Source organism: Bradyrhizobium sp. SRS-191, assembly GCF_024586915.1.
Taxonomy (GTDB): domain Bacteria; phylum Pseudomonadota; class Alphaproteobacteria; order Rhizobiales; family Xanthobacteraceae; genus Bradyrhizobium.
In genome coordinates, this window is the sequence record NZ_JANBVS010000001.1 from 164,012 (window position 1) to 851,941 (window position 687,930).

Sequence of the window (687,930 nt, forward strand, 5' to 3'; positions counted from 1 at the left end):
CCGGGCGCGACGCGCGCGCGGCCTTTCTCGCCGATGGTTTCATTTCGCCATTGCGGCTCCAACTCGATCGCGACCTGTTCCTGCAGCGGGCGCAGATGATCGCCGACCGGCTCGGCCTCGCGCAGACCGATAGCGAGGCTGACGGGGACGTGGCGCTGCTCGAGGTGGCCGCTCCCAACGGCAAGGGTGGACTGCGCATCGCCGGTGCGATGGCGATTCGCAGCCGCGGGCTATGGTTCGTGCGTACCGAGCGCGGCATTCTTGCGGGACCGTCGCCTTTTCTTCGCGCATGGTCCGTCCAGCAATCGGCGGCCTGCAATGGCTGAGACGATCGGCTTCCTCATCCTCAATGCGATCGGTGTCACCGAGATTGCCGGGTTCGCAGTCACGGCCGCCACGGCCTCGATCGTTGGCACGGCGGCGATTCTCGCCACCACTGTGGGCCTGCAGTACCTGCTGGGACAGCCGAGCGCGCGCGACCTGCCGAAGGCCTCGAACGGTCATCAGCCACTGCGCCAGCCGATCCCGCCACACATCTATGCCTATGGCCGTGTCCGGCTCGCCGGCTACTACGCGCTATTCGAGGTGCGGGACGGCGCGGCTTACACGATCCAGCTTTTACATAAAGGGCAGATCTGCCGCTTCATCCAATTCTACTATCACGACGATCTCGTCAACCTGCTGCCGGATTCCTCGGTGACGGGGGCGCCCGGCGCCGGCGACCTCAGATATTCCGCCGGCGGCAATCCGGCCAGCGGCGGTTCTCCGCCGACCGTGCTGGAATATCGCCTGGGGCTGCCAACCGAGCGGGCCTATGACCGACCGGTCCAGGCTATGCCAGATCTGTGGACCTATGCGCATCGCGGCGACGGCATCGCCAGCCTGTTCATGAGCGCGGGTCCCGTCAAGGCCGATCACTTTTCGACGGTGTATCCGCAGGGCCTGCCGCAAACGTCGGCGGTGGCCGATTGGCTGCCGGTGTGGGACCCGCGGGCCCCGGGGCAGGATCCGGACAACATCGCGACGCTCGGGCCTTGCTACAATCCAGTGCTGCAGGCGATCGACTTCGTCACCAATGCCGCTCATGGCCTCGGCTTTGATCGTGCCGTCTGTATCACGCCGGTGCTCGACCGGCTGATGATCGAAGCCTCGATCTGCGATGAGCAGGTGGCCCGGCGTGACGGCACGACCGAGCCGCGCTACCAGGCCTCGGGATCGTGGAATTCGCAGACCGAGCCGGCGGCCGTGCTCGACGGCATCATGGCGGCCTGCGACGGCTGGTACTCGTTCAACGGCGACGGCACCTTGTCGATCAAGGTCGGCAAGTACCGCGAGCCGGCGGTGACGCTGCCGCAGCGGCATATCCTGGCGTTCTCGATCGACAATGGGATCGAGGACGAAAGCAGCGTCAACACGCTGGAATGGTCGTTCACCGATCCGGACAACAAGTATAAATCATCTCCGGGGCTGGCCTGGCGCGACGAGACGGCGATCTTCGAGAGCGGCCGCACGCGCTCGCAAACCATCGACCTGACATGGGTGCAGAGCCATTCCCAGGGCCGGCGGCTGATGAAGCGCAAGATCGCGCAGATCAATCCGCGTCGGAAGGGCACGGTGACGACGACCTTGTACGGCATCCTTGCGCTCGGCGAGCGCTGGGTCCGCATTCAGGACGATCGCCATCCGGATCTCGCCGATATCGTCGTCCAACTCGGCAAGGCCGTGATCGACATCTCCTCGGCGCGGCTGACGTTCGAATGGACGACCGTCAACACCAACGAGATCGATGCATGGGATCCGGCCACCGAGGAAGGCATGCAGCCGACCACCGGTGACGACAATCCGGGCGACACGTTGCCAGTGCCGCAGCATCTGGCCGGCACGGCTGCGGGCGGCACAATCACCCTGACTTTTGATGATCCGGCGCGCGCCGACCTGACCTATGTGACGCGCTATCGCATCGGCGTTGCGGCATGGGTTCAGACCTCGTCCGGCTCGGTGTCGTCGAACGGTACCACGGTCACCCTGGTGATAGCGGGCTTCTCGACCGGCCAGACCTATGAGCTGGAGGTCGCGAGCCAGCGCTCGCTCGGCGTGACCTCGGACTGGTCGGCCAGCGCGTTCGTGACGACGTAACTCTTGACGCAACTTTCGGAGCCGCGATGTCCACCTTCACCAAGCTCGGCGCCGAGATCTGGCGCCTGTTCGTCACCGATGGCGTGCCGGCATCCGGGCCCTGGAAGGTGCCGAAGGCCGACATGCAATTGTGGATGGCCGAGGTCGAAAGCCAGGTCGGCAACTTCTTCGACCGCGTCATCGGCATGACCGGTGGCGGCCTGGTCGACGATACCAACCACAAATCCCTGATCGTGCTGCCGGCTGACGGCTCGTCGATCACCGCCACCCTGGATTCGCTCGCTAATCTCCGTTCGGGCTTCGCGGTCAGCTTTCACAATCCAAAGGCCTCGACACGCTTCCACAAGATCGTCACTGACAGCGATACGATCCAGATCCCGCCCTACCACACCCTGACCGTATTTCGGCAGGGGACATCCGGCCTCATGGTCTCCGACCAAGTGCGGCGTCACCGCGCGCAGGGTCTGACGATGTACATGCATTCGGCCGCTTTCAGTGACGGCAGCGACGGGCTGCTATTGTCCGACCCGAAGAAGACGGTTGCTGCGGCTGTTGACGATATCTACCGCAAGTTCGATCTGCAGAACGCGCCCATGACGCTGCAGCCGGCCGGAACCTCGAATGAGTCCGTTGGCCTGCAAGGGCAGTTGACGGGCTTCAACTATCTCAACATTCAGGCGGCCGTTCTCGGTAACTTCACCTGGGGCGCCGGCGCGAACGGTTATTGCTTGTTGGTGCAGGACAATGCCGAGGTCATCTGCAAATATCTAAAATTCACGCGCGGAGCCCAGACGAATGCCATTCTGACTGCGACACATCAGACGGCGGTTGCTGACTTCGACACGTGCGATTTTGGCGATGCCGGCAGCGGCGGCACGCACTGCTCGATGGACCATGGCGGCGGCTCGATGAATTTCGGCGCCTATTCGATATCCGGGCCGGCGGCGACCCATTTGCAGGTCGGAGGTAATTGTTCGGTGACGCAGGCAGGTAGTGTCACCATCACCATCACGGGAACGCCGTCGATCGGGACTTGGTATTCGATCATCGGGTCAGGCGCCAATGTCGCAATGGGATCGGGCGTCTCCTTCAGTGGATCGGTCGCGTCCGGCTGCACCAAATATTTGGTGGCGCTGAATGGCTCGCTGTCCCTCGGCGGCAATACGTTGCCTGGAAGCGTCGCCGGCAGCGCGACCGCTGGCGGCCAGGTTGCTCCGTAGGTCCCTTCGGACAGCGTCCATCAAGGAGAATGATGACATGCGCTATGTCAAGATCAAGCCGCGCGCCGACGCACCGCGGTCGCCGTGCGGCCGCCTGATCTTCATCGAGTGCGGCGAGCCCTGCGCCGACGGTCACAAGCCGCACTTCATCCTGCATGAGGGTGAGGATCTCTGTATTCCCGCCTGGGCGGCGGCCGAGCTCGAGGATCGCGGCCACGAAATCCTCGAGGTCAACGAGATCCGCGATGGCGCCCATGTCGCGCTCGATGGCGTGACCGTCGAGCAGGTCGATATCGTCGCTGAGATCGGCGCGATGCCGGACCATGAGGTCGACCGCTTCCTGCGTCATCACGGCTTTCACGATCACCTGGCGGTCCGAGCGTCGCCGCCTGTGCGCTCCAACCTGAAGGGCCTCACGGCCTCGCTGGGGCAGGCGTTCGGGCGCGTTGCAGCTGCGCCGGGTGACATCAGTGCGGGTGATCTCAGCGCCCGGGCACTCCGCGCAAAAGCGCTGGAGCTGCATCATGCGCGCCAGGCGCGCAGGCGATCGACCGGAAAGACCGAGCAGAAGGGACGACTAAAATGAAGCTGCGATATCTCGCCGGCGCCGCAGCGCTGGCTGTGTTTGGCGCCAGCGCCGCATGGGCCGACTATACGATCAAGGATTCGGCGGCCTCTACCCGCACGATCTTCGCGTTTGTCTGCCAGACAACCAAGATCTGCCCGGCTCATGTGCTGGTCAAGAGTGACGGCACCGAGATCAGCCCGGCCACCGCAGGGCAGCTGCCGGCCGCGTTGACCGGAAGCGGAAACCTAGCGGTCGCCTTGCAGGAGACCAACATCGCCGGCTCCGCTCCGGTGTTGCTCAATGCGCTCGGCACCACGGTGACCACCGTGAAAGCCTCGGCGGGAAGGCTGGTCTATCTGCACTGCTGGAATCCGAACGCCACGGTGGGTTATGTCCAGGTATTCGATATCTCGGGCAGCGTGACGCTCGGCACGTCGACGCCGAAGCTGTCGATGGCGGTTCCTCCTACCAACAGCAACGGCTTCGTGCTGCCTCTCCAGGGGGTGGCTTTCGCGAATGCAATCAAGGTCGCGGCGACATCGACCGCTACCGGTTCGACGACGCCCGGCACGGCTCTCGACTGCAACGCGGCGACGCTCTGATGCGCCGCGTGCTCTTCGTCCTGCTTCTGTTGGGCCTCGCCGTTTCGCCGGCGCTGCCGCAGATCACCACTCTCGGTGCTGGTTCCGTCGGCAAGCAGACGACCAGCTTCAACACGCGGGTCACCAACACCGGCGACATCCGCATCACCAACACGTCTAATACGAGGGTTACGCAATGAGGCAGCTTCTTGCTCTGCTTTTGACGTCGATTGTTCTGTTGCCGCCCTCGGTGCAGGCGGCCAACGTCAATATCTCTGATCTGGCCGCGGCGACGGCAGCCGGCGCAGATCTGATCGAATGCCAGAAGGGCGGCATCAACAAACAGTGCACTGCGGCTGATGTCGCCAACACGGCGAATGCGCTGAACGCAAGCGCAATCACGGGGGGCACGCTGTCGGCAAGCCGCGGCGGCATCGGCACGACGAATGGCATCGTCAAAGGCGATGGCGCCGGCAATGCCTCGGCGGCTGTAGCTGCTACCGACTACGTCAAGCCGGGTGCGTCACTTCAGGCTACGCCGACCAATCCGACCGGTACCGGAGGGACGGTCATGATGGGTCTCGGTGCGACCTGCAAGATCACGCCGTCTGCATCGGGCCGGGTGATGGTCAGCTTCAATTTCGTGAATGCCAACACCGGCGTGTTCACGAATACGGCGCAGATCAAATACGGGACGGGAACGGCGCCATCCAACAACGTCGCGAGCACCGGTACCAGTCTCGGCACACAGAAGGCGGTCTATGAGCCGGTGGCCACCGCAAGCTTGCCCGTGTCGATGTCGGGCTACGTTCTGACCGGGCTCACGGTGGGCACGCAATATTGGTTCGATGTCCTGTTCGGTACCGGTGGGGGCACGGCGACCATGACCTCGGTCGATTGCTCGCTCATGGAGTTCTGAGCATAGCGAGGGTCAACGCTCCAAAGCCGATGCGGTCGGCAAGCCAGATAGCGCTGGCCTGGGCGTCGGCGACGGTTCTGGCACCGGCGGGATGGTGGCTGGCACGCTGGTGGGAATGATGTCCTCGAACGTCAGGGTACGCGTCGCTGGCTCGCAAGCTGTCGTCAGTCCGGCCACAGAGCCGCGTGTACAAGTAGCCCGGTCGCGGTCCGGGTTGATGAACCCATAGACAGCCAGAAGAGCCAGCGATACCGCTAGAACCATTGTCAAAGCGAGGCGCAAAGCAAAAAACTCCAATATAATACCGCTATATATCAACAGGCGGTTCAGCGAAACAACCTAAAATAATAGAACCAAGCGCCGTCTACTGGAAAAATATCCGGCGTCAGCGGGTGAGGCGACGAAAGTCGGGTAGGGCGTCCAGCTCGTTCATGGCGCGCCGCATGCCCGTCTTGGACAGGTGTACGGAATCAATAAAGTTTTCGGCGCTGGCACCGATATCCGAGCGTGCCAAGTCAAAGAAATGGATGCCGATCTGCGATAACCATTTGCGCGTCTCGTTCGCTTCGAAATCGCGCCAGACGCCTGCGTTTGAGTAATAGCGTTCGTCGTGGTCAAGGAAGTCGACGGCATCCTTCAGGATCGGGAGTTGTACTGCGACAAGCGTGATGTGTCGGGCCTTGCACCAGTCGGCGATCCTCTCCAGTTCATGCTTCTGACGCGGCGACATCTCCGGGCCGCCGAAAAACGACCGTTCCAAGTGTCTAGCATTGAGGTCGGTTTTGGCCGCGGCCGCGATGTGATCGGGAGCGAAGTGATAGGCGCCATCGGCGGCAAAGCCCTCCTTGGAGATCATGGCCTGGATGCCAAGATAGGACGTGGCGAGATTCAAGATTTCGGGTCTTTCCCATAGCGTGCGAGCGAAATGGGATGCGCTGGCAATGAAGTAGCGCAATGGTTGGTCGTGGATTTGCTTACGATCCGATGTCTGTCTTTCCCACTCGTCGACGAGGATGAAGTAGTCGAGAGAAAGGATGACCACGTTGGGCTTGGCCACTTGCGTCACCCGGCCTAGCTCGTCGGCGACCTGCCTGGCACTCCAGGCGGTGAATCCGAAATTGTAAAAGCGGCGCGGAGCGAAGTCCTCGGCGGTGAACCCGCCGGCGCGAGATGATCCTATCGCGACGATCTCTGGCCGCACAGCTGCGATCCGTCGCAGCTTGAAGGCCGAGTAGTAGCGGAGGTCAAACGGCAGCGCGATGTGGTCAGGCCATTGAGCCTGAAGGGTGGCCAAAGCTGTTGGCCCAAATCCGACGCCAAACCATGTCGCCAGCGTCAGCAGCGGGACGGCAATCAGCGTTGAGCACAAAGCCACAAGGGCCAGGTACGTCCGCATCCGCAATTCAGAAGCCGGGCGCAACCCTTCCTCGTTCGTCAGGTCCATGACAATCCCCCGTTGACGGGGGCGCACGGTATCAGCGCCCTCCATGCATTGCAATTTAAGCCTTGGAGCCAAGACATGATCGAGCTGACGCGCGAGAGCCTGCGCGCGGTGTTCCCGCGCGCGCCTGAGGCCGTGATCGAGGCGTTCGTCGCCAAGCAGGAGGTGTTGACCAAGGTCGGCGTCAACGCCACGCGGACGCGGCTGTCGTATTTCCTGGCCAATCTCGAGCACGAATGCGCGGGCTTCGCGCTGCCTGGCCTCGAGGAGAGCCTGGCCTATACGCCGCGGCGAATGGCCGAGGTCTGGCCGCATCGCTTCCCCGGCGGCGCCGACCAGGTGCGGGCGCGGTTCGGCACGGCGCCGGGCTGGCAGAACGGGGCGTTCGACGAGATCTACGGCAACCGGATGGGCAACCGGCCGGGCACCCATGACGGCTCGACCTATATCGGCCGCGGCGGCCCGCAATGGACCGGCCGTGACGGCTACCGCGCCTGCCAGGCGCGCACCGGCGTGCCGGCGGTCGATAATCCCAAGGCGGTGTCGCAGCTCGATTTGCAGCCGGAGATCTGCGCGGCGTTCTGGGACTGGAAGGGGCTGAACCGCTTCGCCGACGCCGGCGACTTCAAGGGCGCGGTGAAGATCTGGAACGGCGGCACCAACGGCCTGGCCGACCGGCAGCATCTGATGGCCGGCAACGATCCGGTCATCGCCCGAATGAAGAGCGTCGACCGGATCATGCCGGTCGCCAAGGCGATGCCCGGCAGCCCGCCGAGCGTGAAGCCGCCGAAGGAGGTCGTCGACGCCGCCACGACGAAAGAGCGCCGCCTGCGCAACGCCGCCGCCACGGCCACGGCCGCCGGCGCCGGCAACGAGACCGCCAAGCAAAGCGGATCGACGGTGCATGTGCCGATGCCGCATCCGGTCTCGATCGCGGTGATCGGCCTCGCCCTGGGCGTCGCGCTGGTCGCGACGATCCTGCTGGTCCGCAAGCGCGCCGCGGTGGCCGCCAACTGGTTCTGAGCAAACGGTGCCGATGACTGCGCCCTCGCCCCTTGCGGGAGAGGGCAACGACGGCCGTTCAACGAGCTCGGTTGGGTGAGGGGTATCTCTCGGCGCGGGAGATCGCGGAGGCATACCCCTCACCCAAACGCACCCGCAGCGTCCAGCGTACATGCCCTCTCCCGCAAGGGGAGAGGGCGCAATCATGGCCGCCTGCGCTCTCGGCGGCATCATCCTCGAAAGGATCTGACCATGCTGAAAGACATGTTGCGATGGGTGGCGTTCTGGCTGCTCAACGGCGCCGTGATCGCGGTCGTCTACGTCGTGTGGGTGGGGCCGCTGCTGAAGCGTACGCCGGCGCTGTCGTGGCTGTTGACGGAAGCAAGCGTGCTGGCGGCCATCCGCGAGAAGCTCGCCGGGCTGAAGCAGCGGCTGACTGCGGCGTTCGTCACGATGGCGATCGGCATCGTCTACATGCACGATTCGCTGGCACCCCTGCTGGTCGGCGTCGACACGGCTCCGATCACCGGCCTGATCGCTCAATTTATCCCGCGCGAATATTGGGGGCTCGGCGTCGTGCTGCTGGTGTGGCTGCTGAACTACTTCCGCTCACTGGCGGAGAAGCGGGGAGACGTCTGATGGCCTTGATCGGGGGCTTTCTGACAGGCGGCCTCAGCCTCATCCTGTCGTTCCTCGGCCCGCTGCTGCCCGGGCTCGCCACGACGATCGGCGACACCATCATCAAGTCCAAGCAGACCCAGGCCGCGCGTGAGGGCAAGCAGGACGAGGCGGCGGTGTCGTGGTCGCATTCGTGGCTTTCCTCGGTGACCGAGGCGAACCGATCCCGAGTTCAAGCGCGACGCGACGAGGGGGCCTGGGGGCCGCTCGGATTAATCACCGTCGGCATCGGCTCCGCGTTCGTCTTTCACGTCTGGTTCGTAGTGCTGGATTCCACGCCGTGGTCCCTCTTCGGGCTGCTGGAGCCGCACAAGATCGGGTCGTGGAAAGTGCCGATGCCGGGCGATCTGGCGCAGGTCGAGCTCGAGGTCATTCGCGCGCTCTTCTACGTCGGGCCGCCATCGGCTGCCGCGATCGTCATCGCCAAGGCATTCCGCCGATGACGATGGGCTATCGCAACCGGCCGCGCCGGTCCCATGCCTCCTATGGCGGTTCGCCGATCGCCGGCCGCGTCGTCGTCGTCGCGGTCTTCGCTGTGACCGTGACGCTGGCCGTCAACGGCGTGCCGCTGATGGCTTGGCTCGCGATCCCCGCCGCGGTCGGCGCCGGCATCGCGGTGCTGCGCCCTGAGATGTTCGAGTGACCTGTCGCGTGACGTGCGTCATCGGAGGCAAAAGCGCGCCCGATGGGTGCGCCAACAGGTGGGAATGACAGGTGAGCCAATCGGACAAAGGCACTGACAAGACCGTCAGCGAGAAGCTGGTTGACAGCGTGCTGCTCAAGGCGTGGTCGCGCGCCAGCATGATCGTGGCGACCACGGTGCTGTTGCCGATCGGGTTCTCGATCGGCAATCGCGCGATCTCGTCGATGGACCAGATCGCCGACAAGCTCGACCAGATGCGGATCGCGCAGATCGAGCAGTCCGCCAAGATCGAGGCTCTGCGCATGCAGCTGACGGTGCAGCAGCAGGGCCTCGCCGACCACGAAGCGCGTGTGCGTCAGCTCGAGCGCGGTCCCGTTCTGCGCCAGTAAGTAGCCTTCCTTCGTCATCGCCGGGCTTGACCCGGCGATCCATCCTTTCCGCAAGGGCGATGGATGCCCGGGTCAAGCCCGGGCATGACGACCTTCAATCTTCATCAAAGGACATCTCCCATGACGTGGCTCTCGAATGCCGCGCGGCTGGCGCTGCGCGGCGGCGCCTTTGCGCGGCCGAACTGGCTGTTCTGGCTGGACTTCATCCTCTATCCGCTGCTCGCGATCGGCCTGGTCGTGAGGGATTGCGACGCGCTCGGCTGGCGCTGGGCGGGCCTTGCGGCCGCCGGCTTCCTCGGCTTCACGCTGCTCGAATATTGGATGCACCGGCTGCCGCTCCACGGGCTGCTCTATCACGGCTCGCACGAGCGGCATCACACCCATCCGGCCGAATATGTCGTGTTTCCGATCTGGTACACGCCGCCGATCTTCGCGGGCGCGTGGATGGTGCTGTCGGTCGCGCCCTTCGTCGGCTTCATCATCGGCTATTGCTGGTTCCTGGTCTGGCACCACGTCCTGCACCACGCCGACCTGAATCGCTTCCCCTCCGCGGTCCGCCGCTACGCGCTGTGGCACCTCGCGCACCACCACGATCCCGGCTGCAATTTCGGCATCACCTTGCCGCTCTGGGACTATCTGTTCGGCACCTGGCGCGCCGCGCCGCAGTCCGGCGGGAGGGCGTGATGCTGTCCGCGATCGCCGTTCTCATCGCCACCGTGGCGCTGTGCGTCATCATGGTCGGCCTGTTCGGCTGGGGACCGCCGCGCGACGGCCGTGGCGTGATGCGCCAGCGGATCATCCGCGTGCTGCTGGTGGTGGGTGGCCTGTTCGCGCTGATGGTCGCCGCGGTGCTGTTCGGCGCCGCCAGGCCTGCCTTCGCCCGCGACCTCGGCCAATGGGGCGGCCAGGATCCGGACCTGCGCGCCTGGTACGAGAGCCTGATGCAGCCGGACGTGCCGACGGCGAGCTGCTGCGGCGTGGCCGACGCCTATTTCTGCGACGACTACCGGCTGCACGGCGGCAAGGCCGTCTGCACCATCAGCGACGACCGCCCGGACGGCCCGCGCGGCCGCCCGCATATCGACATCGGCACCGTGATCGAGATTCCGCCGTACAAGCTGAAATGGGACGCCGGCAATCCCACCGGCCACGGCATCATCTTCCTTAGCCGCAATCGCTATGTCTTCTGCTACGTGCAGCCGGGAGGGGTGTGATGCGCAAGCCCCCGAAACCGTCGCGCGAAGAGATCGAGCGCCGTCAGCGCGAGGAGCGTGAGGCTGCGCTTGGCCGGATGCGCGATCACGACGTCGCGCGCGGACGCCTGGAAGGCTGGAACGGCGGACGCGTCAAGCCGCTGATCCGCGACGACGAGTGAACCCGCGCCGGCCGGCTGCCCGGCATTCCCATCGAACTGGAGATCATCGTGAGCTATTCATTCAACGTGTCTGCCTCGACCAAATCTGACGCAAAGACGGCGGTGGCGGCAAAGGTCGACGAGATGATCGTGAGCCAGCCGATTCACGCGCGCGACAAGCAGGCCATCCTCGCCAACGCATCGGCCGTGATCGACCTGCTGTCCGATACCGTCCCGGAAGACCATTACGTCGCCGTCAGCTGCAGCGGTTATGTCAGCTGGACCGACGTCGCGCTGAAGTCGGACGGCAGCAATGCCGCTGAAATCCCGCTGAAGACGGCTTCGATCTCGGCGGTCGCCAGTTACTTCAAGCCGGTCGTGTGACGCCAATCTCGTCATGGCCGGGCTCGACCCGGCCATCCATCGCCTGCGCAAATTTGCGCAGGCCTCAAGGGTAGAGGCCCCCAGCCTCTCACAAAGACCCAAGTTGCTCAGGACCTGGCCCGGCCGCGCGGATGCCTCCGCGCGCCGGGCTTTTTGTTAAAGCCCGTAAGCTTCGCGCGTTTGCCGGGGATGGGCATTCAGGCCGCGGCAGATGCGCTCGGCCATCTCGGCGCAATCCGTCATCCCGGCCGGCTTGTGCGTGACGCAATTGGTCGAGAACACGATCACTTCGTAGCACTCGCCCTGGTGCAAAACATAGGCGCACGGGCCTTCCCAGAGGATCTTGGTGTCCTTGAAGCGGGGAACGGGAGGGAATGCGCAATCGATCGGCCTGGTCATGGGGTTTTGCTCGTCATGGAAACGGAGTGAGTGAAGCCCACCGGACCGGTGGAGGCAGCGAAGGGAAACTCCCTTGCCGGAAACCCTCTGACGTTCCCCCGCGTCGGCCCCTTTGTTTCGAAGGGCAATTCCGACGCGGCCTAGGTGGGTCGCCGGTGGACTTCACTCTATGCAGACATAGTAAACCGACGCTTTACGTTAGTAAAGCAATACTTTACGAAAAGAGCAGGGATTTTTTCATTTCAGACGTAAATCGTCACTTGACGTTTAGTATAGTGAGACTATACTAATTGCATGATCAAGACATATCGACACACCGGGCTGAAAGAGCTATTCGAGGGCGGCAGGACTGCCCGGATCGACGCCAAGTTTCACGGCCGCTGCATCGAGGCCCTGGACATTCTCAACCGCGCTCCCGACCTGCGGGCGCTGAACCTGCCGAGCCTGCGGCTGCATCAGCTGAAGCAGTTCAAGCCGCTGCGCTACTCGATCTGGATCAGCGGCGCTTGGCGGATCACCTTCGAGTGGGATAAAGGAGACGCCTACCGTGTTGACTTCGAGCAATATCATTGAGGGGGGCCAGCGCGCCCCTTGCGGAGAACCGATGACCGAGCACAAGGCAGGGCCGCGTCGGCGGCCGCCGACGCATCCGGGCGCGATCGTCAAGCGCGAGCTCGAGGCGCTCGGCCTGTCGGTCTATGCGGCAGCGCCTCTGATCGGGGTGACGCGGATGGCGCTCGGCAATATCGTCGCCGAAAAGTCGGCCGTCTCTCCCGATATGGCGCTGCGGCTCGGCAAGTTCTTCGACAATGGTCCCGAGATCTGGATGGGGCTGCAGGCCGATGTCGATCTCTGGAACGCGCGCGCCAGGCTGAAGGACGATCTTGCGAAGATCAAGCCGGCGTCGCGTGGCGCGGCCAACGGCCAGTCGGATTGAGCCGCTACTCCAGGTCTTCGGCCATGGCGTCCATCAGCTTGCGGACGTCGACCATCGTCAGGCGTCCGTCGGAGGGACGCAGATATTCGCGCAGGGCCCGACACTGGCGCGCTGCGATCTCGTCTTTCGGCAATCCCGGGCCGGCCGCCTTGTAAGCCTCGAGATCAGCCATGAAAGCCTGCGCGATGGCGGTCGGCAGTTCGAGCGGCTTGCGCGCCATCAGTGCCTCCGCCGATGGCGCGCGGCAAGCTCGGCCAGCGCGTCCTCGACGTCCTCAAGCTCGGCCGGATCGATCGCCGGCGTCTCGGCCTCGATCAGTGCGCGGTTGCAGATCGGGCAGGGATCGCCGGCCGCTCCGCAGCGGCACCCGCGCGGGCCGCTCCAGGGCAGGCTGGTGTGGGCTTCGCAGACGAAGCCGGTGTCGTCGCAACGCAGACAGGTCGTCATAAAGGATCGATTCCGCTGACGCGCTTGGGTTCCGTACCCGCTGACGGCTCGAGGATCTTGGGCGCATCAGCCCCGCCGCTTGGCGGAGCTAGTCCGCCCGGTCCGGCCGGAAACTAGGTGCCCTTGCAATCGGAGCCGCGGTGCACTAGATTCACCTTGCGAGGTTAACCTGGGACACCTCGTGAGAGGACACTAATATGAAAACTTGGAGCGCATTCAATGCTTAACCCGTTCGGAAAAGCGCTGCGCAAGCTGCGAATCGATCGGGGATGGCTTCTCAAGGACATGGCGCAGGGAATCGGAGTGGCCACCTCGTTCTTGTCAGGTGTTGAGACCGGCCGGAAATCGATTCCGGCAGGACTTGTTGAGAAGATCGCGGGCTGGGCACAGCTCGCGAGCGACGAGGCGAACAAGCTGCATCAAGCTGCAGCCACGTCTCAACGGGAGTTCAAGATCACCGTGCGGCCGGATTTCTCCGATGGGGATCGCGAAGCGGCAGCACTTTTGGCTCGTTTTGGCGAATTGCCCCGCGAGAAGCGGGACGAGCTTCACCAACTTCTTAAGAAGAAGTTCCTATGAGCGATATCTACTATCAAGCTCCGGCACGATCCGGTGACAACATCGAAAGCTTGGCGGACGCGGTCCGCCAAGCCTTCAATCTAACTCATCAAGACTTCTTTCCGGTCGTCCCCTTCGTCGAGCTTGGCCTGCAGCATATGCAGCCCGGAATAGAATTCGATATCGTCGAAGGGGATCTTCTGGGCGCGCGGATGGGGGCTGTAAATCCTCTTACTGGCGCGTTCATGATTCGCGAGGACGTGTATGAAGGTGCCGTACGGCACGAGCCCAGGCATCGCTTCACGGTGGCGCATGAGGCTGGTCACGCGCTAATGCACGTAGGGACACTCAATCGAGTGCCGATCCCGGGCGCAAAGATCCTGACTTACTGCGACCCGGAGTGGCAGGCAAACCGATTTGCTGGCGCATTGCTCATGCCCCGACACTTGGTGTGGCATGCTCGGACGATCGACGAAATAACAACTCGTTTCGGTGTGAGCCGGGAAGCCGCAAAGGCTCGGATCAAAACGCTGAAGATTGGCATTTCCATATGAAAAGGCCATCTCGCTTGGCAGGGCGGGATGGCCTTTTTTGTCTTCGAATTGCCGGCGCGGTTCGAAGGTCACGATCGACAATTGGATTGGCAGCTTGGTCTTGGCAACCTGAGCTTTACTCGCCTTTCCTCGACGTCGCAACACCCGCCGGAGAAAGGAAGACGCTCCACATGGCAAAATATACGCACCCTAAGCAGCCGCGCAACGTGATCTTTCGACGTTATCGCAAGCTGCCTAACGGCACCGTTCTCGACGCCCACGACTATGGGCTGAAGGCGTGGCCGATCTACCTCAACGGCAAATCTAGCTAACTGGTGTTAATGCCAGGTTTACCAAGTGGTTCCCCGCGGCTGGCCGGTCGCGGGGAACGTAGGTGAGATTCTGCTGACGGGCGCATGACGGCGTCCGGATTCCCAGAAGGGGCGTGGCTCTCCGAATTCACTCATGAGGAGGGGTCTTTCAGCGCCCCTTGCGCGACGATCTTAAGCGCCTCGCCAGGCAACGGGCGTTGCAGCGCCTTGGCTTCGTCCCAAGGCGCGCGCAGCCAGACATCGTGCTCCTCAGCCGTGTTCAGGACGACCGGCATCGCTTTCGGATGGATGGTTGCGACGACGGCGTTTGGCTCAGTAGTAAGAAAGCCATAGAGGTCGCAGGTGACCTCGCCCTCCTTGATCTTGCGCACGCTGGTCCAGGTGGTCCAGAGGCCGGCGAAGCAGAGCAAGGGGCGGCTGTCGTCAGCAGCGAACCAGACCGGCACCTTCTTGCCGTCGACCGTGTCGTATTCGCTGAACGAGGTGAACGGCACCAGGCAGCGGTTCGCTGGCGCCAGCCAGCGCTTCCAATGGGCGCTGCCGACGTTGCGGATGTTGGTGGTGCCGCTGTCGGGCTCGAGGCGCAGCAGCTCCTTGAAGTCGACCGCCTTGCCTTTCTCCTCGAGCTTCTGCGCGCGGCGTTTTGCGGCGTCCATCTGCGCCTTCTGCGACGACGGCATGCCCCAGCGCGCCATGACGAGCTCGCGGCCGTCGGCGCCGTTGCGCACGATCGGGGCTAACGTGTCGGGAAAGATGCCGGGCAGGGAAGGCAGGTTGCCGGTGTGGTCGTGGTCGGGCGCGATGCCGAACAGGCGGCGGATCGCGTCGACGTTGCGGGTCATGGAATAGAGGTTGCACATCAGCGCGTCCGGGCCCGGGGCTCGGGATCCGGCGCGGCGCAGGTCAGCCGGAGGATATGCGCCCGCTGGCGGCCCCATTTGCGGGTTTCGCTGCACGGCTCGCAATACAGCGCCGATTCGAGTTTCCAGATCGGTGTCGCCGGCGGCCTGTTGAGGGCGCGCAAGCCGACCAGCGAAATCCGCCGGCAGCGGTTGCACTTGGCCTCAAGCAGATCGAAGCCGGCATTGAGCGCCATGGCGAGGGTCGGATTGGCTTGCGGTTCGCCCGGCGCCGGCATCGCCGGGCCGCCCGCCCACATGATCGCGTTCCAGGCCTCGCATTCCAGCCGGTCGGCCTCGCGCAGTTTCTCCTCGGCCGCGCTGCGGACGGCTTGCGACTGCGCAAAATAGCTGTCGTGCAGACCGCGGGCCTGGCGCAAGCCCTTGGCCTGCGCCTTGCGGTCGCCGCCGGACAGCGGGATCTGGATGACGCGCGGGGACATGCCCCATTGATTCCCGAGAACGGCCCCCAAGGGAAGCCGCTAGGGGTAGGGCCTGCCGGCGCGGCGCACCGCAAGCGCGGCCCGGGCACGCGGACTAGGTCAAGCGAGGATCGCCTTGCCGGCCTCGGTCAGCCGGACATAGGTTCCGCTCTCGTGCAGCCACAGCCAGCCGCGCGCGACCGCCAGGTCGAGGCCGGCCTTGTACTCGGCCGGCGCCGCCTTCAGCTCCGTCAGCATCGGCCAGTTGATCTTCTCGATGTAGATGCGGTTGTCGTAGACCGGCTCGATGCCGGCGGCGATCCGGACGAGCTCGCGGGCGGCTAGCTCGGGATCGGCGTAGCGGCTGGGGGAGACGAATTTCATGGCAGGGGTGATAGTCCGCCGAACGAAGCTTGAACAGAGTTTGCCAACCCGAGCGCTTACATTGTCAACCCTGGCAGCGGCGTCACCGCCGCTGCGCGTTGAAAGGAGCGTAATATCAAGGGGGAAGTGGTGAGCGCGCCGGGACTCGAACCCGGGACCCCATGATTAAAAGTCACGTGCTCTACCGGCTGAGCTACGCGCTCGCTCCCAAGGAAGCGGTGTGACGGCTGGACCGTCACTGTCCGGATCGTCGACAGGATAACATCAGAACGCTTGCGGCGTGGCTGTGGTTCACTGCGGGCTGCGGGAATGGGGGCGACCCCCCTGGCCCGTGGGCCGCATGCTGTCGTGCGGGCTGTGTAGGGGGTGGGTCCGTTCCGGTCAATAGGGCGGGCGGGTGAAACCACAGGGGGCGTGGGTGGGGTGGACGGGAGTATGTCGCGGCGGCGGGGGCCTCGTGGTTCGAGACGCGCCGTCGAGGGACGGCGCTCCTCACCACGAGGGTTGGAACCCGGCCATGACGGTGTTGGTGGGGATAGGCGCGCGCAACTGCCGCCCTCCGCCGTCCTCACACCTTCTCCACCACCTTCGTCGCCGCGGCGCTCAGCGGCGCGGGCTGCATTCCTGGGCCGGCCAGTTCCGGCACCCAGACCGGTCGCAGGCCGATCAGTTCGGCGGTGCGGACCTTGGCGTGGCGCCAGAAGTCGAAGGAGTTGATGCGGGACATCTCCAGGACGGCGATGGCCACCGCTGAGAGGAACGGCAGGCTCTCCAGGATCAGGACGGCGGCGAAGATGTAGAGCTCGGTGATCGCCTGATAATTGGTCGTGATCAGGATGGCGGCGCCGATCAGGAGCAGGGCGCCGATGACGGCCTCCCAGAACGCCTGGAACTCGATCGACATCCGCGACAGGCCGCCCTTGGACGTTCTGGCAAAGGCGAGGTGCTCGGTGATCAGGCCCTGCGCCACGGCGCGGCTGACCGTCCATTGCACCGACATCGCCGCGATCATCGCGCCCAGCATCTGCCAGGGCCTCACCGCGACGCGCAGGCGGTAGAGGATCAGGAAGTGGGCGAGCGAGACCACGAAGGCGGCGATGATCGGGATGGTCAGGATCCTGTCGGGGATGGCGATGCCGGCGAAGGCCACGATCGGAACCCAGATCAGGTTCAGGATCGCCACGACCACGCCGAGGCTCTCGGCACCGAGCCAGTTGAGCCAACCGAGCGAGAATTCGCGCTTCTGGTCCGCCGTCAGCCGGCTGCGGCCGGGCAGGAAGCGCTGCCAGTGCTTCTTGACGATCTGGAAGCCGCCATAGGCCCAGCGATGGCGCTGCTTCTTGAACGCCTCGTAGGTGTCCGGCAGCAGGCCCGAGCCGTAGCGGGTCGCGGTGTAGTGGGTCTTCCAGCCGAGCTCCTGGATGGCGAGGCCGAGATCGGTGTCCTCGCAGATCGTGTCGCTCGACCAGCCGCCGGCCATGTCCATCGCGGCGCGGCGGATCAGGCACATCGTGCCGTGCACGATGATCGCGTTCTCCTCGTTGCGCTGGACCATGCCGATGTCGAAGAAGCCGGCATATTCGCCGTTCATGATGTAGTGCATCAGCGACAAATCCTCGTCGCGATGCTCCTGCGGCGCCTGCACCAGGCCCACGGCGGGGTCGGCGAAGGCCGGCACGAGGTCGGAGAGCCAGTCCGGCGTCACGACATAGTCGGCGTCGATGATGCCGATGATCTCGGCGTCGGCGGCGGTGCGCTCCATGGCGATGCGCAGCGCGCCGGCCTTGAAGCCCTTGACCTTCTCGGCGTTGATGAACTTGAAGCGCTCGCCGAGCATGCGGCAGTGATCCTGGATCGGCTGCCAGAACGCCGGATCGGGCGTGTTGTTGATGATGCAGACGACCTCGTAGTTCGGGTAGTCGAGCCGCGCCAGCGCATCCAGCGTCTGCTTCATCATCTCGACCGGCTCGAAATAGGCGGGCACGTGGATCGAGACCTTCGGGCAATAGCCTTGCGGCATCGCGGCACGCTCGCGCGCGACCCTGTCGCGGGTGAGCAGCCGGCGCGGCTCGCGGCCGAAGGCGATCGCGGCGATCTCCTCGATGCGGGCCATCGCGATCAGGATCAGGGGCACGAGCAGGGTCAGGCCGAGTGTCAGCGCGAAGGCCGAACCCCAGACGAAATAATGCACGTTCCAATAGGCGAAGACGTTGGAGACCCACGCGCCGACGCCATGCGCCGTGATCGCGAGCACCATCGCCTGCAGCACCGTCGGCTGGCGCAGCCGCACGATCGGCAGGGACAGCAGAACGCCGACCAGCAGCGCGATGCCCGCGAGCTTCCAGTAGTCCGGGTTCACGATCGGGCCGGTCCACGAGAACTTGGCCTCGCGCGCGGCGGTGAGCAGGCCCCAATAGGGACCGACGCCGCCCTCGAAATATTTCCAGGGCACGTCGATGCTCTCGACGATGTTGTAGTCCATGCCGATGGCTTCGGCGCGGGCGACGAAGTTGCGCAGCACCCAGGCCTGCTGGAACGGGCCGGGATCGGAGATGCCGCGATTGTAGCCCTGGCTGGGCCAGCCGAATTCCGCGATCACGATCCGCTTGCCGGGGAATTTTTCGCGCAGCAGCTGGTAGCGGTCGACGGCCTGGTCGACGGCCTGGGTGCTGTTGAAGTACTCCCAGTACGGCAGCACGTGCGCGGCGATGTAGTCGACGTTGGAGGTGAGCTGCGGATAGTCGCGCCACAGATTCCAGATCTCGCCGGTCGTGACCGGAACGGTGACCGACTTCTTGACCCGCTTGATGTAGTCGATCAGTTCGTCCGGCTTGAGCTCGCCGCGGTACAGCGTCTCGTTGCCGACGACGATGCCGATGACGTTGCTGTTGCGGCGGGCGAGCTTGATCGCGGTCGCGACCTCGTTCTCGTTGCGGATCGCGTCCTTGTCGAGCCAGACGCCGAGCGTGACCTTCAGTCCGGCCTCGGCCGCCAGCGGCGGCACCTGCTCGAGGCCGCCGGTGGACGAATAGAGCCGGATCGCGCGCGTCATGGTCGCGAGCTTCTTCATGTCGGCCCGGATGCGTTCCGGCGAGGCGACGGTGTCGACGTCGGGATGGGCGGTGCCTTCGTGCGGATCGTAGGAGACGCTCGGCAGCATGCCGGTGAAATCGGGCGCGCTCTGCTTGGTTTGCAGGAGGCCCCACAGCGCGGCATGCGCGGCGGCGACGAACAGGATGACGGCTGCGGTCAAGCGCATCGGTCAGGACACCATGGCGGGCTGAAGACGAGTGAGGAGCAGCGGATCAACGCGGACGATGCGCGGCGCTCCGGCGGGACGCTCCGCTGCGTGCTGCCCAGGCACGTCAGGCGAAGCGTGGCTTCGATTCTGCACCGGCAGGTCCGTCATTGGCCGCGCCGGTGGTCACATTAAGGCCGGTTCATCACTGAACGAGGGCTGAACCGCCGGCCCGATCGGAACCGATCCCCTGCGACACGATAGCGCTGCAGCGCAATTAGACAACAGCGGCGGTGCTGCAATCGGCATGGAGCTGCCCTGCCGGCACCGTGGCCGGGCAGGGCGTCGCGCCAGGGACGCGCTACTGCTTGGCCGGCTGCGGCGAGGGCGAGGCCTGCGGCGCGGCGGGCTGGGCGGCTGCCGGCGCCGATCCGGCCGGGGCCGGCGTGGCAGCGGGGGCCGGCGCGGCGGCGACCTGCGGCTTGGCGTCCGGATTGATCCAGCAGGTGTGGACGTGGTTGTTCAGCGAGTTCGGCACCTTGTCGTCGATCTGGCCGACGAAGCGGGTCAGGCAGCGGAACGAGGCCTGGATGTGGCCGCCCGGGCAGCCGAACCGGTCATAGAGGTCGAGGTGGCGGAACGCGGTATCGAGGTCGTCGCGGTACATCAGCTGCACCACGCGCCGGCCGAGCCAGACGCATTCCGGATTGCCGGCCGGGCCGCCGCTCAGCGCCTGGGCGGCCTCGTTGAATTCATCCGCCTTGCGCTGGTTTTCCTTGAGGTCCGCCGGGCTCGAGGCCTGCGGCTTTTGGTCCTGGGGGTGGTCGTTGCCGCTCTGGGCGAAGGCGCCGGGGACGCCGGCGAGGACCGCAAGGCCCAAAGAGAGGCCCACAGACGCGACAAGGCGGGAAACCGTAAACTTGGACTGGAGCACGCGTCGACCCATAAATTCCCCGAATGTTGCCTTCATGCCGTCCCCTGGCGGACGCAGTGTTGATGCCGATCAAATCGGCCCCGATTGCGGCGGGAGATTGATTCCGACCGTCGCATGCCGTTCCTAAAATGGCGTTCCCAACGGGCGCATGAACGGCACCTTGAAACCGCGGGTGCGACGGGCAGGTCAACCGGAGATTCCCAATGACTGGAATCTCGGATTTTGTCCAGCAACGCCCGAACTTTCTCGCGTCATCGTAAAGGACGGATGTGACGAAGGGCGCCGCGCCGCGGCGGGCTCCGGAGATCGCCTACTTGGCAGATCGCCGCCGACCGGGTAATCGACACCACCTGCCTGGAGACACGGAACTGAAATCCCTTCGTACGCCGCTGGCGCTTCTGCTCATTTCCTTGGGTGTCATCGCCGCTGCGTGGTGGTGGCTGGCCAAGCCCATCACGCTCGCGCGCGCGCCCATCGAACTCGATTCGAAGGTGCAATGCGTGTCCTATGCGCCGTTCCGGGGACAGCAGAGCCCGCTGGATCCGACCACGCATATCGAGGCCGAGCAGATCGAGCAGGATCTGGTGCAACTCGCCAAGATCAGCGAGTGCGTGCGCACCTATTCGATCGAGAACGGCCTCGACCAGGTGCCGGCGATCGCCTCGCGGGTCGGCATCAAGGTCATCCAGGGGATCTGGCTCGGCTCCAACAAGCTGAAGAACCAGCAGCAGATCGGCATCGCCGTCGACCTGATCAAGCGCTATCCGAACGTGATCACCGCGGTCGTGGTCGGCAACGAGGTGCTGCTGCGCGGTGAGATGACCACCGCCGATCTCGCCGCCACCATCCGCAGCGTCAAGGCGCAGGTCCAGGTCCCCGTCACCTATGCCGACGTCTGGGAGTTCTGGCTGCGCAACCGCGAACTCTACGACATCGTCGACTTCGTCACGGTTCATATTCTGCCGTATTGGGAGGACATGCCGGTGCGCGCGAAATTCGCCGCCTCCCATGTCGACACCATCCGCCAGCAGGTCGGCGCGGCCTTCCCCGGCAAGGAGATCCTGATCGGAGAGACCGGCTGGCCGAGCGAGGGCCGCATGCGCGAGGGCGCGCTGCCGTCGCGCGCCAACCAGGCGCGCGTGGTGTCGGAGATCCTCTCGCTCGCCAAGCGCGAGAATTTCCGCGTCAATCTGATCGAAGCCTATGACCAGCCGTGGAAGCGCAAGCTCGAGGGCACCGTCGGCGGCTATTGGGGCCTGATCAGCGACGACACGCGCGCGCTGAAATATCCGCCGGGCGAGCCCGTCAGCAACTATCCCTTGTGGAAGCTGCAGATGGGCGGCGGCATGATCCTGTCGTTCGTCGTGTTCCTCGCCGGCTGGCTGACGGTGCGCCGCCGGCCCTGGCCGCCGCACATCTCGGCCTGGATCGGGGTCGGCATCTCCGCCACGACGGCCGGTGTTCTGCTCGGCATGGCCGCCGACAAGATGTTCTATGAGAGCCTCGGCGTCGGCGGCTGGCTGCAATGGGGCGCGCTGCTCGCCGCCGGCGTGCTGGCGCCGATCCTGGCCGCCAATGCCGCAATGGCCGGGCGGCCGCTGCCGACCTTCCTCGATCTGCTCGGGCCGAATGACGGCCGCAAACAGCTCAAGATCACCTACACGCTGGGTCTGGTGCTGATCGTCACGGTGCTGATCGCGGCCGAGACGGCGCTGGGCTTCGTGTTCGACCCGCGCTACCGCGACTTCCCATTCGCGAGCCTGACCATGGCGGTGGTGCCGTTCGCGATGCTGCTCGGCAATCGTCCGGCGCAGGGGCCCCGACCGATCGCCGAGGCCAGCTTTGCCGGCCTGCTGGCGATCTCGTCGGTCTACGTGATCTACAATGAAGGCCGCGACAATTGGCAGGCGCTGTGGACCTGCGCGATGTATCTCGCCTTGGCGTTCACGCTGTGGCGGGCGCGGGCCGCGCAAAGCCGAGGATGAGCAGGCCGATCGCCAGGCCCGACAGCACGATGTTGTAGAGCACGATGCCGACGCCGGCGGCGATCAGCCCGCCGGTCAGCAGCACGATCGACGGCCGCATCACGTGCAGCACCGCGATCACCAGCGCAGTGGCGCCGAATACCGAATTCTTGAACAGCGTGGTCGCGACCGCGCGGCTCTTGCAGGCGAGCGTCTGCAGCCCTGCGTCGCAGGCGAGCGCGACGCTCGACAGTTCGATGGCGAGATAGCGCAGATAGAGGGCGTAGCCGACGGTGACGAAGCCGACGATCAGGAGCCATTGCACCTGATAGGGCGAGAGGCGGAACGGGGTCTTTTTCATGCGCGGGACTATGCTGCGGAACGGATCGCCGGACAAGCCGCAATGGATCTGATCGGACTGCTTTCACAATCCGCTCAGAGCATCGGTCACGATGAGAGGAGCCGTCAGGAGCGGCGGAAGAACGACGACAGCGTCGCCGGCTGCTCCGGCTTCGGCGCCTCGGCCGGCGGCGGGGGCGGCGCCGCTGCGGCGGGCGGCTCCTCGCGCTTGCCATGACGCTGCTGCTGCGCCTGCGGCGGCAGCGCGCGCCGGCGCTGGACCGGCTTCTGGACGGCTGCGGGAGTGGCCGGCTTTGCCTCGGTGGCCTCGGGCTCTTCGCCGACCGCGAGGCGCTGGCCGTCATAGACGGTGGTTTCGCACGGACGCTGGGTCTCGGCCAGGGCCGCGCAGATCCGGGCGGCCGCCGCGGCATCTGTCAGCGGGCCGGCGCCAAGCCGCAGCAGCATGCCGGGGCCGCCGCGGCCTTCCTTCAGCATAATGATCGGCCGGAGAGCCGCGAGGTCGGCATTGCTCTTGACCAGGCCGCGCCACAGCGCCCGCAGGCCGGCGATGGAATTGGCACCGCCGAGATCGACCGCGAACTCGGTCTTCTGGACCGCCGTGGCCGCAGCCTCCGCTGTCTCAGCGCCCTTGGCTGCAACGTCTCCGCTGTCGACCTTGGCCGGCTTGTCGGCGTCAGCAGGCTTGACGGCCGGTTCCGGCTTCGGCTTGTCCGCGCTCGCCGCAGCAGGCGGGGGGGCCGCAGGCGGCCCGGCATTCGTTGCAGCCGCTCCGCCGGGGACGGGCATGAACGGCGACAGATTGGCGAAGGCCGGCAATGAATTCGGCGAGGAACTCGACGGGGCGGAGCCCACCGAGGCCGCCGCGGGCGGCTGCGAATCGACCGCCGCGATCTGCGGCAGTGGCGCGGGTTTCTGCGAGGAGGTCTGATTCGATCCGGCCTGTACGCTCTGCTTGGCCAGTGTGCCGGTGACCGATTCGAGGCCCTGCTCGAGCACGGTCACGCGGGCGTAGAGCCGGTCGCGATCGGTGTTGAGGGTCTCGATGGCGGCTCCGAGCTGGCGCGCCTCGCCCTGGGTGTCCCGGGCAAGCGACTGCAACAGCTGCGCCTGGCGCGACAGATCGGCCGCCGAAATCCGGTCCTTGCGCCATCCTTGCGCCGCTTGGCTGACAAAAATGGCCAGCCCGACGGCACCGACGGCGCCGGCTCCCCACCAGCCCAGCCGCCACATCGCGCGGCGATCGAGCTCGTTTTCGTCGGCAAACAGTCCGGGTAGCGATCCGCCGGTCTTTTCAACTCCATGCGCGCCGGCTGATTTGTGGGAGTCCTTAGCCATGAACCTGCCTTAATCGAATCACGAAGCGAACATTAACAGGAAAACCCGTATGGGTTTCAGTCGGTGCAGGTTTGCCGCGTGCCGAAAACGATTTATGACAGCGCCACCTGTGCCGCTCAGCTTTTCCCAGGGTGTTTGATGACCGCTCGATCCAGTCTGACCATTGTGCTCGCGGCCGGCGAGGGCACGCGGATGCGTACGAGCGTGCCAAAGGTGCTGCATCCCGTCGCCGGCGAATCATTGCTGGCCCATGTGCTGGCCGCCGCGCCGAAGGGGGATGGCGCCAGCATCGCCGTGGTGATCGGCCCTGATCATACCGCGGTCGAGAAGGAAGCAAGGCGCCTGCGCCCCGACGCCAATATCTTCGTCCAGCGCGAGCGGCTCGGCACCGCGCATGCGGTGCTGGCGGCGCGCGAAGCGATCGCGCGCGGGGCCGACGATCTTCTCGTCGCGTTTGGTGACACGCCATTGATCACCGCCGAGACCTTTGCGCGGCTGCGCGCGCCGCTGGCGCAGGGCGCGGCGCTCGCCGTGCTCGGCTTCCGCGCGGCCGATCCGACCGGTTATGGGCGGCTGCTGATGGATGGAGCGAAGCTGATCGCGATTCGCGAGCAGGCTGACGCCTCGGAGGCGGAGCGCGCGATCACGATGTGCAATGCCGGCGTGATGGCGCTGAGCGGCCGGCACGCGCTGGCGATCCTCGACAAGATCGGCAACGCCAACAGCAAGGGCGAGTACTATCTCGTCGATGCCGTCGCGATTGCGCGCGAGCAGGGGCTCGACGCCGTCGTCATCGAAACCTCCGAGGACGAGGTGCGCGGCATCAACACCAAGGCGCAGCTTGCTCAGGCCGAGGCCGTGATGCAGGCACGGCTGCGACAGGCGGCCATGGACGCCGGCGTGACCTTGATCGCTCCGGAGACCGTCTATCTCGCCGCCGATACGACGTTCGGCAAGGACGTCACGATCGAGCCGTTCGTCGTGATCGGGCCGGGCGTGTCGATCGGCGATGGCGCGATCGTGCACTCGTTCTCGCACATCGTGCAATCGAAACTGGGCCGCAACAGCCTACTCGGACCGTTCGCGCGGCTGCGGCCGGGCACGTCGCTCGGGGACGGCGCCAAGATCGGCAATTTCGTCGAAGCCAAGGCCGCCGTGCTGGAGCCCGGCGTCAAGGTCAACCATTTGTCCTACATCGGCGATGCCCATGTCGGCGCGAACGCCAACATCGGCGCGGGCACCATCACCTGCAACTATGACGGCTTCAACAAGTACAAGACCACGATCGGGGAAGGCGCGTTCATCGGCACCAACACCTCGCTGGTGGCGCCGATCAGCATCGGTGCGCGCGCCTATATCGGCTCAGGTTCCGTGATCACGCGCGACGTGCCGGATGACGCGCTGGCGCTCGAGCGCAGCCCGCAGACGACGCGCGAAGGCGCGGCGGCGCGCTTCCGGAGTGCGAAGCAACGTCAGAAGAAGTGAGCCGGCCGATCAGCCTTCGTCGTCCTGGAACTCGGCAAACATCGCGCGCGTCAGGCGCCAACCGCGGCGCGTGGCGTGCTTGACCGGCTCGTTGCTCCGATGCTTGACCGGCATCGGCTTGAGCTCATGGGCCAGGGTCGGCGGCGGCCAGTGCGCCAGATGGCTGCCGGACGTCGGGTGCGACAGGCTGAGCGAGCTGGTGCCCTTGGGATCTGTGGGGCGGCGGGTATAAGTCATGGCGTCCTCTCCGGCGCGACAGTCTCGTCGCGAAAGCGTTGACCGGGCGTTAAGGCCGCCGTGAACCGGACCTCCGCATCGAACCGGAGTTGCGGGCCGATGCCGCAGTCAAGGCTGCCACTTAACCCTGTCGCAATCCGCAATAATTATTGAATCCTGAAAGCGCGCGGTTTTCGTTAAGACAATGCCACGGATTTGAATCTCTCTCGACGATTTGGGGACTAGCGCTGATGTGCGGAATCATCGGGATCCTGGGACGCGGGCCGGTTGCCGAGCATCTCGTCGATTCCCTGAAGCGTCTGGAGTATCGCGGCTACGACTCCGCGGGTGTTGCCACTCTCGAAGGTGATCACCTCGACCGGCGCCGCGCCGAGGGCAAGCTCAAGAACCTCGAGAAGCGGCTCGAGCGGGAGCCGTTGAAGGGGCATGCCGGCATCGGACACACGCGCTGGGCGACGCACGGCAAGCCGACCGAGAGCAACGCGCATCCGCACGCGACTGATAACGTTGCGGTGGTCCACAACGGCATCATCGAGAATTTCCGGGAACTACGTGCCGAGCTCGAAAAGCAGGGCGCGAAGTTCGCCTCCGAGACCGACACGGAGACGGTCGTCCATCTCGTCAATTCCTATCTGCTGAAGGGGCACACGCCGCAGCAGGCGGTGGCTGCGTCGCTGCCGCACTTGAAGGGCGCGTTCGCGCTGGCCTTCCTGTTCAAGGGCCACGGCAATCTGCTCATCGGTGCGCGCAAGGGCTCGCCGCTGGCGATGGGCTATGGCGACGGCGAGATGTTCCTGGGCTCGGACGCCATTGCGCTGGCGCCGTTCACCGACACGATCAGCTATCTCGATGATGGCGACTGGGTCGAGATCACCCGCGAGTCCGGTATCATCCACGATGCCTCAGGCGCGGTGGTGAAGCGCGAGGTCCTGAAATCCGGCGCCTCGTCGTTCCTGGTCGACAAGGCGAACTACCGCCATTTCATGGCCAAGGAGATCCACGAACAGCCGGAGGTCGTCGGTCATACGCTCGCGCGTTATGTCGACATGGGCACGGAGCGCGTTGCGCTGCCGGCGCGGCTGCCGTTCGATTTCAAGGATATCCAGCGCATCTCGATCACTGCCTGCGGCACGGCGAGCTATGCCGGTTTCGTCGCAAAATACTGGTTCGAGCGTTTCGCGCGCGTGCCGGTCGAGCTCGATGTCGCCTCCGAGTTCCGCTACCGCGAGGCGCCGCTGCGCAAGGGCGATCTGGCGATCTTCATCTCTCAGTCGGGTGAGACCGCCGATACGTTGGCGGCGTTGCGTTATGCCAAGTCGCAGGGCGTGCACACGCTCTCGGTCGTCAACGTCCCGACCTCGACGATCGCGCGCGAAAGCGAGATCGTGATGCCGACGCTCGCCGGTCCCGAGATCGGCGTCGCGTCGACCAAGGCGTTCACCTGCCAATTGATGGTGCTGGCGGCGCTGGCGATCGCCGCCGGACGCGGTCGTGGCGAAATCTCCGAAGCCGACGAGACCAAGCTGGTGCATGGCCTCGTCGAGGTGCCGCGCCTGATCGCGGCGGCGCTGACGACCGAGCTGCAGATCGAGAAGCTGGCACGCGAGATCGCCAAGTCGAAGGACGTACTCTATCTCGGCCGCGGCACCTCCTATCCGCTGGCGCTGGAAGGCGCGCTGAAGCTCAAGGAGATCTCCTACATCCACGCCGAGGGCTATGCCGCGGGCGAACTCAAGCACGGGCCCATCGCGCTGATCGACGAGACGATGCCGGTCGTCGTCATCGCGCCCTACGACAAGGTGTTCGAGAAGACCGTGTCGAACATGCAGGAGGTCGCCGCGCGCGGCGGCAACATCATCCTGATGACCGACGCCAAGGGCGCGGAGGAGGCGACCGTGGAGTCGCTGGTGACGATCACCATGCCCGACATGGCCGCGACCTTCACGCCGATCGTGTATGCGATCCCGGTGCAGTTGTTGGCCTATCACACGGCCGTGGTGATGGGCACGGACGTCGACCAGCCGCGCAATCTGGCGAAGTCGGTGACGGTGGAGTAGGCGACGCTTGCGGCTCGTTTCGAGGCGATGCTCTCGCACCGCTTTGAGAAACAGTCGGCGTGAGTTGCGATGCAGCCTCATCCCACTCAGTGTCATCCCGGCGAACGCCGGGATCCATAACCACCGCAGTTCGTGGCTGGCACGCTGGCAGCTCCAGCCTGCCTCAAACCGCTTCCTGGGAGTATGGGTCCCGGATCTGCGCCCGCCAACGCTGTCGCGTTGTCGGGCTTGTCCGGGACGACACTGGTTTTATTCGCGCTCGCCCTTCACCTGGGCGCGAGCGTGCGACCGCTGAATGATCCGGCAGTGGCGGCAAACGCGGCAGCGCTTGCCATCTGATCCTTAATCCGACATCAGCTTCTGACGATGCCGCTGCAGTGGTCGGCGTCCACTCCTTCACGGGACTGACGATGGCCCTCGACACCTGGCTGCTGTTCCTGCTCACGAGCATCGGCATCTCGCTCACCCCGGGCCCGAACGGCCTGCTGGCGCTGACCCACGGAGCGCTGCATGGCGGCCGGAAGACGCTGTTCACGATCGCCGGCGGCCTGATCGGCTTCGTGCTCATCATTGCGCTGTGCATGTTCGGCATCGGCGCGCTGGTGCAGTCCTCGGTCACCTGGCTCGTGGTGCTGAAGTGGGTCGGCGGGCTCTATCTTGCCTGGCTCGGCATCAAGCTGTGGCGTTCGCCGCCGGTGGCGATCGATGTTGGCCGTGAGCCGGTCACGGCGAGCGGGCATTCGCTGTTTCGGACGGGCTTCCTGACCGCGGCGACCAACCCGAAATGCCTGCTGTTCTTCAGTGCCCTGTTGCCGCAATTCATTGATCCCGCGCGCAGCCTCGCGGTGCAGTTCGGCATCGTGGCCATCACCTATACGATCACCGAGTTCCTGACCGAGGTCGCCATTGCCAGCGCGGCGGCCCGGGTGCGGCCGTGGCTGGCGCGGGCCGGGCGGCGCTTCAACCAGGTTTGCGGGGGCATCTTCATCGCTGTCGGCCTCGCTCTGCCGCTGCGCAGCGCCTAGCGCGGCGAATTGAGGCAGGGCGGGCCCGCTGGGCCGAACGGGCGGCTCAGCCCGCATATCGGGCCCCGGAGCCCGGCTGGCCTGCCACAGGCGGGCGTCAAACCGCGCGGCTGTGTCGGAAAGGGGGCGTTGCCCTTCCAAAAATCTGCTAAGACCCCAGCTGAGAATTGATCCGATCCGGAAGTCCGCATGAGTTCCCGCGACGACCTGCCGCCTGAGACCGATCCCTTGGCCGATGTTCCGGCCGAGACGCCCCACCATGGGTTGATGTTCCGGTTTCGCAACTATTTCCTGACCGGCCTCGTCGTGGCCGGGCCCGTGGCCATCACCCTGTACATCACCTGGTGGTTCGTGACCTGGGTCGACGGGCTGGTGCGCCCGTTCGTGCCGCTGGTCTACCGTCCGGAGACCTATCTGCCGTTCGGCGTGCCCGGCTCCGGCCTGATCGTCGCCGTGATCGGCCTGACGCTGCTCGGCTTCCTGACCGCCAACCTGATCGGCCGCACGTTGGTCGATCTCGGCGAGCGGCTGCTCGGGCGCATTCCCGCGGTGCGCGCGATCTATCGCGGCCTCAAGCAGGTGTTCGAGACGCTGTTCTCCGGCAAGGGCTCGAGCCTGCGCCGCGTCGGCCTGGTCGAGTTTCCGTCGCCGGGCATGTGGTCGATCGTGCTGATCTCGCAGCCGCCGAGCACGGAGGTCGCAAGCCGTCTGCCGGGTAATGACGAGCAGATCTCGGTGTTCCTGCCCTGCGCCCCGAACCCGACCACCGGCTTCTTCTTCTATCTGCCGAAAAGCAAGATCATCGAAGTCGACATGAGCGCCGAGGATGCGGCGACCCTGATCATGTCCTGCGGCGTGGTGCAGCCTGGCTCCGACGCACAGAAGAAGGCCGCCGCGCTCGCCACCATGGCCAATGCCGCACGCATCGCCAACGCCCCGGCGCCGCGCCTCGAGCCGGAGCCGGCCAAGGTCGACTAGGCGAGCCCACGCGCATCGTCATGTCCGCAGCGATGGCCGATCCGCCTTCGAATGGGAATGACGACACGCGCTGTCTTCTCACGCGCCTCCTGGCTCAGCCGGCGTCCTGTGGGACGAAGACGCGAAGGCGATGCCCGTCCGGATCGAGCGCGACAAAGGTCGTGCCGAAATCCATGCGTGTCGGCTCCTGAATGATACGGAGGCCGCGCGCCTTCCAATCCCCGTGCAGTCGCTCGACCTCACCGACGTCGGACACCGCGAACGCGGTCTCGACCGACCCCGCCGCGCCGGCCGCGGCCGGCTCGACCGTGTGCCGCGACCACAAGCCCAGCATGACGCCTTCGCGCAGCGGCAGCATGGCAAAGGTCGGCGATTGCTCGATGACGGGAATGCCCAGCAGGTCTGAGTAGAAGGCGGCGCTGTTCGGCGGGTTGTCGACATAGAGGATCAGGAAATTGAACTCGGGCATCGTCGTGTCTCCGGTGGCGGCGCCGGCATCGGCGCGTCGGCCGAAGCAGTAGCGGAGCGTGCTGCCAGATCCTGTCAGCAGTGTTCGGCGCTGTGCGGCGGCAGGGCGCTCGTGCGCAGAGCGGCGTTTTGCGCCGCATGATGATGCCGCGAGGGCACAGCCGTTCGTCGTCCGCGCCCCTACAACCTGTGGGCGGTGGTGTCCTAATCCGCCGCCATGGAAACATCGAGCCAACAAAAGTAAGGCGTAGGGGAGGTGCGGAGTGAGACGTATGAGTCAGACGTCGCTGGCGTGTGTGATGGCGCTGTCGGGCGCGTGGCTGCTGACGGAGCCGGCATCGGCGCAGACCACCTACACCCGCATCCAGGCGTTCGGCGACAGCTACGCCGACACGGGCAATCTCTGGACCTTCACCGGCGGCATCGGCAAGCTGCCGCTGTATCCGACCGGGCGCTTCAGCGGCGGCACCAATTTCGTCGATACGACCTCGGCGCTGCTCGGCATTCCCCAGCTCAACTACGCGATCGGCGGCGCGACCAGCGGCACCACCAACGTGGCCGGTCCGGGCATTCCCGGCTTCTTCCAGGAATGGAGCGGGCTGACCGGGTTCTCCGGCAAGATCTCGTCGACCGACCTCGTCGAAATTTCGATCGGCGGCAATGATGCGCGGGCCTACTACCGTGCGGGCGGCTCGTTCGCCGGCGCGCCGACCGCGGCGGCCGTCACCGCGCAGCAGGCCATGGCCGGCATCAATGCGCTGGTCGGCGCCGGCGCCCGCAGCATCGTGTTCACGGCCGGCGATGTCAGCACCTTGCCGGAGGCGGTCGGCAACGCCAACGCGCCGACCGGCAAGCTCTACAGCACGACCTACAACAGCCTGATGCAAACCTCGCTGGCCAATGTGGCGCGCAACGGCGTGCGCGTCGAATACGTCGACACGAGCCTCATCGGCTCCCTGATCCAGGCCAATCCGCAGCGCTACGGCTTCAGCAATGTCGGCGCCTGTCCGGTCGCCTGCATCGGCAATCCTGCGCTGCAGAACCAGTATCTGTTCTATGTCGACGGCGTGCACCTGACCTCGCATGGCTTCGAGGTGCTCGGACAGTACATCGTCAACCGCCTCAACGCGCCGCTGACATTCTCGCCGCAAGGGGACGTGGCGTCGATCACCGCGATGGGCTTTGCCTCGACCTTGTTCGGCAAGCTCGACCAGTTCCGCGAGACCGCGGGCTTCGCGCCCTCGACGATGAACGCCTACGGGGCCATCACCAAGGCGCCCTATATGAAGGCGCCGCCGCTCGCCGCGGTCAATCCCTGGTCGTTCTACATGCAGGGCAATGGCGGGATCAGCGACCGCCAGGGCAATGTCGCGGCGAACGGCTTCAATCTCGACAGCGTCGGCGGCACGATCGGGGTCGAGTACCGGCTGTCGGCGAACGCGATGATCGGCACGGCGTTCGACTATTCCAACCCCAAGGCGCGGCTGTTCGGCAATGCCGGCACGACGGATGCTAACTCCTATCAGTTCGGCGTCTACGGCGCCTGGGCGAGCAGCAACCTGTTTGCTCAAGCTCTCGCCACGATCGGCCATCAGGACTATCGCAACACGAGGCCCGGCGTCGTCGACACCATCACCTCGAACCCCGGCGGCACGACCTTCGTCGTCGCCGGCAAGGCCGGCTATCTGTTCGATGCCGGCACCGCCAAGCTCGGCCCGATCGGCGGGCTGACCTATGCCCGCGCGCGCGTCGACGGCTTCACCGAGGCCGGCGATCCCGCTCTGACGCTGATGGTCGGCTCGCAGACGGCAGAGACCCTGGTCGGCAGCGTCGGCGTGCAGCTGCGCACCCCGTTCCAGGTGCAGGGTGCGATGATCAATCCGTATCTCAACCTGACGCTCGACGACGACATCATCGGCAACGGCCGCTTGATCCAGTACAGCGCCACCTCGGCTCCGGTCATCGTCAACAATTGGAACGTCCCGAACAGCACGTCGCACAATGTCTACGGCCGTGTGACCGCCGGCGTCGTCGCTCCGTTCTGGAGCAACGTGGCGCTGACGGCCAACGTGTCGCGGACGATCGGGCGGACCGGCGGCGACGATTTCTATGGCAGCGGGGGCCTGAAGATCTCGTTCTGAGATCGGTCGAAGCAGCAGGCGCCGGGGGGCGCGGCTGCTGCTCCGATCAGGAGAGGGGCAGTCCGGAAGGGCTGCCCCTCCGTTTTCGCGTGTTCCGTTTCGTCATCGAACCCGGATAGTCTTTCGGGAGCCTCGTTGGAATCGGAGTTGTTCTCATGCCTCCAAGCATTGCTGTCATCGCGCCCGGCGCCATGGGCAGCGCCATCGCCGCTCGCCTTGCCGAGCACGGCTGCAAGGTGCTGACCTCGCTGGACGGCCGCAGCGCTGCGACGCAGGCGAGGGCGGCCGCGTCCGGGATGATCGGCGCCAGCGAGGCCGAGATCGCGGCTTGCGACATCATCCTGTCGATCGTCCCGCCGGGCGAGGCCGTGGCGCTGGCGGAGCAGCTCGCGACGGTCATCAACCGGAGTGCCAAGAAGCCGGTCATCGTCGACTGCAACGCCGTCAACGTCGAGACCATCCGGACCATCGAGGACATCGTGCTGTCATCCGGCGCGCGCCTGGTCGACGCCGCCATCATCGGCCTGCCGCCGAAGCCGGGCGCGAAGGGGCCGGCGTTCTATGTCAGCGGCGAGGCCGCGGCCGACGTCGCCGTGCTCGGCCGGCTCGGGCTCGACCTGCGCCCGATCGAAGGACCGATCGGCGCCGCCTCCGCGTTGAAGATGTCCTATGCCGGCATCAACAAGGGCCTGACCGGGCTCGGCGCCGCCATGGTGCTGGCCGCCACGCGCGCCGGCGCTGCGGACGCGTTGCGCGACGAGCTCGCGCTGAGCCTGCCGCACGTCCAGGCCCGCCTCGCCACCGCGCTGCCGGACATGCTGCCCAAGGCCTATCGCTGGGTCGCCGAGATGCGCGAGATCGCGGGCTTTCTCGGGGACGATCATCCTGCCGCGTTGATCTACGAAGGTTTCGCGCGTCTGTTCGAGCACATCGCGGCGGACGTGCAGGGCGAGGGCACGGAGGCGGCGCAGCTGGTGGCGTTTGCGGAGAGCTGCAAGGCGAAGTAGGCCACCTCAGCTCGTCGTCCCGGACAAGCTCCGGCGCGCGCGAGCGCGGCGGAGCGCAGATCCGGGACCCATACTCCGCGGCGGTCGTGATGTGCGAGCAAGCCGACGGGCCTGCCTCGAACGCCTCCCTGGGATTATGGGTCCCGGCTCAAGGCCGGGACGACAGTGGAGTTTGTTGATGCACCGACCCAATCACCCCGCCGTCAGCAGCGGGATCGCTTCGTCGCGTTCGTAGAGATAGAGCAAACAGCGCAGCGCGTCGCTGCGCGGGCCCTTCAGCTTGGGATCCTCCTTGAGGATGCGCAGCGCCTCGTCGCGCGCCTGGGTGATCAGCTGCGCGTGCATCTCGGGCCGGGCGATGCGGTAGCCGGGCAGGCCGCTCTGGCGGATGCCGAGCACGTCGCCTTCGCCGCGGAGCTTGAGGTCTTCCTCGGCGATGCGGAAGCCGTCGGTGGTCTCGCGGATGACCGCGAGCCGCGCCTTCGACATCTGCCCGAGCGGCTCGTGATAGAGCAGGATGCAGGTCGAAGCCTCCGAGCCGCGGCCGATGCGGCCGCGCAACTGGTGGAGCTGTGCGAGGCCGAAGCGCTCGGCGTTCTCGATCACCATGATGCTCGCCGCGGGCACATCGACGCCGACCTCTACGACGGTCGTTGCCACGAGCAGCCGCAGCTCATGCGCCGCGAAGCGGTTCATGACCTCGTCCTTCTCGCTGCCCTTCATCTTGCCATGGACCAAGCCGACGCGCTCGCCGAAGCGCTCGCGCAGGCTGTCGTAGCGGTCGGTGGCGTTGGTGAGATGATCGATGCCTTCGGCCTCGGATTCCTCGACCAGCGGGCAGATCCAATACACCAGCTTGCCGGCATCAAGCGCGCGGCCGACGGCGTCGATGACCTCGCTGCGCCTCGTATCGGCGACCGCGCGGGTGTCGATCGGCTGGCGGCCGGCCGGCTTCTCGCGCAGCTCGGAAATGTCCATGTCGCCGAAATAGGTCAGCACCAGCGTGCGCGGAATCGGCGTCGCCGACAGCACCAGCACGTCGACGGCCTCGCCCTTCGAGGTCAGCGCCAGCCGCTCGCGCACGCCGAAGCGGTGCTGCTCGTCGACGATGGCGAGTGCAAGCGATTTGAAGATGACGTCGTCCTGGATCAGGGCGTGGGTGCCGACGAGCAGGTCGATCTCGCCGGCCTCGAGGCGTGCAAGGATGTCGCGGCGCTCCTTGCCTTTTTCGCGGCCCGTGAGAATGGCGACGTTCATGCCGGCACGTTCGGCGAGAGGGGTGATCGTCTTGGCATGCTGTCGCGCGAGGATTTCCGTCGGCGCCATCAGCGCGGCCTGCTTGCCGGCCTCCGCCACGGCAGCCGCGGCGAGCAGCGCCACCACCGTCTTGCCGGAGCCGACGTCGCCCTGCAGCAGCCTGAGCATGCGCACCGGCTTTTCAAGATCGGCGGCGATCGCCTCGATCGCCAGTCCTTGCGAGTTCGTCAGAGCATAGGGCAGCGCATCGATGATCTTGCGACGCAGACGGCCATCGCCCGCATGGCGGTTGCCTGCGGGGCGGCGCAGCTGCGCACGCACCAGCGCCAGCGCCAATTGGCCGGCGAGCAGCTCGTCGAAGGCGAGGCGTGACCAGAACGGGTTCTCGGGGAGGATATCCGTCAGCTCCTGCGGGGCATGCACCCGCGTCAGCGCCTCTCGCAGCGACGGGAAGTTGCAGCGGCTGAGCACCTCCGGGCTGATCCATTCCGGCAATTCCGGCAGCTTGGTCAGCGCCGTCGCGATGGCTCGCCTGAGCGAGCCGAGCGCGAGGCCTTCGGTCAGCGGATAGACCGGGTCGATTCCTGACAGTTTGGCGAAGCCGGCTTCATCGAGGATGGGTTGCGGATGCACGATCTGCGGTACGCCGTCATACATCTGCACGGTGCCGGAGACGTAGCGCTTGGCGCCTACGGGAAGGATCTTCTCGATGTAGTCGCCCTTGGGACGGAAGAAGGTCAGGACGACGTCGCCGGTCTCGTCGCTGGCGTAAACCAGATAGGGCGCGCGGGCGTTACGCGACGGACGATGGCGATCGACCGTCACCTCCAGGGTCACGACCGTGCCGACCTCGGCGTCACGCACCTTCGGCCGGTTCCGGCGATCGATCACGCTGGCCGGCAGGTGCAGGAGCAGGTCGACCAGACGCGGCGTCTCGTTGCAGCTCAGCAGATAGCGCAGCAGCTTGTCCTGCTTCGGCCCGACCCCCGACAGGGTCGTGACCGGCGCGAACAGCGGATTGAGGATGGCAGGGCGCATGGACCGAACACTTAAAGTGGATTGCAGGCCGGAATAGCCGTGATCGCCCAGCCATCCACCTCTTTTTTCCTGGGTTTCATGAGCCAGACATGCCGGTTCTGCACTCCGGGAGGGCTGACACGAGCCTCGCGCGCCGCTATATCGAGCCGCGCCCGGCATCGTCCGGGCTTTCGGCGTTGTACTGCAGGGATACCGCGATGACAGGGACCACCCGATCAAGCCATGGCCTCGACGACCGCCGCAAGCGGCTGCTGTTCCGCTGCTGGCACCGCGGCACCCGCGAGATGGACCTGATCCTCGGCCGCTTCGCCGATGCCGAGATCGGCACCCTCTCGGAGAGCGAGCTGGACCAGCTCGAACAGCTCCTGGAGGTTTCCGACCCTGATTTTTACGCCGCCATCACCGGCGCCCGGCCGCTGCCGCCGGAGCAGACGCCGGCGCTGTTCGAGCGCATCAAGGCGTTCCGCGCGGTGGACGCCGATTGATGAAGAGTCCAGTCAAGTCGCCCGCCGAGCATCTCGCCCCGGGGCGCGCGCTCACACTCGCCAATGTCGCCGAGGGCGCCGAGGGCCTCGTCGTCTCCGACCTCGCGCGCGCCATCGCCGCCAGGCCGAAGCCGCCGGCCGTCAGCCTCGCCGTGGTCTGCCGCGACGGCAACCGGATGCAGCAGCTGGCGCGGGCGCTCGACTTCTTCGCGCCGGATCTGCCGGTGATGCAGTTCCCGGCCTGGGACTGCCAGCCCTACGACCGCGTCTCGCCGCATGGCGGCATCCTGGCCCAGCGCGTGACCACGCTCGCCCGGCTGTCGCGCCTCGCCGGCAGCGACAAGCCGCTGATCGTGCTGACGACCGTCAACGCGATCGTCCAGCGCGTGCCGTCGCGCGACACCATGGCCGGGCAGGCACTCTCGGTCGCTCCGGGCCACGTGGTGCCGATGGACTCCGTGGTCGCGTGGCTGGAGCATAACGGCTACAACCGCTCGTCGACGGTGCGCGAGAGCGGCGAATACGCCGTGCGCGGCGGCATCCTCGATCTCTTCCCCGCCGGCCTCGACCAGCCGGTTCGTTTCGACTTCTTCGGCGACAGCCTGGAATCGATCCGCACCTTCGACGCCGAGACGCAGCGCACCCTGCTCGACATGCGCTCGCTCGACCTCGTGCCAGTGTCCGAATTCCAGCTCGTCACCGACACCATCCGCCGCTTTCGCATGGGCTATGTCGCCGAGTTCGGCGCGCCCGACCGCGACGACGCGCTGTATGAAGCCGTCAGCGAAGGCCGCCGCTATCCCGGCATGGAGCATTGGCTGCCGCTGTTTCACGACAAGATGGAGACGCTGTTCGACTATCTGCCGAACACGCCGATCGTGATCGAGCCGCAGGGCGAGGACGCCGCGCGCGAACGCTTCAAGCAGATCATCGACTATTACGACGCGCGCCGCGAGGCGATGGAGCATCCCGGCGGCGGCGCGATCTACAAGCCGCTGACGGTCGACCGGCTGTATCTGACGTCGACGGAGTGGGCCGAGCGGCTCGCCGCCGTGCCGCTCGCCCGCGTGACGCCGTTCGCCGTGCCGGAGGGCTCAGGCGTCGTCGACATCGGCGCGCGGGCCGGCCGCAACTTCGCGCCGGAGCGCAACGACGCCGCGGTCAACGTGTTCGAGGCCGTCGTGGCGCATGTGCAGGCGCTGCAGTCGGTACGCAAGAAGGTCGTGATCGCGCTGTGGAGCGAAGGCTCGCGCGACCGCATGGCCAGCATGTTGAAGGATCACAAGCTGATCCATGTCACCAGCGTCAACACCTGGCGCGCGGTGCAGGCGACGCCGCGCAATGAGACCATGCTCGCGCTGCTCGGGTTGGAATCCGGCTTCGAGACCGACCAGATCGCCGTCATCTCCGAGCAGGACATTCTCGGCGACCGCCTGGTGCGGCCGCGCAAGGCGAGCCGCAAGCTCGACAACTTCATCTCGGAGGTCACGAGCCTCGGCGTCGGCGACATCGTCGTGCATGTCGATCACGGCATCGGCCGCTTCGTCGGCCTGCAGACGCTGGAAGTCGCCGGCGCGCCGCATGACTGTCTTGAGCTGCGCTATGCCGGCGAGACCAAGCTTTATCTGCCCGTCGAGAACATCGAGCTGCTGTCGCGCTACGGCTCCGACCAGACCAATGTCGAGCTCGACAAGCTCGGCGGCTCCGGCTGGCAGACTCGCAAGGCAAAGCTGAAGAACCGCATCCGCGAGATGGCCGGCGAACTGATCAAGATCGCCGCCGAGCGCATGCTGCACGAGGCGCCGAAGCTGCCGGTGCAGGCCGGCCTCTATGACGAGTTCTGCGCCCGCTTCCCCTATGACGAGACCGAGGACCAGCTCGCTGCGATCCAGGCGACGCTGGGAGATCTCGAAGCCGGACGTCCGATGGACCGGCTGGTGTGCGGCGACGTGGGCTTCGGCAAGACCGAGGTGGCGCTGCGCGCGGCGTTTGCGGTCGCCCTGGAAGGCAAGCAGGTCGCCGTCGTCGTCCCGACCACCTTGCTGGCGCGCCAGCACGCGAAAACCTTCACCGAGCGCTTCAAGGGCTTTCCGGTCAACGTCGCGCAGGCCTCGCGCCTCGTCTCGACCAAGGAGCTCAACCAGGTCAAGAAGGGCCTGACTGAGGGTTCGGTCGACATCGTCGTCGGCACCCACGCACTGCTCGGCAAGTCCATCAAGTTTCGCGATCTGGGGCTCGTCATCGTCGACGAGGAGCAGCACTTCGGCGTCAGCCACAAGGAGCGGCTGAAGCAGCTGCGCGCCGAGGTCCACGTGCTGACCCTGTCGGCGACGCCGATCCCGCGCACGCTGCAACTTGCGCTGACGGGCGTGCGCGAGCTGTCGATCATCGCCTCGCCGCCGGTCGATCGCTTGGCGGTGCGCACCTTCGTAGCCCCACATGATCCGGTGATGATCCGCGAGGCGTTGCTGCGCGAGCGCTACCGCGGCGGCCAGGCGTTCTACGTCGTGCCGCGCATCGACGATCTCGCCGAGGTGAAGGAATTCCTCGACAAGACCGTGCCGGAAATGAAGGTCGCCGTGGCCCACGGCCAGATGGCGCCGACCGTGATCGAGGACATCATCTCGGCGTTCTACGACGGCAAGTTCGACATCCTGCTGTCGACCACGATCGTCGAATCCGGCCTCGACATTCCCCGCGCCAACACGCTGATCGTGCATCGCGCCGACATGTTCGGCCTCGCCCAGCTCTATCAGCTGCGCGGCCGCGTCGGCCGCTCCAAGCTGCGCGCCTATGCGCTGTTCACCTTGCCGTCGACGCACAAGATCAGCCCTCAGGCCGAGAAGCGCCTGGGCGTGCTGCAATCGCTCGAAACGCTGGGCGCCGGCTTCCAGCTCGCCAGCCACGATCTCGACATCCGCGGCGCCGGCAATCTGCTCGGCGACGAGCAGTCCGGCCACATCAAGGAGGTCGGCTTCGAACTCTACCAGTCGATGCTGGAGGAGGCGATCGAGAACCTCAAGGCTGGCATCACCGAGCCGACCGTCGACCGCTGGTCGCCGCAGATCACGATCGGCATGCCCGTGCTGATCCCGGAGGACTACGTCTCCGATCTCTCGGTGCGGCTGTCGCTGTATCGGCGCCTCGCCGATCTCGAGACCGACGAGGAGATCGAGAATTTTGCCGCCGAGCTCCGCGACCGCTTCGGCAAGCTGCCGGACGAGACGCGCTATCTGTTCAAGGTCGCCGCGATCAAGAACTACTGCCGGAGAGCCAATGTCGAGAAGGTCGATGCCGGCCCGAAGGGCGCCGTCATCGCGTTCCGCGACAACAGCTTCGCCTATCCGGACCGCCTCGTCGCCTTCATCAAGCGCCACGGCCAGGCCGCCAAGGTGCGCCCCGACATGAAGGTGGTATTCCTGCAGATCTGGGAGACGCCGGAGGAACGGCTCGCGGGGACGACTGATATTCTCAAGGAGTTGGCGGAGCTCGCGGAGAAGAAAAAGGCGGCGTGAAGCGCCGCCGGCTGAGGGTCACCGAAGCTGCCAGCCGAAATGCAAAGCAAGGCTTGCGATCAGGAAGACCGAGACGATCGCAACGACGCTGACCCAATCGATCTCCTCGCGGGATTGCCGGTTTTGCATGACGCAGTGCTCCGTTCGTCAGATGCCCCCGAGTCGAGCTGGGATTCCACCATAGGAGTGGGGCAAATGCGCGATCTCAACATGCACGTGTTTGGATCAGATCGTGACGGTCCGTAGGTGGGCAAAGCGGCCGCCGAAGGCGGCAGCGTGCCCACCGCCGGCCGGCATGCTCAGCGGTGAGATGGTGGCCACGGCGCTATCTGATAGCTCGCGTGTGGCGCGACCTTGCCTGCGCCTTTGCCCACCCTACGGACCGGTGCTGGGATTTTGAATGAGACGCGAGCTGATCATACTGCGTCATTGCGAGCACAGCGAAGCAATCCAGGGCGTCGATGGGACTCTGGATTGCTTCGCTGCGCTCGCAATGACGGTGAGAGAGCGTGCCTCGCAAACTCACGACGCCGCGCGCTGGGCCTCGCCGTAGACGCGGGCCAGCAGCGTGCGCGCCGTGTCATTGGGCTGCAGCGCCGCGACCGTGATCGCGGGCTCGCTGCGGGTGTCGCGCTTGCCGTGCGAGGTGTGGCGCATCACGCTGGAGAGGCGGCGGGCGATGGCGTGGGCGGAGCGCAAATCGGTCTCGGCGAACACGACGACGACCGAGCCGTTGTCCTCGTGGGTGCCGAAATCCATCCGTCGCATCAGGCGGCTGATGATGCGGGCACCGTCATATTGCGCGCGCGGATTGACCGGATCAAAAGCGAAGCGGGCCACCGCGAGGCTGCCGCCGCTTTTCTGGGTCTGGCTCACTGCCGTGGCGAAGTCGCGCGCGAAGGCGTTGCGGGTGAGGAGGCCGGTCTGCGGGTCGAGCATGCCGCCGGCTTCGATGGCGCGCAGGGTGCGGTTGAGGCGGTTCTCGAAGGCATGCTGCCGGATCAGCGGCAAGGCATGCGCCGCGATGCGCTGCGGATCGCCGGCGATGATCTCGAGATTGGCGAGCTCCTGCAGCGGCGCCGGCTGGTTGGCGGTGACGACGACGCCGAGATTGCGGAAGCGGGTGTCCTCGGCGAGCACGGCGAGGAACGCATCGACCACGCGCGGCGAAAACCCTTCGCCGAGCACGATGCCGTCGATGTCGCGGCTCGACAGATGCTTCGCCGCGGCCTCGATACTGAGCGCGCCGACGACGGCCATGCGCTCGCCGAGCGCGACCGACAGGCCGGGCAACGACGTGCCGCGGCCGAGCAGCAGCACCGTTGCGTCATTGAGCGGATCGGTGTCGGGCAACGTCGCATCCGGCGTCTTCTTCTCGTCGAGGCGACGAAGAACCGTCGTGTGCAACGTGCGGACGCGCAGCGCGGCACGCAGGCGCGCTAGCAGGCGCTCATGGTTGTCGCTGCCGTGCAGGGGGATGGCGTTGTCGGGCAGGGCGGCGTCGCCCGGCGCGATCGCGATCATCGGGATATAGGGCTTGCGCGCGCTGACATGGCGCGACAGCGTCGCGATATCTGACGCTTCAGCGTCCTCCATCACCGCGAGCACGGCTGCCGGTTGAACCCGGGAGATCGCGCCGGCCGCATCCGCCCAGCGGGCTTCGGTGGTCGGGAGAATTTGCGCCGCTGCGAGAGCCGCCGTCAGCGAAGGCCGCGTGGACTTGGAAACGATGAGGAGCGGGCCTTGTTGGGACATCCAGGGAAACTCAGGATACGCTGACGATACGTCGCGATCCTAGGTGCCTCCCGTTAACGCGGCGTCAACACTGTTCCGAACACGCCGCTTCCGCATTCGTCCGGACGGCAGCTTCAGCCGCCCGAACTGGCACGGTCGCGGAAGGCCTCGACCATCAACGGATTGAGGCCGAGTTCGGCCAGCGCCTCGCGGGCGCGCGCGTTGTCCATCGCGCGTCCTGCCAGCCGATGCCCGCTGAGCCGGTCGGGCAGCGCGGTGAGCAGCGCGCCCTGGCCGAGCCGGCGCGACCATTCATGCAGGTCCTGCGCGAGGAAGCGATAGCCGCCCACGGCCATCACGCCGGCGGGGGGCGCGGTGATCGAGATGGTGTCGTGGGCGCGGTCGAGCCGGACGGCATATTCGGTGTCGACGAAATCGCGCGCCGGCGCGGGCATCAGCGAGTCGCTCGGGGGCGGCGGCGGCGCATAGGCGGCCAGGACGACCATGGGACCACGCAGGCCGAGCGTGCCTTTCGGCGTCACCAGGATCTCGCCGGCGATCGACGATCCCGGCTGCTCGCGCGGCGCGCCCTGTCGGCCGGGCTTGACCGGACCAGGGCTGCCATCGGCGCCGGTGCGGCGCACGGCGAACAGGCCGGCTTCGCCGAACAGATAGACATCGGTGAGCTCGATGTCGCGCGTCTTCCATGCCGGGCTCGATGCCACCTGCTCGGGGGCGCGCCACATGCCGAGCACGTAGCGCAGGTTCGGCAGCCGGGATGCGAGGTCGCCTTCGTCGAGACGCAAGGCGAGCTGCGCGGGGGCGACCAGCGTATCGCAGGCAAGCTCCGCGAGCTGCTGCTCGAGCGCATCGGCATCGAACGGGTGATGCAGCGCCAGCGTGCCGCCGGACAACAGCCAGGTGACGACGGAGGCAGCGAGGCCGGCAAAGGACGACGGCATGAAGGCCGACATCATGTTCACGCCTTGCGGCAGATCGCTTTCGAGCGACACGGCGAGCCCACCGGCGATCAGGCTGAGGTGAGTCCGCGGCACGGCACGGAAGCCGTCGGCGGTCACGTCGAACGAGACGATCGCGGCCTTGCGACCGTCAGGCATGATCCCGCGCGTCGAGCGGGACGGCTTGGCGATCGACTGGTCGAGCGAATACATGCCCTCCGGCAGGTCGGAGCCGAAGCCGCAGACATGGCGGATCGAGAACGCCTCGGCCGCTGCGTTCATTGCGAGATCGGAATGGATCACGCCGTCGATCTTCGACATCGTGACGATGGCGCGCGCGCTGGTGCGGTTCAGCGCCGCCACCAGCTCCGACTGACGCCACAACAGCGGGAATACGGCGACGACCAGCCCGGCGCGATGCGCGGCCAGAACCGTGAGCACGAACTCGATCGTGTTGGGAAGTTGGACGGCGATCACGGAATGCGCGGGCAGGCCGGCGTCGATGAAGTGCGCGGCCAGCGCCGAGATCACGCGATCGGCTTCGGCATAGGTCAGGCGCATCGGAGGCCGGCCGGTGATGCGCTGCTTGTTGATCGGATCGATCAGCGCAACCGCATCCGGCTTGCGCGCCAGGATGCGTTGAAACAACGCGTCGAGCGTCGGCGACGTATTGGCCTGATTCACCTGTTGCCCCGTACTTTCACGGATCCGGCCGACCAACTGCCCCGGTTGGTCATTTCGATGCCGGCTCCGGCCGCTGCCACCAGCTCTCCGGGAGCGCTCCCGTCAAAGCTGTCCTCTTGGGCCGTTCTATACGATTCCACCGAGCGATCCATTCCTCGGCGGCATTGAGCACTGGAATAGCGTAGAACCCCGCCATCAGGGTACGGTCCAATGCGCGAACGGTCGAGATAAATTCCTTCCTGTCGCGGGCCCGCAACAGCGTGGCGATCATCGCGTCGACGGCTGGATCCTTGGCGCCCATGTAGTTCCGCGTCCCGGTCCGGTCGGCCGCCTCGCTGCCCCAATAGAAGGCCTGCTCATTGCCGGGCGACAGCGACTGGTCCCATCGGTTCTGGATCATGTCGAACTCGAAGCTGAGGCGGCGCTGGTCGAACTGCACGGGATCGACGACTCTGATCGCCGCATTGATGCCGGCGCGCTTCAGACTGCCGGCATAGGCCAGCGCGATGCGTTCCTGGTCGCGCGTCGTGACCAGGATCTCGAAGGCGAGCGGCGCGTGCGTCGTCCGGTGCCGCAGCACCGTGCCGTCCAGGCCATAGCCGGCCTCGCCGAGCAGATCGAGCGCCGCCTTCAGCGCGCTGCGATCGCGCCCGGAGCCGTCGGTGAGGGGAAGACGATAGCTGCCGTCCATGATGTCGGCAGGGATCTGCGCGGCAAATGGCTCGAGCAGCTCACGCTCGGTTGCGTCGGCGGCGCGCCCATAGGCCGACAGCTCGGAGCCGGCGAAGTAGCCGCCGCTGCGCCGGTACAGGCCGAAGAAGTAGTTGCGATTGATCCACTCGAAGTCGAACAGCAAGGTCAGCGCCCGGCGTACCCTGATGTCGGCGAACACCGGACGGCGGGTGTTGAACACCAGGAACTGCGACGGCTGCGGCATCCCCGAGGTGAAGCTGTCCCGGATGACCTCGCCATTGCGCGCGGCCGGAAAATCGTAGCCGTCGTGCCAGCGCAACGGTTCGGTCTCGACGCGAAAGTCGTACAGCCCGCGCTTGAAGGCCTCGAACTGCCCGTTCGACTCGCGATAATAATCCAGCCTGACCTCGTCGAAGTTCCACAATCCCCGGTTGATCGGCAGGTCGCGGCCCCAATAGTCGGGATTTCGGGTGAGGGTGACGCTCGCCCCCGGCCGCACGGCGGTGACGCGATAGGGTCCGGACCCGAGCGGAGCGGTCAGCGTGGTGTCCTCGAACGCCGCGGCGTCGGTGGCGTGCTTCGGCAGGATCGGCATCAGGCCGAGAATGAGCGGCAGCTCGCGATCTTCAGTGCCGCCGAAATCGAACCGGATGGTCAGGGGATCCAGCACCTCGGCCTTGGCGACCTTGCCGTAGAATTGCCGGTGGTTGGGGCGGCCGTGATCGCGCAGCAGCGCGAAGGAGAATGCGACGTCCTCGGCCTGGACCGGATGGCCGTCGGCGAAGCGGGCGCGGGGATCCAGGCGAAAGGTGACATAGGTCCGCCGGTCGTCGGTCTCGACTCCGCGGGCCAGCAGCCCATACAGCGTGAAGGCTTCGTCATTGCCGCGCGCGAGCAGGCTTTCCACGACGTAGCCGCGAATTTGCTGCACTGCGACGCCGCGCACGATGAACGGATTGAGGCTATCGAAGGTGCCGAGCAGTCCCCAGATCACGCGGCCCCCCTTGGGGGCCTGCGGATTGACGTAAGGCATGTGGTCGAAGTCCGGGGGCAGGGCCGGGGTGCCGTGCATCGCGATTGCCGCAGTTTCGGCAGCAATTGCGTTGGGAGTGTAGACCGGCAGCAACAGCGCCAGGACCACGGCGCCCCATCCCGCCACCGCGCTCAACATGCGCTGTAGCGTCAGCATCGGGGCGCAAGCATTTGATTCGGAACAGGCCACGAAAGGCTTTTACCACAGGCTCGCCCGCGCTAGACCGCCGCCCGGACACGGTCCCGCGGCATTGATTCTTCCGCGCACCGCGTTATGAAAGCGGGCGATTGAGTTACGGCGGCAACGCCTGTCACTTAACCGCCTCATTTCCTGAGGAGACAGCCGCTTCGACGGCTTGGTGTGGCGCCTTTGGCGGTCTCGGGCGCTGCCGTTCAGAAAGGGTTTTCCGCAATGAATTTCCGTGACTTGGCCTCGTCGGTTGGGCCGCGTGGGCGGCTCGTCGCCCTGCTGGCTGTCACCGCGCTGGCCGTTTCCTTTGCTTCGGAGGCGCAGGCGCAGGCTCAGCCGCCCGCAGCGCCGAAGGCAAAGGCTCCGGCTGCTGCTCCCAAAGCTCCCGCTCCCGCCGCACCCGCGGCCGGCGCTCCTCCCGCCGCCGGCCAGCAGGCCCAGGCACAGGCGGCGGAGATGCCGCAGCTGATCTATGCGCCCTGGACCAAGTTCTGCCTGAAGGGCCAGGACGCCAACGCTAAGCAGGTCTGCTTCATCGGCAAGGACGGCCGCATCGAGTCCGGTCAGCCGGTGGTGGCTGCCGTGATCATCGAGCCGGAAGGCGAGCCGAAGAAGATCCTGCGCGTGACGCTGCCGCTCGGCATGCAGCTGCAGCCCGGCACCCGCATCGTGGTCGACAACAACCAGGCGCTGCAGAGCGGCTACGTGATCTGCTTCCAGAACGGCTGCATGTCGGACTACGAAGCGACTCCGGATTTCCTGGCCAGCCTGAAGAAGGGCCAGAACCTGTACGTCCAGGCGATCAACTCGAACGGCACGGCGCTGACCCTGCCGCTGCCGCTGCAGGAAGGCGCCAGCAGCTTCGCCAAGGCCTATGACGGCCCGCCGACCGATCCGAAGGAGTTCGAGAAGACCCAGCAGAAGCTGCAGGAAGAGCTGCAGAAGCGCGCCGAGGAGCAGCGCAAGAAGCTGGAGCAGACCCAGCCGCCGGCGAAGCAGTAAGGCCAGCCCGGCACGTTACGAAAACAAAAGGCGCTCCGGTCGGAGCGCCTTTTTTGTTGGATCGGCCGATATGCCGGGAGGCTCGGCTTCCTCGTGCGTGAACGCAGGCGAGGGGGCGCCGCGCGAGACCGTCAGTTCAGCAGCGGATTGCGCGGACGATAGCCGCCGGACTTGTCCTTGATGAAGATCTCCGCAACCTGGGAGTGCCGGATCGGCTCGCCGGACTCGTCGGGAACGAGGTTCTGTTCCGACACATAGGCGACGTATTCGGAATCCGCATTCTCGGCCAGCAAGTGATAGAACGGCTGGTCCTTGTGCGGCCGGACATCCTCAGGGATCGAGAGCCACCATTCCTCGGTGTTGTTGAACTCAGGGTCGATGTCGAAGATCACGCCCCGGAACGAGAACACCCGATGCCGGACGATCTGGCCGATCTGAAACTTGGCAGTTCGCGCTTTGATCATCAGAGTCGAATAGACCAGGATTGAGGCCGATGCTAGTGCCCGGGGGGCGGATTTAATCTAGACATTCCCGAATCGCGCGGTGCCGCGCGCCCCCGCAGCCCCGGCCCGCAACGGGTCATTCGCAAAGACCAATGCTCGACATTCTCAATCTGGCCTTGCCGTATTTCGGCGTCGTTTTCATAGGGTTCGCTTGCGGTAAATGGAAGAAGCTGCCCGAGGCCGGGCTGTCCTGGATGAACTTCTTCCTGCTCTACGTGTCGCTGCCGGCCTTGATGTTCAACCTCATTGCCCGCACGCCGTTCACCGAGCTGAGCAACCCTCCCTTTCTGGTTGCAACGACGCTCGCGACCATGCTGACGTTCACCCTGGCGCTCGTGCTCGGCAAGCTGATCGGCCGGCTGTCGCTGCGCGAAGCGACCATGGCCGGCCTTGCAGGCGGCTACGGCAATATCGGCTATATGGGGCCGGGGCTCGCGCTGTCCGTGCTCGGCGCCAAGGCGGCGGCGCCGACGGCGCTGATCTTCTGCTGCGACAGCATCTTCCTGTTTTCGATCGTTCCGCTGCTGGTGGAGCTGACCGAGCGGGATCACGCCTCGCTGGCGCATGCGCTGCGCACGGTGCTGCAGCAGATCCTGCGCAACCCGCTCATCATGGCCACGGCTGCCGGCATCCTCGCCGCGGCGTTGCAGTTCCATCCGCCGACCGTGCTCGATCGGACATTGCAGTTCCTGCAGAATGCGGCGGCGCCGACGGCGCTGTTTGCGTTGGGCGTGACGGTGGCGCTGCGTCCGTTCGAGCGGCTGCCCTGGGAGGTGCCGGTGCTCACGGTGGTGAAGCTCGCGATCCACCCGCTGATCTCGTTCGGCCTGATGCTGCTGTTTGGACCGTTCGCGGAGCCCTGGGCGGCGACTGCGGTGCTGATGGCGGCGTTGCCCCCCGCGCTCAATGTGTTCGTGATCGCGCGCCAGCACGACAGCTGGATCGAGCCCGCGTCGTCGGCGGTGCTGATCGGCACCTTCGCTTCGGTCGTGACGCTGACCAGCGTGATGTGGCTGATCCAGAGCGGCCGCCTGGTGTTTCCCTGATCGCGCTCAGCCGGCGCGGCGCGAGCTCCGCCAGGAGGGCGCCAAGCCCTCGCGCATCGCCAGCCGCCGCAGCGGACCTATGCCACCCATCAGGTGCATGCCGACCGCGCGCAGCGACTGCATCGGCAGGAGATCGCTGAGCAGCGAGCGATTGGCGACATCGATAGCGAACGTTCGGCTCAGGATGTCGGCGCGGCGCGCCGCGCCATAGCGCGAGATCACCTGGGATGCGCCGAGATCCTCGCCGGCCGCCTTGGCCTTGCGCACGACGTCGGCGACGTCGATGCCGTCGCGCAGACCGAGATTCAGGCCCTGCGCGCCGATCGGCGGCACGACATGGGCGGCCTCGCCGATCAGGGCGATGCGGTTCTGCGCGTAGCGCTGCGGCCGCTCGATCGCGAGCGGAAATACATGACGCCCCGGCTCGACATGCACACGGCCGAAGATCGAATGCGACTGCCGCTCGGCGGCGGCAGACAGTTCGTCGTCATCGAGCGCGGAGAGCCGCTCGGCTTCCTTGGGCGCAGCGACCCAGACGACGCTGGAGCGGTCGCCGGGCAGCGGCACGAACACGCACGGGCCGTGCGGAGTATGGAATTCCGTCGAGACGTTGTGGTGCGGCCGCGCATGGGTGATGTTGAAGGTGAGCGCGGACTGCTGCAGCGCGCGACGGCTGACGCCGATCCCGGCGGCCTCGCGACAGAGCGAATGCCGGCCATCGGCGCCGACGACGAGCTGCGCCGTCAGCACGCGGCCCGATCCGGTGGTGACGGTCACCGCCTCGGCGTCGCTGCGGACACTCTCGGCGTCTTCGGCAATCCGCGTCAGCTCGGCGAGCTCGCCGGCGCGCCGTTCCAGCGCCTCGACCAGGATCGCATTGGCGATGTTGTAGCCGAACACCTCGAGCCCGATTTCGTCGGCGACGAAGCGCACTTCAGGGGCTCGGATCAGCCGGCCGGTATCGTCGACCAGCCGCATCGTCTTCAAGCCGGCGGCGCGATCGCGGCACGAGGACCAGACACCGAGCTCGTCGAGGAAGTCGACGGAGCCGCCGAGCAGGGCGGTGGTGCGGTTGTCGGCATACGGGGCCTGGCGGGCGACGAGCGCCGTCCGGGCGCCGGTTTGTGACAGGGCGAGGGCAGCTGCAAGGCCCGCCGGACCGCCGCCGACGACGATGACATCGAAGCTGGTGTCTGTGTTGGTCATGGCGGAACATTTGACCTTCCCGCGGCCATTTTCAAGAGTGTTCCGCACGACTGCGCGGCGCATCGCCGCAAGCGACGATATGCAATTCGCTCCGATTCCTGGTAGCAGTGAGCCGGAATGGATCAGTTGAGACCAGAGAGCGCCGTATCAGCCACGCCGGCGCATCGCGCCGCCGCGTTTTCGGTGCACGTCTTCACCGCGCTCGGCGCCGGCGTCGCGCTTCTGGCGATGCTGGAGGCCGTGCGCGAGCACTGGACCGCGATGTTCTGGTGGCTCGGCGTGGCGCTGGTCATCGATGGCATCGATGGACCGCTGGCGCGCTGGCTCGACGTGATGAACGTGCAGCCCGACTGGTCCGGCGACGTGCTCGATCTCGTGGTGGATTTCACGACCTATGTGTTCGTGCCGGCCTATGCGATCACCGCGAGCGGCATGCTGCTGCCCCTGGCGGCGCCCGTGATCGGAATAGGCATCGCCGTGAGCGGCGCGCTGTACTTCGCGGATCGCCGCATGAAGAGCGACGACAACCATTTCCGCGGCTTCCCGGGCCTGTGGAATATCGCTGCGTTCTATTTGTTCCTGCTGCATCCGTCGCCGCTCCTCGCCACGCTGGGCCTGGCACTGCTGATCGCGCTGACCTTCGCGCCGTTCCACGTCATCCATCCCGTGCGTGTGAAGCGGCTGCGCTGGCTGACGCTGCCCCTGGTCGTGCTCTGGAGCCTGCTGGTGATCGATGTGTTGAGTCAGAACTTCACCGCGGGTCCGATCGTCACGACTGTGCTGTGCGCGATCGGCCTCTACATCGTCGCGAGCGACTCCGCGATCCGCCTGTTGAGATCCTTGAAAGCATGATCGACCTTCTGACCAGTCCCGAAGCCTGGGCCGCGTTGTTGACGCTGACCGCGCTCGAAATCGTCCTCGGCATCGACAATGTCATCTTCCTGTCGGTGATCACCTCGCGCATCCCCGAGCCGCAGTCGACGCGCGCCCGGCAGATCGGGCTGGCGCTGGCGCTGATCTTCCGCATCATGCTGCTCAGCGTGCTGGTCTGGCTGATCGGGCTGACCCAGCCGGTGTTCTCGATCGGCAAGCTCGGCTTCTCCTGGCGCGACATCATCCTGATCGGCGGCGGCCTGTTCCTGATCGCCAAGGCGACGCATGAGATCCACGCCGAGGTCGAAGCCCGCGAGGAAGATGGGCCGCAGGCCGGCGGCGCCGGCAGCAGCTTCTTCTGGGTGATCCTGCAGATCATCGTCATCGATCTCGTGTTCTCGCTCGACTCGATCATCACCGCGATCGGCATGGCCCAGGATCTCGAGATCATGATCGCGGCCGTGATCATCGCCGTGATCATCATGTACGTCTCGTCCGGGCCGGTCGCACGTTTCGTGGCCAACCATCCCACCACCAAGATGCTGGCGCTCGCCTTCCTGGTGCTGATCGGCGTCGCGCTGGTGGCCGACGGGTTCGAGTTCCACATCCCGCGCGGCTACATCTATTTCGCCATCGCCTTCGCGCTTGCGGTCGAGGCCTTCAACGTGATGGCCTCGCGCAACCGCAGGAAGCGCAAGGCGTGAGGACGGCCGAGTTGACAAGCCTGTCCTGATCGCCTTCGCTTTCGCGGGCGGTCGCGCCGGCGGTTCAACGCGCCGGATGCGTGATGAGAATCAGGTAATTGTCTGAAGCTCCTGGACCGGATTGTCAGATCCGGCCACGCGAGGTTCTGCAAGGGAGGATGGCCCGATGGCCAAGGCGGTGCGCGTGCACAAGGTGGGGGGCCCGGAGGCGCTGGTCTATGAGCCGGTCGATCTTGCCGCCCCTGGGCCCGGCGAGGTCCGCATCCGCCAGCACGCGATCGGGCTGAACTTCATCGACGTCTATTATCGGACCGGACTGTACAAGGCGCCCGGCCTGCCGTTCGTCGCCGGCAACGAGGCGGCCGGCGAGGTGGTCGCGGTCGGGCCGGGCGTAACGCATTTCCATCCCGGCGACCGCGTCGCCTATTACGAAAATCTCGGCGGCTACGCGACCGAGCGCAACATCGGCTGGCAGCGCCTCGTCAAGCTGCCGGACCACATCACCTACGAGCAGGGCGCGGTGCTGATGCTCAAGGGGCTGACGGTCTGGTACCTGCTGCACAAGACCTTCAAGGTCGAGCCGCATCATCGCGTGCTGATCCACGCCGCCGCCGGCGGCATCGGACTGCTCGCCTGCCAGTGGGCGCGCGCGCTCGGCGCGCATGTCATCGGCACGGTCGGCTCGAAGGCCAAAGCGGATCTCGCGCTCGCCAATGGCTGCGATCACGTCATCCTCTACAACGAGGAGGACTTCGTTGCGCGCGTCAAGCAGATCAGCCGCGGCGAAGGCTGCGACGTGGTCTATGACGGCGTCGGCAGGTCGACCTTTCCGGGATCATTGTCCTGCTTGAGACCGCGCGGCCTGTTCGTGAGCTTCGGCAACGCCTCAGGCCCGGTGCCGCCGTTCTCGATCGCCGAGCTCAACAGCCATGGCTCGCTGTTCGCAACCCGGCCGAAGCTCAACGACTACATCGGCACGCGCGCGGAGCTGCTGGAAGGCGCCGACACGCTGTTCTCGGCCGTGATCAGCGGCAAGCTGCACGTGCCGATCAATCATGCCTATGCGCTGAAGGACGCGGCGCGAGCGCACGCCGACCTGGAAAGCCGCGCCACCACGGGAGCGTCGATCCTCAAGCCATGACCGGCTGAGCATGACCGGCTGAGCGCGATGTCGGCTCAGGCGTCGTCGCGGGCCCCGCTTTCATGACCCGACGCCCGGCTCCACAACACGGCATCAGTCTGTGCGCCCGCCGGCGGGCCGATCCGCGCCGCCGCCAGGCTGTCCTGCCCGCTTCGCCACGCGGCCTCCCGTTCGGGATCCGCGAGAGCCAGAGCGAGCCCCTGGTTCAGCTCGTAAAGGTCGGATGCGAGGCAGGCACGGTCGAGCGCGGCCCTGAGCGCATCCTGCACCAGGCTGCGCAGCGCGACATGCGGACCAGAGACCGGCACATCGACCTCGCGCCCGGCCATCGCCTGCGCGCAGGCGCGCCGGTCGAACGAGGCGTGGCCGCGGCAGGCCAGCGGGCGCACCGGATGAATGATGCAGCCGCCGCGCACCACGAAGGGGCAGGGCTGGCGCAGCCGCATGCGCTCGGTCTCGCTCAATCCGCGTGTCGCCCGGTTGGCGAGCTTGATCCGGCGCGACAGGGAGCCCAGCGCCGTGCCCGGCATCCGCGCATCGATCTGGCGGATATAGCGCGCCAGCAGGAAAATTTCGGGCGCCGTCGCCGTCACGCGCAATGCACAGCATGACGGACAGCCCTTGGTGCAGGCGAGCGCCGGCAGATGTGCCGTCTGCGCGTCGATGTTGGCTTCGAACAGATCGAATGCGCGGTCGGCCAGCATATCCGCCAGTTGGGGCGACGCGGACGCCGCGGCGACAATGTCGCTGAACCCCCGTTGAACTTCGCTGAAGACTGCATCGCTCATGCGCTTGCTCCGCCAGACATGACGATCGAACGCCAGCGACCGCGGCGCACCCGGCGCACCGCGGTCGACAGGACTGAGGCAGAGAGGACGCCCACTGCCTCAATCGAACGGCGGGCGGCCTGGATCAGGCCGCGACATCCTTGAGGATCGCCTCGAAGCAGGGACGGGGAATGCGGAAGAAGCCGCGACCGCCGGCAAAGGTCTGATAGTGCGGACGCGCGACCTCGAGCAGCCGCTCGTACCATTGGTTCGCAGTGAGACCGGCGGGCTTCTCGCCGATCATGTTGATGTCGGAGTTCGGGAAGAAGCGGACGTGGATCAGGACCTCTTCAGTCGCGGCAGCGGCGGCGATATGGCTGCGGGTCTCCTCCACGGGCAGCACCCGCGCCAGATTGTCTCTCGCCATTCTTGCATCTCCTCTCATGCCGACGTCGTTGTCGGCGGAATGATCATCAGCTTGGTTCCGGCAAGCCTCGTTCCTGACGAGCTGATCACATCCCGTACGACGCTATATCCATACGGATACAACGTCATGCATCGGACCGCAGGTGTTTGGCCCCGGCAAGATCGTTTTTCAGGAGCCGCGCTGTCTTTGATCTAGGTCAACCGCGGACGAGTTCTGGAAATTCCTCGGCGATGCCGGTACAGCTTGGCATCATGAGTGCTCGTCTCCGCATCGGCATCTTCTGCCCGTACGACAATCACGGTCTCGGCCATGCCGCGGCCATCCAGGCTGAAACCGATCTGGTGCTCAAATCCGAAGCACTCGGCTTCGATGAGGCCTGGATCTCCGAGCATCATTTCGATGCAGGCAGCTCGAGCCCCTCGTTGTTCGCCCTGCTGGGATATCTCGCCGCCCGCACGACCCGCATTCGCCTGGGCACCGCGGCCGTGCTGCTGCCGTTTCGTCCACCTGTGGAAGTCGCCGAGGATGTCGCAACGATCGACATCCTGAGTGGCGGCCGTCTCGATTTTGGGGTCGCGCGCGGCGGACCGTTTCCCGAACAGAACCGCAATTTCGGTGTCGCGTCGGAGGAGACCCGGCCGCGCATGCTCGAGGCGCTGCAATTGATTCAGCGTCTCCTGGCCGAAGACGAGGTTTCCCATCACGGCCGCTACTGCCAGGTCGATCGTCTTCGTTTGACGCCGCGGCCGCTGCAGAATCCCGTCCCGACCTGGATCGCGTCGGCGAGCGAGGCCGCTATCGATGATGCCGCCGCGCATGGCCACGGCCTGATGGCTGGCCTGACGTCGTCGCTCGATGATGTCGGGCAGATGCTGCGGAGCTACCGGGAGCGGAATGCGGCTGCCGATCCGCGGCTGGTGGTCTCGCGATTTTATTGCAGCGCGCCGACCCGGGACGAGGCCATCGCCGAAGCAGCGCCGTTCCTGCAACAATTTTTCGACCGCAGGCGGCAACTCTCCGCCGGACCGGGCGCCGTGGTGCCGCCGACCAATATCGAGGGTTTCCTCGCGAGGTCGCTGATCGGCAGCCATGATGAGGTTCGGTCAAAGCTGGCCGAGCATGCCACGGCCGGACCTCGCAGCGTGCTGCTTGTGCCGACCAGCGTGGACGCGGGACGGCGCTGCGACATGCTGGCGACGTTCGGGACCCACATCCTGGAAAGCAGGCCTGGCGACTGATCCCCAGGCCGTCCTTCGCATCCGAGCCGCTAGGCCACGCAGCGCGCCGCGCCTGCTTTGGTCAGGATGCCGTCGAGCATGTCGATCATCGCGGCGATCTCGTCGCGAGTGACATTCAGCGCCGGCATGAAGCGCAGCGTATCCGGACGCGGCGCGTTCAGGAGCAGACCGAGCTCGAAGGCATGCGCGACGAGCGACGGCGCGATCGGCCTGACGACCTCGAGCGCCAGCAGCAGGCCGCGGCCGCGGACCTCGCCAAGTCCGTGTCGCGCCGAGATGCGTTGCAGTTCGCTTTCGAAATAAAGGCCGTTGTCGGCGACTGCCTTGAGAAACTCGGGCTTTTCGATCACGTCGAGCATGGCCAAGCCCGCCGCACACATCAGCGGATTGCCGTTGAAGGTGCCACCCTGGTCGCCGTGCTCGAAACATGATGCGTCGTTGGTCGCGAGCAGGGCGCCAAGGGGGACGCCGCCGCCGATGCCTTTGCCGAGCGTCATGACGTCCGGGACGACATCGGCATGCTCATAGCCGAACAGCTTGCCGGTCCGTCCCATGCCGGTCTGGATCTCGTCCACGATCAGCAGCAGTCCATGCCTGGTCGCGAGCGTCCGCAATTGCTGCAGGAACTGGTCCGTCGCCGGCCACACGCCGGCCTCACCCTGGATCGGCTCCAGCATGATCGCCACCGTCTTGTCCGTGATCAGCGCCTCGACCGAACCGATGTCGTTCAGCCGCGCCTTGGGAAAGCCCGGCACCTTCGGCTCGAACAGCGGCTCGAACGCCTTCTTGCCTGAGGCGGACATCGTCGCCAGCGTGCGGCCGTGAAAGCCGCCCTCGAAGGTGATGATCTCATAAGCGCCGTTCTTGCGCAGCGCGCCGTATTTGCGCGCCAGCTTGATGGCGCCTTCGTTGGCTTCCGCACCCGAGTTGGTGAAGAACACCTGGTCGAAGCAGGAGCGCTCGGTGAGCGCCTTCGCCAGTTGGAGACTCGTGTCGTTGAAATAGGCCGGGCTCGGCGTGATCAATCGTCCGGCCTGATCAGCTAGCGCCTTGGCAAGCTCGGGCGGGGCATGGCCGAGTGCGTTCACCGCCCAGCCCTGGATGAAGTCGAGATAGCGCTTGCCGCTGTCGTCCCACAGCCAGGAGCCCTTGCCCTGGACGAACACGGTGCGCGGACGCGCCGTGATCTCCATCAGAGCGTCATACGGATGCGGGGCGGTCAGCATGTTCAGTCTCCTTGTGCTCAGGGGGAAAACGTGGGCCGAAAAGCGAGAAGGCCGCTCCTTGCGGGAGCGGCCTTCTCGAAAACCTGGAGCTGATGAGTTGGACTGATCAGCAACGTCTTCGGACACGGCGCGCCCCGGCATCGTCACGGCGGTGACGACGGCAAACGGCGGCGCGGCGGTTGGTCCGGTTGAAGATCATGCGGCGGGCCATACAGGCAGATCGCGGGACGTGTCAAGAGCGGTCGTGACGGCGATCCGGCCGCCGGCCACCGGGAGACCCCGTGAAAGCGCCTGGCTCAGAACTCTTTAGTTCAAATTTTACCAAACGTTTAGCGGCAACATTTACCGTGTGGGAGAGCTTGAATTGCAAGCGCTCAGGACGAGCGATGTCTGATCCCCATCTCACGATCGCCGACGAGGTCCAGGCGGCGATTGCCACCGGCTCAGCCGAACGCTGCTCCGGCGTCGCTGAGCGCGTCGCATCGCTGTTCATCGCGTCGGCTCGCAACCTGGATGTCGAGCAATACGCCCTGTTCGCCGACGTGTTCGAGCGTCTCGTCAATACGATCGAGCTGCGCGCGCTGGCCGATGTCGGCGCCCGGATCGCGCTTGCCGAACTGAGCGCTCAGCTGGCGCCTGTCCCGCAAACCCCGGTGGCCGTGATCCGGCGTCTTGCCCATCACGACGACATCGCCGTGGCCGGGCCGGTGCTCTCCGAGTCGCCGCGGCTGACGACCGAGGATCTCATCGACATCGCCAATACGAGGGGCGAGCAGCATCTGATCGCCGTCGCCGGCCGCTGGTGGCTGCAGGAAGTCGTGACCGACGCGCTGCTGGTCCGTCGCTTTCCGAGCGTCAGCCGCAAGCTGATGAAGAACCCCGGCGCCCGGATCTCCGCAGCCGGCTTCTCGATCATCCTGTCTCAGGCTCTCGGCGATCCCGAACTGGCGATTGCGACCGGCATCCGTGCCGACCTGCCGTCGCCGCTGCGCCGGACCCTGCTGCAGGACGCGTCCGAGGCGGTGAAAGCGAGGTTGCTTGCGTCGGCCCCGCCGCATCTCTACGAGGAAATCCGCAGCGCGATTGCCGCGGCGACGGCGGATGCCGAGCGCGGCATGTCGCGGTCGCGCGACTTCGGCGGCGCCAAGGCCTCGGTCGCGCAGCTGAAGCAGACCGGCAAGCTCAACGAAGCCATGCTGCTCGATTTCGCCCGCCAGCGCCGCTACGCCGAAACCATCGCGGCCATCGCGGAACTCGCGAAATGCAGCATCGAGCTGGTGCGGCCCTTGATGCAGAGCCTGCGCAGCGACGGCATTCTCGTTCCCTGCAAGGTCGCCGGGCTGAGCTGGAGCACGGTGGCTGCGATCCTCGACAGCCGCTTCGTTTCCGGCGCGACCAAGCCCGAGGAGCTGATCAAGCTCAAGACCAAATATCTCGAGCTGACGCTGGACGAGGCTGGACGGCTGTTGAAGCTGTGGAACGTCCGGGCGGGATCCACGAACGCGAGCTGATCCGCAGATCCGTCAGAACCCGGCCACCGAGCCGTGCAGATCGTATTCGTCGGCGCGCTCGATCTTGGCGGTGACGATTTCGCCGACCCGCAGCGGCCGTCGACTGGAGATATAGACCGCTCCGTCGATCTCCGGCGCATCCGCCTTGGTGCGCCCCTTGGCAACGGTCGGGCCGACCTCATCGATGATGATCTGCTGGCGCGTTCCAACCTTGCGCTTCAGCCGGCGCGCCGAAATCTTCTGCTGACGCGCCATCAGGGCGTTCCAGCGCTCCTGCTTGATCTCGTCCGGCAACTGGCCGGGCAGGGCATTGGACGTCGCGCCAGCCACCGGCTCGTATTTGAAGCAGCCGAGCCGGTCGATCTCGGCCTCATCCAGCCAGTCGAGCAAATAGGCGAAGTCCTCATCAGTCTCCCCGGGGAAGCCGACGATGAAGGTCGAGCGCAGCGCCAGATCCGGGCACACCGCGCGCCAGCCCTTGATGCGGTCGAGCGTCTTGTCCTGGGCCGCGGGCCGCCGCATCGCCTTCAGCACGTTGGGGCTTGCGTGCTGGAACGGGATGTCGAGGTAGGGCAGCACCTTGCCCTCGGCCATCAGGCCGATGACCTCGTCGACATGCGGGTACGGGTAGACGTAATGCAGCCGGACCCACGCCCCGAGCTCGCCGAGCTCGCGGGCCAGATCGAGGAAACGGGCGCGGACGTTGCGCTCCTTCCACGGGCTTTCGGCGTATTTGATGTCGAGCCCGTAGGCGGAGGTGTCCTGCGAGATGACGAGCAGTTCCTTGACGCCGGCTGCGACCAGCCGTTCGGCCTCGCGCAGCACGTCCGCGGCCGGGCGCGACACCAGATCGCCGCGCAGCTTCGGAATGATGCAAAAGCTGCACCTGTTATTGCAGCCTTCGGAAATCTTCAGATAGGCGTAGTGCCGGGGCGTGAGCTTGATGCCCTGGGGAGGAACGAGATCCAGATGCGGATTGTGCACCGGCGGCGACGCCCGATGGACGGCGTCGAGCACGCTCTCGTACTGTTGCGGACCGGTGATCGACAGCACGCCGGGATAGGCCTGCTCGATCTGTTCCGGCTCGGCGCCCATGCAGCCGGTGACGATGACTTTGCCGTTTTCGGCCATGGCCGAGCCGATCGCCGACAGCGACTCCTGCTTGGCGCTGTCGAGGAAGCCGCAGGTGTTGACGATGACCATGTCCGCGCCGTCATGTTTGCGGGCGAGCTCGTAGCCCTCGGCGCGCAGCCGGGTGATGATGCGCTCGGAATCAACCAGCGCCTTCGGACACCCGAGCGAAACAAAGCTGATCTTGGGCGCGGAACCCTGCTGCATGTTGGAACTGCCTGATGAGATACGCGTCAGCTAGTCCGAATTGCTCAGAAAGACAAGGCTTTAAGCCGGTCGCGTCCATGCTATGGATACCGGCTCGGACAACTGGTGAACGATGAGCGCCGAGCAGTCGCCTAAAATCGTGATCGTCGACGAAAGCCCGATCCGCGCCGCCATCCTCGAGGAGGGCCTGCGGGAAGCTGGTTTCAGCGGCGTCGTGCATGTCAGTGAGATGCAGGGTCTGCTGGCGCGGATCTACGCCCTGGACCCGGATGTCATCGTCATCGACCTGGAGAATCCGAGCCGCGACGTGCTCGAGCAGATGTTCCAGGTGAGCAGGGCGGTCCGGCGGCCCATCGCCATGTTCGTCGACCAGAGCGATGCGGCGTCGATCCAGGCCTCGGTGGAGGCGGGCGTGTCCGCCTATATCGTCGACGGCCTGAAGAAGGAGCGGATCAAGCCGATCCTCGACCTCTGCATCTCCCGCTTCAATGCCTTCTCCAAGCTGCAGGACGAGCTGGAGCGCACCAAGTCGGCGCTCGAGGACCGAAAGGTGATCGACCGCGCGAAGGGCATCCTGATGAAGATGAAGGGCTTCACCGAAGAGGAAGCCTACGTTCTGCTGCGCTCCACGGCGATGCGCGAGAAGAAGAAGATCGGTGAGATCGCGCAGTCGATCCTGACCGCCTCGGAGATGCTGAAATGACCGGCCCGCTTCGCATTGGCTTCATTCCGCTGGTCGATGCCGCGGCGCTGATCGTCGCCGTCGACAAGGGACTCACGTCAGCGGAGGGGCTCGACGTCACGCTGGTGCGCGAGGTCTCCTGGTCCAACGTCCGCGACAAGCTCAACATCGGCTTGTTCGACGCGGCGCACCTGCTGGCGCCGGTCGCGATCGCCTCCAGCCTCGGGATCGGCCACGTGAAGGTCCCGATCGTGGCGCCGTTCAGCCTTGGCGTGAACGGCAACGCGATCACGGTGACGCCGGCGCTGCATGCCGAGCTGATGGCGCACCTGGATGGCGATCGCTTCGACCCGATGGCGACCGCGCTGGCGCTGTCGCGCGTCGTGGCTGCGCGCCGCAAGGCCGGCGCCGAGCCGCTGACGTTCGGCATGACCTTTCCGTTTTCGACCCACAACTACCAGCTCCGGTTCTGGATGGCTGCGGGCGGTGTCGATCCCGACGAGGACGTCCGGCTGGTGGTGCTGCCGCCGCCCTATATGGTCGAGAGCATCGCCAATGGTCACGTCGACGCCTTCTGCGTGGGCGCGCCATGGAATTCGATCGCCGTCGACCTCGGCATCGGCCACATCCTGCACTTCGTTTCCGACGTTCTGGTGCGGGCCGCCGAAAAGGTGCTGGCCGTCAGGCAGAGCTGGGCGGACAAGCATCCCGACGCGTTGTCCGCCTTGGTGCGGGCGTGCGCCCGCGGCGCCGATTTCATCGAGCAGAACCACGAGGAGGCGGCACGCATCCTGGCCCAGCCCGACCGGATCGGCGTCGATGCCGAGGTGCTCAAGCGCACGCTGGACGGCCGGCTGAAGATCTCGCCGGACGGTACCTTCCGCGAAAGCCCCCGCTATCTGCTGGTTGGACGCGAGGAGGCGGGGCGGCCGGAGAAGATCCAGGCTGCATGGCTGTACGCCCAGATGGTCCGCTGGGGGCAGACGCCGCTCAGCAGCGAGGCCTTGAGCACAGCGATGGGCGTGTTCCGGCCGGATATCTATGACGCCGCGCTTGGCACCCAGGCGCAGGCCCCGGACGCCGCGATTGGGGCATTCGCCGGCCCGCCTTTCGCGGCGGACGACGTCCTGGGCCATCTGAAGGCCTTCAAGATCGGCCGCTGGACGGCCTGATCTCCTTCCGAACAGAAATCAGGCAGCGCTCGCCGTCGACCAAAATTTGGGCGGAGTGCTCGCATTTCAGGGCTTGAGGCCGCGATCGCGGGTTCGACGATTCGGTTAGCGCTCTGAATTCCCTCATATTTCCTGTTTCTCGCGGCTGGCACGCAACTTGAATATTGCAGTGCAGTCAGCCGCCGCAGATGCCGCTGGCTGCAATCCGTGTCGGATTTCCGCAGCAACGAAGCTGGTCGGATCGCTCTCCTGAACGACGCCAACGCTGGCCGTTCGGACGACGCGATCTTCATTCCATCCCCCGAACGCCAATCGCCGTGGCCGCTGGAGCTTCGTCCGCCATCATGAAAATCGAACAATTGTCTGTCGACTTCAACGACGAGCAGAAGCGCTATCTCGAGGGGCTGGCCGCCGGCCTCAAGGTGACCCTCGCCGGCCGCAGCCCGGCTGCGGCCTCCGCAGCAGCCGAGCCGACCGGGCCTGACGCCATCCATGTCAAGGCGCAGGACAAGGTCCTCGCTTCCGGCCGCAAGCTGGCCGACCAGGAGAAGATCAAGCGCGAGCTGCATCCGTTCGATGCCTACGATCGGCTGAAGCAGCAGGCCGGCAGCAATGCCGCGCCGTCGGCCGCCGACAATTTCCGCTGGCGCTATTACGGCCTGTTTCACGTTGCGCCGGCGCAGGACTCCTACATGTGCCGGTTGCGCATTCCCAACGGCATCATGAAGCATTGGCAGTTGACCGGCCTTGCCGATCTCGCCGATCAGCTCTGCGGTCCGTACAGCCATGTCACGACGCGCGCCAATCTGCAGCTGCGCGAAATCCCGCCCAAGCACGCGGTGATGCTGCTCGAAGGCCTCTCCGATCTCGGCCTCACCGCGCGCGGCTCCGGCGCCGACAACATCCGCAACGTCACGGGCACGCCGACCGCCGGCATCGATCCGCAGGAACTGTTGGATACGCGACCTTTTGCGCGCGAGTGGCACTTCCACATCCTCAACGACCGCTCGCTGTACGGCCTGCCGCGCAAGTTCAACGTCGCCTTCGACGGCGCCGGCCGCATCGCCGCGCTGGAGGACACCAACGACATCGCGTTCTCCGCCGTCGAGGTGAAGGAGGGGTTCGGCGTGGCGCCGGGCGTGTGGTTCAGGCTCGGCCTCGGCGGCATCACCGGCCACAAGGATTTCGCCAAGCCGACCGGGATCATCGTCGAGCCGGAGCGCGCCACCGAGGTGGCTGACGCGATCGTGCGGCTTTTCATCGAGACCGGCGATCGTACCAATCGCCTGAAGGCGCGGCTCAAATACGTGCTCGACAGCATGGGGCATGACAAGTTCATGCAAGCCGTCGAGGAACGGCTCGGCCGCAAGCTCGCACGCGTGCCGGATGAGGCGCTGAAGCCGCGGCCCGAGGCGGATCGCATGGCCCATATCGGCGTGCACAAGCAGAAACAGCAGGGGCTGAACTGGATCGGCGTCGTGCTGCCGCTCGGCAAGCTCACCACCGATCAGATGCGGTCGCTCGCGAAGATCACAGCCGATCTCGGCGACGGTGAGATCCGGCTGACCGTGTGGCAGAACCTGCTGATATCTGGCGTGCGCGACGAGAACGTTGCTCTGGTCTGCGCCGCAATCGAGCAGATCGGGCTTTCCACGCAAGCCTCTCACATCCGCGCCGGGCTGATCGCATGCACCGGCAATGCCGGCTGCAAGTTCGCGGCAGCGAATACCAAGAAGCACGCGGCTGAGATCGCCGATTGGTGCGAGAGCAGGGTGGATATCGATAGCCCGCTGAACATCCATCTCACCGGCTGCCATCACTCCTGCGCCCAGCACTACATCAGCGACATCGGCATGATCGCGGCCAAGGTGCCGGTCGGCGACAGCGATGAGACGGTCGAGGGCTATCATCTGTTCGCCGGCGGCGGCTTCGGCCCGCAGGCGGATATCGGCCGCGAGGTGTATCGCGACCTGAAGGCTGCGGACGCGCCCGGCACCGTCGAGAAGCTGCTCAAGGCTTATCTCGCCCATCGCGCCTCTCCCGATGAGCCGTTCCTGTCCTTTGCCCGCAGGCACGATGGCGACACGCTACGCCAGCTCGCCGAAGCCCAGAATTCGTCCGAGGTATCAGCATGAACCAGATCACGCCCATGCCGAAGATCGAGATCATTCCAGCTTCCGCCCCCTTCTCCGAGGCGCAGCGCTCCTGGCTCAACGGCTTTCTCGCCGGCGCGCTCGGCCTCGACGGGTCGACGCCGTTGTCGCCGGCGCAGAACGGGGCCGTGCTTGCAGCCCCGGGCGATAGCGATGACGGCGAGGCTCCGTGGCACGACCAGACCATGCCGATCGCCGATCGCATGAAGCTCGCCGAGGGCCGCCCGTTGCGCCGGCGCATGATGGCGGCGATGGCGCAGCAGGACTGCGGCCAGTGCGGCTACAATTGCAGCGACTATTCGGACGCACTTGCCGATCGCAGCGAGGCGCGACTGAACCTGTGCGTCCCGGGCGGCAAGGAAACCGCGCGGATGCTCAAGGCGCTGTACGAGGAGATCGATAAGGCGCCTGCGGCCGCCAAGCCTCCCGCCGCGGTCACGCCTGCTGCCGTCTCCGTCGTCGTCAGCGAGCCCGGCCGCTCGCGCGACAATCCCGTCGAGGCGACCTTCCTGTCGCGGCGGTTACTCAACAAGCCCGGCTCGGAGAAGGAGACCTGGCACATCGAGTTCGATCTGGCAGAGGCCGGGCTCGACTACGTGGTCGGCGATTCCTTCGGCATCTTCGCCAAGAACGATCTCGGCCTGGTCGACCAGATCATCGCGCTGATCGGCGCGTCGCACATGACCGAGGTCAACGGCAAGCCGTTGCGGCAGTGCCTGCTCGAGGACGTCTCGCTTTCGCCGGCGCCGGACTCGCTGTTCGAGCTGATCTCCTTCATCACCGGCGGTGCCACCCGCGAGAAGGCGCGGCGGCTCGCGCAGGGCGAGGATCCCGATGGTGATGCGGCCACGCTCGACGTCATGGCGGTTCTGCAGAAGTTTTCCGGCGTTCGGCCGCATCCGGAAGCGTTCGTCGAGGCGCTGGAGCCGTTGCAGCCGCGGCTCTACTCGATCTCTTCGTCACACAATGCGACGCCGGGAAAACTTTCGCTCACCGTCGACTGCGTTCGTTACGTCGTCGGCAAGCGCAAGCGCCTCGGCCTCGCCTCGACGTTCCTCGCCGAGCGCATCAATCCCGGCGACAAGCTCCGCGTCTACGTGCAGAAGGCGCACGGCTTTGCGCTGCCCGCCGATCCGAAGACGCCGATCATCATGGTCGGCCCGGGCACCGGCATCGCGCCGTTCCGCGCCTTCCTGCATGATCGCAGGGCGACCGGTGCGCCTGGGAAGAACTGGCTGTTCTTCGGCCATCAGCGCAGCGACTGCGACTTCTTCTACGCCGACGAACTCAACGCGATGAAGACCGCGGGCCTCCTCACGCGGCTGTCGCTGGCGTGGTCGCGCGACGGCGACAAGAAGTTCTACGTCCAGGACCGCATGCGCGAGGTCGGTCGCGAGGTCTGGACCTGGCTCGCCGGCGGCGCGCATCTCTACATCTGCGGCGATGCCAAGCGCATGGCCAAGGACGTCGAGCGCGCGCTCGTCGACATCGTCGCCCAGTTCGGGGCCCGCTCCACCGACGAGGCCGTCAGCTTCGTCGCGGACCTCAAGAAGAAAGGCCGGTTCCAGCTCGACGTTTATTAACCAGTCGAAATGGGATGGAACCCCGCGGATAAAATTCTCGGCTGGCACATCGGCTGAGAATTTTATGGTTCCAAGCGGACCCGAAACAGGGGGCTTGTCGTTATTTGCCCGGTTGCCTTGCATCGGCCGTCGAGAACGCTTTTCTCATGGCCGGAACTTCAGGAGACCGGCCATGCAGACCATTGCGACGACCCTGCGCCAGATGCCTCAGGCCCGCGCCATGCGCGAGCGGAGCACCACGGCGGCGCTGGTCGCGTTCTACGGGGCTGTGGCGCTGATCGCTGCGATCACGCTGGGCATGCCTTTCACCCATCCGTTCTGATCGAGTTCCTGTCATACCGCCGTTTTGAACGGCGCCACCTTGATGCCGGCCGCGTCGAGCGCCCTGCGCACCTCGCGGGCGATCTCGACGGCGCCAGCGGTGTCGCCGTGAATGCAGACGGTGTCGGTGCGCATCTTCATCGCCTTGCCCGTGACAGAGACCACCGCGCCGTCCTGCACCATGCGCACGACGCGGTCGGCGATCACCTTGGGATCATGCAGCACCGCCCCGGGCTTGCTGCGCGAGACCAAGAGGCCGTTGTCGTCATAGGCGCGGTCGGCGAACACCTCATGCGCCATCGAGAGATTCGCCTTCTCGCCGGCTGTCACCAGCTTCGAGTTCGCCAGCACGACGAAGATGAGGCTGGGATCGACGGCCTTGATCGCCTTGGCGATCGCGTTCGCCGTCATGTCGTCCTCGCAGGCGACGTTGGAGAGCGCGCCGTGCGCCTTCACATGCGTGACCTTGTGGCCGGCCGCGGTGGCGATCGCCTGCAGCGCGCCGATCTGATAGGCGACGAGATTCTCGATCTCCGATGATTTCAGTCCCGGCACCGGACGTCGGCCAAAACCGTGCAGGTCGCGATAGCCGGGATGCGCGCCGACGCTGACGCCCTTGGCTTTCGCCATCTCGACCGTCCGGCGCATGATATCGGCATCGCCGGCATGGAAGCCGCAGGCGACGTTGACTGACGTCGCGAGCTCGATCATTGCGGCGTCATTGCCCATCTCCCACGGGCCGAAGCTTTCTCCGAGGTCGCAGTTCAGGTCGACGGTGCTGGTCATGTCAGGGCTCCGCGCGTTGTTGGTCGGAAGCAGCGTTAGAGGCGATCGGGTTAATCGGGCGTCACTCCGGGCCAGGTGGTGACATCGGTTGCGCTGACGGCATGGCCGGCCACATTGGCCGTGAACAGCGCATCCACGTTGAAGTCGCTGCTCGTCAGCTCGGTGACGCGGTGGGGGAGGCTGCGCAGCAGGTCCTTGTAGCGGCGCAGCTCGGCCTGGGCCTCGGCCATGCTCACCGCCTTGAACCGGAACGGCGTGCCGGCCGGCGTCTGCGCCAGCCGGCCGTAATCGGCCGTGATGACGGTCGCGATCTTCGGATAGCCGCCGCTGGTGCCGCGGTCCGACATCAAGACGATTGGTGAGCCGTTGCCCGGCACCTGGATGCTGCCCTCCACGGTGCCGTCGGAGACGATGTTGTGGCCGTGCAAATGGCGGATCACGGGGCCTTCGAGGCGATAGCCCATGCGGTCGCTGGTCGCCGACACGGCCCAATCACTGCCGAGGAACAGCGCCTTCATCTCGTCGCTGAACTCATCGTCCTGCGGACCCATCACAACCCGGATCGCGCCACTCGCCTTGGGCAGCTCGAGTCGCAGCTCCGGCGCTTGGCTGGCAGGTGCGACCTTGAACACGTCTCCCGACTGGAGCGGGCGCGGGTAGGGGCTGCCCAATCCGGCCCGCGCATTGACGGAGAGACTGTCGAACATCGGCTCGCCGGAGATGCCGCCCTCGATGGCGAGGTAGCTGAACGAGCCACCGCGTGCAAAGCCGAGCGTGAGCTTCTCGCCCTCGTTCAGTGTCACCGACGTATTCATCTCGATCTGGCGCTTGGCGATGTCAGCGGGCCGCGGCGCGCCCGCTAACGCGACGCGCACCGGGCCGTCCTTCGCCATAAAGGTCGCACCGAACGGGCCGATCTCGATCGCGGCTGCCATCAGCTCATTGCCGACGAGACTGTTCGCCGCTGCGAGCGACAGCTTGTCCATCGCGCCCGATGGCGTCAGCCCGTAGCGCTGCGCACCGAAGCGGCCGCCGTCCTGGACGGAGCTTGCCGGGCCGATTTGTGAAACGACGAGCGTAGTCATGCGGCGATCCGCTCGGCGATGAGCTCACCAGCTTCGGCGGCGCGTTCCTGCTCGGCAAACGTCTTCTCATCGACGGCGATGAAGCTCACCTCATCGCCGGGCTCGAGCAGAAAAGTCGGCGTGCGATGCAGCTGGAAGGTCCGCATCGCGGTGCGGCCGAGCAGGTGCCAGCCGCACGGACCTGCCAGGCACTGGATGCCGGTCTGGATGCCGCCGATCGCGATGATGCCGGCCGGCGTGGCCAGCCGCGGATTCTGCCGGCGGGACATCTGCAAGCGTGGATCGAGACCCGAGAGATAGGACCAGCCCGGCGTGAATCCGATCATCGCGACGCGATAGGTGCCGGCGACGTGACGAGCGACCACTTCATCCGGCGTGAGGTTCAGCGCCTTGGCAACGTCCTCGAGGTCGATGCCATTCTCGCCGCCATAGCACACCGGCACCCGCCAGCGCCTGATGTCGGTCTCCGGGGCGAGCGAGCCGGCCGACAACGCGAGCAGCTGACTGCTGAGCGCGGCATGGTCGATGACGCCGGGATCATAGTGCACCAGCAGCGAGCGATAGGTCGGCACGGTCTCGGTGATCCCCGTGATGCCGGCCGCAGCCAGCGCGTGATCGAGCGCGAGCACGCGCCGGTTCGCGGTCTCGTCGATGGTCCGGCTGAACTCGACGGTGACGGCGCTGTCGCCGCTGGGCAGCAGGCGAGGGGGTGGAAGAGGATCGGCCATGAGTCCGAAATGATCCGCGTTCGTGATCCCTCATCTAGCTGGTTTCGGTGGCGAGTGGAATTGGGTCAAAGGCAAAAAGTCTCGAAAATTCAATAAATTAATCGGATGCCCTGCGATAAGGATCCTTTATCGGGCCGCTGCAGGCCCCCATGCGCTGGACGCACCGTGCATGCTCTTGACGCAGCGTTCGTCGCTCGCAAGATGCGCCTGCTTTTTCCGCCAGCCTGTTTGGAGCGCCAGTCTCACAATGTCCCTCACTCCCGAAGCCATCGCCACCCTGTCCCAGGTCACCACCGCGACCATCACCACGGTCCTGCTGAAGAAGGGGTTGCGCAATGTCTGGCTGCGCGGCGCGAAGCCGCTGCGCCCGGGACAGAAGCGGCTGGTCGGTCCCGCCTTCACCTTGCGCTTCGTGCCGGCGCGCGAGGATCTGGCGACGCCGGAATCCTGGTCGTCGCCGATCTCGACCCGCACGGCGATCGAGGCCATGCCTGAGGGCTGCATTGCCGTGGTCGACGCGATGGGCGTGAAGGACGCCGGCATCTTCGGCGACATTCTCTGCGCCCGCATGGTCAAGCGCGGGGTCACCGCGCTGATCACCGACGGCGTGGTGCGTGACCTCGAGGGCGTGCTCGGCACCGGACTTCCGGTGTGGTGCGACGGCTACGCCGCGCCGCCATCCGTCGCCGGCCTGACCTTCGTCGGCTGGGGCGAGGCGATCGGCTGCGGCGGCGTCGCCGTATTCCCGAACGACGTCATCGTCGCCGACCAGGACGGCGCGGTGCTGATCCCTCAGGCGATGCTCGACCACGTGCTTGCCGAAGGTCCCGAGCAGGAGCGCATGGAGGCCTGGATCGTCGACGAGGTGAACAAGGGCGCGGTGCTGCCGGGCCTTTATCCGATGAACGCCGAGACCAAGGCGCGCTACGCAGCGTCGAAGAAGTAAGCTCGAACAGCCGCAGAGAGGCTCATCATGGATTTCCATCCCGCCGGCTCGCGCGCGACGCGCAAGGCCCCCGCCGAGTACTTCACCGGCAACGTGCTGCAGGACCCGCTGATCATGGCGCCGGCGCCGGCCCGGCTCAACGCCTCGCGCGTCTCGTTCGCGCCGGGCGCGCGCACGGCCTGGCACACCCATCCGCTCGGGCAGACGCTCTACGTCATCTCCGGTATCGGCCGCATCCAGGCCAAGGGCGGCCCGGTGCGCGAGATCCGGCCGGGCGACGTGATCTTCATCCCGCCGGGCGAGAAGCATTGGCACGGCGCATCGCCGGACAACGAGATGACCCACATCGCCATGCAGGAGGCGCTCGACGGCGTCTACTCGAACTGGATGGAGCACGTCACCGACGAGGAATACGCGACGCCTGTCGGTTGATCCGGGACTAACAAGATGTCGAGCGCGCGGTCGAAAGGCCGCGCGCTTTTGTTTTGAGGGAGCCGTCCTCAGTTCACCCGTGTCCAGGTCTGGCCGCCGCAGAACACGCCGCCGAAGGCGCAGCCCTGCACGCGCAGGCTGTCCGGCCCTTTCAGATCGATCGTGGAATCGTAGGTGCTGCCGCTGTTGGGATCGAAGATCCGGCCGCTCCATTTCTTGTCCTGCGCCTTCTCGCTCGGACGCATGTTGATCAGGATCTGCTCGCCGTTCTGGTTGGTCTTGGCGTTGATCGCGTAGCCGCAGAGATTCGTCCCGCACGGCTCGATGCGGATCTTGCCTTCCTTCTCCTCCGTCAACCAGATGCCGACCGGAGAATTCGGATCGCGCGCGACCGCCGGTGCTGCGGCAGCAGGCGGCACCGCGGCGGTGGTCACGGCCGCGGGGGCCTGCGCCGGCCGGGCCGGTGACGGCACGGCGGCAGGAGCGGTTGGCGCAGCAGGCGGTGTCACAGCTGCCGGAGGCGTGACCATGGCCGGGGCTGAGGGCGCCGTCGCCGCAGGCACGGGAGCAGGTGGTGCGGCGGCCTGGACCGGCGCAGGCGCGGCGGGCGCAGCCGATGGGGGCGCGGGTGCTGCGGTCGTCGGCGCCGGGGCAGGCGGAACAGGGGCAGGGGCCGGTGTTGCCGGGGCGGCCTGCGCGGGCGGGGCTGGCGTGACGGCCGCCTCGGCGGGCGCCGGAGCCGGCTTGTCCGCCCCCGGCTGCGGCTTGGCCGTCGTATCCTGCTCGCGCTTGCTGCGCTTGGTCTTCTTCTGCTCGGTGTTGTCGTAGACGCCGGGGATCTGCACCGTGCCGCGGTCGGGATCGATGCGAATGGTCTTGCCGCCATATTCGATCACGTATTGCGCATGGGCGGCACTGCTGGCCAGAACCACGGCAGCAACGGCCAACAGCCTCTTCATCAGGGTCTCCGCAATGTCGGTTGCTGATGTGAGCGAGCTCACGCGCAATTAAGTCGCTGATGCGGCAGGCTCGGTTCAATCGCTGCCCCGCTCAGAAATCCAGCGGTGCATTGTCGACGACCTCCTTCATCACGAAGAAGGTGCGCGTCTGCCGCACGCCCGGCAGCGAGATCAGCTGATCGCCGTGCATGCGGTTGAAGTCGTTCATGTCGCGGACGCGGATTTTCAGGAAGTAGTCGAAATCGCCGGCGACGAGATGGCAGTCGAGCACGAATTTCAGCTTGCGGATCGCGGACTCGAAGGTGCGAAAACTCTCCGGCGTCGAGCGGTCGAGCACCACGCCGACCAGCACCAGCGCGCTGCGCTCGACCTTCTCGGGCGCGACCTGCGCGCGCACGCTTCTGATGTAGCCGTCCTCGAACAGGCGCTGAGTGCGGCGATGGCAGGTCGCCGGGCTGACATGGACGGCGCCGGCAAGCTCGGCGTTGCTCATCCGTCCGTCCTTCTGCAAGAGCTGCAGGATTCGTCGATCGACGCGGTCGAGGTCGATGTTGGAAGGTTCTTTCATTAGATAACCATCAGGCGAGAGAATTCACCAGCATTTCGGCTCTAGGCGGACGTAAGCACGGAAAAGCCCGCCAATAAAGAGAGCACCTTTCGCGCGCTTTTTCGTATGGTCCGGCCGACCCGTTCCACCATCCACGGAGAGACCCGTGCTTCGGCTCGACAAGTTCAAGAAGTATCCGCTCACCTTCGGGACCACCCCGATCGAGCATCTGCCGCGCCTGACCGCGGCGCTCGGCGGCAAGGTGCAGATCTACGCCAAGCGCGACGACTGCAACTCCGGCCTCGCGATGGGCGGCAACAAGCTGCGCAAGCTCGAATACATCGTGCCCGACGCGATCGAATCGAACGCCGACACGCTGGTCTCGATCGGCGGCGTGCAGTCGAACCACACCCGCATGGTGGCGGCGACCGCGGCCAAGATCGGCATGAAGTGCGTCGTGGTGCAGGAGAGCTGGGTGCCGCACGAGGACGCCGTCTATGACCGCGTCGGCAACATCCTGATGACCCGCCTGATGGGCGCCGACAGCCGGATCGTCGAGGACGGCTTCGACATCGGCATCCGCAAGAGCTGGGAAAATGCGATCCAGTCGGTGAAGGATGCGGGCGGCAAGCCCTACGGCATTCCGGCCGGCGCCTCCGTGCACAAGTTCGGCGGCCTCGGCTATGTCGGCTTCGCCGAGGAGGTGAGGGCGCAGGAAGCCGAGATGGGCATCAAGTTCGACTACATCATCGTCTGCGTCGTCACCGGCTCGACCCAGGCCGGCATGATCGTCGGCTTCGCTGCCGACGGCCGCGCCGACCGCGTCATCGGCATCGACGCCTCCGGCACGCCGGAGCAGACCCGCAACCAGGTGCGGCAGATCGTCGACAACACCGCGGAGCTGGTCGAGCTCGGCCGCAAGGTGGGCGACGACGAGATCGTCATCATCAACGACTACGCCTATCCGGCCTATGGCGTGCCGAGCGCCGAGACCAACGAGGCCATCCGCCTCGCCGCCCGCACCGAGGCGATGATCACCGACCCGGTCTATGAGGGCAAGTCGATGCAGGGCATGATCGACTTGGTCAAGAAGGGCTACTTCCCGGAAGGATCCAAGGTGCTCTACGCCCATCTCGGCGGCGCTCCGGCGATCAACGGCTACAGCTACACGTATCGCAACGGCTGAGGCGGCCTCCGCTGCCGCCGCCTTGTCGCTATGAGCCGAGGTGCTGCAACAAATACAAATGTCGTCCCGGCCTTGAGCCGGGACCCATAGCCACCGACGGCGCTGTTCTGCTCCGCCGCATCTGCGCGCCTGCCACAAACTTCGGCCTGTGAGTATGGGTCCCGGCTCGGAGGCCGGGACGACACCATTTTTGTGGCACGAGCAATCCACACATGACCCGTGATTCCGGGGCGCGCGCAGCGCGACCTGGAATGACGGCGAGTTTGTTGAAGCAGCAATTGAAACATGATCCTGCGTTCTCGCGACGCATCCACGTCCGAGTGATCCATCAGTCGAACCCTCTCGAAGAGAAGAGGGCGCAGGGAATGCCGGGCGCTGGCCGCAACCCATGGCCCGCCTGCAACACAAAAAAGCAGGCGGCAGTCACCACAGGTTCAGCCGAACTCCGGCATTCCCTGCGCGATGGTCTTAACACTTATACGCAGTCTCCCTGGTGCGCCGGGCTTCTGGCCACCATTGCCCGGGCCATGCGGAGCATGGCCACGAGCGTGACACCAGCATCGGGGTGTCAGGACCCTGCGACTTCGTGTCCGCAATCCGCCGTTCGTCCGCGTGCAAGCACGCTTCCGGCATTTCGCGGCCACCGCCTCCCCACCTAGCGTGTCGTGACGATCGCGCGCAACGCCCCTCGTTGAGGCGGGATGGCGGCAGTGAACCATAAATTTCGGAAAACGTGAAGTTGAATATTTTTCGCTAGAGGACTGGACATGGATGTTGCAGTTGAAATTGCTCGCGAATTTAGTTTTTGGTGCAGGTCATTCAGGTCGCGATTTCAGCGGTCGAGGGCCTTCGGCCATGGAGCGGTGAACTCGATGCGGAAAAGCGGCCCAGAAGCTAACAATTCAAAATACGAAGGAAAGGTCCAGTAGCAGCCGTTCTCGCCCACCGACGTGCCGCGTAGTCGCTTTTAGCTGGAACGAAGGTTATCGGTGGCGAGCGTCGCGGTGCCCAACGGAAGCCCGGCACACTCTCGCTTCTACCCGTACCAACCGCGAAGCTAGGATTCACTATCAGTTCACGCACCAACTATTTTCCGGTATTGTGGCCTAAACTCCAAAAAAGGTCAAAAGTCACTCGACGCAAACTTCCTCCTCAGACGCATTTAAAAGCTATTCTCTAGTTAAGCTGCCCCGGAGGGCGTAGGTGCAATCCGAAGATCACGCACTACTTACTAAAAAATGCAGGGCTCAATTGCGGTGGTCGCCCTCACTACCGCACTTGGCATAGCGATGATGAGCTTTCGTCTGCTTTTGCCCGGCATCATCCTCGCAATGTCCGGGTTTGTTGGGGCCGTATGGATTTATCATGCTGATCTTCTAAGACTCCGGTTGCGCTCGGCTGGTCCAGACGGAGCGACGGTGCCGCTTCCGGACGAAGTCAGGGTAGTTCTGATACTACTAGCGATTGCGGTTGTCGCTCCATGGGCGATTTTCATTCATGAAATGTGGCCAGAGAAACCCATTCAGCGACATCTTGATAATTCACAAAAAGAGAGACTGAGGGCAAATCTGAAACTTAGCTCAGATGAACATTATGCATTTCAGATCAATCGTGTGCCGAGCTGTGATGAATGCGAGCAGTTCGCGGAGGAGCTAAGGAATTTTTTTGACTCTATTCCCGGCCTCCGCGCCGCGGGAGGACCGTTGATTTTTGCGTCGCGCTATCCTCGGGGGATATCATTCGTGACGAACGGCAAAGGCGGTGTCGGGAGCGCAAAGCTCTTTTCCGCGATGCAAGACGCTGGAATGATCCCTGCTCGGGAGACAGAATCTCAAATGAAGGACGGGGATTTCGTTGTCCTGATTGGGCGGTCCCAATGATGCTAGTCAAGGACCCAGTCCTCGAAAATAAGTGCCGCAATACAGGCAACTACGAGTACTGCCGCGCAGTTTGAAGGTGGTGCGGCATGCCAACGTCGCCTATCAATTCTTCTTTCCGCGCTTTGTTCGCCAGAGTTCCAGCGCCTTCTTTCCGACAGCCTCTAGGCACGCGATCCCTAGAAAGAACGCCGTGCCGATAGCAACGAAGCTGGTAATATCCCAGATCGATACAGGACCGTCATCCATCGAGACCTACAGATCAAATTGCTCGCCAGTTGCCACTTTGTTCGCAACGCGCCTCACGCGGTCTTAATCAAACCAGGTCTTATAGATCGCCTGATAGCTGCCGTTCTCGGTCGAGATGTGCAGCCACTGGTCGACGAACGCCTTCAGGGCGACGTCGCGCTGCAGCCAGTAGGCCTTCTCGGAGAAGTCGAACGGCTTGTCGGGATGGACGGCGCAGAGCACGCCGGGATGCAGCTTCTGCTGGTAGCGGGTCTCCGAGGCGTCGGTCATCATCAGGTCGGCGTCGCCCTTGGCGATCTCGTCGAAGATGGTGACGTTGTCGGTGTGGACGCGGATGTCGGCGGCCTTGATGTTGGCGCGGGCGAAGCGCTCGTTGGTGCCGCCGGGATTGACGACGACGCGCGTGCCGGGCCTGTCGATGTCGGCGAGCGTCTGGTACTTCGAGGTGTCGCTACAGCGCGCGATCGGGGTCTTGCCCTCGCGCATGATCGCGGTCGAGAAGTAGCCCTTCTTCTGACGGTCGAGCGTGATCGACACGCCGCCCATCGCGACGTCGAACTTGTCGGCCTCGAAATCCTTCATCAGCTGCGGCCAGCTGGTCGGGACGAACTCCACCTTCACCCCGAGCGCCTTGCCGAGCGCCTCGGCCATGTCGACGTCGAAGCCGGAGAATTTTCCGGTGGCCTTGTCGAGATAGGTGAAGGGCTTGTAGTCGCCGGTCATGCCGACCCGCAAGGTGCCGCGCTGCACGATCTCGTCGAGGCGCGAGGGCTGATCGGCGAGCGCGGCCGTGGCGAGCCCGCAGGCCAGCACGGCTGCGGTCAGGGCGGCAATGGTCCGGTCGAAAAATCCCATATTGAATGACCTCGCATGATGTGGCTGCGCTATTCATAGCGGAGGTCGCCACGCGCGACGAGGGGCAAGCGGGAGGGCGGCGATGAGCATTTCCATAGGACAGGCGTCGGTCGGCGTCTTCGTGCCTTATCTTCACAACCTCTCGGGGCTGCTCGACAAGGCCGCTGATTTTGCCGAGGCGCGCGGCATCGAGCCGGCCGACCTGCTGCGGGCCCGGCTCGCGCCGGACATGTACAACCTGATCCGGCAGGTCTGCGAAGCCAACCGCCACGCGACCATTGCTTGCGCGCTGCTCGCCGGCCGTGCGCAGCCGACCGTTCCCGACGGTGATACCGACTTGGCCGGGTTGAAGGAGCGGATCGCAACCGCGATCGCGTATGTCCGCGGCGTGCCTGGCGCGGCAATCGAAGAGGGCGCAGCGCGGGAGGCGGTCTTCACTTTCCGCAACGGCGCGACGCGCCGCTTCGACGACGGCCGCTCATTGCTGCTGACATTCAGCCTGCCGCAGTTCTTCTTCCACGTCACCACGGCCTACGACATCCTGCGTCATGCCGGCGTTCCCCTGGCGAAGCCGGACTATCTGGGCGTGGGACGGTAGGCTCTTCGCGGCGGCGAGGCGCGGACGGCAGGCGCACGTCTGCATCGGTCCGCAAGACGACAAATGGCCAGGACGGAGCCTGGCCATGAGCATCTGGGCGAAATCTCAGCGCGGACCGGTCTGCCTGCCGGCGCCTATTTCTCGCGAGGCGCAACCAAAGCCGGCGGGCCCTTGACGGTCATCTCGTTCTTCAGCGCCTCGAAACGCTCGATCGCCTCGCGCGCGCGGGTGTCGACGGTTCTCACCGCGGCTTCGGCGGTCATCGGTCCGCTGCTCACCGCGATCGAGGTCGGCCCAACGGTCTCGTCGACATAGTAGCCATCTTCGCCGCGCCGCGCCGTCCAGCGGAACCGGATTGCGGAAATCGGCCCCGGTCCCAGCTTGGTGTAGCCGTCGGCCTGATCGAACGAGACGACGGTCGCGGCAGCCTTCTTGGACGGAGAATGAGAAGAGGGAGAAGGAGAATGCGAAGGCGGCGTGGCCTTGTCAGCCGACCTCGCGGCTTCAGGCTGATCGAGAATGCTCGCTATCGTTGCGAGCGCGTGCTCGGTCGCAACACTCATGGCCGCCTCTGTTCCTACCGGCGCGCGCAAACGTCGGCGCCGATCATCACAGTTGTAGCCGGATTTGGCCAAGTTGCAAGAATGCGTTGAAAGTTGGGCGACAAAGCGGGGGAGAAAGGTCCTGACATCCGCGTGATGAGAGTTAGGTCGGAACTTGGGTCCTGCCTCGTCGCGAGGAGGCAGGACCATCGCACCGGCCGGACGATTACAAGACGTCCTGATTGATCACGTTCTGCCGAATCGGATCGCCATCCAGCACGCTTAGAATGTTGCGCGCGGTCTGCTCGCTCATGCGGTCGACGGCCTCGCGGGTGACGCCGGCGACGTGCGGGGCCATGATGACGTTGGGCAGCGCATGCAGCGCGTGGCCGACCGGCGGCGGCTCCTGCTCGAACACGTCGAGGCCGGCACCGGCCAGCCGTCCGGACGACAGCGCCTCGTAGAGCGCCGCCTCGTCGATCAGGCCGCCGCGTGCGGTGTTGATCAGGTAAGCGGTCGGCTTCATCAGTCTGAGACGTGCTGCGTTGAACATCCCGATGGTCTCCGGCGATTTCGGGCAGTGGATGCTGACGAAATCGGCGCGCGGGAGCGCGGCGTCGAGATCGGCGACCGGCTCGCAGCCGGCGGCTGAGATGTCGGCGGCGGGCTTGTAGGGGTCGTAGACCAGGACCTGCATCTCCATCGCCAGGCAGCGCTTGGCGGTGCGGGTGCCAATGCGGCCGAAGCCGATGATCAGCACGGTCTTGCCATAGAGGTCGAACGGCAGCACGCCGAGCCGCGTGGCCCAGGTGCCGTCCCTGACCATCGCATGCATCTCGCTGGCGCGCTTGGCGAGCGTCAGCATCATGAACAGCGCCTGCTCGGCCACCGAGGGCGAGTTCGCGGTGCCCGCGACCATCAGCGGCACCTTGTGCTTGGACAATGCGGGCACATCGACCGCGTCGAAGCCGACGCCGATTCGGGTCACGACCTTCATGTCGCCGGCGGCGATCAGCTCGGGCTCGCCGAAGCGCGTGGCGCCGAGCGCTACGCCATGCACCGGCGCATGCGAGGTGAGCAGCGCAGAGAAATCCGCCGCAGAGATCATGTTGGGGAATTCGATCATCTCGACATCGTCGCGCGCCGCGAGCAGCGCGCGGCCCTTGGCCGAGAAGGATTCCGTGACGAGGATCTTGTTCTTGTTGCTTGCCGTCCTGGTGGTCATGTCCTGCCCTTGAAGCTTCTTTTGCTCGTCAGATGACGAGGCCTGAAGCCTCATTTAACAGGTGCATGTTGTTGAGGTCCATTGCCATGCGCAGGGGGCTGCCATCCCGCGCGCCGGCATTGGGGCTGACGCGCCCGCATACCGGCGTCTCGTTCAGGCTGAAGTAGACCAGGGTCTCCATGCCCATCGGCTCGGTGACATCCAGCATCGCCTCGAACGGCTCGATGCCGGGCTCCGCATGCGGCCGGGTTTCGGTGATGTGCTCCGGCCGGATGCCGAGCAGCAGCCGGTCATTCCGCGACACGGATTGATAGCGCGCGGCGCGCGCCGGCGGCAGCGGAAAGCTGATGCGGTCGGTGAGGCGGATGTACAGCCGGCCGTTGGCTTCTTCCAGCCGGCACGGCACGAAGTTCATCGCCGGCGAGCCGATGAAGCCGGCAACGAAGCGCGTCGCCGGATTGTGGTACAGCTCGGTCGGCGTGCCGATCTGCTCGATGCGGCCCTTGTTCATGACGACGACGCGGTCGGCCAAGGTCATCGCCTCGACCTGGTCATGGGTGACGTAGACCGTCGTGGTGCGGACCTTCTGGTGCACCTTCTTGATCTCGATGCGCATCTGCACCCGCAGCTTGGCGTCGAGGTTCGACAGCGGCTCGTCGAACAGGAACACCTTGGGATTGCGCACGATGGCGCGGCCCATCGCGACGCGCTGGCGCTGGCCGCCGGAGAGCTGCTTCGGCTTGCGGTCGACGAGGTCGGCGATGTCGAGCATGCGCGCTGCCTCCGCGACGCGGCTCTTGATCTCGGCCTTCGGGTAGTGCTTCAGGCGCAGCCCGAACGACATGTTCTCCGCCACCGTCATGTGCGGATACAGTGCGTAGTTCTGGAACACCATCGCGATGTCGCGGTCCTTGGGCGGCACGTCGTTGACGACGTCGCCGCCGATCGAGATGTCGCCGTCGGAGATATCCTCGAGCCCCGCGATCATTCGCAACGTCGTCGACTTGCCGCAGCCGGAGGGGCCGACCAGCACGACGAACTCATGGTCGGCAATGTCGAGATCGATGCCGCGGACGGCCTCGACGTCGTCGTAACGCTTCACGACTTTGCGCAAGCTCACTTCAGCCATGTCAGATCAACCCCCGTCATCAGCCTTTGGTCGCGCCGGCGGTCAGCCCGGCAATGTAGTAGTCCATCAGGAACGCGTAGATGATCAGCGGCGGCGCGGCGCCCAGCAGCGCGCCGGTCATGATCTGCCCCCAGTTGAAGACGTCGCCCTTGATCAGCGTGGTGACGATGCCGACCGGCAGCACCAACTGGTCGGCCGAGGTCGTGAACACCAGCGGATACAGGAACTGCGCCCAGGAGACGGTGAAGGCGAAGATCGTCGCGGCGATCAGGCCGGGCAGGGCGACCGGAATGAAGATCCGCGTCAGCGTCTGCAGCCAGGAGGCGCCGTCGATGATCGCGGCCTCGTCGAGCTCCTTCGGGATCGAGGCGAAATAGCCGATCATGATCCAGGTGCAGAACGGCACCGTCAGGGTCGGATAGATGAACAGTAGCACGTACCAGCGGTTGATGAGCTGGATGCCGGTGACGTCGCCGATCAGCGCGAACATCTTGAACAGCGGGATGAACAGCAGGCTGTCCGGAATCAGATAGGTCAGGAACACGCCGGTCGCGAGCGTCGCCGAGCCCCAGAACTTCATCCGCGACAGCGCAAAGGCGGCGGGAATGCTGATCAGCATGGTGATGATCACGACGACGATCGAGACCATCGCGGAATTGAAGAAGAAGCGCAGGAACTGGTTCGACGTCAGCAGCCCGATGTAGTTCTCCAGGGTCGGATGGAACACCCACCATGGATTGGTCGCCGCCGAGATCTCGGCGCTGCCCTTCAGCGAGGTGATCAGCATATAGAGCGGCGGCACCAGCGAGAAGATCGCGAACAGCGTCAGGAAGAAATACGACCAGCGCAGCGCCCAGGCGCGGTCGCGGCTCATCGAGCCGTATTTGACATTGCGGGTCGGGCCGGCCTTGTCGACGGTCATCGTGCTCATCAGGATTCGTTGCCCCGCTTGTTGACGTCGCGCAGGATGAAGATGGCGGCGACCGCCAGGATCGGCACCATGAACAGCGAGACGCTGGCGCCGAGCGGAATGTCGCTGCCCTCGATGCCGACGCGGAACGCCCAGGTCGCGAAGATGTGCGTCTTGTCGAGGGGACCACCGGCGGTGAGGATGCGGACGATGTCGAAATTGGCGAAGGTGACGATCAGCGAGAACAGCGTGGTGATGGCGATGATGTTGCGCATCATCGGCAAGGTCACGTACCAGATCCGCTGCCACCAGTTCGCGCCGTCGATCGCGGCGGCTTCATAGAGCTGGTCGGGCACCGATTTCAGCGACGCCAGGTACATGATCATGAAGAACGGCGCGCCGTACCAGACGTTGACCAGGATGACGGAGAACCGCGCCCAGGCGGCATCTCCCGTCCACGGGATCGGGCCGATGCCGAAGAAGGCCAGCGTGTAGTTGAAGGCGCTGTAGGACGGGTCGAACAGCCACAGCCAGGCCAAGGTGCTCATCGCCGGCGGGATCACCCAGGGCACCAGCAGCATGCCGCGCCATTTGCGCTGGCCCTTGGCCGGGATGTTGTGGACGAAATGCGCGACGATGAAACCGATCAGCGCCTTGAACACCACCGCCGTCACCGCAAAGATGCAGGACTGTTTGACGACCAGCCAGAACGTGTCGCGCTTGAACAGGAACTCGAAATTGCCGAAGCCGACGAAGCGCTGCATCGACTTGTTCAATGTCGCCAGGTGCACCGAATAGAGCGCGGGATAGACCACCAGCAGCGCGATCAGCAGGATCAGCGGCAAAGTCAGCAGGAAGGCTGTGGTCGATTTTCGCTTCAGCGCATTGCGCAGGCCTCTGCGGCGGACGGCCCTGCGCGGGCGGGCAATGGCGTCTTCGCCGATGGCGGCATCAACCATGAGAGCAGGCTCCTCGTGGCGCTCCCGGCGGCGGGCCGGGCTTCACGTGACGGGCATAGGACCTTGGCGGGCAAACGATGCAGATGGCGGCGGCCCGCACGAGGCGGGCCGCCGTGATTGGCCGTCGCGGGTGCTCAGCTGCGCATGAAGCCTTCGCACTCGCCTTCGGCCCAGGCCAGCGTCGCTTCCATCTTCTCGCCTTGGGCGTAGCGCAGGCACATCTTGGTCATGGTCGCCTGTGCGTAGATCTGCTGCGCGATCTTGGGTGGAGCAGGCGAGGCCGCGATCGAGAGCGTCTGGTGATTGTAGGGATTGGGATAGTGATAGAGGGTGCCCTTCGGCGGCCCCTGTTCCTGCCAGATCTTGAGCGTGGTCAGCTTCTCATAGGCGGGCAGATCGTAGCCGCCGCTCGCCGCCACCATCTTCTCGATCGAGGCCGGCTTCGACAGGTGCACGATCAGGCTCTTCGCCGCTTCCTTGTTCTTCGAGAACGACCAGATGCTCCAGAAGTACGGCAGGAACGGCGCGTAGCGGCCCTTGGGACCGACGGGGAAGCCGTGCGTCCAGCACTGCTCGGCGATCTGCGGCGCGTCGCGCTTGGCCACCGCCCAGGCGCTCGGCGGGTTCATGATCATCGCGCCCTTGCCCGACACCAGCCATTTGTTGTTGGAGGCGTCGTCCCAGGAGGCGACATCGGGCGGCAGCGCCGCGATCAGCCGCTTGTAGAATTCCAGCGCCTGGCGCACGGCATCGGTCTTCACCGTCACGTCGCCCTTGGCGTTGACGAGCTCCGCGCCGAACGCCTGGAAGAACGCGCCGGCGGAATCGACGCTGTCGGTGGTCTCACCGAGACCGATGCCGAAGGGCACGCCGGCCTTCTGGCAGGCTTCCGCCGCCTTCAGGAACGTCTCCGTGGTCCAGCTGTCCGCCTTCGGCGGGCCGCCGGCCGGATAGAGCTGCTGCACGTCGATGCCGGCGTGCTTTTTCATCAAGTCGATGCGGGTGCAGGGCCCCTTGATCTGGCTGCCGACGCAGGAGGGCACCGCGAGCCATTTGCCGCCGGACTGACCGAGATATTTGACGGTGCCGTTGACCTCGCCGTTCTCCTGGATGATCGGCCCCATGATGTCGTTGACCGGCTCGAGCAGCTCGGCATGGGCGTGCGGCCACCAGGTCGGCATCGCGATGAGATCGTGTCCGGACTTCGCTGCACCTTCGGCCGCGATCGTCAGCTCGATCTTCTTGCCCTGGCTGGTGATGTAGTCGATCTGGACCTCGACCTTCTCCTTGGCAGCCCATTCATTGACGAGATCGGTCGAGGCCTGGTTGGCGCCGGGAACCCAGTGGTCCCAGAAACCCATCGACAGCTTGCCGGCGGCATAGGCGCCGCGCACATAGGGCGCGGTGATCATGACCGCCGAGGTGGCAGCGGTCGCAGCAACGAATTGTCGGCGGTTCAGCTTCCTCCGTGACATGGCGTTCCCTCCCTGGTGAGCCAAGCATTCGGTTGACCGCGAATCCTGTTTGTTAGTTGTGCGTCGCGTCATGCGCGCTTGGATTTCGCTTGGGTGTAATCAGAGCAGAATTGCGCGCGGCTGTCGAGAAAGCAGGTGAGGCGAAACTTGGAACTAATGGCGTGCACAATTCGTCGCAGGCTCGCCGCCGATTGCATTGCAACGATAGGCGCTGCAATGCAAAGCGAGCGCGACCGGAGAACGAGCGTGCGCTGTGTTGAGTGTGCTGCGTCGTGCGACAGATGGACTTGCGCGCTGCGGCAACGCTAGAATTTCAGCCGACTCAGAGATGATCGTGCCGGCTTCGCCGCAGCGGTCTTTGTTGTCCGGGCGAGAGGGGTGAGCTGATGACGATCGGCCGATGGGGAATGCGGATGCGCCGTCGTCTCTGCAGCGCAGCAGCCGTGCTGTTGATGCTCTGTGTGGCGACCGCGCTGCCGCGTCAGGTTGCCGCGCAGGGACTGTTCAAGGGCGTCGAGCAGGGCGCCCGCGAAGGCAACAAGGCGGCGGGCCCGGTCGGCGGCGTGCTGGGCGGCGCGATCGGCGGCGTCGTCGGCGTGGTCACGGGCGTCACCGGCGTGCTGACGGGGAACGACGGCCAGCCGAGTGCGCAGCCCACACCGGCGGCGCCCGCTTCAGAGGGCAAGAAGGCGAAGTCAGCCAAGACGGCGAAAGCCAGCAAGGTCGCGAAGGCCGCGCCGATGCTGACACAGCCGGGCGTTCCCGAGCTCACGGCCGAGCAGATCGTCGCCAACAGCGACGCCAATGTCGAGCGCCTGAAGGCCGGACTGAACCTCACGGAGGAGCAGGCCAAGAGCTGGGGCCCGTTCGCCGACGCGATGCACGCCCTCGGCCGCAACGGCGCCGACCGCCTCAACCTGCGCATCGCCCGCGCCAAGCGCGATCCGCCCGACGACATCGTCGAGCAGATGCGCAACGAGGCCCAGTTCCTGGTCGACCGCGCCGCCGACCAGCGCGCCGTCGCCGACGCCTCGGAGCCGCTGTTCACCAGCCTCGACGACAAGCAGAAACAGATCTTCATCGACGAGATGGTGCGCCTCAGTCGCGAGCGCGGACTGGACTAGTGCGACGGAGCTGGGGTCGTCGCAGCTGCACTCGTCGGCGGCAGCGGTCTGCGGAATGCCGTGACGCATCACCACCGCGGCCGCGCCGGATCGACGGTACAGTAATACTACGAAAATGACGATTGGTCGCGTTGACGGCGTGCACGCTGACCGGGCATGAGCGGGGACGGTGCGCACATCGTGGCGGCGACCATCGCTGCTTTTGCAACCGACTCGCCATGCATTTTGACGTACATTGCAATTGTATTACATGGAGAGCTGGAGTCGGCCGGGCGGCCTGCGCAGGGCGCCGGATCGCAGCCGCGATCGGCGGTCGATGATCAGCAGGCCGTTCGGCTCGATGTCTTGGAGGATTCTTTTTGTCGAGAGTGCGATTGCGCCGATGGATCGAGAGCCGGTTGGGCATTGGCACCGCCAGCACCGAAAGCCGCCTCGATGCGGATGTGAAACGCTCCGTCGATGCGCTGCAAGCGGAATTGATCGCCGCGAAGGACGAGTCCGAGCGGTACCGGCGCATCACCGAAGAGAGGGGCGTGATCATGGGTCGCCTGCGCGACGAGCGCGACGGCTACAGGCTGGAATGGGAGGCCGTGTCCGCCGAGCTTCGCCGGCTGACGCGCCAGCGTCCGGCCGTGATCTCGGACAATGGAGCGGTACGGCCATCAGGCAACGGCCACGACGCGACCGCTTTGCGGAATTCTCCGCCTTCGACCTTGCGGGTATTGTGCGTCGGCACCGGCCGGGACGGCACGACATCGCTCACACGGATGATGCAGGAGGTGTTCGACAACCAGGGCAACGGCGACAGGGCCGTTCACGAATGGGCGTCGAGCGAGCTCAACGGGCTGTTCTGCGAGCTCAAGGAAACCAACGATCCCCGCTTTGCGGATCAGATTCGTCAAATGATCCTCGATTGTCCTCATGCGTGCGTCGTCGGCAACGGATATGCGGCTGTGCTGCCGATCATCGCCGAACTCCTCGGCGATCAGGTGACGCTGGTGCATCTGCGCCGGCGCGACCGGGCGGCATGCATCGCGAGCCTGGTCGAGAATGCGGAGCTGTCGCCGCAGAACCACGTCTATTACGCCGACTCGCCAGCTGCGCTGCGCAAGCGTCCGACCGCCTTCCACTTCGGAGAGATGTCGAGGCAGCAATGGATGGGGCTGTCGCCGGCCGACAAGTTCGGCTGGTACTACGACAAGACCCACGCCTTGATCGAACGATACAAGAGCCTGTTCCCGAACACGCTCTCGGTCGACACGGAGGACCTCAACGCGGACAGCGTGCGCCTTGCGCTGGCGCATGCCGCCGGCAGCACTGAGGCGCCGCGGCCGTTCCACGTCAACCGCTTCGTCGATCTGCGCCACGTTCCGGCCGATCGCCGCAGCTTCGTGCAGCGGCTGCTCGGCCAGCTCGATGTTCAGAAGCTCGCCTATGACGACCTGTACGGACTGCGGCAGGTCCTCAACGAGATGATCTATCATCTGGCGCATTTTCCCGATGCGGCGCCGGGCGCGGTGGATGAGCTGCGTTGGACGCTGACCGAGATGCACGATCTTCTCGAGCGCCGCATCCGCGACGTTCGCGAACTGATGGAGCGTGTGGGCGTGACGCCCGAGCAACCGAACGGTCACGATGCGCCGCAGGCGATCAACGGCGCGCACGTCAGCCACTGATCGGCGCGTACTCCCTGCGGGCAGGCTCCACGTCTCAGCGGCCGGATGTCTTAGCCTCCAGCGCTTGGCAGCACCGACCGGTGGACCGCCGGGCGAACCGACGGCTTGCAGTTTGCTGCCGAAGACGGGAAGGGCGGGCCAGGCCCGACGATGATGAGAACGATGGCTACGCGCGGGCATTCTGATGCGCGGGCGTCCAAACGCCATTCCGTCCCGCTAAGACATAGCACTTGCACGATGCGCGAGACGCATCACGTCAGTGCGCTGGCGCGGTACTTCGGAGCCAAGAGCGCCGCCAGTTCGGCCCTTGCATCAGCCAGCGGGATCGCATCCTGTCGCGCCTTGGCCATCGCCATCGCTCCGGAATAGGCGGCGATGACCAGCGTTGCGAGACTGTCCGGATGCAGCTCGCGGGCGCGGCCGGCGAGCAGGTCGGCATAGAATTTCGCCCGCAGCGCCTCGTGCCAGGCCGTGAAGATGGCGTCGAGCGCGCGGCGCATATCCTGATCATGCGCCGAGATCTCCATCGCCATGTTGTTCAGCGGACAGCCGGACACCGCGCGCCTGGTGGTCAGCTCGGCGATGATGGTGGCAAAGATGGCGTCGATGGCCGAGGGCGCGTCGACATGGGCGTCGAGCGCCGCGATCCATGTCTGCGCGACCGCCTGCGCCACGCGATCCCTGATCACCGCAAGACCCAGCGCGCGCTTGGCCGGGAAGTGATGCGCCATCGCGCCGCCCGACACCGCAGCCTTGTCCCGGATCTCCAGCATTCCCGTGGCGAGATAGCCGTGGCGGGTGAAGGACTCATAGGCGGTGTCGATGATGCGGTTGCGGACGCCGTCCGGATCGTTGGTTCGCTTCGGTGCCTTCATCTCGCCCGCCACCATAGCGGCTTGACAAAACAGGTCAATCATCCTGTTGTGTAAAACAGGACGATTGACCTGTCGGAAGGTGACCATGACGCCCCACACGATCTTCGAGCTGCGCCGCTATCGCTTGCGCCCGGGGCGAAGCGATGCGCTGATCGCGCTGTTCGATGCCGAGTTCGTCGCGCCGCAGGAAGCACTCGGCATGCGTATCGAAGGCGAATTCCGTGATCGTGACGATCCCGACGCCTTTGTCTGGATACGCTCGTTCCGCGACATGGATTCGCGAGCGCAGGCGCTGCAGGCGTTCTATGGCGGCCCAATCTGGGCCGCGCATGGCGCTGCGGCCAATGCTACGATGCTCAATTCCGACAATGTGCTGCTGCTGAAGCCAGCCGGCGCCATTCCGCCATTCGCTCACAACCTGCCGCGGGCAGCGGAGCGCGACCGGCCAGGCGCGAGCGGCATCGTCGTCACCAGCATCTGTTCACTGGCGCCGGGACAGGAGGCCGGGTTCGCCGAATTGTTCTCCGAGCGCGCCTGTCCGATTCTGCGCGACGCGGGGGCCCGCATCGACGCCATGTTCGTCAGCGAACGCAGCCCGAACAGCTTTCCTCGGCTTCCGGTGCGCGAAGGCGAGTCGGTGTTCGTGTGGCTCGAATGCCATGCCGACGCGGAGGCGCTGGCGCAGTGCCGCGAGCGGCTCTCGCGCAACCCGGAATGGACCGCCGAGATCCTGCCGCGTCTCGACCAACAGTGCTGGCGGCCGATCGAGGTCTCGCACCTGACGCCGACCTCACGGTCGCTCTGCGCGTTGTGAGTCGAACGGCGCGTGCTGCTGAGCGTCGCTTGGCACGCGATGCGGTCGAACCGGCCTTTAGGGAAAAACATGGCGGAAGGGGTGGATGTCAATCTTTGTTGAAATCACTAACGTTTTTGCCAGCGGTTTTTGAAAAGCTACGGTGTGACCTACGGTGACAATTCGCCACCGTAGCTTCGATCCAGCCATCGCTCAGCGTTCAACCATCCGGCGCCAGTAGCTGTGCGGCAAGGGTGCTGCTCCACACAAGGCTTCACGGCGGCGGCTATCACGGCAGAGCCCGATGTGTGAGCGCGCAGACGCTTGGCCCGATCGAGGTCGCGCCTGAAACTGGAGCCAGTTCCACAGCGCGGCTGGTGCGGCATCGGGTCGGCAATTATCGCGGCGACTTCGGTCAAGCTCCCACCCCCAAGATCCCAGTCGCCTTGGGCACGGATGCGGCTTGCGATCGACCACATCGATATGCGCAGTGGTTGCTTCGGTTTGGAGCTGCCGGAACAGGAGACGCTGAAGCGCCATCGGCGTTACGGCCGCCTGCTCGTGTTCCGCGCCCGTAGCGTGGTCTGACAAGGGAGTATGAAAGCGATTCTGCCCTGTGCCGTCGATCGAGCGTGTGCCACCGATCGATTCATGCGGCGAGGAGGGCGAAAAAGGAGCGAAATTGAAAAGGTGGGAGATTACCCGCCATTTGATTGAAAACTCGCTTAAGTGCATCGGTTCTCAAATGGACCAACATCGTTTCGCTGTGTGACAAAGAACGATTCTCGGGAAATCCTTTGTGCCGTGGCACACCCCAGCGAAGGAGGAATGGCGAGCAACTCGGGAGCGCTGACGCAGAAGATCTGCGGGGTATTCAGCGTTGAAATTGAAAAAAGCGCGTTGGTAAGCGCGTCAGCTCTTAAGATCCAATCGTCGCGATGTGACAAGGTCAACTCGTGACACGCTTTTTGACGCGTCACACTAGGCACCGATGGGTCCCGGAGCGCCGTCACAGACAGTTCTGCGGCCATTCCGTGTTGCAGACCATCTTCTCCATTACGGAGCGGCACCGGCCTCCGAAGGACTTAAGAGGGCGAATTTTCAAAGGAACTGCCCGAGGACCTGCGAAGCATGCTTACGCGACGCTCGGCGCACCCTTCAAGCATCCAAGAAGCAACGCTTATAGGATGCTTCGCGCATGCTTGAAGCACAAGCACCTCGGCGCGAATTATTTTTATGCTCTATTGTTTATTGTACCTACCCAGCATATACCATCGCTAGGTATTGGAGGAGCTTTTGAAAATGGCAAAGTTAATGAAACAAACCATACTACCTTTCGTTCATGAAGTCTTACGGCGCAGGTATGGCCAGCTGACGTTGCTCTCAGGCCAGGGCGTTACCACGGGCGAGCGCGTCGAGTTTGAGCTCGACGGAAACCGTGTCCGCTGCGTGATTAAGGTCAGCTCGGGTGGACGCATCTCATTCGGTAAAAGTGAAGGCAAATGGAGTGGCCTCGACGCCTGCGATTTCGTCGCAATGGTAGCGCCGACGTCGCTGGACGACGACGATCACATCATCAGCTTCTTCGACCAGAGGACGATGAAGCTGGTGTTCGACGCGAACCAGGCGGCGCAGGACGAGGCCGGTATGGGCCACTTGCCGAATTGGGTCGCGCCATTCCATGAAGAAGGGCGCGGTCCCCGTGGCGTCGGAGATGGCTTTGGCGACAAAGCGCTTTGGAGTGAGCCGCTAATTATGGCTTCCACGCCAGCTCCCAGATTAGGGGCTTCCGCAACCAGGACTGTCCGCGCACTCACGATCGCCGAGGCGAAGCAGGGCCTTGCCATGACGTTTGGGGTAGATCCGGATGCAATCGAAATAACAATCCGCGGATAATCGAAACGCCCTTTAGGCGGCTCGCCCGGCAAGGCTCCCTATCAGCAGCTGACTCGAAGGAGAACTGAAGTGCTGAACAATTCTATTTGGACACCCGAAAAGCTCGCGACCAGGTCGCTGGAGGACGTTGAACAAATTCGGGTAAATGCCCTCAGGGCGGACCGGAACGACATCGTAGTGCTTTGCGATTTTGAAATTGCTCGTCGAACCAAAGCGTCTCGCACGGAAAGACGGCCCTTGAGGGGAATTCATTTGATTTGCGAGGGGGCCAGCGGAGTAGTCCACGAGCCAGATGGCACGTTCAGGACGGGCTCATGGGCAATCGCGAAAAAGCATGCCGAGCAGGGAAAAACTGCTGGCATTTATGTGGCTCTTCACGAGAGGCACTCAGAGCTGTCGTATCTCCAAGGCATTATCAAGGATTGGCGCCTCACTCCCCGGGAGTCACTCCGGCCGGGTGAGCAGATCAAAATCGACGAGGGGGTCGAGTTCCTGTTGGATCCACTTCCTGAGCCTTTCCCTTGGCGCGGCAACGGTATCGTTGAAAGGAGCTATTGGTACGGCGATCATGCGGAGGTTTGCGGGCTCTTTGCATGAGTTTCAGTCCCGAGCTCGTTCCGGCGCTCGCTGCGCAACTAAGATGTAAAGTGACTAAGTCCATTTGCCATTCGGACGGAAAACGCGTGTGCCTTTTTCGCAGTCGATCAATGATCGAGCCATGCCACTGCATTTTTGCCTAGGTCGAATAATTTTTCACTCAATGAAGAGCGAGTGCGCAAGTGGACGAAGTGCATCCCAGACCTTGAGACGCGCAAACAGTGGACCTCCGGCAAGACGGCGGAGGGCCACGAGTCCAAGAAGACCTTGATTGGTTGGTTTGAGGCCATGACCCTATCTCTCAAATTCGTCCGAATTTGAGTTGGGCGACTGGATGTCATTCGGCGGGATCGCGGGGAACCGGCGCGGAGGCGGAGCGTCGAACAAAGGCCCTCGTCCCTAATCGGACTCGAGCCGGTGGATCCGTCGGTGGCAAGCTAGAAAGCGACGCTGTGCCTCGGTAGGCGAGTGCCGAAGGCGACCTGATAAGCCCAGAAGCTCACGATCTCGGACGCTGATACGCTTCGATAGGAGCATCGTTCCGTCGTCGGTAAAAGCGAGCAGCCCGCGATCGAAGAGGGCATCAATGTGCGCCGCGAGAAGAAGACCATTTTCAGGATTGAGGCGCTCGTCGTTAGTCGATTCAGACCATGGCTTGACGTGCGAAGCGCGGAGCACGGCCGAGATTTCACAGCCGCTAACTGCGCATGCACTCTGCCAAGTCTTCTCAAGGTCGGCTCGGAATTGTCCCTGGCCGAGCCGGGCAGCGATCAGAGCTTGTCTTGTTGTCGGCTTATTGACCTCTCGCTTTATCTCTTCAATGTCTACCAATATCTGAGGCGACGCGGTCGCAGAATTGCGCCTCTCTTCCAGATGGCTGGCGAGAAGCGGCCACGTGAGCACCTGCCGAAGTGCCTTGGCTTGTGTTTGTGCGCTATCCTTGGGGTTGACGTTGTTGGCGGCCTTTCTAATCACATGACGATCAATTCCACTCGCCCCGGCGAGCCACACGATCCAATCAGTGTTCTCGATCCGATTATAGATCGTGCTTGCAGTCACGCCCTTCCTCACGCGCCCCCTGTTGTAGTTGCCGACCCAATTGACCTAAATCTCTTTGAGAGACTAGCGCCCGACGACACTATCCGAAACCTCTTCTGGCAGTTGTTTCAACGCTTCCAGAAAATCGGTCCGGCTCCACGACGTCGAATTGCTATTGCGAGCCAACTGCCACCTCCGAGATCTTGAGCGAGCCCTAACATGGGGGCCAGTTCCCCCCTCGAATCCAACGGCGTTTCATCAGTGTCAAGCGCCGGCAACCTGCGAGCATTCCCGGAGCAATGCATCATGGATGCTCGGCGTAGTCTCGAAGCACCTTCAAGCGTACTAAAAGCATGCTTCAAGCATACCTCAAGCAATACTTGGCGGCTGTACGCTGTTGGTTTGCCTGCTGGCCACGGGTCTTTCGCGAGCTTCCGGTCGAGACCGCCTTGCTGGAGCTAACCTTATCATAAAGACGCGGTGGCATGACGTGTCGGCGCGTCGGCGGATGGCAGGGTCCCGTACTCGCGCCTCGCTAACTCGATAGGCCCCAACTGAGGCCACCGGTCGAAAAATCCACGCCGATGGAGGCCCGTGCGGCGGACGATATCGCCCTGCTTACACAGACCAATCGGCTTACCGCCATCGCGATCCAAACTCCTCCGGCAAAATCTTCATCAGCCGATCGACCGGCATGTCATGAATGTCGTGGGTGAGGGAGAGCTGATTCGCGATCAGAGCGAGCCGTCGTGGTGATCCGCTTCCCTTCGCGCCGGCGCCCCGGGTGGGTTGCCCGGTTCGCGGATCGGAGTAGAGCCGCGCGGCTGCGCCGACCATGCTAGGGCTTGTGATGACGAATTGCCGGGCGGCCAGTTGATCGAGCAAATAGCTTTGACGGCTGAGCGGGGCGGGATCGTCGCTTCGTCCGATGAGCAAGAATCGGCAGCGATCGCCGTGAGTCTTTACGAGGAACCAGGGCGTGCGGACCAAATGCCGATAATAGATGCGGCTTTCGCTCAGGACGTAAACATAGTCTTTGCGAAGGTTGCGCTTGCCGTCAGCGTCGGCCGGACAGAGTTGCTCGAAATAGACGGCGGCCAACCAGCTCCACAGGCCACGGTCGAAGGAGACTGCCTGCTGGTCTTGGTCGGAGAGCAAGTCTACCAGCGCCATTCCGAATTCGTAGCGGTCCGCGAATGGCTGATTGGGGACCACCGTCGCGCCCGGAAGGCGCTCCACGAACTCGGCCTGATCGAGCAGTTCGTTTGGAACCGATCCGTTTGCGCCGGCCCTGATCCATTTCAGGAACTCCTCCAGCCCGGCTGCGGTAAAGCGCGACAGCGGTCTATCCATGCTCGCTCTCACCCTGCAGGCTTGCGCTGCGGACCAGCTCGGCGAACCGCTTCACCTGGCTAAAGCGGGTGACGGCGTCCTCCACCCAGTCCTGCACCGCGTCCTCATCACCGGTGTCATCCGGCTCGACGTCGACATCGAGCGCGCGCAAGAACTTCCGCCAATCATCGCCCCAATCGTGGTCATCCTCGTCCTCTCCCTCGCTCGGCAGATTCCGGAGCACTTCACGGAGCGCGTGCGGCAGGATCAAGCCTTGGACGAGCGGATCCGTTCGTAGCCGCGTTGCGAGCCCCGGGACGCGGCTGTTGATCACGAGCCAGGGACCGTTACGTTCGTTCAGGTCGACGCGCCACAGCTCCTCGCCGAGATCCGTTTCGCGAAGGCGGAGCAGGGGCTGCCTTTCCGGTGTGTCGGAGGTCTGGCGCGGCCTGATGCCTTCGGCGGAGGCCAGGATGCGGCCGGATTGATCGGCAGCGATGACCAGCAGGCGAAACTGGATGGCGCCTCCGCGATCGATATCCGTCAGCACGAGCTTGGAAGGGATATCGAGTGCGGCAACGGTCCCACACGGAAACCGCATCGATGAGCTGCGGTAGTATGCCTCCAGGGCAACGCGGGCGGCGGGATCGAGGCCGAGCTCTACCAGATCGACCTCTGCCGTTGCCGTGGGGAAGCTGAACCGGTCGAGCGGCGGGGTCAGCTCGATGGTCACGCGATCACGGGTGATGCGTTTGCGGCCGGTCGAGTTCAGGCGGCGCTGCACGGAAACCATGATCAGCTCTGAGCCTCCACGACGAGGTCGCGGTTGACGTCGAAGCCGACGACCTCGATCTTGAAGTCGGCTGATCGGGCGACGATCTCGAGCTCGTTCGGGTCGGTGGGCCAGCAATCGGCATTCTGCTTCTCGATCTTCAGCTCGTTCTTGAAGAAGGTGAAATCGTCGTCGCTGAAGCGCCGGAATGGATTGCCGTTCAGGACATCGTAGGCGCAGCGCAGCTTGATCTTGAACGGAAAGGTCTCGGGAGGGGCCTTGGTGTCGGGTGTCAGCGTGAACCCTCCGGCCTTGCGCTGGATACGAAACGGGTTGGGGCGCGGCGGTGGCAGGTTTGGTGGACGCTCGCTTGCTCCCTTGGGAGCCTTGTCCTTCGGTCGCTGCTGCGGGATCGAGAAGAAGTCGAGCAGAGCCGTCGGGTCCTCGCGCTCGATGCGGTCCGCGACGATGGCGTGGAGCTCGTGAAGGACGTTGCGGATGCGACGCAGGACGAGATGCGGGCTCGTCCAATTGGCGCGCAGCTTCTCGGCGCGCTCGTTCCATTGGGTATGCGCGGGGTTTTCGGCATCGCCCAAAAACTGGCTGACCACTTCATGGTCTGCAACGAGCGCCGCATGGCAGTCCGGCAAATGTGCCTTTTTGCCTTCAGTTGGCACCGTAATCGAACCGCGGACAACTAGGGTCTGCGACCGCTCGCCGGGCGATGACGACCTCAGGAAGAGGTCGACATGCGTCGCCCGCCTGTCGCTTCCCTTGGCCTTCGGGCTGACCGTGAGCGGCGCCCTGATGGACAGCATCTCCCCGGATTTGAATCCCTCCCGCAATTTGGTCGTGAGCTCCTCGCCGAGCTGCTCGCCCGTGATCGGCGCATTTTGCCACCCCTCAGGCAGCGTCACGGTCGGCGGAACGGATCGGAGGGCCTGAAGCTGCCGCACAAAGGAGAGCAGGGACGGCGCGATCGCGTCGCTGCCGAGCTCGGCGGAGACCTGGTCGAAGGTCTCAGCGCTGATCAGGCTGCCATTGACGTCCACGATCAGGCGGCCCGTCAGGATCGGAAAATAGTAGTTCTTCAGTGTCGCCTGGATCAGATGCTTCGCTTCGATATCCGGCAGCACGTAAGGGATGACGAGCGAGAGACCGGTCTGCTCGGTTCGCTCGAGCTGGGCAATCCGTGAAAAGCCGTCGCAGACATTCCTGTCGGTCGACGGCAGGCCCTTCTTGCCGGAGGGCAGGCACCAGAAGCCGACCGAATCCATCTCGACATCACCGAGGCGGTGGTTCTTCAGGATCGCCTGGCCCATCAGGCAGGCGTCTGGACTTGCCGCGCGCCGGGTCAGGCCGACCAGGGTCCTGATCGACGAGGACGAGGAGAATACCAGCTTGCCAAGACCCCAGCGCCCGCCGTCGGCGCCCCTCTTGTTCGAACGCCCGAAGCGACGCCAGAACCCGCAGAATTGGCCGTCGTCCTTGTGCTCGATCGAGCCGAGCAGGCCGGTGGTGGCGAAGTCTTCGATCACCAGGAAGCGCTGGGAGCCGTTGGGCAGCGGCATACGGCAGGCGTCGAGATGCGGCGCCAGACCAGCGAGCAACGAGGAAAAATACTGCCGGCTTTCGGCCGAGCTCGGCTCGACCAGGGCGAAGCGGACGCGGACCGGACCAGATCCGTGGACCCCGGCATCGGTCGAGTTCTGGATGGTCTCGCGAACCAGGGCTTCCGCCAGCACGACCTCGTCGTTGTTGAACTGGTCCTGCTGGGTCAGCTCCTTCTCGCTCGGATCGTCAGAAATGTCCCTGAAGTACCATTCCACCCCGATGATCCCCTTATCGGATTCCCTTGGACGATCCCCTTGAACGGTATTTTTCTCTACGTCAGATTGTGCAAGCTTTTGACATCATGTGCAATATCAAGGTCCAAAACGGGTCTGGACAACCGATTCTGACGAAGGGACGACATGCTGACGGGGGAACTTCGGTCCAAGATCGACAATGTCTGGAATGCGTTCTGGTCGGGCGGCATCTCCAATCCAATCGAGGTGATCGAGCAGATCACCTATCTGCTCTTCATCCGCGGGCTGGACGAGGCGCAGACGCGCGAGGAGAACCGCGCCACCCGGACCACGCCACGACCTGCGTGACCAGTGGTGGGAGGGGCTCACCGTCGGTCGGCTCGGCTAGTCTTGGCCGGCACTCGAGGCTGCCGGGCTCGTGACCTAGCGCGCCTGTCGTAGCTTTTCGCCGTAGATTCCAGACCCCACGATCTTCCGTCGATAGAAAGCACAGTCAGTTCAATGACTTCTTTGCATGGGTAGGGAGGATGATCGTTCCGCTTGCCTCGTCAGATCCAGCTTTGCCTTGTCTGGCTGTTCCCCTATTTGCACTCGATTGTACGAGAGACCATCATAAGGATCATCGGGTTGGGATTGCTTTTGGTCGGGGTGCACCAATGAGCATCGCGCAACTGATAGAACTGGGAGATTTTGGTCCCTTCGACAGAGTCATGCGCCTGGAGGAAGTAAATGCCGCGGGCAAGACTGTCGATCGAGTAACATCGCTATGAGCAAGCGTCGCAAAGAAACCGAATTGCTGCTGATTTCGGAGGCCGTATCGCTGCTTGAGACTGGTATGTACGGCAGCCTAGGACAACCACTGGCGATAACGGAAATCAAGAAACATGATCGGCGGTTATCGGTCGGATTGGGAGCGCGAAGCGAGCACGCCGCGCAGATCGTCATGAAAGCCATGCTAAAAGGTAAGTTGGCAGTTTATGTCCAGCCGCATTCACCTGCAGAACCTGAGCAGCCGCATCTCGAAGTGCCGCTTGATCTCGTCAAAGAGATGATACCGATCCGGGGTGTTCTACCCGACTATGCAGTTCGCCCTGAGAGCTTGGCACGCAAAGCGGACACCCGGGAGCTCGCGGCTGCGATATTGCATTCGGCGTTGTACTTGCGATGCGATCAATTCGACGCATGGTACGAACGATCCAAAAAGATGGGCAATTGGCCAACTCAGCATTCAAGCAAAAAGCCACGGATCGGTCGCCCGTCTAAGGCGCGAGAGTTGAGAGACCGAACTATCGGCCTAGTAAATGGCGGCGAATGGTCTGCTCAGCAGGATTCAATCGCCGCACTGATCAGACGCCTGGATTTGGAAGGCGCGATAAGCCGCCAAACAGTAGAGCGCATGCTTGAGCAGCTTCATAGGGAAACGGGCGATCGCCGCTATTGCACGATTCCCGAAAGGACAGCTGACACTACATGGGGCAGTTTCGAGGAACTGGTGAATACCCGGCGCCGTGAGTCAGGTGAAAAATGACCAAAATTCGCAGCCGGCGACAAGAACTCTTATGTGGCTAATTTATTGATTTTTATTGATTATTCCGTTCCTACGTAAGCTCTATGTGCGCCCCCCAGGTGTGCTCTCCTGATGCGCGTCTCATTGTCCGCTCGCGTAATCTCCAATTCGCGCGAACAACTACGGTAGACGAGCAGATGACCGAAGAAGTCAACAAGATCAATTACCTGCAACTTGGCCCGAACGGATCGTATGTCGCCTCACCGAACGAGGCCATGAACTTTCTAGGGGTTGCTCGCGCCAAGCTTTATGAGCTGATCAAGAACGGCGAGGTCGAGAGCTACAGGGAGGGCGGCGCCCGAAAGATCACCTGGCCGTCGATCCGGGCGCTCATACAGCGCCGCCTCGCGGAGGAGACCGCTCGCCGCCATCGAGCAAGATAAGTAGCGAACAGCCCAACTTGGGCTTGGCTTGCCCACCCGTGCGTGCGGTGAGCATTCTCCTGAGTGACTTCAAGCGAGAGATTTGAAATGAAGGTTGCGAAACGGCGACCGCGTCGCATAGCTGCCGATGAGGCGCACGCATGGGCGCGGAATCTGCGGCTCGGCAACATCCAGGCAAAGATGGTGCTGTCGATGCTTGCACTATATGTCGACGGCGATGGGGTATGCTTTGTTGGCATTCCGACGCTGGCTGAGGATTGCGAATTGTCGGCTGATACCGTTCGGCGCCGGCTGTCGTGGCTCGATGAGATTGGCGCGATCCGCCGGACCGCGCAGTGGCTCGACTCATGTGGGAACCGCAATACCGAAGGGCGCGGCAAACGCACCAGCGACAAGATCAAGCTGCTCTACGACGCCGATCCAGATCCGATCGAAGCGCGGGCGCGCGGCGAACGCGTGCCGAAAGCAACGGCGGGCGCGGTGGCTGTTAGCCCTAGCTGGCTGCCAGGACTAAATCCGAACGGCGCTGAATTTAGCCCTGGCGAGCACCAAGGGGTACTGCCCTTGGTCAGTCCTAAGCCAGGACTCGACCAGACCTCGCACTGCAGCCAGGGGCTAATCTCTGAACCTGAACCTGAATCTTCCCCCTTACCCCCTTCCAAGGGGGACGCTATTCGCATGGATCTGCTGAAGACGAACCGGAAGACTTCGCGGCAGCATGGAGCAGCTATCCGGAACATGGTCGAATGCGACGAGATCTCGCGCTCGCTAGATTTCGGTCGTTAACGCCGGACGAGCAGAAGCTCTGCAGGGCGGCTATCCCGTACTATGCTGCATCGCTGAAGCGGCGCAACATTCAGCCAAGATCATTCCATCTCTGGATTAGATCCAGAGGGTTTTCTGAGTTCCCGAGTGCCAAACTGCAGCAGGAGCAACCGGCGCCGTCAGCGCGTCGTCTCATTCAGGGCGATGAGTTAATTGGATTCGCTGTGGCCATGCGGATCGCGGAAAGACGTGATCCCGTCATAATCAACGATCGGGATCATGGTGCGGGAGTTTGGACTTTACTAGCGCAGCGGCCGGATCTCGTTGCGCTCGCTCAGTTCGCTGACGTTGATCGCGGAAGGTGGACCATCGTCGACGAGGGATCTGAGCCGTATGCAGCTTGGCGTGGTCGGCTCGCTCTGTGGCTCGGCGCCGAGCCAAGGCCGGAGCGCATTCCGACCGAACCGCACAGGCCGGGGGTCCACGACCTGCCAGCGAGCCATCCGGGTTTCAAGCTTCGAAAAGCAAGAATAGGGTTTCTCGTGCCGCGGCTCTGGCCGCCGCGTCCCGACGGATCGTGGCCAGCGGAGACGACATAAACGTGGAGCACTCGATGAGGACATGTCGGCCACGAACCCTGGATTGATGATCCAGTCAATACAGCTATCGTGCGACGGCATCCCTCACGACCTAGTTTGTCAGGCGGCGGGGTGTTAGCGATGCATAGCTGTAGCTCCCCCTTGTGTGTGTTTTGGAAGTCTGCAGTCACCAAGCATCTGAGCGCCGGTGGCGGAGATAGACTCCTCCGCACAAACCGGCTCACGCCGTTGATGTGGCGGGTAATTTCGCTGTTCCGCTTCGTACTCGGATGACCGAACTACGGTCGCGACCTACGCGCGGCAACTAGGGGCTTGTACTCATAAACGTCAGCTTGCCAATGCAAAGCGGAAGTCTCCCTTGAGCGTGATCGGCGCCTGGTGTCCGACGAACGCCGATACTTCTGCTGCAGTGACCTTGCACGCAAGCTTTATCCCGGTCTGAGTTCGTTCGGGCGGCTGGATGTGCCGATCCGGGCGGGGGTAGCGGCGGGAGCTGCCGCGGAGCCTTCGACATCGCGCAGCGCCAGATCCCGACGCGGATTGCAGGTGGCAGCGAACTCGGATGGCGTCTTGCATCCGAGCTGGAGTGCGGCCGAGCGTCGTTATAGTCGGCCCGCCGCTTCCGAGCGCGACGCGGGCCTGGGCGAGCGAGGTGAACAGGGTTTCATTCAGCAATTCATCCCGCAGGCGGCCGTTGAAGCTCACGATGAAGGCGTTCCGCATGGGCTTGCTGGGCGCGATGTCGTGCCAGCCGACCCGGCTCTGATCGGTCCATGTCAGGATGGCATTGCTCGTCAGCTCGCTGCCGTTGTCGCTCACCACCGTTTTGGGCTTGCCACGCTCGCCGACCAGCCGGTCCAGCTCCCGAGCGACCCCGGCGCCCGAGGCCGAGGTCTCGGCAGGAGTCCGACAGGTTGATGGCGGACGGTTTTGGAGCGCGGTTAGCCAAGCGATGTTCAATCTCAGGTCATATGATTGCGCATGTTCAATTCTTGATGATAAACTGCCAGCGGCACTGTGTCTTCTCGCTAGCGCAGCAGCGTATATGGACCAAAGCTTGAGATCATATCGTCACCATTCGCACTATCCAATTGGACCCAGCAGATATGCTACCCGTAGCGCGATGGTTTCTCCTTTCCGTTGCGTTTCTTGTCTTGATGATGTGCGCGGATCTTGGCACATCAACCGCAAAGGCTTGCACTACCTCACTCTCCATCACTGATACCGGAGCGCGAGGGCGAGTAGGGGCTTCAGCCCCTTGTCCGCAACGGTCGCGTGGCGGCTTGAAGGATCGGGCAAGGACGCCGGCGCCGGACAAATCGAACAATGGACCTGCGGAGGCCGGGGCGTCGACATCATGCACCCTGCCGACCTGGCTAAACTCCGACTTTTTCTGGTCGCTTCAGCCTTCCACCGGACCTACTTGCGCAGATACTCGTGCGGCTGGCGTGCAGATCGGACGGCCGTGCCTCGCCATGTCTCGTCAAGACACCTGTCCTCCAAACACCTGCTGCGCGTCTCCCGCCCTCGCTGAGCCATCGACGGTGATTTCCATAGGGATGCCGTCCTCCATATCGCCTGGGACGATCACGCTGGAAAAGATTGCGCTACCTGGCCTTGCTCCAGCCATACTGACCGTCCTTCCCGCGACATCTTACCTTCCCATTCTCATCCAAGCTCCACCTGCGCCGCCAACAAAAATAACCGGCCCGGCTCCGACGGCATCTCCTTCAAGTCAGGATTCAACCCCGACCAGCCGGTCTATACCTCCAGGAGCAGCAGAAATCCTCAAGGCCCAGCAGATGCAGGAGCATGCGGATTTCTTGGGAGCAGAAGGCGTTCTGAGAGATGTGCTGGCGAAAGCTGACCTGCAGAAAGCTCAACAGGATCAGGCGAAATCTCAGCTCAGTGAAGTCATCGCCGCCCATCGGGAAATGATCCAACTGGACGCGATTATGCGTTTGATCGCCGACGGAAGAGCGGATGATGCTTCCAAGCAATTGACAGCCATGCTGGCGAAGGCAACTGACAGACATGTCCTGGACCGCATAGCAAAATTGCTTGCCGATGACGGACCGTGGTGGGGGCGTCCGCCTTGGGCAAAATTGGTGTACTGGCTGCTTGCTGCGCTTCCGTTTGCAATCGCCATAGGGTTAATCCTGCTATTGCGAGGCATATTGTTCTATGCATTTTGGAGCCGCTCAGCCAAGTGGGTGCTTGCCGACGTGAGCGACAGCAGCAACCAGAACGCCAAAAGCATGATTGCCCATTATTTTTCACATTGGGCGGCGCCAAAGCCGGCGTCCGTGACGTCGGGGCTGCTGGTCATGGAGGCATCTGTGCTGCCAGCGGCGATTCCGCCGATCGGCTCTGACGCCCAGCAATATGGTATTGCCGCTTCGCTTAGTTCGAGCGATCTAACCATCTGGGGCGTCAATCTCGGCTCACTTTCGCGCGCCTTTACTGCCATTTTCCGATGGATGGTTCCACAGCCGACAGAGGTGTTGGGAACAGTGTACGTCGACGGCAACAAACGAATCTGTGCGCGGCTCACGGCGCCCTTGCCAGAACGTAACAGGAACCTATATGCTGGGCGGCAGAGAGCCCGGATGGTCACCGTCAGCGCCACAGGTGAGGGGCAGTCGGAAGAGGCTCTTCGTCGTGTGTCCGAAGAGGTCACGTACAAGATGCTTTATGCTTTGGCTCGAGAGGGCGATGTCGGCGTTGCCGAATTCGCAAATGACCTGCGAACCGGACTGGAAGGGTTGAAGTCGTATCTGTCGGCTTCCTCACCGAAGAACGGGCCATCGCCATGGAGCCGGCTCGAAGAGGCACGCGATATTTTCGAGACGGTGCGGAAGGCCCGCCCGGAACTGCTCGAGGCTCATATATTTGAGGGCATCGCACTCGACCTCCTGGAGCGGCACGACGATGCAGCCGCTCATTTTGATCACGTGGAGCGCGAAACTCCGAATGACGCAGCCTTGCACGAGAAGGCGGCATACAACAGCGCGGTGGCGCACCTGCGAAATCTCTATGGGCTCGACCCTATAAATGAGTCCATACAGCGTTTGGAAAGCCTCGTTCGGACGCGCCTCAAGCTGGCTGCAGGCGCGCCGTTTCCCCCAGATCCCCAGGCGCTTGAAGATAAGCCGCTTTTGACACTGGCCCTAGCCACCTTGGCGGACGCTTGGGCCAACCGCACCGTCCAGTGGCGGAAGATCAATCACGTCGTGGCCGTACAGGAGCTCCACAGGATCATCAACGATCATCGGCAGCACGTGGAACAGATAACGGACGTGGTCCAAGCGGTTCTCGACCGCGTATCTGCCAAAGTTGCAGCGGCTCCGGCAGGCGTCGTCGAAGGCTGGTCCCCCGACACACGCAGGCAAGTCGAATGGGCAAAGTTCAATGCGCTCGGCGATTGCTTTCTTTATGCCGCGGTAGAAGCGAAGAAGCTTGCAAGCGAGCAACCGAGCGTTCTCGAAGCGCGCGAATTCGCTGATCTGCGTGTTGGAGATCTTCTGGACCGAGCATTGGACGAGCTCCGAAAATGTGAAATGCTGTTGCCGGCGGGAGTCGAGACGCTCAGCAATATCGGAACGCTCTATCTGGTGCGGGGACAATCCACCGACCTCCCATTGGCTCGCCAGTATCTTCGACGGGCAATCGCGCTAAACCCCCACTACGAATATGCCTATTACCGGCTCGCGCAGTCGTGGGAAAAAGAGAAATGGCGCGAGAAGGTTGTGGAGGTGTTAAAGTCGTGGCCAATTCCTCCGCAAATTCCAAGCTTCAGAAAGATGTTCGTCGAGTATTTTGTAGAGCCGAAATCCGAGTACCCGAACGATACAGATCGCGTAGAAAGGCGAAACGGAGACTTGGCTGACGAGACATAAGTCTGCTCGCGTGTCATTCGGTCTCGCGTAAGACGATGGGCGACTGTTATAGCTCGCTGTCGCGGTGGCCCACCACCCATAAGCAGTCTTCCGGTTTCAGAAAGCTAAGGCATTTTGCCTCGTAGATTGGGTCGAGGGCGACATCGCCCAAATGAGTCCTTTTCGGAGACCGTCTGTAGGGTGACCTCGACTGTCTTAACTGCACGAGGCTGCGCCAACCCGGAGGCGCCAATTGATCAAGGCGGCGCATGGGGTCAGCGCCAACGACAACGCCGATAACTGGCAGGCATCGTTCAATCTCGCTAAGACCAGCGAGAACGCCGGCCAGCGTTACCCCCGATCCAACTGGCACAACAAGGCGTTTGGCGCTGTCCGGAATGTTTATCACCTGCCGTGCGGTGAGTTGAACAGCCTCCGAGCATGCCATTCCAAACGGAATGACGGTCCAGCCTGTTGCCGCGCCATCGTCGAGGGCACGACGATTTATCACTGTGTTATATCCAGCCTGGTGGAAAATGATCTCGGCGCCTAGTTTGCCGGCTCGCGCCAACTCTTGAGTCATGGCGCCGGCCGCGGTATGAATCCGGCAGGGCAAACCAGTTCCTCGCGCTATCGCTGCGACAATAACGCTTTGTGGACTTTGTCTGGCCGCCGCGGTTATCAAACCGCGGTTGGCTCGTGAGGCAAGTGCAAAGCACGCGCGCGCCTTTCCGCCATTGACCCCACATACCGTGAAGTTATCTTCGCGCTTCAGCCAAAATTTGCCGACCCGATCTACGGGCGTAGGTTTCAATAAGTCGGCGTGGACTACACATTGCCCGCACGAGCCCTTCAAATTACAAGCTTCCGTTCGTTCGAGAGTCTATGACGAAAGGCAACTCTATCGCGACATCATTGACAAATGGAGGTACGAGCGAGCCCGAGCGTTGGCTCACTCCTGAAGAGGATGACGATTTCTCCCATCGACAACCATAATGCGAGTCTTCCTGCCCGCGCACTGTTCTGCCACAAAGCGTTTGGCGCTGGCTACCTCATCGAAGGCGCTCTTCTCATCGAGCCACGTCAACGACGTGTCATCAAAAATCTGAACCTTGTAATATATGTGTCGCCGATGCTTTCGCCGAGGCCGCCACTCTTTCTCGTCGGGCATCAAACCTTTCCTTAAAACTGTTAGCGGTTGCCCACCGTGAGCATGAAAATAGTCAACCGGGCTATGCCGCGCCGAAAGCTCGATCGATTAGCAGGTCTATCTCCCTCAATGCGTGACTGAAGTTGATCGAATGGGCGTCCCCGATCATGTTTCTTATGCGTCTGACCCTGTGCCGCAATTTAGCTCGAAGTGAGCTGCCGGCCGATCCGCCATTGCCACGCAACAGTATCGTCGGCACAGGAAAACTGCGAAGATCCGGCGCGCTTATCCGCCCAAAACTTTCCTTATGATACCCCGCGCAATGGGTTCTCACATAACCGGCAGCTGCTCCGGAATTCAAGAGCGCACACAGGATATCTGGGCTAATGTTATCACAAATGATCGTAAAGACGCCATAACGGGACACTGTGTGCAAAGGTGCTATTGCCGCGACGAGGGTGCCGTCTCGGCCGCAGATCTGACGGACGAAGACACGGGGTTGGTGCATGAACGTCGTATGATCACCATGTGACGCCAGCCACGGGCCAATTCGAACATGTTCAGAGATAGCGTCGACGCGAAACGGTGAGACGTGTCGACTGCGGACCACGGGTGTCGTTCCTCTATGAGCGCGCTCAAAGGTAAAGGGGCGGGTTCTGAGATCCTGGCGCGTCTGTTCGGGGTGTCCACGGCCAACACGGTACGGCTCGATTCCCAGCTTTACCGCCGTCACGTCTCCGAGGCGCGTTATCGGCATGGTCGATACGAAGGGCGGCCCGCACGTTGCGATAGGCAACCATGGCGTAGAATCCAGGCGTCTAACTACCTCTTCAGCCAGATAGGTAACCGTTGGTGAACTGCCGTCGCGGACACGTCGCGCGAATGGGTATCGAACGACATGCAGCCGACCCTGCTGCTCTCCGTTCTGTCGACGGCAACCCAACAGAGCGACAGTCTTGACTGTGGCACGCGGAAACGCGCTTTTCGGCAGCAATATGACGTGGTCCATCTGGCAATTCTCCAATAGCTCCGCCCTCAGCTTTGCTGCACTGGCCGCCGTCAGTACCTGAAAGGGGAGGACGAATCCGAAAGGTCGCCCTGGCCGCAATCGCTTCAGTGCTTGTGCCATGAAAGCGATGTAGACATCTCGGTAGCCGGCGTATGGACCGAACCGAACGAGCTTTTCGCTGTCTGCCCCGTCGGTAGCCGCGCCCCAGGGCGGGTTGTTGACCACGCCATCTAGGGGCGCACAGCTGGATAAGACGTCGAAAGCGTCTTGACATCGAAGATCGAACCGAGCACGCGGCAGCGTTGATTGTAATCGGCATGCCCGCAAGAGGTCGGACACAATGGTGGCCGACGCTGGATTCTTGTCGACGCCGCAGAGGACAAGCTCCGCAGACCGGGCCAGAGCATTGCCGTCCCGGCAAGCGGCCAACGATTGTGCTCGAAATGCGATTTCGAGCAGCAAAGGTCCCCCTTCCATACTAGGATCCAATATCCTCACAGGTTCCGGCGTTTGGGTCTGCGAAGATGCCAGCCACCTCCAGATGTGGAACGCCAGCGCCTCGGCGACGAGTGGAGAGGTCGGGTAAGTGGAGTATTCGGTACGGCGCCGGCGGCTGTTAATGAGACGAAGTTTGCCTGTTGAACCCTGGCGAGGCTCCATGTGCATCAGCATGGCGCCGAGCGCACTGGCGTCGCGCAGCACCCATTTTTTCTGATCGAAATTGTCTAGCGAGAGCCCAAGCAGCCGCTGATCGAGACAGCGTTTGACGTATGAAGCGAGCAGGTCTGGCCATTTCTTTGACGAACTAAGCAAAGGCGTCTCGGATAATTCGTCGCGAGCACGACGAAACGCGCTGGTCAGTGACGGTGTCGGCCAACGAAAATCCAACCCAAGAAAAATCGAGCTCGATTGATTCCCGTAGACCGGCGCCTCCAGACTCTGGAGAAAGTCAACAGAATCCGTAGCTTGGTCCATTTAGTTCGCCCCATTTCGGTGATGATTGTAGCTGGAAAACTAATCCCCTAGGGTTGTTTAGTATGATCCCTCGATGTTTACGCTAGACGCTTAGGAACGGGCTCGGGAGATCCACGATCACCCGTCTGGCCGTTCCTTTTGCCGACGTTGGTTCGACCCTTGCGTTTCGCGGCGCGGAAGTTCGACTGGTAAGGGACCTCAGGTAGCTGGTCGGCGGGGCAATCGATCAGGTGCAGATCCAATGGTCGCCGACCCATCGTGGAATTCCGTTGGGACACACGGGCGGAGGCACATTCGGGGGAGTTGCTTCAAGCGAAGATGATTTGATTTGATGCAGTGAGGTCAATTGAGAAAATAGGGCGCTCTCTTCGCTTGAAGGCGGCGTCAGGGTAAGTTGAACATGTCTTATGGCGGCTGGGTCGTTTGCAGCTGGTCGAATGAGCTTGGCATCCTCAATGCTCGACACTGGCAATGCAATCCAATCCTGTCCGTTGGGCGTAAAACCAACCCTTTCTTCATCGTCTTTGAACCGGAGTAGTCCTCCGGTTACAGCAAGCCGATGTGGGCCCTCATGCAGGTAGTCGAACAGTTGGCTGCTAGTGCCAAACCGATTCTCTTTCGTGTGCTTCCTTCTGGTTTTCGCCATGAGCTTTGACCCCCTAAAATTATCCGGTTCTCCCTCTTATCAAAAATTGCGAGACTGATACAAATACAACCTGATCGGGTCTTTGTATGGGGGGTAAAAATGGGGTGGACCAATATATTACGTGGGGTAGCTCCCTCAGTTATTCTTTGTCTTGTATCAGGGTGCGGAGCTGTCGATCACTTCGAGCCGCGGGCGCTGCAATATAATCAGGAAGCGGCAACGACCAAAAGCAATACAATCCTCCTCAACATCCTTCGAGCCGCCCATAAGCTCCCGCTGCAATTTACAGAATATACTACAACCGTTGGACAATCTTCGCTGACCGGCCAGATCGCCGCAACCGTCCCGGTGGCAACTGTCCCCGCTAATGCGGCCAGGACATTCACACTTAACCCTCAGGCGTCGGGTACGGCTCAAACGCAGCTGACGATACAAAACTTGAATGCACAGGAGTTTTACTACGGCTTGCAGACTCCTTTGACACAGCAAATGCTCGCGACATTTATGGCGATCGGATACGACCGCAGAATGCTTCTGATGATCGCCGTGAGCTCACTCAAGCGCAAGGCCGGTGTTGTCATCGACGAGATCAAGAATGACGCATCAAAATGGGACGATTTCGCGCAATTCTATGATGTCATCAACGTTCTTGTGACGGCCGGACTCAATTTTGAATCGCGAGAGGGTGCTGCACAAGGCGTAGGCCCGATGATGACGGCCCAAGAAGCGAAGGCTCTGCTTCCCCAGTACCTAACGGCTTCCGCCACTGCCGCCGCTGGCGGATCCTCAAATTCCTTGCCAACTTTGAAGCAGAAAGGAGACTTGTTTCAGCTAACAAAGAGCGCAAGCTCGTTTCGCATTTGCTTCCTGAAGAAGGACCTCGATGCGCTTGCTGCTCGCCCTTCGAAGCAGCTCACGATCAGTGAAAATCGGGGCGTGTACACCCTTCACCTCAAGGTCCAGATCTCAGGTCCAGTCCACCTATTCGACATGAAAGTATCGCCTTCGCATCTCTGCGGCGCGCCCGCCGAAGCGTCGTCGTCGAAGTCCGAAGGGCCACTTGTTGATTGGGATTTCGAGCTTCGCTCCGTCGAAGCAATTTATGGCTATCTCGGGAAGATCGTCAGAGTGGAATGGACTGACCCGAACGTGTTTGAGAATGTCTATCAGTTGCCAAGAAACGATGGCGGTCAGCCATTTTTCCTTTTCAAGGTTCACGACGGATATGCACCGGGGGCGGTCTTCTCGGCAAGCCTTGGGTCGGTCTACTCAGTTCTGCCCGACGCGTTGCTCGACACGGACAAATCGACCCAGGTCATCAGCCTATTGACGGATCTTTGGGCTTTGGAAAGCTCGGCCAAGTCGTTTCCTGCTACGAGCACCGTATCGGTGACTACGCAATAGCCGAAGGAATGCTGCTCACGGTGCTCCGATGCTAGCGAGCAGACTATAATGGCGCTCGGCCACACTCGACGCCGATAGCCGAAGCGCGGCGCTCATGGGCGATCGCCCTCATGCGCTGCCGCAGCTCGGCATCATCGGCCCGGCTCGTCTGATATCTGACCGTCATGCGGTAACAGCCGATGACTTTACACGCCTGCCGTTCGCTCATCCCGTGAACGCCCACGAGATGTGCGACAGCTTTCCGATTAGCCGCGGGCGTCACCACTTCTTTCCCAGAAGATCCTTCAGAGCTGCGTTGTCCTGCATGGCGTCCGCCTGCAGCCGTTTCAGCCGCGTGTTCTCGTCCTCCAGGGTCTTCAGCCGCTTGGCCTGCGAGACGTCCTTTCCGCCGAACTTGGCCTTCCACTTGTAAATGCTGGCGTCTGTAAATGCTGGCCTCGCTCACGCCATGCTTGCCGCACAGATTGGCGACCGGAACGCCAGCCTGGTGCTCCTTCAAAATCCACATGATCTGCTCTTCCGTAGAGCGGCTGCGCTTCATGCTCTGGTCCTCGTTGAGGGCCAGAACGAACTTCAAACTGGATTAAGCTCGAGGGCTAAGGTCAGATGGCAGAGAGGCTTAGGCCCGACTTCTGAGTGGTTTAAGGGACGACGCGTCAGAGCCCGGCTATCCGGATCGGCACGATTTTGAGCGTCGCCGGTAGTAGGAAGTTCGCCCAGTCTCTCATGAGAGCCCGGCGCTTCTCAAGCTTCTGGCCGCGCTGGTAAGCCGCCGTCGTCTCGCTTTTGTACTTGTGGGCCAGTGCAGCCTCCCGGACGCCGTCGGGATAATCCGTGCATTCCTCTGCCCACGTGGCGAACGTCGATCGAAAGCCATGCACGGTCACGTGACCGAAGCCGAGCCGGTCCAGCACCGCTAGCATAGCGTTCTCGGAGAACTGGGCGCCTTCCGAATTCGGGAAGATCAGCCCGCCCTGACTTCCGTTGCGCATTTCGTTGAGAATAGCCAGCGCCGGCGCGGTTAGCGGCACATGGTGGTCTTGGTCCATCTTCATCCGCTCGCCCGGGATTTTCCAAGCAGCTGCGGGCCAGTCAATTTCGGACCACCTTCCCTCGACGACTTCATTCGTCCGACAACCGGTGAGAATCAGGAAGCGGAGCATCGTCGCCGCCCGTCCGGAGGCGCTGGAGAGCGCGGCCATAAACTGAGGCGCTTCGGCATAGGGCAATGATGGATGATGCTGGACGGCTTTCTTTGGACGCCTCGGGAGCTTCTCGCGAAGCTGCTTCGTGAGCTCGGCCGGATTCCGGAAATCGGTGTCATCGACATCCACGTTCTTTGCGATGATGGTCTCGATGCGGCCGCGGACCCGATTGGCGGTTTCGCGCTTCTCGGCCCAGATTGGCGCGAGCAGATCAAAGATGTGGCTCGGCTTGATTTCGGCGACCGTCAGATGCCCGATTGCAGGATACGCGTAGCGCTTCAGCGAGGAGGGCCATTGATTGCGGTGCTTCTCGCTCCAGGTCGACCAATGCTCCCGGATGTACGCTTCGGCGCATTTTTCGAAGGTCGGGCAGGCGACCGGCACCGCAGCCATCTTGGCCTCCATTCAAGCAACGCGCTTCTTCTCCACCAAATCGATTCCGTCTCGCACCTGCCGGCGCGCCGCGTCGCGGGCAAGGCGCGCTTGCTTAAGCGAAACGTCCTTGAAGGAGCCCAGACCATGCCAGCGTTCCTTGCCCTTGAACCAATACCGGTAGCTCCAGTTCTTCGAAGTGGGGCCGGCGACGATGAGGTACAGGCCGTCTCCGTCTGCGTACTTGCCGGGCTTTTCTTCGCATTCGACGTCGAGGGCTTTGAGCCTTCCTGCCATGCTGTTCTCCTAAAGCGTCCGCCGAACTCACGGTCAAAAACCACGGTCGACGCGCCAATTGGTGAGAACATCCGCGAACGCTTAAGTACAGCGCTTCGGAGTAGCGCGTTGATTTTGCAGTGGATTCCGAACAGTGGCGAACAGGTGAGAACAGCCTACTGGCGGAAGGGGTGGGATTCGAACCCACGGTACCCTTGCGGGCACGCCGGTTTTCAAGACCGGTGCCTTAAACCACTCGGCCACCCTTCCAATCCGGGGTCGTTCCGGAATGCTCGCGATCGCGTCCGCATCATGCGCGGCACCCTCGCGGGACTTGTTTAGGGTGCGGGCTTGCGGCTCGTCAACGGCGGTTTCGCTTCCGGGCGATTCTCGTTCGATCGAATCGTCGGACGGGGCAAGGTTCGCGCTCAGGATCTCCGTCGCCCATAGGCAACGGTCAATCGTGCCGGCGCTCGGAGCGTCCGGCTTCGTTTACATCAACGCAAAAGCCATGAGGCTCGAGCACAACACAGCGGTGCTCACGGCTGCCAGGGCGAGAAAACCGCCCGAAAACAGATCTTGGTGTCGCATGGGCCACCTGCGGCCGGAGTGCGGTCCGAACTCGCGGGCTTGTTCGAATCGAAGGCCCGGCTCGGAGAGAGTGCAGCTTCAGGTCAATCCTGAAGGGTCGTGGTTGAAGCGGACGAAAGCCGACCTTGTCGTCGGCTGTCCGGCCTTCGCAACGTCAGGCCCGCGAACGGACCCCTTCAAACGCATGAGCGAGGAAGATGCCGGCGCCAACCAAGCCCATCACCGCTGTCATTGCTTCGATCATCGTGAACACACCCTTGTTGCGCCCCGTGTGAAGGAAACGACGTGCAGCCCTGCACAGTCAAAATGATTCAGGGTCCGGTAAATGAGAACGCCCCTAAGTGAGCTTTTCACGCAACATATGTGTCCAAAAAGGTGCACTCGCAACAATGCGAGGCTGATCCATGCACGCCGGGACATTGAGCGCACGTGGCGGACAACTGCTGTGATAGGCGCGAGACGCCCCGGAAAGCTCCGGTTAACCACGGCTGGGCCCACCCCATTTCCGCCGTGTTCGGGTTGCGTTATCCTTATGCAGTGAGTTGCGGGGATGCGACTCGGGGAGAAGCCGGGACGTGCGGGCCTGCTGGGTGCGGCCCGAACGGCGACCGGCGAATTGGTATTTGGGGTCGATGGGGATTGGTCAAACAGATCCGGCCGGGAGAGCGGTGCGCGGCGCCGTGGCGATTCTCGCCTGCCTGACGGTCGCGAATTGCGCCTCCTCGAACAAGTTCGCCAGCAGGGTCGATCCGAAATACGGCGTGTCGTCGAGCCCGCGCGTCGTCGGCTTCGGCGAGCCCGTGCCGAAGGGCGGCGGGGTCTACCGAATCGGCAAGCCCTATACGGTCGCCGGCAAGACCTACGTCCCGGAGGAGGACGCCAATTACCGCGCCGAGGGCATGGCGTCCTGGTATGGCGACGATTTCCACGGGCGCCTGACCGCCAATGGCGAGGTGTTCGACATGACCTCGCTGACGGCGGCGCATCCGACCCTGCCGCTGCCGAGCTATGCGCGCGTCACCAATCTCGCCAACGGCAAATCGCTGATCGTCCGAATCAATGATCGCGGCCCGTACCATGGCAACCGGCTGATCGACGTCTCCAACAAGGCGGCTGATCTGCTCGAGTTCAAGGGCAACGGCATCGCCAAGGTGCGCGTCGAATATGTCGGCCGCGCGCCGCTAGAGGGCTCTGACGATACCCAGCTGATCGCGACCCTGCGCACCGGCATTCCGGCGCCCGCGCCGTCGCTGGTCCGCGTCGCCTCGGCCAAGCCGTTCGTGCCGGAGATGGGCGCGAGCCGCCCGATTCGCGGCGAGATCCCGATGCCGGAGGGCCGCCCCTATACGCTCGGCAACACCTCGGCCGACATGGCATCGATCGGCGCGACCTCGGAGCTGTCGGCCTCCAGCCGGTCCAAGGGACGGACGCTGGAGAATCCGCGCGCGGTCTCCTACGACCAGAGCGGCCGCTACGTCTCGCAGGGAGAGACGACCGCCAATGACGGCGCCGACGAAGCCCGCGACATCATGAGCGGCCGCGGCCTTTACTGATCGTCGCGCGACACCGATCTGAATGCCGCGAACCGCCCCGTCCGGGGCGGTTTTGATTCGTCGAGCACTCGCTGCCTTACCGGGCGCTGAACGGCACCCGCGCCCTGGCCGAGAAGGTCCACACGCGGGTGTTGCCGCCGATGCCGCCATATTCGGCGCCGAGGCCGATACCGGCACCGCCAGCCGTCTCGATGCCGAGGCCGCCGGTGAAGCGGGCCGACCAGCCCTGAAGCAGCGGCGTCGAGGCCAGCGCATTGGCGACGAGCGTGTTGGCGTCCTCCTTGTTGAAGTAATAGTCGCCATACATGCCGAGGAAGGGCGTGAGCATCAGGCCGCTATCAAGCCAGGCGACAGGGTAGGCGGCGCGCAGACCACTGGAGGCGCGGCCGCTGGCGAAGTCATTGGTGCCCTGACGCGTGCCCAGCGTGTCGGTGTAGGCGTTCTGGTGTTCCCACAGCGCGTAGACTTTGGCCGATGGCTCCAGCACCACGCCGGCCAATTTGTAGTTGCCGGTCAGGCCGGAGGAGAGCATCCAGCGCTGGCCATTGAAGTTGCCCTGCGCGGTTCCTGCGCTGCCATCATAACCGATGCCGGAATAGGCCACCGCGGCGTCGAAACGCAGCGTCGGCACGATCTTCCAGCCGAGATAGGCGCCGGTGGTCCAGCCGTCGCCCTTCAGCTTTCCGTTGATGTCCTGCTGGGTGTAGCTGAACGTCTCATAGCCGCCGAGCACGCCGACCAGAAGGCTCGGCGTCGCGCGATAGGTCAGCCCCATCGTGGCGTTGAGCTGCTGGCCGTAGAGCGAGGCCTGGTTGGCCTGGGTGACGCCGCCGGTGTTGGTGGTGCCGAACCGATCGACGCCGGTGCCGCGCACGTCGGCCCACAGCAGCCACTCCTTCTGCTCATGCCATCTCGGTGCAGCCTGCTTCTTCTCGTCGCGGTCGACGGAGGCGAGGGCATCGACAATGCGACCTCGGGTCCGGCCACGCTGCGGCTCGCGGCCCGGCAACACCGAGGAGTAAGCGTTGCTTTCCCCGGCGCCAGCACGGTCCGCGGCGGGCGGGCGGTCGTCCTGATCGCGCGAATCGGCCGAGAAGTTGAAGCGCATGCGGGCATTGCCCGGAGTGATGAAACTGCCGCCGTCGCTGAAGCCGTCGGCGATGGCGTCGTCGATGGCGCCCGAGATCGCCTGGCCGGAGTTCTGCGCCACCAGCTTGCTGACGGTCTGCTGCAGCGAGCGCAGCCGCACGCTGTCGACCGGCACGTTGACGGTCTGGGCGAGGCCGGGTGAGGTGCTCGCCGTGAACAACGCGCTGCCGCCATAGCTCGCCGTGATGGTGTGGCTGCCGACCGCAAGCGTCGAAATGGCGAGTGTGGCGACGCCGCCCGTCAGTGTTCCTGTGCCGATCGGCGAGCCGTTGTCGTTGAAGGTCACCGTGCCGGTCGGCGTGCCGCCGCCGCCCTGCGGCGTCACCGTCGCGGTGAAGGTCACGGGCTGGCCGAACTGGCTGGGGTTCTGCGACGAGGTCAGCGCCACCTTGGTGTCGAGCCGCCCGACCGCGAGGCTGAATGTCGCGCTGGCGGTCGCACTGACGGTGTCGGTCACCGTCACCGTATAGTTGGCCGCCGGCGTCGTCGTGGTCGGAGTGCCGCTGATCTGGCCATTCGACGTATTGAAGCTGAGCCCCGTCGGCAGGGCGGGAGACACCGCGTAGGTCAGCGCGCCGGTGCCGCCGGAGCCGGTCACCGGCGTGAACGGCGTGACCGCCTGGTTGATCGGCAGCGTGCTGGAGGGGACGGCCGTCGTCGCCGCGACCGGACCGTTGACAGTCAGGCTGAAGGTGGAGCTTGCGGTCGCGCTGTTGGTGTCGGTCACGGTGACGGTGAACGTCGTGGCCGGGGTGGGCACCGTCGGCGTGCCGGTGATCGTCCCGTTGGTGGTGTTGAAGCTGAGGCCTGCCGGCAATGTCGGCGAAACCGCGTAGGTGAGCGCGCCGGTGCCGCCCGATCCGGTGACAGGCGTGAACGGCGTCACCGCTTGATTGTACGGCAGCGTGGTGGAGGGAACGGCCGTCGTCGCCGCGACCGCACCGCTGACCGTCAGGCTGAACGTGTTCGTCGCGGTCCCGTTCGCGTTGTCAGTCACGGTGACGGTGTAAGTGGTGGCTCCGCTGGCGGTGGTCGGCGTACCGCTGATCGCGCCGCTCGTCGTATTGAGCGTGAGACCTGATGGCAGGGACGGCGATACGCTGTAGGTGTACGGCGTGGTGCCGCCGCCGCCGGTCACCGGCGTGAAGGCGGTGACCGCCTGGTTCGCCGTCACGACCTTCGACGCAATCGCCTGCGTCGCTGTCACCGCGCTGTTCACCGTCAGGCTGAACGTGTTGTTGGCGGTGGCGCTGTTGGCGTCGGTGATCGTCACCGTGTAGGTCGTCGCGCCGCTGGTCCCCGTCGGCGTGCCCGTGATCGCGCCGGAGCTGGTGTTGAAGGACAGGCCGGTGGGCAGCGAGGGTGAGATGGCGTAGGTGTAAGACGGCGTGCCGCCCGCCGCGGTGACCGGCGTGAACGACGTCGCGGCCGCATTCTGCGTCAGCGCCTTGGAGGCGATCGCCTGCGTGGCGCTCAACGGACCGTTGACCGTCAGCTGGAAGGTGTTGCTCGCGGTGCCGTTGTTGTCGTCCGTCACCGTCACCGTGTAGGTCGTGGTGCCGCTGGACACGGTCGGCGTGCCGCTGACCTGGCCGGTGGACGTGTTGAAGCTGAGGCCCGTCGGCAGGCTCGGCGAGATCGCATAGGTGCGAGGGGTCGTGCCGCCGCCGCCCGTGACCGGAGTGAACGTCGTAATGGCCGTGTTCACGGTCACGGTGGCCGAGCTCACGGACTGCGTCGCCGTCACCGCGGTGTTCACGGTCAGGCTGAACGTGTTGCTGGCGGTAGCAAGGTTGGTGTCGGTCACGGTGATCGTGTAGGTGGTCGCACCGCTGCTCGCGGTCGGTGTGCCCGTGATTGCGCCGGTGCTCGAGCTGAGCGAGAGGCCGGCCGGCAGCGCCGGTGCGACGCTATAGCTGAGCGACGGCGTGCCGTTCGCTCCCGTGACCGGCGTGAACGACGTCGCCGCCACATTCTGCGTCAGCGTCTTCGAGGCCACCGACTGGGTGGCGGTCACGGCTGCGTTGATGGCGAGGCTGAACGTGTTCGAGGCGGTCGCGCTGTTGGCGTCCGTCACGGTCACCGTATAGGTCGTCGATCCGATGGTGCCAGTTGGCGTGCCGGTAATCGCACCAGTCGAGGTATTGAGCGAGAGACCGGCCGGCAGGGACGGCGATACGCTATAGGTGTAGGAGGGCGTGCCGCCGCCGCCGGTGACCGGCGTGAAGTTGGCCGATGGCTGATTCTGGGTCAGCGTCTTCGAGGCGATGGACTGCGTCGCCGTCACGGCGCCGTTGACCGTCAGGCTGAACGTGTTGCTCGCGGAGGCGCTGTTTGTGTCGGTCACGGTGACCGTATAGGTGGTGGCGCCGCTGGTGGCGGTGGGCGTGCCGGTGATGGCGCCGGTCGATGTGTTGAAGCTGAGGCCCGTGGGCAGCGACGGCGAGATGCCGTAGGTCAGCGAGCCCGTGCCACCGGAGCCGGTGACCGGCGTAAACGACGTCGTCGCGGTGTTGACCGTCAGCGCCTTCGACGCGATGGCCTGGGTGGCCGTCGGGCCGGGCAGGTTGACCGTCAGGACCCATGGCGTTGTCGCAGACCCGGCGCCCGAGCAGGCCGCGAGACGGTCGCTACAATCGGACGCATAATACAGCGTGATCGTATCCTGACCGCTGCCGCTTTGGCTGTTCAGCGTGATGTTGATCTGCGCGTTGCCCGTATTGGCATTCTGGCCGTTGTCGTTCGCGCTGCTCGGGACCAGGGTATAATTGCCCTTGGCGGTGTTCGCCGTGTAGTTGGTGAAGCTGCTCGCACTGGTGCCCGCGATCGGGAAGTTGACCGCAGCATTCGTGCCAGACACCGAATACAGACCGTAGACGGCCGCGTCGTCTCCGGTGTTGGCCGTGCTGACGACGGTGAGACACAGGCGGTAGGTTTGGGTCACGGACGTGAACGTGATCGTGGCGCCGCTCGTGGAGTTGATGGTCTGATCGCAGACCGCCTGTGCCGACGAAACGGTGGCTCCCATGGCGGCGAGCGCCACGATGATCGTGGCAACCCGCGTTCTCCAGCTGCCTGCGCGCATCGCGACGCGACTCCGCATCTGCCGGAACGATGCAATCAACGTGGAACCCATAGACTTGAAAAGCTGCACCTTGCCCCTGCGCTTCCCAGGATTGCGGTCCATATCGGCCCGCGCACCCAAATACCTTTGCTTACAAAAAAGATTACCGAAAACTTACAGATGAATAAGCTTTGTTCGTCAGGCGTCGCAAGCTGCTGATCGCTGGTCCGGCTGGGTCGCTGGGTCTTTCCCAGAATCAGTTGCAGCACCGCAACACTGCGACTCTTCCGCGCATCGATTTGGGGGAATCTGTCGAGCAATCTGGCACACCCTATGCGGGTTCCCGCTTGACTGTTCCCGTCCCATGCGTGACTGTTTGGAATTACACCTCACGGTGATCCGGCGGGTCCGGTGTTGCCTGTTCGTCGTGACAGTCTTTGTTTTCGCGCTGATAGAACAAAATCATTTGGAGGCAACGCATGCCGGTTACGCCTGTGCTCGGGCAAATCATGCCATTTGCTGGTACCCAGCCGCCCAAAGGGTGGGCGTTCTGCAATGGTGCGCTGCTGGCGATCCAGACGAATCAGGCGTTGTTCTCCCTGCTCGGCACGTATTACGGCGGCAACGGCGTGACGACCTTCGCGCTTCCGGATCTGCGCGGTCGCGCGATTCTCGGCTCGACGGGGAGCAGCGGGCAGTATCCCGCGGGCATGGTCAGCGGCGAGACCGCGGTGACGCTGACGACGGCGCAGATGCCGACCCACAATCACACCGTCATGGCGTCGAGCACCGTCGGCACCGGCCGCGGCGCATCGGCGACCAACAATCTGTTCGCGACCAATGCGCTCCCTCCGGACAATCCCACGCAGATCTTCACGACCGCGGGGACGAACCAGGTGCCGCTGTCGCTCAGCACCAACATTGTCGACATCGGCGGCGGGCAGCCGCACAACAACATGCAGCCCTATCTCGTGATCAGCTACCTGATCGCGCTCAGCGGGGTCTTCCCCTCGCGCAACTGACGCTGCGCGACGAGTTCAGCGCTTTCGCTGCCCTCCATGACCGGAATTTTCCGCATCGCGCCCGTTTTCGCGGCGCCCCATCGCACCTGAAAGGATGTCGGGATGTCAGACCAGTTTCTCGGCGAGATCAGATTGTTTGGCTTTCCGCGCGTGCCGGATGGCTGGCTGGCCTGCGACGGAAGCTCGCAGTCCATATCCACGTTTGATGCGCTCTACGCGGTCATCGGAACCACCTATGGCGGCGATGGCGTGCAGACCTTCAATCTGCCCGATCTGCGCGGGCGCGTTCCGATCGGGCAGGGCACGCCGCCCGGCGGTGCGACCTATGTGCTGGGTCAGCTCGCCGGCGAGGACGAGCACCTCCTGATCACCAACGAGATGCCCACGCACAGCCATGCCTTGCTGGGGTCGACCACCGTCGCCAATACGCCGACTCCAGGTCCATCCGCTCTGCTCGGGACGGCCACCACCGGCAATTTGTACGCGCCGAGCGCCGACGCCGGAACCTACGAGGTGATGGCGCCGTGCCTCGCTGCGGCGGGCCAGAGCGTGCCGCACAACAACATCATGCCCACCGTGGTCGGCAACTACTGCATCTCCATCAGCGGCGTTTTCCCCTCGCCGGGCTGAGCTCCGTCAATCGATCGGCATCATCGCGCATTCTCGAGGAGAGACGATTTGTCAAACCCATTCGTTGGTGAGATCCAGGCTTTCCCGTTCACGTTCGCAGCGGACGGCTTCAACAATGCCTGGCTGCCGTGCTTCGGCCAGCTTCTTTCCATTCAGCGATATTCGCCGTTGTTCGCGCTGATCGGGACTTATTACGGCGGCAATGGCACGACCAATTTCGCGCTGCCCAATCTGAGCGGCGCGATCACCAACGGGCAGGGCGACGGACCTGGCCTGCAGCCGCGGATCATCGGTGAGATGATGGGCACCAGCACCTCCTTCCTCACGACCGCTGAGATGCCCGCGCATACGCACACGCTGCAGCTCGGAAGCAAGTCGGCCGCGAATGCCACGCCCGGACCGGGCACGGGGGTCGGCATCGTGGCCGTCGATCCGATCTTCAACGGTTTCGTGGCGCCGCCGGCCAACACCACCCTCTCCGTCAACGAGGTGACGCTGAACGGCCAGAGCCTCCCGCACAACAACATGCAGCCGACCCAGGCGTTGATCTGGTGCATCTGTTACGCGGGCGTCTTTCCGTCGTTCAACAATTCCTGACCGAGCGCGCCCGAAGGTGACGACGGCTGCAACCGAGATCGTCTCGCGGGACGCCCGCTTGCGGCTGCGGCTCGCTGACGCGGCCGACGAGCCGTTCCTGCGCGACCTCTTCAAATCGGTCAAAGGGGCGCAACTCGCCACGGGTGGTCTGCCGCCGGCGATGCTGGATGTCGTGCTGGCGCAGCAGTACCGCGCGCAGGTCGCGGGCTATGCGGCGCAATGCCCTGCGGCCGACTCGCTGATCATCCTGCGCGATGGCGCGCCGGTCGGGCGGCTGCTGCTCGATCGTGCAACGTCGCGCTGGCATGTCGTCGATCTCGCGCTGCTCCCTGGGGCGCGGAACGGCGGTGTCGGACGCGAGATCATGCAGGCGGTCACCGCGGCGGCAAGGGAGCAGGGCGCCGACATGCTCTCGCTGGCGGTCGCGACCGCCAATGAGGACGCGATGCGGTTCTACGCCCGTTTGGGCTTTTCCGATGTCGCCGAGGCTGCAACCGCATCTCATCGGAGGATGGAGCTGGCGCTGGCCCTCTGAGCCGGCTTGGTTCACGAGCTGCGCGGCACGACCTCGCGAAGGAACGCGACCAGCGCCGCATTCACCGCGTCGGCGCATTCCTGCTGGACCCAGTGCCCGGCGCCGTCGATGATCAGCTTGCGCTTGAGGTTGGGCAGCACGCGCTCCATGTCCTGCACACGCTTGGCGCCGATGAGCCCCTTGATGACCGCATCGTCGCTGCCGGCAATGAACAGCGACGGCTGCCGGATCTGCGCATCCTGCCAGGGCGCGGTCAGCTCCCAGTTGCGGTCGATGTTGCGGTACCAATTGAGGCCGCCGCGGAAGCCGGAGGCGCGATACGCCGCGATGAACTCGGCGAGGTCGGCTTCGCTCAGCCAGCCCGGCAGCGGCAGATCGGGATTTGCCTCGCCAAGAAAGCCCTTGTCGGAGGTGACGAACAGCGACTGCGGATCGGAGAAGCCGCGCGCCAGCATCGTGCGCATGGTCAGCGCGACGTCATGCTCCAGCTCCGCCTCGGCGACGCCAGGCGTCTGAAAATACTGCCAGTAGAAATTCGCGATGCCGCTGGCCTGGAGCGTCTCGAAGGGCCGACCGCGGCCACGGAAGGGCGGCGGCACGCTCAAGCCGGCGACGGCCGTGAACATATCCGGACGGAACATCGCCGCATGCCAGGCGACCGGCGCGCCCCAGTCGTGGCCGATGATGACCGCCTTGTCCGCACCGAGCGCTGCGACGAGGGCGACCATGTCGCCGACGGTATCGAAGATCGTATAGGCGCCGATGTCGGCTGGCGCCTCCGAGCGGCCGAAGCCACGCATGTCGGGCGCGACGACGCGGTAGCCCGCCGTGGCGAGCGCAGGGATCTGGTGTCGCCACGAATAGGACAGTTCGGGCCAGCCGTGGCAGAGCACGACGAGCGGCCCTTCGCCTTGCTCGCGCACGAACAGCTCGATTCCATTGGCCTTGACCATCCGCGTGGATGACATTCCGTCCTCCCTTTGAGCCGTTGCTCTCCCGATGTTTTCCCAGAGGTATCGCACCACGCGAAAGGAGGCGCAAACCATGGGACAGCAGCCGCACCGGCATGACTGCCGAGTTGTTTGCGCTGCGGCCAGCTGGTAAAACGATTGTGCGCTCCAGGGCTTGGCCGATGGCTTTCATGACCTTACCGTTCCGTCGCTCCGGCTTCCTGACCGGCGGGCCGACGCGCGCTCTTCTGGCCTTGACGGCGGTGTTGGCGATCGGCTGGAGCGGCATGCTCTACGCCGCCAATCAGAGCGTCCAGGGCGCGAAGAAGGACGATGGCGGCTTCGACGGCGATGCGCCGACCGCGATCCTGATCGAGGCCACCAGCGGCAGCGTGCTGTTCGAGAAGAACGCGGACGAGCTGCGCGCGCCCTCCAGCATGATGAAGCTGATGACCGCCGAGGTGGTCTTCAACGCCGTCAAGGAAGGCACGGTCAAGCTCAACGACGAATACCGGATCAGCGAGAATGCCTGGCGCAAGGGTGGAGCGCCGTCGGGCACATCGACGATGTTCGCGGCGCTCAACAGCAAGGTCTCGGTCAGCGACCTCCTGCACGGCGCGATCATCCAGAGCGGCAACGATGCCTGCATTGCGCTCGCCGAGGGCATGGCGGGCAACGAGAAGATCTTCGCGGCCGACTACATGACCAAGCGAGCGCGCGAGCTCGGGCTGACGAAGTCGACCTTTGCCAATTCCAACGGGTTGCCCGACCCCGGCAACAAGATGACGGTGCGCGAGCTGTCGATGCTCGCCCGCCACATCATCCTGGATTTCCCGGAGTTCTATAAGATCTTCGGCGAGAAGGAATTCACCTGGAACAAGATCCGCCAGCAGAACCGCAATCCGCTGCTGAATGCGATGGAAGGCGCGGACGGGCTGAAGACCGGCTTCACCAAGGAGGGCGGCTACGGCATGGTCGGCTCGGCCGTGCAGAACGGCACCCGGCTGATCGTCGTCGTCAACGGCCTGGAGGATCCGGAGGATCGCGCCACCGAAGCCAAGAAGATGCTGGAATGGGGATTCCGCAATTTCGAGACCCGCACCCTGTTCGCCGCTGACCAGACGCTCGGCTATGCCAAGGTGTTCGGCGGCGAGAGCCGCTCGGTGAAGCTGTCGAGCCCGGTGCCGGTCAAGGTGATGGTGCAGAAGAACGGCGGCGAGAAGCTGATCGCACGGATCATCTACAGCGGCCCGGTGAAGGCGCCGGTCGAGCCCGGGCAGAAGGTCGGGGTTGTCAGGGTGTGGCGCGGCCCCAATATCGCCATGGAGGCCCCCGTCTATGCTGCGGAGGCAGTGGGCAGGGGGTCCACGATGCGGCGCGCGATCGATGGGGCGAGCGAGCTCGTGATCGGAATGTTCCGCGCCGGGGCCGAGAAGCTCTAGAGACATGGCGGATGCAGCTTTGAAACGTGGTCCGGGCCGCGGCCGATTCGTCACCTTCGAGGGCGGCGAGGGCGCCGGAAAATCCACGCAGATCAAGATGTTGGCGGATCGTCTGGAGAAAGAGGGTGTGCGCGTGGTGCTGACCCGCGAGCCCGGCGGCTCGCCGGGCGCCGAGATCATGCGCCATTTGGTGCTCTCCGGGATGGGCAAGCTGCTCGGCGCGGAGGCGGAGACGCTGCTGTTCGCGGCCGCCCGCGACGACCATGTGCGCAACGTGATTCTGCCGGCGTTGAACCAGGGCAGCTGGGTGCTGTGCGACCGCTTCTTCGATTCAACCCGCGCCTATCAGGGTAGCCAGGGAAAGGTCGCGCCCGATGTGCTCAACGCGATGCAGCGGGTGACGATCGGCGACCTCAAGCCGGACCTGACGCTGATCCTCGATGTCCCGGTCGAAGTCGGCCTGCAGCGCGCCTCGGCGCGGCGCGGCAGCGGCACGCCGGACCGATTCGAAGGCGAGGACATCAAGTTCCACAAGGGTCTGCGCGACGCGTTTCACAAGATCGCGGCTGACGATCCCAGGCGCTGCGTGCTGATCGACGCGACCGCGAGCGCCGAGGCCGTGTCGCACATCGTCTGGGACGCCGTGCGCGAGCGCCTGTTCACGGCCGTGGCGGCGGCGTCATGAGCGCGCGCAAAGTCGAGCCCGAGATCACGGTCCGGCATCCGCGCGAGACCACGGCCCTGTTCGGCCACCGCGAGGCGGAGGCCGCTTTGCTGGCCGCCTATCGCAGCGGACGGATGGCGCATGCCTGGCTGATCGGAGGCCCCCAGGGCATCGGCAAGGCGACCTTGGCCTATCGCATGGCGCGCTTCGTGCTGACCCATCGCGATCCCATGGCGGCCGAGGTGCGTGCAGCCGATTCGCTCCACGTCGATGCGGACGACCACGTCGCCCGATTAATTGCATCCGAGGCCCATGGCGGACTGCTGACGCTCGAGCGCTCCGCCAACGACAAGGGCGTGCTGCGCACCGTCATCACGGTCGACGAGACCCGCGAGACGATTTCGTTCTTCGGCTCGACCGCCGCCGTCGAAGGCTGGCGCGTGTGCATCGTCGATACCGTGGACGAGCTCAATCCGAACGCCGCGAATGCGCTGCTGAAGATCCTCGAGGAGCCGCCGCAGCAGTCGCTGTTCCTGCTCGTCAGCCACGCGCCGGCGCGGGTGCTCGCCACCATCAAGTCGCGCTGCCGAAGGCTTTCGCTGCGGGCGCTCTCGACTGAGGACGTCATCAGCGCGGCCGCCGAGGCGACCGACGTGGACGGCGGCGATCCGGCGCTGCGGGAAGCCGCCAAGGCGTCCGAGGGCAGCGTCTCCAGGACCCTGATGCTGATGGGCGGCGACGGGCTGCAGCTGCAGACCCGAACCGCGGCGCTCCTGGCGAGCTTGCCGCGAATGGACGCGGGCGAGCTGCATGCCCTGGGCGATGCGCTCGGCACCAGCGACCGCGTGGCGCTGGCGAGTTTCCTCGACAGCATCGAACGCTGGGTGGCGGAACGGCTGCGGGCAGCGGATCCCAACGCGGAACTGCCGCGCCTTGCACGGCTGGCGGAGGTATGGGAAAAGATCGTCCGCGCCGCGCGCGACACCGAATCCTATAATCTGGAGCGAAAACCGCTGGTTTTCTCGGTGTTCGGGATGCTCGCCGAAGCCACGCGGTAACGCGCCGACCATCATCCCGGGATCATCAGGATCAGTCCGTCGACCGACGGCGTCAAAGAGGAATCTGCCGTGGCCAAGGCCAGCAAGACAACCGTGAAGAAGGGCAAGCCGGCGACCAAGGGCGCCGCGAAGAAGGCTGCCGCCAAGAAGGTCGTGAAGAAGGCTGCGAAGTCGCCCGCGAAGGCCAAGGCCGGCGCGACCAAGGCAAAGGCGAAGGCCGCGGCGGACAAGGACAAGAAGGCCAAGGTCGCGAAAGCAAAGACGTCATCTGCGCCAGCCAAGGGCAAGGCGCCGAAGGCTGCGAAGAAGGTCGCTGCCGGCAAAGCGTCTGCCAAGACGGCCGTGAAGGCGCCGGCCAAGAAGGCCGCCGTCAAGCCTGCTGCACCGGCCAAGAAGACCACGACGAAAACCGCTGCCAGCAAGCCCACGCCGGCGAAGAAGCCGGTTGCAACAAAGCCGGCCCCTGGGCCGAAGCGAGCTGCGCCGGCGGTCGCCGAGAGCCCGAAGCCGCCGCGCGCCGCAAAGCCGAAGCCGCCGCGCAAGCCGAAGGTCGAGACTGTCGCGGCCCCAGAGATCGAGATCACCGAGATCACCGAGATCGAGGTGGTTGAGGTCGTCGAGATCGAGGAGCCCGAGGCCACGGAAACAGCGGCGCCGGTCGCGGCCGCGCAGGCCGACAGCAACACCTTCTACGTCACGACCGCGATCGCCTATCCCAACGGCAGTCCGCATATCGGCCACGCCTATGAGGCGATCGCGACCGATGCCATCGCGCGCTTTGCGCGGCTCGACGGCAAGGACGTGTTCTTCCTGACCGGCACCGACGAGCACGGCCTGAAGATGGTGCAGACCGCGCAGAACGAGGGCCTGACGCCGTCCGAGCTCGCGACCCGCAATGCCGGCCGCTTCCGCGAGATGGACGAGCGGCTGAACGTGTCGTTCGACCGCTTCATCCGCACCACAGAGCCCGCCCACCACAAATCGGTGCAGGCGATCTGGACGCGCATGCTCGAGAACGGCGACATCTACGCCGACACCTATTCCGGCTGGTACTCGGTGCGCGACGAGGCGTACTACGCGGAGGACGAGACGGTCGTCGGCGAGGACAATGTCCGCCGCGGGCCTCAGGGCACGCCGGTCGAGTGGGTCGAGGAGAAGAGCTACTTCTTCCGGCTGTCGGCCTATCAGGACAGACTGCTGGCGCTGTACGAGAACCAGCCCGATTTCATCGGGCCGGATGCGCGACGCAACGAGATCACGAGCTTCGTCCGGGGCGGGCTGAAGGACCTCTCGATTTCGCGCACCACCTTCGACTGGGGCGTTCGCGTGCCGCATGACGACGAGCACGTGATGTATGTCTGGGTCGACGCGCTGACCAACTACATCACCGGCGTCGGCTTCCCCGACGAGACCGATGCCAACTGGAAGTACTGGCCGGCGGACGTGCACGTCATCGGCAAGGACATCATCCGCTTCCATGCGGTGTACTGGCCGGCGTTCCTGCTGTCGGCCGGCGTGCCCGTGCCGAAGCGGGTCTATGCCCACGGCTTCCTGTTCAACAGGGGCGAGAAGATGTCGAAGTCGGTCGGCAACGTCGTCGATCCGTTCAATCTCGCCGACCAGTATGGCGTCGACCAGCTGCGCTACTTCTTCCTGCGCGAGGTGCCGTTCGGCCAGGACGGCAACTACAATCACGAGGCGATCGTCGCGCGCATCAACGCCGATCTCGCCAACGACCTCGGCAATCTCGCGCAGCGCTCGCTGTCGATGATCGCGAAACAATTGGGCGGCGTGCTGCCGGAGCCGGGCGAGTTCTCGGCCAACGACAAGGCGATCCTGGCCGAGGCCGACGCGATGATCGGCGCGGCGCGGAAAGCCATGGCGACGCAGCAGATCCACCAATGGCTGAATGCCGTGTGGTCGGTCGTGGCCGAGGCCAACCGCTATTTCGCCGGCGAGGCGCCGTGGGCGCTGGCCAAGACCGATCCGAAGCGCCAGCACACCGTGCTCTACGTCACCGCCGAGGTGATCCGTCAGGTCGCGATCCTGACCCAGCCCGTCATGCCGGCGGCGTCGGCGAAGCTGCTCGACAGCCTGGGGATCCCCGAGGACGAGCGCAGCTTCGCCCAGCTCGGCGGCGACGTCCGGATTGCCCCCGGCACGCAGTTGCCGGCGCCGCAGGCGGTGTTCCCGCGCTACATCGAGCCGACGGCGGCGTGATGCTGGTCGACAGTCACTGCCATCTGGATTTTCCGGATTTCGCTGAGGATCTGGATGGCATCGTCGTGCGCGCCGCTGCCGCCGGCGTCGGCCGCCTGGTGACGATCTCGACGCGGGTGCGCAGGCTGCCCGAGCTGCTCGCGATCGCCGAGCGGTTCGAGAACGTCTACTGCTCGGTCGGCACGCATCCTCACAATGCGGATGAGGAAGACGGTATTTCGGCCGAGGAGCTGATCGCGCTGACAAAGCATCCGAAGGTCGTGGCGCTCGGCGAGGCCGGGCTGGACAATTTCTACGACCACGGCTCCAAGGACGCGCAGGAGCGCGGGTTCCGCGCGCATATCGCGGCCGCGCGCGCGACGGGCCTGCCGCTGGTGATCCACACCCGCGAGGCCGACGCGCAGTGCAGCCGCATCCTCGAGGAGGAGATGGCGCGCGGACCTTTCAAGGCGGTGCTGCATTGCTACACCGGCGGACGCGAGCTGGCGATGAAGGCGATCGATCTCGGACTGCACATCTCGTTCACGGGCATCGTGACGTTCAAGAAGTCAGACGCCCTTCGCGCGCTCGCCGCCGAGGTGCCGGCCGACCGCATCATGGTCGAGACAGACGCGCCGTATCTCGCGCCGGGTAAGTTCCGCGGCAAGCGCAACGAGCCGGCCTATGTGGTGGAGACCGCCAAGGTGCTGGCGGAGACGCGCGGCGTGTCGTTCGAGGAGTTCTCGCGCCAGACCACCGAGACCTTCTTCAAGCTGTTCGCCAAGGTGCCGCGACCTGAGGTGCTGGCATGACCCTGACGCTCACCATCCTCGGCTGCGGCTCCTCGGCCGGCGTGCCGCGTCCGGCACTGGGGTGGGGCGCCTGCGACCCGAACAATCCGAAGAACCGCCGCCGCCGCTGCTCGCTGCTGGCCGAGCGCCGGGGCGTGCATGGTGTGACGCGCGTGGTCATCGACACCTCGCCGGACCTGCGCGAGCAGCTGATCGATACCCAGGTCGATCACATCGACGCGGTGTTTCTGACGCATGAGCATGCCGACCAGACCCATGGCATCGACGATCTGCGTTCGGTGGTGCTGCACCAGCGCCGGCGCATCCCGGTCTACCTGAACCAGTCGACCGCCAAGGACATCATGCACCGGTTCTCCTATTGCTTCATCTCGCCTCCGGGCAGCGACTATCCGCCGATCCTGACGCAGCATTCGATCGAGGCCGGCGAGACCCAGGCGGTGGAAGGGAAGGGCGGTGAGCTGAAGCTGACGGCCTTCCTGGTCCAGCACGGCAACATCCCCGCGCTCGGCTACCGCATCGGCAACGCCGCCTACACGCCGGATCTCAACGACATTCCCGAGGAGAGCTGGGGCGCGCTGGAAGACCTCGACCTCTGGATCGTCGACGGCCTGCGCCCGGCATCGCATCCGAGCCATTTCTCGGTCAACGACGCGCTCGCCTGGATCGAACGCTTCAAGCCGAAGCGCGCGGTCATCACCAACATGACCGCCGATCTCGACTACGAGGTGCTGCGCCAGAGCCTGCCGGCCGGCGTGGTGCCTGCGTATGACGGGATGCGACTGGAACTGACTGCTTAGGGTGGGCAAAGGCGCGCCCGCGCGATCTCCTCACACGAGGTCGCCATGGCGCCGTGCCCACCATCTTGCTGCCGAGGACATGGCCCAACGGTGGGCGCGCGTCCCCTAACGGCGCCGCTTTGCCCACTCTACGCAGCAACGGTCATTCGAGCGAACTAACAAGGAGCAGCTTACCATGCTGTCGCTGTTCTTCGAGGTCGAGGTCAAGCCCGGCCGTCTCGACCAGTATCTGCAACTCGCCGCCGCCTTGCGGCCCGAGCTCGACGCGCTCGGCGGCTGCCTGTTCCTCGACCGGTTCAAAAGCCTGTCGCGCGACAACCTGATCCTGTCCTACCAGATCTGGCAGGACGAGGGCGCGATGACCGCTTGGCGCGTCCACGCCCATCATCACGACATCCAGACCCTCGGCCGCGACAGGGTGTTTTCAGACTACCGCCTGCGCGTCGCGGAGTTGGTCCATGAGGTGAGACCAGGGCAGGCGGATTGGCAGCCGGAGCGGCGAGGGACGTACAACGATCCGAAGCGGCGGGCACCGAGCTATGTGCTCGCTGTTGAGACCGCAGCGCCACGGCTGAGCATTGCAACCGATCTGCCGGTCGCGAGCTTCTCGAGTGTCTATCGCGAGGGCCGCTTTGCCCATCTGATCGAACTGCCGGACGAAGCTGCCGGCGTGGCGTTGAGCACGCGCCTGCTCGCCGAGCCCGGTGCCGACAACATCCGCGTCGTTGAAGTCGCCCGAGACTACGGCATGTACGACCGCCGCGAAGCGCCGCAATACTACCCGGAGAAGAGCAGGGGCGACTGAATCATGGTTCGCCTCTCCCTGGCAATCGATCGCCCCGCCCGTCTACCGAATTTCGGGTGGACGGACCGGTGAGTTCAAAGCATGCATGGTCCGCGATGACAATGCCCAACAGAGAACTGGTTCTGGACACGCCTCGCGGAAAGGTGAGGGTGTTGGATGAGCCGACCTACACGTTTGGATCGGCCGACAATTTGCGTCGGTACGAAAGTGAAATCCGTCTGGATGACTCCAAACCTTATTCGATCCGCGGCGTCAGCATCGACGAGAAGTGGTCGGTCGTTTTCGGTGCTGGTGGAGGGCCGACGACCGTACATCAACATTCTGCCGTCGAATTCGACGGTCGGTTGTTCCTTGCAGTCGGCAACCAGGTGGTGTGCCTCGACCTCCAGACCGCGAAGATGGAATGGTCATTGGAGGTCGATTGGGCGTCGTGTTTCGGCGTGTATTGGGACGACCGGCATCGCGCGCTGATATCTCACGGCGAACTCCAGATTTCACGGTTATCCCTCGGGGGGGAAACGATCTGGGCCACGGACGGTCGTGATATTTTCACCGAGGGGTTTCAGTGCCTGCCTATGGCGATTGAAGTGATCGACTTCAATCACGAGGTTTATCTGCTCGACTACCTGACAGGCAGGGTGCTGAACCAGCGATAGTTCGGCAGTCTTACGCCGAGATCGCCTTCGCCGAGTTCACCTCGTTCCGCAGCAAAAACTTCTGAATCTTCCCCGTCGACGTCTTCGGGATCGGGCCGAACACCACGACCTTCGGCGTCTTGAAGCCGGACATGTGGCTGCGGCAATAGGCGATGATCTCGGCCTCCGTCGCCTGGGCGCCGTCCTTCAGTTCGACGAACGCGCAGGGCACCTCGCCCCATTTCGGATCGGGCTTGGCAACAACCGCGGCGAACAGGACGGCGGGGTGCTTGTAGAGGATGTCCTCGACCTCGACGGAGGAGATGTTCTCGCCGCCGGAGATGATGATGTCCTTGGAACGGTCCTTGATGATGACGTAGCCGTGCTCGTCGAGCACGCCGAGATCGCCGGTGTGGAACCAGCCGCCGGCGAAGGCGTCCTGCGTGGCCTTCTCGTTCTTCAGATAGCCCTTCATGACGATGTTGCCACGGAACATGACCTCGCCGATGGTCTCGCCGTCGCGCGGCACCTCCTGCATCGTCTCCGGATTGAGCACAGTGACGGCTTCCTGGAGCGGATACGGCACGCCCTGGCGGCGCTTCAGCCTCGCGCGCTCGGGCGCGGGCAGGTCGTCCCAGCCGGGCTGCTCGGCGCAGACGGAGGCGGGGCCATAGACCTCGGTGAGGCCGTAGACATGCGTCAGCTTGATGCCGATGCTCTCGGCGCCCTCAAGCACGGCGACCGGCGGGGCCGCGCCGGCGATCAGGCCGACGACCGGCTTCTCGCGCTTGCCTTTGGGCGCATCGGGCGCGTTGATCAGCACATTGTAGACGATCGGCGCGCCGCACATGTGGGTGACGCCGTGGGTCTTGATCAGCTCGAAGATCTTCGTCGGCTCGACCTTGCGCAGGCAGACGTTGATGCCAGCCGCGGCCGCCATGGTCCAGGGGAAGCACCAGCCGTTGCAGTGGAACATCGGCAGCGTCCAGAGATAGACCGGATGCTGGCCAAGCCCGCCGGCGAGGATGTTGCTGACGGCATTGAGATAGGCGCCACGATGATGCGTCACGACGCCCTTGGGATTGCCCGTCGTTCCCGACGTGTAGCTCATCGCGATCGCGTCCCACTCATCAGTGGGACGGCGCGGCTCGAAAGCGGGATCGCCCGCGGCGACCGCGGACTCATATTCGATCTCGCCGATGCGGTTGCCGCCGACATAGGAGGCATCATCGACGTCGATCACGAACGGCTTTTCGCCGCTCATCAGCTTCAGCGCCTCGCTGATCACGCCGGAGAATTCCGGGTCGACCAGAATGATCCTGGCCTGGCCGTGGTCGAGCTGGAACGCGATCGACGGCGCATCGAGCCGGATGTTGAGCGTGTTGAGCACCGCGCCGGTCATAGGCACTGCGAAATGCGCCTCGTTCATCGCCGGGATGTTCGGCAGCATCGCCGCCACGGTGGCGCCGGTGCCGATGCCGCGTCCCGCGAGATAGGACGCGAAGCGACGGCAGCGCTCATAGGTCTGGCGCCAGGTGAAGCTGCGGCCCTCGTATACCGTGCTGACGTGGTCGGGATAGACGGCCGCGCTGCGCGCCAGGAAGCTGAGCGGGGTCAGGGGGACGTAATTGGCCGCGTTCTTGTCGAGACCGAGCTGATACTGGTTCGTGCTCATCACCACCCTCCCTTGTCGTCTGAAGAGTTTACAGGAACCCGATCGAAATCCACGGAAAAATCGCAACGATGATCAGGCCGATGAGAAGCGCCAGCAGGTAGCCCCAGATCGGCCGGATGCCCTCGGCGGGATCGACCCTGCCGATCGCGCAGGCGGCGTAATATCCGACCCCGAATGGCGGCGCGAACAGGCCAATGCCCATCGCCAGGATGATCACCATGGCATAATGCACCTCGTGCACGCCCACAGTGCGCGCGATCGGAAACAGCAGCGGTCCGAACAGCACGATCGCTGGAATACCCTCGAGCACGCTGCCGAGGATGGTGAAGGCCACGATCGAGACCGCGATGAAGGTCGCCGGCCCGCCCGGCAGGCCGGTCATGGCGGCCGCCAGCGCGCGTGAGAAGCCGGATTGCGTCAGGCCCCAGGCCATGCCTGTGGCTGTGCCGATGATCAGGAGGATGGCGCCGGACAGCGCCGCGGTTTCGATCAGCATCGGCATCAGCCGGCGCCAGTCGAACCGGCGATAGACCAAGAGGCCTGCCAGCACGCCGTAGACGATGCCGATGGTCGAGACCTCCGTCGCCGTCGCGATGCCCTCCACCACGGCGGCGCGGATCACGAAAGGCAGGGCCAGGGCAGGGACCGACACGACGAACGCCTTGCCGATCTCGGCGCCGGTGGCGCGGCGGACGCCGCTCATGTCCTCATTGCGATAGCGCCACCACACCAGCGCGCACAGCGTGACCGCCAGCACCACGCCCGGCAGCAGGCCGCCGGTGAACAGCGCCGCGATCGACACGCCGGTGACCGAGCCGATCGTGATCAGCACCAGGCTCGGCGGAATGGTTTCGGTCTGCGCGCCGGTGGCGGCGAGCAGGGCGACGAGATCGCCGGGCTTGGCGCCGCGCGCCTTCATCTCCGGAAACAGCACCGGCGCGACCGCCGCCATGTCCGCCGCCTTGGCGCCCGAGATGCCGGACACGAGATACATCGCGCCGACCAGCACGTAATGCAGTCCGCCGCGGACATGGCCGAGCAGGCTTGCGAGGAAAGCGACCATCGCGCGCGCCATGCCGGTCATCTCGATCAAGAGGCCGAGGAAGACGAACAGCGGCACCGAGAGCAGGATGAGGTGGCTCATGCCCTCGTCCATGCGCCCGACCAGCACCATCAGCGGCGTGCGCGTGGTCAGCGCGAGATAGCCGAAGATCGCCAGCCCGAAGGCGAACGCGATCGGCACGCCGGCGAAGACGCAGAAGCCGACTACCCCAACGAAGAAGATCACCAGATTGACGTTGCCGAGCGGCTTCAAGACCGGCTGCGCCAGCCAGAACAGCGCAAGGATGGCGCCGACGGTGACAACGGCCAGCAGCATCGTTCTGAGAGTCGCCGTGCGCGCCAATCGGATCAATGCAAACAACGCCATCAGGCCGATACCGACCGGCAACGCCGCCGCGCGACAGATGTTGGAAATCTGCAGCGCCGGCGTCGTGATGTAGCTTTCCTCGTAAGCGTATTCCCAGCACGGCCAGGCGATCATCACCAGGAACGCCAGCGCGGCGACAGTCGCCACGAGATCGAGATAGGCACGCAAGCCGGGGCTCGCACGCGCCACCATCGCGGTCATCCGCATGTGCTCGCCGCGGCGGAAGGCCACCGCGGCGCCGAGCATGGCGAGCCACAGGAACAGGATCGAGGCAAGCTCGTCCGACCAGATCAGCGGCCGGTGCAGGCCATAGCGCGCGACGACACCCGCGAACAGGATGGCGATCTCGGCCAAGACGAGCAGCGCGGCGGGGATCTCGACCAGGAGGCCGAGCAGGGCCTCCAGGCGGTCCAGCCAGGACCAGCGGCGAGGGGTCTCGATGACCACCTCGCTGATGGCTATTTCCGTGAACTCGGCATGCGCCATGACGTCACCCGAACGCGTCCAGGACGCCTACACCTTACGACAGCTTGCCGACGGCCTTCTCGAGCAGCGCCCAGGCCTCGTCGCCATACTTGCCCTTCCACTCGGCATAGAAACCGGCGGTACGCAGCTTGTCGCGGAACGGCGCGACGGTCGGCTGATTGAAGGTCAGGCCCTTGGCTGCGAGATCCGCCTGTAGGCCCGCATTCAGCTTGGCGACGTCCTCGCGCTCCTTCAGGGCAGCGGCGTTGATGTGCTTGGCCACGATCGCGCGCATATCGGCCGGCACGGCCTCCCAGGCGCGACGATTGGCCAGGAACCAGAAGCCGTCCCACATGTGGTTGGTCAGCGAGCAGTATTTCTGCACCTCGTAGAGCTTGGCGGTCGAGATGATCGCCAGCGGGTTCTCCTGGCCCTCGACGACCTTGGTCTGCAGTGCGGAATAGACCTCGCTGAAATTGATCGAGGCAGGCGCCGCTTCGAACGCCTTGAACATCGAGGTCCACAGCGGCGACACCGGCACGCGGATCTTGAAGCCCTTGAGATCGTCAGGGCCGTTGATCGGCTTGGTCGACGACGTCGTCTGGCGGAAGCCGTTGTCCCAGATCTTGTCCATGACCATCAGGCCGGCCTTGTTGATCTGGCCGCGCACATAAGCGCCGAGATCGCCGTCCATGGCCTTCCAGACCGTCTCATAGTCCGGGAACGCGAAGCCGATGCCGTTGATGGATGCCGCCGGCACCAGGGTCGCCAGGATCAGGCCCGAGAGCGTGAAGAACTCGACGCCGCCGGAGCGGATCTGGCTTAGCATGTCGGTGTCGGAGCCGAGCTGGTTGTTCGGGAAGATCTGCAGGTCGAACTTGCCGTTGGTCTCGGCCTTGATCGCCGCAGCCATCTCTTTGGCGCGGACGTTCAGCGGATGGGTGTCGGGCAGGTTGTTGGCGTATTTGTAGGTGAAATCGGCGCTCTGCGCGCGCGCGACATGCGGGGCCGCAATCCCACCCAGGACGGCCGTGGCCGCGGTGGCCTTCAACAGCGCGCGTCGTGACAAGCTCATTCTCGTTTCTCCCTGAAGCTGCTTCTTCTTGTTCATGCTCAGCCGGCTGGCGGACACGGTTCGAATCCCGCAACGTCAGCAGCGTCATCTGCGCTTATTGCAGCGATGAGCCGCAGCAGCAATATCGGCGTTCGCAGCAGGCCTGTGAAACGGGTTTGAGAGCCTTGGCGGACGCCATGGCGAAACCGCGGAGCGCGTCCTAGAACGGTCGAATGCCGGAGACAGATTCGAGCTTTTAGCGCCAAGCCCCTGATATCCCTCAGCATATAAATATTCCATAATATACCTTATGCGAATTGGCTCTAGCCGGATCCCACCCCTGGGAACGGCGCTCATGTCCGCCGCCGTGCTGGCCGCGCGGCCTGAGAAATCGCCCCTCACTCGTCACCCCTTAGTCTTCGTTTGGTCAAAGGCCTTGGCCAAATCGCTGGCGGGGATTTGGCATGGGCGCTTCGCGTACAGGACCCGAGAACATGTCAGTTCAGTCGACGCCGAAGGAAGTTGATCCGGGTGATGTCGCGCTCACGCCAGAGAATGAGATCTGCGAGCAGATCTATCAGCGCGTCCTCACCGAGGTACGCGCCCGCATCGATCAGCGGATCGCGGCCATCGAGGCCGAGGCTGCGGCGGATGACGACGTCGAGGTCGAGGCTGAGACGGTCGGCGTCGCCGTGGCGCCGAACGAGCTCGTGAATGCAGCCGCCACACCTCCAGCAGCGAAACGCCGGCCGCTGTTACGGGCCACGATCACGCTCGCAGCGTCGGCCGGGCTCGTCGGCGCTGTCGTCACCCTGGCACGCGATCATCAAGAAACCATCACATCGGTCACCGACCGGATCGAGGCGGCAATCCAATCCCTCCGTCGTGAGGCCCCGCAGATGGCCATGCCGGCCGGTGGCCGAGATCCGGCAGCCGGATCGAGCGCAGCTGACACGGCAGAGACATCCCCTGCCTCATCGCCTCCGCCCGCTTCATCGTCGCCGGAGCCGTCGACCGTCCGATCCAGCGATCCGTCCTCCGCCATGGCGGAGGCGCCGGAGCGGGACATGCCGCCCGCGCCGGACCGAGACATCGCACCACTGATCGAAAAGATCGCACACGACGTCGCCGCGCTGCAGACAGGGCTGCAGGACCTGAAGACCAGCCAGGAGCAATCAAGCCGCGATCAGGCCAAGGCCATCGAGCAGTTGCAGGCGAGCCAGGACCAGCTCGCACGCGCCGTGCGCGCCGCGAAGACTGAGCCGCCGACGACTGTCGGCGCCGCCGCGCGCCTTCCGCCGCGGCCGCCGCAGACACCGGCAAGGCCACCACGGTTTCCGAACTTCTGATCCAATGCAATTCGGGCAGGGGACGCGACCCCTGCTCCCTGCCCCTGCTCTCACAGATCGTTCGGCCGCGGCGTCGGCAAATGCCGTCGAACAGTTGATCGAGGGCATCTGGCAAGCTTCAGAAACTCGAGCTGCAGGAAGCGTTGGCCTGCGGCTCACTCCAGCGCTCGACGAGGCGCTGGGCCATCAGCGGAATCGCCAGGCCCAATAGGCGTCCCCTCGATCGCGGCGCTCCACAATGTCGATTCTCATGAAGCGATCATGCGCGAGCGCCGCGCCGACCCAGAGTTCGTTCCAGGCCTCGAATACGGCGGGTGGTAGATTGTCCCGCTCGGACATCAGACGCCACGACGTCTGGCGCACGAGAATGGAGTGGCCCTCGGTCCGCAGCTCTGCGTCGTCGCCTTGGCCGCGCGCCAACCGCGTGAACGTCTCGGCGAAACCTGCGGCGCCGGGCTCGACGCCGCCAAGGAGGGTCGCGACGTCGTCGTAGGTCTGCATGCCGATCAGCCTCGCCGCGGCGCCGGCCAGATGGCCGCCCTCCTCGGGACCGAGCACGGCCACCGTCTCCGGCACGATCGAGGTGATGTACTCCATCGCATAGTTGCGGAGCACCTTGCGGAGCCGCTCTTCAGGCCAGTCACTCTCCGGGAGCTTGGGGGCGCGGGCCGGATCGAACGGCGGGCAGCGCTCGCCCGGCGAGAACTGAAGACGTTCGTCAGGCGCGAGATCGTGGTCCCATTCCTTGTAGTAGCCTTCGAGGCCCGGCTGGCCGTCGACGGTCTGCCCGGTGCAGATGAAACCGAGCCTGGGATTGCCGAGCACGACGCCATTGTTGGCGTGCCATCCGCGCAGCATGGCGCGCGACACCTCCGAGGGAATGCCGCAGATCGCCGTCCCCGACCAGATCCAGCGCGGCGGCGGATAGCGCACCCACGCCTTGCGATCGCTTTCGTAGACGTATTCGACCTTCACGCCGCCGACCTGATTGGACAAATAGTGATATTGCGCGCACGCCAACGCATGCGGCAGACCGTCCAGACCGAGCTTCTTCAACCCCGGCAGAAAGCGGGCCAGTTGTTGCCGGCGAAACGTCCGGAACACGATCTCCGCGGCGCGCTGCGGCCCTGTCCGCGACGACAGCATCAGGATGAGGCCGGTGAGGTAGGCGTGATGGATCAGCTCCACGGCACGATAGGCCGCGACGTCGGCAGCTGGCGCGTCGCCCTCTCCGTGCACTTGGCCCCTCCTCTCGGCTCTGCGCGCAGACCTTACAGATAGTTCGCCGCAGCTTCCGCCTCGAACCGATCCGGTGGCCCCTCCCAGACGATCTTCGCGTGATCGAGCACGTAGACGCGGTCGGCGTGCGGGAGCGCGAAAGTGACATTCTGCTCGCCGAGCAGCACCGTGATCTTGGTGGTCTCGCGCAGCCGGTCGAGCGCCTTCGACAGCGTCTCCAGGATGACCGGAGCAAGCCCCAGTGTCGGCTCGTCGAGGATCAGCAGCTTCGGCTTCATCATCAGCGCCCGCGCGATCGCCAGCATCTGCTGCTCGCCGCCCGACAGCGTGCGCGCCAGTTGCGGCTGCCGCGATTTCAGAATCGGAAACAAGCCGAACAGCCATTCCAAACGCTCGCCACGCTCAGCGTCGGACAACGCGTTGCCGCCGAGCTCGAGATTTTCGCGCACCGTCATGTCGCCGAACAATTCGCGCGTCTCCGGACACTGCACGATGCCGTCGCGCGCGATCTGCGCCGCCGTGCCGCCGGCGAGGTTGCGCCCTGCCCACTTCACCGCGCCGGAATACGGCACCAGGCCCGAGATCGCGTTGAACAGTGTCGTCTTACCGGCGCCGTTGAGGCCGACGACGGAGACGAACTCGCCCTCATGGACGTGCAGCGAGACGTCCTGCAGCGCCTGCGCCTTGCCGTAGAGCACGCCGACATTGTCGACCTGCAGCGCCGGCGTGACGTCCTTGAAGCTCGCTTCGGGGCGGGCGGTCGAGACGAGCGCGCCGCCGAGATAGACGCGGCGCACGGTCTCGTTCTGCATCACCTCGGTCGCCCTGCCCTCGGCGATCTTCTCGCCGAGATACATCGCGAGCACGCGGTCGACCAGCGCCGACACGCTTTTCACGTTGTGATCGACCAACAGTACGGCGCGGCCGTCATCGCGGAATTCGCGGATCAGGTTGGAGAAGTCGGCGACCTCCGAGGCCGTGAGACCGGCGAAGGGCTCGTCGACCAGCACCAGCTTCGGGCTGCGCGCGACCGCCTTGGCAAGCTCGAGCCGACGCAGATCGGCGAAGGCCAGCGTCGGCGGCCGCCGATCGATGACGCCACCGAGGCCGACGCGCTCAGCGATGGCGCGTGCACGCGCGTCGACATCCTTGTCGGCGAACAGCCGGGTCAGCTTGTCCGGCAAGAGCGCGACCTTGATGTTCTCCAACACGGTCTGGCGCGCCAGGGGGCGCGAATGCTGAAACACGAGGCCAACGCCCATGCGCGCGATGCGGTGCGACGGCAGGCCGGAGAGTTCGATGCCATCGAGCTTGACCGAGCCCGCGGTCGGCCGCTCCACGCCCATCACGCTCTTCATCGCGGTGGACTTGCCGGAACCGTTCGGCCCGATCAGACCGAGGATCTCGCCGGGGCTAATCGAGAAGCTCAGATTCTTCACCGCGACCAGGCCGCCAAAGCGCTTGGTGAGGCCATTGACCTCCAGCATCGGAGCAGCGCTCATGCTTTGGCTCCTCCCCTGATGATGCCGAGGAAGCCGTCGGGGAAGAACAGGATCACCAAGAGCGCGATCACCGACACGATCAGGGTTGCGAGCTCGCCGAGCGGCCGCAGCAGCTCGCCCATGCCGATCAGGAAGATCGCGCCGATCGCAGCGCCGATCACCGTACGCCTTCCGCCGAGCACGGCGGCGATGATGATCTGCACGCCGACGCCGACGTCGACGAACGTCGAGACCGAGGCCGTGCCCATGTAGAACACCATCAGCGCGCCGGCGAGGCCGGAGAAGAACGCGCTGACGACGAAGGCCGCCAGCTTGTGCTTGGTGACGTTGAAGCCGAGCGCGCCGGCCTGGATCTTGTCCTGGCCGCTCGCCTGCAGGATCAGGCCGATGGCGCTGCGCGACAGGCCGAACAGGATCGCGCCGGACACCAGCATGAAGCCGAGCGCGATCCAGTAATTCGTCTTGGCATCGATCGAGATCACGTCGGGCACCGCGAGGCCGATCTCGCCGCCGGTGAGCCCCGCCGCGACGACGATGAAGTTCTGCAGCATCAGCACGGCGACCAGCGTGGTCAGGCCGAAATACGGCCCGCTGACGCGCAGCGCCGGCAACGCCAGGATCACGCCGCCGACCACGGCGGCCAGCGCGCCGGCCGCAATGCAGATCCAGATCGAGAGTCCCGGTGAGTAGTGGGCGTCGAGAATGCCGGCGGTATAGGCGCCGACACCGATCAGGAAGGTCGGCCCGAAATTGACCTCGCCGGCGAAGCCGAACAGCAGGTCCCAGGACATCGCGAAGACGGCCGTGTAGTACGCGACGGTCAGCAATCCCAGCACGTAGCCGGAGACGTAGGTCGGCAGCACCAAAGCGACGATCACGGTGAGCGCGCCGATCCAGAACAGCCGGGAGGAGACGAATGCGGGCATGCTCACCTCCGTCCGAACAGCCCTTGCGGGCGCAGATACATGACGACGACGAGCAGCAGCAGCGCCGGGATCGTCCGGTAGGCCGGCGAGATCAGGTAGGCCGTGCCGGTCTCGAGATAGCCGACGACATAGGCCGCGATCAGCGAGCCGGACACGCTGCCGAGGCCGCCGAGCACGACGATCGAGAACGCGCTCGCCGTCAGCGGTCCGACGCTATAGGAACTCACCCCTAAGAACATGCCGAGCAGGATCCCGGCCACGCCGGCCAGCAGGCCGTAGATGGCCCAGACCGTCAGGTAGATCGACGACAGTTCGATGCCGAGCAGCGTCACCCCGCGCGGATTCATCGACGCGGCCATCACGGACTTTCCGCGTCGGGTCCGGTTGACCAGGAACCACAGCAATCCGATCGCGACCCAGCAGATCACGGCGGTGAAGTACTCGTTGCGCGGGGTCCGCACCCCGAACACGGTCGTGACGCCCTCGACGATCGGCAGCACGGTCTTGGCGTTGTTGGTGAAGAGGTATGCGATCGCCTCCTGGATGATGATCCCCCACAGCAGCGTCGCCGTGAGAATGAAGATCTCCTTTTCCGACTCGGCAATCGCCCTGGAACGCTGGATCGGCCGGACGGCGATGAAGTAGGTCGCGAAGGCCAGCACGAGGCCGGCAAGGATGCCGATCAGCGCCCCCATATAGGGTCCAGTGCCGAACTCGCCGGCGGCGGCCCAGGCCGCCACGGCTGCGCCCACCATGATGGCGCCGTGGGAGAGGTTGAGCACGCCGGAGACGCCGAAGATGAGCGTGAAGCCGGTCGCGCCGAGCGCATACAGCGCGCTGATGGCAAAGCCATCGATCAAGATCTGCCAGAAAAGCATTTGAGGATGGATCCGAGCGTCAACGAAGGCACCAAGAAAATGGGCCGCCCTTGCGGGGCGGCCCCACGATGCCTCAGTTGCTGGCTGCCTTGAGCTTGATGAAGGACGGCCAGGTCACGGTGCCTGCGGCGAGCTCCTTGGGCCAGACATTGACCTGCTTGCCGCCCTGCCATTGCAGCATCAGACCGGTGATGTAGCCCTTGCCGGTCCGCAGCGCATGCGGGTTCGGATCGCCCTTCGGCTTGAACGCAACGCGGCCGATCGTGCCGACATAGTCGGTCGCCTCCATGGCCTCGACCATCTTGTCCGGATCGGTGCCGCCGGCGCGATGGATCGCATCCGCGATCATGTAGACCTCGTCATAGGACGTGTAGCCGGCATAGGACGGGATGTTGCCGAACTTCTTCTGATAGGCGTCGACGAACGGCAGCGTCTTCGGCGTCACCGCGACGCCCGGCCCCGACACGGCGTTGAACATCACGCCCTCGACGGCGCCGTTGGTGTCCTTCCAGAACGTCGAGTTGGTCGCCTGCGAGGAGATGCCGAACATCGGAATCGGCACCTGCTGGCTCTTCCACTGCACGGTCGGCTGGGTGCCGACATGCGAGATGCCGGTGATCATCACATCCGGCTTCAAAGCTTCGATCTTGTTGAAGATCGGCGTGAAGTCGGTGGTGTCCGGCGACATTCTGATGTGATCGACCACCTTGACCCCGATGTCCGGGAGGCATTTCTCGTATCCGGCATCGAGCGGCGTCGTCCACGCGGCGTCCTCGCTCATGATCACGGCGGTCTTCATCTTATAGGGCTCGACCAGCAGGTCCTTGGCCGCGTCGCAGACGAGGCCGGCCAGAGAGGTCGAGGTCAGATAGCCGTGGAAGGTGTATTTCAGCTGATCATAATTCTTGGCGATGTTCTGGGTAATCACGTCGGACGCGGCGCCGGGCGTGATCATCAGCGTCTTCAGCCGCCCGGCCCACGGCTCCAGCGCCAGCACGACCTCGGAGATGTAGCTTGCGATGACCGCGTTGACCTTGTCCTCGCTCACCGCACGTTGGAAGGCGCGCACCGACTCGGCCGACGATGAATGGTTGTCGTAGACCACGATCTCGATCTTGCGCCCGTCGACGCCACCCTTGGCGTTGATTTCCTCGGCGGCCAATTGCGCCGCGGGCGCGATCGACGAGCCGGCAACCGCTTGAGCTTCCGCGATGACGCCGATCTTGATCGGATCCGCCGCCCAGGCGGACGACGAAATGAGCGCAGTGGCGCAGCTCGCAAGCAAGAATGACTTGAGCGAAAACATGAGACCTCCCGATTCCTTATGCCTCTGACGGGCAGCTGGACTTTGGTCTCCCACATGCCAGCGAGCAAGAGCACACGCTAACTCCTGCTCTGCGTTCAGCGCATTGTGATAGAGCGCTTAGCTCATGACTGGCGAAAATCCCGCAGCGCGGCAGTAGGCCGCTCAGGCAATCTATTGCATCGCAGCGTACCCGCTCGATGCGGCGGAACTCATTTCCGGCACGTGGACGACATCGGAGACAAGAGCTACATGCCGCGCAGCAGCGGCCCGGGAAAAAGTTTTCAGCCAGTTGGCCAAGCGTGGCTGAGCATCTCATGCACGTCGTAGGTCATCACAGCGAGAAGCGCCGCGAACGCGAGATACGTCTCGCCATATTCAACTTGGTCCGCAGTGTCGTGCCGTCCTAAGCGACTACATCTTCGGCACGAGGAAGTAGTTGGCTGGACGCTTGGTGTTCCCTGATCAACCAGCGTGATGTCGCTCGGGCCGGCGGTCCCCGCCTCGCTCGCGGCCCGTCAGGCCAGGCCCGCCATCAACCGCGCTTTGCGTCCCTTTGATCCCCAACCCCAACAAGATAGGTCGAATGCTACCTTGGTCGCCTGCAACCACGCCAGGAGCGCGGCCCTTCCCCTCCGCGATCGATCCGCGAGTCCTCCGGCCAAGGGAAGATTGTCCGAAATGGCCCCCTCCTCGTCACGACGCTGTCTTGCTTTCGGCCAAAGCGGCGGGTCGAGTCACGTTTGAAAATTCAAAGACAAAACAGCGTCGGCGGCGGGCGTACAGGGTTTGGGGATCACCAATGCAGTCCACACAGAATGTGCAACAGATCGATCCGGGCGAAATCGGGCTCGCTCCGGAGAAGCCGGAGAAGACCAGCTACGATCAGCTGTACCGCCGGGTCCTGCGCGAGGTGCTGACCCGGATCGACACGCGGCTGGCGGCGATCGAGAAGCCCGGCGTCGCAGCTGATGCCGCCGCCGCTGCGAGCACGAGCGACGCGGCAGGGGTGCAGCGCAGCCGTTGGGCGCGTGTGAAGGTGCCGCTGAGCAAGCTGCGCGGGCGCAACGCGGTGGGTCTCGCATTGCTGGTGCTGCTGGTCGGCGGGTCCGTGGCGTGGTCGCAGCGCGACGCCGGATCGTCACTGATGGACCGCTGGATGCCCGGCTCCAGCGAGACCTCGCAGGAGGACGCCTCCGCGCAGCAGCAGGGCAACGAAGACGGCATGATGTCGAATGCTTCGCTGCGGGGCACGGAGGACGGCGCCACCGGCGGCAGTCCGGGCAATCTGATGCAACGCATGGCGCGTGACATCGCCGAGCTGCAGCAGGGAATCGAGCAGATCAAGAGCACGCAGGATCAGGCCAGCCGTGATCATACCCGTGCGATCGAGCAGCTGCAGGCCGGTCAGGACCAGCTGATGCGGCTGGTGTCGCGGATGTCGACTCAGGCCGCGCAGGCGCGCGGCGCGGGCGGGCCCGCGGGCCCGCCGCAGCAGATCATCGTGACGCCGCAGCAGCGCACCACGACCGGACTGGCCAGGCCGCAGCCCCAGCAGCAGGGATCGACGATCGGAACGTTCCTAAGCCGCAACACCTCGGGCATCCAGTCGCCGCTGCCGCGCTGATTGGGACGATCGGCAGCGGACGTCGCCGCTGCCGATTCGATTGGCTCGCTATGAGCAGCGGTGCACCCGGCCGTCGTAGCCGTGATACGTGCCGCTCTCGGCGTCATAGGTGCGGAAGCTCTTGCAGTCACGGCCGCTCCGCCGCGCGTGGTGCTTCTTTTCGTCCCTCTCGCTCTTGGCCTTGGCGCGGTGCTTGTGCTTGGCCGGCTTGTCGTCGTCGTGCGCATGCTCGCGTTGGCGATGCGTCTTGGTCTTGTCCGATGCGCCGGCTGCATCCTGCTTCTCGCCGGCCTTCTGCGGTGCGGCGGACGGGGTGACTGCAGCGGGAGCCGCGACCACCGGTTCAGCCTTCTTGACCTCGGCCGGAGCGACGGCCGGCTTGCTGCTTTCGGCGGCCTTCTCGTCGGATTTGGCCTCGGCTTTTTCAGGCGCGGTCGCGTCCTTGGCGGCGGCGGGCGCCGGAGCCGCAGGCGTCACCTCGGTGACGGCCGGCTTCTGGCTTGCATCCGGCTCGGGCTTTGTCTCCGTCTTCGGCTCAGCCTTGAGCTCAGGCTTCGCCTCAGAAGAGATGGCCTCGGACTTGGCTTCAGACTTGGGCTCGGCCTTAGCCTCGGCCTTGGGCTCGTCCTTGGATTCGGCCGGCTTGGCTTCAGCGGCGCTCTCCGTCGGCGCCGGCTTCTCGGTAGCGGCCTTCTCCGGCTCCGCTGCGGCAGCGGCCGGCTTTTCGACCGCCTGCTCTGCCGGCTTGTCGACCGGCTTGGCCTCGATGGCGGCGGGCTTCTGATCGGCCTCGGCGGGCTTATCGGCAGCTGTGGCCGCGGGCTGCTCCGCGGCCGGTTTGGCCGCATCGCTCTGCGCGCTGGCAGAGCTCCCGATCGCGCCGAGGACACAGAACAGAACGCCAGCGCACACACGGCCGACAGGCGAACGAACGACAGATACTGACATGGACAACGGTCTCACTGGTGGATCACGCCGTCACCGTCTACGTCAATTCGGCTGACCTTTCTCCTCCAAATCGTCGCTCGCGCAAAATCGCCGCACATGGTGTGCCTTGCGCACCATTGCTGCGCAATTTCAGCGCGAAAACGAGGCGAGGTCATCGCGCTCCGGTGGCGCGCTCAGGCGCTGACGGCGTTGCGCGTGATCACGTGGCGATAATAGGAGGCGCTCAGCTTCGGCGTGCGCACCTGGGTGTCGAAGTCGACATGGTAGACGCCGAAGCGCTGCTTGTAGCCGAACACCCACTCGAAATTGTCGAGCAGGCTCCACAGGAAGTAGCCCTTCACGGGCACGCCTTCCGACGTCGCGCGCTGCAGCTGCGCCAGATAGTTGCGCAGATACATCACGCGGTCGAGGTCATGGACCTTGCCGTCCGCCGTCAGCTTGTCGTCCGACGAAGTGCCGTTCTCGGTGATGTAGATGGTCTTCAGACTCCAGATCTTGGCGGCGAGCTTCGGCACCCAATAGGCGGTCTCCGGCCCGACCAGCAGCCACGGCGAGCTCATATGCGGGAACGAGGCCGGCATCGGCAGCACGTCGAATCCCGGCGCGCGGTCTGACGCCACGACATAGGCCTGCGGGGCATAGATGTTGAGGCCGACGAAATCGACCGGCGCCGCGATCGTCTTCAGTTCGTCCGCGGTGAAGATCGGCGCATCCTTGCCGGACCAGGCCAGGAAGCCCTCGGTGTAGCGGCCCTCGAGGATGACGTTGAGGAAGCCGGCATTCATCTCGCGCGTCGCGATCTCGGCGGCGCGGATGTTCTCCGCGGTGTCGATCGCCGGCAGGCACGCCGTGATGTTCTCGGCCATGCCGACACGGGTGCCGGCCCGCCCCTGGGCGCGGATCGCCTGCACGGCGAGGCCATGCGCAAGGGCCACGTGATGGCGGGCCTGGTTGACCTCCTGCGGCGGCAGCTTCAGCCCGGGCGCGTCCATGCCGAGGCCATAGCCGAACGGGATGAACCGCCCGCATTCGTTGATGGTGAAGATGGTCTTCACCCGGTCGCTGAGATGCTGCGCCACGTAACCCGCATAGTGCGCGAACGCCTTTGCGGTTTCCGCCGAGCGCCAGCCCCCGATGCGGTCCTGCAGCGCCTGCGGCAGGTCCCAGTGATAGAGCGTCGCATAGGGCGCGATGCCGTTGGCGAGCAGCTCGTCGACGAGGCGATTGTAGAAGTCCAGTCCCTTCGGATTGGGCGTCAGCCCGCCATCGGGAAACAGCCGCGGCCAGGCGATCGAGAAGCGATAGGCGCGGCAGCCGAGCTCCTTGATCAGCCGCACGTCCTCCTTGTAGCGATTGTAGTGATCGCAGGCGACGTCGCCGGTGCTGGCGTCCTCGATGTTGCCCTGAATGCGCGTGAACACGTCCCAGATCGACGGCCCGCGGCCATCGGCGGTGGCGCCGCCCTCGATCTGGTAGGACGAGGTGGCCGTGCCCCAGACGAAATCGGCTGGGAAACGGCGATCGACATCGTCCCTCACGGCGGCCTCCTCCGCTTGCGCCGGCACATTGGCCGCCCCGAGGGCAGCCAGTCCGGCCAGCTTCGCAAGATCACGGCGGGAGACGTCGTTCGGCATTGATGAACCTCAAACCTCTGGTCTTTTCACCCCCAGCCCGGCGGGTCGACCCCATCAGGAACCACATCTTGGCGCCAATTTGAACCTTTGGAGCCCGCCGAAATGAAGTTACAGTTTCAGCGTGCCCTCAGAAGATGCTTCCACTGCGCAGTGCATCGCTCGACAGCGCAGCGGGATACCCGTATTTTCGCGCCATGACCGATCACGAACACCATCACGACCATCATCACGATCACTCGGAATTGTCCGAGACGGATCTCCGCGTCCGGGCGCTGGAAAGCATCCTCATCGAGAAGGGCTACCTCGATCCCGCCGCGCTCGATGTCCTGATCGAGACCTATGAAAGCAAGGTCGGCCCCCGCAACGGTGCGCGGGTGGTGGCGCGGGCCTGGACCGACCCGGCCTTCCGGGACCGGCTGCTCAAGGATGCCACGCCGGCGATCGGCGAGCTCGGCTATGCCGGGCGCCAGGGCGAACACATCGTCACCGTCGAGAATACGCCGGAGCTGCACAACATGGTCGTTTGCACGCTGTGCTCCTGCTATCCGTGGCCGGTGCTCGGCCTGCCGCCGGTCTGGTACAAATCGGCGCCCTATCGCGCCAAGGCGGTGAAGGACCCGCGCGGCGTGCTCCGTGATTTCGGCTTCGAGCTGCCGGCGACGACCAAGATCAGGGTCTGGGATTCGACCGCGGAGGTCCGTTATTTCGTGCTGCCGATGCGCCCCGAAGGCACCGAGGGCTGGAGCGAGGACGAGCTCGCCGAACTCGTCACCCGCGACAGCATGATCGGCACCGGCCTGCCGAAGCGGCCCGATCAGGTGCAGCGCTCCGAGGGGACATCCTGATGGACGGCGCGCACGACATGGGCGGTGTCGCCGGCTTCGGCCCGGTCCGCCCCGAACCGAACGAGCCGGTGTTTCACGCCGAGTGGGAGCGCCGCGCGCTTGCGATCACGCTGGCGATGGCCCTGCCCGGCGGCTGGAACATCGACACGTCGCGCTTCGCGCGCGAGAATCGGCCTGCCGATGATTACCTCGGCATGAGCTACTACCAGATCTGGCTTGCAGGTCTCGAGCGCCTGATGCAGGACCGCCATCTGGTCGAGGCGGATGAGCTCGCCGCCGGCAAGGTGCTGCATCCGGCGAAACCAGTCGCGAAGATCCTCACCGCCGATGAGGTGCCCGCGGTGCTGCGCCGGGGCGGTCCGACCGAACGTCCTGCAAGCCAGCCTGCGCTGTTCGCCGTCGGCGACCGCGTGCGCGCCAAGGACATCCATCCGCCGACGCATATCCGTCTGCCGCGCTATGTGCGCGGCCATGTCGGGCGCATCGAGGCTGTCAGGGGCGTGCATGTCTTCCCGGACAGCAACGCGCATGGCCATGGCGAGGACCCGCAATGGCTCTACACGGTGTCGTTCAACGGCACCGAGCTGTGGGCCGATGCGCCCGATCCGCTGCTGGAAGTGACGGTCGACGCCTTCGAGCCGTATCTGGAGCGCGCATGATGTCGGCGGATCGTGACGCTGCGCTGGAGGCGACACGCGCCCTCCCCGGCATTCCCGTCGACGCCGACGGGCCGGTGTTTCGCGAACCCTGGGAGGCGCACGCCTTCGCAATGGCGGTGACGCTGCACGCGCGCGGCCTGTTCAGCTGGCCGGAATGGGCCGCGGCGCTCGCCGAGGAGATTTCCCACGCCCAAGCTGCGGGAGATGCCGACTGCGGCGACACCTATTACCGGCATTGGCTCGCGACCTTGGAGCGACTGGTGGCCGAGAAGGGCGTCACCAATTCCGCCACCCTCGCCCGCTACCGTGAGGCCTGGGACCACGCCGCCGACCGCACCCCGCATGGCAAGCCGATCGAGCTGCGGCCGGAGGACTTCGCCGGCTGAGCCCGTCATCGTTAAGCGTGCGTGACCAGCTTGCGCGGCATTTGACCGTCTCGGCTTAACGGCCGGGTATGCATGATGCGAAGAGCCGTATTCCCGCGAAATTGAACGTTCATCAGTCCATCCGTAGCGTCCCGCGCATCTTCTTTGATGGAGTTGAGGGGACGTCGAAATGCCTGCGTCAGAGTCTTTCGCTGCGATCGTCGACACGCTCGCCAGCGTGCGTCAGGACTACCACGAGAAGCTCAAATCGATCCCGCAATACGAGGCCTTCCTGCTGATCGAAAGCTCGACCGAGAAGGCGGCTGGCGCCCTGCACGGCACCCCCGCGTCATCGTCGTCGATCGCGACCGACGTGATCGACTCGCTGCAATATGCGCGCACCCGATTCGAGCAGCACATGGCCTCGATCCCGGAGTACCGCGTGCTCGTGGCGATCGACAAGGTGATCAAGGAAATCTCGCAGCACCTCGGCCTCGCCGCCAGCGACGACGCGGCGCCGGCGCCGAGCACGCCTGCGGCATCCGATCAGCCCGCGCCTGAGGCTACCGTCGCATCCGACGAAGCGAACGAGACCGCGTCCGTCACGGAGGCCGTCGCCGAGCCCGAGGTTGCGCAGGAGAGCGGCGACGGCGAAGCGGTCGAGGTCGCCGACGAGCCTGCCGCCGCCGAAGCTGCGGACGCAGCTGCGGACGCCGAGGCCAACGCAGAGGTGGAGGCTGACGCAGACGCAGAGGTTGCCGCGGAAGCAGAGGCGCCGACACTGCGCGTGGTCGAAGCCAAGTCGCCGTCGATCGTGCCCGCCGATCACGCCGAGGATGACGACATCGTCGTGCTCAATGCGCCGGCCTGGGAGAAGAGCGGCAAGGACGCCAAGGACGATATCACCGCACGTCTCGCCGCCCAGGCAGCCTCCGCTGCCGCCAACGAAGCCGCGGACCAGCATGACGACGCCGACGCCGATCTCGTGATCGTCAGCAGGCGCGAGCCGTCCGACCACGAGGCCGCCTGACCTCGTCACGCGATCATCGACGATCCGAGCGGGGCCGTACGGCCCCGCTTTTTTTTAGGACGATCCGCCGACGGCGATGTACTCGCGCCAGCCTCGCGCGCGCAGCTCGCAGGCGGGACATTGACCGCAGCCATAGCCCCATTCGTGCCGTGCGCCGCGCTCGCCGAGATAACAGGTGTGCGACTGGTCGCGGATGAGATCGACCAGGCCGCGGCCGCCGAGATCGTAGGCAAGCTGCCAGGTCGATGCCTTCGACAGCCACATCAGCGGCGTGTGCAGCTCGAACGGCTGGGCCATGCCGAGGCTCAACGCGTTCTGCAGCGCCTTGATGGTCTCGTCGCGGCAATCCGGATAGCCGGAATAGTCGGTCTCGCACATGCCGCCGACGATGTGACGGATGCCGCGCCGATAGGCCAAGGCGGCGGCGAAGGTGAGAAAGACGAGGTTGCGGCCCGGCACGAAGGTGTTGGGCAGTCCGTCGGCGCCCATCTCGATGGCGACGTCGCGCGTCAGCGCGGTCTCGGAGATCGAGGCCAATGTCGGGATGTCCAGCGTGTGGCTGTCGCCGAGCTTGTCCGCCCACTCGGGGCGCAACTGCGCGAGGCCGTCCACCAGTCGGGCGCGGCAATCCAGCTCGACCGCATGACGCTGCCCGTAGGCGAAACCGATCGTCTCGACGCGCGCGAAGCGGTCGAGGGCCCAGGCCAGGCAGGTCGTGGAATCCTGCCCGCCGGAGAACAGCACCAGGGCCGTTGCATCCTGCTCAATCATGGGCTCCGCTTAGCACCATCACCCGGTCCGGCCAACCCGTCGGAGGCGACCGCGTTCCGGCCGTTTTTGCTGGGACGCGGTCGCCCCTTGAGGCATACAAGGCGCGATCCGAGGACGCTGCCAGGACCTGCCCATGACCCCTTCCCGCGACATCTCCCGCCTCATCGAGATCATGGCCGCGCTGCGCACGCCCGTGACCGGCTGCCCGTGGGACGTCGAGCAGACCTTCCAGACCATCGCGCCCTACACGATCGAGGAAGCCTATGAGGTCGCGGATGCGATCACGCGCGAGGATCTCGACGATCTGCGCGAGGAGCTCGGCGATCTCCTGCTGCAGGTGATCTACCATGCCCGCATCGCCGAGGAGCAAGGCGCGTTCGCCTTCGGCGACGTTGTCGAGGGCATCACGAAGAAGATGATCCGCCGCCATCCGCATGTCTTCCCGGACAAGGACGGCAATGTCACCCAGCCCACCAAGGGCACCTGGGACCGGATCAAGGCCGAGGAGAAGGCCGAGCGCGCGGCGCGCCGGCCGCCCGAGGAGCAACCGAGCAATTCGTCGCTGCTGTCGGGCGTCAAGGCTGGACAGCCCGCGCTGGTGCGCGCGATGGAGTTGCAGAAGAAGGCGGCGACGGTCGGCTTCGACTGGAACGATCCGCGCGCGGTGCTTCAGAAGATCCGCGAGGAGGCTGACGAGATCGAGGTCGCGCTCGACAACAAGGATGCGACCGAGTTCTCCGCAGAGACCGGCGACCTGCTGTTCGCGCTGGTCAACCTCGCCCGTCACGCCGAAGTCGACCCGGAGACGGCCCTGCGCGGCACCAACGCCAAGTTCGAGCGCCGCTTCGCCCATATCGAGCGCGCCCTCGCCGCCAAGGGCCGCACGCTTGAAGAAGCTTCGCTCGATGAGATGGACGAGCTTTGGAACGAGGCCAAGACGCTGGAGAAGTAGTCTCCCTCCCCGACGCCGAGATCAGCCGGCTTTGGTGGACAGCGTCCGCTTGGCAATCTCCACGAAGCGTTGCGCTGCCGGCGACAAGCCGAAGTCGGCGCGGCTCAGCAGCGAGACATGCCGGGAGATCGTCGGCTGCGAGAGCGGGATCGCGGCGAGCATCGGGAATTGGGTCTTCGGCAGCATGTGTGCGGGCAGGATGCTCAGCCCTGCGCCTTCGGCAGTGAGGGCCAGCGCCGTGGTGATCAACGACACTTCCCAGGCCGGCTTCAGCGCGCGCCCGGTCTCGGCCAGCGCGTCGTCGATCTGGCCGCGAATGCGCGTGCCGCGACGCATCGTGATCAGGTCGGAGCTCATGATGCTGTCCCAGGTCAGCCGGCGGTGTTTTTCGAACCGGCCGTCTCTGACGCCGATGGCTGACAGCGGGCTCTGCATCAGCGGCTCGACCCGCACTTCCGGCACGCCCTCGTCCTCGACACTGCCCAGGCCGAACTCGGCCTGCCCGGCCATCACGATCGCAAAGAGCTCGTCCGGCGCGACGTCGCGCAGATCGATGCTCACCTCGGGATGCCGCGAGCGGAACGTCGCGAACACCCGGGGAAGCAGCGCCGAGGCGACGCCTGCCGACACTGCGATCGAGATGCGGCCGGTCTTGATCTCGGCGAGGTCGCGCATCCGCTGCGACAGCCCCTGCGCGCCGGCCAGGATACGCTCGGCGGCCGTGATCGCCTCGCGGCAGGCCGCGGTCGGGTGCAGCGCCCGCGTGGTTCGGTCGAACAGCTTGAGCTGAAAATTCTCCTCGATCTGCCGGATCAGCAGGCTGATCGCCGACTGCGTGACGCGCAGCTCCGCGGCCGCCTTGGTGATGCTGCCGAGCCGATACACCAGGACCAGGGCCTCCAATTGCCGCAGGGTCGGGGGCATAAGCTTTCCTCATGAATGAATGAGAATTTTGTGGCTAATCGAAAGAGTTTGAACATGCAACATATTTGCAAACAGCCGGCGCCACCGAGGACGTCAGGTAACAACAAGGTCACGGGGAGGGACAATTGTCGCAAGCGATCAATCTCACACGCTACGTCGACGAACGGCCGCTATCTAAATTCCAGATCAGGGTGATCTGCCTGTGCGCGCTGGTCGTCGGGCTCGACGGCTTCGATGCCCAGGCGCTCGGCTTCGTCGCGCCCGCGCTCAGCAAGGACCTGCACCTGGCGCCGGGAGCCTTGGGCCCCGTCTTCGGCGCGTCGCTGTTCGGCGTGATGGTCGGCTCGCTCGTGTTCGGCGCCCTCGCCGACTATCTCGGTCGCAAATGGCTGGTCGTCGCCGGCGTCTTGGTATTCGCGCTGGGATCGCTGGCGACGAGCCAGGCCACGAGCGTCTCCGACCTCGTCATGCTCCGCTTCGTCACCGGCATCGGACTCGGGGGCGTCCTGCCCAACACCATCGCACTGACCGGCGAGTATGCGCCGCAGCGTCGCCGGACGCTGTTGATCATGCTGATGTTCATGACGGTGTCGCTGGGCTCGGCGATCGGAGGAGCGGTCGCAGCCAAGCTCATCACCGCCTATGGCTGGCAGATCATCTTCATTGTCGGCGGCCTGCTGCCGCTGATCCTCTGCCCGGTCCTGATCCTGTGGCTACCGGAGTCGCTGTCGCTGCTGGCGCTGGACTCAGCCAAGAACGACCGGGTGCGCACGCTGCTGATGCGCATCGATCCCTCCGCGCGGCTTCCAGCCGATGCGCAGTTCACGATTGTCGAGGAGAAGGGCAAGGGCTTCCTGCTGCCGCAGCTTTTTACCAACCGGCGCCTGATTCCGACCCTGCTGCTGTGGGTCATGTTCTTCATGAACATGATGGACATCTACTTTCTCAACAGCTGGCTGCCGACGCTCACGCATGGTGTCGGGCTCGACGTCCAGGCCGCGATCGCCGTGGGCGTGGCGTTCCAACTCGGCGGCATGCTCGGCACGATCGGGCTTGGCCTGCTGATCGAGCGGTTCGGCTTCGACCGGGTCTTGTTCGTCACCTATGTCGCCGGCTTCCTGTCGATCATCACCATCGGCATTGCCGGCGCCTCGTTGCCGGTCCTCGTGCCGGCGGTCTTCATTGCCGGCGTCGCCGTGATCGGCGGCCAGATCGGCTGCAACGCCTATGCGGCGCGGATCTACCCGACCTACATCCGCGGCACCGGCATCGGCTGGGCGCTGGGCATCGGCCGCTTCGGCTCGATCCTCGGCGTCACCATCGGTGGACTGATGCTGGCGGCCAAATGGGACGTCGCCTCGCTGTTCCAGGCCAGCGCGGTGCCGCAACTGTTCTCGGCGCTGGTGATCCTGGGACTGGCCATCCTCAGCATGCGCGGCAGCCTTCCGACCGCCGACGACACCCAACGCAATCCGCTCTCGGCCGCCGAGCGCGCGTAGCATTCAAGCAAGAGACACTGACATGAAGACGTTACAGACCCAGGTCCTCATCGTGGGCGCTGGCCCGGTCGGACTGACCGCCGCCATGGATCTCGCCTCGCGGGGCATCGATGTGGTGGTCGCGGAGATCCGGCGCGCCGGCGAGCCGCCCAACGTGAAATGCAACCACGTCTCGGCGCGCTCGATGGAGGTGTTCCGCCGGCTCGGGATCGTCCGCGAGGTACGTGAGGGCGGCCTTCCCGCCGATTTCCCGAACGACTGCGCCTATCGGACGGCCGTCGTCGGCCGTGAGCTGACGCGCATCCCGATCCCGTCTCGCCAGGATCGCTATACGGCCACTGGCGGACCTGACACCGACTGGCCAACGCCCGAGCCGCCGCATCGCATCAACCAGATCTATCTCGAGCCCATCCTGTTCGCCTGCGCGGAGGCGCAGCCCCGCATCACCATCCTCAACCGCGTTCAGCTCGATCGGTTCGAGCAGGACGACAACGGCGTGGTCGCCCAGGCCCGCGATCTCGATTCCGAGCAGGACATCACGATCTCGGCCGACTATCTGATCGGCTGCGACGGTGGCCGCTCCACCGTGCGACGGCTGATCGGCTCGCGCCTTGGCGGGACCGACGTCGTGCAGCGTGTGCAGTCGACCTACATCCACGCGCCCGCGCTGAAGGAGCTCATTACCCAGAAGCCGGCCTGGATGACCATGTCCCTCAATCCGCGCCGCTGCGGCACCACCGTGTCGATCGACGGTCGCGACAACTGGCTGATCCACAACCACCTCGCGGCCGAGGAGGTCGAGTTCGACAGCGTCGATCGCGATTGGGCGCTGCGTACCATCCTCGGCGTCGACGACCGCTTTCACTACGAGATCATCAGCAAGGAGGATTGGATCGGACGCCGGCTGGTCGCCGATCGCTTCCGCGATCGCCGCGCCTTCATCTGCGGTGATGCCGCGCATCTGTGGATTCCCTATGCGGGCTACGGCATGAATGCCGGGATCGCCGATGCGGTCGACCTGTGCTGGATGCTCGCCGGCGTCATCCAGAAATGGGCCGCCCCTGCCCTGCTCGACGCCTATGAAGCGGAACGCCAGCCGATCACCGAGCAGGTGTCGCATTTCGCGATGAACCACGCGCTCGCCGTGATGAGCCAGCGGCGCTCGGTCCCTCCCGAGGTGGAAATGGATGGGCCCGCCGGCGATGCCGCGCGCAGCAAGGTCGGACAGGCCGCCTATGATCTCAACGTGCAGCAATATTGCTGCGCCGGCTTGAACTTCGGCTACTACTACGATCAGTCCCCCGCCATCTCCTACGATGGCGAGACCCCGCCGCCTTACGGGATGGGCCACTTCACCGCGTCCACGGTGCCCGGCGCGCGCGCCCCGCACGTCTGGCTGACGGATGGACGATCGCTGCTGGATGCGCTCGGTCCCGCCTACACGCTGGTCCGGTTCGATCCCTCCCTCGATGCGACCTCGATGGTGAAGACCGCAGCCGACCAGGGCGTTCCGCTGGCGCTCGTGGACGTCGACCGCGCCAAGGCCGGCTATGCATTCTCTGAAAGCCTGCTGCTGCTCCGGCCGGACTCACATATCGCCTGGCGCGGCATGACCGCACCGCGCGAGCCCGGAGAGCTGTTCCAGCGCCTGCGGGGAATCGCAACCCAGACCGAGGCGGTGCGCCGTGACGATGCCGTCCACGCCTGATCCACATCCGCGCGCCATGGCCAGCCATACCACCGCGCATTACTTCCTCGAGGCGCTCGTCGACCTCGGCATCGACTACATCTTTGCCAATCTCGGTACGGATCATGTCTCGCTGATCGAGGAAATCGCGCGCTGGGACAGTGAGGGCCGGCCCCATCCGCAGGTGATCCTGTGTCCTCACGAGGTGGTCGCGGTCCACATGGCGATGGGGTATGCGGCCCTGACCGGCCGCGGTCAGGCCGTGTTCGTCCACGTCGATGCGGGCACGGCCAACGCCTGCATGGCCATCCAGAATGCGTTTCGCTACCGGCTGCCGTTGCTGCTGGTCGCGGGACGCGCGCCATTCGCTGTGCATGGCGAGTTGCCGGGAGGACGCGACACCTACGTCCACTTCGTGCAGGACAGCTTCGACCAGGCCAGCATCATCAGGCCCTACGTCAAATGGGACTACACACTGCCGTCGGGCGTGGTGATCAAGGAGGCGCTGGCGCGCGCGGCAGCGTTCATGCACAGCGATCCGCCCGGCCCCGTCTACATGATGCTGCCGCGGGAGACCTTGGCGGAGAGCTGGGCCGGCGACGCCATGCCGACCTACTCGCCCGCGCGCTATGGCAGCGTCAAGGCGGGAGGAATCGAGCCGGAACGTGCGCAGGCGATCGCGGACGCGCTGATGAGCGCGGACAACCCGATTGCGCTGACCGCCTATCTCGGACGCAGTGCCGAGGCCGTCTCGGTGCTCGAGCGGCTGGCGCTGGTGTGCGGGATCCGCGTCGCCGAGTTCAACCCCGTCACCATGAACATCTGCCAGGACTCGCCCTGCTTCGCCGGCTCCGATCCTGCTGCGCTCGTTGCAGACGCCGACCTCGGGCTGCTGATCGACATCGACGTGCCATTCATTCCGCAGGCGCTGACATCGGCCGACCGATTGCGCTGGATCCAGATCGATGTCGACGCCCTCAAGGCGGATATCCCGATCTGGGGCTTTGCGACCGATCTGCGCATCCAGGGCGATTCAGCCGTGATCCTGCGTCAGGTGCTGGAGATCGTCATTGCCCGCGGCGACGACGCCTATCTGAGGAAGGTTCGCGACCGGATCGCGAGCTGGCAGCCGGCGCGCGAGGCGGCCCAGGCCAAGCGGATCGCCGCGGCCGCGCAGAAGGGCCGCCCCGGCGCGATCAACCCGGCCTATGCGTTCGCGCGGCTGCAGGCGCTGCTGTCCGAGGACGACATCGTGATCAACGAGGCGGTCCGCAACGCGCCCGTCCTGCAACAGCAGCTTCGTCGCACCAAGCCGATGACTTATGTGGGCCTGGCCGGCGGCGGTCTCGGCTTCAGCGGCGGCATGGCGCTCGGCCTCAAGCTCGCCAATCCCGCGACGCGAATCGTGCAAGTCATCGGTGACGGCGCCTACCACTTCGCCGCTCCGGATTCCGTCTACGCGGTCGCGCAGCAATATCGGCTGCCGATCTTCACGGTGATCCTCGACAACGCCGGGTGGCAGGCCGTGAAGGCGTCGGTCCAACGTGTCTATCCCGACGGCGCCGCACAGCAGAGCGACTCGTTCCTTTCGCGGCTCTCGACCGGGCGCCAGGACGAGCAGCGTCGTCTCGCCGACATCGCCTGCGCGTTCGGAGCTCACGGTGAACGGGTCGGAGATCCCGATGCGCTCGATGCGGCGATCGAACGTTGCCTCGCTGCGGTCGGCGCCGGCCGCACCGCAGTGCTGCACATCGACATCACGCCCCTGTAGCGGCAGCTCACGCCACCCGCGGGACACCGTGATAGCGCTCGACGACGATGTCGCGCTTGGTCGCGTCGACGCGCACGGTCATGTCGTAGTGGCCCTCGTGCAGCTCCTTGGCGAGCACCTCGGCATTGCGGTGCAGCCAGCTGATGCCGGCGCCATCGGCGGCGTCGATGGTGAGATCGAGCGTGGTGCGCGCGGCGGCGAGGCGGTCTTCGATCGCCTGCAGCAGCACGTCGACGCCCTCCCCGGTCTCGGCCGAGACCATCAGGCACGGGCGCTCCGGCGGCCGTCGCGCGGCGATGTTGGCGAGGTTCTCACGCGCGGCTTCGTCGAGCCGGTCGATCTTGTTCCAGACCTCGATGATGCTGTCGGTCGCTTCGGGATCGATCCCGAGCTGGCTGAGCACCAGCTCGACATCATGCTGCTGCGCCTCGGCATCCTCATGCGACATGTCGCGGACATGCAGGATGACATCCGCTTCCAGCACCTCCTCGAGCGTGGCGCGGAAGGCGGCGACCAGCTGCGTCGGCAGGTTGGAGATGAAGCCGACGGTGTCGGACAGCATCGCCTTGCCGCCATGCGGCAGGCCGATCGCGCGCAGAGTCGGATCGAGCGTGGCGAACAGCATGTCGGCCGCCTGCACATCGGCGCGTGTCAGGCGATTGAACAGCGTCGACTTGCCCGCATTGGTGTAGCCGACCAGCGCGACCACACGATACGGAACGCGCTGGCGTCCGGCGCGATGCAGCCGGCGCGTCGCCTGTACCTTCTTCAGCTCGTTCTCGAGCCGCGTGATGCGATCACCGATCAGCCGGCGGTCGGCCTCGATCTGCGTCTCGCCCGGGCCGCCCATGAAGCCGAAGCCGCCGCGCTGGCGTTCGAGATGGGTCCACGACCGCACCAGGCGGCTGCGTTGATAGTTGAGATGCGCGAGCTCGACCTGCAGCGCGCCCTCTTTGGTCTTCGCGCGACGGCCGAAGATCTCCAGGATGAGGCCGGTGCGATCGAGCACCTTGGTGTTCCAGGCCTTCTCCAGATTGCGCTGCTGGATCGGCGACAGCGCGCAATCCATCACGACGAGCTCAGCGCCCAGGCTCGCGATCACACCGGCAATCTCGTCGACCTTGCCCTTGCCGAGATAGGTCGCCGGACGGATCTGTCCGATGAGCGCGAGAATGGACTCCGCCACCGTGAGGTTGATGGCGCGCGCGAGCCCCGCGGCCTCGTCGATCCGCGCCTCGACATCACGCATGTCGGAATGGCTGGCCGCCGCACCGTCGTCGCCGCGGCGTGGCCGCAAGTACGGGCCGACCACGATGACTCGGCCCGTTGTCTTGACGTCATCGGGCCCCGAAAGGCCGATGGCCCCTTCGCGATCTCGGGGTTCCAATCAGGTTACTCTCACGCAGAGGCGTCCTCGCCGCCCTCGAACAGCTGGATCGGGGCGCCCGGCATGATGGTGGAGATCGCATGCTTGTAGACGAGCTGCGAGTGACCGTCGCGCCGGAGCAACAGGCAGAAATTGTCGAACCAAGTGACAATCCCCTGCAGTTTCACGCCGTTGACCAGGAAGATCGTGAGCGGTGTCTTGGTTTTGCGGACGTGGTTGAGAAAGGTGTCTTGTAGGTTTTGTGCGCGGTCTGCCGCCATTGTTGTTATCTCGCAGTCTTGTGCTTTTTCTTATTGGACCTGCGACGACCCGATTTGCCGGCCTCGGTGCCGCCGCGGTGACCCATGATCCATTGAGATCCCCCTCGAGGGATCACGGGACGCGTGATTAGAGGACAGGCGAGCATATTAGGCAAGCCGCTTGCGCCGAGCCTGGTTCCAAAACACCCGGATTCGCCCGTAAATATCCGGTGCCAGACGAATTTTCCAATGTAAATTCGTCCAGCCCGGCAAACTTTGCCTAGCGATGACCTCAGCCGACCCCGAGCGCCTTCAGCTTGCGATGCAGGGCCGAGCGTTCCATGCCGACGAACTCCGCGGTGCGCGAGATGTTGCCGGAGAAGCGGCTGATCTGGGCGATCAGATAATCGCGCTCGAACACTTCGCGTGCTTCGCGCAGTGGCAGCCCCATGATGTGCTCGCCATTGTTGCTGGTCGGCATCGCCGGCACCATCGAGCCGACGTCCGGCGGCAGCATGTCGGCGGTGATGATCACCTCTGGACCGCCGGCGGCGAGAATCATCACGCGCTCGACATTGTTGCGCAACTGCCGGACGTTGCCGGGCCAGACATGCGACTGCAGCACGGCCATCGCGTCCTGGCCGATCTGCCGCTTCGGCAGGCCGGTCGTGATCGAGATCTGGTCCATGAAATAGTCGATCAGCTCGGGAATGTCCTCGCGGCGCTCCGACAGCGGCGGCACGCGAATCGGAACCACCGACAGGCGGTGATAGAGATCCTCGCGGAAGCGGCCGCTGGCGATCTCCTCTTCCAGGTTCCGCGCCGTCGAGGAGATGATACGCACGTCAACGTGCACCTTGGTGGTGCCGCCGGCGCGCTGGAAGGTTTGATCGACCAGCACGCGCAGAATCTTGTTCTGGGTCTCGCGCGGCATGTCGGCGATCTCGTCGACGAACAGCGTGCCGCCATGCGCCTCTTCGAGCGCGCCGGTCTTGCGCGACTGCTCGCCATTGGACTGCTCGATGCCGAACAGCTCCTCCTCCATCCGCTCCGGCGTGATCGCGGCGGCGTTGATGACCACGAACGGTCCGTCCGCGCGCGGCGACTGCGTATGCAGCGTGCGGGCGGCTAGCTCCTTGCCCGAGCCCGGAGGTCCGACGATCAGGATGCGGCTGTTGGCCTTCGCGGCGCGCTCGATGGTCTGGCGCAGCTGGTTCATCGACGGCGAACGGCCGGTCATGGCGCTGGCGGTCGGCGCCAGCTGCTTGAGCTCGCGCACCTCGCGCTTCAGCCGCGAATTCTCCAGCGCGCGCGTCGCGACGAGAATCAGCCGGTCCGACTTGAACGGCTTCTCGATGAAGTCGTAGGCGCCGCGCTTGATGGCCGCGACCGCGGTTTCGATGTTGCCGTGACCGGAGATCATCACGACCGGCAGGTCCGGGTGATCCTTCTTGATCTGTTCGAGCAACTGCAGGCCGTCGAGCTTGGAGCCCTGCAGCCAGATGTCGAGGAACACCAGATTCGGTCGGCGGCCTGCGATCTCGGCGAGCGCCGAATCGCTGTCGCGAGCCGTTCGAGTCGTGAAGCCTTCGTCGTCCAGGATGCCGGCGACCAGCTCCCGGATATCGGCTTCGTCGTCGACAATCAGAATATCACTCGCCATGGGTCACGCCTGTCTCGTCAGCTGCCGGTTGCAGCTTGGATTTTTGGTTGATCGTTGGTCGCTTGAACCGTGCTCGGGGTTTCCCCGCCCGGCTCTGTCATCTGCGGATTGCTGGAGGCGGCTGCCTGCTCCTTCGTTCCTGGTTGTGCGGCCTGGCCGGACACCGCGAAACGCAGCCGCATCCACGCGCCGCGCTGGCCGGGACGGAAATCGGAGGCGTCCTTCAGCTCCAGTTTGCCGCCGTGGTCCTCGAGCACACGGCCGACGATCGCAAGGCCAAGGCCTGTGCCCTTGGCGCGCGTCGTGACATAGGGCTCGAGCAGCCGCTGCCGCGCCACCTTCGGCAGGCCGATGCCGTTGTCGATCACGTCGATCAGCACGTCATCGCCCTCGCGCGACGCGACGACGTCGATGCGGCCCTTGCCGAGCTCCTCCTCCGGCACCACCTCGATCGCCTCGGTGGCGTTCTTGATGATGTTGGTCAGGGCCTGCGAGATCAGCCGGCGGTCGAACTGCGCGCGCAACGGATCCTGCTTGATGTCGGTCTCGATATCGATCTCGGGATGCGCGACCTTCATCAGGAACACGGCCTGGCGTACTGCGTCGGCAACGTCCTCGCCTTCCATCACCGGCTTCGGCATGCGGGCAAAGCGCGAGAACTCATCGACCATTCGCCTGATGTCGTCGACCTGCCGCACGATTGTATCGGTACATTGCTCAAATACGGCCTTGTCCTCGGTGATGACCTTGCCGAATTTGCGGCGAATCCGCTCTGCGGAAAGCTGAATCGGCGTCAGCGGATTCTTGATCTCGTGCGCGATGCGCCGGGCGACGTCGCCCCATGCAGAGGTCCGCTGCGCCGAGACGAGCTCAGTGATGTCGTCGAGCGTGATGATGTAGCTGTCGCGTGCCTGGTTGGTCTGCTCGGCGGTGACGCGCACCGACAGATTGCGCTCGTGGCCGTCGCGCTGGATCGTGATCTGTCCCTGCACCAGGCGCTGCTTGCCCTCGCGCGCCGTCTTCATCATGTCGTCGAGCTCGGGCAGCACCTCGGACAGCGGGTGATCGAGCACCTCCTGCTCGGCGTGGCCGATCAGCTTCTCGGCCGAACGGTTGAGAATGCCGACGCTGCCCGACGCGTCGACGCCGATGATGCCGGCCGAGGCCGACGACAGCACCGCCTCGATGAAGCGGCGACGGCTGTCGATCAGATCGCTGGCGCTGACCAGCTCGTCGCGCTGGGTGCGCAGCTCCTGCGTCATCTTGTTGAAGGTCTGGCCGAGCTGGGCGAGATCGCCCTCGGAGCGATGCACCGGGACCTGGACATTGAGATCGCCGGTCGCCACCGTATGCGCGGCGTTCATCAGCTGGCGGATCGGCGACACCAGCCAGTTGGCGAAGTTCAGGCCGATCAGCACCGAGGCCATCAGGATGGTCAGCGCGATCACCGCGAACATCAGCGCGAAGGCGACCTGGATGCCGAGGCGGCGCGACTCGACCACGGCATATTCGGCGACCGAGGTCTCGGTCTGCTTGAGCTGCGCGATCACGCGTGGATCGAGCAACCGGGCCACGTAGAGGAAGGTGTCGTTGAACGCCCGCAGGCGGATCACGGCGGCGACGTAGTTGGCGTCCGGGAACACCGCGATCTGCGGCTCGGTCTCGTTGACGTTGCTGAGGAAGTCGGCCGGCGGCGTCTGGAAGGTCTGCTGGATCCCGGTCTCGGCCGTCTCCAGGACGGTACGGTCCTTGTCGATCAGCATCGCGCCCGGCAGATTGCGCGAGGCCGCGCTGGCGGTGAGCAGCTCGCGGAAGGTGCCGCGGTCCTGATCATAGAGCGGCCGCGCATGGGCGATGTCGTTCGCCATGCCTAAGATGTCACCGCGGATCAGCTGCGCATGCTCATAGGTGTAGGCGCGCGCCACCGTCAGCGAGTTCTGGATCGCCTCTTTCGCAGGTCCGGAAAACAGCCGGTCAAGCCCGCGGTCGATGGTGACGTTGGCGACCAGCGACACCAGCACCGCCGGCAGCACCGCGATCACCGAGAACAGGCTGACGATCTGGACGTGCAGCCGCGCCGCCGCCCGGCCGCGCCGCCGGGCCTGGACCATCTGCCAGACCTCGCGGATGATGATCCCGACCAGGATCAGGATCGTGCCGGCATCGATCAGCAGGAAGGTGCTGACGACCTCGGGCGTCGGCTCGATCGGGCTCAGGCCGACCAGCACGATGAAGGTGAGGAAGGCCGACAGCAGCGCGAGCCCGACCGCCACCGGCGCCAGCCAGGTGCGCCAAGTCCAGCGCCGGCCGTCTGCGGGCGTCGAATCGAATGGGGTGGCCGAGGTGTCTGCGCTGGTCATTCCGGCAAATTGGGTGATGTGAACGCGGCACGTCCGAGTGAATCAGACTGATGCATTCCTACCACGCTGTTGCCAAATTGCGACAAATCCACGGCGCGGAAGCGCGTCGCGGGTTTGTCTACAATATTTCTCATCTGCGGCGCTTTCCGGATGGAGGTACCCTGAAACCATTTCCCCCGGCCGGCCGGGCCGACTTGCCTCTATCCGCCGCATGCCGTGGTCAAATCGATCCCGGCCGTCTTCAGCAGCGGACGGATCTCCCCGGCATGCTCCGCGGTCAACCGGGTCACCGGGCCGGACAAAGCGAGGGCGCCCAGCAAAGCACCGCCCGGTCCGAATACGGGAGTCGCAAGCGCCGCCGAATGCGGATCGGTGACGCCGCTTGTGAAGATCGGCACCTCGATCTCCGCCGCGGTGCGACCACGGTCGAAATGTCGAAGCACCTGGGCAATGGCCGACTTGTCCATCGGGCGTAGATCGCCGGGCTGGACATGCATCCGGATCTGGTTCGCGCTTTCGACCCGGAACAGGCACAGGCGCTGATCGCCTCGGCGCGTGTAGAACGAAGCGGTTTCGCCGGTCGAGCGCGCGAGCTTCTCCAGCACCGGAGTGACGTGATCGGCGAGGCCGAAGGCGTGCTGGTAGCAGGCCGCAAGCCGCATCACCTCGGCATCGAGGCGGTAGCCGCCATCGTCGACCCGCCTGATCAAACCGAAGCTCTCCAACGACAGCGCCATGCGCATCACCGTCGTCTTGATCAGCCCGGTGCGCCTGGTCAACTCGGCGAGACTCACTTCGCCGTCGCCGCGTTGAAACGCCGTCAAGACGCTCAACGCGCGGTCGACGGCAGAGACGCCCTTCAGACCCGATGACGTCTCGGCCTTTGCGGTCTTCCTGCGGGTGCTCGATTTCTTCGCCACGTCCTGATTCCCGATCCCGGCCGCCAATCGGGCGGCCGTTTCGGGAGGGTATACACATCCCCGCGGCGAAGTTCACGCCGTCCAGCCTGCGGCTCAGTCCATATATTCGACGCCGCGCTTCTTGAGCTCCTCATCGACCCAGGAGCGGTCGTTGCGGCCGGCCGCGATGGCCGCCAGCTGCGCGGTCTCGGCGTCGTGCTTCTTCTTCGCCGCGGCGAAGACGGATTCGGCGTCCGCGAACGGGACGCAGACGAGGCCATCGTCGTCGCCGAGCACGAGGTCGCCCGGATGGATCACCATGCCGTCGATCGCGATCGCCACATTGATCTCGCCGGGACCGTCCTTGTAGGGGCCGCGATGGGTCACGCCGGCGGCGAAGATCGGAAACTTGCCGGCGCGGATCGCTGCGGCATCGCGAACGGAGCCGTTGATGACGACACCGCCAAGGCCGCGACGCTCGGCATGCGCGATCATCATCTCGCCGATCAATGCGTTGGAGAGATCGCCGTCGGCATCGACGACGACGATGTCGCCCGGCTCGGCCATGTCTAGCGCCTTGTGCAGCATCAGATTGTCGCCGGGGCGTGATTTCACCGTGATCGCAGGCCCCGCGAGCACGCCGCCGCCGTGCATCGGCCGCAGCCGGGGACCTGCTGCAGTCATGCGGGACATGCTGTCGCTCACATTGGCGACGGGAAGCGTCCGGTACCGCTCGACGAGGTCCTTGGAAACTCTCTGCTTCGGATTCGGATAGATGCGGAAACCGACGGTCATGGCGTGCTCCTCGTTGCGATCGTCCCTGCGGCTCTGCCGATCGGCGGTTGACAAAATGAGCCGTCGCGGCGATACCTACAAAAAATGCAACGCCGTTTCAATTTCAAAATTCGGCGCGGGAAACGGCCAGCATCTCGTCAAGGAGCGGCCTGCGGCGACCATGCCGCGGTTCGGCTGAGCCGCCATCGCAGGCCGGTCACGAGGCGTTGCCGGCAGCGAGCAAAGGCAGCGACATGCGGTACAAGCTTCTCATCACCGGCCCGGCCCTCACTCCGGAAGCAGCTGCCATTGCCGCGCGGCGAGGTGCTGCGCTGGTCGACAACCCGCAATATGGGAGCCCCCGGGAGTTGGCGGAGATTGCAGCGCGCGAGCAGCCCGACGGCATCATCGTGCGGCAGGGCAAAATCGACGATCAGGTGATCGGCGCCTCGCCGAAGCTCAAGGCGATCGCCAAGCACGGGGTCGGCTATGACAACATCGATGTCGACGCCGCCGACCGCCGTGGCATCCCCGTGTTCGTTGCGCGCGGCGCCAATTCACAATCCGTGGCGGAGCTCGCTTTCGCGCTGATGTTCGCTGTGGCGCGCGAGATCCCGCATCTCGATGCCCGGATCAAGACCGGACACTGGGACAAGGCGACGACCAAGGGAGCCCAATTGCTCGGCCGCAGCCTGGGCGTGATCGGCTTCGGCGAGATCGGCCGCATCCTGGTCGGCCTGGTTCAGCCGCTGCACATGCAGGTGCGCATCTTCGACCCCTATATGCCTGATGACACCACGATCGCAGGCGCCGAGCGCGTCGGCAGCCTCGACGAGATCCTGACGGCCAGCGACGTGATCAGCCTGCATTGCCCGTTGACGCCGCAGACACGCAACATGATCGGCCGCGACCAGCTCACCCGCATGCGCCGCAACGCCATCCTGATCAACACCGCGCGCGGCGGGCTGATCGACGAGACCGCCCTGTTCGAGGCGCTGCGCGACGGCGTCATCGCCGGCGCCGGCCTGGATTCGTTTGCGGAGGAGCCGGCGAAGCCAGATCTTCCGCTGCTGACCCTGCCCAACGTCGTGGTGACGCCGCACGCCGGCGCCAGCACGCAGGAGGCCAGGGACGCAATGGGCGTGATCGCGGTCAACCACGTCATGGACGTTCTGGAAGGCAAGACCTTCGACCGGCGGGCAATCGTCAACAAAAAACAGCTCAGCGTCGCCTGAGCTACATCAACAAATCATTTGGGAGGACAACATGGCTGAAGCTGCGGCAGCGCCGAGCGCGCTGGAACGGACGACCATGCGCCGGGTTTCGTGGCGCATCATGCCGTTCATCATGATCTGCTATCTGTTCGCGATCCTCGATCGCGGCAATGTCGGCATGGCGTCGCTGCAGATGGTGCATGACCTGGGCATGTCGAAGGCGGTGTTCGGCTTCGGCGCCAGTCTGTTCTTCTTCTCCTACTTCCTGATGGAAGTGCCCAGCAATCTGGCCCTGCAGCGCTTCGGCGCGCGGCGCTGGATCGCGCGGATCATGATCACCTGGGGGATCATCTCGGCCGGCATGGCGTTCGTGCAGGGCCAGAATTCGTTCTACGTGATGCGCTTCCTGCTCGGCGCCGCCGAGGCCGGCTTCTTTCCCGGCGTGCTGCTCTATCTGACCTACTGGCTGCCGGCGAACTATCGCGGCCGCCTGATCGCGCTGTTCGGGATCTCGATCCCGGCCGCGAGCTTCATCGGCTCGCCGCTTGGCGGCCTGCTGCTCGGTTTCGACGGCATGCTCGGCTTGCGCGGCTGGCAATGGCTGTTCATCGTCGAAGGCGTCCCCACCGTGTTGCTCGGCCTGGTCTGCCTGGCCATTCTCACCGACCGACCCGAGGACGCACGCTGGCTGCGTGACGACGAGCGGACCTGGCTGTGCAACGAGCTCAACCGCGAGAAGGCGGGCCGTCCGTCGGCCGCTGCCAAGACCGGCTGGGGCTCGTTCCTGAGTCTCCTGCGCAACCCCGTCGTGTGGGCCATGGCCCTCGCCTGCTCCGGCGCCTCGGCCGCCGGCTCGGTGCTCGGCGTCTGGCAGCCGCAGTTCCTCAAATCGTTCGGCCTGACCAACCTGGAGACCGGCCTGATCAACTCAATCCCCTATGGCGTGGCCTGCGTGTTGATGGTGCTGTGGGGCCGTCACTCCGACAAAACCAGGGAGCGCCGCTGGCACACGGCGTTGACGCTGCTGCTGATCGCGTTCGGCTTCCTCGGTGTCTTCGTGATCCATTCGCTGATCGGGACGGTGGTGCTGCTGAGCCTGGTCCTGGTCGGCGCCTACGCCTTCAAGGGCCCGTTCTGGGCGTTGTCCTCGGGCTGGCTCGGCGCGGGATCGGTGGCGGCGGGACTGGCGATGATCAATGCGGTATCGAACCTGATCGGCGGCGGCCTGATGGTGAACATCTATGGCAGCGTGCTGGACGCGACCGGCAACTACGGATTGGCGCTGCTGCCGATCGCGATCGTGACCATGATCGGCGCCGGGCTGGTGCTTTTCATCAGCCGGCCGCGTAGCGCCGACACCGCGATCCTGGCTGCCGCGAAGGAGGCGTGACATGGGCAAGTCCTCTCACGTCACCCGGCGCGGCCTGCTGCTCGGTGCCGCGGCACTTGCCGCCCTGCCGTGCTCGGGACGGAGCCAATCCACCGACACCGTGCACTGGTCGGCGGGAACGGCGCCGCCCGCCAGGAAAGCTCCACCGCGCGCGACCGACTGCCACTTCCACACGTATGATGCCAGCTATCCGACGGCGCCGGGCGCGGCGCTGACGCCGCCCGACGCTTCGCCTGAGGACTACAAGGCGCTGCAACGGAGGATCGGCACCACGCGCGGCGTGCTTGTCACGCCGTCGACCTACGGCACCGACAACAGCCTGCAACTGGCGTCGATGAAGGCGCTGGGTGCTGAGAATTTCCGGATGGTGGCTGTCGTCGCCGAAGATGTCGGCGATGCCGAACTGAAGCGGTTCGATGCGCTCGGCGCCCGCGGCGTGCGCTTCAACCTGCCCTTCCCCGGTCCACTCTCGGTGGCTTCGCTCGAAAAGCTTTCGCCACGGCTGGCGGCGCTCGGCTGGCATTGCGAGATCAACATGCGGCCGCAACAGCTCGAGGCGGCTCAGGATCTGCTGCTGCGTCTGCCGTCCCGGATCGTGATCGATCATCTCGGCGCACTGCCGGCCGACGGCCTCAACAGCAATTCCTACACAATCATTCGCAAGCTGCTCGACAAGGGCAACACCTGGATCAAGCTGTCGGGTGCCTATCTCAGCAGCCGGTCGCCCTATGCGGAGAGCGCAGGGATCACGGCAGCCTATGTCCGCGCGGCTCCCGAGCGCATGGTGTGGGGCAGCGATTGGCCGCACCCGACCCGCAAGGCCGACGACAAGCCCGATGATGCCGAGCTGTTCGACCTGATGGCCAATGCGATGCCGGATCAGGCCACATTGCAGCGGGTCCTGGTCGACTCGCCTGCCGAACTCTATGGATTCTCGGCATGAGCTGGTTTGCGCCGCCCCGCCGCATCGACACGCAAGTTTTCACCAGGCTGCCGGATCATTTCCGCAAGGCCCGGCGCAGCGCCTGGGCTGATGCCAACCAGGGCGGCCGGGCGATCGACAGCTTTCTCGAGGGCCCCTCCTTCGACCGCCAAGGCCGGCTCTACGTCACCGACATTCCGTTCGGCCGCGTTTTTTGCATCGATCCCGACGGCGCATGGACTGTCGTCACCGAGTATGACGGCTGGCCCAACGGCCTCAAGATCCATGCCGACGGCCGCATCTTCATCACCGACTACAAGCGCGGCCTGATGCTGCTCGATCCCGGCAGCGGCCAGGTCACGCCGTTCCTGGAGACGGCGGCGAGCGAGAGCTTCAAGGGTGTCAACGATCTGGTGTTCGGACGCTCCGGCACGCTGTATTTCACCGACCAGGGCCAGACCGGCATGCACGATCCGACCGGCCGGGTCTGGCGGCTCGGCACCGACGGACGCCTGATCTGCCTCGTCAACACGATCCCGAGTCCGAACGGCATCGTGGTCGATGAGGACGAAACCTTCCTGCTGGTCGCGGTGACCCGCGCCAACCAGGTCTGGCGCATCCCATTGCCCGCGAGCGGCATCACGACGAAAGTCGGCGTGTTCGTGAATCTGCATGGCGGGCCCGGCGGCCCCGACGGTCTGGCGCTGGATCGCGACGGCAATCTCCTGATCTGTCACACCGGCTTCGGCTCGGTGTGGCGGGTGTCGCCTGTGGCCGAGCCGCTCGACCGCATCGTCTCATGCGCTGGCGTCGGCACGACCAATCTGGCCTTCGGTGGCCCCGACAATCGCAGCCTGTTCATCACCGAGAGCCGGACCGGCTCGATTCTTCGCGCCGATCTCGAAACGCCGGGATTGCCGATGTATTCGCACGCCTGACGCCGTCGCGTCAGGTAAAGCCGAATAGCTTCGCCGGATTGCCGACCAGGATCTTCTCGCGGACCTCAGTATCCGGCGCCCAACTGGACAACAGGTCGAACAGCAGCGCATCGTCCGGTTTGTCTTTCTCGGTCGGATGTGGCCAGTCGCTGCCCCAGATCACCCGGTCCGGCGCCGCCTGCACGCAGGCCCGCGCGACCGCGCTCGTGTCGGCGTAGTCAGGCGGACCGAGCTTGGTGTCGGCATACGGCTCGGACAGCTTGATCCAGCCATGGCCCTTGTCGGCGAGCCGGAGCATCGCCTGCGCACCGGGATGAGCAAGTCCAATGGGCTGCGGAATGCGTCCGAGATGGTCGAACACGACCGGCACCGGCAATGCCGCGAGTACGGCCTCGTGCTGCGCGATCTGGTCGCCGGACATCAGCACCTGGACATGCCAGCCGAGCGGCGCGATGCGTTTGGCCGTCTGTTCCAGCCGCTCTGACGTCGTGACGCCCCAGGATTGAGGCGTCAGGAAGTTGACGCGGACTCCGCGCACGCCGCGCTGATCCATGCGCTTCAACGCGGCATCATCGATGCTCTCGTCGATGACGACGATGCCGCGCGCCTCGGCGCCGAACTGGTCGAGCGCGTCGAGCAGGCACCTGTTGTCAACGCCGTAGGTCGAGGGCTGGACGATGACGTGCCTGACGACGCCAAGCCGTTTCTGCAGCAGACGATAGTCGGCAACCGTTGCGCCATCCGGCCGTCCGCCGCGCCAGTGCGGCGAGACCGGGAAGCGCGCATCGTAGATGTGATGATGGCTGTCGCAGGCATTGGCCGGCGCTTTCAGCTTCGGCGACTCCGAGCCGGCCGAGTTCGGCACGCTGTCCGCGGCTGCAGGCCTTGGGCCCATCAAAGCGACGGCGCCGGCCGCCAACAGATGACGACGGGTGATCATGCGGCCTCCTTTGCTTTGACAGTGTCGCGAGCGGGGTCGCCGAGCGCGGCCATCACGACGGTGCCGACTAGCAGGATCGCGGACAAGACATAGAGCGGCGTCGAGAAGCTCTTCGTCGTCTCCCTGAGATAGCCGATCATGTACGGGCCGACGAAGCCGCCGAGATTGCCGATCGACACGATCAAAGCGAGCCCGGCCGCCGCGGCGCGTCCGGTCAGGAAGCCGGACGGGATCGCCCAATAGGTCGCCTGGAACGACAGGATGCCGACCACGGTCACCGTCAGCGCCAGCATCGCCGGCAGCGGTGACGCGAAGCTCGCGCTCACCGACAGCGCCACACCTGCAATCGCCAGCGCGCCGCAGACGAACCACAGCCGATGCCTGGCTCGGTTGGCGAGCCGGGCCCAGAGCAGCATGCAGACCGCGCCCAGCGCGTAGGGCGCTGCGGAGATGAAGCCGACGGCAACGTAGCTCACGCCGAAGCCGCGCACGATCTGCGGCAGCCACAGGCCGACGCCGAGCGAGCCGCAGATGCCGCAGAAATTGACCAGCGCCAGCACGAAGACCTTTGGATTGGCGAAGGCATCGCGCAGCGTGTTGCCGTGGCGGGCGGACAAGGTCGCCTGCTCCGCCGTCAGTTGCGCATCGAGCGCGCGGCGCTCATCCGCTTCCAGCCATTTGGCATCGCCCGGACGGTCCGACAACACGAACAGGCAAGTGACGCCGAGCAGCACGGCCGGCAGGCCCTCGATGATCAGCAGCCACTGCCATCCCGCGAGGCCGCCGAAGCCGTCCATCGTCAGCAGCGCGCCCGAGATCGGCGAGCCGATCATGTTGGCGACGGGAATGCCCACCAGGAACGCGGCCGTGGCGCGGCCGCGCCAGACACCGGGAAACCAGTAGGTGAAGTAGAGATATACACCCGGCGTGAAGCCGGCTTCGGCCATGCCGAGCAGCAGGCGCATCGCCGAGAAGCTCACAGGCCCTGTCACGAGGCAGGTGAGCGTCGACAGCAAGCCCCAGGTGATCATGATCCGCGCGATCCACAGCCGCGCACCGACGCGCTGCATCATCAGATTGCTGGGGATCTCGCACAGGAAATAGCCGAGGAAGAACAGCCCGGCACCCCAGCCGAACTGCGACGGCGTGAGGCCGAGATCGCGGTTCATCTGCAGGCCGGCGAAGCCGACATTGATGCGGTCGAGATAGCTGACGACATAGCAGACGAAGATGAACGGGATGATGCGTCGCATCACCTTGCGCATCGTCGGCGTGATGTCGAATGCCGGCGCCGCGCGCGCAGCCTCGCTCTCCATTCCGTTCCTCCATAGTGCCTTGTTGGGCCATTTGCGGCCGAGCTTGGCGGCACCATAGGAGGCAGAATAATAAAATGCAACGATGTTTCATTTTACTGAGAACTGACGCGCGGCGTCAAAACGCGCAAATGCGCACCGGCGAACGCCGGTCCGCCGATGCTTGAATCGTGATGACGAAAGCTTGAATCGATGGACGGTGTGCCGTCCTGCAGCGCTGCGCCTTGCAGGCGATCCCCCCCCGACGTGATCGGGGGGGATATTCCTCGGGCCTAACCGCCGCTGCGGTAGACCTGGATGTCGAGGTCGCGGATCTTCTTGCGCAGCGTGTTGCGGTTCAGGCCGAGCAGATCGGCGGCGCGGATCTGATTGCCGCGCGTCGCCGCCAGCGCGGCGGTGAGCAGCGGGATCTCGATCTCCTTGAGGATGCGGTGATACAGGCCCGGCGGTGGCACGCCGTTCGGGAAGCCCTGGAAGTGCGACGAGAGATAGGCTTCGACCGCGCCGCCGAGATTGTCGATCGAGGTCGGCGCGTTGGAGCCGGTGGTCACCGCCGGCGGCGCCAACTCGCCGTCGATCACCGAGGCCGTGATCACGTCCTGCGGATACAGCGCGGCGAGGCGGCGGGCGAGGTTCTCGAGTTCGCGGACGTTGCCCGGCCAGCGGTGCTGCTTGAGCCGCTCCAGCGCGGCGGCATCGAGCTTCTTCGGCGGCAGCCCGTCCTTCTCGGCAAGCGCAAAGAAGTGGCGGACCAGATCGGGCAGGTCCTCGATGCGCTCGCGCAACGGCGGCAGCCGCAGCGGCACGACGTTGAGGCGGAAGAACAGATCTTCGCGGAACAGCCCCTGCTGGATCAGGATGCGCAGGTCCTTGTTGGAGGCCGCGACGATGCGCACGTCGGTCTTGATCGGGGTGCGGCCGCCGACGGTGGTGTACTCGCCCTGCTGCAGCACGCGCAAAAGCCGCGTCTGCGCCTCCATCGGCATGTCGCCGATTTCGTCGAGGAACAGCGTGCCGCCCTCGGCCTGCTCGAAGCGGCCGGAGGCGCGGGTGTTGGCGCCGGTGAAGGCGCCGCGCTCGTGACCGAACAATTCCGATTCGATCAGGTCGCGCGGGATCGCCGCCATGTTGACGGCGACGAACGGGCCGTTGCGGCGCTTGCCGTAGTCGTGCAGCGCGCGCGCGACCAGCTCCTTGCCGGTGCCGCTCTCGCCGGAGATCATCACCGTGAGATCGGTCTGCATCAGCCGCGCGAGCACGCGGTAGATGTCCTGCATCGCCGGCGAGCGGCCGACCAGCGGGATCGATTCGAACTCGCTGTCATCGGGCTGGCTCGCCGCCCGCTCCTTCGGCTCGGCCAAAGCCCGGCCGACGATCGCGATCAGCTCCTTCAGGTCGAAGGGCTTGGGTAGGTACTCATAGGCGCCGCGCTCGGAGGCCTTGATCGCGGTCATGAAGGTGTTCTGCGCGCTCATCACGATGACCGGCAGGTTCGGCCGCATCTTCTTGATCCGCGGCAAGAGGTCGAACGCGTTCTCGTCCGGCATCACCACATCGGTGATGACGAGATCGCCCTCGCCCTGGCTCACCCAGCGCCACAGCGTGGCGGCGTTGCCGGTCAGCCGCACCTCATAGCCGGCGCGCGAGAGCGCCTGGTTCAGGACCGTGCGGATGGCCGTATCATCGTCGGCAACGAGAATGCTACCTGCAGGCATAGGTGGTCCTCAATTTGATCCCTGTGAGGCACGCAACGGCGTCCCCGAAACGTCATCGCGATTGCTTTGGTCTGGTTGTTTGCTGGCGCTGTACATCGGCATCAGCACCCGGAAGGTCGTCTTGCGCGGCTGCGACTCGCACTCGATGATCCCGCCATGGTCGCCGATGATCTTCGCGACCAATGCAAGACCGAGGCCGCTTCCGGTCGGCTTGGTGGTCACGAACGGATCGAACAGGTTCGGCATCAGGTCTTCGGGCACGCCGGGGCCGTTGTCCTTGACGCAGAACTCCAGCGGCAGCGACACCCGCGACTTCTTGCCGGGCACCGACAGCCGCACGCCGGGGCGGAAGGCGGTGGTGAGCTGGATCTCGGCATCGGAGCCGAGGTCGACGACCGCTTCCGCGGCATTCTTGACCAGGTTCAGGAACACCTGGATCAGCTGGTCCTGGTTGGCGAGCACCGGCGGCAGCGACGGATCGTAGTCCTCGATGAAGCGGATGTTGCGGGCGAAGCCCGACTGCGCCAGCCGCTTCACGTGGTCGAGCACGGAGTGGATGTTGACCGGTCCGCGCGCCACCGGACGGTCGTCGCCGAACACCTCCATGCGGTCGACCAGCGTCACGATGCGGTCGGCCTCGTCGCAGATCAGCCGGGTCAGCATGCGGTCCTCCGAGGAGGCCTGCTGCTCCAGCAGCTGCGCGGCGCCTCGGATGCCCGACAGCGGGTTCTTGATCTCATGCGCCAGCATCGCGGCCAGCGCGATCACCGAGCGCGCGGCGCTGCGATGGGTGAGCTGGCGGTCCATCTTGTCGGCGATGGTGCGCTCCTGCAGCATCACCACGATGTGCCCGGCACGCTCAGGCAGCGGGGCGACGTGGAGATCGACCAGCCGGTCGGCGCCGGTGCGCGGCGTACCCAGATCGACCTTGTACTCGTTGACCGGCGCGTTGGTGGTCCGCACCTGATCGATCAGCGCCAGCAGCGGCGAACCGAACGGCACCAGCTTCTTCAGCGACTGCCGCTGCAGAAACTGCGTCGAAGAATCGAAGAACGATTCCGCCGCCATGTTGGCGTCCATGATCATGCCGTCAGGGCCGATGACCAGGACGGGATTGGGCAAGGCGTTGAGGATGGCATCGCCGTCGGACGGAAGGCGCTTGCGCTGTTCTGCGGCTGAGCTCATGCGGCTGCACTCCAGGCAAAATCGTCAAAGGCCTCGCGCAGCGCCCGACGCACCTCGGACGGCTGCTCGGATGTCAGGATACGCTCGCGCCACGCCTTCAGTTTTTCGGCCGGGGCGCCGGCGTGCTGGGCGGCGACGTCGAGTCCCCAGCTGAGATGCTTGCGGGCGTGGCGCAGGCCGACCCGCTCGCCGTAATGGCGGCAGATCTCGTCGTAGAGCGCGGTGAGATAAACGAGCTGCTGCGCAAGCTCCGGCGCGCCCTCTTCCGCCCCGCCGTCGAGACGGCGGCCGATCTGGCCGGGCATCCAGGGCGCGCCTTGCGCGCCGCGGCCGATCATCACGGCGTCGGCGCCGGAGGCCTCGAGCGCCTCTCGGGCATCCTCGAAAGTGGTGATGTCGCCATTGACGACAACGGGGAGGTCGACAGCCTGCGTCACCGCGCGCACCGCGCTCCAGTCGGCCTCGCCCTTGTAGAACTGCTGCCGCGTGCGGCCATGCACGGTGATCAGCTGCACGCCGGCCGCTTCGGCGCGGCGCGCCAGCTCCGGCGCATTCAGGCTACGCTCGTCCCAGCCGAGCCGCATCTTCAGCGTTACCGGCACGTCCACGGCCTCGACCGTCGCCTCGATCAAGGTCAGCGCATGATCGAGATCGCGCATCAGCGCCGAGCCGGACTGGCCGCCGGTGACGTGGCGCGCCGGACAGCCCATGTTGATGTCGATGATATCGGCGCCGCCATCGGCAGCGACCTTGGCGCCCTCGGCCATCCAATGCGCCTCGCAGCCGGCGAGCTGAACCACATGCGGTCCGATTCCGCTTGCCTCGCAGCGCAACCGGGATATCCACCGCCCGCGGACGAGATCGTCACTCGCGGTCATCTCGGACACCACCAGGCCAGCGCCCAATTCGGCGGCGAGTCGGCGAAAGGGCGCGTCGGTGATGCCCGACATCGGCGCGAGGATGGCCCGGTTCGCGAGCGAAACGTCGCCTATCTTCAAAGCCTTGGCTTCTGGCTTGGCTGGTGGTTTGGCCGGACCGGTCACGAACGACTCTTAAAGCTCATCGACGCATCATTGCGTCTGCCCAGCACTCTCAAGCACAATTCTTGGGCAGTCAAGCGTCATGCCTACACTTTAGCCAAGACAACCAGCATTTCAAGTGCAGTGCAGCAAAATATGCTTGTTCGGCAGTCATGGTAAACCCGGGAGCTGCCGGATTTCTGCATGGCTCAGTGCGTATGCCCCGAAGCAGCCGGCAGGACCGCCTGTAAAGGTGCAGCCCCCGCCCTTCACCTCACTCCCGACTCGTCCCTGCGGCTCATGCACTGTGTGATGCCGCTCGCTTAACATCTTCTGCGGATGTAAGAAGCCGCGACCATTCACCGCTCCCTCATCCCACCAGCATCGATACCCTGTTCCCATGACGACTTCTCAGCGGACTGCAGCCATTCTCGTCGCGGCCGGACGTGGCCTGCGCGCCGGCGCCGGCGGTCCGAAGCAGTACCGAACCATCGGCGGCCGCACCGTCATCCATCGCGCGCTCGCGGCTTTCGCGGAGCATCCCGAGGTGAGCGTGGTGCAGCCGGTGGTGAACCCCGACGACATCGAGGTCTTCAATGCCGCCGTCTCCGGCCTCCGCCACGAGGCGCCGGCACATGGCGGCGCGACGCGCCAGGCTTCGGTGCTCGCCGGCCTCGAAGCGCTGGTGCCGCACAAGCCGGAGATCGTCCTGATCCACGATGCGGCACGTCCGTTCGTGACGCCGGCGGTGATCTCGCGCGCGATCGTCGCTGCGAACAAGACCGGCGCCGCAATTCCCGTGGTGCCTGTCACCGATACGATCAAGGAAGTCGGCGCCGACGGCGACATCACTGCGACACCCGAGCGCGCCAAACTCCGCATCGCGCAGACGCCGCAAACCTTCAGGTTCGACACGATCCTCGAGGCGCATCGCCGCGCGGCGCGCGACGGCCTCACCGAGTTCACAGATGATGCGGCGATTGCCGAATGGGCGGGATTGACCGTCGCGACCTTCGAGGGCGATGTTGCTAACATGAAGCTCACCACACCGGAAGATTTCGTGCGCGAGGAAGCGCGGCTCGCGGCATCGCTCGGCGACATCAGGACCGGCACCGGCTACGACGTCCACGCCTTCGGCGAGGGCGACCATGTCTGGCTGTGCGGCCTGCGCGTGCCGCATAGCAAGGGCTTCCTCGCCCACTCCGACGGCGACGTCGGCCTGCACGCTCTGGTTGACGCCATCCTGGGCGCCCTGGCCGACGGGGACATCGGCTCCCACTTCCCGCCCTCCGACATGAAGTGGAAGGGCGCCTCCTCCGACCAGTTCCTCAAATACGCCATCGAGCGCGTCACCGCGCGCGGCGGCCGCATCGCCAACCTCGAAGTCACGATGATCTGCGAGCGCCCGAAGATCGGCCCCTTGCGCGACCAGATGCGCGCCCGCATCGCCGAGATCTCCGGCGTCGACATCTCGCGCATCGCGGTGAAAGCCACGACCAGCGAGCGCCTCGGCTTCACCGGCCGCGAGGAAGGCATCGCGGCCACGGCCAGCGCAACGATCCGGCTGCCCTGGGGGGTGTAGTTAGTGAGATTGGATTGATCCAAGTCTAGCCTCGGCTTCCGCCGGTGAGGTAGGAGATCAATCCTCTCTGATGTCAGACTTGAATTTGCGCCGCGACGGCGGTGCGCTCCCTCGCCCCGTTCTTACGGGGAGAGGGTTGGGGTGAGGGGCAGCCGCACGGGTGATGCGTGCGGACAGACCTGTACCCCCTCACCCGGATTGCATCTTGCGATGCAATCCGGCCTCTCCCCGCATCCGCCTTCGCTCTCCGAGCTACGGCGGACGAGAGCGGGGTGAGGCAAAACCGAGCCCAGGGAGGCGCCTCAGATCCATCGAGGCACTCCATCTCCGGCGGGTAGCTATCAGTTCGAGGACGAGCGGCACATGGCGAGCGAACGTCAAATCGGCTCCACCAGCGCGCTGGCCCGCTCGCTGCTCGACCTCTGCCGGTCGCGCAAGCTGATGATCGCGACCGCGGAGTCCTGCACCGGCGGCCTGGTCGCCGCCGCACTGACGGAAATCCCCGGCTCCTCCGACGTCATCGATCGCGGCTTCGTCACCTACTCCAACGAGGCCAAGCGCGCGATGCTCGGCGTCGAGGCTTCGACCCTGCAGACCTTCGGCGCCGTCTCCAAGGAGACCGCGATCCAGATGGCGGTCGGCGCACTCGAGCGCGCCGACGTCGACCTCGCGGTGGCCATCACCGGCATCGCCGGCCCCGGCGGCGCCACCCCCGGCAAGCCGGTCGGCCTCGTCCACTTCGCCGTCGCCGCCCGCGACGGCCGCATCACCCACCGCGAACAGCGTTTTGGTGCCATCGGCCGCAGCACGGTGCGGACGCGGTCGGTGCTGGAGGCGTTGCGGATGCTGATGGAGCTGGCGAGGCCGCAGGTGCCAGCGAAGCCGAAGCGCGCAGCAGCCACGCGGCTGCGCCCGCGCGTGGCGCGCGCGCCACGGCTGCATCCGGTGAAGCGGCCACCGAGGCGGCCAAGGACGTAGTTTGACCTGACGCGCTGCGATATTGCCGCGACGTCACCGCGAGCGCAGCGATCCGATCCAGTCCTTGCCGATCACGAGGCGACGCCCTCGCCCCACCCTCCGTCGTCATCCCCGCGAAAGCGGGGATCCATAACCACAGGCTCCCGTGTGGTGGCACGTCCGCGACTCCGATCTCGTCTCACCACGTCCGCTGCGGAGTATGGGTCCCGGATCGGCGCCTCCACGGCGCTTTGCGCCGTTCCGGCTTGCCCGGGACGACAGCGGTGGGCGTAGTCCACATGCGTAGTCGGACTATTCGTCGGTTGGCCGCGCGTCGACTCGGCGAGTGAGCAAAGCGACCGCCTTAAGGCGGACACGTGCCCGCTGTGGTGCGAGCGCGCAGAAGCGGTGGGCACGGCGCGTTCACGCAGTGCGCGAAAAAGCAGCAATGCGGGCGCGCCTTTGCCCGCTCGACAGAACTGTGCAAGCCGCACGGTTGGTCTGCCGACCGCAGCCGCAGAGTCTGAAGGGCTCGATCAACTCATCTTGTCCTAGCTCGCCTCACACGCAGTGAACGCGACGTGTCCCGCCGCGACATACGACTACGCACGACGATCCGGCGACAGCGCGGCCCCATCGTTCACATCAAGGAGATCACCCTTTGCATCGCACCCTGACCGCGCTTGCGCTCGCACTGCCGCTCCTCACCTCCCCGGCTCGGGCAGCCGGCCTTCAACTTCTCGACGACACCCCCGAGCTCAAGGGTGCGATCTGGACACCTTGCACCGCTGCGGCGCAGGAGGTGCCTCTCGGCAAGCTCGGGATCACCGGCGTCAAGACGCTGCCCGGTGTCAAGGATTGCCCGATCAGCGGCAACAGGCTGCCGCTGATCGTGTTCTCGCATGGCCGCGGCGGCTGGTTCGGGCAGCATCATGATGTCAACGAGGCGCTGGCGGATGCCGGCTTCATCGTGGTGTCGATCAGCCATCCCGGCGACAGTTTTGGCGATGATGCACAGCGCGACAGCCTGTCGGTCTGGCTCTCCCGGCCACAGGACATCATGCGCCTGATCGATTTCATGTTGCAGCAATGGACGGGCAAAGCCGCCATCGATCCCGGCCGGATCGGTTTCTTCGGCTTTTCGCGCGGCGGCTATACCGGAACGGTTCTCGCTGGCGTCGACCCCGATTTTGGACGCGTCGCTCAATATTGCACGCAGAAGAATCCGTTCTGCGAGCAGGTTCATAGTGGCAAGCTTCCCACGAGCTGGCCGCATGATCCGAGGATCAAGGCTGCGGTGCTCGCTGATGCCGCTCACACGGTCGGGTTCACAAAAGCGAACCTCGCGAGCATAAAGATTCCCCTGCAGGTGTGGCGCTCAGAACTCGGTGGCAATGGTGTGGATCCAGAGGGGACGGCGCGCGTGACGGCGAGCCTGCCCGGCAGCCCTGAGGTTCACACCGTGCCCGCCGCCCATTTTGCCTTCCTCGCGCCTTGCTCCGCCGAGCTTGCCGCGGCGGTCCCTCGCATCTGCGCCGACACGCCCGTGGATTTCGATCGCGCGGCGTTTCATCGAACCTTCGACGCCGAGATCGTTCGATTCTTCTCTGACAAGCTTGGTCACTAGACGCCTGCCGAACCTCCATGACAGGGACGACCTCTCATGCGCGCCAGAATGGGCGTCGGCACATCTGCCTCGCCTGCGCGCGCGTCACGCCGTAATCCGCCAGAACTTCGTCGGCCATCCACGGCAACTCCCGCGCGAAGCGGCGGCGCTCGTGCCAGCGCGTCCACCAGAGTCGCAGCAATGACACTGGCTCGGAATCGGTGCGATCCTGGGCGGGAGACGGGGCGGCCAAGTAGTAGACGTTGGCGCCGGACGAGATCGAGTGTCCCGGTGAGGAAGGATGACGCTGCCCCGAGAGCGCCGATGGTGGCAGGACGTGACGAAGCCCGCCCGCCCCGATGGTGCTGACGCTCGGATCGTTCGTCGTGCTCGGCATATTGGGCTCCTCTCGAATGAGAAACCTGCCGGCAACAAAAAAGCCGCCAGGTTTCTGGCGGCTGTTCGGATCAAAGACTGCACATCATCAGACTGCGCGTGATCCTCCCGCCACCCTCGAGCTACGGTGCGTCCAACGACCGAAACGATGGGTGGCGGCGGTGATCATGTCGGCTCTATAGTCGATCGCTCTGAGGTTGTCATCTGCAAATACGAAAGACCACCCCCGTCCGGTTCAACCCGTTCAGGACGGAAAAGCGCGGACCGTCCGCGCAAGCTCCCGCGCCAACGGCCCCGGCAACACCTGATCGAAGATGCTGCTCAGTGTGCGGTAGTACCAGATCGTCCCGTCCTTCTTGCCAGTGAAGCGTTGCCACACCGCATCGCCAACCTCGTCGAGATCGCGCGCGATCGCCTCGGCATTGTCGACCTTGTCGGCAAGCGAGACCAAAAGCGACGAGGCCGGCTTGTGCGGCAGCTTGGTGAGATAGGCTTCCTTGCGGGGACGCCACTCCGGCTTCGGCTCGACCCAGCTATCGGTGCAGTCCGCGACGATCTCGGCGACATCATCGCCGAACCGCCGTCGGATCTCGTCCAGCGTGGCCTGCCCGCCCTGGTCCTCGGCGGCGTCGTGCAGCAGGCCCGCGATGGCCTGCACTTCGCTGCCGCCGGCGGACAGCACCCGGCTGGAGACGCTCAGCAGATGCGCGACGTAGGGCACATTGCTGCCCTTGCGGAATTGGGTGCGATGCAGCTGCGCGGCATAGACAAGCGCGTCGTCATAGAGAGGTGAGAGTGACATCAGTTTGCTTCTTCTCCGAATGGTTGGGGATCAGACAGTCGAACGTTCAATTCAGCAGAGCATAGCCGCAGGGTCACATGGAGCATCTCAAGAGGTCGTGCGTCAGCATAGCCCACCCGTCGGGCAAATCAGCTGCGCCGCCGACATGTGTCAGACGCCTTGCTGAGCCTTCAGCCGGCCGAGGGTGAACAAGAAGCCGTGCGCGGCACGACGAATTTCTTCAGCGCGTTCAAAGCCCGACTCAGTGTCCAGTCCTGCGCGCAAAAATATTCCGCTTTCGTCTTTCCAGAATTCATGTTTCCCTCCCCTCATCCCGCCTCGACACGAGGGGCGTATCGCGATCGTCACGACACGCGAGGTGGGAGGCGATGGCCGCCGACGGGCCGCAGCGCGCCTTCGGGCGTGCCGACGAACGGCTCCTGGCGGACGTGAAGTCGCAGCGTCCTGGCACCCCGAAGCTGGTGCCACGCCGGCGGTGATGATCCGCGGGTCACGGGGGCAAGACAGCCGGTCCCCGGGGAGACTGCGTATAAGCGTGAAGACCATCGCGCAGGGAATGCCGGATGTCGGCTGGACCTGTGGTGACTGCCGCCTGCTTTTTTGTTGCAGGCGGGCCATGGGTTGCGGCCAGCGCCCGGCATTCCCTGCGCCCTCGTGATTTGTCCGGGGGTCCGTCGATCTCAACAGCTCGGGCGCGTCAGCGCTGCGGGACGTCAGCGGCTGCGTCGCGTCTCCGTAATTCTCCGGCCCGACAGATCGAAAGATTACGGGCAGCGCCCTCGGCCGGAAAGGTTTTGGTTAATTTTGCCCTGCTACGTCTCGCTCATTCTTCTCTGACAGTGGATTCGGGACCCCATGGCTTTCTTCTCCGGCAAGTCGGCTGATCGCACGCATAACCTGTTGATGGCGGAGCTGTTCGAGCGCAATCGCGACGCCATCCTGGTGATGTCCGAAGGCAAGATCATCGCCTGCAACGAGACCGCGGTGCGCTTCGGCGGCTTCCGCAGCAAGCAGGACCTGCTGTCGCGCTCGCCAGCGACGATGGCGCCGGAATTCCAGCCCAACGGCAAGCGCTCCGCCGAAATGGTGAAGGAGATGGACGCCAAGGCCCGGCGCGAAGGCCATGCCAGCTTCGAGTGGACCACCAAGCGCGCCGACGGCAGCCCGGCGCTGGTGCAGATCACGCTGGTGCCGACCACGATCGAGGGCCAGACCTACGTCATGAGCTTTCGCCGCGATCTCTCCGATCTCATTGCCGCGCGCGAGGAGAAGAAGCGCGCGCTCGACCGGATTGCCAAGGATTTCGAGACCTCCGTCGGCGCCATCGCCAATGCCATCTCCGGCGCCTCGCGTGAGGTCGAGACCACAGCAGCGTCGCTGACCGCCACCGCCGACCAGGCCACCCAGCGCGTGGCGCTGGTGGCTTCGGCGTCGAGCTCCGCCTCGTCCAACGTCCAGTCGGTGGCCGGCGCGACCGAGGAGCTGTCGAGCTCGGTCAGCGAGATCAACCGCCAGGTCGCGACCTCCTCGACCATCGCCGCCGAGGCGGTCGAGGCCTCCTCGCGCACCAACGACCTCGTCAACAGCCTGGCTGACGCCGCCGCCAAGATCGGCGCCGTCACCGACATGATCAACGCGATCGCCAGCCAGACCAATTTGCTGGCGCTGAACGCCACCATCGAGGCGGCGCGCGCCGGTGATGCCGGCCGCGGCTTCGCCGTCGTCGCCTCCGAGGTGAAGAGCCTGTCGAGCCAGACCGCCAAGGCGACCGACGAGATCTCGGCCCATATCAGTGCGATGCAGCGCGCCACCAGCGACACCGTCGCGGCGATTCAGGGCATCGGCGGCACCATCGGCCAGATCAGCGAGATCGCCAAGACGATTGCCACCGCAGTCGACCAGCAGGGCCACGCCACGCAGGAGATCGCCCGCTCGGTCAGCCAGGCCGCCAGCGGCACCCGCGAGGTCGCGACCAACATCGGCTCGGTCAGCCAGACGGTGGAGTCGGCCGGCGGCGCCGCGCGGCAGATGCTGGGCGCGGCGGGGCAGCTCTCCAGGCATGCCGACGATCTGCGCGGCAAGGTGAAGGACTTTTTGACCGCCGTGCAGGCGGCGTGAGTTTCGATCGTCTGCGACCGAATTTGACGATCAGGAAGGCTCCGCGACGATGTCGCGGAGCAGCTGTTTGAGGACGTGGATAGGATTCCTAGAGCGACGCTGTTCAAAGCGGCGCTCGTTCGCTGCGAGTTGGGAGACCGCGAGCCCCACCCTCCGCCGTCGTCCCGGGCTTGACCCGGGACCCATACTCCGCGGCGGATGTGGCGAGACGAGATCGGAACGACGGGCGTGCCGCCACACCACACCCTGTGGTTACGGGTCCCGGCGTTCGCCGGGACGACGACTGAGGGTGAGGCGCCGACTGATGTCGAAAATCGGCAGCAGCAAGACTTACGTCGACGACACCGCCGGCTTCCGCCCGTAGATCGCGTCGGCCCGCTTTTCGAACGCCGCCGACATGCGCGCGAACACCGTGTCGAACATCGAGCCCATCAGCATCGCCAGCATGCGGCTCTTGAACTCATAGGCGATGAAGAACGTCACCTCGCAGGCGCCCTGCTCCCGCTGCTCGAAGCTCCAGCGGTTTTCCAGGCTGGAGAACGGCCCGCTGACATACTCGACCAGGATGTTGCGCTTGGCGCGATCGAGCGTGACGCGGCTGGTGAACGTCTCCTTCACCAGCTTGAACGACACGGTCATGTCGGCGACGACGACCTCGGTGCCGTCAGGCTTCGGATTGCGCTGACGTACCACGAGGCGCTCGCACAGCGGAACGAATTCCGGGTAGCGCTCGACGTCGGCGACGAGGTCGAACATCTGGTCGGCCGTGTGCGCGACGCGGCGCTTGTTGGAAAATCTCGGCATCTCGTCTCGATCAGCGCGCGAGCGCGTCGCGCGCGGCCTTCAGTCTGGCGAAGTCCTCGCCGGCATGGTGGGAGGAGCGCGTGAGCGGGCTCGCCGACACCATCAGGAAGCCCTTGGTGTAGGCGACGGTCTCGTAGTTGGAGAACTCCTCCGGCGTGACGAACGACATCACGGCGTGGTGCTTCTTCGTGGGCTGCAGGTACTGCCCGATGGTGAGGAAATCGACCTCGGCCGAGCGCAGATCGTCCATCACCTGCAGCACCTCGTGGCGCTGCTCGCCGAGGCCGACCATGATGCCGGACTTGGTGAAGATGGTGGGATCGATCTCCTTGACCCGCTGCAGCAGCCGGATCGAGTGGAAGTAGCGCGCGCCGGGACGGACCGAGAGATAGCGCGACGGCACCGTCTCAAGATTGTGGTTGAAGACGTCCGGCTTGGCCGCAACGACCTGCTCCAGCGCGCCCTCCTTGCGCAGGAAATCGGGCGTCAGCACCTCGATCGTGGTGGTCGGGCACTTCGCGCGGATGGCGCGGATGGTCGCGGCGATATGGGCGGCGCCGCCGTCGGCGAGATCGTCGCGGTCGACCGAGGTGACGACGACATGGGCGAGGCCCAGCTTGAAAGTGGCCTCGGCGACGTGCTCGGGCTCACCGGCGTCGAGCGCCTGGGGCATGCCGGTCTTGACGTTGCAGAAGGCGCAGGCCCGCGTGCAGGTGTCGCCCATGATCATGAAGGTGGCGTGCTTCTTGTCCCAGCACTCGCCGATGTTCGGGCAGCCGGCCTCCTCGCACACCGTGACCAGGCCGTTCTCGCGCACGATGTTGCGGGTGTCGGCATAGCCGCGCGTGGTCGGCGCCTTGACGCGGATCCAGGCAGGCTTGGCCGGCGAGACGGAGTCCGGTCGGTTCACCTTTTCGGGGTGGCGCGGGCGCAGCGGCGTGTTCGAGAGGGTGTCGACGATGGTGACCATGGGACCTGCAAATCGCTGTTGCGCCCTAGCTATTCCGTGGCGGGCTGCGCCGCAACCGGCTGGCCGAGGATACCAGGGCATGGCAGATATGGGCAGCGCCCGCGGGCGCTCATCCCGGCAGATTTTCTTGAGAATGGCGCAAAAACCGGCAAAAACTCCCGGAGTTTCACGGCCTCGGGCCCGCGGCGCAGGCAAGCGGCTGACGCGGTCCTTCTTCGCCCGCGATGTGCTCCAGGTGGCACCCGACCTGATCGGGGCGACGTTCCTGGTCGACGGCGTCGGCGGCGTGATCGTCGAGGTCGAGGCGTATCACCACACCGACCCCGCGGCGCACTCGTTCCGCGGGCCTACGCCGCGCAACCAGGTGATGTTCGGGCCGCCCGGCTTTGCCTATGTCTACCGCTCCTACGGCATCCACTGGTGCGTGAACTTCGTCTGCGAGGCCGAGGGCTCGGCGAGTGCCGTGCTGATCCGGGCGGTCGAGCCGACGATGGGCGTGGACGAGATGCGGCGGCGGCGTGGGCTGGAGGATGTGCGGGCGCTGTGCTCGGGGCCGGGCAAGCTCACCGAGGCGATGGGCGTGACCATCGCGCACAACGGGCTGGCGCTGGATGCGTCTCCGATCGAGCTGTTCGCACGGTCAGGCGATGTCGAGGTCGTCACCGGCATCCGCATCGGCATCACCAAGGCGATCGAGAAGCCCTGGCGCTTCGGCCTGAAGGGCTCGCGGTTTCTGAGCAAGCCGTTTCCGCCCACAGCCGTCGTCCCGGGCAAGCGCAGCGCGACCCGGGGCCCATAACCACAGGGAGAAGTGAGGCGAAGAACGACGCCGAGCGCGCCCGACCGAAGCATCACACGTTATGGGTCCCGGCGTTCGCCGGGACGACAGCGGAAATTGGTGAAGCAGTCGACGTGACGCGCGGCAGCTAGCCCACGCCCTGCAGCCGCGACAGCGCGTCCTGGAACTTAGCCTTGCGGGCCAGCGCCGCCTCGCGCTTCTCCTTCTCCTCCTCGACGAGCTCCTCGGGCGCGTTGGCGACGAACTTCTCGTTGCCGAGCTTCTTGTCGACGCGCTCGATGTCGGCCTCGGCCTTGGCAATCTCTTTGCCCAGGCGGGTGCGCTCGGCGGCGAGATCGACGACGCCCTTGAGCGGCAGCGCGGCGACCTCGCCGCGGACGACGAGTTGCGCCGCGCCTTCCGGCGCGGTGTCGGCGAAGGAGATGTCCGACAGCCGCGCGAGTCGCTTGATGACCTCGCTCCAGCGCGGCGCGCGGTCGCGGGTCTCGGCGGAGGCGCCAACGAGGGCGAGCGGCATCAGGGTGGCCGGCGGGATGTTCATCTCGGCGCGGACCGAGCGGATCGCGGTGACGAGATCGACCACCCAGCCGATCTCGGCCTCGGCGGCCTCGTCCTTGAAGCTGGCGGCGTCGAACGACACCAGCACCGGCGGCACCAGCGGATCACCGAAGCTCGCGGCCGACAGCGCGGCGATCTCGGCGACCGTCGGCGTGTCGACGCGGTGCGGCCAGGGCGACAGGGTCAGCAGGCTGTCGCGCTTCGCCGTCGACTCCCACAGCGCCTCGGTGATGAAGGGCATGAAGGGATGCAGGAGCTTGAGGATCTCGTCGCGCGCCCAGGCGACCATCGCCTTGGTCTCGTCCTTGGCCGGCCCCTCTTCGCCCAGCAAGGTCGGCTTGGAGAGCTCGACATACCAGTCGCAATAGACGTCCCAGACGAAGCGGTAGATGGCGTTGGCCGCGTCGTTGAAGCGATAGGCCTCCAGCGCCTCGGTGACCTCGCGGGTGGCCGCGGCCGCCTCGTGGGCGATCCAGCGGTTGAGCGTCTCCTTGGCGGAGGCCGGATCAAAGCCCTCCGGCACGGTGCAGCCGTTCATCTCGGCGAAGCGGCTGGCGTTCCAGAGCTTGTTGGCGAACTTGCGGTAGCCCTCGACGCGCTGCGTCGACAGTTTGATGTCGCGGCCCTGCGCGGCCATGGCGGCGAGCGTGAAGCGCAGCGCGTCCGCGCCGTGTTCGTCGATCAGCGCGAGGGGATCGATGACGTTACCCTTCGACTTCGACATCTTGGCGCCCTTCTCGTCACGGACGAGCGCGTGGATGTAGACGGTCGAGAACGGCACCTCCTTCATGAAATGGAGGCCCATCATCATCATGCGGGCGACCCAGAAGAAGATGATGTCGAAGCCGGTGACCAGCACGTTGGTCGGGTAGTAGCGCTTCACCTCGGGCGTATCGTCGGGCCAGCCGAGCGTCGAGAACGGCCACAGCGCCGAGGAGAACCAGGTGTCGAGCACGTCCTCGTCGCGCGTGATGAAACCCTCGCGCTTGTTGCGGTCGAGCGCCATCTCGCGGCCCTGCTCCGCCGTGATGACCTCCTGCTCGACGTAGTAGCCGATGGCGTGACCGACAGCCTCCTCCTCGGTCTCGGCAACGAACACCTTGCCGTCGGGACCGTACCAGGCCGGGATCTGATGGCCCCACCACAGCTGGCGCGAGATGCACCAGGGCTGGATGTTCTCCATCCACTCGAAATAGGTCTTCTCCCAGTTGCGCGGCACGAACGTCGTCGCGCCCGAGCGGACGGCGGCGATCGCCGGCTGCGCCAGCGTCTTGGCGTCGACATACCACTGGTCGGTCAGATAGGGCTCGATGACGACGCCCGAGCGGTCGCCATGCGGCACCATATGGGTGTTCGGCTCGACGCGCTCGAGGAAGCCGAACGCCTCCAGCCGCTCCAGGATCTTCTTGCGCGCGGCGAAGCGCTCGACGCCGTGGAATTCCTTGGCGAACTCCTCGGAGCCCTCGGGCAGCCCGCGCAGATAGTCCTCGTTGTCGACCAGCGCAATGCAGCCCTCGCGGTCGAGGATGCTGATCTGCGGCAGGCCGTGGCGGCGGCCGACCTCGAAATCGTTGAAGTCGTGCGCCGGCGTGATCTTGACCGCGCCGGTGCCCTTCTCCGGATCGGAATAGGTGTCGGCGACGATCGGGATCTCGCGCCCGACCAGCGGCAGGATTACGCGCTTGCCGACGAGGTGCTGATAGCGCTCGTCATCCGGATGCACGGCGACCGCGCTGTCGCCGAGCATGGTCTCGGGACGCGTCGTGGCGACGACGATGAAGCTCGAGGGATCCTCGGGGCTGAACGTCTTGCCCTCGATCGGATAGCGCAGGTACCAGAGGTTGCCCTTGACCTCGATCTGCTGGACCTCGAGGTCGGAGATCGCGGTCAAGAGCTTCGGGTCCCAGTTGACCAGCCGCTTGTCCTTGTAGATCAGCCCAGCGCGGTGCAGCTCGACGAACACCTTCACGACGGCCTTGGACAGGCCCTCGTCCATGGTGAAGCGCTCGCGGCCCCAGTCGCAGGAGGCGCCGAGGCGCTTGAGCTGGTTGATGATGGTGCCGCCGCTCTCATCCTTCCACTGCCAGACGCGCTCGAGGAACTTCTCGCGGCCCATCTCGCGGCGGCCCGGCTGCTGACGCTCCATCAGCTGGCGCTCGACCACCATCTGGGTGGCGATGCCGGCGTGGTCGGTGCCGGGCTGCCACAGCACGTCGCGGCCACGCATGCGCTCGAACCGGCACAGGATGTCCTGCAGCGTGTTGTTGAGCGCGTGCCCCATGTGCAGCGACCCGGTCACGTTCGGCGGCGGGATCACGATGGTGAAGGGATCGGCGTCGCGGCGGTCAGGGCGGCCGGCGGAGAACGCGCGGGCATCCTCCCAGACCAGGGACATACGACCTTCGAGGTCGGCGGGCTGATAATTCTTCTCGATCATGACATTTCCCAGCTGGCGCGGCGCCGGCTGTCCAATTCGGGATGTCGCGGAACTTCGTCCAGGTCTTTGGTCGCGACCTGAAAAAGCTCGCGCAAGCTGTTGGTGCCTGGGCTCTTTTCGGACTGATGCCCGGCCAGTCATCGCACTCTCGAAGAGCGATCTCCGATCCGCCCGGCCGGCACCAGCTTGAACAGGCTAGAAAGCCGCCGCGGGCCGCCAAGTCAACAGCGGCGGCCAAATCAGGCGCGGGCGGCGAAAGGCGCGGGCCGGCGGCTCACCTGCCGCGCGAGACGCGCTCGATCTCCGCCTTGACGATGCGCTCGACCAGGGCCGGCAGATTGTCGTCCAGCCAGGATTTGAGCATCGGCCGCAGCATCTCCTTGACGAGATCCTCCAGCGTCCGGGCGTTGTTGCTCAGCACGGTGTTGGCCAGCGCGTTGAACGCCGACTCCACCGCGTTGACGGTTGAGGGCGCCAGGATCGGCTGCTTCGGCGGGGTCGCTTCGAACGAGGCCTCGAAGGTCGGCGCGCTGGCCGGCTTGTGATTGAGCCGCCCGGATTCGATGAACTCGATGTCGTCCTGCGGCTCCACCTTGCGGAAGGAAGCCGCGGCGGCGGGGGCTGGAGCGGGGGTTGGAGGTGCCACTGCCATATCGTCCGTCAACTCAAGTACATCTGGTTCAGGAGCGGGCTCGGGTTGCGCCGGCTGCGCTTCTGCGACGGGACTAGTTTCATCCAAACCCGCCAGCAATGCGTCAATGTCGTCCTGGCTGTTGCTCGGCGCTGCCGCAGGCGGCGGTGGGGCCGGCGCCGGCTTCGCGGCAGCCGGGGCAATCTTGGACGGCGGGATGTCGTTCATGACCGGCTTCGGCGCCGGTGCGGGCGCAGCCGGCTTCTCGGCCTTCACGGGCTCCGGCGCTGCGGCCTTCTCCGCAGCCGGCGGCTTGGCTTCATCGTCGGCAATGATCCGCCGGATCGACGCCAGAATCTCCTCCATGGAGGGTTCTTGGACCTTTGCAGGCTGCGTCATTTCCGACTCCAAATCAGCGACGCCGCCGCACGCGCCGGCTCAACGCAACCGTCCCGGGCGCCGGATCCAAGCGGCTTGGACTTCTCAACGGACATGCCGACTTGTCTCCAGACGAGGCCAGATCGATGCAAAACAACAGAACGATACTGTCCATGTCGGCGTCTATTCTTGGAAGAACATCCGACGTAGTCCGAATCGTTCGGCGGCCATTTTGAGGCTATGTCATGGCAACAAATGAATGCAAGCAACGCCCGCCGCGAACCGGTGGAGCACGGTGTTCGCCGGCCAAGCGTCTCACATTCATCACAACTACAGCATGTGCCATAAAAAAATCCCCCGGCCAAGGACCGGGGGATCTGCACTGATCTTAAGATTTGGCTAACGACCATCGGGGGTCCGTACGCCCGCCCAGCTGTCCCGGATCTGCTGGTAGTGCACGCTCGGATCGTAGGTGGTCGTTGGCAGGTTCAGCACCTGCGGCGACAGACGTCCGACCGTCTGGAGAACCGAATAGGACGCGACGACACGATCGTGCTGGGCGGTCACCAGCGACACCCGGGCATTGACCAGCGCCTGCTGGGCATTGAGCACGTCGAGCGTCGTACGCTGGCCGGCCTTGGCTTCCTCGCGAACGCCGTTCAGGGCGATCTCCGAGGCCGAAACCTGGGCCTGGGCCGACTGCACCTGAGCCTTGCCGGCCAGCAGCTTGCCCCACGCAGATACCACGTCGGAACGGGCCTGATCGCGCGTCTGCTCGAGGGTCAGACGCCGCTGCGCGAGCGTCTCCTTCGACTGCCGGATCAACGCATATTCACCACCGCCCTGATAGATCGGCACAGTGAGCGTCGCCGTCGCGGCGGCATTGAACGCCTTGTACGATTGGACCGAGGTTTCATACGATTCGCTCGCCGAGGCCTGAAGCGAGACGGTCGGCAACAGAGCTCCTTCGTTGATCTTCACCTGAAGGAACTGAACGTCGATGCCGAACATCGCGGAGGTCACAGTCGGGCTTTCGGTCAGGGCCGTCTCGACTGCCTGCTGAAGCGTCGGGGGCAGGTACCGATCGACGGGCGAGCCTGGCGTGAGATTCACCGGCTCGCTGCCGATGATGCGCCGGAAATTCGACCGGGTCGCAGTGAGATTCGCTTCGGCCGTGAGTTGCTGGGTACGGCCAGCTGCGAGCTGCGCCTCGGACTGCGCAACGTCCGTGCGGGTGACTTCGCCGACATTGAAGCGATCGCGCGTCTGCTTCAGCGTCTGCTCCAGCACCCGCGTATTGCTGCGCTGGACCTCGACGATCGCCGCGTCCCGCAGATAGTCCATATAGATGGTGGCGGCCGACAACAGCACGTTCTGCTCGAGGACGCGCAGGCCTTCGCGCTCACCGGAGACGCTCGCCTCAGCCTTCCGGACGCCATTGGCTGTCTGCTGACCGTTGTAGAGAGTCTGGTTCGCCGTCAACGTGACGCTCCGCGGCCTCTGCAGGCCGTGGGCCGCCGGCGCCCCAGGAGCCGTCTGCAGATCCGTATAGGAGACGCCGCCCGTCGCCTGCAGCTTCACGTTAGGCCGGTAGCCAGACAGCGCCTGCGGAACGCCTTCATCGGTCGCGCGAACGAAAGCCCGCTGCGCGTTCAGTTGCGGGTTGTTCTGATAGGCGCGCACCAGCGCAGCCTCGATCGTGTCGGCCAGCGCAGGCGTCGGGCCTGCACAAGCGATCACGAGAACCGCAGCCGCCGCCGCGGTGACGAGCTTCACCCCAAACATCCCTGTTCCATTCTTTCGTTACCGGCTCGAACGCCAGAGCCGGGCCGTAACCTGTTGAAGAGACTCCCGCGCACCTCGCACCTTATTCCCCAAGCAAGCGCAACGGAACCACCCTCCCCTGGAACTGCTGCTGAAATCTCCTTACGTGCAGCATCCGGGCCACACTTCTGATTTGAAACAGAATTTTGCCCGTCTACAGCCGTGAAGACGACTCAACGAAATCGCCATTGCGCGAGCGGGATCACCGCGCGCTCAACCGAGTCGGCAAGAAGATTCGTAGGACGACTTAAAACACGAACTCGGGGACGCGTTCGAGACCGGGAACAACCGGTGCCGCGGCATCGAACAGGACCCTGCTGCCGATGTCACCATGCGATCGCGTAAAGATCATGGCACGTGCGGGCTTCGTCTTGGCAAACACGCCGACCAGGCGGCCGGCTTCCTTGAGCTGGCGGCAAAGGCCATCCACCGGGATCTCGGTGGCGCCATTCAACAGAATCACGTCGAAGCGACCGTCGGCCGGATCGCCCTGCACGGCGGGTGCGACGCGAATCGCGACCGGGCATCCTTCGGCAGCAGCCAGCAACTGCTTGGCGCGCCCTTCCAAGGCAGGGTCGACCTCGGTTGCGATCACGCTGCCAGCCAGCTTGGCGGCCAGCGCTGCGAGATAGCCGGTCGCGCAGCCCACCACGAGCACAGTGTCGGTCGGCTTGATCTCGGCGGCCTGCAGCATTTTTCCGATCAGCATCGGCTTGATGAGGAACCGCTTCGCCGCAGGGGATTCAGATACGTCGAGATCGAGATCGAGATAGGCCAGCGCCTGCCGATCGGCGGGGACATAAGCCTCGCGCGGCACGGTCAACAATGCGTCCAGCACGCGGTGATCGGTGACGTCGTTGGTCCGGACCTGACCATCGACCATTTTCTGGCGCGCCGTCGCGAATGAAGACATGAGCAGACCTGCAAGCAAAGCGGACGAACCGCGAACGATCTGCGCAATCTTTTGGTACAAGGCTCTCGAAAAGGCAACACGCGGTTCAAACGGATACACCGCGCGTTGCTCAGAGGCTGGCGACGGCAGCGGCCGTCACACCCCGGGCCGCTACTCGATCACCACGGCCAGCCGGCCGATCAAATGCACGATCTCGTCCAGATGCTCCGAATCGCCACGCGTCACAGCGTCGGCCAACCGCGTCAGGCACTCGTCATCGCTGAGACGCGCGACCGGGTCGGGAATCAACGACGGCGCGGCAACTGTCTGGGTGAAATGGATGATGGTGTTCGGCATCTGACAACACTCCGTGACCCCGGCACTGGCAAGCTTCCCTGACTATCGATGCCGATTTGATCCCCTCCAAGTGAAATTCCTGTCATCCAACTGTGGGCGGCGGCTGCCCATTCAGCGTTCAAAATCAAGACAAGCCACTGAATCTGAAATGAAAATCCAGCGAGCCCGCAAATGTAACCGGAATGCGATTTCGTTCTATGCAAGGCGAAAAGGCTTTGTTATACGCAGCCGCACTCGCGAACACTGCTTCGCTCGTTCCTCGGTAGCTCAGCGGTAGAGCATTCGACTGTTAATCGAATGGTCGCTGGTTCGAATCCAGCCCGGGGAGCCATTCTGGCCGCGCCGAATGGTTCTTCTCTCCCAGACATCTCAGATCCTGCTTTCGCCTTGGCTGGCTGTGTATGCGGCTGACGTCTGACGTCGGCTGATGGCAAGGCGGCAAAGGCGATGACGGCGCGAGATGCCTGCCTTGACGGCGCAGGAGCGCTCGGGCAAGCGAGGCTCACCTCTTGCAAGCGACGAGCAGCGATGCCGATTTCCGATCATCTCAGGGCCGTGCGCAGCAAGATCGGCCACGACCTCCTGGCAACCACCGCAGTGTCCATCTCGGTGTTCGACGACACCGGGCGCATCCTGCTGGGGCGCGACGCCGAGACAAATCTCTGGACCCTGCCTGGCGGCGCCATCGACCCGAATGAACATCCAGCCGACGCGGCCAGCCGCGAATGTTTCGAGGAGACCGGGCTCGTGGTCCGGCCGCAACGCCTGCTCGGCGTATTCGGTGGTCCCGAATTCCTGATTCGCTACCCCAATGGCGACCTGACCTACTATACCGTGATCGCCTTCGAGGCCGTCGTCATCGGCGGTACGCCGACGCCCGATGGAGACGAGATTGCCTCGCTGAGATTCGTCGATCGGCAGGAATGGGAACAGCTCCCGGTGTCACCATCGAGCCGAATCATCTCGCGTCAGGCATTCGGCCGCGACCCCATGCCCTATTTCGCCGCAGCGGGCTGGCGGCCCGAGAGCTGATCGCCGGTCGTCGCTCATCAAGGCCCGCCGTTTGGACCCGATTGCCACGATCCTGATGCTGCTCGCAGGTCTGCTTCACGCGACCTGGCATGCCATCGTCAAGACGGGCAGCGGCGTCTCAATCCTTGCGGGCATGGGCCTGGTCAGCAGCGTGCTGACGATGCCTTTCCTGTTCTTCGTCCCGGCACCTTCGCCGTCGACCTGGCCAATCCTCCTCGCCTCGCTGGCCTTGCATGCCGGCTACAAGACCAGTCTCGCGACGGCCTACCGCTCGGCCGAGTTTGGACGCGCTTATCCGATCGCCCGCGGGACCGTGCCGCTGTTCGCAACGCTGCTCGCCTATCTCGGGCTGCGACAATGGCCTCACGCCGGACAGCTGACCGGCATTGCAGTCATCGTCGTCGGCATTCTCGGGCTGGCGCGCGACCGCGTCCACGGCCCGATCGACCGCCGCGCGTTCGCGGCCGCGATTCTTGCCGCCGCAATGGTCGCCGCCTACTCCGTCATTGATGCCGCAGGCACGCGGCAGCCGGAGGGATGGGCCTCGTTCACCGTGTGGGTGATCGTGCTCGACAGCCTCGTGTTCTTCGTCGTGGCGACAATACAGCGCGGTCCGGCCATCATGTCCGACATTCGCGAATCCCTCGTGGCGGTGCTGATCGCAGGCCTGTTGGGTCTCACGTCCTTCGCCGTGTTCCTGTGGGCGCTGAGCCGCAATCCGATCGCGAACGTCGTCGCCTTCCGCGAGTGCAGCGTCCTGTTTGCGACGATGATCGGCGTACTGGTCCTAAAGGAGCGTGCGACACCGCAGCGGCTGTGCTGCGCCGCGCTCATAGCCGTGGGACTCGCCATCGTCGCCGTGCTCAAGCCTGTCTGAGCCCGCAAATAACTAATTACCTTCCGAGCTGCTCTCATAGTTCCATGTTCATCGCATAGTGCACATCACTGCATCAGTGACGGACTAAGGGAGGGTTCCGTAAAACTCCTGGTTGCAAAATTGAAACAACTAATTCAGTGTTAATTACTTTGTCCTTTACGAGTCCATTGTCCTTGTAGCGTGAGCGTCCTTCAGTCCATCCCATACTGATGGTGGCCCATGCCTACTGTACTCATTATTGACGATGATTCCGCCACGCGCGCAGCGCTGGAAACGTTATTGAAGAAGAAGCGGTTCGGCGTTTTTCTTGCGCCGGACGGTCCAACGGGCATCCGACTGATTGGCGGCGTGTCGTTCGACGCCGTCGTGATCGACATGTTCATGCCGGGCATGGATGGGATCGCAACCATCCGCGAGCTGATCAAGATCGATCCAACCGTGCCGTTCATCGCGATTTCCGGCTACGCCTTCACCGACAAGAAGCAGGGAGCTCCCGACTTCCTCGGCATGGCCATCAAGCTCGGCGCGACGGCAGCGTTGCAGAAGCCGTTCGACATTCTCGATCTGCTCGAAGCGGTCGATCGTGCGATCGAGGTTCGTCAGCGACTGCTGATCGAAGCCCGGCAACCTGGCTCCGCGTCCACATCTGTCAGGAGAGCCTCATGACGAACATTCTGGTCGTTGATGACGAAGTCGGCGTATGCTGTGTCATCCAGCATCTTCTGGTTCGTGAAGGGTACGCGGTCACGGCGGTGACCGATGGCCGGCTGGCGATGGATGCCGTCGCCCGCGACGATTTTGCCGCGGCCCTGATCGATCTGAACCTCGCCGACATGGACGGCAATGACGTCATCAGGGCGGCGCGAGCGGCCCGGCCGAACATGCCGATCGTGATGATGTCGGGCCTGGTGCTGGAATCCGGGCGCGGGACCCCCGATTTCCTCGGTCTCTCGGCAAGGGTCGTCGGCCTGCATCGGCTGGCAAAGCCGTTCAAGCCGCGGGATCTGTCGCAATTGATGCGCGACATTCTCATGCACGAGAGTGAGCCCCTCGCCGTCGCGGCCATGACGCGGCAGTAAACTCAAAGGGCAGGTGCCGCGTGGGCCACTGAGGCGCGCATCCAGCGATTCGCCTGTCGGCGTCGCGTCGATGGGCCGCTATCGCTGGTGCACCGCAACCGGTCTCGTCTGCCGCTTGACTGCGGTCCGGACATAGCGGGCAATGAAGAGCCTGAGCGTCGCGCGTTGCGAGGAGCGGCAGCCCGGGACACCTCGTCGTACGATTCGCGTCTTCATCTTCGACCTCCGCTTATCCTGGCACCGAACGCGTGAGGCTCGGCGCGAGCAGCCATCTAGGATCGATTAAGTTCCAGCGGATGTGACCTCGTTCACACCGCACATGCGCAGACTGCGATACCTGTGGCAGGAACGAAAGATATCGGTAACCAATTAGGTCTCGAGTGCCCGATCGTTAAATTTTGAATGATCCGTTCAATTTGAACAAAGTGGAGCTTTGTCATTCTGCTCGCGGTAGCGCGAGGGGACGATGAGCGAAGCTGAATACGAACTGTTGATGGACGTTGTAAGAACGGCTATTGCGCCAGAGCTTGAGACAGATTCCATGGCCCGCTTGTTTTCAATTCGCCCCCTCCCCAAAGCAGCCAACGACAACCAAGGCGCTTGGCCGCTGATCCCGTTTCCGGATGGCTGGTTCGCGGCCTGCTGAGCCGTATCCGCCGTTCTCTTCCGGATGGGATTCGTTCGCGGTCTGAATTCGCAGATCATATCCTCCGCCTCACTCCTCCTCGCCTTGACCGATGCTTGAGCCGACAGCATGGCGACGGCACGAGGCCGCCGCCATGCAAGTGACGCCAGCTACTTCTTGACGGCGAACACCCAGACGACGCCGCCTTGCGGCACGTTATCCTCCAATCCGGTATTCCCCTTCGCGAGCGCATCCTGGATGCGTTGCGCGTCGACGCCCCAGCCGGACTGCACGGCGATGTACTGCGTGCCATCGACCTCGTATGCGACCGGCATGCCCATGATTCCGGAGTTCGTCTTCTGCTCCCACAGGAGCTCGCCGGTTTTGGCATGGAAGGCGCGGAACATGCGGTCGTTGGTGCCGCCGACCAGAACGAGATCGCCGGCCGTCGCGGTGACCGAGCCGAACAGCTGCGACTTCGGGAAGTTGTGCGACCAGACCTTCTTTCCGGAGGCCGGATCCCAGGCTTGCAGCTCGCCGAAATGGTCCGCGCCGGGCCGCACCGTCAGCCCGATGTCCTCGGCCTTGGTGCCGAGCCAGAGCTGCCCGGGAACGAGCGGCAGCTTCTCGCCGGTGAAGCCGCCGCAGAAATTCTCGTTCGCAGGCACATAGACGAAGCGCGTCTTCTGGCTGTAGGCCGCTGACGGCCAATCCTTGCCGCCCCACAGCGACGGACAGAAGTCGACCCGTTTGCCCAGCGTCGGCTTGTGCGCGGGATCGACGATCGGCCGCCCCGTCTCAGGCTCGATGCCCTTCCAGACGTCGGTGTGGACGAAGTTCCAGCCGCTGACATAGTTGATGCGCTCAGGCGTGCGCTCGAGCACCCAGAAGATCGCGTCGCGACCGGGATGGATCAGGCTCTTGAAGCTCCGACCGTCGCGCTGGAGGTCGACCAGCATCGGTGCATCGACCTCGTCCCAGTCCCACGAATCGTTCTGGTGGTACTGGAAGTGCGTCTTGATCTTGCCGGTCGCGGGATCGAGCGCGATCACCGAGCTGGTGTAGAGATTGTCGCCGGGATGCAGTCCACCCGGCCACGGCGCGGCGTTGCCGACGCCCCAATACACAGTCTTCGTGTCCTTGTCGTAGGTGCCGGTCATCCAGGCGGAGCCGCCGCCTGACTTCCAGTCATCGCCGCTCCACGTGTCATGCCCGGGCTCGCCCTCGCCGGGAATGGTGAAGGTACGCCACAGCTCCTTGCCGTCCTCCGCGTCGTAGGCCACGACGTAGCCGCGCACGCCGAACTCGCCGCCGGAACCGCCGACCATCACCTTGCCGTCGACGATGAGCGGCATCAGCGTGAGATATTGCCCCTTCTTGTAGTCCTGGACCTTCTTGTCCCACAGCACCTTGCCGGTCTTGGCGTCGAGCGCGACGAGGTGGTCGTCCGTGGTGGCGAGGTAGAGCTTGTCCTGCCACAAGCCGACGCCGCGGTTCGTCGGATGCAGCTGGAACAGATCGTCGGGCAGCTCGCGCTTGTAGCGCCAGTACTGATCGCCGGTCTTGGCATTCAGCGCGATCACCTGCCCCATCGGTGTGGTGATGAACATGACGCCGTTGTTGACCAGGGGCGGAGCCTCGTGGCCCTCGATCACACCGGTGGCGAAGGTCCACACCGGCACCATGCTCTTGACGTTGGTGGTGTTGATCTGGTCGAGCGGGCTGTAGCCCTGGCCATCATAGGTGCGGCGATAGAGCATCCAATTGCCGGGCTCAGGGTTCTCGAGCCGAGCGGGCGTGACGGGACTGTAGCTCTCGATCGGGCCGGCCACAGCTGCCGGCGCGGCGAGAGAGGTGAATGCGACGGCGCTCGACAGCAGCCATTGCTTGATCGTCGTGGACGTGATGGACATGGACAAACCTCCCCTGCTTCGTTGTTCGCTTCTTTGCTCGTCGTGGCGATGCTCACGACGTTGTCTGTGACGATGCGAGTTCCGATAGGCGCACGAGATCTCATCAGCCCTGCTGGCCACCTACCTTTCCGATGAACGGGGCAGCGACCACGAGCGCACCGTCCTTGATGACCAGAGGCAGCGCGGCGAGCCGGCGCGGCGCGGGACCGAACACCACCTGTGCGCCGCGGCGTGGGTCGTATTCGGAGTTGTGGCACATGCATTTGAAGACGTCGTCGTTGCCTTCACTGGCCTTGATCCAGGCCGTCACCGGGCATCCCGCGTGCGAGCAGATCGCCGAATAGGCGACGATGCCCTCGGCTGCGCGGGGGCGCGTGTCGTCATCGAGCTCATTCGGATCGAGTCTGACGAGAAGCACTTCGTTCAGACGCGAGCCATCACGCACGATCGCGTTCGCCGCATCCTTCGGCCAGGCGTGAACCGGAGGATCACCCGCCTTCAGATCAGCAGCCGTGATCGTTTGCCCCTGGCGCTCGCCCTCCGAGAACACGAGCACATCGCCTTTTTGCGGCCGCTTCTCCTTGCGAGGATCATCGTCATCGGCGGTAGCGCTCGTGACCGATGCGCAAGCGGCAAGCGTGCCGAGAACCACCGAACGGCGTGTCGGGTGATCGTCCATCTCTGCTCTTTGCGTGTGATGTTTTGCGCGTGATGTCGTGTGAGTTCAGGGAATGCTGTTCTTCAGCCCGCATCCCGCAACGCACCCTGACATAGAACAATTAGAACAACACAACCTGACGAAATCAAGGCGCGCTGCGCGATTTCGCCGCGATCTTTCCAACAATCGTCGCTGCTGCGCGTCATTGCGCGTGCAGCAGTCATCTGGCGCGTGACGCGAGATGGAACCCTGCACACCAGCGAGCCGAATGACGACGTCCTGCGACCTGTCACGCTGCGAGTTGCAGCCGCGCCCTCATGCAGCGCACGGTAGGAATGCAGGCCTCTCGCAGACTTCGCCTGCGGAGTTGATCAAATGGGTCTCGGATGTCCCGCTGCTGTCCGCCACACGACGAGAGTGGTTGCCTAACCGGGCGATTGCCTATATTGCTCCGCCCATAAGGCCACGTGGCGGAGTGGTTACGCAGCGGTCTGCAAAACCGTTTACACCAGTTCAATTCTGGTCGTGGCCTCCACTCAATCAAATCAAGCGGTTAGACCACCAGCTGCGCCAGAGACGGCGTTAGACCGGGAGATCGTCGATGCCGCCGGGATAAGCGGCCTGGCCCCGCGGCCAGGTCAGCACCGCGCCCCGCTCGCTCGCCGACATATTGGCCCGGTCGGAACCGGACCGGCCGGCCGAGCGCGGCGCGTAATCCCTGAACTGCACCACATTGGACTTTTCTGCTTCCTGCATGGCTCACATCCTTTCCATGCTGCAATGCAAGAAGCGTACCCGCGGTTCCTAAACCCGCCGTTTACGGCGGCGCCAGTCCGGCTTGGCACGGGGCTTGGGCCTGGGCGTCAGCTCCGGGTGGGCTTTTTCCGCCTCTCGATACCGTGCCAGCATACGCTCGAAACTAGCTTCGAGGGTCGCAGCGATCTCCGGACGGCGTTCGAGCGCCGCCATCAGCAGGCCGGCCGCCTCGATCGTCGATAAGCCATCGCTGCGGGGCTCACGGCGCAATTGCCCGTAGCGCGAAGGACGGCGCGGGCCGAGGATCACCCGCTGGCATTTCAGCATCCAGGGATTGCGCCACCACAGCGCCTTTGCCTGGCTCCAGGTGCCGTCGAGCAGGATTACGCCCTCGATCGATTTGAGGATGCCGCGCTGGTTCTCGGCGACCTCGCCCTTGCGGGTCAGCGCGACGACCTCGCTCTCGGGATCGAGCTCGGCCGCCTTGGCAGAGCCGAGATAGAGGATAGCCCAGCGTGAGGGATCATCGACCGGCCGTCCAAGCGCCTTGGCGAGGCTCGGCCAGGACAGCCCGACCTTCACCACGGCTTTCTGGAAATGCTGCGCGGCGAGGCGTGCCGTGCCGAGCGCGCGGTCCTGCTCCTGCGGATGCTGCAGGATCAGCAGCCCCAGCCGGCTCTCGAGCGGCGTGACGCTGTCGCAGATGCAGAGCGGCTCGGGCTTCTGGCAGCGCGGGCAGTCGGGCGGCGGCTCGGCCGCGAGCGGCGGGGGGTCGGGGGGTGGGTCGGGCATGGCGCGCCTATACGCGCCCGCGACGACCGCCACAACGGCTCATTCGGCCGGCGCCGCCAACGGCTCAGGCGCGGAGCGGCGGCGCAGCCGGTCGATCAACAGGTAGATCACCGGCGTCGTGTAGAGCGTGAGAATCTGCGACACCAGGAGGCCGCCGATGATGGTGATGCCGAGCGGCCGACGCAGCTCGGTCCCGGGGCCGGTCGCGACCACCAGCGGCAGGCCGGCGAACAGAGCGGCCAAGGTCGTCATCAGGATCGGGCGAAAGCGCACCCGGCAGGCCTCGAAGATGGCGTCCGCCGAGGACATGCCGCGCTGGCGCTCGGCCTCGAGCGCGAAGTCGACCAGCATGATGCCGTTCTTCTTGACGATGCCGATCAGCAGGATGATGCCGACGAAGGCGATCACCGTGAGCGGCGTGTTGGTCACCTGCAGCGCCAGCAACGCGCCGAGGCCGGCCGACGGCAGGGTGGAGATGATCGTCAACGGATGCGCCAGACTCTCATAGAGCACGCCGAGCACGATATACATCGCGACCAGCGCCGACAGGATCAGCAGCGGCTGCCGGCCGCTGCCCTTGTTGAAGTCGCCGGCATTGCCGTCGAACATGCCGCGGATGCCCTCGGGCATGTGCAACTCGTCGACGGCGCGCTGGATGTTGGCCGTCGCGGTCTGCAGCGGCACGTCCGGCAGCAGGTTGAACGACACTGTGGTCGACGGGAGCGACTGCGAGTGAAACACCGCGAGCGGCGACAGGCCGCGCTCTGCCTTCACCAGCGCGGACAGCGGAATCTGGGCGTCCCCTGCTCCCGCCACATAGATCCGGTCGAGGTTCGACGGGTCGGTCTGGAATCTCGGGTCGATCTCCAGCACCACCATGTACTGGTTGCGCTGGCTGTAGACGATGGAGATCTGGCGCTGCGCGAAGGCGTTGTTCAGGGCGGTGTCGATGTCCTGGACGCGCACGCCGAGGCTCGCCGCCTTCTGCCGGTCGATCCTGAGCGCGAGCTGCAGCCCGCCCGGGTCACGATCGCTGGAGATGTCGGTGATGCCTTCGACCGTTTCCAGCCGCTTGGCGACGATCGGCGCCCATTTCTGCAGCAGGTCGAGATCGGTGCTGCCGAGCGTATACTGATAGTCGGAATCGCTCTGGCGGCCGCCCGCGCGCACATCCTGCGCCGCGAACATGAACAGCCGGATGCCCGGCACCATGAACAGGCTGCGCCTGAGGCGATCGATCACCGCCTGGGTCGAGACGCCCTCGCGCTCCGCCGGCGGCTTGAGATTGATGAACATCGTGCCGCGGTTCGACGTCGCGCCGCCCGGCCCGCCGCCGCCCCCGATGGTGGAGCCAAGACCGGCCACGGCAGGATCGGCCATCACGATGTCCGCGAGCCGCTGCTGCAATCCCAGCATCGACTGGAAGGAGATGTCGGCCGAGGCGCGCGTCGCGCCGATGATGAAGCCGGAATCGTCGGTCGGAAAATAGCCCTTGGGCACCTTGATATAGAGCGTCACTGTGAGCGCGATGGTGGCGAAGAACACCAGCAAGGTCATGAACGGGTAGAGCAGCACGCCGCGCAGGGTCCAGGCATAGAAGCGGACCATGCCGAACAGCGTGCCTTCGACCACACGGTCGAACCAGGTGGCGCGATCGGACAGCGTCTCCTTGATGTAGTGCGCGCAGATCATCGGCGTGACCGTCAACGACACCAGGGTCGACACCACGATCGCGAAGGTCAGCGTCAGCGAGAACTCGCGCAGCAGGCGGCCGACCACGCCGTCCATGAAGATCAGCGGCACGAAGGCCGCGACCAGCGACAGGCTGATCGACAGCACCGTGAAGCCGATCTGCCGCGCGCCGTCGAGTGCGGCGCGCATCGGCGACAGCCCATGCTCGAGATTGCGGTACATGTTCTCGATCATGACGATGGCGTCGTCGACGACGAAGCCCACGGAGATCGCCAGCGCCATCAGCGAGAGATTGTCGATCGAAAAACCGGCGAGCCACATCGCGGCACAGGTGCCCGCCAGCGCCAGCGGCACCGAGACGCCGGCCGCCACGGTCGGCACGAGGCGTCTCAGGAACACGAACACGACCACCATCACCAGCACGGCGGTCGCAAGCAGGGTCCACTGCATGTCCTCGACCGAAGCCCTGATCGTGCCGGTGCGGTCGATCAGGGTCGAGATCTCGATTCCCGCAGGGATCCACTGCTTGAGCTCGGGGATCAGCGCCTTGACCCGGTCGACGGTCTCGATGACGTTGGCATCGCCCTGCTTGGCGATCTGGATCAGCACCGCCGGCTGCTTGTTGAACCAGGCGATCGAGCGCACGTTGCGAACGGAGTCCTCGACATCAGCGACATCGGCCAGGCGCACGAAGCTGCCATTGCTGCTCTTGATCAGGATGTCGCGGAATTCGGCCGCCGTCCGCATCTGCCTGTTGACTGCGATGGTCTCGCTCTGCCGGCCGCCTTCGAAGATGCCGACCGGCCCGATCGGATTGGCGTTGACGATGGCCAGGCGCACGTCGTCGGTCGCAATGCCGGCATTGGCGAGCGACACCGGGTTGAGGGCGATGCGCACAGCCGGCTGATCGGCGCCGCTGACCGTGACGTTGCCCACGCCCGGCACCTGGAAAAGCCGCTGCGCCAGCACGGTGTCGGCGACGTCGTACATCGCGCTCGGCGTCATCGTCTTCGAGGTCAGCGCCAGCACGAACACGGGAGCGGCTGCGGTGTTTGCCTTGCGGAAGCGCGGCAATGCCGGCAGGTCGCTCGGCAGGTCCGACAGCGCGGCGTTGATCGCCGCCTGCACGTCACGCGCCGCCTTGTCGATGTCGCGGCCGATCGAAAACTGGATCTGGATGTTGGTGATGCCGAGCGAGCTCGTCGAGGTGATCTGGTCGACCCCCGCGATCTCGCCGAGCCGCCGCTCCAACGGGGCCGCCACCGTCGCCGCCATGACCGATGGGTCAGCACCGGGCCGCGAGGCGCTGACGAAGATCGACGGGAAGTCGACGTTCGGCACCGGCGCCACCGGCAGGAAGATGTAGGCGACGATGCCGATCAGGAACAGGCCGATCGAGAGCAAGGTGGTGCCGACCGGCCGGCGAATGAACGGCTCGGAGATCGAGGCCATTACTGGATGCCTTCGGTCGCGCCCGCGATCGGCGGCGACGGCAGATCGGGCGCCGGCAGCGGCGCGCGCTCGAAGCGGCGGTTGATGCGGTCGAGCGCGAGGTAGATCACCGGGGTCGTGTAGAGCGTCAGCAACTGGCTGAGCAGCAGGCCGCCGATGATGGAGATGCCGAGCGGGAAGCGCAGCTCCGAGCCGGTGCCGCTCTCGATCGCCAGCGGCAGTGCGCCGAACAGCGCGGCCAGCGTCGTCATCATGATGGGACGGAAGCGCAACAGACACGCCTGCACGATCGCGTCGGTCGGCGTGCGGCTCTCGTGCCGCTCGGCCTCGAGCGCGAAGTCGATCATCATGATCGCGTTCTTCTTGACGATGCCCATCAGCAGGATGATGCCGATCAGCCCGATCACCGACAGATCCTGCCCGAACAGCATCAGCGCCAGGATGGCGCCGACACCAGCCGACGGCAGCGTCGAGAGGATCGTGATCGGATGGATGTAGCTCTCATAGAGCACGCCGAGCACGATGTAGATCGTGATGACGGCGGCGAGCAGCAGCCAGGGCTGGCCGGCGAGCGATTTGGCGAACTCGGCGGCATCACCGGAGTAGACCCCGATGATGCTGCCGGGCATCCCGATGCGGTTCTCGGTGGCGTGAAGCGCCTCCACCGCCTCGCTCAGCGCGACGCCGGGCGCGAGATTGAAGCTGAGCGAGACCGCCGGGAATTGCGCCTGATGCGAGATCGCGAGCGGCGTGGTCGTGCGCTTGAGAGTCGCCACCGCCGACAGCGGCACCTGGCCGCCCGCACCCGGCAGATAGAGTTTCGACAGGATCGAGGGATCGCGCTGATACATCGGCAGCGCCTCCAGCACGACACGGTACTGGTTGGCCTGGCCATAGATCGTCGAGATCTGCCGCTGCGCGAACGCGTCATTGAGGGTGTCGGTGACGGCCTGCAGGCTGACTCCGAGCTGGCCGGCGCGCTGGCGGTCGATCGTCAGATCGGCGCGCAGCCCGCCCTCCTGCGCCTCGGACGAGACGTCGCGGAACAGCGGATCGCGCCGCATCTCGCCCACGAGCTGCCCGGCCCACTTCGCCACTTCGGCAGCGTCGGCGCCGGTCAGCGTGTACTGATATTGCGAGCGGCTCGCCTGGGTCGAGATCTGCACGTCCTGCACCGGCTGGAAGTACACGGTCATGCCGGGCACGCCCGATGTCTTCTGCTTCAGCCGATTGATCACGTCGGCCACACCGTCCTTGCGCTCGCCGAGCGGCTTCAAGGTCAGGACGAGGCGGCCGACATTGGTGGTCGGATTGACCGAGCCGGCGCCGATCACCGAGACCACGCCGACGACGTCGGAATCGGCCTGGATCGCCGCTGAGATCTCCGCCTGCCGCCGGCTCATCTCCGCAAACGAGACATCCGGCCCGGCCTCGGTCACCGCCGTGATCGAGCCGGTGTCCTGCAGCGGCAGGAAGCCCTTCGGCGCGACGATGTAGAGCGCGAGCGTCGCCGCCAGGGTCGCGAAGGTCACGACCAGGGTCTCGGTCTGGCGGTCCAGCACCCACAAAAGGCTGCGATGATAGACGGCCACGGTGCGATCAATGAAGCGGCTGATCGCGTTCAGCCCCGGCAGCACCCACTCCTCGCTGGTGTGCTTCAAAAGCCGCGAGCACATCATCGGCGTCAAGGTCAGCGACACCACCGCGGATGTCACCACCGCGATCGTGAGCGTCAGCGCGAATTCGCGGAACATGCGGCCGACGAGGCCCGACATGAACAGCAGCGGGATGAACACCGCGATCAGGGACACCGTCAGCGAGATCACCGTGAAGCCGATCTCGTGCGCGCCGCGCAGCGACGCGTCCATCGCGCTCTCGCCATCCTCCATGTGGCGGACGATGTTCTCGATCATCACGATGGCGTCGTCGACGACGAAGCCGGTGCCGATCGTCAGCGCCATCAGCGAGAGATTGTCGAGGCTGAAGCCGGCGAAATACATCACGCCGAAGCTCGTGATCAGCGACAGCGGCAGCGCCACGCCGGCAATGATCGTCGCGCGCATCGAACGCAGGAACAGCAGCACCACCAGCGTGACCAGCACCACGCTGAGCACCAGGGTGAACTGCACGTCGTGCACGGAGGCGCGGATGGTCACGGTGCGGTCGCTGACGATGGCGAGCTTCACGCCGGCCGGGATCGTCCGCTGCAGCTTGGGGATCTCCTCCCGGATCTGCCGGACGACCTCGATGACATTGGCGCCGGGCTGGCGCTGGATGTCGAGGATGACGGCGGGCACGCCCTGGTACCAGCCGCCGGTGCGGTCGTTCTCCAGCCCGTCGACGATGGTGGCGACGTCGCCGATCGTCACCGGAGAGCCGTTGCGATAGGCGATGATGATCGGCTTGTAGGCGTCGGCGGCGGCGATCTGGTCGTTCGCCGTGATCAGATAGGCCTGCTGTGCGCCGTCGAGCGAGCCCTTGGGACCGGAGACGTTGGCTCCCGCGATGGCCGCGCGGAGATCTTCCATCGAGATGCCATAGGCGGCGAGCCGCGCCAGATCGGCCTGTACGCGCACCGCGGGCTTCAATCCGCCGAGCACCGACACACGGCCGACGCCGGAGACCTGGCTCAGCCGTTGCGCCAGGATGGTGTCGGCCATGTCGCTCATCGCGCGCAGGGAGATCGTGTCGGAGGTCAGCGCGAGCGTCATCACCGGCGCATCGGCCGGATTGACCTTGGCGTAGGTCGGCGGATAGGGCAGCGACTTCGGCAGCACACCGGCGGCGGCATTGATCGCGGCCTGGACATCCTGCGTGGCACCGTCGATGTCGCGCCCGAGATCGAACTGCAGCGAGATCTGGCTCACGCCGAACGAGCTCGTCGAGTTCATGACCGACAGCGAAGGAATCTGGCCGAGCTGCCGCTCCAGCGGCGCGGTGATCAGCGAGGCGATCACGTCGGGGCTGGCGCCGGGCAGCTGCGTCGTCACCTGCACGGTCGGAAAATCGACCTGCGGCAGCGCCGAGACCGGCAGCGCGAGATAGCCGAGCAGGCCGCCGATCAACAGCGCAACGCCGAGCAACGACGTCGCGATCGGCCGGCGGATAAAGGGTTCGGAGACGCTCATCGCGACGGCCCCGTCACTCTGTCGGTTGCGTCATGGCTGCGGCCTCGCACCACGCCCCTGCTCGCCACCGCCCTTCGAAGGCGCCCCGGACGCATCGGATGCCCCTTCGGCTTGCGGTCGCCGGCGACGCTCGCCATCCTTCGGCGCCCCGTCCGGAGGCACACCGCCCTCCTTTGCCTGGTCCTTTGCCGGATCTCTCGCCTGGTCCTTGGCTTGGTCCTTGGCTTGATCCTTTCCTTGAGGATTGCGGCCGCGCTTGCGCGGCGCGAGGTCGACCTGCGGCGCCTGGTCGGCGCGGCCGACCACGACCTTGGCGCCGTCGGAGAGATTGGCGAAGCCGGTCGTGATCACGCGATCGGACGGGCTCAAGCCGCTCGCAATCACCGCCTCGCTCTCGTTCTGCTGCACCACCGTCACCGGATGCGCCGAGGCGATGTCGCCCTCGCCGATCACGTAGCTGAACGTACCGGCGGGCCCGCGCTGCACGGCCGAGGTTGGCACCGTCAACGCCTGCGTCAGCGTCTCGACCTTGAGACGGACATTCACGAACTGGCCGGGCCAGAGCTGAAACTTGGCATTGGGAAACTCCGCCTTCAGCTTCAGTGTGCCGGTGGTCTGATCGACCTGGTTGTCGATGCCGCGCAACGTGCCGGTATCGATCACCGTCACGCCGTCATTGCCGAACACGTCGACGGCGAGCGCCCCCTTCGCGGAGGCGGCATTGACCCGCATGATCTGCTGTTGCGGCAGGCTGAACTGCACCGCGATCGGCTGCAACTGCGTGATCACGACGAGGCCGGTCGTATCTGACGAATGGATGATGTTGCCCTTGTCAACCTGCCGCAGGCCTGCCCGTCCCGACAGCGGCGCCACGATCTTGGTGTAGCTCAACGTCGCCGCCGCGTTGTCGATGGCGGCCTGGTCGGCCTTGATCAGCGCCTGCTGCTGGGCGACCACCGCGCGCTGGGTGTCGGCCTGCTGCTTGGAGCCGGCGCTGCTGGCGGCGAGCTGCTCGTAGCGGGCGAGATCGAGCTTCTGGTTGGCGAGCTGCGCCTCGTCCTGGGCCTTCTTGGCCACCGCCTGGTCATACTGCGCCTGATAGATCGCGGGATCAATCTCGGCGAGCACATCGCCCTGATTGACGTCCTGGCCCTCCACGAAATTGACCGCGATCAGCTTGCCGTCGACCTGCGATCGCACCGTCACCGTGTTCAGCGCGCGCACCGCGCCGACGCCGTCGAGATAGACGGGCACGTCCTTGACGACAGGCGATGCCGCGAGGACCGGCACCGGAAGGTCGGGCCGCGCGAAGCGATTGTTGGCCTGCTGCTTCTGCTGCATGGCCGTCCAGCCGATATAGCCGAGCCCTCCCAGGACCAGCAGCGTGATCGTGATCGAGACCAGCCGGCGGGCCACGCTGGTCCGCACGCGCTTCACCGCCCCTGCTCCCTTCTCGTCCGGTTTAAAGAGCATCGGCCGACTTCTCCATGCGCGGCTCCCAGCCGCCGCCGAGCGCCTGGTACAGGCTGACATACGCCTGCAGGCGCGCGAGCTGCGCCTGCCATAGCGCATCCTCGGCCTGGAACAGCGTCAATTGCGTGTTCAAGACGGTCACGATGTCGGCGGTTCCCGCGCGCAGCTGCTGCTCCGACAGTTCGAAGGCCCGGCGCGAGGAGGCGACGACCTGCCGCTGCAGTTGCAGCCGCAACGTGGTCTGCTTGATCGCGAACAGTGCATTGTTGACGTCGGTGAACGATTGGATGACCGTCTTGCGATAGGTCTGCAGCAGCTCGTCCTGGCGCGCTTTGGCGTTCTCGAAATTGCCGAGGATCCGGCCGCCATCGAAGATCGGCTGGGTCAGGCTGCCGGCCAGGCTGAAGAACGCCGCATGCGGCTGAAACAGCGAGACCAGCGCGGCACTCTGGTAGCCGCCATTGCCGGTCAGCTGGATGCTCGGAAAGAACTGCGCCCGTGCGCTGCCGACATTCGCGGTGGCCGAGGCGAGCTGGGCTTCCTGCCTGCGGATGTCGGGCCGCTGCGTCAGCAGCTCCGACGGCAGTCCCGGCGTGACGCGCGGCGTCCTGATCTGGTCGAGCGACCCGCCGGAGATGCGGATGCCTTCCGGCGAACGCGCCACCAGCACGGCGAGCGCATTGACGTTCTGATCGAGCGTCTGGCGCAGCGGCGGCACCGCGGCCTTCTGGTTGGCGAGCACGCTCTCCTGCTGGGCCACGTCGAGATCGTTGCCGGTGCCCGCCTTCTGCCGCTCGCGAATCGCATCGAGCACCCGCGTGGCGCTGGCGATGTTGCGCTCGGCGGTGCGGATGCGATCCTGCGCGGCGAGCACCTGGAAATAGGCGTTGGCGACCGTGGCCAGCGTGGTCAGCTGGGTCACGTCGCGATCGAAACGGTTGGCGACCGCCGTTTCCTCGGCCGCCTGCAACGCGTCGCGGTTCTGGCCGAAGAAGTCGAGCTGATAGCTTGCCGACAGCGACGCCTGGTAGTTGACGACCTCGCGGCCGCCATTGGTGAGCCCGCTCGAGCTCGAGCCCGAGGTGCGCGAATAGGTCTCCTGCCCTCCGGTCGACAGGCTCGGCAGCAGCGCCGCGCCGGCTTGCCGCGCCAGCGCGTCGGCCTGCCTGAACCGCGCCACGGCGGCGGCAATATCGAGGTTGACGCTCTGCGCCTCCTCCATCAGCTGGGTCAGCTCGCGGGAGCCGAAGCCGCGCCACCAGTCCAGCGTCGGCGGCGCGGCCATGTCCGGCCCGGACGCGGACTTGTAGCGCTTGGGCAGATCGAGGGCGGGATCAGGGATATCCTGCGTCAGCAGACAACCGGCGGAGCTCGCCGCCAATCCCAGCGCGGCGATCAAGCGGACGAAATGCCGCAGGCCAACCGACGCGCGGTTGTCATGCTTTCCGGCGACGGTCCGCGTGTGAACGGACGCGCGGCAAGGCTCGTCGACGGCAATCGGCACGATGGACACTGGCGTGATGCTTCCCTGTAGTCTTGGGAATCATTCTAGCCGCAGCCCATAGCGCCGGACAGCCCTGCAGCTGCCCTGTCCCCGGGCCGTCAACGCCCCGACGAGTCCCTCCGAATCGCCGATTCTCCCGTAATTCAGCGGGTTTTCCGGCAAATGCGCCGTCCGCCCGCGCGGACAGCCTTACCAAGATTTCATCTGTCGCGTGCGATTTTGGGGTGTGGTGTGACGGTTGGAACGCGCTCTGAAACCCTTTAGCGGCGGCCCCGTAACTTGCACGTGAACTTGAGGGGGGACGTCTATGCGAGTTGCGGTGGTTGGAACGGGTATTGCGGGGAATGCCGCGGCCTGGTCCTTGGCGAAGCGTTATCCGATCACCGTTTATGAGCGCGATCTCCGTCCAGGTGGCCACAGCCACACCGTGACCATCGATTATGCCGGCACCCCGGTCTCGGTCGACATCGGCTTCATCGTCTACAATCAGCTGAATTATCCGGAATTGACGGCGCTGTTCGATCACCTCGGCGTCGAGACGGTCGACAGCAGCATGAGCTTCGCCGTCACGGCGGATGCCGGCCGCTTCGAATGGAAGGGCGGCGGCGACACCTGGCTCGATACCGCCAAGGGGCTGTTCGCCCAACCGAGCAACCTGCTGTCGACATCCTATCTGTGGATGCTCAGGGATATCCTCACCTTCAACGAGCAGAGCACCGCCGATTTCAAGGCGGGCCGCCTGGAGGGGCTCACGCTCGGCGACTATTTCCGCCGCAACCATTTCGCCCCACGCCTGCTCACCGATTATCTGGCGCCGATGGGCGCCGCGATCTGGTCGGCGCCGGCGTCCGAGATGCTGGATTTTCCGGCCGAGAATTTTGTGGCCTTCTTCAGCAACCATCGGTTGCTGCAGTATGATCGCCCGGTCTGGCGCACCGTCAAGGGAGGCAGCCGCCGTTATGTCGAGAAGCTGACGGCGAGCTTCCGCAATCACGTCAGGCTCGGCAGCGCTGTCACGCGCATCGAGCGCACGGCCCATGGGGTCGTTGTTCAGGACAGTAGCGGCCACCGCGAGACCTACGATCATGTCGTGATCGCCGCGCATAGCGACCAGGCCCTCGCCATGCTCTCCGACGCGGACGAGCACGAGCGCAGCGTGCTCGGCGCGATCAAATACTCGCCCAACACGATCTATCTGCACCGCGACAGCCGGCTGATGCCGAAGCGGCGCCGCGCCTGGGCGTCGTGGAATTTCCTGCGCTGGCAGCGCGAGGGCGTTCCGATGAACGACGTGGCTGTGACCTATTGGATGAACAATCTGCAGGGCATCGACCACGACAAGCCGCTGTTCGTCAGCCTCAATCCCCCCTTCGCTCCGGCCCCGGAGCTGACTTTCGGCAAATATGTCTGTGAGCATCCGCAATACACCGCTGCCGCCTTTGCGGCGCAGAAGCGTCTGGCAACGATTCAGGGGCAGCGTCATACTTGGTTCTGCGGCGCCTGGACCGGCTATGGTTTCCACGAGGACGGGCTGCGCTCGGGCCTCGCTGTGGCGGAGGCACTCGGCGCGACCGTGCCGTGGCGCGGGCTTCCCGCCGAGCTCGCAGAAGCTGCGGAATAGGCACGAGATGGATACCGACCAACCCGGACCTCAGACGTCGGCAGCCGCGCTCTATGTCGGCGATGTCATGCATGCCCGCATGCGACCGACCGCGCATCGTTTCCAGTATCGGGTGATGAGCCTGCTCATTGATCTCGGCCGGCTCGACGAGGCGGACCGGCAGTCTGCGCTGTTCGGCGTCAACCGCCGCGCGCTCTACAGCTTTCACGAGCGCGATCATGGGCCGCGCGACGGCTCCTCGCTGCTGGCCTACGCGAAGGCCTGCGCGTCGGAGCACGGCGTCGATCTCAGCGGCGGACGTGTTCTGCTGCTGTGCTATCCACGACTGCTCGGCTACGTCTTCAATCCGCTGTCGGTGTATTTCTGCTATCGCAGCGACTGCGCGCTGGCGCTGATGATCTACGAGGTCCGCAACACCTTCGGCGAGATCAAGCCCTATGTGCTGCCGGTCGGGCCGAACCACCTCACCGAGGCAGGGCTGCGCCAGGAGCAGGACAAGACCTTCTACGTCTCGCCCTTCATCGACATGGCGATGCGCTACCACTTCCGTGTCACGCCGCCCGACGACATCGTGAAGTTGCGGATTCTGGAGACCGGAGCCGACGGACCGCTGCTTGCCGCCACCTTCTTCGGGCGTCGCCGCAGCCTGACGTCGCGTGCCTTGCTCGCGACGTTTGGCTCGCTGCCCCTCGTCACCCTGAAGATCTTCGGCGCCATCCACTGGGAGGCGCTGCGGCTCTGGATCAAGGGCGTCCGGCTCGTTCCGCGCGGCGGCACGACGAGTTCGGGAACCGATACCGGCTTGGCGAGAAACGACAGCCACGCTTATATATCGCAGCGCTGACCGGAAACGGGCAGCGCGCTCTGCTCCAGCCAACCACCCGATGGCGCCTCACCGGCAGCCGCATGGGGGGCTCGGACGCCGGGCCGTTTGCGTGAATGGACCTGCCATGCCGGACGTCATCCCCGTCACTCCCGATACCGTCGACAAGGTGCTCGCCGATCTGCCCCGCCTGCCGCGGCTTGCGCTGGGCTTCGGCTCGCGGCTGCGAAAGGGCACGCTCGATGTCACCCTGCCCGACGGCCGGATCATCCGGCTCGGCGGGGCCGAGCCCGGGCCCGCGGCTGCGATGATCCTGGCCAATTACGGCTTCGCCGCCGGCATCATCAACGGCGGCGACATCGGCATCGCCGAGGCCTATCTCAACGGCGACTGGGACACGCCGGACCTGACGCAGTTTCTCTATCTGTTCTGCGTCAACCAGCATCTGCTGCAATCGATGCTGGAGGACAAGCCGCTGATCCGGTTCGCCCAGCTGGTGCGGCACTGGTTCAACCGCAACACCAAGCGCCAGGCGAAGCGCAACATCTACGCCCATTACGATATCGGAAATGCGTTCTACTCGTCCTGGCTCGACCCGAGCATGACCTATTCCTCGGCGCTGTTCGAGGAGCACACCACCGACCTCACGGCCGCGCAGACCAACAAGTACAAGCGGCTGGCCGAGGCGATCGATCTGAAGCCCGGGCAGACGCTGCTGGAAATCGGCTGCGGCTGGGGCGGCTTCGCCGAATACGCGGCCAAGACGTTCGGCACCAACGTGGTGGGGCTGACCATCAGCGAGCAGCAGCGCGACTTCGCGCAGCGCCGCATCCATGAGGCCGGGCTTGCCGAGAAGGTCGAGATCCGCTTGCAGGATTATCGCGACGAGCGCGACCGTTACGACCGCATCGCGTCGATCGAGATGATCGAGGCGGTCGGCGAAGAGTTCTGGCCGAAATATTTCTCGCAGCTGCGAGACCGGCTGCTGCCCGGTGGGCTCGCGGGTGTCCAGGCGATTACCATCCAGGACAGCCTGTTTCACCACTATCGGCGCGAAGTCGACTTCATCCAGCGCTACGTCTTCCCCGGCGGCATGCTGCCGACGCCGCAGATCCTGAAGTCGCTCGGCGAACGGTTTGGCATACCCGTCATCCGCGAGCGCATCTTCGGGGAAGATTATGCCAAGACACTGGCGATCTGGCGCAACAATTTTCGCGCGGCTTGGCCGGACTTGACGCCATCAGGCTTCGACGAACGCTTCCGCCGGCTGTGGGAGTATTATCTCTCCTATTGCGAAGCAGGTTTCCTGTCGGGGAACATCGACGTACGACAGGTCGTGTTCGCCAAATCAGGGGCCTGATGCCGGCGGCTTACGCCGCACTGGAGACTGGGCTAGGGTCTTCCTAGATCTGGTTGAGGAAGCTGCCCAAGGTATTTGAAAATGGCCATAAGAAACGACGTCGTTCAGGCGATCGGCAACACGCCCCTGATCAAGCTCAAGCGTGCCTCGGAGGCAACGGGCTGCACTATTCTCGGCAAGGCCGAGTTCATGAATCCCGGCCAGTCGGTGAAGGACCGCGCCGGCAAATGGATGATCCTGGAAGCCGAGAAGCGCGGCGATCTCAAGCCCGGCGGGCTCGTCGTCGAAGCCACCGCCGGCAACACCGGCATCGGCCTTGCCGTCGTCGCCAGCGCGCGCGGCTATCGCACCCTGATCGTGATCCCGGAGACGCAAAGCCAGGAAAAGAAGGACATGCTGCGTCTGTGCGGCGCGGATCTCGTCGAAGTGCCCGCGCTGCCGTTCAGCAATCCCAACAACTATCAGCATGTCGGCCGCCGGCTCGCCGATGAGCTGCGCAAGACCGAGCCCAACGGCGTGCTGTTCGCTGACCAGTGGAACAATCTCGACAACGCCAAGGCGCATTACGAGTCGACGGGGCCGGAGATATGGGAGCAGACCGACGGCAAGGTCGATGCGTTCATCTGCGCCGTCGGCACCGGCGGCACCATCGCCGGCACGAGCCGCTACCTCAAGGACAGGAACAAGGACATCGTCACCGCCTGCGCCGACCCGCACGGCTTTGCGATGTACAACTGGTTCAAGAACCACGAGGTCAAATCAACGCCCGGCGATTCCATCACCGAGGGGATCGGCATCGGCCGCGTGACGCCGGTGATCGAGACCGCGAAGGTCGACGACGCCTTCCTCGTGTCGGACGAAGAGGCCGTCAACACGATCTACGATCTCGTGCAGCATGAAGGTCTGTGCCTCGGCGGCTCGACCGGCGTCAATGTCGCCGGCGCAGTGCAGCTCGCCCGGAAGCTCGGGCCCGGCCACACCATCGTGACGATCCTGTGCGACTCCGGCACGCGCTATCAGTCGAAGCTGTACAATCCGGATTTCATGCGCTCGAAGAACCTGCCGGTGCCGGAATGGCTGGAGCGCCGCAGCGGCATCACGCCGCCGTTCGTGTGAGCGCGAATAGCGAATAGCGAGCAAACTATCGTCCTATTCGCAGCTCGCTATTCGCCTCTCCTCAATGCCGCAGGATCTGGCTGAGGAACAGCTTGCTGCGGGCATGCTGCGGATTGGCGAAGAATTCCTGCGGCGTGTTCGACTCGATGATCTGGCCGGCGTCCATGAACACGACGCGGTTGGCGACCTCGCGGGCGAAGCCCATCTCGTGGGTGACGACCAGCATGGTCATGCCCTCCTTGGCGAGGTCGACCATGGTGTCGAGCACCTCCTTGACCATCTCCGGATCGAGCGCCGATGTCGGCTCGTCGAACAGCATGACCTTCGGGTTCATCGTCAGCGCGCGGGCGATCGCCACGCGCTGCTGCTGACCGCCGGACATCTGGCCCGGATATTTCTGCGCCTGATGCGGGATCTTAACTCGCTCCAGGAACTTCATCGCGGTCGCCTCGGCTTCCTTTTGCGGGATGTTGCGCACCCAGATCGGTGCGAGCGTGCAGTTCTCCAGCACGGTCAGGTGCGGAAACAGATTGAAGCTCTGAAAGACCATGCCGACCTCGCGGCGAACCTCGTCCACCCGCTTGAGGTTCGGACCGAGGTCGATGCCGTCGACATTGATCTCGCCCTCCTGGAACTCCTCGAGCGCGTTGATGCAGCGGATCAGCGTCGATTTGCCGGAGCCGGACGGTCCGCAGATCACGATGCGCTCGCCCTTGCCGACCGACATGTTGATGTCGCGCAGGACGTGAAACTCGCCATACCATTTGTTGAGCGCGGAGATGCTGACGATGGAGTTAGCAGCCGAATTTGCAGCCATAGGTCGGTTACTCGGGTGAGCTTGTGTTCAGTGGCGCCGGTGCGCGTTGAGACGGCGCTCGACGAGCAGGGAGTAGCGTGACATGCCGAAGCAGAAGGCGAAGTAGATCAGTCCGGTGAAGGCGAACCCCGTAAAGGCCGTCGTCGGCGTCGCCCAGACCGGATCGGCGAACGAGGCCTTGAGGCTGCCCAAGAGGTCGAACAGCGCCACGATCGACACCAGCGAGGTGTCCTTGAACAGCGAGATGAAGCTGTTGACGATGCCGGGGATGACGTGGCGCAGCGCCTGCGGCAGGACGATGAAGCTCGTCGTCTTCCACCAGGACAGGCCGAGCGCGCTCGCCGCCTCCGCCTGCCCGCGCGGAATGGCTTGCAGGCCGCCGCGGATCACCTCCGCCATGTAGGCGCCGGAGAACAGCGCGACGCCGATCAATGCGCGCACCAACCCGTCCACCCTGACATTGCCGGGCAGGAACAGCGGCAGCATGTAGGTCGCGAAGAACAGCACGGTGATCAGCGGCACGCCGCGCACGAGCTCGATGAAGGCGATCGAGAAGATGCGGATCAGCGGAATCGTCGAGCGCCGGCCGAGCGCCAGCGCAATGCCGATCGGCATCGAAGCGACGATACCGATGACCGAGACCACCAGCGTCACCAGCATGCCGCCCCACAGCCTGGTATCGACGATCTGCAGTCCGCCGTGATCGAGTCCCATGAGGGCGATGACGATGCCGATGCCGACGAAGGTCGCAGCCGCCGCGACGACGCTGCGCAATGCCCTCCTCCCGCCGCCGATCACGAACACCAGCGCCATGGCGACGATGGCGGAGAGGATGAGATCATTCCAGACCGGCTGATGAGACTGTTGAATCTCGTGGCGGATCCAGACCAGCGGCCAGATCACCAGCGAGAACAGCGTTCCGATCAGGACGACGAGCTTGCCGAGCAGCCACAGCAGCATGCCCACGACAGGCACGCTTTCGCCGGCCCGGACCAGCGCATTGCCTGCGGTATCGATGCTCTCCACGAACAGCTGCAGCGTGCTGGTCGTCCAGCTCACGCCAAATCCAGACAGGCCGCCGCCATACAGCAGGAAGAACGCGACCACCGGCAGCGCGAAGAAGAACAGCCCCGCATTCAGTCCCTTGGCCGGAAGCTTCGGGATCAGCAGCGGCACCAACAGCACCACCGCAAGAACATAGGTCAGATTGACCCGCCAGCGCTCCGCCTCCGGGTAGAAGCCGTACATGAACTGTCCGAACTTCGCCGAAACGTAGGGCCAGCAAGCGCCGACCGCACGCCCTGCGTTCTCAGCCAGACAGGCATCGCGATCCTTGCCGACCCAGACCGCATCCACCAGCATGAACTTCAAGGCCGGGATCACGGTGAACCAGATCAACAGCGCGCTCACCAGCGTGAGCAGGATGTTGGTCGGCGAGTTCAGGAGCTTGGTGCGAACGAATCCGACGAAGCCCGTCGTCTTGACCGGCGCGGGACGTTCCCCGGCCATGTCCTGACGAATGAAGGTTGAAGCGGTGATATCGGTCATGCGCCAAATCTCGTCATGCGCTCAATCATCTTCATGCACCGAATCGTCATGCACCAAGTCTCTTGCCAAGGCGCCAGCTGTAGAAGCTCATCAGCGCGCTCGTGATCAGCGACAGCGCCAGATAGACGCCCATCGTGATGCCGATGATCTCGATCGCCTGCCCGGTCTGGCTCATCGTGGTGCCGGCGAACACCGACACCAGGTCGGGATAGCCGATCGCCACCGCGAGCGACGAGTTCTTGGTCAGGTTGAGATACTGATTGGTCAGCGGCGGCAGGATGACGCGCAGCGCCTGCGGCACGACGATCAGTCGCAGCACGGTGCCGCGGCTGAGGCCGAGCGACAGCCCCGCCTCCATCTGTCCCTTGTGCACGGAGAGGATGCCGGCGCGGACGACCTCGGCGATGAACGACGCCGTATACATCGTCAGCGCCAGCGTCAGCGCGACGAGTTCGGGAATGATCCGCGAGCCGCCCGCGAAGTTGAAGCCCTTCAGCACCGGCACCTCCCATGCGATGGGCGCGCCGAACACGAGCATCGCAATGAGCGGCAGGCCGATCAGCATCCCCAACACGTAGGGCCAGATTCGCATCGCATGGCCGCGCACGAACAATTCGCGTCGTGCGTAGAAGCGCAGACCGATCGAGGCGACGATCGCGACACCGAGCGCGATCAGGAACGGCATCAGGCCGGGCTCCTCGACCGCACGTGGAACGATGAAGCCGCGGTTGTTGAGGAAGAAGGTCGAGAACAGCGAAATGCTCTGCCGCGGTCCCGGCAGGGCCGCTAGCACCGCGAGGTACCAGAACAGGATCTGGAACAACAGAGGCAGGTTGCGGATCAGCTCGACATAGGCGCCCGACACACGCGACAGCAGAGCATTGGGAGACAGCCGGCCGAGCGCGACGAGAAAGCCGAGGATCGTCGCCAGCACGATGCCGATGACCGACACCAGCAGCGTATTGAGAACGCCGACGATCAGCACGCGGCTATAGCTGTCCGAGCCGGAGTAGCTGATCAAGGCCTGGTTCACGTCGAACCCGGCCGTGTTGTTGAGAAACCCGAATCCCGACGTGATGCGTTGGGCGGCCAGGTTGCTGCGTGCGTTGGCTATGATCTCATAGCCAACCCACACCAAGACTGCGACGAACAGGATCTGCAGGATGATGCCGTTCCATCCTGCCTTGCCCCCCAGCATGCGCTTCAGCCGAAGCCCATATTGCGGAGGCGGTAGCCTTGCTTCGATGCTCATTCGCCGCAGCCCCGAGATCGTGCAGCTGTTAGCGGATCGGCGGTGCGTATTGCAGGCCGCCCTTGTTCCAGAGCTGGTTCAGCCCGCGCGCGATCTGCAGCTTGGAGCCGGCGCCGACATTGCGGTCGTACATCTCGCCGTAATTGCCGACGGCCTTCACGATGCGCGAGAACCAGTCCTTGGTGAGACCGAGCTGCTCGCCGAGATTTCCGTCGGTGCCGAAGGCCCGCTTGAAGTCGGGCTTGTCGGACTTCGCCATCTCGTCGACGTTCGCCTGGGTGACGCCCATTTCCTCGGCCGTGATCAGCCCGAACAGGGTCCACTTCACGATGTCGAACCACTGGTCGTCACCGTGGCGCACCATCGGACCGAGCGGCTCCTTCGAGATCACCTCCGGCAACACGACGTGGTCGGCCGGATTGGAGAGCTTCAGGCGCTCGGCGTAGAGGCCGGAGACGTCGGTCGTGAACACGTCGCAGCGGCCGGATTCATAGGCCTTCACGGTCTCGTCGGCGCCGGCGAACGCGATCACCTCGTACTTCATCTTGTTGGCCTTGAAGTAGTCGGCGAGGTTCTGCTCGGTCGTCGTGCCGGTCTGCACGCAGACCGAGGCGCTGTTCAGCTCGAGCGCCGAATTGACCTTCAGGGCCTTCTTCACCATGAAGCCCTGGCCGTCATAATAGGTGATGCCGGCGAAGTTCGCGCCCAGCGAGGTGTCACGCGACAGCGTCCAGGTCGTGTTGCGGGACAGCACGTCCACTTCGCCCGACTGCAGTGCAGTGAAGCGATCCTTGGCGGACAGCGGAACGAACTTGATCTTGGTCGGATCGTTGAAGATCGCGGCGGCAATAGCGCGGCAGACGTCGACGTCGAGCCCGGTCCAGTTGCCCTTGTCGTCCGGGTTCGAGAATCCGGGCAGACCCTGGCTGACGCCGCAGGCGAGCATGCCGCGATCCTTGACGGTCTTGAGCGTTTCGGCCTGGGCGCCGACGCTCGCCAGCACCGGGGCGAGAGCAAGAGTGAGAGCCAGAGTGACGCGTTTCATAAATACAGCCTTTCGCGGTCGTCCTTGGGGAGCGATGAAATCTCAGCGCGTGGTTGGGGCCGACCTGAATCCGCCTCTGCAAACGCCATACCAACAATATGGCGTGCACCATGCACAACGGAGCCGTCATGCATGATCGAGCGGAAATCGCGGCAAGCCCCTCAACGTGCAGCGATCGAATTGCGACGGCATCACAGAACGACTGGCGGTCCGGGTCAAGGGGTTGACGGCCCTGTTCTGCATTCTGTTATTAACGTCCGCAGTCCCGCCTGATTTGAGCTATCCCAGCACGCTTCCAAGAGAAAAGACACACTGATGGCATCATCGAACGACCCCGCTGCGGCGGTGCGACAAAACGTCGAGACACGGCTGGTGACGGCGGGACGGGACACCAAGGCGCAGCACGGATTCGTGAATCCCCCGGTCGTTCATGGCTCGACCGTCCTGTATCCCACGGCCGAGGACCTGCACGCGCACCGCGGCGAATTCCAGTACGGCCGTCACGGCACCCCGACGACGAAGGCACTGCAGCAAGTGCTGATGGCGCTCGAGGGGCCGCAATGCGCCGGCGTCGGCATCGCTCCATCCGGCCTCGGGGCCATCTCGACCACCCTGCTGTCGGTCCTCAAGGCCGGCGATCATGTGCTGGTCTGCGACAGCATCTACCGGCCGACGCGGAATTTCTGCAACGGAATGCTGGCGCGCTATGGCGTCGAGACGACGTATTTTGACCCTTTGATCGGCACAGGAATTGAGCAATTGCTCAAACCGAATACACGCGCCGTGGTTGTCGAGGCGCCCGGCTCGCAGTCCTTCGAGATGCCGGACATCCCGGCCATCGCGGCGGTCGCGCATGCGCATGGCGCGCTGGTCATCGACGACAACACCTGGGCCACGCCGCTCTACCACCGCTCGCTCGACCAGGGCGTCGACATCAGCATGCAGGCGGCCACCAAATATATCGGCGGCCACTCCGACATCATGTTCGGCACGATTTCGGCGAATGAGAAGGCCTGGCCGCTGATCTCCGAGGGCATCCGTCTGCTCGGCGTCTGCGCCGGTCCGGACGACGTGTTCCTAGCCCTGCGCGGCGTGCGGACGCTCGGCGTGCGGTTGGCGCAGCATCATAAGTCCGGCCTGGAGATGGCGCGCTGGCTCGCCGCGCGCCCCGAGGTGATCGAGGTGCTGCATCCGGCCTTAGAGAGTCATCCGGGACATGCGATCTGGAAGCGCGATTTCACCGGCGCGTCCGGCCTGTTCAGCATCGTGCTGCAGCCAAAGCCGCAGGCGGCCGTTGATGCGATGCTCGACGCGCTGACCTTGTTCGGCATGGGCTACTCCTGGGGCGGCTTCGAGAGTCTCGCGATCCCGTTCGACTGCACGAGCTACCGCACCGCCACGTCATGGACGCCCGGCGGGCCCACGCTGCGGCTGCACATCGGCCTGGAGAACACCGAGGATCTCAAGGCCGATCTCGATCGCGGCTTTGCGGCCTTCAACGCGGCTTAACCGCTTCGTTACCACCAGGGAACGCCCTGCGATCAGGCAGGCGTCGCCGACAAAATCACGTTGATCCCAAGCCGATTGGGCGTAGCCTCCGCTGCAGAGGTTGCGGACACGAACGGGAATCATGGCTCTTCTGGATCTGATGGGCGGCGTCGCGTTGCTGCTGTGGGGCCTGCATATGGTCCACAGCGGCATCCTGCGCGCGTTCGGACCGGATCTCCGGCTGCTGTTGTCGCACGCGCTGCGCAACCGCTTCAGCGCGCTCGCGGCCGGCCTCGGCCTGACCGCCCTGCTCCAGAGCAGCACCGCGACCGCGCTGATCACCACGTCGTTCGCGGCGGAAGGCCTCGTCGGCCTGATCCCGGCGCTCGCGATCATGCTCGGCGCCAATATCGGCACCACGCTGATCGTCCAGGTGCTGTCGTTCAATGTGGCGGCCGTTGCGCCGGTGCTGTTCGTGCTCGGGCTGGTGGCGTTCCGCAGCGGACCGCGATCGCGCATCAAGGACCTCGGCCGGGTCTCGATCGGCCTCGGCCTGATGCTGCTGTCGCTGCACATCCTGATCGACACCCTCGCGCCCGCCGAACAGGCGCCTGCGATGCGTGTCTTCATGCAGGCGATCACGGCCGACGTCACGCTGTGCATCATCTTCGGTGCGGCTGTCACCTGGATCGTGCACTCCAGCGTCGCCAGCGTTCTCCTCGTGATGTCGCTCGCCTATTCGCATTTCATCACACCAGATGCGGCGCTGGCGCTGGTGCTCGGGGCCAATCTCGGCAGCGCCGTCAATCCGGTGTTCGAGGGTGCGCGCCGCGATAATCCGGCGAGCTATCGCCTGCCGGTCGGCAATCTCCTCAACCGCATCATCGGCGTCGCGTTGATCGCGCCGTTCCTGCATCCGCTCGCGGCGCAGCTGCAGCTCTGGCAGCCCGACCTGTCGAAGCTCACGGCCCAGTTCCACATGGCCTTCAATCTCGGCACGGCCGTGGTCTTCATCGGCCTGCTCGGCGGCATGGAGAAATTGCTGGTCAGGCTGTTCCCGGACCGCCCGGCCGAGGTCGATCCGGCCAAGCCGCGCTATCTCGACGAGACCGCGCTGGAAACGCCGTCGCTGGCGCTTGCGGACGCGGCCCGCGAGGCGCTGCGTATGGGCGATCTGGTCGAGACCATGCTGCGCAGCGTCATGACCGCGATGATGACGAATGATCGCGGGCTGGTCGATCAGGTCTCGCGCACGGACAACATCGTCGACCGGCTGGATGAGGCGATCAAACTCTACATCACCAAGCTCACGCGCGGCAGCCTCGACGATCGCGAGGGCAAGCGTGCGATGGAGATCATCTCGCTTGCGATCAACCTCGAGCATATCGGCGACATCATCGACAAGAACCTCAGCGAGCTAGCGACCAAGAAGATCAAGCGCCGTTTCCAGTTCTCGCTCGAAGGATCCGACGAACTGCAGGCGTTCCATCGCCAGATCATGGAATCACTGCGCATCGCCTTCGGCATCTTCATGTCGGGCGATGCCCAGCAGGCGCATCGGCTGCTCGATCAGAAAGCCGAGCTGCGCAACGCCGAGCTCGCTGCAACCGAGCGGCATCTGGAACGGCTGCGCGAAGGACGCTCCGAGACGCTGGAGACGACGTCGCTGCATCTCGACGTGCTGCGCGACCTCCGCCGCATTCACTCGCACATCTGCTCTGTGGCCTACCCGGTGCTGGACGCAGCGGGAGAAGTGGCCACGCGCCGGAGTGAGGCTGCGGAGAGCGTAACGGCGCTCACCGCCCTGCCTGCATCGCGGCCCCAGCCGCTGCCGCGCTGAGTCCGCCGCGCTTCGCCATTCGTGCAAGCTTTCACGCCACACCCCCCGTCATTCCGGGGCAATCGGCAAAGTGCAGCCGCAAGGCGGCTGCGCTTTGGCGATTGAACCCGGAATCTCGATGTTGTTGGACATGAACGCAAGCCAATCTCAAGATTCCGGGTTCAAGGCCTGCGGCCTTGCCCCGGAATGACGATCGGTGTGGCGCGCGTAGTCCCCTGGCGTCTGTGCTCGTCGACCGCGAATCTAGTCTAAGCGCCATGGCGCTCAATTGCTCAGCGTCTGGGATTCCCGCTGGCGGTTCTTGAAGATCAGCATGACGTTGCGGACGTAGATGACGTTCGACAGCAGCTGGCCGAAGATGATGACCGGCTCGCGCTTGACCAGGCCATAGATCAGCGTCATCAGCCCACCGCCGATCGAGAAGAACCAGAAGGCGAGCGGCACGACGCTCTTGCCCGCGCGCTCGCTGGCGATCCACTGCACCAGGAAGCGCGCCGCAAAGGCGAGTTGCGCGGCGAGACCGAACACCAGCCAGAAATCGAACTTGGCGATGAAGATGTCGTAGAGATAATTGCTGAACGCCTGCCCAAATTGAATCAGCATCATGTCACCTCGATCGCGACCGGCGTCGGCTTCTTGCGGCGGATCAGCCACCACACGCCGGCGAGATCCATGATTCCGATCCAGAGCCGGTCGAAGAAGCCGTAGTTGGAGATGCCCGAATGTCGCGGGCGATCGATCACGTCGATATAGGCGATGTCGTAGCCCTCACGCCGCACCAGCGCCGGCAGGAAGCGGTGCAGACCATCGAAATACGGCATCATCAGGAACACGTCGCGGCGCACGGCCTTGAGGCCGCAGCCGGTGTCGCGCGTGCCATCCTTCAGCACCGCATTTCGGATCTTGTTGGCAATCCGTGACTGCAGCTTCTTGAAGCCGGTGTCCTTGCGGCCGACGCGCTGGCCCGCAACAAGACCGACGCCAGCGCCACCCTTCTCGAGCGCGGCAAGCAGGTCGGGCAGGAAAGCGGGATTGTTCTGGCCGTCGCCGTCGAGCGTGGCGACCATGCCGCCGCGCGCGGCGCGGATGCCGCTTCGGACTGCCGCGGATTGCCCAGACGACTTCTCGTGGCGCAGGACACGCAGGTTCGGCCGCCGTGCCATCTCGTCGGCAAGCCGCTGTGCAGTGTCGTCGGTCGAACCATCATTGACGTAGATGATCTCGTACGGCCAAAGACCGTCGAGCGCGGCCGCGATCTCGGTGATCAGCGGCGTGATGTTGCCGGCCTCGTTGCGCACGGGAACGACGATGGAGACGGCAACGGGGGTTTCGGTCGACAAGATCGGGACTCGTGATGGCGTGATCGGCCGGTTCATGCCCGGCACTGCGGCGGGGGCTTATTATGGGGCTTGGGCCCCTCTCGCAACCCCCTAGCGCGGTACGATCCCACCATCCTTCGACAGGCGGAAGCCGAGCCGTCGTGCTGCGAACCAGTAGCGCACCAGCATGGCACAGCCGAGGCCGACGACGGCACCGGCGACGACGTCGCTCGGATGATGGGCCAGCAGCACCAGCCGGCTCAGCGCGATGAGGACGGCGTAGATGAACATGGGAATCCGCAGCCGCGGCCAGACCGCAGCGACGGCGAAGGCCAGCGCGAAGGCGGTCACGGCGTGAGCCGAGGGCATGCTGAAGTAAGCCGGCGTACCGTTGAACGGGTCGAAGTTGAAGGCGTTCGCCTTGCCGCCGACGAAGGGCCGGCCGCGGCCGATGATGTATTTCAGCACCTGGGCCGCGAGCACCGAGGTCAGCACCGCGAAGAAGAAATACTGAACATGCGTCGCGAAGTTCAGCAGCCGGCTGCGCGTCGCCTCGGGCCATAGCGGCGCGATCAGGATGGTCACGACGACGCCCGCCGCAAGAAGACCGAGGACATATTCATCCTGGCCGAACTCCGTGATGATCCGCACCGGCCACAGGCTCGGCGTGCCGCGCGCGGGCATCAAGCCGATCTCGTAGGCGTCGAAGCCAACCATCAGCACCAGGATCGCGCCGAGGCCGATCGCGCCGACCAGGAGAAGCCCGCGCCACAGACGCTGCCGGCTCGCGGCATCAGGCGCCGTCTGCGGCCGGCGCACCAGCCGGCCGAGCGAGAATTTCGCGACCAGCGCGAGCTGGGAGAAATAGCCTGACGAAGACGATGGGCTATCGGGGGCCAGCATTTATTCGGTGCCCTCCGAACGATAGATCGCGATCGAGACCGTGCGGCCCTGCGAGATATTGTAGCCGTCGATGCGCCGGGCGACATTGTAGCGCAGACCAATGGCCTCGGCCCGCTGCACGAAGGCACGCTCCGTGCGCTGCTCGACCAGGGCGAAGCGGCAGGTGCCCTGGCTGAGGAAGTCGGCGGCACCGGAGCCGTCGGTCAGCTGCGTCGACGTTCCCGTCATGAAGACGAGGCTGGGCTCGTGGAAGCCGGCCGCCGCCGCCTTCGGTCCGACGCAGACGACGTTGCGCAAGGCGCGTGCGATCTCCGCGCTCGGGAACAGCGGCGTCAGCGCCGGCAGCACTGCGCCATAGACCACAAACGCCAGGAACATCGCCGCCACGGCGGCATTCAGCAACGAGCGCTCGGCGCGGCCATCGTCGTAGAGCCACCAGGCGAACAGGCCGAAGATCAGCGACGCCGCCACGAAAGGCCAGGCCAGGAAAACCGGCTGGTGGGTGACAACGATGGCGCCGATCACGGCGACGACTGAGGTAATTGCGGGAATCGCGAACCACCAGGCAGCCCCGCGGCGCAGCCAGGAGCGCGACAGCACACGCCGCTCCAGCGCGCCGACGGTGAGGATCGCGATCGCCGGATACAGCGGCAGCACGTAATGCGGCAGCTTGGTCAGCACCGCCTCGAACACGATCCAGGACGGCAGCAGCCAGGCCAGCAGGAACTGCGCGCCCGGCTCGCGCCGTGCCCGCCACACGGCGGGAGCGGCCATCGCGGCCAGCGGCGCGCCCGGCCAGAAGGTGATGAACAGCAGCAGCAGATACAGTCCGGGAGGCGCGCCATGCGACTCCTGCGCGCCGATCTTGCTCAGCATGTCGCCGCCGACGGAGTCGGCAAAAAAGGTGTCGCCGGCGCGCAGGAAGATCAGCACGAACCAGGGCAGCACCAGCACGAGCATCCACATCAAACCCCAGACGGGGCGCAGGCGCCACAGCCACCCAGCGCCGCGATCCATGATCGCGAGCGCGATGATCGTGAGGCCCGCAAACATCAGGATCAGAGGGCCCTTGATCAGGATGCCGACGGCGAGCGCCGTCCAGAACATCGCCGGCGGTCCCCACGGCGGATGCTCGGGATCCTCGCCGCGCTGCCAGGACAGATAGACGCGCGCCAGCGCGCCCATCGCGGCGACCACGGTGAACAGCAGCATCGCATCGGTCTTGGCAAGCCGCGCCTCGACGCCGAGCAACACCGAGCAGCACATCAGGAGTGCGGCGAACACCGCGCCGCGCCGGGTGACGAAGGCGAGCGCCGTCCAATAGGTCAGCAGCACCGCGCCGATGGCGCCGATCAGCGAGGGAATGCGATAGACCCAGATGCGCAGCTGCGCCCGCGGCAGCCCGATGGCCGAGGCGGTCTCAACGGCAGCCGATTGCAACCAGTAGATGCCGACCGGTTTCTTGTAGCGCACGTCGTCCTGGAAACGGATATCGACGTAATCACCGCTCTCGACCATCTGCTTGGTCGCCTGCGCGAAGCGCGCCTCGTCGCGATCGACAGGCGGAATGGTGAAGAAGCCGGGCAGGAACAGCAGCAGGCCGCAGACGAGCAGGAACGCGACCGCCCTGGCATGACTCACGGTGACGGCATCGATCATCCGCACCAGCCGATTGCCCGGATTCACCAGGTTCTTCGGCTCGCGCGGCTCTCCAAAACGGGGGCGGGCATAGGTCTCGACCATGGGGTTCCGAATACGCTGAAACCACCATGTCGACAACCGCTTAGCGAACGGTCACTGGATTCTGACCACAACTGTGTCCGCAGCGCCCGTGGCATCGATCACGGTGAGGCGGGCAAAGCCCGGTCCGGGCGGATCGATCAGGCGCTGGCGCCGGCTGTCGATCTCGCCGACCGGGAGGCCGTTGACCATCATGGTCAGCGGCAGCACGCCGCCGGAGACCTTCACCGGCATCACCGAGGCCTCAGGTCCGGCCGAGCGGTCGACGTCGATGCGCGAGCCATTCAGCGGGAACTGGATGTGAGGCGCCTGCTCTGCGCCCGTGCGCACGAGTTCGCCGATCGGACGGAACCGGCGCAGCGGCAGCGGCAACTTTGAATTGCTGGCGACAAGCGCCCCCTTGGGCGGCTTCGGCAAGGCGGCGGGCAGCTTGCCCGAGCGCGCGAACGCGTCGAACAGGATCGGCGCCGCAGAGACGCGGCCGATCAGGCCGGGCACCGGCGCGCCGTCGGGACGGCCGACCCAGACGCCGATCGTGACACGGCCGTCGAAGCCGATCGACCAGGCGTCACGATAGCCGTAGCTGGTGCCGGTCTTGAAGGCGATGCGGTTGCGCGCGGCGTTTTCCGGCGGCGGCGTGCCGAGCAGCACGTTGCCGACCTGCCAGGCGGCCGCCGGATCCATCAGCCGCATCGGCTCCCGGGCATCGTCCTTCTCATCCGCGGTCACGATCTCGCGCAGCGGCCTGGTTGTCCCAAGGCGCGGGAAGCCCGCATAGAGCTGCGAGAGGTCCTGCAGGGTCACGCCGACGCCGCCGAGGCCCATGGCAAGGCCGGGTGCTTCGTCCTTCGGCAGAATCAGGTTGCCCCCGGCCTGCTTCAGCCGCGACGACAGCCGGCTGGCGCCGACGCGGTCGAGCAGCACGATCGCCGGTACGTTCAGCGACAGCTGCAGCGCCTTGCGCACCGGCACCGTGCCCTGGAACGTCATGTCGAAATTCTCCGGCGCGTAGGAACCGAAGCGCACCGGACGGTCCTCGATCAGGCTCTCCGGATGCACGAAGCCGTCCTCGAAGGCGAGGCCGTAGATAAAAGGCTTCAGGGTCGAGCCGGGCGAGCGCACCGCGCGGGTCATGTCGACCTGCCCTGCCCGCCTCTCGTCGAAATAATCGGCCGAGCCGATATGGGCGAGCACGTCGCCGCTCTCATTGTCGATCACGATGATGCCGACCGAGACGTTTGGCCCCAGCGCCACGGCGCGGTCGCGCGCCAATGGCTCCAATACTTTCTGCAAGGAGGAATCGAGTGTCAGCCGGATGATCGGCTGGTCCTTCACGACCGCCGTGGCCTGGTCGGCGGCATGCGGCGCCAGGATCGGCATCGGCTTGCGGAAGGCCGGGACGGGTTGCGCCTTGGCCTGTGCGGCCTCGTCGGCGGAGATGACGTTCTCCGAGACCATGCGGTCGAGCACCCGGTCGCGGCCGCGGCGCGCGGCCTCCGGATGCCGGTCAAGCCTGCGCGTCTCCGGCGACTGCGGCAGCGCCACCAGCAGCGCGGCTTCCGCCAGCGACAGCCGTTTCGGCTCCTTGCCGAAATAGGCGATCGAGGCTGAGCGGATGCCTTCGAGATTGCCGCCATAGGGCGCGAGCGTCAGATAGAGATCGAGGATCTCGTCCTTGCTCAGCTTCTGTTCGAGCTCGAGCGCGCGCACGATCTGCCGCAGCTTCGCATGCAGCGAGCGCTGCCGCCGCGGCTCGAGCAGCCGCGCCAGCTGCATCGTGATCGTCGAGCCGCCGGAGACGATGTGGCCGTGCGAGCCGAGCTGGATCGCGGCGCGGGCCAGCGCGCGCGGATCGACACCGTGATGGTCGTAGAAGCGCTGGTCCTCATAGGCGAACAGCAGCTTCAGATAGGTCGGATCGACGTCCTTCCTGGCGCTGACCGGCAGCCGCCACCGTCCGTCCGCCATCGCATAGGCGCGCAGCAGCTTGCCGTGGCGGTCGACCACGGTGGTGGAGACGGCCTTGGCTTCTTGGAGCGGCAGCGGACCGAGCCAGATCGTGTAGGCGGTGAGTGCAGTCGCCACGACCAAGATCAGCAGGAGCGCAAATGCCGCTAGACGTTTTACGACGCGCCCTCTCCTCCCGTCATGGCCGGGCTTGTCCCGGCCATCCACGTCGTGCAGCGCGCGCGAAGCGAGCGTGGATGCCCGGGTCGAGCCCGGGCAGGACGGCGTTTGTAGCTCCGCCGCTCCGCCTAACTCACGATCGCTCGTTCCACCCTCGCTCATTTCGCCGCGCGGACCTCCACGGCTCCTGTCCCGGTCCGACCATAGCGCGAGGGATTGTACATGTCCTCGACATAGGCCTGCGGCAGCACGTATTTGCCGGGCGACACCGCGCGCACGACGTAAGCCACGGTGAACACGGCCTTGGAATCCGCGGCGCGGTCCAGTGCGGTGGTGAAGCGGTCGTCGCGGAACTCGGTATTCACAGGCTCCTGGCCGTCCTCGATCCAATCCAGCGTGCCGCTGTCACCCGACGACACCAGGCGCGGATTGTCGATCTCGAGCCCCGCCGGCAGATAGTCCGACACCATGATGTGCCCGTATTCCGGCTTAGCCTCGGTGACTTTCAGGACGACGGCGAAGCGGTCGTTCTGCTTCGCGATCTTGATATCCGCCGGCTTGCCGTCGAGCGTGTAGTAGCTGCGCTCGATCTTGAAGCCGTTGGAGGCCGCCGGCTCGGGCGTCAGCGGCGAGCCGGACACCGAGACCACCGCCTGCACCGGCGCGTCGCCGGTGTTGGTGATCTTCAGCGGCTGGCCGGAGAGCTCCGCGGCCTTGTAGCTGCGGTACAGCGCCTGCTTCACCGCTTGGCCGTTGACGTCGAGCACCAGGGTCTCCTTGGCGAGCGCGCGCGCCGCCAGCACCATCCACGCATTCTCCTGCGTGGACGTATACGGCGTCAGCCCGCGCGCCGCCTCGACGCGCGCGACGGCCTGCGTCAAGGTCGCGCGCGGCGCGTTGCCCTCGCCCGCCAGCGACACCAGCGCCGCCGCATCGCGCAGGTCCGAGCCGTAGTCGGTGCGGCCGAATACCAGCACCGGCTTCGGCGCGAGGCTGTCGGCCGCAGCGCCATAGACCCGCTCGGCGCGGGCGCGGTCACCGACCAGCGCCAGCGCCGCTGCGAGCTGCGCCTTGGCGATCGGCGTCGCCAAATTGCCGAGCTTGGTGTCGGCGAGATAGCGCAGATCGCCGATCGGCGCCGCGCCATTGCGTGCCAGCACGTAGAGGCCATAAGCGAGATCGCGGCCGCCGGTCTTCTCCGGCTCCTCGGCATTGACCACCGAGTTCCTGACGCGGTCGAGAGCGCTCTTGAACAGCACGTCCGGCACGGCAAACCCCTTTTCGCGGGCGCGGGTCAGGAAGTCCGTCACATAGGCATCGAGCCAGGGATCGTCGCCGCCGGCCGACCACAGTCCGAACGAGCCGTTCGAGCCCTGACGAGCAAGAAGCCGATCGATGGAGTCGCGGATGCGCTGGTCGACCTCGGTATCCATCGCCAGATGCGCGCCCGCGGCGAGCTCGTTGACATAGAGCAGCGGCATCGCGCGGCTGGTGATCTGCTCCGAGCAACCATGCGGATAGCGGTCGAGCGCCTTGAGGATCGTCGCCGCGTCGAGCGCGGTCGACAGTCCCGCCGACAGCGACACCGTGCCGGTGCCCGCCACGAGATCACTGAACATGTCAGACGTCAGCGTCAGGCTCTCGCCCTTCGCCAACTTGCGGATCGAGCGCCGCGCCAGCACCTGCGTCGCCGGCTTGACGTCGAGCTGATAGTGCCGCGCCAGCGCCAGTCCGTTCGGTCCCTTGATGTCGACGTCGAGCTGCGCCGTGCCGGTGCCGCTGGCATCGAGCGGCAGGGTCGACGACCCCCGCTGCTTGGCCGCGAGCTTCAACGTCACATTGGCATTGCCGGACACCTTGACGGGGCCACTCGCCTTGACGGCCACGACATAGTCGCCGGGCGCGCCCTCGACATTGTCGACATCGAAGGACAGCGTGCCGCGATCACCACTCAGCAGGAAGCGCGGCAAGGTCGCGGTCAGCACCACGGGATCGCGCACAGTGACGTCGACATTGGCGCGACCGACCTTGGTCGCGCTCCACGCCACCGCCATCACGCGCGCGGTGCCCGCAAACTCCGGAATGTCGAAGCTGACCTCCGCGGTGCCGTCGGGACCGACGGTCACGATGCCCGAATACAGCGCCAGCGGCTTCTGCGTCGGCGGCGAGCCCTGCAGCTCGGCGCCTCCGCTGTCACCGCCGGAGCGGATCTGGCCGCGCGAGCCCTGCATGCCGTCGATCAGCTGCCCATAGAGGTCGCGGATCTCGGCCGAGAGCTGGCGCTGGCCGAGATAGTAGTCGTCCGGCGCCGGCGGCTTGTAGTTGGTGAGATTGAGAATGCCGACATCGACCGCCGCGATGACGATCTTGGCGTCCTCGCCGGGATTGAGCCCGCCGATCTTGACCGGGATCTTCAACGCCGAGCCCGGCCGCACCAGCGCCGGCGGGCTCAAGGCCACGTTCAAGGTCCGGACCGATTTGTCGATCCCGAACCAGGCGACCCCGAGCGCCCGGCCAGGCATGCGCTGCGCGGCCGCATCGAGCGGACGCCGGAGCGTCGTCACGACATAGGCGCCCGTGCCCCAGTCCTTGCCGACCGAAAGCTTGACCTGGTTGGTGCCTTCCTTGACCTCGGTGGTCTGCGTCGTCAGCAGCCGGTCGCCGAGCACGTTGACCGTGAGCTTGCCGGCGGTGCGCGCATTCACCGTGACGACCATGGTGTCGCCCGACTGGTATTGCGGCTTGTCGAGCGACGTCTCCAGCAAATCAGGCGTATCGGCGCTGCCCTCGGTGTACCAGCCGACATCGAACTGGAGCGAGGTTACCGGACCATCCGCATCCGCCGACTTGACGTCGAGCCGATAGCGCCCCGCCTCCGGCTGGAAGCTCAGCCGCGCCGGCTTGTTCGCTGCGATCGTGACGTCGCCGTCGCCGACGCGCTTGGTCGACTTCACCGGCTCGTACTCCCAATAGGAGTTCTGCCGGTACCACTGATAGCGCGACTCGATCTTCAGGAGCTCATAGCGCAGTCCATTGCGCGCCAGCGTCTTGCCCTCCGGCGAGACGAACACAACGTCGAACTCCGCCTTGTCGCCCTCGCCGACGCTCTTGCCCGAGAATGACGGCTTGATGCCGATCTGCGCCGCGTTCGGCGCGACGGGCAGCACCAGCTTGCGCTCGACCGCGCGGCCGCCGGTCTCGGCCATGCGCACATAGATCTGCGCCTCCTGCGGCCGGCTCGATGACGGCGGCTTCGGCAGGCTGACCGGGAAGGTCGCCGCGCCCTTGTCGTCGGTCTCGGGCAGCCCCTCGATCGGCGTGCGCTCGTTGGAGGCGCTCTGCTCGTCGGCGACGCCGAACTGATAGCCCGGAAAGCCCGGCCGCTCGGACGCGGTCGTCACCAGCAGGTCGCCCTCGAGCTGCAGGCTCGATGCCGGCGCGCCATAGAGGAAATGGCCGTCCACCTTCACCTCCACCGGAGTCTCAGCCTTGATCTGCTTGTCCTTGGACGACAGGTCGAATTCCAGCCGCTCGGGGACGTAATCCTCGACCATGAAGGTGGTCTCGCCGACCGCCGCCCCCTTGGGATCGGTGAAGGCGCGGACGCGGTAGGTGCCGGTCGGCACCGCCGAATTCAGCGCCACGCTCAGCGAACGCCCGCCGGCGCCCTGGTCGGGCAGCACGGCGCGGCGGAACTCGACGCCGTCGGGGCGCTCGACCACCAGCGTCAACGGCGTGCCGGTCATGGCATTGCCCCGGGCGTCGCGCAGCAGCGCGGTGAGATAGACGGTCTCGCTGGAGCGATAGACGCCGCGCTCGGAATAGACGAAGGCATCCGGCCCGGCCGGCGCTTCGCGCCCGGCGACGCCGCGATCCGACAGGTCGAAGGCGGAGGTCTTCAGGCTGAGGAAGGCATAGTCGGCCTTCTCGCCCGACACCGTCAGCATCGCCGGCGACAGCCCGCCCTCGCCGCGCGCGAGCCCCGACTCGAACAGCACATGGCCGGCCTCGTCGGTCTTGCGCGTCGCCAGGATCTCGTTGTTGCGCGCCACCAGCCGTACCTCGGCGCGCGCCACCGGATCGGTCGACGCCAGCGAGTTCACGAACACATGGATGCCGTCATTGCCGGAGAACGCGGCGAGGCCGAGATCGGAGACGATGAACCATTGCGTGGCGAGCTGGCCGCTGTCCTCATCGCTGTTGCCGCTGGCCGAGCCCTTCGGCGCCGCCGTCATCACATAGACGCCGGGCTGCATGTCGCTGAGCGCCTGGTCGACCGGGAAGGCGGTGGTGACATCCTGGTTCAGGGTCATTGCGGTCGAGAGCTCGCCGCTCCACACCTTCATGCCGCGCTGGTCGCCGAGATCGCTGAGCTGGTAGCTCGACAACGGCCGCTGGAAGTCGCTGTCGATGACGGTGTTGATCAGGTTGCGGTCGCCGATCCGGAACACGTTGATGTTGACCGCGGGCGTGTTGACGCTGACCAGCGGAATGCCCTTCTGCCCCGTGCGCGGCAGCACATAGGCCTTGCCGGTGAAGCGCACGAACGGCTTGCGGTCGCGGACATAGATGTTGAACTCGGCCGATCTCGGCAGGCTTTCCTTGACGCCCGAGGGCAGCCCGGCGCGCAGATTGATATTGTAGCGCTCGCCATGCTTGAGGCCCTCGACGCAGAGCTGCTTGTCCTCGGAGGTCAGCGCCGGCTTGTCGTTGCCGGCCTGCGCCACGAAGGGCGAGAAGTCGGTGCGCTTGGCGAGATCCTCGGAGAACTGGAAGCAGGCGCGCGGGCTCGCCGAGTCCGAATCCACGGTGTAGTCGAGCAGCTTGAAGCCGTGCTCGTCGCGCATCCGCTCATACTGCCCTCTGATATCGGCGACCTCGCGCAGGTCGAGCGACATCCGCAGCGTATCCAGCGCCGGCCGCCACAGCTTGCGCTCCGCCATGGTCTTGCCGAGCACCGCGAGCGCATCGGCCTCCTCGCCGGCATTGCCGGCGCGCTGATAGGCGATGTAGGCCGCCGTCGAGGCGCGCTCCAGCAGGAAGGTCTGCTCAGATGCGTTGAAGGGCCGGATCTGGGTGAGCACGGTGCGCGCCAGCCGCAGCCAGTTGCCGGAATCCTCCGGCGCCGCGGTCGCGATCTGCCCGAGGATCTGCAAGCCGGTGCGCAAATCGTTCCGACGCAGCGCCGCGTCGGCATCGGTGCGCAAGGTCGCCAGCGGCTTGTTCACCGCCCCCGCCTCGCTCTTGATCTGCGCCTCCAGCTTGATGGCGGCGTCCGCGAGGTCGTCGCGCTTGAACGCCTTCTCGGCGGCCAACGCGCTCGATCCGGCGGAGAGAAGACCGAACGCCATCACGGCGCAGACGGCGGCGGCGCGAACCAGACCGATCATGGGACAGCTCCTTGGACGGTTCTCGAGGCGGTGTTGGAGACGATCTCGGGGACGGATCGCCCCGCGGGGACGCCGTCCGTGTTTGGCCGATTCGTTGTCAGAATGGACGCGAAATGGTGACGGACTGATGGCAAAGGTTGTGGCGGCCAGCATAGCGGGTGGCGGCCCTCGGCGGCCGGGCGCGGCCGTAAAATTTGGTTCATCAACGGCAATTCACAGCCCATGGCAACCCGGCAAGGCCCGCGGCCGCCGTTCATCCGGCGCCACCGACGCGGAAAACGGCGCAAACGCCCTCCCCCGCCTCCGCTTGGTCGCGCCGCCCGTGGATCCGGTTCGCTCACTCTTGGCGAAACCAAAGATTTTTCATATGACCCGTGCTATGGATTCCGCGCCGGCCGGCCCCCCGCCCGCCGGCACCGATCCCGTGAACCGGCCGATAGGTCCGTTCACGCGTCGTCCGTTCACGTCCTTGCCGTTCACGTCGCGACGACGGTCCCATAGCTCAACTGGATAGAGTAGCGGATTTCTACTCCGCGGGTTGCAGGTTCGAGTCCTGCTGGGATCGCCACGTCGGCTTGTGCGACGCGCGTTCGCCCGTTTGAGGACACACCAACGTCTACGGCGCCCTGACCACCGATCCGAATGCGATCGTCGACCTCCCTTCCCCTCGATCGAACGTCCCCGCACCTGCGCAAGCCTAAGGGGCCCCCCTCTCCGGCACGGCTGTCAGACCTGCAATCATCAGACGGCTGACCGAGGACGGATCGGCGGCTCTGAGCATAGGACCGCCCGCCAAAGGCTGGGCCAAAAGGTCGACTTTCGCAATCCGCACTCAACTCAACCGCAAGTTTACGCAAAATTTGCCATATCGGCGCTAAGAGACGGCAGTGGAATTCCGACCGGTAGGGCCATGAATCGTCGTGAGCGCAGGGTGGTCAGCAAGGCGAAGTCCAAAGCCATCGCTCCGAACATCGTTGATCTGAAGACTTCAGTGATAACTTCCTTGCGCGCGGGAGACCTTCTCGGCGCCGAGATGTCGTGCCGGCGAGCTATTGAGGGCGCCCCCGACGATCCCGAGCCCTTGAACTTGATGGCGCAGGTTTGCTGTAACGCCGATCAATTCGATCATGCCGTCGAATGGGCCATTCGCGCCATTCGGCTAGATCCGAAGCCTGAATACCTGACAACGCTTGGTATCGCACTCCTGAATGCCGGTCGCTGCGACGACGCCGTGAATGCATTCGACAAGGCGGTGCAGCTGAGGCCGAATGATGCGGCACTCTGGAGCGATCTCGGTGACGCGCTCATCGCGGTCGGGAGAGCCTTGGACGCGGTGTTGTGTTTCAGGCGTACGTTGGAGTTGGATCCGATCCGCGCGAGTGCGGCTTTCAAGGCCGGCGGGATTTTGCGCGAGACTAGGCAACTCGAGGACGCCGTTGCCTTCCTCGATGTCTCCAACAACCTTCAGCCCGAGCATTCGCCGACCCTTCGATTGCGGGCGCTTGCCCTTGATGGTCTTGGCAGGCACGCAGAAGCCTTGCGGGACAATCTGCGGGCGGACGAGCTTCAGCCGAACGATCCTGAGATCGGAAATGGTATCGGCTACGATCTCATGAAGCTTGGACGTTACACCGAGTCCTTGGAATGGTTCGATCGAGCGATCGAAGTCCAGCCCGACTTCGCCCAGGCCATTCATAACAAGGCTCTCTCACTTTTCCAGCTCAACCGCTTCGGTGAAGCCGCCGAGGCGTTCGAGAGGCTGCAGCAGATCGACGGGAAGAACCCTGAGGCGATTTGGGACTTTGCGCTCCTGCAGATGCTCATGGGCAATTTCGAAGCTGGCTGGAGAGGACGCGAGGCGCGCTTCGATCTTCCGTCGGTCGCACCCCGCTATCCGACGTTCGGACGGCCACGTTGGGATGGGAGCGCGCCGCTCGATGGCAAGACGATTGTTCTGTACGCAGACGAAGGACTCGGTGATGCGATCCAGTTTGCCCGTTATGCGCCTATGGTCGCAAGGCTCGGCGCCCGAGTCGTCCTGGTCGTCCAAAAGGAATTGAGGTCGCTGCTATCTGGCCTGGACGGTGTCGCACAATGCCTGTCGAAGTCGGACCCGGTGCCGAGCTTCGACTTCCATTGTCCTATCTCCAGCCTTCCAATGGCATTCCGGACCCGCCTTGATAGCATCCCTGCAGCACGATCATATCTGCCCGCCCCTTCGCCTGAGCTGGTTAGCACTTGGGACGAACGCCTCGGCGCACATGACAAGCTGCGGGTGGGAGTGGTCTGGTCGGGCAATCCGAAACATTGCAACGACCTCAACCGGTCGATGTCGCTGCGGGTCATGCAGCAACTTCTGGACCTCGATGCAACTTTCGTGAGCTTGCAGAAGGATCTACGAGAGAACGACCGGGAGACGCTCGCCCGTACGAAGATCGTTGATTTGACGCCACATCTCGCCAGCTTTGTCGATACTGCGGCACTCACTTCGTGCCTCGATGTGGTTGTCACGGTCGATACCAGCGTTGCACACCTTGCCGGCGGCCTCGGTCGGACGACCTGGACGTTGCTGCCCTTTACACCGGACTATCGTTGGCTGATCGACCGCGAGGACACCCCATGGTATCCAACCATGCGCCTGTTCAGGCAAGGTGCCGAGCGCGACTGGAATATCGTGATCGACCGAGTGAGGGACGAACTTGGGAAGCAGGTGTCGCTCTTCGGAACAACACTCAAGGCCACCCCCACTTCGTGAGGACATGTCAGATCCGGCACACCGTGGCGAAAGGCGAGCGTGGTGATCTCGGTGACGCGGGCGCGCTCGGCCTCGACAGCACGGCGCACGGCGGCATCGGTCGCAGCCCGCTTGATGATGGGAAGGTTTCGTCGGTGCTGCGCACCTGAGCGCCGGCATCCGCCGGGATGGCGACGAAGGACACCTCGAACGACGTCCACCGGGTGGCGATGCGCTTCCCGACATCACCCTCTTTTGCGGTTCCTCGAGGCGCAACTCATCGATCGCGTATAGCTATTCTGAGCGGTCGACTTCGCGATCTGCAAAGCCAGATCGATGATCGTGGCGGCCTCAGCGAACAGGCCGGCCTTCGATTGTGCTTGGCAATCCCTCCGAGTTTGCGCGCAGACAAATGCGGATCGCCTCTTGCGTAGCGTGACGATGTCCTCTCCATAGGTTGCCGGGTGAATGCTGCTGGGACGCCAATCTGCTGACTGAGGCTCGTTGGAAGACGAACTATAGAGACCCCCCGGCCCGCGGACTTGTCCGCAGGCCGGGCCAGTGCTTTCAGTTTGACCAGGGCCGCTCTAAGCTCCCCGCGTCGTCATCCCAATCGCGACCACGCATTCAGCCCGACTGACGGACTGGAGATGCCGCGAAGAGCGGCGCCGCGGGCTGTCACGAAGGACGGCGAACCGTCGAGAAAGTTCTGGTTGAAGGTCGGAATGCTGCTCGGGAACACCTCGATGTCGCCGCCCACAGGATGAATTTCGACCTCCTGCCCGGGAATGGCGACGCTCCCGAGCGCGACCGCGTAGTTGCTGGCGTCGACCCGGTTTGCCACGATGATCACGCGCCTGAAATTGTTCGGCACATTGACGCCGGCCGCGGTCGCGGCCGACGTGCCGGCGGCGTTGACGGCGACGATCTGGGTATCATCCGCAAAGGTCGAGAAGTTGTTGTCGGAGACGATCTTTTCCATGAAGTCCTCGAGTGGAGTTGGGAGCCGGCAAAGACTCGTGGCAGCGGCGCGGCTCCCGGCCGACGCGGCAACGCTGACAGCGCCGAGCCGCAACCGCGGACACCAGCGTTGTCGAACTCGGATGATGATGTGAGGAAGGCGGCTGCGGCGCACCGTCGCGGACGGGCGACGATCAAGGCCAGGGTGGAATAAGACACCTGATTTGCCCGACGGCACAAGGGGGAGTTCGCGATTTCAGAAGCGTCCTGTCCATTCATGCGGGCCTGGAAGTCCGAAGTCGTTCGCTGCTCGCAATCACGTGTTGGTGCTGCCTGCCCCCATGACACGGGCCGCAAGGCGATCGCATTTGACGCTCGCTGCTTTGTGTTCATCTCTCTCAACGTCGTCATGGCCGGGCTCGTCCCGGCCATCCACGTCGTTCGGTATGCTGAGAACGACGTGGATGCCCGGGACAAGCCCGGGCATGACGGAGCCACTAACGGGCAGGATCGTTGAGTACGCACTGCTCATCACGAGTCGTCGCCGCGGACGCAGTGGTGTCGCGCCCCCGCAGTCGCCTCGTACTCGCCACGCCTTGCCATCGTGACGCCACGGTGCCGCCGCCCGCCGCATTCATGTCTGACAGCGTCCAGGTCCGGCAAGACATCTCGCTGCTGGACCAACATGGGCTTGAGAGCCAGTCTTTGGGGGACAGTCTTGGCGAAGCACGAAGCATCTCGGTTTCTGGTCCGGCTGCTGCGGTCGCGCTTGCGCGACCATCGGACCGAGCTGTCCGAGCTGCGTCGCCACATCCGGCCGGGCGATATCGTCTGCGATGTCGGCGCCAACAAGGGCAGCTTCCTGTATTGGCTGGCGCGATGGTCCGCGCCCGGGCGGGTCATCGCCTTCGAGCCGCAGCCGGACCTGGCTCACGGCCTGACGCGGCTGTGCAGCCAGTTCGCGCTCGACAACGTGGTGATCGAGCCGCGGGCCGCCTATTCCTGCACCAGCCGCAAGACGCTGTTCGTGCCCGAGGGCCATCAGCCCGGGGCATCGCTGCTGGAGCCGGCCGAGCGGTCGAAGCCGATCGCGGTGCAGACCGTCGCGCTCGACGATTACCTGCCGGCCACCGGACATGTCTCCGCGATCAAGATCGATGTCGAAGGCGCCGAGCTCGACGTGCTGCGCGGCGCCGAGCGCACCCTGCGCCGCTGCCGGCCGCTGCTCGTGGTCGAATGCGACCGCCGCCTCGCCACACTCGACCGCGTGAAGCAGACCTTCGCGCTGCTGCTCGGCCTCGGCTATCGCGGCGAATTCCTGGACCGCGGCCGGCTGCTCCCGCTGTCGGCGTTCGATCCCGAGGTTCACCAGCGCGCCGACGGCGAATGGTTCTGGAAGCGCAAGGACTATTGCAACAACTTCGTGTTCCGGAGCGTGGACGCCCGCGCATCGTAAGCCGCGGGCTATTGCCTGTGAGTCAAGCTCGCGGCCGGCGGCGCGCCACCACTCGTCGTTCGAGACGCCCGCCTCCGGCGGGCTCCTCAGGACGAGGCCCGTTTCGCGGCGGAGTTCTCAACCCACTCCACGAGTTTGCTGCTCCATGAGGTTGTTGTCGAAGCCCGACAGCGGCCTCAGGGTCTGCATGCAGCGTCGCCCTCGGCGTCAGACCCTCTCCATGAGGACGCGGCTCACGGCGTGTTCATGGTCGGTGTGCAGGACCCCCTTGGGTGCCAGAACCTCATGGTGAGGAGCGCCCGCTTCGGCGCGTCTCGAACATGAGGCCCCTAGGGGATCACCGAGCCATATGCATCACGAAACGCTCGGAAGAGCCGGTCGAAACCATTTCCCGCTCCTGACGAAAACGTCCTGAAACACGGCGCCGGCATCTTGGCTCCATTCCATTGACCTCAAGGGGGACGCCGATGACCGCGTTGCTGAGCTTCATTTTCGAATCCTACTGCCTGAGCTGCCGGGCGATGTATCCGGAGCTCGACGCCGGTCGCACGCCCCGGGCGGAATGATCACAGGCTCTCGGCCGCACCTGGCCGCGAGAACGGCAAAGGCCACGCACCGCATTAAGCTTTCCTCTTCAGCTTAACGCCGGCTTCCATTTGACGCCGGCGCCTTCATCCGCCACGTCGTGGCGATGGAGCTTTGATATGTTTGAATTGGTTGTTTTGACCGCAATCTGTTGCATTGCCGCCGTGGCCGTCGTGACCTTTTATCAGCGTCGCCAGGACGTCCTGTACGGCCCTTACATCGAGGACATCGCCCGCAGCCCGGCGCTGCGCGACGAGGGGATCGAAGCCTCCTCATCCTGATCCCACGGCGCACATCCGCGAAGCACCCGCGCCCCGGCGAGATCCTCGCCGTCGCGGCCGAGGCGTCGCTGCGCGTCAGCCGTCACAGGCTGCGGCCGTGCCCGTCACTGATCAGCGCGTCGAGCCGGTCGGGGCTGATGTTCTGTCCGCCGGGCGTCTGGATGCTCACGCAGGCGGCGCCGAGCCGCAGATAGGTATTGGCCGTGAGCAGCGCGTCCTGCGCGCTGCGGCACCGGATGGTGGCGATCGCGTTGAGATTCTCGGCGCGGACGGTGAACGACGCGGCAGCCATGAACAGCCCGTGTGCAGCTAACGGCAGGATGAAGCCGTAGCTTATGCAGCGAGCTCGGACGGTCTCATTGAGCTGGATCAAACGGCCAGCGCGTCCCCGCCGGCCGGACCCCACCTCGCGCCGCAGCTCCCAGGCTCACCCCCGGTTCAGCGACAGGCTGATGCGCGTGACGATGCCGTCCCAGTCTCGCTCCCAGGCCCGGGGGTAGTTGATCAGCACGCAGTGCACGTAACCGCCGGCGAAGTTGCAGCGATTGTACCAGACATAGTCGCCCTTGTAGCTCGACACCGCGAAGAAGCGCGAGGTCACGCGCTTGTACTGGATGTTCGGCGGCGGGTTCTTCCTGGCAAGGAACCGGGCCGGCGATTCGCCGTCGCTGGGGGCCGACTGCACCGTCAGATTGGCGCGGCCGTCGGAGGTCTGGAAGCGCTGACCGTAGCCATCTGGCTGGCCGGCCGTGTCGCTGAAGATCGAGGCGGGAATGTCGACCGAGGTGCCGGTCTCCGGAATCCGGTAGGTGGTCCAGCGCACCGGCTCCGCCTGCGCGGCGGCGCTCCAGCTGGCGGCAAGGGTGAGAAGGGTCAGACGCGCCAGAGCCCTGATCATCGAAGTCATGTTCATCGTCCCGAACGGCATGGAAAGACTCGAGGCTAGCCCGTCTTCGCGGCCCCGCGAAGGCATGTCTCCACCCCCGCCGGGGAGAACGCGCAGTACCGCCGCAAGGTTCATGATCGACGGCGCCCTCGTCGCGCACAGGCCGGAAGCTGACTCACCCAGCGACGCCGCAGGACGGCAACACGCGTTCAAAGGCCGGGGTTGATCTCCAGCACCCCGGGCAACTCATCCACTGAGGATCCCGTTTTGCCAGCGACGTCAGCTGCCTCGGCGCGATCAGGTCGAACCTTCAAGAAATTTCGCTTGCTATTTTTCCGATTTTCGGAAATGATGCAGCCATCCCGTCCTCGTGAGAGGGACGCTTCGCGATCGTCACGAACGTGGAGGGCGGGATGCGGTGGCCGCCATCTTTCGCAGCGTGCTTCGATGCGCGCGGACGAACGGCAGGTGGCGGACGTGAAGACGCGTGGTCCTGGCGCCCCGACGCTGGCGCTAAGCCTTTGGGTGATGATGATCCCCGGGGGCGACGGTGGCTAAATAGCCGGACACCGAGGAGAGCGCGAGATAAGCGTTAAGACCACCGCGCAGGGAATGCCGGGTTTGCCCGGCTCGACCTGTGGTGACTGCCGCCTGCTTTTTTTTCTGCAGGCGGGCCATGGGTTGCGGCCAGCGCCCGGCATTCCCTGCGCCCTCTTCTTCGATGAGGGTTTCTGCAACAAGACCTGGGCCTGTGGGGCCGCGGGAACGTTGATGCTTGCTTGTGACATATTCGTCATATCCGATGCCCGACATCGGCTGTTGTCGCGGCGGCACCGCGCTGGGGCGACGAGGATTGTGCGGCCGTTGTTTGACATGTGCATCCACAGCGGGATTGCGCCGGCGATCTTCCGGGGCTGTCGACCACATGATACCGGTCATGCCATCGATGCCCCGCGAGTCCGAGGCGGCTCCGCCACAGGCGTTAAGCTTTCGCCACATATCGGCCGGCGGCGAGATGACCAGCCCCGATACTTCGAGTTGCTTTTGCAACCCGACCGTTGCCGCCCGCGCGACAGGCTCGATGCGGAGCGCGCGACGTCGCAAATGCGCTTCCACGCAGCAATTAAGCTTAAGAACGTGCGGTACGCGGGCGCAACAACCTGTCCATTTCATTCAGCAGCCGTGACGTGCAACAATACTGAGCGCAACTTTCGTCAACCTCAGATTTATTTAACTGATCTTTTACTTTCCTCAACTTTGCCCCAAATTTTGCACGATGCTGGGTTCCACTTTCATAATTAGAACTCTTCTCGGACCCTACAAAATGGCCGTCCCAGAATGGGTTCTAATAGCCTCGGATATACTTTCATCACTCACTCTCCGTCTTCGTTTCGCGTACAGAGGTCCAACAATGACAACCCTGACAAAGGCTCTCCCGACCCACATCGAAGAGACCCGCATCGACTCCGAGAAGCTGCGGACGATCCTGATGCTGTGCGCCGCCACGGCGTTCGGCTTCTTCCTTCATTCGACCTACGGTCTCGATCTCAGCTACGCCTTCTTCTGATTTGATCGGTCCGCCGGCATCACCGGCCGGACTCTTCATTGCCGGACGCGATCGTCGTCCTCTCCGGCTCGCGGGGTCATGGATCGCCCCGCGCGTCGCCTTCCCCGAGTGTCACGCGAAGATCACGGCGAGTGCCGCCACCACAGGCTTGATCGCGCTTTTGCACAGCCTGGCCGCACCGCTCCCACAATTTCGCCGCGACCGCGCGAGACGCTCGGCAGTGTCAAGATTTCGCTTGGTTGAGGACGAGTAGCGTCATGCGTTCGCCAGTCTATGATCTCTACCAGATGAAGCAGGATCGCTTGCCGAAGGGCGCCCGTTCGGCATGGCTGCGCACGCGGCCCAACGAGCCGCCGCCGGCGGCCGATGACTGGATCTTCGTCGGCAAGGAGCGGCATCCCAGCCGCTGGACCATTGCCGAGATGACAGAGAAGGGCACCTGCTATCGCGAGATTCCGATCTGGCTGTCGAGCCGGCGCAGCATGATGGCGGCCGCGTCCGACAACGCCGTCCAGACGCCGGCCGCCTGAGCCGCGCCTGCGGCTAGGCCAGCTTGACGCCGTAATAATCGTCGACCTTGCGGCCGGTCGCGAGGTCGCCCCAATCCCACTCGCGCTCGTCGGAATATTTCGGCGCGCCGCGAAGCTGGTCCTCGGTGACGCCGGTGACATAGCCGCCGAGCCGGGTGTCGTATTTCAGCGACTGCCACGGCAACGGATAGTGCTCGTTGCCGAGCCCGAGAAAGCCGCCGAAGGCGAGCACCGCGTAGGAGACGCGGCCGCTGATCTTGTCGATCATCACCCGCTCGATCGTGCCGATCTTGTTGTCGTCGGCGCCATAGACGGCCGTCCCTTCGACCTTGTCGCTGCCGATCAGATTGCCGTATTCGCGCTGGTCCAGCATGGACGTGTCGAGCATGGATGTCATTGTCAGCCTCCGTTGGTTGAGACGAGGAACGTGCGGGCGGTCACCGGCGTTCCGCGCTCTTGTTGTCGCGTCACTTCGATGCCGGGCGTATGCCATACTGCCTTTCAGGATCGCGCGTCGCCTCATGCGTGGGCGACTGGGGCGAGGTCGTCTGGTGGACGCGCTGCGCCCGCTCCTTGTCGGCCGGCTGCTCCTCGCCGCGTCCGGTCCTGACGATACCCTGGTCGTGCTGTGCCATTGGAATCTCCTGTTCGATTTCAGCTAGTGAAGGACGTCGAGCGGAACGCGGCAGATCTCGTCCCCCTCTTCATTGGTCACCAGCACCGCGTAGTTCTGATTGCGCAGCTCCGGATGATCCGCGGCCAACTGGCGCGCGATCACGTCGGCCGAGTCCATCGCCTCGACGTCACCCGGGAGTTCGACGTAGCGCTCGTTTGCGATCGGCTCGCTGTTCGTCAAATCAAAGTGATAGAACGGCATCGTCCTGGCCATGCTCCCTTCCGCGGCGGCTGACAGCACGCCTCAGCCCCACCGCTGATGTTGCGCATGCCCAAACGACGCCGGCAAACGGCTTTCGTTCCCTGAACGCCGCGCCTGAGCCAATCGGTCACAAGGCCCCGGCCTCTTTTGAATAACCGGTACGAACGTTCGCCGCCCACGCTCGTTGTCGACCACCCTCAAGCGGAGCAAGCGTATGGCAGACGATCGCAGATCTTCGATATCCCGCCGGCAGATGGTCGGCGGCACTGCGACCCTCGCGGCCGCCTCATTGACGACAGCCGCAGCGAAAGGACGTGAAACGATGGCCGAGGATTCCAGGACCGCCGAACGATTGGTCGACCCGACCGACAAATATCCGAAGCCGCCGTTCGAACGCCAATCCCAGGAGTGGCCAGGTCTCGCGAGCAAGATGTCTCCACGCCCCGATCACGGCGAGACCAGCTACAAGGGATCCGGACGGCTTACGGGACGCAAGGCGCTGATCACGGGCGGCGACTCCGGCATGGGACGAGCGGCCGCGATCGCCTATGCCCGCGAAGGCGCTGATGTCGCCATCAACTATTACCCGACCGAGGAGCCGGACGCCCAGGAGGTCGTCGCCCTGATCCAGGCCGAAGGCCGCAAGGCGGTGGCCATTCCAGGCGACCTGCGCGACGAGCGCTTCTGTCAGCAATTGGTCCAGCAGGCGGTCGAGGCGCTCGGCGGTCTCGACATCGTCGTCAACAACGCCGCACGGCAGCAGGCGCGCCAATCGATTCTCGACGTCTCGTCTGACGATTTCGACGCGACCATGAAGACGAACGTCTATGCACCGTTCTGGATCATCAAGGCCGCCCTGCCCCACCTCAAGCCCGGCTCGGTCATCATCGGCACCTCCTCTGAGCAGGCCTATGATCCCTCGCCGGATCTGTATGACTACGCACAGACCAAAGCCGCCACGATGAACTACGTCAAATCACTGGCCAAGCAGCTCGGTCCGAAGGGCATACGCGTCAACGCGGTGGCTCCCGGTCCGATCTGGACGCCGCTGCAGGTCTCCGGCGGAGCGACGATGGAGAAGCTGGAGAAGTTCGGCGGCCAGACGCCGCTCGGCCGTCCGGGCCAGCCGGCCGAGCTGGGATCGATCTACGTGCAGCTTGCCGCCGCCGACGCGAGCTACGCCAATGGCCAGGTCTACGGCTCGTCGGGAGGCTCCGGGCAGCCGTAAGGCTGCCCTCCCGTTCAAATATGGGTGGTGGGCTGCGGAAGCGAATAGGCTTCCGTATGAACCTGGCGGATGGTCGTCACCGCTGCGACCGCCGACGCCACGCTGAACGCGGTCAGCAGCGCGATGAGGATGGTGCGGGGAGTCATGACTGAGTCCTCCATTGGCCTCGCTACTCGCCTGTTGGTTTCGCCCGGGGCTCGAGCATCGGCACAGCCTCCCCGTCGAGCCAGTCCTGCTCGACGGCCAGCGCACGCCAGCCCTCGGCCATCCGCCTGTAGCGGCGGAACGCGGGATCACCTTCGGCGCGCTCCGCGAGATGAAGACAGTTGTCGGCGTTTTCTCGGAACAGATCTGATTGCTTCATATGAAATAGCTGGGAGCCGATCAGCATCGCCACAACCCGGGTTACACGATCTTAATCTTCGTGGAACGGCCCCCCTCGAAATCCAACGACGACCCTTCGGGGCCTCCTCCTAGTTCCATGCAAAAATTTCCAGCGATCAATAGGAACGAGTTCCGTGGAAACGAGTTGAGCCGCTTGTGCCGGGTTCGAGGGGTTCCATTGGACCTTGGAAACCGGCATGCGGCTTGATTTGAGAGGTGGTCGCGGCTTGTATGCCGCAGATCTTTAGACTCGGAATCGAGTTGGCCATTGTGCTGCCCGGGGGAACTACATGAGCGATCTGGATCCTGCTGATAGCCCGTTGCCCGCGCGACAAGGCTTTGGTCGGCACGGCAACGGAGCCGATCTGCCCAATGCCAGTCAGGATCTGCTTCGAGCGCTTCAGGCCATGCGGTCGGGCGACTTCTCGGTTCGCATGGGCGGTGACTATCTCGGCATCGACGGCAAGATCGCCGACACGTTCAACGAGATCATTGCCGCGAACGAGAGGATGGCGCAGCAGCTCGAACGCGTCGGCCAGGTGGTCGGCCGCGAGGGCAAGACCCGGCAGCGGGTGAGGTTCGGCATTGCCAGCGGCTCGTGGTCCGACATGGAGAGCTCCGTCAACACGCTGATCGACGACCTGCTATGGCCGACCCGGGAGGTGACGCGCGCCGTCGCCGCGGTGGCCCAGGGCGACCTGCTGCAGACGGTTAAGCTCGACGTCGACGGCCGGCCGCTGGGGGGCGAGTTCCTGCAGTCCGCGACCATCGTCAATACGATGATCAAGCAGCTCAGCGTCTTTACCTCCGAAGTCACCCGCGTGGCGCGCGAGGTCGGCACCGAAGGCAAGCTCGGCGGCCAGGCGCAGGTTCCGGAGGTGACGGGGGTCTGGAAGGACCTCACCGAGAGCGTCAACTCCATGGCCAACAACCTCACCGGCCAGGTCCGCAACATCGCGGAGGTCACGATCGCGGTGGCCAATGGCGACCTCTCCAAGAAGATCACGGTCGACGTGCGCGGCGAGATCCTGCAGCTGAAGGAGGCCATCAATACGATGGTCGATCAGTTGCGCTCGTTCGCGTCCGAAGTGACGCGTGTGGCGCGTGAGGTCGGTACCGACGGCAAGCTCGGCGGACAGGCCATCGTTCCCGGCGTCGCCGGCACCTGGAAGGATCTGACCGACTCCGTCAACGCGATGTGCGGCAATCTCACCGCCCAGGTCCGCAACATCGCCAACGTCACCACCGCCGTGGCGCGCGGCGATCTCTCGCGCAAGATCACGGTCGACGTTCGCGGCGAGATCCTGGAGCTGAAGGACACCATCAACACGATGGTCGATCAGCTCAACGCCTTCGCCTCCGAAGTGACGCGCGTCGCGCGAGAGGTCGGCACCGAGGGCAAGCTCGGCGGACAGGCGCAGGTGCCCGGCGTTGCCGGCACCTGGAAGGATCTGACCGACAACGTCAACTTCATGGCCTCCAACCTGACCGCGCAGGTCCGCAACATCGCCGATGTCGCGACCGCCATCGCCAGCGGCGACCTGTCGAAGAAGATCACGGTCAACGTGTCAGGCGAAATCCTTCAGCTGAAGGAAACGCTCAACACGATGGTCGACCAGCTCAACGCCTTCGCCGGCGAGGTGACGCGCGTCGCCCGAGAGGTCGGAACCGATGGCCGGCTCGGCGGACAGGCCAACGTGCTCGGCGTCGCCGGCACCTGGAAGGACCTTACCGAGAGCGTCAACTCGATGGCGTCGAACCTGACGGCGCAGGTCCGCAACATCGCGGAGGTGACGACCGCGGTGGCGAACGGCGACTTGTCGAAGAAGATCACGGTCGACGTGCGCGGCGAGATCCTCGAGCTGAAGGACACCATCAACACGATGGTCGATCAGCTCAATGCCTTCGCCGGCGAAGTGACGCGCGTCGCACGCGAGGTCGGCACCGAAGGCAAGCTCGGCGGCCAGGCCATGGTGCGCGGTGTCGCCGGTACGTGGAAGGATTTGACCGACAGCGTCAACTCGATGGCCTCGAACCTGACCGGTCAGGTCCGCAACATCGCGGAGGTCGCGACCGCCGTCGCCAAGGGCGATTTGTCGAAGAAGATCACGGTCAACGTCTCAGGCGAAATCCTTCAGCTGAAGGAAACGCTCAACACGATGGTCGATCAGCTCAACGCTTTCGCCGGTGAGGTGACGCGCGTCGCCCGCGAGGTCGGCACCGACGGCAAGCTCGGCGGCCAGGCCGAGGTGCCCGGCGTCGCCGGCACCTGGAAGGATCTGACCGACAGCGTCAACTCGATGGCCGGCAACCTGACGGCGCAGGTCCGCAACATCGCCGAGGTGGCCACCGCCATCGCCGGCGGCGACCTGTCGCGCAAGATCACGGTCGACGTGCGCGGCGAGATCCTCAGCCTGAAGGAAACGCTGAACACGATGGTCGACCAGCTCAACCGCTTCGCGGGCGAGGTGACGCGCGTCGCGCGCGAAGTCGGCACCGAGGGACGACTGGGCGGCCAGGCGAATGTGCCCGGCGTCGCCGGCACCTGGAAAGACTTGACTGATAGCGTCAACTCGATGGCCGGCAATCTCACGGCGCAGGTCCGCAACATCGCCGAGGTGACCACGGCCGTGGCGCGCGGCGATCTCTCGCGCAAGATCACGGTCGACGTGAAGGGCGAGATTCTCGAGCTGAAGAACACCATCAACACCATGGTCGATCAGCTCAATGCGTTCGCGTCTGAAGTGACGCGCGTCGCCCGCGAGGTCGGCACCGAAGGTAAGCTCGGCGGCCAGGCGCAGGTGCCGGAAGTTGCCGGCACCTGGAAGGATCTCACCGACAGCGTCAACTTCATGGCGTCGAACCTGACGGCCCAGGTCCGCAACATCGCCGAGGTAGCCACCGCCATCGCTGGCGGCGACCTGTCGAAGAAGATCACCGTCGACGTCCGGGGCGAGATCCTGCTGCTCAAGGACACCTTGAACACGATGGTCGAGCAGCTCCGCTCGTTCGCGGCCGAAGTGACGCGCGTGGCGCGCGAGGTCGGCACCGAAGGACGGCTCGGTGGTCAGGCCGTCGTGCCCGGCGTCGGCGGCACCTGGAAGGATCTGACCGACAACGTCAACCTGCTCGCGGCGAACCTGACGACGCAGGTCCGCAACATCGCCGAGGTGACCACCGCCGTGGCGCGCGGCGATCTCTCGCGCAAGATCACGGTCGACGTGAAGGGCGAGATCCTCGAGCTGAAGAACACCATCAACACCATGGTCGATCAGCTCAACGCCTTCGCCGGCGAGGTCACGCGCGTCGCCCGCGAAGTCGGCACAGAGGGTAAGCTCGGCGGCCAGGCCCAGGTCCCCGGCGTTGCCGGCACCTGGAAGGACCTGACCGACACGGTCAACTTCATGGCGGCCAATCTGACCGAGCAGGTCCGCGGCATCGTCAAGGTCGTGACCGCTGTGGCCAACGGTGATCTGAAGCAGAACCTGACCGTGAAGTCGAAGGGCGAGGTCGCCGCGCTCGCCGAGACCATCAACAACATGACGGAGACGCTCGCGACCTTTGCCGATCAGGTCACCAGTGTCGCCCGCGAGGTGGGCGTCGAGGGCCGCCTTGGTGGACAGGCCAACGTGCCGGGCGCCGCGGGCACCTGGAAGGATCTCACCGGCAACGTCAACCTGCTCGCCGCCAACCTGACGTCCCAGGTCCGCGCCATTGCCGAGGTTGCGACCGCCGTGACCAAGGGCGATCTGACGCGAACCATTCAGGTCGATGCGCGCGGGGAAGTGTCCGAGCTCAAGGACAACATCAACACGATGATCACCAACCTCCGGCTCACGACCGATCTCAACACCGAGCAGGACTGGCTGAAGACGAACCTGGCGAAATTCACCAACATGCTGCAGGGCCAGCGCGACCTGACCACCGTGGGTCGACTGCTGCTAACCGAGCTCACACCGCTCGTGAATGCGCATCGCGGCGTGATCTACCAGGTCGAGAACGAGTACACGCCGCAGCTCCGCCTGCTCGCCTCCTACGCCAATGACGGCGTCTATCCGCATCGGCAGCTCGTCCAGTTCGGCGAGGGGCTGATCGGGCAATGCGTCATCGACAAGCGCCAGCGGCTGATCTCTGAAATCCCGTCCGATGTCATCCCGGTCGGGTCCGCCCTGCTCCGCGCCGTTCCGAAGAACCTCGTCGTCCTTCCCGTTCTGTTCGAGAACCAGGTCAAGGCGGTCATCGAGCTGGCGTCACTCAGCCCGTTCACGACGTCGCAGATGACGTTCCTCGAGCAGCTCACCGACTCCATCGGCATCGTGCTCAATTCCATCGAGGCCACGATGCAGACCGAGGGCCTGCTGAAGCAGTCGCAGCAGCTCGCTGCCGAGTTGCAGGCGCAACAGCGCGAGCTGCAGCAGACCAACGAGCAGCTCGAGCAGAAGGCGCAACAGCTCGCCGAGCGCAACGTCGAGGTGGAACGCAAGAACCAGGAGATCGAGCAGGCCCGCCGCGCGCTCGAAGAGAAGGCGACCGAGCTCGCGCTGACCTCGAAATACAAGTCCGAGTTCCTGGCCAACATGTCGCACGAGCTGCGCACGCCGCTCAACAGCATCCTGATCCTCGGCCAGCAGCTGACCGAAAACCCCGACGGCAATCTCACGCTCAAGCAGGTCGAATTCGCCCGCACGATTCACGGCGCCGGCACCGACCTGCTCAACCTGATCAGCGACATTCTCGATCTTTCCAAGATCGAATCCGGCACCGTGACGGTCGATGCCGAGGAGATCCTCACCGCCAACCTGCTCGACACCGTCGGCCGTCCGTTCCGGCACGAGGCCGAAAACCGCCTGCTCTCCTTCAACATCGATGTCGATCCGACTCTCGCGCGCAGTATCGTGACCGACTCCAAGCGCCTGCAGCAGGTGTTGAAGAACCTGCTGTCGAACGCCTTCAAGTTCACCGCCGAGGGCGGCGTCCGCCTGAAGGTCTCGGCCGCCCTCGGCGGCTGGAGCGCCGAGCATCCGGTGCTCAACAACGCACCCGCGGTCATCGCATTCGAAGTGTCGGACACCGGCATCGGCATTCCCCAGGACAAGCAGAAGCTGATCTTCGAGGCCTTCCAGCAGGCCGATGCGGGTACCAGCCGCAAATATGGCGGAACGGGGCTCGGGCTTGCGATCAGCCGCGAGTTGGCGAACCTGCTCGGCGGCGAAATTCATCTCCGAAGCGCCCCCGGCAAGGGCAGCACGTTCACGCTCTATCTGCCGCTCAAATATTCGGGTCCGACAACGGCGCCGCGTATCAACCAGGCAGCGCCTATTCCCTACATTCAGACCCCGGCGCTGCAGGCGGCGGCAGCGCCAGAGCGCGTCGTCGAGCACCTGGCGGACGATCGTCTCAATCTGGCGGCAGGCGATACGATCCTCCTGGTGGTCGAGGACGATCCTCACTACGCGCGCGTGCTCATCGATCTCGCGCGCGACAAGGGCTTCAAGGTCCTGGTCGCCGGCCGCGGCGCCGAGGCGCTGGATCTTGCCAAGCAGTACCAGCCTGCCGCGATCTCACTCGACGTGTTTCTGCCGGATATGCTGGGCTGGACCGTCCTGAGCCAGCTCAAGCACAATCCGCTGACTAGGCATATTCCTGTTCAGATCATCACGCTCGACGAAGACCGGCAGCATGCCCTGGCGCGCGGGGCCTTCTCCTTCGTCAGCAAGCCGACGACGACGGAAGGTGTCAGCGCGGCGCTGTCCCAGATCAAGGAATATGCGAAGCCGCGCCGCAAGCGCCTGCTGATCGTCGAGGACAACGCCGCAGAGCAGATGAGCATCCGCGAGCTGCTCGACCATGACGACATCGAGATCCTTGCAGCGGAAACCGGCGCCGGCGCGCTCGACATCATGCGCAGCGCGCCCTGCGACTGCGTCGTGCTGGATCTTCGTCTGCCCGACATGAGCGGCTTCGACGTGCTCGAGCAGCTGCGCTCGGACGAGACACTGTCCGGGGTCCCCGTGGTCGTCTTCACGGGCCGTGAATTGTCGGCAGAGGAAGATGCGGAACTTCACACGATCGCACGAAGCATCGTGGTCAAGGGGGTGGAGTCTCCCGAGCGGTTGCTCGACGAAACCTCGCTGTTCCTGCATCGCGTGATCACGCATCTGCCGACCGAGAAGCAGCGCATGCTGGAGAAGCTGAACAGTTCCGATGAGGATCTGATCGGCAAGACGGTGCTGCTTGTGGACGATGACGCGCGGAACATCTTTGCCTTGTCGAGCGTGCTGGAACGGCGCGGCATGAAGGTGCTGACTGCGACCACCGGCAGCGAGGCCATCGAACTCGTGCAGCACAACCCGGAGATTGCGATCGTGCTGATGGACATCATGATGCCCCAGATGGACGGCTACCAGACCATCGGTGTCATCAGGCAGACCCCCGCCTTCGCGCGTCTCCCCATCATCGCATTGACCGCGAAGGCCATGAAGGGAGACCGGGAAAAGTGCCTCGAGGCCGGCGCCTCGGACTACCTCGCCAAACCCGTCAACACCGAGCAGCTGCTCCTTGCCATCCGCATGTGGCTGCACCGCTGAACGGCTCAACATCATGGAACATGAGAAGGTCAACATCCTCCTGGTTGACGACCAGCCCGCAAAGCTGCTGGCCTATGAAGTCATCCTGAAGGACCTCAACGAGCACCTCGTGGTCGCGACCTCCGGCCGCGAGGCGCTCGAGATCCTGTTGAAGAACGAGATCTCGGTCATCCTGGTCGACGTCTGCATGCCCGAGCTGGATGGTTTCGAACTCGCGCAGATGATCCGCGAGCATCCGCGGTTCCAGAAGATCGCGATCATCTTCATCTCCGCCGTCCAGGTCAGCGATTTCGATCGGCTGCGCGGCTATGAGATGGGCGCCGTCGACTACGTGCCGGTTCCTGTGGTGCCTGAGGTGCTGCGCGCGAAGATCAAGGTGTTCACCGAGCTGTATCGCAAGACGCGCGAGCTCGAGCATTTGAACCTCGAGTTGGAGAATCGTGTTCGCGCCCGCACCGCGGAGCTGGAGAAGTCCACCGCTCGCCTGCGCGAGAGCGAGGAACGCCGCAGCATGGCCATCGCCGCCGGACGGATGGGCTCGTGGGATTGGGACGGCATCAACGGCGATTGGATGTGGGACGAAGGTCAGTACCGCATCTTCGGCGTGACCCCGCAGGGCTTCGAACTCAACAGCGTCAACATCATGGGCCTGCTGCATCCCGATGATGCCGAGCGTGCGCGGCACGTGCTGGACGAGTTCGGCCGCGGCGTGACGTCCTATGAGGCCGAATTCCGCATCAACCGGCCCGATGGCGAGGAGCGCTGGTGCGTCGGAACCGCGGCGGCAACCACGGACAGATCCGGCCGCGTGGTCCGCGTCAGCGGCGTCACGATCGACATCACCGAGCGCAAACGCGCGGAGGAGCGCCAGAACCTGCTGACACGGGAGGTCGATCATCGCGCCAAGAATGCGCTGACGCTGGCGCAGTCGATCGTCCGCCTCACCAAGGCGGAGAACGTGCGGACCTATGTCAGCGCCGTGGAGGGCCGCATCAGCGCGCTGGCGCGTGTTCACACCATCCTCTCGCTGTCGAGCTGGCAAGGCGCAGAGATCAGCCGGCTCGTCGAAGAAGAGCTCGCGCCCTATGCCACGGGAGGTCAGGTCGGCTTCGGCGGGCCCGAGCTGCAGCTCGAACCAGCGACGGCGCAAACGCTTGCGCTGGCGCTGCACGAGCTGGTGACTAACTCCGCCAAATACGGCGCGCTTTCGGTCCGCTCCGGTCATCTGTCGGTGCAATGGACGATCGAGCCAGATCAGCGGCTCGATCTCACCTGGATCGAAACCGGTGGACCGCTGGTCCATGTGCCGACGTCGCGCGGCTTCGGCACGCGCAGCCTGATGGCGAGCGTCGAGAGCCAGCTCGGCGGCCGCGCGTTGTTTGACTGGCGTCCCGAGGGCCTGGTCTGCCGCCTCCTCGTGCCGCTCCGTCCGGGTGCTACTCCGCCGGAGACGACAAGGCCCTTCACGGTCGCCGCGCCAAAAGAAGCGCGTCAGCGCGCGGCGGGATGACAGCTTACCTAGCCTGCTGCCTCCCGGGTGATGCGCACCGGCACGGACTTGGCAGCCGGCACCTTGCTGCCTTCGGCGTAGTGCCACAGCGGGATCAATCCGTTGCACTCGGGGTAGTAGGCCGCGACGCTGAACCTTGGGATGTCGAACGTGACAGCCTGTAGTCCACCGAGCGAGCGTTCGACGCCGTCATCGGCGACGGTCGCGAGTTTGATCATATCGCCCTGCCCGATGCCCAGCTCCGCCATGTCGCTTGCATTCATGAACACGACCCGACGCCCGCCGGACACGCCGCGGAAGCGGTCGTCCTCGTTGTAGATCGTGGTGTTGAACTGGCCGTCGGCACGCAACGTCATCAGCTGAAAGATGCCATTGCCCTCTTCCGGGGGATTAAGCGCCGCTTTCGGCACGGTGAAATTGGCCTTGCCCGTCGCCGTCTTCCATTTGCGCTCGCGAGCTCCCAATGGCCGCGGAAAGCCGCCAGGCTCGAACAGCCGCGTGTTGAAGTCCTTGAACTGATCGGGGTAGGTGCGCTCGATCGCCTCCCGGACGAGCGCATACTTGCCAACCCATGCATCCCAGTCCACGCGCGGATTCGGCGCCAGCGTCGCCTGGGCGAGGCCGGCGACGATCGCGGGCTCCGACAGCAGGCCATCGGCGACCGGCTGACGCTGGCCCTTCGAGCCGTGGATACAGGTGGTGGAGTCCTCCATCGCCACCGCCTGCTCGCCGCTCGCCTGCCTGTCGATCTCGATCCGCCCGAGGCACGGCAACAGGTAGGTGATCTCGCCGGGCACAAGATGGCTGCGATTGAGCTTGGTCGCGATCTGGACGGATAGCCGCAGCTTCGCCCAGGCCGGCTCCATCAGCGATCGCTCCGGCACGGCGCGCAGAAAATTGCCGCCGAGACTGACGAAGCCCTTGACGTCGCCCTTGATGATGGCCTCGCAGGCGTCGACCGTGTTGAGGCCATCCCAGCGCGGCGGCTCGAACGCATAGAGCTCCGCCAGCTTGTCGAGCGGCACCAGCTTGGTCTTCTCGGAGATGCCGACGGTGCGCTGCCCCTGCACGTTGGAATGGCCGCGGACCGGAGAGATTCCCGCGCCAGGCTTGCCGATGTTCCCGCGCAGCAGCAGCAGGTTGACGATCATCTTGGCCGTTTCGACACCATGGCGATGCTGCGTGATGCCCATGCCGTAATTGGCGATCACGGCGTGCGCGGATGCATAGACCTTCGCAGCCTCCAGGAGGTCAGCGCGACGAAGACCGGACGCCCGCTCGATATCGCTCCACGACGCCTGACGGCAGTAGTTCGCGAACTCCTCGAAACCGGAGGTGTGCTGCTCGATGAAGGCCACATCGAGAACGCGCGGACGCTTCATGGAGACCGCGGCGTCATCAGCCTCGATCACCGCCTTGCACATCCCGAGCAGCGCCGCGCCATCGCCGCCGACCCTGAGCTGATGATATTGCGTGCTGATGCGGGTGCCGCCGGTGAGCACCATCTGGATCGGATTCTGCGGATTGGTGAAGCGCTCCAGCCCACGCTCGCGCAGGGGGTTGAAGGTGATGATGGGAACGCCGCGTTGCGCCGCCTTCTGCAGCGGATGCAGCATGCGCGGCGAGTTGGTCGTGGTGTTCTGGCCGAAGAACAGGATGCAGTCGGACTTGTCGAAATCCTCGAGCAGCACAGTGCCGACGGGCACACCGATCACCTCGGGCAGCGCGACCGAGGTGGATTCGTGACACATGTTCGAACTGTCAGGAAAATTGTTGGTGCCGTACATGCGCCCGAACAGCTGATACATGTAGCTGGTCTCGAGCGAGGCCCGGCCCGACGTGTACATCACGACCGCGCGCGGATCGAGCCGGTTCAGCTCGGCTCCCACGGCGCGAAACGCCTCGTCCCAACTCACGGGAACGTAGCGGTCGCTCGCCGCATCATAGCGCATCGGATGCGTCAGCCGGCCCTGCTCCTCCAACTGATGGTCCGACCAGGTCCGCAGCTCGGACAGAGTATGCTGAACGAAGAATTCCGGCCCGACCGTCTTGCCGGTGATTTCCCATGCCGTGGCCTTGGCGCCGTTCTCGCAGAATTCGAACGGGTGTGGATGGGCCGGCTTGGCCCAGGAACAGCTGACGCACATGAATCCGTCAGGCTTGTTCTGCTTCAGGAGGATCTCGCTGCCGAGCAGCGTGACCTCCTCCTGCGTAAGGATGCTGGCCACCGCTTGCACCGAACCCCAACCGCCGGCCGGAGCCGTATAGTCCTGTATCTTCACCTTCTCACTCACGGCACATCTCCGCGGCCTGAACAAGCGGCCAACCCGTGATCAAGAGGTAAGTTCCGTCCACTCACGGCAGGTTGCTTCAGGCCGGGACGACCAGGATGCAGCAGCCGAGGATCGGCGAAGTGACTTGGGAACGACGTGAATTAGGAACGACGCGCCGCGCCAGGCGTCTTCCAAGTGTCTCCGGCGGCGTTCCCCCATCTCGTCGGAGGCACTCCGTGTGGACTGCGGCCCAGCGTTCGACCCCTCGGGCGCTGGGCCTGTTCGCGCGGAGAGAGCCGGACCTCTCGACCCGGCCCTCCCCGACACGCCTCAGGCCGCGCTGCGCTGGAGGTGCCGGCCTTCCCGGACCTCCTCGATGATCTTGGCGCTGAAGGCTTCGAGATCGCCGGGGTTGCGTGAGGTGATGACGCCCTGGTCGACGACGACCTCAGCATCCTGCCACTGGGCGCCGGCGTTGGCGACGTCGGTCTTGATCGACTTGTAGGACGTCATCTTGCGTCCCTTCGCAATGCCTGTCTCGATCAGGAGCCAAGGTGCGTGACACACCGCGGCGACGATCTTCTTGGCATCGAAAACGTCCTTGATGAAGGCCAGCGCCTTCGGCTCGAGGCGCAGCAGATCGGGGTTGATCTGCCCACCCGGCAGTACGATGGCGTCGTAGTCGGAGGCCGACGCCTGGTCGAGCGTCTTGTCGACCTTGACGGGTCGACCCCAATCCTTCTGGTCCCAGCCTTTGATCTCACCCGGCGCGAGCGAGATGATGTCGACGGTCGCTCCGGCCTGCTTCAGGCGATCACGCGGCACTTCGAGCTCGGATTGTTCGAACCCGTTGGTCGCGAGGATCGCGATCCTCTTTCCCTTGATGTTGTCCATCATTCTCTCCTGTTCATATCGACTTCGGATCGACATGGCGGGCAACCTTGTGCCCGCGACCATCGTTCCGCGGCGATGCAGGACCGATCGTCACAACTGGTCGATCGATGAACTCGGGGGCGTGGAACAGCCAAGCCTCGGCGAGGTTTGTGTGTGGGAGCAGCCCTGGACGGACCGCGCGCCGCGGACGAGCTGGACGCTCCGGCGGACCGCGATCTGGAGCTCCTCGTGCCCTACGCACTGTTTGAGAATGACGAAAGATTGACCCGTCCGTTTCGGACCGAACGCGAGGTCTGGGAGGCGGCCGAGCAGGCCGATCTCGTGACCTTTGATCCGCACGGCGAGAAGGTGCTCGACAACAATTTCGAGATCAAGCCGTGCGAGGCAACGCCGGACGAACTCACAAGCCCCCGCGACGAGATCGTGCTTCCCAAACCGCATGGCGCCGACGCGACCGGCGAACACGATGCGGTATCGCCACCGCGGCTTTCGTCGCGCAAGGCAGCGTCGTCGTAAGTCCTCTCAGGAGGAGATGACACGGCGCTTGACATATAGAACAAAATAGGAACATTATACTGATCGCTGGGTTGGATGCCGTGCGACCATTGTAGCAACGGAGATCAGCGATGACGGAGAAGATCGAGAAGGATCCGAAGACCTGGGTTTCAGGCGACGATCCGATGACGGGTGCTCAAGCCTCCTACTTGAAGACACTGAGCGAACAGGCGGGGCGGCCGGATCCGACTTCGGATGTGCAGACCAAGGCGGAGGCATCCGAACTGATCGACGAGATGCGGCACGCCGCGGGGTTGGACTGAGACGCCAAGGCTCTGATAATCGGTATTCCGATGCTTGCACCGCACGGCCTGAGACAGTCGCGAATCAAGACTCGGTTGTTTAGTCTTCGCGCCATGTCTCAGGAGTGGACCATGGTTGCGGATAGTGACAGCAAGGTTGCCTGGCATCGCGCGCAGCTGAAGAAGAACCGGGCAGCGCTCAAGCAGATCGAGACCGCCCGCTTCACCGTCGGTGTGAGCGCCGATCCCAAGGCGATCGAGCGGACCAAGCGGCAGGTCGCGGAGCTTCAACTGAAGGTCCGCGAGTCGGAACAAGTGGTCGGCCTGCACGACAAACAAGCGCGACGTCCCCTGGCGACCGACTTGCGTAGCCTCTCCAACGTGTCCTGGCGCAATTGGACCGGGAACGGCCCGCGCTGAACGCACGATCTCGGCTTTTACTCGACCGCCTTCCACCGCGTGCCTGCCGAACGCCCGGAACTCGTCATGACATTTGCGGCCTGCGGTCCATCGTCCTGCCGCAGCCAGCGCGTCAGCCGCTCATCGCTCCGGCGCAGCGCAGCCAGATCAATTTGTCCGCCCGCCAGAGCTTGCTTCGCGCAGGCAAGGACGCGATGGAACTGCGTGCCGTCATAGGCCACGAGCAACAGATCAGCGCCGCCGTTGAGGGCTTCCACCACCGCTTTGCATAAGTCGCGGCCATAGATCGCTCCCATCACGAGATCATCGGTGATGATCACGCCCTGATAGTTCCACCGGCCACGGATGAGGCCTTCGAGCACCGCCTTGGAATGCGAGGCCGGCCGCTCCCGATCGATCGCGTCGACCATCACGTGCCCCACCATCATGGCTGCATGCGAACTGTCCAGCACCTGGCGGAACGGCCGCCAATCGGACTGCTCCAGCACGTCGGCTGCTGTGTCGAGCTGCGCGGAGAAGTGATGCGTGTCGGCCTCGACGCGCCCGAGACCCGGGAAGTGCTTGGCCGCCGCCTGTACGCCGCTCGCCTCCAGGCCGCGGACATAGCCGAGCGCGATGTCACCCACCACGGCCGGATCGTTGGAGATCGCACGCTGCCCGATCAGCGTATGAAAATCGAGCCGGTTACGAGTCCAGCGTGGCCGCAGATCGACCACCGGCGCCAAGTTGAAATTGATGCCTGCTGATGCCAGCGACTGCCCCTGGGCCCGTCCCATCTCGTAGGCATCATGGGCGCGCCGCGCAGCCGGGAGATCGGCCAAGGTCGCCAGCCCGGGCATGTTGGGCAGCGTCGGCGAGAGGTGCGCAACTCTGCCTCCCTCCTGATCGGCCGACACGAGCAACGGCGGCAGCCCGGCTGCCCTGCGCGCCGCCTGCAGCCGTGCAATGTCGGCGCTCAGCTGCGCCTCGGTCCGTCCGCGCACGTTGTGATGAGTAACATATACGCCGGCGATCAGGCCCTGCCCGGCCAAGGCGGCGGCTTCATCGACGGTCGTGTATCCGACGATGAAATGCCGCCCGAGCAGACGCGCCACCTCGGGCGCCGTCTGAAATGTCTCGTACTTGCGCCAAGCGAACGTGAACTGCGTCGCAGTCAGCGCGAGCAGCGGGATGCACCATGCCGACACCAGCATGCGTCCGGCGATGCCGTCGCGCCAGCGCCCGCCCAGTAGAAGCAGCAGCGGAGCTGCCAGCCCGATGATGAGCAGCGCGGCGTGCCCCGTCCCGCGCAGACGGACCAGATAGGGCTCGTTGCTGTTGAGCGTGATGACAATGAAAGCCAGAGCAAGGATCCAGAGGACCACCGTCCTGATACGTCCGAGCATGTGAGCAGCCGATCATTCCATGGAAAAGAGGACTTCTGCGTAACAACGCCGAATGGCCTCCGCCAGCAGCCGAATTGCGCCTGCACGAAATCTGCAAACAAATCCTGAAATGCTGCAGATCCGCTCGTGAGGGGCTGCACGCGGCGGGGTCATGGTCCGGTCATTGGCTGGCGAATGCCGGCCGTATCGTCACTCAATCGAGGACTCCCGCAAATGACCAGCTCAGCGGAGCTGACGGCGTCTCCAGCCGTCCCGCTCTCCATGTGGCACAAATTCGCCCTTGCCTTCGCGCTTCTCGGGCTCGCCGACGTTCTGTTCTACGATCAAGCCCCAGGGCTCTCGCTTCCGATCTTCACCGCCGCGCTGGCCGTGACCAGCCTGCTCGCCAATCACGCCGGCGTCGATCGATCGCGGACGAAGCTTGCGGCGGTGGTGCTCGTCGTGGGCCTGCTGCCTGCGATCGAGGACCTGACCCTGCTGTCAGTCTCGAGCGCGGTCCTCGCAACGATCTCGGCAATCGCCCTGACGACAAACCCCGCAGCCGAGGGGCTCCGCCTGCCGGTCACGGCCGCACGACAGCTGCTCCTGGTCGGACCGTTCAGGCTGATCCCCGACGCCATTGCAACGCTTCGCGCCCATGACTTCACGCGGCTGCTGTTGACCTGGAGCATCCCGCTCGCGCTCGGCCTCGTTTTCAGCCTGCTGTTCGCTGCAGCCAACCCCGTGATCGAGCAGTGGCTCGATCAGCTCCGGCCTCAGCGCATCGTCTCCAATCTCAGCGTCGGCCGTCCGATCTTCTGGCTCTTGATGCTGTCTCTGATCTGGCCGTTCGTCCATCTGCGCTGGCGGCAGCGGACGAAGGCGCCGCGCCTGCCGATCGATCCCGAGGCCGAACAAGCACCGTCGATCGCAGCTCCCCTGCTCAATCCGCAAACTGTCATTCGTTCGCTCCTCCTGTTCAACCTGTTGTTTGCGGTCCAGACCGCGCTCGATGGCGCCTATCTGTGGGGACATGCGGCGCTTCCCGACGGGATGACCTACGCCACCTATGCGCATCGCGGCGCCTATCCGCTGATCGTCACTGCGCTGCTGGCCGCAGCCTTCGTCATCATCGCCGTCCGATCCAGACAGCAGGATGAGCCGCGGCTGATCCGTCCGCTCGTCTACCTCTGGGTCGGACAAAACCTGCTGCTGGTGCTGTCCTCGATCCAACGGGTTCACATCTACATCCAAAGCTACCTGCTGACCCATTGGCGCATCGCGGCGCTGATCTGGATGGCGCTCGTGGCCGTCGGCCTGATCCTGATCGTGGTCCGGATCGTCCTGGACCGTCCCACGGCCTGGCTCGTCCGCATGAACCTGATTGCGCTGGCGGCGACTCTCTATGGCTGCGCGCTCGTCAATTTCTCCGCAGTGATCGGCGACTACAATGTCGCTCATAGCCGTGAGGCCGGACGGAGCGGGACCGCCATCGACATGCCGTATCTTCTGAGCCTCGGTCCGCAGGCCCTGCCGGCGGTCCAGCGAGCCATGCTGCTGCTGCGTGGGGAGTCCGCACTCTCCCGCATGAACCAGAGTCTGCTGGAGCAGCAGGCAAAGGACATGGCCAACTGGCGCTCCTGGACGTTCCGCGGCTGGCGCTTGCAGCGCTATCTCGATACACATCCCCTGACCCAGAACCCCAGCTGATGTCCCGCCGCGGAGCCTCGATTGTGTCCCCCCGAATCCTGATCGTCGACGACGATCCGCACATCCGCGAAGTCCTGCGTGTCGCCCTGGGAAAGGCCGGCATGACGGTGACGGAGGCCGCCGACGGCCGTGCGGCCCTGGTCAGGTTCGGCGAGGACCGCCCGGACCTGATCGTGCTCGACGTCGGCATGCCCGAGTTCGACGGCCTCGAAGTGTGCCGTCGCATCCGGCGGACCTCGCAAGTGCCGATCCTATTCCTGTCGGCGCGCGACGAGGAGATCGATCGCATCCTCGGGCTGGAGATCGGCGGCGATGATTACGTCACCAAGCCGTTCAGCCCGCGCGAGCTCGTCGCGCGCGTCAACGTCATCCTCCGGCGCGCCGCCGGCGGCGACCGTGCGGCGGCTCCGGAGGAGCTCCTCCATGGCCGGCTTCGGCTCGACCCGCAGCAGCATCTCGCTCGTTTCGGCGATACGCCGCTCACGCTGACGGCGCTCGAGTTCAGCATCCTTCGGACCTTGATGACCCGGCCGGCCGTCGTGTTCAGCCGCGAGCAGATCATGAGCGCTGCCTATCATCTCAACATCCAGGTCTCCGACCGGACGATCGACAGCCATATCCGCAACATCCGTGCGAAGCTCGCGGCCGCCCATTGCGAGGATGCCATCGAGACGGTGCACGGCGTCGGCTTCCGGCTCGGCCGCTGCGGCGCGCCATGATCGCACCGAAGCCGAAGAAGAAATGGCGGCCGTCGCTCGGACAGATCGTGTTCGGCGTGCTCGCGCTCGTCGCCACCCTGCCCCTCGTCGGCCTGTTCTTCTTCCGCATCTACGACAATCAGCTGATCCGCCAGACCCAGGCCGAGTTGATCGCGCAGAGCGGCGTGCTCGCCGCGGTGTTCGCCGAGGAGGTCTCGGCGCGCCTCGCCGCCGGCATTCCGCTCGGCGCCGAGATCCCGCCGGAGGCGCGGCCGGACGCCGCTGACGAGGTGACGCCGATCCGGCCGCTGCTCGACCTGCTCGCCAATGATCTCTTCGTCCGCCGTCCCGATGCCCGCGAGGCGCCTCAGCCTGCGGACCCAGCCTATGTCGCCATCGGCGCGCGGCTGTGGCCGATCATACGTGAGACCCAGAAGGTCACCTTGGCCGGCTTTCGCGTGCTCGATCCGCAGGGCGTCGTGATCGCCGGCCGCGACGAGATGGGCAAATCGCTCGCCCATATCGACGAGATCGCGGCCGCCCTGAAAGGGAGATACAGCGCGGCGCTGCGCATCCGCATTCCGGACAAGGCACCGCCGCCGATCTATTCGTTCAGCCGTGGCGTGGGTGTTCACGTGTTCTCGGCCATGCCGGTCATCGTAAACGATCACGTCGCGGGCGTCATCTACACCTCACGGACGCCGCGCAACATCTTCGAGCACCTCTATGTCGAGCGCGGCAAATTCATCGCCGCAGGCTCCGCGATCGTTCTCACGACATTGCTGGTTGGCCTGATCGTGGCCAGAACGATCACGCGCCCGATGTGCGAGCTGGTCGACCGCGCCGGCCGGATCGGCCGCAGCGATCCCGCCGGATTCCGTCCGCTCGCCCATTACGGCACGCGCGACTTCGCCGAGCTGGCCGAGCATTTCTTTGCGATGGCCGAGCAATTGGCGCGTCGCTCCAGCTACCTCCGAAACTTCTCCGCGCACCTGACACACGAGCTCAAGTCGCCCCTCACTTCGATCAAGGGCGCGGCGGAGCTCATGCTGGATTCGCTGCACGCCACCTCAGGCCAGCTGACGCCCGCCGAGCAGGAAACCTTTCTGACCAACATCCTTGGCGATGCCGAGCGGCTCGACCGGATGGCACAGCGCCTGCGCGAGCTCGCGCGTGCCGAAGCCCTTCAGCAGAGCGAAGCCAGCAGCCTGGACGAGGTGATCGGTCCGCTGCGCGAGCGGTTTCCCGCCGCCCAAATCGGAACAGGCGGCGCGCTGCGGCGTCCGATCCGGCTCTCGAGCGAGACGCTCCTGATCGTCCTCACCCATCTGGCCGACAATGCCGTCCGTCACGGCGCCCGCACGATCAGCCTGGAGCTGGACGATCGAGCCGAGCAAGTGATCCTCAAGGTGAGCAACGACGGCAATCCGATCTCGCCCGCCAACCGCGAGCGGGTCTTCGACGCGTTCTTCACCACGCGGCGCGACAGCGGCGGAACTGGAATGGGCCTGGCCATCGTGCGCGCCGTCATGATGAGCCATGGCGGCCAGATCGATCTGCTGCCGTCCGACGATGAAGTGTGCTTCGAGCTGCGTCTGCCGGCCGGCGAAGAGCCGCGCCAGACACACCTCAAATAGTAGCAGAACCTCTCTCCTCCTTTGAAGTTGCAGGCTGGATCGAGATCTCCTGTGGAGAGCAAAAAGTCACCGGCTCCGGGATACCCGTCCAGCGAGCCGGCGTCACGGCAAAGCAATTCCACCACCCCGTACCACGGCAGCTCCGCCATCCCACCGATCATTCGTATACGAGCAATCCGTTTCGGCCAGCCCTCGTGGCGGCATGCCGGCTGCGACGGTTCGGCCGCGCAATTGGGAATGACTTGGCCTTGTGATCCGCGTAAGCTTCGGCGCATTGCACCATCGGCCAGCACCGTCATGGCCTTCGGGAGACCTGGATGAATTCGAGCCGTTTCGACATCACCCGCCGTACCGCACTGCTGACCTCGGCTGCGATCGCAGCCAATGTGGTCAATCCGTTCCGGGCCTTTGCCCAGGAGACCCCGCGCAAGGGCGGCGTGTTCAACGTGCATTACGGCGCTGAGCAGCGCCAGCTCAATCCGAGCCTGCAGGCCTCGACCGGCGTCTACATCATCGGCGGCAAGATCCAGGAGAACCTCGTCGATCTCGACGCCAATGGGCAGCCGGTCGGCGTGCTCGCCGAGAGCTGGGAGGCCGCGCCCGACGGCAAGACGGTCACCTTCAAGCTGCGCAAGGGCGTTACCTGGCACGACGGCAAGCCGTTCACGTCCGAGGACGTCGCCTTCACCGCGATGAACATGTGGAAGAAGATCCTCAACTACGGATCGACCTTGCAGCTGTTCCTGACCGCCGTCGATACGCCCGATCCGCAAACCGCGATCTTCCGCTACGAGCGCCCGATGCCGCTCAATTTGCTGCTGCGCGCGCTGCCCGATCTCGGCTACGTCTCGGCCAAGCACATCTATGAGAACGGCGACATCCGCCAGAACCCGGCCAATCTCGCGCCCATCGGCACCGGGCCGTTCAAGTTCGTGAAATACGAGCGCGGCCAATACATCATCGCCGACCGCAACGCGGATTACTGGCGCCCCAACGCGCCCTATCTCGACCGTATCGTGTGGAAGGTCATTACCGATCGCGCCGCCGCGGCTGCTCAGCTCGAAGCGGGTGAACTGCACTACAGCCCGTTCTCGGGGCTGACCATCTCGGACATGGCGCGGCTCGGCAAGGACAAGCGCTTCATCGTTTCGACCAAGGGCAATGAAGGCAACGCGCGCACCAATACGCTGGAATTCAACGTCCGCCGCAAGGAGCTGTCGGACATCAAGGTCCGCCGCGCGATTGCGCATGCGATCAACGTGCCGTTCTTCATCGAGAACTTCCTCGGCGATTTCGCCAAGCTCGGTACCGGCCCGATCCCGTCCACGTCGACCGACTTCTATCCCGGCGCGAACACGCCGCAATATCCCTATGACAAGGCCAAGGCGGCCGCGCTGCTGGACGAGGCCGGCTACAAGCCGGCCGCCGGTGGCAACCGCTTCTCGCTGAGGCTGCTGCCTGCCCCATGGGGCGAGGACATCTCGCTGTGGTCGACCTTCATCCAGCAATCCCTGGGCGAGGTCGGCATTGCCGTGGAGATCGTCCGCAATGACGGCGGCGGCTTCCTCAAGCAGGTCTATGACGAGCACGCCTTCGACCTGGCCACCGGCTGGCATCAGTACCGCAACGACCCGGCGGTCTCGACCACGGTGTGGTACCGCTCCGGCCAGCCCAAGGGCGCGCCGTGGACCAATCAGTGGGGCTGGGACGATGCCAAAATCGACAAGATCATCGACGACGCCGCCACCGAGGTCGATCCGGTCAAGCGCAAGGCGCTCTATGCCGACTTCGTGCGCGAGGCCAATACCGAGCTGCCGGTGTGGATGCCGATCGAGCAGATCTTCGTCACGGTGATCACGGCGAAGGCGCGCAACCACTCCAACACGCCACGCTGGGGATCGACCAGCTGGCACGATCTCTGGCTTTCCGCCTGAGCCCGGATACGTCAGAATAGGCCATGCGCATCCTGAGCCTTGCGGGGCGGCGGCTCGCCGCCTCGATTCCGACCCTGTTGCTGATCCTGATCGGCGTCTTTCTCCTGCTGCAGCTCGCGCCTGGCGACACGGTCGACGCGATGATGGCGCAGATGGGCGGCGGCGACGCTGCGACGGCGCGCGAGCTCCGCCGCTTCTATGGGCTCGACCTCTCAGTGCCGATGCAGCTCACCAACTATCTGTGGCGCTTGGTCCGGCTCGATCTCGGCTTCTCCGCGATCTACGGCAAGCCGGTTGCGACCGTCATCCTGGAGCGGCTGCCGCCGACCCTATTGCTGATGACCTCGGCCCTTTCGTTTGCGTTCTTCTTTGGTCTGGTGTTCGGCGTGATCGCGGCGCGCGGCGTCAACCGATGGCCTGATACGCTGATCTCGACCGTCGGCCTGATCTTCTATGCGACGCCGTCATTCTGGTTCGGCCTGATGGCCATCGTGGTGTTCTCGATCTATCTGCAATGGCTGCCGGCCGGCGGCTTCGAGGATATCGGCGCAGTCAGCACCGGCCTTTGGCGCGTGCTCGACGTGGCAAGCCATCTCGTGCTGCCGTCGCTGACGCTCGGCCTGATCTTCCTTGCGATTTATCTGCGCATCATGCGCGCCTCGATGCTCGAGGTCCTCAATCTCGACTTCGTCCGCACCGCGCGCGCCAAGGGCCTCGACGAGACCCGCATCATCACCCGCCACGTGCTGCGTAATGCGCTGCTGCCGATGGTGACGCTGATCGGGCTCCAGGCCGGCACGATGCTCGGCGGCTCGGTCGTCGTCGAGACCGTGTTCTCGCTGCCTGGCCTCGGCCGCCTCGCCTATGAGTCCGTGGTCCAGCGCGATCTCAATACGCTGCTCGGCATCGTGTTCGTGTCCGCGCTGCTGGTGATCCTGGTCAACTTCATCACCGACCTGCTCTATGCGCGGCTCGACCCGCGAATCTCGGCGGAGAGCTAGCGCATGGATGCCGTGAAACGATACTTCCGAAGTCCCGCCGCGGTGCTCGGCCTCGTCCTGCTGCTGATCGTCGTGGGCATGGCGATCAGCGCCGGCTATTTCTATCCGCGCGATCCCCTCGCGCTCGCGGGCCGGCCCTTGATCTGGCCGTTCGCCAATCCACGTTTCCTGCTCGGCACCGACAATTCCGGCCGCGACATTGCTGCCCAGGTCTTCTACGGGGCGCGCATCTCGCTCCTCATCGGCGGCGTCGCCACGCTGATTGCGGTGACGATCGGCATCCTGGTCGGCGCGCTCGCCGGCTACTATGGCGGCTGGATCGACAACATCCTGATGCGCATCACCGAGGCCTTCCAGACGCTGCCGAACTTCGTGCTGCTGCTGGTGCTGGTCGCCGTATTCGGCTCGACCTTGGCGACGGTGACGATCGCGGTCGGGATCGTATCGTGGCCCGCGCCGGCGCGGTTGACGCGGGCCGAATTCCTGTCGCTGCGGAGCCGCGAATTCGTCCAGGCCGGCCGCACGCTGGGCATGCGCGACACGCAACTGATCCTGCGCGAGATCCTGCCCAATGCGCTGCCGCCGGTGATCGTATATGCCGGCGTGGTGATGGCGGTCGCGATCCTTCTGGAAAGTGCGCTGGCATTCCTGCGGCTGTCGGATGCCAACGTCGCCTCCTGGGGCAATCTGATCGGGCTCGGCCGTGACGTGCTGCGCGTGCAATGGTACGTCTCGGCCATTCCCGGCGTCGCCATCCTGATCACCGTGCTCGCGGTGTCGCTGGTCGGTCAGGGCCTCAACGATGCACTGAACCCGCGGCTGAAGCAGCGATGAGTTCGACAGCCCCCATTCTCTCCGTCGACCGCCTCAGCGTCCGCCTCCCCAAGGGCGCCGATCGGGCGCACGCGATTTCCGAGGTGTCGCTCTCGATCGCGGAGAACGAGATCGTCTGTATCGTCGGCGAGTCCGGCTCCGGCAAATCGATGATGGCCAACGCGATCATGCGGCTGCTGCCGCAGGGCGTGTCCACCGATGGCGGCCGCATCCTGTTCGGCGGCTACGATCTCTGCACGACCTCGGCGGCCGAGATGCGCCGCATCCGTGGCGCCGACATCGCGATGGTGTTCCAGGAGCCGATGACGGCGCTCAATCCGCTGCGCACGATCGGCGACCAGATCGGCGAGGTCCTGGACATCCACACCGATCTGTCGAAAGCCGAGATCCGATCGCGCGTGCTGACGCTGCTCGCCGACGTCAACATCCCCGATCCGCCGCGCGCCGCCAAGGCCTATCCTCACGAGCTCTCCGGCGGGCAGCGCCAGCGCGCGATGATCGCGATGGCCCTGGCGCTCGATCCGAAGCTGTTGATCGCCGACGAGCCGACCACTGCGCTCGACGTCACCACGCAGGCGCAGATCCTCAAGCTGATCCGCGAGCTGCAGCAGCGGCGCAAGACCGCGGTGCTGTTCATCACCCACGATTTCGGCGTCGTCGCTGAAATTGCCGACCGTGTCGTGGTGATGCAGCACGGTGTGGTCGTCGAGCACGGTCCTGCAGCGGAAGTGCTGCGCAAGCCGCAACACGCCTACACCCAACAGCTGATCGCCGCGGTGCCGCCGGTCGCCGCACCACCGGCGCGCAAGCTCTCGGACGAGACCATTCTGACACTTTCGGGCGTTGCCAAGACCTATCGGACCGGCGGCTTTCTCGGTCGCGGCGTGCGCGTCACCCATGCGGTCAAGGATGTCTCGCTCGCGCTGCCCAAGGGTGCGACGCTCGGCATCGTCGGCGAATCCGGCTCCGGCAAATCCACCCTCGCCCGCTGCATCATTCGCCTGATCGATCCGGATGCGGGATCGATCCTGCTCAACGGCGAGGATTGGGCCCGGCTGTCACGTGGTGACATCAGGCAGCGGACTCAAAAGATGCAGATGGTGTTCCAGGACCCGTTCGCCTCGCTGAACCCCCGGCGCAAGGCGGCCGAGCTGGTGGCGCAGGGACCGATCGTGCACGGCACGCCGCGGGCCCGGGCGCTGTCCGAGGCGCGCGAGCTGTTCGCGCTGGTCGGTCTCGATCCCTCCGCTGCTGATCGCTTCCCGCACGAATTCTCCGGCGGCCAGCGCCAGCGCATCGGGCTTGCCCGGGCGCTCGCGCTGAAGCCTGAGGTGCTGGTGGCCGACGAGCCTGTGTCGGCGCTCGACGTGTCCGTTCAGGCGCAGGTGCTGAAGCTGCTCACCAGCCTGCGTGAGCGGCTGGGCCTCTCGATCATCTTCATCACCCACGACCTGCGCGTCGCAGCGCAGATCTGCGACCTTGTCGCCGTCATGAAGGACGGCGAGGTCGTCGAGCATGGGCTGACGGGCCAAGTGTTCGGCAGCCCGCAGCATCCCTACACGCAGGCCCTGCTCGCGGCCATTCCGGGCGGCGACTTCGCCCGGACCGCACAGGGCTGAGCGCTAGGCGATCTCGCGCGCGTCGCGGTAGCGATACAACAGCAGCATCAGCGGCGCGAACGGTCGCAGCAGCGCATGCGCCGGGATCGTGACCGGCTCCGTGAACGGCAGCGCCAGCTCACTGGCCGGCACGCCGCTGACGGCCTTGGCGAGCTCTGCGCCGAGCGGGATCGTCAGCGCCACCGCGCGGCCGTTGCAGCCGGTCCAGCCATACGCGTCGGGACCAAGGCGGTGGATGCGCGGCATGTAGTCCGTGGTCATGCCGACATAGCCGTTCCACACATAGTCGAACCGGACCTCGCCGATCTGCGGCCACAACCGCTGCAAACGCTCTGAGACCCGCGCCTTCAACCGCTCGGCCTTGTTGCCGGGGCCGATCACCGCGCCACCCGTCACTAGGCGGTTGCGCGCATCGTAGCGCGCGAAATACAGCTCGCCATGGGTGTCGGACATCGCCTGCCGCGCCGGAATGATTGTCTTGCGAACGTTGTCCGACAGCGGCTGCGTCGCCATCTGCCACGACAGCACCGGCATCACCTCATGCGCGATATCGGGGGCGAGCGCCTTCGAGAACTCGCCGCTATAGGCATTGCTGGCCAGCACCAGCGCACGCGCCGAGAGCTCGCCGCGCGCCGTCCGCACCACCCAGCGCTCGCCGCGCCGCTCGAAATCGATCACGGGCGAGCGCGCATAGATGCGGCCTCCCAGGCTCAGCACGGTGCGGGCCAAGCCACGCGCCAGCGCCAGCGGATTGATATGGCCGCCGGTCTTGTTCCAGAAGCCGCCATGCCACGCGTCGGAGCCGAGCATGTCGCGCGCCTGATCGCGCGACAACAGCTCGACATCGGCGCCGAACTTCGACCATTGCTTGAACCTGCGCTCGGCGATCTTGATGCGGCCCGGCGAATGCACCGGCTGCACCCAGCCGGCCTGCTCATGCTCCGCGTCGATGCCGTAGCGCCTGACCGTGTCGAACAGCGCGGACGCGCTGTCACGGAGCATGGCCACGAAGCGCTCACCCGCGGCGCCGTGGCGCCTGATGAGATCCTCGGGGTCGGGACGCGACAGCGTCGGAATCACCTGGCCGTTGTTGCGGCCCGACGCGCCCCAGCCCGGCTCCATCGCCTCGACGATCGCCACGTCCGTGCCCGCCTCGCGCAGATGCAGCGCGGTCGACAGGCCGGTAAAGCCGCCGCCGATGATGACGACATCGGCCTGCGCGCTGCCCTCGAGCGCGGGGAGATCGGGACCGGGCGGGGTCTGCGCGGCCCACAGGGATGGCGGCCATGGAACGTCTTGTGTCGTCATGCTCATCGTGGACAGCTCACCCCTGCTGATCGACCGACCTCGGAGAGATCGATCTTGCCTTGCGCCCGGAGCCCGGCGCCGCCGGTTGCGGCGCATGGGTCGATTGGGCATAGTTCGGCCGCCAATATGCCAATTTCGCTGCAAGGAGACAAACGCGTGGCCCTCAAGAACGTCATCGGTATCGATCACGCTGTCGTCGTGGTGAAGGAGCTCGACGCAGCCGCCGAGACCTGGAAGCGGCTCGGCTTCACGTTGTCCCCCCGCGGCACCCACAGCGCCAAGATGGGCTCCGGCAATTACACCATCATGCTCGATCCCGATTACATCGAGCTGCTCGGCATCCTCGCCGAGACTGACCACAACGTACCGACGCGCAATTTCATCGCGCAACGCGGCGAAGGCATCGAGCGCATCGCCTTCACGGCCATCGACTCAGCTGCGGGCGCCGAAGAGATCCGCAGCCATGGTTTTGAGCCGATCGGCCCGATCGATTTCGAGCGCCCGGTGCCGCTGCCCGATGGCACGATCTCGGCGGCCAAATTTCGCGTCTTTCAATGGCCGGTCGCGGAGGCGCCCGGCGGCCTGCGCATCTTCGCCTGTCAGCACAAGACGCGCGAGACGGTGTGGATTCCGGAATTGATGAGCCACGCCAATGCCGCCAAGCGGCTGAAGCAGGCCCTGATCGTCACGCCGGATCCAGCGAAGGACGCGGCGCATCTGTCGCGGCTGATCGATCGCGAGGGCCGTAACGAAGCCGATGGCGCAGTCACCGTCACCTCGGGCGGCGATCGCGCCGACTTCGTGTTCCTGACCCGGGATCAGCTTGCCGCGCGCTATCCCGGCGTGTCGCTCGCCGGCCTGCCGGAGCGCGGCGGCGCCGGCCTCGTGCTGGCCTCGCATGATCTGGCGACGACGGAGAAAACTCTGGGTGCGGCTGCCGTGCGCAGCGGCGCGAGCCTGGTCGTTCCGCCGGCAGCGGCGACCGGCACCCTGCTCGCCTTCGTGGCCGGCTAGATCGACGCGAAGCGGCCACGTCATCGTGGCCGCTTCGAACTCATTCGGCCGGCTGGAACATCGCCGGCCGGCCACGCTGGCTGTCGAGCCAACCGACCAGCCGGTCCATCAGTCCGCCGCTCGACTCCGAGGGCTGCGCCGACGACACGAACGGATCGCAATGGCACTTGGCGCCGGCCGCGCGCGACATCTTGGCCACGGCGTCCGTCATCGCCGGCGCGCCGCAGGTGTAGACCACGTCGTTCGGCGTCAGCTCCGGCATGTGCTCGGTCGGACGGCCGCTGCGAATCGCCGGCGAAACGTTCTGCGGCTCCGAGACGATCGGGATGATCTTCACGTTCGGGAAGCGCGCCAAGCGGCACAGCGCCTGATGCATGTAGAATGATTGCAGCGTGCGCGACACGACGATGAAGACGATCTCGCGCTTCGGGTTCTCGGTGATCGCCGCAACGGCGATCGCCCACATCGGCGCGAAGCCGGTGCCGCTGGCGACGAGGATGATTCGTCCACGATGCTTCTGGCGGAAGAACGCGGTGCCGAGCGGCGCCGTCAGCTTGACGCGATGACCGACCTGGATGTCGCGGCCGAGCGCCGACGACACCAAGCCGTCCTTCAGGATGCGGATGTGCAGGTACAGCAGATGGCTGTCCGGCGCGCCGACCATCGGATAGGTCGGGCTGTAGCAGCGCGTCGGAAAACCGCGGTACTGGACCTTGGCATATTGTCCGGGGAAGAACCGCAGCGGCTTCGGCATCTCGATGGTGACACCGACGACGTCGGGCGCCAGCCGCACGAGATCGCCGACCTCGCAATTCATCGTCACGGTGTCGGGAACGGGCTCCGTGATGATCTTCAGATCGGAGACGACGCGGGCCTGGCAGGCATGCGCCATATCTCCTTCCATCCCGCCGAACAGCTTGCCGTCGACAACGGTGACCTTGCAGGAGCCACAGATTCCGCTGCGGCAGTCATGGGGCAGATCCACGCCGCTGTTGATGGCGCCGTCGAGCAGGATGTCGCCCACATTCGCGTAGAACGTTTCCCTGTTGTACTGGATTTTGCAAATCTTACCCATCACTGCACCTCAAGTCGCATCGGCCGGATCTGCCTCGTATGTCGGATCTGGGTGTGGTCGAACGCAGCGACTCGCATGAAGACACCGTTCTTGATGGGAACGTCGTACTTGCTTTTCGTGTCCATTTTGCGGGCAATTTCGAGCGTCCAGTGGCCGGCTGCCCAACGTGCGGCACACCGGATATCGGCGCGGTCGCCTGTGAATTCGCCACTGATGAGAACGCCGGGCACCACCGTCCCGATCGGCGTCTGCGCATCGGCTTCGGCGGAATAAGGCACCGACTCCGCCTCCGTCATGAACCAGCGCGCCCCTTCGCTCTCGCCGATGTTCGGATCGAGATTGATCTCGCCCATCGCCGCCGTCATCGCCGCAACGTCCTTCGGCAGGCGCTTCGGTCTGACGCCCCGATTGCCCAGTCTGGCGGCCTCCCTGTCGATGACGAAATTGTCCGTGTAGTTCGCCGTGCCCGGATCGGGCGCGAAGCCGCCCTTATAGGGCGTAAGGCCCTTGACCTGGTCCGGCGTCGGCTCGGCCGGCGGGCCGAAATGATCGTCATCCATCCAGCCGGTCGGACCGCCGCTCGTGGCCTTCCACAGCCACGCGTCGGCGTAGAGATTCGGTGCCGGCGTGTAGTGAATGCCGCGGCCCGACATCGTCGCCGGCTTGTCCGGCATCGGCTGCGAGCTCATGTGGAAGGTCCGGTCAGCAGCCAGAGTGATCGGCAGCGTCGTGAACAACATCGAGAACTTGTCCTCGTTGTAGTCGTTCTCGTCGCCCTTATCGAAGCCGTTGGTCAACAGATGCCAGCCATCGGCCTTCTTGATCAGCGGCAGCTGCTTCAACGAGCGCGTCGGATCTTCCCAGATGACGAGGAAGTAGACCCAGGTGCCGTCATGCGCCGCCTTGATCCAGACGCGCGATTCGCCGGTGCCGTCGAAATTGTCGCCCTGGTTGGTGGTGACCATGTGCGGCTGGATGTTGCGCCAGACGCGGTCCGACGAATCGCCGTCGAGTGTCGGCGCATCCGAGCTGGCGATCCGATACACGGTGACAGTGTCCTCCGCGTAGTAGTCCGCGGCGAACATCGCCGAGCCGATCACGATGGCTGCGGCCGTGGCGACCATGAACGGGTTGGCCTGGAAGGTCGGGTTGCGGCGGCGCGAATTGCCCTTCGCCGGCGCAGGCGGCGGACGCATCCGTCCCGGCGGCATGCGCGGCTCGGGTCGTCCCCGCATCGGCTCCTCCATGCGTCGCTGCGCCGGCATCGGCTCGCGCATGGGGGGGCGCTGCTGCTGAGCAGGCGCGGGCTTCTTCGGCGGCGCCTCGGCCTCCTCGAGCTTCTCCGACTGCTCGACCAGCATCGTGAGCAGCTCGACCGGATCGAGCTTCGGCGGCGGGGGCGGCAACGGGGCCGGACGGAACACGCGATAGAGCTGCATCTTTCCACCGATGCTGAAGTGAACCAGGATGTGCAGCACAACGAAGGCCGGAATGACCCAGGTTGCGTACCAGTGGATCATCATGGTGACGTAGCCGGAGGCCACGCCGAAGAACAGGAGGCCGCCGGTGACGATCAACGTGAACATGGAGATGAACAGCACCCAATGGAGGATCACGCTGATCGATCCCAGACGCGCGGGCCGGCGACCGAGAAGACCCTTGAAGCGCATCTTGTCGATGCTGACGCGACGACCGAGACCGGACTTGGAGATATAGATCATGTACGCGACCGCGACGCTCGCGAGCACGACGCCCGCGGGCATGTGCCAGGTCCAGGTGCGGTGCCGCGGCAGCAGCCAGTCGAGATTATTCGCGATCCACGCATGCCCCGGCGCTTCGGTGGCCATGCGAAGCCCGGTCAGGAACGCAATCACCGTAGCCCCGACAAGGGTCCAGTGCAGGATGATCGTTCCATAGTCGGTCTTTCGAATCTTCATGCGTGCGCCTCCCGACATGCGCGCACGCAACCGGCGCGATTCAACGCCGCTCCGGCGACCGACTGGCGAGTCAGCGCGTCGACCACGACATGGCTGGTCCACCCCTTGCCATCCGCGGCCGGCCTTCGCCCCAAATGCAATCCCGCATCACTCGTTTTGGTGGTGATGTAGTTCAGCAACTCTCGTCCCCCAGGATACTCATTACTCGGCAACCATCTGTCCGACACCGACGCCACCCGCGTCGCCCTTCATTGTGTTGCCCCTCTACGTTCGGCGCGCCCCCGAAGATCACGCACCGAAGACCAGTGTGAAGCATCCAGAGCCGGTGACGGGTTGCTCGGGTTGCAATTGAACTGGTCCGCCGCGTTGCCCTCCCTGATGTTGTTATCGCCCGCCGTCAGACCGGATGCCGGACACTTGCCGTCTACGTGTTCGTTGAAAGAACGCACAGCCGACAACCGAAGTGGCCATGGGTCATTGCGCCTGTGTCCGTACGGGGATCCACGTCTGCGCGTATCTTCGCTGGTGTCACTGTCGTTCCCTACACATCCGCCGATGCCGCATGATCGAGATGACAACGCGAGTCCGTTGCACCGCAGGAAGATTTATTCGCGTTCATGGCGTCAATCGGCCCGGACCGCGGCCAATGAGTGCAGAAGCAAGGTGATAGACGGACGAATGTGTGACGCCCTCTCTTCATCGCGCCTCATCACCGACATGCAACTATCGAAGATCACGGCCGAATCCGATTCGGACGGATGGCTTCGACAGTTCTCCGCGACGCGGCTTGAGACCATGCTCTCCTCTACCTCTCCGCGCTTCGTTGAGCCCGCCGCCTGCGACAGAATTGGCCAACTGTCCAATTGTTGCCGGAAATTCGTCGGCATCGACTGGCAAGAGCGCTGACTGACGTATTGGAATTTGGGAGACGCGCCTGGATGAGTCTGGCTCAAGACCGCCCGCGAACGAAAGCCGCGGCTGCCCTCAATGACCTGATCTCGGGAAGCGATGATCCGGTGACGCGGGGCCTGCGTCAGGCTGTCAAACGCATGGCCGGCATCGGCGTGTTCAGCGGCGTGATCAACATCCTCATGCTCTCCGGCTCCGTCTACATGATGCAGGTCAACGACCGCGTCGTCCCCAGCAAGAACTTGGCGACGCTGATCGGCCTGTCGGTGATGATTCTGGCCGTCTATTTGATCCAGGGTTATTTCGACGCGCTGCGCTCGCGCATGCTGTGCCGGGTCGCAACCGTGTTCGACGCGAGCCTGCAGGACGCCATCCACCACGCTTTGGCTACCCTGCCCCTGCGCGGCACCAAGCCGATGCTGATGCAGCAGCCCTTGCGCGATCTCGACCAGTTGCGCGCCTTCATGTCGAGCATGGGGCCGACCGCTTTTCTCGACATGCCTTGGATTCCGATCTTTCTGATCGGCATGTTCCTGTTTCATCCGCTGATCGGCATCACCGCGATCATCGGCACGGTGGGCATCATCTCGATGACGCTGGTCACCGACCGGCTGTCGAAGCACGCCAGCCGATCCGCCAGCGACACCAGCGCCGCACGCCAGGTTCTTGCCGATGCCACCCAGCGCAACGCCGAGGTGATTCGTGCGCTCGGCATGCTCGACCGTTTCTCGGCGCGCTGGAACGCCGTCAACGAGAAGTATCTGAAGGACAATATTCGCGCGAGCGACGTCTATTCCAACCTCGGCGCTGCCGCCAAAGTGCTGCGTTACATCCTGCAGTCGGGCATGCTCGGCATCGGCGCGGCGCTGGTCGTCTCCGAGCAGGCCTCGGGCGGCGTCATGATGGCGTCGTCGATCCTGATGGGCCGCGCCCTCGCGCCGATCGAGATCGCGCTCGGCAGCTGGAAGCAGTTGGTCGCCGCACGCCAGGGCATCGCAAGGCTGCGCGACGTCTGCAAGGCCACCGCAAAGCCGGAAGCGCCGCCGGTGGCGTTGCCGCGCCCGTTCCGCGAGCTCACGGTCCAGGAGCTCACCGTTGCCGCACCGGGGACGGATCGTCCGATTGTTCAGAACGTCTCGTTCTCGATCAAGGCCGGCACCGGTCTGGCGCTGCTCGGCGCGAGCGCGTCCGGCAAGACCTCGCTGTCGAAGGCGCTGGTCGGCATCTGGCCGACGTTGAACGGCACCGTCCGTCTCGACGGCGCGGCGCTCGACCAATGGAGCAACGAGGATCTCGGACGGCATATCGGCTACCTGCCGCAGGACGTCGCCCTGTTCGACGGCAGCATCGCCGACAACATCTGCCGCTTCGACGAGAATGCGACATCGGATTCGATCCTGAAGGCGGCGCAGATCGCCGGTGTGCACGACATCATCCTGCGGCTGCCCGAAGGCTATTCGACGCGAATCGGCCAGGGCGGCATGTCGCTGTCGGCCGGTCAGCGGCAACGCGTCGGTCTGGCGCGCGCGCTGTATGGCGATCCGTTCCTCATCGTGCTCGACGAGCCGAACGCGAACCTGGACACCGACGGCGAGAATGCGCTCAGCCGCGCCATTCAGATCATGCGGCAGCAGAACCAGAGCATCGTCATCGTCATCTCGCACCGGCCCAGCGCGCTGAACGCGCTCAACATGGCGCTGGTGCTCTACGAGGGCAAGGCGATCGCCTTCGGCCCCTGCCAGGAGATCTTCGCCCGCGTTGCCGGCGCCAAGGCCCCGGCAGGACCGGCGGTCACGCATGCCGCCGCCGCACCGAGGGTTGCCGCCCCGACAGCCGCGCCCAATCCGAACGCGAGATCGCTTCGTCGCGCCGCCCCAGCAGAAAGCGCTTGAGCCATGAAACACATCAATGACTTCAGGCCGTTCGACGACCAGGACTATGTGCGACCGAAGACGCGCGCGGTTGGTCCGCAGGGTGATGCCCTGATCCTAGAACTGCAGCGACTGCAGGGCGCCTTCGACGATGGCTCGGACGAGGATGATCCGCGGGCCCGCCGCGGCTCACGCGACGGCAAGAAGCGCCGGCGTCCGCCGCCATCGCAAGCGCGGCCCAAGCCTCGCAAGAAGAAGGGCAGCACGATGGGCCGTGCGCTGTCGCTGTTCGGGATCGGCAACCAGGCCCCAAAGCCGCGCCGCGCCGAGGGCATCCGCGAGATGGATTGGCAACAGCCGGCGCAGACGCGCGGCTACGAGCCGGAGTTCTCACCTCCGCCACGCAATGCGCCCGCGCGCTTGCCAGCCAATCAGGCACCGGTGCTGGACCTCAGGGATAACCGACGCGACGCTAATTTCGGCGACGGTACGCGACGGCCGATGGGACAGCAGAACCTTCCTGCGACCCTGGGGCACGCGCCGGCCGTTCCGCAGACCGGCGTCCGCCGTCTGGTCGGAACCGCCGGCACGGCCTTGACCACAGGCATGACGTTCATCGCCGCACAGGGAACGGCGGCAGACCTGGATGATGGCTCGGACGAACCGCTCGTGCCGCGCGTCGGCCGCATGTTCGAGAACGAGCTGCGTCTCGGCTTGCGTGTCCTGCTGGTGGCGGCTGTGTTCGGCGGCGGCTGGCTGACATTGGTGCCGCTGGCGGGCGCGATCGTCGTGCCGGGCAATCTCGTCGTGCAATCCAACGTCAAGGCGATCCAGCATCCGACCGGCGGCATCGTTGCGGAGATCAAGGTCGACAATGGCAAGCGTGTCGCGGCCGGCGATCTTCTGGTGCGGCTCGACGCCACCCAAAGCCAGGCCCAGTTGCAGGCGATCACCAAGCAACTCAACGAGCAGCGCGCCAAGATTGCCCGTCTGTCGGCGGAGCGCGATGGTCTGGAGCAGCCGGACTACCCGACGACACTGACGTCACGCACCGACGATCCCAACGTCCGCGCCGTCATTGCTTCCGAGAACGCGCTGTTCAAGGCCCGTGCGGTCACGCGCAAGAGCCAGAAGGACCTGCTGCAGGGACGCATCGTCCAGCTCAACAACGAGATCAGCGGCATGGAGTCCCAGCTCGATTCGAAGAACAAGCAGATCGACCTGATCAAGGGCGAGCTGGCCGGCGTGCAGGATCTCTACGACAAGCGCCTCGTGCCTCTGACGCGACTGACGACGCTGCAGCGGGAAGCGGCACGCATCGACGGCGAACGCGGCCAGCTGGTGTCGAGCGTTGCCGAGACGAGGTCCAAGATCAGCGAAGCCGAGCTGCAGACGGTCAAGATCGACCAGGACTTCCGCAGCGAAGTCGTCAAGGATCTCAGCGAAGCCCAGGCCAAGGAAGGCGATCTGGTCGAGAAGAGCGTCGCCGCCCGCGACCAGCTCGATCGCATCGAAATGCGCGCGCCGAATTCCGGCACCATCCATCAGCTTGCCGTTCACACCATCGGCGGCGTCATCAAGCCGGGCGAAACCATCATGGAGCTAGTCCCCGATTCCGACGAGCTGCAGGTGGAAGGACATGTGCAGCCCAAGGACATCGATCACGTCCATACCGGCCAGGACGCCATGGTGCGTTTCAATGCGTTCAACCAACGCACGACCCCGCAGGTGAGCGGCCAGGTCTCGTTCGTGTCTCCCGACATCACCAACGACCAGCGAACGGGCTCGACCTTCTACACGGTCAGGATCACGTTGTCCGACGAGGAGCGGAAGCGGCTCGGCAGCGTCAATCTGATGCCCGGCATGCAGGCTGAAGTGTTTGTCCAGACCGGCAGCCGCACGATGCTCAGCTACCTGATGAAGCCGGTTCTCGATCAGTGGCGGCGCGCTTTCGTGGAGTGACCGACAACAGACGGTCTGCGTTCCCCTCGGGAATGCAGACCGCATCAGTACCTCAACATGAATATTGCAAGTTTTTCCCGCACCTCGGACTCGACGATGGTGCCAACGGTTACGAGACCGCCCGTCGACACCCAGCCGAACGTCGGGTCCGATGACGCCGGCGATCGCTCGCGCAAGCCGCGCCTGCCTCCGCCGTCGCGTTTGCCGACCCAGGAGGGGCCGCAGGGCCTTCGCTTCGATTTCAACGACGGCTGCCGCGTCATGCTGCCCGACACTGGACAGCCTTGGCGCGTGCGGCTGAGCGATCTCGAGACCGCCAACGTCCTGTTCGACATCGAGCTGCGCTCCGGGCACGTCAACAGCAGCAAGCGCTATTTCGTACCGTTCAGGATCGAGGTCTGGTCAGGACATGAGCTCCTTTTGCGCCACGACTACGACGCCGCCGGGCGCGACGTCCTGATCCAGTTTCCGGTCGGCACGCTCGGCGACATCATCGGCTGGCTGAGCTATGCGATCAAGTTCAAGGAGCTGCATCAGTGCCGTCTCACCTGCGCAATGGGAGAGGCGCTGATCCCGCTGTTTCGCAGCGCTTACCCCGACATCGGCTTCGTCACTCACGAGAGGGTCGAGGCCGAGCGTTACTACGCGACCTACTCCGTCGCCCTGTTCTTCGACGACGCCGATCTGGTCTATCACCCCCGCGACTTCCGGCAGGTGGGGCTCCACACGACCGCAGCCCACATTCTCGGCGTCGATCCGGCCGAACAGCCGCCGCGCGTCGCACTCAGCGAGGACAGCCGCCCCATCGCGGAGCCCTATGTCTGCATCGCCGTGCAGGCGACGACGCAATGCAAGCATTGGAACAACCCGGCGGGCTGGGACCAGATCGTCGGCTTCCTCAAAGCGACCGGCTACCGGGTCGTCTGCATCGACCAGAAGGGGGAGCGCAGGCACGGTCCGTTCCGCACGCAGATCCCCCGCGACGCCGAGGATCAGACCGGCGACCGGCCACTCACCGAGCGCGCGCGCTGGCTGAAGCATGCCGCGTTCTTCGTCGGTCTCTCGTCAGGCCTGTCCTGGCTGGCCTGGGCGGTCGGGACGCCCGTCGTGCTGATCAGCGGTTTCACCCACCCGGGCAACGAGTTTGCGACGCCCTATCGCATCATCAACCACCACGCCTGCAATGGTTGCTGGCATGACGCGCATCATCGCTTCGATCATGAGGATGCCCTCTGGTGCCCGCGCTGGAAAGGCACACCCCGGCAATTCGAATGCACCCGACTGATCACGGCCGAGCAGGTCGAGGGCGCGCTGCGCCGAATTCCCGGCTTCGGACAGGGCTTGCGTCCCCAGCCCGGCATGCAGGCAAGCGCCGTTCAGCCCACGCAGGACGCCGCGGTTTTCGCGGCATATCCATCCCCGCCCCCGTCCGCCGGTGAGGAGCCGGTCGCGCTGGCCGCCCTGCTGGCGCAGCCGCATGGCGACGTCCCCCGCGGCGGCCTTGCTGTCGGCGTCACGGTCGCCGCAGGACGGCTGTCGGACCAGGCCGCCGCGCAGATCGCCGAAGGCGACGCCGCCGCCAACGCCGGCGATCTGGTCAGCGCCCTCCAGAGCTACAAGCAGACCATCGACATCGTCAGGTATCTCACGCAGGCCGAGCCGGACAATGCCGGCTTCCAGCGCAACCTGTCGGTCGCGTTGAACCGCATCGGCGCCGTGCTGTTTGCTCAGCGGAATCTCCAGGGCGCACATGCCGCCTACTCTGCCAGTCTCGCCATCGTGCAGAAGCTGACGGCAGGCAATCTCGCCAATCTCAGTCTTCAGCGCGATCTCGCCTGGTGCCATGCGCTGCTGGCCGACGTGCTCACGGCCCAGGGCCGTCATGCCGAGGCGTTCAATCAGCGGCGCTCCAATGCAGCTCTGATCACGCGCCTGGCCAACGCCGCGCCGGATGATTCGGCGCTCCAGCAATTGCTGGCGACGTCCTATCAGAGCCTCGGCGACGCACTCGTTCCTCTCGGCAATCTCGACGGCGCGCTGACCGTCTACCGGATCAGCCTTGGCCTGACCAAGCGCGGGCTCGATGCCAACGGGCAGGATCCGGCCTGGAATCAGCTCTACACCACATTGCTCCAGAAGATCCGCGCCGCCCTGCTGGCGCAGCGCCAGCTCGCGCCGCAGTCCTGAGCTGCAGCTCGGCGAAATCAACTGATCCTCACAGACGCGCGCTGAATCTCAATTCCAGGCGCGAGCCGCCGCGCCACTCCGGCGGTGATCCGCCGTCGCGACACGCGCCGCGGCGTCTCGGGATTCGCAGCAGTCCGGCGTTTTCATGGAACGCGCTGACAGTGCGACACGACTCCTGCGACGGCCGCAATGGCCGGCCGTCACCGGCACGAAGCAGGCAGGATGTTGGCGACAACGTGCCGTTCGCATCGCACCCACGCTCCCCGCACCGTTTGCGCGCCTCCTGAAATCAAGCACTTGGCCGCGTGTTCGGCAAAGCGATCACAGCTCCGCGATGCCCGAACAACAACATATTTGCGGACTCCCCGACGCCTGTTTTGGCCCGATTGCTTCGACCATATAGCCAGGTGCGACAAAGTAACGCGCGGCGGTTTAGCGCGCGACACAGCATCGCACACATGGAGGCGCTGCTCGAATGCGCATCGCCTCCTGCGGCAGGGCCGATGCAGTCCGCATCGTCTGGCCAGTTTTGGTACGAGGCCCTGCCGGGCGTCGGATGAACTTGGGGAGAGATGATCCATGGCGAACAACACCTTCAACCCGACGGCCCTGGCTAACGGAACGTCGAACCTGCTGGTGCGCGCCTCTGCGCTCAACATGTCGACAGACCTCGTCCAGGCGGGCGCGGTGTTCAACGATGCAGTCCGCGCCTCGCTCGGCCTGTTCAGTCAGGCCGGCAGCGGCAACTCGAATCCGTTCCTGGGCAGCTACACGACCGACCTGCACGCCGTACAGAACGACATCGCCGCGATGCTCGCCAATGCCGGCCAGGTGACGCTCGGCGGCCAGACGTTCACGCTGAACGCAACCGACACCGCCGTGCTCACCAACGTGCAGGCGCAGATCTCGACCTTGATCACTGCCGCAGGGCAGACCACCAATGCGGCGACGATCACCGCTGCGGATCAGACGCTGCACGCCGTACAGCAGGAGATCCTGCAGGAGATCAACGGTGATGCGCATCTTTCCGGCGCGCTCAACAAGGTGAACTTCCTCGCCAACACCGGCGGCCAGGACGTTGCTTTCCAGAATACGCCGGCCGGCGCCGACGATGCGGCGACCCTGGCCGCGGCCACCGCGGGCAACACCCTCAAGGACGTCGGCCTGGTCTTCAACAAAGTGGTCGATCTCGCCTCCGGCGGCATCCACACCGGCAACCTGCAGGAGGTCACGACCGACCTCACCGCGATCTCGCAGGGTCTCACCAACATTCTCAACAACAAGACCCAGCTGGCGCAGATCGAGAACGGCGAGACCGCCAACGCCGCCGCGCTGACCACGATCCATCTTCAGACCGTGCTGGGCCAGATCAACCTCGAGTTGAATCAGTATGCGAAGGCAGAGACGACCGGCAACCAGGCCGCGTTGCGCGGCACAGCCGACAATCTGCTCGACAGCATCGACATCATCCAGGGCGACGCCAATCTGAACATGGCGGCCGGCGGCAACGGCATGGCCGGTCATGCCGGCGGCTTCGCGGAGGATCCGGGCGGATTGACCGGCACCGTCACCAAGTTCCAGGACAACCAGGCGCAGACCAATTTCTGGGCCGCCTTCCTGGCGGAGGCCAACACGATCAATGCGACCCTGCAGAAAATCTCCACCGGCGGCGCCCAGGCCAGCGCGGCGCTGGTCACGCAGATCCAGAACTATCAGCAGTTCGGCGCCAATTTCGATGCGGCCCAAGGCAACGTCTTCCGCGGCCGCTTCGATAACGAGCTGCTGAGCGGCACGCTGGAAGCCGATACGGCTGCCGCCGTGAAGGGATTGCAGGGCATCCTCAACGGCGATACCGGCGCGGCCTTGGCTGCGGACAAGGCCATGCTGAATGCCGCCGGCCAGGGATTCGCGGCCGACGCGATGGACGTCTCGGGCAACAATATCGCGATCGGCGGCGCGACCTATGTCGGCTCGGCCACCACGGTGTCGACGGCGACCTCCGTCCATGGTCTCGCGCACGGCACCATCCCGGTGACGGCCACTCCGAACATCGCCAACGGCACCGGCGGGACCTCGACCGCGCCGACGACCGGCGGCGGAACGGGGACCGGTGCAGGCACGGGTACCGGCGGAATGCACACGACGCCCGTCAATTTCAGCCCGACCGCGCTGGCCAACGGCACCTCGAACCTGTTGACGCGCGCCACCGCCATCCAGCATTCGACCGATCTCGTGCAGGCCGGCGTGGTCTTCAATGACGCGGTGCGCGCCTCGCTCGGTCTGTTCAGCCTTGCCAACAGCGGCAACTCGCCGGCCTTCCTCACGAGCTACCAGGCCGACATCACGGCGGTGCAGACCGATATCGCAGCGATGCTGGCCAATCCCGGTCAAGTCACGCTCGGCGGCAAGACGTTCGCGCTGAACGCCACCGACACGGCGGTGCTGACCAATGTCGAAGGACAGCTCGGCACGCTGTTGCAGGCCGCGGGCCAGTTCGCCAACGCCAGCACATCTGCAGCTGCCAGCCAGACCATCCACGCGCTGCAGCAGGAGATCCTCGGCGAGATCCACAACGACGCGCATCTGGCGAACGCGCTGAACAACGTCCCCTTCCTCGCCAACACCGGCGGTCAGGACATCGCCTTCCAGACCTCACCGGCCGGAGCGGACGATCCGGCGAGCCTTGCCGCGGCCGCTGCCGGCAACAGCCTGAAGGACGTCGGTCTTGTCTTCAACAAGGCTGTCGAGGTCGCCTCGGGCGGCATCAACACCGGCAATCTCGCCGAGGTCCACGCGGACTTCACAGCTGTCTCGCAGGGCCTGACGGCAATTCTCAACAACAAGACTCAGCTTGCGCAGATCGAGGCCGGTGAGACCGCCAACGCCGCCGCGCTGACGACAATCCATCTGCAGACGGCGCTTGGTCAGATCAACCTGCAGCTGACCAAGTACGATCAGGCCGCAACGACGGGGAATCAGGCTGCGCTGCGCGGCACCGCCGACAACCTGCTCGACATCATCGACATCGTTCAGGGCGACACCAACCTCAACATGGCCGCTGGCGGCAATGGCAATGCGGGTCATTCCGGCGGCTTCGCCGAGGATCCGGGCGGACTGACCGGCACGGTCACCAAGTTCCAGGACAACCAGGCGCAAACGAACTTCTGGGCGGCGTTCCTGGCCGAAGCCAACACCATCAACGCGACCTTGCAGAAGATCTCGACCGGCGGTGCACAGGCCAGCGCCGCGCTGATCACGCAGATCCAGAACTATCAGCAGTTCGGCGCCAATTTCGACGCCGCCCAGGGCGCCGTGTTCCAGGGCCGCTTCGACAACGAGCTGCTCAGCGGCACGCTCGAGGCCGATACGGCAAATGCGGTGAAGGGCCTGCAGGGCATCCTCAACGGCGACACCGGCGCGGCGCTCGCCGCCGACAAGGCGATGATCGCGGCCGCCGGCCAGGGCTTCGCGGCTGACGCCATGGACGTGTCCGGCAACAACATCCCGGTCAATGGCGGGACCTATGTCGGCACCGCGACGACGGTGTCGGCAGCGACCTCCATCAAGGGCACGGCACACGGCACCATTCCGGTCACGGCCACGCCGAACCTCGCCAATGGCACCGGCGGCACTGCGGCGGCGGGAACGACCGCTGCGGGCGGTGCTGCGGCCGGCGGCGCTGCGGCTGGAGGAACGGCTGCGAACGGAGGTGCGGCTGCCGGAGGAGCGGCCGGAGCGGCCAATGGCGGCACCACCGCCAACAACGGCGGCAACAACACGCAGCAGCACCACGACCATCATCACGATCACAGCCAGGGCCCTCATATGACCCAGGCCGCACATACGAGCCAGGCCGCAGCAGCCGCTCCCGACATGTCACATCATCACGCGATGTATCACATGTGGGCTTGAGATAGCGGGAGGAAGCAGCTGCAGCAGCTGCGCTGATCAGATCCCGGGAGCCGCAAATGACGTCAAGACGTCACCGAGCTCCCGGGGCCAACCGAAGCGATGATGAGCAAAGTCGGAGGACGCGAGGTGAAGGAAACAGGCTTTGGAGATTCGCCGGGATGCATCTTCCGTTCCTCACCAGAGGCCGCCGGCGCGCTGGAACTCTTCTAAGGTGAGTGTCGATCTGCGCCGTTAGATCAGGGCGACTTCTTGTCTAGACCGTGCGTCGAGGAGTCACTCACCAGGCAATGTTGCAGGAATGCCACGACGGAAATCAACGAGTTAGAATGTTTCTCCACGTTGCCGTGCCCCGGCTGCGACACCCGTCGCATGCCCGAACAACATCATATTTGAGGACTCCGCGACGCTTCTTTTGGCCCCATTGGAGCAAATAATTCCCAAGTGCTCTGAGGCTGCGACATTTCGCCCGCTCTGCGAGGGGTGAACGGGACGTCGCAGCCCGATCAACGCCCGCGTGCTGCCTCTACGCCAAGCAGCTGATGCCGGGTTGAAACTTGGGGAGATAATCTGATGGCAGCCAATACCTTCAACCCGACGGCGCTGGCGAATGGCACGTCCAATCTGCTCGTGCGCGCCTCGGCGCTCAACATGTCGACCGACCTCGTGCAGGCCGGCGTCGTGTTCAACGACGCGGTTCGTATTTCGACCGGCCTGTTCTCGACGCCACAGAACAGCGGCAACTCCAACCCCTTCCTCGGCAGCTACACGACCGACCTGCATGCCGTGCAGAACGACATCAACGCGATGCTGGCCAATCCCGGCCAGGTCACGCTCGGCGGCAAGGCGTTCACGCTCAACGCAACCGACACTGCGGTGCTGACGCAGGTGTCGAGCGAGCTCACGACGCTGATCAACGCTGCTCCTAACACCACCAATCCCAACACGCTGGCCGAGGCCGACCAGACCATCCACAACGTGCAGCAGATGATCCTGCAGCAGATCCAGGGTGACGCGCATCTGTCGTCGGCGCTGAACAACGTTCAGTTCCTCGCCAACACCGGCGCGATGGACGTCGCCTTCCAGGCGCTGCCGGCGGGCAATGACGGCACGGCCAATCTCGCAGCGGCGACCGCCGGCGACCTGAACGCCATCGGCCAAGTCATGAACGCGGCGGCCAATCTCGTGCTCGGTGGCATCAGCGCCAACAATCTTGGGCAGGCCACGGCAGACTTCACGGCGGCCCAGCAGGGACTGAATGCGATCATCAACGACCCGGCAAAGCTCGCCGCGCTCGAGGCTGGCCTGAGTTCGGTCGCGGCCCAGACCACGACTCTGCACCTGATGACCTTGGCCGGTCAGATCGGATTGCAGCTCAACAAATATGACAGCCCGGAGACCCAGGCCAACCCGACCGCCTTGCGCGGCACCGCCGACAACATTCTGGACATGATCGACGTGTTCCAGAACGACGCCACGCTCAACGCGGCCGTCGGCGGCACCGGTGCGCCCGGCCATGCCGGAGGCTGGTCCGAGCTGCCGGGCGGCCTGACCGGCACGGTGACCCGCTTCCAGGACAACCAGGTCCAGACCAACTTCTGGGCCTCGTTCCTCGCCGAAGCAAATACGCTCGGCGCCAAGCTCAATGCAGTGGCCAACGGCACCGCGACGGCCACGCAGGACATCATCACGCAGATCGCGAACTATCAGAACTTCGGCACGCAGTTCAACAACGCCCAGGGCGCGGTCTTCCAGGGCCGCTTCGACAACGAGCTCGCCGCGGGCGCGCTGCAGTCGGACTCGGCGATGGCGACAAAGGCGCTGATGGGCATCATGAACGGCGACACCGGCGCGGCTCTGGCGACGGACCAGGCAATGTTGAAGGCCGCCGCGGCGAACTTCATCGGCAATGCCGGTGACATCGGCGGCAACAACATCGCCATCGGCGGCGTCGACTACGTCAACTCGGTCACGAGCTTCATCCAGGCGACCGCCGTCAACGGCATCGCCATGGGAACGGGCGCGCCGGCCGGAGCCAATCCGAACATCGCCAACGGCACCGGCGGTACGCCTGCGAGCACGACCACGCCCGGCGGCGGCATGACGGGCGGCGGCATGGCCGGTGGCGGAGCTGCTGGCGGCGGCACCACCGGTGGCGGCACGACGGGCGGCGGAGCTGCCACGGGCAATGGCGGCGGCACGGCCGGTGGCGGCACGACCGGCGGCAACAATGGCGGTACGACCGGCGGCAACACCACCGGCAACAACCAGACCACCACGACACATCACTGCCACGGCCATCACAGCCACCATACGGCGGCAGCGGCCGCGGCAGGCACGGCAGGGGCAGGCACGGCGGCGGCAGCAGCGGCTGCTGCTGCTGCGACCGCGCCCGACATGTCCCACCACCACGCGATGCATCACATGTGGGCGTGAGCCCTCTTCGCAGATGACGCAAAGCTTGCCGGCACAGACGCCCGTCTGTGCCGGCTTGCTGCGTTCCAGAGAGACTGACCCACGGTCATGTCGATGGCCGAGAAAACAATCGCCCCGGAGTCGGCCCTGCCGCAGCCTCCGTTTCGCTTCATTCCGCCACGACAACGGTTTCGGTCGACCATTCAGTAAGTTGTGATCATGAACGAGCTTGCCACCGCCGTCCGCCCCCGCCTCGTCTCCGCGCCGGCCAATGGCGGCCAGCGGCTGACGGAGGCGATCAACGAACGAGCCCTGCGCGTTGCCGAAGAGGCCTACCGCAAGGTGCTGAGCCTTCAACCTCGACATTTCCGCACCCTTTGCAGCCTCGCGATGGTTCGCCTGCAGCTCGGCGATGCGCAGGAGGCGCGGACGCTGCTGGACCAGGCGGCAGAGCAAGCCGGCGACTCCGCTGACCTTCACCTGTCACTCGGCAAGACCTATGCGGGCCTCGGCGATCTCGCCAAGGCGAGCACGCATCTGCAGCGCGCCGTTGCGCTCGACGCCCGGTCGATCGAGGCGCGGCTTCTGCTCGGCAGCCTCCTGACGAGTCTCGGCGATCCCACCGGGGCCGTAAGCCATCTCGAGCTGGCGCTCGCGGAGCGTCCGAACGATGCCGATGCGCATCAGGCCCTGGGCTTCGCCCTGCAGCGCCTCGGGCAATATGAGCGTGCGCTCTCGCATCACGAAGCCGCGCTGGCGGCGCGGCCGGAGTTCGCAGCAGCGGCCGGCAGTCTCGGTGACGCCTGCCGCATGCTCGGTCGGCTCGCCGAGGCGATCGCCCATTATCGGCGAGCGCTCGCGATCCAGCCGAATGCACCGGTCGTGCTGCTCAACATCGGCGGCTGCCAGCAGGCGCTCGGCCAGAGCGATGCGGCGATTCGTACCTACCAGCAGGCGCTCGCCGTAAGCCCACACCTCGCCGAGGCGCACTACAATCTCGGCAACCTTCATCTCGAAATGAACGGCTGGCCGGCCGCCATCTTCCATTATGAGCGCGCCATCGCCGAGCGGCCGGATTTTCCCGAGGCCTACAACAATCTCGCCAACGCGCTGCAATCGCGCGGCAGATCGGACGAGGCGCTCGCATATTATGACGAAGCGCTGCGCCGCCGTCCCGACTACGCGGCGGCCCACCGCAACCGCGGCGACACGCTGCGCAACGTCCAGCGCTTCGAGGAGGCGATCGCGAGCTACCGGACCGCCCTCACCCATGATCCGCGCGATGCGATCACGATCAACCATCTGGCCGGCGTGCTGATGATCCTTGGCCGCCTCGACGAGGCCGCACGCGCCTACGAGTCGGCGCTTTCGATCAATCCACGCAATGTCGGCGTTCACCTGAACTACAGCGTCGTCAAGCCGTTCACGGTCGACGACCAGCGCTGGGCGCCGCTGCTGGAGCTCGCGGCAAGCTCCGAGACGCTGAGCGAGGACGCGCGCATTGCGCTGCACTTCACGCTTGGCCGGGCCTATGCCGACATCAAGGACGGCGAGCGGTCGCTGATCCATCTTAACGCCGGAAACGGTCTCGAGCGGCGCCGCATCAATTACGACGAGAACCAGACGCTGCGGCAGATCGAGCGTATCCGCGCGGTGTTCTCCAAGGAGACGCTGCAGGCGCGCGCCGGCCACGGCGATCCGTCAGAGGCGCCGGTCTTCATCATCGGCATGCCGCGGTCCGGCACCAGCCTGGTCGAGCAGATCCTGGCCAGCCATCCCGCGGTTCATGGCTCCGGCGAGGTCAACTATTTCGCTGCCGCTGCCGGGCTGTTCACCGATCGAACCCGCGGCGAGTTTCCGGAGATGCTTGCCAAGCTGGCCGACGTCGACCTCGCCACCCTGGCCAAGGCGTATCTGCAGCGTTTCACCGAGCTGCCTGAAGATGCCAAGCGCATCGTCGACAAGATGCCGTCGAACTTCCTGTTCGCGGGACTCATCCATCTCGCGCTGCCGAATGCCCGCATCATTCATGTCCGGCGCAATCCGATCGACACCTGCCTGTCCTGCTACACGCAGCTGTTTGCCGAGCCGCAGCCGTTCGCCTACGACCTCGCGGAGCTAGGCCGCTACTTCAGGGCCTATGAGGGGCTGATGAGCCACTGGCGCGCGGTCCTGCCGCAGGGCGTCATGCTGGAAGTGTCCTACGAGGACGTGGTCCGCGATTTCGAGCCGCACGCCCGCAAGATCGTCGCCCATTGCGGGCTCGACTGGGACGATGCTTGCCTCTCCTTCCATGAGAACGCGCGCCCGGTGAACACGGCGAGCCTGGTCCAGGTGCGCAAGCCGCTGTTCAGCGGATCGGTCGGCCGCTGGCGGATGTATGGCAACCGGCTGAAACCCCTGCTCGACGCGCTCGGCAGCGAGGCCATCCGGCCGACGATCGCCGAGGCGATCGCCGGCGTGGCTCAATCTCAGCCCGTCAATGTCGCGCCGCCGGTGGTTACGCCGACGACCGACTCGCGCCCGTTCGACGCCACGCGGCTCGCTTCGCTGCAGACGCTGGCGGACGACGTCGTCGCCGTCGCCAAGAAGCTGCATGGCCGTGGCGACATCAGTGACGCCGAGCAGATCTTCAAACTGATCCTGGCCGGCCAGCCGACCAATTTCGATGCCCTGGTGGGTCTCGGCATGATCGCGACCACCGCCAACCGGCTCGATGAGGCCAAGGACTACTTCGAGCGCGCGGTCGCGGTGAACGACAAATCCGCCGAGGCCCATGGCAGCATCGGCGCGGTCGAGGCCTCCTGGGGCCGCTACGATGCGGCGGTCCAGCACTACGAGACGGCATTGTCGCTGGCGCCGAGCCATCCCGGCATCCTCTACGGCTTTGCGATGGTCCGGCAGAACCAGGGCCTGATCGACGAGGCGATGGTGCTGCTGCGCCGGGCGATCGACACCAAGCCACAGCACCTCGATGCGCATTTTGCGCTCGGTAACATGCTGTATACGGCGGGCAAGGACATCGAGGCAGCGAGACACTACCTCAAGGTTCTCGACTTCAGCCCTGAGCACGCCGAGACTCACAACAACATCGCCAACGTCCTGCTGCGGCAGGGCCATCGCGAGCGCGCGATCGAGCACTACCAGCGCGCGATCGCGAGCCGGCCGGACTATGCCGATGCCTACGGCAATCTCGGCAATGCGTTCCTCGAGCTCAACCGGCTCGAGGAGTCGATCGAGCAGAACCTGCTCGCCATCAAGCTGAAGCCGGAGCGGTTCGGCTCCTACAACAATCTCGGCGTCGCCTACCAGGCGCTCGGCCGCTTCGATGAGGCGACCGCAGCGTTCCAGAAAGCCTTGGAGCTCGCGCCGGACGACGCGCCGATCCACCTCAATCTCGCGAACATGTCGAAGTTCAAGCCGGATGACAGCCGCCTGTCCGGCCTGCGAAAACTGATCGAACACGTCGATCAGCTCGATCAGGAGAAGCAGATCGCGGCCCATTTCGCCTATGGCAAGGCGCTGTCGGATCTGAAGGACTACGACGTCGCCTTCTCGCATCTGCACAAGGCCAACACCCTCAAGCGCAAGACCTTCGACTACGATTCCGAGCAGCGGCTCGCCATGATGCAGAACGTCGCCGCTCGCTTCACGCCCGAGTTCTTCCGCTCGATCGCGGGTCATGGCGACGAGTCCTGGGCGCCGATTTTCATCGTCGGCATGCCGCGCTCCGGGACCACGCTGATGGAGCAGGTGCTGGCGAGCCACTCCAAGGTATTCGGCGCGGGCGAGCTCGAAACCTTCAAGGAGCTGGTCGGCGAATGCGCCCACCGGCAGAAGGTGGTTCCGAACTACCCGGATCTCATCATGCTGCTGCCGCCGGAGGAAATGACCAAGCTCGGGCGGGAATACACTGCCCGCGTACGCATTCTGGCGCCGGAGGCCGAGCGCATCGTCGACAAGATGCCGCTCAACTTCCTGTTCGTCGGGCTGATCCACGCGGCGTTTCCGCGCGCCCGGATCATCAACACAAGGCGTGACCCGCTGGACAACTGCATCTCCTGCTATCAGCTGCTGTTCACCGGAGCCCAGCCCTTCGCCTACGACCTCACCGAACTCGGCCACTACTACCGGGGCTATGAGGGCGTGATGGAACATTGGCACAAGGTGCTGCCGCCGGGGGTCCTCATCGACGTACAGTACGAGGACATGGTCGACGACCTCGAGGGCGTCGCACGCCGGGTGCTCGATCATTGCGGGCTTGATTGGGAGGATGCCTGCCTCGCCTTCCACCGCACCGAGCGCACCGTGCGAACCGCGAGCCTGATGCAGGTGCGCGAGCCGATCTACCGTCGCGCGATCGGAAGCTGGCGCCGCTACGAGAAACATCTCGGGCCACTGCGCCAAGCGCTCGGCCTCGACGAGATACCGCCGGCGGCGGAAACGACCTGACCGCCGGCAAATAACCGGGTGCTGTTGCCCAGGGATCGGTGACAGGCGCGGCACCCGGCTATCCGGCCGCGCGGCGGAGCGGCTTATGTATTCTGCGTGACGGCGTTTAAGAAATTATCTCCATCATACGCCTGGGCGTCAGTTTTACTACGCACGCGCGACAGCTAATTACACAATCAAAAGTTGCAACAATCAAGATCAGCCCGGATCGGCGCGATTTGCGTTCGCAGACCGGTCAAATCCAGCCTGAACGAGCGTGCTTCCCATGAATGTCCGGTTGCGGTGACGCGCTGATAGTCCAGCTCATTAGTTCGATGCGTTCCTGCGAGCTTTGCTTGGTCGCAAGGACCGCGACTTGATCCATCCATGGACCCGACGAACGACGGTGACGGACACGGCCGGCGCTCCGCCGTGAGCGGCACCGGGTGTTCCCAACCTGCGGCGGCCGGCCAGGTCGCCCGGCCGGATCTGACCGGCTGACCGGCTGACCGGCTGGGACGCAGTCCCATCCTCCGGAACATGGGGCCGCCCGCGCGATCCGGCGACCTGCCTGCCGGGCGGGATCCCAGCGGCTGGGACGGGAGGAAAGCACAGCAGGCGCTTGACCTCGGCGCCAAGGCTTGGTTTGACCCGGGACACCACCCCGCCCAACCATGGAAGATCCCGAACCATGCGCATCACTCTCGTCGGCTCCCGCCATTTCGGTGTCGCCACACTGAACATGCTGCGCGAGAGAGGCATCGAGATCGCACGCGTGGTCGTGCATGACGGCGAGGACCGGCTGGCCGCGGCGGCGCGCACGGCCGGGATCGAGGTCGTGGTCCAGGCCGATCCCAAGGTGGTGCCGGCCAGCGAGATCGCACCCGGCACCGATCTGATCGTGACTGCCCACAGCCACGCCCGCGTCACGCAGGAGGCCGTGGCCGCCGCCAAGCTCGGCGGCATCGGCTACCACCCCTCGCTGCTGCCGCGACACCGCGGCATCGCGGCGGTAGAATGGACGATCAAGGAAGGCGATCCGGTAGCCGGCGGCACGATCTACCATCTGGCCGAGCGGATGGACGCAGGTGCCATCGCGGCCCAGGACTGGTGCTTCGTGAAGAAGGGTGAGACCGCCCGCGACTTGTGGGAGCGCGCGCTGGCGCCGCTCGGCCTCAAGCTGCTCGGCGACGTCGTCGAATCAGCCAAGGCGACCGGCTCGATCCCGGCCAAGCCGCAGGACGAGCAATTCGCGACCAAGGCGCCGAGCATCACGCCGCATTGAACGCCCGCCGAGGCAATATCACGATCCGCAGACGGGCCTGGCCCCGACAGCGCGGCGCCTGCCACGAACGGATGTTCTCTCAACGCAGGCCTGTGGCCGCCATCTGCTCATGTCGTGCGCGAAGGCGCAGTTTGCCCACAATGCCGCCCGAATGCCTCAAAAGAGGGTTTCGCGTTAATCGTTAACGGACTGAAACTGCTCGATAAAATTTACTTTCGGCACTGCGGCAAATTTTCGTCACAATTCCTCCAAATAAGCTGACCTCATCAACGATATTGAGGGACAAGATTCATGCGTCTCGACCGCATTGGAATGGCTTTCGCCGCGTCGATCCTGGTGGGCAGCTCGGCCGCCCCCGCATTCGCCCAGTCGCCCTATGACGGCCAGTGGCAGGTTACGATCGTCACCAGCAGCGGCAGCTGCGAGCCCACGGCCAGCTCGACCCTAATCGTCGCAGACGGTAAGATTTCCGCGGCCGGCGCCAACGTATCGGGTTCGATCGGGCGCGAAGGCCTCGTGAAGGTCTCGATCAATGGCGCATATGCGAATGGGCAGCTCAGCGGCAATTCGGGTTCAGGCAAGTGGAACGGAGCCTCCGCCGGCATTCCGTGCAGCGGTCGCTGGCAGGCCTCGCGCCTGTAAAGGCGTCGGCACTCCCCAACAAGTCACACGGCGGCTCATGGCCGCCGTCGTCGTTTTGGCCGCGGGTATCGCGGCTTCCCCGGGGCGCGCCGATCCCGGCCCGTTCACCGGCATGGCGGGAAGCTGGGGCGGCGGCGGCACCGTCGCCCTCGAGGACGGCTCCACCGAGCGCATTCGCTGCCGGGCGCACTATGACGTCTCCGGCCCGCGCATGACCCTGGTCCTCACCTGCGCCAGCGACGCCTACAAATTCGGCCTGCAGGCCGAGGTGATGGCCGAGGGCTCTGCGATCTCGGGCACATGGACCGAGACCAGCCGCGGCGTCAGCGGCGTGCTGCAGGGCCGCGGCGGCGGCGGCAATTTCCAGCTGGCTGCCTCGACCGCCGGCTTCAATGCCAACATCGCGCTCGCCACCCGCGGCAACAAGCAATCGGTGTCGATCCGCGCCGACAGCCAGTTCCGCGCCGCGACCATCTCGCTGTCGCGGTGACGGCGCTCAGGCGCGCTTGATTCCTGGCGCCGGCGCTCCCGCCGGAGCCGGAGCAAGCTGCGCCGCGGTGCGCTTGATGGTCTTGGCGACCAGCAGCGCCTGCTCGCGCGTCATGGCGAAATCCTGCACGCCCTTCTGCGTGGTCAGCGACAGCACCATCAGGTGAGGCTCGCGCTCCGGCCAGCCCGTGGCAAAGGCGGTCAGGAAGTCGGCTGAGGCGGCACGGTCGGTCATGTGTCAAAGCTGCCCTTGGCTGTTTCGCGGCGGTCGCTTTAGGACGAAACGCCCTCACACTCCACGTTTTTCTCACAGGGGTTCTGGTCGCGTTCTCATGACGTTTCTCATGGCGCGTCGCTCCCATTGCCGGCGCCGCGTGGTGCACTGCACCGTTGATTTCGTTTGCAATGCTGTGCACGCGAGGTGATACAGCCGCTCCCGCCCGCCTCGCCTCTCCGGCTGCATGACTCGCCCCGCTTCGAAACTGATGGCTGCGCTGTGGATGACCGGCTGGCTCAGCCTCATGCTGGTCATGGCGGTGGCCGGGCGCGAGGCCATGCGCGAGCTCAACGTGTTCGAGCTGATGGAGCTGCGCTGTCTCCTCGGCCTCGTGATGCTGTCGCCGGTGATTGCGTTGAGCGGCGGCATAGCCACGCTGCGCACGACGCGGCTGAAGCAGCACGCAGCCCGCAACCTGATCCACTACGGGGCGCAGCTCGGCTGGTTCTTTGCCCTCACTCTGATTCCGATCGGCCAAGTGGTCGCGATCGAGTTCACGATGCCGATCTGGACCGCCCTGCTCGCCGCCACGTTCCTCGGCGAGCGCATCACCCTGTTCAAGCTCGCGGCGATCGTCTTGGGCCTCGTCGGCGTCGTGGTGATCGTGCGCCCGGACACCGGCGCGATCAATCCGGGCCAGCTGATCGCGCTCGCCGCCGCCGTGGGCTTCGGCATCTCGATCGCGCTGGTCAAATTCCTGACGCGGACCGAGCCCACCGTCTCGATCATCTTCTGGATGCTGACGGTGCAAGCGGTAGCCGGGCTGGTTCCGACGCTGCTGCTGTGGTCGTGGCCGTCGGCAACGGCCTGGGGCTGGATCGTCCTCGTCGCCCTTTGCGGCACCTTCTCGCACTTCTGCATGGCGCGCGCGATGCTCTACGCCGACGCCACCATCGTGATCCCGATGGACTTCCTGCGCGTGCCGCTGACCGCGACGGTGGGATGGCTCGTCTATTCAGAGCGTCTGGACGGCTTCACCGTGTTCGGCGCGGCCCTGATTCTCGCCGGCAACCTGCTGAACCTACGGCCGCCCCAGCCCCGACCGGTTGCCGTCAACACCTCGTCGCAAGGCTGATCCGTAATTTTCCGGCTTGGAGCGCCTCAAGGGTCTGTGACGTCTCTCACGGAACCCTTGGCATACACGCGATCGACGTTGGCTGCGCGCAACACTCGCGGTTTGATTTGTGGCGAAAGCGAGATTTTTTCTTATGGAACAAGACTTTTCAGCCCGAACGACGACAAATGCTGCAGTGACCACTGCGCTTGATCGTTGGGGGATCTCCTGATGCGCTTTTTCACCATCACCCTGTCGCTGCTCTGCATGGTGCTGACGGCCGGAGCCGCGAAGGCCGACCGCCGCGTCGCCTTCGTCGTCGGCAACGGCGCCTATAAGAGCGTGGCCCAGTTGCCAAATCCGCCGGTCGACGCCAAGGCAATGGCGGCGACGCTGCGCAATGTCGGCTTCGACGTCGTCGAGGGCACCAATCTCACGCGCGACAAGATGACCGAGAAGCTGCTCGACTTCGGGCGCAAGGCGCAGGGCGCCGACATCGCGGTGTTCTACTACGCCGGCCACGGCATCGCGATCGCCGGCACCAACTATCTGCTGCCTGTCGACGCCGACCTGAAATCAGAGATGGACGTCAAGCTGGGATCGGCGATCAACATCGACGTCACGCTCGACCAGACCATGGGCGATGCCAAGGTCAAGCTGGTGTTCCTCGATGCCTGCCGTGACAACCCGTTCGCCGCCAAGATCAAGTCGAACTCGCCGACCCGCAGCGTGTCGGTGCAGACCGGCCTGGCCGAGATGAAGTCCGGCGAAGGCACGCTGATCGCGTTCGCGACCGGTCCCGGTCAGACCGCGCTCGATGGCGATGCCGGCGCCAACAGCCCGTTCACCCGGGCGCTGATCTCGCACATCGCCCAGCCCGGCGTGGAGATCCAGCAGGCCATGACCTCGGTGCGCGCCCAGGTCAACGAGGAGACCAGCAAGGGCCAGCTGCCCTGGGGGCACACCAACCTGATCGGCGCGGTCTATCTCAACCCGGCGGCCGCGCCTGCGGCCACGGCCGCAACCGCCGGCACGACGCCGGCGGCCGCCACGGCGAGCCCGACGGCCGCAGAGGCCGAGCTGGAATTCTGGCGTTCGGTGAAAGATTCCAACAAGCCGGAAGAGCTCAACGCCTATCTGGCCACCTATCCGAACGGTCAGTTCAAGTCGCTGGCGATGGCGCGCATCGCCTCGATCGAAACCGGCGCCGTCAACACGGCGACCCGCAACGTCGCCAAGGGCGTCGATCCCGCGACCTACACCGAGGAAGGCACCCAGGTCAGCGAGGACCAGATCGGCCTCGACAAGACCAAGCGCCGCGACGTGCAGCGCCGCCTCACCGGTCTCGGCTTCGACACCAAGATGACGGGCGCGTTCGACGACGAGACCCGCGGCGTGATGAAGCGCTGGCAGGCCGCGCGCGGCTATCCGTCCACCGGCTTCCTCACCAAGCTGCAGCACAAGGCGCTGCTGGCCGAGCCGCAGCCGGCGCCTGCCACCGCAGCCGTTGGCGATGAGGCCAAGCCGCGCCGTCCCAAGCCGGCGGGCAACGTCGCCGCCGGCGGCCCGCCGCCGCAGGGCGCGCCGGTCTATCGCAATCCGCCGCCGCAGGACAATGCGGGCAATGCCGCCGGCGCCGCCTTCATCGGCGGCATGATGGGCGGCGTGCTCGGCAGCGCCCTGCGCCGCTGACGATCGATCCGCTTCAAGACGCAAAGCCCGCGCCGCAAGGCGCGGGCTTTTTGCTTGCTCGAGCTGACAACCGCTGATTTGACCTGGGCCAATCACGGCTTTTTGGTGTAGACACCATGGCGTATTTCAGCCGCCTATGTTGCTTGCTCCAGGGGGATTTCAGATGCGGGTGCTCAGCCTCATTCCGGCGCTCGTGGTGTCGCTGGTCTGGTCCGCGCTGGCGATCGAGACGGCCCAAGCGGACAGGCGTGTCGCCTTCGTGGTCGGCAACGGCGCCTACAAGAACGTGGCCCAGCTGCCGAATCCGCCGGTCGATGCCGGCGCGATGGCGGTGACCTTGCGCAATGTCGGCTTCGACGTCGTCGAGGGCACCAACCTCAATCGCGAGCAGATGACCGAGAAGCTCTTGGAGTTCGGCCGCCGCAGCCAGGGCGCCGATGTCGCCGTGTTCTATTATGCAGGCCACGGCATCGCGATCTCCGGGACCAACTACCTGCTGCCGATCGATGCCGACATCAAGTCGGAGATGGATGCCAAGCTCGGTGCCGCCATCAATGTCGACGTCACGCTCGAGCAGACGCTGGCGGACGCCAAGGTCAAGCTGGTGTTCCTCGACGCCTGCCGCGACAATCCGTTCGCCGCCAAGATCAGGTCGACGGCCTCGACCCGCAGCGTCTCGGTGCAGACCGGCTTGGCCGAGATGAAGTCCGGCGAAGGCACCTTGATCGCGTTCGCGACGGGCCCGGGCCAGACGGCGCTCGACGGCGAGGCCGGCACCAACAGCCCGTTCACGCGCGCCCTGATCGCGCACATCACCAAGCCCGGCGTCGAGATCCAGCAGGCGATGACCCAGGTCCGCGCCCAGGTGAACGAGGAGACCGCCAAGGGTCAGCTGCCCTGGGGTCATACCAACCTGATCGGCGCCGTCTACCTCAACCCGGCGGACGGCGGGGCGGCTGCCGCCGCTGCTCCGGCAATCGTTGCCGCCGTGCAGCCCGCGAACGACATCGAGCTGGAATTCTGGCGCTCGGTGAAGGATTCCAACAAGGCGGAAGAGCTCAAGGCCTACCTCACCAACTATCCCAACGGCCAGTTCAGGTCATTGGCGCTGGCGCGAGTCGCCTCGCTGGACAATGGGCCGTCGACGACGACACGCAACCTGACCACAGGCGTCGACCCCGCGACCTTCACCGAACAAGGCACGCAGGTCACCGAAGACCAGATCGGTCTCGACAAGAGCCTGCGCCGCGACGTGCAGCGCCGCCTCACCGGGCTCGGCTTCGACATCAAGGCAAGTGGCAAGTTCGACGAGCCGACACGCGCCGTTCTCAAGCGATGGCAGGCGGCACGCGGCTATCCGTCGAGCGGCTATCTGACGAAGCTGCAGCACAAGGCCCTGCTCGCCGAGATCGTTCCGGCCGCAGTGACCGCCAACGCAAATGAGGAGCGCCCTGCCCGTCGCGCGCAACGCAGCAGCGGTGGCGGCGGTGGCTATCACCGCAGCGGGCCCGACGCCGGCGCAGCCTTCATCGGAGGTGTGATGGGCGGAATGCTCGGCGGCGCGTTCCGCCGCTGAGCCGCCGTCCTGCGCTCAACGCCACGGCCTATGAGTTGAGAGCCGTGTCCAGACGACGCGGCTGCCGGAGCAGCAACCAGGCGGCGCGGCAAAGCCCGCCGCCTGATATCTTAAATCGATCAGAGCCCCGCCGCCTTGCGCAGCGCCGCGTTCATGCGGTCCTGCCAGCCGGGGCCCTCGGATTGGAAGTGCTCCAGCACATCCTGATCGATCCGCAACGTCACCTGCTCGCGCACGCCGGGGACAGCCGCCTTCTTCGGCGGCGCCTCCACCGGCTTGGTCGTCACCTTCTTGAATGCGGCCTCCGCCTCGGTCCGGGCATCGGCGAGCGTACGGGGGCGCCGCGGCTGATCAGCCATGGTCAGATCCCTTCGAACAGGGCCGTGGACAGATAACGTTCCGAGAACGACGGCACGATCGCCAGGATCGTCTTGCCCGCGTTCTCCGGCCGCTTGCCGAGCTCGATCGCGGCCGCGATCGCCGCACCCGAGGAGATCCCGCCGGGGATGCCCTCGTTGCGCGCCAGCGCGCGCGAGGTCTCGATGGCGGTGGTGCTGTTGATCTTGACGATCTCGTCGATCACGGAGCGATCGAGAATGTCAGGCACGAAGCCGGCGCCGATGCCCTGGATCTTGTGCGGCGAGTGCTGGCCGCCCGACAGCACCGGGCTCTCCTCCGGCTCGACGGCGACCACCTTGAGGCCGGGCTTGCGCGACTTCAGCACCTGGCCAACACCGGTGATGGTGCCGCCGGTGCCGACGCCGGCGACGAAAAAGTCGATGTTGCCAGCGGTGTCGTTCCAGATCTCCTCGGCCGTGGTGCGGCGATGAATCTCGGGGTTGGCGAGGTTCTTGAACTGCTGCGGCATCACCGAGTTCGGCGTCGTTCGCAGCAGCTCCTCGGCGGTGGCGATCGCGCCCTTCATGCCCTGCGCCGCCGGCGTCAGCACGATCTCGGCGCCGAGAAAGGCGAGCATCTTGCGCCGCTCGACCGACATCGACTCCGGCATCACCAGCTTCAGCTTGTAGCCGCGCGCCGCCGCGACGAAAGCCAGCGCGATGCCGGTGTTGCCGGAGGTCGGCTCGATCAGCACGGTGTCCGGCTTGAGCACCCCGGCCTGCTCCATCGCCAGGATCATGCCGACACCGATGCGGTCCTTCACGCTCGCGGCAGGATTGAAGTATTCCAGCTTGGCCAGGATGGTCGCCTTGACGCCGTGCTGCTCCGGCAGCTTTCGCAGACGCACAATCGGCGTATTGCCGAATGCGTCGACAATTGAGTCAAATACGCGGCCGCGTCCAGGACGCTGTGTCGCAGCTGACGAATCCATGAAATCACTCCTTGCGCACTTCGGCGCGGTATCGACAGAGGTCCTGACTATCTTCAGCGAGCCTGCTGCGCTGCGCAAGCACGTTTGCGCGACGGTATCATCACCGCGACGCACAACAAGTCGTCGTTAAATTGCGAAAAACCAACGCATTTGTGTTGCGACAAGCTCAACACACTCAGTGTATGTTCGGACGGAGATTCACGGTGTGCATCGAACGCCGCCCGGGCAGACATCAGCAAGATGTCATCTTCGGAATGGTATAAGCGGCATGTTGATGCCACGCCAGATCGCTTCCGTAGAACAGACCATCCAGAACCGGATGATATAACAAGAGACCACCAGACAAACTCTTTGTGTGACGCAGTTCAGACACGTTGGAATTTGGACGAGTTGAAACTTTGAGGCGTTGAAAAAGCGGACGTATCGGACGGCAGTTCAGTTCGAAATCCGACCTGCTCAAATTAACGCCATTCAAGCAGACGCCACTCAAACAGAAAACGACGACAAAGAGATTGTCCCAGGAGGTCCCTATGTCAGCACTCGCTGATCTCATTTCGACCGCATCACCGAAGCCCGATCCTCGCGGCTGCGACTTGCCGACCTGCCCGGTCTGCTCCGACTCGATGATTGCGGCAGAGGCCTCGGCCTATCTCGCCGACAATGTGATCAGCTATCTCTGGACCTGCGACACCTGCGGCTACGGCTTCGTGACGAAGCACACGCTCAGAACCCGCTTCGTCTGCAATTGAGCGGCTCAAAATGGTGATGCGGGAGCATCGCGTCCCGCAGCGAAGCTTTTTGCCGCTCACCCGGCATCATTGACGGTTGCAGGCGTGTCGCCTGCCCCATGATTTCGAACGGTCAAGGCTCTCTCGCGCGACAAGTCGCGCGCGAACGGCTGATAACGGTCAAGCGGCGATCGCCAGACCGCGCGTCGCCCTCAGGCGCGCAACGAAGCTGTCGCGCCAGGCCTGCACGTCATTCCGGCTGACCACGTCATAGAGCGCCTGCCATCGCTCCGTCCGCTCGTGACGGTCCATGGCCAGCGCCCGGCGCAACGCGTCTGCGACCTCCTCCCGGCTGTTCGGGTTGACCAGCAACGCAGCGTCGAGCTCGCGGGCCGCGCCCGTGAACTGCGACAGGATCAGCACGCCGGGATCTTCGGAGTCCTGGGCTGCGACATATTCCTTGGCGACCAGGTTCATGCCGTCACGCAGCGGCGTCACCAGCCCGACGCAGGAGGCGGCATAGATCCCGGCGAGCTCATCTCGCCGATAGCTCTTGTTGACGTAGCGGAGCGGCGTCCAGTCCACATCGGAGTACTCGCCGTTGATGCGTCCCGACAGCGCGTCGAGCCGGCTGCGGATTTCCTGGTAAGCGAGAACCTGCTCGCGGCTCACCGGCGCGATCTGCAGCATCAGCACCTTGCTGCGCAGCTCGGCATGGTCAGCGAGAAACCGCTCGAAACCGAGAAAGCGCTCCTCCATGCCCTTGGAATAATCCAACCGATCGACTCCGACGATCAGGCGCCGGCCTGCCGTCGCCTCGATCAGCCGCTCGCGGCTGGATCGCGCCGTCTGGGTGCGCGCCAGCCGCGCGAACTCCGGAGCGTCGATGCCGATCGGGAACACGCCGGTCTCGACCGAGCGATCGAACGCCGAGAGCATCCCTTCCTCCGTTCGCCGGCCGGCCGCCTGCGACACGACGTAGTCTTCGAAGGCTTGGAGATAGTCCTGGATCTGGAAGCCGAGCAGGTCATAGGCGAACAGGGCCTGAACGAGCTCGCGGTGCTCGGGCAGATTGACGAACACCTGCGCGGCCGGCCACGGCACGTGGAGAAAAAAGCCGATCCGGTTCGCAAACCCGCGACGGCGCAGCTCGCGCCCCAGCGGGATCAGATGATAGTCGTGGATCCAGATCAGGTCATTCGGCTCGACGAGCGGCGCAAGAGCATCCGCGAAGCGCTCGTTCACCAGCTGGTAGCCATGTTGAAAGTCGCGGTCATACACCGCGAGGTCGGGCCGGTAGTGCAGCAGCGGCCACAAGGTCTTGTTCGAATAGCCGTTGTAGTAGTTGCAGAACCCCGCCTCGTCGAGATCGATGGTGGCGGTCATGACGCCGCCGATCCGCTCAACCTTCAGTTGACCGGAATAGGCACTGGCAGTTTTCCCAGTCCACCCGAACCACAGACCGGAGCCGCCGCGCAACGCGGCCGCGAGCGCCATGGCCAATCCACCGACGCTCTCGTCGCCTGCGCTCGACGGAGGGTTGACGCGATTGGAAACAATAATCAGCCGGCCCAAAATCCACCTCCGCGCTTAAGGTATCATAATAATGATACCTTGCAGGCGTGTGACTTGGGGCCTGGACGGCAAAGATCAAGGTGTACGACACGATGATTCCGGATCACGCAACTTTGAATTGCGTGACCGATCTCATGTCGGGGCGATATCGCCTCGCGCCCAATCGGCCTTGGTGCGCTCGTAGAACGTGGTGAAGCGCCCCTGCGCGATGGCCTCGCGCATCCCGGCCATCAGCTGCTGGAAATAGGCGATGTTGATCTCCGACAGCAGCGTGGCGCCGAGCGCCTCGCCCGCCTTGATCAGGTGATGCAGATAGGCGCGGGCATAGTTGCGCGCCGGCGGCCACGGACTCTCCTCGTCGAGCGGCCTGGCGTCATCGGCGTGGCGGGCATTGCGCAGGTTCACCGGCCCGAAGCGGGTGTAGGCGACGCCATGGCGGCCGTTGCGGGTCGGCAGCACGCAGTCGAACATGTCGACCCCGCGCTTCACCGACTCCAGCAGATCATCAGGCGTGCCGACGCCCATCAAATAGCGCGGCCGGTCGGCCGGCAGCGCCGGCACCGTCGCCTCGATCATCTCCAGCATCACGGCCTGCGGCTCGCCGACGGCGAGGCCGCCGATCGCGTAGCCATGGAAGCCGATATCGACCAGGGCTTCCGCGCTCGCCACCCGCAGCGCCGTGACGTCGCCACCCTGCACGATGCCGAACAGCATGTAGCCATCAGGCGCGCTCTCGAAGGCACGGCGGCAGCGCTCGGCCCAGCGCAACGACAGCCGCATCGCGCGCTCGATGTCGGCGGGCTCTGCCGGCAGCCGCACGCATTCGTCGAGCTGCATCGCGATGTCGGAGTTGAGCAGCCGCTGCACCTCGATCGCGCGCTCCGGCGAGAGCTCGATCTTGGCGCCGTCGATATGCGAGCGGAACGTCACTGCCTGCTCGGTGACCTTGCGCAGGCCCGACAGCGACATCACCTGGAAGCCGCCGGAATCCGTCAGCATCGGCCCGCCCCAGCCGGTGAAGCGCTGCAGACCGCCGAGCGCGGCGATGCGTTCGGCCGTGGGCCGCAACATCAGATGATAAGTATTGCCGAGCACGATATCGGCGCCGGCCTCGCGCACGTCGCGCCAGTGGATGCCCTTCATGGCGCCGGCGGTGCCGACCGGCATGAAGGCTGGGGTGCGGACTACGCCATGCGGCGTCGTCAGCCGGCCGGTGCGGGCTACACCATCGGTGCCGAGCAGTTCGAAATGGTTGGGAAGGTCGCCTTGGGGGGAGCTCATGGCCGGCTTATTGCGTCAGGATTGTACTCGTTTCAACCGCGATCGGCGGTGTTTGAGTGATAAGGGCCGTTGACGGCGGTTCCCAGCGTCCCTATGGTCCCGCACCATGTTCAACGCGACCAAACGCACGACGAAAACCACCAAGCCCTTGCGGGCCTCGGGAGGCGTGCGCGCGTAATCGAACGATATCGCGACCATCTTCGAACCGAAGCCCCGCCTGATGAAGGTCCGGGGCTTTTTTTATGCCCAAATTTCAACCGGAGACCCGAGACGTGCCTCACGATCCCACCCAAGATCCCACCATTGCCATCGTCGGCGTCACCGGCGCCGTCGGCGCCGAGTTCATCGCCACCCTGGACCGCCGCAACGTCCGTGTCGGCAAGCTCAAGGCGCTGGCGAGCGCCCGCTCGGCCGGCCAGACCCTCACTTTCCGCGGCCAGACGATCGTGGTCGAGGAGCTCAATGAGCGCTCGTTCGAGGGCGTCGACATCGCGCTGTTCTCGGCCGGCAGCGGCATCTCCAAGAAGTTCGCGCCGATCGCGGTCCGCTCCGGCGCCGTCGTGGTCGACAACTCCTCGGCCTTCCGCATGGATCCGAACGTGCCGCTGGTGATACCCGAGATCAACGCCCGCCGCATCCGCGACCACAAGGGCATCATCGCCAACCCGAATTGCGCGGCCATCACCGCGCTGGTGCCGCTGTGGCCGATCCACCAGCAGAACCGCATCAAGCGCGTCATCATCTCGACCTATCAGGCTGCCAGCGGCGCCGGTGCGGCGGCGATGGACGAGCTGGTGCAGTCGACCCGCGCCAACCTCAACGGCCAGGTCTATGCGCCGAAGGTGATGCCGCACCCATTCGCGTTCAATCTGTTCAGCCACAACACCGCCATCGATCCCGACACCGGCTACAACGACGAAGAGACCAAGGTCATCAACGAGACCCGCAAGATCTTCGAGGATGAGGGCATCGCCATCGGCGTCACCTGCGTCCGCGTGCCGGTGCTGCGCGCCCATTGCGAGGCCATCACCTTCGAATGCGAGAAGCCGATCACGGAAGACGACGTCCGCCGCATCCTCGCGACCGCGCCGGGCGTGCGTCTCGTCGACGACCGCGCCAAGAATTACTTCCCGATGCCGGTCGACGCCTCAGGCCAGGACGACGTGCTGGTCGGACGCATCAGGAAGGATCTGTCCGATCCGTCGGGCCATTCCATCGCGATGTTCGTCGCAGCCGACCAGTTGCTGAAGGGCGCCGCGCTGAACGCGGTGCAGATCGCCGAGCTCCTGCCGGAGCGGGCGATGGCCTAAGGTCGGCACGGCGCGATGCGACGGCAGCCGGGGTGATGCCCAGCCCCGCTGCCGCAACGCCGTACCGAGGGCGATCTCGCGGTGGGACATTCTCAACCCTCATTGCGGCGTGAGGCCCCATCGCCTGGCGAGCTGGCGGCCGACTTCGGCGGGAAGCACGGTGAAGCCGCTGCGGCGGATCTCTGCGGCGTGCTCGGCCAGACCTTCGACCAGTGCAGCCGCCGCGGGCCTGGGATCGGTCACGTAGTCCCAGCCGGCGGCCAGCCATGGGCAACGCCCCGCGATCCTTGCGCGGGCCGCGGGCGTCCTGCTGACGACGAAGTCCGGCAGGTCGGGGCCGACGTCCAGCATCCTGCGCGCTTTGACGTCGGGAATCTCGAGCGTCAGCGCGCCGTCCGGGCCGCGCACGACATCCATGGCCCCGAGCAGCGCGATGTCGAACGGCACCGCCTGCTCATGCGCGACATAGACGTAGGCCAGGCGGCGGATGCTGTCGAAGTCGGCCATCGCCCGATACAGATGGGCGCAGATCGCGCCCAGCGCAGGATCCACATGTTTGGCGAGCATGAGCCGCGCCGCCAGGCCGGCAAGCTGATCGGGGCCGATCCGCCCCGCCGCGAAATCCGCAATCGCCGCGAGCGCATTGCGGAAGGCCTCACGCGCGTCGTGCTCGCCATAGGCGAGCATCACGTCGCCCGCCGCGCTTGGCTTCACGACGACGTACAAGGCGTCGTAGGGGACGACCGGCACGAAGCTGCCATCGGCGAGCTCGACCAGCACCGGCATGCCCGCCGGGTCCGCGTCGACGCGGAAGCCCATGCGCACCGAGGTGTGACGGCCCGACTGCGGCGGCTGCCGCGACCATAATTTGGCGTCTCCGGCAACGATCAGGTTCGACCCGTCCGGCCCTGACGACGGCTTAATCTGCGTGACGCTGCGGCGAAATTCGCCGGCCGCCTTGGCACGCGCCTCGGCAACCGCATCCGCCTCGAGCTGCAGCGCGATCGCCTCCGCCGCGCGGCGCGTCTCGGGTGTGCCGCGACGGCTCCGGTTCGACGGCGTGACCCGCAGCCGGATCAGATCATGCAGCATGTCCTCGCTCGCGCGCGGGATCGGCGGCGTCTCCTTGGAGACACCGAAGCCCAGCTTGTTCAAGCCGAACCCTGGTCCAAGAACACGATCGCGGAACGACGCGTCGGTGCGGATCAGCTCGAGATTGCGCCCCGCCTCGGCCGCATCGGGCGCCGGCGCCTGCCCCATGATCGATGCCGCACCGACCGCCGGCCATGGCTGCAACGCGATGCCGTTCTCCGACGGCGGCTTGTTCTTGTCGTAGAGCACGGCCGCTTCCGGATCGACCTGGCATTGCGGATTGAGCTTCAGCCGATAATCCCTGGCGCGCTGAACGGTGCGGTTGCGCACGCAGACGCCGAAGGTGTTGGTGGTGATCACGTCGTTGCTGATCGCCGACGGCTCCTTACCCCACAGCACGTCGACGATGACGCCGGAGAAGATGCACTTGCCCGGGTTGTTCGAGTTCTCCTCGACCACCATGAATCCCTGCTGACCATCCTGGCAGGCAGAGAAACGATCGAATTTCGGGCTCTCGACGCGCTCGCCCTGCACGGTGATGCCACGGACGGGAGCGAGCCGGATCAGATCGAAATCCTTCGGAGCCTCGCGGCAGGCGTCGGAGATCAGGGTGATGCGCTGGACGTCGTGATGCAGCAGCTCCTCGATGAAATTGTCGGCGACGACCCGATAGCGTTCGAGCAGGGAATCGCTGAACAGCCAGGAGATCGAGCCGACATTCGCGTCGGTCAGACCATGGCCGCAGAACGCCAGGAGGAGATGATCGATGCCGCCCCTGTCGGGCGACAACAGCGCATCGACCGCCTGCTGCACCCGCGCCGTCGTCACCGGGTTGGCCTTGCCGTCGACCCTGCCGTCGTCGACCACCGCGACGTTCTCAGGCCCGAACTCCGAGCACCGCGCCCAGTCGCCGAGCGCGCGTGCGGCGATCACGGCGCCGTCGAGATTGGCGAACGGCGCGGGTGCATTGGCCTTGACCGGCAGCACGTTGGCCACGCCGATAGCGAGACAGGCGCGCCTACCCATGGCGAAGCAGGCCCTGGAGCGGCGCCCGGGCGGAGCGCGGGTCGATCGCCCTGAGCAGCGCCGGCCAGCGCCAGCGCGGCGGCTCCGGCGGCGCCAGCCGCTCGCCCAGCATGATCGCGCCGACGGCCATCATGGCTGCCAGATGCCAGTCCTGCACGGCCACGGCGGCCAGCATCCACGGCCAGCACGAGGCGACGCACCAGATCGCATGCACGACGCCATAGCGCACGCAGTCGCCCGCCGCCGCCCAGCCGAACAGGCTGATCCGCATCTGACGGTGGCCTCGGTTGAGCATGGCGCGCTGCCAGGGACAGGCGCTCCAGACCAGTGCCATGATGACGAGCGAAAAGGTCACCCACAGGCTGCCGCCGCCCAGCATGTGCAGCGCCACGGCGACCACGATCAGCGGCGGCCCGGCGGCCATCCACACCGCGCAATAGCCGATCAGGAACAGCGCCAGCGATCCTTGGCGGCGTTGCGGCAGGCTGGAACGCCAGACGTGCATCAAGGGCGCGGCGAGCAGCGGCGGCATCATCGCCAGCAACATCAGCGCCCAGCCGGCCATCAGCGGCCCCGGCGGATTGAGCGCGATCGCGAGGGCGACCGCATCGGCGGCGTTCGCCGCGGTCAGCTCGCTGATCGCGCTCGAGCGACAGAGCAGCGGCACGGTCGCCGTCGCCATGCCGCAGGCCGACAGGACGAGACCGCACCCGGCCGCGACAAACAAGGCCCGCCAGGGCGGATGAGCGAAGCTCCGCAAGGTCGCCGCGCGTGGCATCGGAGCACGCTCAGCTGACGGTGCCGGTGCGCTTCAGCACACTGATCTTGTCGACGGTGATCGGCTGCTGGTCGCTGACATGCTCGCCGGGCACCAGGGTGACACGGAGCTTGCTCGGATCGAAGTCGCCGGCCTGCTTCAGGCGCTGCGCCAGTTCGGTGATGTCGAGCGTGTAGCCGAGGCCGTTTCCGGCGTGACGGCCATGCGGCCGAGATGCGACGTTGAGGCCGAACATCGTGAGATTGCCGGCGTGCAATTCCGGATGCGCATCCGGGTCGGCGCCCTCGGGCAGATTGACGTAGACGTCGATCTGCGGCGCCGGCGCCTGGCCGCGGACGGCCTCGAGCGCGAGATAGAACCGGCTCACTTTCGCTCCCGGCGTAGTGGCCCCCATCGCCGCAACGCCGGCCGTGGTCGCCTGCGGCTCCAGCGTCACGAGGCTGCTTTCCGGCTTGCTGCCGACGCTCACTGCGCCGGCATTCGCGCCGATCGGCTCGACGGTCTGCTGATGCGAAGGACCCATGCCCACACGTGCCACGGCGACAGCTCCCGGAACAACGCCCGTCCCCTTCGTCAGATCATCATAGGTGGGATGGAATCGCCCACCGGTCAACGTGTCGGAACCACCGAAGGTGATGCCGGGATCGGCACCGCCGAGCTGCGGCATCAGGAAGAGCCGGTCAGCCGGGCCGTCACGCCAGCGCGAGTCCCGGGTCATCTTCTTGCCCGGCGCGCGCATCCAGGCCTCCCACATCCGGTCGATGTTGCAATGATGCAGCCAGAACAACGGATCGAGCCCCGCGAGCCGCGGATCCGTCATGTAGCCGCCGACCAGCCGGTGGACGGTGTTGTGCGGATTGTTCTCGATATCGCCGGTCCAGTTGCCGAACTGGATGAAGTCGCCGGTGATGCCGCCGCCATAGCCGATGCCGCCGTCGACGGTGAAGTCGGTTTCCTCCGCCGCGGCGAGGCTGAAGGCGTCGCGCCGTCCCGGCTGCAGCGCGCTCAGGCCCGGGCGGCGCGGATAGGTTTTCAGCGGATTGGGATCGCCGTTCGGCAGCTTGTCGGCGATGAACGCCGCGGGCACCTTGCGCGCCTCCGGGTTGCTCGCATCGAGGTAGTTCCAGTACGGCAGCGCCCAGTCGTCGCCGGTGAGCTCCTTCACCTTGGCCGCGACGATGGCTTCGAAGGTCGCGAGATAGCCGCGGTGCCAGGGCAGGAAATACCAGCTGCCGTGCTGGCATTGATCGCCATAGGTGCCGTTCGTCAGGTCGGCCGGCACCGGACCCGTGCCGATCAGCTCCTCGCCGCGCCACAGCTCCTCGTCGAAGCCATGCATGGCGCCGAGAAATTTCCAGCTGTTGCGGTTGCTGATCGGCAATTCGTCGAGCGCTCGCATGGCCAGCGCGTAGTTCAGCAAAGTCTTGTTCCAACCGGCGCCCAGCGTCGCAACGTCTTGCCGAACCGCACCCATGACAAAATCCTTTCCTGTCGAAAAGCTGTCTGGTCGTCTCAACGAACTAACCGGATGGGAGCGGCCACGATGTGTGACGCACCCCACAATCAATCATTGCGGCAATCACTCCATACTAGCGAAAATTGCCGACCAGGCAAGTACGTGCGCGCAGGCATGCGCCGACCATCCGCCGCAGGTCGATGCAGCGGGCGGCACGGCGGCGTTGAGGTCAGCGGTCGGCGGGCGCGCTACTCGGCGCGGAACAACAAGCACGCATCGCCATACGAATAGAAGCGATAGCCGCTGCTGATCGCATGCGCATAGGCCGCCTGCATCGTCTCGAGGCCCGCGAAGGCCGAGACCAGCATGAACAGGGTCGAGCGCGGCAGATGGAAGTTGGTCATCAGGATGTCGACGGCGCGGAAGCGATAGCCGGGCGTGATGAAGATCGACGTCTCCGCCTCGAACTGCGCGATGGTGCCGTCCGGCAGCGCGGCACTTTCGAGCAGCCGCATCGACGTGGTGCCGACGGCGACGATGCGGCCGCCCTTGGCGTGCGCCTCGTTCAGCGCGGCCGCGGTCTCGGCCGTGAGACTCCCCCACTCCGCATGCATGCGGTGGCCTTCGGTGTCATCGACCTTCACCGGCAGGAAGGTGCCGGCGCCGACATGCAGAGTGACTCGCTGCAGCCCGACGCCGCGGTCGCGCAGGCGCTGCTCCAGGGCCGGCGTGAAATGCAACCCGGCGGTGGGCGCGGCGACCGCGCCCTCGTTGGCCGCAAACATCGTCTGATAGTCGGCGGCATCCTGCTCGTCGGCGGGCCGCTTGCCGGCGATGTAGGGCGGCAGTGGCGGCCGGCCGAGATCGGCGATCGCCTGATCGAGCGCCGGGCCGTGGAAGACGAAGGACAGCGTCACCTCACCCTCCTCGCCCTTGGCCTCGACGGTCGCGTCGAGATGGCCGAGCAGGCAGACCTTGCCCTCATTGCCGAAGCGGATCGTGTCGCCGGGTGCGAGCTTCTTGGCCGGCCGCACCAGCGCCTGCCAGCGCGAACCGTCGAGCCGCTTGATCAGCGTCGCCTCGATCTTGGCCTCGGTCTCGCGGCTGATGCGGCGGCCCGAGAGCTGGGCTGCGATCACCTTGGTGTCGTTGACGACGAGCTGGTCGCCCGGCTCCAGCCAGTCCGGCAAATCGCCCACGGTGCGGTCGCGCAGCACGCCGTCGCCCTGCACCACCAGCATGCGCGCGGATTCCCGCGGGCTCGCCGGCCGCAGCGCGATGTTCTCAGGCGGAAGATGGAAATCGAAGAGGTCGGTGCGCATCGTCGTTCTGGAACGACATCGGCCCCTCATCCTGAGGAGCGTGCGTAGCACGCGTCTCGAAGGATGAGGCCCGACTGTCGGCCTCATGGTTCGAGACGCGTGCTACGCACGCTCCTCACCATGAGGGTCGAGCGCCGCGAGCGGCGCTGCATATGGGACCATGAACACGCCGAGAGGCGTGTTCATGGAGAGCGTCTCGAAGGCTACGCCGCGTCGGCGGCCATGTAGGCCTTGACGATCTTGTCCGGGTTCTGCACCGGCTCGCCGCGCTTGATCTTGTCGACGTTCTCCATGCCCTCGGTGACCTTGCCCCAGACGGTGTACTGCTTGTTGAGGAAGCTGGCGTCGTCGAAGCAGATGAAGAACTGGCTGTCGCCGGAATCCGGGTTGGCGGCGCGGGCCATCGACGTGGTGCCGCGGACATGCGGCTCGGCATTGAACTCGGCCTTCAGCTTCTTGCCGGAGCCGCCCATGCCGGTGCCCTGGGGACAGCCGGTCTGTGCCATGAAGCCGTCGATGACGCGGTGGAAGACGATTCCGTCATAGAAGCCCTCGCGGACGAGCTCCTTGATGCGCGCGACGTGGTTCGGCGCGAGATCGGGGCGCATCTCGATGGTGACGGGGCCCTGGGTGGTCTCGAGGATCAAGGTATTTTCGGTCACAGCCATGCGGGTCTCTCAGGTTTTGAGGTTGAATTGATGAGGGGCAGGACAACGGACAGTCCGGGGGTCTGACATGTCGCGGCGCCTTCTCGTGTACGGCCGCCACCCCTCCTGACGGCACTCCGGGCACAACGAGGCCCGGGGCGATGCGGGTCCAGAATAGACCCAACGCGCTTAAAGCTGAAGCCGCCCGTCCTGTCGATGCGGCGGGCGGCGCGTGGCAAAGGGTTCCTTAAACCGCACGGGAACCCCGGGCGCGAAGCCCGGGTGCCCTGCTCTGTCGGTTACTTGATGTCGGAAGCGACCTGGACCTTGACCATCTTGTCGGGGTCGGTCACGGCGCCGCCCGCCGAGCCCGGAGGCGCCTTCTTCAGCTTGTCGACCACGTCCATGCCCTGCACGACCTCGCCGATCACCGTGTACTGGCCGTTGAGGAAGGAGGCGTCGCCGAAGCAGATGAAGAACTGCGAGTTGGCGGAATCGACGCTGTCGCCGCGGCGCGCCATGCCGACGGTGCCGCGCTTGAACGGCGTCTGCGAAAACTCCTGCTTCAGGTTCGGATATTTCGAGCCGCCGGTGCCGTCGAATTTCTGGCCGTCGCCGGTCTGCGCCATGAAGCCGTCCATCACGCGGTGGAACGGCACGTTGTTGTAGTAGCCCTCGCGCGCCAGCGTCTTCAGCCGCTCGGCGTGCTGGGGCGCGAGATCCGTGCGCAGCTTGATGATGATGCGGCCCTTGGTGGTGTCGATGACCAGCGCATTCTGCTTGTCGAGCCCGGCGGGCAGCGATTGCGCCAAGGCCGGGACGGCGAACACGAGAGCGAAGACGAAGGCGAGAGCGCGGATCATGGCAACTCCGAAAGGATGAGAGGAAACGCGAAAAGGCGACGACCTGACGCACGCAGGCGCCGGCCAAGGGATCGTCAGGCGAACTTGGCTTTCAAGGGGGCCACCACCGACGGCGGGACGAAATGCGAGATCTCGCCGCCCATCGCCGCGATCTGGCGAACCAGGCTGGCGTTGATCGGACGGACCGCGACCGACGCCGGCACGAACACCGTCTGGATGGACGGTGCCATGGTCTGGTTCATGCCGGCCAGCTGCATCTCGTAATCGAAATCCTTGCCGTCGCGCAGGCCGCGGATCATCAGGATCGCGCCTGCCTTCGCGGCCGCCGTGACCGTCAGATTGTCGTAGGTCGAGGCCTCGAAGCCGCAGCCGGCGGCGGCCGCGACCGGGCCGAACACCTCATGGGCCATTGCCAGCCGCTCCTCGGTCGAAAACAGCGGCTTCTTGCCGTGATGCACGCCGACCGCGACGATCAGCCTGTCGCAAAGGTGAACGGCCTGCCGGACCACGTCGAGATGGCCGTTGGTGACGGGATCGAACGAGCCCGGATAGAGCGCAATGCGTTGCATGCGCCCGTCCTATACCGGCCGGAACAGGGCGGCAAGCCGCGGGAGCCCATGCTGGCGCGGCTGTGATGCTTCGGCCATGTGGGTGCGCTGCGGCAATGCGGCCGGAACTGCCGCCCCCGTTCGCGATTGTTTCCTCGGAACATCAGCCACGAAACACAGCGGCAAGGCCACGAAACCAATTCGCTCGGATCGCGAAAGCGTCTCGAAACCCGAAATGGCTATCAAATCCTTAACGAACGACGGGCCGGGAACGGCCCAACCACAGGGGACCGTCATGATCAAAGCGCTTTCTGCCGTCGCAGCGGCCGGCTTCGTGGCTGCCGCCCTCACCGTCCTGCCCGGCCTCGCTCCCGAGGTGAACGCCAGCGTGCCGCAGCCGCTGGCCAAGGGCGATCGCCTCGACTTCCGCCCGATCGGCCGCGACTGCTCGCAACAGGCCTGGCCGAACTTCGAAGCGTCCTGCCTGCGCGGCGCCGGAACGAAGTCGACGATCCGCGAGGCGCGGATCGTCGGTGTCGAGCGCACGCAGTGAGATGTAGCGAGTAGCTGAGATCCGTTTTCGCTACTCGCTACGCCCTACTCGCCGTTCGCGCTTTCAGTCCCATTCCCGCCATTGCCGTTCTCCGCCTCCTCGCCGATATGCTCGACCGAGACGACGTGCTCGTCGTCGGCGGTGTTGAACACGATGACGCCCTGGGTGGAGCGGCCGGCGATGCGGATGCCGTCGACCGGGCAGCGGATCAGCTGGCCCTTGTCGGTGACCAGCATGATCTGGTCGCCGTCCTCGACCGGGAATGAGGCGACCAGCTTGCCGTTGCGGTTGTTGACCGACATCGCGACGATGCCTTTGCCGCCGCGGCCCGTGGTGCGGTACTCGTAGGACGAGGTGCGCTTGCCGTAGCCGTTGACCGAGACGGTCAGCACCACCTGCTCCTGCGCCGACATCTCGACATAGCGCTCCTGCGACAGCTGGATCGCGCCCGCGGCCGCCTCCTCGCTTTCGGTCTCGACCGGCTCCTCGGTGGTCGCCTCGCCCGACATCGCGCGGCGCATCTTCAAGTAAGCCGTGCGCTCGTCCGAGGTGGTCTCGACATGGCGCAGGATCGTCAGCGAGATCAGCTTGTCGCTCTCGGCGAGTGCGATGCCGCGCACGCCCATCGAGGTGCGCCCGGTGAACACGCGCACCTCGGTGACGGGGAAGCGGATGCACTGGCCGCCGGCTGCGGTCAGCAGCACATCGTCACGCTCGGTGCAGATCTGGACGTTGACGATCTCCTCGCCCTCGTCGAGCTTCATCGCGATGATGCCGGAGCGCCTGACATCGACGAAATCCGACAGCTTGTTGCGGCGGACGTTGCCGCCGGTCGTGGCGAACATCACGTCGAGATTGGCCCAGGAGGATTCGTCCTCCGGCAGCGGCATGATCGTGGTGATGCGCTCGCCCTGCTCCAGCGGCAGGATGTTGATCAGCGCCTTGCCGCGGCCGTTCGGCGCCGCGATCGGCAGCCGCCAGACCTTCTCCTTGTAGACCTGGCCGCGCGACGAGAAGAACAGCACCGGCGTATGCGTCGAGGCCACGAACAGCCGGCTGACGAAATCCTCCTCACGGGTCTGCATGCCCGTGCGGCCCTTGCCGCCGCGGCGCTGCGCCCGATAGGCCGACAGCGGCACGCGCTTGGTGTAGCCGGCGTGGGACACGGTCACGACCATGTCCTCGCGCTGGATCAGGTCCTCGTCCTCCATCTCGCCTTCCTGCTCGGCGATGACGGTGCGGCGCGGGGTGCCGAACTCGGCTTTGATCGCGGCGAGCTCGGTCTTGACGATGTCCTGCACGCGCGCGCGCGAACGCAGAATGTCGAGATAGTCGGCGATCTCGACCTTCAGCTTGTCGAGCTCGTCGGAGATCTCCTCGCGGCCGAGCGCGGTGAGGCGCTGCAGGCGCAGGTCGAGGATGGCCTTGGCCTGCTCGAATGACAGCCTGATCGTGCCGTCTTCCGCGAGCTTGTGGCGGGGATCGTCGATCAGGGTGATGATGGCCTCGACATCCCGCGCCGGCCAGTCACGCGACATCAGCGCGTCGCGCGCGCTGGTCGGATTCGGCGAGGTCCTGATGACGCGGATGATCTCGTCGATATTGGCGACGGCAACCGCGAGACCGACCAGGATGTGGGCGCGGTCGCGCGCCTTGTTGAGCAGGAACTTGGTCCGGCGCGTGACGACCCGCTCGCGGAACGCGACGAAGATCGTCAGCAGATCCTTCAACGTCATCGTCTGCGGACGGCCGCCATCCAGGGCCAGCATGTTGGCGGCGAAGCTCGTCTGCAGTGGCGTGAACTTGTAGAGCTGGTTCAGCACCACGTCGGCCACCGCGTCGCGCTTGAGCTCGATCACGACGCGATAGCCGTCGCGGTCGGACTCGTCGCGCAGGTCGGAAATACCTTCGACCTTCTTCTCTCGCACCAGTTCGGCGATGCGCTCGACCATCGTGGCCTTGTTGACCTGGTACGGGATCTCCGAGACGATGATCGCCTCGCGATCCTTGCGGATGGTGTCGATGGTCACCTTGCCGCGCATCATGATCGAGCCGCGGCCGAGATGATAGGCGCTGCGGATGCCCGCGCGGCCGAGAATGATGCCGCCCGTCGGAAAATCCGGGCCCGGAATGATCTGGGTGAGCTCGTCGATCGACATCGCCGGGTTGTCGATCAGCGCGACGCAGGCGTCGATCACCTCGCCGAGATTGTGCGGCGGGATGTTGGTGGCCATGCCGACCGCGATGCCGCCGGCGCCGTTGACCAGCAGGTTCGGGTATTTGGCCGGTAGGACCGACGGTTCCTTGTCCGAATTGTCGTAGTTCGCCTGGAAGTCGACCGTGTCCTTGTCGATGTCGTCGAGCAGCGGAATCGCTGACTTGGCGAGCTTTGCTTCGGTGTATCGATAGGCGGCCGGCGGATCGCCGTCGACGGAGCCGAAATTGCCCTGGCCGTCGATCAGCGGCACGCGCATCGAGAAGTCTTGCGCCATGCGCACCATGGCGTCGTAGATCGACTGGTCGCCGTGCGGATGGTATTTACCGATGACGTCGCCGACCACGCGGGCGGACTTGACGTACTTCTTGTCGGGCGTGTGGCCCTGCTCGTACATCGAATACAGGATGCGCCGGTGTACCGGCTTCAAGCCGTCGCGCGCATCGGGCAGCGCCCGCGACACGATCACGCTCATTGCGTAATCGAGGTACGAGCGCTTCATCTCATCGAGGATGGAGACGGGACGAATGTCGGAAGGTCCGCCCGGCTCGCCGGGCTTCTCATCTTCTTTATCGGACAAAGGGGATACCGGTCGGTTTTGACACGCGAAAATCGCTTGGAATCATATAGCGCATCGCGTCGCCGCAGGCCACCCCCAGGCCTTCCCGCACGAAGGTTTTCTGAGTCGCAATTCCAGCGACTTAACAAGATCTTACGGGACGATCCACGGCCGCCATGGAGCCGGCGCGGAACGGGCCTTGCGAGCCCCGCTCCGCGCCGCCTTCGGATCAGAACGGAATGTCGTCGTCCATGTCGTTGTTGCGGCTGGCGGCCGCCATCGGACGGCGCGGCGCCGGTGCCGACGACGGGCTGCTCATGCCGAAATCGCCGCCGCCCATGTCATCGGCGAAATTGCCGCCGCCGCTTCCGCCGCCACGGCCACCGAGCATCGTCAGCGTCGAGTTGAAGCCCTGCAGCACGACCTCGGTCGAGTACTTCTCGACGCCGCTCTGGTCGGTCCATTTGCGGGTCTGCAGCGCGCCCTCGATATACACCGTGGAGCCCTTCTTGAGATACTGCTCGGCGACCTTGCAGAGACCTTCATTGAAGATCACCACGCGGTGCCACTCGGTCTTCTCCTTGCGCTCGCCGGTCGCCTTGTCGCGCCACGTTTCCGACGTCGCGATGCTCAGATTGGCGATCGGCCGACCATCCTGGGTGCGGCGGATCTCCGGGTCCTTCCCGAGATTGCCGACCAAAATCACCTTGTTCACGCTACCCGCCATCACACTCTCCCGCGGTTTTCAGAAATGACCGGACCGGTCCTGCCGACCGGCCTCTCGGCACAAGGTGGCTAACCCTTCCTCTGGCGCCGGACCCTATACGGTTGCCGCGCCAGCCACCTGCTTTCTCGTTGCTTATCCACATATAGCAGGCCGAAGGCGGTCGTTCCAGTTTTGTTCGCAAACCCACAAATACAACCTGAAAGCGAATTCAATGGAACCCGATGGAACCTCAGGGAACTCAAAGTTCCCTTCACGGAACCATCAAAAAGTTCCACCGATCACGAAAAAGAGATTAACTTTCATTGACTTAGCTTGCCTCACATCCTCCTCGCCTGTGGCTTTTGGGAGACGGTATCCAGGGTTGAATCGCGTATATTTGCGGACGGAATGAGGCCGCCCTGGGCGGTCGCACCACCTCAAAGACGAGCGCCTCCGGGGACGAAATTCGGGGCGCCCAACGCGGGAGACTTGGGATGAATCTTGGGATGAAGAAACTCTTTCTTGCAGCTGCCAGCTTGATGGTCTTGGGGTCGCTGGCCCCCGCAGGGGCCGCCGATCTGGCTGCCCGCCCGTACACGAAGGCGCCGGTCATGGCGCCCGCTCCGCTTCCGACCTGGGCCGGCTTCTATCTCGGTCTGCAGGGCGGCGGCGGCTGGGGTCGCAGCGATGAGACCTTCCTCGGCGCGCCGAACGCGGTCGGCTTCGCCGGCACGCAGCGCTACGACTTCAACGGCGGCTTTGTCGGTGGCGTGATCGGCTACAACTGGCAGGTCGACAACGTCGTGTTCGGCCTCGAAGGCGACTATCACTGGGCCGACATCAGCGGCCGTTCGTCCGAGATCAACCTCGGCGCGGGCGACAGCTACTTCACCAAGCTGCGCGGCTTCGGCGATATCAAGGGCCGCCTCGGCTACGCCGCGGGCCCGGCGCTGTTCTTCATCAGCGGCGGTGCCGCCGTCGGCGATCTGCAGCACCGCTACGATCCAGGTCTGTTCGGGGCTGCATTCGGCGCGTCGCAGAGCGATTGGCGCTGGGGTTGGACGATCGGCGCCGGCGCCGAATACATGTTCGCCCAGAACTGGTCGGCCAAGCTCGAGTACAACTATCTCGATTTCGGCAAGAGCAGCCTGCAGTACACGCCGACGATCGGCGATCGTTCGGAGTGGAAGGACACCATCCACACCGTCAAGGCCGGCATCGTCTACCACTTCGGTGGCCCGGGCGTGTCGCGCTACTGATTGCACGCCAAGCGCGAATATGACCAAAGGCCGGCCTCGCGCCGGCCTTTTTTTGCCTGTCAGAACCGACACTTGCTGAGCCGCTGTGTCGTTTGGGTGACGGCTTTTTGCGACGGAAGGGTCTATCAAGGCTCCGCGGGTGGGCGTTGGTGAGAGCGTGCGTGCGGGCGTCGGACTTGGTTTGGGGACTGCGATGAGAAGGCTGTTGCTGGGGGCGACAACCTCGCTGGCGCTGGGGCTTGCGCCGGCGATCGCAGCCGATTTGCCCGCGCGCACCTTCACCAAGGCGCCCGCGATGATCGCGACGATCTATGATTGGAGCGGCTTCTATCTCGGTCTGAACGCCGGTGGCGGCTCCGCCCGCTCCTGCTGGACCAACAACGTCACTTTCGGCGGCGTCGCGGCGACCAATGCCGAGGGCTGCCACGACGCGACCGGCGCGCTGGCCGGCGGCCAGATCGGCTATCGCTGGCAGGCGGGCAGCTGGGTGTTCGGCGTCGAGGGCCAGGGCAACTGGGCCAACCTCAAGGGCAGCAACACCAGCCAGCTCGCACCGGCGGTCACCAATCAGACCAAGGTCAACGGCGTCGGCCTGCTCACCGGCCAGATCGGCTATGCCTGGAACAACGTGCTCTGGTACGTGAAGGGCGGCGCCGCTGTCGCAGGTGAAAAGTACAACGGTCTCGCCACCGGGACAGGGACGATCCTTGACCAGTTCAGCACCACGCGCTGGGGCGCCACGGTCGGCACCGGGCTCGAGGTCGGCTTCGGCAAGAACTGGTCGGTCGGCGCCGAGTACGAGCACATCTTCATGGGCAACAAGGCGCTGAACTTCACCGGCGTCCCGGCTGGCGCGGCGACCCGGACCGATACGGTCGGCCAAGATGTCGACATGGCGACGGTGCGCGTCAACTACCGCTGGGGCGGCCCGGTCGTCTCCAAGCACTGAGCCGCGCAGGCTCCCCCTACGCGTTTTCGCCGACGGTCATCCGGGCTTGATGTAATGCCGCACGCCCTACCCTGGCGGCATCACGCACCGGCCGCGACATCGTTTACGTCCGCTTAAGCACGATCGACACATCTGGTCGCGCCTGCGCGGCCATCACCGCTTTAGAAATCAGTCTCTCCTACAACCAGCAGCAAACGACACGCGGATCGGAGGGATCCCGCGGGACTCGTTCTGGGACTGGGGAGAGATCCAATGCAGAAGACTACCTTGATCGTGACTGCCGGCGCCGCTTTGCTCGGACTGGCTCCCGTATCGGCCGCCGACTTCGCGACGCGCCCCTATGGCAAGGCGCCTCCGCCGGCCTATGTCACGCCGCTGCCGAGCTGGGCCGGCTTCTATCTCGGCATCAATGGCGGCGCCGATTGGAGCCGCAATTGCTGGACGCTGAACAATGTCGGCGGCGCGACTGTCGCACCGGCACAGGCCGAAGGCTGTCGCAATGCGAGCAGCGGCCTGATCGGCGGTCAGGTCGGCTATCGCTGGCAGGCTGCCAGCTGGGTGTTCGGCCTGGAGGCCCAGGGCAACTGGACCGACCTGAAATCATCGAACGCCAGCACGGCCGCCTTCGCAGCCGGCATCACCAACAACACCAAGACCGACGCGATCGGCCTGTTCACCGGCCAGGTCGGCTACGCCTGGGGCAACGTGCTCTGGTACGTGAAGGGCGGCGCCGCGGTCACGCACAACAAATACACCGGCACCGCCAATGCAGCCGCGCCGGTCGCGGTAGGCACCCAGCTGGACTCCGCCAGCGAGACCCGCTGGGGCGGCACCGTCGGCACCGGCGTCGAGTACGGCTTTGCACCGAACTGGTCGGTCGCCGTCGAGTACGATCACCTGTTCATGGGCTCGCGCGACATCACCTTTCCGGCCACGGCCCTGGTGACCTCGCGCGTCGACACCATCAAGCAGGACATCGACATGGCGACGGTGCGGGTGAACTATCGATTCGGCGGCCCCGCGGGCACCCGCTACTAAGCGAAAAAGCGGCTTCTCGGAGCCCTTCTGAAGGCCGGCGCCTGCGCCGGCCTTTTTCGTGTCCATGGCTCGGCAACGGCACGGCGCTTTTGTGTTAAATATTTGATTTATAACGCTTTTTACCCCCTGTGGCAGGTGCGTTACAGCATCTCCGGGATGCCGCGTGTATGAACTTTTCATCGCTTGTCATTCCAACTCCTTGGGGGAGAATTTGATGAAGAAGTTGTTTGTGATCACGACGGCTCTCGTCGGCATCGCAACCGCCACGTCCGCTTCGGCGGCCGACATGGCCGTCCGCCCGTACACCAAGGCGCCGCCGATGATGGCTGCCATCAACGACTGGAGCGGCTTCTACCTCGGCATCAACGGCGGCTACGGCTCGAGCCGCAATTGCTGGACGCTCGTGAACGGCCCGACCGAGGGCTGCCACAACGCCACCGGCGGCACGGTCGGCGGTCAGTTCGGCTATCGCTGGCAGATGAACTCGGTCGTGTTCGGCCTGGAGGCGCAGGGCAACTGGGCTGATCTCACCGGCAACAACATCAGCCCGGTGTTCGCGCCCGATCGCAACCGCACCAAGCTCAACGCCTTCGGCCTGTTCACCGGCCAGATCGGCTATTCCTTCGGCGACGTCCTGCTCTACGCCAAGGGCGGCGCGGCCGTCACCGACTCGAAGTACGAGATCTTCTCCGGCGTGATCAACACTGTGCTGGCCACCACGACCGTGCACAAATGGGGCGCGACCGTCGGCGCCGGCGTCGAATACGCCTTCGCGCCGAACTGGTCGGTGGGCTTCGAATACGACCACCTGTTCATGGGCAACACCAATGTCCCGTTCGTGGGCGCGGTCTTCACCCAGACCAACACCATCAAGCAGGACGTCGATCTGTTCACGGCACGCGTGAACTACCGCTTCGGCGGCCCGGTCGTGGCGAAATACTGATCGCCCCATCCAACGAGAGTTCCAAAGGCCGGCGAAAGCCGGCCTTTTTTGTTGCCCGGAGGACACCTCGATCCATAGGCCACACCCGGAACCAAGCATTTGAGTCACAACGGCTTTCGGGAACCTGCCCGCAAAAACGCGGTTTCGCCCCGAGTGTGGCTTCAGGGTGACGGTAATCCGCACGGAACCCGGCTATAGGGAGATCGTCAACTTGAACGGGTGAGTCTGTTTCGTGCGTGAAAGCTTCGGTGCGACGCGGACTTCGAGGAATAAACTGGAGACAAGAATGAAGAAGATCCTGCTTGCGACCGTGGCCCTGGCCGCCCTGGCTGCTCCCGCTGCCGCTGCCGATCTTGCCGCGCGTCCGACCTACACCAAGGCCCCGGTTCTCGCGCCGGTTCCGACCTGGACCGGTTTCTACATCGGTGCGATGGGCGGCTACGGCAGCGAGAACGCCGACGTGGCGGCGATGAAGGGCGGCTTCGCCGGCGGCACCGTCGGCTACAACTGGCAGCAGGGCCCGGTGGTGTTCGGCCTGGAAGCCGACGCAGCTTGGTCTGACATCAAGGCTTCGGCTGGCATCCCCGGCATCATCGGCCTGACGGATCGCATCGAATCGACCGGCACCGTCCGCGGCCGCATCGGCTACGCCTTCAACACCGTGCTGCTGTACGGCACCGGTGGTTACGCCTGGGGCAACAACAAGGTTTCGGCGACCGTGCTTGGCTTGGCCGGTTCTGAGACCAAGTTCCTGAGCGGCTGGACCGCCGGCGCTGGCGTCGAGTGGATGTTCGCTCCGAAGTGGTCGCTGAAGGGCGAGTACCTCTACAAGAGCCTCGAGAGCAGCACCTATTTCGCTGGCACCCTTCCGATCGGCACGCTCAACCTGCACACCTTCCAGGTCGGCGTGAACTACCACTTCTAAGAACTGCGGCCTCCGGGCCAACGCACAGGCCTCCGCTCCACAAGGGCGGAGGCTTTTTCTTTGTCCAATCCAATTCCCGATCGAGCGCCCGGCCGGCCGCGCCCGCCCACGAATGGCGGACCGGTTCCGCTCCTGCCACACGCTGCCATGTCGCGAGTGCATTGTTGATGATTCGCCGACGGCACTGGAAATCCGGGCTCGTTCTTCCTACGTTCCGACGATACCTTTTCCCCCTGGCGTCCGATGGCCGGTTTCCGGCAGAACGCGCCTGCAACGATGGCGCTGACGTCGCGCCGTGGGACAATCGTCATGGATGAAGTGATCAAGGCCAAGCAGCGCGCGCAAGCCAACTCGTCGAGCCTGCGGGCGATCACCATCCGCGGCGCCCGCGAACACAATCTCAAGAACGTCGACGTCGAGATCCCGCGCGACAAGCTCGTGGTGTTCACCGGGCTCTCAGGTTCCGGCAAATCCTCGCTCGCCTTCGACACCATCTATGCCGAGGGCCAGCGCCGCTATGTCGAATCGCTGTCGGCCTATGCGCGCCAGTTCCTGGAGATGATGCAGAAGCCGGACGTCGACCAGATCGACGGCCTGTCGCCGGCGATCTCGATCGAGCAGAAGACCACCTCGAAAAATCCGCGCTCGACCGTCGGCACCGTCACCGAGATCTACGACTACATGCGCCTGCTCTGGGCCCGCGTCGGCGTGCCCTATTCGCCGGCCACCGGCCTGCCGATCGAAAGCCAGACCGTGTCGCAGATGGTCGACCGCGTGCTGGCGATGCCCGAGGGCACGCGCCTCTATCTCCTGGCGCCGGTCGTGCGCGGCCGCAAGGGCGAGTACAAGAAGGAGCTCGCCGAATATCTCAAGAAGGGCTTTCAGCGCGTCAAGATCGACGGCACCTTCCACGAGCTCGCCGAGGCGCCAACGCTCGACAAGAAGTTCCCGCATGACATCGACGTCGTCGTCGACCGAATCGTCGTGCGCCCGGACATCGGCCAGCGCCTCGCCGAGAGTTTCGAGACCGCGCTGAAGCTCGCCGAGGGCCTCGCCGTCGTCGAATTCGCGGACGCGCCCGCCTCCGCCGCGCCGGCAGAGGAGAAGGAAAAGAAGAAGACGGCAAAGATCCACGACAAGAGCGGGCCCGAACGCATCCTGTTCTCCGAGAAGTTCGCCTGCCCCGTCTCCGGTTTCACCATTCCCGAGATCGAGCCGCGGCTGTTCTCGTTCAACAACCCCTATGGCGCCTGCCCGGAATGCGGCGGCCTGGGCGTCGAGCAGCATGTCGACGCCGACCTCGTGATTCCCGACAAGGACGTCACCCTGCGCAAGGGCGCGATCGCGCCTTGGGCCAAGTCGTCCTCGCCCTATTACCTGCAGACGCTGACCGCGCTCGGCAAGTTCTACAAGTTCACGCTCGACACCAAGTGGAAGGACCTGCCGAAGAAGACGCAGAACGCCCTGCTGCACGGCTCCGGCGACGACGAGATCAAGTTCACCTATGAAGACGGCGTCCGCGCCTACGACACCAAGAAGCCGTTCGAAGGCGTCATCACCAACATCGAGCGCCGCTTCCGCGAGACCGAGAGCGAATGGGCCCGCGAGGAGCTCGGCAAGTACTTCAACGACGTGCCTTGCGCCGGCTGCAAGGGCTTCCGGCTGAAGCCGGAGGCGCTGTGCGTCAAGGTCGGCGGCAAGCACATCGGCGAGATCTCTGATCTCAGCGTCAAGGCCGCCGGTGAATGGTTCGCCGGGGTGCCGGCCCAGCTCAACGCGCAGCAGACCGAGATCGCCACGCGCATCCTGAAGGAAATCCGCGACCGCCTCACCTTCCTGCTCGATGTCGGCCTGAACTACCTGACCCTGGCCCGCTCCTCCGGCACCCTGTCCGGCGGCGAGAGCCAGCGCATTCGCCTGGCCTCGCAGATCGGCTCGGGCCTCACCGGCGTGCTCTACGTGCTCGACGAGCCGTCGATCGGCCTGCATCAGCGCGACAACTCGCGCCTGCTCGACACCTTGAAGCGGCTGCGCGACCTCGGCAACACCGTGATCGTCGTCGAGCATGACGAGGACGCCATTCGGCTCGCCGACTACGTGCTCGACATCGGCCCGGGGGCCGGCACCCATGGCGGCCACATCGTCGCCGAGGGCACGCCCGCCGAGATCATGCGCAATCCGAAGTCGCTGACGGGCAAATATCTCACCGGCGAGCTCGAGGTCGAGGTGCCCGAGCGGCGGCCGCCGAACCATCGCCGCACCATCAAGGTGATCAACGCCCGCGGCAACAATCTCAAGAACGTCTCGGCCGAGATTCCGCTCGGCCTGTTCACCGCCATCACCGGCGTCTCCGGCGGCGGCAAGTCGACGCTTCTCATCGACACGCTCTACAAGGCAATCGCGCGCAAGCTCAACGGCGCCAACGAGGCCGCCGCCCCGCACGACCGCATCGAGGGCCTGGAGCATATCGACAAGATCATCGACATCGACCAGTCACCGATCGGACGCACCCCGCGCTCCAACCCCGCCACCTACACCGGCGCGTTCACGCCGATCCGCGAATGGTTCGCCGGCCTGCCGGAATCGAAAGCGCGCGGCTACGAGCCCGGGCGCTTCTCGTTCAACGTCAAGGGCGGCCGCTGCGAGGCCTGCCAGGGCGACGGCGTCATCAAGATCGAGATGCACTTCCTGCCCGACGTCTACGTCACCTGCGACGTCTGCAAGGGCAAGCGCTACAACCGCGAGACGCTCGACGTGCTGTTCAAGGGCAAGTCGATCGCCGACGTGCTCGACATGACCGTCGAGGAGGCCGCCGAGTTCTTCAAGGCGGTGCCGCGCGTGCGCGACACGTTCGAGACGCTGCGCCGCGTCGGCCTCGATTACATCCATGTCGGCCAGCAGGCCACCACGCTGTCCGGCGGCGAGGCCCAGCGCGTCAAGCTCGCCAAGGAGCTGTCCAAGCGCGCCACCGGCCGCACGCTCTATATCCTGGACGAGCCGACGACCGGCCTGCACTTCCACGACGTCAAGAAACTCTTGGAGGTGCTGCACGAGCTGGTCGCCCAGGGCAACACGGTGGTCGTCATCGAGCACAATCTCGAAGTCATCAAGACCGCCGACTGGGTCATCGACCTCGGCCCCGAAGGCGGCGACGGCGGCGGCGAGATCGTCGCCTGGGGCCCGCCGGAAGACATCGTCAAGGCGCCGCGCAGCTACACCGGCCAGTTCCTGAAGCCGGTGCTGGAAAAGTCAGCCAAGCCGAAGAAGCGCGGGCGCGGGGCTGCGAGCGAGGCGGCGGAGTAGGAAATAGCCTATCTTCCGAGCACTACATAGGACATCCAATATGCCCCGTCTGCCCCCAAGTCCGGGGTTTTCTTGCAGGCCTTTGCTTCGATTTGGCGTCGATCACCAAGAAGCTTCTGGAGCGTTTGGCTCTGTCGCATCCACGCCAAGAGCTTCTCAGAACCGCATCCAGGGTCTTCGAGCAATGAGACGCCCTCTATGCTCGCGATGAAACCGGAGCTGGATCCCCGAGCGCCTTTACGAACAATTGGCCTGCTGCCGTCAATTTGATCAGCAGTCAATGACCAATTTACTTTCCATCGTTTTGGTAGTTCTCGAAAGAGCATTAGCTGATCTGGCGACTCATACCTACACGTTAGATGAATCGCCCGATCGCCGGGCTTTGCCACCGCTTCCATGATCTGCAAAAAAGCAATCTTCGGGGGAACACGCCAGCGTTCCGCCAACGTGAAACCTTCCCAAAATATGAGGTTCGCTGAACGCTCTCGAATAAACCATTTGGGGACCAAGATCGAATACGCTAGCCGGTCCACCAGGAACTCCAGATCGCGATCGAAACTAAGCATCTCTCGATCTAGCACGCGAGAAACCGCACGGTTACTGGCCAAAACAACATGAGCCACCTCGTGAGCTAAAAGCGCACGACGGTCCACATCATTTAGATGGCGATAAATAAGAATCTTGAAGCCCGCACCAACCCGCTCTACGCGCGCCTCAATCGATGTTTGATCCGTTTCAAAAATCCGATCGACGCCCGCCAGTGCGAGCAACTTCGAGTTCAAGTCGACGCAACACCCATCGAAGCCGGCCGTCGCCAGCTCCGCTCCAGTGTCATCTATCCAGTCAAAGACATCCCTGCCTCCGATGGCCACGGAAAGCTCGCGATAGAGACTGTCTCTAATGATAGACGCCATTTCTAGCTTTAGAGCCGATCCGACATAATTTCCGACGCCAGCTCCACTATTCGCGTTCTCACACTAGCCTTTCCGTGAAAGGCAAGCCCCGCTTCGGCCAACTTGTCAGCTATCGTACGAGCCGTCTTACGCTTACTTTCGGGAGGATAGTTCGAAAACTTTTCCTCTTGGTCAATCACATCTCGAGCTAATTGCATATAACATTCACGGGCTCGCTCTCGCCCGAGAAACTTCGCCTCAAACGCAAACTGAACTTGCTCTCTCTGCTCTGCCGACAATTCGTCCGAAACAATCAAATCGATGCCCCAAAGCTCCTTATGAGCAGCCTCGATCGTTTTTAACCTGTTAGAAAGCACAGGATCTGAGATGTCAGAAAGTCGAACTAGCTGCCCCTGCCAATCAACTTGGACATCGGCCACTTTCGAATTCATCTTTCTCGGAGCCGCGTAGACCAGGACATCACCATGATTTACCCCACCCCAATCGGCGATTTCGTTTTCAATGTCGCGCCGCCGGTCGGCATCTTTCAAAGCATGAAGAGCATCCTCTTTCAGATTTACATTATCACCCGCCCTTCCAAAGGACTTGTCAGTATATCTGTGCTGGCACTTAAATAGTCTTCTGTGCACCACAGCCAAGGCTAGCTTAGAAGCGATTTTTCGACTCTTCTGTTCCTCTGGATCCCCGCCCTTGAGCTTATCGAGATCGATTAATTCACGAAGTAAACTGTCATCCGAATGCGCGAGAAGCTCTTCTGCGCTCAAGCATCTCAATCGCTTAGCTTCGAGAACAGCGCGACCAATCATCGCACCCACAATCAGCTTTGTTGGATGAAAATATATACGCTCTGCAATCATGTAGCGAGCCTCCATAAGGCCGGCTAAATCGGTCATGATATCGCGCCGAGCTCGTCCTGTCTTTGGCTTCCACAAGCGAATTACTAATCTTCGGCGACGCTCATTTCGAAGCGAAGCAATTGGTACGTCTGCCACATACATAAATTTCAAGAACCGAAATGATAAATTCAGATCGATAGAAGAGAAAAAGCTATCTCTTTTTACATAATCGAGAAGATCTGCACATACTGTATCGCTAACAAGAAAGTATATAATCTCATCGCAAACGACACGCCCACCCTCACTATGCTGCAACCGATCTCGCCCTCCCCTGACAAATATGTTTTTGAATCGGCTGTAAAACTCGTGACCATGTTCTTCAATGAGAATTTGACCAATTTGACTTTTGTCTCCGAGCAACAGTTCAAATCTATCCAGCCCATCTTGATGAGTGCCAGCCTTCTGAAACGCATCATGAGACGGAAAAATCCCGAGCTCATCCTCTAGAGTGTGCCCAAAGGGAACATGCGTCACGTCATGAAGTAACCCATATAGACGCGCGAGCTTTCTCTGAGTGTCTGTTATCTCGATAATGGCTTCTTGGCCGTTCGACACTGGTACTTGAAATACGATTTCCCGAATGGATTGAACCATTTCGTCGACCATTTGAAGTACACCGAGAGAATGGTCAAACCTCGTATGGACAGCAGTTGGATAAACCCAAGACGATGGTCCGAGCTGCTTCACTCCTCTCAGCCGTTGAAACTCAGGAGTGTCAATAATCCGCCGTTCTGCCCGCGTCACTCGGACGTCGCCAGTGACTGCTATTCTAATTGTTTTATCAAACTTGATCGGCTGATACGAGATCGACTGGGTCTGCTCAGGATTAACAACTTGGTCGAAAGAAAGCTGAGTGTCACTCATTGCAATCTCCGATATTCTATATCGTTGAATGCAATTTATCTTAAGTTCCACACTTTGCAAATAATGTTGCTTAGATTCTTCTCCCAGAGAGGGGATATGCAAACGGACTTCCGCTCAGTTGAGCGAAAGCCCCTTTCCTGTGACGGCATGTTATTACCACCGGTAATACCCGCTCCGCGTGCCGTTGTTGTTGCCCCAGGGGCCGACGTCGCCCTGGGTTGAGCTCGGGGTCGGGTGGTTGGTGCCGTTGTAGCCGGCGCCCCAGCCCGGGCCGGCGTAGGGGCCTGGTGCGACGGCGACGTAGCCTTCCTCGTAGACCGGGGCCGGCGCCCAGGCGAAGGAGTCGCGGTAGGCATAGGTGCTGGTGGTCTGGCCGCCATAGCCGTAGCCGCCCGGGCCGTATTCGCCGGCCGTGGCGCCGACCGTGCCCGTCACCACCGTCGCCGCCGCCAGCGCGGCCATCGTGATCATGCGCATGAACTTGCTCCGTTGTTCCTAATTCAATCGAGGAACAAACGACGGCACCGCAGAGGAGGTTCCGGTGGTCGCTCCAACAATTGTGCGACACAACGCGGCGCTCACATTCGTGCGAGGCCGTGATCCGCCGCTCCTCCGTTCAGACGTGAATCCGTTCAGACGCAACAAACCCGCCGCTCGTCTCCGAGCGACGGGTTTGCTGAACTCACAAAGACGCCCTCAAGGCGGCGATGTTATTTACCACTGGCGATAGATGCCGGTCTGCGTGCCGTTGTTGTTGCCCTGCGGGCCGACATCGCCCTGCGTCGAACCGGGGGTCGGATGGTTGGTGCCGTTGAAGCCGCGGCCCCAAGCCGCCGGACCAGGTGCATAGGCCGGAGCCTGCGCGCCGGCATAGACCGGCTCGGAATCATAACCCTGCGCCGGTGGCACGAAGGCCATCGAATCGTTGTAGCGCGCATAGCCCTGCGCGGACGCGGCGGCGGTGCCGATGACGAGGGTAGCTGCGGCCAGGGCCGCCATCTTGATCGTGCGTTGCATGCGACTCTCCTTGCTTGCGTGCGGGTCAACCGCCGCATTGCGGCACCGTTCCGCAACGCACCCTCACAATAGCCGTGATGCAATCGTGATCGGCGAAATCGCGCCGGCCCCTTGCCAATCCATGTCGACGGCGCGGCACGTCGTCAGCACCGCGCCTCCGATTGACATCGCTCAACGCTGCAGCAACCGCGTCACGCCGCGACGGCGACCGCGCGCGGCCGCGCCACACCGGTGGTGCTGGTGCCCGGCAGGTCCGGCCCGGCCGTTCCGTTCACGTGCTGGAAATACACGTTCTGCATCGAATGCATCAGGCCGGCCTCTTCGGTCCATGTCGGCACCGACTGCAGCGTCGCCGCGAACACATCGGGATTGCTCGGCACGATCTTCGTGTAGCCGAGCTTGGCGGCGACGGGCTCCAGGGCCAAGATCCCGACATAGAGCAGCGTATCCGTGTCTTCGAGGCTCGGTCCCGGCGACTGATAAGTCGTCTGCAAGGTGGCGAGATCCGCCCAGCCCATCGGCACCGCGTCGTATTTGTTGACGGCGGCGTAGTAGGTGAAGCTCGCGAAGTTGCTTGCAAACGCGCCGTTCCACATCGTCGGCGATGCGAACGTATGCGGCCACAGCGTGAAGGAAACGGTACCGGCCTTCGGCAGCTGATCCTGCAGCCAGGCGGTCGCCGCGACGGCGAGCGCACCGCCGAGGCTGTGCCCGGTCACGATCAGATCGAGCGGAGCGGCCTTGGCGAGACTGCGCAGATAGTCCAGCAGCGAGATGTCGGTCGCCGGATCGGTCAACCCGATGGCGAGCGCCAGCGCACCATTGAGACCCGAGGAGATCTGCGGCTGCGACGCCGCCGGCAGCGACGGCTGCTGCGGATACAGGAACGGCACCATGAAGAACGCCTCGAGGTCGGCGCCGACATTCTCGAACGCCGCCGAGACCGAACCGTCGACATCGGTGCCGCGAAACGCCAGCGCGTAGCTGCCGTCGGCGCCTTTCGCGACATAGGCAAGCACGCCGTCGTTCACGGCCGGCCCCCAGCACAGGGACCAGGGCCCGTTGGCCGAGCCGGAGGGGATCTTCTGCAGGAATGTGGCGAAGTCGCTGGCCTGAACGACGTCGAGCGCATCGTCGATATAGGCAAAGTAGGACAGATAGGCGGCAGCAAATTTGTTGAACGGCATCTGAAATCTCGCTGATGTTGAATGATACAAATAATTCAAATCAAATGGCGCGACGGACTCCATCCGTCGCACCATCACCATAGGCGATCTCCCGTCAGCGCGCACATCACAAGCTGTTCAACCCTGGATCATCACGACGATCTGAGCGCACGCCGACCGCGGTCAGCCTGATCCATTGCCGCGGGAGGCCACCGTTGCTAAGTGCGAGACGGTCTGCCGCCTCGCACTGTTGCTGGTCAACGTCTCCTCCCTCTTTGCCCTCCGGTCCGATGTCCTACTCACTCGTCATCTTCGATCTCGACGGCACTCTGGCCGACAGCTTCCCGTGGTTTCGCCGCAACGTGAATACCGTCGCGGCGCGCTATCGCTTTCGGCCCGTCGTCGACGAGGATGTCGAGCGCCTGCGCCATGCCTCGACCGCCGAGGTGCTGGATCACCTGGGCGTTTCCCGTTGGAAGCTGCCGCTGATCGCGCGTCACATTCGCCGCCTCAAGACCGAGCAGGCCGCCAGCATTCCGCTGTTTGCCGGCGTCGAGGCGATGCTGGCGGCGCTGGCCGATGCGGGGCTGCGGCTGGCGCTGGTGTCATCCGACACCGAGGCCAATGCGCGCCAGAAGCTCGGGGCATCGGCCGCGCTGTTCACCGCCTTCGACTGCTCGGCCGCGCTGTACGGCAAGGCGCGCAAGTTCAGGCGCGTGGTCAAGCGCACCGGCGTCGCCCCGGCCGAGGTGATCGCCATTGGCGACGAAACGCGCGACATCGAGGCCGCCCGCGCCGCCGGCATTGCCTTTGGCGCGGTGACCTGGGGCTACGCCGCCGAGAAGGCGCTGCGCGACCGCCAGCCGGATCTGGTGTTCACGCGGATGGAGGAGATCGTGGAACGTCTGGTGGCGAAGGCCGCCTCGTAGCTCACCTGCTAGCTCACTTGCTAGCTCACCTGCGCAGAAACGCCCCGAACGCGCGCGGGCCGTCGCCGACCTTGATCTCGGCCGTGACCTTCAGCGCCGCGACGTCGATGACGCTGAGGATGTTGCTCTCCCAATTCGCGACGATGATGCGCTGGCCGTCGGCGGTGGCCTCGATGCCTTCCGGATAATCGCCGACGGTGATGCGCTTGACAGGCTGAAGGCTGGCCAGGTCGAACACGCTCACCGTGCCGTCATACTGATCGGTGACGAAGCCCCTGCCCTGCGCCAGCGCGACGGCATAGGGCCGCAGGCCCGTCTTGATGCGGCCGATCTCGCGTGCCTCGGCGAGATCGATCACGGAGACATCATTGGAGCCGACATTGGCCGTATAGGCGCGCTTGCCCTCGGCATCGATGGTGACGCCGAACGGCCGGGTGCCGACCTTGATGGTCTTGAGGCGCTGCCGCGTGGCGGTGTCGATCACCGAGACCATGTCGTCGTCGCGATCCGCCGAGAGCAGCAGCTTGCCGTCCGGCGTCAGCGCAAGACCCGATGGCGAGGCCCCGACCGCGATGCTGCCCGCCACCGTCCTCGTCTTGGCATCGATGATGCGGATCGCGGCGTTGTACCAATCGGCGACGTAGACCATCGCCCCGTCGGGCGCCACGGCGATCCCGAGCGGCCCGCCGCCGACCTCGATGCGGCCGACGACTTTTCGTGCAGCGGCGTCGATGACGCTGACCGCTTTGTCGTCCGGGCTCGCGACATAGGCGAAACGGCCATCCGCCGCGACAGCCACACCGGCCGGCTTGCCGCCGATCGGAATCGTGGCGACCGGCTTGGAGGTCGCGAGATCGACGATGGTGAGATCGTCACTGAGCTGGTTGGTGACGAAGGCTTCTTCGGCGTGCGCCGAAGCGATGCAACTGAGAGAGGCGGCGAGCAGGAGCGCTCGGATGCCATCAACCAGACGAGCGACGCCGGCGCGACCTGTCCGGCGCCGGCGTCGTTCGGCATGCCGGGAGAGATGTACCTGCACAATTGTGCCGGTGACACGACCTCCCTCAGAGCGGACGGTGCAACCTCTCCCCGCACTTTGCGGAGAGAGGTCGGATTGCGCAGCAATCCGGGTGAGGGGCATGGCACGCATCTGACCCGGATCGCCAGTCCATCGGACGAGCAAGCTTACGCCAGGTTGGCCGCAAAAACTCCACGCGAAGAAGCAACACCTCTCGGGCGGCGGCCCCTCACCCCAACCCTCTCCCCGTGAAGAACGGGGAGAGGGAGCGCAGCGCGCGCTTGGCGACATCATCGATCACTAGCTCGCAAACCGTTGCACTAGCTCCCGCTCTCCACCTTCTTCTTCAGCCCTTCCAGTCCGCCCTTGTACAATCCGGTCACCGCATTCACCGCGGCCTCGTCGCTGAGCTCCGGCGGCGGGTCGTTGTTGGGGAAGCCGCGGTAGAAGGCGCCGGTCCATTCGACCACGCTGCCCTTGCCGTCGGCGCTGGGCGTCACGGCGATGGTCGACGAGTAGTTCGTCACCGGCAGCACCTTCACGTCGACGGCAGTGATGCGATACGAATAGCTCATCTTCTCGGCATCGTATTTGTAGAGCTCCTCGTCGACGGTGGCGCCGCCCTTCAGGGTCAGCTTGCGGGTCGCGCCGATCTCGTTGCCCTTGTCGCCCTCGGTCTTGTCGACGATTCCGAGCCAGCTCATGTCCTGGAAGTTGCCCATGATAGCCCACACCTTGGCGGGCGCGGCGTTGATCTCGACATGCTCCTGCACCTTGCGCCGGGTGGGACCATGCGCATCCGCAGTGGTCAGGGCCGAAATTGTCAGAGCCGTCGTTGCGATCGCGAGCGCCGCCATTGCGGTCAGCGCCTTGCCGAACACCATCCTCATCTCGTTTCCTCGGTCACTTTCATTGGCCCGCGCATCCGGCACGGGCAGCGCATCTTTGCACCGCTCCGGATTGTTGCAACAAAAAAGACCGTGTCGTGGCCGCCTCAATTCGCGCCGCAACAACGCTTGTATTTCCGGCCGGAACCGCACGGACAGGGATCGTTGCGGCCGATCTTGCCGAAAGAGGCGAATGGATTGGGCCGCTCGCCGAATGCAGGCGTCCCGGGCAGAGGCGCCCCGCTCTGCCGATGGCGGTAGAGGACGAGAACGGCGTCTCGTGCGAGAGCGGCCATCTTGGCGCTGAGCTTGCCAAGCTCAACCGGATCGCTGTTCTCGTCGAGCGCAATATCGATCGCCATCAGCAGGCCCAGAGCGGCCCCCGCGACCTCGCCGCCGACCTGCCGATAGGCCATGAACCGATCGTGACGCAGTTCCACTGCCGCCGCAAAGCCCTCGACCCACAACTCCCAGATGACCTCGCCGTCGTCTTCGACGGGGAAGCGCGGCTGATACAGCTCCGGCGTCTTCGCCAGCGTCCGCGCGATCTCGTCATGATAGGCCATCACGAGGTCCAGCACCGCGTTGGCGTGATCGATGCTCGCGAATACGGAGCGCTGCCCCTTGCCGAGCCCGAACGCGGCTGAAAACCATTCTCCGGGCGGGACATCGTCGGGCAGGATCAGCAGACCCGCGATGAAGCCGTCGAGTTCTCCCAGCACCATCGCCCGGTCGTCGAGCGCAAGCAGCGCCCGATCGAGCGCGTCATGAGAGTTGGTCTGCTCCGTCATCTGCACCACGCCTGATTTGCCCGACAGCCAACAGGACGCCGGTCGAGCAGCGGGTTTGACACCAAAACGGCGAGGCAGGCAAAAGTTAAATTCGCGCATGGGATCAGCGGCATCACCCCTGTCCAGTCCCGCGGCGGAAAATATTTCCGTTTCGTAATTACAGAATTTCTGTTTTCCTGTCACCGTCCTGCCCTCACGAGAGGGGCGCGCGCGGTCGTCACGGGCGTTGGGAGCGGGATGCGATGGACGTCACGGGCCCGGTGCTTTCTGCGCAAGACGACGGGCTGCGGGGCGGACGGCGAAATCGTGTGGTCCTGACCTCCCGATGCTGAGGTCAAATGGGCGCCGATGCGAGAGCATCGCGCCGATGACGGTGGCCAGAAAGCCCGGTGCACCGAGGAGAGCGCGTATAAGCCGTTAAAACCGTCGCGCAGGGAAGGCCGGATGTTCGGCCAATCCTGTGGTGACTGCCGCCTGCTTTTTTTCTGCAGGCGGGCCATGGGTGCGGCCTGCACCCGGCCTTCCCTGCGCCCTCTCACTTGAGGAGGGCGGAACGAATGGCAAAGCTCGGGTGCGGATGCATCGCGAGAAGGAGGTCACGTGTCTCGCTCGTTTTGCCCCTGCTCGTCTTGTACACTTTGCCGTCTCGCCCACAGCTGTCATCGCCCGGCTTGACCGGGCGATGACAGCTGTTGTTGTCGATGCGGGCGGAGCGAGGCAATTCGAACGAAGCAATCCGGAGCGAGCGTGCTCTTCACTCCGCGAACACGCTCTGCACGAACCCATCCGGATCGTTGCAGAACTCGCGCAGCGCCTTGAAGTGATCGGTGTCCTGCACTGCGACCTTCTCCAGGCCGTACTTCGTCAGCCGCAGCAACGTCGCACCGGGATAGGCCATCAGCACCGGCGAATGCGTCGCCATCAGCACCTGGCAGTGGCCGGCCTCGTCCATCCGCCGCATCAGCTTCAGGAACTCGATCTGTCGCGCCGGCGACAGCGCCGATTCCGGCTCGTCGAAGATATAGAGGCCCTGGCGCCGGCAGCGCTCTTCGAAGAAGCGCAGGAATCCCTCGCCATGGGAATGCGACAGGAAGTCGGGCGGCGGACCGTTGACGTCCAACGCGGCCTCGTCGAGATAGCGCGCGACCGAGAAGAAGCTTTCGGCGCGGAAGAACCAGCCGTTCGTGACCTTGGGCAACCAACTGGCGCGGAATGCCTGCGCGAGCGCGCCGCCCATGCATTCGACGGCACGGCTATGGTTCACCGGCATGTAGCCCTTGCCGCCACCAGCCTCGTCGTAGCCGGCGAGCGCCGCGATGCCTTCGAGCAGCGTCGACTTTCCCATGCCATTCTCGCCGACGATGATGGTGATGGCGTGCGAGAAGCTCAGCTCGAACTCGTCGTGCAAAAACGGCAGGCAGAACGGATAGGCGGCGCGATCGGCGATCTTGGCCGGATCGAGCCACAGCCGCTTCAGATAGGGTGCGGGCAGCCGGATCTCGCGCTGCTTCCTTGCCATCACGCCTTTACAACCTCAATGACACGAGCAGCAATGTTGCACATCGCGGTGCAATCGACCACCGCCCACAGCGTGCTACGCCACGATCTCCAGCACCAGTTCCATCGTCATCAGCACCGGATTGTCGCCGCGCACCAGGCGTCCCTGCGCCAGCGCGCCGGTGTAGTCCACGAGTGCGATATCGAGCACGGCTTCGAGGCCGCTCTCGCCTCGCGTAATCCTTCCGGCAGCGATCGTCAGCTCGGTGGCGAACGGCGCAACGATGGCGCCGTCCTCGAACCGCGCCCCGATGGTCGAGCCGACGCCGCCGCGGATCCTGGCTTCATGGATGCCATGGCTCCGGCAGAACGCTTCCAGGCAGCCGGCAAAATCCTGGTTCGGCCGCAGCCGCAGCGCGAAGGCGCGGCGATCCGTGGTGGCACCACTTGGCGCTGCCGCCACCGGGCCGAACAGCTTGAACCCGGTCTCGGGATCAGGCTCCGCCGCAAAGATCGTCCCGTCGAGCCCGAACGCCTCGACCTCGAACGGTTCGGCGACGATGGTTTCCTCCGGCAGAATGTGTCCGCCCCCGGCGCGACCGCCCTCGTCCGTCCACAGCGCATGACAATGAAAGAACGGCGCGCCGTCACGAATGCCAAGCGTCATCGTTCCGGTCGTCAGCTGCGTGACGCCGGCGGGACGATAAGTGTCGCTGTAGAACGCGGCATGATCCGGCGTCTTGGACAATGCCGGCATCACGTAGGCGAACGGCCCGAGCGCGCCGCGCTTGATGTCGAGCACGCCGCCGGCAAAGCCGTGTGCCGCAAAGCCGCGGCGCGCTGCCTCCAGCAGCGGCACGCCCTGCTCCATCGTGAAGGTGAACGCGCGGCCGCGCGCTTCGACCCATTGGATGCGGTCCGCAATGGGCGGACCGGGCTGGGTGATGAATCGCATCGCGTGTCAGCCCTGCCTGGTCAGATCGAGCAGCCCGCGCGTCTCGAGCTCGTCGCGCACCAGGCGCTTGGGGATCTTGCCGTAGCCGGACTTCGGCAAGCTGTCCCAGAAGAAGAAACGCTTCGGCATCTTGTAGCGCGGCAGCTTGGTCGCGAGATAGCCGGCGATATCGCTCTCGCTCGGTGCTTTCGCGCCCTCGCGCGCAACGCAGACGGCGACGCCGACCTCGCCCCAAACCGGATCGGGCACGCCGAGCACGGCGACCTCGCCGATATCAGGATGGGTCAGGATCTTTTCCTCGACCTCGCGCGGATAGATGTTGGAGCCGCCGGAGATGTACATGTCCGACGCGCGGCCGGTGATGTAGACGAACCCCTGCGCGTCCATGTGGCCGAGATCGCCGGTGCGGAACCAGCCGTCGCGAAATGCCTTCGCGTTGGCTTCGGGATTGTCGTAGTAGCCGGCGAACACCGCCGGGCCGATGACGCAGATCTCGCCGGTCTCGCCCGCCTTCAGCTCGCGGCCCTGATCGTCCTGGATCGAGACCTGCATGCCCGTGCGCTCATAGCCGCAGGTGCCGATCCGCGCCTGCGGTCCATCCTCTTCCTCGTGCGCCGCGGCCGGCAGCACGGTGATGTTGCCGGTGACCTCGCCGAGCCCGAAATACTGCACGATCACCTTGCCGAGCCGCGCCAGCGCGCGCTTCTGGTCCTCGCGATACATCGGCGCGCCGGCATAGATGACGTGACGCAGCGACGAGTGATCGAACTGATCGACGGCTGGATGCTCGACCATCATCTTCAGGATCGTCGGCACCGTGAACAGGTTGCTGACGCGATGGGTCTGAATGAGGCGGAAGGCCTCCGCGATATCGAACTTCTCGCTCGGCAGCAGCACCGTCTTGGCGCCGCGCGCGCTCTGCATCAGCTGATGCACGCCGGCGCCATGCGACAGCGGCGCGACGACCAGGGAAGCGTCGTGCTCGGTGGTGCCGGGCGTGAGATCGGCGAGATGGTTGGTGATGACGAAGGCCATCTGGCCATGGGTCAGCACCGCCGCTTTCGAGCGCCCGGTCGTGCCCGAGGTGAAGAAGAACCAGCAGGGATCGTCATGCTCCACCGCAGCGTTCGGAACGTCAGCGCCGGCATGTGCCTTGATCGCCTCCGCGACGGAGCACGTGCCGAGAGTGCCGCCCTCACCCATGCGCCAGGTGAACGCTGCCGTCGTCACCGCCGCCGCATGCTCGGGAAAATCGCCGTGACAGAGAAACGCCTTCGCTCCGGAAGCCGTGGCGAGATAGGCGACCTCGTCCGGCATCAGGCGGAAGTTGGTGGGCACCCACACCGCGCCGAGCCGGAACGCGGCGAACATCGAGACGAACATCTCCTCGCAGTTCTTGGAATGCACCAGGATGCGATCGCCCTTGGCGATGCCCTGGTCGGCCAGCGCCGCCGCGAGCGCCGCGACCATCGCGTCGATCTCGCGCCAGCTCCAGGCACGCTCGCCCCACACGAAGCCGATGCGCTCCCCGAGCCTGCGGCCATTCTGGGTGACGATATGCGCGAGGTTCATCACCCGGCGGGACATGCGCAGCTGTGTCATCGAGGCGCCCTCGTGCTGATAACGCGGATGAATAGCCCCGTGAACAGACTCATATGGCAGCGTCCCCTCGATCGATCCGTCGGGCGATCTCAGCCGCCCGTTACCATCCGGCCTGTTTATCGCGCTCCGCCGTGGCCTCGCAAGCGCGGCCTGCCCATCACACCCATGCGGACGGGTCATTCGAACGAATGCGGGCGCCGTGCGACAAACCCGTGCCGGCCCGCGCATTCATCCATTTCACCGCGCGCCGAATCTGATTTGAGGACATCCATGATCGATCGCCGCCTTCTGCTTCTCGGCCTCGCCGGCGTACTCGCCGCGTCCCCGCTGCACGCGCAAACCCCCGCCGCCAACGAGCCCGCCGGCATCATGACCGCGATCTATACCCGCGTCGCCAAGGGCAAGGGCGAGGACGGCGGCAATTTCGTCATCGCGGACAAGGCGGCGCGCGCGAAATATCTGTCGAAGGCACTGGCCGCCCAATGGGCCAAGATGGATGCCCGCACGCCCAAGGGCGAAGTCGGCGCGGTCGATTTCGATCCGATCACCAATTCGCAGGATCCGGATGTCGCCTCGTTCAAGGTGGTGTCGGAGAAGCAGGAGGCCGACAAGGCGACCATCGCGGTCACCCTCACCGGCCACCGCAACGACCGCAAGGAACAGGCCGACAACGTCATCCGTTACGACCTCGTCCGCGAGGCCGGCCAGTGGAAGATCGACGACATCCGCGGCGCCATCGACGGCAAGCCGTGGTCGATCCGCGACATGCTGGCCGAGTTCATCAGGCTGACCGACAAACCGAAACGAAAGTAGCGCCCAAGAGTAGCGCCTAAGAGGAGCGACCATGACCGCCGTTCGCGACAACAAGGCCGAGAGCCGCTTCGAGCTCGACATCGAGGGCAACATCGCCTTCGCCAACTATCGCGCGACGCCGCAGGCGGTCATCATCACCCACACCGAGACGCCGCGTCCGCTACGCGGGCGCGGCATCGGCACCGAGCTGGTCAAGGGCGCGCTGGAGCTGATCCGCACCGAGGGCCACAAGGTCGCCGCGGGCTGCAGCTTCGTCGCCGATTACCTCCGCGATCACCCGGAGAACCGGGACATCATGGCCTGACGGTCCGTAGAACTACCGAACAAAGCAAGTGGAGCGCCCGGATTAACGCAATGGCTACCCGGATGGATCAGCAATCCCCCGCCGAACAGACAACCAGACCAATGGGGAGAGGCTCATGTTCATCACCGCCATTTTCGATTTCCTCAAGCGCTACACGCATTATCGCGCTCAGCTCGCCTGCCTCGAACGGCTCGACGATCGCACGCTGCGTGACATCGGCGTCAATCGCGACCAGATGTATGCGCAGGCCTGGGAGCGCGCCGCACTCGTGCGCGCCTGAGGTCTTTGCGCGCTGCCGCACATCACGAGAGCACACACGACAAAGGCCCGCACGATGGCGGGCCTTTCGCTTTCTTGCAGCACGCAGCGGCTCAGTGCTTGATCTCCGGCGGCAGCTTGCCGCCATTGGCCGCGAGCTTGCTCATCACCTGCTTGTGCAGCCAGACATTCATGCTCGCGGAGTCGTTGGTGTCGCCGCTGTAGCCGAGTTCCTTGGCGAGCTCCTTGCGGGCGGCAAGGCTCGAATCGATGTCGAGCGCCTTCATCAGGTCGACGATCGAGGTCCGCCACTCCAGCTTCTCGTGCTTGGCGGCCGCGGCCTTGTCAACGATCTCAGCCACGTCGACGCTCTGTGGCGCTGCAGCAGGCGCAGCCGCGGGAGCCGCAGCCGTGCCACCCGCGGGCGCGGTTCCGCCCGCAGCCGGCGTGCCGCCGCCGGCCGGCGCAGCCTCGGCATGATGGCCGAAAATCGCGCCCATGATCTTTCCGAAAACGCTCATCAGTGGCTCCCAATGGATAGAGATCGAATGAAGAACTCGGTCGGCGGTGTTCCGTTGCGGAGCTGCCCGTCACAGCTCCTTCGCGCGACGGTCACCTGCCAGCCCGAACACGGCGACCGTTGTGAAGCTTACCGAAGGCAGAATGACGGCGGAATGACTTTGTCCAGGGAATGCTCAGCTTCGTCGCGCTCTCCTGGCCCCCTAATGCACTGCGACATTCACATCCCTCACCGAGGCGTGAGTAGGCGCGGCCGTGTTCGCCATTATGCTTCTCACTTCCGTTCGCGAATGGCCGTCCCGAGGTTCGTCGCGTTTGGCCATTCGCGATCCGTCCAACGACAAGCGCAGCCCCGCCTGCGTGGTTGGGAAGCGCCTCACAAGGCATGAGGGAGCGAACGATAATGGCCACCTATCACAGCAATGCCGCCGCACATGTTCGGCCTGCCGACGAGGTCGCGGCCGAGATCACGATTCGGACGATCGACTTCTCGAGTCTCATGCGCGCGCTGCGGCTCGGCTGGGACGATTTCAAGGCTGTTCCAAGCCACGCCGTGATGCTGTGCGCGATCTATCCTGTGCTCGGCCTCGTGCTGGCGCGCGCCGTGTTCGGCTATGCGGTGCTGCCGCTGCTGTTCCCGCTCGCGGCCGGTTTTGCCCTGCTCGGTCCGTTCGCCGCACTGGGCCTCTACGAGCTGTCGAGTCGCCGCGATCGCGGCGAGGAAGCGAGCGCGTGGGATGCATTCGAGGTGCTGCGCTCGCCCTCGTTCGGCTCCATGCTCGGCCTCGGGACGTTGCTGCTGGCGCTGTTCGTGACCTGGGTCGCGACGGCGCAGGCGATCTATGTCGCGGTGTTCGGCTATGGCGGCGCCGCCGGTGTGAGCGATTTCGTTCAGCGCGTCTTCACCACACCGCAAGGTTGGTGGCTGATGGCCGTCGGCTGCGGCGCCGGCTTCCTGTTCGCACTCTTGGCGCTGTGCCTCAGCATCATCTCCTTCCCGCTGATGCTCGACCGTCACGCCGGCGCGCTCGAAGCGGTGGTGACCTCGCTGCGCGTGGTGGCGAAGAACCCGGTCGCCGTCGCCACCTGGGGCCTCATCGTCGCCGTGCTGCTGGTCGCCGGTACGATCCCGTTCTTCCTGGGACTGGCGGTGGTCATTCCCGTGCTCGGCCACGCCACCTGGCATCTCTACCGCGAGGCGATCGCGATCCATCCGGATGCCGCCAGGATCGCTGCTCCGGCGCCGCGCGTGTCGAAACCGGCCGCGGACTTCCCGGCCAATCTCTTCCCATGGCGTTCGCGTGATCAGATGTGAGGATGACTCGATGGATGTGCTGATGCCGCCGGCCTGTCGGCCGGCGGTGGTGTTGCGAAACGAACCAGCGCAGGCTGGAGGCTCGGCGGCAGCTCACGCAAACCGACATCATCGTGATCGGACGGCCTTGTTGCTGCCGCGGTTACGCCCGACATGGAGCAGGTCCCCGCTCCTATTTGATGTCATTGCCGTCCAGGTGTTTCGATGATTGCTCGCGTTCTGACGACCTCCGCTTTTGCCTGCCTCGCCGCCCTGCTCACCCTCTCCTCGCCCGCCAGCGCCGCCGTGCCCTGTGGCAGCGGCAACTTCGATGCCTGGCTCAGCGAGTTCAAGACCGAAGCGACGGCCAAAGGGATCTCGCAGAATGCGATCAACACTGCGCTGACCGGCATCACACCCGACCAGAGCGTGCTCAGCCGCGACAAGAGCCAGAAGGTGTTCAGCCAGACCTTCGAGGAGTTCTCCGGCCGCATGGTGCCGCCGCGCCTGACCCGCGGCTCCAACATGATGAAGCAATACGGCTCGGTGCTGTCGCGGATCGAGCAGGCCTATGGCGTGCCCGGCGAGGTGCTGGTCGCGATCTGGGGACTCGAGACCGATTTCGGCGTCAACGTCGGCAAGTTCCCCACCATCCGCGCGCTCGCAACGCTGGCCTATGACTGCCGCCGCGCCGAGCAATTTCGCGGCGAGCTGCTCGAGGCGCTGCGCATCGTCGATCGCGGCGATCTCCAGCCGGCCGACATGCGCGGCGCCTGGGCCGGCGAGATCGGGCAGACGCAGTTCATGCCGTCATCCTGGATCAAATACGCGGTCGATTTCGACGGCAATGGCAAGCGCGACCTGATCCGCAGCGCGCCCGACGTGCTCGCTTCCACGGCCAACTATCTGAAGGGCTATGGCTGGCAGAAGGGCAAGGATTGGGAGCCCGGCAGTCCCAATTTCGCGGTCATCCAGCAGTGGAACAAGAGCGAGGTCTATGCGCGGACGATCGCGACCTTCGCGACCCAGCTGGCGCGTGCGCCATAGGGTCGGACAAAGAGACGGCCGATCGCGGGATGCGACCGGCCGGTCCTTGGGTCATGGGATAGATGCAGCAGTTACTTGATCATCCCGACATGCATCGCCTTGGTCAGATGCATGCTGCAGGCCCCCATCTTGCCGGCGAGCAGCGCGTCTTGCGCAGCCGAGATCTCTTTCTGGGCTTCCCAACGGGCATCGCCATCGGCCATCGCCTCGATCGCCGTCTCGGTCTTTTCCAGATTGGCCCCGCTGCAGCCGGCGCCGTGCATCCTCGCCGCCTGAACCGGTCCAATCGCAACAACTGCCGCAGTGACGAGCGCGGCCCCCAACAGTTTGCTGTTCATTGTTCTTCCTCGCTGTGCGGCGGCGTCGGCATCATCGCCGATCACCGCGACACTTTGTCGCACCATGCCGGGAGTCTCGCGAAATGAAATCCCTGCGAGTACGGCGTGATCGCGAACTTTCGTTCGAAGGGCATCGCACAAAAAGTGAATTATTGTTCATCGGCATTCACCCATGCATTCAAAGGTGGGGCACGAGGCGACGGGCACGCACCGCTGGCAGGTGCGGCGACCTCCCGGGTCCCGAGCCTCCTCGATCGATCAAATCAAACAAGCGATCGAAAAGCCGCATGATTACGGGCCTTTTTGCCACTCGCTCAACCGCTGGGCGGCCCTGCCCGATTCTTACCCAAGCGTTACTCAAGCTATGCGCCGACGGTTTAGCTGCATCGCAACATCAGCGCTTCTGCATCGCAACAATCTCTTCTATGTTCATTTCAAGGATGAGGTTCCAACGAAGAACTGAATCGCGAACTAAAGGAGATTTCTCATGTTGCTCTCGCTCATCCGCATGGTTCAGGCGTTCCGTGAGTATCAGCGCAACGTTGCCGAGCTGTCGCAGCTCAGCGATCGCGAGCTCGCCGACATCGGTCTCGACCGTTCGGACATTCCGCGCGTTGCCGCTGGTCACTACAACGGCTGATCAGCCACCTTCCGATATCGACCGGACATCGCCCGCCTCGCTGCGGGCGTTGCCGTTTTTGGGCGCTTGCGCAAAGCGCCACAGCCCTCGGGTTTCTCTTGGGCAAGCCCACTTGGCGCATTTGCAGCGCTCCGGAAAAGCGCTACCTGTCCCGCGCATGACCGGGACCAAATCACCTTCGAATACCGTCCACGTTGTCGGCGCCGGCCTTGCCGGCTCCGAAGCCGCTTGGCAGCTCGCCGAGGCCGGCATCGACGTGGTGCTGCATGAGATGCGGCCGGACCGCATGACCGAGGCGCACCGCACCGCGACGCCTGCGGAGCTCGTGTGCTCGAATTCCTTCCGCTCCGACGATGCCGCCAACAATGCCGTCGGGCTGCTGCATGCCGAAATGCGCCGGCTCGGCTCGCTGATCATGCGGGCCGCCGACGCCAACCAGGTCCCGGCGGGTGGTGCACTGGCCGTCGACCGCGACGGCTTCTCGGCGGCCGTTGCAAGCGCCCTGGAGGCCCATCCCCGCATCGAACTGCGTCGTGGCGAGGTCACCGGCCTGCCGCCCGACGAATGGACCAACGTCATCATCGCCACGGGCCCGCTCACCTCGCAGCCGCTCGCCGAGGCGATCCGCGGCCTCACCGACGAGAGCGCGCTCGCCTTCTTCGACGCCATCGCGCCGATCGTGCACAAGGACACGATCGACATGTCCCAGGCCTGGTTCCAATCGCGTTACGACAAGGTTGGTCCCGGCGGCACCGGCGCCGACTACATCAACTGCCCGATGACCAGGGAGCAGTACGACGCGTTCGTTGCGGCGCTGCTCGCCGGCGAGAAGACCGACTTCAAGGAGTGGGAGACCAACACGCCCTACTTCGATGGCTGCCTGCCGATCGAGGTGATGGCCGAGCGCGGCCATGAGACGCTGCGGCATGGTCCGATGAAGCCCGTCGGCCTGACCAACCCGCACAATCCGACCGTGAAGGCCTACGCGATCGTGCAGCTGCGCCAGGACAACAAGCTCGGCACGCTCTACAACATGGTCGGCTTCCAGACGAAGCTGAAGTATGGCCCGCAGCAGCAGATCTTCCGCACCATTCCCGGCCTGGAGAACGCGGAGTTCGCGCGGCTCGGCGGCCTGCACCGCAACACCTTCCTCAACTCGCCGCAGCTGCTCGACCAGCAGCTGCGCCTGCGTGCGCAACCGCGGCTACGCTTCGCCGGCCAGATGACGGGCTGCGAGGGATATGTGGAGTCGGCGAGCATCGGCCTCATCGCCGGCCTCTACGCCGCGGCCGAGGCACGCGGTGCAAGTCTCGCCGCACCGCCGGCGACGTCAGCGCTCGGCGCCCTGCTCGGCCACATCACCGGCGGGCACATCGAGACGATCGACGGCGCGACGCGCTCGTTCCAGCCGATGAACATCAATTTCGGCCTGTTTCCGCCGCTGGCGGTGGCTCCGACCAAGAAGCCCGACGGCACGCGGCTCAAGGGCAACGAGAAGACGGTGGCCAAGAAGCAGGCGATGAGCGCTCGCGCGCTGGCGGATCTCGACCGCTGGATCGCCGAGCATCTGCGTGTCGCGGCGGCTGCGTGAGGCTGCGATGAGTTTGCCGAAGACTGATTCCGCCTTGCTGGCGGCGCGCTGGAGCGAAGGCGTGCTGCTCAAGCGCGACGTGTTCTCGACCGTCGAGCGCGGCCGCTTCAAGAGCGAGACCGGCGAGGTCGACGCCGTGCTGCGCCGGCTCGACGAGGTGCCGTGGTGGTCGTTCGTGCTGGCGCGTCATCTGTTCGCGAGGGAGCGCAAGGCGCTAACGCGGGCCAAGGGCCTCAACGCCGGCCCCGACCTGTTGTGGGCCGGGGATCGCGCGCTGGTGCGCGGCTTCATCAATGGCGTGGCGCTGCATCTCGCCAAGCCGAATGGCAACGTCGCCTATTTCCGCTCGGCCAAGCGGATGATGCGCCGGCTGCACCGCGCGGGAATTACGCACAACGATCTCGCCAAGGAGCAGAACTGGCTGGTCGGCCATGACGGCCATTGCTACGTGACCGACTTCCAGCTTGCGGCATGCTTCGAAAGCCGCAGCCGCTTGTTCCGGATCGCGGCCTATGAGGATCTGCGTCACCTCCTCAAGCACAAGCGCACCTACGCGCCGGAAGCGCTGACGCCCAGGGAGCGCAAGATCCTGGCGCGCAAATCGCTGTTCGCGCGCGTCTGGCTGATGACCGGCAAGAAGGTCTACCGTGCGATTACCCGCGGCATCTTCAACTTCACCGACCGCGAGGGCGGCGGACGGCGCCTCGTCAATGACGCGCCGGTGCTGATGGAGATGATCCGCAAGAACCCGGACGTGCGCGACGCTGCCATCGTTGCGTTTGCCGATCGCCGCACTGGGGTTGGTCTCTATGCCTTCGTTGAGGCGGAACGACCTGCACTTGAAACTCAGTTGCAGAACGAGCTGACCTCCGCGAAGGGGCCGAAGCCGCCGGAGCACATCCAGGTCGTTCACGCCCTGCCGCGCGACGCCCAGGGCCGGCCACGCACCGAATTGCTGCAGCTGGTCGCGATGAACCAGATCGACCTGATCGAGCCGATGATCACGAGCGACAGCGATCGCGCCTTCCTCAAGGACATCCTGGACTCGCGGAAGAACCTGCGCGACCGATTCAATTTCGAGGCAGAGCTCAAGCTGCCGTCGACGTGAGCGGACGAGACTTCGAAGAATGGCCGCGGTAGTCTATCGTGGGCCGCACAATCGGTCGGGAGGATTGGCCATGAACGTTGAAGCCCGCGTGCACCCAGCCACTCAGCCTTCATCGCTCGAGATCATCCCGACCGGCGCGCAACTCGGCGCCGAGATCCGCAACGTCGATCTGCGGCATCTCGACGATCAGGCGTTCACGACCCTGCTCGGCGCCTTCCACGACCATTCTGTGCTTCTGGTGCGCGGGCAAAGCCTGACCGACCAGGACCTGATCGCCTTCAGCCGCCGATTCGGGGACCTGGATTTCGCACCGATCCAGGAAAACGGCCGCCGCTTCGTCGACGGCCTGCCTGAAATCTACATCGTCTCGAACGTGAAGGTGAACGGCGAGGCGATCGGCAGTCTCGGCGCCGGAGAAGCGGTGTGGCACACCGACATGTCCTATCTCGACACGCCGCCGATCGCGAGCGCGCTCTATGCGCTGGAGATTCCGCCCGTCGGCGGCAATACCTCGTTCTGCAGCATGTACGCGGTGTACGACGCGCTGCCCGCTGATTTGAAGCGTCGCATCGCAGACCTGAAGATCAAGCACGACGGCACCTACAACAGTGGCGGCTTCGTACGCCAAGGCGTGACGCCGACGGATGATCCTCGCACGTCGCCCGGCGCTGTCCATCCGCTGGTCTGCACGCATCCCGAGTCCGGCCGGCAGATGCTCTATCTCGGCCGGCGGCGCAACGCGTATCTGGTCGGACTGGAACTCGCCGAGTCGGAAGCGCTGCTCGACGAACTCTGGACCTACGTCATGCGACCGGAATTCGCTTGGGAGCATGTCTGGAAGGTTGGCGATCTCGTCATTTGGGACAATCGTAGCACGATGCACCGGCGCGATCCGTTCGACGATCATGCGAGGCGAATCATGCACCGGACTCAGATCAAGGGAACACAACGTCCCCGCTGATTCGTTCGTGCAACGGCGACGCCTGCCTGAGCGGCACATTGCCTGCGAACGACTTGCAGCTTGCTGCATATTTCGTCGCGCGCCGCCTTGAAGCGTCCAACTTCTGACTCAGAGCGGCAGAGTGTGCCGACAATCGGCAGATCGTGCCGCGATCCTTCCGCGAATTGCCTCCGAGCCGAAACAACCCCGACAAATTACAATGGTTGATTGGCTGTGCTGGTGAAACTTGGGAGACGACGCAAGTGAGTCACAGAAGCAACGTTGCGCGAAACGCCGAAAGCAGCCTCGTCCAGGTGCTCCCGACCGGAAAGGCGCTCGGTGCCGAGGTCTGCAATGTCGACCTCCGATCCTTCGACGACTGGGCGTTCGCCTCCTTCATGCGCGCGCTGCTCAAGCATCAGGTGCTGCTCGTGCGCGGCCAGCGTCTCACCGAGCGCGACATCGCCGCGTTCAGCCGGCGCTTCGGCCATGCGGATCTCCACTACACGTCCTATGGCACGATGCTCGGCGACAGCCTGTCCTTTTGCAGCCTGTACGCCGCATATAACGCGCTATCGCCGACGCTGCGCAGCCGCGTCGCTCATCTGAAGGTTCGTCACCGCACGATCGACATGGCTGATGACGGCCGCCGCACCATCGTCGCGGGTCCGGTGCATCCGCTGGTAGGCCTTCACGCCGACACCGGCCGCTCGCTGCTGGCGCTCGGCCAGCGCCGTCATTCCTATGTCGTCGGCCTCGAGCAGGACGAATCGGACGCGCTGCTCGACGACCTCTGGCAGCTTGCCGAACGGCCTGAATTCAGTTGGGCCCACACCTGCCGCGGCGGTGATCTCGTCGTGTGGGACACACGCTGCACGATCCATCGTCACGAGGCACCGGACATGCCGAGGCTGCTGCACAGCCCGCCGCTCTGGAACGCGATGCCGACCGCCTGAGGCGGCAAACGCATCAGCGCGCGCGAAAGGTGGCCGATCTGGCCGCGCGCCACAAGGTCCAGAGCGTCGCCAGATGCGAGCGGGGCTGTGGCCGGAACGGATCTGGAGCGCCCCGCGCGAGATCGAGACGGACGAGCGCAAGCGGCAACAGAGCGGGCCGCACCGCTGGCGGCGCCTGGCCCGCCAGTTCCAGCGTGTGATCGAGATGCTGCAACGCCTGACCACGCAGATCGGTCAGCATGGCCTGGATGGCCGGCGTAGCCTTGGCTGCAAAGACCTCCTCCTGACCGACGCCATGGCGCGCGAGGAGATCCAGCGGCACATAGATCTGCCGGTGAGCGGCATCCCGCGGCAGGGACGCGATCACCTGCAGCAGGCCGAGCGCGACGCCGGCGTGGTGGGCAAGATGGTCGATGTTCTCGAAGGCCCCGGCCGCGATACGTCCAGCCAACGCAAACAGTGTCCCGCTTGTATCACTGAGATACGCATCGAGGGCCGCCATGGTCGGCATCGGGTCGTTGTAGAGGTCGAACTGATGCTCATCCACCAGACGCGTCAGCCGATCGACCGGGAGAGCAAAGCGCTGCACCGTCAGCAGCAGCTCGGCAGCGACGGGATTGCCTTCGACGCCGCCGTGCTCAAGGCCCGTCAATGAGTCGCGCCACCATTGCAGGCGAACCTCGCCCGGCAGCGGCTGCGTGACCAGATCGCGGATCCGGCTCACCTCGACATTGAACGCATAAAGCGACAGCAAGGCACGCCGAATCTCCGGCGTGACGAACAGCGTCGAGGCATAGCGGTCGAAATCGTGCTCGCGGACCAGGCTTGCACAGAACGCGGCATCGCTGGTGCTGGCGGCGGCCTCGCTCATGGCACCGCGATCAGCGCTGCGGCGACCCGCCGCCGCTCGCCGATCATGACGTTGTAGGTGCGGATGGCAGGGCCTGTCTGCATGGCGTCGAGCACGACGGATACGCCGCGCAACGCCGCGCGCAGCGGCGCCGGCGGGATCCAGACTTCATTTCCGGTCCCGACGATCAGCGTGTCGATCTTGTTGGCCGCATCGAACACGCGCTGCAAGGAATAGCGGTCGATCTGGCTCGGCTGGATGACGTCCCAGGCCCAGATCGAATCCGGCAGGCAAAGCAGCGAGCCGCGATGCGACATGTCGGCGAAGGCGAAGCCGCCTTTGCCGTAGCCGTCGATCGGTGCGGACCGCGGAAAGTGTGGTGTGTCGTTCGCAGTGGCCATGTCCGAGATCAACCTGCTGCCTCTGGATATGATCCAAAGGCAAGCATCCTTCGAATCACGGGGTTTTCTTCTTCGCCGCCGGCTTGTCGTCCTGCGCCTCGGCACGCATCGCATGCACGCCGAGATAAATCAGGATGGGAGACGCGATGAAGATCGAGGTGTAGGTGCCGACCAGCACGACGCCGAACATCATGACCGCGGTGAAGCTGTGGATCGCCGGGCCGCCGAAGAGGAGCAGCGCCAGCAGCGCCAGCGTCACCGTGACGTGGGTGATGATCGAGCGCGACAAGGTCGAATTGATCGACTCGTTGAGCAGCTGCGGCATCGGCATCTTCTTGTAGCGCCTGAGCATCTCGCGGATACGGTCGTAGATGACGACGGTGTCGTTGAGCGAATAGCCGAGAATCGTCAGCAGTGCCGCGATGCTGGTCAGGTCGAAATCGACCTGGCTGATCGACATGAAGCCGATCGTCAGCACGATGTCGTGGACGTTGGCGATCATGGCGCCGAGCGCGAACTGCCACTCGAAGCGGAACCAGAGATAGATCAGGATCGAGACGATCGCGAGCATGAGGCCGAGCATGCCGACGGCCAGGAACTCGCCGGACACGCGCGGACCAACCACCTCGACGCGACGATATTCGACGGAATCGCCGATCGCAGCCTTCACCTTGTTGGCAGCTTCCTGCTGCGCGATGTCGCCGCCGGGCTGCTCGGCGACACGGATCAGCACGCCCTCGGGACCGCCGAACTGCTGCAACTGCACCTCGCCGAGGCCAAGCGTCGACAGTTTAGCGCGCATCCCCGCAATGTCGGCGGGACCCGATTTGGCCCGCACCTCGAGCAAGCTGCCGCCGCGGAAGTCGATACCCAGATTCAGGCCATGCGTGAAGAACAGCACGATCGCCAGGATCGACAGCGCCGCCGAGATCGGGAAGCTGATGCGGCGAAACTGCGTGAAGTCGAAATGCGTGTCGTCGGGAACGATGCGCAGCGACGGCAGCAGGCCGAGCGCGCTGACCACCGTCAGCACCGCGATCAGGATGCCAAGCCCGATGAGAACCCAGTGTGTCACTTTAGCTCCTAGATTGGCACGCTTTGCGGCCGCTTCCACCGCACCCATGCCGCCACGATGAGGCGGGTGAGCGTGAAGGCGGTGAAGACCGTGGTGAGGATGCCGATGCCGAGCGTCACGGCGAAGCCGCGCACCGGGCCGGTGCCGATGTAGAACAGCACGGCGGCGGCAATGAAGGTGGTGATGTTGGAGTCGAGAATGGTCGCCAGCGCGCGCTTGAAGCCGGCATCGATCGCCGAGATCGCGTTACGGCCGCCGCGCAGCTCCTCGCGGATGCGCTCATAGATCAGCACGTTCGAGTCCACCGCAATGCCGACCGTCAGAACGATGCCGGCGATGCCCGGCAAGGTCAGCGTGGCGTTCAGCAGCGACAGCACGCCGAATATCATCGCAACGTTCACGACCACGGCGATGTTGGCGAACACACCGAACAGCCGGTAGGTCACCAGCATGAACACGATGACCAGGATCGAGCCGACATAGGAGGCGAGCTCGCCCTTGGCGATCGAATCGGCGCCGAGACCCGGGCCGACGGTGCGTTCCTCGATCACCGTGAGCGGCGCCGGCAGCGCGCCAGCACGCAGCAGGATCGCCAGCTCGTTGGCAGACTGCACAGTGAAATTGCCGGAGATCTGGCCCGAGCCGCCGGTGATCGGCTCGCGGATCACGGGCGCCGAGATCACCTTGTTATCGAGCACGATCGCGAAAGGCAGGTTGACGTTCTCGGTCGTGGCCTGCGCAAATTTGCGGGCGCCGGCCGAATTAAAGCGGAAGGAGACGATCGGCTCGTTGGTGCGCTGATCGAAGCCGGTCTGGGCGTCCGAGAGATCACCGCCCGACACCAGCACCTGCTTCTTTACGACATAGGGCTGGTTGGGAGACGTGGCGCTCTGCAGCACTTCGGAGTCCGGCGGCACCCGACCCTGCAGCGCCTGCTCAGGCGACACCGTGGTGTCGACCATGCGGAATTCCATCTTGGCGGTCTTGCCGAGCAGGTTCTTGAGCTCGGTCGGATCCTGCAAGCCCGGCACCTGCACCAGGATGCGGTCGGTGCCCTGGCGCTGAATCACGGGTTCGACAGTGCCGAGCTCGTTGATGCGGCGCTCCACAATCTGGATCGACTGCTCGATGGTCTGGCGGACGCGCTCGGTGATCGCGGCCTGCGGGATCGTCAGGCGGATCAGGCTGTTGCCGGCATCGCTGACCTCGAGGCTGCGCTGGCCGCTGGAGCCGAGGAGGCCGCCGAGCGGCTGGGAGAGATCACGCAGCTTGGACAGCGCGGTCGAAACGTCGGAGTCCTTGGTGATGCGGACCTCGACGCCGTCGCCCTTGCTCGCCAATCCGGTGTAGCCGATCTTGGCATCGCGCAGCGTGCGGCGAACGTCGTCGCGCACGGCATCGAGCCGCTCCTTCTTGACGTAGTTGGAGTCGACCTCGAGCAGCAGATACGAGCCGCCCTGCAGGTCGAGACCGAGAACGATGTGACGCTGCGCCCAGGCGGGCCAGGTCTTGACCGTCGCTTCGGGGAAGAAGTTGGGCACCGCGCACAGGCACACCACGAGCGCCGTGAAAATGATGCCCAGCGCCTTCCACCGCGTGAAATACAACATGAGAGGTGTCCGTAAGGGCCGAAAGCCGGCCCGGGGAAATCAGAACATCAGATCAGGCGAAGGCCGCCTGTGCGCCGGCCGGGCAACGATCAGCTCGCGGCCTTCTCGTCCTTCTTGTCGTCCTTTGCGTCCGCCTTGGCGGGCTCGCCCTTGGTGCGCACGCCCGTGATCATCTGGCGCATCTGCCGGACGCGGACGCCATCGGCGATCTCGAACTCGACCTGGTCGTCATCGACGACCTTGGTGACCTTGCCGACCAGGCCGCCCTGCGTGACGATCGTGTCGCCGCGGCGGACGTTCTTGACGAGATCGGCGTGCTCTTTGACCTTCTTCTGCTGCGGCCGCAGGATCAGGAAGTACATGATCACGAAGATCAGCGCGAACGGCAGCAGCGACATCAGCATGCTGTTGGTGTCGCCACCAGCACCGGCGGCCTGGGCATAGGCGGGGGTAATCAGCATGCGGTCGATCCTCGTGGGCCAGTGCCCGGTGAGACGGAAATAGCCGGCGAACCACGCATTCTGTTGGCGCGGGCCGGCCTCTTGCGAATTTCGCGCGGAATATAGCGGCCGCGGTCCCAATAGCAAGGCGCACGGCCCCGCGATTTCGCCCCGCTTGCGGCGGCGGGCGCAGCCCGATATGGCTGCCCCATCAGGAACTTGCAGATGTCGAAAAAACCAGCCAAAGCCCCGCCCCGCCCCGCCGCCAAAGCAGCTCCCAAACCCGCCGCAAAAGGCTCCGCGCCCGCGCTGCGACGGCCCTCGAAGGTCGCGGCAAAACGTCCCGCCGGCCCCGCGCCCGACGAAACGCCCGAGCGGATCGCCTGCGCGCTGGAAGCGATTGCAGCGCATCTGGCGGCAACTCAAACGCGTGCCAAGCCGGCGCTGGACTGGAATGCAGCCGACGCGTTCGTCTGGCATCCGGACGGCCGGCTCTCGACGGTGCCGCGCGTCAGCCGCGTCGAGATCGACCTGCTCAAGGGCATCGACCGGATGCGCGACATCCTGATCGAGAACACCGAGCGCTTCGCCAACGGCCTGCCCGCCAACAACGCCCTGTTGTGGGGCGCGCGCGGCATGGGCAAGTCGTCGCTGGTGAAGGCCGCGCACGCCAACATCAACGTTGCGCGGCAGCCGGCCGACCGGCTGAAGCTGATCGAGATTCACCGCGAGGACATCGAGAGCCTGCCGGCGCTGATGGACATCCTGCGCGCCGCGCCGTTCCACTTCATCGTGTTCTGCGACGACCTGTCGTTCGACGGCAATGACGCGTCCTACAAGTCGCTCAAGGCCGTGCTCGAAGGCGGCATCGAGGGCCGTCCCGAGAACGTCATTCTCTACGCGACCTCGAACCGCCGCCATCTGCTGGCGCGCGATATGATCGAGAACGAGCGCTCGACCGCGATCAACCCGGGCGAGGCCGTCGAGGAAAAGGTCTCGCTGTCCGACCGCTTCGGCCTGTGGCTCGGCTTCCACCGCTGCAGCCAGGACGAATATCTGGCGATGGTCCGGGGCTATTGCAGCCATTTCGGCATTGCAGTCGACGAGGACGAGCTGCAGCGCGAGGCGCTGGAATGGTCGACGACGCGCGGCTCCCGCTCCGGCCGCGTCGCCTGGCAGTTCACGCAGGATCTCGCCGGTCGTCTCGGCGTGCGGCTGAGCGCGAAGTAACGGCGCGAACTGCGCCCGCCTCATCCTCTCTTGGTCATGCCCCGCGCAGGCGGGGCATCCAGTACGCCGAGGCGGTCGTGAGACTCAAGAAGCCGGTGTCGACTGGATCGCCCGCTGTCGCAGGCGATGACCAGCGAGCATATGGCAATCAGGCCGCCTCAAACTCCGTCATTGCGGCAACATCGCGCGCAAACGAAAAAGGGCTCGCCGATGGGCGAGCCCTCGAATTTTAGGACAAGGGGCGTCGACGCCTTACGCCCCGTTGAGGAATTGCAGCGGGTCAACCGGCGACGATCCCTTGCGGATCTCGAAGTGGAGCTGCGGCGATCCGACTTCTCCCGATTGACCCGACTTGGCAATGACCTGGCCGCGCTTGATCGGATCACCGCGCTTCACCATCAGCTCACTCGCATGGGCATATGCGGTGACGTAGCCGTTGGAATGCCGCACCAGGACCAGATTGCCATAACCCTTCAACTCGTTGCCGGCGTAAGCCACGACGCCATCCTCGGCGGCCTTCACCGGCGTGCCCTCGGGCACGGCGATGTTGATGCCGTCATTGGACTTGCCGTTGGTCTTGGCGCCGTAGCTCGTGATCACCTTGCCGCGCGCCGGCCAGCGGAAGGTCGGCAGCGAGCTGGTGGTCTCGGCCGGACGCGCCGGCTCCTCTTCCTTCTCGGGTGCCGGATTGGCCTGAGCCAGACGGGCACTCTGCACGGGGCCGGCAGCGGCCACCCGCGTGGTCGGCAGCGGGGCCGGCACGGTCGCAACCGCCTGGGGAACGGTTGCGACCGGAGCCACGGGCGCAGCAGCAACCGCTGCGGGCCTGCCAGGGACGGTCAGCCTGGCACCGAGCTTCAAGGGTGAAGCCTGATCGAGATTGTTGGCGCGGGCGAGCTCCGCCGCCGTGACGTGATTCTGGCGCGCGATGCTGGCGAGCGTTTCGCCGCGGTTGACGAAATGCACCGTGGACGGCGCCGCGGGCGCAGCCACCGCAACCGGCTTCGGCGCAACCATCGGCGCCGCGGCGGCGACGGGCTGCGCTGCCGGAGCAGCGGCGACGACCCCTGCTCCCGGATGCGGGATGATCAACTGCTGGCCGGGCGACAGCGCGCGCGGCCCCTTGTAGCCATTGGCCGCGAGGATTTCGGCCGGGGTCACGCGATAGCGCTTGGCGAGGATGTCGAGCGTATCACTGGTGCCGACGATGATCTTGGTACCGCCGGCAGGACGCGCGGCCGCGACCGAGCGCGGCGGCACGGCGCCGGTGGTCTCGAGCTGCGGCTGCGCCGGCGGCGCATAGGAACGCGCCGGCTGGGCATAGGCCTGCGGTGCTGGCGCTGGCGGAACGGGTGCCGGCGGCGCATACGATGCCACGCCGCGCCCGCCTCCGGATACGCCTCCGGCGCCACCGCCGGACGGATAAGACTGCGGCGCACCGACCACGGGCGGCGGCAAGGCCGAGGACGAATAGGCCGGCGCTGGCGCGGGCGCCGGAGTGTATGGCTGCTGGCTATATTGCTGATGCTGCCGAGCCGGCTGCGCCGGCACCGATCCGGTGGAATCGGAGGCAAACGGGTTCGAAAAGGGATTTTGCGTCTGGGACAGCCGCGTCGACATGTCGGCGCTGCAGCCGGCGACGCCGAACGACATCAGCGCCAGCGCCGCAACCTGCGGCAGGCGGCGCGAGCGAAGCAACTCGACGGTAGCGGGCATGGTTACTCACTCGTACGCAACAAACAACGAATTCGAGTAAACACAGCCGCGGTAAATAAGCGCTTAAGCCGCGAATAAAGCGTTGGCGGACTTGCTGATCCGCTCGTTTAAAGTTCGCGCGCAATCCCCGGAATTGCCGGCACAAATCGCACGTCGACGAGCTCTTTTCGTTCGAAATGATCGCCGCTTCGCGTCACCTTCACGAGGGTCTGCACACCGTGGGCGGGCCCCACCGGTGCGATCAGGATACCGTCGGGCTCCAGCCGGTCGAGCAGGCTCTGGGGAATTTCGTCCATCGCCGCGGTCACGATGATGCGGTCGAACTGGCCGGCGCCTGATGGCAGCGCGTAGCCATCCCCGAGCAGGACCTCGACGTTGAAGCAGTTCAGCTTCTCCAGCCGCTCCCGCGCCTTGTCGGCCAAGGTCCGGAATCGCTCCACCGTCAGCACGTTGGCGGTGAGCCGGGACAGTACGGCAGCCTGGTACCCCGAGCCGGTCCCGATCTCGAGCACGCGGTGGGTCTTCTGCAGCTTGAGCTGCTCAGTCATATAGGCGACCACGAAGGGCTGGCTGATGGTCTGCCCGCAGGCGATCGCCATGGCGCTGTCGCGGTAGGCGTCGGGCCGGTCGGCCGGCAGCACGAACTCCTCCCGCGGCACCTCCTCCATCGCGCGCAACACGGCCTGGTCGCTGATCCCGCGTCGCCGCAGGGTCAGCTGAAACATCATCTTTTCGGGCGGAGGTGTCGGGGGCATCGCCGTTTCGGTTGTTCGCCTGCACCAATTTAGATCATCACCAGCCTGTTGCGCAGCGAATTTCCGCACACCGCGGTGACTACGGGGGAAAGATCGCGATTGCTGACACAAAACCATTCCGACCAAGGAACCAGCGGCAACCGACTTCGTTCACCTTGCGGGACGATTTTGCCCACGCTGCGCGGAGACGACGTGCCAAGGACGACGTTGTTGACGTTGCGCTGCGAGCGGTTATTTGCGAGCGTCAAATTGAGTATGGGCAAGGACTGACATCATGACTGCACCGCGGCCGCCACGCGGCTCTGTGTTTCTGGTTGAAGACGAAGTCATGATCAGGATGATGGTGGCCGACATGCTCGAGGAGCTCGGCTACACCGTTGCGGCCGAGGCCGGCGAGATCGGCGAGGCGATGAAGCTGGCCGAGAGCACCTATTTCGACGTCGCGATCCTCGACGTCAACGTCAACGGCAAGGTGATCTCGCCGGTGGCCGATCTCATCAAGGCCCGCAACCGCCCCTTCATCTTCGCGACCGGATATGGCTCATCCGGGCTGCCCGAGGAATATCGCGACCGGCCTGCCCTGCAGAAGCCGTTTCAGCTGGAGACGCTGAGCAAGGCCATCGAGCACGCTCTTCGCAGCGCCGAGCCGCAAGGCTAGGAAGCCGGTCTGGCAAAGGCCGGCCTGAAGCCCGCGGTCAGCCGAGGATGTCCTTGAGCTTGCCGGAGAACGCCTCATCGGTGCGGTCGAGACGGAGCGGCGTCACCGACACGTAGTGCGCGGCCAGCGCCGCGAGATCCGTCCCCTCATCGGGAACGTCGAGGGCGGCAGCGCGATCAAAACCGATCCAGAAATACGGATTGCCGCGCCCGTCGCGGCGCTCATCGACCTTCAAGAAACCGAGATTGCGCTTGCCCTGGCGGGTGACGACGATGCCGCGGACCTCGTCGGGCGCGCAGGATGGGAAGTTGACGTTGATGACAGTGTTCTTCGGCACGCCCGCGTCCAGCACCTTGCGGATGATCTGCGGGCCGAACTTCAGCGCGGTATCCCAGGACGGCTTGTCGCGCGTCGCGATGCTGAACTCCTGCGACAGCGCGAAGGACGGCAGGCCGAGGATTGTGCCTTCGAGGGCACCGGCGATGGTGCCGGAATAAACCACGTCCTCGGCAACGTTGCGGCCCTTGTTGACCCCGGACAGCACCAGATCCGGACGCTTCTCTCCGAGGATGTGCCGGGCGCCCATGATCACGCAGTCGGTCGGCGTGCCGCGGACCGCGAAATGCCGGGGACCAACCTCGCGCAGCCGCAGCGGATCGTTCAGCGACAACGAATGCGACACGCCGGACTGGTCGAGCTCGGGGGCGACGATCCAGACGTCGTCGGACAGCGCGCGCGCGATCTCCTCGATCACCTTCAGGCCGGGCGCGTGGATCCCGTCGTCATTGGTGCAGAGAATCCGCATGGCCGCCCTTCCATCCCGTTCAAGACATTGCCGGCGTGTCTTAACCGCTGCGCAGTATCGAGGCAAACCGGCTGACAGGGCTGCCTCAGCGACTCACGACCGGACGCGCCACTGCGGCAGGAACCTCGCGAGTTTGCCGCCGGCGCCGAGCCGGAGCGGGACTGCGGAGGTGGAAGATCCGTTGGGCGCTTTCGGCGCAGGCGCCGCCGCTGCAGCCTCGGGCCGCGGCTCCGCTGGAAACCGGGCCCGCGCGACGTTCAGCGCCTTCTCGAAGTCAGCCGCGTTGAACCATGGTTGAGGGCTGAGAGCCTCTGCCAAGCCGTCATCCCACACCGCCGCACGAGCGACGTCGAACGCGCCCTTGAGGCGCTGATCGACCGCCTGGATGCCGGAGCCGGTGACGGCCCATTGCCGCCCAATCCAGAAAATATCCCGATGCAGGGCCATGGCGCCCACTCTGAAAAGCAGCCGCTGAACAGCATCGAGCATACGGATAGGCGGACGCCGCGCAAGCGGCGACCGCGCTTGGATGGAGTTCGCCGCCTACTGAGCAGCGACCACCTTGAGGCCGCCCATATAGGGTTGCAGCACGTCGGGCACGGCAATCGAGCCGTCCGCCTGCTGATAGGTCTCCATGACCGCGATCAGCGCCCGGCCGACGGCGGTGCCGGAGCCGTTCAATGTGTGCACGAAGCGCGGCTTGCCGTCGCTGCCGCGATAGCGCGCGTCCATGCGGCGGGCCTGGAAGTCGCCGCAGACCGAACAGCTCGAGATCTCCCGGAAGGCGCCGCCGTCACCCTGCCCGGGCATCCAGACCTCGATGTCGTAGGTCTTCTGCGACGAGAAGCCCATGTCGCCGGTGCACAGCGTGATGACGCGATAATGCAGATCGAGCCGGCGCAGCACCTCCTCGGCGCAGGCCAGCATGCGCTCGTGCTCGTCCTTGCTGGTCTCCGGCGTGGTGATCGACACCAGCTCAACCTTGGTGAACTGGTGCTGACGGATCATGCCGCGGGTATCGCGTCCGGCCGCACCGGCTTCCGCGCGGAAGCACGGCGTCAGCGCGGTGAGCCGCATCGGCAGCTCCTTCTCGTCGACGATCGATTCGCGCACGAGATTGGTCAGCGCGACCTCGGCGGTGGGAATGAGGCCGAGCCGATCGGTCTTCAGACGCTCATCGGGCGCGATGAGCAGTTCACCCCTCACGGCCCAGAACTGATCGTCTTCGAATTTCGGCAGCTGTCCGGTGCCGAACATCACGTCGTTGCGCACCAGCAGCGGCGGATTGATCTCGGTGTAGCCATGCTCGGTCGTGTGCAGGTCGAGCATGAACTGCCCGATCGCGCGCTCGAGCCGTGCCAGCCCCTTCTTCAGCACAACGAACCGCGCGCCCGACAGCCTCGCCGCCGATTCGAAGTCCATGCCGAGAGCGGTGCCGATGTCGTCATGCGGCTTCGGGGCGAAGGCGTAGTTGCGCTTGGCGCCGAACACGTGACGCTCGACATTGTCGTGCTCGTCCTTGCCGTCGGGCACTTCGTCGAGCGGCAGATTGGGGATCGCGGACAGTTCGCGCGCGAGCTCCTCGTCGGCCTGCTTCGCAGCAGCTTCCAGCTCCGGCATCGTCGTCTTGAGCTTGGCGACCTCCTCCATCAGCGCGGACGCGCGCGAATCGTCCTTGGCCTTCTTGGCCTCGCCGATCTCCTTGGAGGCCGCGTTGCGCCGGGCCTGCGCCTGCTCGGAGGCCAGGATCGCGGCACGCCGCCGCTCGTCGATGGCGAGCAGCTGCGACGACAGCGGCGCGAGACCCCGGCGCGTCAGCGCCGCATCGAAACCTTGCGGATTGTCGCGGATCGATTTGATGTCGTGCATGGTCGTTCGGTCCTGGGAACGAAAAGACAGGGGCGAGTCGCCGCGGCATCCGCGGGCGCGCATGCACTACCGCGAATGGCCGCCGATGGGAACAGGCGCCCGGGCGAACCCGGGCAACCTGATCGCCCTATTCTGACGGGTTGGCCGGCAGATTGCCCGAGCCCGACGATGAGTCGGCTCCGGACTTGTCGGAACCGGACTTGGCCGCAGCCGCCTGCTTCTCGACAATGCCGACCGCGATGATCGCGCCTTCATAGAGCGCCAGCAGCGGCAGCGCCAGCGAAGCCTGGCTCAGCACGTCCGGCGGCGTCAGCACGGCGGCAATGATGAAGGCGATGACGATGAAATAGCGCCGCTTCTCCTTCAGCATCTGCGAGGTGACGATGCCGATCCGGCCGAGCAGGGTCAGGATCACCGGCAGCTGGAAGGCGATGCCGAAGGCGAAGATCAGCGACATCATCAGCGAAAGATACTCGCCGACCTTGGGCATCAATGCGATCTGCGCCGTCTCGGGACCGCCGAGCTGCTGCATGCCGAGCGAGAAGCGCACGATCATCGGCCACACCGCAAAATAGACCAGCATGGCGCCGAGGACGAAGAAGACGGGTGTCGCGATCAGATAGGGCAGGAACGCATTGCGTTCGTGGCGGTACAGCCCGGGCGCGACGAACTTGTAGATCTGCGTCGCGATGATCGGGAACGAGATGAAGCCCGCGCCGAACATCGCGAGCTTGAGCTGCGTGACGAAATATTCGAGCAGCTGCGTGTAGATGAACTTGCTGTTCTCCGGTCCCGCGACCCAGACGAACGGCAGCACCAGGATGTTGTAGATCTGCTTGGCGAACAAGAAGCAGAAGATGAACGCTAGGCCGAAGCCGAGCAGCGCCTTGATCAGACGCGACCGCAGCTCGATCAGATGGTCCATCAATGGGGCTTTGCTGGCCTCGATGTCTTCGGCGCTCATGACGCTTTGGCGTCCTTCAGACGTTCGGCCTCAGAAGACGCGGCCGGATCGGCGGGCTGCGGCTCGGGCTTGATCTCGCGCACGATGGCCAGCGGCTCGCTGACGGCCTGATGCGCCTCGGCTTCCACGAAGGTTTCCGGAGTCGGAGGCACAGGTGTGGTCGGGGTGACGGGCGTCTCGGCGGAAGCCACCGGCTCCGGCGAGGTCGGAATGATCGGCTCTGCGGGCTTGTCCACGCCCTCGATGTCGAGCGCCTTGTCGACGTCACGCTGCAGCGACGACATCATGCCGCTCGGGGAGAAGCCGCTCGCGGCCTCCTTGACCTCGTCGAAGCTCTTCTTGAGGTCGGCCATCTCGGCCTCGCGCATGGCTTCCTGGAACTGGCCCTGGAATTCGGACGCCATCCGGCGGGCCTTGCCCATCCACTGCCCGACCATGCGCAGAACGCCCGGAAGCTCCTTGGGGCCGATCGCAATCAGCGCGACGACCCCAATGACGAGCAGCTCACTCCACCCGATATCGAACATCTAACAATCCGCCTACGCGACGACGTCTCTGGTCCCGCCCTGCCCCGTCCGAGCAGGTCCACCCTTGCGGGAGCGCGCGCCGCCCGCGCCCTTCACGCGCAGATCAAACGGCTTTGCTGCCGACATCCGTGCGGGTGGCCGAAGGCGTGGCGCCGTGATCGATCGACTTGACCGGCTCGGTCTTCTCCGGCGCCTTGTCGTCGTCCTGCATGCCCTTCTTGAAGGCCTTGATGCCCTGCGCGACGTCGCCCATCAGATCGGAGATCTTGCCGCGCCCGAACAACAGCAGGACGACCGCGATCACCACGATCCAGTGCCAAATGCTAAGCGAACCCATCCTGCAACCCTCCAAACACCGGCGCAGCCTTCCCTCAGCTGCCCGTCGACGCTACCGCCGAAACCGCGCCATATCCATGGGCTTGGCCGCGACACTTCGCTTCTAGCATTCGATTGCGAAACAGCAACGAACACCATGCGGCTGGGGCCGAAAACAGCGCGCGGATAGCCCGATCTGGGGCGGAAGGTAGGCGTCGCCGCCCCCAAAAACAAGCACTTAAGCTCCGGCAAATCGCGGCCGGAGCTACGTAATAACGCGAGTGTTAACGCCGCACCGGCCGTTACGCCTCTCGGTCCGGCGAGCCATCCTCGTCGGTATCGCGGTCACCCTCGCCGGCCTCGGCATCGCCCTCGGCGTCATCGTCGATATCGGACTCGGTGTCGTTCTCCTCCGCCGAAGCGTCGGCCAGCTCAGCAACAGCCTCTTGCTCCTGCTCGGCCGCGACGTCCTCGACTTCGCCCTCCTCGACGTCGAGTTCCTCGTCGTCAAGCTCCTCGACCTCGAGGCCCGTCTCGCTGGTTTCAGCGTCCACCTCGACGGTCGATATCTCCAGATCACCGACGGCAACATGCGACGAAGTCTCGTCATCCAGAACGGCAGCCTCAGCTTCCGCGATTCCGGCCTCCGCGACACCGGCCTCTGCGGTATCGAGCAGCGTTTCGACGGAACCGGTGTCGACAAAGCCCGTCTCGGCGACGGCCGTTTCCGCCTCGGACGTCTCCGCCTCTGCCGCTTTTGCTTCGCCCGGCTCGGCCTCGACTGCGGGCGCCAGCGCCAGGTCGAGATCGCCCGGATCCAACGGCTCCTCGTCCTCGCGCAGCGTCGGATCGTCCGACGGCGTCGGAACGGTAAAGCCGGTCGGCAGCCGCGAATCCAGCAGGCCTGTGCCCTTCAGCTCTTCGAGGCCCGGCAGATCGCCGAGGGTCTCCAGGCTGAACTGCGCGAGGAACGCGTCGGTGGTGCCGAAGGTGAGCGGCCGGCCCGGCGTCTTGCGCCGCCCACGCGGCTTGATCCAGCCGGTCTCCAGCAGCACGTCGAGCGTGCCCTTGGAGGTCACCACGCCACGGATCTCTTCGACCTCGGCGCGCGTCACCGGCTGGTGATAGGCAACGATGGCAAGCACTTCGATCGCCGCGCGCGACAGCTTGCGGGTCTCGGTGCTCTCGCGCGTCATCAGCCAGGCCAGATCGCCCGCGGTGCGGAACGTCCATTTGCTGGCCACGCGCACGAGATTGACGCCGCGATTGGCGTACTCCGCCTGCAGCTGCGCCAGCGCGGCCTTGATATCGACACCTTCAGGCATACGCTTGGCAAGCGTCGCCTGCTCGAGCGGCTCGGCCGAGGCAAACAGCAGCGCCTCCAGGATGCGCAACTCTTCGGGGCGCACCTCAGGCTCGCTCGTCGCGATCTCGTCGGGCTCTTCCATCCGCAGTTCCGCCAAGCTTGCCATGGCAGGGTCTCCTTCTTCGTTACTCAACCGTCAAGTCCGGCGCAGCCATGGCGCCGGGCTGGTTCGGTGGACGCTTACGAAAATACAGCGGCGCGAACGCCTGCTTCTGGTTCAGTTCGAGCTTGCCTTCGCGGACCAGCTCCAGCACGGCCGCGAAGCTCGAGGCGAAGACGGTGGCCTTTTGCGTGGGCTCGGGCACATAGGTCAGCAGATAGTCGTCGAGACATCCCCAGTCGTCGGAGACCTCGGTCATCCCGACCAGCCGTTCGAGCGTCGCGCGCGCCTCGGCGAGCGACCAGACGTTGCGCTTGGCCATATGGACCGAGGTCACGACCCGCGCCTGGCGCTGGATGGCGTAGGCCGACAGCAGGTCGAACAGCGTCGCCGTGAACTTCGGCTTGCGGACCTCGGCGATCGTCTCGGGATTGCCGCGCGGGAACACGTCACGCTGGAACTGCGGCCGGTTCATCAGGCGGTTGGCGGCCTCGCGGATCGCCTCCAGCCGGCGCAGCCGGTTGGCCAGCGCAGTCGCCATCTCCTCGGCGCTCGGGCCCTCCTGCGCCGGCGGCTCCGGCAGCAGCAGGCGCGATTTCAGGAAGGCGAGCCACGCCGCCATGACCAGATAGTCGGCCGCCAGCTCGAGCCGGATCTTGCGCGCGGCTTCGATGAACTGGAGATACTGGTCGGCCAAAGCCAGGATCGAGATCTTGGCAAGGTCGACCTTCTGCTGCCGCGCCAGCGCGAGCAGCAGGTCGAGCGGGCCCTCATAGCCCTCGACGTCGACGACCAACGCCGGTTCGGCCTCGGCCAGCTCCGTCGTGGGACGGCCGGTTTCAAACGACAGAATTTCAGCGGTCATGCGCTCGCGGGTCCCAACCGGTTGATCAGGGCGTCGAGCTCGGCGCGCGCAGCGCTGCGGTCGAAGCCCGTGGGTGCCTTGCGCGCTGCCAGCGCGCGATCGGCGCGGATCAAAGCCTGGCCGGTCAATTCCGGCGTCTCGGCCGCGACGGCCTGCATCTCGTCGAGCTTGCCGTTGCAATGCAGAACCATGTCGCAGCCCGCCGCGACGATCGCGCGCGTGCGCTCGGCGATCGAGCCGGCCAAAGCGTTCATGGAAACGTCATCACTCATCAACAAACCCTGGAACCCGATCCGCTCGCGAATCACCCGCTGGATCATTGTCGCAGAAGTCGTGGCCGGATGGGCGGCGTCGATCGCGCTAAACACAACATGTGCAGTCATCGCCATCGGCAGGTCCGCGAGCGGCCTGAACGCGGCGAAATCGGTGGCATCGAGCTCGGATTCCGGAGTGTCCACGGTCGGCAGCCGATGGTGGCTGTCGGCGGTGGCGCGGCCATGGCCGGGGATGTGCTTGAGCACCGGCAGCACCCCGCCCTGCTCCAGCCCCTCCGTCACCGCCCGGGCAATGGCCGCCACCTTGGCCGGATTCGTGCCATAGGCCCGGTCCCCGATTACCGCATCGGCGCCGGCGATGGGGACGTCGGCCAGCGGCAGGCAGTCGACGGTAATCCCCAGGCTGTGCAGATCGTCGGCGATCAGGCGGGCGCTGAGCCAGGCGGCGCGGAGGCCTGCGGCCGAATCAAGGTCGTAGAGACGGTCGAACACGATACCGGCGGGATAGGCCGGCCAGTGCGGCGGGCCCAGGCGCTGCACCCGACCGCCCTCCTGGTCGATCAGGACCGGGGCGTCGGCCCGCCCCTGGCAATCGCGCAATTCCTGAACCAAGGCAGTCACTTGGGCCGGCGACTGGACGTTGCGCTTGAACAGGATGAAGCCCCAGGGCTTCGCATCCCGGATGAACGCGCGCTCGGCGTCGGTGAGGTCAGGGCCGGAGATGCCGGTAATGAAAGCCCGCATGGTCATGCGGGCCGCATAGACCCCGCCTCGGGGTCGGTCAAGCGAGCCTTAATTGTTGCTAAACGGGAAACACTGTCCGCCGGCAGTTTTCAACGTTCCGCACATCTTGTTGGCCTCTTCCTTCGTCGCGAAGGGCCCGACGGCGGCGCGATACTTGACACCGCCCTTTTCACCCAGATCCATCCGCTTGATGATCGGCTCATATTTGCCGAGCACGGCGCCGTATTTGTCCTGCACCGACTTGTACGACGTCATCGCCTCGGCTTCGCTGGCCTGCGACGAGATCGAGACCAGATAGCCGCCGGTGCGCTCGGTCTGGGTCTGTTCGGTGACCGGAACGGCCGTCGCGATGCGTGCGGGCGTCGGCGCCGCGGCAGGCTGCGGGGTCAGCGGCATCGGGCTGTCCGTCGCCGCCGAGGCATTGGCATTCGCCGGCGATTTGCGGCCCTTCGTTGCCGCCGCCTTGGTGGCCGGCGCGGCCGGCATCGGCGCATCCGTTGCGGGCGGCGGATTGCCTCCGGTGACGGAGAGCGTCTTGATCGGACGCGGATCACTGTTGGGCAGCGTGCCATTGGCGTTGGCGATCTGCGCCGGCGTGACACTCGGCATGCTCGCCGGCGGGGGCGATCCGTTCTGGCTCATCTGCGGAAACACCACGCGCGGATTGCCGCCGCCGCGGGTGTTCAGATCCATCGGGGCTTCCTCGCGGGACACCAGCTTCTCGCCGCCATCATTGCCGAGCAGCCGATCCGGCACCTTCGGCGTGGTATCCTGCTGCGCCATGATCTTGGTCGGGCTGTTGTCGGCCCGGATGATCGGCGGCTCGCCGGTGCGCGCCGAGGAGATGTAGGTCTTGTAGCCATAGGCGCCCCCGGTGCCGACCACCGCGAGCGTGAGCACCGCGAGCACCGTGCTCATGCCGCTGCGCCGCCGGGGCCGCTCCTCTTCCTCGCCCTCGTCGTAGCCGTCCTGATAGCCGTATTGGCCGTCCTGGAAACCATCGTCGCCCTGGAAGCCCTGCTGTCCGCCGCCCATCTGGCCGAACAGCGCATCGTCATAGCGCGACGAATCGGGCTCGTTGTCGTCGAAGCCGTTGCCACGGTCGTAGTCGCGCTCATTCTCCGCGAAGCCATGCCGGGAGTCGCCGACGCTGTAATCGAGCTTCGAGAGCTGATCGGCAAACTCGGCATTGGGAAAGCCGGGCTGCGGCCGAGGTGCTGCGGCAGGCGCGAAATCCTGTTCCGGGAAGGCCGGCTGAGCACGCGGATCCTGGTAGCCGGCCGGAAACGACGGCGGCGCCGGCGCGGGCTGCTGAGGCTCACGCCCCATGTCGGCAAACGGGTTGGCTGCGGCCGGCTGGGCACGCTGCATCCAGGCCGGCGCACCGGCCGGCGGCATGCCGGGTGCGGGCTGCTCGGGAACCGGCGCCGCGGGCCGGGCCGTCGGCCGCGGCTGGGCCTGGGGGGTGCCCCGGCCAGACTGTGCGAAGGGGTCGTTCTGTCCGATCAGGCGGGCGAGCTCAGCGAGCGGATCGGCATCGGCCGACTGGTTTCCACCGCGGCCAAAACCATCAGCGGGAAAGGGTCTGTCCTGGTAACGATCAGCCATCGTGATGAAGCGTCCCTGCGGGTGAGCCGCATATGCGTCCTAAGGCGGACCCTGCCAGATTGAGGCCCCCAACTGAAGTCGCGTGTTTCCCCCAATCAGCGCATTGCATCAGGAGCATTAACGCCCAAGATCGCAAGTCCCGACGCCAGTACCGAGACGACGCCCTGAACCATGGCCAAGCGTGCCTTGGTCAATTCTGCATCATCATCGATAATGAAGCGTAAATAGGGCAAATCCCGCCCCCGAGTCCAGTGGGCGTGAAATTCACTTGCAAGTTCATAGAGGTAGAAGGCGATCCGGTGCGGCTCATGCGCCAGGGCCGCGCTCTCCACCGTACGTGGGTAGAGCGCCAGCCGTTTCAAGAGGTCGTGTTCGAACGAGTCGGAAAGCCGCTCGAGATTGGCCTCGCGCAGAAACGCCAGCCGGGCGCCCTCCTCTTCCGGAAGCTCCGGGACCTTGTCGCGGGCATTGCGGAACACCGAGTAGCCCCGCGCGTGACCATACTGAACATAGAAGACCGGATTGTCGCGCGACTGCTCGATGACCTTGGCGAGGTCGAAATCGAGCACGGCGTCATTCTTGCGGTAGAGCATCATGAAACGGACCGCATCGCGCCCCACTTCATCAACAACTTCCCGCAAGGTGACGAAGTCGCCGGAGCGCTTCGACATCTTCACCGGCTCGCCATTGCGCAGCAGCTTGACGAGCTGCACGACCTTGACGTCGAGCGTGGCCTGCGCCGCGGTCACGGCTTTGACCGCCGCCTGCATGCGCTTGATGTAGCCGCCGTGATCGGCGCCGAACACGTCGATGAGATCGGCGAAGCCGCGCTCGAACTTGTGCCGGTGGTTCGCGATGTCGGAGGCGAAGTAGGTGTAGCTGCCGTCCGACTTGATCAGCGGACGATCGACGTCGTCGCCGAAGGAGGTGGCGCGGAACAGGAGCTGCTCGCGATCCTCCCAGTCCTCGACGGGTGCCCCCTTCGGCGGCGGCAGGCGGCCCTCATAAACATCGCCGCGTCCGCGCAGGAATTCGATGGTCTCGGCGACCTTGTTGGTCGCCCCCGCAATCAGCGACCGCTCCGAAAAGAACACGTCGTGACGAATGTTGAGTGCGGCGAGATCGTCCTTGATCTCGGCCATCATCATCGCGATCGCCTTGTCGCGCACGATCGGCAACCACTCGGCCTCCGGCATCGCCTTCAGCCTGTCGCCGTGCTCGGCCTTCAGCGCCTGCCCGACCGGCTTCAGATAGTCGCCGGGATAGAGCCCGTCCGGAATCGCGCCGATGTCCTCGCCGAGGGCCTCGCGATATCGAAGGAAGGCAGAGCGTGCGAGCACGTCGACCTGCGCGCCGGCGTCGTTGATGTAGTACTCGCGGGTGACGTCGCGGCCGGCGAACTGCAACAGGCTGCACAGCGCGTCGCCGAACACGGCGCCACGGCAATGGCCGACATGCATCGGCCCGGTCGGATTGGCCGAGACGTATTCGACGTTGACCTTCGGCGCGCCCGGCACCGGCGCAACGCGGCCGTAATCCGCGCCCTCGCGCAGGATCGTGCCGAGCGCCTTGGCCCAGACGGTCGGCTGCAGCGTAAGATTGATGAAGCCGGGGCCCGCGACGTCGACCTTCGCGACGAGGGCGTCGGCGCGCAGCCGCTCGGCGATGACATCGGCGAGATCGCGCGGCTTGGACTTCGCCTCCTTCGCCAGCACCATCGCGGCGTTGGTGGCCATGTCGCCATGGCTCGGATCGCGCGGCGGCTCGACCACCACGCGCGAGAAATCGATGCCCTCGGGCCAGCCGCCATCCTTGGCGAGCGCGGCGCAGATGGCGTGCACGCGGGCCAGCATGTCGGCAAAAAGATAGGGGGTGGACGCTTGTTCAACCATGCCGCCGCCTAACGCAAATCCGGAGTCGAGTCAAAAAGCCGGTGGTGCTCGGTTAACGCGAAACGGTCGGTCATTCCGGCGATAAAGTGGCCGATCCGGCGCGCCCGATCGCCCTCTCCTTGGCAGCCGTCGAGCCAGCCGGCCGGCAAGGTCGCTCCGTCTTTCTGATAGCGGCCGAAGAGATCCTCGACGATGCGCTCGGCGTCGCGCATCACGCGCATCACCCGCTCGTGGCGATACATCCGCTGCCAGAGAAACGCCTTGATGGTCGCCTCGTGCTCGGCGACCTCGGCGGGAAACGCCACCAGAGCCCCCGTGTGGCGCCTGACGTCATGCGGCGAAACCGGCTTCACCTGGGCGATCCGGCGTTCGGCCTCGGCCGCGACGGCCGCGATCAGATAGGAGATCAGCTCGCGCACCAGCTCCGCCCCGCGCCGGATGGGGTCGAGCGCCGGATAGTGCCTGTCGATCTCCTCGATCATCGCGGCAAGCAGCGGAACCTGCTTGAGGTCGTCGACCACGAACAGGCCCGCGCGCAGCCCGTCGTCGATGTCGTGGGCGTCATAGGCGATGTCGTCGGCCAGCGCGGCGACCTGGGCCTCGAGCGAGGCGTAGCTCCATAGCTCCAGGTCGAAGCCGGCGTTGAACTCGGCGATTCCCGCCGGGATGGTCCCCTGCAACGGGCCGTTGTGCTTGACGATGCCTTCGAGCGATTCCCAGGTCAGGTTGAGCCCATCGAAATCCGGATAGCGCTGCTCGAACGAGGTTACGATGCGCAATGTCTGGGCATTGTGGTCGAAGCCGCCATGGTCGGCCATGCAGCGGTTGAGCGCGCGCTCCCCGGCATGGCCGAACGGCGGATGGCCAAGATCATGCGCCAAGGCCAGCGTCTCGGTCAGGTCCTCGTCGAGGCCGAGCTGGCGGGCCAGCGCGCGGGCGATCTGGGCGACTTCCAAAGAATGGGTCAGGCGGGTGCGGTAGTGGTCGCCTTCGTGGAAGACGAACACCTGGGTCTTGTGCTTCAGCCTGCGGAAGGCGGTGGAATGGATCACCCGGTCGCAATCCCGGCGGAACGGGCTGCGGGTGCGCGACGGCGGCTCGGCGAACAGGCGGCCCCGGCTGCGATCCGGATCGCAGGAAAAGGGAGCGCGGGGGGCAGCCATTCCGACCGACACGGGCGATTGTTCCTTTTGCGGTTTGATTCCTCAGGCGAGCCCACTTAACTATGGGGAGTGCCCGAGACCAAATGAATAGGGCATGACGCGCTATCCGGAGACCTCCTGCCATGACTGATGCCTCGATGACCGACGCCGCGACCGGCCCCGTCACCATCAGCGAACGCGCCGCCCGCCGCATCGGCGAGATTCTCGGCAAGGAAGCGGCCGGCGCGATGCTGCGCATCTCGGTCGAGGGCGGCGGCTGCTCCGGCTTCCAGTACAAGTTCGACGTCGATCGCGCCAAGGCCGAGGACGATCTCGTGATCGAGCGCGACCGCGCCGTGGTGCTGGTCGATCCGGCCTCGGTGCCGTTCCTGGCGGGCTCGGAGGTCGACTTCGTCGACGACCTGATGGGCGCCTCGTTCCGGATCAACAATCCCAACGCCACCGCCTCCTGCGGCTGCGGCACCAGCTTCTCGATCTGACGGGCCCCTCCTCCGTCTCGGACTCCTCCGTCTCAGACCTCGGCCGCCGCAACCGGACTGTCTGACGGCGCCAGGGCCGGCGCCTCGATGCTCGGCGCCGACGTGCCGATCGCCTTCAGCATCGCGGCCACCATCGCCGGCTTGCGCAACGGCTTGGCGAGGAAGTCGGTCATGCCCGCCTCGCGGCACTGCTTGATGTCGTCGGGGAAGGCGTTGGCCGTCAGCGCGATGATCGGCAACTCGGCCAACCGGCCGCCCTTGGCACGAATGGTCCTGGTGGCCGTGATGCCGTCCATCTCGGGCATGCGGACGTCCATCAGCACCAGGTCGAACTCCTGCTCGGAGGCCGCCTTCACCGCCTGCAAGCCGTCCGGCACGATGCATTTGTCGACCGCGAACTCCTGCAGCATCTTCGACACCACCATACGGTTGGTGGCATCGTCCTCGGCGATCAGCACCCGCAAGGGGCGGCCGAGCGCCTCGATGCGCGCCTTCAGGTCGCCGGCGCCGACCCGGTCGCCGCGCTGATCGGAGACCTGCTTGTCGCTCCACGGCAGGGTCAGGCTGAAGCGGAAAGTCGAACCTTCGCCCTGCACCGAGGACACCGAGATCACCCCGCCCATCTGCTCGATGATGCGCCGGGAGATCGCAAGTCCGAGCCCCGTGCCGCCGAAGCGGCGGTTGATCGAGGCATCGGCCTGCGCGAAATCGGTGAACAGCTTGCCGACGCGATCGGCGGGAATGCCCATGCCGGTGTCGGACACGCGCCACTCGATGGTGGCCTTGTGATCGTCGCGCGTGCGGCAGGCAACGGCAATGGTGACGCCGCCCTGCTCGGTGAACTTCACCGCGTTGGAGGCGAGATTGATCAGCACCTGGCGAATGCGCGCGACATCGCCCTTGAGCGACGGCGGCAGCTTCGGATCGATATCGGCGTTGACCAGCAGGCTCTTGGTCTTGGCATTGACGCCGATGATGGCGGTGACGGCCTCGACCAGCGCGGCCGGCGAGAAATCGACCGTCTCGAATTCGAGCTTGCCGGCGTTGAGCTTCGACAGATCGAGAATGTCGTTGAGGATGCGCTGCAGATTGTCGCCGGACTCGCGGATGGTCATGACAGCGTGGCGCTGATCATCGTCGAGCTTGGTCTCGAGCAGGGTCGAGGCAAGGCCGAGCACCCCGTTCATCGGCGTACGGATCTCGTGGCTCATCATCGCCAGGAAGTCGGACTTGGCCCTGCTCTCGGCCTCCGCCTGCTCGGCGCGCCAGCGCTCGGTGACGTCGCGGCCGAAGCCGCGATAGCCGGCGAACTTGCCTTCGTAGTCGCGCGCCGGCCGCGCCGTCAGTGCCCAGCGGCGGCGCTCGCCGCCGGCGACCACGACATGGATCAGGCTTTCCGGGATCGACAGCCGCTGCGTCATGCGATCCGCGAGCGTCTTGAGCGTCGCCGTATCGGTCGGACAAAGATATTTCAGCGTATCGATCAGCCGCTCACCCTTGAGCTGATCGAGCGGCAGCTGCGCCACGTCAGCGAAGCGCTGCGGCGCGTCGATCAGGCGGCCCTCGGCATCGGTCTGCCACAGCCAGCTCGCGGCATTCTCCTGGAATTCCTTGAGCAGCAGCGAGATGGTCTCGTTCTGGCGCTCGTGGCGGATCTGCGCCTTCAGGTTTTCCAGGAACACGTTGCCGTGCGACACCAAATGGCGGACCATGAAGGACGAGTAGAGCGCGAGGAAGACGACGAGCACGAGGTAGGTCGCGCCGCCGCACAGAAACAGCGAGCCGACCGAGCACAGCATCAGCGTCCAGGTATAGGTCAGGCCGGCCCGCGGGACGCTGGACATCGCGAACGCGCCGCCGGAGATCATCCCGGTCATCAGCGACCCCACGATGATCTGCAGATGCGGATCGACCTGCGGCATCACGATCAGCGGCAGCGAGCCCCAGACCGCCGAGAGGAAGAAGGCCTGCAGCGTCATCCGATTGATGGCGCGCTCCGAGGCTTCCTGCGGACGCGACTTGCGTGCACGCCACCAGCCGCGCAGCGCCATGCCGCCGGCCAGCGCGATCGCCGCGCCCCACGCGGTGAGGAAGAGATTGGAGACGGTGTTCCAGAATACGCCGAGAATGATGGCGGCATTGGCGAAGTTGATGCCGATCGTCACCGGGACCAGGCGTGCGACGGCATCGATCTGCCGCGCACGGATGCGCCGGCGATCGCGCTCGGTGAGCGCTTCGTCGTCGAGGCCCTCGATGGCCCCGAAGCCGCCGATCCAAAGGAAGAACGCGCCCAGCGGGCCGGCGCCTGCAGTTCGCTTCGAGCTCGTGGGATCCCCAGGCCAATTCATGAGGGCGCAGTGCTTTCCTTGTGATCCCTTGCCATGCCTGATCGGCTGCTTCAGCGACGTTAATTGTTTCGCCCGTAGAATTACGGAACCAGGTCCTTCCCGGCCCTGAATGCACGAACCGATGGGCCGTGGAGCGCCTCACCGCGCGGCGCAAGCGAACAGGTCGTCGTTCTCGCGGCATGATCTGCCCGAGCTTTGCATCTCGATGTCGCCCTCGGTGAAAACGAGGGCGCAGGGAATGCCGGGTGCTGGCCGCAACCCATGGCCCGCCTGCAGAAAAGAAAGCAGGCGGCAGTCACCACAGGTCCAGCCGGTCAACCGGCATTCCCTGCACGACGGCTCTACGCCTTATACGCACTCTCCCCGGGGACCGGCTGTCTTGCCCGGATCATCGTCACCACCGGCGTGGCCTCGGCGTCGGGAGACCAGGACCATGCGATTTCGGCGTGCGCCGGAGCCGTTCGTCCGCACGGCATCACGCCATGCTGCGGCTCCAAGCGCCCATCGCATCCCACCCCGCGTGTCGTGACGATCGCGATACGCCCCTCGTGCCGGGGCGGGACGCCGACAGGAGAACACAAATTCCGAAATTACGAAACGGATATATTTCTGCGGCGGAGACTGGACAGGCCAAATCAGCTTGATCGCGCTGACGGAATTAGTTTGCGCGCGCAGGCGGATTCAAGCCGGGCAGCGCCGCTGGATGCAGGCAACTGCGCGCAAACAAGCAGACCGATTTGCCCGACGGGCAACCGGGATCCGGGATTATCGCGATGAACATTTCCGTGGGCTAGTGCTCCGTCCCTGCTGGCTGCAAGGTTCGTCGGACTTCTCACCAGCGTCTCATATGCGTTCAGATCACGGCGCCGGATGCATACGCACCGGCCCAGTGCGGAAAACCATTCTCGACGGCGCGCGCCGCCGCGTGATCCCAGTCGTAAGCCAGCGCCAGCAGCTCGGCCTGCCAATGTCCGCGCCGCTCCGTCAGCACGGCGTAGCGCGCGTGCGGCGAGCGATATTCGAGTTGCGCCGCGATGGGGATGTCGCCGAACACGGGGCAGCCGACGCTGCCGGGATTGACGACAAGAGGACCGCGCGGCACCTGCACCATCGCTTGCCGATGGCTGTGGCCGCACAGCACCAGCGTGGCGCCGCCGAGATTGACGAGACGCGCGGCCAGCACATCGCGGCGCGCCGGAACATAGCGGCCATCGTCGAGCATCTCTTCCAGCAGGAGGGCGCAGTCGTCGTCCGGCGTGCCGTGGACGGCGAGGATGCCATGCTCCAGCGCGAGCCGCGGCGGCAGGGCATGCAACACGCGGCGCTGCTCGGCGGTCAGCGCGGCGCGCGCGAAGCGCCCGGCGGGCGAGAGCTTCTCGTCTGGAAACTCCTCGATCCAGCGGTCGTGGTTGCCTCGTACGGTGGGCAGCGTCAGCGACTGCAACAGCTCGAATGTTTCGCGCGGCCACAATGGACTGGTCACACAGTCGCCGAGATTGACGGTGGCATCGACGCCGCGGGTCTTGATGTCCGCGAGCACAGCCTCCAGCGCCGGCAGATTGCCATGCACGTCGGAAATCACAGCCAGCCGCATCGTCGTTCTCTCGTCTCAAGGTTTACAGGAGTTCGTTCGAGGCCAGCTCTATCATCTTCGTCCTTGCGAGCGAAGCGAGGCAATCCAGAGCCGCGCACGGGACCTTGGATTATTTCGCTTCGTGTGACTGCCCAGCTCCCGCAACGACCAACGGTGTCGTCCCGGCCTTGAGCCGGGACCCATACTCCGCGGCCGTCGTGGTGAGCACGATGCTAACGACGCGCCTGCCCCACACCAAAGCCTGAGGTTCTGGGTCCCGGCTCAAGGCCGGGACGACAGCAGAGTTCGCCGCCCCTGCATATGTGATCTCACCCTCGCTCCGCTGTCATTGCGAGCGCAACGCGCTTCGCTTGCAATGAAGGCGGAGGGGCGCGTGGTCAAAGAAAACGTAGGGTGAGCAAAGTGGACGCCGCAGGCGGCTTCGCGCCCACCATCTTGTTCCGCGCACGATGCCGGTGGGCACGGTGCTCGCGACGCCGATGCGTCGCTGCGCCCCTTTGCCCACCCTACGATTTCATGCCGATCAGGACCGCACTGGAATTCCCGAGAGCGCCGGAGCCCTTCCCGCAAACCGCTGCAGGATCCGGTGCGTCGGATAGAAGATCACCAGCGGCAGGCCGATCAGCAGCATCGCAAACCACGCAGGTCCCGGCATGAAGCTCTGCGCCACGGCATCGCTGAGGCCATAGACGTAGTTGATGTTGACCGGCAGATCGCTGACCGCGGGCGGAGCAGGCATCAGGAAGTAGCATACCGAGAGCAACGCCCAGGCCGCGACGGTCCAGACTGCAAAAGCGCGACGGTCATAGCCGAGCCGCCACACCAGCCACGCCAGCACGAAGGGCAGCCAGAAATGGAAGAACGACAGGCTGCGGGTGAACAGCGGCAGCTTGGCGTCGAACATATAGGCCGTCATGCCCGTGATCGGCAGGCCCGCAGCCGTGCCGAGGAAGTCGACCACCCACAGCGCCTGCGGCAACAGGATTCCGACCGCGGGTGCGGAGGCCAGCAGCGGACTCTCCAACCAGACCGCGGCCAGCGTGGTCAGCAGCGCGACGTCGCAGAAATACAGGAAGTTGGTCGGCCCATAGGCCATCAGATAGGTCGGCACCAGCACCGCGCAGAACGCGCTATAAGCAAGCTTGAACCACAGCGGAATGCCTGGCTTTGCGGCCTCGTTCATCGCTCCCCTGCCCCTGCAATATAAGTGTTCTCGCAATCGCGCGGAGATTGCAGGGAGAGGCGCCGTCGCGTCAATCAGAGGGCCGACGATGTTCGTACTCAGCGTTAACGAGAGTTTGCGCCGTATCACGCCGCATTCCGGATGGCTTTTCCCATCTCAGGTTCATCATCTTCGTCATTGCGAGCGAAGCGAAGCAATCCAGAGTCCTCGCGCAGCCCTGGATTGCTTCGCTCGCAATGACGGCAGGAAGATTCTGCGGAAGGCGGCGAGACAAGCCGCGGTCCCCAGGGAGCGCTCTGCGCAACCGGTACCTCTCTACGAAGTTGATGCGCTTGCGCAGCCGTGCGAGACTGATCTGCACCGTCCATCTGCAAAGCAAGGAGACGGAAGAATGGTGCAAGTGTTTGCCGGGCCTGCTGTCGCGTGGGTGACGTTCTTCGGCGTCTTGATGCTGATGCCGGTGAGCCTCGGCATCTATTGGCTGTTCAACAAGCGAGCCCGGTTGAGAGACATCGAGACCCTCCGCGAAAAGCTCAGCCACCTCACGACGACGGATCCTGAATATGGCGCCGTGAGAGCTCTGTACACATCGATGGTGATCGACGCTCATCGCTGGCACTTCTATCATTCCGACGCAGCGTCGGGAGATCACAGCAGCGGTTACCATGCCGGGGGCGATGATGCTGGCGGGGTTGGTGGCAGCGACCACTGATCATGTAAAGTTCGCAGGGTGAGCGAAGCGGACACTGCAAGCGACCGCACGTCCAGCATCTTGTCTCACGAACAGTCCGTCAGGTGAGCAAAGCGAGCGCCGCAGGCGATCGCGTGCCCACCATCTTGCGGCGCGCCCGGTCGCGGTGGGCACGGTGCTCGCGACGCTGGCGCGTCGCTGTGCGCCTTTGCCCACCTTACCATTCTTTTCACTGCAGCGCGCCGACTGCGAACACGTCGGCGCGCTCGATGATCAGGTCACGAAACAACCGCGCCCGGTGCGACATCCATTGCGGGTCGGGATAGACGACGTGGAGCGGCAGCGAGGGGACGTCGTAGTCGGGCAGCAGGTGGATCAACTTTCCGGACGCGATGTGCTCGACGGCGCACCAGTCCGGCAGCACCGCTGCGCCGAGGCCTTCGAGTGCGGCTGATGTCATGATGTCGGCGTCGTCGCAGGTGAGCGACGGCGTGATGCCGACGACGTGGCGGCCGGTTTCGGATTCGAAGCTCCATTCGTTCTTCGGCGACAGCCGTGAATAGGTGACGCAGGGCAGCTGGCGCAAATCGTTGGGGAGGCGCGGGGGGCGGTGTCGCGCGAGCAGCGATGGCGCGCCGACCAGCAGCCGCTTGACGGTGCCGACGCGGCGCGCGACCAGCGAGCTCGAGGAGAGCACGCCGATGCGGATCGCGAGCTCCGTGCCGGTCTCGACGAGGTCGACGAACTGCTCGGTGAAGCGGATGTCCAATCGCACGTCGGGATAGCGGCGGCCGTATTCCGCAAAAATGTCGGCGAAGAAGTAGCGGCCGAACGAGGTCGGCACCGTCATCCGCAAGGTGCCCGACGGGGCGCCGACGCGTTTCGGCGACGGCACGCCGGCGCTCTCGAACAAACTGACGATGTCCTTGGCGAGCTTGAGCACCCGGTCGGCCTCGGGCGTTGGACGCAGCTTGCGCGTGGTGCGGACGAATAGCCGGCAGCCGAACTGCTCCTCCAGCAGCGCGATGCGCTTGGTGATCGCGGGCTGGCCCAGGCCGAGATCGGCCGCGGCCTGGGTGAAGCTGCCGGCCTCCATGACCCGGATGAAGGTCTGCAGCGCGTCGATCCGGTCCATCCATTCCTCCCCGGAATGAGTTTTATTCTTGCCATTCCCTATACGGCATCCGGAGGACTGGTCTAGCCTCTCAAAAAAATCAAACGGAGGGAGACCCATGGAGAAGTCGATTGGGATCGTCGGCGCCGGCATCGGCGGACTGCATCTCGCGCTCTATCTGCAGAAGCACGGCATCCAGGCCACCGTGCTGACCGACCGCGAGCCGGAGCAGTATGCTGCAACGCGGCTGATGAACACGGTGGCGCATCACGGCATCACGGTGGCGCGCGAGACCGAGCTCGGCGTGAACCACTGGGACGATCCCGATGTCGTCTATCACCACCATGATCACTTCTTCAATTTCCCGGGCAGCCCCCTGCTCTTCCGCGGCGCGTTCAAGCAGCCGAGCCGCGCCGTCGACTACCGGATCTATCTGCCGGCGCTGATGAAGGACTTCGAGGACCGCGGCGGTACGATCGAATATGCCAGCATCCAGGACGACGACATTCCGGCGCTGGTCGCCCGCTTCGACCTGCTGGTGGTGTCGACCGGCAAGGGCGCGCTCGGGCGGATGTTCAATCACCGGCCGGAGCTGTCGCCCTACAGCCAGCCGCAGCGCCTGCTCTGCGTCGGGCTGTATGACGGCGTCGATCACGGCAGCCCCGGCGGCGACGATCCCCGTGGGGTGACGCTGTCGGTGTCGCCCGGGCATGGGGAGATGATCGTGATCCCGACGCTCAGCTTCGGCGGCATGAAGACGGCGCTGCTGATGGAGAACATCCCGGGCGGCGACATGGCCGAGCTGGTGTCGCTGAACTACGACGCCGATCCGGCAGGCTTCCGGCAGACGATGCTCGACAAGCTCGAGAAGCATCATCCGCACACCTACAACAAGATCGACACGCACCGCTTCGATCTGCAGCCGCTGGACCTGCTGCAGGGCGCCGTGGTGCCGACGGTGCGGCGTTCCTCGGTGAGCTTCGATGACGGCAAGATCTCGATCGCTTTGGGCGACGTGCATTCGGTGGTCGACCCGATGATGGGCCAGGGCGCGAACATGGCCTCCTACGCCGCGTTCGAGCTCGGCAAGGCGATCGTGGACGCCGTGGCGTTCGACGACCGCTTCGTCGAAACGGTCGATCGCGCGCGCGAAAACCGGGTGATCGCGGCGTCGCGCTGGACCAATCTGATGCTGCAGCCGCCGTCCGAAGCGATGGGCCGGCTGATTGTCACGATGGCGCAGAACCGTGCGCTCTGCGACGAGTTCACCGACAATTTCAACTATCCGGAGCGGCAATGGGACCGGCTGGCGAGCGACCGGCGCATCCACGCCTGGATCGACGAGCGGACGCAACTCGCGGCGTGAGGTGGAGCGGCTCATGAGTCATCATGCTGATCCGGCGCGTTTTCGCGCGGCGGCGTCGCGGTTCTCTACCGGCGTCACCGTGGTGACGAGCAGCGATGCCGAGGGCGCGCCGGTCGGCATGACCGCCAACAGCTTCACCACGGTCTCGATGCAGCCGCCGACGGTGCTGGTCTCGCTGAAGCGCGGCCGCACCTGGCAGGCGGTAAGCACGACGCGCCGCTATGCCGTCAACGTGCTCGCGGCCGACGACGTCGCGATCGGCCGGCACTTTGCCGGTGCGGCGATGGCACAAGGCGCGCCGGTGCTGGACGCGTGCGACGGCTTCTTCCTGCTGCCGCAGGCGATCGCGCAGTTCGGCTGCGAGGTCGTGAGCACGGTCGAGATCGCCGACCACACGCTGTTCATCGGCGAGGTCCGCTGCTGCCACCACCAGGACGGCCTCCCGCTGGCGTTTTATGCGAGCCGGTTTCGGAGTGGGCTGGGGGCGGAGATCAGGCCGGGCGATGCGATGGCGTATCCGGCGGAGGGATGGAGCGTTTGATTGCGCGACGTGCACGTCCCGCGCGTCTGGGCCTTCACTCGTGCAGCCAGCGAACTGCCAGATACAGCGCCCTCTCCCCTTGTGGGAGAGGGCATGTGCGGCCCATCCGCGAACTCGGTTGGGTGAGGGGTTTCTCGCCGCAAGCGGCGCTCGTGGAAAGAGACCCCTCACCCGACCGAGTTTGTCTCGCTGTCCTGCATGCCCTCTCCCACAAGGGGAGAGGGCGCATTCACTGACATCGCGATCATTATAACAAGAAAACCTGAAGCGGTTCGCCGGGACGACTTAGTGAGCCAAACATCGTCACATTGAAGACTGCGGGTCCGGCACAGTCGTGAGGCTCAACCGCCGATCGATACGGGGTCGACGCCCCCCGCTGCAGCGGCTCCAGAATGACCGAAGCACGGCTGCGTCACGATCGGCCTGCATGGTATCGCCTCGCCCGCCTCGCCGTCAAACGTGCTCGTGACGCAGGCGGCGGCGCGTCCCGCCCATCCACAGCAAACCGAACGGCCGAGCGCCTCGTCCGGATCGCCGCCCGTCTCGGCGCGCATGATCCTTCCGGGAACCCGTGACCTGCATCGACGCCACGGTGAGTTTGCAATGGCAAGGGACACGCGTGCTCCGGCGCACGGCCTCCAGTTGACCCAGATCAAATGGGCCGCTCCGGTGCGCTTGTCGGCTAGCACGCAGGGCGGAATGCGCCATCGCCATCCGGCACGGCGCGGACATGGATTGGCATCCGATATCAATTAGTTGAACTAATGGCACGCGACTTGCTGACAGGACGGCGAACGCACGCTGAACGCAACACGACAACGCGGCACACCGACAGCCGCCGACAGGAGACGCCCGTGGCCAACGTCACTTTCTCATCCCCCTCGCTGTCGAGGGACATCACCGTCTATGCGATCGCAGGCGATCGCGGCACCATTCTCGGCGTCGCCAAGGCGCACAAGATTCCGATCCCGTTCGATTGTCAGGACGGCGAGTGCGGCTCCTGCCTCGTCGAGGTCACGCACTTCAACCCGAAGACCAAATACGCGATCGCGCTGACCGAGAAAGAAAAGGAGATGCTGAAGCAGCTCGGCAAGATCTCGAAGGTCGAGATCGAGGACGCCGAGGTCAACGACATGCCGCCGCAATACCGGCTGGCCTGCCAGTGCTTCGTCCGCAACGAGGACATTCTCGTCAAGTTCAAGGGCGACGAGACCGTGCCGCCTCCGGGGCCGCACATCACCCACGCGGTCAAGAACTACACGGGCGGCGTCGAGATCGCCTCGCTCGACGAATTCCTGGGCTACGCCGTCAAGGTCGAGGAGGATGCGGCGCTGCACTTCGACATCATCGCGGCCAAGATGGAAGAGCATGGCAACACCGAGGTGGCGGCGCTGTTCCGGCAGCTCGCCGGCTTCTCCCGGCTGCATCTCGCCGAGGCGAAATCGCGCGCCGCCAACATCGATCTCTCCAAGGTGATCCCGCCGGACTATGCCTGGCCGGACCATGAGACGCCGGAGCGCACCTCGCTGTGGGCCGGCGACGCCGCGCTGTCGCGGCTGGACGCGCTCAAGGCGGCATTGGAAGGCGAGAAGCGCGGCTACGAATTCTACGTGTCGATCGCCGCCAAGACGAGGATCTCCGAGATCGCCGTGATGGCCAAGGAGTTCGTCAAGGAGGAAGCCGAGCACGTCCGCCTGCTCGAGGCCTGGATCATCCGCGAGGAGTGGCTGCAGAAGACGGCCGCGCAGCCGCTCAATTGAGCTGATCGGACACTCGCAAGCCGAGGGACGTGCGCGGCTCGCAGCGCGCGTCCTTCGCGACAAGGCAGACCCTGAACGACGAAGGAAGGCACCGATGATGACCGTTGAGGAATTCCTGGTCCACGCCATCCGTCTGGAGCGCGAGGCCGCCGATCGCTTCGATCATCTGGCCGATGCGATGGAAAATTGCAGCAATCGCGAGGTCGCCCGGCTGTTCCGGCAGCTCGCCGACTACTCGCGCCTGCACCTGGCGTCGGCGAGGGAGCGCGGCGGCTTCCGCGACCTGCCCGAGCTGAAGCACGACGAATTCCAGTGGCCGGGTCCGGAGAGCCCGGAGACGGCCGCGATCTGGGCCGCCGATCCGTTCGTCGGCCGCGAGGAGGCGCTGGAGATTGCGCTGCAGGCGGAAACCGCGAGCTACGAATATTACAAGACCATCCTAGAGACCACCGACGATCCGGAAATCAAGGTGTTCGCGAAAGAGTTCACCGAAGAGGAAAGCGAGCACGTCGCCGAATTGCAGAAATGGATCAGGGCGCATGCGGCGGGGCTGCCGCTGCCCGTGGTCGACTGACGCCGCGACGGCAGGCGCGCGGCGCCGATCGGACGACGTCGTCAAACGCCTCGAAGCCGCAGGCGCGAGGCCTGCGGCCGATGATCCGTAACCGTTTCGCGCCTCCGTCAGCGCCGCTCGTTCAGCATCGGGAAGCCGCGCTGGTGCCAGACCGGATAGGCGGCGGGAATGTCGCTGGCGGCATCCAGCTTGGCCACCTGCTCCGCCCTGAGGTTCCAGCCGACGGCGCCGATGTTCTCGACCAGCTGGCGCTCGTCGCGGGCGCCGACGATGATGGTCGACACGGTCGGCCGCTGCAGCAGCCAGTTCAGCGCCACCTGCGGAATGGTCTTGCCGGTCTCCTTGGCGACAGCGTCCAGCGCGTCGACGACGCGATACAGCCGCTCCTCCTCGAACTGCGGGCCGGTGCCGGCGATATCGTGGGCGCGTGTGCCCGGCTTGGCGGGCTGTCCCCGGCGAATCTTGCCGGTCAGCTTGCCCCAGCCGAGCGGGCTCCAGATCACGGCGCCGACGCCCTGGTCGATCCCGAGCGGCATCAGCTCCCACTCATAGTCGCGGTTGAGCAGCGAGTAATAGGCCTGGTGCGCGACGTAGCGCGGAGTGCCGTGGCGGTCGGACGCGGCGAGCGACTTCATCAGGTGCCAGCCTGAAAAATTCGAGCAGCCGATGTAGCGGATCTTGCCGGCGCGCACGAGCTGGTCGAGCGTCGCCAGGGTCTCCTCGACCGGCGTGTTGTAGTCCTGGCCGTGCAATTGATAGAGGTCGATGTGATCGACGCCGAGCCGCTTCAGCGAACCATCGACCGCCTCGATGAGGTGCTGGCGCGACGAGCCGTAATCGTTCGGACCGTCGCCTTTCGGGAAAGTGCCCTTGGTGGAAATCAACAGCCGGTTGCGCTTGCCTTTGATGGCCTGGCCGAGGATGGTCTCGGCGAGCCCGCTGGAATAGACGTCGGCGCTGTCGAACATCGACAGGCCATGATCGAGGCAGACGTCGATCAGCCGCGTCGCGCCGTCAGCGTCGGTCGCGCCCCAGGCCTTGAAGAAGTCGTTGCCGCCGCCGAAGGTGGCGGTGCCGAAGCTGAGCGCCGGCACGCGCAGGCCGGAATGGCCGAGACGTCGATGGTCCATGATGGTCTCCTTGGGTGTTGCCAGCATGAATACGCGGAGGCGCCGTCAGCCGCCATGGGGCAGCATGCATGGCCTCCTGCACCCGCCTGTGAGTCCGGCGGCCAACCGCCTTGACCGGGGGCCCTGCCGCTTGGTCTAACCGGACCGATCTTCTGAGCCTCCTGGAACCAGCCCATGCGCATCGCCACCTGGAACGTCAATTCGGTCCGGCAACGGATCGAGCATCTCGTGACCTGGCTCAAGGAGTGTTCGCCTGACATCGTCTGCCTGCAGGAGATCAAGTGCACGGATGACGCCTTCCCGCGGCTGGAGATCGAGGCGCTCGGCTACAACGTCGTGACCCACGGTCAGAAGACGTTCAACGGCGTCGCGCTGCTGTCGAAGCTGCCGTTCGACGAGACCAAGTCCGGGCTCGACGGCGATGCCGAGGACGTGCATGCGCGGTTCCTCGAAGGCGTGGTCAGCCTCAAGAGCGGCGTGGTCCGCATCGCCTGCCTGTATCTGCCCAACGGCAATCCGGCCAACACGGAAAAATATCCCTACAAGCTCAAATGGATGTCGCGGCTTCGTGACTATGCGCGTGAACGGCTGAAGACCGAAGAGCCGCTGATCCTCGCGGGCGACTTCAACGTGATCCCGGCGGCCGCCGACGTTTCCAATCCCGAAGCCTGGGTCGACGACGCCCTGTTCCGGCCCGAGACGCGTGAGAGTTTCCAGTCGCTGCTCGGCTTGGGGCTGACCGACGCGCTGCGCGCCGTCAACGACGCGCCGGGGCAGTACACGTTCTGGGACTACCAGGCCGGCGCCTGGCAGAAGAACATGGGCATCCGCATCGATCATTTGCTGCTGTCGCCGCAGGCCTCCGACCGGCTGGTCGAGGTCGGCATCGACAGCTATGTCCGTGCCTGGGAGAAGCCGTCCGATCACGTCCCGGTGTGGGCCGACTTCGATCTGGAGACGGCGTAGCCCCCATCGCGCAACGGCTAGATTGCGCAACGGCTAGGGTAGCCGGACGATGTCCGGCGGCGCCCAGGTCTGGGTGACGCTCACCTGGGGATCCGGCACGTAGACGCGCAGGATCAGATAGAACGTACCGTTCGCTGGCGATTGCAGCCAGTAGGTGCCGGACGGAAGCGAACCGGGTTCGGCGTTCTGGATCAGGATCGTCATGCCACCCGCGGCGTCGCGGTCCTGATATACTGGATAGTAGCCGTTGATGGTGTAGTGGGAAGAGCCTTCGACCAGATTGTAGTCGGAGTCGTACATCGTGATCGACCAGAAGCCGTGCCTGGTCACGTCGCAGGGCGGGAAACTGCCGGCGCTGAACATGATCCGGTAGTTGTTGCTGCCATTCAACTGCTGGCCGAGACTGTCGCTGAATGCGTTGATGTAGACCGCCTCGGCCGGATCGTTGGCGCAGATGCCGGCGAGCGACTGCAACGCGCCGCGGGTGATGTAGTCGCTGTTCTGCCCGGCGCGCCCGAGATCGAGCGGCGGATAGGTCCAGCCGTTGACCTGCTTGCCGTGCCCCTTCGCCATGGACTTGAGCATCGCGAGCCCATCCTTGGCCGCACGTTGCAGGCCCGCGCGCGTCGCTGCGGACTGGCTCTCGACGTCCTGGCCGGGGCCGATGCCGACGGTCGCAAACAGCTTCAGGAGCTGATCCTGCGCGATGCCCGGCGGCAGGCCGGGCGGATCCTGCGTCATCGCCGCGTTCATGGTTCGCCACGCACCGGCCGTGTTGTTGTAGTCGAAGCCGTCGGGAACGAGGACGTGGCTCGGCGTCGGCGGCGGCGTGTTGGGCCAAAGCGACAGCGGGGTCAACTGGTACTGCGCCTGGATTGCGTTCGCCTTGTCCAGATCCTCCTGGGTGGTGTCATTGACCCCGGTGCGTCCGAGCAGGAAGATGCTCACCGTGCGTGAGCGCGGCAGAACGTCGAGCACGTCATCGGGCACCGCGCCGGTCCAGCCGGGACCTGCGATCAGAAAATTGCCCGCCTCCGTGCCGGTGGAGCGGGTCCCGACATAGGCGAAATTGTCGGCATCCATGCACACCATCTCGATGCAATAGAAGCGGTCGGTCACCGCCGGCACCGAGATCACAATCGGATCATCCGTCACGTCCAGCCAGGCGGTCGCATACAGCGTGTCGCAATTGGGGCTGCCGCCGGACTTGCTGTTTTCGGGGTTTGCGAGCTGCTGACTGCGATGGAACGAGTTGACCGGCGCGTACAGATCCGGCTTGTTGGCCTGCTGGCTCACCTTTTGGCCTTCTTTCGTGGTCCAAAGCCAGCGCAGTTGCGCGTTGTAGATCCACGGAAAGCCCCAGACATAGGCCTGCATTCCCAGCGAATATGCGTAATTCTCCTGCCAACCGTCGCCTGCGGACGCAGCTGCCGCGGCGTGCGCCGGACTCGGGGTGCCAACAAAATCGTCCATGGTGAATATTCCTCATCAATCGTCGCGACGAAATGAAGTATGTGATTCAAAATCGATGGCGCCCTGGATCGTGCGCCGTTCGACGGCCGAGACGCCGGCAGCAAATCAACAAACACAACCTAAAATAGTGTAAACGGTCCGTCTTCGTCAACAGCGTCCCCGCTTGGTTTGGCCGCTGCGCCAAGCTAGGGTCGGGAATCCGGGATAGCATTCAGGACTCTCCATTGACGATCTACACACGGCGGCAATTGTTCCCGCTCGCACTGGTGCCGCTTCTGGCGGCGAAGCCGACCCTCGCAGCCGACCTGCAGGCGACGATCGCGGGCATCGAGACCGACAGCGGCGGACGTCTCGGCGTCGCGCTCTTGGACACCGCAAGCGGCGCGCTCAGCGGTCATCGCCTCGACGAGCGGTTCCCGATGTGCAGCACCTTCAAGGCGCTGCTGACGGCCGCGATCCTGACCAAGGTCGATGCCGGCACCGAGCAGCTCTCGCGCCGGCTTCCGATCGCGCAGGCAGACATCCTGTCCTACGCGCCGGTGACGAAGGCCTATGTCGGCACGTCGGGCCTGTCGGTCGGCGAGTTGTGCGAGGCGACGGTCACGCTCAGCGACAACACGGCGGCGAACCTGCTGCTGGCGACGCTCGGCGGCCCTGCCGGCCTCACGCGCGCGATCCGCGGCTTTGGTGACGCCATCACCCGTCTCGACCGCATCGAGCCGGCGCTGAACGAGAGCATTCCGGGCGATCCGAGGGATACGACGACGCCGGCGGCGATGGCGCAGACTCTGGCGAAGCTCACGACCGGCAACACGCTCTCGGCCAACTCGCGCGACGTCCTGAACGGCTGGCTGATCGGCTGCAAGACGGGAGCGGCCAAGCTGCGTGCCGGCCTGCCGGCGGAATGGCGCGTCGGCGACAAGACCGGCGCGGGCGACAACGGCAGCAGCAACGACGTCGCGGTGATCTGGCCTTCGGGCCGCGCACCGGTGATCGTGACGAGCTATCTCACCGAGACCAGGGCCGGCGACGACAAGCGCAACGCCGCTCACGCGGCGGTCGGCCGCGCCGTTGCCGCTGCGCTCGGTGTCTGAGCGACGCGCGCGCCGAGATCAATGTCGCGAACCACGGCCGCGATCGCGTCGAAGCCGGTGCGCAGCTGGCGCACCTCGCGAGCCGCGAGTCGCACGCCAATGCCGGCCTTGTCCGGCAGCAGGCTCGCGGCCGCATAGAGATCATCGATGGCCGCGAACGCGTCGGCCAGGCGCTGGCGGAGCGCAGCGCGGTCGTGCGCCTGCGGCAGCATCAGCACGGCCGAGCCGAACGCACGGCGGCCCTGAAACGGCGCAGCCGCGGGACCGCGCAGATGCATGCGGTCGATCAGCAGCGGCTCCTCGCCTTGGCGGCGCACGATGAGCTCGGAGTCGAGCTCGCGGAACAAGCGTCCCTGCGCGGCCGGGTCATGCATCGTGAAGGCGTCGGTGATGAGCGCGACGGCATCCGTGGCGCAGTCCAGCTCCAGCACCTGGCACAGCGCCGCGTCGGGAAACAGGATGCGCGGCTCGGGCCGGTAGTCGAGCGACGCGCCCGCCTCGACGCGGAGCAGGACATGCTCGACAGCGCGCGTCCCCGGTTCGGCGCGATGCACTGACGTCGCGCCCTGCGTGGTCACGCAGACGGCCGCACCCGCCTGCAGCGTGAAGCGCTGCGTCAGCCGGTCCTCGCCGTGCACGGCACCGCTGCCGGTCTGCAGGACGACGCTGAGAACATCCGGCCTGATGGCATCGGTGTGAAAGCTGCGCGTCAGCACGAACGGCCAGGCGAACAAGCGCCGGTCGATCACGGTGCGGCCGCCGCGGCGGACGAAGGAGAGATCGAGCCGCGGCGTCTCTGGTTCTGAAACGCTCACGTGCGGAACAGCACCTCGCGCTCCAGGAGATCGACGATCGCGTCCACGCCCTCCCCGCGCCGGCAGTTCGTCAGCAGCACCGGCCGGCCGCCGCGCACCTCCGTGGCCTCACGCTGCATGCGCGCGAGATCGACGCCGACATGCGGGGCGAGATCGACCTTGTTGATGACGAGGAGATCGGCGCGGATCACGCCGGGGCCGCGCTTGCGCGGGATGTCGTCGCCGCCGGCGACGTCGATGACGAACATCCAGAAGTCGGTGAGGTCGCGCGAGAAGGTCGAGGCGAGGTTGTCGCCGCCGCTTTCCAAAAGGATCAGCTCGACGCCGGGAAAGCGCCGTTCCAATTCATCGGCGGCCTCGATGTTGAGCGTCGGGTCCTCGCGGATCACGGTGTGTGGACAGGCGCCGGCCTCCACCGCCGACACCCGCTCGGGATCGATCAGGCCGGACCGGCGCACGCGCTCGGCATCCTCGGCGGTGACGAGATCGTTGGTGATCACGGCGATGTCGATGCCGCGCGCCTGCAGCGCCGGGATCAACTGCTCGACCAGCGCGGTCTTGCCGGAGCCGACGGGGCCGCCGATGCCGACGCGCGCGGCCGTCATCGGAGCATCGGCATGGGTGAGAGCGAGACGGCTCATCGCAGCATGAATCTCCTGGCGAGCGGCACCGATGTGGCCGGCGGACACATCAAGAGCTTGCCGTCGGCGCGCACCTCGAAAGTCTGCGGATCGACCTCGACATGCGGCATCGCGGCGTTGCGGACCATGTCGGTCTTGCGCAGGCGGCGGACATTCTTGATCTGCACCGTCTCGCGCCCCAGCCCGAGCTTGTCGCGAATGCCGGCGTCGACCGCGAGCTTGGACATGAAGTTGACGCCGAGCCGCTGCGGCGCCGCGCCGAGCGCGCCCCACATCCGCTTCTGGATCATCGGCTCCGACAGCCCGAGGCTGCCATTGCCGTCACCCATCGCGGCCCACACTGGAAAGCCGTTCTTGATCACCATGTACGGTTTCAGTCCGAACGAGGCGCGCGGCCACAGCACGAGATCGGCCATCTTGCCGACCTCGATCGAGCCGACGACATGATCGATGCCGACTGCGATAGCCGGATTGATCGTGAGCTTGGCGACGTAGCGCTTCATGCGCTCATTGTCGGCGCGCGCGGTGGTTTCCTCCGGCAGGCGGCCGATGCGGTCCTTCATCACGCTGGCGAGCTGCCAGCATTTGGCGACGTTCTCGGCGAGCCGGCCCATGCCCTGCGTGTCCGTACCGAAGATCGAGATCGCGCCCATGTCGTGGAGAAAGTCCTCCGCCGCCATCGACTGCGCGCGCACTCGCGCCTCGCCGAACATGACATCCTCGGGCGAATTGTAGTTGAGCTGATGACAGATCATCGTCATCGGCACGCCCTCCTCCATCCCATAGGAGGTGTAGGGATTGGTCGGGTTGGTCGAGGACGGAATCACGTTCGGCCAGGACACGACCTTGAGCAGGTCGGGCGCATGGCCGCCGCCGGCGCCCTCGACGTGATACATGTGGATGGTGCGGCCATCGACCGCCGCCATCGTGTCCTCGCAGAAGCCGTATTCGTTGATGGAGTCGGTATGCAGATGAACCGCGAAGTCGTGACGATCCGCCGCGATCAGCGTCTTGTCGATGACATCGGGCGACGCGCCGAAATCCTCGTGGATCTTGACGGACATGCCGCCGGCGGCGACCGCAGCCTCGACGGCTTCGGGATCGGAGCCGCCGCGGCCGAACAGCGCGTAGTTCAGCGGCGAGAACTCGATCGACTTGAGGAAGTGACCGAAGTTCGGGCCCGAGCCTGAGCCGACGTCGAACACAGGCCCCGAGCCGTTGCCGACCATCGTCGTGGTGCCGCCGGCGAGCGCGTGATCCGACTGCTCCGGCGAGATCAGGTGGGCGTGGCTCTCGATGGCGCCCGCGGTCACGATGAACGGGCCGCCGGCGATCGGCGCGGTGGTGTGGCCGACCACCATGTCCGGATGCACGTCGGGCATGATGTCGGGATTCCCGGCCTTGCCGATGCCGACGATGCGGCCGTCGCGGATGCCGATGTCGGCCTTCACGATGCCGATCACCGCGTCGACGATGGTCGCGTTCTTGACGACGACGTCGAGCGCCTTGTGCTGCGAGGTCCGGTGCGCCGCGACCGCCTCGCCGTCGCGGATGTTCTTGCCGGCGCCGACCAGCAGCTCATGACCGTAGGTCGTGTAGTCGTGCTCGATCTCGGCGAGCAGGCTGGTGTCGGCGAGCCGGACGAGATCGCCTTTGGTCGGACCGTACAGCTCGGCATAGGCTTGCCGCGTCAGTGTTGCCATGGCTCAAGCTCCGAGATAGCCGCGCGACTGCGCGAGCTTGAGCGCGGCATCCCGCGCGCCGGGGGCATCGAGCGGACCATTGACTAGCCCGGCCTGGCCGCGCACGATCCGGTCGCCGGTGATCGGCACCAGCCGCACCGATTTGAAGATGCCCGGTTCGAAGCGGATGCCGAGCCCGGCGGGGCGGTCGATCTTCATGCCCCAGGCCGCCGCCCGATCGAAGCGCAGCGCGCGGTTGACCTCGAAGAAATGGGTGTGGCTGCGCACCTGGATGTCGCGATCCCCGGTGTTGACAACGTCGATGGTGATCGCCGGCAGCTCGGTGAACATCGCGATGTCGTCGCCGCCGGCGATGATCTCGCCGGGAACAATGTCATCGGGCGCTGCGCCTTCAGCGGGCTGGATCGGCTCGAACAGCGCCATCACCTTGGTACCCTCGGCGAACATCAGCTCGACATAGAGCATCGGGATCATCTGCGCGACGCCCGGCTCCACGTCGTCGGTCGTGAGCAGCCGTCCCGCCATGTCGCGGATCTCGGCATAGGGCAGATTGCGGCGCGCCGCGGTCATCACCTCGTCGGTGATGTAGGCGACCGCCTCGGGATGGCTGAGCTTGATGCCGAGCGAGCGGTTGCGCCGCGCCATCTGCGCGGCGTTGAAGATCACGAGACGATCGAGCTCCGTGGGCGACAGGTTCATCATGGCCAGGGCACCTCAGGTCGTGAACATGCGCACGGCCCGCAGCGGCCCGCGCGAGACGGCGATATCGATGAAGGGCGTGAAGCTCGACGGCATCGCGTCGTCGTCGGGGGCGTCGGCGAGAAGATCAGCGAGCAGAGCACGGGCGCGCGCGAGGCTCTGCTGCGAGTCGATGTGGCCGATCAGGCCGAGCCGCACGGCGGCGCTGGCAAGGCCGGTGATCAGCGTCCAGCCCGAGACGAGCTCGGCGGCATCGAGGCTCAGGCCGGCATCACGACCGGTGATCGCCTGCACCACGGCGAGGTGCCCAAGTCTCGGATCGGCGGAAACGCGTGCGCGGTAGGACACCGACAGACGGCCAGCGAGCTTGACCCAGACACCGAGCAGCGCCCTGCCCGCGCGCCGCGAACCCTCGCGCATCTCGGCCGACGGCGTCGTGGCCTCCGCGAGGCGGTCGACGGCGGCGATGGCGTCGGAGTCAGCCGCGCGCCAGGCGCGACGAAGCAGGATGCGATCCATGCTGGCCCAGCGCTGCGCCAGGTGATCGGCGATCACCCGGTCGAGGTCGTCGCGATCGGACAGCAGGCCATCGGCGGCGAGGCCTTCGATGCCCCAGGAGAAGGCAAAGCCGCCGGCGGGAAAGGCGCTGTCGCCGAGCTGCAGCAATGCCAGCGCCTCGCCACGGTCAAACATGCACCCGCTCCACGACCTCGCCGGCATCGAGCAGCGGCAGAATGCGCGCACGATAGGTCTCGATCGGAGCGTCGAGCAGCACGACGAGACAATCGCCCTCGAAGCGGACGCGCCAGTGCAGATTGCCGGCATGCCAGCCGAGCTTGAGCGCGCTCGCGTCGTCGCGGGCCTTGAGGCGCAGGACCTGCTGCTCGCCGAAGCGGGCGATGATCGCGCGCTCCGCATCGAGATGCAGCAGCGCGCCGTCGATCAGCTCCTCGTCGCGGTCGAGGCTGACGGCGCAATCGGTGCCTCGATCGGTGGTCAGGCGGAAACGCTTGCGGCCGGCATCGGCCGGCGGCACGAACAACAGCTCGATACCGCCGCGATGCTCCAGCGCGTGTAGTTGCCGCGCGTAGACCTTATCGTCGGCGCGTCCCATGATGCCGTGCAGACGAAGCATCGGCGTGGTTCCTCTCGTCGTTCAGCGCTCGTCGTTCGAATTGGGCCTCATGGTTCGAGACGCCCGCCAAGTGGCGGGCTCCTCACCATGAGGGTTGAGATCGCGGGTGGGGCTCGCATGTGATGTTGATGAAAGCCCCGTACGAGCTCTTGCGGATCTCACTCAGCAAGGGACGCTCATCTGGCCACACCGACCGCCCTCGTCCTGAGGAGCCCGCCACTTGGCGGGCGTCTCGAAGGACGTTTGGTTTGCTCACCCCTGACCGCGCCTACCGCAGCGTCGCCGACACCTCCTGCGAGGTCACCAGAATGACCTCGCCGTCGAGGATCGGCTTGGCGATGCCGAAGAAGGTCGCCACCGCGGCGGAGCCGTTGTGGCGGTCCATCGCGGCCTTGTCGGCGAAGCGCTCATAGGTGGTGAACAGGCCGGGCTCGGTCTCGCTCTGCGAGATGAAGAACCCGATCGTCTCCGGCTCGTTGGCCGCGACATGGGCCGCGACGGCGACGAGGGCGTCGCGCATCGTGGCTTCGTGTCCCGCCTTGGCCCTGATGACCGCGGTGATGGTGATCATCAGAATGTCTTCCAGTCGCCGTCGGCCTCGAACGCCGCCGCCGCCTGGTAGATCGTCGACTCCGCGTAGTCCTTGCCGATCAGCATCAGGCCGACCGGCAGGCCGTCCGAAAGGCCGCATGGCAGGGTCATTGCCGGATGACCGGTGACGTCGAACGGGCTCGTCGTCGCGGTCATTTCGAAGGCGCGCTGCACGACTTCGGCGAGCGGCGCGTCCTTGGCCGGGATCGGCGTGGCGACGCAGGGCAAGGTCGGCATCAGCAGCAGGTCGTAGGAACCGAACATCGCGTCGTAGGCGGCCTTGGCCTGGATCGCGATGTTGCGCGACTTGGCGTAGTAGCGGCCGCGATAATGTTCGAGACCCCACTGGCCGACCAGCATGGTCAGCTTCAAGGTCACCGACAGATCGTCGGCACGGGTGCGCCAGCCGGAATGCGCGTCGAGCAGGCCGACGTCGTACAGGCCCTTCCAGTTGAAGCCCATGCCGTTGCCGAGCATCATCTGAACCAGGAAGCCCTCGAGCGTGATCGGATTCCACGCCGCCAGCGCATGCATGTGCTCGGGGATCGAAACCTCCGACACGCTGGCGCCCATCTTGGCGAAGCGCTCGGCGCCGGCCTTAACCTTGGAGACCACGCCCTCTTCCATGTTCGGCGCGCTGAAGCCTTCCTTGAGCACGCCGATCTTGAGGCCCTTCACGCCCTTGCCGAGCGCCTCGGTGTAGGCCGAGACTTTCGGCGCGTATTGGCGCGGATCGAGGCCGTCGGCGCCGGCCAGCACTTCGAGCAGCAGTGCGTTGTCCTTGACGTTGGCCGTCATCGGGCCAGTGTGGTCGATCGTCGACTCGATCGGCATCACGCCGGTGTAGGGCACGAGGCCGTGGGTCGCCTTCATGCCGTAGATGCCGCAATACGACGCAGGAATGCGGATCGAGCCGCCCTGGTCGCCGCCAATGGACATGTCGACCTCGCCGGCCGCGACGAGCGCAGCGCTGCCCGACGACGAGCCGCCGGCCGAATAGCCCATCTTCCAGGGATTGTGCACCGGCGCGGGATTGGAGGTGTGGCTGCCGCCGGACAGGCAAAAGTGCTCGCAGACGGCCTTGCCGACGATGGTGCCGCCGGCATCGAGGATGCGCGAGACGATGGTGGCGTCAGCGGCCGGGATGAAGCCTTCGAGCGTGGTCGAGCCGTTCATCATGGGGACGCCGGCGAGCGCGACGTTGTCCTTCAGCACGACGGTGCGGCCGGCGAGCTTGCCGGAGCCTGCGCCCTTCACCTCGGTCTTGATCGCCCAAGCGTTGTACTTGTTCTCCTTCGCCGGCGGCTTGGCACCCGGTGTGCGCGGATATTTCACCGGCGGCAGCGGGTTCGGCAGCTCATCGATGATGTCGTACTGATCGAACATACCGCCCATCAGCGACAGATATTCGGCGGCCTCCTCGACCGTCATGTTCATATGCAGGCTGGCGGCGAGATCGGCGACTTCCTCGGCATTCGGGCGTTTGATGGACATGAGTCATCCTTTCTTGTGAGGACAAGCTGGGGCAGAGACTAGGATTATGCAGTTCGATTGCGCCGGCGCAGCCGCGCCGGAATACGCTAGCTCGGGACCATCAGACCTTCCCGGGCCAGCAGAGTCTCACGGTCGAGTTCCTCGGTGATGCGTCCCTTCTGGATGTGCAGGATGCGGTCCGATAACGACGTGATGAATTCGAGGTTCTGCTCGACGACGATCAAGGACATCTTCCAGCGCGTCTTCAGCGCCAGCAGGGTCTCGATGATCTCCTCGATGATCGAGGGCTGAATGCCCTCGGTGGGTTCGTCCAGCAGGATCAGCTTCGGCTTGGTGCAGAGGCAGCGCGCCAGCGCCAGCAATTGCTGCTCGCCGCCGGACAATGCGCCGCCGCGGCGGTCGAGCAGCCGCACCAGGCGCGGAAAATCCTGCAGCACGGCGTCGATGACGCCGCGGTCCTCCTTCGGCGCCGCGGCGAGTCCCATGCGCAGGTTTTCCATGACCGACAGGTCCGGGAAGATCTCGCGGCCCTGCGGCACCAGGCCGATGCCGAGCCGCGAGCGCTCGTGCGGCTTGAGATGCGTGATGGTCTTGCCGGCAAAGACGACCGAGCCGTCCGTCGTCGGCAGATGCCCCATCAGGGTGCGCAAGGCCGTGGTCTTGCCCATGCCGTTGTGGCCGAGGATGCCGAGATATTCGCCGTCGGCGACCGTGAGGTCGACACCGAACAGGATCGGGATCCGGCCATAGCCGGACTTGAGACCCTTGACCTCCAGAAGCGCGCTCATGCCGCCACCTTCTTGCCGAGATAGACGTCGCGGACACGCTGATCGGCGAGCACCTTGTCGACGGTGTCCTCGACCAGCACGCGGCCCTGATGGAACACGGTGACGCGCTTGGCGATCTGCTTGATGAACTCCATGTCGTGCTCGACGACGACGATGGCGCGGGTCTGGTTGATCTCGCGAATGATCGCAGCCGTGTGGAACGTCTCCTCGTCGGTCATGCCTGCGGCGGGCTCGTCGAGCAGGATCAGCTCGGGCTCGGCGGCGAGCACCATGCCGATCTCGACCCATTGGCGCTGGCCGTGGGACAGCGTCGCGACGATGCTGTCGGCGTAGTCGGTCAGACGGATCATCTCCAGCACGGCATTGACGGCCGGGCCCTGCTGGCGCGGCGTCGCCTTGCGACGCACGGCCATCCAGATGTTCTCGCGCACCGAGAGGCCGTTGAACACGTTCGGCACCTGGGTCTTGATGCCGATGCCCATGCGCGCGATCTCGTGCGAGGCCTTGCCCGCGATCGGCATGCCGCGGAACGCGATCGTGCCGGAGGTCGGGACCAGCTGGCCGGTCAGCGTCTTGAAGAACGTGCTCTTGCCTGCGCCGTTCGGGCCGATCAGGCAGCGCAGCTCCATCTCCTGCAAGGTGAAGGTGATGTCGTCATTGGCGACGACGCCGCCGAAGCGCATCGTCAGGTGCTCGGCCTTGAGCAGAGGAACGAGGTCGGCCATCATTCGGCTCCTGCGGGATGCGGCGCCGCCGCCGATGGCACCGATGGGCCATTCGCCTTGGGCTTGGTCTGCGGCACCAGCCGCATCACCAGATCGCGCGCGGTCGGGAAGATGCCCTTCGGCAGCAGCAGCACGAACACCACCAGCACGCCGCCGAGCACGAGGTTGGAGTTCAACAGCTGCTGCGAGCCGATATAGGCGACGATGTACTCGATCACGACGCAGCCGATGATCGGTCCGAGCAAGGTGCCGAGCCCGCCGACGGTGATCCAGATGATGATCTCGGCCGATAGCGACAGGCTGAAGATGGTCGGGCTGACGAAGGCGCCCCAATTGACATAGAGCGCGCCGGCAAGACCGGCGATGGCGCCGCCGAGGATGAAGGTCAGGCACTTCACGAGACGCGGGTCATAGCCGAGCAGCGACGCGCGCACCTCGTTCTCGCGGACGGCGACGATGATGCGCCCGGCCGGCAGCGCCAGCAGCAGACGCAGCAGCAGGAAGACGCCGAGCAGCACATAGGCCGTGGTCCACCACGACTGCTCGGGCGAGAGCACCGTCGATGGATCGAACGGCATGTTGAAGGTCGGCACCGCCGGCATGCCGTTGAAGCCGCCAAGCAGCGCCTTGCCGATCTTGTAGGCGTCGCCCGAGGTCGAGTTGACCGAGTTGAACAGGATCAGGGTGACGGTGAGCGTGATGACGCCGAGATAGACGTCGGAGATGCGGCCGAAGAAGATGAAGTAGCCCAGGATGGCCGCGAACAGCGCGGGCACAACGATCGCCAGCAGGATCGCCGGCGTCGAGTCCTGGAAGTTCACGGCCGCGATCGCATAGGCATAGCCGCCGAGGCCGAAGAAGGCGGTCTGGCCGAACGACAGGATGCCGCCGAAGCCCCAGATGAAGGCGAGGCTCAGCGCCAGCACCGACATCGCGGCAAACAAGGTCAGCTGCATCAGGCCGAACAGCTCGATCACGCTTGGCATGATCGCGATCACGCCGATGGCGACAACGGTTCCTGCTGCCTGGAGCGCGAGGCGAAGGCGCTTGTCCATCACAGGTTCCCCTTGAAGAAGCGCCCGGAGATGCCCTGCGGCAGCAAGCGGATCAGCACGATCGCGGTGGTGAAGACGATGACCTCGCCATAAACAGGCGTGGTGAAGTAGGCGCCGACCTGATTGACCGAGCCGAACAGGCTGGCGGCCGAGAGCGTGCCGGAGAGGATCGCCGCGCCGCCGCCGACCACGGTCATGAAGGCCTTGGCGACATAGGCGCCGCCCATCACCGGCGTGATGCCGGAGACCGGCGCCAGCAGACCGCCGGCAAGTCCCGTCACCGCGGCGCCGAGCGCGAAGGTGCTCATGTAGACCCGGGCCGGGTTGACGCCGAGGGTCGCCGCCATCGCCGGGTTCTGCATGGTGGCGCGGGCAACCAGGCCGAACCGGGTGTAGCGCATGACGCCGTAGATGATCGCCATCATCACCGCGGCCATCAATGCGAGGAACAGCGTGTAGTAGCTCGACTGGTAGGAGCCGATCGAGAAGCCGCCGAGCGGCGTCGGCACGCCCTGCTGGGTGTTGCCGTAGATCGTGGTGATGATGCCGATGATCAGGAGGCTGAGGCCCCAGGTCGCGAGCATCGAATCGACCAGGCGGCCGTAAAGGAAGCGGATCAGGCAGCGCTCGATGACGAGGCCGACGATGCCGACGAACACCGGGGCGACGATCAGCATCGCGATCCAGATATTCACCCCGGCATTGGCCGAGATCACCGTCGCATAGGCCCCTAGCATGATGAACTCGCCATGGGCGAGATTGATGATCTTCATCATGCCGAAGATGATCGCCAGCCCCAGGCAGAGCAGGAACAGCGAAGAGATTCCGTTGAGAACGTCGAGCGCGAGGATGACGTAGATCGCCATGCGTCAGGTCTTTCAGGGCCGTCCGGGAAATCCGGGCCCCGCCGGATGGCGGGACCCGGCAGGCGTCAGAGATTGATGATGTACTGCTTGACGTCGTTCGGGTTCTTGACGAGGTCGCAGACGCTCGCGGTGTCCGCGGGCTTGGCGTCGGTGTAGGTTTCCAGCACCGACCATTTGCGGTCCTTCACCTCGGCAAGGAACGCGTTGCGGACGGTGTGATGGGTCGGCTTGTCCAACGAGACCTTGCCGCTCGGACCGTCGAAGACGAGGCCGCTCTCGAGCGCCTCGATCACCTTCATGCGGTCGATGCTGCCGGCCTTCTTGACGCCCTCGGCCCAGAGCATGACGCCCTCATAGGTGCACGAGGCGAGCTCGCTGATGTAGGGCGAGTCCGGATGCGCCTTCTTGATCTTCTCGACGAAGCTCTTGGAGGCCGGCGTGGTCAGCTCCTCGAAATAGCCGTAGGCGCCGATGATCGAATCGCTCTCGGCGGCATCGAGCGTCGAGGGCTCGTTGACCAGGCCGAAGGTGGTGGAGGCGATCGGGATCTTGCCCTTCATGCCGGCCGCGGTCCACTGCCGGTAGAACGCGGTGTGGTTGCCGCCGACCAGCGCCGACAAAATGAGGTCGGGCTTGGCCGCCTGGATCTTGGAGATGGTCGAGCCGAAATTGGTGACGTCGAGGGGGAAGAAGTCGGTCGAGAGAATCTCGCCGCCATTGTCCTTGCAGTATTTGGTCATCCACTTCGCGGTGATCTGACCGTAATTGTAGTCGGCGGCGATGATGTAGGCCTTCTTGCCCGCCTTCTTCATCGCGCTCGGCACCAGCTTCTCGACGGTCTGGGCCGGTGTGGTGCCGGTGCAGAAGGTGTTGCGGTCGCAGACGCCGCCTTCGTACAGCGTGTTGTAGAAGTACAGCACCTTGAAGCGGTCGAAGGTCGGCCGGATCGCCTCGCGCGAGGCCGAGGTGATGCCGCCATGCACGACGTCGACCTTGTCCTTCACCGCCAGCTGCTGGGCGTATTGCGAGTACAGCTGGATGTTCGACTGGGTGTCGTAGTGCATCACCTTCAGCGGCCGTCCGAGCAGGCCGCCCGCGGCGTTGATTTCCTCAACGGCCAGCTGCAGCGCATAGACCATCGGCGTGCCCGAGGTTCCGATCGGACCGGACTGGTCGTGCAGGCTGCCGACCGTGATCGGGTTCTCGGCCGCGAGCGCGCCCGAGCGGAACACCGCGGGTGCCGCGATCAAGGTCGACGTCGCGATGGCCGAGCGTTGCAGGAAACGACGGCGAGAAAGAGTCATCAGGGATCCCCATGGGTTGGTGATGCGGGTTCACGAGCCGCGTGAAGTTTAAAATTACAATATTTGAAATGGCAAGTAGTTTTTTGCCGTACAGCCGGTTCTAGCGCGATGCGACCACGGCGAAATCATAGCCGTCGAGCTCGGCGAGATGGATCGGATGCCGGCTGCCGACCACCGGCTGCGCCTCGTTGCCGCGGGCGGTGCGGCCCTGCAGCGTGCGGCCGAAGACCCGCCGGATATCCCGCGCGTCGAAGCTCCCGGCGCGCTCGATCAGCGCGGCCAGCGCGTGAATGCCTTCGTAGCAGGACTCGCCATAGCCGTTCGGCGGCGGCGGATTGTCGCCGAACGCCGTGTAGTAGCGTTCGAGGAACGCGCCGTTGTTGCGCGAGCGCAGCGAGGCGAAATAGCTGGAGGCGACGTAGACGTTCTCGGTCTCGCTGCTGTCGAGGCCGTAGACGATGGTCTCGTCGAAGGCCGAGGAGAATCGCAGCACGTGGCGGCTGAGGCCGGCGGCGCAGAACGCGCGGTTGAAGGCGATGCAGTCGAAGCCGAGGAACACCGGCAGCACCACGTCGCTGCGCGTCGCCTTGATGCGCTCGATCATCTCGTCGAAATCATGCGCGCCGACCGGAACGTAGTGCTCGCCGGTCACCGTCCCGCCGAACCGGGCGATCAGCCGCTTGGCGATGGCGAGCGAGGAGCGTGGCCAGATGTAGTCGTTGCCGCACAGGAAGAAGCGCCGGGCGTGCTTGCACTCCGACAGCCACTGGATCGCGGGGGCCAGCAATTCGTCGGCGGTCTCGCCCGTCGTCATGACATCGCTGTCCGGCGACAGTCCCTCGAACTGCGGCGTATAGAGAAACGGCACGCGGCCCCGCGCCGCGCGTGCGACCGGGTCGCGCGCATAGCTCGGCAGCATGCCGACGAGACCGTCGACCGCGAGCTCATCGACCGCCTCCGCGGCCGCCTGCCCGGCGCTGGCACCGGTGGGGCCGCCATCGATGACGACGAGTTCCACCGGCTTGCGGCGGATCCCCGCAGCCTGGTTCAGCTCGGTCACGGCCAACCGCCCGCAGGCTTCGGCCGAGGGCGCCCACAACCCTGCCGAGCCGCTTTGGGGAATGATCAGACCGATCCGAACGCTGCGCAAACCTACCGCCTCTGCTGTCGCGAAGCTTTTGCACTCACGAATCGTGCCAAGCGCGATTCGGGCTCACGTCAGCGGTTTCCGGACGAGATGTCGCAGATTTCGAGCGGCGCGCCCGTGGCTGATCAAAACATCGGCTGACGCTCGCCCAATCATTGGGCAGCGACTGCGGCGCCTCCCAGAGCGGCCCCCTGGATGCGCGACTCAACGGGCGAGCAGGGTCTTGCGCATCGGATAGGACGCGGCGGTGCCGAACTTGCCGGCGAGCGTACCGACATCGACATAGCCGCGGGCGAGATAGAATCGGTGCGCCGTCTCGGTGCTCAGCAGATCGATCTCACGGGCGCCGAGAGCCGCGGCCCGCCGCTCCAGCACTGCCACCATGGCCGAGCTCACCCCGCGAAAGCGCGCCCGCGGCGAGACGTAGTTCACGGTGATCTCGTTGGGATGAGCAAGCCCGCCGACGGCGAGAATCGCCTCCTCCTCGACGGCGACCAGCAGCGACCTTCCCTGCCCGTCGGCCCAGCCTGCAACGATCTCCGGCGTCTTGTTCGCAAGCCAGCGGCCGAGAATGTCCGGATTGCCGCGGTGATCCGCCTCGCACAATTCGACGATGGAGGCGCGCAGCACGGCGCAGGCGGCCACGGCGTCGTCTGGAGTCGCATCGCGGATGATCATCGCAATCCCCCTCGCAGAGGGAGCGCAATGCTTCCCCCGCTACTCGCGCTTGCCCTGCACCCAGCTCTCGAGCATCTGCAGCGCCGAGGCGCGGTCGTCGTCCGACGCCTTGGCGAAGGCGCGGTTGTAGCTCTCCTTGATCCAGGCTTCGTCCGGACCGGCACTGTCACGCGCCAGAGTGAGCCACATCAGGCCGCGCGCCGCCTGCCGGGGCAGACGGTCGCCATTGAACAGCATCTGGCCGAGCAAGGCCTGGGCCTGATGCTGGCCCTTCTGCGCGGCGAGACCAAGCCAGCGCGCACCATAGCGGAAATCGTCCCGCGAGGCGTCCGCTGTCTTCAGATACATCCGCGCCAGGTCGTACTGGGCGTCGGCATTGCCGAAATAGGACGCGGCATACGAGAACATCTCGCGCGCACGATCCGGATCCGGCTTCACCTTGGTATTCGGGATGCCGGAGAGATAATAGCGGCCGAGCGCAACGAAGGCATTGGCCACGATCTGCGCCTGCGGCGCCGACGGACTGTCCTCGGCATGCGCATTGGCGATGCGGCTGAAATAATCGAACGCGCGCATGTCGTCGCGCGCCACGCCGTCGCCGGCCGCATACATCCGGCCGAGCTTGAACTGCGCGACCGGGTGGCCTTCCTCCGCAGCGTATTGAAGCGCCGTCAGGGACTGCGTAGGCGACGTCGAGGACGTCGTCGCGGGCACGGCCTTGCGCAGCGCGCCGGCGCCAGCCTGCGGTCCAGCCACGGGAATCGCCGGCTCCTGGTTGACCGGAGCGCCATCGAACGCGAACGACGGCGCCGGCAACGCGAGCGGAGCAACCCCCAGCAGCAATGCAAAAATGATCCGATCAGATGTCCGCATAGCAATGTTTCTCTTGCGCACCACCTGGGTGGGTGACGGCACCCGCCACGGCCGGCCCGACCTGCTGGGCATATTTCCAAAGTGCGCCCGACGTGTGATGCGTCTCACGCGGCGTCCACTTGGTTTGACGTGACGCGAGTTCGGCATCGCTCAACTTGACGTTAAGAATACCGGCCTCGGCGTCGATCTCGATGATGTCGCCATCCTCGACCAGGGCGATCGGCCCGCCGACGGCCGCCTCCGGTCCGATATGGCCGATGCAGAAGCCGCGGGTCGCGCCGGAGAACCGGCCATCGGTGATGAGCGCGATCTTGCCGCCCATGCCCTGCCCGGTCAGCGCCGCCGTGGTCTGCAGCATTTCCCGCATGCCCGGACCACCGCGCGGCCCCTCATAACGGATCACGATGACCTCGCCCTCGCGATAGGTCCGCTTCTGCACGGCCTCAAAGGCATCCTCTTCCCGATCGAAGCAGCGGGCCGGCCCAGTGAATTTCAAGTTAGACATGCCCGCGACTTTCACGATCGCGCCCTCTGGCGCGAGATTGCCTTTCAGACCGACAACACCTCCGGTTGCAGTGATCGGCTGATCAGCCGGCCTCACCACGTCCTGGTGCGGATTCCATTTCACGCCTTTGAGGTTTTCGGCGATCGTCCGGCCGGTGACTGTGAGGCAGTCGCCGTTCAAATAGCCATGGTCGAGCAACGTCTTCATCAAGAGCGGAATGCCACCAGCCTCGAACATGTCTTTGGCGACATAGCGGCCACCCGGCTTCAAATCCGCGATATAAGGTGTCTTTTTGAAGATTTCGGCGACGTCAAATAAGTCGAACTTGATGCCCGCCTCATGCGCAATCGCAGGAAGATGCAGCGCAGCATTGGTCGAGCCGCCGGAGGCCGCCACAACCGCAGCGGCATTCTCCAACGCGGCTCGCGTCACGATGTCGCGCGGCCGGATGTTGGCTGCGATCAGCTCCATGACCTTCTCGCCGGCGGTCATGCAGAAGGAATCACGAATTTCGTAAGGCGCGGGAGCGCCGGCCGAGTACGGCAGCGCCAGCCCGATCGCCTCGGACACCGTCGCCATCGTGTTGGCGGTGAACTGGGCGCCGCAGGCGCCGGCCGACGGACAAGCGACGCGCTCGAGCTCGTCGAGGTCGTCGTCCGACATCGCACCCACGGAGTGCTTGCCGACGGCCTCGAACATGTCCTGCACCGTGACCTGCTGGCCGCGGAAATTGCCGGGCAGGATCGAGCCGCCATAGATGAAGATCGAGGGGACGTTGAGCCGGACCATCGCCATCATCATGCCCGGCAGCGATTTGTCGCAGCCGGCCAGCCCAACCAGCGCATCGTAGGAATGGCCACGAATCGTCAACTCGACCGAATCGGCGATCGCCTCGCGAGACGGCAGCGACGATCGCATGCCGTCATGGCCCATCGCGATGCCGTCGGTGACGGTGATGGTGCAGAATTCACGCGGCGTGCCGCCGGCATGCGCGACGCCCTTCTTGACCGCCTGAGCCTGCCGCATCAGCGCGATGTTGCAGGGCGCAGCCTCATTCCAGCACGAGGCGACGCCGACGAACGGCTGGTGGATCTGAGCCGTGGTCAGGCCCATCGCGTAGAGATAAGACCGATGCGGCGCACGCTCGGGCCCTTCCGTCACGTGACGGCTGGGCAGCCTGCGCTTGATGTCGGTCTTCGCGTCCATCGCTGTTCTGGCCTCCCGGCGCTGTGGAGAACGCTAAAATCCCAGAAGTGGATTTTTGGCTACCTCACACGCACAGGTACTATTCTGATCAAAGTATTTCACGACCAGGTGTGGCCAAAAAGCGGCGCGTTCATGGAGCGCCTGAGATTGTTACCAAAACTTCGTAAACTGTGGCGACGTCGCAACATCCGTGGCCAATGCGCCACCATTCCGCAGGCAAAGGATACCGTCCGTTATTCCGGAACAATCCCGGCGGCACGGATCATCGGCCACCATTTGGCGATTTCTGCCCGCTGCACGGTTCCAAGTGCCGCCGGCGTCCGCTGATCCCGGGGAGGCATCTGCAACCCCAGGTTTTTCAGCTGATTCTGCACATCCGGGTCGTCGAGCGCGTCGACCGCTGCGGCATTGAGCGTCTCGACGATCTCCTTCGGCGTTCCCTTGGGCAGCCAGAGCCCCGACCACAATGTCATGTGGAAGCCCGCAAGGCCGGCCTCGTCCGTCGTCGGAATCTCCGGCGCGCTGTCGAGGCGCTTGGCGTCGGTGACGGCATAAGCGCGGATCGTGCCGGCGCGCACCTGGTTGATGGCGTTCGACGTCTGGTCGACGATGAGATCGATCTGGCCGCCGACGAGATCGTTCATCGCCGGGCCCGTGCCGCGATAGGGCACGTATTGCAGCTTGATCCCGGTGACCTGCTCGAAATAGAGCCCGGCAATGTGGCTGCCGGAGCCGTTGCCTGCGGTGCCTGCGGATGCCGGGTTCGGCTGCGCCTTCAGCCAGGCGAGCAATTCGGACAGCGATTTCGCCGGCACAGTGCTCTTGCTGACGATGACCATCGGATTGCTCGGCAGCAGCACGACCGGCTCGAGGTCGGCGACGAGGTCATAGCCGAGCCGATAGACCGCGCCGTTGGCGACGTGCGTGCCGAGATGGCCGAAGCTCACGGTGTAGCCGTCGGGCCTGGAGCGCACCGCACGGCCCACGCCGATCGAGCCGCCGGCGCCGGTGACGTTCTCGACCAGCACCGGCTGGCCGAGCGTCTGCTTCATGTGCTCGGCGAGGATCCGCATCATCGCGTCCGACGGTCCGCCGGCGGCGAACGGCACGATGACCGTGATGGCGCGCGAGGGATAGGTCTCCGCTGCGGCGGGACCACCAAACACGGCAAGCGCCATTGCCACAGCGCCGAACAGGCGTCGCATCGCGGTCCTCCCTGGGCGGCCTGATCCTTCTTGTCAGACGATCAGGCGCCAGGCCGCAATGCCGACCGTCCGGTTAGAACTGAGTGTAGTCGATCGGCTGGTGGCGATCGAGGGTGCGCTCCACCTTAGGCAGCGGATATTTCAGGCCGGTGGCGCAGTTGAACAGCATGACGCGGTCGTTCTTGGTGACGCGGCCGTCGGCCAGGCTCTGCTTGTAGGCGGCGTAAGTTGCCGCTCCTTCTGGACAGAGCAGCAGCCCCTCCTCGCGCGCAACCTCGTTGAGGCCGGCCGAAATCGCGTCGTCATCGACTGCGATCGCAAAACCTTTGCTCTCGCGGACAGCGCGCAGGATGAGAAAATCCCCCACGGCCTGGGGCACGCGGATGCCGGACGCGATCGTATGGGCGTCTTCCCAGCGGGTGGCGTGCTCGACGCCCTGCTCGAAGGCTCGCACCATCGGCGCGCAGCCTGACGCCTGTACGGCGACCATGCGCGGACGCTTGGAGCCGATGAAGCCGATTTTCTCCAACTCGTCGAACGCCTTCCACATGCCGATCAGGCCGGTGCCGCCGCCGGTCGGATAGAAGATCACGTCGGGCACGTCCCAGCCGAGCTGCTCGGCGAGTTCGAGCCCCATCGTCTTCTTGCCTTCGATCCGGTACGGCTCCTTCAACGTCGACGTATCGAACCAGCCGACCTTGGCCTTGCCCTCGCCGACGATCTTGCCGCAATCGTCGATCAGCCCGTTGACGCGGTAGACGGTCGCACCCTGCAGCTCGATCTCGCTGACGTTCACTTCCGGTGTATCGGCCGGGCAGAAGATCGTGGTCTTGATGCCGCACGACGTCGCATAGGCCGCGAGCGCAGCGCCCGCATTGCCGTTGGTCGGCATCGCCATGTGTTTGATGCCGAGCGCCTTGCCCATCGACACCGCCATCACCAGGCCGCGCGCCTTGAACGAGCCGGTCGGCAGCCGCCCCTCATCCTTGACGATGATCTCGCCGCCGCCGAGCTTCTTGGCGAGCTTGGGCAGGCCGATCAGCGGCGTCATGACTTCGCCGAGGCTGACGATGTCCTGGCACTTCCGCACCGGCAGCAGCTCGCGATAGCGCCACATGTCGGCCGGCCGCTGCGCCAGCGCATCCTTGGTCAGCGCCTTTTTCACACCGGCGAGATCGTAGCGCACCAACAGCGGCTTGCCGGCCTTGGAGAGGTTGTGGACCTGATCCGCCGGATAGTGATCGCCTGCCATCGCGCATTCGAGATGGGTGACGAAGGTCGGGCGCTCGGTGGTGAGGTTGTCGCTGGATTTCACGGCGGAGCCTTCTTGTTGTGCTCGTCTGGTCCTCTCCGTCATTGCCGGGCTTGACCCGGCAATCCATCCGCTTCGCAAAAGTTTCTCGAAGCGGGATGGATGCGCGGGTCAAGCCCGCGCATGACGAACGTGGGCGGGGCTACATATTGAGCACGCGGCCATAGGCGTCGAGCACGGCTTCCTTCATCATTTCCGACAGGGTCGGATGCGGGAAGATGGTGTGCATCAGCTCTTCCTCGGTGGTCTCGAGGTTCATCGCCACGACATAGCCCTGGATCAGCTCGGTCACCTCCGCGCCGACCATGTGCGCGCCGATCAGCTGGCCTGTCTTCTTGTCGAAGATCACCTTCACGAGACCCTGGTCCTCGCCGAGCGCGATCGCCTTGCCGTTGCCGACGAAGGGGAAGCGGCCAACGCGGATGTCACGGCCCTGCTCCTTCGCCTTGACCTCGGTGAGGCCGACGGAAGCGACCTGCGGGTGGCAATAGGTGCAGCCCGGGATCAAGCTCTTGTCCATCGGGTGCGGATGCAGGCCCTTGATGGCTTCGATGCAGACCACGCCCTCATGCTCGGCCTTGTGCGCGAGCATCGGCGGACCGGCGACATCGCCGATGGCATAGAGGCCGGGCACATTGGTCTTGCCGTAGCCGTCGATGACGATGCAGCCGCGGTCGGTCTTCACGCCGAGCTTCTCGAGCCCGAGATTCTCGATGTTGCCGACGACGCCGACCGCCGAGATCACGCGATCGAACTCGGTCGTCTCGATCTTGCCCTTGCCGTCGTCGATCGTCGCAACCACGCTGTCGCTCTTCTTGTCGAGCTTGGTGACCTTGGCGCCGGTCATGATCTTCAAGCCCTGCTTCTCCAGCTGCTTGCGGGCGATGCCGGCGATCTCGGCGTCCTCGACGGGCAGGATCTGCGGCAGCACCTCGACCACCGTCACCTCCGACCCCATGGTGCGGAAGAACGAGGCGAACTCGATGCCGATCGCGCCGGAGCCGACGACGAGCAGCGACTTCGGCATCTTGTCCGGCACCATCGCCTCGAAATAGGTCCAGACGAGCTTCTTGTCCGGCTCCAGGCCCGGCAGCACACGCGGACGCGCGCCGGTCGCGACGATGATGTGCTTGGCCTGGTAGCTGCCCTCGCCGAGCGCGCCCTTCGGCGCCTCGACGTCGGACTTGGTCACGGTGATCTTGCCGGGCGCGTCAATGTTGGCGCGGCCCCAGATCACCTGCACCTTGTTCTTCTTCATCAGGAAGCCGACGCCGTCGGCGAGCCGCTTGGACACGCCGCGCGAGCGCTGCACCACCGCCTTCGGATCGTAGGAGACCTTCTCGGCAGAGAGGCCGTAGTCCTTGGCGTGCTGCATGTAGTGATAGATCTCGGCCGAGCGTAAGAGCGCCTTGGTCGGGATGCAGCCCCAGTTCAGGCAGATGCCGCCGAGATGCGACTTCTCGATGATCGCGGTCTTGAAGCCGAGCTGGGCTGCCCGGATCGCGGTGACGTAGCCGCCCGGGCCCGAGCCGATGATGATGACGTCGAAGGATGTGTCGGCCATGACGGCTCCGATCTCAACTTAGTTGTCATCTCGTAGGGTAGGCAAAGGCGCGGAGCGCCGTGCCCACCGTCTCACGAGCTTGCGATGTGGTCGGTGGGCACGCTGCGCTTTGCCCACCCTACAAATATTCGATTGGAATGACGGGCACGAGCCTCGCGGCTCACACCATCATCATCACGGGATTCTCGATCAGCTGCTTGAAGGCGCCGATCAGTTCGGCGCCGAGCGCGCCGTCGATCGCACGGTGATCGCAGGACAGGGTCACGCTCATCATGCTGGCGATCTCGATCTTGCCGTTGCGCACTACCGGCCGCTCCTCCGATGTGCCGACCGCAAGGATCGTCGCATGCGGCGGGTTGATCACGGCGGTGAAGTGCGTGATGCCGTACATGCCGAGGTTCGATACGGCCGTGGTGCCGCCCTGATATTCCTCCGGCTTCAGCTTGCGCGAGCGGGCGCGCGCGGCGAAGTCCTTCATCTCGCCCGAGATCGCCGACAGTGTCTTGGTCTCCGCTTTCCGGATGATCGGCGTGATCAGGCCGCCGGGCATCGCGACCGCAACGCCGACGTCGGAATGCTTGTGCTTGACCATGCCGCCTTCGGTCCAGCTCACGTTGCAGTTCGGGATCTTCTGCAGCGCCACCGCCATCGCCTTGATGACGAAGTCGTTCACCGAGAGCTTGTAGAGCGGCTTCTTCTCCTTGTCCTTCGGAGCAGCCGCATTGATCTCCTCGCGCGCGGCGAGCAGCTTGCCGATGTCGCAGTCGATCGTGAGATAGAAGTGCGGCACGGTCTGCGTCGCCGCAGTGAGGCGCTGCGCGATGGTCCGGCGCATGCCGTCATGCGGGATGACCTCGTAGGAGCCCGGCTCGAACAGCGCCAGGATCTGCTTGTCGGACATCGACGGCGCCACGGCGGGCGCGCCCGACGCAGGGGCAGCAGACGGCGCGGCCTTGAGGCCTTTGCCCGACTTGGCCTCCTCGACGTCGCGCGCGACGACGCGGCCATGCGGGCCGGTGCCGGTGATCCGGCCGAGATCGATGCCGGCGTCCTTGGCGAGACGCCGCGCCAGCGGCGAGGAGAAGATGCGCTCGTGACCATTGACCTGCGGGGCAGCCGCAGGAGCGGCTGGCGCGGGAGCCGCAGCCGGCTTCGGCGCCGGCGCGGCAGCAGGCGCAGCCGCGGGCGTCGCGGAAGCCGTCGGCTTGGCCTCAGCCTTCGGAGCCGCAGCCGCCGGCGCGCCGCCGGCCGCCTTCACATCCTCGCCCTCGCCGGCGAGCACCGCGATCACGTCGTTGACCGGCACGTCCTGCGTGCCCTCGGGCACCAGGATCTTCGCGAGCGTGCCTTCGTCGACCGCCTCGACTTCCATCGTGGCCTTGTCGGTCTCAATCTCGGCGATGACCTCGCCCGACTTGACCTGGTCGCCTTCCTTCTTGAGCCAACGAGCGAGATTGCCCTTCTCCATCGTCGGCGACAGCGCGGGCATCAGAATGTTGATCGGCATGATCAGTGACCTTGTTTCGACCTGGGGCTGGTGGTGCCCGTGTCAGTCGGCCGAGCCAGCTCGGCTTCGAACATCTCGACGATGCGCTGCAGCGCCTCGTCTTCGGAATAATCGCTCTCGCGCGCATAGGCGCGCGCAGCATGTCGGGCGACGTCGACCAGGAGCAGCCCCCACACGTCGGGCTCCTCGAAGGCGCGCTGAAAGGCGATCGAGAGCCCGCCGTCGAGCACGAAGGCGCGCAACACTTCGGTGGCGTCCTCACGGCCGACGACGTCGGGCGGCAGCGGCTGCTCCTTGGGTCCGGCCATCTGGGATGCCCCTTAGCGGTAGCAGACGGACTTGGCGGCCTGCACGACCTCCGCAGCCGAGGGCAGCGCGAGCTTCTCGAGGTTCGCCGCATACGGCATCGGCACGTCCTTGCCGGACACGCGCGTCACCGGCGCATCGAGATAGTCGAACGCATTCTCCATGATGCGCGCGGCGATCTCGGCGCCGACGCCGCTCTGCGCCCAGCCCTCTTCCACCGTGACCGCACGACCGGTCTTCTTGACCGAGGCGATGATGGTCTCGGTGTCCATCGGACGCAGCGTGCGCAGATCGATCACCTCGGCCTCGATGCCCTCCTTGGCGAGCTCATCGGCGGCCTTCAGCGCGTAGGTCATGCCGTTCGACCAGGAGATGATCGTGACGTCCTTGCCGGAACGCGCGATGCGCGCCTTGCCGATCGGGATGATGTAGTCGTCGAGCTTCGGCACCTCGCCGGAGTGACCGTACAGCACCTCGTTCTCGAGGAAGATCACCGGGTTCGGATCGCGGATCGCGGCCTTCAACAGACCCTTGGCGTCCGCCGCGGAATACGGCGCGACGACCTTGAGGCCGGGGATGTGCGAATACCAGGACGAGTAGTCCTGGCTATGCTGGGCGGCGACGCGGGCGGCGGCACCGTTCGGGCCGCGGAACACGATCGAGCAGCCCATCTGGCCGCCGGACATGTACAAGGTCTTGGCCGCGGAGTTGATGATCTGGTCGATCGCCTGCATGGCGAAGTTGAAGGTCATGAACTCGACGATCGGCTTCAGGCCGGCCATCGCGGCACCGACGCCGATGCCGGCAAAGCCGTGCTCGGTGATCGGCGTGTCCATGACGCGGCGAGCGCCGAACTCCTGCAGCAGGCCCTGGGTGACCTTGTAGGCGCCCTGATACTCGGCGACCTCCTCGCCCATGATGAAGACGTCGCCGTCCCTGCGCATCTCCTCGGCCATCGCGTCGCGCAGCGCCTCGCGGATGGTCTGAGTCACCATCTCGGTGCCGGCAGGGACTTCCGGATCGGGCTCGGCGACGCTCTGCGGCGCGGCTACGCCGGTCGGCGCGGGCGACGCCTGCACGGAGACACCGGCATCCGCCGGCGGCGCCGATTGCGCAGCCTTCATCTCGGCGGCGGGCGCCGAGGCCTTGCCGAGATCGGCCGCCGTCTCGCCATCGGCGAGGATGGTGGCGATCGGGGTGTTCACCGCGACGTCGGCGGTGCCTTCGGGGATCAGGATCTTGCCGAGCGTGCCCTCGTCGGTCGCCTCGACTTCCATCGTCGCCTTGTCGGTCTCGATCTCGGCGATCACGTCACCCGACTTGATCGCCTCGCCTTCCTTCTTCAGCCATTTGGCGAGGTTGCCCTTCTCCATCGTGGGCGACAGCGCAGGCATCAAAACTTGAATTGGCATATCAGCTCCAGAGCAATCAGCTTGCGCGCGCGATTAGCGATAGACGTCGGTGTAGAGCTCGGCGGCATCCGGCTCGGGATCGGCCTGCGCGAAATCGGCGGCCTCGTTGACGATCTTGCGCACGTCGGCATCGATCGCCTTGAGATCCTGCTCGCTGACCTTCGCCGCCAGCAGGCGGTTGCGCACCTGCTCGATCGGATCCTGGTCGTGACGGACCTTCTCGACCTCCTCACGGGTGCGGTACTTGGCCGGGTCCGACATCGAGTGGCCGCGATAGCGGTAGGTCTGCATTTCCAGAATGTAGGGGCCCTTGCCCTCGCGGCACCACGCGACCGCCTTCTCGCCCGCCGCCTTCACGGCGCGGACGTCCATGCCGTCGACCTGCTCGCCCGGGATGTTGAAGGAGATGCCGCGCTTGGAGAAGTCGGTCTGCGCCGAGGCGCGCGACACCGCAGTGCCCATCGCATAGCGGTTGTTCTCGATGACGTAGATCACCGGCAGCTTCCAGAGCTCCGCCATGTTGAAGCTCTCATAGACCTGGCCCTGGTTGGCCGCGCCGTCGCCGAAATAAGCGACGCTGACCGAGTCGTTGCCACGATAGCGGTTGGCGAGCGCGAGGCCGGTGCCGAGCGACACCTGAGCGCCGACGATGCCGTGGCCGCCGAAGAAGTTTTTCTCCATGCTGAACATGTGCATGGAGCCGCCCTTGCCCTTGGAGTAGCCGCCGCGGCGCCCCGTGAGCTCGGCCATGACGCCCTTGGCGTCCATGCCGGTTGCGAGCATGTGGCCGTGATCGCGATAGCCGGTGATGACCTGGTCGCCCTGCTTCAGCGCCATCTGCATGCCGACGACCACGGCCTCCTGGCCGATGTAGAGATGGCAGAAACCGCCGATCGCACCCATGCCATAAAGCTGACCCGCCTTCTCCTCAAAGCGGCGGATCAGCAGCATGTCACGCAGCGCAGCCAATTCCTGGTCTCTGGTGAATTCCGGCGGCGGGCCGTTGTCTCTGTCCTGCCCTTGTTCCTTTGCGGCGGTTTTCTTGGGTGCGGCCATGGCAATTCCGGATGAGAGAAAAAGTAGCTTTCTCTAGCTCAACTCCATGGCACGTAAAAGGACCGCGTGAACCACCATTCACTTTGCTTTTGCCGCAGTGCAACGAAGGCGAAATATTCGAATGCGCAGGGCAGCGATTTTGAAATCCTGATGCTGCTGGCGTCGATGTGGCAGCGATCATCGCGCCCGCGGCGGATCGCCTCGGCGTCACTAAGGGCGGTTGATCCGGATCAGGTCGTGCGGGTTGGCATAGCCGAGCTGAAATCGTGCGCGCTCATCGAGCATGTCGGGATCGACCCGGTCGGAGCGCAGCAGCGACACCCGCTTCTCGCCCTCGGCGCGCTCCTGCTTCAGCCGCACCAGCTCGGAGGTGAGCGAGACGATCTCCTGGTCGAGCTCCTGCCGCGCGTTCAGGCCGTAGCGGCCGGTGTAGGCATTGATGCCGAAATAGCCGATGATGGCCGCCGCCATCGTGTAGAGGGCGAGCCCGGTGAGGAAGGATTTCAGGCGTGCGCGGGAGACCATGGCCGGGAGAATGCTGCGCCCCGGTTAAGGAAACGCTAACCCTGCGCGTCCGCCCAACCCGTTGCCGCGCTCACGTCCGGTAGGCCGGCTCCTCCGCATCGAGCGTCCGCTTGACCGCCTCGAGATGCAGCCGGGCCGATTCCGCATCGCCCTCGCGCATCTGGCGGTAGGCCGCCGCGGCGATCTCGGGCGCGACCGGCACCACCTTGCGCCCGGTCGACAGCGCCAGGCACTGCACCTCGCAGGCGCGCTCCAGGTAATACAGATCGTCCCACGCCTCGGCGATGGTCGGCGCCAGCACCATCACGCCGTGGTGCTTCATGAAGACGATGTCGGCGTCGCCGATCGCGCCGGCGATGCGGTCGCCCTCGCGGTTGTCGAGCGCCAGGCCGTTGTAGTTTTCGTCGACGGCGGTGCGGCCGTAGAATTTCAGCGCGGTCTGGCCGGCGAAGATCAGCGGCGGTCCCTCGGTCATCGACAGCGCGGTGGCATAGGGCATGTGAGTGTGGAAGGCGACCTTGGCCCGCGGCAGCGCCTTGTGGATGCGCGCGTGGATGTAGAAGGCGGTCGCTTCGGGCTGGCCGTCACCGGTGACGACGTTGCCGTCGAAATCGCACACCAGGAGCTTCGAGGCCGTCAGCTCACGGAAGGCGTAGCCATGGGGATTGACGATGAAGAGGTCGTCATAGCCGGGCACCAGCGCCGAGAAGTGATTGCAGATGCCTTCTTCCAGCCCGTGCCGCGCCGCCATCCGGAAGCAGGCGGCGAGATCGACCCGCGCCTGCCAGACCGCGTCGGTATCGAGCTTCGGCTGGTTCGCTCCCGGCTTCGACGAGCTGGCGGGCGTGAAGGAATGGGCCATGGCGTGTCCTCGGATCGCGCTTCGTTGCGCAGGTGACCGACGCCTTGAAAACGGATCGGGCAAGGCGCGTCAACAAGGCGCGTCGACGCCCTGCCCTGATCATAGCCGCCATGCGCAAGGCGACCGCGCCCGCGGTCGCCTTGGAAGGCCGGCGCCGTCAGCCGTTCTGCTTGGCCACGAAGGCGGCGAACGCGTCGAGATATTGCTGCAGCACCGTCTTCAGCGAGTCCTTGGTCAGCTCGCCATTGCCGTCGAAGGCGTCGCCGACGCCGTTCAGGTAGATCTCCGGCTGGCCCATGATCGGACCCGAGATGCCCGGCATGATGTTCTGCAGATGCTTCGCGGCCGCGACGCCGCCGAGCGGCCCCGGCGAGTTGGAGATCAGGCCGACCGGCTTGCCGAGGAACGAGCTCTGGCCATAGGGCCGCGAGGCGATGTCGATCGCGTTCTTCAGTACGCCGGGGATCGAGCGGTTGTATTCCGGCGTCAGGATCAGCACCCCGTTCGAGGCCTTCAGCTTGTCGCGCAACGCGAGCCACTCGGCCGGCGGATTGGCTTCGACATCCTGGTTGAAGAACGACAGGCCCTCGAGCGTGACCACCTCGATCTTGAGGCTGGCCGGCGCCAGCTTGGCCATCGCCTTGGCGATCTTGAGCGTGAAGCTCTCCTTGCGGAGACTGCCGACGAGGGCGACGATCGAATATGGGGCGGGCATGGAGGCATCCTTCTGCATTGAAATCGTGGGCGGACCTTAAGCGCCCCACGCAGTTTCATGCAAGTGCATGAACACCAACCGCCAGGAAACGCAATGTTTCCGAACGCGCCGCCGGCGATCAAGGGCGCCGGTCACTCCCATCTTCACTCAGTGTTGAAGAAGACGCCGTAGCACTCGTTGGTCACGGTCGTCGGGATCGCCTGGGCCTGCGGCGACATCGGCTTGGGCACGGCGACGACCTTCCATCGGCCGGCCTTGTTCAGCCAGAATTTGCGGGTGGACGTCGCGATCCGGCGTTCGGAATATTTGGTGGCCGCCCACATCATGATGAACTTCGGCTTCGGCGGCGCCACCTCCTGCCAGAGACCGAGGCCGTCGGATGGCGCGTACCACAGATGCCATTCGATCTTCTGAAACTCGTGATGCGCGACGACGACCTGGACGACGGAGTTGACCTTCACCGCGTGCCAACCGATCTCCGCGGGCGAGAGCAATTGACAGCTTGTATGCAGCGGCTCCTGAACGTGCAGCAGATCGACCTTCTGGCTCGGTGACAGCAGGCTCGGCGAGGCCGGCGTCCCCGCATTGGGATCGTTGGCGGCGGAGGCGCAGATCGGCACGTCGGACGGGCCCTGCCCGGTCCAGGGATTATGGCTGCAGGTGACGTGGCGGGACAACGTTCCGCCGGTGGTCGTCGCCGTTTCCTCGGCAAGGCCGGTTTCGCGGTCCCACGTGCCGGTGAACTTCGTCGTCTTGGTCGGCGGACAGGCCGTGGTCGAACCGGAGGTCCACCAATGCGTCGCCTCGAGCTCGTAGAGCGAGTAGCGGGGCTGCGGATAGTAGACCGCCTTGACGCCGGTGAGCGCATGGTGCGCGACGCATCCCCAGCCCTTGGTGTCGAGCCAGCAGACCAGCGGATAGCTCTCGCTCGGCCAGCATCCGGCCCGGGCCGGCGACGAGCCAGCCAGCGTCAGAATCATGATCGCGGCGGCGAGAAGGTATGCGCGCATGATCTCCTCCCAGGTCGGGATCCTGGAGGGGACGCTGCCCCCGGCAAAGCCGGGACGCCTTGATCGGCATCAACCCTTTCGCGATGCTTGGCTCAACTGCACGCGCTGCGATCGCCGCTAGCCGGCCCCCTGCTCACGCAGCACGCGAGCGAATTCCGCCACCGCCTGATGCGTCAGCCAGATCGCCTGGCCGTCGACCGGCTGCGCCCAGCTCGAGAGCTTCGCGATCACGATCGAGTTGGCGGCATCGACGAACAGGTTCTGGCCGTGAATGCCCATCGCGAACATCAGCTGCGGCTGATCGTTGGTCACATACCAGCCGCTGCGATAGTGCATGTTGCGGCTGATGGCGGCAAAGTTGTCGCGCCATTGGCCGTTGCGCCAAGCCTCGACGTCGCCGTTCTGCCTGATGTCATCGAGCCAGCCTTGCGGGATGATCGCGTGCGAGCCGCGCCGGCCGCCCGACAGCACGAGCTGGCCGAGCCGGGCGACGTCGCGCAAGGTTGCGCAAAAGCCGCCGGTGCAGCGCGGCGCGCCCTTGCGATCGACGGTGATGAACGCCTCGCCGCTGGCCCCCATCGGCTGCCACAGCAAGGTGCCGACCAGGCTCGCGAAGCTGCGGCCGGTCGCGCGCTCGATCGCCCAGCCCAGGAGATCGGTGTTCGACGAGACGTAGGTGAACGCGCCGCCATGCGGCTTCGCCTGCGCGCGCATCGTCGCGAAGAAGTCGTGCAGGTTCGGCGTCGCGCCTGGTGCCACCGGCTCCCAGCCGGCGGCGTCGGCATAGGCCTGCAGGCCCACGGCGTCGAACACGATGCCGGCGCGCATGTCGGTGAGCTGACGGATCGTGGCGCCGCGATAGGCGGTGCCTTCGACCTCCGGCACGTAGCGCGTGACCTCGGCGTCGATATCGATCTCGCCGCGCTCGGCGAGGATGCCGAGCATCAGGCCGGTGATCGACTTGGTCGCGGACATCAGGATGTGCGGCGTGTCGCGGTCGGTGCCGCCGTCGTAGGTCTCGAACACGATGCGGCCGTCATGCAGGATCAGCAGCCCGTCGGTGGCCGTGGCCTTCAGGAAGCCTTCGAGATCGAGCGTGCCGCCTTTCGGCAGCTTGAGGCGGAAATCCTCGAAGGAAACAGGGCTCGCCGGCAGCGGCCAGGCACTGCCCGGCGCGCTCGCGATATCCGCGACCGGCAAGATCGAGCGGATGTTGTGAAACGCCCAACGGCTGAACGGCGCGGTGCGCCAGTTGGAGAGATCAGCGGTGGAGGGAGATGGTTCTGACGACATGCGAGACCCTGCGGACTGCGAAGCGTCCGACATAGGCGTTCACGACGGCTACGGAAAGCCCGAGATTCGCATATGCAAAAAAGAACAGGCCGCCCGGAGGCGGCCTGTTGCATGATCGCTCTCGCTGATCAGAGCACCGGATTCCACGGCGCCGGGATCAGCCGGTACTTGGCGCCGTCCTTCTCGACATAGCCGACCGAGGGGAACGAGAAGTGGAAGCCGATCACCTTGGCCTTCTCGGTTGCGGCCATGTCGTAGAACTTGTGCCGCGTCTCCTGGGCCTGCGCCGCGTCGGTGTCGAACATCACGTGCCAATCCGGATTGCGCAGGAACAGCTCGGGGATGTTGGTGACGTCCGACTGGATCAACACCTTGGCGTTGCCCGAGGCGACCGCGAACGAGGTATGGCCGGGGGTGTGGCCGGGGGTCGAGAGCGCGGTGATGCCGGACGCGACCTCCTTGTCCCACTCGTACTGCGTGACCTTGTTTTCCAGGCCGCCGAACACCTTCTTGAAGTTGGCGAAGTTGCCCTTCATCAGCTCGGACTGCGCCTTGGCGGCGTTCTCGTCGCTATTCCAGAACGCCCACTCCACCGACGGCACCTTGATCTCGGCATTCGGAAACGCCAGCGAGCCGTCGGCCAGCTTGAGGCCGTTGATGTGGTCGCCATGCATGTGGGAGAGCACGACGACGTCGATGCTCTTGGGATCGACGCCCGCAGCCGCGAGGTTCTGCAAGGTGCGGCCGACCGCCCCCTTGCTGGCCTCGAAAGCGCCGACGCCGTTGCCGGTGTCGATCAGGACCAGCTTGGAGCCGGTGTTGATCAGCTGCGGATTGAACGGGATCGTGATCATGCCCTTCGGCATGTAGGAGCCCTCCGCCGCCGCGAGCGCCTCGTCCTTCGCGGTGTTGACCACGAACTTGTCGGGCATCGGGAAGGTGCGCGCGCCGTCGTTGATCGAGGTGCACTCGTAGTCGCCGACCTTGTAGCGGTAGAATCCGGGCGCCTGGGCGCCGGCGGGCGCCACGGCCGCGCGGGCGCCGCTGCCGGCGAGCGGCGACAGGGCGCTGGCAGCGCCGGCCACGGCCGCACCGGCCAGGAATCGACGGCGATCCAATTGGGTCATGATAAAATCTCTCCTCAGAGCTTCACGCGGCAGACACCGCCCCCGAACCAAAACGGCGCGGATTGTCGTCGGCCGCAGGCCAAACGCAAGCCTGTCCGCAACGTCCGGGGAGCGGCGTTAGGTCACTTCTATTTGTGCGGGGCGATAAGGAATTTTTCGCCAGTCGCCCGTTTGGCGTACGCCGCGAGGTTGGCCGGATCGAGCGCCTCGGTCAGCGAGACCGACTTGGTATAGTGGCTGGCAAAGGTGGTCTTGAGCTCGTCGACGACCCGCTGGCGCAGCCGCTCGGAATCCGCCTTGCCGATCTTCATCAGGAACGGAAACAGCAGCCAGCCGCCGACGCTCCAGGTCATGCCGAAGGCGCGCGTGATCTCGGTCGGTCTGACATCGAGGCTGCCGTAGATGTAGACCTGCTTGTGCACGGCCGAGCCGTAGCGGCTGTAGGGATGCTTGCCCGACTTGTTGATCGCCGCTTCCATCGCGTTGAGGATCTGGCCGGCGAGCTTGCCGCCGCCGATCGCGTCGAAGGCGATGGTCGCGCCGGTCTCGACCAGCGCCGCGGTCAGCTCCTCCATGAAGGCCGGCGAGGTCGAATCCACCACGTACTTCGCGCCGATGCCGCGCAGCAGTGCCGCCTGGTCGGCGCTGCGCACGATGTTGACCAGCGCAATGCCGTCCTTGAGGCAGATCTTGTTCAGCATCTGCCCGAGGTTGGACGCCGCCGCGGTATGCACCAGCGCTGTATGGCCCTCGCGCTTCATCGTCTCAGTCATGCCGAGCGAGGTCAGCGGATTGACGAAGCAGGATGCGCCCTCCTCCGGCGTCGTGCCGGCCGGCAGCGGCAGGCACTCGGAGACCTTCAGGCAGCGATACTGGCTGTACATCGCGCCGCCGATCGCAGCCACCGTGCGGCCCATCAGCGCCTTGGCGGCCTCCGACGATCCGGTCTTGACCACGACACCGGCGCCCTCATTGCCGATCGGCAGCGACTCGTCGGCCCGGGCCGCCATCGCCCGCATGCCCGCTTCGGGCACGGTCGCGGTGATCACGGGACGATCCTTCGTGCCCAACGCCTTGACGGTCGAGAGGTCGGCCGCGCCGACGAGCAGGCCGAGATCCGACGGATTGATCGGCGCCGCCTCGATGCGGACCACCACCTCGTCGGGCCCCGGCTCAGGGGTCGGCACGTCGACGAGCGACAGTTCGAGCTCACCGCTGCGCTTGATCAATGTCCGCAGTTGCAGGCCGGTCTCGCCACTCATCTGTGCTTCCCCTGTTGTGTTGTCGTCAGCGCGCGATCAGGCCAGCGCTTTCAGCGCCGCGCGGCCGGCATATTTGGCCTGCGCGTCCAGCTCCTGCTCGATGCGCAGCAGCTGGTTGTACTTGGCGGTGCGGTCGGCGCGGGCCAGCGAGCCGGTCTTGATCTGCCCGCAATTGGTGGCGACCGCGAGGTCGGCGATGGTCGAATCCTCGGTCTCGCCGGAGCGGTGCGACATCACGGCGGTGTAGCCGGCCTTGTAGGCCATCTCGACCGCGGCCAAGGTCTCGGTCAGCGTGCCGATCTGGTTGACCTTGATCAGGATCGAATTGGCGCGGCCGTTGCGGATGCCGTCCTCGAGACGATTCACATTGGTGACGAACAGGTCGTCGCCGACCAGCTGGCACTTGGCGCCGATCAGGTCGGTCAGCTCCTTCCAGCCGTCCATGTCGTCCTCGGACATGCCGTCCTCGATCGAGCAGATCGGATAACGCGCGACGAGGTCGGCGAGATACTTCGCCTGCTCCGAGCGCGAGCGGCTCTTGTTCTCGCCCTCATAGACGTACTTGCCGTCCTTGAAGAACTCGGTCGCGGCGCAGTCCAGCGCCAGCATCACGTCCTCGCCCGCGGTGTAGCCGGCCTTGCCGATCGCGGCCATGACGAAGTCGAGCGCGGCATCCGCCGACGGCAGGTTCGGCGCGAAGCCGCCCTCGTCGCCGACATTGGTGTTGTGCCCGGCCTTCTTCAGCTCGCCCTTCAGCGTGTGGAAGATCTCCGAGCCGCAGCGCAGCGCCTCCGCAAACGTCGGCGCGCCCACCGGCATGATCATGAATTCCTGGAAGTCGATCGGGTTGTCGGCGTGGACGCCGCCATTGACGATGTTCATCATCGGCACCGGCAGAGTGCGCGCCGAGGTGCCGCCGACGTAACGATACAGCGGCATGTCATAGGAGATCGCCGCCGCCTTGGCGCAGGCGAGCGAGACACCGAGGATGGCGTTGGCGCCGATCCGGCTCTTGTTCTCGGTGCCGTCGAGCTCGATCAGGATCTGGTCGATCTGGACCTGGTCCTGCACCGACATGTCGGCCAGCGCCTCATAGATCTCGTCATTGACCGCTTCGACCGCCTTCTGGACGCCCTTGCCGAGATAGCGATGCTTGTCGCCGTCGCGCAGCTCGACCGCCTCATGGGCGCCGGTGGAGGCACCCGACGGAACCGCGGCGCGGCCGACCGAGCCGTCCTCCAACACGACGTCGACCTCGACCGTGGGATTGCCGCGGCTGTCCAGGATTTCGCGGCCGATGATGTCGACGATGGCGGTCATGGGGGTCCTCGTGAGACGTTTCCAGGTGGGCTTTGCTGCGCCGCTTCTACCGCAAGGTCACGGGGGCGAAAAGGCCACCTGAGGCGGAAATCACGAACCGGATGACGCGGGCGCTTCGATTGGCTAAACGGGCGCCTCCGCGGCAGGTGACACGACACATGGCGAAAAAATCCAACCCATCCCTGACATCGGCCGGCCTTCAGCTGGGCCGCGAGGTCGCGCCCCCCGACAGCCCGAAGGCCGCCAGGCTCGACCGCGTTCCCAACCCGCAGAAGGACACCGATTACCTGGCCCGCTTCACCGTGCCGGAGTTCACTTCGCTGTGCCCGGTGACGGGCCAGCCGGACTTCGCCCATCTCGTGATCGATTACGCCCCCGGCCCCTGGCTGGTGGAATCCAAGTCACTCAAGCTGTACCTCGCGAGCTTCCGCAACCACGGCGCCTTCCACGAGGACTGCACGGTCGCCATCGGCAAGCGCCTGGCTTCAGAGATCAAGCCCAAATGGCTGCGCATCGGCGGCTACTGGTACCCCCGCGGCGGCATCCCGATCGACGTGTTCTGGCAGACCGGCAAGCTGCCGAAGGGCCTGTGGGTGCCGGAGCAAGGCGTGGCGCCATATCGCGGCCGCGGCTGAGCGATCGATCGCTCGGCCGCGCCTCAATAGGCGGCAAAGCCGTCAAATTTAGCCTTGTAGGCCGCCGGACAAAGCACCTCGAACGTATTGATGATCTCGGGCGTCCTGCAGGCGCTGCAATTGCCGACGATCTTGTCGTTGCGATGATCCTTCCAGTCGGTGCGGATCGACTTCTTGTTGCCTTCGCCATTCGACTGGGGCTCGCCGGTGCCGACCAGCGAGTAGTTGCCGAACTCCGTGTAGACAGTGTTTTTCGAGCACATCGCCCGCCGCTTGGACGGCTTGCCGTCATTGAGGTCCATGACCTGCTTGGCGCACCGCGCCACTTCCGCCGGATTGATGTCGTCAGGCGGCGGCTCGCGCAGGCACCTCTCGATCGCGTCGTCGAGCTCGATCCGGAACGAGACCTCCGCTTTGTCGCTGTCCGGATCGGAGAGGGTCAGAATGGTCGCATCACCCCGGTGCGAGCTGAGCAGGATCTTGGCTGGCGCGCTGGCGGCGGTTCGCGGACCTTCGGACTTGGCCGGCGGCTGCGCCAGCGCCTGATGGAAACTCCCCGCCACCATCGCGACAACCAGCAACCAACGCCCCGCCTGCTTCACTGCCGTTCTCCCTCTGCCCGATGACATTAGCGAGAACAAACCATAAACGCAAGCTGATATTGCCTCCGCTAGTCGCCTCTACCGTTAGCTGCACGGGCCGAACACCTTTGCCTCGCCCGATTGCAATCGACGTCCACGCGATCTGAAGCTGCCATACGGTGCTTGCACTCGATAGCCGAAGCGCCATTGGGTTAGCGAACTTGAGTGTCCAGCACTGTCACCGTCATCCTCGAAGACCAGGTCGGGGCAGAAGTTCACCCTGTGGATGGAAGCGGCATTGCGCCTGGGCGGCAGGTCGAGTTACCGCACATCAAGTGGTGGGATTGGTCAGGGGGCAATGGAGCCGGTGCCGGAGGGCACATCCACTTCGATCCTATCAATGGGGGCTTCTAGGATGGACTTCAGTCATCTGGGGCCGTTGGTGCCCGACACGGAAGCGAAGCAAATACGTGCACGTCTTCTGGCGCGTCTTGAGGGTTATTTCTTTTCGGACCGCTCGGACGCAATTCCAATTGCTTGCAGAATTGAGCCAACGGGCCGTGCTGATGAACTTCAAGAAAGTTGGTTCTCTGGAGCTCAAACTGTGATCGTCTATATGGAGAACTACGAAACCATGATTCGCACCCCCGCGCCGGTTGTGCTTCAGTTTCTGAAAGCTCGGGAGCCTTGGCAAGATTTTGACGTCTGCATCTTCGATGACGGGATAAGCTGGTGTGTCGCCTTGACTCACAACGATGAAGTGAAGCGGGTGAGACTGGTGGATCACGGTGACAGTACTGGACTGCCCCCCTCAAGTGAGACGCGATAATCCCGGAATACGGTGGCAGTTTACACAATTTCGATCCGAGCGATGGGACACCCGGCGACAAGGTTAGGTGCACCTGTGTCAACGTAATCCTGCTCGCTTCCAGAGTGGCGATCAATGATCATCTCTCATTTCTGCGAGAACCAGCTTCAGTCCTTCCTGCCACGATATGTAGGTCGGCAAATGTCGAAGAGTCCCGTTGCGATCTATAAATATTGGACCATTTCCGGCGAGAGCATAACGAAATTCTCCCGTCTCCTGATGCAGCTTTGAATCATAAAAGAAGAGCCATCCTCGCTCCACATCCTTCGTTTTCTCTTCGAGAACCACCAACTCGCATTCAGCCACGTTCTCGAGCTCCGCAATTCGGCTAGATGCCAGCTTTCGCGCTTCGTCGAACGAAATCATCAGTCGGTTCTCATATCTCGTTTCCTGCAACTCAATTTCACGACAGCTTCTTCTTCCGATAGAGTCCAAAAAAACCCGCTATTTCAAAAGCGACTTGACTCGCTCTCGCTCGAACATACCAATTTCTTGCTGCCACTCGGTATACTTGGCGGCTTCGATGGGAACACCGATAAGATGAAACCCGGACTTGTCTTCGTACATCGCTACGAAATAGTCTTTCACGAGCTGACGCGGGGGTGGTGGGACCTTCAGCGTAGCTTAGATCGCTTCCGAACGTCACGTAGATGCTCGCCAGCTCTGGTCGCTTGCCTCGGATAACCTCAAGCACCCTCAACCAAACTGCACAGGGCTCGCGGGGAACGTTGCTCGAAGGACGTCCGGATTGGTCAACATTGCGGATATCTGTAGGCGGGTTCAGCACCCGCACCTTGGCCAACACGACGTTATCCTCTGATGACGGGACCTTGGGTTTCGGTATCTCTTGAGGGATCTCTTCCGAGAAGTAGGTGATCAAGCCATCGGCTGGCGCCTTCACGATCGCCGCGGTCCAAAACAGGACAACACAGACGAAATAGCTTGCGAACGACCTCATCACTTTCGACCTCGACCCGCTCAATGAATCGGATGTCGCACCCCAGGACACGCTCGATCTTCCGGCCGCGCTCGATGGCGACTGAGTCGCCCGACGGGCACGCGCCCCGCTCGATGGTCTCATTCCGGACGGTCAGTAACCGTTGCTCCCGGAAGTCGATTACTGCCGCGTTTACAAGCCGATCACTGCGACCATATCTCGCGCAAGAAAATTCTTCTTTCGCTTTATCGGAATTCATGATTGACTGTTGCCGTCCCGTCTCGATCAGAGGGACGCTTCGCGGTCGTCACGGACGTTGAGGCGGGATGCGGTGGGTCTGTCGGGGTCGCAGCGTGGTCAGTCATGCGGACGAACGAGCCTGATGCGCCGGCGAAATCGTATGGTCCTGGCCTCCCGACGCTGAGGTCACGCTGGCGGTGATGATCCGCCGGTCACGGGGGCAAGACAGCCGGTCCCCGGGGAGAGTACGTATAAGCCGCCCAACCATCGCGCGGGGAATGCCGGGAAGTCTCGGCTGAACCTGTGGTTCCTGCCGCCTGCATTTTTCCGCAGGCGGGCCATGGGGGCGGCCAGCTCCCGGCATTCCCCGTGCCCTCTTCTCGGAAGGAGGGCATGTCCAAAGGCAAAGCTCGGACGCAGAGGCGTCGCGAGACGGCGGCGGTGCGTCCCGCGCGAATGATGAGCTGAAGCCAAATGTCTCAGCCGTGCGTGTTCAGCATCGAGGGGAAGAAACGGCCTCCTCGCTCTTGCCTGAGGCTATCGCAGTCGACAATGGGCATTTTGCGCTCGCCTGCCTCCACGTCGTCATGGCCGGGATTGTCCCGGCCATCCACGTCGTTCGGCACGCTGAGGAATACGTGGATGCCCGGGTCAAGCCCGGGCATGACGGAGCAACAAATTAGCAGCTGCTCTTGGAGCAATGTCACTAAGTCTTCGAACGAAGAAGGCCCGCACTCGCGGCTTAGACCGTCACATCGTCGTCGCATCCGCCGGCGGCCTCTGCCGCAACAGTGCGGCGCAGGCGAAGCCGAGGGCGACCATCAGGGCGGCGGCGATGAGCAGCGTCGGCTGCTTGCCGCCATGGACGACGCCGAAGCCATAGGCGATCGGGCCGACCGTCTGGCCGAGGAAGAAGAAGAACGAGTGCAGCGACATCGCGGTGGCGCGCGCGCCGATCGACAGCTCGCTGGCGAACACCTGCAGGCAGCCATGGATCATGTAGAAGCCCCAGCCCATCATCAGCATGCAGGCGAATTGCAGCTTCCAGCCGGGGCCGAAAGCAAGCGCGGCAAGCTGCAGGGCCACCAGGGCGGCGCCCACGATCATCATGCCCTTCACGCCGAGCCGCGGCAGGAAGCTCGACACCGTGAAGGTGTAGAACAGGCCGCCGACCGCAAAGCCCGCGATGACGATGCCGGCGATCGACAGCGAGGTCTCGCCGAGGTCGAACAGGAACGCGGCGATGAACGGAAACAGCCCGAACACGCAGCAGCCTTCGACGAACACCGCCGGGAAGCAGAAGCGCGCATTCGGATTGGTGAAGATGGTGCGGTAGCCCTTCTTCAGCGCGGCGAGATCCGTGGTCGCGACATGCGTCACCTTCGCGCCGCGGAAGCCGGCCGCCACCGCCAGCGAGGCGATCAGACCGAGCGCGCCGAGGATCGCGAGCACGCCGCGCCAGCCGATGAAATCGCCGATGATGCCGGACGCCGTGGCGCCGAGCAGATTGCCGGCCATGGAGCCCGCCAGCGTGCGGCCGATGGCGACCTGGCGCTTGTCGGGCGCGACGAGATCGGCGGTCAGCCCGAGCGCCACCGGAAACACGCCGCCGGAGGCGATGCCGGCCAGGATGCGCGTGGCGAACAGCAGCGGAAACGAGGTCGCGAGCGCGCCGAGGATGCTGGCGACACCGAGCAGCGCCAGGCACAAGGTCATCAACCGCGCCTTGCCGAACAGATCGGCGGCAGCGCCAATCGCCGGCTGGATCAGCGCGTAGATCAACGCATAGCCGGCGGCGATGCCGGCCGCCGTGGCGATGCTGATCGAAAAATCCTCGGCGACATGCGGCAGCACCGGATCGAGCGCCCGCGTCGACAGCGCCGCCGAGAAGCCCGCCAGCGCGATGATGTTGACCGCCGGCGGAAACTTGTTGGCGGGCTTGTTGTCGGAAGGCTTGGCGACGGGCTGGTGCATCAGCTGATGGCGTCTGCCGTCTGCGCCTTGGCCAGCCGGTCGAAATCCATCAGCGTCCTCAAGAGGGCCTCGAACTGTGCGAGCGGCACCATGTTCGGTCCGTCGGAGGGCGCATGATCCGGATCGGGATGAGTCTCGATGAACACGCCGGCCACGCCGACCGCGACCGCAGCGCGTGCGAGCACCGGCACGAATTCGCGCTGGCCGCCCGACGAGGTGCCCTGCCCGCCCGGCTGCTGCACCGAATGCGTCGCATCGAAGATGACCGGCGCGCCGGTCATCTTCGCCATGATCGGCAGCGCGCGCATGTCGGACACCAGCGTGTTGTAGCCGAACGAGACGCCGCGCTCGGTCGCCAGCACGTTTGGATTGCCGGCGCCGGTGATCTTGGCGACCACATTGGCCATGTCCCACGGGGCCAGGAACTGGCCCTTCTTGACGTTGACGACCTTGCCGGTCGCAGCCGCCGCAAGCAGCAGGTCGGTCTGCCGGCACAGGAAGGCCGGGATCTGCAGGATGTCGACCGCCTGAGCCACATCGGCGCATTGGCCGGCGTCGTGGACATCGGTCAGCACGGGCAGGCCGAGCGAGGCGCGGATCTCGGCGAAGATCGGCAGCGACTGCGCGAGCCCCAGCCCGCGCGCGGCCGAGCCGCTGGTGCGGTTGGCCTTGTCGAACGAGGTCTTGTAGACGAGGCCGATGCCGAGCCGCGTCGCGATCTCCTTCAGCGCCGAGGCGACCTCCAGCGCGTGCCCGCGGCTCTCGAGCTGACAGGGACCTGCGATCACCGCGAGCGGCAGCTGATTGCCAAAGCGGACGGAGCCGGCAGTCACGACCGGCGCGGCAGAGATCGGAGCGTTCACGGCATCATCCTCTTTGTGAGCGCGCGACCATGGCCAATCCCGCCCCCCGGATCAACCCGGCAGAAACCCGCGAATATCAGGGTTGCGGGGAGAATCATCCCCGCCTCCCTGCGCTCCGCTTCATTTGAGGGCCGAGAACGCCGTCGGCACCAGGAACTGGCTGGTGATGTTGGCGACGATCTGGCCGTCCTCCTCGCTCTTGGCGCGCGCCGCGATCCAATCCGGATTGGTCATGAACGCCGTCCATTTGGTCTCGCGTTCGGCAAGCGACGCCCAGGCGAGGAAGTAGGTCAGGTCCTGGTTGGATTCGCCGATCAGGGTGGTGAAGAAGCCGACGGGGCGGATACCGTGCTTCTCCCACAGCTTCAGCGTCGTGTTTTCGAAGCGCTTCAGCAGCGCCGGCAGCCGGCCCGGAATGCAGCGATAGATGCGGCTCTCGTAGATCATGTGATCCTCCCTGATCTGTTCTTGCTTCGCGTGAACAGGGAGCGTTGTCGCAACAATCACTGCTGCCGTCAAAGGCCACGTGACGCGCCGCAACCGTCATTGCGAGGAGCGCAAGCAACGAAGCAATCCAGAGTCCCGCCCGCGACTCTGGATTGCTTCGCTACGCTCGCAATGACGGCACTTGCCGAGGCAAGCCTGCTACACCAGCCGCGACTGCACCATCGCGGCCTGGATGAACGACGCGAACAGCGGATGCGGCTCGAACGGGCGCGACTTCAGCTCAGGGTGGAATTGGACACCGATGAACCACGGGTGGTCCTCGTACTCCACGATCTCCGGCAGCACGCCGTCGGGCGACAGGCCGGAGAACTTCAAGCCATGCTGCTCGAGGCGGTCCTTGTAGGCCGTGTTGACCTCGTAGCGATGGCGATGCCGCTCGGAGATCTCCGTCGCGCCGCCATACACCTCGGACACGCGGCTGCCGCGCTTGAGCGCCGCGGGATACGCGCCGAGCCGCATCGTGCCGCCGAGATCGCCGCTCTTGGAGCGCTTCTCCAGTTCGTTGCCGCGCAGCCACTCGGTCATCAGGCCGACCAGCGGCTCCTTCGTCGGACCGAACTCGGTGGAGTTGGCCTCGGTGATTCCAACGAGATTGCGCGCGGCCTCGATCACGGCCATCTGCATGCCGAAGCAGATGCCGAAATACGGCACGTCGCGCTCCCTGGCGAACTGCGCCGCGCGGATCTTGCCCTCGGCGCCGCGCTGGCCGAAGCCGCCGGGCACCAGGATGCCGTTGACGTGCTCCAGGAACGGCGCGGGGTCCTCGTTCTCGAACACCTCGCTCTCGATCCAGTCGAGCTTGACGCGGACCTTGTTGGCGATGCCGCCATGCGACAGCGCCTCGATCAGCGACTTGTAGGCGTCCTTCATGCCGGTGTACTTGCCGACGATCGCAATCGTCACGTCGCCTTCCGGATTGCGGACGCGCTCGTTGATCGTGTGCCAGCTGGCCAGCGCGGGCGGCACCCGCGGCTCGATTCCGAATGCGGCCAGCACTTCTCCGTCGAGACCGGCGGCGTGATAGGCCTCCGGCACGGCGTAGATGTTGTCGACGTCGCGCGCCTCGATCACGGCGCTTTCGCGCACGTTGCAGAACAGGCCGAGCTTGCGCCGCTCCTCCTTCGGGATCTCGCGATCGGTGCGGCACAGCAGGATGTCCGGCTGGATGCCGATCGAGCGCAGCTCCTTCACCGAATGCTGCGTCGGCTTGGTCTTCAGCTCGCCGGCGCTCGGGATGTACGGCAGCAGCGTGAGGTGGATGTAGATCGCGTGGTCGCGCGGCAGCTCGTTCTTGAGCTGGCGGATCGCCTCGAAGAACGGCAGGCCCTCGATGTCGCCGACGGTGCCGCCGATCTCGACCAGGACGAAATCGTACTCGTCGTTGCCCGACAGCACGAAATCCTTGATCGCGTTGGTGACGTGCGGGACCACCTGGATGGTCGCGCCGAGATAATCGCCGCGGCGCTCCTTGGTCAGGATGTCCTGGTAGATCCGCCCCGTGGTGATGTTGTCGGCCTTGGTCGCGGGCCGCCCCGTGAAGCGTTCGTAATGGCCGAGATCGAGATCGGTCTCGGCGCCGTCGTCCGTCACGAATACTTCGCCGTGCTGATACGGCGACATCGTGCCTGGATCGAGGTTGAGATAGGGGTCGAGCTTGCGAAGCCGGACCTTGTAGCCACGGGCCTGCAGCAGCGCGCCTAACGCGGCTGAAGCCAGACCCTTTCCGAGCGAGGAAACCACGCCGCCGGTGATGAAGATGTACCGCGCCATGGGACCCTACCTTTAATGCCGCTGGTGCGATTCGCCAAAACGAATCGTGGTCGGCCCGCAACGTTGTCGCGGGCCTGTGGGTTACGTCAAAATGTGAATGGCCTCAGAGACTTGAGGCCGCTTCCTGATGCAGGACGCCAATTGCGTTCCTGCATGGCTTCCCCGCGTTATTGCGACTGCGGGGCGGACGGCGCGCCCGGCGCCGCAGGCGCCTGCTGCTCGTCGGCCTTCTTCAACTGGTCGAGCACACCGCCAGAGCCCGGCGCCACCGGCGTCGCACCACCGGACTGCGTCTGGCCGGGCACGGTGCCGAGAATCGAAGTGGGCTTGCGGTCGAGGCCGGCGAGCCAGGTCAGCAGCAGGCTGGTGATGAAGAAGCCGACCGCCAGGATCGCCGTCGTGCGCGTCAGCAGGTTCGCCGTGCCGCGGCTCGACATGAAGCCGGCGCCTCCGCCCATGCCGAGGCCTCCGCCTTCGGACTTCTGCAACAGCACCGCGCCGATCAGGACGGCGACGATCATGAGGTGGATGACGATCAAGACAGTCTGCATGGTGACCTTCCGTCACAAGCCCTCGCTGGCCCCGACCGGGGGCCGGGATCGCGAGAGCTTCGCGGGCTATTCGGAAATTTGCGCGGTGTTACACGATCAAATCGGGCAACGCCACCCCGCAGATAATCGCAAGCACGCTTCGCACAAGCACCGACGCCCGCCGCGCCGCTCCCTCTTGCACGCGAGCCGTACTTCCATTAAAAGAGACATATGGATCATATAATAGACGGTTTCAGCCAGCGGCTCGCCCGACGCCTCCAGCTGGAGCGGGACGGCCGGGGCTGGTCGCTGGCCGACCTTGCCGAGCGCTCGGGTGTCTCGAAGGCCACGATCAGCAAGATCGAGCGCGCGGAAGTAAGCCCGACGGCGGTGGTCCTGGTCAAGCTGGCCAGCGCCTTCGAGCTCACGCTGGCCGGCCTGATGCTCCGCGCGGAAGCCCAGCCGGAGCGCGTGTCCAGAGCCAGCGAGCAGCCGGTCTGGCGCGACCCCGACACCGGCTATGTCAGGCGGCAGGTGTTCCTGCGTCCGGACCATCCGGTCGAGCTTGTGTCGGTGGAGATGCCGGCCGGGCGCAGCGTGACCCTGCCCGCCTCGTCCTACATCCACATCCGCCAGCTGCTCTGGGTGCAAAGCGGACGACTCACCATCATCGAAGGCGCCGAACGCCATGAGCTCGGCCCCGGCGACTGCCTCGGCTTCGGCCCGCCGATCGATACCACCTTCGCCAATGAGACCGACGCGCCCTGCACCTATGTGGTGGCGCTTGCCCGGAGTTGAGAATGTCCGCGATTCGAATTGCAGCGCTCACCGACACGCCAGCGGTCCGGACCGCCCTGAGCGCAACGCTGATCGAGACGGTCGCCAATGGCGGGTCGGTCAGCTTCATGCACCCTCTCAGCCTTGAGGACGCAGATTCGTTCTGGCGGGATTCGCTGGCCGCGTCCGCGCGCGGCGAGCGAATCGTTCTTGGCGCTCTCGACGAAGACGATGTGGTTGGGACGGTCACGCTGCAGCTGAAGCTGCCGCCGAACCAGCCGCATCGGGCCGAGATCGCCAAGATGATGACCCGCGTCAGTCACCGCAAGCGCGGCATCGCCACCGCGCTGCTGCAGGCGGCCGAGCGCCAGGCTCTGCAGCACGGACGAACGATGCTCGTGCTCGACACGGCGACCGACGGCGGCGCCTCTGCTCTCTATGAGAGCCTCGGATTCCAGCTCAGCGGAATCATCCCCGACTATGCGCTGAAGCCGCATGGCGGCCTCACCGGGACAATGATCTATTGGAAGCGGATCGCTGCCGGTTGAGGCGTTTTGTCAGACGGCTCTCTCAGCAGCCCTTCGCAATTGCGAGAAAATCAGCAGCCTTCAGGCTGGCGCCGCCGACCAGCGCGCCATTCACGTTGGCAACCGCCATCAGCTCGGCCGCATTGGAGGGCTTCACCGAACCGCCATAAAGGATCCGCATCCGCGCCCCCTCGTCCTTGAAGCGGTCGATCAGCAATTGCCGGATAAAGGCATGAATTTGCTCGATATCCCTAGCCGTCGGCGTCAGCCCGGTGCCGATCGCCCAGACCGGCTCATAGGCGACGACCAGATTGTCGGCCCGCGAGCCCTGCGGCAGGCTGAGGTTCAGCTGGCCGCGCAGAATGTCGAGCGTCTGCCCGGCATCGCGCTGCTGCTGGGTCTCGCCGACGCAGACGATCGCCACCAACCCGGCGCGCCACACCGCCTCGGTCTTCTGATGCACCGCGATATCGCTTTCGCCGTGGTCGGCCCGGCGCTCGGAATGGCCGACGATGACGGCGCTCGCGCCGGCGTCGGCCAACATCTCGGCCGAGAGATCGCCGGTATGGGCGCCCGATGCCTTGGCGTGGCAATCCTGCGCGCCGATGGCGACCGCCGTGTTGCCGCGCGCCTTGTCGGCAAAGGCAGCCACCAGGGTGGCCGGCGGACAGACCAGCAGGTCGGCCTTGGCTGTGACCTCGGCCGCGCCAGCCAGCATCGCGTCGAACTCGGCGGTCGACGCCTTCAGGCCGTTCATTTTCCAATTGCCGGCGATCAGGGGGCGGATGCGGTCAGTCATGGCGGGATTCCAGCAAGCATTGGGACTAAGATCGGCTAGCAGAGCCCGGCCGGGAGTACCAGAGCGGGCACAGGCTTCCCACCGCTTCAATCCGCCTCAGGGCCGAGGTTGCGACCGGCGGGCTGCCTCTTTATAAGCCGTTTCAACGCGGTGACGGCCTCTTGCAGAATCTGCTTCAAGGCGCGTCCGTCTCATCCTTTTTTCCTGCAGACAGATTGGACCCATGCTTCGAGGATTACGCAAGGCCTCATCAAACTGGCTCGGCAAGACCATCATGGCGGTGGTCATGGGCGTTTTGATCGTCAGCTTCGGCATCTGGGGCATCGCCGACATCTTCCGCGGCTTCGGTCAATCCACGGCTGCAACCGTGGGACGCACCGAGATCTCGATCAACGAGTTCCGCCAGATCTATACCGACCGCCTGCAGCAGATCGGCCGCCAGATCGGGCGCCCGCTGACCCAGGACCAGGCCCGGATGTTCGGGCTCGACCGCTCCGTGCTGCAGCAGACGATCGCGGAAGCTGCGCTCGACGAGCAGGCCCGCCGGCTCGGTCTCGGCCAGTCCGATGCCGAAACGATGCGGGTGATCCTCAGCGATCCCAACTTCAAGGGCCCGAACGGCGCCTTTGACCCGCAGCGCTTCCAGGCCATCATCCGCAATTTCGGCTTCACCGAGCAGCGCTACCTGGCCGACCAGCGCCGGCAGTCGTTGCGGCGGCAGATCACCGGGACGATCGCGGCCGGACTCGAGCCGTCCACCATCATGCTCGATGCCCTCAGCCGCTTCCAGAACGAGCAGCGCTCGATCGACTACATCAAGCTGGACGCGGCGCAGGCTGGCACCATCGAGGCGCCCTCGCCCGAGGTCCTCGCGTCCTACTTCGACGAGCACAAGGCACAGTTCAAGGCGCCCGAGTATCGCAAGCTCTCTTTCGTCCTGGTGACACCCGAAGAGATCGGCAAGTCGACCGACGTGTCCGACGAGGATGCGCGGAAGGTGTTCGACCAGCGCAAGGCGCTGATGGGAACGCCGGAGAAGCGCCAGGTCCAGCAGATGACGTTCCCGAGCATGGAGGAAGCCCAGGCCGCGCGCGCTCGGATCGCCGCCGGTGAGGTCACGTTCGACGAACTCGCCAAGGAGCGTAACCTCAATCCCTCCGACCTCGATCTCGGTCTGGTGACGAAGTCGGCGATCCTCGATCCCGCCGTGGCCGATACCGCCTTCTCGCTGCCGACCGGCGAGGTCAGCCAGCCGGTCAAGGGCGCGTTCAACGTCGCGCTGGTGAAGGTGAGCGCGATCCAGCCGGGCCAGGAGCCTGCCTATGAGAGCGTCGCCGCCGACATCAAGAAGGAGATCGCCGCCGACCGCGCCAAGGCGCAGGTCGCCAATCTCCGTGACAAGATGGAGGACGAGCGCGGCGGCGGAGCAAGCGTCGCCGAGGCAGCCAAGAAGCTCGGCCTCAATGCGGTGACGATCGAAGCGGTGGATCGGTCCGGCAAGCAGCCCAACGGCCAGCCTGTCCCGAACATTCCGCTTGGCCTCGACGTCGTCTCCCAGGCCTTCAACAGCGATGTCGGCGTCGACAACGAGCCGATCTCGTTCCGCGGCGGCTATGTGTGGTTTGAGGTGCTCGGCATCACCCCGCCGCGCGATCGCACGCTCGACGAGGTCAAGGACCAGGTCGCCGCCAAATGGCGCGACGATGAGGTCGCAGCCAAGCTGCGCGCCAAGGCCACCGAACTCGTCAAGAAGCTCAACGAGGGCGGCAAGCTCGCGGACGAGGCGACTGCGCTCGGCGTGAAGCTGGAGAACGCGACCGCGTTCAAGCGCGATGCGAGCCTGCCGGGCGTCCCGACAGGAGCCATCACCGCAGCATTCCGCACGGCCAAGGACGGCGTCGGCCAGACCGAGGCCGATGGCGGCAAGCAGTGGATCGTCTTCCGCGTGACCGACATCGTCGATCCCAAGGTCGACCTCGCTTCCGAAGACGTGAAGAAGCTGAAGGACCAACTGCAACGCGCGCTGGCCGACGAGCAGGGCACGTCGTATGTCCTGAAGCTCGAAAAGGACATCGGGACCACGATCAACGAAGCTGCCGTGGCCCAGGTGGTCGGCGGCGGCAGCAATCAATGATCGATCGCTGGGGGTAAGCGCGTGCTGGACGATCTCAAGTCGATCATTGGCAAGGTGGCGACAGGCGCGCCGCTGTCCCGCGAGGAGGCTGCGTCCGCCTTCGACAGAATGATGTCGGGCGAGGCCACACCGTCGCAGATGGGCGCGCTGCTGATGGCGCTGCGCGTCCGCGGCGAGACTGTGGAAGAGATCACTGGCGCCGTCAGCGTGATGCGCGCCAAGATGCTGCGTGTCGACGCACCGGCCAGCGCGGTCGATATCGTCGGCACCGGCGGTGACGGCTCCGGCTCGGTCAATGTCTCGACCTGCGCCTCCTTCATCGTGGCCGGCGCCGGCGTCCCGGTCGCCAAGCACGGCAATCGCGCGTTGTCGTCGCGCTCGGGGGCCGCCGACGTGCTCGCTGCGCTCGGCGTCAAGATCGATCTCAAGCCCGATCAGGTCGGACGTTGCGTGCGCGAGGCCGGCATCGGCTTCATGTTCGCGCCCGCTCACCATCCGGCGATGAAGAACGTCGGCCCGACCCGCGTCGAGCTCGCCACCCGCACCATCTTCAACCTGCTCGGGCCGCTGTCGAACCCCGCTGGCGTCAAGCGCCAGATGGTCGGCGTCTTCTCCAGGCAATGGGTCGAGCCACTGGCCCAGGTGCTGAAGAATCTCGGCTCGGAAGCCGCCTGGGTCGTCCACGGCTCCGACGGGCTCGACGAAATCACTCTGACCGGCCCGACCTTCGTCGCCGCATTGGAGAACGGCCACATCCGAACCTTCGAAGTCTCGCCGGAGCAGGCCGGGCTCGGCCTGTGCGGCAGCGACGGCCTCAGAGGTGGCGATGCCGCGGCGAATGCGGTGGCGCTGCAGAGCGTGCTGGATGGCCTGCCGAGCCCCTATCGCGATGTCGCAGTGTTGAATGCGGCCGCGGCGTTGGTCGTTGCAGGCCGCGCCAAGACGCTTCAGGAAGGCGTTGCGATCGGTAAGAACTCGCTCGACAGCGGCGCTGCTGCCGCACGGCTGAAGCAGCTGATCGCCATCTCGAACAGCTGATCCGTGGAGGGCGCCATGTCCGACATCCTGGCCAAGATCGAAGCCTATAAGCGCGAGGAGATCGCGGCCGCCAAGCGGGCGTGCCCGCTGCCGGAGCTCACGGCGCATGCGCGCCAAGCCTCGCCGCCGCGCGGCTTCGTCAACGCCATCCGAGCCAAGCATGCGAGCGGCGACTATGCGCTGATCGCCGAGGTGAAGAAGGCTTCGCCATCGAAGGGCCTGATCCGTGCCGATTTCGATCCGCCCGTCCTCGCCAAGGCCTACGAGGCCGGCGGCGCGGCCTGCCTGTCGGTGCTGACCGATACGCCGTCGTTCCAGGGCCATCTCGACTTCATGGTTGCAGCGCGCGCTGCGACGGCCCTGCCCGTGCTGCGCAAGGACTTCATGTTCGACACCTATCAGGTGGTCGAGGCGCGCGCTCATGGCGCGGACTGCATCCTGATCATCATGGCGGCGCTCGACGACGCCGCTGCCGCGGATATCGAGGCGGCGGCGCTCGACAGCGGCATGGACGTGCTGATCGAGATCCACGACGGCGCCGAGCTCGACCGCGCGCTGAAGCTGCGCTCGCCGATGATCGGCATCAACAACCGCAACCTGCGCACCTTCGAGACCACGCTTGCGACCTCCGAGGCGCTGGCGCCGCTGGTGCCGAAGGACCGCCTGCTGGTCGGCGAGAGCGGCATCTTCACGCCGGCGGATCTGTCGCGTCTCGCGCGCGTCGATATCCAGACTTTCCTGGTCGGCGAAAGCCTCATGCGGCAGGCCGACGTGACCGCAGCGACGCGCGCCCTGCTCGCGCGCGATGCGACCTCCGCCAGTGCGGCCGAGTAATCGGCCATGACCGAGAAGCCGTCCCTGACGCATATCGACGCCCGCGGCGAGGCTCGCATGGTCGACGTGTCGGACAAGGCCGCAACGGAGCGGACGGCGACCGCCGAGGGCCGCGTCCTGATGAGCCCGGCGACGCTGGAACTGATCGTCTCCGGCAATGCCAAGAAGGGCGACGTTCTGGGCACGGCGCGTATCGCCGGCATCATGGCCGCGAAGCGGACGTCGGATCTCATTCCGCTGTGCCATCCGCTGGCGCTGTCCAAGGTCACGGTCGACATCACCCCTGATGCCGCCCTGCCCGGCTGCATCGTCAGCGCGACGGTCAAGGTCACGGGACCGACAGGCGTCGAGATGGAGGCGCTCACCGCCGTCTCCGTCGCCTGCCTGACCATCTACGACATGATCAAGGCCGCCGAGCGCGGCGTGCGGATCGAAGGCATCCATCTGACCGAGAAGATCGGCGGCAAGTCCGGGCATTATCGCGCCTGAAGGTATTTTCGAGCTAAATACAACTTCAAATTAATCGTTCGCTAACTCAACTTCCTAACCTCACTTCCATCGCCGACACGTAGCAATGGTTGTGGGAGGGACGTCGCAACGGCCATCCCGAAAGCGCCTATCGCAAGCGTATTCAGGACCGATGACGACCAACACCAGCCCCCGGAATGCCCCCAAAGGTTCGACCGACCGCAGTGGCCCGATCGGGTGGCTGGTCGGCGGAGGCCTCGTGCTGATTGCGGCGATCGCGATCGGCGCGACCATCATGGCCGACAGTTTCAGGCAGCGCGCGCTCGACAGCGCGACCCGCGAGCTGGAGAACACGGTGCTGCTGCTGGCGCGCCATTTCGACCAGCAGATGGAGGACCTCGGCGCCATCCAGCGCGATCTCGCCAACTACGTCCGGCAGAGCCGCATCGACAGCAGCGCTCGCTTCAAGGAGCAGATGGGAAGCGCCGCGATCAATGCGATGCTCAAGGCCAAGCTGAGCGCGACGTCCTATCTCGGCGGCCTGAACATCTTCGACTCCGACGGGAACCTGATCAACTCCGCCGCTTCCTGGCCGGTGCCGCCGGTCAGCATCGCCGACCGTTCCTTTTTCAAGCGATTGAAGTCCGATCCGACTGCGCCCCAATTGCTGATCGAACCGGTCGTCGGCCGGGTCAGCGGCACCTATGTCGCGGTCTTCGCCCTGAAGGTGGCCAGTCCGAGCGGCGAGTTCCTCGGCGTCATCAGCCGCAGTCTCGAGCCCATCAACATCGAACGTTTCTTCGCCTCCGTTGCGCTCGGCCCGGAGGCTGCGATCTCCATGATGCATCGCGACGGGACTTTGCTGGCCCGCCATCCTCACCACGAGGGCATGCTGAGCCAGAACTACCGCGCCGCGCCGATCTTCCGTCAGATCCTGGCCGGCGACGGCAACACCACCGGCATTTTCAGCAGCCCCGTCGATGGCGAGCAGCGGGTCGGCGCGTCGCACCGGCTCACGAGCTACCCGCTGATCGTCACAGCGACGACAACCGTCGCGGCGGCGCTGACCGATTGGCGCGAGCAGATGCGCTTCCTGATCGCCGTGGGCGTGACCTCCGTGCTGCTCATCGCTGGCATGCTGACCGTCGTCGTGCGCCGGCTGATCAGCGATCACGAGGCGTCCAGCCGGCGCCTGACCCTGGAGAAGGAACGGCTCGACAAGGCCGTCAACAACATGACCCAGGGCCTGCTGCTGTTCGACGCATCCGAGCATCTCGTCATCAGCAACCAGCGCTACATCGACATGTACGGCCTCTCCGCAGACGTCGTGAAGCCCGGTTGCACGTTCCGGGATCTGATCGCTCACCGCAAGGCCAGCGGATCGCTCACGGGCGACGATGGCGAATACGCCAATGCCGTGCTGCGTGACATCGGCCGCAAGAAGTCGCAGATCATCGAGACGCCCGACGGCCGCTCGATCCAGATCGTCAACGAGCCGATCGTGGGCGGCGGCTGGCTCGCCACCCACGAAGACATCACCGAGCGCAGGCGAGCGGAGCAGCGGATCACGCATCTGGCGCATTATGATGCGCTGACCGAGCTGCCGAACCGCACCCTGTTCCACGAGCGCCTGAAGAAAGAAATGGCTGCTGTCGCCGAGGGACGGCAGATGGCGCTGCATTACATCGACATCGACGAGTTCAAGGGCGTCAACGACTCGCTCGGCCATCTGATCGGTGATGAGCTCTTGAAGTCCGTTGCAACCAGCCTTCAGACGTGCGTCGGCAGCGCCGGCTTCGTCGCGCGGCTGGGCGGCGACGAGTTCGCGGTCGTGCAGACCACGATCAAGAGTCGCGAGGACGTCAGCTGCCTGATCGAGGACATGCTTGCCGCGATCCGCGCTCCCCGCGATTGCCTGGGCCACCAGCTGACCGCCGATGCTTCGATCGGCGTCGCGCTGATTCCCCAGCACGGCACCAATCTCGACCAGATCATGAAGAATGCCGACCTCGCGATGTACGCCGCGAAGGCCGCGGGACGCCGCACCTGGCGCTTCTTCGAGCCGGAGATGGACGCCCAGGTCAAGGCCCGCCATCAGCTCGAGGTCGATCTGCGCCAGGCGATCGCGGACGATCAGCTCGAGGTCTACTACCAGCCCTGTCTCAGCCTTCAGGACGACCGCATCGTGGGCTGCGAGGCCCTGGTGCGCTGGAAGCATCCGACGCGCGGCAACGTCTCGCCGGCGGAATTCATTCCGATCGCCGAGGAGACCGGCCTCATCAACCAGCTCGGCGAGCGCGTCCTCCACGTCGCCTGCGCCGAGGCTGCGAGCTGGCCGGACGAGATCCGGCTGGCGGTCAACGTCTCGCCGGTGCAGTTCAAGAGCGGCACGCTGGCGCTCAAGGTCGCCAATGCGCTCGCGGCGTCCGGCCTGTCGCCGCGGCGACTGGAGCTCGAGATCACCGAGGCCGTGCTGATCCGCGACGATGACGCGCTGGATACCCTGCACGAGCTGCGCGCGCTCGGCGTGCGCATCGCGCTCGATGATTTCGGCACCGGCTATTCCAGCCTCAGCTATCTGCAGCGGATTCCGTTCGACAAGATCAAGATCGACCGCTGCTTCGTGAAGGACATCTCGGAGTCCGAGGGATCCGCGAGCATCGTGCAGGCGGTGGTCAACATCGCCGCGATCCGCAAGATGTCGACGACCGCCGAGGGCGTCGAGACGGAGGCGCAGCGCCAGGTGCTGAAGCGGCTCGGCTGCTCGGAGATGCAGGGTTATCTGTTCAGCCCTCCGAAGCCCGCCGCCGAGGTGCGAAGCCTGTTCGCCAGCCATCGCGCCGGCGGCTCGTCGAAGCGGCGCGCCCGCTCCGATGCCGCCTGAGGGAAATGCCGCCTGAGGGACGATCGATAAATACCGCTACAATTTAGCGGCTTTCCATCAGCCGATTTCAAACCCTGTCGTTCGATCGGACCGTTCGCCCGCTTGAACGCGCGTCTCCCCGCATGATCTACCGAAACAGTCGGACATACTCCGTGTCCGCCTGTACACTCTGGTCGAAAACCACGACGGGACGGCCGCAAGGCCGCCCCGTCGGGTGTGAGAGCGAAAGCGGGGCGCGAGACCGGCACGTCCCCTGCCCCTGGCGAACAACAATCAGTTCGGCACCGCCGCCTTGGCGCGGACATCGGCATTGACGGTGACGCCGCGCAGCACGTTGAAGGCTGCGTGCAAGGCCTTGTCGTCCTTCTCGTCCGGCGGAACGTAGGACTGCGAGCCGGTCTGCTCGGTGCCGTCGGCCGCCGAGAGATGGCCGCGCATCGAGGCTTCGCCCTTGATGTCGGTGCGGTCCTTCAGATCGTCAGGAACATCCTGCTTCACCTCGATATCCGGCGCGATGCCCTGCGCCTGGATCGAGCGGCCCGACGGCGTGTAGTAGCGCGCCGTGGTCAGCGCCAGCGCACCATTGCCGGCGCCGAGCGGAATGATCGTCTGCACCGAGCCCTTGCCGAACGAGCGCGTGCCGATCAGCGTCGCGCGCTTGTGGTCATGCAGTGCGCCCGCCACGATCTCCGACGCCGAGGCCGAGCCGCCATTGATCAGCACCACGAGCGGCTTGCCCTTGGTGAGATCGCCGCCGCGCGCCGTGAAGCGCTGCGTCTCCTCGGGATTGCGGCCGCGCGTGGACACCACCTCGCCCCGCGGCAGGAACGTGCTGGAGACCGACACCGCCTGATCGAGCAGGCCGCCCGGATTGTTGCGCAGGTCGACCACGTAGCCGGCGAGCTTCTCCTGCGGGATCTCCTTGGAAATGGTGGCGATCGCCTTGCGCAGGCTCTCGGTGGTCTGCTCGTTGAACGAGGTGACGCGGATGTAGCCGATGTCGCCGCCCTCGGTGTGATAGCGCACCGGGCGCACGCGGATGATCTCGCGATTCAGGGTCACATCCATCGGAGCGTCCTTGCCCTTGCGGATGATCGTCAGCTTGGTCTTGGTATTGACCCCGCCCTTCATCTTGGCGACCGCCTGTTCGAGCGTCAGGCCCTGCACCGCGTCGCCGTCGATCTTGGCGATGAGATCGCCGGACAGGATGCCGGCCTTCGAGGCCGGGGTATCGTCGATCGGCGCGACCACCTTGACGAGGCCGTCCTCCATGGTGACCTCGATGCCGAGGCCGCCGAACTCACCGGAGGTCGTCTCCTGCATGTCACGCCAGGACTTGTCGTTCATGTAGCGCGAGTGCGGATCGAGCGAGGACACCATGCCGTTGATCGCGCCTTCGATCAGCGCGGGATCGTTGGGCTTCTCGACATAGTCGGCGCGAACACGCTCGAACACCGCACCGAACAGATTGAGCTGCGTATAGGTGTCGGCCATGCCGGCCGCTGCCTTGGCCCTGGCGATGAGTTGCGCGCCCTCCGGCCCCGAAACCATCAGGGTCAGACAGACGCCCGTCATCGTGCCCGCCAAGAACAGCCAGTTTTTCCGCATTGTTTTGCTTCCCGAGCTTGGTTTGATGGCCGTCCGATCACACGTGTTCGAACGCGTCAGCGGCGTGATTGGACCACGAACTCACACCACATTTCCGGTTTCTTCAAGGCCGAAGCTCCGCCGCAACGGCCTGGCCGGTCCGCCCAGCCTACCACGGCGCGCCATGAGCCCGCAGCGGAAATGGCCGTTGGCGAGCTGAATTCAAGATCATCGCCGCCTGATTGCATGATCCGGGCTTTCACGGTCACCTGCCGATCACAACTCCATGAACGACGTCGGCCCATCGAATCGATGCGCGCCGCGCATGGATGCCGCCGCGCGGCCGCGCAGCGCCGCAGTTCGGAATGGCTTGCACAGGGGCGGTCCGATGGGCGATGTTGGATAACAAATGATAATATCGATGCTGGGAGGCAAGCATGACTCAACAGACCCCGATCGAGCCCGGGTGGCGGAACGTCGAGCTCGGCGCCAGCGACGAGAAGTTCCAGAACCTGCACGAGTTCATCCGCAAGGCGCGCGCCCAGCTCAACCAGAACGCCTGGGACTACATCATCGGCGGCGCCGAGACCGAGACGACGCTGCGGCGGAACCGGATGGCGCTCGACGAGATCGCGTTTCGTCCGCGCGTGCTGCGGGATGTCTCCCGGGTCGACGCCTCGGTCGAGAGCTTCGGGCGCAGGCTGCGCCTGCCCGTGGTGCTGGCCCCGGTCGGCGCGCTCGAGATCTTCGATCCGGCGGGAGCCGCCAGCGTGGCACGCGGCGCCGGCCGGTTCGGGGCGGCGCACATGCTGAGTTCGGTTTCGGAACCGGGTTTGGAAAAGACGGCGGAGGCCGCACCCGACGCCTTGCGCATCTTCCAGCTTTACGTGCGCGGTGACGACGCCTTCGTCGAGGACTATGTCAGCCGTGCCGTCGCGAACAGCTACACCGCGTTCTGCCTCACCGTCGACACCGCCCATTACAGCCGGCGCGAGCGCGACATCGCCAAACGTTACGTGCGCGAAAGCCGGCTGCGTGCCACCGGCGGCGACCATCAGAAGGCGCTGAGCTGGCACACGGTGAAGCTGATCAAGGACAAGTTCAAGCTGCCGCTGATCATCAAGGGCATCGCGACCGCTGAGGACGCGGAGATCGCCGTCGATCACGGCGTCGACTGGATCTACGTCTCCAATCATGGCGGCCGCCAGCTCGATCATGGCCGGGGCGCCATGCATGTGCTGCCCGAGATCGTCGGCGCCGTGAGGGGCCGCGCCAAGATCATGGTCGACGGCAGCATCTCGCGCGGCACCGACATCGTCAAGGCGATCGCCTCCGGCGCCGACCTCGTCGGCATCGGCCGGCTGCAATGCTGGGCGCTCGCCGCGGCCGGCGAGGACGGCATCCTGCGCATGCTGGAGCTGCTCGAGGACGAGGTGATCCGCGCGCTCGGCCTGCTCGGCGTCACCTCGTTCGGCGAGCTCAACGGCTCCTATCTGCATCCGGCAACCGCGACCAACCTGCCGAGCGTGGTCAGCGCGTTTCCGCTGGTCGACATCGAGCCCTATCGCTATTGAGGGAGCACTCGTTCGGCTCCCCTCTCGGCAAAGACGCGCATCGCCATGCTTCCCTCCGATCTCCGCCCCGGCGCGGCCGACGCGCTGCTGTTCGATCTCGGCCGCGTCGTCATCGACATCGATTTCGGCCAGGTCGTCTCGCGCTGGGCGGAGCATGCGGGGTGCGCACCGCAGGATCTCGCGTCGCGTTTCGTGCGCGACACGATCTACGAAGGCCATGAGCGCGGCACCGTCTCCGACGCCGCGTTCTTTGCCCATCTGCGCAGCCAGCTCAACATCGACATCAGCGATGCGCAGTTTCTCGACGGCTGGAACGCGATCTTCGTCGGTCCGATGCCCGGCATCGCCCCCCTGCTCGCGCGCGCTGCTTCGAGGCTGCCGCTCTATGCGTTCTCCAACACCAACCAGCCTCACATCGATCACTTCTCGCCTGTTTATACCGATCTGCTCGATCACTTCCGCGAGATCTTCCTGTCGTCGTCGATCGGCCTGCGCAAGCCGGATGCCGCGGCCTACGATCACGTGGTGAAGGCGATCGGCGTGCCCGCGGAGCGGATCGTGTTCTTCGACGACCTCGCGGAAAACATCGACGGTGCGCGGGCCAGCGGGCTGAAGGCGGTGCTTGTGCGCTCGACAGACGACATCGCGGCGACGTTGGCGGCACTGGGATTCTGATTGCGGCTCGCCGGGACACATGACCGCTGACGAATTGCTATCCTTGTCAGATCTGCCCGTCGCGTCGCCCAAAACACCGCTGTCGTCCCTGCGAACGCAGGGACCCATAACCACTGACGCCGGTGGGACGATGACTGGCAGTTGCGCCTCATCGAAAGATTCCGCGGTATGGGTCCCTGCGTTCGCAGGGACGACAGCGGAGGGCGGGGCCGCGGCGGAGTTGATCATAATGCGCGTGGACTGATACCGAGGGTGCGTGCTCCCGACCGGTTCAATCATGCAAATTCGTTCTCGCGGCACGACATGCCCGAGTGATCCTGTTCTCATCACCCTCCTCCAGACGGAGGGCGCAGGGAATGCCGGGCTGCAGGCCGCAACCCATGGCCCGCCTGCAGAAAAAAAGCAGGCGGCAGTCACCACAGGTCCAGCCGACATCCGGCATTCCCTGCGCGATGGTCTTCACGCTTATTTCGCGCTCTCCCCGGTGCCCGGCTTGTTGGCCACCGTCGCCGTCGGGATCATCATGACCCGCCGGCTTGGCATCGGCGTCGGGATGCCAGGACCACGCGACTTCACGTCCGCGCCATGCCGTTCGTCCGCGTGCCAAGCACGCTGCGACACGTCGCGGCCACCGCATCCCGCGCTCCACGTCTCGTGACGATCGCGAAGCGCCCCTCCTGTCGAGCACGGGACCAAATCAGCATAGCAGATAAATTCTGAAAAGGCGAACAAAAAAAATCCACCGTCGGATTGGCCTGCTCGCGTGGCCGCTGGCTGGCTGTGCAGGCGCCGACGGCCCAAGCTTTTGCGTCGAGCTCCCCAACGACCGCCGTCTCGCCCTGGTCGCGGCCGGGCTCGCCTGCGGCCTGCCCCTGCTCTCGCTCAACGTCCCGCCAGCCTCGCCGACGTGCTGAAATTGGACTAGGCTCATGACGGCGAGCGTCGCTGCTCGCATTCCGACTTCAGGCCTTCCCATGGTCGCCACGCCCGACTACGTCGAATTTCTCCGCGAGCAGTTCGCACCACTCGGAGCCATCAGGACGCGCCGGATGTTCGGCAAGACCGGACTCTTCATCGATGGCGCGATGCTGGGCATGGTCGCCGACAATACGTTGTATTTCCGAGTCGACGACGGCAATCGGTCCTCGTTCGCCGAAGCGCAGACCGCGCCGCCGCTGAGCTACACGAAGCAAGGCGTCTCGATCGATCTCGCCTTCTGGCGCGCGCCGGATCGACTGTTCGACGATCCGGAGGACTTCGCCAGCTGGGCCCGCCTGGCACTGGCCGCCGCCCGCAGGGTGATGGCGAAGCGGGACGGAACTCGCGGCCCTGTGCGATCGAGGACACGGAATGTCTGACGTCACTCACCGGATCATCTCGAGCGGCGCGACTTTCCTCACATCCGGGAGCGGAGCCGTATGCTGGCCACGACCATGCCGAATACGTCGGGCGTCACGCCAGCGGATATCGAACGGCCTTACCCAACACAGTGCGGGGCTTAGACCCTTGGCCTCGCTGTGCGCGTTCGGTTAGAAGGCGATTCAGTCGATCTGCCTGTCTCCGCTCGAAGGAACTCCCATGGCCCTGATGCCGGTCTCCGATGCGTTGTCCGCGGTGCTCGCCGGCGCCGAGCCGCTGGCCGCGGAGCTGGTCGGCCTGGACGAGGCGTTTCACCGGATTCTGGCGCACGACCTCGCGGCGCTGCGGACGCAGCCGCCGGAGGCGATGTCGGCGATGGACGGCTACGCGCTGCGTGCGGCCGATGCGGCCGCGAGCGGGGCGCGGCTCAAGGTGATCGGCGAGGTCGCGGCGGGACGGCCGTTCGATCGCGTCGTGGGCGCCGGCGAGGCGGCGCGCATCTTCACCGGCGGTGTCGTGCCCGAGGGGGCCGACGCGGTGGTGATCCAGGAGGACACCAGCGCCGAATCCGGCCACGTCGTCATCAACGAGCCCGCGATCAAGGGCCGGCACATCCGCCCCGCCGGGGTCGACTTCCACCAGGGCATGGTGCTGCTCAAGGCCGGCCGCCGGCTCAGCGACCGCGACCTGTCGCTCGCCGCCAGCATGAATCATCCGGCGCTGCCGGTGCGGCTCCGGCCGAAGGTGGCGCTGCTCGCCACCGGCGACGAGCTGGTGATGCCCGGATCGACGCCCGGCCCCGGCCAGATCGTGTATTCGAACGGCTACGGCCTGCGTGCGCTGATGCGCAACGAAGGCGCGACGCCGATCGATCTCGGCATCGCCGCCGACACGCTGGAGGCGACGGTCGCCGGCATTCGCCGGGCGCGTGAGGCGGAGGCCGATATCCTGGTCACCACCGGCGGCGCTTCGGTCGGCGACCACGACCTGGTCAAGCAGGCGCTCGAAGCCGAGGGCGTCGAGATGGCGTTCTGGAAGATCGCGATGCGGCCGGGCAAGCCGATGATGCACGGGCGGCTCGGCGCGATGCGCGTGATCGGCCTGCCCGGCAATCCGGTGTCGTCCTATGTCTGCGCAATGCTGTTCCTGGTGCCGTTGATTCGCTCCCTCCTCGGCCGCGAGGCGCAGCTGCCGCGCGAAACCGCCCTGCTCGGCCGCGATCTCGGCGCCAATGATTCGCGCGAGGACTATCTGCGCGCGCAGCTCGAGGAGCGCGCCGACGGCACGCTGGTCGCGACGCCCGTGACGCAGCAGGATTCCTCGCTGCTCGGCAATCTCGCGCTCTCGCAGGCGCTGGTCATCCGTCCCGCCTTTGCGCCGAAGGCGCCCGGGGGCAGCCCCTGCGAGATCCTGCGGCTGCCGAACTGAGCCGCTCCCCCCGGCAAAGCCCGGTCCGTTCATCATATTTTTAGGATTGCGGAACACACATCGAACATATAGTGTCCGTTCATGATTTGTTTTTAGTATGTTGCGGAACGACGCGAAGACGTTCGTCCGGCTCGCCGAGAGATTGAGGAGCTCCGATTGAGGAGCTTGCGAGTCGGACGACATCAAACCGGGGACCAGGTCGAGATGCTGACGCGCAAACAGTACGAACTTCTGCGGTTCATCAACGAACGGCTCAAGGAAGCCGGCGTACCGCCGTCCTTCGACGAGATGAAGGACGCGCTCGACCTGCGCTCGAAGTCCGGCATTCACCGCCTGATCACGGCCTTGGAGGAGCGCGGCTTCATCCGCCGGCTGCCGAATCGCGCCCGCGCCATCGAGGTGATCAAGCTACCCGAGCTGTCGCAGGCCGCCGGCAACCGCCGCGGCTTCACGCCGTCGGTGATCGAAGGCAATCTCGGCAAGGTCCGCACCTCGACACCGGCGCTCGACGATGGCGAGCGCCCCGTGGCGGTGCCGGTGATGGGCCGCATCGCGGCGGGTACGCCGATCGAGGCGCTGCAGACGCGCAGCCACACGATCAGCGTGCCGGCGGACATGCTCGGCAATGGCGATCACTACGCGCTCGAAGTCCGCGGCGATTCGATGGTCGATGCCGGCATCCTCGACGGCGACATGGCGCTGATCCAGCGCAACGAGACCGCCGACACCGGCGACATCGTGGTGGCGCTGATCGACGACGAGGAGGCCACCTTGAAGCGCTTCCGCCGCCGCGGCGCCTCGATCGCGCTGGAGCCGGCCAATACCGCCTATGAGGTCCGCATCCTGCCGCCCAACCGGGTGAAGATCCAGGGCAAGCTGGTCGGGCTGTATCGCAAGTACTGATCAGGTACGCGCCGCAGTCGCGGTGATGCACCGCGATCGGCATCGCGAGATGCGCTCCTCCGAGATGCACAATCGATCGGCTGCGCGCGAACGAGCTTCGCGCGCAGCTCAAAAACAAGTCACGCGCGAGCGCACCCTATGATGTGCAGCGCGGCATGCTCAAACGCTTGTGATCATCAGCGGCTGCACGCGATGAAGATCAGCGCAGAATTGCCGCGAAGCGCGCGCTAACATTCTCCTCGATGTCCACTCTGATAGAGGCCTGCGCCTGTCCGGGGGGAGCGTGGGTCGGCTATCTCTCAACGAGGAGCGATCCGATGTGTGACTACAGCCTCCATGCCGTTGCCTCGCGTCCCGCCAAGGTCGGCGAGACGCTGATCTCGACGACGTTCCGCGGCACCGCGACCCGCGGCTTCGCTTTGGAAAGCGAGCCGACCGTTGCGGTGTGCATGCTCCCCGGCACCGAGCTCGCCTTCGCCGAGGATGTCCGCTACGACAGCCGCTGGCTGTGGACCCGGACCATCCGCGAGCGCGTGGCCAAGTTCAACACCATCGAGAAACACGTCCCGGACCGCCATCACGACGCGATCGAGTTCGCCGATGGCCGACACGTCCTGGTGACGCAGCTCTGCGAAGGCCAGCGCGTCACCGTGCTGCAGTTGCCCGTCACCAAGCAGCCCGGCGAGCGCCAGACCGACCTGGCAGAAGACCGGCCGGCGGCGCAGACCCCATCGATCCGGCGCATCAGCATCACCTGACGGCCTGATCATCAGCTGATCGCATTCCTCGGACCGCACGCCAACGGCGCGGCGGCCTTCGGTCGGCACGTGCCGGAGCCGAAGGCCGTCGTCCGGCGATGATCGATCCGTTGATCAATCCGTTGATCGATCCAACGGGCCATCCTCCAACGAACTAATCGTCGACGCCCTGCTCCGCCTCGGGCGGTGTCGCATCCTGAACGCGCGGCGCGGGCGCGCGCGGCACCAATGTCGGGTCGAACTCGATCGCCTCCGGCGGCGCCGGCGCCCATGGGCGGTCGGAGCCTGCGGCGCGAACAGGCGAGACTGCGAAGCCGTCGCCGTGGCGCGTCAGCATCAACGCGCCCTGCTGCTGCAATCGCCGGCGGTCGATCACGCCGGCCGCACAGAACGACGGCGCAGCGCGCGCGGTCACGATGAGCGCCGCGCGGGTGCAATCGTCGGTGAGCGCATCGGCGCGCAGCGCCATCGCGACCAGGCGGCCGTCGGCCATCGCCACGACGCAACCCGCCTCGTCGCAGGACACGCCGTCGCCAAGCGACGAGTCAGCCGGCAGGCGCGCATCGGCATCGGCGGCGAGCCACTCGCGGGTCGCGAACACGTCCTTGCCGCTGCGCATCACATGCAGCCGCCCGTCACTGCCGCGGACCGCGACGGCGCGTCCGTCGCCGGAGATCAGGATGTCGGGCAGCGGCGCTGCGGCCGCCCACAGCGTTGCCGCTGCCAGCATCAGCGCGCCCGACCAGCGCAGCGGCGTCCTCAGCAGGCCGATCAGGATCAGGCCGAGGCTGGCCAGGATCAGCGGGCCGATGCCGAAGGCGGCCATGCGCCCGACGGCGCCGGGCAGCGCCGCGACCCAGCGCGTCACCGCGATCATCCAGTCGATGCCCCAGCCCATCAAAGTCCACCAGGGGCCATCGAGCCCGAACGGCGCCGCCAGCAGGCCCAGCAGCCCCGCCGGCATCACCAGCGCCGAGACCACCGGCATCGCGGCGAGATTGGCCAACACGCCATAAGGCGTGATGCGGTGGAAGTGGAAGGCCGCATAGGGCGTGGTCGCGAGCCCGGCGATAAGCGAGGCCAGCAGCAGCATGGCTAGCTCGCGGCCGCCCCACAGCGCGATGCGTTGCGTGGTCGAGCTATCAGGGGTCGCGAACAGCCGGGGCATGCCGAACTGCACCAGCGCGACGAGGCCGAGCGTCGCCGCGAACGACATCTGGAAGCTCGGATGCACCAGGGCTTCGGGCGCCGCGATCAGCACGATCATTGCGGCGACCGCCAGCGTGCGGAAGGTAACGGCGCGGCGGTCGACCATCACGGCGATCAACACCACTGCCGTCATGAAGAACGATCTCTGCGTCGCGACCTCCGCGCCCGACAGCAGCAGGTAGAACGCCGCAGCGACCAGCGCCGCCGCGGCCGACCATTTCTTGATCGGATGACTCACGGTGAGGCCTGGGATCAGCGCGAGCAGCGCGCGCACGGCGAAGAACACGACGCCGGCGACGACCGCCATGTGATAGCCGGAGATCGACAGCACATGGCCGAGGCCGGAGATGAACATCGCGTCGTTGACATCGGGCGTGATGGCATCGCGCCGTCCGGTCAGCAGCGCGGTGGCAATCGCGCGCTCGTCGCCGTCGAGCCGGGCGCGGATACGTGCGTCGATCGCGTCGCGCAGGCCCTGCATGGCCGCTGCATAGCGCAGGCCGAAGCCGGCCTGTTGCGGCGGCGTCACCGTGGTGATCCCGCCCATCACGAAGCCGGAGGCGCCGATGCCCTGGAAGAACATGTCGCGCGCGAAATCGTAGGAGCCGGGGCGCACCGGCGCGAGCGGCGGCAGCAGCCGCGCCTTGAGCTGCACGAAGCTGCCGACGTCGGGCGCCGTCCCCTTGCGCACCGCCAGCCGCACGCGCGTCAGCGCCATCGCGCTGCGCTGGCTTTCCATCGACGCCACCCGCAGCACGATGCGGTCGCTGCGCTCGCGGATGTCACGCGCCTCGACGAAGCCTGACAGCGACACCGAATACAGCGGCCGGGCCAGCACCGGATGCGCCACGCGAGCGGTCTTCACAGTGGCCACGGCAAAGCCGGACGCCGCAGCAGCGATCATCACGGCAACCGGAAACAGCCGGTGACGCCGCATCAGCACGGCCACGAGGCATAGCGCGAACGCCGCGGCGGCGCTGACCCACAGCACGGGCTCGTGATCGGCGGAGAAGTACAGCGCGATGCCGGCGCCGAACGCAACGGGCACCCAGGGCAGCAGCCGCCCGGCCCCGGCCTCCTCGCTTGCCCAGGCCCGCAGCTTGCCGGCGAAAGAGGGCCACGCACCGGCGCCGATCGTGGGCCAGCCACCGGCCAGCGCGCCGCGCGGCGGCCAGACATCGGCCATCACGCCCGCGATCCCGCGACGCCCTCCTGGCGGCCGCACCGGCTCCGCCATTGCCAACACCACCCGTGAACCCGACCGGGCGGGAAGGCTACCGGAAGCTGCGCGAGGCCGCCTAGCAGAACGGAACGGGAATCCTGGCTTTCTGCACGCGTTGGGCGCTGGAACTTTTCGCAGCGCACGCGCTTATCGGGGTATGGATGCCCACGACATTGACGACCCCTTCGCCGATCTCGACCTCGAGAAGGCGATCCACCTGCGCTGGACACTCCGGGACATCAAGGCGCATCGGCTCACGCTGTCCCCGGTTGCCGAGGATGATCTGTCGCTGCTCGCGGAGCGCGGCCTCGTCGACATCAGCGACGGCGTGCCGACGCTGACGGACGCCGGGCAGGACGCGATCAGCTGAGCTGCACGCGTCCTCCGGTCTCCACTCGCCTCACCCCTTGGCGACTTCCTTCGCGAACGTGTCGCGCAGGCCGATTGTGCGGTTGAACACGAGCTTGTCCGGCGTCGAGTCCGCATCCCGCACGAAGTAGCCCTGCCGCTCGAACTGCATCGGCTCCGCGGAATTGCTCGCGGCGATCGCGGGCTCGATGCGCGCGTCGGTCAGCACCTCCAGCGAGTTCGGGTTGAGGTCGGCGGTGAAGTCGGCGGCGTTCGGGCTCGGATTGGCGAACAGCTGGTTGTAGAGCCGGATCTCGGCGGTCAGCGACTGCGCCGCCGGCAGCCAGTGCATCGTCGCCTTGACCTTGCGTCCATCCGGAGCATTGCCGCCCTTGGTCGCCGGGTCGTAGGTGCAGCGGAGCTCGACGATCTCGCCGGAATCGTTCTTGATCACCTCGCGGCACTTGATGAAATAGGCGTAGCGCAGCCGCACCTCGTTGCCCGGCGACAGGCGGAAGAACTTCTTCGGCGGGTTCTCCATGAAGTCGTCCTGCTCGATATAGAGCTCGCGGCCGAAGGCGATCTTGCGCGTGCCGGCCGCGGGATCATCCGGATGGTTGATCGCCTCGAGCTCCTCGACCTGCCCTTCCGGATAGTTCTCGATCACCACCTTCAGAGGACGCAGCACCGCCATGCGGCGCTGGGCCGTGCGGTTCAGCTCCTCACGGATGCAGAATTCGAGCATGCCGACGTCGACGATGCTGTTGGCCTTGGCGATGCCGATGCGCTTGATGAATTCGCGCACCGCCGCCGGCGGCACGCCGCGGCGCTTCAGACCGGCGATGGTCGGCATGCGCGGATCGTTCCAGCCGGAGACATGGCCGTCCTGCACCAGCCGCGTCAGCACCCGCTTCGACAGCAGCGTGTAGGTGAGGTTGAGGCGCGCGAACTCGTACTGGCGCGGATGCGACGGCACCGGCAGCTTGTCGAGCAGCCACTCGTAGAGCGGCCGGTGATCCTCGAATTCGAGCGTGCAGATCGAATGCGTCACGCCCTCGATCGCGTCCGACTGGCCGTGGGCGTAGTCGTAGCTCGGATAGATCTTCCAGGTGTCGCCGGTGCGCGGATGATGCGCGTGCAGGATCCGGTACAGTACGGGGTCGCGCAGATTGATGTTGCCGGCGGCCATGTCGATCTTGGCGCGCAGCACGCGCGCGCCGTTGGGGAATTCACCCGCCTTCATGCGCCGGAACAGGTCGAGATTCTCCTCGACCGAGCGGTCGCGGAACGGGCTGTTCTTGCCGGGCTCGGTCAAGGTGCCGCGCGACAGCCGGATCTCCTCCTGGGTCTGGTCGTCGACATAAGCGAGGCCGGCCTTGATCAGGCCTTCCGCCCAGTCGTAGAGCCGCTCGAAATAATCCGAGGCATAGAACAGGTTGTCGCCCCAGTCGTAGCCGAGCCAGCGCACGTCGGCCTGGATCGAGTCGATGTATTCCTGCTCTTCCTTGGTCGGATTGGTGTCGTCGAAGCGCAGATTGCAGCGGCCGCCGAACTCCCGGGCGATGCCGAAATTTAGACCGATCGACTTGGCATGGCCGATATGCAGGTAGCCGTTCGGCTCCGGCGGGAACCGGGTGACGACCGCCTTGTGCTTGCCGCTGTCGAGATCGGCCTGGACGATGTCGCGGATGAAGTCGCGCCCTGCCTCTGCCGCCGCTGCCGTGTCGTTCGTGGTCATCAAGAATATCCTGCTCCGGAATTTGGCAGCCTATCTGCCAAATCCGCCTGCCCCAAGGAAGGCTTTAGTTATGCGGTAGGCCTGCTATACACCCCCCGCCCTTTACAGCCCCTGCCTGGATTTCGTGCTGCCGCCCATGACCACCCCGACCACCTCACCGATCGTCACGCGCTTTGCCCCCTCCCCGACCGGCTTTCTCCACATCGGAGGCGCCCGGACGGCCCTGTTCAACTGGCTGTATGCGCGCGGCCGCGGCGGCAAGATGCTGCTGCGGATCGAGGACACCGACCGCGAGCGCTCGACCGATGCGGCCATCACGGCGATCCTCGACGGGCTGAAATGGCTTGAGCTCGATTGGGACGGCGAGGTCATCTACCAATATAGCCGCGCCGCCAGGCATCGCGAGGTCGCCGAGCAGCTGCTCGCCAGCGGCATGGCGTATCGCTGCTATGCCACGGCGGAAGAACTGGCAGCCATGCGTGAGAAGGCGCGCGCCGAGGGCCGCACCCGGCTCTACGACGGCCTATGGCGCGACCGCGATCCGAAGGAGGCGCCCGAGGGCGTCAAGCCGACCATCCGGCTGCGTGCGCCGCTGACCGGCGAGACCGTGATCGAGGACCAGGTGCAGGGCCGCGTGGTCTGGCAGAACGAGAATCTCGACGATCTCGTGCTGCTGCGAGGCGATGGCAATCCGACCTACATGCTGGCGGTGGTCGTCGACGACCACGACATGGGCGTCACCCACGTGATCCGCGGCGACGACCATCTGATCAACGCCGCGCGCCAGAAGCAGATCTACGATGCGCTGGGCTGGACGGTGCCGTCGATGTCGCACATCCCGCTGATTCATGGGCCTGATGGATCGAAGCTGTCGAAGCGCCACGGCGCGCTCGGCGTCGATGCCTACCGCGCCATGGGATATCTGCCGTCCGCCCTGCGCAATTACCTGGTGCGGCTCGGCTGGAGCCATGGCGACCAGGAGATCTTCTCCACCGAAGAGATGATCGGGGCATTCGACCTGCCGGCGATCGGCCGCTCGGCGGCGCGCTTCGACTTCGCCAAGCTCGAGAATCTCAACGGCCATTACATCCGGCACAGCGCCGACGCCGCGTTGGTCCGCCAGTTCGAGGACGTGCTGAATTACGTGCCGAACGGCGCGGCGCTGAAGGCCAAGCTCAACGACGCCACCCGCGCGCAGCTCACCCAGGCGATGCCGAGCCTGAAGGAGCGCGCCAAGACGCTCTTGGAGCTGATCGATGGCGCCGCCTTCATCTTCGCCGACCGGCCGCTTCCGATCGATGCCAAGGCCGCCGCGCTGCTCACGCCGGAGAGCCGCGCCCTGATCGGCCGGCTGCACGACGCGCTGGCCGCGGTCGAGTCCTGGAGCGGGCCCGCCACGGAAGCCGCGCTGCGTGCGTTCGCGGAAGCTAACAATCTCAAGCTGGGCGCGGTGGCGCAGCCGCTGCGCGCCGCGCTGACCGGACGGACGACTTCACCCGGCATTTTCGACGTTCTCGCCATCCTCGGGCGTGATGAATCCTTAGGCCGTCTTAAGGATCAGACCACCGCATAAGGTCTCATTTACCCCCATCTTGCAGCGCACAGGGCAATACGATACGCATCTGTGCGGCACCAAAAGGCGTTCTAGGCTTTGACATTCAAACCACGTTGCGGCGGGCTCGTTGACGGATGTGAGAGCCGAAGGACACTAGTAAGTATAAGATTCCAGTGCAGTTTCGGATTTGACCTTCGCTTAAGGTCTTCGCAGCAAGAGTGATGCGAACGTCGCTGACGCGAATGTCAAAGAAGCTGCACTAGATAAAGTCCACCCGCCCTGCCATCTCTGACAAAGAACAAGGGCCAAGACTAACGATCAGCCTAACGATCTCATCGGGGACAAACGATGGACGCAAACTCCGCAAGCAAGACCGCGACCCTCACCGTCGGCAACAAGAATTTCGATCTTCCGATCCTGAGCGGCACCGTGGGCCCCGACGTCATCGACATCGGCAAGCTCTACGCCCAGACCGGGATGTTCACCTATGACCCCGGCTTCACCTCCACCGGCAGCTGCCAGTCGAAGATCACCTATATCGACGGCGACGCCGGCGTCCTGGAATACCGCGGCTACCCGATCGAGCAACTCGCCGAGAAGGGCGACTTCCTCGAGACCTGCTATCTGCTGCTGTACGGGGAGCTCCCGACCGCCGCGCAGAAGAAGGACTTCGATTACCGCGTGACCCATCACACGATGGTGCACGAGCAGATGTCGCGCTTCTTCCACGGCTTCCGCCGTGACGCCCATCCGATGGCGGTCATGGTCGCCTCGGTCGGCGCGCTGGCCGCGTTCTACCACGACTCCACCGACATCAACGATCCGAAGCAGCGCATGATCGCGTCGATGCGGATGATCGCCAAGATCCCGACCCTGGCCGCGATGGCCTACAAATACACCATCGGCCAGCCCTTCGTTTATCCGAAGAACTCGCTGTCCTTCGCCGAGAACTTCCTGCACATGTGCTTCGCGGTGCCGTGCGAGGACTACAAGCCGAACCCGGTTCTCGCCGACGCGCTCGACAAGATCTTCATCCTGCACGCCGACCACGAGCAGAACGCCTCGACCTCGACGGTGCGCATCGCCGGCTCCTCGGGCGCCAACCCGTTCGCCTGCATCGCCGCCGGCATCGCCTGCCTGTGGGGCCCGGCGCATGGCGGCGCCAACGAGGCCGCGCTGAACATGCTGGCCGAGATCGGCACCGTCGACAAGATTCCGGACTTCATCGCCAAGGTGAAGGACAAGAACAGCGACGTGCGCCTGATGGGCTTCGGCCATCGCGTCTACAAGAACTACGACCCGCGCGCCAAGATCATGCAGAAGATGTGTCACGCGGTGCTCAAGGAGACGGGCCACGCCGACGATCAGATGCTGAAGGTTGCGCTGGAGCTCGAGAAGATCGCGCTGAGCGACCAGTACTTCATCGACCGCAAGCTCTATCCGAACGTCGACTTCTACTCGGGCATCACCCTGAAGGCGATGGGCTTCCCGGTCTCGATGTTCACCGTGCTGTTCGCGGTCGCCCGCACCGTCGGCTGGATCAGCCAGTGGAGCGAGATGATCGAGGACCCGCAGCAGAAGATCGGCCGTCCGCGCCAGCTCTACACCGGCGTCGCCACGCGCAACTATGTCGAGATGGACAAGCGCGGCTGATCAAACAGCACGCGTGAGATCAGATCCAAGGCCCGTCCACGCTGGACGGGCCTTTTTTATTGCGGCCGGCTGTGCTTGCGCTGAAGCTGGTGAGCAGCCGTAGGGTGGGCAAAGCAGCCGCCGCCAGGCGGCAGCGTGCCCACCGTCGATCAGCGAACTCAGCGGCAAGATGGTGGGCACGGCGCCTCCGCGATCTCATGAGTGGAGAGAGCACGGCGGCGCCTTTGCCCACCCTACGGCTCACTGCTGTTCAACTCATAAGGCAAGAGCGATGGCGAAACGGCTCGCGACTTTCCGAACGTTGTGTATCGCGGCGATCGGGCTGGCTTTCGTCCACACAACGCCGGCGTGCGCAGTGGATGCGGTTGCGCAGGAACTGACCGTATCCGCGCCCGACGCGTCCATGACGATCAAGTTGTTTGCCGGTCAGCATGAAGGTCAGCGGCCGGCCGTGATCATCCTCCATGGCGCGCAGGGGATCGAGCGGTTTGCGGCCGCGTATTCCCGCTATGCCCAGGCGCTGGCCGCGAAAGGCATCGATGCAGCTCTCGTCGCCTACTACGACGCAAACGACCTCGGCCAGATGAGCTCCGCTGATCCAAAAATCCGGCAGGCCTATTTCTCGGCTCATGTTGCGACATGGTCGGAGCGTGTCCGCGGCGTGGTCTCTCTGCTTGTTCGCCGGGAAAATTTCTCCGGCAAGATCGGGCTTCTCGGCTTCTCCAATGGTGGTTTCCTTGCGGTAGCCACCGCCGCGGATCCACGCATCACGGCGATGGTGGTGCTCTACGCCGGGCGTCCCGACGTTCAGGAGGCGGGCGCGTTTCATCTGCCGCCCCTGCTCGCGCTGCACGGCGATGCCGATCGCAACGTGCCGCTGTCATCCGGCAAGGCGCTGGTCGAAGCAGCCCAAGCAGCAGGCGGAGAGGCCGACCTGGTGGTCTATTCCGGAATGGGCCATGGCTTCGACTTCGACGCGGCACGCCCCGAGGCCGCGGACGCGCTTGCACGGGCAACCAGCTTTTTCCTGGAGCGATTGAAGTGATGCTGGTGTCGTGCCGTAGGGTGGGCAAAGCGGCCGCCGCCAGGCGGCAGCGTGCCCACCGTCGATCGACGACCCGAGCAGAAGATGGTGGGCACGGCGCGACTACGAGTCTCCGTCAGGAAAGAGCACGGCCGCGCCTTTGCCCACCCTACGAGACCGTCTTTGTTGTCAGGGCGTGCCCCGCGGTCCGCCGCGCATCGTGGCCAGAACGACCTCGGCTGCGCGCTCGCTGGGCGAGGCAGCGCCGGTCGACATGATGTCGTCGAGCCGGTCGAACGCTGCGACTTGGCGTGCACGGATCGGGCCGTTGCTCAGCAGATCGACCAGCACGGGCGCGAGGTTGTCGGCGGTGCAGGCCTCCTGCAAATGCTCCGGAATGACGTTCTCGCCGATCACGAGATTGGCGAGGATCACCGACTGGACCTTGACCAGGCGGCGCAGGATGAAGGCCTCGACCTCGCCGACACGATAGGCCGTCACCATCGGCACGCCGGAGATGGCGAGCTCCAGGGTGACCGTGCCCGACTTCGCGAGCGCCGCATGGGCGCTTCGAAAAGCTGCGCGCTTCTCGGCCTCGTCCGTGATGATCCGCGGCGCCACGGGCCAGCTCGCCACCCCTGCCCTGACGGCGGCTTCGAGATGCGGCGTGGTTGGCACCACCGCCTCGAACGCGATGCCTTGTGCCCGCAAGCGCGCCAGCGTCTCGCCGAACACGGCGACGTGGCGGGCGACCTCGCTGCGGCGGCTGCCGGGCAGCACCAGCAGCACCGGCGGCTTGGCATCGCGGCGCGCCTGCTCCGCTGCGCTCGGGCGCAGGCTGGCGAGCTGCTCGATCAGGGGATGGCCGACATAAGTGCAGGGCGGCCCGCCCAGCCTTTGAAACGCCTCCGGCTCGAACGGCAGCAGGCCCAGAACATGATCGATATAGCCGCGCATCGTGCGGGCCCGGCCCGGCCGCCACGCCCACACGGTGGGGGCGACGTAGTTCACGATCGGAATCGAGGAGTCCTTGGCGCGCACGCGCTTGGCGACGCGCTGCGTGAAATCGGGGCTGTCGATGATGACGAGCACGTCGGGCTGGCTTGCCACGACACTGTCCACGGTCTGGCGGAGCAGACGGAGGATCTTCGGCAGCTGCTTCAACACGCCGGTGAAGCCCATGATCGAGAGCTCCTCGATCGGAAACAGCGAGACGAGCCCCTCTCGCATCATGTCGCGACCGCCGACACCCGAGAACGCAACGCCGTCGCCGAGGCGCTGGCGCAGCACCTTCATCAGCCTGGCGCCAAGGCGATCGCCGGATTCTTCGGTGGCCACCAGGCAGATCCTGCGGATGGCCGGGCCGTCCGGTAGCTGCGCCGTCACGCAGTCACACCGGTGATGAACACGCCGGCGCGATCGGCGGCCGATACAGTTTCCTGCGGATCGGCCAGCAGCGTGTGGGCCGATGCGACGGCGACGCCGGCAAGGCCAGCCGCCGCGAGACCTTCGACCGTGCGCGGGCCGATCGTCGGCAGATCATAGCGGAGGTCCTGGCCGGCCTTCGGCGCCTTCACCAGCACGCCCCGCCCCACGGCCGAGCGGATGCGGCGATCGGCGCGCAGACGCGCCACGCGGGCCAGCAGCCCGTCGGTGCCCTCGATGTCCTCCAGCGCGACGACATGGCCATCGATCACGACCACCGCCTGCCCGACATCGAACGGCGCCATCGCACGCAGCACAGCGAGCCCCTTGGCGATATCGCCGGTGACGAGATCATTCGGCCGGCTGCGCGTCAGGTGCCCCTCGGGCACCAGCAGGTTGGGCGCGACGTCCTTCACGCCGATCATATGGAAGCCATGGCGCTCGAAGATGCGCCCGACGCCCGACAGCAGATGATCGTCGCCGCCGCGGAACGCCGACCAGATGTAGGGCAGCTCGCGCAGCGTGCCCCAGTCGAAGCGGATCTCGGAGACCGCGGGGCGCACGAGGTTGCCGATGAACATCAGGTCGCGGACGCCTTCGGCCTTGAGCAGCTTCAAGGCATTGCCGAGCTGCCCGAGCCCGATCCAGTGATGACGGAAGCGGGCCAGCGGCTTGGGATCGCAGATGCCCTTCAGCGCGAACAGCACCGGCGTCTGCCCGCGCGCAACGATGGCGTCGCCGACCGCGAAGGGCAGCACGCCACCGGCTGCGATCAAGCCGACCGGCGGTGTGGTCTCGCTGGCCTGCCCGCACATAGCCGTCAGAGCTCGGTCGGCGCGGATCTGCCGATGTCCGGCAAACACAGCGCGCGGTGACGGCCTCCGCCGATGAAGGCGAGGATCTCGGCGATGGCCGGATCGTCGCCGGCCATCGGCTGCACCGCCACGAGGCGGTCGGCGAACACGCCGGGACCGTGGAACAGTTTCTGATAGAAGGCGCGCACGGTGGCGAGCCGCTCGCGGGTGAACTTGCGCCGTTTCATGCCGATGACGTTGAGGCCTTCCAGCGCGGCATACTGGCCGTTGACGAGGCCATAGGGAATGATGTCCCCGCGCACGCCGCAGACGCCGCCGACCATCACGCCGTGGCCGATGCGGGTGAACTGATGCACGGCGGAGAGGCCGCCGATATAGACGGCATCACCGACCTCGACATGGCCGCCGAGCGTCGCCGAGGTCGCGAAGATCACGTTGTTGCCGACGACGCAATCATGCGCGACATGCGCGTTGTTCATGAAGAAGCCGGCGTTGCCGATCTTGGTCAACCCGCCGCCCTTGGTGGTGCCGATGTTCATCGTCACGCCTTCGCGGAAGGTGTTGCCGGAGCCGATCTCGAGCCGGTGCGGCTCGCCGCGATAGCTGAGATCCTGCGGCGCGCCGCCGAGCACGACGAACGGCGAGATGACGTTGTCGTCGCCGAGCGTGGTGTGGCCCATGATCTGGACCTGGCTGATCAGCTTGCAGTTGGCGCCGATCACGACGTTCGGGCCGATGATGCAATAGGGACCGATCACGGTCCCCTCGCCGATCACGGCGCCATCCTCGACGCGGGCGGTGGGATCAATCTTGCTCATCTCAACGCAACCAACTCTCTCGTCTCACGCTCAGTCGGTCAGCATCGCGCCGACATCGGCCTCGGCGACCACAACGCCGTCGACCTTGGCATCGCCGTGAAACCACCACATCGTCTTGCGGCGGCCGATCGAGCGCATGTGATACTCGATGGTCTGGCCCGGCAGCACCGGCTTGCGGAACTTGCACTTGTCGATGGTGAGGAAATACACCGCGCGCGGCTTTTCCGTGCCCTCGACCGACTTGATGCCGATCACGCCGGCCGTCTGCGCCATGCCCTCGATCATCAGCACGCCCGGATACACCGGCCGCTCCGGGAAATGGCCCTGGAAGCACGGCTCGTTGAACGAGACGTTCTTGACGCCGATGCCGCTGTAATCGGCCCGGATGTTCTTCACGCGGTCGATCAGGAGAAACGGGTTACGGTGCGGCAGCGTCTTCAGAATCTCGTTGATGTCGATGTCCGCAAACTTGATGGGTGACTCCTCCATCACTCCCGTCCTTCGTCCCTGCTCGCTGCCTGATCACGCACCAGCCGTTCCACCGCAACGATCTCGCGGAACCACTGCTTGGTCGGCTTGGCGAAGAAGCCGCCCCACCGTCCGTTCGGCGGGATGTCGTCCTTGACGCCGCTCATGGCGGTCACCTGGGCGCCATCACCGATCGTGAGGTGATTGTTGATACCGACCTTCGCCCCAAGGGCGACGTTGTCGCCGATCGTAAGGCTGCCTGCCAGTCCGATCTGGGCCGCCAGCAGGCAATGTCTCCCGATTGTGACATTGTGGCCGATCTGCACCTGGTTGTCGATTTTGGTGCCTTCGCCGATCACCGTGTCGCGGAGGCTGCCGCGGTCGATCGTCGTACCGGCGCCGACCTCGACATAATTCTGGATGATCACGCGCCCGGTCTGCGGCACCTTGGTGTGGCCGTTGGCTCCGAAGAAGATGAAGCCGTAGCCGTCCTGGCCGATGCTGCAGCCGGGATGGATCAGCACGTCATTGCCGATCAGCGCGCATTGGATGACGGTCCGGGCGCCGACATTGCAGTCGCGGCCGATCTTGACGTGGGCGCCGATCACGGCGCCGGCGCCGACAATCGTGCCCGAGCCGATCTCAACATGGGCGCCGATCACAGCCAAGGGCTCGACGATCACGCCATCCTCCAGCCGGGCGCTGGGGTCGATGATCGCCTGGGGCGAGATGCCGTCGTCGCCGAACCAGGGTTGCGGGCGCAGCGCGTCGGCATGAAACTCGCGCGCCAGCTGCACGAAGGCGCGGAACGGCTGGTTGGCCCTGACGACCGCGACATGCGCCGGCACCCGCGCCTCGAAACGCGGGCTCACCAGGCAGGCGCCGGCCTTGGTGCGGGCGAGCTGATCGGCGTATTTGAGGTTGTCGAAGAACGCCAGATGCATCGGCCCGGCCTCGTCCAGCGAGGCGAGCCCCTTGATCACCCTGTCGCCCTGGGAGGCGTCGACGAGCACCGCATTCGCCTTCGCTGCGATCGCCGCCAGGGTCGTCGGGGGTGGAGGTTGGAAGAAGGTCGGCTGGGCCATCCCGTCACACTCTCAAAACATCAGAGCCCGGCTCCAGTCTCCCGGAACCGAGCTCTCATCTCTTACACCGGCCGGGTTGGTGGATGCCAACCCGGATTTTGGGGGCTCAGGCTCAGAACGAGGTACCGCCGCCGAACCGGAACTCCTGGGTCCGGTCGAACTGACCCTTGGTGAGCGGGATCGCATAGTCGAAGCGCAGCGGACCAAACGGCGACGCCCACACCAGACCCACACCAACCGACGTCCGGACCGTGTTCTGGTCGTTGAACTGAAGGCCAAGGCAGGTGCCCGGGTTGTTCGGGTTACGCGAGGGCGCCTGACAGCCGGCAACATTGACCTCGCCGGTCTGGGCCCAGGACGTCGGCCCCTGGTAGCCCCACAGACCGCCAGCATCGGCGTAAACGGCCCCCTTCAGACCAGTCTCCTTGGGCAGGAACCAGAACGGCATCTGCAGTTCGAGCGAAGCGCCCCAGTACTTGGTGCCACCCAGCGCATCCTGCGTGCCGAACGGATTGATGTCGCGCGGACCAATGCCGTTCGGAGCGAAGCCGCGAACCAGGTTCGGACCCATCTGGAAGTGATCGAGCATGCGCAGCTGCGTGTTGCCGATCTTGTTCAGGATGCCGCCCTGGAGGTGGACGATGCTGACGATGTCCGACACCAGCGGGGTGAAGTACTTCGCATCAAACGCCGTCTTCAGGTACGACACGTCGCCGCCAACACCCGCGAAGTCCTGCTTGAAGTCGACCAGCAGGCCGTCGGTGGGGTTCTTGTTGTTGTCGAGCGTGTTGTAGTTCAGCGTGTAGCCCAGCGCCGAGGTCAGCGTCGCGCCCTTCTGCAGTTCCTGGCGGACCGGCAGCGAGGCCTCGCCATCCGAGAAGCAGCCCAGGCCACCCGTCGCCGCACCGATCGCCGCAGCCTGCGGGTTGCCGGGATTGGCGTTGATGAACGCCGGCGTCGGGTTGAAGGGCAGCGTGCTGGTACCACCGCCGTTGTTACAGTTCGACAGCGTCTGCGGCAGCGTGATCTCCTGGCGGTAGATCGAGTAGCGCAGCTGCAGCGACAGGTCTTCACGCAGCTGGAAGCCGAGGCGCGGGCTGAAGCCGAGCGTCTTGGTGCCGTAGGAGATGAAGTTGTTGGCGAGCTGCTGGCGCTGATAGAGGTCGAGACCCAGCGCCACGCGGTAGTCGAGCAAATAGGGCTCGACGAAGGACAGCGAGTAGCCGCGGGCGAACTGGCCGTAGGTCACCGACGCCTTGGCGAACAGGCCGCGGCCCAGGAAGTTGCGCTCGGAGATCGAGACCTCAGCCAGCGCGCCGTCGGTGGTCGAGTAGCCGCCCGAGATCGAGAAGTCACCGGTCGACTTCTCTTCCAGGTTCACCACCAGGATGACGCGGTCGCTCGACGAGCCCGGCTCGGTCGAGATCTTCACGTCCTTGAAGAAGTCGAGGTTCTTCAGGCGGCGCTCGGCACGGTCGACCAGGGCGCGGTTGTAGGCATCGCCCTCGGAGATGTCGAACTCACGGCGAATGACGTAGTCGCGGGTGCGGGTGTTGCCGCGGATGTTGATGCGCTCGATGTAGGTGCGCGGACCCTCGTCGACGGCGAACACCACCGACACGGTGTGAGCCTCGAAGTTGCGGTCGCCACGCGGACGGACCACGGCGAAGGCATAGCCGCGCCGGGACGCCTCGATCTGCATCTCCTCGACCGACTTCTCGATGTTCTCGACGTTGTAGAGCGAGCCGACCGAGACGCGGGAGTAGCCACGCAGCGAATTGGGATCCAGCGTCGAAATCGTGGACTGGAAGTCGACGGAGCCGACCCGGTACTGCTGACCCTCTTCGATCTTGAAGGTCACCATGAAGCCCTTGCGCTCGGGATCGTACTCGCTGAGCGCGGCGACGACCTGCACGTCGGCATAGCCGTTCTTCAGGTAGAAGCGGCGAATCAGATCGCGATCCGCCTCGACCCGGTCCGGATCGTAGACGTCGCCGGAGCCCAGGAAGCTCAGCAGGTTGGTCTCGCGGGTCTTGATCACGTCCTTCAGGCGATAGGACGAGAAGGCATTGTTGCCGACGAATTCGATCGACTTCACGCCGGTCTTGGCGCCTTCCTCGATCGTGAAGACAAGGTCGACGCGGTTGTTCGGCTGCTCGATCATCTCGGGCGTGACGCGCACGTCATAGCGGCCCGACCGGCGATAGATCTCGGCGATTCGCTGGGCGTCCGACTGCACCATCGGCCGCGACAGGGTGCCGCGCGGCTTCGACTGGACTTCGCCCTGGAGCTGCTCGTCCTTGACCTTCTTGTTGCCCTCGAAGGCAACGCGGCCGATCACCGGATTCTCGACCACGGTCACGATCAGCCGGCCACCCTGGCGGTTGATCTTCACGTCCGAGAACAGGCCGGTCTCGATCAGGGCCTTGAGGCCGTCATCGACCCGACCCGCGTCCAGCGTGCCGCCGGGACCCGGCTTGAAGTATGAGCGGATCGTCTCCAGCTCGACGCGGCGGTTGCCGACAACTTCGATCGAGTTGACCGTCTGAGCCGCAGCTGGCGACGACACAACCACGCTCGCCACCGGCAAAGCTGCCGATCCAGCGAACATGATAAAGGCGGCCGCCAAGCCCCCCCGCACCCGCAATCCGAACTTCATGCGCTACGCGCCCTTATTCCGAGGCCGATCCGGTACCCCTACCGAACCGACAGATTCCCATTTGTCGTTCGCTTGTAGCCAATTTGGACCTGACGGCAAACGCCGGATGTCTCCGAATTTTCAAATTCGTTTCAAAACGTTGCCTATCCGCCACGTCGTAAAAACGCCGCGTTCACGAGCCCGCGAGGTGCAGGATGTCGTTATAGGTTGCAAAGACCATCAGCATCAGGACGAGCCCCAGCCCGATTCGGAACCCCATCTCCTGGGCCCGCTCGGACAACGGACGGCCGCGGACGGCCTCGAACCCGTAAAACAGCAGGTGTCCGCCATCGAGCAGCGGCACCGGGAACAGGTTCAGCAGCCCGATCGAGACCGAGATCATCGCGCACCAGTTGACCAGCACCTGGAACCCGAGGCTCGCCGCCTGGCCCGAGAGCTGGGCAATGCGGATCGGACCGCCGAGATCGCCAGCATTGCCGCTCCCGGCGAACAGGGCCCCGATGAACTTGAAGGTCGTGGTGATGATGAACCAGACCTGCTCGAAGCCGAACTTGATCGATTCGAGGAACCCGACCGGGATCGCCCGCGATTCGTCCGGCTTGGCGTTGTACTGGATGCCGAGAACGCCGATTCGGTGGCTGTTGCCGAAGGTGTCCTTGCGCTCCTGGAGCGCCGGCGTCGCCTTCAGGGTGATCTCGGAGCCGTCGCGCTTGATCAGGAAGGTCAGCTCGGTGCCGGCGTTGACCGACACGATGCGCTGCATGTCACCGAACGTCTCGATCGACCGGCCATCGATGGCGGCGATCACGTCACCGGTCTTGAACCCGGCGGCGGCCGCGACGCTGTCCGGCTGCACCGCGTCGACCCGCGGCGTGGTGTTCGGCTTGCCGAAATACAGCGCCATGCCGGCGAAGATGACCACGGCGAGGATGAAATTGGCGATCGGGCCGGCCGCCACGATGGCCGCACGCTGCCCGACCGTCTTGTGATGGAAGCTGTCGGCGCGCTCTTCGGCCGTCATCTTGGCCAGCGCCTCGGTCGACGGGGTGGACGCCTCGGACTCATCGCCGAAGAACTTCACATAGCCGCCGAGCGGAATGGCGGAGATCTTCCAGCGCGTGTTGTGCCGGTCGTTGAAACCGATGAGTTCCGGACCAAATCCGAGCGAAAACGTTAAGACCTTCACGCCGCACCAGCGCGCGACCAGGAAGTGACCGAGCTCGTGGAAGAACACCACGATCGTCAGCACGAACAGGAAGGGGATGATGGTGCCGAGCAGGCCGCTGCTCAACATATTGAAAATATGGTGGAAAAATTCGGTCATCCGACTACCTTCCCGCGGGCCGTCGGCCCGTCCAACCCTCTAAGATGCTTTTGCGGCGATTTCAGGCAAGAGGGCCGCAGCTCTTTTTCGCGCATCATGGTCAATGGCGATCGCATCGTCAGCCGAGCTGAGGGGTGCCAAATTACCTGACCGCGCCCAATGTTCGAGAGTGGCCTCCACCAGCCGGGCGATCGCCCCGAATCGAATCTGTCCGGCGATGAAGGCGGCCACCGCGATCTCGTTCGCCGCATTGAACACCGTCGTCGCGCCCCGGCCGGTGCGCAGCGACTCATAGGCCAGCCGCAACCCGGGGAACCGCTCGAAGTCCGGCGCCTCGAAGGTGAGCGTGCCGATCTTGGCGAGATCGAGCCGCGCCGAGGGTCCCTTGATGCGTTCCGGCCAGCCGAGGCAATGCGCGATCGGGATCCGCATGTCCGGCGCGCCGAGTTGGGCCACCACCGAACGGTCGGAGAACTCGACCATGCCGTGGACGATCGACTGCGGATGGACCAGCACGTCGATCTCGTCCGGCGACAGCGCGAACAGGTACGACGCCTCGATCACCTCGAGGCCCTTGTTCATCATCGACGCCGAATCGATCGTGATCTTCTGGCCCATGCTCCAGTTCGGATGCTTGAGCGCCTGTGCCAGGGTCGCCTGCTCGATGTCGGCGGGCGCCCAGGTGCGGAACGGGCCGCCGGAGGCCGTGATGATCACGCGGACCAGCTCCTCGCGATTGCCGGAGGACAGCGCCTGGAACAGCGCGTTGTGCTCCGAATCGGCCGGCAGGACGCAGGCGCCGGCCTGCGCGGCGCGTTCCATGAAGAAATCGCCGGCGCAGACCAGGCACTCCTTGTTGGCGAGCGCCACGGTCGCGCCGCGGTCGACGGCGGCCAGCGCCGGCTTCAGGCCGGCCGCGCCGGACACCGCGGCCATCACCCAGTCGGCCGGACGCGCGCCGGCTTCGATGATGGCGCTCTCTCCTGCCCCGCATTCGATCCCCGTGCCGGCCAGCGCCTCGCGCAGTTCGCCGAGCCGGGCCGGATCGGCAACCGCGACGAAGCGCGGATTGAACTCCCGGGCCAGCTTCACCAGGCCCTCGACGTTGCTGTTGCCGGTCAGCGCCTCGACCCGGTAGCGCTCCGGCGCGCCGCGCAGCAGGTCCATGGTCGAATCACCGATCGAGCCGGTGGCGCCGAGCACGGTGATGCTGCGCACCTCAGCCGCGATCGCCTTGTTGTTCCGCAATGGCACTGCGCTCATGATCTCACCAAACATCTCGACCGGCCAGCGATGCTGCCTGTCACCAAACCAAAAGACCACGGCCGACGCCATCGAGGCCGCCGCGCAGCAAACCCACGATCGCTGCGAACACGATCGCAGCGACATAGCCGTCCAGGCGGTCCAGTAGGCCGCCATGGCCGGGAATGATGTGACTTGAATCCTTGACACCGAAGTGCCGCTTGACCGCGGACTCCGCGAGATCGCCGAGCTGCGACACGACCGACAGCACCGCCGCCACGGCCAGCATCGCGAGCACGCCGCCAGCCCCTGCCAAAGACCAGCCCGCCGCGGCGACCAGGCTCGCGACGAAGCCACCGATCGCACCGGCCCAGGTCTTGTTCGGACTGATCCGTGGCGCCAGCTTCGGGCCGCCGATGCTGCGTCCGGCGACATAGCCGCCGATATCGCTGGCCCAGACCACGAGCAACACCAGCACCAGCGCGTGCCAGCCCTGCTGCTGGTCGAAGCGGACCAGCACGGACGCGAGTTCGGCGCCGGCGGCGTAGACAAACCCCGCGGCGACCCAAAGCCGGCGGCCGGCTGCGAGGGCCGCAACCGCAACGAGGCCGAGCGCGAGCACGACCACGGCAAAGTCGATGAGACCGAACGCAGCACAGATTCCAGCCGTCGCGATGGCCATGGCTCCGGCCGTGCCGACGCTGGCGGTGCGGATCTCGCCGATCACCATCAGCCATTCGAGATACAGCCCGACTGCGACGACCGTGACCAAGGCGGTCCAGAACACGCCGCCGGCATAGGCCGCGCCCAGCGCCAGCGGCACCAGCACGAGGGCTGCCGCGATTCGCATCACGAGGTTGCTCGGACCAGCCTTCTTGGCCGGCGCGGCGTCATCGCGCTGCGCGGGATTAGCGGCGTCTCCGGCGGCTGCGGTCTCGGGGTGGGTCACGAGGCGGTTTTCGCCACGAGGCCGCCGAAGCGGCGTTCACGCCGGCCGAACTCGGCGATCGCGCCCTCGAGCGCCGCCTTGTCGAAATCGGGCCAATGCTGGGGCACGAACACCAGTTCGCTATAGGCCGCCTGCCACATCAGGAAGTTCGACAGCCGCTGCTCGCCGCTGGTGCGGATGATCAGATCGGGATCGGGAATATCGGGAGCATCGAGATGAGCGCCGATCGCGTCCGCATCGATCGAGGCCGGATCGCGCCGTCCCTCCGCGACCTCGCGCGCGAGACGCTGCGCCGCGCGCGCGATCTCCTGGCGCGAGCCGTAGTTGAAGGCGACGACCAGCGTCAGCTTGGTGTTGGCTCGCGTCAGCTCCTCGGCCTCGCCGAGCAGCGCGCAGATGTCGGGCTCCAGTCCGTCGCGCTCGCCGATCACCCGAACGCGCACGCCATCACGGTGCAGCGTGGCGAGATCGTTGCGGATGAAGCGACGCAACAGGCCGAAGAGATCGCCGATCTCGCTCGCCGGCCGCGACCAGTTCTCCGATGAAAACGAGAAGATGGTGAGATAGCGGATGCCGAGCTCGTCACAGGCCCGCACCACGCGGCGCAGCGCCTCGACACCGCGGCGATGCCCCTCCGCGCGCGGCAGACCGCGTGCCGCAGCCCAGCGGCCATTGCCATCCATGATGATGGCAACATGGGCCGGTCCGTCGGACCGGTCCGGCGCCTCCGTCACCGGGGCCGCGGCTTTGGACATCAGGCGCATCCTTCAGACGGTGAGGATTTCCTTTTCCTTCGCCGCCAGCAGCTGGTCGATCTCCGAGATCACGCTGTCGGTCGCCTTCTGCACGTCGCCGGCGAAGCGCTCCTGGTCGTCCTCGGACATCTCGTGATTCTTCTCGAGCTTCTTCAGGGTATCGAGACCGTCGCGGCGGACGTGGCGGACGGCGACACGGGCCTGCTCGGCGTATTTGTGCGCAACCTTGACCAGCTCCTTGCGGCGCTCCTGGTTGAGCTCGGGAATGCGCAGCCGGATCACCTGGCCTTCGGTCGCCGGCGACAGGCCGAGATTGGAATCGACGATCGCCTTCTCGACGGCCTTGACCATGGAGCGGTCCCAGACCTGCACCGAGAGCAGGCGCGGCTCGGGCACGGAAACGGTGGCGAGCTGGTTGAGCGGCATGTGCGAGCCATAGGCCTCGACCTGGACTGGCTCCACCATCGACGCCGAAGCGCGGCCGGTGCGCAGGCCGCCGAGTTCGTGCTTCAGCGCCTGGGTGGCGCCCTGCATGCGGCGCTTCAGTTCGTTGAGGTCGAAATTGCCCGTGCTCATCACGCTTTCCTTTCCTGCAACCCGGGCCCCCTGCCGGCTCGACCGGACCTCCTGCGCGGAGATCCAAGGCCGGACCTGGCGAGTCCCGGACGAATTCTGTGTCGTTCTGCTTCTACCGCAGCCCCGGGTTCGGTCCAACACCGGCAGCGGACGGTGTCGCGCTCACCCCGCGACGACGGTGCCGCGCCCTTCGCCCCGCAACATCGCGCCGATCGCGCCGGGCTCGGCGATGGAGAACACAATGATAGGCAGCGATGTTTCCCGGGCAAGAGCGAACGCCGTGGCGTCCATGACCTTGTAGCCGCCCTCGATCGCCTGGGAATGGGTCAACCGGTCGAATCGCTTCGCGGCCGGATCCTTCTTGGGATCGGCGCTGTAGACGCCGTCGACATTGGTGGCCTTCAGCACGGCCTGGGCGCCGATCTCGGCGGCGCGCAGCACGGCCGTGGTGTCGGTCGTGAAATAGGGATTGCCGGTCCCGCCGCCGAGCACGACGATGCGCCCCTCTGCAAGCGCCTTGTGCGCCGCAGCGCGCGTGAACAGCTCGCAGACCTCCGGCATCACGAAGGCGGACAGTGCCAGCGCCGGGCTGCCCTTGCGTTGGATCGCGGCCTCCAAGGCGAGGCAGTTCATGACGGTGGCCAGCATGCCCATGGTGTCGCCGGTCGGGCGCGACACGCCTTGCGACGACACTTCGACGCCGCGCACCATGTTGCCGCCGCCGACGACGACGGCGATCTCGATTCCGAGCTTCTGGGCGGCGATCAGGTCGTCGGCGATGCGATCGACGGTCGGCTGGTCGATGCCATGGGAATGCGGGCCGGCGAGATACTCGCCGGACAGCTTGACCACGACGCGACGATAGACCGGCTCAGCCATGTGCCAATATGTCCCTATCCCGCGCGTTGAGATCCGGCGCGAAGACCGCGCCGGATCATGACCGTTCTCAGTCGTTACTTCTTGCCGCTGGCGGCAGCGACTTCGGCAGCGAAGTCGGTCTCTTCCTTCTCGATGCCCTCACCGAGCGCATAGCGCACGAAGCCGGCAACCTTGATCGGACCACCGACCTTGCCTTCGGCTTCCTTCAGCGCCTGGGCAACGGACTTGCCGCTGTCATGGATGAAGGCCTGCTCGAGCAGGGTGACTTCCTTGTAGTAGGTCTTCAGGCCGGACTCGACGATCTTCTCGATCACGTTTTCCGGCTTGCCCTGCTGACGATACTTGTCGGCGAGCACGTCCTTCTCGCGCTTGACGAGTTCCGGATCGAGACCGGCGGCATCGATCGCCTGCGGGTTGGCAGCCGCGACATGCATCGCGAGCTGGCGGCCAAGCACCGCGAGCTCGTCGGTCTTGCCCGGCGACTCCAGCGCGACGATGACGCCGAGCTTGCCGGCGCCCTCGATGACAGCGCCATGCACGTAGCTCGACACCACGCCTTCGCTCACTTCGAGCGCAGCCGCGCGGCGCAGCGTCTGGTTCTCACCGATGGTCGCGATCGAATCGGCGATCGCCGCCTCGACCGTGATGCTGCCGACCTTGGCGGCCTTGATCTTCTCGACGTCGGCGCCGACGTCGAGCGCGACCTGGGCGATCATCTTGACCAGGCCCTGGAAGTGCTCATTGCGCGCGACGAAGTCGGTCTCGGAATTGACCTCGACGACCACGCCCTTCTTGCCCGAGGTCAGCGCGCCGATCAGGCCCTCGGCCGCGACGCGGCCGGCCTTCTTGGCGGCCTTCGACAGGCCCTTCTTGCGCAGCCAATCCTGCGCGGCCTGCATGTCGCCGCCGTTCTCGGTGAGCGCGGCCTTGCAATCCATCATGCCCGCGCCGGTCGACTCGCGCAGGTCCTTCACCATCGCTGCGGTGATATTCGCCATTGTTGAACGTCCTTTTGCCTGTCCAAAGCGCGACGCAGCGGAAGGCACATCGCCGTCCGCTGCCAGGAAAAATACCTATCTCAGTCGCGATGGCCGGCGTGCGACGCCGGCCAGATTCTTGTCGTGTCGTCTTAGGCGTCGGCGAGCGACTTGGCCTGGGCGACCCAGGCGTCGGCCCGGCTCGGCAGACCGACTTCTTCGCCGATCTGGTGGGCCGTGTCGTGATTGAGCTCGGCGAGCTGCCAGAAGTGGAAGATGCCGAGGTCGTTCAGCTTCTTCTCGATCGCACCGGACACGCCGGTCAGCTTCTTGAGATCGTCAGCGGTGCCGCGCGGACCGGGCAGCCCCTGGAACGTGGAGGCGGATGCAGCCGGAAGATCCTCTTCCAGCGGCGCAGCCGAGGCGCCGACGTCGATGCCGAGCTCGCCCTGGGCGCGCGAGATGCCGTCGATGGCGGCGCGCGCGATCAGGTCGCAATACAGCGAGATGGCGCGGCCGGCGTCGTCATTGCCGGGGACCACGTAGGTGATGCCCTTCGGATCGCAATTGGTGTCGACGATCGCGGCGACCGGAATGTTGAGGCGCTGGGCCTCCTGGATCGCGATGTCTTCCTTGTTGGTGTCGATCACGAAGATCATGTCGGGCAGACCGCCCATGTCCTTGATGCCGCCGAGCGAACGGTCGAGCTTGTCGCGCTCGCGCTGCAGGGTCAGGCGCTCCTTCTTGGTGTAGGAGTTCGCCTCGCCCGAGGACAGCACCTCGTCGAGATGGCGCAGACGCTTGATCGACGCCGAGATCGTCTTCCAGTTGGTCAGCGTGCCGCCGAGCCAGCGCGAATTGACGAAATACTGCGCGCAGCGCTTGGCCGCGTCGGCGACGTTGTCCTGCGCCTGGCGCTTGGTGCCGACGAACAGGATGCGGCCGCCCTTGGCGACGGTGTCGCTCACCGCCTGCAGCGCCGTGTGCATCAGCGGCACGGTCTGGGCGAGATCGATGATGTGGATGTTGTTGCGGCTTCCGAAAATGAAATCGGCCATTTTCGGATTCCAGCGGTGAGACTGGTGACCAAAGTGCACGCCAGCTTCGAGCAGCTGGCGCATGGTGAATTCAGGCAACGCCATTTGGATATTCTCCGGTTGATTCCTCCGGAAACGCGTGAGCAAAAACGGGCCGTTCGGCCCGGCTTGCCACCGGACGCCCTCTAGGAGAGCCAAGTTTCCGTGTGAGATGGCGCGCTATATAGCCGGATTTTGGCGCAACGCAAGGAAAATGGGCCTATTCGGCCTGCAGAAGCTCCGCCATGCCAATCCGGGCCTGGCTTTCCTGGGAGGGCACGAGGTCGACGGGCCCTTGTCATCACCGCCGGCGGAGGCTGCAGCCATGACGCCCCGCCCCGACACACCCCGCTACCAGCAGCGATAGACTGCCCGAAAAACGCCCGTCGCTTCATTCGAATCCCACCGTGAACTCGGAACTTTCAAGGCCGGGAACAAGGACAGTGGACTGTGCTCAGCGCTCCGCGCTGGCCGGCTTCAGCTCCGCACGGTCGGCATCGAGCTTCGCCTTCATGCGCCCGAGATCGTCGAAGAAGGCCTGCTGCTCCCGGAGCGGGACCAGGCGCAAGGCGGGCGGCATCAGCACGTGGCTGACATTGGGACGGCCCGAATTGGCGAACGCCTCCGACCGCTGCAGGGACTGGACCGCGATGGCGACCACGAGCAGGACCGCGACCACGATGCCTTTGGCAACCAGATGGGTGCGCCCGACCTCGCGCAGGTGCAGGAAGCAGGCCGTCGCGAGAACGATCCAGGCGACGACGTAGCCGTAGGTGAAAACGGTCGTCCATGTCAGGGCGAAGGACGCGATCTGCGCGAACTCGCTATAGAACCAGAATGCGACCAGGCCGGCCTCGGCGATGAGCAGATGACGCAGGAAGTGCGATCGTCCGGAGAACAGCCGTGCGAGCAGCGCCCATACGCCCACCCATGCGAGGACGACCCCGATCAGCGTCAGCATCGGCACCAGATAGTCGGACAGGTGCGGCTCGGAGGTCTGCGCGAACCAGACCAGGAGTCCATTGAGCGCCAGCAGAACGGCGCCGAGCGCCACGGCCGCGACGACCGGGAGAATGCTGCGCTCCGAGCCCACGAGCCGCTCCGGCTCGACGGCATGGGCGGCATCGCGGACCCGCAGCAGCGTCTGGCCGATCCGGATCGGCTTGCTGCCGTCGAGGACGAGCTGCGGCTTACGGGTCTTGCTGCGGTCGAGATAGAGGCCGTTGGCGCTGCCGAGATCCTCGGCGACGAGACGCCCCTCGCCATCGCGGAAGATGCGAACGTGGCGCGCCGCGACGAAGGGATCATCGAGGATGACGTGATTGTCGTAGCCGCGACCGATGTGGATCTCGGCCGCATCGACCCGGAAGCGGCCGGCGACGTCGCGATGCTTGGAGAGGATCTCGATCCAGATCATCGGGCGACCTGCAGCCGTTCGAGGAAGCTCTTGCCGAGCCGCAACGCGTCGTCATAGGCGATCGCCTGCAGATTGAGCCGCGACACCAGCGCCTCATCGGCATGGTCCTGCGTCACGGCCACCAGCACGACGTCATAGAGTCCGTCGAACTCGCGATAGCCTTGCGCGCACCACATCACCCGCAACGGCGGATGATCCGCCGCCGGCGCGAGGCCGACGAAATCCTCGTGGCAATGCTGCGGCGTGTACCATTTGCGGAACGATCCGCCCAAGGAGAGGCGCGGCTGCGCCAGCTGCGTCAGCACGGTTGCGAACTGGAATTGATTGAGGTCGATCGACTTGGCGTAGGAGTGATTGACCTCGACGGTACCGGTGTTGAGGTCGGAGGCGACATACACGCCAGCCTCGGCCTTGCAGCTCGTGGAGTTGATGCTGGCGCGCGGCTTGGGCGAGGCGCCGGCATTGGTGCTGGCCCAGCATTCAAACCACCCTGCCCGCGTTTCCGGCGCTTGATAGGAGCCGAACACGCGGTCGCGGAAGCCCTCGTCGCTCAGGGATTTGTAGAGCGCGCCGCGCCAGCTCGCGAGCTGGGCGATCACGTCCTTGCGCAGATCGCCTGCCGTCGACCGGGCTACGCGATCCGTCGCGAGCAGCGCGGCCGCGAAGCGCGCCGGCACCAGGAAGCTGATCAGCTGGCCGCCGCGGCGCGTGGCGACGTTGATGCCGACCACCTGCCCCTGCGCGTTGACTGCGGGACCACCGCTCATGCCGGGATTGAGCGCACCGGTGAAGTGGATGTGATCGTTGTAGCTGTGCTCGACCAGACCGTTATAGGTGCCCTCGATGATGGTGAAGCCGAGGTCGAGCGGGTTGCCGAGCGAATAGAGCCGCTCGCCCTTCGGCAGGCTGCCGTCGAGCGCGGCCTTGTCGAAGGTGAAGAACGGCGCATTCTGCTTGTCGACGCGAACCAGCGCGAGGTCATTCGGCAGGTCGACGGCGAGCAGCGTCACCGCGCCCTGGGTGCCGTCGGCGCCGGTGTATTCGAGCCGATAGGTCTTCGGCTCGAGCGCCGCATCCGACACGACGTGATAGTTGGTGATCGCAAGCCCGTCGGCGGAGACCAGGAAGCCGGAGCCGGTCGAGGTCTGGCGGCCGGCATCGGCCAGCAGCGTGCGGATCTGCAGCAGGCGGGGCGGCGCCGAAGCGTAGACGGTTTCGGCGCCGGGCAGCGCCTGGGCACCGGCGGACGCCGGCAAGACCGTCATTGCCGAACTGCAAAGGGCGGCCAGGATTGCGCCTTGCAATAGCAGCGCGTGCACCGTCCGAACAAACGCTGAAATCAATGATGCCCCCGCAACAGGTCGTCGGCTGCCGACGTCCTGCGCCCACGATCGATCAGTCCGGCGAACCGGCCAATATCGAAAACGGGCCTGCGATGCAACGCCCGCGCCGCCGCGGCGGCGCGGGTCCGCTCAGCAATGCGGCACGTTCGGCGGACACTTCTTGCCCGGCGCCTGTGGTGGAGGGCCAGCAGGCCTCGCCATCGGGGGCGGCCCGGGCGGCCGTGCCATGGCCATCGGAGGCGGACTCGGCCGTGCCATCTGTGGTGGCGGGCTCGGCCGCGCCATCTGCGGTGGCGGGCTTGGCCGTGCCATCTGCGGCGGCGGACTCGGCCGCGCCATCTGCGGCGGCGGGCTCGGCCGTGTCATCTGCGGTGGCGGACTTGGCCGCGCCATCTGCGGTGGCGGACTTGGCCGCGCCATCTGCGGCGGTGGGCTCGGTCGCGCCATCTGCGGCGGGGCGCGGCGCTCGACCCGGCTGGGCACAGGCGGCTCGATCCGCGGCCGGGCTTCCGGTCCGCGCGGGCTCACAGTCGGCGGGACCGGACGATCGGCTCGCTCTGCCGGCCTCACGGCGGGTGCCGGCAGGCCACCGGGCGTGCGGTTCGCCTGAACTCCGGCTGCCGGCTCCCGCGCGGGCGGCATCGTTGCGGTCGTCGCGGGTCGCCCGGCCTGTCCCGGAGCGGGCGCGGCAACCGCAGGCGTGGGCGGATGAGCCGGGTTGACCGGAACGGGCGGGCCGCCCCTGCCGGGTACCGGAAGCGGATTGGAAGTAGTGGGCGCCATCAAGCCGACTCCCCCGGGGCCCGGCCTGCCCGGGGCATTGGGCAGTGCGGTGGGCGTCACCGTCGCGGCTGGTCCATTGGCAGGAGCATTTCCGGGGCCTCGGCCGCCCGGCCCCATCGGCGCTCCCGGAACGGGAGCCTTGCCCTGCTGAATGAGCGAGGCGCGCTGCAACGCTGCGGGCGGCAAAGATGGCGTGATGACGGGCGCAGCAACGGCTGTCGGCGCGGCTGGACCGGCCGGCCCTGCGGGACCGGCGGGAGCCGCCGGCGTCACCACCGGCCGGTTGATGACCGTGTTGATCACCGTGGTGTTGTGGATGTTCTGATAGATGATGTTGTTCGGCGGCGGCACGACGATCGCCGGCGGCTGCACATAGACCGGGATCGGCACGAAGACCGGCCGAGGCAGGATGAACACCCCGACCGGCGCGTATGGCGGCGCGAGGTCGACGAAGTCAGGCGGCGGCGGCGGCAAGATGTAGACCGGCGGGGGCGGCGGCGGCACGAAGCCGAACTCGGGATCCGAGAACAGCAGCACCGGCCGCTCCACATAGACCACCTCGTCCGGCGGCGGCGGCGGCACGTCGTATTCGATCATGGCGAATGTCGCGGGCGGGTCCGGCGGCGACGACAGCATCGCCAACCGCCGACGCGCATCCGGGGCGTGGGCGCCATTGGGATAACGCCTCAGATACGACCAATAAGCCTCCGGGCTGTCGGCGCGGTAGGTCCGCCGCCAGGTGAGCGCTTCACGGCGCGCGGCGACGATGGCCCGCACCCGCCGCGCCAGTGGATCGTTCGGATAGGCCGCGAGGAAATCCTCGTAGCCCTGCAGGCTGTCGCGCTCGAGCGCGGCGGTGTAGGCCTCCTGCACAGACAGATCGCGAATCGGCCGCGCCCGCAGGGCGGCGGTCTGCTCGACGGACGCCTGCGGCGCCGGCGCATCCGGCGCCCGTTCGAAGAAGGTGAACGCTGTCTGGATCTTCTGCGCATCCCACGGCACCTGGGCGCCCTTGGTTGCCTCGTTGACCCGCAGCCGCAGACGATCGAACACCTCCGGCAGCGGCAGCCCTCCGGTTCGGATCATCTCCGCCAGCGACTGCGCATAGATGCCGTAGGAGCCGGTCTCAGCCGGCGCAATCGTGCCTGGCGCCGCATTGAAGGCGATCAGCATCTTGTTGTCGGGGTCGACCAGCGCCAGCCCGCCCGCGATCGCCGGCCCGCTGGTGATGAAGGGCTGCTGACGAGCCGCGTCCAATACGACGATGCTTGCCTTCACCGGCGTCGCAGCAAGCTGGCGGGTGTAGTCGCTGAGGCGCAGCCCCTCGGTCGGAATGTCGACGTCGCTGGCAATATTGGCATCGACCGGGATGAAATAGTTCTCGCCGGCGAGCTGCAAGCCGTAGCCTGCGAGATATACCATCGCGACGGTGTTGTCGTCGGCCGACTGGGCCTTGTGAATGAAATCGCGAAAGCTCTTTCTCAGCGTATCGGCATCGAGATCCCGCGCACCGACCACGTCGAAGCCCGCGGCCTGCAACGTCTGCGCGATCAGACCCGCGTCATTGGCCGCCGTGGCCAGCTGCCCTTTCGCATAGGCGCCGTTGCCGATCACCAGCGCGATGCGCTTCTCCGGACCCGGCTGTTGCGCTGCGGCAGGCAGCGCCCCGGCGCTCAGCGCCATCAGACAAAGCGAGACACCGAACAGAATGGTGAGGTTGATCTTGACCAAGCGCATGACGGTTCCAGCCCTTTCGAGGCACATGCCGCGGATTCAGCGGGGCGATGGCTGAACCGCGGTTGAACGGAGGCGTTCCGTTCAGCCCGCGCGCAGCTTTTTATCGGTCAGATCGACGTCGACGATGAATTCAGCAAACGGCCACCACCGGTTACAATTGCTGCACCTCGACCACGCCGGTCACCGCTTTGATCGCACCCGCGATTTGTGGCGAAACCTTGAAGCGTCCGGGCAGCTTCATCTCCACCTCGGTCTCGAGATCGAGCATCATGACCAGGGAGACCTCGCCCTCACCCGCCGCTGCCCGCGGCGGCGGCGCCGCGCTCTTGGCGACCGCGCCATGGCCGTTGGCGGCGGCGCCTTCGGGTCCCTGCAGCCGCTTGACGATGGAATCGAGCGGCTTGGTGTCGCGCAGGAAGATGCGCAGGCCGCGCTGGGTCTTGGCCGCGGCATCGTCGAGCGGCTCGGCATGCAGCACGCGGGCACGGACATCCTCGCCCTGCAGCTCGGCGCCAAGCTGCAGCAGCACCGCGGCGCCCGGCTCGAGCACGTCGCGATATTGCGCAAGCCCCTCGGAGAACAGCACGGCTTCGAAATGGCCGGTCGGATCCGACAGGCCCATGATGCCCATCTTGTTGCCGGTCTTGGTGCGCCGCTCCATGCGGGACACCACGGTGGCCGCGACCTTGCCGGCGGTCGCGCCGGTCTTCACCGCGCGCGAGAACTCGGCCCAGCTCTGCACCCGCAGCCGCTTCAGCGCGGCGGCGTAGTCGTCGAGCGGATGGCCCGACAGGAAGAATCCGATCGCGTCATATTCGCGCCTGAGGCGCTCGGCCGGCAGCCAGTTCTCGATGTTCGGCAAAATGATCGCCGGCGCATCGGCGGCGTTGCCGAACATGTCGTTCTGACCGGAGGTCGCAGCCTCGTTGGCCCGCTGGCAGGCGGCGACGATGGCATCGGCGCCGGCGAACACGCGGGCGCGATTCTTGTCGAGGCAGTCGAAGGCGCCGGCGGCGGCCAGCGTCTCGATGATGCGCTTGTTGATCGCGCGCGGACTGACGCGGCTGGCGAAATCGGCGAGCGAGGTGAAAGGGCCGCCCTTGTTGCGGGCCTCGACCATCATCTCGATGGCCTGCGGGCCGACGCCCTTGAGCGCGGCGAGTGCGTAGAAGATGGTGTTGCCGCTGACCTCGAAGGTCGGGCCGGAGCGGTTGATCGACGGCGGCTCGACCTTGATCCCCAGGCGCTGCGCCTCGGCGCGGAATTCCGAGAGCTTGTCGGTGTTGTTGAGATCGAGCGTCATCGACGCCGCGATGAACTCCACCGGATAATGCGCCTTCATGTAGGCGGTGTGGTAGGACACCAGCGCATAGGCTGCGGCGTGCGACTTGTTGAAGCCGTAGTCGGCGAACTTGGCCAGGAGGTCGAAGATGGTGTCGGCCTGGTCCTTCGGCACGCCGTTCTTGACGGCGCCCTCGACGAAGCGGACGCGCTGCTTGTCCATCTCGGCGCGGATCTTCTTGCCCATGGCGCGGCGCAGAAGATCGGCTTCGCCGAGCGAATAGCCGGACATCTGCTGCGCGACCTGCATCACCTGCTCCTGGTAGATGATGACGCCGAAGGTCTCCTTGAGAATCGGCTCCAGGATCGGGTGCAGATATTCCGGCTCCTCCTCGCCGTGCTTGCGGGCGCAGTAGGTCGGGATGTTGGCCATCGGGCCCGGGCGATACAGCGCGACCAGCGCGATGATGTCCTCGAACCGGTCGGGGCGCATGTCGATCAGCGCCCGCCGCATGCCCTGGCTTTCAACCTGGAACACGCCGACCACATCGCCCTTCGCCAGCATCTGGTAGCTCGGCGCGTCGTCGATCGGCAAGGTCGCGAGATCGACATGGATGTCGCGCTGCTTCAACAGCTTCACCGCGACGTCGAGCACCGTCAGCGTCTTCAGGCCGAGGAAGTCGAACTTCACGAGACCAGCCGGCTCCACCCATTTCATGTTGAACTGGGTGACCGGCATGTCGGATTTCGGATCGCGATACATCGGCACCAGCTCGCTGAGCGGCCGGTCGCCGATCACGATGCCCGCGGCGTGGGTCGAGGCGTGGCGCGTCAGGCCTTCCAGGCGCATCGCGATGTCGAAGGCGCGCGCCACCACCGGGTCCTCGTCGCGGAACGCCTGCAGCTTCGGCTCGCCCTCGATGGCGGCGGCGAGCGTCACCGGCGCGGCCGGGTTCTGCGGCACCAGCTTGGTCAGCTTGTCGACCTGGCCATAGGGCATCTGCAGCACGCGGCCGACGTCGCGCAGCACGCCGCGCGCCTGCAGCGTACCGAAGGTGATGATCTGCGCCACCTGGTCACGGCCGTAGCGCTGCTGCACGTAGGAGATCACCTCGCCGCGGCGGTCCTGGCAGAAATCGATGTCGAAGTCCGGCATCGACACGCGCTCGGGATTGAGGAAGCGCTCGAACAGCAGTGCGAAGCGCATCGGGTCGAGGTCGGTGATGGTCAGCACCCACGCGACCAGGGAGCCTGCGCCCGAACCGCGGCCCGGTCCCACGGGAATGCCGTGCGCCTTGGCCCATTTGATGAAGTCCGACACGATCAGGAAGTAGCCCGCGTACTTCATGCGCATGATGACGTCGAGCTCGAAGGCGAGCCGCTTTTGATAGTCCTCTTCCGTCATGCCCGGCGCCATGCCGTGCACCTTGAGGCGTCGTTCCAGGCCCTCCTCCGCCTGCCGCTTCAGCTCGGCCGCCTCGGCACTGGCAGCGTCGACGGCATCGCTGCCGGAGGCGCCGACCGTGAAGAACGGCAGAATCGGCTTGCGCGTGCGCGGCCGGTAGGAGCAGCGCTCGGCGATCTCGACCGTCGAGGCCAGCGCCTCCGGGAGATCGGCGAACAGCACCGCCATCTCGGCGCGGGTCTTGAAGCGATGGTCGGGCGTCAGCTGCACGCGCTCGGTGTCGGCGATGAGGTGGCCGCCGGCGATGCACAGCAGCGCATCATGCGCCTCGTAGTCGTCGGTGCTGGCGAAATACGGCTCGTTGGTCGCGACCAGCGGCAGCCCCTTGTCATAGGCAATGTCGATCAGCCCGCTCTCGACGCGGCGCTCGCGCTCGACGCCGTGGCGCTGCAGCTCGATGTAGAGGCGGTCGCCGAACTGGCTCGCCAGCCGTTCGCAGCGCTGGGCGGCGAGCGCAGCCATGTCGTGCTGAAGCGCGAGCGAGATCGGCCCGTCAGGTCCGCCCGTCAACGCGATCACACCGTCGACGCCCTCCGTCAGCCAGTCGAACTTGATATGCGGCGCCTGATGCGTCGGCGTCTCCAGGAACGCCCGCGAGTTCAGCCGCATCAGATGGCGATAGCCCTCCTCCTTCGCGGCAAGCAGGACGATTCGCGAGGGCTGCGCGACGGCCGCCGCGTTGCGCGCGTTCGGGTCCATATCGCCGAAATCGATCGCGAGCTCGCAGCCGACGATCGGCTGGATGCCGTAGCCGGCCATCTTGTCGGAAAATTCGAGGCCACCGAACATGTTGTCGGTGTCGGTCAGCGCAAGCGCCGGCTGATGATCGGCTTTGGCCAATTCGCCGAGCTTGGCGATCTTGATCGAGCCCTTCAGCAGCGAATAGGCGGAATGGACGTGGAGATGGACGAATCCGGCGCTGGACATGCTCGCCTTGCAACTTCCTGAAGGGCTTACCGAAAGCAGAGTCACCGGTCAGCAGCAGCGGGACGTGACCACCGTCACCGTCCGAGCGCCCGACCGACTCGCCCGCTCATGTTATCGGATCAGCCGCCGCGGAGTCCGGTCGCTCCGACCGCTGTCCCGCTTTTCCCCAGTCGCAGTCGGCAAAAATCAAAGCTGCGGAATGATTTGCGCCCACAACGCGATCATCCCGACGAACAGCGTGATCGACGCCAGTGCGGCGGCTTCTTCGACGAAAACCTTCAGCATGGGGACCTCCCTGAGCTAGAACATATAAAGAACAATGTTCCTTTTTCGTTCTCAGGTCAAGCACGCCGACAGGCATAACGCCGCGCCGCTGCGGCACGTGGTTAATCCGGCCGTTGGCGCCACGAAAAAGCCCCGGCGCAAATCACGCCGGGGCCTTTGATCGATCGATGGATGCGGCAGGGAATCAGTAGCGCGTCGCCACCGGGCCGCCGAAGCGATAGTTCAGGCGGGCGGTGAACAGATCGGCGTCCTGCTTGATGCTGTCGGAGCCGAGCGCACCGAAGCTGACGGTCTGACGATCCATGAACAGATGGTTGTACTCGACGCCCATCGACCAGTTCGGAGCAAAGCCGTATTCGAGGCCGGCACCGACCACGCCGCCCCAGCGGGTGCTGTCGTTGGAGGCGAGGAACGCACCGGTGGTCGCGTTGGTGATCGAGTAGGTGTTGCTGGTGATCGCCGCACCGCCCTTGGCGTAGAGCAGCACGTTGTTCCAGGCATAGCCGACCTGGCCGGTGAACAGGCCGAACGCGTCGGTCTTGGTGCGGTTACGCGTGCCGAACAGCGCGCTCACATTGTCGCCGGAGAGATCGGCCCAGTTGCCCTGCGCTTCCACGCCGAACACGAACTGCCCCATCTGCCAGCGATAGCCGACCTGGCCACCGACGGTGCCGCCCGACGCATCATGCGAGCCTTCACGACCGCCGCCCACGAGATCCCAGGTGTTGTGGGTCCAGCCGCCGCCGCCGTTCACACCGATGTAGAAGCCGCTCCAGTCATAGATCGCAGCCATCATCGGCGCCGGCGCCTTCGTGTAGGGACGCGCAGCGAGATCCGCGGCCAGCGCCGGCGAGGCCAGCACCACGATCGCCGTCGTCATCAACACAAGTTTCTTCATCACAGGTCCAGTCTCGTCTCATTTGGCCCCCAGGCCAGCCGCACCTCTTAACGATATCGGCCACAATTGCTGTAGCCTCGAAGTCACAGATCGCGTCTGAACGCGCGTTGGACATGTCAGGAAATTAATCTGCAATCACAGTGTGTTGATGGAACTTTCCGATTTGCAATCGAGGGCCGAGCGACTACACACGGAACAGACAGTCGCGCATCGCACTGCCATGCTGCGCGCGAATTCTGTCCTCACGGAGCGAAGGGAGAGATCGTTGATGCGTGACGTGTTCTTTGCGGCCCTGGCTGCAGCCGGCCTCGTGGTCGCAGCCCATGCCCCGGCGCACGCCGTCGGCGTCAGGCATGCGTTCTGTCTGCAGGGTGATCAGCACCCGGGATTGAGCAACTGCACCTTTGACAGCTATGCGCAGTGCCAGGCGACGGCGTCGGGACGCCTGCTGACCTGCATCGCCAATCCCTATTTCGCCGGGGTCAGCAACGATCCGCGCGCGACGCCCTACCCCTATCCGCACCGGCAGCGGATCAAGCCACGTCCTCCGGCGCCGAATCCCTACGCGCCGTTCCCCAACCCGTTCGTCTTCGAGGAAGACTGAGCGGCGTCTGGTCGGCGCGCGTCACCGATCCTCTCAGAACGCACAGTTCAGCATTCGCCGAGGCCACGGCCTCGGCGAACTGTTTCGGGTGACCAGCAGCGGGGGCTTCAGTGCATCATGCCCATGCCGAAGCCGGGGCCGAACTTGTAGTTCAGCCTCACGAGCCCGATGTCGATGTCCTGCTTGATGCGATGGGTCATCGCCGGCTGCCCCGCAGCGGCAACGAAGTTCAGGTTCTTGTTGCCGAGGAAGATGTGGTCGTATTCGACGCCGACCGTCCAGTTCGGCGCGAAGCCATATTCGATACCCGCGCCGATCGTCGCGCCCCAGCGCGTGGTGTTGGCGCGGTCGAGCATCACGTTGGTGTTGGTGGTGAAGGTGTCATAGCGATCACCGACGACGGCGGCGCCGCCCTTCACATAGCCCAGGATGTTGTCGAAGGCGTAGCCGACCTGGCCGGTGAACAGACCGAAGCCGTTGGTGCGCGACCGGTCGCTGACATTGGGCAGGATCAGGTTGCGATTCGTGCCCTTGAAGTTGGCCCAATCACCCTGCGCTTCGACACCGAACACCCAGTTCGCCATCTGATAGCGATAGCCGACCTGACCACCGACCGCGGCGCCGCCACCGCCCGAACAGCCCTCGCGGTTCAGAGCGGGGTTGACTGCCACGCCGGCGTTCGAGACCAGGTTCCAGCAGTCGCGGCTCGAGCCGCCGCCCGCGTTGAAACCGACATAGAAGCCGCTCCAATCATACACCGTCGCCATGACCGCGGGCGGAGCCTTGGTGTAGGGACCCTTCTTCATCGGAAGATCAGCCGCGAAAGCAGACGTCGCTACGGCGATCGCGCCGAGCCCCACCGTTGCGCCGAAAAGCGTCTTCATCATCGAACTCCGTAGCTTCTGTCCCAAGGTCCCCAAACCCTCTGGTTCCGTCCAAAACGCATGCAGCGCGACGAAGCGCCGATGCATTCCGCACTCGCTCCGCCGACATCGCTGATGTGCCAGATTAGAACTGTTCTTTTCGGCTTTTTGGGGATTGGTCGCAAACGCCTGTTTTCACAGGCTTTGGCCGCCATATAAACAAACAACTAATAAGATGTGTGGAGGAGTCGTGACCAAAGTCCCTGGCTCGCCACAATACGGAGCGACGCCGAAATCGTGATGCCGGCGGCGCTCGTCACGGAACAGACTTCAGCGCGACTCAGTCGTGAATTCTTCGAGGCAGCACGACTGACATTGCGAATGCTTGGCATCATCATACGCAAAGCCGACGAATGTATGGTGCCCATTCAATTCAACCAGCGATGCGTGGACAATGTCAGCGATCGCGCCCTCCGGCACGGAAGAAGCACGCGCTCACGCGTAGTAGATCGCAAGCTTCAGCGCCGGGTCATCGTTGGCCTGAAATGTCGCGTACCGCAATCTCACGCGCCCCTTCTTCGGATGATCGAGCAGCTTCTCGCCTGCCGACAGAGGATTGATGTCGTGAGCCGCCCACAACTCATCGAACTCGCGACTGCCATGTCGCAGCCGCGCGAGCAGATCCGCGAAAGCGGGATTACCGGCCCACAGATCATAGGTCGCGCGAAACTGCGCGACCATGCGCCGGGCCAGCTCCTTCCACTGCGTGCCGAACAGCCGGCGGACGCCGGGCGTGCACAGCATGAGCAGCAGCGTGTTGCGGTCGTCATCGGCGAGTTGTGAGAAGCCGAAGATCTCGTCGGCCTGATCGTTCCAGGCCAGCACGTCCCATCGTTGCCCTGAGATGTAGGCCGGCTGATTCAGGCTTTGCACGAGTTCGCGAAGTCCGGCCGGCACCGTCTCGCGCACGAACGGTTTGCGCGCGGGTCCTCGCACCAGCGCCTTGAGATGAGCATGCTCCGTTCGGCTGAGCCGCAGCGCGCGCGCCAGCGCGTCGACCGTCGATGACGACGGCTTCACCGCACGGCCCTGCTCGAGCCGGATGTACCAGTCGACGCCGATGCCGGCGAGTTCGGCCACTTCCTCGCGCCGCAGCCCCGACGTGCGACGCCGCCGGCCGGCCGCGAGCCCGACCGCCTGCGGCGTCAGCTTCTCGCGCCGTGAGCGCAGGAAGTTTCCGAGCGCTTCATGTCTTGGATCGCTCATGATGGCAGTCCTGTCGACGGCGAGGTTCCAGGCTGGGCCCGGCCAATCCCAGGATAATACCAGGCCTTCCTGCGCGCAGCATAGCCCGGCAACCTCAACCGGCGCTACGCGCTGAAGGAGAACGATCATGAAAGCTGCCGTGCTGAACCGTTTTGGATCGCCACTGGAGATCGAGCAGGTCGAGGACCCCGTGCTCGGCACCGGCGAGGTCATCGTCGACATCGTCGCGGCCGGCGTGTTGTCCTATGCGAATGAGGTGTTCAGCGGCGAACGAAACTACCTGCTGGAGCTCCCGGTCATTCCGGGAACGAGCGGCGTCGGCAGGGTCAGCGCTGTCGGCCCCGATGCGACGCATCTTGCGATCGGCGACTGGGTGTTCTGCGATCCGACGGTGCGCTCACGGGACAATGCACTTGCGCCGGATATCACCCTGCAGGGCCTGAGCGCGCGCGGACCGGGTGGGCTCAAGCTTCAGCAGTATTTCCGGCACGGCTCGTTCGCGCAACGGATGCGGCTGCCGACGGAGAACGCCAAGCCGATCGGTATGATCGATCCGGATGACGCCGCGCGGTGGTGCGCGCTCGGCACCCTGCTGGTGCCCTATGGCGGCTTTCTGGCGGCCCAGCTGCAGCCGGGCGAGACCGTGCTGGTCAGCGGCGCCACAGGCCGGTTCGGCAGCGCTGCGGTCGCGGTGGCGCTTGCGATGGGCGCCGCGGCGGTGGTGGCGCCCGGCCGCAACGAGATCATGTTGGCCGAGCTCAAGCGCCGGTTCGGCGCCCGCGTCCATCCGGTCAGGCTGTCGGGCAGCGAAAGCGATGACACCGAGCGAATGAAGCGCGCCGCGCCCGGCCCGATCGACTGTGTGCTCGACATCATGCCGCCCTCGGTGACGACGGATGTCGTCAGGTCCGCGGTCATGACCGTGCGTCCTTATGGTCGCGTCGCGCTGATGGGCGGCGTCGGCATGCTGGGCGGCCCCGGTCTCGAGCTGCCTTATCCCTGGATCATGCGCGAGTGCATCACCATTTACGGCGTCTGGATGTGTCCGCCGACCGCGGCAGTGAAGATGGTCGGGCTGATCAGGGGCGGACTGCTCGATCTCAAGCAGTTCGAGCCGACCTGTTTCGACCTCGATCACGCCAATCAGGCCGTCGCCCACGCCGCGGCGAATAATCAGCCGTTCAAGATGACGGTGATCAGCCCCTGACCGGGGCGGGCCTCAATCCATCTCGACGACCTTGCCGCCGACGATGGAGACACGCCGGTCCATGCGGCCGGCCAGCTCCATGTTGTGGGTTGCGATCAGCATCGCGACCCGCGTCGCCTTGGTGAGCTGCATCAGGGCGTGGAAGACGTGATCGGCCGTGCCGGGATCGAGATTGCCGGTCGGCTCGTCCGCCAGCAGCGCGCGCGGCGCATTGGCGACGGCGCGCGCGATGGCGACACGCTGCTGCTCGCCGCCCGACAGTTCGGCCGGACGATGCTTGATGCGCTCGCCGAGGCCGAGATAGGCCAGGATCTCGGTCGCCCGCTTCACCGTCTCGGAGCGCTTCAGGCCACGGATCATCTGCGGCAGCATCACGTTCTCCAGCGCCGTGAACTCCGGCAGCAGGCGGTGCGACTGGTAGACGAAGCCAATGTCGGTGCGGCGCATCTGGGTGCGCTCGATGTCGGTCAGCTGCGAGGTCGGCACGCCGCTCATATAGACCTCGCCTTCATCCGGGCTCTCGAGGAGACCCGCGATGTGCAGCAATGTCGACTTGCCCGACCCCGAGGGCGCCACCAGCGCCACCGATTGCCCGGCCCACAGCGCGAGCTTGGCGCCGTCGAGAATCGTCAGCTGCTGCTCGCCCTGCATATACCGCCGTTTGATCTCGTGGAGATAAACGACCGGTACATCCTCTGCCCCCTGCTCTTCCATCAGCGTCTCACTCGTAGCGAAGCGCTTCGACCGGGTCTAATCGGGCGGCGCGCCAGGAGGGATAGAGCGTGGCCAGGAAAGACAGGGTCAGGGCCATGATGACCACCGCCGTCGTCTCGCCGGCATCGATCTCGGCCGGCAGCTTCGACAGGAAGTAGAGCGTCGGATCGAACAGTTCGGTGTTGGTCAGCCAGGACAGGAACAGCCGGATGGTCTCGATGTTCATGCAGATCAAGAGGCCGACGATGAACCCGGTCAGCGTGCCGACCACGCCGATCGAGGCGCCGGTGATGAGGAAGATCCGCATGATCGCGCCCTGCGAGGCACCCATCGTTCGGAGCACGGCGATGTCCTGGCCCTTGTCCTTGACCAGCATGATCAGGCCCGAGACGATGTTCAGCGCCGCGACCAGCACGATCAGCGTGAGGATCAGGAACATCACGTTGCGCTCGACCTGGAGCGCGTTGAAGAAGGTCGAGTTGCGCTGGCGCCAGTCGACGAGAAAGATGGGACGGCCGGCCGCCTCGGTCACCGTCTTCCGAAACTGCTCGACCTTGTCGGGGTTGCTGGTGAAGATCTCGATCGCGGTGACGTCGTTGTTGCGGTTGAAATAGGCCTGCGCTTCGGCCAGCGGCATGAACACGAAGCTTGAGTCATATTCGGACATGCCGATCTCGAACACCGCCGCGACCTTGTAGGGCTTGATCCGCGGCGTGGTCCCCATCGGCGTCACGGCTCCCTTGGGAGCGACCAGCGTGATGCTGTCGCCGGCATGCAAGGAGAGCTGATCGGCGAGGCGCCGGCCGATCGCCACGCCCTGCCCCTCGTCAAATCCCTCGAGCGTGCCCTGCTTGATGTTCTTGGCAATCGAGGTCAGGTTCACGAGATCCTGCGAGCGGATGCCACGGATGAAGACGCCGGAGGCGTTGAACGGCGAGGATCCCAGGCCCTGGCCGTCGACCACGGGGGCCGCCAGCCGGATGCCCTGGACCTGCGAGATGCGCTCGGAGACGTCCTTCCAGTCGGTCAGCGGCGATTCCAGGGGCTGGACCAGCAAGTGGCCGTTGAGGCCGAGGATCTTGTCGAGCAGCTCCTTGCGGAAGCCGTTCATGACGGCCATCACGATGATCAGGGTCGCGACGCCGAGCATGATGCCGAGGAAAGAGAACCCAGCGATCACCGAGATGAACCCCTCGCGGCGCCGGGCGCGCAGATAGCGACCCGAGAGCATCCACTCGAAGGGGGCGAAAGGCGCGGTCTGCACGGGTTCGGTCATGGCTTCATCCATTGCGCGATCATCCCATGATTCGGGCCGATTGTGGCCGGATTGGCCAGAAGGGACCGGGCTGCCCCGGTGGATAATCCGATGATCGAACGAACCGCTCAGCCGGCCACTGGTCCGCCGAGCCTCGCCACGACGTCGGCCGGCGACATCATCTGCCGCGCGCCGTCGCTGCGGGTCTTCACCTCGACCTTGCCTTCAGCCAGGCTCTTGGGGCCAACCATGATCTGCCAGGGAATGCCGATCAGGTCGGCCGTGGCGAACTTGCCGCCGGCGCGCTGCTCGGTGTCGTCGTAGAGCACGTCGACGCCCTTGGCCAGGAGATCGCGATAGAGCTGCTCGCAGGCCGCGTCGGTGTCGGAACCGCCCTGCTTCAGATTCAGGATCACGGCGCGGAACGGCGCCACCTCCTCCGGCCATTTGATGCCGGCATCATCGTGGCAGGCCTCGATGATCGCGCCCGCGAGACGCGACACGCCGACGCCATAGGAGCCGCCATGGACGGTGACTTCCGCCCCGTCGGGGCCGGCGACCAGCGCCTTCATCGGCTCGGAATATTTGGTGCCGAAATAGAAGATCTGGCCGACCTCGATGCCGCGGGTGTGGACGCGCCGCTCCGCCGGCACCTCCGCTTCGAAGCGCGCGCCGTCGTGGACGTCCTCGGTCGCGGCGTACAACGAGGTCCACTCCTTGATGATCGGCGTCAGGTCGCCGTCATAATCGACGGACGCCGGCGGGATCGGCAGATCGAGGACGTTGCGGTCGCAATAGACGCCGGACTCGCCGGTCTCGGCGAGCACGATGAACTCGTGGCTGAGATCGCCGCCGATCGGGCCGGTCTCGGCGCGCATCGGGATGCCCTTCAGGCCCATCCGCGCGAAGGTCCGCAAGTAAGCCACGAACATCTTGTTGTAGGCACGCCGCGCGCCGGCCTCGTCGAGATCGAACGAATAGGCGTCCTTCATCAGGAATTCGCGGCCGCGCATCACGCCGAAGCGCGGACGCTGCTCGTCGCGGAATTTCCATTGAATATGATAGAGATTGAGCGGCAGGTTACGGTAGGACTTCACGTAGGCACGGAAGATCTCCGTGATCATTTCCTCGTTGGTCGGCCCGTACAGCAACTCACGCTTGTGGCGATCGCTGATGCGCAGCATCTCCGGACCATAGGCGTCGTAGCGGCCGCTCTCGCGCCAGAGGTCGGCGAGCTGCAGGGTCGGCATCAGCAATTCGAGCGCGCCGGCGCGGTTCTGCTCCTCGCGCACGATCTGCTCGATCTTCTTCAGGACCTTGAAGCCCAGCGGCAGCCAGGCATAGATGCCGGCCGCCTCCTGCCGCAGCATGCCGGCGCGCAGCATCAACCGGTGCGAGACGATCTCGGCTTCCTTCGGGTTTTCTTTCAAGATCGGCAGGAAAAACCGCGACAGACGCATGGGTTAGGCCTTCAAGATTCGGTTCGGGCTGGCGCAGTCAAACCGGATCGGGCGGCAAAACACAAGACTGGGTTTGAGAAAAAGCGGCTAAGCCACCGTATTCCCGATCATTTTACTGGTTGAGCTGAGGCGGAGGTTGAGCCCCGCCGCCATCTCCCTGCCGTCATCGAAGCCGCGTGCGCAGGCGTCCCATCCGCCTGCCCGCGGCCTATTGCTGACGCGGCTGCTTGGCGGACCAACGACCGAGATCACTGATCTCGGCGCTGCCCTCGATGGTCTCGATCGCACCGTCCGGGGTCACGAGCATCGTGCGCGGAATGTCGCCCTGCCAGGACGGGTCGATCTCGAACCGCAGCCGCTCGACGAAGCCGTCGCCGAAGATGAAGTTCTCGGCGGCGGCCAGGCCGGCCTTGTCCAGCATGGCCTGGGTTGCGGTGGTCAGGTTGGGCACGAGGTCGGCGCTCACAGTGACCACATCGATCTCGGGATGATCCGCCATGAACTTGCCGAGTTGCGGCAGCTCGATCTTGCAGGGCCCGCAGGTGACGCCCCAGAAATGGATCAGGGTCGGCCGTCCGGCGTGGGCGCGCAGCACCTCGCGCCAGGTGCCGCGTTCGAACGGCTTCAAGGATTGCGGCGCCGCCATGCTGGAGGCGGTCAGCGCGAGAAGCCCGCAGAGGGCAACAGCGGCCGAGATCTTGCGTTTCAAGATTTCGCGTTTCATGACTCGTCTCCGATCGCCTGCAACCGATAGCCGTCCGATTTGGTCATCCACGACAGGAACACCTGCCGGCCGTTGGCGACCAGCAGTGGATGGTCCGAGGCGTTGTCGGTGCTGGCAATGGCGCGCGGCTTCGACCAGGTCGCGCCGTCATCCTTGGACTGGATGGCCATGACGGTGGTCCGCTCGCCATCGAACTCCTTCCAGACCAGCGTCGTGACGTCTTGCGTCGCCAGCACATAGGGCCGCGTCGGATTGCGATCGGCCTGGCCGAGCGCCATGGGCTCGGAGAACGTCCGTCCCCCGTCGCGCGACTGCGCATAGAACAGCCCCTTGCGAACCTTGCCGCCGGTGAACCAGGTCACGTGGTAGGTGCCGGTGGGCGCCACGGTCAGGCTCGGCCCTTGATGCGGGCAGGCCTTGATCTGCCAGTCGTCGGAGCTGACGCGAGTGACCTCGCCGGGCGTCGTGAGATCGCTGAACGTGACCACCGCGTGGTCGCGGACGCTGCCCTCATAGATGTTGCGGAACACCACGACCGGCCGTCCCGGCCCTGCGAAGGCAAGGCCGAGCCGGCAACATTCGCAGGTATTGTCCTGAGCGAGAGTCGCCTCGGCGTAGGTGGCGCCGCCGTCGCGCGACGACGAGAAGAACAGCCCAGCGCCCTCATAGCTGCGCCCCGCGGCCTTCGCCGGCACCCGGTTGCGTTTGTCGAGCCAGGCGACGAACACCGTCCCGTCCTGGTCGAGCGCCATCGCCTCGAAGCGCTGGCTCTCATTGCTGGCGGTGATCGGACGAACCGGCGCAAAGCTCTGCCCGCCATCGCTGGAGCGCGTCGTGAGCACCTGCCCGTTGAAGGCCTGGTCGCGGAAGATCGAGAACGCCACCGCGACCGTGCCCTTGCTGTCGACCACCAGCTTCGGCCGGGCATCAGGGCCCCAGTCCAGATTGAGCTGCTGCTCGGTGACCGGCACGGGCGCGGAGTACGTCTTGCCGCCGTCGGTCGAGTTCGCGACGGATACGCGCCCGCCGGCCATCCAGGCGAGCCAGAGCTTGCCGTCTGCCGCAAAGAACGGCGTCACCTTGGTCGCGCATCTGAGCTCGGTGCCCTCGCAGGCGGCCTCCGAGCCGTGCTGGTGCGCCATCTGGGCTTGCGCAGTGAGCGGACTAAGGAACGCGATGGCAAGTCCAGCAAGTCCGCTTCGAAGCCGCGACGTCCTTGTCATGTCGATCCTCATCGGAATGCCACCTTCATGCCTGCCATGAAGGCGCGCGGTGAACCGGCATAGATCGTCCCGGTGGCCGCCACGATCTGCACGCCCGAATTCATGGCATTCTGCACGTTGTTCGCTGAAGCGATGTAGGTGCGGTCGAATACATTTCGGACCTCGAAGAAGACGTTCAGCGACTTGAATGTCTCCGAAGCCAGCTCGGTCTTGTAGTGGACGTTCAGATTGACCAGCTCGTAGCCGGGCGCCTTCTGCAGGTTCGCGTTGTCCATATAGAAGGAATCCTTCCACTGGACCTCGACGAAGGCGCCGAGCCCGGCCAATCTCCCGCTGTCGTGATCGTAGCCGATCCGCGCCGTCAGCTCGTTCGGCGAGATGCCGGGGATCTTGTTGCCGGCGCGGTTGAAGCTGTACAGCGTCGAGCCGCCCACGAGGTTCTCGGTATATTCGGTGTAGACTTGGTCCAGATAGGTGTAGGCGGCCGTGAACCGCCAGCCCGGCAGGAAGCGCCAGTCAGCCGCAAGCTCAACGCCCTTGTGCTCCGAACGCGGCGCGTTGAAGGTGTACGACGAATTGAGCGGTCCCGTCACGGCCTGGGTGACGATCTCGTTGCGGAAGAACTCGTAGAAGCCCGTCACGCTCACGGTCACCGCCCGGTTGGGCGTCCAGTCGAAGCCGATATCATAGCCGAGATTGGTCTGCGACTTCAGCTGGGTGTTGTTGCCGAAGGCGCCGGTCGGCAGCACGAACAGGTTCGACGCCTGCGGTGTCCCGTAGCCGGTGGCGACGCGGGCACGCAGCAGCCAGTCGCTGTTCACCTTGTAGAGCAGCGCCAGCTCGGGGGCGAGATTGTCGAACTGCCGGTCTGCCGTCGTGATCCCCACCGAGGTGGTGGGTGCCGTTCCCGTATACGTATAGGCCGTGTTCACGCCGCGCAGATGCGTGCGCTCCCAACCCAGCCCGGCCACCGCTGTCAGCGCCGCCGTCAGTTTGAGCTCCTCGCGCGCCCGCAAGCCATAGTTGGTCGTCTCGCTCCACGTGTTGCCCGAAAGACGTCCGAGCGCCGCGTTGCCGCCGGGCACGACGAAGCGCGTATCCCCGGATGCTGTGAGCGTATTGTAGAAGGCGCCGAAGAATGCGGTCGACTCCAGTCCGAAGATCTCACCGCGCCTGGTGATGTCGCTCATGTAGTTGTAGGACGGATAGTCGCCGATCGCGCTGGTCGATCCCGTCGGCTGGCTGATGTTGCGATCGTCGAACACGAACTGGTTGCGCCAGGTCGTATTGTTGTCGAAATCATGTTCCCAGCGTCCGCCGACGATGGTGCGGCGGTCGTTGCGGCCGAGGCCGGCCTGGAGCGCAGTCTCCGGGTCGACGCCACCCTGCGTATTGAAGCCGTTCTTGTTGAGGCCGACGGTCTGGCAGCCGGCCACAAACGACGTCCCGCTGGTGCAGCCCTGCTGATAGGGGTTTAGATAGTAGTTGCCCAGCGTGTACCGGACCGGCAACCGCGTCGAAAGCTCGTTGTTGATGATCTTGACGGTGAAGCGGTCGTCCGGCGTGACCTTCAACGTGCCGAGGAAGTTCACCGTCTGGGTGTTGAACCAGCTGTTGCCGAGATAGCCGTCGCCGCGCACGTCGCTGGTGAACAGCGAGCCCTCGAAGTTGCCGACCTTCTTGCCGTAGGCCAGATAGTTGCTGAGATAGCCGAAGCTGCCGCCTTCGCTGCCGATCTCCGCACCGTCGATGCTGCCGCCCGGCCGGGTCCGGAAATTGATCGCCCCGCCGGTCGCGTAGTTGCCGTAGAGCGCGGAGGACGGTCCGCGGATCACATCGACCGCGCCATAGGCATGGGGATCGATCAGGTCGCTGCGCGACAATCCGTCCGGCTGCGTCACCGGAAAGCCGTCCTCGAACAGCGCGATGTTGCGGATGCCGAAGCCGTTGCGGGCGTTGGAGCCGCGGATCGAGATGCCGAGGTCGCGCGGGCCGTTGCCCTGCTTGAGCGAGACGCCAGGACTTTCACGCAGGATGTCGCTCACCGTGAACGCAGGCCGGTCGGCATAGAGGCTGCGGTCGATTGTGGTTGCGGTCTGGCCGGCCGGCGCCTGGCTGAGCTGATCGCGCGCGGCGACCGCGCTGTCGGCTTGGCCGGACGCGCCACTTCCCTGGCCGGACGCGGCGGTAACGGATCCGCCGGCCGGCCTCGGCGCACGGCTCGTGGCGCGTGCAGCCTGCTGCGCGGCCGGCTTGCGGGTGGTTCTCTGTGCGGCCGCGCGCGGCGCATCGACGGTGACGGACGGCAATTCCTGCTCGGGTTGCGCATGCGCGATCGTGACCGACTGCACCAGCATGAGCTGCATGGCGATCACGCTTGCGCCCCCGAGGGCGTGACGACGAAACATGTTTGATCTTCCCCTTGCCGGCTCCCAGGGCCGGTCTTGCTGATCACAAAAATCATCAGCGCGGCCGAGGCGGCGCCGATGACGACGTCTGTCATCAGGAGAGGAAGGGAGGCCCGCGTGGCTGGGCTTGAGAGACGGCAAGGAGATGGATGAGGCCGAACTCGCGTCCGGCCCATGCGACCCGCGTCCATCCGCGCGGCGGTGCCGCGTGCATGGGAACAGGCGGAGCATCGAGCGCGCTTGCGGCATGCAGCACGCAGCACATGACGCAGTCGAGGCCACAATCGCTGCGCTCGCCGCCGTGGTCGGACGGCGGAGCATCTGGTTCGGCGTGACAGATCACGGCCTCGCCGAGCAGATCGACGGTCGCGATGGTTGCGGCCGTGATCGCGGACGCCGCGACCGGCGCCAGCACCTGTATGAGAAGGGCCAGCAGCGCGAGCGGCAGAAGGCGCGCAGTCCAGCGGCGCCGGGCGCTGCCGCGTTCGCGGCACGCTCCCTTGCGCAACCGGGTTGTCATCGCGCGCCAAGCAGTCATGGGACGCCTCCGCGCGCGCCGGATCGCAGGCCGGCGAGCGAACCTGTGAGACGACGCAAATGGCAGACCCGGTGGTCCATCGAAGGCCCCTGCTCCAGAGCGATGTGCTACATCTTGTGCTCGTGCTTCATCATGCTGCCGCCCTCGCCGCCGGGGCCCTTTGCGCCAACGCCCTGCACGTCGAGCGTCACCGCCACCTTGCCGGCCTTTTCGAACTCGAGCGTGAGCGGCAGCTTGTCGCCCTGCTTCAGCGGACTCTTCAGGTCCATCATCATCAGATGATAGCCGCCGGGCGCGAGTGCGACGGTCTTGCCGGGCTCGATGATGAGACCCTTGTCGAGCGGCCGCATCGTCATGACGCCGTTGGTCACCGCCATCTCGTGGACCTCGACCTTGCCGGCGACGTCGGCGGACGCGGCCACCAGACGATCCGGTGCGGCGCCCTTGTTCTCGATCGTCAGATAGCCGGCACCTGTCTTGGCGCCGCCAGGGGTGGCGCGGCTCCACGGCTGCGCGATGACGAGATCGCCCGCCTTGATATCAGCGGCGAAAACGCCGGGTGCGGTGGGCAGCAGAAGAGCAAGTGCAAGCAGAGAGCGTCCGAAGAACGTCATGTCCATCATCCTTGTTCGATGGTCGTCACAATGCGCCGGCCTCAGCCGTTGGCGCGTGTCTGCCGACCGCGAAGGCCAAGCAGACGATCTGTATGTCGTGAAGACGATAGCCGCGGGAAGCGGCCAGCGGATCACACCGCTGGCGGGGCTCTGGCTTGCGCGTGGGAGCCGGCACGCGCGCTCGAAGCTGCGGGCGCCGGGGCGCGCCAGATCACGTCGAGCGCTGCACGTTGAGCAACGTCGACGACTGTCTGATTCGGACTGTCCAGCGCTGCAGGCTGCGCCGCGCAGCACAGTGCGCAGGCCTCATGGCCGGGCTTGCCCCGCGACTCATCGGCAGGCTGGGAACCCGGCTGGCTGTGGCAGATCTCGACGTCACCAAGCGGATCGGATGCGGCAGCCGCAGCCGTCCAGGCGAGCCCGATCGGCGCCAGAATCTGCACCATCAGTGCGATCAGCATGATCGGAAGAAAAGCTTGCAGCCGCTGCCGCATGAATGCTCGCCAAATGAACTGATCTGTTGTGCCCGAGCGCACGCCCCGAGTCGAGGTCACCAGGAGCACAGTCAGCACATTTGGCCGCGGGGTCGTTGATGAAGAACAACGCCGAGCGCCGAAATCGGCGCCGCCAAGCGGCTCGCGTTTGAGGTATCTCAACACCAAAGGCGGGAAAAAGCGAAAATAAAACCCGCCAATTGCAAGCACTTATCGTTCATTTCATGAAGTGCGCGAAATTTGAACAATCGTTGCCGAAAAGGATGACAAACGCAAAAAGATCGTCTACGAATTTGGGCCTCAGGCTAACGCTTGCGGAAGTCTGGTGGTCCAAGTCTCGGGAGGAGCCCTGGCGCGCAAAAGCAGCGTCACCCCGCTTAACAAGATCAAATCTGAACTTGCGGGATATCAAAGGGTCGACACAATTTCCGAGCAGGGCCCGCTGCCCTGCTCTATTTTTTTGAGCGGGCATATCCTCACCAAAACAACGTATGCGCATCCGTATGAACGCTGCCTGAACGGTCACTTGGGCCTCTTCAGGTTGCCTCAAGTGCCGTGAATGTCGGCAACGGCGCACGCCAGCGAGATTTCGCCTTCCGCCACGGCAGCGCGACCGACACCGGTTCTCGGCCCAGCACCCTCCAGCGCAGTTCGTCGTCCTCGACCTCCAGCACGCCGAACGATTCGGCCGGCTCGCCGGAGATGAAGGTCTCGGTCAGCGATTGCAGCGTGATGTGCGGCGTGCCGTCGACGGTGGTCAGCGTATTCCAATGCACGTGACCGGCCAGCGCGACGACCGGACACGGCGCGTCGGCGATGACCTTCCGGATCTCGGCAATTTCGGCATAGGTCGCATGCCCCGGATTGGCTTCGAAATAGTAGTTGCCAGTCTGCGCGTGCCCCGACAGCGGCACGTGGCTGACGAGCAACGTCGGCCGCTCATCCTGCCCGAGCAGGTCCGCGAGTCCATCGAGATCGCCATCGGAAAGATGCAGGCCGCGCGCGCGGGTAAGACGGACATCGGGCTGCCAGAACACGCATCGGAGATCGCCGATGATCAGCGTACGCGACTGGCTCGGCAGATCGAAGATGGCTTCGTTATCGGCGAGCGTCAGACAAGCGACATCATGATTGCCGCTGAGGTGATGGTGCGCCACCGCGACGGTCGCAAAACACATCGCGACGTCGCTCTGAAGCAGGCGGTCTCGTTCGGGGTCCTCATCCGAAATCCGGTCGCCGAGATCGATCACCGCATCGACGCCTGCAGCGTTGATCTCTGCGACAAATCGCTCCAGCAGCGGCAGCGCCATCGATCCGCGCTTCGTCTGCGTATCCTGTCCGTGATGGATGTCGCCGATCACGGCGATGCGCGTCGTCGTCAAAACCGCGTCTCCGGCAAATGCATGCGCGAGAAGATCTCACGCGCCGGGTAGCATGGACGCATCACGGTTTTCTGACAGCGCGCGTGCGCCGCGACATCAGCTCGATGCAGCGCACAACATCCGGCTGTAGCGTGTTCAACGGGGTTGTGAAACAGTGCAGATCTTGGCGGCGCGACCAATGACGCCGCCAGACAACAATGGGACAGGGAGCACGGCATGTCCGGCACTGACGAAACGTCCAAGAAGACCTTCAAGAACCGGCGCGATATTCTCCAGGCGGCGACCGCCGCGGGCTCTGCGGCGGCACTGCTCGCCGGATTCGGCATCAATCCGGCGATGGCCGCCGAGATGGGCCGCTCTGAAAAACCGCTGAAGGCGGCGTTCTCCAATGCCGGCCTGCAGGCGACCTGGTGCGCCCAGGGCAAGCAGGCAGCGGAATGGTGGGGCAAGCTGCTCAATGTCGAGGTGACCTGGTTCGACGGCCAGCTCGATGCGGTCAAGCAGCGCGCCGCGATCGACAACATGGCCTCGCAGAAGTGGGATTTCGTCGCGATCCAGGCATTCGGCATCGGCACCCTGACGCAGCCGGTGCAGAAGATGATCGACGCCGGCATTCCCGTCATCGACATGGACACGCTGATCGCGCCGCTCGATCAGATCAACGTCCACTCCTTCCTCGCCCCCGACAATGAGTTCATGGGCGCGTCGGTGACGCAGGCGCTCGCGACCGCGATGGGCGGCAAGGGCAAGATCATCATGACGCAGGGCGCGCTCGGCCACACCGGCGCGCAGGGCCGTGCCAAGGGCTTCAACTCGGTCATCAAGCAGTTCCCGAACATCGAGGTGCTCGATACGCAGCCGGCCGATTGGGACGTGTCGAAGGCCGCCCGCCTGTGGGAGACTTATCTGACGAAGTATCCGCAGATCGATGCGGCGTTCTTCCACAATGACGACATGGCGCTCGCCGCCTACAACATCATGAAGGCGCGCAATCGCACCAACATCCTGATCGGCGGCGTCGACGCCATGCCGCCGGCGATCCAGGCCGTCAGCGATGGCCGCATGTTCGCGACCGTGCGCAATCCGTCCTGCCGCATCCATGGCGGCGCGATCGTTGCCGGCGTCGCGGCCGTGACGGCCGGCGAGAAGAGCGGCCAGGGCATCCCGAAGCAGGTCATCACCGACGGTCCGGTCGTGACCAAGGCCAATGCTCCGGGCATGCAATGGATGGAGGATCACTTCCTGATCTGAAGTCGCCTCCCATGCTGGACAGCCGCCCACCACTTCTGCAACTGCAGGACATCACCAAGTCGTTCGGCGGCGTCACCGCGTTGCGCGGCGTCGATTTCACGCTTCGCCCCGGCGAGATCCATGGTCTCGTCGGGGAGAACGGCGCCGGCAAGAGCACGCTGATGAAGATCATCGCCGGCGTGCACACCGGGTTCTCCGGCCGTTTCCTGCTCGACGGCCGCGAGGTTCATTTCAACTCCGCGCGGGATGCCCGCGCGGCCGGCATCGCCATGGTGCATCAGGAGCTCAGTGTCGCGCCTGACCTCACGGTGGCCGAGAACGTGTTCCTCGGCAATCAGCCGACCAATGCGCTCGGCCTCGTGCAATGGCGCCGCATGGCGCGCGAGGCCGCCGAACAGCTCAAGCGCCTCGGCATCGACGCCGATCCGATGAGCCGGCTCGGCGACCTGCCGATCGGCGTGCAGCAGCTGATCGAGATCGCGCGCGTGCTGTTCTCGGGCGCGCGCATCATCATCCTGGACGAGCCGACCTCGGCGCTCTCGCCGCCCGAGGTCGAGCGGCTGTTCGCCGCCTTGCGCAGACTGCGCGAGCAAGGCACCGGGATCATCTTCATCTCGCACTTCATCGAGGACATCCTGCTGATCTCCGACGAGGTCACCGTGTTCCGCAACGGCCGCAAGATCATGGAGACGCGTGCCGCCGACACCAGCAAGGCGGCGCTGATCGAGGCCATGATCGGCAAGGGGCGGGATGCGCTGGAGGACAGCTACACCCACGACATCACCCTGCCCGCACCTCCCGTCGACAAGCCGATCGTGGTCGAAGCCGACGGCCTGTCGCTGGCGCGCAATCTCAAGAGTGTCTCGTTCTCCGTCCACGCCGGCGAGGTGCTCGGCGTCTACGGCTTCATGGGCTGCGGCCAGCTCGAGCTGGCACGCATCCTGTTCGGCAAGCTCGCGCCGGACGCGGGCGAGCTGCGTGTGTCCGGTGAGCGCAACCGCTTCAAGAGCACGGCCGATGCGCGCCGCGCCGGCATCGCCTTCGTGCCGGAAAGCCGGCGCGACATGCTGTTCCTGCAGGAGCCGGTCTACAAGAACGTCTCGATCAGCATTCTCGATCGCATCAATGCGCTGCTGCTGAAGCCCGCGCGCGAACGCACGCTGGCGCAGCGCCAGGTCGAGCAGCTGCAGATCCGTCCCGCCGATGTCGAGATCGAGCTCGGCCTGCTCTCCGGCGGCAACCAGCAGAAGGTGGCGCTGGCGAAATGGCTCAGCCATCCGCCGCGGCTGCTGGTACTGTGTGAGCCGACCCGCGGCATGGATGTCGGCGCCAAGAGCGACGTCATTCAGATCGTGCGACAGCTGCGTGACCAGGGCATCGCCGTGATCGTGCTGTCGACCGAGCCGGAGACCGTGCTGTCATTGGCCGACCGCGTCATCGTGCTCAAGCGCGGCGAGGTCGTGCGCGAGTTCGCCGGCGAAACCATCAGCAAAGACCGTCTGCTCGAGGCGGCGTAAGGAGACTTCCATGGCGCATGGCGACACCGTTCCGATGCCGGAGGCGCAACGCGCGGGCGGCATCGCCTCGCTGCTGCGGTCGCAGATGCGCAACATCGCGCCGTTCCTGACCTTGATCTTCCTCACGGCGTTTTTCGCGATCGCCTCGCCGTCGTTCGCCACGATCGACAACGTCGGCAACATCCTCACCCAGGTCTCGGTGACCGGCATCATCGCCGTCGGGTTGACCTTCGTGATCTTGTGCGCCGAGATCGACCTGTCGATCGCCGCGATCGCCAACGTCACCGGCATCGCGGTGGCCTACTTCACGCTGCAGGAGTCCTACGTCAACATCGCCAACGTCCCGATGCCCGGCTTTGCCGCGATCCTGCTCGCGCTGGCGCTATGCGCCCTGCTCGGCGTGGTCAACGCCTTCGGCCTGACCGTGATCGGCATCCCCTCCTTCATCATGACACTCGCGATGATGCAGATTGCCGCCGGCATCTCGGCGATGCTGGTGCGCGGCCAGATCGCCTATAAGGTCCCGCCTGTTATCACGACACTCGGCTCAGGCTCGATCGCAGGCATCCCCTGGATCGTGATCGTCGCCGCGCTGATGCTGCTGCTTGGGCATCTCGTGCTGACCTACACGCGGTTCGGTCGCTACGTCTACATGGTCGGTGGAAACCGCGAGGCGGCGGAATATTCCGGCCTGAACGTCAAGCTGATCCTGGGCAGCGTGATGGTGATCTCTGCCGTCTGCTCGGGGATCGGCGGCATGCTCGGCGTGGCGCATTTCGGCAGCGCGCAGCAGAACGAGTTCGACACCTACCTGCTCGACTCCATCGCCGCCGTCGTGGTCGGCGGCACCAGCCTGTTCGGAGGCCGCGGCGGCATCGGCAACACCATTGTCGGCCTGTTCGTGCTCGGCGTGCTCAACAACGGCCTCGACCACGTCAACATCGACAGTTTCCTGAAGATCCTGATCCGCGGCCTCATCCTGCTCGCGGCGCTGGTGATCAACGTCTACGCACAGAGGCTGCGCGCGAAGGCTGCGGACTGAAGCGCCATCGAATTGGGCTGTAACGATCTCGGTCCCGGCCGGCGTTTCGGTTCATTCAGCGAGATGAGCCCGGCGGCCGCACGGGCCCGATTCACGCTGTCACTCCCGCACGCGCCACACCGCGATCTTGGATGCCGACCCGAGCTTGATCGGATCCAAAAAGTCGGGCGCGTCGCCCTGAACCAATTTTGCTTCCAGTCCCTCCGGAGCGCGTTCGATGATGTCGCGGTTTGGAGCTGTCCGGCAGATCACGACATAGTCGACATGTTGCTCCCGGAGCATCTGATGGGCCATGGGACCTGACGCAAGCATGAGCTTGAGCATGGCGAGGTTGCCGTCATTGTTGCGATGATACGGCCCAGCGAAGACGCTATGGTCCGTGTCGACCAATATCGCCGGACCGAGATCGACCAGGGCCATCACTCGCCCCTTGGGAAGCTGCTTCATGGGAGCAGCGTCAGAGACACTCCGACAACTCGACGCCTCCGAGGTGAACGCGACAGGAGACGGCGCGACGAACCGGTCGATCAGCGGCTTCGCCGAGTTCCCCAGAATTGCGAACATTGCTGGCGAGACAACGAACGACAGCAGCACGAGATTGCTGCCGACGGCGAGCGACCTCCAGACGACGGCCGCGGCCGCAGCAAAGATCGGGGCGGCGACCATCGCCGCCGCCGCCGCGCCGCGCATTTCCCAGGCACTGACTGCGATCAACGACGCGAGCATCACAATGGCGAGCGCCCAACGGAATCGCTCGCTCGGCTTCGTGCGGACAAATGCGACTACAGCGAGGACCCACGCAATCGCCGGAAGAGCGTAGAATCCGGGGACATCCTCCGGCCCGATCCGGAGCATCGTCCTAAGCGAGACCGTCTCCTGCACCCTCTCGAGCCATAATGATGTGACGAGCGGATCGAGCGTCGCGTAAGGCGCCGCCAGCGCTTCGGGGAACAACCAGACGAAGGCTCCGACCAGGACGACGGCAATTCCGATCGCGCCGACGATACGCAGCCCAAAACCAGAGCGGTAGCGATCGATTCCGACCATGAGGAGCAAGCCCGCGCCGCCGCCGACAGCCAGAACCAGGAGTGGGCCACCGAGCGCATCCACCACTGGCGACGCCAGCCCCCCCGGAGGAAGCAGAACGAGCGCTAGACCCAGGGACGATGCAGCGAACGCCGCCGCGAACGCTGAAACCTGACGGGCGACGGGCGCTCCTCGCCAGATGAAAAGCCCGGCCACCGCAACTCCCGTGGCCGCGATCGCGGGCAACATCTCGACACCAACGGCCAGCGAGACTGACGCTGCAATCCCCGCAGCGGCCGCCTTGGTCGCGCTGCGTTCGAGCTGGACTGCGAACAGCAGCATCGCCAGCACCAGAACGATCTGCGCATTGTGATGATCGATGGCGCCGGGGCGAAAATGAACGAGGGCGGGTGTCGCCAGCAGAGCCAGAACGGCTGCCGCGATCATCGACACGACCGCACCATCGGTCATCTGCCGCGCGACGGCCGCAGCCAGGGCGACCGCGATGGCAAGCAGCAGCAGCGGCCAGACATACAGCGTCACCACCTCGGCGGCGGACGCTCCGATCAAAGGCTTGAGCAGCAACATGGATCCGGCGAGAGGAAGATCCACCAGCCGCGACCAATGCATCAGGATGCCGGGCGAGCCGAGCCGGTACTGATGGAGATCGGACCAGGCCTGGCCGTTCATCCAATCGCGAACTTCGACCAGCCGCATCAGATCATCGGTCGACATCGCATCGAAGACGCCGGTCTTGATCGAAAGAATTCCGGCCGAGATCACGAGCGTCAATCCCAGCACGGCCATCAGGACGACCGCACTTTCCTTGCGCCGCTCTCTGGGGAAGAGACTTGAAGCTGAAACGAGGTCTGACATGGCCTGCACTCAAAGATCAAGACGAACGGGAATGACGGCCAAATTCAGCCGGACGACCAACGACACGGCCGCCGGATCGTGCCTGCTTCGGGACGACAGCTCCGCGGTCGCCTAGGCTGCTCAATCTGCCCGTCTCCATGCGAGGCCGGCAAGCACCGCCCTGCCCTCACTGCGCTCAACGATGGCCGCAGCTCGCGAGCCGCAATGCGCACTCGGCGGCGACGGACCGCAAGTTCGAAGCAGATGGGCGCCAAGCGAGATCTCGCCTCGTTACTTGTCATGGCCAGCAAGCTGCGGTCGTCCCTGCCGGAGCCCGCGGTGCTCGCGACCCGGCTATCCCTCACGCCCGACCACGAGGAAGCCGTCCCTCACGGAAACGACCGATCCAAGCCTGATCGACCGGCCCGCTCCGAATCCCAATCCGAAACACACTCTGCCTGCAAAGCTACGAACAAACGCCTAACGCAATATGAATGAGGAAGCCCGACGTCGCGATCGGCGCCAAAGCGTATTTGCCGGCCGGTGGCTACAAAGCCCGCGCCTCCAGCCTCCTGGTCATTCGCGTTTGCCTGACGGCAGGCGCCCTCAGCTACAGTCGCCATGTCGGGCGTCGAGCGCCGCATCACCGTTCTCCGCGCCGTTTGCTCGAAACGACTTCCAGCTGCACCCGTTTGATGCATGCGGGGAGCAGTCACAGGAGCCATCACCAATCGAGTTCGTCACCGCAACGTTTGGCGTCCGGCCGCGCATGATGTTCTGCGTCGGCAATCATCGATAGAAGCCGAGGATGGCTTTGGTCTCGAGATATTCTTCGATACCCTCGGGGCCGTATTCCCGGCCGTTGCCGGAACGCTTGTAGCCGCCGAACGGTGCGTTGGGGTCCCAATCGGGATAGCCGAGATGAACCTGGCCGGACCGGATCTGCGCGGCGACGATCTGCATCGTCTGCCGGTCCTTGCCTTGGACATGGGCGCCGAGGCCATAGACGGTGTCGTTCGCGATATCGACCGCCTCCTCCACCGTGTCGTAGGGGATGATCGACAGCACCGGGCCGAAGATCTCCTCCTGCGCGATCCGCATGTCGCGATGGACGTTCGAGAACACCGTCGGTCGCGCATAGAGCCCGACCGCGAGACCGTCGGGCCGCCCCAGCCCACCGATGACCAGCTTGGCGCCCTCCTCGAGGCCGACGCCAATCATGGTCTGGACGCGCTCGAACTGCGGGCGGTTGGCGATCGGACCATGGGTGGTCCTATCAGCAAGCGGATCGCCGACCACCAGCTCGGACGCGGCGGCCGCTGCCAGCCGCTCGACCTCTTCCAATTGTGAGCGCAGGACGAGCATGCGCGTCGGCGCGCTACAGGATTGGCCGAGATTGCGGAACGCGGCGCCGACTCCAAGCGAGACAGCCCGGCGCAGATCGGCATCCGGCAAGATGATGTTGGGCGACTTGCCACCAAGCTCCTGGGCCACGCGCTTCACGGTGGGCGCGGCAGCCTGGGCGACGAGAACCCCCGCCCGGGTCGAGCCGGTGATCGAGATCATGTCGACCTCGGGATGCGCGGCCAGCGCCGCGCCCACGGTCGGGCCGGTCCCGTGGACGAGATTGAAGACGCCGGGCGGAACGCCGGCATCGTCGATCACCGCGGCAAACAGCAAGGCGCTCAGCGGCGACAATTCGCTCGGCTTCAACACCATCGTGCAGCCGGCGGCGAGTGCCGGGGCGACCTTGGCCGTGACCTGATAGAGCGGCCAATTCCACGGCGTGATGAGGGCGCAGACGCCGACGGCCTCGCGCATGATCGCGGTGCTGCCGCGTGCGGTGATGAACGGAAAGCGCGCGAGATTGTCACGCGCGGCGCGGACATGTTCGGCCGCCAGCGGAACCTGCGCTTGACGCGCGTAGGTGATGGCAGCCCCCATCTCGCACGTCAGTGCCTGCGCGAACAGCTCCTGGCGTTCGAGGATCAAAGCGTGGATGCGGGTCAGAAGAGCGGCGCGCTCCTCGGGGCGCGTCCTCGCCCAGCCGGGAAAGGCGCGACGCGCGGCGTTCACGGCGTACTCGACATCTGCCTCGCTGCCCAGCGGCAGGGCGGCCACCGCGTCTTCTGTCGCGGGGTTGATGATTGGAGCATGCTCCCTGCCATCCGGCTTGCACCAGCCGCCGTCGATGAAGAACGAACCAAGGTGGCCAGCCTGCGTCAGATGCCGGATGGGGTTGCTCATTGAAGGCGATCCTTGATGCGGTAGTAGGCGCCGACGAGAGGCAGGAACCACGGCCTGCCAAAATGGCCGGGAATGGCGGGCCAGGCGAAGTCCTTCCAGGGATTCAACGCGGCGCGGCCATCCATGACCTCGGCCATGATCGTCCCCATCAGCGTCGACATCTGTGTGCCGTGGCCGCTGTAGCCCATGGAGTAGTAGATGCCGTTGCGTTCGCCGGCGCGCGGCAGGCGGTCGCGCGTCATGTCGACCATGCCGCCCCAGCAATAGTCGATGCGCGTGTTGCACAGCTCCGGATAAACATCGTGAAGAGCGGCGCGCAGGATCGCGCCGCTCTTCTCGTCCGAGGCCGGATTGGACACGGCAAAGCGCGCCCGGCCGCCGAACAGCAGGCGATTGTCGGGCGTCGTGCGGAAGTAGTTGACGAGGTTCTTGGTATCGACCGCATTGCGCCGGCGCGGGATCAACCTGTCGAGAAGGTCCACGGACAACGGCTCGGTGACGATCAGGAACGCGCCGACCGGCACGATGCGCCGACGTATCCAGCCGAGGGGACCCACCTGAGAGATCCCACTGGCGAGGAGAACCTGCCGGGCTGTGAGACGCCCCTTCGGTGAACTCACGAGGTGGCCGCCGCCGGGCGCGGCCGTCAGGCCGGTCATCGGCGTGCGCTCGTGAATGGCCACGCCGCGGCGTGCGGCAGCTTCCGCGAGGCCTCGAACGAACCGCCCGACATGCATGGCCGCACTCTGGCGATAGACGAGGCCGCCGTAGTAGCGGTCCGACCCGATCTCCGACGCGAGATCCTCGCGGCGCACCATGTGGGTGTCGGGATCGACGTGAGCGGCCAGCAGCTCCTGTCCGCGCGCCAGCTTGTCGTAATGCTCGGGCTTGGCGGCGAGCTTGATCTTGCCGACGCGGGCGAAGCTGCAGTCAATGCCCTCTTCGGCGACGAGTCGCTCGACCATGTCCACGCCGGCGTCGAAGGCGCGGTAGAGCCTGTCGGCGGTCTCACGCCCGAGCTTGTCGGACATCACGCCATAGTCCTGGGCGAAGCCGTTGTTGCACATCGCGCCGTTGCGGCCCGAGGCGGCGTGCCCGATCGTCTCTGCCTCGAGCATGATGACGCGTGCGCCCTTCTTGGCGAGCGCCAGCGCCGCCGAGGAGCCCGTGAGACCACCGCCGATCACCGCGACATCGTAAGTGCCTTCGATCGGACCTTTGGCACCGCCCGAAAACGGTTCGGAGGTGTCCAGCCAGTAGGATGTGAGCTTCATCTGTCACCGGGCGCGAAGGAGAAAGGGAGAGGAGGTGCTTCTCCGGGAGCAACTATCCGTGGACAGACCTTCGAGGCTCACAGGCGCGGCGTGCAGCATGCCGGTTCTCCTAATTGAGCGACTGGTTCGAGAGCGCGAAGACCCGAGACGGCCCGCTCGGCGGCATCGTGCCCCGAACCATGGTGAGCGCATCGCTGACCCTGGACAGGCCGATCGACTCGAGCCAGGGGGACAGGCCGGTATCAGCCGCCGTATCGATCCGCACAAATCGGCCTCCCAGCCGCGACAGCGCCGCCTCGATCAGACGGCGCGCGTCATCGGCTGTCGGCGCAATGACGGGGCCGACCACGTGCCCGCGGCCGAACGGGCGCGAGATGGCGTAGCCCGCGACGCCGCCCTGCCGCAGCAGGACGTGTGCGTCACCAACCTCCAGGAGGCGGTCGAGCAGCGGACGCCGCTGCAAGCCTGTCGCCTCGGCGTCGAGACGCGCAACCGCTTCAATGTCGGACGGCGACAGCGGGCGCACGAGATCAAGAGGAAGCGCCTCGAAGCGGCCGGCAGAAGTGCCCTGGTGCTGATAGATCGTGCCGGCCGGCCGGAAACCGCGCCGGGTATAGAGAAGCTGGCCTTCCGGAGTGGAGTTCAGCAGAACGGTTCGCGAGCCCGCAGCCGCCAACAGCCTGTCCATCAGCCTGGCGCCGTAGCCACGCCCCTGAGCCGCGCCGGAGACGATGATCATGCCCATGGTGGCGCAGTCCTCGCCATAGGGGAACCATGCGGCGGTTGCGATGACCTCGCCGTCGCGCTCCAGAACGAATCCCTCACCGAGCTGCAGGGCGAATGCCCAGTCCTCGATCCGGTAAGGCCAGCGCATGTCCTGTGACAATCTCAGGGCGCCGGGAAGATGGCGGGCGGAGAACGCGACGAGCGAGACGTCGTCCGCTGCGGTCGCTCGATCTCCGAAGTCTGCGGTTGTCATGCTGCTGTCATGCTGCTGTCAGGCATCTCAATGAGGTCTCAAGCAATTCGGAAGACATCGCGGAAGCGCCCTCCCATCGGTCTGTTGGTGATGGGAGATGCGTTCGCCCCCTCATCCAAGGTCGAACTATCGGTGCTTCACGGCGTGCAGGGTGATCCGGGACCGACAGAAGGTTCGACTGCAGACCGGACCGTTTTCGATATTATCTTCCGAAATCCCTCAATCTACGGAGCGAACAGCCAGGCCGTTTCTCTACTTTGATCGCCATCTCAAACGGAGGCGCGATGATGGAGGAGATCCTGACGAGACTGGTCGCGCTTCCGTCCGCCGCCGGCAGGCCGGGCACACTCACCACCGCGTGGCTCGCGGACGACCGCCGATGCTATGGCGCCATCGTCCATGGGCCGGGCGACGTCGCCGTCACCGATCGTCCCGCCCCATCCATCACGCGCAGCGAGCGCCTCGCGGCGCTCCTCACGGCCGGTGAAAGTCTTCGCGCATGAGCAGCCGGCCGGTTTTCCTGTTCAATTCGAGCGCCGAACGCGCGGCCGTGTTCCGCCAGGCCTTCGCACGAGATCTTGCCGACATCATCTTCGCGGACGATGCGGCAACCGTCGATCCCGACGACGTGCGCTACCTCATCACCTGGAAGATTCCGGCGGATCTCGATCGCTACCGGCGATTGGAGGTCGTGTTCTCCATCGGCGCGGGCGTCGACCAGTTCGACCGCGCGGGCCTTGCGGGTGGAATCTCCGTGGTGCGCATGGTCGAGGACGGCATCGTACGGATGATGCAGGAATACGTCGCGCTGTCGGTGTTGACGTTGCATCGCGACTGGCCGGCCTATGCCGCGCAGCAGAGCCAAGGGATCTGGCGCGCCTTGCCGGCGCTCCAGGCGAGCGAGCGACGCGTTGGCTTCCTGGGCCTCGGCATCCTGGCGCAGGCGGCGATGGAGCGCCTCAAGCCCTTCGGCTTTGCCTTGGCCGGCTGGAGTCGCTCGCCCCGAACGATCGAGGGCGTCGCATCCTTTCACGGCGCGGCGCAATTGGCGGGCTTTCTTGCGCGGACCGACATCCTCGTGTGCCTGCTGCCGCTGACGGACGAGACGCGCGGATTTCTCAATGCCGAGCTGTTCGCCTGCCTGCCTCGCGGGGCTGCCCTGGTGCAGGTGGGACGTGGTCCGCAGCTCGATACGCCCGCGCTGCTGGCAGCGCTCGATGCGGGGCTGCTGTCGGCAGCCGTGCTCGACGTCACCGATCCCGAACCGCTACCGTCCGATCACCCGCTGTGGCGCCACCCCAAAGTGATGATCACGCCGCACGTCGCGAGCGTCACCCAGCCTCACACGGCCGCCCGCGCCGTGATCGACAACATCCGCCGCCATCGCGCCGGCCAGCCCATGATCGGCCTGGTCGATCGTGCGCGCGGGTACTGAAACCCTCATTCACCGCACGCGGAGTCACGCATGTCGCTTCTCATCCCCATCGATACCAATCCGACATTCACGCCCAAGGACGGACTCCCCCTGCCCGAGCGACTGATCTCCGGCTCACCTGAGTTCAAGACCTGGGCTCAGGATGACTCGCGCGGCGAGATGATCAAGACCGGGATCTGGGAAGCGACGCCAGGCGAAACGCACTCGATCAAAGGGACCACCTTCGAGTTCTGCCATATCCTGTCGGGACTGATCGAGATCCAGGAGACCGGCGGCGACACTTTCACCTTCCGCGCAGGCGACAGCTTCGTGATGAAGCCGGGCTTCGTCGGCATCTGGCGCACCATCGAGACAGTCCGGAAGATCTATGTCTGCGTCTACGAGTGACCGATGCCGGCGAGCGGCGTCATCCGCTCCGCCAGCCCGTGCACGCCTTCAGCTACAAATTCCCTGAGAAAGCCCATGAAGTCCTACACCATCGCCCTCGTCCCCGGCGACGGCATCGGCCCGGCCGTCATCGACGCAGCCTGGAGCGTGCTGGCGCGCGCGGCGTCGCTGCGCGGCTTCGCGCTGGCTGCTACGCGCTTCCCCTGGTCGTGTGCCTTCTATCGCGAGACAGGCGCGATGATGCCCCTTGACGGCATCGAGACCCTGCGCCGCTTCGACGCCGTCTTGCTTGGTGCGGTGGGATGGCCCGCCGAGGTGCCTGACGCAGTGTCTTTGCACGGACTGCTCCTGCCGATCCGCAAGGCCTTCACTCAATATGCCAACATCCGCCCGCACCGACTGCTGCCGGGCGTGCAGGGCCCGCTGCGCGCCACGAGCTTCGACATCCTCTGTATTCGCGAGAACACGGAAGGCGAATATGCCGGCGCCGGAGGCCGGGTGCATGTCGGCACGCCCGACGAGGTGGCGGTGGAGACCGGGATCTTCACCCGGCGCGGCGTCGAGCGCATCCTGCGCTTTGGCTTCGAACAGGCCAGGGCGAGAGGCGGACGGCTCGCGTCGGTCACCAAGTCCAACGCCCAGAAGCACTCGATGGTGTTCTGGGACGAGGTGACCCGCGCGATCGCGCAGGAGTACAAGGACGTCGAGGTCACGCCCTACCACATCGATGCGATGGCGGCCCGCATGGTCATCGCACCGGACACGCTCGACGTGGTCGTCGCCTCCAACCTCTTCGGAGATATTCTCACCGATCTCGGCGCCGCCATCCAGGGCGGGCTCGGCTTCGCCGCCTCCGCCAACATCAATCCCGAGCGAACCGCGCCTTCGATGTTCGAGCCGGTGCACGGCTCGGCGCCGGATATCGCCCACCTTGGCACCGCCAATCCGATCGCCACCATCTGGTCAGGCGCGATGATGCTGGAGCACCTCGGCGAGCGAGAGGCCGCCGCCGACGTGATGCGAGCGATCGAGGCCACAACGGCCCGCGGCATCGGCGCACAACCCGGTCATGACAAGACGGATGCCATCGCCACTGCCGTTCTGACGGCGCTCGGCTAGCAGGGACATGGGACGATGCAATTGAACGACACTGGCCTATTACGCTTCCAGGGCCTGATCGACGGGCGTTGGCGGGACGCAGCCTCGGGGGCGACCTTGGAGGTGCAGGATCCCGCCACGCAGGCCGCGGTCGGGACCGTGCCTGACATGGGCGAGGCCGAAACGCGCGCCGCGATCGACGCCGCCAGTCGCGCCTTCGCGCCCTGGAAACGGAAGACCCATGCCGAGCGCGCCGCCCTCCTCGAGGCCTGGTACGCGCTGATGCTTCAGCACGAAGAGGACCTGGCGCGCATCCTCACCGCCGAGCAGGGAAAGCCGCTGGCGGAGGCGCGGGCCGAGATCCGCTACGGCGCCAGCTTCGTGAAATGGTTTGCTGAGGAAGCGCGGCGCATCGGCGGCACGACGATCCCCTCGCCCACGCCCGATCGCCGCATCGTCGTGCTGAAGGAGGCGGTCGGCGTCTGCGGCATCATCACGCCCTGGAACTTCCCGAACGCGATGATCACCCGCAAGGTCGCGCCCGCGCTCGCGGCAGGGTGCACCGTGGTGATCAAGCCGTCGGAGTTCACGCCCTACTCGGCCCTCGCACTGGGCGTGCTTGCCGAACGCGCCGGCATTCCGGCCGGCGTCGTCAACGTCGTGACGGGGATGCCGACGGGGATCGGCAAAGCGCTGCTGGCGAGCGAGATGGTGCGCAAGATCTCGTTCACGGGATCGACCCGCGTTGGCGCGCTCCTGATGCGCGGCGCGGCCGACAGCATCAAGCGGCTGAGCCTCGAGCTCGGCGGCAACGCGCCCTTCATCGTGTTCGACGACGCCGACCTCGACCTCGCGGTGGAAGGGGTCGTCGCCTCGAAATTCCGAAACGGCGGCCAGACCTGCGTGTGCGCCAATCGCATCCTCGTGCAGGCAGGTGTGTACGACGCCTTCGCCGAACGGCTCGCGAGCCGTGTAAAGGCCATGAAGGTCGGCCCCGGCACCGAGGACGGCGTGACCATCGGCCCGATGATCAATCGCGCGGCGATCGCGAAAATCGAGCGGCATGTCGCCGACGCCAAGGCGAAGGGAGGCCGCATCCTTGCGGAAAGCGCCGACATCCCACCCGGCATTCAATATGCGCGTCCAGTCGTGATCGGAGAAGCAACCACCGACATGCTGCTTGCGTCCGAGGAGACGTTCGGACCCGTCGCACCGCTCTTCCGGTTTCGCACGGAGGACGAGGCGATCGCGATCGCCAACGGCACGCCCTTCGGCCTCGCCGCCTATTTCTACACCGAGGGACTTTCGCGCGCCTGGCGCGTCGGCGAAGCGCTTGAATTCGGAATGGTCGGTCTCAACACCGGAGCCATCTCCACCGAGGTCGCCCCCTTCGGCGGCGTCAAGCAGTCAGGTGTCGGACGCGAGGGGTCCTATCTGGGCATCGACGAATATCTCGAAGTGAAGACATTCCACATCGCAGGCATCAGGCCGAGCGCCTGAGGCGGCGTTCGTATCCTGGAGCGTATCCTGAACTGAGTGCCCCCGGCCGCGCCGCGGTGAGCGTGATGACGGCGCACGGCTCAGTTGAAGGAGTGCCCGGCCAAGCCGTAGACGATTGGATGGCCCGCAACTTCGTTCAGGAACGGGCGTCCCTTCCACATCGTGGTGACAGCTTCGCCCGCGACGAGCCCGCTGCGGGTGAGGAATTCCGCGAAAACGCCTTGCGAGCGCGTATCCACCCGAACGAACCGTCCCCTCAGCGCTTCCATGTGAACCGCCGCAAGATGGATGACATCCTCGTCATTGAACGAGACGATCGGTCCGATCACATGCCCTCGGCCGAACTCGCGGCACATCGAGTAGCCGACGATCTCGCCGCGACGCCGGAGCACGCACACGCGCGAAACCTCGGCCAAAAGTGTCAGAAGACGCTCACGATCCACCCCGAATGCAGCCCGATCGAGCGGCATGATCTCGCGGATCGCCTCCGCGGACAGTTGCTCGAGACGGCCATCCACCGGCGGGAGAGACGCTCCACTCCACGAGACCTCGCCATCGTAGAGCTGAACGATTGCCTCCTTGGTAAAGCCCAGGGAGAGATAGAGGGCATAGGCCGCCTTGGTGGCGTTGAGACTGAGGCGCCGGGCCCCGCATTGAGAGAAGACGTGGTCCATCAGCCAGCGACCATTGCCCTGCGCCTGCGTGCGCGGCACCGTGATCACCAGGCCGACCGTGGCGAAATCATCTCCGTGAGGAAACCACATCGCGCTGCCGAAGACACGCCCAATGCCGTCGACCGCCACGATGCCCTTGCCCGCTCGGCGCATGAGCTCCAAGTCGTTCGGACGGTGCGGCCAACCGACGCTGATGGTGAGCGCGTGAAGCAGTTCGACATCGACGCTCGCGATGTCCTGCGGAAACAGCTCGAACGATTTCAGGCGCACGGAGTCTTGCACCGTCAGATTCCCTCATCGCCTTTGAAGAATAGAGCCAGGAAAGACCCCGACGCGACAGCTACAAAACATCCGAACAACAACAGGCATCAGTTGTCCGGTTTTGCTTCCTTCACCAGGTTTTCGCAGGCAGTTTAGATGATATGGCGGCAATGTGCGCGGACGCGATAGCATACCTCCCCTGCGGGTCGCAACGTCGCCGCTCCGCTGCAATTCTGGGACAGACAACGTCGTCTGCCGGCCGCCCACGGTGATCAGCGGATCATACGAAGACGTCCTCCGCCGCGTTGTGATCATCGCCGAGCCCCTCGAGGTCGCAGTTGCCCATCTCTCCGGATCAGGCTGTCGACGGGCTGCGTCGCAGGATTGCTGCGTCACGAAGATGTCAGTTGTCAGGAGCGGGCGGTTTGCGCGACCAGTCCTTCCTGGAGACGATGATCCAAGATGAGGCGCCCTGGTCTTAAGATGCCCGAGCCGACACGCCGCCTGATTGCGGCGCTGATCGCGCTGGTCATGAGCCTGGTTCCTCTGCTCGGAACGTTCGATACGGCCGCATCGGCTGACACGGGCGTCCGCGCGCAACAATGGTCGCCTACTAAGACACCGGCGCCTAAGCCCTGCAGGAAAGCAGTCCTCCCCGGCACCATCAACATCTGTCCGTTCGCAGCGGCGAGCCTCGGCGCCCTGCCGGCAGATGACGGTACAACGGCACAGCCACTGGCTGTCTCGCGGACCCTGTCGTGGCGTCCCCAGGACGATGCGCTGACCACGCAATGTCACGCGTCCTCGCCCTACCGTCCTCCCTGCCGCCGATCCTGATCATCCTCTCGTCCTGTCCCGCGCTGCCGTAACGCTACGGCGTGGGCGAACGAACATCCATTATCGATCGCGCGGAGCGGATCGGCTCAAGTGCCTTTGTCGGGCACCTTGCGCCGGCTGCGCAGCGCGGCCATCGGCGACATGCGCGACCGCGCAGGGAGTTCAACATGTCCATCCGTCATCTTGGGCGCCTCGGCCTGTTGCTGGGCGTGCTTCATCTTGCGACGACAGCGGCTGCCGCCGGTGCGTCGCGGCCTCAGCCGAACGTGGATACGCGCCTGCTGGTCGGCGACGTCGCGCGGGCGGACGGCGGCGCGGCCACGGCATGGGCAGGGCTGGATGTCAGGCTCGGCGCCGGCTGGCACACCTATTGGCGCTCCCCCGGCGAGGCCGGCGCGCCGCCCGAATTCGACTGGAGCAGGTCGCGCAATATCGCCGACGTGACCGTCGAATGGCCGGCGCCGCGGCGCTTCAGCGAGCAGGACATCGACACGTTCGGCTATGACGAGCATGTGCTGTTTCCGTTGCGCGTGCAGCTTCGGGATGCAGCGGCGCCTGCGCATCTCAGGCTGAAGGCCGTCCTGTTCGTCTGTTCGATCATCTGCACGCAGCAGGAGACCCGGCTCGAAGCCGACATTCCGGCCGTATCGCGGCAGCCCAACGACCAGGCGCTGATCGACGAATGGCTGCAGAGCGTGCCCCGCGCGACTGCTGTTGGGCTCTCCATCTCTGCTCTTCGCATCGACCGCCAGCCCAAGCCGCAATTGCGGCTCGATGCCCGGGCAACGCCGCCGCTGCGCGCGCCCGACGTGTTCATCGACGGCAGCGACGCTGTGTCCGGCGGCCGTGCCCAGGTGAGCAGCATCTCGAATGGCGAAGTAACAATCTCCGTGCCGTTGCAAGGTCTCGATCAGGCCGGCCCGCGCCAGCGGTTACGAGTGACGCTCGTCGATGGCGACCGATCGATCGAAGCAACGCTCCCGGTCGAGGCCGATGGTGTCGCCCAACCGGGAGCGGCAGCACAGCGCACCGGGGCGGCATCGATCTGGACCATCCTCGCGGTGGCGCTGCTCGGCGGCTTCATCCTCAACTTCATGCCCTGCGTGTTTCCGGTGATGTCGCTGAAGCTCGTCTCGTTGATCGAGCACGATCCGGCCCAAGCGCCCTCGCCGCGTTCGGCCTTCCTCGCGACGGCGGCGGGCATCGTCGCCTCGTTCGTGACACTCGCCATCGTCCTCTCCGCCCTGAAGGCGGCGGGCGCGCAGGTCGGCTGGGGCTTGCAGTTTCAGCAGCCCGCTTTCCTCATCGCCATGATCCTCGTTCTCGCCGCGTTCGGCGCCAACCTCCTCGGTCTGTTCGAGATCAATCTGCCCTGGTGGATCGCCGGACGCCTCGGCAGCGCGACGGGCCGGCGGACGATCGCGGGGCACGCGATCAACGGCTTCGTCATGACGCTGCTGGCAACGCCCTGCTCGGCGCCGTTCGTCGGCACGGCCGTCGCGTTTGCGCTGTCGCAGGCTGTGCCGCAGATCCCGGTGGTGTTCGCGACTCTCGGGCTGGGAATGGCGGCGCCCTATCTGTTACTGGCAGCGGCACCACGTCTTGCCAGACTCTTCCCGCGGCCGGGCCGCTGGATGCTGAAGCTGCGCTCGGTGGCGGCGCTCGCGATGATCGCAACTGCACTGTGGCTGCTGACCGTGCTCGCGGACATCAGCGGCAGTGCAACGGCCACCGTGCTCGCCGCCGCGCTGCTCGTGACCGGGCTCATCCTGGCCGCGCTGCGTTTGCCGTTGCGGCGAGCGCTCGCTGGCGCAGGTCTCGCCGTCCCGATCGGGCTGGCGCTGATCGCTGCAACGCATGTGACGCAGCCGGGCGGCACGGGCCGAAGCGCCGCAATCCACTGGCAGCCATTGGCGCCCGCCGACATCGCGGCCGAGGTCCGCAGCGGCCACACCGTGTTTGTCGATATCGGCGCCAGCTGGTGCGTCACCTGCAAGGTCAACGAGACATTCGTGATCGACAGTGCGGCCGTGCGCAGCCGCCTTGCGTCGGATGTCATCGCAGTCAGGGCGGACTGGACCTCACCCAGCGATGCGATCGCGAGCTATCTGAAATCCTTCGATCGCTACGGCCTGCCGTTCAACGTCGTGTTCGGACCAGGCGCTCCAAACGGCATCGTGCTGCCTGAGCTCCTGACCCCGCAGATCGTGCTCGACGCGATCAACACCGCATCCACCATCCCCCAACCGGAGAACGACAAGACATGACCAGGAACACCTTTGCCGCATCGCTTGCGATGCTGCTGCTGCTCGCAACCGCCCTGCTGCCGCTTCAGGCACGCGCCGAGGACGACTATGGCGATATCCTGAGTGAGGCACGCATCCTGCGCGATCCCGCCATTCCCGTTCTCGGCAATGCCGATGGCGACATCACGATCGTCGAGTATTTCGACTATCAATGTCCATATTGCCGCAAGATCAGCCCGGAGCTCGCCAAGGTCGTGCGCGATGACGGTCACGTTCGCCTCGTCTTCAAGGACTGGCCGATCTTCGGCGGCCCCTCGATCTATGCCGCGCGCCTCACGCTGGCAGCAAAATACCAGGACAAGTTCGCCGAAGCCCACGAGGCGCTGATCTCGCTCCATGAGAAGTTGTCCGAAGCCAAGGTCGACGCCGCGCTCTCTGCCGCCGGGATCGACCTCGCGCGCGCCAAGGCCGATCTCGAAGCCAAAGCCAGCGAGATCGACGCCGTCCTCGCCCGCAACCACGAGCAGGCCCTGGGTCTCGGCTTCCAGGGCACCCCCGCCTTCATCATCGGCCGCTTCCGCGTCCCCGGTGCGCCGAACGCCCAGGCGTTCAAGCAGGCGATCGCGGATGCGCGGAAGGCCGCGCGGAAGTGACGACCGTCATCGAAAGATGTGTCGGTGGTTCGGTTCAGCCGCAATCGGACCGGCCGCCCAAGCGACCGGGCCACCGGCATCGTGCGAATGTCCTGCCGGCCCGCCTACAGCGCGCCCGGCACCGCGCCGAATGTCGATCCTCATCGTCATGACGCCCGTCCTCGCAGAAACTGGCAAGGCTCTTCGTCGGATCAGGTTTAGCTTGAGATGGCTCGCGAAACGATGGGGGAGTAGATCTCCACGATCTGGACGGACGCGTCGGGCGGCCTGGTTTCGCCAAACACCATTGTCGGATCGGCTTGCTCCAGGCTGCTCTCTTGAGGAAAGAACGCTTTCCAGGGATCGTTCTGCCATTCCGCAATCTGCGCATCGGACACCGAAGGGCTTCCGGCGCGGACGGTCAGGATCCGGCCGATCAGATCCGGCCTGCCGGCGAGCGCGCGCGGTGTGCCACGTTCGAACCAGGTCAGAACGACAGCCTGCTCGGCCGGATCATAGCCGGCGGCCGAGTGATACAGGCCGACATAAGCCTCTTCGTTGCTGTCGGAGACGCTGGTTATCCGCTTGGTCACCAGCAGCAGATTGAATAGTCCCTGGTCGTCTTGTCCCCGTTTGGTCTTCAGCGCATTGGTCGGGAGCCATGCGAAGGGCTGCCCCCCAGCCGTCAGACGGAGCCGCTCGTTCGCGCGTGCGTCGACCGACAACGCAAGCGCCCCGAGGTCGACCTTGGCAGAACGCGCGAGCGTTTGCATGTTGGGCAGAAACTGCGTCCATCGTCCCTCGGTGGCATACGACACCTGCGGGATCGTCGTGATCAGCGGGTCCCCGCAGGTCACGTTGGTGCGGGCCTCGGTGACGAAAGCGAACGCAAGTTCGGCTTTGGCGGGGTCACCGACCTGCGCCAGCTTCATGTCGTTGAACCATTGTGTCTGCCACGCGAGTTGCCACGGCTGGTTACGGGGCTTCACCAACAGCAGCAGCTCGTACCAGACGTATTGCTCCGGTCCGGAGGGAATGCGGGCAACCCGGCGCACGGCGATGAGCCTGAGGTCCATGCTCGTTGTGGTGATGTCGAAGCTGTCCTTGGCGTGAGGCGTCGAATTCTCGACGGTGATTCTCCAGCCGCGATCCGTCCGGCTGGCCTCGATCGCGGTAGTGGCATCGGCGTTGAGCGCGCCCCAGGACAACGTGCCCGTCGCCCGGAGCTTCAGGGAGGCAGGCGTTGCCGTCGCCGCGATGGAATGGATCGTCGCGCCGATCTGCGCCGTGTTGGATGAGGCTTTGTTGTTCTTGCTCGTGCGCCAATAGCCGCGCGTACCTTCGGCCACGATGAGACGGCGGAACGCAAGCTTTCCCATCCACCACGCGGCCGGATCGTCGGCCGCCAGGACTGGCGCCGGCACGATGAAGGAGCTGTTGAGAAACAATCCCGTCGTCGTCCCTGAATCGAAGGAATGTCCGAGCGGTCCGGTCACGGCGAGCGGAACCGCCGAGCGAAGCTCAGCAGCGCTCGTCGGTGTCCGTCCTGGCGCCTGTCCCAGGCCGTAGGTGCGGACGAGCGGGTCGGGCCCCATCTCCGCGGCAACGGCTCCGGCCGGAGATCCCGGGATGATCGACGTCTTGCGGTAGGCCGTCTCGACTCCGGCAAGCAGCCACTCGGCAGGACCGGCGTGTTCGAACCAGGCACCATCGATCACCGCGAGGACCCCGGCCACCGGCGAAACCTCGCCGTTCCGCAGGGCGCGCGTGAGCGGAATCAGGGCACGGAGGCCGGGCTTCGGAATCACATCAGGGATTGCAGCAGGCCGGACGATGCGAAACCAAGGCGTCTCCCATTTGCCGCTCGCGCTTGTCCACCGCGCTGCGCACGTGCCGACGTTCTTCTGGCGAGCGGCCTGATAGGCGGACGCATATCGGTTCACGGCAGTCACGCGGAAACGCATGTAGCGCGCAATCTCGCTGCGGTTCGGGGTACGCAACGCGATCCGTGTTGCGCGCGGTGTGCTCGCCGGCGGCGTCACGTTCGAGTCGATCTGCTCGCTCACCGGCAGCACGGCCATCTCGTCGTCGAGCGTCTCGTCGAGGCGCTCGGCGAAGCCTTCCATGTCCCACAGCAGCGCCGATTCCGCAGCCGATGGCGGCGAAACGGACAGGGGATCTTGCGGATCCTGCACGGGGAAGACGTTGAGGTTCTCGGTCTTGTCGAACGGGAACGGCGACAATGGGCGGCCCGTCCAACGCCAGGCCTGCGAACCGACCATGAGGCTGCCGATCGCATCAGAAGCCACTGACGGCATGCGCCGGAAATGGAGACGAATATCGCCAGGACTTTCGTCCGCGGCGCTCGGCGCGCCATCGACGATGCTGCCGCTGACGGCTGCGGCAATCTCGATGTCAGCCGGCAGTCCGGGCGAGGCAGCCTCCACCGCGAACGCATAGGTCGAAAACAGGCGATAGCGCGTGCCATCGGCTGCGGTCACGACGGCGTCCTTGTCACCTGCTCCGAGAGAGACACGGCGGACGCAATCGTCAAACCGGCGCCGGCCGGCCGGCGCGACATTCTCCACGAACAACGCATCATCGACGCCGGCGAACAGCCGCACGATGACGATGTCGCCCGGGGCGCTCCAGACCGTTTTCGTCGCCGCATCGAACAGCGGCTTGGTCCTGTCCTTGCTGACTTTGCATATGAGGTCGATCGGCGGCCGCGCACTGGCGAAAGGACGTGTCGGATCCAGACCAGGCTTCCATGTCCATTGCCAAGCGAACAATTCCGGCGCGTGGCGGCCGACGGCGTCGGGAGCAAGCGCGCCGTCGCGCCGCACCCGCGTGACGGAGACGGCCAGGACGCCGACCGACGGGTCCTGCAGATCGAGCGTCGCCTTGATCGCGTCCACTTCGGCGCGCAGCCACGCCTCGGCCACGCCATCGCGCGTCTCGACGGCTTTGCGCAGGGCCACCTCGCGATCGTGCAGCGCCGCGGTCTGCTCGAAATGGAACGTGCGCAGCCCCTTGCGAAACTGCCGCAGCGCCGTCTTGTCGGCTTCGGAAAGCACCGCCTCGTCGAAGGCGATCCAGCGGTCGAAATCCTCCAGCGTGGTTACGGGTGCTTCGACCCGCAGCCGCAATTCACCGCAAGCATTGTCCGGCTTGACCACCAGCGCATCGCCATTGGCGTCGCTCAGCAGCAATGCGGTCTTCATCTTCAAGGCGCGCACGGCACCGGGCGGCGCCCACGGCTCGATCGCCTGCGGCGGCACCATGATGTCGTCGGCGACGAGCTTGGTCTCGCGCGGCGGCACCATCGGATGAAACAACGTGCCGGACCGCTGGGCGGGCGCGAACGCCGGTGCGATGCGCAGCGATCCGATGCCGGTTCGGCGCAGATAGGAGAAGCGGCGCACGATGTCGGCATTGGCCGCAAACAGATCGTCCGTCAGCTTTGCCGGATCGAGCAGAGCAGGAAAATCATCGCGTCTGATCTCGACCGGGAAGGCTCCCTGGTTGGAGATGCCGAACGGAGCGATGTCGAAGGTGGCGCCATAGGCCAGGAACGGCAGCAGGGTTTCGGCCGGAGGATTGTCCTGGACGCGCGGTTGGACCAGACGCGCGATGCGCGGCTGCGGATCGTCCTCCGCTTGCCCCTCGGTCTGAACATCGGCCTGGCCGTCGCCAACGATCGGCCGGTTGTCATAGGTCACGATGACCTGCGGCATCCGGCTCGTGTAGGACACCGGCAGCGCTCCCATCACCGTGCGCGGCGCCGACACGAAGGTGGCCGGCACCGGCCCATCGGACTCCGGGGCAAGCTCGGCGAAGCAGGCCGTCAGACAGCACCAGGCGTCGGCCGGTCTGCTCCGTCGCATCAGCACACCATAGCCGGCGAGGTCCTCGTTGAAGTCCGGTGTGTCTCCGGCCCCGACGACGAGCCGGTCGATCTGCAGCATCACGCCGTGCGCGTCAGGCGCGAGATCCCCCGTGAGAAGGGTATCGGTGCCCTCCTTGTCCGGCTGCTTGAACCAGCCCAGCATGCGCGTGCGGGCCGCAGCATCGACGGCATGCGCGAGCACGTCACGCGCGGAAGCGAGCATCCGGCCGACGCGGCCGTGATCATCCTGATAGATCCGCTCCAGCGTCGTCGGACTGCCGTCGCTTTCGCAGAGCGTTCCATACAAATAGCTCGTGATGGCCTGACGAATGTTGCCGGGATGGCTCTCCGAGCCGGCCAGGGCCTCCGTATCGCGGATGTCAGGGTCACTCGCCTTCTTCCAGATGCCGTCGGACGACGTCCAGGCCAGATCGATGTTCGCCTTCCTCAGGATCTCGACGAGACGGAAGCCCCGGTCGAACAGCAACGGGAATGCCGCTTCCGCGGCCGACAGCCAGGCGCCGTGACGCGCATCGGCCGGCGCCGAGCGGCGCCAGATTTCGATCTGCAGTGCTGCGGCGGCGGCTGGAGTGGTCAGGGCGTCGACCGCGCGGCGGAGCGGCGCGGGATCGAACGCCCCTTTCGCATCCGGGGCGACGGCAACGCGGGCCGCCAGCTCCGTGACGAAGCCAGCCCCCGCGGGCAGATTCAGACTGGAGCCGGCGATTTTCGCCAGCCCATCAAGCCAGACCGCCCGCTGCGGGTCGCCGGCTCCGTTGCGAAACGCATCGCGAAATGCCCGGTCGTCGCGCTCGACACGGTCAGCGAGCGCACGCAGTTCCTGCGCATTCAGCTCGGACCCCGGGCGACTTTCGCCGATGATCCTGTTCACACGATCCAGAATTGCAAGGTGCGCGGGCGAGCCGTTCGGGCCTGTCAGGACCGCGGACGCGGTGGCGACACAACCGGGTCCCACCGTGTCGCGCAAGGCCATCAACACGGATTCGACCAGCCGCGTTGCACCGTCCGGACGAGAAGGAACGGAGAGCGCGGCCGTCAGCGGCGTGCCTGGCGACTTCGCGTCATCTTCGACCGCTTGCAGCACCAGCCGCGGCAGGTCGAACACATCAGCGAGCTGCTCCGGCAGCCGGGCCAGCCAGTCTTCGAACCCGATGCCGTCGCGGCTGTCGGTCGCGCCAGCGCCGTGGCTTCGCTTGACCCACAGCGTCTCACGATCGAGGAAGCTGGCGTTGCGGGTCAGGTCCTCGCCGACATCGAGCGCGCGGCAGAGGACTTCGATCTCGTGGCCGCCGAAGGGAGCCGTGTAGGGAATGCTGGCCACCAGATTGGGGCCGACGAGATTCCATTGGACGGTGGGATGGGCGGCATCTCCAAATGCGGGCTCGAGCACGCTCGTTGCGGCCCGCGGCTGGAAACGCGGCGCTGCGATCAGCAGCGTGGTCTGCCCCGCCGGAGCGGGCTTGATCGTATCCAGCCTGACGAAGCGGACGAGATTGAGCCGTCCATGCGGAAGCGGAGCCGGCAGCGACGCCAGTCCTGCAAAGAAAGCTTCATAACGAAAGTTGGAGCCTGCATCGCCGATCTCCTCGATCTCTTGACGACCGCCCTGCCCCTCGTTCCAGCCGATCAGCTTGAACGGTTCGACATTGTTGTAGTGATCCGTATGCCTGGGCGCGGTGTCCGAGGCGAGGTCCTTGAGCGCAGTGTAGAGCAGCGCATTCAGGCTGGCCTCGGAGAGTTCGAAGTTGGCCTTGTGCGCGGGATTGCCGTCGGCCGGAAGCGCGACCGGCGTCACCCCAAATCCGGTCGGGTCGATGGCGCCCGGCTGCGGAGCCTGGCGCGCCGGCGCGCTGGCCCATTGAAGCGAGAACTCCAATCGGCCGCCGAGCCATGGAAACAACGGGCCGGCGCCGCGCGCGAGATCATCGAGATAATGTTCGAACCCGGCTTCGCCCGGCTTCGGCACATCCCTGCCGCGCACGCCGTCGAACAGCGCTTGGACCTTGGTATTGAAGTCGCCGTCGGATTCCCCGGCCGACGGCCTGACCGCCGCGCCCGACAGCCTGAGCCCGATGGTCGGCCGGGCCCGTTCGCCCGGCGCGCGCAAGACATCGCAAAACAGAACGAATTTCATGGCACGCTCCGGTCAGGCGAAATGATCGAGATGTTGTCCGGACTGCGTGGCGCCGCTGCCCTTCTTCAAGTAATAGGTCACGCCCTGGCGAACCTTGATTTCGCAGCACCAGCAGATCTTGAAGCTGACCTCGATCGTTCCGCGTCCGATCACCGAGCCGTCGTTCTGATAGATGAGCTCGAGCAGCAGATAGAGGCCGATGTTGAAGCGGCCGAGGATGACGATGCCGCCGCGCACCAGGAAGATGACCGCAATCGAGAAACTCGAGCCGCCGCCGCTGTCGAACTCGACATAGGCTCCCACCATCACATAGACGAAGCCGCGACACGGGCCGAAGGCGAAGTCGAGTCCGAGGCCGGCCGTCAGTCCCACCGACACATGGCTGAGAAGCCGGCCCGAGGACGGGGAATATCTCGCGCTGGTCTCGAGCCAGCCTCCGCCGACCAGGATCCACACGCGCAGCACGAACGGCTCGCTCTTGCGGCCGAGCGCCAGCGTGGTGCCCAGCGCGAAGTCGCCGCGCCGCCCGCCGCTGCCCTTGATCATCAGCAGCTCGAACGAGGCCGAGAAGCGCAGGCCCGTCACCGAGAAGGCGCCGAACGACAGCGGGGGCAATGGCAGCTCGATGCGCGCCGCCAGTCCCGACGGCGTGCCGCCATCCTCCAGCATCTCGATAAAGAAGCCGGAGTTCGGCTCGCTGAACGACTTGATCAGGTCGGACAGGAACTTGATCGCCTTGTCGAGGCGGACGCGGGTCGGATCGATATCGACGTTGAGGCCCTGTCCATTCTCGAAGAAAACGCGGGTCTGCTCCAGCGTCACCAGAGGCGTGCCGCTGAAGGCGAGCTCCCAATCTCCCACCACCTCACCTTTGGTGGTGCGCCGAGTGATGCCATCGAGCCCCACCGCAAGGTCGGCCAGGGCATCGAAGCGCGCTCCGACAGCCGACAGCTTGAGCGGGCCGATCTCGAACACCTCCGATCGGCTCGGAAACGGCGCCCTCGCCTCCGCCTTTGCCCATGCGGTGAGGCTTGCTTTGTCGAAGCCGTGGGTCACCTTCACATTGTCATTCAGCGACGGCAGGCGAATGTTCTTGAACAGGCCGTCGAGCTTCAACCCGCCGAGATCCGGAAATAGCTTCCCGAAGTCATAGTTCTCCATGCCCTTGGGGATCAGCCGGTCGAGAAACTCGTTGGTCGGCACGCGGATGCCGAGCGCCTTGAGATCGTCCCCCATGCGGTTCATGAGCCCGACCACCGGCGAGCTCTGCACCGCCTCCCGCGCATCGTCGAAGAAGTATGCGATGCGCTCGCGGTTGAATTTCAGGTTCGGCAGGATCGGCGCCGAGCCGGCGGCGCGGATCAGAGCGAGCGTCTCGCTCGGGTTCTGGAAGCTCGGCGCGTTCGACAAGTGCTTGTAGCCCTCCTCGAGCACGCGGACGTCATCGGCAAGATCAGGCGGAACCTTGTCCCGAAGGCCCTGCGCCAGGTCGGCGGCGCCCTGCCTGATCCGGTCCGATGCGTCGGCGATCGCGCCGGCGAGGCTGCCGGCCTGTCCCTTCAACCTGGCTATCACATCGTCGACGGCTGCGACGAGCGTTGCTTCCAGAGTCCCGATCGTCGTCCTGGCCGCCGTTGCGGCCTCATCGAGCGCGGCGTCGAGCTTCTGCTCCTGAGCTCCGATCTCGACACCGACCTCGTCGAGCAATCCTGCAATGGCTTTCAGGACTTGATCGGCGGCCTGATGGACCCTGCTCTTCAGGTGGCCGGCGCGGGTTGCGAAGTCGCGTAGCGCCTTTCTCACGCCGTCCTTGATCGCGCCGACACCGGATGCCGTTGTGCGGCAGATCTCGTGGATGCGATCCATGGTGCCGTCGTAATCCGCTTGCAGGCCCGACCGGAAATCCCCGAGCGCCGCCTCGGCGTCGGCCGTCAGCCCCGCAGCTACATCCGTCACAGCCTGCATGGCGGAGGCCGTCCCGCTCAGGCGCGCGACCGTGTCGCCGATGGCGCGATTGATCACGGCCTTTGCGCTCTCGATCGATGCGCTGCTGCGCGCGACTTCTCCGAGCGCGGCATCGTGAAGCTGGACGAGGCCGGTCCGGAGGTCCGCGAGCATCGTGAGGACCGTCTTGGTCCCCGCCGCAAACAGCTTGCGATCCTTGATCTCCCGCGGCAGGCCGCGTCGCGCGACCTTGTCGACGGCATCAAGCGTCGTCAGCGCCTTGGCGTGATAGCTTTCATAGAGCGTGACCAGCGAATGGAAATCCGCCGGCGTCGCCAGCGCGCCGATCCTGCTCTTGAGGACAGCTCCGTCCTGTTCGACGACGTCGCGCGCGGCACCGATCTCGGCGCGGAACGTCGCGATGCTCTGATCAAGCCGCCCGAGCGCTTCTCCCACCACATTGAGCGCACTGAAGATGGTGAGACGGACCGGAGCCAGCGTCTCCTCGATGCGCCGAGCGAGCACCTCGGCTGTTTGCGCGGGGGCGTCGGAAGCGAGGAACTCATCGACGCGCGAGACTACCGCTTCGAGGTCTTTCCCCAGCCCATCGAGACGCGACAGAAGCGCGTTCTCGATGTCCCGCTTGAGACGAGCTTCCACCACATCCGCCGCGTCGGTCCATCCGGATCTGGCTGCCGCGAGATTTGCCTTGGCACGAGCGACCGCCGCGTTGATCGCGTCGCGCACCTTGGCGGCCTCGCGGTGAATGACCGGCTTGATGGCGCCAAGCCGATCGATCTCCACATTCAGGGCGGCCTCGATCTCGGCTTCGCTCTTGCCGACGACGCGGAGCAGATTGCCGAGGACGCCGCAGCTCTGCGACAGCACTCCGTCCAGCATCGCGTCCAGCCCGCGCGCCTCGGCAAGGATTCGCTCGAGCTCCTGGCGCAGGGCGAGGGCTTGGCCCGCCGCGCCGCCCGACACGCCGGTCGGCTGTCCACGCGAGACCGTGATGGTCTGCAGCACGGCCGCGATCGGTTCACCGCTGGCGCGCGTCGCCACCAGATTGGCCGCAGCGCCGTCGCTGTCGATGTCGAAGGTCCCGCCCTCATGCAGCGGGTCGTGCATGATGTCGTCTGCCGCCGGAGCGTCCGGGTCGCCGGAATCCAGACCCGGCGTCCCCGCCGGCGCGGGCGGCGGCCGGTTGTCGAAATCGACGCCTTCACGTGCTGGCCAGAGATTGGGATTGTCGCCATCCTCTGGACGTGTCGAGGTGAAGAAAACGAACTGCTGCGGCTTGGCGCTCCGCGCCGCGATCACCGCGGCGGCATCGGTGTGAGCACCGGTGCAATGAAGGCGGATGTCCGGCTTCGGATAGATATCCGGGTCCTCACCCTCGTGCCACAGCGGCACGATCCAACCATCCGGGACGTCGTGCCCCCAGCGGCTGTCGACCGGAATCCGCAACGTGCGGAACACGCAGGCTTCATACAAGGCCCGCTTCTTCAGGTTGGTGCCGGCCTCCGGAAACCGCCGTTCGGGCTCGAGGATGTCGACATATTCGCGCACCTTGCGCAGCACCGGCCGGCCGAGATGTTGACCCGCCTGCTGCGCGGCGAACTGATCCGGCGGCAGCACGGTGCGCTCGTAGACGATGACGTGCTTGGCGACATTCCAATGCCGCGCGATCCGGCCGATCCGCTCGATTGCGTAAGTATGTGTCCGGCCGAAGCTGGCGTCCGACACGATGCGCGTCTTGCCGTTGGCGAAGAACGCCCGAACGAAGCCGGAGCCCCCCAGGGCCGAGAAGGACGGATTGATGATCTGGCCACGGGTGCTTGAAGGCCTGGCGATCACCTCAGCGTGGATGTTCTTCGATTCGAATCCCCAGGTCGCGCCGCCCTTCAGCTTCGTCGAGCCACTGTCTGGATTCCACGGCTCCGGATCGAGGTCCGCAGGGCTCGCCTCCGCTCCGGGGACACGCAGGACGAACGCGACCTTGTCGGGCGACTGATCCTCGACGGACAGCGGCTCATCACGGCCGTCGCGATAGGCCTCGAACACGCCGACGCGGGTGTTCCAGGCCTTGGTGAAGGACGCCGACACGTCGCGAAAACGGTCATACAGCTCCGCTTCGACCAGCGGCTGCAGCGATGTGCCGGCTTTCGTTTCCGTGCCGTCGAGCAGCGACCGCGTGATCCCGCGCGGACGCGCCGGAAGCGGATCACGCACGCCGCCAATGCGCGAGCCGAGCTCAGCGAGGCGCAGCGACGGAGCCGTCAAGCGCGACGCCAATCCGTAGAGAAACTCGAAACGTGCGGTGTCGAGGCCGGCGCCTGGCGCGCGCTGCCCGGCATAGCCCAGGATACGGCGCAGATTCCAGGGCGCCTCGGCATAGCGCTGCTTGAAGTAGGACGAGCGCAGGCGCAGCCTGGCTGCGGTGCCGAGCCGGAAATCGATCGTCTGCTCAGAGCCGCGCGGCGAAATCGTCGGCCATGGATGGCCTTTTTCAGCGGCCTCTCCAGTGGCCTGCGGCGGCAGAAACAGATCGAAGCCGTCTGAAATCCTGGCGATGTCCCAGTACGAGCCTGCGAGTTCGGATGTCTGCCAGTTGGCGATCTCGCCGTCGTTCTCCGCGACATCCTCGCTGTCGAGCTCGAACGCGGGAACATCGATCAGCGCCACCGTCATCGGCTCACGATCGATCACGATGGTTCGGTAAGCCTCAGCTCGCGTTTTTGCGGCCCTCCGGTGCAGCGTCAGGCTGAGGCGGCGATTGCGGTTGGTGCGCGTGACCTCCTCGCCATGAAGAAAGAATGGCGTATCAGCGGACGGCGCAGGCGCGTCATCGATGAGGACCACCGCGGCCTCGCGCTGCAGATCTGCTGCGATCTGCTTCTCACGCTGAATCTGCAGCTGCCGCGGATCCGGCGAACCCACTGCCTGGGCTGGCGCACGCGCGAGTTCGTCGAGGACGGCATCGAAGGCCCGCCCGGCATCGGGGACCGGATCCTGAGACCCGGGCAATGCCCCATGCAGATCGAACCGGTCGATGCGAGCGGCGATGCGTGGCAGCGCCTCGCCGCGACGTGGCAGACGGGCGCGGCCGGCGACACCCTTCGGATCCTTCTCGGCTCCCAGCATACCGCCGCGTGTCGGATCGGCCGGATCGAAAGTCACGTTGTAGCGGATTCGGATCTGCCCCTGCTCGCCGCTCGCTGCATCGGGAACATCGAGGTCGAGCGCGCCGAGCCGCACCTTGCCGCCGGTGAGCCCGGAGGTCAGACCCTCCATTGTTTCGAGCGTGACCACGACGGTCGGCTGGCTGCCGGGCTTGCGCTGCGCGATGTCGAACCACTCGAAGCTTTCGTTCAATGGCTGGCGTTCGATCATCACCTTCAGCCGGCGCCGCACCATGTTGCCGTCATGGTTGATCAGACCGGGAAAGATCGCATCAGCGGCGAATTCGGTGCGCTCGGCTTCGTGAGGGCGAAAGCCGATCAATACGGGAGACGACAGGCGGGATGCCTTGCGGTCCTGCCGCTGCTGCACGAGATCGAAGGCGAGGTCGAAGGCCGGCAGCGTCCCGCCCGGCGTGACCGGCCCGATGTTCTCCAGCAACGGCACGAAGGAAAGGTCGCGAGCGTCATCGGTGGTGCGCAGAGCGTCGAGGTAGGGCCTAGCGATCCGCTCGTTCCAGATCGTGGAGAAGATCGTGGCCGGCACCGGGCGCGCGCGCACATACCAACAGTAACGGTTGGGGTCGCGGGGAACGCCCACGCCCAGCAAACCATCGTTGGCGCCATCCTGGATCAGTTCGATCGAGATACGATCGCGAACACTGGTGCCCGTTGCGAGCAGACAATCGTCGAGCCGAAGATCAGCCTGACCGACTGCTCCCGCCTTTGGGCCGATATCGACGACTGCGGCCAAGGAGCAGGATGTCGAAGCCGCGTCCTGCGCCGTGGATCTGAGAGCGATGGGTTTCACACCGACCGCGCGCGGCTTGTCGAACTTGAAATCCGGAGAGTCTTGCGGCGGAATCGCACTGCGATCCTGGAATTCGATCCGTCCCCCGTTGCGGAAGAGGTCCGCCAGCAGCGGATAGTCGCCCCCCGTGAGATCGATGCCGGCGTTGGTCCCGAAGATGCCGAGTTCGACACTGCGGTCCGCGGCCCGCTCCGTCAGCTGCTTGAGCGAAATCGGCCTGGGGTTGCCCGCCGCATCCTGATAGTGCGCCTCGTCATGAGGCGGGGCGTCGCCAGCGCCGCCGCCCGGATTCCACGTCCGGTATTCCAGATGATAGTGATCGACACGCAGCGAACCGTCAGCGCCGAACAGCCCCGGCGCGAACCTCATGCCGATCATGCAAACGAAGTCCGGGCCGATATCGGTCTTGCTGGGTGGAATAGCTGCGAACACGACCGCTGGAAACGGCACACCGAGCTGCATCTCCAGCCCGCCGCCGTCGCCGTGATCGAGAAGTCCAGACATCCCGCGCAGCCGCAGGCGGCGCCGGTCCTCGCTTCCATCGAACAATTCGACGACCGCAAACGAGAACGGCAGCGCGATCGCGGGCCTGAAGACGGCGTGTCCGCCATCATCCATCAAGAGGCGCGTCACCTCCACCAGATGCTCGTCTTGAACTTTCAGGAAGCGCGCCGCCAGCTTCGCCATGCCTACCTCCCTCGGACGCACGACTGATCGCTGCGTCTGCCTACGCCTTCGGCGAACGTCGCGCGGCCGTGGCCTCGTTCCCAAAACGATCAGGAGCCGGGTCGCCCGCCAGCGCCAACACAGGCCAACAACCGCCCAGGCTTGCTGTGACGTCGGGCGCAACAGATCTGTGCGCTTAAGGAGAGACTACCAAGGGGAAGAGAATCTCGTGCGTGAGATAAGCGTGAATTGAAACGCTCACGCGGAGCTGACTTTGGACGGCTTCGGATCGAGGCCGGGCTGCCAATGCGGCTCGACCCGCACCGCGCCAAGCCGCGTTGTCGTCTGCGGGTCCTGGGGACTCGTGTCGCCACACAGCAGGCCGAGATAGTTGTGGCCCTCAGCCGTCGCGACAGCCTCGTCAGTCGCCGTGACAAAGGTCGTGACGAGTTGACGCGCCACAAACGGAGCCGCCGTGCTGGTTCCCTGCACCAGCGACAGGGAGCCGCTGCGCACGCCGGCAGCCCACGTCCCCGGAAGCACCCGTGAGCGATCGGACATGGACGCGCAGTCGATGCCCCGCGCGATCTGGCTCGTGCTCTCCGTCCCGGCCGAACTATAGCGGGCGGGACGAACCTCCTTGAGGGACGATCCCAATCCGTTGGCGAGCCGGTAGCCGGCCACGACGAGAGCTGTCGTTCCCGTCGCCAGCCCGTTCAGACTGCCGAACCGCCGCACGGCACAATTGTCGGTATCGGTCTCCTTCAGGTCGCCTTGATCCGAGTAGCGGATGTCGTCGAGGTGATCGAAATAACTCTGCCGGCTGCCGGAGCGCAGGCTCTCGGGATCCGCCGAACGCTGGATCCAGCACTCGATCGGACGATCGAGCGGTGCGGCAGTCCCGTCTCGCTTGATGACGATGGTCCATTTGCCGGCCTCGATGCCCGGCAGAGTCTGATCGTCGGGCTCCGTGGGCGCCACGATGAGAAGCACGCGCCAGCAGTCCCGGCGGTGATAATCAGCACTGATCTGGCCGATCGGCTTGCCACCTTCATTCCTGAGGCTCACTTCCCGCCTCGGGTCCCCCTCGTTCTTCTTCATCTCCTCATCGGGAGTCACTGAAATGGTCTCGTGTCTCCCCCGCGGATCGTACAGCTCGATGGTATACCCCTTGGGATCGAAACCGCATGCGAACCAGAGTTCAAGATAGCTCGGCGTACGATCGTTCGGCTGTATCCGCCAATACAACTTCGCCTCACCGGTTTTCAAATCCTCTTCTCTGACGCGAGCGTGCAGCCGATCGAGAAACGTATTGCCCGCCGGGAGAATGAGCGCGGTGGGACTTTTTGCTTCCTTGCGACGCAACGTGACGAGTTCGTCCAGCGCAGCCTCGAGCTCGGTGCCGCCATCATGCCGGCCGCCGGAAAAGCCGTAGCTGAAGTTGATCACCAGCCGCGCCCGATCGATCCCATAACCAGCAGCAATACGGTCAGCGCGTTCGAAGATGTAGTGTAGCGCCGATAGCATGTACATGTCCTTGCCGAAACCCGAGGTGTCCCAGGCGATGGTATTCGGCAGTTGCACGGCGATGATGCGTATCTCCTCCGGAGGGATCTCATCCCGCTCAGGCGCGTAGCCCGTCGCAAGATCCATGACGTGGGCGCCGTGGGTCGCGTGGCGATCGATCAGGCTCCCCAACTCATCGGCATCGCTCGTTGCTCCTGCCATTCGATAGAGCGTATCCTCGTCGTCGCCATATTGAGTGATGTACTTATCGATCTCGCTGCGGACATATTCGCGACCGAACAGGACGCTCGCCTGCTGTTCGAGGGCGTCGGCAGCCTGCAACCAGCAGAACTCGACTCTCGTTCGCGTTCCGCTCGCATCCCGGAAGTTGCGATGGGCGAAGGGAAGGCCGTCGTCGATGACGGCCAGGATCGTGATCCGCCTCTCCGTTCCAATCCGACCGGGCAGCCCTGCGTCGGGTTGCCAGTCTGGACCCGACGGCTTCTGCCCCTGTTTGCTGTGCATCGCCCGCGGCTGCACTGGGAATGCGATCCGCGCACGAGCCCTTTCGATCTTGTCGACTCCCGGCCCCAACAACTCCCGCAATCCCACTCCGAGCGTCTTCGCGAGGACCTCGACATTCTTGATGGGCTCGAGCGGCTTGCGCACGACGAATGGTACAAATGAGAGCTTATAGTCCGACCACAACGTCGGATACCACGCTCGCCGCGATTGGCCTGAAGCGCCGAGTTTGGATCGAGGTTCGGGGAACTCCGCGAGCGCCGTAATGAACTCGGCATCATGTCGGATAGCGGGAAACGAGTAGCATTTTCCCTCGCCAAAATTCCACTTCTCATAGGGGCTGAGATAGATCCGAATTTGATCGAGGCGCTGCGCGTCCTCGGTCTGGATATCACCCGCGGTCATGGCGTGTCCTATCTCGCGAACGTGTATTCGTCGCAAACCCTGTCCCACAACCAGCGAAACAAGTCGCTTGATGAGACGCTGCATGGATCCACCTTCTTGACGCCGATATCGTTAGCTCCCTTTGCGAACTCCGCGAGGGAGAAATCGGCGTCATGGGCGTCGTAGCTGTAGCCTTGCACCTCGTCGCCGCGACCGCATTTTGCCAGCACGATCTGCCCGATGGCACGACCGAGGACCGCACCCGCCCAGCTGTCGATCGGGAAGTGCAATCCCGCCACCGTCCGATTGACGGCGATACGCTCGGCGAGCTTGCTGATCAGGGCCTGTCGCTTCTTGTAGTCGCCGTAGTGCCCGCTCTGGAATTCGACCAGGCCGTTGAGCACCTCGGCGACGGCGAACGCCTCGGTGGCATGGGCGCTCGGGAAGCTGCCATGCGCCGGCGTCGGGATCATGGGCATCACCTGATGGCCGATACGGTCGGGACGACGGCAGGCCAGGTGATGCTTTACGACCATCGCGACGTGAGCGGCGATGACCTGGGTGATGGTGATCAGCTCGAACGTATGGTTGTTCGTGCCGGTCTGCAGCCCGAGCAGCATCACGAAATAGGGAGTCGGAAAGCCGAGCTGGGTCAGGATCTCCGGCGTCCGATCCGGGCGCTGATCGAGATAATTGCGCATCAGCTTCAATTGCCGTTCGAAGACGCCGATATCCGGCCTGTGAACTGTATAGAAGCTGTCCCCGCCATAGCTCAGTGACACGCACTTGTCGTGCCCGCCGACCGACCAGTTGAAGTCGCGCATGAAGTCCGTGAGGTAGAGCGACGCCCGGACCCAATCGGCCCAGAGACCCATGTTGCCGGCGCTCGAGAAGCGCAGTTCCTGCGGATGACCCGGCTCTGCTCCGCCGTTGGCGACATGCGTGATCGCCTGCTCGGTAATCTGCAGGCCCTGCACGAGCAGCGGATCATAAGCAGGATCGGCACCTGCTCCAAGGAATGATCCGAGCCCGGTCACGTTGAGATTGCCGGCGCCTCCAAAACCGCCGAATCCTCCGAACCCGCCGAAGCCTCCGAACCCACCAAATCCCCCCATCTGAGACATCAGCACCGCTCCTTTTTAGTCTGCGTCAAGGTATCCCGGCTGCGCGCAAGGCGACTGCAATCCTGCGGCCGCTCTCGTGGGCTCCGGCCGGGTGCATTCGAAGATAGTTATCGACAGTAAAGTCCGGCTGGCGGCGCATGATCTCGCGCCCGACGTCGCGTGCCTCGCCATCGCGTCCGAGATAGTGCAGCGCCGCGATCTTGGTCCTGAGCGTCGAGGTATGGCGATCGTGCCGGGCGAGCGAGCGCTCCGCCAGATCCAGACCGTCCTGATAGCGTCCCGCGGCGACCAGCGCCGTCGCGCTCAGGGATTCGTAGTAGTACTGGAACGGGTCGAGCGGCGAGAGACGCCGCGCCTTCTCGGCCGCGGCGACCGCGGCGGCGGGCTCATCGGAGAAGGCGAGCAGCGCGCCCTTCATCAGCCACGCCAGCGAGTCGTTGGGGTTGCGCTGCAGGGCGGCGTCATAGCGCGCCGCCGCGATGTCCATGCGACGCAGCAGATTATTGTGAGCGAAGCCGTCAATGGTCATGCAGAACGCGCTTTCCGGGTCGATGTCCAGCGCCCGGGCGGTGCTGTCGATGGCGACCTGGGTGTCCCGCCCGGCATCGCTGCTCCATCGGTTGAAGACGCTGAGCACGTGCCATTTGGCAAACCACGCATGGACTTCAGCTGCGTTCGGCGCCCGCCGCCTGGCCTCCTCGATCAGTTCCCGCGAGCGGGCGAAGTCACGCAGTGCGGGCCGGTGCATGAGGCTCACACCCGCGACCAGGAGACGGTGATCCTCAAGGTCCGTGACCTTGCGCCCCGCGACATGCACCATGGCGTCGTCGGCGATCGAGCGGCCGACCGCGCGGACGATCTGCGCGATGCCCTCGGCGGAACGGTTGAGGAAGTCGCTGGCCGGACCTGTGAATTGCCGGGTCCACAGGATGCGTCCCGACGCCGCGTCGAGAAAATCCGCATCGAGCACGATCTCGTCGCCGGTCACGCGGGATGTCCCGATGACGCAATAGTCCGCCGCCAACAGCAAGCGGACTGCGGCAATGTCGACGCGGCGCTGGTCCAGTGCCCGGCTGGACCAATGCGAAATGACCGAGATCAGGTTGGATCGCGAGAGCGAACGGCAGACCTCCTCGGCCAGCCAGTCGCCGAGCCAGGCATCGCCCTGCCCGTCGAGGCCCGAGCCGAGAGTTCGGAAGGGCAGCACGGCGATCAGCGGCAGGATCGGCGGCGGCGGTGGCTGCGACCTGGTGCTGAACAGACCATAGATCTGTTGAGGATCGAGCCGCATCGCAGCAAGCCAGCGATTGAAGCCCTCCTCACGTAAATTGATACCTTCGAGGAACTCGCCGGCGCCGGGGCGTCCGATGAACGAGACGCGCGACATGTCCAGTGACAGTTCGCTGTTGGTGCTGGAGAGCACGTCCGCGAAGCAGTCTCCCATGATATGTCGGATATCAGATAGCGCGCGCCTGAGGCTCTGCCGCCCGGTATCGTAGCAGGCTGTGCCCCACAGCGTCTCCTGGAGAAACGCGCGGGTGCGGCGGCCGAACGGCGCTGTCGCCAGAAGTGCGAACAACGCTTTGTGCTTGGCGCCGCTGATCTCAAAGCCGCCCGGCTGCGTGGATCGCACCACGCACGCTCCAAAAAGACTGATCTCGAGGCGCGCCAACTTCACGAGGAAATTCCGCCAAAAAATGCCTATCAGCAATAAACGCAGTCAGGCTAGCACCAAGCCGGCGAGCCTCCAAGCTGCTTCACGTATTTTTCACGCCCTGCAACCCGAACAGCCGGACTATCGTGTTCGCATGGGCCGATCCGAGGGAAATGACGCAGACGCCGACCCGGCCGGCCAAGGGCCGCCGGAGCCGCGCGACCTGATCGAGTTCTATCACCGCTGGACCGAATTTCGCCCGACGGTCGTTCAGCTCGGCAATCGATCGGATCTTCAGGCGTCGGAGCGGGCAATCCTTCACTGGCTGGTTCTGCTCGTCGACCGCATCAGCCAGCACGACCTTCAACAATGAGTCGAGGATCTTTTCTTCCTCGGCATCCAGGTACAGCTCGTATTGCTAACTCACACTTAACTCACGCCACGACGACTAATCAGTTGCTATGATTTTATCGAAGCGGACGCCGGTGGACGGGAGCGCCCGGCGATGCGACCGAATTGACGACCGCGCGCTGCCTGGCGTCCGCCATATGGCTTCCACACCGACATCCATTCGGAGTTCCGAATGAGCCCCAGCATTGACGATTTCATCTCGATGACGTCCTCGATGATTTCGGATCGCGAGCTGCTCGATGCCTTCCTGCAGACGGTCGACGCAGAAGGCTACGATCGGGTCATGTTTGCAGAGACGCGTGACGACCGCCTGGTCTCGCTACAGCAGGGATGCCGTAACGGGCTTCCGCCCTCTGCTCTCGGTCGCGACTGGCACGGCGCCGACCTGGTCCTGCGCCAGATCCGGCAGGTCAACCGACCACTCCGGTGGAACGAGCTGTGCACGCTGAGCTCACGGGGTGTCGCGGAGAGCCGGCTGCTTCACGAAGGACATGCGCTCGGAATCCGCTCCGGCCTCGTCATTCCGCTGCATGGGCCGGGGACTTCGGTCGATCTGATCTGCCTCGGCCGCGGCGAACGGATCACCGAGCAGGACGAGAGCATTCGACGGCTGTACGGCATCGCCGTTCAATATTGGCTGAGACGCCGCGATCTCCACGACGCCACCCGACCGGACAGCCCGAGATTGACCGCGCGCGAAATCGAATGCCTCGAATGGTGCAAGGAGGGCAAGACCAACTGGGAAATCGGAGAGATCATCTCGACCTCCGAGAAGACGGTCGAATTCCATCTGTCGAACGCCATCAGGAAGCTCGGCGCGTGCAATCGCATGACCGCGGTCGTTGCGGCAATTCGCGCCGGCGCGATCACAGTCTGAGACAGCGGCTCCGTGAGACGATGGCCGATCGCACCCCCTCACCGGCCGACATTGCCCGGGACGGCCGACCGGTCGATCCGCAGATCGAATCCCTTGGTGATGTCGTTCAGCCCCGCGCCGCCGGTCCCGACGCCAGATCCAAGTCCTCCGTTGCCGCTGCTTGATCCCCCGCCATCGCTCCCCGGAGGACGAGACGGCCGCCCCAACATCGCGCAGACGTCGTCATCCAACTTGCAGGGCACCGGGCTCGGCGGCGCCGCAGGCTCCTCCGCAAGAGCGATGGACGTGAGGCCGATCAGGACGAGAAGGGCGAGCGATATCTTCATTTCGACACTCCGAATTGCCAGCGCACCGATCTGAAGCCGAACGCGACCGGCCGCTGCAGCGTCTGCACCGTCGAGACCAGCGACGAATTCCCGAACTGCAACGCACCTGACAGCCCAGGCGCGTTCGGCCCGATCGCGCCTGCCGCAGCCGTGGCTGCACCGGCTTGCGCTCCCCCGGCAGCCGGAACATCGGGTGACGGCTTTGAAGGCGTTGGCCCGCCGGCATCTCCGCCGTTGACCGCCCCGCCCGCGCTCCCGGCCCGGCGGATCACGTTATTGAACGATCGCGCCAGGTACACCCGCGTGATCAGTCCCAATTCCACGGTGAAGCGCGGCCTCGTCTTACCCGAAGCGGGATCGGTGACCTTGTCGTAGATCTTGCTCCCGACGACATGCGACATCTGCCGCCGTGCTTCGGTCTCAGTGCAATATCGCTGCAGCGGTCCGTTGCAGAAATTATCCAGGACAGCTTCGGCGATGATGGCTGGGACGCCATAGGTCTCCGCCGCTGCGATCTGCACGTCCATCGAGAACTCGGACGCGACGTCGCCGTGAAAGGCCGCGCCGAGCAGGCTCGCAGCCGAGGCTGCGCCATTGGCGTGCCGAGTGCTGGTGATCGTGAACCCTGGAAACAGCACCAGCGGCAGATCCGTCCGCGGCACGCCGGGGCGGAACACCGGCCCATTCGCCGCGCTTAGCTTCCACGCCCTGCCCTGGGCCGGCACGTCCGGCGTCTCCGGGAAGCGATAGATCTCGGCGTAGGCATTCTCGAGCTTGGTCGTCATGTCGACGTGCCAGATCCTCATGGACCGGCCGGCGAGAGGCTCCTTCTCGACCTCGTTCAACTCATCATTGGTCAGGATCACGAACACGTCGCCGACGGCGATATCCTCCTGCGGCGGATAGACCGGCTCGATGCCGAGCCGGCTGATCGCCTCGTTCCATTGCTGCGCCACCGATTTCTCCGGCACCACCGGAGCCACCCATGTGAAGGCGACGAAGCCGGCCGCAAACAGCGCGACCGCGGCGCATGTGACGGCGACAATGCGCCGGTTGTTACGGATGAGGGCCGTCTCGTTCTCGTCGCCCATTGCAGGCGCCCAACTGGTGAGGGATTGGCGTCAGCCGACGATAGCCCAAACAAGTCCGGACCTGCACTAGGGACTTCACCAGGATCGGCCAGCCGATGATCCGTTGATCGCCAGCACGAGCGCTCGCACCGCACCATCGATCGAACAAGGCGCGACATCACCTGGGCAAGTACCTGGGCAAGTCCCCAGTATACGGCCGCCCCGCACCGGCCTTCAGATCAGAAATGCGGGTCAACGGGACTCCGGACGGCAGCGGCTCTGTTTCCATCAATTGATACGCTGGTCGAGCAACGGCCGACCCTTGTCACGTTGACGTTCCAGGTCATCGACGCAGACGGATCGGAGGAGAACGAATGAAGCGGATCCTGCCACTCGCCATGCTCTTCGCGGCCACATCCCTCTCCAGCATTGCCCAGGCCGCGGAACCGTCGCCCTTCAGCTACCGCGAAATGTGCAATGCCTCGGCCGCTGCCGCGCTCGACAAGAATCATTTCATCGTGGCCGATGACGAGCTGAACGTGCTGCGTGTGTATCGCCTTGACCAGCCGGCATCGGTGTCCCAGGTCGATCTGGCGTCCTTCCTCGGCACGAAACCCGGCAAGGAATCGGACATCGAAGGCGCGGCGCGCGTCGGCAATTTGATCTTCTGGATCACCTCGCATGGCACCAACAGCGCCGGCGAGGTGCAGGACCGCCGCCGGCGGTTCTTCGCCACTGAGGTCGTCGAGCAGCCGTCACCGACGGTGCGGGCGACCGGCAAGCCCTACGCGAAGCTCGTCGAGGATCTTGCCAGGGATCCACGGCTGGCAGCCTACAAGCTCGACGATGCCGCAATGCGCCCGCCGAAGACAAGCGGCGCGCTGAGCATCGAGGGGCTCGCAGATGGTGGCGACGGATCGCTGCTGATCGGCCTTCGCAATCCGCTGCCGGGCGGCAAGGCCCTGATCGTGCCGCTGCTGAATCCGACCGAGCTCATCGCGAGCAAGCCTGCGAGATTCGGAGCTCCCGTCGAGTTGGACCTTGCAGGCCGTGGCGTGCGGAGCATCGAGCGCGTCGGCAGCTCGTTCCTCATTGTCGCCGGGCCGTTCGATCAGGAGGGCGCGTTCGAGCTCTACGCGTGGCCCGGACCTGCGACCAACAAGGTCACTCCCGTCCCAACCAATGCCTTGGCCGGACTGTTTCCCGAGGCGCTGATTGCGCTTCCCGACTCGCAGGAGATCCAGATCCTGAGCGATGACGGCAAGGCGCCGATCGGCGCCAAGACATGCGAAAAGCAGCCGCGCGACCAGCAAGCCTTCCGTAGCGTGGTCTTCAAACCCTAGCGCAACGTCTCATGTCCCGGGCTGCACGCCATCGTTCGACGGCCTCACGCAAGCCCGGGACTCGATGAGAAGAAATACGCAGCCGGCTCGCTAGAGCCGGCAGCTCATCAGACCGAACAAATTCTCTCCACCCTGCACGATCGGCTGCAGGAAGCCTCCCGCGTTCAAGGCCAGCGGCCGCTTGGTGACGGAGTTGCCGACATTGCCGCCGACGACCTGAACCTCGTTGGCGCCGACCTCGACGACGAGATCGCAATGCCCCGGATAATCGCCGCCATTCTGGTGCTCGTAGTCGATGCCCGCACGACGCGCCCAGCACACGAGGTCACCGACCTTCGGCTTCATCTCGCGAAGCTGATAGCAATAATAGCCGGCATTCGGCGTGCCGAGCCGCAGATCGTTCTTGGCGCGGAAGATATAGATCGAGTGTTGCGGGCTGTAGTGGAAACGGTCGCCCGCGCCCGCCTTGCGCATCACCCAGGAGATGAAAGCGGCCGACCAGGGCACGTCATCGAGACCGGTGAGGGTGTCGTTCTTGACGCCGAAGCTCCAATAGTCGCCGATATATTGATAGTAGGGCGTCTCGCCTTCCTTGTGGCCGACATGCGTGGCGTGACCGGACAGATCATAGGTCTGTTGCCCGAACTTCTGCCACTCCCCCAGCGCGATCGCCGCAGCGCGGGAGCCGAAGCTTCCCGCGGGCGCCGCGGCTGCGGGCTCCGGCAAGGGCTGCGCGGCCTCCAGCATGCCAGACTCGCCATTCGCAGCCAGCGCAGCTTCCAGCCTGGCGCTGGCGCGGCTCGCCATCTGCACCGCCGCCGCAGCAGCCGGGGTCCAGATCGCCTTGGTCTTCTTCAGCCAGAAACGCCGATCATCGATGCCCGTCTGTCCGCCGTTGATGGCGTAGGTTACGCCGACGATGTCATCGGCATCGGCAAGCGCGTTGCATAGCTTGTTATGGTGGCCGCTCACCGCCCACTCAGCCGCCGCGATCTTGAGACAATGATCCCTGTGGAAGGCGAGGTCCGGATTGGCTTCGAGCGGAATGCCGAGCTGCGCGCCGAACCTGGCATAGGCCGACCGTCCGGTGATCTGCAGCAGGCCGCGGCCGCGATAGAGAAAGCCGTCGCCGGGGTTCACATTGCCGAGCCGGCCGCCATAGACGTAGTTGCCGAGCTTCTCCTCGTTATGCGCGTATTCCTGCGCGATCTCGATCGTGGGAAAGCGCCGCGGCCAGACGGCCATCAGCCGCTGCGGCGAATAGTTGAGGCTCTCCGTCTGGATCCTGAAGCCGCCGGTCTCCTCCAGCATCTGGGCGAAGAAGTGGGCCACGCGCAAGCCATTGGCATCGATCGCACGGCTGGCGAGGACGTCATTGACATCGTTGGCGCCGAACGCCGCTGCGTATTCGGCGTTCATGTTCGGCGCCAGAGACTTGACTTGGGCAAAGGTGATCGTCGTCATCGCAGCTGCTCCTTGGCTGTTCTCACGCGTCCTGGTTGGCTTGTTGGTTTGCCTGCTGGTTTGCCTGTTGGTTTGCCTGGGCGCGCGAGCTCAGGCTCGGCGCTGCCGCCTCGCGGTCCCGCGGGCTGGGCGTTGGCTCTCCCGATCCGGTCTCCGTCGGCATGGGCGCCGCGGCGGAGGCCGCCTGGTCGGCATTCGATGCCGGCGTCTGCTCCGCGCGCGTTGCCTCAGGCTGCTGGGCCGGCCCGTTGCCATTGGGTTTGGGCTGCTCTGGGGACTGCGGCGGGGACGCCGTCGTGAACGCCGCAACGAGCCGGTCCATGGCGACGAAGACGAGGTCGGCGCTATAGCCCGCGACGAAGGCCAGGACGAAGGGCGAGAGCGAGGCCGTCATCGACGTCATCGTCGACAAGGTGGACGGCTGCAGCAACCAGCCCGCGGCAAGGCCGGAGAGCGCGCCGATCGGCACGCGCAGCGAAAATCGATGCCTTAGTTCGCGGCTCTCCTCGCCGGTGAGACTGTCATCCGACAGCCGCCTCAGGACGAATGCGATTGCGCCGAGCATGCCGTAGAGAATGGGCAGAAGGAAGCTGCCGATGAATGAGGTCGCCAGGCCGAGTTCAACCTTCGCGTAGGCTTCCTGCTTGATGAATTCCGATCGCTTCTGGGACCGGGTTTTTACGTCGGGGCTGGTAGAATTCGTGCTTGTGCCACTGGCCTTCTGGACGTCGGTGCTTCCGCTCAACCCGAACGTGAGGTAATTTGCAAAATCCAGGTAGCTTGCTCGCTCTCGCTGAAGTTTGTCGTCATCGGACGAAGCTTCCTCAGCGGGCTTAGGCTGGCTCGTCTGGGCGGCCTGGATCTTCTCCCCGACCTCGACGAGGCGCGCCTGAACGGCGAGGGAGGCGGAGTAATAGAACTGCAGCACCAGGAGTGCCGCCAGGATGCCGTAGAAGAAGCGCCGGTAGTAGTCCTTCGCCTCCTCGGCCGACTTGATCTTGGAGTTCAGCGCGCCATAGGCCGACCAGAATTTGTGTTGCACATCGGCGGGCGCACTCTTGAAATCGCCCGCCTTCTCGGCCTCGATGATCGGCATGGCGACCTGCGCCGGGATCTCGACGCCACGCTCCGAAAGCTTGCGCATCGAGGCCCGCGCCTGCTCCACGGGACTGAGTTTCTTGGGATCGGTATCGCTTTTCGTCGACCATAAGCTCATGACGCGAATCCTGAGATGCGACCGGACCACCCCGATACGAGGATGGCGACCAGACTGCCTCAGGATGGCTTTGAACTGTCCTGGGAGGGTTCCTAACCTGGGAAGCTCCCCAGGAGACTCCCCAGGTGAGACGGCGGGCTCTCGGCGGCGGCGTGAGCCCGGCCGCGCCTCGCGCGCTGCCGGAAACGGCGCGTGGTCGCGGACGAGAGGCCGTGCTCACCGTCCCAGCGCCTTCTGCAACCGATAAATGTATTGCCATTTTTCAGAAATCATGTTCTTCTGTCGCCATCCCGGCCCGCCGAGAGGGGCGCATCGCGATCGTCACGAGACGTGGGCCGGAGATGCGGTGGCCGCAAACGTGCTGCAGCGGGTGTCATGCTCGCCGGACGGCAGGTTTGCGGACGTGAAGACGCGTGGTCCTGGCGCCCCGAGGCTGGCGCCAAGTCGTCCGGGGGATGATGATCCGGACGGCGACGGTGGCTACAAGCCGGACACCGGGGAGAGCGCGACATAAGCGTGAAAACCATCGCGCGGGGAATGCCGGGTGTCGTCGGCTGAACCTGTGGTGACTGCCGCCTGCTTTCTTTTCTGCAGGCGGGCCATGGGTGCGGCCAGCGCCCGGCATTCCCCGCGCCCTCTCAGTTCGGAGGGCCAACGAAGCGCGCAACCCCGGTCGCGAATGCGGCGCGGGATCGCGGCGCGACGCCCAGGACGATTCGCGTGTTGCAGGGAACAAGCGATGTTGCGCTCCGCGTGGCCGGCGAATGTCTGCGACATCAGCATCTTGTCGAAGCAGACGATCGTTTTGGGCCTGGATGCCTCGCGAGCCAGGGTCGCGGACTCGCGTGCGGGATGCCGCCGACGGGGAACTTGCGTCGAATCGCCATATTTGTCCGCCTACCAATCTGACGTTGACGCGGCGCGCCCGGCTTGCCATGTAGCGCGCCGGACCTCCCAGGGGCAGTCTATGCAAGTCATTCGTTCGGTGCGCCTCTGGATGAAGGAGGGCACGTCCGACAAGGTCTACGAAGTCGATCTCGTCGATCTGGAACGTGCCGACGGCGACGCACGCTACCTGGTCAATTTCCGTTATGGTCGTCGCGGCAGCTCGCTTCGAGAAGGCACGAAGACTCCTGCTCCGGTCATCCGCGCCAACGCCGAGAAGCTGTTCGACAGCGTCGTGGTGTCCAAGATCAACGGCGGTTATCGCCGCGCCGATGGTGAGACGTCACCGTTGACGGAGCTCAACGCCGGGGCCGTGACAGACGGGCGCGCCGCGGAGCTGCTCAAGAAGCTCTCGCTCTGCGTGGGCGGTGGATGGAGCGACAAGGAGCGCGACCGCCTGTTCTGGCGCCTCGGCGTGGTCCGGCTGGCGGCCGCCTATCCGCAGATCGCCGCCTTCGCGCAGAAGACCGGCGCGGCGCATGCGAGCTACAGCCTGGTGTATGCGCTGGCGCGTTGCGGCGGTGGAAACGCCGCTGACCTGCTGCGCAGCTGCGCGGATACCAATGTCAGCCCCGTGACGCGCGACTACGCGGCCTATGCGCTGGCGAGCGGGCTGATGGGCGCGCAGCGATCGCCGCCGCGCCTGTCGCTGCCGCGAACGAGCGATGCCGTGGCGAACCGCGACATCGAAGCGGCTCTGGAGAGCGGCCGCGGCGCGGAGTTGGTGCAGGCCCTGCTGGCGGCGAGTGCGGCACAGCCGAATTTCGCCAATCAGTATTTGATCGCCCTCGCCCATCTTGCGCTCGCCGACGACGGCGCGCGCAAGACACTGCTCGCCGCGGTGCGTGCGATGACGCCGCGTCCTCCTTTCGTGCAGGTGCTGCGACGCCTGTTCAAATATGCCGACCTCACCGACGACGGGCCGCTGTTCGCGGCGACGGCGCGGCAGTTCGAGTTGGCGACGCCGATGTATCGCCGCGGCAATGTCTATCGGGATCAGGTCTGGCTGCCCGGCTCGCGCCAACCGCTGAAGCTCAGCGAGGAACAGAACAGCGCCGCGCCTCGCCTTGCGCTGTCCGACCAGACCCTGCTCTACTTCAAGCGGCGGGCCTGGCGCATGCTGCGCAAGCGTGCCGAACTCGGACAGGACGCCTTCACGGCGATGGCGAGCGAGCTCCTGCTCGCCTTCACCGATGCCGACGGCAGCAAGCCCGCGGAATGGAGCACTTACGTCCGCATCGACGGGAGCTATCACCCTGTCGCCAACGCCACCGAGGCGCTGAGCCGCGTCTGGAGCGTCAGCCACCTGCTGCATGCCGAGGCCCCGACCAGCCGCTTCAATGCCAATGCGCTGACGCATCGCCATCTCGGAACGCGCATGGCCGGCCAGCGCGAGGAGGCATTCCCGGAGCTGTGGGATGCCCAGCCGCAGCAGCTGCTCCGTATCGCCGCGCTGGCGCGCAATCACGCGGCGGCGCGCTTTGCCGCGCTGGCGTTGCTGCAAGGCCCGCCTCGGCCGGAAGCCATGGACATCGCCGCGATCGGCGGCCTGCTGGCCTCGCCCTATCTGGAGGTCTCCACGCTTGCAGCCGGGATCGCGCAGCGTCTGATCACGGCCGGCAAGGCCGATGCGGCGCTGATCACCGTACTGCTCGGAGCGGCCGCGCAGGACATGCGCGACCTCGCCCTCCGCGCCATCGACGATCGCGCCGACTGGCCGTGGGCCGACGCCCAGCTTGCTCGCGCCGTGCTGACCAGCCCTTACGAGCCTGTGCAAAGCCGCGCCCGCGGCTGGCTGCGCGACCGTCCACCGTCACGGGAGCAGCGCGCGCAGGCGACGGAGGCATTCGCAGCCTGGCTCGCGCAGCTGCCGGCGGATCTCGACGACCTCGCGCGCGCCGGTCTTTCAGCCGCCGTCGCGCTGCTGCCGCAGCTCTGGCCCGATCGCGACTGCCCGTTGCAGCCGGAGCTGATCCAAAGCCTCACCGGCCACGCCAGCCCCGAGGTCCAGGCCGCGAGCATCCAGCTCATCGCGGTCACGCCGACGAAGCCCGGCGATCTGCCGGCGGCATTCCTGCAGGCGATCCTGCTGGCGGACGCGCCCGAGATTCGCGTCGCCGCGGTGAGCCTGCTGGGCAGGCTCGACGACGCCGCACTGGCGGAGCATCGCGACGGTATCGTGCTGGCGGCCACCGGCACGCATGCCGGCCTGCGCGCAGCGGCACGGCCGCTGCTCGCGCGCCTCGCGGCGGCCGACGATGCGTTCGCCATCCGTGTGCGCGACCTGCTGATGGCCATCCTGTTTCGGACCGAGCCGGTCGAAGGCCATGCCGCCGACATGGTCGCGCTGTTCACGGCGGCCTTGCCGCCGGCGGCGGCTGACATCGACGACGGCACGCTGTGGCGACTGTTGCAGGCTCGCGCGATGGGCGCGCGCATGCTCGGCGCGAGGCTCCTCGGGAGCCGCGATCCCGCGCAGTTCTCCGTCCGTCAGCTCGCCCGCCTCGGCAATCATGCGCTGGTGGCCGTGCGCCGCTTCGTGCTGCAGGCACTCGCTGCCGACGAGGCCCGCTTCCGCGCCGACCCGGAAAATGCCGTGCTGCTGGTCGAGAGCGAGTGGGAGGATGTCCGAACCGCCGCGGTGAACAGACTGACGGCTTGGCCGAGCGAGGCGCTGCCGGCCTCGGCCCTCGCGGTCATGGCGGACTCGACCGTGCCTGCCGTACAGGACGGCGCCCGCGCGCTGCTGCGGCGCAGTCTTTCGGACGGCGACATCGCCGACGTGCTGGAGCGCCTGCTGGAGCACCCGTCGGGCAGCTTCCATCTCTTCGTCACCGAGCTGATCACCGGCGAGGCGCTGGCGGATGCGGCTGTCTTCGCCAAGTTCATGACGCAGGCGCGCATCATCCTGATGCAGATCAACCGCGGCCGCGTTGCCAAGGAGCGGATCTTCACCGCCCTGCGCAACGAGGCGCTGGCGCACCGGGAGCGCGCCGCCGACATCGCGCAGCTGCTGCACGACTTCACACTCAGCGTCACGCTTCGCGACAAGGCGCCGGCGCTGATGATCCTGCGCGACATCGCCCACGCGTGGCCGGATCTCACCCTGCCCGTCACGGTGGCCCGCGCCGGCCTGATGTCGCAGGGCGGCTCGCACATCAGCGGAAGCGCCGCATGAATTTCGCCTATCGCTTTCTCGGCAGCACCAGCGCCTCGTCCGACGCCGCCGCATCGTCGTTCGCCTTCGCGCCGGACACGCTGCGCGCGCCGACGTTCTTCACCGGCAAGGTTGCCCGCCATCTCGCCTTCCGCGAGGCGATCTCCGCGCTGCATCACGTCGTCGTCTCCGACCTGCGCTTCAAGCCGCGCGACCGTACCGCCTATTTCGAATGGCTGAAGCAGAACGAGGACAGCTCCCTCGCCGAGGCGACCGTGCAGTCCGAAGCGCTCAAGCCGCGCATCGCGGAGCTGCAGGCGCGCATTCGCGGATTGGACCAGCAGCGCAATCTGCTGATGCAGCCCTACTGGAAGGCGCAGCGGGCCTATTTCGACTATCTCTACAAACAGAACCGCGACGCCTGGATCGTGCTCGATCCGGTCATCACGGTGCATCCCGACGAAATCTTCTTCGAGTGCTTCAGCCTCGACGAATCCAGCTATGGGCGGCTGTCGTGCGATCACGACGTGTTCGAGAGCCTCGGCGAGATGGCATTCGGCACCACCAACATCGACTACAGCCACGCCCTCTACGACGAATTCCAGAAGATCCGCTCCTATCGCGACACCACGCTGACGATCGATCCCTCAGGCTTCGAGGTGCAGACGGGCGATGATCTCGACTTTCGCGAGGAGAAGATCGACCTGCCGGACAGCTGGGTGCGCGGCTTCCTGCAGGTGTCGAGCGCGATGACCCTGCCGGCGCATGTGTTCGACCTGCATCCCGTCGACATGGCCAACATCCTCACCCGCCTCGCGCAGAAGAAGGAGAAGGCCGGTCCGCGCTCCCTGCGCTTTGTGTTGAAGCCGGATGCGCCGGTGGAGGTGGTGATCGAGCCGTGGAACGAGCGGCTCCGCTTCCGCCGCTCGATCTATCGCGGGCCGAGCGCTGCCGAGATCCGCATCTGGGGCCGGCGCCGGCTCGCGATCCTCGCGCGGACGCTGGCGCTGGCGCGGTCGGTGCGGGTCCACCTGACCGGCAGCGGCCTGCCCTCGTTCTTCGTCGTCGATTTCGGCGGCCTGCGCTTCACGCTCGGACTGTCGGGCTGGACCGCGAACGACTGGTCATCAGCCGGACAATTCGATCTGCTCGCGCCACGCCACAAGGTCGACGGCGACACCTCGCAGCGGATCTTCACGGCGCTCGGCAGCTCCCATGCGGCGACGGCCGCCGAGCTGGCGCGGCAGACCGGCGTCGACCAGGCGCTCGTGCATGCGGCGCTCACCGCCTACACCCAGGCCGGCCGCGTGATGTTCGACCTCGACAAATCGCTCTATCGCCTGCGCGAACTGACGCGCGAGCCGCTGTCGGCCGAACAGCTTCGCTTCGCGAGCCCGCAGGAGGAGAAGGCCGACCGCCTGATCGATGCGAACCTCGTGACGATCGGCCGCATCGATCGCAACCAGGGCGTTCGCGCCGTCACCGGCAGCGTGCTCGACAACGCGCGCAACGAGCAGGTCAGCCTCGTGATCGACGGCGACGACCGTCTCGTCGAGGCGCGCTGCAGCTGTCACTTCTACGTCCACAACAAGATGGCGCGAGGTCCGTGCGAGCACATGATGGCGTTGCGCCGCATCGTCCATGCGCAGGTCGAGGGCGTGGCCCAGGACGGAGAAAGCCCCGGAGAAAGCCGCGGAGAAGCTCGCGGACAGACCATCGCATGACCGACATGGCAGCTGCTATCAGCACACCCGGCTTGAACCGGGACCGACAATTCGCGTATCACTGGCTTCGGAAGGACGCAGGCCGGTCAGGACCTTGCAATCCGGGCGGCGTATCGCCGTCCTTGCTTCATGACCGCGCATGCATCACTGGCCCGATCTTCACTGGGCCGGGGCTGCCCACCCATCCGCAATCGCAGAATGGGTTCTTTGAACCCAATTGCGGATGGGTGGGCGCCCCGGCATCGAGTGGATCGATCCAGTTCTTGGAGAAGACGAAGGCAAACCGGCCTGCGCTCCTTCCGATCTCCTTCGATGAGTCTGCAGCGGCGCTCCCGACCGGAGGGCTGGCCGCGTGACCGACACCGTTTCCCCCGGCAAGCTCACGCGCCAGGAGCTCTACGACCGCATCCGGGAATCCTCCAAGGACGAGGTCATCCTCGAGGAGATGATCCGGCTCGGCTTCTGGCCTGACGGCAAGCACGCGCCTGCACCGGCTGCGGAGGCGATCCGCAGCCGTGCGGATGCCATCCGCGAGCTCGCGGATCTGCAGCGTCAGAACGCCGCGCTGGGCGATCCCGTGCGCGCGCTGAAGGAGATCCACAAGCGCCGCAAGGCCGAGGCGATGGCGCGGCGGCAGGAGACCAAGCGTCGCCATGCCGAGGCGCGACAGACACGGGCGTTTGCCTGGTACGAGCGGCGCAAGCATGACGTGCTCTATCTCGGCGAAGACGTCTCGCCCGGGCTGCACGTCCGCACGACGTCGACACCGTTGCGCGACGGCTTGCCCCCGATCGCCGACTCCAAGGCGTTGGCCGATGCGATGGGCATTCCGCTCGCCGAGCTGCGCTTCCTGGCGTTCAACCGGAAGGTGGCGTCGGTCAATCACTATCAGCGCTTCACGATCCCGAAGAAGAGCGGCGGCGACCGGCTGATCTCCGCGCCGATGCCGCGCCTCAAGCGCGCGCAATATTGGGTGCTCGACAACATCCTCGCTTGCGTGCCGCTGCACGAGGCCGCGCACGGCTTCGCGCCCGAGCGTTCCATCCTGACCAATGCGCGCAACCATGTCGGCCGCGACGTGGTGATCAATCTCGACCTCAAGGATTTCTTTCCGACGCTGACCTATGTCCGCGTCAAGGGCCTGTTCGAGGCGCTGGGCTATGCCGAGGCGGTCGCGATCCCGCTTGCGTTGTTGTGCACCGAGCCTGTCGTCGATGAAGTCACGCTCGACGACGAGCGTCACTTCATAGCCGATGGTCCACGACTGCTGCCACAGGGCGCGCCGACCAGCCCGGCGATCACCAACCTGATCTGCCGCAAGCTCGACCGGCGGCTCGTCGGCCTCGCGCGCACGCTCGGGTTCGCCTACAGCCGCTATGCCGATGATCTGACCTTCTCCGGCTCGGGCGAAGCGGTGAAGAAGATCGGCACCCTGCTCAAGGCCGTCAACGGCATCGTCGAGGCCGAAGGCTTCAAGGTCCATCCCGACAAGACGCGCGTGATGCGCAGGTCGGCGCGCCAGGAGGTCACCGGCCTGACCGTCAACGAGGCCGTGGCCGTCCCGCGCGACCTGATGCGCCGTTACCGCGCCGTGCTGCAGCAGGTCGAGCGCCACGGACCTGCGGGCAAGCATTTCGGTCCCGGCAAGGACGTGATCCGGTCGCTGCTCGGTTTCGGCCATTTCGCGGTCATGGTCGATCCGGAGAGTGGCGCACCGTTGCTGCGGCGGGCTGAGCTGCTCGCCGCACGCTATGTGCCCGCCGCTTCGGCGCGGCGTCCCTCTCGCGCGGCCTTCCGCAAGGCCGCGGCCGCCGGCCAGACGCCGCCCGGCCGGCAATGGACTCCCGCGATGCGGCCGCCGCCGGCGCCGGATCCGGTGCTGGTCGCGCTGGCCCGGCAGGAAGAGAAGAAGCGAGCCGCGCAGGCGCGCGCCGCGGCGCCCAGCCCGTCGCGACCACCGAACGTGCCCCCGCCGCCCATGGGGGCGCCGCGGGCAGCCGACCCGTGGGGAGCGCGTGCAACCGCACCCGCGACGGCCTCCACCACGAAGAAGCGGCTGCCCTGGTACGTCACCGCTCTGGTGATCCTGCTGGCCTTGCTGCTCGCCGTCGCGCTCGTTCCCGCCGGCCCCGCGATCGCCGGCGTGCTGCTGTATTTCTACTTCAGCCGATGGTGGAAGCGCTGAGAAGCGGCCCCGTCTCAGGCAATTGGAGGAAGCCATCGGCAGAGATTGAAGGAATCGCGCGGCCCCAACCGTCGGACCAGCCGGTGACCTCGCCCTGGCAAGCGTCAGCCGGCAGGTTCCTGCCCGGTCCAATTCAAAGGTATTGGGGGTGGTGCGCTCGGAGGGCGTTCGCATTTGCTGTGGTTTCAACGGGTTATGTGGAGAACAGCAAACTTTGGTGCATTCGCGGTCAAAAGTGCCCTTTGGCCGTAAGTCAACATCGAGGCTGGCCTGCCACACCGGCGAGTGAACACGCGATGAACTCTAGCCAATAAGCTGATTGATCAGCACTTGTCGCCGCCGACGAGCATCGCTCGTGAGGTGTCGAGTTCAACCCACGGGCTGCAGACAGGCCGCGGCGTTCACCGCGTTGACGCCACTACCTTTGATTGTTATTTTAAATCTTCACCACGCAAGAGCGGAATGGCTCATGGCGATATCGCAGACTGGAGAGCGACAGGCCGGTGTGGCCGGCGCTGCGAATTCGCGCAATGCCAACGGGCAAGCCGGCGCCAGACAGTCCACGACCAGTCCGACCGGAGGGCCGCCCCGCTCCGAGCGCAAGATCGAGGTCCGCACCGTCCAAACGCCTGCCGCGGGAACGCTGACAGGGCTCGGTGAATCCTTCCAGGGTCCCGGACAGAGCGGCTTTGCCGAGCTGACGATACCCTTCGACGTCACACCGGCGCGAGGTCTCGAGCCGCAGCTCTCGCTGCAGTATGACTCCAGCGGTCACAACGGCGTGTTCGGCCAGGGCGTCAGCGTTGCGCTGCCATCGGTGACGATCGCGATCAACCGGCATATGCCGCGCTATGACGGAACCGACTCCTATGCACTCAACGGCAACGCGCTGGTGCCAGTACCCGGCTCCGCCACGCAACGGCGCGCCGGCGACACCACCTACACGGTCACGCAGTACCGTCCGCAAATCGAACGCGATTTTACCCGCATCGAACGCTGGAGCCCGGACGAGGGCGGTGCCACCTTCTGGCGAACCCTGTCGCGCGCCGATGAGATTGCCGTGTACGGCGCCAGCGCCGACGCCCGCATCGCCGACCCCGACGACGCGGCAAGGGTGTTCGAATGGCTGATCGAGGCCCAGTGCGATCCGCGCGGCAACGCCGTGCGCTATCGCTACAAGGCCGAGGACGGCGCCGGACTCGCCATGCCGCCGCAGCCCGGCCGCCGCTGCGATGCCAATCGCTATCCGCAACGCATCTCTTACGGCAACACGCAGCCATTCACCGCGGTCGATCCGCTCGACCTACCCGACGGACCTTGGCTGTTCGATGTGCTGTTCGACTACGGCGAGTACCGCCTCAGTGCCGACAACGACACACCAGCCGTTCCGGTCGGACCATGGAGCCCGCGTCCGGATCCGTTCTCCGGCTACGTTGCGGGTTTCGAGCGGCGGACCTGCCGGTTGTGCCGCAACATCCTGATGGTGCACCACTTCCCCGCCGAGCTCGGCGCCGCCGATGTGCTAGTGCGCGTGCTGGCACTGAACTACGACGAAAATCCCTACGCGTCACGGCTCGGCACGGTCGCAACGGTAGGCTGGCAATATGTGGCCAGCCGTCCGAGCGGCGAGCGCTATACGACGCGATCGTTGCCACCGGTCCGGCTCGACTGGACAGCCCTGCCCGCGGCACCGGCAGTGTTCACGCCCCTTGGACTCGCGCCGGGCAACGCGCCACCGCGTTTCGGCGCACCGCCGCCCTACGCGCTGGTCGACCTCGACGGCAGCGGCCTGCCCGGCGTGCTCTATGCCGATGGCGAAACGGTGGCCTATTTTGCGCCGACGCTTGCCGCAGCCGACCTCAATGCCGAGGTGATCTACCAGGCCGCGCCCGCCTCTTCCTTTCCAATCCCGCGGCTTGCCGATGGCCCGGCGGCCCTGGTCGACCTCGACGGCAACGGCCGCCTGTCGCTGTCCTGGTCCACGCCGACGCTCGACGGCTATTTTCCGCCGCGCGAGGACGGCGGCTGGATGGCCTTCCGCCCCTTCGCGCACAGCCTGCTTGACCGTGCCGCGCAACCGGCCGAATTCGCCGACCTCACCGGCGATGGCCATGCCGACCGTGTGCGTGTCGACGTCGACGTGCTGACCTACAATCGCAATCTCGGACGCGACGGATTTGCGCCTGCGCAGCGGCGCGCCCGCGCGCGCGGCCTGCCGCTCACCGCGTCACCGCCGCCGGGGGAGGAATTGCGCTTTGTCGACGTGCTCGGCGGCGGCACCAGCCCAGCCGTGCTGCTGCGCAGCGGATCGCTGCGCTGCTGGCCTAATCTGGGCTTCGGACGTTTTGGCGATCCGATCGATCTCCCCACACCGATCTGGCCCGAAACGGTCGGCCCGGATCGCGTGCTGCTCGCCGATCTCACCGGCACCGGCTGCGCCGATCTCGTCATCGCGCTGACCGATCGGCTGCGCATCCATCGCAACCAGGCCGGCAACGGATTTGCGGCCGAGGCGATCGAGGTGATGCTGCCGGCCGCGCTGCGCAGCATGACGCAGCTGCACACGGCCGACATGTCCGGCATGGGCTGCGAGGCAATCATCTTCACCACGGATGATCCGTCGCCGCGCCATTTCGTCTGCAAGCTCGCAGGCGACGGCCGGCCCGGCCTGGTCGAGCGGTTCGACGACAGCCGCGGCCGCGTCATCGCCCTGTCCTATGTGAGCTCCGCGCGCTTCCAGCTGCTCGATCGTTTGGAAGGACGGCCGTGGGTCACGACGCTGGCCTCAGCCCTCCCCGTGCTGTCGCGCGTCGAGCAGGTGGACGAAGTTGCGGGCGTGATCCGGGTGATGGAGTATCGCTACCGTCACGGCTATTTCGATCCGGTCGAGCGAGAATTCCGCGGCTTCGGCCTGGTGGAGGCGCGCGAGCGTGACGCCCCGCACGCCAGCCTCGCGCAGAGCATCGGTGACGCGCCCGCGCTGTTGCGACGGGAATGGTACCATACCGGCGCGGTCCTCACCGACGAGACGCTGGAGGAGGCGTTTGCGCGCGAATATTGGCAGGGCGACGCGCGCGCCTATTCGATGCCGCCCAGTTGCTTCGATTGGCAAGGAGCCAGCATCGACGCCGGGACCTGGCGCGAGGCCGTCGCTGCGCTCGCCGGCACGCTCCTGCGCCGCGAGGAGTTTGCCGTCGACACGCCGGCCGCACCGTTCGTTGTCGAAGCGGTGAATGCCCTGGTGCGGATGGAGCAGCCACGGATTGCGGACCAGAGGGCTTCTTTCCTCGTCACGCAGCGCGAGCATCTCCGATATGTCTATGATGGCGCGGCCGGCGATCCATCCATCGCGCACGAGGTGACGCTCGAGATCGATGCGTTTGGCGACATCGCGCTCGCTTGCTCGGTCGCCTATGCGCGCCGGTCGGATCAAGCCGACATCATTCCCGAGCAGAAGCGGATCTGGATCAATGCCGCGCGGAACGAGATCCTGCCGTCACAGCAGGGGCCCGACCTCTGGCTCGCCGGCCTGCCTTGGCAGGCGCGGCGCTGGACACTTCCTCATCCGCCGGCACCGACGGTGCGCGGCCTCTACTACGACTTCGCGACTCTGTGCGGCGCCGTGCACGTGGCGACCGCACCGGGCGGCGATGCCGAATTGCTGGAATGGTCGCGTCAGATCTATGTCGGCGCCGACGGTAGCGAAGAGCCGCCACGGGCGGTTGCGCCTCAGGCGCTAGTGACCCGTGAGGAGATCGTGGCTCTCAATGCCGCCGAACTCGCCACCGTGTTTCAGGGCGTCGAACCGCCGGAAGGCCTCGCAGCGTTTCTCGCGGCGCAAGGCTATCGGGAGGATCAGAGCAACGGTCTGTATTGGAATCCCGGGCTCACCGCGAACTACGGAGGCGCCGACACCTTCTTCCTGCCCGTCGAGACCCGCGACCCCTTCGCCGCACATCATGGCAGCCGATCCGGCACCGTGACCCGATACGGCTATGACGCACACAAGCTGCTGCTGTCGAGCACGACTGTCATCAGCACCGGCAATGACGTGGCGCCTGACGTCACGACGGCGCTCGTGCTCGACTACCGGGCGATGGCGGCGACACGCGTCAGGGATGCCAATCAGCAAATCCACGAGGCCTTGCTCGATCCGCTTGGCGACGTCATCGCCACCTCGTTTCGCGGCTGGGAATGGCGCGATGGCAAAGCCGTCGAGGTCGGCTTCGCAGCCCTGCCGCTCGACGATCCCTCGACCTGGCCGCTGCCGCCGGACACCGCCACGCTCGTGGCCGATCCCGACCATTATCTCGCGGGCGCTGCCAGCTTCACCTTCAACGATTGGGAGAGCTGGACCCGCGAGCGGCAACCGACGCATTCGGTCGCCGTCGAGGCGCAGGTCTATCCGGGCGATAACGACGGCGCCGTGGCCAAGATGGCAATCGCCTTCGTCGACGGCTTTGGGCGCGAGCTTCAGCACAAGCTGCGCACCGAAGCCGGCGCGGCGCACACCATGACCGCCCAGGTCAACGCCGCCGCGAGTGAGCGCTGGACCACGTCGGGCGGCCGTCACTACAACGGGCTCGGCCTGCCCGACCGCGAATACGAGCCCTATTTCACCGATCACTGGACCTACACAGACAATGCGAGCCTGAACCGGCTCGGCGCCAGCATCACCCTGCATTACGATGCGGTCGGCCGCCTGATCCGCACCGACTATCCCAAGGGCGGGATGGCGGCGGCGTTCTACAGCAAGATCATCCGGCAGCCCTGGTCGCAGGCCGATTGGGACCAGGACGACACGATCAAGAGCTCGGACTATTACCGCTACTACATCGATCCCGGCGGCCACGGTCCGCTGCCGGTGCCCGAACGCGACGCGCTAACCAAGGCGGCCGCCTTCGACGGCACGCCGCGCATCAACCATCTCGACCCGCGCGGGCTGGTGGTGCGCGTCGAGGAACTGCTCGCCACTGCGGATACGCCGGCCGCGCCACTGGTCAGTGTTTTCGAGTACGACGCCGACGGCAACAAGATCGCCGAGGCCGATCCGCGGCAGGCGGCGGCGAGCCGCTGGAATTTGCGGCTGACGCAGGGGATCGACGGGCAACTCCTGCGCAGCGACAGCGTCGATGCCGGCATCCGCTGGTCGCTCGCCGACGTCAACGGCGCACCGGCCTACACTCATGATCAGCGCGGCACGTCGGTGCTGGTCGAGCATGACGGGCGCGGGCGGCCGTCGCTGACGCGCGTGCTGGTCGCGGGCGCAAAGGCTTCCATCGTCGCCGAACGCTTCATCTATGGCGACAGCCTCGATGCCGGCGGCGCGACGCCCGTCACCGCGCCAGAGCATCGCAATCTGATGGGCGAGCTCTGCATCACGTACGACGGCGCCGGACGCCTCGAAATGATCGGCAAGGCGCTGTCCGGTGGCACCACCGGCGTGGTCTCGCGGCTGGCGCGGGACCCGACGGCGATCCCCGACTGGACCGCCGGCACCTTCGCGAGCTGGGCCGCACTGTTCGCCGCGCTCGACCCGAAGCTCGAGACGGAGACGTTCACCACCACGGCGCGCTTCGACGCGCTCGACCAGCCGCTGTCACGCATCGATGCCAGCGGCCTCACCACGAACTGGCGCTACCGCCGCGACGGGCTCATTGCTACCGTGACTGCCGCGCGCGCGGGAAAACCCGCGCGCGCCTATCTCGCGGCCACCGACTACAACGCCAAGGACCAACAGCTCTGGGCCGAGTTCGGCGACGGCACCGGCGGCGTGCTGCGCACCGACTACCGCTACGATCCCGACAATTTCCACCTGACCGGCATCGCCACGGTCCGGACGAGCGACGGCGCAAAGCTGCAGGACCTGACCTATTGGGACGATCCGGTCGGCAACGTCACGACCGTGACCGACACCGCCGCGCCCGCCGCGAAAATCTTCCACGCCAATCAGGAGGTCACACCGGACCAGGATTTCACCTACGACTCGCTCTACCGACTGATCGGCAATGGCGGCCGCGCCAAGACCGGCTATACGCTGGCGATGGCGGCAGCCGGCGATTACGGCCCCTATTTCAACCCACAACGGCAGGACCCCAGCGCGCTCGAACGCTACCGTCTGCGCTATGATTACGACGCCGCTGGCAATCTCTGGCGCAACCGCTACGCCGCGAAGAGCAGCCAGTGGACGCAGACGCTGACCATCGCTCCCGATTCCAACCGCGGCGCAGTGAGCGACAGCGGCCTCGATGGCCTGTTCGATGCCGCCGGCAATCAGCTCAAATTCCAGGGCGGCGCCGCTCCGACGCTGGCCTGGAGCTGGGCCAATCGTCTCGCCGCCGTGACCCTGGTCGCGCGCGAGGGCAGCGAGAGTGATGCGCAGTATTATGCCTACGACGCCGCAGGCCAGCGCAGCCGCAAGCTGACCCGCCGCCTCGTCGGCGGCGCCATGACGAGCGAGGAGACCATCACGCTCGGCGACGTCGCGATTCACCGCAAGCTGCGCGACGGCACGGTTGTCGAGGAATGGCGCGCGACACGCGTGCGCGACGACGAGCGGTGCATCGCCGAGCTCGTCGACTGGACCGTCGGCTCGCCGCCGTCCGGCGTCAGCGCGCAGCAGGAGCGCTACCAGCTCGACAACATGATCCACTCCTCCACCATGGAGGTAAACGAGGACGGCGCGATCATCAGCTATGAGGAATACGCGCCGTTCGGCATCACCGTCTACGCCGCCGGCACGAGCTTCGCCGAGGTCTCGCTGAAGAGCTACCGCTATGCCGGTCACGACCGCGACAAGGCCACCGGGCTCTACTACTACGGCGCGCGCTACTACGCACCCTGGCTGCTGCGCTGGCTGAGCCCGGATCCGGCCGGCGACATCGACGGCATCAACCTCTACGCCTTCGTCGGCGGCAGCCCGGTGTCGCACACCGACATCGGCGGCTACGCCCGGACCAAGCAGACCTCGCGAAAAAAGAGCCAGAGCAAGTCGCGGAAGAAGAAGGCGTCAGGAGGCGGCGTCAAGGCGCCGAAGACCAAAGCCGTTAGTGTCACCGTGAACCTCAAGACCGGCCAAGTCACGAAGCCGAGGCGCATGGGCTTCAACAGCAGGGCCAAAAAGCTGATGGTGAAGGGAACGGACCTGGCGCACCGCTACTCCTTCCAGGAAATCGCCGACAAGGTCGTGATTGCCTCCAACAATCCGAAGCGGAAGCCGATGATACTGCGGATCCTGAGGGCGATCGCCGGAAAGGATCCGATCCTGATCAAGGCCCTCAAGGAGTTCGAAAAGAACAAGAACGTCACCCAGAGCGACTCGAAGAACCTCATCAGCGGCCTGAACAGCTCCGAGGAAAATTTGCGGCCCGGAGATTCCGGACGCAACCGGTCGCTCAAGGGCCGCTTCGATGCCGGCGTCGTGGATTCGAAAACGCGCAAACGAGGACGATCGCCGAGCCCGGTGAGCAAGCGCATCATCAAGGAAGCCCTCGAGGTCGGCGAGGAGATCCGGTTCTATGCCCCGGACGGCAAGACTGCGATGTCATCGGTCGAGAAAAACGGCATCAGCACCAAGGACCTCGTGGCCAGCCTGGAACAGTGGGTCATGAGCGGCACGGTGGTCGGCAAGCTGGACGGCAGCGAGTTCGTCCTGAGCAAAAGGTAGGCTAAAGCATGATCCGGAAAAGGTGCAAAGCGGCTTCTCCGGAAATATCATGCGCAAACAACGACCTGAAGCGCGATAACGACTCAACCCAATCGCATCGCGCTTTGGGCATGATAAAGCCGGCCGGAACGAACCGGCCGGCGGGACGCTTCTTGCAGAGTCGACGAGACCTCGCTCCTAAACCGCGCGACGAGCTCGATCGTCAAGGATAGGGGATCGGCACCGGATAGGCCGCCAACTCGTAACGCGGGCCGACCACGTCGAACGGCGTGACGATGACTTCGTAGGTGCTGCCCGACTGGACCACGTAGGCGAATGTCGTGACCGTCGCCGTGGGATCGTCGACGGGGAAGTTGGTCAGCTTGGTCGAGTCCTGCACGACCGAGATGTAGTTGCCCTCCAGCGGCGGATCGTCCGGGTTGGTGATCTCGGCGGAGACCCAGTTCACGGTCACGTTGGCGCCGTCCGAGCAGACCCGAAGCGCGACCGCCCGCTTGATGCTCGGATCGACTGGCGGCGGCGGAAACGGCACCGGCGCGGCAAAGCTGGCATTGTCGTTCGACGGACCGCTCGCGATCCGCGGCGTCACCGTCGCCTTGCAGCCTGCCGCCGCCGTATAGTCGACGGTGAGGCTGGTATCGGTGGCCTTGGCTTCGAAGGTCGTCGGCGTGTTATTCTGAACGAGCGTGATCAGAAAGCTTTCGAGACCCGTCATCTTGTAGCTCAGCCAGGTGACGGCCGTCTTATTGCCCTGGCTGAGGGTGCTGGCGATAACGACGCGATCGCATCCCATGTCTCGACGCCCCTCTTAGTTCGCCGTCGACGCGGACGGCGCGGCCTGCGCCAGACCCGGCTCCGGCAGGCCCTGCATGGTCTGGTCACCGACGAGAAGTCCGTCGGCGTAGAAGCTCGCGCCGCGCGCCGGCGTTTCGCTCGCTCCCTGCGGGCGCAGCGCGATGTTGTAGACCTTGCCGCCATAGGCCTGCCGCTCGACCTTCGCCACCTTGCTTACACCCTTGGCGGTGGTGAGCGAGGTGCCGGCGGCAAGATGCCACGCCAATAGCCAGCGCGGCCGGCCCTGCTCGTCGCGGCCGACGATCACCGGATGCTCACCGGTCATGCGCGCGACCGTGCCGTCCTCGGCGGTGACCACGATCAGCTCGGCTTCGTCACCGGTCAGCTTGCCGACCGCCTGCCACGGCTTGCCGTCCGGTCCGAGCACGAGCTCCATCGGCGATATTTGCTCGATCGGCTTCTGCGTCCCGTTGGCCATCGTCACCAGCGTACCCGTGGGCAGGCAGCCCCATTGCAGATCGACGTTCCGCACGATCAGCGTGTTGGCCGAATTGCGCTCTAGCGTGTTGGAGACGAGCGCGGTGATGGTGGTTGGCCGGCCATTCGGTCGGATGGCCTTGATCTGCCAGGTCATGTTGAAGGCAAGGCCGCTGTGCGGCTGATAGCAGGTGGTGCCGAAGATCAGCGCCTTGTCCGCGAGAATAGACCACGTCACGCCCTTCTTGTCCGACGTTGGCGTCGTCTGCGCCAGCACCTGGGCGCCGAGGTCGTTGTCCTGTCCCGTGCAGGTCGTGCCGTCTTGGCTGTTGATCGCCGTGACCTGCAGGGTGGCGTCGATCTTCCCGTTGTTGAGCGCCAGCGGATAAGGCAGCAAGATCGTGCCAGCGAGCGGCACGACCACCTTGGGCGGATTGAGCGTGCCTTGCGGGAATGGTCCGAAGTCGCAGGGTTGCGGCCAGCCCGGCTCCGGATTGCCGCGGTTGATGCATATCACTGTCTTGCGATTCTGGCTGTTGTTCGGCGCCGAGACGGCGATCGAGTTCGGCGGCGGCGTCACGGGTACGGTGACGCGCTTCGTGCACGGCGTGCCGTCGGTCATGTAGGTGGTGAAGGCCGCAACGGCCACCGGAGGCTTGTTCTCGTCGATCTTCCCCGGTTCGGGCGGCGCGTCGGTCAGGAGCGTGGTCTCGCCCTTGTTGCTCTTTGCGCTTCCGTCGGTCACATCGTGGTCGTCGGAGTCCAGCACCACGATATGGGTCCCGAAATTGCGAACGTCCTGCGGTTTGCCGGCGAGGAACACCGCCTGCAGCGTCGCAGCGGTGAGCTTGTCGGTGCCCTTGAGCGCGCCGAAATCCATGAAGACGCCGTTGGCCTGGTGCTCCTTCAGGAACTCTTCACAGCGGTCGAGCTGCGCGCGCATCGCGGGCACGCCGCCGAGCGCCGACACGAGATTGGAGACCGGAGGCCGGCGGCCGGCCGTGTGCAGAAGGTCGAGCATCTTGAGCTCGTTCGGATCCCTCAGGTCGACCGGAACCAGCCCTTTGCCGATGGCCGCGCGTACCCAGGTCGAGAGCTGGCTGCGCTGCTCGGCCGACAGCGACGGCGACCGCTGCTTTCGGGCCATGGCGGCGGTGCGCGGCGGTACATAGGCGTACTGTGCCTGGATCGCAGCCTCGACGCGGGCGTCGCGGTCGGCATCATCTTGGGCCACCCCGAGACTTGCTGGTGCGAGCAGGGCGGCAAGCACTGCAATGGACAGATGAACGAGCTTCATCGCGCTTCTCCGGTGGCTTTGATGACGGACGGCATGGATGGACCAACCATCGTCATGGCTTTCTCAGGGTTGCGGTGTAGTCGAGCACGAGGGTCGCGCCGGTCAGCACGCCCGGCTTGAGATGACCGTCCTTGAGCAGGGCCGGCGGAACCTGTTTCAGGGTGATGGTCCAGTTCGCAGCCGGTGTCAGCGGGCACGCGATCGCGCCCGAGCCCCACGGCGTCTTCTCGGTGAGATTGAGCGAGAGCGCGCCGCCCGCGGCCGGCGCGAGTTCGACGACCAGATTCCCCGTGAACGGCACCGTCACGTCGAGCTGGAGATAGGCCTTCACCGCGTTCGGAGCGAGCAGGTTGGGCGGCGCCGCATCGGGGCCAATGGCGAAGGTCATCGCCTGCGGCGTCGGTCCGGCCGGATTGAGGAAACGGGCCCAGGCGTCGGGATAGCGCTGCTGCAACGCCATGCTGGCCTGCCCCGCATAGCTGTTGGCGATGGCGCCCGTCACGGCGTCCTTGAACGTGCCGCCGCCGACCAGTGCGCTGTAGGTGAGCGTGATGACCACGTCGGCGATCGCCGAGAAATCGATGCGGTTGGCACCGAGCGGCAGGTCGAGCCGCCAGCTCGACACCGCGCCGGTGCCCTCGAACGGCAGATAGCGGTCGTCGGCGCTGACGCCGGCGATGGTGCCGTCGTCGGTCCCGCGCGACAGCGCGATCTGCTGCATGTTGCGCCAGTTCAGGCGCAGCATGCCGTCGGTCGGCGTCACGTCGGCGCCGAGCAGGAAGCGGACCGAGGTCGGATCGTCCTTGATCAACACGGTGTTGCTGGTCTGCGTCAGCGTGCCGTGCACGTTCTGATACGGTCCGACCACGGCGGGGATGGTGACGCTGAGCCGTTCGATCTTGCGGCAATACTGGCCGGGGAAATCGTAGTCGAACAGGAGCTCGCTGAGCTGGAAGTTGCAGGAGCCGGTGCGCTGCAGCGTCAACAGCGCGACCGGGTCGAGCGCCCACAGCGAGACCGTCTTCTCGATGGTGAGGCGGCGCCGGTTTGCGGTGTAATAGGCGTGCTCGAGCTGGCCGAGCGCAACCTGGAGCCCCTCGCCCGCCAACAGGCCCGCGCGGCCGCTCTCCCAATAGCTGAAGTCGAGCACGCTGGTCTGATTGTCGAGCTCGTACTGATAGGCACGCTGGGAAGCGAGCGCGAGATCGAGCGCGATCTTGTAGCACTGGAAATAGAGCGCCTGCAGGCGGGAGGCCATCCAGCCGTAGAGATCGGCATTGGTGAATTTCGACGTCAGTGCCGCCTGCATCGCGTTGTTCTGCTCGATCGACAGCGTGTTGATCGCGACGTCGCGTTTGAGCGACGCCACGCGCGCCTTCGCAGCCGCGATTTGGGCGTCCATCTGCGCCACCTCATAGCCCGCGGTGTTCTTCTGCAGCGTCCATTCCTGCTCGCGCCGCTGGTAGCCGGCGATCACGCTCGACAGCGTCGAGGCGAAGTTCAGCGTTCCAGACACGATGTCAGCCGCATCGGCGAAGGCGCCGAGCGACGAGCCGATCTCGCGACCGCCATAGGTCATGGCGAAGGGCGAGCCGGCATTCGGCACCAGATGCGCGCCGCCCGAGAGCGCGCGGATCACGCCCGCCGTGGTCTGGAACACGTTGGCGAGGATCATCGTCGTCAAGCTCGTGACCTCCGCCGGCGACCAGCCCTCGCTGAGCATCCGGGTGTAGAAGTTGAGCCGCTCCTGCGCTGCGAGCTTGGCCTGACCCAGCGAGTCGAGTTGGTCCTCCGCCTCGAGCACGAGCTGGGCCTTGAGATCGCCGGTCTGCACCAGGATGGCGCGCTCCTGCCGGACCTGCAGCGCGTGCAGGTTCTCGGAATCCTTCTTCTCCAGCGCGCTCAAGAGTGCGGAGCCGAAGCTCGTCAGGGTCGCGGTGAGCTGCTTGGCGCGATCGAGCATCACCTGGAAGCGGTAATGCGGCAGGCTTCCGGCGCCCTGGTTGATGACGGCAGGAGAGCCGCCACCGCCGCCGGAGCGGATCAGCGCGCGCGGATCGATCGGCGGATCGAACAGTGGCAATAGCCGCGGCAGGCCGGCGAGCGACAGGCAGTTGCGCACCTTGTAGAGGCTGGATTCCAGCCGGTCCCAATAGGTGATGAACTCGGTGCTCTCCGGCACCGAGAAATAGGCGCTGATCATGTTGAACGGCGCCGGCTCCAGCTTCAGATGGCCGGGCTCTGGAGTCGGCATCACGCGCTCGAGCTCGATCAGGAATTGTGGGATGAGCTGGCCGTAATCGGTCTTGATCTTGGCGAAGTCGATCGGCTCCGGCGGCTGGTAGACGCCGCGCTGGCGCGGCCGCGGTCCGAGCAGATCGGCCGCCGTCAGATAGAGCAGCGTCGCCTGGTTGACCGATTCCCTGGTGTCGCGGGCAAACAGCGAATCCGCCCAGTCGAGCAGATTGCCGATGTAGTGCTGCACGATCGTCTTTTCATAGGCGACCGGCCGGAGCTGCGCGACCGTATGCGGGTCGAACGGATCGGCATTCCAGGCTTCGATCGCGGTCTGGTCGGTGAGGTCGTCGACCAGCGATTTCGCGGTCAGGCTGCGGAACGGCAGGAACTGCCAATAGACTGATTTCTCGTTCCCGATCGGAGGGACCTGGCCCTTCGAGATCGCGGCCGGATCGAAGATGTAGTCGTACCAGGCCTTGGCGTCCTCATGGTGTTGGTTGGCGCTGAGCTGGCTCGCGATGAAGAACGGCGCCTGGAAGAAAATCTCCTCGAAATAGGGCCGGTAGGCCCCGTCGAAATCGACCGCGCCGCCGTTGAGCGCCTTGGGCGCGCCGACGTTGAACGGCTTCTTGCCATCGGGATAGAAACGCGAGAAGTCGAGCGAGGCCGGCCCGGACGCCTGCTGGGTCTTGATCGACAACAACTCGTTGACGCCGCCGAAGGTCATGATCTGCACGAGCCGGCCGACTGCGCTCGTAGTCATCCGCGTGAAGTCGAATATCTGGCGCTGCAGGTCGATCGGCTTGTCCGAATATTTGCCGCAAGCGATCACTTGACAGGCGACGTTGACCGTTTCCTTCTGGTCGAGCGTCTTGACCGGAATCTGGACGTCGTCGATCTTGAGGATGTCCTCGATCGCCTTGAGCGTGACATTGCGCGGCACCATCAGGAACGTCTCGTCGCCATTGTCGAACACGAACCAGCCGACCTGGTTCTTGACGGCGAGGATGGTGGCATCGGAGGCAACATTGGTGATCATGTCGTAGGGCGCGTCGATCACCCGCTTCGGATAGTCCGGGGAATCGACGAAGGCGGAATCCACCAGCACCGAACGGCTGATGTTCGGGCCGAGATCGCTGCCGAGCTTGATGAAGGCAAAGGGCGGCTGGGTCGGATCCGGCGTGAAGTCCGGCATGTAGGTGGCGATCGATGTCGCGTTGAGGCCGATGTCGAGATAGGTGGCCGGCACGAGCTGGATCGCGCCCTGCTGCTTGCCGGAGAAATACGCGCCGAGCTGCGAGGCGCGGTAGACATCGCCGACGAAACGTCGCTCATCGGAGGTCTTGATCTTGTCAAGATCGGGCGGCGGCACGTTCGGGCTGGCAGGAATCGGAAACGCGTTGCCGAATGCGATCAGCAACCGCTCGCCTTCATCGGTCGTCGCCGGCACCCGCTGAACGAAGGCGCGGCGCCAATAGGCCATCTTCGCATCGACACCATTGACCGACGGCGCGCCCGGCGTGGGATTGATGACGTTGTTGACATAGAGCGTCGGCTGGGCGTCGAACAGCACGTCGGATTCGAGCGACTGCGGCGCCGACCAGGTTTCGTCGAGCCGGCGATAGGCATAATGGATGCTGGCATGCCGCACCTGCTTGTCGTGCTGGGTGCCACCTACGAAATACGAGCCCTTGACTGTATCCACCTCGACCCAGAACAGGATGAGGCGGTTGAAGGCGAACACCAGCGAGGCGTCCGGCGACGTCATCGCGACGTCGATCTTCGACCATTGCGACCAGATGTTGCCCTTGCGCAGCGTCCGGTAATAATACTGGTAGGGCGTTGCCTCGGTGCGGCCGAGGAAGAATACCGTCTCCACCGGCGTGCCTGAAATCGGATGCGGCGCCACCGCGCGCGCCGGCTCGACGGTGTGCAGCTTGGCGAGGTCGGCGAACGCCGTCAGGTAATTGGTGAAGGCCCGTTCGACCGTCGCCGGCGTGATGTTGCTCTGCTGCAGCTCTTCCTGGAGCTTGCGGAACAGATCGGTGCGATCACGCCGCAGGTTCGGGTCGATGTAGTTTTCCGGATATAGGAATATCTTGCGATTGGCTTCCCATACCCGGTAATTGCTCAGCCACGGCCACCAGACCGGCGCGATGTTGCCGAGGCTGACGACGCCGGGCTCGAGCGACATGCGGCAGCGCTGCAGATAGGTCTGCACCGCCGCGGTCGCTTCGACGATCGCCGAGGTGACGTCGCAGGCGCTGGTTTCAACGTCGATCAGCAGATATTCCGACAGCGCGCGCAGTGTCGCGAGCTTAAGCGGCTCGCCGGCGTTAAGCCAGACCGCCAGCGGCGCGAGCCCGTCGCGGCGCGCCGTCTCCGTCCCGTCGGAGACGGGCTTGTAGGCCGTGGCCCAGTCGCTGCCGGCCGACTTGGCCTTGAGCATCGCGAGCAGCGAGGCTGCGGCTTGCGCATAGTCCGTCCAGGCGTCCGGCGGCGTCGCGCCGCTGAGCACCGGGAGCCGGGAAATCTTTGCGATCGCGGTCGCGCTGCCAACGTCGGTGCCCATGGTGGCGGCAAGCTCGAAGCAGGCGCGCGCCTGCCACAGCGTGCTTGGCGTCAGCGTGATGCGCTTGCTCCAGATGTCCTGGACGAGGTCGATGAAGGCCGTGGCGTCCCAGCCGGTCGCAGTGCTCAGCGCTGTGATATTGCCGGTCGTGAGGTAGATCGCGATGTTGCGCGGACCATCAGTCAATGGTTGGTAGAGCGCAACCAGCGTCGCATAATCGCTCCAGGCCTGCACCGCCGCCATGGTCAGCGTCTCGAGCGAGGTCAGCCCGAACGCCGCAGGCGACGCGGCGGCGTCAGAGAGATCGGCGGCCTTCAGCCCGAGGATCTCGGCCAGATACGCAATCCGGTCGGACTTCACCAGCGGCGCGGTCAGCGCGGTGACGTCGCCGGCCGTCGTCAGCAGCAGGATGCGCGGATCCTGGCCGGGAAACGCCTTGGCGAGCACGTCGGTGACGATCGCCTGCGCGATGTCGGCGGTGCAGCCGAACAGCGTTCCGAGCTGGCCATAGGTGCCCTCATCCTGGGCCCGCAAGGCCGGGACCAAGACGTCGACGGACAGCTGCACCCGCTCCGACAGGTCGCGTAACACCGAGCGGACGGCTGCGATCTTGATCTGGCGGTCCGGCGCCGGAGCGCCGGGGAACAGGAACGATAGTTTGGTGCTCTCATTGACGGGGGCAGCCAGCCCATTGCCGAGAATGATGCCGTTGTCGATGAGTGCATCGAAGGCATCGATGGCTTCGTCCAGCGTGATGATACCGCGCACGACGAGGTCGCGCGCCGAGACCGGGAACAATCCGGTGAGCACCGTGAAAGTGAGCTTCCACGATGGAAACGTCACGATGCCGCTGCGGTCCAGCGCCTTGCCGTAGACCAGCGCGTCGAAGATGCGCTGCCCGCGCGTGGAATCGTCGTCGCTGGAGAAATTTGCCGCCGTGACCAGCCATTCTGCGGCCATCGCGCGCAGCGCCTTCAGGAACGGCGGCACGTCGGCGGCGCGGACCACGCCGCTCTTGTCGCCAGGCTCGCCCCAGACGATGAAGGCGAGATCGGCGAGCGAGAGGTTGCGTTCGGCAACGAGCGCCTTGAGATCGATCAGCTTGTTGACGTCGGCAGGACTTGCAAAGCGGCTGAGCCCGGCAAGCCGCATCAGCGCGGTGCAGTCGGCGACGCTGATGGCGAGCGCGCGTGCGATCCTGGCGATCGACCACAGCGCCGAGAGCGTCGGCACGTCGAGATCGAGCTTGGCAGCCCCAGCCGCCACCGTCGCGCCGATGCGCGAGAGATCCTTGTCCGACACGGCTAGCGCCGCGGACAGATAGGTGCGCAGCGCCTGGGCGTCCTTGCCGCTGCTCGCCAGCACCCATGAATCGACCTTGTCGGTGAACAGCGGATTGTCGACATAGAGCGGCCGGTAGGTGCCGGTGCGATCGCCAGCCGAATTGAACACGCGGTCAAACAGGTCTGCAGCTGCCGGACCGTCGCCGCGGCCCCAAGTCTTCAGTACCGACCACAGCGCGGTCGTCTCGTCCATCGGCAGCGACAGGCGGCGCGCCAGCGCCAATGTCTGGCCCACGAGCGTCAGTCCGGTCCCGCCGAAATCGGTCTGCCGCGACGCATGTAGCGTCCAGTCGATATCGGCCACCGCCACGCCTGAGACCTGCGACAGCCGGACGATGCGGTTGAGCCGGTCGATCCGGTCGGCATCGAGCTGATCGACCACCTGCAAGGTGTAGCTGACGTCGGTGCGGTCGCTGATGAGCTGGGCGCGCGGCGCGGCCGAGGCGGCATTGATGTAGAGTTTCGCGGCGAGCCCTGCCTCGAGCTCATCCGCGTTGAGGGAATCCACGAACAGGGCCGCAATGGCGACGTCGTCGAGCCTGATGCGTTCGCTCAGCACGCTCGCCTGCGAGAGCGTGCCAGGCGGATAGAACCAGCCTTCCACGCCGGCCTCGGTCGCAGGCCAGGCCTGATCCACCTTCAGCTCGGTGTCGCTGTCGATGGTGACGACCGCCCGCATCGTTGTGCCGACGCGGAGGATCGAGGCCTCGGCTGCCGCGGCCTGGAAGCCGCTGCCGGTCACGACCAAATTGTCCTTGGAAATGCTGACCGTGGTCTTGATCGGCTGCGCCAGCAACTTTGCATCGCCGCCGAAACAATCGGCCAGGGCCACGCCCGAGCGCGCATTGACCACAAGATCGCGCTGCTCCGGCGACAGATTCAGGGTCTCGGCCGCGATCGCGGCGGCGTCCGGCATCTTGGGGGCGTCGGCCGCGCGGCCGACATAGGTCTGGTAGAGCCCGACCAGCGAAGAGCCGAGCTGCAGCATCGCGGCCCGCATTTCCGCCAGCCGCACATTGATCGGCAGATTGTAGGGGAACACCCGCGTCGCGATGGCGTAGTCGGTGTCCTGGCCGAGCTGCGGCACCAGGAAATCGTGGATCACCTGATTGACGATCTGCAGCTTCGGCACCGGCGTCGTCGTCTCGGCGCAGGTCAGCAGCTGCGTGAAGAGCCCCTTGCGCCGCGTCTCGAGCTTGGCCCAATCCGGGATCTTGTTCTTCGGATTGCTGGTGATCTGCTCGTCCACCACGCGCATGAGGTCGACGAAATAGGCCGCCGGTCCGACCACCGACTGGCAGTGCGGCGACGGGATGAAGTCCTGCGAGCCGAACAGGTCGGAGAACGACGGCAGATGGCTGAACTCCTCCGCCATCGCCGCAAGCGCGTTGTTGGACGAGGACACGCGGCCGTGCGCGGAGAGCGCCGCGCGCATCTGCGCGGCGAGGTGGACGACGCGACTGTGAACGTCGATCGCAGCGGCATGCACCTGCTCGAGCGTGGCATCGCTGACGGTTCCGGAACCGTCGGAGCCGCGTGTCAGTTGCGCTCGGATTGCATGGAGCGGCCGGTTGGCGATCGCGGCCGCGCTGTGCAGGCCCGACCGATACAGGTGATCGACGACCGCGGGATCGTCGGTGAGCCGTACCAGGCTCGCATGCGCACGGGCGGCGGCGAGAACCTGCTCGCGGTCACCGCCGGCGAACTGCAGGCGCGCAAGCGCGTCCTTGCGATAGAAATCCGTGCCAGCGAGCGCGACGCCCGGATTGGCCTCGAGGAAGTAGCGGAGTTGCGGATCGGCGGGGACGAAGACCGTATCGTTCATCGTCGAGCCCTTCTTCCGAGCCGGACCATGACATTGATCCGCGGCAAGCTGCAAAGACCAAGTCTCACAACTCAAAATAGATAGAAGAGCAACACCGACTGAGTCAACCAATGATTGATTAAATCGCGATGTTAGCGGAAGCCGAGACGCGCGAACGAGACAGCCTTTAACGCCTGCGTGGTGGCAATGCACGTTGAGCGACAGGCCATCATCGTCATTGCGGCGTGCGCCAGCCACTGAGCGCCATGATGCCGCGGCTGCGGTCCGGCCGAACCACGATGCTGGCGTGGCTGCCGACATGCTGTCCCCGATCGAAACTGAGCGGCGGCAGGACGCCAGTCTGGAAATCGCGCAGGCTTTCGATCGCGGTCATTAGCCCGGCCCGGCTGACGCGCGCACCCATACGCTTCAGCCCTTCGGCGAGAACCGCCGCCGCCGCGCCCGCCAGCGGCGGCACAGCCGAAGCGGCCGCTCCGCCCGGCCCGATCGGAAGCACCAGCCGCAATCTTTCATCGGTCGCAATCTCCGGCGCCACCGCTTCCGCCGCGCCCGCGAGCAGGAACGAGCCCGGCTGATCGGCAAGTCGGGCAGCCAGACGGTCGAAATCGGCGTCGGACAGAACGACAATGGCATCGGGAGACGCGGCGGGCGCAGGCGGAAGCAGTGCGGCAAGGTTGTCGGCATGCGCGCGCCGCAACACCGTTGCGCCGCGACGCCGCGCCTGATCGGTCACGGCGTCGGCCACGGTTCCATCTGGACCGACGACGACGAGTTGCATGGGATGTCCGATCTCGGCGGCGAGTTCGTCGACCAGCCCGCGCATCTGGTCTTCGACGGGCGCAAGGAGATGGAACAGATTGGACGCGTCTTGCGCGATGGCCGGCCGAAGTGGCGCGATCACCGGCACATCGTCGGCCTCCTGGCCGGGCTCGGCCGGCAGCATCGTGCCAGCCAGCGCAAAGACGCGGCCGCTCGCGACCAGCGAACGCCAGGCTTCGGCGGTGTCACTCCCCGCATCGGCGGTGACCAGTTGCAGCCGGCGGCCATAGATCGGCCCTGCCGCCGTCAGCGCGCGCTCCAGTCCATCGCGCATCGCGTGCCCCCAGGGCGCGGCCGGTCCGGACAGCGGCAGCACCGCGCCGATGCCGATCTCGCCGGGCGTCACGCCGGGATCGAGATCGCGGTCGGTGCCGACGATGCGGAGTTGGTCGAGCAGCGCCGAAGCCTGAGCCGCCGTCAGTTGGAAGCGCGGCATGCTGGGCGCAAGTGTCCGGCCGCCGGGATCGATCCCCTGCCCCAGGGCGCGAATGAGCAGGGCGTCGTCGTAAGCCGGGCGGCCCGGCTGTGCAGACGTGGCCTCGCGCGGCGCCGTCAATGCCCGCCAGCTGAGCGGCGGCATGGTGATGCCACCCTCGCGGCCGCCGGCCCCGTCTCGCCCGTGGCACCCCGCGCAGCGGCGCAGCCGCGGCGCCAGCCGGATGTTGCTGCCAGCGAATGAAGCGATCACCTCGTCGGCAACGCCGCCCGTGACGAAAATGCGGCGTCCGGAGGATGCATCGTCGCCGGCCCCGGCCGCGGTGGCGAGGAAAAGCGCACAGCACCCGCTCCACAGCGCGCGGCGCATCCGTCATTTGGTCGATTGCAGCGCGAGCACCGCGCGCGCGATCACAGCCGGCTCGGCCATCCCGAACGTCTTGGTCCAGACGCCGGTTTCGACGTTGCCCAGGATCACGATGGTCGAGTGGTCGAGCGGGTCGACGGTGTAGGCGGCAAGCCGCCGCAACAGTGGATCGATCTCGGACGGCGCGCCGGTCAGGAAGTACCAGCCGGGCTTGATACCGAAATTCTCGGCGAATGCCTTCAGCTCGGCGGGATGATCGTGCTGCGGGTCGACGGACAGCGAGATCATGTTGATCGCGCCGCCGACCTTGTCGCCGAGCAGGTTCTGGACCTGCGCCAAATTTGCCGTGACCATCGGACAGGTGTCCTTGCAGGTGGTCAGGACGAAGTTGATCATCACGATCTTGCCGCGCAGGAGGTCATCGAAGAAATGCACCTCGCGGCCGTCCTGCGTCACCAGCAGCGGGTTTTGCATGTAGGCGCGCGCGGCGCCGGAGGCGTCGGCCTTCGCGGCCGGCCCGGCAGCGCCGATCAGCGCGTCGCGGACCATGTCGGGATCGTTGCCATCGACATGGGTCCAGCCGCCGTCCCTGTCGTTGCGGACCAGCACCACCGGCGTGTGCTCCTCGGGCCGGCCGAGCGGCTGGCCGAGCTTGTCGAGCAGCCTCGCGATGTCGGGCAGCGCGCCGGTGACGAAGGTCCAGCCCGGTCCCGGATCGAACAGGGCGCTGAACTCCTTGAGCTTGGCAGGCGTGTCCGTGACCGGATCGATCGAAATCGAGATCAGCTCGATATCCTTGCCGATGCGCGCCGCAAGCTTTTCTTGCACCACGCGGAAGTTCGACGTCTGCATCGGGCAGATCGTGGTGCAGGACGTGTAGATGAAGTCGATCGCCACTGTGCGCCCGCGGACCAGGTCGCTGTAGAACTTCAGCGACTTGCCGTTCTGGTCGCGCACCGGGATATCCGGGATCGCCGCGGCCGACTGTTGCAGGACGGCCGGCTTCGCGGATTCGTGGTTCATGTGGGACATGTCGTGCGGCGCCATCTCGTGCGCAATGACCGGCAAGGCCGCGCATATCATCATGGCAACGCCGATGGCGATTCTGCTCTTCATGCGACGCTCCTCCGTTCGTCCTGCCGCGTGCGCCGCTGCCAGAACGGCGCCTCCGGCCAGCGCTGCTCCAGGGCGTAATTGCTTGCACACTGATCCAGATAGCTGCGCCAGGCGGCTTCGCGCCGATCCGCCGCGGCCAAGAGCGCATCGCGCTCGCCGTCGAGCGTGCGCACGACGGCCGCCGCGGCGTCGATGCCGCTCTCGATCGCGACCAAAATACCTTCCGAGGACAGCGGGTCCTGGGTCGCAGCGGCGTCGCCAAGCGCCAGCCAGGCGGCATCGCCGAACCGCTCCAGCCGGCCGCTGACCGCGGGGACGACCGACGGCGGCCCCGCGAGCCCAGCGCCGTAGCGCAAGGCTCGCGCCGCGGTGTGCTCCGCCGCGGCCAGCCGGTTGAACCATGACGTCATCCGTGCGCCGCCGTTCGCAAGATCGGCATCGGTCATGAAGACGGTCGCGAGACGATCCTGCGGCAGCGGCGCGGAGTACCACCAGCCGTCCGGCACCGCCTCGACCAGCGTTGCGGCCGGCTCAGCCTCCGCATCGGCGCGCCGGGCGACATAACCGACCAGCGCGACCATGCGGTCGACGGCGTGCCGCCTGACGCCGCGCTGGCGCGCAAAGTTCGCATGGCGTCCGCCGGCATCGAGCACGATGCGCGCATCGATCTGGCGGCCAGCGGAAAGACGCAGACGAAAGCCCCCAGCCGTTAGCGCGTCAGATGCGAAAACGGCTGCGGACGGAGCAATACGCGCGCCCGCCGCACGCGCCGCGGCGCGCAGCAGCGCGTCGAAGCGGCGTCGATCGAGATGCCAGCCGTGACCGAAACGGTTGAACAGGAAATCGCGGCCCCAGGGCTCCGCGCCGCCCCATGCCGACCAGCTTCCGACCGAGGGCAGATGGCCCTCGCCTGCCATAGCACTCCACAGGCCGAGCGCCTGCAGCGCCGGCTTTGACGCCGGCGGCAGCGTCTCCCCGACGGCAAGCCGCGGCCGGCCGGCGTCGAGCAGCACGACCGCGACGCCCGCGCGCGCCAGCGTGAGCGCGGCGGCGGACCCGGCCGGCCCGCCACCGATGATCACGACATCGGCTGTCCGCGGCAGCGCCGCATCGCCTCGCATCTTGCTTACCTCGTTCCCTGCCTCATTCCTTGTCTCGTTTCTTGCTTCGCTCAATGCGGCGTGCCCATGCCCAGGACCTTGCCGCTCTTGCGGCGATAGATCCGGTGCGGCGTCACCGGCGCCTTCGGCGGCCGCCGCACGGCAGCCATCAGCGCCACCTTCGGCTCCTCAAGCGGACAGCCCTTATCGATCCACTGCGCCAAGATGTTGCCGCAGGTCTGGCCGCCGGTATCAGGCACGATGGAGCGGAAGTCGGTCGCCATCGCGCCATTGCCGGCAAGCAGGCTCTGCATGATCGGGCTCGCGACGGAATCGAACGGCACGATCCAGCCATTGTCGGGATTGGCGAGCGCCGACATCAGTGGGCGGTTGCCCTTCTTGAACCACCAATGCACCATCTCGGTACGCACGGCGCCCTTCTTGTCCGGATCGGGCCCGGTGATGCGGACGTTGTGGCCGGCCTGGCCGACCTGACGCTGGCGCAGCGTGTTGATGACGTAGTCCATGGCCTGCAGCAGCGTCTTCTGCGGCGGCGGCGTGGTGTTGGCGAGCGAGACGCACCAGTCGCGCAGCAACAGCTCCTCGTCCGCGGTGAAAACGTGGTACATCGGCCCGTTGAAGGAGAGCAGCTGGAAGAACGGGCTGATCTCGGGACGTCCGGGCACCATGAGACCCGAGGCCTGCAGCTCGTTCATGAAGCCCGGCGGATCCAGGAACCAGTCGTTGATCGCGGTCGAGCCCAGCGTCTTCTCGCCATGGGTCTGGCTGGCGAAGGGCGCCTTGCTGACGATCAGCGCCTGAACCTTGGCGTCGAGGCTCTGATTGTTCTGGAAGTGGTCGGTGATGGCCTGGCCGAGGCTGCCCAACGTGCCGAAGGTGACGTAGCCGGTCCAGATCCGCTCCCAGGCCTTCTGCATCGCGTCGGGACCTTCGTTCGCCCTGACCCGGTCGAGATAGATCTCGACGGCACGCTTGGCCAGCGCGCCATGGCCGGCGGAGGCGTTGTCGATGCCGACATGCAGCGAATAGTACAGCGGGTTGATATTGAACGCCTTCAGCGTGTTGACGGTCGACACCAGCGCGATCGACGACCATTCGAGATAGAGCGTCATGCCGAGGATCTCGGGCAGGAACTCGTCGTCGAATTGCGAGATCGCCAGCAGGAAGCAGGGCTGTGTGAAGGCCTCGTCGAGCAGGCGCGGATCGTCGGCATAGGCGCGGGTGTAGAGATCCGGCAGATAGTAGTTCAGGCTCTTGAGCAGGTCGGTGTAGACGTTGGCGTGGTTTTGCGAGGCCACGCCGTCGCCGAGCTCGTCCTGGCGAATCTGTGCCAGCAGTTCGCCGACCTCGTCGACCGGCCCGTCGGGAATCGCGCGGCGCAGCCAGGCGCCGTCGAGCTGGTTGAACGGTCCCATCTGGAAAAGACCGTAGGCCTGCTGCTCGCGCGTGCTGGTGGAGAGATAGGTCGCCGGCTGAAAGCCCTGGCTTGCGGGCTCGTTGGGGGCGCGGTTGTCGCTGAGCAGATTCGGATTCGAGGTGGTCTGGTTGTCGCGGACGAAATTGGCGTAGATCTCCTCCATTCGCGCATCGAACGCCGCCTGGCTGTAGGGAAACCAGGACCAGACCTCATCCGCATCGGGCTCGTGCATGTTGCGGCGGCCTTCGTCCAGATAGTGATGCACGAGCTGGTGAGCGCGCGGCACGAAGTCCGGATAGGCGTCGATGTTCATCAGATAGTAGAAGAAGTCGCGCTCGCTGCTGCCGTAATAGGGCGAGCGCTCGGTCTCGACATAGAGCGTCTCGCCCTTGACCTCGCGCTTCACCACGAAGCCGAAATGCGACCACGCCTTGATCATCGCATTGTCGAGCGCGGGCGAGACCGAGGGAATGCCGCGGGCCCAGGGCTGCCGCACCGACAATGCGCGCGCCAAGGTGCCTTCGGTTGTCTCGTCGAAACTGGCCACGACCTTGTCGAGTTCCTCTTCCGGAATCACGTCGTCGGGCCGCGCCGTCGGCCACCAATTGGTGTTGCACTCGCTGAAATCGGCCTGCCATGGCATCGCCATGTGCCGGGTGATCGCGCCGGGGCCATTGGTCTTGGCGTCGATGCGGCAGGGGCCGGACCACAGCGCCGGATCGGTGGCGATGTAGGTGATCTCGATGCCGGGATAGAATGGCGCGCCGATGCAGGGCTCGAAGGCCGCACGGTTGAGCGCCTCGGGCTGGGCCGCCACCGGAATACTGTCGAACGGCACCGGTTGCGGCACGCCGGTCCAATCGTCGTCGAAATCGCCCTTCGCCCATCGCTTCATGTTGCCGTATTGCCGGTCCGACAGCGTCAGCCAAGTGACGTAATAGCCGCCGGGGATCGGCACCGTCGGCGGGGTCACCGGCCAATCCTTGCCGCTCGCGCAGTCGTAGACCTTGTCGTTGATCTGGCCGGGGTTGAGCTTGGTGCCCGGAATGTCTTCCGTCGTCTGCGGCTCGCCGCCGTCGCCGGACATCTGCGGCATGAAGCGGTAGCTGGCGTAGGACAGGCTCTCCGGCGTGTCGGCGGCTTGCGGCGTCGCAGCCACCAGTCCCGGCGGACGCAGCCGTCCAAAAATCTTCTGGCGCTCGGTTGCCGCCTCGACGTCCTCGCTCTTCTGCTTGGTGTGCAGCAGGTCGAACAGCCGACTGTGCACGTTGGCGAAATCGTTGTTGGTGTTGGCGCCGTGATGCTCGTAGGCGGTACGGTTGAGCCAGGTGAAGCCGGCGAGGCGCGCCAGGATCGGATAGATGTCTCGCGTGAACGACACCTTGCGATCGGGAAGCTTGCCGCCGTTCTGCTTCTTCTCCCAGGTCTCCATCGCGGTGTCCCAGAGTGTGGTCGGCATCTGCGCGTCGGCCGCGAATTTCGGCGGCGTCACCAGCACCCAGGCGCTGTCCCTGACCTCGACCGCCTTGCCGCCAATCCGCACCTCCGCCGTGACCGGGCCGTCGGACGTGTCGTCGAACCAGTAGTCGTTGTTGGCGTAGTAATTGTTGTCCATCAGCCGGCCGACCGGATTGTCGGGAATGAGCGACTCGCTGCGGCCATAGCCGCCGAGCACCAGCAGCCGGCCGCTGTCGTCGACCTGGAGCGTGCCAAGCTTCACAGTCTCCTTGGCCGACATCTTCACCGGCGTCGGCAGGCGATCCTTGGTCGGGCAATTCCACCAGCCGTCACGCGAGCCCTCCAGCGGAGCACCGCCGGGCGCCGTGTCCGAATAGGGTAGCGGCCCGATCGTGCCGGTATCGAACTCGACCGGCCTGTCGCCGGCCTTGATCGAGCGCGGGCCGGCATCGATCACGAGAAGCTTCTGACGCTGCGCGGGATCCATGATCTCCTGGTTGCGCAACGGCGTCTCGTTCGGATTGTACTTGTAGAAGTTCGGATACTGGCTCTGCCAGAACCGGCCGAGGAAGGTGTTGTAGCTCGCCTTGGCGTTGGCGAGGTGCACGGTCCAGGTGATGTCGATGGTGTCGTCGGCCAGAAGCTCGCCGATGCAGACATTGTCCTTGTCGAAGGCATAGAGGCGGAAGCGCGCGGCCTGCCGCTTGATCCGACCCGCCTTGTCCTTGAAGCCGGTGGCGGGCGCCATCACCTGACCCGGCGCTTCCGGCCCGATGTAGAATTCGTCCGGACTATTGCCGATCCGCGCGATGCCGACGCCGGGATAGATCTGGCAATATGCAATTTTGCCGGTGTCGATCTTCGCCATGCTGACCTCTCCTGTTCAAATTGATTGAGTCACGGCGCGCCCGCGGGCGCGACCGCCAAAAGCCGTCCTGCAACCGGCGCCAGCGCAACCGATGGCGCCTCGACAAACACGTAATAGTTTCCGGCCGCAGGCATGCTGAGGTCGGCCTGATAGGCGCCATCGCCCAGCGGCCGCGCCGCGTTGCGCGCCGCATTGGTTCCCGGAATCGCAAAGCTGACGACGCGCGCGTCGCGCACGCTGTCGACGGGCAGGCCGGTCTGCGCATCGACCAGGCGGAATTGCAGCGCGAGCGGCTCTCCGGCGCGCGGCTGCCCGCGCAGCGAAACGTCGGTCACCACGGGCGTGCGCGCCGTCGCGTCACTGCCGGCCGTCTCCTGCTCGATGCGGGTCTCGAAGCACTGCACGGTGCGCGGCGCTTCCGTGTAGAACACGACGTCGTAGGCACCGGCGCGCGGCAGGCGGGCGATGGTGCGATAGACGCCGGGCTCGACCTCGCGCAGGCGACGGTCGAGGATCTGCACCGCGCGCGGCTCGCGGCCATAGGTGGTGAAGCTCGCGGACGGCGCCGCCATGCCTTCGCGATAGTGATAGATGATGCGCTCGCCGGGATTGGCGATCACGATGCCGTCGCCGGCCGGCACGCTCGCGAAGATGTCGGCACGTGCGGGCGCACTCGTGGCGCCGAGCGCGAGCTGCCCGACGCCGACGCTGACCGCGCTCGGCACCCGGCCCTCGATGCCGATCTGGTCGAGCGGAAACGCATCGACGAACTCGCTGGCGCGGCGCCGCACATACATCAGGTGGTCCGAGAAGCCGATGGCGTCGGGCTGGCCGGCAAGCTCGATCCGCTGCACGATGCGGTCGGTCGCGGTGTCGACCACGAGGACCTGGCCGGCCTCGGGACTGGCCGCGACGAGAAAGCGTCCTCCCGGCACGAAGCGCAGCGCCGAGATCTTGGCCGGTCCCGCGATGGTCGCGTCGGGAATGGATGATGACGCGGCGAGCGACGTGATCGTGCCGTCCTCGCCGGCGGCATAGACGCGCTGCGCCAACGCCGAATAGACCAGCACGCGCGGACGGCCGGCGGGCACCGAGCGGACGACCTGCCGTGTCGCAAGATCGATCACGCTGATAGTGCCTGCATCGGCATTGCTCACGAAGGCAAATTGCCCTTGTGCGTCAATGGCGATGTCGTGCTCGCCAACACCGGTGGCGATGCGCACTTGAGCGGCCGCCGGGTTTGCCAGATCGACCAGCGCGACGCCGCTTTCCGTCTCGGTGCCGCCGGACGTGACGCGGTAGGAGGCGAGCAGCAGATCGCCAGCCGGCGTCAGCGCCAGACGCGACGTTCCCGGCAGCTCGACAGTGGCCCTGATGCTCCAGTCGCGCGTGTCGATCAGCGCGATGCGGCCGATCGAGGGCTGCGCCACCGCAAGGAGCGTTTGGTCCGGCGTCAGCGCCCAGTCGGTGCCTGTCGCGTCGTAGGTGGCAAGCCCGATCAGGCGCGAGCCGCCAAAGCCGATGCGCGGGTCGATGACGGAGACGGTCGCATCGGCGCCGAGCGCGAGGATGTAGAAGGTATTGAGATCGAGCGCCGGCACCGCGAGGCTCGCGCCGCGCACGAAGGTCGCGGCCAGACGGCGGCATTGCCGCTCGTCGAGGGTAGCACCCGCGACATGCGGCACCAGCCAGGCCGCTGGCCGCGCGCCGCGCAGCGGCGCATGACCGGTGGTGAGCGTGAACGCGAACGCGGCATCACGGCCGGCCACGAGCGGCTGGTCCGGCTTCGGCGCGGAAAGCGCAAAACCGACGCGGGTGCCGGCGGCCTCGGCCTGCTCGGCCTGCTCGGCCCGCACAGGGCTCGATGCGAACCACGAGACAGTCAACAGCGACGCCAGCGCCGCCGCGGCGCACGCGCGATGACGCCGCTTCAGCACCTCATGGGTCATTTCAACAGTCCGACGTGACGCCGGTTGCGGATCTTGACGCGCGGTGGCGGCGGCTGCAGCATCGTTGCTGCGACGGGTTGCGCCCCGAGCACGCGGACAGCTGCGATGTCGGCCATCGTCTTGGCAACGACAGCCCTGTCGCCCGAGCGCTCCCACTTCGCAACGCCGCCGAATTTCGACACCAGATCGACCGAATTGGGAGCGCCGTCCAACGTCTTCGACCATCGTCCGTCGGGTCCGACCTGAACGGCCGTCGTCTTGCCGTCAGCTCTCAGACGAAGCTCCTTGGCATGGACACGGTCCGCTTCGTCCTTTGCGGGACGAACGGTGACATAGCCCGACACGGTGAACTTGCCGCCGTCGGACTCGGCACTCGTGATGGCAATTGTGTCAGGGAACTGGTCCGAAACCGGTCCCAGCGTCGGCGCCACGCGGAACAATCCCCAGAAGCCGACCTGGAACTGGTCGGCCGTCCAGGAGCGGTAGACGTAGTCGCCGGGCACCCTGCCCGTGCCGCCGGATGACGGTATCACCACGTCGAAATGCGAGGTCGCGCCGTAGCCGCTGGTGACGGAGACGACCGGCGAGGTCTTGTTGTCGCCAATCCCAGTGGAATTGTTGACGTAGGGCTCGGCCTGCCAGCTATGGCCGGAGAGCTCGAATACCTGCTGATTGTCGCCATTGCCGCCGGCATGCAGCAGCCTGAAGCGCGACGCCATGCCGGCCGGCGCGCGGAAGACCGGCGTCTGCGGATCGCCGCCGACCAGGCGATTGGCGATGTAAGGCGCGGTGTTGACGTCGGCCCAGTTGACCTGGGCAAGCGTCCCGATGTCGCCGGGCGGCGGCGGCGACGCGTTGAAGGTCAGGTTAGTCCAGCTCTGAATCGGCCCGATCGAGTTGGGGAAATTCTGCAGCAGCTGGCCGAACCGGTAAACCGCAGGCTCGGTCTTGTAGTTGATCGCCGACAGCGCGTTGCCCGACGCATAGTTGGACTTGCCGTTTAGCAGGATGTCCGCATCGTCCTGGCCGATCACGACGAACTCGCGGAACGACGAGCCGTCCTTGAGGAAGATGGTCGCTGACATATGGGTCGTCGGATCCTCGACGAAGCTCGAGCCAGCCGGCTCGACGACGAGGCCGCCGAACAGCCCGCGATAGGGATGGTTGAGCGGATCGGCGGGCATCAGATTGAGCGCGCCGAACTCGACCGGCGTCGCCTTCGGCTGGCCGCCGGGCCCGGCCTCGAGTGTTCCCGCGTACCATCTGTAGGTGCGGTTGCTCATCGGTGAGGCCGTGCTGTTCGGATTGTCGCCGACATTGATGCCATTGCTGCTGGTGACATCCTGCGCGAGCAGTTGCGGATGCAGTCCCACGGTCGTGGACGGCGTGAGATTGATTCCGCCATAGGGCGTCGAATAGGGAACGCCGGGCCGCGCGCCGGAGATACTGGTGGTGAAGGTCGGCGCCGAGGTGTCGACGGCGTTGCTCAGGGTGACCTGCACCACGTCGCCGGCCGCCACGCGCAGCACCAGCGGCTCGACCGTGACGCCGCGCTTGAGCATGCCGCCGGGAACGCAGTCGGACGAGCCTTGGTCACACAGATCTTCGTTGCGAACGTAGATGATCGCCATCGGATCGTTGAGCACCTCGTTGGTGGCGAAGCCGGTGCTTAAGGTCAGTCCGCGGCCGTTGTAGGTCAGCGCCGCGCCCTTGCCGAGCGCCTGCTCGATGGTGAGCGCGGTGACGGCGAAGACTCGCAGGCACGGTACGCCGCCGTCGCACTTCTCGGCGACATCAGGCGGCGAGAAAGGCAGGTCGACCGGTTTCGGATTGGACGGCAGCAGCTTGAGACCGGCCTGCTTCTCCGAGGCGCGCAGCAATCCCCACAGGCCGTTGCTCATGCCCTCATACGAGGCGCTGGTGGCGTAGAGATAATCGCCGGCACGCGGCACCGTGAAGTGCAGCTCGAAATGCTCGCTGAGCAGCGCGAGCTGGCTCTCGCGCCAGCCGGAGTTCGGATTGTAGGGCTCGAACTTCCAGGGCAGGCCATGGGTGATGACGTCGTGCATGGTGGTGAAGCCGCCCGACAGCAGTCGGATCTGCACGGGGTCCTGCGGGAACACGTTCAACAGCGGCGTATAGGGATCCTCGTAATTCATGCCGGCGCTGATCGGATTCTTCGGGAAGATGAAGCAGGAAGTGTCGGTGCAGGCCGGATTGATCTTGCTTCCCCCCGTCGGCTGCACAGAGAACTGCGCGTTGCGGCCATCGATCGAGGAGTACGACCAGGCCGCATCCCCGGCCTCCGGGGTCTTCGCGTTGTTGAGCCGCAACGGCAGCGGCTCGTTGCGATAGTTCATCGAGAAGGTGCCCGATCCGAAATCGGCGATCACCAGAGGTTGCACCACGGGCGGCGTGGGGATGTTGTTGAAGGCCGGATTGATCGCGTTCGGCGTATCGGTCCAGCCGGTATAGGCCTTCGCAGGCGCGACGCATCCCGGCGCGCTCGGCGGAGTCGGATAGCAGTCGGGCCGCGACTTGCTGGTGTTGCCGTAGACCAGCTGGGTGTCGGCCCAGGCGAGCGCGAACTCACGGTAGCTCTTGTCCGCACTGCCGTCGGGCGGCAGGATATTGGCGGCAAAACTCGTCGGTCCGCCGTCGTCGCGTCCCTGCCCGAGAGGCGCGCCGTCCGGCATCGTCCAGGTCGATCCCTTCGGCTCGATAAGAACGCCGCCATAGAGGCCCGCCTCCTGATGGGTCGAGGGCGAGAAATGGTCGTGCGTGAACACGGTCATGTAGGACCGCTCGCGCGCCAGATCCTTAAGCGGGTCGACATACCAGAGCCGCACCGTGGCCTGTGCGCCCTTCCATTCCTGTCCCGGGCCGTCGCCAAGCGCAGGAATCGGGATTGCCGTCTTGGGCCTGCGCAGCGCGCCGGCCGGACATTGCGCGGGGATGTCGACGAAGCCAGGCAGCGGCTCGCACATGCCGCCGAGCTGGTTGATCGCGTTGATGCGGTCGCGCACCTCCTGCGGACTGAACGTGCCGTCCTCATAGTTGAAGCCGTTGGCGGCACCGTCGGCCGCCAGCACGTCGAACTTCACAAGATGGATGTGCTGGCCGATGATGTCGGTCGGCGTGCGCACCTGGTAGTCGTCGAGCTCGTAATAGGACGGCACCAGGTTGGACTGCCAGTACTCGACCGTCTCGCCGTTGTTGGCGCGCACGAACAGCGGCTCCGGCGGCTTGGTGCCGTCGATCAACGACTTGACGTCGCTCCACAGCGCCATCATGCGCTGTTGCGGATAGTGCCAGCCCGCCTTGTTGAAGACGGTGTCGATCTGCACGTCGGCGCCCTTGTAGAGCCGCTTCGGCGCATCTTTCTGGTCCGGCGGCGTCGGATTGGCGAACGGGGCGCCCGAGGCGCGCGGCGCGCCGGTCTCGATGAAGTCGGCCGGCGCACCGTCCGGCGTGATGCCGCGATGCAACCGCTGCTCATGCGCTTTCATTGCGAGTTGCTCGACAACGGTGCCCTCCTCTGGCAGGCGCAGGGCATCGATGCGGTCGAGATTCTTGGTGTAATCGGTCTGGCTGTGCACCTCGGTCTTGACTTGGCCGCCGAGCACGAGATGGCGCGGCAGACCGCCGTCGAGCACGGTGTGATTGTCGCGCGCGAAAGCGAGTGGCGGATGCGGCGCGCGGTGACCGGCGAGCCCGGGCACGAAGAACGGATAGCCGGGATTGCGATCGGGCTTCTTGGCGAAATGCACTTGACCGCCCGCGATCTCGACCGGCGCCGGCACCGGCGCCTGCGCGTAGGTCGGCAACGGCACCACGGCCGGCGTCGGTGTGCCCGTCGCGATCTCCGGATCCGGCAGCGCGCGGCTGCCCGGCTTCGGCCGGCCGTCACCGTCGAGCTCGGTGCCCAGCTCTAGCGTGTCGTGGACGCGGAACAACGCCCACATGCCCGAGGCGAAGTGCGGATAGAAATGGCAGTGGAAGATCGAGTCGCCCGCGGTCAGGTTCTGGTTGCCGGCGCCGAAATAGACGAGCTCCATCGAGAAGGTCGAACCTGGCCCGATGGCCTGGCTGTCGAGATAGGAGCTCCCGGGCTGATCGGGCGCGAACAGCCATTGATGGGCGTGATGGTGATGGACGTGATGCACGGATGCACCGGCATGCAGCACGCGGAAGATGGTGTGGTCGCCGAGATAGCTGTGATAGACGTTCGACGGATCGTCCGGATAGAACGCCTTGGTCGGCTTCAGCCGCGGTGTCTCAGCGTTCTTGCAGCCGCTCGTGCCCCAATCCGATACGGTGACGGTGCCGACAGAGGCACCGGCGCCCGATGTCGCGATGTTGGACAGCCAGTTGCCGGCGCAGTTGAGATTGGCGGGAACGTCGACCACGATGCCGGGATCGCCGCCCGGCCATGAGCTCAGGAAGAACTCTTCGAACTTGCACTCTGGACAATCGGCCGACGGGCCGATCTTGAGCCGATTGGCGAGGATCTCGTTGACGATGCCGGATGCGCCATAATTTATGGCAAAGCCGTCGCCGCCGCCGCTGACCACCAGATTGGTGCCGGGCGTGGTGTAGTAGTCGGGGAAGGCCTGAACGAGGTCGAGCGATTCCGAATAGATCGAGGTGATCTCGCGGAATGGCGCCTCGCGGTCCGGCAGCAGCGTCGGATTCTGGGTCGGCCGGCTGCCCTTGGCGAAGCGGCCGTGGCGCGGGCCGGTGATCAGCGCGGTGAGGTCGGAGGCGACGATCTCGTCGCCGTCGGTCATGCTCAGCACGGGCTGTCCGCGGCGCGGACCGTCGCGGAAGCGGGCCTCGTAGTTGATGAGCGGCTGTCCGTTACGGTTACCACTCGTCGCCAGCGTCATGTCGGCGTTGGAAACCTGGCTGCGATACCACTCGGCACTCTTCGGCTCGACGTTCACCGCGCCAAACAGGCCTGCCATCTGCTGCGTTGTGCTGAAGCCGTTGAAGTCGCCGGCCGGGCTGTAAATCAGGTACGTGCCCTCGGACGGCGCATATAATGTGTAGGTCTGCCGCCCGCCGGGCCCGACCTGACCGTCCGGATTGGCACCGGCGTCGAACCCGTCATCGTTGATCGACGTCGCCGGCTCGAGCCCGGTCACGTGAATGGATGCGGTGCGCGTCACCGGTTGCTGCGGGCTCTTCGGAACCCGCGCGAGCAGGTTCTGGAAGTCGATCTTGAGACAGTCGCCGGCATTGACGCGCAGCACCAGCGGTCGCGGCCGCTTGTCGGAACGGAGCTGGACGTTGCCGGGCACCCAATCCTGCGACGGATCGATCATCACCACGTCGCGGCGCAGCGCGTAGATCATGCCCTCCGGCCGGCTGGTGCCGAGCCGGTTGATCATCATGGGCTGATCGAAGGCGACGACGTCGGCGTGCATGATGCGGTGCCCGTCGCACACCGCCGCAGCCACGGGACTTGCAGTCACGGCGACCGCGCCGAGCGCGATCACGCCAACCAGCAACTTGTCAAAAAAAACGAATGAAGACGCGGTCATCCCCGGCATGGCTCCCGCTCCGTGCCGGAAAACGCCGCTGGCTGGATGTCAGCAGTGCGAGCCGGCCCCGGTTCAACCATAGGTGATATTTACCCTCCAAACAATAAAAGATTGAAGCTGCGACCAAACGCGCCCTCTGGTAGAGCGATCAAATTTTCTGGAGAAGTGCGCCAGCCCCCACTTGGCAATTTGATGTCAGCCGTCGATCTGAAGCAGATCGCCGACTTTACAAAGGGCTTCGTCGACGCTGTATCTGCGAAGCTGCTCATAGAGAAGGATGCCGACGGCAACGTCGTACAGCGGGAACGCCGGCGCTTCGCGAACGCTGCGATGACAGCATGCCGTCGTGCATGGTTCGTCGGACAGCGTGCAGAAGAGAAGAGAGTGCCTGCCGTCAACCCATTCTCCAAATTGGGACTGTAGGTGCGCGCGCCGGGGCAGCCGGTGCGCGAAACGCCGACTGCTCGATGAGACTGGCGAGACCTTGTTCCTCGAGCTGATGGCCGAGCTGGACGCAATCATGCAGACGACGTTGTCTGGCCAACGGGCGGCCTGATGCTACGCCGAGACGGCAGTGGTCTGCCCTGGAGCGGCAAAGGCAAGGTGCTCACGCAAGTCGAGCGCATTTCGAAGAAGATCATTCTAGCCGCGGGCTTGCGGCCTGATTTGACGTTCACGTCGTTCGGCCGACATGGCGGAAACCACGGAAGCGAACACATCGGGACTCACCGAAACGCAGTTGATGAAGAAGGGCCAATGGTCATCGGCCAAAGCGATGGTGCATTACCTCCACCACGACGACGAGGCCAAGCAGGAGCCGCAGATCAAGCGCATCAAACCTCGCAAGCGGGCGGCCATAAAGTGAACGCTTGTCGGAATGGAAATTCACAAGTCCGATAAGTGTCTGAAATCGCCGGAGCGGGTGAAGGGAATCGAACCCTCGTATTCAGCTTAGAAGTCTCGAAATACCGTAGTGTTTTCAGCGACCATTCTGACATTTTTGGTGTTTTTGGCCCATTGAGATCATTATAGAACTTCCCGTTGTCAGACGCGTTACTATGTTCAGCTTCGCAATCGGTTGCCGAAAATTCGGATCACAGCTGACTTCGGTACGAGCGCGTTCGATTGCGAAGTGGATGCTGCCGTGAAGGGGCAGATCGCTCTCTACGGCAATCCCGGCGACTATATGAACGCGCAAAAGCAGCGCGCTGAGCCCTGCCCTGCTCTACCGCTTTCGGCCCCCAAGCCCGGCACGCTACGCTGGTACTGGCATGGATACCGACAAAGCGACCATTGGCTTGGCGATCTCAGCGTCGGCCAAGAGGGTCTTGCCCCCTCGACGCGGCTGCAGAGGACCGGACTCATCGAAAGCCTTCTTGCCGAGAACGGCGAAAAGCCTTTCGCGGTTCTGAGCCGAAAGGTGATCAAGGCCGAGATGAAGGCGCGCACGCCGTCGCAGGCAGGCAACCTTTTGTCTGCGCTTCGTAGCATGGTGCGATGGATGACCGACGAGGGCCACCTCAACGAAGACGACGATCCAACGATTGGGCTGCGATCTGGCAAGGCCAGGGCCTCGCGGGAAAGCGGCGGCTTTCTGCCCTGGACCGAGGAGGACATGACGCGTTATCGGGCTAGGTGGCCGCTTGGTACGGAGGCGCGGTTGATGTTCGACATCCTCCACTACACTTTTCTACGGCTGGGTGATGCTCACCGCTTCGGACCACCGCATCTGCGCCAGATCGTCCGCAAGATGGCAGTCCAGATTGCAACCGAGAAGAGCCGGGGCAACACCACCGTCACGGTGCCAGTGCACCCGGAATTTGCTGAGAGCCTGCGCGCGGCACGAGCGGCCAGCATCATCGGCGCTGAGGTCTTCACGGGCAAATGCGTGAGAGGCCGCGTCTTGCCGATGAACAAGAAAGCTTGGGCGATGAAGTTCAAGAAGTACGCCGTTCTAGGCGGCGTCAATGAGCCCAAGAAGAGCTGCCACGGGGTGCGCAAGGCGCGGGCGGAAGTGGCCGCCTATGCCGAATGTACCGAAAGCCAGATGATGGCAATGTTCGGGTGGACGGACCCAAAAATGCCTGCGCACTACATTGCTCAAGCCAACTGCGAGAAGCTGGGAATGAGCGGCATGGACAAGGTTGTCGCCTTCGATCAGGGCCAGTTGCTCGATGATTTTCTGCGAGGGCCTGAAGAAAACAAGACAGGAACAGGCCACGGGAACGGAGTGGTAACATTCCCGGGTCACATCCGGAAAAAACTGTAACGATATCAAGGGAAAATGTGGGTTTGTGGTGCGCTCGGAGGGACTCGAACCCCCACGGTGTTACCCACTGCCACCTCAAGGCAGCGCGTCTACCAATTCCGCCACGAGCGCTAAAAGAAGCCGGAGCCAGAGGAAACAGCGGCACCGGATCAGTGGCGCCCGTGTATCAAATCGATGTCGGGGCGACAAGGCCCGCCCTGCCCTAAAATACCGGATTGTGGATGGTTTTCGTGGCCGCCCCGGGAGGCTACCGCGTGGTCGGCGTCGGCGAGCGCGGCAGCATATGCTTGACCTCGACCGCAATGCGGTTGCGGTCGACCAGCACGACGCCGTTGGCGATCGGCAGGTTGTTGGCCAGCACCTTGACGTCGTCGGCCTCGGTGGCGTCCAGCTCGATGATGGCGCCGCGGGACAGCCGCAGAACCTGGTGGATGGGCATGGAGCAGGTGCCGAGAACGACCATCAGGTCGACTGTCACTTTATCGAGGGTTGACACTGCGAGAGCACCGAAGTCACTGGATTCCGTTACCCGAGACATCACCATGTTGTGGTTAGCCAATGGTTAACAGCCGCGAAACGCTCGACCTTTCCACCTTTGCCGGCCCGCCCGGCAACGCGGTCGCGTGGCGCATTTCCGAGCAGCTGGTCGATTACGCCGAGGCGACCGCGGTCATGGAGGCCCGGGCGGCGGCGATCGCTGCCGGCGACGCCGAGGAGCTGGTCTGGCTGCTGGAGCATCCGCCGGTCTACACGTCCGGCACCTCGGGCAAGCCGGAGGATCTGCGCGACCCGCGCTTTCCGTTCATTGCGACAGGGCGCGGCGGCCAGGTCACCTATCACGGCCCGGGCCAGCGCGTGGCCTATGTCATGCTCGACCTCAAGCGGCGCCGGCCGGATGTGCGCGCCTATGTCGCGGCGCTCGAGGAGACCATCATCCGCACGCTCGACGCGTTCAGCGTCCGCGGCGAGCGGCGCGAGGATCGCGTCGGTGTCTGGGTCAAACGGCCCGACAAGGGCCAGGGCTTCGAGGACAAGATCGCCGCGATCGGCGTGAGGCTGAAGCGCTGGGTGACGTTCCACGGCATCGCCATCAATGTCGAGCCCGACCTGTCGCACTTCCAGGCCATCGTGCCCTGCGGCGTCACCGATCCACGCTACGGCGTCACCAGCCTGGTCGATCTCGGCCTGCCCGTGACCATGGCCGATGTCGACGTGGCGCTCCGGCAGGCGTTCGAGAGCGTCTTTGGCGCCACAGTCGCGGCCCTGCCGGAGACCGCGTGAGCTCAGGCGCCTCCCGGCTGCGGCGGCACGCCGAGCCTGGCGGCGATGTAGCGGCGCTCCTGGGTCAGCCCGCCGAAGCCGTAGGCATCGCCCCTGACCTCGTCGACATGCAGATAGGTCTCGTGATGCAGCGGCCCGATCAGCTCGGCCATGCGCGCGAAGACTGCAGCGAGATAGGCCGCCTTCTCGTCCTTGGTGTTGGTGCCTTCGGTGACGTGGACGTCGATCCAATAGCTGGCGAGCCCCTGCTCCGCCAGCGAGGCGCCGCCGGCGAACCAGTCGGCCGGGTCGGCTTCCGAGACGATGACCGCGGTGACCTTGGGATCCTTGCCGAGAATGCGCGCCGTCAACGCGGTGACGGCGTCCGCGATGTCCTTTTTCAGCGTGGGTGAGCGATGCGAGCTGGCATAGACGATGTTGATCAGGGGCATGGTGGGCTCTTTCTCATGAACGGCGGCAAGGCCGCCTGCGAACCAGAACCTAGCGCGTGACCCATCATTTCTGTATGCTATCATGACGGATATCAATGATAAGCATTTGAAATGACTCCGACGCTCGACATCGCGGCGGTCCGCGCCTTCCTGCTGGTCTCCGACCTGCAAAGCTTCACGCGCTCGGCCGAGGCGCTGGGCACGACCCAGGCCGCCGTCAGCCTGAAGCTGCAGCGGTTGGAGGCTGCGCTCGGAAAGCGGCTGCTGGAGCGCTCCCCGCGCGCCGTGCGGCTCACGGCCGATGGCGCGGCCTTCGTCGACAACGCCCGCGCCCTCGTCGCGGCCCATGATCTCGCGCTGGCCGGGACGCCCCGCATCCGGCCGCGGCTCGCGCTCGGCATCAGCGATCATGCCGCGGGCCCGGAGCTGGTCCCCATGCTGCAGCAGTATCACGCCATCACCACGGAGCTCGCTTTGTCGGTCGGCATCGGCTTCTCGCGCGACCTGCTCGACCTGTACGACGCGGGCGAACTCGATGCGATCATCATCCGCCAGGAGGCCTCGCGTCGCGGCGGCGAGAGCCTCGCCGATGACGAGTTCGGCTGGTTCGCGAGCCCTCGATTTCGTGCGCCCGCCGGCGGCCCGCTGCCGCTCGCCACGCTGGCCGCACCGTGCGGCGTACGTGCCCTTGCGGTACGCGCGCTGGACAAGGCGAAATTGTCCTTTGTCGAGACCTTCGTCGGCGGCGGTGTCGGCGCAGTCGTGGCGGCCGCACAGGCCGGGCTTGCAGTCGCACCGCTGGCGCGCCGAATCGCTCCGGCAGGTCTGGTCGATAGCGGCCCAGCCCTTGGCTTGCCGAAGCTCGGCCGGTCGAAGGTCATCCTTCATGCCAAGGTCAGCGACGCTGCCAAACGCGCGGCGTTGCGCACACTGGCGGCGGCGTTCCGAAGCGCTTCGCTGTCGAAGTAATTGACGCGGACCCGACGTCATGTAGCATGGGCTAACATTCGAAGCTCAGGAGAAGCGGCTTGAACCGTCTCTTGACCGCAACTGACCTCGTCAGCGCTTCACCAAAGCCGAGCCCGGCGACCACGGGCACATCCGGCGTTGCTTCGAGCGGCGTTGCTTCGAGTGGCCTCGAACCTCTGCATCGCCACGCCTTGATTCGAACCTCCAGCGCCGAGGTGCTGCGCGACCTCGCGAACCGGAAGCTCGGCGCCGACCGCATCGACTTTCGCCACGCCGAACGTTTCGAGGCGGTGGTCAACCTGATCGAGCTCCAGACCATCGGCCTCGCCTTCGGCACCACCACCTGCGACCTGGTTTCCGACCACCGGCCCGCCGATTTCATCCGCCTGCAGATCGCTACGAGGGGACGCGCCGTCAGTTGCGCCCGCGGCGAGGCCACCGATGTCAGCGAGCAGCAGTTCGCGGTCGCGCCGGCGGGCGTGCCGTGGCAGATGGCCTGCCAAGGCGGCCACCGGCGGCTCACGTTGCGGCTCGATCCGAAGGTGTTGCAACAGCGGCTCGCAGCGTTGATCGGCGTGCAGCCGCGCGCCGACTATGCGATCGACGCCGCCATCCCCTCCGCCGATCCGCAGGCCCGCAGCCTGCTCCGCCTGCTCGAATTCCTGACCACCCAGCTCAGCGAGCAGGATGCCGCCTTTCCGGTTGCCGTCTACCGCGAGTTGGAAGAGGCGGTGCACGTCGCCTTTCTCTGCGCCAGCCGCCACCGTTTCCGCGATATGCTGATCGATCCGGCGCCGATGCCCGACTTCGGACTGGTCAAGCGGCTCGAAGACTACATCGAGGCCAATTGGCACGAGCCGATCACGATCGAGCGCCTGGCGCGCGAGGCCGGCGTCAGCGCCCGCTCGATCTTCCGCGTGTTCGAGCGCGTGCGCGGCTACTCACCTATGGCCTTCGCCAAGGCGGTGCGCCTGCGCCGCGCGCATGAGATGCTGCGCTCGGGCGATCCCGCGGTGACCGTGGCCGGCGCCGCCGCGGCCTGCAACTTCACCAATGCCGGTCACTTCGCCCGCTACTACCGCGCCACGTTCGGCGAGCTGCCGTCGGCGACGGCCGCTCGCTCCGCTCGGTCGTGAGCAGCTCACAGGATCGCCTCCAGCGCGCTGCGCAGACTCTGGTGGCGGAACACGAAGCCGGTCGACAGCGCCTTGTTCGGCACGACGCGCTGGCCGCCGAGCAGCAACTCCTCGGCGAAGTCGCCGCCGAGACGGCGCAGCAGGCCGGCGGGAACGCGTAGCCGCGCGGGACGCCGCAGGCAGCGCGCGAGTTCGGCGGTGAAGGCGATGTTCCGCACGGGCAGCGGTGCCGTGGCGTTGACGGGCCCGCTGATTGCCTCGGTCGCAATGACATGCGCGATCAGACGGACCAGATCGTCGCGCTCGATCCACGACATCCATTGCGCGCCGGAGCCGAACGGACCGCCCAGGCCGAACTCGAACGGCGTCAGCATGCGGGACAGGAAGCCGCCGTCGCGACCGACGACGAGCCCGATGCGCAGCAGCGTCACGCGCACGCCATGTGGTTCCGCTCCGCGCGCGGCCTCCTCCCAAGCGTCGCAGAGGTCATGGCTGAAACAGGCATGCGACTTGGCCGATTCCGTCAGCGGCTGGTCCTGCCACAGGCCATACCAGCCGATCGCCGAGCCATTCACCAGCACCTTCGGCTTGCGCTCGAGCCGCGCGATCAGGGCGACGACGGCCTCGGTCGTGGCGAGCCGCGACTGCAGGATCGCCGCGCGCTTGGCCGCGGTCCACGGCGCGTTGCCGATCGGCTCGCCGGCGAGATTGACGATCGCATCGATGCGGGTATCCGAAGCGACCTGATCGAGGTTGGTGAGCAAGGTCAGCGGCGGCGGCAGGTGAGCTGCCTTGGCCGGGTCGCGCACCAGCGCGATCACGTGATGGCCGGACGAGGCAAGGCTCGCAACGAGACGCGCGCCGATGAAACCGGTGGCGCCTGTGATGAGGATCGTCTGTGCCGCCGGGAGCGCCGCGACCAGTCCGCTCGCGTCAGGCTGGGACATTCGCCCGAGCCGCGCGGCGGCCGCGAAGTCACGCAGGCCGCACAGGCCGGCGCCGATGGCGGCCGCGGCGGCGATCCAGCTCAGAAGGCCGGCATGGGCAAGCACGACGGCCGAAGGCTGCATCGCCCAGTCGACGAGCAAGGGGACCAGCAGCATCAGGATGGCGCCATAATTGATGGCGAGCAATGTGTGATTGATGCGCTCGCTCGGCGGCAGCTTGCGCGTCAGATCCTCCTCCACAAAATCCGTCAGGGTGATCGCGATCTCGGCGACGAGCACCGTGAGCACGAGAATTGCGAACAGTCCATGCGGCTCGCACCAGCCGAGAACGGCAAACAGCAGCGCATAGAGCAGATTGCGGATGCCGTGCAGCTTCAGCTCATTCCGCTGCGACGGGCGCCACGCGAGGCGCTCGGTGAACTCGTGATGATAGAAGGTGTCGAACACCCCCATCACGATCTGGACGGCGATCAAAGACCAGAGCAGCGGCGTCATGGCGAGGACTCCCGGAACACGGCGCTCTGGCGGATGATCCGGCCGAAGCGCGGATGGACGATCTCGAGCGCGAAGCGGAAGGCGCCGGCGCCGAGATCGGAATGGGTGACGGTGAGATGTCCAGGCGTGAGCCAGGACGGCAGCGTCCAGCGCCGGCCCGCGAGTGCGATCGTATAGCCGGCACTCTGAAAGGCGAGCGCACCATCGGTCACGCAGACGCGCAGGCTCATGCTCAGGCCCCAGCCGAGATACTCCTCGAGCCCGGTCGGACCGGCGAAGCGCTTCGCGGAATGAATGACCTGAGGAAACCCGTGCGGACGGCCGCAGACGCGGGTCCAGATCTGGCCGCCGCTCGCGGCATCCTCCGTGACCGTGACGATCAGCGGCACGCCGGCGTTGGCGCTGGTCGGCAGCGGCCCGCCGATCAGCCGCGCGGCTTGCGCGAACCAGAAGCCGGCGCGGCTCATCTCGGCCTGATCGACTTCGCCGACATAGACGACCGTCGCCCCGTCGGTGAGCCGCTTGGAGAAGCGCCGCCAGATCGAGACCGGCAGCCGTCCCCAATCCTCCGGCGACAGCAGCGCGCGAAACCTGTGATCGTCGTGAAGCCTGGCATTGGCGGGCGCTGCGGATCCAAGATGTCGTAGACTCACCATGACGCCCTCCACTTCACCTAATCGCTGCCGGACCTGGATCGTCCCAATGGCAGCAGGTTTGCAATCTTCTCGCCGAGCTTGATCAGCGCGACCAGACGCGGCCGCGGCACCTTCAGCATCTGCACGTACCAGCGGTCGACCAACTCGGTGAATGCGAGCATGTCCTTCAGGCGCTTGCTCGCCACAGTGCTGATGCCGGGATCGGCCGTCGCCTCCGCGACGCAGGCGCGCAACGCCGCGATGGCGGGATCGATCTCGCGCTGCTTGCGGCCCGCGGCGATGCGCTGCGCCACCTCCCAGATGTCGGTCTCCGCCTCGAAATGATCGCGGCGATCGCCGAGGATCGGCACCCTCCGGATCAGGTCCCAGGCGAGCAGCTCCTTCAGCGAGTTCGAGACGTTGGAGCGGGCCATGCCGAGCGTGTCGGCGATGTCCTCCGCGGTCATCGGTCTCTCCGCGAGATACAACAGACCGTGGATCTGGCTCACCGAGCGGTTCACGCCCCACTGGTCGCCCATGTCGCCCCAGTTGAGGATGAAGCGCTCGACCGCGGGAGGAAGTTTCTTTTTGCCGGTTGTTTCTGTCATGACAGAAATATCTGACTGACGAGATCGATTGTCAAGAGCGGCCTCGAGATGAACCGGGGTGGCGGCTGGCGAGACGGACATCCAGGTGCACATCCCGCTTCCGGCAACGACCACCCCTGCCCCGTTGGAACAGGAGCAAGCCATGACGGCATCCGATAAGGCCTTCACCGGATCGATCCCGCAGATCTACGATCAGCTGCTGGTTCCGATGATCTTCGCGCCCTACGCGCAGGATCTTGCGGACCGTGTCGCGAGGTTCACGCCTCAGCACGTACTGGAAACGGCGGCGGGAACCGGCGCGGGGACCCGCGCCTTCCATGCGAAATTGCCGCCGCAGGTGCGGATCACCGCGACCGACCTCAACGAGCCGATGCTGATGCAGGCGAAGACCCATCTCGCCGGCGCTGACCGCATCAGCTTTCAGCAGTCCGATGCGCTAGCCCTGCCCTTTGCCGATGCGAGCTTCGATGTCGTCGCGTGCCAGTTCGGCGTGATGTTCTTCCCGGATCGCGTCAAGGGCTATGCCGAGGCGCGCCGCCTGCTGAGACCAGGTGGACGCTTCGTCTTCAATGTCTGGGACCGGATCGAGGACAATGAGTTCGCCCATGTCGTGCACGAGACGCTGCAGCAGGTCTTCCCAGACAACCCGCCGCAGTTCTTCACCCGTACGCCACACGGCTATTTCGATCCGGTGAAGATCAGGGCCGACCTGAGCGAAGCTGGTTTCTCCGACATCATCATCGAGACTCTGCCTCACCGCAGCCGCGCCGCCTCTGCGCAAGAGCCGGCCATCGCCTTCTGCCAGGGCACGCCGATGCGCGGCGAGATCGAAGCGCGGGGCACGCCCGACCTTGCGACCGTGACGCAAGCGGCGGCGAACGCGCTCCAGCGACGCTTCGGAGATGGACCGGTCGTGGGGCAGATCCGGGCGCTGGTGATTTCAGCGCGGTGAGCGCCGCAACTACGCTGTCGGCAGAACCGAGAACTCTTCCCCGGGCCGGCGCAGCGCGAGCTGATCGACGGTGCCCGGCATGTCCGTCACCGCGTCGACGCGGGCAGCCGGGGGGCCTTTCCGGCAGGCTGCGACCATGACGGCGACGTCATCGGCCGGGCCTGCGAACACCGCCTCGACGCTGCGATCGACGCGGTTGCGAACCCAGCCTTCGAGGCCGTTCAGGATCGCCTGGTCCTCGACCCAGGCGCGATAGCCGACGCCCTGGACGCGGCCGCGCACCGCGACGTGGACAATGGCGTGATCACTCATGATCCGAGCCCCAGAAAATCACGCAGGCGCTTCTTCACGTCGGCCTCGCGCATGACGCGCGCCGTCAGCTCGGCCGACGGCAGCCCCTTCAGCTGTTTTGGTGACGTGCCGTCGCGCAATGCCTTCAGCGTATCATACACTGCCTGCATCGCAGCTGCGATCGGTGCATGGCCCTGCAGCGCGATCCGAACACGACGCGAGGACAGATAGCCGAGGTCCGACATCTCCTCCGGCGCGCCGCCAAGCACGATCGGCAACGTCGTCGCCGCGGCAATCGCATCGAGCTGGCCGCGCGCGGTGATGCCGGTGAAGAACAAGCCATCGACACCGCAGGCCTCATAGGCCCTGGCGCGTGCCATCGCGTCGTCGAGCGACGAGATCGCGGTGGCCCCCGTGCGCCCCAGAATGACCAGGGAGGGATCGCCACGGCCATCGAGCGCGGCCCTGACCTTGCCGACGCCTTCATCCAGCGAGATCAGCTGCGGCTTGGCCGCGCCATAGGCCTGCGGCAGCAGCGTGTCCTCGATGGTGAGACCGGCGGCCCCGGCGGCCTCCAGCTCCTGCACCGTGCGGCGGACGTTCATCGCATTGCCGTAGCCGTGATCGGCATCGACCAGCACCGGCAGCGCTGCCGCGCGCGACATCCGCCGCATCTGCTCGGCGAGCTCGGTGAGTGTGATCAGCGCAATGTCGGGATCGCCGAGCACGGCAAGCGCGGCGGCCGAGCCGCCGAACATGCCCAAGGGAAAGCCGAGGTCCTCGGCAATGCGGATGGAGATCGCGTCATAGACGGAGCCGGGATGAACGCAGCGGTCGCCGGCGAGGATTGCGCGCAAGGCTTCTCGGCGTGAACGGAAGGTCATCCCGGACTCCTCCCTCGTCATTGCGAGGGGCGAAGCGCCGAAGCAATCCAGAATTGCGTGCCGGACCCTGGATTGCTTCGCTGCGCTCGCAATGACGGCGGTTAGATTTACGCGAACTCCAGGATCAGCGCATCGACGGCCAGCGTCGCTCCCGCCGATGCATGGACCTTCTTCACCGTTCCATCCTGCTCGGCGCGCAGCACGTTCTGCATCTTCATGGCTTCGATCACGGCGAGCGTCTCGCCGGCCTTGACCTCCTGCCCTTCAGTGACGGCGATCGAGACCACGAGGCCCGGCATCGGACACAGCAGCTTCTTGCCGCTGTCGCCGGCAGTGACGACCGGCATCAGCCGCGCCGCCGCGGCTTCCGCTTCCGTGTAGACGTAGACCGGCGCTTCGACGCCCTGATGCGCAAGCCGCACGCCGTTCGGGATCGGGCGCGTCTGCACCGCGATGTCAGCGCCGTCGATCGTGCCGTGCCACACCGCGTCGCCCGGCTTCCACTCCGAGACCAGCGCATGCGCCGGACCCACCTTGCCGTCGGCGCCGACAAAGCGGACGGTAATCGCGCCATTGTCCCTGGTGATGTCGAGCAGGATCTCGTCGCGGCCGAGCCAGACCGCGCGGCGACCCTGGCGCTTCACCGGACGGCCGATCATCTGCTGCGAAATCTGGCGCTTGCGCTCGCCGAGCACGTGATCGATCGCAGCCCCCACCGCCGCGAGCCGGCGCGCGATCTCGCCTTCGGGTGCACGCGCGGCAAAGCCCTTGGGAAATTCCTCGGCGATGAAGCCGGTCGACAGCCGGCCCTCGCGCCAGCGTGGATGGTTCATCAGCGCCGACAGGAACGGGATGTTGTGGCGGATGCCGTCGACATAGAACGCATCGAGCGCGGTCGACTGCGCTTCGATGGCTGCGGCGCGCGACGGCGCGTGCGTAACCAGCTTGGCGATCATCGGATCATAATAGATCGAGATCTCGCCACCCTCCTGCACGCCGGTATCGTTGCGCACGGTGATGCCATGAGCCTTGCTCTCAGCCGGCGGGCGATACTTCGTGAGACGACCGATCGAGGGCAGGAAGTTGCGGAACGGATCCTCGGCATAGACGCGCGACTCGACCGCCCAGCCGGTGAGCGCAACGTCCTTCTGCTGGAGCGCAAGCTTCTCCCCGGCCGCGACGCGGATCATCTGCTCGACGAGGTCGATGCCGGTGACGAGCTCGGTGACCGGATGCTCGACCTGCAAACGGGTGTTCATCTCCAGGAAGTAGAAGCTCTTGTCCTGGCCGGCGACGAACTCCACGGTGCCGGCGGAGTCGTAGTTCACGGCCTTGGCGAGCGCGACCGCCTGCTCGCCCATCTTGCGCCGCGTCTCCTCGTCGAGCAGCGGCGACGGCGCCTCCTCGATGACCTTCTGGTTGCGGCGCTGGATCGAGCATTCGCGCTCGCCGAGATAGATCACGTTGCCATGCTTGTCGCCGAGCACCTGAATCTCGATGTGGCGCGGATCGACGATGAACTTCTCGACGAAGACCCGATCGTCGCCGAACGAGGCCTTGGCCTCGGCCTTCGCCAGGTTGAAGCCTTCGGCGACCTCGGCGGTCGAATGCGCGATGCGCATGCCCTTGCCGCCGCCGCCGGCGGAGGCCTTGATCATCACGGGGTAGCCGATCTCGTCGGCGATGCGCACGGCGTGCTTGTCGTCCTCGATCACGCCGAGGAAGCCGGGCACGGTCGAGACCTTGGCCTTGGCGGCGGCCTTCTTCGATTCGATCTTGTCGCCCATCGCGGCGATCGCACCGGGGTTGGGCCCGATGAAGACGATGCCATTCTCCTGGAGCGCGCGCGGGAATGCCTCGCGCTCGGACAGGAAGCCATAGCCGGGATGCACCGCTTCCGCACCCGTCTTCTTGCAGGCCTCGACGATGCGGTCGATCAGCAGATAGCTCTCGGCGGCGGCGGGGGGCCCGATCAGCACGGCATCGTCGGCCATCTCGACATGCAGCGCATCGCGATCGGCTTCCGAATAGACCGCAACAGTCCTGATTCCCATGCGGCGGGCGGTCTTGATGACCCGGCAGGCGATCTCGCCGCGGTTCGCGATCAGAATGGTCTTGAACATGTTTTTTCTTGATACCTTTGGGCGGGCTCCCCGCTCACGGCACAGGCGCGACCACCGCGAGCTTAAGCGGTTCGTCTATAGCAAAATCGCCCGCGTGCAACCCGACTCTCGGCGCGATCCCCGCGCATTGAGCAGGCATGCCAGAGACCAGCCGTCCCGTCAGCCGGAATAGCTGTTGAAACGTCCCCGCGTGTAGGCGTGCGACACTGCCTTCATCAGCTCGGTGACCTCGGTCTCGAGAAAATCGTTCGCAACAATCAGCGCGCGAATGGTGGCCCGAAGGTCACCACCGCAGGCTGCGATGGCTTGGTCGACGGCGGCGTCCAGCGCCGCATCCTCGGACGGTCCGGTTTCGGCGTGCAATTCAGATGGCATGGCGTGATGGCGATCCCCGCTCCGGTCACGTCATCATGTTCACTTTATGTTCTACGGAGTCAAGGCGGATCACGCCGCCCCGACCGCCTGCTTCGGCGCAACCTGCGGCTTTTCGGCGGGCGCCGCGGAGGCCTTTGGTCCGCTTTGACGCACTAGCGCATGGATGAAGCCGAGCTTCTCGATCACCGGCGGCGTCAGGATGAACGGATAGAGGTCACGCGCCCCCATCGCCCGGGCGACGCTGTTCATGGCGAAGGTGAACGGCAGCCAGGCGTTGACGATGGTGTCGACATCCTCCACGACATAGGGATCGAAGGTGACGCGCGCGGTGAGCCCGCCGATCTGGTCGGCCGGCGGATCGATCTCGATGCCGAACTCAGAGGCCATCTCCAGCGTGTCGACGATGTGCAGATAGTGCGCCCAGGTCTCGGCAAAATCCTCCCAGGGGTGGGTGGTCGCATAGGCCGAGACGTAATTGTCCTGCCAGTTCGCCGGCGCCCCCGCGTCGTAGTGGCGCTTCAGGGCCTCGCCATAATCCTGGCTGTCATCGCCGAAAACAGCGCGGCAAGCCTCGAGCTTGCCGGCATCGCGCACCAGCACGTCCCAGAAGTAATGCCCGACCTCGTGGCGGAAATGCCCGAGCAGTGTCCGATACGGCTCGTCCATTTCGAGCCGGCGCCGCTCGCGCTCGATGTCGTCGGCTTCGGCGAGCGCAATCGTGATGAGGCCGTTATCGTGCCCGGTCATCACCTTCTGCTGGCCTGCCGGGTCGTCGGCGAGGAAGTTGAAGATGAGGCCGTGCTGCGGGTCCTCGATCCGCGTCCTCAACGGCAGCTTCCAGCGGATCAGCGAATAGAACAGCCGGTGCTTGGCCACCTCCAATTCGCGCCAGCCGGCGAGCTGCGCTGGGTCGGAGAGATTGGGAATGGTGCCATTGTGCCGGCAGGCGCGACAGAAGCCTGAGGTCTCGCTGGCTTCGAGCAGCCAGTTGCAGGCATCGTGCTCGGCATTGGCGCAAAAGAATCGCCCTTCCCGGCCGTCGGCCAAGGTCCGAAAGCCCTGCTCGGCCGGCTCGATCGCCGACAGCGTCTGCCGCTCCGGCATGAAGGCGAGCTGATGGCCGCAGCGCCCGCAGCTGCGATTCTCGAAATACAGGATATTCTTGCAGGCCTGACAGACGAAGAGCTTCACGGTATGGACCTACGCGTTGCGGTGTCTAGCGCCTGACGACGCATGACAGTAACAGTCCGTTCCGGGGCTGCGGAACTTTTTATCTGCCTCAACGTTTTCATTGCGCGGGCGTTCGTCCGCCTCAATCGCTGGCCAATTTGTTGTCATTCAACCCAATGTCGCCACGCTTCCGAACACGTCAGGTGAAATGGTCCGGCGACCCCTTGCTTTCCCGGTGCAGGTCAGCATGAGCAGCGCGGATGCGCCACGAGACGAAATCGTCCCCGAAGTCGCTGGCGCGGCCGAGCTGCGGCAGCACATCGAGGAGATCGCCAGGGATCGCGATCAGGCCTACCGGGCGCTGCAGGAGCGCGAAGCGGAGCTCGCGCGCATCCAGCGCATCGCCCGGGTCGGCGGCGTCGAGGTCGATCTGCGCGAAGGCTTTCGCAACCGCCGCTCGCCCGAATATCTGATCATTCACGGCCTGCCCTCCGAGGCCGCCAACGAAACGCACGAAGACTGGGTCAAGCGCGTTCATCCCGACGATCGCGCCAAGGCCGAGCAGGACTTCATTGCCGCGGTCAAGAGCAAGCAGGAGGACTATACCACCGAATACAGGATCATCCGGCCGAGCGATGGCGAGACCCGCTGGATCCGCGTCATCGCGCGCATCGAGCGCGACTGGAACGGCCGCGCCATCCGCCTGGTCGGTGCCCATATCGACGTGACCGATCAGATGCAGGCGCAGGCCAAGCTGCGCGAGAGCGAGCAGCGCTTCCGGCTGATCGCCGACAGCGCGCCGGTGCCGATCTGGGTCACGAAGCTCGACCGCACCCGCTCCTTCGTCAATCGCGCCTATGTCGACTTCCTCGGTGTGTCGCACGAGGAGGCGCTCGCCTTCGACTGGCGCAAGGCGCTCCACCCCGAAGATCTGGCGCGCGTCCTCAGCCAGCAGCAATCCGGCGAATGCTCGCTGAAGCCGTTCTTCCTGGAGGCGCGCTATCGCCGTGCCGATGGCGAGTGGCGCTGGCTGCGCTCGGAATCGCAGCCGCGCTGGGACGCCGATGGCCGGCACATCGGATTCATCGGCGTCGCCCATGACGTGACGGCGGCCAAGCAGGGCGAAATCGAGCTGCGCCGCCTCAACGAGACGCTCGAGGAGCGCATCCGCGAGCGCACCGCGCAGCTCGCCGCCAACGAGGCGCGCATGCGCGCCATCTTCGACACCAGCAATCAGTATCAGGCCATTCTCGACGTCGAAGGCCGCATCACCCATGCCAACCGCATTGCTGTGATGGGCATGCGCGCCGGCGGTGTCGATGTCATCGGCCAGCCGCTCTGGGACGCGCCGTGGTTCACCTACACGAAGGGTGTGAGCGAGATGCTGCGCACCGCGTTTGCGCGCGTGCTCGCCGGCGACAGCTTCCGCACCGAGGTGCGGCTCGAATTTGCCGATATGGATCGGCATTTCGAGCTGTCGATGCGGCCGCTGTTCGATCAGCACGAGGCCATCATGGGCGCGGTCGCCGAGGCTGTCGATATCACGGAGCGCATCCAGGGCGAGGATCTGCTGCGGCAATCGCAGAAGATGGAGGCCGTCGGCCAGCTCACCGGCGGCGTCGCGCACGACTTCAACAATCTGCTCACGATCATCCGCTCGGCGACCGACTTCCTGCGCCGCCGCGATCTCGCCGAAGAACGCCGACGTCGCTACGTCGACGCGATCTCCGAGACGGTCGAGCGCGCCTCCAAGCTGACCGGGCAATTGCTGGCCTTCGCGCGGCGGCAGCCGCTGACGCCGCAGGTGTTCAATGTCGGCGAGCAGGTCGAGAGCGTGGTGCAGCTGATCCGGCCGCTGGTCGGCAGCCGCATCCAGATCGAACCGGTGATCGACGACGTCAAGCTGTTCACGCTCGCCGATATCGCGCAATTCCAGACCGCGCTGATCAATCTCGCGGTGAACGCGCGCGACGCCATGAACGGCGAAGGTCGGCTGACGATCGGCGTGCAGCGGACGGACCAGATTCCGTCGCTGCGTGGACAGAGCGCGCGCCCCGGCGCCTTCATCGCGATCTCGGTCACCGACACCGGCGGCGGCATCGCGCCGCAGAACATCAATGCGATCTTCGAGCCGTTCTTCACCACCAAGGAAGTCGGCAAAGGCACCGGGCTCGGCCTCAGCCAGGCGTTCGGCTTCGCCAAGCAGTCCGAAGGCGACATCGCGGTGGAGAGCCGGCTCGGCCATGGCGCGACCTTCACGATCTACCTGCCGCAGGCCGCCGCGCCGCAATCCGGCGTGGACGCCGGCGTCGCCAAGATCGAGCCCGCCACGATCGGCCGCGGCTATCGCGTGCTGGTGGTCGAGGACAATGACGAGGTCGGCCAGTTCTCGACCGAGTTGCTCGAGGATCTCGGCTACGTCACGCGACGCGTCTCGAACGGCCAGGACGCGCTGGCCATCCTCGCCGACAACGAGTTCGCAGTCGACCTCGTCTTCTCCGACGTCATCATGCCCGGCATCAACGGCCTCGAGCTCGCCGGCATCATCCGCGACCGCTATCCCGGGCTGCCGGTGGTGCTGACATCCGGCTACAGCCACGTCCTGGCCGAGAACGCACATCACGGCTTCGAGCTGATCAAGAAGCCCTATTCGGTGGAATCGCTGTCGCGCATCCTGCGCAAGGCGATGGCCGAGAAGGCGCCGCTGCCGCGGTGAGCGCTTAAAAATATCTCACCCGCAGAGATATTATCTCGATTCCCCGTGAAATATAGCTATACTAGGTCGGTGAAAACGATCGTCCTGACCCATGCGGCCGCCAAGGACCTCGATGCCCTCCCGCAGGGTGCGCGAGAGCAGGTCGCCGAGGGCCTTAACGCCTACGCCATGACCGGTCAGGGCGATGTCAAGAAGCTGTCCGGTCGCGATGGCTATCGCCTCCGGATCGGCGCATACCGCGTCATCTTCGGTGAGGACGCCACGACCATTCTCGCGATCTACATCGGCCGCCGTTCGACGACGACCTATGGGAGGAACTGAGATGATTCCGATCCGCCCTCAAACCATCCGCTCACCGTCCGGCGAGGAGTTGATTGTCCTGACCCGCGCCGAGTTCGACGCGCTGATCGCGGCTGCTGCCGATCAACTCGAGGACGCCCAAGACGTCGCGATCTTTGATGAACGCATGGCCGCCCTTCGCGATGGCGACGATGCACGGCTCCCCGCCGAAGTCACGGCCGCCATGCTGTCTGGCGACAGTCTGCTCCGCAGTCTGCGGCGTTGGAAAGGTCTCACGCAAGCTGAGCTGGCGGAACGGACCCATCTTGCGCAGGGCTATATCAGCGATCTCGAAACCCGCCGCAAGGTCGGGACTCACGAGACGCTGAAGGCGATTGCGGCGGCGCTCGATGTCGACGCCTCCTGGCTTACCGGTGACGATCGTCGGGAAATCTGACAGCCGTTACGACGCGCAGTGACGGGAACCAATGTCACTGCCCAGGCGTTTTGTTCCGCAGATGAGATGTAGCGATCGGCGTCAGGCGCATCGCGCTGCATTTTTACGCATCCCTCGTCAGTGCGGACCCTTTGATGCGCTCCCTACGCTCGCGGCTGTCGGCGCTCTGGCTCATGCTGGCGGTCTCCGGCGCGGCGACCGCCTATCTCCTGGTCGAGTCGTTTCAGCAATCGTCCGAGGCTCGCGTGACGCGCGCGCAGGATCTCGTGGTGCGCGGCTGCCGCGACATCGCCGATCGCTATCAGTTCTTCGTCTCGGGCTGGGGCGGCGCGCCGATCGATGACCGCATCAAGCATGATCTCATCCCCGTGGTGCAGTCCGCCTTGGCCGCCTCACCCGGCGTCGAGGGCGGCATCTGGCAGGCGGATCACGGCTCGCTCGCTTATGCCTATCCCACTTATGAAGGCACCGGACCCAAGACTGATCTTCCCGCGGCGGAGCTGAGCGTCATCCAGCAGGTCAATGGCGACGCCCAGCGCAACAGCCGTCCCGCGACCACGGAAAATGCCGGACGCTCGCAGACCCTGATCGTCCACGCCTGCCCGTTGCGCGGCCCGCTGGTAAACGTCACCGCGTGGACGATGACGCGGGCCGCCGCCACCGAAGGTCCAGCCTACGCGCATCTGCTGACGGGTCTCTCGGTGCTGGCACTCACTCTGCTCGGCTCGGCCATTTGGCTCGCCTTCATCCTGGCCTCGTGGTCGCGCCGCATCGCCATCATCGAGACCGCGCTCGGCACGTCGTCTGCAACCGCAGACCTGCCGCAGCTGCCACGGACCGGCGCGCGCGAGCTCGACCGCCTGGTCGACGCCGTCAACGATGCCGGCCACCGGCTCGCGGCGGAGCGCGACCGCGCGACCGCTGCGGAGCGGCTCGCCGCCGTCGGCCGTCTCTCGGCAAACCTCGCGCACGAGATCCGCAACCCGATCGCCGCGATGCGCCTGAAGGCGGAGAATGCGCTCGCCTCCCCCGATCCCGCACGCAAGGCGCGCGCGCTCGAGGCCATTCTGGAGCAGGTCGCGCGGCTCGACGCGCTGCTGCGCGATCTGCTGGCCATGACCCAGGCGAGCCGGCCAAGCGCGCGCGCCGTCGATCTCGCGGGCTTCCTGCAGGCGACTATCGAGACGCATCGCGAACTGGCCGCGCGTCGTGGCATGCAACTGCGCGTACTCGCCCCCTCCTCGACTGAAGCCGCCTGCTTCGATCCTGCTCAGATACAGAGGGCGCTCGACAATTTGATCCTCAACGCGATCCAGAATACGCCCGAGGGCGGCGAGATCGTTGTGGCCGCCGAGATCGATGACGGGCGCCTGCTGTTCCGCGTCACCGATAACGGCCCCGGCATCGACGCCGGCATCAAGGACCGACTGTTCGAACCCTTCGTCAGCACCCGCGCCGACGGCACCGGGCTCGGCCTCGCCATCGTACGCGAGATCGCACGCGCCCACCGCGGCGAGGCCAGATTAGCTCCCATCAGCACCGGCACCAGCTTCGAGATTTCCCTGCCATGGCCACCATCCTGATCGTCGACGACGACCCCGCACTTCGCGACGGGCTCGCCGAGACGCTGACCGACCTCGGTCACGACGCGCTCACGGCGACCTCGGGCCGCGAGGCGATCGGCATGGTGTCGCAAGCGACCGATGCGATCCTGCTCGACCTTCGCATGCCCGGGATCGACGGCATCGAGACGTTGCGCCGAATCCGCGCCGATGGCGATGCGCCGCCGGTCATCGTGCTGACGGCCTATGCGAGTCCGGAAAACACCATCGAGGCGATGCGGCTCGGCGCCTTCGATCATCTGGTCAAGCCGATCGGCCGCGACGCGCTACGCGAGCTGATCGAACGGCTGCCACCGCGCAGCAAGCCGCAGCAGAGCGCTGACGGCGCCGAGGACAGCGGCCTGATCGGCACCAGCGAGGCGATGCGGCGGGTGCAGAAGACCATCGGTCTTGCCGCCGATTCCGAGGCGACGGTGCTGATCCGCGGCGAGACCGGCACCGGCAAGGAGCTGGTCGCGCGTGCGCTGCATGTTCACAGCCGACGCAGCACCAGCCCCTTCATCGCCGTGAACTGCGCGGCCATCCCGCAGGACCTGCTCGAAAGCGAATTGTTCGGTCATGTAAAGGGCTCCTTCACCGGCGCCACGTCGGATCGCTCCGGCGCCTTTCGCGATGCCGGCGCGGGGACACTCTTCCTCGACGAGATCGGCGACATGCCGCTCGCAATGCAGGCCAAGATCCTGCGCGCGCTTCAGGAGCGCATCATCACGCCGGTCGGCGGCAAACCGGTGAAGGTCGCGGCACGCGTCGTCGCTGCGACGCATCGCGATCTCGCGAGGCAGGTGGCGAGCGGCGCCTTCCGCGAGGACCTCTATTATCGGCTGAACGTGATCCCGATCGAGCTCCCGCCGCTGCGCGAGCGTGCGGAGGACATCCTGCCGCTCGTCAACCACTTTCTCGCGCAGGCCTCCGACGGCCGCTCGCGGCCACAACTGAGTGAAGCGGCCGGCGACAAGCTCGTTCATGCGCCCTGGCCCGGCAATGTCCGCGAGCTGCGTAACGCGATCGAGCGCGCCTGCGTGCTGACCCGCGGTGGCTTGATCGGTGCCGAGGACATCGACATCACCACGGCCCCCGTGACTGAGGACATCGATTCGGCAGCCGATCTGCCGACTGCGGTCGCGCGACTGGAGGAGCGCATGATCCGGCGTGCGCTCGCGGACTGCGGCGGCAATCGCACCGAGGCGGCGCGGCGGCTCAACATCAACCGGCAGCTGCTCTACACCAAGATGCAGCGCTACGGGTTGGCTGAGGAAGCGTCAGGAAATCTGACGCGCGCCGTCGGGAAAGATGACGCCTAGTCCCTCGCCTCCCCATGCAACCCATTGATTTCCGGCCATTCTGCAACTGGCATGGCCGTTGCGAAACCATTCGCGTCGCCAACCTCGACAAGGAGTTTCAGGATGACGCGAAAGATGACGCCGATCGTGACCGTGCTCGCGCTGGCCGCCGCAGGCATCGGCACAGCCTACGCCCAGGCCCCGCTCTCCCCACCCGACGCAACATGGGATGCGTCGCAGCTGCCGGAGACGCGCGGCATCGTCAAGCAGTACACGCTGACGCCGCGCGGCGACGTCGACGGGCTGATCCTCAATGACGGCACCGAGGTGAAGCTGCCGCCGCATCTGACCGCGCAAATCGTGTTCACGATCAAGCCGGGTGACGGCGTCTCGGTGCGCGGCCTGCGCGCCCGCGCACTGCCGCTGGTCGATGCCAGCCAGGTCACCAACATCGCGACCGGCAAGAGCGTGGTCGACAACGGTCCGCCTGAGGGCCCGGGCCGGCGCGGCGCCGATCAGACGATCAGCGGACGCATCGCCACGCTGCTGCACGGCAAGCGCGGCGAGGTCAACGGCGCGGTGCTCGACGACGGCACCGAGCTGCGGCTGCCGCCGCCCGAGGCGGAGCGTCTCGCCGACACCTTGCGCGTGGGACAGACGATCTCCGTCCGCGGCGACCTGCTGGAGACCGCACTCGGCAAGCTCGTCGACGTCAGGGCGATCGGCACCTCGCCGGATCAACTGACCGAGATCGAAGGCCCGCGGCCGCCGCGCGGTCCGAAGGGCGGGCCCGATCGGCTTGGCCCTCCGCCGCCGCCCCCGCCGCGCGGCTGAGGCGGTCCCTTTGAGGCCGCACGGATCCGGGCCTCGTCCTGAGGAGCAGGCCGCGGGCGTGCGTCTCGAAGGACGGCCACAGGCGCGATCAATCAGCAGCTGCCGCAAGTGGCAGCTGCCTTCCCTGGATTTCGAACTCACAGATGAAGGAGACAAACATGCATTGGATCGACCCCAACAGCCTGCCGGTCGTGACCGGCGTTCTCGAGCGCTTCGTGCTCAATCCCCACGGCGAGGTCGACGGCTTCGTCATGCGCGCCGGCGACAGCGACGCGCTGGTCCACACGCCGCCGCACATGGAGGCGGAGCTGACGCGTCACATCAAGCCGGGCGAAACGGTCCACGTGCGCGCGGTCAGGCCGCGTGGGGCCGAACTGCTCGCCGCGGTCGCGGTCACCGGCGCGAACGGCAAGGAGGTCGTCGATCACGGACCTGACGACGACCGCGAGCATCCCAAGCACGATCCTCGCAAGATGGACGCCGAGGGAACGGTGCGGCTGTCGCTGTTCGGACCGAAGGGCGAGCTGCGCGGCGCCCTGCTCACTGACGGCACCGTCGTACGGATTGGTCCGAAGGAGGCCGGGGACGTTGCAGAACTGCTCGCGCCCCGGGCCACGCTGGCCGTGCGTGGCGACGGCATCGAGACCCGCTTCGGCCGGGTGATCCATGCCCGGGAGGCCGGCGCGAGCCTGAAGTCCCTGGCGCCGATCAAGCACGCCAAGCCAGGCCCCAAGCATGAGCATGGCCCGAAGCACGGACCCAAACATGGACCCAAACACGAGTCGAAGCACGGCCCGAAGCACAAGCATGGACCCGAGCACGATGACGCCCACGCGTGATTGCGCGTGCTCACGATAGCCAACTGAACCGAGGCCGCCAGCAATGTCCCAGGATGAGATCACCACGCGCCGCGCGGGCCGCGCGCTCGACGCTGCCAATTTCTTCCTGGCCGACGTGCGCGACGGCCTCGGTCCCTATCTCGCGATCTACCTGCTGACCGAGCAGAAATGGGACGAGGCCTCGATCGGCGTGGTGATGTCCCTGGCGACGATCGCCGGCATCGTCGCCCAGACGCCGGCCGGCGCGCTAGTCGATGCGACCAGGGCCAAGCGCATGATCATGATCGCGGCCGCGATCATCGTCACAGCGGCGTCTCTGGCGCTGCCGCTGATGTCGAGCTTCTGGCCGGTCGCGATCTCGCAGAGCATCGCCAATGCGGCCGGGGTGATCTTCGCCCCGGCCATCGCGGCGGTGTCGCTCGGCATCGTCGGCGCCAGGGCATTCACCGCTCGTGTCGGACGCAACGAGACCTTCAACCATGCCGGCAACGCGGTCGGCGCCGTTATCGCCGGCGCTGCCGCCTACGTGTTGGGGCCGTCAGCCGTGTTCTACCTGATGGCAGTCACCTCTGCTGGCAGCCTCATCAGCGTGCTCGCCATTCCCGAGCGCGCCATCGATCACGACGCGGCGCGCGGCCTGTCCCATGAGAAGGAAGGCGCTGCGACCGCTCAAGGCGAGCAACCGTCCGGGCTCGGCATCCTCTTCACCTGCCGCCCGCTCCTCATTTTCGCGGTCTGCGTCGCGCTGTTTCACTTGGCCAACGCGGCTATGCTGCCGCTGGTCGGCCAGAAGCTGGCGTTGCAGGACAAGAATCTCGGCACCAGCCTGATGTCGGCCTGCATCGCCGCGGCGCAGCTCGTGATGGTGCCGATGGCGCTGCTCGTCGGCGCCCGCGCCGACCGCTGGGGCCACAAGCGCTTCTTCCTCGCGGCGCTGCTGATCCTGCCGCTGCGCGCGGTGCTCTACACGCTGTCCGACGACAAGGCCTGGCTGGTTGCCGTGCAACTGCTAGACGGCGTCGGTGCCGGCATCTTCGGCGCGATCATGCCGGTGATCGTCGCCGATTTGATGCGAGGCACAGGCCGCTTCAATGTCGCTCAGGGCGCGGTCATCACCGCGCAGAGCATCGGCGCTGCGCTCTCCACCGCGATGGCCGGCCTCGTCGTCGTCCATGGCGGCTATAGCGCCGCGTTCCTGGTGCTCGGCGCAACGGCGGCCGTCGCCGTGATCGTGTGCTGGCTTCTGCTGCCGGAAACCGGTGGAGCGGAGGCCGCACATCTGGACGCGGCCACCGCGCCCGCTATCCCCGCCGAATGATTTGCTCTAACGATCCCGATCATGTTTGCACACACCACTTGGCTCGCCTACGCCATCATCATCACCGCCACGGCCGGCGTCATCATCCGTCCCTTCCGGCTGCCCGAAGCGATCTGGGCGGTGGCCGGCGCGGTCCTGCTCGTCGCGCTCGGCCTGCTGCCTATGACGGATGCACTCGCCGGCATCCGCAAGGGTGTCGACGTCTATCTGTTCCTGATCGGCATGATGCTGATCGCCGAACTCGCCCGCCGCGAGGGCCTGTTCGACTATCTCGCGGCCTATGCGGTGGAGCATGCGCGCGGGTCGCCGCAGCTCTTGTTCCTGCTGGTCTACGCGGTCGGCACGCTGGTCACCGTGCTGCTCTCGAACGACGCCACCGCGATCGTGCTGACGCCGGCCGTCTATGCCGCGACCCGCGCCGCCGGCGCCTCGCCGCTGCCCTATCTCTACGTCTGCGCCTTCATCGCCAATGCGGCGAGCTTCGTGCTGCCGATCTCCAACCCGGCCAATCTCGTCGTGTTCGGCGAGCGCATGCCGCATCTGACCGAATGGCTGCGCCAGTTCACTTTGCCCTCGATCGCGGCCGTCGCGCTGACCTATGTCGCGCTGTGGCTGACCCAACGCCGCGCCTTGCGCGACGAGCAGTTGCGCACCGATGTCGACAAGCCGCATCTCAGCCGCGAAGGCCGGCTCGCCGCCGTCGGCATCATTGCGATCGCGGCCGTGCTGCTGACCGCTTCCGCGCTCGACGTGCAGCTGGGCCTGCCGACCTTCGTCTGCGGCGTGATCACGGCGGCCGCGATCCTGCTGGTCAGCCGGCAGTCGCCATGGCCGCCCCTCAAGGGCGTGTCCTGGGGTGTGCTGCCGCTGGTCGGCGGCCTGTTCGTGATGGTGGAAGGCTTGAGCCGCCTCGGCGCGATCGGCCAGCTCAGCGCCTGGCTGCATCAGGGCGTCAGCCAATCACCCGCCGGCACGGCCTGGGCCGCTGGCCTGATCACGGCGGTGGCGGACAACATCGCCAACAATCTCCCGGTGGGCCTCGTCGCGGGATCGGTCGCGGCCAGCGATCACCTGCCCCACGAGGTCATCCGGGCGATCCTGATCGGGGTCGATCTCGGCCCGAACATGTCGGTCACCGGCTCGCTCGCCACGATCCTCTGGCTCACGGCCCTGCGGCGCGAGAAGATCGAGGTGTCCGCTTGGCAGTTTCTCAAGATCGGGCTCATCGTGACGCCGCCAGCGCTGGTGGCAGCGCTGGCGGCGGCATTGTGGTAGAAAGCCGTTGGATCAGGCGGCGGCTTCGTAGTTCACCGCGGTCTCGGCGATCTTGCTCAGGCTCTCGTCCGTCTTCCGCTCTTCGTTCAAGGTCTGATCGAGCAGCTTGGCCGCCTTCGGCAGATTGAGCTTGAGGGCCCACGCCTTCAGGGTCCCATAGCGGGACATCTCATAGTGCTCGACCGCCTGCGCTGCGGCAAGCAGACCGGCGTCGAGCGCCTGCGTGCCCTTGTACTCGTCCATGATCTCCTTGCCCTCGTCGATGATGCCCTCGATCGCATCGCACTTCTTGCCGCGGGCCGGCTTGCCGATCAGCTCGAAGATCTGCTCGAGACGCTCGATCTGACCTTCGGTCTCGTCCTGGTGCTTGAGGAAGGCGGCCTGCAGCTTGTCCGACTGGGCGGCCTTGGCCATCTTCGGCAGGGTCTTCAGGATCTGCTTCTCGGCGTAGTAGATGTCCTTGAGGGTATCGAGGAAGAGTTCGTTGAGGTCTTTGTCTGCAGCCATGGTGTGCTCCCTGTGTTGTGACCCGACAACCGGAAAGCCACACCCTGGTTCCTGCCTTCGACTACCGCCGGACGAAAATCCTGTCCCGAGCAGGCCGCCCTCCCCACCTTGCCCCTTGTAACAAAACCGTCACCCGGCAAAACTAAAGCTCTTGCCTGCGGCGAGACGCCGCGATTCCGCCGATTGCTTTCAGGAGTTTTCAATGCGCCGCCCGCTCGTGCTGCTGTGCGCCGGACTGACCCTTTTGTCGTCCAGTGCCGCATTTGCGCAGAACGCCACGCCCCGTAACCTCATTCTCTTCATTCCCGACGGCCTGCGCGCGGCGAAGGTGACGCCAGAAACGGCGCCGGCCATGGCCGCCGTCCGCGACAAGGGCGTCAACTTCAAGAACTCGCACTCGCTGTTTCCGACCTTCACCATGGCCAACGGCTCGGCCATGGCGACCGGGCACTATCTCGGCGATACCGGCACGTTCTCGAACACCATCTTCACCGGCTACACCTCGGTGCCGGCCGGCGACACCGTCGTGCCCTTCATCGAGAACGACGCCGTGCTCGGCGACATCGACGAGCATTTCAACGGCGACTATCTCAACGAGGACACGATCCTGAAGCTCGCCCGCAAGGCCGGCTATTCCACGGCCGCGATCGGCAAGCTCGGCCCGACCTACCTGTTCGACCACACCGGCTGCCCCTGCAAGCCCGGCGCGACCTCCTCGATCGTGATCGACGATTCCACCGGCAACAAGGCCGGCGTGCCGATCACTGATGAGTTCAAGGATGCCCTGACCAAGGCCGGCCTGCCGACCGCGACGCCGTCGCGCGGCGACAACGGCAAGGCGGGTGACGCCAAGACGCCGGGCACGACCTCGGCCAATGTCGCCCAGCAGGCCTACATGGCCGATGTCGTCACCAAAGTGGTGCTGCCGATGTTCAAGGCCCGCAACAAGCCGTTCGTGCTGGTGTTCTGGTCACGCGATCCTGACGGCAGCCAGCACAATCACGGCGACAGCCTCAACACCATCACGCCGGGCATCAACGGTCCGACCTCGATGGCCGGCATCAAGAACGCCGACGACAATCTCGCCGCACTGCGCAAGGCGCTCGACGATCTCGGGCTGGCCGCCTCGACCAACATCATGGTGCAGGCCGACCACGGCTTCTCGACCATCTCCAAGGAGAGCAAGACCTCGCCGTCAGCCAAGGTCAGCTATGACGATACGCCGAAGGACTTCCTGCCGATGGGCTTCCTGGCGCTCGACCTCGCCAAGGCGCTCGACCTGCCGCTGTTCGATCCCAACGACAAGAATGCGGCCGTGCCGGCGGGCAAGCATCCGAAGGCCGGCAACGGCGTGCTCGGCAAGGATCCGACCAAGCCCGATCTCGTCGTCGCCACCAATGGCGGCTCCGACCTGATCTATCTGCCGAACAGCGACAAGAAGCTGGCCCGCCGCACCGTCAAGGCGCTGCTCGAGCAGGACTACGTCTCCGGCATCTTCGTCGACGACAAGCTCGGCGAGATCCCGGGCACCCTGCCGCTGTCGGTCGTCAATCTCGACGGCAAGGCGGTGACGCCGCATCCGGCGATCGTCGTCAACTTCCGCTCCTATGTCGCTCCTGGCTGCGACGTGCCGAGCAACTGTTCGGTCGAGGTCGCCGATACCGTGCTGCGCCAGGGCCAGGGCATGCACGGCTCGTTCAGCCGCGGCGACACCTACAACTTCATGGCCGCCATCGGTCCCGACTTCAAGGCGGGCTTCGTCGATCCCCTGCCCGTCAGCAACGCCGATGTCGGCATCACCGCGGCAAAACTGCTCGACCTCAAGGTCTCGCCGAAGGGCAAGCTCGTCGGTCGCGTCATGACGGAGGCGATGCCGAACGGCGCGACGCCGAAGGCCACGACCGATGTCATCAAGTCCGACCCGGCCGGCGGCCTGCGCACCGTCCTGAAGCTGCAGCGCGTCGGCAGCCAGCGCTACTTCGACGCCGCCGGTTTCCCCGGCCGCACCGTGGGGCTGGACGACGAGGCGCCAAAGCAGAAGGCGGCGGCGAAGTAGTCAGATCAGGCGAATGCATATCTCCCCCGGGCGAGCGGAAGCGAACCCGGGGACCTCATCCCGCGTGTCATTTCCCAATGAGAAGCACAGCTCTCTCCACGTCATTGCGAGCGTAGCGAAGCAATCCAGAGTCGCGCGCGCAGCCCTGGATTGCTTCGCTGCGCTCGCAATGACGCCGTGGAAACATCCAGCGACCTCACGACCACCTCACCGGGCCACGTCGAGCGTCACCTTAACCTCGACCGTCTTCCCATTGCGGAGCACGCGCAGCACGACGCGGTCGCCGGGAGTCTTGGCTTCCAGCGCGCGCGTCATGTCATCAGGCGAACCCACCGCCTGGCCATCGATCGCCAGCACCACGTCCCCGAGCGCGAAGCCGCCGTCCCGTGTCAGCCGCGCCGGGATCAGCCCGGCCTTCTCCGCCGCGGAGTCCTGCTCCACATCGAGCACGAACACCCCAGCGACGCCGAGCCGCGAGGCCAGCGCCTCATTGGCCTTGGCATCCGTCCTGATCCCCAGGCTCGGGCTGACATAACGGCCGCTCGCGATCAGCCGCGGCACGATGCGGTTGACCTTGTCGACCGGCACCGCGAACCCGATGCCGGCGGAGGCGCCGGACGGGCTGTAGATCGCGGTGTTGACCCCGATCAGCCGTCCGGCGCTGTCGAGCAGCGGGCCGCCGGAATTGCCGGGATTGATCGCGGCATCGGTCTGGATCAGCCCGTTCAAGGTCCGCTCCTGCGTGACCTGGAGGTTGCGGTTGAGCGCGGAGACGATGCCGGTGGTCAGCGTGCTGCTGAGGCCGAACGGATTGCCGATCGCGAACACCTTCTGCCCGACCTTGAGGTCGGCGCTGGTGCCGACCGGCAGCGGCTTCGGCCGGTCGACGCCGACCCCGATCACCAGCACTGCGAGATCGTTCTCGGGGCTGGCGCCGACCAGGGCCGCACGGAACGAGCGGCCGTCGGTCAGGCTGACCAGTGCCTCGGTGGCGCCCTCGATGACGTGATAGTTGGTGACGACGTGGCCAAGCTCGTCCCACACGAATCCCGAGCCCGTGCCCGACCGCTCCTGCTGCGCATTGCCCGTCCACGGATTGACGGATTGTTGAACGGTCGTGATGAACACCACCGAGCCGCTGCGGCTCTCGAACAGCGCGATCGTGCTTTTCTCGTCGGCGGCGAGATCACCGCGCGGCGTGATGTCGCGGGGTTTTGCGCGCAGGCCGAGCAGTTCGGCCTGGATCAGCGGAAAGCTCTGCCAGGCCATCATGAGCAGCAGCGCCGTCGCCGCGACCGCAACCAGGCGCGCGGCAAAGCTCCATCGGCTCATCTCGACATCTCCGTGCTCGCTCTCATGCGGCCGATCTATTCACCGGCGAGCGCGCTTCATCAAGAGGCCGAGCTTCGGGACGCAACGCGATGGCGCGACAAAAGAAAAGAGCGCGATGAGGTCATCGCGCTCTCGAATCCTCTGAAGGCTCGCTCCGCCTTACATCCCGATGTCGATCATCGACGGCAGCTGCGCCAGCGGCAGCACGCTCACGCCGACCAGCGTGGCCACCATGGCGCGCAGCACGCGGTTCCCGTGGTGCTTGCCGCGCATCCGCTTGGCGACCCACTCCAGCGCATCGGTGCGCACGCCGCGCGCGTTCATCGGCGCCCAGCTCTCGATCGCCGTCTCCGGCGACAGCGCCACGTTGCGCGGCGGCACCGGCAGGCCGGACGCCGAAGCCGTGTGATGCGCGATCGCCTTGGCGAGCAGATCCTCGAAGCGGCCGTCGTCCTTGCGCTCGGTCGCGGCGGCGTCGATCTCGAACAGCGCCTCGGCCTCGGCGCGGCTGACAGGCGTGTCGTTGATCGCGGTCGCCGTGAGGATGCGCGCGCACCAGGCGGCGTCCTCGGCGTCGAGCATGCGGGAGAAATGCACGCGTCCTGCGGTGGTCGGACCCTCGCCGGTGATCACGCCGTCGCGCACGATGCCGAGCGCGGATGCGGCGGTGTCACAACAGGACGGTTCGAGACCATCGATGGTTTTTGGTGCAGAGGTAGCCATGTTCTCTTCTCAGTTGCTGTGTTGACCCACCTTGTCGGCCGGCGTCTGAACGAGTGGTTAACGGTTCGAAACGCTGCTGTGGGTTTTTGTATCGGTTGCCCTTTTGCCGCAGTGACCCGGATCACGGTTCAAAGCAGCTCGCGGCGAGGGGCGGCGTGTTGCGACCGAGACGTGGCGAAATCTGGGCAGACGGTAGTCTCACGGATGTTTCACCGCAGGGGCGGAACTCAAAAGAAGTTGTTGCGCGCTTGAGCTGCAGGAGAACGATGTTCTCTTTTTCCTGGAACGGTTCCCATGTCGGGAGGTATTTCCTATAGTCGAGAGAACAATTTATGCCGCCCCTTCAATTCTTCACGTGAGGACATCATGGCTCTTCAAATCGGCTCCACCGCGCCCGACTTCGAGGCTGAGACCACCGAAGGCAGGATCATATTCCACGATTGGATCGGCGACAGCTGGGCGCTGCTGTTCTCGCACCCGAAGGATTTCACCCCGGTCTGCACCACCGAGCTCGGCGCGCTCGCCCGGCTGAAGCCGGAGTTCGACAAGCGCGGCGTCAAGCTGATGGGCCTGTCGGTCGATCCGGTCGACAAGCACGCGCAATGGTCGGAGGACATCCGCGAGACGCAGGGTGCGGCGCCGAACTACCCGATGATCGGCGACACCGACTACAACGTCTCCAAGCTCTACGACATGCTGCCCGCCGCCATCTCCGGCGATCCGGCCAAGCGCACGGCCGCCGACAATCTGACCGTCCGCAACGTGTTCATCATCGGCCCGGACAAGAAGATCAAGCTGATCCTGGTCTATCCGATGACCACGGGCCGCAACTTCCAGGAAATTCTCCGCGTCATCGACTCGCTGCAGCTGACCGCCAAGCACCGCGTTGCCACCCCCGCCGACTGGAAGCAGGGCGAGGACGTGATCATCGCCGGCTCGGTGTCCGACGACGAGGCCAAGACGATCTACCCGGACGGCTGGAAGGCGCCGAAGCCGTATCTGCGCGTGGTGCCGCAGCCGAAGTAATCTTAAGCGTTAGTTTCCGATCCCGGGCTCTCAGCGTGCAGCCCGGGACTACGGACCATCTCAGCCCCGAGGCGTGACCCAGTCCGCGATCAAGAGGCCGAGCGTCGCGGAGGCCGCGGTCACGAACACGCCCCAGCTGATGTCGAGCGCGACGACCGCCCAAGTCCACTGCTTGAGCATCGCGAGCGACGTCAGCTCGAAGGTGGCGTAGCAGAACAGGCCGAACAGCGCGCCGTACAGCAAGGTCGAGCGCCAGTTCGCATCGGCCGTGCCGTTGACGAAGATCAGCACGCCCACGACGTAGAGCAGATAGAACAGCACCGCCGGCACGGGGCGGATCTCGCCGAGCATCTCGCCGACCTGCGACTGGAAGAAGCCCTTGGCGAGGATGCTCAGGAACGGGATGTCGAAGCCGAGCAGCACGGCCAAGGTTGCGAAATACAGGACGGCGTAGCGGCTCAAGGACGGCTCCTCTTTCGCGGTTCACGCACCGACCGACGTTTCGAAACGACCGGTGCGATCAGCCGCGGCGTTTGGTCTTGGGCTTCTTGCCACCCGGCGCCTTCGACCGTGGGCTATGCGAAGGAAACGACTGTCCGCCGCGGCTGGACTTGTCGCCATGCTGCTTTTTCTTCGTGAAGGCCTGCGCGTGGCCGGACTTCGGCGGAGCATCATGGTGCGACTTGCGGCGCGGTGGCGCATCCGTGTCACGGCGCGGCTCATCACGATGCAGCGGATGATACGCGGTCTCCTCGGCCTTGCGCCGCGGCTCGGCGTCGCGGCGCGGCGGCCGCTTGTCGGGACGCGGCTTGTCCGATCGCGGCTTATCCGGGGCGCCCTGCTCCGTTGGCGCTGCTGCGAGCGGCTCGATCCGGATCGTGTCTTCCTTGTCGGGACGACGGATGTTGGCGGCGAAGCTGTCGGCGACGCGCGCGGCGATCTCGAACTCGGTCGTGGTGTCCGAGATCTTGATGGCGCCGATGTCCTGCTTGTCGATGCCGCCGCGGCGGCAGATCATCGGCAGCAGCCAGCGCGCCTCCGCGTTCTTGCGGCGACCGATCGCCGCGCGGAACCAGACGCTGGGCTCGCCCATGCCGTGGCGCGACGGCTTTCCGCCCTTGGTGCGCGGCGCAGGCGCGCGATCATCGCCACGCGCGACCGTCTCGCGACCACTCCGCGCCACGGTGTCGCGCCCCCGCTCGGGACGCCCGCGGCCGCGATCCTCGACGGCATCGAGGATGTCTTCCGGCGACGGCAGCCGGGCGCGATAGAGCCGCGCCAGCGCGGCGGCGATGTCCTCGGCCGGCCGCTGCGCGAGCAGGATCTGCGCGAGCGCCAGATCGTCCGCCGTCGTCTCCTCGGTGAAGATCGAATCGTCCAGCATGCGCTGCTGGTCGAGCTTGCGGATCTCGTCCGCCTGCGGCGCCGTGCCCCAGACGGCCTCGACACCGGCGAGGCTCAGCAGCATCTCGGCGCGGCGCCTTCGCGCCGGCGGCACCAGCAGCACGCTGACGCCCTTGCGCCCGGCCCGCCCGGTGCGCCCCGAGCGATGCTGCATCACCTCGGGATCGTTCGGCAGCTCGGCATGAATCACGAGGTCGAGATTGGCGAGGTCGATGCCGCGCGCGGCGACGTCGGTCGCGACGCAGACGCGCGAGCGGCCGTCGCGCAGCGACTGCAGCGCCATGGTGCGCTCGTTCTGGGTCAATTCGCCCGACAGCGCCACCACCGAGAAGCCGCGCTCCAGCAGCGCCGCCTGGAGGTGCCGGACCGCCTCGCGGGTGTTGCAGAACACGATCGCGCTCGGCGATTCATAGAAGCGCAGCAGGTTGACCACCGCATGCTCGGCATCGCCCGGCGCGATGCGGATGGCGCGATACTCGATGTCGGCGTGGCCGCCCTCGTCGCCCTCGACCTCGATCCGGAACGCGTCGTTCTGATACTCCTTGGCCAGGGCCACGATGCCGCGCGGGAAGGTCGCCGAGAACAGCAGCGTCCGCCGTGTCTCGGGCGTGGTCTCGAGGATGAACTCCAGATCCTCGCGAAAGCCGAGATTGAGCATCTCGTCGGCCTCGTCGAGCACCAGGGCCTTCAGCTCCGAAATGTCGAGCCGGCTGCGGCGCAGATGATCGCACAGGCGCCCGGGCGTGCCGACGACGATATGCGCCCCCGCCTCCAGTTCGCGCTGCTCGCGCCGCGGGTCCATGCCGCCGACGCAGGACACGACGCGCGCGCCGGCATGCTGGTAAAGCCAGGCCAGTTCGCGCTGCACCTGGAGCGCCAGCTCGCGCGTCGGCGCCACGATCAACGCCAGCGGCGCCGCGGCCACCCCGAACCGCTCGGCCTCGCCGAGCAGATCGGCGGCCATGGCGAGCCCATAGGCCACCGTCTTGCCGGAGCCGGTCTGGGCGGAAACCAGAAGGTCGCGATCGACCGCCTCGTCCGCCAGCACGGCGAGCTGAACGGGCGTGGGCGTTTCATAGTTGCGTTCGGCCAGCGCGCGGGCCAGCGGCGGAGAAGTCACGGGAAAGGACAAGTGGGGGAAAACCTCGTTTCGAGTCCGGCTGCTTTACGCCATGCCGGGCCGGAACACGAGGGCCCAATTGCCTCCCTCGCTCAGCGTGCGGAGCCGATTACTCCTCGCTCCAGGGCCAGTGCCAGTGATGCCAGCCCCACTCGCGCGGACCGCTGGCGTCCATGGCAGCCTTCTGCTTGTCATCCAGGGAATCATACAACGCCTGGAACGCCGGCCGGACCAGCTTGATCGCCTGCTGCATCGCGTCCAGGCGCTGCTCCGCCAGCGCAAGACGGTCCGTCGCCTTGGCGGGAAACGTCGTCGGACAGTCCTTGGTGATCAGCTCGGCCGCCTTGGCCGAGGCCGCCTTGAGATCGTCGAGCCGCGCCCGCTGGGTCTCGTTCGGCTTGATCGCGCTCTCGATCTGCGACAGGCGCCATTCGGCAAATCCGGCCATGCGGGGATTGCAGAGAAAGCCGAAGCCCCGGCCGCCCATCATGCCGGGCCCCATCATCATGCCCGGGCCCCAGCCCGGAGGTCCTCCTGCCCCCGGCTGGGCGAAGGACGGTGCGACGATCGCCGCCGTGACGGCGGCGGCCAGGATCAACGCGCGTGCATCTGCTCGCATGGTGGAACTCCCTTGACGTGACATCAATGAGTTCGTGCAAACTAACTGGACAGCCAACGCAGCTGATTGAGCAGGATCAACGGAACCGTCATGCGCCCCGGGCGAGTTGACACTATGCGAATGAAGCGCAGCTATCGCTGGATATGGTCGTCGCTGGTGGCGTCGGGCTGCGGGACACTGGCGCATATGGGCCTGATGCAGCTCAAGACCGCGCTGCATGTCTTGCCGCAGTTCGAGCCCTCCTCCGCGCTGCTCGACACGCTCTCGCCGCTGCTCCTCGACGTGACACATCTGCAGGCACCGCTGTGGCTGCTCTCGCAGCTCAACGGCGCTTTCATCATCGGCCTGCTGTTCGGTCACTTCTTCCACCGCTTGCCGGGCCGCAGCGGCCTCGGCAAAGGCTTTCTGCTCGGCCTTGCCGCCTGGGCAATGCTTGGGATCGCGCTGTTTCCAGCCATCGGCCTCGGGCCGTTCGGACTGTCGCTCGGCCTCGGCGCGGGCCCCGCGCTGTTCTCGCTGGCCATGGTCGAGGCCTACAGCGTTGTCCTTGGCGCGGTCTATGAGGCCCTGCAAAGATCCGACGTTGAACCGCCGCGCAGCGAAGGCTCTCCTCCGGTCTGACGACGACGCCTTCGCGCATCATATTCGACAAAGCCGAATCTTTTCTGTTTCGCTTTCTCGGAATTCGTGTATGATCCGCCTCGTCCTGCCCCATGCAGAGGGACGTACGCGTCGTCACGAACGTCGGGTGCGGGATGCGGTGCCGCCGATCATGCCGGACGCGCTTGTGCGCAGACGACCGGCATGGTTGCGGACGTGAAGTCGCAGCGTCCTGATACCCCGAAGCTGGTATCACCCGCGCGATGCGCAAGCATCGTCGCGGCATGGTGGCCAACAAGCCCGGCGCACCAGGGAGACTGCGTATAAGCGTGAAGACACCGCGCAGGGAATGCCGGATGATCGGCTTTGCCTGTGGTACCTGCCGCCTGCATTTTCTTTCGCAGGCGGGCCATGGGTGAGGCCTTCACCCGGCATTCCCTGCACCCTCTCGTTTGTGTGAGGGCGAACTGATCGCAGACCTCGGGCTGTGAGTGCCGCGGGAGCGCTAACGCATGTCCATGAGATGCTCCGCACGCGCATCCATCTTCAGTGTCGTCCCGGACAGGCTGCGGCGCGCGTCAGCGCGACGCGGCGCCGATCCGGGACCCATACTCCCCGGCGGACGTGAGGCGGAAGGTGTGTAACGACGTGCGTGCCCCAAGCCACTCCCTGTGGTTATGGGTCCCGGCTTTCGCCGGGACGACAGCGGAGATTGTGAACGGCACCGAGCCATTGCGCGCAACACGGTGTTTGGTGCTGCGACAAACAACATCCCAGCAGCCAGCAGGGTTGAGCCCGCACCAAACCACGACTTCAAATCCGCATCGCAAAATCGCAGAGCAGCAACACGCATCTCCGCTGGCGCAATGGCATGGGACTTGCTCAAATCGCACATCAACTCGTCGCTTGCGGAGACAATCGAATGCTTGAAGGAGCCGAAGTCCGGCTGGCCGTCGATATCGGGGGAACGTTCACCGATATCGTTCTCGACATCGGCTCGCAGCGCCTGACACGCAAGGTGCTGACGACGCCGACGCAGCCGGAGCAGGCCGTACTGAACGGCACCCGTCTCATTCTCGCCGATGCCAGGGCGCGCATCTCGGATATCGACGTCTTCATTCACGGCACCACGCTCGCCACCAACGCCATCATCGAGCGGCGCGGCGCGAAGACCGCGCTGATCGCCACCTCCGGCTTCCGCGATGTTCTGGATATTGGAACTGAGAGCCGCTACGACCAGTACGATCTTTCGATCGACAAGCCGAAGCCACTGGTGCCGCGGAGCTTGCGCTTCACTGTTCCTGAGCGCGTCGATGCACACGGCGACATCAGGCTGCCGCTCGATGAAGCGGCGGTGCGCGCGCTGGTGCCGCAGCTGCGGGCGCTGGAGATCGGCAGCATCGCCATCGCCTTCCTGCACGCCTACGCCAATCCCGCGCATGAGCGGCGGGCCGGCGAGATCCTGGCCGAGGCGATGCCTGACATCTCGATCACGCTGTCGTCGGCCGTCTGTCCCGAAATCCGGGAGTATGAGCGGACGTCGACCGCGGTCGCCAACGCCTATGTGCAGCCGCTGATGGATTCCTATCTCGCCCGCATGGATCAGGCGCTGCGCGTCGAGCAGTTCCGCGGCGCGATCTATCTGGTCACGTCAGGCGGCGGCGTGACCTCCATCGACACCGCGCGACGCTTTCCCGTGCGTCTCGTCGAGTCCGGTCCCGCCGGCGGCGCGATCTTCGCAAGCCAGATCGCGGCACGGCTCGGCGAACACAAGGTGCTGTCGTTCGACATGGGCGGCACGACCGCCAAGATCTGTCTGATCGAAGACTTCGAGCCGGAGAGCTCGCGCGTGTTCGAGGTCGACCGCGCCGCGCGCTTCCTCAAGGGCTCGGGCCTGCCGGTGCGTATTCCCGTGATCGAGATGGTCGAGATCGGCGCCGGCGGCGGCTCGGTCGCGCGGATCGATGCGATGAAGCGCGTCACCGTCGGTCCCGAGAGCGCCTCCTCCGAACCGGGCCCCGCCTGCTATGGCCGCGGCGGCCAGCGTCCGGCGGTCACCGATTCCGACGTCGCGCTCGGCATGATCGATCCCGATGCCTTTGCCGGCGGCACCATCAAGCTCGATCCGGAATTGTCGAAACAGGCCCTGCTCCGCGACGTCGGCGCGCCGCTCGGCCTCGACGCCGAGACCGCAGCCTATGCGGTGCACGAAGTCGTCTGCGAGAACATGGCAAGCGCAGCGCGCGTCCATGCCGTCGAGCGCGGCGCGATCATCGGCCAGCACACGCTGATCGCGTTCGGGGGTGCGGCGCCGCTGCATGCCGCCCGCGTCGCCGAGAAGATCGGCGTCGCCAGGGTGATCGTACCGTCGAATGCCGGCGTCGGCTCGGCGGTCGGCTTCCTCGCAGCTCCCATCGCCTACGAACTCGTGCGCAGCCGCCATGCACGGCTCGACGATTTCGACACCGCGCTGGTCTCCGGCCTGCTGCAGGAGATGGCCGATGAGGCGCGTGCTCTGGTCGAGCCCGGCGCGGCCGGCGCTCCGGTGCGCGAGCGCCGCTCCGCCTTCATGCGCTATGTCGGCCAGGGCCACGAGATCAGTGTCGAGCTGCCGAACCGCGCACTCACCACAGAAGATCTCCCTGCCCTGCGCAAGACCTTCGAGGCCGGCTACGCCGCGCTGTTCGAGCGCGCCATTCCGGGTGCCGCGATCGAGGTGCTGAGCTGGTCGGTGCTGGCGACGACGGACGCGCGCCAGCCCGCCACCATCGCCGACGTGACGCGCAAGCCCGCCGGCGCTGCCGCCGGCCATCGCAAATTCTTCGACGGCCGCGCCGGCCGCTTCGTCGACATCCCGCTGTACCGCCGCGAGCAGATGACGCCCGGCGCGGTCATCGCGGGACCTGCCGTGATCGCCGAGGACGAGACCTCGACCTTCATCTCCAACAGTTTCGACGCGCATATCGACGGTGCCGGCAGCATCGTCATGGAACGGAAGGCGGCCTAGCGATGAGCGCATCACAAACCAGCCTGATCGACCTGCAGATCATGTGGCATCGGCTGATCGCCGTGGTCGAGGAGCAGGCGCAGGTGCTGCTGCGCACCGCGTTCAGCCCGATCGTGCGCGAATGCGGCGACCTCTCCGCGGGCGTGTTCGATCTCAAGGGCCGCATGCTGGCGCAGGCCGTCACTGGCACCCCGGGCCACGTCAACTCGATGGCGGAGTCGGTGAAGCACTTCATCGCGCACTTCCCGATCGAGACGATGAAGCCCGGCGATGCCTACATCACCAATGATCCCTGGATGGGCACCGGCCATCTCAACGACTTCGTCGTCACCACGCCCTGCTTCAAGGACGGCCAGCCGGTCGCGCTGTTCTCCTGCACCAGTCACCTGATGGACATCGGCGGCATCGGCTTCGGTCCTGACGGCACCGACGTGTTCATGGAGGGGCTGTACATCCCGATGCTGAAGCTGATCGACCAGGGCGTCGTCAACGAGACGCTCATGGCCATGATCCGCGCCAACACGCGGCTGCCGGTCGATACCGAGGGCGACACCTACTCGCTCGCCGCCTGCAACGATGTCGGCTGCCAGCGTCTGGTCGAGATGATGACCGAGTTCGGCATCTCTTCGCTCGACGAGCTCGGCGACTACGTCTGCGAGCGCTCGCGCGAAGCGGTGCTGGCCGAGATCAGGAAGCTGCCCAAGGGCACCTGGCGCAACGAGATGGTGGTCGACGGCTACGATGCGCCGGTGACGTTGAAGGCGGCGCTGACGATCAGCGATGACGGCATCCACGTCGATTTCGACGGCACGTCGAAAGCCTCGAAATTCGGCATCAACGTGCCGCTGTCCTACACGACGGCCTATACCGTGTTCGGCCTCGGCTGCGTGGTGGCTTCCGCGATCCCCAACAATGCCGGCTCGCTGTCGCCGCTCACGGTCTCGGCGCCCTCGGCCGCGATCCTCAATGCGCCAAAGCCCGCGCCGGTCGCCTCGCGCCATGTCATCGGCCAGATGCTGCCCGACGTCGTGTTCGGCTGCCTGCGCCAGATCATTCCGGAGCGGGTGCCGGCCGAAGGCACGTCGTGCTTGTGGAATCTCAACGTGCGCGGCCAGACCCGCTCCGGTGCCGGCGGCAATTACGGGTTCTCGATGGCCGTGACCTCGAACGGCGGCACCGGCGCGCGCTTCGACAAGGACGGCCTGTCGGCGACCGCCTACCCTAGCGGCGTGCGCGGCACGCCGGTCGAGATCGCGGAGACGCAGACACCGCTGATCTTCTGGCGCAAGGAGCTGCGGCCCGACTCGGGCGGCGCCGGCCGCACCCGCGGCGGCCTCGGCCAGATCATCGAAGTCGGCAGCGGCGTCGACGCCCCGTTCGACATCCTCGCCGCCTTCGACCGCATCGACCACCCGCCCCGCGGCCGCGACGGCGGCCACAATGGCGAGGCCGGCTACGTCGGACTGGCGTCGGGCAAGAAGCTGCGCGGCAAGGGTTTCCAGACCGTGCCGCCGGACGACCGGCTCGTGGTGCTCACGCCGGGCGGCGCCGGCATCGGCGATCCCCGCGAGCGCGCGACGGACTTGGTGCAGGGCGACGTCGAGAGCGGGTTGGTGTCGGCGGACAACGCGGCAAAGCTTTACGGACAGGCGCGGTGAGATCTCATGTCTGCCGGAATATCTGTGGCCTCATGGTTCGAGACGCGTCGCAACGGCGACGCTCCTCACCATGAGGGTTTAGCACCGCGATCGATGCTGCACATTGACCATGAGAAACGTCCTCATGGAGAGAATCAGCATCTTGCCGCGCAACGAGCCCTCATCCTGAGGAGCCCGCCGCAGGCGGGCGTCTCGAAGGATGGCCACGGCCACGCTGCCCGCCAAACCTCTTTCATCTTCCTTAGCTCAGCAACGAAGCGGAGACATCGATGATCACACGACGGACGTTCACCGCAGGGGCAGCCACCCTGCTCGCCGGCACCCAGCTCTCGACCAAGGCGCGGGCGGCCACGACCAGCTGGGACATGTCGACGGTCTGGCCCGACGGCAACTTCCACACCCAGAACGCGATGGCGTTCGCCGAGGAGGTGAAGAAGCAGACCAATGGTGCCGTCAACATCACGGTGAAGGCCGGCGGTCAGCTCGGCTTCAAGGGCCCGGAGCATCTGCGCGCGGTGCGCGACGGCCTCGTCCCGCTCGCAGACGTGCTCAACATCCAGCAGGTCGGCGACGAGCCCTTCATGGGCGTCGAGAGCATCCCGTTCCTTGCCGGCTCGATGGACGAGCTCAAGGTGCTGCACAAATACGTCCGGCCGGAATACGACAAGATCGCCGCGCGCAACAACCAGAAGATCCTCTATATCGTGCCGTGGCCGACGCAGTATCTGCACCTGAAGGTCAAAGCATCGGATGTCGCCGGGCTGAAGAACATCAAGATCCGCGTGCCCGACAAGAACGCGGTCGACATGCTCAACGCCATCGGCATGGCCGCGGTCATGATCCCCTGGGGCGAAACCATCCCCGCGCTGGCCTCCGGCGCGGTCGCGGGCGTCTCGACCTCGTCGGTGTCGGGCGTCGACGGCAAGTTCTGGGAGTTCCTGAAATACGTCTACCCGACCAACCATGTGTGGTCGTCGCAGATGCTCAACGTGAACCTCGACTCCTGGAAGGCGCTGACGCCGGAGCAGCAGAAGACCGTCGCCGACATCGCCGCCAAGATGGAGCCGACCTTCTGGGCGAATTCGCTGAAGGCCGACGTCGACAGCCTCAACCGCCTCAAGGAAGGCGGCATGGAGGTGGTGCCGGTCTCGGATGCGATGATGACGGAGATCCGCGCCAAGACCGCGCCGCAGATGGACGCCTTCCTCAAGCGCGTCCCAGCCGCTGACCAGCCGGTGAAGGCCTATCTCGCCGAGATGAAGCGTGGCTGAGATCGCACAGGCCGCCTCGCCGGGCGAACGGGCGAGCCTCAATGCAGCGGCGCCTGCGCCGCTCCGCGTCCTGCTCGATATCATCGACCGGCTCGGCCGGCTCGACGGCTGGATCGGCGGCGGTTGCCTGCTGACCTTGACGGCGCTGATGCTGGCGGAGGTGACGACGCGGGCGTTGTCGAACGTGCTGCCGTTCTTCCCGCCGACGATCTCGATCGCCTGGGAATACTCGTCCTACCTGATGGCAGCGTCCTTCACCTTCGGCGCCGCCATGACGTTGCGGGTCGGCGGCCACATCCGCGTGGTGCTGCTGCTCAAGAACGTACCCGCGCCGTTGCAGCGCGCGCTCGAGGTGCTGGCCGCCGCCGCCGGCTTCGCCTTCATGGCCTTCCTGACTTCGGCCATGACGAAGTTCGCGTGGAGCTCGTTCGTCCGCGGCCAGGTCTCGACCTCCAGCGACACCCCGCTGTGGTTTCCGCAAGCCGTCGTGACGTTCGGCATGCTGCTCCTCACGCTGCAATTCCTCGCGCGTGCGATCCAGGCTGCGCTGGGACTGCCGCTGGAGGACCACCGGATGAAGGCGTCGCCGGTCGAATGAGGAGACGCGAACTAATAAAGACACACAATTGGTTCCTGCAGACCGCCAGCGGCAGGCGCATTTATCGCCTGCCATCGAGTGAGCAAGCTCTTTCCCCGCATGCGGTGCGCTCCCTCGCCCCGCTCTTGCGGGGAGAGGGTTGGGGTGAGGGGCAGACGCACGGGAAGTGTACGTGGTCAGACCTGTACCCCCTCACCCGGATTGCATCTGACGATGCAATCCGACCTCTCCCCGCAAGCGGGGCGAGGTTGCACTGCGTCCGCCGCGCGAGCGGCGCAGATCTTGAGCATTCAACGCGAGATCGTGCGGGGCGACTGCCCTCCATCCAACCGCTCCCGCCCGCTCCCCTCACCGCGGACTCCCCGACCCCATGACCATCGAAGTCATCGCCCTGTTCGCCATCCTGTTCGCGCTGCTGGCCTGTGGCCTGTGGATCGGGCTCACGCTCGCCTTCACCGCGACCCTGCTGCTGGCGATGTTCCGCTCGATCCCGCTCGACAAGCTGCTCCCGCAATACGCCTGGAACATCCTGACTACGCAGGAACTCCTCGCGCTGCCGCTGTTCATCCTGATGGGTGAGCTGCTATTCCGCACCCGCCTGTCGCGCTCGCTCTTCCAGGGCCTCGCGCCCTGGGCCGGCCTGCTGCCGGGCCGCCTGCTCCACGTCAACGTCATCGGCTGCACCATCTTCGCCGCGATCTCCGGCTCGTCGGCCGCGACCACGCAGGTCATAGGCCGGATGTCGCTCAACGAACTGCTGCGCCGCGGCTATTCGCGCGACATCGCGATCGGCTCGCTCGCCGGCGCCGGCACGCTCGGCTTTCTGATCCCGCCGTCGAACATCATGATCATCTACGGCGTGCTCGGCGATGTCTCGATCCTGAAACTGTTCACCGCCGGCGTGCTGCCGGGCCTGCTGCTCGCCGGCACCTTCATGGGCTGGGTGATGCTGCATACCACCCTGAAGCCCGCGATGGTGCCGCAGGCGGAGGCCCAGCTGTCGCAGGTGCCGTGGGCCGAGCGCTTCGCCGCGCTGAAGGACCTTGCGCCCGCCCTGTTCCTGATCGCCTGCGTGCTCGGCTCGATGTATGGCGGCCTCGCCACGCCGTCGGAAGCCGCCGCGGTCGGCGTGCTCGGCGCGGCGCTGGTCGCCTTTTTCCAGGGCGCGCTGTCGCAGCAGGTGATCCGCGACGTGATGATCGGCTCGGTGATCACCTGCTCGATGATCGCGCTGATCGTGCTCGGCGCCTCGATCCTCGGCAACGCCGCGGCCTTCCTGGGCATCCCTCAGGCGGTGGCGGCCTTCGTCAAGGGCCTCGGCCTGTCGCCGTTCATGCTGATATCAGTGCTGATCGTATTCTATTTGATACTGGGCTGCTTCCTCGACGGCTTCTCGATGATCGTGATGACCCTGCCGATCGTGCTGCCGATCGTGAAGGGCGCCGGATTCGACGAGGTCTGGTTCGGGATCTTCCTGGTGCTCGCCGTCGAGATGGCCCAGATCACGCCGCCGGTCGGCTTCAACCTGTTCGTGATCCAGGGCCTGACGGAGGACGGTCTCGGCTATATCGCCCGCGTGACCGCCCCCTATCTCATCATCATGATCGCCTTCGTCCTGCTGCTCACGCTCTTCCCGGGCATCGTGACGATCCTGCCGCGGCTGCTCTACGGGTGAGCAGCGATGTCAGGCCGCCCGCATGCCGTCGAGGAACTTCTGCACCTCGGCCTTGAGCCGCAGGCTCTCGCTGGACAGCGCCTGGGCGGAGGCGAACATCCGGTTGGAGCTTTCGCCGGTCTCGCCCGCCCCGCGCGCCGCGCTGCGGATGTTGCTGACGACCTCCGCGGTGCCGCTCGCGGCCGAGCGCACGCTCTGCGTGATGTTCTGGGTGGCGGCGCGCTGCTGCTCGACCGCGGCCGAGATGGAAGCCGCGATCCCGTTGATGCGCTCGATGGTCGAGCCGATCGCCTTGATCGCGTCGACCGATTCCTGCGTCACCGTCTGCATATTGACGATCTGGCTGGAGATCTCCTCGGTCGCCTTGGCGGTCTGTCCCGCGAGCGTCTTGACCTCCTGGGCGACCACCGCGAAGCCGCGGCCGGCGTCGCCGGCGCGCGCAGCCTCGATGGTGGCGTTCAGCGCCAAGAGGTTGGTCTGTTCGGCGATCGAGGTGATGAGCTTGACGACGTCGCCGATGCGGTTGCCGGCGTCGGACAGCTCCTTGATGCGCTGGTCGGTCGCGGTGGCCTGCTTGACCGCCTCGGCTGCGATGGCGTTGGATTCCTGCACGCGGCGGATGATCTCGGCGATCGAGCCGGACAGCTCGTCGGACGCCTCGGCAGCCGTGCGGACGTGCTCCGACGCCGTCTCGGAGGCGCCGGCCGACTGCCCCGAGAGATCGGCTGTGGTGCGCGCGGTCTGGGTGAGCTGGCGCGCCTCGCGTTCGAACTCGCCCGACGAGGTCAGCACGTTCTCGATGATGCCGCCGATGCTGGCCTGGAACGAATCGACGAAGCGCTGCAATTCGGCCTTGCGCTGCTCGACGGCGGCCGTCGCGGCAGCCGCCTGCTCCTCGCGCATCCGGCGCCGCTCGCTGGCCGCGCTGCGGAACACGACCAGGCTGCGGGCGATCTCGCCGATCTCGTCGCCGCGGTCGTCGGACTTGATCTCGACATTCTCACGACCATCTGCGATCGCGGTCAGCGTCTCCGTCACGGCGCTCAACGGCTTGGTCACGCGCCGCACGGCCAGCATGGTCAGGGCGAGCACGAGCAGTGCGGCAATCGCAGCTGCCACGATCATGGTCTGCATCGCCTGCGACAGCATCGCGTCGAGCTCGGCCATGGGCACGCCGACATAGAGGATGCCGGTCACCTTGCCCGCCGCGTTGGTGACGGGGAAATAGGCGGTCATGAACGGCTTGCCGAACAGCGTGGCCGGACCCTTATAGGCCTCGCCCTTCCGCAGCAGCGCCTGGGCCGGATGGTCGGCCGCGAGCTGCGTACCCACGGCGCGGTCGCCGTTCTCCTTCTTCACATTGGTCGAGCGGCGCACGAACTGGCCGGCGTCATCGACAACAAACAGGGTTGCGCTGCCGCCGACATAGGACACGGCGCGGTCGACGATCGCGTGATCCTTGATTTCCGGAATGGCGGGAATCTCGATGCGTGTGACGGCACCGTTCTGCACGCTGACCTTGGCGTCCTTGAACGTCTCGCTAAAGGTCAACGCAAAGGTGCGCAGATTGCCTTCGATGTCGCGCTTGGCGCGATCGGCGAAATCATTGGTGAGAGACCAGTAGGCGGCGCCGACCACGAGGGCCGTGTTCAGCGCGATGACGACAACGGCGCCGATCAGCGCCTTGGTGCCGAGCTTCAACTTGACGGACACGTCAGAAACCTTCCGAGGGAACTGCAACTGAATCTCAAACTGCCCGTAGTTAGTTTCAAACCAGTTATTTTCCGGAGCGTAGAATTCCGGATGCCCCTCGAAAAACGGCAACAAGATACCTGATGATGTCGTCTCCCCCTATCATCGTATGGTTTCGCGAGAGCCTGCGTCTATCTGACCACCCGGCGTTGTATACCGCGGCAACGTCCGGCACTCGCATCGTGTGTAGTTACGTTTACGATCAGGAGAGCCGCGGCATCCGTCCGCTTGGCGGCGCGACCAGATGGTGGCTCGCGCAATCGCTGCGTGTACTCCAGGCCGATCTCAAGGCGCTCGGAGCTGATCTCATCATCCGCCGGGGACCTGCCGCGAAGGTATTGAGCGAGCTTGCGCGCGAGACCAAAGCCGGCGCGGTGTATTGGAACGACGTCGCCCAGAGTGGACCGCGCACCGTCGCGGAACGCGTGGAAGCCGGGCTCAGCGAGATCGGCGTCACGTCGCGCGTGTTTGCCGACGATCTGCTGGTCGATCCCGCCGAGATGCGCGGCAAGGAAGGCCGCGGCCCGCGCGTGTTCACCCCGTTCTGGAAGCGTGTGCTGGCGCTGGGCGATCCGCCCAAGCCGTTGCCGATACCGGTGCGGCTGCCGCCGGTGCCGGACGTTGCGAGCCTTGCGGTCGACGAGCTGGCGTTGGAGCCGACCCGGCCGGATTGGGCGGGCGGCCTGCGCGCGACATGGCAGGCCGGCGAGCGCACGGCTCAGCGGCGGCTCGCCGACTTCCTCGAGAGGTCTGTCGCGAACTACGCGGCCGAGCGCGACCGTCCCGACATTGAAGCCACGTCGCGGCTGTCGCCGCATTTACGGTTCGGCGAAATCAGCCCGCGCCAGATCTTTCACGCGGCCCGCTTCGCGGCGGAGGAGCGCCCCGCTTTGGCGAAAGGGATCGACAAGTTTCTCAGCGAGGTCGGCTGGCGTGAGTTCAGCCGTCACCTGCTCTACAACAATCCCGACCTCGCGACCCGCAACCTGCAAGCCTCGTTCGACGCCTTTCCCTGGACCCAGGATGACGCGGCGCTGTCGGCCTGGCAGCGCGGCCAGACCGGCTATCCGATCGTCGATGCCGGGATGCGCGAGCTGTGGCACACCGGCAGCATGCACAACCGCGTCCGCATGGTCGTGGCCTCGCTGCTGGTGAAGCACCTTCTGATCGACTGGCGGCAGGGCGAGCAATGGTTCTGGGACACGCTGGTCGACGCCGATCCCGGCAGCAACCCCGCCAGCTGGCAGTGGGTCGCGGGCTCCGGCGCCGATGCGGCCCCCTATTTCCGCGTCTTCAATCCCGTGCTGCAGGGCGAGAAGTTCGATCCGGACGGCAGCTATGTGCGGCGCTGGGTTCCCGAACTCGCGCGACTGCCGGCCCGCCTGGTCCATCAACCCTGGGCAGCGAAGCCGCTCGAACTCGCCGAGGCGGGCGTGACGCTGGGACACACCTATCCGGCGCCGACGGTCGATCACAAGCATGGGCGCGAGCGTGCGCTGGCGGCCTATGCGAGCTTGCGCACAAGTGATTAGTTGCGCTCGCTTTGACAGCACGGAGAATCCAGCTATCGTCATCGGGTTTCCAACACATCGGGGGACCGATATGGATGACACCACACTCACCGACCCGACCATCGCCGCACCGAGCACCCCGCCCGAGGCCGCGACGGATCCAATGACTGCCGCGGCGCCGAAGGCGAAGCGGGCTTCGAAGAAGGCGGCCAAGAAGACTGCCAAGGCAGCACCCAAGCGGGCCGCCGCCAAGGCCAAGAAGGTCGCCACCAAGAAGTCGGCCAAGAAAACCGCAAAGAAGACCGTGAAGAAGGCCGCCAAGAAGACGGCAAAGAAGGCCACAAAGAAAGCGGCCAAGAAGACGAAGAAGGCCAAGCGCTGATTATGCTTGGTGCGGCCTGAGGGCGAACGATCGCCTTTTCCGGCCGGTTCGGCGAAACAATCCAGTGCCCGGTCGTGGGGACAATCTGGCGCTGGATTGTTTCGTGCGTTTGTCCGGCCTTGATGCCGCGGCAGTCCGCGGCTAGTGCAGGCTGGAACATATTTCCCATAGCCGCCTTAGCCCCTCCCGGATTGCGGGAGATGCGACACCGAGGCGCGGATGGGGCAAGGGCAGCGTGGGCGCCGGCTGATCGAGCGCTGGCCGTTCGGAAGGTGGTGGCCACCACTGGTCTGGACCGGCCTGCTTGTGGCCCTGCCCATCTCTGCAGCCCACGCCGAGGCTGGCGCAGGCGGTCACGGCTCCGAAGTGCTGCTGCTGATCCAGGTCGCGCTTCTGATCGGCGTCGGCCGCGGCCTCGGCGAGCTGATGCAGCGCATCGGCCAGCCCTCGGTGCTTGGCGAGCTCTTGGGCGGCCTGCTGCTCGGACCCTCGCTACTGGGCTGGCTGTGGCCGTCGGCCCAAGCCGCGATCTTCCCCCACGAGCCGGCCCAGCAGGCCATGATCGAGGGCCTCGCACAGTTCGGCATCCTGTTGCTGCTCCTGCTCACAGGCATGGAGGTCGACCTCAAGCTGGTGCGCAAAGTCGGCCGCCCCGCTTTGACCGTCTCGGTGTTCGGCATCGCCGTCCCCTTCGCCTGCGGCTTTGCACTCGGCCAATGGATGCCGGAGATGCTGCTGCCGCATCCCGAGGCGCGGCTGGTAGCGTCGCTGTTCCTCGGCACGGCGCTGTCGATCTCATCGGTCAAGATCGTCGCCGTCGTCGTGCGCGAGATGAATTTCATGCGCCGCAACGTCGGCCAGATCATCGTGGCCTCGGCGATCATCGACGACACGCTGGGCTGGATCATCATCGCCGTGATCTTCAGCCTCGCCTCCCGCGGCAGTCTCGACCTGCGCGGCATCGGACAATCCGTGCTGGGGACGCTGGTATTCCTCGGTCTCAGCTTCACGATCGGACGGCGCCTGGTATCGATCCTGATCCGCCTTGCCAATGATCACCTGGTCAGCGCCTCGCCCGTCGTCACCGTCATCCTGCTGACGATGAGCGTGATGGCCCTCATCACGCACCTGATCGGCGTGCACACGGTGCTCGGCGCATTCGTCACCGGCGTGCTGGTGGGAGATTCCCCGATCCTGACGCGACAGATCGACGAGCGGCTGCGCGGCCTGATCACCAGCCTGTTCATGCCGGTCTTCTTCGGCCTGGCCGGGCTCGGCACCGACCTCACCCAGCTCCACACCCCCGAGCTGCTGCTCTTCACCGCCGGGCTCATTGTCATCGCAAGCCTCGGCAAGTTTGCGGGCGCGCTGGCCGGCGGCAAGCTTGGTGGGCTGACGCGGGGCGAGTCGCTGGCGCTGGCCAGCGGCATGAATGCGCGCGGCTCGACCGAGGTCATCATCGCCTCCATCGGGCTGTCGATCGGCGTGCTCAGCCAGCCGCTGTTCACGATGATCGTCACCATGGCGATCCTCACCACCCTGGCGATGCCGCCGATGCTACGGGCTGCCCTGCGCCGGCTGCCGCCGGACCGCTCGGAGCAGGCCCGGCTCGAGCGCGAGGCGCATGAGCGCAGCGGCTTCGTCGGCGGCCTCGAGCGGCTGCTGCTGGCCGCGGACGATAGCAGCAGCGGCCGGCTTGCCGCTCGCATCGCCGGGCTCCTGGCCGGCCCTGGCGGACGTCCTGTCACGGTGCTCGACGTGGAAGACATCCGGCACGCAGCCCGGGCCTCGGTCGAAGGCCCTTCGCAGTCCGAGGCGGTCGTCAAGGACGCTGCACAGCAAGGCGCTCAGCGGACCGAGAGCGATGTCGACGTCGACGTGACCACGCTCACACCGACCACGGGCCTGCGCGAGGCGGTTGAAGGCGAGGCGCGCAAGGGCTTCGACCTGTTGCTGATCGGTCTCGAGGACGGCCTGACACCGCGGGGCCGGTTCAGTGAGGCCTGCGAGGAGATCGCGTCGGGCTTCAACGGTCCGCTCGCGCTGGCTCTTGCGCCGGCGGCAGCGTCCGACGTTCCGGCGCCGCAGCACGATGCCTGCATTCTGGTGCCCGTGTCCGGGCGCGGCGCCTCGCGTGGCGGCGCCGAGGTGGCGATTGCGCTGGCGCATGTCGGGCCTGCCCGGCTGCATCTGCTCTATGTCTCCACGACGCAGGGCAGCGCCGGAGAGCAGCGTACCGACGAGAAGGACCGCGCCGACCAGGTTCTCGCGGACAATGCGGCGGCCGCCCGCCGGTACGACCTCGAAGTGACGATGGCCGTGGCCGATGCCCATGCCGGGCCTGATATCGCCATCCTGGCCGAAGCGTCGAACATCAGGGCTGACCTGATCGTCCTCGGCGTCGACCGCCTGCAGGGCGCGGCCCTCGACTTCGGCGCCATGATCGCCGCGGTCCTCGCCGCGTCGGAGGTGCCGGTGCTCGTGGTCTCAGCAGGAACGAGCCCCGCAGCGCCGCGCAGCAATCCCTGACCGCGCGAGGGACAGCTTACCAGGAGTCCGGACAGGGATCGACGATCTTCCAGAGGTCGGTGCCATTCGTGATCCGCTTCATCTCGGTGGTGAGCCCGCCGTTGCGCCGGATCCACTCCTTCACCGTCTCGGGATAAAAGGACATCAGCTCGGACGTGCCCTCAAAGCTGGTGACCTTGATGCCGAAGGTGAAGGCCTTGTCGTAATAGGCCTGGTGAAAGCCGAGGCTCGCTTTGGGCGTGACGCAGATCCTGTTGAGCGGCACGATGCCGAAGACCAGCGTGCAGGCCGAATTGCAGATGCCGTCGATGATCACGCGCTGGCGCGTGTCCCGGATATGCTGGTATTTGGCCTTGTACTCTTCGATGTAACCGCCGTGATCGCGTGTGATGTGCAGATCCGCACGCGCCGGGGTCGCGGCGACCAGCAAAAGCACGACGCAGGGGATCAGGCGGTTCATCGGCGGGGCGGAAGACTTGGTCTCATCTGGGCGGAGCTGCAACAAGGCACCGGAGACCCACAGCAGCGCCCCGACCCTGTCACGGATTCGTTAAGCCTGCGGAAAAGGCCAAAATTTTGACAGAACGGCCGCTTTGACGCACCTTTTCCGACGCTTCGAAGTTAGATTGTCGGTCCAATACCTCGCCTTACCGGCGGTTTCGGAGAAAAGACATGAGCAAGCTCGCATCATCAGCCATCGCCTTGATCCTGGCCGCTGCCGCTCTCGCCCCCGTCGCATCGGAAGCCCGTGGCCATCATCGGCATCACCGCCACCATCACCACGGCCTGCCCTACGCGATCAGCTTCCTTCACAATTATGGTCCAGGCCCGCTGCCGGGCACCTTTGGGTTCTATGACGGGCCGTCGACCAACCACTGCTACCAGAGCGCGGCGGCCTATATCGGCCAGGACCACCGCCGGCATCCCTGCTTCTAAGGCCGCTGCAGCGGGAGCATCCTCAGGCGGCATGAGAACGCCCCACGGAGGCTGGCCTTGGCCGTACAAGTCTGATATCCGGATTCGTGCGGATGACCGTCCGTCAGCACGCGCTCGTAGCTCAGCTGGATAGAGCATCGGATTTCGATTCCGAGGGTCGGGAGTTCGAATCTCTCCGAGCGCGCCAGGCCTTGTTCTGGTGGCGCTGTGCGTCAGACTGCCGCCTGCTCCGGAATGCCAGGACGATATCTCCACGTGAATGATCAGCGGTTCATCGGTTCACTCACCGGCCTGCGCTTTATCGCCGCTGCGACGGTCGCAATCGGGCATGGCGCGCCGTCCCTGGGGTACGGCTGGCCGGCGCAGCTGATCGCCCAGGTCAGCAGCATCGGCATGACCATGTTCTTCGTGCTGAGCGGCTTCGTCCTCTGGCTCAATTACGCCCGACGTTTCCAGAAGCAGCCGGTGGCAGGCGCTCTTCATGAGTTCGCGATCGCGCGCTTCGCCCGGTTGTATCCCATGTACGCCGTCATCGTCATTGCCATCGTCACATACCTGATGATCGCCCGGGGGCTCTCAGCCCCCTCTCTCGGCTTCATCCTGACGATGACACAGGCCTGGTTTCCGGTGCAGAACGGCACGATGCTGGTCGCGGTCGTCCCGTCGCTGCAGCACCTCTGGTCGATCAGCGTCGAGCTGTTCTTCTATCTGCTGTTTCCGTTCGTCTGTTTCCTGCTGGCGGGCATCACCCGCCTGTCGACGATGATATGGCTCGCGGTCGCGAATATTCTCGCCTTCGCGCTGACCATCGCTGCCTTTTTCACGTTCGGTCCGACGGTCCTTCAAGCTGTCGTGCCGAGCCTCCAGCACGACGGAATGCAGTGGCTCACCTATTACGCACCCTACCTTCACGTGGCGCAGTTTCTGGCGGGGTGCTTCGCGGCGATGATCTACCAGAACCGTGCTCTCGCCCAGCCTCGTCCTACAGAGCTCCGCCTCGTGACCTTGCTGTTCTGGCTGTCACTCGCGGGCCTGGTCTGCGCACCCGTGCTGCTGTTCGTGCAGCCGCGCCTGCCCGGCTTGTCGTTCTCGACCGAGCTCGCCGTGCGGCTGATCGAGATTGCCGCGTTCTCGATCCTCTTCGTCGCAACCAGCCGTTACGGCCGTGCTCGCTGGCTGTCATCCCGGGCTTTGATCATCGGCGGAGAATGCAGCTATTCGATCTACCTGCTGCACCCTTTCCTGATCCGCCTGGCGATGATCGGCAAGTCCGACCAGCCAGGCTTTATCGAGCTGGCGATCCGGCTGGCCCTGTTCGTTGGGATTGCGACAACGGTCGCCTTGATCACCTATATGCTCATCGAGTCCCCTGGACGAGCGTGGATCCGGCGAGCGTTGGGGACCAGCGCGCCGCGTGAGGTGATCCAAGCCAAAGTGAGCTGAGCTTGGAAGGTGGCCGCCCGACCGATCTCAACAACCAAACATCGGCCCGATAATACCTCCGATTTATTCGGAACATTTTGCGCGCATTTAAGGAGATTACCGCCAGTCTCGCGGGCATCCGACCTCGGAGCATGGGAGGCAACAGTGATTGTTCAGATCAAGGCGGTATGCGAAGTCAACGGCTCGGTGCTTGCGGCTACGAGCTTCGACGACACCAATGACGGCGCCCGGGCAACGGCGGTCATTGCACTGCTGGAGCAGGTGCTGGCTCACTCGGAAGATGCCGCCAATCAGCGACTGTTCACGCTGGACATCCAGACCCTTTAGCTCCGCGTCTCGGGCCGCTCCCTGAGTTCGAGCCGCGGTCCTGCTTGCCAAAGATCCATTCCGCTCTGCGTGATGGACGCTTTGGTCACTTGATGATGCAGGCCCTTGCTTGCCGGCTCCACTTGAATGCTGCGCCGCATGGCGGCCTCGGCCGCGCACCTGCAGGGCACTCATTCCACACGGGAGCTCCCGCCTCCCAGCCATTCACCACGCAGCCGCCATTCGGCGCGACATGACAGCCCGGACCACAGGATTCGTTGGCAAGCGTGGGGCCCGCTGGTGCCGCGATGGCCATGAGCAACATGACGGGATACACGAGCCTCATTGCTTCACTCCATTTGCACCGTCTCGGCAGCTAAAGCTCGGCGCGGCTGAAAGCCACCGGTGAAAACATCGATCGTCCGGCTCCGTTCCCCCCGGGCAGGCAGCGGCCCCGCTCGAAACGACGCGGCTGAAGCACGCGCTTTTCGATATGCCCTACGGTGCTGTGACGAAACACCGCGCAGCAATCACGAACCGGCCTCGTTCTTTGCACGACTACGCCACAAGCCCCCGCCGAAATGGGTCAAGCGGCCGGAAGGTTTTCACCATATTCGACGGAGATGGCGGGGGCTGGGCGGCGCCGAAAGCTAAAAGTCATATCTCGACATCAAACGTAACGAAAAGAACCGATTTCCACCGCGAAGCGGCGACAGCTTCGGGCGGATTGGGGCGAAGCGCTCAAACAGGTCGACATCATGGTTCGAAAATTCACTGCACGCGAAGTCATCGCCAGATCGTACCCCAGTTGGGATTACGCCATGGCCGACCGTCTCATCGCTTGGCTCGATCATTGCGGGTACGAAATCGTCGAAAAGAGGCCGGAGCTTGATGCCCCAGCGCTCTCGGCCGACGGGTTGCAGCCGAACGTTGTCAACGCCTGCTGACCAGGACCGTCCCTGGCGCTCGCAAGCCGGCCCTCTTGGGCGCGAAGCCAGGAACGGGCTGGAGCCCCCAGTGTTGAACGAGGTACGCTGGACGCCGAATTGAATCGGCGTGTCAGGTGAGATCAAAGGAGGACGAATGTCTCGCAAGCTCACACCGCGTCAAGTGATCGCCCGTTCCTACCCGACCTGGGACTACGCGATGGCCGACCGTCTCATCGCCTGGCTGGAAGATTGCGGCTACGAGATCGTGGAAAAAGAGGCCGTGCACCGCGACGCCAGCCTGGTACCGGATGCGCCGGAAACGACATCGTCACTCGAAAGCACGCATTGATCCCGCTCGCGGTCGACGGAGCGAGATCATTGACGTCTCACTTGAATGGGCCGGCGGCTCAAGCGAGCAGCTGTTTCTCGATCTCATAGACCGGCAGCTTGACCAGATCCTTGTGGATCTCGCCATGCAGGACCCTGCGCACCGCGTCGGAATAATCGGCGCGGATCATTCCGAGCGCACGCGGCGATGCCACCATCGTCACGCCCTTCGTCTCGCCCGCCAGGACAGCATGATGCAGGCGGTCGGCGATCTGCTTCAGAAAGGCCCGCTCGGCCTGATCATGCCAGTCCGTCTGTTCGACTGAACTCCGGGCGTGTCCGAACGACTGCTGCACCGAGCCGGGGACGTCGGAGCCCTGGGCGCTCGTCCGCTCGTTCTCATGCTCATGCACTTCCTTGGTGTGCAGGTTCGGAAACATGCTGTCGCCGACGTTCTCGAGGATCAGCGCTTTGCGACCATCGCAAACGACGATCCAGTCACCGGTTCCGACCTTCATCTTGTCCATGAGCCAACTCCATCTTCGTGACCCCTGCACGGGGTCGAACGTAAGTTCCCGCACATTGCGTTCGGGACACTTCAACTCGTCGTCCAGAGCGCCGGTCCCGCAGGCGGCAACGCCCGTCGCGCCCTAGAGGTTTTCTTCAAAATCCTCCAACGAGAGACCGAATTCGGACAGAGCCTCCTCGAGATAATCGCCGAGCATCGGCGTCTCGATCAGATAGGTTGCCGTGCGGTTGTTGTGAGCCTGCGCCGCCTGCGCGCGCAATTCATCCCAGTTCTCGAGCGAGCCGTCGCCGCGGCCCATCCACATCAGCGCAACCAGGTCGATCTGCTCGTCGACGTTCAAGCCCCTGATGAAACTGACGAGCTCTGACCGATCTGTCGTCGCGCCGCGTCCACCTGTCCCGGGAGCAGAGTCATCGTCCGTCAGATCTGCCAGCAGTTCCGGCTCGGACGCTTCCATTTCATACTGATGCACCTTCGTCACCACGAAGGCGACCTTCTCCGGCGAGATCGAGAGGTTGGGCGGGGTGGTGGTCATGCAGCGTCTCCGTGGGTGCCCGGGCAACACGCCACGGGTCCCATTGAGGTAACGCTAGGCGCTCCGGAGGGAGCGCACTTTGCGCAAGATCAAGGCAGTCTGGCGGCGGGAAGCTGCGTGGCCGACGGGCCGTGCCAGCTGCAGGCGATTGCAAACGCTCTCGACCGGATGGGGCGAGACGGCCGCTCCCGAACTACCAGGTCGAGCCGAACAGGCCGAAATGGGGCTGTTGGGCGACCAGGATCATGGGCCTTCCGGGAGGAGCCTTTGCGCTCTTCCGCTTCTTGGTCTCCACGGCTCTCGCGCTGGCCTCCGAAAGTCTCGTGGCGTGGGCTTTTTCGACCGCCTTCGGCGTTACGGACGACGGGCTGGTCCCGACAGTGTCCATCTGCGCATAGGCATCCCGAGCGCTTGCCTTGGAGGTTTCCGTCTTCGGCAGTTCTGCTGCGGCCACCGGGGCCGCCTGCTCCACCTTCGCAAGCGCCACGGGCGCCGGAGGCGCGACCGACGTATCCATCACGATCCGCTCAGGCCACTTGCGTGCCGACTGGATCCGGACGGGAGGAAGGTCCGAGGCCGATGTGAGGTTCGCCGGCAGCGGCACACTGGGAAGCACGGCGTCCGCGAGGACCAGCAACGCAAACAAGGCACCGCCGACAAACAGAAAGTAGCGCAAGATAGGCATAATTTACCGCTCCGTCGGCCCACCCCGAGCCGACCATCCACCTAACGGATGACAATGACAGTATGTTCCCGAGGCGACCGATCCGGTTCAAGGACCGCGGGAAACTAGCGCGACATAATTAGATTTTCGTCGCTGCAACCAGCGCGCATTTCGCCGAGCTGGCATTAACGTTGACAAATCCGACATGGACCGAGGCGAACGTCCTGCGGCTCTGCGGGCGGATTTCGCCTGGAACGACCCGGCGGCGCTCCGTGACCAGGGAGCCGTCGCGCCGGCTGAAGGCGCAGTTGATCTCGACGTCCTTGATCGCGAAGCTATTGGTATTTCGCAGCGACAGGGTGACGAGCGCCTTCGATCCCAACCCACCGCGCCGCCAGGATTGGGAACTGATGCGCAGGCCGGACAGAACGGCAGCGTCGGGCGCAGCCGACGAGCCAGGCTGCAGCGCCGGCGCGAGGCTCGCATTCGCGTCCATCAGGCTCGGAACCGCACTGGCTGCGGATGACGGGGCGAGATACGCGCCGGATCCATTGGACACACCGGGCACGACCGACGAGAAGCCACGCGACGGCTCCGTGCCATCCTCATCGTCTTGATACTGCCTGCTCGATCCGTCCAACGTGAGCCGCGCAAGATTGCCGTCGACGATCTCGCCCTCGTCCATGGACATGATCAGCCAGCCGACCGTACCGAACACGACGAGCGCGAGAGCGCCGAGCCCAAGCGAAGCCGTTCCCAGCGGGATATGCGCGTCCGCCCGTCGGCGCGCAGGCGTCGCGCCGAGCTTGCGCCTCAGCAAACGAGAGAGACCCGCACTCATGTCTGCACCATCGGCTGCCCGCTCGGGCATCTGGAAGCTTCCTTCGGCAAACATCGCCAGCGTGTCATGCAAAGCCGACAATTGGAGGGCAGGCCCGGATACCGTTCGTTCGCCGGACTGGTGCCGGCGGCAGCGAGCCGGTAGACATGCGATCAATTGGTAACGCCGCCGCTTCGGCCGCGGTTCACTCTTTGGAAAGCTCTGAGACGATGTTGAATGTCACCTGGGACCACATTCATCTGCGCAGCCCTGATCCGGAAGCGACCGCCAACTGGCTCCACGAGGTTCTCGGCGGCGAGATCGTCCGCAATCCCGGCCGCATCGACGTCAAACTTGGTGGCGCCAGCGTGTTCATTGCGAAGGTCGAGCCTGACGACGGCGTCCATGCGCCGCCCGCGACGCCACACCAGGGCCTCGATCATTTCGGCCTCACCGTGAAGGACATCGACGCCGCGGCGGCCGAACTGAAGGCCAAGGGCGTCACCTTCACGACCGAGCCGACCACGATCCGCCCCGGCGTGCGCATCTGCTTCATCCGCGGCCCCGAGGGTATCTCCATCGAGCTGCTGGAGCGCGACAAGAAATACGTCTGAGAGGCCGCACGGTCCGACTACGTCATGCTGCCCGGCATGAAGCAACGGATCGAGAGCCCCTGATAGCCGCGCATCGGCCAGACCATGGTGCGGCCGACGCGGTTGGGCTCGGTGATCACGGCATCGTCGGGAACGTCGAGCCACTCGCCCTCGATGCGGACACGGTAGTGACCACCTTTGCTCTCCCAATCGACGTCGCTGACGGCGCTGCCGTCGGCATCGGAGCAGCACGGGCCCTTGCCGCTGCGCAGGCCGTCGAACCACGCCTTGATCTCCGGCGAGGAGTTCGCCCATTGACCGCGGTCACGCGCCTGTGTCGGCGTAGCGAGCGCGATCAGCAGCGCGGCGCCGGTGACCTGGATCGGAGGCTTCCAGCGTCCGGACCCCTGCCGCCTTGAACCGGTGTGACTGACAGCCGAACAATCAGCGCGATGCGGCGCATGGCCGCGGGACACGATCGATTTGCTCATTTCCATCTGGCTCCTGCACCACTCCAGGGTGCAAGCATGATAATGCATCAACCGGGCCAGATTTAGATTCGATCGCGGCTTCGTGAGAGTCAATCCGGGAATCGACGTAGCTCAGCCAGATCCGTGTTCGGTCCGTAAGACTACTCGGCCGCTTGCTCCAGCGGGGCCGTGCGCGGAAGGATGATTTGAACGCGTGTGCCCGCGCCGGGCTCAGTGTCGAGATCGAGCCGGCCACCCAGCCTGTTGGTGACGATGTTGTAGACGATGTGCAGCCCGAGCCCCGTGCCGCCCTGGTCGCGGCGTGTCGTGAAGAACGGATCGAAGGCGCGGCGGCGGACGTCCAGCGACATGCCGCAGCCATTGTCGGAAAAGATGATCTCGACATTGTCGCGCCCGGACTCGCGCGCCCGGATCTCGATCACTCCGCTGCGCCCATCAGGGAACGCATGCGCGACGGCATTGAGGAACAGGTTGGTCAAGACCTGGCCATACGGGCCGGGATAGCTGTTCATCACCAGATTGGGCTGGCAATCGACGTTGATCGTCAGGTTCTGTCTGCGCACGCCCGGGCGCAGACTCATCACCACCTGCTCGGTGAGATCGGCCAGGTCGAAGCTGCGCTGGTCGGAGTAGTTGCGGTCCGCAGCGACCTGCTTGAACGACTGGATCAACTCGGCCGCGCGATTGAGGTTGGCCACCAGTTGCGCCGCCGCATTGCGGCTGGTGTCGATGAACTCGTTCAGGCTCGATCGCCTGAGTTCGCCGCGCGTCACCGCCTCGCTAAACAGATCGGTCTTGCGCTCGAGCGCGGACGCCACCGTCAGGCTGATGCCGACGGGATTGTTGACCTCATGCGCGACACCGGCGACCATGCGGCCGAGTGCGGCGAGCTTCTCCGCCTCGATCAGCGAGGCCTGCGTCTCGCGCAGGTTCCGGAGCGCGGTCTCGGCCGCCTCCTTCGCCTTGCGCATCTCCTGCTCGCTCTTCTTGCGCTCGCCGATGTCGAGCGCCACGGTGACGATCTTGTCGACCTCGCCGTCGGCATCGAGCAGCGGCAGCTTGTTGACCAGCCACTGCCGCATGACGTTGCAGGAATCCAGGTACTCTTCCTCGTAGAAGCCGAGGCCGTCTTTCGTCGCCAGCACGCGCTTGTCGTTGCCGTCGGTCTTGCTCGCGCCATAGCGCGACATCAGCTCGCCCGTGGTGCGTCCCAGCGCATCCTCGGGCTCGACGTTGAAGATGCCGGCCATGTAGCGGTTCATCAGCACGTAGCGCAGCTCGCGATCCTTGACGTTGATGACCGCGGGCACGGTGTCGATGACCTGCTGCAGCAGGCGTCGTCCCTCGGCGATCGCGTCTTCAGCGCGTTTCTGATCGGTGATGTCGCGGACGACGCCTTCATAGCGGACGACCTCCCCGCTCTCGTCGCGCACCACCGTGGCGCTGTCGGAGAGCCAGCGGATCTCGCCGTTGCGCCGGCGCACCTGGTATTCGAATTCGCGCACCATGCCGTCGCGACGCATCAGCCGCTGATAACGTTCGCGCGCGAGGGGGTGGACATAGATCGTATCGGCGATGTCGTTGACGCTCTGGATCAGATCGCTGGTCGTTTCATAACCCATGATGCGCGCGAGCGCCGGATTGGCGTTGAGCACGAGGCCGCCCGGAGTCGTCACATAGATGCCGTCGATCGAAGCTTCGAACAGCTTGCGATAGCTCTCCTCGGCGAGCCGCTGCTCGGCGAGCGCGCGCACCGCCGCCTCGCGGGCGGCATCGGCGTCCTGCAGCGTCTGCCGGAACACTTCGGCGGCACGCGCGATGTCGCCGATCTCGTTCTGGACGTCGGTCTGCGGGATCGACGTCGCCTTCTCGCCGCCCGCCAGCGCCCGAATCGAGCGCGCGATCGAGGCCAGCGGCTTCACGGTCCGGCGCACCACGAACCACGCGGCGAAGATGCCGATCAGCACGCCCGATGTGCCGAAGATGATGCTCTGCCACTTGGTTTCCGCGAGCGTGCGCGCGAAGTCGCGCGACAGCACCTTGCCCTGGCTGGCGCTGAGCGCGCGCAACAGCTCGGTGACGCGGCCGATCAACCGGCCCTCGATGCCCAGCACCTCCTTGTCGAGCCGGGCGATCTCGTCCTCGGTGCCGGAGATGGCGATGATCGCCTCGGCATAGCGGTCCACGGCCGTCCGCAGCGTGGCGTCCTCGATCGGCAGCGCGCGCATGCTGCGGGCCGCCTGCTCGGCGCCGGCGGGATCACGCGCCAGCAGCGCCGCTCCGACCTGGTTCTGCACCTGGAACAAGGCTCGCGCCGTGCCGCGATCGGTGACGCCGGCGATCGCCGCCTCGAACCCCTCGCGCGCGGCTGGCAGCCCTGACAGCAGCTCAGCGCGCTGTGCGATCAGCGCGCTGATCCGGTCGATGCCCTCGCGATAATTCGCCAGCCGTTGCGAGACGCCGTCGATCGTCGCCTGCTGCTCCGGCGCCAGTTGGAGCCGCGTCTTCTTCAGGAGCGCGCTGAGCTCGGTCGCCGCCTCCATGACGCGATCGGAGCGTGAGCCGGGATCGGTGACGAAGTCACGCGCCGCGAGCCGCAGCTCGTTCATGCGCTGATCGATCTCCTCGGCGAGATCGCCGACGCCCTGCAGCCGCTGCAGCTCGGCAAAAGTCGAGTCGATGTGGCGGATGGCGATCACGCTCGCCATGCTGGTCGCGGTGATGACGGCAAGCAGCAGCAAAAAGCTGCCAAAGATCATCCGTCCGATCGTGAGGGATCGGAGGCGATCGCAGGCCATGCCGAAATCAACGTTTTTACTCATGGGATCCGATGGTCGGAACCGTAGTATATACGAGCCGCCGTGCGGCCAACAGAACAAATTAGGAACAAAAGTCGCCCGGGCGATCCGCCGGACGAAAAATAGTCTGTGCGGTTAACCGGCCGCACTGAATGCGAACACCTCCCCATCATAGCCGGCTTCGCGCGGGATGCGCAGCTCGCGGCCGCCATCGGCGGTCTTGGTCATGACCGGCATCACGGTCACGATGTCCATGTCGCGCGCCGCGGCCAGCGCGTCGGCCACCGTGGGCTGCTTGCCGAGCCGGATCAGGTTGCGCGTGGTCGGGAATGGCAGCTTGAAGCGGCCGTCGTCGCCGCCCGCGAGCGCCTCGCGCGGCGATACCCAGATCGAGTCGGTCGATTCCCGGCCGTCATGGGCGCCGAGCTGGTCCGGCGGCGCGGCGGCCAGGAAGAACCAAGTGTCGAAGCGCTTCGGCATGCCCTCGGGCGTGATCCAATGCGCATAGGGCACCAGCGCATCCAGCGCCAGCACCAGACCATGCGTCTCGATCACCTCGCGGAAGCTGATCTTGCTCTCACACAGCGCCAGGCGATGCGCAGCTTCGATCTCGCGTGCGGTGGCCGCATCGATCAGCGCCTGATCGCTCTTGCGGCGCGCCAGCAGGATGCCGCTCTCCTCGAACGTCTCGCGCACTCCCGCGATCCGAAAGCCGAGCGCCTCGACGCCGAGGCCCTCATCGCCGGCATAGAGCTCGGGATTGCCGGCGATCTCCTGATCGCCCTTGTCGACGCTGCCGCCTGGAAACACGAGGGCGCCCGAGTTGAACTCGATCTGATGGTGACGCACCATCATGAAGACCTCGATCTCGCGCGCCGCCGCGCTGTCGCGCAGCAGCAGAACGGTCGAAGCAGGACGAACGGCGGCAGCGTCAGCCATGGTTACTCCGCGGCGGTGGCTCTGGGTTGCAGATTGGCGCGGGCGTCGGTGCGGGCGACCCGCGACAGGAGATAGTCGACCTCGGCCTTGGCCGCGGCGCTGATGCCGGAGGCCGGCTTGCGCTGCGCCGCGGAGGCGATCGCGCCGCGCTTCTGCAGCACGTATTTGCGCACGGCGAGACCCGCGCCCGGCTGCTGCTCGTAACGCACCAGCGGCAGATGCGCATCGAACAGGTCATGCGCGGCGTCGCGCTTGCCAGCCTGCGACAGCTTGACGACGTCGACCAGCATTTCCGGGAAGGCGTAGCCGGTCATCGCGCCGTCGGCGCCGCGCTCCATCTCGAAATCGAGGAACAAGCCGCCATTGCCGCACAGGATCGACAGCGGCCGCAGCGAGCCGTCCTTCTGGAAGCCACGGAGCGCGGAGATCTTCTCCAAGCCCGGCCAGTCCTCGTGCTTGAGCATCACGCAGGACGGACTGTCCATGACGATCTTGCGGATCACCGCCGGCGTGAACTGCACGTTCAAGGTCAGCGGGTAGTCCTGCAGCACCCACGGAACGTCCTCGCCGATCGCCTCCTGGGCCTGCTTGAAATAGCCGGTGATCTGATCATCGGTGCGCAGGCTCGGCGGCGGCGCGATCATGACGCCGGCGGCGCCGGCGTCCATCGAAGCACGCGCCAGCGCGCGCATCGTCGCGAAGCCCGGCGACGACACGCCGACAATGATCTGCAGGTTCTTGGCACGCTTGGCGAAGCGCACTGCGACCTGCTCGGATTCAGCGGCATCGAGCTTCGGCGCCTCACCCATGATGCCCAGCACGGTGATGCCGTCGCAGCCGGCCTCGGCGTAGAAGTCGACCAGACGATCGATCGAGGCCTCGTCGATGCGGCCGTCATCGTGGAACGGCGTCGGCGCGATCGCGAAGGTGCCTTTGGCGGCGGCGGTGAGCTTCATCGTCTGGTCTCCAATCTCTTTGGCCTCGTTCCGCAAGGCGCTGCCCGGCGCAGGCGCGGACTCCTCTCGAGCCGATCATCGTTCTGGATTCCGGAACCTCTGTCTGGCCTTGCTCTCCGAGCTTCGGCGGGTGCCCCGGACCGGGGCCAGACATACATCAAAACCGCCGCGCGGACTTTCGAATCTCGTCCTCCGAAAAGAATATCTCCCCTGCGTGATCGGCGATGTCCTCAGCCTTCCAGGCCGAGGACGGCGGCTTCCAGCCGTCCATTTCCATCATGCGCAACTCGCGCACGCCGCGCGGACCGGAGACGCCGAGCACCTTGCCGGTCTGATCGCCGGAGAGGTGGCTCACCATGTAGAGCACGGCCGGCGCGATGCCTTCAGGCGTCAACGCGGCGCCAGGATTTTCCTTGTAGCGCGGCAGGTCGGCGGTCATTCGCGTCAGCGCGCCCGGCGCCAGGGTCCAGACACGGATGTTGTACTTGCGGCCCTCGATCGCCAGGACGTTCGACAGGCCCCAGATACCGCCTTTCGCCGCGCCGTAGTTGGACTGGCCGAAATTGCCGATCAGGCCTGATGTCGACGAGGTGTTGACGATGACGCCGCCGCCGTTGTCGCGCATCCAGCGGAACACCGGGAGCGTGCAGCAGAAGGTGCCCTTCAGGTGCACCTGGATCACCTTGTCCCAATCGGCTTCGCTGGCCTTGGCGAAGGTCTGGTCGCGCAGGATGCCGGCATTGTTGACCAGGATGTCGGCGCGGCCGAAGTGGCGGATGGCATCATCGAACACCGATTGCCCGCCGGCCATGGTGGAGATATCGGCGGCGTTGGCGACGGCGCGGCCGCCTTCGGACTTGATGGCGGCGACCACCTGCTCGGCCATCGACAGGTCCGAGCCCGAGCCGTCGCGTGGTCCGCCGAGGTCGTTGACGACGACCGCTGCGCCCTCACGCGCGAACAGTCTTGCGTAGGCCTCACCCAATCCGCCACCTGCGCCGGTGATCAGCGCCACCTTGCCGTCGAGCAGTCCCATGGGTGCGTCCTCCGCTTATGTTCTTGTTCTCTCCGTCATGGCCGGGCTTGACCCGGCCATCCATCTTCGGAAGAGATGGATGCCCGGGTCGAGCCCGGGCATGACGACAACAAATAGACGTGCCTTACATCACGAAGGTCATCCCAGCGCCGTCTTGCCGTTCTTGATCACGGTGACGCTCCGCTCTTTCACCCGCGCTTCGAACGAGATCACGTCGCCGTCCTTCCACAGATCGACCGTCACGGTCTCGCCGGGAAAGACCGGCGAGGAGAATCGCGCCGCGTGCTGCTTGAACGCCGAGGCGTCGTAGTCGGCATAGGTCTGCAGCACGGCGCGGCAGGTCAGGCCGTAGGTGCACATGCCGTGCAGGATCGGGCGCGGGAAGCCGGCGCGGCGGGCGAACTCGGGGTCCGAATGCAGCGGGTTGCGGTCGCCGCACAGGCGATAGATCAGCGCCTGGTCGGGGCGCGTCGAGATGTCGACGCTGCGGTCCGGCGCGCGCGACGGCACCGGATGCGGCTCGGGAATGCCGCCCGAGGGACCACCGAAGCCGCCATCGCCGCGGGCGAAGCGCGAGGCCACCAAGGTTGCCAGCGGCGCGCCGCTCTCGTCGCGCAGGATGGTCTGGTGGCGGATGACAGCGCCCTTGTCCTTGCCCTTGTCCGAGACGGCGAGCACGGAGGAGTCGGCGGTGATCTTCGCAGCGGTGGCCAATGGCTTGTGAAAGGTGATGTCGCGTTCGCCATCGACGACGAGGACGCGGTTCAGCTTCATGTCGCCGGGGCCCGCGCCCCAGGCCGCAACGGACGCGAAGGTGGGCACTACCTTCAGCGGCCGCGGCTCGGCCGTGGCCTCGTTGACGAAGGCGAGCTCCTTCTCGTCCATCGGATCAGCGCCCATGCCGATGCCATAGGCGTACAGCATCACCTCGCGATCACCATAGGCATAGGGCTGCCCGATCGCCTTCATCGCCATCAGCTCATCGTAGTTGATCGGCATGTCGCCTCCCCGAATTCAGACTTCGTAGGGTGGGCAAAGCGAAGCGTGCCCACCGCCTTTTCTCTTGTTCAAACGGTGGGCACGGCGCTCCGCGCCGTTGCCCACCCTACGTACCGATGCCGGTGCCGATGACTGCGCGCTCTCCCCTTGCGGGAGAGGGCTCCATAGCTATCAGCGTCAATCTCACTCGGGTGAGGGGTATGCCTCCGCAAACACCGCTCGTGTGGAGAGATACCCCTCACCCGGTAGTTCAGTCGTTGCTTCGCATCGCCTGAACGACCACCCTCTCCCGCAAGGGGAGAGGGTGCACCTCTCGTGTCGCTACACCGGCGTGAAGAACGGCAGCGGGGCGCCGTCGGTCGGCTTGAACACCACCTTCACCTTCTGGCCGATCTTCAGCGCATCGAAATCGCAATCGACGAAATTCGTCTGCAGCGACGGGCCCTCCTTCAAGGTCACGTAGCCGATGGCATACGGTCCGGTCGGCGACTTCCGCATGATCGAGAAGGTGTAGATCTCGCCCTCGCCCGCGCTCTGCTCCCACACCGTATGGTCGGAGAAGCAGAACGGGCAGATCGAGCGCGGGAAGTAATGTGCTTCGCCGCAGGCCGTGCAGCGCTTGATCAGGAACTTGCCCTCAGTGGCCGCGTCCCAGAACGCCTTGGTCTCGGGATTGGTGACGGGGGCCGGCAATTTCTTCGCTTCAGACATCAGACGCGCTCCAGAATGCAGGTCGAGGCGGCGTGGCGCACGCCGAGCAGGCCGCCGGTGCCATGGGCGATGGCGAGGTCGCAATTTTGCACCTGCACCTTCGGATGGGCTTCACCGCGCAGCTGGCGCACGGCCTCGATCACCTTGGTCATGCCGCCGCGGTTGACCGGATGGTTGCTGCACAGGCCGCCGCCATCGGTGTTGAACGGCAGCTTGCCGACGCCGGAGATGAGGTTGCCGTCGGCGACGAACTTGCCGCCCTCGCCCTTCCTACAGAAGCCGAGGTCCTCGAGCTGCATCAGCACGGTGATGGTGAAGCTGTCATAGATCGAGGCGTATTTGATGTCTTTCGGCGTGATACCCGCCTCCTCGAACGCGCGCGGCCCTGACCAGACGCCGGCGGAGTAAGTGAGGTCGAGATCCTTGCCGCCGCGCGGCCCCTTCATCGCCTCGCCATGACCGATCAGCCGCACCAGCGGCTTCTTCAGGCTCTTGGCAATCTCGGGCGTGGTGACGATCAGCGCGCCGCCGCCGTCGGTGACGACGCAGCAATCCATGCGATGCAAGGGATCGGAGATCATCGGCGAGTTGATGACGTCCTCGACCGTCACGACCTCCTTCAGCATAGCATGCGGATTGTACTGCGCGTGATGCGAGGCCGCGACCTTGATCCAGGCGAGCTGCTCGGACGTGGTGCCGTAGTCGTGCATGTGGCGCATGGCGCACATGCCGTAGGCGTTGTGCGTGGTCGCGCCGTAGGCCATCTCGAAATCGGCTTCCGCACCGGCCGCGCGCGGCGGCATCGGGCCGGTGCGCGGCTTGCCGGCGAGCGTGATCAGCGCGATCGAGCACTTGCCCGCGGCGATCGCCTCGGCGGCGTGGCCGACATGGATCAAATAGGAACAGCCGCCGGTCTCGGTGGAGTCGATATGCCGCACCTTCAAGCCGAGATAGTCGACCATCGGCCAGGCGCCGCCCGGCGCATCGCCGGCGCAGAAATAGCCGTCGACATCGGCAGCGCTCAGCCCGGCATCCTCAAGCGCGCCTTTGGCGACCTCGGCATGCAGCTGCGCGGTCGATTTATCCGGTGCGTGCCGGGTCGGATGCTCGTAGATCCCGGCAATGTAGGCCTTGCCCTTGATGGTCAATTCCGTCTCCGCTTCCTGTCGTGTCCTGCCCGATGGTTGGAGATTTTTTGGACCGTTGCATGAGGCTTGGCAAGCGCCGAAAATATTCCGCGAGGTGGAGATGCCCCCTGTCGTCGCCTTTGACTCCGCTGTCGTCCCGGGCTCGACCCGGGACCCATACCCACCGGCTGATCTTGTTAGACTCGGTGGTCGACCAGCGTGCCCTCTCACACCCGCCTGTGGTTATGGGTCCCGGGTCAAGCCCGGGACGACACCGGGGATGTTGCGCGAGCGAGCACAAAACGAACTACACGTGAGGGTGCATTCTCGCGGCATCTCTGCCCGAGCCATGCTGATCTCGTTCACCCTCCAAGATCGGAGGGCGCAGGGAAGGCCAGGCGTCGGCTGACGCCTGCGGCCCGCCTGCGAAAAAAATGCAGGCGGCAGGTACCACAGGTGCAGCCGAAACGACCCGGCCTTCCCTGCGCGATGGGTTTAACGCTTATACGCAGTCTGCCTGGTGCGCCGGGCTTTCTGGCCACCATTGCCCGCGCGGCGCATGAGCGCCCTCGCGAGCGTGACACCAGCTTCGGGGTGTCAGCACGCTGCGACTTCACGTCCGCACCGAACCGTTCGTCGGCGCATCACAAGGACACGCTGCGGCTCAATCGCGGCCATCGCACCCCGCCCCGCGTGTCGTGACGATCGCGCGCTACGCCCCTACCGAGTGGGACGGGATGGCGGAAGTAGAACATGATTTCTGTTTTTCGTAAAGTAAAATCTGCCCGACGGGCACGCTCAAATGCAATGTTCGTTCTGCAACACCTCGGGCTTCAGCCCGACGCTGAACGCCGTGACCTTGCCGTCATTCGTTTCGAACAGGATCGCGCGCTTGCGATCCGTGCTCTCCACGGTCATCCAGTAACTCGGCGGCGGCTCCGACTCGGTGATGCCCTGTTGAGCCCGCTCACGTGCGAGCTCCTCGGCCTCCTCTGGACTGATCCCCCGGAAATCGGGTGACAGCTCCTTCTTCACCTGCGGATATGCGCGACGAATGTCGGTCTCGGTGGCGCCGATACCAATTCCGTTGACGTCGATGATCGGCGGGACGGGCTTCGCACCCCCGCGGGGGAACACCATCATCACGACGATCCGTCCGTTGACAATCACGTAGGACAGCGCCGCGTCCCGGCCATCGGCACCTCCCACGACATAACATTCTTTCGTAAACGGGGGCTCCACCGGCCCGAGCTTCGCCTTCAACGCGCGCTCGGCCTGGGTGACGGTCATACCGAGCTTGGCCGGCCCGACGCCCTGCCAGGAGAGTTCTTGGGCTGTTGCCGAGAGCGGCGCAATCGCCATCAACGCCACGATTGCGATGATGCACCACATCGATGGACGTTCGGATAAGTGCCAGGCAAACATCCGGGGAAACACCCTATTCACGTGCCAGGAAAAACCAGTGTCGCTTAGGTATGCCCTGGAGATCTTCCAGGCCCCATCGGCCATCAATCAACCGCAAGATTTCGAATGTCCCAATGGCTGCCTCGTCCCCTCTTTGCTTCGCAGGATCCGGGCAATCTATTCCAACTACTAGGTGATGGTCAGCCAGACGAGTTGCTGACGCCCTTGGAAAGATCGGATCGGCCTCGCTAAGGCTCCCCAAATGATCAGAGATCGTTCTGCGGGCCTCCGCTTCGAAACCTTTCACAATTTCTTTGATCGTCCCCTCGATCGGCAGATGATCTCGCAGCCTCAAAACCCACCTTCGCCGAAACCCGCCAACATCGGGTAACGCTTCCGCAGGAGGAAAAGCCAATCCAACGATGTTATCAGCTAATCCATCAAACATCGATGTCAACCATGACAGCTGCTCCAGATCCGACCATAGGCAAAGCGCAGCCGTTGCGGCGCCTTGCCCACCCTACGCCCCTACTCCGCCGCCATCTGGCGCGGCGCCGGTGGCGGATTGGCGAGGTCGGCCGCCAACTGCGCGTAACGCACTTTGGCGTCCTGCACGGCCTTCTCCTTGACCGGGCCGTAGCCGCGGATCTTGTCGGGCAGCGACAGGAATTCGGCGGCGATGTCGGCATTCGCCGGTGACAGCAGGCCGAGCACCGTCGCGACGTCCTTCTCGTAGCCGGCGATCAGGTCGCGCTCCATCTTGCGCTCGGCGGAGTAGCCGAAGATGTCGAGCGGCGTGCCGCGCAGGCCCTTCAGCTTCGCCAGCAGGCGGAACATCTTCATCATGCCCGGGCCGTAGCTCTTCTTCTTCGGCCGCCCCTGCGGGTCGAGGCCCGAATTGAAAATCGGCGGCGCCAGGTTGAAGGAGATCTTGTAGTCGCCGTCGAAAGCATCATGCAGCTGCTTCTCGAACGTGCCGTCCGAGAACAGCCGGGCCACCTCGTACTCGTCCTTGTAGGCGAGCAGTTTGGCGTAGTTGATGGCGACGGCGCGCGCCAGCGCCTCGCCGTAGCCGCCCTTCTCAGTGGCGTCGCGGACCTGATCAACCAGCTTGCGATAGCGCTTGGCGAGCCGGGCGTTCTGATACGAGGTGAGGAACGCCGTGCGATGCGCGATGATCTCGTCCAGCGTCATCGCGTCGAGCGATTTCGGCGGCACCGTCTCGTCCTGGCCGGTCATCATGCCGGCGACCCGCTCGGGATTGACGACCATGAGACGGCCGAGCCGGAAAGCCTCGGTGTTCATCTTGATGGCAACGCCGTTGATCGCGATCGCCTTCTCGATCGCCTCGGCCGATAGCGGCAGCAGGCCCTTCTGATAGGCGTAGCCCATCATCATCATGTTGGTCGCGATGGAGTCGCCGAGCAGCGCCTCGGCCGGCTTGGTGAAGTCGAAGAAGGTCGCGTCCTTGCGCAGCGCGGTCTCCAAGAGGCTCGTGACCTTGCGGTTCTGGAAGTTGAAGTCGCGGTTGAGCACGAAGTCGGCGGTCGGAATCAGATGGCTGTTGATGACGCCGTGGGTGCGCTCTGAATCGCACAGCGTGATCGTTTCCTTGGCGCCCGCCACCACCTCGTCGGCAGCGATGACGAGATCGGCGGTGCCGGTGACGATGCGCGAGCAGGTCACGTCCGCCGTGTTCTCCGACAGCCGGACGTGGCTGAGCACGGCGCCGCCCTTCTGCGCGAGGCCGGACATGTCGAGGATCATCGAGGCCTTGCCCTCGATATGCGCGGCCATGCCGAGCAGCGCGCCGATCGTCAGCACGCCGGTGCCGCCGACGCCGCCGACGGCGACGTTGTAGGGCCGGTCGAGCGACGGCTTGTTGAGCGGCTCCGGCATCTCGCCGATGTCGCCGAGTTCGGCCGGCGCCCGCGAGCGCGGCTTGCCGCCGTCGATGGTGACGAAGGACGGGCAGAAGCCCTTCACGCAGGAATAGTCCTTGTTGCAGGACGACTGGTTGATGACGCGCTTGCGGCCGAGCTCCGTCTCCAGCGGCTCGACCGAGATGCAGTTCGATTGCACCGAGCAGTCGCCGCAGCCTTCGCAGACGGCCGGGTTGATGAAGACGCGGCGCTGCGGATCCTCCATCGTGCCGCGCTTGCGGCGGCGGCGCTTCTCGGCGGCGCAGGTCTGCACGAACACGATCGCCGAGGCGCCCTTGGTCTGGCGCAGCGTCTTCATGACGTTGTCGAGCTCGTCGCGATGCACCAGCTTGACGCCGGGCGCGATGCTGTCGCTTGGATACGAGTCCGGGTTTTCCGAGACCAGGTAGATCTCGCGGATGCCCTCGGCGTGGAGCTGGAAGGTGATCTGCTGCGGCGACAGGTCGCCGTCATGACGCTGGCCGCCGGTCATCGCGACGGCGTCGTTGTAGAGGATCTTGTAGGTGATGTTGGCCTTGGAGGCGACCGCCTGGCGGATCGCGAGGCTGCCGGAGTGGAAATAGGTGCCGTCGCCGAGATTGGCGAAGATGTGCTCCTCATTGGTGAACGGCGCGATGCCGACCCACGGCACGCCCTCGCCGCCCATATGCGTGAACGTCTCGGTGTTGCGGTTCATCCACAGCGACATGAAGTGGCAGCCGATGCCGGCCAGCGCGCGGCTCCCCTCGGGCACCTTCGTCGAGGTGTTGTGCGGACAGCCGGAGCAGAAATACGGCGTGCGCGCCACCGGCGAGACCAGCTGCATCTGCGTGGCGTCGCGGCCGTTGAACCAGTCGGCCTTGGCGCGCAGCATCGCCTTGATCTCGGGATTGAGGTCGAGACGAAGAAGACGCTCCGTGAGCGAGGTGGCAAGCGAGGCGACCGACAGTTCGGTCGCGAACGGCAGGAAGCGCTTGTCGTGATCGTCCATCTTGCCGACAATGCGCGGGCGGACATCGTCGCGCCAGTTGAACAGCTCCTGCTTGACCTGGTTCTCGACGATCTCGCGACGCTCCTCGATGATGAAGATCTCCTCGAGGCCGACCGCGAACTGGCGCACGCCCTCCGGCTCCAGCGGCCAGGGCATGCCGATCTTGTAGAGCCGAAGCCCGATCTTGGCGGCGACCTCCTCTGTAATCCCGAGCTCGCGCAGCGCCTGGCGGATGTCCTCGTAGCTCTTGCCCGACGCCATGATGCCGTAGCGGGCGTTCGGGGAATCCATCGTGATGCGGTTGACCTTGTTGGCGCGGGCAAAGGCGATCGCGGCAAAGCCCTTGTAGTCCTGCAGCCGGCGGTCCTGGTCGAAGCGGTCGTCGGGCCAGCGCAGATTGAGGCCGCCTGGCGGCAGCTCGAAATCAGTGGGAATGACGAACGGCGTCATCTCGTCGTTGAGGTTGATCTCGGCGGTGGTCTCGACCGTCTCGGTGATCACCTTCATACCGACCCAGCAGCCGGAATAGCGCGACATCGCGATGCCGAGCAGGCCCATCTCGATCATCTCGTGGATCGACGACGGATAGAGATAGGGCATCAGCGCCGACATGAAGGCGTGATCGGACTGATGCGGCACAGTGGAGGATTTGGCGCCGTGGTCGTCGCCGGCGAGGCACAGCACGCCGCCGTTCTTGGCCGAGCCCGCGGCATTGCCGTGGCGGAAGACGTCGCCGCAGCGGTCGACGCCGGGGCCCTTGCCGTACCAGATGCCGACCACACCGTCATACTTGCCGCCGGGCGACAATGCGAGCTGCTGCGAGCCCCACACGGCGGTGGCCGCGAGGTCCTCGTTCACGCCGGGCTGGAATTTGACATTGTACTGCTCGAGATGTTTTCGCGCGGAAAACAGCTGCTGATCGTAGCCGCCGAGCGGCGAGCCGCGATAGCCGGAGATGAAGCCGGCGGTGTTGAGGCCGGCGGCGCGGTCGCGCCGGATCTGGGCCATCGGCAGCCGCACCAGCGCCTGGATGCCGGTCAGGAAGATGTGGCCGGAGCTTGCGGTGTACTTCTGGTCGAGATTGATCTCGCTCTCGTTGATGCCCATTCCGCCCTCTTGCCGTGCTTTATCCGGGGTGCGCAGCCCACCGCCTCGGGCGGAAGCGCGCGTTCTCTCAACAATTTAAGTCTGCTTTTGAAGAATGCGCATCACAAATCTCGCGCACGCAGGGCAGCCAACCGAAATCGCAATTTCGTGGCGGCCGGGGCGGTGGGTTTTGCGGTTTGTGTCGGAAAGGCTGGTCCTCGCGAAATGGGATGATGTCCGCCATGGCTTGGGCGCGGGGATCGGACAGTTACCGAATCGTTGCCGCCCGAGCGGATCTCTCGGACTCCTCATTGTGCATTGCGACAGAGGCCTCAACTCTTGCCTTCGACCCTTACTTTCAACTCTTGCCTTCGCCGGTGAAGACGAACTGCGGCATGTTCCATTTGTAGCGGATCGCGAGCAGCCGGAACGACAGGCCGAAGGCGAAGGTCAGCGCCGTCAGCACGCCGCTGCCGAGCCCGAGCAGCAGGCCGGTCGCATAGATCAAGCCGGTGAGCAGCGACACGCTGGCATAGAGCTCGGCGCGAAACAGCAGCGGCACGTCGTTGCAGAGGATGTCGCGCAGCACGCCGCCGGCGCAGCCCGTGATCATGCCGGCGACGATGACGATGCCGAACGGCACATTCATCTGCCAGGCGATGGTGGAGCCGGACATCGTGAACACGACGAGGCCGATCGCATCCAGCACGAGGAAGGCCATCGTCAGCCGGTGCACGACCCGCGCCATTGCGATGGTCACGAACGGCGCGAGCAACGTCAGCAAGAGCAAGGACGGCTGCTCGACCCAGGCCAGCGGATAATGCCCGAGCAGGACGTCACGCAGCGTGCCGCCGCCGAGCGCGGTGATGGCGCCGAGCAGGCAGACGCCCATCCAGTCCATGCTGCGGCGGCCCGCCGCAAGCGCGGCCGTCATCGCCTGCGCCGCGAGCGCGACCCACGACAACAGATGCAACACGCTATCGGCGGGCGGCAGGTTCCACATCGGGGGCTCCAGAATCGCGGGGGTGCACGAGGAACCTTAGCGCGCCCTGCCGCTCGCGAGCTTACGAATTCGTCAGGTTTCGCGGAACGGACCGACCGTTGCGCTGGTTGTGTGGTGACAATCGCAAGGAGGATGCAATGGCCAATGAACGGCTTCCGAACGAACGTTATCCCGACGGCATGAACCGCCCGGACATGAGCACGCGTCCGGGCATGACAAACGCTGACATGACCGGCGCCGACATGGCCGGCCTCGGCACGACAGGTACGGAGTATGAGCGCGCGGCCCGCATGGACAGCCGGTTGCAGCCCGACCCCGAGCTGACCGAAGGCCGGACCTCGACCGGCCGCATGGCCGCCTACGCGCTCGGCATCGCGATCCTGCTCGGCGCCGTGTTCTACGGCCTCAACAACATGTCGGTGAACAACAATCAGGCCAGCACCACGCCGGCCTCGCAGTCGGCTTCGACGAAAAACGGCACCACGCCCAACGGCTCGCCAGGGGTGACCACGGGCGCGGCGGGCGACCGCACGACCCCGCCGCCGGCGGCCCCGGGCGGCCAGACCAACAACGCGAAGTAATCGCGCGCATTAACGACATCTCGCAGACGGCGACAAGCCGTCGCAACTGGCGGCGGGTGAGCAATCATCCGCTGCCATTTTTTTGGGATTTCTTGTCAGCGGCACACGGGCCACGATGACCATTCCAGACCAACAACAACATTGAGGTGGAACTAATCACGCCCTGGCCGATTGGCTGTGCGGCACTTTGACCCACTGATTGGAGGAGACACATGATGAAGATTCTTGCTCTCGCAGCCGTAGCAGGCACGCTCGTGGTGACCGCAGCCTCCGCCGCTCCCCTTTCGCCCGACGTTTCGGCCGTCCCGCAGCGCGACGTCCAGAACGTCCGGATGGTGTGCAACGAGGACGGCCGCTGCTGGCGCGAGCATCGCGAACGTCGCGTCATCATCGAGGATCGCGACCGCGATTCCTACGCCTACGCCCCACGCGAGCGTTACATCGAGCGCCGCAGCTATGAAGATCGCGGCGGCATTGGCATCCGCGCTCCCGGCGTGAGCGTCGGCATCGGCACGGACCGCTACTGAGCAGTTTGAGCTGCTAAATTGGAAAAGCCGCGGCAAGGTCCGCGGCTTTTCTGCATGCGGGCACCTGATTTCAGCCGAAGATCTTGTTCAGCTCGCCGCCGGGATAGCCGTGAGCCAGCTCGGTGAAGGTGCCCTGCTCGGCCATTTCCTTCGCAGCGCGCATGAAGCCCGCCCAGGCCATCCGCGCCAGTGATCCGCCGACGCTGATGCGGCGCACGCCGAGCCCCGCGGCCTGCTCCAGTGAAAGGCCGGACGCCCCGATCAGCAGGTTCACCGGCCTCGGCGCAACGGCCTTCACCACAGCGGTGATCTCCTCGACCGTCTTGATCCCCGGCGCATAGAGGCAGTCAGCACCGGCCTCGGCATAGGCCACGAGGCGATCCGTCACGAGTCCGAGGTCGGGCTTGCCCCAGAGAAACGCCTCGCAGCGGCCGGTCAGCAGGACGTCGCCGCCATTGGCATCGATGGCCTGACGCGCGGCACGGATGCGCTCCACGGCGAACTCGCGCGCATAGAGCGGGTGATCCTTGTCGCCGGTGGAATCCTCGATCGAGAGGCCGGCCACGCCGGTCGCGACCGCGCGCGCGACATTGGCGGCGACACCCTCCGGCGCATCGGCGAAGCCGCCCTCGAAATCAGCATTGACGGGAATGTCGACGGCCGCTGACAACGCCGCAAGGTGCGCGAGCATCTCGTCCAGCATCGTGCCGGTGTCGGCCTTACCGATCGACCACGCAAAGCCGGCGCTGGTCGAGGCGATCGCCTTGAAGCCGAGGTGCTGCAGCATCTTCGCCGTGCCCGCGTCGAACGGGTTCGGCAGCACGAAGCAGCCCGACTCGTGCAGCTTGCGGAAAGCGGCGCGCTTGTCCGCGGTGGTGGTCGCCGTCATGTCATCCTCCCATGCATCTCTTCGTTGCACCAGGATAGTACCGCTCTCATGGCGCCGCCACGACATTGCGCAAAAATGTTCGTTCTTCGCCCAGAATGAGCTGGTGCTCCTCCGCGAGCGCAAAATTCGCCCGGCCCTCGCCATCACGACGCAAGGTCGCGCGATAACGCTCGTAAGCCGCGAGGCTGTCGAATGAAATCAGGCCGTAGGCGATGTCGTTGGTGCCTTCATGTGGCATGAAATAGCCGATCAGATCGCCGCCGCAGCGCGGAATGATCGACAGCCAGCGCTGCGCGTAGTGCTCGAACACGTCACGCTTGAACGGATCGATGCGATAGCGGATGAAGACGGTGATTGTCATGACAACCTCGAGTATGTTTCGCAGCATCGACACTATCCGCTTGCGGGACGACAATGCTTCGTCTAGCATCGAAGTATGAAATCGGGCCCTGATATCGCGATGGTTGCAGCGCTGGTCGGCGATCCCGCCCGCGCGAACATGCTGACCGCGCTGCTCTCGGGCCGCGCGCTCACCGCAACCGAGCTTGCGCAGGAAGCCGGTGTGACGCCGCAAACGGCAAGCTCGCATCTTGCCAAGCTCGAGGGCGGCGGCCTGATCGAGCCGGAGAAGCAGGGTCGGCACCGCTACTACCGGCTGGCCGATCCCGATGTCGCCGACGTGCTGGAGAAGCTCGCCGGTCTCGCGGCGCGCGCCGGCCACATGCGCGTGCGCACCGGGCCGAAGGAGCCGGAGCTGCGGCGGGCGCGGATCTGCTACGATCATCTCGCCGGCGATCTCGGCGTGCAGATGCTGGACAGCATGGTCAGGCAGAAGCTGGTGCGCCAGCGCAAGCAGGAGATCATCCTCACCGAGGACGGCGAACGGTTTCTCGCCCAGCACTTGCGGATCTCGCCGGAGATGCTGGCGCATCCGCGCCGCCCCGTCTGCAAGGCCTGCCTGGACTGGAGCGCGCGGCGGCATCATCTCGCCGGCACGTTGGGCGCCGCCCTGATGAAGCGCTTCGCCGAGCTGAAATGGGCGGCGCGCGACCCGACCCCGGGCAGTCGCGTGGTGAATTTCAGCCGCGCCGGCGAAAGGCATTTTGCCGCGCTGTTCGGCGCGAGCGAACGCTGACATCACGCGCTATTTATCGTAGCCGACCATTGATGCCTTGCCTCCAAGACGCGCGCGGGCCACGGCGAGAGCGTTGACGCTGATCCTTGCCGTCGGCCCTGGAGTTTCAATGCCCCGTTTTGCCATCGCGCTCTGCACCGCCCTGCTCGCTCTCACTCCCACGATCGTTGCGGCTGCCGAAGCGCCGCGTGAACCCTACGGTATCAACCTCGAAGGCTTTCCCTATCCCTATCCCGTCAGCCTGCTGCCGCTGGTCAATGATGGGGAGCGGCTGCGCATGGCCTATATGGACGTCGCGCCGGCGCAGCCGAACGGGCGCGCCGTGCTGTTGCTCCACGGGCGCAATTTTCCGTCGAGCTATTGGGCGCCCGTGATCAAGACGCTGACCGACGCCGGCTTCCGCGTCGTCGTGCCCGACCAGATAGGCTTCGGCAAGTCATCAAAGCCGTCGGGCGAGCTGCATTTCGACACGCTGGCGCGCAACACGATGACGCTCCTCGATCACCTCGGCATCGCCAAGGCCGATATCGTCGCGCATTCGATGGGCGGCATGCTGGCCGTACGCATCGCCCGCGCCTTTCCGGATCGGGTCGCTCATCTCGTGATGACTGCGCCGATCGGGCTCGAGGACTACCGCCTCTCCGTGCCGCCGATCCCGTCCGAGACGATCATGGAGAATGAGGATCGTCTCACTGCGGACGGCTATCGCAAGCAGCTGCAGACCAACTACGCGCTGAAGCTGCCGCCCGAGCAGGTCACCCCATTCATCGACACCAGGTTCAACCTCAAGGGCAGCGCCGACTATCTGCGCTGGCTGAAGAGCTTCGTCAGCTCCTACCAGATGATCTACCGCGAGCCCGTCGTGCACGAGATTCCGCTGCTGACCCAGCCGACGCTGTTCATCATGGGCGCCGACGACCACAATGCGCCGGGGCGGCCGAATGCGCCGGAAGCGCTACGGGCGAAGATGGGACAGAACGCGGAGCTCGCAACGAGCCTGGCCGGTCAGATGCGTGATGGTCGCGCCGAGGTGATCGCCAATGCCGGTCACCTCGTGTTTCTCGACGCGCCCGCGAAGTACGACGCGCTGCTGCTGGAGTTTCTCGGCAAGTAGCTCCAACGAACACAGACGGCAGGGAGCGCGGCGAGAGCCGCATCCCCGCCGCGCTGTTACAGGCCGGCCCAACGGCCAGGCGTCACCAATAGTGACGACGGTGCCAGCGGCGGCGCCAGTGCCGATGATGGTGACGCCAGCCCCAATGACGGCGACGCCAACCCCAGTGGCGCCGGCGCCAGCCCCAATGATGTCCGTGGCCATGATGATGTCCGTGATGGCCATGATGACCCCAGCGCACCTGCTCTGGCGTGAGCCGATCCGCCTCGTCCTGCGAACCGACCGCGCGCTCCGCCGTGTCGTTTGATGGCGAGGGGATCGCCTCGTTCAGCGGCACCGGCGCAAGCGGCGCTGCGGCCGACTCCGTCGTGCGGACCGCCATGCCGCCGGCGGCCGCACATCCCAGGCCCAATGCCAGCTTGAGGAAGTTTCGTCGTTCCATCGCGCGCCTCCATGATCAGCAAGCAGATCATGGAGTATCGAATCGATCACCTGAACGTGAGCTGAACTGCCACGCTCGTCACGAACAAGAGCAATGACGACGCCGCCGAGCTTTCGCCACGATCGCGCAGGGCTCTCTTCATTCGTCGACGATCTGCGCCAGCGTGAAGCTCTCGCGGGTGCGCGGCACATCGGGCCAGTCGCGTTCGAAGTCGACGATCAGCCGCTTCATCTCGTCGTCGCCCACCGCGCGTTCCATCGCCGCGACATCGTCGAACTGATACATCGCCTGATGCACGGCAGGATCGATCAGGCTCCACACGCGCCACGCCTTGCGCACGCCAAAGCTCTTGATCGCATCAGGCAGATGCACGTCGCGATACCAGCGATCGAACGCCTCGCGCTTGGCTGGATCGGGCACAGTCGCGCGCACGACGAAGATGGCTGATGGCATCGGTTCCTCCGGTTGTTGTTGGTCTTGTCACAGAAGCCTAGCCGCATCAGGCGTTCAGCGAAATCCCGCCGCAAGCGACACCACCTGTCCATCGAGGCCGTTGAAGCCGTGATGGCCGCGGGCCTGGCAGGGATCGCCCTCCTCCGCGCCGCCGGACAGCCACTTCACGCGGGCGCGGCCGCCGGACCATTTGATGAAGGGATCGACGCCGGCCGGCAGCGTGAACTTGCAGGCGTCGCTGGTGTGATGAATGACCAGTGTCCGCGGCAGCGCCGACGGCGAGCCGAGGATCGACATGACGTTGGATGAGCTGCCGGAGTCCGGGCTGAGGAAGCCCGAGGTCAGGACCAGCGCATCGGGCCGGGCGCCGCGTGCGATCCCCTCCGCGGCCCGGAGCGTACCGCGGCTGGTGCCGATCACCGTCACCGGACGCTTGATGGCGGCCATGTAGTCGACGGCGGCCTTCAGGTCGGTGTTGGCATCCGCCACCATCACCGCGAGCCCGCGGGCCGCATAGGCATTGCGGGTGCGCACCAGCTGATTGCCGAGCAGGCCATGAATGTCGCCACGCTCGCCGACATTGATGGCGCCGTCGCCGCCGGGCAACAGGATGACGCTGGCTCGCGCCGCCGCCGGCCTGATCAATGCGACACGCGAGCCGCCGACCGTCACGGTCTCATCGGCGCTGGCTGCGCCGGCCAAAGCAGCCGACAGCATTACTGCCAGTCCGACCCACAGGATCGCCCGACACGCGTTCGTTCTGATCATCGAAGCCTCCCGCAGCCGACTCGGCTCGCGGCAAGACTAGCAAATTTGATACGAGGCCCGGAGTGCCTAGGAGTCCGGGCCTCGTCCCCTCGCGACCTCGCGCGAGCGAAGCCGGTCGGTATCTCTTTCAGCTAATTGATTGCACCCGCTTTCGCGTTGACATGGCGCAAGCCGTGCCGATCTGGATCCCCGTGGAATTCCGGTCTCTCAGTAGCAGCGCGTGATCGTCACGCTGTGGTCGCCGCCGCGGCGCCCCGGCACCGTCACGGTCTGCATCGGGCAGCTCGACACATAGGGCCGGTCGGACGGCACGACGTTCGGCGGGTAGCGGTGGGCCCAGTCCCACGGCACGTCGTAGGTATAGGTGTAACGCACGTCGGCCGAGGTCCGCTCGGGGATCTGCTGAATCACGGGCTCGCCGGTACCCCCATACGCAAAAGCGCCGGCAGCCGGCAGATAAGGACGATAGCCACCGCGGTGCGGACGGACGATGGTCACCGGAGACGCGACCTGACTCGGTGCGGCGGGCGCAGCGGCGACCGGCGCCGCAGCGACAGCGGCTGAACCGGCCGAGGCGGCCTGCGACGAGAGCATCAGAGCGGCGGCGCCTGCGCAGGCAACCCAAGCTCCAAAACGAAACGCCGATGTTCTATCAGCCATGATACGCGACCTCTACTCTACTCAGGTGCCTGCCTTGTTCATCAAAGCTAGGCCAGCGGGCCAGTTCCCGCAAACCCATCGTTAAAGGTTAGTTAAGGCATAGGCTTAACGCCAGGGCCGCATGAGGCGCCAGATTGCCGCAAGCCGCGCCCCGCGAGCGCAGCAACGCAGAGCCCCTGGATTGTTTCGTCGCGGAGCCTGTCATCGGGCCGCGCTTCGCGCGGACCCGTTGGCTCCTCGCAATGACGGCGGGTGTGACCTGCTTTGCCCCTGCGGACTCAGGGGCGCCTGAAAATGAAAAAAGGCGGCCCGCGCACGTGCCGCCTTCTCCGTCATTGCGAGCGCAGCGAGGCAATCCAGGGCCGCGCGGAAGGCTCGCAATGACTTTCTCGCCGCCGCCCGCGAAGACGACGAGTTGATTGGACCGCCTAAAGCGGCAGATTGTCGTGCTTCTTCGCCGGCATTTCCATCTTCTTGTCGCGGAGCATGGCGAGTGCGCGGGCGATGCGGCGGCGGGTGGAGTGCGGCATGATGACGTCGTCGATATAGCCGCGCTCGGCGGCGATGAACGGCGACAGGAAGCGGTCCTCGTACTCCTTGGTGCGCGCGGCGATCTTCTCCGGGTCGGCCATGTCGGCACGGAAGATGATCTCGACCGCGCCCTTGGCGCCCATGACCGCGATCTGCGCCGTCGGCCAGGCGTAGTTCATGTCGGCGCCGATCTCCTTCGAGGCCATGACGTCGAAGGCCCCGCCATAGGCCTTGCGGGTGATGACGGTGACCAGCGGCACCGTGCACTGCGAGTAGGCGAACAGCAGCTTGGCGCCGTGCTTGATCAGGCCGCCATATTCCTGCGCGGTGCCCGGCAGGAAGCCCGGCACGTCGACGAAGGTGACGATCGGGATATTGAAGGCGTCGCAGAAGCGGACGAAGCGCGCGGCTTTCCGCGACGCATCGCTGTCGAGCACGCCGGCCAGCACCATCGGCTGATTGGCGACGAAGCCGACGGTGCGCCCGGCGATGCGGCCGAAGCCCGTCACGATGTTCTTGGCGAACAGGTCAGCGATCTCGAAGAAGTCGCCCTCGTCGACGACCTTCAGGATCAGCTCCTTCATGTCGTATGGCTTGTTCGGATTGTCCGGGATCAGCGTGTCCAAGGACATGTCGACGCGCTCGATGTCGTCGAAGCTCGGCCATTCCGGCACGCCGTCTGAATTGTTCGACGGCAGGAAGTCGATCAGCCGGCGCATCTGCAGCAGCGTCTCGACGTCGTTGTCGAAGGCGCCATCGGCGATCGAGGAGCGCGTCGCGTGCACCGAGGCGCCGCCGAGTTCTTCGGCCGTCACCACCTCGTTGGTCACGGTCTTCACGACATCAGGGCCGGTCACGAACATGTAGCTGGTGTTCTTCACCATGAAGATGAAGTCGGTCATGGCCGGCGAATAGACGTCGCCGCCGGCGCACGGGCCCATGATGACGGAGATCTGCGGGATCACGCCGGAGGCCAACACGTTGCGGCGGAAGACGTAGGAATAGCCCGCGAGCGCCGCGACGCCCTCCTGGATGCGGGCGCCGCCGGCGTCATAGAGGCCGATGATCGGCGCGCGCGCCTTCATCGCCATGTCCTGCAGCTTGGTGATCTTCAGCGCGTGGGTCTCGGACAGCGAGCCGCCGAACACGGTAAAATCCTTGGCGAAGACGAAGGTCTTTCGGCCGTTGACGGTGCCCCAGCCGGTGACGACGCCGTCGCCGGGAACCTTGGTCTTCTCCATCCCGAACTCGGTCGAGCGATGCTCGACGAACATGTCGAACTCCTCGAACGAGCCCTTGTCGAGCAGCAACTCGATGCGCTCACGGGCCGTCAGCTTGCCGCGCGCATGCTGCGCCTCGATGCGCTTCTCGCCGCCGCCGAGCTTGGCGCCCTTGCGCCGCTCCTCGAGGGTGTCCAGGATGTCCTTCATGCGCGTCCGCCCGTTCCCGATGTCATGACTGTTGGCGGCCTTCTAACACGGCTGTTTCGGAACCGAAAAGCCGCTTTCGGCCTGGCGAAGCGGCCTCCCACAGCTCGGAATTAATCGCGGAATCAGGGTCATGGTGGGCCGGCAGCCGCAGGGAGCCGGCATGATGGGCTGCGACCGACCCTGCCTCTGCACAACGAAGGAAGCGCACGGCGGTCATTGCAAATCTCGCTGTCATCGCCCGGCCTTGACCGGGAGATCCAGTACGCCGCGACCTCGCGGCAGGCCAACAGGTGCCGGTGAGTACTGGATCACCCGCTTTCGCGGGTGATGACACCGGGGGCGAAAGTAGCGTTCCGCCCGACATCGCCGGGTTAGGAACGGCCATGAGGGCCACCGGTTCGCCCCCCACGCCCATCTTCCTTTGAGCTGCACCGAATGCTGTCCGCTCCTCTTTCTCCCCACGAACTCCGCCCCCGACGCATCGACGGTCACAACCCGTGCGGAGCGATCTATTTCCTGCCGTGGGGCATGAGCTTCGCCACCGCGCGCTGGCTCGGCCTCGTCGGCGGCCGCGACTGGCAGGCCTGCTACCGGCTGTCGGATGCGATGGTCAGCCCCGATCCCGAGGTGTGCGCGGGCTGCATCGCAGCCATCGAACGCGACGTGTTCGGGCTCGCGGCGCGCAATGGCCCGCCGTCCCGTCTGGTCGGCTTCAGCCTCGGCAGCGTGCCGGCCACCTTGATGGCCGGCCGGCTCGGCCGCCCGGTGTGGAGCTTCGCCTCGGCCGATCGCGGCGAGCTGATGATCTGGTCGAGCCCCGCCGCGCGCGGCATCCGCCGCGAGGCCGAGCGGCGCGGCTATCGGCGTGACGACTTCGCCGCAGCGCTTCACCGCTACAACCCGATCCACTGGATCGACCGCGTCGCGCCCGACAGCCGACTCGTCGTCGGCCGCTTCGACCGGATGGTGCCGCGCGCCCGCGGCCAGGCGCTGCTCGATCGCGCCCGGCGGCGCATCGCGGGGAACCACTTGGTCGAACTGCCGCTCGGCCATGTGGCGGTTCTGGCCGCTAGCGGCTTCCTGCAACGGCGCTGGTTGCGCGCGGATAGCAGCCTTCTGCAAGACCGCTGATGGGTGGCGCGGGCAGGCTCACTGACGTTCCGATTGATCTCGGAGTGGGACTTGTGTCGTTGACGGCTCTCGTGACTGCGCTGGCGTCTCGCAAGGGCGAGCGGATGAGCGAGTAGCAATGCCCGGCCATGCCAGCTTCGGAGAGGCACGAGCGCAGCAGCCATGGTCGCGCAGAGATCGTCGCAGGTCAGATGCGCCGCCGCACGGCGGCGGCCTGGAGATCCTGCCCGCAGCGGCAACTCTTCTGCGCCTTCTCCTGCAGGATCTGCGAGACCATCCGCTCGGTCCCGGTCAGGCCGGTCAGAATGGTCGCGCCAACGGCCATTCCGGTCCTCAATCCGACGGGAAGGGCCGGATTCGCCAGACGGATCTTGAGCGCGATCCGGTCTTCGGCGCTTGGCGGGCCCGATGCCGCACCGATCCATTCAGCGTCTGCCACATGTCCATAGAGCCGGAGAGACGGCTGGCCCGGCACCTCGATCGTGACCGCCTGCCCGATCGCGACATAGGTGATGTCGGAGACAGCAAGGGCAGCGATGATGTGGGGCTCGCCCGGGGCCACCACCGCCATCATCGACCGGCCTGCCGGGACGGCGTCTCCGACATGGAGACCGCCGACCGTCACCACGCCGGCGACCGGAGCAATAACGTCGTTCAGCGCGACAGTCGCCGCGTCTCCGTCGCGGTGCTCGATGCGCGCGAGAAGCTGTCCGGCGACGATTTCCTGATTGTCGGTCACGAGAAGCTCTCTGACCAGACCGGGCACCGCCGACCTGACCGGGACTTCGTTCCCCCCGATATAGGCATCGTCGGTGTGGACGAGATACTGGCTGACGGTCACGTACTCGACCATCCACGACAGCGCGATGAGACATGCAACGACCAAGCCGACCCCTGTGAGCGGCCACAGCGCACCTGCTGCGAACGCCCGCGGTGCGGCTCGCATGTCTCCCGGGGAGCGCTTCTTGTGCGGAATGATCCGGGTTCCGCCCGGCCCTTGCTGTCTGTCCACCGCTCGCTCCTCACGACGGCATCGCATGCGGTGCCGACGGGACCTCGTGATCATCATGCTCTCGGCGCTGATGTGGCGGCTCGCTCGCCGGTTGATAATGGCGCCAGAACCAAATGCGGTCTTCAGCTTGTCGAAACAATGCCCCTGCCGACACGGCTTACGTCGGCACGAGCACCAATTCGGCGTCAGCGACGACATAGCGGACGTAGCGGTAGTCGCGAATGAAGCTGATCTTGCCGTCGCGCCAGTTCAGCCACATGAAGTAGCGGGGCTGCGGGTCACCCTCTCCATCGAACACCGCAATCACCTCCCGGCCCTCGAGCCAGGCGGGCGCGAGCCGGACATCTTTCATCTCGGCATAGATGCTGAAAAACATCCCGACATCGGCCGAACCGACTCGTATGGGATGAGCGGACTGGTGGAGCCTGACATCCTCCGCCAGCAGCGCGCGCAGGCCGTCCCAGTCCCGTTGATTGAAGAGGCTAACATAGCGCGCGACCGCCTCGGACGCAGGCCTCGCGACCGGGCGCGCCTCGGCCACGGCGTTGATCTCGGAGAGCCGCGCGCGGGCGCGAGCGAGATGCGCCTTGACCGAGTCCACCGTCAGGCCGAGCAGCGCCGCGATCTCGGCGAGCGGCTCATCCAGCACGTCCTTGAGGATCAGAATGCTGCGCTGGGGAATCGGGAGCTCGGCGAAGCGCGACACGGCCGTCCGGATCGCCTCCTTGCGCATCATCGCCTCCGCGGCATCTTCAGCGGTGTCGTCGGCGATGTCGTCAGCCGCCTCCATCGGTTCGGCAACTCGGATCGCACGGCCGCGCAGCAGGTCCAGCGCCCGGTTGTGCGCGACGCGGAACAGCCATGGGCGCAACGTCTCGATGTCCTGCATCTCGTCGACGGCGACGAGCGCCCGCGTCAGCGAATCCTGCACGACGTCCTCGCCATCGATGACCGAGCCCATCAGCCGCGCGCAATAGCGATGCAGCTCGGGCCGCATCTGCTCCGCGACGGCCATGAGTCCGGCGATGCGCTCGGCCCTGCGCGCGCCTTGCTGATCAATTGCTCCGTCACTCAAGCCGCCGCTCCTTCCATCACCGTCACGCCGTCGTCGCCGTTGAGCCCGAACACGACACCATCGGCGAAGCGCGGGTCCTTCAGCACGGAAACCACGCGATCCCCGAACGCACGCGGCGGCATCGGCGCGCCGAAGCGGGCAACGAACGCGTCCGGCGTGATGCTCATCGCGCCTGCATAGGCGCCGGCGGCCGTGTCGCCCACACCGGTTCCGAGGATCATCATGCGCGGCACGATCGCCTGGAAGCGAATGCCAAGCCTGTCGTCCTGGGAGACGCCGTTGGCATATTTGGTCATGAACCAGAGCATGCGCTTGGCGCCGGCATAGCCGCCCGACATCTGTGAACCGCTTACCGCCGCGCCGCTCGATCCGACCAGGACGCGGCTGCCCGGCTGCAACGGCAGCTTGAGCGCGGCCTGGATCCAGTACAAGCCCGCCTTGAAGTCAGTTTCCCAGGCCACCGAGAAGTCCTCCCAGGTGAGCCGATCCAGCCGGTCCATGTGCGGCGTCGTTCCCGCATTCAGGATCAGGATGTCCGGGCGGATGTCGCCGACGATACCATGCGCGGCGGCCTCCTCGGTGACATCGGCGGCAACCGTGGCCACGCCCAGGCGGGCGGCGACGGCGTTCAAGGCCTCGGCTCCGCGCGCGACCACGGTCACCTTGGCGCCGTCAGCGACGAGCGCCTCCACGATCCCGAGGCCCAGGCCGCGGCTCCCGCCGGTGACGACGATCGTCTTGTCTTTCAGGTTCATGATGATGCTCCATGGTCCAGGTGACATGAAGACGATCGAGGCCTCGGAAAAGAGTCAGCCGGCCGCAGCGCACGATCCCCTTGCGTCTCGAGGCGCCGGGCTGGATGCTCCAGCCAACGTTCAAACACGGGAATCGCTTCATGTCCGTCGACACCGCCGCCGCCACCGATCGTCTGATGCGCTTGCTCGCCGTGCCCGGCGTGACCGGACAGGAGAAGGCGATCGGCCGGGAGATCATGGCGGCGCTGAAGCAGGCTGGCGTCCCGGCCAAGGCGATGCGGCTCGACGATGCCAATACCCGCATCGCGCTGCCGACCGAGACCGGCAACCTGATCGTCGAGCTGCCGGGCCGCGGCACGATGAAGGACCAGCCGCGGCTGATGTTCATGACCCACATGGACACGGTGCCGCTGTGCGCGGGCGCGCAGCCCACGATCTCCGGGCGGAAAATCGTTAACCAGGCCAAGACAGCGCTCGGCGGCGACAACCGCTGCGGCTGCGGCATCCTCGTCTCGCTGGCAGCCGAGCTCGTGCGGCAGAAGCTCGATCATCCGCCGATCACGCTGCTGTTCTGCGTGCGCGAGGAGAGCGGGCTGCACGGCGCGCGCCATGTCGATCTCGACGCGCTCGGCGCGCCCGCGATGGCGTTCAATTTCGACGGCAGCTCCGCCTCGTCAATCACCATCGCCGCGGTCGGCGCCGACAAATGGGAGGTCGAGATCTTCGGCCGCGCCTCCCATGCCGGCGTCGCGCCGGAGCGCGGGATCAGCTCCACCATGATGCTGGCGCTCGCGCTCGCCGAGGTCAAAGCCGGCGGCTGGTTCGGCAAGGTCGTGAAGGGCAAGGGCAAGGACGCCAAGCTTGGGACCAGCAATGTCGGCCCGGTCACCGGCGGCGAGGGCCGCCCCGCGGGCGACGCCACCAATGTCGTCACCGACTACATCCACGTCACCGGAGAATGCCGCAGCCATGATGCGAAGTTCGTCCGTGAGATCAGCAATGCCTACAAGGCCGCGTTCGAGAAGGCGGCCAAGCAGGTCGTCAACAGCGACGGCAAGTCCGGCCGCGTCAAGTTCAAGGCGGTGACGGAGTTTCCGCCGTTCCGCATGAAGGAGACACTGCCGGTCGTGAAGCGCGCCACCGCCGCCGTGTCGGACATCGGCGCCACGCCGACCTTGCGCGCCGGCAATGGCGGCCTCGACGCCAACTGGATGGTCCGCCACGGCATCCCCACCGTCACCTTCGGCACCGGCCAGAACGAGCCGCATACGATCGACGAGTGGATCAACCTCGACGAATACGACCGCGCCTGCGCGCTGGCGGTGCGGCTGGCGACGATGGGGTGAGCGGCATTCAGCCGCGCTGCCCTCGTCGCGTCAGACGGCGGTAAGCTTCGCCGCGTTCACATCGCAGCGCCCGGCGGCGATGGATCGCGGGGGCAGCCGTGCAGCGAGGACAGCTTGGAACACCACAGCGGAGACAACCGCGTCACCCTCGAGATCGCGGACAAGCGCGATCTGCCGGCCTTCAAGCAGGAATTGCGGGAGGCCTTCTCGGTCGCATTGATGGACGAGATCGGCACAGTGCCCGATCAGGCCATCCCCTCCGGCGACGATATCGAGGAGTCGTTCACCGCGCCGGGGGCAGCGACCTATCATGTGCTGCTGGGCGACAGACGCGTCGGCGGCGTCGTCCTGACCATCGATCCGGTCTCGCACCGCAACTCGCTCGATCTGTTCTACATCTCGCCACGGCAGCATGGCCGTGGCGTCGGGCAGCGCGCATGGCGGGCGATCGAGGCGCGCTATGCCGACACCAAGGTGTGGCAGACGTTCACGCCGTATTTCGAGAAGCGCAACATCCACTTCTACGTCAACAAATGCGGCTTCCGGATCGTCGAATACTACAACGCCCACAACCCGCTGCCGCACCGCCCGCCGCTCGAGGGCATGCCCGACGACGGCGACTTCTTCCGCTTCGAGAAGATCATGCGGGAGGCGCGTTGAGGTCTCTCGACCTCACGCCTCCTCCGGCGGGATCACGCCCTTGCTGAAGATGAAGCAGCCGTAGAAGCGGCGCTCGCCGGTGGCGATCACGCAATAGGCCGACTTGGCCATTTCATAGAACGCGTAGCGCTCGACGCCGACCAGCGGCCACGGCCTGCCCTCGGCGCGGTCGATCGCCGCCTGCACCTCCTGCTGCACCTCGGTCACCTCCGCCGGCTGGCCGACCACCTCCATCCGCACGGCGGCATCGTCCACGAACGTGTCGAGCGGCAGCACCGACAGCACCGCCTGGACGGCCCTGGCGGCGCTGACATTGTCGATGCGCAGCAGCTCGCCGAACACGGTCTGTCGCGCGATCGCATCCGCTGGAAAATTGGTGTCGCAGATCACGAGGCGGTCGCCATGCCCCATCGCTTTGAGCGCATAGAGCACGTCGGCGTTGAGCAGCGGATCCAAACCCTTGAGCATGTGCTCTCCCTGTCGTTTCTTCAATCGTAGGCCGACCGGCGCATGACCCGCCGTCAGACGCTCACGCGTTACACCGCTCGCCCTTCGCCGACCAGCCGAAGATCGATCCTGCCGATCAGCTCCGAGCGCAACGTCTCGGCGGCGGCGATCGCCGCCAGGGTCTGCCGCAGCGTGCTGACATTCGATCCGAGCGAGACGATGCCGCCGAGCACCCCGGCGATCGCGCCGAGCAGCGCGGTTGCATTGGAGCCGAACAGGCCCAGCACCGCGCCGAGCAGCAATGCGGCGCCGCCTGAAATCACGATCTTCGACGCCAGGATGATCTTTCGACAGCGCTCGGCTGTGTCGGCAAGCTGTTCGATCCGCGCCTCGATCAGGGCGATCTGTCCGCCCGGGTCGTCCTCATCCATCACACGCGCAATCCCTCAGCGATCTCAGCGTCAACAGCATGTCCCGAGCATGCTGCCCGTCGCGTGGGGCGAGCCTACGATGCCGCCCTGACGTGGGCAACCTGCATACCGCACGGATGCGCGCGGCCCTCTCCCGCGTCCGAAGGTAGCAGGCCCGGAACAAAGCCGCCTACTCCGGATTGTCGTGATCGAAATTTCCACACAGCAACACGGTGAGGCGACAATGGCTGCAGACAGCCTGAAGACACTGCACACGTCCCTGGTCGATGCGCGCAACGGCTACCAGGAAGCCGCCGGCGATGCCGAGACGCCGACGCTCAAGACGCTGTTCGCCGAGATGATCGCGCTCAAGGAGCGAGATCACGCGGAGCTGCATGACGCGCTCCGGCGGATGGGCGAGACGCCGGACGAGTCCGGCTCCTTCATGTCCACGGTGCATCAGACCGTCATCCGCGTCCGCGCCGCGGTGACGGGCCTCGGCACCAATGCGCTGTCGTCCTTCGTCAGCGGCGAGGAGCAGATCCTCGGCCAATATGACGACGCGCTGAAGGAGTGCGCAGGCGATGCCGCCACCACCGCCACGCTGACCCGGCAGCGGCACAGCCTGCAGGCGAAGATCGCCCAGATGAAACAGCTCGCAGCTTGAGCACCTGACGTGCCCAACCTCAAAACCGACGAGCATTTCATGCAGGAGGCGATCAAGGTCGCCACGCAGGATGGCGCAGATCCTTCGCTGTCGCCGATCGGCTGCGTGATCGTGCTGGGCTCCGAGATCATCGCGGCCGAGCGCAACCACGTCGCCGCCAAGCACGACGCCACGGCGCATGCCGAGATCGAGGCCATTCGCGCCGCCGGACGCGGCTTCGACGACGGCGAGCTGCGCGGCGCAACGCTCTACACCACGCTGCAACCCTGCGGCATGTGCACAATGGCCTCGATCTGGAGCAAGGTCGGCCGCATCGTGTTCGGCGCCGGCCGCGAGGACGTGCACCAGATGTATTTCGAGGCCCGGCATGTCGACACGCTCAAATTCGTCGCGAACGCCTATCGCGACGACATCACGATCGAAGGCGGCGTCCTGCGTGAGGCCTGCAGCAAGCTGTATTATCGTCCCTGGGACGACGTCCCGATCGAGGACCAGGGCAACCGCTAGAGCCGGCGGCATCATCTGGAGCGGATGCAGGCGGCACGACCGAAGATCCAGCCCGCCGCCGCAGCCGTTCAGGCGAGAGCCATCAGGAGGCCCCGACCATGCGACGGCATCTGCTCACGACCGCACTCCTCGCAGGCTTCATCGCCATGCCGCACCCAAGTGACGCCTCGCCGCTCGAGTCCTACCGATGGAAGGCCCGCGTCCTGGTGGTGACCGGCCCCGACGACGCCGCCGCGCAACAGCAACGCCGGATCTACGACGCCGCCAGAGCCGGCATGTCCGAGCGCGCGATCGTGCTGCTCGAAGCCGTCGACGAGAGCGTCGCCTCCCACGAGCTTCGCACGACGCTCGGCAGCGACAACCGCCGCTTCACGGTCACTCTGATCGGCAAAGACGGACACATTGCACTGGCCTCGCACACACCGATCTCGGCCGAGGAGTTGTTCAAGCGCGTCGACGCGATGCCGATGCGGCAAGACGAAATGCGACGGGCGAGGTCTCGGTGAAGACAGCGGGGGTGCTCTTGAAGCGAGCCACCCCGATGAGCTCCGGCGCCAAGCTCCGCCCACCGACAACGTCGTGCTCCCCCGGCAACGCCGGCGCGGGACATCGTGATGGCAAGCCATATCCACGTTTCAAACAGCAGGCATGTGTCTTCCATCTCGCGGCGATCTCCGCCCGAGCTGTGCGATCGATGGACCTCTCCTCTCGAAGAAGAGGCGCAGGGAAGACCGGGTATCGACTGACACCCGCGGTCCGCGTGCAGCAAATAAGCACGCGGCAGAACCACTGGTTCAGCCCAATATCCGGCCTTCCCTGCGCGACGGCTTTGCGACTTATAGGCGCTCTCCCCGGGGACCGGCTGTCTTGCCCCCGTCGCCGGCGGATCATCATCACCGCCGGCTTGGCGTCAGCTTCGGGACGCCAGGACCACACCATTTCGCCGTCGCCTCACTCCGTTCGTCGGCACGGGCTGTGACACCCGGCTGCAGAGCAACGCGCCCATCGCATCTCCGGCTCGACGCTTCATGACGATCGCGAAACGTCCCTCTTCAGCGAGCCGGGATGCGCGAGAATGTGGATGTGATTTGCCCGACGTGACAAGGGAGAAGTGCGCGACAAACCGGCACGACGGGCAATTGGCGCATGTGGGGCATGCGAGGATTGCCCGTCGGGCAGATGATCATTCAGTGGATGGGCGACAATGAAGGAGCGCCAAGGCGTCGTCTCGTCCCGCCATCAGGCCTGCTTGGTCCACCTGCAGCTTCGGTTGCGGACCTGACCCGTCAAGGTGAGAAGCGCATCTCGGCGCCTCAACTGTGGGCGTAACGAACAAGCACCCCGCTAGCGATGTGGGACGCCTTCGGAAACAAGCTTGTCCAAAGTGATAGCGCTGAATCGGGTGGTAAACAGCGCTTCGGCTTCAGCCATTGTATCGGTCAAGGCGGCATTGACGCCCCTCTCGATCAAGCAGTCGGTGTGCTGACTGCGATTGCCGATGGCGAACAGATTCGGCCGGCTCAGCGCCTCATAGACAGCCAGCAGCGTCATCTCACACAATGGTCGGGCCAGGCTCCAGCCACCACCATGTCCCTTCTCGGACTTGACGAGGCCTGCTTTGCGCAGTCCCGCCATCGTGCGTCGAAACACGGCCGGATTCGTGCGCATGCTCCGTGCGAGCACTTCGGACGTCAGTGGTCCCTCCAGCTGATCCATGTGCAGAAGGACGTGGAGTACGTCGGAAAGGCGCGTGTCACGGCTCACTTGATCTCATTGCCTCCAAAGACATTGACGCAATACACCAACTCACGTATCTTTAAAAGATACGAGATGCGGCGCAGCTTATATGACGTTTGCTCGTGCTGATTGACCTGATGGCCACGCGCGCGATCCGACGCTGTCTCGCTTTCGGAGCAACTGTAGGCATGCACCACAGACCTTCACCTTTTTCGGATCCCTCTGCGATCTCGAACTATGTGGACGACGCCCCGCGCAAGGTTCCCGGGTTGGCGGATGTCCATCGCATGACGATGCTGCTTCTGACAGAGCACGCGCCACCCGACGCGCACATCCTCATCGTAGGCGCCGGCGGTGGAATGGAGACCATCGCACTTGCGGAGGCGCAGCCTGGATGGCGTTTCACGGGCGTCGATCCCTCGCCCGCCATGCTCGACCTCGCGCAAAGGACGCTTGCGCCAGTCGCCGAGCGGATCGAGCTGCTGGAAGGCACGATCGACCGGGCGCCGGCTGGACCGTTCGATGGCGCAACGTGCATCCTCACGCTCCACCACATCGATCGGAACGAGCGGCTGCGTACCCTCGCGGAGACTCGACGTCGGCTGAGGTCAGGCGCGCGCCTCGTCGTTGTGGAGCATTCGGCTCCCGATCCTGATCCCAAGCGGTGGATGACGCGGTCCGTCGCCTTTGGTGATCGCGCCGGCGTCGATTGGACAAAGTCGGCGGCAACAGCCGATCTGATGACGGACCGCTTGCCGTTGCTCAGTCCCGCTGAGCAAGAAGATGTCTTGCGCGAGGCCGGGTTTCTCGATGTGGGGCTGTTCTATGCGGCCTTCACGTTCCGCGGATGGGTTGCGACGGCGGGCGGTTGAACCGCACGATCAAGTCCGTACGGTGGGCAAAGGCGCGCCCCTGACGTCAGCTGCATCGCTCCGAGCTCACGCGCGCCGTGCCCACCATCGACTTCCGCGACTGCCGAGACGTGGTGGGCACGCGCCGCCTGCGGCGTCGCTTTGCCCACCCTACGGATTTTGCCGGAGCCCCTGGATCGCTTCGCTTGCGCTCGCGATGACTGAGGATGTGGAGCGTTCGGTGCCGCCACGGCCGTCGTTGCGAGCGCAAGCGAAGCGATCCAGGAGCTACGCGAACGATCTGAATCGTCTCCTTGCTCACGCATCCGAAAGAGCATCAACGCCGTCCTCATTTTCTTCCCCGCGCGGCAGTTGAAGGCGCGGCGGAAGCCGGAGTCGCGGGCGTTGTCCTCGGCGCAGAACCTGCGATCGAGCTCGGCCGGAGGACACTATCCGCCGGCCCGCTCCTCAATCGCTCACCAGCTCGGCAGCACCGCGCCCTTGAACTTGGTTAGAACGAATTCGCGGACCTCGGGGGTATGGTAAGAGTCGACGAGCGTCTTGACCCAGCGCCGTGGCGAAGCTCTGCATCTCGGCCGCGAAGGGCTGGCGTTGCCGACAGCCTGCCTTGATGTCCAGCGCGAGCGCAGGCCAAGCAGACGTTTACATCATATCAGGCTGCGTGGCCCAACGGCACTTCTCAGAGCCCTGCCCCCTTGGCGATGGCCGCGGTGAACGAGCGATCGAGGATCGCTGCCGCATCGAGCCGCTCCTTGATCAGGCCGGTGCGCGCATAGAGATCGATGGTCTTCTGCTCGTCGGCGACGACGGCGTCGTCGATCGGGACGATGCGGACCTGGGCCCGCTTGAGCCAGTTGAGCGGCACGGCGGGCGGGATGTTCATCAGCCGGCCCCAGGTCTCGGCGTAGCTCTCGACATTGCCGAGCGACCAGGCGCGGGCCGCGGCGAGCCGCTGGACGAAATCCTCCAGGGCCGCGCGCTGCTCCTTGATCGCAGCTGGCGTGGCGACCTGGAAGCTGAGGCCGGGGGTCAGTCCCTCGCCGGTGATGACGCGGCGCGACTTGAACAGCACCTCCTCCTGGCTGACATAGGGCTCCCATGTCGACCACGCGTCCACCGAGCCTTGCGTGTAGGCGACCTTGGCATCCGACGGCGGCAGGAACACGAGCTGGATGTCGTTGGTGGTCCAGCCGCGCGATTCCAGCGCCGCAAGCACCAATTGATGTCCGATCGAGCCGCGGCCGGTCGCGATCTTCTTGCCCTTGAGATCGTCGAAGCTCTTGATCGGCGAATTCTCCGGCACGAGCATCGCCAGCCCCTCCTGGGTCTGGCGGATCGCGGCGATCGCCTTGACCGGCACGCCGGAGGCCGCGGCGAAGGTGAAGGGTGCGTCGCCGACGAGCCCGGTCTCGATCGCGCCGGCGCTGAGCGCCTCCAGCAGCGGCGCAGCCGCAACGAACTCCTTCCACGCGATGGTGTAGGGCACGTCCTTGAGCACACCCGCTGCCTCCATGACGGCGCGCGCATTGCCCTTCTGGTCGCCCACGCGCAGCGTCACCTGCGCGAAGGCCGAGGCGGTGAAGGCGAGCACAAGGCCCGCAGCCAGGAGAACCCGCTTCATTCCGCCGCAACTCCCTTCACACCCTGCCGGCGCGCGATCAGTTCGCGCGTCGCGGGGATCAGCGCGCGGCCATAGTCGATGGCATCGATCAGCGGATCGAAGCCGCGGATCAGGAAATGGCTGATACCGAGATCGTAGTAGTCGCCGAACACGTCCGCCACCTGCTCGGGCGTGCCGACCAGCGCCGTGGTGTTGCTGTTGGCGCCGGTGAGCTTGGCGATCTCGGTCCACAGCCGCTTGTCGATCCGCTTGCCCTGCTCGGCGATCGCGAGCAGGCGCTTGGCGCCGTCGGTGGCGTGACCATCCGCCGGCTTGCGATAGCCGGTCTGGTCCTGCAGCGCGGTCGCGCGCTCCAGGATGTCCTGCGCCCTCGCCCAGGCCTTCTCCTCGGTATCGGCGAGGATCGGCCGCACCGACAGCGAGAAGCGCGGCGCCGGGCGGCCGTGCTTCGCTGCCGCCGCGCTGACGCGGGCGACCTGCTCGCGCACCTGGGCGTAGGACTCGCCCCACAGCGCGTAGGTGTCGGCATGTTTACCCGCGACATCGATCGCCGCATCCGAGGCGCCGCCGAAATAGATCCGGATGCCCTCCTTGCGATACGGCTTCACCTGCGCGAACGCATTCTCGACCTGGTAGTACTTGCCGGCGTAGCTGAACGGCTTGTCGCTGGTCCATTCGGATTTGATGATATCAAGGAACTCGCTGGTCCGGGCGTAGCGCTCGCTCTTGTCGTCGAGCGTGTTGCCGTCCTGGCGCAGCTCATTGGCATTGCCGCCGGTGATGACGTGCAGCGCGACGCGCCCCTTGGAGAACTGGTCGAGCACCGCGAACTGCCGCGCCAGCAAAGTCGGCGAGGTGAAGCCCGGCCGCTGCGCGATCAGCACGTTGAGCCTGGAGGTGACGCCGAGCACGTGCTGAGCCACCTGCAGGCTGTCCGGCGAGGTCGAGTGGAACGCCAGGAGCGCGCGGTCGAAGCCGGCATTCTCATGCGCCTTCGCGACCGTCTCGATGTGGACGGGATCGAGCACCGGTCCCTGGCGGACGATGATTTCGGACGAGTTGTTGTTGGAAATGAAGCCGATGAATTCGATCTCGGACATGGGTCCTGTCTCCTTGTGGTCCTAAAATCCAAGCGCCAGACGGCCTGCGGCGATGCGCGTGGCGTCGTCCTGCGGGGTGTGGACGCGGCCGCACATCACGTCGCGATAGTGCCGCTCCAGCGGATTGGCGCGGCTGAGGCCGTGATTGCTCGACAGCGACAGCGCATCCTCGACCGCCGCCACCGCATTGTTGGTGACGGTGAGCTTGATGATGTTGCCCTCGACAGGGCTGACGACCCGGCCCTCGTCGAAGTCGCGCGCGAGGCTGTCGATCAGCCGCGCATTGACCTGCAGCCGCGCCTCGATCGCGCCGAGCACCTCCTGCGCGCGTGGCAGGGTCGCCAGAGGCGCGCCGAGGCTCGAGGGCGTGCGCGTCTTGAGGAAGTCGACGATCCAGTTACGCGCCGCGCGCGCGACGCCGTCATAGATGGCGCCGACGAAGGCGGCATGGACGAGCGCCTGGGTCGGGTTCTGCACCCGCCAGTCCTCCGGCTTGCGCAGCTCGATCTCATGGTCGAGCGGGATCACGACGTCGTCGAACACGACATCATGGCTGCCGCTGGCGCGCAAGCCGAGATGATCCCAGGTCTCGACGATGCGGATGCCGGGAGAGCCCGCCTGCACGAGGAACAGGCCGAGCCGCGGCTCGGCCTCGTCGGTCTTCGCCCACACGGAATACCACGACAGGATCGGCGCACCGGTCGAATAGATCTTGTGACCGCTCAACCGCCAGCCGGTCTCGGTGCGCCGCGCGATCGTCTCCGGCAGGCCGCCGCGCGACGGCGAGCCGAGCGCCGGCTCGACGCGGAAGGTGTTGATCAGCGCGCCGCGCTCGACCGAGTCCCGCGCCAGCTTGCGGGCCAGCCGCGGCGGATAGTCTTGGCTCCGCGCCATCACGAAGTGCTGGATATAGTGCATCGCCAGGACCAGCGCCGTCGACGGATCGGCCTCGGCGATGATTCCGAGCACGCGCGCCGTGAGGCCTGCGCCCGCCCCGTGTCCACCCAGCGCCGCAGGCACCGTCAGCGACAGCAGACCCGCCTCGAACAGATCCTTGAAATTCTGAAACGGAAAGCTGCGGTCGCGATCATGGCTCGGCGCGCGCTCTGCGAAAACCGGCAGCAGCCGCAGCGCGCGTGCGATCAGTTCGTCCTCATTGTCAGCTCCGGTCTGGCGCGGCGCGAGGCTTTCGATGACGGCTACCATGTCGCTTCCAACCCGAGGAGACCGAGAATCTGCCGGCGCAGATCGGCCAAATGCGGATCGCCGCGATGCCGCGGATACGGCCGGTCGACGACGATGTCGGCCTTGATGCGCGCCGGGCGGTCGCTGAGCACGATGACGCGATTGGCGAGCACCAGCGCCTCCTCGACGTCGTGGGTGACGAGCAAGGTGGTAAAGCCCTTGCGCTGCCACAGCGCCACCAGCTCGGCCTGCATCGCGATCCGCGTCAGCGAGTCGAGCTTGCCGAGCGGCTCGTCCAGCACCAGCACCTTGGGATCGTTGACCAGCGCCCGCGCCAGTGCAACGCGCTGCGCCATGCCGCCGGAGAGCTGATGCGGATAGGCATTCTTGAAGTTGGTGAGGCCGACGAGATCCAGCGCGGCGTCGACGCGATGGCGCTGCTTCCTGAGGATGCCCTGCGCCTCCAGGCCGAGCGCGACATTGTCCCAGACCGTCCGCCACGGAAACAGCGTCGGATCCTGGAACACGACGACGCGCGACGGATGCGGTCCCTTGATGCTGACCTCGTCCTCGCGCAGGCTGCCGCTGCGCGGCTTGTCGAGGCCGGCGATCAGGCGCAGCAGGGTCGACTTGCCGCAACCGGAGGGGCCGAGAAGCGCGACGAACTCGCCGGGCTCGACGATCAGGCTGACATCGTCGAGCACCTTCAGTTCGGCGCCGTCGATGTCGAAGGCGTGGTCGACATGGGCGATGTCGATCGACGCGCCGGGACATTGCGCCCTGACGGCTTCGGCAGCGGCTACCATTTGACGACTCCCTTCTGCCAGATCAGCACGCGGTCACGGGTCTTGAACAGCAGAGTGATCGCGCCGGAGCACAGCAACGACATCACGAGCAGCGCGGCATACATGTTGGCGTAGGCCGCCCAGCCCTGCGCCCATTGCAGGTACCAGCCGAGACCGGCCTTGACGCCGATCATCTCGGCGACGACGAGCACCGCGAAGGAGGCACCGAGGCCCATGAACAGGCCGACGAAGACATGCGGCAATGCTGCGGGAATCGCGACCTTCAGCACCAGGAACCACGGCCTGGCGCCGAGCGTGCGTGCGACGTCGTAGTAGGCCGTGGGCACGCTGGCGACGCCGGACCACGTCAGCACCGTCACCGGAAAGCCGGTGGCGAGCGCGATCAGGAAGGTCGACGCGCTCCAGCTGGTCGGAAACGCGAAGAAGGCGATCGGCAGCCAGGCGGTCGCCGGCAGCGGCCCGATGAAGCGCAGCACCGGATGCACCCAATAGCCGATCCGCGCCGACCAGCCGATCGAGACGCCGGTGATGAAGCCGGTGGCCGCGCCGATCAGGTAGCCGCCAAGCTGCAGCTTGATCGAGGCGACGACGCTGTCGAGCAGTTTCGGCAGATCGTCGGTGTAGATCTCGATGATCGCCTGCGGCGGCGGAAAGAACGGCAGCGGCAGCCAGGCATATTTGGCGGTGGCCAGCTCCCACAGCGTCAGGAACACGCCGAGCGCGAGCAGCCAGGGGCTGCGCCGGCGCAACGCCGATCCGGCACGGCCGAGGTGCGAGGCGGCGACACCCACGATGAGCACGAGCCCGGCAATCACGAACGCCGCAATCGCGAGGTCCGTGGTGCGGGACCAGTCACCGACGTCCTCCCGGACCAGGCAGGCCGCGCCGAAAGCGGCCCAAGCGAGCGCCGCGGCGATGCCGGGCGCGACATCGCGAAGCTTGTCGGCGAGCGCGCTGCTCGGCGCGCTGTCGCCCGTGGCGATCTCAGACAGCGAAAATGTCGACATAGATGCGCTCTGCGAATTTGCTGGTGTCGGTGCTCGGCTTGAAGACGGAGACGACCTTGAGATCGTCGGCATAGGCCTTCAGCTCCTGCTTGAGCGGAGCGCCATGCGGATGATGATGATGGGTGTGATAACGGACCATGCCCTCGAGATCGGCGAGCGTCGCCTGCTTCGGCGCATAGGGCTGGAACGATTTCGCTGCCTCGACGGGGTTTTGCGCGGTGAACATTGCGGCATCGAGCAGCGCCTGCGTGATGGCGCGCCCGACCGCGGGCTCCTCACGCACCAGGCTGCCGCGCAGGCCGAGGATGCAGCAGACGCGGTTCTGATACTCGCCGTCGAGATTGGAGGCGACCTCCCGGTAGGCCGGATCCTTGAGCCAGAGATACGCGAGCGGATCGGACGCCAGGAACGCCTGCGTCTCGCCCTTGTCGGCCGCCACGTTGACGACCGCGCCGGGATAGACGCGCCAATCGACGTCCTTCACCGGATCAATGCCGAGCCGGGCGAGCTGAATCGAGAAGAAGTTCTTGTCGGGCCCGCCGAGATCGCCGACCGCGACCGCCTTGCCCTTGAGATCGGCGAGCTTGGCGATGCCGGAGTCGGTGCGCGCCAGCACGCGCATGCAGCCGCCATGGGTGCCCGCGGCGATCTTGACGTCAAAGCCCTGCTCCAGCGGCTTCAGCCAACGCAGCGCCATGCCGAGGCCGGCGTCGCTCTTGCCGGTAGCGATGGCTTCCAGCAGCTGATCGGTCGAGCCCGAATAGTTGATCAGCTCGACGTCGAGATTGTACTTCTTGAAGAAGCCCTGGTCGATCGCCACCGGAACCGGCGTCAGGCAGACCGCACCGGCATTCCATGACAGCTTCAGCCTGCGCGGCTCACCGGTGAGAGCCGGCGCTTCGGCCGCCGTCCGGCAGATCGGAAACTGCTGAAAGTCGACCTCAGGTGCGGCCCGCAGCGACAGCGCCTGCGCGGCAAGACCGCCGAATGGCGCCACCAAGGCAGCACCGGCACCCGCCTGCAGCAGCCGGCGCCGGGTGACTGCGCCTGTGTTGTCCGTCTTGTCCATCGCCCTCTCCTGCCGACAAAGATCCGCCGCTGCGCGAGCGTGCAGCGCCCGCACTCCCCCACGGAATGCATCGATGTGTCGTTGAACCTGCGCTGTCGTCAGCGCCCCAATGATGATCGGATGATGCGGTCGTGCCGCTGCATCGTCAATGAAATGGATTTTCGAATGTCGGGCGGCGGCGAGCGATTATCTCCCCGCACAACGATGTTCACAAAGCAATCAGTTCTTCTGCGCCTCTTCCAAGCGCGATCATCCCGCGCGACGACCGGAATCGGCGGTCGCCAAACTAAGATCACGCTACAGCCGCAGCATGAACAGCTCGATGCCGGTCGCGCGAAAGTCGATGATGCGGTCGGCGATCTTCTCATCGCTGCCGAGCAGCCCGGCCGCGGTGCCGCCATCGCGGCGGTGATCGGCACACGTACTAACAAGTCAAGAAAAGAAATTCTTGCCGCCTTCGGCCAGCGCGGGACATCGAAAACCTCCCGACGCAACAACAATTGGAACGGTCGCTGCGCGCCAGCAGTTCCAGCGCGCTGCCCGACACGCCAGTCGCCGCGTATGATAATTCTAGCGCGGCATCGCTCGCGACGACACACTCGGAACGACAATCTGTACTTCCTTGGAACAAGTTCGATCGGAACATGCTCAGACTTGGAATATTTGTCTTTCCGAATCCGGCCGCGGTTTTACGTGCTAGATCATGAACGTTACGCATCGTCCGCGCGCGAGAGAAAAGGCATCTTGGCATGAGCCGTTTTCCGGAACGACATATCATCATCGTCGGCGGCGGCGCATCCGGCGTCCTCCTCGCCTACCAGCTGCTGCGACGCCCGGGGTCTGATATCCGCGTCACCTTGATCGAGAAGCGTTCGGAGGTCGGCCGCGGGCTGGCCTATCACACCGGCAATGCCGATCACCTGCTCAATGTGCGCGCCGCCAACATGAGCGCGCTCCCGGATGATCCCGACCATTTCTGGCGCTGGCTGTCGACCCATGAGCATGGCCTTCAGCTCTGTCCCGACCCGTTCTGCTTCGTGCCCCGCCGGCTCTATGGCGACTACATCGCCAGCCTGATCGCGCCGTACCTCGCGACCGAAGGCGGCGCGCAGCGGCTCGCCATCATCCAGGGCGAATGCGTGGCGGTCAGCGAAGGCCGTGACGGCGTGACCGTCAGCCTGGCCAACGGCACGCGCCGGCTCGGCGACGTCGCGGTGTTCGCCACCGGCCATGACGCCGCGATCCCGCGTTCTGCCTGGCATGCCGACCCCTGGATCAATCCGACCGTGCCCGGCTTCAGCCGGGACTCGGCGGTGCTCATACTCGGCGCCGGCCTGACGATGGCGGACTACGTGTTGTCGCTGTTGCGCGAGGGCCATCGCGGCCCGATCCTCGCGATCTCGCGCCGCGGCCTGATGGCCAGGGGACATCGGCGCATCGCCCCCTGCAGGATTAGCGAGGACGAGGTGCCGTTCGGTGCGCGCGGCAGCAGTCTGCTGCGCTGGTTCCGGCAACGTGTTGCCGCCCACATCGCCGAAGGCGGCGACTGGCGCGCCGTCATCGACGCCGTGAGGCCGTTCAGCCACCGGCTCTGGCAGGAGCTGCCGCCTGCGTCCAAGCACAGCTTCCTGGAGCATGCGCGGGCGTGGTGGGACGTGCATCGCCACCGCATGGCCCCCGAAGTCGAAGAGCGGATCGCGCGGGCGATCGCGGACGGCCAGCTCCGCGTCGCCGCTGCCAAGCTGGTCAAGATCGACGGTGGCACGCAAGGGGCCCGTGCGCATTATCGCCGGCGCGGCCGCAGCGAGGTCGAGACCCTCGAAGTCGGTGCCGTCATCGACTGCACGGGCATCGTCAGGGATCCCCGCGCCACCGCCAATCCTGCGGTCCGCAGCCTGTTCGACCAGGGGCTGGCGCGCTGCGATCCCCTGCGGATCGGCATCGAGGTCACGGCCGATTGTGCCATCGTCGGCGCCGATGGCACGCCCTCGCAGCGCCTGTTCGCGATCGGCCCGCTGACGCGCGCCGCCTTCTGGGAGATCATCGCGATCCCCGACATCCGCAGCCAATGCGCCGATCTGGCGGACCGGCTGTTGCAGGCCCGCCCGATCATCGTGCCGCCGATCGAAGCGCCGACTCTGGCGGCGGCTGCCGATCACCAGGCCGCGATATAGGTGCCCTTGAAGCGGGTGTCGAGGAACGCCTTGACCGGCTCGGAGTGGTAGGCCTCGATCAGCTGCCTGACCCAGGGCTTGTCCTTGTCCTCCTCGCGCACCGCGAGGATGTTGACCCAGGGTCCCTCGGCATTCTCGCGCGCGATCGCATCCTTGGCGGGATTGAGCCCGGCCTGGACGGCGTAGTTGTTGTTGATCGAGACGAGGTCGACGTCGGCCAGCGCGCGCGGCAGCTGCGCGGCGTCGAGCTCGACGAATTTCAGCTTCTTGGGATTGTCGGTGATGTCGGCGACCGTCGCGGCGACGTTGCTCGGATCCTTCAGCTTAATGACGCCGTGCAGCGCCAAAATCATCAGCCCGCGCGCGCCGTTCGACGGATCGTTGGCGATCGCGACCTTGGCTCCCTCGGGAAGCTCGGCGAGCGTCTTGTACTTCTGTGAATAGACGCCCTGCGGCGAGGCGATGGTGGTCGCGACCTTGACGATCTTCCAGCCGGTCTTGGCAATCTGGTTGTTCAGGTAAGGCTCGTGCTGGAACGAATTCGCCTCGAGATCCTTCAGTGCGAGTGCCTGGTTCGGGATCACGTAGTCGGTGAACTCGACCACCTTGATGTCGAGCCCGCGCTCGGCCGCGACCTTCTTCACGACGTCGATGATCTCGGCATGAGGCCCGGCAGTCACGCCGACACGGATGGTTTCGGCATGCGCGGGAAGCGCGACGGACAGCAAGGCGGCAAGCGCAACAACGGAACGTAACATTCAAGTCTCCAATCAAACAAAACAGCTCAGCGCTGCCTCAAGCGCCGATTAAGCCGGCGCGCGAGATGATCGCCTATGGTCTGCACCGTCTGCACCAGCGCAATCAGCACGACCACAACGGCCAGCATCATTTCCGGCATGAAGCGCTGATAGCCGTAGCGGATGCCGAGATCTCCGAGGCCGCCGCCGCCGACGGCGCCGACCATCGCGGAATAGCCGAGCAGGCTGACCACCGCGAGCGTCAGCGCCAGCACCAGGCCGGGCAGCGCCTCCGGGATCAGCACCTTGAACACGATCTGCAGCGGCGTCGCGCCGAACGACGACGCGGTCTCGATCAGGCCGGCATCGACCTCGCGGATGGCCGCTTCGACCAGCCGCGCAATGAACGGCGTCGCCGCCACCGTCAGCGGCACGATCGCAGCGCCTGATCCGATCGAGGTGCCGGCGACGAGCCGCGTGAACGGGATGATGGCGACGACGAGGATGATGAAGGGCGTGGAGCGCGCGGCATTGACGACGACCCCGAGCGCCGCGTTGACGGCGGGAGCCGCGAACAGCTCACCCTTGCGGCTGGTCGCCAGGAAGATGCCGAGCGGCAGACCGAGGGCCGTCGCGACCAGCGCCGCGGTCGACACCATGAACAGGCTCTCGCCGGTGGCCTGGATGATCAAATTGATGAGCTCAGGCGACATAGCCGAGACGCTCCGCTGCGAACTGCTGTTGAGAGAGATAGGTGAGCGTCTGCCGCGCCGACGCCTCGCCGCCGGGGATGCCGAGGATCAGCGAGCCGACATGCTGGCCACCGATCTCATCGATGCGCGCCGAGAGCAGCGCCACGTCGATCGACAGCTCGCGGGCGAGCCGCGCGACCAGCGTGTCGCCGGCATCAGTGCCGCGCACCTGCACGCGAATGACCGCCTGTCCGATCGATGTCGGCTGCTGCACGAGCCGGCTCGCCAGCGACACCGGCACGGCATCGCCGAGCGCTTCGGCCAGAAATGTCTGCGTCGTCGGATGCTTCGGATGGGTGAAGATGTCGGCGACATGGCCACGCTCGACGACGCGTCCGTCATCGATCACAACCACCTCCTTGGCGAGCTGGCGGACCACCGACATCTCATGGGTGATCAGGATAATAGTGACGCCGAGCTCGCGATTGATGTTGGCGAGCAGGTCGAGGATGGCGCGTGTGGTCTGCGGGTCCAGCGCCGAGGTCGCCTCATCCGACAACAACACGTCCGGGCGCGTCGCCAGCGCGCGGGCGATGCCGATGCGCTGCTTCTGTCCGCCCGACAGCTCCGATGGATAGCGGTCGTGCTTGTCGGCGATGTCCACCAACTCGAGCAGTTCGGCGACGCGCGTCCGGATATCGGCCTTCGTCCAGCCGGCAACCTCGAGCGGCAGCGCGATATTGTCGGCGGCCGTGCGCGACGACAGCAGATTGAAGTGCTGGAAGATCATCCCGATCGAGCGCTGCGCGAGCCGCAATGGCTGTCCGCTCAGCGCCGAGATTTCGCGCCCGTCAACGATGACTCGACCGGTGCTCGGCTTCTCCAGACCGTTGATCAGCCGCACCAGGCTCGACTTGCCGGCGCCGGAGCGCCCGATGACGCCGGTGATCGAGCCACGTGCGATGGCGAAATCGATCTCCTTGAGCGCCTCGACGGCCGCCTTGTCGCGATAGGCGGGATAGGTCTTCGAGAGAGCCTCAAACCGCACCATCGGCGCGGCGACGGCTGCTTCGGGCACGACCGGCTCCACCGGCCGGATCGGCTCGGCGACGGCGAGGGACGAGTAGGCATTCATGAGCGAACCTTGACTTGACGTGCTGCAACGCACGCGTTCAGGTCACCATCGCCTGCGATCCGTCTCGAGGCAATTTCAGAAATGCCCTCTGTCATGGATGAAGCTTCTCGGAGGATGGGACATGGTGGAACATCTTGCTCCCCTGGGCCTCTTCAAGCGCTGTGGAACACCAGCGTCCGCAACTCGATGCTCTCGCGCGGCAGTGCGTCGGCGGGCGTGGTCGGATCGACGAAGGCGGTATGCGGCGCGAACCGCGTGCGGCCGTCGGCCGCCGAATCGTAGCACTTCAACAGCAACGCCTCGTCCACCGTCATGTCAGGGACATAGAACCAGCGATGCGCCGGATTGTACGTGACCGAATAGGTCTCGCCGTTGCGGTTCGGATAGATCAGGTCGGAGGCGACGAGATCCTCCGGGGCGACGGTGGTGCCATCGCACATCGCAAGCGGCGTGTCGCGCAGCGGACCGATGATCGGCCGCCAGAGATTGACGACTTGAACCCGCCCACGCAGCAGCGCGTCAGCCTCGTCGCCGAGGTGCTCGCGCACCCGATTGGCGCCCGATGTCACGGTCTGGTCGACATGAACGCGTGTCGCCGGCTGCCGCGGCCCGCCGTCACGGACATCGGCGGCGCCGGGCACGCGCTTGCGCACGGTATGATCGAAAATGACGACGCGATCGGCGCGCAAGGTGGCGCGAATGAAAGCTTCTGCCGCAGGATAATAGACGCTGCGAATTTCCTTCTCGTCGGTGAAGTCACGCACGAAGGTCGGGTGCCGCACCAGCGCAAAGCCCTCACGGTCGAGCGAGAACGACGATGCGATCGGGCGGCCGTTGAACACCGGCACCCGGTGCGCCTCCGGCAGCGCCGTCGATTTCGGCTCGCCCGGCGGCGGATCGAATGCGTAGGTCCGCGGCTTGGACGAGGTGGGCGCCAGGTAGTTCAGCTCGGCGAGCACGAAGGGCAGCGCTTCGATCTTTCTCTCGACCAGGCTCATGGATGTCTCCAGGCAGTTTCATGCGATTGCATGTAGCTTGGTCGGCACCGGCGACCAGAGCAAGCCGACACCGGAAATAGCAACGAGCCTGCTGTCGGAACGGCACCGCGGAGGACGGGCTTGCTCCTCAGCCAAGGCCTCCGACCGAAATGTTCTTCGCTACGTCGTCTGCGACGCCAGCACATGGCAGGCATGACATCACCGCAGCGATTTCATGCCGGCCGTCGCATCGACCGCCGGGCCGAGTTGCCTGACCTCGATCGTCTCGTGGGGGTCGCGCTTCCGCGCCGTTACAAGCCTGAATGGCGAGCTTGTCGTTGAAGTCCCTGTAGAAGCTCATGAGCGATGGTCCTTCGATGTCGATCGAAGAGTTAGTTCGCCGCCTTCTGCAGCGGCGCTCCTGTCGGATCGAGGAGCCAATTCGGATTGCGACGAAGTCGCACGCGGTCGAAGACCCCGCCGCTTGCTCTGCCAAGTGCCCCCCGAAGTTGCCGCTTCATGTCCTCGGCTATTCCTCGAGGAGGTCGAGAAACTGCTCGACCCTCTGCAGAACAGGCTCAGTGCTTCGCCCGGCATAGATGACGCGGTTGCCGTCGCGCAGCAGGAGGCGTGAGCACGTCTTGCGGATCCTCCCCGGAAGCAGCGTCGCGGCAATCGCCTCCGGACCAACATCGAGCCGCATGATTCCCCGTTCCCTGCACTCCACCCTGAGCCTGGCAACGGCGAAAAAGTTGCTGGCCGCGGGCGGCAACGGTCCGAACCGGCGCTGCGTTTCATCCTCGAGTTCCTCGAGCTCATCATCGGACCTGCAGCGCGCAGCCCGGGCATAGATCTCCAGCCTGATGGCCTCCGACTGCACGTAGTTCGACGGAAGCAGTTCGGCGATCGGCAGGTTCAGTTCCGGAAGCCAGAGGGCGGACATCCCGTCGCGATCGCCCTCCAGCGCCAGGGTCAGCAGATGGCCATATAGTGTCGGACCAAACACCTGCACGTGACCGGACTGGCGATCCGACAGCATGTCGCCGCCGCCGCGGAGGTCGAGATCGCGCGCGCTGATGGCAAAGCCGGCGCCCGGACGATTCAACTCCTCGAGCACGGAGAGCCGCTGCTCCGACCGGTCTGAGCCGCCCTCGGTCAGGAAATGCGCGAAGGCGCGGATGCCGCCGCGCCCAACCCGGCCGCGGAGCTGATGCAGTTGCGCCAAGCCGAACTTTTCCGGCCAGCACACGACGATGGTGTTGGCCCGGGGGATGTCGAGACCGCTTTCGACGATGTTGGTCGCGAGCAGCACGTCGGCCTTGCCCTCGACGAACGCCATCAGCCGCTCGTCGATCTCATCAGCAGGCAGCTTGCCGTGAATCGTGATGATCCGAAGCTCCGGCGCCAGCGCGTGAATGCGGGCCTGCATGGGATCGAGGTCCTGGATCCTCGGACAAATCAGGAAGCTCTGGCCGCTGCGGCGATGTTCGCGCGCCAGCGCGGCGGCGATCGCGATGTCCGACAGCGGCGCCACCTTGGTCACGACGGGAACACGATGCACGGGCGGCGTCGCGATCACGCTGAGGTCGCGCAAGCCGGTCAGGCCCGCTGCCAGCGTGCGTGGGATCGGCGTCGCACTCATCCAGAGCCTGTGCCCGTTCTTGTTGAGGCCCGACAGCATCGCCTTGTCGGCCGCGCCGAAGTGCTGCTCCTCGTCGATGATGATCAGCCCCAGATCGGCAAACTTGATGTCCTTCGATGCCAGCGAGAGCGTCCCCACGACGACCTTGAGCTCACCGCTCTTCAGGCCCTCGCGCACCTTGCGCGCCTCGGCGGTCGAAGCGATCCGGGAGAGATTTCCGACCTCGATGCCGAGCGCCGCGAAGCGCTTGCGGAACGTCTCGACGTGCTGTCGCGCCAGCACCGTCGTCGGGACGACGATCGCGACCTGCCTTCCAGCCAACACGGTCGCCGCGGCGGCGCGCAACGCCACCTCGGTCTTGCCGAAGCCGACGTCGCCGCAGACGATCCGGTCCATCGGATGACCGGACGCGAGATCATCCAGGACCTCGCGGATAGCCTGCGCCTGGTCCGGCGTGGTGAAATAAGGAAAACGCGCGACGAATGTCTCGTAGCTCGCCGGCCGCGGCACGAGCTTTGGAGCCGGCCGCCGCCGGCGCTGGCTCCTCTGCTTGGCGAGCTCCTTGGCGACGACATGGATCTCGGTCTCGGCAGCGGCCCGCCGTGGCCGCCATGAGCTGCCATCGGCCTTGTCGAGCGAAGTGTCGCCGAGCTCACTGGCGTACGGCCAGGTCAGGGCCAATTCCGCCAGAGGCACGAGGACCGCGTCATTGCCGGCGAACACCAGCCGGACCATCTCACGCGCGGAGACTCCTGCTGTTCCCATCGAGCGCAATCCGCCAAGCCGGGCCAATCCGCGTTGCAGATGAACGACCACCGACCCAAGCTCGGGAAGATCGATGGCGTCGAAGCCGGGTGACCAGGCCCAGTTCGCGGGCTGCGGCTGATGCGCCCGGCTGCCGAGAACATCGGCCGCGGTGATGACGACAATCGGCTTCCGTCCGGGAATGACGAAGCCGGCGTCGAAGCCGGCCAGCAAGGCAGCTTCCCGCCTTCCTCGCGCGATCGCCTGCGCCCAATCATCGGCGGGTTCGGCTTTGACACCGCTCATTGCGGCCATGAGCCGCAGATCCGACTCGACGGCTGCGGCAAACACCAGGCGCGCATCATCCCGCCGGGCTTCCTCGACGAAGGCGCGCAGCGCCTTTCGAGGCGTGGCCTGCTTGAAGAACTCCGGCGTCGCCCGGTATGGCGCCGTCTGCGGCAGCAGAGCGATCCGCTTCGCCGCCAGGTCCCATTCGCGGCGGCTCACATACGCGCGATCGCGCTCGGCGCGCGGAGCCGCATCCTCGATCGTGCTCAGCCACGTGTCCGCATGTTTGGGCACATGGGCATCGGCCATCCAACTGGCCCGCGTGCAATAATCGAACAAGCTGGCCTTGTTCCGAGCCCGCTCCTTGAACGCCACCCGTTCGGACATCGGATCGATCTGGAGCTCCTTGAACTCGGAGATCACCTCCTGATCCAGCGGATTGAAAGCGGCAATCCGCCTTATCTTCCCGCCGGAATGATCGACCCTGAACGGGCCGCGCGCGCCGGCCGGGAATATCTCGAATGTGTTGCCGTGAAACAGCACGCCGCCGGGATAATCCGGGCTGTCGTCCAGGTCATATCCGAGCGCAGCAAAGCGAGCCTCGAAAAGCTGTTCGGAGTAGGTTTCCCCGACCCGCAGCAGCATACCGATATCCGACCACTCCGCCGGCCGCGGCAGACGCTCCATGATCGCCTCTATCGTGGTAATCAGGAGCACCGGCTTCTTCAGGCGCGCCAGACGCCGCAACACCGAACTTCGCCGGCCCGCAATGTCACGCGACGGCTCGAGCAGATCGAACGGCAAGGTGTTCAGTCGGGGATAGACGAGCACGTCACAGGCCGGCTCGAGCACCTGAACGACGGACGCCAGCCGCTCGGCCCGGCGTTCATTCTCGGCGAGAAACACGACGCCGCCTCGACCGGCGCCCTGCCACTCCGCCACCAGGTGCAGCGCCAGGAGCCCCAGAGGCGACGCGGAGGAGACCGCAGGTTTCGCGACCGCCACCTTCTTCGACGCACCCGATATCGTCTTGCGCGGAACCGGCTTCTTTGGCGTGATGGAGGGCTTTGGCGACGTCGTCTTACGCTGCAGCGAGCTGCGGGCAGCACGAAGGACTGAGGGCAAAGATGTGGACTCACGTGTCATTGAGGACGCCGGAATGAAAGCCCGGCGAATCTGACGACAACTAGCGGATTCGAATGGTCGAGGGCACCCAAGATCTGGACTTTCCTGTCGCGAGAGACTCAAGCGTTGCCCCCGCATGATCAATGTCGTTACCGAACGCCAGGCCGACGAGACCGGCCTGTCCGACGATCGGCGGACATGGCTGAACCATCCCGCGGCGGCCGGCGCCCGAGTTGTTCGGTCAGTCGACCTCTTCCCTCGAAGAAGAGGCGCAGGGAAGACCGGGTATCGGCTGATACCCGCGGTCCGCGTGCAGCAGATAAGCACGCGGCAGAACCACAGGTTCAGCCCAATATCCGGCCTTCCCTGCGCGACGGTTTTGCGGGTTATAGGCGCTCTCCCCGGGGATCGGCTGTCTTGCCCCCGTCGCCGGCGGATCATCATCACCACCCGCTTGACATCAGCACCGCGATGCCAGGACCACACCATTTCGCCGTCGCCTCGCTCCGTTCGTCGGCCCGATCGTGAGACCAGGCTGCAGAGCAACGCGCCCATCGCATCTTCCGGCTCGACGCTTCATGACGATCGCGAAACGTCCCTCTTCAGCGAGCCGGGATACGCGAGAATGTGCAGGTGATTTGCCCGACGTGACAAGGGATGAATGCGCGACAAACTGGCACGACGGGCCGTTGGCGCATGCGGGGCATGCAAGGATTGCCCGTCGGGCAGATCGATACGGCTGTCTCAAACAATCCCACGGAGATCGCGGCGACGGTCGATTGGATCTTATTTCGCGGTGCTATTCCCGGACGTCGATGGGGGGACCGACGATTTTCTCCCGTCTTGAGTCCACAAGAATATTTGTGCGCGATCGAGCCAAGCCGTTTTGACAACTATCGGCCGCTATCGCTTGCACGGCGATGCCCAACTCCTGAACTGGTGACAGCCACTCTCGAATGAGAGCGGGGCGAAACCATGAGTTACGGTCAGCCGGTAACGCAAGCTGCGCCGCGACTGCATTCCGAGCGCTCTCACACCGCGGTGAGCGAACGGATGTCACGTCGCAGCGTGCTCAGCACATCCTGCTCCGCAGAGCGAACGAAGAAATGGTTGCCCGGAAACGCCGTGATGGCACAGGAGACGGCGGCGTGCTCCCGCCATCCTTCCAGCTCCTCGACACCGACACTGTTGTCGCTCTCGCCGCCATAGACCAGCACCGGACAGGACAGTTTCAACGCCTTCGGCGGATCATAGGTCGCAACCGCCTCGAAATCGGCGCGGAGCACCGGCATCGCGAGCTCCATCAGGTCACGGTCAGCGAGCAGCTCTTCCGGCGTACCGTCGAGCTTGCGCAACTCCTCTATGAACTCATCGTCAGGCAGAGCGTGGATCTCCGGCTCGAAGCCGCGCAGGACGGGCGGACGACAACCGGACATCACGGCGGCGACCACGGGTTGCCTGGGGGACAAGACGCGCAACACCTCGAACGCGACCAGAGCCCCCATGCTGTGGCCGAACAGGATGATCGGCCCGGTCATTTCCGCAACGATCTCGGGAATGATCGCCTGGACGAGATCGACAATGCGGCGCGAGAGCTGCTCACGCCGGCGAAATCCCCTGCCCGGATATTCAACGGCGACGACATCGACATGCGGCGACAGCGCCACGGCCCAATTGCGATAGCCCGCGGCCACGCCGCCGGCGTAGGGAAAGCACAGCAATTTCGGGCACCCCGGTCGCGCGCTGGCATAGCGCAACAGAGATCGACTAGACGACGCCTGCACGCGACAACCCTTCATGTCCAGTCATGGCCAGCATATCGGCTGCAACCCTTCCATCATGGAACCTGACGATGCGATCAGCGACGGCGTCGAATGACTCGTCATGCGTCAGGACGATAACCAGCTTCGCGTCGCGCTTCAACGCCGGCAGCAGTGAGAGATAGAACTGCTCCCGCGATCGCGCGTCCTGATCGGCAGCCCATTCGTCGAAGATGTAGATGTCGCGATCTTCCATCAACGCAGACACGAGCAGCAATCGGCCCTTCTGCCCCCGCGACAGATCCTGTGTATTCGAGAACCTTGCGTGCTCCGTCATGACCTTGCGGTCGATCGACCATTCCCCCAGCAAGCCGCGCGCGCGATCCTCGCAGGTCTCGTTTCCGGGAATGCGCTCGAACGCATGCGCATCCTCGAACAGGCAGCTGAAGATCTGGCGATAGAGCTCGCGGCTCCGATCATCGACCGGCCGACCGTCCAGCAGGATCGCGCCGCTCGACGGCTCGTACAGGCCGGCGAGCAACCGCGCGAAGGTGCTCTTGCCGCTGCCATTTCCGCCCTTGATGAAAACGATCTCTCCGCGTTTCAGCACGAGATCCACCGGCCCGAACGCAAACGCATCGGCGGGCCCGGTCTCGCCGTAGGAATAGCACACTCCCTCGAAGCTCACCTGCCGCCACCGGACTTCCCCCGCGCCGCTCTCTCCCGCTTCGGGATCAACGGCCGCTGACGACGCAAGCACGACGCCGAGATCCTGAATCCTGCGAAACACCGCATTGACATGCCCGAGCGACGCGAACGACCCGATGGCGGCATCCAGCGGACCGATCAGGTAGATCGCAGCAAAGAAGAACTCGACATGCCGGGCGTCCGGAGAATGCTCAAACAAGAGGACTCCGATCACCAGCAGAAACACGGCCTGCCCGACATTCATCGCGATGGCGCCGGCCCATGTCGCCTGCTCGCGAAGGCGGAGAAACTCGGTCTGACGCCCGTCGATGTCCTCGGACAGATAACGGGACGTTCGGATCGCGCTCAATTTCAGCTGTTTCAGTCCGGCGATCAGTCCTCCCAAGACCTTGTCGAGGCGCTCCCACGCCATCCAGGCCTGATAGCTCAATCTGGTCGACCTGCCGACGACGGCCCAGTACAGCGGCACGCCGAACATCGCCGCGCCGACGATCACGCCTGCGCCAGCCGGCGAGAGCCAGCACATGTAGACCAGGAGGCTCGCGACCATCGCGAGGTTCGTCACCATGTTGACGAGGATGGGAGCCGCCGTCGCAATGGTCTGCACGTCGGCAGAGACGACCGCCTTCAGCCGTCCGGCTCCGATGATCTCGAGCTGGCGGTAGCGCGTATTCAGAATCGCCGTGATCAACGTCTTTCGAAGCCGGAGAATGACGGCGCTGCCGACACGGACCGAAGCCCGCGCGGCGGCCAGACGGCTGACGATCGATGCCGATGCGAGGGCCGCAAATGAGAGGACCTCGGGCAGAGCCGCCGGCGCCTGCTGGCGAACATGCGCAAAGACGTAGGCAAACAGCGCAACTGTGGTGGCGGCCGCGACAATGCTGCACCCTGAGGCCACTGCGATGGGCCCGGGCACCAGGCGAAGCAGGAAAGAGACGAGCTTGTTCTGCATGAGGATGACCTAGACCGGCTCGGCGGCCAATCTCTCGGAGACCGGCTGGGCCCCCTCGAGCTCGGCACGCAAGCGCGCGGCGATGTGGTCCGAGGCCGGATGCTGGATCATCGAGCCGTGGTTGCCAGGGACGTAATGCACGTCGAAGCCGTTCAGCGACTTGGATTGCCAGAATGTCGCGGCCCTGACGAAGTGATCCGGCGCCCTGACCGGATCTCCGTCCGGCTGGAACAGCAACAGCTTGCCGGCATAGGGCGACACCACGTGCTGCTGGAGAGCATGCAGATTGGCCTGGAACACGGAGACCACATGGGCGAACTCCGCGTCCGTCATTCCGCTGGACAGCGACTTGTGGCGCTTGGCGAGACGCAGCACATGGTCGGCCTTGGCCGCGTCGGAGAGCCGCCAGAACGAATGCCATCGCGACGTCAGCCCGCGCTGTGGCGGAATGTCCAACACGCCCATGAATGTGAGCCACTCGGTGCGCTCGACCTGGCGCCTGTTGTGCCGCCACTCTCCGGTGGAGCTCGGCGGAACGGTATCGATCAGCGCCAGCACCCCGACCTGATGCCCGAGCTCGTTCAGCTTGTTGGCAATGGCAAAGGCAATCAGCCCGCCGGCGGACCAGCCGACGAGGTTGAACGGTCCTGTCTGCTGGATCTCCAGCATGCGGGCGACGTGGTGATCCGCCATCTGATCGATCGAGACCAGCGGATCCTGCTCGCCATGAAGACCAAGCGCCTTGATGCCGTAGACGGAGTAGCCGGGCCCCAGCGACTTCGCGAGGTCGCGATAGCACAGGATGCCTCCCCCGATGGGATGAACACAGATGACCGGCGTCCCCTGCTCGCTCAGATGGATCGGGATGATGCAGGAGTAGTCGCGCCTGCCCGATCCCTGCATCTCAAACCCTTGTTTCGCCGCCCTCGCGACGGCGATGTGGGCAGCCATGACCGCGATCGTCGGCTTCTCCTCGAACAGCAGGCGCACCGGCAGATCGACGCCGAGCACATGCCGGACCTGGGCGATCAGGCGCATCGCCAGCAGCGAATGGCCGCCGAGCTCGAAGAAATCGTCATGCACGCCGACGGCGTGTAGTCCGAGCAGGTCAGACCACAGCTTCGCGAGAATTTCCTCGGCGGCCGTGCGTGGAGCACCTTCAGCCGCGCTGTGTCGCCGTTGCGGCTGCGGCAGCGCGCTGCGATCGAGCTTCCCGTTCGGCGAGAGCGGAAGCTGATCCAGAACGACGAAGGCCGACGCCGCTGGCACCATGTAGTCGGGAAGCCGTCGCTTGAGATGCGCGCTCAACGCCACCGGATCGATGGCCTTCTCGTCACCCACGACATAGGCCACGAGCCGCCTGTCGCCGCTTCCGTCCTCCTGCGCCACCACCACCGCCTGCGACACGCCGGCATGCTCGGCGAGCGCCGCCTCGATCTCGCCGAGCTCGATCCGAAAGCCGCGGATCTTCACCTGATGATCGAGGCGACCCAGATATTCCAGCTCGCCATCAGCGCGCCACCGGACGAGATCTCCCGTCCGGTACAACCGCTCGCCGTCTCCGAACGGGCTCGGCACGAAGCGCTCCGCCGTCAGGTCGGCACGGCCGAAATAGCCGCGCGCAAGCCCCACGCCGCCGATATACAGCTCGCCGGCGACGCCGACGGGCACGAGCGCGCCATGATCATCCAGAACATGGAGCTGCATGTTCGAGATCGGACGGCCGATCGGAACGCCGACGGCATCTGACTCCATACGGCACGCGAACGCGCTCACATCCACCGCAGCCTCGGTCGGTCCGTAGAGATTGTGCAGCTCGCTGCGCGAAGCCAGCAGGAACCGCGTCTTCAGCTCTCCCCCGAGCGCCTCGCCACTGCACATGACGGCGCGCAGGCTGACGCAGCGGGAGACATCCTCCGTCTCCAGGAACACCTGCAGCATCGACGGGACGAAGTGCGCGATCGTCACCGACTCGCGCTGGATCAGGGCGGCGAGATAGGACGGATCCTGATGGCCCTCGGGCCGGGCCACGACGAGCGGCACGCCCTCGATCAGCGGCCAGAAGAACTCCCACACCGACACGTCGAACGAAAACGGCGTCTTCTGCAGAACGCGGTCGCCGGGGCCGAGTCGGTAGGCCGCCTGCATCCACACCAGCCGGTTGACGATGCCGCCATGCGTGTTGGCGACTCCCTTGGGCCGCCCGGTCGATCCCGAGGTGTAGATGACATAAGCGAGATTGGCAGGACGGCTGTGGTTGACAGGCGCCTGCTTCGGCTCGGCCGCGATAGCGGCCCAGGCCGCGTCGATCTCCACCACTCGGCCGGCATGCGCGGGAAGTGACGCTGCGAGGCGCTGCTGCGTCACGATGACGGGCGCCCCCGCGTTCTGCATCATGTAGCTCAGACGTTCCGCCGGATAGCCAGGATCGAGTGGCAGATACGCCCCGCCCGCCTTCAGGATTCCGAGCAGGGCCACCACCATCTCCAGGCTGCGCTCCACGCACAGCCCCACCACCACCTCGGGCCCCACGCCAAGCCGGCGCAAATAGTGCGCGAGCTGGTTGGAACGCAGGTCCAGCTCCTGGTAGCTCAGCTGCTCGCCCTCGAACACCACCGCGAGTCCGTCAGGTGTTCGTGCGGCCTGATCGGCAAACAGCTCGTGCAGGCATTTGTCCGCCGGATAGTCGGCCTCCGTCGCGTTCCAGTCGATGATCAGCTGATGACGCTCCGCCTCGCTGAGCAGCGGAAGCTCCGACAAGCGGGCTTCCGGGGTCGACACGATGCCTCCCAGCAGGATTTCGAAGTGGTCCGAAAGCCGCGCGATCGTCGCGCGGTCGAACAGATCCGACGCGTATTCAAAGGTCCCGACCAGGCCGTCCTCGGTCTCGCGCATGAACAGCGTCAGATCGAACAGCGACGTGCGGTGCTCGCTGCCCAGAAGCCGAAGCGTCAGCGCAGGCAGCTCGATCGCATCCTGCGGCGTATTCTGCAGGCTGAAGCTGACCTGGAACACCGGCTGGCGGCTCAGGTCGCGGACCGGCTGCAGCTCCTCCACAAGTCTCTCGAACGGAAGATCCTGGTGCGCATAGGCTCCAAGCGCCCCCTCCTTCACCCGTGCCAGCAGCGCGATGAAGCTCGGATTGCCGGACAGGTCGGTGCGCATCGCGAGCGTGTTGACGAAGAACCCGATCAGTCCCTCCAGCTGGCGATCGACGCGCCCGGCGATCGGCGAGCCCACGACGATGTCCGTCTGGCCACTGTAGCGCGACAACAGAACCTGATACGCGGCCAGCAGCACCATGTAGAGCGTCGCACCCGAACGGCGCGACAGCGCCTTGAGCCCGTCCGACAACGCGCGCGAGAGCGTGAACGGCACCATGCCGCCGGCAAAGCTCGCGACCGCGGGGCGCGCACGGTTGGCCGGCAGCTCCAGCGCCGCCGGCGCGCCTTTCAGCCGCTTTGTCCAATAGGCAAGCTGGCGCTCCAACGCCTCGCCCTGCAGCCAGGCCCGCTGCCACAGTGCATAATCAGCATATTGTATCTGGGGATCAGCCAGCGGCGATGCCCCGTTCGTGCGATAGGCCTCGTACAGCGCTGCGAGCTCCCGGACCAGCACGCCGATCGACCAGCCGTCCGACACGATGTGATGCATCGTCACCAGCACCACATGGTCCTGCGGCCCCAGCCGGATCAAGCGTGCCCGGAGCAGCGGTCCCCGCGACAGATCGAACTGCTGCACAGCCGCCTCGCGCAGCAGACGATCGATCCTAAGCCGGCGCGCCTCGTCGTCCTCGAGCTCCGATAGATCGTCTCGGCCGAGCCTGAACACCGAGGGAGCGTCGATGATCTGCACCGCCTGGCCTTGCTCAGTCTCGAAGTGCGTCCGCAACGCCTCGTGACGCCGGACCACTTCGGCAAAGCTCCGCTCGAGCGCGATGGGATCCAGCGCCCCTTCGAGCCGCACGGCAAACGGCAGGTTGTAGGCCGCTCCCACCAGCCCGAGCTGATCCAGGAACCACAATCGCTCCTGCGCATAGGACAGCACCAGCCGCTCCGGTCGCGGCTGAACCTGCAACGGCGGCAGCGCCACTCCGGCGCCACTGCGCAACGCGCCCTCGATCCGCGCCGCCAGATCGCTCAGCCGCGGCGCATCGAACATCGCCCGCAGCGGCAGATCGATGACGAACTCGTCGCGCAGCCGGGACAGCGCCCGCATCGCCAGCAGCGAATGGCCCCCCAATGCAAAGAAGTCGTCATGCCGGCCAATATGGTCCAGCTTCAGCAGCTCGCACCAGATCTGCGCCAGCCGCTCCTCGACCTCGCCCAGCGGCGCTATGAAGGCACGATGCCCGAACGCTGCTGATCCCGGCGCAGGCAGCGCCTTGCGGTCCAGCTTGCCGTTCGGCGTCTGCGGCAGGGCTGCGAGCTGCACATAGGCCGACGGGACCATGTAGTCGGGCAGACGCCGCGACAGCTGCGTCCGCAGATCGTCTGCGCGCAACGCAGCGTCGCCCACCACATAGGCCACGATCCGCGTGCCGCCGCTGCCGTCATCCTGGGCCGTCACCACCGCCTGCGACACGCCGGCATGCGCAAGGAGCGCCGCTTCGATCTCCCCAAGCTCGATCCGGAAGCCGCGGATCTTCACCTGGTGATCCAGCCGCCCGAGATAGTCCAGCTCGCCATCCGCGCGCCGGCGCACGAGATCACCCGTCCGGTACAGCCGCTCGCCATCCCCGAACGGGCTCGGCACGAACCGCTCCGCGGTCAGGTCGGCGCGGCCGAGATAGCCCCGCGCCAGTCCCGCACCACCGAGATACAGCTCGCCCGCGACACCGACGGGCACCAGCTCGCCATGATCATCCAGGACGTGAAGCTGCGTGTTCGCGATCGCATGCCCGATGCTGATCCGGCGCTCGGTCGCGATCCGGCTCAAGCTCGACCAGACCGTCGTCTCCGTCGGACCATACAGATTCCAGCTCGCGGATGATCCGTCCGCGAGTCGCAACGCAAGGTCGGGCGGCAATGCCTCGCCGCCGCAAAGCACCTTCAGCGACGCGGACGGTCGCCAGCCGGCGTCCGTCAACAAGCGCCAGGTCGCTGGGGTCGCCTGCAGCATCGTTGCATCGATCGCAGCAAGCCGATCGCGCAGCCGCTCTCCGTCGACGCTGAGCTCGCGGGGCAGCACCACCACGCGCGCTCCTGCGAGCAGCGGCAGGTAGATCTCCAGCCCTGCGATGTCGAACGAGATCGGCGTCACCGCCG

570 protein-coding genes, 7 tRNA genes and 4 pseudogenes (1 of these 581 running past the window's edge) are annotated in these 687,930 nt (G+C 65.4%); 253 read left to right on the forward strand and 328 right to left on the reverse strand.

The window, feature by feature from the left end:
- The 7 genes from NLR35_RS00940 to NLR35_RS00970 all read left to right on the forward strand — a co-directional run.
- A protein-coding gene (locus tag NLR35_RS00940) for a hypothetical protein (RefSeq protein WP_257164692.1) crosses the window boundary here: on the forward strand, positions 1-326 show its 3' portion. Its footprint begins 58 nt before the window's first position; the window shows 326 of its 384 coding nt (coding positions 59-384); the start codon falls outside the window, past its left edge; the stop codon is at positions 324-326.
- Positions 319-2,136 (forward strand): hypothetical protein, encoded by a 1,818-nt coding sequence (locus NLR35_RS00945; protein ID WP_257164693.1) that lies wholly within the window; start codon positions 319-321, stop codon positions 2,134-2,136. Before NLR35_RS00940 ends, NLR35_RS00945 begins: the two co-directional genes overlap by 8 nt.
- A 134-nt stretch (positions 2,137-2,270) precedes the next feature.
- Positions 2,271-3,356, forward strand: a complete 1,086-nt coding sequence (locus tag NLR35_RS00950; RefSeq protein WP_257164694.1) for a hypothetical protein — start codon at positions 2,271-2,273, stop codon at positions 3,354-3,356.
- Between the two features lie 37 nt (positions 3,357-3,393).
- Entirely contained in the window at positions 3,394-3,942 is a 549-nt protein-coding gene (locus tag NLR35_RS00955; protein ID WP_257164695.1) for a hypothetical protein, read from the forward strand.
- Positions 3,939-4,526, forward strand: coding sequence for a hypothetical protein (locus NLR35_RS00960; RefSeq protein WP_257164696.1), 588 nt, complete (start codon positions 3,939-3,941; stop codon positions 4,524-4,526). The genes NLR35_RS00955 and NLR35_RS00960 overlap by 4 nt, the downstream gene beginning before the upstream one ends.
- Positions 4,526-4,705 (forward strand): hypothetical protein, encoded by a 180-nt coding sequence (locus NLR35_RS00965; RefSeq protein WP_257164697.1) that lies wholly within the window; start codon positions 4,526-4,528, stop codon positions 4,703-4,705. Before NLR35_RS00960 ends, NLR35_RS00965 begins: the two co-directional genes overlap by 1 nt.
- A complete protein-coding gene (locus NLR35_RS00970; RefSeq protein ID WP_257164698.1) occupies positions 4,702-5,424 on the forward strand; it encodes a hypothetical protein in 723 nt (240 codons plus the stop codon). Before NLR35_RS00965 ends, NLR35_RS00970 begins: the two co-directional genes overlap by 4 nt.
- A gap of 385 nt (positions 5,425-5,809) precedes the next feature.
- Here the strand turns inward: NLR35_RS00970 and NLR35_RS00975 are convergent, their stop codons facing one another.
- Positions 5,810-6,868, reverse strand: a complete 1,059-nt coding sequence (locus NLR35_RS00975; protein ID WP_257164699.1) for a hydrolase — start codon at positions 6,866-6,868, stop codon at positions 5,810-5,812.
- Positions 6,869-6,943: 75 nt separating this feature from the next.
- On the opposite strand from NLR35_RS00975, the gene NLR35_RS00980 reads away from it, so the two are divergent.
- From NLR35_RS00980 to NLR35_RS01020, 9 genes are all read left to right on the forward strand, one after another.
- Positions 6,944-7,888 carry a glycosyl hydrolase gene (locus tag NLR35_RS00980; RefSeq protein WP_257164700.1) on the forward strand — a complete coding sequence of 315 codons (945 nt, stop codon included), beginning with the start codon at positions 6,944-6,946 and terminating at the stop codon, positions 7,886-7,888.
- A gap of 231 nt (positions 7,889-8,119) precedes the next feature.
- Positions 8,120-8,506: a hypothetical protein gene (locus NLR35_RS00985; RefSeq protein ID WP_257164701.1), complete on the forward strand. Its 387-nt coding sequence runs from the start codon at positions 8,120-8,122 to the stop codon at positions 8,504-8,506.
- Positions 8,506-8,988: a hypothetical protein gene (locus tag NLR35_RS00990; protein ID WP_257164702.1), complete on the forward strand. Its 483-nt coding sequence runs from the start codon at positions 8,506-8,508 to the stop codon at positions 8,986-8,988. Before NLR35_RS00985 ends, NLR35_RS00990 begins: the two co-directional genes overlap by 1 nt.
- Complete coding sequence (locus NLR35_RS00995) at positions 8,985-9,188, forward strand: hypothetical protein (RefSeq protein ID WP_257164703.1); 204 nt, start codon at positions 8,985-8,987, stop codon at positions 9,186-9,188. Before NLR35_RS00990 ends, NLR35_RS00995 begins: the two co-directional genes overlap by 4 nt.
- A 71-nt stretch (positions 9,189-9,259) precedes the next feature.
- Positions 9,260-9,577 (forward strand): hypothetical protein, encoded by a 318-nt coding sequence (locus NLR35_RS01000; protein ID WP_257164704.1) that lies wholly within the window; start codon positions 9,260-9,262, stop codon positions 9,575-9,577.
- Between the two features lie 120 nt (positions 9,578-9,697).
- Positions 9,698-10,261: a sterol desaturase family protein gene (locus NLR35_RS01005; RefSeq protein WP_257164705.1), complete on the forward strand. Its 564-nt coding sequence runs from the start codon at positions 9,698-9,700 to the stop codon at positions 10,259-10,261.
- Positions 10,261-10,791: a hypothetical protein gene (locus tag NLR35_RS01010; RefSeq protein ID WP_257164706.1), complete on the forward strand. Its 531-nt coding sequence runs from the start codon at positions 10,261-10,263 to the stop codon at positions 10,789-10,791. Before NLR35_RS01005 ends, NLR35_RS01010 begins: the two co-directional genes overlap by 1 nt.
- Positions 10,791-10,952: a hypothetical protein gene (locus tag NLR35_RS01015; RefSeq protein ID WP_257164707.1), complete on the forward strand. Its 162-nt coding sequence runs from the start codon at positions 10,791-10,793 to the stop codon at positions 10,950-10,952. The genes NLR35_RS01010 and NLR35_RS01015 overlap by 1 nt, the downstream gene beginning before the upstream one ends.
- Positions 10,953-11,000: 48 nt before the next feature.
- A complete protein-coding gene (locus NLR35_RS01020) occupies positions 11,001-11,315 on the forward strand; it encodes a hypothetical protein (RefSeq protein ID WP_257164708.1) in 315 nt (104 codons plus the stop codon).
- A 156-nt stretch (positions 11,316-11,471) separates the two neighbouring features.
- Here the strand turns inward: NLR35_RS01020 and NLR35_RS01025 are convergent, their stop codons facing one another.
- Complete coding sequence (locus NLR35_RS01025; RefSeq protein WP_257164709.1) at positions 11,472-11,714, reverse strand: hypothetical protein; 243 nt, start codon at positions 11,712-11,714, stop codon at positions 11,472-11,474.
- Between the two features lie 294 nt (positions 11,715-12,008).
- On the opposite strand from NLR35_RS01025, the gene NLR35_RS01030 reads away from it, so the two are divergent.
- Complete coding sequence (locus NLR35_RS01030; protein WP_257164710.1) at positions 12,009-12,287, forward strand: type II toxin-antitoxin system RelE/ParE family toxin; 279 nt, start codon at positions 12,009-12,011, stop codon at positions 12,285-12,287.
- Between the two features lie 31 nt (positions 12,288-12,318).
- Complete coding sequence (locus NLR35_RS01035) at positions 12,319-12,651, forward strand: HigA family addiction module antitoxin (protein WP_257164711.1); 333 nt, start codon at positions 12,319-12,321, stop codon at positions 12,649-12,651.
- A gap of 4 nt (positions 12,652-12,655) precedes the next feature.
- Here NLR35_RS01035 and NLR35_RS01040 read toward each other — a convergent pair whose 3' ends face one another.
- Together NLR35_RS01040 and NLR35_RS01045 are read right to left on the reverse strand one after the other, a co-directional pair.
- Positions 12,656-12,871: a hypothetical protein gene (locus tag NLR35_RS01040; protein ID WP_257164712.1), complete on the reverse strand. Its 216-nt coding sequence runs from the start codon at positions 12,869-12,871 to the stop codon at positions 12,656-12,658.
- Positions 12,871-13,098, reverse strand: a complete 228-nt coding sequence (locus NLR35_RS01045) for a hypothetical protein (protein ID WP_257164713.1) — start codon at positions 13,096-13,098, stop codon at positions 12,871-12,873. The genes NLR35_RS01040 and NLR35_RS01045 overlap by 1 nt, the downstream gene beginning before the upstream one ends.
- Before the next feature lie 219 nt (positions 13,099-13,317).
- Between NLR35_RS01045 and NLR35_RS01050 the strand changes: the two genes are divergently transcribed.
- The 3 genes from NLR35_RS01050 to NLR35_RS01060 all read left to right on the forward strand — a co-directional run bounded on the left by NLR35_RS01050 (position 13,318) and on the right by NLR35_RS01060 (position 14,521).
- Entirely contained in the window at positions 13,318-13,677 is a 360-nt protein-coding gene (locus NLR35_RS01050; RefSeq protein ID WP_257164714.1) for a helix-turn-helix domain-containing protein, read from the forward strand.
- Complete coding sequence (locus tag NLR35_RS01055) at positions 13,674-14,210, forward strand: ImmA/IrrE family metallo-endopeptidase (RefSeq protein WP_257164715.1); 537 nt, start codon at positions 13,674-13,676, stop codon at positions 14,208-14,210. The genes NLR35_RS01050 and NLR35_RS01055 overlap by 4 nt, the downstream gene beginning before the upstream one ends.
- 170 nt (positions 14,211-14,380) lie before the next feature.
- Complete coding sequence (locus NLR35_RS01060; RefSeq protein WP_257164716.1) at positions 14,381-14,521, forward strand: hypothetical protein; 141 nt, start codon at positions 14,381-14,383, stop codon at positions 14,519-14,521.
- A 131-nt stretch (positions 14,522-14,652) separates the two neighbouring features.
- Here the strand turns inward: NLR35_RS01060 and NLR35_RS01065 are convergent, their stop codons facing one another.
- From NLR35_RS01065 to NLR35_RS01090, 6 genes are all read right to left on the reverse strand, one after another.
- Positions 14,653-15,381: an SOS response-associated peptidase gene (locus NLR35_RS01065; RefSeq protein ID WP_257164717.1), complete on the reverse strand. Its 729-nt coding sequence runs from the start codon at positions 15,379-15,381 to the stop codon at positions 14,653-14,655.
- On the reverse strand, positions 15,381-15,863 hold the full coding sequence (locus NLR35_RS01070; protein WP_257164718.1) for a hypothetical protein: 483 nt from the start codon (positions 15,861-15,863) through the stop codon (positions 15,381-15,383). Before NLR35_RS01070 ends, NLR35_RS01065 begins: the two co-directional genes overlap by 1 nt.
- 99 nt (positions 15,864-15,962) lie before the next feature.
- Positions 15,963-16,226 carry a hypothetical protein gene (locus NLR35_RS01075; protein ID WP_257164719.1) on the reverse strand — a complete coding sequence of 88 codons (264 nt, stop codon included), beginning with the start codon at positions 16,224-16,226 and terminating at the stop codon, positions 15,963-15,965.
- A gap of 127 nt (positions 16,227-16,353) precedes the next feature.
- A tRNA-Lys gene (locus tag NLR35_RS01080) sits at positions 16,354-16,429 on the reverse strand.
- A 365-nt stretch (positions 16,430-16,794) separates the two neighbouring features.
- Positions 16,795-19,485 carry a glycosyltransferase gene (locus NLR35_RS01085; RefSeq protein WP_257164720.1) on the reverse strand — a complete coding sequence of 897 codons (2,691 nt, stop codon included), beginning with the start codon at positions 19,483-19,485 and terminating at the stop codon, positions 16,795-16,797.
- 340 nt (positions 19,486-19,825) lie between these two features.
- Entirely contained in the window at positions 19,826-20,410 is a 585-nt protein-coding gene (locus NLR35_RS01090) for a beta-1-3, beta-1-6-glucan biosynthesis protein (protein WP_257164721.1), read from the reverse strand.
- A 392-nt stretch (positions 20,411-20,802) separates the two neighbouring features.
- Here NLR35_RS01090 and NLR35_RS01095 point away from each other — a divergent pair, with 392 nt between their 5' ends.
- Positions 20,803-22,383, forward strand: a complete 1,581-nt coding sequence (locus NLR35_RS01095; RefSeq protein ID WP_257165216.1) for a beta-(1-6) glucans synthase — start codon at positions 20,803-20,805, stop codon at positions 22,381-22,383.
- Here the strand turns inward: NLR35_RS01095 and NLR35_RS01100 are convergent.
- Together NLR35_RS01100 and NLR35_RS01105 are read right to left on the reverse strand one after the other, a co-directional pair.
- Positions 22,343-22,723 carry a hypothetical protein gene (locus NLR35_RS01100; protein ID WP_257164722.1) on the reverse strand — a complete coding sequence of 127 codons (381 nt, stop codon included), beginning with the start codon at positions 22,721-22,723 and terminating at the stop codon, positions 22,343-22,345. The genes NLR35_RS01095 and NLR35_RS01100 overlap by 41 nt on opposite strands.
- 104 nt (positions 22,724-22,827) lie before the next feature.
- The gene (locus tag NLR35_RS01105; protein WP_257164723.1) at positions 22,828-24,060 is read right to left on the reverse strand and encodes a hypothetical protein; all 1,233 of its coding nucleotides are present in this window, start codon (positions 24,058-24,060) and stop codon (positions 22,828-22,830) included.
- 138 nt (positions 24,061-24,198) lie between these two features.
- On the opposite strand from NLR35_RS01105, the gene glmU reads away from it, so the two are divergent.
- Positions 24,199-25,545 carry a bifunctional UDP-N-acetylglucosamine diphosphorylase/glucosamine-1-phosphate N-acetyltransferase GlmU gene (gene glmU / locus NLR35_RS01110; RefSeq protein ID WP_257164724.1) on the forward strand — a complete coding sequence of 449 codons (1,347 nt, stop codon included), beginning with the start codon at positions 24,199-24,201 and terminating at the stop codon, positions 25,543-25,545.
- Between the two features lie 9 nt (positions 25,546-25,554).
- Here the strand turns inward: glmU and NLR35_RS01115 are convergent, their stop codons facing one another.
- Positions 25,555-25,782, reverse strand: a complete 228-nt coding sequence (locus tag NLR35_RS01115; protein WP_257164725.1) for a hypothetical protein — start codon at positions 25,780-25,782, stop codon at positions 25,555-25,557.
- A gap of 230 nt (positions 25,783-26,012) precedes the next feature.
- Between NLR35_RS01115 and glmS the strand changes: the two genes are divergently transcribed.
- The 3 genes from glmS (at position 26,013) to NLR35_RS01130 (ending at position 29,842) form a co-directional block, all read left to right on the forward strand.
- Positions 26,013-27,839 (forward strand): glutamine--fructose-6-phosphate transaminase (isomerizing), encoded by a 1,827-nt coding sequence (gene glmS / locus NLR35_RS01120; protein ID WP_257164726.1) that lies wholly within the window; start codon positions 26,013-26,015, stop codon positions 27,837-27,839.
- Positions 27,840-28,249: 410 nt separating this feature from the next.
- Complete coding sequence (locus NLR35_RS01125; RefSeq protein WP_257164727.1) at positions 28,250-28,864, forward strand: LysE family translocator; 615 nt, start codon at positions 28,250-28,252, stop codon at positions 28,862-28,864.
- A gap of 189 nt (positions 28,865-29,053) precedes the next feature.
- Positions 29,054-29,842 (forward strand): DUF502 domain-containing protein, encoded by a 789-nt coding sequence (locus tag NLR35_RS01130; protein ID WP_257164728.1) that lies wholly within the window; start codon positions 29,054-29,056, stop codon positions 29,840-29,842.
- A 94-nt stretch (positions 29,843-29,936) separates the two neighbouring features.
- Here NLR35_RS01130 and NLR35_RS01135 read toward each other — a convergent pair whose 3' ends face one another.
- Positions 29,937-30,311, reverse strand: coding sequence for a VOC family protein (locus tag NLR35_RS01135; protein WP_257164729.1), 375 nt, complete (start codon positions 30,309-30,311; stop codon positions 29,937-29,939).
- A 262-nt stretch (positions 30,312-30,573) separates the two neighbouring features.
- On the opposite strand from NLR35_RS01135, the gene NLR35_RS01140 reads away from it, so the two are divergent.
- Both NLR35_RS01140 and NLR35_RS01145 read left to right on the forward strand, forming a co-directional pair.
- Positions 30,574-32,451 (forward strand): autotransporter domain-containing protein, encoded by a 1,878-nt coding sequence (locus tag NLR35_RS01140; RefSeq protein ID WP_257164730.1) that lies wholly within the window; start codon positions 30,574-30,576, stop codon positions 32,449-32,451.
- 155 nt (positions 32,452-32,606) lie between these two features.
- Complete coding sequence (locus NLR35_RS01145; RefSeq protein ID WP_257164731.1) at positions 32,607-33,458, forward strand: NAD(P)-dependent oxidoreductase; 852 nt, start codon at positions 32,607-32,609, stop codon at positions 33,456-33,458.
- A 192-nt stretch (positions 33,459-33,650) separates the two neighbouring features.
- Here NLR35_RS01145 and recG read toward each other — a convergent pair whose 3' ends face one another.
- Positions 33,651-35,753 (reverse strand): ATP-dependent DNA helicase RecG, encoded by a 2,103-nt coding sequence (recG, locus tag NLR35_RS01150; protein WP_257164732.1) that lies wholly within the window; start codon positions 35,751-35,753, stop codon positions 33,651-33,653.
- Between the two features lie 197 nt (positions 35,754-35,950).
- Here recG and NLR35_RS01155 point away from each other — a divergent pair, with 197 nt between their 5' ends.
- Entirely contained in the window at positions 35,951-36,238 is a 288-nt protein-coding gene (locus NLR35_RS01155; RefSeq protein ID WP_257164733.1) for a succinate dehydrogenase assembly factor 2, read from the forward strand.
- Positions 36,238-39,753, forward strand: a complete 3,516-nt coding sequence (gene mfd / locus NLR35_RS01160) for a transcription-repair coupling factor (RefSeq protein WP_257164734.1) — start codon at positions 36,238-36,240, stop codon at positions 39,751-39,753. Before NLR35_RS01155 ends, mfd begins: the two co-directional genes overlap by 1 nt.
- A gap of 522 nt (positions 39,754-40,275) precedes the next feature.
- Here mfd and NLR35_RS01165 read toward each other — a convergent pair.
- The 3 genes from NLR35_RS01165 to NLR35_RS01175 form a co-directional block, all read right to left on the reverse strand.
- Positions 40,276-41,508, reverse strand: coding sequence for a GGDEF domain-containing protein (locus tag NLR35_RS01165; protein WP_257164735.1), 1,233 nt, complete (start codon positions 41,506-41,508; stop codon positions 40,276-40,278).
- Positions 41,509-41,621: 113 nt separating this feature from the next.
- A complete protein-coding gene (locus tag NLR35_RS01170; protein WP_257164736.1) occupies positions 41,622-43,130 on the reverse strand; it encodes a class I adenylate-forming enzyme family protein in 1,509 nt (502 codons plus the stop codon).
- Positions 43,131-43,179: 49 nt separating this feature from the next.
- Entirely contained in the window at positions 43,180-44,994 is a 1,815-nt protein-coding gene (locus tag NLR35_RS01175) for an extracellular solute-binding protein (protein ID WP_257164737.1), read from the reverse strand.
- Between the two features lie 273 nt (positions 44,995-45,267).
- Between NLR35_RS01175 and NLR35_RS01180 the strand changes: the two genes are divergently transcribed.
- The gene (locus tag NLR35_RS01180; protein WP_257164738.1) at positions 45,268-46,047 is read left to right on the forward strand and encodes an invasion associated locus B family protein; all 780 of its coding nucleotides are present in this window, start codon (positions 45,268-45,270) and stop codon (positions 46,045-46,047) included.
- 131 nt (positions 46,048-46,178) lie between these two features.
- Here the strand turns inward: NLR35_RS01180 and hspQ are convergent, their stop codons facing one another.
- Positions 46,179-46,511, reverse strand: coding sequence for a heat shock protein HspQ (hspQ, locus tag NLR35_RS01185; RefSeq protein WP_257164739.1), 333 nt, complete (start codon positions 46,509-46,511; stop codon positions 46,179-46,181).
- A gap of 131 nt (positions 46,512-46,642) precedes the next feature.
- On the opposite strand from hspQ, the gene NLR35_RS01190 reads away from it, so the two are divergent.
- Positions 46,643-47,596 carry an AEC family transporter gene (locus tag NLR35_RS01190; protein WP_257164740.1) on the forward strand — a complete coding sequence of 318 codons (954 nt, stop codon included), beginning with the start codon at positions 46,643-46,645 and terminating at the stop codon, positions 47,594-47,596.
- Between the two features lie 6 nt (positions 47,597-47,602).
- Here NLR35_RS01190 and NLR35_RS01195 read toward each other — a convergent pair whose 3' ends face one another.
- A complete protein-coding gene (locus NLR35_RS01195) occupies positions 47,603-48,802 on the reverse strand; it encodes a UbiH/UbiF family hydroxylase (protein ID WP_257164741.1) in 1,200 nt (399 codons plus the stop codon).
- Positions 48,803-48,919: 117 nt separating this feature from the next.
- Here NLR35_RS01195 and pcsA point away from each other — a divergent pair, with 117 nt between their 5' ends.
- The 3 genes from pcsA (at position 48,920) to NLR35_RS01210 (ending at position 51,520) form a co-directional block, all read left to right on the forward strand.
- On the forward strand, positions 48,920-49,654 hold the full coding sequence (gene pcsA / locus NLR35_RS01200; protein ID WP_257164742.1) for a phosphatidylcholine synthase: 735 nt from the start codon (positions 48,920-48,922) through the stop codon (positions 49,652-49,654).
- Positions 49,651-50,379: a TerC family protein gene (locus tag NLR35_RS01205; RefSeq protein ID WP_257164743.1), complete on the forward strand. Its 729-nt coding sequence runs from the start codon at positions 49,651-49,653 to the stop codon at positions 50,377-50,379. The genes pcsA and NLR35_RS01205 overlap by 4 nt, the downstream gene beginning before the upstream one ends.
- A gap of 166 nt (positions 50,380-50,545) precedes the next feature.
- Entirely contained in the window at positions 50,546-51,520 is a 975-nt protein-coding gene (locus tag NLR35_RS01210; RefSeq protein ID WP_257164744.1) for a quinone oxidoreductase, read from the forward strand.
- Positions 51,521-51,555: 35 nt separating this feature from the next.
- On the opposite strand, the gene NLR35_RS01215 is transcribed toward NLR35_RS01210, so the two are convergent.
- Entirely contained in the window at positions 51,556-52,308 is a 753-nt protein-coding gene (locus NLR35_RS01215) for a YkgJ family cysteine cluster protein (RefSeq protein WP_257164745.1), read from the reverse strand.
- A gap of 124 nt (positions 52,309-52,432) precedes the next feature.
- Positions 52,433-52,714, reverse strand: coding sequence for a hypothetical protein (locus NLR35_RS01220; protein ID WP_257164746.1), 282 nt, complete (start codon positions 52,712-52,714; stop codon positions 52,433-52,435).
- 251 nt (positions 52,715-52,965) lie between these two features.
- Between NLR35_RS01220 and NLR35_RS01225 the strand changes: the two genes are divergently transcribed.
- Complete coding sequence (locus NLR35_RS01225) at positions 52,966-53,952, forward strand: LLM class flavin-dependent oxidoreductase (protein ID WP_257164747.1); 987 nt, start codon at positions 52,966-52,968, stop codon at positions 53,950-53,952.
- Positions 53,953-53,981: 29 nt separating this feature from the next.
- Here NLR35_RS01225 and NLR35_RS01230 read toward each other — a convergent pair whose 3' ends face one another.
- Positions 53,982-55,178 carry an acetylornithine transaminase gene (locus tag NLR35_RS01230; RefSeq protein WP_257164748.1) on the reverse strand — a complete coding sequence of 399 codons (1,197 nt, stop codon included), beginning with the start codon at positions 55,176-55,178 and terminating at the stop codon, positions 53,982-53,984.
- 386 nt (positions 55,179-55,564) lie between these two features.
- On the opposite strand from NLR35_RS01230, the gene NLR35_RS01235 reads away from it, so the two are divergent.
- Complete coding sequence (locus NLR35_RS01235; protein WP_257164749.1) at positions 55,565-56,689, forward strand: DUF2336 domain-containing protein; 1,125 nt, start codon at positions 55,565-55,567, stop codon at positions 56,687-56,689.
- Positions 56,690-56,701: 12 nt separating this feature from the next.
- Here NLR35_RS01235 and rimO read toward each other — a convergent pair whose 3' ends face one another.
- Positions 56,702-58,027, reverse strand: a complete 1,326-nt coding sequence (rimO, locus tag NLR35_RS01240) for a 30S ribosomal protein S12 methylthiotransferase RimO (protein ID WP_257164750.1) — start codon at positions 58,025-58,027, stop codon at positions 56,702-56,704.
- A gap of 112 nt (positions 58,028-58,139) precedes the next feature.
- Between rimO and NLR35_RS01245 the strand changes: the two genes are divergently transcribed.
- The 5 genes from NLR35_RS01245 to NLR35_RS01265 all read left to right on the forward strand — a co-directional run bounded on the left by NLR35_RS01245 (position 58,140) and on the right by NLR35_RS01265 (position 63,939).
- Entirely contained in the window at positions 58,140-58,730 is a 591-nt protein-coding gene (locus tag NLR35_RS01245; protein ID WP_006613963.1) for an ANTAR domain-containing response regulator, read from the forward strand.
- Positions 58,727-59,881, forward strand: a complete 1,155-nt coding sequence (locus NLR35_RS01250; RefSeq protein ID WP_257164751.1) for a CmpA/NrtA family ABC transporter substrate-binding protein — start codon at positions 58,727-58,729, stop codon at positions 59,879-59,881. Before NLR35_RS01245 ends, NLR35_RS01250 begins: the two co-directional genes overlap by 4 nt.
- 344 nt (positions 59,882-60,225) lie before the next feature.
- Positions 60,226-62,016, forward strand: a complete 1,791-nt coding sequence (locus tag NLR35_RS01255) for a NirA family protein (RefSeq protein ID WP_257164752.1) — start codon at positions 60,226-60,228, stop codon at positions 62,014-62,016.
- Positions 62,013-63,617 carry a sulfite reductase subunit alpha gene (locus NLR35_RS01260; RefSeq protein ID WP_257164753.1) on the forward strand — a complete coding sequence of 535 codons (1,605 nt, stop codon included), beginning with the start codon at positions 62,013-62,015 and terminating at the stop codon, positions 63,615-63,617. Before NLR35_RS01255 ends, NLR35_RS01260 begins: the two co-directional genes overlap by 4 nt.
- Positions 63,618-63,789: 172 nt before the next feature.
- Positions 63,790-63,939, forward strand: coding sequence for a hypothetical protein (locus tag NLR35_RS01265; RefSeq protein WP_257164754.1), 150 nt, complete (start codon positions 63,790-63,792; stop codon positions 63,937-63,939).
- Positions 63,940-63,950: 11 nt separating this feature from the next.
- Here NLR35_RS01265 and NLR35_RS01270 read toward each other — a convergent pair whose 3' ends face one another.
- The 3 genes from NLR35_RS01270 to pxpB are packed head-to-tail and all read right to left on the reverse strand — an operon-like array spanning position 63,951 to position 66,537.
- On the reverse strand, positions 63,951-64,724 hold the full coding sequence (locus NLR35_RS01270) for a LamB/YcsF family protein (protein WP_257164755.1): 774 nt from the start codon (positions 64,722-64,724) through the stop codon (positions 63,951-63,953).
- Positions 64,725-64,774: 50 nt separating this feature from the next.
- On the reverse strand, positions 64,775-65,809 hold the full coding sequence (locus NLR35_RS01275; protein ID WP_257164756.1) for a biotin-dependent carboxyltransferase family protein: 1,035 nt from the start codon (positions 65,807-65,809) through the stop codon (positions 64,775-64,777).
- The gene (pxpB, locus tag NLR35_RS01280) at positions 65,806-66,537 is read right to left on the reverse strand and encodes a 5-oxoprolinase subunit PxpB (protein ID WP_257164757.1); all 732 of its coding nucleotides are present in this window, start codon (positions 66,535-66,537) and stop codon (positions 65,806-65,808) included. The genes NLR35_RS01275 and pxpB overlap by 4 nt, the downstream gene beginning before the upstream one ends.
- A gap of 247 nt (positions 66,538-66,784) precedes the next feature.
- On the opposite strand from pxpB, the gene NLR35_RS01285 reads away from it, so the two are divergent.
- Complete coding sequence (locus NLR35_RS01285) at positions 66,785-67,483, forward strand: ribonuclease activity regulator RraA (RefSeq protein ID WP_257164758.1); 699 nt, start codon at positions 66,785-66,787, stop codon at positions 67,481-67,483.
- A gap of 27 nt (positions 67,484-67,510) precedes the next feature.
- Positions 67,511-67,915, forward strand: a complete 405-nt coding sequence (locus NLR35_RS01290; RefSeq protein ID WP_006613955.1) for a cupin domain-containing protein — start codon at positions 67,511-67,513, stop codon at positions 67,913-67,915.
- A gap of 68 nt (positions 67,916-67,983) precedes the next feature.
- Here the strand turns inward: NLR35_RS01290 and NLR35_RS01295 are convergent, their stop codons facing one another.
- The gene (locus NLR35_RS01295; protein WP_257164759.1) at positions 67,984-68,874 is read right to left on the reverse strand and encodes a DUF2147 domain-containing protein; all 891 of its coding nucleotides are present in this window, start codon (positions 68,872-68,874) and stop codon (positions 67,984-67,986) included.
- Positions 68,875-68,965: 91 nt separating this feature from the next.
- The gene (locus NLR35_RS01300; RefSeq protein ID WP_257164760.1) at positions 68,966-69,442 is read right to left on the reverse strand and encodes an Lrp/AsnC family transcriptional regulator; all 477 of its coding nucleotides are present in this window, start codon (positions 69,440-69,442) and stop codon (positions 68,966-68,968) included.
- Between the two features lie 145 nt (positions 69,443-69,587).
- Between NLR35_RS01300 and NLR35_RS01305 the strand changes: the two genes are divergently transcribed.
- Positions 69,588-70,607: a 1-aminocyclopropane-1-carboxylate deaminase gene (locus NLR35_RS01305; protein ID WP_257164761.1), complete on the forward strand. Its 1,020-nt coding sequence runs from the start codon at positions 69,588-69,590 to the stop codon at positions 70,605-70,607.
- Positions 70,608-71,899: 1,292 nt separating this feature from the next.
- Entirely contained in the window at positions 71,900-72,487 is a 588-nt protein-coding gene (locus NLR35_RS01310) for a hypothetical protein (protein ID WP_257164762.1), read from the forward strand.
- A 309-nt stretch (positions 72,488-72,796) separates the two neighbouring features.
- On the opposite strand, the gene NLR35_RS01315 is transcribed toward NLR35_RS01310, so the two are convergent.
- The gene (locus tag NLR35_RS01315) at positions 72,797-73,588 is read right to left on the reverse strand and encodes a transporter substrate-binding domain-containing protein (protein ID WP_257164763.1); all 792 of its coding nucleotides are present in this window, start codon (positions 73,586-73,588) and stop codon (positions 72,797-72,799) included.
- Positions 73,589-73,670: 82 nt separating this feature from the next.
- Between NLR35_RS01315 and NLR35_RS01320 the strand changes: the two genes are divergently transcribed.
- Complete coding sequence (locus tag NLR35_RS01320) at positions 73,671-74,186, forward strand: DUF1993 family protein (RefSeq protein ID WP_257164764.1); 516 nt, start codon at positions 73,671-73,673, stop codon at positions 74,184-74,186.
- A gap of 134 nt (positions 74,187-74,320) precedes the next feature.
- On the opposite strand, the gene NLR35_RS01325 is transcribed toward NLR35_RS01320, so the two are convergent.
- From NLR35_RS01325 to NLR35_RS01350, 6 genes are all read right to left on the reverse strand, one after another.
- A complete protein-coding gene (locus NLR35_RS01325; protein WP_257165217.1) occupies positions 74,321-74,749 on the reverse strand; it encodes a hypothetical protein in 429 nt (142 codons plus the stop codon).
- A 205-nt stretch (positions 74,750-74,954) separates the two neighbouring features.
- Positions 74,955-75,953, reverse strand: a complete 999-nt coding sequence (locus NLR35_RS01330; RefSeq protein WP_257164765.1) for a hydroxyacid dehydrogenase — start codon at positions 75,951-75,953, stop codon at positions 74,955-74,957.
- 28 nt (positions 75,954-75,981) lie between these two features.
- Positions 75,982-77,082 (reverse strand): ABC transporter ATP-binding protein, encoded by a 1,101-nt coding sequence (locus NLR35_RS01335; protein ID WP_257164766.1) that lies wholly within the window; start codon positions 77,080-77,082, stop codon positions 75,982-75,984.
- 19 nt (positions 77,083-77,101) lie between these two features.
- On the reverse strand, positions 77,102-78,013 hold the full coding sequence (locus tag NLR35_RS01340) for a carbohydrate ABC transporter permease (protein WP_006613947.1): 912 nt from the start codon (positions 78,011-78,013) through the stop codon (positions 77,102-77,104).
- On the reverse strand, positions 78,013-78,951 hold the full coding sequence (locus tag NLR35_RS01345) for a carbohydrate ABC transporter permease (RefSeq protein ID WP_257164767.1): 939 nt from the start codon (positions 78,949-78,951) through the stop codon (positions 78,013-78,015). Before NLR35_RS01345 ends, NLR35_RS01340 begins: the two co-directional genes overlap by 1 nt.
- A gap of 134 nt (positions 78,952-79,085) precedes the next feature.
- Entirely contained in the window at positions 79,086-80,426 is a 1,341-nt protein-coding gene (locus tag NLR35_RS01350) for an ABC transporter substrate-binding protein (protein WP_257164768.1), read from the reverse strand.
- Positions 80,427-80,839: 413 nt separating this feature from the next.
- Here NLR35_RS01350 and NLR35_RS01355 point away from each other — a divergent pair, with 413 nt between their 5' ends.
- Positions 80,840-81,550, forward strand: coding sequence for a Spy/CpxP family protein refolding chaperone (locus NLR35_RS01355; protein WP_374940777.1), 711 nt, complete (start codon positions 80,840-80,842; stop codon positions 81,548-81,550).
- Positions 81,551-81,948: 398 nt separating this feature from the next.
- The gene (locus tag NLR35_RS01360) at positions 81,949-83,226 is read left to right on the forward strand and encodes a hypothetical protein (RefSeq protein WP_257164769.1); all 1,278 of its coding nucleotides are present in this window, start codon (positions 81,949-81,951) and stop codon (positions 83,224-83,226) included.
- Positions 83,227-83,477: 251 nt separating this feature from the next.
- On the opposite strand, the gene NLR35_RS01365 is transcribed toward NLR35_RS01360, so the two are convergent.
- The gene (locus tag NLR35_RS01365) at positions 83,478-84,101 is read right to left on the reverse strand and encodes a TetR/AcrR family transcriptional regulator (RefSeq protein WP_257164770.1); all 624 of its coding nucleotides are present in this window, start codon (positions 84,099-84,101) and stop codon (positions 83,478-83,480) included.
- Between the two features lie 85 nt (positions 84,102-84,186).
- Between NLR35_RS01365 and NLR35_RS01370 the strand changes: the two genes are divergently transcribed.
- From NLR35_RS01370 to NLR35_RS01385, 4 genes are all read left to right on the forward strand, one after another.
- Positions 84,187-84,915, forward strand: a complete 729-nt coding sequence (locus NLR35_RS01370) for an NIPSNAP family protein (RefSeq protein WP_257164771.1) — start codon at positions 84,187-84,189, stop codon at positions 84,913-84,915.
- A gap of 435 nt (positions 84,916-85,350) precedes the next feature.
- Positions 85,351-85,482: a hypothetical protein gene (locus tag NLR35_RS01375; protein WP_257164772.1), complete on the forward strand. Its 132-nt coding sequence runs from the start codon at positions 85,351-85,353 to the stop codon at positions 85,480-85,482.
- Between the two features lie 714 nt (positions 85,483-86,196).
- Entirely contained in the window at positions 86,197-86,790 is a 594-nt protein-coding gene (locus NLR35_RS01380; protein ID WP_257164773.1) for a hypothetical protein, read from the forward strand.
- Between the two features lie 69 nt (positions 86,791-86,859).
- Entirely contained in the window at positions 86,860-87,387 is a 528-nt protein-coding gene (locus NLR35_RS01385; RefSeq protein ID WP_257164774.1) for a hypothetical protein, read from the forward strand.
- A gap of 399 nt (positions 87,388-87,786) precedes the next feature.
- Here NLR35_RS01385 and NLR35_RS01390 read toward each other — a convergent pair whose 3' ends face one another.
- The 4 genes from NLR35_RS01390 to NLR35_RS01405 all read right to left on the reverse strand — a co-directional run bounded on the left by NLR35_RS01390 (position 87,787) and on the right by NLR35_RS01405 (position 92,358).
- Positions 87,787-88,446: an HNH endonuclease gene (locus tag NLR35_RS01390; RefSeq protein WP_257164775.1), complete on the reverse strand. Its 660-nt coding sequence runs from the start codon at positions 88,444-88,446 to the stop codon at positions 87,787-87,789.
- Between the two features lie 615 nt (positions 88,447-89,061).
- Positions 89,062-89,778 carry a hypothetical protein gene (locus tag NLR35_RS01395; protein WP_257164776.1) on the reverse strand — a complete coding sequence of 239 codons (717 nt, stop codon included), beginning with the start codon at positions 89,776-89,778 and terminating at the stop codon, positions 89,062-89,064.
- Positions 89,771-90,550, reverse strand: coding sequence for a hypothetical protein (locus NLR35_RS01400; RefSeq protein ID WP_257164777.1), 780 nt, complete (start codon positions 90,548-90,550; stop codon positions 89,771-89,773). Before NLR35_RS01400 ends, NLR35_RS01395 begins: the two co-directional genes overlap by 8 nt.
- Before the next feature lie 2 nt (positions 90,551-90,552).
- On the reverse strand, positions 90,553-92,358 hold the full coding sequence (locus NLR35_RS01405) for a hypothetical protein (protein WP_257164778.1): 1,806 nt from the start codon (positions 92,356-92,358) through the stop codon (positions 90,553-90,555).
- 144 nt (positions 92,359-92,502) lie between these two features.
- Between NLR35_RS01405 and NLR35_RS01410 the strand changes: the two are divergent.
- The 4 genes and pseudogenes from NLR35_RS01410 to NLR35_RS01425 form a co-directional block, all read left to right on the forward strand.
- Positions 92,503-92,664, forward strand: a pseudogene (locus NLR35_RS01410) (type I restriction-modification system subunit M N-terminal domain-containing protein); the annotation flags it as partial.
- 439 nt (positions 92,665-93,103) lie between these two features.
- Positions 93,104-93,865 (forward strand): hypothetical protein, encoded by a 762-nt coding sequence (locus NLR35_RS01415; protein WP_257164779.1) that lies wholly within the window; start codon positions 93,104-93,106, stop codon positions 93,863-93,865.
- Between the two features lie 176 nt (positions 93,866-94,041).
- The gene (locus tag NLR35_RS01420) at positions 94,042-94,287 is read left to right on the forward strand and encodes a helix-turn-helix domain-containing protein (RefSeq protein WP_257164780.1); all 246 of its coding nucleotides are present in this window, start codon (positions 94,042-94,044) and stop codon (positions 94,285-94,287) included.
- 87 nt (positions 94,288-94,374) lie between these two features.
- Positions 94,375-95,073 carry a helix-turn-helix domain-containing protein gene (locus NLR35_RS01425; protein ID WP_257164781.1) on the forward strand — a complete coding sequence of 233 codons (699 nt, stop codon included), beginning with the start codon at positions 94,375-94,377 and terminating at the stop codon, positions 95,071-95,073.
- Between the two features lie 1,006 nt (positions 95,074-96,079).
- Here NLR35_RS01425 and NLR35_RS01430 read toward each other — a convergent pair.
- Positions 96,080-96,551: pseudogene (locus tag NLR35_RS01430) on the reverse strand (integrase core domain-containing protein); the annotation flags it as partial.
- A gap of 902 nt (positions 96,552-97,453) precedes the next feature.
- Between NLR35_RS01430 and NLR35_RS01435 the strand changes: the two are divergent.
- Positions 97,454-99,550, forward strand: coding sequence for a lipopolysaccharide assembly protein LapB (locus tag NLR35_RS01435; RefSeq protein WP_257164782.1), 2,097 nt, complete (start codon positions 97,454-97,456; stop codon positions 99,548-99,550).
- 46 nt (positions 99,551-99,596) lie between these two features.
- On the opposite strand, the gene NLR35_RS34290 is transcribed toward NLR35_RS01435, so the two are convergent.
- Both NLR35_RS34290 and NLR35_RS01445 read right to left on the reverse strand, forming a co-directional pair.
- Positions 99,597-100,385, reverse strand: a complete 789-nt coding sequence (locus tag NLR35_RS34290; protein WP_374940779.1) for a pyridoxal-phosphate dependent enzyme — start codon at positions 100,383-100,385, stop codon at positions 99,597-99,599.
- 376 nt (positions 100,386-100,761) lie between these two features.
- The gene (locus tag NLR35_RS01445) at positions 100,762-102,663 is read right to left on the reverse strand and encodes an SAM-dependent methyltransferase (protein WP_257164784.1); all 1,902 of its coding nucleotides are present in this window, start codon (positions 102,661-102,663) and stop codon (positions 100,762-100,764) included.
- A gap of 745 nt (positions 102,664-103,408) precedes the next feature.
- Between NLR35_RS01445 and NLR35_RS01450 the strand changes: the two genes are divergently transcribed.
- Positions 103,409-104,713: a hypothetical protein gene (locus NLR35_RS01450; RefSeq protein ID WP_257164785.1), complete on the forward strand. Its 1,305-nt coding sequence runs from the start codon at positions 103,409-103,411 to the stop codon at positions 104,711-104,713.
- 68 nt (positions 104,714-104,781) lie between these two features.
- On the opposite strand, the pseudogene NLR35_RS01455 reads toward NLR35_RS01450, so the two are convergent.
- The 4 genes and pseudogenes from NLR35_RS01455 to NLR35_RS01470 all read right to left on the reverse strand — a co-directional run.
- Positions 104,782-105,254, reverse strand: a pseudogene (locus NLR35_RS01455) (transposase); the annotation flags it as partial.
- A gap of 115 nt (positions 105,255-105,369) precedes the next feature.
- Complete coding sequence (locus tag NLR35_RS01460) at positions 105,370-106,311, reverse strand: site-specific integrase (protein ID WP_257164786.1); 942 nt, start codon at positions 106,309-106,311, stop codon at positions 105,370-105,372.
- A gap of 12 nt (positions 106,312-106,323) precedes the next feature.
- A complete protein-coding gene (locus NLR35_RS01465; RefSeq protein WP_257164787.1) occupies positions 106,324-106,587 on the reverse strand; it encodes an Arm DNA-binding domain-containing protein in 264 nt (87 codons plus the stop codon).
- Between the two features lie 159 nt (positions 106,588-106,746).
- A tRNA-Ser gene (locus NLR35_RS01470) sits at positions 106,747-106,836 on the reverse strand.
- Positions 106,837-107,789: 953 nt separating this feature from the next.
- On the opposite strand from NLR35_RS01470, the gene NLR35_RS01475 reads away from it, so the two are divergent.
- On the forward strand, positions 107,790-108,710 hold the full coding sequence (locus tag NLR35_RS01475; RefSeq protein WP_257164788.1) for a septal ring lytic transglycosylase RlpA family protein: 921 nt from the start codon (positions 107,790-107,792) through the stop codon (positions 108,708-108,710).
- Positions 108,711-108,786: 76 nt separating this feature from the next.
- Here the strand turns inward: NLR35_RS01475 and NLR35_RS01480 are convergent, their stop codons facing one another.
- Positions 108,787-112,944: a putative Ig domain-containing protein gene (locus tag NLR35_RS01480; RefSeq protein WP_257164789.1), complete on the reverse strand. Its 4,158-nt coding sequence runs from the start codon at positions 112,942-112,944 to the stop codon at positions 108,787-108,789.
- A gap of 458 nt (positions 112,945-113,402) precedes the next feature.
- On the opposite strand from NLR35_RS01480, the gene NLR35_RS01485 reads away from it, so the two are divergent.
- The 4 genes from NLR35_RS01485 to NLR35_RS01500 all read left to right on the forward strand — a co-directional run bounded on the left by NLR35_RS01485 (position 113,403) and on the right by NLR35_RS01500 (position 115,707).
- Positions 113,403-113,945 carry a phage tail protein gene (locus NLR35_RS01485; RefSeq protein ID WP_257164790.1) on the forward strand — a complete coding sequence of 181 codons (543 nt, stop codon included), beginning with the start codon at positions 113,403-113,405 and terminating at the stop codon, positions 113,943-113,945.
- A gap of 102 nt (positions 113,946-114,047) precedes the next feature.
- Positions 114,048-114,575 carry a phage tail protein gene (locus tag NLR35_RS01490; protein WP_257164791.1) on the forward strand — a complete coding sequence of 176 codons (528 nt, stop codon included), beginning with the start codon at positions 114,048-114,050 and terminating at the stop codon, positions 114,573-114,575.
- Positions 114,576-114,623: 48 nt separating this feature from the next.
- Positions 114,624-115,172 (forward strand): phage tail protein, encoded by a 549-nt coding sequence (locus NLR35_RS01495; RefSeq protein WP_257164792.1) that lies wholly within the window; start codon positions 114,624-114,626, stop codon positions 115,170-115,172.
- A gap of 16 nt (positions 115,173-115,188) precedes the next feature.
- Positions 115,189-115,707, forward strand: coding sequence for a GNAT family N-acetyltransferase (locus NLR35_RS01500; protein ID WP_257164793.1), 519 nt, complete (start codon positions 115,189-115,191; stop codon positions 115,705-115,707).
- Between the two features lie 11 nt (positions 115,708-115,718).
- Here the strand turns inward: NLR35_RS01500 and NLR35_RS01505 are convergent, their stop codons facing one another.
- Entirely contained in the window at positions 115,719-116,675 is a 957-nt protein-coding gene (locus tag NLR35_RS01505; protein WP_257164794.1) for an alpha/beta fold hydrolase, read from the reverse strand.
- Positions 116,676-116,944: 269 nt separating this feature from the next.
- On the opposite strand from NLR35_RS01505, the gene NLR35_RS01510 reads away from it, so the two are divergent.
- The 8 genes from NLR35_RS01510 (at position 116,945) to NLR35_RS01545 (ending at position 125,090) form a co-directional block, all read left to right on the forward strand.
- On the forward strand, positions 116,945-118,099 hold the full coding sequence (locus NLR35_RS01510; protein ID WP_374940786.1) for a D-alanyl-D-alanine carboxypeptidase family protein: 1,155 nt from the start codon (positions 116,945-116,947) through the stop codon (positions 118,097-118,099).
- A 4-nt stretch (positions 118,100-118,103) separates the two neighbouring features.
- Complete coding sequence (gene tmk / locus NLR35_RS01515; protein WP_257164796.1) at positions 118,104-118,784, forward strand: dTMP kinase; 681 nt, start codon at positions 118,104-118,106, stop codon at positions 118,782-118,784.
- Entirely contained in the window at positions 118,781-119,821 is a 1,041-nt protein-coding gene (locus NLR35_RS01520; protein WP_257164797.1) for a DNA polymerase III subunit delta', read from the forward strand. The genes tmk and NLR35_RS01520 overlap by 4 nt, the downstream gene beginning before the upstream one ends.
- A gap of 69 nt (positions 119,822-119,890) precedes the next feature.
- Positions 119,891-122,041, forward strand: coding sequence for a methionine--tRNA ligase (gene metG / locus NLR35_RS01525; RefSeq protein WP_257164798.1), 2,151 nt, complete (start codon positions 119,891-119,893; stop codon positions 122,039-122,041).
- Positions 122,041-122,832: a TatD family hydrolase gene (locus NLR35_RS01530; RefSeq protein WP_257164799.1), complete on the forward strand. Its 792-nt coding sequence runs from the start codon at positions 122,041-122,043 to the stop codon at positions 122,830-122,832. Before metG ends, NLR35_RS01530 begins: the two co-directional genes overlap by 1 nt.
- Positions 122,829-123,629: an MBL fold metallo-hydrolase gene (locus tag NLR35_RS01535; protein ID WP_257164800.1), complete on the forward strand. Its 801-nt coding sequence runs from the start codon at positions 122,829-122,831 to the stop codon at positions 123,627-123,629. Before NLR35_RS01530 ends, NLR35_RS01535 begins: the two co-directional genes overlap by 4 nt.
- A 175-nt stretch (positions 123,630-123,804) precedes the next feature.
- Entirely contained in the window at positions 123,805-124,434 is a 630-nt protein-coding gene (locus tag NLR35_RS01540; RefSeq protein ID WP_257164801.1) for an antibiotic biosynthesis monooxygenase, read from the forward strand.
- Between the two features lie 152 nt (positions 124,435-124,586).
- On the forward strand, positions 124,587-125,090 hold the full coding sequence (locus NLR35_RS01545; RefSeq protein WP_257164802.1) for a hypothetical protein: 504 nt from the start codon (positions 124,587-124,589) through the stop codon (positions 125,088-125,090).
- A gap of 10 nt (positions 125,091-125,100) precedes the next feature.
- On the opposite strand, the gene NLR35_RS01550 is transcribed toward NLR35_RS01545, so the two are convergent.
- The 3 genes from NLR35_RS01550 to NLR35_RS01560 are packed head-to-tail and all read right to left on the reverse strand — an operon-like array spanning position 125,101 to position 129,713.
- Positions 125,101-126,744, reverse strand: a complete 1,644-nt coding sequence (locus NLR35_RS01550; RefSeq protein ID WP_257164803.1) for an acyl-CoA synthetase — start codon at positions 126,742-126,744, stop codon at positions 125,101-125,103.
- Between the two features lie 28 nt (positions 126,745-126,772).
- Complete coding sequence (locus tag NLR35_RS01555; protein WP_257164804.1) at positions 126,773-128,659, reverse strand: TRAP transporter large permease subunit; 1,887 nt, start codon at positions 128,657-128,659, stop codon at positions 126,773-126,775.
- A 34-nt stretch (positions 128,660-128,693) separates the two neighbouring features.
- Entirely contained in the window at positions 128,694-129,713 is a 1,020-nt protein-coding gene (locus NLR35_RS01560) for a TRAP transporter substrate-binding protein (protein WP_257164805.1), read from the reverse strand.
- Positions 129,714-130,186: 473 nt separating this feature from the next.
- Between NLR35_RS01560 and NLR35_RS01565 the strand changes: the two genes are divergently transcribed.
- The gene (locus NLR35_RS01565) at positions 130,187-131,041 is read left to right on the forward strand and encodes a hypothetical protein (protein ID WP_257164806.1); all 855 of its coding nucleotides are present in this window, start codon (positions 130,187-130,189) and stop codon (positions 131,039-131,041) included.
- 186 nt (positions 131,042-131,227) lie between these two features.
- Here the strand turns inward: NLR35_RS01565 and NLR35_RS01570 are convergent, their stop codons facing one another.
- The 5 genes from NLR35_RS01570 to NLR35_RS01590 form a co-directional block, all read right to left on the reverse strand.
- On the reverse strand, positions 131,228-132,280 hold the full coding sequence (locus tag NLR35_RS01570) for a hypothetical protein (protein ID WP_257164807.1): 1,053 nt from the start codon (positions 132,278-132,280) through the stop codon (positions 131,228-131,230).
- Positions 132,281-132,312: 32 nt separating this feature from the next.
- On the reverse strand, positions 132,313-133,782 hold the full coding sequence (locus NLR35_RS01575) for an ATP-binding cassette domain-containing protein (protein WP_257164808.1): 1,470 nt from the start codon (positions 133,780-133,782) through the stop codon (positions 132,313-132,315).
- A complete protein-coding gene (locus NLR35_RS01580; RefSeq protein WP_257164809.1) occupies positions 133,779-134,708 on the reverse strand; it encodes a branched-chain amino acid ABC transporter permease in 930 nt (309 codons plus the stop codon). The genes NLR35_RS01575 and NLR35_RS01580 overlap by 4 nt, the downstream gene beginning before the upstream one ends.
- 2 nt (positions 134,709-134,710) lie before the next feature.
- Positions 134,711-135,586 carry a branched-chain amino acid ABC transporter permease gene (locus tag NLR35_RS01585; RefSeq protein WP_257164810.1) on the reverse strand — a complete coding sequence of 292 codons (876 nt, stop codon included), beginning with the start codon at positions 135,584-135,586 and terminating at the stop codon, positions 134,711-134,713.
- Between the two features lie 73 nt (positions 135,587-135,659).
- Positions 135,660-136,946, reverse strand: coding sequence for an ABC transporter substrate-binding protein (locus tag NLR35_RS01590; RefSeq protein WP_257164811.1), 1,287 nt, complete (start codon positions 136,944-136,946; stop codon positions 135,660-135,662).
- Between the two features lie 745 nt (positions 136,947-137,691).
- On the opposite strand from NLR35_RS01590, the gene NLR35_RS01595 reads away from it, so the two are divergent.
- Positions 137,692-138,516 (forward strand): hypothetical protein, encoded by an 825-nt coding sequence (locus tag NLR35_RS01595; protein ID WP_257164812.1) that lies wholly within the window; start codon positions 137,692-137,694, stop codon positions 138,514-138,516.
- 48 nt (positions 138,517-138,564) lie between these two features.
- Here the strand turns inward: NLR35_RS01595 and NLR35_RS01600 are convergent, their stop codons facing one another.
- Both NLR35_RS01600 and NLR35_RS01605 read right to left on the reverse strand, forming a co-directional pair.
- A complete protein-coding gene (locus tag NLR35_RS01600) occupies positions 138,565-139,464 on the reverse strand; it encodes a hypothetical protein (protein WP_257164813.1) in 900 nt (299 codons plus the stop codon).
- Positions 139,465-139,637: 173 nt separating this feature from the next.
- On the reverse strand, positions 139,638-141,098 hold the full coding sequence (locus tag NLR35_RS01605; protein ID WP_257164814.1) for a GH1 family beta-glucosidase: 1,461 nt from the start codon (positions 141,096-141,098) through the stop codon (positions 139,638-139,640).
- Between the two features lie 194 nt (positions 141,099-141,292).
- On the opposite strand from NLR35_RS01605, the gene nthA reads away from it, so the two are divergent.
- From nthA to NLR35_RS01625, 4 genes are all read left to right on the forward strand, one after another.
- On the forward strand, positions 141,293-141,943 hold the full coding sequence (gene nthA, locus NLR35_RS01610) for a nitrile hydratase subunit alpha (RefSeq protein WP_257164815.1): 651 nt from the start codon (positions 141,293-141,295) through the stop codon (positions 141,941-141,943).
- Positions 141,943-142,602, forward strand: coding sequence for a nitrile hydratase subunit beta (gene nthB, locus NLR35_RS01615; RefSeq protein ID WP_257164816.1), 660 nt, complete (start codon positions 141,943-141,945; stop codon positions 142,600-142,602). The genes nthA and nthB overlap by 1 nt, the downstream gene beginning before the upstream one ends.
- Positions 142,599-142,988, forward strand: coding sequence for a nitrile hydratase accessory protein (locus NLR35_RS01620; RefSeq protein ID WP_257164817.1), 390 nt, complete (start codon positions 142,599-142,601; stop codon positions 142,986-142,988). The genes nthB and NLR35_RS01620 overlap by 4 nt, the downstream gene beginning before the upstream one ends.
- Positions 142,989-143,157: 169 nt before the next feature.
- Positions 143,158-143,997: a hypothetical protein gene (locus tag NLR35_RS01625; RefSeq protein ID WP_257164818.1), complete on the forward strand. Its 840-nt coding sequence runs from the start codon at positions 143,158-143,160 to the stop codon at positions 143,995-143,997.
- Positions 143,998-144,051: 54 nt separating this feature from the next.
- Here NLR35_RS01625 and queC read toward each other — a convergent pair whose 3' ends face one another.
- Positions 144,052-144,768 (reverse strand): 7-cyano-7-deazaguanine synthase QueC, encoded by a 717-nt coding sequence (queC, locus tag NLR35_RS01630; RefSeq protein WP_257164819.1) that lies wholly within the window; start codon positions 144,766-144,768, stop codon positions 144,052-144,054.
- A 133-nt stretch (positions 144,769-144,901) separates the two neighbouring features.
- Between queC and mazG the strand changes: the two genes are divergently transcribed.
- Positions 144,902-145,720 (forward strand): nucleoside triphosphate pyrophosphohydrolase, encoded by an 819-nt coding sequence (gene mazG, locus NLR35_RS01635; RefSeq protein ID WP_257164820.1) that lies wholly within the window; start codon positions 144,902-144,904, stop codon positions 145,718-145,720.
- A 21-nt stretch (positions 145,721-145,741) separates the two neighbouring features.
- Here mazG and NLR35_RS01640 read toward each other — a convergent pair whose 3' ends face one another.
- Entirely contained in the window at positions 145,742-146,644 is a 903-nt protein-coding gene (locus tag NLR35_RS01640; protein ID WP_257164821.1) for a LysR family transcriptional regulator, read from the reverse strand.
- Positions 146,645-146,769: 125 nt separating this feature from the next.
- Between NLR35_RS01640 and NLR35_RS01645 the strand changes: the two genes are divergently transcribed.
- The 3 genes from NLR35_RS01645 to NLR35_RS01655 are packed head-to-tail and all read left to right on the forward strand — an operon-like array spanning position 146,770 to position 151,601.
- A complete protein-coding gene (locus NLR35_RS01645; RefSeq protein WP_257164822.1) occupies positions 146,770-148,143 on the forward strand; it encodes an MFS transporter in 1,374 nt (457 codons plus the stop codon).
- A 22-nt stretch (positions 148,144-148,165) separates the two neighbouring features.
- On the forward strand, positions 148,166-149,851 hold the full coding sequence (locus tag NLR35_RS01650; protein WP_257164823.1) for an FAD-dependent oxidoreductase: 1,686 nt from the start codon (positions 148,166-148,168) through the stop codon (positions 149,849-149,851).
- Positions 149,852-149,867: 16 nt separating this feature from the next.
- Positions 149,868-151,601, forward strand: coding sequence for a thiamine pyrophosphate-requiring protein (locus NLR35_RS01655; RefSeq protein WP_306577223.1), 1,734 nt, complete (start codon positions 149,868-149,870; stop codon positions 151,599-151,601).
- Between the two features lie 7 nt (positions 151,602-151,608).
- On the opposite strand, the gene hflX is transcribed toward NLR35_RS01655, so the two are convergent.
- The 6 genes from hflX to NLR35_RS01685 all read right to left on the reverse strand — a co-directional run bounded on the left by hflX (position 151,609) and on the right by NLR35_RS01685 (position 158,944).
- Entirely contained in the window at positions 151,609-152,988 is a 1,380-nt protein-coding gene (gene hflX, locus NLR35_RS01660) for a GTPase HflX (RefSeq protein ID WP_257164824.1), read from the reverse strand.
- Between the two features lie 11 nt (positions 152,989-152,999).
- Positions 153,000-153,248, reverse strand: a complete 249-nt coding sequence (hfq, locus tag NLR35_RS01665; RefSeq protein WP_006613906.1) for an RNA chaperone Hfq — start codon at positions 153,246-153,248, stop codon at positions 153,000-153,002.
- A 271-nt stretch (positions 153,249-153,519) separates the two neighbouring features.
- Entirely contained in the window at positions 153,520-154,890 is a 1,371-nt protein-coding gene (locus NLR35_RS01670; protein ID WP_257164825.1) for a sigma-54 dependent transcriptional regulator, read from the reverse strand.
- A 17-nt stretch (positions 154,891-154,907) separates the two neighbouring features.
- Entirely contained in the window at positions 154,908-157,250 is a 2,343-nt protein-coding gene (locus tag NLR35_RS01675) for a PAS domain-containing sensor histidine kinase (protein WP_257164826.1), read from the reverse strand.
- 200 nt (positions 157,251-157,450) lie between these two features.
- Positions 157,451-158,170: an IclR family transcriptional regulator gene (locus tag NLR35_RS01680; RefSeq protein WP_257164827.1), complete on the reverse strand. Its 720-nt coding sequence runs from the start codon at positions 158,168-158,170 to the stop codon at positions 157,451-157,453.
- A 93-nt stretch (positions 158,171-158,263) separates the two neighbouring features.
- Positions 158,264-158,944 carry an RraA family protein gene (locus NLR35_RS01685; RefSeq protein ID WP_257164828.1) on the reverse strand — a complete coding sequence of 227 codons (681 nt, stop codon included), beginning with the start codon at positions 158,942-158,944 and terminating at the stop codon, positions 158,264-158,266.
- Between the two features lie 233 nt (positions 158,945-159,177).
- On the opposite strand from NLR35_RS01685, the gene NLR35_RS01690 reads away from it, so the two are divergent.
- From NLR35_RS01690 to NLR35_RS01705, 4 genes are read left to right on the forward strand one after another with little or no spacing between them, the layout of a single operon-like run.
- The gene (locus NLR35_RS01690; RefSeq protein WP_257164829.1) at positions 159,178-160,158 is read left to right on the forward strand and encodes a hydroxyacid dehydrogenase; all 981 of its coding nucleotides are present in this window, start codon (positions 159,178-159,180) and stop codon (positions 160,156-160,158) included.
- 31 nt (positions 160,159-160,189) lie between these two features.
- Positions 160,190-161,527: an MFS transporter gene (locus NLR35_RS01695; RefSeq protein ID WP_257164830.1), complete on the forward strand. Its 1,338-nt coding sequence runs from the start codon at positions 160,190-160,192 to the stop codon at positions 161,525-161,527.
- A gap of 1 nt (position 161,528) precedes the next feature.
- On the forward strand, positions 161,529-162,470 hold the full coding sequence (locus NLR35_RS01700) for an amidohydrolase (protein WP_257164831.1): 942 nt from the start codon (positions 161,529-161,531) through the stop codon (positions 162,468-162,470).
- Positions 162,467-163,387 (forward strand): SMP-30/gluconolactonase/LRE family protein, encoded by a 921-nt coding sequence (locus NLR35_RS01705; RefSeq protein WP_257164832.1) that lies wholly within the window; start codon positions 162,467-162,469, stop codon positions 163,385-163,387. The genes NLR35_RS01700 and NLR35_RS01705 overlap by 4 nt, the downstream gene beginning before the upstream one ends.
- 10 nt (positions 163,388-163,397) lie before the next feature.
- Here the strand turns inward: NLR35_RS01705 and NLR35_RS01710 are convergent, their stop codons facing one another.
- From NLR35_RS01710 to dusB, 5 genes are all read right to left on the reverse strand, one after another.
- Complete coding sequence (locus NLR35_RS01710; protein ID WP_257164833.1) at positions 163,398-164,327, reverse strand: amidohydrolase; 930 nt, start codon at positions 164,325-164,327, stop codon at positions 163,398-163,400.
- Complete coding sequence (locus NLR35_RS01715; protein WP_257164834.1) at positions 164,324-165,643, reverse strand: MFS transporter; 1,320 nt, start codon at positions 165,641-165,643, stop codon at positions 164,324-164,326. The genes NLR35_RS01710 and NLR35_RS01715 overlap by 4 nt, the downstream gene beginning before the upstream one ends.
- A gap of 269 nt (positions 165,644-165,912) precedes the next feature.
- On the reverse strand, positions 165,913-167,355 hold the full coding sequence (gene ntrC / locus NLR35_RS01720; RefSeq protein WP_006613895.1) for a nitrogen regulation protein NR(I): 1,443 nt from the start codon (positions 167,353-167,355) through the stop codon (positions 165,913-165,915).
- 9 nt (positions 167,356-167,364) lie between these two features.
- A complete protein-coding gene (locus NLR35_RS01725) occupies positions 167,365-168,540 on the reverse strand; it encodes a nitrogen regulation protein NR(II) (protein WP_257164835.1) in 1,176 nt (391 codons plus the stop codon).
- The gene (gene dusB, locus NLR35_RS01730) at positions 168,537-169,538 is read right to left on the reverse strand and encodes a tRNA dihydrouridine synthase DusB (protein WP_257165220.1); all 1,002 of its coding nucleotides are present in this window, start codon (positions 169,536-169,538) and stop codon (positions 168,537-168,539) included. The genes NLR35_RS01725 and dusB overlap by 4 nt, the downstream gene beginning before the upstream one ends.
- Positions 169,539-169,959: 421 nt before the next feature.
- Here dusB and NLR35_RS01735 point away from each other — a divergent pair, with 421 nt between their 5' ends.
- The 3 genes from NLR35_RS01735 to NLR35_RS01745 all read left to right on the forward strand — a co-directional run bounded on the left by NLR35_RS01735 (position 169,960) and on the right by NLR35_RS01745 (position 173,725).
- The gene (locus NLR35_RS01735; RefSeq protein WP_257164836.1) at positions 169,960-171,141 is read left to right on the forward strand and encodes a bifunctional 2-C-methyl-D-erythritol 4-phosphate cytidylyltransferase/2-C-methyl-D-erythritol 2,4-cyclodiphosphate synthase; all 1,182 of its coding nucleotides are present in this window, start codon (positions 169,960-169,962) and stop codon (positions 171,139-171,141) included.
- Between the two features lie 363 nt (positions 171,142-171,504).
- On the forward strand, positions 171,505-172,119 hold the full coding sequence (locus NLR35_RS01740) for a CinA family protein (protein ID WP_257164837.1): 615 nt from the start codon (positions 171,505-171,507) through the stop codon (positions 172,117-172,119).
- Positions 172,120-172,759: 640 nt separating this feature from the next.
- The gene (locus NLR35_RS01745; protein ID WP_257164838.1) at positions 172,760-173,725 is read left to right on the forward strand and encodes a hydrolase; all 966 of its coding nucleotides are present in this window, start codon (positions 172,760-172,762) and stop codon (positions 173,723-173,725) included.
- A 34-nt stretch (positions 173,726-173,759) separates the two neighbouring features.
- Here NLR35_RS01745 and NLR35_RS01750 read toward each other — a convergent pair whose 3' ends face one another.
- Together NLR35_RS01750 and NLR35_RS01755 are read right to left on the reverse strand one after the other, a co-directional pair.
- Positions 173,760-174,101, reverse strand: coding sequence for a DUF1127 domain-containing protein (locus NLR35_RS01750; RefSeq protein WP_257164839.1), 342 nt, complete (start codon positions 174,099-174,101; stop codon positions 173,760-173,762).
- A 243-nt stretch (positions 174,102-174,344) separates the two neighbouring features.
- Positions 174,345-174,902: an HD domain-containing protein gene (locus NLR35_RS01755; RefSeq protein ID WP_257164840.1), complete on the reverse strand. Its 558-nt coding sequence runs from the start codon at positions 174,900-174,902 to the stop codon at positions 174,345-174,347.
- 855 nt (positions 174,903-175,757) lie between these two features.
- Between NLR35_RS01755 and NLR35_RS01760 the strand changes: the two genes are divergently transcribed.
- The gene (locus NLR35_RS01760; RefSeq protein ID WP_257164841.1) at positions 175,758-177,020 is read left to right on the forward strand and encodes a methyl-accepting chemotaxis protein; all 1,263 of its coding nucleotides are present in this window, start codon (positions 175,758-175,760) and stop codon (positions 177,018-177,020) included.
- Positions 177,021-177,350: 330 nt separating this feature from the next.
- Here NLR35_RS01760 and NLR35_RS01765 read toward each other — a convergent pair whose 3' ends face one another.
- Positions 177,351-177,824 (reverse strand): type II toxin-antitoxin system RatA family toxin, encoded by a 474-nt coding sequence (locus NLR35_RS01765; RefSeq protein ID WP_257164842.1) that lies wholly within the window; start codon positions 177,822-177,824, stop codon positions 177,351-177,353.
- A gap of 10 nt (positions 177,825-177,834) precedes the next feature.
- Positions 177,835-178,794 carry a lipoyl synthase gene (lipA, locus tag NLR35_RS01770; protein WP_257164843.1) on the reverse strand — a complete coding sequence of 320 codons (960 nt, stop codon included), beginning with the start codon at positions 178,792-178,794 and terminating at the stop codon, positions 177,835-177,837.
- A 133-nt stretch (positions 178,795-178,927) separates the two neighbouring features.
- Between lipA and NLR35_RS01775 the strand changes: the two genes are divergently transcribed.
- Positions 178,928-179,593, forward strand: a complete 666-nt coding sequence (locus NLR35_RS01775) for a DNA-3-methyladenine glycosylase (RefSeq protein ID WP_257164844.1) — start codon at positions 178,928-178,930, stop codon at positions 179,591-179,593.
- Between the two features lie 127 nt (positions 179,594-179,720).
- Here the strand turns inward: NLR35_RS01775 and NLR35_RS01780 are convergent, their stop codons facing one another.
- Positions 179,721-182,588 (reverse strand): valine--tRNA ligase, encoded by a 2,868-nt coding sequence (locus NLR35_RS01780; RefSeq protein WP_257164845.1) that lies wholly within the window; start codon positions 182,586-182,588, stop codon positions 179,721-179,723.
- Between the two features lie 274 nt (positions 182,589-182,862).
- Positions 182,863-183,564: a DUF2497 domain-containing protein gene (locus tag NLR35_RS01785; RefSeq protein ID WP_257165221.1), complete on the reverse strand. Its 702-nt coding sequence runs from the start codon at positions 183,562-183,564 to the stop codon at positions 182,863-182,865.
- Between NLR35_RS01785 and NLR35_RS34280 the strand changes: the two genes are divergently transcribed.
- On the forward strand, positions 183,446-183,856 hold the full coding sequence (locus NLR35_RS34280; RefSeq protein ID WP_257165242.1) for a hypothetical protein: 411 nt from the start codon (positions 183,446-183,448) through the stop codon (positions 183,854-183,856). The two genes, NLR35_RS01785 and NLR35_RS34280, sit on opposite strands and share 119 nt — an antisense overlap.
- 140 nt (positions 183,857-183,996) lie before the next feature.
- On the opposite strand, the gene NLR35_RS01795 is transcribed toward NLR35_RS34280, so the two are convergent.
- The 3 genes from NLR35_RS01795 to NLR35_RS01805 all read right to left on the reverse strand — a co-directional run bounded on the left by NLR35_RS01795 (position 183,997) and on the right by NLR35_RS01805 (position 186,670).
- Positions 183,997-185,382, reverse strand: coding sequence for a TolC family outer membrane protein (locus NLR35_RS01795; protein ID WP_257164846.1), 1,386 nt, complete (start codon positions 185,380-185,382; stop codon positions 183,997-183,999).
- A gap of 286 nt (positions 185,383-185,668) precedes the next feature.
- Positions 185,669-186,334, reverse strand: coding sequence for a protein-L-isoaspartate O-methyltransferase (locus tag NLR35_RS01800; protein ID WP_257165222.1), 666 nt, complete (start codon positions 186,332-186,334; stop codon positions 185,669-185,671).
- Between the two features lie 150 nt (positions 186,335-186,484).
- Complete coding sequence (locus tag NLR35_RS01805; RefSeq protein ID WP_257164847.1) at positions 186,485-186,670, reverse strand: hypothetical protein; 186 nt, start codon at positions 186,668-186,670, stop codon at positions 186,485-186,487.
- A 256-nt stretch (positions 186,671-186,926) separates the two neighbouring features.
- Between NLR35_RS01805 and NLR35_RS01810 the strand changes: the two genes are divergently transcribed.
- The 6 genes from NLR35_RS01810 to NLR35_RS01835 all read left to right on the forward strand — a co-directional run bounded on the left by NLR35_RS01810 (position 186,927) and on the right by NLR35_RS01835 (position 190,304).
- A tRNA-Asn gene (locus tag NLR35_RS01810) sits at positions 186,927-187,001 on the forward strand.
- Between the two features lie 197 nt (positions 187,002-187,198).
- Entirely contained in the window at positions 187,199-187,702 is a 504-nt protein-coding gene (locus tag NLR35_RS01815; RefSeq protein ID WP_306577225.1) for an NUDIX domain-containing protein, read from the forward strand.
- Between the two features lie 31 nt (positions 187,703-187,733).
- Positions 187,734-188,579 (forward strand): DMT family transporter, encoded by an 846-nt coding sequence (locus tag NLR35_RS01820; protein WP_257164849.1) that lies wholly within the window; start codon positions 187,734-187,736, stop codon positions 188,577-188,579.
- Between the two features lie 219 nt (positions 188,580-188,798).
- Positions 188,799-189,245, forward strand: a complete 447-nt coding sequence (locus NLR35_RS01825; RefSeq protein ID WP_257164850.1) for a response regulator — start codon at positions 188,799-188,801, stop codon at positions 189,243-189,245.
- Positions 189,242-189,658, forward strand: a complete 417-nt coding sequence (locus NLR35_RS01830) for a response regulator (protein WP_257164851.1) — start codon at positions 189,242-189,244, stop codon at positions 189,656-189,658. Before NLR35_RS01825 ends, NLR35_RS01830 begins: the two co-directional genes overlap by 4 nt.
- Before the next feature lie 466 nt (positions 189,659-190,124).
- Entirely contained in the window at positions 190,125-190,304 is a 180-nt protein-coding gene (locus NLR35_RS01835; RefSeq protein ID WP_257164852.1) for a hypothetical protein, read from the forward strand.
- A gap of 149 nt (positions 190,305-190,453) precedes the next feature.
- Here the strand turns inward: NLR35_RS01835 and NLR35_RS01840 are convergent, their stop codons facing one another.
- Together NLR35_RS01840 and NLR35_RS01845 are read right to left on the reverse strand one after the other, a co-directional pair.
- Positions 190,454-192,196, reverse strand: a complete 1,743-nt coding sequence (locus tag NLR35_RS01840) for a methanol/ethanol family PQQ-dependent dehydrogenase (protein WP_257164853.1) — start codon at positions 192,194-192,196, stop codon at positions 190,454-190,456.
- Between the two features lie 103 nt (positions 192,197-192,299).
- Positions 192,300-192,875 carry a ubiquinol-cytochrome c reductase iron-sulfur subunit gene (locus NLR35_RS01845; protein ID WP_257164854.1) on the reverse strand — a complete coding sequence of 192 codons (576 nt, stop codon included), beginning with the start codon at positions 192,873-192,875 and terminating at the stop codon, positions 192,300-192,302.
- A 440-nt stretch (positions 192,876-193,315) separates the two neighbouring features.
- On the opposite strand from NLR35_RS01845, the gene NLR35_RS01850 reads away from it, so the two are divergent.
- Positions 193,316-193,389, forward strand: a tRNA-Cys gene (locus tag NLR35_RS01850).
- A gap of 47 nt (positions 193,390-193,436) precedes the next feature.
- Here the strand turns inward: NLR35_RS01850 and NLR35_RS01855 are convergent.
- Genes NLR35_RS01855 through NLR35_RS01880 form a run of 6 tightly spaced genes read right to left on the reverse strand, consistent with a single transcriptional unit; the run spans position 193,437 to position 203,660 of the window.
- Positions 193,437-193,610 carry a hypothetical protein gene (locus NLR35_RS01855; protein WP_257164855.1) on the reverse strand — a complete coding sequence of 58 codons (174 nt, stop codon included), beginning with the start codon at positions 193,608-193,610 and terminating at the stop codon, positions 193,437-193,439.
- A gap of 48 nt (positions 193,611-193,658) precedes the next feature.
- Positions 193,659-194,402 (reverse strand): tRNA-uridine aminocarboxypropyltransferase, encoded by a 744-nt coding sequence (locus NLR35_RS01860; protein ID WP_257164856.1) that lies wholly within the window; start codon positions 194,400-194,402, stop codon positions 193,659-193,661.
- A gap of 39 nt (positions 194,403-194,441) precedes the next feature.
- Positions 194,442-197,546, reverse strand: a complete 3,105-nt coding sequence (locus NLR35_RS01865; RefSeq protein ID WP_257164857.1) for an efflux RND transporter permease subunit — start codon at positions 197,544-197,546, stop codon at positions 194,442-194,444.
- Positions 197,546-200,674, reverse strand: a complete 3,129-nt coding sequence (locus NLR35_RS01870) for an efflux RND transporter permease subunit (protein WP_257164858.1) — start codon at positions 200,672-200,674, stop codon at positions 197,546-197,548. The genes NLR35_RS01865 and NLR35_RS01870 overlap by 1 nt, the downstream gene beginning before the upstream one ends.
- 30 nt (positions 200,675-200,704) lie before the next feature.
- Positions 200,705-202,147, reverse strand: coding sequence for an efflux RND transporter periplasmic adaptor subunit (locus tag NLR35_RS01875; RefSeq protein WP_257164859.1), 1,443 nt, complete (start codon positions 202,145-202,147; stop codon positions 200,705-200,707).
- Positions 202,137-203,660: an efflux transporter outer membrane subunit gene (locus NLR35_RS01880; protein ID WP_257164860.1), complete on the reverse strand. Its 1,524-nt coding sequence runs from the start codon at positions 203,658-203,660 to the stop codon at positions 202,137-202,139. Before NLR35_RS01880 ends, NLR35_RS01875 begins: the two co-directional genes overlap by 11 nt.
- A 298-nt stretch (positions 203,661-203,958) precedes the next feature.
- Between NLR35_RS01880 and NLR35_RS01885 the strand changes: the two genes are divergently transcribed.
- The 4 genes from NLR35_RS01885 (at position 203,959) to NLR35_RS01900 (ending at position 208,571) form a co-directional block, all read left to right on the forward strand.
- Entirely contained in the window at positions 203,959-205,272 is a 1,314-nt protein-coding gene (locus tag NLR35_RS01885; protein ID WP_257164861.1) for an NAD(P)/FAD-dependent oxidoreductase, read from the forward strand.
- Between the two features lie 7 nt (positions 205,273-205,279).
- Positions 205,280-206,116, forward strand: coding sequence for a DUF1365 domain-containing protein (locus NLR35_RS01890; protein WP_257164862.1), 837 nt, complete (start codon positions 205,280-205,282; stop codon positions 206,114-206,116).
- A gap of 106 nt (positions 206,117-206,222) precedes the next feature.
- Positions 206,223-207,455, forward strand: coding sequence for a cyclopropane-fatty-acyl-phospholipid synthase family protein (locus NLR35_RS01895; RefSeq protein ID WP_257164863.1), 1,233 nt, complete (start codon positions 206,223-206,225; stop codon positions 207,453-207,455).
- Between the two features lie 81 nt (positions 207,456-207,536).
- Complete coding sequence (locus NLR35_RS01900; RefSeq protein WP_257164864.1) at positions 207,537-208,571, forward strand: cysteine synthase A; 1,035 nt, start codon at positions 207,537-207,539, stop codon at positions 208,569-208,571.
- A 61-nt stretch (positions 208,572-208,632) separates the two neighbouring features.
- Here the strand turns inward: NLR35_RS01900 and NLR35_RS01905 are convergent, their stop codons facing one another.
- Genes NLR35_RS01905 through NLR35_RS01920 form a run of 4 tightly spaced genes read right to left on the reverse strand, consistent with a single transcriptional unit; the run spans position 208,633 to position 213,233 of the window.
- Positions 208,633-209,388, reverse strand: a complete 756-nt coding sequence (locus NLR35_RS01905) for an amino acid ABC transporter ATP-binding protein (protein WP_306577192.1) — start codon at positions 209,386-209,388, stop codon at positions 208,633-208,635.
- Between the two features lie 27 nt (positions 209,389-209,415).
- Entirely contained in the window at positions 209,416-210,936 is a 1,521-nt protein-coding gene (locus NLR35_RS01910) for an amino acid ABC transporter permease (protein WP_257164865.1), read from the reverse strand.
- A gap of 46 nt (positions 210,937-210,982) precedes the next feature.
- Complete coding sequence (locus tag NLR35_RS01915; RefSeq protein ID WP_257164866.1) at positions 210,983-212,188, reverse strand: amino acid ABC transporter permease; 1,206 nt, start codon at positions 212,186-212,188, stop codon at positions 210,983-210,985.
- Between the two features lie 28 nt (positions 212,189-212,216).
- Positions 212,217-213,233, reverse strand: a complete 1,017-nt coding sequence (locus NLR35_RS01920; RefSeq protein ID WP_257164867.1) for an amino acid ABC transporter substrate-binding protein — start codon at positions 213,231-213,233, stop codon at positions 212,217-212,219.
- A 315-nt stretch (positions 213,234-213,548) separates the two neighbouring features.
- Here NLR35_RS01920 and metC point away from each other — a divergent pair, with 315 nt between their 5' ends.
- Positions 213,549-214,742: a cystathionine beta-lyase gene (gene metC, locus NLR35_RS01925; protein WP_257164868.1), complete on the forward strand. Its 1,194-nt coding sequence runs from the start codon at positions 213,549-213,551 to the stop codon at positions 214,740-214,742.
- 121 nt (positions 214,743-214,863) lie between these two features.
- Positions 214,864-216,561: a Na/Pi cotransporter family protein gene (locus NLR35_RS01930; RefSeq protein ID WP_257164869.1), complete on the forward strand. Its 1,698-nt coding sequence runs from the start codon at positions 214,864-214,866 to the stop codon at positions 216,559-216,561.
- 264 nt (positions 216,562-216,825) lie between these two features.
- Here the strand turns inward: NLR35_RS01930 and NLR35_RS01935 are convergent, their stop codons facing one another.
- The 6 genes from NLR35_RS01935 to NLR35_RS01960 form a co-directional block, all read right to left on the reverse strand.
- Positions 216,826-217,164 (reverse strand): lipid-A-disaccharide synthase N-terminal domain-containing protein, encoded by a 339-nt coding sequence (locus NLR35_RS01935; RefSeq protein WP_041757593.1) that lies wholly within the window; start codon positions 217,162-217,164, stop codon positions 216,826-216,828.
- Positions 217,164-217,901 carry a glycosyltransferase family 2 protein gene (locus NLR35_RS01940; protein WP_257164870.1) on the reverse strand — a complete coding sequence of 246 codons (738 nt, stop codon included), beginning with the start codon at positions 217,899-217,901 and terminating at the stop codon, positions 217,164-217,166. Before NLR35_RS01940 ends, NLR35_RS01935 begins: the two co-directional genes overlap by 1 nt.
- 90 nt (positions 217,902-217,991) lie before the next feature.
- Entirely contained in the window at positions 217,992-218,783 is a 792-nt protein-coding gene (locus NLR35_RS01945; RefSeq protein WP_257164871.1) for a phosphatase PAP2 family protein, read from the reverse strand.
- Positions 218,784-220,526, reverse strand: coding sequence for a glycosyltransferase family 39 protein (locus tag NLR35_RS01950; RefSeq protein ID WP_257164872.1), 1,743 nt, complete (start codon positions 220,524-220,526; stop codon positions 218,784-218,786).
- A 51-nt stretch (positions 220,527-220,577) separates the two neighbouring features.
- A complete protein-coding gene (gene pbpC, locus NLR35_RS01955) occupies positions 220,578-222,812 on the reverse strand; it encodes a penicillin-binding protein 1C (protein ID WP_257164873.1) in 2,235 nt (744 codons plus the stop codon).
- Positions 222,809-228,040: an alpha-2-macroglobulin gene (locus NLR35_RS01960; RefSeq protein WP_257164874.1), complete on the reverse strand. Its 5,232-nt coding sequence runs from the start codon at positions 228,038-228,040 to the stop codon at positions 222,809-222,811. The genes pbpC and NLR35_RS01960 overlap by 4 nt, the downstream gene beginning before the upstream one ends.
- Positions 228,041-228,531: 491 nt before the next feature.
- Here NLR35_RS01960 and NLR35_RS01965 point away from each other — a divergent pair.
- From NLR35_RS01965 to NLR35_RS01975, 3 genes are all read left to right on the forward strand, one after another.
- Positions 228,532-228,608, forward strand: a tRNA-Arg gene (locus tag NLR35_RS01965).
- Positions 228,609-228,950: 342 nt separating this feature from the next.
- Complete coding sequence (locus tag NLR35_RS01970; RefSeq protein WP_257164875.1) at positions 228,951-230,795, forward strand: tetratricopeptide repeat protein; 1,845 nt, start codon at positions 228,951-228,953, stop codon at positions 230,793-230,795.
- 23 nt (positions 230,796-230,818) lie between these two features.
- A complete protein-coding gene (locus NLR35_RS01975; RefSeq protein WP_257164876.1) occupies positions 230,819-230,944 on the forward strand; it encodes a hypothetical protein in 126 nt (41 codons plus the stop codon).
- 434 nt (positions 230,945-231,378) lie between these two features.
- Here the strand turns inward: NLR35_RS01975 and NLR35_RS01980 are convergent, their stop codons facing one another.
- Positions 231,379-231,756: a hypothetical protein gene (locus NLR35_RS01980; protein WP_257164877.1), complete on the reverse strand. Its 378-nt coding sequence runs from the start codon at positions 231,754-231,756 to the stop codon at positions 231,379-231,381.
- A 696-nt stretch (positions 231,757-232,452) separates the two neighbouring features.
- On the opposite strand from NLR35_RS01980, the gene NLR35_RS01985 reads away from it, so the two are divergent.
- Positions 232,453-233,190 carry an FkbM family methyltransferase gene (locus NLR35_RS01985; protein ID WP_257164878.1) on the forward strand — a complete coding sequence of 246 codons (738 nt, stop codon included), beginning with the start codon at positions 232,453-232,455 and terminating at the stop codon, positions 233,188-233,190.
- 337 nt (positions 233,191-233,527) lie between these two features.
- Here the strand turns inward: NLR35_RS01985 and NLR35_RS01990 are convergent, their stop codons facing one another.
- Positions 233,528-233,680, reverse strand: coding sequence for a hypothetical protein (locus tag NLR35_RS01990; protein ID WP_257164879.1), 153 nt, complete (start codon positions 233,678-233,680; stop codon positions 233,528-233,530).
- Positions 233,681-233,894: 214 nt separating this feature from the next.
- Between NLR35_RS01990 and NLR35_RS01995 the strand changes: the two genes are divergently transcribed.
- Positions 233,895-234,056: a hypothetical protein gene (locus NLR35_RS01995; protein ID WP_257164880.1), complete on the forward strand. Its 162-nt coding sequence runs from the start codon at positions 233,895-233,897 to the stop codon at positions 234,054-234,056.
- A gap of 82 nt (positions 234,057-234,138) precedes the next feature.
- Here NLR35_RS01995 and NLR35_RS02000 read toward each other — a convergent pair whose 3' ends face one another.
- From NLR35_RS02000 to NLR35_RS02010, 3 genes are all read right to left on the reverse strand, one after another.
- Entirely contained in the window at positions 234,139-234,348 is a 210-nt protein-coding gene (locus tag NLR35_RS02000; protein WP_257164881.1) for a hypothetical protein, read from the reverse strand.
- A 135-nt stretch (positions 234,349-234,483) separates the two neighbouring features.
- Positions 234,484-234,963: a hypothetical protein gene (locus NLR35_RS02005; protein ID WP_257164882.1), complete on the reverse strand. Its 480-nt coding sequence runs from the start codon at positions 234,961-234,963 to the stop codon at positions 234,484-234,486.
- Positions 234,964-235,455: 492 nt separating this feature from the next.
- A complete protein-coding gene (locus tag NLR35_RS02010; protein ID WP_257164883.1) occupies positions 235,456-236,058 on the reverse strand; it encodes a hypothetical protein in 603 nt (200 codons plus the stop codon).
- 295 nt (positions 236,059-236,353) lie between these two features.
- On the opposite strand from NLR35_RS02010, the gene NLR35_RS02015 reads away from it, so the two are divergent.
- Positions 236,354-236,509, forward strand: a complete 156-nt coding sequence (locus NLR35_RS02015; protein WP_006613581.1) for a hypothetical protein — start codon at positions 236,354-236,356, stop codon at positions 236,507-236,509.
- A gap of 257 nt (positions 236,510-236,766) precedes the next feature.
- On the forward strand, positions 236,767-237,039 hold the full coding sequence (locus tag NLR35_RS02020) for a hypothetical protein (RefSeq protein WP_257164884.1): 273 nt from the start codon (positions 236,767-236,769) through the stop codon (positions 237,037-237,039).
- A gap of 13 nt (positions 237,040-237,052) precedes the next feature.
- Here NLR35_RS02020 and NLR35_RS02025 read toward each other — a convergent pair whose 3' ends face one another.
- The 3 genes from NLR35_RS02025 to NLR35_RS02035 all read right to left on the reverse strand — a co-directional run bounded on the left by NLR35_RS02025 (position 237,053) and on the right by NLR35_RS02035 (position 237,928).
- The gene (locus NLR35_RS02025) at positions 237,053-237,427 is read right to left on the reverse strand and encodes a PRC-barrel domain-containing protein (RefSeq protein WP_257165224.1); all 375 of its coding nucleotides are present in this window, start codon (positions 237,425-237,427) and stop codon (positions 237,053-237,055) included.
- Positions 237,428-237,506: 79 nt separating this feature from the next.
- Complete coding sequence (locus NLR35_RS02030; protein WP_257164885.1) at positions 237,507-237,674, reverse strand: hypothetical protein; 168 nt, start codon at positions 237,672-237,674, stop codon at positions 237,507-237,509.
- Between the two features lie 23 nt (positions 237,675-237,697).
- The gene (locus NLR35_RS02035; RefSeq protein ID WP_257164886.1) at positions 237,698-237,928 is read right to left on the reverse strand and encodes a DUF6894 family protein; all 231 of its coding nucleotides are present in this window, start codon (positions 237,926-237,928) and stop codon (positions 237,698-237,700) included.
- A gap of 202 nt (positions 237,929-238,130) precedes the next feature.
- On the opposite strand from NLR35_RS02035, the gene NLR35_RS02040 reads away from it, so the two are divergent.
- Positions 238,131-239,144 (forward strand): SDR family oxidoreductase, encoded by a 1,014-nt coding sequence (locus NLR35_RS02040; protein ID WP_306577193.1) that lies wholly within the window; start codon positions 238,131-238,133, stop codon positions 239,142-239,144.
- A gap of 14 nt (positions 239,145-239,158) precedes the next feature.
- Here NLR35_RS02040 and NLR35_RS02045 read toward each other — a convergent pair whose 3' ends face one another.
- Both NLR35_RS02045 and NLR35_RS02050 read right to left on the reverse strand, forming a co-directional pair.
- Entirely contained in the window at positions 239,159-239,290 is a 132-nt protein-coding gene (locus NLR35_RS02045) for a hypothetical protein (RefSeq protein ID WP_257164888.1), read from the reverse strand.
- Positions 239,291-239,313: 23 nt separating this feature from the next.
- Positions 239,314-239,508, reverse strand: coding sequence for a hypothetical protein (locus tag NLR35_RS02050; protein ID WP_257165225.1), 195 nt, complete (start codon positions 239,506-239,508; stop codon positions 239,314-239,316).
- Positions 239,509-239,935: 427 nt separating this feature from the next.
- Between NLR35_RS02050 and NLR35_RS02055 the strand changes: the two genes are divergently transcribed.
- Together NLR35_RS02055 and NLR35_RS02060 are read left to right on the forward strand one after the other, a co-directional pair.
- Positions 239,936-246,115: a HAMP domain-containing protein gene (locus NLR35_RS02055; protein WP_257165226.1), complete on the forward strand. Its 6,180-nt coding sequence runs from the start codon at positions 239,936-239,938 to the stop codon at positions 246,113-246,115.
- Between the two features lie 13 nt (positions 246,116-246,128).
- On the forward strand, positions 246,129-247,625 hold the full coding sequence (locus NLR35_RS02060) for an HWE histidine kinase domain-containing protein (protein WP_257164889.1): 1,497 nt from the start codon (positions 246,129-246,131) through the stop codon (positions 247,623-247,625).
- Positions 247,626-247,633: 8 nt separating this feature from the next.
- On the opposite strand, the gene NLR35_RS02065 is transcribed toward NLR35_RS02060, so the two are convergent.
- Positions 247,634-249,919 (reverse strand): FdhF/YdeP family oxidoreductase, encoded by a 2,286-nt coding sequence (locus tag NLR35_RS02065; protein ID WP_257164890.1) that lies wholly within the window; start codon positions 249,917-249,919, stop codon positions 247,634-247,636.
- Between the two features lie 309 nt (positions 249,920-250,228).
- The gene (locus NLR35_RS02070) at positions 250,229-250,795 is read right to left on the reverse strand and encodes a type 1 glutamine amidotransferase domain-containing protein (RefSeq protein ID WP_374940780.1); all 567 of its coding nucleotides are present in this window, start codon (positions 250,793-250,795) and stop codon (positions 250,229-250,231) included.
- Positions 250,796-250,945: 150 nt separating this feature from the next.
- On the opposite strand from NLR35_RS02070, the gene NLR35_RS02075 reads away from it, so the two are divergent.
- The 3 genes from NLR35_RS02075 (at position 250,946) to NLR35_RS02085 (ending at position 252,009) form a co-directional block, all read left to right on the forward strand.
- Positions 250,946-251,308 (forward strand): hypothetical protein, encoded by a 363-nt coding sequence (locus NLR35_RS02075; protein WP_257164892.1) that lies wholly within the window; start codon positions 250,946-250,948, stop codon positions 251,306-251,308.
- Between the two features lie 110 nt (positions 251,309-251,418).
- Positions 251,419-251,610, forward strand: a complete 192-nt coding sequence (locus NLR35_RS02080) for a DUF3072 domain-containing protein (RefSeq protein WP_257164893.1) — start codon at positions 251,419-251,421, stop codon at positions 251,608-251,610.
- Between the two features lie 111 nt (positions 251,611-251,721).
- On the forward strand, positions 251,722-252,009 hold the full coding sequence (locus tag NLR35_RS02085; RefSeq protein WP_257164894.1) for a hypothetical protein: 288 nt from the start codon (positions 251,722-251,724) through the stop codon (positions 252,007-252,009).
- 17 nt (positions 252,010-252,026) lie between these two features.
- Here NLR35_RS02085 and NLR35_RS02090 read toward each other — a convergent pair whose 3' ends face one another.
- Positions 252,027-253,394: a glycoside hydrolase family 3 N-terminal domain-containing protein gene (locus NLR35_RS02090; RefSeq protein WP_257164895.1), complete on the reverse strand. Its 1,368-nt coding sequence runs from the start codon at positions 253,392-253,394 to the stop codon at positions 252,027-252,029.
- Between the two features lie 213 nt (positions 253,395-253,607).
- Here NLR35_RS02090 and NLR35_RS02095 point away from each other — a divergent pair, with 213 nt between their 5' ends.
- From NLR35_RS02095 to NLR35_RS02125, 7 genes are all read left to right on the forward strand, one after another.
- Complete coding sequence (locus tag NLR35_RS02095; protein ID WP_257164896.1) at positions 253,608-255,083, forward strand: DUF4153 domain-containing protein; 1,476 nt, start codon at positions 253,608-253,610, stop codon at positions 255,081-255,083.
- A 23-nt stretch (positions 255,084-255,106) separates the two neighbouring features.
- On the forward strand, positions 255,107-255,802 hold the full coding sequence (locus NLR35_RS02100) for a response regulator transcription factor (protein WP_257164897.1): 696 nt from the start codon (positions 255,107-255,109) through the stop codon (positions 255,800-255,802).
- Complete coding sequence (locus NLR35_RS02105) at positions 255,799-257,418, forward strand: ATP-binding protein (RefSeq protein ID WP_257164898.1); 1,620 nt, start codon at positions 255,799-255,801, stop codon at positions 257,416-257,418. The genes NLR35_RS02100 and NLR35_RS02105 overlap by 4 nt, the downstream gene beginning before the upstream one ends.
- A gap of 317 nt (positions 257,419-257,735) precedes the next feature.
- Positions 257,736-259,352: an ABC transporter substrate-binding protein gene (locus NLR35_RS02110; protein ID WP_257164899.1), complete on the forward strand. Its 1,617-nt coding sequence runs from the start codon at positions 257,736-257,738 to the stop codon at positions 259,350-259,352.
- Positions 259,353-259,375: 23 nt separating this feature from the next.
- Positions 259,376-260,353 carry an ABC transporter permease gene (locus NLR35_RS02115; RefSeq protein ID WP_257164900.1) on the forward strand — a complete coding sequence of 326 codons (978 nt, stop codon included), beginning with the start codon at positions 259,376-259,378 and terminating at the stop codon, positions 260,351-260,353.
- 3 nt (positions 260,354-260,356) lie between these two features.
- Positions 260,357-261,187 carry an ABC transporter permease gene (locus NLR35_RS02120; RefSeq protein ID WP_257164901.1) on the forward strand — a complete coding sequence of 277 codons (831 nt, stop codon included), beginning with the start codon at positions 260,357-260,359 and terminating at the stop codon, positions 261,185-261,187.
- Positions 261,184-262,806: an ABC transporter ATP-binding protein gene (locus tag NLR35_RS02125; RefSeq protein ID WP_257164902.1), complete on the forward strand. Its 1,623-nt coding sequence runs from the start codon at positions 261,184-261,186 to the stop codon at positions 262,804-262,806. The genes NLR35_RS02120 and NLR35_RS02125 overlap by 4 nt, the downstream gene beginning before the upstream one ends.
- A 3-nt stretch (positions 262,807-262,809) precedes the next feature.
- Here the strand turns inward: NLR35_RS02125 and NLR35_RS02130 are convergent, their stop codons facing one another.
- A complete protein-coding gene (locus NLR35_RS02130) occupies positions 262,810-264,120 on the reverse strand; it encodes an FAD-binding oxidoreductase (protein WP_257164903.1) in 1,311 nt (436 codons plus the stop codon).
- A gap of 150 nt (positions 264,121-264,270) precedes the next feature.
- Between NLR35_RS02130 and NLR35_RS02135 the strand changes: the two genes are divergently transcribed.
- The gene (locus tag NLR35_RS02135; protein ID WP_257164904.1) at positions 264,271-265,128 is read left to right on the forward strand and encodes a VOC family protein; all 858 of its coding nucleotides are present in this window, start codon (positions 264,271-264,273) and stop codon (positions 265,126-265,128) included.
- 40 nt (positions 265,129-265,168) lie between these two features.
- On the opposite strand, the gene NLR35_RS02140 is transcribed toward NLR35_RS02135, so the two are convergent.
- Complete coding sequence (locus NLR35_RS02140) at positions 265,169-266,203, reverse strand: 2Fe-2S iron-sulfur cluster-binding protein (protein WP_172108699.1); 1,035 nt, start codon at positions 266,201-266,203, stop codon at positions 265,169-265,171.
- Positions 266,203-268,140 carry an ethylbenzene dehydrogenase-related protein gene (locus NLR35_RS02145; protein ID WP_257164905.1) on the reverse strand — a complete coding sequence of 646 codons (1,938 nt, stop codon included), beginning with the start codon at positions 268,138-268,140 and terminating at the stop codon, positions 266,203-266,205. Before NLR35_RS02145 ends, NLR35_RS02140 begins: the two co-directional genes overlap by 1 nt.
- 938 nt (positions 268,141-269,078) lie before the next feature.
- Here NLR35_RS02145 and NLR35_RS02150 point away from each other — a divergent pair.
- The 9 genes from NLR35_RS02150 to NLR35_RS02190 all read left to right on the forward strand — a co-directional run bounded on the left by NLR35_RS02150 (position 269,079) and on the right by NLR35_RS02190 (position 288,241).
- On the forward strand, positions 269,079-270,941 hold the full coding sequence (locus NLR35_RS02150; RefSeq protein WP_257164906.1) for a type I secretion system permease/ATPase: 1,863 nt from the start codon (positions 269,079-269,081) through the stop codon (positions 270,939-270,941).
- A 3-nt stretch (positions 270,942-270,944) separates the two neighbouring features.
- A complete protein-coding gene (locus NLR35_RS02155; protein WP_257164907.1) occupies positions 270,945-272,882 on the forward strand; it encodes an HlyD family type I secretion periplasmic adaptor subunit in 1,938 nt (645 codons plus the stop codon).
- Positions 272,883-272,939: 57 nt separating this feature from the next.
- Complete coding sequence (locus NLR35_RS02160) at positions 272,940-275,069, forward strand: autotransporter strand-loop-strand O-heptosyltransferase (protein WP_374940781.1); 2,130 nt, start codon at positions 272,940-272,942, stop codon at positions 275,067-275,069.
- 579 nt (positions 275,070-275,648) lie between these two features.
- Complete coding sequence (locus NLR35_RS02165; RefSeq protein WP_257164909.1) at positions 275,649-278,981, forward strand: hypothetical protein; 3,333 nt, start codon at positions 275,649-275,651, stop codon at positions 278,979-278,981.
- A 570-nt stretch (positions 278,982-279,551) separates the two neighbouring features.
- Positions 279,552-281,414 carry a hypothetical protein gene (locus tag NLR35_RS02170; RefSeq protein WP_257164910.1) on the forward strand — a complete coding sequence of 621 codons (1,863 nt, stop codon included), beginning with the start codon at positions 279,552-279,554 and terminating at the stop codon, positions 281,412-281,414.
- A gap of 198 nt (positions 281,415-281,612) precedes the next feature.
- A complete protein-coding gene (locus NLR35_RS02175; protein WP_257164911.1) occupies positions 281,613-285,845 on the forward strand; it encodes a tetratricopeptide repeat-containing sulfotransferase family protein in 4,233 nt (1,410 codons plus the stop codon).
- 670 nt (positions 285,846-286,515) lie between these two features.
- Positions 286,516-287,109: a formyltransferase family protein gene (locus tag NLR35_RS02180; protein ID WP_257164912.1), complete on the forward strand. Its 594-nt coding sequence runs from the start codon at positions 286,516-286,518 to the stop codon at positions 287,107-287,109.
- 291 nt (positions 287,110-287,400) lie between these two features.
- The gene (locus tag NLR35_RS02185; protein WP_006609328.1) at positions 287,401-287,751 is read left to right on the forward strand and encodes a hypothetical protein; all 351 of its coding nucleotides are present in this window, start codon (positions 287,401-287,403) and stop codon (positions 287,749-287,751) included.
- A 37-nt stretch (positions 287,752-287,788) separates the two neighbouring features.
- Positions 287,789-288,241: a hypothetical protein gene (locus NLR35_RS02190; RefSeq protein ID WP_257164913.1), complete on the forward strand. Its 453-nt coding sequence runs from the start codon at positions 287,789-287,791 to the stop codon at positions 288,239-288,241.
- Between the two features lie 6 nt (positions 288,242-288,247).
- Here NLR35_RS02190 and NLR35_RS02195 read toward each other — a convergent pair whose 3' ends face one another.
- Positions 288,248-288,475 (reverse strand): hypothetical protein, encoded by a 228-nt coding sequence (locus NLR35_RS02195; RefSeq protein WP_257164914.1) that lies wholly within the window; start codon positions 288,473-288,475, stop codon positions 288,248-288,250.
- A 226-nt stretch (positions 288,476-288,701) separates the two neighbouring features.
- Between NLR35_RS02195 and NLR35_RS02200 the strand changes: the two genes are divergently transcribed.
- From NLR35_RS02200 to NLR35_RS02210, 3 genes are all read left to right on the forward strand, one after another.
- Entirely contained in the window at positions 288,702-289,592 is an 891-nt protein-coding gene (locus tag NLR35_RS02200; RefSeq protein ID WP_257164915.1) for a DMT family transporter, read from the forward strand.
- Between the two features lie 210 nt (positions 289,593-289,802).
- The gene (locus NLR35_RS02205) at positions 289,803-291,263 is read left to right on the forward strand and encodes a caspase family protein (protein ID WP_257164916.1); all 1,461 of its coding nucleotides are present in this window, start codon (positions 289,803-289,805) and stop codon (positions 291,261-291,263) included.
- A gap of 163 nt (positions 291,264-291,426) precedes the next feature.
- Positions 291,427-292,839: a caspase family protein gene (locus NLR35_RS02210; protein WP_257164917.1), complete on the forward strand. Its 1,413-nt coding sequence runs from the start codon at positions 291,427-291,429 to the stop codon at positions 292,837-292,839.
- A 119-nt stretch (positions 292,840-292,958) separates the two neighbouring features.
- On the opposite strand, the gene NLR35_RS02215 is transcribed toward NLR35_RS02210, so the two are convergent.
- Together NLR35_RS02215 and cysK are read right to left on the reverse strand one after the other, a co-directional pair.
- A complete protein-coding gene (locus NLR35_RS02215; protein WP_257164918.1) occupies positions 292,959-293,198 on the reverse strand; it encodes a BrnA antitoxin family protein in 240 nt (79 codons plus the stop codon).
- A gap of 2 nt (positions 293,199-293,200) precedes the next feature.
- Entirely contained in the window at positions 293,201-294,169 is a 969-nt protein-coding gene (cysK, locus tag NLR35_RS02220) for a cysteine synthase A (RefSeq protein ID WP_257164919.1), read from the reverse strand.
- Positions 294,170-294,699: 530 nt separating this feature from the next.
- Here cysK and NLR35_RS02225 point away from each other — a divergent pair.
- Entirely contained in the window at positions 294,700-294,918 is a 219-nt protein-coding gene (locus NLR35_RS02225) for a hypothetical protein (RefSeq protein ID WP_257164920.1), read from the forward strand.
- A 159-nt stretch (positions 294,919-295,077) separates the two neighbouring features.
- Here NLR35_RS02225 and NLR35_RS02230 read toward each other — a convergent pair whose 3' ends face one another.
- A complete protein-coding gene (locus NLR35_RS02230) occupies positions 295,078-296,472 on the reverse strand; it encodes a trehalose-6-phosphate synthase (protein WP_257164921.1) in 1,395 nt (464 codons plus the stop codon).
- A gap of 132 nt (positions 296,473-296,604) precedes the next feature.
- The gene (gene tgt, locus NLR35_RS02235) at positions 296,605-297,753 is read right to left on the reverse strand and encodes a tRNA guanosine(34) transglycosylase Tgt (RefSeq protein WP_257164922.1); all 1,149 of its coding nucleotides are present in this window, start codon (positions 297,751-297,753) and stop codon (positions 296,605-296,607) included.
- A gap of 242 nt (positions 297,754-297,995) precedes the next feature.
- On the opposite strand from tgt, the gene NLR35_RS02240 reads away from it, so the two are divergent.
- A complete protein-coding gene (locus tag NLR35_RS02240) occupies positions 297,996-299,063 on the forward strand; it encodes an aspartate-semialdehyde dehydrogenase (protein ID WP_257164923.1) in 1,068 nt (355 codons plus the stop codon).
- Positions 299,064-299,162: 99 nt separating this feature from the next.
- On the opposite strand, the gene NLR35_RS02245 is transcribed toward NLR35_RS02240, so the two are convergent.
- The 7 genes from NLR35_RS02245 to coaD form a co-directional block, all read right to left on the reverse strand.
- Complete coding sequence (locus NLR35_RS02245) at positions 299,163-301,181, reverse strand: caspase family protein (protein WP_257164924.1); 2,019 nt, start codon at positions 301,179-301,181, stop codon at positions 299,163-299,165.
- Entirely contained in the window at positions 301,174-301,959 is a 786-nt protein-coding gene (locus tag NLR35_RS02250) for a DUF2182 domain-containing protein (RefSeq protein WP_257164925.1), read from the reverse strand. The genes NLR35_RS02245 and NLR35_RS02250 overlap by 8 nt, the downstream gene beginning before the upstream one ends.
- A 10-nt stretch (positions 301,960-301,969) precedes the next feature.
- Positions 301,970-303,433 (reverse strand): tyrosinase family protein, encoded by a 1,464-nt coding sequence (locus tag NLR35_RS02255; RefSeq protein WP_257164926.1) that lies wholly within the window; start codon positions 303,431-303,433, stop codon positions 301,970-301,972.
- 230 nt (positions 303,434-303,663) lie between these two features.
- On the reverse strand, positions 303,664-304,737 hold the full coding sequence (gene queA, locus NLR35_RS02260; protein ID WP_257164927.1) for a tRNA preQ1(34) S-adenosylmethionine ribosyltransferase-isomerase QueA: 1,074 nt from the start codon (positions 304,735-304,737) through the stop codon (positions 303,664-303,666).
- 203 nt (positions 304,738-304,940) lie between these two features.
- A complete protein-coding gene (locus tag NLR35_RS02265) occupies positions 304,941-305,405 on the reverse strand; it encodes a peptidylprolyl isomerase (RefSeq protein WP_006609344.1) in 465 nt (154 codons plus the stop codon).
- Between the two features lie 278 nt (positions 305,406-305,683).
- A complete protein-coding gene (locus NLR35_RS02270) occupies positions 305,684-306,247 on the reverse strand; it encodes a peptidylprolyl isomerase (RefSeq protein WP_257164928.1) in 564 nt (187 codons plus the stop codon).
- Between the two features lie 74 nt (positions 306,248-306,321).
- Complete coding sequence (gene coaD, locus NLR35_RS02275; protein ID WP_257164929.1) at positions 306,322-306,816, reverse strand: pantetheine-phosphate adenylyltransferase; 495 nt, start codon at positions 306,814-306,816, stop codon at positions 306,322-306,324.
- Positions 306,817-307,090: 274 nt separating this feature from the next.
- Here coaD and NLR35_RS02280 point away from each other — a divergent pair, with 274 nt between their 5' ends.
- Entirely contained in the window at positions 307,091-307,348 is a 258-nt protein-coding gene (locus tag NLR35_RS02280) for a hypothetical protein (RefSeq protein ID WP_006609347.1), read from the forward strand.
- Between the two features lie 44 nt (positions 307,349-307,392).
- Here the strand turns inward: NLR35_RS02280 and gyrA are convergent, their stop codons facing one another.
- Positions 307,393-310,143 carry a DNA gyrase subunit A gene (gene gyrA / locus NLR35_RS02285; protein WP_257164930.1) on the reverse strand — a complete coding sequence of 917 codons (2,751 nt, stop codon included), beginning with the start codon at positions 310,141-310,143 and terminating at the stop codon, positions 307,393-307,395.
- Between the two features lie 208 nt (positions 310,144-310,351).
- Positions 310,352-310,849 carry a single-stranded DNA-binding protein gene (locus NLR35_RS02290; RefSeq protein ID WP_257164931.1) on the reverse strand — a complete coding sequence of 166 codons (498 nt, stop codon included), beginning with the start codon at positions 310,847-310,849 and terminating at the stop codon, positions 310,352-310,354.
- Positions 310,850-311,334: 485 nt separating this feature from the next.
- On the opposite strand from NLR35_RS02290, the gene NLR35_RS02295 reads away from it, so the two are divergent.
- The 6 genes from NLR35_RS02295 to uvrA all read left to right on the forward strand — a co-directional run bounded on the left by NLR35_RS02295 (position 311,335) and on the right by uvrA (position 319,245).
- Entirely contained in the window at positions 311,335-312,087 is a 753-nt protein-coding gene (locus tag NLR35_RS02295; protein ID WP_257164932.1) for an outer membrane protein, read from the forward strand.
- Between the two features lie 193 nt (positions 312,088-312,280).
- A complete protein-coding gene (locus tag NLR35_RS02300; protein WP_257164933.1) occupies positions 312,281-313,036 on the forward strand; it encodes an outer membrane protein in 756 nt (251 codons plus the stop codon).
- A 252-nt stretch (positions 313,037-313,288) separates the two neighbouring features.
- Positions 313,289-314,074 (forward strand): outer membrane protein, encoded by a 786-nt coding sequence (locus NLR35_RS02305; protein WP_257164934.1) that lies wholly within the window; start codon positions 313,289-313,291, stop codon positions 314,072-314,074.
- A 214-nt stretch (positions 314,075-314,288) separates the two neighbouring features.
- Entirely contained in the window at positions 314,289-315,017 is a 729-nt protein-coding gene (locus tag NLR35_RS02310; RefSeq protein WP_257164935.1) for an outer membrane protein, read from the forward strand.
- A gap of 286 nt (positions 315,018-315,303) precedes the next feature.
- Positions 315,304-315,942: an outer membrane protein gene (locus NLR35_RS02315; RefSeq protein WP_257164936.1), complete on the forward strand. Its 639-nt coding sequence runs from the start codon at positions 315,304-315,306 to the stop codon at positions 315,940-315,942.
- A gap of 309 nt (positions 315,943-316,251) precedes the next feature.
- Complete coding sequence (gene uvrA, locus NLR35_RS02320) at positions 316,252-319,245, forward strand: excinuclease ABC subunit UvrA (RefSeq protein WP_257164937.1); 2,994 nt, start codon at positions 316,252-316,254, stop codon at positions 319,243-319,245.
- Positions 319,246-319,253: 8 nt separating this feature from the next.
- Here the strand turns inward: uvrA and NLR35_RS02325 are convergent, their stop codons facing one another.
- The 5 genes from NLR35_RS02325 to NLR35_RS02345 all read right to left on the reverse strand — a co-directional run bounded on the left by NLR35_RS02325 (position 319,254) and on the right by NLR35_RS02345 (position 324,123).
- Entirely contained in the window at positions 319,254-320,117 is an 864-nt protein-coding gene (locus NLR35_RS02325; protein WP_257164938.1) for an ImmA/IrrE family metallo-endopeptidase, read from the reverse strand.
- Positions 320,118-320,167: 50 nt separating this feature from the next.
- Complete coding sequence (locus NLR35_RS02330) at positions 320,168-321,919, reverse strand: HD domain-containing protein (RefSeq protein WP_257164939.1); 1,752 nt, start codon at positions 321,917-321,919, stop codon at positions 320,168-320,170.
- A 153-nt stretch (positions 321,920-322,072) separates the two neighbouring features.
- Positions 322,073-322,396: a hypothetical protein gene (locus tag NLR35_RS02335; protein ID WP_006609356.1), complete on the reverse strand. Its 324-nt coding sequence runs from the start codon at positions 322,394-322,396 to the stop codon at positions 322,073-322,075.
- A gap of 237 nt (positions 322,397-322,633) precedes the next feature.
- Positions 322,634-322,936 carry a hypothetical protein gene (locus tag NLR35_RS02340; RefSeq protein WP_257164940.1) on the reverse strand — a complete coding sequence of 101 codons (303 nt, stop codon included), beginning with the start codon at positions 322,934-322,936 and terminating at the stop codon, positions 322,634-322,636.
- 191 nt (positions 322,937-323,127) lie between these two features.
- The gene (locus NLR35_RS02345) at positions 323,128-324,123 is read right to left on the reverse strand and encodes a hypothetical protein (protein WP_257164941.1); all 996 of its coding nucleotides are present in this window, start codon (positions 324,121-324,123) and stop codon (positions 323,128-323,130) included.
- Positions 324,124-324,392: 269 nt separating this feature from the next.
- On the opposite strand from NLR35_RS02345, the gene NLR35_RS02350 reads away from it, so the two are divergent.
- Positions 324,393-325,031: an HAD-IA family hydrolase gene (locus NLR35_RS02350; RefSeq protein WP_257164942.1), complete on the forward strand. Its 639-nt coding sequence runs from the start codon at positions 324,393-324,395 to the stop codon at positions 325,029-325,031.
- Positions 325,032-325,056: 25 nt separating this feature from the next.
- Here NLR35_RS02350 and NLR35_RS02355 read toward each other — a convergent pair whose 3' ends face one another.
- From NLR35_RS02355 to NLR35_RS02380, 6 genes are all read right to left on the reverse strand, one after another.
- Positions 325,057-325,989, reverse strand: coding sequence for a cytochrome D1 domain-containing protein (locus NLR35_RS02355; RefSeq protein WP_257165227.1), 933 nt, complete (start codon positions 325,987-325,989; stop codon positions 325,057-325,059).
- Between the two features lie 380 nt (positions 325,990-326,369).
- A complete protein-coding gene (locus NLR35_RS02360; RefSeq protein ID WP_257164943.1) occupies positions 326,370-326,939 on the reverse strand; it encodes an SRPBCC family protein in 570 nt (189 codons plus the stop codon).
- A gap of 104 nt (positions 326,940-327,043) precedes the next feature.
- Complete coding sequence (locus tag NLR35_RS02365) at positions 327,044-327,727, reverse strand: UPF0149 family protein (RefSeq protein WP_257164944.1); 684 nt, start codon at positions 327,725-327,727, stop codon at positions 327,044-327,046.
- A gap of 754 nt (positions 327,728-328,481) precedes the next feature.
- Positions 328,482-329,246 carry an AAA family ATPase gene (locus NLR35_RS02370; protein ID WP_257164945.1) on the reverse strand — a complete coding sequence of 255 codons (765 nt, stop codon included), beginning with the start codon at positions 329,244-329,246 and terminating at the stop codon, positions 328,482-328,484.
- 75 nt (positions 329,247-329,321) lie between these two features.
- On the reverse strand, positions 329,322-330,179 hold the full coding sequence (locus tag NLR35_RS02375; protein WP_257164946.1) for a DNA-binding protein: 858 nt from the start codon (positions 330,177-330,179) through the stop codon (positions 329,322-329,324).
- Between the two features lie 6 nt (positions 330,180-330,185).
- Positions 330,186-331,781 (reverse strand): acyl-CoA synthetase, encoded by a 1,596-nt coding sequence (locus NLR35_RS02380; protein ID WP_257164947.1) that lies wholly within the window; start codon positions 331,779-331,781, stop codon positions 330,186-330,188.
- Between the two features lie 270 nt (positions 331,782-332,051).
- On the opposite strand from NLR35_RS02380, the gene NLR35_RS02385 reads away from it, so the two are divergent.
- The 3 genes from NLR35_RS02385 (at position 332,052) to NLR35_RS02395 (ending at position 333,178) form a co-directional block, all read left to right on the forward strand.
- Positions 332,052-332,594: a YbjP/YqhG family protein gene (locus tag NLR35_RS02385; RefSeq protein WP_257164948.1), complete on the forward strand. Its 543-nt coding sequence runs from the start codon at positions 332,052-332,054 to the stop codon at positions 332,592-332,594.
- Between the two features lie 31 nt (positions 332,595-332,625).
- Complete coding sequence (locus tag NLR35_RS02390; protein WP_257164949.1) at positions 332,626-332,898, forward strand: GNAT family N-acetyltransferase; 273 nt, start codon at positions 332,626-332,628, stop codon at positions 332,896-332,898.
- Between the two features lie 115 nt (positions 332,899-333,013).
- Entirely contained in the window at positions 333,014-333,178 is a 165-nt protein-coding gene (locus NLR35_RS02395; protein ID WP_257164950.1) for a DUF1127 domain-containing protein, read from the forward strand.
- 91 nt (positions 333,179-333,269) lie between these two features.
- Here the strand turns inward: NLR35_RS02395 and NLR35_RS02400 are convergent, their stop codons facing one another.
- On the reverse strand, positions 333,270-333,677 hold the full coding sequence (locus NLR35_RS02400; RefSeq protein WP_257164951.1) for a DUF3597 domain-containing protein: 408 nt from the start codon (positions 333,675-333,677) through the stop codon (positions 333,270-333,272).
- A gap of 401 nt (positions 333,678-334,078) precedes the next feature.
- On the opposite strand from NLR35_RS02400, the gene NLR35_RS02405 reads away from it, so the two are divergent.
- Together NLR35_RS02405 and NLR35_RS02410 are read left to right on the forward strand one after the other, a co-directional pair.
- Complete coding sequence (locus NLR35_RS02405) at positions 334,079-334,990, forward strand: DUF2189 domain-containing protein (RefSeq protein ID WP_257164952.1); 912 nt, start codon at positions 334,079-334,081, stop codon at positions 334,988-334,990.
- A 204-nt stretch (positions 334,991-335,194) separates the two neighbouring features.
- The gene (locus NLR35_RS02410) at positions 335,195-336,016 is read left to right on the forward strand and encodes a lytic transglycosylase domain-containing protein (protein WP_257164953.1); all 822 of its coding nucleotides are present in this window, start codon (positions 335,195-335,197) and stop codon (positions 336,014-336,016) included.
- 71 nt (positions 336,017-336,087) lie between these two features.
- On the opposite strand, the gene NLR35_RS02415 is transcribed toward NLR35_RS02410, so the two are convergent.
- Positions 336,088-336,354: a hypothetical protein gene (locus NLR35_RS02415; protein WP_257165228.1), complete on the reverse strand. Its 267-nt coding sequence runs from the start codon at positions 336,352-336,354 to the stop codon at positions 336,088-336,090.
- A 487-nt stretch (positions 336,355-336,841) separates the two neighbouring features.
- Here NLR35_RS02415 and NLR35_RS02420 point away from each other — a divergent pair, with 487 nt between their 5' ends.
- From NLR35_RS02420 to NLR35_RS02440, 5 genes are all read left to right on the forward strand, one after another.
- Entirely contained in the window at positions 336,842-336,994 is a 153-nt protein-coding gene (locus NLR35_RS02420) for a DUF1127 domain-containing protein (protein ID WP_006614327.1), read from the forward strand.
- A gap of 157 nt (positions 336,995-337,151) precedes the next feature.
- Entirely contained in the window at positions 337,152-338,585 is a 1,434-nt protein-coding gene (trmFO, locus tag NLR35_RS02425) for a methylenetetrahydrofolate--tRNA-(uracil(54)-C(5))-methyltransferase (FADH(2)-oxidizing) TrmFO (RefSeq protein ID WP_257164954.1), read from the forward strand.
- 7 nt (positions 338,586-338,592) lie between these two features.
- Entirely contained in the window at positions 338,593-339,693 is a 1,101-nt protein-coding gene (locus NLR35_RS02430) for a serine/threonine protein kinase (protein ID WP_257164955.1), read from the forward strand.
- Between the two features lie 70 nt (positions 339,694-339,763).
- Complete coding sequence (locus NLR35_RS02435; RefSeq protein ID WP_257164956.1) at positions 339,764-340,654, forward strand: TauD/TfdA family dioxygenase; 891 nt, start codon at positions 339,764-339,766, stop codon at positions 340,652-340,654.
- Positions 340,655-340,896: 242 nt separating this feature from the next.
- Entirely contained in the window at positions 340,897-341,589 is a 693-nt protein-coding gene (locus tag NLR35_RS02440; protein ID WP_257164957.1) for a TauD/TfdA family dioxygenase, read from the forward strand.
- 13 nt (positions 341,590-341,602) lie between these two features.
- On the opposite strand, the gene NLR35_RS02445 is transcribed toward NLR35_RS02440, so the two are convergent.
- The 5 genes from NLR35_RS02445 to yajC form a co-directional block, all read right to left on the reverse strand.
- Positions 341,603-342,460, reverse strand: a complete 858-nt coding sequence (locus tag NLR35_RS02445; RefSeq protein WP_257164958.1) for a phytoene/squalene synthase family protein — start codon at positions 342,458-342,460, stop codon at positions 341,603-341,605.
- The gene (locus NLR35_RS02450) at positions 342,457-342,840 is read right to left on the reverse strand and encodes an Mth938-like domain-containing protein (protein ID WP_257164959.1); all 384 of its coding nucleotides are present in this window, start codon (positions 342,838-342,840) and stop codon (positions 342,457-342,459) included. The genes NLR35_RS02445 and NLR35_RS02450 overlap by 4 nt, the downstream gene beginning before the upstream one ends.
- Before the next feature lie 55 nt (positions 342,841-342,895).
- Positions 342,896-343,915 (reverse strand): protein translocase subunit SecF, encoded by a 1,020-nt coding sequence (gene secF, locus NLR35_RS02455; RefSeq protein WP_257164960.1) that lies wholly within the window; start codon positions 343,913-343,915, stop codon positions 342,896-342,898.
- Positions 343,916-343,923: 8 nt separating this feature from the next.
- A complete protein-coding gene (secD, locus tag NLR35_RS02460) occupies positions 343,924-345,525 on the reverse strand; it encodes a protein translocase subunit SecD (protein WP_257164961.1) in 1,602 nt (533 codons plus the stop codon).
- Between the two features lie 89 nt (positions 345,526-345,614).
- Positions 345,615-345,986, reverse strand: a complete 372-nt coding sequence (yajC, locus tag NLR35_RS02465; protein WP_257164962.1) for a preprotein translocase subunit YajC — start codon at positions 345,984-345,986, stop codon at positions 345,615-345,617.
- Between the two features lie 204 nt (positions 345,987-346,190).
- Here yajC and NLR35_RS02470 point away from each other — a divergent pair, with 204 nt between their 5' ends.
- The gene (locus tag NLR35_RS02470) at positions 346,191-347,195 is read left to right on the forward strand and encodes an ATP-binding protein (protein ID WP_257164963.1); all 1,005 of its coding nucleotides are present in this window, start codon (positions 346,191-346,193) and stop codon (positions 347,193-347,195) included.
- 252 nt (positions 347,196-347,447) lie between these two features.
- On the opposite strand, the gene NLR35_RS02475 is transcribed toward NLR35_RS02470, so the two are convergent.
- The 3 genes from NLR35_RS02475 to NLR35_RS02485 all read right to left on the reverse strand — a co-directional run bounded on the left by NLR35_RS02475 (position 347,448) and on the right by NLR35_RS02485 (position 349,929).
- Positions 347,448-348,911, reverse strand: a complete 1,464-nt coding sequence (locus NLR35_RS02475) for a LysM peptidoglycan-binding domain-containing M23 family metallopeptidase (protein WP_257164964.1) — start codon at positions 348,909-348,911, stop codon at positions 347,448-347,450.
- Positions 348,912-349,018: 107 nt separating this feature from the next.
- On the reverse strand, positions 349,019-349,666 hold the full coding sequence (locus NLR35_RS02480) for a protein-L-isoaspartate(D-aspartate) O-methyltransferase (protein WP_257164965.1): 648 nt from the start codon (positions 349,664-349,666) through the stop codon (positions 349,019-349,021).
- A gap of 29 nt (positions 349,667-349,695) precedes the next feature.
- Complete coding sequence (locus tag NLR35_RS02485) at positions 349,696-349,929, reverse strand: hypothetical protein (RefSeq protein ID WP_257164966.1); 234 nt, start codon at positions 349,927-349,929, stop codon at positions 349,696-349,698.
- 11 nt (positions 349,930-349,940) lie between these two features.
- Here NLR35_RS02485 and NLR35_RS02490 point away from each other — a divergent pair, with 11 nt between their 5' ends.
- Positions 349,941-350,324, forward strand: coding sequence for a response regulator (locus tag NLR35_RS02490; RefSeq protein WP_006614340.1), 384 nt, complete (start codon positions 349,941-349,943; stop codon positions 350,322-350,324).
- Between the two features lie 37 nt (positions 350,325-350,361).
- On the opposite strand, the gene surE is transcribed toward NLR35_RS02490, so the two are convergent.
- The 12 genes from surE to NLR35_RS02550 all read right to left on the reverse strand — a co-directional run bounded on the left by surE (position 350,362) and on the right by NLR35_RS02550 (position 362,829).
- Positions 350,362-351,129: a 5'/3'-nucleotidase SurE gene (gene surE, locus NLR35_RS02495; protein WP_257164967.1), complete on the reverse strand. Its 768-nt coding sequence runs from the start codon at positions 351,127-351,129 to the stop codon at positions 350,362-350,364.
- Positions 351,130-351,222: 93 nt separating this feature from the next.
- Positions 351,223-351,576: a hypothetical protein gene (locus NLR35_RS02500; RefSeq protein ID WP_257165229.1), complete on the reverse strand. Its 354-nt coding sequence runs from the start codon at positions 351,574-351,576 to the stop codon at positions 351,223-351,225.
- A gap of 96 nt (positions 351,577-351,672) precedes the next feature.
- Positions 351,673-352,998, reverse strand: a complete 1,326-nt coding sequence (serS, locus tag NLR35_RS02505; protein WP_257164968.1) for a serine--tRNA ligase — start codon at positions 352,996-352,998, stop codon at positions 351,673-351,675.
- Positions 352,999-353,125: 127 nt separating this feature from the next.
- Positions 353,126-353,962: a twin-arginine translocase subunit TatC gene (tatC, locus tag NLR35_RS02510; RefSeq protein WP_257164969.1), complete on the reverse strand. Its 837-nt coding sequence runs from the start codon at positions 353,960-353,962 to the stop codon at positions 353,126-353,128.
- Positions 353,959-354,489, reverse strand: a complete 531-nt coding sequence (gene tatB, locus NLR35_RS02515; protein ID WP_257164970.1) for a Sec-independent protein translocase protein TatB — start codon at positions 354,487-354,489, stop codon at positions 353,959-353,961. Before tatB ends, tatC begins: the two co-directional genes overlap by 4 nt.
- A gap of 103 nt (positions 354,490-354,592) precedes the next feature.
- A complete protein-coding gene (locus NLR35_RS02520) occupies positions 354,593-354,826 on the reverse strand; it encodes a twin-arginine translocase TatA/TatE family subunit (RefSeq protein WP_006614346.1) in 234 nt (77 codons plus the stop codon).
- A 280-nt stretch (positions 354,827-355,106) separates the two neighbouring features.
- Positions 355,107-356,276 (reverse strand): SMC-Scp complex subunit ScpB, encoded by a 1,170-nt coding sequence (scpB, locus tag NLR35_RS02525; protein WP_257164971.1) that lies wholly within the window; start codon positions 356,274-356,276, stop codon positions 355,107-355,109.
- A gap of 19 nt (positions 356,277-356,295) precedes the next feature.
- Positions 356,296-357,135, reverse strand: a complete 840-nt coding sequence (locus NLR35_RS02530; RefSeq protein ID WP_257164972.1) for a ScpA family protein — start codon at positions 357,133-357,135, stop codon at positions 356,296-356,298.
- Entirely contained in the window at positions 357,132-358,160 is a 1,029-nt protein-coding gene (nagZ, locus tag NLR35_RS02535) for a beta-N-acetylhexosaminidase (protein ID WP_257164973.1), read from the reverse strand. Before nagZ ends, NLR35_RS02530 begins: the two co-directional genes overlap by 4 nt.
- 42 nt (positions 358,161-358,202) lie before the next feature.
- On the reverse strand, positions 358,203-359,762 hold the full coding sequence (locus NLR35_RS02540) for an SPOR domain-containing protein (RefSeq protein ID WP_257164974.1): 1,560 nt from the start codon (positions 359,760-359,762) through the stop codon (positions 358,203-358,205).
- 95 nt (positions 359,763-359,857) lie between these two features.
- Entirely contained in the window at positions 359,858-361,654 is a 1,797-nt protein-coding gene (gene argS, locus NLR35_RS02545; RefSeq protein ID WP_257164975.1) for an arginine--tRNA ligase, read from the reverse strand.
- An 8-nt stretch (positions 361,655-361,662) separates the two neighbouring features.
- A complete protein-coding gene (locus NLR35_RS02550) occupies positions 361,663-362,829 on the reverse strand; it encodes a deoxyguanosinetriphosphate triphosphohydrolase (protein ID WP_257164976.1) in 1,167 nt (388 codons plus the stop codon).
- Between the two features lie 125 nt (positions 362,830-362,954).
- Between NLR35_RS02550 and erpA the strand changes: the two genes are divergently transcribed.
- Positions 362,955-363,296, forward strand: a complete 342-nt coding sequence (erpA, locus tag NLR35_RS02555) for an iron-sulfur cluster insertion protein ErpA (protein ID WP_257165230.1) — start codon at positions 362,955-362,957, stop codon at positions 363,294-363,296.
- A gap of 32 nt (positions 363,297-363,328) precedes the next feature.
- Here erpA and NLR35_RS02560 read toward each other — a convergent pair whose 3' ends face one another.
- The 3 genes from NLR35_RS02560 to NLR35_RS02570 all read right to left on the reverse strand — a co-directional run bounded on the left by NLR35_RS02560 (position 363,329) and on the right by NLR35_RS02570 (position 368,421).
- The gene (locus NLR35_RS02560) at positions 363,329-365,644 is read right to left on the reverse strand and encodes an ATP-binding protein (protein WP_257164977.1); all 2,316 of its coding nucleotides are present in this window, start codon (positions 365,642-365,644) and stop codon (positions 363,329-363,331) included.
- An 853-nt stretch (positions 365,645-366,497) separates the two neighbouring features.
- Positions 366,498-367,238, reverse strand: a complete 741-nt coding sequence (locus tag NLR35_RS02565) for a metallophosphoesterase (RefSeq protein ID WP_257164978.1) — start codon at positions 367,236-367,238, stop codon at positions 366,498-366,500.
- A 523-nt stretch (positions 367,239-367,761) separates the two neighbouring features.
- A complete protein-coding gene (locus NLR35_RS02570; protein WP_257164979.1) occupies positions 367,762-368,421 on the reverse strand; it encodes a hypothetical protein in 660 nt (219 codons plus the stop codon).
- 391 nt (positions 368,422-368,812) lie between these two features.
- On the opposite strand from NLR35_RS02570, the gene NLR35_RS02575 reads away from it, so the two are divergent.
- Positions 368,813-369,133 carry a hypothetical protein gene (locus NLR35_RS02575; RefSeq protein ID WP_257164980.1) on the forward strand — a complete coding sequence of 107 codons (321 nt, stop codon included), beginning with the start codon at positions 368,813-368,815 and terminating at the stop codon, positions 369,131-369,133.
- Between the two features lie 208 nt (positions 369,134-369,341).
- On the opposite strand, the gene NLR35_RS02580 is transcribed toward NLR35_RS02575, so the two are convergent.
- Positions 369,342-370,247 (reverse strand): LysR family transcriptional regulator, encoded by a 906-nt coding sequence (locus NLR35_RS02580; RefSeq protein WP_257164981.1) that lies wholly within the window; start codon positions 370,245-370,247, stop codon positions 369,342-369,344.
- A 97-nt stretch (positions 370,248-370,344) separates the two neighbouring features.
- Between NLR35_RS02580 and styA the strand changes: the two genes are divergently transcribed.
- From styA to NLR35_RS02600, 4 genes are all read left to right on the forward strand, one after another.
- The gene (gene styA / locus NLR35_RS02585) at positions 370,345-371,592 is read left to right on the forward strand and encodes a styrene monooxygenase subunit StyA (protein ID WP_257164982.1); all 1,248 of its coding nucleotides are present in this window, start codon (positions 370,345-370,347) and stop codon (positions 371,590-371,592) included.
- 13 nt (positions 371,593-371,605) lie between these two features.
- Positions 371,606-372,133, forward strand: coding sequence for a flavin reductase family protein (locus NLR35_RS02590; protein ID WP_257164983.1), 528 nt, complete (start codon positions 371,606-371,608; stop codon positions 372,131-372,133).
- A gap of 854 nt (positions 372,134-372,987) precedes the next feature.
- Positions 372,988-373,893 (forward strand): 2Fe-2S iron-sulfur cluster-binding protein, encoded by a 906-nt coding sequence (locus NLR35_RS02595; protein WP_257164984.1) that lies wholly within the window; start codon positions 372,988-372,990, stop codon positions 373,891-373,893.
- A gap of 94 nt (positions 373,894-373,987) precedes the next feature.
- A complete protein-coding gene (locus NLR35_RS02600; RefSeq protein WP_257164985.1) occupies positions 373,988-374,467 on the forward strand; it encodes a ferritin family protein in 480 nt (159 codons plus the stop codon).
- A gap of 107 nt (positions 374,468-374,574) precedes the next feature.
- On the opposite strand, the gene NLR35_RS02605 is transcribed toward NLR35_RS02600, so the two are convergent.
- On the reverse strand, positions 374,575-375,597 hold the full coding sequence (locus NLR35_RS02605) for an aldo/keto reductase (protein WP_257164986.1): 1,023 nt from the start codon (positions 375,595-375,597) through the stop codon (positions 374,575-374,577).
- A 174-nt stretch (positions 375,598-375,771) separates the two neighbouring features.
- On the opposite strand from NLR35_RS02605, the gene xth reads away from it, so the two are divergent.
- The gene (gene xth / locus NLR35_RS02610; RefSeq protein ID WP_006614362.1) at positions 375,772-376,563 is read left to right on the forward strand and encodes an exodeoxyribonuclease III; all 792 of its coding nucleotides are present in this window, start codon (positions 375,772-375,774) and stop codon (positions 376,561-376,563) included.
- Between the two features lie 33 nt (positions 376,564-376,596).
- On the opposite strand, the gene NLR35_RS02615 is transcribed toward xth, so the two are convergent.
- Positions 376,597-378,036: a DUF1254 domain-containing protein gene (locus tag NLR35_RS02615; RefSeq protein WP_257164987.1), complete on the reverse strand. Its 1,440-nt coding sequence runs from the start codon at positions 378,034-378,036 to the stop codon at positions 376,597-376,599.
- Between the two features lie 224 nt (positions 378,037-378,260).
- On the opposite strand from NLR35_RS02615, the gene bla reads away from it, so the two are divergent.
- Complete coding sequence (bla, locus tag NLR35_RS02620; RefSeq protein WP_257164988.1) at positions 378,261-379,130, forward strand: class A beta-lactamase; 870 nt, start codon at positions 378,261-378,263, stop codon at positions 379,128-379,130.
- Here bla and NLR35_RS02625 read toward each other — a convergent pair.
- From NLR35_RS02625 to eno, 32 genes are all read right to left on the reverse strand, one after another.
- Positions 379,085-379,945, reverse strand: coding sequence for an urease accessory protein UreD (locus NLR35_RS02625; protein WP_257164989.1), 861 nt, complete (start codon positions 379,943-379,945; stop codon positions 379,085-379,087). The genes bla and NLR35_RS02625 overlap by 46 nt on opposite strands.
- Complete coding sequence (gene ureG, locus NLR35_RS02630; RefSeq protein WP_257164990.1) at positions 379,942-380,586, reverse strand: urease accessory protein UreG; 645 nt, start codon at positions 380,584-380,586, stop codon at positions 379,942-379,944. The genes NLR35_RS02625 and ureG overlap by 4 nt, the downstream gene beginning before the upstream one ends.
- The gene (ureC, locus tag NLR35_RS02635; protein ID WP_257164991.1) at positions 380,583-382,289 is read right to left on the reverse strand and encodes an urease subunit alpha; all 1,707 of its coding nucleotides are present in this window, start codon (positions 382,287-382,289) and stop codon (positions 380,583-380,585) included. The genes ureG and ureC overlap by 4 nt, the downstream gene beginning before the upstream one ends.
- Before the next feature lie 3 nt (positions 382,290-382,292).
- Positions 382,293-382,991, reverse strand: coding sequence for an urease subunit beta (gene ureB / locus NLR35_RS02640; RefSeq protein ID WP_257164992.1), 699 nt, complete (start codon positions 382,989-382,991; stop codon positions 382,293-382,295).
- A 12-nt stretch (positions 382,992-383,003) separates the two neighbouring features.
- Positions 383,004-383,681 carry an urease accessory protein UreF gene (locus NLR35_RS02645; protein ID WP_257164993.1) on the reverse strand — a complete coding sequence of 226 codons (678 nt, stop codon included), beginning with the start codon at positions 383,679-383,681 and terminating at the stop codon, positions 383,004-383,006.
- The gene (ureE, locus tag NLR35_RS02650) at positions 383,674-384,123 is read right to left on the reverse strand and encodes an urease accessory protein UreE (RefSeq protein ID WP_257164994.1); all 450 of its coding nucleotides are present in this window, start codon (positions 384,121-384,123) and stop codon (positions 383,674-383,676) included. The genes NLR35_RS02645 and ureE overlap by 8 nt, the downstream gene beginning before the upstream one ends.
- Positions 384,124-384,391: 268 nt before the next feature.
- Entirely contained in the window at positions 384,392-384,694 is a 303-nt protein-coding gene (locus NLR35_RS02655) for a putative quinol monooxygenase (protein ID WP_257164995.1), read from the reverse strand.
- The gene (locus NLR35_RS02660) at positions 384,694-386,208 is read right to left on the reverse strand and encodes an amidase (protein WP_257164996.1); all 1,515 of its coding nucleotides are present in this window, start codon (positions 386,206-386,208) and stop codon (positions 384,694-384,696) included. Before NLR35_RS02660 ends, NLR35_RS02655 begins: the two co-directional genes overlap by 1 nt.
- A gap of 86 nt (positions 386,209-386,294) precedes the next feature.
- Positions 386,295-386,996, reverse strand: coding sequence for an ABC transporter ATP-binding protein (locus tag NLR35_RS02665; RefSeq protein ID WP_257164997.1), 702 nt, complete (start codon positions 386,994-386,996; stop codon positions 386,295-386,297).
- Complete coding sequence (locus tag NLR35_RS02670) at positions 386,993-387,721, reverse strand: ATP-binding cassette domain-containing protein (protein WP_257164998.1); 729 nt, start codon at positions 387,719-387,721, stop codon at positions 386,993-386,995. Before NLR35_RS02670 ends, NLR35_RS02665 begins: the two co-directional genes overlap by 4 nt.
- Positions 387,721-388,776: a branched-chain amino acid ABC transporter permease gene (locus tag NLR35_RS02675; protein WP_257164999.1), complete on the reverse strand. Its 1,056-nt coding sequence runs from the start codon at positions 388,774-388,776 to the stop codon at positions 387,721-387,723. The genes NLR35_RS02670 and NLR35_RS02675 overlap by 1 nt, the downstream gene beginning before the upstream one ends.
- Positions 388,776-389,642, reverse strand: a complete 867-nt coding sequence (locus NLR35_RS02680; protein WP_257165000.1) for a branched-chain amino acid ABC transporter permease — start codon at positions 389,640-389,642, stop codon at positions 388,776-388,778. Before NLR35_RS02680 ends, NLR35_RS02675 begins: the two co-directional genes overlap by 1 nt.
- Before the next feature lie 65 nt (positions 389,643-389,707).
- Entirely contained in the window at positions 389,708-390,946 is a 1,239-nt protein-coding gene (locus NLR35_RS02685) for an ABC transporter substrate-binding protein (RefSeq protein ID WP_257165001.1), read from the reverse strand.
- Between the two features lie 100 nt (positions 390,947-391,046).
- Complete coding sequence (locus tag NLR35_RS02690) at positions 391,047-392,096, reverse strand: substrate-binding domain-containing protein (RefSeq protein WP_257165002.1); 1,050 nt, start codon at positions 392,094-392,096, stop codon at positions 391,047-391,049.
- Positions 392,097-392,297: 201 nt separating this feature from the next.
- Positions 392,298-392,771 carry a GNAT family N-acetyltransferase gene (locus NLR35_RS02695; RefSeq protein WP_257165003.1) on the reverse strand — a complete coding sequence of 158 codons (474 nt, stop codon included), beginning with the start codon at positions 392,769-392,771 and terminating at the stop codon, positions 392,298-392,300.
- Positions 392,772-392,810: 39 nt separating this feature from the next.
- Positions 392,811-393,644 (reverse strand): tetratricopeptide repeat protein, encoded by an 834-nt coding sequence (locus NLR35_RS02700; protein ID WP_257165004.1) that lies wholly within the window; start codon positions 393,642-393,644, stop codon positions 392,811-392,813.
- Positions 393,631-395,355 (reverse strand): dihydroxy-acid dehydratase, encoded by a 1,725-nt coding sequence (ilvD, locus tag NLR35_RS02705; RefSeq protein ID WP_257165005.1) that lies wholly within the window; start codon positions 395,353-395,355, stop codon positions 393,631-393,633. The genes NLR35_RS02700 and ilvD overlap by 14 nt, the downstream gene beginning before the upstream one ends.
- Positions 395,356-395,588: 233 nt before the next feature.
- On the reverse strand, positions 395,589-396,560 hold the full coding sequence (locus NLR35_RS02710) for a tripartite tricarboxylate transporter substrate binding protein BugD (RefSeq protein ID WP_257165006.1): 972 nt from the start codon (positions 396,558-396,560) through the stop codon (positions 395,589-395,591).
- A 73-nt stretch (positions 396,561-396,633) separates the two neighbouring features.
- Complete coding sequence (locus NLR35_RS02715; RefSeq protein ID WP_257165007.1) at positions 396,634-397,875, reverse strand: threonine synthase; 1,242 nt, start codon at positions 397,873-397,875, stop codon at positions 396,634-396,636.
- A gap of 139 nt (positions 397,876-398,014) precedes the next feature.
- Positions 398,015-399,436: a dihydrolipoyl dehydrogenase gene (gene lpdA, locus NLR35_RS02720; protein WP_257165008.1), complete on the reverse strand. Its 1,422-nt coding sequence runs from the start codon at positions 399,434-399,436 to the stop codon at positions 398,015-398,017.
- Between the two features lie 160 nt (positions 399,437-399,596).
- A complete protein-coding gene (locus NLR35_RS02725) occupies positions 399,597-400,943 on the reverse strand; it encodes a pyruvate dehydrogenase complex dihydrolipoamide acetyltransferase (RefSeq protein ID WP_257165009.1) in 1,347 nt (448 codons plus the stop codon).
- Between the two features lie 2 nt (positions 400,944-400,945).
- On the reverse strand, positions 400,946-401,251 hold the full coding sequence (locus tag NLR35_RS02730) for a DUF5076 domain-containing protein (RefSeq protein ID WP_006614386.1): 306 nt from the start codon (positions 401,249-401,251) through the stop codon (positions 400,946-400,948).
- A 12-nt stretch (positions 401,252-401,263) separates the two neighbouring features.
- On the reverse strand, positions 401,264-402,661 hold the full coding sequence (locus tag NLR35_RS02735; protein WP_257165010.1) for a pyruvate dehydrogenase complex E1 component subunit beta: 1,398 nt from the start codon (positions 402,659-402,661) through the stop codon (positions 401,264-401,266).
- Between the two features lie 33 nt (positions 402,662-402,694).
- Positions 402,695-403,717, reverse strand: coding sequence for a pyruvate dehydrogenase (acetyl-transferring) E1 component subunit alpha (pdhA, locus tag NLR35_RS02740; protein WP_257165011.1), 1,023 nt, complete (start codon positions 403,715-403,717; stop codon positions 402,695-402,697).
- 210 nt (positions 403,718-403,927) lie between these two features.
- Positions 403,928-404,242, reverse strand: a complete 315-nt coding sequence (locus tag NLR35_RS02745; protein ID WP_008964913.1) for a septum formation initiator family protein — start codon at positions 404,240-404,242, stop codon at positions 403,928-403,930.
- Positions 404,243-404,312: 70 nt separating this feature from the next.
- Positions 404,313-405,104, reverse strand: coding sequence for an aldolase (locus NLR35_RS02750; protein WP_257165012.1), 792 nt, complete (start codon positions 405,102-405,104; stop codon positions 404,313-404,315).
- A 157-nt stretch (positions 405,105-405,261) separates the two neighbouring features.
- Positions 405,262-405,819, reverse strand: coding sequence for an NADPH-dependent FMN reductase (locus tag NLR35_RS02755; protein WP_257165013.1), 558 nt, complete (start codon positions 405,817-405,819; stop codon positions 405,262-405,264).
- Between the two features lie 143 nt (positions 405,820-405,962).
- A complete protein-coding gene (locus NLR35_RS02760; RefSeq protein ID WP_257165014.1) occupies positions 405,963-406,829 on the reverse strand; it encodes a hypothetical protein in 867 nt (288 codons plus the stop codon).
- 117 nt (positions 406,830-406,946) lie between these two features.
- Positions 406,947-408,122: a serine hydrolase gene (locus NLR35_RS02765; RefSeq protein ID WP_257165015.1), complete on the reverse strand. Its 1,176-nt coding sequence runs from the start codon at positions 408,120-408,122 to the stop codon at positions 406,947-406,949.
- A gap of 128 nt (positions 408,123-408,250) precedes the next feature.
- Positions 408,251-409,249, reverse strand: a complete 999-nt coding sequence (locus NLR35_RS02770) for an MBL fold metallo-hydrolase (RefSeq protein ID WP_257165016.1) — start codon at positions 409,247-409,249, stop codon at positions 408,251-408,253.
- A gap of 128 nt (positions 409,250-409,377) precedes the next feature.
- On the reverse strand, positions 409,378-410,511 hold the full coding sequence (locus NLR35_RS02775) for a zinc-binding dehydrogenase (RefSeq protein ID WP_257165017.1): 1,134 nt from the start codon (positions 410,509-410,511) through the stop codon (positions 409,378-409,380).
- Positions 410,512-410,547: 36 nt separating this feature from the next.
- Positions 410,548-411,831, reverse strand: coding sequence for a phosphopyruvate hydratase (gene eno, locus NLR35_RS02780; protein ID WP_257165018.1), 1,284 nt, complete (start codon positions 411,829-411,831; stop codon positions 410,548-410,550).
- 158 nt (positions 411,832-411,989) lie between these two features.
- Between eno and queF the strand changes: the two genes are divergently transcribed.
- Entirely contained in the window at positions 411,990-412,466 is a 477-nt protein-coding gene (gene queF, locus NLR35_RS02785) for a preQ(1) synthase (protein ID WP_257165019.1), read from the forward strand.
- Between the two features lie 23 nt (positions 412,467-412,489).
- Here the strand turns inward: queF and NLR35_RS02790 are convergent, their stop codons facing one another.
- Positions 412,490-413,068, reverse strand: a complete 579-nt coding sequence (locus tag NLR35_RS02790; protein ID WP_257165020.1) for a hypothetical protein — start codon at positions 413,066-413,068, stop codon at positions 412,490-412,492.
- A 265-nt stretch (positions 413,069-413,333) separates the two neighbouring features.
- Between NLR35_RS02790 and NLR35_RS02795 the strand changes: the two genes are divergently transcribed.
- On the forward strand, positions 413,334-413,876 hold the full coding sequence (locus NLR35_RS02795) for a hypothetical protein (RefSeq protein ID WP_257165021.1): 543 nt from the start codon (positions 413,334-413,336) through the stop codon (positions 413,874-413,876).
- A 111-nt stretch (positions 413,877-413,987) separates the two neighbouring features.
- Here NLR35_RS02795 and NLR35_RS02800 read toward each other — a convergent pair whose 3' ends face one another.
- From NLR35_RS02800 to secG, 6 genes are all read right to left on the reverse strand, one after another.
- Positions 413,988-414,281 (reverse strand): YrhB family protein, encoded by a 294-nt coding sequence (locus NLR35_RS02800; RefSeq protein ID WP_257165022.1) that lies wholly within the window; start codon positions 414,279-414,281, stop codon positions 413,988-413,990.
- A gap of 1,561 nt (positions 414,282-415,842) precedes the next feature.
- Complete coding sequence (locus NLR35_RS02805) at positions 415,843-417,066, reverse strand: MFS transporter (protein WP_257165023.1); 1,224 nt, start codon at positions 417,064-417,066, stop codon at positions 415,843-415,845.
- Positions 417,066-417,929 carry a 3-deoxy-8-phosphooctulonate synthase gene (kdsA, locus tag NLR35_RS02810; protein ID WP_257165024.1) on the reverse strand — a complete coding sequence of 288 codons (864 nt, stop codon included), beginning with the start codon at positions 417,927-417,929 and terminating at the stop codon, positions 417,066-417,068. Before kdsA ends, NLR35_RS02805 begins: the two co-directional genes overlap by 1 nt.
- A gap of 120 nt (positions 417,930-418,049) precedes the next feature.
- Positions 418,050-418,376: an NIPSNAP family protein gene (locus NLR35_RS02815; RefSeq protein ID WP_257165025.1), complete on the reverse strand. Its 327-nt coding sequence runs from the start codon at positions 418,374-418,376 to the stop codon at positions 418,050-418,052.
- Positions 418,377-418,574: 198 nt separating this feature from the next.
- The gene (locus NLR35_RS02820; RefSeq protein ID WP_257165026.1) at positions 418,575-420,206 is read right to left on the reverse strand and encodes a CTP synthase; all 1,632 of its coding nucleotides are present in this window, start codon (positions 420,204-420,206) and stop codon (positions 418,575-418,577) included.
- 167 nt (positions 420,207-420,373) lie between these two features.
- Positions 420,374-420,757 (reverse strand): preprotein translocase subunit SecG, encoded by a 384-nt coding sequence (secG, locus tag NLR35_RS02825; RefSeq protein WP_257165027.1) that lies wholly within the window; start codon positions 420,755-420,757, stop codon positions 420,374-420,376.
- Between the two features lie 210 nt (positions 420,758-420,967).
- On the opposite strand from secG, the gene NLR35_RS02830 reads away from it, so the two are divergent.
- Together NLR35_RS02830 and NLR35_RS02835 are read left to right on the forward strand one after the other, a co-directional pair.
- Positions 420,968-421,534, forward strand: coding sequence for an XRE family transcriptional regulator (locus tag NLR35_RS02830; protein WP_257165028.1), 567 nt, complete (start codon positions 420,968-420,970; stop codon positions 421,532-421,534).
- 2 nt (positions 421,535-421,536) lie between these two features.
- Positions 421,537-422,061 (forward strand): GNAT family N-acetyltransferase, encoded by a 525-nt coding sequence (locus NLR35_RS02835; protein ID WP_257165029.1) that lies wholly within the window; start codon positions 421,537-421,539, stop codon positions 422,059-422,061.
- Positions 422,062-422,083: 22 nt separating this feature from the next.
- Here NLR35_RS02835 and tpiA read toward each other — a convergent pair whose 3' ends face one another.
- Entirely contained in the window at positions 422,084-422,839 is a 756-nt protein-coding gene (gene tpiA, locus NLR35_RS02840) for a triose-phosphate isomerase (protein ID WP_257165030.1), read from the reverse strand.
- A 223-nt stretch (positions 422,840-423,062) separates the two neighbouring features.
- Here tpiA and NLR35_RS02845 point away from each other — a divergent pair, with 223 nt between their 5' ends.
- The 5 genes from NLR35_RS02845 (at position 423,063) to NLR35_RS02865 (ending at position 430,197) form a co-directional block, all read left to right on the forward strand.
- Positions 423,063-424,973: a peptidylprolyl isomerase gene (locus NLR35_RS02845; protein ID WP_257165031.1), complete on the forward strand. Its 1,911-nt coding sequence runs from the start codon at positions 423,063-423,065 to the stop codon at positions 424,971-424,973.
- A gap of 24 nt (positions 424,974-424,997) precedes the next feature.
- Complete coding sequence (gene trpD, locus NLR35_RS02850) at positions 424,998-426,011, forward strand: anthranilate phosphoribosyltransferase (protein ID WP_257165231.1); 1,014 nt, start codon at positions 424,998-425,000, stop codon at positions 426,009-426,011.
- A 15-nt stretch (positions 426,012-426,026) separates the two neighbouring features.
- A complete protein-coding gene (gene trpC, locus NLR35_RS02855) occupies positions 426,027-426,845 on the forward strand; it encodes an indole-3-glycerol phosphate synthase TrpC (RefSeq protein ID WP_257165032.1) in 819 nt (272 codons plus the stop codon).
- A gap of 6 nt (positions 426,846-426,851) precedes the next feature.
- On the forward strand, positions 426,852-427,334 hold the full coding sequence (gene moaC / locus NLR35_RS02860) for a cyclic pyranopterin monophosphate synthase MoaC (RefSeq protein ID WP_257165033.1): 483 nt from the start codon (positions 426,852-426,854) through the stop codon (positions 427,332-427,334).
- 151 nt (positions 427,335-427,485) lie between these two features.
- Positions 427,486-430,197 (forward strand): EAL domain-containing protein, encoded by a 2,712-nt coding sequence (locus tag NLR35_RS02865; protein WP_257165034.1) that lies wholly within the window; start codon positions 427,486-427,488, stop codon positions 430,195-430,197.
- 273 nt (positions 430,198-430,470) lie between these two features.
- On the opposite strand, the gene NLR35_RS02870 is transcribed toward NLR35_RS02865, so the two are convergent.
- The gene (locus tag NLR35_RS02870; protein ID WP_257165035.1) at positions 430,471-431,805 is read right to left on the reverse strand and encodes a S41 family peptidase; all 1,335 of its coding nucleotides are present in this window, start codon (positions 431,803-431,805) and stop codon (positions 430,471-430,473) included.
- 416 nt (positions 431,806-432,221) lie between these two features.
- Between NLR35_RS02870 and NLR35_RS02875 the strand changes: the two genes are divergently transcribed.
- From NLR35_RS02875 to NLR35_RS02900, 6 genes are all read left to right on the forward strand, one after another.
- Positions 432,222-433,358 (forward strand): alpha-hydroxy acid oxidase, encoded by a 1,137-nt coding sequence (locus NLR35_RS02875; protein WP_257165036.1) that lies wholly within the window; start codon positions 432,222-432,224, stop codon positions 433,356-433,358.
- A gap of 45 nt (positions 433,359-433,403) precedes the next feature.
- Positions 433,404-434,033, forward strand: a complete 630-nt coding sequence (locus NLR35_RS02880; RefSeq protein ID WP_257165037.1) for an HAD-IA family hydrolase — start codon at positions 433,404-433,406, stop codon at positions 434,031-434,033.
- Between the two features lie 974 nt (positions 434,034-435,007).
- Positions 435,008-435,391, forward strand: a complete 384-nt coding sequence (locus NLR35_RS02885; RefSeq protein ID WP_257165232.1) for a TfoX/Sxy family protein — start codon at positions 435,008-435,010, stop codon at positions 435,389-435,391.
- Positions 435,392-435,611: 220 nt separating this feature from the next.
- Positions 435,612-436,820 carry a gephyrin-like molybdotransferase Glp gene (gene glp / locus NLR35_RS02890; protein WP_257165038.1) on the forward strand — a complete coding sequence of 403 codons (1,209 nt, stop codon included), beginning with the start codon at positions 435,612-435,614 and terminating at the stop codon, positions 436,818-436,820.
- A 204-nt stretch (positions 436,821-437,024) separates the two neighbouring features.
- Complete coding sequence (lexA, locus tag NLR35_RS02895; RefSeq protein ID WP_006611089.1) at positions 437,025-437,723, forward strand: transcriptional repressor LexA; 699 nt, start codon at positions 437,025-437,027, stop codon at positions 437,721-437,723.
- 317 nt (positions 437,724-438,040) lie between these two features.
- On the forward strand, positions 438,041-438,481 hold the full coding sequence (locus tag NLR35_RS02900) for a hypothetical protein (RefSeq protein WP_257165039.1): 441 nt from the start codon (positions 438,041-438,043) through the stop codon (positions 438,479-438,481).
- A gap of 154 nt (positions 438,482-438,635) precedes the next feature.
- On the opposite strand, the gene NLR35_RS02905 is transcribed toward NLR35_RS02900, so the two are convergent.
- On the reverse strand, positions 438,636-440,927 hold the full coding sequence (locus NLR35_RS02905; RefSeq protein ID WP_257165040.1) for a ComEC/Rec2 family competence protein: 2,292 nt from the start codon (positions 440,925-440,927) through the stop codon (positions 438,636-438,638).
- A 142-nt stretch (positions 440,928-441,069) separates the two neighbouring features.
- On the opposite strand from NLR35_RS02905, the gene NLR35_RS02910 reads away from it, so the two are divergent.
- A complete protein-coding gene (locus NLR35_RS02910) occupies positions 441,070-441,282 on the forward strand; it encodes a hypothetical protein (RefSeq protein WP_257165041.1) in 213 nt (70 codons plus the stop codon).
- Positions 441,283-441,312: 30 nt separating this feature from the next.
- Here NLR35_RS02910 and NLR35_RS02915 read toward each other — a convergent pair whose 3' ends face one another.
- Entirely contained in the window at positions 441,313-442,998 is a 1,686-nt protein-coding gene (locus tag NLR35_RS02915; protein ID WP_257165042.1) for a glutamine--tRNA ligase/YqeY domain fusion protein, read from the reverse strand.
- Positions 442,999-443,134: 136 nt separating this feature from the next.
- On the opposite strand from NLR35_RS02915, the gene gltX reads away from it, so the two are divergent.
- From gltX to NLR35_RS02930, 3 genes are all read left to right on the forward strand, one after another.
- The gene (gltX, locus tag NLR35_RS02920) at positions 443,135-444,571 is read left to right on the forward strand and encodes a glutamate--tRNA ligase (RefSeq protein ID WP_257165043.1); all 1,437 of its coding nucleotides are present in this window, start codon (positions 443,135-443,137) and stop codon (positions 444,569-444,571) included.
- Positions 444,572-444,901: 330 nt separating this feature from the next.
- Complete coding sequence (gltA, locus tag NLR35_RS02925; protein ID WP_257165044.1) at positions 444,902-446,206, forward strand: citrate synthase; 1,305 nt, start codon at positions 444,902-444,904, stop codon at positions 446,204-446,206.
- Positions 446,207-446,477: 271 nt separating this feature from the next.
- Positions 446,478-447,251, forward strand: coding sequence for a dienelactone hydrolase family protein (locus NLR35_RS02930; protein WP_257165045.1), 774 nt, complete (start codon positions 446,478-446,480; stop codon positions 447,249-447,251).
- A gap of 168 nt (positions 447,252-447,419) precedes the next feature.
- On the opposite strand, the gene lpxB is transcribed toward NLR35_RS02930, so the two are convergent.
- The 19 genes from lpxB to NLR35_RS03025 form a co-directional block, all read right to left on the reverse strand.
- Positions 447,420-448,616, reverse strand: coding sequence for a lipid-A-disaccharide synthase (gene lpxB / locus NLR35_RS02935; protein ID WP_257165046.1), 1,197 nt, complete (start codon positions 448,614-448,616; stop codon positions 447,420-447,422).
- Positions 448,613-449,470, reverse strand: a complete 858-nt coding sequence (locus tag NLR35_RS02940; RefSeq protein ID WP_257165047.1) for an LpxI family protein — start codon at positions 449,468-449,470, stop codon at positions 448,613-448,615. Before NLR35_RS02940 ends, lpxB begins: the two co-directional genes overlap by 4 nt.
- Before the next feature lie 5 nt (positions 449,471-449,475).
- Complete coding sequence (gene lpxA / locus NLR35_RS02945; protein WP_257165048.1) at positions 449,476-450,288, reverse strand: acyl-ACP--UDP-N-acetylglucosamine O-acyltransferase; 813 nt, start codon at positions 450,286-450,288, stop codon at positions 449,476-449,478.
- A gap of 30 nt (positions 450,289-450,318) precedes the next feature.
- Positions 450,319-450,777 carry a 3-hydroxyacyl-ACP dehydratase FabZ gene (gene fabZ / locus NLR35_RS02950; RefSeq protein ID WP_006611100.1) on the reverse strand — a complete coding sequence of 153 codons (459 nt, stop codon included), beginning with the start codon at positions 450,775-450,777 and terminating at the stop codon, positions 450,319-450,321.
- Positions 450,777-451,841 carry a UDP-3-O-(3-hydroxymyristoyl)glucosamine N-acyltransferase gene (gene lpxD / locus NLR35_RS02955; protein WP_257165049.1) on the reverse strand — a complete coding sequence of 355 codons (1,065 nt, stop codon included), beginning with the start codon at positions 451,839-451,841 and terminating at the stop codon, positions 450,777-450,779. Before lpxD ends, fabZ begins: the two co-directional genes overlap by 1 nt.
- A 112-nt stretch (positions 451,842-451,953) precedes the next feature.
- Positions 451,954-454,500: an outer membrane protein assembly factor BamA gene (bamA, locus tag NLR35_RS02960; protein WP_257165050.1), complete on the reverse strand. Its 2,547-nt coding sequence runs from the start codon at positions 454,498-454,500 to the stop codon at positions 451,954-451,956.
- 172 nt (positions 454,501-454,672) lie between these two features.
- Positions 454,673-455,824, reverse strand: a complete 1,152-nt coding sequence (gene rseP, locus NLR35_RS02965; protein ID WP_257165051.1) for an RIP metalloprotease RseP — start codon at positions 455,822-455,824, stop codon at positions 454,673-454,675.
- A gap of 39 nt (positions 455,825-455,863) precedes the next feature.
- Positions 455,864-457,087, reverse strand: a complete 1,224-nt coding sequence (gene dxr / locus NLR35_RS02970; RefSeq protein WP_257165052.1) for a 1-deoxy-D-xylulose-5-phosphate reductoisomerase — start codon at positions 457,085-457,087, stop codon at positions 455,864-455,866.
- A gap of 40 nt (positions 457,088-457,127) precedes the next feature.
- Complete coding sequence (locus tag NLR35_RS02975) at positions 457,128-458,015, reverse strand: phosphatidate cytidylyltransferase (RefSeq protein WP_257165053.1); 888 nt, start codon at positions 458,013-458,015, stop codon at positions 457,128-457,130.
- Entirely contained in the window at positions 458,012-458,770 is a 759-nt protein-coding gene (locus NLR35_RS02980) for an isoprenyl transferase (protein WP_257165054.1), read from the reverse strand. Before NLR35_RS02980 ends, NLR35_RS02975 begins: the two co-directional genes overlap by 4 nt.
- A 12-nt stretch (positions 458,771-458,782) precedes the next feature.
- Entirely contained in the window at positions 458,783-459,346 is a 564-nt protein-coding gene (gene frr, locus NLR35_RS02985) for a ribosome recycling factor (protein ID WP_006611107.1), read from the reverse strand.
- Positions 459,347-459,508: 162 nt separating this feature from the next.
- On the reverse strand, positions 459,509-460,225 hold the full coding sequence (gene pyrH / locus NLR35_RS02990; protein WP_257165055.1) for a UMP kinase: 717 nt from the start codon (positions 460,223-460,225) through the stop codon (positions 459,509-459,511).
- 74 nt (positions 460,226-460,299) lie between these two features.
- Complete coding sequence (tsf, locus tag NLR35_RS02995) at positions 460,300-461,223, reverse strand: translation elongation factor Ts (RefSeq protein WP_257165056.1); 924 nt, start codon at positions 461,221-461,223, stop codon at positions 460,300-460,302.
- A 131-nt stretch (positions 461,224-461,354) separates the two neighbouring features.
- Entirely contained in the window at positions 461,355-462,344 is a 990-nt protein-coding gene (locus tag NLR35_RS03000; protein ID WP_006611110.1) for a 30S ribosomal protein S2, read from the reverse strand.
- A gap of 388 nt (positions 462,345-462,732) precedes the next feature.
- Positions 462,733-463,695 (reverse strand): FHA domain-containing protein, encoded by a 963-nt coding sequence (locus NLR35_RS03005; protein ID WP_257165057.1) that lies wholly within the window; start codon positions 463,693-463,695, stop codon positions 462,733-462,735.
- Positions 463,692-465,038 carry a S1C family serine protease gene (locus NLR35_RS03010; protein WP_257165058.1) on the reverse strand — a complete coding sequence of 449 codons (1,347 nt, stop codon included), beginning with the start codon at positions 465,036-465,038 and terminating at the stop codon, positions 463,692-463,694. Before NLR35_RS03010 ends, NLR35_RS03005 begins: the two co-directional genes overlap by 4 nt.
- A gap of 129 nt (positions 465,039-465,167) precedes the next feature.
- Complete coding sequence (locus NLR35_RS03015; RefSeq protein ID WP_257165059.1) at positions 465,168-467,558, reverse strand: caspase family protein; 2,391 nt, start codon at positions 467,556-467,558, stop codon at positions 465,168-465,170.
- A 151-nt stretch (positions 467,559-467,709) separates the two neighbouring features.
- A complete protein-coding gene (gene dnaE / locus NLR35_RS03020) occupies positions 467,710-471,231 on the reverse strand; it encodes a DNA polymerase III subunit alpha (RefSeq protein WP_257165060.1) in 3,522 nt (1,173 codons plus the stop codon).
- Positions 471,232-471,700: 469 nt separating this feature from the next.
- A complete protein-coding gene (locus tag NLR35_RS03025; RefSeq protein WP_257165061.1) occupies positions 471,701-472,414 on the reverse strand; it encodes an outer membrane protein in 714 nt (237 codons plus the stop codon).
- A 268-nt stretch (positions 472,415-472,682) separates the two neighbouring features.
- Between NLR35_RS03025 and NLR35_RS03030 the strand changes: the two genes are divergently transcribed.
- On the forward strand, positions 472,683-473,018 hold the full coding sequence (locus NLR35_RS03030; protein WP_257165062.1) for a DUF3551 domain-containing protein: 336 nt from the start codon (positions 472,683-472,685) through the stop codon (positions 473,016-473,018).
- Between the two features lie 107 nt (positions 473,019-473,125).
- Here NLR35_RS03030 and NLR35_RS03035 read toward each other — a convergent pair whose 3' ends face one another.
- Both NLR35_RS03035 and NLR35_RS03040 read right to left on the reverse strand, forming a co-directional pair.
- The gene (locus tag NLR35_RS03035) at positions 473,126-473,905 is read right to left on the reverse strand and encodes an outer membrane protein (protein ID WP_257165063.1); all 780 of its coding nucleotides are present in this window, start codon (positions 473,903-473,905) and stop codon (positions 473,126-473,128) included.
- A gap of 471 nt (positions 473,906-474,376) precedes the next feature.
- Positions 474,377-475,147 (reverse strand): helix-turn-helix transcriptional regulator, encoded by a 771-nt coding sequence (locus NLR35_RS03040; RefSeq protein WP_257165233.1) that lies wholly within the window; start codon positions 475,145-475,147, stop codon positions 474,377-474,379.
- Positions 475,148-475,274: 127 nt separating this feature from the next.
- Here NLR35_RS03040 and NLR35_RS03045 point away from each other — a divergent pair, with 127 nt between their 5' ends.
- The gene (locus NLR35_RS03045) at positions 475,275-476,354 is read left to right on the forward strand and encodes a zinc-binding alcohol dehydrogenase family protein (RefSeq protein WP_257165064.1); all 1,080 of its coding nucleotides are present in this window, start codon (positions 475,275-475,277) and stop codon (positions 476,352-476,354) included.
- 12 nt (positions 476,355-476,366) lie between these two features.
- Here the strand turns inward: NLR35_RS03045 and NLR35_RS03050 are convergent, their stop codons facing one another.
- The 10 genes from NLR35_RS03050 to NLR35_RS03095 form a co-directional block, all read right to left on the reverse strand.
- Complete coding sequence (locus NLR35_RS03050) at positions 476,367-477,068, reverse strand: ABC transporter ATP-binding protein (RefSeq protein WP_257165065.1); 702 nt, start codon at positions 477,066-477,068, stop codon at positions 476,367-476,369.
- Between the two features lie 7 nt (positions 477,069-477,075).
- Complete coding sequence (locus NLR35_RS03055) at positions 477,076-478,356, reverse strand: lipoprotein-releasing ABC transporter permease subunit (protein WP_006611122.1); 1,281 nt, start codon at positions 478,354-478,356, stop codon at positions 477,076-477,078.
- A gap of 95 nt (positions 478,357-478,451) precedes the next feature.
- Entirely contained in the window at positions 478,452-479,783 is a 1,332-nt protein-coding gene (gene proS / locus NLR35_RS03060; RefSeq protein ID WP_257165066.1) for a proline--tRNA ligase, read from the reverse strand.
- A 208-nt stretch (positions 479,784-479,991) separates the two neighbouring features.
- Positions 479,992-480,507: a TlpA disulfide reductase family protein gene (locus NLR35_RS03065; RefSeq protein WP_257165067.1), complete on the reverse strand. Its 516-nt coding sequence runs from the start codon at positions 480,505-480,507 to the stop codon at positions 479,992-479,994.
- A complete protein-coding gene (locus NLR35_RS03070) occupies positions 480,504-481,730 on the reverse strand; it encodes a sialidase family protein (RefSeq protein WP_257165068.1) in 1,227 nt (408 codons plus the stop codon). Before NLR35_RS03070 ends, NLR35_RS03065 begins: the two co-directional genes overlap by 4 nt.
- An 8-nt stretch (positions 481,731-481,738) precedes the next feature.
- Positions 481,739-484,138: a TonB-dependent receptor domain-containing protein gene (locus NLR35_RS03075; RefSeq protein WP_257165069.1), complete on the reverse strand. Its 2,400-nt coding sequence runs from the start codon at positions 484,136-484,138 to the stop codon at positions 481,739-481,741.
- Between the two features lie 94 nt (positions 484,139-484,232).
- Positions 484,233-484,676, reverse strand: a complete 444-nt coding sequence (locus tag NLR35_RS03080) for a DUF2946 family protein (protein WP_257165070.1) — start codon at positions 484,674-484,676, stop codon at positions 484,233-484,235.
- 107 nt (positions 484,677-484,783) lie between these two features.
- Positions 484,784-485,290 (reverse strand): copper chaperone PCu(A)C, encoded by a 507-nt coding sequence (locus NLR35_RS03085; RefSeq protein WP_257165071.1) that lies wholly within the window; start codon positions 485,288-485,290, stop codon positions 484,784-484,786.
- Positions 485,291-485,421: 131 nt separating this feature from the next.
- On the reverse strand, positions 485,422-485,994 hold the full coding sequence (locus NLR35_RS34240; RefSeq protein WP_306577204.1) for a DUF2946 family protein: 573 nt from the start codon (positions 485,992-485,994) through the stop codon (positions 485,422-485,424).
- 326 nt (positions 485,995-486,320) lie between these two features.
- On the reverse strand, positions 486,321-487,094 hold the full coding sequence (locus NLR35_RS03095) for a metallophosphoesterase (protein ID WP_257165235.1): 774 nt from the start codon (positions 487,092-487,094) through the stop codon (positions 486,321-486,323).
- Positions 487,095-487,382: 288 nt separating this feature from the next.
- On the opposite strand from NLR35_RS03095, the gene NLR35_RS03100 reads away from it, so the two are divergent.
- The 3 genes from NLR35_RS03100 to NLR35_RS03110 are packed head-to-tail and all read left to right on the forward strand — an operon-like array spanning position 487,383 to position 490,976.
- Positions 487,383-488,417 (forward strand): sugar ABC transporter substrate-binding protein, encoded by a 1,035-nt coding sequence (locus NLR35_RS03100; protein WP_257165072.1) that lies wholly within the window; start codon positions 487,383-487,385, stop codon positions 488,415-488,417.
- A gap of 11 nt (positions 488,418-488,428) precedes the next feature.
- Positions 488,429-489,934, forward strand: coding sequence for a sugar ABC transporter ATP-binding protein (locus tag NLR35_RS03105; protein ID WP_257165073.1), 1,506 nt, complete (start codon positions 488,429-488,431; stop codon positions 489,932-489,934).
- Positions 489,935-489,944: 10 nt separating this feature from the next.
- Entirely contained in the window at positions 489,945-490,976 is a 1,032-nt protein-coding gene (locus NLR35_RS03110; protein ID WP_257165074.1) for an ABC transporter permease, read from the forward strand.
- Positions 490,977-491,075: 99 nt separating this feature from the next.
- Here NLR35_RS03110 and NLR35_RS03115 read toward each other — a convergent pair whose 3' ends face one another.
- The 4 genes from NLR35_RS03115 to NLR35_RS03130 all read right to left on the reverse strand — a co-directional run bounded on the left by NLR35_RS03115 (position 491,076) and on the right by NLR35_RS03130 (position 497,357).
- On the reverse strand, positions 491,076-492,878 hold the full coding sequence (locus NLR35_RS03115) for a hypothetical protein (protein ID WP_257165075.1): 1,803 nt from the start codon (positions 492,876-492,878) through the stop codon (positions 491,076-491,078).
- 768 nt (positions 492,879-493,646) lie between these two features.
- Positions 493,647-495,104 carry an aldehyde dehydrogenase family protein gene (locus NLR35_RS03120; protein ID WP_257165076.1) on the reverse strand — a complete coding sequence of 486 codons (1,458 nt, stop codon included), beginning with the start codon at positions 495,102-495,104 and terminating at the stop codon, positions 493,647-493,649.
- Positions 495,101-496,378, reverse strand: a complete 1,278-nt coding sequence (locus tag NLR35_RS03125) for an FAD-binding oxidoreductase (protein ID WP_257165077.1) — start codon at positions 496,376-496,378, stop codon at positions 495,101-495,103. The genes NLR35_RS03120 and NLR35_RS03125 overlap by 4 nt, the downstream gene beginning before the upstream one ends.
- Before the next feature lie 109 nt (positions 496,379-496,487).
- Positions 496,488-497,357, reverse strand: a complete 870-nt coding sequence (locus NLR35_RS03130; protein ID WP_257165078.1) for a GNAT family N-acetyltransferase — start codon at positions 497,355-497,357, stop codon at positions 496,488-496,490.
- A gap of 284 nt (positions 497,358-497,641) precedes the next feature.
- Here NLR35_RS03130 and NLR35_RS03135 point away from each other — a divergent pair, with 284 nt between their 5' ends.
- The 5 genes from NLR35_RS03135 to NLR35_RS03155 all read left to right on the forward strand — a co-directional run bounded on the left by NLR35_RS03135 (position 497,642) and on the right by NLR35_RS03155 (position 501,777).
- Positions 497,642-497,860 (forward strand): hypothetical protein, encoded by a 219-nt coding sequence (locus NLR35_RS03135; RefSeq protein WP_257165079.1) that lies wholly within the window; start codon positions 497,642-497,644, stop codon positions 497,858-497,860.
- Entirely contained in the window at positions 497,857-498,792 is a 936-nt protein-coding gene (locus NLR35_RS03140; RefSeq protein WP_257165080.1) for a glyoxylate/hydroxypyruvate reductase A, read from the forward strand. The genes NLR35_RS03135 and NLR35_RS03140 overlap by 4 nt, the downstream gene beginning before the upstream one ends.
- Positions 498,793-498,822: 30 nt before the next feature.
- Positions 498,823-499,179, forward strand: coding sequence for a cupin domain-containing protein (locus NLR35_RS03145; protein ID WP_257165081.1), 357 nt, complete (start codon positions 498,823-498,825; stop codon positions 499,177-499,179).
- A 75-nt stretch (positions 499,180-499,254) separates the two neighbouring features.
- Positions 499,255-500,298, forward strand: coding sequence for a tartrate dehydrogenase (locus tag NLR35_RS03150; RefSeq protein WP_257165082.1), 1,044 nt, complete (start codon positions 499,255-499,257; stop codon positions 500,296-500,298).
- 15 nt (positions 500,299-500,313) lie between these two features.
- Positions 500,314-501,777 (forward strand): NAD-dependent succinate-semialdehyde dehydrogenase, encoded by a 1,464-nt coding sequence (locus NLR35_RS03155; protein WP_257165083.1) that lies wholly within the window; start codon positions 500,314-500,316, stop codon positions 501,775-501,777.
- 80 nt (positions 501,778-501,857) lie between these two features.
- On the opposite strand, the gene NLR35_RS03160 is transcribed toward NLR35_RS03155, so the two are convergent.
- A complete protein-coding gene (locus NLR35_RS03160; protein ID WP_257165084.1) occupies positions 501,858-502,733 on the reverse strand; it encodes a GNAT family N-acetyltransferase in 876 nt (291 codons plus the stop codon).
- Between the two features lie 983 nt (positions 502,734-503,716).
- Between NLR35_RS03160 and NLR35_RS03165 the strand changes: the two genes are divergently transcribed.
- Both NLR35_RS03165 and NLR35_RS03170 read left to right on the forward strand, forming a co-directional pair.
- On the forward strand, positions 503,717-505,816 hold the full coding sequence (locus tag NLR35_RS03165; RefSeq protein WP_257165085.1) for a protein-disulfide reductase DsbD: 2,100 nt from the start codon (positions 503,717-503,719) through the stop codon (positions 505,814-505,816).
- Entirely contained in the window at positions 505,813-506,448 is a 636-nt protein-coding gene (locus NLR35_RS03170) for a DsbA family protein (protein ID WP_257165086.1), read from the forward strand. Before NLR35_RS03165 ends, NLR35_RS03170 begins: the two co-directional genes overlap by 4 nt.
- A gap of 197 nt (positions 506,449-506,645) precedes the next feature.
- Here NLR35_RS03170 and NLR35_RS03175 read toward each other — a convergent pair whose 3' ends face one another.
- From NLR35_RS03175 to NLR35_RS03195, 5 genes are all read right to left on the reverse strand, one after another.
- The gene (locus NLR35_RS03175; RefSeq protein WP_257165087.1) at positions 506,646-512,471 is read right to left on the reverse strand and encodes a hypothetical protein; all 5,826 of its coding nucleotides are present in this window, start codon (positions 512,469-512,471) and stop codon (positions 506,646-506,648) included.
- Between the two features lie 12 nt (positions 512,472-512,483).
- The gene (locus tag NLR35_RS03180; RefSeq protein ID WP_257165088.1) at positions 512,484-519,092 is read right to left on the reverse strand and encodes a hypothetical protein; all 6,609 of its coding nucleotides are present in this window, start codon (positions 519,090-519,092) and stop codon (positions 512,484-512,486) included.
- Between the two features lie 237 nt (positions 519,093-519,329).
- Entirely contained in the window at positions 519,330-521,504 is a 2,175-nt protein-coding gene (locus NLR35_RS03185) for a hypothetical protein (protein ID WP_257165089.1), read from the reverse strand.
- An 8-nt stretch (positions 521,505-521,512) separates the two neighbouring features.
- The gene (locus NLR35_RS03190; protein ID WP_257165090.1) at positions 521,513-522,607 is read right to left on the reverse strand and encodes a phosphatase PAP2 family protein; all 1,095 of its coding nucleotides are present in this window, start codon (positions 522,605-522,607) and stop codon (positions 521,513-521,515) included.
- A gap of 25 nt (positions 522,608-522,632) precedes the next feature.
- Positions 522,633-524,285: a hypothetical protein gene (locus NLR35_RS03195; RefSeq protein ID WP_257165091.1), complete on the reverse strand. Its 1,653-nt coding sequence runs from the start codon at positions 524,283-524,285 to the stop codon at positions 522,633-522,635.
- A gap of 19 nt (positions 524,286-524,304) precedes the next feature.
- On the opposite strand from NLR35_RS03195, the gene NLR35_RS03200 reads away from it, so the two are divergent.
- The gene (locus NLR35_RS03200) at positions 524,305-524,634 is read left to right on the forward strand and encodes a hypothetical protein (protein ID WP_257165092.1); all 330 of its coding nucleotides are present in this window, start codon (positions 524,305-524,307) and stop codon (positions 524,632-524,634) included.
- 210 nt (positions 524,635-524,844) lie between these two features.
- Positions 524,845-525,549, forward strand: coding sequence for a LuxR C-terminal-related transcriptional regulator (locus NLR35_RS34245; protein ID WP_306577206.1), 705 nt, complete (start codon positions 524,845-524,847; stop codon positions 525,547-525,549).
- A 322-nt stretch (positions 525,550-525,871) separates the two neighbouring features.
- On the opposite strand, the gene NLR35_RS03215 is transcribed toward NLR35_RS34245, so the two are convergent.
- Entirely contained in the window at positions 525,872-526,966 is a 1,095-nt protein-coding gene (locus tag NLR35_RS03215; protein WP_257165093.1) for a hypothetical protein, read from the reverse strand.
- A 353-nt stretch (positions 526,967-527,319) separates the two neighbouring features.
- On the opposite strand from NLR35_RS03215, the gene NLR35_RS03220 reads away from it, so the two are divergent.
- Entirely contained in the window at positions 527,320-528,288 is a 969-nt protein-coding gene (locus NLR35_RS03220) for a DUF3616 domain-containing protein (RefSeq protein WP_257165094.1), read from the forward strand.
- 90 nt (positions 528,289-528,378) lie between these two features.
- Here the strand turns inward: NLR35_RS03220 and NLR35_RS03225 are convergent, their stop codons facing one another.
- Together NLR35_RS03225 and NLR35_RS03230 are read right to left on the reverse strand one after the other, a co-directional pair.
- On the reverse strand, positions 528,379-529,752 hold the full coding sequence (locus tag NLR35_RS03225; protein WP_257165095.1) for a DUF2272 domain-containing protein: 1,374 nt from the start codon (positions 529,750-529,752) through the stop codon (positions 528,379-528,381).
- Between the two features lie 22 nt (positions 529,753-529,774).
- Entirely contained in the window at positions 529,775-530,968 is a 1,194-nt protein-coding gene (locus NLR35_RS03230; protein WP_257165096.1) for a hypothetical protein, read from the reverse strand.
- Between the two features lie 967 nt (positions 530,969-531,935).
- On the opposite strand from NLR35_RS03230, the gene NLR35_RS03235 reads away from it, so the two are divergent.
- From NLR35_RS03235 to NLR35_RS03250, 4 genes are all read left to right on the forward strand, one after another.
- Positions 531,936-535,091 (forward strand): hypothetical protein, encoded by a 3,156-nt coding sequence (locus NLR35_RS03235; RefSeq protein WP_257165097.1) that lies wholly within the window; start codon positions 531,936-531,938, stop codon positions 535,089-535,091.
- Entirely contained in the window at positions 535,088-536,794 is a 1,707-nt protein-coding gene (locus tag NLR35_RS03240) for an SWIM zinc finger family protein (RefSeq protein ID WP_257165098.1), read from the forward strand. The genes NLR35_RS03235 and NLR35_RS03240 overlap by 4 nt, the downstream gene beginning before the upstream one ends.
- 352 nt (positions 536,795-537,146) lie before the next feature.
- Positions 537,147-538,979, forward strand: coding sequence for a reverse transcriptase family protein (locus NLR35_RS03245; RefSeq protein WP_257165099.1), 1,833 nt, complete (start codon positions 537,147-537,149; stop codon positions 538,977-538,979).
- 469 nt (positions 538,980-539,448) lie between these two features.
- A complete protein-coding gene (locus NLR35_RS03250; protein ID WP_257165100.1) occupies positions 539,449-546,645 on the forward strand; it encodes a SpvB/TcaC N-terminal domain-containing protein in 7,197 nt (2,398 codons plus the stop codon).
- A 202-nt stretch (positions 546,646-546,847) separates the two neighbouring features.
- Here NLR35_RS03250 and NLR35_RS03255 read toward each other — a convergent pair whose 3' ends face one another.
- From NLR35_RS03255 to NLR35_RS03295, 9 genes are read right to left on the reverse strand one after another with little or no spacing between them, the layout of a single operon-like run.
- The gene (locus NLR35_RS03255; protein ID WP_257165101.1) at positions 546,848-547,438 is read right to left on the reverse strand and encodes a hypothetical protein; all 591 of its coding nucleotides are present in this window, start codon (positions 547,436-547,438) and stop codon (positions 546,848-546,850) included.
- Between the two features lie 15 nt (positions 547,439-547,453).
- Positions 547,454-549,214: a Hint domain-containing protein gene (locus NLR35_RS03260; RefSeq protein ID WP_257165102.1), complete on the reverse strand. Its 1,761-nt coding sequence runs from the start codon at positions 549,212-549,214 to the stop codon at positions 547,454-547,456.
- A gap of 52 nt (positions 549,215-549,266) precedes the next feature.
- Positions 549,267-557,492, reverse strand: a complete 8,226-nt coding sequence (locus NLR35_RS03265; RefSeq protein WP_257165103.1) for a neuraminidase-like domain-containing protein — start codon at positions 557,490-557,492, stop codon at positions 549,267-549,269.
- A complete protein-coding gene (locus tag NLR35_RS03270; protein WP_257165104.1) occupies positions 557,407-558,816 on the reverse strand; it encodes an ABC transporter substrate-binding protein in 1,410 nt (469 codons plus the stop codon). The genes NLR35_RS03265 and NLR35_RS03270 overlap by 86 nt, the downstream gene beginning before the upstream one ends.
- 3 nt (positions 558,817-558,819) lie before the next feature.
- On the reverse strand, positions 558,820-559,929 hold the full coding sequence (locus tag NLR35_RS03275; RefSeq protein WP_257165105.1) for an SCO family protein: 1,110 nt from the start codon (positions 559,927-559,929) through the stop codon (positions 558,820-558,822).
- Positions 559,926-561,050 (reverse strand): tryptophan 7-halogenase, encoded by a 1,125-nt coding sequence (locus tag NLR35_RS03280; RefSeq protein ID WP_257165106.1) that lies wholly within the window; start codon positions 561,048-561,050, stop codon positions 559,926-559,928. Before NLR35_RS03280 ends, NLR35_RS03275 begins: the two co-directional genes overlap by 4 nt.
- A 50-nt stretch (positions 561,051-561,100) precedes the next feature.
- Positions 561,101-564,793: a LodA/GoxA family CTQ-dependent oxidase gene (locus tag NLR35_RS03285; RefSeq protein WP_257165107.1), complete on the reverse strand. Its 3,693-nt coding sequence runs from the start codon at positions 564,791-564,793 to the stop codon at positions 561,101-561,103.
- 29 nt (positions 564,794-564,822) lie between these two features.
- The gene (locus tag NLR35_RS03290) at positions 564,823-566,742 is read right to left on the reverse strand and encodes a YncE family protein (protein ID WP_257165108.1); all 1,920 of its coding nucleotides are present in this window, start codon (positions 566,740-566,742) and stop codon (positions 564,823-564,825) included.
- Positions 566,739-572,288 carry a multicopper oxidase domain-containing protein gene (locus NLR35_RS03295; protein ID WP_257165109.1) on the reverse strand — a complete coding sequence of 1,850 codons (5,550 nt, stop codon included), beginning with the start codon at positions 572,286-572,288 and terminating at the stop codon, positions 566,739-566,741. Before NLR35_RS03295 ends, NLR35_RS03290 begins: the two co-directional genes overlap by 4 nt.
- Positions 572,289-572,480: 192 nt before the next feature.
- Here NLR35_RS03295 and NLR35_RS03300 point away from each other — a divergent pair, with 192 nt between their 5' ends.
- From NLR35_RS03300 to NLR35_RS03310, 3 genes are all read left to right on the forward strand, one after another.
- Positions 572,481-572,711 carry a hypothetical protein gene (locus tag NLR35_RS03300; protein ID WP_257165110.1) on the forward strand — a complete coding sequence of 77 codons (231 nt, stop codon included), beginning with the start codon at positions 572,481-572,483 and terminating at the stop codon, positions 572,709-572,711.
- Between the two features lie 268 nt (positions 572,712-572,979).
- The gene (locus NLR35_RS03305) at positions 572,980-573,153 is read left to right on the forward strand and encodes a hypothetical protein (protein ID WP_257165111.1); all 174 of its coding nucleotides are present in this window, start codon (positions 572,980-572,982) and stop codon (positions 573,151-573,153) included.
- Between the two features lie 279 nt (positions 573,154-573,432).
- On the forward strand, positions 573,433-574,557 hold the full coding sequence (locus NLR35_RS03310) for a hypothetical protein (protein ID WP_257165112.1): 1,125 nt from the start codon (positions 573,433-573,435) through the stop codon (positions 574,555-574,557).
- A 26-nt stretch (positions 574,558-574,583) separates the two neighbouring features.
- On the opposite strand, the gene NLR35_RS03315 is transcribed toward NLR35_RS03310, so the two are convergent.
- Together NLR35_RS03315 and NLR35_RS03320 are read right to left on the reverse strand one after the other, a co-directional pair.
- Positions 574,584-574,668, reverse strand: a tRNA-Leu gene (locus NLR35_RS03315).
- Between the two features lie 136 nt (positions 574,669-574,804).
- Positions 574,805-575,095 carry a FliM/FliN family flagellar motor switch protein gene (locus NLR35_RS03320; RefSeq protein ID WP_306577207.1) on the reverse strand — a complete coding sequence of 97 codons (291 nt, stop codon included), beginning with the start codon at positions 575,093-575,095 and terminating at the stop codon, positions 574,805-574,807.
- A gap of 20 nt (positions 575,096-575,115) precedes the next feature.
- On the opposite strand from NLR35_RS03320, the gene lipB reads away from it, so the two are divergent.
- Entirely contained in the window at positions 575,116-575,838 is a 723-nt protein-coding gene (gene lipB, locus NLR35_RS03325) for a lipoyl(octanoyl) transferase LipB (RefSeq protein WP_257165114.1), read from the forward strand.
- 2 nt (positions 575,839-575,840) lie between these two features.
- Here the strand turns inward: lipB and NLR35_RS03330 are convergent, their stop codons facing one another.
- Positions 575,841-576,269, reverse strand: coding sequence for a 4-oxalocrotonate tautomerase family protein (locus NLR35_RS03330; protein ID WP_257165115.1), 429 nt, complete (start codon positions 576,267-576,269; stop codon positions 575,841-575,843).
- 111 nt (positions 576,270-576,380) lie between these two features.
- Between NLR35_RS03330 and NLR35_RS03335 the strand changes: the two genes are divergently transcribed.
- Positions 576,381-577,238 carry a LysR family transcriptional regulator gene (locus NLR35_RS03335; protein ID WP_257165116.1) on the forward strand — a complete coding sequence of 286 codons (858 nt, stop codon included), beginning with the start codon at positions 576,381-576,383 and terminating at the stop codon, positions 577,236-577,238.
- Positions 577,239-577,297: 59 nt separating this feature from the next.
- A complete protein-coding gene (locus NLR35_RS03340) occupies positions 577,298-578,374 on the forward strand; it encodes an AraC family transcriptional regulator (RefSeq protein WP_257165117.1) in 1,077 nt (358 codons plus the stop codon).
- 5 nt (positions 578,375-578,379) lie between these two features.
- Here the strand turns inward: NLR35_RS03340 and NLR35_RS03345 are convergent, their stop codons facing one another.
- From NLR35_RS03345 to NLR35_RS03355, 3 genes are read right to left on the reverse strand one after another with little or no spacing between them, the layout of a single operon-like run.
- Positions 578,380-579,816 carry a TIGR01777 family oxidoreductase gene (locus NLR35_RS03345; RefSeq protein ID WP_257165118.1) on the reverse strand — a complete coding sequence of 479 codons (1,437 nt, stop codon included), beginning with the start codon at positions 579,814-579,816 and terminating at the stop codon, positions 578,380-578,382.
- A complete protein-coding gene (locus tag NLR35_RS03350; RefSeq protein WP_257165119.1) occupies positions 579,813-580,472 on the reverse strand; it encodes a DUF4166 domain-containing protein in 660 nt (219 codons plus the stop codon). Before NLR35_RS03350 ends, NLR35_RS03345 begins: the two co-directional genes overlap by 4 nt.
- 17 nt (positions 580,473-580,489) lie before the next feature.
- Positions 580,490-581,059 carry a GbsR/MarR family transcriptional regulator gene (locus tag NLR35_RS03355; protein ID WP_257165120.1) on the reverse strand — a complete coding sequence of 190 codons (570 nt, stop codon included), beginning with the start codon at positions 581,057-581,059 and terminating at the stop codon, positions 580,490-580,492.
- 142 nt (positions 581,060-581,201) lie between these two features.
- Between NLR35_RS03355 and NLR35_RS03360 the strand changes: the two genes are divergently transcribed.
- Positions 581,202-582,011 (forward strand): class I SAM-dependent methyltransferase, encoded by an 810-nt coding sequence (locus NLR35_RS03360; RefSeq protein ID WP_257165121.1) that lies wholly within the window; start codon positions 581,202-581,204, stop codon positions 582,009-582,011.
- Between the two features lie 9 nt (positions 582,012-582,020).
- Here the strand turns inward: NLR35_RS03360 and NLR35_RS03365 are convergent, their stop codons facing one another.
- The 5 genes from NLR35_RS03365 to NLR35_RS03385 form a co-directional block, all read right to left on the reverse strand.
- Complete coding sequence (locus NLR35_RS03365; RefSeq protein ID WP_257165122.1) at positions 582,021-582,323, reverse strand: acylphosphatase; 303 nt, start codon at positions 582,321-582,323, stop codon at positions 582,021-582,023.
- Positions 582,320-583,186: an oxaloacetate decarboxylase gene (locus NLR35_RS03370; protein ID WP_257165123.1), complete on the reverse strand. Its 867-nt coding sequence runs from the start codon at positions 583,184-583,186 to the stop codon at positions 582,320-582,322. Before NLR35_RS03370 ends, NLR35_RS03365 begins: the two co-directional genes overlap by 4 nt.
- A 107-nt stretch (positions 583,187-583,293) precedes the next feature.
- Positions 583,294-585,309, reverse strand: a complete 2,016-nt coding sequence (locus tag NLR35_RS03375) for an acetyl/propionyl/methylcrotonyl-CoA carboxylase subunit alpha (RefSeq protein ID WP_257165124.1) — start codon at positions 585,307-585,309, stop codon at positions 583,294-583,296.
- 159 nt (positions 585,310-585,468) lie between these two features.
- Positions 585,469-585,684 carry a hypothetical protein gene (locus NLR35_RS03380; RefSeq protein ID WP_257165125.1) on the reverse strand — a complete coding sequence of 72 codons (216 nt, stop codon included), beginning with the start codon at positions 585,682-585,684 and terminating at the stop codon, positions 585,469-585,471.
- Positions 585,685-585,753: 69 nt separating this feature from the next.
- The gene (locus NLR35_RS03385; protein WP_257165126.1) at positions 585,754-586,875 is read right to left on the reverse strand and encodes a putative zinc-binding peptidase; all 1,122 of its coding nucleotides are present in this window, start codon (positions 586,873-586,875) and stop codon (positions 585,754-585,756) included.
- A gap of 226 nt (positions 586,876-587,101) precedes the next feature.
- On the opposite strand from NLR35_RS03385, the gene NLR35_RS03390 reads away from it, so the two are divergent.
- The 9 genes from NLR35_RS03390 (at position 587,102) to NLR35_RS03430 (ending at position 597,474) form a co-directional block, all read left to right on the forward strand.
- Entirely contained in the window at positions 587,102-589,570 is a 2,469-nt protein-coding gene (locus NLR35_RS03390; protein ID WP_257165127.1) for a PAS domain S-box protein, read from the forward strand.
- 69 nt (positions 589,571-589,639) lie between these two features.
- The gene (locus NLR35_RS03395; RefSeq protein WP_257165128.1) at positions 589,640-589,891 is read left to right on the forward strand and encodes a plasmid stabilization protein; all 252 of its coding nucleotides are present in this window, start codon (positions 589,640-589,642) and stop codon (positions 589,889-589,891) included.
- A gap of 1 nt (position 589,892) precedes the next feature.
- On the forward strand, positions 589,893-590,306 hold the full coding sequence (locus NLR35_RS03400) for a helix-turn-helix domain-containing protein (protein ID WP_257165129.1): 414 nt from the start codon (positions 589,893-589,895) through the stop codon (positions 590,304-590,306).
- A 134-nt stretch (positions 590,307-590,440) separates the two neighbouring features.
- Positions 590,441-591,889 (forward strand): HAMP domain-containing sensor histidine kinase, encoded by a 1,449-nt coding sequence (locus NLR35_RS03405; protein ID WP_257165130.1) that lies wholly within the window; start codon positions 590,441-590,443, stop codon positions 591,887-591,889.
- Positions 591,874-593,229 (forward strand): sigma-54 dependent transcriptional regulator, encoded by a 1,356-nt coding sequence (locus tag NLR35_RS03410; protein ID WP_257165131.1) that lies wholly within the window; start codon positions 591,874-591,876, stop codon positions 593,227-593,229. Before NLR35_RS03405 ends, NLR35_RS03410 begins: the two co-directional genes overlap by 16 nt.
- Positions 593,230-593,343: 114 nt before the next feature.
- A complete protein-coding gene (locus tag NLR35_RS03415) occupies positions 593,344-594,042 on the forward strand; it encodes an OB-fold nucleic acid binding domain-containing protein (RefSeq protein WP_257165236.1) in 699 nt (232 codons plus the stop codon).
- 158 nt (positions 594,043-594,200) lie between these two features.
- On the forward strand, positions 594,201-594,881 hold the full coding sequence (locus tag NLR35_RS03420; RefSeq protein WP_257165132.1) for a hypothetical protein: 681 nt from the start codon (positions 594,201-594,203) through the stop codon (positions 594,879-594,881).
- Between the two features lie 43 nt (positions 594,882-594,924).
- Positions 594,925-596,199, forward strand: coding sequence for an MFS transporter (locus tag NLR35_RS03425; RefSeq protein WP_257165133.1), 1,275 nt, complete (start codon positions 594,925-594,927; stop codon positions 596,197-596,199).
- 21 nt (positions 596,200-596,220) lie between these two features.
- On the forward strand, positions 596,221-597,474 hold the full coding sequence (locus tag NLR35_RS03430; RefSeq protein ID WP_257165134.1) for an arsenic transporter: 1,254 nt from the start codon (positions 596,221-596,223) through the stop codon (positions 597,472-597,474).
- 12 nt (positions 597,475-597,486) lie between these two features.
- Here NLR35_RS03430 and NLR35_RS03435 read toward each other — a convergent pair whose 3' ends face one another.
- Positions 597,487-597,981, reverse strand: coding sequence for a ferritin-like domain-containing protein (locus tag NLR35_RS03435; protein ID WP_257165135.1), 495 nt, complete (start codon positions 597,979-597,981; stop codon positions 597,487-597,489).
- Positions 597,982-598,183: 202 nt separating this feature from the next.
- On the opposite strand from NLR35_RS03435, the gene NLR35_RS03440 reads away from it, so the two are divergent.
- The gene (locus NLR35_RS03440; RefSeq protein ID WP_257165136.1) at positions 598,184-600,037 is read left to right on the forward strand and encodes an alkaline phosphatase family protein; all 1,854 of its coding nucleotides are present in this window, start codon (positions 598,184-598,186) and stop codon (positions 600,035-600,037) included.
- 207 nt (positions 600,038-600,244) lie between these two features.
- Here the strand turns inward: NLR35_RS03440 and NLR35_RS03445 are convergent, their stop codons facing one another.
- On the reverse strand, positions 600,245-601,369 hold the full coding sequence (locus NLR35_RS03445) for a S1C family serine protease (protein ID WP_257165137.1): 1,125 nt from the start codon (positions 601,367-601,369) through the stop codon (positions 600,245-600,247).
- Positions 601,370-601,528: 159 nt separating this feature from the next.
- The gene (locus NLR35_RS03450; protein WP_257165138.1) at positions 601,529-602,092 is read right to left on the reverse strand and encodes a hypothetical protein; all 564 of its coding nucleotides are present in this window, start codon (positions 602,090-602,092) and stop codon (positions 601,529-601,531) included.
- A gap of 366 nt (positions 602,093-602,458) precedes the next feature.
- Here NLR35_RS03450 and NLR35_RS03455 point away from each other — a divergent pair, with 366 nt between their 5' ends.
- Positions 602,459-603,118, forward strand: a complete 660-nt coding sequence (locus tag NLR35_RS03455) for a peroxiredoxin (RefSeq protein ID WP_257165139.1) — start codon at positions 602,459-602,461, stop codon at positions 603,116-603,118.
- Positions 603,119-603,178: 60 nt separating this feature from the next.
- On the opposite strand, the gene NLR35_RS03460 is transcribed toward NLR35_RS03455, so the two are convergent.
- The 3 genes from NLR35_RS03460 to NLR35_RS03470 form a co-directional block, all read right to left on the reverse strand.
- Positions 603,179-603,580 carry a DUF2177 family protein gene (locus NLR35_RS03460; protein ID WP_257165140.1) on the reverse strand — a complete coding sequence of 134 codons (402 nt, stop codon included), beginning with the start codon at positions 603,578-603,580 and terminating at the stop codon, positions 603,179-603,181.
- A 58-nt stretch (positions 603,581-603,638) separates the two neighbouring features.
- Positions 603,639-605,654, reverse strand: coding sequence for a DEAD/DEAH box helicase (locus NLR35_RS03465; protein WP_257165141.1), 2,016 nt, complete (start codon positions 605,652-605,654; stop codon positions 603,639-603,641).
- 97 nt (positions 605,655-605,751) lie between these two features.
- On the reverse strand, positions 605,752-606,261 hold the full coding sequence (locus tag NLR35_RS03470; protein WP_257165142.1) for a Spy/CpxP family protein refolding chaperone: 510 nt from the start codon (positions 606,259-606,261) through the stop codon (positions 605,752-605,754).
- 120 nt (positions 606,262-606,381) lie between these two features.
- Between NLR35_RS03470 and NLR35_RS03475 the strand changes: the two genes are divergently transcribed.
- The 6 genes from NLR35_RS03475 (at position 606,382) to NLR35_RS03500 (ending at position 615,070) form a co-directional block, all read left to right on the forward strand.
- Positions 606,382-606,882, forward strand: coding sequence for a DUF6789 family protein (locus NLR35_RS03475; protein WP_257165143.1), 501 nt, complete (start codon positions 606,382-606,384; stop codon positions 606,880-606,882).
- A 901-nt stretch (positions 606,883-607,783) separates the two neighbouring features.
- The gene (locus NLR35_RS03480) at positions 607,784-609,868 is read left to right on the forward strand and encodes a hydantoinase/oxoprolinase family protein (RefSeq protein ID WP_257165144.1); all 2,085 of its coding nucleotides are present in this window, start codon (positions 607,784-607,786) and stop codon (positions 609,866-609,868) included.
- Positions 609,869-609,870: 2 nt separating this feature from the next.
- The gene (locus NLR35_RS03485) at positions 609,871-611,526 is read left to right on the forward strand and encodes a hydantoinase B/oxoprolinase family protein (protein ID WP_257165145.1); all 1,656 of its coding nucleotides are present in this window, start codon (positions 609,871-609,873) and stop codon (positions 611,524-611,526) included.
- Positions 611,527-611,795: 269 nt separating this feature from the next.
- Positions 611,796-612,797, forward strand: a complete 1,002-nt coding sequence (locus NLR35_RS03490) for a TRAP transporter substrate-binding protein (protein ID WP_257165146.1) — start codon at positions 611,796-611,798, stop codon at positions 612,795-612,797.
- Positions 612,790-613,395 (forward strand): TRAP transporter small permease, encoded by a 606-nt coding sequence (locus NLR35_RS03495; protein ID WP_257165147.1) that lies wholly within the window; start codon positions 612,790-612,792, stop codon positions 613,393-613,395. The genes NLR35_RS03490 and NLR35_RS03495 overlap by 8 nt, the downstream gene beginning before the upstream one ends.
- 370 nt (positions 613,396-613,765) lie before the next feature.
- Positions 613,766-615,070 carry a TRAP transporter large permease gene (locus NLR35_RS03500; RefSeq protein ID WP_257165148.1) on the forward strand — a complete coding sequence of 435 codons (1,305 nt, stop codon included), beginning with the start codon at positions 613,766-613,768 and terminating at the stop codon, positions 615,068-615,070.
- 9 nt (positions 615,071-615,079) lie between these two features.
- Here the strand turns inward: NLR35_RS03500 and NLR35_RS03505 are convergent, their stop codons facing one another.
- Positions 615,080-616,783, reverse strand: coding sequence for a Cache 3/Cache 2 fusion domain-containing protein (locus NLR35_RS03505; RefSeq protein ID WP_257165149.1), 1,704 nt, complete (start codon positions 616,781-616,783; stop codon positions 615,080-615,082).
- A gap of 125 nt (positions 616,784-616,908) precedes the next feature.
- Here NLR35_RS03505 and NLR35_RS03510 point away from each other — a divergent pair, with 125 nt between their 5' ends.
- The 3 genes from NLR35_RS03510 (at position 616,909) to NLR35_RS03520 (ending at position 621,244) form a co-directional block, all read left to right on the forward strand.
- Positions 616,909-618,354, forward strand: coding sequence for a deoxyribodipyrimidine photo-lyase (locus NLR35_RS03510; RefSeq protein ID WP_257165237.1), 1,446 nt, complete (start codon positions 616,909-616,911; stop codon positions 618,352-618,354).
- Between the two features lie 70 nt (positions 618,355-618,424).
- Positions 618,425-618,715 carry a histone gene (locus NLR35_RS03515; protein ID WP_257165150.1) on the forward strand — a complete coding sequence of 97 codons (291 nt, stop codon included), beginning with the start codon at positions 618,425-618,427 and terminating at the stop codon, positions 618,713-618,715.
- A gap of 219 nt (positions 618,716-618,934) precedes the next feature.
- Positions 618,935-621,244 (forward strand): cation:proton antiporter, encoded by a 2,310-nt coding sequence (locus tag NLR35_RS03520; RefSeq protein ID WP_257165151.1) that lies wholly within the window; start codon positions 618,935-618,937, stop codon positions 621,242-621,244.
- Positions 621,245-621,260: 16 nt separating this feature from the next.
- Here NLR35_RS03520 and NLR35_RS03525 read toward each other — a convergent pair whose 3' ends face one another.
- The gene (locus NLR35_RS03525; RefSeq protein WP_257165152.1) at positions 621,261-621,704 is read right to left on the reverse strand and encodes a hypothetical protein; all 444 of its coding nucleotides are present in this window, start codon (positions 621,702-621,704) and stop codon (positions 621,261-621,263) included.
- 212 nt (positions 621,705-621,916) lie between these two features.
- Between NLR35_RS03525 and NLR35_RS03530 the strand changes: the two genes are divergently transcribed.
- From NLR35_RS03530 to NLR35_RS03545, 4 genes are all read left to right on the forward strand, one after another.
- A complete protein-coding gene (locus NLR35_RS03530; RefSeq protein WP_257165153.1) occupies positions 621,917-622,180 on the forward strand; it encodes a hypothetical protein in 264 nt (87 codons plus the stop codon).
- Between the two features lie 110 nt (positions 622,181-622,290).
- Positions 622,291-622,367, forward strand: a tRNA-Arg gene (locus NLR35_RS03535).
- A 68-nt stretch (positions 622,368-622,435) separates the two neighbouring features.
- Positions 622,436-623,623, forward strand: coding sequence for an acyltransferase (locus NLR35_RS03540; protein WP_257165154.1), 1,188 nt, complete (start codon positions 622,436-622,438; stop codon positions 623,621-623,623).
- A gap of 144 nt (positions 623,624-623,767) precedes the next feature.
- On the forward strand, positions 623,768-623,950 hold the full coding sequence (locus NLR35_RS03545) for a hypothetical protein (RefSeq protein WP_257165155.1): 183 nt from the start codon (positions 623,768-623,770) through the stop codon (positions 623,948-623,950).
- Positions 623,951-624,035: 85 nt separating this feature from the next.
- On the opposite strand, the gene NLR35_RS34295 is transcribed toward NLR35_RS03545, so the two are convergent.
- Complete coding sequence (locus NLR35_RS34295) at positions 624,036-624,275, reverse strand: GCG_CRPN prefix-to-repeats domain-containing protein (RefSeq protein ID WP_374940782.1); 240 nt, start codon at positions 624,273-624,275, stop codon at positions 624,036-624,038.
- 412 nt (positions 624,276-624,687) lie between these two features.
- Between NLR35_RS34295 and NLR35_RS03550 the strand changes: the two genes are divergently transcribed.
- Entirely contained in the window at positions 624,688-624,876 is a 189-nt protein-coding gene (locus NLR35_RS03550; RefSeq protein ID WP_257165156.1) for a hypothetical protein, read from the forward strand.
- Positions 624,877-625,012: 136 nt separating this feature from the next.
- Positions 625,013-625,207, forward strand: a complete 195-nt coding sequence (locus NLR35_RS03555; RefSeq protein ID WP_257165157.1) for a hypothetical protein — start codon at positions 625,013-625,015, stop codon at positions 625,205-625,207.
- Between the two features lie 58 nt (positions 625,208-625,265).
- Here the strand turns inward: NLR35_RS03555 and NLR35_RS03560 are convergent, their stop codons facing one another.
- The 4 genes from NLR35_RS03560 to NLR35_RS03575 all read right to left on the reverse strand — a co-directional run bounded on the left by NLR35_RS03560 (position 625,266) and on the right by NLR35_RS03575 (position 627,808).
- The gene (locus NLR35_RS03560) at positions 625,266-625,712 is read right to left on the reverse strand and encodes a host attachment protein (RefSeq protein ID WP_257165158.1); all 447 of its coding nucleotides are present in this window, start codon (positions 625,710-625,712) and stop codon (positions 625,266-625,268) included.
- Positions 625,713-625,835: 123 nt separating this feature from the next.
- Entirely contained in the window at positions 625,836-626,249 is a 414-nt protein-coding gene (locus NLR35_RS03565) for a DUF3775 domain-containing protein (RefSeq protein WP_257165159.1), read from the reverse strand.
- Between the two features lie 193 nt (positions 626,250-626,442).
- A complete protein-coding gene (locus NLR35_RS03570) occupies positions 626,443-626,934 on the reverse strand; it encodes a hypothetical protein (protein ID WP_257165160.1) in 492 nt (163 codons plus the stop codon).
- A gap of 118 nt (positions 626,935-627,052) precedes the next feature.
- Positions 627,053-627,808 (reverse strand): hypothetical protein, encoded by a 756-nt coding sequence (locus NLR35_RS03575; protein ID WP_257165161.1) that lies wholly within the window; start codon positions 627,806-627,808, stop codon positions 627,053-627,055.
- Positions 627,809-627,963: 155 nt separating this feature from the next.
- Here NLR35_RS03575 and NLR35_RS03580 point away from each other — a divergent pair, with 155 nt between their 5' ends.
- Complete coding sequence (locus NLR35_RS03580) at positions 627,964-628,347, forward strand: VOC family protein (protein WP_257165162.1); 384 nt, start codon at positions 627,964-627,966, stop codon at positions 628,345-628,347.
- A 17-nt stretch (positions 628,348-628,364) separates the two neighbouring features.
- Here the strand turns inward: NLR35_RS03580 and NLR35_RS03585 are convergent, their stop codons facing one another.
- The 11 genes from NLR35_RS03585 to NLR35_RS03635 form a co-directional block, all read right to left on the reverse strand.
- Positions 628,365-628,817, reverse strand: a complete 453-nt coding sequence (locus tag NLR35_RS03585) for a hypothetical protein (protein ID WP_374940783.1) — start codon at positions 628,815-628,817, stop codon at positions 628,365-628,367.
- Between the two features lie 140 nt (positions 628,818-628,957).
- Positions 628,958-631,639 (reverse strand): PAS domain-containing protein, encoded by a 2,682-nt coding sequence (locus NLR35_RS03590; RefSeq protein ID WP_257165238.1) that lies wholly within the window; start codon positions 631,637-631,639, stop codon positions 628,958-628,960.
- A 111-nt stretch (positions 631,640-631,750) separates the two neighbouring features.
- Positions 631,751-632,554: an NUDIX hydrolase gene (locus NLR35_RS03595; protein ID WP_257165164.1), complete on the reverse strand. Its 804-nt coding sequence runs from the start codon at positions 632,552-632,554 to the stop codon at positions 631,751-631,753.
- Positions 632,555-632,556: 2 nt separating this feature from the next.
- Positions 632,557-633,510 carry a dihydrodipicolinate synthase family protein gene (locus NLR35_RS03600; RefSeq protein ID WP_257165165.1) on the reverse strand — a complete coding sequence of 318 codons (954 nt, stop codon included), beginning with the start codon at positions 633,508-633,510 and terminating at the stop codon, positions 632,557-632,559.
- Positions 633,511-633,667: 157 nt separating this feature from the next.
- On the reverse strand, positions 633,668-634,546 hold the full coding sequence (locus tag NLR35_RS03605; RefSeq protein ID WP_257165166.1) for an SDR family oxidoreductase: 879 nt from the start codon (positions 634,544-634,546) through the stop codon (positions 633,668-633,670).
- Between the two features lie 138 nt (positions 634,547-634,684).
- Positions 634,685-635,545, reverse strand: coding sequence for a MaoC family dehydratase (locus NLR35_RS03610; protein ID WP_257165167.1), 861 nt, complete (start codon positions 635,543-635,545; stop codon positions 634,685-634,687).
- Between the two features lie 321 nt (positions 635,546-635,866).
- Positions 635,867-636,256, reverse strand: a complete 390-nt coding sequence (locus NLR35_RS03615; RefSeq protein ID WP_257165168.1) for a Zn-ribbon domain-containing OB-fold protein — start codon at positions 636,254-636,256, stop codon at positions 635,867-635,869.
- On the reverse strand, positions 636,256-637,404 hold the full coding sequence (locus NLR35_RS03620) for a thiolase domain-containing protein (protein WP_257165169.1): 1,149 nt from the start codon (positions 637,402-637,404) through the stop codon (positions 636,256-636,258). Before NLR35_RS03620 ends, NLR35_RS03615 begins: the two co-directional genes overlap by 1 nt.
- Before the next feature lie 777 nt (positions 637,405-638,181).
- The gene (locus tag NLR35_RS03625; RefSeq protein ID WP_257165170.1) at positions 638,182-638,808 is read right to left on the reverse strand and encodes a hypothetical protein; all 627 of its coding nucleotides are present in this window, start codon (positions 638,806-638,808) and stop codon (positions 638,182-638,184) included.
- Between the two features lie 507 nt (positions 638,809-639,315).
- On the reverse strand, positions 639,316-642,807 hold the full coding sequence (locus tag NLR35_RS03630) for an indolepyruvate ferredoxin oxidoreductase family protein (RefSeq protein WP_257165171.1): 3,492 nt from the start codon (positions 642,805-642,807) through the stop codon (positions 639,316-639,318).
- Between the two features lie 337 nt (positions 642,808-643,144).
- The gene (locus tag NLR35_RS03635) at positions 643,145-643,789 is read right to left on the reverse strand and encodes a trimeric intracellular cation channel family protein (protein WP_257165172.1); all 645 of its coding nucleotides are present in this window, start codon (positions 643,787-643,789) and stop codon (positions 643,145-643,147) included.
- Positions 643,790-643,926: 137 nt separating this feature from the next.
- Here NLR35_RS03635 and NLR35_RS03640 point away from each other — a divergent pair, with 137 nt between their 5' ends.
- Both NLR35_RS03640 and NLR35_RS03645 read left to right on the forward strand, forming a co-directional pair.
- Entirely contained in the window at positions 643,927-644,370 is a 444-nt protein-coding gene (locus NLR35_RS03640) for a hypothetical protein (RefSeq protein ID WP_257165173.1), read from the forward strand.
- Positions 644,371-644,585: 215 nt separating this feature from the next.
- Positions 644,586-644,897 (forward strand): hypothetical protein, encoded by a 312-nt coding sequence (locus NLR35_RS03645; RefSeq protein WP_257165174.1) that lies wholly within the window; start codon positions 644,586-644,588, stop codon positions 644,895-644,897.
- A gap of 70 nt (positions 644,898-644,967) precedes the next feature.
- Here NLR35_RS03645 and NLR35_RS03650 read toward each other — a convergent pair whose 3' ends face one another.
- Together NLR35_RS03650 and NLR35_RS03655 are read right to left on the reverse strand one after the other, a co-directional pair.
- Entirely contained in the window at positions 644,968-645,786 is an 819-nt protein-coding gene (locus NLR35_RS03650; protein WP_257165175.1) for an oxaloacetate decarboxylase, read from the reverse strand.
- Positions 645,787-645,832: 46 nt separating this feature from the next.
- Positions 645,833-646,147, reverse strand: a complete 315-nt coding sequence (locus NLR35_RS03655) for an NIPSNAP family protein (protein WP_257165239.1) — start codon at positions 646,145-646,147, stop codon at positions 645,833-645,835.
- A gap of 75 nt (positions 646,148-646,222) precedes the next feature.
- Between NLR35_RS03655 and NLR35_RS03660 the strand changes: the two genes are divergently transcribed.
- Both NLR35_RS03660 and NLR35_RS03665 read left to right on the forward strand, forming a co-directional pair.
- Entirely contained in the window at positions 646,223-646,921 is a 699-nt protein-coding gene (locus NLR35_RS03660) for a metalloregulator ArsR/SmtB family transcription factor (protein WP_257165176.1), read from the forward strand.
- A 109-nt stretch (positions 646,922-647,030) separates the two neighbouring features.
- The gene (locus tag NLR35_RS03665; protein ID WP_257165177.1) at positions 647,031-648,035 is read left to right on the forward strand and encodes an alpha/beta fold hydrolase; all 1,005 of its coding nucleotides are present in this window, start codon (positions 647,031-647,033) and stop codon (positions 648,033-648,035) included.
- A gap of 82 nt (positions 648,036-648,117) precedes the next feature.
- Here NLR35_RS03665 and NLR35_RS03670 read toward each other — a convergent pair whose 3' ends face one another.
- From NLR35_RS03670 to NLR35_RS03690, 5 genes are all read right to left on the reverse strand, one after another.
- Positions 648,118-648,477: a hypothetical protein gene (locus tag NLR35_RS03670; protein ID WP_257165178.1), complete on the reverse strand. Its 360-nt coding sequence runs from the start codon at positions 648,475-648,477 to the stop codon at positions 648,118-648,120.
- 138 nt (positions 648,478-648,615) lie between these two features.
- On the reverse strand, positions 648,616-648,930 hold the full coding sequence (locus NLR35_RS03675; RefSeq protein WP_257165179.1) for a hypothetical protein: 315 nt from the start codon (positions 648,928-648,930) through the stop codon (positions 648,616-648,618).
- A gap of 54 nt (positions 648,931-648,984) precedes the next feature.
- Positions 648,985-649,698, reverse strand: coding sequence for an alpha/beta hydrolase (locus tag NLR35_RS03680; RefSeq protein WP_257165180.1), 714 nt, complete (start codon positions 649,696-649,698; stop codon positions 648,985-648,987).
- Between the two features lie 207 nt (positions 649,699-649,905).
- On the reverse strand, positions 649,906-650,358 hold the full coding sequence (locus NLR35_RS03685) for a hypothetical protein (RefSeq protein ID WP_257165181.1): 453 nt from the start codon (positions 650,356-650,358) through the stop codon (positions 649,906-649,908).
- Positions 650,359-650,786: 428 nt separating this feature from the next.
- On the reverse strand, positions 650,787-652,319 hold the full coding sequence (locus tag NLR35_RS03690) for an acyl-CoA carboxylase subunit beta (protein WP_257165182.1): 1,533 nt from the start codon (positions 652,317-652,319) through the stop codon (positions 650,787-650,789).
- A gap of 528 nt (positions 652,320-652,847) precedes the next feature.
- Between NLR35_RS03690 and NLR35_RS03695 the strand changes: the two genes are divergently transcribed.
- Positions 652,848-653,450 (forward strand): alpha/beta fold hydrolase, encoded by a 603-nt coding sequence (locus NLR35_RS03695; protein WP_257165183.1) that lies wholly within the window; start codon positions 652,848-652,850, stop codon positions 653,448-653,450.
- 187 nt (positions 653,451-653,637) lie between these two features.
- Here the strand turns inward: NLR35_RS03695 and NLR35_RS03700 are convergent, their stop codons facing one another.
- The 3 genes from NLR35_RS03700 to NLR35_RS03710 form a co-directional block, all read right to left on the reverse strand.
- A complete protein-coding gene (locus NLR35_RS03700) occupies positions 653,638-654,462 on the reverse strand; it encodes a biotin/lipoyl-binding protein (protein ID WP_257165184.1) in 825 nt (274 codons plus the stop codon).
- Between the two features lie 157 nt (positions 654,463-654,619).
- Positions 654,620-655,537, reverse strand: coding sequence for a sigma-70 family RNA polymerase sigma factor (locus tag NLR35_RS03705; RefSeq protein ID WP_374940784.1), 918 nt, complete (start codon positions 655,535-655,537; stop codon positions 654,620-654,622).
- Positions 655,534-656,292 (reverse strand): SDR family oxidoreductase, encoded by a 759-nt coding sequence (locus NLR35_RS03710; protein ID WP_257165185.1) that lies wholly within the window; start codon positions 656,290-656,292, stop codon positions 655,534-655,536. Before NLR35_RS03710 ends, NLR35_RS03705 begins: the two co-directional genes overlap by 4 nt.
- A 140-nt stretch (positions 656,293-656,432) precedes the next feature.
- Between NLR35_RS03710 and NLR35_RS03715 the strand changes: the two genes are divergently transcribed.
- Positions 656,433-657,638, forward strand: coding sequence for a M20/M25/M40 family metallo-hydrolase (locus NLR35_RS03715; protein WP_257165186.1), 1,206 nt, complete (start codon positions 656,433-656,435; stop codon positions 657,636-657,638).
- Positions 657,639-657,752: 114 nt separating this feature from the next.
- Entirely contained in the window at positions 657,753-658,298 is a 546-nt protein-coding gene (locus tag NLR35_RS03720) for a GNAT family N-acetyltransferase (RefSeq protein ID WP_257165187.1), read from the forward strand.
- 12 nt (positions 658,299-658,310) lie between these two features.
- Here NLR35_RS03720 and NLR35_RS03725 read toward each other — a convergent pair whose 3' ends face one another.
- Positions 658,311-658,766, reverse strand: a complete 456-nt coding sequence (locus NLR35_RS03725) for an RbsD/FucU family protein (protein ID WP_257165188.1) — start codon at positions 658,764-658,766, stop codon at positions 658,311-658,313.
- A 68-nt stretch (positions 658,767-658,834) separates the two neighbouring features.
- The gene (locus tag NLR35_RS03730) at positions 658,835-659,176 is read right to left on the reverse strand and encodes a hypothetical protein (protein WP_257165189.1); all 342 of its coding nucleotides are present in this window, start codon (positions 659,174-659,176) and stop codon (positions 658,835-658,837) included.
- A 223-nt stretch (positions 659,177-659,399) separates the two neighbouring features.
- On the opposite strand from NLR35_RS03730, the gene NLR35_RS03735 reads away from it, so the two are divergent.
- The 3 genes from NLR35_RS03735 to NLR35_RS03745 all read left to right on the forward strand — a co-directional run bounded on the left by NLR35_RS03735 (position 659,400) and on the right by NLR35_RS03745 (position 660,835).
- Positions 659,400-659,822 carry a PA2169 family four-helix-bundle protein gene (locus tag NLR35_RS03735; RefSeq protein WP_257165190.1) on the forward strand — a complete coding sequence of 141 codons (423 nt, stop codon included), beginning with the start codon at positions 659,400-659,402 and terminating at the stop codon, positions 659,820-659,822.
- A 9-nt stretch (positions 659,823-659,831) separates the two neighbouring features.
- On the forward strand, positions 659,832-660,329 hold the full coding sequence (locus NLR35_RS03740; protein WP_257165191.1) for a nucleoside deaminase: 498 nt from the start codon (positions 659,832-659,834) through the stop codon (positions 660,327-660,329).
- A 98-nt stretch (positions 660,330-660,427) separates the two neighbouring features.
- Positions 660,428-660,835 (forward strand): DUF4174 domain-containing protein, encoded by a 408-nt coding sequence (locus tag NLR35_RS03745; RefSeq protein ID WP_257165192.1) that lies wholly within the window; start codon positions 660,428-660,430, stop codon positions 660,833-660,835.
- 838 nt (positions 660,836-661,673) lie between these two features.
- Here the strand turns inward: NLR35_RS03745 and NLR35_RS03750 are convergent.
- Positions 661,674-662,093: an Rrf2 family transcriptional regulator gene (locus NLR35_RS03750; protein WP_257165193.1), complete on the reverse strand. Its 420-nt coding sequence runs from the start codon at positions 662,091-662,093 to the stop codon at positions 661,674-661,676.
- A gap of 260 nt (positions 662,094-662,353) precedes the next feature.
- Between NLR35_RS03750 and NLR35_RS03755 the strand changes: the two genes are divergently transcribed.
- The gene (locus NLR35_RS03755; RefSeq protein WP_257165194.1) at positions 662,354-662,938 is read left to right on the forward strand and encodes a class I SAM-dependent methyltransferase; all 585 of its coding nucleotides are present in this window, start codon (positions 662,354-662,356) and stop codon (positions 662,936-662,938) included.
- Between the two features lie 455 nt (positions 662,939-663,393).
- Here NLR35_RS03755 and NLR35_RS03760 read toward each other — a convergent pair.
- From NLR35_RS03760 to NLR35_RS03790, 7 genes and pseudogenes are all read right to left on the reverse strand, one after another.
- Positions 663,394-663,486: pseudogene (locus NLR35_RS03760) on the reverse strand (MetQ/NlpA family ABC transporter substrate-binding protein); the annotation flags it as partial.
- 131 nt (positions 663,487-663,617) lie between these two features.
- The gene (locus NLR35_RS03765; RefSeq protein WP_257165195.1) at positions 663,618-664,559 is read right to left on the reverse strand and encodes an ABC transporter substrate-binding protein; all 942 of its coding nucleotides are present in this window, start codon (positions 664,557-664,559) and stop codon (positions 663,618-663,620) included.
- Positions 664,556-665,659 (reverse strand): LLM class flavin-dependent oxidoreductase, encoded by a 1,104-nt coding sequence (locus NLR35_RS03770; protein WP_257165196.1) that lies wholly within the window; start codon positions 665,657-665,659, stop codon positions 664,556-664,558. The genes NLR35_RS03765 and NLR35_RS03770 overlap by 4 nt, the downstream gene beginning before the upstream one ends.
- Before the next feature lie 21 nt (positions 665,660-665,680).
- Positions 665,681-666,865 carry an acyl-CoA dehydrogenase family protein gene (locus NLR35_RS03775; RefSeq protein ID WP_257165197.1) on the reverse strand — a complete coding sequence of 395 codons (1,185 nt, stop codon included), beginning with the start codon at positions 666,863-666,865 and terminating at the stop codon, positions 665,681-665,683.
- Positions 666,859-667,650 carry an ABC transporter ATP-binding protein gene (locus NLR35_RS03780; protein ID WP_257165198.1) on the reverse strand — a complete coding sequence of 264 codons (792 nt, stop codon included), beginning with the start codon at positions 667,648-667,650 and terminating at the stop codon, positions 666,859-666,861. Before NLR35_RS03780 ends, NLR35_RS03775 begins: the two co-directional genes overlap by 7 nt.
- Positions 667,644-668,657, reverse strand: coding sequence for an ABC transporter permease (locus NLR35_RS03785; protein ID WP_257165199.1), 1,014 nt, complete (start codon positions 668,655-668,657; stop codon positions 667,644-667,646). The genes NLR35_RS03780 and NLR35_RS03785 overlap by 7 nt, the downstream gene beginning before the upstream one ends.
- A complete protein-coding gene (locus NLR35_RS03790; protein ID WP_257165200.1) occupies positions 668,635-669,726 on the reverse strand; it encodes an ABC transporter substrate-binding protein in 1,092 nt (363 codons plus the stop codon). The genes NLR35_RS03785 and NLR35_RS03790 overlap by 23 nt, the downstream gene beginning before the upstream one ends.
- An 81-nt stretch (positions 669,727-669,807) precedes the next feature.
- Here NLR35_RS03790 and NLR35_RS03795 point away from each other — a divergent pair, with 81 nt between their 5' ends.
- Positions 669,808-670,479 (forward strand): hypothetical protein, encoded by a 672-nt coding sequence (locus NLR35_RS03795; RefSeq protein WP_257165201.1) that lies wholly within the window; start codon positions 669,808-669,810, stop codon positions 670,477-670,479.
- Complete coding sequence (locus NLR35_RS03800; protein WP_257165202.1) at positions 670,476-671,900, forward strand: FAD/NAD(P)-binding protein; 1,425 nt, start codon at positions 670,476-670,478, stop codon at positions 671,898-671,900. The genes NLR35_RS03795 and NLR35_RS03800 overlap by 4 nt, the downstream gene beginning before the upstream one ends.
- Here the strand turns inward: NLR35_RS03800 and NLR35_RS03805 are convergent.
- The 8 genes from NLR35_RS03805 to NLR35_RS03840 form a co-directional block, all read right to left on the reverse strand.
- Entirely contained in the window at positions 671,882-672,658 is a 777-nt protein-coding gene (locus tag NLR35_RS03805; protein WP_257165203.1) for a MetQ/NlpA family ABC transporter substrate-binding protein, read from the reverse strand. The two genes, NLR35_RS03800 and NLR35_RS03805, sit on opposite strands and share 19 nt — an antisense overlap.
- Before the next feature lie 26 nt (positions 672,659-672,684).
- Positions 672,685-673,350, reverse strand: coding sequence for a methionine ABC transporter permease (locus tag NLR35_RS03810; protein WP_257165204.1), 666 nt, complete (start codon positions 673,348-673,350; stop codon positions 672,685-672,687).
- The gene (locus NLR35_RS03815; RefSeq protein ID WP_257165205.1) at positions 673,340-674,464 is read right to left on the reverse strand and encodes a methionine ABC transporter ATP-binding protein; all 1,125 of its coding nucleotides are present in this window, start codon (positions 674,462-674,464) and stop codon (positions 673,340-673,342) included. The genes NLR35_RS03810 and NLR35_RS03815 overlap by 11 nt, the downstream gene beginning before the upstream one ends.
- A 152-nt stretch (positions 674,465-674,616) precedes the next feature.
- Positions 674,617-675,462, reverse strand: coding sequence for a CmcJ/NvfI family oxidoreductase (locus NLR35_RS03820; RefSeq protein WP_257165206.1), 846 nt, complete (start codon positions 675,460-675,462; stop codon positions 674,617-674,619).
- 508 nt (positions 675,463-675,970) lie between these two features.
- On the reverse strand, positions 675,971-679,378 hold the full coding sequence (locus tag NLR35_RS03825) for a DEAD/DEAH box helicase (protein ID WP_257165241.1): 3,408 nt from the start codon (positions 679,376-679,378) through the stop codon (positions 675,971-675,973).
- Positions 679,379-680,271: 893 nt separating this feature from the next.
- Positions 680,272-681,039 (reverse strand): thioesterase II family protein, encoded by a 768-nt coding sequence (locus NLR35_RS03830; RefSeq protein ID WP_257165207.1) that lies wholly within the window; start codon positions 681,037-681,039, stop codon positions 680,272-680,274.
- Positions 681,008-682,663 (reverse strand): cyclic peptide export ABC transporter, encoded by a 1,656-nt coding sequence (locus NLR35_RS03835; protein WP_257165208.1) that lies wholly within the window; start codon positions 682,661-682,663, stop codon positions 681,008-681,010. The genes NLR35_RS03830 and NLR35_RS03835 overlap by 32 nt, the downstream gene beginning before the upstream one ends.
- Positions 682,664-682,672: 9 nt before the next feature.
- On the reverse strand, positions 682,673-687,930 hold a 5,258-nt coding region (locus NLR35_RS03840; RefSeq protein ID WP_257165209.1), incomplete at its 5' end, for a non-ribosomal peptide synthetase.

What these genes read in the sequence shown, in the direction of transcription:
- NLR35_RS00945 (WP_257164693.1), top strand. Translation starts at nt 319, where the DNA reads ATGGCTGAGACGATCGGCTTCCTCATCCTCAATGCGATCGGTGTCACC.
- NLR35_RS00950 (WP_257164694.1), top strand. Translation starts at nt 2,271, where the DNA reads ATGGCCGAGGTCGAAAGCCAGGTCGGCAACTTCTTCGACCGCGTCATC.
- NLR35_RS00955 (WP_257164695.1), top strand. Translation starts at nt 3,394, where the DNA reads ATGCGCTATGTCAAGATCAAGCCGCGCGCCGACGCACCGCGGTCGCCG.
- NLR35_RS00960 (WP_257164696.1), top strand. Translation starts at nt 3,939, where the DNA reads ATGAAGCTGCGATATCTCGCCGGCGCCGCAGCGCTGGCTGTGTTTGGC.
- NLR35_RS00965 (WP_257164697.1), top strand. Translation starts at nt 4,526, where the DNA reads ATGCGCCGCGTGCTCTTCGTCCTGCTTCTGTTGGGCCTCGCCGTTTCG.
- NLR35_RS00970 (WP_257164698.1), top strand. Translation starts at nt 4,702, where the DNA reads ATGAGGCAGCTTCTTGCTCTGCTTTTGACGTCGATTGTTCTGTTGCCG.
- NLR35_RS00975 (WP_257164699.1), bottom strand. Translation starts at nt 6,868, where the DNA reads ATGGACCTGACGAACGAGGAAGGGTTGCGCCCGGCTTCTGAATTGCGG.
- NLR35_RS00980 (WP_257164700.1), top strand. Translation starts at nt 6,944, where the DNA reads ATGATCGAGCTGACGCGCGAGAGCCTGCGCGCGGTGTTCCCGCGCGCG.
- NLR35_RS00985 (WP_257164701.1), top strand. Translation starts at nt 8,120, where the DNA reads ATGCTGAAAGACATGTTGCGATGGGTGGCGTTCTGGCTGCTCAACGGC.
- NLR35_RS00990 (WP_257164702.1), top strand. Translation starts at nt 8,506, where the DNA reads ATGGCCTTGATCGGGGGCTTTCTGACAGGCGGCCTCAGCCTCATCCTG.
- NLR35_RS00995 (WP_257164703.1), top strand. Translation starts at nt 8,985, where the DNA reads ATGACGATGGGCTATCGCAACCGGCCGCGCCGGTCCCATGCCTCCTAT.
- NLR35_RS01005 (WP_257164705.1), top strand. Translation starts at nt 9,698, where the DNA reads ATGACGTGGCTCTCGAATGCCGCGCGGCTGGCGCTGCGCGGCGGCGCC.
- NLR35_RS01010 (WP_257164706.1), top strand. Translation starts at nt 10,261, where the DNA reads ATGCTGTCCGCGATCGCCGTTCTCATCGCCACCGTGGCGCTGTGCGTC.
- NLR35_RS01015 (WP_257164707.1), top strand. Translation starts at nt 10,791, where the DNA reads ATGCGCAAGCCCCCGAAACCGTCGCGCGAAGAGATCGAGCGCCGTCAG.
- NLR35_RS01025 (WP_257164709.1), bottom strand. Translation starts at nt 11,714, where the DNA reads ATGACCAGGCCGATCGATTGCGCATTCCCTCCCGTTCCCCGCTTCAAG.
- NLR35_RS01030 (WP_257164710.1), top strand. Translation starts at nt 12,009, where the DNA reads ATGATCAAGACATATCGACACACCGGGCTGAAAGAGCTATTCGAGGGC.
- NLR35_RS01035 (WP_257164711.1), top strand. Translation starts at nt 12,319, where the DNA reads ATGACCGAGCACAAGGCAGGGCCGCGTCGGCGGCCGCCGACGCATCCG.
- NLR35_RS01040 (WP_257164712.1), bottom strand. Translation starts at nt 12,871, where the DNA reads ATGGCGCGCAAGCCGCTCGAACTGCCGACCGCCATCGCGCAGGCTTTC.
- NLR35_RS01045 (WP_257164713.1), bottom strand. Translation starts at nt 13,098, where the DNA reads ATGACGACCTGTCTGCGTTGCGACGACACCGGCTTCGTCTGCGAAGCC.
- NLR35_RS01050 (WP_257164714.1), top strand. Translation starts at nt 13,318, where the DNA reads ATGCTTAACCCGTTCGGAAAAGCGCTGCGCAAGCTGCGAATCGATCGG.
- NLR35_RS01055 (WP_257164715.1), top strand. Translation starts at nt 13,674, where the DNA reads ATGAGCGATATCTACTATCAAGCTCCGGCACGATCCGGTGACAACATC.
- NLR35_RS01060 (WP_257164716.1), top strand. Translation starts at nt 14,381, where the DNA reads ATGGCAAAATATACGCACCCTAAGCAGCCGCGCAACGTGATCTTTCGA.
- NLR35_RS01065 (WP_257164717.1), bottom strand. Translation starts at nt 15,381, where the DNA reads ATGTGCAACCTCTATTCCATGACCCGCAACGTCGACGCGATCCGCCGC.
- NLR35_RS01070 (WP_257164718.1), bottom strand. Translation starts at nt 15,863, where the DNA reads ATGTCCCCGCGCGTCATCCAGATCCCGCTGTCCGGCGGCGACCGCAAG.
- NLR35_RS01075 (WP_257164719.1), bottom strand. Translation starts at nt 16,226, where the DNA reads ATGAAATTCGTCTCCCCCAGCCGCTACGCCGATCCCGAGCTAGCCGCC.
- NLR35_RS01085 (WP_257164720.1), bottom strand. Translation starts at nt 19,485, where the DNA reads ATGCGCTTGACCGCAGCCGTCATCCTGTTCGTCGCCGCCGCGCATGCC.
- NLR35_RS01090 (WP_257164721.1), bottom strand. Translation starts at nt 20,410, where the DNA reads ATGGGTCGACGCGTGCTCCAGTCCAAGTTTACGGTTTCCCGCCTTGTC.
- NLR35_RS01100 (WP_257164722.1), bottom strand. Translation starts at nt 22,723, where the DNA reads ATGAAAAAGACCCCGTTCCGCCTCTCGCCCTATCAGGTGCAATGGCTC.
- NLR35_RS01105 (WP_257164723.1), bottom strand. Translation starts at nt 24,060, where the DNA reads ATGGCTAAGGACTCCCACAAATCAGCCGGCGCGCATGGAGTTGAAAAG.
- glmU (WP_257164724.1), top strand. Translation starts at nt 24,199, where the DNA reads ATGACCGCTCGATCCAGTCTGACCATTGTGCTCGCGGCCGGCGAGGGC.
- NLR35_RS01115 (WP_257164725.1), bottom strand. Translation starts at nt 25,782, where the DNA reads ATGACTTATACCCGCCGCCCCACAGATCCCAAGGGCACCAGCTCGCTC.
- glmS (WP_257164726.1), top strand. Translation starts at nt 26,013, where the DNA reads ATGTGCGGAATCATCGGGATCCTGGGACGCGGGCCGGTTGCCGAGCAT.
- NLR35_RS01125 (WP_257164727.1), top strand. Translation starts at nt 28,250, where the DNA reads ATGGCCCTCGACACCTGGCTGCTGTTCCTGCTCACGAGCATCGGCATC.
- NLR35_RS01130 (WP_257164728.1), top strand. Translation starts at nt 29,054, where the DNA reads ATGAGTTCCCGCGACGACCTGCCGCCTGAGACCGATCCCTTGGCCGAT.
- NLR35_RS01135 (WP_257164729.1), bottom strand. Translation starts at nt 30,311, where the DNA reads ATGCCCGAGTTCAATTTCCTGATCCTCTATGTCGACAACCCGCCGAAC.
- NLR35_RS01145 (WP_257164731.1), top strand. Translation starts at nt 32,607, where the DNA reads ATGCCTCCAAGCATTGCTGTCATCGCGCCCGGCGCCATGGGCAGCGCC.
- recG (WP_257164732.1), bottom strand. Translation starts at nt 35,753, where the DNA reads ATGCGCCCTGCCATCCTCAATCCGCTGTTCGCGCCGGTCACGACCCTG.
- NLR35_RS01155 (WP_257164733.1), top strand. Translation starts at nt 35,951, where the DNA reads ATGACAGGGACCACCCGATCAAGCCATGGCCTCGACGACCGCCGCAAG.
- mfd (WP_257164734.1), top strand. Translation starts at nt 36,238, where the DNA reads ATGAAGAGTCCAGTCAAGTCGCCCGCCGAGCATCTCGCCCCGGGGCGC.
- NLR35_RS01165 (WP_257164735.1), bottom strand. Translation starts at nt 41,508, where the DNA reads ATGTCCCAACAAGGCCCGCTCCTCATCGTTTCCAAGTCCACGCGGCCT.
- NLR35_RS01175 (WP_257164737.1), bottom strand. Translation starts at nt 44,994, where the DNA reads ATGTTGAGCGCGGTGGCGGGATGGGGCGCCGTGGTCCTGGCGCTGTTG.
- NLR35_RS01180 (WP_257164738.1), top strand. Translation starts at nt 45,268, where the DNA reads ATGAATTTCCGTGACTTGGCCTCGTCGGTTGGGCCGCGTGGGCGGCTC.
- hspQ (WP_257164739.1), bottom strand. Translation starts at nt 46,511, where the DNA reads ATGATCAAAGCGCGAACTGCCAAGTTTCAGATCGGCCAGATCGTCCGG.
- NLR35_RS01190 (WP_257164740.1), top strand. Translation starts at nt 46,643, where the DNA reads ATGCTCGACATTCTCAATCTGGCCTTGCCGTATTTCGGCGTCGTTTTC.
- NLR35_RS01195 (WP_257164741.1), bottom strand. Translation starts at nt 48,802, where the DNA reads ATGACCAACACAGACACCAGCTTCGATGTCATCGTCGTCGGCGGCGGT.
- pcsA (WP_257164742.1), top strand. Translation starts at nt 48,920, where the DNA reads ATGGATCAGTTGAGACCAGAGAGCGCCGTATCAGCCACGCCGGCGCAT.
- NLR35_RS01205 (WP_257164743.1), top strand. Translation starts at nt 49,651, where the DNA reads ATGATCGACCTTCTGACCAGTCCCGAAGCCTGGGCCGCGTTGTTGACG.
- NLR35_RS01210 (WP_257164744.1), top strand. Translation starts at nt 50,546, where the DNA reads ATGGCCAAGGCGGTGCGCGTGCACAAGGTGGGGGGCCCGGAGGCGCTG.
- NLR35_RS01215 (WP_257164745.1), bottom strand. Translation starts at nt 52,308, where the DNA reads ATGAGCGATGCAGTCTTCAGCGAAGTTCAACGGGGGTTCAGCGACATT.
- NLR35_RS01220 (WP_257164746.1), bottom strand. Translation starts at nt 52,714, where the DNA reads ATGGCGAGAGACAATCTGGCGCGGGTGCTGCCCGTGGAGGAGACCCGC.
- NLR35_RS01225 (WP_257164747.1), top strand. Translation starts at nt 52,966, where the DNA reads ATGAGTGCTCGTCTCCGCATCGGCATCTTCTGCCCGTACGACAATCAC.
- NLR35_RS01230 (WP_257164748.1), bottom strand. Translation starts at nt 55,178, where the DNA reads ATGCTGACCGCCCCGCATCCGTATGACGCTCTGATGGAGATCACGGCG.
- NLR35_RS01235 (WP_257164749.1), top strand. Translation starts at nt 55,565, where the DNA reads ATGTCTGATCCCCATCTCACGATCGCCGACGAGGTCCAGGCGGCGATT.
- rimO (WP_257164750.1), bottom strand. Translation starts at nt 58,027, where the DNA reads ATGCAGCAGGGTTCCGCGCCCAAGATCAGCTTTGTTTCGCTCGGGTGT.
- NLR35_RS01245 (WP_006613963.1), top strand. Translation starts at nt 58,140, where the DNA reads ATGAGCGCCGAGCAGTCGCCTAAAATCGTGATCGTCGACGAAAGCCCG.
- NLR35_RS01250 (WP_257164751.1), top strand. Translation starts at nt 58,727, where the DNA reads ATGACCGGCCCGCTTCGCATTGGCTTCATTCCGCTGGTCGATGCCGCG.
- NLR35_RS01255 (WP_257164752.1), top strand. Translation starts at nt 60,226, where the DNA reads ATGAAAATCGAACAATTGTCTGTCGACTTCAACGACGAGCAGAAGCGC.
- NLR35_RS01260 (WP_257164753.1), top strand. Translation starts at nt 62,013, where the DNA reads ATGAACCAGATCACGCCCATGCCGAAGATCGAGATCATTCCAGCTTCC.
- NLR35_RS01265 (WP_257164754.1), top strand. Translation starts at nt 63,790, where the DNA reads ATGCAGACCATTGCGACGACCCTGCGCCAGATGCCTCAGGCCCGCGCC.
- NLR35_RS01270 (WP_257164755.1), bottom strand. Translation starts at nt 64,724, where the DNA reads ATGACCAGCACCGTCGACCTGAACTGCGACCTCGGAGAAAGCTTCGGC.
- NLR35_RS01275 (WP_257164756.1), bottom strand. Translation starts at nt 65,809, where the DNA reads ATGACTACGCTCGTCGTTTCACAAATCGGCCCGGCAAGCTCCGTCCAG.
- pxpB (WP_257164757.1), bottom strand. Translation starts at nt 66,537, where the DNA reads ATGGCCGATCCTCTTCCACCCCCTCGCCTGCTGCCCAGCGGCGACAGC.
- NLR35_RS01285 (WP_257164758.1), top strand. Translation starts at nt 66,785, where the DNA reads ATGTCCCTCACTCCCGAAGCCATCGCCACCCTGTCCCAGGTCACCACC.
- NLR35_RS01290 (WP_006613955.1), top strand. Translation starts at nt 67,511, where the DNA reads ATGGATTTCCATCCCGCCGGCTCGCGCGCGACGCGCAAGGCCCCCGCC.
- NLR35_RS01295 (WP_257164759.1), bottom strand. Translation starts at nt 68,874, where the DNA reads ATGAAGAGGCTGTTGGCCGTTGCTGCCGTGGTTCTGGCCAGCAGTGCC.
- NLR35_RS01300 (WP_257164760.1), bottom strand. Translation starts at nt 69,442, where the DNA reads ATGAAAGAACCTTCCAACATCGACCTCGACCGCGTCGATCGACGAATC.
- NLR35_RS01310 (WP_257164762.1), top strand. Translation starts at nt 71,900, where the DNA reads ATGAGCTTTCGTCTGCTTTTGCCCGGCATCATCCTCGCAATGTCCGGG.
- NLR35_RS01315 (WP_257164763.1), bottom strand. Translation starts at nt 73,588, where the DNA reads ATGGGATTTTTCGACCGGACCATTGCCGCCCTGACCGCAGCCGTGCTG.
- NLR35_RS01320 (WP_257164764.1), top strand. Translation starts at nt 73,671, where the DNA reads ATGAGCATTTCCATAGGACAGGCGTCGGTCGGCGTCTTCGTGCCTTAT.
- NLR35_RS01325 (WP_257165217.1), bottom strand. Translation starts at nt 74,749, where the DNA reads ATGAGTGTTGCGACCGAGCACGCGCTCGCAACGATAGCGAGCATTCTC.
- NLR35_RS01330 (WP_257164765.1), bottom strand. Translation starts at nt 75,953, where the DNA reads ATGACCACCAGGACGGCAAGCAACAAGAACAAGATCCTCGTCACGGAA.
- NLR35_RS01335 (WP_257164766.1), bottom strand. Translation starts at nt 77,082, where the DNA reads ATGGCTGAAGTGAGCTTGCGCAAAGTCGTGAAGCGTTACGACGACGTC.
- NLR35_RS01340 (WP_006613947.1), bottom strand. Translation starts at nt 78,013, where the DNA reads ATGAGCACGATGACCGTCGACAAGGCCGGCCCGACCCGCAATGTCAAA.
- NLR35_RS01345 (WP_257164767.1), bottom strand. Translation starts at nt 78,951, where the DNA reads ATGGTTGATGCCGCCATCGGCGAAGACGCCATTGCCCGCCCGCGCAGG.
- NLR35_RS01350 (WP_257164768.1), bottom strand. Translation starts at nt 80,426, where the DNA reads ATGTCACGGAGGAAGCTGAACCGCCGACAATTCGTTGCTGCGACCGCT.
- NLR35_RS01355 (WP_374940777.1), top strand. Translation starts at nt 80,840, where the DNA reads ATGCGCCGTCGTCTCTGCAGCGCAGCAGCCGTGCTGTTGATGCTCTGT.
- NLR35_RS01365 (WP_257164770.1), bottom strand. Translation starts at nt 84,101, where the DNA reads ATGAAGGCACCGAAGCGAACCAACGATCCGGACGGCGTCCGCAACCGC.
- NLR35_RS01370 (WP_257164771.1), top strand. Translation starts at nt 84,187, where the DNA reads ATGACGCCCCACACGATCTTCGAGCTGCGCCGCTATCGCTTGCGCCCG.
- NLR35_RS01375 (WP_257164772.1), top strand. Translation starts at nt 85,351, where the DNA reads ATGCGGCTTGCGATCGACCACATCGATATGCGCAGTGGTTGCTTCGGT.
- NLR35_RS01380 (WP_257164773.1), top strand. Translation starts at nt 86,197, where the DNA reads ATGGCAAAGTTAATGAAACAAACCATACTACCTTTCGTTCATGAAGTC.
- NLR35_RS01395 (WP_257164776.1), bottom strand. Translation starts at nt 89,778, where the DNA reads ATGGATAGACCGCTGTCGCGCTTTACCGCAGCCGGGCTGGAGGAGTTC.
- NLR35_RS01400 (WP_257164777.1), bottom strand. Translation starts at nt 90,550, where the DNA reads ATGGTTTCCGTGCAGCGCCGCCTGAACTCGACCGGCCGCAAACGCATC.
- NLR35_RS01415 (WP_257164779.1), top strand. Translation starts at nt 93,104, where the DNA reads ATGAGCAAGCGTCGCAAAGAAACCGAATTGCTGCTGATTTCGGAGGCC.
- NLR35_RS01420 (WP_257164780.1), top strand. Translation starts at nt 94,042, where the DNA reads ATGACCGAAGAAGTCAACAAGATCAATTACCTGCAACTTGGCCCGAAC.
- NLR35_RS01425 (WP_257164781.1), top strand. Translation starts at nt 94,375, where the DNA reads ATGAAGGTTGCGAAACGGCGACCGCGTCGCATAGCTGCCGATGAGGCG.
- NLR35_RS01435 (WP_257164782.1), top strand. Translation starts at nt 97,454, where the DNA reads ATGCAGGAGCATGCGGATTTCTTGGGAGCAGAAGGCGTTCTGAGAGAT.
- NLR35_RS01445 (WP_257164784.1), bottom strand. Translation starts at nt 102,663, where the DNA reads ATGGACCAAGCTACGGATTCTGTTGACTTTCTCCAGAGTCTGGAGGCG.
- NLR35_RS01450 (WP_257164785.1), top strand. Translation starts at nt 103,409, where the DNA reads ATGGGGTGGACCAATATATTACGTGGGGTAGCTCCCTCAGTTATTCTT.
- NLR35_RS01460 (WP_257164786.1), bottom strand. Translation starts at nt 106,311, where the DNA reads ATGGCTGCGGTGCCGGTCGCCTGCCCGACCTTCGAAAAATGCGCCGAA.
- NLR35_RS01465 (WP_257164787.1), bottom strand. Translation starts at nt 106,587, where the DNA reads ATGGCAGGAAGGCTCAAAGCCCTCGACGTCGAATGCGAAGAAAAGCCC.
- NLR35_RS01475 (WP_257164788.1), top strand. Translation starts at nt 107,790, where the DNA reads ATGGGGATTGGTCAAACAGATCCGGCCGGGAGAGCGGTGCGCGGCGCC.
- NLR35_RS01480 (WP_257164789.1), bottom strand. Translation starts at nt 112,944, where the DNA reads ATGCGCGCAGGCAGCTGGAGAACGCGGGTTGCCACGATCATCGTGGCG.
- NLR35_RS01485 (WP_257164790.1), top strand. Translation starts at nt 113,403, where the DNA reads ATGCCGGTTACGCCTGTGCTCGGGCAAATCATGCCATTTGCTGGTACC.
- NLR35_RS01490 (WP_257164791.1), top strand. Translation starts at nt 114,048, where the DNA reads ATGTCAGACCAGTTTCTCGGCGAGATCAGATTGTTTGGCTTTCCGCGC.
- NLR35_RS01505 (WP_257164794.1), bottom strand. Translation starts at nt 116,675, where the DNA reads ATGTCATCCACGCGGATGGTCAAGGCCAATGGAATCGAGCTGTTCGTG.
- NLR35_RS01510 (WP_374940786.1), top strand. Translation starts at nt 116,945, where the DNA reads ATGCTCTACGCCGCCAATCAGAGCGTCCAGGGCGCGAAGAAGGACGAT.
- tmk (WP_257164796.1), top strand. Translation starts at nt 118,104, where the DNA reads ATGGCGGATGCAGCTTTGAAACGTGGTCCGGGCCGCGGCCGATTCGTC.
- NLR35_RS01520 (WP_257164797.1), top strand. Translation starts at nt 118,781, where the DNA reads ATGAGCGCGCGCAAAGTCGAGCCCGAGATCACGGTCCGGCATCCGCGC.
- NLR35_RS01530 (WP_257164799.1), top strand. Translation starts at nt 122,041, where the DNA reads ATGCTGGTCGACAGTCACTGCCATCTGGATTTTCCGGATTTCGCTGAG.
- NLR35_RS01535 (WP_257164800.1), top strand. Translation starts at nt 122,829, where the DNA reads ATGACCCTGACGCTCACCATCCTCGGCTGCGGCTCCTCGGCCGGCGTG.
- NLR35_RS01540 (WP_257164801.1), top strand. Translation starts at nt 123,805, where the DNA reads ATGCTGTCGCTGTTCTTCGAGGTCGAGGTCAAGCCCGGCCGTCTCGAC.
- NLR35_RS01550 (WP_257164803.1), bottom strand. Translation starts at nt 126,744, where the DNA reads ATGAGCACGAACCAGTATCAGCTCGGTCTCGACAAGAACGCGGCCAAT.
- NLR35_RS01555 (WP_257164804.1), bottom strand. Translation starts at nt 128,659, where the DNA reads ATGGCGCATGCCGAGTTCACGGAAATAGCCATCAGCGAGGTGGTCATC.
- NLR35_RS01560 (WP_257164805.1), bottom strand. Translation starts at nt 129,713, where the DNA reads ATGAGCTTGTCACGACGCGCGCTGTTGAAGGCCACCGCGGCCACGGCC.
- NLR35_RS01565 (WP_257164806.1), top strand. Translation starts at nt 130,187, where the DNA reads ATGTCAGTTCAGTCGACGCCGAAGGAAGTTGATCCGGGTGATGTCGCG.
- NLR35_RS01575 (WP_257164808.1), bottom strand. Translation starts at nt 133,782, where the DNA reads ATGAGCGCTGCTCCGATGCTGGAGGTCAATGGCCTCACCAAGCGCTTT.
- NLR35_RS01580 (WP_257164809.1), bottom strand. Translation starts at nt 134,708, where the DNA reads ATGCCCGCATTCGTCTCCTCCCGGCTGTTCTGGATCGGCGCGCTCACC.
- NLR35_RS01585 (WP_257164810.1), bottom strand. Translation starts at nt 135,586, where the DNA reads ATGCTTTTCTGGCAGATCTTGATCGATGGCTTTGCCATCAGCGCGCTG.
- NLR35_RS01595 (WP_257164812.1), top strand. Translation starts at nt 137,692, where the DNA reads ATGCAGTCCACACAGAATGTGCAACAGATCGATCCGGGCGAAATCGGG.
- NLR35_RS01600 (WP_257164813.1), bottom strand. Translation starts at nt 139,464, where the DNA reads ATGTCAGTATCTGTCGTTCGTTCGCCTGTCGGCCGTGTGTGCGCTGGC.
- NLR35_RS01605 (WP_257164814.1), bottom strand. Translation starts at nt 141,098, where the DNA reads ATGCCGAACGACGTCTCCCGCCGTGATCTTGCGAAGCTGGCCGGACTG.
- nthA (WP_257164815.1), top strand. Translation starts at nt 141,293, where the DNA reads ATGACCGATCACGAACACCATCACGACCATCATCACGATCACTCGGAA.
- nthB (WP_257164816.1), top strand. Translation starts at nt 141,943, where the DNA reads ATGGACGGCGCGCACGACATGGGCGGTGTCGCCGGCTTCGGCCCGGTC.
- NLR35_RS01620 (WP_257164817.1), top strand. Translation starts at nt 142,599, where the DNA reads ATGATGTCGGCGGATCGTGACGCTGCGCTGGAGGCGACACGCGCCCTC.
- NLR35_RS01625 (WP_257164818.1), top strand. Translation starts at nt 143,158, where the DNA reads ATGCCTGCGTCAGAGTCTTTCGCTGCGATCGTCGACACGCTCGCCAGC.
- queC (WP_257164819.1), bottom strand. Translation starts at nt 144,768, where the DNA reads ATGATTGAGCAGGATGCAACGGCCCTGGTGCTGTTCTCCGGCGGGCAG.
- mazG (WP_257164820.1), top strand. Translation starts at nt 144,902, where the DNA reads ATGACCCCTTCCCGCGACATCTCCCGCCTCATCGAGATCATGGCCGCG.
- NLR35_RS01640 (WP_257164821.1), bottom strand. Translation starts at nt 146,644, where the DNA reads ATGCCCCCGACCCTGCGGCAATTGGAGGCCCTGGTCCTGGTGTATCGG.
- NLR35_RS01650 (WP_257164823.1), top strand. Translation starts at nt 148,166, where the DNA reads ATGAAGACGTTACAGACCCAGGTCCTCATCGTGGGCGCTGGCCCGGTC.
- NLR35_RS01655 (WP_306577223.1), top strand. Translation starts at nt 149,868, where the DNA reads ATGGCCAGCCATACCACCGCGCATTACTTCCTCGAGGCGCTCGTCGAC.
- hfq (WP_006613906.1), bottom strand. Translation starts at nt 153,248, where the DNA reads ATGGCGGCAGACCGCGCACAAAACCTACAAGACACCTTTCTCAACCAC.
- NLR35_RS01670 (WP_257164825.1), bottom strand. Translation starts at nt 154,890, where the DNA reads ATGGCGAGTGATATTCTGATTGTCGACGACGAAGCCGATATCCGGGAG.
- NLR35_RS01675 (WP_257164826.1), bottom strand. Translation starts at nt 157,250, where the DNA reads ATGACCAGCGCAGACACCTCGGCCACCCCATTCGATTCGACGCCCGCA.
- NLR35_RS01685 (WP_257164828.1), bottom strand. Translation starts at nt 158,944, where the DNA reads ATGACCGTCGGTTTCCGCATCTATCCGAATCCGAAGCAGAGAGTTTCC.
- NLR35_RS01690 (WP_257164829.1), top strand. Translation starts at nt 159,178, where the DNA reads ATGCGGTACAAGCTTCTCATCACCGGCCCGGCCCTCACTCCGGAAGCA.
- NLR35_RS01695 (WP_257164830.1), top strand. Translation starts at nt 160,190, where the DNA reads ATGGCTGAAGCTGCGGCAGCGCCGAGCGCGCTGGAACGGACGACCATG.
- NLR35_RS01700 (WP_257164831.1), top strand. Translation starts at nt 161,529, where the DNA reads ATGGGCAAGTCCTCTCACGTCACCCGGCGCGGCCTGCTGCTCGGTGCC.
- NLR35_RS01705 (WP_257164832.1), top strand. Translation starts at nt 162,467, where the DNA reads ATGAGCTGGTTTGCGCCGCCCCGCCGCATCGACACGCAAGTTTTCACC.
- NLR35_RS01710 (WP_257164833.1), bottom strand. Translation starts at nt 164,327, where the DNA reads ATGATCACCCGTCGTCATCTGTTGGCGGCCGGCGCCGTCGCTTTGATG.
- NLR35_RS01715 (WP_257164834.1), bottom strand. Translation starts at nt 165,643, where the DNA reads ATGGAGAGCGAGGCTGCGCGCGCGGCGCCGGCATTCGACATCACGCCG.
- ntrC (WP_006613895.1), bottom strand. Translation starts at nt 167,355, where the DNA reads ATGCCTGCAGGTAGCATTCTCGTTGCCGACGATGATACGGCCATCCGC.
- NLR35_RS01725 (WP_257164835.1), bottom strand. Translation starts at nt 168,540, where the DNA reads ATGAGCTCAGCCGCAGAACAGCGCAAGCGCCTTCCGTCCGACGGCGAT.
- NLR35_RS01735 (WP_257164836.1), top strand. Translation starts at nt 169,960, where the DNA reads ATGACGACTTCTCAGCGGACTGCAGCCATTCTCGTCGCGGCCGGACGT.
- NLR35_RS01740 (WP_257164837.1), top strand. Translation starts at nt 171,505, where the DNA reads ATGGCGAGCGAACGTCAAATCGGCTCCACCAGCGCGCTGGCCCGCTCG.
- NLR35_RS01750 (WP_257164839.1), bottom strand. Translation starts at nt 174,101, where the DNA reads ATGCCGAGCACGACGAACGATCCGAGCGTCAGCACCATCGGGGCGGGC.
- NLR35_RS01755 (WP_257164840.1), bottom strand. Translation starts at nt 174,902, where the DNA reads ATGTCACTCTCACCTCTCTATGACGACGCGCTTGTCTATGCCGCGCAG.
- NLR35_RS01760 (WP_257164841.1), top strand. Translation starts at nt 175,758, where the DNA reads ATGGCTTTCTTCTCCGGCAAGTCGGCTGATCGCACGCATAACCTGTTG.
- NLR35_RS01765 (WP_257164842.1), bottom strand. Translation starts at nt 177,824, where the DNA reads ATGCCGAGATTTTCCAACAAGCGCCGCGTCGCGCACACGGCCGACCAG.
- lipA (WP_257164843.1), bottom strand. Translation starts at nt 178,794, where the DNA reads ATGGTCACCATCGTCGACACCCTCTCGAACACGCCGCTGCGCCCGCGC.
- NLR35_RS01775 (WP_257164844.1), top strand. Translation starts at nt 178,928, where the DNA reads ATGGCGCAAAAACCGGCAAAAACTCCCGGAGTTTCACGGCCTCGGGCC.
- NLR35_RS01780 (WP_257164845.1), bottom strand. Translation starts at nt 182,588, where the DNA reads ATGATCGAGAAGAATTATCAGCCCGCCGACCTCGAAGGTCGTATGTCC.
- NLR35_RS34280 (WP_257165242.1), top strand. Translation starts at nt 183,446, where the DNA reads ATGACCGGCTTCGGCGCCGGTGCGGGCGCAGCCGGCTTCTCGGCCTTC.
- NLR35_RS01795 (WP_257164846.1), bottom strand. Translation starts at nt 185,382, where the DNA reads ATGTTTGGGGTGAAGCTCGTCACCGCGGCGGCGGCTGCGGTTCTCGTG.
- NLR35_RS01800 (WP_257165222.1), bottom strand. Translation starts at nt 186,334, where the DNA reads ATGTCTTCATTCGCGACGGCGCGCCAGAAAATGGTCGATGGTCAGGTC.
- NLR35_RS01805 (WP_257164847.1), bottom strand. Translation starts at nt 186,670, where the DNA reads ATGCCGAACACCATCATCCATTTCACCCAGACAGTTGCCGCGCCGTCG.
- NLR35_RS01815 (WP_306577225.1), top strand. Translation starts at nt 187,199, where the DNA reads ATGCCGATTTCCGATCATCTCAGGGCCGTGCGCAGCAAGATCGGCCAC.
- NLR35_RS01825 (WP_257164850.1), top strand. Translation starts at nt 188,799, where the DNA reads ATGCCTACTGTACTCATTATTGACGATGATTCCGCCACGCGCGCAGCG.
- NLR35_RS01830 (WP_257164851.1), top strand. Translation starts at nt 189,242, where the DNA reads ATGACGAACATTCTGGTCGTTGATGACGAAGTCGGCGTATGCTGTGTC.
- NLR35_RS01835 (WP_257164852.1), top strand. Translation starts at nt 190,125, where the DNA reads ATGAGCGAAGCTGAATACGAACTGTTGATGGACGTTGTAAGAACGGCT.
- NLR35_RS01840 (WP_257164853.1), bottom strand. Translation starts at nt 192,196, where the DNA reads ATGTCCATCACGTCCACGACGATCAAGCAATGGCTGCTGTCGAGCGCC.
- NLR35_RS01845 (WP_257164854.1), bottom strand. Translation starts at nt 192,875, where the DNA reads ATGGACGATCACCCGACACGCCGTTCGGTGGTTCTCGGCACGCTTGCC.
- NLR35_RS01855 (WP_257164855.1), bottom strand. Translation starts at nt 193,610, where the DNA reads ATGCAGGAAGCAGAAAAGTCCAATGTGGTGCAGTTCAGGGATTACGCG.
- NLR35_RS01860 (WP_257164856.1), bottom strand. Translation starts at nt 194,402, where the DNA reads ATGCCCGACCCACCCCCCGACCCCCCGCCGCTCGCGGCCGAGCCGCCG.
- NLR35_RS01865 (WP_257164857.1), bottom strand. Translation starts at nt 197,546, where the DNA reads ATGGCCTCGATCTCCGAGCCGTTCATTCGCCGGCCGGTCGGCACCACC.
- NLR35_RS01870 (WP_257164858.1), bottom strand. Translation starts at nt 200,674, where the DNA reads ATGAGCGTCTCCGAACCCTTTATCCGCCGGCCGATCGCGACGTCGTTG.
- NLR35_RS01875 (WP_257164859.1), bottom strand. Translation starts at nt 202,147, where the DNA reads ATGCTCTTTAAACCGGACGAGAAGGGAGCAGGGGCGGTGAAGCGCGTG.
- NLR35_RS01885 (WP_257164861.1), top strand. Translation starts at nt 203,959, where the DNA reads ATGCGAGTTGCGGTGGTTGGAACGGGTATTGCGGGGAATGCCGCGGCC.
- NLR35_RS01890 (WP_257164862.1), top strand. Translation starts at nt 205,280, where the DNA reads ATGGATACCGACCAACCCGGACCTCAGACGTCGGCAGCCGCGCTCTAT.
- NLR35_RS01895 (WP_257164863.1), top strand. Translation starts at nt 206,223, where the DNA reads ATGCCGGACGTCATCCCCGTCACTCCCGATACCGTCGACAAGGTGCTC.
- NLR35_RS01900 (WP_257164864.1), top strand. Translation starts at nt 207,537, where the DNA reads ATGGCCATAAGAAACGACGTCGTTCAGGCGATCGGCAACACGCCCCTG.
- NLR35_RS01905 (WP_306577192.1), bottom strand. Translation starts at nt 209,388, where the DNA reads ATGGCTGCAAATTCGGCTGCTAACTCCATCGTCAGCATCTCCGCGCTC.
- NLR35_RS01910 (WP_257164865.1), bottom strand. Translation starts at nt 210,936, where the DNA reads ATGACCGATATCACCGCTTCAACCTTCATTCGTCAGGACATGGCCGGG.
- NLR35_RS01915 (WP_257164866.1), bottom strand. Translation starts at nt 212,188, where the DNA reads ATGAGCATCGAAGCAAGGCTACCGCCTCCGCAATATGGGCTTCGGCTG.
- NLR35_RS01920 (WP_257164867.1), bottom strand. Translation starts at nt 213,233, where the DNA reads ATGAAACGCGTCACTCTGGCTCTCACTCTTGCTCTCGCCCCGGTGCTG.
- metC (WP_257164868.1), top strand. Translation starts at nt 213,549, where the DNA reads ATGGCATCATCGAACGACCCCGCTGCGGCGGTGCGACAAAACGTCGAG.
- NLR35_RS01930 (WP_257164869.1), top strand. Translation starts at nt 214,864, where the DNA reads ATGGCTCTTCTGGATCTGATGGGCGGCGTCGCGTTGCTGCTGTGGGGC.
- NLR35_RS01935 (WP_041757593.1), bottom strand. Translation starts at nt 217,164, where the DNA reads ATGCTGATTCAATTTGGGCAGGCGTTCAGCAATTATCTCTACGACATC.
- NLR35_RS01945 (WP_257164871.1), bottom strand. Translation starts at nt 218,783, where the DNA reads ATGCTGGCCCCCGATAGCCCATCGTCTTCGTCAGGCTATTTCTCCCAG.
- NLR35_RS01950 (WP_257164872.1), bottom strand. Translation starts at nt 220,526, where the DNA reads ATGGTCGAGACCTATGCCCGCCCCCGTTTTGGAGAGCCGCGCGAGCCG.
- pbpC (WP_257164873.1), bottom strand. Translation starts at nt 222,812, where the DNA reads ATGAGCGAGGGTGGAACGAGCGATCGTGAGTTAGGCGGAGCGGCGGAG.
- NLR35_RS01960 (WP_257164874.1), bottom strand. Translation starts at nt 228,040, where the DNA reads ATGATCGGTCTGGTTCGCGCCGCCGCCGTCTGCGCCGTGATGGCGTTC.
- NLR35_RS01970 (WP_257164875.1), top strand. Translation starts at nt 228,951, where the DNA reads ATGAATCGTCGTGAGCGCAGGGTGGTCAGCAAGGCGAAGTCCAAAGCC.
- NLR35_RS01980 (WP_257164877.1), bottom strand. Translation starts at nt 231,756, where the DNA reads ATGGAAAAGATCGTCTCCGACAACAACTTCTCGACCTTTGCGGATGAT.
- NLR35_RS01990 (WP_257164879.1), bottom strand. Translation starts at nt 233,680, where the DNA reads ATGAAGCTCAGCAACGCGGTCATCGGCGTCCCCCTTGAGGTCAATGGA.
- NLR35_RS01995 (WP_257164880.1), top strand. Translation starts at nt 233,895, where the DNA reads ATGTTTGAATTGGTTGTTTTGACCGCAATCTGTTGCATTGCCGCCGTG.
- NLR35_RS02000 (WP_257164881.1), bottom strand. Translation starts at nt 234,348, where the DNA reads ATGGCTGCCGCGTCGTTCACCGTCCGCGCCGAGAATCTCAACGCGATC.
- NLR35_RS02005 (WP_257164882.1), bottom strand. Translation starts at nt 234,963, where the DNA reads ATGACTTCGATGATCAGGGCTCTGGCGCGTCTGACCCTTCTCACCCTT.
- NLR35_RS02015 (WP_006613581.1), top strand. Translation starts at nt 236,354, where the DNA reads ATGACAACCCTGACAAAGGCTCTCCCGACCCACATCGAAGAGACCCGC.
- NLR35_RS02020 (WP_257164884.1), top strand. Translation starts at nt 236,767, where the DNA reads ATGCGTTCGCCAGTCTATGATCTCTACCAGATGAAGCAGGATCGCTTG.
- NLR35_RS02025 (WP_257165224.1), bottom strand. Translation starts at nt 237,427, where the DNA reads ATGCTCGACACGTCCATGCTGGACCAGCGCGAATACGGCAATCTGATC.
- NLR35_RS02030 (WP_257164885.1), bottom strand. Translation starts at nt 237,674, where the DNA reads ATGGCACAGCACGACCAGGGTATCGTCAGGACCGGACGCGGCGAGGAG.
- NLR35_RS02035 (WP_257164886.1), bottom strand. Translation starts at nt 237,928, where the DNA reads ATGGCCAGGACGATGCCGTTCTATCACTTTGATTTGACGAACAGCGAG.
- NLR35_RS02040 (WP_306577193.1), top strand. Translation starts at nt 238,131, where the DNA reads ATGGCAGACGATCGCAGATCTTCGATATCCCGCCGGCAGATGGTCGGC.
- NLR35_RS02045 (WP_257164888.1), bottom strand. Translation starts at nt 239,290, where the DNA reads ATGACTCCCCGCACCATCCTCATCGCGCTGCTGACCGCGTTCAGCGTG.
- NLR35_RS02050 (WP_257165225.1), bottom strand. Translation starts at nt 239,508, where the DNA reads ATGAAGCAATCAGATCTGTTCCGAGAAAACGCCGACAACTGTCTTCAT.
- NLR35_RS02055 (WP_257165226.1), top strand. Translation starts at nt 239,936, where the DNA reads ATGCGGTCGGGCGACTTCTCGGTTCGCATGGGCGGTGACTATCTCGGC.
- NLR35_RS02060 (WP_257164889.1), top strand. Translation starts at nt 246,129, where the DNA reads ATGGAACATGAGAAGGTCAACATCCTCCTGGTTGACGACCAGCCCGCA.
- NLR35_RS02070 (WP_374940780.1), bottom strand. Translation starts at nt 250,795, where the DNA reads ATGATGGACAACATCAAGGGAAAGAGGATCGCGATCCTCGCGACCAAC.
- NLR35_RS02080 (WP_257164893.1), top strand. Translation starts at nt 251,419, where the DNA reads ATGACGGAGAAGATCGAGAAGGATCCGAAGACCTGGGTTTCAGGCGAC.
- NLR35_RS02085 (WP_257164894.1), top strand. Translation starts at nt 251,722, where the DNA reads ATGGTTGCGGATAGTGACAGCAAGGTTGCCTGGCATCGCGCGCAGCTG.
- NLR35_RS02090 (WP_257164895.1), bottom strand. Translation starts at nt 253,394, where the DNA reads ATGCTCGGACGTATCAGGACGGTGGTCCTCTGGATCCTTGCTCTGGCT.
- NLR35_RS02095 (WP_257164896.1), top strand. Translation starts at nt 253,608, where the DNA reads ATGACCAGCTCAGCGGAGCTGACGGCGTCTCCAGCCGTCCCGCTCTCC.
- NLR35_RS02105 (WP_257164898.1), top strand. Translation starts at nt 255,799, where the DNA reads ATGATCGCACCGAAGCCGAAGAAGAAATGGCGGCCGTCGCTCGGACAG.
- NLR35_RS02110 (WP_257164899.1), top strand. Translation starts at nt 257,736, where the DNA reads ATGAATTCGAGCCGTTTCGACATCACCCGCCGTACCGCACTGCTGACC.
- NLR35_RS02115 (WP_257164900.1), top strand. Translation starts at nt 259,376, where the DNA reads ATGCGCATCCTGAGCCTTGCGGGGCGGCGGCTCGCCGCCTCGATTCCG.
- NLR35_RS02120 (WP_257164901.1), top strand. Translation starts at nt 260,357, where the DNA reads ATGGATGCCGTGAAACGATACTTCCGAAGTCCCGCCGCGGTGCTCGGC.
- NLR35_RS02125 (WP_257164902.1), top strand. Translation starts at nt 261,184, where the DNA reads ATGAGTTCGACAGCCCCCATTCTCTCCGTCGACCGCCTCAGCGTCCGC.
- NLR35_RS02130 (WP_257164903.1), bottom strand. Translation starts at nt 264,120, where the DNA reads ATGAGCATGACGACACAAGACGTTCCATGGCCGCCATCCCTGTGGGCC.
- NLR35_RS02140 (WP_172108699.1), bottom strand. Translation starts at nt 266,203, where the DNA reads ATGGGTAAGATTTGCAAAATCCAGTACAACAGGGAAACGTTCTACGCG.
- NLR35_RS02145 (WP_257164905.1), bottom strand. Translation starts at nt 268,140, where the DNA reads ATGAAGATTCGAAAGACCGACTATGGAACGATCATCCTGCACTGGACC.
- NLR35_RS02150 (WP_257164906.1), top strand. Translation starts at nt 269,079, where the DNA reads ATGAGTCTGGCTCAAGACCGCCCGCGAACGAAAGCCGCGGCTGCCCTC.
- NLR35_RS02155 (WP_257164907.1), top strand. Translation starts at nt 270,945, where the DNA reads ATGAAACACATCAATGACTTCAGGCCGTTCGACGACCAGGACTATGTG.
- NLR35_RS02160 (WP_374940781.1), top strand. Translation starts at nt 272,940, where the DNA reads ATGAATATTGCAAGTTTTTCCCGCACCTCGGACTCGACGATGGTGCCA.
- NLR35_RS02165 (WP_257164909.1), top strand. Translation starts at nt 275,649, where the DNA reads ATGGCGAACAACACCTTCAACCCGACGGCCCTGGCTAACGGAACGTCG.
- NLR35_RS02170 (WP_257164910.1), top strand. Translation starts at nt 279,552, where the DNA reads ATGGCAGCCAATACCTTCAACCCGACGGCGCTGGCGAATGGCACGTCC.
- NLR35_RS02175 (WP_257164911.1), top strand. Translation starts at nt 281,613, where the DNA reads ATGAACGAGCTTGCCACCGCCGTCCGCCCCCGCCTCGTCTCCGCGCCG.
- NLR35_RS02180 (WP_257164912.1), top strand. Translation starts at nt 286,516, where the DNA reads ATGCGCATCACTCTCGTCGGCTCCCGCCATTTCGGTGTCGCCACACTG.
- NLR35_RS02185 (WP_006609328.1), top strand. Translation starts at nt 287,401, where the DNA reads ATGCGTCTCGACCGCATTGGAATGGCTTTCGCCGCGTCGATCCTGGTG.
- NLR35_RS02190 (WP_257164913.1), top strand. Translation starts at nt 287,789, where the DNA reads ATGGCCGCCGTCGTCGTTTTGGCCGCGGGTATCGCGGCTTCCCCGGGG.
- NLR35_RS02195 (WP_257164914.1), bottom strand. Translation starts at nt 288,475, where the DNA reads ATGACCGACCGTGCCGCCTCAGCCGACTTCCTGACCGCCTTTGCCACG.
- NLR35_RS02200 (WP_257164915.1), top strand. Translation starts at nt 288,702, where the DNA reads ATGACTCGCCCCGCTTCGAAACTGATGGCTGCGCTGTGGATGACCGGC.
- NLR35_RS02205 (WP_257164916.1), top strand. Translation starts at nt 289,803, where the DNA reads ATGCGCTTTTTCACCATCACCCTGTCGCTGCTCTGCATGGTGCTGACG.
- NLR35_RS02210 (WP_257164917.1), top strand. Translation starts at nt 291,427, where the DNA reads ATGCGGGTGCTCAGCCTCATTCCGGCGCTCGTGGTGTCGCTGGTCTGG.
- NLR35_RS02215 (WP_257164918.1), bottom strand. Translation starts at nt 293,198, where the DNA reads ATGGCTGATCAGCCGCGGCGCCCCCGTACGCTCGCCGATGCCCGGACC.
- cysK (WP_257164919.1), bottom strand. Translation starts at nt 294,169, where the DNA reads ATGGATTCGTCAGCTGCGACACAGCGTCCTGGACGCGGCCGCGTATTT.
- NLR35_RS02225 (WP_257164920.1), top strand. Translation starts at nt 294,700, where the DNA reads ATGTCAGCACTCGCTGATCTCATTTCGACCGCATCACCGAAGCCCGAT.
- tgt (WP_257164922.1), bottom strand. Translation starts at nt 297,753, where the DNA reads ATGAGCTCCCCCCAAGGCGACCTTCCCAACCATTTCGAACTGCTCGGC.
- NLR35_RS02240 (WP_257164923.1), top strand. Translation starts at nt 297,996, where the DNA reads ATGCCCAAATTTCAACCGGAGACCCGAGACGTGCCTCACGATCCCACC.
- NLR35_RS02245 (WP_257164924.1), bottom strand. Translation starts at nt 301,181, where the DNA reads ATGGGTAGGCGCGCCTGTCTCGCTATCGGCGTGGCCAACGTGCTGCCG.
- NLR35_RS02250 (WP_257164925.1), bottom strand. Translation starts at nt 301,959, where the DNA reads ATGCCACGCGCGGCGACCTTGCGGAGCTTCGCTCATCCGCCCTGGCGG.
- NLR35_RS02255 (WP_257164926.1), bottom strand. Translation starts at nt 303,433, where the DNA reads ATGGGTGCGGTTCGGCAAGACGTTGCGACGCTGGGCGCCGGTTGGAAC.
- queA (WP_257164927.1), bottom strand. Translation starts at nt 304,737, where the DNA reads ATGCGCACCGACCTCTTCGATTTCCATCTTCCGCCTGAGAACATCGCG.
- NLR35_RS02265 (WP_006609344.1), bottom strand. Translation starts at nt 305,405, where the DNA reads ATGGCTGTGACCGAAAATACCTTGATCCTCGAGACCACCCAGGGCCCC.
- NLR35_RS02270 (WP_257164928.1), bottom strand. Translation starts at nt 306,247, where the DNA reads ATGATCCGCGCTCTCGCCTTCGTCTTCGCTCTCGTGTTCGCCGTCCCG.
- coaD (WP_257164929.1), bottom strand. Translation starts at nt 306,816, where the DNA reads ATGCAACGCATTGCGCTCTATCCGGGCTCGTTCGATCCCGTCACCAAC.
- NLR35_RS02280 (WP_006609347.1), top strand. Translation starts at nt 307,091, where the DNA reads ATGATCAAAGCGCTTTCTGCCGTCGCAGCGGCCGGCTTCGTGGCTGCC.
- NLR35_RS02290 (WP_257164931.1), bottom strand. Translation starts at nt 310,849, where the DNA reads ATGGCGGGTAGCGTGAACAAGGTGATTTTGGTCGGCAATCTCGGGAAG.
- NLR35_RS02295 (WP_257164932.1), top strand. Translation starts at nt 311,335, where the DNA reads ATGAAGAAACTCTTTCTTGCAGCTGCCAGCTTGATGGTCTTGGGGTCG.
- NLR35_RS02300 (WP_257164933.1), top strand. Translation starts at nt 312,281, where the DNA reads ATGAGAAGGCTGTTGCTGGGGGCGACAACCTCGCTGGCGCTGGGGCTT.
- NLR35_RS02305 (WP_257164934.1), top strand. Translation starts at nt 313,289, where the DNA reads ATGCAGAAGACTACCTTGATCGTGACTGCCGGCGCCGCTTTGCTCGGA.
- NLR35_RS02310 (WP_257164935.1), top strand. Translation starts at nt 314,289, where the DNA reads ATGAAGAAGTTGTTTGTGATCACGACGGCTCTCGTCGGCATCGCAACC.
- NLR35_RS02315 (WP_257164936.1), top strand. Translation starts at nt 315,304, where the DNA reads ATGAAGAAGATCCTGCTTGCGACCGTGGCCCTGGCCGCCCTGGCTGCT.
- uvrA (WP_257164937.1), top strand. Translation starts at nt 316,252, where the DNA reads ATGGATGAAGTGATCAAGGCCAAGCAGCGCGCGCAAGCCAACTCGTCG.
- NLR35_RS02330 (WP_257164939.1), bottom strand. Translation starts at nt 321,919, where the DNA reads ATGAGTGACACTCAGCTTTCTTTCGACCAAGTTGTTAATCCTGAGCAG.
- NLR35_RS02335 (WP_006609356.1), bottom strand. Translation starts at nt 322,396, where the DNA reads ATGCGCATGATCACGATGGCCGCGCTGGCGGCGGCGACGGTGGTGACG.
- NLR35_RS02340 (WP_257164940.1), bottom strand. Translation starts at nt 322,936, where the DNA reads ATGCAACGCACGATCAAGATGGCGGCCCTGGCCGCAGCTACCCTCGTC.
- NLR35_RS02345 (WP_257164941.1), bottom strand. Translation starts at nt 324,123, where the DNA reads ATGCCGTTCAACAAATTTGCTGCCGCCTATCTGTCCTACTTTGCCTAT.
- NLR35_RS02350 (WP_257164942.1), top strand. Translation starts at nt 324,393, where the DNA reads ATGTCCTACTCACTCGTCATCTTCGATCTCGACGGCACTCTGGCCGAC.
- NLR35_RS02360 (WP_257164943.1), bottom strand. Translation starts at nt 326,939, where the DNA reads ATGAGGATGGTGTTCGGCAAGGCGCTGACCGCAATGGCGGCGCTCGCG.
- NLR35_RS02365 (WP_257164944.1), bottom strand. Translation starts at nt 327,727, where the DNA reads ATGACGGAGCAGACCAACTCTCATGACGCGCTCGATCGGGCGCTGCTT.
- NLR35_RS02370 (WP_257164945.1), bottom strand. Translation starts at nt 329,246, where the DNA reads ATGGCAAGGAAGCAGCGCGAGATCCGGCTGCCCGCACCCTATCTGAAG.
- NLR35_RS02375 (WP_257164946.1), bottom strand. Translation starts at nt 330,179, where the DNA reads ATGCGATTCATCACCCAGCCCGGTCCGCCCATTGCGGACCGCATCCAA.
- NLR35_RS02380 (WP_257164947.1), bottom strand. Translation starts at nt 331,781, where the DNA reads ATGACACAGCTGCGCATGTCCCGCCGGGTGATGAACCTCGCGCATATC.
- NLR35_RS02385 (WP_257164948.1), top strand. Translation starts at nt 332,052, where the DNA reads ATGATCGATCGCCGCCTTCTGCTTCTCGGCCTCGCCGGCGTACTCGCC.
- NLR35_RS02390 (WP_257164949.1), top strand. Translation starts at nt 332,626, where the DNA reads ATGACCGCCGTTCGCGACAACAAGGCCGAGAGCCGCTTCGAGCTCGAC.
- NLR35_RS02395 (WP_257164950.1), top strand. Translation starts at nt 333,014, where the DNA reads ATGTTCATCACCGCCATTTTCGATTTCCTCAAGCGCTACACGCATTAT.
- NLR35_RS02400 (WP_257164951.1), bottom strand. Translation starts at nt 333,677, where the DNA reads ATGAGCGTTTTCGGAAAGATCATGGGCGCGATTTTCGGCCATCATGCC.
- NLR35_RS02405 (WP_257164952.1), top strand. Translation starts at nt 334,079, where the DNA reads ATGGCCACCTATCACAGCAATGCCGCCGCACATGTTCGGCCTGCCGAC.
- NLR35_RS02410 (WP_257164953.1), top strand. Translation starts at nt 335,195, where the DNA reads ATGATTGCTCGCGTTCTGACGACCTCCGCTTTTGCCTGCCTCGCCGCC.
- NLR35_RS02415 (WP_257165228.1), bottom strand. Translation starts at nt 336,354, where the DNA reads ATGAACAGCAAACTGTTGGGGGCCGCGCTCGTCACTGCGGCAGTTGTT.
- NLR35_RS02420 (WP_006614327.1), top strand. Translation starts at nt 336,842, where the DNA reads ATGTTGCTCTCGCTCATCCGCATGGTTCAGGCGTTCCGTGAGTATCAG.
- trmFO (WP_257164954.1), top strand. Translation starts at nt 337,152, where the DNA reads ATGACCGGGACCAAATCACCTTCGAATACCGTCCACGTTGTCGGCGCC.
- NLR35_RS02430 (WP_257164955.1), top strand. Translation starts at nt 338,593, where the DNA reads ATGAGTTTGCCGAAGACTGATTCCGCCTTGCTGGCGGCGCGCTGGAGC.
- NLR35_RS02435 (WP_257164956.1), top strand. Translation starts at nt 339,764, where the DNA reads ATGAACGTTGAAGCCCGCGTGCACCCAGCCACTCAGCCTTCATCGCTC.
- NLR35_RS02445 (WP_257164958.1), bottom strand. Translation starts at nt 342,460, where the DNA reads ATGAGCGAGGCCGCCGCCAGCACCAGCGATGCCGCGTTCTGTGCAAGC.
- NLR35_RS02450 (WP_257164959.1), bottom strand. Translation starts at nt 342,840, where the DNA reads ATGGCCACTGCGAACGACACACCACACTTTCCGCGGTCCGCACCGATC.
- secD (WP_257164961.1), bottom strand. Translation starts at nt 345,525, where the DNA reads ATGTTGTATTTCACGCGGTGGAAGGCGCTGGGCATCATTTTCACGGCG.
- yajC (WP_257164962.1), bottom strand. Translation starts at nt 345,986, where the DNA reads ATGCTGATTACCCCCGCCTATGCCCAGGCCGCCGGTGCTGGTGGCGAC.
- NLR35_RS02470 (WP_257164963.1), top strand. Translation starts at nt 346,191, where the DNA reads ATGTCGAAAAAACCAGCCAAAGCCCCGCCCCGCCCCGCCGCCAAAGCA.
- NLR35_RS02475 (WP_257164964.1), bottom strand. Translation starts at nt 348,911, where the DNA reads ATGCCCGCTACCGTCGAGTTGCTTCGCTCGCGCCGCCTGCCGCAGGTT.
- NLR35_RS02480 (WP_257164965.1), bottom strand. Translation starts at nt 349,666, where the DNA reads ATGCCCCCGACACCTCCGCCCGAAAAGATGATGTTTCAGCTGACCCTG.
- NLR35_RS02490 (WP_006614340.1), top strand. Translation starts at nt 349,941, where the DNA reads ATGACTGCACCGCGGCCGCCACGCGGCTCTGTGTTTCTGGTTGAAGAC.
- surE (WP_257164967.1), bottom strand. Translation starts at nt 351,129, where the DNA reads ATGCGGATTCTCTGCACCAATGACGACGGGATCCACGCGCCCGGCCTG.
- NLR35_RS02500 (WP_257165229.1), bottom strand. Translation starts at nt 351,576, where the DNA reads ATGGCCCTGCATCGGGATATTTTCTGGATTGGGCGGCAATGGGCCGTC.
- serS (WP_257164968.1), bottom strand. Translation starts at nt 352,998, where the DNA reads ATGCACGACATCAAATCGATCCGCGACAATCCGCAAGGTTTCGATGCG.
- tatC (WP_257164969.1), bottom strand. Translation starts at nt 353,962, where the DNA reads ATGAGCGCCGAAGACATCGAGGCCAGCAAAGCCCCATTGATGGACCAT.
- tatB (WP_257164970.1), bottom strand. Translation starts at nt 354,489, where the DNA reads ATGTTCGATATCGGGTGGAGTGAGCTGCTCGTCATTGGGGTCGTCGCG.
- NLR35_RS02520 (WP_006614346.1), bottom strand. Translation starts at nt 354,826, where the DNA reads ATGGGTTCGCTTAGCATTTGGCACTGGATCGTGGTGATCGCGGTCGTC.
- scpB (WP_257164971.1), bottom strand. Translation starts at nt 356,276, where the DNA reads ATGGCAAGCTTGGCGGAACTGCGGATGGAAGAGCCCGACGAGATCGCG.
- NLR35_RS02530 (WP_257164972.1), bottom strand. Translation starts at nt 357,135, where the DNA reads ATGACCGCTGAAATTCTGTCGTTTGAAACCGGCCGTCCCACGACGGAG.
- nagZ (WP_257164973.1), bottom strand. Translation starts at nt 358,160, where the DNA reads ATGACCATGCGGGCTTTCATTACCGGCATCTCCGGCCCTGACCTCACC.
- NLR35_RS02540 (WP_257164974.1), bottom strand. Translation starts at nt 359,762, where the DNA reads ATGGCTGATCGTTACCAGGACAGACCCTTTCCCGCTGATGGTTTTGGC.
- argS (WP_257164975.1), bottom strand. Translation starts at nt 361,654, where the DNA reads ATGGTTGAACAAGCGTCCACCCCCTATCTTTTTGCCGACATGCTGGCC.
- erpA (WP_257165230.1), top strand. Translation starts at nt 362,955, where the DNA reads ATGACCGACGCCGCGACCGGCCCCGTCACCATCAGCGAACGCGCCGCC.
- NLR35_RS02560 (WP_257164977.1), bottom strand. Translation starts at nt 365,644, where the DNA reads ATGAATTGGCCTGGGGATCCCACGAGCTCGAAGCGAACTGCAGGCGCC.
- NLR35_RS02565 (WP_257164978.1), bottom strand. Translation starts at nt 367,238, where the DNA reads ATGCGGCTGGCTGTGATTTCCGACGTGCATGGCAATCTGCCGGCGCTG.
- NLR35_RS02570 (WP_257164979.1), bottom strand. Translation starts at nt 368,421, where the DNA reads ATGAACGAGGCCGCAAAGCCAGGCATTCCGCTGTGGTTCAAGCTTGCT.
- NLR35_RS02575 (WP_257164980.1), top strand. Translation starts at nt 368,813, where the DNA reads ATGGTGCAAGTGTTTGCCGGGCCTGCTGTCGCGTGGGTGACGTTCTTC.
- NLR35_RS02580 (WP_257164981.1), bottom strand. Translation starts at nt 370,247, where the DNA reads ATGGACCGGATCGACGCGCTGCAGACCTTCATCCGGGTCATGGAGGCC.
- styA (WP_257164982.1), top strand. Translation starts at nt 370,345, where the DNA reads ATGGAGAAGTCGATTGGGATCGTCGGCGCCGGCATCGGCGGACTGCAT.
- NLR35_RS02590 (WP_257164983.1), top strand. Translation starts at nt 371,606, where the DNA reads ATGAGTCATCATGCTGATCCGGCGCGTTTTCGCGCGGCGGCGTCGCGG.
- NLR35_RS02600 (WP_257164985.1), top strand. Translation starts at nt 373,988, where the DNA reads ATGATGACCGTTGAGGAATTCCTGGTCCACGCCATCCGTCTGGAGCGC.
- NLR35_RS02605 (WP_257164986.1), bottom strand. Translation starts at nt 375,597, where the DNA reads ATGGACCATCGACGTCTCGGCCATTCCGGCCTGCGCGTGCCGGCGCTC.
- xth (WP_006614362.1), top strand. Translation starts at nt 375,772, where the DNA reads ATGCGCATCGCCACCTGGAACGTCAATTCGGTCCGGCAACGGATCGAG.
- NLR35_RS02615 (WP_257164987.1), bottom strand. Translation starts at nt 378,036, where the DNA reads ATGGACGATTTTGTTGGCACCCCGAGTCCGGCGCACGCCGCGGCAGCT.
- ureG (WP_257164990.1), bottom strand. Translation starts at nt 380,586, where the DNA reads ATGAGCCGTCTCGCTCTCACCCATGCCGATGCTCCGATGACGGCCGCG.
- ureC (WP_257164991.1), bottom strand. Translation starts at nt 382,289, where the DNA reads ATGGCAACACTGACGCGGCAAGCCTATGCCGAGCTGTACGGTCCGACC.
- ureB (WP_257164992.1), bottom strand. Translation starts at nt 382,991, where the DNA reads ATGATGAACCTGTCGCCCACGGAGCTCGATCGTCTCGTGATCTTCAAC.
- NLR35_RS02645 (WP_257164993.1), bottom strand. Translation starts at nt 383,681, where the DNA reads ATGTTTGACCGTGGCGAGGCGCTGGCATTGCTGCAGCTCGGCGACAGC.
- ureE (WP_257164994.1), bottom strand. Translation starts at nt 384,123, where the DNA reads ATGCTTCGTCTGCACGGCATCATGGGACGCGCCGACGATAAGGTCTAC.
- NLR35_RS02655 (WP_257164995.1), bottom strand. Translation starts at nt 384,694, where the DNA reads ATGATCACCATCACCGCGGTCATCAGGGCCAAGGCGGGACACGAAGCC.
- NLR35_RS02660 (WP_257164996.1), bottom strand. Translation starts at nt 386,208, where the DNA reads ATGTCCATCAAACGCCCGAATGCCGAGGAAGTCGCCGATCTCGCCGCC.
- NLR35_RS02665 (WP_257164997.1), bottom strand. Translation starts at nt 386,996, where the DNA reads ATGAGCGCGCTTCTGGAGGTCAAGGGTCTCAAGTCCGGCTATGGCCGG.
- NLR35_RS02670 (WP_257164998.1), bottom strand. Translation starts at nt 387,721, where the DNA reads ATGGCCGACCTCGTTCCTCTGCTCAAGGCCGAGCACCTGACGATGCGC.
- NLR35_RS02675 (WP_257164999.1), bottom strand. Translation starts at nt 388,776, where the DNA reads ATGGACAAGCGCCTTCGCCTCGCGCTCCAGGCAGCAGGAACCGTTGTC.
- NLR35_RS02680 (WP_257165000.1), bottom strand. Translation starts at nt 389,642, where the DNA reads ATGGCGATCTACGTCATCCTCGCGCTCGACGTTCTCAACGGAATCTCT.
- NLR35_RS02685 (WP_257165001.1), bottom strand. Translation starts at nt 390,946, where the DNA reads ATGACTCTTTCTCGCCGTCGTTTCCTGCAACGCTCGGCCATCGCGACG.
- NLR35_RS02695 (WP_257165003.1), bottom strand. Translation starts at nt 392,771, where the DNA reads ATGATCATCCGCGATGCGACTCCAGACGACGCCGTGGCCGCCTGCGCC.
- NLR35_RS02700 (WP_257165004.1), bottom strand. Translation starts at nt 393,644, where the DNA reads ATGCGGACATCTGATCGGATCATTTTTGCATTGCTGCTGGGGGTTGCT.
- ilvD (WP_257165005.1), bottom strand. Translation starts at nt 395,355, where the DNA reads ATGGACGCGAAGACCGACATCAAGCGCAGGCTGCCCAGCCGTCACGTG.
- NLR35_RS02710 (WP_257165006.1), bottom strand. Translation starts at nt 396,560, where the DNA reads ATGCGACGCCTGTTCGGCGCTGTGGCAATGGCGCTTGCCGTGTTTGGT.
- lpdA (WP_257165008.1), bottom strand. Translation starts at nt 399,436, where the DNA reads ATGGCCGACACATCCTTCGACGTCATCATCATCGGCTCGGGCCCGGGC.
- NLR35_RS02725 (WP_257165009.1), bottom strand. Translation starts at nt 400,943, where the DNA reads ATGCCGATCAACATTCTGATGCCCGCGCTGTCGCCGACGATGGAGAAG.
- NLR35_RS02730 (WP_006614386.1), bottom strand. Translation starts at nt 401,251, where the DNA reads ATGGCCGGACCCAAGGAGCAGCCGCTGCCGCCCGACGTCGTCGGCCGT.
- NLR35_RS02735 (WP_257165010.1), bottom strand. Translation starts at nt 402,661, where the DNA reads ATGCCAATTCAAGTTTTGATGCCTGCGCTGTCGCCCACGATGGAGAAG.
- pdhA (WP_257165011.1), bottom strand. Translation starts at nt 403,717, where the DNA reads ATGGCCGCACCCAAGAAAACCGCCGCAAAGGAACAAGGGCAGGACAGA.
- NLR35_RS02745 (WP_008964913.1), bottom strand. Translation starts at nt 404,242, where the DNA reads ATGGTCTCCCGCGCACGCCTGAAATCCTTCCTCACCGGGCTCGCCCTC.
- NLR35_RS02750 (WP_257165012.1), bottom strand. Translation starts at nt 405,104, where the DNA reads ATGGCCCATTCCTTCACGCCCGCCAGCTCGTCGAAGCCGGGAGCGAAC.
- NLR35_RS02755 (WP_257165013.1), bottom strand. Translation starts at nt 405,819, where the DNA reads ATGCCCGCCCCATATTCGATCGTCGCCCTCGTCGGCAGTCTCCGCAAG.
- NLR35_RS02760 (WP_257165014.1), bottom strand. Translation starts at nt 406,829, where the DNA reads ATGCGCGCATACCTTCTCGCCGCCGCGATCATGATTCTGACGCTGGCT.
- NLR35_RS02765 (WP_257165015.1), bottom strand. Translation starts at nt 408,122, where the DNA reads ATGTCGTCAGAACCATCTCCCTCCACCGCTGATCTCTCCAACTGGCGC.
- NLR35_RS02770 (WP_257165016.1), bottom strand. Translation starts at nt 409,249, where the DNA reads ATGACCCAATTGGATCGCCGTCGATTCCTGGCCGGTGCGGCCGTGGCC.
- NLR35_RS02775 (WP_257165017.1), bottom strand. Translation starts at nt 410,511, where the DNA reads ATGAGTGGCGAGACCGGCCTGCAACTGCGGACATTGATCAAGCGCAGC.
- eno (WP_257165018.1), bottom strand. Translation starts at nt 411,831, where the DNA reads ATGACCGCCATCGTCGACATCATCGGCCGCGAAATCCTGGACAGCCGC.
- queF (WP_257165019.1), top strand. Translation starts at nt 411,990, where the DNA reads ATGGCGAAAAAATCCAACCCATCCCTGACATCGGCCGGCCTTCAGCTG.
- NLR35_RS02795 (WP_257165021.1), top strand. Translation starts at nt 413,334, where the DNA reads ATGGAAGCGGCATTGCGCCTGGGCGGCAGGTCGAGTTACCGCACATCA.
- NLR35_RS02800 (WP_257165022.1), bottom strand. Translation starts at nt 414,281, where the DNA reads ATGATTTCGTTCGACGAAGCGCGAAAGCTGGCATCTAGCCGAATTGCG.
- NLR35_RS02805 (WP_257165023.1), bottom strand. Translation starts at nt 417,066, where the DNA reads ATGCACCAGCCCGTCGCCAAGCCTTCCGACAACAAGCCCGCCAACAAG.
- NLR35_RS02815 (WP_257165025.1), bottom strand. Translation starts at nt 418,376, where the DNA reads ATGATCTACGAGAGCCGCATCTATCGCTGCATTCCGGGCCGGCTGCCG.
- NLR35_RS02820 (WP_257165026.1), bottom strand. Translation starts at nt 420,206, where the DNA reads ATGGCGCGGTACATCTTCATCACCGGCGGCGTGGTTTCCTCGCTCGGA.
- secG (WP_257165027.1), bottom strand. Translation starts at nt 420,757, where the DNA reads ATGCAGACTGTCTTGATCGTCATCCACCTCATGATCGTCGCCGTCCTG.
- NLR35_RS02830 (WP_257165028.1), top strand. Translation starts at nt 420,968, where the DNA reads ATGGATCATATAATAGACGGTTTCAGCCAGCGGCTCGCCCGACGCCTC.
- NLR35_RS02835 (WP_257165029.1), top strand. Translation starts at nt 421,537, where the DNA reads ATGTCCGCGATTCGAATTGCAGCGCTCACCGACACGCCAGCGGTCCGG.
- tpiA (WP_257165030.1), bottom strand. Translation starts at nt 422,839, where the DNA reads ATGACTGACCGCATCCGCCCCCTGATCGCCGGCAATTGGAAAATGAAC.
- NLR35_RS02845 (WP_257165031.1), top strand. Translation starts at nt 423,063, where the DNA reads ATGCTTCGAGGATTACGCAAGGCCTCATCAAACTGGCTCGGCAAGACC.
- trpC (WP_257165032.1), top strand. Translation starts at nt 426,027, where the DNA reads ATGTCCGACATCCTGGCCAAGATCGAAGCCTATAAGCGCGAGGAGATC.
- moaC (WP_257165033.1), top strand. Translation starts at nt 426,852, where the DNA reads ATGACCGAGAAGCCGTCCCTGACGCATATCGACGCCCGCGGCGAGGCT.
- NLR35_RS02865 (WP_257165034.1), top strand. Translation starts at nt 427,486, where the DNA reads ATGACGACCAACACCAGCCCCCGGAATGCCCCCAAAGGTTCGACCGAC.
- NLR35_RS02870 (WP_257165035.1), bottom strand. Translation starts at nt 431,805, where the DNA reads ATGCGGAAAAACTGGCTGTTCTTGGCGGGCACGATGACGGGCGTCTGT.
- NLR35_RS02875 (WP_257165036.1), top strand. Translation starts at nt 432,222, where the DNA reads ATGACTCAACAGACCCCGATCGAGCCCGGGTGGCGGAACGTCGAGCTC.
- NLR35_RS02880 (WP_257165037.1), top strand. Translation starts at nt 433,404, where the DNA reads ATGCTTCCCTCCGATCTCCGCCCCGGCGCGGCCGACGCGCTGCTGTTC.
- NLR35_RS02885 (WP_257165232.1), top strand. Translation starts at nt 435,008, where the DNA reads ATGGTCGCCACGCCCGACTACGTCGAATTTCTCCGCGAGCAGTTCGCA.
- glp (WP_257165038.1), top strand. Translation starts at nt 435,612, where the DNA reads ATGGCCCTGATGCCGGTCTCCGATGCGTTGTCCGCGGTGCTCGCCGGC.
- lexA (WP_006611089.1), top strand. Translation starts at nt 437,025, where the DNA reads ATGCTGACGCGCAAACAGTACGAACTTCTGCGGTTCATCAACGAACGG.
- NLR35_RS02900 (WP_257165039.1), top strand. Translation starts at nt 438,041, where the DNA reads ATGTGTGACTACAGCCTCCATGCCGTTGCCTCGCGTCCCGCCAAGGTC.
- NLR35_RS02905 (WP_257165040.1), bottom strand. Translation starts at nt 440,927, where the DNA reads ATGGCGGAGCCGGTGCGGCCGCCAGGAGGGCGTCGCGGGATCGCGGGC.
- NLR35_RS02910 (WP_257165041.1), top strand. Translation starts at nt 441,070, where the DNA reads ATGGATGCCCACGACATTGACGACCCCTTCGCCGATCTCGACCTCGAG.
- NLR35_RS02915 (WP_257165042.1), bottom strand. Translation starts at nt 442,998, where the DNA reads ATGACCACGAACGACACGGCAGCGGCGGCAGAGGCAGGGCGCGACTTC.
- gltX (WP_257165043.1), top strand. Translation starts at nt 443,135, where the DNA reads ATGACCACCCCGACCACCTCACCGATCGTCACGCGCTTTGCCCCCTCC.
- gltA (WP_257165044.1), top strand. Translation starts at nt 444,902, where the DNA reads ATGGACGCAAACTCCGCAAGCAAGACCGCGACCCTCACCGTCGGCAAC.
- NLR35_RS02930 (WP_257165045.1), top strand. Translation starts at nt 446,478, where the DNA reads ATGGCGAAACGGCTCGCGACTTTCCGAACGTTGTGTATCGCGGCGATC.
- NLR35_RS02940 (WP_257165047.1), bottom strand. Translation starts at nt 449,470, where the DNA reads ATGTGCGGGCAGGCCAGCGAGACCACACCGCCGGTCGGCTTGATCGCA.
- lpxA (WP_257165048.1), bottom strand. Translation starts at nt 450,288, where the DNA reads ATGAGCAAGATTGATCCCACCGCCCGCGTCGAGGATGGCGCCGTGATC.
- fabZ (WP_006611100.1), bottom strand. Translation starts at nt 450,777, where the DNA reads ATGGAGGAGTCACCCATCAAGTTTGCGGACATCGACATCAACGAGATT.
- lpxD (WP_257165049.1), bottom strand. Translation starts at nt 451,841, where the DNA reads ATGGCCCAGCCGACCTTCTTCCAACCTCCACCCCCGACGACCCTGGCG.
- bamA (WP_257165050.1), bottom strand. Translation starts at nt 454,500, where the DNA reads ATGAAGTTCGGATTGCGGGTGCGGGGGGGCTTGGCGGCCGCCTTTATC.
- rseP (WP_257165051.1), bottom strand. Translation starts at nt 455,824, where the DNA reads ATGACCGAATTTTTCCACCATATTTTCAATATGTTGAGCAGCGGCCTG.
- dxr (WP_257165052.1), bottom strand. Translation starts at nt 457,087, where the DNA reads ATGAGCGCAGTGCCATTGCGGAACAACAAGGCGATCGCGGCTGAGGTG.
- NLR35_RS02980 (WP_257165054.1), bottom strand. Translation starts at nt 458,770, where the DNA reads ATGTCCAAAGCCGCGGCCCCGGTGACGGAGGCGCCGGACCGGTCCGAC.
- frr (WP_006611107.1), bottom strand. Translation starts at nt 459,346, where the DNA reads ATGAGCACGGGCAATTTCGACCTCAACGAACTGAAGCGCCGCATGCAG.
- pyrH (WP_257165055.1), bottom strand. Translation starts at nt 460,225, where the DNA reads ATGGCTGAGCCGGTCTATCGTCGCGTCGTGGTCAAGCTGTCCGGCGAG.
- tsf (WP_257165056.1), bottom strand. Translation starts at nt 461,223, where the DNA reads ATGGCGAATATCACCGCAGCGATGGTGAAGGACCTGCGCGAGTCGACC.
- NLR35_RS03000 (WP_006611110.1), bottom strand. Translation starts at nt 462,344, where the DNA reads ATGGCGTTGCCTGAATTCACCATGCGCCAGCTGCTCGAAGCTGGCGTG.
- NLR35_RS03005 (WP_257165057.1), bottom strand. Translation starts at nt 463,695, where the DNA reads ATGATCTGGATCGAGATCCTCTCCAAGCATCGCGACGTCGCCGGCCGC.
- NLR35_RS03015 (WP_257165059.1), bottom strand. Translation starts at nt 467,558, where the DNA reads ATGCGCTTGGTCAAGATCAACCTCACCATTCTGTTCGGTGTCTCGCTT.
- dnaE (WP_257165060.1), bottom strand. Translation starts at nt 471,231, where the DNA reads ATGTCCAGCGCCGGATTCGTCCATCTCCACGTCCATTCCGCCTATTCG.
- NLR35_RS03025 (WP_257165061.1), bottom strand. Translation starts at nt 472,414, where the DNA reads ATGAAGAAACTTGTGTTGATGACGACGGCGATCGTGGTGCTGGCCTCG.
- NLR35_RS03030 (WP_257165062.1), top strand. Translation starts at nt 472,683, where the DNA reads ATGCGTGACGTGTTCTTTGCGGCCCTGGCTGCAGCCGGCCTCGTGGTC.
- NLR35_RS03035 (WP_257165063.1), bottom strand. Translation starts at nt 473,905, where the DNA reads ATGATGAAGACGCTTTTCGGCGCAACGGTGGGGCTCGGCGCGATCGCC.
- NLR35_RS03040 (WP_257165233.1), bottom strand. Translation starts at nt 475,147, where the DNA reads ATGAGCGATCCAAGACATGAAGCGCTCGGAAACTTCCTGCGCTCACGG.
- NLR35_RS03045 (WP_257165064.1), top strand. Translation starts at nt 475,275, where the DNA reads ATGAAAGCTGCCGTGCTGAACCGTTTTGGATCGCCACTGGAGATCGAG.
- NLR35_RS03050 (WP_257165065.1), bottom strand. Translation starts at nt 477,068, where the DNA reads ATGGAAGAGCAGGGGGCAGAGGATGTACCGGTCGTTTATCTCCACGAG.
- NLR35_RS03055 (WP_006611122.1), bottom strand. Translation starts at nt 478,356, where the DNA reads ATGGATGAAGCCATGACCGAACCCGTGCAGACCGCGCCTTTCGCCCCC.
- proS (WP_257165066.1), bottom strand. Translation starts at nt 479,783, where the DNA reads ATGCGTCTGTCGCGGTTTTTCCTGCCGATCTTGAAAGAAAACCCGAAG.
- NLR35_RS03065 (WP_257165067.1), bottom strand. Translation starts at nt 480,507, where the DNA reads ATGAAACGCGAAATCTTGAAACGCAAGATCTCGGCCGCTGTTGCCCTC.
- NLR35_RS03070 (WP_257165068.1), bottom strand. Translation starts at nt 481,730, where the DNA reads ATGACAAGGACGTCGCGGCTTCGAAGCGGACTTGCTGGACTTGCCATC.
- NLR35_RS03075 (WP_257165069.1), bottom strand. Translation starts at nt 484,138, where the DNA reads ATGTTTCGTCGTCACGCCCTCGGGGGCGCAAGCGTGATCGCCATGCAG.
- NLR35_RS03080 (WP_257165070.1), bottom strand. Translation starts at nt 484,676, where the DNA reads ATGACTGCTTGGCGCGCGATGACAACCCGGTTGCGCAAGGGAGCGTGC.
- NLR35_RS03085 (WP_257165071.1), bottom strand. Translation starts at nt 485,290, where the DNA reads ATGACGTTCTTCGGACGCTCTCTGCTTGCACTTGCTCTTCTGCTGCCC.
- NLR35_RS03095 (WP_257165235.1), bottom strand. Translation starts at nt 487,094, where the DNA reads ATGGCGCTGCCGCTGCTGGAGCGATTTGTCGCAGAGATCAACGCTGCA.
- NLR35_RS03100 (WP_257165072.1), top strand. Translation starts at nt 487,383, where the DNA reads ATGTCCGGCACTGACGAAACGTCCAAGAAGACCTTCAAGAACCGGCGC.
- NLR35_RS03105 (WP_257165073.1), top strand. Translation starts at nt 488,429, where the DNA reads ATGCTGGACAGCCGCCCACCACTTCTGCAACTGCAGGACATCACCAAG.
- NLR35_RS03110 (WP_257165074.1), top strand. Translation starts at nt 489,945, where the DNA reads ATGGCGCATGGCGACACCGTTCCGATGCCGGAGGCGCAACGCGCGGGC.
- NLR35_RS03115 (WP_257165075.1), bottom strand. Translation starts at nt 492,878, where the DNA reads ATGTCAGACCTCGTTTCAGCTTCAAGTCTCTTCCCCAGAGAGCGGCGC.
- NLR35_RS03120 (WP_257165076.1), bottom strand. Translation starts at nt 495,104, where the DNA reads ATGAGCAACCCCATCCGGCATCTGACGCAGGCTGGCCACCTTGGTTCG.
- NLR35_RS03125 (WP_257165077.1), bottom strand. Translation starts at nt 496,378, where the DNA reads ATGAAGCTCACATCCTACTGGCTGGACACCTCCGAACCGTTTTCGGGC.
- NLR35_RS03130 (WP_257165078.1), bottom strand. Translation starts at nt 497,357, where the DNA reads ATGACAACCGCAGACTTCGGAGATCGAGCGACCGCAGCGGACGACGTC.
- NLR35_RS03135 (WP_257165079.1), top strand. Translation starts at nt 497,642, where the DNA reads ATGATGGAGGAGATCCTGACGAGACTGGTCGCGCTTCCGTCCGCCGCC.
- NLR35_RS03140 (WP_257165080.1), top strand. Translation starts at nt 497,857, where the DNA reads ATGAGCAGCCGGCCGGTTTTCCTGTTCAATTCGAGCGCCGAACGCGCG.
- NLR35_RS03145 (WP_257165081.1), top strand. Translation starts at nt 498,823, where the DNA reads ATGTCGCTTCTCATCCCCATCGATACCAATCCGACATTCACGCCCAAG.
- NLR35_RS03150 (WP_257165082.1), top strand. Translation starts at nt 499,255, where the DNA reads ATGAAGTCCTACACCATCGCCCTCGTCCCCGGCGACGGCATCGGCCCG.
- NLR35_RS03155 (WP_257165083.1), top strand. Translation starts at nt 500,314, where the DNA reads ATGCAATTGAACGACACTGGCCTATTACGCTTCCAGGGCCTGATCGAC.
- NLR35_RS03165 (WP_257165085.1), top strand. Translation starts at nt 503,717, where the DNA reads ATGTCCATCCGTCATCTTGGGCGCCTCGGCCTGTTGCTGGGCGTGCTT.
- NLR35_RS03170 (WP_257165086.1), top strand. Translation starts at nt 505,813, where the DNA reads ATGACCAGGAACACCTTTGCCGCATCGCTTGCGATGCTGCTGCTGCTC.
- NLR35_RS03175 (WP_257165087.1), bottom strand. Translation starts at nt 512,471, where the DNA reads ATGAAATTCGTTCTGTTTTGCGATGTCTTGCGCGCGCCGGGCGAACGG.
- NLR35_RS03180 (WP_257165088.1), bottom strand. Translation starts at nt 519,092, where the DNA reads ATGGCGAAGCTGGCGGCGCGCTTCCTGAAAGTTCAAGACGAGCATCTG.
- NLR35_RS03185 (WP_257165089.1), bottom strand. Translation starts at nt 521,504, where the DNA reads ATGACCGCGGGTGATATCCAGACCGAGGACGCGCAGCGCCTCGATCAA.
- NLR35_RS03190 (WP_257165090.1), bottom strand. Translation starts at nt 522,607, where the DNA reads ATGTCTCAGATGGGGGGATTTGGTGGGTTCGGAGGCTTCGGCGGGTTC.
- NLR35_RS03200 (WP_257165092.1), top strand. Translation starts at nt 524,305, where the DNA reads ATGCCTATCAGCAATAAACGCAGTCAGGCTAGCACCAAGCCGGCGAGC.
- NLR35_RS34245 (WP_306577206.1), top strand. Translation starts at nt 524,845, where the DNA reads ATGAGCCCCAGCATTGACGATTTCATCTCGATGACGTCCTCGATGATT.
- NLR35_RS03215 (WP_257165093.1), bottom strand. Translation starts at nt 526,966, where the DNA reads ATGGGCGACGAGAACGAGACGGCCCTCATCCGTAACAACCGGCGCATT.
- NLR35_RS03220 (WP_257165094.1), top strand. Translation starts at nt 527,320, where the DNA reads ATGAAGCGGATCCTGCCACTCGCCATGCTCTTCGCGGCCACATCCCTC.
- NLR35_RS03225 (WP_257165095.1), bottom strand. Translation starts at nt 529,752, where the DNA reads ATGACGACGATCACCTTTGCCCAAGTCAAGTCTCTGGCGCCGAACATG.
- NLR35_RS03230 (WP_257165096.1), bottom strand. Translation starts at nt 530,968, where the DNA reads ATGAGCTTATGGTCGACGAAAAGCGATACCGATCCCAAGAAACTCAGT.
- NLR35_RS03235 (WP_257165097.1), top strand. Translation starts at nt 531,936, where the DNA reads ATGCAAGTCATTCGTTCGGTGCGCCTCTGGATGAAGGAGGGCACGTCC.
- NLR35_RS03240 (WP_257165098.1), top strand. Translation starts at nt 535,088, where the DNA reads ATGAATTTCGCCTATCGCTTTCTCGGCAGCACCAGCGCCTCGTCCGAC.
- NLR35_RS03250 (WP_257165100.1), top strand. Translation starts at nt 539,449, where the DNA reads ATGGCGATATCGCAGACTGGAGAGCGACAGGCCGGTGTGGCCGGCGCT.
- NLR35_RS03255 (WP_257165101.1), bottom strand. Translation starts at nt 547,438, where the DNA reads ATGGGATGCGATCGCGTCGTTATCGCCAGCACCCTCAGCCAGGGCAAT.
- NLR35_RS03260 (WP_257165102.1), bottom strand. Translation starts at nt 549,214, where the DNA reads ATGAAGCTCGTTCATCTGTCCATTGCAGTGCTTGCCGCCCTGCTCGCA.
- NLR35_RS03265 (WP_257165103.1), bottom strand. Translation starts at nt 557,492, where the DNA reads ATGTCGGCAGCCACGCCAGCATCGTGGTTCGGCCGGACCGCAGCCGCG.
- NLR35_RS03270 (WP_257165104.1), bottom strand. Translation starts at nt 558,816, where the DNA reads ATGCGCCGCGCGCTGTGGAGCGGGTGCTGTGCGCTTTTCCTCGCCACC.
- NLR35_RS03275 (WP_257165105.1), bottom strand. Translation starts at nt 559,929, where the DNA reads ATGAAGAGCAGAATCGCCATCGGCGTTGCCATGATGATATGCGCGGCC.
- NLR35_RS03280 (WP_257165106.1), bottom strand. Translation starts at nt 561,050, where the DNA reads ATGCGAGGCGATGCGGCGCTGCCGCGGACAGCCGATGTCGTGATCATC.
- NLR35_RS03285 (WP_257165107.1), bottom strand. Translation starts at nt 564,793, where the DNA reads ATGGCGAAGATCGACACCGGCAAAATTGCATATTGCCAGATCTATCCC.
- NLR35_RS03290 (WP_257165108.1), bottom strand. Translation starts at nt 566,742, where the DNA reads ATGACCCATGAGGTGCTGAAGCGGCGTCATCGCGCGTGCGCCGCGGCG.
- NLR35_RS03295 (WP_257165109.1), bottom strand. Translation starts at nt 572,288, where the DNA reads ATGACCGCGTCTTCATTCGTTTTTTTTGACAAGTTGCTGGTTGGCGTG.
- NLR35_RS03300 (WP_257165110.1), top strand. Translation starts at nt 572,481, where the DNA reads ATGTCAGCCGTCGATCTGAAGCAGATCGCCGACTTTACAAAGGGCTTC.
- NLR35_RS03305 (WP_257165111.1), top strand. Translation starts at nt 572,980, where the DNA reads ATGGCGGAAACCACGGAAGCGAACACATCGGGACTCACCGAAACGCAG.
- NLR35_RS03320 (WP_306577207.1), bottom strand. Translation starts at nt 575,095, where the DNA reads ATGTCTCGGGTAACGGAATCCAGTGACTTCGGTGCTCTCGCAGTGTCA.
- lipB (WP_257165114.1), top strand. Translation starts at nt 575,116, where the DNA reads ATGGTTAACAGCCGCGAAACGCTCGACCTTTCCACCTTTGCCGGCCCG.
- NLR35_RS03330 (WP_257165115.1), bottom strand. Translation starts at nt 576,269, where the DNA reads ATGCCCCTGATCAACATCGTCTATGCCAGCTCGCATCGCTCACCCACG.
- NLR35_RS03335 (WP_257165116.1), top strand. Translation starts at nt 576,381, where the DNA reads ATGACTCCGACGCTCGACATCGCGGCGGTCCGCGCCTTCCTGCTGGTC.
- NLR35_RS03345 (WP_257165118.1), bottom strand. Translation starts at nt 579,816, where the DNA reads ATGACGCCGCTGCTCTGGTCTTTGATCGCCGTCCAGATCGTGATGGGG.
- NLR35_RS03350 (WP_257165119.1), bottom strand. Translation starts at nt 580,472, where the DNA reads ATGGTGAGTCTACGACATCTTGGATCCGCAGCGCCCGCCAATGCCAGG.
- NLR35_RS03355 (WP_257165120.1), bottom strand. Translation starts at nt 581,059, where the DNA reads ATGACAGAAACAACCGGCAAAAAGAAACTTCCTCCCGCGGTCGAGCGC.
- NLR35_RS03360 (WP_257165121.1), top strand. Translation starts at nt 581,202, where the DNA reads ATGACGGCATCCGATAAGGCCTTCACCGGATCGATCCCGCAGATCTAC.
- NLR35_RS03365 (WP_257165122.1), bottom strand. Translation starts at nt 582,323, where the DNA reads ATGAGTGATCACGCCATTGTCCACGTCGCGGTGCGCGGCCGCGTCCAG.
- NLR35_RS03370 (WP_257165123.1), bottom strand. Translation starts at nt 583,186, where the DNA reads ATGACCTTCCGTTCACGCCGAGAAGCCTTGCGCGCAATCCTCGCCGGC.
- NLR35_RS03375 (WP_257165124.1), bottom strand. Translation starts at nt 585,309, where the DNA reads ATGTTCAAGACCATTCTGATCGCGAACCGCGGCGAGATCGCCTGCCGG.
- NLR35_RS03380 (WP_257165125.1), bottom strand. Translation starts at nt 585,684, where the DNA reads ATGCCATCTGAATTGCACGCCGAAACCGGACCGTCCGAGGATGCGGCG.
- NLR35_RS03390 (WP_257165127.1), top strand. Translation starts at nt 587,102, where the DNA reads ATGAGCAGCGCGGATGCGCCACGAGACGAAATCGTCCCCGAAGTCGCT.
- NLR35_RS03400 (WP_257165129.1), top strand. Translation starts at nt 589,893, where the DNA reads ATGATTCCGATCCGCCCTCAAACCATCCGCTCACCGTCCGGCGAGGAG.
- NLR35_RS03405 (WP_257165130.1), top strand. Translation starts at nt 590,441, where the DNA reads ATGCGCTCCCTACGCTCGCGGCTGTCGGCGCTCTGGCTCATGCTGGCG.
- NLR35_RS03410 (WP_257165131.1), top strand. Translation starts at nt 591,874, where the DNA reads ATGGCCACCATCCTGATCGTCGACGACGACCCCGCACTTCGCGACGGG.
- NLR35_RS03415 (WP_257165236.1), top strand. Translation starts at nt 593,344, where the DNA reads ATGACGCCGATCGTGACCGTGCTCGCGCTGGCCGCCGCAGGCATCGGC.
- NLR35_RS03420 (WP_257165132.1), top strand. Translation starts at nt 594,201, where the DNA reads ATGCATTGGATCGACCCCAACAGCCTGCCGGTCGTGACCGGCGTTCTC.
- NLR35_RS03425 (WP_257165133.1), top strand. Translation starts at nt 594,925, where the DNA reads ATGTCCCAGGATGAGATCACCACGCGCCGCGCGGGCCGCGCGCTCGAC.
- NLR35_RS03430 (WP_257165134.1), top strand. Translation starts at nt 596,221, where the DNA reads ATGTTTGCACACACCACTTGGCTCGCCTACGCCATCATCATCACCGCC.
- NLR35_RS03435 (WP_257165135.1), bottom strand. Translation starts at nt 597,981, where the DNA reads ATGGCTGCAGACAAAGACCTCAACGAACTCTTCCTCGATACCCTCAAG.
- NLR35_RS03440 (WP_257165136.1), top strand. Translation starts at nt 598,184, where the DNA reads ATGCGCCGCCCGCTCGTGCTGCTGTGCGCCGGACTGACCCTTTTGTCG.
- NLR35_RS03445 (WP_257165137.1), bottom strand. Translation starts at nt 601,369, where the DNA reads ATGAGCCGATGGAGCTTTGCCGCGCGCCTGGTTGCGGTCGCGGCGACG.
- NLR35_RS03450 (WP_257165138.1), bottom strand. Translation starts at nt 602,092, where the DNA reads ATGGCTACCTCTGCACCAAAAACCATCGATGGTCTCGAACCGTCCTGT.
- NLR35_RS03455 (WP_257165139.1), top strand. Translation starts at nt 602,459, where the DNA reads ATGGCTCTTCAAATCGGCTCCACCGCGCCCGACTTCGAGGCTGAGACC.
- NLR35_RS03470 (WP_257165142.1), bottom strand. Translation starts at nt 606,261, where the DNA reads ATGCGAGCAGATGCACGCGCGTTGATCCTGGCCGCCGCCGTCACGGCG.
- NLR35_RS03475 (WP_257165143.1), top strand. Translation starts at nt 606,382, where the DNA reads ATGAAGCGCAGCTATCGCTGGATATGGTCGTCGCTGGTGGCGTCGGGC.
- NLR35_RS03480 (WP_257165144.1), top strand. Translation starts at nt 607,784, where the DNA reads ATGCTTGAAGGAGCCGAAGTCCGGCTGGCCGTCGATATCGGGGGAACG.
- NLR35_RS03485 (WP_257165145.1), top strand. Translation starts at nt 609,871, where the DNA reads ATGAGCGCATCACAAACCAGCCTGATCGACCTGCAGATCATGTGGCAT.
- NLR35_RS03490 (WP_257165146.1), top strand. Translation starts at nt 611,796, where the DNA reads ATGATCACACGACGGACGTTCACCGCAGGGGCAGCCACCCTGCTCGCC.
- NLR35_RS03500 (WP_257165148.1), top strand. Translation starts at nt 613,766, where the DNA reads ATGACCATCGAAGTCATCGCCCTGTTCGCCATCCTGTTCGCGCTGCTG.
- NLR35_RS03510 (WP_257165237.1), top strand. Translation starts at nt 616,909, where the DNA reads ATGTCGTCTCCCCCTATCATCGTATGGTTTCGCGAGAGCCTGCGTCTA.
- NLR35_RS03515 (WP_257165150.1), top strand. Translation starts at nt 618,425, where the DNA reads ATGGATGACACCACACTCACCGACCCGACCATCGCCGCACCGAGCACC.
- NLR35_RS03520 (WP_257165151.1), top strand. Translation starts at nt 618,935, where the DNA reads ATGGGGCAAGGGCAGCGTGGGCGCCGGCTGATCGAGCGCTGGCCGTTC.
- NLR35_RS03525 (WP_257165152.1), bottom strand. Translation starts at nt 621,704, where the DNA reads ATGAACCGCCTGATCCCCTGCGTCGTGCTTTTGCTGGTCGCCGCGACC.
- NLR35_RS03530 (WP_257165153.1), top strand. Translation starts at nt 621,917, where the DNA reads ATGAGCAAGCTCGCATCATCAGCCATCGCCTTGATCCTGGCCGCTGCC.
- NLR35_RS34295 (WP_374940782.1), bottom strand. Translation starts at nt 624,275, where the DNA reads ATGAGGCTCGTGTATCCCGTCATGTTGCTCATGGCCATCGCGGCACCA.
- NLR35_RS03550 (WP_257165156.1), top strand. Translation starts at nt 624,688, where the DNA reads ATGGTTCGAAAATTCACTGCACGCGAAGTCATCGCCAGATCGTACCCC.
- NLR35_RS03555 (WP_257165157.1), top strand. Translation starts at nt 625,013, where the DNA reads ATGTCTCGCAAGCTCACACCGCGTCAAGTGATCGCCCGTTCCTACCCG.
- NLR35_RS03560 (WP_257165158.1), bottom strand. Translation starts at nt 625,712, where the DNA reads ATGGACAAGATGAAGGTCGGAACCGGTGACTGGATCGTCGTTTGCGAT.
- NLR35_RS03565 (WP_257165159.1), bottom strand. Translation starts at nt 626,249, where the DNA reads ATGACCACCACCCCGCCCAACCTCTCGATCTCGCCGGAGAAGGTCGCC.
- NLR35_RS03570 (WP_257165160.1), bottom strand. Translation starts at nt 626,934, where the DNA reads ATGCCTATCTTGCGCTACTTTCTGTTTGTCGGCGGTGCCTTGTTTGCG.
- NLR35_RS03575 (WP_257165161.1), bottom strand. Translation starts at nt 627,808, where the DNA reads ATGTTTGCCGAAGGAAGCTTCCAGATGCCCGAGCGGGCAGCCGATGGT.
- NLR35_RS03580 (WP_257165162.1), top strand. Translation starts at nt 627,964, where the DNA reads ATGTTGAATGTCACCTGGGACCACATTCATCTGCGCAGCCCTGATCCG.
- NLR35_RS03585 (WP_374940783.1), bottom strand. Translation starts at nt 628,817, where the DNA reads ATGAGCAAATCGATCGTGTCCCGCGGCCATGCGCCGCATCGCGCTGAT.
- NLR35_RS03590 (WP_257165238.1), bottom strand. Translation starts at nt 631,639, where the DNA reads ATGAGTAAAAACGTTGATTTCGGCATGGCCTGCGATCGCCTCCGATCC.
- NLR35_RS03595 (WP_257165164.1), bottom strand. Translation starts at nt 632,554, where the DNA reads ATGGCTGACGCTGCCGCCGTTCGTCCTGCTTCGACCGTTCTGCTGCTG.
- NLR35_RS03600 (WP_257165165.1), bottom strand. Translation starts at nt 633,510, where the DNA reads ATGAAGCTCACCGCCGCCGCCAAAGGCACCTTCGCGATCGCGCCGACG.
- NLR35_RS03605 (WP_257165166.1), bottom strand. Translation starts at nt 634,546, where the DNA reads ATGGGACTGCTCGACGGCAAGGTGGCGCTGATCACCGGCGCAGGTGGC.
- NLR35_RS03610 (WP_257165167.1), bottom strand. Translation starts at nt 635,545, where the DNA reads ATGCCGATCAACTACGATGAGCTGATGGCGATGAAGGCGATCGGGCAG.
- NLR35_RS03615 (WP_257165168.1), bottom strand. Translation starts at nt 636,256, where the DNA reads ATGTCTGAAGCGAAGAAATTGCCGGCCCCCGTCACCAATCCCGAGACC.
- NLR35_RS03625 (WP_257165170.1), bottom strand. Translation starts at nt 638,808, where the DNA reads ATGTTTGCCTGGCACTTATCCGAACGTCCATCGATGTGGTGCATCATC.
- NLR35_RS03630 (WP_257165171.1), bottom strand. Translation starts at nt 642,807, where the DNA reads ATGGGCATCAACGAGAGCGAGATCAATCTCGACCAGAAGTACACCGCA.
- NLR35_RS03635 (WP_257165172.1), bottom strand. Translation starts at nt 643,789, where the DNA reads ATGTGGAACCTGCCGCCCGCCGATAGCGTGTTGCATCTGTTGTCGTGG.
- NLR35_RS03640 (WP_257165173.1), top strand. Translation starts at nt 643,927, where the DNA reads ATGGCCAATGAACGGCTTCCGAACGAACGTTATCCCGACGGCATGAAC.
- NLR35_RS03645 (WP_257165174.1), top strand. Translation starts at nt 644,586, where the DNA reads ATGAAGATTCTTGCTCTCGCAGCCGTAGCAGGCACGCTCGTGGTGACC.
- NLR35_RS03650 (WP_257165175.1), bottom strand. Translation starts at nt 645,786, where the DNA reads ATGACGGCGACCACCACCGCGGACAAGCGCGCCGCTTTCCGCAAGCTG.
- NLR35_RS03655 (WP_257165239.1), bottom strand. Translation starts at nt 646,147, where the DNA reads ATGACAATCACCGTCTTCATCCGCTATCGCATCGATCCGTTCAAGCGT.
- NLR35_RS03660 (WP_257165176.1), top strand. Translation starts at nt 646,223, where the DNA reads ATGAAATCGGGCCCTGATATCGCGATGGTTGCAGCGCTGGTCGGCGAT.
- NLR35_RS03665 (WP_257165177.1), top strand. Translation starts at nt 647,031, where the DNA reads ATGCCCCGTTTTGCCATCGCGCTCTGCACCGCCCTGCTCGCTCTCACT.
- NLR35_RS03670 (WP_257165178.1), bottom strand. Translation starts at nt 648,477, where the DNA reads ATGGAACGACGAAACTTCCTCAAGCTGGCATTGGGCCTGGGATGTGCG.
- NLR35_RS03675 (WP_257165179.1), bottom strand. Translation starts at nt 648,930, where the DNA reads ATGCCATCAGCCATCTTCGTCGTGCGCGCGACTGTGCCCGATCCAGCC.
- NLR35_RS03680 (WP_257165180.1), bottom strand. Translation starts at nt 649,698, where the DNA reads ATGATCAGAACGAACGCGTGTCGGGCGATCCTGTGGGTCGGACTGGCA.
- NLR35_RS03685 (WP_257165181.1), bottom strand. Translation starts at nt 650,358, where the DNA reads ATGGCTGATAGAACATCGGCGTTTCGTTTTGGAGCTTGGGTTGCCTGC.
- NLR35_RS03690 (WP_257165182.1), bottom strand. Translation starts at nt 652,319, where the DNA reads ATGAAGGACATCCTGGACACCCTCGAGGAGCGGCGCAAGGGCGCCAAG.
- NLR35_RS03695 (WP_257165183.1), top strand. Translation starts at nt 652,848, where the DNA reads ATGAGCTTCGCCACCGCGCGCTGGCTCGGCCTCGTCGGCGGCCGCGAC.
- NLR35_RS03710 (WP_257165185.1), bottom strand. Translation starts at nt 656,292, where the DNA reads ATGAACCTGAAAGACAAGACGATCGTCGTCACCGGCGGGAGCCGCGGC.
- NLR35_RS03715 (WP_257165186.1), top strand. Translation starts at nt 656,433, where the DNA reads ATGTCCGTCGACACCGCCGCCGCCACCGATCGTCTGATGCGCTTGCTC.
- NLR35_RS03725 (WP_257165188.1), bottom strand. Translation starts at nt 658,766, where the DNA reads ATGCTCAAGGGTTTGGATCCGCTGCTCAACGCCGACGTGCTCTATGCG.
- NLR35_RS03730 (WP_257165189.1), bottom strand. Translation starts at nt 659,176, where the DNA reads ATGGATGAGGACGACCCGGGCGGACAGATCGCCCTGATCGAGGCGCGG.
- NLR35_RS03735 (WP_257165190.1), top strand. Translation starts at nt 659,400, where the DNA reads ATGGCTGCAGACAGCCTGAAGACACTGCACACGTCCCTGGTCGATGCG.
- NLR35_RS03745 (WP_257165192.1), top strand. Translation starts at nt 660,428, where the DNA reads ATGCGACGGCATCTGCTCACGACCGCACTCCTCGCAGGCTTCATCGCC.
- NLR35_RS03755 (WP_257165194.1), top strand. Translation starts at nt 662,354, where the DNA reads ATGACGATGCTGCTTCTGACAGAGCACGCGCCACCCGACGCGCACATC.
- NLR35_RS03765 (WP_257165195.1), bottom strand. Translation starts at nt 664,559, where the DNA reads ATGAAGCGGGTTCTCCTGGCTGCGGGCCTTGTGCTCGCCTTCACCGCC.
- NLR35_RS03770 (WP_257165196.1), bottom strand. Translation starts at nt 665,659, where the DNA reads ATGTCCGAGATCGAATTCATCGGCTTCATTTCCAACAACAACTCGTCC.
- NLR35_RS03775 (WP_257165197.1), bottom strand. Translation starts at nt 666,865, where the DNA reads ATGGTAGCCGTCATCGAAAGCCTCGCGCCGCGCCAGACCGGAGCTGAC.
- NLR35_RS03780 (WP_257165198.1), bottom strand. Translation starts at nt 667,650, where the DNA reads ATGGTAGCCGCTGCCGAAGCCGTCAGGGCGCAATGTCCCGGCGCGTCG.
- NLR35_RS03785 (WP_257165199.1), bottom strand. Translation starts at nt 668,657, where the DNA reads ATGTCGACATTTTCGCTGTCTGAGATCGCCACGGGCGACAGCGCGCCG.
- NLR35_RS03790 (WP_257165200.1), bottom strand. Translation starts at nt 669,726, where the DNA reads ATGGACAAGACGGACAACACAGGCGCAGTCACCCGGCGCCGGCTGCTG.
- NLR35_RS03800 (WP_257165202.1), top strand. Translation starts at nt 670,476, where the DNA reads ATGAGCCGTTTTCCGGAACGACATATCATCATCGTCGGCGGCGGCGCA.
- NLR35_RS03805 (WP_257165203.1), bottom strand. Translation starts at nt 672,658, where the DNA reads ATGTTACGTTCCGTTGTTGCGCTTGCCGCCTTGCTGTCCGTCGCGCTT.
- NLR35_RS03810 (WP_257165204.1), bottom strand. Translation starts at nt 673,350, where the DNA reads ATGTCGCCTGAGCTCATCAATTTGATCATCCAGGCCACCGGCGAGAGC.
- NLR35_RS03815 (WP_257165205.1), bottom strand. Translation starts at nt 674,464, where the DNA reads ATGAATGCCTACTCGTCCCTCGCCGTCGCCGAGCCGATCCGGCCGGTG.
- NLR35_RS03820 (WP_257165206.1), bottom strand. Translation starts at nt 675,462, where the DNA reads ATGAGCCTGGTCGAGAGAAAGATCGAAGCGCTGCCCTTCGTGCTCGCC.
- NLR35_RS03825 (WP_257165241.1), bottom strand. Translation starts at nt 679,378, where the DNA reads ATGCGGGGGCAACGCTTGAGTCTCTCGCGACAGGAAAGTCCAGATCTT.
- NLR35_RS03830 (WP_257165207.1), bottom strand. Translation starts at nt 681,039, where the DNA reads ATGAAGGGTTGTCGCGTGCAGGCGTCGTCTAGTCGATCTCTGTTGCGC.
- NLR35_RS03835 (WP_257165208.1), bottom strand. Translation starts at nt 682,663, where the DNA reads ATGCAGAACAAGCTCGTCTCTTTCCTGCTTCGCCTGGTGCCCGGGCCC.